The sequence below is a fragment of the Mesorhizobium sp. M8A.F.Ca.ET.057.01.1.1 genome, assembly GCF_003952565.1.
GTDB lineage: Bacteria > Pseudomonadota > Alphaproteobacteria > Rhizobiales > Rhizobiaceae > Mesorhizobium.
On the sequence record NZ_CP034454.1, the window covers coordinates 4,091,419 to 5,006,177 of the forward strand.

The window sequence follows — 914,759 nt, forward strand, 5'->3', positions numbered from 1 at the left end:
CGCTGCTCGCCTTCGTATCGGCGGGCGACCATCTGCTGATCATCGATTCCATCTATCACCCCACGAGAAACTTCGCCGACACGATGCTGAAGCGGTTGGGCGTCGAGGTCGAGTATTATGCTCCCCATATCGGCGCCGGCATCGCGGCGTTGATCAAGCCGAATACCAAAGTGGTGTTCACCGAATCGCCGGCCTCCAACACATTTGAGGTGCAGGATATCCCGGCGATCGCCAAGGCGGCGCATGCGGCCGGCGCCATCGTCATGATGGACAACACCTGGGCGACACCACTCTATTTCCGGCCGCTCGACCACGGTGTCGACATCTCGATCCACGCGGCGACGAAGTATCCGGCCGGCCATTCCGACGTGCTGCTCGGCACGGTCTCGGCCAATGAGGCCTGCTGGAAGCAGCTCTACGAGAGCTTTTGCACGCTTGGCTGCTGTGCGGGACCCGACGATGTTTATCAGGTGCTGCGCGGCCTGCGCACGATGGGCGTGCGGCTCGACCATCATCAGCGCAGCGCGCTTGCCATCGCGTCCTGGCTCGAAGGCCAGGCGGGCGTGGCGCGGGTGCTCCATCCTGCCCTTCCCAGCCATCCGGACCACGATCTGTGGAAGCGCGACTTCTGCGGTTCGAGCGGCATCTTTTCCATCGTGCTGGCCGGCGGTGGCCAACAGGAGCAGTACGCTTTCCTCGACGCGCTGCGCATCTTCGGGCTCGGCTATTCCTGGGGCGGCTATGAGAGCCTGGCGGTGCCGGTCTTGCTTGGTGACCGGGTCGTTGCGAAAGGCCCTTATGAAGGTCCGTTGATCCGCCTGCAGATCGGCCTCGAGGATGTCGACGACCTGAAAGCCGATCTCATGCGCGGGCTCGCAGCGGCCGCCGCCTGATTCTGTCTGGCCGCCCGGAAGAGTTGGCAGACGGCCCCAACACACTGACGCTGATGGCAAAGCGCGAGCCGCTCGCAGCATCCCGGCGAGCGGCGTCGCGCAATATTATTCTCCCACGCTGCGGCTTTGCGGATTTTTTTGACTTTCAAATCCGCGAGTTCGGCTTCATTGCGTGGGACACGGCGCCCGCGCCAAATCCATTTCGTTATAAAGCTTGCCATGGCCTTTCGTCTTTTTGTTCCCATCCTCGCCGGCGCGACGCTGCGCGAACGCATCCTGGCGTGCATCGGCGCCACGATCGGCATCGCGCTGACGGGCGTGATCAGCGGGCTGGCGATGGGCGGCGGCCCGCACGTGGCCCTGCTGGTGGCGCCGATGGGCGCATCCGCCGTGCTTCTGTTCGCCGTGCCGGCGAGCCCGCTGGCGCAGCCCTGGTCGATCATCGGCGGCAATTCCATATCGGCGCTGGTCGGCGTGACCGTGGCGCATTTCATCCATGATCCGGTGATGGCCTCGGGTCTCGCGGTGGCCTTGGCCATCGCCGCGATGTCGTTCACGCGCTGCCTGCATCCGCCAGGTGGTGCCGCCGCGCTGACGGCGGTGCTCGGTGGGCCGGCCGTCATCAGCGCGGGCTTCCTGTTCCCGTTCGTGCCTGTGGCCTTGAATTCGACCATCCTGGTGGCGCTGGGCTTCCTTTTCCACAAGCTGGCGCGGCGCAACTATCCGCATGTCGCCGCACCGGCCGCAAACAGCCACGGTACCGCCGATCCGCCGGCTCAGCAGCGCGCCGGTTTCCGACCCGAAGACATCGACGCGGCGCTGACGGCGCTCGACGAGACCTTCGATATCGACCGCGACGACCTCGAACGACTGCTGCGACAGGTCGAATTGCAGGCCATGGTTCGGTCGCACCGGACGCTGCTGTGCGAGGACATCATGTCGCGCGACGTGATTTCGGTGCCCGAACAAGCCACCACCGACGAGGCACGCCAGCAACTGCTCGATCACAATATCCGTACGTTGCCGGTGGTCGATGCGAATGCCCGGCTGGTTGGCGCCGTCGGCCTGCGCGAACTGACGAAAGCCGTCGATACGGTGAAGGGCGTGATGGCAAAAGCCGGCACCGCCTCGCCCGAGACGCCGGCGATGAACCTGCTTCCCGTGCTGACCGACGGCCGCAGCCATGCCGTGGTCATCGTCGACGGCGAGCGGCGCATTCTCGGCCTGATCACGCAGACCGACCTGCTGGCGGCGGCCGCCCGCGTGCAGACGGCAGACAAGGGATTGGCCGCGGCCTAGAATAACGAGCCTGGATCCTGCCGATCCGGGAACCTTTTGCCGGCAGGCGCATCCAACGTGCAGTCAAGCGTCTAGTCGAAGGAGGCGTCTATTCGAAGGAGGCGTCTGTTCGAAGAGGCGTCTGTTCGGGGAGATCCGGTCGCTATGAGCAAGCTCGCAATGCCCGCCACGGCACGCATGGTTGCCGAAAGCTCTTCCAGCGACATGCTGCTCGTCCACCAGGCGTTGGCGCGCGAGCCGGATGCCTTTCGCGCCATCATGAAGATACACAACCAGCGGCTCTACCGCATAGCGCGCGGCATTCTGCGCAACGATGCCGAAGCCGAGGATGTCGTCCAGGAGGCCTATGTCAGCGCCTTCGCCAGCCTGGCGGCGTTTCGCGGCGAATCCACGCTTGCCACCTGGCTGTCGCGCATCGTCATCAACGAAGCTCTCGGCCGCGTGCGCAAGAAGCGTCGCACAGTGGAGATGCCTGACAACCCGGAAGCACAGATCATCCGGTTTCCCCTCAATTCCAACGACGATCCGGAGCGGGCGATGGCGCAGCGGCAGATTCTCGCACTTGTCGAACGGGCGACCGACAGTCTGCCCGACATCTACCGCATGGTCTTCGTCGCCCGCGTCATCGAGGGCCTGAGCATGGAGGAAACCGCCGATTTGCTTGGCGTGCGGCCGGAGACCATCAAGACGAGGCTGCACCGGGCCCGTGTCCTGCTGCGCAAGGCTCTGGACGATGAAATCGGTCCAGTGCTGCTCGATGCCTTCCCGTTCGCCGGGCGGCGCTGCGAGCGACTGACCCAGGCGGTGATGGGACGGCTGGGTTTCGAATGATGCCGTCCTGATTTTCCGGGAACGTTTCCCCCCGCCGCGCATCCAATGAGCGTCAACTGAAATTCGAGCCCGGCGCCTCCGCGCGGTCGGGCCAAGGAGGATGCCATGTTCACCCGATATACCGTTGCCCTTGCCGCCCTGCTTCTCGTCGGCGCTGCCCCGGTCTCGCACGCCGCCGACAAGCCGACCGACCCGCAGATCGCCCATATTGCCTATACGGCCGGCGTCCTCGACATCGAGGCGGCCAAGCAGGCGATCAAGAAATCAAAGAGCAAGGAGGTGATCGATTTCGCCAAGGACATGGAGCGCGACCACGAAGCGGTGAACAAGCAGGCGCTCGATCTCGTCAAGAAGCTCAAGGTGAAGCCCGAGGACAACGCCACCAGCCAGGCGCTGACCAAGGCTGCGACTGAGGAACGCGCCAAGCTCGCCAAGCTGAAAGGCGCGGCTTTCGACAAGGCCTATATTGAAAACGAGGTCGCCTACCACAAGCAGGTCAACGGCGCGCTCGAAACGCTGCTCATTCCCTCGGCCAGCAATGCCGAACTGAAGAGCCTGCTCGAGACCGGCCTCAAGATCTTCCAGGGCCATGAGCAGCATGCCGAACACGTCGCCGGCATGCTGAAATGAAAGCGGGCGCCTTGGGCCATCTGGCGGGGCTGGCCATGCTGGGGCTGGTACCTACGCTGACAGCGGCGCCGGCAGCGGCGGCAACCATCCAGGTCACCATCGAGAAGCTCGTCTTTTTGCCGGCCAGCGTCGATGCGAAGGTCGGCGACACGATCGAGTGGGTGAACAAGGACGTGATCGCCCATACAGCCACCGTGAAGGGCGGCTGGGAGGTGATGATCCCGCCTAAATCCAAGGGACAAGTGACCCTCAAGACAGCGGGAGCGGTCGACTATTTCTGCCGCTTCCACCCCAACATGAGGGGCCATCTCGATGTAGCGCCCTGAATCGGTCCAGCCGCAGGACTGATCAGGCAATCGCCGCCAGCCAGGCAGTGCCGAACGCGAGCGTGATCAGTGTCAGTGGCAGACCGACCTTGAAGAAAGCGCCGAAAGACAAGGGTGTGCCAGCGGCCTTGGATTGTTCGGCGACGATCAGGTTGGCAACCGAGCCGAGCAAGGTGAAGTTGCCGGCCAGCGTCGAACTCATGGCCACCACCAGCCAGGCGCGCTCGGGGTCCGCCAGGCCGGGTATGAATGGCCTGAGCGCCAGCACGGCAGGAACATTGCTCATGATGTTGGACAACACGGCAGTGAACCCCGACAGCCTCCAGACATCGTCGAGCCCGATGTTCTTGGCAGAGGCGATCATGTCAGGCGTCAGCAGCGTCTTTTCCGCGCCGGCAACCACCACGAACAGACCCGCGAACATGAACAGCAGCGGTCCGTCGATCTCATGGTAAATGCGCGATGGCTTGATGGCGCGGGTGAGCAGCAGGATGGCGCCGCCGATGAGCGCTGCCTTGGCTACGGGAACACCGGCGAAGAAGGCGATCGCCAGCCCGATGCAGACGACCACCGCCTTCAGCACCTGGCCACGATGCATGCGGCCGCGCGAGATGTGTGGCGCCAGTTCGCCGTTGCGGGTGAATTCGGCGCGATAGACGATCCGCACAATGACGATGACCGCGACAAGGCCGAACAAGGCGACCGGCGCGAGCGCCGCCGAAAAGGCCGGATAGGAAATCCCCGACAGCGCGCCGATGACCATGTTCTGCGGGTTGCCCGTGATGGTGGCGACGCTGCCGCAGTTCGAAGCGGTTGCGGTGGCGATCAGATAGGGGATCGGATTGCGGTTGATGACGCGGGTGACGTGGACGACGATCGGCGCCATGACCAGGCAGATGGCGTCGTTGACCAGGAAGGCTGACAGCACGCCGGTCAGGAACGTCACCATTACCAGGAGCATGAACGGCGCATGCGCATGCTCGATGGCAATGGCGCCGAGACCGCGAAAGGCACCCGATACCTTCAGATGCGCCACCACGATCATCATGCCGAGCAGAAGCGTAATGGTGTCGAAATTGATGGCGCGATAGGCGTCCTCCATGCTGAGCGCGCCGATGGCGATCATCGCCGCGCCGCCAAGCAGCGCAATACCCGCCCGGTCGAGCCGCAGGCCAGGTATGCGGCCGATGGCGACGCCGGCATAGGTCAGGACCAGGATCAGCAGTGCCGCTGCGCCCATCAATGTCATCGGTAGAAGCCCTGCTCGATCTGTCTGCGCACCGATGCCGGCCGCCCACGATTCACGTGATGCCAGCTTTAGCGCGATGTCGGGATTGATGCCAAACGGCTACGTGGATTGTTGGCGGAGAATATCTGAAGGCAGATGGCGCCGTGCCGCTAACGCCGGTAGAAATCCAAGCGTTCTTGCAACGCCTGCGATGAAAACAGCTGTTCGACGGTCAGCCGCGCCTTGCGGCCGACCGTCGCCCGCAGGCCCGGGTCGGCTTTGAGATCCGCCAGGATCCGCGCCGCCTGTTGTGTCGTTTCGAACAGGAAGCCGTTTTCGCCATGTCTGATGTGGTCGACGTAGCCACCATTCGAATGGCAGACCACGGGCAGGCCGCAGGCCATCGCCTCGAACACCACCCGGCCGAACGTCTCCACATGCGAGCCGGTGCGATAGTAGAAAACGTCGAGCGTCGGCAGGAACTTTTCTGCTGGAAGTTGCCCCACAGGTAGCAGGTCGAGTAGCGGATGCGCGGGGAGCTTGTCTCCAAGCTGCATGCCACCTTGAACCCGCACCGCGACGCCATCCGCCAGCAGAGCCTCGTAGAGCGCGATATCGTCGGCATGGTGCTTGTCCGGCGTGTCGCGGCTCATCCGGCCTATCGTGAACGCACCATCAGGCCTTGCCGGCCGTGATGGGAACCGCCCTATGTCGATCGGTGATGGGTGCACGACGCCGTCGGCCCGCAACATGCGTTTCTGAAAATCGGAAACCAGCACCAACTCGGCTGCTGGCCAACCCAGCATGGTGGGCATGCGCGTCGTCAACGCCATGACTTTGGGGTGAAAGGTGCTGAAGTCGTAGATTAGCCGTCGTGGGCGCGGGATCAGGTAAGGCCACATCTTGTTTCGCCAATGCGCGCCTATGAAGACGTAAGTGCCGCCGTCCGGAACCTGCCGCGTCAGCGGCGAGATGCGGCGGATCGGAAATTGGCGCGTCCATTCGTCAGACGCCCTGGACGATGCCGCCCAAAGACGCACCTCGTTCTCGGCGCCCAGCAGCCGATACAATTCGAGCGTCTTGCGTTCACTGCCACCAAATGAATCCTGAAAGCCATTGAACAGGTGGATCATGCGCTTTCGCGCTCGCCCGGCTTGGCCATTGTTTGCCCCTAGAACCCAGTCCCGTGGCCGCAAGCCGGCACAGGTCACCCCAACAGATCAATGAGATAAGAGAATCCTTGGAAATGGCCATAGCGTTGGGTGGGAATAAATTAGAAATCACTCATATTTTATGGCTGCCGATTGGCGCGCCATCTGGGAGCGCCGTCGCACTGACGCCGAATCGACAATCGGGACGATCAGAAGCTGCTACCGCCGGTAGAAACTCAGCCGCTCTCGCTGTGTCTCCGGCGAAAACAGTTGCTCGACGGTTTGCCGCGCTTTCTGGCCTACGGCCAGCCGCAGCGCCGGATCGGCTTTAAGCTCGGCCAGAATCCGCGCCGCCTGTTGCGTCGTTTCGAACAGGAAACCGTTTTCACCATGCCTGATATGGTCGGCATAGCCGCCATGAGAATGGCACACGACGGGCAAACCGCAGGCCATCGCCTCGAACACCACACGGCCGAACGTCTCCACATGGGAGCCGGTGCGATAATAGAAGACGTCGAGCGTCGGCAGAAACTGTTCGGCGGCAAATTCACCCTGCGGCAGGAGTTCGAGTTGCGGATGCGGCACGAGCCTGTCCTTGAGCGGCATGCCGCCCTGAATCCGGACCGCGATGCCATCGCCAAGCAATGCCTCGTAGAGCGCCACATCGTCGGCGTGATGCTTGTCCGCCGTGTCGCGGCTCAGCCGCCCCACCGTGAACGGACCGTTTGGCCTTGCCGGCCGCGGCGAGAAGCGCCCGATGTCGATCGGCGAGGCATGGACGACGCCTTCGACCTGCAGCATGCGCCTCTGAAATTCGGAGATCAGCACCAGTTCGGTAGCCGGCCAACGCAGCAGGCGCGGCCTGCGTGTCGTCAGAGCGATAATCTTGGGATGAAAGGTGTTGAAGACATAGATCAGCCGGCGCGGACGCGGGATCAGGTAGGGCCACATTTTGTTGCGCCAATGCGCGCCAAGAAAGACATAGGTGCCGCCATCCGGCACATTGTGTGTTGCCGCCGAGACGCGGCGTATCGGAAATTCCTGCATCAGGCCTTCGGATACGCGAGACGAGGTTGCCCACAGGCACACCCGTGAGTCGGCGCCCAACAGCCGGTACAACTCCAGGGTTTCGCGCTCACTGCCGCCAAACGGGTTCTGAAAGCCGTTGAATAAATGGATCATGGTCGCGGTGCTTACTGGGCTCTACCCGGGCGTTTCGCCATTCAATTGCCTGCGCCCAAGGGCCGTGCTGTACCCGCGAATGACACGATCGAGGGACTAAGAAGCGGGCCTATTTTCTGGCGATACTTAGTACATTACTTGCCGGAGGAAGCACACGGACAAGCAAGCGTCAAGCAAGCGGTGCGTTTTCAGCCTACCGCGAGGCCGCCGTCAGTGCACGGTGGCGGCGCTGGGCGGCGACGCCAGGGAGGCTTCCGTCGGGTCGAAGCTGACCTGATCGCGTCCATTCGATTTCGCGGCATAAAGCCGTCTGTCGGCGGCCGAGAATATTGCCTCGTAGGTGGTCGGCCCGCTGAAGCTGGTACCGCCGATGCTGACGGAAAGCGGACAGGAGCGGCCGCCCGGGGAAAAGTCCATTTCGCGTATCCGTCGGCGGATGCTTTCGGCAACCAGCCAGGATTGCGAGGGGTCGACACCGGGAAGGAATACGCCGAACTCCTCGCCACCGATCCGTCCGACGATATCGCCACCGCGGAGTTGGCCCTTGATCGCCTGCGCGATCAGCTTGAGCGCCTGGTCGCCGCAATCATGGCCGAGGCGGTCGTTGATCGACTTGAAGTGGTCGGCATCGATGATCAACAGCGCGCCTGAACGGGTCTCTTCCTGCTTGCGGGTCTGCTCGAGATAGGCCTCGACCAGCATCGAGAAGGCGCCGCGGTTCAGCACCGCCGTCAGGCTGTCCGTCGCGGCGACGACGCTGAGCTCGCGCTGGGCTATCGCCAGCTGGCGGATCTTCCACATCAGGAAAAACAGAAACGAACCGCCCAGCCCCAGGGGCAGCAGAAGGTCGGTCAGCTCAGCGCGCCAGACAGACTCGGGCGAAAGATAGGGGAAGTTGAACGAATCGACGAAAAACGCCACGGCAATGAAGAATGCCGTGCCGGCGGCGGTGACGGCGATCACCCTGCCCCAGCTGGTCGGCGACAGGTCCAGCTTCATCCCTTTCACTCCGTTAGCCGTCCCTACTATGACGCGCCAACGCAAACAAAATGATAAGACTTTCCTTTCAATTCGAGATCGGATGGCGGAGAGACGAGATCAGACGGCCGGGAGCGGGGCATGATCGCCAACAGGCGGCCGTGCCCCGGTGGGTTGAAACTCATCGGATCTCGGACGGGAGAATTCCGAAGTCAGTGGCTGGACGCCGGCCCAGCCGCCTCGACAACGAAGGATGCCGCGATCATGTCGTCGGCATCCAGCCGCAAGGAACCGTCACCGGCCCCCATGATGGCGGCGACCTTGTGAAAGGTTTTCATCTCATGGCCGGAAATTTCGGCATCCTGCATTCGGGCCCTGAGTTCGGCGATGCGCCGCACCAACGCAGGGGACGTTCCAATCTCACGTTTCGACATGGCCTGGCTTCTCCTCCCCAACCCATTCTGTTGTGCGCCCCACCCCATTCGCCGGACCGCACATTGCCTTTCATGAGGCTCCACGAATACAAGGCCCCGAACGCGCGGTATTGGCCGAGGTTCCAACCGGACAGATCACGAAATAATTCCAGGGACCCCCGCGCGGGTGGGCCCGGGACTCCCGCTCCAGGCTTCCGTTGCACGGCGTCGCGGCACCGGCAGGCGAGGGTGAGGATTGGTTGACCTCGTCAGGTCATGCGGCGTAAGCAATTGAAATTATTGGCGATCCCGACAGGATTCGAACCTGTGACCATCGGCTTAGAAGGCCGGTGCTCTATCCAGCTGAGCTACGGGACCGCTGGCCGGCTCGGGGCCGGTAGATGTTCGCGCTGGGCTAGCCGGTCAATGCGTCCAGGGCGTTCTGCGGTCATAGCGGAAATTCTCCGCATAGGAAATCTGGCGGCGCTTGGGCTCTTTCGGCTCTTCGACGCGGAAGGCAAGCCCTTCCTTTTCGGCGTAGGCCACGGCCTCTTCCTTGGTGCCGAAGGTGAGCCTGATCTGGCTTCTCATGTCTCCCGACGTGGTGTAGCCCATCAGGGGGTCGATCTTCTTGCGCATCTCGGGATCGAATTCCAACACCCAGTGGCCGGTCTTGGCCTTGCCGGACTGCATCGCGGTTTTGGCTGGGCTGAAAATGCGCGCGGACATGGCCACCTCATTGTTGTGCAAGGCGGCATCGCCGCCCCTAGGGCCGTCATTACTGCGCATTGGCAGCGGCGGCAAGGTTTTTGCACTTGCCATGTAACACCGAAATGAATAGGCAACAGACCGTTCGGAGTGTAGCGCAGGCTGGTAGCGCATCTGGTTTGGGACCAGAGGGTCGGGAGTTCGAATCTCTCCACTCCGACCATCCCTTCTTATCCCATGCGATCTACGCGCCCTCGTGTGCAGTCGCACCTGGATTGGCCGACTCACCTGACCGCATGCTTTCCCAGCCGGGTTTCACCATTTCAGGCTCGCTTCCCTCGCCATTGCCGGCTTAAACTCCGGCAAAACGGGGGATTTGCGGTGCTTGGGATCGATGCTTGGGTGTCGCTGTTCGGGCCGGCCTATTTTGCCTATGCGGGCGTGACGGTTCCCTTCATGGTGGCGTGGGCGATCGCCTGCGCGGCCTTGGCGATGTGGAACAATCGCGAGAGCCGCAGGCACGCCAGGCTCGCCCCGGGCATAGCCGCTTCCCGTTCCTGGCCTGCCAGCATCGGGATTTTTGTGCTGGTCGCGGCCTGCTATGTTGCCGCGCACTCAGCCGTCTATCTGTTGGTCCGTCATTTCGTCAGACTTTGGCTGTGATTGGCAAGCTCGCCGGGCGAGAACCCCAAGCACCTCATTCCCGGCGAGCCTACAACCTGATTTGGAACGCAATCAGGACCGGGGTCAGCCGGCAAGCTCACGCTGCAAGATGAGTGCCAGCTGTTATTTCCCGAAATGGGACGGCGGTTGCGGAGCCGCCGTTTGTAGGCCAGCTGAACATCGAGGCATTCTAAATCTCGAATTCGCCCTGCCCCTCGTCCATGGCGTTGACGGTTTCGGCCGCCAATGCCCTTGTGATCGGCATCTTGCGCTCCAGCGCGGTGCGATCCAGGCGCTCCACCACGCGCATCGCGGTTGCTAGCGACCGCTCGATGCGGCGCACCAGATACTGCACGACATGCGGCTCGACCTCGACCTGCCGGTCGGCGAACAGCTTGGTGATGACGCCGGCGAGCAGGAGATCGTCGGGCTCGTGGATCTCGACGGTCGCCGCCGCCTTCAAACGCGAGGCAAGATCTGGCAGCTTGACGCCCCAGGCCGACGGAAAGCGCCGCGCCGTCAGAAGCAGCGTCGAGCCGGCACCGCGCACGGAATTGATCAAATGGAACAGGCCCTCCTCATCGACGGCGCCGATGTCGACATCGTCGATCAGTGCCGGCCGCGCACCGAGATTGGCGATGCTGTCGCCCATGCGCCTGGCGTCGACGGCAAGCGCGTTGGCGCGGGCACGCCAGATCGAGGCCAGATGCGTTTTGCCCGAACCAGCGGGGCCTGCCAGCACCACGACCGGTGCTGGCCAATCCGGCCAGCGATCGACCAGCGCGGCCGCCTGGTTGTTGGTGCCGGAGACGACCAGCTCGTCGCGTGAATAACCTGTGCCGTGGCCGAGATCGAGCGGCAGCTGGCGCGGCGGGTCGGTTCGCTGGGCCGTCACTTCAGCGACGCGGTTGCGTGCGGTGGCCGCCGCCGCGATCGGCCGGCAACGGCGGCGCGAGCTCTGTCGCATGGCCCTTGTAGAGCGGTGATTCCAGATAGCGAGCGATGGCGAAGCGTACCAGAACGGCCACCGCCGCGGATGCTGGAACGGCAATCAAAAGCCCCACAAAACCGAACAGCGCGCCGAAGGCGAACAGCGCAAACATCAGCCATACCGGATGCAGGCCGACGCTTTTGCCGACCAGTCTGGGCTGCAAGATGTTGCCTTCGATGAACTGGCCGATGAAGAAGACCACGGCAACGGCGACGATCATCGTCCAGTCCGGCCAGAACTGAACGAAGGCCACGCCAACGGCTAGCACCAGCCCGGTCAATGAGCCGACATAGGGGATGAAGGAGATCAGCCCGGCGAACAGGCCGATGAGGATGGCGAAGTTCAGCCCCGTCAGCGTCAGGCCGGTGGCATACATGGCGCCGAGCACCAGGCAGAGCGTGCCCTGCCCGCGCACGAAGCCGGCGGTGGCGGTGTTGATGTCGCGCGCGATGGCGCGCACCGTCGCCACGTTGTCGCGCGGCACCCAGCTGTCGATGACCGCCACCATGCGGTCCCAGTCGAGCAGCATGTAGAAGGCCACGACCGGCGTCACCACGAACAGGCTGACCACCGAGACCAGCGCCATGCCCGAACTCCACAGCGAGGTAAATACGGTGGTGATCAGGCCAAAGCCGGAGTTCAGCAGTGAATTCAGTCCGTCGCGCAAGCCATTGGCGTTGACGCCGAATCTCTGTTCCAGCCATTTCGGGTCAAACGACGTGATCAGGCTCTGCAACCGGGTCAGGTACTCCGGCAGCTTGCCGGCGAAATCGGTCATCTGCGTCGCCAGCACCGGAATGAGGATGACGAAGGCCAGCACTAGCACGATGAGGAAGGTAATGAGGATGACCACCGTCGCCATGAAGCGGCTGAGACCGAGCCGCTGTAGCCGGTCGGCGACCGGATCGAGGAAATAGGCAAGCACCATGCCGGCGACGAAGGGCAGCAGGACGCCGCTGAAGACATAAAGGAAAAGCGCCAGGATCGCGGCACCCGCCAGCCAGAAGAAGATCTGCCGGCGGAACGCCGAGGACGCCTCTGCCTCTGCCGCCGTCTCGCCGGCCGGCACGACGACGACCATCTGGTCGTCGACGGTCTTGCCCCGCGCCACCGCTTTGCGGGCAGCCGGCTTGCGGGCAGCCTTGCCGTCGATGGGCTTGTCAGCCCGATTTACCGCCTTCGCCATAGCCGTTCATATGCCTCAGCCAAGCCACGAGATAGGCCGCGGCCGAAGCCACGGTCAAGACCCCGGACAGCAATATGAGGGCGGGCCGCAGAGGGTCGAGGTGCATGGCAAAGGCGAGTTCACCCAGCACAACCGCCGCCAGCGCGATCTGTATGGCGGTATTGGCCTTCGACACCAGAAACGGTTTTATCTCGACCGGATGGGCCATCACCGTGGACAACAGAACCGCGCAGACGATCAGCGCGTCGCGGGACACCATCGTGACGACCAGCCAGAGCGGCAATTGCCCGATGAAACCCATGACGACGAACACCGAAACCAAAAGCAGCTTGTCGGCCATCGGATCGAGATAGGCGCCGAGCGTCGACTGCTGGTTGAAGCGGCGGGCGACGAAGCCGTCGACGCCATCGGAAACGCCGGCGACAACGAAGCCGGCAAAAGCCCAATCCCAACGCGCCTGCAGCATGGCCAGCACCACGGCAGGCACCAGGACAAGACGCAGGATGGTGATCAGGTTGGGGATGGTCAACGCATTGTCCCGCCGTATTATGCCTGGAGATAGATGAGGGAGATGAAGGGTCGAGGCAAGGGAGCAGGCTGGGCCGGAGCAAACGCCGTGTGCGATGCGCCCCGGCTATCCACGCTTTTGTCGGGCCAAACGGCGCCCGGTTCGGCCGTTATCCTTGCGGACCGAAACCGTTCATGCGAAGAGCCCGCAAACGAGCAGGAACATTGCGATGAGCAAGCGCGAAACCGGCCAGCATAAAACGGGCCAGAACAAAACGGCCAAGCGCAGAAACGGGCTCACCTATGCCGAGGCCGGCGTCGACATCGATGCCGGCAATCTCATGGTGGAGAAGATCAAGCCGCTGGTGCGCGCGACGCGCCGGCCAGGCGCGGATGGCGAGATCGGCGGCTTCGGCGGTCTGTTCGATCTCAAGGCGGCCGGTTTCACCGATCCGGTGCTGGTCGCCGCCAATGACGGCGTCGGCACCAAGCTCAAGATAGCCATCGACGCCGGCAAGCACGACACGATCGGCATCGACCTCGTCGCCATGTGCGTCAACGACATTGTCGTGCAGGGCGCGGAGCCGCTGTTCTTCCTCGACTATTTCGCCACCGGCAAACTCGATCCCGACCAGGGTGCCGCGATCGTCGGCGGCATCGCGCAGGGCTGCCGCCAGGCCGGCTGCGCGCTGATCGGCGGCGAGACCGCGGAAATGCCCGGCATGTATCACGGCAAGGACTATGATCTCGCCGGCTTTGCCGTTGGGGCCGCTGAACGCGGCCAGCTTTTGCCCACCGACGACATCGTCGAAGGCGACGTGCTGCTCGGCCTCGCCTCCTCGGGGGTGCACTCCAACGGCTTTTCCCTGGTGCGCCGCATCGTGACCGCAAGCGGCCTTGCCTGGAGCGATCCGGCACCGTTCAACGATGAGGCGACGCTCGCCGAGGCGCTGCTCGAGCCGACCCGCATCTATGTGAAATCGATCCTCAAGGCGATCCGCAACACGCATGGCATCAAGGCGCTCGCCCACATCACCGGCGGCGGCTTCCCGGAAAACATTCCGCGCGTGCTGCCCAAGGATTTCTCGGCCGAGCTTGATCTCGAGGCGATCGACGTGCCGCCGGTGTTCTCGTGGCTGGCAAAGACCGGCGGCGTAGCGCCGGAAGAGATGATGCGCACCTTCAATTGCGGCATCGGCATGATTTTGGCTGTCGCTTCGGGTCAGGCGGCGCAGGTCGCGGCCGTGCTGCAGGAAGCCGGCGAGACGGTGACGCCGATCGGCCGCATCGTGCCGCGCCGCGACGCCGGCGTCATCTATCGGGGCTCGATCGGCCTATGAGCACGCAGCGAAAGCGCACCGTCGTCCTGATATCGGGGCGCGGCTCCAACATGACCGCGCTGATAGCGGCGGCCAGCGACCCGGCCTTCCCGGCCGAGATCGTCGGCGTCATCTCCGACAAGGCGGACGCCGCCGGCCTCGGCGTCGCCAAGGCGCGCGGCATCGCCACCCAGGTCATTTCCCGCGCCGACCATGGCGGCAAGCAGGCACATGACGCGGCGATCGACGCGGCACTCGCGGCCTTCCATGCCGACATCGTGGCGCTGGCCGGCTATATGCGCATCCTGACCCCCGGCTTTGTCCAGAAATGGCAGGGCCGGATGATCAACATCCACCCTGCCCTGCTGCCGGCCTTCAAGGGGCTCGATACCCATGCGCGCGCGCTGGCCGCCGGCATCCGCATCCATGGCTGCACGGTGCATTTCGTGACGCCCGAGATGGATGACGGCCCCATCATCGCCCAGGCGGCGGTGCCGGTGATGGTCGGCGACAACGCCGATACGCTGGCTGCCCGGGTGCTGAAGGCCGAGCATCGGCTCTATCCGCTGGCGCTGGGACTGGTGGCCGAAGGCAAGGCGCGCATGGAGGCGGGCCGCGCCGTGCTTGCCCACTTCGCCGACGATGCCGAGAACGGTACCTCGGTGGTGATGGCGCCCGACCCGCTGCGCGAGGAAGCCGACCTGGAGCAGCTGGCGCGGATCACGCCTTAAGCCGAGAACACGGCCATGAAACAGCTTCTCCTGCTTCGCCACGCCAAATCGAGCTGGGACGACCGCGATCTCGATGATTTCGACCGGCCGCTCGCCGAACGTGGGTTGAAGGCGGCCCGATTGATCGGCCGCGAGCTTGCCGCGCGCGACTGGCTGCCGGACCTGGCATTGGTGTCGCCGGCGCTACGCACCCGCGATACGTGGCGGCTGGTGGCCGCGGAACTGCCCGTGCATCCTCGGGTCGCGTTCGCCGAGGCACTCTACGATGCGTCAGCGGCGGATATTCTGAGGCAGGTACGCAAAGCAGACCCGTCGAGCGGCTGCCTGGTGGTTCTCGGCCACAATCCAGGCCTAGAGGATCTGGCAAAACAGCTTGCCGGACCGCGATCCGAGGCGAAGGCGCGCAGGAGGCTCGATGAAAAATTTCCAACAGCAGCCCTCGCGCGCTTCGTCCTTGAAGACGACTGGTCTGGCCTGTCGTCGGCGCGGCTGACACATTGCCTGCGGCCGAAGGATCTGAGCTAGAAATCCGATATCTCGCGGGTACGCAGACTTGTCGCGCCCGAGACCTCAGTTGCCCCAGATACCCTGGCCGGGCTCCGGCCAGTCGATGGCGGGCTCCATCTTGGTGTCGGCAGCCTTGTGGCCGGTCGTATTCGTTTTGCTGTTGAAGGCGCCGGTGGTGGCGTGATCCACGCCGGCGACCGAAGCAACCGGCTGGTTGGCATTGTCGGAGCCAAAGTGGTCGCTGCCGGCGAACGCACCTCCGGTTGCGATAAGGATAGCGGCGGTAGCGAAAGCAAGCCTGTTCATTTCAATCTCCTGGTTCATCCGTTGGGCGGCGTCTTGGGAGGACGGTTCCGCTGAGGAGAAGACCAGAAGCAGCCTGCTTTTATTCCTGAACGTGAAATGTTTTTTGCCGACTGCGAAGATCGGCTGATGAAGCCAATGCCTTGGGCTCATTCAAAAAAACAAGAGTGGCGTGTCTTGGGAGGATTTTCGCGTCGCTCGGACAGTCTGGAGGTTTCGCCGGCCGCGGCCCAAGCCGCATTTGCCTTGCGTTGCGATCGATACTATCGATCATTTCGGGCCCGATTGGCGAATGGGATCGACGATCGAGCCCGAGGCGGCCAGTGAGACCGAAAGCGGGCGGATGCTGGAACGGCAATAGACATGCGATTGCTGCTTGTGGAGGACAATCGCGAACTGGCGGACTGGCTGGGCAAGACCCTGCGCCAGGCGAACTATGTCGTCGACATCGTCCATGACGGCGAGGATGTGGAGCACGCGCTTGCCGCGGGCGACCACGCGCTTGTCATTCTCGATCTTGCGCTGCCTCGCATGGGCGGACTGGAAGTGCTGCGCATGCTGCGAGCCCGCGGCAACCGGGTGCCGGTGATCGTACTGACCGCCAATGCCAGCCTCGATGGCCGGGTCAAGGGCCTCAACGAAGGCGCCGACGATTATCTGGCGAAGCCCTTCCAGATCGAGGAGCTTGAAGCACGCATCCGCGTGCAACTGCGCCGCGTCAATGACCGGACGGCACCGGTCGTTGCCTGCGGCGACCTCGTCTTCGACACCAACACCAGGCTGTTTTCGCTCGGCGGGGAGGCGCTGGCCCTGACGCCGCGCGAACATGCCGTGCTCGAGCAATTGATGATCAAGGCAGGACGCACCGTGAGCAAGGCCGCACTGTCCGCGGCGATCTATGATTTCGAGACCGACGCCGATCCCAGCGCCATCGAGATCTATGTGCACCGCGTGCGCAAGAAGCTTGAAGGGTCGCGCGTCCAGATCGCCACTTTGCGTGGCCTCGGCTATCTGTTGCGCCACGATGATCTGGCGCCATGAGGATTAACAGTCTTCGCCTGCAACTTCTGGCCTGGGTGGTGCTGCCCCTCGCCGGGCTCGCCACCGTCAATCTGTGGACCAGCCATGGCAATGCACTGGCGACCGCCGATCTGATCACTGACCGCATGCTGGTCGGATCGGCACGGATGATTGCCGAGCAGGTCGCAATGACCGACGGAGTGATTAACGCCACGGTACCGCCGGCAGCGCTCGAGATGTTCGACACCGGGGACCGCGACAGGGTCTACTACGGTGTCGAGGCAGCCGGGGGGCGGCTGTTGACAGGCTATCCCGGGCTGCCCAAGACACCCGGACGCCCCAGCATCGAAGCGACCTATCGCGACCAGACGCTGCGGCTGCTGACATTTACGCACGCGGTGGTCGGGGCCGGCGACGACTCGCCGATATCGGTCACGGTCGGCGTCACGCTTTTCGGCCACGACGCGATGGTACGGCATCTCTGGTTCAGCGCCTTCACCCAGCAACTGGCGCCGGTGGCGATTGCGGGCGTCTTCGTGCTGCTCGGCCTGCGGCGAGGGTTGACGCCGCTCATCCGGCTGCGCGACGCAGTGCGCTCACCGAAACGCAGCGAACTCGACCCCATCGAAGTCGCCGGTGCGCAGAGCGAAATCCGGCCGCTGGTCGATGCGCTCAACGCCTATATGGAACGGGTGCGGGCGCAGATGGCGGCGCAGCGCCGTTTCATCGCCAATGCCGCGCATCAGTTGCGCACGCCGCTGGCGCTGTTGTCGACGCAAGCGAGCTACGCGCTGCGAGAAAACGCTGTCGATGCGCGCCGGGAAGCACTCGTCGCCCTGCAGGCAAGCTCCGCCCGGTTGGCGAGGCTGGCCGAACAGCTCTTGACCTTGTCGCGCGCGGAACCGGGCAGCCGGCGGCCGCGCGCCGATCGCATCGACCTGACGCAAGCCGCGCGCCAAGTGCTGGAAACGCACGCGCCGAGGGCCATTGATCGCAACGTCGATCTTGGCCTCGATGAGACTGGCGCCGTACCGGTCATCGGGGACGGCACGATGCTGCGGGAGATGATCGTCAATCTCGTCGACAACGCCCTGCGCTACACACCGGCAGGCGGCACCGTCACCGTCAAGCTTGCCACCGCCGGTGGCGAGGCCGTGCTGACGGTTACCGACGACGGACCAGGCATACCCGCCGAGGAGCGCGACCATGTCTTCGAGCGCTTCTACCGGCTGACCGGCGCGACCGACGAAGGCAGCGGCCTCGGGCTCGCCATCGTGCGCGAGGTGGTCGAAAATGCCAGCGGTCGCATCACCCTTGCGGATGGCGCGACCGGCGGCCTGGTCGTCGAGGTGCGCCTGCCGTTAGCCGGCGGCTAGAGCAATTCCAGGAAAAGTGCGTAGCGGTTTTCCATCCGGAATTGCGTAAAAACAAGAAGTTAGAGCGGGCCAGAGATTCTATCAAACTCTGAACCGCTCTAAGGGCCTTGCCCCGCTGGGATCTGCTTACTTCGTCTCGTGCAGCGGCTGCGGACGCCATTTCGCCAGCCGGTTCTCGACCATCGTCATCAGATATTCCGCGCCCAGCGCCACGACCATGATGATGACGATCGCGGCATACATGCCGGCGGCGTCGAAGGAGCCCTTGGCGATGTTGATCAGGAGCCCGATACCATAACGTGAGCCGACGAACTCGCCGACGATGGCGCCGATGATGGCGAAGCCGAAGCTGACGTGCAGGCTGGCGAAGATCCAGCTCATCGCCGACGGCACGATCACCGAGCGGGTCAGCTGCCAGTCGGAGGCGCCGAGGATACGGGCATTGGCGATCATCGCCCGGTCGGCCTCGCGCACGCCCTGGAAGGCGTTGTGGAAGACGACGAAGAACACCATGATGAAGGCCAGCGCCACTTTCGAAGCAAGGCCAAGGCCGAGGATCATGATGAAGATCGGCGCCAGCACCACGCGAGGAATGGAGTTGATGACCTTGATGTAGATGGAAAAGATGTCGGCGGCCATGCGGTTGCGGCCAAGCGCGACGCCGATGATGATGCCGGCAACCGAGCCTGTGACGAAGCCGAGGACGGATTCCTCCATCGTGACATAGAGATGGTACCAGAGCGGCCCTTCGGACGTGCCTTCCGTCATCCACTCATAGAGCCTCTGCGCGATTGCGCTTGGCGTGGCGTAGAAGAACGGATCGATCCAGGCCTTGCGCCCGGCGATTTCCCAGGCGGCGAGGAAGACGATGAGGATGGCGTACCGCCAGAAGATCACGGTGCGGCGGCGATGCTGCGCGGCCTTGGCGGCGGCGGCTTCTATTTCGGCGTCCGAAGTTCCTGGCCTGAAGCTTCCTGCCCTGATGTCGATGGTGGCATCGGTCATTGTGTCCTCCCTCACGCGGCAGCGCGGGCATAGCTGGTCTCGACCTCTTCCTTGAGATCGGCCCAGATGGTGCGCGAATAGTCGATGAAGCTTTGCTCGTAACGGATGTCGGCGACGACGCGCGGGCGCGGCAGGTCGATGGTGTAGACCGACTTCACCGTCGCCGGCCCGGCGGTCAGCACATAGACTTTGTCGGCCAGCGCTATTGCTTCCTCCAGGTCATGGGTGACGAAAACTACCGAAGCCCTGGCTTCGGACCACAGACGCAGCAGTTCCTCGTGCATGAGAACACGCGTCTGCACGTCGAGCGCGGAGAACGGCTCGTCCATCAGCAGAATCTCGGGGCCATTGATGAAGGTCTGCGCCAACGCGACGCGCTTGCGCATGCCGCCGGAGAGCTGGTGCGGATAGTGATGCTCGAAGCGCGCCAAGCCGACGCGCGCCAGCCAGTCGCGCGCCGAGGCCGCCGCTTCTGCCTTGGCCCTGCCACGGAAGAGCGGCCCGGCCATGACGTTCTCGATCACCGTGCGCCATGGAAACAGCGCGTCACTTTGAAAGACGAAGCCGATGCGGGAATCGATGCCCTTGACGGGTGCACCCATGACCCGGACCTCGCCCGCGCTTGGGCTCGCCAATCCGGTGACGAGGTTGAGGGTGGTGGACTTCCCGCAGCCGGTCGGGCCGACGACGGCGACGAATTCACCCCGCTCGACGGTCATGGTGAAATCACGGATCGCCGTCAGCGACTTGCCGGTGGGTGACAGGAAGCGGCGGCTGACATTGATCAGCTCAATTGCCGGTGCGCTTTTTTCTTGTGCCATGCTGGGCTAACTCCTCGAACGAAGACCGCCGTCGGCCAGGGCCTCCGGACGTGAAAAACCAGACGATTGCCGGCACGAGGCGGTGCATCGCGCCGGCAGACGGGTTTACTTCGCGTTCTTGACGAATTCCGTCGTGTAGGTCTTCGACAGGTCGATCTGCTTGCCTTGCAGTTCCTTCTTGAAGGCCGACAGCACGGTCAGCACCGTCTGGGGGCCGCCCTCGGGCATTATGCCGTCGGCGGTGAACATCGCCTTGCCGGCATCGAGCGCCTTCACATAGCCCTCCTTGTCGCCGACATAGTAGTCCTTCGGCATCTTGTCGGCGATTTCGGCGCCGCTATGGGTATTGATGAATTTCTGCGTCTTGACGAAAGCATTGGCCAGCTTCTGCACTACATCCTTGTGGGCCTCGACCCAGTCTGTCTGCATGTAGAGTGACGCGGCCGGGTATGTGCCGCCGAGCGCGGCCTTGGTGCCTTCCATCGTACGCATGTCGATAAGGACTTTGGCTTCACCCGTCTTGAGTAGCCGGGTGATGGTCGGCTCGGTCGTCATACCCGCCTGGATCTTGTCCTGTTGCATGGCGGCGATGAACGTATCACCGGCGCCGACGGGGATTGAGGTGAATTCACCCAGCTTCAGGCCGTTCTTCACGGCAAGGTATTCCGTCAGGAAATTTGTCGAGGAGCCGAGGCCGGTGACACCAAGGTTCATGCCCTTGAAATCGGCCGGCGACTTGATTTCGGGATGCTTCGTCGAAACCAGTTCCACCTCGCCGGGCGCCTGGCTGAACTGGACAACGGACTCGACGAATTTACCTTTGGCCTGGAGGTCGATGCAATGGTCGTAGAAGCCGACAACGCCTTGCACGGCGCCGGCCAGCATCTCGTTTTCGGCATCGACGCCGGCCGGTTCGTTCAGCAACTCGACGTCGAGACCCTCGTCCTTGAAGTAGCCCAGGGCTTCGGTGAGCTTGGCGGGCAGATAGATCTGCTTTTCGTAGCCACCCACCATGATGGAAATCTTTTCGTCGGCCGCCGATGCCGCCGTGGCGCCCGAGGCGGTGATGGCAAGCGTCAGGGCAACGGTGCGCAAGGCACACTTCGAGATGAAACCGGTCACAAAACTTCCTCCATTTGGGCGACGCGCTGTGAAGCCGCGCCGCATTCCTCCCTCGCCGACCGTCGCAGGCCGGACATGCGGTGACACCGCAAAACCGTCATGACATGCCCAAGCTTTCAGCTGGCTTTCAGCCAAGAGGCAAAAAAATCGTTCGCGGCGTCACGCCCGAGCGCTCTGCCCCAGGACGTCGCGCATGCCGTATTCGCCGGGGGTGCGGCCCGCCACCCAGAGAGCGGCGGCGATAGCGCCACGCGCGAACATGACGCGGTCGCCGGCCGCATGCGACACGGTGACGGTCTCGCCCTCGGCGCAGAAGGAGACGCTGTGCTCACCGACGATGCTGCCGCCCCGCGCTACCGCGAAGCCGATCTCGCCCACCGGCCGCGCGCCGGTGACGCCGTCGCGCACGCGCCTTGCCACCATGTCCAGTTCGACGCCGCGCCCGCCGGCAACGGCTTGCCCCAGAATCAGCGCCGTGCCCGACGGCGCATCGATCTTGTGGCGATGATGCGCCTCGAAAATCTCGGCATCCCAGTCTTGCGGGGCGAGTGCCCTCGCCGCCTGCTCCACCAATCCGACCAGCATGTTTAGGCCGAGCGAAAAGCTGCCGGAGCGAACTATCGCGATGTTTTTGGCGGCATCGGCAATAATGGCCGCTTCCGCCACATCGAAACCGGTCGAGCCAATCACCAGGGCTGGCCCGCCCCGATCCGCACAGACACTCGCCAGGTCGGCAGAGGCTGCCGCAGTAGTGAAGTCGATGACCACATCGGCCGCGGCAAGCGCTTCCTCGCGGCTCACCAGCCCGTCACCGACACTGCCTGGGCGGTGAAAGCGGGCGGCAAGCGCCAGACGCGCATCGGCCCGCACCGCATCCGCCATCTGGCGTCCCATGCGGCCGAGAGCGCCCGATATGGCGATCCTGATCGGCGGCTGCGACATCGGCTCCTGCTATTTCCACATGCCCCGCATGCGCGCGCCGATGTCGACGCGCACCTCCGGCCGGGCTGCCCTGCCCTGCGCCGCTTGCGCGGCCGGCCACGAAAGCTGCTGAAACGCGGCAAGGATGGAGGATGGGATGAAACGGGTGCGCGAGGCATAGAGATGCCGGTCGCCCCGCGCCGCCTGGCCGTGGGGAAAGAAGCGCTGCGGCATGACCAGGTTGAGGCTGTCCTTGGCTCGTGTCATCGCCACGTAGAGCAGCCGGCGCTCTTCCTCGATGTCCTCCTTGGTACCGACGCCGAGATCGGCCGGAATGCAGCCATCGACCGTGTTCAGAACGAAGACGTTCTTCCACTCCTGGCCCTTGGCCGAGTGGATCGTGGACAGGATCAGATAGTCCTCGTCGCGATGCGGCGGCCCGGCCTGGTCGCTGGTCGCGTCCGGCGGATCGAGGGTCAGCTCCGTCAGGAAGCGTTCGCGCGAAGCATAGCCCGACCCGATTTGCTCCAGTTGCAGCAGATCTGCCCGGCGCGTTGTCGCATCCTCGTGGATGCGCTCCAGATGCGGTTCGTACCACAGTCTGATCTGTTCGAGATCGGCTGGCCATTTGGCGCCGGCACGCAAGCCGGAATAGAGCGATACAAAAGACGGCCAGTCGTCGGCGGCGCGCTGTGGTGGACGCCAGCCGGCCAGGCCCATCGCCTCGTCCAGCGCCGACGTCATGGCCTCGACGATCTGCGCGGCGGCGGAAGGGCCGATGCCTGGCAAGAGCTGCAGCACGCGAAAGCCGGCAACACGGTCGCGTGGGTTTTCGGCAAAGCGTAGCACCGCCAGCACGTCCTTGACGTGGGCGGCATCGAGGAATTTCAGGCCACCGAACTTGACGAAAGGAATGTTGCGCCGCGTCAGTTCGATCTCCAGCGGTCCGCTGTGGTGCGAAGCGCGAAACAGCACCGCCTGTGACTTCAGCGCGGTGCCGGCCTCGCGCTCCGCCAGGATGGTGTCGCAGACGAAGTTCGCCTGCTCGACCTCGTCGCGCACGGTCACAAGTCTTGGCTTGTCGGCGGATTTACGTTCCGACCACAGGTTCTTGGTGAAGCGCTCCGAAGCTTCGCCGATGACCGCATTGGCGGCGGCCAGAATGGTCTCGGTCGAGCGGTAATTGCGCTCCAGCATCACCACGTCGGCGGTCTGGGCGAACTGCCGGGGAAAGTCGAGGATGTTGCGCACCTCGGCGGCGCGGAACGAATAGATCGACTGCGCATCGTCACCGACCACCGTCAGCCCGGCGCCGTCGGGTTTCAGCGCAAGCAGGATCGACGCCTGCAGCCGATTGGTGTCCTGGTATTCGTCGACCAGCACATGATCGAAACGCCCGCCCAGATGCGTGGCGATCTCAGGCTCGGCCGTCATCTGCGCCCAATAGAGCAGCAGATCATCGTAATCGAGCACGTTCTGCGCCTGCTTGGCCTCGACGTAACCGGCAAACAGTTGTTTGAGCTGCTCTGCCCAGCCCGCGCACCAGGGGAAGGCAGACCCCAGCACCTCACCGAGCGGGGCCTGCGCGTTGACGGCGCGCGAATAGATGGCAAGGCAAGTGCCTTTGGTCGGAAAGCGCGCTTCCGTCCTGGAGAAACCGAGTTCGTGGCGCACGAGATTCATCAGATCGGCGGAATCCTCGCGATCATGGATGGTGAAGGCCGGATCGAGGCCGATCTCCAATGCATAATCGCGCAACAGCCGCGCACCGATGCCATGAAAAGTGCCGGCCCAGGTGAGCGCATCCGTGATCACCGCGGCGTCGCGACCGAGCACTTCGCCGGCGATGCGCTCGACGCGCCTGGCCATTTCGGACGCGGCACGCCGCGAAAACGTCATCAGCAGGATGCGGCGCGGGTCGGCCCCCTTGACGATCAGATGGGCGACGCGGTGCGCCAGCGTGTTGGTCTTGCCGGAGCCGGCCCCGGCAATGACCAGCAGCGGGCCGGCAATCTTGCCGTCGCCATGTTCGACGGCCTGACGCTGGGCGTCATTCAGCTGGGCTAGATAGGCCGGCTGGACGGTCGAGTCCAAAAAGGTCGAATCATGGGCGGCGAGGTTCATCGCCCATCAAGCATCGTTTCCGCTTTGTTCGCAACAGAGAAGCAGCTCCGCCTATTCGGCGAGCAATACGATCAGCGTTTTGGGTCAACGCCCATCGCCGCTGACTGCCGGCGCAGCGCTTCGCGGTCGTTTGCAGGCGCCGGCAGCAAGAGCGGATCGACAGTGTCGGGGACCTCGTCGATCATCTTGCGGGCGAAACGGTAAGTGACAAAGGCCAGCGTGCCGACCAGAAGCAAACGGATCATGTGGGCGGTCCTCCTTCGCTGGATCAACCGGAGGCGACGCATTTTGTTCCCTCGGCGCAATCGCCGCAACCAAACCGGCACCCGCCTCGTTCTGACTTGGAGGAGGTCGCGATGAAAAATCTAGGACTGATCCTCGCGCTCGTCGCTTTGGCGCTCACGGCCTGCGACAACAAACTGCCGCCGACAAAGGCTATTGGAGCGGACCAAGGCCTCGCAGCTCCTGTCGCGAACAATGGCATTGCCAGGCAGTGATGGTGCCCTGAACCCGACGATTGCGGGGCGTGTTCAACGCATTGCCGCGATGCATTCCTCTAGGCGGTCGAGGCGGAACTTGGCATTGCGCAGCTCGTGGCCTGCGTCCTGGCGCAATTGTCGTGTCTGGGCCGAGGCGGCGGTCAAGTTTTGTTCGAGTTCAGCGATGCGCGCGCGCACTCGCCGCGCTTCGTCCTGACGCAACGCCTTTATCCAGCTCCGCCCCCGCATCCATGGCTCCCGCCGCACCCAAAAGCCTGCCTGCCACAGTCATGGCAGCAAAACCCTAACTTCCGCCAAGCGCGGGCATTCTAAATTTAATGAAAGCTAATTTAGCGGGCAGGGAGAAGGCCGGCGCCGCTTGGGAGGTAATCTGATAGCGCCGGCCAGGCGGATATCAGGTCCGCCGCGTAAAGGAGGCTAGCTGAGTCTTGCCGCAGCGTCATGCGAGATCAAGGACTTCGGCCTTTTCCGGGCGTTTTCCCCCGGTAAAATACGGCGAAAAGCCCCTCGTGGGTTCAAGTCCCAAGCCGCTGCCTGGCGATGGCGACATGGAAATCGACGCCGAACAACAGCCCGTCATCGTTGAAGTCGTAGCTGGAATTGTGAAGCGGCGCCGAGACCTCGCCGTTGCCGAGGAAGACGAAGCAGCCCGGCACGTGGTCGAGGAAGCGGGCGAAATCCTCCGACGCCGTCATCGGTTCGCGGGCGACCGCGATATTGCCAGGCTCGAAAACCGTCATGGCGGCGGCGAAGGCCGCGTCGACCAGTTCGGCATCGTTGCGCAAGGGCACGAATTCTCTGGTGTAGTTGACCTCGGCGGCAACATTGTAGGCGGCAGCGATGCCTTCGGCGATGATGCGCATCTGGCGCTCGATCTCGGCGCTGACCTCGGGACGGAAGCTGCGCGCGTCGCCAAGGATACGAGCAAGGCCCGGCAGTGCGTTGCGGGTGCCGTCGGTGATCAGTTCGGTCACCGAAACCACGGCGATGTCGGCGGGGCTCAGCCGGCGCGAAACGATGGTCTGCAGGTTGGTGACCAGCGCACAGGCGGCGACCAGCGTTTCCTGACCCGAATGCGGCCGGGCCGCGTGGCCGCCCAACCCCCTGAGCACGATCTCGAAGATATCCTCGGCCGACATGACCGGACCGGCGCGGGTTTCGAAATGTCCGACGGAAGGCCAGGCATGTTGTGCAGGCCAAAGACCTCGTCGAAGGGAAAGCGCTGCATCAGGCCATCGTCGAGCATCGCCAACGCGCCCTTTCCCCATTCCTCCGCCGGCTGGAAGATGAAGCGCACGGTGCCGTCGAAACCGCCCTCCCCGGCCAGAAGCTTGGCCGCACCAAGCAGCATCGCCGTGTGGCCGTCATGGCCGCAGGCATGCATGAGACCGGGATTGCCGGAGCGGTATGGCGCGGTCGATTGCTCTGATATGCGCAGCGCATCCATATCGGCCCTGAGCGCGATGGCACGGTTGCCGCTGCCGCGCTTCAACGTGCCGACGACGCCTGTGCCGCCGACACCCTCGGCGACATCGTCCAGTCCGAATTCGCGCAGCTTGGCCGCGACGAAGGCCGAGGTCCGCTTCTCCTCGAAGCCGAATTCGGGGTGCGCGTGCAGATCGCGCCGCCACCCTGTCATCTCCAGCTTCAGCGCGTCACGGTCGATTTCAGCCATTGCCTGATATCTCCTGATCCGCAAGGCGGGCGACGACATCAAGCAGGATGTTGGCGCCGGCAACAAGCTCGCTATCTTCGGTACGTTCGCGGGGATTGTGGCTGATGCCGCCGGCGCTCGGCACGAAAATCATCGCCGCGGGCGCAAGGCGCGCCATCATTTGCGCGTCATGGCCGGCGCCTGACGTCATGCGCTTCGACACCATTCCGCGGTTCCTGGCGGCAGCCTCGATCAGTTCGACGATGCGGCTGTCGAAAATCACCGGCTCGAAGCGGGCCAGCCGCTCGACCGAGACCGTGACGCCATCGGCGGCCGCGAGGTCCTCGAGAAATGCGGCAAGTGCCGCCTCCTCCGCCTGCAGGCGATGCTCGAAAGGGTCGCGCAGGTCGACGGTGAAGACGGCGCGCGAGGGAATGACATTGATGGCGTTTGGCTCGAAGCGCATCGTGCCGACGGTTGCAACGGTCGGCGTGTTCGAAGCTTTGGCGCGATCGTGCAGGAACGCGACGACACGCGCAGCCGCATGGCCGGCATCATTGCGCATCGACATCGGCGTGGTGCCGGCATGGTTGGCGATGCCATCTATGGTGATGCGCTGCCAGGAGATGCCTTGCAGGTTTTCCACGGCGCCGATCGGCACGCCTTCGCGTTCCAGCACCGGGCCCTGCTCTATATGCAGTTCGAGATAGACATGCGGTTTGAGGAAGCCGGGCTCCTCGTCGCCGGCATAGCCGATGCGGGCCAGCTCCTCCCCCAGCACGCTGCCGTCGGTGCCGAGGGCGGCCAGCGCCTCTTCGATACCGACGCCGCCGGCATGGACCAGTGAACCCATCATGTCAGGGAATAGCGAACCCCTTCCTCGTTGGTGAAGGCGGCGACCGCGAGCGGACGCGACGGGACATAGCCTGATCCCTTCAGCGTCTCCATGACCTCCAGCCCGGCCAGCACGCCGTAGCAGCCGTCATAAATGCCGGCGTCGATGACGGTGTCGATATGCGAGCCGATGAGGATCGGTGCATTCCCGGCATTCTCAGGCACCTGCCAGATGCCGAAGATGTTGCCCATGCGATCGATGGCGATTTCGAGACCGGTCTCGCGCAGCCAGCCGACCAAGCGGTCGCGACCCAGCTTGTCGGCCTCGGAGGCGGCCAGCCGCACCAGCCTGCCCTCGCCATCACGACCGATGCCGCCGAGTTCACGGATGCGGCCAACTAGTCTTTGTCCGTCGATCGAGATCATGGCGTTGCTCCTGAAAGCACCTTGCCGGCAAGCACATCCGCCGGGTCCAACCCGACGAGTTCGGCATAGCGGCGGGGGTCGGTCGCGCCTTCGGTGTTGATGACCAGCACGCGCGAATTGGCGTCGAGGCCAAGCTCGGCCCCGTCATCGGCCATCGCCCGGATCAGTCCGGCAAGACCGACCCCGCCGCTTTCACCGGCGACGATAGCCGGATCGTTGCCTGCCGGGCGTGCCAGCCGCCGCATCACGGCGACGGCGTCGTCCTCGTCGACTGTCATGAAGGCATCGGCGACGCGTGCCAGAACGCGCCAGGCGACAGGCGAGGCCTCGTAGCATTCGAGCATCGCCATGACCGTCGCCTCGCCATGCGCGATCTTGACCGGGTGCCCGGCTTTGGCGGCACCGAAAACGCAGGCGGCGCGCGCAGGTTCCACCACCGTGAAAACAGGCCTGGCTTCACCGAGCACGATGGCGAGATGGCCGGCGATCGCCGCCGCGATACCGCCGACGCCAGCCTGCACGAAGACATGCGTCGGCGGTTCGGAGAGCTGGCGCAGCGCCTCGCGCACGATCGCCGTGTAGCCCTGCATGACAAGGCCCGGAATGCGTTCGTAGCCCGGCCATGAGGTATCGGAAACCACCGTCCAGCCTTTCTCGGCGGCGATACGCGCCGCCTGCCTGACCGAATCGTCGTAATTGCCGTCGACACGGATCATCTCGGCCCCATAGCGTGCGATGGCGGCGACACGTTCGTCGCTGACGCCGGCGTGGACGAAGATCGCCGCTTTGGCACCGACGAGCTCGGCGCCTTGCGCGACGGAGCGGCCGTGATTGCCGTCGGTGGCGCAAGCAACCGTCATGGTCGCCGCGACCGACCGGACTTCGGGCCGATCGAGATCGCCGACATCGACGGAGCGGCCGAGACGCTTGCTGGCTTCCTCCAGGACCAGGCGGAAGACGGCATAGGCGCCGCCCAGCGCCTTGAAGCTGCCGAGGCCGAGCCGAAAGCCCTCATCCTTGACGTGCAAGGCCGCGAGACCGAGCTCGCCCGCCAGCGCCGGCAACGCGTGCAGCGGCGTTGCCAGATGATTGTCACGGCGGGCAAGGAAACGCTCGACCGTGTCCGCTCCGGCGATGCCGAGGGTTTCGGCATCAGCCGCGCCCAGTGGCTGGCGATGCAGGGCATTGCGATTGGGCAGGAACATCGAGGGTCTCTCCTTGGCGTCGTCCGAGAGAAGATATTGCAGGACATGCGCAAAAGGCGCTGTAATTCGGCTCTCAAAATGCAAGTTTGTTTCGTCAGGATACGCCAATGCCTCAGGCACCAACCGCCCTCGACAGCTTCGATCTCGCCATCCTGGCCGTCCTGCAGCGGGATAACACGACGCCGCAACGGCTGATCGGCGAGGCGGTGAACCTGTCGGCGCCGGCCGTGCAGCGCCGCATCAAGCGCATGGAACAGACAGGCGTCATTGCCGGCAACGTTGCCGTGGTGGAGCCGGCGGCCGTCGGCCAGCCCATCACCATCTTCGTCGAGGTCGAGCTGGAAAGCGAGCGCACCGAGCTGATCGATGCGGCCAAGCGGCAATTCTCGGCGGAGCCGCAAGTGCAGCAATGCTATTATGTCACCGGCGAAGCCGACTTCATCCTCGTCATCACCGTAGCCGACATGGGCGCTTATGAGGCGCTGACGCGAAAACTGTTCTTCGGCAGCAACAATGTGCGGAAGTTCCGTACCTTCGTCGCCATGGACCGCGTCAAGGTCGGGTTGATGGTGCCCTTGCCTGGATGAGCCCGTGGCACCCTTGCCACGTTTCTGACATTCTCAGGATCGCGAATGGCGGTGGAGGCGCGCATGGACGAAACCACGAAAGTCGCCATCATCGGTGCCGGGCCAGCGGGCCTGGCGGTTGCCGCGTGCCTGCGGCAAGCCGGGGTGGATTTTGTCATGCTCGAAAAGGAGCAGCAGGCCGCGCCGGCTTGGCGGCGCCACTATGATCGCGTGCATCTGCATACGACCAAACGCTACTCGTCGCTGCCCTTCGTCCCCTTCCCCAGGGATTATCCGCGCTATGTGCCGCGCCATCTCGTGGTCGAGTATCTCGACGCCTATGCGGAGCGTTTCGACCTGGAGCCCCGCTTCGGCGAAACCGTGCGGGCGATCACCCGGGAGGGCCACGGCTGGCGGGTGGAATCGACGTCCGGCGCCTTACGCGCCTGGCATGTGGTGATCGCGTCCGGCTACAATGCCGAGCCCTTACTGCCCAAATTCGCCGGCATCGACGCCTTCAAGGGCAAGACGCTGCACAGCGCCGACTACCGCAACTCTACGCCTTTTGCCGGCCAGTCGGTGCTGGTCGTCGGCATGGGCAACACCGGTGCGGAAATTGCGCTCGATCTGGCCGAAGGCGGTGCCCGACCGACGATCTCGGTGCGCGGCGGCGTTCACATCGTGCCGCGCGAACTGTTCGGCGTGCCGATCCAGATGGTCGGCATGGCGACGCGGCTCGGGCCGCGGCGCGTCAATGACGCGCTGTTTCCCTTCATCCTCGACCTGGTGCTGGGCAGGCTGGAGAAGTTTGGGCTCAGACGGCCGAAGCAGGGATTGCTGCAACAGATCGCCCTTGCATCGCGCATTCCGGTGATCGATGTCGGTACCATCGGCAAGATCCGCGAAGGCGCGATCAAAGTAGCGCCCGACATCGCAGAAATCTCGGAACGCGGTGCCCGTTTTGTGGATGGCGGGCACAGCGAATTCGACGCCATCCTCTTCGCCACCGGCTACCGGCCGGGCTATGCCAGGTTGCTCGAACCCGGCATCGAGCCAGGTGCCAGCGGCGTCAATTCTCGCGCTTCGGATCTCGGCCTCTATCTGGTCGGCTTCCACAACGCAGTCACCGGGCTGCTGCGCGAGATCGGCATCGAAGCCCAGGCGGTCGCCGACGACATCCGCCAGCTGCAAAACAGGAGAGAGGCGACCGAGACCCTGCCGGTATGAAACCGCGCCGCGTTCTCAGTCCGCAGGCGATGTCCTGAGCATCATGCCGGCGATCTCCTTCGTCAGTTTGGCGGCGACAAGCGCCGTCATGTTGGAGAGGTCCTGGCTTGGATTGTATTCAACGATATCAGCGGCAACGATCGGCTGATTGATGCCTTGAATCAGGTTGATGACCTGTCGTGTCGACAGGCCGCCCGGCTCGCGGTGCGAGACGCCGGGCGCAAAGGCCGGATCGAGCCCGTCGAGATCCATGGAGATATAGACCGGCGTATCGAGATCGAGCGACAGGCTTTCGCTGAAATGCGCGGCCTCCACCACCTCGACGCCAAAGCGCTTGAACTGATCGCGGTGATGGCCGTTCACGGTGCGCAGGCCGATCTGGATCAGCCGGTCGGCAAGCCGTTCCTCCATGATGCGTGCGAAGGGCGACGTGTGCGAACGCGGATTGTCATCGTAGGCATGATAGATGTCGGGGTGGGCATCGATATGCACGATCGTCAGGCTTGGATGGCGACGGCGCACAGCGCGCAGCACCGGCCAGGAGATCGCGTGATCGCCGCCCAGGATGATCAGCGGATGGCCCGCGTCCAGTGCGCGGTCGACTTCGCTTTCGATCCGCTGCCAGGGATCGCCCGGTTGGGTGAAGTCGATGTCGCCATGATCGACGAAGCGGTCGGTCAGGTCGAAGCCGGTCTCGCTCCATGAGGAGTAAGCATCGCTGGTAAGTTCGCGCCTGATCAGAGGTGGCGCCTTGGCCGCACCCTGGAGGTAGGACGAATTCCCGTCATGCGGTATTCCCAGAAGCGAAATCGCGCCTGCCATCGACACTCTCCCATTGCGACGGACGAATGCCTCTATAGAGACGGAAGCTGGCATTCGCGACCGCTGGTGCTTGGGCCAGAGGTGGAATCGGGATCAGGCGGAACCTAAAATCGCGGGCGCTACGCACTCAACTGTTCAGCCTTGCGCAGCCACACCTTGTTGTCGTGAAAGGCCGCGCCGCCATAGGGCGCGGGGGCATCGGCGCCGGTCAGCACGTTGATGCCCTCGCCGCGCTCATGCGCGCTGTTCGGCCAGATGCCTTCGGCGATCACGACGCCACGCTTGATGCCGCCGAACAATCTGGCGTGCAGCACCACCTCGCCGCGCATGTTGCCGATCTCGACCCGGTCGCCGTCGGCAAGTTCGAGAGCAGCCGCATCGTCGGGATGCAGCAGGAGTTCCGGGCGACCCTCCTTGGCTTTCGACACTGGTGTCTCGGAAAAGGTCGAGTTGAGGAAGTTGCGCGCCGGCGAGGTCGTCAGGCGGAACGGATGCGCTTCGTCGGCCACCTCGATCAGGTCGACATGATCGGGAAATTCCGGCAACCGCGCCACCGGGCCGAACAGGCCCATGCTCTTCGGCGGCCGGTTGGGCGCGGCCTGGCCGGTCCAGTCGGCGCGGAAGCGGAATTTCTTGTCGGCATGGCCGAAGCCTTCGATGAAATGCGCGGCCGCGAAATCCGGCTGCATGTCGACCCACTTCTGTTCCTTCAAGCTGTCGAAGCTGCCAAGCCCGCGCTTGCCCAGGATGATGTCGATATGCTGCTGTTCGGTGAGGCCGAAACCTGGCCGGTCGGATACGCCCAGGCGTTTGCCGAGCTCTTCGATGACAAAATGGTTGGTGCGCGGCCCTTCCGGCGGATCGATCAGCTTGGGGCCGAGCGTGATGTGCTGGTTGCCGCCGCCCTTGTAGATGTCGTCATGCTCGACGAACATCGTCGCCGGCAGCACGACATCGCCCAGCTTGGCCGTGTCGGTCATGAACTGCTCGTGCACGCAGGTGAACAAATCGTCGCGCAAGAAACCCTGCTTCACCAGCCGCTGCTCGGGCGCGACATTCACCGGATTGGTGTTCTGGATCAGCATGGCCGTCACCGGCGGTCCGCCGTAAAGCGCGTCGCTGGCGCCGGTCAGCACCGGGCCGATGCGCGAATGGTCGAGATAGCGGATCGAGGGATCGCGCATCCTCGAACCTTCCAGCACATCCTGATTGAGCTTGAAGATGCCGGAATTGGAATGGAAGGCGCCGCCGCCCTCATACTGCCAGGCGCCGGTAACCGCCGCGATGCATGACGCCGCATGCATGTTGACGGCGCCGTTGCGCTGGCGCGCAAAGCCGTAGCCAAGCCGAAAATAGGTCTTTTTCGTCGTGCCGACGAGCCGGGCGAAGGCCTCGATCTCGGCGACCGTCAAAGCAGTGATATCAGCCGCCCACTCCGGCGTGCGGGTGTGCAGATGCGCTTCAAGGCCCAGAGGGTCGTCGGTGTATTTTTCGAGATAGGCGCGGTCGGCCAGGCCTTCTCTGAACAGGACATGCATGACAGCACAAGCCAGCGCACCGTCGGTGCCGGGCTTCAGCACCAGGCCCATATCGGCCTGTTTCATGGTGGCGTTTTCATAGACGTCGATGACGACGATCTTCGCGCCGCGTTCCTTGCGCGCCTTGATGGCGTGGGTCATGACATTGACTTGCGTGACCACCGCATTGGTGCCCCAGATCACGACGCAATCGGATTTGGCCATTTCACGCGGATCGGGACCGCGCAAGGCGCCCGCCCCATCATCCAGCCGGTCCAGGCGAGATTGGTGCAGATCGAGCCGAAGAAGCCCGAGTACTTCTTCGCATGCCGCAGCCGGTCGATGCCGTCGCGCTGCACCAGCCCCATCGTGCCGGCGTAATAGTAAGGCCAGACCGTCTCCGATCCGTACTTCTCCTCGGCCGCGATGAAATTCTCGGCAACGAGGTCGAGTGCGGCTTCCCAGCTTGCTTCCTGCCAGACGCCCTCGCCCTTGGCGCCCTTGCGCACCAGCGGCTTCAGCAAACGGTCGGGATGATGGACGCGGTCGGCATAGCGCGCGACCTTGGCGCAGACGACCCCGGCCGTATAGGTATTGGCCTTGGCGCCATGGACGCGGCCGATGCGGTTGCCGTCGAGCAATTCGACCTCGAGCGGGCAGGTTGACGGGCAATCATGCGGACAGGCCGAATGGCCGATGCGAAGCTTGGCGTGCTGGTTCATGGTATTTGTCTAGCGGGTTTTGAGGGTGGCGTGTAGGGCCAGATAAGCGGCTCGCCCTCTGGCAATGTGCATTCCGCCAGCCGCCGATTACGGGTCACGTTTCTTGAGAAGCGCATTGTAAGCACCGCATTTCGAGCAGCGCATGTGTCGTTCGATATGCTCTTCGTCCGCCTCGGTCTCGACCACGCTCAGGTCGGCCTCGCCACAATCAGGACATTCGACATTTGCCTTCGGATCGAGCGCCAAAACCTTTCCAGCTTCGATCCAGGCGTCTGTCGACGTCATGCTACTCCGCCGTCCCTTCCTCATATTCGGCCGACATGGTCAGCCATTTTTCCTCATGGCCGGCCAGCGTCTGGGCAAGCTGCGAGCGTTCCTTGGCCAGCCTGGTCGCCGTCGACGGATCCTTCTCATAGACCGCCGGGTTGGACAGTTCGTCCTCGATGCCGTCGATGCGCTTGCGGATACGGTCCATCAGCGCCTCGGTGGCCCGGATTTCCTTGGCCAACGGCTCGAAGGCGGCGCGGCGCGCTGCGGCGTCGCGGCGGCGGTCGGCTTTTGACGCCTTGTCTGCCTCGCGCTTGCCGCGGCGGTCGCCGGAGACGCCGGTCACCAGCGTCTTGTAGTCCTCGAGGTCGCCGTCATAGGGATTGACCGCACCGTCCTTGACCAGCCACAGCCGGTCGGCCGTCGCCTCGAGCAGATGGCGGTCGTGCGATATCAAAATGACGGCGCCGGGAAATTCGTTCAGCGCATGGATCAGCGATTCGCGGCTGTCGATGTCGAGATGGTTGGTCGGCTCGTCGAGGATGAACAGGTTCGGACCCTCGAAGGCCGACAGGCCCATCAGAAGGCGCGCCTTCTCGCCACCGGACAGATCCTTGGCGGGCGTGTTCATCTTCTCGGTCGTGAGACCGAACTGGGCGACGCGGCCGCGCACCTTGGATTCCGGCGCCTCCGGCATCAGCCGGCGGACATGCTCATAGGCATTCTCCTCGGGGCGCAGATCGTCGAGCTGGTGCTGGGCGAAGATCGCCACCTTCAGCCCGGGCGCCACCGTCATGGTGCCGGTTTCCTGCTTCAGGCGACCCGACAGCAATTTGGCGAAGGTCGACTTGCCGTTGCCATTGGCGCCGAGCAGCGCGATGCGGTCGTCGGCGTCGATGCGCAGCGTCATCTTCTTCAGGATCGGCTGGCCCTCGGTATAGCCGACATTGACGTTGTTTAGCGCAACGATCGGCGAGGCCACCGTCTTCACAGGTTCGGGGAAAGAGAACGGCCGTACCGTGTCGTTGACGATGGCCGAGATCGGCTTCATCTTTTCCAACGCCTTGATGCGCGATTGTGCCTGTCTTGCCTTTGAGGCCTTTGCGCGAAACCGCTCGACGAAGGATTCCATATGCTTGCGGGCGGCTTCCTGCTTGACCCGGCCCTTTTCCTGCAACTCCTTCTGCTCGGTGTACTGGCGCTCGAACTGGTCGTAACCGCCGCGCCAGAAGGTCAGCTTCTTCTGGTCGAGATGAACGATCGAGTTGACGGCGCGGTTGAGCAGATCGCGATCGTGCGAGATCAGGAGCACGGTGTGCGGATACTTTGAGACGTAGTTTTCCAGCCAAAGCGTGCCTTCGAGGTCGAGATAATTGGTCGGCTCGTCGAGCAGCAGGAGATCCGGCTCGGAAAACAGCACGGCGGCCAACGCCACGCGCATCCGCCAGCCGCCGGAGAAGGACGAGGCGGGACGCCGCTGCGCGGCGTCGTCAAAGCCGAGGCCGGCCAGGATGGTGGCCGCGCGCGACTCGGCCGAATGAGCGTCGATGTCGGCCAGCCGCATGTGGATGTCGGCGATGCGGTGCGGATCGGTCGCCGTCTTCTCCTCTTCGAGCAGCGCCGTGCGCTCGAGATCGGCCTTGAGCACGATCTCGATCAGCGGGTCCTCGGTTCCAGGCGCTTCCTGGGCCACCTGGCCGATGCGCGTATTCTTCGGCAGGCTGATCGAGCCTGTCTCGGAGGGAAAATCGCCTGTTATGGCCTTGAACAGCGTCGTCTTGCCGGTGCCGTTGCGGCCGACGAGACCGGCCTTGGTGCCGGCCGGCAAGGTGAGCGAGGCGTGGTCGAGGAGCAAGCGCCCCGCCATGCGGAGTGAAAGGTCATTGATGATAAGCATGGCCGCGCTTTTGCACTGGACATCAACGCTTCGCAAGACCTTGCGGGCCAGTTGGCCGCACAAGGCCTGGGAACGGCGCGCACAATGCGCCGCCAGAGCAGCCGATCAGTGGCCTGCCATACCGGCCAGCAAGGCCTCAGGCAGTGGCCTTGCCACGCTTTGTCGCCTTGGCCACGACTGCCGGCGCAGCGACCGGCTTGCGGCCAAGTCCCGTCGATTTCGCCAGCGCCGACCGGGTCGCCGAGTAATTCGGCGCGACCATCGGATAGTCCGGCGGCAAGCCCCATTTAGCCCGATAGTCATCCGGGCTCAAACCGTAGTCCGTCCTGAGGTGTCGTTTGAGCGACTTGAACTTCTTTCCGTCCTCCAGGCAGATGATGTAGTCGGGAAACACCGACTTTTTCGGATTTACGGCCGGAACCAGGCTCGGGCTTTCCACGACGGCCGCACCAGCCAGCTTTCGGACCGAGGCGCTGACGCTGGCAATCAGGTCAGGCAGGCCGGAAGCCGGAAGCGGATTGTTGCCTACATAGGCCGAGACAATATCGGCGGTCAGCTCGATAACGGTCTTATCCTCGATATTTGACAATTCTTTCACCCTATTTGCGACAAAGTCATCTACCCCAGTGAAGACTTTTGTCGATGTATCTCTTTAACCGCGTCCCCCAACGGGCCGCCAAGTCACAAAGCGAATCAAGACTTGGTATCAACTACTTTTATGGGAAATCGACGTCGTGCAAATTAGAAAATCTAATACTTGGAGGTGGCAGACTTGGTTGGGCGGCTGTCAGCCAATATCTCAAGAATACGCTTCCAGCGGGCACAACGCCCGAAATCCTTCTGTTCAATCGCCTTTTCGGCCTTCATCGCGGCGTAAAGTGCTGCCTCGGCGCCAAATTCCTTGATGAGCCAATGCGCTTCCTGCCTGGCGAGCCGTTCATTGTCATCAAACATAGTCTTGCGCCTCCGAATGCTCCAGACCGACCGCGACACAACTGCCGATCACGAGAATGGCTCCGGCAATGGCGGTGGTCGTCAGCCGTTCGCCGGACAACGTCAGCAGCAGCGTCGAAGCAATCGGCGTGAGATAGGCGACGACGGCCACCTTGCCACTGCCTCCGAGTTTCAAGGCGCGTGACCAGAGGTAATAACCCAGCCCCATCGGGCCAGCGCCGAGATAAAGCCCGAGGGCCAGATCCACCCCGGTCGGCCAGGCGACGGCTTCGCGAGCGGACCATATGAGCGTCAAGGCGACGCCAACCAGCGACGAGGGCAGCAACAGGCGGTCCGGCGACGTGGCGAGCCGCCCCACCATCACCGAATAGAAAGCCATGCACAGCGCGGATCCGAATGCGGCCAAATAGCCGGCGAGATCACCCTGGAACCAGGTGCGGTCACGCCCTCCCGAAATCACCAGCGCGACGCCGACGAACCCAAGGGCTGCGGCAATGCCCAGCAAGGCCGGGCGCCGGGGATTATCGAAAGCGATCACTGCCGCGGCAACCATCAAGGGCCAGGTGTAGGCCACGAGATTGGCTTCGATCACGGGCATCGAGGCAAAGGCGATATATTGCAGCACCATGGTGCCGACCAGACCGATAAAGCCGACCGCGAGCGGCATCAGCGCGGTGCTTGCCGTGGCCGTCGCGGCTTTCTCGCTGCTTATCAAACGGATGACCGCGAAGACCAGGGCGGCCCCTACAAATTGCAGGAACTGCACCTGCGACACCGGATGACTGGCCAGCAGGGACTTGCCGACCAGCGCATTTGTCGACCACAACGCCACCGCGCCGGTAGCGAAGACCAGCGCGGATATCGAGCCCGATCCGTGCAGAAGGAATCGGCATAGGCCCCTATCTCTGCGTTCGACCATGATCCCGTCCGAAAACCGGTCTCCACTTTTCGGGATCATGGGCCGCTACCATGATTCCCTGGCTCCGCCCGGAACCGGCGCTTCGGCGGGGGCCGGCGTCGGATGTTCGGCCTCGAACCGGCGATAGGCCGGCAGCTGGTTGGTCCAGACATCTTCGGCCAGCTCGTTGACCCACTCGCGGTCGTGATCGTTGTCGGCGGCAAGATAGAACATCCTGTTGTCGTCGACATAGGGCTTGGCCACGGAGCGCTGGTTGAGCACCAGCGTGACGCGCTCGCCGAACTGGATCGGCGCCGTGCGATGCAGGACGCCGAGGAACTGCCCGAGCGTCGCATAGTTCATCTTGTGATCGATGCGCATGATGCGGTTGCGCGGAATCTCGCGGCCGGATTCGAGGATGGCGCGGCCGGTCTCGGAATCGTCGCAATAGATTTCGAGATGGCCGCCGACCAGCGGATCGCTGATCGACAGCGGAATGAGCTCAGTGACCGGAACGCCATCGCAATGCCATTCGACGGCGCCATCCCTGGGATTCATGAAGGTAACGGTCGAACCGACGATCGACAGCGGATAGGGCTCCAGCTTCGTGCCCATCATGTCGGACAGCCGCTCCAGACGCAACTTGTCGTGCAGCAACTCCTTGATTTCGGGAATGAAACGGTCGGCGCCGGTGATGAAGGTCAGATCGAGGTGCTTGTGCACGGCATGGCTGGCCTTGAGCTTCAGGGCGGCCTCCTCGATCGCGGCAAGCAGTGCTGGATCATAGCCATGCCGATACTGCGCAACGCCGAAGCTCGAGACTTTCCAGGCGGTTTCGTGGCCGATAATGGCCTCGCGGCTCATCGCGTAGCGCAGTTCGGGTATGGTATGTGCGTTCATTGTACTTCTCCAAGTGGCGGGCAAACACTTGGTTAACAGTCAATTAAATTAGCCCCCCTGTAAAATTAGGAATGCTAGTGCTACCGTAAGCCCAGCTTAAGGTCGAAGCCCGTGCGTCTGCTCAGTCAGGTCAACCTCAATTCGCTGAAAATCGTGGAGAGTGCTGCGAGGCACGGGAATTTCACGCGTGCCGGCGAAGAGCAGTTCATCACCGCTTCGGCGGTCAGCCAGCGCGTCAAGAGCCTGGAGGACCAGCTACGCTTCAAGATTTTCCAGCGCGGCGGCAATGCGGTGTCGCTGACACCGGAGGGCGAGACCTATGTCTCGCGCGTTCGTGAGGCGCTGGAGCGGATTGTCGCCGCCAGCATGGAAGCGACCGGGCAATCACAGGAACATGTGCTGAAGATTTCCGTGCTGCCGACATTTGCCGCGCGCTGGCTGTTTCCGCGCCTGCCGCTGTTCCAGCAGCAACATCCCGATATCGTGATGCGGGTTTCGACCTCATACGCGACGCATGAGTTCACGACTTCCGAATTCGATCTCGAAATCCGCTATGGCGACGGCCACTTCAACGGGCTGCCATCCGACCTGCTGTTTCAGGAAGACCTGACACCGGTGTGCAGCCGCAAATTGTTCCACGAGGTTCTCGGCGACAAGCCGGTGTCAAAGGTGACACCGGACGACCTCAAGCACTTCACGCTGCTGCATTCCGACACCTGCACGCAGAACTGGCAATCCTGGCTTGGTTTCGCCGGTGCCAGTTTTGTGCTCAGCGAGACCAAGAGCATCTATTTCGACTCGTGCATGATGTCCTACGAGGCGGCCAACGCCGGAATGGGTTTTGCCGTTGCCAACCGCGCCTATATGGCCAGCGATATCCGCGCCGAGAGGCTGGTCGCTCCCTTTGCCGTACATCATCCGAACACGGCCGGTTGGTACTTTGTCTCGCCGCACAAGGGCCTTGCCGCACGCAAGATGCTGCTGTTCAAGCAATGGGTGATGGCGGAAGCGGCCATGACGCAACGCCAGTTGGACAACGAAATTGCGGACTTGGCTTCAGAGGCTGTCTGAAATTCGCATTGGTCCTCATTTGTCGCGCCCAGGGCAAAAAATGCGCGATCATCCGTCGTCCAATTCGAATTGAAGCCCCGTGGATTAAGCGAAAGCCCTTCCCTCCTCGGTGCGCTGGAAATGCGCCAGATCGAGCGGCACGGAGGGGCGGCCCAGAACCGTCAGGATCATATGCGCCTGGCCGCGGTGATGGGTCTGGTGGTTGAAGACATGAGCCAGCGCGGGCGCCAGGCGCTGCGAGACGGTGCGCATATCCGAAACGGTCATATAGGTGAAGCGACCCGACAGCGCCTTGTCGCCCAGGCCGCCGAGCCAGTCGATGATCCGCCGGTCCTCAGCCTCGCGCGCGGTCCTCAAGACGGGCAAGGCCCGGTACAATATGGCGTCCAATGTCGTCGGCGCGACGCCTTCGCCGGTGAAGCGTTTCATCCAGATGCGATCGGCAGCGAGCAGGTGGTTGAGCGTGCCCATCAGTGAACCGAAGAACGCGCCGACGTCGCGATTGAATTCCTCATCGTTAAGATCGTCGGCGGCATCATAGATGCGGCTATTGGCCCATTGATTGTAGGCCGCAAACATCATGAAGTGCTGTTTCATCTTTTCTCCCGCCCGCGCCCGTTTCGGGTATCGGGAGCGATACCTAGACCGCGAAGGGCCCGACGCCAATGACCATTCTGCTTTACGATCTGGTCGGACATGACGAGAGCCGCCCGTTCAGTCCGCATTGCTGGAAAGCAACGATGGCGCTGGCCCACAAGCGACTCGATATCTCGACCGCGCCGACGCGTTTTCTCGAAGTGCCGGCCATTGAAGGCGGTGTCTCAAAAACCGTTCCGGTCATCCGCGATGGCGACAAGGTCATCATCGATTCCTTCGCCATCGCGCTCTATCTCGATGAGGCCTATCCGGACCGCCCGACGCTGTTTGGCGGCGAAGGCGGCAAGGCGATGGCGCGCTTCATCGAGCGCTGGTCGCAATTGACCATCCATCCCTATGTCACCACCGCGGCGCTCGTTGACCTTCATGCCATGCAAGACGAAGAGAACGCCTCGTATTTCCGCCTGAGCCGGGAGCAGCGCTTCGGCAAGCGGCTGGAGGACGTCGCCGCCGCACGCGACGCCGGCCTGGCAACCTTCCGGGCAGCGCTGGAGCCGCTGCGCTCCATGTTGAGCTACCAGCCTTTCATAGGCGGCGCCTCGCCGCTGTTTGCCGACTATATCGTTTTCGGCGCGCTGCAATGGGCACGCATCGCCACGCCGTACAAATTGCTCGACGACAGCGACGTGGTGGCGCAATGGTTCACCCGCTGCCTCGATCTGCATGGCGGGCTGGGACGAAAGGTTGCGGCGGCGGCGTGACGGCGACAAGCACCCGCCCTGCCAGCAAGGCAGTTTGAGCGCCGTCAACTGTCGCGAAGATCAGCGGCGGAACAGCTGGCCTTACTTGGCCGCCTTCTTTGGCTTGCTGGCTTTCGCGGCGGCCTTTTCCTTTGGAGCGGCTTTCGCCTTGCCGGCGCCAGATGCCTTCCTGGCTGGCTTCTTGTCCGCCGACCCCGCGTCCTCCCGATCGATGTCGGCGGCCGCCTGTTGCCAATGGCGTTCGTGGTGACCGGCCGGTTGCCCTTCTTCCTGCCAGATCTGATGGGCGCGGTTGCGAATGCGCTCCTGACGATCGTCTGTCATGGTCATATTGTCTCCATTCGGGCCGACTTCAGCGCGGCGCCGACCGGGCGACTATAGCAAGCAAACCGTTGCTTTACAGCCGTCTGATCCCGCCTGCCCGCAGCGACCAGCCGCGGAAGCGCTGGCCGTTCGACGCCTGCTGTCGCTCCGGGCGTTCGTCGCTCGGAAAGCCAGGCAATTGGCTTTCCGCTCGCTGCGCGGACCCGCTCCTCACCCTCTTGGCAATAAGCCGGGCGGCTTGTATAGAGCCCGCCACTCTCAATTCAAATTCAGACAAGGACGACCCATGGCGCTCGAACGCACCTTCTCCATGATCAAGCCCGACGCAACGCGGCGCAACCTCACCGGCGCCATCACCAAGATGCTCGAAGACGCCGGTCTGCGCGTCATCGCCTCGCGCCGTGTTTGGATGAGCCGCCGCGAGGCGGAAGGTTTCTACGCCGTCCACAAGGAGCGGCCGTTCTTCGGCGAACTGGTGGAATCCATGTCCTCGGGTCCGACCATCGTGCAGGTCCTTGAAGGCGAGAGCGCCATTACCAAGAACCGCGACGTGATGGGCGCCACCAACCCGGCCAACGCCGCCGAAGGTACCATCCGCAAGGTGCATGCGCTGTCGATCGGCGAGAACTCGGTGCACGGCTCCGACGCGCCGGAAACCGCTGCGCAGGAAATCAAATACTGGTTCTCGGACACCGAAATCGTCGGCTGAGCCGACGGCATCAAATCCGATCTGGAAGGCCGGCGTTCAGCCGGCCTTTTTTCTGGAGTGCAATCAGCTCGCGGCGCTGAAGCGCAGGATTTCGCGGCCGTCCTTGTCTGAGATGGTGAGCTTGCCGGCATCGACCTTGTATGATGCCGCCTTGGCCAACGCATCGAACAGGGCTTTTTCCTCGGCCATCACATCGGGCGCGCAAGCTTTGTAAGTCGAACCGATATCGCCGATCGCGATCGCCTGGCCCTCGACCTTCGCCGTGGCAAAATAGGCGTTGCAGGGCCCGCTGCCACCGGCCTTGCCGGCCTCGCTGACCCTGAAGGTCGCCTGCGGCGCGGTGATGGCGCCAATGCTATCGACATAATCGACCACCCAGAGCTGATCAAAGACGGAAGCCGCTGGTTCCTTGCTGGGCGTAACCATCTTCAGCATGATGGTCTGCGGCACGTCGGTCAGCGGATTGACCTGATGGCGCACATCGGAGATGAACATCAGCCTTCCGTCCACAGTGATCCGGGCCTGTAGCGCGTAGGTCATTTGCGGCCGGATGACGGAGGGGTCGAATTTTATCTCGAAGCTGATCGGCACCTGGCCGGCGGGCTTGAACTGCTGTTGCCCGATGATCTTGGCCGGCGCGTCGGCCAACGAGACGTCGGCGAGCTCGACCGAAAGCACGGCGCTGGGCGACAACGCGATGCGCTCGCGATAGATCACCTCGCCCCTCACCGCCTTTTCCGCGGCAACGGACAGCTCCGGCACCGCCAGGATACCGACGACCAGCGGCACCAAGCCGAAGACGAAGAATTCGGCGATCCTGTCCAGCATGACCGTCTCCCTTGCCCAATCAGTCACGTGACCAGTTGGCAGAAGGATTGCGGTCGTTCCGTGACGCCTGCACGGTATTATTCGGACGGCGGTCGCTTCCAGCGCCGGGCCGCCTGGGCGTCGGTTTCCTTGGCCTCGACCCAGCCACCCTCGGAGCCTTCGGTGCGATGTTCCTTCTTCCAGAAGGGGGCACGCGACTTGAGGTAGTCCATGAGGAAGTCCGCCGCCTCGAATGCCGCCTGGCGGTGCGCCGAAGCGGCCACCACCAGCACGATGTTGTCGCCCGGCGCGATCTTGCCATGGCGATGTATGACGGTGAGGCCTTGCAGCGGCCAGCGCTCGGTGGCTTCGGCAGCGATACGCCCGATCTCGGCTTCAGCCATGCCGGGATAGTGCTCGAGTTCGAGTGCCGAGAGCGCGCCCTGCTCGTCGCGGCACAGGCCGGAGAAGGTGACCACCGCGCCAATATCGGCGCGGCCTTGCGTCAGCCCGGCTATCTCGGCGGCAACGTCGAAATCCTGGCGCTGGATGCGCACGGTCGGCACCAGGACGGCCGACATGATGTCAGCCCCCGGTCATCGGTGGGAACAGCGCGATCTCGCGTGCGCCTGATATCTTCTCGCGGTGATCGACATGTTCCTGGTTGATGGCGACGCGGATCACGTCGGGATATTGCAGCGCGTGTTGGTAACCTTCGCCGCGCGATTGCAGCCAGCGCAAGAGGTCGGCGACCGTCTCTATGCCGGCGGGCAATTCGACATCTTCTTCCGATGTGCCGATGCGTTCGCGAACCCAGGCGAAATAGATGAGACGGGTCGTCATCTCACTCGTCCATGATGTGCTTGAGGCCGGCGCGGAAATAGTCGTAGCCGGTGTAGAGCGTCACGAGGGCCGCGATCCACAGCAGCACGAGGCCGGTCTGCGTGGTCAGCGGAAAGATCTTGTCACCGGCCGGTCCTGCCAGCAGGAAGGCGATGGCGACCATCTGGATGGTGGTCTTCCACTTGGCAAGCTGCGTCACCGGAACCGAGACCTTGAGTGCCGCCAGATATTCGCGCAGGCCCGAAACCAGGATTTCGCGACACAGGATGATGATCGCCGCCCACAGCGACCAGCCGGCGATCCCGGCATGGCGGTCGGTGTCGGCCGCAAGCAGCAAGAGGCACGTGGCGACCAGCAGCTTGTCGGCGATCGGATCGAGCATCTTGCCGATGTTGGAGGTCTGCTGCCAGGCACGCGCAAAATAGCCGTCGAAATAATCGGTGACGGACGCCAGCAGGAAAATGACAAGCGCCGACCAGCGAGCGAAGTCGCTCGATTTCAGATGGCCCTCCAGAAAAAAGCACAGCACGACCAGCGGCACCGCGATGATGCGGGCATAGGTCAGCATGTTAGGCAGGTTAAACGCGCGCTGGGCCATGTCTGGTGGACTCTTTCTGCCTGCGTACTCAAATCAGAAGCGGATGTAGGGGGTCAACAGGCCAGATTCGACTGGCCAGCTGAAAGTGGCGATTTTTTCAGCTCTCGTGGAAGTGATTGTAGACCAGTTTCGCCACCTGTTCGGAAATGCCGTCGACCCTCCTCAGATCCTCCACCGCGGCACGGCTGACCGCCTTGGCGGTGCCGAAATGCAAGAGAAGCGCGCGCTTGCGGCCGGGACCGATGCCGGCGATTTCGTCGAGCGGGCTCTTGACCATTTCCTTCTTGCGGCGGGCCCGGTGCGAACCGATGGCGAAGCGGTGGACCTCGTCGCGCAGGCGCTGGACGAAATAGAGCACGGGATCGCGCACGGGCAGCGAAAACGAGTCCCTGCCCTTGACGAAGAAGCGCTCGCGGCCTGCATCGCGGTCCTGCCCCTTGGCGATGCCGATGGCGACGACGCGGTCCTCGATGCCGAGATCGGAAAGGATCTTGCGCACCGCCGTCATCTGGCCCTGGCCGCCGTCGATCAGGATGACATCGGGCCAGGCAGGAAAGCTCCCGGAGATATCGTCTTCGATATCGTCGCCCGCCTCGGCTGCCATGGCCTCGCCCGCCGCCGCATCGTCGGCTAGGACAACATCGCCATGCTCCTTGAGCAATCGCGAAAAACGCCGCTCCATCACTTCGCGCATCATGCCGAAATCGTCGCCCGGCGTGATCTCCGTCGAGCGTATGTTGAATTTCCGGTACTGGTTCTTCACAAAGCCTTCCGGCCCCGCGACGACCATGGCGCCGACGGCGTTGGTGCCCATGATGTGCGAGTTGTCGTAGACCTCGATGCGCACCGGCGGCTTTGCCAGGCCGAAGGTCTCGGCGAAACCGGCAAGCAGCCGCGCTTGCGTCGAGGTCTCGGCCAACCGGCGGCCAAGCGCTTCACGCGCATTCTGCACGGCGTTGTCGGTCAGGTCCTTCTTCTCGCCGCGTTGCGGCACCGTGATCGTCACCTTGCGGCCGGCGCGGGTCGAGAGCGCCTCGGCCAGCAGTTCCTGGTCCTCGACGGTCTGCGACAAGAGGATGGCACGCGGTGTCGGCTTGTCGTCATAGAACTGCGCCAGGAACGAGCCCAGCACTTCCGATCCCTCCAGCGCCGGATCGGCTTTCGGGAAATAGGCGCGGTTGCCCCAGTTCTGGCCGGTGCGGAAGAAGAACACTTGGATGCAGACCTGGCCGCCTTCCTGGTGGATGGCGAACACATCGGCCTCGTCGACGGTCGCCGGGTTGATGCCCTGATGGCTCTGCACGTGCGACAAGGCCGCCAGCCGGTCGCGATAGATGGCGGCGCGCTCGAAATCGAGGTCTTGCGAAGCCTGCTGCATGGCAGCCGAAATCTCGGTCTTCACCTTCTGGCTGCGGCCGGACAAAAAATCCTTCGCTTCGTCGACCAGCTCGGCATAACCCTCATGCGATATTTCGCCGGTGCAGGGACCGGCGCAGCGCTTGATCTGGTAGAGCAGGCATGGCCGCGTGCGGTTCTCGTAGAAGGAATTGGTGCAGCTTCTGAGCAGGAAGGCGCGCTGCAGCGAATTGATGGTGCGGCCGACGGCGCCGGCCGAGGCAAAGGGGCCGAAATAGTCGCCCTTGCGCGACCGCGCGCCGCGATGCTTGTAGATGCCGGGCGAGACATGGTCGCCGGTCAAAAGGATATACGGAAACGACTTGTCGTCCCGCATCAGCACATTGAATCGCGGCCGCAAACGCTTGATGAGATTGGCTTCGAGCAGCAGCGCCTCGATCTCGGTGCGGGTGACGACGAACTCCATTGTCGACGTCTCGCGCACCATGCGGCCGATGCGGTTGGTGTGGAATCTGCCTTGTGCGTAGTTGGTGACACGCTTCTTCAGGCTGCGCGCCTTGCCGACATAAAGCACGTCGCCGGCGGCGTTCATCATCCGGTAGACGCCGGGCGCATTGGGCAGCCGCTTGACCAGTGTCTGGATCACCTCGGCGCCGACCATGCCTTCGGCGTCGCCGGCATGCGGCGTCCAGTCGATGGCCGTGAAGGCGACATCCGGGCCAACCGGTTCGACGATCTCCTCCAGCGCCTCATCCTCGATGTCGATTTCGGGAGGAAGATCATCGGCGCCGCCGCGCGCCTTGTTCTTGTGATCCAAAGGACTCATTCCGCCATGCCTGTCACATCGGGCGTCTGCCATGCAAGATGCTGGCCGCCATCGAGCGCGATCATCTGGCCGGTGACCGAGCGCGTCTCCCAGAGATAGCGGATGGTGGCGCCGAATTCCGGCAATTCCGGGCCGCGCCTCAGAATCAGGCCGGCGACCTGCGCGTCAAAATCCGAATCGTCCTGGCGCGCGTTCTTCAGCGTCGGGCCCGGCCCGATCGCATTGACGCGGATGCGGGGCCCGAGCGCCTGTGCCAACATCTGCGTCTGGGTCCACAATGCCGATTTCGACAGCGCATAGGAAAAATAGCGCGGCGTCGGCCGCCAGACGCGCTGGTCGATGATGTTGACGATCAGCCCCTCCCGCCCCTCCGGCAAGGAACGGGCGAAGTTCTGCGCCAACACCGCCGGCGTCTTCACATGAATGGCGAAGTGGCGGTCCCAGGCGTGCCAGTCGAAATCTTCCACTGAATCATCGACGAAGAGGGAAGCATTGTTGACCAGCAGCGAGATCGGGCCCAGCACGGCTTCCGCCTGGCCGACGAGCTCGCTGACGGCGTCCATGTCGGTCAGATCAGCCGCAACCACGGCGGCGCGTCCGCCCGACCGGTTAATCCCCGCGGCCAGCGCATCCGCCTCATCGTGCGAGCGGTTGGAGTGGATGGCGACCGCGAAACCATGGCTGGCGAGGTCCTCGACGATCGCCTTGCCGATCCGTTTCGCTCCACCGGTCACCAGCGCCACGGCAGTGGCTTTGCTCATCTGTTGTCAATCCTCAATTTCGGCCCGAAAACGCGACGCCGGCGAAATATGGCCCGGCATGCGTTAAATGGTGTTCGCACCTGGGGCAGCATTGTGGCGAAGTGCCCAGTTCGGTATGCCGAGCCCTCTTCGGCTCGGAACCGCCGGACAGCAATATAGGACGCTGGACTCCTTGCACCAAGCGGTGTGCAGCGCAGCATGAACTCGCTGCTGACATTTCGCTGTTGCGAAGATGCAACGTCAAGGTTCCGCCTCATTCGTGCCGGGGAATGACCCAAGTTCAGGTTCGGTTCAGCCGCATTTTGACACGACATTTGGAACCGACGAACGCCAGATCCGTTTCACCCCCCGGACGGGTTGATGGCGATCGTGAGAAACAAGCCTGTGTCCTGTGGCTTAAGGAGTAAAGAACAATGCAAGCCAATCTCAAATTCGCACGGCCGCTGGCTGTCGCAATCGGGCTCTTCGCCCTCGGTGGTACCGCTTATGCAGCGGACGTCGTTCAGGAAGAGCCGCCGGCACCCGCTCCGGTTGCCGAACTTCCGGTCGCTTCCTGGGCCGGCCCTTATGCCGGTATCAACCTCGGCTACGGCTTCAGCGGCAAGACCAAGGAAAAGGATCTCGGATTCTCGACCGATACCAAGGGCTTTGTCGGCAGTGTCTTCGGCGGCTATCAGTGGCAGCAGGAGAACTTCGTGTACGGCGGTGAAGCCGAACTCGGCTACAACGGCGTCAAGGGTGACGACAATGGCGTCCACTCCAAGGGCGGCATCGAAGGCTCGCTGCGTGCCCGTCTCGGCTACGCCGTGACCCCGGAAATCCTGCTCTACGGCACCGGCGGTCTCGCCGGCAGAAGCCTGAAGGTGGAAGATTCGGTCATTCCCGCCAGCGACACCGCCACCATGCTCGGCTGGACCGCCGGCGTCGGTACCGACATCAAGCTGACCGACAACGTGTTCGGCCGCGTCGAGTATCGCTACACCGACTTCGGCTCGAAGAGCTTCGACGGTATCGGCAAAGTCAAGGCCACCGACAACCGCGTGACCTTCGGCCTCGGTATGAAGTTCTAAGTCGTCCAAGCCACGACACGAAAAAGCCGGGCCTCGCGCCCGGCTTTTTTTCTTTCCGATCGCTTAGGCCGGCACCGCGGACTTGAGTGCAGGGAATTTTTCATCGAAGCGTGCAGCCCAGCGGGTCAACCGGCCGCGGCCCTTTTCCCACTTCCCGGCGAAGCGCAAAGAGAGATAGCCAAGGCAGGCACGCAACGCCATCTGACCGGCCGTGATCTTCTTCGGCAGTTTGGGCGGATTGTCGTTGAGCAGATCGAGTGCCGCGGTGATCTTCGCCCACTGGCGATCGAGCCAGGGCTGATAGACCACCTCTTCAGGCCTGGTGCGGCGCTCATAGACCATCGACAGCGCGCAATCGCAGATACCGTCGGCCAGCGCCTCCAGCACTTCCGCTTCCAGACGCTTGTCGGGATTGCGTGGAAACAAGGCGTTCTTCGAAATCCGGTTGAGGTGCTGGGTGATGGCGCGACTGTCGTGAACCGAACGGCCATCATCGAGCACCAGCACCGGGATCTTGCCGAGCGGATTGGCGCTGATCAGTTCGGCCGGCTTGTCCTCGGTCTTGACCGGCACCTCATCGATGGCGATCCCGGCATAGGCCGCGGCCATCCTTACCTTGGAGCTGTAGGGAGAGGTGGACGCGTAGAGCAGCTTCGGCATGATCGGTTTCCTGTTTGCGGACATCCAGTGTCGACCGCAGGGCTGTTGCGATCAATTGCCAGGGTGCAAAAAAACAGCAGCCAGAAACCGGCCGCGGTTTGCGTCCTGGCATCACCACAAGCCTGAAAGCAGCAGACTGGAAAGCACTAGCAGGCCACGACGGCAAGCCGCCGGGATTCGAACCTGCATTCACCCTTCACAGGCGCCCATACTTCAGAGGCGCCAAAAGTCGTGCCGTGACCTTCGCCAACCACGGCAGGAGCGAAAAAGTGGGGCGAGCGAGGCAGCCAGCCGGCGCCTCGCTTTGCTGCCCCTCGGCCCCTTCTCGACGTTCAGCCCCGAAGGCTGAACCCGCTGCCGACTATGCTCCGACCCAGAACGTCAGAGCGTCCTTGCCGTGTCCCGAAGGACACGTGACGCCCCAACGATCCGTCTACTTCTTGGCCGGAGCCTTCGCCTTCGCAGGCGCTGCCTTTGCCTTCGGGGCCGCGGCTTTCTTCACCGCCGGCTTGGTTGCGGCTGCTGCTGCTTTCATGGCAGGCTTTGCCGCAGCCTTCGCGGCGGGCTTTGCCGCAGCCTTGGCGGGTGCTGCCTTCTTGGCCGCGGGCTTTGCCGCCGCCTTCGCTGCGGGCTTTGCCGCCGCCTTGGCCGCTGGCTTCTTCGCCGGTGCCGCCTTCGCTGCCGGCTTTGCCGCTGCCTTGGCAGGCGCTGCCTTCTTCACTGCCGGCTTCGCAGCAGCCTTGGCGGGCGCCGGCTTCTTGGCCGGTGCTGCTTTCGCTGCGGGCTTTGCCGCCGCCTTCGCAGGCGCCGCTTTCTTCACTGCCGTTGCGGCCTTCGCCGCGACTGCTTTTGCGGGTGCTTTCTTTGCCGGTGTCTTGGATGCCGGCGCTTTAGATGACTGCTTAGCCATGTCATGCCCCTTCACGTTATGCCGATGGCCGTGAATGACCCCGGCGCGCAATGCATATCTGACTCGCGTCTCGCTAGCCAGCGAAGCAATGGTATGATTTTCTCACCTTAAATTTTGGTTGCGATTGCCACACAATCACACTCATCACCGGAAAAATCCGCGGTTGATCTTCCGACATCGCCAGCAATTTGACACCGGCATTCGCGATGCGGGCTCGCCATCAAGCTCGCAAGATTAGCGAGCAACTTCACGCATGATCTTCGGCCGTGAATATCATGACTTGCCGTCTCAACGAGGCGATCATCTTTTGCAAGCGAGGGGTCAGCGCGGATCACGGATGCGATGCGACGCCCGATCTGAAGATCACCTTGTCAAGCATGTTTCGAGCATCAGCTTTCTGCTTGACAGAATACTCTGTAATGCAGAGTATTCTGTCAAGCAGTGCGATCGCGCCTTCGATTTCGGCCGTACAAAGGCAAGTGACACCCCGGCGGCAGGGATTGCCGAGTCACACGGCGACAGGCCAAAGGCTTTGCCGCATTGGAGCCATTTGGTGAGTTCCGACGACATTATCCACCAGAGTACACGTCTCAGGATCATGGCTGTCCTGAACACGCTGGAAAGGCGTGAGGCCTTGGAGTTCACCCAGTTGAAAGCCATGATCGAAGCCACCGACGGCAATCTCGGGGCACATCTCGATACGCTGGCCAGAGCTGGCTATGTCGACATCGAAAAGCTTTTCGTCGGACGTCGGCCGCAGACACGGGTCAGCGCCACGACGGCAGGGCGGCGGGCCTTTCGCGGGCACATCGCCTTTCTTCGCAAGATCATCGATCAGGCAGAGACACAACGCAGGAAATAACCCTGCGGCGCGCGAACATCAGCGCGTGGCGACGACCGCGACGCCGGCACCGATCATCACACCGCCCGCCGCGCGATTGACCCGGCGCACGATCCTGGGTGTTCGCAGCAGACTACGAGCGCGGCCGGCGAGAACGACGTGCCCGCCGATCACCACAATTTCGACAGCCAGGATCACCGCGATCAGGATGCCGAGATGCGCTGATGTCAGTGAGGTTCCGACGACGTTCGGCAGCAGCGCCACGTAGAACAACGGCATTTTCGGATTGCCGAGATTGAGTGCGACACCCGTGGCGAAGATCGACAGCAGCCCGCGCCGCCCGGAGACAGGTTTCAGCTCCGGCAGCACCGGCGCGGCGGTCCAGAGCCTGATGCCCATCCAGATCAAATAGGCAGCGCCGCCATATCGAAAGACGGTCATGACGAACGCCATCTTGGTGGCGATGATCGATAGACCGAAGGCGGCGAGCACCAGGGAGATGAGGATGCCGACAACGGTGCCCGCACCATAGGCGATGCCCGATGCGGCGCCGCTGGAGATCGTGCGGGCCACGATCGTCATGTTGTCGGGGCCGGGGCTGGCGGCGAACACGAAAAACGCGGCCGCGAAGGCAAGAATGGTGGCAAGATCCATGGAGGCTCCCGAAAGAGACTAATTGCTCTCGGGCTTCCAGCCTAGCCGAACCGGCCCTTGCCGGCATCAGAAAAATCAGGATCGTCTCGACAATCGTCGATGGCAGCGGCATCGCCGCGCTTGTCGGTAAGCGTGAGCGTCGTCATCACGGTTGGTAGCCGAGACAGATGGCGCCGAGCGCGACGACGGCGCAGGCGCCGACCCGCCGGGGCGTCAGCGTCTCGCCGAGAAACAGCCTGCCGATGAAGGCCGCGAAGACGACGCTGGTCTCGCGGATCGCGGTGATCGGACCGGCAGGCCCGAGTGCGAAGGCCGCCACCACGACGCCATAGGCCAAAAGCGCGAACAGGCCGCCGCCCAGCGCCTTCCAGGTTTCCGGTACCCGCGCATCGACGGCGAGCCTGCCGCGAATGGCTACGAAGGTCGCCGGCAGCAATAGGCCATAGGCCAGCAAGACCCAGGCGGTGTAGGCGCCGACATCGCCCGCCGCACGAACGCCAATCGCGTCGACCATCGCATAGGCGGCGATGATCGCCCCCGTCGCCAGCGCATAGAGGATCGATGTGGTGCTGCCTCTTCCTCGTCCGAGCGAAAGGGCCATGATGCCGCCACCGACCAGGGCAACGCCTGCGGTCTCTGGAGCGGTGAGATGCTGGCCGGCCAGCAGGAAGCCGCCGAGCGTGACGAGCAGGGGCACGCTGCCGCGAACGATCGGGTAGACCTGCCCCAATTCGCCATATCTGTAGGCGGCCACCAGAAACACGCTGTAGCCGACCTGCAGGCAGGCCGACAGCCCGATATAAGGCCAGGCGGACGTCGCAGGAAAACCGTTGAAGATTGCAAGGGGAATGGCGAGCGCCGTGCTGGAGAAACTCATGACGGTGACGGTCCACAACCTGTCGGCACCCGTCCGCAGGAAAGCGTTCCAGCTTGCGTGCAGGACCGCCGCGAACAGCGCGAGCCCTATGACCAGGGGGCTCATTGCGGCCTGCGCGAGGCGGCGATTATGTCCAAGGCGGCCTTGCGGGCGTCGCGGATGGAGGCCTCCCCCTGCCCCATCTGCGCCATCAGGGTCGCGCCTTCGATCAGCATCAACAGGATCGCCGCCGCGCTCTCGGCTCGCCCGCGCGGCATCACCGGCGCCAGGATCGACTGCATGCGCCGCCTGAGGCCGTCCTTCTGCCTGGCGACGGCCTTGAACACCGGATGCCGGGGATCGCCAAACTCGGCCAAGGCATGGGCAAACAGGCAGCCATGAAAATCCGGCCTGCGGAACCAGCGGCCATGCCAGTCGAAAATCTTCGCGATCTTCTGCTCCGGCGTGATGTCCTCCTGGGCGAGCTGGTCGAGCTGGTCGTCAAAACGCCTGGCGCGATAGTCGAGCACTTCGACGATCAGCTCGTCCTTGCTGGGGAAATGGCGATACATCGTCATCTTGGCTACGTCGGCCTCGGCGATGATCCGGTCGATGCCGGTGGCATGGAAGCCAGCGCGCTTGAATAGCGCATAGGCCGTTTCGACGACATGCTGGCGTTTGTCGGAGAGAGGTGACGGTGTCATGGCGGCCATCAAGTGATGAGACAGGTCTGTCTCATCGCAATGCAACGGAACGCATCATCTGTCAACACAGGACACCAAAGCGCCTGCGACCGGTTCAAGCCGCAGGCGCGAAAAAGGATCGGAAAGGAAGAGACGCGTTCAGCGCAAGACGCGGCAACGGCCGTTATAGACCATCCAGCGATCGAAGCCCGAGACGCAGAACTCGACATTGTCGCCGATCGAGGCAAAGCCCTGGCCTTCCTCGATCAGATAAAAGATCGATCGATCCCGGCCATCCGACAGGCTGACGGTTGCCCGGCAGTAGTGACGGCCGATCGGCCATTCCTCGCTCGCCTGCTCATAGCGGTGCTGGCGAATATCGCGAAAATCGGTGATAGCGACGTCGGGCAGATGCGGCACGTGATGCACCTGATAAGAGAACCGATGCGTGATCTTACTCAGCACCCATGATTCGCCGCAGACGCTGCCGTCGTCCCCGGAATAGACGGCGAGGTCAGCCGCCTGGACCGCCTGGGTGATCCCGAGAGGCGCGGCAAGCGGCGTGCAGAGCGAAATCAGGGCAGCAAGTGCGGATTTGGCGAAGCGAGTCATGGCAGCCTCTCAAAGTCGATTGCGCGCACTGTGCGGATTCGCTTGGCGGCGGTCAAGCGGTTGCCGAAACAATGGTTTCCAGAAACCACGCTAGACAGTTGCTGCAAGCAGTAATCCGCCAACAAGAGCGAAATTGACCAGGGAAGGCGGACCGCAGCGCCTGTTGTTCCGGGCCCTTACAGGCCTAGAACCGGAGCAGGAGCATGTTTGCCGCCAGCGCAAAGACGACCAGCGCGACAGCCGCGAAAGGCATCACGATGCCCAATGGCAAGCAGGGAGCCGGCAACGATTTCCAGCGCCGAGCCGGCGGCGAGCATGACGGCAGGAGCCGGAAGTCGCCGGGCGGCCAGATGCTCGGTCATGGTCCTGAACTTCACGAAATGTTCGATCCCGGCCCATATGAACACGCCGCCGATCAGTAGCGCACCCAGCGCCCGAACCGTTTGAGCAAGCATGCCAACCTCCTGCCAGATGTCCGCCGGGTTCAGTCCTCGGGCAGAAAGGCGGGGTTGAAGACGACCTCCCAGAGATGGTCGTCCGGGTCCTGGAAATAGCCGGCGTAGCCACCCCAGAACGTATTCTGGGCCGGCTTGACGAGACGCGCGCCCGCTCTGATGGCTTGCGCCATCACGGCATCAACCTCGGCCTCGCTCGTAACATTGTGACCGATGGTGAACTCGGTCGGGCTGCGGCCGGTCTGGCCGATGCCGGCGTCACGGGCGATGTTGGGTCGTTCGAAGATCGCGAATTTCAAGCCACTCTGCAGATCGAAGAAGGCGACGGCGCCATGCTCGAACTCCCTGCCGATGATGCCCTCGGTCGGAAGCCCAAGTCCGTTTCGATAGAATTCGAGCGACGCTTCCAGACTATCGACACCAAGCGTGATGACACTGATACGAGCTTTCATTTTGATTTCTCCTTTCTATATTCAGAAACTGCGCGATGACGTCAGCGCGGATGTGGTCGCAGATGCCAGTGGAAGGCTTCGTGTGATTGCCATGGCTGGAGCGGCGCGCATTGAAGATTTCGGCCAAAATGGCGGAGAGCACGGACCAAACCGCGAGCCCACGACCAAGATTGCGGGCCAAGCAGACGGATGATGGCTGAAGGGATGGAAGCGGTACTGGCGCAGACCACCGGCCTTTTCCAGGAACGGCCCCCAGACAGCAAACTGGGTGCCGTCTTCGCGTCCGTCTGGGTCCACCGCATGCAGGACCAGGGCGCTCCCCCTGTCGTGATAACGCCGGATGCGACGATCGACCTGCAGTGGATCGACGGCAGGTTCCGGGTCGCGGGGCCGGACCGGAAGCCGCAGATCGAGATATTGTCGTCAGGAGCGGCGATTGTCGGGTTCAGATTCCGGCCAGGGGCGGCCGCCGCCTGGCTGGGCGTGCCGGCCAACCGGATTGTCGGAGAACGCCTGGGCCTCGGTGACCTCTGGGGCACAAGGGCGCGCCATCTGGCATGCAGTATCCGGGCCACGCCCGATCTTGCCAAGTTGGTGCGACAATTGGAGAAGGCAATCGGGGAACACACGCAAGACCACCGTGCGCCCGATGCGGTCATGGGCAATGCATTCGACGTCATCGACCGAGGACTGCCGGCCGGCAAGCCGCTGGTCCCGTTCCTGCTGCGCACCTTGCATATGAGCGAGCGGATGCTGCGTCGCCGCTTCGAGGAAAGTTTCGGCTACGGCCCCAAGACGCTCGACCGCATCCTTCGCTTTCATCGTTTCCGGCGTCTGCGGCAGGCATCCGGCAATGCCTCGACCGCTGTATTGGCGGTCGAGGCCGGCTATGCGGATCAGGCCCATTTGATACGCGAAAGCAGCCGGCTGTCCGGCATCACGCCGTCGGCACTGGCCGCCACCGGAGCATAGCAGCGCCCCGACCGACGGTGTTCAAGCCGCGCCCGCCTGCTCGCCGGCCAGCCATTCCATCGACCAGTGCGCCGGTTTTGCCAGCGCAAGCAATCTGTGCAACGCCGGCAACACGGTTCTCAACTCACCTTCCAGCGTGAAGGGCGGATTGACCACCACCATACCGGTGCCATCGAGGCTGGGTTCCGACGAGGCCGGCCTGATCTCGAATTCTATGTCGAGGATTTTCGGGATGCCGGATTGCTTCAGCGCTTTCCTGAAGGCGATGACCGCCCTGCGGTCCTTGATCGGATACCAGAGCGCGTAGATGCCGCGGGGCCAGCGCCTGTGCGCCTTCACCAGTCCGTCGACGAGGCGGCCGAACTCACCCTCTTCCTCGAAGGGCGGATCGATGAGCACCAGGCCGCGCTTTTCCTTCGGCGGCAGGTGCGCTCCGAGTGCAAGCCAGCCGTCAAGTTCCATCACCCTTGTCTGGAAATCGCCGGCGAACTCCGTCTTCAGCTTCGCGGCGTCTTTCGGGTGCAGTTCGATCGCCGACAACCGGTCCTGCTTGCGCAGGAGATTGCGCGCTAGCAACGGCGAGCCTGGATATTTCTTGACGCCGCCCTCGGGATTGAGTGAGCGCACCGCCGCCAGATAGGGCGCCAGCAGTGCCGCCGCCTTCGCGTCGAACGATACATCGATCAGCCTGCCGATGCCGCCCTGCCACTCACCGGTCTTTTGCGCTTCGAGTGACGACAGGTCGTAGCGGCCAATGCCGGCATGGGTGTCCACGACACGAAACGCCTTGTCTTTCTGCTTCAGATATTCGAGCAGGCGCGTCAGCACGACATGCTTGACGACATCGGCAAAATTGCCGGCGTGGTAGGCGTGGCGGTAGTTCACGTGGGACCCCTGCCCCAGCGTGGCGGCGGCTGCGAGTTCGGATTTTCCGGTCGCCCGCCTCCGGAACGCAAGGACAGCAGGAAGCCGATCAAGCCGACCGCCATCAGCGAGAAGCCTATCGGCCGCGCGCGGCCGTCGATTTCCCCGACGCCGGAGCGCAAGACAAGGTCGACCGCTCGCATCGGTATGTCGTCGGCGTCGCCCAGGCCGACGGTGAAGACGTAAGCGCCAGGGCTGACGGTGGCAATCAGGCCGGCTTCGTCGCGAAAGATCTTGTCGGGCAGTTGCGGGCTGGCCTGGCGCGGATTGTCCACGTGGTTGAACTGCAGCGTCGAGGCAAGCACCGTGCGGCCATTGGTGGCAGCGGTCAGCGTCAACACCGTACGCTGCTGCGAAACGATGCGTTCGGCCCTCGCGGTCAGGTCCACCAGCACCCGCACCGGCGCATCTCGACCTTTGAGCGATACGGTCAACGGCCTGAACCGGCCTTGCTCATAGACCCGCCAGGTGCCGATTTCGCGGCCGGAAAAATTCGTCATAGTCCAGGGATAGATGAGACCGATGCCGGTGCCGGCCAACAGGATCAGGACAAACAGAAAGCGCATTCAGGCGGTCACCTTGCAATCAAACCTTACCGGACGACTGACTTGCATCGACACCGTCGCGCAGACGTTCCATCTCGTCCAATAGCATGTCGAGACCGAGCTCGAATGTCTTGTCGAAACCGGCGGCGCCGAAATAGGCTCCAGCTCTCATGACGCTGGGAAAATCCTTCGCCAGTCGATCGTCGCTGACGGTGGTCGCGGCCGAAGGCCCTTTGGCATAGCCCGCGGTTTCGTCGAGGATCGCGCCCGACAGGTAATAGCCGGCGGTGCGGAACAGTCTGGCACTGAGTTCCGGGCCGAAGCCGCCAGCCTCGAACAGGCCAATGACGCTGTTCAACATGGCAAGACAAGGCGGCGAATTCATCCGGTAGACGACAAGGAACGGCGCGAAGGCCGGGTGCTCTGTCGCGATACGGCGGAACTCCTGCATCGCGACACGGATTCTCTCTCTCCAAGGCATGCTGTCGTCAGGGATCACCATCGCGCTGACCTGACGATCGACCAGCGCCTCGTAGAGATGCGCTTGCGAGGGAAAGTGATGGTAAATGCTCATCGCCTCGCAGCCGAGCGCGGCGGCGAGCTTGCGCATCGAAAAGCCGGAAAGGCCCTCCCTCTCGATCACCTGGAAAGCCGCGTCCTCGATCATTTCGCGGGACAGACGCCCGCGTGCTCTCGTTTTCTTGATTGATTGATCCATTAGCGCTGGCTTGACAACTTACAGTGTAAGGTTCATTTTCACGGTCACCTTACATCGTAAGGCTAACAAAGACCAGAGGAGAAACCATGTCGTACCATCGCATCGTCAAATCCATACAGTCTTCGTCCCATCGTGCTTTCCTGTTCGCCGCCGCAGCCTGCGTGCTGTCGCTCGGCACTGGGCTGGCCCGTGCCGACGACTATGATGCAACCCTCAAGGACATACAGTCGACCATGGGCGGTGTACCGAGCTTTGTGAAACAGTTTCCCAAAACCGGTCTGCCCGGTGCCTGGGCCGAGGTCAAGGCCATCGAACTCAGCGACAAGACGGCGCTGCCGCCCAAGGTCAAGTCGCTGATCTCCCTGGCCGTGGCGGCACAGATCCCTTGCACCTACTGCATCTGGTCGGGCACGCAGGACGCCAAGCGCGCCGGCGCAACCGACGAGGAGATCCAGGAGGCCGTGGCGATGGCGGCGCTGACCCGCCACTGGAGCACAATCTTCAACGGCATGCAGGTCGACTTCGATACATTCAAGAAGGAAATGGGCGGGCAGTAAGCCCGCTGGCAAGCCTGGCCTGTTTCAAGAGAGATCCATCACACTCGACAAAGGGCTGGGATGGCTCGCAGAGAAGCGGGCCATCCCAGCCTCGGCCATTTTACGGCTCGCCCGCCCCGTTCAACCCGAATGCGTGATCGCGCAATAGACAGCAACCTGCCTGTGCCCTCAAATGCCATTGCCGAGATAGCCGGCATTTCACTATAAATTCGACGCCTGTGCTTCAGGCGAAAGGGGAATGTTGCCTCGCATCTTTGCGGATGAGGGACCTCGAATGCACAGAGATCACGGGCGGTGCGACGAAAAGAAATCGGGATTGAACCTTATTCCCGAGGGCCGATTTTGCCTTCTAATTTTGACTCTTGGCCTGCTCTGCGCCACTGCCAGCTGCGATGCGGATTCCATTCACAAAGCGATACTGGCAAGGTTTTCACAACCGAATGTTTATGTCTGCAGCCCGAGCGGATTTGGGCAACAATCGCATTGCAACCTGAAGATTTGAATCGTTCTGAACCTTGTTCATTCGGGCAGGTCTCTGGGACCGCGCATCCCGTGCCTCAATAAGGTCACTTCCCAGCATTCCTCGATATTGAGCTTTTGATGGCGCGCCCGAGAACAACTCGCCGCGGCATGTGGAATCTCTTCGCGGTCGAGCCAATATGCTGATTCAAAATGAGGAACCGCGTCTACGGCCACCAGGCACGCGACCAGCTTACGAGCCGGCCTATGATTAACCATTGGCAAACACAAATAGTTAAGAAATCGCTAATTTAGTTGACTGGAATTTCCACAGGTATATTTTCAAGGTGTTGGGATGTGCAATTTGGGCGAGCAATCGGCGATGATGGCACCAAGCGCGTGATCGCGATGTCGGGGCGCATGGACTGCTGGACGGCAGCATAGAAGCCGCGCGGCAGTGGCCCCGTAAACTCAGAAAATGACAAGCGCACATCAGTGATGGCGATCCGCGGATGCGGAGGATTGCCGCGTTTCAAGAACGTGGCCGGGAAGCGCTTTGCCCCGGCCTTGGGGCAGCGTTGCGGTGCGCAGGAGGAATGAATGAGTAAGGTCGTAAAGGTTCTGAAACTTGGTTCCAGGAACGACCAAAAGGGCAACGGCAAGAGCCACAACCGAAGCCGCGCTCTGGTCGCCGGGGGCGCCGGCTTCCTGGGATCGCACCTGTGCGAACGTCTTTTGCAGGAGGGATACGACGTCGTCGCGGTGGACAATTTCCATACCGGCAAAAGATACAATCTCAATGCGCTGCTGCACGATCCGAGGTTCAGCTGCATCGAGCACGACATCGTCGATCCATTGACCTTGGACCTCCGGTTCGACGAGATCTACAATCTCGCCTGCCCCGCTTCTCCGCCACATTACCAAGCAGATCCGATCCACACCTTCAAGACGAGCGTGCTTGGCGCGCTGAACCTGTTGGAACTGGCGCGTCGCAACAATGCCAAGATATTCCAAGCCTCGACGTCCGAGGTTTACGGCGATCCCTTCGTGCACCCGCAGCCTGAAAGCTATTTTGGCAATGTGAACACGCACGGACCGCGCTCTTGCTACGATGAAGGCAAACGTTCGGCCGAAACCCTGTTCTTCGACTATTCGAGGACATATGGCCTCGATATTCGCGTTGCCCGCATCTTCAATACCTACGGGGGCCGCATGCAGCCCGACGATGGGCGCGTCGTCTCGAATTTCATCGTCCAGGCGTTGCGCGGCGAAGACCTGACCGTCTATGGCAGCGGCTTGCAGACCCGTTCCTTCTGCTATGCCGACGACTTAATCGAGGGCTTCATGCGGCTGATGAACGCGCCGAGTGCCCCTGCCCACCCGGTCAACCTCGGCAATCCAGACGAATTCACCATCATGGAACTCGCGACGCTGGTCGTCGACTACACCAATTCCAGATCGAAGATCGTGCATCGACCACTCCCGATCGACGATCCCAGACAACGCAGACCGGACATTTCCTTTGCCAGGAACAATCTCGGTTGGGAGCCGAGAATCAATCTGGCCCAGGGGCTCGCGCATACCGTCCACTATTTCGATACCCTGCTCTACGGAAGCCGGCTGGCCAAGGGCGCCGCGGCGGCTTCATGACCGGGAAGGCAATCCTGGTAACAGGTGGGGCCGGTTTCATCGGCAGCCACACCTGCAAACTTCTTGCCGCCGCCGGTTACCTGCCCGTGGCCTTCGACAATCTATCCCGCGGCAACGAGAAGTCCGTCGCCTGGGGGCCGCTTGTCGTCGGCGATATCCGGGACCGTGCCGCAGTGCAGGCGGCGATCGCCACGTACGGGCCGACCGCTGTCATCCACTTCGCGGCGCTGGCCTATGTCGGGGAGTCCGTCCAGCAGCCGGCCGAATACTATTCGACCAATGTGACGGGCACCATCGCCGTGCTCGATGCCGCACGCGCGCACGCCATTGAAAACATCATTTTCTCCAGCAGTTGCGCAACCTACGGCGTGCCGGAAGCATTGCCCGTTCGCGAGAATTCGTCGCAAAATCCGATCAGCCCTTATGGACGTACCAAGCTGATGGGCGAACAGATCATCGGCGACTATGCGTCCGCATACGGAATGAAGTTTGCCATCCTGCGCTACTTCAACGCCTGTGGGGCCGATCCCGACGGGGAAATCGGTGAGTGGCATTCGCCGGAGACGCATCTGGTTCCCAGGGTGCTGATGGCGGCGTCAGGCATCATCGATGAAATCGAGGTCTTCGGCACCGATTATGAGACGCCGGACGGGACTTGCGTGCGCGACTATATCCATGTCAGCGACCTGGCTCGCGCCCACCTGAAAGCCCTCCAACACCTGGAGGGCGGAGGACAAAGCCTGGCGGTCAACCTCGGCACCGGACGAGGCGTATCCATCAGGGAGATTGTCCAGGCGGTCAGCCGGGTGACGTCAAGACCGGTCCCGGCCGTCTTCAGGGACCGGCGCCCGGGGGACCCGGCCGAACTCTATGCCGATCCGAGCAAGGCGCGCGCGCATCTTGGCTTTGTGCCTGAACTTTCCGACATCGACACCATCGTCAGCACGGCCGCCCCATTCTTCGGGCTGCGGACGAAATTGGAGACACTGCCGCCAAGCAAGGCGGCAGCACCTGTCGCTGCCCGATAGATCAGAGAGAGCGCGCGCGGCAACTGGCGCGCTGGCCAAATCCGCTGGGACTGCAGATATAGGGCGAACTGCCCGAGAACGTAGCATCATCGACGGGATTGAAAGCGACCTTCACAGGTCCCAACGTGCGGGTTGTAATCGGCGGCGGTGCAAAAGCGTAAGTTCTTTCAGTGGTCCGTATGGTGCTTGTCATCAGGACCTGAGGCTCGGCTCTGAGCGACCGCACAACATATCCAGCTTGGAATGACTGGACTGGAGGCCTGCTCTGGACCGGGTGCACGGCCGGCGCGATGATGACGGAACCGGTATTGGTCGCATCCATGACCTGACACCCTGCAACCAGGGAGGTCATCGCCACCACGATAATAGAGAGGGCTTTCTTGCTTGGGGGAAATACGCCCGCTGGGGAATTGTTCACCATGTGTCCCTTGCCTTTGAGTATAAGCCAGGACGCGTTGCGACGCCTGCGCCGCTTCACGTCGTTTCAGTGACCCCTCGCACATCACACACGAATATTAGACATCACTAATTATTAAATTTCATGAAAGCCGTATGGTGGTGTACCCATCGTCTCTTCGTTCTGTCAGAGAGGAATTGAATGCGACCATTTGGCGGTCGGTTCGACGGCAATTCCTGCCGGACTGCTCCGCGCTTTTATAAGCGATTCGCAAGCTTCTTCACAGGCCCGGCAAAGCAGCCTGCCTGTATCCGACACGCCGGACACGCCGTCACCGATGCCATGGGAGGGCGCCAACGAAGGCAGGAACGGCGCTTCCGTCACGCCGTGGGCCCAGTCTGGCAGCCTTAATTCTTGGAATCGGCCAACTTACGGGTTTCTTCGAACTGCGCGGCCTTCGTGTCGCCCACTTCAAATTTCCGATATTCGTCGGAAGGATTCTCGGGAGACCCCTTGAAGCCGTACCATTCCCCGTCCGGATCCTTGCGCTGCTCAATGTTGCCGTCCTTGACCCGGTGGCTATAGCAGGTGCGGTTCTGTTGGCCGGTATAGCCCTTGGACCGCCAGGCCAGATCCATGCACATCTTTCCGTCCTTGGTCGCTATCCACTTGCCTTCCCCGACAGAGACAGACCCCTGCCGCGACGTCCAGGCCCGTAGCGAACGGCCACTCTTTCCAAAATAGGCCGCTCCATCTTTCCATATCCATGTGCGGTCGGCGTAGAGGATCGACACCTCGTACGCCGTTGGAGCGCTGGCGACAGCTGCTTGCGCGGGTTCACTGTTCTTGGCGGCGGCCGCCTGTGCCATGCCCGGGAGGACCATTTCACCGCAGAGGGCCAGGAGAACCACAAACGCCGCGCAACTCGCGGACCGACGAAGGTTCTTGCGATGCCGGCGGTCGAAACCAGGCTGCGGCAATCGGCTCAGAGTTGTCGGCAAAATTGGCGTTCGCATGTTTGTTCGGCCCGAGGCAAAGTCATCAGCGCTTTTAAAGCCACACCGACTATTTAACAGTCGCGAGAACGGCGGTGTCAACCTTGGCGAAGCAGACGGAATACAACAATTCGAGAGACTTGCGCTTGGACCGCAGTCGCCAAAATTAAGGATTGCGCTGTATACTCCCGCAGCTCTGACAATTGCGTGCGAAAGCAAGATCGGCAGACGTCGGCGAGGACGCGGTTCAAATGACGGGATCCCGAGACTCGAGTGAGGCAGAAGGTCAACGCTACCTGGGGCGGCGGTTCGACTGGAACACGGCTGCTCGCGACTACATAGGCCCCGATACCGCGATTTTGCTGGGGATACTTTTCATCGCGGCAGTGTTCAGATTCCACGGCATAACCTTGCCGCTGGTCGATGCCTTCAGCTGGCGCGAAACAAGCACGGCGATGATGGCCGACAACTTCCAGCAGCGCAGCTGGAACATCTTTTTCCCCGAAGTCAGCTGGACCGGACCGGGTCCAAGCTATCAGGGCCGTGAGTTCCAGATCGTCAGCTATCTGACCGCCCTGCTCTACCAACTCTTCGGCTGGCACGACTGGTTTGGCCGCATGGTTGCGGCCTTCTTCGGCCTGGTCACGGTGTTTTCGCTGCACAGGTTGACGGCGCTCTGCTGGGACGAGACGCACGCCCACGCCGTGGCTCTCGGCTACGCGCTGATGCCGGCGGCGATCATGATCGACAGCTCGTTTCTTCCAGATCCGTCGATGTTGGCCCTGGTGACAACAGGCGTCTGGCTTTTCGCGAAGTACTGGGCCGGCGGCAGCAGCTGGCTCTTGCCGGTTGCCACCGTCAGTTTCTCGCTCGGCGTGCTGGCGAAACCGCCGGGGCTCGCCGCGGGCGCCGTCATTTTCTACCTGATGGTCTGCTGGATGGTCGAGAAGAAGCGAAAGCAGGCGACCAGGGTGTTCCTGTCAGGACTTTTGAGCCTGGCCATCATCGCCGCATATTTCAGTTGGGCGATCTATCTCGGCCGGAGCTATCCGCCGTTTCATGTCGCGGGCAGCGGTTATATCTGGGATTCCGGTTTCTGGACATTCTTCAAGGAGAGCTTCTATTTCAAATCGGTATGGAACACCTCGGTTTGGTGGTTCTACGGCTATCCGTTCATGGCGCTGATCGCGGTGGGCTTCTGGATGCCGCCCCGCCCCGCCGAAAACCAGAAACGACGCACCCTTTCGGCCATTCCGTATGTTTGGCTGGTGGCGGCCATGGCCGTCTATCTGGCCGCGGCGCGCGAAATCACCAGCAATCCCTGGAATTACCACATCTTCCATGTCCCGTTGGCAATGTTCTGTGGACGAGGCGCACTCGTCCTGGCAACGCTTGCGTGGGGCAACGTTCTGTCGCCGGCCGTGGTCCTGCGCTCGATCTGTATCGTGGCCGCCACACTCGTGTGGTCGACCTTTCCCCTCGTCAAGACAATGAAGAAGCCGGTTGCCATCAATGGCAAGCTGCTCGGCGAGGAACTGGCGAGGTTGGCACAACCGGGCGACCTCGTCGTCGCCATAGCGCCCGAGGTCGGCGATCCGGTGGCTGTCTATTACAGCAGGACGCGCGGCTGGGTGTTCCCGCCCGGGGGCGGCGACGTCGAATGGTCGAAATTCGTCGCCGACGACGCCACTGCGATCGCGCAGCTCGAGGAGTTGCGCGCGCAAGGCGCGGATCTGTTCGGCGCGGCCAAGAACGCCGCCGACAAGCAGGATCTGCTGTTCGTCGAACATCATGACGGGGTCATCGACTATCTGGACAAGACCGGAACCAAGCTTGTGGATTCCGATGATCTGCTGGTCTATAGGATCACCCGCCCTTGAGAGCCGCGACGGTCGGGGGTCGTGGGTTCTGGACCTGGTCCCAGCAGTCGACGGCTCCGCATTTCGTCCGCGACAGTTCGGCAAGGCGGCGGGCAAGGCGCCGATCCCGATCGACGCCATGGGCATCCGGGCACCACGCATTGCCGCCGCCGGAACGAGGCGGGGAAAACCAGCGGAGAATTGGTTGAAAAGAGCAATCTCGATAGTCGCGACGCTGGCCCTGCTCGCCTGGCTCGCCAGCGACTCGCGCTGGCGGACGGTCGGCGACGCCTTCGACCGCCTCACGCCCGGGACGCTCGCGGTGGCGACGATCGCGTTTTTCGTCACCTATGTCTTGCGTACGCTGCGCGTCTGCGACGAATTCCGCGACGAGGTGCGTGGCCGGTTCGGCGCCTGCCTGCGCGTTATCCTGATCCACAACGCTATGATCAACGTCGTCCCATTCCGCGGCGGCGAGACGGCTTTTCCCCTGCTCCTGCGCCAGGTCTTCGGCGTACCGGTCATGCGCGCCAGCGCCTCGCTGCTGTGGTTCAGGCTGCAGGATGCCTTCGTCGTCGGCGTGCTGGCGTTGGCGGTGTGGCCGGGCCTGCATCCGGCGATCAGGATCGCGGGCGTGGCCGCCCTGGTCGCAGTGGCATGGTACCTGCCGCGCTGGGCGCGCGCGCCGCATGACTGGGCCGGGCGCGGCAAGATCGTGGCCAAACTCGGCCTGCTCCGCGACATCTTCACCGAGGCGACGGGGCGCTCGCGCTACGGCTGGTGGTGGACGATCGCCAACTGGTCGCTGAAGCTCGCCGTGCAGGGATGGCTGCTGGCGCTGATACTTGGGACATCGTTCACCACCGCCTTTCCAGGCGTCGTCGGTGCCGAAGGCGCTGCGATATTGCCAGTGCAAGGCGTCGCCGGTTTCGGCACCTACGAAGCGGCGGCGGCGGCGGCGCTGCTCACTTCCGGAATCACGATGAAGAGCGGCTTGCAGGCGGCGCTGGCCCTGCACCTCTTCATCCTGTGCTCGGCTGTCGTCACGGGCGCGATCGCCTGGCTGTTTCCCTCGAAATCGACGCTGCCGGGGAACCCGGCCGTCGGACCTGCAAGGAAGTCATCCCTATGACCGTATTACCTATCCCTGTTTCGGGACTGCCCGACGGCGCGGTGATGCCGGACCATACGCTGTCCATCGTCGTGCCCATGTATAACGAGGCCGAAAACGTCGAGCCGTTGCTGGCGCGGATTCACCAGGCCATGGAACAGTATGGCCAGCCATGGGAGGTCGTGCTGGTCGATGACGGCAGCACCGACGCGACCGTGAGCGAGATCAGGCGTCTGGCGGCGCAATACGGCCCGCATGTGCATTCGGTCGAGCTGGTGCGCAACTACAAGCAGACCGCCGCCATGCAGGCCGGCATAGACGCGGCGCGCGGCGACGTCATCGCCACGATCGACGGCGACCTGCAGAACGATCCCTACGACATTCCGCGCATGGTCTACCGCCTGCTGAGCGAGGATCTCGACCTGGTGGTCGGCTGGCGCAAGGATCGCCAGGAAGGGTTTTTTATGCGCCGGCTCCCCTCGCGCATCGCCAACGCCTTGATCGCCCGCGTCACCGGCGTGCGCCTCAAGGATTATGGCTGCAGCCTCAAGGTCTATCGCGGCAACGTCATCCGCAGCGTCAAGCTCTATGGCGAGATGCACCGCTTCATCCCGGCATGGCTGGCCACGGTGACGACCCCAAGACGCATCGCCCAAGAGGTGGTGACGCATCATGCCCGCATTCACGGCCAGTCCAAATACGGGATTTCGCGCACCTTCAGGGTCGTGCTCGATCTGGTGTTCATGTATTTTTTCATGCGCTATCGCACCCGGCCCGGTCACTTCTTCGGCGGTATCGGCATCGTGCTCGGCGCGCTGGGTTCGCTGATCCTTGCCTATCTGCTTTGTCTGAAGGTGTTTTTCGAGGAAGCCATCGGAACACGACCGATGCTGTTCACCGGCTTCTTCCTGCTGATCGCCGGGGTGCAGATGGTGACGTCGGGCGTGCTGGCCGAAATGCTGGCACGCGTCTATCACGAAGCGAACGGATCATCGGCCTATGTCGCCCGGCCGCGGCCAGCGCCCGGAGACAACGATGGCGATGGCTGGAACCGCCCCAAGCGTTTGTCGTGATCGGAATTCCGGCAAGGGATTTCGGTTTCAGGCCGAAGCTGTCGCTCGAACAGGAATGACAGGGATCGTCGACCGCTGTCGCATGGAATGGCGGCCGCAGGGCAAGAGGCGCAACCCCTTCGCCAACCTCTTGCCCTCGGCTCGCGCCCCCCGGCAAAGTCCGGAGCGGCGGCTCCTTCGGTCAAATCATGCCGCCACTTCCGGGTCGAACGTTCTGGAACGGCTCTTTGTCCGCCGATTGCTTTAATAACGCGACCGGCAGCTGGCGCGTTGACCGAAGCCACTTGGGCCGCAAATCCAAGGGGAATGACCGAGGAGCGGTCCGGCATTACCCAGGCTGTAGGAAACCTTGACAGCTGCCGGCCTGCCGATCCGCTGCGGCCGGACGAAAGCCGCATAGGCCTCCTCCCTCATGCGTGTCACACTGGTGATCCGCGTGAGCGATTTGCGATCGATCCGATGCAAGTGTTTCTTCTGGACGTAGTGCACCTTCTTGCCCAGCATATGAGCCTCGGGCCTGGTGCTGATCGAGCCGGTCCTGGTCGCATCCATGCTCTGGCAACCGGACACCATCGAGATCAATGCAACAGCTGCGAATGCACAGGCATACTTCCCGCCGATCCTTGGCCAATTTCCAATATATGTTTTCATCGACGTCCCCTGTAAAAACATAAGCCACTGGAGCGCGGGAATATATTGTCGGTTATTTTGTGTTCCGCGCCCTGCTAGCAGCCTCACGCCGCTCGCATCATGACATTATATTAGAGGATACTTATTAAGAATCGTGCAAGCGACATGATGAGCGCGGTGTGTCCGCACTCGGTCGGATATTATTAAAATTGAATCTTTTGAGACTGCGCCGCGGTTGCGCGGACGCAGGCCGGCTCACGAGGAAGATGTTCAGGGAAGCGTTGTCGCGCCTCTTCAACGTCAGCGCGGCGTTTCCCAACCCGGATCGAAGTAGAAATTGCGGGCACCGATGTTGCCCTGGCCGGCGCCGGAAACCACATAGGCTATGCGCACGATGCGCAAGCCGCCGGCGCCCTGCTGCAACCCATAGACGCCTTCCATGCCGCGATCGTAGAAGCCCACGGCCGGCACGGCGAGCGCCAGCACGGCGAGCGAGGCCTGCAAGGTCATCTTCGCGGCATTGGCGCGCAACGGGATCTTGTTCTCGATGACGTGTCTTGAAACGATCACCACCACCAGAAGCCCATAGAGGAAGGCATTGAACGCCGCGAACCAGAAAAAGCCGGTCGCGTCGAAAGGGTGCTCAATCATCAACACAGGCAGCGCCGCGCCGATGGCCAGCGCCACATAGGGAACGAAGGCGCGAACCGGCAACAGGCTTTTGGGACCGCTGCCCTTGGGGGTGACACGGAAATCGACGAAGGACTTGGTCAGATAATCGCGCAGCGACGATAACGTGCCGGCCAGTACCCAAGGCCAGCGCGCGAAGAAAAGAAACAGCGTGCCTTCCCAGCTTATCGTCTTGGCCGAAAGCGGCCGAGAGAGGCCGAATGCCTTCAGCATCATGACCAGGCCCACCAAGGCAACGGCGTTGGGCAGATAGTGAAGAAGGAAGTCGGCATACATGACATTGGCGAAGTTGCGCCCGGTGAAGAGCGCGTACATCGGCATGACGTACATCAGCAGTGCGAAGATGGCGAACAGCGGATACCAGAGCTGGCAGAACAGGAACTGGAACTTCAGCCTCCAGGGCAACTTGGGAAAATATGTGGGCGAGTATTCGAGCAGGATCGTCATCAGGCTGCGCGACCACTGGAATTCCTGTGTGACGAGATCGGCGAAGGTCTGCGGGCCGTCGCCATGGGCGATGGCGTCGAGCGCATGCACGCCGCGCCATCCGGCGGCGTTGATCAGCATCGAGGTGGAGTGATCCTCGGCCAACTCCGGACCGAGACCGCCCGCCTGCCTCAGCGCCTTGGTTCGAACGGCATAGTGCGAGCCGATGCAAAGCGGCGCGCCGCCACCGGTATGCCCGGACTGCAAGGGTCCGTGAAACATCCCTTCCGGAAACAGCCGGCCACGCGCCGCCCAGCTTTCGGCGGCATTGTTGTCGCAGATGCTCGGTGCCGAGACATAGCCGACCGCCGGATCGGCGAAGGGATAGAGGATTTCCCTGAGATAGGTTGGCGTCGGCCGGTGATCGGCATCCATCTGGGCGACGAAATCGTAGCGCTCATAACCGTAGTGGTCATAGAAGAACGCCAGGTTGCCCTCCTTGCAGCGGGTGCGGCGCGGCCAAGTCTTGCGATGGTAGTCTTCCCTTCCGCGCCGCGTCGAAATGAACACGCCGTGGGCACCGCACCAGCGAACCGTCTCCTCGGACGGGTCCTCGTCGGCCAGCCAGGTGTCATGCGGATAATCCTGCGCAAGCATTGCTTCCAAGGTGCACGCAACCACGGCGAACGGTTCGGACGGCGCCTTGGTCACCACCATGGCGACCCGCGAGCGCTTGGGGATGCTGGCAAGCTTGGATGGCTTCCTCGACGCGTGCACGTTGAGCAGGAAGTACATCGGCATCAAGGTCAGCCAGGCCAGCACCAGCGTCGCAAAGGTGTATGACCCCAAGTATCCGATATGGTCCGGCTTCAGCCACCAGATCCAGAAAAAGCCGAGAGTGACGAACCAGGAAGCCAGGCCGACCCGCAGGATCCATTGCCGGACCGGAGACAATATGGGCACCAGGAAAGGAACCTGCGCCACGGCGTTGGCGTGCACGCTCCCACGCGGCCGCGACGGCCTGGTCTTGGGACTGATGATCCCTGCGTCCGCGGAAACACTCATACAACTACCGCCGCCACTTTGAGCATCAGCCGAACGACGGCCGACACGCTTTCAGGTCGGCTTCAGAATCCCTCCATGACCTATTAGAGTCAACTAAATTAATACATCCTTAACTAACTCTCTTGAGAACTGGTTAACCTAACGCCTTTGAATCGCAGCACGAATTCCGGGGGCCGACCACGCTCTGAAAGGCAAGCCGGAAATTTTTTCGTTGAGGAATTCACCGATAGGACTCGGTCCCGCCGCTTGGGATGGGAAAAGGCAGCGTTAACCATGTTGCGAGCGCCAAGGTTAACCGATCGTTAATTGTTCTTGACTCTTGGTCCGGTCCGGCTCTTAAATTAGCCAGGGATGATATATCGGAATTTTGACGCGAATTTGTGAGTATCGCGGCGAACTTTCTCTCTGAAGCTCCTCAGTGTCGGCGCCTTGAGAGATAATTTGGGTAGGCCTCTTACAAAGGTTGGCACACCCGCCAATGGTCGCTCCGAAATCCCGCAGATTCCGCCAATAGACCCGATAGGTGTTGGGTAGTCGTGTCGATCAGGCATCGATGCGCCGGGCGAAGCCTTGGCTTCCATAGGAAGTTGAGGACATAGGAGATCAACGATGAAACACTCCGCTGCAAATGTACTTGTAGTCGCGCTGGCTTTGGGCGGAAGTGCCGCGTTCCCTACTGCGGGAGGCGCCGGTTCCGCCCCCGCGACGGACCCCGTCCAGACGAGCAGCGCCGCTTCGGCATTCGGCTCGTACGATCCTTATGGCGATTTCACCAATGACAAGACCGCCAGCATCGAGGAACTGTTCCTGCCCTGGGAAGACGTCGATCTATCGACGCTGCCTCTGGCCGATGCCTATGCCCAGCAGCGCGGTCGCTCGCTGTTGATCACGATCGAGCCGTGGACCTGGTCGAAGGACTGGCGCATCACCCCGCCCGAACTGCGTGACGGCATATTGGGCGGCAGGTATGATGCCAATATGCAGGCGATCTGCGGCTTGGTGGGACAGATGAAAAGCCCGGTAACCATTCGCTGGGCGCAGGAAATGGAAGACACGAACGGCCGCTTCACCTGGGCCAACTGGGCTCCCAAGGACTGGATTTCAGCCTACAAGCGCGAAGTCGATATCTGCCGCAAGGCTGCCCCCGCGGCCAAATACATGTGGTCGCCCAAAGGCGAAGAAGGCCTGGAAAAATACTACCCGGGTGACGACTATGTCGACGTGATCGGCCTGTCGGTGTTCGGCCTGCAGAAAAAGGACAATGACGAAGCCGGTCGCGACCGTACGTTCGCCGAGATGCTGAAACCCGGCTATGACCGCGTGGCGGGTTTCAACAAGCCGATCGTGGTGGCGGAACTCGGCTATGTCGGCAAGCAGGACTATGTTTCGAAGTGGCAGGACGATTCCCGCAAGTCCTATGCGGAGTTCCCGGCGCTCACGTCCGTTGTCTACTTCAACCAGAAGGAAGTGTGGCCGTGGCTGGGGGGCTATGGTCTGCCCGATTGGAGGGTGACCCAGCACGTCCTGCCGTAGACGCATCGTTGCGATGCGTCCCGACACGATCGGGATGGATCTCCATGTTTCTTGTTTGATTGGCACCATGCCGGACCAGTGTTTCGGCATGGTTGAGGCGTGGCGTGAATCAGTCTGTGGAGTAGTTCCGTGAAACGAGTGCTGGGTAATTGTCTCGGAGCGGCATTCGCCTGCTCCGTTCTTGTTCTTGCCTTACAGGTCCCTGCGACAGCCAAGACAGTGGCCAAAATCGCCGAGCAGGCGCAAAAGGGCACCGCGGTGCCCGACGAAGGCGTCTACCAAATCTATCAGAACCATTCGTGGATGTGGGGCAATCACGGGGCCGCGTACTTTGCCGTCAGGCAGCGGCAATTCAACGCCTGGTCGACTGAAAAGGGCCAGCCGGGCTATGGCGACGGGATATGGTTCATCCCCGGCGGCGGCAAGTTGTGCTACCGCGCGCAATGGCACGGCGCCTGGGGCGTGAAGGGCTCAATGACCTGCTTCGAGCATCGCCAGACCGGCAAGGCGATCTACAAGCGCAAATCGCCTGATGGCGAATGGTACGTTTTCAGGAGCGCACATCGAAACCGCTCGGACGAGTTCGTGAAATTGAAATACGGCGACTACGTCACCAGGAAACAGAACCGAATCAAGGCAAGGCTCTAGAACTGTCTTCCGCGACAACCGCTGGGCTGGAGATGTTCATCGTTTCGGGGAAACGCCGAACGGCTCCAGTTCTTGGTTCTTACGCACCTCCCCACGGAGTGCGCTAGGCGCTTTCCCGGGATAGGTGCACGGTTTTCCTGGAATTGCTCTAAGCCTTGCGTTCCCAGCGGCGGTCTGACGTCTGCTGCCAGTAGGTCACGGCGTGGCCCGCGTCCTTCATCGTCTTCCAATGCGCCCGGGCCATCTCGACCTGGGCCGCGTCGTGGCCATCGAACAGGAAAACCGCACGCTCGTAACCGCCAAGGTCGGGCGGCGCGGCGCCGTCGACCAAAAACCTGATTTTGGCCTCGTTGGGATTGCCGTCGCCGGTGGTCAGCAGGATTGGCTGTTCAGCTGGGTAGGCTTCGCGATCGGTCGCGTGCGCCAGGAAGGAATCATCGCGGAAAGTCCACAGATGCTGGTCGAGCGCGTCGCGCCGTTCCTCGGTGCCGGTCTGCACCACGGCTCGCCAGCCGCGATCGACGCTGCGCTCGAGCAGCCCCGGAAGCGCGTCCTCCAGCGTCGATTCGGTCAGATGGTAGAACAGCACATCGGCCATGGATCGACGTCAGCTTTCGTAGTGATCACGCACCAGCCGGTCCAGCAGCCGTACGCCGAAACCCGAACCCCACGACTGGTTGATCTCGTTCAATGGCGAGCCCATCGCGGTACCGGCAATGTCGAGATGCGCCCAGGGCGTGTCCTTGACGAAGCGCTGCAGGAACTGCGCGGCGATGATCGCGCCGCCGTAGCGGCCACCGATGTTCTTCATGTCGGCATTCTTGGAATCGATCAGCTTGTCGTATTCGGCGCCGAGCGGCATGCGCCAGAGCCGTTCCTGCGTTGACTGTCCGGCCGCGGTCAGCCTTTGCGCCAGTTCGTCGTTGTTGGAGAACAGGCCCGCATAATGCAGGCCGAGCGCAACCATGATGGCGCCGGTCAGCGTCGCCAGGTTGACCATGAATTTCGGCTGGAAGCGGTCGTTGCAGTACCACAGCGCGTCGGCCAGGACGAGGCGCCCCTCCGCGTCGGTGTTGAGCACCTCGATGGTCTGTCCCGACATCGAGGTGACGATGTCGCCCGGACGCTGGGCATGACCGTCGACCGCGTTTTCGACAAGACCGATGATGCCGACGACATTGGCCTTGGCCTTGCGCGCGGCGAGCGCGTGCATCAGCCCGGTCACGGCGGCAGCGCCACCCATGTCGCCCTTCATGTCCTCCATGCCGGACGCCGGCTTGATCGAATTGCCGCCGGTGTCGAACGTAACGCCCTTGCCGACGAAGGCGACCGGGCTGTCCTTGGGCTTGCCGCCGTTCCATTGCATGACCGCCATACGGGCGCCCCGGGGCGAGCCTTGCGCGACACCGAGCAGCGAGCCCATGCCGAGCTTCTTCATCTCCTTTTCAGTCAGGATCTCGACCTTGACGCCAAGCGCCTCGAGTTCCTTCGCGCGGGCGGCGAATTCGACCGGTCCCAGCACGTTTGCCGGTTCGTTGACCAGATCGCGTGCCAGAAGCACACCGTCGATCACCGCCTCGGCATCGGTGAAAGCTTTCTTGGCGCCTACCGGGTCGGCGGTATGGATGGTGACCTTGACCGGCTTTTTCGGATCGGCCTTGCCGCCGTCGTCCTTATCCTTCCTGGTCTTGTACTTGTCGAAGGAATAGCCGCGCAAAAGAATGCCGGCCGCGAGGTTCGCGGCGTCCCTGCCATCGGGCGAGGCACCGGCCAGGCCGAGCACCACGGCTACGTCGGTTGCCTTGCGCAGCGATGCCGCAATGGTGCCGCCGAGCTTCAGCCAGGCATACTCATCGAGCCCCGACACCCTGCCTGCGCCGACCGCGACCAACCTGTCGAGCGATGTTGCTTCCGGCGCCAGGATTTCGACAGTGCCGGCGAACTTGCCGGTAAACTCGGCGACCGGGAAAGCCCGATCCAGCGTCTTGCCCGGATCGTAAGCCCTGGCCGTATCGCTCAAGCCACCGTCATCCGCCGACAGCACGAAGACCGTGCCCTTTCTGTTCGCCGCCGTCTGGGGCGCGGCGAATTTTGCAAAGGCGATCGACGGTCTCGGGTTCATCATGTCCTGCTTTCGGGGATTGCGCGATGATGCGCGAAGCGGTTTGAAGCGATCCGCGACATTTGGTCGTTTTCCGGCATTTGGCAAGACTTTGCCAAAATGGCTACCCATATGAGACATGGAATCGATGGCGATTCGTCGCGGAACGGCCCCGCTTCATGCCGCAACCTGTTGTTAACCATCGATGTTCGTCCTTTCTTATCCATTGCCGCCGACACTCCGGCCTGCTGCGGCACGCGACGTGGAACGGGAACCGGCTCGCCTGCCTGATGCAGCCCAACGGAGCCAGTTGTGCGGGCGTCGCCGGACAGCTACCCTTAGCGTGGTGGCATGATGCCGTTCGAGAAAATCGAGTAAAGCCTTCATGAAGGTCGTTGAACGCTACATCATGCGCCGCACTTTCGTGGTCTTCCTGGCAGCACTGGTCTGGACGCTGGCCATCGTGTGGACGACGCAGGTGCTGGCCAAGATCAACCTGGTCACGGACAGCGGTCAGTCAGCTTTGACCTTCTTCGAGGTCGCCTCTCTTATTCTCCCCTCCATCATTCCGATCGTCGTGCCGTTCGCGCTCGTGGTGGCGGTCGCCCAGACGCTCAGTGTGATGAATTCGGATTCGGAACTCGCGGTGGTCAATGCATCGGGAGCCTCACGCTGGACCATCGTGCGGCCGATCATCCTGGTGGCGCTGGCCGCCAGCGTCTTTTCGTTCGCTGTGGACAACGGCATCGACCCCTATGCACGACAGAAGAACCGCGCCCTGGTGGCGGAGTCGCGCGCCGACCTTTTGTCGCTGATCATCCAGGAAGGCACGTTCCGCAAGATCGAGGACGGACTGTTCCTGCAGATTGGCGAGCGGCTTCCCGACAACCGGCTGGGTGGCATCTTCGTCGCCGATTCGCGCGAGGAAGGCGTCAATCTCGTCTATTATGCCAAGACCGGCAGCATCATCGAACGTGGCGGCGAAAAGGTGCTGATGATGAATGACGGCGTCATCCATCGCAAAACGCTAACGGGCGACCTCAGTGTCATCCGGTTCACGTCCTATGCCTTCGACATGTCGGCCTTCATGTCGGCGGCCAACCAGGTGACGCTCCTGCCAAAGGACCAGACCACCCAATACCTGCTCAATCCAAGTCCTAACGACAAGAATTACCAGCAAAGTCCCCAGGAGTACCGGGCCGAGGTCGACCAGCGGTTTTCGGAATGGACGTACTCCATGGTGTTCGCGCTGATCGCGCTCGCGGTGGCGGGAGACGCGCGTTCGCACCGCGAGGCGCGCGTCAATCCGCTGATCACCGCCATCGCGATATCGCTGTTCGTGCGCTGGCTGGGTTTCTTCGCCGCCAGCAAGGCCGATGAGGTCCCGCAATATGCCTACATGGTCTATGGCGTGCCGATCGTGGCTTCCGCGGTGGCGATCTGGTTCATCGTGTCGAACCGGACCATGGAACTGCCGGTTGCCTGGGCAGACTGGATGACAAACCTGGCCAGCCGAATCGGCGATGGCTGGAATGCCCTCAAATTGCGTCTGTCCAGGCGCGACACCTCAGGCCAGGGGGTCGGCTGATGGGCTGGACGCTGGGTCGATATTTTTTCTTCCGCTACGTGGCGATCACGATCTGGTTCTTCCTCGGCCTTCTGGCGCTGGTATTCCTTATCGATTTCACCGAACTGTCCGGCCGCACCACCGGCCTGCCAGGGTTCACCTATGGCACGGCGATGGCCATTTCAGGCCTTCGAATGCCCATGATCATGCTGCAGACGGTGCCGTTTGTCGGCTTGTTCTCGGCGATGGCGACGCTGGTTTCGCTCAACCGGCGGTACGAACTTGTCATCGCGCGGTCCGCGGGCGTTTCCGCCTGGCAGTTCCTTTTGCCGTGCTGCATCGGCGCACTGCTGTTCGGCGCCGTCTCTGTCGGGATCATCAACCCGCTCGCCGCGCACGCTTTCTCCTTGTCCGAACAGATCGAGACGCAGCTGCGCTCCGGCAAATCGAACACGGTTTCGGCCGACGCCGCTCCCTGGATTCGCCAGAAAACCAGTTCCGGCGACACGATCATCGGCGCGCGGGCCATCCTCGACCAGGGTCTGGAGATGGCCGACGCGGTTTTTTTCATCCTCGACCAGCAAGCCAATATCGTCGAGCGCAAGGATGCGGCGCGTGCTTACCTGCGGGACGGCTATTGGGAATTGCAGGATGTGAAGACCTTCAGGAACGGCACCATCCAGCCCGTCGCGAACGATCGTGTGCAGACCAATCTGAAGCCGGAATTCGTGCAGGAGCGGCTAGCGCGTCCGGAGACAATTCCCTTCTATGACCTCCCCGGAAAAATCGAGGTTGCCCGTTCCTTCGGCCTCAAGGCAAATGCCTTTGCCATGCAGTTTGATTCGCTGGTGGCGTTGCCGTTTCTCCTCGTCGCCATGACGCTGATTGCGGCAACAGTTTCAATGCGATTTGCGCGAATGGGGCAGTCGGCAACGATGATTCTGGGTGGCGTCGTTGCCGGGTTTCTGCTTTATGTCGTTTCGGTGCTGGTAAAAGCGTTCGGCGTGGCGGGGTTCGTGCCGACTGCCATAGCCGCCTGGGTGCCGGTCGTGGTAGCTATGTTCTTCGGGGTGACTTTCCTGCTATACAAGGAAGACGGCTAGTGAGGGAGGCGTTTTTGCCCAGCGACAGGCAGGCCCGTTTGGCGCGCCTTTATGCGGCGAGCGCTTTGGCGTGCCTGGTCGCCTGCGGCGTCCCGCTACCGGCGTTCGCGCAGGATGTCGGCAACATGGCGACCACGGTTCCGGCCGGCTCGCAGATGCTGCTGGCCGCCGACACGCTGGAATATAACAACGACAACCAGACGGTGACCGCCATCGGCGGCGTGCAGATCGACTATGGCGGCAACCGCCTCGTCGCCCAGAAGGTCGTGTACAACCGCAATACCAAGCGAATGGTTGCCAGCGGCAATGTCGAGATCGTCAACAGCGACGGCACCAAGATCAATTCGCAGCACATCGACATCACCGACGATTTCGCAGACGGCTTCGTCAACGCGCTGCGCGTTGAAACCGTCGACAAGGCCTATTTCGCCGCCGAAAGCGCCGAACGCATGGGCGGCGTGCTGACCACCTTCCACAATGGTGTCTACACCGCCTGCGAACCGTGCGAAGACAAGCCGGACAAGGCGCCGACATGGCGCGTCAAAGCCAGGAAGATCATCTGGAACGGCGAGAAGAAGACGGTTCGCTTCGAGAGCGCGAATTTCGAGTTCTTCGGTTTCCCGCTGGCCTACCTGCCGGCGTTCGAGATCGCCGACCCGACGGTGAAGCGCAAGAGCGGCTTCCTGATTCCCAGCATTGGCTACAACAGCCACCTGGGGTACAGCGTCAAGATCCCTACTATTTCGCCCTTTCGCCGACATATGACCTGACGGTGACCGGGAGCGGCTACACCAAGCAGGGCTTCCTCGGCGAAGCCGAATGGCGCCAGCGCTTCAACAATGGCGAATACACTTTCAAGGTCGCCGGCATTCAGCAGCAGGATCCGGATGCTTTTCTCGATGCCGCCGGTTTCCCCCCTCCGGAAACAACGTGAATTCAGGCGCGGCCGGCGATCCGAACAGGTTCCGCGGCATGATGGGCACGCAGGGGCAGTTCGCCATCAACGAACGCTGGAATTTCGGTTGGGACGTGCTGCTGCAGACCGACAAGAATTTCTCGAATACCTACAACATCGCCAAGTACAATTCATACGTCCACCAGTCGTCGGTCTATTTGACCGGTCTCAACGACCGCAACTATTTCGACGTGCGCGCCATGCATTTCGAAGTTCAGGAAAACACGCCGAACGACAATGCCGCGGCGAGAAGCGGCCAGCAGCCCTGGGTGCTGCCCTCGCTTGATTATGCCTATATCCCCGACACATCGGTCGCCGGTGGCCAATTGTCGCTGAACGTCAATACGCGCGTCATCCGCCGCGAAGATCTCGACGAGACATTTTTCACGCCTTACTTCCCCCGTCAGGCACGCAGCGCGTGCGCGGTATCGAAGGCGAGTCCAGCCGTCTTACCGCCGAGGCCGAGTGGAAACGGAGCTTTGTCACCGATGATGGGCTGGTGCTGACACCGTTGCTGGCGCTGCAAGGCGACGTCGACTATGTCAGAGCGTCATCGGCCTCGCTCACCGCGATCAACCAGATGGCGGCGAATCTGGGCCAACAGGACGACATGCGCTCGTCCTTCGCACGCTACATGGCGACCGCCGGGCTCGAGATGAGCTGGCCGCTGTTGTTCTCGCTGGCCAGCGGGTCGAGCCACGTTGTCGAGCCGATGGCTCAGGTGTTCCTGCGTCCGAACGAACAGTATGTCGGCGGCCTCTCCATTCCGAACGAAGACGCTCAAAGCATGGTCTTCGATGCAACCACGCTGTTCGAACGCGACAAGTTCTCCGGTTACGACCGCATCGAGGGCGGCTCGCGTGCCAATGTCGGCCTGCGCTATTCCGGCTCCTACATCAACGGCTGGGGCACCAATGCGATCTTCGGCCAGTCCTATCAGATTGGTGGCGAGAACTCCTTCGCGGCACCCGATCTGGTCAATGTCGGCGCAAATTCAGGGCTTGAGACCACCAAGTCCGACTATGTCGGCCTGTTTGGCATAACCAGCCCCAATGGCTTCGCGGCCTCGGTGAGCGGCCGTTTCGACGAACAGAGCTTCGAGATACGCCGCGCCGAACTGAAAGCTGCTTATTCCGGCCTGCCGGTGTCGTTGAGCGCCAAGTATGCCTTCATTCAGGCCCAGCCGCTCTATGGTTTCACGACCGACCGTCACGAGGTCACGCTCGGCGCATCGACGCATCTTGCCGAGAACTGGCGCGTGTTCGGCACAGGAACCTACGATTTGCAAGAAGGCCTGCTGGTCAAGGACGGGGTGGGCTTCGCCTACAACGATTCCTGCTTCACCTATCTGATGACGTACGCGCAGTCGCGTGACCTGAACACCAGGGAAGTGACGCAGAGCATCGGATTCAACCTGTCGTTCCGCACCCTCGGCGACTTCGGCTCGTCGACCAACGCAGTCGACACCATCCAATAAGCGGCGACATCGTTTCGCCGCATAGGGCTGGCACGGATTCGCGTATCCGGAAGGGGACGGAATTGGGCGGAGCCGGAATAGAATTGGGAAGCCAACGATGAGGAAATACCTCTTTTCAGCAGGGTTCGCGTTGCTTGTGGCGGCGACATCCCTGTCGATGACCGTGATGACGCCGCCGGCTTTCGCCAGCGAGATCAAATACGTCGTCAACGACATAGCAATCACCAGTGGTGATATCGCCCATCGTGCCGCCTTCCTCAAGCTGCAGCACAAGAAGGGCGACGCTGCCCAGGAAATGATCGACCAGACGCTGCGCCTCGCCGAGGCCAGACGGCTTGGCATCCGTATCAGCGATGCCCAGGTCGAGGCCGCCTATCAGCGCTTTGCCACCAACAACAAGATGCAGCTCGGCCAGCTCGACGGCGTCATGGAAAAATCCGGCGTCGGCAAGGATCATTTCAAGGAGTTCATTCGCGCCCAGATGGCATGGAACCAGGCCCTGAGCGCGCGTTATCGTTCCGGCGAAGGTGGCAGCGTGACCGAGCAGGACGCGGTGCGGCGCATGCTTGACAAGGGCGGCGCCAAGCCGAGCGCCATGGAATACATGCTGCAGCAGGTCATCTTCGTCGTGCCAGCGGCCGAACGCAGCGCGACGCTGGCCAAGCGCAAGCGCGAGGCCGACGCCATGCGTGCCCGCTTCAACGGCTGCAACACGACGCGCGAGTTCGCCAAGGGCCTGATCGACGTCACCGTTCGCGACCTCGGCCGGATTCTGGCGCCGCAACTGCCGCCGGACTGGGCCGAGCAGATCAAAGCGACCAAGGTCGGTGGCGCCACCGTCACGCGCGAGACCGAACGCGGCGTCGAATTCATCGGCATCTGCTCGTCGCGCGAAGTGTCCGACGACAAGACGGCCCAGATGGTATTCCAGAGCGAAGGCTCCAACGACAAGGCCGCCGACGATCTCAGCAAGAAATATGTCGACGAGCTGAAGGCGAAAGCCCGCATCGTCAAGCGCTGACGTGAGCCGCGCGATGACCGCGCTGGCGTTGAGCGTCGGCGATCCGTCCGGTATCGGCCCTGAAATCGCCATCGCCGCCTTCCTTGCGCGGGACGCCGTCGGCTTGCCCCCCTTCTACCTTCTGGCCGATCCGGCCGTGGTCGCGGCGCGCGCGCGCCACCTTGGCGTTTCGCTGCCTGTCCAGGAAGTCACGCCGGTGCGGGCGATCGAGGTCTTTGGCCGCGCCTTGCCGATCGTTCCCCTGACGGAGCGCTTCATCGACGGCCCCGGCCGGCCCGACCCGGCCAATGCAGCCGGCACCATCGAAGCGATCGACCGCGCGGTCGCCGCCTGCCTTGCCGGCGAGGCCGCTGCCGTGGTGACCTGCCCGATCGCCAAGAAGCCACTCTATGATGCGGGCTTCCGTTTTCCCGGCCACACCGAATATCTGGCGCATCTGGCGGCTCGGCACAGCGGCGTCGAGGCGATGCCGGTGATGATGCTGGCAGGCCCGGACTTGCGCACGGTTCCCGTCACCATCCACATCGCTCTGGCCGACGTGCCGAAGGCCCTCAGCACCGAATTGATCGTGGCGACCGCGCGCATCACCGCGGCCGACCTTGCCAGCCGCTTCGGCATCGCCAGGCCTCGGCTCGCCATTGCCGGCCTCAATCCGCATGCCGGCGAAGGCGGCTCCATGGGCCTGGAAGACGAGCATATCGTGCGGCCAGCGGTCGACATCCTGCGCGCTGACGGCATCGATGCTTTCGGGCCATTGCCCGCCGACACGCTGTTCCATGCCCGGGCGCGGGCAGGCTATGACGTCGCACTGTGCATGTATCACGACCAGGCATTGATCCCGGCCAAGGCGCTGGCCTTCGACGAGGCCGTCAACGTCACGCTGGGCCTGCCCTTCATCCGCACCTCGCCCGACCACGGCACCGCCTTCGACATCGCCGGCAAGGGCGTGGCGCGACCGGACAGCCTGATCGCGGCGCTGAAGCTTGCCAGAAAGCTCGCCGACATCGACGCGAAGGCCGTCGCCACATGAGCGCTTCCGCTTCCGGTCTTCGCGCATGAGCATCGATGGGCTGCCACCACTGCGCGACGTCATCGAGCGCCATGGGCTGCAGGCGAAAAAGGCGCTCGGCCAGAACTTCCTGCTCGACCTCAATTTGACCGGCAAGATCGCACGCAGCGCCGGCGACCTGGCAAATGCCACGGTGATCGAGGTCGGGCCCGGGCCTGGAGGGCTGACAAGGGCGCTCCTGTCGAACGGCGCCCGCCGGGTCGTTGCCATCGAGCGCGACGAACGCTGCCTGGCTGCGCTTGCCGAAGTCTCCGCTCATTACCCCGGTCGGCTCGAGGTGATTTCGGGCGACGCACTGAAGACCGACTTCGCCGCCCTCGCATCGGGGGCCGACCACGGCCCGGTCCGGATCGTGGCCAATCTGCCTTACAATATCGGCACGGAACTGCTGGTCCGATGGCTGACGGTCCCAAACTGGCCGCCCTTCTACGCCTCGATGACGCTGATGTTCCAGCGTGAGGTCGCCCAGCGCATCGTGGCAGCACCCGACAGCGATGCCTATGGCAGGCTGGGTGTGCTCGCCGGCTGGCGCACGCAGGCAAGGATCGCCTTCGACGTCCCGCCTCAGGCCTTCACGCCGCCACCCAAGGTCACCTCTTCGGTGGTTCACCTGGAGCCGCGCACGACACCCCTGCCCGCCGATGTGAAGAAACTCGGCCGGGTGACGGAAGCCGCCTTCGGCCAACGCCGGAAGATGCTGCGGCAGAGCGTGAAAAGTCTCGGCGGCGAGGCCTTGCTCGAACGAGCGGGGATCGACCCGACGCGCAGGGCGGAAACACTCAGCGTCGAGGAGTTCGTGCGGCTGACCAACGCGGTGTAACTCGCCTCTCTCCGCTCAAGGGGAGACGACGCTGGAGCAGATAGGGGTAGTGCGAACTTGCGAGTATGGCGCTGCCCTCATCCGGCCCTTCAGGCCACCTTCTCCCCGTAAACGGGAAGAAGGAAAGGGCGATCACACCGTTTTCTCGTCCAGCAATCCCGACACGAAATCGAAGAGACCCGGCCGGCGGTCGCGCCGCAGCCGCTCGGCCACGACGATGCCGCGCACTTCGGCGAAGGCACGGTCGAGATCGTCGTTGACGATGACGAAGTCATATTCCTTCCAGTGCTCGATCTCGTTGCGGGCGTTCTTCAGCCGCGTCTCGATCACCGCTTCCTGGTCCTCGGCGCGGCGCTTCAGCCGAGCCTTCAATTCCTTCATCGATGGAGGCAGGATGAATATCGAGACGATGTCGGCGCGCATCTTCTCCTTGAGCTGCTGAGCGCCCTGCCAGTCGATGTCGAACAGCATGTCGCGGCCCTGCGCCAGCGCCAGTTCGGCCGGCTCGCGCGGTGTCGCATAGCAGTTGCCGTGCACCTCCGCCCATTCGAGAAGCGCGTCGGAATCGCGCAGCCGCTCGAACTCGCGCATCGTGCGGAAGTGGTAGTGAACGCCCTCGATTTCCGAGCCGCGGCGCGGCCTTGTGGTGACCGAGACCGACAGTTCAAGGCTTGAATCGCTCTCCAGAAGGTTGCGCGCGATCGTCGACTTGCCGGCACCCGAAGGTGACGACAGGACGAGCATCAACCCTCGGCGGCGGATGCGGGATCCCAAATCCCTGGGAACCATCGGTTCCTTGGCAACCATCGGCTACTCCAGATTCTGGACCTGTTCACGAAACTGGTCGACCACCGCCTTCAGTTCCAGCCCGATCGCGGTGACGGCGGCAGCATTCGACTTGGAGCACAGCGTATTCGATTCGCGGTTAAATTCCTGTGCCAGAAAATCGAGCTTGCGGCCGACCGCGCCGCCGCCCTCGAGCAAGGCCCGGCCAGACGCGACATGCGTTTTCAGCCGGTCGATCTCTTCGCGAATGTCGGCCTTGGTGGCAAGGAACGCCGCCTCCATGTGCAGCCGGCTTGCATCCAGATTGGCGGATGCGTCCATCAGCAGCTGGACCTGCTCGGCGATACGTTCGCGGATCACCGCTGTATCGCGTGACGGGTCGGCTTCCGCGCGCAGGGTGAGCGTCTCGATAGTATCGACATGGCCGGACAAAAGCACGGCGAGTGCTGCGCCTTCACCGTGCCTGGCCTGTTCCAGGCCGTTCAGCGCCACGTCGAGCGCGGCCAGGATGGCGGTGTCGAGCGCGGTCCGCGCCTCTTCGGTCTCGATGGTTTCAGGTATGTCGAGCACACCACGCAGCGACAGCAATCCGTCAGCCGTCGCGGGCGCGACGCCGAACTGCTCCTGCAGCCGCTTGGCCAGGCCGGCAATATCCTTCAGAAACGCCTCGTTGACGATAGGTTGCGCCTGCGTGCCGGCAGCGCGGCCGATGGTCAGCGTTGCCTGGAAATTGCCGCGGGCGAAACGCTTCTGCAGCGTTTGCCTGACCACAGGCTCCAGCCGCTCGAATCCTTGAGGCAGCCGCAGTCGCACCTCGATGCTCTTGCCATTGACGGATTTGACTTCCCAGGCAATCGAGGTGCCGTCATGCTCGGCGACGGCCCGCGCGAAACCGGTCATGCTCTGCAAATTCATGTCGCCTGCACATCCCTGGCGCCTCACCCCGAAACCGGTTTTCCGGAGGGGCTAGCGCGGCTTAAAATGACCACGCCACGAGTGCGTCGAAATCGGACGCCTGGCGTTCCTTCAAATGTCAGGCCGCCGCCTTCCAGGCAACGCCTTTCTTCACCTTACTGGGCCGCGTCCGCATCACCGTCGGCATCGCCATTGTCGCCACCGGTGGCATCACTGGCGTCGGCAGGCTTGTCTGCGGCAGGCTTGTCGGCACTGCCGCTGGTACCGGCGGCAGCGGCGGCCTTGGCTGCGTCATCGGCCTGCTTCTTCTGCAGCGCGCGATAGCGGGCGACGTTTTCATTGTGCTCGTCCAGGGTCGCGGCAAAGACGTGGCCGCCCGTGCCATCGGCGACGAAATAGAGATCGTCGGTCTTCGACGGATTGGCCACGGCTTCGAGGGCCGCGCGGCCGGGATTGGCGATGGGCGTCGGCGGCAGGCCGCTGATCACATAGGTGTTGTAAGGCGTCTGCTTCTGGATGTCGGACTGGTAGATCGGACGGTCCGCCGGCTTGCCCTTGCCGCCAAACAGACCGTAGATGATGGTCGGATCGGACTGCAGGCGCATGCCCTTGGCCAACCGGTTCAGAAAGACGGCGGCCACGCGGGAACGTTCATCGCCCTTGCCTGTTTCCTTCTCGACGATCGAGGCCAGGGTGACAAAGTCCTCGACGCTGGCCAGGGGCAGATCCGGCGCGCGCCGCTGCCACACCTCATCGACCAGCTTCTTCTGATCGGCGAGCAGCTTGTCGACCATCTGCTGGCGCGTTGCGCCACGCGTGAAGCGCAGCGTGTCGGTGGCAAGGCTGCCCTCGGGGGCGTCTTAGCCGGCATATCGCCGCTCAGGGCGGGTTCGTCAGCGATGCGCTGCAAAGCCTGCTCGACCGTCAGCCCTTCGGGAATAGTCAGCGAGTACATCACCGACTTGCCGCTCTTCAGGAGTTCCATGATGTCGCGCATGGATGCCCGGGGCTTGATCTCGTATTCGCCGGCCTTGAGCGCGGAATCGTTGCCGAAGGCACGCACGCCGAGGCGGAATACGCGGGCGTCGCTGATCAGTCCGCGGCGCTCAAGCTGGTCGGCGATGTCCTGAACGCCAGTGTTGGGCTTGACGAGGAACGTGTCGCCATTGGCGGAAGGGCCGGGTTCGGTAAACTCCTGCTTGCCGAAATAGAGGGCCACACCCGCCGCCAGAACCATCAGCATCACCGAGGAGATGACGAAGTTCATGAACACGACGATCTGGCTGCGCGAAGCGCGCGACCGTTTCGGCGGCGGCGTTCCAGCCTCCGGCCGCAGCGCCTCGCTGGCCGTCTTCGGCACGATCGGCCCGGTATTCGCCGGCCTTTGCCCGAATTCTCCGTTGCCTGACGGATTTGTGTTCATTTCGCCCTACCGTTCGATCTCTCAACGAATCCCCTGCGGCAGAGTAGGGGCGAATATGGCAAAATTGACGGCACGCCAAAGCACCGCCCGGCAGCTCGGTCAGCCATTATAACGCTGGAAGACGAGCGAGGCGTTGGTGCCGCCGAAGCCGAAGGAATTGGACAGTGCCACGTCGATCTGGCGCGGGCGTGGCTTGTTCGGCACCAGGTCGATCGCGGTTTCGCGTTCGGGATTGTCGAGGTTGATGGTCGCCGGTGCGATATTGTCACGGATGGCGAGGATCGAAAAGATCGCTTCGGCGGCGCCGGCCGCGCCCAGCAAATGGCCGATCGACGACTTGGTCGACGACATCGAAATCTTGGACGCCGCATTGCCGACCAGCCGCTCGACAGCGCCGAGTTCGATCGTATCGGCCATGGTCGAGGTGCCGTGCGCATTGATGTAATCGACATCGGCCGGCGTAAGCTTTGCCCGGTTCAGCGCCGCCGTCATGCAACGGAAGGCTCCGTCGCCATCTTCGGCCGGTGCGGTGATGTGATAGGCGTCGCCGGTCAGACCGTAGCCGGTCACTTCGGCATAGATCTTGGCGCCGCGCGCCTTGGCATGCTCGAGCTCTTCCAGCACGACGACACCGGCGCCTTCGCCCATGACGAAGCCGTCGCGGTCGCGGTCGTAGGGCCGCGAGGCGGTTTGCGGGGTGTCGTTGCGCTCGGTCGAGAGTGCCCGGCAGGCCGCGAAGCCGGCGAGCGACAGTCGGGTCACCGGCGATTCGGCGCCGCCGGCCAGCATGATGTCGGCATCGCCGAAGATGATCAGCCGGGCCGCGTCGCCAATGGCGTGCGCACCGGTCGAACAGGCGGTGACGACAGCGTGGTTGGGGCCTTTCAATCCGTGCCGGATCGAAACCTGGCCCGACACGAGATTGATGATGTTTCCGGGAATGAAGAACGGGCTGATGCGGCGCGGGCCGCGTTCCTTCAGGATGATCGCGTTCTCGGCGATGCCCTCGAGGCCGCCGATGCCGGAGCCGATCAGCACACCGGTGGCGCAACGCTCTTCTTCGGTTGAAGGCTGCCAGCCGGAATCCTTCAGCGCTTCATCGGCGGCCGCGATCCCGTACAGGATGAAGTCGCCGATCTTGCGAAGTTCCTTCGGCTCAAGAATGGCTTCAGGATTGAGCGTACCGTTGGAGCCGTCGCCACGCGGAATGACGTGGGCGATCTTGCAGGCAAGATCGTCCACCTCGAACTCGGTGACGCGCTTGGCAGCGCTGCGGCCGGTCAGCAGTTGCTTCCAGCCGTGCTCGAAGCCCATACCGAACGGCGAAACCAGGCCAAGGCCCGTGACGACGACACGCCTCATCGCAGGTCCTCCCCGGTGACGACTGCGGAAAGCGTCAGGCCGAAGCCTTGTCGATGTACTTCACCGCATCGCCAACGGTCAGAATGGTCTCGGCTGCGTCGTCGGGGATCTCGACGCCGAATTCTTCTTCGAACGCCATGACGAGTTCAACCGTGTCGAGGCTGTCAGCGCCCAGATCATCGATGAAGCTCGCCTGCTCCGTCACTTTGTCGGCATCGACGCCAAGGTGCTCGATGACGATCTTTTTGACGCGCTCTGCGGTGTCACTCATTTGGGGCATCCTCGTCTTTTGTTTGTCTGTCTTCGTTAGCGGGCGGAATGCCGCTAATCAAGCTGAAAGATGGTCCTGCCGGAAACGCAACGGCCACGGACCGGTTTTTGCCCGAACCGCCGGGTTGCGGGCCGCATTACACGAAAAATAGCCGAGGTCCAAGCCGAAATGGTGGGTTTTCACAGCGCGGCGGTGTTGCTGCCGGAGCTCGCTCAGATCATCGCCATGCCGCCATTCACGTGAATGGTCTGCCCGGTTACGTAGGCGGCCTCGTTCGAAGCCAGATAAGCAACGGCGGACGCCACTTCGGCACTGGTACCCATGCGCTTGGTGGGGATCGCCGCCATGATCGCCTCTTTCTGCTTGTCGTTGAGCTTGTCGGTCATCGCCGATTCGATGAAGCCCGGAGCGACGCAGTTGACGGTGATGTTGCGGGTGGCGATTTCCTGCGCCAGCGATTTGGACAAGCCGATCATGCCGGCCTTGGAGGCGCAGTAGTTCGCCTGGCCGGGATTGCCGGTCACGCCGACCACCGAAGTGATGTTGATGATGCGGCCATGGCGGCGCCGCATCATCGGGTGGGTCAGTTCACGGGTCAGCCGGAAAACGGCGGTGAGATTGACCTCCAGCACCGTATCCCAGTCGGCGTCCGACATGCGCACGAACAGGCCGTCCTTGGTGATGCCGGCATTGTTGACCAGGATGTCGACGCCCTCGAGATCGGCCTCCGCCTTCTGGCCGAGTGCCTTGACCTCGTCACGATTCGACAGGTTGGCCGGGAACAGCTTGACCCGATCGCCCAGTTCGGAGGCCAGCGCCTCCAGTTTCTCGACGCGCGTGCCGTGCAGGCCGACGATCGCGCCCTGCGCATGCAGCACCTTGGCGATCGCCTCGCCGATGCCCCCCGATGCGCCGGTGACAAGCGCCTTGCGGCCGGTCAATTCGAACATTTTTGTCTCCAGGTTGAGAAGAGGGCACCCCTAATAGGGATGGTCTCAAATGGCGCTTTATGCAAGCGCCGCCAGTGCCGCCTCGACCTCGGCCGAGGAACCGACGGACGCGGTGGCGATGTCGCGGTTGATCCGGCGAGCCAGTCCCGAAAGCACCTTGCCGGCGCCGATCTCGTAAAGCGTGGTGACGCCGTTGGCGCCGAACCATTCCACCGTTTCGCGCCAGCGCACGCGACCGGTCACCTGCTCGACCAGGCGCCCGGCGATCTCGTCGGGATCGGTCGACGGCTGCACCGACACGTTGGACACGACGGGAACGACTGGCGCGGTCTTTGCCACGCCGGCAAGCGCCTCGCGCATGACGTTGGCCGCCGGCGCCATCAGCGCCGAATGGAAGGGCGCCGACACCTGCAGCATCAGCGCACGCTTGGCGCCCTTTTCGGTGCACAGTTTCGCTGCCAGCTCAACCGCGGCCTTCGCACCTGAGATGACAAGCTGGCCGCCGCCATTGTCGTTGGCGATCTGGCAAATCGAGACCTTGGCGGCCTCGGCGCAGGCATTTTCGACATCGGCCTGATCCAACCCGATGATCGCAGCCATGGCGCCCTCGCCGGCCGGCACCGCCGCCTGCATGGCGTTGCCGCGAATGCGCAGCAGCCGAGCGGCATCGGCAACGGAAACGAAGCCGGCGGCGGCGAGTGCCGAATATTCGCCCAGCGAATGGCCGGCGACATAGGCGACCTTGTCCTTCAGCGAGAAACCGCGCGCTTCCAGCGCGCTGATTGCCGCCAGCGATACCGCCATGAGGGCCGGCTGCGCGTTGGCCGTCAGCGTCAAGGTCTCTTCGGGACCTTCCCAGATCAGCTTCGACAGGTTTTCGCCGAGCGCATCATCGACTTCCTGGAAGATCCTGCGCGCTTCGGGAAAGGCATCGGCGAGATCCTTGCCCATGCCGACAGCCTGGCTGCCTTGTCCTGGAAAGGTAAATGCGACGGCCATGCGAGGGCTCCCCAGACTGGTTCTGCTTGCCTGATACTACGAATTTTCCCTGCCTGTGACGCAAGGCAGACCGCCAAGTCAAGCCACTTCAGCCCACGCCGAAAGCCGTATCCTCGCGCGAGTGCCTGTTCCGAAAGGGCTTTTTGGCGATCACACCTGATGAAAACCGCTCACGAATCGTTTGCTGGCTCTTCTTATTTCCGTCACAGGCGCTAGCTTTGCGTGACAATTATATGACAATCGAATGACGTGGGTTGTCTTTGGGTGGGAAGTTAAAGTGGCAAAGAGTTCCAAACGTGCCGGCAACGCCGCGCCGCAGTTCCTTGAAGACGATCCGTCCACCGGCTATCTGCCCGGCCGGAGATGGCCGGTCGTCCGTTACGGGCTGATCAGCCTGGCGATCTCGGCCGTCCTGGTGTTTGCCATCGAACTGATCGTGCGCGGTGATGTTGCCGGCACCGTTTCCTTCTTCCTGCAACCGTTCAAGCCGGGCTGGACCACCATCGTCGTGTTCGCGCTGGTCCTGATCGGCCTCGATGCCGTGCTCGGCCGCAGTCATCAGAGCCTGATGATCGTCGCGCCGCTGACCCTATCGCTGGCCTTTGTCGGCCACCAGAAGTCGCATTATCTCGGCGACCCGCTCTATCCGACGGACTTCCTGTACGCCCGGCAGATCTTCGCGCTGTTGCCGCTGCTGGTGCGCGAGCGGCCAATGACCGCGCTCGCCATGGTCGCGGGGATCGTGGCCGGCCTGTCCGTGCTCGTCTACGGCTGGCGGCTTTGGCGCCGTAAGGTTCCAGCCCTCAGCCACAAGGGCCGCCTTGCCCGGCTGACGCTGGCGGTGCCGCTGCTCGCCTTCTTCGTCTCGATCATGGACTACGCCACCTTCTCGTGGACCAGGGACCGGCTGCAGATCATCCCGATCATGTGGGACCAGAAGGAAAACTACGCCTCCAACGGCTTTGCGCTCGCCTTCGCGCTCAACGTGCCGATGGCACATGTCTCTGCCCCGCCGGGCTATTCCGACAAGGCAATCGCGGCGATCGACAGGCCCGATGTGACCGCCTCGGTGCCGGCCCAGAAGCCGGACATCATCATCGTCATGAGCGAATCCTTCTGGGATTCGACCAAGCTGCCCGGCGTCACCATCACCCCCGATCCGATCCCCAATGTGCGGTCGCTCCGCTCGGGCTCGATGTTTTCACCCGAATTCGGCGGCATGACCGCCAATATCGAATTCGAAGCGCTGACCGGCTTCTCGAACGCCTTCCTGCCGGCCGGCAGCATCCCCTACCAGCAATATGTACGCACCCCGACGCCGTCGATGGCGACCTTCCTGAAGAGCGAAGGCTATAGGGCACGCGCCATCCATCCAGGCACCAACTGGTTCTGGAATCGCGGCGCCGTCTATGCCGATTTCGGCTTCAACGACTTCAAATCGGAAGAAACGCTGCCGCCCATGGAAAAGCGCGGACCGCTGGCATCCGACGCCGCGATGACCGACGAGATCATCCGCGAAGCCGACGCCAGCGACGACCCGGTCTTCTTCTTCGCCGTCAGCCTGCAGAACCATGGCCCGTATGAGCCGAACCGTTATTCGAACCCGACCCACTCGGTGCAAGCACCGATCAGCCAGTGGGCGCGCGACTCGCTGCTCTCCTACGCCGAGGGTTCAGCCGACGCGGACCGAGGCCTCGAGCGGCTGATCGAATGGGCCAAGACGCGCGAACGGCCAACGATTGTCGCCTTTTTCGGTGACCATCTGCCGCCGCTCGGACCGGTCTATGTCGAGACCGGCTTCCTGAAGGACAACGTCGCGCCCCGCAAGGAACCGACGCCGGAGGCCGCTCTCGAACATCACGCGACTCCGTTGATCATCTGGTCGAACCGTTCGGGCCCAGTCGAGAATCTGGGGACGGTGAGCCCTGCGTTCCTGCCCTATCATATCCTCACCGCCGCGGGCATCACCCACCCCTACTACACCGGCTTCCTGGGCGAGATGCGGGAGCGCTATCGCGTTGTCGACCGCAACCTGCTGCTCACGCCGGCCGGCGTGGCCACAGCCGACTGGTCGCGCCAGAAAGAGATCGATCCGGCGATCCGCGACTTCCGGCTGATCCAGTACGACATGATGTTCGGCAAGCGCCATGCCGCGCCCGACTTCTTCCCCGAGACGGTCGACAAGGTTGTCGCCCATACGAGTTGAAGGTCTGGATCCCTCGGTTGTACCGCGCGCTCTCGGTATCGGGCGCTCAATTCGTCAGTTGCAGCTTCGAGAACTTGTTGGCGATCTGCTGAAACACTTTCGGCAGCTTGGCCGGATCGTTGACGGCATAATAATCGCTCGGATCGGAAGCGCAGGCGCTGTAAAGCGTGCGGTTGGCGGCGGTGTCGGACTGCAGCACCATCGTGTAAATCTGCACGCCCTGGTTCTTCAACTGCGTGCAGACGCTCTTCGTCCAGCCGTCGACATTGCGAGCCGCCGTCGTCTGATTGTCCGACCCGAAGCGGCCACCCGCCAGATAACCGTAGGACGTGTAGTCGGACTTCGTCGATTGCTGGCTGGCGCCGTAGACGACGTTCTCACCGTCGGTGAGCAAGAGCACGATCTTGCTGACGCCAGGCGTCTTGAATGGCGCGCCGTCGGTATAGGGCGCGCCGGGCGAGAGCACCCGCATGCCCCAGGACAGCCCCTCCGAGACGTTGGTGCCGGAGCCGTTCCATTCCGTCATCTGGCTCGCCGCCTTGCGCAATTTGTCGAAATCGTCGGTCAGGGGAACGACGGGGGTCGGGCAGGAACGGTTGGGACCAACAGTGACGGGAGTTCCTGTCTCGGTGATAAGTTCGTTGGCCGGTGCCACATATTTAGCGACCTTTTCCTTGGTGGGTTTGTCGGGATCGCTGTCGAGGCCGCTGAAGTCGATGGCGAGCCGGTTGCCGCCTTTCTGTTTGTCTAGCTTGACCGTGTCGCTGGTGTCGCTGAGATAGGAATTGTTGTAGTATTTTGCCTCATTGCCATAGGAACTGGACGGCACCTGCGCCTCTCCCGGATCATCCGGCGCAAAATAGGGAACGAACAGCGTGTCGGGCTTAGCCGGGTCGGGCGGCGTGTCGGAAATGTTGTAGGCGCCGGCCCGTGCCTCCACGCAGCCCTTCCATCCCGTGTCGTTCCATCCGGGCTCGGCCCAACCGGTGTCCTTGAGCTGCCTGAACAGCGCCATGTGGTTCGGGCGCTTGCCGTCGATGACGGGGAAATTGATGCCGTTGGTCGAGGATTTGCCGTCCATGTCGATCCAGGACGGGTCGAACCCGTCGCCATTGACGTTCACGGCCGTGACGAAGGGAACCAGTGAAGCACGGACCTGGCGCGTCGGCGATTTTGTCGATTCGAGCGTATCCAGCAACGACTTCGTCGCCGTCCTCAGAGCCGTCATGCGGGCGCCGGCCATCGAGCCGGTATTGTCGAGAACCAGCACGACTTCGAGCTGGTTATTGGACTCGGCCGCCGAGGCATCGACCACGATGTGCTTGCTCTGGCCAAACAGGAAAGCGAAGTTCAGATTGACGTCGGCCGAGGCGACCGCCTTGGTCTTGATGAAATTGACGCCCCTGTCGACGGTCAGGGTCGCCTGCGCGTTGACGAGTTCGCCATGGCCAACGATGTTGGCCTGGAAATAGCGGTCGAAAGCATCGGTACGGGTCATGTCGAGGTCGCCAAGATGCGACGAGGCAAGGTTTGCCGCATCGAGCGCGTTCTGCAGGTTGCTCTTCGCCCGCATCATGGTCGAGACATCGGTCGCGAAGGCCACGGCCGACAGAATGGCCGGTAGCCCCAACCCCATCAGAAGCGCGAAATTGCCGCTCTTCGAGCGCCAGAACCTGTTGAGAAGCATCCTTACCCCCGAAAATGCTTGCCGCGTGTCATGCACGGTTGTCCGGGCTTTTGCGCCTTCCATGATGAATCGACCGTTGACGGCGGAGGGCAACCCTGCGCAACCTGACATTGTGGTTAAGGTCCGGTTGCCGGGGAAATCGCCAGGCCTTGCCGACGCCGCGGCTTGATTTTCCGGTGGTTGCGACATCGGGGACGCCGCTTGCCCTTGCCTTATCGGCGGATTGCTGTATAGACGCCGCCAATCTGCCGGTCCCAGCTGGGGGCTGAACGGAGGGCCGGAGGTTTTTTCGAGAACCTTCGTGTGAAGCCAGAAGCGCTTCCGCCTCCCGTGTCTCCGCTCTCGACCGTCTCGTCATGCTCCTTTCTTCCCCGCGCCTTTCGAGGCACATGCGGGTCAGAGAAGTTGCAGAGGCTTTTGCCGCCGGGAACCGGGAGAGAAACGAAGAAAGGCACTGAACCATAATGGCTCTTTACGAACATGTGTTTCTTGCCCGGCAGGACCTCTCGCAGCAGCAGGTCGATGCGCTTGTAGAACAGTACAAGGGCGTCATCGCAGCGAATGGCGGGTCCGTCGGCCGGGTGGAGAACTGGGGACTGAAGTCCCTCACCTACCGGGTCAACAAGAACCGGAAGGCATACTACACGCTGATGGACCTCACCTGCCCGCCGGCAGCGCTCAACGAGATGGAGCGCCAGATGGGTTTGTCCGAGGACGTGCTGCGTTTCCTAACCATCAAGGTCGAGGCGCATGAGGAAGGTCCCTCGGCCATGATGCAGAAGCGCGAAGAGCGCTCCGAGCGCGGCGGCTTCGGCGATCGCGACCGTGGCGATCGTCCGGCGCGCAGCTTCGGCGACCGCGGCGATCGTGGCCCGCGTTCGTTCGGCGATCGCGAAGGCGGCGACCGTGGTCCGCGCCGTCCGCGCGAAGGTTTTGAAGGGGGTGCAGAATAATGGTCGACATCAATCAGATCCCGACCCGGCGCCCTTTCCATCGCCGCCGCAAGACCTGCCCGTTTTCAGGCGCCAACGCACCGAAGATCGACTACAAGGACGTGCGTCTGCTGCAGCGCTACATTTCCGAGCGCGGCAAGATCGTGCCGTCGCGCATCACCGCCGTCAGCCAGAAGAAGCAGCGCGAGCTCGCCAAGGCGATCAAGCGTGCCCGTTTCCTCGGCCTGCTGCCCTACGTGGTTCGCTAATTCTTCCGAACGGGCGGTTCGCCGCCCGTTCCTATCGCCGGCCATGACGGGCATGACCGGCTAGCCATCAAATCCCGAGTTGAGGTCAAAAACCTCTAACTGCCGCGACAGGCAGGACAGCGACACCGGCGGCAACGCCCTTTTGCTTCCTGACCTGTTCCAGAGAATTCGGCGTCGGCCTCGTGGACGGACGCCCAACCAAAAGGAACATAGCCATGGACGTCATTCTTCTCGAACGCGTTTCCCGCCTCGGCCAGATGGGCGATACCGTCAAGGTCAAGGACGGTTTTGCCCGCAATTTCCTGCTGCCGCAGGGCAAGGCGCTGCGCGCCAACGAAGCCAACAAGAAGAAGTTCGAGGGCCAGCGCGCCCAACTCGAAGCCCGCAACCTCGAACGCAAGTCGGAAGCGGCCCAGGTCGCCGAAAAGCTTGACGGCAAGAGCTTCATCGCGGTGCGTTCGGCCGGCGAGACCGGCCAGCTCTACGGTTCGGTGTCGACCCGCGACATCGCCGACCTGCTGACCGCGGAAGGCTTCACGGTCAACCGCAACCAGATCCAGCTCAACCAGCCGATCAAGACCATCGGTCTCACCAATGTGGCGATCGCGCTGCATCCGGAAGTCGAAGTCACCATCACGCTCAACATCGCCCGCACGGCCGACGAGGCCGAACGCCAGGCCAAGGGCGAGACGCTGACCACCGCCGAAGCCATTTACGGCGACGACATCAACGACAATGCGCGGCCGGAAAACTTCTTCGATCCGAATGCCGAGTTCGAAGGCGGCGAAGACAACGCCTGATCGCACAGGTCCTCGGACCACCGCTCTCCAGCCATTCTGGACCAATGCCCGGGCCTCTCGCCCGGGCATTTTTGTGCCAAAAGGAACTTTTCGAAACCCCATATATTGATGCAGAGTAGGACAGCCCGTCTGACCGTGAGGGGACATTGGACATGAATATTCTGTTGAAGCGCGTTCTCGACCGCCTGGTGCGCACGGGCAATCTCAAGGTAACCGGGCCGAAGGGTTCGACATTCATCTTCGGCGACGGCAGCGGCGAGCCGGTGCATATGCACATCAAGACCCGGCATGCAGAGCGCGCCATCTCCTTCGATCCGATGCTGGCGGTGCCTGAATCCTATATGGACGGCGAGCTGGACATTCTTGAAGGCGGCGTGCTTGGGCTGATGCGCATTGCCTTCCAGAACATGGGCAGCGGCGGCATCGACGCGACCTGGTCGAAAGCCATCGAGGGCCTACGCCACGCCTTCCGCCGCCTTCAGCAGATCAACACCGCCTCGCGCTCGCGCCGCAACGTGCAGCGGCACTACGATCTGTCGGGCGAGCTCTACCGGCTCTTCCTCGATGAGGACATGCAGTATTCCTGCGCCTATTTCGAGCAACCGGACATGACGCTGGAAGAGGCGCAGGCAGCCAAGAAGCGCCATATAGCCGCCAAGCTCCGGCTGAAGGCGGGTCATACGGTGCTCGACATCGGCTCAGGCTGGGGCGGGCTCGGCCTCTACCTCGCCAAGGCTTTCGACGTCGACGTGCAGGGCGTGACGCTGTCGACCGAACAGCATGGCGTCGCCACGGACCGGGCGCATGCGCAAGGGCTGGAAAACCACGTCCATTTCGAACTGAAGGATTATCGCGAGCTCAACGAACGCTTCGACCGCATCGTCTCGGTCGGCATGTTCGAGCATGTCGGCGTCAACCATTACCGAACCTTCTTCGACAAGGCGGCAACATTGCTGAAGCCTGATGGTGTCATGCTTCTGCACACGATCGGCCGCTCCGGCGTGCCGTGGGCGACCAGCGCCTTCATCCGAAAGTATATTTTCCCGGGCGGCTACATTCCGGCGATGTCCGAGGTGCTGCCGGCGATCGAAAAGTCCGGCCTCGTGGTTACCGACGTCGAAATCCTGAGGCTCCACTATGCCGACACGCTGAAGCACTGGGGCCAGCGCTTCGCCGCCAACCGCGACAAGGCCAAGGCGATCTATGACGAACGCTTCTGCCGCATGTGGGAGTTCTATCTGGCCGCCTCGGAGGCTGCCTTCCGTTGGCAGGACCTGGTGATTTTCCAGTTCCAGATCACCAAGAAAAACGACACGCTGCCGATGACGCGCGACTATATGGCCAAATGCGAAAAAGCGCTGGAAATGCGCGACATGGGTCACCGCGAGGCGGCTCCAGTCGAGAAGCCGGTCAAGCCGGCCCGGCGCCGCAAGGTGGCTGAATAGAAACGGCGCTAGAACGCATTATTGGCGCTTGCCATTGCAGGCTCCTGCCCCGAAAAAGGCCTCGTGATCGTCGCGAGGCCTTTTTCATGACCTATCTCCTCTATGCCGCTGCAGCGTTGGCCGAGATCGCCGGCTGTTTTTCGGTATGGGCCTGGTGGCGGCTGGAAAAATCGCCTTGGTGGCTGGCGCCGGGCTTTGTCTCGCTGCTCCTGTTCGCCTGGCTCCTGGCACTGGTCGACACCAATGCAGCAGGGCGAGCCTATGCCGCTTACGGCGGCATCTACATCGTTGCCTCGCTGGCCTGGCTCTGGCTGGTGGAAGGCGTGCGGCCCGACCGCTGGGATCTTGGCGGTGCGGCGCTCTGCATGGCAGGTGCTTCGATCATCCTGCTTGCGCCGAGAGGGGCATAGGCCGTGGAACTGCCGGTCCCTCTTCGACAGGCTGTCGATCGCATCCTGGAAAAAGTACCGTTGCCGGACCTGAAGCAGGCGGCAAAGACGCTCTCCGACCGCTACCGCGCCGAACTGCGCGACGGCCGCCTGCACATGGCGCAGGACATGGCGGTCAGGGCCTATCTGGCGACGCGGCTGCCGGCGACCTATGCCGCGGTCCGCGCCAGCCTCGATGCGCTCGCCGAAGCCCGGCCGGATTTCACACCGAAAACCCTGCTCGATGTCGGCGCCGGTCCTGGTACGGTGCTTTGGGCCACCAGCGACCTCTGGCCTGAACTGGAACGGGCCACACTGCTGGAGGCGAGTGCCGCCGTGCGCAAGATCGGCGAGACGCTTGCGACCGACGCGATCGCGGCCCGGACCGTCTGGCAGGCCGGCGATGTCACGACGGAGTTGGCCGACCTCCAACCCGCCGAACTCGTCACATGCGCCTATGTGCTGGACGAGATCGTACCGGCATCCCTGGCCAAAATGGTCGACCGGCTATGGCACCTAACGACGGACACGCTGCTGATCGTCGAGCCGGGCACGCCGGCGGGCTGGCAGCGAATTCTGTCGGTGCGCCGGCAATTGATCGCCGCCGGCGCGCATGTGCTGGCGCCTTGTCCGCACGAAGTGCCCTGCCCGCTCAACCCGCCAGACTGGTGCCACTTTTCCCGCCGCGTCGCCCGCTCGCGCCTGCACCGGCTGGCAAAGGACGCCGATGTGCCGTGGGAAGACGAGAAATTCATCTACATCGCCGCTTCGCGCCAGCCGGCTGCCTCCCGCGCCGCACGGGTGATCGCGCCGCCGAAGTCAGGGTCCGGCAAGGTTACGCTGAAACTCTGCGAAGCAGACGGCAGCGCCAGCGAAAAGCTCTTCACCAAACGCGACGGCGACGCCTTCAAGGTGGCGCGGCGGCTGGACTGGGGCGATGCGCTGGCACGAGGATGAAACGAACGGGACGGCTCCGCAATCCCGCGCCAATCGCTCCAGTTTCCTGTTTTGTTCTCCTTCGAGAAACGCTAAACTCGCAACTCTCGATTCGAGTCAATTGCGATTCTTTCCACGGAAAAATTTTGGCTGTGAATCGCGAGTATCAAAGCCGCTTCGACACGAGCTGTTGCAGATAAGTCAGCACCGACTTGTCCAGTTCTGATATCGAAAGGGCGGGATCGAAATTGGGGACATCATGGCAGAGGCAGCGCGAAAATTCGGCGTGGCGGAGCAACCGCTCTATCGCGAATCGCCCAACAATATCGAGGCCGAGCAGGCGTTGCTTGGCGCCATCCTCGTCAACAACGATGCCTTCTACCGGGTGTCCGACTTCCTGAAGTCCGGTCATTTTCATGAACCCCTGCACCGCAAGATCTTCGATGTCGCTGCCGAGTTGATCCGCATGGGCAAGGCGGCGACGCCGATCACGCTGAAGACCTTCCTGCCGGCCGACGAAAAGGTCGGCGACATGACGGTGGCGCAATATGTCGTACGGCTGGCGGTGGAAGCCGTCACCGTCGTCAACGCCACCGATTACGGCCGCGCCATCTATGATCTGGCGACGCGCCGGGCGCTGATCACGGTCGGCGAGGACATGGTCAACATCGCCTATGACGCACCTGTCGACATGTCGCCTTCCGAACAGATCGAGGACGCCGAGCGCCGCCTGTTCGAACTGGCTGAAACCGGGCGCTATGACGGCGGCTTCGAGAGCTTCACCGACGCGGTCAAGACCGCGGTCGACATGGCCAACGCCGCCTACATGCGCGACGGCGGTCTGTCGGGCCTCGCCACCGGCATGCGCGATCTCGACCGCCGCATGGGCGGCCTGCAGCCCTCCGACCTGATCGTGCTTGCCGGCCGCCCGGGCATGGGCAAGACATCGCTCGCCACCAACATCGCCTTCAACGTCGCCGAGGCCTATGTGCCGGCACAACAAGCCGACGGCTCGTTCAAGGCGGCCAATGGCGGTGTCGTCGGGTTTTTCTCGCTCGAAATGTCGTCCGAACAGCTCGCGACCCGTATCATTTCCGAACAGACGGAAATCTCGTCCTCGAAGATCCGCCGCGGCGAAATCAGCGAAATGGATTTCGAAAAGCTGGTCGCCTGTTCGCAGACCATGCAGAAGATCCCGCTGTTCATCGACCAGACCGGTGGTATTTCCATTGCTCAGCTGTCTGCCCGCGCGCGTCGCCTGAAGCGCCAGCGTGGCCTCGACCTGATCGTCATCGACTATATCCAGCTGATGCAGGGCTCATCCGCCAAGTCCTCGCAGAACCGCGTGCAGGAAATCACCGAGATCACCACGGGCCTGAAGGCGCTGGCCAAGGAACTGACCGTGCCGATCATCGCGCTGTCGCAGCTGTCGCGTCAGGTCGAAAGCCGCGACGACAAGCGCCCGCAGCTCTCCGATCTGCGCGAATCCGGTTCGATCGAACAGGACGCCGACGTCGTCATCTTCGTCTACCGCGAGGAGTATTACCTCAAGAACCGCGAGCCGAAGCTCGGCACCGAGGAATACGTCAAGTGGGAAAACGAGATGAACGAGATGCGCGGCAAGGCCGAGGTGATCGTGGCCAAGCAGCGCCACGGGCCGACCGGCACGGTCACGCTCGCCTTCCACGGCGAATTCACCCGCTTCTCGGATCTGGCCGAAGAGCACCACATCGCGGAGCGGTTTGAGTAGCCTCTTGCCAGCGGTCGCAACAGAAATGCGGAAGCGAGGCGTTCTACGGCGCCCCCTCTGTCCTGCCGGACACAGGGGCGCGCGAAGGATCGCGGCGCCCGCAATCGGGCGGGAAGGTAGAAGCGTGGCCAAATCCCGCGTCCAGTTCATCTGCCAGAATTGCGGTTCAGTGCATCAGCGCTGGGCGGGCAAATGCGATGCCTGCGGCGAGTGGAACACGCTGGTCGAGGAAGGCACGTCAGGCGGCATCGGCTCGGGGCCCGCCAATACGCGCAATGCCCGCAAGGGCCGCGCGGTGGTGCTGACCACGCTTTCCGGTGACATCGAGGACGCGCCGCGCATCATATCAGGCATCGGCGAACTCGACCGCGCCACCGGCGGCGGCTTCGTGCGCGGCTCGGCGCTGCTGGTCGGCGGCGATCCCGGTATCGGCAAATCGACGCTGCTCACCCAGGCTGCAGCCGCACTTGCCTCGAAGGGCCACCGCATCGTCTATGTCTCGGGCGAAGAGGCGGTTGCCCAGATCAGGCTGCGCGCGCAGAGGCTCGGCGTCGCGTCGGCGCCCGTGGAACTGGCGGCCGAGACCAATGTCGAGGATATCCTCGCCACGATCGCCGACGGCAAGCGGCCGGATCTGGTCATCCTCGATTCGATCCAGACGCTGTGGACCGACCTTGCCGATTCCGCGCCGGGCACGGTCACCCAGGTACGCGCCGCCGCTCAGGCAATGATCCGCTACGCCAAATCCACGGGTGCCGCGATCGTGCTGGTCGGCCATGTCACCAAGGAAGGCCAGATCGCGGGTCCACGCGTGGTCGAGCACATGGTCGACGGCGTGCTTTATTTCGAGGGCGAAGGCGGCCACCACTTCCGCATCCTGCGCACGGTGAAGAACCGCTTCGGACCAACCGACGAGATCGGCGTTTTCGAAATGTCGGACAAGGGGCTGCGCGAGGTCTCCAACCCGTCCGAACTTTTCCTTGGCGAACGGCACGCGAAATCGCCGGGAGCAGCGGTTTTCGCCGGCATGGAAGGCACCAGGCCCGTTCTGGTCGAGATCCAGGCGCTGGTCGCGCCCTCCTCGCTCGGCACGCCGCGCCGGGCGGTGGTCGGCTGGGACGGGGCTCGGCTGTCGATGGTGCTGGCGGTGCTGGAGGCGCATTGCGGTGTCCGTTTCGGGCAGCATGACGTCTATCTCAACGTCGCCGGCGGCTACCGCATCAGCGAGCCGGCTGCCGATCTCGCGGTCGCCGCCGCACTGGTTTCCTCGCTCACCGGTCTTGCCCTTCCCGCCGATTGCGTCTATTTCGGCGAAATCAGCCTTTCGGGCGCGGTGAGGCCGGTTGCGCATGCGCAGCAGCGCCTCAAGGAAGCCGAAAAGCTGGGTTTTGGTAGCGCGGTTCTGCCCTTGGGCAGCGAGGAACTTGCTGGAGGGATCGGGGCCGGCGCTTTCCAACCCACCGAGCTTGCCGACCTCGTGGCGCGCATAGCCGGCTCACGGCGAAGCCGCGCCGACGATGAAGAGTGACGCGGCTCATCCGGTGGTGAGCAAGACAGAGTGGGGCGAAAGACATGCCGATTACGCTGCTTGACGGAATTCTCGTCGGCTTCACCCTGGTCTCGGCGATGCTCGCCATGGTTCGCGGTTTTTCGCGCGAAGTGCTTTCAGTGGTGTCCTGGGCGGCGGCGGCCGCGGCGGCCTTCTTCTTCTACAAGCCGGTCCTGCCCTACCTGAAGCCCTATATCGACAATGAGAAGATCGCCATGGCGGCGGCTGCCGGCGTGGTCTTCATCATCGCGCTGATCGTCGTCTCGGTCATCACCATGAAGCTTGCCGACTGGATCATCGATTCGCGCATCGGCGCACTCGACCGCACGCTCGGCTTCCTCTACGGCGCCGCGCGCGGCGTCCTGGTCGTCGCGGTGGCGCTGCTGTTCTTCAACTGGCTGGCCGGCGCCAAGGCCCCGGCCTGGGTCACGGAAGCCAAGTCGCGGCCGCTGCTGGAACAGATCGGCGCCAAGCTGGAAAGCCTGCTGCCGGAGGATCCGGAAAACGCCATCCTCAAGAAGCTCAATCCGAATCAGCCGGCCGCCGAGACGCCAGCCGCGCCCGACGCACCGGCGGCGGATGCTCCAGCCGGCGGCGACGACGCCAATGCGCCAGCGCCCGACGACAACGACGCCGGCCCCGCCGACAACACGGCCAAGCCGGCGCCAGCGCCGGCGAACTGAGGTCCGAACGGAACGTCTGGCGATCGATCCATGTGAACGATCGCATGCAGTGCGTTGCTTTCGACGCGCGACCGCCTTATATGGCGATTTTAGCGGAGCTTAAGATGGCAGACGCAGACGACGTGCTTTCCGCCGAGGCCGACGACCATTTCCACGACGAATGCGGTGTGTTCGGCATTTTCGGCCGACAGGACGCAGCGGCCATCGTCACTCTCGGGCTGCATGCGCTGCAGCATCGCGGCCAGGAAGCGGCCGGCATCGTTTCCTATGATGGCAGCCAGTTCCACGTCGAACGCCATGTCGGCCTGATCGGTGACACTTTCACCAAGCAGCGCGTCATCGACAGCCTGCAAGGCAACCGCGCCATCGGCCATACGCGCTACGCCACGACAGGCGGCGCCGGCATGCGCAACATCCAGCCCTTTTTTGCCGAGTTGGCCGATGGCGGCTTTGCCGTCGCCCACAATGGCAATTTGACCAACGCCATGACTGTGCAGCGCGCGCTGCAGAAGCAGGGCGCGATCTTCTCGTCCACATCCGACACCGAGACGCTCCTGCATCTGGTTGCGACCAGCAAGGAGCGCGACCTCAACTCGCGTTTCATCGACGCCGTGCGTCAGGTCGAAGGCGCCTTCTCGCTGGTGGCGATGACGGCCAAGAAGATGATCGGCTGCCGCGATCCGCTCGGCATCCGCCCGCTGGTGCTGGGCGATCTCGACGGCGCCTGGATCCTGGCCTCGGAGACCTGCGCGCTTGACATCATCGGCGCCCGTTTCGTGCGTGACCTGAAGCCCGGCGAGATGGTCGTCGTCACTTCCAAGGGCATCGAGAGCCTGTTCCCGTTCGAACCGCAGAAGACCCGCTTCTGCATCTTCGAATATGTCTATTTCGCCCGGCCAGACTCTTCGGTCGAGGGCCGCAATGTCTATGAAGTGCGCAAGCGCATCGGCGCGGAACTGGCGCAGGAAAATCCGGTCGAGGCCGACATCGTCGTGCCGGTGCCGGACTCGGGCACGCCGGCGGCGATCGGCTTCAGCCAGGCGGCAGGCATTCCCTTCGAACTCGGCATCATCCGCAACCATTATGTCGGCCGTACCTTCATCCAGCCCGGCGATTCGATCCGTCACATGGGCGTCAAGCTCAAGCACAACGCCAACCGCCGCATGATCGAGGGCAAGCGTGTGGTGCTGGTCGACGATTCCATCGTGCGCGGCACCACCAGCCAGAAGATCGTGCAGATGGTGCGCGACGCCGGCGCCAGGGAAGTGCACATGCGCATCGCCTCGCCGCCAACCAGCGCGTCGTGCTTCTACGGTGTCGACACGCCGGAGAAGTCGAAGCTGCTCGCTTCGCGCATGTCGGTGGAAGAGATGGCCGAGTTCATCCGCGTCGATTCACTCGGCTTCCTCTCGATCAACGGGCTCTACCGCGCCGTTGGCGAGGCCAGCCGCAACGACGAACAGCCGCAGTTCTGCGATGCGTGCTTCACCGGCCAGTACCCGACCCGCCTGCTCGACTTCGAAGGCCACGACAATGTGCGCACGCTGTCGCTGCTGGCGACAAGCGGGGCGTAGGATTGCCGGACCGTCACCAGCTTAGCCAGAGTTCCGGAAGCGATCGCATGACCCTCGACCTTACCGGCCGCGTCGCGGTCGTCACCGGCGCCTCGCGCGGCATCGGCTATTTCATCGCCAGGGAATTGGCCGCCGCCGGCGCGCATGTGATCGCTGTTGCGCGCACTGTCGGTGGTCTCGAGGAACTCGACGACCAGATCAAGGCGGCCGGTGGCCAGGCGACGCTGGTCCCGCTCGATCTCGCCGACATGGCCGGCATCGACCGGCTGGGGGCGCCATCAACGAGCGCTGGGGCAAGCTCGACATTCTCGTCGCCAATGCCGGCGTGCTCGGCGTCATCTCGCCGATCGGCCATGTCGAGGCCAAGACCTTCGAAAAGGTGATGACCATCAACGTCACCTCGACCTGGCGGCTGATCCGCTCCGTCGACCCGCTGCTGCGGCTTTCGGATGCCGGCCGGGCGATTATCCTGTCTTCCAATGCCGCGCATTCGGCGCGCGCGTTCTGGGCGCCTTACGCGGCATCCAAGGCGGCGGTCGAAACCATGATGCGCTCGTGGGCGCACGAGACGCAAAGCCTGCCGCTGCGCGTCAACGCCGTCGACCCCGGCGCCACCCGAACCGCGATGCGCGCGCAAGCCGTGCCCGGTGAGGATCCCGAGACGCTGCCGCATCCCTCCGAGATCGCCAAACGCATCGTGCCGCTGGCCAGCCCGGACCTCAAAGAGACCGGCCTGATCTTCCAGGCCAAGCACAACCGCTTCGTCGCCTACCGGCAGCCGGAATGAACTCCAGCCTTTGAGGGTGCCGAAGAAGCGGCCATGTTGTGTCATCACGACCGCCCGTTCTCGATGCCTCGGCGGCTGTTCTATTGCTTTGCGACCGATTGAATTGTGGCGGCTGCAACACGCCCAGCCCGAAAACCTGCCGGATCATGATGCAGCTGTAATCCAAGGCGGCGGTCATGCTTTCGTCATTTCCGAGGAGTTGTTAGGATCGGACGACTCCCACACCAAGCGCCCTGCTGGGCAGAACAAGGAAAACTCCATGGCTACAACCGCAGCATTGGTCTGGTATCTGGTAATCGCCGGCCCACAGGGCGGCATGGTCGTGCTGCCCAGCACCTTCGACAAGCGCGAACAGTGCACCGCCGCCATCACCGAGTATCAGAAGCAGCCGACACCCGCGGGCTGGTCCGTGCAGTGCGTGCCGAGCGCCTCGCCCTTCACCGACGAGGGTGACGCCGAGCAACCATCAGCGCAGTAAGCATCGGGGTACAACAAGGCCCGCAGCCGCTTGCCGTGGGCCTTGTGATTCAGCGCCGCGCACTCACCGTAAGTTCCGGCTTCTGGTTGATGGTCTGGAACACCACGCAATAGCGCTCGGTCAGCTTCAGCAGCGAATCGATGCGCTCCCGCGGCTCATCCGTGTCGAGATCGAAATTGAGCCGGATGGCGCGAAAACCGACCGGCGCATCCTTGGCGACCCCGAGCGTGCCGCGAAAATCAAGGTCGCCTTCGGCTTCAACGGTCGCGGCGCCGAGCTTGAACTCGAGCGCCGTCGCCACCGCCTTCAGCGTCACCCCGGCGCAGGCCACCAGCGCCTCGAGCAGCATGTCGCCGGAGCACAGTTCGAGCCCCGAGCCGCCTGTTGCCGGATGAAGACCGGCGATTGCCAACGCCCTGCCCGTCTCGACCTTGCAGGCGATCGACTGGTCGTCGATCGCGCCCTTGGCTCGCAGCGTGATCAGCGCGCGAGAGGCATCGCCGCGATAAGCTTCCTTCAGCGGCGCCTGCATGGCCTTCAATCCCGTCGCGTCCATTGAAGTCTCCCTTTCAGGCGGGCGCTTGCTCGGCCGGCCCCCAGGGAGATTCCCCCAGATCACTTCCGGTGGCAATGGCGTTCTGTCCGTCCACCGCAAGCTCCAGCGGCCGAAGCCGTACTCAACCTATCCCAAATGGGACATTGACGAATGTGGCCCCAAAACCGTCTGATCCGGGAAAGTTTCGTCGTTCCATTTTTCCGGCAGCCCCACAATGTCACATACGCTCCCGACCACACCGAGACAGGATGGGTTTCGCGCTCCTGGCGAATTCGAACCCAAATCAGGCTGCTGGCTGATCTGGCCGGAGCGGCCGGACACCTGGCGCCAGGGCGCCAAGCCCGCCCAGAAGCTGTTCGCCGACGTCGCTGCCGCGATCGCTCAAAGCGAACCCGTGACCGTGGCGGCATCCAGCCGCCAGTGGCGGAACGCCAGAGCGCGCTTGCCCGCCGATGTACGCGTCGTGGAGATGTCCACCAACGATTCCTGGCTGCGCGACAGCGGCCCCAATTTCGTCGTCAACGACCAAGGCGGCGTGCGGGGCGTCGATTGGACCTTCAACGCCTATGGCGGGTTCGACGGCGGCCTCTACTCGCCTTGGGATCTCGATGACCTGGCTGCACAAAAAGTGCTCGAGATCGAGAGGATGGACCGCTATCGCGCGCCGCTGATCGCCGAGGGCGGCGGCCTGCAATGCGATGGCCAGGGAACGCTGATGACGACCGAGCAATGCCTGCTCAATCGAAATCGCAACGCCTATCTCGGCAAGGCCGAGGTGGAGAGCCGGCTTGGCGACTATCTCGGCGTCGACGACATCATCTGGCTACCGCGCGGCTTTGCTTTCGACGAGACGGATGGCCATGTCGACGACCTCTGTTGCTTCGTTCGTCCGGGCGTGGTGGCGCTGAGCTGGACCGACGAGCGGGACGACCCGCAATATGAGATCGTGCGCGAAGCCGAAGAGGTGCTGCGTTCGGCCCGTGACGCGCGTGGCCGTAGCCTGCAGGTTCATCGGCTGCACCATCCCCTGCCGATCGAAATGACGGCCGAGGAAAGCGAGAGCGTGGACCGGGTCGATTCGACCTGGGCGCGGCCAACCGGCAACCGGATCGCGGCGAGTTACATCAACTATTATCCGGGCAACAGCGTCGTGGTGGTGCCCGAGTTCGGCTGCGATCTCGACCGGAAGGCAAAGCAACAGTTGGCCACGCTGTTCCCCGACCACAAGATCGTCGGCATCGAGAACTCCCGCGAAATTCTGCTCGGCGGCGGCAATGTCGCCTGTATCACCTTACCCGTTTATGCACCGCAGCGGCGTTGAGCGGCAAGCGTGCCGAAAGTGAAATTGGAACGGTGCGCCGCATCGGCCGCACCCGCGAAAGGAGGACACCCATGCGCTCTCTGCTCTTCCCAATCCTGAGCGCCGCGCTTGCCTGCGGCACCTGCTTCGGCGTCGCCCGGGCGGACGACGAGAAGGTCGTCAACGTCTACAACTGGTCCGACTATATCGCGCCGGATACGGCTGAGAAGTTCGAGAAGGAGACAGGTATCAAGGTCCGTTACGATGTCTATGACGGCAACGAGGTCCTTGAGACGAAGCTGCTCACCGGCGGCTCGGGATATGACGTGGTCTATCCCTCGGCTTTTCCGTTTCTGAAGAACCAAGTGAAGGCGGGCGCTTTCCTGCCGCTCGACGGATCGAAGCTGTCAAACCACTCGAAAATCGATCCGCAAGCCTTGTCGCTGATCGCGGGCGCGGACCCGCAGAACCTGCACGCCGTGCCCTACATGGCCGTCACGGACGGCATCGGCTACAATGTCGCTGCCATCAAGCAACGCATGCCGGACGCTCCGACAGATTCGTTCGCCATGGTCTTCGACGTCGACGTCGTCAAGAAGTTCTCCGATTGCGGCGTCGCCATGATCGATGCCCCGGCGGAGATCATTCCGATGGCTATGAACTATCTCCACATCGACCCGAGGTCGACCAGTCCTGACGACCTCGCCAAGGTCGAAGACCTGATGGGCAAGGTGCGGCCTTATATCCGTTACTTCCACTCGTCGAAATACATCAACGACCTGGCGAATGGCGACATCTGTGTCGTGCTGGGTTGGTCGGGCGACATATTGCAGGCGAAGACCCGTGCGGCGGAATCCGCGAAGAAGCTGGAGATTGCCTATTCCATTCCCAGGGAAGGCACGCTGATAAACTTCGATACGATGGCGGTGCCGAAGGATGCGCCGCATCCGGAGAACGCCCAGGCCTGGATCGATTTCAACTTGCGGCCCGACATAGCCGCAGCCAATTCCAATTATGTCTCCTATGCCAATGCGATCCCGGAATCCCTGCCGCTGATGGATCAGGCCGTCGCCAAGGATCCCGGCGTTTTCCCGCCCGATGACGTAAAGGCCAAGCTGTTCGTGGTCGAGAACAACGACGCAAAGCTGCTGCGACTGCAGAACCGCATGTGGACACGCGTCGTGACGGGACAGTGAAGCTGGCGAAACGACACCGTCAGGCGCGCGGAGCCTCCCAGCCGGCGGCCAGCAACTCGACCTGGGAGTGCACACCGAGCTTGCGGTAGACCTGCTTGATGTGGTTGCGCACGGTGCCGGGTGAAATCGACAGGCTTCGCGAAATCGTCTTGGCGCTGCCGCCCTCGATCAGGAGCCGCGCGATCTGCCTTTCCCGGGCGCTGAGGCGCGAACCCCCGGCTTCGATTGCGGACCCCTTGTCCCGAAGGCGGCACAAATGACGCAGCCTTTGCAGAATGAGCTTTGTCGCGCCGCTCGCCGCGCCGGCCACGGCCAGATCATGCTCGGCAAAACGCGGCGCGCCGTTGCGGCGCAGAAAGGTCACATAGCCGGCGGTCAGCCCGTCGAGGTTGAAGACGCCCGTTATTTCATCGAAGCTGCCGGAGGGCCCGTAGAACTCGCGATAATAGGGCGTGCGCTGGAAATCGCCGTGGCTGAGTGCCGACAAGGGCAGCAGGAAATCCTGTCTGGTGCTGGCGAACCTCTGAAAGAAGGGATCCTGGCGATAGATGCGCGCATCATAATCGCGGTTCCAGCGATCGGGTCCGGCATCGTCGATGGTCAAGGACGTTATATCGCGACGATAGAAGCCAACATACACACGATCCGAGCCAAGTAGCACGCTTGCCGCCGCGCTGAAGCGGGCCGACAAGTCTTCGGGCGTCGCCGCCAAGGCCGCGGCGGCCACGCCACCGCTCCAGCGTCCAAACCGGTCGAGAGAAAAATCCGACTGCATCCGCGCCCAGACTAACGCAAGCCCCGCCAACTTCAAGCTGGCGGGGAACCGTGGCGCAAGCGGTGAATCAGTCCCGTGGCTGCTTCCGCAGCTCATCGCCCGATCAACAGGTTGGAATCACGCCTTGGCCTGCGACCTCACATGGGCGATGTAGCCGCGCACGTCGCTGGCTGGGCCGGCATAGGCCTTGCCGAGCTTCTTCTCCATCGCTGCCATGTATTCCTTCGCCCATTTGGGCAGGGCGTAGTCGATGACGGCGAGGAATTCGAGGGTCGCCGCCAGGCGGATGTCGGCGATCGACGGGCTCTTGCCGCCGATGAAGGGCTTGCCGTCGCGGAAAAAGGAGTGGAAGACCTCGAGCGGTTCGGCAATGGCAGCGACCGCCGCCTTCTGTGCCTCCGATTTCCTGTCCGGGTGGGCGTCGCTGTGGCCGACCTCGCCGGCATATTGCGGGAAGCCGAGCGCGGGATAGGTGGCGCGCGCCACATAGGGATAGAGAGTGCCGATCAGATAGAACATGGCGCTGTCTATCATTGCCCGCTTGGCTGGCGCCTTGGGGTAGAATTTCTCCAACCCATGCTTGTTGGAAAGATATTGCATGATGGCGCAGCTCTCCCAAAGTACGCCGCGCGGCAGGCCCTTGTCCTCGATCATCGGCGTCAGATGGGCCGGATTGCGGGCCATGTACTCCGGCGAGCGCGTCAGCCCCCACGCATCGGTCTCCGCATGGTCGAGCCCGGCAGCGCGGGCGAAGACGCGAACGGTCATGTTGTTGACGCTCGGCTTCAGCATGCTGATGGTCAGCGCCGGTTTCTTTGCCGGTTTCGCCTTGGCCTTGGCCGCGGTCTTGCCGGCGGCTGCCTTTGACGCCGTTTTGACCGCTGTTTTGGCGGCGGCATTTGCCGCCGGTTTCGCGGCTTTTGCTGCCGGTTTTGACGCTGGTTTGCCCACCGGCTTGCTTGCGCTCTTCGTCACTGCCTTTGCCACCTATTCCTCCCTTGCCTGTTCAGCCTTCAATATGGATTTTTGGGTGCCCGGTCGGCCGACAATGTCGCCCGCGCGCGTTCCACAAGAGCCTGGATGGCGTCAGCCAGATGCACTTCGGCGATGTTGTAGTCGCCACGCGCGACGCGAAGCTTATGCGCCTCCATCAGCACGTCGGCATGGGTGAAGCCTGCAGGCGGCTCGAAACGATAGGAGGCAAGCTCGATCAGCAGGCCGAGCGGGTCCTCGAAATAGATCGAATCCATGAAGCCGCGATCCTTGACGCCGCTGTGCTTGATGGCGCGCTCATCGAGCCGGGCGACCGCCTGCAGGAAGGTGACCCGCGATACCGAAAAGGCGATGTGATGGACGCAGCCCGGGTCAGTTGGGGTGCGGCGCTTCACGGCCGTGCGGGTCTCGTCAGTGAAGATGGTGATCAGCCGGCCGTCGCCCGGATCGAAATACAGATGGCTTTCGGTCGGCTTGTCGAGGTTGGGCTGCTCGAAGATGAAAGGCATGCCCAGCACACCTTCCCAGAAATCGATCGAGGTCTGACGGCCGGCACCGACCAGCGTGATGTGATGGACGCCTTGCGACTGCAGTTTCCGCATCGGCCTTCTCCCCCGAAATATCCGCTCTGACAGAGGCGGCCCGTCAGGCCGCGCCTGCGCATGCTACATCTGGCATGAGCTGAGCGCCAATTCGCTGTCCGTTCCCCGGCGTTCCGCGCGCCCGCCCTTCTCAGGCTTTATGAGACGATGCTAAACCAATCAGCCGGGCCGCGCCAGAAGCCGCATCCGGGACAGGCTGTATTTCGCGCCGCCGCCCCTGCCCCAAAGGCAAGCACGGTCTGGAGCAGCGTCGTGCGGGATTTCGCCCGTATAGCTGGCATGAGCGGAGCCGACAGGGGCTGGAGCCGCCCCCACACAAGCAGGCGCATGCCTTATGGCCGATATCGCCATTCTCGATACACGCGAAAGAGTTCTCGCCGGCATCTTTTTGACCGGCGCCGCCTACTTGCTGTTTTCGACGCAGGATGCCTCGATCAAGCTGCTGGTTACGGGCATGAGCGTCTGGCAGATCATGTTTTTCCGCAGCATCACCATTCTTGGTGCCTGCGCGGCCATCGGCGGGCGGCGGCTATTTACCGACACGGTGCGCTCGCCGATCGTGCGGCCGATGCTGGTGCGCAGCGCCTTCACGCTCGCCGCATGGCTTTGCTATTACAATGCCGCCCGCAGCCTGCAGCTCGCCGAACTGACCACCGTCTATTACGCGGCCCCGATCATCGTCACAGTGCTTTCGGTGGTCCTGCTCGGCGAAAAGGTGCCTGTTTTGCGCTGGCTGGCGGTTCTGATCGGCTTTGCCGGTGTCTTTGTCGCCTGCGACCCCGCCCATCTCGGCCTTTCGGTACCCGTGTTGCTGGTGCTGACGGCGGCCTTCCTGTGGGGCATCGCCATCGTGCTCCTGCGCAAGACGGCCCTTACCGAGCGCTCGATGATCCAGCTCCTCCTCAACAACTTCTACTTCCTGGTGCCGGCTTTGTTGTGGTGGCATACGCCGGACCCGACACAATTGCTGCTTCTTGCCAGCGTCGGCGCACTCGGCGGCCTGGCGCAATATCTTCTCTTCGAAGGCATGAAGCGCACGCCGGCATCGATCCTGGCGCCCCTCGAATACAGCTCCCTGTTGTGGTCGTTCGCGCTCGGCTTCGCGATCTGGGGCGACGTGCCACGCCGCGAGGTTTTTCTGGGTGCTGCCCTTATCGTCGCCGCCGGCCTGCTGATCGTCGGCGGCGAGCATTTTCGCAAGCGGCTTTGATGGTCAATGTTGCTGACGCTACGATGTCAGGATGGAGTGACGTAGTCTCGCGGCATGACTGATGTGACAGCCACCACCGACACTGTCGCCGAGCGCACGCTGGGGATCATCCTCGTGTCGTCCTCGGCGGCTGTATTCGGGCTGACCGGTGTGCTGACCAAGTCGATCCATGCCGATCCGCTGACGATCACCTGCTGGCGCGGCTTTGTCGGCGCGATCCTGATCAGCCTCTACGTGCTGTGGCGCCGCCACCGTGCCGGCAACCGTGAGCCGCTGCGGCTTGGCTGGCGCGGCTGGCTGCTGGCGGTGGAAGGCGCGCTGGCCAGCATCGCCTTCATTTCGGCGTTCAAGTTCACTTTCGTCGCCAATGTCGCGGTCATCTACGCGACCTCGCCCTTCATTGCCGCCGTACTGGCCTGGATGCTGGTGCGCGAGCCGTTCCGCCTGCAGACCATGGTGGCGGCGGCCGTGTCGCTGTGCGGGGTTGCCATCATGGTCTGGTCGGGTTTCGGTACCGGCAATCTGTTCGGCGACGGGCTGGCGCTGCTGATGACGGCCGGCAGCGCGCTCTACATGATCATGGTGCGCGCGTTCCGCGACACGCCGGCGGTGTGGGCCGGCGCGGTTTCGGCCTTCCTGTTGTTCATACTCGGCTGGTTCGTCACCGATCCCCTGACGGTCTCGGCAAGGGACGCGGTTCTGCTTGCCACGTTCGGCGCGTCCTTCGCGCTGGCTTCGATCCTTTGGACGGAAGGCTCGCGGCTTATCCCGGCGCCTGAATCCGGCCTGCTCGGCTCGGCGGAAGTGCCATTCGCGATCCTGTTTGCATTTCTGTTCCTGGCCGAAATACCCCCGGTGGCCAGCCTGGTCGGCGGCGCCATCGTGCTCTGTGCCGTCTTTGCCCACGCCGGCCGCGACTGGCTGATGGCACGCTCGCAACGTCCGGCATCAAATATTTCCTAAAAAAGTTGGGAACTCACGGAACCATCGCCTTGCTCAGACATTATTGGTGCGACGGGCCACCCCCCAAGTCCCCCCAAACCCCTCGGCCCGTCCTACTCCCAAGCCGACCGCAAGGTCGGCTTTTTCTTTGCCAAAAGGCTGATGACGGAATGCGGCCTTTGGAAATCAACCAGGCCATCCAGAGAGAGCCAGGTTGGCACCCAGCAGTGCCGCCAGATCGCCCGCGGCCGCATCGGCGCCGGCGCGCAGCCGGACCGCGAACTCAGCCATCGGCACCTGCGGCAGGCCAAGCTCGCGCGGTGCTTCGACAATGCCGGAATGGGCAAAGCGCGGGGTTCGCAAGGTCAGCGCCACGCCGGCATTCACCGCGGTGCGCAGGCCTGCAAGGCTGGCGCTGCCGGCGGCGATGCGATAGCGGCGGCCGGCGGCATCGAGCGCGGCGAGTGCCGCCTCGCGGAACCCGCAATAGGGATCAAGCAGCGCCAGCGGCAATTCTTCCTGCCGCGAGGCCAGCCCCTTGCTCGAACACAGCCATATCATCGGCTCGCGCAGCACGCCGACCTCGTCCGGCACCGCGGTCTGGCGCATGACGATCGCCAGGTCGAGGCTGCCGGCCTGCAGCGCCTGCGCCAGTTCGGCGGAGCGGCCGACACGCAGTTCGATCCTGACGCGCGGATGGCTGGAAGCGAAGGCTCGCAGGAGGTCCGGCAGGCCGCTATCGGCGAAATCCTGTGTCGTGCCGATGGCGACGCGCCCGGCAGCGCGTGCGCCTTTCAGCGCCAGCCACGCCTCGCGATGCACCGCAAGGATGCGCCTGGCATGGCCGACGAGGTCCTCGCCTGCCGGCGTCAGGCCACGACCCCTGCCCTGTGGCGCCAGAAGCGGTTCGCCGACGATCTCTTCCAGACGCTGCATCTGGGCCGTCACCGCCGACGGTGAGCGGCCGACACCTGAAGCCGCCTGCGCCAGCGAACCGCTGTCGACGAAAGCAAGGAAGGTTCTGAGCAGATCGGGATCAAGCGTTTCCACAATTCGATATTATCGAATCTTCAATTGAAAACAATTCGATTTTTTTGATTCTAAGGTGAGGGCATGGTCTCTCCAACGGCGACCGACGCCACGAGAAACCAAGGAGAAGAAAATGCCCATCATCAATGTCAGCGTCACCGGCAAGCCAGACGCCGCCCTGTCCGCCAGCATCGCTAGGGAAATAACCGATGTTACCGCAACGCATCTGCGCAAGGACCCGACGATCACCGCGGTTGCCGTGTCCTATCTCGATCCGCAGCACTGGTTCGCCGGCGGCAAGTCGCTTGCCGAGCACGGCACCAACACGTTCTGGCTCGACATCAAGGTGGTCGACGGCACCAACACCAAGCTCGAACTGGAGGCCTATCTCAAGGCGGTCTTCGAAGCCTTTGGCCGCCTGCTGGGCGGCGTGCACCAGGAAAGCTATGCTTTCGTGCACGAGGTCCCGGCAGCCGCCTATGGCTATGGAGGCAAGACGCAAGAGTTCCGTTTCATCAGCGGGCGGCTGAAGGCTGCGTGAGGGCGCCCCCTTCCGCATTGACCTTGCCTCGACTTCCGCTAGGCTCTGCCCTCGAAGCGGCCGCACAAGAGCCGCGATGACAGAACCGTTGGGAGAGACGCGGCATGATCCTGACACTGGCGCTGCTTGCGGGCCTGGTCGTGGCCTGGCTGCTGATCGGGGCGGTGGAGAAATTCCGCCTCGGCCTGCGTTTCACCCAGGCGCTGCTCTACGTGCCGTTCAAGCTCGCCTACCGGATCAGCGACAATCGCATCACGGTCGTCCGCAAGGCGCAGGTGCCGGTCATCTATGTCATCTCTCACCAGTCGCGCTTCGAGCCGGCGCTGATGCTTTCGCTGCTGCCGGACGACACCCTGCATATACTCGACGAGGTCTCGGCGCGCTCGCCATGGCTCGAGCCCTGGCGCGAACTCGGCCGCACCATTGCCTTCAACGCCGAACATGTCTTTGTCAGCCGCCGGCTGGTGCGCGTGCTGAAGGGCAAGGGCCGGCTGGCCGTCTATCTGCCCGATGCGGTCGAGCCCGACGTCAAGACGTTTCGGCTGTTTCGCGCCGTCACCCGCATCGCCATGCAGGCCGATGCCCGCATCGTGCCGATCTTCGTCACCGGTGCACGCAGCCTGCCGGTCTCGCTGACGCCGGCAGACAAGGCACCGCGTCACTGGTTTCCACGGCTGTCGATCAGTGTCCTGGAGCCAATGACGATCGCCGAACTGGTGGCGCGCAACCCGGACCAGGCCTCGAACACCAATGCGCTGTTCGACCGTGTCGCCGAGGCCCGGCTTTTCGGCACCGACCTCGACCGCGGCCTGTTCCTGGCCATGCGCGACGCCGCCGACCGCGTCGGCGCCTCGCACACCATCATCGAAGATGTCATCTCGGGGGCCTTGAGCTACCGCAAGATGTTCATCGGCGCACGGGTGCTGGGCAGGCGCTTCGAGGCGGTGACGGCGTCGGGGGAAGCGGTGGGGGTGATGCTGCCCAACGCCAATGGCGTCGTGCTGTCGCTCGTCGGCCTTTTCTCGGCGGGCCGGGTGGCGGCGATGATCAACTATACGGCCGGGCCAGCAAGCGTCACCGCGGCGATCCGCACGGCCGTCATACGCACCGTTGTCTCTTCGCGTGCCTTTGTCGAGAAGGCCGATCTCGCCGATATCGTCGCCGCGGCCGAAACGGGCGGCGCCCGGCTGCTGTGGCTGGAAGATTTGCGGACCAGCGTCACCACGCTGGACAAGCTTGCCGCCGCTTTGCTGTGGCGCCTGCCGCTGCAGCGGCAAGACGCGGCCAAGCCGGGCGTGATCCTCTTCACCTCGGGTTCGGAGGGCACGCCGAAGGCGGTCGTCCTGTCGCAAAAGAACCTTCTCGCCAATGCCATGCAGGCCGAGGCGCGGATCACCATTTCGCCGGCGGACATCCTGCTCAACGTGCTGCCGGTGTTCCATTCCTTCGGCCTGACGGGTGGCACCATCCTGCCGCTGGTCACCGGGGTCAAACTGTTCCTCTATCCCTCGCCCCTCCACTACAAGATCATCCCCGAAATCGCGCGCAAGGTGAAACCGACCATCATGTTCGGCACCGACACGTTTCTCGCCAACTATGCGCGCACTGCCAAGGACGGCGATTTCTCCAGCCTGCGCTTCGTCGTCGCCGGCGCCGAAGCGGTGAAGCCGGAAACCCGCCGCACCTATCGCGAACGCTTCCAGGCCGAGATCATTGAAGGGTTTGGCCTGACCGAAGCCGCGCCCGTGGTTGCCGTCAACACAGCCATCCACGGTCGCGACGGCACGGTCGGGCGGCTGCTGCCGGCCATCCGCATGAAGCTGGAGCCGGTCGAAGGCATCAATGATGCCGGCCAGTTGTGGCTCGACGGGCCGAACATGATGATGGGCTACATGACCGCGGACCGCCCCGGCGAACTGCAGCCGCTGACCGGCTGGCACGACACGGGCGACATCGTCGCCGTTGACCGCGAAGGCTTCATCACCATTCGTGGCCGCGCCAAGCGCTTCGCCAAGATTGCGGGCGAGATGGTGTCGCTGGGCGCTGTGGAGATGCTGGTGCAGTCGCTTTGGCCGGAAGAACACCATGCGGCGGTGGCGGTGCCGGACAAGAGGCGGGGCGAGCGCATCGTGCTGGTCACCACCGCAGACGAAGCAAGCGCCGAGGAACTGCGACAGTTCGGCAAAAAGGCCGGCGCGGCCGAACTGATGGTGCCCAACGACATCGTCAAGGTCGAGGAAATCCCGGTGCTCGGTTCGGGCAAGACCGATTATGTATCGACCAGGAAACTGGCGATCGACCGGCTGGGGCTTGGCGTGGCGGCTTAGTGCCACCTACGCCCCTTTCGAGGCCCGCTGTCGTCTTCGCATGACCAAGGACCGCGCCATCCTGCCGCAGCGATTCAGATGGACAAATGTAAAGTGAGAGAGTATTCACTCACTGATTAAGGCAGAGTGAGCATGCATATTTCTGCCAGCGCGACATGACACCTCCTTTGCACGGCAAGGAGATCAAGCATGGCAAAGATCCTCGTCACCGGCGGCACCGGGCATCTCGGACACGATCTCGTACCGGCACTGACCGCGGCCGGACACACTGTCAGGTTGCTGGCCAGGGAAGCGAGGCTGGACCGCGCCGTCGAATGGGCGCTTGGCGACCTCGCAACGGGCGAAGGCATTGATGAAGCCCTTGGCGGCGTCGATACGGTCATCCATGCCGCAACGTTGTCGCCGATCGCCAGGCGCGGTATGCGGCCGATCGATTTCTTCTCCAGTCCGTCGGATGTCGACGTCGAAGGCACGCGGCGGCTGCTTGCTGCATCGCAGCGCGCCGATGTCTCGCATTTCATCTTCGTCTCGATCGTCGGCCTCGACTTCAGCACCCTGCCCTATAGCCGCGTGAAGCTGGCGGGCGAGCAGCTTGTGCGAGAGTCGCCAGTTTCCTGGTCGGTCATCCGCGCGACGCCATTCTTTTACCTTCTGGCGCAGATGCTGGCCGGGCTGAGATGGCTGCCGGTCTGGCTGCTGCCGACTTCGCCCTCAAATCCTGTCGATACACGTGATGTCGCCAGTTATCTGGCCCAGGCTGTCAGCGACGGGGAACGCGGTGTCCGCCCGCAGATCGGCGGACCCGAGGTGATGCCGTTCTCGACATTCGCTCGACAATACCGGGATGCGCTCGGGCTCCGGCGCCTCATTCTGCCGTTTCCGGTGAGTCGAAAGATAAGCCTTGCCTTGGGTTTGGTCGAAACCAGCGAACGGCTGGGAGAAAGAACATGGAAGGCATGGCTTTCCGAGCAGGGTGGAAGCGCGCCGTGAGCGATCCTAGCGCAAGAATGGTACTGTCGGGCGCCGAATCTCCATCACCAGGATCGAGTGAACAGGAATAGCCATGAAGCCGCCATCCGCCGGACGCGAGCGCATTTTACGCGAAGCCATTCGCCTGTTCGCCGAGCGCGGATATGACCGGACCAGCGTTCCCGAAATTCAGGAAGCCGCCGGCCTGTCGCGTGGCTCGGGTGCGCTCTACAAGCACTTTCCCTCGAAGGAGGCGCTGCTTGCCGCGGCGATCGACCGGTTTGTTGGAACGGCGCGGGAAGGACGGGCCGAGCTTGGCGAACAGGTGCTTCCTGTCGATCAGGGGGCGCGGCGGATCGTGGAGAGCATGCTGGAAAAACTCGGCGCGAATCGCGACGTGCTCAGAATCCTGTGGCGCGATCTTGAGCCCTTTCCGGAATTGAAAGCCTCGGCACGTGGCGAGATCATGCAGAGCACTTACCACGCAGTCGCCGAATGGTTGCGGGAGCGCCAGCGCCAAGGCGAACTGCGCCCCCATGACAGCGACGCGGTCTCCGCCGTCATCGTCGGCAGCGTCGCCATGTTCCGCGTCTTCGAAGCGATCTGGGCCGAGCGCTCGATCGAGGTCAGCGACGAACGCTTCGCGTCCGCCTGGACCGATTTGTTGGTCCGTGGTCTGCGACCCTAACCTATATCCGAAGGCGGCACCTTCTCGCCTTCCAGCCTGGCGCGCTTGGAGTAGGCACGCACCGAAAACGGCAGGAAGATCAGGTAGCCCGCGACCGATGCCGTCAGCGTGTACCAGGGATAGGTCATCAGCAGCAGGATATAGAGCACGACGGCGAGGATGACCGGCAGCACCCTGTCGCCAGGGATCTTGACGCTCTTGCCGGAATAGACCGGCAACCGGCTGACCAAGAGGAAGGCGACCAGGATGGTGAAGCCGGTGGCGACGAAGGCGGCCGGCCGGCTAGGCTCCACCCCAAGGCGCAGGAAATAGAGATAGAGCGGCAGCATCACCAGCACGGCGCCAGCAGGCGCCGGCACACCGACGAAATATTCGCTCTGCCATACCGGGCGCTCGGCCTTCTCGTCGTCGAGCACGTTGAAGCGCGCCAGCCGCAAACCACAGGCGATCGCGAACAAAAGTGCCGCGATCCAGCCCGGCGAGCCTGCACGGTCGAGCAGGAAGGCATAAAGCACGAGTGCTGGCGCGACACCAAAATTGACGATGTCGGCCAGCGAATCCATCTGCGCGCCGAATTTGGAGGTGGCTTTCAGCATTCGTGCCAGGCGACCGTCGATGCCGTCGAGGAAGGCGGCAAGCAGCACCATGACAACAGCGGTTTCAAAGCGGTTTTCGAAGGCAAAGCGGATGCCGGACAGGCCGGCGCAGATGGCAAGCACGGTGACGAGGTTGGGCAACACCATGCGCATCGGAATCTCGCGGATGCGGGGACCGCCGCTGGCATGGGCCTCGAATTTTTTATACTGCGTGCCCACCGTCAGGAAATCCGTACGAGGGGCGTGCCGGCGATGCCGCCGAATTCAGCCAGCACGGTTTCGCCGCCGACCGCCGTTTGGCCGACGGCAACGCGCGGCGTGGCGGTCAAAGGCAGGAACACGTCGACGCGCGAGCCGAAGCGGATCAGGCCGAAACGCTCGCCGGTGCCGATCGAAGCGCCGGCCTCGGTCCAGCAGACAATGCGACGCGCCACCAGCCCGGCGATCTGGACTGCCGCCACCGTACCGTTGGGGCTCTCGATGACCAGCCCATTGCGCTCATTTTCGGTGCTCGCCTTATCCAGTTCGGCATTGAGGAACTTTCCGGGGCGATGCTCGATCTTGGCGATGCGGCCGCGCACCGGAGAGCGGTTCACGTGGCAGGAAAAGACGTTCATGAACACGGAGATGCGGGTCATCTCGACATTGCCGAGGCCAAGCTCGCGCGGTGGCACGGCAGGTCCCACCGCCGAAATGATGCCATCGGCGGGGCTTACCACCAGGCGATCGTCGACAGGCGTGACGCGCTCGGGATCGCGGAAGAAATAGACGCACCAGGCGGTCAGGATCAGGCCGACCCAGAACAGGATCGAGGAGAAATAGCCGAGGAACAGCGTCGCCGCGCCAAAGGCCGCGATAAAGGGATAGCCTTCGCGATGGATCGGTACGAACGCGTTCTTGACCGTGTCGACAAGGCTCATGGGCTGGGGGCGGTCCCTGTTTCAGGTCCGGCCTCAATAGCGGAAACACCCCCTGCCCGCAACGCGACAATCGCCGACGTCGATGAATGGGCAAGGGGTTGCCAGTGACCGGGGATAGCAGGACGCTCCGAGTTTCGTGAAGTCGAGACCGGGTTGCATGCTTGTGCCATTGCCACCGAAGCCATCCTTTGACTGCGCGAGGGCCGCCAGCGTGGCCGACAAGGCTAACTGCGCCGACGCCGCCCTTGCAAACCAATACCCGTGGCGTCAACGTCACCGGGATGAAGCGTTCTTCCTGAGCGAAAAGCACTAGCCTGCTGTCGGGAGACTTCCATCTCGCCCGTCCTTGTTGAGAAGCGCCTCATCGCAAGGGCCGATGACGCGTGCAAATGGAGGCTCCCGATCATGCAGATATCATTCGGCAACAAAGCGCATATCGTTTTGGAAGGCCTCGCTTTCGGCGAGTCGCCACGCTGGCATGACGGGCGCCTGTGGCTCTGCAATTGGGGTACGGGCGAGATCGTCGCCGTGGACGAAGGCGGCAAGAGCGAGGTCATGCTCAAGATTCCGGCTGTCCTGCCCTACTCCATCGACTGGCTGCCGGATGGCCGGCTGCTGGTGATCGCGGGCCGCGAAGGCTTGCTGTTGCGGCAGGAGCCTGACGGAAGTCTCGTCACCCATGCCGATCTGCGCGGCCTGTCGAAAAGCCCGTGGAACGAGATCGTCGTCGATGGGCGCGGCAACATCTATGTCAATGGCGGCGGGCCGGCGCCAGCTCCAGGTGCGCATTTCGGCCCGGGTACTATCGTGCTGATCACGCCGGACGGCACGGTCGGCCAAGTGGCGGACAGCATCGCCTTCGCCAATGGCATGGCGGTGACTCCGGACAACAAGACGCTGATCATTGCCGAATCCCATGCCAACCGGCTGACCGCTTTCGACATCGCCGCCGACGGCGCCCTGTCCAATCGCCGCGTCTGGGCCGATCTCGACGGATATCCCGACGGCATCTGCCTCGATGCCGAAGGGGCGGTCTGGTATGCCGATGTTCCCAACAAGCACTGCGTGCGGGTGCGCGAAGGCGGCGACGTCTTGCAGACCATCACCGCCGATCGCGGCTGCTTTGCCTGCATGCTGGGCGGTGCCGACAGGAAAACGCTGTTCATCACCGCCGCCGAGTGGCGCGGCTTCGAGCACATGGTCAGCGATGCCCGCACCGGCCAGGTGCTCGGCATTGAAGCGCCGGCACCTGGTGTCGGCTGGCCTGGCTAGAGCCCAGGAACCCGCTGATAGTTTGCGATGTCGGCCCTGACGCCGAGCCGAGCGAGCGTCTCCTGCGGGTTGAAGGCAACGCGTTCTTGCGCCGCCTTGACGATCGGCACGACCTTGTCGACGGCCGCCTGGCTTTCCCATTCGACGATCGTCACCAGATTGAATTCACCTGGCCCCGAAAATTGCTCGAGCAGGAAATCCTGCACGAAACCCTGCTGTTGACGCAGCAATTCGTGTGTCGTCCTGACCTTGGCGAGGATCTCCTCGCGGGCGGCGGCGGGTACGACGAACTTGTCGACCCTGAACACGCTGCTGCCGATAACGTTCTGATTCGTAACGCTCATATCCATTTGTCTCGTCCTCGAGGATGCTGTTTCGCGGCTCTCGAGCGACGGTCTACAATCTCAACTTAAGTTGAGGTCAAGCAGGATTCTCGATTGATTTGTGGAAAGGCTCAGATAGCGGCGCTTGCTCCGAAAGAAACCGGAGATGCCCGCGGGACAGCCCCCCCTCTGCCCTGCCGGGCATCTCCCCCACAAGGGGGGAGATTGGCACTCCACCGACTACGACAACTCCGACGTGCGCCTGCGCACAACGACACCCAGTTCGTCGCTTTCGCGGGCAATGCGCAGCCGCTCCTCGGCTTCGGCCGCCTCGCGCTGGCGGTCCCACATCGAAGCGTATAGGCCGTGTTTTCGCATCAGCTCGACATGGGTGCCGCGCTCGGCGATCTGGCCATCCTTGAGCACGATGATTTCGTCGGCCGAGATCACCGTCGACAGGCGGTGGGCGATGACGATGGTGGTGCGGCCCTTGCTGACCAGATCGAGCGCGGCCTGGATCTCCTGCTCGGTGTGGCTGTCGAGCGCCGAAGTGGCTTCGTCGAGCATCAGGATGGGCGGCGCCTTCAGGATGGTGCGGGCGATCGCCACGCGTTGTTTCTCGCCACCGGAAAGTTTCAGCCCGCGCTCGCCGACCATCGACTTGTAGCCGTCGGGCAGCTTCTCAATGAACGGTCCGATCTGGGCGAGTTCGGCGGCCTTGCGCACCTCCTCCTCGCCGGCGCTGACACGGCCATAGCGGATATTGTAGGCGATGGTGTCGTTGAACAGCACCGTGTCCTGCGGCACCATGCCGAGCACCGCGCGCAGGCTGTCCTGCGTCACATCCCGCACATCCTGGCCATCGATCAGCACCTGGCCACCCTGCACGTCGTAGAAGCGGAACAGCAGCCGCGAGATGGTCGACTTGCCCGCCCCCGACGGCCCGACAATGGCAACGGTCTTGCCGGCCGGCACGTCGAAGGAGACGCCCTTCAGGATCTTGCGGTTCGGATCGTAGGAGAAGTGGACGTCGCGGAACTCGACCTTGCCGGCCCTCACGGCCAGCGGCTTGGCGTTGGGCTTGTCGACGATCTCCTGCGGCACGTCGAGCAGGTCGAACATGTGCTCGATGTCGGTCAACCCTTGCCGGATCTCCCGATAGATGAAGCCGATGAAGTTGAGCGGCACGGAAAGCTGCACCAGCATGGCATTGATGAAAACGAAATCGCCGACGCTCTGGGTGCCGGCCTGCACTTCCAGCGCCGACATGCACATGACGACGACCGTGCCGACGCCGAAGATGAAGCCCTGGCCGAAGTTCAGCCAGCCGAGCGAGGTCCAGGTCTTGGTGGCGGCGATCTCGTAACGCGCCATCGAGCGGTCGAAGCGCTCGGCCTCCATGCGCTCATTGGTGAAATACTTGACCGTCTCGAAATTGAGCAGCGAGTCGATCGCCTTGGTGTTGGCGTCGGTGTCGCTGTCGTTCATGTCGCGGCGGATCGAGATGCGCCAGTCGCTCGCCTTGACCGTGAACCAGACATAGAGGCAGACGGTGATCGCCACCACGGCAACGTATTTCCAACCATAGGTGAAACCGAATATGCTGGCGGTCAGCGCGAATTCGAGGATCGTCGGCGCGGTGTTGAGCATGATGAAGCGCACGATCGTCTCGATGCCCTTGGTGCCGCGCTCGATGATGCGCGACAGGCCGCCGGTGCGGCGTTCCAGGTGGAAGCGCAGCGACAGCTGATGCATGTGCACGAAGGTGCGGAAGGCAAGCTGACGCACCGCATTCTGGCCGACCCGGGCAAACAGAGCGTCGCGCAGCTGGTTGAAGCCGAGCTGGACAAGCCTCAGCACATTATAGGCAATGACCAGCATCACCGGGGCGAGCATGAACGACGGCAGCGGCGGGGGCGATTTGAAGCCTCCCGCCAGCGCATCGGTTGCCCATTTGAAGAAATAGGGACCGGCGACCAGCGTCACCTTGGCCACGACCAGCAGCAGCGTCGCCCAGGTCACCCGCGCCCTTAGGTCGGCGCGATCGGCCGGCCACATATAAGGCCAGAGGTTACGCAATGTCGTGAGTGTCGAAGTGTCGGCGGAGACGGTTTTTCGGCCACTTTTCTTGCCTTTTGGGTGAGAGGATCAGCGGCCGGAGCAGCAGGAATTGACGAGCGCGCCCAGCGACGCCGATACATCGGCAAGGGCCGCGCGATCGACAGCATAGCGCGATCGCTGACGATCGGGCTCGAAGCGGACAAGGCCGGCCTCGACCAATATTTTCAGATGCTGGGAGATGGTCGACTGCGCCAGATCGAAATGGTCGACGACCTCACGGCAGCAGCAGGAATTGCTGGCGGACAGATGCCTCAGTATCTCGATCCGGGCCGGATGCGAAAGCGCTGCGAACCGCGCCGCGACAACGCGGCTGTCCGGCGTGCAGCCAGGCGCCGCCGAGGCGGCGTGGTCTGATACGGGGGGTATTCTGTCATCGTTCATCGGCGATAGACGATGAGCGATGACAGGGCAAGCTAGGCCGATGGGTAGATCGCCGGAATTGCCGATCTCTCGCTATTGCGTCTTCGTCGGTGCAGTGGTCGCCTGCTCGCCCATCGCCTTGAGGTCGGCGGCTTCGCCTTCCTTCGACTTTTGCGGGACTTTGAACACCTGCCCCGGCCAGATGCGGTTCGGATTCCTGATCTGGTCCTGGTTGGCGAGGTATATGGTGGAGTAGCGCACGCCGTGACCATAGACGCGCCGTGAAATCCGCCACAGCGTATCGTTGCGCCGAATGACGACCGCGCCGTCGGCATGTTCAAGCTTGGGCGACACGACTTCGGGCACGTCGCTTGGCGGCGTGGCTGCCGCGACAACGGCCGGAGCCGGGGCCTCTGCGGCTGGTGCCTCCGCGGCAGCAGCAGCGGCAACAGCAGGCGCTGGAGCGGCTGGTGCCTCCGCGGCAGCAGGCGCAGCGGGCTTGGTCTCTGCCGGCTTGGTCTCGGCCGGCTTGGTCCCGGCTGGGGCAACGGCGGCGACCGCCTCGCCCGGCTCGCGCTCGAAGGGTACGGCGGCGCGAGCCACCACCTTCACGCCGTCGGCATCGAGGCCGTCGACATGGATGGTATAGCTGCCGACCGGAATGTCGCGCGTCGCCTCGACCAGAAAATGGCCGTCCGGCGACGTCTGTGCGTCGCCGAGCAGAATGTCATTGGCATAGGCGCGCACCTTGCGGCCCGGATCGGCGAGGCCGGCGACAAAGATCTTGTTGCCGTCGATCTCGACCGCCTCGACGACGATCTTGGGTTCGGCCGCCGGTGCGGCGGGCGGCGTTGCCGGTGCCGCCGGGGCGGGTTGTGCCTCAACCACGGCTGGCGCGGTCGGCGCCGGCGCGGCGGGCGCTGGAGCGACCGACGCGGGCGCTTCAGCAGCCGGAGCAGCAGCCTGGTCGCCGGTTGCCGGCGCCGGCTTTGTCTCGGGTGCCGGAACGGTCAACAGTTCGGCCGGCTTGCCCGGCTCCTCGACCATGGCCAGCACCTGGCCAGCCGCATTCGCGGGCACCGAGACCACGGCAGTCTGCGCCGAGGCGGTCACGACCGTGCCGACGGTCGAACGCAGCGCGATCGTATAGTCGCCGGGCTTCAGCGGATCGTCGAGCACGATGACAAAGGCGCCATCGGGACCAGCCACCGTGGAGCCGATCACCGTTGAGCCGTTGAGGATTTCGACCTTGGAGTTGGGCGCCGCCTTGCCGGCAACGACGATCGAGCCGTTGCTCTCGACGCGCACGACGTCGAAAGTCGGCGCGATCGGACCCGCCGTCGCGGGCGCTGCAGGCGCCGCCGCATCGGTTGCGGGTGCTGCCGGGGCTGTCGCCTGAGGTGCCGCGGCCGGAGCGGCCGGCACCGCCGGAGCCGGCAGCCGCCCTTCCGTGCCGGGGTCGGCGGGTTTCGGCGCCGCGGGCGGCGTCAAGGCCGCCACTTGCGCCGGCGGCGTGGGATGAAGATACGGGTCGAGCGCGCCCGATACATAGGCGGTTCCCGCCGCCGCGACGGTCCCACCCGCCGCGAACAGGAACGCCTTCAATGGATTAATTGCCATATTTCCCTACCCCTTAGCCACCTAACGCCGGTCTAGCGTGTTTTGCCAAAGCCGACAAGAAAAAGCCCGCCCTTGTCAGCCTTTGGGCTTGACCAGGCTTCCAGACCCAATCACCAATCATCCGTATGAACACGATTCGATCCGTCTGCGTCTATTGCGGCTCGTCTCCGGGCCGCGATGAAATCTATGTCAAGGCCGGCCATCTGCTTGGACGCTCGATTGCCAAGGCAGGGCTGCGGCTGGTCTATGGCGGCGGCACCAAAGGCATCATGGGCGCTGTCGCCGAAGGCGCACTCAAGGCCGGCGGCAAGGTAACTGGCATCATTCCGCGCTTCCTCATCAACAGGGAAGCCACCGAAACGGCGCTTGACCGGCTCGACGAATTGTTGATCACCGACAACATGCACGAGCGCAAACATAAGATGTTCGAGAAATCCGACGCCTTTGTGGCGCTGCCCGGCGGCATCGGGACAGTCGAGGAAATCGTCGAGATCATGACCTGGGCGCAACTCGGCCATCACCGCAAGCCGATCGTCTTCGGCAATGTCAACGGATTCTGGGACCCGATGACGGCGTTGCTTGATCACATGGCTGGGGAAGGCTTCATTCATACCGCACAGCGTGTGAAGCCGCTGGTCGTCAACGACCCCGAGGCCATCGTCGCCGCTATCATGGTGGCCGGGTCCTCGGTCGACGCGCCGACGGAAGGCGTTCAGTCGGTGATCGACAAGATGTAGAGCTAAAGGACAGCAGGTTTGCAGTCTTCCGAGGCACACTTTTCCCCTACTCCCCTACTCCCCTACTCCCCTACTCCCCTACTCCCCTACTCCCCTACTCCCCTACTCCCCTCCCTCCGAGCAGCCTCCCGCAGATCTGCGATCACCGCACGCCGGTCCTGCCGCCGCCAGGCGAGATGGATGGAAACCATGCGCCCGAACCATGGCATGTCGCGGAACAGGATCGAGGGCGGCGCGGCAATGCGCAGGCTTGCCTGCACGGTAGCGAGACCAAGGCCGGCGCTGACAAGGCCGAGCGAGGTCAGCGGGTCGGCCGTTTCATAAGCGATATCGGGCACGAAGCCAGCCTCGGCGCAAGCGGCGAGGAACTGGCCACGGTTGGTATCGTCGGGCTGGCGCACCACTGTGATCCAGACGCGGCCATCGAGATGATGCGGCTGGATATCAGCCACATCGGCCAGCGGATCGTCTTCGGGAATGGCCAGCACCAGCGGCTCGTGGCGCAGCGGCGTGCTGTCGATATCGGGATCACCGGCGGCCGCGGGAGCATACACCAGACCAAGATCGAGCGAGCGCTGCCGAAGCCCCTCCATCTGCGCCGCCGAGCGCAGGCTTCTCAGCTGAAGGTGGAAATCCGGCCGGTCGCGGCGGAACTGGCGCAGCATGCCGGCGACAAGCCCGGCATGAACCGCACCCTCGACATAGCCGATGGCAAGGCGCCCGGCGGAACCACTGGCCAGATTGCGGCCAAGCTCCTCCAACCGGCACGCATTCGACAACAAGGCACGGGCCTCGGTCAGGAAGGCGCGGCCCTCGGCATTGAGATGAACGCGCTGCTTTGCCCGCTCGAACAGCGCGAAGCCAAGCTGTTGCTCCAGCTGCATGATCTGCCGGCTGAGCGGCGATTGCGAGATATGCAGCAGTTCGGCCGCTCGACCGACATTGCCGGTTTCGGCGACGGTGACGAAATATCGGATCTGGCGCAGGTCGAACATTTTTTGCTCCTCGACATCAAGTCCCTTCAGGTCTCAACTTTAGCCTAATCAGTCTTGGACAGTCTGACCATGCGGCGCGATATCTCCTGCCATCAACCACCAACAACAGGAGATCGAAATGCAGTTCCTTGCCCTTCTCACCCGCAACACGGAAAAGTTCGCCGACGCCGATTTCGCACCCCTTTTGCCTGGCGAGGCCGAACAGCGCCGCACCCTCTATGCGGAAGGCTCCGTGCGCCAGATCTGGAATCGCGGCGACATTCCCGGCAGCGGCATGATGTTCGAAGCCAGCAGCGACGCCGATGTGCGCGGCCATCTCGCCACTCTGCCGCTGGTCAAGGCCGGCATGATGGATATTGCCGCGATCGTGCCGCTCAACCCCTATCCCGGGTTTGGGCCGAAGCGCTGAGGCTGACGGCCGCGACAACCGAGGCCGCCAGCCAGGCGCCAAGGCGACAAAGCGCCTTGCATGTCATCAAGCCACGCGGCACGCTGGTGCCGCCGCTTGCCGAGGCCAGACGGGCCTTCGCGCTGGCGGGCGACAGATCGCGACCGATGAAGGTGGACATTGCATTCGACTAACTATCTGGGCCGCCTGTTCGGCCTCGAAGGCAAGCATGCCTTCATCACCGGCGCCAGCCGCGGCCTGGGCCTGGCCTTCGCGGAAGCGCTTGCGAGCGCCGGCGCGCGCGTCACGATCGGCGGCCGCAAGGCCGACGATCTGAAGGCGGCCGCAGACAGGCTGCGCGCCGCGGGCCATTCGATCGCGGAAGCGGTCATTGACGTGACCGACACACAGTCGGTCGACAAGGCGATCGCGGCCGCGGAAACCGACACCGGACCAATCGACATCTTGGTCAACAATGCGGGCATCCAGCGACGGGCGCCGCTGGAAACCTTTAGCGATGCCGACTGGGACGCGCTGATGGCCACCAACCTGGACGGCGTGTTCAAGGTGAGCCGGGCCGTCGTAAGGGGCATGATCGCTCGCCAAAGGGGAGCGATCATCAACGTCTCCTCGGTGCAGAGCGTGCTCGCGCGCCCTTCGATAGCGCCTTACGCGGCGAGCAAGGGCGCCATCACCATGCTGACCAAGTCGATGGCCGGCGAATGGGGCCAGCACGGCGTGCGCGTCAATGCCATCGCGCCGGGCTATTTCAGGACCGAGCTCAACGCCGCACTGGTCGCCGACGAGAAATTCTCCGGCTGGCTGACCGGCCGCACGCCGATGCGGCGCTGGGGCGAGGTGGGGGAACTCGCAGGGGCCGCCGTGTTCCTGGCTTCCGACGCCGCCAGTTTCGTGAGCGGACAGACGCTGCTGGTGGATGGCGGGATCACCAGCGTCCTGTAGGAAGGCACGCCGTCACGAAACAGTCACACTAAATCGGGGATGCCATGCTAGAAATCGGACTTGGCCGCCCCGCGACCCCGACCGCATCAGAGACCGGCGAAGCCGCCATGAACATCGCCCTCCCCGCCGAAGGCACCGACCTGTCGCCTTACCTGCCCGATGAGCACGGGCTGTTCTTCATCTACCACTTCACCGCCGAGGGCGCGCGCACCAGGAATGCCGCCGCCGCGCACTGGACATGGCGCAGCTACCAGCTTTCGGACATGCGCGCCCGTCACGAGATCGGCGCCGATAAGGCCTTGCCGGCGCCAGTACGCGAAGCCTTCCTGGGCGCCAGCCACGGCTGCCATATCGACCTCGAGGATGACTGGCTCTATGGCGATCTGCCGGACCTGCGCCATGACTATTCGGCGGAAGCCGGCGGGCTTGGTCATTTCCGCTTCGCCCTCAACAACACGATGCTGGTCGGCGCCCGCAAGCAGCCGCTGCAATCGGTCGACAACATCCGCAAGACGATCGAGAGCGGATCGCGCAAGTTCCGCTCGCCGGCCGAGCTGATCGAAGCTGTCGTCGGCCAGTCGTTCGACGGAATGGCGGCGGAACTGGCGTCACTCAGCGACAGTCTGGACGGCATCGAGGACCGTATCGTCTGCGACGCATGGCACAATGAGCGGCAGGCCCTGGTCGATGCGCGCCGGCACCTGGTGGTCATCCATCGGCAGATGGCGACGCTGACCAATCTGTTTCGCCATCTCGACCATTCGCACCGCAACGACCTGCCGGATTCGATCAACGACATGGCGGCGCGGCTTTCGCACCGCGCCCAGACGCTGCACTATGACGGCGAGCAGTTGCAGGCGCGCACGCGCCTGCTGCAGGACGAGCTGATGGCCAAGCTGACGACGCAGTCGAACCGGCTGCTCTATGTGCTGTCGGTGATGACGGCGGTGCTGTTGCCGATGACCATCATCTCGGGCCTGTTCGGCATGAATGTCGGCGGCTTGCCGCTGGTCAACACCCCATTGGGCTTCTGGGTGGTCACGGCCGTATCGCTGCTGATCGCGGGAGCGACCTATCTTTTCGTCAGGCGGCTCGGACAGATGTAGCCGCCCGGCACCCTCACGCCGAAGCCCTGAGATCCTCGATGACGGTGCCGGCGGCGCGGATTTCCGCTTCGTGCTCGGGTTCGCGCGAGGTCTCGGCCAGACCGGCGGCATACCATTCCTGCATCGCGGGCAAGGCAAGCAGTTGCTGGGGATAGGCGGCGGCCGCACCCTCGAAGGTGAGCCCATAAGACTGCGCCCGGAACGCTACAGGGGCAAAAAAGGCGTCGACGGCGGTGAAGCTGGCGCCGGCGAGGAAAGGTCCGCCGAAGCGGGCAAGCCCATCGTTCCAGATATCGCCGAGCCGGAAGAGATCGTGCTTCAGCGCATCCGGCATCGGAAACGGCTCGACCCGCAGACCGCAGCTCATCGGGCACAGATTGCGCAGCGCGGTGAAACTCGAATGCATTTCGGCGGCGGCCGAGCGGGCCCAGGCGCGTGCCTTGGCCTCGACCGGCCAGACGCCGTGATGGCGCTCGGCCAGATATTCGGCGATGGCGAGCGAATCCCAGACCGCCCAGCCATCGTCGATCAGGCACGGCACCCGGCCGCTCGGCGAGAATGGCCGGTATAGCGTCCAGCTCGATCCGGTCGGGAATGGCGTCAGCCGTTCCTCGAACGGAATGTCCAGCTCCCGCATCAGGATCCACGGCCGCAGCGACCACGAGGAATAGTTCTTGTTGGCGATATGCAGCAGGTACACGCGGTATCCCTATCTTGCGGGTTGAGGTGCGGCCCGGCGCGCCGTCGTCAGCATCGACCAGGAATAGATCGCGAGAGCCGCCCAGATCAGGGCAAAGGCGATCGCCTGCGTGGTGCCGAACGGCTCGTCGAAGATCAGCACGGCAATCAGGAACACCATGGTCGGCGCTATGTACTGCATGATGCCGATGGTCGAGAGGCGCAGCAGCTTGGCGCCGAAGGCAAACAGCAGCAGCGGCACGGCCGTCACCGGCCCGCAGCCGATGAGCAGCGCGGTGTCGGTGCCGTTGCCGGAGACGAAATGGTCCTGTCCGGTAGCGATCAGGAAGACGATGTAGCCCAGCGCCGGCACCGACAGCAAAAGCACTTCGAGCAGGAAACCCTGGCTGGGGCCGATCGGCAGCGTCTTGCGGAAGAAGCCGTAGGCGGCGAAGGAAAACGCCAACGCCAGCGACACCCAGGGCAGCTTGCCGCCGTCGATCGTCAGCACGGCGACGGCAACCGCGGCAAGCGCCACCGCCGCGATCTGCAGCCGGTCCAGCCGCTCGCCAAGCAGCAGCGCGCCGACCACGACGTTGACCAGCGGGTTGATGTAATAGCCGAGGGCTGTCTCGACGGTGCGGTCGACGGCGATCGCCCAGACATAGATGCCCCAGTTCACCGAAATCAACGCCGCCGTCAGCGCCGCCATGGCGATGGTGCGCGGCGAGCGGATCGCCGCCTTGAAGTCGGCCGTGCGGCCGGCCCAGACCAGGACCGCCGCGGCGATCGGCACCGACCAGACGATGCGATGCGCAATCACCTCGGCAAGCGGCAGATGCGCCACCGCCTTCATGTAGAAGGGCAGCAACCCCCACAAGAGATAAGCACCCAGCGCCAGCAAGAAGCCGCGGCGGGCTTTTGAATCCGCATCCTGGGTAATTGCTTCTGTGGCCATGGCCCAACGCTATGGCCCAGTAATCTTGGCAAAACCATCGCAAAGTTCTGATGGATCAATGGACTTTCGCTGATGGTTCAAACTTACTCCGCCGCCACAAGCCCCGCCATCTCGCGGTTCTTCATCAGCTTGTAGATGATCGAATCCATCAACGCCTGGAAGGAAGCGTCGATGATGTTCTCGGAGACGCCGACCGTCCACCAGCGGGCGCCGGTGCCGTCATGCGATTCGATGAGCACGCGGGTGATGGCCTCGGTGCCGCCATTGAGGATACGCACCTTGAAGTCGGCGAGTTCGAGATCGGCAATCTCGTTCTGGTATTTGCCGAGATCCTTGCGCAACGCGATGTCGAGCGCGTTGACCGGGCCATGGCCCTCGGCCACCGACATCTTCTCCTCCCCTTCGACCAGCACCTTGACCACCGCTTCCGACACCGTCTTCAACTGGCCATTGGCATCGAAGCGGCGCTCGATCATGCAGCGGAAGGAGGTGACGTGGAAGAATTCGGGCAGACCGTGCAGCATCTTGCGGGCCAGGAGCTCGAAGGAAGCGTCGGCGCCTTCATAGGCATAGCCCGAGGCCTCACGCTCTTTGACCACCGAGATCAGGGCGTCGAGCCGGTGGTCGTCCTTCGGCACGTCGATGCCGCGTCGCTTCAACTCGGCGAGGAAATTGGCCTTGCCGCCCTGGTCGGAGACCATGACGCGGCGACGGTTACCTACCGATTCCGGCGGCACGTGCTCATAAGTCGCCGGCTCCTTGGCAAGCGCGGAAGCATGGATGCCGGCCTTGGTGGCAAAGGCGGACGAGCCGACATAGGGGGCCTGCGCTTCCGGGGCGCGGTTCAACAATTCGTCGAAGGCGCGGGACAGCCTAGAGATGCCGGTCAACGATTCGGCTGAAATTCCAGTCTCGAAGCGGCCGGCGAAAGCCGGCTTCAGCGCCAGCGTCGGCACGATCGAGATCAGATTGGCGTTGCCGCAACGTTCGCCGATGCCGTTCAGCGTGCCCTGGATCTGACGCACGCCGGCATCGACGGCGGCAAGGGAATTGGCCACCGCCTGGCCGGTGTCGTCATGGGCGTGGATGCCGAGATGCTCGCCCGGGATGCCCGCGGCGATGACCTTTTCAACGATTGCCCTGACTTCGGAGGGCTGCGTGCCGCCATTCGTGTCGCAAAGCACCACCCAGCGCGCGCCGGCATCATAGGCTGTCTTTGCGCAGGCAAGCGCATAGTCCGGGTTGGCCTTGAAGCCGTCGAAGAAATGCTCGCAATCGACCATTGCTTCCTTGTCCGAAGCGACTGATGCCTCGACGGACGCCTTTATGGACTCGAGGTTCTCCTCGTTGGTGCAACCGAGCGCCACGCGAACATGGTAATCCCAGCTCTTGGCGACGAAGCAAATGGCGTCCGATTTCGACTGGACGAGTGCCGCCAGTCCCGGATCGTTGGAGGCAGAGACCCCAGCCCGCTTGGTCATGCCGAAAGCGACGAATTTGGCGCGTGCCGTGCGCTTTTGCTGAAAGAAGGCGGTATCGGTCGGGTTGGCGCCGGGATAACCACCTTCGACATAGTCGAAGCCGAACTCGTCGAGCAGTTTGGCAATCGCGATCTTGTCCTCGACCGAGAAGTCGATGCCCGGCGTCTGCTGGCCATCGCGCAGTGTGGTGTCGAAGAGATAGAGGCGTTGTTTTGTCATGGCCATAGCTCGAAAGGTCGTCGCACAGCGCAGTCAGGCACCGTTATTTTCCCGCAAACTTGTCCGTCGCCCGGATCAGTTGATCGAGGATGCCAGGCTCGGAATAGGCGTGGCCGGCGCCTTCGATCAGATGAAAGTCCGCCTTCGGCCACGCCTTGTGCAGCGCCCAGGCGTAGCGCGCCGGGCACGGCATGTCGTAGCGGCCGTGGACGATGGTGCCGGGAATGTCCTTGAGCTTCCCGGCATCGCGCAGCAACTGCCCCTCCTCCAGCCAGCCGGCGTGGACGAAATAGTGGTTCTCGATGCGGGCGAAGGCGACGGCGTAGTCGTCCTCGCCAAACGGACCGCTGGTTTCAGGCTCCGGTAGCAGGGTGATCGTCTCGCCTTCCCACAGGCTCCAGGCGCGGGCGGCCTCGATCCGCGCCTTGCGGTCGGAGCCGACCAGCCGCTTGCGGTAGGCGCCCATCATGTCGCCGCGCTCGGCCTCGGGAATCGGTGCCAGGAAACGTTCCCATTTGTCGGGGAACATCTCTGAGACGCCGAACTGATAATACCATTCAAGCTCCGCGCGGGTCAGCGTGTAGACGCCGCGCACCACCAGTTCGCTGACGCGATGAGGGTGTGTCTCGGCGTAGGCGAGCGCCAGTGTCGAGCCCCAGGAGCCGCCGAACACGAGCCATTTATCGAAGCCGGCCATTTCGCGCAGGCGTTCGATGTCGGCAACGAGATGCCAGGTCGTGTTGGCTTCCAGCGAGGCATTCGGCGTCGACTTGCCGCAGCCGCGCTGGTCGAACAGGATGACATCGTAAAGCTTGGGGTCGAACAGCCGCCGGTGTTTTGGCGAGATGGTGCCGCCCGGCCCGCCATGCAGGAACACCGCCGGCTTGGCGCCCCTGGTGCCCGACCGCTCCCAATAGACCTGATGGCCATCACCGACGTCGAGCATGCCCGAGTCGAACGGTTCGATTTCCGGATAGAGGGTGCGCAAGCTCATAGTTTCAGGCCCTGTTGCGGCCAATTGGCCGTTTCGTGATCGGGATGTTGGAAGGAGATGATCTGCTCCTGCCGCGCGTAATAGTCGGGATCCTGGTGGACGGGTTGGTCGAAGATCGTCTCTACCCAGGGCAGCCGGGCCGCATAGTTGACCTGGATCCGCGGCGCCAGATCCGAGCGGTCGTCGAAGGCGCCGATGGCGATCTCGAGCCCGCCGGGCTGGCGGTAGGTCAGCGGCGTGCCGCACCGGGCGCAGAAGCCGCGATCGATGTTGACCGACGACTGGAAATAGCTTGGCTCCTCATGGGTCCATTCGACACCATCCTTGGGCACCGTCACCAGCGCGCCGAAGAAGGAACCGAACTGTTTCTGGCACATTCGGCAATGGCAGATGGATGGGCGGCCCAGCGCGCCCTTGATGCGGAAGCGCACGGCGCCGCATTGGCAGCCGCCGGTTCGGACTGTCTCGGTCATCGTCTTTCCTCCGGCGGCCATTGGTCGGTGTCGTGGTCGGGATGCTGATAGGAGACGAGTTCGGCGAGATAGGGGGCCGAGCCCATATCCGCCATCGTGTCCTCGCCTGGCAATCGCGGAATGGAATCCACATAGGGCAGTTTCGCCTCCGTACCCCATTGGATGGTCGGCGCGATACCAGCCGGATCGTCGAAGGCGGCGATCGCCAGCGCCATGCCGTCGGGCGCTTCGAAGGTCAGCGGCGTCCCGCATTCGGCGCAGAAGCCACGCCAGGCCGCATTGGAGGACCGGAACCGCTTGGGCTCGCCGCGCGTCCAGTCCACCTTGGCGCCGCGCACCGAGACCAGCGGCAGGTAGAAATTGCCGCTCGCCTTCTGGCACATGCGGCAGTGGCAGACCGAGGCGTCGCCAAGCGCGCCTTCGACGCGGAAGCGCACCGCGCCGCACTGGCAGCCGCCCGTGTAGACCGGCCGGTTGTCGAGGCTCATCGGCTTTCACTCCGATCCATGGGCTCACTCAGGATCATGGCAGACCGCCTCGACATTGTTGCCGTCGGGATCGAGGACGAAGGCGCCGTAGTAGTTGGGGTGATAGTGCGGACGCAGGCCCGGCCCGCCATTATCCTTGCCGCCGGCCGCAAGGGCGGCGGCATGGAAGGCGTCGACCTCGGCGCGGCTGCGCGCCGTGAAGGCGACGTGCTGGTGATCGCGGGGCTTTTCGCTGGCCGCGCTCAGCCAGAACACCGGCCTGTCGCGGCCATAACCGCCCACCTTGGCGCCACCGGTGTATTCCTGCGGCACCATGTAAAGCAGCGAAGCACCGAGCGGCGCCATCGCCTTGTCGTAGAAGGCCTTGGACGCATCGAAATCGGAAACGGTAATGCCCAGATGATCGATCATGAGGCGAACTCCTCCGTGGCTAACTCCGGCACTTCGGCGCCGACCAGACCGGCCACGATCACGATGTGCTGGCAGACATTGTCGATATCGCGGATCACGTCATCGTTCCAGAAGCGCAGGATGGTCCAGCCAAGCGCTTCGAGCTTCGCGGTTCGCGCCACATCCACCCTCACCGCTTGATCTCCCACGTCGTCATGCGCTCGCCGGTGACCGGGTCCTTACCGTCCTTCAGTTGCACTCCCTTGGTCAGCAGTTCATCACGGATGCGGTCGGCCTCGGCCCAGTTTTTTGCCGCGATAAGCGTCAGGCGCTCGGCAATCGCTTTGGCGACCACGGTTTCGTCCACCTTGGTCGCGCCAACATCGAAGCCGAGGAAGGCGAGCGCGGTTTTCAATGCTGCCGCGGCGGCGTTGTCGCCGCTGCCGGCAAAGTCGGTCGCCTCGCCTGCAAGCTGGGTCAGTTGCTGGAAGGCCGCGTAGGTCGCGAGGTCATCCGACAGCGCCTCCACCACCTCCACCGCCAACCGGCTTCCCGCGGCCGGCGCCAGATCCGCCGCGCGTTTCCATTTGCGCAGCGTGTTTTCCGCCTCCTCCAGCTTGCGCACGGAAAAGTCGATCGGTTCGCGGTAATGCGTCATCAGCATCGCCAGCCGCAGCACGTCGCCCGGCCATTTGCGGCCACCAAAAGTGTCGGTCTCCAGCAATTCGTGGATCGAGTAGAAATTGCCGAGGCTCTTCGACATCTTCTGGCCCTCGACCTGCAGGAAGCCGTTGTGCATCCACACATTGGCCATGACCGAGGTGCCGTGGGCGCAGCGCGACTGGGCGATCTCGTTCTCATGGTGCGGGAAGATCAGATCGAGGCCGCCGCCATGGATGTCGAAGACCTCGCCGAGATAGGCAGCCGACATGGCCGAGCACTCGATATGCCAGCCGGGCCGGCCCCTGCCCCACGGACTTTGCCAGCCCGGCTCTTCGGCCGAAGACAGTTTCCACAGCACGAAATCGCCAGGGTTTTTCTTGTGGGCGTCGACGGCGATGCGGGCGCCGGCCTGCTGCTCGTCGAGATTGCGTTTCGACAATTGCCCATAGTCCGGCATCGACGCCGTATCGAACAGAACTTCGCCTGCCGCGACATAGGCATGGCCGCGTCCGATCAGGCTTTGAATCAAGGTGATCATGTCCGCCTTGCCGTCGGCGCGGGGCTCGACGAATTCGGTGGCGCGCGGCTCGACCGTCGGCTCCAGGCAGCCAAGCGTGGCGACGTCCCTGTGGAACTGGTCGGCGGTTTTTTCGGTAACCCGCCGGATCGCTTCGTTGAGCGACAGTGTGCCGGCTGATATCTCGCCGCCGAAATCGCGCAGCGCGCGTGCGTTGATCTTGTCGTCGACGTCGGTGATGTTGCGCACATAGGTGACGTGGGCCTCGCCATGGAGATGGCGCAGCAGACGGAACAGCACGTCGAAGACGATCACCGGCCTGGCGTTGCCGATATGGGCGAAGTCGTAGACGGTCGGGCCGCAGACATACATGCGCACATTTCGCGGATCGATCGGCACGAAGTCCTCTTTCGTGCGCGTAAGCGTGTTGTAGAGGCGCAGGCCCTGCGATGCGTCAGACATTCCATGCCTTCCCGGTTTCAGAACTTCTTGTCTGGATGGAGCCAGCCCCGCGCCGAGGCGCAAATCAGGCTCCAGCCTGCTGGCCGGGGCGTTTGTCCAATCTGGGGGAGATGAGGCGAAAACGTCCGGACCAGCGCGAGGCTAGCCAATAATGCAAATGCCACAAATGGCGAAAGACGTTTTCATGGGCGGCTTTATCGCCCTGACCAGTGTTGCCGTCAAGTCGCTGATCCCGGGAAAAACATCGCCAGGGCTGGCAAACGCATCGCCCGATCACACGGAATCAGCCAATGAAACATTTTATTAAACATGTCGGCACAGTCATGAAACATTCGCCGGCTAGATCGCCAAGCGTCACGATTTGGTCGGATTCGGCGACCAAGTCGCATACACGAAAACGTTATCTGGGAAGAGAAACATGCCTCGAAGCAAGCAGGAAGCCAATCGCGCCAAGCAACCGGCACTGGCCAACCACTATCGTGCGATCGGCCCGGCAGCCATCGTCGCCGCCCTTCTTCACACCGCCAAGAAGAAGAAGCCGGCGCAGAAGATCGTATCGCCCCGCGCCGCCTGAAGCGGCGCCCCGGCCGACGCAATCGCCGGCACCGAGGGCGCGAACAAGCGCCCTGGACATAAAGACCCGACTGGCTTCGCTAGAACAGCGTCATCTGACTGTCGTCCGCGCCGGGTTTCTGGCGCCTGACTTTCTCGGGCTCCGGCCCGACCTCACCCCTCTCCTGAATCTCCGGTCCGGTGTTGGCGACCTTGTTGACGAGGCCGGGGACAGGGATCGCCTCGAAGAAATCGGGCTGCGCCGGCCGCAGCAGATGGGCGACATCGCGCGGTTCGAGCGTGCGGCAATCCAGCCAGCGGGCAAAGTCGGAGACATCGATCACCACCGGCATGCGGTCATGGATATGGGCGATGTCGGCGTTGGCGTTGACGGTCAGGATGGCGCCGGTGTCCATCTCCGAGCCGCCCGGCTCGGCATAGGTTTCGATCAGGCCGGCAAAGGCGACCAATCCGCCATGCCGCGGCCGGATCCAATAGGGTTGCCCTTTCCTGCCTCCGGTCTGCCGCCACTCGTAAAAGCCGGATGCTGGCACCAGCGCGCGGCGATGGCGCATGGCGGCCTTGAACGACGCCTTCTCGATTGCACCTTCCGAGCGCGCGTTGAACAGCAGCGGAAACTCCCTGGTGTCCTTGACCCAGGCAGGAAGGAGCCCCCAGCGCACCAGCATCGGCTGCCGGTCCGGCAGGTTGGAGCCTGCAGCCCGCGGCGCGCCAGCGATCACCATCAGGACCGGCTGTGTCGGCGCGATGTTGTAGCGGGCCGGGAAATCCTCGAGCTCGGCAAGGCCCAGGAAGGCGGCGGTCCGGTCCGGCGTGGCGGTCAAGGCAAAACGTCCGCACATGGTGGAGCCTTTCGAATGGTTCGGCTATGAAAGTGGCTATGGAACCGGTGCTGCGCAACCGATAATGCTTCCTCTTACCAGGCGGTCCACAACAGACCGGGCCGCGAATGAGCCTGATTATGGACGAAGCACGCAAGACACTTCCCGCCGTCTCGGTCGCCGTCGTGCGGGGGGACAGCGTACTCCTCGTGAAACGGGCAAGGCCGCCTTCGCAAGGGCTCTACGCCTTTCCCGGCGGCAAGGTCGAAGGCGACGAGACGCTGGAGGATGCGGCACGGCGTGAACTGATGGAAGAGACCGGCTTGCGCGCCACCGGCTTGCGGCCGCTTCGGGAAATCCACATCGACGGCAAGGACGACAGCCACTCAGTCGATTATCTCCTCACGGTCTTCGGCGCCGCCTATGCCGGTGGCGAGGCCGTGGCCAGCGACGACGCCGAGACAGCCGCCTTCTATACACTCAAAGAGATGACCCTGTTGCCACTTGTCGGCTCGGTATTCGCGGTCGCAGAGGAACTCCTCGGTCACGTTCAAGCCAGCTGACGCGGCACTGAAAATCGCCTTGCAGGCGACAAATTGTTTCGTCACAAGGCTTATATTGTATCGCCAGCCACGACGGCTTAAGCCGTCGGGCAGAGAAGATTTATGAACCGTCCGTCAACACTCCTCGCCATTTGCCTTGCCGTCAGCGCGGCCGTCCCGGCGCTGCCTGCCTTTAGTGCCGAGTCGCCGTTCGAGCCGGGGCTGATGCGGCTGGCGGAGGTTCTGGGATCGCTGCATTTCCTGCGCAATCTGTGCGGGGAGAAAGGCGACCAGTGGCGGGGCGAGATGGAAAAACTGCTCGATTCGGAAAATCCTGACCCGGAACGCCGCGCCCGCTTCATTGCCAGCTTCAACCGCGGCTATCGTTCCTTCGGCGGCACCTACACCCAGTGCACCGCTTCGGCCACTGAAGCCATCAGCCGTTATATGAAGGAAGGTGAGACGCTGTCGCGCGACATCGCCTCGCGTTATGGCAACTGAGCATCCATCAACAGATATCAGGCCGTCGCGACCGATGATCGCCATATCCGGCTTGTGCCTGGCTATGTCTTGGTGCAATCCTGTTGTTGCACTTCTGCAACAGCGTTAATCAAACGTTACCACGCGAATGCGGAATTAACTCAAACTGAAGGTTTTCACCCCGCAGGCCGGCCTAATCGGCTAAGTTTGATCCGGGCTGAAACGCAGCTTCGCCAAACACAGTTGGCCCCTGTAAAAGACGATCAAAAAAATGTCGTATTTACAGATACTTACTTGGAGCTGCCTATGAATGGAACAGATCAAGCCTGATCCACATTGATGGGTTGCCGCTTGAAAGGGTGGACATCGCTTATGGAACATGCTGCCAACGACATCGACGCGCTGGTCAGGGAAGAGAAGCGCCTGACGGCGGTTGAGAGCCACAGCGAAGCCTGGGCGGAGGGGCTTTCGGCCGGCATCGAGCCCGAGATCATTGCCGAGGCTGCACTCGAAACTGCATTCGGCGAAATGCTGCGCGCCAATGGCGAGACCTCGGCCCTTGCCCTGCTGGACCGTATGCGTGAAAAAGTGATTGCTGGCGCCTTCGAACCCGAGCGGCTGCGGCATTGAACCGATATCAGGTTCTTTGACGATTGGATGCCGATCGGGCACCATGCCCGGAGCAGGGAGATACGGGCAGTGAATTTTCCGATGTCAGGCAGGCCGAAGGGCTTTGTCCTCTACATCCGCCTCGCTGCTTGCTGTGGCGCGATTGCCTTGGTGACGTGCCTGGCCAGCAGCCCTGCCTATGCGCTGAGCGAGATAAAAAACGAAGAACTCCCCTCGCCGGTCACACCGTCGACGGATGGCGATAGTTCAGCGCCCGGAAGCACAGTTCCCATGCCTGATCCGGTGGGAACATCGCCTTCGAGCAGCCAACCGGCCGCTCCCGACGCCGCGGAGCCCGATACTCCATCGGATGGCGGCAGCAACCGGCCGCGTGTCGATCCCGAGGCGCCCCTGCCGGAAGTCGTCTACGACCTCCGCAAGCTGCCCGAGCCGGTGCGGCGCATGCATGACCTGATCATCGAAGCCTGCAAGAGCGGCGACATCGAGAAGCTCAGGCCCTTGATCGGCAAGGGCGACAGCATGACCCAACTGTCGCTGGCCGATATCGATGGCGACGCCATCGCCTTCCTCAAGGGGCTGTCGGGCGACCCTGACGGCCAGGAGATCCTGGCCATTCTGGAGGAGGTGCTCTCCGCCGGCTACGTCCATGTCGATGCAGGCACGCCACAGGAACTCTATGTCTGGCCGTATTTTTTCGCCCTGCCGCTCGACAAACTCGACGCCAAGCAGCGGGTCGAACTGTTCAAGATCGTCACCGCCGGCGATTTCGACGACATGAAACAGTTCGGCGCCTACATCTTCTATCGCGTCGGCATCACACCCGCCGGACAATGGACCTTCTTCGTCGCCGGCGATTGAGTGGCCCGACGGACGCGAGCCCCGGCTCCCTGTTTATTTACAAGTGTATTCCCAGGTGAAGTACTGAGGGTGCTCGGCGGCCGGATCCTCATCCTGCTCCGGGTCCTTGCTTATTGTTATGCGCCCCAGAGCACTAACGCCATTCTGGCAGTTACCCTTGATCAATCCTGCCACCATTCTAAAAACTTGCAAATGGCGATCCCGGAATGACATCGCCGCTAACGGTCCATCATACTTTTTTCTGTCATGAATGACTTCTATGCGCCTTTCGTTCGAACCCAGATCGACGACGGAGTAGCTGAATTGCGATCCACTCAACTCAGACACACCTTGGGTTAGCGTATCCAGTGCGTTTGCCGAAATTGTCGTCATACCCATAATGATTAGGGTAGCGAATGTATATCTGAGCATGATTCCCCCCAATACGAGAACTAGGACCTGTCTCGGTCATTTACTTCCAAAGCAATTCAAACAAAACCGTGAAACGACTTTCCGTCCGAATTGCGTCCGAGCAAAGGCAGCACTCGATTTCACGAAACGATGAGCCACATTGGAGGGCCGTACAACGACGGCGCAATGATGGAGTGGGGCTTTTGCCCCCATCCGGTCAGGACTACTGTCGATCCACGCGGACGCGGAAAGCGCGGTTGGTTATTGCGCCGCCAATGCCGGCAGCGCCTCGGAGAATTCCACCGCCCTGCCCTCGCCCGGCGTGGCGATTTCGCCTTCCCACATGACGCGCTGACCGCGGATGACGGTGCCGACCGGCCAGCCGGTCACTTGCTTGCCGTCATAGGGTGTCCAACCGGCTTTCGAGCCGGCCTGGGCGTTGGTGATGGTCTCGCGCCGCTTCATGTCGACAATGGTGAAGTCGGCGTCATAGCCGGCAGCGATGCGGCCTTTCCGGGCCATGCCGAAGATGCGCTGCGGGCCATGACTGGAGAGATCGACAAAGCGCTGCAGGGTCAGCCGGCCGGCATTGATGTGGTCGAGCATGATCGGCACCAGCGTCTGCACGCCGGTCATGCCCGAGGGCGAAGTCGGATAGGATTTTGCCTTCTCGGCCAATGTGTGCGGCGCGTGGTCGGAGCCGAGCACGTCGACAATGCCCTGCGCAATGCCGTGCCAGACGCCGTCGCGATGGCGCTTGTCGCGCACAGGCGGGTTCATCTGGATCAGCGTGCCGAGGCGCGCATAGTCGTCGGCGCTCAGCGTCAGATGGTGCGGTGTCGCCTCGCAGGTCGCGACATCCTTGTGCTGTTCGAGGAACAGTATTTCCTCGGCGGTCGAGATGTGCAGAACGTGGATGCGGGCGCGGACGTCGCGCGCGATGCGGACCAGCCTTTCGGTGCAGCGCAAGGCGGCAATCTCGTCACGCCAGACCGGATGCGATGACGGGTCGCCCTCGATGCGCTCGCCCAGGCGCTCGCGCAGCCGGAACTCGTCCTCCGAATGAAAAGCGGCGCGGCGGCGGGTGTTTCGCAGGATCGAGGCGACGCCTTCATCGTCCTCGACCAGCAGGTCGCCGGTAGACGAGCCCATGAAGACCTTTATTCCAGCGGCTCCCGGCAAACGTTCGAGGTCGCCGACGTCCCTGGCGTTGTCGCGGGTACCGCCAACCCAGAAAGCAAAATCGCAATGCATGCGGCCGCTGCCGCGCCGGACCTTGTCGGCAAGCGTTGCCTCGCTGGTGGTCAGCGGGTTGGTGTTGGGCATTTCGAACACGGCGGTGACACCGCCCAGCACCGCCGCCCTCGAACCCGTTTCCAGGTCTTCCTTGTGTTCCAGGCCCGGCTCGCGGAAATGCACCTGACTGTCGACGACGCCCGGCAGGATATGCAGGCCCCGGCAGTCGATCGTCTCGCCAGCCGAGGCCCGGCGCAGATCGCCGATCGCGGCGATGCGCCCGCCCTCCACGCCGACGTCGCGCAGCCCCTCGCCGTCATGATTGACCACTGTGCCGCCTGTCAGGATGAGGTCGTAGGTCATGGTGATGCTCTCTTGCGGGGGGAGTGTCAGCGGCTTACGTAATGGCCAACCGTTTTGCAAGATCAGGCTTTTATCCGCCCCATGCCCTTTGCCCTGCTGAAAGACCGCGCGCTCATCATCGTCTCCGGCCCGGATGCCGAACACTTTCTGCAAAACATCCTGACCACCGATCTCGATGCGCTTGGCAATGGTGAGGCCAAGCCCGGCGCGCTGTTGACGCCGCAAGGCAAGATCCTGTTCGACTTCCTGATCTCGCGTGCCGGCGAAAACGCCTTCCGCATCGAATGCCGTGCCGACGTTTCGGACGATTTCATTCGCCGGCTGATGCTCTACAAGCTTCGCGCCAAGGTCGAGATTGCCAAGTCGGAACAAAGGCTTGTCACCGTCGCGTGGGGAAACGAGTCAATCGCCTCAGAAAGTGATTCAACCGCGGTTGCCGACAGGCGCTTTGGCGACGAAGGCGTCACGCGCTTTTATGCCGGCACCGCGGATACCGGCGACATCGCCGCGTGGCAGGCCTTTCGCATCGCCCACGGCATTGCCGAGAGCGGACCCGACTATGCACTCGGCGATGCGTTCCCGCATGACGTGCTGCTCGACGAGATGGGCGGCGTCGGCTTCAAGAAGGGCTGCTACGTCGGCCAGGAGGTGGTCTCGCGCATGCAGCATCGGGGCACGGCCCGGCGGCGCGTGCTGATTGTCGAGGCCGGGCTTCCCCTACCCCCCGTCGGCACCGAACTGACTGTCGAGGGGCGGTCGGTCGGCACGCTCGGCTCGAGCGCCGGCACATCAGGGCTCGCCATTGCCCGCATCGACAGGGTCAAGGCGGCGTTGGACGTCGGCCAACCGATCCTGGCGGGCGATGCGCCAGTGATGCTCACCATTCCTGCCTGGGCCAAATTCAGTTTCCCGCAGGAAGCCGCCGGCGCGGAGGAAACCTGATGGCGGCGGATCGCGCCGGCGCGCCACCACGCGCCTGGCAGCGTATGCTGTCAGGCCGCAGGCTCGACCTGCTCGACCCCTCGCCGCTCGACATCGAGATCTCGGACATTGCGCACGGGCTTGCCCGCGTTGCCCGCTGGAACGGCCAGACCAGCGGCGAGCACGCCTTTTCGGTCGCCCAGCATTCACTGCTGGTCGAGGCGCTGTTCAACGAGCTGGTGCCCCAGGCTTCGGCCGACGACCAGTTGGCGGCGCTGCTGCACGACGCGCCCGAATATGTCATCGGCGACATGATCTCGCCATTCAAGTCGGTGATGGGCGGCAGCTACAAGGATTGCGAATTGCGCCTGCAACGCGCCATCCATCTGCGTTTCTCGCTGCCTCCCGAACCGGCCGCGGTGCTGCGCAAGGAGATCAAGCGCGCCGACCAGATCGCCGCCTATTTCGAGGCAACGCTGCTCGCCGGCTTTTCGAGCGCCGAGGCGACCGAATTCTTCGGCCGCCCGCGCGGTTTCTCCGCGGAGCGCTTCGACTTCGCGCCACGCTCGGTGACCTCGGCGCAAAATGCGTTCCTGAAGCGGTTTTCAGCGATCGAGACGTCAAGACGTCACGTTGCGACATCCGCGCTAGGGTAGACAACGCTAAATTAACCGGAAGCGGCAACAGTGTGGTGTTCGATCACGCACCGCAGGCGCGCCTCATGCCCGTCGTGGATGTCAAGGATGGTTCGGTCGTCCCGGAACGGGCGGCCGGAGGCTTGGAACACTCTCGCCGCATGCAAGATGAGCTGCGCGAGCAGAACGAACGCTTTTCAGCCGCCGTCGAAAACATGTCGCATGGCCTGTGCATGTTCGACGCCGATGAACGCATGATCATCTGCAACCGCAAATACATCGACATCTTCCACCTCGACGCCAAGGTGATGCGGCCAGGCATCCTCTTCATCGACATCCTGCGGCATAGCGTCGACCTCGGCGTCGCCTCGCAAAGCGCCGACGAGCTCTACGCCATCCGCAAGCCCTATATCGACCAAGCGAAACCTTCGACCTACGAAGAAATCCTGTCGGACGGCCGCATCATCCTTATCTCGCACCGACCGCTGGCTTTGGGCGGCTGGGTCTCGATCTACGAGGACATCACCGAACAGCGGCGCGCCGAACAGGATCTCAAGGAGCAGCATCGCCGCTTCGACGCAGCGCTCGCCAACATGTCGCAAGGCCTGCTGATGTACGACGCCGACGGCAAGATGATCGTGCGCAACGGGCGTTTTCTGGAACTGTACAATGTCACGGCCGCCGACTTCCCGCTTGGAACGACGCACCGCGACGCCCTCGAACGATTGCTGGAACTCGGCATCTACACGAAGATCGACGTCGACAGCGAAGTCGCAAAGACCGAAGCCTGCCGGCGGGCGGGAAAAATGCATTCGACGTATCGCCATCTCGCCGACGGCAGGACGATTCTGGTCGTGCGCCAGCCGATGAGTGGCGGCGGTTGGGTGGCGACATTCGACGACGTCACGGAACGCCGTCGGGCCGAAGAGCGCATGACCCACCTTGCGCATCACGACACGCTGACCGGGCTGCCCAACAGATCGATGTTTCGCGAACGGCTCGACCTTGCGCTGGAGGATGTGGCCGCCACGCCGCTCGCGATCTTCTCGCTCGACCTCGACCGTTTCAAGGCGGTCAACGACACCTGGGGACACCCTGCCGGTGACTGGCTGTTGAAGAGCGTGGCCGAAAGACTGCAGCGTTGCCTTCGCAACGATGCGGACATGATCGCCCGTTTCGGCGGCGATGAGTTCGTCGTCATCCAATCCAACTCCGTGGGCATTGCCGATGCCGAGAAACTGGCGAAGCGCATAGTCGAGGCAATCGCGAAACCATTTCGCGACAAGAGCCGCGAGATGCATGTCGGCGTCAGCCTGGGCATCGCCGTTTTCCCCGCCGATGGCCGTGACGCCGACACGCTGCTGAAGAACGCCGACACGGCGCTCTACCGGGCGAAGAGCGAAGGGCGAAACCTCTATCGCTTCTTCGAACCTGGAATGGACGCCGTCGTGCAGGCCCGGCGGGCGCTTGAAGTCGACCTGGAGACCGCGCTGCCGCGCCAGGAGTTCGATCTCGATTTCCAGCCCATCATGAACATCGCCTCGGGCGAGATCATCGGCGCGGAAGCCTTGATGCGCTGGCATTCGCCGGCGCGCGGCCGGGTGGCGCCGGACGACTTCATTCCCGTCGCCGAAGAGATAGGCCTGATCGTGCCGCTTGGCGAGTGGGCGCTGAGGAAAGCCTGCGCGACGGCGGCTGGCTGGCCGCCGGGTTTGCGCATCGCGGTCAACGTCTCGGCGGTGCAGCTCAAGAGCAGCGGGTTTGCCCGCGCCGTGATCTCGGCGCTGGCTTTTTCCGGGGTGCCGGCCGGACAGCTGGAATTGGAAATCACCGAAACCGTACTGATGGACGAGAGCAAGGCCGTGCTGAAAACGCTGCGCCAGTTGCGTGAGCTCGGCATCCGCATCGCGCTGGACGATTTCGGTACCGGCTATTCCTCGCTCGGCTACCTCAGGCGCTTTCCGGTCGACAAGATCAAGATCGACCGATCATTCATTCGCGACATGGGCAATCGCGACACGGCGGCGATCGTTCGCTCCATCATCGGTCTCGGCACCGAGCTTGGCATCGTCGTCACCGCCGAGGGCGTCGAAACGGAGAGTCAACTCGACATGCTGCGCGACAATGGTTGTGTCGAGGCGCAAGGCTATCTGATCGGCGTGCCGTCGAAGCCGGCTGACATCCAGCGTCTGTTGAAAGCGCGTGCGCCGCGCAGCCAGATCGGCTGAAGGCATCGGCGCAGGGTCAGCGCAGCGTCTCCAGGTATTTCTCGTGGAAGCTGACGTAGCCGGGCTCGACCACCTTCAGGTGCCGCTCGATCAGCGCGTGAAATCGCGGCAATTGGTGAAACGGCACGCCGGGATAGGCATGATGCTCGGCATGGAACGGCATGTTCCAGGCCAGCTTGCGCACCGCCCAGTTGGTCAGCGTCGTCCTGGTGTTTTCCAGCATGTTGGCGACGAACGGACAGCGGCCGTGCTCGGCCAGCAGATAAAGGCGCAGGAATGGCTGTCCGAGCAGAGCCGGCAAGATCCAGACATAGAGCAGCACCGTAGCCTTGAACCAGAGGGCAAGCGCAAGGATCACGACATAGAACCCGATCATCGCACGTGCCTCGGCGCGCACTTTGGGCAGGCCCTTTGGCGGCACATAGCTATCGTGGCAGTCCCCACGCGCGTTGGTGTACAGCGTCTTGAAATGCCCCCACCACACCGGCAGGCCCAAGACGTGGATAATGTATTGCCGCAAGGTCTCAGGCTTGGGGAAGGCAAGCTCGGGATCGTTTTCCGGATCCTGCGTGTAGCGGTGGTGAGCGAAGTGGAAGTAGCGGAACCAGTCGGCGGGCAGCCCGATGGCCAGGCTGCACAGCCGCGCCACGCCGTCGTTCAGCCGCTGCGTATTGAAAGCCGTGCGGTGAACCGTCTCGTGCAGCAGCGTGAACAGGAACACGATCAGGATGCCTTGCGGCAGCATCAGCAATGGCCAGAACGGCACCTTGGCCGCGATCAACGATCCAATGATGACAATCGCACCCAAGTGAGCGCCGAGTTGGAACAGGCCCGCGACATCGGATTTGGCCGTCAGGCGATTGCGCTCTTCTGTCGTCAGCGACGCGATGATGTCGCGATGGTCCATCGGCTTCGATCCAGGCTGGAGATTGATGAAAGCCACTCTAGTCCACGAAAAAGCTTTCCCAAAACGACGATTCCTGCGATTTGGATAAGCTAAGCTTATCTATCTGGCGATCATGGTCACATCCCCATCCCTGAAAGGGCTCCAGGCTTTCGAAGCCGCCGCACGTACGGGCAGCTTTGCCGCGGCGGCGGAAGAGCTTTCGGTCTCGGCTTCCGCCGTCAGCCAGCTTATCCGCACCTTGGAGGAGCAGATGGGCCGCAAGCTGTTTCAGCGGGTCAACCGGCGCGTTGTCCTCACCGAGGCCGGCGTGGAAATGTTGCCGCGGCTGACCGTGGCTTTCCAGGAAATCGGCAGCGTTTCGCGCGAGCTGGGCGGCGATGCATTCCGCCCGCGTCTGGTCGTATCAGTGCCGCCATCCATGGCCATGGGCTGGCTTTCGCAGCGTCTGGCTGGCTTCGTCGCAAGCCATGGCGCCGCCGACATATCGCTCCGGGGCGATGACGACCCGGTGCCGTTCGACCGCGAACTGATCGACATCAGGCTCTCCTACGGTCCGCACTATCGCGAACATCCGACGGAGGACATTGCCAGGGACGCCGTCTATCCGGTCTGCGCGCCGAAGCTTGCCGGCATGATCAAGGCAGGCGGCGAGCCGCTCGCCGGACTGCCGCTGATCCACACGGATTGGGGACCGACCGGTGCTTCGTTTCCGTCCTGGCGCAACTGGTTCGAGGCGACGAATGCCCAATCTGGCCGGGCAGTGCGGCGCGGCCTGTCGGCCAATTCGTCGCGCGCGGCCCTCGACCTCGCCATTTCGGGGTTGGGCGTGGCGCTGGCGCAAGGGATCTACTGTGCCGAGGCGGTGGAGGACGGCAGGCTGGTGCGGCCCGCCGCGAGCGCTATCGCCCTGCGACAGCCCTACTGCCTGACTGTCCCGGAGCGAAGCGCAAGGCGCGATGTCGTGGCCGCGTTCCGCGATTGGCTGATCGATGAATGCCAGCGCGCCGTGGACTCCCCAGCGCTGCGCTGACCCAGGAGGGCGATGGTCAGAGGTGCCCGCTCAAGGCCGCCACCATGTCCCTGTTGGCCGCGACGGGCACGATCTCGAACTCGACCAGATCAGCCCATTCGATGACCCATCGCTGCAGGAGCGTGACGTCATCGGCCTCCACCAGCAGGAAACAGCGGCTCATATCGGCCGCGATCCAGCTATGATGCACGACAAGCTCGTCCGGCTTCAGACGGCCCCGGTCGCGGAACCGGCGATAGATTTCCTTGCGGTCGCTGCCGGTGAAATCCTCGATGACGATGAACAGCATCTCTTCCCTCGGTTGACTACCGCCCCGGCCTGTCGAGCCGCTCCAGGAACCACTGCGTCAGCCGCACCCAGACCTCGTCCTTCTCGCCGGAATCCTCCCAGCCATGGTCGAGGTTGGGGTTGTCATTGACCTCGATGACGAAGACGCCGTCCTTGGTCTCCTTGAGGTCGACACCGTAAAGGCCGTCGCCGATACAGCGCGCCGCCTTCACTGCCGTCTCGACGACATGAGACGGCGTCTCCTTCAGCGTGAAGGTCTTGATGCCGCCCTGGTCGGGCTTGCCATTGGCCTTGTGGTTGACGATCTGCCAATGCTTCTTGGCCATCAGATAGTGCACGGCAAACAGCGGCTGGCCACCGAGGACGCCGACACGCCAGTCATATTCGGTCGGGATGAATTTCTGCGCGATCAGAAGATCGGAATCCTCGAGCCATTCGGTGGCAAGCGTCTTCAACTCCTCGAAATTGGCGCATTTCTTGACGCCGCGCGAGAACGACGAATCCGGGATCTTCAACACCAGGGGAAAACCCAGGGTCTGCGCCGCGAGTTCGAGATCAGAGGCGCCGGCGATCATCACCGTGGGCGGCACCGGCACCTTGTTGTAGGCCATCAGTTCGTTGAGATAGACCTTGTTGGTGCAGCGGATCATCGACAGCGGGTCGTCGATGACAGGCATGCCTTCCTGCTGGGCGCGGCGGGCGAAACGATAGGTGTGATTGGAGATCGAGGTGGTCTCGCGGATGAACAGCGCGTCGTAATTTGCGAGCTTGGCGAGATCCTTCCTGGTGATGGGCTCGATTTCGACCCCCATCTTTTCGGCGATCTTGGCCCAGTACCGCAGCGAGGAGATTTCCGAGGGCGGCAATTCCTCATGCGGATCGACCAGCGTGGCGAAGGTGTAGCGCGCCGGCGTGCGGCCCTTGGTGTCGCGCCACTCACGGTTGGTGTAGGTCTCCAGGCACTGGATGAAGCTTTTTTCCTCGTCCTCGGTCATCCGCGCCAGCGGGTGGAAGCCGATCTTGCGGATCGAGGCCCATTCGGCGCTGTCCTTGATGTGGACTTCGAGCGCCGGCGCCCGGAACCAGTCGAACAACAGCTTGGCAAAACGGTCCCAGACCTTGGACGGGCCGATGCCGAAGAAGATGCAAACCTTCGCCGGAAATACGCCGCCGAGGTCCTTGCGGCATTTGTTGAGCGCCAGTTCCAATTCCGGCAAGGCATGCTCGTAGAGCTTGCGCTCCGACAGGTCGATCATCGTCTCGACGGTCGGGATGACCTTGTGGCCGCGCGAACTCGCCAGCAGCGACGCATAATAGCCGCGGCTCTGGTAGCCGTAATTGTTCGACAGGTTGATGACCTTCGGCCGCTGGCCGCGGAACAGCGAGGGATGCGCGAGATAGTCGCGATTGGTGATGATCTTATGCGGTGTCGCCACCTGGTCGAGATCGCTTTGCCTGCCGGTAAGAATGACCCAGGTCATTATCTCTTTCCCAAAGTGATGGCGGCACGCAGTCCGTCGCGGCCGAACTGCGCCATGTTCATGAAGATGCCGTAAGGCACGGGAATATTGGCGGCATCAAGGATGGTTTCCTGCCTTTCATCCTCGACCCACGGATCGTGGATCAGAATATGGTCGCCATCATCGCCGATGGCCAGCACCCAGTGCGGCACCTTCTTGCCGAACATCAGGAAGCCGCTGATCAGCACCAGCACCAGTTTGCCCCCGGCCAGCGCCGCCCTGATATCGTCGATGGTGAACGGACGGTAATTCACCGGGATGCCGTAAAGTTCCGCGCGGCGGCGAAAGTCGACCTGGGCCAATTCCATGATCCGGCGCTTGTCCTCGCTGCGCACCGATTGCAGGAACAGCGCGCCGTAGAAGGAAACAAAGATTTCCGCCGCGAGCCCGCTTTCATACCCCGAGACAGCCAGACCGAATGGTTCGCAGCCGCCCGGCCCGGACATCATGAAAACGGTCGTCGCCTCGCGCCAGAGTCGGATTTCCATCACCGGGTCGGGTACGAACCCACCATCGAAATTGGCCATGGCCATCATCAGGCAGCATGGGCCGCAGGTGAACTCGCAGGTCTGCTGATAGAATGGCACCCTGGTGGCGACTGGAAGGTCGCCGCGCAGGGTCTTTTCATAGCGCAGCGCCGTCGCGCCATCCTCGTAGTAATCCGGCTCACGGCCAATCTTGCGGTATCCGGCCTGCTCGTAGATACGGATGGCACGGCCATTGTCCTCGCGCACTTCGAGACGCAGCATCATGCGGTCGTGTTCGAAGGCTGCCTCTTCGGCCGCGGACAGCAATTGGCGGCCTATGCCGAGCCCGCCGAAAAACGGTCCGACGGCTATGGAATAGAGCCGTGCCACCCCACTGCCCTTGCGAAACAGCACGATCGCGTAACCGCCGACGCGGCCATCGATTTCGGCGACCAGCGTCTCGGCGGTCTCGCGCTCGATGAACTGGCGGAAGGAGCGGCGGGAAATGCGGTCGCTCGAGAACACAGCTTTCTCGATGGCGGCGAGGTCATCGACGTCAGACGCGCGGGCCGTGCGGATCTCGGCAGGCATGCGGCTTGAGAAAACCTCGATTGCGTTGCGGAAACGGCCCCGGTCAAAAGCGTCCCAAACACCGGCCGAAGCGCCGGTATTCATCAAGCGCTATCGCTCCTTGATTAGGGCCGAATTGTGACAGTTTCCGCGGCGGCAGGGAAGCTGACAAGCTTTGAACGGAATCGCTGTTTCAAGCCGAGACCGCAGCCGGCTCAACTGGCGAGACCGGCCAGAAGCTGCCCATACGCACTCTTGGCCACGGCCGCCAATTGCTCGCGTGGCAGCGATCCGACGACGGCACAGCCATAGCCCTTGTCCAGCCAATAGACGGCCTGCGGACCGTCCTGCGCCGAAGCGTAGGTGCCCTTGGCATTCTCCGTCGATTCCGCCGTCACGAAGAGGGATATGCGCTCGCCCTTGTCGTCTTCGTAGAGCAGCATTGCCGCCTTGCTTTCACCGGCCGGCAGCAACCGCCCACCAACCAGTCGGAACCCGTTCGCGCTCAGATCCGGCGCCACCAGCTTCAGGCCGACCCGGTTGGAGAGCCAGGTCTGCAGATGATCCTTGTCGCTGGCCGGCACTTCCACCGCATGCAGCTTCTCGGCGGCATAGATGACATGGGCCGCGATCGCCTGTTCGGCGAGCCGATCCTCCGCCGGATCCTCCTGCCCGAGGCCACCGATGCCGGCAAAATAGCCGCCAAATCCGCCCGTGGTCAGAAGCACCGCCGCGGCGACGGCAAGCCACCAGCGCGAGCGTGGCACCGCTGCCTTAACAGGCGCTTCGCCGAGCACCACCTTGCGCAAGCGCGCGGGAACAGGCTCATCCAGCACGCCGGCAAAGGCGGCACGCAATGCCTCGCGGTCGGCGGTGAAGCGGACGCTCCTCGCCTTCATCTCCGGATTGGCATCGAGCCAGGCATCATAGGCGGCACGCTCATCAGCCGGCAGTTCGCCGTCGAGCGCCATGTGGATGTCCCGTTCGGAAAAATCGCGGCGGATCATTTCTCGACGATCCTTATGGCGCGGCGGCGCGCTGTGTCGTCCAGCAACCCGCGCAGTTCCTCACGCCCACGCGCGATGCGCGACATCAGCGTGCCCGCGGGCACACCTAGAATGTTGGCGGCTTCGGCATAGGAAAAGCCCTCGATGGCGACCATGACCAGGGCCGCGCGGCGATCGGGGCTGATCGCCTGCAATGCGTTGATGATCTCGCGCGAAGCAATGCCCTCCAACTGTTCGGGCGGCTGGGCAACCGCCTCGCCCGCCTCCAGCGGCAGCATCGCCGCTTCGCCGCGGCGGTTCACCTTGCGCATCTGGTCGATGAACAAATGATGCATGATCGTAAACAGCCACCTCCTGGGGCTTTCTCCTGTCTGCCAGTTGTCGAGCCGCAACAGTGCACGCTCGAGGCAGTCCTGAACGAGGTCGTCGGCAGAATCACGGTCGCGCAGAAGCGAGCGTGCGTAGCGGCGCAGGCGCGGTATTTCGCCAAGGATTGCTGCCTTCTTTTCGTCCATGACCGCTGGTTCTGAGATCGCCCTTGTTGATTCCGATTGAACGCGCCTTCCCGGCACGGCGCAAGCGGCCAGCGCGAAGCGGTCCGCCGCTCCGGTCACCCAAGCAACGAGATAACGCTGGCTGCTGCCGGTTTATTCCCGACCAGCAAGAAAACCCAATGATTCGCAGGCGATTATCCTTTTTCTTTCGCCGCCCGCGTCAAAAGCCGCTGATAGAATAGCCCGATGCCGATCAGCACCGCGCCCAGGCCGATGAAGGACAGCGCCCTGAGCACGCCTTCCAGTTCGGACATGTCGAAGAGAAAGACCTTCAGCACGGCAACCGCGATCAGCCCGGCCGAAGCAATGCGCAGCACCTGCGATTTCAGCCAGACGCCAGCCGTGAGCAGCGCCACGCCGATCACCAGCCAGAGTGCCGAATAGGTATAGGTCTCCAATTGGCCAAGGCCGCTCCACAAGCCAATGAACTCGCCCTTGAACAGGCGCCTCACCGAGAGCGTGGCATAGGCGAAGGCAAGCAGCGCCGCCACCAGCGCCAGCATGGCCGAATACCATTTCGGCCGCTTGCCCCTGCTATAGAGCGCCAGGCCGCCAGCGGCGACGGCCGGAAGGAGATAGGCCAGGAACACAAGATTGAAAACCGGAATCCGACCGGTCGATTCGTCGGTGAACAACGGATTGAGCACCAGGAAATGCTGGATGACGACGAAGGCGACTGAGACCACGCCCACCGCCATCGAACCATAGCGCAGCACCGAGCTTGGCGAGCGCCTGTCGACGGCGATTAGGATGGCACCAGCGCCGATGGCGATCAGCGTGTAGATCGCCTGTTCGGCAAGCGTTGGCGCATCGCTGTTGATGACGCCGCCATGCATGGCGTGGCGCACCAGCATGGCGAGCGTCAGCAGCGCAAACAGTGCCGCCGCGGCCTCCATGGCGAGGCGCGGTCGGCCATTGGTGGTGTGGGCGAGCTGCCAGGCCGCGAAGCCGAAGGCGAGCGCCGGCACGCCATAGCCCGGCAGCAACCAGTTGAAGACCGGTGTCGTTGACAGGAACCCGGAGCCGACAATCGTCGGGTCGAAGGCGACGCGGCCAAGCACCGCGATGACAGCGGCGACTGAAATCCAGCCGAGCACAGGATAAGAGCGCCAGCGCGTGGCGAGCGCCGGCACGATCGCCGCGGCACCGAGCAGGATGGTGGTCCAGCCGGAATCAAAAGCCATATGCAGCATCAGGAGGCCGGCGACTGCCGCGCCGGCCAAGGCAAACGACACTGCGACACCGCCCTCGAGCGGCGGTTCCTCAGCCCGCGCGATCCACTCGCCGCCGGCAGCGAGGATCACGACCAGCAGGGCCGCGACCGCGGCGTATGCAAAATCACGGTCGAGATTGCCGAAGGTGAGCCAGAGCGCCAGCAGGATGACCAGAGGCGCGATGACGCCCCATGCAGCCCACGAGGCTGCTCGGATCCGCGCCGAGGCGGCAAAGCGGCGCGCGGCCCACAAGCCGGCGGCAACGAAGACAAGGCCGAGGCCAATACCGATACGCAGCGTCAAGGCATTTCCGGCCGCCACCGGCAGGCCGTCAAAGCCCAGATTGCCCTGGGAGAAATCGGAGCCAATGGTGGTGGGCGGAATGATGCCGAGATGGATCATCACCGTCACCAGCCCGGCTGCGTGCAGCAGCGGCACCGCGCGCGGCCGGAAGAATGCGGTGGCGACAAGGGCGACGAGAACCAAGGCGCCCGGCAAGGCATAGCCTGCCGCGACAAATGTCGCGTCGACCGACAGGCCGAGCGCCGAAAACGCGACGAAAGCTCCCGGCACGATCGATGGCCAGTCGAAGCCGCTTTCAGCAATTTCCGCTTCGCCGCCGCGACCGCTCAGCCAGACAAGAGCCAGCACGGCCAGCGTGACGGCGTCGATGAACAGGATGGCCGAGAGGTCCACGCCCGACGCGTCGGTCATGTAGAGGATGGTCCAGATGCCGGTGCCGAAAAAGGCGGCCGCCATTAGCGCTTTCCAGTCGCGTATGCGGGCGATGACGCCGGTGGCGGCGAGCACGATGGCGAGATAGCCGAACAACGCCCAGGGATTGGGCGCCTGCGAAGCGATCAGCACCGGGGTCACCATGGCGCCGACGAGACCGATGCCAGCCAGCGCCTGGCCATGGACGAGAGCGGCGGCGATGGTCGCAATGCCGATCGCACCGAGCAGCGTGAAGGCAAGCGCGGCGCCGATGAAGCCGTAAACGCCATGGGCGGCATAGACGGTGCCGAACAGGATGAAGGCACCGGCCGCCGTCAGGATCGCCGGAATATAGGCGCCGGCAAAACCTTGCACCGGCACCTTGAAGCCGGTGCGGCGAATGAACTCGCCGCCGGCGACCAGCACCAACCCGAGCACGGCCGCCATGGTGAGCCGCACGCCGGGGCCGAAAATGCCGGCCTCAATGGTGTAGCGGATCAGGAACAAGCCGCCCAGAGCAAGCGCGATGCCGCCGACCCAGACCGCCCAACGCGTGCCGAGCGCGGTTTCGACATCGGACTGGCGGGCGGCTTGGGCGGCCGCGGCCGGCGCGACCTCTGGCATTTTCAGTGTCGCCTCGGGCGCGCTCCAGGGACCGGGCACACTCTCGCCGGCCGGGATTTCCGCCTCCATGGCCTGTACCAGCGCGGGTGCCGGCTCGCTGATTGCTGCCGGGACGATATCGGCCGCGGGCGCTGCCACCGGTGACGTGTCGGCCTTGCCCTCGACCGCTTCCTGTTCCGACAGCCTGACCACGGGCGGCGCCACGCCCGAAAGCACGAGACTGCGCAGCGCGCCAAGCTCGCGCTCGATCAGACCGATCCGGCTCTGCTGACGCGAAATGATGACGAACAAGGCGATGATGGCGACAAGGCCGATCAGGCTTTCAAACATGGCGGTTCCCCCAAACCAGGCCAGTTTTCACTGACATTTCGTCTCACTGACATTCAAATGCGGCGGCCAAACGGCTGAAAACTCAACGTGCCGCCAGATTGGCGGCCGGGAATATCGAACATGTCTCGGTACCGAAAGCCAGCAGCTTGCCGCCGGCATCCTTCAGCGTCGCTTCCGAGACGGCAAGCGTGCGGCCCTTGTGGACCACCTTGCCTTCACAGACGACCTCGCCGGTCCTGGGCGTGATCGGCCGCGTCAGGTTCACCTTGAACTCCGCCGTCGTGTAGGCCTCGCCCTTTTCGAGCAGCGTCTGCACGGCGCAGCCCAGTGCCGAATCGAGCAGTGTCGCCGCCCATCCTCCATGCACGCTGCCCAGCGGGTTGAGGTGGCGTTCGTTCGGCACGCCGCGAAATACGGCGCGACCTTCCGATACTTCGGTCAAGGCGAAGCTGAGCTGGAAGGAGATCGGCGGTGCCGGATATTTGCCGTCGATGATTCGCTGAAGCAATTCCAGGCCGGTGTATTTCAGGATGTCGGCATGAGGAATGGTGCCGAGGCCGAGTGGCGAGACCCGGCCCGGATAGAGTTCGACTTCGCTCATCTGATGATTTCCCCGGCCGCATTCTCTCCGCCGATGGGCTTGTGCGTCGCGTGGTGCTTGCGCAGCGCTGCAAGAAAGCCGGCGCGCGCGTCGGGCTGATCGATGCCGCGCGGCTCGTAGACATGGCGGGTGAAGAAGAAACCGGTCAAGCGGAAGGCGTCCGCGATCGCCGCATGGTTCGCGCGCATGCCGGAGCCGCGCTGCAGAAATGGAGGCAGCACCAGCATCTTGTCGTGCCACGGCGCGCCGGCTTCACGCGACACCGCGCGTCCCGACTTTGGCGAGACATAGGCAAGATCCTGCCTTGTGCCGGTGGCGGCGCATTGGCTGAGGTCGAGGCCGAAGCCGAGTTCATCAAGGATCAGAAGTTCAAAACGCGCCACCAGTTCGCCGGCGGCATCGGCATCGTCCAGGTGGACGATCATCACCGAAAGCGCCTCGTAGAGGCCGCCATGGGCATCACGCTCGGGCAGCAGGCGCAGATGCGCCGCCATCGTCTGAAGGCCGTAGACGGCGATGGCACTGTCCATCAGCCGGGCGGCATTCATTTCGATCGCTTCGGCCTGGAAGGTGCCCAGATGCTCGTCGAGGCGCGCGCGCCACAAGAGATCGACGCGATTGCCGGGCTGGAGAACAGGCTGCTGCTTGCGCGAGCGGCCGCCGCGCACGAGGCCGAGATGGCGGCCATGGGCACGCGTCATCACCTCGAGAATGGCGCTGGTTTCGCCATGCTTGCGGGTGCCGAGAATGATTCCCTCGTCGCGCCATTCCATGCCTGAGCTTTTCACCCGTTGGATGGCGAAATCAAGATGAGGCGCTGGTGCTCGGGCGGGCCGGCACCGGGACAGCGCGCAAAAAACCGCCCACAGCGATACGCTGCGGGCGGCCTGGTGAGGTCAGTCGATTTGTTAGAACGAGCGCTGGAAGCGGAGAATGCCGCCGACGCTGCTCTTCTTGTTGGCCTTGGTCCAGTTGCTGAAGTCTGCGTCGTCGAACTTTCCAGCATTGAGGTAATCGACTTCAGCCGTGACCGTAAAGCCGGGCACAACGGTATAGGCAACGTTCGCGGCGATGCCGAGATTCTTCCAGTCGTCATAGGAGATCTGGGCGTTAAACGAGGTTTTGTCGCTGAACTTGTAGGTGCCGCCACCCCAGATTGCCCATTTGCCGCCCCACTGCTTGTAGAAGCCGCGACCGTGTGCATCGATGGCGTTGTTCGCATCGTCGGTGAGATTGTCGTCGGTGCCGTAGCCACCCATGATGAACAGCGACAATTCGTTGGTTGCCTTGACGTCGAGGCGAACCTTGCCAGCGACTTCTTCATAGTTGCTGTCATAGGCCACGACGCCGGTGATGGAACCCCAGTCGCCCTTGTACTTCAAACCGCCGACGACATGGGGGACATAGCTGTCGATGGTGCCGATTTTACCAGCGCCTTCTTCGAGCGAGACCAGCCCCGAGAAGCCGTTGCCCGCGTCGAAGTAGTACTGAACGACGTTGCTCTCCTGCCCGCCATACGGAACCAGCGTGTCCTGGATGACGTTGCCGGCATAGCCGATGAACGTATCGAAAGCCGTATCGTCCTTACCGACGCGCAGGCCACCAAGCTGGATCCAGGCGAAACGCAGCGATAGAGATTTGTTGCGGCCTTGCCAGTCGTCGGCATTGGAAGCTGCTTGATTGAGATAATCACCGGAGCTGTTGCCGTAGTTGAAGCGGGTCTCGGTGTAGGTCTTCAGGGTACCGAGTTCGGTTTCTTGACCGGTCCAGGTCTTCAGCGTGAAGCGGGTGTTCTTGTAGTAGGTCGAATGAGTGCTGCCATCCTGAGTGTCCGGGACGTGGTTGACGCCATCGAGTGAGCCGGCATCGCCGACGCCGATGTCGTAACGGACATAGCCGCCGATGCGCAGGCAGGTCTCGGTGCCCGGGATGTAGAAGTAGCCAGCGCCGTAGACGTCGCAGATCTTGACGTATTCGGCCGGTTCCGGTTCGGCGACGACGACCGCGTCCGCGGCGCGAGCGCCGGACACCGCGATCAGGGCCGCGGCTGAGCCGAGAAGAAGGCTCTTGATGTTCATTTTCTGACCTCTCCAGTCATAGTTAAATGGCTTCGGATTTGTGGCTGGCGGATATGTTTTCCCGCCTCACCCCACAACGAAAAGGCGCGCACCGCGTCCCCTTTTCGCGGCGAACATACCCATCAATCTTCCGCCTTCAATGACAATTCCACAAATATGCCGGATTCAGACGACAGATTAAATCTGTGTTGCACAAATAACACTAACCATTCCTAGTCAGTTTTCAAAACGGCACAAATGGCACATTGTCATTTTTATTTAGTAATTGCAAATTTTTTGCTTAATGACTCTATTTTGGTGATTTATTCTATTGCTTTCAAATCAATTGAATACGCCGTCTTACAAAACCTCGAATAATTGTTTTTTCTACGTCAGATTCCTGAATCAAATCTGACCAACTGCCCGGACACTCCACTGACGCCAGAAGGGCCATGTGAAGTTGCCCGCCGCGGTGGCTTTTTTGATCCATTGGAAACTCAACGCCGTCCGATGTCGGCGCGTCACGCGCTTCGCCTCACGCCTGACGCTCGCGATCGATCAGCACCGCATCGATCACCCGCCAAGATTCTTCGATCTCGGCCGGGGCGACGTCTATGTGGCCGGCGGCAATGATCAGTGCCTTCCACAGCGCCCAGCCACGCCCGCGCGCCCAGGTCGCCTCATCTGCCGCGAGGCAGGCGCGAAACGTGTCTCGGCTTTCGCCCTCGAAAAACGTCCAGGCAATTGCCAGGTCGCAGGAGGGATCACCGATACCGGAGGTGCCAAAATCGATCACGGCGCCCAACCTGCCCTTTTCGACCAGGAGGTTGCCCTGGCTGACGTCGCCATGGAACCAGACGGACGGACCTTCCCAGGCCGCGGCAAGGGCTCTCTCCCAGACAGCGGTCGCGGCGCCGGCATCGATGCGGTTGCCGAGTGCCGAGATCGCTTGCCTTGTCTCGCCGTCATAGACGGTCAGCGGTCCGCCGCGAAAGAAATTGTGCTGCCCAGGCGCTGGCCGTCGGCCGCGTCCACGTGTTTCAACGCGACCAGGAACCGAGCCAGGTCCGCCGCGAATTCCGACAGATCCGCGATACGTTCCCGTTTCGCGGTCGCGCCCTCGATCCAGCCATAGACGGACCAGTGCCAGGGATAGCCCTCGGCTGGAACGCCCATCGCCAGCGGCACGGGGATGGGCAGTGGCAACAGCGGCGCCAACCTCGGCAGCCAGCGATGTTCCTTTTCCACTTGCAGGGAATAAGCGGCGGCGCTCGGCAACCGCACGGTCATCTCGTCGCCGAGATGAAAGGTCCTGTTGTCCCAGCCGCCAAAATCAACCGGCCTGACCGCAAGATTCTTCCAATGCGGGAATTGCGCGGCAATCAGCCGGCGCACCAAGGCGACATCGATCGCGATCTCAAGCATGATCTTTCCCGAAAATAGACCCTCTTGTTCGGGATCATGCCCTAATGAGGAAACTCCAACCCCATCTCGCGATAGCGCTCGGGATCATCGCCCCAGTTCTCGCGCACCTTCACGAACAGGAACAGGTGCACCTTCTGCTCCAATATGCCTGATATTTCCATCCGCGCGGCCTGCCCGATGGCACGGATGGTCTCGCCCTTGTGGCCGAGCACGATCTTTTTCTGGCTGTCGCGCTCGACAAAGATAGTCTGGTCGATGCGCACCGAGCCGTCCTTCTTCTCTTCCCATTTCTCGGTCTCGATATGCGAGGAATAGGGGAGTTCCTGATGCAGCCTGAGATAGAGCTTTTCGCGGGTGATCTCGGCCGCGAGCTGGCGCATCGGCAGGTCGGAAATCTGGTCTTCCGGATAGTACCACGGACCGGCCGGCAGCGCCTGGGCCAGATAGTCGAGCAGGTCCTTGCAGCCGGAGCCGGTCAACGCCGAGACCATGAAGGTGCGCTGGAACGGCACTTTCTCGTTCGCTGCCGCCGAGAGGGCCAGAAGTGCCTCCGGCTTGACGCGATCGACCTTGTTGAGGATCAGCGCCATCGGCTGGCGCACGTCCTTCAGCCGTTCGAGAATGGCGTCGGCGTCGCCCCTGATGCCGCGTTCGGCGTCGATCAGCAGCAGCACGATATCGGCGTCCTTGGCACCGCCCCAGGCGGTGGTCACCATTGCCGTATCCAGCCGCCGCTTGGGCTTGAAGATGCCGGGCGTGTCGACAAAGACGATCTGCGCGTTGTCGTGCGTGGCGATACCGCGCACGATGGCGCGTGTCGTCTGCACCTTATGGGTCACGATCGAGACCTTGGCGCCGACAAGTTGGTTGACCAGCGTCGACTTGCCGGCATTGGGCGCGCCGATCAGCGCGACGAAGCCGGAATGCGTGACAGGAGCGGCTGCAGTGTCTTCGGCGGTCATGCCGCACTCCCTTCATGAACCCAGACGCCCTCGCGAACCAGAAGGGCGGTGGCGGCGGCCTGTTCAGCCTCGCGCTTGGAGCGGCCGCTGCCGGTTGCCGGCTGAAACGCGCCGACCTTGACGCTGACGGTAAACAGCGGATCGTGATCGGGCCTTCCCGGCCATCGATCTGATAGGCGGGAACAGCACCCGCCGCCTGATGCGCCCATTCCTGCAATTCGGTCTTGGCGTCGCGGCGTGCCGCGCCCGAGGCTTGCGAACGCGGCTGCCAGTATTTGTGAATGAACACGCGGGCCGCTTCCAGACCGCCGTCGAGATAAAGCACGGCGATCAGTGATTCCAACGCGTCGGCGCGCAGGTTGACGCGCTTGCGTCCCTCGAGCCCGCGCACGTCCGATCCGGCACGGATCAGGTCCGGCAACCCGATATGCTCGGCGATATCAGACAGCGCCTCGGCATTGACCAACGCATTGAGCCGCAGCGACAGCTCCCCTTCCGCGGCATCGGGAAAGGCAGCCAACAGCATATCGGCGACTACAAGGCCAAGAACCCGGTCGCCGAGAAATTCGAACCGCTCATAATCGGCGCCCGCATTGGCACTGCGCGCACTGGCGTGGGTAAGCGCGCGCTGCAGGCGCTGGCGGTCGGCAAAGGCATGGCCCGTGCGTTCCGCAAGCGCTTCGGCGAGCGCATCGGCGGTCAGCCGTTTTGGTGCCGCCATGGCCCTAGTTGACGAAATGGAACAGGCGCGAAGCGCGCATCAGCGACGGCCATTTCCAGATTTCGAGTGGGCTTGCCTTGCCGGCGATCGAGAAGAAGACAAGGTTGGCGCGGCCGACCAGGTTCTCGGCCGGAACGTAGCCGACGGTGAAGCGGCTGTCGGCGGAATTGTCCCTGTTGTCGCCCATCATGAAATAGTGGCCGGGCGGCACGTCGAATTCGCGGGTGTTGTCGCCGATCGAATTCGGCGACAGGTCCAGCGTGTCGTAGCTGACGCCATCGGGCAGCGTCTCGCGGTAGACATCGATGGGATAATCCTTTTCCGTGATGTCGGGATTGTCGATCTGGCCGGTCTTGACGCGCGGCACGGCGACGCCGTTGATGAAGACTTGGCCATCCTTCATCTGGATCTTGTCGCCGGGCAGGCCAATGACGCGCTTGATATAGTCGACGGACGGATCCGGCGGGAACTTGAACACCACCACGTCGCCACGCTTGGGCTCGGAGCCCCAGATGCGGCCCGAGAAAATGTCCGGTCCGAAAGGCAGCGAATAGCGTGAATAGCCGTAGGACCATTTGGTGACGAACAGATAGTCGCCTTCCAGAAGCGTCGGCCGCATCGAGCCCGACGGGATCGAGAACGGCTGGAACAGCAGCGTGCGAATGACCAGGGCGAGCAAAAGCGCCTGGACGATGACGCTGACGGTTTCGCCAAGCCCGCCGGATTTCTTCTGGGATTTTTCAGCCACGCTCATGTCGTCCTCGATTGTGCGTTGGATGGTATAGAGTCTCGGCGCGCGCTGGGCAACGTCAATGCCGGTCGTCAGATGCAATCAATGTGGCGCTTCTTCGACGGGCACCGCCTCGATGATCACAAAGGCTTGAGCGAGCGGGAAATCATCCGTGATGGTGAGGTGGATCGCTGCCCGATGGCCCTGGGGCAGGATCTTTTCCAGCCGCGCCAGCGCCCCGCCGGTGAGCGCCATGGTCGGCGCACCGCTGGGCAGGTTGACGACACCCATGTCGCGCCAGAAGACCCCTTGTGCCAGACCGGTGCCCAGGGCCTTGGCGCAAGCCTCCTTGGCGGCAAAGCGCTTGGCGTAGGAAGCCGCGCGGGCGCGCCGGTTCTCCGAACGTGCCTGCTCCACCTCGGTGTAGATCCTCTGGATGAAGCGCTGGCCGTGACGCTCAAGCGACTTCTCGATGCGTCTGATGTCGATCAGGTCGCTGCCGATGCCGATGATCATTGGGTAGCGGAACCGACGCTTCCGCCGGGATGATGCGAATGCTCACGGCGTCTCGCGCGCTCGGCCAGCCGCTTGCGCCTCTGTTCGCGGAAGACATTCATGCCCCAGCGCGTGATGCCATAGAACACCAGGCCGAACACCAGCCCGAGCGGCACCGCCCCGATTAGCATCGGCTCCAGGACGGGATGCCATAGTTTGGCGAACGAAAGCGTGTGCATCATCTCGCCCAGATGCGCAGGCGGGCCATGCGCCGGCAGGCGATCGTGCAGGATGAGCTTGCCGGTTTCCCAGGATGCGCCCCACAAGAGGGGAAAGGTCAGCGGATTGCCGAAGAAAACAGCTCCGAGAGCAGCTGCCACCAGATTGCCGGCGATCACCCAACACAGAACGGCGGCAATGATGAAGTGAAAACCGACGGGGAAGAACGAAGCAAAGACACCTGCGGCGACGCCCGCCGCCACCGCATGCGGGGTGGCCTTCAGCCGCAGAATGCGCTTGGAGAAATATTGAAGCGAGCGCGAAAACGAACGGCGCGGCCACAGATAGGTGCGCACCCGCTCGAAAAGGCCATCAGGCTTACGGCGACGAAAAAGCACTCTCTTCCTATTCCCGACAACTCACAGCCTACACGCCGGCTGTTCCTGCCGGGCTTCGACCATCATATCCTGCGCTTTACGGTCGCCAGAAGGCAATCGCGACTTTGATATAGCCATCCGCAACCCCGACAACAACCGGAGGCCGTCTGCACAGTGGCCGCACCGCCAAGTTTTGGTAAGGTCCGTCTTCTCCAACATCGGACAATCGCGGCGAATTTGAGAAGCCGTTTCGGCTAATTGTCGCAGCCAAATGATCGATATGCTACCGCGGATACTGGCTGACTTCGACAAGGTTGCCATCCGGGTCGCGGAAATAGACCGACATCATCGGCCCCTGCGCGCCGATGCGTTCCACGGGCCCGAGCTCAACCATCACCTGATTGGCTTCGAGGACGGCAAGGAATTCATCGAGCGGCCGCTTGGTGATCAGGCAGAAGTCCCCGGATCCTGGCGTCGGCGACTTGGCTTTCGGCTCGAAGGTGCGGCTGATCTCGTGGACATTGATCTTTTGGCTGCCGAAGACAAGTGCCGTCGGCCGGCCCGGCGTATCGACACGATCGAAGCCCAGCACGCGTTGATAAAAGGCGCAGGTTGCGTCGAGCGACGCCACCGTCAGCACGAAATGATCGATGCCAGCGATCAATGCGGCCTCCTCGTCAGATGTTGCGGCTGCCGGGCTTGATGGCCGGGATGGCGGCAAGCTCCGGCGGCAACCTGTCCGGCGGATAGGCTGGGACCTCGTATTCGGCGAGCGCGATCAGCGGCACGCCGACATGGGTCTTGCCGGCGGAACGGTCGATGATGCAGGCGGCCGCGACCACCTCTGCGCCAAGTTCGCGCAGGCAATCGATGGTTTCGCGGATCGACAATCCGGTCGTGACGATGTCCTCGACGATGACGACGCGGGCGCCCCCGCCGATCTCGAAGCGCCGCAGGCGAAATTCGCCCCCTTCCCGCTCCACCCAGATCGCCGGCACGCCAAGGTGGCGCGAGGTTTCGTAAGCCGGGATCAGCCCGCCGATCGCCGGCCCGACAACATAGTCGATCTTGCCCGGCACCGCGGCGCGGATCTTCTCGGCCAGCGCCTTGCACAGCCGCTCGGTCTTGTCAGCATGCATGAACACCCGTGCCTTCTGCAGGAAGACCGGACTGCGCAGACCCGACGTCAGAATGAAATGACCCTCCAAAACAGCGCCAGCCTCGCGGAATATGCCCAGCACTTCGTCGGTATTCATCTCGTCCCCCATGATCGGCTTTCGCTAGCCGTTGACGCGCCGCGCATCGCTGACGCTCGAATTGTCCTTGAGCTGCGACAGCAGCCGGTTGAGATGCTTCAGGTCCCAGACTTCGAGATCGATCAGCATTTCGGTGAAATCGGGCGCGGTGCGCACCATCGACAGCGTATGGATGTTGGCGTCGTTGGAGGCAACGACCTGGGCGATGTCGGCGAGTGAGCCCGGCGCGTTGATGGCGGTGACAGAGACGCGCGCGGGAAACCGTTCCTTGGTGCGTTCGTCGATGTCCCAACGCACGTCGATCCAGCGCTCCGGCTGGTCGTCGAAAGCCTGCAGCGCCGGCGACTGGATCGGGTAGATGGTGATGCCGGTGCCCGGCTGGACGATGCCGACGATACGGTCGCCAGGGACCGCGCCTTCCGGCGCGAAGCGCACCGGCAGGTCGCCGCGCACGCCGCGGATCGGCACGGCGCCGGCGCCTGGCTGGTCCTTGTCCTTGCGCGCGGCCCGGCCAGGTATCTGGAACAGCATGCCGGCGGCGTTGCGGATCTTCGACCAGCCCTCCTCGCGCTGCTTGGGAGCCGCGGAGGTGACGCGCTCGTCCTTGTAGTCAGGGAAGACCGCCTTCATGACATCGGTGGAAGCCAGTTCTCCGCGACCGACGGACGCCAGCACATCCTCGATGTCCTTGCGCGCCAACCGGTGCAGGACGGGCTTCAGGCTTTCCTTGGTGAAGGTCTTGCCGGCTCGTTCGAAGGCACGCTCCAGGATACGCGCGCCGAGACCCGAATATTGCTTGCGGATGGCATTCTTGGTGGCGCGGCGGATGGCGGCGCGCGCCTTGCCGGTGACGACGACCGATTCCCACGCGGCTGGCGGCACCTGCGCCTTGGAGCGGATGATCTCGACCTCGTCGCCATTCTTCAGTTCCGTCATCAGCGGCATGATGCGGCCATTGACCTTGGCGCCGACGCAGGTGTCGCCGACATCGGTGTGGACGGCATAGGCGAAATCGATCGGCGTGGCGCCACGCGGCAAGGCAATCAGCATGCCCTTCGGCGTGAAGCAGAACACCTGGTCCTGGAACAGCTCCAGCTTGGTGTTTTCGAGAAAATCTTCCGGATTGTCGCCTTCGGCCAGTTGCTCGATGGTGCGCCGCAGCCAGGCATAGGCATTGGTCTCCTTCGAGATCGCATGGCCGGCGCCGTTCGCCTTGCCACCGGTGTCCTTGTAGATGGAATGGGCGGCGACGCCGTATTCGGCGATCTTGTTCATCTCGCGGGTGCGGATCTGCAGTTCGACGCGCTGGCGCGAAGGGCCGACGATGGTGGTGTGGATCGAACGGTAGTCGTTCTGCTTCGGCGTCGAGATGTAGTCCTTGAAACGGCCGGGCACCATCGACCAGGTGGTGTGGATGGCACCCAGCGCGCGATAGCAGTCCTCGACGGTGTCGACGACGACGCGGAAACCGAAAATGTCGGACAGTTGCTCGAAGGACAGCGCCTTGGCCTCCATCTTGCGAAACACCGACCATGGCTTCTTCTGCCGGCTCTTCACGCCGGCGTTGATGGCATGCTTCTCAAACAGTGCCGACAGCGCCTTTTCAATGTCGGTCAATACGCCCTTGTTGCGCTCGAAGATCTCGGCGAGGCGGGCGGTGACGGCGCGGTAGGCTTCCGGATTAATGAAGCGGAAGGCGATCTCTTCCAACTCCTCGCGCATGCCTTGCATGCCCATGCGCCCGGCCAGCGGCGCGTAGATGTCCATCGTCTCCTCGGCAATGCGCAGGCGCTTGGCCTCGGGCATGTGATCAAGGGTGCGCATGTTGTGCAAACGGTCGGCGAGCTTGACCAGCAGCACGCGCACATCTTCCGAAATCGCCAGCAGAAGCTTGCGCAGGTTCTCCGCCTGCTCGGCCTTCTTGGAGACAAGATCGAGCTTCTTAAGCTTGGTCAGGCCCTCGACCAGCTTGCCCATTTCGGGGCCGAACAGATCGTCGATCTCGGCCCGCGTCGCCGTGGTGTCCTCGATGGTGTCGTGCAGCAGTGCGACGGCGATGGTCGCCTCGTCCATGTGCATCTCGGTGAGGATGGCCGCGACCTCGAGCGGGTGCGAGAAATAGGGATCGCCGGAAGCGCGCTTCTGGTGGCCATGCTTCTGCATGGCGTAGACATACGCCTTGTTGAGCAACGCCTCGTTGACGTCAGGCTTGTAGCGCTGGACGCGCTCGACAAGCTCATACTGACGCATCATGGGCTAAATCTCTCGGCGATGAAATGAATCATGCGCCGCACTGTCGTACGGCGCATGTCCGGTACCAACTGTCGCAAATACCAGATTCATGCATTATGCCAAGTGCGGGCAAAACTGCATCTGGTATTTGCGACAGTTGGCACTCGATAGCCACGAAACTGCCGGGACGGAAGGGCCGGAGATTGTTCCAGGCGCTTCCGGAGAGCTGTCTTAGTAGTCGTCGCTCTTTTCCGGCGGGACCAGACCTTCGATGCCGGCCAGCAGGTCTTCCTCGGTCATGCGATCGAAGGTGATGTTGTCCTCGGCGTCGTCGGTGTCGGCGGCGGCAACGGCACCGCCAGTCTGGTCGGCGATCACTTCGCCATCGGCTTCGGGCTCGTCGACCTCGACATGCTTCTGCAGCGAATGGATCAGATCTTCCTTGAGGTCGTCGGGCGACAGCGTCTCGTCGGCAATCTCGCGCAGCGCAATGACCGGGTTCTTGTCGTTGTCGCGTGGGACGGTGATCTGCGCGCCCTGGCTGATCTGACGGGCGCGGTGGCCGGCCAGAAGCACCAGCTCGAAGCGGTTGTCGACCTTGTCGATGCAATCTTCAACGGTTACGCGGGCCATGGATTGCCCCTTTCATGCCTGGATGTGACGGAAAACAGGCGCGGTCCATAACCCGAACAGCGCCAAAATACAAGCATCATGGCAATGCAGGCCCACAGGGCACCGATCTCTCCACTCGGGATTTGGCAAAACCGGCCGCGTCCACGGTTCGGCGCTACGATCACAATTGCTTGCAGTGCGCCAGACGCCCTTGGATTGCCACCAAACTGGCGTTATCTCGGTTTGTCCAAGGTCGGCTGGTTCATTATGAGCCTGACCAATAGTCGCTACCGCATTTCGTTTAGACGGCGCTTATTTCGAAAAGGACTATTTCCATGTTCGACCCTCGTGAAAAAATCGCCCTGTTCATCGACGGCGCCAATCTCTACGCAACCTCGCGCGCGCTCGGGTTCGACATCGACTATCGCAAGCTTTTGGCGAGCTTCCACAAGCGTGGTTACCTGCTGCGTGCCTATTATTATACCGCGCTGGTGGAGGACCAGGAGTATTCCTCGATCCGGCCGCTGATCGATTGGCTCGACTATAACGGCTTCAAGGTGGTGACCAAGCCGGCCAAGGAATTCACCGACTCGACCGGCCGCCGCAAGATCAAGGGCAACATGGACATCGAGCTCACCGTCGATGCGCTGGAACTCGCCGACGTCGTCGACCACTATGTCATATTCTCCGGAGACGGCGATTTCCGCACGCTGGTCGAGGCGCTGCAACGGCGTGGCCGCAAGGTGTCGATCGTCTCGACCATGGCCTCGCAGCCGCCGATGATCTCGGATGACCTGCGCCGCCAGGCCGACCATTTCATCGACCTGGCGACGCTGAAGAACGAAGTCGGCCGCGATCCCTCCGAGCGGCCCGTAAGGCGGCCCGAACCGGCTGAAGTCGACGAGGACGACTACTGAGGCCGGTCGACTTGACCGTCCTCTCCGCTTCCGAACCCAGCCGCGACTGCCCACTTTGCCCGCGGTTGCATGACTTCATCGCCGAATGGCGGCAGCGCGAGCCGTCCTGGTTCAACGCGCCAGTGCCGACCTTCCTGCCACCGGGCGGCGAAGACACCGTCCGGCTTCTGATCGTCGGCCTGGCGCCTGGTTTGCGCGGCGCCAACCGCACCGGACGCCCGTTCACCGGCGACTATGCCGGCGACCTGCTCTATTCGACACTGATCGCCCACGGTTTTGCACGCGGCGAGTTCAAGGCGCGGCCCGATGACGGGCTGGAACTCGTCGGCACGGCCATCACCAACGCGGTGCGCTGCGTGCCGCCGGAGAATAAGCCGGTGGGCGCCGAGATCACCACCTGCCGGACATTTTTGGTGCCGACGATCGCTCGCTTTCCCAATTTGCGCGCCGTGCTGGCGCTGGGATCGATCGCGCACCAGTCGACCGTGCGGGCACTGGGTGGGCGCGTCGCCGCCTATCCGTTCAAACATGGCGGGCAATTGCCCGCCGGCGGCATTACGCTCTTTTCGAGCTATCATTGCTCGCGCTACAACACCAATACCGGCGTGTTGACCGAAGACATGTTCGTCAGGGTGTTTGGCGAGATCGCGGCGTTCCTGGAGACCTGAGACATCGACGTCGTACGGTTTCCGGTGCCTGCCTACACCGGCAACAGGGCATCCGGTTTCACGTCGCCGATAGACGCATAGGTATGTGTTTCCTTCACGCCCGGCAGCGGCAGGATGACGCGTTTGAGAAAGTCCTGATAGTCGGCCATCTCTGCAATGCGCGCCTTCACCAGGTAGTCGAAGCCACCGACGACCATGTGGCATTCCAGAACCTCGGGCGCCTTTGCGACCGCCTCGGCGAAACGATCAAAAATATGCGGGGCCGTGTGATCGAGCCGCACCTCGATGAAGACAAGCATGCCTCGGCCAATCTTTGCCGGATTGAGCACCGCCCTGACGGCGGTAATGAACCCGTCACGAAACAGGCGCTTCACGCGCTGGCTGGTGCCGGTCGGCGACAGGCCGACGCGCGCTGCCAGATCAAGCGTGGTGCGGCGTCCGTCTTCCTGCAGCAGCCGCAAAAGACTGCGATCGACGGCGTCGAGGTCGCCCGATTCAGGATTCACGTTCAAGCCACCTCATTTGCGTGAATTACACGTCAAGCTGCGAAAAGCAGCGTATTTCGTCGCATCCATTTCGACAATAGGTTGCGCTTCATCGCAAGGTCGGGGCTGTCTCTCCTGGCGGCATGACTATGATGGCGGAACTGACATGGCGGACGTCCGAGACACGGGAAACACAAGGCTGGCGGTGATCGCCGGCCTCGCCATGATCGCCATCTATGCCGCGCAATTCGTGGCCGCCCGCTTCAGCCTCAGGGAGCATCTGACGGCCACCGACATGGCCGGCTTGCGCTTTGCCGGTGCCGGCGCGGTGTTCCTGCCGATCGTCTGGAGGCGCGGCCTGGCGGCCATGACGGCGCTGGGCTGGCGGCGTGGATTGACATTGGCGGTGCTGGCCGGGTTGCCCTATCCGCTGATCATCAACTGGGGCCTGACTTATGCGCCCGCCGCCCATGCCGCGGCGCTCTGCCCCGCCTCGATCGTCTTCTTCTCGTTCCTGTTATCACTGTTCAGGGAAAGCGCGTCGCGCCGGCGGATCGTTGGCGTCGCCACGATCATCGCCGGCTTGCTGCTGTTTATATCGCCGGCGCGCAACGGCGCCCGTGATGTCCTGTTCGGGGACCTGCTGTTTGTCGGATCGGGCGCGATGTTTTCCACGTATGCCGTCCTTGTGCAGCGATGGCGTGTCGAGCCGGTGACGGCGACCGCGAGCGTCGTGCTTTTGTCCTGCCTGCCGCTGCCAGTTCTCTATGTCTTTGCGCCAAGTGGCCTGCATGCCGCAGCAGGTGCCGAAATCGCCAGCCAGATCGTCATTCAAGGTCTTCTCGCCGGCGCTGCCGCAATGTTCCTCTACACTTACATTGTCGACCAATTGGGCTCGCAGGCTGCATCGCTGTTCCTGCCGGGTGTGCCGATCGCCACCGTGATGGTCGGCATGGTCGTGCTTGGCGAGACCCCGCAGGCGATCCAATGCGTGGCCATCGCCATCATGGCCGCCGGGATGGGTTATTCGGCGATGGGCCGACGCAGCGCCAGGGAAAATCTGGCTGTCCCGACACCAGCCGGATCGTGAATGGGTTCAGTGGCATCAAGGTGTGGGGGCAAGCAGCGCCGCCAAGTTCCGCGGCCCGCCCTGCAAAACGTTCAGGTCGACGTCCCCTCAATGCCGTCCACGCGCCCCCGGTTGTGGTACTGCCAGTAGATCCAGTCACGGCGGTCCGGCTCCATGAGCAGAGAGCGCAGCCAGAGTTGGCGGGCGCTGATTTGCCCGGCATAGGCAGCCTCGGCTTCATCCGTCAGATAGACGATCGCTGGCTTGCCGAACGCGGCCTCGACGGGTCCAAGGAAAGCCTCCAGTTCGGCGTTGAGTTGCTCGGGCGACGGGCGCTGCGGACAGTTGCCGCCGAACTCGATGTCGACGACCGGCGGCAGCAACGGCTGATCGCGTGGCACCACCGAGATGAAATTCCTGGCCTGGTCGGCGCCCGGCCGGCAGAAGGTGAAGAAATGATAGGCGCCGACGGCGAGTCCGGCGGCGCGGGCTTCGCGCAGATTGCCGGCGAAGGCATCGTCGACATGGTCACCGCCTTCAGTCGCCTTGATGACGGCGAAAGCCACATCATCGGCGGCAACGCGCCGCCAGTCGATCTTGCCCTGATGATGGGAGACGTCGATGCCCCGGACCGGATATCTGCCGCGGTCGGGAGAGTAGGTGTGAAAATAGACCACGGCGCCCGCCGCAACGACACATGCCAGGGCAAGACTGGCGAGGCCCCAGAGAACAATCCGCTTCTTCAAGGCCATCCCCTGCTGGGCTGCCGATTGTTAGACCTTGAAGCCCCGACTGTTGGCTTTTCAGGCGGTCACCTGATCACCCACGTTCCTTGAGCAGCCGGCCCTTTTCGCGCGACCAGTCGCGTTGCTTCTCGGTCTCGCGCTTGTCATGCAGCTTCTTGCCGCGGCCAACAGCAAGCAGCAGCTTGGCGCGCCCCTGATCGTTGAAATAGATTTTTAGCGGCACCAGCGTCATCCCTTCACGGTCGACGCTCTGCGACAGTTTTGCCATCTCGCGCTTGTTGAGCAGCAGCTTGCGGCGCCGGCGCGGTTCGTGGTTAAATCGATTGGCCTGCAGATATTCCGGCAGATAGGAATTGATCAGCCAGATCTCGCCCCCTTCTACCGAGGCATAACTGTCCTGGATGTTGGCCTGCCCCTGGCGCAACGATTTGACCTCGGTGCCGGTCAGCACCAAGCCGGTCTCGATCGTGTCGAGCACCTCATAGGAAAACCGCGCCTTGCGGTTTTCCGCAACGGTCTTGTTGTTGGGATCGGCTTTTCTGACTTGATTCATGATGTGGAGAGGTGGCGCCTCATCCTCAATTAATCAAGCCGGCGTGCTTCATGGCCGCATCGATCTTTTCGGCCGTCGACTGCTCGATGGTGACCAGCGGCGAACGCAGCACGTTCTCGACCTTGCCTAGCTTCGACAGCGCGTATTTGGCGCCGGAGACGCCGGGCTCTACGAAGATTGCCTTGTGCAGCGGCAAGAGGCGGTCCTGCAGCTCGAGCGCCTTGGCGCTGTCGCCGGACAACGTTGCCTCCTGGAATTCGGCGCACAGCCTCGGTGCGACATTCGAGGTCACCGAAATACAGCCGACGCCGCCATGCGCGTTGAAGCCGAGTGCCGAGGCATCCTCGCCGGAAAGCTGGATGAAATCCTTGCCGCAGGTCATGCGCTGCTCGGACACCCGTTCGACCTTGCCGGTCGCGTCCTTGACGCCGACGATGTTCTTGAAGTCGTGCACCAGCCGGCCCATCGTCTCCGGCGTCATGTCGATCACCGAGCGCGGCGGGATATTGTAGATGATGATCGGCAGCTTGGTCGCCCTGGCGACGGCGGCGAAATGCTCGTAGAGGCCGCGCTGTGTCGGCTTGTTGTAGTAGGGCGTGACGACCAGGGCGGCATCGGCACCGGCCTTTTCGGCATACTGCACAAGCCCAACAGCTTCCTCGGTGTTGTTGGAACCGGCGCCGGCAACCACAGGGGCGCGCCCCTTGGCAACCTCGATGCAAACCTTGACGACGTGGCGGTGCTCGTCATGCGACAGCGTCGGCGACTCGCCGGTGGTGCCTACGGGGACGAGGCCAGTGGTGCCTTCGCCAAGCTGCCATTCGACGAACGCGCGAAAGGCTTTCTCGTCGAAACGCCCGCTCTTTTCGAACGGTGTCACGAGCGCAGTAAGCGAGCCTCTCAGCATGTCGTCCAACTCCTTGGGACTTCTAGGTTCATGCATGTCGTCGTCCCAAAAGCGGTTACCGGTTTTGGGACGACGTGCATCGGGTTTTATCGTGCGCGCCTTCTAACCGAAAGCGAAGCCGCGCACCATAGTCTCGACATTGTTGCGCGGCAAGCATTGCCATGGTGCCAGCAAACGCTATTCGAACGGCCTCGATAACCCTTTGTTTACGAGCCCTTCACGACCTAAGTCTAGGCTTCGAGGCTTCTTCGCCTGCTGGTAAAATGCTGGATTAAGGAAAGACACGAGGATCATGCCGACCGGTCGGCCCCACCTGTTCGCGCTTCTTGGCGCCATCACCGCGCTGATGCCCGGCGTGGCGATCGGCGGCAGCGTCGATGTGCGGGTCACCTCGGCCATTCCGATGCCTGGTGTACAGGACAAGGCGCAACAGGCCCCACCCCGGCGTCACGCTCTTGAAAAGCGGATTGGATGCGCTGGCGGCGGGCGATATTCCCGGCGCACGCGGTGTGCGAGATGCACTCCCCGCACAATCGCTCGACCAGCACATATTGGCCTGGGCGATCGCGCTCTACGGGGGCGACAAGGTTCCGAGTGGCGATATCGCGGCAGCCGCGAAGATGCTGCCCAATTGGCCGGGAACCATTGCGTTGCGCAAGAACAGCGAGCGCGCGCTCTATCGCGAGAACCCGGCGGCGGACATCGTCATCAAGGCTTTCGGCGGCAGCCAGCCGCAGACATTCGAAGGCGTGATGGTTCTCGCGCGCGCCTATGCGTCGTCCGGCAACGCCAAGGCGGCGCGATCGGTGCTGTCGCCGTTCTGGCGCACCGCGATCCTGGACGCCAACGACGAGGCGGCTCTGGTCAAGGAGTTCGGCGGCCTTATTCCCGCCGCAGATCACCGTTTTCGCATGGAGCGCATGTTCTATGCCGACCGGGTGAATTCCGCCTTGCGTGTCGCCGGCCTCGCCGGCGCCCAGCAGCTTGCCGATGCCTGGGTGGCGGCCGACAGAGGCGACAAGAATGCGGCCAAACTGCTCAAGGCCGTGCCGGTGGCGCAGCGTTCGGCCGGCTATTTCTTCGCGCAGGCCGAATATCTGCGCAAGCAGGAGGATTTTGCGGGCGCCGCGGCGGTTGTCATGAAGGCACCGGCGGACCGTGAATCCCTGGTCGATCCGGACGCCTGGTGGGTCGAACGCCGGGTGCTGTCGCGCGAACTGGTCGACCAGGGCGACATAAAGACCGCATACAAGATAGTCGCCATGCATGCAGCCGAAAGCGCGGCCAATGCGGCGGAAGCCGAGTTCCATGCCGGCTGGTATGCGCTGCGCGGCCTGAGCGATCCCAAGCTCGCGGCGACGCACTTCGCGCGCATCGCCGAGCTAGCCCAGGGGCCGATGACCCTGTCGCGCGCCTATTACTGGCTCGGCCGCGCGGCGGAAGTCGGCGGCCCCGGCAATGCCAAGGATTATTTTGGACGTGCGGCGACCTACGGCACGACGTTCTACGGCCAGTTGGCCGCCGAACGCGTCGGTCGGCAGGCGCTCAACATCGTCTATCCCCAGCCAAGTGCCGCCGACCGGCAGAACTTTGCCGGCCGCGAGGCCGTCTCCGCCATCAAGCGCCTGCAGGAGGCAAGCTACGACCGTTATGCCGAAACGCTTTACCGCGACCTTGCCGGGCAGTTGACCAGCCCGGGTGAACTGGCGCTGCTGGCTGTCCTTGCGGAAAAGCAGGATAACCATTTCATGGCGCTGAAAGTCGGCAAGATCGCCGGGGCGCGCGGCATCGATGTCGGCGCGCTGTCGCATCCGCTCGGTGTCATCCCCGATTCGGCCAATATTTCCGGTTCGGGCAAGGCGCTGGCCTATGCGATCGCCCGCCAGGAAAGCGAATTCAACGTCGGTGCCGTATCCAGTGCCGGCGCGCGCGGGCTGCTGCAGCTAATGCCGGGAACCGCCAAGCAATTGGCGAAGAAGGCCGGATTGCAGTTTTCCCAGACCAGGCTGACAACCGACGCCGGCTACAATGCAACGCTTGGTTCGGCGTTTCTCGGCGAACAGCTCGATCGCTTCAACGGCTCGTACGTATTGACCTTCGCGGGCTACAATGCCGGCCCGGCCCGGGCCAGCCAGTGGGTGTCTAAATACGGCGACCCGCGCGGCAAGGACATCGATGCGGTGGTGGACTGGGTCGAGCGGATTCCCTACACGGAAACAAGAAGTTACGTGCAGCGCGTGATGGAGAATTACGAGGTCTACAAGATGCGTATTTCCGGCAAGTACGACATTGTTGGCGATCTCGTGAACGGGCGCAGTTGAGGCTCCTGCTCTCCCCGTGCGAGGAGAAGGAGGAGCCTTTCCAGTTTGACCCTCCGGCGCTCCGTCTATAGCAGTCGTGGACGATCCTGCGGCTAAGGCGTCCGTTCCATGTCGAGCAATCCAGATTTCTCCGACTTCTTCTATGCCGCGCCAGATGGGCTGAGGCTTCACGCGCGTGTCTATGGCGAAGCGAGTTCCGCCCATTGGCCGGTCGTCTGTCTGCCTGGCTTGACGCGCAACGCTCGGGATTTTCACGAGCTTGCGCTCTATCTTTCAACGCGATCCGCCCTTGCGCGCAAGGTTGTCGCTTTCGACTACCGCGGACGCGGGCAGTCGGCCTACGATCCCGATGTCAGTCACTACAATGTCGGCATCGAAGCCAGCGACGTCCTTGCCGGGCTGGCCGCACTTGGCATCGAACAGGCGGCCTTCATCGGCACCTCGCGCGGCGGGCTGATCATCCATGTCCTTGGCGCGATGCAGCCGGCGGTGCTGAAAGCCATCGTGCTCAACGACATCGGGCCAGTGATCGAACCGGCCGGCCTCGCTCACATTCAGTCCTATCTCGAACGCGCGCCAAAGCCGAAAACCTTCACCGAGGCAGTGGGCGCCCAGCGCAATGTTCATAGCCAGGACTTTCCAGCGCTTGCTGAGGGCGACTGGGAGCGAATGGTGCGCGCGCTCTATCGCGAGACGAATCAAGAGCTGCTGCCCGATTTCGATTCGAAGCTGGTCGACACGGTTGCCAATCTCGACCTGTCACAGCCATTGCCGCCCCTTTGGCAGCAATTCGATGCGTTGGCGGCCGTTCCAATGCTCGCCATACGCGGCGCCAATTCGAGGCTATTGTCCCAGGAAACGCTGGAGGAGATGCGAAAACGTCATCCCGGCACTAGGACAATTACCGTTCCGGATCAGGGCCACGCACCTTTCCTGGAGACCGGCAACCTGCCCAATGAGATCGCGCTCTTTCTAGATCGAGCAGAGGCGCAGAAAAATCCGAGGTAAGCCCAAGAGCAACCAAGGTCTTGGGGTCATGGCGGAGAGGATGGGATTCGAACCCACGAGAAGCTTTTGACCTCTACTCCCTTAGCAGGGGAGCGCCTTCGACCACTCGGCCACCTCTCCGTTGCGCCGCTGGATAAAGAAAAGCGGCGGCACAATCAACAAGCCCGCGTCATTAATATGGAAAAATAAGAGCGTACCGGACCGCGGCTTTGCGCGATGCGGGGATTCTGCGGCAATTCCTGGCGGGTGACTCGGCTCCGCTGCGGCCCTGATCGCAGTTTCCGGTGCGCGCGCCGCCGACGCCGTCGTCGAGCCGGAACCCGCTGAATACGTCAAGATTTGCGACGTCTACGGCGCTGGCTACTTCTACATCCCCGGTACCGAAACCTGCCTGCGCGTCGGCGGCTATGTCCGCTCTGACATCGGCGTGGGCGACGATGGCCCGTTCGATGGCGCCAACCACGTCGCGGACCACCAGCACATTGCCTGGACCAGGCGGGGCAATCGTGTGTTCATCCTGCCTCGCTGGCAAATACCGCCGTCAGAATCCAGTAAGGCCGCCGGGTCGACCGATCCTGACCTTGCACCGTCCCAACCGGCACGCTAGCAAGAAGACCCCTTCCAAGCGAGCTTTAGACATGCGTCAGCGTCCTGCCCTCTCACCCCTCATCGCCGCGCTTCCGTCGACCGTGCCGTTTGTCGGCCCCGAAGCGCAGGAGCGTGAGCGCGGGCGCTCTTTCCGTGCCCGCATCGGCGCCAATGAGAGCAGCTTTGGCCCCTCGCCGCGCGTGATCGCCCGCATGGAGAGTGTCGCGCGCGACCAGTGGATGTATTGCGACCCGGACAATTTCGACCTGAAGGTCGCGGCTGCCGCGCATCACGACGTGGCTGTCGAGAACATCGTTGTCGGCGAGGGCATAGACGGCCTGCTCAGCCTGGTGGCGCGCATGTATGTGGCGCCCGGCGATGCGGTGGTCACCTCGCTCGGCGCCTATCCTACCTTCAACTTCCACATTGCCGGTGTCGGCGGCCGGCTGGTGACCGTCCCTTACGAGAACGATCGCGAAAGTCTGGACGGTCTGCTCGCGGCGGTCGTCAGGGAGAAGGCGCCGCTGGTCTATCTGTCCAACCCGGACAATCCGATGGGCAGTTGGTGGGAAGCCGACGAGGTCATCGGCTTCATACAAGCCCTGCCGGAAACCACCATGCTGGTGCTCGACGAGGCCTATGGCGAGCTGGGACCAGCCTCGGCCCTGCCGCCGATCGATATTTCGCGGCCAAACGTCATCCGCATGCGAACCTTCTCGAAGGCCTACGGACTTGCCGGCATACGGTGCGGCTATGCGTTGGCCGAGAGGCTGGTGATCAGCGACTTCGAGAAGATCCGCAACCACTATGGCGTCAGCCGCATGGCGCAGATCGCCGGCGTCGAGGCGCTCGCCGATCAGGCCTATCTCGAGACGGTGGTGGCCCGGGTGGCCGCCGGACGGCGGCGCATCGCTGATATCGCCGAACAGAACGGGTTGAAGCCGCTCGCCTCGGCGACCAATTTCGTCACCATCGACTGTGGCCATGACGGTGCTTTCGCCCTGAAAGTGCTGCAGGGACTGTTGTCGCGCGACGTCTTCATCCGCAAGCCGATGGCGCCAGGACTAGACCGCTGCATCCGCGTCAGTGTCGGTCTCGACCACGAATTGGATATCTTCGCCGAGGAATTGCCGGGCGCATTGGCGGCGGCGCGGGGAAACTAGGGCACTTCCGGGCGCTCAGGAGCCATCGCCGCGCCGAGCAGATGCCTGGCACGCGTCAACACATCCGACAGTTCCGCGGCTTCCCAGTCATTCAGGCCCGCGGTCAGGCGGGCGAGATCACGATCCGTGGCCGCATGAAGCGCGGCAAGCGAGGCCTGGCCGCGCGCGGAGAGCGAAAGAACGCGCGGTCGTAGCGGCGCGGGACCGGTGCACATCTCGGTCAGGCCGGCGGCAGAGAATTTGCGAATGATTCTAGAGACATAGGCAGGATCCACCTGAAGGTCCCGGGCGATTGCGGAGGCGACCGGTTCGACATCGAGCCGAAGCGCTCGGGCCAGAAACCCTGTCTTGCCGCCAGGATTGGTGGGGCAATCGCGGGGGCCATGACCGAGCTCGAACAGCACCCGCGCCTCGGTCAGCGTATAGGCACTGTGCATCAACGTCTCGTCGAGCAACCCGATCAGCCCGGTATAGAACCGGTTGAAGCGGCGGATGTCGCCGACCAAGGCATTCCGATCGCTCATGCCAAAAGCCTCCGCGAAAATTTCCAGGCCATAGGGATGATCACCAGAAAATTGACCCAGTCAACTATTTACTGGATCCAGTCACCCATTCTCCGTAAAAATTCCGAATTCTTCGATTGGATTAGTACTTCAAGCCAGTTGCCTTTGTTCGGTGCCGCGCCAAACTCTATGCACGGGAGTGAGCCATGAAAGACCGGAAAAGGGCGGTTCAGGCGCGCATATACGGCAAGGTCCAAGGTGTCGGCTACAGGATCTGGGCGCGAGGCGAAGCAACGAGTTTCGGTCTGTTGGGCTGGGTACGTAACGAAAGAGATGGCTCGGTGACGGCATGGCTTGCCGGCGCCGACGCGGCGGTTGCGGACATGATCGAGCGACTTCGGCAGGGCCCGCCGGGAGCGGCGGTCTCGCGGATCGATGTGAAAGAGCTGGAGACTTGGACCACGCCTGGAGATTTCAGGATCATTGCATAGCACATTTCGCTCTCTTGAATTAATTGAACGTTCGTTTTATTATACCGCCGTCGGCAGGCGAGGCGATGATGGCACGCACCACAGGATCAGACGGCGGGCGAACCGAGGCGGCAATCCGCGAAGCGGCGGTCAGCCTGATAGCGCGCTACGGCTATCAGGCGATGTCGATGCGCCAGTTGGCCGCCGAGGTCGGCGTCCAGGCAGCCGCGCTCTATCGCTATTTCCCGACCAAGGAAGAGCTGCTGTTCACGCTGATGCGCGAGCATATGCAAGGACTTCGCGAAGCCTGGGAGCATTCCAGGCCGGCCCGCGCGGATCCGGCGCGGCAGCTTGCCGCCTATGTGCGCAACCACATCGCCTTTCATATCGAACGCCGCCATGCCACGCATGTGTCGAACATGGAATTGCGCAGCCTGTCGCCCGACAGGCTGACACAGATCCTGCGCATGCGCACGGCCTACGAAAAGGAACTGCGTTCGATCCTGCGCGATGGCGCCGAGGCGGGTATATTCAGCGTCGAGGACACCGGCCTGACGGCAATGGCGCTGATCCAGATGATGACCGGCGTCATCGTCTGGTTCCGGCCGGGCGAGCGATTGTCGATCGCTGAAGTCACGGCAACATATCTTTCGATGACAATGCGCCTGGTCGGCGCGAAGATCGATGGCAACACTACAGCGCCGCGCGTCCCCGCGGACGCGCAAAGGACGCTGTAGCACTAGAATTTCGCTCATGATCCTTCCCGAAAATCGAAGTCGATTTTCGGGGTCATGCGGCAGGAGGAACGGCATGTACACGAACACGCTCAGCTTCGGGCATGACGAGGACGTCGAGGCGCTGCGCGACCTGGTCCGGCGCTTCGCGCAGGATAGGATCGCTCCGCTCGCAGCCGACATCGACCGGGAGAACGAATTCCCCGCGCATCTGTGGCGCGATCTCGGCGCGCTCGGCCTGCTCGGCATTACCGCCGATCCCGATTTCGGCGGCAGCGGCATGGGCTATCTCGCCCACGTGATCGCGGTCGAGGAGATTTCGCGCGCCTCGGCATCGGTCGGCCTCTCCTATGGTGCCCACTCCAATCTCTGCGTCAACCAGATCAACCGTTGGGCAACACCGGCACAGAAGGAAAAATACCTGCCGCCGCTGTGTTCGGGCGAGCATGTCGGGGCGCTCGCCATGTCGGAACCCGGCGCCGGCTCCGACGTGGTGTCGCTCAAGCTGCGCGCCGACAAGCGCAATGACCGTTATGTGCTCAACGGCACCAAGATGTGGATCACCAACGGTCCGGACGCCGAAACGCTGGTCGTCTACGCCAAGACCGACCCGGAACGGCAATCGCGCGGCATCACTGCCTTCATCGTCGAAAAGGCGATGCCGGGGTTTTCGGTGGCGCAGAAACTCGACAAGCTCGGCATGCGAGGCTCCAACACCGGCGAACTGGTCTTTTCGGATGTCGAGGTGCCGTTCGACAATGTGCTGCACGAGGAAGGACGCGGCGTCGAGGTGCTGATGTCTGGCCTCGACTATGAGCGCACCGTGCTTGCCGGCGGGCCGATCGGCCTGATGGCGGCGTGTCTCGACGTGGCGATTCCCTATGTTCACGAGCGCAAGCAGTTCGGCCAGCCGATCGGGGAATTCCAGCTGGTGCAAGGCAAGCTTGCCGACATGTATACGGCGATGAACGCAGCGCGCGCCTATGTCTACGCCGTCGCCGCCGCCTGCGACCGCGGCCAGACCAGCCGCAAGGACGCCGCCGGCTGCGTGCTGTTTGCCGCCGAAAAAGCGACGCAGATGGCGCTCGACGCCATCCAACTGCTTGGCGGCAATGGCTATATCAACGACTATCCGACCGGCCGGCTCCTGCGCGACGCCAAGCTCTACGAGATCGGCGCCGGCACCAGCGAAATCCGCCGCTGGCTGATTGGGCGTGAGATCATGGCGGAGGGGGTGTAGCATGGCCACGCTGCAAACCCAGATTTCTCCCTCCTCCGAAACCTTCCGTGCCAATGCCGAGCGCATGCGGGCTCTGGTTGCCGACATCGCCGAAAAGGCCACGGCCGTCGAGCGCGGCGGCTCGGACGAGGCACGCGAGCGCCATGTCGGCCGTGGCAAGCTGTTGCCGCGCGAACGCCTGGCGCAATTGCTGGACACCGGTTCGCCTTTCCTTGAGATCGGCCAGTTCGCGGCATGGTCGATGTATGGCGAGGAGATTTCGTCGGCCGGCCTGATCGCCGGCATCGGCCGTGTCGAGGGCACCGAGGTGATGGTCGTCGTCAACGACGCCACGGTGAAGGGCGGCACCTATTATCCGCTGACGGTGAAGAAGCATCTGCGGGCACAGGAGATCGCGCTGCAGAACAACCTGCCTTGCGTCTATCTGGTCGACAGCGGCGGCGCCAATCTGCCCAACCAGGACGAGGTCTTCCCCGACCGCGAGCATTTTGGCCGCATCTTCTACAACCAGGCCAACATGTCGGCGGCCGGCATCCCGCAGATCGCCTGCGTCATGGGTTCCTGCACCGCCGGCGGCGCCTATGTGCCGGCGATGTCGGACGAGACGATCATGGTGCGCAACCAGGCGACCATCTTCCTCGGCGGACCGCCGCTGGTGAAGGCGGCCACCGGCGAGGATGTCAGCGCCGAGGATCTGGGCGGCGCTGATGTGCACACCCGGCTTTCCGGTGTCGCCGATCACTATGCACTGGACGACGAACACGCGCTCGCCATTTGCCGGCGCATCATCAAGAACCTGAATCGGAACAAGGCTGTAAGCCTGAAGTTACAGAAAGCGATTCCGCCGCTTCATCCGGCGGATGAACTTTACGGCATCGTCCCGACCGATCTGCGCCAGCCCTATGACGTGCGCGAGGTGATCGCGCGCGTCGTCGACTGCTCCGAATTCGATGAGTTCAAGCAGAACTACGGCACGACGCTGATCACCGGCTTTGCCCATCTCCACGGCATGCCGGTGGGCATCATCGCCAACAATGGCGTGCTGTTTTCCGAGAGCGCGTTGAAGGGCGCGCATTTCATCGAGCTGTGCTGCCAGCGCGGGATCCCGCTGGTCTTTCTGCAGAACATCACCGGCTTCATGGTCGGCCGAAAATACGAAGCAGGCGGCATCGCCAAGGACGGCGCCAAGCTGGTGATGGCGGTTGCCACCGCCAAGGTGCCGAAGGTCACCGTCATCATCGGCGGTTCGTTCGGTGCCGGCAATTACGGCATGTGCGGCCGCGCCTATTCCCCGCGCTTCCTGTGGATGTGGCCGAACGCCCGCATCTCGGTGATGGGCGGCGAACAGGCGGCAACCGTGCTCGCCATGGTCAAGCGCGAGGGCATCGAGCGCAAGGGCGGGGAATGGACCGCCGAGGAGGAGGCGAAATTCAAGAAGCCGATCCTGATGAAGTACGAGCATGAAGGCCACCCGCTCTATTCCTCGGCAAGGCTCTGGGATGACGGCATCATCGATCCGGCCCGGACACGCGAGGTGCTGGCGCTCAGCCTGTCGGCCGCGCTCAATGCCGAGATCGAGGAGACACGCTTCGGTGTGTTCAGGATGTGATGATGAGCGCCACGGGCGACCGGATCAGCGTTCACACCGGCGACATCACCAAGCTGGCGGTCGATGCCATCGTCAACGCCGCCAACTCCTCGCTGCTCGGTGGCGGCGGGGTCGACGGAGCCATTCACCGCGCCGCTGGGCCGGAACTCGAATTCGAATGTCGCATGCTCAATGGCTGCAAAACCGGCGATGCAAAGCTGACCAAGGGTTATCGGCTGCCGGCCCGCCATATCATCCATACGGTCGGGCCGGTTTGGCAGGGTGGCGGCAAGGGTGAGGCAGAACTGCTCGCCTCCTGCTACCGGCGCTCGCTCGAAATTGCTTTCGCCAATGACTGCCGGACAATTGCCTTTCCAGCAATCTCGACTGGTGTCTACCGGTATCCGAAGGCTGAAGCGACTGCGATCGCGGTCCGAACGGTCGGCAGCTTCCTTGCACGGAACACATCGCCGGATACCGTTACTTTCTGCTGCTTCGATGAGCCGACTTCAGAACTATACCGAAGAGCCATTGCTGCCCTGGGGGAAAGCTGAACTGCATGGACCAATCGATTCATCAGCATAGCCAAATGAAATTTTCCACCAGCGAACTGGCGGGGGCACCGAATATTCGCTATTGCTCACACCGGGTTGGGCAATTGGGCTGGGGTGAAAATGGTTCGGAAATATTGTCGCAAGTCGGCTGCGTCGATACTTGCAGGATTACTAATGCTCTCGGCGACCGGCATGAGCATGGCCAAATCGCTTGCAAGCAGCAAAGGCCACGTTCGTTTCCCGGTGCTGACCGGACTGCTTGTCGTAACGACAGTCGCCGCCGCGACGGCGGGTTCACTGGCGGGAAGCAAGGGAGACGTGCATTTTCCACCGACCATGGGCTCGGATCCGAAGAGCGAATGCAACGTGGCGTACAAAGCCTATATCGCGGCGGGCGGTCATTCGGCCTACGCCACGACCTTTTATTCGCGCGTTGTCGACCTCTACATCATCTGCGGGACGAAGCTCAACGCCCCGTCCCAGAAGGCCGCGGAAGAGATAGCGCTGCGCAGTTGTCAGGCCGGCCTGGCGCGATGGAAGGTCAAGACCGCGAGTGGCGGCTGCGCCATCTCGGCGTCGAAGTAGGCGACACGTCGAGATATTCTCGTGATTGGGGGGATCAAAATGAAATCCATGATCTGCAAACGGGTAGCCGGATCGATGCTGGCTTGGTTGCTGATAGCGGCCGCCCCAGGCGTTGGCATGGCCGGATCGCTGGCGGGAAGCGAGGGAGACAAACGTTTCCCGCCGACTTTGAATGGCGATCCGAAGTCGCCATGCACCAAGGCCTACAAGGCCTATGTCGCGGCCAGCGGCCATTCCGCCTATGCCACCACGCCGTACTCCAGGGTGGTTTCTCTCTACATCCTCTGCGGCGCGCGACTGAATGCGCCGTCGCAAAAGGCAGCGGAGGAGCTGGCCATGAAATCCTGCCTGGCCACGCGCGCTCACTACAAGGTGACAAACGGCGGCGCCTGCGAGATCGCCGCGTCCAAATAGCAGGTGTCTGCCGAACTGGTATCGCTTGCCGCAAATCCGGGAGGCTCCATGTTTAGCAAGATCCTGATCGCCAATCGGGGCGAGATTGCTTGCCGTGTCATCCGTACCGCCCGCAGGCTGGATGTGCGCACCGTCGCCGTTTATTCAGACGCCGACGCCAAGGCTCTGCATGTCGAAATGGCCGACGAGGCGGTGCATATCGGCCCCTCGCCCGTCGGCGAGAGCTATCTGCGCGGCGACAGGATTGTCGCGGCGGCCCTGGCGACAGGGGCGCAGGCCATTCATCCCGGTTACGGGTTCCTCTCGGAAAACCCGGATTTCGTCGACCAGGTGGTCGCGGCTGGCCTCATTTTCATTGGCCCATCGGCCGCTTCGATCCGCGCCATGGGGTTGAAGGACGCCGCCAAGCGGTTGATGGAGAAAGCTGGCGTTCCGGTCGTGCCGGGCTATCATGGCGAGGCGCAGGAGATCGTGCTGCTTGCCTCGAAAGCCCGCGAGATCGGCTATCCCGTGCTGATCAAGGCGCGTGCCGGCGGCGGCGGCAAGGGCATGCGGCGCGTCGAGCATCCCGATGATTTTTCCGAGGCGCTGTCCAGCGCCCGGCGCGAAGCCAAGGCCGCCTTCGGCGACGACCGCGTGCTGGTCGAAAAATACGTCGACAAGCCACGGCATATCGAAGTGCAGGTGTTCGGCGACAATTTCGGCAATGCCGTGCATCTCTACGAACGCGACTGCTCGGCGCAACGCCGCCACCAGAAAGTGATCGAGGAGGCCCCCGCCCCCGGCATGACGCCGGCTTTGCGCAAGGCGATGACGGAGGCGGCGGTGAAGGCGGCCAAGGCGATCAACTATTCCGGCGCCGGCACCATCGAGTTCATCGTCGACGCCTCGCAAGGCCTCAAGGCCGACCGCTTCTGGTTCATGGAAATGAACACCCGCCTGCAAGTCGAGCATCCGGTCACCGAGATGGTCACCGGCACCGATCTGGTCGAGTGGCAGTTACGCGTCGCCAGCGGCGAAAAACTGCCAAAGACACAAAGCGAGATCGCGCTTTGCGGCCATGCCTTCGAGGCGCGCATCTACGCCGAAGACGCGGCCAAGGGGTTTCTGCCGGCGACAGGCACGCTGCACCACCTGAAATTTCCGGGCGTTGCCCCCGAAGGCGCCGCGATGCGCATCGAGACCGGCGTGCGGGCTGGCGATGCCATCTCGCCCTACTACGATCCGATGATCGCGAAGCTGGTCATCCATTCCGGGGACAGGCGGGCGGCGCTGGAAGCGCTCCGCACCGCGCTCGCGCGAACCGAGATTGCCGGCTCCACCGTCAACACCGCTTTTCTTGCCGCTCTTGCCGCCGACCCGGATTTTGCGGCGGGAGACGTCGATACCGGCCTGATCGGCAGACACCAGGAGATGCTGACGGCGGTCGCGCCGCCGACCGGCGAAATCATCTCGGCTGCCGCGCTGGCGGCCTCGGGTGCCGGAGCATTGCCATCGTCGGACGACCCCTGGTCGTCGCTTGCCGGCTATGCGCATTTCCACGGCGTGGCGCGGCGCATGCGGCTGAAGTTCGGCGACGAGGCCATCCTGGCCAAGGTTTCAATGCGGCCGGACGGACGCTTTCAGGTGGCTCTCGATGCGCCGTATGACAGCACCAATTCGCATGACCTTCGGGCCGTTCCCCGCCTCGCCCGCTGGCCTGGCCACATCACCGTGTTCGAAGGCGCTGTCGGCTATACTTTCACCGTGCCGGATCCGCTGGCCAGGAGCGATGAAGCCGCTGCCGCCTCCGCCAGCCTGCGCGCGCCGATGCCGGGTCTCGTCAAGCTTGTGCGCGTGGCGAAAGGGGACGCCGTGACCAAGGGGCAAATTCTGCTGATCCTCGAAGCGATGAAGATGGAGCACACCATCGCCGCCCCGCATGACGGTGTGATCGCCGAGATCGCCGGGGAAGGGTCACAGGTCACCGACGGGGCGGTGCTGGTGCGGTTCATCGAGGACCAGAGCGCGTCGACCGCCACCACCGGCCGATAGACGGAGCGCATCGCGGACCGCAAACAGAAATGGCCGGGACGAACCCGGCCATTTCCTTGGACTATCCGATCGTCGGAGCGATTACTGCGCGATCGGGGCGTACTTGCCGTCATGCCACTGGTTGATGTCGTAGCTGGCATTCTTGAGGTCGCCCTTCTCGTCGAAGGTGACGTCGCCGACAACGGTGCTGATCGGCGTGCCGTTCTTCAACGCTTCGGCAACCTTGGCCGGATCGTCGCTGCCGGCACGCTTGATGCCTTCGGCGAAAGCCTGGACCACGGCGTAGGAAAACAGCGTGAAACCTTCCGGCACGAAGCCGCCGGCCTTGATCTTCTCGACGGCCGCCTTGGCTTCCGGCTTTGCCTGCGGATCCGACGGGAACACGAACATGGTGCCTTCGCCGGCCGGGCCGGCAACCTGCCAGAACTCCGGCGAGGCGATCGAGTCCGGCATGATCAGCTGGAACTTCAGGTTCTGTTCGGCCGACTGACGCAGGATCAGGCCAGCCTCAGGATGGTAGCCGCCGAAATAGACGACATCGGCCTTGAGATCCTTCAGCTTGGTGACAAGCGCCGAATAGTCCTTCTCGCCGGGGTTGATGGCGTCATAGTAGACTTCCTTGAGGCCACCGGTATTCATGGTTGCCCTGACGGCGTCAGCCACGCCCTGACCGTAGGCGCTCTTGTCGTGCAGGATGACCACATTCTTGCCGGCATACTTCTTGGCAATCCACGGGCCGATGAAGGCGCCCTGTGCGTCGTCACGCGTATAGAGGCGCATGATCGTCGGCCAGCCGGACTTGGCCGCAGCGTCGGTCAGCACCGGGTTCGAAGACGCCGGGCTCATCATCAGCGCACCGGCTTCGGCATAGACGGCCGAGGCCGGAATGCTCGAACCCGAGCAGGCATGACCGTCGATGAACTTGACGCCGTTGGCAATGATGCGGTTGGCGACCGAAACGGCCTGCTTGGGGTCGCACTGGTCGTCCTCGATGTCGAGCTTGATCATCGAGCCGTTGACGCCGCCCGCGGCATTGATGGCATCGGCCGCGGCCTTTGCGCCCTGTTTGAACTGATCGCCGATGGTCGCGAGCTGTCCGGTCATCGGGCCAACCACCGAGACGGTGATGTCGTCGGCGAACGCGACGGGCGCGCTCATCATCAGGCCGAAAATGGCCGCGCTCAAAATACCCATTTTTTTCATGACAATAGAACTCCTCCACTCACGCGCGGCCGCCCCGGCCGCGCTTCTTCCAGAGAGGCGGGACAATTTCATCCTTCACCGGGCCTGTCTAGGCGCATTGGCGCCGCTCGATTGGGCCTGCGCGGTCTCATCCACGCAAAAAGCCACGCCAGCCTTGTTCCGGCTGGTCGTGGCTTTTTGCCTGTCAGGCTGTTTCCCCGGCGCCCCCGCGCTGTGACCCAACCCACCTTCCCTGTCTTCCTGTTGGCCATGATGTTGCCGAAGCCCCGATTCAACTTCGGGATCATGGTCGCGCGGCTTGGACCTGTCGGCCTGCCGCATTCTTTTGTTGTTGGCCGGTGGCCTGGCTGTCTGCGCAGCCTTGTCCCTGTTGGCGCGACCGTCTTTTAGCGGTCTTGGCCGGAGCGTCCCCGTCTGGCGGAACTCAGTGCATGGTCATCCATTCGCGGGCTTCGCGCAGCGCCTTGGCGATCTCGACCTTCGACATGGCCGCCGAGAGTTCCGAGCGCAGTTCCGCGGCGCGGGCCGAACCCTTGATGGCGGCGATGTTGAACCATTTGTGGGCGGCAACGACATCGGTCTCGCAATCGCGGCCGGTCGCATACATCATGCCCAGTTCGAAAAGAATGTCGGCCTGGGCAGTTGCCCCCATGGCGCCGAAGCCTGCTTCAAGCATTTCAAAACGTGCCATTTTAGTCCCCTGTCTGGCTCCCGAGAGCTGCCTCCGTTTGTCTTGTCCGGGGCGCTCTTTCGATGCTTTCGAGAATGCCGCGCAGGCTTGAATCCGTCGTTAAATGGCGTGCTTAATTTGAGGAAAACAAAGCTAAAACAAGAGGTAAACACAGAAATTCGTTAAGGATACGAACCCAGCAATTCGGCTGGTTTTCGCCAAATTTGACGAAAATTTTCGGGGCCGCGATCAACACTCCGCTAACCACGGGAAACAAACACGACGGGGCGATCGTTTTCATTTCCGTCCCGGCAGGGTGAATTCAGGCGCTTTCAAAATGCCGAAGTCTTCCGTTGCGGCACCGCTTTTGTTTTGACGGAAGCTGGACTAGCTTACGTTTGCGTAAGCGGCAGTCCGGCGAGGCGGAGCATCCGGCCGGCCATCCAAACGGAGGAAGACATGTTTCGAAAAGTGAGCCTGGCCCTGGCGGCCACTTTGATGCTGAGCGGCGCGGCATGGGCCGATCCGATCGAGGGCAACTGGAAAACGCAGGCAGGCGACACCGCGGCCATTTCAGGCGGCGGTTCATTCTCCATCACGCTCAAGTCCGGTAAATATGCCGGCAAGACCATCGGCTCGCTCAAGGCGGCCGGCGACAACAAATATACCGGCAACATCACCGATCCGGCAAACGACAAGACCTATTCCGGCAAGGCGACATTGTCGGGTACCTCGCTCAAGATGAGCGGTTGCGTGCTCGGCGGACTGATCTGCAAGAGCCAGACCTGGCACAAGCTCTAAGCGTCCATCTCCTTGTGATCTCAAAACGGGGCCCGGCGGGTCCCGTTTTCGTTTTATCGACGCGCAGACCGTGGCCCTCGATGGCCGTACAGGCCGGCGACAGCCTGATCAGAGCCCGTCAATCAATTTGAACCGCAGATGAACGCCGGCATCAGAGCCGGTTCAGAGGCGTCAGGGCATTCTCCTGCGTGTTGAAGGAGACACGGACCCAATGCTTGCTCGCCGCTTCACCATCGTCTGCCTGCTGATGAGCCTGTTTGGGATGTTCTTCGCCATCCTTGTCGCCGAAGCGGCCCGTTCCCCCCGCTCCTGGGACGAAGCCGCCAGAATGTGCCACCTCGCTTGCCCGACCAGCCTTCGCCACTGAAACAGAGAACCAGACCTCGAAAAGAAAAGCACAGACATCATGAACCGCATCGCCGCCAATCTCGCCAAGACCCTCCGGCTCCTGCCGCGGGCGGCGCTTATTCTGGTGCTCCTGGCTGCTCCGGTCCTGGCGGTGCCGATGATGCGCGCCGATGCCGGCTCGACCATCGAGGCGCCGGCGCTCCGAAAGTCCGGCGTCGGGTTCGTGCTGCTGGTCAGCCTGCAGCGGGGTTGAAGAAAAATGGCGCTTTGAGCGCCTTCGGCGGCGAGCCCCCTCCCAACCGCCCGTCCAAGTCTCTATATTGAGCCATGGAAAAGCGAATCTACCCCCAAGCCATCGAATCAGTCGTCATGCCCGAGCCTTTTGGCCGGCAAAGCTTCGACAATGCCGAAAAGGCCGTTGCCGCACTGCAGGTGCTTTACAACCGCAACACCAAGTTCCTTCGCGATTCCTTCGCAGCCCTTGCCGCCGGCGGCGACAGCAGCAAGCGCTACCGGGCCTTCTACCCCGAGATCGGCGTCACCACGAGTTCGTTCACCCAGGTCGACTCGCGCCAGGCCTATGGCCACATGCCGACGCCCGGCCATTTCGCCACCACGGTGACCCAGCCGGACCTGTTCGAGACCTACCTCATCGAGCAGCTTCGGCTGATCATGCGCAATCACGGCGTGTCGGTGACCGTCTCGGAATCGACCACGCCGATCCCCCTGCATTTCGCTTTCCTGGAAGGCACCTATGTCGACGGCGCCGCTGCCGAGCGCATCAAGCGGCCGATCCGCGACCTGTTCGACGTGCCGGATCTCGACGGCACCGACGATCAGATCGCCAACGGCACGTTCGAGGTCGCCTTCGGCGAGCCCCGGCCGCTGGCGCCGTTCACGGCGCAGCGCATCGACTATTCACTGCACCGCATGACGCACTACACCGCAACCAGCCCGCAGCATTTCCAGAACTTCGTGCTGTTCACCAACTATCAGTTCTACATCGACGAGTTTGTCGCCCGCGCCCGCGACCTGATGGAAAAGGGGGGTGACGACTACACAGAATTTGTCGAACCTGGCAACGTCATCACCCGGGCCGGTCAGGGTGCGCCCAGCGAAGGCGTGGCGCCACAGCGCCTGCCACAGATGCCGGCCTACCATCTGAAGAAGCCGAATCATGGCGGCATCACCATGGTCAATATCGGCGTGGGTCCTTCCAACGCCAAGACCATCACCGACCATATCGCGGTGCTTCGGCCGCATGCCTGGGTGATGCTTGGTCACTGCGCCGGGCTGCGCAACACCCAGGCGCTGGGTGACTATGTGCTGGCGCATGCCTATGTGCGCGAGGATCACGTGCTGGACGACGATCTGCCGGTCTGGGTGCCGATCCCGCCATTGGCCGAGATCCAGGTTGCGCTGCAGGAAGCAGTCGCCGAGGTCACCGGCCTGTCGGGCTATGATCTGAAGCGCATCATGCGCACCGGCACCGTCGCCACCATCGACAACCGCAACTGGGAACTGCGCGACCAGCGCGGACCGGTGCAGCGCCTGTCGCAGTCGCGCGCGATCGCGCTCGATATGGAGTCGGCGACGATCGCCGCCAATGGTTTCCGCTTCCGAGTCCCCTATGGCACGCTGCTGTGCGTTTCCGACAAGCCGCTGCATGGCGAGTTGAAATTGCCTGGGATGGCGACCGAGTTCTACAAACGCCAGGTGGCGCAGCACCTGACCATCGGCATCAGGGCGATGGAGAAGCTGGCCGAGATGCCGATGGAGCGGCTGCATTCGCGCAAGCTCCGGAGCTTTTCGGAGACAGCGTTCCAATAGGCGATCGCGCGAAGCCACGGCGAGGCAATTCGTCGTCTTGCTCAGGCCGTAATTTGGCGGATAAGCAAAAATCGAACGGATCGTCAGGCGGCATTCGGCAGACACGACCTCGATGACAACAGGCGCGCGCTTGAACATGACGGCTGGGCTGGCATTCCTGGCGATGACGGCATTGTCGGCCGCTTTGTTGGCCGGGTTCTTCGGCGCGCTGCACCCCGCTTTCGATTCCTTCTCGCATTTCCGCGTTCACCTCAGCGTGCTGATGGCGCTTCTGGCGCTGCCGCTGCTTGCGAGTTCCTACCGGCTGCAGGCGGCTGCGGCACTGCTCTTCGCCATCACTTGCCTGGCCACGACGGCAAGCGCATTGCCGAGGCTGTGGCCGCAGCCAGCGATTGCCCAGCCCGCCGACCAGATCGTCTACAGCCTGCTGCAGATGAACCTGCGCTTCAACAACCCGACGCCGAAGAAAGTGCTCTCCCTGATCGGCCGCATCAATCCGGATGTGATCACCCTCGACGAAGTGTCTGACATGTGGACGACCGAGCTTGGCTACATCGCCAGTGCCTACCCCTACCGTATCCTCTGCCCCTACCCGAACGGCATGTTCGGCGTGGCGCTGCTGTCGCGCCGGCCGTTTGCCGCCGACACCGCGCCGCGTTGCGAGCCGCGCGGCGCGATGGCGACCGCCACCATCGACTTTGGCGGGAGCGATGTCGATGTCGCCGCGATTCATTTGAGCTGGCCCTGGCCGAAGGAGCAATACTGGCAGATCGGCGAATTGGCAGAGCCACTGGCCGCGCTCGGCGAGACCGCGATCCTGGCCGGCGATTGCAACGCCGTGCCGTGGAGTGCGGCGGTGCGGCGGGTCGCGGCGCTCGGCGGGCTGACACTCATGCCTTCAGCCGGCCCGACCTGGATCCACCGGACACTGCCCGACTTCCTGCGCCGCTATGCGGGCCTGCCGATCGACCAGGTGTTCAGCAAGGGCGGGCTGAAGATCCTGTCATCGACGCGGCTGGAGGACACCGGCTCCGATCATCTGCCGGTGCTGGTCGAATTTACGGTTCGATCGGATCAGAAGCAGCCTGAGGATGGGCACGCCACAGCGCTCGCGGCGAACGGCTTGTCAGCCAAGCCGCAGGGCTGACCTACAAGCGCCGCACAGTGCCCAAGCGTCGAGATGGCGGATGGATTGCGCGTTCAAGGTTTCCCGATCAAGGCAGCGATCAGATGTTCGACATGGCCGCCATCGCTATGCTCGCGCCGGTCGAAAGCGTTTTGCCTGGCCTCATATTCCGCATAGACGGTCTTGATGCGAAGCCGAGCCTCGCGGCGCGTCTTGTCGCACGAGGGGTCGTCGGCGACCCGCAGGCCGGCTATCGACCTTTCGGTAGCGCGCATCATCTCCCTGGCGATGCGCCCATGCGTTTCCTCATGGGCGCGAACACCGGCGAAGAACCTGTTCCAGCGCCTCTTCAGTGCCGGCGTCATGGGCGAACCAACGCGAGGAAAGGTGTAGAACAGATTGAGCGTGCCGTTGACCCGCCGCAGCCGGCAGAAGCCGTTGTCCTGACCCCCGCCGAGATCCCAGTCGACGGTATAGGCAGTTGTGGCGATGGCATGCGTCATGAAGCCATGCTTGGGACCCTTGCTGTCCATCGCCTCGATGAAGGCCGTCCCCGAGCTTCCCGTGATGTCGTAGGTCCGCGTCTGGACAATTGCCCTGGTGCCGGCCAAGGCCTCTGGCGCGCACAGTGTCCCGATGACGATGAGGCATGTCAGAAATGTCCGGCGCATCGGCCTTCTCCTTGTCCCCGGAGAAGGGAACCACAAGCCGGTGCTCGTTTCAACGGTTCTGCTGTGCTGCATGCCCTCGCAGCTAGCACTCCGCTGCATTTTTTGCCGCCGCGCCCTAGCGGCGCAGGGGTCACATGCCCTGGTAGACTGGTCCTTCACCGCCTTGCGGCGGCACCCAGTTGATGTTCTGGTTCGGGTCCTTGATGTCGCAGGTCTTGCAGTGGACGCAGTTCTGCGCGTTGATGACGAAGCGCACGTCCTTGGCCTGCGGATCGGCGGCGGCGTTGCCGTCCTTGTCCACCCACTCATAGACGCCCGCCGGGCAATAGCGCGTGGAAGGTCCGGCGAACACATCGTGCTCCGACCGCTGCTGCAGCGCCATGTCCCGACGACGAGGTGCACCGGCTCGTTTTCCTCGTGATTGGTGTTGGACAGAAATACCGAGGAGAGACGGTCGAAGGTGAGCACGCCATCCGGCTTCGGATAGGCGATCTTCTTGTGCTGGGCGGCAGGCTCGAGCGTCGCATAGTCGGCCTTGCCATGCTTCAGCGTGCCGAAGGGCGAGAGGCCGAACAGCGTGTTCAGCCACATGTCGAGGCCGCCGAGGCCGACGCCGATGATGGTGCCGAAACGCGACCATAGCGGCTTGACGTTGCGCACCTTCTTCAGATCCTTGCCGATGTCGGTCGCCCGCCAGGCTTTCTCGTAGGCGGAAAGCTCGTCATTGGCACGGCCGGCGCCGATCGCCTCGGCGACATGATCGGCGGCCAGCATCCCAGACAGCACCGCATTGTGGGAGCCCTTGATGCGCGGCACGTTGACGAAGCCCGCCGCGCACCCCATCAGCGCGCCGCCCGGGAACGACAATTTCGGCACCGACTGCCAGCCACCCTCGGTTATGGCGCGCGCGCCGTAGCCCAGTCGCTTGGCGCCCTCGAACGTGCCTGCGATCGCCGGATGGGTCTTGAAGCGCTGGAATTCCTCGAAGGGCGACAGATAGGGGTTCTTGTAGTTGAGGTGGAGGACGAAGCCGACAGCCACCTGGTTGTCCTCCAGATGATAGAGGAACGAACCGCCGCCGGTCTTCATGTCGAGCGGCCAGCCGAAGGAATGCTGCACCAGACCCGGCCGATGATTCTCCGGCTTGACCTGCCAGAGTTCCTTGAGGCCGATGCCGTATTTGCCCGGCTCGCGGCCATCCGAGAGGCTGTATTTGGCGATCAGCTGCTTGGCGAGCGAACCGCGCGCGCCCTCGCCGATCAGCACATACTTGCCCATCAGCGCCATGCCCGGCGCGAAACCCGAACCGTGCGTGCCGTCCTTCTCGACACCCATGTCGCCGGTAACGACGCCGGTGACGGCGCCTTCTTCATTGTAGAGCAGGCCGGCAGCGGCAAAGCCTGGATAGATCTCGACGCCAAGCGCCTCGGCCTTGCCAGCCAGCCAGCGGCAGACGTTACCCAGCGAGACGATGTAGTTGCCGTGGTTGTTCATCAGCGGCGGCATCAGGATGTTGGGCAGGCGGAACGAACCGGCGGGGCCAAGCACCAGGAAATGGTCCGCCGTGACCGGTGTCTTGAAGGGATGACCATCCTCCTCGCGCCAGCCGGGCAGAAGCCGGTCGATGCCGATCGGGTCGACTACGGCCCCGGACAGGATGTGAGCGCCAACCTCGCCGCCCTTTTCCAGCACGACGACGGAGAGCTCGGGATTGACCTGCTTAAGACGGATGGCCGCGGCAAGGCCGGCCGGCCCGGCACCGACGATGACCACGTCGAATTCCATGCTTTCGCGTTCGATATCGCTCATCAACCCCTCCGCACTGGCTTGCCGCCGTTGGCGTATCTTGCTGGCTCCTGCGCTGCATAGCGCATCAATTGGCGACAGGAAACCGGCGCATACGTGACAATGCGGATTTGGCCAAAAAGTCGCGCATTCTGCGGCAGGCAAGCCGTTTCCGCGCTGCGCGGCCCTTCAAGCCTGCGTTTTCTATTGTTCGACGGCTTGCTTATCGGCCATACTTCCCGCCATGCGCATTCCCGGGCCAGGCGGCTTCTCTTCGACGCGCTTTCCATCAACGCCCGGCCGGGCCTGCCGGGCGGTTATTTTGGCCCTTCTGGCGTTGGCGCCGGGCCGTGCCGTCGCGGATGAAGTGAAGGTCTGGGCGACAGGCGCGTACTCATTCTCCGACGAGCTTGGCGGTTTCCGCATCACCGGGGCTTCCGGCATCGGAACCAAGGACGATCCGCTGGTCATCACCGAAGAACTGAATTCGGCGACACCCGTGACGCTGACCATCCGCACCACAAAGCCGATCCAGACATTCGGCAAGGCGGGTGAGTTCGCCAACGGCATCATGTATATGCGCCTCGAGGTGCTCAACAACAGCGGCCAGGCCTGGATCGAGTTCCAGTTCGAGCTGCAGGAAATACTGGATCAGCCAAGCGTGTTCGGGGATGGGCTTTCGTTCGATCAGCGCAACAAGACGCCAGACAATATCTGGTCGAGCAATTTCGCCGATTTCGACCGCGACTTCGAACCCTATGACCGGCTGCTGTTCAAAAACGGCAAGGTCGATCCGCTCAAGACCGCCAGCTTCGAGTTCCTGATGACCGACTACACGCCGCGATGGACCTTCTATCTCGTGCAGGATCCGCGCATACCCACCGGCTAGACCGCGACCTCGCCTCGGCAAGAGGGAGGCTGTCGCGAACCGTCTTCGCCGAGGTTGCAAATTGACGCGGCCCGGACGATGGTGCGGCCATGACTGCCGCCTCTCCCAACAATCCGGTCGATTTCGCCGATCTGCTCGCCTTCTATGCCAGCGTGGGTGTCGACGAGGCTCTGGAGGATGCGCCGGTAAACCGGTTCGCGGAGGCCGCGCCGAAGCCGGCGGAGCGGATGCCGACGACGACGCCAGGCGAAAGCAGCGCACCGGAACCGCCCGTTGCTCCGCCGGGCCTCGATGGGCGCGCGGTGCCGGATGCGCCGGCCCCGCGCCCGCCGACCTCGGCCGTGCCCGACGAGGCGCAGGCTGCTTTGGCGCGCCAACTGGCCACCGCGGCAGTGTCCCTGGACGAGCTGCGCCAGCACATGGCCGCTTTCGAGGGCTGCAATCTCAAGGCCACCGCCAAGAACCTCGTATTCGCCGACGGCAACCCGCAAGCCACTGTCATGCTGGTCGGCGAAGCTCCTGGCCGTGACGAGGACATTGAAGGCCTGCCCTTCGTCGGCCGCTCGGGCCGGCTGCTCGACCGCATGCTGGCGGCGATCGGCCTTGACCGCAACTCGGTCTACATCGCCAATGTCATTCCCTGGCGGCCGCCCGGCAACCGCCCGCCGACGCCGCACGAGACCGAGATCTGCAGGCCGTTCATCGAGCGTCAGATCGAGCTGGTCAATCCCAAGGTGCTGATCAATCTCGGCGGTCCATCGGCCAAGACCTTGCTCAACACCTCGGAAGGTATCCTGCGGCTGCGCGGCAACTGGCGCGTCCACACCACCGCGTCCGGCATTGCCATTCCGGCCATGCCGACGCTGCATCCGGCCTATCTCTTGCGGACGCCCGCGCACAAGAAGCTGGCGTGGCGGGATTTTCTCGAGGTGAAGGCGAAGCTGCGGGCGCTCGGCTAGCGATGACCTCGCAGGTAATTGAAATGCCTTCAGCGTCGGCCTAGTCAGCGGCCATGACAAGCTCGCAGACCTCCGCCGGCAGTCTCATCCGTGAATGGCGCACGCGCCGCCGCTTGAGCCAGCTCGACCTCGCCATGGACGCCGAAATTTCGCAGCGGCATCTCTCCTTCGTCGAAAGCGGTCGCGCCGCACCCTCGCGCGACATGGTGCTGCATCTGGCCGAGCAACTGGCGATCCCGCTCAGGCAGCGCAACCAGTTACTGTTGGCCGCGGGCTTTGCTCCCAGCTTCGGCGAACGGCCGCTCACCGATACGACGCTGGCGCCGGCGATGGCGGCGGTCGAGACCGTGCTCAAGGGGCATGAGCCATTTCCGGCGCTGGCCGTGGACAGGCACTGGAACCTGGTTTCGGCGAATGCCGCGATCGCTCCTTTCCTTGCCGATGTTGGCGAGGCTTCGCTGCTGACGCCACCGGTCAACGTGCTTCGCCTCAGCCTGCACCCCGGCGGCATCGCGCCACGCATCGTCAACCTGCAGGAATGGCGCACGCACCTGATCGAGCGTCTCAAGCGCCAGAACGATGCCACCGGCGATCCGGTGCTGGTCGAACTGGAGCGCGAACTGCGCGGCTATCCCTCAGGCCTCAAGGGCAGCCGGCCGGCGCCGGTCGAACCGAATGCGATCGTCCATCCACTGAGGCTTGCCCATGGCGGTCAGGTTCTGTCGTTCATCAGCACCATCACGGTCTTCGGCACACCGCTGGATGTGACCTTGTCGGAACTGGCGATCGAATCCTTTTTCCCGGCCGATGAGCAGACACGGGCGGCGCTGGTGCGCCTGGCAAAGGAGCGGTCGTAACGGTCCTGATCACCCTTGCGGCAGGGCCGCCTTGCGGGTGCGGGTGCGTTCCAGACCCAGTTGCCGTTCGCGCCAGATGATGAAGATGCCGGCGGCCACCACGATCGCACCACCGACCAGCGTGCCGGACGAGGTCACGTCACCGAAAACGAGATAGCCAACCACGATCCCAAGGATCATGGAGGTGTATTCGAAAGGCGCCACGACCGAGGCTTCGGCATGGCGATAGGCCGCGGTCATCAAGATCTGGCCGAGGCCGCCACAAAAGCCAGCCATAATGAGCAGCGCGGCTTGCGTTGGCGTCAGCAATTGCCAGCCGAAGGGCAGCGTCAGCAGCGAGAGCACGCTCGCCGTCGACGAGAACCATAGCACGATGGTGGCCGTTTTCTCCGTCTGCACGAGATTGCGCACCAGCAGCATGGCGACGGCCGAGATTGCAGCGGCCATCAGCGCCGCCATGACTCCCAGGACCTCCTGGTCGTCGAGCCCTTCGTCCGAATTGAGCAACGTCAACTCCGGCCAGGAAATGATGAGCACGCCAATGAGGCCGACGGCGACGGCGCTCCAGCGATAGACGCGGATCGTCTCGCCAAGGAAGACCGAGGAGAACACCACGACCAGCAGCGGTTGTGCATAGTTCAGGGTGATCGCCTCGGGCAACGGCAGCCTGGTAAGCGCGAAAAAGCCGAGCCCCATGGCACCGACGCCGACGACGCCACGCGCGATGTGGTTGAAGGGACGTTTCGTGGCGAAAGCGGTGGCCAGATGTCCTTTCAATGCCAGGAAGGCGATGATCGGGAAGATGGCGAAGAAGGAACGGAAGAAGACGATCTGCCCGGCTGGCACGTCGCCTGCCGCCTTGATGCAGGTTTGCATGCCGACAAAGACCGTCACGGAGACGATCTTCAGCACGATGCCTCTCAGCGTGCCGTGGCCGCCCGTCGTCTCTGGTTGCGCCCCGGCCTCTGATGTCACTTTGGCAATGCGTCCGTGCCCGCCGTCGAGGGCACGTTGCGGATCTCGAAATGGCAGAACGGGAGATTGTCGGCGTGCCGAACGAAAGCGCCCATCCCGAGTTTCGGTGTGACGGCGGTCATGACTGCCTCGCGACGATGAAAGGATGGCCTGAATTAGGCTCTGCCGCAGTTTTGTCGAGGGTGTGTTTCGTGTAAAGAGCGCGGACTTTGAATTTTTTGGACCAGTCAAACCATGTCCGGTCCCCGGAAAAGACAGGAAAAGCCAGGGAATGCGCACTGATACAGGCCAGGTCTTCAAACTCGAGGACTATCGCCCCAGCGACTACCTCATTCCGGAAACCAACCTTGACTTCCGTCTTTCGCCGCAGGCCACGGTCGTCACCGCGATACTGACCGTCGAGCGCCGCGAGGGCATATCGAAATCGGCTCCGCTGGTGCTCGATGGCGACGGGTTGACGCTCAAGCGCGTCGAGATCGACGGCAAGACGGTGAAACCGGCGGATCTGCTGGCGAGCCCCGACCAGCTGACGCTGCTCAAGCCGCCGGCCCCACACCGTTTCCAGCTGCTGATCGAAACCGAGCTGGCGCCGGCCGGCAATGAGGCTCTTATGGGCCTTTACCGCTCGAACAACGTTTACTGCACGCAGTGCGAGGCGGAGGGTTTTCGCCGCATCACCTACTTCCTCGACCGCCCCGATATCCTGTCCGTCTACACAGTGCGGATCGAGGCGCGGCGCGACGAGGCGCCGCTGCTCCTGTCCAACGGCAATCCGGTCGAGAGCGGCGATCTCGCCGACGGCTGGCATTACACCAGCTGGCGCGACCCCTTCCCCAAGCCGTCCTACCTGTTCGCGCTGGTGGCCGGCAATCTCGGCCAGGTCGCCGACAGTTTCGTGACCGTGTCCGGTCGCAAGGTCGAGCTCGGCATCTATGTCGAGCCCGGCAAGGAGGCGCTCGCCGGCTACGCGATGGACGCGCTGAAGCGGTCGATGCAATGGGACGAGGAGGCGTTTGGCCGCGAGTACGACCTCGACGTCTTCAACATCGTCGCCGTATCGGACTTCAACATGGGCGCGATGGAGAACAAGGGCCTCAACATCTTCAACGACAAATACGTCCTGGCTGACCAGGAGACGGCGACGGACGCCGATTTCGCCAATATCGAGGCGATCATCGCGCATGAGTATTTCCACAATTGGACAGGCAACAGAATCACTTGCCGCGACTGGTTCCAGCTTTGCCTGAAGGAAGGACTGACGGTCTTCCGCGATCATGAGTTCTCCGCAGACCAGCGCTCGCGCGCGGTCAAGCGCATCGCTGAAGTGCGCACGCTGCGCGCCCACCAGTTTCCCGAGGACCAGGGACCGCTGGCGCATCCGGTGCGGCCGCGCCGCTACCGCGAGATCAACAATTTCTATACGGCGACGGTCTACGAAAAAGGCTCCGAAGTGGTGCGCATGATCCGAACCATTCTCGGGGCTGAGGCCTTCCGCGCCGGTATGGACCTCTATTTCGAACGCCACGACGGTGAAGCCGCGACCATCGAGGACTTCATGAAGGTGTTCGAGGAGGCGTCCGGCCGCGATCTTTCACAATTCGCGCTCTGGTATCACCAGGCGGGCACGCCCAACCTGACCGTGAGTTCGACGCACAATCCTGCCGCTCGGGAATTCACGCTCGAGATCGAGCAGTCGGTGCCGCCGACACCGTCGGAAAGCCGCAAGCGGCTGATGCATATACCACTCGCCTTTGGGCTGATCGGCGCCGGCGGCAAACCTGTCGAGTACAGCGGCGTCGAGGGCGCGAGCGTCGAGGACGGTGTCATCCATGTCCGCAAGCGCCGTCACATAGTGCGCTTTTCCGGCGTTGCCGAACGACCGGCGGTGTCACTCAACCGCGGCTTTTCGGCACCGGTGACGCTGTCAGTCGAGCAGAAGTCGGCTGACCAGTTCTTCCTCGCTCGCCATGACAACGACGCCTTCTCGCGCTGGCAGGCCTTCAACACGCTGCTCACCGATGCGCTGATCGCTGCCTTCCGCCAGATCCTTGGCGGCAAACAGCCGGACTTCGCCTCACAGCTGACCGAGCTTGCCGGCAACATCGCCGGCGACGAGAAGCTGGAACCAGCCTATCGGGCCCTGGCCCTGGCGCTGCCTGGCGACGCCGACATCGCGCGTGACATCGGCAGGAACATCGATCCGGATGCCATCCATTCATCTCGCCAGGCGCTTGCGCGGGCGATCGCCACGGCCAATGGCGAGGCATTTTCCGGCCTCTACGACAGCCTTGCCGACAAGACCGCTTTCAGCCCCGACGCGGCGAGCGCGGGACGACGCGCCTTGCGCAACATTCTGCTGGATTATCTCTCGCTGCTGCCTGGCGGGGTGGCATTGGCGGCCGGGCATTTCCAGTCCGCGACCAACATGACCGACCGCGCGGCCGCATTGGCAGTGCTCGCGCATCGTCACCACGGATCGCCGGAAGCGAAAAAGGCGCTGGCGGGGTTCGAAAAGACATATGCGTCCGACCCGCTGGTCATGGACAAATGGTTCCAGATTCAAGCCGGCGTGCCGGGGCCACAAGCTGTCGACACGGTCCGCTCCCTGACCGCTCATCCGGGCTTCTCGATGGGCAACCCGAACCGGGTGCGCTCGCTGATCGGCACATTCTCCAGCGCCAACCAGACCGGCTTTCACCGCGCCGACGGGGAAGGCTACCGTTTCTTCACGTGGACGGTGCTCGAGGTCGAAAAGCGCAACCCGCAAGTGGCGGCAAGGCTGGCGACGGCGCTCAGGTCCTGGCGTTCGCTCGAACCGGGCCGGCAAGCCAAGGCCAGAGAAGCGCTGGTTTCGATCGCCAATGCCGAAAACCTCTCCGCGGATCTGCGCGATATCGTCGAGCGCACGTTGGCGTGAATGCAGACTCTGCTGCCTATGGGAGAATTCTCCTGTGCCCGGCGCCTATCAAACCGACTGATGGGGCTGTGCCTTTGCGGTCAACTCGATTCCAAGGGCCTTCATCACTGCAATCGTGGTTTTTAGTGTCGGATTGCCGTTCTCACTGAACGAGCGATAAAGCTGTTCACGCGAAAGTCCCGTCTGGCTCGCTATTTGGGCCATGCCCTTAGCGCGCGCAACGACACCCAGCGCATGTGCGATATAGCCAGAATCTTCGGAAGCAAACGCTTCCGCCATGAATGCCGCAATCGCCTCATCGGAGGTCAGGCCTTCAGCCGGATCAAAGGTCGTCAGTTTCTCAGCCATCTCATTCGCTCCATTCTTGTGCCAGACGTTTCGCCGTCTTGATGTCCTGGATACGCAACTCCCGGATGCCCATAAGCAAGACGGTCAAGCCGGGCAAAGATCGCGCCACGAGCGCGCTCATCCTTTAGCCGCATCCACCATTTTCGGAACGTTTCGGTCTGCTTCAGATCGATCATAGGGAATTGTAGTTTATAAACTACATCCCGTCAAGGAAGCTCAAGGATCGGTCCGCTCTTATCCGACTCGCCTTCTGTCACATAGCTCTCGTCAATATGATCGCGCTCAAAAAGGGCCTGGGTCGATCCAGCACTATTTTAGTCGATTTTTAATCTTTTTTCGCCGAACCACTGGACAAGGCGAATCACCTTTGATTCTTTAATGGCGATTCGGATGTGCGGTGTTGCCGGATCACCAGCACATAGAAATGCGGCATACTGGAAATCGGGGAGTGCCATTTATGGCAAAGGCGGACGCGTGGGGCGCGCCCGGTGGGATGGCTTTTGCACGTCGCGAGACGCGCAGCGACGGCCTTGCCGGGAATACGCGGCTCATCGCCGAACCGGCCTACAAGCGGCTTCTTGCGGCTGAACCGCTGCTGCGCCGGTCGATACCGGCCCTCATCGTCATCTTCCTGCTCGTCATCGCGGCCCTGCGTGTGCTCTCGCTGATGAACGAGCGCGACGATGTCGAGCGCGATGCCAAGGCGATCCTGACGCTGGCCGCCGCGCAGCTCGCCAGTTCGCTCGCCACCACGTCGGACACGCTGCCGGGCGCCACCCAGGACCTGCTGGAGACCACCAGCCGACAGGGCGCGATGGGCCGCAGCCATGTGCTGGTCGTCACCGACAGTGCCTTCAGGATCACCGCGGTGACACCACGTTCGGTGCCCTGGCAAGGCCATTCGCTCGACGGCCTCGTCCAGGGCGGCCAGCCTTTGTTCATGTTCGGCGATCGCGCCGGTGTCATGGAGGTCAACATCGGCGGTCAGGACTGGTACGCGGCGGTCAGCCTGTCCAAGGACAGGAAGGGAGCCGCCGCGGCGCTTGTGCCGCAAGAGGCGGTCTTCGACACCTGGCGCAAGACGGTCTCGCTCAACGTCACCCTGTTCGTGCTGACGGCAGGCGTGCTGATCATCATCCTCTACGCCTATTTCGGACAGGCGGCGCGCGCGCAGGCAGCCGACCGCATCTATCTCGAGGCACATCAGCGTATCGACATGGCGCTGGTGCGCGGCCGCTGCGGCCTTTGGGACTGGGACATGGTGCGCGGCAAGATGTACTGGTCACGCTCGATGTATGACATGCTCGGCTACGAGCCCTGCGAGACGATGCTGTCCTTCGGCGAGGTCGACGAGATCATCCATCCCGAGGACGGCGACCTGTTCGAACTCGCCAACAGGATCGTCGCGCGCGATATCGATCACATCGACCAGGTGTTCCGGATGCGGCATGCCGATGGCCAATGGGTGTGGATGCGCGCCCGGGCACAGGTCATGGATCCGGAAGCGCCGGAGATCCAGCTGATCGGCATCGCGGTCGACGTTACCGAGCAACGGCATCTGGCGCTGCGCTCCGAAGCGGCCGATCTTCGTCTCAGGACCGCGATCGAGAACATCAATGAATCCTTCGTGCTGTGGGATTCGGCTCAGCACCTGATCATGTGCAATTCCAAATACCAGCAGGACAACGGGCTTTCGGATCGCGACGTAATGCCGGGTGTGACGCGCGCGTCCCTGGAAGAGCGGATGCTGGCCTTTGCTTCGGAACGCCGGCTTGCCAACACCAATGGTCCGCAGGGCGGCGCCACGTTCGAGCGGCAGCTGTCCGACGGCCGCTGGCTGCAGGTCAACGAACTCAGGACCAGGGACGGCGGCATCGTCTCGGTCGGGTCCGACATCACCCAGATCAAGTTGCACCAGGAAAAGCTGGTCGACAGCGAGCGCCGGCTGATGGCGACGATCCATGATCTCAGCCTTGCCCGCCGGGCCGAAGAGGAACGGGCGCGCGAGCTGGTCGACCTCAACCGCAAATACATGAAGGAAACCGAGCGCGCCGAAGCGGCGAACCGGGCCAAATCCGAATTCCTGGCCAACATGTCGCATGAATTGCGCACACCGCTCAATGCCATCATCGGCTTCTCCGAACTGATGGAACAGGGGCTGTTCGGCCCGCTGGGCTCGGAGCGTTACGAGGAGTACGCCACCGACATCAACAGCAGCGGCAAATACCTGCTTGGCGTCATCAACGACATTCTAGACATGTCCAAGATCGAGGCGGGCCAGTTCTCGCTGGACCAGGAGCAGATCGACCTCGGTCCGCTGATCAGCGAGACGGTGCGTGTCGTGTCGCTGCAGGCGGCGCAGAAGGCGATCACCGTGGAAACGCGGATCTCCGACGCGCTGACGTTGTTCGCCGATCGCCGGGCGATCAAGCAGATCGTCATCAACCTCCTGTCCAATGCGGTGAAGTTCACCGGCCAGGGCGGCCACATATCGGTCAGGGCCCGCAACACGTCAGGCGCGCTGGTGTTGACGATTGAGGACAATGGCTGCGGTATCCCGAAGGAAGCGCTCGGCAAGCTGGGGCGTCCCTTCGAGCAGGTGCAGAACCAGTTTTCCAAGAACCATGCCGGGTCAGGGCTCGGGCTCGCCATTTCGCGGTCGCTGGCCGAGTTGCAGGGCGGTGCACTGAAGATCCGTTCCACCGAGAGTGTCGGCACGATCGTCTCGGTGCGCATTCCCGTGAAGAAGGCGCCAACGGCGGTCAAGGCGGCGGCCTGAGCGACGGGCTCCGGCCAACGATGTCGGAGTCCGTATCAACCAATCCTACTGCAGGCCGCCGTCGTTGCCTTCGTTATCCCATTGACGGTGATGGCCAAAGCGGCCGCCCTTTGGCAGTTCGCCCTTCTCGATCTTGCCGTCATTGTTCTTGTCGAGAATCGCGAAAAGCTTCTTCTCGCGGCCGCTGATGTCATCAGCGGTCAGCGTGCCGTCGCCCTTGCTGTCGTAACGGGCGATGATGCGCCTGGCCATGCGTTCGAAGCGTGCCTTCTCCAGCGCGTCGGCGAGTTGAGCGACAGTCAGTTTGCCGCCATTGTCGGCGACAAGCTTCTTGAGCCGTGCGTCCATGACATTGGAGAACTGATCGAAGGTGATGGTGCCATCATTGTCCTTCATCGCCTTGTCGAGCCGCATCATGGTGCGCCGACGCATATTTGCGCTGTCGACATTCTCGGCATAGGCCGCGCCGCCGACGGCTCCGGCCAGGGCGATGAAGGCAAGTGCGAGCTTGGTTGTCTTTCTCATGACTTTCTCCTGTTGCATAGTCACCCCCGATGCGGCCGGACGGTCGTTGATTACGAACCCTCGGCACGAAGCAAAAGGTCGAAATCCTTCCTGACCTTTTGCGACGTCTCCTTGAGATGTGCTTCCAGCACACCGAAATCCGGCAGGTCGGTGACTGCCAGGAGCAGATCCGACAAGCCCGGCGGTACGTCATCGCGCTCGAACTGGCCGGTCAGGCAAAGCCTGATCATCTGGGTCAGCGCCAGATAGAGCCGGTAGGCCTCGCCAAGCTCCTGTCTGACATCGGCGGCGGCGAATTGCGGCGCAAGGCGCGACAGCACCTCCGCAGTCGCCGTTGCCCTGCTGCCCGGCTCGACATTTTCGGTGATGACCGCCACCTGCGCAATGAACTCGAGATCGATCAGGCCGCCCGGGATCAGCTTGATGTCCCAGAGATCGTGCGGCGGCTTCTCCTGCTCGATCATGGCGCGCATCTCGGAGGCTTCAGCCCTCACCTTCGCCGGGTCGCGCGGCTGGCCGAGCACTGCGGCAACCTCGGCCTCGACTTCGGCGCAAAGACTGGCGTCGCCGCCGATGGCACGCGCCCGCGACAGCGCCATATGCTCCCAGGTCCAGGCCTCCTGACGCTGGTATTTCTTGAACGCATCGATATGGGTGGCGACCGGGCCCTTGTTGCCGGACGGCCGCAAACGCAGGTCGAGCTCGTAGAGCACACCTTCCGCCGTCGGCGCCGATACGGCCGATATCAGCCGCTGGGTCATGCGGGTGTAGTAATGCGACGGCGCCAGCGGTTTGTCGCCATCGGAGTCCTCTGCCTCCGGATCATGATCGTAGAGCAGGATGAGGTCGACATCCGACCCGGCGGTCAACTCGCGACTGCCGAGCTTGCCCATGCCGAGCAGCGAAACCACGCCACCGGCAATCGTGCCGTGGCGCACCGCGAATTCTGCCGTCACCGCCTGCAACGCCGCCGCGATGGTCAGGTCCGCCAGATCGGAGAAAGCGCGGCCGGCGCGGACCGGATCGATCGATCCCGCCAGCAGCCGCACACCGATCAGGAATTTCTGCTCGGAAGCAAATATGCGCAGCCGGTCGAGCACACCCTCATAGGCCCTGTCGCCTTCGAGGAAGGCGGAAAGCCGCGCCGAGAGATAGGCGCGGTCGGGAAGCTCGGTCAGCAATGCCGGGTCGAGCAAGCCGTCGAACACATGCGGCCTGCGGGTGATGATCGCGGCTAGCCGGGGTGCGGCGCCCATGATCGTCGCCATCAGCTTGAGCAGTGCGGGGTTCGACTGCAGCAGCGAGAACAACTGGATGCCGGCCGGCAGGCCAGCAAGGAACTCGTCGAAACGAACCAGCGCCTCATCGGCCCGGCGCGTCTGGCCAAAGGCCTTGAGCAATGCCGGCGTCAGTTCCGTCAACCGCTCGCGCGCCTCCGCCGACTGGGTGACGCGGTAGCGCCCGAAATGCCAGCCGCGGATGACACGGCAAATGTCGCTTGGCCGCTGAAAGCCGAGACCGTACAGGGTCTGCAGCGTGTTCGGGTCGTCGACGTCACCGGTGAAGACAAGATTGCCGATGCCGGCCGAAAGCTCGGGCGCGGTTTCGAAAAGCGCCGCATAGTGGCGCTCGACCTGCTGCAGCGAGGCACGGAACGCCCCGGCAAACGCGGCCACGTCGGCAAAGCCCAGCATGCGGGCGATGCGCTCCAGCCCTTCATCGTCTTCCGGCAGCGTGTGCGTCTGCTCGTCGGCCACCATCTGGATGGCATGTTCGACCCGGCGCAGGAACCAGTACTGGCGGGCGAGCGCGTCACGCGCATCCGACGTGATCCAGCCCCGAGCCGCGAGCTGACCGAGCATGGGCACGGTTTCGCGGCCGCGCAGCTCCGGGAAGCGGCCGCCGGCGATGAGCTGCTGGGTCTGGACGAAGAACTCGATCTCGCGGATGCCGCCGCGCCCAAGCTTGACGTTATGCCCCTTAACGGCGATCTCGCCGTGGCCCTTATGGGCATGAATCTGGCGCTTGATCGAATGGACGTCGGCAATTGCGGCGTAGTCCATGTACTTGCGCCAGATATAGGGCTGGAGTTCCTTGAGAAAGGCATCGCCCGCCGCCAGATCGCCTGCCACCGGGCGCGCCTTGATCATCGCTGCACGCTCCCAGTTCTGGCCGCGCGCTTCGTAGTAGCGCAGCGCGGCTTCGACCGGAATTGCCAGCGGGGTCGAGCCGGGATCGGGACGCAATCTCAGATCGGTGCGGAAGACATAGCCGTGCTCGGTGCGGTCCTGCAGGATGCGCACCAGCCGGCGCGTCAGGCGCGAGAACAGGTCGGTGGCGTCGAGAGGATCGACCACGGCGGGCGCTTCCGGATCGAAGAACACGACGAGATCGATGTCGGAGGAGAAATTCAGTTCATGCGCGCCGAGCTTGCCCATGCCGAGCAGGATCCAGCCCGATTGATGCGACGGGTTGTCGAGGTCGGGCAGCTTGAGTTTGCCCTGGCCATGCGCGTCGCGCAGCAGGAAATCGACAGCCGCGCGGGTACAGGCGTCGGCGAGATCGCTCAAGCGCCTTACCGTCAGCGACGTTTCGGCCTCGCCCGAAAGATCGGCGAGCGCTATCAGGAAATGCGCCTCGGCCTTATGCTGGCGCAGCTCCATCATCAGGCCGGATTCCGAGACCGTTTCGGCCAGCGTCGCCTGGTCGATCGCGGCGGTGATCGCTTTCAGGCGAGCCTCGACCGGCAGGTCGAAGAGGCCGTCCAGGATTTGCGGCCGGCGCCGCGCCGTATCGCGCAGGAACGGCGAAAGGTCGAAGACAGCGGCCAGGAAATCCTGCGCCGTCCCCTTGCCGGCCAGGAAATTGGCCGCCCGTGTCAGCCCTTCTTCGCGCGCTTCGTCCGCGATTTCGGCCAGTTCCCGCCGTGCCCGGCCCTCGTCGAGCGGGACAAGCGGGGTTTCCAGGCTCAGCAACCAGTCTGTCTTGCTCCGCTTGGCAACGGCCGCCATTAGTGGTCCTCGCGTGTGGGGAAACTCATGACCACGGATAGTCCCGGATTGCCGGGCAACAGGTCAAGCCGGCCGTAATGGAATGTCATAACCGCCTTGGCGAGACTGAGGCCAAGGCCGGAACCAGGCTGCGAACGGCTTTTCTCCAGCCGCACGAAGCGCTCCGTCGCCCGGGCGCGATCGGCATCGTCGGGAATGCCTTGGCCGTTGTCGGCGACGGAAAGCCTGATCTCGCCATGCGTGCGTTCGAGCGCCACACGGACCGCCGGCTTGGACGTGGAATCGGTCGAGTACTTGATCGCATTGTCGACGATGTTGGAGAGGGCCTGGCCGATCAGCTCGCGGTTGCCGTCAACGGCAAAAGCTCCGTTCACCTCGGCGTCCAGCGAAACGCCAGCCTCCTCGGCCACCGGCTCGTAGAGTTCGACCACATCACGCACGGCAGCCGCCAGATCGACGCGGTTGGTGTGCTCGGAAGAATATCCAGCCTCCAGGCGGGAGATCATCAGGATGGCGTTGAAAGTCTTTATCAGCTGGTCGGACTCGGCGATGGTGCCTTCCAGCGCCTGCCGATAGTCCGACGTCTTCTGCTTGCGGGAAAGCGCCGCCTCGGCCCGGTTGCGCAGCCGGGTCAGAGGCGTCTTCAAATCATGCGCGATGTTGTCGGAAACCTGCTTGAGGCCTTCATTGAGCGTGGAGATCCTGGCCAGCATGACATTGAGGTTTTCGGACAACCGATCGAATTCGTCGCCAGTGCCCGTAACCGGCAATCGGCCGCTGAGATCGCCGCCCATGATGCGACGGCTGGCCTCCGACACGCCGTCGATGCGCTTCAGCGCGGCGCGGCCGACAAAGAACCAGATTAGCAGCCCGCCGAGCCCCATCATGCCGAGCGCCAGCATCAGCGAGCGGCGGATAACGGCGCGAAAACGCTCCGGTTCGCCAAGATCGCGGCCAACCAGCAGGATCATCTGATTGGGCAGCCGCAGCACCAGCGCGATGGCATTGTGGCCCTTCTCGCCTTCAGTCTGCACCGCGTTGTCGCCAGTTGAAGGAGACGTCGTCTGGTCGGACGTTCCGCTGCGCAAACGATCAAGCTCACCTTCGCCGAAACGCTTGTAGGAGAACGGCTCGGTCGTCCAGCCCTCGGTATCGATCACACCCGGTTCCAGGGCCTGCACATTGCCGGTCAGGATCTGGCCATTGGTGTCGGCGATCAGATAGAGGTTGGCGCCAGGCTGGCGGGAGCGGTTTTCGACCACACGCACCAGCAATGGCAAGCCGCCCTTTTTGTAGGCGCTGGCCAAGCCTATTATCTCATCATTGATCGTGTCCTGTGTCTGCCCGGTCAGCATGCTCGCTGACAGCGACGTCATATAGAAGACCAGCAGGACGGCGCACAGCGCGAAAAGCAGGAAATAAAGCGCCGAAAGCCGCGCTGCCGTCGTCTTCATGATGGCGGGCACGGAAAGAGCCATGCTGTCGCCTAGCCGCCCTTCAGCATGTAGCCGGCGCCTCGAACCGTATGCAGGATCGGCTTGTCGAAGCCCTTTTCTATCTTGCCGCGCAGCCGCGAGACGTGGACATCGATGACGTTGGTCTGCGGATCGAAATGATAATCCCAGACATTTTCGAGCAGCATGGTGCGCGTCACCACCTGGCCGGCATGGCGCATGAGATATTCGAGCAGGCGGAATTCGCGCGGCTGCAGCGTGATCTCACGCGCGGCCCGGCGGACAGAATGCGACAGCCTGTCGAGTTCAAGGTCGCCAACCCGGTAGACGGTCTCGGCCTCCTTGGCGCTGGCGCGTCGGTTCAGCACCTCGACGCGTGCCAGAAGTTCGGAAAAGGCATAGGGCTTGGTCAGATAGTCGTCGCCGCCGGCCCGCAGGCCGGTGACCCGGTCATCGACCTCGCCCAGCGCCGACAGGATGAGCACTGGTGTCGTGTTGCCCCTGGAGCGGAGAGCGGCAATGACCGACAGGCCATCGCGGCGCGGCATCATCCGGTCGATGACCATCACGTCGTAATCACCCGCATCGGCAAGCGCAAAGCCGGTCTCGCCGTCACCCGCGACATGTGCCGTATGACCGGCTTCCGTGAAGGCTTTCTGCAGATAATCCGCAGCCTCGCGATCGTCTTCTATGACGAGAATCTTCATAGGACCGTTATACGCGATTTCGCTGGAAGATTGAGTAGCCGGCATCTGCATTCTAGCCTTTGCCAAAGCGCATCGCGATCAAGATGATCGAGAGCTTGCGCGATGAAATCCTTGTTCCGTGGCGTCGTTACGCCGGACATGCCACTTCCCGGTCATGTCGTGACCCTGCGACCACCGAACCGACCGGCTTCGGGCACGAGAGCGTGATGGGGGCACCCATATGCGGGGCGCGGCAGCGGGCGATGGGAAGCCCGCTGCCGCTGAAGAAGAGCGCGATGACTGACTAACGGGCTCTCCTACTTGCTTTCCCATGCGGCGACTCGGGGGTATTGAAACCGCCGCATTGGAAAGTCGTCTCAGCCCTTGGCCACCGGCAGCGCCACGAAGCGGTTGTTGTCGTCGCGGGTGATCTGCATCAACACCGCCTTGCGTCCGGATTTGACCGCATCGGCCATGGCTTTGGTGACGTCGTCGGTGCCGTTGACCTCCGCCGAGTTGACCGCGGTGATGACGTCGCCCGGCTGGATGCCGCGATCGGCGGCAGCGCTGTCGGGGTCGACGTCGGTCACCACCAGACCCTTGCCGTTTTCGGACTTGGTGACAGTGAGGCCGAGATCGGCGAGCGTGTCCGGCTTTGCCGGAGCGGCGGGTTGCTGCTGCTGGTCGCCCGATGCCTGCTTGTCGCTGATCGGCAGTTTGCCGAGATCGACCTTGACCGTCTGGCTCTTGCCGTCACGCCACACGGTGACGTCAACCGATTTGCCCGGCGAATAGGCGCCGATCAGGCGGGCGAGTTCCTTCGGCGAGGCAACGTCCTTGCCATCGACCTGGGTGATGACATCACCCGCGGTGATGCCGGCCTTCTTGCCGGGACCGTCGTCCTGGGCGCTCGAAACCAGGGCGCCGTTGTTGGACTTCAGACCGAGCGATTCGGCGATGTCGGAGGTGACCGGCTGGATTTCGACGCCGAGCCAGCCGCGCTGGACCGCACCGCTCTTCATCAGGTCTCCGACGACCTGCTTGGCGGTCGAGGCCGGAATGTCGAAGGCAATGCCGACGCTGCCGCCCGAAGGCGAGAAGATGGCGGTGTTGATGCCGACCACCTGGCCGTTGAGATTGAAGGTCGGGCCACCCGAATTGCCGCGGTTGACCGAGGCGTCGATCTGGAGGAAATCGTCATAGGGGCCAGCGCCGATATCGCGGCCGCGCGCCGATACGATGCCGGCGGTGACGGTGCCACCGAGGCCGAACGGGTTCCCGACAGCCACGACCCAGTCGCCGACGCGAACCTTGGAATCGTCGGCGAAGTCGACATAGGTGAACTTGCCGCCACCATCGACCTTGAGCACGGCGAGATCGGTGCGCGGATCGGTGCCGACCAGCTTGGCGTCGAGTTCCTTGCCGTCATTGGTCACCACGGTGAAGGCGGTGCCTTCTTCGACGACATGGTTGTTGGTGACGAGATAACCGTCTTCGGAGATGAAGAAGCCGGAGCCCTGCGCCACCGGACGCGGCTGGTCATTGTTGCGATCGCGATGACCGAAGCGGCGCTGACCTTCATCGTTCTGGCCACCCTGGTCACCAAAGCCGCGGAATTCCTTGAAGAAGCGGCGCAGCTGCGGATTGTTGGGAAGATTGTCAAAACCGCCCTGATCGTCGGAACCGTCATCGGCGGTCGGTTGCAGCTTGGCCTTGACCTTGACGCTGACCACGGCTGGCGAAACGCGCTCCACGACATCGGCGAAGCTTGGAACCTGGGGAGCCTCGACACGCACGGCGTCAGCCAGAACGGGGCTGGTTCCACTGGTCAGCGCGCCAACGCCGATCGCGCCGGCGACAGCGACGGACGCGGCGGCAGCCAGAAGACGCTTACGGGTGCGGGAATATGAACTGGGGGCAATATTCATGGATCTCTATCCTCTTTCAAGCGGACGCGCCTTGATCGGCATCCTCAAGAAACGAGAATTAGAGCGGCGCACATTACGACGCCATTTCCGGCACATGAATCTTTGGTAATGTTGGCGCGCGGCGCAGCCGTCAGTCGCGGTCCAGGATCGTGTCCAATGCCGCCTGTTCATCGGCCGACAGGGATTTCGTCGCCAGCGTCCGGCGCGCCCGCGCGGTCAACACAATGAACACGCCTCCCACCAGCAGCAACAGCACGGGCGTGCCCCACAGCAACGCGTTGCGCAGGTCGAAACGCGGCTTCAACAGGACGAACTCGCCGTAGCGGGAGACCACATAGTCCATCACCTGCTGGTCGGTATCACCGGCAACAAGGCGCTGGCGCACCAGGATACGCAGGTCGCGAGCAAGGTCGGCGTCGGATTCGTCGATCGACTGGTTCTGGCAGACCATGCAGCGCAAGCCTTCCGACAGCGCCCGCGCCCGTGCCTCCAGAGCGGGGTCGGCCAGCATCTCGTCAGGCTTCACCGCCATTGCCGTGCCGGCGAAGAATAATGCCAGCAGGAGGACAATCGAGGTCAGCGAAAACCTTGCCTTCATGGCAGGACCACCGGCGCCACCGGGCTCGCCTGCTTGCGGCGGCGCGAAGGCGCGCCGACCCGCAGGCGCCTGTCCATCAGCGACATGGCGGCACCCGCCATCATCATAAGGCCGCCGCCCCAGATCAGCGTCACCAGCGGCTTCCACCACAGGCGCACCACGACCGAGCCGTCCTTGCCCTCGTCGCCGAGCGAGATGTAGAGCTGGGAGAGGCCGATGGTCTTGATGCCGGACTCCGTCGTCGTCATCTGCCGCACCGGGTAGAAACGCTTGGCCGAGCTGATTTCGCCGACAGGGCTGCCGCTGACGCCGATCAGCTCGAAACGGCCGCGATCCTCGCTGTAGTTCGGTCCCTGGGCCGGATAGAGGCCGACGAAACGCACCGTGCGGCCGGAGATTTCGACGGTTTCACCGGCATGCATGGACAGGATCTTCTCCGTGCCGAAGCAGAGCGTGCCGACAATGCCGAGCACCGTCAGACCAAGGCCAAGATGCGCGAAAGCGGTCCCGAAGACCGAGCGTGGCAAACCAACCAGGCGCCTGGCCATGACCGGCACGGCGACATTGCCCAACCCTGCCTTGACGGCAAGGTCAGTCAGCGCGCCAAGGATCAGCCAGACGGCCAGGCCGGCGCCAACCGCGGCGAGCACCGAAGCCCCGTCGATGAACAAGGCAGTGACCAGCGTCGCCAGAAGGGCGGCGGCAAACGCCAACATCAGACGCTGCGCGACGCCAAGGACATCACCCCGCTTCCAGGCCAGCAGCGGCCCAAAGGGAACCATCACCAGCAGCGGCACCATGAGAGGGGCGAAGGTGAGGTTGAAGAACGGCGCGCCGACCGAAATCTTGTCGGCCGAAAAAGCCTCGACCGCCAGCGGATAGAGCGTACCGACCAGCACGGTGGCGGTCGCTGTGGTCAGGAACAGATTGTTGAGGACGAGCGCGCCTTCGCGCGAGATCGGATGGAACAGGCCGCCAGCCGTCAGCCTCGAGGCGCGCAGCGCAAACAGCGCCAGCGAGCCGCCGATGAACAGCGTCAGGATGCACAGGATGAAGACGCCGCGCGTCGGATCGGTGGCAAAGGCGTGCACGGAAGTCAGGACGCCCGAACGCACCAGGAAGGTGCCGAGCAGCGACAGCGAGAAGGTCAAAATAGCGAGCAGCAGCGTCCAGATCTTCAACGCCGAGCGCTTTTCCATGACGATGGCAGAATGCAGCAGCGCGGTGCCCGCCAGCCACGGCATGAAGGAAGCGTTCTCGACCGGATCCCAGAACCAGAAACCGCCCCAGCCGAGCTCGTAATAGGCCCAGTACGATCCCATGGCGATGCCGCCGGTCAGAAACATCCAGGCGACCAGCGTCCATGGCCGCACCCAGCGCGCCCAGGAAGCATCGATGCGACCCTCGATAAGGGCCGCGACCGAGAAGGAAAAGCAGATCGAGAAGCCGACATAGCCGAGATAGAGCAGCGGCGGATGAATGGCGAGGCCAAGGTCCTGCAGGATCGGGTTGAGATCGCGGCCTTCGATGGGCGCCGGATTGAGCCGGACGAAGGGATTGGACGTCACCAGGATGAACAGGAAGAAGGCAGCGCCAATGGCGCCCTGCACGGCAAGCACGTTGGCGCGCAGCGTCGCCGGCAGGTTGGAGCCGAAAGCGGCGACAAGTGCGCCGAAGAAGGTCAGGATCAGCACCCAGAGCAGCATCGAGCCTTCGTGATTGCCCCAAGTTCCGGTGATCTTGTAGATCAGCGGCTGCAGCGAATGCGAGTTCTCCCAGACGTTCGCCAGCGAAAAATCGGAACTTGCATAGGCGCTCGCAAGTGCCGCGAAAGACAGCGCCGTCAAGGCAAAACCGGTCACCGCGACCGGACCGCCGACCGCCATCAGGCGCTGGTTGTTCAGCCGCGCGCCAAACAGCGGCACCATGGTCTGCACCAGCGAAAGCGCGAACGCCAGAACCAGGGCGAAATGTCCGGTCTCAACCATTCCCGCTTGCTCTCCCGTCGGGATTACTCACTCTTGCTCTCCTGCCAGACACCCTTGGCCTTCAGACCGTCGGCAACTTCCTTGGGCATGTAACGCTCGTCGTGCTTGGCCAGCACGCTGTCGGCGACAAAGACGCCGTCGGGGCCAAAGGTGCCCTCGGTGATGACGCCCTGCTCTTCGCGGAAAAGGTCGGGCAAGATGCCGGTATAGGTAACCTTGACCGATTTGTGGGTGTCGGTGACCGAAAAGGCGACCGTCGCGCCCTGGCCGCGCTGGATGGTGCCTTTTTCAACCAAACCGCCGAGCCTGATGCGCTGGCCGGGCTGCACACTGGAAGTGGTCAGATCGGCCGGCATGTAGAAATAGGACGCTTTCTGGCCAAGCGCGTAGAAGGTCAGGCCGGTGGCGGCGGCGAGGAAAGCCAAGCCGCCCACAATCACCGACAATCGTTTCTGCTTGCGCGTCATGTCCAATTCTACTCCGTCGCCGTCAGGCCGAGCGAGGCGGCAAAGGCGGTGAATTTCTTGGCTTCGTCACTGTCGGCCCCAAAGACCGCAATGGCACGGCCCAGCGCATCGCGCGCCTGGTCCGTCTTGCCCAGCACGACATAGGAACGAACAAGCCGCATCCATCCTTCCGGGTCGCGCGGATTTTGACGAAGTTTGTCGTCGAGACCGGCGACCATGGTGTTGATCATGGCTTCCCTGTCCTGCGGCGACATGGAGGACGCCGCGTCGACATCGCCGGCATCGGGGCCTTTCGTGGCCGCGCCGGAAGCGACTTCGGGGCCGCCGGATTTGGCCAGGGCCTGTTCGACGGCGCCGCGCCATGGCGAGTCCGGCGGCAGCGTGCCAAGCATCGCCTGCCAGGCCGCGGCCGCTTCCTTGCCGCGGCCCTCCTGCGCCAATGCCATGGCCAGATAGAAGCTGGCTTTCGCATTGGCCGGGTCAAGCTTCAAGGCCGCCTCGAAGGCATCCTGGGCATCGGCCGAAACAATGCCGCCCGCGGCACCGGCGATCGCCTCGCCGAGACCGGCCTGGCGTACGGCGCTGTCGCCGTCGAGGCGTATGGCGTTGCGATAGGCCGCCGCGGCGTCGGCAAAGCGCTGCATGCGCAGATAAACCGGCGCCAGCACATCCCAGCCCCGCCAATCGGAAGGATTGGCCGCGAGGTGGGCTTCGGCGCGCGCCACCAGCTCATCGACCGAACTGTCGGCCGGGTTCTTGGCCAGTCGCTCGCTGAGCGGCTGCGACGGCAAGTCAGGCGAGCCGATCTGGCTGTAGAGCCCCCAACTGACCAACGGGACCGCCAGCACGGCCACGGTCGCGACAAGCCGTGCCGTGACCGACGCCGCCCTGCCGGACGTCTTGCTGGTCATATCCGCATTGCCCAGGCGAAGGATGCGGCGGGCGATCTCGGCGCGCGCCTCGGCTGCTTCAGCGGGCCGGATCAAGCCGCGCCCGGCATCGCGGTCGAGTTCGGCCAATTGATCGCGATAGACTTCCAGGTCGTGATCGCCGCTCAATGATGCGACCTTGGAAGCCCCAGCCAGCGGCAAAAGCACCGCCAGGCTGGCGCCCAGCGTGAGAATTGCGGCTATGACCCAGAACAGCATGGTTCTTCCAATAAAGGCAGAGCCCTGCCCTGCCAACACAGGCATCCTGCGACGCTTTGACGGCAGGCGCACCGAATGTCCTTGATCGACATCAACTGGCCGGGTCGCAACCGGACCCGGCCGGCTAGGTCAATGGGGTCCAACTGCCGTCGGCATTGCGGCAGGCTGTTCCGTGCGCCGTGACACTGGCGCTGCCGGTGAACACCGTCTGCGTGTACTGGCGGCAATCCTGCGAACCAACGCGGTAAGGTTGGGCTGGAACGACCTCGCCATGGCGCGAGGCCTGATCGCCCTTCCACGCCACCTTCTGCCCGCTCGTCGTATATTCAAGCGCCTTGTATTCGGCCTCGAGCGCGCTGCGCTTTTCCGTGTCGCTCAGGCCATTGCCGACAGACCCGCCAATGAGGCCGCCGCCCATGGCGGAAATGATCGACTTGGTGACGACCTTGCCGCCCGCCGGAGGCGTCGAGGCCGGGGTCGCGGCCACGGTCGGGCCTTTGCCGCTCAAGGTGGTGCAGCCCGACACGGCTAGCAATGCGGAAACAAGCGCGACGCGAATCTTCATGCCAACAACCGGTATTCCTGAGTTGGAGCCTGCCATGGATGCGCGTGGCATCATCTGAGAAGTGGGCATGGCCATAGTATTGATATTTGTCGGAAATTTGGCCGCCGCAGGCCAGCATGAGGTCAATCGATATGCCGCCATAGCATGTGCCACCCATTGGTGTCGATTGGCCTGGGGAAACGTCACTGAAGGCTCCGCAATCGCACCACTGCCTTGAGACCACCCATGCCGGAACGCCCCAGATCCAGGCCGCCTCCGTACTCGTTGACGAGGTCGGCGACGATGGCGAGGCCCAGGCCCGTTCCTGGCTTTGTCTCGTCCAGGCGCCGTCCGCGCTTCGTGGCTTCGCGCGCCTTGTCCTCGGGAATGCCAGGGCCGTCATCCTCGATGCTGATCTCGAACAGGCTCTCATCCTTGATGGCCAAGGGCACGACCGAGACCGCGACAGCACTCCTTGCCCATTTCATTGCATTCTCGAGAAGATTGCCGAGCAGTTCCTCGAGGTCCTCGCGTTCGCCGGCAAAGACGATCTCCATGGCCGGCAGCGACAGCGACAGGCTGGTCCGCGGGTTGAGCTTCTGCAAAACGCGCACCATGCGCTGCACCAGCGGCGCCACGGGCGTGCGGTAGACGACGCTGTCGCGCTGCGCCGCGACGCGGGCACGCTGCAAATAGTGATCAATCTGCTTTTGCATGGAGGCGGCCTGCTCGGCGATCAGCTGCCCCTTGGCGCCGCCAAGCGCCCGGCCCTCGTTGAGCAGCACGGCGAGTGGCGTCTTCAGCGAATGGGCGAGGTTGCCAACCTGGGTCCGCGAACGCTCGACAATGCGTTTGTTGTTTTCGATCAGCGCGTTGGTTTCGTTGGCTAACGGTTCGATCTCGGCTGGGAAGCGGCCGTCGAGCTTCTGCGCGGTGCCCTCGCGCACCATGGCAAGTGCGTTCCTGACCCTGCGCAGCGGCTGCAGTCCGAGCAGGATGGCGATGGCGTTGATGGCGATCATGCCGATGCCGAACAGGCTGAGATAGGTCAGCAAACGACGCTGGAAGGTCCCTATTTCCTGCTCCAGCTCGGTCTTGTTTCCCATGACGCGGAAGCGCGCGGCGCGGTTCTTGGCATCGAGAACGAATTCGCTCTCGAACACGACCAGTTCTTCGCCGTTGATGCCTTGTGCGGCATAGCTGCGCTGGAAATTGGCGTTGAAGGGAACATCGGCCACATCGGGCGACGGGATGGTCCGGGTCATGGACGAAGAATGAAGATCGCCGTGCACGCCTTCCGAGGCGGGCTCGACGGACCAGTACCAGCCCGAATTCGGTTCGGAGAAACGGAGGTCGCCAAGATCGGGCGAGCCGGTCAGCGCGCCGCTGTCGGAAATGCCGATCGAGCCGATCAGGTTGAACAGATGCGCCGACAGCAAACTGTCGAAGCCCCGCTCGCTGGCCTGGCGGTAGAGCGTGGTGATCAGGGTGAAGATGACGACCAGGGTCAGGATCGCCCATACCGTGGAGAAGGCGATGACGCGGAACGTCAGCGAGCGCGGCCAAGCGCGTAGCGAAAGCCGTCTGCCCACGGTTGGGTTGGTAGGAAGCGGTTCCGCCTTACGCCTCCGGCTCACGCATGCGGTAGCCCATGCCGCGCACGGTTTCGATCATGTCGATGCCCATCTTCTTGCGCAGCCGACCGACAAAGACCTCGATCGTGTTGGAATCACGGTCGAAATCCTGGTCGTAGAGATGCTCGACCAGTTCGGTGCGCGAAACGACCTCGCCCATGTGGTGCATCAGATAGGCAAGCAGCCGGAATTCGTGCGAGGTCAATTTCAGCGGCACGCCATTGACATCGGCCTTCGAAGCCTTGGTGTCGAGACGCAGCGGCCCACAGGTCAGTTCCGACGAGGCGTGGCCGGCGGCGCGGCGGATCAGGGCCCTGACCCGTGCCAGTACCTCTTCGATGTGGAACGGCTTGGTGACGTAGTCGTCGGCCCCGGCGTCGATGCCCGAGACCTTGTCGCTCCAGCGGTCACGCGCGGTCAGGATCAGCACCGGCATCTTGCGGCCGCCGCGACGCCAACGCTCGACCACGCTGATGCCGTCCATCTGCGGCAGGCCGATGTCCAGCACGACGGCATCGTAAGGCTCCGTGTCGCCGAGGAAATGACCCTCCTCGCCGTCGAAGGCACGGTCGACGACATAGCCGGCATCGCCCAGCGCATCCGAAATCTGCCGGTTGAGATCCTTGTCATCCTCGACGACGAGTACGCGCATGCGGGGACCAATGCCTGTTGATTGAGGTTTCAGATATAGGCCGATTCCGCCGGCCTGGGAAACGAAGCCCTGTAGGAAGAGAAGACTGCGTCAGTTCTGCGGAACGACGATTTCGGAGCGGCGCGGACGCTGCCCGTCCTTGCCCGGCACGAGCACGACGATAACGCAGACCGGCTGGCCGCCACGCGTCGACGCCGAGGCCTTGGCAAGTGTTCCGCCATTCTGCTGGGCGACCTGCTGACCGATCGCATAGCAGTCGGACGCGGCCAGGACGATCGGGCTGGGCTGGTAGGGCGCGACCACCGGCATCGCCATTGCCTGCGACGCAAACAGCCCGGCGGCACTAAGCGCCAGGGTCGCGGTTCGGAAATGGGAGCGAAGCGTTTTCATGACCGGCGTTGTAACGCATCGGTGCTGAACGTGAAATGAACAGTGAACGGCCCTGAAACCATGCTCACCACACCCCTGCAACGCGAGACAGACAATCTGGATTTCACCGCCCCACCGGTGAACGCCGCGAAAGCCCAGTCTAGACTCCGTTTCGATGATATTGAAAGCGCGTCAGGCGTTTTCCTGCGTCAGCGCTCGGAATCGCAGCAGACCATGATGGACAAGCAGTTCCTCATCATAACGCGCCTCGGTGAATTCCAGCGACAGCCGCGTCTGTCCACGCGGGCCGATCACCAGCACCGCGTCGGCAAGGCGCGCCTTGATGGCGGCCATGATGGCAAGCGTTTCGGCTTCACCGTGGGCCTTCGACCAGACATGCAGCGTGATCAGCTGGTCGTCGTTGTTCTCGGCGCCAGTATCCCAGTCAAAGGCCGAGGTCTGGCCTGAAGTCACATAGGGAAAGGCGGCGGTGTCGGTTGCCCGCTCGAGCAGTCCGGCGCCGCCCAGCAGCGCCGACAGCGACGCATCGCTTTTCAACCTGAGGAACAGGGCCTGCTGCAAATCACCGGGCGCGGTCATCGTTCTTCCCCTCGCCTGTTGCGCCGCCGGCCCCTGCCTGCCAGAAGCTCTTCCGCGTGCTAGACGCTCTGCCATATATAACCATTTGCCGCACGGACAGGTTTGCCGATTCGTCGTCTCGATGATGAATGCCGATGATCTCGAAAATGCGACTTGCCGACAATCTCCTCACCGGACGCGGCATAGCGATACCGGTTGCGCACCGCAAGCATCATCATCGCCCGGCAGCGGGCCATTTTCCCAGATTCGGGAGCTGACATGCTCGATCCACAAAAGGCCAGAGCCGCGTCGCGTCTGCTGACAAGCCATTGGGACCAAGGCACCCATCTCGGCGCCATACCCGAGGCGCTGCGGCCGAAGACACGGACCGAAGGCTATGCCATCCAGGCCCATGTCATGGATCGTTCGGCGGCCCCGCTTTTCGGCTGGAAGATCGCGGCAACCAGTCTTGCCGGTCAAAGGCATATCAATGTCGACGGCCCGATGGCCGGGCGCCTGCTGGCAGAGAAAGCGGTCGAGGTTGGCGGGACCGTCTCGCTCGCGACGAGCAAGATGCGGGTCGCCGAGATCGAATTCGCTTTCCGTTTCGGCCGCCAGCTCCCGCCGCGCCCGGCGCCTTATGAAATCGCCGAGGTGATGGATGCCGTGGCGACCTTGCATCCGGCGATAGAAATACCGGACTCGCGCTACGACGATTTCTGCGCCGTCGGTGCGCCACAGCTGATAGCGGACAATGCCTGTGCCAATCTGTTCGTCATCGGCCAGCCCACGCAAGAGGAATGGCGTCACGTGAACCTCGCGGAACACCCGGTGACTGGTCTTGTTTCGGGCAAGTCGCGGCACGACGGAACCGGCGAGGCGGTGTTAGGCGACCCGCGTATCGCGCTCACATGGATCGTCAATGAATTGTCGAGCCTGGGCATAGCGCTCCAGCCGGGACAGGTCGTGATCACAGGCACATGCGTGACGCCGATACGCGTCGAGGCTGGTGATGAAGTGATCGGCGATTTGGGCAAATTTGGCCGCGTCTCGGTTCGGTTTGTCTAGACGGGCTTGCTCTCCCGGTTCAGCCTGACCACGAAGCTCCTCACCGCCAGAACCAGCACGGTGATGATAATCAGGATCACGGAAAGCGCCGCGATCGCCGGGTCGATGTTGTCGCGCAGGCCCATCCACATCAGGCGCGGCAGCGTGATGGCGTTGACCGAGGTGATGAACAGGGTGACGCCGATCTCTTCCCAGGAGAGCACGAAGGAGAGCAGTGCCGCGGTGACGATGCCGAACTTGATGTTGGGCATGATGACGCGCGTGGCGCGTTCCCACACGCTGGCGCCAAGGCCGCGCGCGGCGAGGTCGATGCGCCGATCGAGCTGGCTGAGCGAGACCAGGATCAGCACCGTCGCGAATGGCACCGTCATCACCGAATGCGCCATGGCAACGCCGAGCCAGGTGTCATAGCCGAAGAAGGAACTGACGCCTGAGATCGAGGTGAGCAGGAAGTAGAGCGTCACCGCCGAGACCACCGGCGGCACAACCATCGGCAGCAGCACAAAGCCGACCAGGGCTGCCGTAAAGCGCGGCTGGAACATCCAGACGCCGAGGCTGAAGCAGAGCGCCAGCACCGTGGAAATAGCGCTGCTGACAATGCCGATCCGGATCGAAAGCAGGATCGACTGGAGCCAGCGCGGATCCTCGATCAGCGAGCGATAGTGGCGCAGCGACAATTCACCCGTCGGCATTGCCAGCATGCGGCTCGGCGTCAGCGAGACCGGAATGACGGCCAGCAGCGGCAACAGCAGGAACAGCGCCACCAGCACGGCGAGGATCAGCGAAACGGGTCCGGGGCGATAGGTCGGCATCGCGCTACACCAGTTGCTTCGGTTTGACGTATCGGAAGAGCAGCGCCATCAGGGCTCCGACGAAGACCACCAGCACGACGCTGATCGCGGCCCCCAGCCCCCAGTCCGGGCTCTGGAATATCCGGAGATAGATCAATTCGGCGATCATCACGCTGCGGCCGCCGCCGAGAATCGCCGGCGTGACGAAGAAGCCAAGCGAGAAGACGAAGACGATCATCGCCGAGCCGATGATGCCGGAGCGCGTCATCGGCACGAACACCGTCCAGAAGGTGCGCATGCGGCTGGAGCCCAGGCCGCGCGCGGCGAGCAGCACGCGCTCGTCCAGGCTGCGCATGGCTGACGCCAGCGGAAAGACGGCGAAAGGAATGAGGAAATGCGTCATGCCGACGATGACGCCGAATTCGTTGCGCACCAAGGTCAGCGGTTCGGAGATGAAACCGATGGACTGCAGCCAGGTGTTGATCAGGCCGCGGTTGGACAAAAGCGCCACCCAGCCGAAGGCGCGCGTCAGCACCGAGATCCAGAACGGCACCAGGATGCAGAATTCGGCGATGAGGCGCTGCGCCGGGCTGCCGCGCACCCAGACGACCGTGATGGCATAGGCGGCGGCGACCGACACAACAGTGACGATAGCCGCGATGCGCAGCGTGCGGATGAACACCGACTGCACCAGATCGTCGGTGAGCAACGCCTGGTACTGGCCAAGCCCGGGCGTCGGCAAGGTGAAGCTCCACTTCACCACGCCGAGAAACGGCCAGGCATAGGCCAGGACGAGGAACAGGAGCAGCGGCGCCATCAACAGCGCCGCGCCCATCCTGTCGGAGAGAACACCTCTCATGTCAGCTCAGCAACGCCAGTGATCAGGCGGAGATGATCTTGGTGTATTCGTCGAGGGCCGCGCCGTAGTTCTTGGCGTACCAATCCATGTCGAGCGGAATCTGCTTCTTCATGTTCTCCGGATCGACGGGGTTGATGCGTTTCTTGTCGGCAGGGATCAGCGCATCGGCCGCCGGATTGGCCGGACCTTGGCCGAGCTTGTCGAACATCACCAACTGCTTTTGCGGATCCTGCGCGCTGGCGATGAACTTCATCGCCGCATCCTTGCCGCCCGGGTTGTTCTTGAGCACGGCCAGCGCACCGGGCGAGATCAGGCCCTGGTCCCAGATGAACTTGATCTTGCCACCGGAATCCTGCTCGATCAGCGAAGCGCGCGTCGACCAGACGATCGCCATCGACGCTTCGCCATTGAGCAGTACGCTCTGGCTTTCGGCGCCGCCGCCCCAATAGGCGACGACGTTTTCCTTGAAAGCTGATATCTTGTCATGCGCACGCTTCAAGTCGAGCGGGTAGAGCGACGCCGGCGCGATGCCGTCGGCCAAAAGGGCCGCTTCCCAGCTCGACACGCCCCATTTGTAGAGGGAACGCTTGCCGGGGAATTTCTTCACATCGAAGAAATCGGCCATGCCAGTCGGTGCATCCTTGCCGTATTTCTCGGAATCGTAGGCGATGACATAGGAGAAGAAATAGGTCGAGGCTGCATAGTCCCAGCCGAAACCCGGACGCATCTTCTTCTTGTCGACGATATTGTAGTCGATCGGCTCGAGCATGCCTTGCGCACCGAGTGTGATGGCCGAGAACGGGTCGACGTCGACGAGATCCCAGGTCGGGGCGCCGCTCTTGAACTGTGCGGCGATCGCGCCTTCGGTCGGACCCGAGCCGTCCATCTTGACAGTGATGCCGGTGTCCTTGGTGAAGGCCTGGCCATAGGCCGCGTCATAGGCCGTGATGGCGTCGCCGCCCCAGTTCACCAGCACAAGTTCCTTCGCCGCCGCGAGGGCTCCGGTCGAGCGCAGCAGCATCGGCGTGCCGGCAAGCACGAGTGCCGCGAGCTGCGTGAACTGACGGCGCGAGATCTCGCCTCGTCTCGTCCTTTCGGACAGCGTTTCGATGGCCTGTTTCTTGGTGTCGTTCATGTCTGTTCCCCTTTGTTTTCGTTGATGTCAATCCGGAAACCGGTGCGGCGGATCAGGCCGCACCGGCGCTCATTGTCCTCCATCCGGAAGGAGGAAACCTTTTTCCGCCGGCCACGTCAGCCAGACGGAATTGCCCTTGCTGAGAGCAGCCGCCGCGACCTCGTTGGGCACCGAGACGGTTACCTTGGCACCATGGCGCGTGGTGAGGTCGAGCTTTGTCGCCGCGCCCAGATAGGTCGAAGCGATTGCGGTCGCGGCAATGCCGTTCTCTCCAGCAGCCGCCTCGCGCGCGATCGACATGTGTTCGGGCCGGATCGCCAGGATGGCGTCACCGCGAACTTTCTCGGCCTTGCAGTGCATGCTGACCGCGCGGTCTTCGCAAAGGCCGGTCGAGCCATGGTCGGCGGGCTTGACCCCCTTCAGCGGCAGCATGTTGATCTCGCCGAGGAACTCGGCGACGAAGCGATTGTCCGGCCGGTCGTAGACCTCGTCCGGCGCCCCGACCTGCAGCAGTTTGCCGTGGTTGAAGATGGCGACGCGCGACGACAGCGCCAGCGCCTCGCTCTGGTCGTGCGTGACGAAGACGAAGGTGGTGCCGGTCTCCTGATGCAGGCGCTTCATCTCAGCCTGCATCTGGCCGCGCAGGCTCTTGTCCAACGCCGAAAACGGCTCGTCGAGCAGGAGCACGCCCGGCTCGAACACCAGCGCGCGGGCAAGTGCGACGCGCTGCTGCTGGCCGCCGGACAGCTGCGACGGCAGTTTCTTCTCGTGGCCGACCAGACCGACGCGCTCGACCATCTCGCCGACGCGCTTCCTGATCTCGGTGGCCGATTTCTTGCGGACCCTGAGCGGGAAAGCGATGTTGGCTTCGACGCTCATATGCGGAAACAGCGCATAACCCTGGAACACCATGCCGGCGGCACGTTGCTCGGCCGGGCGGTCGGTGATGTCGGCGCCGTCGCTGAAAAGCTTGCCCTCGCTCGGCTGCACGAAGCCGGCCAGGATCATCAGGAAGGTGGTCTTGCCGGAGCCGGAGGGGCCAAGCAGTGTCAGGAACTCGCCGCGCCCTATGTCGAGCGTCAGATTGTCCAGCGCACGGAACGAGCCGAAGCTCTTGCCGATCCCGATTGCCTTGATCTCTGCGGCCCGGCCGGGTTGCTGCATCCTGCCTTTATCCTTACCGTTGAGCCAAATGGTAGGCAGGGCCGAAGCTCACCGCAACCGAATAGTTTTCGCCTGATCGGCAAATTTGATTCACGGGTGGATGGAAGATGGTGGCTGGAACCGCCAATCGCCCCCTCCTGGGAGACCAGCTAATCTTAAGACGCCTAGAGCCTGTTCTCCGATAGCTTCGCCCTCAACCAATCGCTGAAGGCATTGAGTACCGGATGCCCCGCCTTGGCATGCTCGAAGACCAGGAAATATGATCGTGGCGAGGGGACCGACGCCTCGAACGGCTTGACCAGGCGGCCTTCGCTCAGCGCCCGGCGGCCGGTCAGTTCGTCGCCCATGGCAATCCCCTGCCCGGCGACCGCCGCCGAAAAGACGAGGTTCATGTCGGAAAAGAAGATGCCGCCCTCGGTGTCGGGATTTTCCACCTTCGACAATGCCAGCCAGCGGGCCCAGTCCTCGGTATCGCCGAGATGGAGCAAATTGGCGCGCAGCACGTCGGCGGGCTTGGAAAACCCGCCGACCTTGTTGAGCAGCGTCGGGCTGCAGAGCGGCGTGAACGAGACCTCGCAGAGCAGTTCCACCGCGCGGTTCGGCCAGTTGCCGACGCCAAAGGCGATGAAAGCGTCGGCCTCCGGATTGCTGACGTCATCGAGGCGACGAGGCGTCAAGATCGAGAGTGCCACGTCCCGATACATTTGCTGGAACTCGCCGATATGGGAGCAAAGGAACATCGAGGCGAAGCCCGGAGGGCAGGAAATGGCAAACGAACCACCAACGCCCGCACCGCTGTTATGCGCTCCCGCGTCGCCGAGCACGGTCAGCGCCTTCCGGACATCGGCCGCGTAACGCTGGCCGCGCGGCGTCAGCGCCACGCCCTTGCCGATGCGTTGCAGGAGATCGAAGCCAAGGTCGCGCTCGAGCAACCGCAGTTGATGCGAGACGGCGCTGCGGGTCAGGTGCAGTTCGTCGGCGGCACGCCAGACGCTGCCATGCCTGGCGAAACTGTCGAGGGCGCGCAGCGCCTGTGTCGAAGGAATTCTCAAGAGGTGAACCGAATTTGCACGAACCGGGAAAACATATCACTTTTTGGCGAGCCGCTTCACTGCTTTCTTCTGGAGCATGGACAAACCGGTGACGACATCGGCGCAAGAGACCGCGCTTGCCTGCCTCGACGGCATCCAGCCCCTGCTGTCGGCCTGGACACGCACCATCTTCGATTTCGGCGAGACCGCGTGGCGCGAATACCAATCGGCCGCCTGGTATGTCGATCGGCTCAAACGCGAGGGATTTTCTGTCGAGGAAGGCTCGGGCGGCATGCCGACCGCCTTCTGCGCTCACTGGACGAACGGCGTCGGACCGACGGTCGGCATGTATGCCGAATATGATGCCGTGCCCGGCAATTGCCAGGACGCCGTGACGGTGAGGCAGCCACGGTCCGGCCTTGGTGTCGAGGCCGGCGGCCATACCGACCCGCATTCGGGACTCGGCATAGCAAGCCTCGGCGGGCTGCTGGCGACCAAGGCCGCCATGCAGCGCCACGACGTTCCAGGCACGCTGCGCTTTACCGGCGAGCCGGCCGAAAAGGTGCGCGGTTCGAAGCCGATCCACGCGGCAAAAGGCTATTATGACGGCCTTGCCGGCATGATTTCCTTCCATCCATTTTACATGCTGCCGCTCTGCAACACCGCTCGCTGGGATACGCATTGCGGCGCGGCCTACGCGATGATCTATCGTTTCGTCTGCGACGAACCCGAAAACTGGATTCGCGCAGGCGACGGCGTGCCGATCCCGCAGGCGCATTCGGCGGTCAGGGCACCGGGCGCCAACGATGCGCTGATGACTATGTACATGGCCTCCAAAGCGTTGCGCGATTCCATGCTGCCGCATCAGGGCGGCTGGTCGATCAGCGAGGCGATCCTGACAGCTGGCCAGGCCACGGCCGACAATCTGCCGGCGGGCCTGGCTGAGATCCAGTACATGATCCGCGTGCCGACCATCGGCATGGCCGAGCAGGTGACTGCGGTGCTCGACCGCAACGCCGCGGCCGCGGCCGCGATCAGCGGCTGCCGCTACGAGCGGCACTGGGTGGCGAAGTCGCGGCCGGGGCTGGCCAACCACGCCATGGCCGAAATTACCTACGAAGCCCTTTCGACCGTCGGGGCGCCACGCTGGGACGAGGCCGCCAGAACGATCGCGCGGGAAATCCAGGTCAATGCCGGCCGCACCGCGACCGAAAACCCCTTTATCGACGAGCTGGAGCGGCTGATTTCGCCACAAGAGGCCGAGGCGATCTTGCGCCGCGACTTGCCGCCATCCCAGGTGAATTCGACCTCCGACGACTACACCGACATGAGCTGGCACGCGCCGACCGCGCGCTTCTATGTCGCGCGCCCAGCGCTGCGCTCGGCAAACGGCCACGCTTTTCCGGCATGGGTGATGAATGCACTGGGCGGCATTCCGGCGACGATCGATCCGATGGTCATCTGCGCGGCCAAGACGGTCGCACTGGCGGCGCTGCGCCTGCTCGAGGACAAGACCGCCCGTGTCGAGGCGATGAACGAGTTCACCACCCGTACTGGCGGCGGCGTTGGCGGCTCCAACTGGATCGCGCCGCTCTGCGACTACGCGCCGCCGATCAACTTCCGCTGGCCGGAATATGTCACCACGCCGCGCGGGCGCGACTGGTGGATACCAAACAATGCGCCACCGACCAATTCTTGAGAACAAGCCACGAGGAGAACCGCATGACTGTTCATGACCGCATCGTCGCCGAACCGTTTTCGCTTCAACGCCGCAACCCGGCCGGCGGCACCAAGCCGCTAACATCATGGGGCTTCGCCAACGAGACCGACGTCTTGACCGACGTGCTGCTCGGATCGCCGAATTTTCTGCGTCACCTCTCGACCAGTTCGCTGTCCAGGAAGCATCTGCGCGAGGCGCCCTGCAACGTCCAGATCGCGCAGGCCCAGCACAAGGATCTGGTCGCGGCCTACGAGCATTTCGGCGTCAACATCCATTGGCACGAGCCGACGCCGGAGCTGCCGATGCAGGTCTATTCCCGTGATTCCAGCGTCATGACGCCTTATGGCGCTATTATCACCGCAATGGCCAATTGGTGGCGGCGCGGCGAGAACTATGCCGCCATACGCACCTATGAAAAGCTCGGCATCCCGATCTACGACATGGTGACGGCCGGCACCTTCGAGGGCGGCGACTTCAACGTCATCGAGGACGGCGTGGTGCTGATCGGCTGCGGCGGCGCCCGCACGCAGGAGGAAGGCGCCCGCCAGGTGCAGGCCTGGTTCGAGAAGGAAGGCTGGGAGACGCGCATCGCCTTCATCGACGAATATTACGTCCACATCGACCTGATGGTTGTGCCGATCGCCGAAAAGCTCACCGCCGTCTGCCTCGCCTGCACCGAACCCGGCATCGTCGACTGGCTGAAGGGCAAGGGCCACGAGATCATCGACGTTCCCTTCCAGGACACGATGGCACTCGGCTGCAACTTCATGTCGCTCGGCAAGGACCGGGTGATCGCGCCGACCTCCAGCCAGACGTTGATCGGCCAACTCAAGGCGCGCGGCTTCGAGGTCGCGGCCGTCGACATGAGCGAAATCTCCAAGACCGGCGGCGGCATCCATTGCATGGCGCAGGCACTGAAGCGCGAGGCGGCCTGATAGCCCTGAAGAGGCAAATCCCCCTCGCTCGCCGGATCGGGAATCTGGCTGGCGAGGAGCCGGGCCGCCGGCTAGCCGGCTCTTCCATCGACAAACCTTGCAGCTGTGTCCTCGCCGCCCTTGTGGGTGTCGGCAAAATGGATGAATAGTCGGAACAGGGCACCGCCCTGAAATTGCCCGCTTGCGGTTTTCAGGTCGTGCCAGAGCCGAGCCGGGTTTTAGAATGGTCAACCCTGAACCGCGCAAGAGAAGAGGTCCGATCGCCTCCCGCCTTCTGGCGCTGGACGCGTGGCTCGATTCCTCGCTCTATGAGATCGGGTTCAAGGCGCGCGAGTTCTGGGAGGCCGCGACGATCTTCTCGCGGCGCTTCCGTCTCAAGGGCTGGCGCCGTGGCTTCATCGAACTTTTGAGCGAAGGTTTTACACTCGGCGCCGGCGGTATGGTGGTGATGCTGGCGCTGGCGATACCCGCGTTCCAGGACACCACCGGCGACTGGCGTGCCCAGGGCGACTTCGCGGTCACCTTCCTGGATCGTTACGGAAACGAGATCGGCCAGCGCGGCATCATCCAGCGCGATTCCGTGCCGGTCGACGAGATGCCGGACCACGTCATCAAGGCGGTGCTCGCCACCGAGGATCGACGCTTTTTCGACCACTACGGCATCGACGTGCTCGGCCTTTCCAGGGCTATCTTCGAGAATGTGCGGGCAAACTCGGTCGTCCAGGGCGGCTCCAGCATCACCCAGCAGCTGGCCAAGAACCTGTTCCTGACCAATGAGCGCACCTTCGAGCGCAAGATCAAGGAAGCCTTCCTGTCGCTGTGGCTGGAGGCCAATCTGTCGAAGAAGGAAATCCTGCAGCTCTATCTCGACCGCGCCTATATGGGCGGCGGCACGTTCGGCATCGAGGCGGCGGCGGATTTCTATTTCGGCAAGAGCGTCAAGGACCTGAACCTTGCCGAAGCGGCGATGCTCGCCGGCCTGTTCAAGGCGCCGACCAAATACGCGCCGCACATCAACCTTCCGGCGGCACGCGCGCGCGCCAATGTGGTGCTGTCCAACCTCGTCGATTCCGGCTTCATGACCGAAGGCCAGGTGCTGCAGGCCAGGCTGCATCCGGCCGACGTCGTCGACCGCGGCGAACAGAAGAGTCCCGACTACTACCTCGACTGGGCCTTCGACGAGGTCAAGAAGATCGCCAAGCCCGGCCAGCACTCGCTGGTCGCCCATACCACCTTTGACGCCAACATCCAGAAGGCGGCGGAGGAGTCCGTCGAGTTCCATCTGCGCCAGTTCGGCAAGGAGTACAATGTCACCGAAGGCGCGGTGGTGGTCATCGAGACCAATGGCGCGGTGCGGGCGATCGTTGGCGGCCGCGATTACGGCGCTAGCCAGTTCAACCGTGCCACCAAGGCACTGCGGCAGACCGGGTCGTCTTTCAAGCCCTATGTCTACGCCACGGCGATGGAACACGGTTTCACGCCGAACTCGATCATCTCGGGCGGGCCGATCAGCTGGGGCAACTGGTCACCGCACAATTACAGCGGCGAGTCGGCGGGTAACATCACGCTGATCATGGCGATGGCCAAGTCGATCAACACCGTCCCGGTGCGACTGGCCAAGGACCATCTCGGAATCGCGCCGATCAAGGCATTGGCGGAATCGTTTGGCGTGGAATCGCCGCTAGAAGGGCACAAGACGATGGTGCTCGGCACCTCGGGCATGACCGTGATGGACCAGGCGACGGGTTACAGCGTCTTTGCCCAGAACGGTTTCGTCGGCTCCAGGCACGGCATCACCCAGCTCGTCACCCGCACCGGCGACGTGGTCTATGACTGGACCAAGGACGCGCCGCCGCCGCATCGCGTGCTGTCCGAGCAGGCGCTGAAATCCATGAACACCATGCTGGCGGCCGTGCCGGTGATGGGCACGGCGCGGCGGGCGCAAATTCCCAACATCGTCGTTGCCGGCAAGACCGGCACGACACAATCCTACCGCGATGCCTGGTTCGTCGGCTTCACCGGCAACTACACGGCGGCGGTGTGGCTGGGCAATGACGATTTCACCGCGACCAAGAACATGACCGGCGGTTCGCTGCCGGCGATGGTGTGGCAGCGGCTGATGGTCTATGCGCACCAAAACATCGACCTGAAGCCGATCCCCGGTATCGACAAACCCTTCGTCGACGAGGAGATCGCGGCCAAGGCCGCCGAGGCGCAGAAGAAGAGCGAGGAGCAGGCAGCGGCCGACGCCGCCGCCGAGCGGCCGCCGGTGCTGTCCAGCCGAACCACGCAGACGCTGCGGGACATGAGCCAGTTGTTCCAGATGGCGCCCAAACTCGAAGCCCCCACTCCACCCGAGACGCTTTCGGCCCTATGACACCCGCCCGGTAAGACAAGACCGGCAGGCAAAACCATCACGCCGGCTTGCCACAGGGCCCTGCGCCGCGATATCCCCGAACGGCAATCCTTCGCGCACCCGGCCCTTCATGCTCAAGAATGCCTTTCTGATGCTGATTTCGCTTGCCATAGCCGTTGGCGGAGGCGGTGCCAGCGTCTGGTATGCGCTGAAGATCCAGGACGGCGTCGGCGCGATCAGGATCGGCCAGTGGACCGCCTTCCCCGACATCGGCACACCGGCCGCAGATCCCTATTCCAAGGCGCGCGTGGCGCGCGAGGGCGTGCTGGCGCTCGGCCGCGCCGAAGGCCTGTCCTTCGTGGCGGAAAATGATGCCGCCGGCGACCAGCTCAAGCGGGAATGCACCTACAGGATCGAGGGGGATTTCCAACAGCCCGGTTCTGGACGCTTTATGCCGCCGATCAATCGCTCGGCGTCGTCGAGACCGGAAAATCGCGGCTTGCGGCACTTCAGTCCTACGAGGTGCTGCGCCAACCGGACAATTCCGTGATCATTTCCGTCGGCCATCACCCGATGCCGGGCAACTGGCTCCTGACCGACGGTTCTGGAAGGATGTATTTCGTGCTGACCTTCTATGACACGCCAATCGCCAGCAGCACCGGCCTTTCGGACGTTTCGCTGCCCAGGATCGTCAAGGCAGGCTGCGATGCGTAGTTTGCGTGCCGCACTGCGCGGGCTTCTGCATGCCATCCTCCTCGGCCTCGTCGGCGCCGGCATCGTCCACATTATCGTCCTGCTTTTGGTGCCGGAATTTTCGGAACGTGACGCCTGGTCGCGTCTCTCCATGGCGTCGGATCTCTACAGGATGAACCGGCTCGACGCCGAAGCGGGCGGCGCGCCGGTGGTGAAATCGGTCGACCCGCTGTTCTACGCCACGGCCTGCCGCTTCGACCTCGAGGAAGGAATGGTCCGGATCAAGGCACCGGGGAACGTCCCCTTCTGGTCGGTGTCGGTCTATGACCGCAGCGGTCACAATGTCTATTCCTTCAACGACCATACGGCGACGGAGGGCAAGCTGGATGCAGTCGTGCTGACGCCGGCGCAGATGATCGACGTGCGCAAGGACCTGCCCGAAGACTTGCAGGGAGCGATTTTTGTCGAGGCGCCCATCGACGAAGGCATCTTCGTCATTCGCAGCTTCGTGCCCGACGAGAGCTGGAAGCCGATCGTGTCGCGCTTTCTCGATCAAAGTTCCTGCGAGCTGCAGGATTTCTAGGTCGCCGACCAGAGGTCCAGAGCTGAAAGGCTGACGAACCAGGCCACGGCTTCAAGGTTTAGTGATGCGGCACCGGCGTCCGTGGCGATCCCGGCTTGTCAGGGCCTGCGGGCCGCGCTTCGCTGGTGTTGGGCCGCTCATAGCGGATGCCGGGAAATATGATCACGGCCGCCGGTAGCTCGGTGGTTTGCTTGGCTCGATTGGTCGGTGCCGCACGCGGCACGAAAGACAGTACCATGCCCATGGTTCGCGCATTCCTCTCGGTTTCCCCGGAGCACAACGCAACGCCTCCAAATATCATTAAGGCCGGCAGAGGGTTAACGGACCGCTAACGGATCGCCGCTAACTTGATCTTTGTTCCCAGGTCGGCAAGTACCGACCGAGGGCAATCGCTCGACCGGCACAGTCCCGGCTGAGCATGTGCAAGTTCGTGTATCTGTTGTCAGGCCTATCCTTCGTGTCATCCTCGGATTTCAGGCAAATCGCGATCAGGACGGAATCGGGAAAAGCCGAAAGGTTGTTCCGCGCCGCCGTGTCGGCGTTCTGCTCACTGACGCGCCCGTCGCGCCGCGAGATCGGCCAACTCGAGGACCTGACCCTACCGCTGTTCGACGATGTGTCCGTCGAATCGCGACGCTATGTGGCAGCCGCCCTTTCCGAATGCGAATATGCACCCGCGGCTCTGGTGCGGCGCCTCTGCGAGGAGCCGGTCGATATTGCCGCGCCTTTGCTCATTCGTTCCCGCGCGGTCAGCGATATCGACCTGATCGCGCTGATTGGCCGGCATGGGCTGCCGCATGCGCGCGCAATAGCGCGGCGCAAGGAGCTGAACCCGACCATCGCCGATCTGATCAGGGCGCTTGAAAGACCGACCCTGGTGCGGGTGCGGGACCGGGAAGCAGCCCCGGCGCAAGGCCTTGCCGGGAAGACGCAAGCGATGGCGGACAGCGCCGAAACCCAGCAGACGCCCGGCGTTGCCGCCGAGAACGCGCGGCGCAGGCTGCGCTCCATGATGCACACCGGCGACGAAGCCGTGGCCGCGAAGGTCGATGCGTTCCCAGGTGCGGATACCTATGTCAAACTGCGCGAGACGGCCCTGACGGGAAACGCCGCCTTCTTCCAGACCGCGCTGGCGGACGCCCTCGACATTGATTTCTCGATCGCGCAATCGCTGACCGCCAACCAGAACTATGCGCCGCTGCTTGCGGCGCTGCGTTCGCTCGACTTCAGCGAGGACCGGGCATTCCTGATCACGGTTGCCGTCTATCCCGGCCTGTTCCCGCATCCACAGGCCATCCGCACCTATCTCGACCGCTACCGACTGCTGCATCGCGATGCGGCCCTGGAGACGGTGCGGGGATGGAAAGCCGAAACCCTGTCGAAGGCGGCTCGCAACGTTTCGCCGACGAACGGCGACAGCCGCAAGGCCTCGAACGGCGACGAATCCGAAGCCCCCGGTCTCAGGGCGTCTTCACGGAAATAAGCTCCTCGACGGGAACACTCCCGGCCTCGATCTCGACCACCCAGATGTCGGGATCGAATTTTTTCTCGCGCTCAAGTCTCGCATCCAGTACGGCGGCATCATCGCCGGTGGCGAGAAGGCTGAAAAAACGGTCCTCGGGCTTGGCCGAATCGTAGCTTGTCTGCGGTGCCGGCCCGTAGAGAGCCGTTTCACCCATCCTGCCCCGCGCCAGGATGAACACAGCCCCGGCCTCGGTCGCACCGCGATTGACCACGGCGGCAAATCCGCCAGCGCCAAAAACCCGGCGCAACAGGGCCGACACCCACAGATCAGCGGTTACACGCATGGAAGACTCCCGACGACATGCGGGCTCTCTATCGAAATTTCCCAGGCAGGGCGAGCCGTCGTTTCGGCCGTCAGTTGGTCAGGCCGATCTCGCGCATCTTGACGTAGACGATCTCGTCGGGCTCGCCGGTCTGCGGCAGTCCGAACAGCGACTGGAATTCCTTGATCGCCGCCTTGGTGCGTGCACCGACGACGCCATCCAGTTGCATGTCATCATTGCCGAAGGCCTTCAGCCCGGCCTGGATCTTGACGATGCGGGGATCGGGTCCTTCGGTGGAGGCCGGGGCGGAACTCGCCTGCCCGGAATTCGTCTGCCCAGAATTCGTCTGTAATGACACGGGAACGGCGGCCGACGGCGTGGCGGGACGAGGCTGCGGTTTGGGCACGGCGGCGGTCTTCGGCGTTGCCCCCAGCTGGTCCAGCAGCAGCGCGTCGATCTCGCCCGAGGCGTTCAGCCCGACCTTCTGCTGATAGGCCTGTATGGCCTTGCGCGTGTTGGGGCCGGAAATGCCGTCGACGGTGCCGGAATAGAAATCGAGGTCCTTCAAAATTCCCTGCACCTGCTCGACCACCGGATCGCCCTTGATCGGGGCGGGCGCAGCATTGGGCCGCACGATGTTGATCGTCGTCTCCGGTTCGTCGGCTGCGTGCGGAAAGCCCTGGAAATTGCGTGTGGCGAAAAATGCTCCGGCGTGCGGGAAAGGCTGATACCATAGTGCATTCGCCGAGACGTAGAACAGCGTCACCAGGAATGCGGTCGATCCTCCCACCAGGACGGGATTGCGCGAAATCATGCCGCCGACGGCGATGGCGCCGTCCTGAAAGGCATTGCTGCGGCGTTTGACCGCCTTAGGCTGTTTTGCGGAGCGAGCCATTTCCGTCCCCTTTCGCCCTCGTCACCGGCATCGTCAGCACTCCGGTTTGGTTGGCGGGGCGTCCCTTCGGCCCGCTGACCGGCAGGCTGATGGTCACCGTGGTGCCCTCGCCCGGCATGCTTTCGATCGACATGGTCCCTTCATGCAAGGCGACCAGCCCCTTCACCAGGGAAAGGCCAAGACCCGTCCCCTCGAAACGGCGGGTATAATCGTTCTGGATCTGCATGAAGGGTTTGCCGAGATTGGCGAAATCCTCCTCGGCAATGCCGATGCCGGTGTCCCTGACCCAGAAATGCAGACGTGAGCCGATCCGCTTGGCGCCGACGACGACGTCGCCGCCGTCGGGCGTGAACTTGATAGCGTTGGAAACGAGGTTGATGAGCATCTGCTGTACGGCGCGGCGATCGGCATTGATATCGCCAGCGTCAGGGGCGATCTGCGTCTGCAGGTCGATATTCTTAGCCTGCGCCTGGAGCCGCATCATAGACTGGCACATGTCCACGGCTTCCACGAACCGGAACGGCTCCGGTTCGGTGGCGTAGACGCCCGATTCGATCCTCGATACGTCGAGTATGGATGTCACGACTGCGAGCAAATGCTGGCCCGAATCCCGCACGAGGCCGATATATTCCTTCTGGCGCGGGTCCTTGAAGGGGCCGAACATCTCGTGCAGCAGCATGTCGGAGAAGCCGATGATGGCGTTCAACGGCGTGCGCAGTTCATGGCTCACCACTGCCAGGAACCTACCCTTGGCCACTTCGGCGGCCGCCGCCGTCTCATTGGCTTGCGCCAGTTCTTCGCGCAGCCGCGCTGTCTCGTCATTCTCGCGCAGGACAAGCGTGAAGACGTCGCTTTGTTCCTCGCCGCGCACCAGTTCCAGCGCGAATGGCTGATAGTTGTCGGCCACAAAGCCATTTCCGTTCTGGGTGCCGTTGCCACTCTGGGGCAGCCTGATGCGCAATTCGAGACGACGCGACAGTGCGCCCTCTCGCATGTCGGCCAGGGCGCTGAGATAGGAGACACGGTCCGACAGGTGCACGCGATCGAAAAGGCCAGTTCCGGACAACAGTTCCGGCGGCAATTTCAGAATGGTACGCGCCTTGGCGGATGCATCCACGACTTCGCCGTGGCGAGCGACCCGCAAGACCACCGCGTCGATGATGTCTTCCAATCGGTCACCTGCATCGACCGTATCGGCCGCGCCCGAGGTGCCACGAAAAGCCGATATGCGTGGAGTGAGGGTCAGCGCCCAGGCCAATGGCACCAGCCAGTGCCATGCGGCGATGTGCGCGTCCGCGAATGGAAGGAAGGCGACCGACAGCGACTGAATGGCGATGGCGATGACGGCCGAGGCGCCCCCCCACAATGCCGCACGCCGCGACGCGCCGATCCACCAGGCTTCGAATGCCAGCGCCAGGGCAAGCATGGCGACAGGTGAACTCAACCCGCCTGCGGCACCGATGAGACCGCCAAGGGCAATCGCCGCCATCGCCAGCGCGATCGGTCCCGCGGCGGCCATCTTGCCGGTCGCGGCCACCAGCAGAGCGACGAACCAGCACAGACCGAAGGCGGCGAAAATGGCGGCCATGGTCACGGCGGCCCCCATGCCCGATGTAACCAGCGTGACCGCGGCACCCGCTGCAAAGAACGGCGCGGCCAGCATCACGCCGATGAAACGGCGCTGGCGCTCGCGGTCGCCGCGCCCGAGAACGCTGGGATGAACCATGCGTTCACAACCGGCCGCCATTGCGCCAGGCAATTCAGCGTATCTGGCCTCGATCGGCATCAACTCAACGCACTCGCACTCGTCGGGAACAGCTCTGCTTTTGCAGATTGTCTTGGTTGGCTTTGAAACTCGCATCCAGCGTTTAAGGAATGGATAAGGCAGGGCCGACCAAGGCCAGCCCTGCGGCAAATATCGGGATGACGGCGGCCGAAAACCCGGACAAATGCAGCCATAGTAAACGGAGGGTTATTCGCGAACGCCCGCCATCAGCGGCCCAGCGGCAGGAACGGCATCGCCTTCATTTGCAAAAAACATCAAACAAACAGATAGATAGATGGTTATCGGATGGTAACGAGAATCCTCCCGATATGAAACAAATCGACAGCAAAACGCTTCGTTTCGAATTTGCCTAAAATTTGAGGAAAATTCTCGGCGATCATGCAAGCCGTCCTTCGTGCCTGTGTGCCAACATCCTGCCCATAAAAGAGGTCATGCCATATGATGCATGATCCGGTCACGGCGAGAGGCAAGGCATGTTCTTCCTGATAAGAATGGCTTTCTGGTTTTCACTGGTGCTGCTGGCGTTGCCGCTGGGTGTCGGGTCCGATGAAACGGGCCAGCAAAGCGTCGGGCCGATCCAGGCCCTGTTCGCGGCGCGCGATGCCGTCGGCGACATCGCCGGGATCTGCGAACGCAAGCCCGATGTCTGCGAAACCGGCAAGTCGGCGATGCACACCATCACCGCACGCGCCAAGGAGACCGCCAAGATCGCGGCCGCCATGCTGGACGACAAGTCCGCCGGCCCCGACACCTCGACAATGACGGGCAGCGTGCCGGACGAAATCGTCCTGCCCCAAACGGTCAACCTGCCGATAAAGAATTAAGCCGTCTCGACGGCGCACCGCGGACCGTCTGCCCTCTCGACGCCCGCGGTGTCCTTGTTTTTTCCGTGACGCGGCGCCGCCGCGTGACTATATCCGGGTCATGACGACCACGATCCAGACGATCCGCGACGATTTCTCGTTCCTCGAGGAATGGGAGGACCGCTATCGTTACGTCATCGAGCTTGGCGAAGCGCTGCCTCCCTTTCCCGATGCGGAGCGCAACGCCGCCAACAAGGTGCCGGGTTGCGTCAGCCAGGTCTGGCTGACCACGGAGCGGGGTTCGGGCGCCGATCCCGTCATCACCTTCACGGGCGATTCGGACGCCCATATCGTGCGCGGTCTGGTCGCGATCATGCTCGCGCTGTTTTCCGGAAAGACGGCCAGCGAAATCCAGAAAACCGACGCTGAAGCGACGTTGAAGGCGCTCGGCCTCGACGAGCACCTGTCACCCCAGCGCGCCAACGGCCTTCGCTCAATGGTCAAGCGCATCAAACGCGACGCCGAGATGGCGCTCGCGCAGACTGCCTGACAGGCTTCTTCACACTTTTCTGGAATTGCTCTGTCCCTCAAAATCAAACGGCGCCCGAGGGCGCCGTCCGATTTCAGGTCCAATCTGGCAAGTATCGGCTACCGCGCCTTGCGCTTGCGGCCGAGGCCCATCTTCTTGGCAAGCTGCGAGCGGGCGGCCGCGTAGTTGGGGGCAACCATCGGATAGCTTGGGTCCAGGTTCCACTTTTCGCGATACTGATCGGGCGTCAGATCGTAATGGGTCATCAGGTGCCGCTTGAGAGACTTGAACTTCTTGCCGTCTTCAAGACAGACAATGTAGTCGTCATGAACCGAGCGCTTCGGGTTGACCGCCGGCTTCTGCTTGTCCGCAGGCGGCTGTTCGACGGTACCGCCCACACGCCCGAGAGCGGCGTGGACATCGGATATCAGGTTCGGCAGTTCGCCGACCGGCACGGGATTGTTGCTGACATAGGCAGCCACCACGTCGGCGGTGAGCTCGATCAGCGCATCATTGTTTCTGGAAGGTGTTTCGACAATATCCATGGTCTTCAGGCCCCAACAAGAGTTACGTCGGTCTGCGCCCTTTTTTACAAGCAGGGCATTGCACGAATTTTTTGCAGATAGAGCATCCGCGATTCGTGTCACGGGGACATCAATGCGACCACACGTCAAGTAAGTCAATTCGTTCTTTGCATTATATTTATGAATGTTGATCAACTATTCCGGGATCAGCTTCAATCTTTCGTGCACCATGTAATTTTTCGATATTTCGGTCGCCAAACGGACAAAGGCTGACGTTAGGTCAGCTAATCGTTACATTCGCGATAACTCACAAAACAAGTTTCAATGCTCCGGTTTGCTTGACGAGCACACCGGCAAGCTTGGTTGTTCACACCTGTCCACAAAACCACAGGTTGCCAAACCATTCCGCGATCAAGCAGGCCACTCCGGGGTCAAAACGGCATGATGTATCCGCCATAGGCCCAGCCGGTGACGAAGACGTCGTTCTTGGCTGGGTCATGCCCGACTTCGCACCAGCGATAGCGAACCGCCTGTTGCTGTTTCCGTGCCGCCTGGCCGCCAATATCAAGCAGATCCATGCCGCCGGCGCATCGTCCGGTCATCTGCAGGACGGTCCCGTTCGGGTATGCGGCCTGCTCTGGGAGATGCCCGACGGATGTTTGCGCACATTGAGCGTGTCGCCGAACGGCACATTGGCCACTTGCCAAGCCGCGAATACGGTCGCATGAGACTGGCCGGCAAAGACCAGAGTCAACGAAGCAACGGCGAAGGCCGCAGCAATACGAGACCGAACAGTCATCTTCTCTCCCCCGGCCATCTCATGGCCGACACCACCTCTAGGCAACAGCTCTTGAACCCGTCCTGATCGGCGTGTTCATACATGGTTCAAGATATTTCCAGAGCGAGACGCAATGACCAGGACTTCCCGATTTCCAGCCGTCAACCCGCCTGCCCCCGAAAAAAGGCCGGTTTCGGATACGCATCACGGCATCACGCGAACCGACGAATATGCCTGGCTGCGGGCGGATAACTGGCAGGAGATGTTCAGGGACCCTTCCTTGCTCGATCCCGGGATCCGCGCCGAACTCGAAGCCGAGAATGCCTACCAGTCGGCGCTGATGGCCGACACGTCGGATCTGCAAAAGCAGCTTTTCAAGGAAATGAAGGGCCGCATCAAGGAAGACGATTCTTCCGTTCCCATGAAGGACGGGCCTTATGCCTATGGGTCTTCCTTCAAGCTTGGCGGCGAGCAGCCGCGCTATTTCCGCATGCCGCGCGACGGCGGACCCGAGCAGATCCTGCTCGACGGCGACGCCGAGGCCGAGGGCAAGGCCTATTTCCGGCTTGGCGGCGTCGATCATTCGGCCGATCATCGCAAGCTGCTGTGGGCCTTCGACGACAAGGGGTCCGAATTCTACACGCTGCGTGTGCGCGATCTTGCCGATGGCAGGGAACTCGCGGACCAGATTCCCGCCACCGGCGGTTCGGGCGTGTGGGACGCGGGCAATGACGGGTTCTTCTATACGCGTCTCGATCCAAACCACCGGCCGTCGAAGGTGCTGTTCCACGCCCTGGGCCAAAGCCCTGAAAACGACCGCCTGATCTATGAGGAAACCGACCCTGGCTTTTTCATGAACGTCGATGGGACCCGCAACAATCAATGGATCATGATCGGCATCAACGATCACGAGACTTCGGAATATCGCCTGTTGCGTGCCAGCGATCCGTTTGCCGAGCCGAAGCTGGTGTCGGCGCGCGAGACCGGCCTTCAGTATGAGCTGGAGGAAGGCGGCGACATATTCTTCATCCTGACCAATGCGGACGGTGCCAAGGACTTCAAGATCATGACGGCGCCAGCGAGCGATCCTGTCCGCGCCAACTGGCAGGAACTGGTGCCGCATGAACCGGGCCGGCTGATCCTGTCGGTGATCGGCTTCAAGGACCACATGGTCCGGCTCGAGCGCAAGGAAGGCCTGCCGCGTATCGTCGTGCGTGACCGCGCCAGCGGCGAAGAGCATCTGATCTTCTTCGACGAGGAAGCCTTCTCGCTCGGCCTTTCAGGGTCCCTGGAATACGACACCGAGATGATGCGCTTTTCCTACTCGTCGATGACGACGCCGTCGCAGATGTTCGACTACAACATGCGCACCCGTGAGCGTGTGCTGCTCAAGACCCAGGAGGTGCCGTCCGGCCACGACCCGCATCAATACGTCACGAGGCGGCTGATGGCGCCCGCGGCCGATGGCGAACTGGTGCCGATCTCGCTTCTGCATCACCGCGACACGCCGCTGGACGGCTCCGCGCCTTGCCTGCTCTACGGTTATGGCTCCTACGGCATTGCCGTGCCGGCCGCCTTCAATACCAACTGGTTCTCACTCGTCGACCGCGGCCTGGTCTTTGCCATTGCCCATGTCCGCGGTGGCAAGGACAAGGGTTATGGCTGGTACGATGACGGCAAGCGGGGACAGAAGATGAACACCTTCACCGATTTCATCGCCTGCGCCCGTCACCTCGTTGCCGAGCGCTATACCGCGCATGACCGCATCGTCGCGCAGGGCGGCTCGGCCGGCGGCATGCTGATGGGCGCCATCGCCAACATGGCGCCGGATTGCTTCGGCGGCATCGTGGCCGAGGTTCCGTTCGTCGACGTGCTTACCACCATGCTCGACGCGACGCTGCCGCTGACCCCGCCGGAATGGCCGGAATGGGGCAATCCGATTGCGTCGGCCGACGATTACCGGACGATCGCCGCCTATTCGCCCTACGACAATGTCGCCGCGCTCGACTACCCGCCGATCCTGGCGCTCGCCGGTCTTACCGATCCGCGCGTCACCTATTGGGAGCCGGCCAAATGGGCGGCGCGGCTGCGTGACCGCAAGAGCGGCGACAATCCGGTGCTGTTCAAGATCAACATGGATTCCGGCCATGCCGGCGCGTCCGGCCGGTTTTCACGCCTGGAGGAGATCGCCTATACCTATGCCTTCGCCCTGAAGGTGACGGACAAGGCATAGCTAACGGAGGAACGCCGCGGTGATCGATTTGTCGACATTGATAGCCTATATCGCGGTTGTGTTCGGCTTTGTCTTCATTCCGGGTCCGGCCACATTGTTGACGATCGCGCGCGCGACGAGTTCGGGAACCAGGGTCGGGATCGCCACGGGCGCCGGGATCGCGGCCGGCGATGTGTTTCATACCGTCATGGCGATGGTCGGCATCTCGGCGATCATCGCCACATCGGCGACGCTGTTCAGCATCGTGAAGTATATCGGCGCGGCCTACCTCGGTTACCTCGGCATTCGCGCCATCATCGAGAAAGCGCCGACCGATCCGACCGCCGGCGCGCTTGCAATCTCCGCCGGCAAGGCGTTTCGACAGGCTGTCCTGACCGAGGTGCTCAATCCCAAGACGGCGCTTTTCTTCCTCGCGTTCCTGCCTCAGTTCGTGCGGCCCGAAAACGGATCGGCGATGGTCCAGTTGGCCGTATTGGGGATCATCTTCGTCGTGCTGGGCCTGTTCAGCACGGTTGTGTTTGCGGTGAGCGCGGGGAGGCTCGGCAGTTTCCTGCGCCGAAACCCGACAGTGCTGAAATGGCAGGGCAAGGTTGTCGGCGGCATCTATTGCGCGCTCGGCGTCCGCCTGGCCCTGCAACAGCGCTGAGGTCAGGCAGCCGCGCGTCTGCCGGCAGGCATGACGATCATGACTTTTTGAATTGCGCGCGGCTCATTTCCGCTCGCAATTGCGACGCTCGCGCGTTACCCAAAGCACGACTTTTCCGGGCTACGAAGCCCACACTCGCACAAGGGTCCATTATGCTGCTCGTCGACGTCTATCTCGACAAATCTCCGATCCAGGGCATCGGTGTGTTTGCCAAGCACCACATTGCCAAGGGCACGCTGGTCTGGAAGCTCGACCCCCGGTTCGACCGGATCATCGACGTCGAGACCTATGAGGGCGAGACCGGGCCGGTGAAGAACTATCTCGACCGCTATTCCTACCCCGACCGGCGCGATCCGGCCTACATCGTCTTCGAAGCCGACGACGCCCGCTACATGAACCATGACGACGAGCCGAATTGCGATGTCTCGTCGCCCGAGGAAACCTACGCCTTGCGCGACATCGCGCCCGGCGAGGAGATGACCTGCAACTACAACCATTTCTTCGAAACGGGCTTCGATTTCCTCGGCGATCGACACCTGCAGTCCGAAGACTAGTTCGTGCTTTTCTTGCGCGGCGGATAGCCGTTGGGATGCGGAGGTATCGCCTTGAGATAGGCGGCGATCGCCGCACGGTCGTCCGCCGTCAGCTCGGCCATGTTGCGCTGCACATCGACCATCGCGCCGCCAACGGAATCGAAATCCGGCGTGAACCCGGTTTCGAGGTAGTTGGCAATGTCGGCTTCCGACCAGTTGGCCATGCCACTCCCACCCGAAGTGATGTTCGGCACGACGCCCGAGCCTTCGGCTGCCACGGCACCGGCCAGCCATTCGCCTTTCCTGGTGCCGCCAGCCAAGTCGCGCGGCGTATGGCATTCGCCGCAATGACCTGGCCCTTCGACCAGGTAGCGGCCTGCCGTCACGGGTTCCGGAGTGCCGTCAGGCAGGGGAATGACAGGCTGGTCGCTGAGATAGAGGCGCTTCCACAGGCCAATGCCACGCCGGATGTTGAACGGGAACGCCAGCGAATTGCCCGGCGTCTTGCCGGCGACGGCGGGAAGCGTCTTCAGGAAGGCATAGAGGTCGGCAACGTCGGAAGGCTTCATGCGCGCGTAGGACGCGTAGGGAAACGCCGGATACAAATGATGACCCGAGGGCGATACGCCTTTCAGCATGGCGTTGGCGAGATCCTCGACCGACCATGCACCGATGCCGTCCTTGGGGTCCTGCGAAATATTGGGTGGAACGAAGGTGCCGAACGGCGTCTTGAGTTCAAGGCCACCCACGAGCTGAAGCCGTGCATCGCCCTGCGACCCAGGTTTCGCATGGCAGGAGGTGCAGCCGCCTGCATAAAAAATCCGCTTGCCCCGGGCAGCATCGCCGGGGCCGAGTTGCGCCAGCGCCGCCGCATCAAGCCTGACCGGCGCCGCCAGCAGCCAACCGGCGGCCGCGCCGGCGACGCCCAGAACGAGGGCCGCGCCGACGAGTTTCCTCAGCCAAGCCATGGCTGGTGATCAGCCCTTCTTGACCCTGTAGCCCTGGTGGCACGTGCCGCAATCCGAGCCGATGGTGCCGATCTGTGTCTTCAACGCATCGACATCGCCAGGAGCCGCCGCGATCGCGGCCTTGACGTCGGCGAGATACTTGTCCTCGGCGGCCTTGAAGCCGGCCATGTCTTCCCAGATCTTTGGTGCCGCCGTGGTGTCGCCGGCATCGCTGCCCTTCGGGAACAAGGCCTCTACGTCGAATTTCTCGGCATTTGCCTGCAGCGCCTGCAGTTGCGTCAAAACCGCGGCGGCATCAAAGGGCTCCTCGCCCTTGACCACTTTCGCCAGGCCGCCAACGATCTTTCCGCGTTCCTTCATCAGAGCCTGCCGGTCGAGGATCGGATCGGCAAAGGCCGCCGACGCGGCGAGTGCGAGCATGGAGATGGCGATGACAAGCTTTCTCATTCATTTTGCTCCGTGATGAAGGCATTCAGGACAGGACGTTAACGGACGTGGCGGGAGGAATATTCCCTTCTCCCAGCATGAATTTTGTATGACCTTCGCTTCCTCGGCACCTCGTCACAAAAGAAAAGCCCCGGATGCCGGGGCTTTTCTGGAGGCCTGTCAGGCTTTTTCGTAAAGTTCGAGAACGTGATCCCAGTTGATCAGGCTGTCGACGAAGGCCTCGAGATATTTCGGCCGGGCGTTGCGATAGTCGATGTAGTAGGAGTGCTCCCAGACGTCGACACCGAGGATCGGCGATGCGCCATGAACCAGCGGATTTTCGCCGTTCGGCGTCTTCGAGATCGCCAGCTTGCCGTCCTTGACCGAAACCCAAGCCCAGCCCGAACCGAACTGCGTCGTGCCGGCGGCGATGAAATCAGCCTTGAACTTGTCATAGCCGCCGAGATCGCTGTCGAAAGCCTTCTGCAGCGCGCCAGGGAGCTTGTTGCCGCCGCCGCCCTTCTTCATCCACTTCCAGAAATGGATGTGGTTGTAGTGCTGTGCGGCATTGTTGAAGAGACCGGCATTCTTGCCGAACGACTGCTTGACCACCTCTTCGACGGAAAGATCGCCGAGGCCGGCTTCGGCGGCGAGCTTGTTGCCATTATCGACATAGGCCTTGTGGTGCTTGTCGTGGTGATACTCCAGCGTCTCTTTCGACATATAGGGCTGCAGAGCCTCATAGTCGTAGGGCAGAGCGGGCAATTCGAAAGCCATGGGTAGTACTCCCTCGTGGAAAAATCCGGTGTGGATACCGGAGTAAGATAGGTCGGGATTGAGCTGGAACAACTCCGGAAGTGAAGCGTCGGCTCTCTTTCTAAGCGGGTTCCCGAGAACTGTCACACGCTTTTCCTGCGGCCAACCGCGCAGCGACAAAAAGGTCAAACCGGCATCTCAGCCAACCGAGGCCGAATGCGCCCAATCCCAATAGAGTTCGCGTGCCTTCTTGGCCACCGGGCCGGGTTGTAGGTCGCGGTCCTCGATGCGGGTGATCGGCACCACCTTGGAGTGGTTGCCGGTCGAGAAGATTTCGTCGGCTTCGAGGAAATCCCGCACCGAAAGCGTCTTTTCGGTCGTCCTGAATCCATAGTCGCCGAGCAGCGTCATCGTGCGCGAGCGGGTAATGCCGGACAGGAAGGTTCCGTTGGGCGCCGGCGTCAGCACGTGGCCGTCCTTGACCAGGAAGATGTTCGAGCTTCCGGTCTCCGCGACATTGCCCAGCATGTCGAGCACAAGCGCATTGTCGAAGCCCCGCGCCTTGGCCTCGAGGATGGCGCGGCCGTTGTTGGGATAGAGGCAGCCGGCCTTGGCATTGGTCGGCATGGTTTCGATGGTCGGCCGCCGGAACGGCGACACGCTCACGGAAAAGCCGGTCGGCGAGATCATCGGCGATTCATAGAGACACAGGCAGAAACGGGTCGAGGCGGGATCGGCCGGCACGCCCATGTAGCCGCCATGCTCGGCCCAGTACATCGGCCTGATGTAGACCGCCGTCTTGCCGTCGAATTTCTTCAATCCGTCCCAGGTCAGCCCGACGATCTGCTCCGGTGTCATGTTCGGCGCGAGGCCGAGCGCGACCGCCGAGGCATTGACGCGTGCGGCATGAAGTTCGAGGTCGGGCGCAACGCCCTCGAACCAGCGGGCCCCGTCGAACACGCTGGTGCCGAGCCACATGGCATGGCTGCGCGGCCCCAGAATGGCGACATTGCCTTCGTACCAATCGCCATCGACGAAAGTCCATGTCGCGGATTGCGCCGCTGCCGCCAGTGTCATCGCGTTTTCCCGTTCCGGTCAATCTTGTGTGACAGCCATTGGAAGATGCTTTGACGGGCCTCGTCAACCATCATCAGGGAGTTTTGTTGAGGCCAGCGACGGGGGCGATGCAATCAAGGCTTGCACCTTGTCCCGCCTCGCCTCAAAACTGCTGCCATGCAATACGCCGCCTATGTTTTCGACGCCTATGGCACACTGTTCGACGTGCACGCCGCCGTGCGCCGCCATGCGGACGCGATCGGCCCGGACGGCCAGCTCCTGTCCGAAATCTGGCGCGCCAAGCAGCTCGAATACTCCTGGGTGCGCACGCTGATGGGCGCCTATGCCGACTTCTGGCAGTTGACGGAACAGGCGCTGGACTTCGCCTTGCGCAAGGTCCCTTCGGCCGATCCCAGTCTCAAGGCAAAGTTGCTGGAGGCCTATTGGAGGCTGGACTGTTACCCCGAAGTGCCGGCCGTACTGAAGGCGCTGAAGGCTTCGGGCGCCAGACTGGCGATCCTCTCCAACGGCTCGCCCGAAATGCTGGACGCGGCGGTCAAGTCCGCGGCGCTCGACCAGGTCCTGGACGACGTCTATTCGGTCGATGCGGTGCGTCGCTTCAAGACCGACCCAGCGGTCTACGACATGGTCGCCACCGGCTGGCGCCTCTATCCCGGCGCGGTCTCCTTCCAGTCTTCCAATCGCTGGGACATTGCGGGCGCCACCAAATTCGGTTTCCGCACGGTTTGGATCAACCGCTCCAACCAGCCGGAGGAATACCGGGACTTGCCGCCGGCCCTGATCCTGCCATCGCTAGAGGCTCTCGTATCCGGCGCCTAACGGACCTGTGGCTCCAACGCCACAGTGGCAGCGCAGTCACAGCTTCGCCTTTGTTTGTCCACGTTCGGGCCAGAATCGGAACCGCCTATCGCCTCAGGTGTTGTCAGGCACCCGCGGCGTCGTCGGCGTGTTGACGCTTTGTTGCGATTTGAGTCTTAAAGAAGGCAGCCATGTCCATAACCGAAATCGAATCCTATCGCCTGAGCCGTCGCGGCTTTCTCAACGCCGCAGCCCTGGGCGCCGCCTCGATCGCGGTTTCGGCATGCGCAACCACCGGACCGGGGCCAGCCGAGCCGCCGCCACCAACCTATGTCGAGCCGCCGCTCGCCGACTATGCGTCGATGTACGCGGCGGTCAACGATGGCGGCTTCGATCTGCCGGCCATCCCTGTCGACAGGATCGACCCGCAGTTCCTGCGCCAGATCGTGCCCGACCCGACCGGACAGAAGCCGGGAACCATCGTCGTCGATACGACAGGCCACTTCCTCTATCTGGTTCGCCCGGGCGGCCAGGCCATTCGCTATGGTGTCGGGCTCGGCCGCGCCGGCTTCGAATGGTCGGGCGACGCCGTCGTACAGTGGAAGCAGAAATGGCCGAAATGGACGCCGCCGGATGAGATGATCGCCCGCCAGCCGGAATTGAAGCAGTACAGCGCCGACAATGGCGGCATGCCCGGCGGCTTGAAGAACCCGCTTGGCGCGCGCGCGCTCTATCTCTTCCAGGGCAATGTGGACACGCTCTATCGCCTGCACGGCTCGCCGGAATGGCGTTCGATCGGCAAATCGGTGTCGTCTGGCTGCGTGCGTCTGATGAACCAGGACATCATCGATCTGTATGACCGCGTGCCGTCGAAGAGCCCGGTCATCGTGACCAGCAACGCCAGCCAGCCCATGGTGGCGACGGCGAACCACAAGGCCATCCCGATCGACGCCGGCGTGCCGGATGGATCGGTGCTGCTCGGCCCGGTCAAAGCGGTCACGGACGCGATCTTCTGAGCTCACAGGGCAGCGGCAACGCCGCTGCCCGACCCTACCGCCCCCGCGACAGGCTGCCCAATATTCCGCGCACGATCGCACGTCCGACCGACGAGCCGACCGAGCGCACCACCGACTTGATTGCGGCTTCCGCCACCGTCTGGCGATTGGAGGGGCGCGGCGCCGGCGCCCGCCTGCCGCCGGACTGCGGCGCCGGATCGTCATTGCCGAAGCCTGGAATGGTCCAGCGCGAGCCGCCGGTGTCTGCCTGCTGAGCCTCGGCGTCCTGCGCCTCCTTGGCCTTCTTCTGCAGCATCTCGAACGCCGATTCGCGGTCGATGACCTGGTCATATTGGCCGGTGACCGGGCTTTCCCCAATCAGCTTCTGCCGCTCGGCTGGGGTTATGGGTCCAAGCCGCGACGACGGCGGACGGATCAGCGTGCGCTGGACCATCGACGGAATGCCCTTGGCCTCCAGCGTCGAGACCAGCGCTTCGCCGGTGGCGAGCTGGGTGATGGCGGTGGCGCAGTCGAAATCGGGATTGGGCCGGAAGGTCTCTGCCGCCGTCCTCACCGCCTGCTGCTCGCGCGGCGTGTAGGCGCGCAGCGCGTGTTGCACGCGGTTGCCGAGCTGGGCGAGGACCTTTTCGGGGATATCCAAAGGGTTCTGCGTGACGAAATAGACGCCGACGCCCTTGGAGCGGATCAGGCGGACCACTTGCTCGACCCGGTCGATCAGCACCTTCGGCGCCTCGTCGAACAAGAGGTGCGCCTCGTCGAAGAAGAACACCAGCTTCGGCTTGTCGGGGTCGCCGACTTCGGGCAGTTCCTCGAACAGCTCCGACATCAGCCAGAGAAGGAACGTCGCGTAGAGGCGCGGATTCATCATCAGCTTGTCGGCGGCCAGCACGCTGATGGCGCCGCGGCCGTCGCGGGTCGTGCGCATGATGTCGGCGATGCGCAATGCCGGCTCGCCAAAGAAGTTTGCCGCGCCCTGCTGCTCCAGCACCAGCAGCGTGCGCTGAATGGCCCCCACCGATGGCTTGGTGACGTTGCCGTAACGGGCGCTGATCTCTTCTGCACGCTCGGCAATGTTGGCGAGCAGCGCCTGCAGGTCTTTCATGTCGAGCAGCAGCAGCCCTTCCTCATCGGCGATGCGGAAGGCGATGTTCATGATGCCTTCCTGTGCGTCGGTCAGGTTCATCAGCCGCGACAGCAGCAGCGGTCCCATTTCCGAAATGGTCGCGCGGATAGGGTGGCCCTGCTCGCCGAACAGATCCCAGAAGATGACCGGGAATTCCTGGAAGTCGTAAGGGTCGAGCTTCACCTGTTCCGCCCGCTTGACCAGGAAATCCTGCGCGGTGCCCATCATGGCGATGCCGGAAAGGTCGCCCTTGATGTCGGCGCAGAAGACCGGCACGCCGGCGCTGGAAAATCCCTCCGCCAGGATCTGCAAGCTGACGGTCTTGCCGGTACCGGTGGCGCCGGTCACCAGGCCATGGCGGTTGCCGTATTGCAGCAGCAGATTTTCGGCACGCTGATAGCTGTCGTCGGGCTTGCGGCTGGCGCCGATGAAAATACTGGTGTCGTCAGCCATATGTCGGTCTCCGCAAACTGATGTGCCTAAAGCCGGCCTTTGCCCGAAGGTATAGTGAGGCTGTTGCACAGCGACAATGACAATTGTCCAAAGCGGGGCCGATCATCCAATCAGGCCAATCGTCCAAATCGGACCAATCGCCAGGATCGGATTTTGGAACTTGCGAATTTCGATGGTGTTTGGCAATCGACCATGGTCCGTCCACGCAAGCCGACCTATATCAGGTGGATCGAATATCAGGTGGGTAGGATTCGGGCCTTGCACGCGCATTGCGGTAACCGACCGGGGACCGTAGACTGCGCTGGCCGGGCTGGTGCGGCCACATAGAACGAGGACGATGAATGGGCGCCGGAGCCTTGACCAGGGATGTTGAGCCAACGGATGCGGAGCGTCAGCGATGGCTGGCCTTGGCGGAAAAGGCGTTGGCCGGCGCGCCCTTCGAGGAAAAGCTGATCTCGCGCACCGACGACAACATCCGCGTCGAGCCGCTCTATGACCGCGCGACCGGAGCCGAACCGATCGTGCGCGCCAATCCTCAATCGCCGTGGATCGTCAGCCAGCGCGTCGACGACCCCGATGTCGATCGCGCCAAGAGCCAGGCCCTGGAAGACATTGCACAAGGCGCGACGGGACTGTCGCTCGTCTTCGAAGGTGCCCCGAACGCGTTCGGCTACGGTCTGCCGAGGACGGCGCAGGCATTGGAGACGGTGCTGGAGGGCGTGCCCCTCAACAGGGTCCAGATCCGCATCGATACCCACCCGTGGAGCCGGCCCATGGCCGACTGGCTGGTGGCGTTCCTGAGCAAGCGCCGCTCCGATCCGGCAAAGCTCAACCTTTCCTTCGGCATTGATCCGGCGGCCGTCCTCGCCGGCACAGGCCGACTGCGCATGTCGATCGAGGCGCTGCAGGAATCGATGCCGCAATCGCTGGCGCATTTCTTCTCGATGGGCGTTCCGGGTGTGCTCCTGGAGGCGGACGGTCGCGTCTTTCACAATGCCGGCGCCACGGAAGCGCAGGAACTCGGCATCATGCTGGCCTCGGCGGTCTCGTATCTGAGAATGTTCGAGAAGGCGCGGCAGCCGCTCGTCTATGCCGCGCCTCATATCGGTTTCGCGCTCAGCGTCGACCAGGACCAGTTCCTGTCCATGGCCAAGGTGCGGGCCTTGCGCAGGCTGTGGGCACGGGTGCAGGAGGCCTGCTCGATCCCAAATTCCACGGCCAACATCCATGCCGAGACATCATTTCGCATGATGACGGCATTGGACCCCGAAACCAACATCCTGCGCACGACGATCGGCTGCTTCGCCGCGGCGGCGGGAGGCGCCGATTCGATCTCAATCCTGCCGCATACGATCGCGCACGGCCTGCCGGCGGCTTTTGCCCGCCGCGTCGCGCGCAACGCACAGCTGATCATGGCCAATGAAAGCCATGTCGACCATGTCGCCGATCCTGCCTATGGCTCCGGTGCCGTCGAAGCGCTGACGTCGGATCTTTGCGAAGCAGCGTGGGCGGAATTGCAGGCGATCGAGGCAGAAGGTGGCGTGCTCTCCAGCCTCCGGGACGGACATATCCAGCAACGCGTCCGCACTGCCGCCGCCCAGCGCGGCATTGCCTTCAAGTCAGGCGAGCGGGCCATTGTCGGCGCCACGCTTTATCCGTTGAAAAGCGAGCGTCCGGTCGAGACGCTGGACGCAGAACGGCGACCTGCCTTCACCGAGGGTGTCGTCCTATGCGATCCGCTGTCTCCAGTCCGCATCGATCAATCCATTGGGGCCGCTTCTTGATTCCGGATTTCAGTCAGATCGGCTGGGTGCCACCGCGCCGCGCGCCTGTCGAGGTCAAGGGGCAGCGGACGACGCCGGAAGGCCTCGTCGTCAAGCATCTCTACAATCAGGGCGACCTCAAGGGCTTGCAGCATCTCGACACCTATCCCGGCCTGCCCCCCTTCGTGCGTGGCCCCTACCCGACCATGTATGTCCAGCAGCCCTGGACGATCCGGCAATATGCCGGCTTTTCGACCGCCGAAGAGTCCAACGCCTTTTACCGGCGCAACCTTGCCGCCGGCCAGAAAGGTCTCTCGGTTGCCTTCGATCTCGCCACGCATCGCGGCTATGACTCAGACCATCCGCGTGTCGCCGGCGATGTCGGCATGGCGGGCGTGGCCATCGATTCCATCCTCGACATGCGGCAGTTGTTCGACGGCATTCCGCTCGGCGACATGACCGTGTCGATGACGATGAACGGAGCGGTGCTGCCGATCATGGCGCTCTACATCGTGGCGGCGGAAGAGCAAGGCGTCGCACAGGAGGATTTGGCGGGGACCATTCAGAACGACATTCTGAAGGAGTTCATGGTCCGCAACACCTACATCTATCCGCCGAAGCCCTCAATGCGAATCGTCTCGGACATCTTCTCCTACACCTCGAAGAACATGCCGAAGTTCAACTCGATATCGATCTCCGGCTACCATATGCAAGAGGCCGGCGCGACCGCCGACCTGGAGCTCGCCTATACGATCGCCGACGGTATCGAATATGCCCGCGCCGGCGTCGCAGCAGGGCTCGACATCGACCGTTTCGCGCCGCGTCTGTCCTTCTTCTGGGCGATCGGCATGAACTTCTTCATGGAAGTGGCCAAGCTCAGGGCCGCTCGCCTGTTGTGGGCGACGCTGATGAAAAAGAATTTCGCGCCGAAAGACGAGCGATCGCTGTCGCTGCGTACTCATTGCCAGACTTCCGGCTGGTCGCTGACCGCGCAGGATCCTTACAACAACATCATCCGCACCATGATCGAGGCGATGGCGGCGACCCAAGGGCATACCCAGTCGCTGCACACCAACTCCTTCGACGAAGCAATGGCGCTGCCCACCGACCATTCGGCGCGCATCGCCCGCAACACGCAACTTGTCCTGCAGAAGGAATCCGGCACCACGCGCATCATCGATCCGTGGGGCGGTTCGGCCTATCTGGAGCGATTGACACACGATCTGGCGGCGCGTGCGCTTGCCCATATCGAGGAGGTCGAGGCTCTCGGCGGCATGGCGGCGGCGATCGAAAAGGGCATACCTAAGCTGCGCATCGAGGAAGCCGCGGCCCGCACGCAGGCGCGTATCGATTCCGGCGAGCAGATGCTGGTCGGCGTCAATGCGCATCGCCCGGAGAACGACATCGAGGTCGACGTGCTGAAGATCGACAATGCCGAGGTCAGGGCCCGTCAACTCTCGAAGCTGCAACGGCTGAAAGGTACACGCGACGTCGCCGCCGTCGAAAGCGCGCTCGATGCGCTCACACGTGCCGCACAAGGCGAGGACAATCTTCTTGAATTCGCCATCCGCGCCGCGCGCGCCAACGCCACTGTCGGCGAAATCTCGTTCGCCTTGGAACGAGCCTATGGCCGCCATGTGGCCACGGTGCAGACCATTTCCGGCGTCTACCGCAAGGCGCTCGGCGACAGTCCGGTGGTCGACCGGCTGCGGGACAAGCTTGATGCCTTCGAAAAGAAAACCGGCGGCAAGCCGCGCATTCTCGTGGCCAAGATGGGACAGGACGGCCACGACCGTGGACAGAAGGTGATTGCCACGGCCTTCGCCGATCTCGGCTTCGACGTCACCGTCGGCGCCATGTTCCAGACGCCCGAAGAGATCGCAAAACTGGCCGTCGGGCACGATGTCCACGTCATCGGCGCCTCATCGCTGGCAGCAGGCCACCTGACGCTGATCCCCGAGTTGCGCGACGCGCTGAAGAAGCTCGGCCGAGGCGACATGTTGCTCGTGGCTGGCGGCGTTATCCCGCCGCAGGACTATGATGCAGTGCTGAAGGCTGGAGCAGCGGAAATCTTCCCGCCAGGCACGGTCATTCCGGAAGCGGCCGAGAGGCTGCTGGATCGGCTGCTGGCGCGATGAGCGAAACATTGTAGCGCCGGATGGGTTGTGCCACAGTGGCGAACGCAACCAAGGGTAACGGCCCGTGAAGACTATTGTCCGCAAGCTCGACGACGGATCAGGTGTCGTGATCTTGCCGCAGGAAATGCTGGACAACCTGAACATGCGAGTAGCGATCAATTCCAGATCATCGAAACCGATGACGGCGTCATTCTAAGACCGGTAAAAAGTGACGACGTCGAACGGCAGATGCGCGCTGCTCGTGATGTCATGGACCAGTATGAGGCCGCATTGCAAAAGATGGCCAAGTAGGCGGGCCTTGCGTCAACTCTCCGAGAGCTTGACGATCTCCCACTCCTTGCCGTTGACGCTGGCGACGTCGCCGACCTTCTTGCCGAACAGCGCGACCGCCATCGGCGAGACATGCGAGATGCTGCCCTTGGCCGGATCGGCTTCGTCCTCGCCGACGATCTTCCAGTGCACCTTCTTGCCGTCATCACTTTCCAGCGTGACACCCATGCCGAAGCGGACGACATCGCTGCCGGGCTCCGGCACGGAAAGCTCGGCGCTCTCGCGCCGCGCGGTCCAGTAGCGCAGGTCGCGCGACACGACCGCGATGCGCTCGCGGTCGGCTTTCCGCTCCGCCTTCGCCATGATATCGCGCAAATCGGCCAGATTGTCCTCGATCTGCGCCAGGCCGTGCTCGGTCACCAGGTTGCGGTGCGTGCTGATCGGCCGCTCGCCAACGCCGGCGATGGCGTTTTCGCTGTCTTCTTCGCGGGTAAAAGCTCTGCTCATTCCCTGAACTTAGGCGCCGAGTGGCTGCTCGGCAAGACATAGCCGCTGTGAAGAGGCGCGCCGAATGACTGGCATGATTCCTGCGGTGTCGAGGCTGAACACTGGGATTCTGTGCCGATGTTGAACAGACGAACGCTGCTGACGCAGTCCGCCGGCTTTGCCGTAATGGGTCTCGCGCTCGGCAAGGCGGCGGCCGCCACCCTGACCGGCATCGAGAAGGCCTCGATGCGCGGCTCGATCAATGCCGCTGAACTCGGCGTGCAGCCCGGTACGTTTGACGACCAGAGCAAGGCCTTCGCCAAGCTGCTGCGCGACGCGAATGGCCGCGATATGCCGATCTTCCTGCCGCCCGGCACCTATGTGGTGTCCAATCTCTCGCTGCCCGGCCGCGTGCGTCTTTCCGGCGTGCCGGGTGCGACGCGGATCGTCTATGGCGGCGACGGCCATCTGTTCATGGCAGAGCAGGCCGACCATATCGAGCTCAGCGGGCTGGTTTTCGATGGCGCGAACCGCTCGATGGGCGACTACGCACAAGGGCTGCTCGACCTGCGCCGGGTCGCGCATCTTGTCGTCGACAATTGCCAGATAACCGGCAGCGGCAAGAATGGGCTGGCGCTGGAACATGCGGTAGGCCGGATCGAGCGTTCGGACATATCGGGCGCTGCCGATGCCGGCATCTATTCCGTCGAAGCCGGAGGACTGGCAATCACCGGCAACACCGTTTCCGATTGCGCCAATGGCGGCATCCTGGTGCACCGCTGGCAAGCAGCGGAAGACGGCACCATGGTCACCGGGAATCGCATCGAACGCATTGGCGCGCGCAGCGGCGGTACAGGCCAGAACGGCAACGGCATCAATGCCTTCCGCGCCGGAAATGTCGTCGTCTCGGGCAATGTGGTTTCGGACTGCGCGTTCTCCGCGATCCGGGCCAATAGTTCCAGCAATCTGCAGATATCTGCTAACACCTGCTCACGCTCGGGCGAGACCGCCGTCTATTCCGAGTTCTCGTTCGAGGGCGCCGTCATCTCCAACAACATCGTCGACGGCGCGGCCAACGGCATCTCGATCGTCAACTTCAACGAAGGCGGCCGCATGGGTGTCTGCTCCGGCAACATCGTGCGCAATTTGTCGACATCGGGCCCCTACACCGCCGACCCGCCCGGTTTCGGCGTCGGTATCGCCGTCGAAGCCGACACCATTGCTTCCAACAACGTCATCGAGAACGCGCCGCTCTACGGCATGTCGATCGGCTGGGGGCCGTATTTGCGCAATGTCGTGGCCACGGGAAACATCATCCGCAAGGCAGGCACCGGCATCGTCGTCAGCGTGGTCGAGGGTGCCGGCACCGCCGTCATCTCCGACAATGTCATCGACGGTGCGTCGAACGGGGCGGTTGTCGGCCAGCGCTGGGCCGAACCGGTGACGTCAGATCTCACCCAGACCAGCAGCAGCGGCTATGCGCATCTAACCGTCGAGCGCAACCGCGTGAGCTGACCGCTGCTTTCAACTCAAGGCCGGCGTCGGCCTCAGCGCCCCGACCAGGGCGCCAATCCGGCTTTCGATGGGCGCGTTCGCCAGTTCGAGCAGCTTCGCCGCCAAGGCTTCGTCCGCCTGCAGGAGCCTTGCGAGGATGGCGGCAGCGATTGCGTCGCCGGCGCGACCGGCACCATCATCGCATTTGACCGCGATGCCAAGGCCGAGTTCCGGAATTGCGGCACAATGGACGCCCTCAGCTCCGCCTTTGCCAAAAATCCGCCCGGGAGCGGCTTCCATCAGCAACAGGTCCGCACGGCCGGTGCCCGCGACGAAGAAGGGCTCCGCCATGCAGGCCGAAAGCAGCCGCTTCGCAGCTTTCGCCCGCTCGGGGCCAAAGCCGTGTCCCGTCGCCATGCGGGCAAAACCGAGCGCGAAACTCCTCAGCGGCACCGCATAGGTCGGGATCGAGCAGCCATCGGTCGCACGTTCGTCGGCGCCGTGGATAGCGCCGGTGACTGACTGCATGGCGTCGCGCACCATTTCCTGCAAAGCGTGCCCTGCCTTGACGTAGCCGCGATGCTCAATGCCGGAATGGACGCAGGTGCAAAGAAAGCCGGAATGCTTGCCGGAACAGTTGTTGTGAAGCGCATTTGGTGAACCGCCGGCGCGTGCGAGCGCAATCTCGGCGTCATGGTCCGAGGGCCAGTGGGTGCCGCATTCGAGCGCCGACCTTTCCAGCCCGGCCCGGGCCAGCATGGACCGCGCCAGGTCGACATGTGCCGGCTCGCCGGAATGGGAGGCACACGCCAGCGCCAGTTCGCGGTTGCCGAAGCCGTAGGCATCGGCGGCACCCGTTTCGACAAGCGGCAGGGCCTGGATCGCCTTGACGGCGGAGCGGGGAAAGACCGGCTTCGATGTGTCGCCGATCTCCAGGACCGGCTTGCCGTCGGCATCGAAGACGGCGACGGCGCCGCGATGTGCGCTCTCGACAATGGCGCCGCGCAAGACTTCGATCAGAACCGGATTGGCCATGTCACCTCACGTGAATGCCGGGGCGGTTTACCTGATCCGATCAAGAATGGAAACGTAGTTGGCGACAGCCGCGCCGCCCATGTTGAAAATGCCGCCGAGTTTTGCGCCCGGCACCTGGATGCCGCCGGCTTCACCAACAAGCTGCATGGCGGTCAAGACATGCATGGAGACGCCGGTGGCGCCGATCGGATGGCCCTTGGCCTTCAGGCCGCCGGAGGGATTGACCGGCAGGCGGCCGTCCTTCGCCGTCGTGCCGTCGAGCGCCAGCTTGGCGCCTTCACCGGGCTTGGCCAGCCCCATCGCCTCATACTCGATCAATTCGGCGATGGTGAAACAGTCATGCGTCTCGACGAAGGAGAGGTCGTCGAGCGTCACGCCGGCATTCTTCAAAGCGCGGGTCCAGGCCTGCTCGCAGCCTTCGAAGGCCAGGATGTCGCGCTTCGACATCGGCAGGAAATCCTGCACGTGTTCGTTGGCGCGGAAGGCGACCGCGCGGCGCATCTTCAGCGCCGTCGCCGTGTCGGCAAGAACAAGGGCGGCGGCGCCATCGGAGACCAGCGAGCAGTCGGTGCGCTTCAAGGGTCCCGCGACGAACGGGTTTTTCTCGCTCTCCTGCCGGCAGAAATCATAGCCGAAATCCTTGCGCATCTGGGCATAGGGATTGTCGACGCCGTTCTTGTGGTTCTTGGCGGCGATCATGGCGAGCGCATCCGACTGGTCGCCATAACGCTGGAAATAGGCCTGCGCGATCTTGCCGAAGACGCCGGCAAAGCCGGCCGGCGTGTCACCGTCCTCGGGCAGATAGGACGCCTTGAGCAGGTTCTTGCCGATTTCCGGCCCCGGCGTGGTCGTCATCTGCTCGGCGCCGACCACCAGAACGACCCGGGCAGCGTTTGCATCGATGGCGCGGATGCCTTGCCGGACGGCGGCCGAACCGGTGGCGCAAGCATTCTCGACGCGGGTGGCCGGCTTGAAGCGCAGCCGGTCATCGGCCTGGAGAACCAGGCTTGCCGTGAAATCCTGCGCCGAAAAACCGGCGTTGAAATGGCCAAGCACGATCTCGTCGACCTCGTCCGGGCCGATGCCGGCATGATCGAGCGCGTCCGTCGCGACCTTGACGATCAGGGTTTCGAGCGTCTCGCCCTCGAGCTTGCCGAAGCGCGAATGTGCCCAGCCAACGATACATGCGGTCATGGCGGTCTCCATCATTGGCGCCAGCCTAGCATTTGGGCTCATGGCGCACTTCGCCTTTATTGTTCAAATATAAACATTCTTGCTCGAACCGTGAAGAGCCGCCACGCAACAATCGCTTGGTGCAGGTCGCGTCAGCATCGATTTTTTGTTGATTGACGCGTCAATAAAAATAATCTCCCGAAAAATCGGGAATAGCATGCCAAAAGTCGGAATGGAGCCATTGCGCCGCAAGGCGCTCATCGACGCGACGATCTCGGCGATCGGCGAGCGCGGCTCGCTTGACGTGACAATGTCCGAGATTGCCGGACGCGCCGGCGTCTCCTCTGCGCTTGCCCATCACTATTTCGGCGCCAAGGACGAGCTGCTGTTCGCGACGATGCGGCACATCCTGGCCGAACTGACCATCGACATGCGCCGCGCGCTTCAATCCACCACGTCTCCGCGCGAGCGCGTCTCGGCCGTGGTCGCTGTCAATTTTTCCGACATGCAGTTCCAGGCGGAGACCATCGCCGCATGGCTCGCCTTCTATGTCGAGGCGCAGCAATCGTCCTCGCTGCGCCGGTTGCTCAGAATCTACGCAAGGCGGCTGCATTCGAATCTGATGAGCGGTTTGATCGGTATCCTGCCCAGGACCGAAGCCGACCGCGCCGCGGAAGCGACGGCGGCAATGATCGACGGGCTCTACATCAGGCGCGCGCTGAAGGATGGCGTGCCCGACGCCGCGACCGCGATCGCCCTGGTAGAGGATTATCTCGAAATCAAACTTGGCGGACAGCACAAACAGTGACAGCGAAGCGACCCAATTTCATGATCGTCATGGTCGACCAGCTCAACGGGACCTTTTTCCCGGATGGGCCGGCGGAATTTCTGCACACGCCGCATCTGAAAGCGCTGGCCGCGCGTTCGGCGCGCTTCGCCAACAACTACACCGCCTCGCCGCTCTGCGCACCGGGCCGCGCCTCGTTCATGAGCGGCCAGTTGCCGTCGCGCACCGGTGTCTACGACAATGCCGCTGAATTTGCCTCGTCGATCCCGACCTTCGCCCATCATTTGCGTGCCGCCGGCTACTACACATGCCTGTCGGGCAAGATGCATTTCGTCGGACCGGATCAGTTGCACGGTTTCGAGGAGCGGCTGACCACCGACATCTATCCGGCGGATTTCGGCTGGACGCCGGACTATCGCAAACCCGGAGAGCGCATCGACTGGTGGTATCACAATCTGGGTTCGGTAACAGGCGCCGGTATCGCCGAGACCACCAACCAGATGGAGTATGACGACGAGGTCGTGTTCCTTGCGTCTCAGAAACTCTATCAGCTTTCACGCGAACAGGACGATGTCAGCCATCGGCCCTGGTGCCTTACCGTCTCGCTTTCGCACCCGCATGATCCCTATGTCGCGCGCAGGCAGTATTGGGATCTCTATGAGCATTGCCAGGCGCTGGATCCGGAAACCGGGTTCATCGCGCATGACGATCAGGATACGCATTCCCAGCGGCTGTACCATGCCAGCGACTATCCCTCTTTCGAGATCACGCCCGAGCAGGTGCGTCGTTCGCGGCGCGGCTATTTCGCCAACATCTCCTATGTCGACGACAAGCTCGGCGAGCTCCTCGACGTTCTCACGCGAACGCGCATGCTCGACGACACGATCATCCTGTTCTGCTCGGATCACGGCGACATGCTGGGCGAGCGAGGCCTGTGGTTCAAGATGAGCTTTTTCGAAGGCTCGGCGCGGGTGCCGTTGATGATCGCCGGCAAGGGCATTCGTGCCGGGCTGGTCGAGGCGCCGGTTTCCAATCTCGACGTGGCGCCAACGCTTTGCGACCTCGCCGGCATCGACATCGGGTCGATCGCGCCATGGACCGACGGCCAGTCGCTGCTGCCGCTCACCAAGGGCGGTCAGCGCACGGCACCGGTGTTGATCGAGTACGCCGCGGAGGGCTCCCATGCGCCCTTGGTGGCAATCCGCGAGGGCCGCTACAAATTCATCCATTGCGAACTCGATCCGCCGCAATTGTTCGATCTCGAAGCCGATCCGCTGGAGCGGGACAATCTCGCCGATGATCCCGCCAATGCGGCGTTGGTAGCCGAGTTCATGGGTAAGGTCAGGGCGCGTTGGGACATGGCCGGCTTCGACGCCGCCGTGCGCGAGAGCCAGGCACGCCGCTGGGTCGTCTATCCGGCGCTGCGCAACGGCGCCTATTACCCTTGGGATTTCCAGCCGCTGCAGAGGGCGTCAGAGCGGTACATGCGCAATCACATGAACCTCGACAATCTCGAAGAGAGCAAAAGGTACCCGCGAGGCGAATGATGGCAGATCTTCTCGTTCCCACCCTCGATCACCTCATGCAGGCCTATGCCGTGACATCACGGGCGACGCAGATCACGCCGCTGCTGGAATCGACGGCGCTCGCCAGGGAAACCGGCGCGGCCCGGGTCTTCATCAAGCCGGAATCGCTGCAATGGGCCGGATCCTTCAAGGTTCGCGGCGCCTATTGGCGGCTGAAGCGGCTTTCGCCCGACGAGGCGAGGAAGGGCGTCGTCGCCTATTCCTCAGGCAATTTCGCGCAAGGGCTGGCCGCGGCCGGCCAGGCGCTCGGCATCCCGGTGACCATCGTCATGCCGATCGACGCACCGGCCGCCAAGCGTGACGCGACATCCGGCTATGGCGCCCGCGTCATGCTGACCGATCATGGCGATCGGGCCCGCGAGGAAGTCGCGGCCGCAAAGGCGCGCGAGATCGCGGAGACCGAAGGCCTGGCCCTTTTGCATCCATTCGACGATCCGGAGATCGTCGCCGGTCAGGCGGGCGCCGGCCTCGAGGCGCTCGACCAACTGTCGGCCAAGGACGCCAGCGCCGATCTTTTGTTCTGCTCGGTCGGCGGCGGTGGGCTGATCGGCGGCGTTTCGCTCGCCTTCCACTATTTGTCGCCGGCGACCGAGATCATCGGCGTCGAGCCCGAAGGGTTCAACGGCATGGGCTCGTCACTGGCGCACGGCTCGATCGAGACTATGCCGATCGGCCCGAAGTCGATCTGCGACGGGCTGATGTCGCGCCGGCCGGGCGACGCCCCCTTCGCAGCGGTCAAGGCAGCGGGTGTTCGCGGCATCACCGTCGACGACCAGTCGGTGCGGCGGGCAATGAAGATCGCCTTCGAGCGGATGAAGCTGGTGCTGGAGCCTTCGGGCGCGGCGTCGCTGGCGGCGCTGCTCGGCGGCAAGGTGGATGTGGCGGGAAAGACCGTCCTTGTGGTGGCAACCGGCGGCAATGTCTCGCTCGCCGATTTTATGGCGCATATGAACCATGCTTGAAGCGGATTTCGTCATCATCGGCTCCGGCTCCGCCGGCTCGGCCATGGCCTATCGCCTGTCTGAAGACGGCAAGCATTCGGTCATCGTCATCGAATTCGGCGGCACCGATCTCGGGCCTCTGATCCAGATGCCGTCGGCGCTGTCGATCCCGCTCAACATGAACCTCTACGACTGGGGGTTCGCCAGTGAGCCGGAGCCGCATCTGGGCGGCCGCGTGCTGGCGACGCCGCGCGGCAAGGTGATCGGCGGCTCGTCCTCGATCAACGGCATGGTCTATGTGCGCGGCCACGCCCGTGACTTCGACCATTGGGCCGAACAGGGAGCAGCCGGCTGGGGTTTCGCCGACGTGCTCCCCTATTTCAAGCGAATGGAAGATTCCGACGGTGGCGAGGATGGCTGGCGCGGGCACGGCGGCCCGCTGCATGTACAGCGCGGCTCGCGGCGCAATCCGCTCTATGGCGCCTTCGTCGAAGCGGGCCGGCAGGCAGGGTTTGAACTGACCGACGACTACAATGGCGCCAAGCAGGAAGGCTTCGGCCCGATGGAGCAGACCATTCTGGGCGGCCGCCGCTGGTCGGCGGCATCAGCCTATCTGAAGCCGGCGCTCAGGCGCAAAAACGTGAGTCTGGTCAAAGGCTTTGCGCGCCGGGTGATCATCGAGAATCAACGCGCCATCGGCGTCGAGATCGAAGCTCACAAACAGATTCAGGTCGTTAAGGCGCGACGCGAAGTGATCGTCGCGGCGTCGTCGATCAACTCGCCAAAAATCCTGATGCTGTCCGGTATCGGCCCGGCCGGGCATTTGCGCGAGAACGGCATTGCCGTCGTGGCCGACCGGCCCGGTGTCGGCGGCAACCTGCAGGACCATCTGGAGCTCTACATCCAGCAGGAATCGACCAAACCGATCACCCTGAATTCAGTGCTGAACCCGTTCTCCAAGTCGATGATCGGGGCGCAGTGGCTGTTCTTCAAATCGGGCCTGGGTGCCACCAATCATTTCGAGGCCGCCGCCTTTGTGCGCTCGCAGGCAGGTGTCGACTATCCCGACATCCAGTATCACTTCATCCCGGCGGCGGTGCGTTATGACGGCAAGGCGGCGGCGAAGTCGCATGGCTTCCAGGCGCATGTCGGGCCGATGCGCTCGAAGTCGCGCGGCTCGGTGACGTTGCGCTCGCCGGATCCGAAAGCAAAGCCGGTCATCCGCTTCAACTACATGTCGCATCCGGACGATTGGGCGGAGTTCCGCCATTGCATCCGCCTGACCCGCGAAATCTTCGGCCAGTCGGCCTTCGATGCCTATCGCGGACAGGAACTCTCGCCGGGCAGCCATGTCCAGTCGGATGACGATCTCGATATGTTCATTCGCGACCACGCCGAAAGCGCCTACCACCCCTGCGGCACCTGCCGAATGGGCCACATCGATGATCAATCGAGCGTCGTCGATCCGGAATGCCGGGTCATTGGCGTCGACGGACTGCGGGTCGCCGACTCCTCGATCTTCCCGCGCGTGACCAACGGCAACCTCAACGCACCATCGATCATGACCGGCGAGAAGGCGTCCGATCACATCCTTGGCCGTACACCGCTCGCGCCTTCCAACCAGGAGCCATGGATCAATCCGCGCTGGCAGGCATCTGACAGATAGGCCATGATCCGCCGATAGAGTGAGCCGCCCGACAGCCGCGCGCCCAATAGCCGACGCGCGGGGGCGAAATGATTTGGAGACTTCCGATGCGCGCTCAGCCCACGGCTTCGCACTATGTCAACGGACGCTATATCGAGGACGAAGGCGGCGCGCCGCTGCCGGTGATCTACCCTGCCACGGGCGAGACCATCGCCATGCTGCGTTCGGCGACGCCGAACGTGCTGGAACTCGCCATCGAGGCCGCACGCGCCGCCCAGCCGGCCTGGGCGCGGCTCAAGCCGGTCGAGCGCGGCCGCATTCTGCGCCGTGCCGCAGACATTTTGCGCGCCCGCAACGCCGGCCTTGCCCGCATCGAGACGCTGGACACCGGCAAGGCGATCCAGGAGACGCTGGTGGCGGACGCGCCTTCGGCAGCCGATTGCCTCGAATATTTTGCCGGCGCGGTCGCCGTCTTCAATGGCGAAGCGGTCGACCTCGGCGGACCTTTCGCCTACACGCGCCGCGAGGCGCTTGGCGTCTGCGTCGGCATCGGCGCATGGAACTATCCGATCCAGATCGCCGGCTGGAAATCGGCGCCGGCGCTCGCCATGGGCAACGCCATGGTGTTCAAGCCATCGGAAAACACGCCGCTTTCGGCACTGGCGATGGCCGAGATCTACTCGGAAGCCGGCCTGCCCGATGGGCTGTTCAACGTCGTGCAAGGCTATGGCGATGTCGGCGCCGGGCTTGTCGGACACGAGGTCGTCGCCAAGGTCTCGGTGACCGGCTCTGTGCCGACCGGGCGCAAGGTCCTGTCGCTGGCCGGCTCCAAGATGAAGCACGCGACGATGGAACTCGGCGGCAAGTCGCCGCTGATCGTCTTCGACGATGCCGATCTCGAAAACGCCATTGGCGGCGCCATGCTCGGCAATTTCTATTCGAGCGGCCAGATCTGTTCCAACGGCACACGCGTCTTCGTGCAGAGCGGCATTCACGACCGCTTTGTCGAGCGGCTGGTCGAGCGAACCAAGAAAATCCGCATCGGCGATCCGCTCGATCCCGAGACGCAGATGGGCCCGTTGGTCAACAAGGCGCAGCAAGACAAGGTCGTCGGCTATATCGAGGCCGGCAAGCAGGAAGGGGCCACGCTGGCCTGTGGCGGCAACGTGCCGTCGCTGCAAGGCTTCCAAGGCGGCTTCTTTGTCGAGCCGACGGTCTTCACAGGCGTCACCGACACCATGCGCATCGCCCGCGAAGAGATTTTCGGCCCGGTCATGAGCGTGCTGAAATTCGACGGCGAGGACGAGGTTATAGACCGCGCCAACGACACCGAGTTCGGCCTTGCCGCGGGCGTCTTCACACGCGATCTGCCGCGCGCCCACCGCGTCATTGCCGAGTTGCAGGCCGGAACCTGCTGGATCAACGCCTACAATCTGACCCCTGTGGAAATCCCCTTCGGCGGCGTCAAGCAATCGGGCATCGGCCGCGAGAATTCGCTGGCGGCACTGGCGCTCTATTCGCAGCTGAAATCGGTCTATGTCGAGACCGGGGACGTGGCGAGCCCGTACTGATCCCGCCTACTTCTGCACCGTGCTATCCAGATACTGGGTCAGCGCACAGACGAGATGATAGAAGATGCTCGCCGGCACGTCCGATGCCAGCGAGCGGCCGCGTTCGTCGATGCGGTCGATCCAGAGGCCCAGCGGCGCCGGGTCGATGTGCCAGCGGAACAGCCGGCCGACGCGCGCCTCGATTTCCGGCTTGAGATCAGGGCCGCCCGAGCCATCCAGCGCGATCGCCGCCTTGAGCGCTTCGGCCTGCGGCCAGCTGCGCGATATCAGGTCGAGCGGCAGGCCCTGCCGCGAGACTGCCCCATAGGCAAGGCCGGTGGCACGGTTGAGGCCGTTGGCGATCGCCGAGGCATAGAGTTTTCTGGCATAGACGCTCAGTTCGGCCTGGCCGCTGCGACCGGCAAAATCGACCAGCAGCGATGCCCATTCGAAGTGATGGCCAGGTTCGGTCCAGGTTCCCTTCTCTCCCAGGACCGGTTTCCATTCGGAATCGAAATACTCGCCGAGCGTCCAGCTCTCGAGGTCGAAGAAATGGCTGCGGAAGAGGTCGATGATGCGGGCCGCGCGACGCAGATGCGCGCGCTCGCCGGTCGCCTGGTGCCAGGCCAGGAAGGCTTCGAGCAGATGCATGTGCGGATTGGAGCGCCGCTCGCCGGCCCCGTCCGACGTCTCGAGGAACCCCGTCATGCGGCTGTCCTCCAGATGCGCGTCGAGGAAGGCGAAGGTCTCCTCGCCGAGCCGCAAGGCATGGGGATTGCCGGACATATGTGCATGCGCCAGTGCCAGCAGAATGCAGGAATGATCGTAGGCGTCCTCGACCGGGTCGGCGACGGAGCCATCGACGTTCAGCGTGCGCACCCAACCGCCCCGTTCGGTGCGGCCCTGCCCTGCCATGAAGTCGATGCCATGGGCGATCAGCCGGTCGGCCTGGCCGGTCCAGCCGCGCGCCTTGGCAACCGCGAAAGCATAGACCTGCCTGGCCTGGGTGCGCATGCGCTTGGGCTTGATGAGCGGCCTGGTGTCGAAACCCAGCGCCTCGTGGAAGCCGCCATGGCGCTCGTCGACGCCTGATGTCGACCATAGCGGCAAGGTCTCCTGGAACAGCCAGTGATGCACGCGCCGCCGCCAGGCGCCGCTTTCGATGACGCGGTCGTGCGCCGGCGTGAATCTGGTTTCCAGCCGTCCCGATTTTTCGAGTTGTTCGACGATCTTCTTGACGTGCTGGCTGTGGCCCACCGGGGCGACGAAAGTCGCATCCGCGGTCGAGACGATGGCAACGTCCTTCATGCCGATCGCCGACAGCAGGCGGCCGTCGCTGCGGATATAGGAATTTTCGCAATCGATGGCCACGACATCACCGACGACGACGTTGCCCCGCTCGTCGGCGGGACCGACGTCGAGGAGCGATTGCCAGGAGCCGAGATCGTTCCAGCGGAAACCGGCCGGCACCATGGCGATGTCTTTTGCCCGCTCCATGATGGCATAGTCGATCGAGTTCGACGGAATGGCCGCGTAGAGCGCCAGCGGCATATAAAGGCCGGACAGGTCCGATGTCGCCGCCTTGTAGGCCGCCTCGGTAGTGCGCCAGATATCGGGCTGGAGCGCCTCGAAGGCGTCACGCATGGCACCCGCCCGAAACAGGAAGATGCCGGTGTTCCAGTAGAAATTTCCCGCCTTGAGATAATCATTGGCCGTCGCGAGGTCGGGCTTCTCGACGAAGCGCGAAACGTCGAACACCCCGCCCTTCTCGGCCGATACCTCGATATAGCCGTAACCGGTTTCCGGCTGGGTCGGCTTGATGCCGAACACCACCAGGCGGCTGGCGCGCGCCGCCTGCGCTCCCGCTTCGATACTTTGCCAGAATTGCCCCGCCGTCGCTATTTCATGGTCGGAAGGCACCACCAGCACCAGGCTGTCGCCGAACTCCGACAGAGTGCGCAGGGTCGCCAGTGCGACGGCGGCGGCGGTGTTGCGTCCCGTCGGCTCGAACAGGGGGCCGCCGCCTGCAAGATCGAGACCGGCCAAGTCGGCATGGACACGATCGGCGTGACGTTCCGAGGCGATGAGGAAGATCGGCGTCTCGCCAGCCGGTCTCGCCGTCAGGCGGCGCAAGGTCTTGGCCAGCATGGAGCCATCGCCCGACAGATCGTGGAATTGCTTGGGATTGTCCTCGCGTGACAGCGGCCATAGCCGAGAGCCAACGCCGCCGCTCATGACAAAACTGACGATCCGCTCGGTCATTCAGGTCTCGCGCACGGGAATTGGAGGTCGATTGGGTAGCACACACGCCCTTTAAGCGGTATTTGCCCGATTGGAAATCCGCTCCGCCGCCAGTTCGATAAAGGCCTTCACCAGGGGCGAAAGGTGACGGCTGCTCGGATAGAGCACATGCAGTCCGCCGGCCGGTGTCGTGTAATCCTCGAGGACGCGCTGCAGGCGCCCCTGATCGATCAGCCCTTCGGCCATCGCCTGGGGCAATTGGGCGACGCCGAAGCCGGCGAGCGCGGCCGCAACCACCGCCTGCATTTCATTGGCGGCGAAGCGCCCGGCGACCACGACCGTCTCCTGGCCTTGTGGTCCATCCAGCACCCAATGAGCGCCCGAGGCCGATGGACCCGCGATGACGCATCGATGGCGCGCGAGATCCGCCGGGCTTTCCGGCATTCCATATCGTGCGAGATAGTCGGGGCTGGCGCAGAGCAGCCTGCGCGCGGCACCGAGCTTGCGGGCGATCAGCGTCGAATCCTGGAGGGTGCCGGTGCGAAAGGCGAGGTCGATGCCGTCCTCGACCAGGTTGAGCTTGTCGTCGGTGAGCCGAAGCTCGACATTGGTCTTCGGATACAGCGCCAGAAAGTCGACCACGGCGCGGATGAGGAAATAGCCGCCAAAACCCACCGGGGCCGAAATGCGGATGGTGCCCGACGGTTCCGCCCTCGCCTCCGCCAGACGCAGATTCGCCTCCTCGATCGTGCGCAGCCCCTGGCTGCTTTGCTCATAATACAGACGCCCGGCATCCGTCAGGTTGAGGCTGCGTGTCGTGCGCTGCAACAGGCGCACGCCGACCTCGCGTTCGAGCGCGGCCACACGGCGGCTGACCGTCGTCTTGGGCATGGCAAGCAGACGCGCGGCGGCGGTGAAGCTGCCGGCTTCGACGACGCGAGCAAACACGATGACATCGTTGAGATCGATCATTGTACTCACTGGCGAGACAAAGTTTTCCAATTATAGGCAGTTATGCATCAATCCGACAGCGCCTAATTTTGGTCCAGGCAAACAAGCCGGACAGAGAAAAAGGAGCAGATGAAATGACCAGCAAACGAAACATTCTTGTGACCGGCGCCACGGGCCAGCAAGGCGGCGCGGTAGCGCGTGCGCTGTTGTCCAGGGGCCATCACGTCAAGGGACTGACGCGCAAGCCGGGCAGCGAGGGCGCGCGGCAACTGGCGTCGGCGGGCGCCGAGGTGGTGGCCGGCGATCTCGCCGATGCGGACTCGGTCGCGAGCGCCGCAAAAGGCGTCGACACCATGTTCCTGATGGGCAACAGCTATGAGGCCGGTCTCGAGGAAGAGACCCGTCTGGGGATCCTAGCCGCCGATGCGGCGAAGACCGCCGGCGTCGGACACCTGATCTATTCCTCCGTTGCCGACGCCGACAAGAAGACCGGCATCCCGCATTTCGAAAGCAAATATCTGGTCGAGAGACATATCGAGCAACTCGGCATTCCCCATACGATCAGCGCGCCGGTGGCCTTCATGGAGAATGCCGTTGCGCCATGGTCGATCGGTGCGCTCAACCAAGGCATCCATGCCTTCGCGATGCCGCCCAAGCGCGTCCTCCAACTCGTCTCCCTGGTGGATATCGGCGCCTTCGTGGCCGCTCTGGTCGAGCGGCGGGAACGGGTATTCGGCAAGCGCTTCGATTTCGCCGGCGACGAATTGTCCGGCGAAGAGCGGGCTAAAATCCTGTCCGACGCCATCGGCCACCCGATCCGCTATCAGGAGATCCCGATCGCAGCCGCCCGCCAGCAGAGCGAGGACGCGGCGCTGATGTTCGAATGGTTCGACCGCGTCGGCTACGACGTCGATATCGCCACCTTGCACCGGGAATTCCCGGAGGTGGGCTGGCATGGCTTTGCCGACTGGGCGCGCGATTTTGACTGGAGCGTGCTGACGGCCGCAGCGCCTGCAGCAGGGCGCTGACCTAGAGCGGTTCACCGTTTCACGGAAACGCCGAACCGCTCTATCTCTTTGTTTTTGAGCAATTCCGGACGGAAACCGCTCACACTTTCCTGGAATTGCTCTAGAAAGTCTGGTTGTAAGCGCCGACTTCCGGACTGCGGCGCAGCACGGCGTCGACGGCATCGAACATCTGCCGGCGACGCTCGGACGAGACCGGGCTTTCGACGACCACGACCAGTTCCGGCTTGTTCGACGAGGCGCGCACCAGACCCCAGGTGCCGTCCTCGGCGACGACGCGGACGCCATTGACGGTGACGAGGTCCACGATCTTCTGGCCCGCGAAACTGACACCGTCCCGCTTCATCGCCTGAAAATCGGAGACCACCCGTTCGACGACGCCGTATTTCACATCGTCCGCGCAGTGAGGCGACATGGTGGGGGTTCCGAAGGTCAGGGGCAGCGCACGGTAGAGATCGGCCATCGAACTGGCCGGGTTGCGGTCCAGCATCTGACAGATGGCGATTGCCGTGACCAACCCGTCGTCATAGCCGCGCCCGATTGGCGGGTTGAAGAAGAAATGACCTGACTTTTCGAAGCCGGCGACCGCGCCGAGTTCGGCAACGCGGCGTTTGATGTAGGAATGGCCGGTTTTCCAGTAGTCGGTGACGGCGCCATTGGCGCGCAGCACCGCGTCGGTGTCGAACAGTCCGGTCGACTTGACGTCGACGACGAAGGTCGAACCTGGATGGAGCCGCGAAATATCCCGCGCGAGCATGACGCCGACCTTGTCGGCGAAGATCTCGTTGCCTTCATTGTCGACGACACCGCAGCGGTCGCCGTCGCCATCGAAGCCCAGGCCGACATCGGCCCCCGTCTCCAGCACCTTGTCACTGATGGCATGCAGCATCAGCATGTCCTCCGGGTTGGGATTGTAGCGCGGGAAGGTATGGTCGAGTTCGGCATCGAGCGGGATCACCTCGCAACCGATGCGCCGCAAGGCTTCCGGGGCAAAGGCGCCAGCAGTGCCGTTGCCGCAAGCGGCAACCACTTTGAGCTTGCGCGTGATGCGCTTGTCCCCGGTCAGGTCGTCGAGATAGGTGGCGCGAAAATCGCGGACGAAATCATAAGAGCCACCGCCTGTAACGTCGAAATCGCCGGCCAGCACGATCGTCTTCAGCGCGGTCATCTCCTCAGGGCCAAAAGTCAGCGGCCGCGCGGCTCCCATCTTGACGCCGGTCCAGCCGTTCTCGTTGTGCGAGGCGGTGACCATGGCGACGGACTGCGTCTCCAGCGCGAACTGCGCGAAATAGGCCATCGGCGAAAGTGCCAGGCCGATGTCCTTCACCCTTGCGCCGGCCGCCATCAGCCCGGAAACCAACGCCAGCTTGATGCCAAGCGAATAGGAACGGAAATCGTGCCCGGTGACGATGTCGGGTCCGGCGCCGAGACGCCGGATCAGCGTGCCGAGCCCCATGCCAAGCGCCTGGACGCCGATCAGATTGAGTTCCGGCGGCACCGTGGAACCGGGATGGCCGAACCACCAGCGCGCATCATATTCACGAAAACCGGATGCCTTGATCAGCGCCGCAGTTTCGAATTCGAAGCTGTTGGGCCAGGCTTCGCCAACAATTTTTGGGGGCAAGACAGCAGGGCTCCAGGAGACAGAAACACGATCTATCGAGGCAGCGGCTTAGCACACAAGGCTTTAAGCCGCGTTTATCCCGGATGGAAATCCGGGCTTTCCGGCAATGCCCGACGAAAGCGCAAGAAATGCGACAGAAGTGCTGCCATTGCCGCTTGCAGGAACGAAGTGTGGCGGCTATAAGCCCGCGGTCTGGTCACGGAGTGTAGCGCAGCCTGGTAGCGCACCTCGTTCGGGACGAGGGGGTCGCAGGTTCAAATCCTGCCACTCCGACCAGAAAAAACAATGGGTTAGGCAGTCTGTAAGATGCCTACCCCACAGATATCCCCACAGAAACAGATGAGCATTTAGGCGCCTCGGTACATCCGGCATACGCACAAAGGGTTTTTGAATCCCCTCGACCATGCTGCGTGACTCCGGACCGATCACTTGGACCTTCATCACGCTGAGTTCGCGAAGCATAAGTGCGAAGGGCTTCTGCTTGATCCAGTTGGCCGGGGATCAGCCATCGCAACAAACTATTGTTTTTGCAGGTCTCTTCGAGCAGCCAACGCCGCAGCCCATCCTGAAGAAATCCGTCGGCCATGCCCTGCTCGACCAGGAACTCGCCAAAGCGACGACCGTCCTCGATCAGCAGTGTGACGTCGTATGCGCGCCAGCTCTTCTAGTCCTGTCCGAGATATTTTTCGAAGGCTGGCCGCGACCAGCTGGCCGTCGACGGCTGCACTATCGGCGCGAAGGCCGAACATTCGGTAGCGCTCAGGATACTTCAGCGCGATCATCAGCGCGCCGTGCCCGCCCATCGAATGGCCGAAGATCGCCTGGCGTGACATGTCGACCGGGAAATTCGCGGCGACCAGCGCCGGCGATTCCTCGGTGATGTAGGAGTTTATGCGGTAGTTCTTCGCATAAGGCTGCTCTGTCGCGTCGAGATAGAAGCCGGCGCCGCAGCCGAACTGCCAATTGTCCTTTTCATCCGAAACGTCGGGACCGTGGGCTGGTGTCGGGACAGACGACGACGAGCCCGAGTTCGGATGCCAGGCGCCGGTATTCGCCCTTGTCCATGACATTGGCGTGGGTGCAGGTGAGGCCGCTGTCGACTGGAACTCGTTGCTGACCGTGCGGAGCGGATTTTATGAAAGCGGGGCGTTCGACGTTCGGGGCGGCATCGCCCGGCCAATCGCCCTTGCGCAGACAATTGCACAACTGGCCGCGCGGGGATCCGTTGACCATCCCGTCCTTGATCGGCGAGGCTGGTGGAGGGATGAGGACGCATCCGGGCCGTGTGCGGCACGGCCCCTCCTCCTCGTGGGTTTCGGCCGTATAATCTCGACCATTGAGGAATGCTGCGCTTTGCGCAGACTTGCGGTGGCCGCGGCTGCCGCAGCCCGGGTTAAGTCATCCATAGCGGATCAGCGCGCCTGGGCGGCGATCCGCGTGGAAGGGCAAGGCTCCCGCAAGGACGCCGTCTCGACAATCAGGCTCGTATGCCACTATCCCGACAGCACCGAGCTCCTGCTTCAGGTCAATTCGACCGCGCCGACCACCGACATGTGCCATGCTTTTCTCGATCTGATTATCGATGGCGAACGCGGTTCGCTCGAGATGCTGCACTCTGAACCAGGCAATCAATATAGTTTCGGCAGGCTGACCATAGGGATCGAGCGCTCGGCCAAGGCTGAAAGCTTCGTTGCTTAATCCCTTTCAGGCATCAACCCCGAAGGGCCACCTGAGACAATGCCGGCGATTTGCATGCATGCAGGTCGACTAAAGCTATAACGTCCGACAAGACTATCGCCCCACCTTAGAGTTAGGCCTGTTGGTAAAAGCGTAGGTCTTTGTGCCGCTCCCGTGACTCGGCGCGGCTGGTACTTCTAGGGAATGGATGGAGCTCTCCCCAGCGTAAGGCACGCGGAAGCAACGCCTACAGCAGGAACTTGGGCCGCCGTGCTGAGTTCAGTCAATGGCGGCCAGTCAGGCATGACGCCGATCTGCGCCGGCGCATGCGCTCATGTCTGACTGTTTGGAATTGTAGCGGTGAGCGATCTGTCCGTTCAGCTATCGGCACCGGATATCTTGCATCGGCACCAATGCCGGAAATGGAGACCCCAATGATGAAAGTACGCCAGCATTTCCCCGCTCCGGGAATGGTGGACTTCGGAGATCTGGACTCAGTCGAGCCACTGAGCCGCGCATTTGGTGGCGATCGTGGCAGGCCGCTCGATCGATATTACATTGAAAGCTTTCTGGAACGGCACGCCGCCGACATCAAGGGCCGCGTCGCCGAGATAGGGGATAACGTCTACACGAGACGTTTCGGCGGCGAGCGTGTGGTACGTTCCGACATCATCGATTCTCCACAAAGCGCAAATCCAAGTGCCACGATCAAGTTCGATCTCCAGCGTGAGGAAGACATCGAGGCAGCATGCTTCGACTGCATGATCGTAACCCAGACCCTCCATATGATCTATGACGTGCGTGGGGCCTTGGCGACCGTTCATCGAGCGCTAGCGCCCGGTGGGGTCGTGCTGGCGACCATACCTGGCATTACACCAATCGACGCGCATGATGGTCCTGAAAAGTGGTTCTGGACAATGACGCAGAGCGCCGCCCGGCGCCTGTTCGAGGAACGGTTCGGGCGTGCCGATGTCGTGGCCGAACAGTTTGGCAATGTCCTGGCAGCGACGGCCTTTCTGCAAGGCTTGGCATTTGAGGAAATTGATCGCGCCGACCTCGACGTCATTGACCCGCTATATCCGGTGATAACGGGGATCAGGGCATCCAAACCCATGCCCACCCGCGTCGTGTAGGTCCAGCGTCAACACTTCCGACTGCCTTCGATGCACGTGAGCGTCTTCGGCCCTTGAGGGTTCACGTGAGACGGAACTTCCTCCGATCTGCGAAATTGCGTTCGATGGGCACTTCTGCACGGACAATCCGGTACCAAATCGACGAGATGATGGGCGATGAACTCGTCGCCAGCCACGCGGTGTACGGCCATCACCCTGTCGATGCTTTGCAGCAGATCGTCGCGGGTCCATTTATCGAGCGCGGCCAGCATTTGCGCTGGTGCCGGGTCGTCGACGAGGCGAGTGCCACCGTCTTCGAATACAGTGTCCCATCGTGAACAGCCTGCCCTCACCCGCATCAAGCCCTTGGCTCCAGTTGCTATGTGCGCGTCGCAGCCACCACCCTCAGCGGAAGCCGCGCCTCAATAGAATGTCGGCGTACAATTTCCGGGAACGCGGCACGATCATGCTCGTTGTCGAACAGGGAGACCACTCATGATCATAGACGCGCATCTCCACACGACGGGCCAGGAGACAACGGCGGGCGTGCTGCACACGCTGGATCAAGCCGGCGTGGACGTGGCGTTCCTGCTCGCCCCGTTTCTGACACCCCCCTATTCGCTCGCCGACGCCGGCTCGTTGAGGGCGGGCAATCGATATCTGTCGGAACTGCTCAAGGGACACGCGGATCGGCTCATGGGCTTTGCTGTCGTCAATCCGCTCCACGATGATGCGGCAGAAGATCTTGAGCGCGCCGCCGAGCTTCCCGGCATCCGTGCTTTGAAGATGGTGCCTACGGGGTGGTATCCTTACGATGATTGTGCGCATCGCGTCTACGAAGTCGCGGCCCGGCTCGATCTGCCGATCCTGTTCCACAGTGGCATCTTCATTGACGGACGGTCCGGACGGTTTTGCCGGCCCAGCTTCTACGAAGCCGTCAGGGATCACCCTGGACTACGGGTAACGCTGGCACATCTCGGCTGGCCCTGGTGCGATGAGGCTAACGCCGTCGGGGTGATCGATCGAATCAATGGGACCGACCCAGCTGACAGCCAGTTTCGCTTCGATATCTCCTTTGGGCCACCACCGATCTATCGCGAGGATGTCTTCCGCAAGGCAATCGACGTCATTGGTCCGCGGTCCATCCAGTTCGGCAGCGACCGTTTCCTTCCGTGCGAGGGAAGTCACATACGGGCGGCAATCGACGAGGTGACGGATATCTTCGATCGTCTCGAAGTGAGCGTATCAGATCGCAAAACGATCATGAGCGGCACGGCCTCGGAATGGCTGCGCCTCGACCCCGCCGCTGGAGAAAGTCCCATTTGATGACACGCGCTCCGCACATAGTGGCCAAACCCGGCGAACAGATCCACGTTCTGCAAGTCTTGGGAAATGCGATCGTCGGTGGCATGGAAAACTACGTCCGCAATCTCATCGCCTGCCTGCCGGCCGAAGAATACAAGGTGTCGCTGTTGTGTCCCTTCGAAAGCGCGTTCACCAACGCGCAGCGCGTCGAGGGCCGCGACGTCTTCATCGCGGCTCTGCGCGACGACCCGCCATGGCGGACAATCGAGTTGATCTGCACGCTCGTGCGACAGCATGGCGTCCATCTGCTTCACGCGCACCTGATGAACGCGCACACGGCGACCGCGATTGCAGGTAAGCTGACCGGCACACCAACCGTGGCGACGCTGCATGGCATGAGCCTGCAGCCGCAGGAAATCAGCGTCGTGCGCAACACCGGCAGCCACACGATCGTCGTGTGTCGGGAGGCATGGTCGCAGGCCATGGCCGTCGGGCTTGCGCCCGATGCCGTCAGCCTGGTGCCCAATGGCATCGATCTCTCGACATACAATCCCCAGTCGGCGGATCGCGCCGACTTTCGTCGGGCCATCAAGATTGGTGCTGACGATTTCCTGATCGGTTTTGTCGGTCGCCTCGCCTGGGAGAAAGGTCCCGACAAATTCCTCAAGGCGGCCGAGTATATTTTGCAGCGCCGGCCCGACATCCACTTCGCCATGATCGGTACCGGTGTGATGGAACCCGAGCTGGCCGAGGCGGCAGGCCGTGCGGGCATAAGCGCGCATTTTCACATGGCGGGCCTTTGGCCGCAACCAAATCAGGCCTATCCGTCGCTCGACATGATGCTGCACACATCGCGCGCCGACGCCATGCCCCTGGCCATCCTGGAGGCCATGGCCTCCGGCGTGCCGGTTGTCGCAATCGGGGTCGGAGGCGTCCCGGAAATCATCGAAACCGGAGAGACGGGAATTCTTATAGGAACAAGCGAATGGCCAGGGATCGTGTCGGAATACGCGGGCGATTGGGAAGGTGTCGCGCAGGCAGCGCTAGCCTTAATCGGACAGCCGAATCGTCTGAAAGACATGTCGGCAAAGAGCGTCGTCAGGGCTCAGGCGTATTACGACATTCGTCGCTCGGCCTCAGCGACCAGCCAGCTCTTTCGCCAGATGCTCCGGCCCGCTCTCGAACAGGCCCGGCTTCATTCCGTGACGTGACCTTCCTTCGGATTGATCGTGACGGCGATATAGAGCGGCCACCCCCTCACCGGAGGCAGAAGCATGTACGTCGGAAGCATCCTGACAAAACTAGGCACGCTCTCTGCGCGGCCATGGGCGTTTTTGATCTTGCTGGGCAATGGCGCCGACTGTGAACCATGGCCCCCGCAACGTCAGAATAATCGAAAAGTTCCAGCGCTTTGCCCGGGAGAATGATTGAGCCAATGGCCTCATCACCTATGCCTGTCGGGCTCGCCCTCGCCGCCATCAACTTGGTCGCCTCTCCCGATAAACCTGGGGTGATACTCAGCGTGGTTTCGTCGGCGTGGCAGCCACCGTACCCTCGTCGTTCTTCGAGGGGCTTCTCGATGATTGTGTCATATGCGGAACGGCAGGACCTAGTCCGCGTTGTCACTGCGATGAACTTCCTAATCCGCAAAGGGACCCCGGCCGACGATCCCACGTTGATCCGTCATTACACAGACTTGTGGGAGAGCTATGGGGTCGATCCGGTCAACATCAAACTGGACGCCGAGGCCGTCACCTCCAAGTTCATTTTGTCTGGCCGACGGCATTTCGAACTGGGGAGCTTCCTTGCAGAAGTTGATGGCGTGGCCGTCGGGTCACTGGCCTGTCAGGTCGAACGTCTGCCCTACCCCGACGTAGCAGTCCCGTCGTTTCGGAAGCATGGTTATATCTGGAGCGTTTTCGTTGAGCCCGCGGCCCGGCGAAATGGGGTGGCCCTGGCGCTGGTAAGGGCCGGGGTCGACTATTTGAGATCCATCGGCTGCACAAAAGCGGTCCTCCATTCGTCGGATGTCGGCGAAGGCGTTTACCGCGCCGCCGGATTTGAGATCGCCAAGGAGATGCGGCTGGATCTGACCCATTCATTGTGCACAACATAAGCGGTGTGCTTTTGGTCACTCGCGGGTTGGGAACAAAGGTGAATGATCAACATTCCTTTATTGAAGGGACGCCGTTTTCAGCAGACAGGACTATAAACATGAAGGCTTTGATCTTGAGCGCCTTGGCGCTTTCTCTTGGCATCCCGGCTGTTGCCACGGCCGCCGAGGCTGACGTGGTGATCACGGCGCATCACCGCCACCACCATCGCGCCGCCGTCGTCTATAATGACGAGGGAGGTCGGCTCCACCATCGTCATCACCGGCATGTCGCATTCTACGACAATGGCGAGCGTGCGTGGCGCCACCGCCATCACCGCCGGGATACGGTCATCGTGACGATGGGTCACCGTCGCCATCACCATCGCCACGTCGTTATCGATCAGGGCAACGACGACTAGGCTGCGGGCTTGCCCAGCTCCGCTATTTCAAAGGCCGGAGCCCGGTGCAACCGGGGGGATGCGGAGCTTCGACCACCTTCGCAAGGTCGAAGCTCCCTCAACTCAGTGCGGTGCACCGCGTGGCTATCCGGCTTGTCGCAGAGTTTGATCGAACTGCGATTTTCAGCACCGTTTCGTCGGCGACGCCGGTTTGAAAAAGCGCCACAAGCTCAGCCGCAATATCGGGGAGATGTCCCCTTCCCGGCAAAGCTCATCAAAGACGCGCTTGAGCGCACTCAGGTCGTCGGGGTAGATGGCTTGGTTGTGCGAGCCACGGTCAAGCATCAGACAAACTCCAGACAGGGCCAGTGAGCGTGTGGGGGAATATGGCTCCCGGGCGATGACCTGTCGTGTAAAAATGATTGCGCCCGCCTGATGTTGGATTTGACGACAAGGCTTGGGCGGCGGAACGTTTGCACGGCCGGTGATAGACAGGCGTGGGTTGGCTGCTTGCGAAAGCCACAGGTTTTCGAAACCATTTGTCAACCATGGCGACACATGGCGGGGGCCGTGGCGCATGCGACGGGCCGCCCGTGGGCTTTCGCTCTCTGCCTGGGCGCGGTGGTGATCTGGGCCGCTTGCGGCCCGCTCTTCGGCTATTCCGAGACTTGGCAGCTTGTGATCAACACAGGCACGACGATCGTAACGTTTCTGATGGTCTTCCTTATTCAGAATACTCAGAATCGTGACGGCGCGGCCATTCAGGCAAAGCTCGATGAGCTGATCCGCTCGGGCGCTGGCAAGAACGATTTTATCGGTATCGAGCATTTGACCGAGAGTGAGGTCGAACAGTTTCGGTCCCTTTGTCTGCAGGCAAAGACCAATGTGGGTCTGCAGTCGGCTAACGAAAACTAGTGTCACCTCTGCGGCGGGATTCCATCCGACGGAACGAAGGTCAGCGACGGAGCTTCCTGGAAGAGACGAGCTCCATCACGAAATCAGCGGAGAATGAAATGGGTTTCCTTGGCAAACTTTTCTCAAGCTGGACAGGCAGGAAGTCGCCAAACATCAAGCCGTCCGGAGATATGCGCAAGGCGACGGGTGCCGGTCCCGCGATCGCTGCTCATTCAAAAGATGCCAAGAGCGGCAGTGCCACGGGGCAGAATCCGCGCGCCGCGAAGAAGAAGGCATAGACCGGGTCAGCCGCGTCATTGGTTTGGTCGATCATTTAATCCCACACCCGATCTGTACTGCCCAAACTACGGTTGGATGCGGCTCGAACGAAACCGTCCCGTGACGGCGCTCTGAGACCCCCATGCCGGATTGGGCTGCCCTTGAGGCGCTGCTTCGGCATTTATCGGCTTACGGCCGTCGCCGCCAAAAGTTCTCCATGGAGAGATAGGTGAACGATGCGGTCCAGCTGAGCAGCACCAATCCGGTCAAGGCTTCGGACGACGCTATGAGGCGGATCGATCCTTCCGCACGGATATCACCCACGCCCAGTGTCGTGTAGTTCGTAATCGAGAAATATAGGAAATCGATCCACCCGCCGGACACCTCGCCGACGATCCGTCCCAGCAAACCGTACCCGTGAAGCTCCCAGAATACGAAACTGTAAATTGTAATTTCAAACGCGTGCGCTGCAAGCGCGCCGAAAATCACGACCAGGAGCCGGCCTCGACTTGGAAATCCGGCTTCCTCGACACTCTTTGCGGAATTCGCGACGGCTTTGAAGGCTTCGTAGTGCACCAGAACGCATAAGACGGCGAGCATGAGCGAAAGCGCGCTTGCAGCGACAATGCCGGTGTCCATACTGTATCGCCTTTTCAATACACTTGACGGAACGCCGCACTTGATAACGCCAGTCCCCTCGGCGCCTCTTCGTCAAATCTGAATCCGCGGCATCTCTTCGTGGCCCATCCGCCAGCCCGGTGACCGATGCCGAATCAGTCGAGGGACGAAGGCAACCTTGTCGTCTACCCTTGCGAAGGATCGCGAACATGCTTGCTCGCGCCAGATTAATGGCGTTTGGATGTTTAGGTTCCCTCCCTGAGTAGGCGGCGGACGAGTATTCTTAAGGAATCTAACCGCTTGTATGGACTTAGCCCATCGGCGTTAAACAGAAAGCCCGCCAACGGAGGACACCGACTGGCGGGCTCGCCGGGTTTTGCCGCCCGACACAGCGAACCTCGACAATTCGCTGCTGTTGGCGAACTTGCGACTTTTAGAAGCGTTCCAAATGGGTGAGGCATCATTGTTAGCGCGGACACCTGGCGTTGGTGTGTTTCCTAGCCGCCGTCCGAGCCTGTTGCCGAGGAACAATTTCAATGGAAACCCGTTGGCCCTTACCAAAACAGGATCAATGCAGATGGTAGCGCCACGTGCTGTATGGAAGGGCTTCCTGAAGGTCGGGTCGGGACTTGCGGGGTCAAGGTTGTCGGCGCTACGAGCGAGAGTTCAAAGATCCACTTCAAGATCTTGAACCGTAAAGACGGCCTTCCGGTTAAAAGTGTCTATGTGGATGAGCAGACAGGAGAGCCGGTCGACCCGGACGATCAGGTGAAGGGGTTTGAGATCTCCAAGGATGAGTATGTCATCGTGGAGCCCGACGACATCAAGGCGCTAAAGCTGACCACAGACCACACGCTCGAGGTCGGCGAGTTCGTCTCGGTGGACAAGATCGACACCCGATATCTGGAAAAGCCCTACTACCTCATCCCGGCCGACGGAGCAGCGCTCGAGGCGTATGGGGTCATCCGCGACGCGATGAAGAACAAAGGTGTGGCGGCGCGATCCTGTATTGTCCTGTATCAGCGCGGCCGTGAGGTTTTGATCGAGCCTTACGACAAAGGCATGGTCATGAGCGAGTTGCGAAACCACGATGAGATGGTTTCCGAAAACAGCGTCTTCCATGACCTGTCGAAGGCCAAATACGATCCTGAATTGCTAGAATCGCGGGCATGCTGATCGACAAGAAGGTGACGACATTCGACCCCTCGAAATTCGAAGACACCTACGAGGACGCGCTGATCGCCATGATCGACGCCAAACGCAAGGGTAAGACCCCCCAAAGGCGGCCCCGCGGCCAAAAGAGAATGTCATCAATCTTGCCGACGTTCTGAAGAAGAGCCTCAAACAGGAAGGCTTAGCGCCCAAAAAAAAGGCCAGCTCCACCAACCGCAAGACAGCTTGATTTCGTGGATTATGGTCCGATTGACGCGGAGCAATTCGTGCGGCAAATATCTATTGGCATGCCTGAAGGCCGAGCCGGCATAAAGAAAGGCCCCGTGGTAATTCGATCAACATCTCTGGTGGTCACGATCCAATCGACGCCTGGACCGCAGCGAGGAGATGGGCAGGGTCGGAGGGCTTTTGAATCGCCGCGCCATGGGCGAATATCTCGTCGCGGTCGGGTCCAAGATAGCCAGTGTGGACGACAAAAGGGATCCCGCGCCCCACCAACTTCTTGGCCACCGCGATGCACGGCCCATCTTTCAGATAGAGATCGAGCACAGCGGCATCCGGAGAGACATCTTCCAAAATCGACTCTGCCTCGGCGCAACTGGCAGTTACGGCAACGTTAAAGCCCGCCTCGACCAAGGTGGCTTCCACGTCCAAGGCGATTAATGGCTCGTCCTCCAAGACGAGGATTGTTAATCGTTCTCCAGCCAAGATTGACCCCACCCCAACGGCGATGCCGACCGCTGCTCATGCCAACCGCGCTACCAATGATGAATAGCGAGTAGGAAGCTCTCCCCGCTTTTTTGCCGCGCAGCAAACCAAGGGTCAAGAGGATCTGACGAAGACTATCAATTGGACTGTCGCAGCGATCGGGCCTCTCTGAGTATGGAGGCGCGGTCGAACCCAACAAGCGAAACAATCTCGCGAATTTGGCTTTCGGTGCAGCCAGTTTCGCGCGCCAGCGCTTCGATCTCGCGGGGGCTCATTTGTGGTTGTTTCTGTGCGTCGGCCATTGCTTTTCTCCTTGGCCGCACAACTTCCAAGACGCTGCCCGGTTCCCGCACAGGTTGCTCCCGCACGACCCGCCGTGCCGCCAAAAATCGAGTGATATGCAACCAATCTTGCCCTCTAAAGTTTGCCAAACCTTCTTGCTAGCAAAGAGGGTTGAAGTTGACTGCTTTCCTTCCTGTGCAGATAAAGTTTTTGAACTTCCAAACGCAGACGATCTGTTCGGTGGCCGATGCCAGACGTGCAATGAATGGTGCATGGAAAAACAAGGAAACGCTTTCCTATCGACAGGCATTGCGTTTGCTGACTGAGGCTCAGGCCGGGACCTGCCGGCACAGTGTCGCGTTCGACGCCTTTCTCAAAGCCGCAAGGGACCAGGACATGATAGTCTCATCTCAGCCAAGCAGAAGCTTGATACGCCTGGATGCGCTGGCAAGCTCGATCAACGGCCAAGATCGCCGGTCTCCCTATTCTGTTTGAGCAGCAAATACGCAACCCAACGACTGCGCGGCGGCCTGGCTATGCCCCAAGGGGGCATGGTCTGAGGCGTTGCCCCAGCTATCCGATTTAACAGAATTCGACAAAAACCCGCCACACAGGACGTGACGCCATGGCGGGACGGGGGACACCCTTCTATCAACTCAGTTTCGGCCCGAGACGACGGCCGGACTTCGCCTTTGGTGGAACCCTTTATCCGCCGCGCATTGAATGCGCTTCACGGTGGGGGACGCAATGGGGGCTACCGCACATCAATCAGGGCGGCTGCGCCTGGAACTTCTCGCAGCGTTGGGCGATCGCATCCGGGAAATTGAAGATCCCGGAGAGTTGGCTTATTCCGCCGCCGAGTTACTTGGACGCCACCTTGAAGTTAGCCGTGCCGGCTATAGAACGATCGACCCCGAAGAAGACACCATCTCGATCGATCGGGACTGGAACGCCCCTGGAATCAAGAGCCTGGCAGGCACACTGAAGTTTCGCGACTACGGCTCTTACATCGACGACCTGAAACGTGGTGAGATCGTCATCTTCGAGGACGCCGAGACCGATCCCCGGACCCGTGATCGCGCTGAAGCCCTTAAAGCCCTCAGCGCGCGCTCCCTCATCAACATGCCAGTTTCCGAGCACGGCAAGGTGGTCGCACTGCTTTACCTGAATAATGCCGCTCCCAGGCGCTGGAGTGACGACGAGAGTACTGTGATTTTTGAGGTTGCAGAGCGCACACGGACCGCAATCGAACGGCTTAGGGCAGAGCGGGCGCTGCAAGAGACCACGGACGTCTCGCATTCCTGGATAGGCTGGGTAAGGAGATCGCTCTTACTAAAGATGCCGATGCTGTCATGGCAACCACGACAAAAAGGCTTGGGGAACACCTTGGGGTTTCCATTTGTGCCTATGCCGATGTGGCGGCCGACCAGGACCATTTCACGATCCGGGGCGACTGGAGCGCGCCGGGATCGCCGAGCATCGTGGGCTATTACAGCCTTGCGGATTTCGGCAAGCTTGCAGTCAGCAACCTAGTGCGAACCGACCGCTTATCATCAATAACAACCTGACTGAGATTGACGCCTCAGAAGCTAAGACGTTCCAGGATATCGGGATAACGGCCACAATTTGCATGCCGCTGGTCAAGCAGGGGCGGCTCGCGGCGTTGATGGCCATTCATGACAAGGAACCTCGTGTCTGGTCCGAACGCGAACTAGCTTTGCTGACAGAGGTGACTGAGCGCTCGTGGGCCCATATCGAACGTGTTCGTTCCGAAGAAGCTGCCAGGACCTCAGAGGAACGGTTGCGGCTAGCGACAGACGCTGCTGCGATCGGGATCTGGGATTATGACCCCGCTACTGACACTTTAGTTGGGACGACCGATGCAAGGCGCTTTTCGGGTTGCCGCCGGAGGCAAGTGTTTCTTACGAGCACACCTTCCTGCCAGGCCTGCATCCCGACGACCGCTCGCGCGCTGACAACGCCGTGCGGCAGGCGCTCAAGTCAGGAGGCTCGTCCCGTTATGATATCGAATATCGCACCATCGGACTTCAAGACGGAAAGGAGCGATGGATTGCTGCGAACGGAGATGCGCTCTTTGAAAATGGACGCGCCGTTCGCTTTGTCGGCACGGTAATCGACATAACGTCCCGAAAGCGGGTGGAGCGCCAGCTCCAGGTCATAAATGTCACAGCTGCGACCGTCGCAGCCGAATTGGACGTCGAGATTATTGACAGTAACCGACGTTGGGGTCGAACTCACAGGAGCGCAGCTCGGCGCATTTTTCTACAATCTCGTGGACAAAAACGGCGACAGCTACACGCTTTACACGCTATCTGGCGCTCCGCGATCAGCGTTCGAGAACTTTCCAATGCCCCGCAACACTGCAGTCTTCGAGCCCACGTTCCGCGGTTCAGGCGTGGTTCGTTCCGACGACATCCTGCAGGATCCGCGGTATGGCAGGAATTCGCCAAGGAAGGGGATGCCCGAAGGTCACCTGCCGGTGCGGTCCTATCTGGCGTTACCGGTCACCTCCCGATCGGGCGAGGTGTTGGGCGGGCTCTTTTTTGGCATTCCGACGTCGGCGTGTTCGGTGCGGAGCATGAGGCCGCAATGCTGGGCCTCGCGGGCCATGCGGCTACGGCGATCGATAACCCCGCCTCTTCACGGCATTGCAGACACTCAATTCAACGCTTGAGCAGCGTGTCGTAGAAGCCGTCGCCGAGCGCGCAAGGGCAGAAGAGCACCTGCGTCAGTCCCAGAAGATGGAAGCGGTTGGGCAGCTTACGGGTGGCATCGCCCATGACTTCAACAATATGCTTGCCGTCATCATCGGCGGCCTGAATCTGGTGCAGCGCAAGCTTAGGAATGGCGACACAAACGTCAACATGTTCGTCGAAGGAGCCGTCGAGGGGACGCAACGCGCAGCCGAACTCACCAAACGCCTCCTTGCCTTCTCTCGCCGGCAGCTCCTCGCCCCTAAGGTCATGAATCCGAACCGGCTTGTGTCAGGGATGAGTGAATTGCTCGGTCGAACGCTAGGCGAGCCGATACAGATTGAGACTGTTCTTGCCGCTGGCCTGTGGCAGATGGACGTTGACGCCGGACAGTTGGAAAGCACGCTGCTCAACCTTTGCGTCAACGCCCGTGACGCCATGCCGGCCGGGGGCAAACTGACGATCGAGACCTCAAACGCTCATGTCGACGAGAGATTTGCCAAGGAAAATGGCATCGCGGTCGGTCAATATGTCCTCTTGTCGGTGACCGACAAGGGTGTCGGCATGACCGCCGATGTCATGGAAAGAGCTTTCGATCCGTTCTTCACCACCAAGTCAGTCGGCAAGGGGACCGGCCTTGGGTTGAGCCAGGTCTACGGCTTCGTTCGGCAGTCTGGAGGCAGCGTCAGGATCTATTCCGAGCATGGCGTCGGCACCACGCTGAAAATCTATTTGCCCCGTTCGTATAAAAGCGTCCCAGAACTCCGGGCGACACCACCGGCTCCTGAAAACACAGGCAGCGCTGCCGAAGTCATCATGGTCGTTGAGGACGAGGATCGTGTCAGGTCAATGGCAGCCGAGGCGCTGCGAGACCTCGGCTATTCCGTTCTTGAAATGCGAGGTCCGCGGGAAGCCCTCGCGGCACTGGAAGGCGGCACAATGCCATCCCCCCTCTTCACCGACGTCGTCATGCCGAAATGTCGGGGCGCGAACTGGCCGACAAGGTGAAGGTCGTCCAACCATCGTTGAAAGTTCTCTACACCACGGGCTACACGCGCAACGCGATCGTCCACAATGGTAGTCTCGATTTCGGAACGGAACTTCTGACCAAGCCCTATACCATCGACGAACTCGCCGAAAAAATCCGCAAGGTTATAGAAAAAATCGGAATACTTTGAGGGCGAGGCTGAACCCCGTTCGTCGATGACAAAGGCCACAGCCGATGCCAAGATGAGTGCCGGAGGCATGACGATCTGGCCCCCTTCGTCCTTCAGCGCGATGGGAATGGACTATCGCTTCGGATCGGGCTGACTTATACGTCGATGGAGGGCGTGCAAAGCAGCGCGATCTCGGTAGTACGCAAGCGTGATTAACAACCAACTGCCCTTAGCGATCTTACCATGCGAACTACAATCGGGTCATAGGGGACCTTTTCGTCGCGGTTATATTTGACGGTAAAAAGAGCCGCGCGGTCGTCGCGGACTTTGATGGCGCGAACATACAGGATTTGGCCGTCCTTGAGGCCCGAATAGCTGGCCCATTGCGACCTCACGCGCTTGTAGGTCAACCTCCAGCCGTCCATTTCGTTTACTGCCATGCGATGCTCGATCTCGGCGCGAAAACTCGCCTCGCCGAGCTGCGCCCCCCAAACGGCAAGAAATGCGTTGTTTTTCCCCTCAAAGGCCGCCCCTTGATCGGAACGCTGAGTTAACGCGAACCCGGGAGGGACATCGAACACGAAGCCAAAGTGCTTGATTCCGAAGGCCTGCCATCCCTCGGCCCCGAGAAGCGACGTGGGCGTCATCGTGACAACTAAACTCAGCAAAATATGGGGGACATGCCACATGGCGGGGGCCTATTGTTTTGGCGCCCCGCGCCAAGTCTGCGTCACCTGGTCGAGCAACGTCGGTTCGTCGGGGGCATTCGTTTTCGTTCGCTGATCTGCCGGCAGATTGCCGTTTGGGGTCAACTGGTTGATCGCATCCGGCAGATCCCTTGCGATCCTCGCAATCAACTCTTCGCGCGACAGGCCGGTCTGCTTGGCAAGAGCTTCCAGCGTCTGCGCATCTATCGCCGATTCCACCTCTTCAGGCTCGATCGGCTCGTTCGGCCCCGTGCCAACCCAGGAGTCGACCTTGGTGCGAGCACCCGCGTTTCTGAAACGATCGAGAATATCCCCAAGCGCCGTGCCCGAAACGCCTTTAGACACTTGGTCCAAAATCCCACCTTGAGGGTTGTTTAAATCGTGATTTCCTGCTCGACGGATCAACTCCGTAATTTTGTCGCGGTTTTGATAAGCTAAAACGCCCAGCATAGCGATCGCAAGTCTTCCAAGGTTTGCCACTCGTTCCTCCTGTGGTCTGGAACACGGAGAAGATCACTGAGAGCCAAAAGTTCCGCAATTGGCGAGCAAATATCAGGCATAGCTTGGAAACCCGCAACGTTCCCATCGGGCCTCTCACAAGGCTTGGCCGCATAGGCATCTGTAGCGACTAGATGCAGCGCTCGCGCCAGTGCCTAGAGTTCGCGGCTTTCCTTTCAATGGGTCGATGAAGTGCCTGGCGCTCTGGACACCCTCTTGCTACGCAATCTGAAAAGCACGTTAAAATCCTTGTGGTCGGGGATTCGCATGTTGACACTACACGCGCGTACTCGAGGAACTTGGGGAAAGGAGTTTCACTTCCTGCTAGCGCAGGCTGGCAGCTGTTATTTCGGGGCGGACCTTCAGAGCAGATCCAGAGGCCCGGCCACCCAGCACTGCCGAGTCGCAGTCGATCAAGCTGGCCGTTGGCTGAAAGGCGGCGGTGGCTGTTATCCAAAGTGCTGGCCTGGCTGGGTCGGTCTGTGACATCAAGGCGGCTCCAAACCTTCCCCCACGGAATACTGCAACCGAAAGCCATATGCCCCCCACGGCGCTGCTTCACGTCTCACAGCAGGATTGGGCCCGTCCCACACCTCCCGACTGGCAAAATCTCGAACGTGGACTAGCTGGTGAAACTATTCTATGCCCCTCGCGTTCTTGCCGTCTCAGGTAGGTCGGCAGGTGGTACTTGGCAGGATTTAGGAAGTTCCAGTGTCGGCAATGTCTCGGTGCCGGCAAGGTTTTTCAATGCATAAAGTGGCTGAGCTCAAGCGGCACGTGTTGCCCGCAGGGGGTGCATCGAGCCGAATGCAAAGTGTCTACGATCAGATGCCCTGTGTGTCGTGGCAGCGGACTGCAAGGCTCGGCATACATACCTGAAGCAGATCAGTAAGCCACGACCGATCTCGTCGATGATGTCGGGAGTGTTGTTCCTCGGCGAGCCTGCCAATCGGCCACACCACCATCAGGTCGAAGGGAAACGGCTTCATCAGGTCGCGCGGGGCCGGCTCCGGTCCATGCCATAGTCCGCTCGCGCCAATACGCCTGAGCATCCGATCATGGATCGTCGCTGTCAACGCATTCAGTTCGCATGTGGCAATGCCAAAGGGTGGGATCAATTCGCTCGTATACCTCCTCGGCATGGTTTTCCGTGCGACCTCAGTCGCATTCGAATTGATTCGGCGCTGAGGAATTTGAGACGTTTCAACCGCAAGTCGTCCGCACCCAATCGAGGCAAACGGACGCTTGAAAGTCAACTTAGGCTTTCGCCCGAATGAGGGAGGAGAGCACTTTCCCAAAATTCATGAGTATGCACACGTCTGAAGACCTCAGCCTTCCCCAGAAGGTATTTGACCGGCTATGCCAAGAGCACCGTCTGGCGCTTAAGGACCGCGGGCGGAGGGAACAACTTGCCCGCGAGGTCAGGAAAGCCTTCGAGGATGGCTTCACCGACGAAACCGAATTGCGGCGACTCTCGAAGCGCCGCACGGCAAGCGTTAGCACATAGGTCTGAACACACGACTGACAAACAAATAGCCCGCCGCCGGTGAGTAGCGGGCCAGAAAGAGGCAAGGATTAGGAAGACGCTCCAGAAGTGGATTATCGGCTCTCGTAGCAGCAGCGCGTGCGGCGAGGCTGTGATGCTCACCTGGCAGGGCGACCACTCCCACGCTTTCGTCGACCGCTGCAATGGCCTTGTGGGGATCAGCCGCGGTATCTCGGATCAAAGCTCAAGGGGTTTCCCTGCCACGCCACCGGCTTTATTGACCGCGCCGACCGCTGAAGACCTGCAAGCAGATGTCTGAACGAGCGAGCCGATCTGAGGGTCGATGCGGGGTTGCGCTCAAGAGCCCGGCCGAAACGATGGCATGGGACGAAATTCTCCGGGACTGCGCGGCATCACAAGTCCGCAGATAGAGTGCACTGTTTACCAGACAGAGACAGTCAGAATGGGCTTCTACAATCAGTCCGATCAGATGAACGATACAGTGATCAGTGTCGTCTCAGACCAAGGGGGCTGCGAGTGCCAGCGTTAAGGTTGGAAGTCGCTAAGTTATTTGCGATGTGCCAGGCGATGTCGAGCCGCCTTGGCCCGATTTCCGCAACCATCCATCGAGCACCAGCGCCGCGGTTTTGAGCGGCTCTCGTTGATGAAGAAGCCGCCGCAATGGTCGGCCTCGCAACGCCGGATGTCGTTCCCCGAGGGAAACAACAACAGCATGGCGGCTGCCGCAGCCGATCTGCGCAGCGGCAGATTAATGGCCTCGGTTGCCGAGGCGGAAGAGAGATTCAGGATCTCGCCAAGGCCAGCCGAGCCGCCCGCCCGCGCTATCGCTGCCCGCAAGTCGCGCAGGCTTGCGCTTTTTGCTGCCGGGCTGCTGTTGAGATTTCTCGCCGAGCGCGTGAGCCATGATTTGAGGCTGGCGCGCAGCGTCAACACCCCGCTATGCACGTCGCAGACGAGGCTCCCATGATTGCGCGCCAACCGCTTGAGGGAGCGCGATTCTACTTCCGATAGCAGCCGGGCGGGAATGCAAAAGGCTAGCAGGTCCCCATAACTCGCAATGAAGTCGACCTCGTGCCCATCACGCCGGTGCAAAGTGTTGGCAAGGTCGAGGGCGGGCGCACCGCCAAGCATGCGCATGGAGCCGAGCGACGAGACGTAGGTCTGGACTAATTCGGTTGATTTCATCCCGGCAGTATGTAACCCCTTAAGAGGTTACTCAAGAGCATAGGGGAGGGTTAATGGAGAAGGCTCTGGTGGCGCTGCTGGCTTGGCTTGCGTTTCCGGTACTGGCGCACGCAGATGACGATGTGCTTTACCGCTCTAGCGTGATTGTCACCGGCGATCGCGAGGAGACGCGAATTCCCGCCATTCCGCAGGGCTTCGAACTTGCGGCGCAAAAGCTGACGGGCAATCCCGACATCGCGCAAAACCCTGCCTTCGCTTCGCTGGCGGTCGGGTCGCGCGCAATGGTCTGGTCCTACACCTATCACGATCGCATGTTCGGCATTCCAATTCATGACGAGCAAGGCACGCGTGATCGCCCTTTCGATCTCACCTTCCAGTTTGACCGGAAGCGGATGAACGATGCGATCGCGGCAATGGGTGAAAAGCCATGGCTGGGAGCGCGCCCGAAGCTGGCGGTCGTCGTCGAAGTCACCGATATGGCGCGCGGCTATCTGCTCGCCGCCGACGGCGCCCATGGCTCGGACCTGCGCGCAAGCTTTGAAGATGCTTCGGTGCGCTTCGCGATGCCTATCGTCTTCGCTAGGGAGACCGACCTGTCGGCGATCGCGCCGGAAAAGATCGATCCGATATCTCAAGAGGCGTTGGCCGGCCTGAAATCCAAACTGGGGGCTGACGCGATCCTGGTCGGTCATCTCGACTGGGAGACCAGCGAGCCCGGCTGGCATGCGATTTGGCGCCTGCCATTGAGCGCTCATAACCCGAGCTGGGAAATAGCGGGCGTAAACTTCGATGCTGCCTTCCGCAACGCCGTCGGCGGCGCGGCTAAGCGTTTGCGATCGACAAAATAGGTCATTGCCGCAATTTGCGGGCTGAATATGTAACCCACCACATCTGGGGAGACCACTACGCTTGCGCGATGTGCCGCTGTCGCGTGGTCGAAATAGGATTGGGCGCGCTCTCCCAGCCAGAAACTCCGATTTCAGGACGGCACGCCACAACTAGTGGTGCGCAAGGTGGCCGTGTGCACTGAGCGCCGAGTGCCGTCGGCTACTTCGGAGTTTTCCCCGCAAGCATCCAGGCATGAGCAGCCCGTGGTATCGGTCGTTAAAGCCAGCCGGCGTCAAGAGAACGCAAATGCCGCTGAGCGAGCGATCGAAAAATTGCGATGCCATGTCGGATTTGCAAGCGGTCATTCGTCTTCAAGAAAACGCCACTGGCTCGACCTGCATCTCAACAACGAAAGGAACGATCTATGACCAGGAAGATTTTTGTGAGCTTACCGGTGACCGACGTGAGGGCGTCCAGGGCTTTCTATGAATCTCTCGGGTTTAAGAACAATCCCCAATTTACCGGCGAGACAACTGCCGGGATGGTATGGAGCGATGAAATCAACTTCATGCTGCTTAGCCGTGACACATGGCAAACGATGACCACCCGTCCGATCCCGCCATCAACGTCCAGCGAGGTGATGCTGGCGTTGTGCCTGGACACTCGCGAAGCCGTCGATGCGATGGCCGCCGCGGCTGCGGCAAACGGCGGCACAATCGACATCAATCCAGTCGAAGATCATGGGTTTATGTACACCCGCGATCTGGCTGATCCGGATGGTCATGCCTTAGGCGCGATGTGGATGGACGCCTCTGCAACGCCTTCGGAGGTGGCCGACCAAGCGGCGGCCTTGCCAAAAAGGTAGCGTTGGCGGCCTAGGCCCCATCCTTACCCCCTGGCGCGACGCTAGGGCTCTATGAACGCGAATATACTGTAAGGGGGCCCTTGGATATGGCGCACACGCGAAGACGGCGCCTAGAACCGACATCGCGGCACTGCGGGGCCTTCGCGCATCCTCGAGCGCCGTCAGCAACCGTCACCCCGTTTGGTTCGGGTGAGATCAATTTGGCTTGTTGATCGAAGTGACAGCGAGGTTCGTGAGTTTGTTGTTGGTGGCCTTCTCTTGGTCAAGGATCTCGCTGAGCAGGTTGTGCGCCTCGTCATGCCCGAGGTCCTTTGCCCACTCTCGTAGCGAGCCATACCGGGAAATTTCATAGTGTTCGACCGCCTGGCAGGCAGCTAGCAATCCAGCGTCGAGTGCCGTCCCTGAAGCTTCCTCCAGCCGAACGGTGCCGGCCGGCGTCGAAGCCAAGTTTTCAGCATGTCAGTGGCAGTGATATACGCCGGTCTTGTGGTTCATATGGCACCCGTTGGCGTCCGTTCCGCCACTGTGAGCCGAAGCGTTGTTGGCAAATGCAAAAATCAGAGCTGCCATGACCGTAGCAATTGTTGTCTTCATGTAATCCCCCTTAGTATTTTTCGTACAAAGCACGAGCCCAACGTGCGCACAAGCGGAGAGCTGCAAATCTTCTTGGTCCAAGGGTGCCATCGCCGGCCTGCTGGCCTTGGCAGAACTAGTTTCGTGGCAGTTTGTGGATCTCCAACCGAACCGGTCCGCCTCGGTCGCAACTCGTGCAGAGAAGTGCTCGCTCGACGGTGCTGAACAGCGCGTCCTTCCCGTATCGGCGGATCAGTGCGGTCGCCTTTACCGGGGCATGGTGGGAGCAATTCTTGCACCAGGCCCGCAGCGCGTGCCATTCGCGCAAATCCCGAAGACAAACGTCCAGACCGGCATGAACGCTTCCGTCGATGATCGTCTGAGGCGGGATCTTCACCTCGCCAGCCGCTTCGATCACTTCCGCGCCAGCTCGTTCCAGTTCGGACACGTCTCCACCGGCATGACGCCGGCGCCGCGAGAGCGCGCCGGAGCGCTGGGCCGCATGTGTGAGCACGCAGGCTGTGTGAAGCACGGAGGCTTCGGCTTTGCCCGGCCTCGCCAAGAGCCGCATTGGTTCTGTTTCGAGCACCGGGACGACGGCGAGCGTTATCTCTGAAGGGAGACGCACCTCACGGCCAGCAATATCTCAGACGTGGTTTGGCCGGTGAAACTATTTTCTGCCCCTCGCGTTTTTGCCGTCTCAAGTAGGTGGGCAGGTGGTACTTGGCAGAATTTAGGAAGTTCCGATGCCGGCAATGTCTCGGTGCCGGCAAGGTTTTTCATTGCATAAAATGGATGAGTTCAAACGGCACGTGTTGCCCTCAGGGAGTTCACCGACCCGGGTGCAAAGGTTCGACGATCAGATGCCCGATGTGTGGCGGCAGCGGTCTGCAAAGCCCTGAGATTATACGTCAAACAGATCAGTAGGCCCCAAGCCAATCTCGTCGATGATGTCGGGCGTGTTGTTCCGCGGCGAACCGACCTTGCTGTTGATCGGCCACATCTTCATCAGGTCGGACGGAAATGGCTTCATCAGGTCGCGCGGATCAGGTTCCGGTCCGAGCCAGCGCATATAATCCGCCGGCGCCAGGATCACCGGCATGCGGTCATGGATCGTGGCCATGAGGTCGTTCGGCTCACAAGTGGCAATCGCGAAGGTCCGGATCAACTCGCCGGTGGCCTTGTCGGCATACTCTTCCCAGATGCCGGCCATGGCAAAGGGTTCGTCCGTCTTCATCGCGATGGCATATGGCTGCTTCTTCTTTCCCGACGCATCGAGCTTCTGCCATTCGAAATAGCCATCGACCGGTACCAAGCAACGCCGCGCGGCATAGGCTTTGCGAAACAGGCCATTGCTGGCGATCGTCTCGCAGCGGGCGTTCACGGGCGGCGGGCGGCCGCCACCATCCCGAGCCCAACCGGGAACAAGGCCCCAGCGTGCCGAAACAAAGCCGGCCATGCTGGTCGACAGCTCCTCACGGATGATGATGGGATAGGTCAGGCTCGGCGCGCCGTTCCAAAGTGGGAAGCTGTTGCCCAGTCGATCGACCTCGCCCGGATGGGCGAATTCGAACCGACGAACCATGTCGGGAATGGCGGTCTTTACGAAAACGCGTCCGCACATTAGGGCGTGCTCAATCGTTGCCGTTAGGGAAGGCCAAAATGGGAACGGAGTACGAACGAGTCAAGGTGCCCCGGTTGGGTCAGTCTTGCCGATCGCGCCGCGCATTTGAAACGCGGGATGCGCAGTCGTCATTGCCAGGTACTCGCGACCTTTGTCCGATAGCGAGACCTCGTCCGTCACGCCCGCTTGATACAGTTGGATGAGCGCTGCCGCTAACAGTTCCCCCAAAATTGAGTCTCGGTGGATGTTTGCTGCGGTGCAACGCCGATCGAATACCCGTTGCAGGAGGTCGATTTCTTCAGGTTGATATGCGTCAGGATTGGTAGCGCGAAACATCGCAGCTCCTCCGGCTTGGGGCGGAAGCGCGATAGTCGCTCACAGTCGGCGGAGCCCGTGGCAATTTCCGCCGATCTTCCAGCTTTATGCCTTGAGACTCATTGTGTCGTTATCAAATGACGCACTGCCCGCGCTTATCGAAGCGGCCGCGCACTCATTCCGGCACTCCGGGATCGTGGAAGTGCGCTATCCAGTCCACCAAGGTCCGATACAGGCTTTCCACCTCATCGTCGATCTCGTCGCGCCGGATGCCGATGGCCTTCGCGTCGGCAAATAGCTTGTGAGTTAGGTCGTGTATCGAGACTGCGTCCGCCCTCGCGGTTTCCGGAACGTTGTTCTGGATCCATCGATGCAGGAAGTTGATGCCGCGCGTGCTCATGCAGCCATAATTTCACGACTGCTCTTCGGTTCCGCCCTACCGGCCGAGGGGCCGCCTCGAAAGCGATAGCAATTCCGCCTCGTCCCTGATGCCCGCCATGTAATTGCCGATGATTCGGGAGGCAATCGCGTCACGGGCCTCGGTAGATTGGTTGTCGAGCCGCAATTGTTCGAAGACCCTGGCTAGCAACGCCAATTCCGATGGATCGAAAATGCCAGCCTCATTCGCCCTTGTCCGTATTGGCATGATGCTCCTCCCGGAAATCTTGCAGAGAGGCGTGCCGCAAATCCTCTTCGCCGCGCAAGTGCTTCACACGGCCAATGATACCCGCCTTGACCCATTGTGTCGCGGGGCGCTTCATGCCCCTGGGCGCCTCGCCCGCGTGCTCCTGAACGCGCTTCCATAGGCGCTCGCGGATTGCCCGGCTGGAGTTGATGAAGGCCGAACCGACATACTGCCCCGTCTTGCGATCGGCCATAAGAGCGAATGCTGGCTTGCCGGGCTCCCGTTCGACGCCAAGCAACTCATATTCCTCTACCGTGTAGCATTTGGCCTTGAGCCAGTTTGTCGATGGGCCTGAGCGATACTTGCTGTCCTTGCGCTTCGAAACCATGCCCTCAAGGCCGGCTTGGTCGACAAGGTGGAAAATGGCGGTAGCATCGCCCGGCAAGGGCTGAGAGAATTGAATCCTGATGTCCGGCGGGATTAGCTCCGCAAGGATCTCTCGCCGTTCCTCCAGGGGCATGTCGCGAATATCGTGGCCGTTGATGTGCAGCAGGTCGAAAGCGACGAAATAGAGGTCGTGCTGCCGCCTGGTGATGGCCTTGCGCAGGGCGCCGAAGTCGGAAAGCCCAGCATCGTTCAAGACAATGATTTCCCCGTCGATGATAGCGCTGTCGACATCAAGGTCGCCGGCCGCCTTGGCGAGGTCACGGTATTTGGCCGTCCAGTCCAGCCCGCGACGCGTGAAGATCCGCACGCCGTCCTCGTCCTTAAGGATCTGCGATCGGTACCCGTCGAACTTGACCTCGTGAATCCATCCGTCGCCCTCGGGAGGCTTCTCAACCAAGGTCGGCATTAACGGCTCGACGAACTTCAAACGCATACACAGCACTCGCGGAACCGCGATTCAATTAGTATGCCCTTAATTAGTTCCGGAAGATTTTAACGGTTCGTGCGCGTGCTCATCCAAACGATCCGAAGGTCAGGAACACCATCACCACCGCCAGCAGGGTTGAGAGGGGAACTGCGGCGACCAGGACCGCTTCTAAAACTCGGGTTTCTTTATCCCTGAACATCACGCCTCTGTGCAAGATTCGTCGAGTGCTGCTTATTATCGGCTATTCAATTAGCTCGGACTGAAATGGTTCCGAGAACTCCGCCCGTCAGCGATGCAACAAAAGCGGCGCTATCCACGTTGCCTGCATCTGCGGAGGGGCGTCCGATGACGAAGTACGTGGTGGAAGAAATTTACGGCGGCGCGGTGGTGTCAGCTGGCGTGGTCTTGGAGGAGGATCCGATGAAGGCCGCCGAGGTGCTGGCTGGTCAACCATTGTCGCCAAGGGCACTACAGGATCATTGGTTCCGCGTGGTCGATGAGGATCGGGCCGCCGTATACGAGTACAGCCTGGTCGGCCCTGACCAGCGTCCAGACCTTTCTGGATCGACGAGGCTGTCCGACCTTGGCTCGCCGATTCCAGGCAAGGTGCACAGCGCCGCCTTCATTCGCGAAGAGGATCATTTCTACAACTGTCCGACATGCGGTCAGTCGGTCGATCAGCGCGACTTGCGCCAGATCATGTGGCACGAGGAGCCCGGCCACGAGCCTCTGGAGCCGGAGCTTTCGGCCAAGGTGATTGAATTCCCAAAAACAGGACCAGACCGCCGGTCGGGAGGCTAACGGGCCTGGCATGCACCGTCGGCCTACGGGTGTGGACGGTCCTCCGCGATAACGTTGTAGAGCACACAGCACGCCAACAACGAGACGACGCCACCTAAGAGATCATTCGCCGTCAAACCAGAGAAATAAACGAATTCAAATGCTGACACGGTCGTCGCCCTACCTTGGAAATCCACCAAGATAGAACCGTTAGAAAGCCCTAATGTTCCGCGCCCGATGAGCACTTCTGGACTCTTCGTCGGCGCGGCCGCATTCTCCCGGCGGGGAGATGGCTCGAGCAGCATTCTTCATATAGATGCCGACTAGACTGATCGGTGGCGCAAGAAACGCAAGCAAGCGGCGTTGCTGCTGGCTGGCGCAAGGCCAAGCGGTGAAGCTACCCTCCCCGACGACGGACCCGCTACCCGCTCTCTGGCGGGCAGCGGGCCGTTTTGATTTCGGCGGTGGAGGCCGACCGGCGGCAAATGTGCCGTTCGCCGCCGGTGGTGATATTAGCTGGCTCCGAGTGGGTTGAGGGATTGCGGATTCGTAAGGAGCGACTGCGCATGGCGAAGACGCCGCTGGTTGACGAGGCAACCTAAAAGGTCGCTACACCCGGGTCATGCGGTCCAATCGCAGGCGTATCCGCTGACCTTCCTCATAGGACAGCGCGAATGATTCGGGTGAGTTCTTGGTCGTCTTCGATGACGCGGATCAGCCATTCGCCACAAGCTTCCACGACCTCGATCCTGATCGCCACCTTACGGAACGGAACGACGTATCCATCGCAATTGCTCCCAAAAAAGGAAATGGGGGACGTCGATATTTAGCTCCGCGTTATGTGCCGCCGTTGCCCAACCCAGCCGACGGAGGTCGTACCGGTCCCGTCGTGTTCCATTGGATGAATTCCACTTCCTTGCCGGTCACTTCCCGCACGGTTTTCAACAGCACCTCATGCAGGATCCGCGTTGAGCGGTAGTGCTCGCAATGCGGCGATATAAACGGCTTGATGATGCTCCTGTGCAGAGCCTCTGCAGCGGTCACGAAGCGTTCAATCTCTTCCGTCGAGAGCTGCTTAGATGGTTTGGACCTGGCCACTGGCGAACTCCGTTTCGTGAAAGGTCGCCGCAACGGGAGGAATATAATCCTCGTCGCCTTACCCCAGCAAGGCCATCTAGCTCATTCTTCCCTGAAATCTTGGAGCGAGGCGTGCCGCAAATCCTCCTCGCCGCGCAAGTGTTTCACGCGCCCGATGATTCCCGGCTTCACCCACTGCGTTGCCGGCCGCATCATTCCCTTGGGCGCCGGCCCGGCGTGCTCTTGGACGCGCTTCCACAGCCGCTCACGGATGGCATGGCTGGAATTAATGAAGGCCGAACCGACATAACGCCCCGTCGTCCGATCCGCCATCAAGGCAAAGGCCGGCTTGCCTGGCTCCCGTTCGACGCCTAGCAGCCGTATTCCTCAACCGTATAGCATTTCGCCTTTAGCCAGTTCGTCGAGGGACCGGAGCGATAACTGCTGTCGCGCCTTTTCGACACCATGCCCTCCATGCCGGCCTGGTCGATCAGGTGGAAAATGGCGGTAGCATCGCCCGGCAATGGCTGAGAGAATTGAATCCTGATGTCCGGCGGGATTAGCTCCGCAAGGATCTCTCGCCGTTCCTCCAGGGGCATGTCGCGAATATCGTGGCCGTTGATGTGCAGCAGGTCGAAAGCGACGAAATAGAGGTCGTGCTGCCGCCTGGTGATGGCCTTGCGCAGGGCGCCGAAGTCGGAAAGCCCGGCATCGTTCAGCACGATGATCTCGCCGTCGATGATGGCGCTGTCGACATCAAGGTCGCCGGCCGCCTTGGCGAGGTCTCGGTATTTGGCCGTCCAGTCCAGCCCGCGACGCGTGAAGATCCGCACGCCGTCCTCGTCCTTGATGATCTGGGAGCGGTACCCGTCGAACTTGACTTCGTGAATCCAGCCTTCGGCCTCGGGAGGCTTCTCAACCAAGGTCGGCAGCAACGGCTCGATGAACTTCAAAGGCATGCACAGGACCCGCGGAACCGCGATTCAATTAGCATACCCTTAATTAGTTGCGGGAAATTTTAACGGTTCGTTGACCGCGCTGTCCTATTTTGGAACAGCGCGGTCTTACCCCAACCCGGACTGCGCGGGCGGCTCCGACACGCACATGCCATCGCACTGTCGGAGCCGTCACCCTACCCTCTGAATACCAGCAATGGTTGAATCAACAGTTACCAAACGTGCCTACCGGTGCGTCTTCCCAGTCGTTAGATTTGTTGAAATCAATCCGCCAAGCCCGCTTCGTGGTGCACGATCGCATTAAGGATCGCTTCGTACGCGCTTTCGGTGTCTTCCTCTTCCTCGATCTACGCGCTGCTGATTCCGACAGCCTTGGCGTCGGCGAACAGTTGCTGGGGCAGTTCCGCAATCGAGATGACGTCGATCACGGCCGTCTTGGGAACGTTGTTGCTTATCCACCAGTCTAAGAAGTTTGTGCCGCGATCTCAAATTGCCAGGCCTCCGAATGCGATGGCCCGCGCCTTGCCCAACCACCGACGCGGGCCGACCGAGGTCTCGGGGACGTTGGTCAGCAGTCGACGCCGACTGCCGGTGATTAAATTAGCATGTCCTAAAATGGTTCCGGGAACTTTTATCACTGAGGGATGTTCGACAGCGATGACGAAGCTATCCGACCTTGGCCCTCCCATCCCCGGCGTACTCAACCGAGACGACCTCATTCGGTCAGACGGCCACTTCTACAACTGCCCGACCTGCGGACAGCGGGTCCGACCGGCGCGATCTGCGTCAGGTTTTCTATCACGAGGAGCCGGGGCACGAGCCGCTGGAGCCTGAGCCGGAGCCGGAGCCGGAGCGGCAAGCGACGATCCTGAAATTCAGACGGTCTAGCAAATAGAGCCGGCCACCGAGCCGGACCGTCGCTCCGACCAAGCGACACGCCGAAGCTAAGTCCTTAACTGTCGTGTTCTGGAGCGGTTCATGTCGTCTGTACGGTTTGTCCTGGCATACCTTGCTGTTTTTGCCCTGATCGCATCCGCGATATGGTTCTTGGTCCGCCATTGGCCAACCAACATAATTGTGTGATGTGACAGTCGAAGCGCACAGAGTTCCAATTCAAGACCTAAGTACCGACGTGAAACGCCCGTCGCGGGAGGCCACGTGAGGAGCCTTCCTTATAGGAGTGGTTAGTCCCGGGCGCTTAAGCTTTGTGCGGCCCGAAGGAACCTTCCACTCCGAAGGTGGTTGCTGAAAAAAGGGGAGCGTCCATCAATGCCGAAATACCAAGTCGAAGAAATGCACGGTGACGAGGTCGTTGGCTCGCACGTTGTGGCCGCTGAAGACGCCGCGAGTGCGGTCAAATTGATCACGGCGATTTCTCTTTCCGCCAAGGATGCCGTGCGAGAACATTGGTTGCGTGTTGTGGACGAGACAGAAGGCACCGTGCATAAGTTCGGCCTGGATGAGCCTCAGCCTCCCGCAGACTTTTCAAAATAGCGATCTGGGCCAGCGAAGCCAATGCCGCAGCAGTAATGCCCGCAGTTCTGATGTCATAATAGACCCGCGCGCGTCCTGTCCCATTTCAGCACTATGGTGTTGGCATTGCTCTTGCTCCGGACTTCGTGCCGGTAATCCCGGCCCTGATCGCGTAGCTGATCAGGTGGTAGGCTCGCCGGGCTTGAGGTGGTTGGGGTCCTTCGCCCGGCGAGTTTCGGGCGATAGGTAGCGCACCTTCTTTCGGATGACTTCGTTCATATGACGCCGGCGCCGCTCGAGGTGCCAGAGTGCTGGGCCATATCTGCGAGCACCCAGGCTGCGCGAAGTACCGAGGCTTCGGTTTTGCCCGGCCTCGCCAGGAGCCGCATTGGGTGTGTTTCGAGCACCGGGACGACGGCGAGCGTTATCTCTGAAGGAGTCGTGTTCATCGAGTGTTGCGCAACTGCAACGTGCAGCGCCTTTTGCCCGCTTTGTGGGAATTGCGGTTGGCTAGAGCTCGATGAGATCCTACAGCGTTTACAATATTCATTCGATTGAAGGGGCTTGCTATGAAATCTACCCTCGTTGTGACCACCATTTTGGTGGGCCTGTCCAGCGGTGCTTATGCTGCCGATGCGGTAGTCACAGAGCCCGTGCCGGTAGCTTCCTCGTTTGACTGGACTGGCGCTTACATCGGCGTGAACGCCGGTGGTGGTTTTGGCACCACTACCCTTTCTCCTTCCGGCGGCGGCCCTGGCTCTATCGACCTCGATGCGAGCGGCTTCCTGGGAGGCGTTCAGGCCGGTTACAACTGGCAGGTTGGCCAATTCGTTTACGGCGTTGAAGCCGACTTTCAGGGTGCCGACATTAAGGGCGACCTGTCGATCTTTGGCCCCTCTCTCGAAACAAAGATTGACTGGTTCGGCACGCTGCGTGCTCGCATTGGTTATACGCCCATCGATCGCTTCATGATCTATGGCACCGGCGGCTTGGCCTACGGTCACGAAAAAATCTCTGCCCCCGGGCTCGACTTGTCCAAGACCAAGGCCGGCTGGACCGTTGGCGCGGGCGCCGAATACGCCATCAACACGAATTGGACGTTCAAGTCTGAGTATCTTTACACGGACCTGGGTAAAGCGACGTTCACACCCGGAGGTGGTTTTGGTGTTGACGTCAAAGCTCCCTTTCACACCGTTCGCGTCGGTCTGAACTACAAGTTCTAATCGATAAGCAGACCGCAACTATCGGCCCCGGCATTGTCCGGGGCTTTTTCGTTTCTGCGAACCATACACGAGGTTCGTCGCGATATGGCACATGCGATGCTTGCTCCCCTGTGCGCAGGCGCGATGCTTCTTAGCGCTCTTCAAGGCCCGGGACCTACACGTCGAACAGGTCCCTCGGCCCGCGGCCGATCTCGTCAATGATATCGGGCGTGTTGTTGCGCGGGGAACCGACCTTGCTATCGATGGGCCATCTTCATCAATTCCGACGGGAACGGCTTCAGCAGGTCGCGCGGATCCGGCTCTGGTCCAAGCCAGCGCATATAGTCGGCTGGCGCCAGGATCACTGGCATCCGATCATGGATTGTCGCCATCAATGCATTCGGTTCGCACGTGGCAACGGCGAATGTCCGGATCAGTTCGCCGGTCACCTTGTCCACATACTCTTCCCAGATACCGGCCATCGCAAAGGGTTCGTCTGACTTCATGGCGATGGCGTAAGGCTGCTCCTTTGTCCCCGACGCGTCGAGCTTCTGCCATTCGAAATAGCCATCGACAGGCACCAGGCAGCGGCGGAAGGCATAGGCCTTGCGGAACAAGCCGTTGCTGGGGATGGTCTCGCAGCGGGCGTTGACCGGTGGCGGACGGCCCCCACCGTCCCGAGCCAACGGGGAACCAGGCCCCAGCGCGCCGAGACAAAGGCGGCCATGCTGGTCGAAAGCTCCTCGCGGATGATGATGGATAGGTCACGCTCGGCGCGCCGTTCCACAGCGGGAAGCTGTTTCCCAGCCGCTCGACCTCGCCAGGATGAGCGAACTCAAACCGCCGGACTATGTCGGGTTTAAAAAACGCGTCCGCACATTTTGGAGCCGGTCAATTACGTCAGGGAGATCCAAATGGGAATGGGCTGCGAACGTGTCAACCGCGACGGCGATGCGTAATCGCTTCGAAGATCACTTCGAAGACGCTGCCTACTTCTTCATTCACCTCACTGGCGGCGATTCCAACCTCGCCGGCAGCTTTCATCATTTGGTCAGCCAGGTCGCTAGCAGCGATCGGACTTCCAACCGTTACGTCCGGCAAGGTATTTGCTAACCAGTCGTCAAGGAACTTGCGGCCGCGCACACTCACTCCGGCGGACCCGGCTCATAATGCACGATGGCATCAAGGATCGTCCGATAAAGACTGTCGACATCCTCGTCGATCTCAATCCTCTTGATGCCGACGGCGTTGGCGTCGGCAATGAGGTTGTGCCTGAGTTCATCCACAGATATCTCGTCCGCCTTGGCTTTCTCGGGCACGTTGTTCGCGATCCTCTCCGGGGGGAAGGAATCAAGGGGCGCCGTGAGCGAACTTGAGACTATAGAATCGGTTCCCCGCCGGAAGCAAAAGCCCGCCAGATGCGCGTCATGGCGCCCATCTGGGACCGGGCAACACCTCCTCCTGTCCTGTCCCATTTCAGCACAATGGTGCGGGCATTGCTCTTGCTTCGGACTTCTTGCCGGCAATCCCGGCCCTGATCGCGTACCTGATCAGGTAGTAGGCCCGCCGGGCTTGAGTCGGTTGGGGTCCTGCGCCGGCGAGTTTCGGGCGATTGATGAGGTAGCGCACCTTCTTTCGGATGACTTCGCTCATCTCGGAGGGCGGCGCATAGTCGGGCTAGCCGCCGGGATGCTGTCATCCCAACCCTGTGTCCCGCCGGTTAGGCTCGGCGCCACCCGCCTCTCCATGCCCTGGCGCCGAGCCGCCCCGGAGAAGCTTCCGCGATCACACCATGTCCTTTTGAGGTAGATTCCCCGATTTGCATCGAACAGCCGAGGGATATGAGCGATTGAAGCCCGGAGTCGTTAAACGCTGAAACGCAAAAAAGCCCGCCGGCCGGAGCGGACGGATCTGGCTAATTCATTCGACGCAACCCTGCTAAGTGACCGGCCCCGACACGACGACCACAACTTGGGCAGTGACCGTGTTCAGGCGCTCGCGCTTTACCAGCGTAGGCTTTTCGTAGGTCTTCTTCATTGGTATTCCCCCGGTTGATTTCTCAAGACGCGAAATGACCCGCACCTCTCGGGGAGGCGCGGGCCGACCAGAGATTGGGTCTTTGGTCAGCGACAGGCCTGTGCACCCTGTCGCCGAATGGCTCAATCTGCGGCGATCGACAAGGTTCCGCCATACGAAAAAAGCCCGCCACCGGAGCGGTCTTGGTAGCGGGCACCGGCGCCTTCCTGAGCAACTCGTCAATCTCTCGATTCATGTCCTAGATCACACCCCGCGCGCCAAAGACGGCGTCGAGGTCGTTGACACCCGCCCTATGAAAGGCGTACGTCGCGGCTCGCACCCCGCGTCCAGGGCGCGCTTTAACCCATTGAGGTGCCAAAATGGACGACAATTTTGCCAATGCCCGTGAACACTTCTTCGTTGCGATACGGGCGCTCGCAGCCTCTACAGATAGCATTCAAGCGAGGCTGATTGAGGCGAATAAAAACATTCTGAACATCACGATCGATGAGTTCGACGGCGACCGCGAACTCAAGATAAAATTTGCAAAATTGCTGGACCTTCTGGCGATCGATCAAGATGATTTGGAAACGGTCGCCGTCGAGAACGTCGCCCACATGACTGATTTCGAAGCCGTGCAAGTCGCCGATCTGATCTGCGACTTCTATTATGAGATCACCTAGTTTCGTGTGTGACTAGCCACCTCGTACAGCGCGCCAGATATCAGCCCAGTAGGCTGTCACTAGGGACGCCTCCGCAGCCGCGGCCATGCCGGTAACACCCAAGGCACCAAGCCCCATCAGCTTCCAGCGCGTCACCTCGGCGGTCACTTCCTTAACAGTGGTCATATCCGCATTGAGCTTGCCGACTGCGCTCTCGGTGGCGCTCACGCGATCTACGAGCTCATCGGTCTTCTGATACATCTTGGCCCGACCGGCGGCGGCGCGCTGCTCCGACTGCTCGTAGCTCAAGGCCGCTCGGGCATCGCTGTCCTTGATGTCGCGGCGGATCTCAGTGATGTCGCGCTGCATGTCCTGTGTGGCTTGCAACAACCCGCCGATCATCATTTCGAGGCTTTTGGTTACGGATGTCGGCATCGCCCTGCCCTGCTATTTCAGTTCGGTGCGCCCCGCGGCGCTGGCCATGGCGTGCAGATCGCATTCGGCCCGAGTGTAGAGTTTCACCGCGCACCCGGCGCCATGGGCCGGTCGATCTTGTTCTGGTCGGGAACATTGGTTGCGTGTTGTGACGAATCAGAACGCACGGTACATAAGTTCGGCTGGATGAGCCGCAGCCTCCCAAAACTTTTCAAAATAGCCATAACAAAACTTTCGACCTCAGCCCGCCGATCCCAGGCAAACGGCACGGTGGCGAAGTAATCCGCGAGGACGGCCATTTCTACAATTGCCCGATCTGCGGCCGGCAGGTTGATTGACGCGATTTGGGCCAGGTTATGTGCCATGAAGTGCCTAGCTATCAGCTGCTTGAGCCTTAACCATCGGCGAGCGTTCTCTAATTTCCCCTCCGGAAATAAAAACTGTAGTATTGGTCTGTTCCGGAAAGCCGGCTGCCAAGCGCGTTGCCCGCCCGACCTCCTACGCCACCGATACACCGGCCGCGTTGCAAGGCCGAACGGCAATTCAATCTGCGGCGTCTAATCTCGCTGCGGAACATTTTAGCTAAATTGAATGTTACTATTTATTACGATGATTAAGCTGTCCGATCTCGGCCCATTTGAACCTCACCTCAACGGCAAGAATGCCGACCACGAGAGCGAGTATTTCTACCGCTGCCCCCACGATGAGCGGGACGCGCGCCAAGTTGTGTGGCACTCTTTCACGGAGCACGAGCGGCTGATGGTCGATGGTGACGCACCTCACCTGCCATAAACCGCAGACAGTTCGCGACGCCCGGAACTTCGGCGCTACTGGCATGCGTCATGTCACGTCGATGATGGCACCCTTCGTAGACGTTGCCGGTCTCGTTCCCAATTTCGGGCTACTGACCTCAATCGCCTCTTATTATGAGGAGCTTACGTCGCGCTTCTAAACTCTCACTACGACCGCTAACATTCTTCCGATTGCGAGTGTCAGCGATGCGCTGAGACTGCAAGATTGCCAATCTTAACAAAGCGGCAAGGCGTGGTTTATCTCCGGACGTAATGGTGCTGAACCATGTAAACAATCATTTCTCGGTTCATCCGACATGAGCGTGGCGCTACCGTAATCGAATATGCTCTCATCGCTGCGCTGACGGCGCTTGCGATTATCACCGGCGCAGGTGCGCAGGGCAATTCGATCAACGCTAAGTTCAAGGCTATCGGCAGCACAGTCAACCAGCGGGTGGTGATGCCTATCCATTGCGTTGCAGCCGGATAAGGGTCGTCACAAAAAAGCACGCGGGCCGAGCAGGGGACTGTTGCGATCATGCCGTGCGGGGACAGGACGTGGCTCACCCTGCTCTCTTGCAGCTTTGAGAAAGCGTCGAAGGCGATCGTGTGCCGGCAACATCCTGCATGTGCCTCATTAAGCAGACAAAGCGCCTCTCGATAGGAGTAGGTTTCCTGTTCTTCTGTGCTCCGACCATCGCCTCGCTGGCCTCCGCACCGACGATATGACTCTACTGTCACCGGTCACGAATCGCACTTTCGCTGGCAGGTCAAGACCAGCCTTGGTTGTTGCAGCCCAACCCAGCAAGGGGCTTGGGCGCCTGGACGCGCTCGCCAAGATGATTGCCGAGGATCGCCGCTGAGCGAACCCGTCTGTGCGCGCCACGCTATGGCCCGCACCGCTTTGGCGGAGCGGCGCGGGCCAGCCAAAGGGACAACCCCTCGGCCGCAGCGGTGGGATTCTGCGAAAGCTCTAAGCTACCGATGACTCTCAGGTTCCACTATGCATCTAGAACCCCATCCCCCGGAGGAAGGGACCGTTGGTGCATTCCGTGCCGGAGCCTGCCAGACTCGGGCCTACGTGATGGGACTTGACGGAACTAAAAATGCCGTCCCCCGTTCATGGCGCCAGGGGGATGTATTCATGATGATGAATGGCCTGGTTCTCGTCGTTGAAGACGAACCAATGATATTGCTCGATATCGAAGGGGGACTCGTTGAAGCGGGCTTCGATGTTGTCGGTGTGAATAGCGCTGGCCAAGCGTTGTCTGCCTTTGATGCCGCCCCTGGATCGTTCAACGCTTTGATATCCGATATCCGCCTAGGTGACGGCCGATCTGGCTGGGAAGTTGCTCGCCATGTGAGGCAAACCAATGCGATGATGCCGGTGATCTATATCAGCGGGGACAGCGCCCCTAACTGGGGTGCCGAAGGTGTTCCAGAAAGCGTGATGATCACCAAGCCTTTCGCGCTACCTCAGATCATTACAGCCCTGTCAATGCTGCTAAATCAGCGACATCCCTCACCACCGAACGAACCAAGTGCTGGGTAATCTCCCTAAGCAGATCCCTCTTGCGTAGCCAAGCCGGCAGCGAGCAATCAACTCATTTGGTGGGCCGCCCGGAAGATGATTCTTTCCCGTCCATTACGGAAAGCCCGCTATGACAGCCGGCCTTGCAACCGGCCGGAGACCAGGAGAGTGCGTGTTCATGGTCTCACTCGTTCCGAAGCCACCTTCAGCCAAAGTTGCAATTGCCCGCCGCCCCATTCACGGCAGCGGCGGGCGCCCCAGGGATGAATCAGGGGCATAACCCGAGGCGTTGGAACCCCGGGCTATTTAGATATGAATTAAGCAAGGCCCGCCACTGAAGAAGCAGTGACGGGCCTTTGTCTATCTGCTCGGTTGAGGGGACTTCCAAGCTTATAAAGAACTTCGCCGTGGCGGTTCAGTTCCAACAAAAAAGGCCAACGTATGGAACTGCGTGCGGGCCGGCACTGGTTCCGCTGGCCTGCAGGCTTATGGCGTCGCTGGATCAAACGGCCCGCGGCTCGTTGAAGAGAACAGCAGGCAAGTTGGAGTGACCTGCCGAACAGGCCTGCATCCTCAACTGCCAAGTCGTTTTGGCTCATCCAATCGCCAGCAACCTGGCTGATCGCAGAATCGCGAGCACCATCACTTCGCGCTTCCTCGCGCGAAGCCACTCGGCGAACTATGGAGTTGAATGGCCTGTGTCGCGCGATCTCGTCCGCCATCACAAATCGGACAAAGGCCGGTCGCGATTTGGAACAGTTGCAGATTCTGATGACCGTGGCACATTCGGCTGCGTTCGCGGAAGGAATTGGACCTGACCATCGATGAAGCCGCAGTGTGCGGTGATGGGCGTATGCGCTCGACGGTTCGCCAGAGGCGATAGACAAATCACTTGTCAGGTTGAATAAGTCGAGCGCAGCGGCGGGCATGGTTGCTTGTATAGGGGTAGCGGACACAGACGACTTTCGAATGCGAACACTCTTACTGCGGAGGTTCTCCGTTGCATTGATGATCAATTAGGTATTCTTGGACGGAGACGTGGATCGTAATCACCGGTTCGGCGTTGAGGGGCGCAGCCTAGCCTACGGAAAGTCCAAAATGACTCGCATCGCAACCTTCAACGTGAACGGCGTCAACGGCCGCCTGCCCGTGCTGCTCAAGTGGCTGGGTGAAACCGAGTACGACATCGTCTGCCTTCAGGAGCTCAAGACGTCTGACGAGAAGTTTCCTGCCGACGCGATCAAGGGAGCCGGTTATGGCGCGATCTGGCACGGCCAGAAATCTTACAACGGGGTAGCTATTCTCGCTCGGGGGGCGGAACCGCTAGAACGTCGACGCGGGCTGCCGGGGGACCTGGACGACACGCACAGCCGCTACATCGAGGCCGAGGTTAATGGGCTTGTTGTGGGTTGCCTCTACCTGCCCAACGGCAACCCGGCGCCAGGCCCGAAATTCGACTACAAGCTCCGGTGGTTCGATCGGCTGATCAGCTACGGCCAGCAGTTGCTCGGAGACGGCGCCATGAGCATTCTCTGCGGCGACTATAACGTCGTTCCGACCGAAATTGACGCCGTCGTGCCCCGACGATGGCTAGGAGACGCAGTGTACTTCCCGGAAAGCCGGCGGGCCTACGCCGAAATGCTTGCGAATGGTTGGACAGACGCCGTCCGACGTATCCATCCGGACAAGGGCATCTACACCTACTGGAACTTCTCATACAGGGGCGGCTACGATCGAAGCTCCGGCCTCCGAATGGACCATCTGCTGGTGTGCCCTTCTCTTTCGGACAAACTCCGTAATGCCGGCGTGGACGTCGAGTTGCGCGGGTGGGAGAAGCCTAGCGACCATGCGCCAGCTTGGATCGAAGTCGATTGACCGCGGCTAAGTCAATCACGCAGCTCCGGAACCGAGCCAATCTCTCCACCAGCGATGGGGCCGTCGCTGGCGCCAAATTCGGGCGTATTAATTCAATCACCCTCTGGGCAGCCAACTTGTAAGGAGGCGTGGCACCGGGGCGACCGGATGCTCATGCGACTTCAGCCGGCTTCAGCTTGGCAAAGGTCGCGTCAGTGCTTCAAAATCTGGCTCAGAAACATGTTGGTCCTGGCATGCTGGGGCCCGAAGAAGCTGTCCGGCAAGCTCCGGCCCTGGTGCACTGGTGTCGTTCAGTCTCGCCGCCTGTTGGAGACCACGCCTATCTCAGCGCATCCCGGCTGAGTGCGGAGGATAGTTGGAAGCCGTCCTCCAGCACAACGCTGCAGGACGGCTTTACATCAGTAGTTGCCGTTGTAGTAGCGGTCGTCACAAGGCGCGGTGTAGATGCGGCCGTAGCGGTCCTGGTAGCGGCAGAGCTGTTCCCCGCGGCGCTGCGGGGTGGTGGCAGAGCCGACGACGGCACCGAGCAGCGCGCCGCTAGCCGCGCCGATGACCGTGCTCTTGGTGTTGCCGCCGATCGCCTGGCCGACGAGCGCGCCGCCGGCGCCGCCGAGGAGCGCACCGGTGGTGGCCCGCTGTTGGCCCTCAGTCTGCGACTGGCAGCCAGCGAGCGCGGCGGCCAGAAGCACGGCGGCAATGGCTTTTTGACAGGTCATGTGAAGTCTCCCTTAACGTCTGAAATCCCTATCGATCGTCACGTGCGGTTCCATTGCGGCGGAACGGCGGCACGCACGCTCACGATATGAGACATGGTTTCTCGGTGGTTGAACCAATCGCTCGGCACTGATGAGTAACTGCGCAGAAGCGGCCCATTCGACACAAACTGTTTGGGAAACCATAACGAAACGACAGGCCCATGTCGGTATGCTTTCGCTTCCGCAACGTAGTGCACAACCAAGCGATGGTCACGAACCCCGGCATTTCAAAGGCATCGGCATCGAGGCCAAGGATCCGGGCTGCGCAATATCTGCGAATGTCGACCGACACTCAGACCTATTCCATCCACAACCAGCGAGACGCCATCGGCGAATATGCCGACATCATGGGTTACGACATCGTCGCGACGTACGAGGACCCTGGTCGCAGCGGACTCAACATCGAAGGGCGACCCGGTCTGCAACGGCTGTTGATGGATGTGGAAAGCGGGCAAGCCGATTTCGAGACCGTGGTGGTCTATGATGTAAGCCGCTGGGGGCGCTTTCAGAATATTGATGAGAGCGCTTCGTACGAATATCGATGCCAGCGGGCCGGCGTACGGATAGAATTTTGCGCTGAGCAGTTCGCGAACGATGGCACCATCGGTTCAGACGTGCTGAAGGCCATCAAGCGCAGCATGGCGGCCGAGTTGAGCCGCATGCTTTCGATAAAGGTCTTTCTCGGCCAAAGGCGCGTGGTGAAAATGGGTTTCTGCGGGGGCGGCCTCGCGGGGTACGGTCTCAGGCGCCTCCTGGTGGATGAGGCAGGCGAGCCTAAATTCATCCTCAAACGCAGACAGTACAAAGGCCTGGCATCCGACCGGGTTGTGCTGGTGCCAGGTCCACCGGAAGAGATTGCCGTCGTGCGCTGGATATTCAGCCAGTTTGTGAAGGGCAAATCCCGGATCGAAATCGTGCGCGCGCTCAACAAGCGGGGTGTTCTTACGGAGATGGGCCGGACATGGACGAGCAATACGGTGCATACGGTCCTGAACAACGAACGCTACATCGGCAACATCGTATGGAACAGAAAATCCGAGAAGCTTCATGGCAAGAGGGCGAGAAATCCCGCGTCTGCATGGGTGCGCGCGGAAAAGTCTTGCGAGCCCATCCTCGACCGCAAGGTGTTTCTGCGCGCGAGGGCCGTCGCGGATGCCCGCGCGCCCCTCAGCAACGAGCGGATGTTGGCAGATCTTTCCAAGCTGCTGGCTGAGCGAGGAAGGTTGTCGGAACATATTATCAATGCGGCACCAGGTTGTGTGAGCGTCAGCACCTACCAGGTGCGTTTCGGAAGCCTCTACGCGGTTTACAAACTGGTCGGATTTGAACCCCCGAACAATGGGTGGTTCGACATCAACGACCAGCTTCATCGACGCCGTCGGAAAATCATTGAAGACCTTGTGGCATCGATTGGCCTGGCCGGCGGACTGGCGCGCTATGACCCAGAGACCAAACTCGTCAGCGTCAATGACGAATTCACCGTTGCGGTCTGGATCGCGCGCTGTCATCCCGAGCGTTTCGGCTGTCCTCATTGGGCATACTCGCAGGAGCGCCTTCCCGAGGCCGACATTTCTGTGCTGATCAGAATGAACCCGGACAATGTTTCGGTCCGAGACTACCTGATCGGTCCGACGTATCAGGTGCAACGCCGCACAACTATGCTGACGGCAAACAACCACGCCGGCATTGACGCGTTTCTGTTCCAGTCGATGGACCCCTTGGTCGAGCTGGCGCGGCGGGTTCGTCTGGAGGGACCAGCATTGTCATGACTCAGACCGTGAAGATCAGCCGTCACACCGTCGATCTGATCAGTGATTTGCAGGGGCCGCAGAAGCTCTATTCATACCAGTTGCGTGCCACCTACGACTGTCAATGCGAAAGAATGCGGCTCTTCATCCGAGAGGCAAACGCGTCGCAGGCAGGGCTGGAGACGATAGCCGCGCACTTTGGAAAACTGACGACTGTAAATGCGTTTCGGGCGCTGATGGAAGCGGAACGCCTTGGATCCCTTCCAATGCGGCTTGCGGAAAGAATCCGAGGCAATCGCGCTCCCATTGGTGACGAGAAACCGACCTCGGTTATCAACCGACAGCAGGTTGCGGGGATTTGCCTTGAGGCTCTCGAATTGTTGGAAGACGGCCCCGTGCCAGCGGGCATTTTTTGCCTGCTACGGAAAGTCGTGCCAAGCCGGCAGATAGAAATTACACGACTGATGATCGGGCTGGACAGAGTGAGGCTCCACTGGGCAAGAGTGTTGGTCGCTCTGACGCCGCAAACGCAGCTCGCCGCGCCTTCGGTCTCGCGAATGCAGTTCGCCGGTATCGATGCCAGCGACATTGCAGCGATGGAAATCGAATTGGCCGCCCTAAGCCTGGATTTCTTGAACGCCGCGGAGCACCTTGGTCCGTGGGGCCTCGAACTTGTAGCAGCGCGCGGCTATCTCAACCGCCTGATGGATAACGCGCCCGTTGTTCGGTATCTTGCGCGGAATTTTCCCGCGACCCTGTCTGAATTCCAGAAGATGATAGACCCCGCCAGCCCGAGCTTAGCCACGACGTTGACGCGGTGGCGTTGACAGCGTTCCGGGCCGACGCCGATCTGGCCACTTTCCCAGCATGGGTGTTACGTCGTTTTCGCCAATTGCCGAGGTACCCATGATTGGGATCAGTGACGGCTCTGCCGTCTTGCCCTTGCGTGTTTTCAGCGCCGCGATTTCATCATCTCGTCGCGCAATACGGCTCTCAAGATTGGCTATGCGTTCGGTAAGGAAATAGCGGCCGACGATGAATCCTCCGCCTCCAAAAAGGACAGCGAAAGTAAGGAAGGGCAGAGGATTGGCGATCACCAGAGCCCCATTGGTCTGGAAGAAGTCGATCAAGTCGTGCATTGCCAGCTCCCTTCAATTTCTTGGAAGTTTGTGGATTTCCAGCCGAACTGGGCCACCCCTCTCGCAACTCGTGCAAAACAGCGCCCATTCGACGGTGCTGAATAGCGCACCCTTTCCATACCGCCGGATCACCCGGCCGGCATGATGCGAGCATTCTGTGTCGACGCCGCATTGCCGCATGGCAGGCAGCCATGCTGACGGTGAAATCCGTGACCGGCTGATGGTTTCGAGAAGCGTCTTTTCCCCGTCGGAACTCATAACGGCGGCGCCCCGGGCCAGCCGCGGGAAAAGCCGTTCGACACAGCCGCACGCGAAAGAGCGGCTCGTGCTCGAGTTCGGCGTCTCTTGCGAGGGCCTTCAACAAGGCAACCACAGCGTCGCCGCCGGCCGCCTCTATTGCCTGCTGAGCAGCTTCTTCCAACTTGGAGATAGCTTCGCCGCTCGGCGCGTTATGGCGTTTTCCCATTGCCCTTCCTGCTCACATGCACGTCAGAAATAAGGAACATATTCCTCTGTCGTCAAGCGCGGACTTGACTCAGTGTTCTCTTTTCGTTCACTATTGCTGAAATAGGCACAGGAGAATGTCATGGATCTGATCTTGTGAGTTCCGGGCGCTTCGCCCGACGAAATAGCACGCGGGATTGCCGCAGCAGAGGGGGGCCTTGGAGCGCGCCGGTTTCACAGCCGAGGAAGCGGCAGATGGCGCCTTTGCACTCGAAGGCTGGGACAATCAACGGTTTTCCTGAGGGTGGGTTGGATGATCAAGCCGGCGCCGCCGCACAAGCGTGGGGCGAGGCCCATACCGCTGCCCCGGAGGCATGCTGTGTTGGCTGGCCGAAGAACGCAAGCCTGTCGACGTAGACCTGGAGCTGCTGGTCGATCCGGAGACGCAGCTTGTCGACCGGGTCACGGCGTTGGCGACGCTTCGAGAGGATCTTGAGCAAGACGGCAAAGATACGCATAGAGGAAGGGATCCCATCTTGGCGTGGCGCGTCGCAGCCGATGTCGAAGATCGGTTCAGAATGCGAGACCTCATCGGCGTCCTGACTGTCGCCTTCATCACACTTTCGCTCTCTCATTTCCGCCCTGATGAACCAATCGAGCCTAAGCGCCAAGCTGTGAGAAACGCGATAGACGCACTTGAGGCGGCAACGGAGAAACCGACGTCGCATTAATGGTTAAGCGTGGCCGCAGCATCGATGTGGCCGCGATCGGATGCAGGGCCAGACCAGCGCGAGCGCCAAACGCCCGTCTGCCACGAACGAGGGTCCAGCAGAATTCTAGGTATGATGCGGAAGCTATTGCCCCGCCCTTCGAAAAAACGTTCGATCTATCTGCGTGCTGACGATCGCACTTTCGGCTCCTGCCTTTGCCTTTGACAGATAATTCCTCTAAAATATGGATCAAAAGATAAGGGGTGCTAAGAGGTAAGGCTTGTGACGGAGGCTGACGCTGAGCTCAAAGCAATCGCCGATACGTGGCGTAATCTTGGTGCCTCTGACTATGAGTACTTTGAACGGTACGAGAAGCCTGAGTTGCTGGCTTGGTTTTGGGCGCCGGACAGCCGTTTTCGCAAAGTGTTTGAGCAATATCTGGATCTAGACGACGTGCTAGACGTAGCAAGCGGTGCCGGCCGCCATTCGGCGCAGATCGTGGGCCGCTGCAGGCGGCTGACATTGATCGACACTTCAGTCGACGCCACTGAATTAGCTAGGAAACGATTTTCAAGCGCATCTCATGTGACCGTGATCCTTTCGCCGGACGGAAAGAGCCTTCCTTTTGAAAAGGACCGTTTTTCCTCCGTTTTCAGCTACGACTCGATGGTTCATTTCGAACCGCTGACGGTAGCGTCCTATATCTTGGAAGTCGCCTCGGTCTTGAAGCCTGGAGGGCGAGCTATCCTTCATCATTCGAACTACTCGGAAAACCCGACCGGAACGTTCAAGGAAAATCCAGATTGGCGGAACTTTATGCCAAGGGGATTTGTCGAGCATGTTTGCGCACGTGCCGGGCTGACCATCATCGAACAGCAGGCGTTCCCATGGAACGGGAATAGCAAAACCGACGCCCTCACCGTGATGGAAAAGGTTAAAACGCGAGGATGATGCTTGCGAACCAGGGGCAGCGTCAGCGTTGACGGCGAAAGCTCTGCGCCTTCTACATAGCCGCCATCGGCTTCTGATGATCATCGGAGCACAGGCGCACCTCGAGTGGGCCGGAGCGTTTGCCTAACCCGCCAAATCTGACGCGCGCTCCTCGAGCGTATACATGATCGCTTCATAAACGCTTGCGATCTCTTGATCGATCTCTTGGTCCGTCATGCCTTGGCCCTCGGCAGCCCGTACGGCGTCGGCCGCTATGGTGGTCACGACAAGGGCGGGGTCTTCAATTCGCGGCGGCAGATGGTCGAGAATCCATCTGCGTAGAAAGTCGGCGGCGCGCTTGCTCATATTGTGTCCTGCTTCAACCCGGGGCAAAATCCGCGAGCTCCTCGACTGCTTCCTGGATCCCGTGGGCTGCTGCGCGCTCAAGCCAAAGGCGGCCGGCCATTGGGTTGCGCTCTCCGGCAAGACCTCTGGAGAGATACCGGCCCAGAATGAATTGGGCCTGTCCGTGCCCACGTTCGGCGGCGGCGGCAAACCATTTCTGCGCCGCCACCTGATCGATGTGCAGGCCCTCCCCGGAACTGTGCAGCACTCCCAAGGCAAACATTGCCCCAGCATGACCGTCGGCGGCGGCCCGTTCGAACAGCTTCACGGCGGTCTCCGGCAAGCACTTGCCGCCGCCCCCGTTGAGCAGCATCTCTGCAAGTGCCACTTGGGCGTCCAGCACGCCACCTTCGGCTGCCTCGGCAAACCAAGCGCGAGCGTGATGCGCGTCAGCCACCACGCCACGCCCATCCCGGAGCATGCGCGCATACATGTATTGAGCCTCGGCCACGCCTTCGGCCGCCCGTCTTAGCCACCGCGCAGCCTGACCGTCGTCCTGGCATACACCGAGTCCCTTGGTGAAACAGAGCCCTAGATTGAACGCAGCGGTCAGGTCGCCCGACAATGCAGCTGCCTCGAACCATCGGGCTACACTTGCGGTATCTGCCGGCTCGCCAGCCCCTCGAAGCACGAGGTTGGCCAGGTCTACTTGTGCTGCCTGGTTCCCGCTGGCCGCTGCAGTGCGCAGCCAGCGTGTCCCCTCTTTCTCATCCCTAACAACACCGTTTCCCGTCAAATACAGGGATGCCAGTGCGCGCGCGGCGGCCTGGTGGCCCGCCTCGGCGGCCCGTCGATACCATGTTGCGGCTTCCGCAAAATCCGGTGGCCGGCTCTTGGCGTTCCGATCACCCAGGAAGTGGGCTGCCTCGACGTTGCCGGCCAGCGCGGCGCGCCGCATCCACGCCTCCCCGGCCACGGGATCCGCGTCGACGAGGCTCCCGTCGATCAGCGCCAGCCCTAACCGGAATTGGGCCGAGGCAAGGCCTTTCTCCGCGGCTTGCTGATAAAGCCGCGCGGCCGCTGCAAGATCACTCGTAACTCCGAACCCATGTTCGGTGAGGACCGCGAGAAGATAGGTTGCGGTCGGCAGGTCGGCATCTGCCGCGCGCCGTACCTCGTCGGCAATCCTGCTCCGTTGTTCCAGGCTGCCGCGGCGGGCCAGCGAGAGGGCAAGGCCGAGACTTCCTTCGGCGCAGCCAGCTGCGGCCGACCTTTCATACCAGCGCTGCGCAGCATCCGCATCCCGCATCGGCTCGGGGCCGCTGGCCAGAATGTAACCGAGGATCGCCTGTCCCGTTGCCGAGCCTGCCTCGGCCGCCTTCGTGGCAAAACCGAGCGCAGCAGCGAAGTCAGGTTCGCCAGAGTAATCTTGTTCGAAAAGACTCACGCTGGCATCGCGACTGTCAGCATCCGCGGCCACCAGCCCGGCCAGATAGAGGGCAGCCAGAAGCGCCTGCGCGTCAGCACTCCCGTGGTTCGCTGCCCGCAGCAGCCAACGCCTACCTTCCGCCCGGCTCGCCGGCACGCCTGAGCCCTCTAGATAGCAACGGGCGACCCGATACTCGGCATCGACGAGACCCGCGCGTGCCGCGACCGCCAAGTGCTGAAAGGCTTCTGCCGGCTTGTCGCTGAGCTGGATTGCCCGGCGCAACGCAACTGCGGGGAAGGCGCGATCAGTCAGCCGATTCAGGATTGCCATCGATGCGACCCCTCCGTGGTCCAACCAACCGCCCTACGGTTCCCGCATGGCTTCCTGGCCGATCGGGAGCATCACGCCAAGAATGTATTTGAGCACAGTGCGCCGACCGACTTTCACATCTGCCGTGACCGGCATGCCGGGGCTGACCACGAACCCGGTGGGCACGTCGTGCAACGCGACCTGATCGATGGAAATCCGCGTACGATAGAACGGCTCAGCATCAGAAGGCAGCATGGCCCGAGAGCTGTTCTGATCGCGCACTTGGTCTCGTGCCGAGAAGGAATCAGGGCTGAGCGCACGTACGGAGCCGTGGGCGAGGCCGTATTGCGAATAGGGAAAGGTGTCGAACTTGATGACCACTGGGTCGCCGACATGAACGAAGCCGCTGCTCCGGCCGATGATGTTTGTCTCGATCTCGAGAGGCGCGTTGACCGGCACCAGAGTGATCAAGCGCTCACCAGACTGCAGAACCGCCCCAACCGAAACCTTCGCCACCGACTGGACGATAGCGTCGGCTTCGCTCCGCAGTTCGACCAACTGCTTGCGCAGCTTCGCCTTGTTGAGGAGTTCGCGGGCGTCGGACAATCGCGAGTTCGCCTCCGACAGGCTCTGTGAGACTTCCGCTCGCCAACTCTGAATGTATCCGTTGCGGTCGGCGGCCGTCCCCCCCTGCTGGCGTTTGGCGGCTTCTGTTGTCTGCTCGGCATTGCTGAGTGAGCGGGACATTTCAGCCCAGTTGTCCTCGGCGAGGAGCGTATTGAGGCGACTACCCACCTGTCTTGCTTCCAGCTGTTTTCGCATCTGTTCGATCGAGGCCGCGACCTTGAGCCGCTGGCGGTAGCCTTCCGCATCAGATTGTGATCGCGAGATCACGGAACTGAGTTCGTCAAGCTGTCGGTCAAAACTATCGAGCTTGGAGTCATAGACTGCCTTACGGCGCTCGAAGATGGACGCCTGCAGGGTCCAGCTTGGATCGAGACCGTCATAGTTGAAGGCTTGCCCGTCGGCCTCTGCCTTCAACCTAGCCACTTCGGCCTCAAGCGTCGAGACTTGGATTGCCAACGACTGGAGGTCGGCTGAGGCAAACGTAGCGTCGAGGCGGGCAAGCAATTGACCGGCTCGCACATGCTGTCCTTCGCGCACGTCGATCGAGCGCACGATCGCCGTCTCCAGTGGCTGCACAATGATGTTCGGCGATTGTGAGACCACTAGCCCTCTGGTCGTCACCACCTGGTCGACGGGAATCAACCCTGCCAAGCCAATCAAGGCGATTACCAAACTCGAAATAACCCAGACGATGCCCCGCGCCATCCTCGGAATTGGCGCATTGGCGATCGCCGTGGAAGGCCACTGGAATTCGAGGATGGCCGGTGTGGTCGGATCGTTCGTTTTGGTCCGCTGCCGGCGGGGGGGCGGATGGCGACCGAGGTGCTGCTGCTCATGGCTTGCTATCCCATTCCACCTTTTCGCGCGCCGCCAAGCGCGTTGGCGCCGCTATGGATCGCCAATTTGCCGGCGATCCTCACGCTCAATCGATCGCAGCGTGACATCGTCAATCCAGCCGCGACGGTACGGCCACCGGGCGGCCGGCGCGGCCGTCGAGGTGCCGGTTCTGCTGCAACCACAGTTGCCTGTAGAGGGGGCATCGCTCGAGCAGGGTCGCGTGCGGTGCCACGTCGAGCACCTCACCTTGCTCCATTACCAGGATCTGGTCACACTCTGTGAGAGAGGAGAGCCGGTGCGAAACGATGATCATCGTGCGCCCGCTGGCGATGCGCATCAGGTTGTTACTGACGACCGCTTCGCTCTCCGGGTCGAGTGCGCTGGTCGCTTCGTCGAGGATGAGGATGGTCGGATTGTGGATGAGGGCGCGCGCGATCGCCAGCCGCTGCTTTTGACCGCCCGACAGATTGGGCGATCCTTCCTCGATGTAGGTGTCGTAGCCATTGGGCATTCGTTCGATAAATTCTTCGGCGCCGGCCAGATGTGCGGCACGCATGGCGTCGGAAAGCGTCAGGCCTGCGCGCCCGGCAATGATGTTGTCGCGAATCGATCCGCGGAACAGGAAATTGTCCTGGAGCACCACACCGAGCCCCTGGCGCAGATGGCGCAGGTTGAATTCCTTGAGGTCGACACCATCCAGCTTGAGGAATCCGCTATAGTCTCGGTTGATCCCCTGTAGGAGGCGCGCGATCGTGGATTTTCCCGACCCGCTGCGCCCGACGATGCCGAACATGGACCCTGCCGGAATGTTGAAGCTGACCCGGTCGAGTGCGGGCGTCTTCGTACCGATATAGCTGAAGGTCAGATCGCTGAACGTGATCTCGCCGACGAGCCTTGGTCTCAGGCCGAGGGAATTCGAACTGCTCTCCAGCGGCCGGTTCAGAACAGACGCCGCCTCGCCGATCGCTGCCCCGACCTCCTCGTAGTCTTCGATCAGTCGTGCCAGCCCCACGAGGGGTTGTGCGACGCGCTGGGAGATCATCATGAAGGCGAACAGGCCACCTACCATATATCCCGAACTGTCGTTCATCGCGAGATAGGCGCCGATCAGCATAGTGCCAAGCACCATGGCACGTTCGATCGGCGTAACCAGGGTCTGCGGCCAGCTGGCGAACTGGCCGAAGGCCAGGCGCGCCCTTCCCGACTCCGCCACCTGCTCGTCCCAAAGCGCCTTGCGTTGCGGCTCAAGACCAAGTGCCTTCACGGTCTTTATCCCGACAACAGTTTCGCCGAGAGCCGCCGCTTTCCATGTCTCGGCTTCGATCACCCGCTGGTACCTCCGGCGCAGCGGCTTGAGGAAGGCGAGAATGATCACCACGATCGCGCCGGCGCAGGCGATCACGATCCAGGCGAGCTTGGCGTTGATGTAGAACATCACCGGTATCAGCACGCACAGCGTAATCAGGTCGAGCAATGTGCTGAGCAGTTTGCCGGTCAGGAACTCGCGGATGCGATAGACCTGGGCGAGACGGTACATCGTCTCGCCGGCTGGATGACGCTCGAAATAGTCCAGCGGCAGGCGCAGGAGCCGACTGAAAACGTGCAGCTGCAGTTTGGTGTCCAAACGCGCGCCGACGACGTTGATGATCAATCGCCGCGCGTGACCTAGGAGTGTCTCGTAGGCGAAGACGACGGCGATTATGGCCGATAAGAGCAACAGCGTGGAGACACTGTTGAACTGCAGCACCTTGTTGACGACCGTCATGACGATGAGCGGCGGCAGGATGGTAAGCACGCTGAGCGTGAACGAGGCGATAGCGACGTCCCGGAGGGGTCGGCTTTCAAGCCGCACCAGTTCGACGAGCCAGCCGAGAGCGAAAGGCGCATCCGCCGCAACATAGGATCGCGCCTGTCGCAGCAGCACCGCCTCGCCCGTCCACACCTGCGACAGGCGCAACTCGTCGATCGCGGTGGGTTGACCATCATCAGACGCGTCCGCGCTTTTGAGGAAGACTAGGTCGCGCTCCGCACTCGCCCCGATCAGGAGCCCCGCGCCACCATCGTTGAACAACAGAACGACGGGTCCCGTGTCCTGAAAGCGCAAGAGGTGAGACCAGCGAACGCGGACGGCGCGAGACCACATACCACCGTTGCGCGCCCATTCGGACAGATCAGTGGAGGTTGGAAACGGGCTTGCAGTTGCCGCCCTGAATTCCTTCGGGTCGAGTTCGACACCATGATAGCGGGCGACCGCGAGCATCGCCTTGAGGCGCGGCCCGACCTGGTCAAACGCGGCGGGGCCACCCGGAGTCCGTCCTACTACGCTCTCGCCGGCCTTGCCGGTCGCGTCAGCTTCGGTGTCGGTGCGGATCTGGACCGGCCGGGTTTCGGCGTTCAAAGGGATGCTTACCATGGACTTCCCTTCCGGCACGCAGGCCAAAGTTCAGTCGTGCCCAGGGCAGACCGTACCTTGCCCATTCGGAAACGGTGAACGCGCAGGCTTTGCTCTCTCGCAAAGCCCGCGCGACCATTTCTTACCCTTGGACCGGTCTCTTTTGTGGTCTGTCCGGTCACCATTCCTGCTCACTCATGCGGCTTCAGAATATCCTTCAGAGCCTTCTTCACTGTGTCGTCGGTGTTGGCGTAGCCGGCACCTTGCTTGGTCTTGTCCGAAATCAGGTCGTTACTCGCACCCAACGGCTTGTTCTGGTTCTGACCAAATCCCCTGATCGTGTTGAGGACATTCAGGAGGTCGGTCGTCACGGAGCTGGCTGCCAGGCCGACAAGCTGGCGGAACGACGCATGGCTGACGGCACTACTGTCGGTAGAGTTGGATTGCAGGAACTGCGTCGAGTCCTTCAGTCCGAGCGTATTGGCCGAGATGGTGGCTTTGTGGCCAGGGCCGTTTTCGGCATTGTTATGGTTCCCGGAATTACCAGGTGCATCCTGATCGCCATTGCCAAAGCCGTTATTGCCATGGTGGTGGTCACCAGTCTCACCGCCCGGGCCGGTCGCTCCGGTCGCACCCGTCGAACCGGCTGAGCCAGTCGCTCCGGTTGCTCCAGTCGAGCCGGTTGCACCAGTCGAACCTGTCGAGCCGGTTGCACCAGTCGAACCTGTCGAGCCAGTCGCACCAGTCGAGCCGGTGGCTCCAGTCGAGCCCGTCGCGCCAGTTGCTCCGGTCGAGCCCGTTGCACCAGTCGAGCCGGTTGCACCAGTCGAACCGGTCGAGCCAGTTGCTCCGGTCGAGCCGGTTGCACCAGTCGAACCTGTCGAGCCAGTCGCACCTGTCGAGCCCGTTGCACCAGTCGAGCCGGTTGCACCGGTCGAACCAGTCGCGCCGGTCGAGCCTGTTGCCCCGGTCGAGCCTGTGGCTCCCGTCGAGCCGGTCGCACCGGTTGCTCCGGTCGAGCCCGTTGCACCGGTCGAGCCAGTCGCGCCAGTCGAGCCGGTTGCACCGGTCGAACCAGTCGCGCCGGTCGAGCCTGTTGCCCCGGTCGAGCCTGTGGCTCCCGTCGAGCCGGTCGCACCGGTTGCTCCGGTCGAGCCCGTTGCACCGGTCGAGCCAGTCGCGCCAGTCGAGCCGGTTGCACCGGTCGAACCAGTCGCGCCGGTCGAGCCTGTTGCCCCGGTCGAGCCTGTGGCTCCCGTCGAGCCGGTCGCACCGGTTGCTCCGGTCGAGCCCGTTGCTCCAGTCGAGCCGGTGGCTCCGGTCGCACCTGTCGAGCCAGTTGCTCCGGTCGAGCCGGTTGCACCAGTCGAACCTGTCGCTCCAGTCGAGCCGGTTGCACCAGTCGAACCGGTTGCACCAGTCGAACCAGTCGCTCCAGTCGAGCCGGTTGCTCCGGTCGAGCCGGTTGCTCCGGTCGAGCCGGTTGCACCAGTCGAACCGGTCGAGCCAGTTGCTCCGGTCGAGCCCGTTGCACCGGTCGAGCCAGTCGCGCCGGTCGAGCCCGTTGCTCCGGTCGAGCCCGTTGCACCAGTCGAACCGGTCGAGCCAGTTGCTCCGGTCGAGCCCGTTGCACCGGTCGAGCCAGTCGCGCCGGTCGAGCCCGTTGCTCCGGTCGAGCCCGTTGCACCAGTCGAGCCGGTTGCACCAGTCGAACCGGTCGAGCCAGTTGCACCTGTCGAGCCAGTCGAGCCGGTGGCTCCGGTCGAGCCGGTCGCACCGGTTGCTCCAGTCGAGCCGGTTGCACCGGTCGAGCCAGTCGCGCCGGTCGAGCCGGTGGCTCCGGTCGAGCCTGTCGCACCGGTTGCTCCGGTCGCTCCGGTCGAACCAGTCGCGCCGTTGCCCGGTCGAGCCTGTGGATCCGGTCGAGCCGGTCGCACCGGTGCACCAGTCGCACCGGTTGCTCCGGTCGAGCCCGTTGCACCGGTCGAGCCAGTCGCGCCTGTTGCCCGGTCGAGCCGGTGGCTCCGGTCGAGCCCAGTGCTCCGGTCGAGCCGTCGCACCGTCTCCGGTCGAGCCAGTCGCCGTTGTCCCGGTCGAGCCGGTGCTCCGGTCGAGCCAGTCGCACCAGTGCTCCGGTCGAGCCGTCGCACCGGTTGCTCCGGTCGAGCCGTTGCACCAGTTGCTCCGGTCGAGCCGGTGGCTCCGGTCGAGCCTGTCGCACCGGTTGGCCGTGCCCGGTCGAGCCGTGCAGCCGTCGTCGAGCCGTTGCCCGTCGAGCCTGTTGCCCGGTCGAGCCGGCCGTCGAGTCCGGTCACCTGTTCCGGCTCCAGTCGAGCCTGTTGCGCCGGTCGAGCCGGTGGCACCTGTCGAGCCAGTCGCACCTGTCGAGCCAGTTGCTCCGGTCGAGCCAGTTGCACCGGTATCACCTGTTGCTCCAGTCGAGCCTGTTGCTCCAGTCGAGCCAGTTGCTCCTGTGGAGCCGGTCGCTCCGGTCGAGCCGGTTGCTCCAGTCGAGCCCGTTGCACCAGTCGAACCTGTCGCTCCAGTCGAACCGGTCGAGCCAGTTGCACCTGTCGAGCCAGTCGAGCCGGTATCACCCGTTGCTCCGGTCGAGCCGGTTGCACCAGTCGAACCTGTCGCTCCGGTCGAACCGGTCGAGCCAGTTGCACCTGTCGAGCCAGTCGAGCCGGTATCACCCGTTGCTCCGGTCGAGCCGGTTGCACCAGTCGAACCTGTCGCTCCGGTAGAGCCTGTCGTTCCGGTCGAGCCGGTGGCACCGGTCGAGCCGGTCGCACCAGTTGCGCCGGTAGAGCCGGTCGCACCAGTCGAACCTGTCGCTCCGGTCGAGCCGGTCGAGCCTGTCGCACCGGTCGAACCTGTCGCTCCGGTCGAGCCAGTCGAGCCTGTCGCACCGGTCGAGCCGGTGGCACCGGTCGAGCCAGTCGCACCAGTCGCGCCCGTCCCACCTGAAGCTCCCGTGGCACCCGTGGCGCCCGTTGCACCGGTCCCGCCAGAAGCACCTGTCGAGCCAGTCGCACCCGAAGCGCCTGTCGCACCAGTAGCGCCCGTCGCACCTGTGGCTCCTGTCGCGCCCGTTGCTCCTGTCGCGCCGGTCGCGCCGGTCGCGCCTGTTGGGCCTGTCGGGCCTGGAGTGCCGGCACTTGCTACGTTTATGTTGCCCCCATCAAAATGATCGCCATTGTTGCTGGATCCGCCAACGGCATTGATGGGCGTGGTCGTGAAACTGAAACCAGGTTGGTCGCCTGCCATCACGGGGTCAATGTCTGCGACAGCAGTTAGCGTACCGTACAAGCGAAAGCCTGAATCGTAGACAAGATAAGTATGAGTTATATCTGGAACAGTAACAGTTATGGAAAAATGTGATGCAACGTCCGGAGTAGCCGGAAGAACAAAACTTCCTACTATGAGATCGTCAGATGCCGCAGGAGTGTTCTTCGTATCTACTAGGTAAAACGTGTTTATGCTTTTTCCCGAGCCATCTATTAATCCAGTCAGCGTCAAATCACCTGCGGTAAAAACTCCTCCATAATACACCATCCCATCCTGGGTCAGGGGCGGCAGGGGTTTGTTCGCGTGTTCCGACATCTCCCAAGAGCCACCTAGCTCGGCTGCTCCAACCAGCGATCTCGATGCGCGGACGTCCGCGCCGACGGCTTGTTCCAGCGCCGTAACGAAGGTCTCGCCAGCATTCCCTAAAGCCGTCTCGCAGCTCCACAGTCGCAGTTCGCCGTCCGCGGCAAGCGCCCTGCCGATTGCGGCAAGATCCTCAGCATCTTCCTTCAGTGTGCTGGCCGACCATTCTCCGCTTGTGAAGCAAACGCGGCCAGGCGCGCCATGCGCCATAACATGGATCGCATCGAGCCCTTCGTGCTCTGCGAGCGCCGCAGCGATCTGCTGCGCCGCCGGCGAGCGGTCGTCGAGCACAATCGCTTGAACTTCGGGGCGCACGTTGCCGACCACCGTCTGCAGGTCGGAGACCGAGGTATCGACAAAAAGAATTTCAGAGGCACGGGCCATGACTGGCTCCCTTGGCTTCGAACTCAGTTCAAACGGAAACCGCCCACCGGCCTCGCCGGCGACGGCTCGGGATAAGCGACTTGAGGGGCCTCATCTTCCGGACGGCCCGATGGCGCCGTCGGGATGTTCGACAGCGGGGCTCTCTACCCGGAGGAAGCTGCAGGCCTGGAAATTCCCGCCATCATCAAACGTGCCAATCGCAAATGAACCGGCCGCGGCCGGAACCTTGACGGTGACAGCGACGGCGAGGCTTCGCTTGACGGCCTTGGGAAGAATGACCTGACCGACGACGGCGCTCTTGGCCGTGTCAAGGATAAAATAAGCCACATTTTCGGGCGTGTCGCCGATGGGCAAAACGCCTCTAACAGCAACTTCCATGACGGCAAACCCTGCTATGTAGCTCATCATTTCCTCCTCGGTCGGCGGCGGCAACGCCGCTGTGTGTCTTGTTTCGTGCCTAGGCTTCTATCGCTGCCGAGCGCCCGCGCTCGCTAAGGGCGGTCGCAGCTTCTGCCGCTGCTCGAGCTGCGTGCCAGATCCGTAAACCGACGGGCGCCGCACGAGCGACCAGACGCGCGCACAAGGCTTGACGACCTCTTCGTGCCGTCCGATCGAACGCCGTCCACTTGTCTTCACTGAGGTGGGTGTGGAACTCGCTGCGCGCCGCGGTCCAAAGGGCGCCAAGCAACACTCATCAAGCGCCACGCAATCTTTGCTGGCGGCCAGGTGCAGATAGTTGAGGGATTGATTGAAGCAGAAACCTGCGTCGCGTACGCATAGTTTCGCACTTGGTATCACACCAACCACAGCCAACTCCCAACACACGAGGGAATCGACTACTTGCGAGGGACCATCCGGTTGGGAAAACGCGGGCCTAATTCAAGTCCCTACGACGTCTTCCTTGCACGCCAAACACTTTCTGCGCCCTCACGCACGAAGTGGGATTGCTCCAGATACTCTCCTGGCTTCGCAGACAGCGCGAACCGACAGGCCTACTGCCGGTCCACGGAGACCCTCCCATACATAAGATATTAGTAAAATATAAAATTAGCAGTTTGTAAATAACCTGTTTGCAATTTATTAAACGCCCAACCATGACTTACTACCTTTGGCAAACATCGAGATGGCGGGCATTACGCCGAAATCCACCGAAAAATCCGGGACTTAAGATACGCCACCTTCGGCAGCGACGAACCCTTGATATCGCGGCGGGGGTGTCTGCGTAGCGATCGAGCCTACAGGGCAATTCGCAAAGCCGCGATCAAGGTGACCGCGAGACGCTTGCTGCGGCGGGAGGTGCTGGCTAACAATGGACCACGCTGAGGTAGCATCCAGATGGCCGAGGCAGGGATGATGTGTATCGGATCGCTGTCCCCGATGGCACCATGGCACAAATGTAACCGCTTCAGCCCGCAGCCATGGGGGTCGATAGTCAGCATATGAGCGGTAAGCGCCTCTGCCTCAACATGATCGTCAAGAACGAGATGGCGAACCTTCAACGCTGTCTCGGGGCGGTTGTCGACCACATCGACTGTTGGGTCATCGGCGACACCGGCTCGAACGACGGAACCCAGGATTTCATCAAGGCGTTCTTTGCCGTCCACAACCTGCCTGGCGAATTGCATGAGTTCCCGTTCCACAATTTCGAGCAGGCGCGCAACGCCGCGCTCGATCACGCCTATGCCTCGCCGCTCGCCTATGACTATCTGCTGTTCGACGATGCCGACATGGAGCTGATGGTCGAGGATACAGGCTTCCTAGATGGGCTCGACGGCCCGGGTTACCGGCTGCTCCAGCGCTCGGATTCCGGCCTCGCCTATTGGAATACACGTCTTGCCAGGCGCGACGCCGGTGCACGCTATCATGGCGTGACCCACGAATATCTCGACGTGCCTGGTGGCGTGCGGGAACTGTGGGGCGCCTGGTACAAGGACCACGCCAGCGGGTCGAACCGAGCGGACAAGTTCGAGCGTGATGCCAGGCTTCTGCTGGAGGCCCTTGATAAGAATCCGGAAAATCAGCGCTACTGGTTCTACCTGGCACAGTCCTACCGCGACGCTGGGCGAACGGCGGAGGCGGCGGTGGCCTACGCCAAGCGTGCCGCGATGGGCGGTTGGGACGAGGAGGCGTGGAACGCCCGCCTGCAGGAGGCGCGCTGCTTGCGCAAACTCGGCGATGAGGCCGGTTTTGTTCAACAGGCGCTTGCCGCCTTCAATCAACGGCCGCAACGCGCCGAGCCACTTTATGACCTGGCCCGGTTTTACCGAGAGAAGGGGATGAACGACGCCAGCGTGTTGTTCTCCGAAGCGGGGCTGGCGATCAAGCGGCCGGAGGAAGACATCCTGTTCCTTGAGGATTTCGTCTACACGACAGGCTTGCGCGAAGAGTATGCGATCGCGGCGAATTATGCGCGCGACCCGGTGCGCAAGGATCGCGGTTTCGCGACGTGCAACTGGTTAGCGCTGGACCGTAGCGTCGGCGATGGACCCAGGGAGTTGGCGCGATCCAACCTGCTCTTTTATCTGCAGCCCGCCAAGACAACGATGCCGTCGTTCAGCGCGCGCCCTATCGGCTTCACCCCCCCGACGGCCACCGGCCAAGCAGTCCGTCAGTAACGCGATTGGGTGCCCGGATCGTCCTGGTTCAGCCGACCATTAACTGCACGCTGAAGGAAGATGGCCGGCCTGACACGCCCGAAGAGGCGCCGAGCCAAACGCGCAATTTCCTCGTTCACCTGGATGCCGATCTCGTCGTTCAGTCAGCCACGGAGATACTGGCGCCCGCCGACCTGGCAGAAGCCGCCGACAGAGCAGAACCAGGCTTCGACGCCATTCGCGTGTTTGCTTGGCGCGAACAACTGTGGACTGTCGCATGCTCGCGCGCGTTGACGGCAGATAGCTGGTGCGAACCCGTTATTGCGCGTATCGACGATCGCCGACCTGGGCCATACCAAATGACCGATTGGCGTGTGCTCCACCCCCTGGGTACGAAGCTGCTCGACACCAGCTGGATGCCCCTCGTCAAGCCGGCTGGCATCGATGCCGATAGTGAGCAGCTGCAGTTCTTTTGTGCGGGCGACCCCGTCCGCATTGTCGACGATCAAGGGCAAACGGTCTCGGAGGCCGCGTCTGCTCTGTGTAGCGAACAATTCAGGGGGCCACGCAGGCGATTGTATTCGACGGCGGGTGGCTGGCACTCGTTCATGAGGTGCGCACGCGGCCGAACGAAGTTCGGCCAATCTACCAGCATCGCTTCGTCTGGTTCGACGACGCAGCTCGCCTGGGGAAGGTCAGCCGACCCTTCTTCTTTAACGACAAGGGGAGCGAATTTGCAGCCGGCCTCACATGGCACCCGAATGAGGAACAGCTGCTGATTTCCTATGGCGTCGGAGACAGCGAGTCGTGGATTGGCCTTGTTGATGCATCGGAGGTACGCCTACTGCTACAGGCCACAGGCAACTTGTTACCGGGCGAGGCTTACTGGAACTCACTGGCCATGCATTCGGCGGCCGGCGCCAACGAACGACCCGCTGTGCGGAAGAAGCTGGAAACGGACCATCAGCCTGTGAGGCGCGAGAATGGCAATCCAGGCCCGCCTGACGGCGGCCTTTCTCAACCGGCAAGCAGCGGTGCCTCGAGCGAAGCGAAAGGAACTGAAGAAATTCTTCTCGAGCTGGCGCCGTTCCTTCGTTTGGCGGATTCGCCGCAAGAGCGATGCGCGCTATCGCGAGCCTTCGATGCCCGCATCGCGTCTCACTTGCGCACAGGGGATGCCGCGTTGCCGCAGATCCACTGCTTCTACGAGGTGCTGTCCGACAATGCAGAGCATCGAACGTTGATTGCCGCCACCACATCGATGCGCGCGGCCGGCCATCCCGTGAGGGTCTGGACCTATTCGCCGAACAAGCTTGAATTCCTGGTCCCGCTCGGCGTGGAGGTCCGAACTGCGGACGACGTGATGCCGCGCGCCTTGTTCGATCGAATTGTTGCCGGCTCCGAGATCAGGTATTTCAGCGACGCCTTTAGGTACGCTGTGCTTTACGAGCATGGCGGATTGTGGATGGACTGCGACGTGGTCATGCTGAGACCATTCCCGTTCCGTGGCAGTTATTTTTTCAATCTGCAATGGCGCGGCGGGCACCAAGGTCACTTCATCTGTGGCAACGTGATCTATGCTGAAGCTTATAGCCACCACCTAAGAGTGCTCTACGAAATGTCGATCGAGCGGTTCTTCGGTGACACCGGAAAGGGATTCGGCGAGATCGGTCCGAGGTTGCTGTCCGATTACGTTGCGTCGGATGCAGGCGCCGAATTGCGCGAATGGGTGTTTGGGCCGATGCTCTTTAATCCGATTGATTGGACCGAGATAAGCGAGTTCGACAAGCCGCTTTCCCAGTTGGCCGACTATCTTAATGATGAGCGCGTCTTTGGAATCCATCTTTGGACGGCACGCAACGAAGCTCGCTCGGACGGTGAAGGAGCCCCGCTTAACGCACTGCTGATCGACCCCCTGCACAGTTTCCCCTCGCTCACGAACCTCGCTGACCGTTTCAATACCGACAAGAACCGGCATACCGGCAATCGTCATGCCTATGCCAGGGTCTACGATCGCCTGCTGTCAGGCCGGCGGTTTTCCTTGCGGAGGCTTATGGAGATCGGTCTGTGTCGCGTGTTGGCGGACGACCAAACCGAGACCCCATCAGTCTCGCTTTGGCAGAGCTTTTTTCCCTTCTGCCAAGTGTTCGGCGTCGACTCGACGGATTTTTCCGAGTTCAACAACGAAAGGTTCAAATCGTTCATCTGCGACCAGTCCAAGCTGGACGATCTACACAGGGTCGCCACGAAACTCGAACCAGGCTCGCTCGACGTGATCATCGACGACGGCAGCCATGCTTCGTTCGACGAACAACTCACGCTTCGCGAGTTCTTCCCGCTGCTCGCCGAGGGCGGCTGGTATTTCATCGAAGACCTCGACTGGCAGCCGCCGGACGAGGAGACCGGCAAGATTGCACTCACGAAGAACCTGCTGCGCGAGATTCAGCGGCACGGCAGTGCCCGCTCGGCCGATCCGTTGGGAGTGAGTGCGCTTGCCGGTCAAATCGCCGAGATCCTGTTCTTCGACAGCCACTATGAGCTGAACCGGGCAAATCTGCTCGGCGGCTTGGTCGCGATCCGCAAGCGCGGAGGGATTGGCCTTGTGCGTTGAGCCCCACAGGTCATTCCGGGCGGGCTCGGTCCGCGTTGATGCGCGCAGAATAGACGCCCGATATGCCTGATCGCGGAGCGCTTCGTTGAAAGTTGCGGTCTACACCATCGCATTGAATGAGGCCGGGAACGCCGAACGTTGGGCCAACTCGGCCGTCGATGCGGACTACCGGATAGTGGCCGATACGGGCAGCACCGATGACACGGTAGGACGGCTGACCGCGGCCGGCGTCACTGTGCACCCGATAGCGATCCGTCCGTGGCGCTTTGACGACGCCCGCAACGCCGCCATGGCTCTTATCCCTGCCGACGTCGATGTGTGTTGCACCATGGACATGGACCGGTTTCTCGAACCGGGCTGGCGCCCGAAGTTGGAGGCGGCCTGGAACGCCGAAACGACAGCCCTCTACTGCCAGACGATCTATAGATCCAGTGTTGATGATCCGGCACCGTTGCGAAGTTGGCCGGCGAAGAATTTTCACCATCGCTGGGGCTATCGATTCAAGCGACCAGTCCATGAGGCCCTCGTCTTCACCGGAGAAAGGGAAGTGACGGCGACCAGCACCGACATCGTCATGTTCGAGGTGCAAGACCTCACCAAGCCAACAAGGAGCACTTACCTGCCGCTGATGGAGATTGCACATAAGGAAGATCCAGCGGACGCACAGATCTGCTTCTGGCTCGGGCGGGACCTGATGTGGGCCAACCAGCACGATCGAGCCGTCCAGTTGCTTGAGAACTACCTTGCCTTACCGACAAGCACGTGGGGCGAAGAACGGGCTGAGGCCATGCGTTATATCGCGCGCATGCGCCCGAAACAGAGCTTGTCCTGGCTGGACAAGGCGCGGATGGAAGCGCCGCACCGCCGTGAGATCTGGGCCGATCTGGCAGAAGAGTTCCACGGCAAAGCGGACTGGTTGAATCTGTTTTGGGCTTGCACCAACGGCATCGAGAAGACGCACCGCACCGGAAGCTATCTGGACGATCCGAACTGCTGGGGATTTCGGCTGTTTGACCTGGGCGCCATCGCATCATGGCACCTGAATGCGATGGACCATGCCGTCGAGTGGGGCAGGAAAGCGCTTGAGCTTGATCCAACCAATGAGCGTCTTTCGAACAATCTGAATTTCTTCATTCGGCTGCGGGAAGAGGACCGGGCATGAGACGTCAAATCACCGCTCGGCGAAGACGCCGCGGCTAGGCTGAGCGCAAGCTCCTCACGTGTTTATCCGCACCGATTCTTCGGGCCGTTCGTCACTTATCGCGAGCGGCGGCAAGCACACATACGCCTTGAGTGACGGCATCACCCCGTTCATCAGACAATCAATTCCTGCATTGTTTAGCCTCAGTCCAAAACCGGCAAAATCTACGATCATTGGTCGTATCGGAAGACACCAATCCAACAGTGCACGCGCGCCGCGAGGCGAGATGGAATAGCAGACTGTCCCCAGCAGATAATGCGCGCGGAGCAGAGCGGGTTCGATTTTCGCCTCTTGGAAATCCGCAACATGCGTCATGACGTCGCCAGAAAAAAACTCCAACCTAGCACCAGTTCCGCCCGGAAGGGCATTCAACCAGGCGTAGCATCGCAGGCTTGCGCTCCACAGGATAAAATCCCAATCGGCTCCGACCTTTGACAAGAGCGCCTTGGTATGTCGTTCGAATTGATGCGAGATGATCGCGTCGTCTTCGGCAACCGTTATCACTTTATGGCGTGCGACTGCTTCTCTCCACAGCGTCACGTGCGAAATAGCGCAGCCCAAACTGCCGGCTGCATAATCTAGATTCGGAGCGATGACCTTGTCCCTGACCAGCCGATCGCGATCAACTGACTTACCGTCAATCCCGGAGAACCTCCGAGTGTTGCAAAGATGCGAGTTTAACTTACGAAATATATCTAGGCGCCCGATACTGCGATCGAGATTGATGACATGAATTTCATCTATCATGCTTTTGGACCTGTTTTGAAATCGACGGTTCGCTCAGTCGTACCCTTCCATCGCCTGAGGCAGTTCGCAGCAAGGCCGCCATTTGAAGACAGTTTCAAGTCTAGCCGGTTTGGTGATAGCTGACGAGATGTCCCGGATGACAGGCGCTAGCCTGGATGATTTGTTCTGCCAACAGGAGAGTTTATGACGCGGCGAGAGTTGGCGGTTGGCGTCGTCGTTGTGGCAGGATCGGCGGCTGCAACAGGAGGGCTTTGGCCCAGATTGGAGATCAACTCAGCCATGCCGCCCCTCCCAACTGAGCCCTCTGTCACCCTTCTTTCGGCCCCCATCGAACTCGCAGGCGACTGGGGCCGCATGCTTCCAGGTGCGGCAGATCAGGTCGTCGAGCGTATGCGGCACGCCTGCCTGGATGGCCTACGACTGCTCTCCGATCGCCAGCCTACGCGACTTCGTGTCGACGAGCACACTTCCGGGCAACCGGCCGTGTGGCTGCATCCAGACGGCACCAGCATGGCGTGGATCATCGTCGACATCGGCGAGCGCGATTGGTCGAAGCTTGCCTATCAGTTCGGGCACGAGCTCGGACACGTCATGGCCAACAGCTGGCAGGCGGACGCCAAGCCGGCGCCACCATGCCAGTGGCTCGAGGAAGCGACGGTTGAAGCGTTTTCGCTGCGTGGCCTGGGAAGCCTGGCGAAAGACTGGAAGGAGAATCCTCCGTTCCCTGGCGACAACGCTTTCGGTGATGCCATTGCCGAGTATCGCGACAACATCGTCCGAGGTTACACCGCGCTCGCCGATGGCCAGGGGCTCACTCGCGACGCGGCGGCCTGGTTCGCCGATCATCGCAGCGAAATCGAAATCCCAGGCCTCAATCCATTCGCCCAAGCAATGTCAGCGACTATCCTCACCGAATACGACCGCGCGCCCGGCTGCATCGAAGCGCTCGGCGCACTAAACCGCTGGCCCGGTCGAACCGGTATTCCCATCGCCGAATATCTTCAACGATGGGAACAGAGCTGTAGAGAACTGCAAGCCTCGCCGCAACTACCCCTCCGCTTGCAGGATTTGTTCGTGCAACGGGTCAAGTGAGAGTGGGTGCAAGAGCATCCGGCCCGAGACTGCTCCATCGGTGCGGATTGCAACCGCCAAAGCTCGCCGGCGCCTTTCCAGTATATCTAGCTCGGCGTAGTCCAAGCCAAATTTACTTAGGGTGGACCGCGAACGTATGCGGCGCTTTTCTGGACGCGGTTTCGCTGTGGGCGCCAAGCGACAACCGACGCACTGAGTTTCATCTCTAAAATCCAGCAGCGATTCATGGCGCATACTGGCTTGTGTTTCCCTGGTCGCGCGGGACGAGAACGCGCCCGAAACCCGCCGAGAGTGGCTGTCGCGCGAAAAGGGTCGAACGGGGCGATCGAGCTTCGGTTAGATCAGAACGGCGAACTGCTAGCCCGCCGTTTAGCCATCCAGCAGTTGTATTGCCAGAGCCGGCCAGGCAAAGACCGATCCGAGGCAGCCTTCAAAGCAGCATTTGTCTCAGCTTATACGCTGCCTCGGTGCGGTTCGTAGCCTTGAGCTTTTTCATGATATTTCGGATGTGGACTTTGACGGTGCTCTCGCACAGGTTGAGCTCGTAGGCAATTATCTTGTTCGCCTTGCCTGTCCTGAGCGCCTCCACAACCGCAGCTTCGCGTGCGGTGAACATGCCGGAGAGCGGACGGACACCGTTTGCGGTCGAGTGGATGATCTCTCGCAGCGCCAGCACGCAGCTGGCGGGCACAAAAATCCCTCCGGCACGAGCAAGACCAATGGCCTCGGCAGCGACCTTCACCGTCACGCTTGTGGGAATATAGCCTCGGGCGCCGCATTCGAGAGCCGCGAGAACCTCCCCCGGCTCATCGGAATCCACCACGACGATTACGGGTACGGTGCCAAACTCGGAAATTAAGTGCGCAAGTTCCGCCCGAACATTCTGGTCCGTGACCTTCCTGGCGCCAAGAATTACGAGGAAAGCGGATGGCTCCTCGTCCCCGGCAATGTGCTGGATTTCGTCAAGCGATCCTACCGCGCTAACGCGCAAGGTGGGATTGTGTTCGATAAGGCCGCGCGCAAGGCATTCACGCTCAAGCGCTCGCTTGTCGACAATCATGACCAAGCCTTCGCTTGGACGTCCTTCGTCGAGATCGGACCTGCCAAGACCATTCGCGTCCGGCAGATGTCCATTGTGTAACGGTCTTGTTGCATCGTTCCAAAAATCGGAAGTTTGTCCCATCGCCTTACTTACTCCTCTCCGCCGTCGACTTTGCTTTCTCCCTTCTTGTCATGGCTACCTCGCAAAGCTTGTCGAAGGCATGAACAATACGCTCGTTCACCGTGTGTCAGACTGCCTGCACACCAACGCGGAACAGACTCAAGGAGTAGGCCATGCGCCGTCCTAAGGCACCGACGTATGGCTTCCCTGTCCTTTAGAGGTAACCCAACCTGAGAGGCATAGTACGATGCTGTGGAAAAGGCGCATTAATCCTGGTTAATAATTTGGTAATTATATCTTAGCTAGCTAATATACCAGGCCCCAATGGCTTTGCGCAGGTCTGATTCCCCATCCAGGCCGCGAGGGCGCCTGTCTGATAGTCGGGGGCGGTCCGGCCGGCTTGGCTGCCGCGACATATCTCGGGCGTTTTCGCCGCCGGGTCATCGTCGTCAACGCCGGCGAAAGCCGCGCGAGGTGCATACCCGTAAGCCATAACTGCCCTGGTTTTCCGGACGGCATTTCAGGCGTAGATTTGCTTGAACGACTGCGACAACAGGCCCTGACGGGCACCGTTGACCTTATGAACGGTACAGTTACCGCTCTCCGGCGCGATGGCCCCGATTTTGTCGCCACGGCGTCGTTCGCCGCCCGGGCTCGCGCGGTGCTGTTCGCTACGGGCATCGTCGACACGCTCCCGAACACTCCGAATGCGGCCAGCATGATCGCAATAGGATCGATGCGGCTGTGTCCGGTCTGTGACGCTTACGAGGTCATCGACAAACGTGTCGCCGTGATCGGTCCGGCAGACCAGGCGACAAAAAAGGCCCTGTTCATGCAGACCTATTCAAGCGACGTCACTATACTGGCGACCGACGCGATATCAGGCCTTGACCCCGCCACGGGCGAACTCCTCAAAGCGGCTGGCGTCAGGGTAGAAGAATGCCTGCCGGATTCCGTACGGGCTGCCGGTCCGGGGGCTCGGGTAAGCCTGCGTGACGGCAGATCGCTTTCATTCGACACGATTTATCCTGCCATGGGTTGCACCATACGCTCAAAGCTCGCCATCGATCTCGGCGCGGAATGCGACGGCGCCGGCAATCTCGTGGTGGACTCGCACCAGCGCACCGGCATAGCCGGCCTTTATGCCGCAGGGGACGTGGTCGATGAAATCAACCAGATTGCGGTCGCGTTTGGGCACGCGGCAATCGCCGCCACCGACATGCACAACTATCTTGCAACGACGGACTAACGCGGCGCGCTTGTACGGAAGCGGTCGGCGCGATGTCGGCCTCCGCGTCGCCGCCAAGCTTGTTCAGAACCTTTGATCGCTGCGCGCTGCACAGGATGCGCTTCGGCTGAGCGAAGTCGACCTTATATACAATGGAACGCCGTCGACTTGGTAAGCGTTGACTGCCATTCAGCGAGTCGCCCCATGCACCTCATCCAGCTCCTGCTTCCCGATCCGACAACGCGGGCCGGCCCTTCCCGCGGGAAGATTTCGATCGGGTCAAGGAGGAGCTTGGCGAGCCGATTTAACGGCGTTACGGCCTACCTTCAGGCGCCTACTGAGCGCCTGGGGCGGCAAGGGACGAACTCCGACAGCGACAACATCGTTATCCTCGAGGTGATGACGGAGGAAATCGATGTCGCGGGCTGGCGCGACCGCCGTAGGGAACTCGAACGAAGATTTCGGCAAGACAAGGTTATCATTCGCTGCATGCCCATGGCGCTCGTATAGTCGACGCCATGCCCTCGACGTCGATCCGCCAGAGCGAATACGATCCCGACAGCCAGATTCTCTCCGTATGGTTCGTTGCGAGCGGCAAGCGCTATGACTACGAGGGGGTCCCTGTGGAGGTCTACACCGCCTTCCGAAACGCTTTCGCGAAAGGCCGCTTCTTCAATGACCACATCCGGGGCCAGTTTCGCTACCGGCTGATCTCGGACGATTAGCGGACCTTCCGGGGAGGCGGCGCTCATGCCCGTCCCGGCGTGGCGCGCCAGCAGGCTATCAGCACTGAACTCGCCATGCATCCCGTTCCGACGTGAGGCTGGCTGTGATGCAACTCACGCGGCTGCATCAATGTTTCGATGTGAGCTTGCCTTTGATACGGTTTCGCTCAGCGCTTGAACGCGGGCCGATCAGGTTACGCCACGGAGGTCTGGCCCGCCGCTACTTCTCATCCATGGACATCCTCGGTCGCATATGACTTGGGGGCGGGTTGCGGAGTTGCTACTTTCGCGTCGTATGCCCCGACCTTCCGGGATTCGGACGCTCCTACCAACCGGTAGACGATCCCAGCAGCAGGTTTTCATCGAAGCGGGAGAAATCTGTTGCGCTCGTAGACCTAATGGAACGGTTGGGCCACCACGCCTTTTTTGTCGCCGGACATGATCGTGGCAGTCTCGTCGCCTTCAGAATGGCAATGGATCATCCCGCAGTGGTGCGAAAGTTGATTGTCGTGGACGGGCTGCCCGTTATTGAGCATCTGGAACGTACTGACTGGCAATTCGCCTACGACTGGTTCCACTGGTTCTTCTTCGCGCAGCCCGAGAAGCCAGAACGGGCCATAATGGCCATGGCTTGGTACAACACCCTGCGGCCAGAGCTCATGGGACGCGAGGCGTATGACGAGCTGGTGTCGCTCATTCATGATCCCCATGTGATCCATGGCATGGTCGAGGACTATCGTGCTGGCATCAGGATTGACCATCATCATGACCGCGAAGATCGAGGCGCTGGGCGAAAGGTGCCTTGTCCAATGCTCTGCCTCTGGTCGCTCGTCGATGACCTCGAGCAGATCTATGGGGACCCTGTAGAGACATGGAGGCGCCGGGCGGCGGACGTACACGGCAACGGAATCAAAAGCGGGCGCCACGTCGCCGAAGAGAATCCCGCTGCTCTCGCAGCGTCCTTCAGAGCTTTCTATAATCAGCCCTGAGTCTTATCGGATCCACTCTGGTGGAACGAATTTTCGCGTACTCCGTTTGCAGGGGTTAAGCTGAAAAGGAATTGGGATGAGCGAACGACAACTGGGCAACGTTGTCGCCTTAGGTGACTTTGGACCTTCCCGACCCGGCGGGGATTTTGACTATCACGATTTCTTTGAGAACGGTGGCGTTGCACTCCATTTGGTCAGTGCAGATGGCGTCATTCTACATGCGAACAACGCTGAACTGGACCTGATTGGGTACCCTGCAGAGGAATATGTCGGTCGCCATATTGCCGAGTTTCATTCAGACCCGGAGGTGATCGAAGATATTCTGGATCGCCTGCTCCGTGGCGAAAAGATTGCGAGGTATCCGGCGCGGCTGAGAGCTTTTGACGGCTCGATCAAGCACGTCGAAATCACGTCAAGTGGCAATTTCCGCGACGGCAAGCTGGTCAACACAAGATGCTTCACCGTTGATGTGACCGACCTGGAGCGGGCCCGCAGCGAGTTGAGACAAAAGGACAGTACCTATCACCAGATTTTGGATGCGCTTCCCGTCGCCATTTACACTACTGACGCGCATGGCACGATCACCTATTACAACCGCGCCGCATCGGACCTTGCAGGCCGGGAGCCCGAAATCGGTAAGGACAAATGGTGTGTCACCTTTAAGCTGTTCACGCTCGACGGCAAGGAACTGCCGCACGACGAATGCCCGATGGCAATTGCGCTCAAGGAGAACCGGCCCGTTTACGGCCAGCAGGCCGTAGCGCAACGTCCGGACGGGTCATTCTTCCCGTTTCAGCCCTATCCAACTCCGATACAAGACGAGACCGGCAATTTGACTGGCGCAGTCAACATGCTGCTCGACGTTACTGACCGCCAACGGGCCGAGGAGGTGCGTCATCATCTCTCAGCGATTGTGGAATCCTCGTTCGATGCAATCGTCAGCAAAGATCTGAACACGATCATTACGAGTTGGAATCACGGTGCCGAACGGCTGTTCGGCTACACCGCCGAAGAGGCCATCGGGCGATCCGTGACGATGCTTATCCCCGATGACCATCAGGACGAGGAACCCCGTATCATTGAACGCATCCGCCGCGGTGAAAGGGTTGAGAGCTTCGAAACGGTCCGGAAGCGAAAGGATGCAAGTCTCTTCCCCGTCTCGCTGACGATATCGCCTGTGCGCAACGCAGCCGGGCAGATCATCGGCGCGTCGAAGATCGCCCGGGATATCACGTCAGCGAAAGAGAGTGAGCATCGCATCCAAATGCTGATGCGCGAGGTCAACCATCGGGTAAAAAACCAGTATTCCGTGATTCTATCGATGATCAGGGAAACCAACAAGCGAGCCGAAAATCCGACGGACTTCGAACGGCAGGTTCGCGAGCGGATCATGGCTCTATCGCGGTCGCACGATCTGCTTGTTACGGGCGACTGGAAGGGCGTTAGCGTTTTGGAACTCCTGTTGTCGCAGACCAAACCATTCGGCAATGAGGGCCGGATTTCCGTGTCTGGACCCTCCGTTATTCTGGACGCTAATGCGGTACAGTATCTCGGAATCGCGTTTCACGAACTGGCTACCAATTCGGCCAAATACGGGGTGCTATCGGGCGATCGTGGAGCAATTTCGGTCACATGGGACGTTTCGGGTTTGGGCGCTGAGCGGCTATTCCAGCTTACATGGAATGAAACAGATGGCCCAGGAGTTCAGACCATTGGACAGGGCGGATTTGGGACTGTGGTGCTAAAGCGGGTTGCTCCCGAGGCGGTTGGGGGAAAGGGCAATCTCGATTACGACGAGCATGGAATTGTCTGGACGTTGGAAGCCCCGCTCACTGCGGTGGAGGCATCAATTAACGCTGAGGCTTAAATCATTGGGCGCTCCCCAGGGCAAATCCGGGCCGTCACTGCTTTGGCTCGTCTCGGCGTATCAGCAGCCTAGCGACGGAAGGGCTCATCGGGCGATATTGCACGGACCGGCGATCGGGGCGGGCCGGTTAGGCTCGAGGTCCACCGCACGCCGCGAAACTGAGAAAATGCAAGACTTGATCGACGTCTTCCCAATGCCGCCCTGGTGTTTGCCAAGCCCGCAGCCTCGTGACTCAGCTCTGCCGCTACCAGGATAGCGACGGCCGCATCTACACCGCTCCCTGCGACGACCGTTATTATTGATGTAACGCCGTACTGCCATCTCGTGCCGGAGGACGGCTTCCCGTCGCTCCGCACCAAGCCGGGATGCGCTTGGATAGGCGTTGTCTCAAAGGCGGCGAGACTGAGCGACGCTATTAAAAGGCCTGGGGCTTGCCCGTCCAGCGCCAGGACTTATGCTCCCTTCGACCTCGATACTTGCCAGCATGCGCCCGTAGCGGTCGTCCATCCGCGGCTGGCGGCGCGTCGATGTTGGATCCCGGCCGGATGTGTGTTCGGTAGAGAATGATCGTGTCGCCGTCGATGCAACGCGGCTCGCCCAAGGCAAACGCTTCCAACGTGCTCCTCATCAAACGTAATGTCGTTACTTCCGCGGTTGGGCATTAGGGAACAAAATGGGCACGCGAACGTAGAGGTCTGGATTCAGCGAGAGGTTTCGATGCGCACTCACTTGGTTGGCAAGCATGACATTCGTGGCGGGAGTGTGCGGGGGCCCACAATCGAAGGTCCGAGCGATGCCCGGTTCGTCGAATAGCTAGTGCGAGAGTCCACTTCCCCAGACCGTAACCTGCCAGGGGGCGTTGTTTCTACGGCGCCCGGTCGCCTACATCTCCAAGAGGACGACGAGCTGAGCCAAGGCCGGGCGTGCGACTGTCTGATAATCGGGGGCGGTCCGGCCGGCTTGGCTGCCGCGACATATCTGGGGCGTTTTCGCCGCCGGGTCATCGTCGTCGACGCCCGCGAAAGCCGCGCGAGGTGCATACCCGTAAGCCATAACTGCCCTGGTTTTCCGGACGGCATTTCAGGCGTAGATTTGCTTGAACGACTGCGACAACAGGCCCTGACGGGCACCGTTGACCTTATGGACGGTACAGTTACCGCTCTCCGGCGCGATGGCCCCGATTTTGTCGCCACGGCGTCGTTCGCCGTCCGGGCTCGCGCGGTGCTGTTCGCTACGGGCATCGTCGACACGCTCCCGAACACTCCGAATGCGGCCAGCATGATCGCAATAGGATCGATGCGGCTGTGTCCGGTCTGTGACGCTTACGAGGTCATCGACAAACGTGTCGCCGTGATCGGTCCGGCAGACCAGGCGACAAAAAAGGCCCTGTTCATGCAGACCTATTCAAGCGACGTCACTATACTGGCGACCGACGCGATATCAGGCCTTGACCCCGCCACGGGCGAACTCCTCAAAGCGGCTGGCGTCAGGGTGGAAGAATGCCTGCCGGATTCCGTACGGGCTGCCGGTCCGGGGGCTCGGGTAAGCCTGCGTGACGGCAGATCGCTTTCATTCGACACGATTTATCCTGCCATGGGTTGCACCATACGCTCAAAGCTCGCCATCGATCTCGGCGCGGAATGCGACGGCGCCGGCAATCTCGTGGTGGACTCGCACCAGCGCACCGGTATAGCCGGCCTTTATGCCGCAGGGGACGTGGTCGATGAAATCAACCAGATTGCGGTCGCGTTCGGGCACGCGGCAATCGCCGCCACCGACATGCACAACTATCTTGCAACGACGGACTAACGCGGCGCGCTTGTACGGAAGCGGTCGGCGCGATGTCGGCCCGAGGGTGACCGCTGGGCTTATTCAATCTCCGCAATTTTGTGCGTTGCAGCAACGATATTGCCGCGAGCGCGTTGCACTCACGCCCTTCAACCCGGAGGTTCAAATAGAAGGACGGGCCAATTGCGAAAAGTCTCCGATACGATTGCGCGCCTCAGGACACTGCGCGCGCAACAAAATAGGCACCCCATCTCATTCACATCCGTCGATCGCCTCTCCACCCTCGAAAATTTCGGCTCCAATCCGGGCGGATTACGGGCAAGATACTATCGACCAGATGACCTCGCCGAAGGCGCGCCGCTCGTCGTCATACTGCACGGTTGCACCCAGAACGCCGTCGGCTACGACTACCACTCGGGATGGTCCCAACTCGCCCAGCAGGTCGGTTTCGGGCTTCTCTATCCCGAGCAACAACGCGCCAACAATCCCAACCTCTGCTTCAACTGGTTCTTGCCTGGGGACACTGCGCGCGATCGCGGCGAAGTCCATTCGATCCGGCAGATGATCGAGACGATGGTCATTACGTACGGCCTTGACCGACAGCAGATATTCGTTACCGGGCTTTCGGCGGGCGGGGCCATGGCGGCGGCGATGCTCGCCACCTACCCTGAAGTGTTTGCCGGCGGCGGCATCATTGCCGGTCTGCCCTTCGGTTGCGCCACAACCATTCCTGAGGCGTTCGACCGCATGCGCGGCCACGGCGGCCCGTCCGAGCAAGAATTGCAGCGGCTTGTGCGGAAAGCCTCCATGAACAATGAACAGTGGCCCAGGATTTCGATCTGGCAGGGTTCCGCCGATCGCACTGTGGCGTCCGTTAACGCGGAGTCCATCGCTGCCCAGTGGCGCGGCGTGCACAAACTCGCCAAGGCGCCGACCCATTCGACGAGCGAGCGCGGACGAAGCAGGCAAGTTTGGGCTGACGAAGCCGGAGAAGTGAAGATCGAGATAAATATGATTGACGGCATGGGTCACGGCACGCCCGTCGGGCAGGGCCTCGGCACGGCCGGACCTTACATGCTCGACGTAGGAATCTCTTCAACCCAGGAGATAGTGCGGTTCTGGGGTCTCGGCGATGTCGACGACGCGCGAGCGTCAGCCATGGCGAGGCCCGCTTCGCCAAGGTTAGCTACGCCAAGGACCGACATGACGCCATCAGCATTTCATCTTCGGGCAGCGTCGAAGGGACAGGCGAAGGCCAGGCCTGCGGAACCGGTTCTGGATGACTTGCACGGATCGAGGGCTCAACCCCTACAGAAAGTCATCCAGGATGCTCTGCGCTTGGCGGGCCTGATGGAGTAGGCATAACAGTCTTGCTCTCAGTGAATAGCTGAGCGGAGCCTAGCTCTTGCACAATGGAACGCGGTCGACTTCGTACGCGTTGACTGCCATTCAGCGAGTGGCGGTATGCACCTTATCCAAATCCTGCTTCCCCGAGCCGACAACGATGGCCGGCCTTTCGCGCGGGAAGATTTCGATCGGGTCAAGGAGGAATTGGCGAACCGATTTAAAGGCGTTACGGCTTATCTTCAGGCCCCTGCAGAGGGCCTGTGGCTGCAAGGCGCGGAATCTACCCGAGACGACATCATTATCTTCGAGGTGATGGCCGAGGAACTCGAGCTGGCGGACTGGCACGACCGGCGCGCGGAACTCGAACGAAGATTTCGGCAGGACGAGGTTATGATCCGCTACATGCCTATCGGGCTCGTCTAGACAGCTCCGTGTGTTCATCGCGACCTGCAAGCGTTACTGGTGCATGAGGCATTGTGGTTTGGTCCCGAAGCCCGGGCAGCGTCCTTGGCCTCTAGGCCACGAACTAAAATGGTTCGTGGCGCCCAAGGCTAATCGTGACACGGTGCTGCCTAGCCGTGCCTGGCAACGAAATTGTCGATCGGCCCGGTTAAGGAGTGGGCCTCTTGCCGGATCATCTCATCATCCCAGTCCCACCAGCGGATTACCAGCATCTTGGAGATGATTTGGCCGGGAAACGGAGGCGAATGGTTTTGGCGGGATTCCCCCCGACAATCGTATAGGGCGGCACATCTTTCGTCACCGTGGCCTGAGCTCCGACAACGCCGCCGTCCCCGATCTTCACTCCAGGCAGAATTATTGCCCGTCTGCCAATCCAAACGTCATTTCCGATCGTTATTCCTCGCCGTCCGCTGTGGTCTTTAAACGGGGGCTTCCCCAGCATCTTCGAAGGGGCGAAGGAAGTAGTCGCGCATGTCGTTGGATGGTTCCCACTGCAAAGAAACATCACTTCGTCGGCGATGGAGCAAAACGACCCGATCTCAAGTGGCGCCTCAGGACTGCACCCGAAGATCTTAAGGCCGTTGTCGATGCCAAAAGTATGGCGCCCCAGCTTGGTATCTTTCGGTACTGGGTGGCGTCTATTGCGCAGCCAAATGGTCAGCTTCGACATGATTGCTCCGCCATGAACACTTGGACGCGAATAGCACGCTGGCAATCAGCCAGTCCACATCCTGCCAACTCAGAGGGTCGTTTCGGCAAGCAGTCTGCCCGCCACTTGCGCCGAGATGCTTCAGTCGATCAGTCATCCCTGGAACCTCTCGGTGCCAAGCGATCTTGTCGCCGACCTTCATCCCTCGGAATCGACTTCGATGAGCGTGATCTTGACCTGCGGCTAGCACCGACTGCAGTCGAATTCCGCCTTCAACCTGAGCACTCGCGACCGCGTCTTTCGCATTGGCAACCGGCGTGGCGCATGCAACCGAGATCTCGTTCTGGACTTGGCGCCAGGAAGACAAGGCCGCCTACAACGAATTTTTTGCCGATTTCACCAAGGAGAACCCGGACATCCATGTGAAGTTTGAGTCGTTCCCGGATGAGATCTACCCAACCATCGTCTCGACGGCGCTGGCCGCCGGCAAGGCGACGTCATCCACACCCATGCCTATGGCTGGGATCAACCCGATAATCAATGCGTTGTTTCCATCATGTTTTTTACGTTTATGAGTTCAATTTGTATCACGGATCATCGCCCGATCAGTCGAGATCAAACCGCATGGCGAGCGCCTTCGAGCACAACGGTCTCAAGACGGCTTTGGCCCTCTAGGGGCGGTTGGTGCGCCCTGGTCTTTGAGCGGCTCCCGCCATGTTCTTGGCGAGCCCGACCAGACGCAGCACAGCCCGCTTTGGATTGGAACCGAGCCACAGGCCCCTGATCGAACTGACGCTGTTTTTCCCGCGAAGCGGCTTCCACAGGGCAGAATCGGTAGCGACTGTCCTGGCATAGCTCGCCTCGGCCAAGGTGACGCCTTGCCCCAGTCCCACCTGGAAGATGACCGTCGCTTGGTTCGCGTGACACGCATGAACGGTCGGACCGCCACCGGCCGCAATGCGTTCGAGCAGGCACAGGTCCGACGGCGGCCCTTCCAGCCCGATCGGGACGAGCAGAGGCATGTCCGCGAGGTCGGACCATCTGAGCACCGGCCTCTCGACAAGAGAATGACAGGACGGCAGTAGCACGAAGAGGCGTTCTTGCCAGAAGACTTCGCTGCTGCAGAATTTGGCGGTGCCAATGTGATGTGTGAACACGAGGTCGAAGCACCTGCGGCGTATTGCAGAAAGGCACTGGCCCGATGGGATATCCTCAATGGTCAAGGTTATGTCCGGGTACAGCTTGCCGAAACGCTCGATGAGGCATTTGAGGAATTCTCCGCCTGTCACCCAGCACAGCCCAATCCGGAGTGTCTTGGCATCCTTGTTATCGCGCACACGCTCGGCGAAAGCATCGAGCAGGCCGTCGTAGTGAACGCGCACGATTTCGATCCAGGCGCGGCCTGTCTTCGTCAACCGAACGCCGCGCACATCGCGCTCGAACAGTTGCATGCCGAGTAGCTGTTCGAGTTTGACGACGTTACGGCTGACCGAGGATTCCTGGACCCTCAGGGCTATTGCGGCCTGACGCATGCTGCCGTGATCCATGGCCGCAAAAGCGTAGGTCAGCAACTGAATAGCATTCCCGTTCCGCGTCATCTCGCTAGAGCTTCGTGACCGCCGCGGGAGGTGCCTGTCTCGCGGGTATGCGATCGGATCCGTTTTGCGGACGGGCGGCACTCAGGCGGATCAACAGTGTTGCCGGCCGCCTGGAGCTTCGGCGCAGCTGCCACCCATGGCTGCGTCATGTCGGATTGTCCGTCACGGCGATCGTCGCTGCGTCAGAGAGGCTGATCTCGTAGACATATTCATGCGGGATGGCCGGCGTCGACATCTGTGAGGCGTAGAGATCGAGATTTTCCTTGCTGTTGCTTGCCGCAAGACTGCAGAAATTGCCGCTGTTCCACGTCATCGTGCAGTATCTGAAATGCTCACCTACGGAGCGCGCCATCTCCGCCAGGGTCACCTCATTGTTGAACATGGTCCCCAGGACGTCCGTCTTCTTTTTTGCAATTTCGTCCGGGGGAAGTACCTCGCCTTGAAGCCGTAATCCTTCTGGTACTCTCGGCGCTGATAGTCGCTTTCATCGGCGGCCCTGAATTTTTCGACGAAGACGAAAATTCCGCCGTCCTTGAGGTGCTGGGTTACGAACTCGATCTGCTTGGGCCTGTTAGGCGAATACATCTGAAAGGTTGTGTCCTCGAGGATGACGTCGAAGCCTTGCGTGAACTTGGTCAGCCGCCGATCCGATCCGAGCGCATCCTTGGTCAACCAGTGGAACGGGCCGATGAAGAATTCGGCGTGGGCCGGTTCGCCATAGGCCACGAAGGACTTGTAGTTTTCGGGGTTCGGGCTGCAGGACAGCGAAAGAATCTGCCCGTCCGAAAATTCAGACAGGGTTCTGGCCATCGTGCCTTCGGCTGTTCCAAGGCTGTACAGCGACAGCGCGGATCCACGGCGCCGGGCATAGGTCAGCACCGCGTAGGCCATCCGGCACTCCTCCTCCAATCTGTAAGGAATGCTGCCGTGATAATGCTGGTCGAAAAAGCCTTGCCGGGCGGCGTGCAGGCGAACGAGATCGCGAAGGAGTTCATCGCTGGGCAGAAGGCGTGTATCGGCCTGAGGCTTGCGAACTGGCATCCCGCTTTTGCCCGCTGCGGTTGCAGCGAAAAAACCTGCCAGCTGGTTAATCCGTGGCCCCTGGTCGCACTCGGCCAGGAAGTCGTTGAGTCCTCGCATCGCACTATGCCTCCCGCACCGTTGCTTTGGTGAGATGCCACGAGCTCGACGGGAAACTTCACTCAATTAAGAGAGATCTAATGTTTGAAAATGCTTCGAGTCTTGGCCAGGGCACTGGTAGGCCTGCAGAAAATGAGAGGCTTTCCTACGATTGCCATTTTTTTACTAAAGTCACATCTTCTACCAATCCTAAGTTAGTTGTGATTTGTCCAGCAACCTCTGGTTAGGCAAAACACGGGAGGGTGGGCTACTCTCAGTATGAAGGCTGCTCCCATCCGTGGACACTCCTTGCCTCGATCCCAACAAGATCCGCCGTTCACAGCACCACACGCTCACACACCAACATGAGAACTGGGGCCACATACAGGCAGACTTGATCAGGAGAACTGGCCTGGAGCGCCAGGAAACAGCAATTTCGTTCCCGGGCCATATATTTCTGATGAACCTGAAAGGGGCGGCAAGCCGCGGAGAGGATTTCGTCGACGGGCGTCGGATCTCGTTTTCGCCGCGTCGGGCTGGCTCGGTAATCCATATGCCTGCCGGCAGTGATTGGACGGGGTGGGACGAAGGAGAGCCGACGGCCGCCTACCTGCTCATCTCGATTGAAAAAGGGTTCACCGACGAAGCGTTCGGCGGGATGGTGCGCCATCGCTCGGGTGACATGCCGGCTGCGATCGGATTTCGGGACAGCACGGTGGAAATGGCCCTGCAACGGATCGCCATCGAGCTCAGGCAGCCCGATCCGATCAGCGTGACGATGGTCGAGAGCCAGGCCATGCAATTGCTCGTTCAGATGGTCAGGCGCAACGGTCACTATCATGAGCCGGCAAAAGGCGGGTTGTCGGCCTTCGATCTCAAACGTGCGATCGCAATGATCGAATCGTCGTCGGACGAGACTCCCACTCTCGCCGATCTGGCAAAGGAGGTCGGTGTCAGCCGTTTCCATTTCAGTAGGGCTTTCAAGCAATCGACCGGGATGACGCCACATGCGTTCATCGCACGGCGTCGACTGGATCACTCCGCCGACATGCTGCGATCGACCAATTTGTCGGCGACGGAGATCGCGCTGGAATGCGGGTTCGGCAGCTCAAGCCATTTCACGATCGCCTTTAAGCGAGCGTTCGGCGTCAGTCCGACGGAATACCGCCGCCGGTCCACGATCTGATTCAATACTTCCGGTGATTTCAGCAAGGAACTGAAAAATCAGGCGTGATTGTTAAGCATCAATCTGGGCAGTGGGTATGACAAGCGTCGATTGGATGCGCCCTTGTCAAATGCACTTCAAATTCACGCTAACCTGAGATCAGGCCTCCAGTCCCGGCTATGGCTTGGATTCCTGGCCAGCACGCTATCAGCGGCAGTCGGTCGAAACGGCTATTACATCGCATCCGCCTGGACTGTTGTCACAGCAGGCTACGGAGGCCCCGGCGTGCCGGCACTGCTTGCGACCGTCAGCGTTGTCGAACTCGTCGCAAGCCCTCTGGCCGGCCTGGCAGCGGACCGGTTTGACCGACGGCGATTGAACATCGCGACCGACCTCGGTCGCTTTGCCATCTTGCTCACTACGGCTTGTTCGGTGCTGTATCTGGAACCCTTTTTGACACTCTGCGTGTCAGCGGCGCTCTTTTCGATTTGCTATCGTGTCGCGCTGACCGCCTCGCAAGCGATGATCCCGCTCATGACGAGAGGCGCCGAACTTGCGACTACGAATTCCACCGTGTTTTTCACCATGCAGTTTGGCAGCCTCGGCGCGGCGTTGCTAGCCGGGTCGTTGCTAGGTGGGCGCTCCCCTGCCCTGACGTTCTTGGTGCTCGCCCTGTTGTTCCTCGTTTCAGCCGGTTCACTCTGCTGGATGCGGCCAGGCCTCCCCCGCAAGGTGTCAGAACGGCCACAGGCCTGGCACCGAACATGGACAGGCATCTCCTTCGTCTGTTTGCCGCCTATGCCCTTCTCTATGGAGGCGCGGTGCTGGTCACGGTGATCGGATCAAGCTTCGTCTTCGAAGAGCAGCAAGGCACCGCCGCCGATTTCGGCTACCTTGAGGCCGCGTGGTCGGCTGGTTCGGTTATTGGGGCGGCTGCTCTCGTCAGGCTGACACGAGCGATTAGTGGTCCTATACTGCACCTCATGCTGTTGGCCTCAACCGCGCTCGCGTGGATGTCGTTGATCACTTTACGGGCGCCCTGGACATTGATCGTCTTCGCCACTCTCGGGTTTCTCTACAATCTGGGCCGGGTGAGTATCGAGGTCACACTGCAGTCGCGTATGCATGGCAATGTATTGGGCAGGGCCAAGGGCGTCATGCACAGTCTCGCTGTCGCGCTCGGACTGGTGATTTTCAGCATCGCTGGCGTTATAGGCGAGAGTGTATTTCCTTCGACGATCTTCTTCGGATTCGGAGTGGTGCTCCTTATCAGCATTCCTGCATTGAGCATCGGCATCGCGCAGCGAAAGGATGAACCGTGAGGTGGACGAGCTAGCGACCGACACAGGCGCCAAGCACGCGGTGCTGGACTCTCTGGCGACGCTCTATCCTTGGACGCGCTCCTATCATTGCCGCCCGCTTCGCGATTATGCGTCCCGCTTGTTCGACGCGCCTGCCCAGAAACCGGAACCCGAAATTCGCAGCCGCGCGTTTGCCAGGCTGCTCGACACGATCAGGAACGCGGGAACGCGAAACGGATTGCCGATCAACGCCGTCTCCCAAATATGCAAAGATCTAGAACAACGCCGCGTGTTGCAGACCGGCCCGCATTTGTTTCTCCTCATGGAGCCAGAGGCTTATTACACACACATTTTCAGCCTGCTTGGCCTCTCGGCGCATGGCTGCTCGACCTACGTTTCCTATGCCGTTTCAACGGTGAGTCTCGTTGAAAAGCCCCGCAAGGGGCCAGGCTGGATCATGCTTGACGGGAAGCCGGTGAACGTGTTCGGTCTCAGCCGAAGCCAGATGATCGGCTACAGCCTTCTGACCGGGCCTGGATCATACCGGTTCGAGCTGGTGCCAACGGAGCCAAATGCCGAGGGAGACGCCCTCGCCCTGCTTCGCAGCCTTCTGCCGAAGACGCAGTTCGAGCGGCCTGCGCATGCCATCAAGGCAGCAAATCGTATCCTCTGGCCAAATCTGTTCGGAGAGAGCTTTGCCTTCCTGCAAATCGACGATGAGGATGTTGCCGACCTGGTGGCGGACCACCTATCAGACCAGGATTCCTGGCTGCGTACAAGGTTGCTGGAAAGCCCAAAGCTGGCATTGAATATCCTTGACGAGATCGACAGGCTGGGGGCTGGCCCCTGGGGTGGCTGGTTCGCACGCGGTACGGATTTCTTTTGGTACTATGAAAACGGAAAGCGCCTGCCGCTGCGCATGGTGGGTGGAGAACTCGTCAATCTGGCGACCAGAACGAAGGTAGCTCGCTTCGCGGCTCCCGATATCATTGAGCGGCTAGCGAACCGCAGCCTTGTTCCGAATCTGCTCCTCATGTTTCTGGTCCTGTCGATCCTGCCCGGCGTGCGCGCGCTTGGAGGCAGCCACCAGCCAGTCTACTATCCCCTGATGCGCTACGTCATTTGTCGGGCTCTAGAGACCGCAGACATGGATGCGGACCTTCGACGCGCTATCGCGAGCGATGATGTGCCAGGAGCTTGGGGGCATCGCGTCATTGAATGCGATGAGAATCCATTCGAGTCGATCCGAAAGGGCAGCATAGGCGAAACCAGCGAGGTCATCGACCGCTTCGGCGATATGCCTTTCGCTGATGCCTGTGGAGGTCTGAGCAGTTTCGTTTCTGATCCCTCGTGGACTGAACTTGGCTCACTGCTGCGGGAGCGAGCGATTGCCCCAAGCAATCCAGAATGGGCCTTTTCCTAAGACCGGGCAACTGCCCGGAGCTAAATGTCAGCCGAATCCTCGGCAAGGGTCCCGACCGCCGGGCTATACTTGGCATAATCTTGCCTTTCGCAAGTGCCGGAGTGATATCGAACCTCGAATTGCCGTTAGCCTCATAGCAGCAACTAATACGTGTTTGTGGCAAAAACATCACACACTTTTAGGACGGTCCCGGCTATTACTATACGTGAGGGATTGTCTTGGGTGGGGAGAAAATCGTGAATAGATTCTTAGCAGTTGTCGCCTTTGCAGCCTTGTCGGCAAGCACAGCCTCAGCAGCCGACATGGTGGCGCCGATCGCTGGGTCGGCCTACGACTGGAGTGGTTTCTATGTCGGCGGCCACCTCGGCGTTGCCAATGGTGACATCACGGCGACGGACGTAACAGAGCCGAACGGTGGGTTTTTCACGGACGCGGTTCCGGCCGGCACGGAAGGCTTTGACTTCAACAAAGCCGGCGTCGCCGGAGGTATTCATGCAGGCGCGCAGTGGCAGTGGGGGCAATTCGTGCTGGGAGGCGAGGCGACCTGGACTGCAACGGGCACCCGCAAAACCATCACCAGTCCCTATTTCCCGGACAGTGACACCGAGACCGCCAAAATCTCGAATTACGCAACGGTCGTTGGCCGCGTCGGCTATGCCTTCGATCGCGTGCTCATTTACGCGAAGGCGGGTTATGCCGGCGGCAAGGTCGATTTCCGAGCCCGAGACAACGACGCTCTCGTGACCTACGAGAAAAATGAGTGGCAGAATGGCTATGCGCTTGGCGCCGGCATCGACTACGCCGTTACGAACAACCTCTCGCTCGGCGTCGACTACACCCACATTGACCTCGGTCATAAGACGAGCACGGGCAACAACGTGTTCGATGACGGCAGCCTCGGTGCTAATCCTGAGACCTATCGCACAGTGGCAAAGGTTGATGCCGTGATGGCTAGGCTGACCTACAAGTTCGGGATGGGTCAGTAGTTTTTAGCCACAAAGTCATCGAGAAGAAAGCCCGCCCGATTGAGCTGACCCCGTAAAGTTGGACGGTTCATTGAGCTGGTAGATTTAAGGGCTGGGTCCTGTATTGCGCAGGGGCCAGCCCTTTGAGTTGTGCTCCTCCTGCAATGACCTGCTTGGGCACCAGCTATCCTTCATTTCCCGGAATCGGAGTTCCATATGTCACGGTAGAGCTTCCAGCCGCCGTCCTGTCCTTTCTTCCAGACCACCACGTACTTCCCGGCTTGATCCACCAACTTAGAATCCTTACCCGGTGCCTTGAGGAAGAAAGTCCCGGGCTCATATGCAAAATCGCCGCTTTCCTGGACCTCACGCGTGGTGAGCTTGAGCTCCGATATGCCCATGTCGACCGCGCCCTGCCATAGTTTCTGGATATTCTGGCGGCCGTCGACTCGCGCCATATCTGGCGGGAATGCGGCCGCATCCTCCGCGTACTTCGACGCGACCCCGGCCGCATTCTTACTGTTATATGCCTTCACGAACTCTGCATTAGCGGCTTCGATGGCCTCTTTCTTTAGCAGAGGCAGCGTCGGCCCGAATTGCGCGTAGTACGTGTCGATGATCGACGGGTCTTGTTGTACATCCTCAAGCGAGTGAGGAACGAAGACACCATAGTCGGGATCGAGAATGCTGCCATTTGACTCAACGACTGTGTGCTCGGGCGCACTGTAGATCGTCGCTTCGATGCCCTGATCGGCGAGGACAGAGTAGACGACCTATAGTCGGCGTCGAGCACGTCGCCGCGTTCGACGATCCAGTTCGTCGGCTCACCCGCCAATTGGCGCAACTTGCCGGTTGTGCTCACCGAGAGCGGGTCAAAGTCGAAGGACTGTATCCCATCCGCTTTTGCATCGAAGGCGGCAAGCGAGTGCAGTCCGCTGCCGCTGCCGATATCGAGGAGTGGAACCCTTCGAGGGTCTGCTTGCCGAGGAAGGACAAGAGCTTCTCCGCCGCCATGCGGCGGCGTTCCGCCGAGTAGTGCTTGTCGATGAACGACGCCCAATTGGCTCCGAACTCATATCGGTTCGACGATGGATTTCCTGCAAACGTCATTCTTTGGCTCGGTGCCGGGCTTCGATGATTTCCATCATATGAGCGGTAACTTTCCGAATATCATAGCGCTCTTCCGCGATCGAAGTCGGGCACTTCCAGACCTTGGCGCACCTTGGGTATCAGGGCCTGCTCAGCTCGTGGGGGCCATCTAGTAAAAGCGTTGCCCTCCGCAAGAACTAGCGTCCGCCCTCTCCGTGCTATAAATTGACTATTGACGCCGTCGACGCCCTAAGGCCGACCGCCATTTCAGCATGCCCAAGGACGTATGTGCCGCACATAGGCTCAAGCCACCCGCCCGGACATCCGTGGTGGATTGACCTGCGAGGAGGGATCAGCATGTCAGAACGTCTCAACATAGGCCCCCTGCAACTTGGCGAAACGGCCCCCAATGTCGTGCTCGACGCGATTACCCGCGAGGGCAAGATCGCCATCGACGATTTCCGAGGCGAGAAACCAGTGCTGGTTGGGCTGTATCGAGGTCTCCATTGTCCTTTTTGCAGGCGCCAAATCGCCATGCTTTCGCAACTCGCCCCAGCCCTCAACGAGAAGGGCATCGAAAGCCTGACAGTGGTCAACACGCCCATCGAGCGGGCGCGCCTCTATCTGCGGTACCACCCGATGCTCGGCCTCGCGGCATCGGATCCTGAGCGGACTTCACACCGCGCCTTTGGATTGCCGAATATGCAGATCACCGAAGAAGAGAGCGCATGGCCGCAAAAGGTTTCAATGAGCGATGTGAAGTCGATGCGGGTCGATTTGCCGGGCGCAATGCCGGAACCGATGGACCCGTTTGCGGCGCTCGAATATCTGAACAAGAAGGACAGCTACGATATCACGGAAGCGGATCAACATATGATGGCCACCGGCGTCGGGCAGCTCGTCGGCCAGTTCTTGCTGGACCGCGATGGCGTCGTTCGCTGGACTTCCAACGAGGTACTCGATGGCGGCCTATTCGGCGCCCCGAACACTCAGGAGCTGATGTCGGCAGCGTCACGAATCGGAAGGTAAGGCGCAGCTTCGGTAGTGGGCTAGGCGCAGGATTACGCGAAGTTGCCGGCCGTCGCCTGATCGAGGAAGAAGCGGACGGCCAAAACCTGACGTGGCTTCAAAGCTCGTTTGGCAGGCGCCGCCGGTACTTCAATGGGTTCTTGCTTGCGGCGCCCTTGAAGGGTCTGCTTTGGGCAGCGCTAACGCACCAGCGAACGGCCGAAATTGGGCGCATTGCTGCACGGCCGGTTAGGGGCCGCAAGCAGACAGTCTGTTCTCAGCATATGCAATCAAGAAGCGGCCATTGCGTCGCGAAACGCGGATGAGCTTCTCGATTTTCCAGCGCGTCCGGGCTTCACAATGCAATTTAATACCGGCCCATGACGCCTTTCCTTTGCCTAATACCGTGCTCTTGTGCAGAAATCGAAAATCTCGGATCATCTTCAGCGCATTGAAAGACACCGAAACCCAAGGCCTTGCAGTTCACCTGATCCTTGGCGATGGCGACTCTAAGAGGCGCAGCTGTGGCTCTGGCCAGTCGCTCCGTCAATCGCTGCGCGGCTCCTGGTCTGATGATTTATTGCTGTCTCGTCACAAGTTGACGAACAAAGGCCAACGCTTGGCGTTTGCAACCGCTGCTCACCATCCATCCAAGGACTTCCAGCCGATTTTCGAGAGCGGCGTTCTGTGGAAACACCTTGATTTCGATCAACGCCGACGTCTTCGTGGTCTCGACGACAAATGATTTTGCTCCCGCAGGAATGGGGTTCGGAAGCGAGTAAGTGGGCTTGCCGGCGCTCCAGACGAGGCCGTTCAACGACGGCCCACCACGGAATTGGACCGAGAACACCGCGCTCTCACCGATCCCGCGGCGGGCGAGAATCACCTCGCCATTGCGTATGCAGCCGGGAGCGGATTCTTCGATGGAAATCGCCCAGGGATCGTCAAGTCCACTCGGTGTGGACTGGTCGGCGGTGGTGCGTGCGCTCCCGATGGACTCGGTCCTCCGGCGCTCGTTCGTCAGAAGGCTAGCTATTAGGGCCAGGCTCGAAGGTCCTGCCTGACCGTCGCTGGCCCTCTGCGGACTGTCGGATGTCAGGGCATCCTCGGTGACCACCAAAGCTGCGGGACCTGAAATGGGATTCACGCTGCCGTCCTCACCGAGCAAGGTGACGACCGCACCAGCTGGCACGTTGATGACGTCACTTGGCACAAAGATCTTGCCTGGCGGCAGTTCGTCCACCAGCGGCTCAGTTGACAGGATCACATACTGGCTGCCGGCCACCGCGCCTTGCGCCGTGATAAGAACGGCCGCGGCAAGGGCCAGACAGGCGATTTGGGCGATCGGACGCATGAGGCTCATGTCATGATGGCCCTATTTGTCGGCAAGATGAATGTCTGCCCGGAAGTGTCCGCTTGCAAGGCGGCCATGGTGAAAAGCGATCAGGGCGTCTTGCGGATAGTTTGTGACCAACAGCTCGAATGCCGCTGTCGCGAGCTTATCGTCGATGGCAAGCAAGGCGTACGCCTTTCCATACTCCTCGCAAAGTATAATATTTTCCGACGTACGGCTCATTGCCTCGAAAGCCTCGATGCCTTGGCTTTTGCCCTTGAGGTGCAAAACTCCTACAGGGCGCAGTAAGAACCGCGCTGTTTGTTTCGCGACTTCGGCGCTTATGCAATTTTTCGTGCCGATGTACTTGTTTGCGCCCTCCAGTCTGGCGGCAGTGTTTACCGTGTCTCCTATAGCTGTGTAGTTGAAGAACCGATTTCCCCCGAAGTTGCCGACGATTGCCGGACCGCCATGAACACCGATGCGGGTCGCGCCGAATGAATGGCCTCGTCTCGCCAATCTTTCTCGCAACCGCTGCTCCAGGTCCTGTACAGCCAGCGCCAGGGATACCGCCCGCTCTGACTGATCATTTTGCGCTACCGGGGCCCCGAAGAAGCCGACCACTGCATCGCCGATGACCTTGTCGATGGTTGCACCATGCTCAATGAACAACTCGCAGAGCCCGTGCAGATATTCGTTCAATACCTCGGCGATGACCTCTGGCGCGAGCTTCTCGCTGAGAGACGTAAATCCCTCGACATCCGTGAATACACAGGTGACCTCTCGCCTCTCGCCGCCGAGATGGAGAGCGTTAGGTTCCTTCACGATCGCTGCAACGACGGCCGGACTGACGTATTTCGAGAAGGCGTTCTGCAGGAAGTGGCGAGCGTTCGCGTCCCGTCTCCAAGCCAGGAAGCCAACGAATGCTGACAGACCGAGCACCAGCAAGGCAGGGGCGATCATCGGCACCAGTATTGCGAACCTCGCGAAGGCCCACGCCTCACCTATCCACACCAGCAGCACTGCACCGGCGACCGCGAAAGGTTTGAAGACCACCGGGATCGGCCGCGAAACGATCCACAAGCAGAACAGCCCGACAACAAGCATCGGCGCGTAACCCACCGCGGGCCAAGGAACCGTTATTCTGTTCCCGGACAAGAGTCGGGCTAACGAGTGGGCGTGGATTGCGACGCCAGGGAGAACACCGGTTTCCGCGCCGCTCAACAATGCGAACGGTGTCGGATGACGGTCTATTTGCTGTAGGTCCACGCCGATAAGAACATATTTCCCTTCGAACCAACTGAGCGGTGCCAGCGGAACGGCCTGTGCCGGATAGGTTGAAAAATTGAAGGGCAGGCTGTTGACCGTTCGGTAATAGACCATTTCCTCGGCCTTGTGGCCGCTACTAACGCCGGTTGCTGCTGCTATTGCCGCAGCGAAGCTTGGCGCCCATCCCCCTCAACCTCTCGACCGGGAAAAACTCCTCGGACCACGCCGTCGAGATTGTCATGTGACAATGCCGCAAGGCCCCGCTTTGCCGACGGAGCGAACGCGTTGAGATAGTCGGACTGCCTCTGGGTGAGGCCATCAGCGCGCGACGCCGAGGCGATCACCACGGGCACACTGGCGGCTTCGATAACAGTTTCGAGCCGGGCGTCCTTTTGCGGCTCTGTTGCCTGGTCGAACAAAAGGTCGATACCGATAACAAGAGGGTGGGCCGACTCGATCCGGGTCACGATGTCTGCCAAGAAGCCACGGTCCGGGGGTGAGCGGTATCGAAAATTCGCCAGGGTCTGTTCCGTTATCGAGACCACAACAATGTTGCGTGGAGCATGGGTGAACGGCGAGATCGAGACCATCATCATGTCGCGCAGGATATTCTCCAGCGGCGGTGACACGAGAGCAGTCGAGACCCCCAGCAGAACCAAATAGGCGAGCGATGCGGCGATGCCACGTCGCTGCACACTGACGATCCGGCCAACTGTTCGCACGCCGAATTGCACCCCAAGCCACTGGAAGCTCTACTCGCTGCCAGCATATCCGTTCAGGTGCATCAAGCAAATTGCGCCCCTTGCATGCCGACCCATGACCCAGCACCGAATCGGTGTCTTGCCAACAATCATCTCGGAGCCGCAGGCGACGCAGCCTTGGGCTAAAGCTCTTTTCGGTTGTATTAGCCTCTGCTACAGTTCCTTTCGGGGAGCCGTTTCTGCCATGCGCAGCGCTTTCATTCTTTTAGTTTTATTGTTCGTTGCCATTTCGGGACAGGCAACCGCCGAGAAACGCGTAGCGTTGGTAATTGGCAATTCGGCCTACCAGCATACCGTCCAACTCGCCAATCCGAAGAACGATTCTTCCGACATGAATGCCAAGCTTCAAAGCCTTGGCTTCGAGGTTGTCAGCGGCCAGGACCTCGACCTCGCGGGAATGCGTCGCACGGTGCGCGAGTTCTTGGAAAAGCTCGACGGCGCCGATATGGCGCTGTTCTTCTATGCCGGGCACGGCCTGCAGGTGAATGGCAACAATTACATGGTGCCGGTCGATGCCGAATTGTCCGGCTACAATGACCTCGACTTCGAGGCCCTTCCGATGGACCTTGTACTTTCAGCGATGGAGCGCACCGCCAAGGTCAACCTCATATTCCTCGATGCCTGCCGGGACAATCCTTTCGCGGAGAAGCTTTCCCGCTCGATGGGAACGCGCTCCGGTTCCGTGAGTCGAGGTCTGGCTAGGCTTGGCAGCGGAGTCGGCACGCTCATAGCATTCGCAACGCAGCCAGGTAATGTCGCCATGGACGGAGCAGGGCGGAATTCTCCATTCACGGCTGCACTCGTCGCTCACCTCGGGACGACGGGGCAGGATATCACGCGTGAACTTATCGATGTGCGTCGCGATGTGCTGGCTGCGACGGAGGGCAAGCAAGTGCCGTGGGAGAACTCTTCTCTCACGGGCGAGGTTGTGTTGAAGCCTCTCGCCACGGAACCGAAGGCGGTATCTGCACCCACTTCACAGTCTGCGCCGCCGGACAATGCCGTCGAGCTTGCTTATTGGGCGACGATCAAGGACTCGACCGACAAAGGCTTCTTCGAAGCATATCTGCAGCAATTTCCGGACGGCGTTTTTGCCGCCCTTGCGAGGTTGAAGATCGACGCAATCGTCAAGCGCACCGAAACGGAACGGCAGGTGGCGAAGCTGCCGGAGGCGGAGCGCGCCACCCAGGCGACCGGCGATGCCAAGGCAACGGAAGTCGCAAGCCTTAAACGCCCCGATCCCTCGGCGCAGTCATCGGCACCTACCCCGGACCCCAGCGAACTTCCGCGCTTCATTCAAACGGAACTCTCTCGCATAGGATGTCTTGAAGGCCAGGCTGACGGAAAATGGGGAGCCGGCAGCCGCAAAGCGCTTCAGGACTATGCTGATCGGCAAGGTGTCAAGCTTGCATCGTTGGAACCGACAGCGGGGCTTCTGGAAAGACTTAGGGCGGTCGGGGCTCGTATCTGCCCGCTTGCTTGTAAGGACGGAATGAGGGTGCAGGGCGATCGTTGTGTGCCTCAGACCAGCGGACTAAGCGCCTTTGATGGCACATGGAAATTAGTCAGACGGGCTCTAACGGACTGCGGAGATTGGCGAGAACTCTCATCATTGGTCGTCATAAGTGACGGCAAAGTATCGTCTGACTCCGGGTTGACAGGAAGCATTTCTGGGAGCGGCGCCGTCAATATGAAACTGACCTTTGTTCATAAAGGAAGAACAGGCGGAAACACCCTGACTGGCATCATAAAAGGTGACACTGGAACCGGCAAATTTATCGGGACCGGAGTTGGCAGCGGTTGTTCAGGAAAAATTATCATGGAGAGAATGTAGAACTGCCGAGGCGTCGGTCATCCGCACCTATGAAAGCCCGATGCTATAGGCCAGCAGCTGAAGAGCTACACATTCGCCACAGCGGCCCCCACGCCACGCGGCGATGAAATCACGTGGGGTTGTGCCGAAAGTGACAGTGGTACGGGCTCGCCAGAAGGTGCCGCTCCGCGCCGATCTCAACTGGGATATGGATGCATTGTCCGCTCCCGCGAAAAATCAGATACCTATCTCAGGACTCGGGACGTATACGAATCGCTCGGTTTTCGCGCATTTAGCGAGAGCCACCTTGGATTCGCAGTTTCGAATTCTTCAGGGTCTTTGTAAGTGCATGGTATACCGGTTTCGGCGTCCAGTCGTAGTTGAATATGCCTGGTCGAGCCATACTGTAGGGTTCAATGCCCAGCGAGCCGGATTCCACGATGTTGCGGCCGTCGACGGCGGCAAAGAATGTAATCTCGCGCAGTCGCTTCAAATCGCATAGAAACTGGAATGCCCGAGTGTACCGATCCGCAACGATGCGGTCGTTTTCCTTAACGCTCTTTGGCCAGAACCCGTCACTCTTCGGCTCGCCGCGCATGCCGTAGATTTGTGTCAGCTCCGTTATATGAATGTCGTATTCGAGTTGCTCGATGTGCTGGAAGAACTGCCTTCTCAACACAAGGTCGGGATGCATAAAGCCGCCGAGAGCAGCTCCGGTGATCGGCAGGTTGCGCTTGCGCAGTCGCTCCAGCAGCGCAATGTAATCCTTAGTCTTGCGCTTGAACCAATCCTGAGGACGAATTTCGGGACCATACTCCTGGTAGATCAGCAGGGCATCGGGTGCCGCCTCGTGCGCGGCATGAAACAGGATATCAACGTACTCCTCCCCTAGAGCGTTGCTGAAAGGGTCTTGCCGCAGGCCACCCTCATGATCGGCCAGGATTTCATCGATTACCTGGATGATCGCGTTGCGGCCTTTCAGTGGTCGGCAGGCCTGCTGTGCTCGCCTAACCAGTGTCTGCTCCAGTTCCGTCCGGTTTTTAGGGCTACCGTCAGCGCGTAGATGCGCGTTCCACGGTAATGCCTCCTTCGAATAGATCTGCCGTGCCCGTGAACGCAAGCCGAGGTCGTGGCATCGGTCTAGAAATGTCGTCAAGCCGTTGAATCCGGGATCGTCGACGTTGAAGCCTGGGTTGGCGTCCCATTCCATTTCCTCAAGCAGATTCGCCGAAAGCGTGAAATGCTGGCCGATTGTGTTGCCGAACTCATTGTCCTGGATCTGCGATAGCGAGGTAAAGGCCCCGATCTCTACGCCACGAGCCTGAGCAGCTTGCCTGAGCGTTGAAAACTCTGCGGCACTCCCGGACTGCGGCCAACTTCCTGTCAGAACAACAGACACTGCACCAAGCAATACGCTACGGCGATCGAACTCGGCCATTTTTGGCCCTCCGACAAAGAGGCTGGAGTTCAAAAGATTGCCTCGTTTCCAGCAACGCGCTCAGGGCTTCTTGAATATTAGCAGCTTCTTCAGTGACGAACCAGTTCGCAGGTCATTATTCCAGGCCTGCACGTCGTAGGCCTTCGATATATCTGGCACGGTCCTCTGACCGTATCAGTGGGTGGTATTTTTCGACCCAGTCGATGCTGAGATTCGGCTGTAGCCGTTTGCATTCGACGAGTCCTTGGCGTGCGATTTCCGGATCACCGGCCAGTCCTGCGGCTGCTGTGAGTGTGCGCCAAGCGGTCCCAAAGTTTGGTCTCATCAGTACGGCGCGACGTTCAGCTCTTACCGCTTCGGCGTAGCGGCCGGCGACCAGATGGCAAAGACCTTCTACCGAAAGATTCGCTGCTTGGGTTTGATCAAGGGGACTCAGTCGTCGTGCGATTTCGAGCTGGCGGAGGCCATCTTCAGCAAGCCCCGCATAGCCGTAGGCTACCCCAAGATTATGTGGACGAATGCAAAGTTCGGGTTGCGCTGCAGTGCCTCGTTCAGTTCCTCCACAGCCGGCCCAAATCGTCTCGAAAACGCTGATATGTAACCTGCCGCGAAATGGGCCCATGGGTCGTCGGGATCGAGGTCTATCGCGCCCTGGGCAAGCGCGAGGGCACTTGATATGCCTGACTCAAACTCCAAATTGCCGGAAATTACACGGGTGGCGAAGGCCCACGCGAGCAGGCTGCGAGCGCGTGCATAGTGGGGATCGAGCTCAATCGCTCGCTTCAAGAGGCTGATACCAGTGTCCTCGTCTTGGATAACCCATGTCCAGATATAAGGCATCGCTCGGACAACGCAGCCCCACGCGTCGAGACTCTCTGGCGCCTTACTTTGAAGGCGAAGGCGTTCGGCTGCGTAAATCTGCGGCTCTATCGCGGCGACAACGCTGTGAGTGATCTCGTCCTGCACTTCGAAAATGTCAGAGGCGGGGCGGTCGTAGCGCTCTGCCCAGATGTGATTGCCGCTGGCCGCGTCAATAAGCTGGCCAGTTACTCGCAATCGCTCACCCGCCTTGCGAATGCTGCCTTCCAGTACATAGCGAACATTCAGCTCGCGCGCGACCTGACGGATATCTAGCGCCTTGCCTTTGTACGCGAAGGACGAATTGCGCGCGATAACGAAGAAGCCCCGCAGCTTGGATAAGGTGGTAATGATGTCCTCCGCGATCCCGTCGCCGAAGTATTCCTGTTCGGTATCGCCGCTCATGTTCTGGAACGGGAGGACGGCAATCGACGGCTTGTCGGGCAGCGCCAGTTTTCCGCCGGAAGGGTCGGGCACTGTCGACACGCTTGCGATGTGACGGTCTAAGTTCACGCGATAGACTCGCACCGCCCGTGCAATGTTTTTGAGTTCTTTGTCGCCGATATCCTCGAAATCAACCTTGAGCTTGTCCCGCACTTGTTCGTATGCCGCACCCGACAGGCAAATACCGTTAGGTTCGCCGATACCTTGCAGACGGGCAGCAATGTTGACACCGTCGCCCATCAGGTCGCCGTCGCCCTCCTCGACTACATCGCCAACATGGATTCCCATGCGAAACTCGATACGTCGCTCAGACGGCACCCCGGCGTTGCGTTCGAGCATGGCGTTCTGCACTTCGATAGCGCATCGGACGGCATCGACCACGCTACGGAACTCGACGAGGGCCCCGTCACCGGTGCGTTTCACCACGCGTCCGATGTGTACCGCGATGGTAGGATCAACCAGATCGCTGCGGAGCGCCCTGAGGCGCGCGAGAGTCCGATCTTCGTCCACGCCAGCCAGCCGGCTGTATCCGACGACATCGGCGGCCAGGATCGCCGCAAGCTTGCGGGTCTCGCTCATTTGCCCTCCTTCCCTATCCGACATAGCACAGACTCAGGAGGGCTGCTTCATTTAGATCGGCTCGACCTGGAGCCGCCTCGGGTCCGCGGTATCACAAAACCGGTGATGTGTGGGTGCTACCAGGAGGGCCCAGGCCGGGCTGCCGACCTCTAGCGAGGTCGCCCGTTATCGGCGCCGGCACTGCACGCTCGCATTGGAGGTAGGACTGGAATACGCTCACCGCCCGGAGCTTAGACCTACGGAACAGGCAGGACACCAGCTATGGAGCGACGCCTCACCGCAATCCTTGCTGCCGACGTCGTCGGCTACAGCCGCCTCATGGGAGCCGACGAGGTTGGCACGCTTGGGCACCTGAAGAGGCTTCGCGCCGAAGTGATCGAGCCCAAGATCACAGAGTTGCACGGACGTATCGTCGGTTCCGCTGGCGACAGCCTTCTTGTCGAATTCGCCAGCGCGGTCCACGCGGTGCGGTGTGCGGTCGAAGCCCAGGAGGGATTGGCCGCTCACAATGCAAGTTTGCCCGAAGATAGGCGCATGACTTTCCGCATGGGCGTGAATCTGGGCGACGTGATTGCACAGGACGATACGATTTACGGTGATGGCGTGAACATCGCCGCGCGGCTCGAGAAGCTTGCAGACCCTGGCGGTGTCTGCGTCGCGAGCAGCGTTTACGAGCAGGTCAAAGGCAAACTGGACTATGCCTACACCGACCTCGGTAGCCATCAGGTCCACAACATTGTGGAGGCGGTGCGCGCCTATCGGGTCAGTCGAGCGAAACCCGCTTCGGTATTCTCCGCAAGGGATACGCTGACGCTTCCCGAAAAGCCGTCCATCGCGGTCTTGCCATTCGACAATATGAGTGGCGACCCCGAGCAGGGCTACTTCGCTGACGGCATGGTTGAGGAGATCATCACCGCGCTGTCCCGGACGCGCTGGCTGTTCGTCATCGCACGCAACTCCAGCTTTACCTACAAGGGCCGGGCAGTCGACATCAAGCAGGTCGGACGCGAGCTTGGTGTGCGCTACGTGCTCGAAGGGAGCGTGCGCAAGGCTGCGAGCAGGGTGCGCATCACCGGACAGCTTATCGACGCGACAACGGGAGCACATCTATGGGCCGACCGTTTCGACGGCGGTCTGGAGGACATTTTTGAGCTGCAGGAGGAGGTGACCCGAAACGTCGTCGGAGCGATCGCTCCAAAGCTGGAACAGGCAGAGATCGAGCGGGCCAAGCGCAAGCCGACCGAGCATCTTGACGCTTACGACTACTATCTGCGCGGGATAGCAAGCCTCCACCAGTTGAGCAGGGAATCCAACGCAGACGCCCTTAAGTTTTTTTATAAAGCCATCGAACTCGACCCTGAATTTGCCTCGGCATACGGCATGGCCGCCTGGTGTGCCGTCATGCGCAAGGCGAATGGCTGGATGACGGATCGCAAGCAAGAAACCGCCGAGACGGAACGCCTGGCTCGCAAGGCAGTGGATTTGGGCAGGGACGACGCGATTGCGCTTTCCCGCGGCGGAAACGCGCTCGCCTTCGTCGTGGGCGACAACAATAGCGGGGCAGCCTTCATTGATCGCGCGCTTGCGCTCAATCCGAACCTGGCTAGCGCGTGGCTGTTCAGCGGCTGGGTCAGAGCCGACCTCGGCGATACAGAAACCTCACTCCGGCACCTGGCGACCGCGATACGCATGAGCCCAGTCGACCCGCTCATGTTCGATATGCAGAATGCGGTTGCAGTGGCTCATCTCTTCGGTGGTCGATTTGAGGAAGCATCATCTTGGGCCGAAAGGTCGTTACGGGAAAAGCCGGACTATTTGGGGTCGTTGCGCTATGCGGCTGCAAGCTATGCTCACGCCGGCCGCACCGAGGATGCGCAAAAAGTGGTGAGCCGAATGCTCGACCTCGATCCCGGCCAAAGAATTTCCAATCTCGCCGATGTCATGCCAACTAGCCGTCCGGCCGATATGGCTCGGCTTGTAGAAGGTTTGCGAAAGGCGGGGCTGCCGGAATAGCGCTGCCGGGCTGGCGCATGACAGCGAGTTGGGAACGCAGCGGGATCGCGAAAGACAGCCCTGCGGGTTGCATTGGCCCGGTACAAATCGCCGCAGGACGCCGTGCAAAGCGATCCGCGTCATGTGAGGGGGTGAGAGGTCCTGATCTCAACTCGTCGCCTGGGCCGGCCATTGGGGCGCCACCTGGTCGATATCAAGCCAGTCGGCGATCCTTAGGACATAGGCAACGGCTGCTTCGCAAGGCAACGGCTGATCGTCCGTTTTCGTCGCTACCACGACCTCCTAGTCACTCGGCAATGTCCGCTTGAGGAAGCTGCGAAGCCGGCCTCTATGGCCGAGATGGGGCGCAAATTCGTCACGGCTCCACTCGTGAAGTGGAGCCGTGCCTAATCAAACCTCAGTTGCCTCGGAAAGTTCGAGAGCATCCTCTACATCGACACCCAGATAGCGGACCGTGTTCTCGATCTTGGTATGACCGAGCAAAATCTGGATGGCTCGCAGATTTCCCGTCGCTTTGTAGATGATCGAAGCCTTGGTGCGACGCAGGGAATGGGTCCGTATTCCTCTGGTCGAAGTCCGACCGCCTCGACCCATTCGTCGACGAGGCGGGCATACTGCCTTGTGCTCATGTGAACCGTTGGATCGATCCTACTCGGAAAGGCGTAATCAGCCACTGTGCCGCCGCGTCGTTCCAACCATGTGAGAAGGCTGGAGCGTGCGTCGCTCATCAACTCGAACTGAACAGGTCGGCCGGTCTTCTGTCGGATGACCACCGCGCGCGTTCGGATTTCAGGTCCTACAACAAGATGGCCGATTTTGATCTTGACGAGATCGCAGCCGCGCAACGTGCTGTCGATCGCCAAATCGAAGAGCGCTCTGTCTCGCAGACGCCTTTCCCGATCGAGAAAGAAGCGTGTTGCCCATATCTGTCGAGGTTTCAGAGGGCGTTTCGTTCCAACCTTCTTGCCTGCATTCCTGCGCGGCGATCGGAGGTGGCAAGGTCGTAGCACGAGTGTCCCATTTCGTTTCTCTTTCGGCCATGATTGGCTACCGGAGAAAACGCAGGTAGACCGTTGAGGAGCCGGAACCGGTCGGTCTATTTCCGGGTCCGAGAAGCAACAGCAGACCGAGACCTAATGTCTTGGTTGGCTCGACCTGACGTTCGCGGACCGAAAGTTGTGACCCGAGCGCGCGACGAGGCGGATCGATCGAAGCTGTCGGGACAGGCTTCGGTCAGCCAACGTTGCGGAAGGCCGACAGGTGCAAGTGCAAGTTCGGAAGTGCTCCGCTTCAGATTGTGAACTGGCCTCAGATCTCCGCAAAGATTAAGTTGCGGAAAGGGAGTGCCCGGCCATGACACGTCGGCCTTACGGACTGATTTGCCCGATCTCGCTCGCCTGCGAGATTCTGGAGCCGCGCTGGACGATCCAAATCCTGACCGAGCTCTGGAACGGCTCAACCCGCTTCAATGACATTCGCAAGGGGTTGGGCAACATCTCGTCCGCCATCCTGTCGAGGCGGCTCAAAGAAATGGAGGCGTCGGGCCTGGTCGAGCGCGTCGAGGAAAAGGCGGCGGGCACCGTTGAGTATTTCCGCACCGAGAAGGCGATCAAACTAGAGCCGGCGATGAACGCGCTGGCGCAGTGGGCCCTATGCAACATCGAGGCGGAGATTGCGCTCAGCGGTGCGGATGCTTCGACCATCATGTGGGTCGTGCGGCGAATGATCGACCTCACCGAACTGCCGCAGCGGCGCGCCGTCATCCGCTTCCATTTTCGCGACGATCCCTCACCGAAGTGTCCCAACTGCTGGATGGTGGTCGAGCCAGGCGCGGACTTCCCCGCGGTATGCTGGCTCGACCCCGGCCGGGAGGTCGACCTTTACGTCGAGACCGGCGTTGTTTCGCTGGGGGCCATCATCGAGGGCCATTCCAGCATCGAGCGCGAGAAGGAAAGGGGCCGCCTTTTCCTGAGCGGCGACCCCGTGCTCGCCCGCAGCATGGACCGTTGGCTGCGGACCTCGGTCTGGGCAAGACTCAATGGAATCGTCCAGCTTTCTTGAAAATCATACTGAGGCTGCAGCATCACGCCTGGAGGATCACTCGTAGCCATGCAACGCCAATTAGAGAGAATAAGGGAGGAAAGGCATGTCAGCTAAAATTTTGCAAATCAACTACAAGCTAAACGGGCCGAGGGCCGAGTATGAGCAAGAAAACCTGCCATATGCTCAACCAATCGCGGACCTACCTGGCCTGCGCTGGAAGGTCTGGATCATAAACGAGGCCCAAAACGATGCCGGCGGGATCTACCTATTCGACGATGACGCAGCAGTGAAAACGTTCATGGATGGGCCAATCGTTGCGGAGATGAAGGGTGATCCAACGTTGAGTATCAAGGCGTTTGACGTGATCGCGGACCTCACAACCATTACACGTGGCCCGGTGAAGTAGTATTCTTGGAGGCTACGATGGCGCAGCGTCGACTCTCCAGTTTGGCCACGGGAATGTCTCCCTTCAGGAGGCACCAAACCTGACCTCAATGGCTGGCATGAGGCGCACAGCTGTCGGCAACGGGGCCGATTCCAGTCAGGCGGCTTTCAGGAACTGTCCTGCGAAAGCAGGCGCTGACTGGTGGAGCGCCTCGTTCCGGCAGGTGGGCCTTTTTGGCTTGCGATTGCCGTCAGGTCGGGTCGGGCATCTTCTGAAGGCCTCCGTCGTCCCTTGCCAGGTGGGCGGCATGGCGAATGGCGCGAACCGCGTTAGGGTTGGTCACGGGATAGCTGGTGATGAAGCGTTCGACGGAAAAGTCCGGGAATTCAGCTTTCAAGCGGGCTTCGATCCTGGCGCCTCCCCGGCCTCTCCCACGGCCGAATGCGCCAGCGTGATAAACATCAGCAAATTCGGTGAGTTTAGCGTACTTCTGCGCAGTGCCGCGATGGCTTCCCTGTGCCTGCCGGCCGCAAACAGGGTGCGGCCCAGCAGGCCGAAATACCAAGGTGGGGCCAGCGGATTGAGGCGCATAGCGCGTTCGATCAGGGGCATCGCCTCAGCTGGATCGCCAGCGACCAGCGCCTTCCTGCCGGCCAGCGCCAGCGTATCGGCATGGTTGGAGCCGTACTCGAACGCGCGGCGATACGCGCGCTCCGCTCCTGCGACGTCGCCGAGACAACCCCTGAGGTCGCCAAGGCAATTGCAGGCAACGCTGTCCATCGGATCGAGCAGAATCGCGTTTTCAACGGCGGTCCGCCAGTTCTCGATCGAGACCTGCGCATCGTCGCCGAAGCCGTGAGCGCAAAATCGTCAGCATGCGCCTCTATGCCGATATCCTGGCCAATGCTGCCCACAACGGCTGGAACTATTCACCCGAGTTGATCGTCAGCGGCCCTAAGCGGCATTTCGACGAGCTGAAACTCCGATTAACCGACGTCGGCTACGAAATCGTACCGGTCGGCCGCCGAATTCAATGCGACATCTCAGGCTGATCCCCAAGTCGTGTCGATGCTCGGTCAAGAATTGATGACATTTTATCGGCCTCGCTGGCTAGCCGGCATCTGGAGATCGTTCGAACCTGTGGCAGTTTAGATAAGAGGATGACAGCCTCCCACCGTCGGCGTGCGCAAATTTAGTTCAAGCCAATCGAAAGTAGCAGCGAGTGCGCGGCCACAAGCCCGTCACACCCGTAGGGGCGACGAAGGATGATCCGGCCGGCCATTCCTGGTTCTGCCGGTTCTGTGGTATTTTGAAAGCGTGTCGTAGCCCATGCATCAAGAGGGTAGACCGTATGGCTGCCAATCGGGCAATCGCGTCCGCGATCGAGAATTGCTACGACGCCGCGTTCGAATTTGGGCGCTGGCCGGCCGCGCTTCAAAAGCTCGCAAATGCCCTGGGCGCTACGAGTTGTGTCATCCGCGCCTGTGATGACACACACCCGTTCCGGAGCGACCAGCGCAAGCGGACCACACCAACGCCGGACTCGACGGAGCATGCCGAATTTTCGGCTCTCTGGCTCGAGAAGATCGAAGGGGCTCCTGATCCGCGTTGCGAAAGGTTGAGGCTGCTGGCAAAGCCGGCAACCTGCTTCACCATCGAGGATGAACTCACCACCCCGAGGAGAGAAGGTTCCTTCCCTACTATCAGGAGATAGCTCGCCCGGGCACCGTGAGTGGTGGGCAGCCGTCTACTTTATGGTGAAGAAGCACAAGTGGTTCCTGTCGATGTTCCGCGATGCCCGCAGCGGGGCCTTTGATCTGTCCGAGGCCGACCATTTCCTCCGTGTCGTGCCGGAACTGACCCAGATCATCAGCCTCGCCGAGAAGATCTGGGAGATTTCGCTGGACCCGACTTTGGCCATCCTTGACCAATTCAATTTTGGCGCGACCCTGCTTGATCATCGTGGCTGTCTGAAGCGTTGCAACGAGCATGCGGATGCTTTGTTCGGCTCCGGCCTTCTGGTCCGTCACGGCCGCGTCCACGCAGCAGATCGGGAGAGCGATACCCGTCTGCAGCGGATGATCGGTGCTGCCGTCTCAAGCGCACTCAACGGCGCGATTCCAGTCGAGCCTGAAGTTATCGCCCGCGACGGATCGTTCTGGCTCCTTGCCGAGGTCGTACCGATGACTTCGTTCGTGCGCGACCTGTTCAGTGGCGGCGACCTTCTGCTTTACTTCACCGTCCTTGTTGGGGACCGGCCCCTATCTGCACAGTTGCTTGGTCAAGCATTCCAACTCACAGCGGCCGAAGCGCGGCTGGCCGTTAGCCTAACAGCCGGCGACGGCGTCGACGCCGCGAGCGCCCGATTGGCAATTGGCCGCGAAACCGCGCGCACTCAACTCCGGGCGATCCTCGCCAAAACCGGAACGCATCGCCAAGCCGAACTCACGGCACTCCTATCGCGCCTGCCTTCACGACACTGAGTAGGGCCCTCACCCAATCGGGTGAAGCGCGCGGCCCTTTGTCAATTCAAACTTCCCCTTCGGAACGCTGAGAGGCGCTAATGGCGCCGAGGCCCTGCGGTATGGCAAAATCTGGCCCGAAAATTCGAACCGGCCCACCCAAGATGAGGCGGCTGGCAAGATCGTGCCTCATAGCATTGGCACTCTTCACCAGCAGTCCCTGCACACCATCGTCGAGGACCGAGCCAGGTACGCTTGGCGTCGATCTCAAACTAGTCCTCGCCGTCGACGTCTCATCCTCGATGAGCCCTTACGAGCAGAGGGTTCAGCGCGACGGTTACGTCAACGCTTTCAGGAACCCTAGCCTGGCGAGGGCCATAGGATCGGGTGCACGCGGTAGGGTCGCGGTTTTGTATCTCGAATGGGCCGGCCCAAACTACCAGCACGTGGTAGTGCCCTGGACGATTATTGGTAGCTACGCCGACGCAAGTCGGTTCGCCGATGCCCTTGCGATACAGCCTATTTGCGCGCAGCCAGGCACTTCCATTTCGGGCGCTCTTCTGTCGGCCGACGCCCTGTTTGCGAAGAGCCGTACCACGGCCGCGCGCCACGTGATTGATATATCGGGCGATGGCCCCAACAATGCCGGCCTGCCGGTCGCTTCGATACGAGACCGGCTGACGATTTCCGGAGTTACCATAAATGGCCTACCGCTGTCCTTGCCGCATGGTCGTTCCAACGGCTTTCAGTCCTTTGGTGCAGACTATCTCAATCTCTATTACGAGCATTGCGTCATTGGCGGACCGGAAGCATTCGTGATCGGCGTTGATGATCTTGCTTTGTTCGAAGCAGCTATCCGCCGAAAGCTGCTTCTGGAGATCGCGGGCATGCCCCCGCTAGCTAAGCCGGTGTCCTATAATCCTGTGGGCGGCCCGATGTTCGACTGCTCCATGATCGGAACTACGGCGCGATAGCGCGACCGCCATCTGTTCCTGATCGTCAAGGATGTCGGAATTCTCGGCGGACCGCCAACTGCCGAGCCTCCAGTTGATATGGCCACACCTTATGTCCGCACGAATTGGGCGTGTCAAACTGCAAAATCCCGCGGGCAGCCTTTGCTAACATTGTGGTGGCATCGTGGAGACATGGATCCGATACCGAAACATGGAAGCAGGCGACGCAATAAAGTGTAACGTTGTCGGTGCGACAATTGAGGCAGAAGGGGTTGGGCATTCACGCAGCCTCCGAAATCACACCTCGCTGAGCGAGGCGAGGCCGAAGTCCTACGCTGCTTGGCTTGCGGGTTGACGATATCGGCTTGTCCTTCGCCGCTCATCATGGCCCACAGGTTCTTGGCCGCATGCCATCCGACGGCCTGAGTTCGTTCAGTCGTCCACGCCGGGACATGCGGCGTGCACAAGACGTTAGGCAGCGAAAACAGCGGATCGTCGGTCTTCGGCGGCTCCTGGTCGAACACGTCGAGCGCCGCACCCGCGATTTGTCCATGGACCAGCGCTGCTCGCAGAGGAGCGAGGCCGGCAGATACCTTTTGGGCGTCTGTGTCTCAAATCAGCCTGTCAGCCGGGCCATCAGCTAGCATGTGCCAGTCTCCAGAATGTGTTCGTAGTGGTCGAACTTCACCCCTGCTCTGTCATACGTTCTCTGCCGCATCCATCTCGGCTTTGGTGAAAAATCCCACTCTTCGGTATCGAACGAGCCGATGGAGCAAAGGCGCCTTTTGATCTTGGCTTGTCCCTGATGCGCTACCCCTCTGGTCGAGAAACTGAGATTGGTATGCGACCTGTCGACCCCAGTGATCCTTTGACGAAAACGGCCCGACGATGGGGAAATGGTTCTGGGCCCTGTGGCAGCTGATTGTCATGAGGAGTTGGTCCACCTTCTGAAAAATCAGATGGTGCCAATCAGTGATCTCGGACACCAGAATCAGCCGTTTGTAGAAGTTCGTGTTCCCCAGCTACATTGCACAGCATCGCTGAAGAGGAGGCCTACATTTCCGAGTTCGCGACATCGTCCTCGATGGCCTTATTTCACAGCTTCGGTTGTCTGCCGATGCAAGCCACAGCCCAGGCGCGCGCCGTCAAAGCGAAGGTCCGTCCGCACGCGTTCAGGGCTTCCGGGCCTTTGCCTGTCTTGGCTTCCTGAGGGCGGATCGATCTGGGATGACCGATATGCAACACCATCATGCAAGGCGGCAAGCATTTTTGCCGGCGGACAGCCAGGGCTGTGCGCGGCAAGAATGCCCCGCGCTACGTCGCCGCGATCCGTTGAATAAAATCCAGAAAAGCCCGCACTTTTGCCGGCGGGATGTGGCGTGGCGGATGATAGGCGTAAAGCGGAAACTGCTCGTTGGACCATTCCGCCAGGATCGTCGTGAGCGCCCCGCTCTCAAGCCACTCGTCGAGGCCGATGGCAAGGCTCTGGAATATGCCTTGCCCTGCGAGACCGGCCTCGACGGCAGCGGAGGGATCGTCCATGACCAACCGCGCCGCCGCCTTGATCTCGATGCCCCCGTTATCCCCTTGGAACTCCCAGGTGAACGGCCGCCCGGTCTGCGGGTCGAAGAACCTACGTTACGTGGACCCGCCTTTTGCTCCAAACTGGGAGGCTGCAACGTCCTGAAACGCAGGTTCGTTAATCCACGGGCTAAGCTCAAAGGACACCCCTTGATTAACCGTGCGATGTCCGCTTTTTGGAGCCACGGCTAATTGGAGGGAATGACCGATTTTGGGCGCCTTGCAGCCCGACCGAATCGGGCCGATTGTCGACAGTCCGGTTTCAGCGAGAACCTTCGAATAGCTGTCGTTCAGCCCCCGACCTCAATGTCAACAGCCGCAAGGTCAACTCACTACCGGAGCGGTTATGTATTACTGACATTTTTGATGGCCTGCATGGGCCTTCTCTTCTAGTCTTTTTGGGCGAAAGGGAATCATGGCCATTTCACTGTCAGAGGCCACAAACAAACTGCTCTCGGGAGAACTCCTAGCTGGAAGAGCTTCGGGGCAATCAACGCCGGGCAGATTCAATTGTCCTCCCCTGCCGCAAGGCGCATGTTTCATTTCCTGCTGTCCTCCGACAAAACCAAAGTTTCGACGGCCAGCGAGGAATTGTTCGAAGACCTTATTGCGGCCTGGAACAACGCATCATTCGATCCTGCTTCGCAGCAGACCACCACCAAAGCAGCCGCGGACGGCGCACGCTGGCGGCTTGCGAGGATGGAGGCGGGAGGCTTTGGGGGGCCTGAACCTGCTAGATGGTCCTCCGTTCATGCTGGTCGCTAACCTCCTCGATGGTCTCCCACCGCCGCGACCGGGCGGACCGCAGCACCGCGTCCACCACGGCGTCGGCCGCAAGGCCATCTCGAAAGTTGGGCACAACCTTCTCTCCAGTACGAAGGCCGCTAAGGAAGTCGGCGACCTGATGTACGAATGTGTGTTCGTAACCGATCTGGAGGCCCGGCACCCACCAGGCCTTCATGTATGGATGGTCGCTGTCGGACACGTGAATCGTGCGCCAGCCGCGAAGGGCGGCTTCGTCATGGTGGCTGAAGTACTGAAGCCGGTGCAGGTCGTGCAAATCCCATGCGATCGAGCCGTGTTCGCCGTTCACTTCCAGCGTAAAAAGCGCCTTGTGGCCGCGCGCGAAGCGGGTCGCCTCGAAACTTGCGATCGAGCCGTTGGCAAACCGGGCAAGGAAAAGGCCGGCGTCCTCCGCCGTGACGGCTTCGCGCTTGCCGCTCAGCGCATGCATGCGTTCACGGATGAAAACCTCGGTCATGCCGCACACCTCGGCAAACGGCCCGACGAGCCAAAGTGCCGCATCGATACAGTGGGCAAGCAGATCGCCCGTGACGCCGCTCCCTGAGCGGCTGGCGTCGAGCCGCCACGTACCCGGTCCGCCTTGTGGCAGATCCGCCGACATGGTCCAGTCCTGCAGGAACTTGAAGCGGCTGTGGAAGATCTGGCCGAGTCGCCCTTCCTCGACCATCTGTTTGGCCAGCGCCAGCGCGGGCACCCGCCGGTAATTATACCAGACCATATTGGCGACGCCCGCACGCTCCACCACCTCGACCATGCGACGCGCCTCGGCGAGCGTGGTTCCGAGCGGTTTTTCGCACGCGACCATCTTACCGGCTTTAGCGGCGGCCATCGCTATCTCGGCATGGGTGTCATTCGGACTGGCGATGTCGATAAGATCGATGTCGTCGCGCTCGACCAGTTTGCGCCAATCGGTCACATGCGAGCCGAAACCCCATTGGGCGGCAAAATCCCGGGCCTTGGCCTCGTCGCGTGAGCAGACCGCCACCAATTCCGCGCCCGCTTCCTCGGGAAAAAAGCGCCGCACCTGATGATAGGCATTAGAATGGGTACGGCCCATGAAGCCGGTGCCAACTAGCCCAACCCTCAAGCCCCGGTTTGATGGCACGTCATTCTCCCAAAACTCCCCTAGCAACTATCTTGACGCCTGGCCAAAAAGTTTCAACCGCGATTGGTATATTAGTGTACAATACACTAACGGGCCCATCGCGGGTCTGAGCGTTCCAGAGGCCGGCACTAGAAAATGTCCGGGCAGGCTGTTGGCGGGAAAGAATTTGAACTTCTGTTTGAGAAGCAGTTTTCGCTTTTATTGATCGCCAGCCAATGTAGCCTGCAATCGGAAGAGCCAAATTGCGGCTCATGGACCACCACGACCTCCAGCGCGTTCTCGTGCGACAGTCAGCTTTCAGGAAACGGCGATGCTGATAAGCTGCCGCTGCGTCAACTGCGCTCGAAAGCTTGCGTCGAAGGATAGCCGACAAGGTATCGCCGCGGGCAGGTCGGCGTCCCTGCATCACTTCAAGAACGGTGTAGTCCTTGGTGATCAGTTGGCAGCTATCGATAGTGGGCATCGCGTGTCTCCAGCCGGCCCTGTGCAGGGATCCGGCGTCAAGCGTTGATCGGGGAGAGCTACCCCTGCGCCGGGCCAGGATTGGCCCAGCGCAGGGGTCACGTCCGCGATGAGGCTGCCCGCATGGTTGAGGAGACGGATGGAAACGCTCGTGGCTAGACGCGCGTCGCAATTGTCGAAGACGATGGCACGCGCCGATCGGCTGTATCGCCTTCACGAGCGGGCTGGCTCACTTCAAGCACCAGCAATTGGCGCTGGCGTCCATCCCTGGCGGTCCACATGATCGACTGCCCGGTCGAGAGGCCCATCAAAGCCGTGCCAATCGGCGTAAGGATCGAAACCTTGCCTTCGGAGATGTCCGCATCGCCAGGGAAAACCAGCGTGACGGTTTTGCGATCACCGGTGTCGGGCTTGAACGTCACAGTCGAGCCCATCCGGACGGTGTCGGCGGGAACCGAGCCATCGGCGACAATGCGCGCGCGCTCGAGCTCGGCAAGCAGTTCATCTGCCGTCTCAGGATTTCGGGCAGCAACGGCGTTCGCTAGCGCCGACAAACGTGCGTGCTCCGACTGTGTGATGCGGATAATCGGCTTGCGCCGGGTTTTCTTGTTGTCTTGCATTTGAATACTCGCTTCTGCCCCGCACCCGGGACCCGCAGAAGGGTCGTCAACGGTTGTCGGTGCGACGAAAGTTTATTGCTGAATGCGCCGATGCTGCAGGGGACTGATGCGACCCTGCGCCAATTCACATGTCGATGTTAGATGTTACCCCTCGGCCCCAGGCGCGCATGGCCACCGAGCCGGGGGTTACGATCCCGCTATGGGGCAAACCCGGAAAAGAAAATCGCTAAGGATTTTGGCGGCGGTGCACATACAGCAATAGTTGGGGACGCGATTTGCGAAGTCAAGGCGCGGCACTGCAGTGCGCCGCCCTCGATGCGCTTATCCCGGAGATCGAGTGGACATTGAAATGACTAACCGATTGGGCTCACTTGTTCGGGCCGGTCAGGCCGGTCCTGGTCATCTCGCCCCCAGCTCTATTCGGCGCGCAGGAATTGCCACCGCAGGGTGAGGGCCGACGTCCACGTTGTCAGGCCCACTCTTAATGGGTCAGAAGCGACGCTCGCGACTGACCGGCACCGCCGCACCACCTACAGCCATTGTTCTGCGATGTCTGCTTCCGGAGAGGGGCGAAGCATGTGTCTATGGCCGACATGAGGCGCGAATTGGTCACGGCTCCACTCCTGAAGCGGAGCCGTGCCTGATCAAACCTCAGTTGCCTCGGAAAGTTCGAGAGCATCCTCTACATCGACACCCAGATAGCGGACCGTGTTCTCGATCTTGGTATGACCGAGCAAAATCTGGATGGCTCGCAGATTTCCCGTCGCTTTGTAGATAATCGAGGCCTTGGTGCGACGCAGGGAATGGGTTCCGTATTCCTGGGCCATAAGCCCAATCGCCTGGACCCACTCATCGACGAGACGGGCATACTGTCTTGTGCTTAGGTGAGCAGCATGGTTGATCCTGCTAGGGAATGCATAATCATCAACACCACCGCCGCGTCGTTGTAGCCAGGCAAGAAGACTTGCGCGTGCGTCGCTCATCAGTTCGAACTGCACTGGCCGGCTAGTCTTCTGCTGCACGACCATCGAGCGTGTCCGAATTTCTGGGCCGACCACGAGGGTACCGATCTTAATCTTGACGAGGTCACACCCGCGCAGCTTGCTGTCGATCGCGAGATCGAAAAGCGCGCGATCGCGCAAACGCTGCTCCCGATCCAGGAAGAAGCGGATAGCCCATATCTGTCGAGGTTTCAGAGGTCGTTTCGCGCCAACCTTCTTGCCTGCATTCCAAGCGCGGCGACCGTGGGCGGCCGGGTCATATTGTGAATGTGTCATTTCGTTCTCCTGCGGCCGTGATTGGCCGGCATAGAAACGAAGAGGCAATGGCAACGTCGGGGCCGATTTCTGACTGTCGGCTTCCGGGCGTCGAGGCTTGAATAGCTGCCGTTAGGCGCGCGCTAATTTCAACGACGACTTTCGCCAGGATCGCACCCATCGAATGGGGAGGCGCTCAACGGTTCGTTGTGCTAACCTCGATAGCCGCGGAGGGCGCTATGGGTGAGAATCGCAAGCTAGCCGCAATTCTAGCCGCAGACGTGGTCGGATATAGTCGGCTCGCCAGCGAAGACGAAGATCGCACCTTGGCAAGGTTGCGGGCACTACGCAGCGATCTGATCGATCCGACCATCGCCGTGCACAACGGGCGCGTGATCAAGCGCACCGGGGATGGAGCGCTGGTCGAGTTCCGCAGCGTGGTGGATGCCGTGCGCTGCGCTATCGAGGTGCAGAACGGAATGGTGGAGCGCAACGCCGGTGTACAGCAGGACCGTCGCATCGAGTTCCGGATCGGCATTCATCTGGGAGACGTTGTCGAGGAAAGCGACGGCGACCTGATGGGCGATGGTGTCAACATCGCTTCGCGTCTGGAGGGCGTTGCGGCGCCCGGGGCCATCTGCCTATCCGAAGATGCCTATCGCCAGGTCAAAGCGAGGCTCAACCTCTCGGTCGCCGATCTCGGCAGCACGCAGCTCAAGAACATCGCCGAGCCGATCCGAGTTTATTCGCTGGCGGTCGGTGCCGCCGGCGCGAAGGCGATCGCGACGTCGGAACCCTCGACGAGCCGGCCGGCAGGATCAAAGTCGGCAAAGCTGTCGATCGCCGTCCTGCCGTTCGCCAATATGAGCGGCGACACCGAGCAGGACTACTTCGCCGACGGCATCAGCGAAGACATCATAACCGACCTGTCGAAGGTCGCCGGCCTCTCGGTCATCGCCCGCAACTCCAGCTTCACCTACAAAGGCAAGAACATCGATGTCCGGACGGTCGGGCGCGAGCTCGGCGTGACTGCGGTGCTCGAGGGCTCGATCCGCCGCGCCGGCAACCGCGTCAGGATCAATGCCCAGTTGATCGATGCGCAGACCGGGACCCATGTCTGGGCGGACCGCTACGACCGGGACATGACCGATATCTTCGCGCTGCAGGATGACGTGACGCACCGCATCGTCGAAGCCCTCAGGGTTGCCCTGACCCCGGCCGAGTCGGCGCGCATCGCCCATACACCAACGAGAAACATCCAGGCGCATGATCTTTTCCTGCGCGGGCGCGAGGTCTTGTCCGGTCCTGATAAGACAAACGAGACATTCGAGCGCGCGGTCGCCTTGTTCACCCAGGCGATTGAGCTCGACCCCGACTATGCCGAACCGTATGCCGGCCTGGCTCACGCTTACAACCACGACTTTCAGAACCACTGGAGCGGGCGCACCGACAGCAAGGAACTCTCTGCCCATTATAGTCGGCTGGCGCTCGAGAAGGACCCTAACCTGCCCTATGGGCATTACATGGCCGCGCTGGTGAAGTTTTGGGAGAAGGATCCGGCCGGACATCGCGAAGAGGTGGAGAAGGCGCTTGCTCTCAACCCCAACTTCGCACTGGCCTTCGGCCTGCGCGGGGTGGGCAACATCTACAACGGCGCGCCGCTGGAGGCGATTCCGGATCTGGAGCACGCGCTGCGCCTCGATCCGCTGCAGGGCCATTTGACCTGGCACTTCATCGGCTCGGCTTACCTCCTGGCCGGGCAGTACCAGAAAGCGGTCGAGGCATTTCGCGAGCGTATCCGCGTATCGCCCAAGACCGACCTGTCGCGGGGGCTCCTTATTGCCGCGCTTGGCCACCTCGGCGACGTCGATGAAGCACGGCGCGTGAGCGCCGAGCTAAAAGAGATAAACCCGAGCTATCGCTTTTCAGAGCACGTGGGGCGGCTACCCTTCAGCAATCCGGCCGACGCCGAACGCATCCGGCAGGGCTACGCCAAGGCGGCGATACCCGAATACGCGGACGAAAGCCCTGCGCCTGCACTAGAGGTTTCGAGGGGCCGCTAGGTCGGCGGCGCGATGAAGGCCGGCACCATTGTTAAGTGGGTTTCCCCCGTCTCGGTGTTGGTATTTTTGATGGTATCCAACCACCTGATGTATTTTGGCGATTGGCAGGATGAAGGACCAAAAATCCTGGCTTAGTGCCGTTTTCACCAGTTTGGTTGCACCCATAGAATCCGGCAACCGGGATTGAACCGCCGCCAACCAGCCGTCTCATCCGACATCCGCTCATCGAGGACGATGTCCAGTAAGCCCAACTCCAGGACGAAATAATGCAGAGCGGACCAAGGTCCCTTTCCATCGCTACGTTAAGGCGCGAGGTCGCAGGCGGGTCAGCTTGGGGGCCGAGAGCGGACTGTTCGCTTTCGGAAGAAATCTGGCTGAAGCATCGTTCCCGCGTGCTCAACTAGAGCCTATATCTGGTTCGTAATCCGAATAGTCTGTAAAGCAGCACCGACCAGCGGGAATGACCAGGAAGCGCCGCTAAGTCTTGATTGGCCGCGACATTGACGAAACAGGCCGGACCTCAAGTCGCGCTGGCGGGCACCTTTGTCGATCCCCGATGTCTTATCGACAGGAGAAACAGGGGCCACAAATGTGCATCATGTCCCGGAAACTCCGTAGACCGGAACTCGCTGCCCTGCCCGCGGTGGCGCTGCCTTGCGGCCAGCGGTGATTTGTAAGAATGTTGCTTGTGGAATAGCCGACTTTTTTTGAGATACTGACCGGATTGGTCCATGCCGCTTGACATCCAGACCCGGTTTCTCAGCTTGGCGGATTTTGAACCGGCTGCGCGCGAGGTGTTGCCGCACGCGGTTTACGAGTTCATTGCCGGGGGTGCTGGTGACGAAATCACCAAGCGTGACAATGAAGCCGCATTCGACCGCATCAGGTTGAGGCAGCGTGTGCTGCGCGATGTCACAAGACTTGATACTGGGATCACACTCTTCGGGCAAAGGCTGCCGCATCCAATCATTCTGGCCCCAATAGCATATCAGCGGCTGGCGCATCTCGAAGGCGAGGTGGCCGCGGCGCGCGGCGCCGGAGTGGCGGAAGCGGTGTTTACTCTGGGAACAACGGCGACGGCGGCGATCGAAGATTGCGTGGCGGCGAGCCAGTCTCCAGTCTGGTTCCTGCTCTATTGGCAAAGCGATCGCGATTTCAATGGCGAACTCGTATCGCGCATGACGGCCCTGGGCGCAAAGGCGATCAGCGTGACGGTCGACATGCCAACGCCAGGCGATCGCGGCAGGCAGTTCCGGGCAGGATTCAAAATTCCCGACAACCTCGCAACGCCATACTTCAAGGACCGGAACACCGGCGTACTCAAAGTTGGCACGGCGCAGCGGCGGGCCATGCCGACCTGGGCGGATATTGCCTGGCTACGTTCTCTGACAACCCTGCCGCTTATTCTTAAGGGCATCCTCGATCCTGACGATGCCGAGCAGGCGATCGGAACCGGTGCCGATGCCATCGTCGTCTCGAACCACGGTTCGCGCAACCTCGACACCCTGCCGGCGACCATCGACGCCCTGCCCGCCATCGCGGAACGGGTGGCCGGGCGGATTCCCATCATCCTCGACGGCGGCGTGAGGCGTGGCACCGACGTTTTGAAGGCGATTGCCCTCGGGGCAAGCGCAGTCATGATTGGCCGCCCATATGTCTACGCCCTCGCAACGGGCGGTGCCGAGTGCGTAGCCCATTGTGTCAACCTGCTTCGCCGTGACTTCGAGATGGCAATGGCGCTAACCGGCCGGGCGCGCATCGGCGAAATCGACCGGTCGGTAATCTGGTGAAGCCCGGACCTTCCCCGGCAAAGTTCAGGATCCACATTGATGGCCTTGCAGGTCCACAATCGAGGCAGAAGGGGTTGGGCCTTCCCGCAACCCCCTGGAATTAAACGTCGCCGAGCAAGGTCGCACTCCTGCGATGTTTGGCTTGCGGGTTGACGATGTCGGCATGTCCTTCGCCGCTCATCATCGCCCACAGGTTCTTGGCCGCATGCCAGCCGATGGCCTGAGTTCCTTCAGTCGTCCAGGCCGCGACATGCGGCGTGCACAAGACGTTGGAAAGCGAAAACAGCGGATCGTCGGTCTTCGGCGGCTCTTGGTCGAACACGTCAAGCGCCGCACCCGCGATTTGGCCATTGGCCAGCGCTGCTCGCAGGGCCGTGTAGTCGATCAGCGATCCGCGCCCCGTGTTGACGACGATGGCCGACGGTTTCATCTTAGCGAACGCGGCTGCGTTCAGGATGTGATAGTTATCCGGGCTCGGCGTTGCGTGCAGCGTCAGGAAGTCGGATTGCTCCACCAGGGTGGAGAAATCGACGAGTTCGATGCCTGCAGGCGCTTCCTTCAGAAAGGGATCATAAGCCACGATGCGGGCTTCCCATCCCGACAGCCGTTGCGCCACGCCGCGACCGATACGACCGAGGCCGAGGATACCGATGGTGGCGCCGCGCAGCGTCGCGCCATGTGTCAGGCCGCGCCATCCGCCACGCCGCATGAAGTCAGGCGTCCACGTACCAAGTTGTTTGGCAACTGCCAGCATCAGGGCGACCGCGTGCTCGCTGACCGTGAAGATCTGAAAAACGTTCGGCGTGCTGGAAACCAGAATGCCGTGCTCGGTGGCGGCGTCGATGTCGATGCTGTCGACGCCAATGCCATATTTGGAGATGTAGCGCAGATCCGGAAGCGCCTGCATGACGCGCCTTGTAATGCGGGTGCCGCTCGCCCCCATCAAGGCGACACAGCCATGGGCCCTGGCAATCAGTTCATCCTCGGTGAAGCGCTTGAACGGCATTTCCCAGAGCGCATTGCCGAAAATAACGTTCATCCCACGCTCGCGAAGCCAGTCCAGCGAGGCGTCGGTCGGGTCGTAGCGCTCGAATGCGAGAACGCTCGGCAGGCCTTGATCACCCATGGTACTGATCTCCTCCGAACGCGTTCGAATTGCCCGAGTGAAGCGGCTTTGCTCTGTAATTTCCCTAATTCGCTAGGAGCTTGAGCGGCACCCCTTCCCCGACTACCCATCGCATATTAGCGGACACTGTTACATGGCAAGCGCACGATTGACAGTACCTGGCCGGCGTCTTTGCGCAGCCACTACCTCGAGCGATGGCTGCTTCTGCCGCAAACCGTTCTTGAAAAATTGTGTACAGCAAACACCGCTTTCGCAGGCCGTCAAGCTGTGGCGAAATGACCGAGATTGGGGGCGTTGGTGACCGGCATTTTTGGGCCGCAAGCCGAATGACAGCTTCGCGACTTCGGGATGGCGAGAGCGGACGGGGTCGCAGGCTGAAAAATGTAAAGCCCACCGTGGAATTGGCATGTCGGTGAGAACAATCCCGATCCCTTGGGTCAGGCCGGGACTTCCAATCCTCCCATGCCAAACGCAGCAGGCAGCAAAGCGCTTGTCTATTTGGTATACTGGTATAATATGTACCTGACATGGCGTGATGCTCAGCAGATGCGCTGCGTCCTATGGTCTTTCTGGGAGGAGATACAATGAAACGTTCAATCGTGGCGGCGCTGGCCAGCGCCGCGCTGATCAGTGTTGTGACGCTGCCAGCAATAGCATCGTCGGACAAGCCGGTCATCGCACTGACCAACGCCTATTACGGCAACACCTGGCGCCACCAGATGGTCGAGGCCTTCGAAGCCTCGGCCAAGGAAGCCAAGGCGGCAGGACAGATCGCCGATTACATCGTCATGAATGGTGATGGCTCGGTGGCGCAGCAGAACAGCCAGATCGCCGAACTGATCCTCAAGAAGGTCGACGTGCTCGCGGTCGACGCCGCCTCGGAAACCGCCGTCAACGGCATCATCGAAAAAGCCTGCAAGGCCGGCATCATCGTCGTCTCCTTCGATTCGGTTGCGTCGGCGCCCTGCAACTACCAGCTCAATTTCGACTTCGAGGGCTACAAGGCGACCCAGGCGGAGGCCGTGTTCAAGATGCTCGGCGGCAAGGGCAACGTCATCCAGGTGCGCGGCGTCAAGGGTTCGGCTCCGGACAACGACATGTTCAACGCGCAGCAATCGGTGCTGGCGAAATATCCCGACATCAAGGTTGTCGCCACCGTCTATGGCCAGGCGACGGCCTCAGTCGCGCAGGCGGCCATCGCCAATGTCCTGCCCTCGCTGCCGCATGTCGATGCGGTGCTCGGCCAGGGCGGCAGTGACGATGTCGGCATTGCCCAGGCCTTCGTCCAATATGGTGGCGACTATGCCGGCAAGATGCCGATCATCGAAGGCGGCGGCGGCACCGACTTCGTCAAATGGTGGGCCGACGAGAATGCCAAGAACGGCTACCAGACCGTCTCGATGAACACGACTCCTGGCATTGGCGGCGCCGCCTTCTGGCTCGGCCTGTCCTTGCTCAAGGGCGCCAAGGCGCCCAAGATGATGATCATGCCTGTCGCGACCGTCGATGCCAGCAACCTGAAGGAATACGCCAAGCTGCCGGGCGGCCAGATCATCAGCCCCAGCTATTCGCTCGACTGGGTCAAGCAGAACCTGCTGAGCAAGTAACGCGACCAGCACAAATGGATCGGACGCCGGACGGCGCCCGATCCTTGGCCGTGAAGAAACGGAGGACGAATGTCCTATCTCGCCGTTGCCGATCTGAAGGGTGCAGCAGCCATGGCACCTGCCCCTTCGATCCGGCAGGAAATCGTCTCGCTTTCACAGATCACCAAGAGTTTCGGGCCGACGCTGGCGAATGCCGAGATCGATCTTGCCGTTTCGGCCGGCGAGATCATCGGTCTCGTCGGCGGCAACGGTGCCGGCAAGTCGACGCTGATGCGCATTCTCTGCGGCACGATGTGGCCGACCCTGGGCTCGATCTCTTTCGCTGGCCAGGCGCTTGACTTCACCGACTACAACACGGCCGAGGCGCAACGGCGCGGCATCCGCATGGTGCATCAGGAACTGTCGCTGTGCGCCAACTTGTCCGTTGCCGAGAACTTCTTTCTGGAAACGCCGCAGGACGCGGCGAGCCGGCCGGGCTGGCGGAGGCTTTACATAACCCGCGCGCGCTCGGCGCTCGATGCCGTCTTTCCCGGCAACACAATCGATGTGAACGCGGAAGTCGGCCGGCTCTCCATCGCCGAACGGCAGATGGTTGAGATCGCGCGTGCCGCCGCGACGCCCGGCGTCAGGCTCATCGTCCTCGATGAGCCGACCTCCTCGCTCGATCTCGATCGCTCCAAGCAGTTGCGGGCTTTCATCCGGGAGCGGGCCAGGGCCGGCCTCGCTTTCATCTTCATCAGCCACAAGCTCAAGGAAATCATCGACATCGCCACACAGGTGGTGGTGCTGCGCAATGGACGCATCGCCTGGCGAGGCGACAGCGCGGATACGTCGATCAACCGGCTGGTGCAACTCATGGGCGGCGACGCCAATCCGGTCCACCAGCATGGCGTCACCGCCGCCAGCACCGGAGGCGCATTGGTGCGGCTGCACGGGGCGCTGACATCCGAACTTGGCCGCGACATCGAGATCGCGCGCGGTGAGATTGTCGGGCTGGCGGGGCTCGAGGGCAGCGGCCAGAAGGATTTGCTGCATGCCATCTTCAAGCCCAATCCGGCAAAGGATGCCGCCGTCACCCGGGCTGGCGAAGCCGGCTTCATTGCCGGCGACCGCCAGAAGGAAGGCGTGTTCCCGCTGTGGAGCGTGCTGGGCAACATCTCCATCGGCAGCCTGGCGCGCCGCCCGTCGCTGGCCCTGGTCTCGGACCGGCTCAACCGTGAGGCCGCGGCGGACGCCGCCGGCCGGCTGCGGCTCGACGAAAACCGCTTCGTGTCCAACATTCTGGAACTGAGCGGCGGCAACCAGCAGAAGGCGCTGGTTGCCAGGGCGCTCGTCGCCGATACGCCGATCATCCTGCTCGACGATCCGACGCGCGGCGTCGACATCGCCACCAAGCAGGATTTCTACCGGCTCTGCAACGACATCGCACGCAGCGGGCGGACACTTGTCTGGCACACGACCGAAGACGCCGAATTGCTGGCCTGCGACCGCGTGCTGGTCTTTGCCGGCGGGCGGATCGTCAAGGAACTGACCGGCGAGGCGATCACGGAAGCGGCGATCGTCGGGGCATCCTTCGTCCAGCAGGCGGACAAGCGCACTGATGCCACGCAAGGCAAGGCCGGTGCGGCAGGGCTTGTCCGCAGGCTGGTGAACGCAGCCCCCTTCATCGGCCTCGCCGCCGTGCTGGCGGTGATGATCTCGGCCAATCCGGCGGTCGCTTCGATCTTCGGTCTCGACCTTTTGCTCATGCCGGCGCTGTCGCTGGTGCTGGTGACAGCGGCGCAGATGTTCATCGTCGGCGGCAGCGAAATCGATCTCGGCGTCGGCGCCTTCGCCGGCCTCGTCAGCGTGCTCAGCGCCACGCTGCTCTACGATCAGCCGTGGCTCGGCGCGCTTGCCCTCGCAGCGGCGGTGGCCGCCTATGCCGGCCTCGGCGGGCTGATCCAGGCCCGCAAGATTCCGGCCATCGTCGTCACGCTCGGCGCCTCCTTCATCTGGGTGGGGCTGGGCTATGCGCTGCAGCCAACGCCGGGCGGCGCCAGCCCCGACTGGCTGACGGCATTGTTCGGCTGGTCGCTCGACTTCCTGCCGACATCCATCATCCTCATCGTGGCGGTCGCCCTGGTGGTGCTGGCGATCGACCGGCTGCCGCTCGGCGTGGTCCTGCGCGGCTTCGGCAACAATCCCACCGCAATGATCCGCTCGGGCTGGTCGCCGACACGCTATGCGCTGGTGCGCTATCTCATCGCCGGGCTGTTCGCGGCGGCGGCTGGCCTGTCGCTGACGGCGATCAACACGGCAAGCGACATCAACTCCGGCAATTCGTTCACGCTGCTCAGCGTCGCCGCCGTGGTGATGGGCGGCTGCTCGCTGCTCGGCGGCATTGTTTCGCCGGTCGGCGCCATCGCCGGCGCGGTGACGCTGTCGCTGATCGGCGCGCTGCTCGGTACGCTCAATGTCAGCAGCGACTACAACGCCGCGACGCAAGGGCTGATCCTCATTGCCCTGCTGACGCTGCGCGGCCTGACCGCGGACCGCGGGAGCGAACAATGAACGCGCTGTCCGCCTTCACACCGTGGGCCCAGAAAAACCGCTGGATCTGGGCAGCGATTGGCGTGCTCCTGCTCTGGCTGGTGCTCTCCGTGGTCACCAACCGGTTCAGCCTGTCCAGCCTTTCGGGCATCATATTGTCGGCGTCCTTCCTGACGGTCGTCGGCATCGGCCAGATGTTCGTCGTCACCACCGGACGCGGCAATATCGACCTTTCCGTCGCCTCGGTGATCACGCTCAGCGCCTTCGTCGCGCTGCTCACCATCAAGGGCCAGGATGCCAACCTCGCCATTGGCGTCGCCGCTGCCGTCCTGCTCGGCCTCGCGGTCGGGCTGCTCAATTCGCTGCTCGTCGTCGGCCTCGGCATTCCGGCGATCATCGCGACGCTCGCCACCGGCTATGTGCTGGCGACCGCGACGCTGCTGTCGAACAAGGCAATCCCCGGCTTTGCCGTCAGCCCGGCGCTCAAGGATCTGGCGACGGGCCGCATCTCCGGCGTTCCGATCATGGCCATCATCGCCATCCTCGGCGTGGCGGCGGCGTCCTTCGTGTTGCGCTACACCGTGTTCGGCCAGCTGCTGTCGGCGGTCGGCCAGAACCGTGCTGCCGCCCGCCTCGCCGCCATCAACAATGGCCGGGTGATCGCGGCGGCGTTCATCATCTCGTCGGTGCTGGCCTCGCTCGACGGCCTGCTGCTCGGCGCCTATATTGGCGGCGCCTTCCTCGAAATGGGCCAGCCCTACCTCTTGCAGTCGATCGCCGCCGTGGTGCTCGGCGGCACGCTGATCTTCGGCGGCTCGGCGACCGCGCTCGGCACGCTGTTCGCCAGCATCCTGCTCATCCTGATCGTCACCACCATGCAGATCATCGGGCTGCCGCCCGGCGCCCAGGACATCGTCCAGGGCATCGTCGTCATCTTCGTCCTGGCGCTGGCCGGCCGACAGGCCTTGGCACGGCGCGCCACGACGGAACCTGCCGACGCAGCGACGTCGAAGACGCAGGCAAAGGCGATCGCATCTCCGCCTGAGTGATGGGCCACGCCTTACGATTCCACTTGCCAAAACATGGTAGAGTGATCATACCAGTATATAAGTTGACGATCGCGCTGAGATCGCCCAGGGTTTAAGGAGCAAGGCCAGATGACAACGATTGCGCTGTTTGGTGCGGGCGGGAAAATGGGCTACCGCCTGTCGACCAATTTTCGCGGATCGGACTACACGATCCGCTATGTCGAGATCAGCGAGGCTGGCAAGGAGCGGCTGAAAACCGGTCTGGGCTTCGATGCGGTCGGCGTCGATGAGGCGCTTGAAGGCGCCGAGGTCGTGATCCTGGCGGTGCCGGACACGCATATCGGCAAGGTCGCCGCCAGCATCGAAAGCAAGCTTGCGTCAGGCACGATGGTGATCGTGCTCGATGCGGCGGCCCCTTTCGCCGGCCATTTGCCCGATCGTCCCGACCTTACCTATTTCGTGACCCATCCTTGCCATCCGCCGATCTTCAACGACGAGACCGACATGGCCGCCAAGAAGGACTTCTTCGGCGGCGTCAAGGCCAGGCAGCATTTCGTCAGCGCCCTGATGCAAGGGCCCGAAGAAGACTACGCCAAGGGCGAGAAGATCGCCCAGATCATCTGGGCGCCGGTGATGCGCTCACACCGCGTCACGGTCGAACACATGGCGCTGCTCGAACCGGGGCTGTCTGAGACGGTCTGTGCGTCGCTGCTCGTCGTCATGAAGGAAGCCCTCGACGAGGTCGTGGCGCGCGGCGTTGACCGGCAGGCCGCGCTCGACTTCCTGCTCGGCCACATGAATGTGCTCGGCGCCGTCATCTTCGGCGAGACCAAGGGCGTGTTCTCCGATGCCTGCAACAAGGCCATCGAATTCGGCAAGCCGGTGCTGATGCGCGACGACTGGAAGCGCGTCTTCGAGCCGGAAGAAATCGCCGCCAGCATCCAGCGGATTACCTGAGGCGCGCTTTCCCTTCTCCCCTGCCGGGAGAAGGGAGGACATCAACCACTTACATACAGATCATCTGAAATAGTGGTTGACTCATCATACCAGTTGGCTAAGCTGCTCGCGAACTCGGATCAACAAGGTTTGCTGGGAAACCTGGACGAGTGGAGGACGGCTGGGGAGCGACGATCCGTTTTGGAGGAGCCGGCACGCGGCTTTGAATCCGGCGCGATCCGCAGCCTGACCAAATCAATGCATCAGCCTTGCCCGATCAAGGCACGAGCTTTTTAACGGGAGGACTTCATGAAACTTACTCGCAGAATGACGCTTGCGGCTTTCGCCGGCGTGCTGGCACTTGGCACGGCGGCACCGGCCTTCGCGGCCGACCTGATCGCCATCATCACCCCCTCGCACGACAATCCGTTCTTCAAGGCGGAGGCCGTCGGCGCCGAGGCAAAGGCCAAGGAGCTCGGCTATGAGGCGCTGGTGCTGGTGCATGACGACGACGCCAACAAGCAGTCGCAGTTGATCGACACCGCGATCGGCCGCGGCGCCAAGGCGATCATCCTCGACAATGCCGGCGCCGATGCCACCGTCGCCGCCGTGCAGAAGGCCAAGGACGCCGGCATCCCCTCCTTCCTGATCGACCGCGAGATCAATGCAACCGGCGTCGCCGTGGCGCAGATCGTCTCCAACAACTACCAGGGTGCACAGCTCGGCGCGCAGGAGTTCGTCAAGCTGATGGGCGAGAAGGGCAACTTCTTCGAACTGGTTGGCAAGGAATCCGACACCAATGCCGGCATCCGCTCCAAGGGCTATCACGACGTCATCAACGACTATCCGGACCTGAAGATGGTGGCGCAGCAATCGGCCAATTGGAGCCAGACCGAGGCTTACTCCAAGATGGAATCGATCCTGCAGGCCAATCCCGACATCAAGGGCGTGATCTCCGGCAACGACACGATGGCGATGGGTGCCTATGCGGCGCTCGCCGCGGCGAACCGCAAGGATGTCATCGTCGTCGGCTTCGACGGCTCCAACGACGTGCGCGACTCCATCACCTCAGGCGGCATCAAGGCGACGGTGCTGCAGCCGGCCTATGCCCAGGCCCAGATGGCGGTCGAGCAGGCCAACGACTTCATCAAGAACAAGAAGTCGCCCGAGAAGGAAAAGCAGTTGATGGACTGCGTGCTCATCAATGGCGACAATGCAGCCAAGCTGGAAACCTTCGCGCTGAAGAACTGAGCCGGCGCAACGCAAACAGCGAGGGACGAACCTTGGGTTCGCCCCTCGCCTCCATTTCACCGGGATGCATTGACCGCCATGCTCAACAAGCCGATCTGGCCGATCCTTGCGCTGGCCGCCGGCATCGGCCTCAGCGCCTGCAAGATCTTGCCGACGCCATCGGCGCAAGGCGGCGCAGGCGACGCGTCCGGCTTCAACCCGGACAAGATGGTCGAGGACATCTGGGCCTCGAAAGTTATCCCGTATCTGCAGCAGAAGGCTGGGCCGTTTGCCGAGGTCCATGCGCTGGCGAAGACCGACCAGGCGGCGGCCGGCGCCAAATACGGGAACCCCAAGAAGCAGGCGAATTCGCCTTGGACTTTCGCGGTCCGCGTCGAAGGCAAGATCGTCGCCGCCAACACACAGTCACGCGCGGCAACGATTGATATTGACGTCGACGGCGACGGCAAGGCGGATGCGCGCGTGCAGATCGGGCCGGCGGTGCGCGGCACGGCGCTGCGCGACAGCCTCGATTTCGTCCAGTTCAACGATTTCACCAACCAGATCGACTTTGCCCAGTTCGGCAAGGCGTTCAACGCCTATGCCGACAAGACCGTTCTGTCCAAGCTGCCGCGCGACGCGCTGGAAGGCCGTACCGCCAAGGTGCTTGGCGCCTATACGATCGAGGCCGGCCAGGACCTGCCCTTGGTGACCCCGGCGGAGGCCGAGATCGGGCCGAAGCCATGACCACGGCAGTTGGGCACGATGTCATCCTGAAACTGGAAGACGTCTCGAAAGTCTATGCCGGCACCGTCGCGGTCAAGCAGGCCAATTTCGAGGTGCGCAAGGGCGCGGTCAATGTGCTCGTCGGCGAGAACGGCGCCGGCAAATCGACGCTGATGAAGATCATCGCCGGCGTCGAGCAGCCGACGGCCGGGCGCATCCTGCTGGACGGCAACGAGGTTTCCTTCACCTCCTCAGGTGACGCGGTGAGCCGCGGCATCGGCATGGTTTTCCAGGAGCTGAACCTGTTCGGCAACATGACGGTTGCCGAGAACATTTTCGCCACACGCGAGATCACCAACCGGTTCCGCAAGATCGACCGCAAGGCGCAGGAGCGGCGGGCCGGAGAATTCCTCGATCGCCTCGAAGCCGGCATCCGGCCGGATATGCTGGTCGAAGATCTGCGCATCGGCCAACAGCAGCTGGTCGAGATCGCCAAGGCTGTCTCGCTCGACGCGCGCATCCTGATCATGGACGAGCCGACCTCGGCGCTGAGCGCGGCGGAAGTCGAGATCCTGTTCAAGGTGATTGCCGACCTCAAGGCGCGCGGCGTGGCGATCGTCTACATCTCGCACCGTCTGGAGGAGTTGATCCGCATCGGCGACTACATCACCGTGCTGCGCGATGGCCGCATCACCGGCCAGGAGCAAGTGAAGAACGTCGACACCCAGTGGATCGTGCGGCAGATGATTGGCTCGGACGCCAAGGATTTCGCCAAAGCCGACGGCCATGTTCCCGGCGAGGAGGTGTTCCGCGCCGAGGACATCTGCCTGCCGCGCGTCACCGGCGGACTGGCGGTCGACCATGTCTCGCTGTCTCTGCGCGCCGGCGAGATTTTAGGCATCTACGGGCTGATGGGCGCCGGGCGCAGCGAACTGTTCGACTGCATCATGGGCCGTCACGGCCATGCCAGCGGCAAGATCTTCATCGACGGAAAACAGGTCAGGGAACGCGACACGACGCGGCGCATCCGGCGCGGCCTGGCGCTGATCCCCGAAGACCGCCAGCGCGAGGGCCTTGTGTCGATCCTCTCGGTCGCCAGCAATCTGACGCTGGCCAGCCTGTCGCGCTTCGTCAGCCTGTTCCATATCCGTGGCGGCGCCGAGCGGCAGGCTGTCACGCAGATGGTGCGGGAGCTCGCGATCAAGGTCGCCGATCCGGCGCAGGAAGTCTCGTCGCTGTCCGGCGGCAACCAGCAGAAGGTGGTGATCGGCAAGGCGCTGCTCACCGGACCAAAAGTGCTTCTGATGGACGAGCCGAGCCGCGGCATCGATGTCGGCGCCAAGGCCGACGTCTTCCGCACCATGCGCAAGCTGTCGCGCGACGGGCTCGGCATCCTCTTCGCCACCTCCGACCTCGACGAGGTGATGGCGCTGTCCGACCGGATCGCGGTGATGAGCAATGGCAGGCTGACCGGCATGTTCGACCGCGCCGAGGCGAGTGAGGCCGCGATCGTCGCGGCATCGGCGCTCGGCCATGGCCCCGCACATCTTGCCCCCACGTATGGAGAGCAACGCTGATGACTGATACTCCGGCCAGGGCGGCTCCCTCTTCGGCCTCCAGCGGCTCGGCGTTGCTGACGCTGATGAAGCTCAGGACCTTCATCGCGCTGATTGCCGTTCTGGTGTTCTTCTCCATCGCCGCGCCGAACTTCCTGTCGGCGGCCAACCTGATCCTGATGGCCAAGCACGTTGCGCTCAACGCCTTCCTCGCCATGGGCATGACCTTCGTCATCATCACCGGCGGCATCGACCTGTCGGTCGGCTCGATCGTTGGCCTGTGCGGCATGGTGGCCGGCTATCTCGTGCTCAACGGCATCGACCTGCAGATCGGCTACACCATCTATTTCAACGTGGTGGAGATCGCGTTGATCACGCTTGCGGTCGGTATCCTGATCGGCGCCGTCAACGGATTGCTGATCACCCGGCTCAACGTGGCGCCCTTCATCGCCACGCTCGGCGTGCTCTATGTGGCGCGCGGCTTGGCGCTGCTGTCATCCGACGGCCGCACCTTCCCCAATCTGGTCGGCAAGCCGGAACTCGGAACCACCGGCTTCGGCTTCCTTGGCGCCGGCCGGTTGCTCGGCCTGCCGGTATCGATCTGGATCCTGATCGTTGTCGCGCTGGGGGCCGCCTATCTCGCGCGGTACACGCCGCTCGGCCGCCATATCTTCGCTGTCGGCGGCAACGAGCGCGCCGCGCGAATTTCGGGCGTCAGGGTGAACATGGTCAAGATGTTCGTCTACATGTTTTCCGGCTTCTGCGCGGCAATCGTCGGGCTGATCATCTCGTCGGAGCTGATGGCTTCGCATCCGGCGACGGGCGAAAGCTTTGAACTGAACGCCATCGCCGCGGCGGTGCTTGGCGGCACTTCGATGTCTGGCGGCCGCGGCACGATCGGCGGCACCATCGTCGGCGCCTTCGTCATCGGCATCCTGTCGGACGGGCTGGTGATGATGGGCGTAAGCTCGTTCTGGCAGATGGTGATCAAGGGGCTCGTCATCATCGTCGCCGTCGTCGTCGACCAGGCGCAGCGCCGGCTTCAGCAGCGCGTCACCCTGATGCAGATGGCAAAGGCGGGTTGATCATGGCGACTTTGAACGGAGCGCTGATCGGCTGCGGCTTCTTCGCCGTCAACCAGATGCATGCCTGGCGCGACATCGACGGCGCCTCGATCGTCGCCATCTGCGACCGCGATCCGGAGCGGCTCAGGATCGTCGGCGACCAGTTCGGCGTGGCGCGGCGCTACACCGATGCCGAGGCACTGTTTTCGGCCGAGACGCTCGACTTCGTCGATATCGCCACCACCGTCGGCAGCCATCGGCCACTGGTCGAGATGGCCGCCACCCACCGCGTTCCGGTGATATGCCAGAAGCCCTTCGCGCCGACGCTCGCCGACGCCAAGGCGATGGTCGCGGCCTGCACCAAGGCCGGAGTGCCGCTGATGGTGCATGAGAATTTCCGCTGGCAGTCGCCGATCCAGGCGGTGCGGGCCGTGCTCGACAGCGGCGAAATCGGCACGCCCTTCTTCGGGCGTATTTCCTTCCGCTCCGCCTATGACGTGTTTTCCGGCCAGCCCTATCTGGCGACGGGCAAGCGCTTCATCATCGAGGATCTCGGCATCCACATCCTCGACATTGCGCGTTTTCTGCTCGGTGACGTCTCGAGCCTTACCGCTCGCACCGCGCGCATCAATCCGGCCATCGCCGGCGAGGATGTCGCCACGATGCTGATGGACCATGTCGACGGCGCCACCTCTGTCGTCGATTGCAGCTATGCGACGAAGCTTGTGGTGGAGCCGTTTCCCGAAACGCTGATCGAGATCGACGGCAGCGACGGCACGCTGCGGCTGGCGCAGGGCTACCAGCTCACCGTCACCGGCAAGAGCGGCACGACGGTCAGCGATATCTCGCCGCCGCTGCTGCCCTGGGCCTCGCGGCCATGGCACAACATCCAGGAAAGCGTGCTGGCGATCCAGCGGCACTGGGTCGAGAGCCTGGCTGCAGGCAAGGAGCCGGCAACCTCGGGTGCCGACAACCTGAAGACATTCGCGCTGGTCGAGGCCGCCTATGCCGGCGCCGCAAGCCGGGAACCCGTGCGGATAGACGACCTGCTGAAATGACCTGGGATCGCTTCCTCCTCTGCGGCACGCACGCGGCGGAAGCCGAACCGGTGCGGCTCAGCGCCGGCCCGCTCACCGCCGATTTCGTCAACGGCAATCTGCGCACGATCCGCCATGGCGGCACGGAGGTGCTGCGCGCCATCGCCTATATCGTGCGCGACCGCGATTGGGGCACCTATGAGCCCGCGCTGACCGACCTTGTCATCGACCAGGACGCGGACACCTTTTCTGTCAGCTATTCGGCAAGCTGCACCGGGCCGGGCGGAAGCCGGCTCGCCTTCCGCGCCGCCATCAAAGGCATCGCTGATGGCCGGCTGGTCTTCGATGTCACCGCCCTGCCCGAAAGCGATTTCGAGACCAACCGCTGCGGCTTCTGCATCCTGCATCCGGTCGCCGGCCTCGCCGGCAGCCCGGTGACGGTGGAGCACACCGACGGCAGCGTGGTGGCGACGAAACTGCCCGACCTGATCGACCCCTGCCAGCCTTTCAAGGATTTGCGCGCCATCACACACGAGGTGCGGCCGGGCGTAAGCGTCGAATGCCGGATGGAAGGCGACGTTTTCGAAATGGAAGACCAGCGCAACTGGTCCGATGCCTCCTACAAAACCTATGTGCGGCCGCTGGCGCTGCCATGGCCCTATGTGTTGCCTGCCGGCGAAACCAACCGCCAGACGATCAGCCTGCGCATTGCCGGCGACGGCACGATGCCGGCTGTCGCTGCAGGATCCGGCCCAGTCCGGGTGACGCTTGGCGAGCCAGGTCCGGCGCTGCCGGATGTCGGCGTGATCATCTATCCCGGCGATGTCGAAACAGCGCAGGCGAACCTCTCCACCTTGTCGGCGCTCGGCCCGCAGCAATTGCTGTTTCACTACGATCCGACGCGCGGCCACGGGGTCGACGCCTTGCGCGCTTTCGCCCGGCTCGCCGCCGCCTATCCCGCCCGCACAGCGCTCGAATGCGTGGTCGCCTGCAGCGGCGATCTCGATGCCGAACTCTCCGAAGTCGCCAGCCTCGTGCGCCGGGCAGGCCTGCGGCTCGATGCCATCGCCGTCTCGCCTTCGGTCGACCGGCAATCCACGCCGCCGGGCAGCGCCTGGCCAGCATGCCCGCCGCTGGAGGACGTCTACGCCGCCGCGCGCCGGGCCTTTCCCGACATCCGTCTCGGCGGCGGCATGTTCAGCTATTTCACCGAACTCAACCGCAAGCGCGTTCCAGCCGGACTCCTCGATTTCGTCACCCATTGCACCTGCCCGATCGTGCATGCGGCCGACGACCTCAGCGTCATGCAGTCGCTCGAGGCGTTGCCGTTCATCACCCGCTCAGTGCGGGCGATCTTCGGCGACAAGCCCTACCGCATCGGCCCCTCGACCATTGCCATGCGGCAGAACCCCTATGGCGGCGCGACCAAGGGCAATCCGCAGGGACAGCGCATCGCCATGGCGAACCGCGACCCGCGCCACAACGGCCAGTTCGCCGCCGCCTGGACCATCGGCTATGCCGCTCGCGTCGCGCCGGCCGGGCTGGAGATGCTGACGCTGTCCGGCTTCGCCGGACCGTTCGGTGTGCTGGCGGCATCCGGTGAACCTGCTGCAGAGGGATCGCAACGGCCGATCTTCCAAGCCATCAAGGGGCTTTGCGATCTGGCTGGCCTTTCCCAAGTGTCCGCCAAGACAAGCGACGAGGCGCGGCTTGCGGCGCTGGCCGGCCGCTCCGCCTCCGGCGAGACCATTGTGTGCCTGACGAACCTGACGGCGGACGATGTCGCGGTCGACGCTTCAGCGCTTGGCCAGGGCCATCTCGTCCTGTCGCCCTACGCCATTATCCGGATCGGTTAAGCCTTACTTCTCGGAATTCATCACATAGAGCGCGCGCGAGCGTTCGAGATGCTTAATCATTGCCTTTTCGGCGCCGTCGGCGTCCCGCTGCTCGATGCGGTCGACGATCTCCTCGTGCTCGGTCAGCGTGTACTTTTCCTTGCCGGTCCAGATCAGCATCTCGGTGTGATATTCCTTCAGCCAGCCGAGCATTGCCTCGCTGACGGCGACATAGATGGGGTTGCCGGATATCATCGCGATCTGGGTGTGGAATCTCATGTCGGCGGAAATGAAAGCTTCGGAATCGCCCCGCGCGGCACGCTGCTCGGCGACGGTTGCCTTGAGCCGCTGCACGTCCTCGACGGTGGCCTTCTCGGCGGCTTCCCTGACCATGCCGCGCTCGAAGAAGATGCGCGCGGTCTTGAGGTGCTCGAGCGTGTCCTTCGACGACGACAGGATGATCTTGGCCGCGCCGTCGACCTGTTTGATGATCGACTTGGCGGTGAGCTGCAGAACCTTGGCCCGCTCGCCATGCGAAATGGCGACAAGGCCCATATTGCTCAGCGCCTGCATGGCCTCGCGGATCGCCGGACGGCCAACCTCGAAGCGCTCCATCAATTCGCGTTCCGACGGCATATCATCGCCCGGCTGCAGCTCGCCGCTGGTGATCAGCCGCTTCAGCCTTGCAAAGACTTCGTCGGAAAGCTTGCGCCGGACGATCGGCTCCGAACGGTTCATCGTGACGAATCACTCCCTGGCCCGGTTCCTGTTTAGCATTCCCGGCACGATTCCCGGAATGCCTGCGCCTTGCCAGCTCCCCGTTGCGTGAATTGGGGATATTTGCTTGCAATACTTATGTACTCATTATACCAGATTTGGGACGCAACAAAACTCTTTTCGGACGCTTTCGAACGGCCATGATCACCCTCACCTATCGCATCGAAACGCCTGACAGCATCGAAGCGCTGGCGGCCAAGATCGCCAGCGACCAGTCGACCGGCACCTTCGTCGCCCTGCCCGGCGAGACCGAAGAGCTGAAGGCGCGCGTGGCGGCGCGGGTGCTGGCGATCCGGCATCTGCCCGATGCGCAGCTTCCGTCGATTCCAGAAGCCGGCAGCGGGCCTTTCAAGCGCGCCGATGTCGACATCGCCTTCCCGTTCGACGCGATCGGCACCGATCTTTCGGCACTGATGACCATCGCCATCGGCGGTACCTACTCGATCAAAGGGCTGTCGGGCATCCGCGTCGTCGACATGAAGCTGCCGGACGAATTCAAGGGCGCGCATCCCGGCCCGCAGTTCGGCGTCGCCGGCAGCCGCAGGCTGACCGGCGTCGAAGGCCGGCCGATCATCGGCACCATCGTCAAGCCGGCGCTGGGCTTGCGGCCGCCCGAGACGGCGGCGATGGTGGGCGAGTTGATCGAGGCCGGCGTCGACTTCATCAAGGACGATGAGAAGCTGATGAGCCCGGCCTACTCGCCGCTCTCGGAGCGGGTGAAGGCGATCATGCCTGGAATTCTCGACCACGAGCAGAAGACCGGCAAGAAGGTGATGTATGCCTTCGGCATCTCACATGCCGATCCCGACGTGATGATGCGCAACCACGATCTGGTGCTCGAGGCCGGCGGCAATTGCGCCGTGGTCAACATCAACTCGATCGGCTTCGGCGGCATGGCCTACTTGAGAAAGCGCTCCGGCCTGGTGCTGCACGCGCATCGCAATGGCTGGGATATCCTCACCCGCCATCCCGGCCTCGGCATGGATTTCAAGGTCTGGCAGCAGTTCTGGCGGCTGCTTGGCGTCGACCAGTTCCAGATCAACGGCATCGCCTCGAAATACTGGGAGCCGGACGAGTCCTTCGTCCGCTCCTTCGAGGCGGTGACGACGCCGCTGTTTTCGCCTGACGATTGCGCCTTGCCGGTCGCCGGTTCCGGGCAATGGGGCGCCCAGGCGCCCGAAACCTATGAGCGTACCGGGCGGACGGTCGATCTTCTCTATCTCTGCGGCGGCGGCATCGTCAGCCATCCGGACGGACCGGGCGCCGGCGTGCGCGCCGTGCAGCAGGCCTGGCAGGCCGCGGTCGCGGGCATTCCGCTGGCGGACTATGCAAGCAGCCATGTCGAGCTGGCGCGCTCGATCGAAAAGTTCGGCGACGGCAAGGCGGCGTGAGCGAGGCCATGCAGAAGCTGCTGCTCAGCTATTATGGCGACGACCTCACCGGTTCGACCGACGTCATGGAGGCGCTCGAGCTTGGCGGCGTGCCGACCGTGCTGTTCATGAAGCAGCCGGACGAGGCCTTGCTTGCCCAATTCAAGCATTGCCAGGCGGTCGGGTTGGCCGGCACGAGCCGCAGCGAGACGCCGCACTGGATGGATACGCATCTGCGCGACGCCTTCACCTGGCTGAAGACGCTGAAAGCCGAAATCTGCCACTACAAGGTCTGTTCGACCTTCGATTCCAGCCCGACGATCGGCAGCATCGGCCGGGCGATCGAGATTGGCCGCGAGGTCTTCAAACAGGATAGCGTGCCGCTGCTGGTCGGCGCGCCGCAGCTCAAGCGATACACCGCCTTTGGCCATCTGTTCGCGGCCTATCGCGACCAATATTTCCGCATTGACCGCCATCCGGTGATGAGCCGCCACCCGACGACGCCGATGGATGAATCGGACCTGCTGATCCATCTGTCGCGGCAGACGGATCTCACGTCGGGGTTGATCGACCTTGCGACACTTCAGTCGGAGCAGCGGTCGCAGGCATTCAATCGCTTCGCGGACAATGGCACGGCCATCGTGCTTGTCGACGTCGGCAGTCGCGAGACCCAGGCCCTTGCAGGCAAAGAGATCTGGCGCATGCGCAGGCCGGGCGGCTCTTTTGTCGCTGGCTCGTCCGGCATCGAGTATGCACTGCTGGCCGAATGGGCGTCGAATGACGTCGTCGGCGCCAGCCCCGGCTTCACGCCGCCGGGCGCCGCCGACCGGATCGCCGTCGTGTCGGGCAGTTGCTCACCGACCACCGAACGACAAATCCGCCATGCCCTGAGCGACGGCTTCGACGGCATCGAGGTCGATCCTGTCGAACTGGTTTCGGAGGGTTCGGAGCCGGCGATCACGCGTGCGGCGGCAAGCGGCCGCGCCAGCCTGCAAGCTGGACGAAGCGTCATCCTCTACACCGCGCTTGGCCCCGCAGCCGATAGGGGCGCCGAAATCGACAGGCAGGAAGGCGCCCGCCACAAGCTTGGCCGCGGCCTTGGTGCGGTGCTGCGCCAATTGACTGACGAGCAGAGCTTGCGGCGCGTGGTCATTGCCGGCGGTGACACGTCAAGCCATGCGCTGGGACAAATGGGCGTCGACGCGCTGACCGTCCGGATGCCTCTGCCCGCCTCGCCTGGTTCCCCACTTTGCGTTGCTCATTCGCACGTCAAAGCGATTGACGGGCTGGAGGTTGCGCTGAAGGGCGGGCAGGTAGGAACCGACCGCTATTTCTCGTCCATCCGTGACGGTCTTCGCAGTTGACTGTGGCGTTGGGTTGGTAAACCGCGAACCTGAGAACAACATGCACCGGTCCATCAATGCTTCAACCTGCACCCGAAGCACCGAGCGAAAACATGTCGCTTGAAAGTGGACCAGCAGAAACCCTCCAACCAGGCCTTTGGGGATAGGTTTTGAGCGATGACCGCTTTCGGGAAGGCTGCGAATCGCTAGGAATGGCTGACATGAGGCGCACAGCTGTCCGGCAACGGGGCCGAGAACAGACCGACAGCTTCGGTCTGCGAATGTTCGAGAGCGGACGTTCAGATCGGGCGTGGGTAATCGTCGTCAGGTGACCCTACTCTTCCATTCAAGTCCCCGTCTCGGAAGAGCACGGCAGTTGAGCCGCGCCAAGCTTCATTCCCTCACCACCCCCGCGCGGCTGCCATTAGTGATTTCACTGATCGTCATGCTCATTCGCGCGGGCAAAATAGTCGCTGGCTGCGGACAGTATGGCCAGGAACGCAGCAGCGTATCTGGCAAACCCGAAGGCCTGGGCGGCGGCCAATTTCGCGCCGCGTGCATGCTCGGCCATAAACGCATCCGTCGCGTGCTGAACGTCCGCTCCAGCCTTGCCGAACAGGGTGCGCTCCTTCGCTGTTGGCTCAAACGCCTTGCCAATTACATGGCCAAACAGCAGGCCACCCGCAGATACAGCGAGCACCTTAGCCCGAGACAGGTTTGTGATCGCCTTGCGCGTATGGGCTTCATAACGAATTGGCGCGGCGTCCGAATGCATAGCGGCGGCAACCTGATCTTGATCTATCGCGTCATGGTCGGCACTTGCCGGCCCATGAGCGCTGCGCCTGCCGGCGTCAAACACCGCAACTGCACCCAGTGCGAGCGCGGCAGCAGTGCCGCCATTATCTTTCACAGCGTCGGACACGCCGCCAAGGGCCTTCGCAACCTTCTGCTTCGCGTACTGGGTGGACGCGCCGACCAGATGTCGGGGCTGCAGCCGACGGCTTATTTCGCTGACAGGCTCAAACAAACCCTGCCGTTCTATACGGCTTTGCAGCATGATCTCCCGCATCTCTTCATTGGGTTGAGCCAAAACGGATCCCCTGTTTCAATGCTGCGATATCGGTGCGCACCTGGTTGACGGTCTCGACCGGTGTGATGGTCCATCCCACAAGCGCTCGTTTGGCAAGATAGAGCAACACCACGCCGCCCGCCCCCAAAAATACGCCAACGATCAGGCAAGCAACCATCGGACCGACACCGAAGTGGATCAGCGCGAGGATCAGAAATTGGACCATCGCGAAAGCTGCCAGGACAAGAAGCGCAAACGCGCCGATACCGCACGCGCCTGACGAGACGATCGGCGACATCTTGACCTTCATCTCAGCCTGGAGAAGACGAAGATCGAGGCGCATCAGCGACGCGAAATGGCTCAACCCTTCGCTGACTAAAGTTGCTAAGGGCCGGCGATCGAAACCGTCATCCATATGGAATGCTTTCCTCTCAGGACCGATCAGAGCTTCGCATGATCCGGGTCAGCACGACGCCGGCCAGAATGCCTACGCCGAAAAAGGCCGCCGGTTGGCGCTGGGCGAATTTCGTGACCGAGTCGAGCAGTTCACCGACGTTGCGGTCCCTGATATCCGACGAAATCCGCTCCACACCTTCCGCCGCGCTGCGAACCATGCCTGCAACCTGCGGAGATTGCTTCTCGATTCCGTCAGCCGCTTCCTTCACCGAATGGGCAATGTTGGCAATCGCGTCGGCGCCGGCGGTCTTGTTCGACTCGACCGCTTCCTTGAAGGCGCCTGCAGCGTCCGATGCAACCGAGCCGGCATAATTCTTCGCGTCAGTCGAAACCGACGCGGCTGCGGTTTTCAGGTGCGCTGCTGTCTCAGCTGCGCTCGACTTCAATTTGCCGATGGCTTCGGCGCTTTTGCCGGCGCGCTCGGCATCCGTCTGCATATCATCGTTTCCAGAGAAATTGGATCCACCAAAATTATTGGTGTTCAGCGTGTTCATGCGTCTTCCTCCTGTTGTTGGAGTGGAACTCCGCGAGCACCTTGCGGTTCCTAAGGGCCGACGATTTTCTTGCTGCGGGGCTGACACCGGATGGTTGCCAGTGACCAGCGATGCTCGCACAGCGAAGGAAGCGCTCGACGCGCTCGCTGCCCGCTGACGGAACCTTCAAGAAATATGGCCGTCAGTAGCAGGGCTAGTCCGTCGTTTTATGACTCCTCTTGTGGATGCAATGTCCGTTCTGGGGCAATTTTGAAGCGCCGCTTAGCGCTCGCAATGTCGGCTGCTGGGGTACGCCGAAATGGGCCTAAACGGCCGAGGTTGGGCGCATTTTAGACAGGCAGCAATGGGGCCAGAAGCGGTAGGTCAGCTTGCGGGGCGTTTCGCATAAGAGCACCGTTCCTAAGCGCTTCATCGAAACGTGGTCGCAACGCTTCTGCTGGATCGCATCTTCTTTGAGCTTCGTTGCGGCGACCACTTGGAGCCCGAAGTCGTCCGCTAGTTATCGCAGTCATTAGAGCCGGCTACGTCGAGACGGCGGACTTGAGGCATCCAATGATGATCTGGGGCGTTGAGCCTGGTGCCACATGCCATCTATAGGACGGCACAAAACTGGCGCAATTTCGGAGACTGATCTCAATAGCTAGCCGGTGCGCCCGGAGCCTCATCTTGACGTCAGGTCCATGCAGCCGGTCGGCATACCGCATGGACCGGGGCGTGGACCGCATTGATGATTGGGGAACCCGGTTCATGCGAAGCCGTTGTGGACTATAGATCGAGGTCCTGCGCTTGAACGAACCAGTCCCAGATACCGAGCGCGGGCGCCTAGGGAGTTACCGGCCTAGCCCGCTGTGCCGAATTAGCGGTGCGTTCGCGCAAGGCAAAAACAGGCTTGTTGCGGGGATGCTTGTAGCATGCCTCATTTTCGGCTTCGGGGTGCTCGCCGAGGAAGTCCTGGAAGGCGACACGACCAAATTTGACCTGGCCATCATGTCGGCTCTTCGCGCAGCCGATCCGGCCTACCCGATCGGTCCGCCATGGCTTCAGGAAGCGGCCAGGGATGTGACCTCAGTCGGCAGCGTGGTGTTTCTTGGCTTCGTGTTGCTGGCAGGGGTTGTCTATCTTCTTTTGATCCACAAGCGGGCTCTCGCCATCTGGATGGCGGTGGCGGTGGTTGGCGGCGAACTGCTTGGCACGATCCTCAAGCTGAGCTTCAACCGGCCCAGGCCGGAGATTCCTCACGTCACGCGAGTATTCACGGCAAGCTTCCCGAGTGGCCATGCGATGCTTTCAGCTATCGCGTTCCTGACCGTGGGCGCACTCCTTTCACACGCGAATCAGGAGTTGCGTCTCAAAGCCTATTTCATGTCGATCGCCGTGTTTCTGACGGTGGCCGTTGGGATAAGCCGGGTCTATCTCGCGGTCCACTATCCCACAGATGTCTTGGCCGGATGGTGCATTGGTTCTGGCTGGGCGATCCTGTGTTGGACAGTCGCGTTATGGTTTCAGGAAAGGCCGAAACGGAGGCTGGAAACTTGAAGGTTCTGGCCCTCATCAACAGAAATGCCGGCACTGCGGCGCGCAAGGCCGACATAGAGAGAGCCATACGGGATGGGTTCGCCGAACGTGGCGTTGACGCGGATGTGCGATTGGTGGACGGGCGAGAGGTTGGAGAGCTCGCTCGGCGCTTCGTTGACGAAAACAAGTCGAGGTCAGGCCATGGATCAATATTGGTCGTGGGCGGTGGCGACGGCACCCTCAGCAGCGCGGCCTCGGCGCTGGCGGGGACTGATCTGGTGCTCGGTGTCCTTCCGCTCGGCACATTGAACCACTTTGCCAAGGATTTGGGTGTGCCGCTCGACCTCGAAGCGGCGATCGATACAATCGTGACAGGCAAGCCTGTGGCAGTCGATGTCGCCGAGGTCAACGACCGCGTCTTTCTCAACAACTCATCGATTGGGGTCTATCCCTTCTTTGTTGCAAAGCGTTCAGCCGAGCAGCGACGCCGCGGGTTCGGCAAGCTTGCCGCTATCGGACCCGCTCTCACGAGAACGTTGAGATCCGCCTCGTGGCAGGCTGTCCACGTCGCTGCTCAGGGCACCCGCGAGCGACTACGAACGCCCTGTGTGTTTGTTGGCAACAATTTCTACGACATCGCCCATCTTGGCCGCCGCCGCAGCCTGTCGTCAAAGGAGCTGTGCGTTTACGTCGTCAAGCAGCAGTCCTGGTTTGGACTGGCATTGCTTCCGTTCAAAATCGCGTTCGGCACGATCGACTCCACCCGAGATCTTGAAATCTATCGGGCTAAATCACTCCAAATCACATCGCATCGCCACGCCGTGCTGGTTTCTCTGGACGGCGAAGCCGTCAGCATGGACATGCCCCTCAATTTTCAGATTCGACCAGCGGCCTTGCAGGTCCTTGCACCTGCCAAAATGACCAGAACCGGTGGCCGTGGCTGAAAGCGGAGAACTTCAGTGAAAACCCTCGTCCACCTTTCGGATTTGCACTTCGGAAGAACAGAGAGCCAGCTTGTGGAAACGATCGCGGCCGAGGTTCGCGCCATCGACTCTGATTTGCTCGTCGTATCGGGGGATCTGACACAGCGCGCCCGGAAAGGCGAATTCCTGCAGGCGCGGGCCTTCCTTGATTCCCTTCCTGGTCCCCGCATCGTAGTGCCCGGCAATCACGATGTGCCGCTCTGGAATGTCCTCGCGCGCGCATGGACGCCTCTGTCGCGTTACAGGCGCTACATCGAGGCGGACACCGAGCCGTTCTATGCCGACAGCGAAGTCGCTGTCGTCGGGATCAACACGGCACGATCCCTGACAATCAAGGATGGCAGGATCAATGTCCGCCAGCTCGAGGCGGCGACAGAGAAATTCTCACATATGTCCGATGACATTACCCGGGTAGTGGTCACTCATCATCCTTTTGAAGGGCTGGATTTGGAAAGCGACGAAGGCATCGTTGGCCGCGCGGGTCTGGCAATGGATGCCTTCTCGCGCAGCGGCGTAGACATCATATTGTCTGGCCATCAGCATCTTCACCGCACCGGTTCGAGCGCAAGGCGTTACCTTATCGACGGCTATGCGGCGCTGCTCATTCAAGCGGGAACGGCGGTTTCATCGCGGCTTCGCCACGCTGCAAATTCGTTTAACATCATTCGCATCGAGCACCCAAGGATCTCCGTCGAATGTCGAGCCTGGCAGCCTTCGCGGCCCGGGTTCGAAATCTCAGCCAGTTATGCCTTTCGGCACGGTCCAGGCGGGTGGGAAGCTGCTTGAAGGGCGATCAGGAACAGCGTCTTACTCGTCCGCAAGGGAGACACCGCGTTAAGTCGCTGCCCCAGCCCTGAGAAGGCTCGCGTACAATTTCCGACCGACTTGCGAGATGTCATGTTGCTGGCAATCTTTGCGCCGTCCTTGTGACGCTCAAGACGACTTCGACTGCGGCTGGACGTGCATGGCGTCCGCGATGCGAGATGGCTAATCGGTTCAGTTTTCGCGCTCCCAATTAGTACGGCGGGGATAGGACTTGCAGTCGGTTAGACCCTCTCGGATTACGTGTCGCGAGTTCAAGTCGCGACAGAACGGCCGGCGACGGAGGAGAGGCTCATAGAGTCGATCCGTGGGGCGCGGAAGGAACTCCGCGATGTCGTGACCGGACGGCATGTCTCCGCCACTGTCTGGCTGTGCCCAGAAGACCAATGTGTCTCCATCCGACACATGGCTTCCCGGGCCACCAGAAATGCGCGACGGATGCGGCATCATCACTCGTATTCCCTCCCACTGCGCTGCCTCGACTGGTCGAGGAACCGCGCCGCCAAGATGAAGTTCACAATTCAGTTTAAGAAGGAATGTGGTCACGAATGCCTGCCTGAAACATGAGGTTGGCGGGTTTACCGCCCGATTGATTCTACTTGAGCTACCCCAGAGCAGTATAGGCAAGCAATGCTTGATTACAGGATTTTGACAAGTAAATCATGAGGCGCTAGGGCCTTTGCGTAGCCGCAAAGAATATCTGGTTGATGCGTGCAGGGCTTGAATACAGTCAAGATTTGGCAAGCGCGATCGGCCGACAACGAGTCTCGATCGGGGCCGGAACCAGACTGTCCGGTGATGGCACGGACCTTCAGGAAGCAGTTGTTGCCGCATTTCAGACCTAGCCGGACCACCGCGACAAAGCGCCTGCCTCGACACACCATTCGTTCCATGCAATTGGCGCCGTCCCCTTACGTGCGGCAGCGCGCCTGAGCTGCGGTGGCGCGGACGCTGATCGGTTGGGGCGGCCTGACAGCGAGCGACGATTGACACCGGTTCCGGCAGTCGCGACTAGATACTCGGATCTGGTTAGCGTATGTCGATCAACTTCCAGCACCTAACTGCGAAGCCGCACATGCAAACCTGACTCGCGTAGTCATCGGTGCGCTTGTCGACAAGGCGCAATGCGACACTGGCCCGTCCAATATGTTGGGTCTTGATCTTCCGCTTCACTGTCGCCCCCTCCGATCGCCAACCCACTGGAATATCGCCCGCCAGCAGCTTCTCCTTCGACAGCTACTGGCTCACTTCGTCCCCGGGCCGCGAATTGGGTCCGGGTCCAGCCCGACGTTGCGCGGTCTGCCGGACGAGGGGCCTTGCTAGCAGCTAGGTCACCTCGGTGTGCACCCACGGTATTCTGCAGGTTTGCGTGTCGGATTCTGCGACATGGCCCATTCGATACCCAACCCAAGCTTCATTTCACCGGCAGCACCACTACCGCGATGCCGCCAATGATCAGCGCCGGGTCGTCGGGTTTTTCCTTCTCGGTGGGCATGCGGCGCTGCAGTACCTGCAGCACGCCGAAGGTGTTGGGCTTGAGCTCGCTGTGCAGCATGAAATTGAGAAACAGCGGGCGAATCTCCTGCTCCTTTAGAGAGACGACCAGCGCGTTTTTGCCGGTCAGTTCCTTGGGAAACTCGCCCAGCGAAACCTCGGCGTCTAGATCGACATAGCTGCCGCGGTCTAGCCGCCGGATCAGCCGCTCAATGACGCCATCGTCGGGCGGCGACGCCTTTATCTCGAAATCCAGGTACTCGGGGATCGGATTGCCGGCATCGAAGCCGATCGACTGGATCTCATTGGCTGGGGTCGGCTGGTAGCTGAGATTTTCCTGAGCCCAGTGACGGTAGACGCCCGGCTGCGCCTGTTCGAGGAACAGCGGTTCGTCGAGTTCGCTGCGCACGCGGACAATCAGGCACTGATGCCGGTCCGCCAGCGGATCGACCGCAATGTAGTCCAGCCTGGTCAGCTTGGCACGGGCCTTGATGGTCTTGGGCGTGTTGGGGTCCCCGGGCGGGCCGATGTCGACTGTCAGGTCGGCGAGGTCGGGCGTGCGGCCGGCCATGCTGAGGCCGGTGCTCGGGCGGATCAGCCAGACATCGACGAGCGCCCGTCCGAACTCGGCGAAGTTTGCCACCCGGACCCTGACCTCGAGATCCTCGCCCGGAACGTAGTCACTGTGCTCGATCCCGTCGCATATGTAGCTGATCGCCGGCGGCCGGATCGGGCGGCGTCCCTCGTCGGCGACGTCGGCATCGGAATACGGAATGAAGAACTGTGGACCGGATTTGCCGTTGTCAAACATGTGTCATCCTCCCTTGGATCAGCGATCAGACGAATGCATTGCTGTTGATCTGGTGCCAGTTGGGCAGCGGACTGCCGGCATGCTGCGGGTCCACCGCCTTGACGGAGCCGACGATGACGTTGCCGGCGATACTAACGACACAGACCGGCGCCTCCACCTCGAGCATGTAGTAGAGCGCCAGCCGCCCCGCAGCCACGCCCGCCTGGCGATTGATGATGGTGTTGCCGGTGACGGTACCGAATACCCCCCTTTGACCCATACGAGAAACTGCCGCCGCTGCCCTCTGATGTTGTTGCCGGCCACCATCACGGTGGGCTCGGTGGCCTCATCGAGGTAAACTAGCAGATTGCTGCTGGTGTTGACCTGACCTTCCTCGCTTGCCGGCAAGGTGACGATGTCGTTGCCGGCGATGCGCACGGTCGCCGAAGCAGGGAACTTCTCGTTGGACACCCGGAAGGGCGATACGGCCAGCGCGTCGAACGCGGCGGCCAGTGGATCCGGCGCTGCCACCGCCGCAACATCGCGGCGCAGGCGCTCCCGCGCTTCGCGACTGAGCTCGGGGTCAGCGTTGAACTGCTCCAGGAGCGTCGCGTTGAGCGCCTTGGCCTGTGCCAGCTTCGCCTCGGCGGCGCGCCGCGCCACCCGTGGTTCGCCGAACGTCCCGACAGTGCTGGGTCTGAGGTCGGCCGGCAGCGGTGAGGCCGCCAGCGCCTCCTGTACGCTCTGCATGAGCGCCGGGTGCGCCCCCTGCAAGGCCGCCAGGATCAATCTGCCGTCGGCCACGTCCACCCCGCGCCCAAGCGCGTCGAATAGCACCCGGCGGTCGGTCACGGTCGCCGCCACGACGAAGATGCCGTTATCGCACCCCTCGACGCGGTTGTCCTCGCAGCGGACGGTACCGAACAGCGCTCTGAGATAGACAGCTGCGGTCAGGTTCTGTAGCTCGTTGCGACTGATCTCGAGGCCAGTGAGCAACGCAGCCTCGGCCTTTTCGCTGCCGCTGCGCGGATCGATCCCGGCCACGATGCCCAGGCGCGGGCCGCGTTCCGGCTCGAGCGGCGTGTCCCCACCGATGCGATTGCCGAGGATCTTGAGGTTGGGACACTCGCTGCTGATCCGCAGCGCCAGGAGGCTCGAGCGCACGCCGCGGGGTGGCAGGAAGAACACGCAATCCTCGATCCGAATATCGCCGGCTTTCGAGACCCAGACCCCTAGGTTAAGCTCATCGCTCTTGCTCGGTAGGATCAGTCCCAGCCGGCGCAGCGTGAGGTTGGTGGCCCGCTCGATCAGCACCAGCCCGCGCTCGAAGGCACGGGGGGTCCCCTCATCCGGCTTGAGCCAGACACCATCGCGGCACCCGGCCAGCACCAGGTTGTCAAAACCGCTGAGATCGAGTGTTTCGTGCAGCACGTAGCTGCCGGGCAGCAGTAAGATGCTGATCCGCCGCGACCGGTCAGCCGTCACCAGCTTGCCGATGAATTCAGCAAGCGTCGTGCCAGCCGCCTCGAGTCCATCCGGCCCGACGGTGACGCTGCAGCTCGGCCCGCTCGCGCCATCGGCTTTGACGAACTGCGCCCCGAACACCAGCGGTGCTGGGTTGGGCGCCGGCGTCCCTACGACGGTCGCGGTGATTTCGACAAGCCCGCCATTCGAGGTCGTGTCGCTGCCGGCGACGATGAAACTCTCGGCGATGCCCTCGGCATTGGTGAGCGGGCTCGGCGCACTCATCGTCGCATCGCCGCTGGCCACGGCGAAATCCACCCGCACGCCCGCCAGCGGCTGCTTGCCCCAGTAGACCCCGACGCGCAACGGTCGCAGCGACTGCTGCTGGCCAGTGAGCAGCTGGCTGTCGCCGCCGACCATCCGCAGCTCGACCCGCGGGCAGAGCCGGTCGATCGCCTCCTGCACGGTGCGCGCGGGGGCCGGCGCGATCCGGTCGCTTGCCTGATAGGCGCAATTGGCGGGGTCGAACGCCACCGCCGCGCCAACCGACGCGCTGGCGGTGAATTCGATCGGCAGGTGCGAGACCGAGGCCCCGGCCACCACGGTGGAATCGAGCAGTTCGGCGACGACGTGATATTGCCCGGCGAGGCCGGGAATGCTGAGCCCCGTCTCGGCCACGCCATCCGCATCGGTGCGCAGCACCAGCGTGGTCATGGCGGCGCCGGTCACCACATGTTCGATCTCCGAGCCGCCCGGCGGCACCACCAGGCTGGCGCCCGAATTGGCCTCGGCGAGGCTGAAGCGCACCGCCCGCCCGGCAACCGGATGGCGAGCACGGGTCACCCCGACCCGGAGCGGCGAGTTGAGCGGCACCAGGGTGGCCGGCGCAGTGAGATCGGGCGTGGCCTCCTGCCCGTCGCCGCCCAGATAGGCGAAGGTCTCGAGCTCGGTGAGCGGCTCGAAGATCGGCCGGCAATCGCTGACGACGCTGAGGCCGGCGCCGTTGTCGATCAGCCCGAGTACGCAATAGGCGTGCCGGATGCCGTGCGGCGGCAGCGCCAGCGGTGCTCCCGATGCGGCGTCGGCCGGCCATTCGAGCGCCGCGGTCAGCGTCCGCGCCGGGATCAGCCAGTACATGCCGGTGGCGGCGCGGCCGGCGCTGAGCGTCACCTCGATGCCGGCTTCCAACGTCAGCTTGCCATCGGCCGGGATGCCGACCGGCGGTCCGCCCTCCCAGCGGCGCACCACGCCGCGCCTGGGCAGGATGTCGGCATTGGGGGCGCCGTTCTGCACCAGCGGCTGCAGCGTCACCGGATCGAGGATGGCGCGGATGCCGAGCCGCGTCCCCACTACCTCGTCGACCTCGATGAAATAGCCCGGCTCGCCGCCCAGCACCCGCTCCTCGTCGAGCAGCTCCAGCCAATCGTCGGCGGCGATGCTGGTGGGGCTGTCCGGGCCGATCTCTTCCAGCACCAGGCTGGAATTGGCGACGTCGAGCAGCCGGTGGCGGTGGATGGCGTTGTCGCGTGACCACTTGAGCGTGATGCCGGCGGCTCCGGCCGCCCCGCCATTGTGGATTTCGACGCGATACAGCTGGTTGTCGAGGCTGCGATAGCCGCCCTCGACCGGCAGCTCGCAGGGGCTCTGCTCGGCCGCGGCCTCGCGCGCGGCGGCGCTGAGCCGCAGCGGCTCGCCGACCTCGGGCGTCCAGCCCGGCGGGAACGAGCTGCAGCTGACCGGCGCCGCGACGGCGCCGGCATCGAGCAGTTGCTTGACCGGCACCGTCTTCACCTGCCAGACGACCTGGCTGCGTACCGCGGTATCGGGGCCGTTGAGCGCCGTCTCGGCGATCAGCGGATCATCGAGCACGGTGATCTCGCGCTCCCACACATCGAGATAGGCGAGATAGCTGACCGGGTCGACCGGCAGCACCGCGCCGGGCAGGTGCGGCTGCACCAGCAGCGAGGCAAGGCCGCGGATTTCCACCGTGTCGGCGGCGCCGACGGCACCCGAGAGGGTCAGGCGCTGGTGCCCGCCATCGCCCTCCTCCGGGTCCTTGATCTCGGTGACGCTGGCCCGCGTCGCGGCGCCCGCCGCCGTCGTCTCGACCCATTGCCCGACCCGCAGCGCCGGCCCGCCGACCACCTCCCACAGCGTCGCCGCATCGGCGCCCGAGACCCGATGCAGCACGCTGGCCGGGCTCGCTTCGTGCTCCACAAGGATGCCACCGACATGGGCCCGCCCGGTGCCGATCAGCAGGTCGGCGCCGGGAGCCGCCGGCACCGCCGCAAGCGCGAAGCCCGCCGCCGATCCCGGCATGCCGGTCTGCCCGATGACATCGACGCTGGTCGTACGCTCGACATGTCTGCCGATATCGAACGCCTCGTTCCAGTCGGCATCGAGGTGCACCCGGCCCTGCTGCTGCCGGACACCGGAGAAATGGCGGGAGGGCCGGAAGGTATCGCGCGTGTAGTCAGCCATGACGGATCCTCAACTCTCAAAAATGACGTCGGCGGCGAGGCCGAACGGCAGGTATTCCCTGAGCGCGTCTCCCAGATTGGCGAGCCGCTGCGGATAGCGGAGCCGGTTGAGGGCTCCCATCTCGGTACGTCCCTCGCCGCCCTCGGCGATTTCACCCGGGCAACGCTGTGCCAGTTGGCCGAAAGCCGGCTCCTCGGCGAGCGTCGCGCTGAACACCGGACGAATACTGCGGCGGATGGCGGTCTCCATCTCTTCGGTGAAGGCCACACCCAGCCGTTCCCTGGCCTCGCTCACCTGCAGCTCCGGCGCGCAATGGAAGCGCCGCGGCACGCGCGAGCCTGGCGGCACATAGCTGAACCGCACATAGCCGGCTTGGCGCCGCGCGATCTTGAGCGGCGCGGTGAAGAGGCTGTCCGAAGCCTCGAGGCTGCGGCCGATGCTGCGTCCGAACAGCGTCGAGCGCTCGACCGCGAGGTCGGCCGCCGGCGCATCGATGACCACCGGCGCGGCCGAAGGATCGCCATCGGCCACCCGGTCTTCGCCCACCACGCTGTCGACGATCGCGATGGCGCCGGCCGCCGCGGCGAGGCCGAGGCGCCCACAGATGCTGCGCTCGATCCTGAGCCCGAGCCCGGCATTGCCGGCAGTCACCGTCACCGCGTCGCCCAGCGCCTCGGCGCCGGCGCCGAACGTGCCGCAGCGCAGCTCGAGCCGCCCCAGCTGGCCGGCCATTACCCGCACGCGGCCCTCGAGCAGCAGCCCATCGAGGATCAGCGTGCCCCCGGCTTCGTCGGCTTTCGCCGTGCCGCGCACCTTGAGGTCGCTTGCGAGATGCGGCCGCCGGCCGGCCGGAATCAGGTCGCCCGCCTTGCGGTGCCCTGCCCCCGCCGCGGCATCGCGCAGCGGCCAGCCGGCTGCGACGATCGCCAGCATGGCGCTCTGCGGGATGCTGATGGTTTGCGCCGCGCTACTGAGGTCCTCGTCATAGCTGGCGCTGTCGAGCACCGCGATGATGCCGCGCCGGCCGGGCGCCGCTTCCGCATTCCACAGCGCGATGGCTTCGGCGAGGCTCGCGACGATCGTCTGGCCGGGCGCCGCGCTCAGCGCCTCGGTGCGGCGGGTCACCCCGACCTGCCACAATGGCGGCTGCGCTTCGGGGTCGGCGAACGGTCCGATCCAATCGGCCACCAAGGCGCGGCGATCGCCCGGCCCGGCCCCGAACTCTCCGGCGCTGCCGAACGCATAGCTCACCTCGACGGCCTTGCCCTCGTCATCGGCATGCAGCGACAGCCGCCCCAGCTCGGGATCGAAATTGATCGTCCCGGCGACCGCCGGCCGGATCCAGCTCACGCCGCCCCCCAGCTGGCGATCGCCGAGGTTGCAGCAATGGAGCTGCTCGGGCCTGAGGCTGACGCCACCCAGCCGCGCCGCGAACACCGGGCGTGTGCGGAAGAACAACCCTCCGCCCGGCTTGCCGTCGCGCAGCGCCTCGAGATCGGCGGCGATGCGGCGGCGGCGCAGCGGCCCCGGCACCGACGCCTCGGTGCTCGACTGATCGACGCTCTGTTCGGTGCGCGGCCGGTTGAACAGCCGCAGCGGCCGGCCCACCGGATCGAGCAGGCGGTAGCCGGCGCCCAGCGCGGCGGCGCGCGGCACCACGCCGCCGAGATAGCCGCCCTCCCTCTCGTCGGTGAGGAACGGCAGGTCGTTATTGTGGAGTCGCCAGACGAACAGCCCCAGATTGGGGATATTGTAGCGGCCTGAGGTACGGCCGATGGCCCGCACATCGACCGAGTGCGCCGCGCTTTCGAACGGCCCGCCGGTCAGCGTCGCGGCATCGGCATCGCGCAGCGACATGGTAGCGGGCACCCCACCCTTCTGCCGGTTGACGTAGCGGGTCTGCTGCAGCAGGCTGAAAAACTCCACCGCCACTGCTGGCCAGCCCGACACGTCGCGAGCCAATTGCTCGACAATGACCCTGGTGCCCTTGGCCTGCCGATAGGCCAGCGTATTGGCGACATAGGCCCTGAGGCTGCCCTCGCCGAACTCTCGCAGCGCGCGGGCCCCCACCAGGTCGCCGATATAGGACACGGCCCAGTTCTCACAGGTCTCGATGAACCAGTTGTCGTAGAGCTGATCGGTGTCGCGCTCGACCAGCTCGAGCTCCCGCGTCAGGATCTGCATCAGCGCCAGCAGCGGGCGGCCCTCGTCGGCGTCCCTGGCGGTGATGTAACCCGGCAGCAGTTGATACAGCCGGTCGATGGCACTGTTACGCATCGGCAACCTCCAGCGTCAGGGCGATGCCGGTGGGAAGGGCGACCAGCAGCTCGGCGGGATCGATCGTCGGGGCCTCGGCATCGACTACCCGTGCGGCGCCCGCCGGCATCACCGAGGTGAGCGTCGCCGGCCCCGCCTGGCTCGCGCCATAGGGGCTGAGCTGATCGAGATCGCTGTAGACCACCCCTGGCACGCCCTGCATTGCCGCGGTGATCTCAGCCGCGCTGAGCGCGCTGGCCAGCGCCCGCTCGTCATAGCCGAAGCGGCGCAGCAGCTCGGCCTCCACCGCCGCCCGCACGTCCTCGGGGCGATAGCGCCGGTCGTAGGCCAGCTTGGCGGCAATTTGGAAATAGCGCTGCCGATGCGGCGCCACGAACAGCCGATGGCCCGGGTCGCGGCGGCGCTCGATCGCCTCGGCGAGGCTCCGCAACGTGCTGTCGGCTGGATCGAACACCCCTTCGAGGCGCGGCGCCACGCTGAGATGTACCACCTGCCGGCGGCCCAGCCGCAGCGCCGCCACCTTCGCCTTGCCGATGCCGGCAAAGCCGAGGGCGAAATCCTCGTAATCGGTGAGCGAGACGATGCGGCCGAGCACCCGGACGCTCTGCGGCGCGCTGATCCGCGCATCGGCGAGTGTTTCGGCCGGCGCCGCACCGCGCGCCGGGCTGCGGTTGATCACCGCCCGGATGCCGAGCGGGCGCGATTTCAGCAGCGTCAGGCTCTGTTCGGCCACCTGCCCCGCAACGCCCATGCCGCTGCGATAGCTGGCGGTGACGTTGAGGCTGCCGGTCGGCAGGCGCCTGCCATGCTGGCCATCGCCGAACACCACCCTGGTGGTGCCGTCATCGTCGATCCGCACGGCATAGACCTGGTCGTCCGGCCCGGCATCGTAGAGTGCCTCGACTTCCGACCAGGCGACGCCATCGACCCGCACCACCAGCGTCGTCGCCGTGCCGCGATCGGTGGCGGCGGGAACGAAGGTCAGTTGCGGGCGCGACAGCTTGAACGCCTGGTGCGCCAGCAGCGCGTCGCCGCTGCCCAGCGCCTCCTCGCCGAACTCGCCATGCGTCGCCGGCGCCACATTGGCGTTGGCCTTGAGGCTGGTGCGCACATAGCTGCGCGACAGCCCTTCGGCCAACCCCAGCGTGGTGAAGCCGCCGACATGCGTCACGTCGGCGATCACCAGCGTCTCGCCATCGATGAGGCCCGGCGCATCGCCGCGCTCGCCGACGATCGAGATGGCGCTGCCCACGATGACGTCTAGATAGAGCCCGTCGAGCGTCAGGCTCCTGGTGCCGGCCGCGAGCGGATCGACGATCGGCAGCCCTCCCAGCGGCAGCAACTGGCTCGCCACGCGGGCGATCGCGGTGCGGAAGTTGAGGTCGAGCGCCGCCTTGTCATCCTGGGTGAAGTCGCCGTTCTCGGTCGCGAGCAGCAGGCCAGTGGCCTTGCCGCCGAGCGCGAAATCGGCGCGCGACTGTGTCCCCACCGCCGCGACCCGCAATGGCTTGACCTGCGATGCATTGGGGTTCTCGAACAGCACCCAATCGCCGGGGACGATTTCCGGGATCTCGCGCTCGAGGAACACATCGACTGGTTCTCGCTCTTCGTCTTTGACCTCGCCGGTCAGCGACACGCCCTGCGAGTCGGTCCAGATCTGGACCGGCTTGCCGCCTTCCCCCCCAAATCCCAATCCTTCGGGTAAGCCTCGCCTTGGGCGTACCGCGACTTTCCCAGCGACTTCCATTTGGGCGCCGCGTTGCCGAAAAAGCCGGTGCTCTGGCGCAGCACCACGAGGCCGGGGCTGACCTGCTCCAGCGGCGGCGCTTCGATTTCCTTGGGGAAGCGGAACAGCAGCATCAGCTTCACCCGCGGCCAGGCCTGCAGCTTGATGAAGCTCGACAGCGTATTGCCGCGCCAGGTGGCGCGCTTGATCGCCCGGCTGGCGGAATTGACGTTGAAGGCGATCGGCCGGATGTCGAGCTTCGCCTCCGGCAGCAGCGCCGTCATGAACTTGAGCTTGAGCGGCTTGGGCGGCAGCGGCTTGGTGACCAGCGGCGCGAGCACCACCTCGGTCAGTTGGTGGCCGATATCCTCGCTGACCTCGACGATGCGGAAGGCGCGCGTCTGCGCCAGGGTGCCGACGCCCACCGCCAGCATCCGCATGCCGCGCCGCAGCGAAAGGCCGAGCCCGCGCAACTGGATGCGATCGACGAACACGCCGCGGATGATCGGCGCGATCTCGGGGTTCAGCTTGGCATCTTCGATCAGGTCGTCGAGCGCTGCGCCGATATCGAGCCCCGGCACCACCGCCAGGTATTTGTAGAGATCGGGCTTGGTGATCTCGATCAGGTCGGCGGCATCCACCGCGCTGAAATCGAAGGACGAGTCGAGATCGAGCAGGCAGAGCTCGCCATGGTGCGGCTTGCCTTCGTCCCAGAACATGGCGAGGTGCTGCGGCCGCTCGGTGCGCAGCGCGATGTCGTTCCACTCGGCCCGCGCCGTGATCGGCACCACCGTCTCGAAGGTCTGCGGCCGTTCGTCGGGGTGTTGCGGCACGCTCAGCACCTGCGTGCCGGTGGGGACCGTGATCACCCGGAACGGATCGTCGCGATCCTCGACCGTGAAGGCGAGGCTTGCCGAGGCGGCGACGCCGGGCCGCAGCTCATAGCCGATCTCCCGCGCCAGCTCGACCATCGAGTCCCGTTCGAGCGCCGTCCTCAGGTAGCCCTCGTTGGCGATCCGCTCCTGGTAGAAGCTCAGCACGTCCAGCGTCACCGAGAACGCGTCGGCCAGCGCAATTGTCGGGTCATCCGCGGCACGGCTGGTGAGGCCGGCCAGAGGCCGCTTTTCCGCCAGCGTCGCCGGATCGACCACCCGCTCGCGCGGCAGGTTGTGCAGCACGCGCGCGAGGAAATCGCCGTGCCGCCCGACCCGATAGTCGATGGCGGCGAGCCCCGCCCGGTTGCCTGGCCGGCGCGGCGCAAAAGCCGCCGGCAGGTCGTCGTCGCTGTCGCCGCTCATCGCCCGCCCTCCACGTAAAAGCGCAGCCGGCCATGCTCGGGCGCGTCGGGGTCGTTATCGAGCCGCGCCACTTCGCGGCGCCCGATGGCGATGACGCCATCTTCGGCATAATCGACGCCCTGATCGTAGAAGCGGCGGAAGCGGCCGCTGGCGCTGGAGCCTGGCAGTTGCATGCCCACCCAGCGCACCCCCGGCACCGCCATGGCTTCGGCGATGATGCTGCTCAGCAGCACATCCTCGCCGAAGCTGAAGGCGTCGGGATGGAAAAAGCCACGCGTGCGGTCGGGCCGCACGCCGGAGCTGAACCGGCTCAGCAGCGCCGCCTCGACATGCTCGGCATAGTGGCCATCGGCGGCGCACACCACCAGCGCCACATCGAGCGGTACGAACACCGGCGGCTCGATCTCCAGATCGTGGCCGGCCAGCCGGAACGGCTCGAGAAAGCCGATCAGCTCGGCTTCGAACGCCGCATCGACCGGCCGTCCGCCACGCCGGTCCACCGCGATGAAGATGGTCTGCCAGCTGCCGGTCCAGCGCCGCTCGGCAATGGCGCGCTGCACATCGCGGTGCCGCTCGGCGAACCCCGCATAGTCGTCGGCGGTGACGGCGCGGCGCTGCTGGTGGAAGGCGCGTGGCGCGGCGAGCTTGATCGCCGTCAGCGTTTCCGGCTCGGCTCCGCCCACCGCCGGCAGCGGGTTCCTGATGTCGTCGACGAACCCCGCGTCATCGAGCACGATATGCCCCAGGGCGTCGGCCCCCAGCCGGCCGGCCGCGCCGCTGCCGACCCGCAGTCGCGCCCGGTAGCGGACGCCCGGCTGCGGGGTGGCGCCGAAGCGATTGTCGCCGAACCGCAGCTCGGCGCTGCTGTCATTGCCGGTCTCGACCACGAACTCGGCGGCGAAACGATCGGAATTGAGCAGGTCGGTGCTGGCGAGCCACGTCTCGCCGGCGCTGAGTTCGATCGCCGGCAGCGCCGCGGCGGCATTCTGCTGCAGCGCTTCGGCGGCGGGCCGGCGCCGCGCCGCCACCGCATCGAACGGTACGGCGCGGGTGAGCGGGCCGACGGTGACCCGCGGCCGGTAGGGCGGCGCGCCATAACCCCGGCTGTCGGGCTCGGGCGGCATCTCGGGGTCGAGCGCGCTGCGCCCCACCAGCCCGGCATGCAGCGATTGCCGCGCCTCGGCCTCGGGCGCGAGGTTGGCATAGGCATAATCGAGCGTGTGCCCGTCATCGGCCAGCACGATATTCCCGCGCGCCACCGCCCCGGCTGCGCCCCATCGCGCCCGAGATTAAGCGCGAATGGCAGGGCGTCGGCCAGCGCCCAGTGGATCTCGAGCACCGGCTTGCCCTCGAGCGGATCGCTGAGCTCGCGCGGGCTGCGGTCGAGCCGCACCGCATGCCGGTGCGTCGGATCGGCCGGGTCACTCGCCGTGCCGCCGATCGGGAAGCGCTCCTCGAACACCAGCACGTCGCCGGCCTCGAGATGGGTGCTCGCCAGCGTGCCGACGAGGTGCGCCATCGTCGCGCCGGCAGGCAGCCGGCCGGCGCTGGCGCTCCAGCTGTGCAGGGTGAGTTCGTTCTGCGCCTGATAGAGCGCCGTCACATCCACCATGGTCTCGAACACCCGCGCCCCTGCATTGAGCGCCTCGGCGAGCCGCTCGGGATCGCGCGGCAACGCCTTGGGCAGGCCGCCGCCACTCGCCCCGTCGGGGCGGGTCAGCAGCATGGTGCCGGCCGGCACCAGCGGTGGGTCGGGCTGGGTGCGGTCCGCATTGACCGTGATGCACACGAAGGTGCGGGCGTTGCAGCTCTCGCCGGCCCGATAACCGAGCAGCCGCGCATGCCGCCGAGCCGAGGCGCGCAGCCGGGCCCGCGACAGATAGGCCTCGGTGCCCACCGCGTCCTGGTAGTAGCTCGCGAGGTCGGCCCCGAAGGCCAGCGTTTCGACCAGGGTGACGCCGAGATCCGCGGCGCTGCGTTCAGTCCAGCCCGGCATGGTCACCGCCATGCGATCGATCATCAGCCGCCGGAAGCTCTCGTAATCCTTGGCGAGGTAGTCGATCGGGGGCGCCGGCGGCGGCTCAGGCAGCGGCGGCGGCGGCGGCAAGGCGTCGAAATCGGTCGGGCAATCGGCCTTGAACGAGAACTCGATCAGCGTCAGCGCCGGATCGAAACTGGCGGGCGGCGCGTCGAGGTTGCTGCCGCGCAGCACCAACCGGTAGCGCGAGAAATCGCCGGCCCGGTCGAGGCTCAGCCGCACCGTCTGGGCATTGGCGCCCGGAGCGGCGGCGATGACCTCGATGCCGATGATCCTGACACCGCCCTTGATGGCGAAGTTCTCCCCGCTCAGATCGGCCACGCCGTCGGGCCTGAGGAACACCACGTCGAGCAGCCGCTGCCGCAGCGCCGGGCTGGGCGCATCGTCATCGAGCACTTCGAGGTAATCGAGCCCGTTGAGGCGCAGCCCGCCGACCTTCACCTGGGAGCCCAGCAGCTTCTTTCGTCTCTCGCTGTTGGCTGAGAACTGCCGCCGATCCATTTCAGGCCTGCCTCACCACTTGCACCGACCGCTCCTGGTCGCTGTCTAGCGGCCGAAAGCGCACTTCCACCGACACCGTCGCGTCATGCGCCTCCACTTCGACGCCACGCACCTCGATGGCTTCCGACAGCCAGCGCTGCAGGCTCGACAGCACCAGGTGCTGCAGCGCCATGGCCAGTTCGGGGGCGTTCTGCGAATGCACCAGCTGCCGCGCGCCCGAGCCGAAATCCGGGCGGTTGACCCGCTCGCCTTGGCCGGTGAACAGCACCAGCGCGATGATGTCGCGCACATGCTGGTCGGGGCTGGCCGTTGCCGTGCCGCCCGTTGCCGCCACCCGGTAGGGAAACCCGAACTCGGTCATGAGGCGATCACCTTGGCCTGCACCAGCGCGTAGATCAGCGGCCCGCCCGGGATCTGCTCGGCCGATATGCCCAGGTCCGCGACGCCCTGCAGCACCGCTGGCTTGCCCTCGATGAACACCTTGCCCGACAGCGTCGCGAACTTGGAGGTGGTGCAGGGCTGCGGCTTGCCCGGCGGCACGGTGAACGGGCAGCCGGCAATGCTCGCGAGGTCTCCCGCCAGCATTGGCAGGCCATTGTCGATCAGCACCTTGGTGGCGCTCGGCTGCATCATGGCGGGAATGCCGTGCGGGCATTGCAGTTGCGTCAGTTGCGTCAGGATCGGAAAGACCATCATCGCCTCACTGCATGATCTTGAGACTGGTGCCGTTGATCGTCACGAACCCGGGCTGCAGCTCGATCTTGTTGCTGGCGGCGCTGAGCGTCATGCCCATCTGGTCAACGCTGATCGCCGCCTTGCCGACCGCCCCGCCAGCCTGGATCTCGATCGTGAGGGTAGGCAGTGCCGGGTTGTTGTCGATTTCGAGCGTGAACTTGTCGGTCTTGAGCATGGTGATGCCGCTGGCCAGCGGACCGGGCGGCACCGGTGCATCGAGCGGCTGCGCCCAAAAGAAGCCCGAATAGATGGCGTGGCTGGGGTCGCCCTGCTCGAACTCCACCCACACCCCCGCCCCCTTGGGCGGCATGGCGAAAAACCCCACGCCCGGTCCGGCATAGGGCACGCAGGGCCAGGCCCAGCCATTGTCGCCGACGGTAATGCCTGGCACGCTCACCTTGATCCGGCCGCGCCCGGTCTGATCGACATTGTCTTCGACCGTGCCCCGGAATTTGCCGTAGTGCCGCTGGGTCATCTCAGGCCACCCGGACCAGCGGCAGCTTGGCGCCGAGTTCGGCGCGCGACAGCGTGAAATCCTGAGTGTAGCCGCCGCGCGCGATCTTGTGGGTGACACTGCGCACCAGGTAGGTGCCGTCATGCGTCGCCCCAGCCCCGCGCAGGTCGACCAGTTCGCGCGCCTGCAGCACGTCGTTGTAGCGCGTGCTGTCGAGCGTACCGCTAACCGTCAGGACATTGTCCGACGAGCTGTCGAGCTTGGCCTGGGCCCGGGCGAGCGCCTCGAGGCTGTTGAGGCCGGTGGTTTCCATGCCCACCTCGCGCAGGCTGGGAACCCCGGCGAAGAAGGCCGGTACCAGCCCCAGTGGCGGCCGACTCGGCACCACCGAGAAAACCGGCATAGTCTGCCCGGTAAGCGCATCCTTGACGCTGGACTTGACCATCATGATGGCCAGCCCATCCTGGGTGAAGCTGAGGCCCGACACGTTGGTCATTGGCCCCATATTGGCGCTGAGCGCCGGCTGCGGCAGCTCGGGCGCGATCGGTGGCCCCCAGTAGAGCGAATTCTGCAGCGGCACCGGGCCCGACTTAACATAGGTGACGAAGCCGAAGCGCGCCGCCATCTCCTCGAGATAATCCCAATCGGTCGCCGTCTGCTGCGGCACGTGCTCGATATTGAGCGGCGGCGTGCTGAGCGGCGGCTGCCGGACATTGGGCAGCATGGCATATTGCGGGTAGCTCGCCGCGATCTTGCCCGCGATCATCGCTTCGGGCTGGTTGATGTGCTCGGTGGGGTTGTACTTGCGGTCGAGTGCGATGGAGAGGTCGTGCCCGCTCAGCACCAGCCGCCCCTCCCCCGGCCGATCGCCCGGCACCAGGTCGCGCCGCGTCACCAGCCCATCCATGATGACGCGCGGCCGGATATCGAAGATCGCCGTCAGCACCACCCGGCTATGCACCTGCAGCAAGGGGTTGAGGATGAGCTCGTAATCGATCAGGTCGGTCGGCCCAGAACGCCCGACGGTGAAGGTGAGCCGGAAGCCGGAGCGCTCGCGGTCGGAGTGGCTGACCTCGACCTCGGCCAGCGCCTCGAGCATGCGGATCGGGGCCGGCAGCGCAACCGGATCGGACCCGATCAGCAGGTTGAGCCGCACCCCGAGGATATTCATGACTTGGCCCCCGGGTGGCGCGGCAGCGGGATGACCAGCCGCCGGCCCGGCTCTCCCGTCAGCTCCATCGGATGCATCGCCTCGTTGGCGTCAGCCACCTGGTAGAGCCCCAGCGGATCGCCCAGATAGCGGTGCGCGATATTGTCGAGCCGGTCGGAATCGCTGGTGGTGACGCCGCCCGCCGCGACATAGGCCGCGGCCGGCGGCACGTTGCGACGTGCCACATAGGTGATGAGCCGCCCCTCGGGCGTGGTGATCGTGCGGGTGGCAAGACCGGCATAGCGACTGGTTTGTTCGAACATCGGCGCGAGCTCTCACCGGGTGAAAAGATTGGCGTCGTGCCCCAGCACGGCGCCCAGGTTGTTGACTGTCCCGATGGTCGCCATTGTCTCCTTGACCAGTTGGTGGGCGAGGAAGGTGGCGTAGCCGGGATGGGCGAGCGGAAAATCGTTGTAGGTGAGCACCTGCAGCGACAGGTCGGCCGTCGCCCGCATCGGGTTGAGGCCCGGATCGTGCATCACCTCGCTGACCGACAGATGCGTGAGCTTGACCGGCACCACGCGCTGCCAGCCATAGATGAACAGCGTCAGCGGCCCCATCGGCGGCACGATCTCGATGGTCCCGGTGGCGAGCAGCACGGTATTGGCGATCACCAGCGCGCTCTTGGGATAGGCCAGCATTTCGAGCGCCGCCAACTGCGGGTTGATCCCCAGTTTCTTGGTCTTGGCGTCGTCGCTTTCGAGCTGGTCGATGGCGTCGATATTGATGGTAGCCGAGATCGTCTCGCGCGGCGGCCCGTTGAGCCGCAGCGCCTCGGCCCGCGCCCCGCCGGCATCGCCATATTGCGGCTCGAGCGAGCGCGACAATTGCTCGGGGTTGTATTGAAACACCACCACCGAGGCGAGTGGGTTGAAGATGTCGATACCGACAATCGCCCCTTTGAGGATTTTTGGTGAGTGCGGGAAATCATTCATTTGATTACCTCCGATCCTCTTCATCGAGGAGTTCACGAAGATCAATAGAGTCGCGCTCGGACTCGGGTGGCTTGAGCTCCTTTTGCACTTCCCCCTCGGCGAGGCCTTTCGGGGATGCAGCATCACCTAGTGCGGCTTTCCGATCGGCAACGGCCTTAGTCACTTTCTCCCGGGTCGCTGCCGCCTGAGCGTCATTCACCAGAGCCTCGGTCCGCCGCTGCGCCGCCAGCTGGGCTTCCAGCGCTTGTCGTTCCACTAGCGGCAGAGGTGGGGTTTTCACGTACGGGAGCGGCAGCTTGTCGGACGGGCTAAGACCATGCTTTTGGTACACTTCTTCCAAAAACAGATCGAATAGGGCGCCCTTCTGGCCATTGGTGAGGGGCGCCTTTTCGATTGCGTCAACCATAGCGTGCTGCAACTCCTCGACGCTGATTTCCACCCGGCCCAGTCGCCGCTGGTTTCGGAACCAGCCGAGGATGTTCTTGTCGAAAGCCCGGTGCTTCAACGTATCGATAAGCATCGTTGGCGCGTCACGACGGAGATAGTCTTCAAGGGATCGCAGGATCGAAGACGGAGTGACGTGCGCCGACTGGACAACTTTGCCCGACACGCCCTGTGCCTTACGGGTTGCAGACGCGTCCTTGTGGATACCCACTTCCGCCGAGACCTGACCAGGTTGGTCGCCAAAGACAAACTTCTCCTTGGCCTCCGCGATATTTTTTGCGACGTCGGATACTTCGGCTGCCTGGCCGACGGGAGCCTGCATGCGACGAGATCGTCCAGCCGGCGGAGGCCTTGGCCCCGCCCGCACTTCGACGTGAGCCGGCGGTGGGGCGAGATTTGGCGATTGGGGTCGACGCCCCCTGGCAGCAGATCCTTGTACGCGTACGCCTCCTTCGCCCCCGACGAGTGCGGGAACGCCGCCAGGTTTGTGCGGTCCGGCGATGACGGGGCCGGCAGTACCAGTGGGGGCCAGGTACTGCTCCGGCATGGCTTCCTGCGCCGCTTCCCGATCGAGCTTTTTCTGCCGCGCCTCATCGAGCGAGCTGACCTTGGGGTCCTTTTCCGGCCGCACATTGTTGGCCGCCTCGCCCTGCAGCCCCTCAGGCAGCGGTTCGGCGTGTTCCAGCGGATCGACTTTCACATCGTTGACCGGTTCGCCCTTCAGCCCCTCGGGCAGGGGTTCGGCATGCTCCAGCGGATCGACCTTGGCCTTGCTGGGAGGCTCGGCCTTGATCCCCTCGGCTGCCGGCTCGACCGGCTTCGGCGCCTCTGCGGTCGGCTTCGGCGCTTCCACTGCCGGTGGGTGCACTTCGGCAGCCTTGGTGGCGTCGGCGACTTCACCGGCCTTGGCGCCGTCACCGGCACTCGCGACCTCGGTGACCTCGCCCACGGCGCCGCCCTTGCCCACGTCGACCACTTCGGTGGACTTGGCCATCTCGGCGGTCTTGGCTGCCTCAGTGCCCTTGGCGACATCTGCAAGCTTGCCACCTGCATTGGCGAGTTCCTCGGCCTTGCCCAGCGACCCCGCGACTTCGCCGGTCTTGGCGAGCTCGCCGATCTTGCTCGTGGCCGAAGCCGCCTCGGCGACCTTGCCGCCCTTGCCGGCAGCGCTCGCCGCGCCGCCGCCGATAAAGAAGCTACCGATATCGACCAGCGCCATCCCGGGCAGTTCGGCATAGCGCTTCGCTTCCCAAGCCTCGATGTAGTTTTCGCCCAGCGCCTTGACGAGGCCGACGGTCTGTTTGCGATCGCGCTCCTGGTCCGGCAGCATGGCGCCGCCGAACTTGCGCAGCGCTGCGCCATACGACATGCGCTCTGGCGGCTTGCCGGGAGGCTGGCCTTCGCTGGCCTGCTTGCGGGCCTCCTCGGCGTAGGCGGCCTGTTGGCGGGCCTCCTCCTCGAGGTCGGGGAAGGTCGCGTCGTACAGATCCTCTTCGAGCTGGGCGTAGGTGCCGATGAACTTGAGCGGATTGGTCAGGCTGGAGCCCGGCAACTGCCCCAGGCCCTTCACCGTGTCGAAGGGATGGATCGCCATCTTGCCGACGCCTTCGACCATGCTGAAGAGCGCCTTGCCCATGCCGCCAACGAACTGGCTCGAGTATTTCGATGTGGCGTTGGAAACCGCGAGGCTGCCCTGCTCGAGAGCCGCCAGCGTCGGATGCGCCTTCTCGTCGACCGTCGGCTTGGCCGGCTCGAGATCTTCGAAATCGTCGATCGCCTTGAAGGTCGCGGCGTGCACGCCCTTGAAGCCGGCATCGGCGCTGGCCTTCCAGGCCTTGGTGGCGTCGAGCGGATGGACGTGCCAGCCATCCTTGTCCTTGCTGACCAGTTTCTCGCCGAACGCCTTTGCCGGTTTGGTCACCAGGTTCGAGTTTGCCTTGGCGAGGCTGGCGATGTTTCTCGTCAACCCTTCCAGCACCGGCTTGCCCTTGGCTTTGTCGGCCAGCTTCTGTGTCGCATCGGCCAGCAGCACCGCCGGCTGCAGCTTTTCGGCGTGGTCGATCAGCACCTTGGGGTCCTTGGCCACCTCCTGGACGAAGCTCGTGGCCTTGTCCTTGACGCTCGACCCCACATCCTTGGCCTTGCTGATGGCGCGCTTGTACCAGGGCTCCTCCTCGGGCTCGGCGGCCGGCCCGGTGGCCGAGCCGAGCCGGACCATCGCCCTGCCCCCGCCGATTGCCTGATCGGCGGCGCGCCCGGCCTCGCGTTCGAGCCCGCCGCTGCCGTCGATGCGCGGCGCCGTGGCCCCGCCGCGCCGCTGCTGCACCACATGGGCCAGTTCATGCGCGATGAGCCGCCGGCCCTCGCCGCTCTGCGGCGCGTACCGGCCGCCGCCGAAATAGACATTGTCGCCGACCGTCACCGCCTTGGCGGCGTACTGCCCGGCGGTACGCGCCGCACCGGCATCGCTGTGCAGGCGCACCGCGGAGAAATCGGCCCCGAACGAGCGCTCCATATTGCCCCTGAGGACCGGCTCGAGCCCGCCGCTGCCCCCGGCCGGCGGCGTCGCCGGCAGCCCGGCGAGCGAGCCGCCGAACTTCGGCACCGGCGGCGCCGTCTCGTCGGCCAATTGGCTCGCCGGCTTGCGTGCGGCGCGTACGCCCTGCGCCAGGTCCGGGCTCTGCGCCTTGCTGCGCAACGGGGCGTGGCTCATTTGCCGCCTCCCTTGGCCAGCGGCTGCAGCGCCTGGGTGATGGATTTGCCGAGCGCCTCGGATGAAGCCGTCGGCGCCGCGGTGACGGCGGCCGCCACGGCGCGACGGATTTCGGCGAGCGCCGTCACCCGCTCGGCCGGCGACAGCCCTTCGAGCCGGATGCTCTGGATCTGGACTCGGCGCGCCTCAACCATGCGGCGCCTCCTGGCTCCAGCCGCGCAGTTCGCCTTCGGTCAGCGGCTTGCTGAGCTTGTCATACTCGGCCCGCGCGGCGCGCCGCAGATGCCCCATGCGGATCGGCGAGCCCTCGTCGGCGGCGATGAAGGCGGCATTCAGCGCGATGTTCTTGATGCTCCCGCCGGCCACCGTCAGCTGGGCCAGCCGCTCCACCTCGATACCGTCGAGTGGCGCCCCGGAGGGGAAGGCAAGCCGCCAGATCCGCTGCCGTTCGACCGCCTCCGGCAACGGAAAATCGACGAGGAAGCGGATGCGCCGCAGGAACGCATTGTCGATATTGGAGCGGAGGTTGGTGGTGAGGATGGCGAGGCCGCGATAGCTCTCCATCCGCTGCAGCAGGTAGCTCACCTCGAGATTGGCGTAGCGATCGTGGCTGTCCTTAACCTCGGTGCGCTTGGCGAACAGCTGGTCGGCCTCGTCGAACAGCAGGATGGCGCAGCTGTCTTCGGCCGCGTCGAACAGCCGGCGGAGGTTCTTTTCGGTCTCGCCGATCCACTTGCTGACCGCCGCCGACAGGTCGACCCGGTAGACATCGAGCTCCAGCGCCCCGCCGACCACTTCGGCAGCGAGCGTCTTGCCGGTGCCGCTCGGGCCCGAGAACAGCGCCGTGATGCCGAGCCCGCGGCCATTGCTGCCGCCAAAGCCCCAGTTGTGGTGCACCTGCCGGCGCTGGCGCACCTGCGCCGCGATGGCCTTGAGCATCTCGAACTGCCGATGCGGCAGGATCAGATCGCTCCACTGGCTGCGCACGTCGATCCGCTGCGCCAGCTCGTCGAGCCGGGGCCGCAGCCGCACCCGGGTTTCCGCCCAGAGCCGGTCGGCCAGCGGCACCGCCGGCCCGCTGCCTGCCACCGGCGCGAGGTCGGCGCCGATATTGGCCGTGACATCGGCGATGATTTCCGGCGAGGCCGTGAAGGTGCCCAGCAGCCGATCGACATCCGACGCATTGGCGCCCGCCGCCGCCCACAGCGCCCGCTGGTCGGCCATGGTCGGGCGCGGCACGACCAGTCGCAGGCTGTCGCGGCCCGGCACCGCCAGCGGCTCGGCCGCGACCAGCGCCAGCGGCCCCGCAATCGCAGCCGCAAAGCGCAGCGCGCTCCGCACCTCGCCCGGCCCCGTCACATCGGAGAGGTCGAGCACCGGCAGCGTCCCTGCCAGTATGCTCTCACGCGACCACAGCTGGGCCAGCCGCGCCCGCTCGCCGGCGGCAGCCGGCAGCGCTTCGGCAACCATCTGGTAGGCGCGCCGGCCAGCCGCCCGCGCGCCGGCCGCGGCAATCGCCAGCGCCGCGTTCCGATCCGCACCCACCAGTTCAAAGACCGGCGCCAACCCTTTGCTGTCGGACGACAATTTCGCCCCGAACTGGCGCATCAGCTCGCCATGCGAACCGCCAAGCTCGAAGCGCGGTTCGAGCGGCGTCGAAACCGCCAGCAGTTCGGCGTCGATGCCATCGAGCGCCATCAGGTGGTGCAGCACGCGCTCGGGCAGCGCGATGCCGGCGAGGCTGGCAACGCTCTCGTCGGTGAGGCCGATCAGCGCCAGCCGCCGCAGCGGCGCCTCGGGCGCGAAAGCCTGCCAGTTCGCCTCGGCGAGGCTCGACAGCGCGAAGGCGACACTGGGCAACCGCAACCGGGCGTCGCCCTGCGCCGCGGCGAGCACGGCGGCGCCATCGGGTTCCAGCGCCGGCAGGGCAGCGAGCAACAGCACCTCGCACTCGAAGCGGCCAAGCCCGGCTGCGGCGGCGAGCCGCGCCAGCCGCTCAGGCAATGCCGTCGGGCCGGCAGCAGGCGTTGCCCCGGCGATCTGTGCCTTGAGCTGGGCGAGGACTTCGCTGAGGGCCGGAGCGCTCATTTCACCTCCAGCATCGGGCCCACGATCTGGCCGAAGGCCGGGCTCGTCCGATCGGTCTCGACCTGAGGCGTGCTGGCGGTACCCTCGACCAGCAATTGCGCGTAGTAGCTGCCCTTGGGCACACCCTTGAGCGGGAACTTCAGGCTGGCGACCGGAAAGCCTGAATCAAAGGGTTCGGCGTTGAGTTGAACGCTGGCGGCTGTAGCGCTCTGTCCGTTGAGCACCAGCCGTGGCGTCTGACCACGCCCGACACCAGGCGAGACGACGACCGTCAGCTTGCTGCCGGCAGTGGCGCTGGCGGCAAGCTTGATCTGGGGCCTGAGCAGGAACGTCGCCCGGTCGCTGATCCGCTCGAGATGGCTGGGCGCCCCGGCCGGCGCCGGGAGCACCGTTTCAAGCACCAAGGGCCCCGCGGCGAGTTCCTCGCCACCGAAACTCGCGGCGACCAGTTCGAGCTCGATGCGATCGGAGCTGATCCGCGCCGCGCCCAGATCCGTATCGCGTCCGCCGATCCTGAGCGTCATGCCATGTCGATCGAGCGAATGGCCGCGCACCACCAGCGTGCCGCCCCACAGCACCGGCGCCGTGGCGCCCGCCGCCGCCTCGACCCCCAGCACCACCGGCCCGCCGAGCACGAACACCGCATTGTTGACGCTGGTCACCGGCGGCCCCGAGCTCAGTGGCGTGCTGGTCTCGATCAGCACCGGCGAGCAGGTATAGGCCAGCGACAGGATATAGGGCGTCTGGAACAGCACCGACCAGAGCTTGGACATTTCCTCAAAGCTCATCGGGGCCGGATGAATGCGCACCGGCTCGGGCTCGTTCTCGAGGTCGACATCGACCAGCCCGGGGTTATCCTGTTTCACCTTGTCGATGGTGCGCCGCGCAATGGCGCTGCGATGCTCGAGCCCCCGTGACACCGCGCCGAGCAGCAGTTCCGGCTGGTAGAGCTCAGGCCGGCCGATGAACGAAATGAGGTAATGCAGGTCGAACGCCACCAGCGAGTTGGCCACCTGCTGGCCATTGCTGCTGCGGGTCGGGTTGTGCGCGTTGCGCCGGGCGGCATTGGGCGTGGCCTGAAACAGGAATACGTTCACCACCGGCCCGACATCGGCATCGTTCTCGTTGCCCGGCCGGCCAACCTTGACGGTCGCACCTCCAGCCGCCTCCTGGATCATCAACTGGAGCGAGGCCGTGACGGCGGCAACTGACAGCTTGTTGCCCATCTGCCGCCTCAGCGCTTCGTTGCGAGATAGGCAGCAAGGCTCGGGATGCGCTGCAGCCCGGCCGAAACGCTGGGGGTCGCCGGGGCCCTAGGGGCCGGCGCCCGTACATCGATGCGTCCGATGATGATTTCGAGCGGCTCGGTCGCGGGCACAGCAGCGACAGGCTCGGGCACCACCGGCGCCGGCTGCACCGGGGCGGCCGGGCGGGCGCGTGGCGGCTCCTGCGCCGGCGCGGCGGGCGCGGCGATCGGCGCGTGGCGGCGTGGTCGCTGCAGCTCCGGCAGCACCGCGATGCCGGGCGGCGGTGCCGGAGTCGGGCGCGGCAGGGCGGCGCGCGCGCCGGCAACAGCGGCGGGCGACTGCGGGGGTTGAGCGGGGACCGGCTGCGAGCCGGCCAGCGGCGCCGCGGCGCGGGGCGCAGCGGCCTCACGAGGGGCGGCTGCCGGCTGCGGGACCGATGGCAGCGCGTCATGCTCCACCACCTGCCGTGGCGCCGGCCCCGGCGGCGCCGCCATCCGCGGCTTATCCTGTGGCGCAACTGTCCGCCGCGGCTCGCCAGCGTCGGGGCGCCGCACCGGTTGGGCCGGCGGCGTCCAGCGCTCGACCACCTGGCTGACCCCGGGCTGAGGCGGCCGGGCGGCCGGTGCCTCGGCGGTGATCTCGGCCGGCCCGGCGCTGCCTGCGAAGGCGGCGCCCGACACCTCGAACCGGGCCGGCAGCCGCACCCGTGCCACCGGCGCGAGGCCGAAAATGCGGTTGGTGAGCCGGGAGACCACGCCGCTCATGCCTGCACCGCGTCGAGATAGAAGCGCCGCCGCTCGGCTGGCAGCGCCAGGATATCGCGCTCCGACCAGTGAAAGGCCCGCGCCAGCACCGCCACATCGGCGAGCACGCCGCGCGAGCGCACGGTGATTTCCCCTGCCAGCAGCGCCGCCACGTCGACAGCCTCCGACCAGCGCGCCGCGCAGGCCGGGCACGACCAGTCGAGCCCGGTATCGAGCCCGGGATCCATCGCCTCCACCGCCGCTTCCACCGCGGCCAGCACCGCTTCCTCTTCCGGCGCATCGGGCGCCGCGGCCTTCAGCAGCAGCCGCCGGGCGCTGTCGGGATCAGCAAGCTGTTCGGCCGCGGCAAGCGCTCCCGCCGTCAGCGGCGCCACCGCGATCACCGCATCGCCGGCGCGGATCTGCCGTGTCTGCGGCGCCGGCTGCGCCGCGAGGCCGAGCCCGATCTCTTCGGCCCTGAGCGTCATTTCGAGCACCGTGCCGCAGGCCGGACATGCCGAAACGAAATCGAGGCGCGGGCCGCTCAGCTGCGCCCGCACCGCCAGCAGCATGGCATCGCGCTGCCCCAGCGTCAGCGCCGCCGCGTCGATGCTGGGGTCGGCCCGGCCGAGAATGCCGAGCGCCAGGAACGATGGTCCGCGCCCCTGCCCTGCCTCGGCCAGTTCGACGATGTCCGCGGCGGCCAGCGCACGCATCAGATCGGCTCGACGTAACTCGGCTCGGTTGGCTCGGCCACGTCGTAATCGCGCTCCCAACCCTCGTTTTCGAGCTTGAGCATCTGGATGGCGACGGCGTTGGCACTCGCATCGAGCTCGGGCAGCGATTGGTACTCGGAGGGCCAGCAGCGGTAGAGCTTGTAGGCCAGCACGATCTGCCCCGCCTCGTTGTAGAGCTCGAGGATGAGGTTGCGCCGGAAATCCTTGAGCGAGGACTCCCCGCCCAGCCCCGAGCCGTAGTTCCACACCTTGTTGGCCCACTGCTCGAACTCGATATCGTGCGTCACCCCGCGCTCGAGCGTGATCGCCTCATACTCGGTCTGGCCGGGCGATTTGCGCGACGAGGACGGATCGCCGCCTTCGCGGTGGCTCACCACCTGGGTGGTGCGCTTAAGCGCGCTTACCTTGCTGATCCCGGCCAGGTAGTTGCCGTCTTCGTTGCGGATGCGGAACTTGAAGTTCTTGTACGGGTCGAACCGTTCGGGATTGGTCGAGAACTGCGCCATCGCCTAGGCCTCCCGGATCTGCTGGATATTGATGACGACGAATTCGGCCGGCAGCAGCGGCGCAAAGCCCACCGCGATGTTGACGATGCCGCGGTTGATATCGTCCTGCGTCGTGGTCTCGCGGTCGCATTTGATGAAATAGGCCTGCCTGGGGCTGGCGCCCTGGAACGCCCCCTGCCGGAACAGCCGCTGCATGAAGGCTCCGACATTGAGCCGGATCTGCGACCACAGCGGCTCGTCATTGGGCGAGAACACCACCCACTTGGTGCCGCGGAACAGACTCTCTTCGATGAACAGCGCCAGCCGCCGCACCGGGATATACTTGTAATCGTCGGCCAGTTGGTCGGAACCGCGCATGGTGCGGGCGCCCCACACCACTCGGCCGACATTGGGAAAGCTCCTGAGGCAGTTCACTCCCAGCGGATTGAGCTTGCCGTTCTCGTCGTCGGTCATCTTGAAGGTCAGCCCGTCGGCGCCCGAGATCGTCGCCTCGATGCCGGCGGGCGCCTTCCACACCCCGCGGTTTGCATCAGTACGCGCCATGATGCCGGCAATCGCCCCGCACGGCACGAAATAGTCGATCTGCCCGCCGCGCAGCGGATCGCGCCGTTGCAGCCGCGGAAAGAACAGCCCGGCATTGCCGCCATTGGTCAGGCTCAAGGGCGGCGTGTTGCTGGCTGCATCCACCGTCACCTGAATGGCGTTGTCCGGGTTGGCGTCCCACTTGGCGGGGGATCGACGATCAGGAAGGCGCGGCGCTCGCTGCAGAACCTCGCCGCCTCCTCCCAGACGTCGGGGTCGATATCGCCATCCCGCGTATCGGGCGGGATCACCAGCAGGTTGAAGATATCGGCCTTGAGCAGCGCATAGATGCCGGTCTTGTTGACCTTGTTGCCCTTGTACTCGGCCAGCGCCAGCGGCACCCCGTCGTTGCCGCCTTGAAAATCGGTGATCGCCCCTTCGGCCGGTCGCGCCCCTGGGACGTCAGGCGTACCATCGCCCTTGAGGTCGACCCGCACCAGGTTCGACTCCGCCTTCAGCACCCGATCGACGCGGCGCGAGCCCGCATCCTTGACCGTCAGGTTGCGGAACTGTTCGCGCGCCTTGGTGCCCTGGTCGACCACCGCGAGGTCGAACAGGTCACCGACCGCGAGACCGAGCTCGGGGTGGAGATCGACATAGGCCTTGGCCGCCGCCGCATTGGGATAGGTGACCTGCGCCTGCAGCTTGCCGCCCCACATGCCCGGGCTCGCGGCGACCAGTTTCAGCCCGCTCAGCACCAGGCGGGCCATGCCGTCGTCGGCACCCGCCTTGAACAGCCGGACAACAAGTGCCTCCGAGCCGCCGTTGGCGTAGAAATCGTCGACCGCATAGGCCGCCGGCGTGTTCAGCGCCAGCCCGCCGAAGCGTCGGGAAAACTCCCCGAAGCTGAAGCAACTGACCGGCTCGTTTACCGGTCCGCGCACGAACCGCCCAACGATGCCGGTCACGGAGGTCGACACCCCCGCCACCGTGCGAACGCCGCTCGGCACTTCATTCACATATACGCCGGGATAGCTCGTCTGCACTGCCATGACCGCTGCTCCGTGCCGAGAAACCAGAGTTTTACGAGAGTTGGCCGCCGATCATGATCTCGACATTGGCCGGCTCGGCCCCGCCATTGGTCACGCTGAGCGTCGCAAACGACGGACCCAACAGCCCGATGGCGGCGCCGAACAGAATGACCGGCCCTCAAGCCCGATCTCGTCGGCCGCACCAGCCTTGATCTTGATCTTGCCGCTATAGCTGTCGGCAGCAATGTAGACGAACTTCAACTTGTCGATGTGCTCGAGCTGCAAGGCTAGACTAACCTTTGCGCCCTTGGCGACAGCAATTGATGCGCCTGTCACCGCTTCAACATCGAGGGTCCCAGTAGAACCCACACTCGCCGCTGACGAGCCAGCATTGAATGACCATGCAATAGGCTTGGGCACGACGATGCCTCCCCTTATACACATTTATCAACGCAATTAAGCTATCAAGTGAGTTATCAAGGAAACTGAGCCGACACGCTAGCGCCGATTTCGACAAGCGTCTAGCATGAATCCAGCTGCGTGAGAATTTGCGCCGACTTAAAGTCAAATTCAATATATCGGCCCCTTTTCGTTTGCCAGTTAATCACGACAACGGAAATTGAATGATATCATAGACTTAGGTTTGAAGAATGAACACTTGACTTGACAATCGTTCGACGGCCGCTGCACTTAATTTGAGGTGGTCCTCCTCGTCGTGCATCCCGCTGGTTAGTCACGTCTGGTTTGAGGATTACGCCAAACCCGACCGAGCGGCGGCTTCGAGGCGCGAAGCCGCCGTTCACCTCTCCTTCGAGTCAGCGCTCCGGCCGGCAAAAAACGTCGGACATGCGACGAGCGGGAGGCGAGGCGCTTCCACGCGGCCAGGATAGTGCCGGCGGGGCCTGGATCGTCGCCGGGCTGGCGCAGATACCAAGCATCGCGCAGCGCCGCCTCGTCTTCCGTCCGGCCAGCGAGGCGCACGGCAGCGGCGGCGCATTTGAGCGCCAGCCGCTGGCGCCAGGCGCCGGCCCAGGCAGACTGCGCGCGGGCGAGCTGTCGAGAGAAGCCAGCGCGGCGCCGGCCCTGAAGGCAGCGTCTGCGTCATGCGGAGCGCCACCGGCCTCGAGCGCCCAGCCCGGAACGGTCGGGGGCGCGGCGGCGGATCTTGCGGTCGCGGGATCGAGGCGAATCATGTGTTTGGAGGGTAAAGCGGCCGTGCGCTTTGTGCCATCATTTTCGCATCAAAACGCACAGCTTGTCGGCGCGACAAAACGAATGATAATGTTGCCTTATCAGCTATTTAGTTGCGCTGGCGTGACATCGTATCGGTGAGAGTTCTCTGTTGGCGCTAACAGACGAAGTGTCTGTTTTATGGGGCCTCCGAAGCGACTATTTGGCCGAATTGGAGGCGCAAAACGCACGGTCGGCGTAATCGAACCGTACCCCAACCGGCGGTCAAGCCATCTTGCGTTTGGCAGGCACCAGTTCGCCCTCAGTCTGCCTGCTCTTCATCGTATTGAGGGACGGTCCATTCTTCCCCGATTGCGGCGACAAGGGCGGACACGCGGGTACGCACCCGCGGAGGAAGTCGAACAAGACGCTCGATCAGGCGTCGACCTTCTGCGCTGGCAATGAAACCAATGCGCTCATCCGTTCGTAGGCGTGAAGCCTCATGGCCGCTCTCACCGTTCGCCGGGAGGCCTTCGAAAAAACGGCTGACGGGGACGCCCAGCGACTTGCCAATCTCGTAGATCATGGACGCGCTCACCCGGTTCCTAGCGTTCTCGTATTTTTGGAGCTGTTGAAACGTGATGCCTATCGATCGGGCAAGCTGAACCTGGGATACGTCCGACTGCACGCGAACCGTTGCGATCTGCCTGCCGACGTGCACATCAGCGGGGTGAGGGTCACGCCCGATCTTTGGTTTTTGCGCGGTCCGGGACGGGCTAGTGCGCTTCGGCTTCAACAACGCGTCCGATGCTCCAACAGGTCATTGGGTAGAAAATCCGTCGGGGTCGGTTCTGGGTCGTTGTGTCGATGTCAGCCGAATTTTCGTGCAGGCGGCACTGCTATCCTGCCTGAGTATTCCGATATTTCGACCCCGGTACCGAACGCACGTGAACGGCTTGCGAACCCCTCGAGAATATCTCGCGCCACGCGTCCGCCGGCGGGGACAGGAACCAATTTTCCCGTTTCGGATGCTGGGCGCTCATTTATCTCGCCGATCACGACGGGCAGAAGGTCGATGCCTTCAAGGTTTCCATTCGCCTCATAGCGGCAAGCAGCGACAATGCTTTGCCAGACTTCCGGAGGATCCCACTCGCCCTCGTCAGGATGGACATGAAAGAGGAAATTTCCGAGACCGTAGAAAACTGGCGAGCCATTGTAGATTTCGATCGCCTGCAGGACGGGGGCGCCGTGACTGACAAAAAGGTTTGCACCGGCGTCAATGCATGTGCGAGCAAAGGCCTGCACCCAGCGCGGTACATCCTGCCAACCCGGTTCCCAATGATGATGGTGCAGGTAGGCGATAACGAAATCGCCTTGCGCTGCCGCCTGACGGATGGCGGACAAATGGATGCTCGCGCTTGCCTGATCGACTTCGACCATGCGGCCGAAGTTGGCAGCTTGGGTAAATACGGTGCCGTAGAAATTGAGCTCTCTGTCGCTGGCCACCTCCGGCGGATCCTCCGGCTGCGCATAATTGGTCAGTTCGAAGGGAGAGCTTTGCAAATGGCCCCCAAGCCGTGCCAATCGCCTGAAATGCACGTCAGGCACCCCGATTTTCCGAACGGTCTTGAGCCGGTTGACGCCAGGGCGAGCCGGACGAAAGGCCGTGTGGTTCTCGGCATACATGCTGGACGGACCGGGACCGGCATCGATCGCAAGAAGGGCGACGTCGCGTTTACCTAGCCGGCGGCGGCCCGGTTTGCGGGCATCGGTCGCATCGACCCCGATGCCCGCATGCAGGTAGCCTCGCGCTTGCACTTCCTCTAGCGTCGAGAGAACACCGCCAGCACCGAGATCGAACGCGTGGTTGTTCGCCAAGGCAAGCGCGTTGAAACCGATATCCTGCAATGCATCCAGCACCTCAGCCCTGGAATAGCCGAAATACCTGCCCTTGGTCGGCCAACCACCATGTTTGCCGAGGATCGTCGACTCGAAATTGGTGAAGACGACGTCACCCTGCTCCAAGAAGCGTACAACCTCCGCGAACCGCTCGTCTTGAACATGACGGATGTCATGGGTAATCAATGATTGGCCGGTTACGACCGCGCAAAATGGGTCTTTCATGGAACTCGCCTCATGGTCGTGAACGTCTGGCGCCAACACTCGGCCAGCACCACATCGAAGTCGGCCGCGGGGCCGGGCTATTTTGGCAGGGCCGGAGAAATATCCGTCTTGAACCACTTGAGGCTCAACGCCTTGATGGTGCCATCCTTGGTGGCGGCGTCGAGCGCCGCATTGAACTTGGTCAGCAGTTTGCTATCGTCTTTGCGCATACCGGCGCCCACACCCGGACCCCAGAGACCACCATTCAGCTGCGGTCCGAAAAATACCGCAACCGACCCTCCAGGCGCCTCCAGGAAATCGCGCCATGTGAAATAGTCGGCGAGGCCACCGTCGACGCGCCCCGCGGTAAGGTCGAGCTTCAAATTGTCGAGACTGTCATAGCTGCGAATGGTCACGACATCGCCGAGGAGTTGTTTCACAACAGCCTCGGAGTTCGATGAACGAAGGACACCAATGGCTTTGCCACTAAGGGTCGACCTGAGCCGCTCGATGGTTGCCTTCTCCTTGTCTCCGACTGAGGAGAGGTTGACCTTCTCTTTGGTGTCGCCGGCATCGAGCCCAAGCTCTTTGCGGACAACGAACTGGTTGTAGCCGCTGGCGTACGGGCTGGAGAATGCGATCTGCTGCTTGCGCTTCTCGGTAATCGCCATCCCTGACATGATGACGTCGTATTTCCCGACCAGCAGCGCGGGAATGATCCCGTCCCAATCCTGCGCCACGAAGCTGCATTTGATCTTGATGCGATTACACAGTTCGAGACCGACGTCGACATCGTAGCCGTAAAGCTTGCCATTCGCGTCTGTCCCGTCCCAGGGCGGCGACGCCCCTTCGGTGGCGATAGATATCGATCGCTCGCTTTCGGCGCGTGTCGGCAAGGCTGAGAGTAAGGACGCGACAGAAATGGCAATAGCCAGGGGCATGCGCACGGGACACCTCTTTGTTTGGGTTTGGATGGGAAGGCAGCCTTAATGCTGCGGCGTCACGGCACGAGTGTCGTGATCTCGTGGTGAGGCGAGGTCGGACGGAGCCGCGCCTTACGTCTTTGCTTTGGAGTGCCTTCGTTCGAAAGCCGCCGTTCCAGAAACTGGGTGGCTTTCACGGCGAGCGTTGTGAGCGCGAGATAGATCCCTCCTGCGACGATGAAGATCTCGTAGGGCGCGAAGGTGGCCGACACCATCTGTCGCGCCATGCCGGTGATCTCGAGCAGCGTTACCGTGCTTGCCAGCGACGAGCCCTTGATCATCCCCACGACCTCGTTTCCGTAAGCCGGAAGCGAAATCCGGAAAGCGATCGGAAAGGTTACAAGCCGGGCGATCTGCAAACGTTTCAGGCCAAGCGCCTTGGCGGCCTCAATAACGCCGTTCGGCACGGATTGGAGACCGCGGCACAGGATCTCGGTGGTGTGCGCCGCGCTGTTCAGCGAAAAGGTAAAAAGGGCGCACCAGAGAGGATCTTTAAGGATTACCCAGAAGACGCTGGCGCGCACAGCCTCGATCTGGCTCAAACCATAATAGAGCAAGAAGAGCTGAACCAGCATGGGCGTACCGCGGATGACATAGGTATAGGCCAGAACAGCGAAAGAGAGGCTCGGGCGTCCAAACGCGCGGGCGAACGCCAGCGGCACCGACAGAAGAAATCCTGCCGTCAGTGAAAGGACTGTCAGGATCAAGGTGAGACCGATGCCTGAGGGCAGAACCAGGACGGCGTCGAACATCAAATCGAAGTTCATAGCGTTGCCCTTCTATCGACCGAATGCAGGATAGCGCCGCTCCGCGAAGCGGATCGACAGCAGTGTGATCGTCGTCAGGGAGAGATAGAAAGCGGATGCCGCAAGGTAGAACGTCAACGGCGCGCGCAAGGATCCGGCGCCGACATAGGCAACGCGCATGATGTCGGTCAGGCCCACGACAGAGACCAGCGCCGTGTCCTTGAAGAGCGATATCCAAAGATTGCCATAGGCGGGCAGCGCCAGCCTCAGCATCTGCGGCCCAACGATGAACAACCACCGCTGCCAGATATTCAGGCCAAGCGACTTCGCCGCTTCGGTCTGCCCCGTTGGCACCGCCGCAATCGCACCGCGGAAAACTTCGGTCGCATAGCCGCTGAAGACAACAGTAAGCGCGATGACCCCTGCGGTGAAAGAGTTAACCTCCACATACCTGCCAGCGAGCTGGCTGGCGAACGTGGTTCCCCCGAAATAGATAAGAAGGATGATGAGGAGTTCTGGAACGCCCCGAACCACAGTCGTGTAAGCCGTCACGACACTTCTGAAACGGGCCGTAGACGTGCCTTTCGAGATGGCCAACAGCAGGCCGAATACGGTGCCGAGGAAGCCGCTAACAAGAGCAAGGCCTACGGTAACCATGAAGGCGGCAGCAAATTGAGCAGCAAAACCGCCCATGAGACTCTTCCATCAATGCGCAATTTCGCAATGTGTGCAGCGCCTGCCCACGCGGCAGATCTAAGGCTGATGGCCAAAGATTGCGAAATCTACTAAGGGATATCTTGCAACAATTTTGCAGGATTTCGCCTAGATTACTGACAAGGCCTATTCATTCAATCTATAATTTTCATAATTTGAGCTATAACGGTTGGTTATATACGCAATCAGCACTCTGACGGGCCATCCGATTTGACCGCCGCAGCGTCGCACTGAGGCTCGAGCAACCTCGCCTCCCAGCTTCAAATGGAATTATCAGCTAGAATTCGGAGATCGAATGAGCTCGACGTCGGGCGATGCCCTTAGATGGCGCCGCGCAGATTCCCAGCCTGACGATCACTTGGGAGCTGTCGTCGCCATTTGATCTGGCCGAGTATGGTATCCGGCTATTTTGACGTCGGAGACCGGCAAAGCAATGTGACCGGATCGCTGCCCAGCACCTTCGCGATCTTCTCCACCACGTTGAGAGAAGGGTTCTTTTGTCCTCGTTCGATGCCGCCCATGTAGCTGTACGCAAGGCCAGCCTCGGTTGCCAGAGATTCCAGGGTCATGCCGCGCTCCTGCCGGACCCTTCGAACGTTTGCTCCAAAAATCTCCGCAAGGCGCATGCGCGCATAGCGACAAGCAAACCTCCCCTTTACCAGTCACTATAGTGACTATAGAGTGATGGATTCGGAGTTTGCTTGGCGACTTAGCTTTAGGGCGCTCGGCGCAATCCAATTCTGAGCTCGGTTAGCCGAGCCAATTCACATGTGGCTTGGGCGTTCTCGAGAAAGGGCGCAAAATGGAGTTGCTGCAAAGCGGCCTGAAGCTCCGACAGTTGCAGGTCTTTCGTCAGGTGTTGCGCACCGGATCGACGAGGCAGGCAGCTGCTGCGCTCGGGATAAGCCAACCGGCGGTTAGCCAGCACGTAAAGCAGATCGAGGCCGCCCTCGGCATCGCTCTTTTTGAACGGTCGACCAACCGGATCATTCCGTCGAGGAAGGCCTGGGAACTCCTGCGCAACGTGGAAATAGCCCTGACTTCAATGGATCGCCTGGAAGCGTCGATTTTCGCGATAAAGAACGATGAGAAGCAGCGGATCGCAATTGCCGCACCGGCCGTCTTCGGTTTCGTGACATTGCCGAAGGTCGTGGCGACTATCCGTTCGAAGACGGCTTCGAGTGTGCGATCAATTTCGGGAAACTACGAACAGGTGGGTGAACATATCCTGTCGGGGCGGGCAGATCTCGGAATCTCGAGGCTGCCCCTGGACCCCCGGCTGTTTGAGTGGGCACCGATCGGCTCGGCGCGCAATGTGTGCATCTTCCACCCCAAGCACCGTTTCTCAACAAAGTCACGTGTCGAAGCGCACGACCTCGAGGGGGAAAAGATTGTCGACATCGACCCTCAGTTTGCGTCGCATCAGATGAACTTCAACGCGCTGCGCTTCGCAGGGGTCGAGCCGGACATACTGGTGGAATACGATTGCAATGGTTACGAGGTCGGCTTCGTCTCGGCCGGTCTCGGCGTTTCCATCACCAACGAAATCATCGCCCGCGAATATGCGGCGTTCGAACTGGAAGCAAAGCCGGTGGAGCCTTCGGCGCTCTATCACTACGTTGCGGTCTGGCAGAAAGGCAGGGTCTTTTCCAACGTGTTGGAAGTCTCCCTTGGGGCGATCCTCTCCGCCTTTCATCCGGTGGCGAAAAGCGCACCGACCGTTCTCCCGATACACGCCGCGGCCCGCGGCTCCGATCGTCCCTCTTAGCGGCTCCGGACTAATCCTTCCGCTCGTGCTTCGCCTTCGCGAAACCGCGATCCGTCGCGATGAAGCGCTCAAGCATGGGCACGATCAAGCGTAATGGATCTCTGGAAGATTGCCCCGCTTCGTGTCCAAGGATCTCGGCATATCTGGTCAGGTCGCGATGCAGCGGAGCCGGGAGCTCGATCGTAACCTTAACAGGTTTGTCGTCGGCAATGGGGCCGAGTTTCAGCTTAGCCATTTCAGCCTCCATACGGTTCGAGCACGAGATCGCGGGTAACGAGAACGCGCACGGGGAAACCCGGACGAATGTTGAGCGTCGGCGCTATCTGGAGCTGACGCTGGACGATCTCCTGGCCGACCTGGCTGACGCTATCGGAAGCGCCGCTGCGCAAGGCATGCAGGATATCGCTTTCCTGGCCCGACGAGCCCGCCTCCGCTCCTACGCTGAGGATGGTGGAAAGCGCAGCCGCCTTGAACAACTCGGCCCAGTGATAGTCGACGCCATCCTCGAGGCCGGCATAACCCTGCGCGTTCGCGCCGGGCTGGCGCTCCAAAACGATCGAGCGGCCATTGGGGAAGATCAGCCTGCTCCAGACAAGCAATACGCGGCGCTGCCCGAACCCAACACCGTTGTCATATTCGCCGATGACACGTGTCCCTTGGGGGATAAGCAGCGCCCTTCCCGTCGGACTGTCGTAGATGTTTTCGGTCACCTGAGCGGTAATCTGACCGGGCAGGTCGGAACGGATGCCGGTGATGAGAGCTGCCGGGATGACCGCCCCGGCCTGAAGCACATAGGGCGATGCCGGTGCCATGACATGGTCGGGCGCCACGGTGCGGCGGTCGGCGGCCACATTCAGGAAGGCAAGTTGGCGATCCTGCGCCGTCTGTCCGGCAGGTTCCAGACCGGCAAGGTTCGGTGCCGCGATATTGCCAGGCGGTTCCGCTGTGGCTCCGGCTCCCGCCGCTGTCTGGAAGAATACCTGCGATGTTCGAGCTGCCTCCTCTTCGGCTCGCCGGCGTTGTTCGGCCTCGTCGACGCTAGGTGCCGCGATCATTGGCGGCACGACGGACTGCCCCTTGTTCTGCGCCTCGAGAATCGGGCGGCCGAGATCTCCGGGCAGCGGCGGTCCAAGGATCGGGCCGGTATAGTCGCGTGGCAGGCCAGCCAGGCCATCTGCCGGCTGGCGGTTGGAGGTCGAATAGAGCTCCTCACCCTGCGTGCCTCTATCGTGACTCTGAAGCGCGTATATCAGCGCGCCGCCGATGCCAAGCGACGCGACGAAGCCGATGCCGGCAAGCACCTTGCGCGACAGGCGGGCCACGCGCGGTGGCTCGGCGCGAAGTCGCATCGGCGCGGTGGCGTGCTCGTTGTCGCTCATGACTGCTCCCCTCCCCTTTGCCTCGGTGCGACCTTGCGTTTCGGCGCGGCACTTAAGCCCGGGATCCACGATAGACGGCTTGTCCTCGTCGCATCGATGCGGACGATCCTGACAGTCTGTTGCCGCTTGCCGCTGCCAAGACGCAATTCGGCCGCGCCGAACAAGCGGTCGACGATCAGGATGTTTTGATAGACCCGGCCGTTGGTGATCTCAGCCTCGCCGTCCGGGCCGATGACGAAGATCGGCGGCATCTCGCCCTGCACGATGCCGCGCGGAAACTCGACGTAGACGCGTCGGCCATCGTCATAGACGGCGACGGGCTTCCAGGGCGGTGTGTCACCAGTGAGACCATAGCGGTAATTGCGCGCGGCGACGTCCGGGATGATCGGTGTCTCGGGAGCGGCCTGTCGCCGGCTGCCGGGCTGGTTCGGATATGCCCATGCCACGGCAGGCATGTAGAGTTTCTCGTCCGCTCGCAGTTCGATCATGTAGCTGCGACGGTCGGTGGTGATGACGAGATTGGTGGTGATGTCGGGACGCGAAGGCTTGACCAGCACATGGACGCGCCGGGTCACGCCCGACCCGCTTTCGGTGTCGCCGATGATCCAGCGCGCGGTGTCGCCCGCCGCGATTGGGCCTGTGCCAGTCAGGCTCTCTCCCGGCTCCAGTGAGATGTCCGCTAGCTTCCCGGGTGCCGCATAGACCTGGTAAAGCGCCCCTTCGCTCCATGGATAGACCTGTATGGCATTGTAATAGCCCTCGCGCCGCGGCTGGACGCGTGCGGCAGCGTTTGCGTTCTCGACACGGGCAGCCGGTGTGTCTCCTGCTGCGCCGCCGCGCGAAGCCGCCCAGCCTGGTGGAACGTGCAGTGGTTTCGGACTCTGATCGATCGTGACAGCCGGAATGGACGGCAACGGCGGCACGTTGGTGTCATAGGCGATCTGCTGCGGCTTATGCGGTGTGGCGCAGCCCGTGAGCAAGGCCCCCGAAATCAAAACCGCGGCGAGCGGGCACCCGCGGTGAGCCGGGATGGCGGTGATAGGCACAACGCGGCTCATTGACTCATCTCCCGCGACCAGTTGATGGCATTGACGTAGATACCAAGCGGATTGGCCCGAAGCCGTTCGGCGTCACTTGGCGGCTGGACGACGATCGTCAGGATCGCGGTCCAGTGCTCGGCGATGGAGAGCTTGCCGTTTTCGTAGCGGCGCTCGGTCCAGGCGACGCGAAAAGAATCCGGTGAGGCGCGAATGACGGAGGAGACCTCGACAGCGACCTGCTGCTTGCCCACCTTGGAGAAGCGTTCACTGCCGCGAGCATAGTCGTTGAGCACCATAGCGCCCTGGTCAGTGGTCCACTCATAGGCGCGTAGCCAGTTTTGTCGCACGATAATCGGATCGGCCGGGATTGAGCGGACCTGCTCGATGAAGCGGGCGAGATGCCACGCGACTTGCGGATCGGTCGGCTTGTAATCGGCGTTCGCGGGCGCGACCGTCTGCGCCTGTCCGAGCGCATCGACCTGGACCACCCACGGCACCACCGTGCCTCGGCCTGACTGCCAGACAAGGGAGCCCGCGAGGCCCGCCGAGAGGATCAGCGATCCGAAGGCCATGGTGCGCCAATTCCTGGCCTGCACGCGGGCGGAGCCAATGCGCTCGTCCCAGACCTGCGCTGCCCTTTGATAGGGCGTCTCCGGTTGCGGTGTCTTGCCGTAGTGAACGGCGGGCCGTCGAAAGATGTTCATTGGTCACTTGCCTTCCGAGAGAGAAATGGAGGTTCCGCTGCCATGGGCATCGCCGGCGCGCACGGCGTGGGCAGCCGTCTGGACGCCATGGGAGAGTTGCTGAGATCGCTGCATGCGTTTGGCCCAGTCAGGAGGGGTTCTTGCCGCAGCGGCGACTTCGCTGCCGCCGCCGAAAGACGGACCGCCGGTAGACCCGGCATCGCCTCCAACCGTTCCGAGGTTCGATGATCCACCGGTGGCCTCGAAGGCAGAATTGGCGCCGGAAGCGAAGCTTGAATTCAGGGACTGGATGGCGCGCGCGGCCGCGCGCTTAAGCGGCGAAGCGGCGGCCGAAACGCCGGCGCTTGCAACGCCGCTCAGCCCTGAGGCGACACCCACGGCGCCCGCCTGGCCGGCGGAGCCGAGCGTATAGGCAGTTGATCCACTGCCTGCGAGGAACGAGCCGCCTCGCGCTGTGGAAGCCGCTCCGGAGAACGCGGCCGCTCCGCCCCGCATTGTAAGGGCGGTAGCACCACCGGCGACGAGCGCCGTGCCGCCGGCGGCGAGACTGGTGCCGACGGCAGCGCCCGCACCAAGCTGCGGTCCGCCAGAGACGAGACCGTTGGCAATGCCCGGACCGAAGATGCCGAGGCCAAGCAGTGACAGGGCCGCCAGCACGATCGCCATGGCTTGATCGATGGTTGGGTTCTCGCCGCCGAAGCCTTGGGTAAACTCGCTGAAGAGCGTCGAGCCGATGCCGATGATCACCGCCAGCACAAGCACCTTAATGCCGGATGAGATGACGTTGCCGAGCACGCGTTCGGCCATGAAAGCTGTCTTGCCGAAAAGACCAAAGGGGATGAGGACGAAGCCGGCCAGCGTCGACAGCTTGAATTCGATGAGCGTGACGAAGAGCTGCACGGCCAGGATGAAGAAGGCAAGGAGCACAAGCGCCCAGGCAAAGAGCAGGCAGGCGATCTGAATGAAATTCTCGAAGAAGGACACATAGCCCATCAGCCCCGAGATCGCCTCAAGCAGCGGTCGTCCCGCATCGAGGCCGGTCTGCGCCACTTTGCCGGGGCGAAGCAGGTCCTGGACGGTGAAGCCGGTACCGCTCGCCTTCAGGCCGAGCCCGGAAAAGCTTTCGAAGACGATCCGGGCAAGGCTGTTCCAATTGGAAATCAGGTAGGCGAAGACGCCAACGAACAGCGTCTTCTTGACCAGCCGCGCCAGGATGTCGTCGTCCGCGCCCCAGCTCCAGAAAAGAGCGGCAAGCGTCACATCAATGACAATCAGTGTGGTGGCGACGAAGGCGACTTCGCCGCCGAGCAGCCCAAAGCCGCTGTCGATGTAGCGGGTGAAGGTGCCCAGGAATTGATCGATGACGCCGGTATCGCCCATGCTTATCGCGCCCCCTGCGACGCCGCATCTGGCAATTGCGGTGCTGCGGTCTCTGGCGTTGGACGCGCAAATGGCGACTTGAGACCGAGGAACCGGTCGCGCTGCTGCGCCCACAAGCGCAAGCAGTCGCCGTCGCGCAAAGCAGCCCCACCGAGGATTTGGCAGCGGCGAAGACCTTCGCGGAGCGGGTTTGGCGACAAAGTTGCCGGCGCCTCGGGAGCGGCCCTAACCGACTTTTCCTCCCTTCGGGCCAACTCGACCGCGGCCGCCGTGACGGCGATCGCGGCGAAGATGACAGCGGCGAGGCGAGCGAGTGACTTGGCATCCATGGCGGTGGGCCTCACTGGTTGAACATCGCGGCATTGCCGGCCTGGTACCCGGAGCCCGGGTTCAGGAACCGACGGCGCTGCTCGTGCCCCTGTTCGGCGGCGGCGGCACGTTCGGCTTCGGTCATTGCCTGGGCGCGACCGTTCGCGGCGACAACCGCCGTGAGGTCGGCAAGCTGCTGCGCCTGGAGCGCGAGAAGCTGGTTACCGGCTTGTGTCGCCTGCAGCGCGCCGGTGGCTGATTGGCTGGCGCCGACAAGCGCCGACATTTGCGTGCGATTAGTGTCGATGTTTCCAACGACGCCCGCCTGTATGCGCATGGCGTCCTGCAGGCCGCCGACCGTATTCTGCCAGCGCGAGCGCGCATCCGTGACGAGTTGCTGATCGGACGCGGATAGCGAGATGCTGCGGTATTGCTGCTGGAAGATCCTGTCGACCTGCTGGACATCGAAGGCGATGTTCTGCGCCTGGCCGAGCAGCAGCTGCGTCCGCTGCACCGATTGCTGCAGCTGCTGCAGCGAGGAGAAAGGCAGGCTCGCGAGATTGCGGGCCTGATTGATCAGCATCTGTGCTTCGTTCTGAAGTGAGGTGATCTGATTGGTCACCTGCTGAAGCGATCGCGCGGCCGTCAGGACATTCTGCGCATAGTTCGACGGATCAAACACGATCAACGCGTATGCTGGCGTGACAGCGACGGGCAACACCGCGAGCGGCACGGTGAACATGGCCGCGGCCAGGGCAAGCGCGCGCGAGCGAAAGCGATGGGTATTCATGTTTGATGCTCCTGTTCGGGTTGGGACGTGAATGTCGAAACGTTGGGAACGAGGTCAGCCGCCCAACTGGCGTTTCGCGCGCGCAGCCAGGCAGGGAGGAAGCCGGCGCGGCCATGTCCGGCGACGATACTGGCGATCAGAGCCTGATCGGCCTTCGAGGATGCAGCGCAGAGCGCCAGGGCGATCTCGGACAGGCCGAGCTCAAAGAGGCGGTTGCCGCGTCGAGACTGGCAGTAGTAGTCGCGCTTCGGTGTCGCCCTCGCCAAGATTTCTATCTGGCGGTCGTTGAGGCCGAAGCGACGATAGATCGCGGTGATCTGTGGTTCGGTCGCGCGTTCGTTCGGCAACAGCAGCCGGGTTGGACAGCTCTCGATGATCGCTGGTGCGATGCCCGAATTGTCAATGTCGGACAGCGACTGCGTGGCAAAGACGACGCTGGCATTCTTCTTGCGCAGGGTCTTCAGCCATTCGCGCAATTGCCCGGCAAAACTCTCATCATCAAGCGCAAGCCAGCCCTCGTCGATAATGAGCAGCGTCGGTCGTCCATCGAGCCGGTCACCGATGCGATGGAACAGGTAGGAGAGAACCGCCGGTGCGGCTCCAGTCCCAACAAGACCCTCGATTTCGAACACCTGCGCGGACGCCGCGCCAAGGTGCTCGGCCTCGGCATCAAGCAACCGCCCGTAGGGGCCGCCGATGCAGTAGGGCCGGAGAGCCTGCTTCAGATCGTTGGCCTGCAGCAAGACGCTCAGGCCGGTGATGGTGCGCTCCTCCACCGGCGCCGAGGCGAGCGACGTCAGAGCGGTCCAGATATGCTCCTTGGCGTCCGGGTTGATCGGGGTGCCTTCGCGCGCCAAGATTGCCACGACCCAGTCGGCGGCCCAGGCGCGCTCGTAAGTGTCGTGTATGCGGGCGAGTGGCTGGAGCGAGACGGAGGTTTCGGTGCCTTCGGTGAGGCTTCCGCCAAGATCGTGCCAGTCGCCTCCCATTGCCAGTGCGGCGGCGCGGATCGAGCCGCCGAAGTCGAAGGCAAAGACTTGACTGCGCGCGTAGCGTCGGAACTGCAGGGCCATCAGCGCGAGCAGCACGGACTTGCCAGCGCCGGTAGGTCCGACAACAAGCGTGTGGCCGACGTCGCCGACATGCAAGGACAACCGGAACGGGGTCGAGCCCTCGGTCTTGCCGTAAAGCAAGGGGGGACTACCGAGGTGCTCGTCCCGTTCCGGCCCCGCCCACACGGCAGAGAGGGGGATCATGTGGGCGAGATTGAGTGTCGAGATGGGTGGCTGGCGGACGTTGGCGTAGGCATGTCCGGGCAACGAACCGAGCCAGGCGTCGACGGCATTTACGGTCTCGACCATCGCGGTGAAATCGCGTCCCTGGATGACCTTTTCGACAAGACGCAGTTTTTCATCGGCAAGACGCGGATCGGCATCCCAGACCGCGATGGTCGCGGTGACATAAGCCATGCCCGTCATATCCGCGCCGAGCTCCTGCAAAGCCATGTCGGCGTCGGCCGCCTTGTTGGCGGCGTCCGTGTCCACGAGCACGGACGCCTCGTTCGTCATGACCTCCTTCAGGATGGCCGCGACCGACTTACGCTTGGCGAACCATTGCCGACGGATCTTCGTCAGCAGCTTGGCAGCGTCGACCTTGTCGAGAAGGATCGCACGCGTCGACCAGCGGTAGCCAAATGCGAGCCGGTTGAGGTCATCGAGAAGGCCGGGCGTGGTTGCTGTTGGAAAGCCAACAATGGTGAGCACGCGAAGATGCTGATCCCCAAGACGCGGCGCCAGCCCACCGGTCAGCGGCTGATCGGCCAGCAGCGCATCGAGATAGATCGGCGTCTCGGGGACGCGCACACGATGGCGCTTCGTCGAGACAGCCGAATACAGGTAGGTCAGGGTCTCGCTATCGTCGAGCCACCGGCATTCCGGCATGAAACCGTCGAGCAGGGAAAGCACGCGATCCGTGCGGTCGACAAAGGCGCGCTGAATCTCATTGGGATCAACGCCCGACTGTTCGCGCCCCTCGTAAAGCCATGTCTCGGCGCGCGCGACATCCTCGACCGGCGGCAGATAGAGGAAGGTGAGGAAGTAGCTCGAGATGAAGTGAACGCCTTCCTCTTCGAACTCGGCCTTGCGCTCGGCGTCGACGAGGGCTGAGGCCGGGTCAGGAAACTGGCTTTCGGGATAAGTCGCCGCCTGATGCCGCTGCGCCTCGACGAAGATGCTCCATCCCGAGCCAAGGCGACGAAAGGCGTTGTTGATACGCGAGGCCACCGCGACCAACTCGGCCGCGACCGCGGAATCGAGATCGGGCCCGCGAAACGTTGCGGAGCGCTGAAAGCTTCCATCCTTGTTGAGCACCACGCCGGGCGCGACAAGCGCGGCCCAGGGCAGGTAGTCGGCAAGACGGTTGGCGGTGCGACGATATTCGGAAAGGTTCATCATGACAGGACCTCACACCGGCAGATGAGCGGGAAGGCGCAGATGCCTTCGACCCACTTCGAAAAAGAGCGGATCGCGCCTTGCGGCCCATACAGCGGTGAAGTGTCCAACTGCCCAGATGATGAGACCGACCAGCCAGAGGCGAAGGCCCAGGCCAACCGCGCCTGCCAGTGTGCCGTTCAGGATTGCGATCGAGCGGGGTGCGCCGCCGAGCAGAATATGCTCGGTCAGTGCCCTGTGAACGTGGACCGTAAACCCTGGCACAGCGCCGACCTGTTCGAAAGCGGCCGCCATCAGATCAGCGCCCCGCCGCCGAAGGAAAAAACGACAGGAAGAAGCTGGATGCCGCAAAGGCGATCGACAGGCCAAAGACGATCTGGATCAGCCGCCTGAATCCACCCGAGGTGTCGCCGAAGGCAAGCGTTAGCCCCGTTACGATGATGATGATGACGGCAATGATCTTGGAGACCGGACCCTCAATCGACTGAAGGATCTTCTCAAGCGGTTGCTCCCACGGCATCGACGAGCCGGCGGCATGAGCGACCTGGGCGAGCATGAGGGTGGTGGCAAGGGTCGTGGCGCCAGCGGCCAAGCGCCTGTAGCCACGCGAAAGGATGCGGATCATCAGCTGTCTCCTGGACTGTTCTGGTTGGTTTGGGAGGTGCGGTAGTCGCCGTCAGGCCCAAGCCCGTCGACGCGCATAAGTTCTGTCAGCCGCCGCGCGGGTCCGCGCCCGGACAGAACGGCGATGAGATCAATGGTTTCCGCGATGAGGGCGCGCGGGACAGTGACGACGGCTTCCTGGATGAGTTGCTCGAGACGGAGCAATGCCCCGATGCCCGAGCCGGCGTGGATGGTGCCAATGCCGCCAGGATGTCCGGTGCCCCAGGCCTTCAGGAGGTCGAGGGCCTCTGCGCCGCGCACTTCGCCGATGGGAATGCGGTCCGGCCGCAAACGCAGCGAGGAGCGAACCAGGTCCGCGAGCGTGGCGACACCATCCTTGGTCCGCATGGCGACCAGATTCTGCGCCGCGCACTGCAACTCGCGTGTGTCCTCGATGATGACGACGCGATCGGCTCCCTTCGCGACCTCGGCGAGCAGGGCATTGGTGAGGGTCGTCTTGCCGGTGGATGTGCCGCCGGCGACAAGGATGTTTGCGCGAGCACTGACGGCGCTGCGAAGCGCGTCGGCCTGCTCGGCGGTCATGATGTCTGCAGTGACGTAATCTTCGAGCGTAAAGACCGCGACGGCGGGTTTGCGTATTGCGAAGGCCGGCGCGGCAACGACCGGCGGAAGAAGCCCTTCGAAGCGTTCGCCGGTATCCGGCAACTCGGCCGAAACGCGCGGCGAGCGCGCATGCACCTCCGCGCCGACATGATGGGCGACAAGGCGGACGATGCGCTCGCCATCGGCGGCCGACAGCACCTCTCCCGTATCGGCAAGACCTTCGGAGAGCCGGTCCACCCAGATGCGGCCATCCGGGTTCAGCATCACTTCGACGATGACGGCATCGTCCAGCAACCGGGTGATGGCGGTTCCGAGCGCTGTCCGCAGCATACGCGAGGTGCGCGCGCGTCCTTCCATATTGTGATGCGATGCCGCCATCGGTGTCCCCGGTTTTTCGGCAGGGACAACTCAGACGCCCCTGTCGGGGATGATTAAAAGAGCCGGATTCTGGATCGCTTCAACAAGTATGTTGAGCCGTAGTGGCGTGGCGTACAAATACAGGAGAACGGCGGCGCCGCTGGCGCCTGGCTTCGATGCGAGGACGCTCCGCGATCGGTGCGCGAACTCGGAAGGCTGTTGGAATGGGCCGACCTGGCTTGGCTGTGAACATCGTTGCCGGGGCGTTCATACGCGATTGCGTATATCATTGTTTTATACGCGACCGCGTATATCCTAAAAATATACGTGACCGCGTATATTGACCGAATATACGCGAGCCCGTATAATAACGCCAGGAGGCCGCCATGACCGATCAGATCGCCCGCAACGAAAAACAACTCGGAGCCATCCTGCGTCGCGCCCGCAAGCAGGCCGGCCTCACGCAAGGGGCGCTCGGCGATCAGATCCACTTGCGCCAGGGCACGGTATCGCGCCTTGAAGCCGGAGAGCCGGCTGTGCAGCTTCGTACAGTGATGGCGGCACTCTCTGCCCTCGGCCTTGAGCTCGTCATTCGCACGCGCAGCAAAGGCAGCTCCGCTGACGTCGAGGACCTGTTCTGATGGCGCGGCGGCCGGCCCACACGCCACTGAATGTCTTGCTGAACGGGCGCTTGGTGGGCGTTTTGCGCAGAGCATCGACGGGCGCGATAGACTTCCAATACGCCCGCGAATGGCTGGACTGGCGCGGCACCTTCCCGGTCTCACTCTCGCTTCCTTTGCGGGAAGATCGCTATATCGGCGCGCCTGTGATCAACGTTTTCGACAACCTCCTTCCCGACAATGACGCCATCCGCAAGCGTGTTGCCGAACGCGTCGGCGCTGATGGCACGGACGCCTACAGCATGCTCGCCGCGGTCGGGCATGATTGCGTCGGCGCGCTACAGTTCCTGCCTGAGGGCATCGATCCCGGCATTCCAGGCAGCATCGACGGCAAGCCAGTCTCCAACGAGGACATCGCCGGGATAATTGAAAACCTTGCCACTGCTCCTCTCGGTCTCGGCGAGGACGAGGATTTCCGCATCTCGATTGCGGGCGCCCAGGAAAAAACCGCGCTGCTGCGCAAGGATGGGGGCTGGTTCAAGCCGATCGGAACGGCTGCGACCACCCATATTCTGAAACCACAGATCGGCCAGTTGCCGAACGCTATCGACCTCTCCCATAGTGTTGAGAACGAGTATCTGTGCCTCAAGCTGCTCCAGGCCTTCGGCGTTCCCGCCGCTCAGGCAGAGATCGCTGATTTCGGGGGGCGCCCCACCCTGATCGTCGAGCGTTTCGACCGGCTGTGGGCTCGCGATGGCCGCCTTTTGCGCCTGCCGCAAGAGGACATCTGTCAGGCGCTGTCGGTGCCGCCCACACGCAAGTATCAATCCGAAGGCGGCCCCGGCATCCCTGAGATTGTCGCGCTTTTGAGGGGCAGTGACACGCCCGAGGAAGACATCACCGTCTTCATGCGCGCCGGCGTTTTGTTCTGGCTGATTGGCGCTACCGATGGCCACGCCAAGAATTTCAGTATCTTTCTGAGCCCTGGCGGGCGGTTCCGTATGACGCCCCTCTATGACGTACTGACGGCACAGCCCAGCTTTGATGCCGGACAGATCCCTCGAAGAAAATTCAAGTTGGCGATGTCGGTCGGCACGAGCCGGCATTATTCGGTCCATGAGATCATGCCCCGCCACTTCATGCAGACCGCCGACATTGCCGGCGTGGGTACACCTGTCATACGCGGAATTTTCGAGGACATTGCTGGAAACGTGGAGAAGCAGGCCGAGATCGTGATCTCCTCATTGCAGCCTGGCTTTCCCGAGCAGGTTGTCGAGTCAGTCAGATTGGCTATAGGCAAGCGCGCAAGTCTTCTCGCCGACGCAAATTGACCATGGTCTGCTGATCATCATCGTCATCGGCCCGCATCGCTATCGTCCCACTGCCAATCATCGCCATCACCATGGCGAAGATCGCCATCGGCCTTATCGTATTGCGCCCTCGTCAATCGGATTGATATCCTCCGAAATTTCCTGCCGTAGCTTCGGCCCCTTCGCCAGCCGCCGGCCCAGGGCGGTGACGAAGGCTTCGTAGCGTTCAGCCGCCTTGGCACGCGCCGCCTGTGCCGCTGGCTCCGGCAAGGCCGGTGTGGTCGCCAACCAGAAGCGGACGAACACGGCCAAGGTCTCAACCGCGATGCCTATATCGCGTTCCTGCCTGGCCAGACGCCGATCGACCTGATCCAGGCGCTTGGCGATCGCGGCCTCGCGACGCTCATCCGCATCGGGCGAGAGGAACGAAGCGATCGCGGCTTCGGCTATCATGGACTGGGATTGATCGCGTCGCGCCGCATAGTCCTGAAGCATCGTCATGACGGGCGGATCGAGATAGACGGAGATCTGCACTTTCTTCTTGCGGCCGGTCATGGCGGCTACAACTCCATGCCATCGTCGGGGTCCAGGGAAACCTGCCGCGCCACACCCTCTACAAGGCGGGCAAGGCGTCGATTGCCGACAGCGTCATCGTCGCCATCATCGATCTCGATCTCGATCTCGAACTCGTTCTCGATCGAGGCCGTCTTCTCGACTGGCGGCGCGCGATTGAGTTCGGGTTGTTGGCGCTGCTCTGATCCAGTCGGATCTTCATCGTCCTGTCGCGGCGAGCCTGGGGGAGCGGCGGCCTCGTGGCCGGCCAGGACCGGCAGCAGGCTCCAATCATCAAGTTGCCCCCCTTCTTGACGGACCAGTTCAGGTGGCGGCAGGACGCGCTCCTGGAAGCGAACATCCTCATAGTAGCGCGCCTTCTTCGCCCGGATCGGCGGCACACCCGCTACCATCACGATCTCGTCGCTTGGTGGAAGCTGCATGACCTCGCCAGGGGTGAGCAACTGACGAGCTGTCTCTTGCCGCGACACCATGAGATGTCCGAGCCAGGGCGACAGCCGGTGGCCGGCATAGTTCTTCATTGCCCGCATCTCGGTTGCCGTACCGAGCGCGTCGGACACACGTTTGGCAGTCCTTTCATCGTTTGTGGCAAAGCTCACGCGCACATGACAATTGTCGAGGATCGAATTATTTGGCCCGTAAGCCTTTTCGATCTGGTTCAGCGACTGCGCGATCAGGAAGCTCTTTAGCCGATAGCCAGCCATGAAGGCCAAGGCGGACTCGAAGAAGTCGAGACGGCCGAGCGCTGGAAACTCATCCAGCATAAGCAGCAATCGGTGGCGGCTGGTCTTTGTGTGCAGGTCCTCGGTTAGCCGGCGCCCGATCTGATTGAGGATAAGGCGAATGAGTGGTTTGGTCCGATTGATGTCGGACGGTGGCACGACCAGGTAGAGCGTCGCCGGCCGTTTGCCGCCGACGATGTCGGCGATCCGCCAGTCGCAGCGCCGCGTCACCTCGGCGACGACGGGATCGCGATAGAGACCGAGGAAGGACATTGCGGTGGACAGCACGCCCGAGCGTTCGTTATCGGATTTGTTGAGCAGTTCGCGCGCAGCACTGGCGATGACCGGGTGCGGGCCGGTTTCGCTGAGATGCGCGGTTTTCATCATTGCTGAAAGCGTCGACTCGATCGGCCGCCTTGGATCGGAGAGGAAGGCGGCAACGCCGGCCAGCGTCTTCTCCTTCTCGGCATAGAGGACGTGGAGGATCGCACCCACCAGCAGCGCGTGACTGGTCTTTTCCCAGTGATTGCGCTTTTCCAGGCTTCCTTCCGGGTCGACGAGAATGTCGGCGATGTTCTGGACGTCGCGAACCTCCCATTCGCCGCGACGGACTTCCAGCAGTGGATTGTACGCCGACGATCTTGAATTGGTCGGATCAAAGAGCAGCACGCGACCATGCAGAGCGCGAAAGCCGGCGGTGAGCTGCCAGTTCTCACCCTTGATGTCGTGGACGATCGCCGAGCCTGGCCAGGTTAGCAGCGAAGGCACCACCAGGCCGACCCCCTTGCCAGACCGGGTCGGAGCGAAGCACAGCACATGCTCGGGCCCGTCATGGCGCAGGTAGTGGCGATCGTGGCGCCCGAGCACGACACCTTCGGCGCCGAGCAACCCGGCAGCCTCCACCTCCCTCCTTTCGGCCCATCGCGCCGACCCATAGGTCTGGACGTTCTTGGCTTCGCGTGCACGCCACACAGACATGCCGATCGCAACAATGATCGACAGGAAGCCGCCGGACACCGCGATCAATCCGCCTTCCACGAAGATGTTCGGGGCGTAGGCGTCGTAAAAATACCACCACCAGAACAGCGCTGGCGGATAGTAGACGGGCAAGCCGGCGAGCTCGAACCAAGGCGGGCCTAACTGCGCCTGGAAGCCAAGGCGCCATGCCGTCCATTGCGTCGCCATCCAGATCGTCACCAGGACGATCAGGAAGATACTGAGTATCTGGCCCCAGAGTATCTTCGTCGCGGACATGGAGGTCCTCTCTCGTGTTGTCAGAGACCGAGCCCGCGTTTGCGAGCAAAGCTCCAGTCAATGCCGCCGTCACCGCGGGCGACACCGGAGACATGCCGGCCAAGATGGTTTTCGAGCGAGGGTGACCAAGGCACCAGCTGGAAGCCGAGGCCGTCGTCGAGCATGGCAAAGCGACCAGAGGCGAGCGCGAAGCGCTGGCGGTATATTCCGGCGACATGGTCGCCGCTGGCGGCACGGTTGAAGGGCCGCCCAGCCTCGGACGCGAGCCTCTCACCAACCCGTTCGAGTTCGGTGAAAACAACCCGCCCACCTATACGCTGCGCAAGGCCTTCGCTGATCAGATGATCGGCCCGCTGTTCCATAGCTTGACGAACCTCGGCACCGAAGCCACCGATGCTCAAGGCGGCAGGCGCGCGCGCGATGGCCTGCCGGTCGAGCCAGGTCGCTCCCGCTGCCGTGATCTGCTCATGCACACCAAGATCGGAGCGAACGGCGAGCGAGACACGACGCCGGCCGCCCGCATCTTCGAAGCGGCGCAATTCGACGATCGACCCTGGCGGGCCGTCGCCAGTTGCCTCGAGACCGCCAAGTCTGATGTGATGCGTGCGTCCGTCGACAGCGTCGACTACGGCATAGGCAGTGCCGGTCAATTCGTCGTCGAGACCGCGATCAAGCAACCGCCCGACAATGGGCGTATCGAGGCTTTCGGCGGCCAAGACATAACTGCTCGAACCGCGCTCGATCCCTTGTTCGGTCAACGCGCGATGCATTCGCTTTATGATGTCGCCACGCTCGCCGAGCTCCCGCAGGGTCGGCTCGGCCCTATTGTCGATCACCCATTGGCCTGGAGCAACCTGATCGGCAAGACCAAGGGCTTCGAGCTTGCGCAGGCGACCGACCTTATGCACGTGATACTCGTCGGGCCGCCTATGGGCACTTGCGGCAAGATCGATGACGCCGGTGCGCGACATGTCACGGACCAGCTGACGGTCAAGCTGGGTCCAGCGTTCTGCTTCGATCTGCCGCTGCAGATTGCGGCGGACGTCGAGATCGGCGCGGGGCCCGAGTTCCTGGGTAACAAGATCGGCGGCTCGGGCTCGCATCCCTTCCTTGATGTAGTCGCGTGAGATGACGAGATCCTGCGCGTCATCTGTGCGTCCACGCAGGATGACGTGGATATGGGGGTTGTCGGTGTTCCAGTGGTCCGCCGCGACCCAATCGAGCTTCGTGCCGATATCTTTCTCCATCTGCCCCATGAGGTCGCGCGTGAAGGATCTGAGATCCGACATCTCCGGAGCGTCCTCTGGCGAGACGATGAAGCGGAAATGGTGTCGATCGCTCCCGCAGCGCTCGGCGAACACCTTGACGTCCGCATCGTCCGTTCCCGGGCCGAACATGCGGGCCTTTTGCCCTTCACGGGTGACACCCTCACGTTGCAGGTAGGAGAGGTGTGCGGTCAGCGGCACAGCACCCGCGGAGTGACGAACGACACGGGTTTTGATGACAGTGACGCGAGAGCGGCTGGTCAGCAGGCGGTTGGCCCGGATGTTGGCGACCTGGCCCCGGCCGAAGCGCGATCGGTTACCGGGGCTGATTTGACCGGTGCGGGAGATGCTTCCGCCGGCTTTTTTCGCCGCCGCTAGTGCCTGTGCGATGAACGGCCGCAAAGCCTGATCGCGGTTGGAACGAATGCGCCCGGGTCGAATGCGAAGCTCGTGCTCATCGGCCATGTTCCTATCCCGCAACGTGGAAAAGAAGATGCCGATACAATGTCTTGGGCGTGCGACGCACATTGCGCGGAATTGCTGCAATGTGCGCATGGCGCCTGAAAATCCCCAAAAACCAACCGACCGGCCGGCACACAATGTGCGGGGTTTTATCTAGCCATCCCTCGGTCGTGTTGCCTGCATCTCCCCCCTCCGCACGCCATGGCCCGCTGGAGCACGAAATGGTGCGAAGCGCGTTGATGACGCTCATGGCGCGGACCTTCCCCTCACTTGCGGTGCGAACAGACCGGTCGATGGCACCGTAGCGTCGCCCAATCCTTCCGTGGGCATGGCCTTTGAAGGATCATTGCGGGAACTCCTCAACTGCATCGAACCGTCCTCCGGCTTGCTTATTGGCTGCGCGGCGAAGAGCGAAGCGTACCTCCAGCCGTGCTGTGCTGGGGATGCCGGACTGAGAGCTTTCGGTGCACCGTCGTTGAGTATGGCGGATGCGACGACGGCGACGTAAGCGCTGGTCTCCCGAGGCAGCCGCCTGCCCTGCAGCGACGCCTCGTAGCGTCCCGGTCCGGCATTATAGGCAGCAATCCAGCCGGGCGATCCGTAGCGATCAACCAGCTCGCGGATATAGGCCGAGCCCGCGATGATATTGTCGTGCGGATCATAGGGATCGGGGCCAAGTCGATAACGCGCGCGCAGGGCGGACCAGGTATCGGGCACAATCTGCATCAGACCCATGGCACCCTTGGGCGATGTGGCCCGTTGATCGCCGGCGCTCTCGGCGCCAAGGACGGCGCGGATCCAGCCCGGCGGAAGGCGGAAGCGGCGCGCCGCCTCCGCTATGTGGGTGTCGTAGCGACCGCGCGCCGTCGGCGTGCCTAATGGCGGGCTCTGCGCCGGTGCAGTCGCGGGAACGACGCATGTGAAGCAGAGCCCGGCAAGTACAAACACAGCTAAACGTCGGGTAGCGCGAGGCAACGCAGGCGTTCCCAACTGGCTCGTCGGCCGGCGGCGCGCCAACATCGCCTAATCCTTCTCCACGCGGTCACGCAGACGCGACCACTGCAAAGACCAGGACTTTTTGTCGGCGCCGTTTTTGAACAGATAGGCGCGGATCGGCTGCGCGAAAGTCGGGTCGTCTATCTGCAGTGATACGAACTCTCCCGCCTTTTCGCTGGAGTGTTTCCAACCGGCGCCGATCGCGATGCCGTCTTCGCCGCCAGCGTGCACACGGTAGTCGGGCGCATTGTCTGTCTCGTTCGCTTCGGCCGCGACGACCGCAATCTCGAGGTTGAGACTGAGCGTGCGGATTCGTCCCGAATACCCGGTCTGATGGCTTATGAACTCGCCGATCTGTGGCATTTCCTGTCTCCTGTCTTTGATGTCTGCGGTGACGATCAGACGGCACGGAGGACGCCGCCGGTGGCGCGCTCACCGCGCTGTCGCACGCCATTGGAAGTGGCCGCCGCCCTGCTCGTCCGTCCACAGCGGAACGGCGCGGCCGATGAGATGATCGGTGGGAAGGAGGCCGAAGTAGCGTCCGTCGAAGCTGTCGCGGACTTGCCTGTTCATCAGGAAAACGTTGCCGGAGGGAATGCGCCAGCAGCCCTGCCAATTCGGCAGGTCGCGACCGTTGCGGTCGTGTTTGAGCGCCATACCGACGTCAGTGCCATCAATTGAAATGACCAGCTCTTTGCGGCACACGGTTTGGCCTGAAACCGCAAGGATGTGCTTGATGAGCGGCACGCGCTTTGGCAGATAGCCGCGGTCGGCAAGCAATGTTGCGAGCGGTTCGGGCGGCTCGACGGCAACGAGATCGTTCGCCGAAAACGGCACGCCGCCGTCGATCAGGTACAGGCCAATTGGCGTGCTGGCTGAAGCATTCCAGATGAACCTCGGCGACACCTCGGTGAACGCGGGACAGAGCATGGCCGTGATCGCCAGTGCCGTCGCGAGGACGATCGCGTGCCGCGTCATGGCTGGACCCGCCGCCGGAGCAAGTGGGCGCGGTGAATATCCAACGTATAGGCGCGTGGCTCCTGTCCCGCCGTCAATCGGTTGTGGACATGCCGCCAATGATCAGCCGAGACCGCTTCCGGATCGATGCCGAGTTGCTCGATCCGGTCGATCATCTGCAACACCCGCTCCACCTTGGGCCAGCCGTCAGACCTGAGCAGGATGTCGCCGCCGGGTCGCACGAAAGGCAGCGTCTGGTGTGCTTCGCCCTCAGCGACAACGCGCACGATATCGACGCGGGAAATGATCGTGCCGAAGTCGTTCGCGGCCCAGCGAACGAAGGCAAAGACAGTGCGTGGGCGAAACGAGACAACGCGACGGTGGCGGTCGAGAATCTTCTCCTGGGCGACCGAACCGAAGCGGATCCAGTACTCGATCTTCTTTTCGACCCACGTCAATTCGACGTGGGTCAAGCCGTCATCGCCCATCGCGCCGATCACCGATCGGCCTGAACGGAAGTCAACGACAGTGCCCATTGGTTGTCTCCTGATTTCGCGGGGAAGCAACCGCGGTGATGGAGTTGCTGAAGTGATGCCGGCGCGGTGGACCGGCTGCGCCTTCGCGCGGGGTTCAGTTCAACGCCCATACCGTCCGGCCGGCGTTGGAGCCGCTGCTGGATGGCGCTTGGCCGGAAGGACTGAGCCGCGCGGGTCCGAAGTCGAGGTTACGGCGCCACGCTCAGCCCAAGCCTGGAGATCGTCCACGGCGTAGACGACACGGCCGCCGAGTTTGCGATAGCCAGGACCAGTGCCGTAGGTACGGTGTTTCTCGAGCGTGCGGGACGACAGGCTGAGGAACTCGGCAGCTTCCTTGGTGCGTAGAAAGCGCGGCGGCAAAACGGCTAGATCTGGTCGCATGTATCAAGCCTCCCAGGGGGTTTTGAGAACCGCTGATGCTCAGCGGCGGGCAGCGACCACTGTGGCGGAAAGGCGGCTTCGCAGGGGATGAGAAAGATGGGGGGGTGCAATATTGCCACCCCGCAGCTAGGAGCGCTTCCGATGGCGCAGCAATTGCAGATAGCCGCCGGCGATCATCGCTGTTCCGCCCTTGGCGAGACCGATCACGGTGTTGCGAAGCGACGAGGTTTTCCAGGGATTGGAGACCACACGCCCCGCCCCATAGAAAGCGGTCGCGATTTCACGATAGCTGGCGCCGTTCGTGCGACCGTCGGCGGCCCGCATCATCAAGCGCAGGCGGCGCCTCTGCTGAACAGTCATTCGGGTATCGGGCGGCACGGGCCGACTGTTATGGCCGCGCCAGAAACGGACCAGAGCCTCGACCCGGCCTAAGGTCTCGGAATCCAGCGGTATCAAGGCCGCGCGGGAACAACTCGCGGCGCTACCCGGAAAGAGGAGGAGTTGCGTTGCGATCCCGCAGTCATGGATGGCGTGCGACCCCTGGGGACTGTCGTGGCGAGCACTGATCCCGGCGAGCGTCGTGGAAGGGTCGCATGACAGGAAATCGGGGGACGGCACGAGGGCCAGCACCGCGGGGTCGGCAAGAGGCGACCACAGAACGTCCTGCGTCAACGCGGACAGGTCGGGACGGGCGGCGAAATCGCAACCCCCAACGTTTCTGCGCTTCCGTCGGAAAAGGTTGCGTCTCCGCTCCCGAACGGGCGAGCGCGGCGTAGAGGCGCTGATATGAATTCCAACGGCGCAGGCATTCCCAGGCCAATCCTTCGACTGGTAAGCTGTCGAAGAAGTCGTAGCTGGTGTTATCCCGCCAACGTGACGTATCCGGCTTCATCGTGCGTTCTCATCAGGCTGCAAGTGTGCCCGAATCGATTCCGGGTGATTGCGATTGGCGGAAGACCACGGATGGGCATCGGGTGATGCTTCTTCGGCATCACCGGGCGACAATGTTCGCTAGGTGTCGGTCTTGCGCAGGAGCTGACGGTAGCCAGTTCGTGTCATCCAGCGCGCCCGCCCCAGATGGCTGTCATGAACCTGTCGGGCCCGCCGCGGCTCCTCTTTCGGATCGATCCCGAAGAGGATCTTGACTACCTCCCGCCAATCGGCGCCGTCGGCGTCGGCGTCAAACAAGCGCATGTAGAGCTTGATGTGGCGGCGATCATAGTCGGTGAGTTCTTCCCCCGTTGGCGCGGTGTCGTCAAAGGGCTCAATCATATTGTGTTCCCCACGGCGAGGCGAAAAAACAACTCTTGCAGATGTCACGGTGGCCACGGAGGCCGCTTTGCGAGCATCACACGATGCTATCTCGGCATCGCTGCCTTGGGCCTCAGCAGCTTTCGTCAGGTGAGGTTCCGCCCGGATGGTCCGGGCGGAACTTCTGATCGGCGTCCCTATTCTGCGTTGCGGCGGCTCGGGCGGGACCAGATCAGGCTGTAGCCCTCACCGTCCTCGTCATTGAAGAGGTTGGCGAAGATCGGGGCGGTGAAGCTTGGATCGTCGAGCTTGAGCCCCAGATAGTCGCGGCCTTCGTTGGACTGCTTGGACCAGGCGGCGCCGATATCGGCGCGGCCGACAAAGACGCGGTGGCTGGGGGCGTTTTCGCCGTTGGCGCGGGTTTCGGGGACGATGCGGACGCCGCGGGCCTGGACGCTGAGGGTGACGATTTCTCCAGTGAACTCGTTGTTGCCGGACTTCTTGAAGGTGCCGATGGTAGCCATGGTAGTTCTCCTTGATCCTGTCTGCTTCGAGCCGCACCATTGCGGTCTCGATGGTGGTCGCAAGGCGGAAGGCGATCGCCGGCGCACCAGGGCCGAAGCGAAGCGGAGGACGGTACGGAAGCGACTTTGTTGTTGCGCGAGGAATGACGGCGCAGCCGGCAGGGGAAGAAAGTCGCGACGTGCCGTTGCGTCACAGGCGACCGAGGCGAAGCCGTTCTTCGGACCAGAAACACCAGTCGAAGAGACCGCTATCGGTGTGCTCGCCGCGACAGGACTTTATCCAGGAGAGTTGGCGGTCCTGGGCACCTACCCTATCCGGCCACAGACGTCACAGGTGGTCGAGGTCGTTTTGCCACGGCTTGAGCGTGTGCAGCACCAAACCTGTTCAACATGGCAAAGTCACGGGAGCGATTGATTTCGGCGGCCTCCCAGACGTCGCGGGGCGGTCGCGGCTCTAACGACGATGCTAACTGGTGCCCGGCTTAGACATGCCGCTCGACGCCAACGCTCGTCTGCACTGAAACCGAGGCTTGGAGTTGATTGCCATCGCCCGAAAAACCGCGGCGAAATTGGAATGCCTCGCACGATGTTGCAGATGTGAGCACTCAAATCTAACGTTCTCACGCGAGTGCCTATTCATCTCGCCAGACCACGCGGCGCACGAATTTGATTCCAACCAAGCGCCGAAAGCGAACTTTGACCGCCTCCTCACCGACGAGGTGGAGCAATTCTGCGTCAATGCTTTCGCTCATGCGGCACTTCTGGCATGTCATCTTCCCTCGCAGCGCTTCGACCGGCACGTTGCCATAGATCTCTCTCAGCTCGGCGGGCTTGAAGTACCGCTTGATATTGCAGTGCCGACAGCGAATAAGCACAACCTGACCGGCGTTGTGAGCATGCATGAGGGTCCACGGCGCGCCTTTGTGCCATCGTTCGGGTTGCTCGGGCATATCGGGAAATGAGGAACATATTCCTCGCCAGTCAAGGGGCTCTTGACTCTTTGTTCTCATTTTGTTCACTGTTGGCCGAATAGGCACAGGAGGCGAGCTATGAAGCTCCGCTTGGAAATAAAAGGCGCCTCGCCGGCAGAACAGCAGCGCGGCATCAGCGCTGCGGACGCTTTTTTTGTCGTGACGGGAATTTCTGCCCAGCGGGCTGCCGATGGTATGTTTGCGCTGGAGGGTTGGGATGACGCCAGTTCCTGGAAGGCAGCGAGCCAACACCGCGGACGAGGACCGCGCAGCGAGCGTTTGGATGCAAACAAAGCCGAAATCGCCGCGTGCTGTGCCGACTGGCCAGCCGACGCCGTGCCGGAAAACTAGCTGTTCCTTGAATTGGTAGATTGATGAGGGACGAACCAATCAGGCTTGCCGAAGGCGTGACGGTAGCGCCGCGGGATCGCGGGCATATCGAAAACCATGTTTGTGAGCACGCCGGCCAGGCAATGGCGCACCATTCGGGTTCGCCGGCCGCGACAAACATCGCACTGGTTCTGCCTGGCCCACCGCGGCGATGGCGACCGGTACCTTTGAAGGAGAAAGACCATGCCAGATAAACCGCCGTACATGCCGACAGGTATTGGGATGGGCATATTGGTCGACGATGAAGCCAAGGTCGGTGTTCTGATATTTCATACGGCGCAAGGTACGTTCGACTTCGTCATCAATCTCCAGGCGGCGGACGTCCTAACCAAAGCGCTCAACAAGATCGAAATGCATCTCCATTCGGACAAGGCGCACTGAACGTCCGACCCCTCGCAGAAGAAGCCAAAGCTCATCGTTGTCGTCGCGTTCGACCGCGCCGAGGACGGAGAATTATTCACGGCCTATGGCCCGACTGACCAGCAGAGCGAGGATCGCGCTGTGAGAACGGCCAAGGCGCTAGCAGGGCAACATGTAGGAGTCATCGCATGGAGCCGCGATGCAGACCCGGCGCTTGGCGATTAAGGTCCACCTACGACACTATTCGTGAGCGGCGATGTTCCAGACATGGAGTAGACGCCACCACCGGACCGAGCATCACGAGCTTTCTGGACGCACGGTTTCCGCCGAGAGTGATCCCGCCGGAAGCGGCCGCAAAAGCTCCGCCTCGGGCTTCGTCAAATTAATCCAGGCCGCCCAATTCTCAGGCCGAAGCACCACGACCTGGCGATTGTGGTAAGGCGCGATATCCGGTCCGGGGTCGGTCGTCAGCATCGTGAACGTGGGCGGCTTATTGCCCGTCCCTTCGCGCCACAGCCCGGCAATGGCCATAAATCGCGAGCCGTTGAGCGTGAACCTATGCTTCGCCTTCGGATATTTCGTGCCTGTGAATTCGAAGAACGCTGACGCCGGAATCAGGCAGCGTTTGCTATTGCCGAATTGCCGCCCTTCAGAACGGAAATTGAACACAGGCCCGCCCTTTGGACCGCTCGGCGGAAATCCGAACGTCATCGAGGCCAATTCCATAGTGTCGCCTGCGGCGCGCACTACGGGTGCGGGATCATTGATGCGGATATCATCGGCCTGTGGCAAATCGAGTTCGGATTGACGTGTCGAGATTTTAAGCGCCAACGACGCCATCATCCGGCAATATTCAGCCCAAGCGACGTGTTGTTCATAATCATTGCACATGAAAGGCTCCGGACTGACGATCCTCACTCTAGGGCAAGCAGACCCGGGATGAAAAGTGCCGGCTCTCAACCGAAGGGGCCCGTTCAACCAGGATGTCTGCGTCCCTTCCGGCGCTCTGGCCTTCTGAGCACTGCGGCCAGTCGAATTCTACCCGGTGGGCTGTCGAGGCTCGCCGCCGCTGTCCTACCCTTCGTCTGTGCGAACTGCACCGGCCCTTCCGAGCAGTCGGTTCCTCGACAAGGTTGGCCGACCGACCGCTCACTTCAGACTCTGCCTCGTCGTTGTCCTCTGCCTCACCTGCCCTCGCCCTTCCGGCGCGCGCAAGCTGCCAGCGTCCTCTGTTCAAACCAAACAAGGGCGTACAAAGCGGAAGCATCGAAATGCCCGCCAGCGGGACCGAGCCATTTCGGTGCTGAAGAAAGTTCGTGGCCCTGAGACCGGTTCAACAGGGCGGCCGTAGGAGCATCAGCATAGCGCCGCCGCCAGGCGGGATGCGGGACCGACAGCCCCCGGCGAAGGGCGCCATATCGAGACTTATGTCACCCTGGCGAACTCTAACATCGTTCTTTGCGGTTGGCGGTGAGCCGCCATGGAGCGAGGCGGCATTGCTGCGAACAGCGATCCTGCAATATCAAAGTTGTTGAAAATATCGGCATGCTGGACATGAGCAGAGAGCCGCAACCGCCACCTTCCTAGCAAGTGGCATGACTTCATCCCGCGTACGGGTCGATTTCACGGATGATCTCCAAGTCATCACCGTCGTATTCGGCAACGGGCATGACCGCGAGCGTGCCGTCGCCGGCGCGGAAGATGACGATGCTGACCATGAGGCTGGTGGCAAGGCTGAAGGCAAAGGCGTTGGCTTGTGCGAGAGACATCTTGCGGCTCCTGTTAGGAAGCGGGGATCGCTCCCCCCGTGACAGGCGCCCGATGTGTCCGGCCGAGGGCCGCAATCACCGTGGAGGCAAAGTCGGAACGGCGGCACGCTTTGCGTAGTCCGACCCTTTACGGGTTGATGGCTTCAGGCCCCAGTTCCAAACAGGAATCTGCGAGACGAAATCCAAGCTCAAGACCTTGCATTCAGGGGCAGCCATACCGGGAAGGACCATCGCCGGACGTTGTCTAGGGCGACCGGTCGGAAAGGGACCGCTCCTGTGCCGTTGGCAGGAGGCGACGCCTCATGGGGCGCCGAATTTCATGACCGGGATGCCGAGCCCGCGCGCCTTGTCGACGAGGTTGTCCTGGATGCCCGTGCCTGGAAAATGGACGACACCGATTGGCATCGTGTCGAGGATGGCGTCATTGCGTCTGAAGGGGCGGCCTTGGCGTGCCTTGTCCAGTCGGGTTTGAAGGCGATTTGTGGCACCTTGCGATTGTATGCCCATTTGGATGCGATCAACTCCGCACCGCGGGGCGATCCGCCATGGAGCAGAACCATATCCGGATGTTTGGCATGCACCTGGTCGAGTTTCGTCCAGATGAGGCGGTGGTCATTGAAATCGAGCCCGCCAGTAAGGGCGACCTTCGGCCCGGGAGGCAAGAGCGCCTGGCTGTTTGCGTGCTTCTTCGCGGCAAGAAAGTCACGACTGTCGATCATTGCCGCAGTGAGGTTCCGATGATTGACCCTGGAGCCCGAACGAGGCCGCCATATCGAAAGGGTATGGCGCTCGAAGTGTTCGGCGGCTTGGTCACGCATCAGTTCAAAGGCGCTACGGCGTTCGAGCAGCGTCTGACCCTGCGCGATCAGCCTTTCGAGTTCGACGGACTTGACCTCGGATCCATCTTGTTCCCGCTGCAGGCGCTGCTGAGCGAGTTCGTTGTCGTCGAGCTCGCGTTCAATCCGATGCGTTGCGCGGTGGAACAGGTTGACCGCGCCCCACAGGAGTTCCTCAAGGTCGGGTTCAAGCCGTGTGTCGGCCAGCGCTACCACCAGGGCGTCGAAGATGTCGGATATGCTGGCCGCGATAGCGTGGCCTTCGGGAAGCGGGCGCGGATCGGGTTCGTCGTCGAAGTGACGGTAACCGTAGAGCTGGAGTTCCTGGAGGACGTGGTCAGTCGGAGATGACGTATGCGATGGTTCGAAGGCGGTGTCATCGTGGTCGTCCATGGTGGTTTTCCTTCTCCGTAACGGCCGCGCCATCGCGGCCTTCATGGCGACGAAGGCGGCGGGCGGCCTGGACTTGCACCCGCAGCGCCAGCGCAGGGCCGCAACGGCAGTGGAGGATGGCGACAGCCTGGTTATTTTGTTTCGCGCTGGAAAGGGCCCGCTTCCTCACGCGGCTACCGCGTGAGGTGGAACGGGCCGCCGGAAAATAGCCGGAGCGCAGCCATTGTCGGTCCGGGCCGGTCGCGGCCCGATCGCCCTCTGGAAGGCCTTGGGGCGGTTCTTTGCGGGGGAGGATCACCATGCACACATGGATCGCCCGACAGCGACCTGCCGGTCTCCTCTTCTTTCCGGTCACCCCGTCAGGGCCATGAAGCGGGCGACATCATGGGGGGCGATTTGAGCGCGCAAGATCGCTCTTAGGGCACCGAGACCAAGCAGCCGCAGGTCCTCGTTGAAGTCACCAAATCGCGGCGTCAGCACCTTCGCCTCGATCCCCGCCGAGTTGGCGCGTATGACAAGGGTCGCCACTGCCCCATCTCCCGCCGGATCTTTGTCGCGGGCGATATAAAGTCGCCGCAGGGCGCAGGGGAACTGTATTGCTGACAGATGGGCCGCCGATAAGGCTGCGATCGCCGGCATTGCCGGCAGTGCCGAGCGTTGCGAGAGCATTGTCTCGATGCCCTCACCGGCCACCACTACATCGCAGCCGACACCGAAGCGGACCGCGTGCCCAAGTAGTTCGCCCATGGCCCGCCTGGGAGTATCTACCGGAGCGCGGCCGAGATGGGCCTCGCTGAAACCCTGGGGATCAAGCCAGGTACGGTGTGCGCCAGTAAGCTTGCCAGTGAGGTCGGTGACGGCTGCAATCATCGCCGGCCAGGTCTCGGTCGGGCCGTTATCGTCGGGACGGTAATAACAATGCGGATGAAACCGCAGACATCCGGTCTTGTGCAGAGCTGTTATGCCGCGTGCACGCAAATACGTCTCCACGAGCGTCCTTGAAATCGGTTGCGACATGGAAATCAGTCGCCGCGCGGCGTCCGCGGAACCGGAAGGTGCGAGCGTCTTGGTCCACATCGGTGCTGTCGGCTGCTGTTCGGAACGCGGCAAGCTTAGGAAGGTGCGGGCTTCCGCAGCGACATCGCGAAAGTCGATTAGACCGCAGCTCTCCCGGATAACATCCAGCAAGTCGCCGTGCTCTCCCGTGGCAGCGTCGGTCCATTTGCCGGCCGGGCCTTTGGGAGAGTCGTTCAGCCGCACGTACATCGAACGCCCTGGCGTGTTTTGGGCGTCGCCGATCTGCCAATAGTTGCCCTGGCGTCGGCCGTTTGAGAGATAGTGGCGACATACCGCCTCGGCCTGCTGCCCGAGACGGCGCGCAAGATCATGCTGGTTTTGCGGCACGGTGCGCCTCCAGGGGAAAGGCCCGCCGTCGCCGGCGGGCCAGATGAGGACTTTCCGCCGCTCATTCAGCCGCGATCGTGTGAAGTGCTTTGTCGGCTTCGTCATTTTGGGCGAAGCGGTCGGCTTCGCCCATGGACGTTTCGCCGTCGTTCTCCGCCGTCGGTTCGACCCCGGGTTCCGACGCTTGCGTTTCCTCGACTTCTGCTTCCCGGTGCCCCGGCGTGCGCAGAGGTTCGGGGAGCCAGCCGGCGTCGGCGATCAGCATTTCCGCCTCACTTGCCATGTCGCCCTTCTTCAGATGCACCAACCGGTCAGCAGCCTGCTGTCCTTTCGCTTCGGTGACCGCCTGGAGAATGCGGGCCTTCGTGACGCGGCCAAGGAAGTTGTCCACAGCCGGCCGCCAGCCGGCCGCCGCCATGTCGAGCTCGAGGGCCTGCGCCAGCCGGTCGGCATGGGCGAGCGCACGTGGCCGCCGGTTCCACGCTTCATGCACGGCGTTCACCGACAGACTGACGATGTGAGCGAACAGCGCGGTCTGGCGATCGCGATCCCAGTCCCGAAGCGCGTCCCACAGGTCCGCCGCTTCCTTCGGCAATGCCTTGGCCCAGTCGTCGTGTCGGACGCGGATCGCCTGACCACAGATGCTGTCGTTCAACCCTTGAGCTTGGGCGCCGAAGCTAATGCTCTTCAGATCCAGTTCCAGGCAGCTTTCTGATCCGTATTGGTAGAAGATCTTCAGCGCGAGCGCGTGCAACGCTGCGAGGAAGGCGATGTGAGGCCGTTCGCCGAGCGCCTGGCGCAAGCCAAGCGTGCGATGTGCCGTCAGCTCCGTCATGAGCCGGTCCGAGATACGCGAAAGCCCTTCATTGTCCTCGGGCTCGGCCAGCGGCTCGCTATCTATCCTGACGCTGTCGTCATCATGAATCGCCCCAGCCGTGAGAGGCTCGTTTCCGCCTTCGGCCGTCTGTGTATCGACCGGTAGTTCGTCTTCAGGACGCACATGGCCGCGCTCGACGCGCAGACAACCGTCAGGAGCGATGCTGATAAAGGCGCCGGCGCGGGCAATATCGGCTGGGTCGAAGGCGATTGGCCGGGCCTCGAAGGATTCGAGGCCAGTCTCCAATTCAGCGAGACGTTGATCGATCTCGTCCGGAAGGTCCTCCACGCTGTCATATTGCTCGGACAGACGATCGAACTCGGCCTGCAAGGCCTCGCGCGTCGTCACCTCCTCAGCCGAAAGCGGCATCGGCTCGTCGCGAAGTTGGCGGAGCCCGAAGGTGTGGCCGTAGGCGAAGTCGGGCGCGACCTCGATCCACTTCCAGCCTTCGCCGAGAACCGCCTCCGCCTCACGTTCCAGCTTATCGGCGACCAGCCGATCTACCAGCAGGACGTCCTGCAGCCAGCCGCCATCATCCCCCTGGAACAGGTCGCGCATGACTATGCCTCCGGCATCGCGGTACGCTTCTATGCCGATGAACTGCACCCGCTTGTCAGACGCACGCACCGCGCCCTCGGTCAGCATACGGCGGATGGCATAGGGCTGCTTGTCATGGGAGGCCTTCATGCGCTCGAACACCTGCTGCTGGCGTTCGTGGTCGCCGGAGACGGTGAACGCCATCAGTTGATCGAGTGTCAGGCCGTCCTCCGCGTAGGTTTCAAGCAGCGACGGCGACACCGAGGCCAGCTTCAAGCGCTGCTTGACGACACTGACCGAGACGAAGAAGGTAGCAGCGATTTCCTCCTTCGACTGGCCCTTCTCTCGCAGGGCGAGAAAGGCGCGGAACTGATCGAGGGGGTGCAAGGGTGCTCGCTGGACGTTTTCCGCCAGAGAGTCCTCTTCGGCAATGCCTTCCTCGCGCACGACGCAGGGGACCGGCGCTGTCTTGGCGAGCCGCTTTTGGCTCACTAGCAGCTCCAATGCACGATAACGCCGGCCGCCGGCCGGAATCTCGAACATGCCGGTTTCGACACCGGCTTCGTCTTTGACCGGTCGCACGCTGAGGCCTTGCAGCAGTCCACGGCGGACAATGTCCTCGGCGAGTTCCTCGATCGATATGCCGGCCTTCACGCGCCGGACATTCGCCTGGCTGAGCAAGAGCTTGTTGAAAGGAATGTCGCGCGAGGGCGATAGGGTGATCTTCTTGGCATTGGAAGCCATCAGGATGTACTCCGCGACGGGCGGCCGAAAGCCACTCTCTCGGCCTCCAACCCGTCACGAAGCGCAGCGCCGCCCTCTGACTCTTGAGGCGGCGCCGCGGAACCACGAAGAAGAAGGACGCAAAGCCACGAAGCTGGAGACTGCATTGGCATCTCCGGCACCCGAAACTCACGCCGCTCGGTCGAGCAGTTTCTTCGCCCGCGCCTCCAGATCGAGCCGAGCATCCTGATGAGCCTTGTCGCGCGCTACCGCCGTGATGCCCTGCACGAAGTCGAACACGCTTTCAGGCTTACGCCCTTCCTCGGCCAGCACCGTCTCAATGATCTTCGCCGCCTCGGCTTTGGAGAAGCCGCGCTTGCGCAGGAAGTCGCTGCGGTCCTCATCGGTGCGGGCGACGATCCGCTCCCGCGCCGCCTTGATGCCGTTGACGAAGGGCACTGACGAGGAGTTGGCGAAACGTGCAAGCGCCGGTGCGGCCTCGTGCGCGAAACGCGATGCAGCGTATTTCGAATGGCGGATGGTAATCTCCTCGAAATCTTCAACACCCCAGAGATTGCGGTTCTGGCAGATGGCGCGGAGGTAGAAGCTCGCTATGCCGAGCGTCTTGGCGCCGACCTCCGAGTTCCAACAGTAGAAGCCGCGGAAATAGACATCGGGCGAGCCATCCGGGAGCCGCCCAGCCTCGATCGGGTTGAGGTCGTCGACCAGAAAAAGGAAGACGTCTCGGTCGGAGGCATAGAGCGTCGTAGTGTCCTTCGTGACGTCGACGTGAGGATGGTAGACGCGGGTGGACCATTCAAGTACGCCGGGCACTTTCCACCGGGTGTCGCCGGTGCCGTTGCCGGCGATACGCTGCACGGCGGCGACGAGTTCATGGTCGAAGATGCGGCCGTAGTCCGGGCCGGTGACCGCGCGCAGCTCGATGCGACCATCCTCGGTCTCGAGCGTCTTCACCTGCTCGGCGCGGTGGGACGCCAGGCCGTACTGCAAATTAATCCCGGCGAGCGGTGCTGGAAGCTGGCGCAGATAGGCCGTCGGGGCGCCAACGAGGCTCGCGAGTTGGCCGAAGCTCCAATGGGTCGGGATAATGGGCGTGTCCTTGCCTGGCAGCACCAGCGATAAGCGTTCGGCATCGTCTCGGCTTGCCTCCACCCGAATAGCAGCGCTCTCCACCGTCCTCGTCCGGCTGCGCTCCGTCCGGATTTGCACCGCGGCGAATAGCTCCGACAAAGACAGGTAGCGCTCATCGGCCGGCCGGGAAAACCATTCCGAGGATACGCGGCCAATCCGCTCGCCGCGGCTCACATCCACCTTATATCCGCCCGAACGATCCCGGGTGGCGTCCAGAACTTGTGTCATGGGTCGTCTCCATGACGGGCGCCGGGAGCCACTCTCCCAGCTATCAGCCCGTCACGGAAGCTCATCCAAACTCTCACTCTCTTGTCTCAGGATGTCGGGCCGCAATATTCGCGCTCCTTCGAGAGTCCCTTGTCGCCGACTCAACTTTTTTGCTGCGACGCAGCCGAGATATTCACATTCGAGCGAATACTCATCCGATCTGAGATTGACGATGGTTAGTGTGTGAACCGCCGATTTCTACGCCAGAGTGTCCCAATCACCGCAGAATAGACTTGATGTCATTCACACATCGCCCTTGGATCCGTACATTCCAACCGGATGATCGCCTAAGTAAGCCTTATGCGATGACGATCAGCTTGTTCTCCAATGTCTCCCGAAAGGCAAGCAATGAGCATTTCAGAGCAGTTGGACGACCGTACGCCCTTACGAATTAACATAGCTGCCGAAATCGCCTTTCCGGACGGCTCTATGGGTGCGGCAGGTCTACGAAAAGAACGAGATGCTGGCCGTCTTCAGACAGAGTTGATTGCTGGCAAGGAATACGTCACTTTGGCAGCGATCGCAGAAATGAGAGAACTATGCCGCGGACGTCGAAAGGGGCGCGCCTTGTGTGGCGCGCCGAAAGCAGAAGGGTGGACGGAAAGCTCCGCAACGCAGCCGGCTGGTTCATCCGCGACGGCGCAACCTTCCTCAGCGCTTGCGGCGGCACTGGCGACCGCGAACGCGCTGAAAAGCGGCTCGCCAGTCACATTACCGAAAAATACCGACCGGCCCGCGAGCGCGGTCGTGATCCCGCCACGGTCTCGATAGCAGACGCCGTAAGCGTATACCTTACCGACGTCGCGCCCTCGCACGCCAAGCCGAAGGAAACCGCCGAACGGCTGATCGTTGTTCTAACGTGGTTCGGCGACAAAAAAATCGGCGACATCGATGGCAAGATGTGTCGCGATTACGCCAAGGCACACGGCAAGGGCGCTGCCGCCAGGCGTCAGTTGGAGGATTTGAGAGCGGCGCTGAACCATTATCATCGCGAAGGCTATATAACTTCTGCGCCGGCAATTGTGCTGCCCGCGAAGGCAGCACCGCGCGACCGCTGGCTGACCCGCGATGAGGCAGCCGCCCTGCTTCGCGCCGCGTGGCACATGCGCCAGTCATGGAAGGGTAGGCCGAGCGATCGTCGCACCGCACGCCACGTCGCGCGCTTCATCCTGGTCGCTCTCTACACCGGCACGCGCTCGGCCGCGATCTGCGGCGCGGCCGTCCGGCGGACGGAAGGTGCGGGACATGTCGACACCGAACGCGGCGTTTTCTACCGCCGTGCCAGCGGTCGCCGCGAGACCAAGAAGCGTCAACCGCCCGTCAGGCTGCCTGATCGCCTCCTGGCACATGTGCGCCGATGGGCGAGCACACCGCTGGAGATCAAGACCAAGGGCCGCGGAAAAAGCGCCAGCATTGGCCGAATGATCGCCCATGACTACGTGGTCGAGTGGAACGGCAAACCGGTGCAGTCGATAAAGAAGGCCTTCCGCTCGGTGGTCGAGGCAGCCGGACTTGGCTGGTATGAGGAGGTTGCGACACCGCACGGCAGCGCCCGGCGCGTCTTCCGCACAGACATCACCCCGCACGTTTTCCGCCACACGGCCGCGACCTGGCTGATGCAGCGCGGTTCCGATCCCTGGGCAGCGGCCGGATACCTCGGTATGAGCGTTCAAGTGCTCATTCAGACTTATGGCCATCATCACCCCGATTTTCAGGCCCAGGCCGCTGAGGCAATCGTCTCGAAGTCACGGGTGCGAAACCTGCCCAAAACGACAGTCAGCACGCTCGCGGCACAGAAGGAGAACATTTCCAGCTACCCCACAGTTACCCCACAGATATACCGGAAATAAACGTGAACATTGGCCTTCAGACGACACCAGAAATGGCGGAAATCCGGGCTTTTGCTGCCTAACCCGCCCGTTCGGGACGAGGGGGTCGCAGGTTCAAATCCTGCCACTCCGACCAGAAAAACAATGTGTTAGCGCATCCCGACTTTGGCGCCATCCGATATTCACCTGATAGGGCCTGGTCCAGGCTGATGCCTTTTCCCCCAGCAGGGGAACGGACACGACTCCATTCCCTCTCACGACGCATGAGCAACGAGGTTCCTGCATCGTAGCGGTCAATCAACGGGGCGTTCGCGGCGTCGCTGCCACGGATCACACTCCGACAGGGGCACGGCGCACGTCGCCTAGCGGAGGCCGAAAAAGCTCAATATCGCTATGACGATGACCACCGCTCCGACGAGCCAAATGATGTTGTTCATGATGTCTCTCCTGTTGCCTGATGAGCCCGCGCCTCTGGCGGAGGACGCGGGCCGATCAGCCTTTGCCGACTGATCTTCAGCAGACCTCAATTGTGATGCCTGCCGCGGAGATAGAACTGTTAGGCCTTCCTAATGTTCCGCAACCCGAGTGCAACCGTGGAGAACGCGATGCCGCCATTATCCGTGGCATGAGGATAGCAGAGGCAGTGGCAGGTTTTTTCCATCCCCGGGCCAAGTGACGCCCTAGCCGCCCTTCGATTTGCCGCACGTCCCGGCTGTCCGCGAAAGCCCGGAACCAAAGGGATCAGCAGCAGTTGTATCCAACGAAGGGCTAATCAAGGCAATGGAGAAACTGCAGTGAAAACAATGATCATGTGCGCTTTGGCGCTTTCAGTGGGATTGCCCGCTTTGGCTTCGGCCGCCGAGGCTGACGTTGTCATCACGACCCATCATCGACATCACAACCACGTCAGGATCATCAACGAGGAAGGCCAGCGGCTCCATCACCGTCACCACGGAACGATTGCGTTCTACGACCATGGCCGCCGGCATCATTATTGGCATCATCGGGATGCCGTTGTCGTCACCGGCTCCATCTCCACCCACCGTCACCACCACCCGGTCGTGATCGAAAACGGCGGTTACTGATCGCCGACTGGTGGCCCGGCCCTCGATCAAGCCTGGCCACCAGATGACTTTCCCGGCACGCTACGCGCGGTCGAAATCCAGGCGGCGCAGGGGGAGCGCCCCAATCCTGAATACCTCATCACCATTGGATAGCAAATCATGGAAGCTCGGCTCGGATCAGGGAACTTTTCCCGACGTTGGCCAGTCTAGCCTGGGTTGGTGCCAAATCCAGGGTTCGCTCGCCACTTGGAAGCGGCGAGCGAACCCTGTCAGCGCAGGAAGGGACTGGACTGCGCCGATGTGCGAGGGGTTAGCCGAGGACTACTCCAGCCACCATGAAAGTGATGGCCATCGCGAAGATCGGTGCGAGCAACCAGCGCGCCTGGTCAACACTCTTCTCCATCGGCTTCCTCCCCACAATCTGCTAGCGGACAATCGGTGGCAAACAGCGGCCGTTCCGGGCTCCGCGACCGGCAAGACCATTGCGTCCTGGTGCAAGACTTAAGTCCCGTGCCTTGCCAGACCGAAGCCCGACCCGGGAACGTTTGCCCGCGCCCCAAGTTCGGTTGATTGGGCGCGAGGACCATCAAAAGACGAAACGGAAATAGATGACCAGCACAATCTCGAATCGTGACAATGCAAGATCCGATGCCTTGCAGCTGCGCGTGGCAGACCTCAGGAGCAGGATGCGCGACGCGCGGATCACCGAGGGCGAAATCAAGACCTTCCAAAAGGTCGCGGCAGTAATGGAGGACGGTCAAGGCCGGATCGATGGCGACGACTTGATCGCCGCCTCCTTCGTTACCGACGCGCTGACGGACACGACACGCCCCGAATGACCATGCCAACAATCAGCAGGCTTTTTGAATCCCATCCCGAAGCAGCCCGGATCGCCGGCAACCTTTTGGCGGCCGGGGTTCCGCGCGTACAGATCGCCATTATCGGGCCCTATCACGACGAAATCGGTGTCCTGAAGTCTCCGGCCGTCATGCTTGGCGCCGCCGCCGGGCTGTTGGCGAGCCTGGGCGCTTTTGCTGTTTACGGCATCAATCCTTTCGCAACCGGCCTGTCGGCGATGGCCCTGACAGGCACGTTCTGCGGCTGCGCCCTCGGGGGCTTGCTCGGAGCCTTGGTCGAGGCCGCCAGAAGGCCCGAGCGCCGCAGCGTCGGTGAAGGGATTGTGCTGGTGACGGCGCATGTCGATGACAACGCGGCCGACATTGCCCAAATGGTGCTCGGCGGCGGTTGTGCCCCATGCCCGGATTGACCGCCGAAGCAGCGTAAGAATTTTCGACGACATTGAGACGGGCCGGTAACCAGTGCAGAGCTGGCCGGCCGGTCAAATTTTGACGAAAAGGGCATCCGCGCTAGTTTGACCTATGAATATGAAGGGGGCCGGCAACACGGCGAACTGGACGCGGACATGAATTTGATCTCAACAACAGGGTCGGCACCGGTTCTTCTGGCTGCCATGCTTCTTGTTGCCGGATGCGCATCGATCGGCAGGACGGCCGATCCGGCCAAATACGAGAGCATGAGCTGCACGGAGCTTAACAGCGCCGTGGGAAGCAGCGCGAGCGACATCTCCCAAACCGCGATCACCCGCGGCAAGGTCGCCAACACCAGCGTGCCGCGCTGGCTGCTTGGCGGATCGCGCGTGAAGACGGCGGTCGCCAACCGTGAAACGGCCAGGATCAACCGGTTGAAGCAACAGCAGGATGCCGCTGTCGCCGTGCGCGCACGAAAGTGCGGGAGTTCGGCCGGCTGAGCGAAGAGGCGTCACCTGCAGCGGCTTATCACGCGCTCAACCGGAACCGCGTGACGTCGATCGCGGCATTCATCAGCGTCTGCGTATAAGGCGCTTGCGGGTTGCTGAAGATGGCGTCGGTCGGCCCCTCCTCGACGATCTTGCCCTGCTTCATGACGATGATGTAGTCGGCCATGGCGCGCACCACCGCGAGATCGTGGCTGATGAACAGGTAAGACAGTTCGTGGTCGGCCTGGAGTTTGCGCAGGAGTTCCACGATCTGTTTCTGCACCGAGCGGTCGAGCGCCGAGGTCGGCTCGTCCAGCACGACCATCTTCGGCTTCAGGATCATGGCGCGGGCAATGGCGATGCGTTGCCGTTGTCCGCCGGAAAATTCGTGCGGATAGCGGTTGCGGGCGTTGGGGTCGAGGCCGACTTCGCGCAGCGCCTCGACCGCGCGCTGGTCGCGCTGCTTTCCCGAAAGGTTCGGCTCATGCACCAGCAGCCCTTCGGTGATGACCTGGCCGACGGTCATGCGTGGCGACAGCGAACCGAAAGGATCCTGGAAGACGAGCTGCATCTGGCGCCGCAGCGGCCGCATCTGCTGCCGGTCGGCCGTGGAAATGTCGCGATCGCCGAACCGAATGAGCCCATCGCTCGGCAACAGCCGCAGCAAGGCGCGGCCGAGCGTCGATTTGCCCGATCCGGATTCGCCGACGATGCCGATGGTCTGGTTGCGTTGCAAGCGGATCGAGATGTGATCGACAGCCCGCAGCATTAGCGGTTCGCCGGCCAGGAACCCGCCGCCGATCCTGAACGTGACTTCGACATTCCTGCCTTCGAGCACCACGGGCGCCTTGGCGGGCGGAGGTGCCTTGGTCCCCGTCGGCTCGGCCGCCAGCAGCATCTTGGTATAGGCATGCTGCGGGTTGGCGAAGATCGCTTCCGCCGCGCCTTCCTCGACGACCTCCCCCTGGCGCATGACATAGACCCGGTCGGCGAAGCGCCGCACGATGCCGAGGTCGTGGGTGATGAAGACGATCGCCATGCCGAGCTTGCGCTGCAGCTCGGCGAGCAGCATCAGGATCTGTGCCTGGATGGTCACGTCGAGCGCCGTTGTCGGCTCGTCGGCGATCAGGATGTCGGGGTCGTTGGCGAGCGCCATGGCGATCATCACGCGCTGGCGCTGGCCGCCGGACATCTCGTGCGGATAGGATTTCATCCGCCGTTCCGGATCGGGAATATGCACCAGCCGCAACAGCTTGAGCGCCTCTTCACGCGCTTCGGCGGCGCTCAAGCCGCGATGCCTGCGGATCGGCTCGATCAGTTGGTTGCCGATCGAATAAAGCGGATCGAGCGAGGTCATCGGTTCCTGGAAGATCATGCTGATCTTGCGGCCGCGGACCTTGTTCAGCTCGGACTTGCTCAATGTGAGCAAGTTGCGGCCGCGATAGTCGACATGGCCCGACGCTTCGCCGTTGGAGGCCAACAGGCTCATCGCGGCCATCATCGTCTGGCTCTTGCCGGAGCCGGACTCGCCAACGACTGCGACGGTTTCGCCCGCATTGACGTGGATGTTGATGCCCTTGACCGCTTCGACGGCACCGTCGAGCGTGCGGAAGCGCACGCGCAGGTCCTTGACGCTGAGGATCGTTTCGGGAGTGGCCATGTCAGCGATCCCCATTTTTATCGATCCCCATTTTATCGATCCCTTGGGTCGAGCGCGTCGCGCAGGCCGTCGCCGACGAAGTTCAGGGCGAACAGCGTGGAGACGAGGAAGAAGGCGGGAAACAGGAGCAGCCAGTTGGCGGTGCCGATGTTTTTGGCGCCGACCGAGATCAGCACGCCCCAACTGGTCATCGGCTCCTGGATGCCGAGGCCGAGGAACGACAGGAAGCTCTCCAGGATGATGACCTGCGGCACCAGCAGCGTCATGTAGATCACAACGGGGCCAAGCAGGTTGGGGATGACGTGGCGCAGCAGGATGCCGCGCTGGCCGATGCCCATGGCTTCCGCCGCCTGGACATATTCCTGCCGGCGGATCGACAGCGCCTGCCCGCGCACGATGCGCGCCATGTCGAGCCACAGCACGGCACCGACCGCCAGGAACATCAGCACGAAGTTGCGGCCGAAGAACACCACCAGCATGATGACGAAGAAGATGAACGGCAAGGAATAGAGCACGTCGACGATGCGCATCATCACCTCGTCGACCTTGCCGCCGGAAAAGCCGGCGGCGGCGCCATAGATCACACCAATCACCACCGCAACGATGCCGGCGAGCAGGCCGATGGCAAGCGAGATGCGCCCGGCCATCAGCGTGCGCGACAACAGATCACGGCCAGTGTTGTCGGTTCCGAACAGGAAATACTGCTGCTTGACCGATGCGCTCATCGTCACTTCGAGGCCGTCGGGCGACTTGCTCTCGATCTTGGTGTCGTCGAAGGCATCGGAACGGTCGAGGTAGCGGATGTTGCGGTCGTCGATCGGCTTGGTCGACTTGACCGTGACGAAGACCTGGCTCCCCTCCTGGTGCCACTCCTTGATGTCGACCCGCATGCGTTTGATCGCTTCGGTAAGCGCCGTCTCGATCATTTCGGGTTTCGGGTAGGCCGACAAACTTGGCGGCATGCGCACATAGTCGGCGTAGATGGTCGTGTATTGATGCGGCACGAACCAGGGGCCAAAGACGCTGACGACACCGATCAGAACGAGGTAATAGAGGCTGAACATGGCGGCGCGGTTAGCCTTGAGGCGCGCCCAGGCATCGCCCCAAAGCGAGCGACCAACGATGGCGGGAGCCGTGGCTGTGATGTCAGTCATAGCGCACCCTCGGGTCGACGACCGCGTACATGACGTCGACGATCAGGTTGAAGACGATGGTGAAAATGGCGATCACCACCACCGTTCCCATCACCAGCGTGTAATCGCGGTTGAGCGCGGCATCGACGAAATAGCGGCCGACTCCGGGAATGGAGAAGATCGTCTCGACGATGACCGAGCCGGTCAGCAGTGCCGCCGCAGCCGGGCCGGTGAAGGAGACGATCGGCAGGATGGCGCCGCGCAGCGCGTGCTTGACCACCACCGACCAGTCGGAGAGGCCGAGCGCGCGCGCCGTTCGGATATGATGGGATCGCAGCGATTCGATCATCGAGCCGCGCATCAGGCGGGCAACGATGGCGATCTGCGGCAAGGCAAGCGTCAGCACCGGGCCGACCTTGTTTATGAAGGCGCCGTCGCCCCAGCCGCCGATCGGCAACAGCCTCCAGGTCAGCCCGAACAGGAGCTGGATCACCGGCGCGATGACGAAGGTCGGGATGGTGCTGCCGGCGGTCGCCAGAGCGATCACCATATAGTCGCCAAGCTTGTTCTGGTTAAGCGCGGCAATGGTGCCGAGCACGCTGCCGAGCAACAGCGCCAGGATCAGCGCCGAGGCACCGAGCTGGACGGAAATGGGCAGGCCCTTGGCAAACAGTTCGGTGACGGTGAAATCCGGCATGTTGTAGCTCGGGCCGAAATTGCCGCGCAGCAGATTGCCGAGATAGTGGACATATTGCAGCCAGAGCGGATCGTTGAGGCCGAACTGGGCTTCAAGATTGGCCTTGATCTCGGGGCTCAGACCCCGCTCCTGGTTGAATGGACCGCCTGGCGCGACGCGCATCAGGAAGAACGCCATCGTCACGATGACGAACAGCGTCGGGATGGCGGTCAAAAGCCGCCGGAATACGTATCGCAGCATCGGTGCCCCGCTTGATCCAAAGCACGCCCGTCCCCTTGGACGATTGCGCTCCAGCTTTCAAATCTTCGCACCGAACTTTCCGAAAATCGATTCCGCTTCCGGGGCCGATGCGATGGCAAACCAGCGCCGCCGCGCATTCGGTTGCGCGGCGGCTTGGCCAGGGATCAGTCCTTGCTGACGAAGCGCGACGGATGCACATCCATCACATTGTCGACGAAGCCATGCAGCTTCGAGGAAACGATATCGTGGTAGCTGTAGTAGAGAAGCGGGATCTGGCCGACATCGTCGATGAGGATGCGCTCGGCCGCGGAGAGGTCTTTCATGCGCTCTTCGGGCTTGCCGCCGGCGGCCGCGGCCTTGTCCATCGCCGCTTCGTATTGCGGGCTGTTGTAGTTCGAATAGTTGTTGCCGCTGGCCTTGCGCGTGATGCCGAGGAAGGTTTCCGGATCCTTGTAGTCGGCAATCCAGGCGGCACGCGCCACGTCATAGTCGCCCTTCTGCTCGAGGAAGGAGTAGTGGGTCTTGGTGTCGGTGTTGAGCAACGTGACGTCGACGCCAAGCGGCTTCAACTGTTCCTGGATCGCCACAGCGGTGTTCTTGTGGTTTTCCGAGGTGTTGTAGCGGATCTCCATCTTCAGCGGATGCTCGGGCGTGTAGCCAAGCTTCTCGAGGATCTTCTTGGCGGCGTCCTCGCGGTCGATCTGCGGCATGTCGGCGTATTTGGCCATTGCGGGCGTGTAGCCCTCGATGCCGGGAGGCACCATCGAATAGCCGGGCAGCATCGAGTTCTGCCAGACCTTTTCAGCGATGAAGTCACGGTCGATCGCCATCGAGATGGCGTTGCGCAGCTCTGGATTGTTCCACGGGGCCTTGTCGGTCTTGATCGCATAGTAGTAGGTGCCGAGATACGGTCCGACGTGAATCTGGTCGCCGAACTTGGTCTTGAGGTCGGCCAGCTGTTCGGTCGGCAGATCGTCATAGCTGTCGAGTTCGCCGGCCTCGAAGCGCTTCATCGCCGACGAACGATCCTCGGTCGGGATGTAGTTGACGACGTCGAATTTGACGGTCGCGGCGTCCCAGAATTTCGGATTCTTGACCAGTTTCATGTGGTCGTTGGGAACCCACTCAGCCAGCGTATAGGCGCCGTTCGAAACCAGTTTGCCGGGCTTGATCCAGTCGGCGCCGAGCTTTTCAATCGAGGCCTTGCTGACCGGATAGGTCGCCTGATGGGTCAGCATCTCCAGGAAGTACGGCGTCGGCGCCTTCAGGGACACTTCCAGGGTGTTGGCGTCGATCGCCTTGACGCCCATGTCCTCCGGCTTGCCCTTCTTGGTGTTGACGTCCTCCGCGCCCTTCACCGGATACAGCATCGAGGCGTATTCCGCGCCGGTCGCCGGATCCTCCAGCCTATGGAAGGCATAGACGAAGTCGTCCGCCGTCACCGGGCTGCCATCCGACCACATGCCGTCCTTGCGCAGCTTGAAGGTATAGACCGTGCCGTCATCCGATACCGTCCAGCTTTCGGCGGCGCCCGGAATGAGGTTGGCCTTCTCATCCTGCATGACCAGTCCCTGGAACAGGTCACGCAGCACGTTGGCTTCATAGACCGTCGAGGTCTTGTGTGGGTCGACCGATTCGGATTCAGCGGCGGTGCCCCTGTTATAGACGGTCTCGGCGAAGGCTGGCGTCAAGAACGTACCGGCAGCCAAGGTCATGGTCGTGGCGAACACCGTCGCCTTCAGCATATTTTTCAGCATGAAGTTCTCCCTGTCGGCGCTGCCATCGGCGCGCCTTTACGTGTTGACGCCCCGGAACCGATGTCTGGCTCCTTTGAGCGCGCCGCCGGTTCCCTCCGGCGGCTGGTGGCAGGAGACTAGACAGGAGGTCAGCTCTTTTCAACCGAGTACTGATTGACCTTAAGTCAAGCCTCATTATTGCAGAAGCAACGACTAAATTAGAGAGTCTTTTTCAATCGAGCACATCCTTTGGTTGCGCCTAGAGTTTTCGCTTTCTGCATGCGAACTTGGGCATGCTGGAGCCATGGTTCACAACCTCATTTCCAAGGCCCGAAGGCGCCGGTTCCGAACAGACAGTTCGGGAACTTCAGCGGTCGAGTTCGCCCTGCTGTCGCCGCTCTTCATGCTTCTTTTGCTCGGGATGGTTGCGTATGGCATCTATTTTGGCGCCGCCAATTCGATCCAGCAAATTGCCGCCGACGCCGCCCGGACGGCTATCGCCGGGGTGAACCAGACCGAGCGCCAGACGCTCGTGGCCAGCTACCTCGCCAACAACGCCGGCGGCTACCCCTTCGTGGACGCCAGCAAACTGACCTACGAGGCCAATGACAGCGTGGCCGACGGAAGCCAGTTCGTGGTGTCCATCTCGTACGACGCCCGCAACCTGCCGATCTGGAATCTGTTCCCGGGCATAGCCATGCCAGGGACGACCATCAGGCGTCAGTCAACGATCAGGGTCGGGGGTATCTGAATGCGACTGCGGGCGGGCAAGGGCATCGGCCGGCTTGCGTGGTCGATGATGGGGGACAGGAAGGCGAACTTCGCCGTCATGACCGCATTGAGTGCGCCGGTCGCGTTGGCCCTGGCCGCGGTGGCGATAGACGAGGCCTCCATCTACACCGAGCGCCGGGAAGCCCAGGCGATGGTCGACCTGGCAGCGATCACCGCCGCCTCGAACATCAGCAACGTCAACACAGCAGTCGTCACCACGCTCACCGACAACGGCATGCCGGGTGTCGTCGTTCAAGGCTCGGGACAGACCATCCCGGCGGCCGCCGGGAAGACGGTGGTGACGGTTACGCAAGGCCGGTATGCCTCATCGACCGCAAATGTCAGCCAGCGCTTCCAGGCGGGCGTGACGCCTTACAATGCCGTCCGGGTCACTTTGGCGAAGATCCCCAAGCGCTATTTCGCAAGTTCGCTGATCCCCACTCCCGTCATCGGCACCCAAGCCACCGCCAGCATGACGCCGCAGGCGACATTCTCGGTCGGGTCGAGATTGCTCAGCGTCAACGGCGGCATCCTCAACGCACTTTTGAGCGGACTTCTCGGCGGCAACATCTCGCTCAGCGTCATGGATTACAACGGACTGATCTCGGCCGACGTAAGCGTGCTTTCCTTCGTCAGTGCGCTCGGCACACAACTGAACATCACGGCCGGCACCTATTCCGACGTTTTGGCCTCGAAGGCGACCGTCGGCCAGATCGCTACTGCCATGGCCAATGTTCCTGGCCTCGGCAATACCGCCAAGGTCGCCTTGCAGACCATCGCCTCCAAGTCGACCAGCACCGTCAAGATCCCACTCAGCAATCTTGTCGACCTTGGTTCCGTCGGCAGCCTGGGCCTTGGGCAGCAGCCGTCCGGCCTTGGCGTAGACGCAAGCGCCATGGGGATGCTGACGGCCGCCGCCGTACTCGCCAACGGCACCAACCAGGCCGCGATCGATCTCGGCGCCACCATCCCGGGGCTGCTCTCCACCAAGCTCAGCATCGCCATTGGGGAGCCGATGCAATCCTCGCCCTGGCTGGCCATCGATGGCATCGGCACTGTCGTGCGGACCGCCCAGACGCGCATCAAGCTGACGGCCTCCGTCGGTATCGGCACGCCGGGCCTGGCCGGAGGCATCAGCCTGCTTGCCGTCAATCTGCCGCTCAATGTGGAAGTCGCCTATGCCGAGGCCAAGCTGACAGACATAAGCTGTCCGACAGGGCCGTCCAGCATCAATGTCTCCATCGCCGCGCACCCCGGCATTGCGCAATTGAACCTGGCCAACAGCAACAACCCGTCCGGTTTCGCCGATTTCAGCCAGCCGCAGACCTTCACCGACGCCGAGATCGCGGATGTGAGTCTGAAGCTCCTGCTGATCAACATCCCGCTGATCCAGGTGATGGGTTCGGCCGCGACCGCGATCACCAACAACAGCCCGCAGACCTTGACCTTCAACGCGAACGACATCGCCAACAAGACGATCAAGACCGTTTCGACGCGAAACATCTCGCAGTCGCTCACCACGTCGCTGGTCAACAACCTGTCGCTTTCGGTCAATGCGCTTGGTTTGGGCATCGATCTGACCGCCCTGCTTGGAACGGTCAAACCAGCAGTGGTGGCCCTGCTCAACACCGTAACGGCGCCCGTCGACGACTTGCTCTACAATGTGCTGTCAGCCCTGGGGGTCGGTGTCGGCCAGGCCGACGTGCGCGTCACCGGTGCGACCTGCGGACGCGCGGTGCTGGTTCAGTAGGACCGCTTGGCCACAACCGAAGCGCCGATCAGTCGAGCCGACCGAGGAAGCAACCGAGAGCCGGCAGCGAGAGCGCGTTTTCCTCCACAGCCGCGGTGCCGCCCAGGACAGCCGTGACAGTTCCGACATCAGGCAGCAAGGGCCAAGTCGCCGGTTCCCCGGCGAAATTGAAGACACAGAGCAGCCTCTCCCCTCTACCTCGCGGATGAAGGCGAGCATGTCTGCCTCAGCGTCGAGAAAACGGATCGAACCACCGACCATTGCCGGGTGCTGTCTGCGTAAGGCAAGCGTGGAGCGGTAGACCGACAGCACCGATTGCTCCTCGCCATTCTGCACATCCGCCGCACGGGCCCGATGGCTTGCCGGCACAGGCAGCCATGGTTTTGCAGTGGAAAAGCCCGCATTGTCGGCCTCGACCTCCCAGGCCATCGGCGTGCGGCAGCCGTCCCTGCCCTTCACGCCGGGCCAGAAACGGATGCCGACGGGATCGCGCAAATCCTCATAGGCAAGCTCCGCTTCCTCAAGGCCGAGTTCTTCACCCTGATAGAGGCAGATCGAGCCGCGCAGGCAGGCGAGCAGCATGATCGAGAATTTGGCCACCCGATCGGGATCGCCATCCGGCCGCGTCCAGCGGCTGACATGGCGCACCACGTCATGGTTGGAGAAGGCCCAGCAGACCCAGCCGTCGGCAACCGCATTCTCAAAGGCCTCGACGCAGCCACGCACATGCGCCGCCGAAAATTGCGAACCGAGCAGGTCGAACGTGTAGCTCATCTGAAGCTTGTCGCGGCCTGAGGTGTAGGCGGCGAGCGTCTGCAGAGAGCGGCCTTCATCGCCGATCTCGCCCACGGCGGCGCGGTCGCCATATTCGTCGAGCAGCGCACGGAACTGCCTGAGGAACGCCAGGTTTTCGGGCTGCGTCTTGTCGAACAGATGCTCCTGAAAGAGGTAGGTGTTGGTTTCCGTGTTGGTGCCGGCAACGCTCGAAGCCAAGGGCGGATTGCTGCGCAGCCAGCGGTCGTGGACGTAGTAATTGACCGTGTCGAGCCGGAAGCCGTCGACACCGCGCTCCAGCCAGAACCGCACCGTGTCCAGCAACGCCTCCTGAACTTCCGGGTTGTGGAAATTGAGGTCCGGCTGCGAGGCGAGGAAATTGTGCATGTAATATTGCCTACGGGTCGCGTCCCACTCCCAGGATGGTCCCCCGAAGACCGACAGCCAATTGTTGGGCGCGCCGCCGTCGGGCCTGGCGTCGGCCCAGACGTACCAGTTGGCCTTGGCGTTGTCGCGGCTGGCGCGGCTTTCGATGAACCATTCATGCTTGTCGGATGAATGCGACAGCACCTGGTCGATGATGATTTTCAGGCCGAGCCGATGCGCTTCGGCGACCAGCGCGTCGAAATCCGCCAATGTGCCGAACATCGGGTCGACGTCGCGGTAGTCCGATACGTCATAGCCCATGTCGGCCATCGGCGACTTGAAAAAGGGCGACAGCCAGACGGCGTCGACGCCGAGCGAGGCGATATGGGCGAGCCTCGCCGTAATACCTCTGAGATCGCCGCTGCCATCGCCGGTGGTGTCCTGGAAAGAGCGCGGATAGACCTGATAGATGACGCAGCCTCGCCACCACTCGGCTTCCTGCCTAGCATTGTCGTCGGCCATTACGAACCCTTCCCGGCGCCACCGTTTCCGGTCCGGCCCTCGATCATTAAATTGACGCTGCGGCCCGGCAGCGGGCGCAAGAGGTCGGTCGCCTGTGTCTCGATTGCCGGGCGCCACTGGAAGCCATCTCGCGCCGGCAAGGTGAAGACGCATTGGCGGCGGTCACCATTGATCATGACGGCAAGCCTGCCATCCTCGCCGCCAAGCAGTATGACAAGGCGATGCCGGCTGGAGTCGTTCCAGTCGGTCTCTGCAAGCGGCTCACCCGTCTCGGTCAGCCAGGCGACGTCGGGAACGCTTGAAGCCTCGACAGGTTCTCCAGCAAGGAAACGTGTGTCCGACAGTGCCGGCACCGCCTGGCGAAGTGCTGCAAGCCCCGACGCGTAACGCTCCAGCGCCTGATCGCGGCCTGCCCAGTCAAGCCAGGTTGTCGCATTGTCCTGCGCATAGGCATTGTTGTTGCCTTTCTGCGTTCTGCCGAACTCGTCGCCTGCCGTCAGCATGATGGTGCCGCGCGAGGCGAACAGCGTGGCAAGCAGTGCGCGTTGGTCGTCGAAGCGCGCCTTCATGATCGCCGCATCGTCCACATCGCCCTCGGCGCCATTGTTCCAGGACAGGTTGTCGTTGTGGCCGTCACGGTTCTGCTCGCCATTGGCTGCGTTGTGTTTGCTCTCGTAGGCGACGATGTCGGCCAGCGTCATGCCGTCATGGGCGGCGATGAAGTTTACGCTGCGGCTTGCCGGCTCCCCTGCCCTGTTGAACACGTCCGACGAACCGGCAAGGCGCGTGGCGAGAGTGCCGACCATGCCGGCATCGCCGCGCCAGAAGCGTCTGACATCGTCGCGGTAGCGATCGTTCCACTCGAGGAACGGCGGCCGGAAATTGCCCAGTTGATAGCCGTTTGCCCCGATATCCCAAGGCTCGGCGATCAGCACGCGGTCGCAGAGCACCGGATCATGGGCAATGGCCCGGAGCAGTGGCGCTTCCGGATCGAACAGACCATCGACCCGGCCCAACACCGGACCCAGATCGAACCGGAAACCGTCGACGCCAGCCCGGCGCACGAAATGACGGAGCGTGTCGAGCACCATTTCGCGCACCACCGGATGGTCGCAAGCGATCGTGTTGCCGGTGCCGGTGTCATTGACCAGCCCGCCATCCGGCCGGTGCCGATAGTAGGCCTGGTTGTCGAGGCCGCGCAGCGAGAGCGTCGGCCCCAGCCTGTCGCTTTCGCCGGTATGATTGAAGACGAGGTCGAGAACGGTGCCGATGCCAACCCGGCGCAGCGCAGCGACCGTGTCCTGTAATTCCGTCAGGCCGCCGGGTGCGAGGCGAGGGTCGAGCGCCATGAAGGTGACGGGATTGTAGCCCCAGGCGTTGCTCAAGCCCAGCGGCGGCAGATGCCGCTCGTCGATCGACGCCGTCACCGGCATCAATTCGACGGCGGCGACGCCGAGGCTTTGCAGATGCTCGATGACGGCCGGATGGGCAAGTGCGGCGATCGTGCCGCGCTGTTCTTGCGGCACATCCGGGTGGAGCTTGGTGAAGGCGCGGACATTCAGTTCGTAGATCAGGCCGCCCGGACGAAACAGCGGCGGCAGGATCGGCGGAGCCGCGGGCAAGGCCTTGGCCACGGTCTTGGGCATCAGCGACGCGGTGTCGGCGCCCTCATTGCGCCGCGCGGCGAGCCGCCAGTGATAGGCATAGGGCCGGTCGATTTCGACGGCATAAGGATCGGTCAGCAGCTTGTCGGGGTCGAACCACAGCCCACGCTCGGGTGCATAGTCGCCATCGGCCCGAAAGCCGTAGCGGGTGCCGGCGGCGAGACCCGCGACGAACAGGGCGTAAACACCCTCGCCTTCCGGCTGGAGTTCAAGCCGCTCGATTTCGTGGTCGCCGGTTTCATCGAAGATCGACACCCAGAGCCGCCGCGCCGACGACGACCAGGCGGCGAAGCGGATGCCTTCGGAAGTGATGGCGGCGCCGAAATTGTTCACGAGAGCGCCTTCCCTTCTCCCCTTGTGGGAGAAGGTGGATCGGCGCGCAGCGCCGAGACGGATGAGGGGTGTTGGAAGGAATGAGGCATCGGTGTCCCGGGCGCCGGTTTGCGCCAAGCTGGAGCACCCCTCATCCGTCGCCTTCGGCGATACCTTCTCCCACAAGGGGAGAAGGGGGATTCGCGCCTTCCCGCCCTCAAGTAATCACGCTGGGTTTGTCGCGGCCGGTGTGGCTCTTGATCCCGGCAATGTCATCGGCGGCGGCGATGAGATCGGCGAGCGCCTCCTGCGTGTCGAGATCGTGCCTCGACTTGTCCGGCTCGTAGCGCTCGATATAGACGCGCAGAGTCGCGCCCGAGGTGCCGGTGCCGGAGAGTCGGAAGACGACGCGCGAGCCGCCTTCGAACAGCACCCTTATGCCCTGGTGCTCGCTGGTCGAGCCGTCGACCGGGTCGTGATAGGCAAAATCGTCGGCATTGGCGATCTTCAGGCCGCGCACGCTGGTGCCGGGCAGCGAGCCGAGCTTGGCCCTGAGTTCGTCGACCAGCGCATTGGCGCGGTCGCTCTCGACCTCCTCATAGTCATGCCGCGAATAGTAATTGCGCCCATAGGCCGCCCAGTGCTCGGTGACGATCTGCTTGCAGCTTTCGCCGCGCGCGGCGAGGATGTTGAGCCATAGGAGTACCGCCCACAGACCGTCCTTTTCGCGGACATGGTTGGAGCCGGTGCCGGCACTTTCCTCACCGCAGATCGTCGCCATGCCGGCGTCGAGCAGATTGCCGAAGAACTTCCAGCCGGTCGGCGTTTCGTAGATGCCGATGCCGAGCTTGTGGGCGACGCGGTCGGCGGCACCGCTGGTCGGCATGGAGCGGGCGATGCCCTTCAGCCCGTCCTTGTAGCCGGGCGCCAGGCGGGCATTGGCGGCGAGCATGGCGACCGAATCCGACGGGGTGACAAAAATGCCCTTGCCGATGATCAAATTGCGGTCGCCGTCGCCATCGGAGGCGGCGCCGAAATCCGGCGCGTCCGGTCCCATCATCTCATCATACAGGTGCTTGGCATGGACAAGGTTGGGATCGGGGTGATGGCCGCCGAAATCGGGCAGCGGCTTGAAATTGCGACAGGTGCCGTTCGGTGCGCCTAGCCGGTGTTCGAGGATTTCCTTGGCGTAGGGTCCGGTCACCGCATGCATGGCGTCGAAGCGCATGCGAAAGCCCGACTTGAACAGTTTGCGCAACGCGTCGAAATCGAACAGGCTCTCCATCAGCTCGGCATAGTCGCTGACCGGATCGATGATCTCGACGGTCATGCCGCCGGCCTTTACGGTCCCGACCGTATCGATGTCGATTGGATCGATGTCGGCGATCTTGAAGCTCGAAATCGCCTTGGTCTTGGCAAAGATGGCGTCGGTCAGCTTTTCCGGCGCCGGGCCGCCATTGCCGGCATTGTACTTGATGCCAAAATCCTCATGCGGGCCGCCGGGATTGTGGCTGGCCGACAGGATGATGCCACCGAAGGTCTTGTATTTGCGGATGACATGCGAGGCCGCCGGCGTCGACAATATGCCGCCCTGCCCGACCATCACCTTGCCGAAGCCGTTGGCGGCGGCCATGGCAATGGCCTTCTGGATGACCTCGCGGTTGTAAAAGCGGCCATCGCCGCCGATCACCAGGGTCTTGCCGGCAAATCCGTCGAGCGCATCGAAGATCGACTGGATGAAATTCTCGGCATAGTGCTCCTGCTGGAACACTTGCACCTTCTTGCGCAGTCCCGACGTGCCGGGCTTCTGGTCGGAATAGGGCTTGGTGGGGACGGTGCGTATCATGCTTCAGGCAACCCTTTTCGAAAGCAGCAGGCGATAGAGTTCGACGTATTTTTCGGCGCTTCGATCCCACGACACATCGGTCTTCATGCCCTGGCGCTGGATGGTCTCGAAGATTGCGGAACTGGCGTGGGCGTCGGCCAGGCGGCGGATGGCGTGCAGCAGCGCGCCGCCATTGTTGGGGGCAAACTGGAAGCCGGTCGCCACGCCGGCTGCAATCGCCGCTTCATTGGCATCAATGATGGTGTCGGCGAGGCCGCCGGTGCGCGCGACGACCGGCACGCAGCCATAGCGCAGGCCGTAAAGCTGCGTCAGCCCGCAAGGCTCGAAACGCGAAGGGATGACGATGGCGTCGCAGCCGCCCTGCATGATGTGCGACAGCCCCTCGTCATAGCCGACGACCACGCCGATGCGGCCACGGTGGCGTGCGGCAGCGGCCAGCAGCGCGCCTTCGAGGCCGGCGTCGCCCGAGCCCAGGATGGCCAGCCTGGCGCCTGTCGCAACGATGCCATCGATCACCGTCGCCAATATGTCCATGCCCTTCTGCCAGGTCAGCCGGCTGACGACACAGACAATCGGGCTGCCGTCGCGGTCGAGACCGAAACGGTCCTCGACGGCGGCCCTGTTGGGCGCGCGGGCCTTCAACGTCTCGGCCGTATAGGTCGATACCAGATGCTTGTCGGTTGCCGGATCCCAGATGGCGGTGTCGATGCCGTTGACGATGCCATGGAGATCGCTTGAACGCATGTTGATGAGACCGTCGAGGCCCATGCCGAATTCCGGCGAACGGATCTCCTGCGCATAGGTCGGGCTCACCGTGGTGATCGCCCAGGCGGCCTGCAGGCCAGCCTTGAGGAAGCCGACGCCGCCATAATATTCGACGCCGTCAAGCGCCATCGCCGCGGCCGGCAGGCCGAGCTCGCCGAAGATGCCGGCGCCGAACTGACCCTGGAAGGCGAGATTGTGGACGGTCATCATCGACGGTGTGCCGACGGCCTTGCCGTAGCGCATATAAGCCAGCGTCATCGCCGACTGCCAGTCATGGGCATGGACGATGTCAGGCAGGTAGCCCGAAATGGCGCCGCCGGCGATATCGGCGCCGGCCTGGCTCAGCGCCGCGAAGCGCCGCCAATTGTCCGGCCAATCCGCGCCCGAGGCGTTGCCATAGGGGCCGCCGGGGCGGTCGAACAGGTGCGGCGCGTCGAGCACGAACAAATCGAGCCCGGCGACCTCGACGGCATGGATGGCGGCCTTGCCGCCCTGCAGCAAGGGGTATTGATAGACGGCCTTCTTTTTCTTGAAGGCGTCCATCACCACCGGAAAGCCCGGAATGAGCGTGCGCATGGTCACGCCCTTGGCCGCGAGCGCGATGGGCAGCGCCCCGGTCACATCGGCAAGCCCGCCGGTCTTGATCAGCGGGAAGATTTCGGGCGTGACCGACAGAACATGCATGCGCTTAACGATCCGCTTCTGGTCCATGTCGTCCAGAACCGTGTAGCGGTTCTGGACTACGACATGCACAAAACACCCTAAAGTGACAGCTTGTTGATCATGTCCTGTGTGATCAGGCAGATACCCTTTTCCGAAACGCGGAAGCGCTTGGCGTCGAGCGCGGGATCCTCGCCGACCACCAGCCCTTCCGGTATCCTTACACCGTGGTCGATGACGACGCGCTTCAACTTTGCGTTCCGGCCGACATGAACGTCGGGCAGCATGACGACTTCTTCGAGTGCCGAATAGGAATTGATGCGCGCACCGGTGAAGATCAGGCTCTTCTTCAGCGAAGCGCCCGAGACGATGCAATCGCCCGACACCAGTGATGACACGGCAGAACCGCGCCTGCCATCCTCGTCATGGACGAATTTTGCCGGCGGCTTCAGCTCGGCATAAGTCCAGATCGGCCAGTCGCGGTCGTAGAGGTCGAGCTCCGGGGTCACGTCGGTCAAGTCGATGTTGGCTTCCCAATAGGCATCGACCGTGCCGACATCGCGCCAGTAGGCCTCGTTCTCGGCGGTCGAACGCACGCAGGACTTGGTGAAGCGGTGCGCGATCGCCTTACCGTGCGTGACGATATAGGGGATGATGTCCTTGCCGAAGTCGCGGCTGGAGCCGGGATCGGCGGCATCGCGGCGCAGCTGTTCCATCAGGAACTTGGTCTTGAAGACGTAGATGCCCATCGAGGCCAAGGCGAATTCCGGATTACCCGGAATGCCGGGCGGATCAGCGGGCTTTTCGACGAAGGCGATGATGTTGTCCTTGGCATCGACATGCATGACGCCGAAGCCTGTCGCTTCCATGCGCGGCACTTCCAGGCAGCCGACCGTGACATCGGCGCCGGCATCGACATGCTGGCGCAGCATCAGCTCGTAATCCATCTTGTAGATGTGGTCGCCGGCCAGGATGACCATGTATTCCGGGCCATAGGCCTCGATGATGTCGATGTTCTGGTAGACGGCATCAGCCGTGCCTTCATACCATTGCGTCTCCGACACGCGCTGGCTCGCCGGCAGGATGTCAAAGCTCTCGTTTCGTTCAGGCCGCAGGAAGTTCCAGCCGCGTTGCAGGTGGCGGATCAGCGAATGCGCCTTGTACTGGGTGGCGACGCCGAGGCGGCGGATGCCGGAGTTCAATGCATTGGAGAGCGCGAAGTCGATGATGCGCGTCTTGCCGCCGAAATAGACCGCCGGCTTGGCGCGCCGGTCGGTCAGTTCCTTGAGGCGGCTGCCGCGTCCGCCGGCCAGCACATAGGCCATGGCGTCGCGGGCCAGCGGCTGGGTTCTTTTCAGGTCTGCCATTTATACCCTCCCAAGTTACTCGTCTTTATGCGTTGACCAGCCTTAACGAGTTCAGTCGTCGGCGAGTTCAAGCATGATCGTCGACAGCGGCGGCAGAAGCATCGTTGCCGAGATGCTCTTGCCCTCCGCCCTCGCCTCGACCACGCCGCCATTGCCCATGCCGGAGCCGCCATATTCGGAAGCATCGGTGTTGATGATCTCGCGCCACTTGCCGGCCTTCGGCAGAGGCACGCGATAATTGTCGCGCGGCACCGGCGTGAAATTGGAGATGACGGCGACCGGATTGCCGCCAGGAGCGTTGCGCACCCAGGCGAAAACCGAATTCTGGCTGTCGTCGACGATCAGCCAGGAAAACCCATCCGGCTCGCAGTCGCGGCCATGCAGGGCCGGGCGTGAACGGTAGAGATAATTGAGATCGCGCACCGTCTGCCAGACGCCGCGATGCGGCCGGAAATCGAGCAGGTTCCAATCAAGCGCGCGCGCCTCGCTCCATTCGCGGCGCTGCGCGAATTCCTGGCCCATGAACAGCAGCTTCTTGCCGGGATAACCCACATGAAGCCGTAATAGGCACGCAAGGTCGCGAATTTCTGCCAGTCGTCACCGGCCATCTTGCCCAGCAGCGTGCCTTTGCCGTGCACGACCTCGTCATGCGAGAGCGGCAGCACGAAATTCTCCGAGAAGGCGTAGGTCAGGCCGAAGGTCAGCTCGTTGTGGTGGTGCTTGCGGAAAATCGGCTCCTTGGAAAAATACTCCAGCGTGTCGTGCATGAAGCCCATGTTCCACTTAAAGCCGAAGCCCAGCCCGCCTTCATGGACGGGCGCCGAGACCTTTGGCCATGAAGTCGATTCCTCGGCGATGGTCATGACGCCGGGATGGTGCCCGTAGAGCTCCTTGTTCATCTTCTGCAGGAAGCTGACCGCCTCGAGGTTTTCGCGCCCCCCCTTTTCGTTGGGGATCCATTCGCCCTGCTTGCGCGAATAGTCGAGGTAGAGCATCGAGGCCACCGCGTCGACGCGAAGGCCGTCGACATGGTATTTTTCGGCCCAGAACAAGGCGTTGTTGACGAGGAACGACACCACCTCGCGGCGGCCGAAATTGTAGATCGCGGTGTTCCAGTCCGGGTGGAAGCCCTTGCGCGGGTCGGCATGCTCGTAGAGCGCGGTGCCGTCGAAATGGACCAGACCGTGCTCGTCGACAGGAAAATGCGCCGGCACCCAGTCTAGGATGACGCCGATGCCGGCACGATGGGCGCCATCGACAAAGCGGGCAAAGCCGTCCGGGTCGCCGAAGCGGGCCGATGGCGCATAGAGGCCGGTGGTCTGATAACCCAGGACGGGTCATAGGGATGCTCGGAGATCGGCAGGAATTCGATGTGGGTGAACCCGGCTTCCGCCACATAGGGGATCAGCCGGTCGGCCAGCTCATCCCAGGACAGGAAGGTGCCGTCGTCGCGAAGCTGCCAGGAACCGGCATGGACTTCGTAGATCGAAATGGCTTCGCGCCGGGGGTCGGCGTTGCGCCAGAATTTGCGATGCGCCTCGTCGCCCCATGAGTGCGCAGGCGGCACCGCGGTCACCGAGGCCGTTGCCGGGCGCAGCTCCGACTTGAAGGCGAACGGATCGGCCTTCAGCGGCAACCTTACGCCATCGGGGCCTATGATTTCGTATTTATAGGGCCGGCCTGGGCCGATATCGGGAATGAACAGCTCCCAGATGCCGGTGTCGCGACGGTCGCGCATCGTATGCCGGCGGCCGTCCCAGTCATTGAAATCGCCGACCACCGAGACGCGCCTGGCGTTTGGGGCCCATACCGCGAAATGCACGCCGGTGGCGCCTTCGTGCTCGATGACATGGGCGCCGAGCTTGTCGAACAGCCTGAGATGCGAACCCTCGGCGATATAGTAATCGTCCATCGGCCCGAGCACCGGACCGAACGAATAGGGATCGGTCAGCCACCAGTCGCCGCCCGCATTGCGCGCGTGGTAGCGGAGCGGCTGGCGCTTCTTGATCGACAGCTTGCCCTCGAAGAAACCGGCTTCGTCGCGCCTGGTCAATTCGCCTGCTTCGATGCCGGTCAGCGTGTAGGCGATGACGGACCGCGCGTGCGGAACGAAGCAGCGCGCGAACAGGCTCTTGCCGGCCTCCTGGACACCGAGAACCGCGAAAGGATCACCGTGCGTACCGGCGACAATCGCCTCGACATCGCTGGCTGACGCCAGTCCGTCCGGCCCGCTTGTCGCAGCGGTCGCGCGCGGCTTCCTCATCAGGCGGTCGCCCTCCCCGGGCACCAAGTGTTTGTTTTTGCGGCCATCGTTCGTGGCCTCATGCAATCATATCAGACGGGTACGTTCCAGATTTCTTTCGCGTATTGGCGAATCGTGCGATCGGAGGAGAACCAGCCGACGCGCGCGACGTTGCGGATGGCGCGGGCGTACCAGTCAGGGCTGTTGCGCCAGACGGCATCGACGTCGCGCTGGCAGGCGGCATACGCGTCGAAATCCGCCGCGACCATGAACCAGTCGCTGTCGTAGAGGCCGTTGATCAGGTCGCGATAGCGATTGGGATCATCTGGGGAGAAGACGCCCGACGAAACGGCCGCGACCGCCTGCGCCAGTTCGGGGGATGCCTCGATGACGCCGCGCGGATTGTAGCCATTGTTGCGCCGATCGGCGACTTCTTGGGTGGTAAGGCCGAAGATGAAGATGTTGTCGTCGCCGACATGCTCCTTGATCTCGACATTGGCGCCGTCGAGCGTGCCGATGGTCAGCGCGCCGTTCAGCGCGAACTTCATGTTGCCGGTGCCGGAGGCTTCCATGCCGGCGGTCGAGATCTGCTCTGAGAGATCGGCGGCCGGCATCAGCACCTCGGCCAGACTGACATTATAGTTCGGTACGAACACGACCTTCAGCAGGCCGCGCACCGAAGGGTCACTGTTGATCACCCTGGCGACGTCGTTGGCCAGTTTGATGATCAGCTTGGCGTTGTGGTAGCTGGGCGCGGCCTTGCCGCCGAAGAATTTCACACGTGGCATCCAGTCGCGCTCGGGATGCGAGCGGATCTGGTCATAGAGCGCGATCGCCTCGAGGATGTTGAGGAGCTGGCGCTTGTATTCGTGGATACGCTTGACCTGAATGTCGAAGAGCGCCGAAGGGTCGAGCCTGATGCCGAGGCGGTCGGCGACCAGGTTGGCAAGCCTCACCTTGTTCTGGCGCTTCACGGCGGCGAATTTTTCGCGGAAGGCGGTGTCGTCGGCGAGAGGATCGAGCCCCTTGATCGCCTCGATGTCATCCATGAAGCGATCGCCGATCGCCTCGCGGGCGAGCGCGGTGAGGCCCGGATTGCACTGGATGAGCCAGCGCCGCGGCGTGATGCCGTTGGTCTTGTTGTTGATGCGGTCGGGGTAGAGCCGGTGCAGGTCGGCGAACACCGTCTCCTTCATCAGCTCGGTATGCAGCGCCGACACGCCGTTGATCGAATGCGAACCGACAAAGGCCAGATTGCCCATGCGCACCCGGCGGTCGCCATTCTCCTGGATCAGCGAGATACGGCTGATCTGCTCGTCCGAGAACTGATCGGTGGCGCGCGCCTCCAGCAGCACCTGCGCGTTGATGGCGTAGACGATCTGCATATGACGCGGCAAAAGCCGTTCGAACAGCGGCACCGGCCAGCTTTCCAGCGCCTCGGGTAAAAGCGTGTGGTTGGTGTAGCCGAAGGTGCGCTTGGTGATATCCCAGGCGAGATCGAAATCCATGCCATGGACGTCCATCAGAAGGCGCATCAGCTCCGGCACGGCAATCGCCGGATGGGTGTCGTTGAGGTGGATCGCCGCCTTGTCGGGCAGCGACTTCAGGTCGCCATATTGGCTCAGGTGCCGCTGGACGATGTCCTGCAGCGAGGCGGTGGAAAAGAAATATTCCTGCCTGAGCCTGAGTTCCTGTCCAGCCATGTGGGAATCGGCGGGATAGAGCACGCGCGACAGCGCATCGGCCTTGTTGCTTTCGGCCAGCGCCCCGATGTGGTCGCCGGCGTTGAACTTATCGAGCAGGATCGGATCGATCGGCATGCCGGACCAAAGGCGCAACGTGTTGACGCGCTTGGCGCGCCAGCCGGCCACGGGCGTGTCATAGGCGACCGCCAGAACATGCTCCCTCGGTTTCCAGACATGGCGTTCGAGCCGGCCGTCCCTGGAGGTGATCGATTCGACCGAACCGCCGAAGCCGACTTCGAAAGAGCGTTCGCGCCGCTCGAACTCCCAGGGGTTGCCGTGGTCCAGCCAGGTCTCGGGCAGTTCGACCTGCCAACCGTCATGGATTTCCTGGCGGAACATGCCGTTGGCATAGCGGATGCCGTAGCCATGCGCGGGAATGTCGACGGTCGCCATGCTTTCCATGAAGCAGGCTGCGAGCCGGCCAAGGCCGCCATTGCCAAGCGCCGCGTCCGGCTCGAGCGCGGCGATCAGGTCGAGATCGACGCCGAGCGACGACAGCGCCTCACGCATATTCTCCATCAGACCGAGATTGGAAAAGGCGTCGCGCATCAGACGCCCGATCAGGAACTCGAGCGACAGGTAGTAAACGCGCTTTTCCTGCTGGTCGTAGGCTTCCTTGGTCGCCTGCATCCAGTGGTCGACGACGCGGTCGCGCACGACCTTGATCGAGGCAGTCAGCCAGTCGTACTGGGTCGCGACGGTGGTGTCCTTGCCGACCCGGTATTTGAGCGACATCAAGACTTCTTCGGCGAGCGTCTTGGGGTCGGGATTGTCGAGAGCTGGGGCTTCGATCGTCATGGCGGATGTCATATCGCCTCTCGTTCGGTTTGGCCTGATCATACCGGCTTTCACCGTTTCTCCCAGCCCATCCTAGTGCATTGCAGCATGTTTTCAATCGATTTAGAGAATACCCCCGCCTACTTGCCCTGCGGCAATCAGGCAGTTCAGGCCGCCAATGCCGTTTCCGGGGGTGCTTTTGCCCCGGTCATGAAAGCAACGGCATCAGACATCGTGTATTGCTTGGGGTCGATGACGCACAGGCGACGGCCAAGACGGTGGATGTGGATGCGGTCGGCCACTTCGAAGACATGGGGCATGTTGTGCGAGATGAGCACGATCGGCAGGCCGCGCTTCTTCACATCGAGGATCAATTCGAGCACGCGGCGGCTCTCCTTGACGCCGAGTGCCGCCGTCGGCTCGTCCATGATGACCATCTTCGAGCCGAAGGCGGCGGCGCGGGCCACAGCCACGCCCTGGCGTTGGCCGCCCGACAGCGTCTCCACCGCCTGGCTGATGTTCTGGATGGTCATCAGGCCGAGTTCGGTGAGTTTGTCACGGGCGCGCTTTTCCATCGCCGGGCGGTCGAGCATCCGCAACCAGTTGCCGAGCGGACCCGGCTTGCGGATCTCGCGGCCGAGAAACATGTTGTCGGCGATCGACAGCGCCGGCGACAGCGCCAAGTTCTGATAGACCGTCTCGATGCCGGCTTCCCGGGCTTCCATCGGCGACCTGAAGGCCACGGGCCTGCCTTCGAGTTTGATTTCCCCTTCATCGGGAACGACGGCGCCGGAAATTGCCTTGATCAGCGACGACTTGCCGGCGCCGTTGTCGCCAATCACGGCGAGGATTTCGCCGGGGTATAGGTCGAAATCGGCATTGTCGAGAGCGGTGACGCGGCCGTAGCGCTTGACCAGACCGCGAGCGGTGAGGATGGGTTCCTGGGTCATGATTATGCCGAAACCTTTCTGATCCATTGATCAACCGCGACGGCGCCGATGATCAGCACGCCGGTGAGCAGCACTTTCCACTGCGGATCGGCGCCGAGCATGTTGAGGCCCATCGAGACGACGCCGACGATCATGGCGCCGAACAGCGTACCGAGAATTGAGCCGCGGCCGCCAAAGAGCGAGATACCGCCGATCACCGTCGCGGTGATGGCCTGCAGATTGTAGTCGGTGACGGCGGCGGACGGCGAAATCGAGCCGTTGCGGCCGATGGAAACCCAGGCCGCGAAAGCGGCGATCAGCCCCGCGAGGGTGTAAACCGTCATAAGCACCTTCTTGGTCTGAATGCCCGACAGTTTCGCCGCTTCCTGATCGTCGCCGACGGCATAGACATGGCGGCCCCAGGCAGTGTGATTGAGTATGTACCACAGGAGCATCACGAGCAGGACCATGGCGATGACGCCGGCGGTCAGCACCGCCGAACCCACCTTGAAGCTCAGGGCAAACAGATGCAGCAGCGGCGCCTGGGTGTCGACGTCGGTGTCGCGGATCGTCTCATTGGCCGAATAGATGAAATTCGTCGCCATGACGATGTTCCAGGTGCCAAGCGTCACGATGAACGGCGGCAGCTTCATATAGGCGACCAGCAGTCCGTTCAGCAGCCCGCAAGCCGCACCGGCGGCAAGGCCGATCGCCACGGCGAGCACGCTCGGCATGCCGTAGCTGACCGCGCAATTGCCCATGATCACGGCCGAAATCACCATGATCACCCCGATCGAGAGATCAATGCCGGCGGTCAGGATGACGAGCGTCTGCGCGGCCCCCAAAATACCGACAATGGCGATCTGCTGCAGGATCAGCGTCAGCGTGTAGGACGAGAAGAAACGCCCGCCGATGGCGATGCCAAAAATGATGATGGACAGAACCAGCACGATCAGCGGCACCGCGGCGGGTGTCGAATGCAGGAAATGCTGGGCGCGCTTGACGGCCGATTTGTGCTCGTCGAAAGCGGCAACGCTTGTGTCGCTGCTTGAGAGAACCTTCTCGAATTCCTGAGCTTGAGCCATGTCTCCTCCCCGCGGGATTCAGCCAACCGCTGACACCCGTCCACGCTTTATCCGGTCTACTGCCGGGATTGTTCGAGGTCACGCGACCCATCGTCCACCCGAAGCGACCGGGGATCAAGCCCCCAGCCGCTCCGATTGCTTTTTGCCGGTCAGACTGGCATCAGCCCCAGCACTTGGCGAGGCCTTCCTTGGTGTCGATGGACTTGACGCCCTTGGCCGGCTTGTCGGTAACAAGGTTGACGCCGGTGTCGAAGAAGTTTTTGCCTTCGGTCGGCTTCGGCTTGGTGCCATCCTTGGCGAAAGCAGCGATCGCCTCGATGCCGAGCGCGGCCATCTGCAGCGGATATTGCTGCGAGGTGGCGCCGATCACGCCTTCGGTGACTGACTTCACGCCGGGGCAGCCTCCGTCGACGGATACGATCAGCACCTGCTTTTCAAGGCCGACGGCCTTGAGCGCCTGGTAGGCGCCGACAGCGGCCGGCTCGTTGATGGTGTGGATGACGGTGATCCCGGAATCCTTCTGGAGAAGGTTTTCCATCGCCTTGCGGCCGCCTTCCTCGTTGCCGTTGGTGACGTCGTGGCCGACGATGCGCGGATCGGTCTCGTCGCCGATCTTGTTGGGATCCTTCACGTCGATGCCGTAGCCCATCATGAAGCCCTGATCGCGCAGAACGTCCACGGTCGGCTGCGAGGGGGTCAGGTCGAGGAAGCCGATCTTGGCGTCCTTGGCCTTGTCGCCCAGCGTCGCTGCGGCCCAGGCACCAATCAGCTTGCCGGCCTCCAGATTGTCGGTGGCGAAGGTCGCGTCGGCGGCGTCAATAGGATCGAGCGGCGTGTCGAGCGCGATCACCAGTAGGCCCGCATCGCGCGCCTTCTTCACCGTCGGCACGATGCCCTTGGTGTCGGACGCTGTAATCAAAATGCCCTTGGCGCCGTCGGCGATGCAGCTTTCGATCGCCGCCACCTGGCTCTCGCTGTCACCGTCGATCTTGCCGGCATAGGTCTTGAGATCGACGCCGAGTTCCTTGGCCTTGGCGGTCGCGCCCTCCTTCATCTTGACGAAGAACGGATTGGTGTCGGTCTTGGTGATTAGGCAGGCGCCGACGCCGGCGGCGGATGCGGACGAAGCGAACGCCATCAGACCCAGCGCGGCCGCCGCAAAAACGGTGGACTTCAACAATTTGGTATTGGTCACGATTTCCTCCCAGTGGAACATTTTCGAATGCCGGCCAACCGGCACCCGCACGGCATCCAGGCGACTTCTCCCAGCGCGGATGCCAGATCAAAAAACACCAGACCAAGGCGTCTGTCAATAATTAAATCACTCTTATTTATTATTGACAGCCTTGCGTCCTTCACTCATTCTGACCCAAAAGCATTGCCGGGGAAACGACGGGAGGAACAGGGTGGAGACCGCCACTGCGAGGCATGGTTCGCCCGAAGCGAATGAGAGCCTTATTCACCGCGGCACCAACCAGAGCGGCATGCGCGATCACAACGAGCGCCTGGTGCTTTCGCTGGTGCGCCAGCACGGCAGTCTGGCGAAGTCCGACATTGCCCGCATGACCGGACTTTCGGCGCAGACGGTTTCGGTCATCATGCGCGAACTGGAGGAAGAAAGCCTGCTCGTGCGCCAGGCACCGCTGCGCGGCAAGATCGGCCAGCCCTCGATCCCCATGGCGCTCAACCCCGAAGGCGCCTTCTTCATCGGCCTCAAGATCGGCCGCCGCAGCGCTGAACTCGTACTGATTGATTTCCTCGGCAACGTGCGCGCAATGCTGCAGCACTCCTACCGCTACCCTGCCCCACGCGAAACGGTCGAGTTCGTCACGTCAGGCATGAAGACGATGCGCGGCGCGCTGACACCGGCGCAGGACAAGCGCATTGCCGGACTCGGCATCGCCATGCCGTTCGAGCTGTGGAACTGGGCCGACACCGCCGGCGCGCCACGCGAGGTCATGGACGAATGGCGCCATCGCGACATCAGGGCCGACATCCAGACGCAGTGCGATTTTCCGGTCTATCTGCAGAACGATGCCACCTCGGCCTGCGGCGCCGAACTGGTCTTCGGCCAGACGGGCGCGGCGCGGGACTTCGTCTATTTCTATATCGGCGCCTTTGCCGGTGGCGGCATCGTGCTCAACGGCCGGCTGTTCGGCGGACCGACCGGCAATGCCGGCGCGCTCGGCTCCATGCCCGTGCCCGGGCCGGATGGAAAACCGACCCAGCTGATCGACGTGGCCTCGATCGCCATGCTCGAAAAAACACTCAATGCGCGTGGCGTCGAGGCCTCGTATCTGTGGACTTCACCCGAGGATTGGGGGGAGATCGGCGCCGAACTCGACGAGTGGATCGCCAGCGCCTCGCAGGCACTCGCTTACGCCATCGTCGCAGCGTCCTCGGTCATCGATTTCGAGGCCGCGGTGATCGACGGCTGGATGCCGAAGGCCGTGCGCCAGAGGCTGGTCGAGGCGGTCGTGGCGGCAATCGGCGCCATCGACGGCGAAGGGCTGAAACTTCCGGCCGTCCGCGAGGGAAGCGTGGGCATCCATGCCCGGGCGCTCGGCGGCGCCAGCCTGCCGCTTTCCGAACGCTTCCTGATCGGTTCGACGACGATCGCCAGGAGCGCCTGAATGCTGATCGGGATTCCGGCGCTGCTTGGTCCGGAGCTTCTGGCAACATTGCGCGCCATGGGGCATGGTGACGAGATTGCCCTGGTCGACGGGAACTATCCGGCGCTGGAGCAGGCAAGACGCCTCATCCGGGCCGACGGCCATGCCCTCATTCCGGTACTCGACGCGATGCTGACGCTGCTTCCGGTCGACGATGCGGTTCCGGAGGCGCTGTTTCGAGCCTCGGTGAAAGGCGATCCGTCGCTTGCCGACCCTGTCCATCGTGAAATGGAGGCGATCTGCGCCAAACGCGCACCAGGCCGCAAGGTGGTTGCGCTGGCCGGCGCCGACTTCTATGCACGGGTCAAATCGGCGCATGCCATCGTCGCGACAAGCGAGCCGCGGCTTTACGCCAACATCATCATCCGCAAGGGCGTGATCTATCCGCCGGAGACCAGGAAGCCATGATCCTCTGCTGTGGCGAAGCCCTCATCGACATGCTGCCGCGCACCACCACGCAGGGTGAGCCGGCATTCGCTCCCTATGTCGGCGGCGCTGTTTTCAACACGGCGATCGCACTCGGTCGGCTCGGCGCGCCGGCCGGCTTCTTCTCCGGCCTGTCGTCGGACCTGTTTGGCGGGCAATTCAGGGAGGCGCTCGGAGCGAGCAAGGTCAGTTCGACCTACGCGCACACCTCGCCCCGGCCGACGACACTGGCCTTCGTGCGGCTGAACAACGGCCAGGCGACCTACACCTTCTATGACGAGAACACGGCTGGGCGCATGCTGACCATCGAGGACCTGCCGCAACTCGGCGGCGAGATCGAGGCGATGCTGTTCGGCGCCATCAGCCTGATCTCAGAGCCGGCTGGCTCGGCCTATGAGGAATTCATGCGGCGCGAGCATGAGGCCCGCGTGATGATGCTCGATCCCAACATCCGGCCGAACTTCATCCCCGACAAGGCCAAGCACCTCAGGCGCATCCGGGAGATGATGGCGATGGCCGACATCGTCAAACTTTCAGACGAAGACCTCAACTGGTTCGGGGAAGCCGGTTCGCACGAGGATGTCGTGCGCAATTGGCTTGACCGCGGCCCGAAATTGATCGTCGTCACGCATGGCAGCGAAGGCGCTGTTGGCTACAGCAAGCAGCACCGTGTCACCGTCATGCCGGAGACAGTGAAGGTGGTGGACACCGTCGGCGCCGGAGACACGTTCAACGCCGGTATCCTTGCCTCCCTGTATGAGCAAGGCCTGCTGACGAAGGCAGCGATTTCCAGCCTGTCCGAAGGCGCTATCCGCGAAGCACTGGCGCTCGGCGCCAAGGCGGCGGCGGTGACGGTATCACGGGCCGGCGCCAATCCCCCATGGCGGCACGAGATCGGCTGACCGGCTCTCCAGCGCGATCACTTTATGTTTCCATGCGCTGGAAAACCGCGATAGACATGGCCTGAATTGCACCGCCAAGGCCGGATTCCCGGCTTTTTAGGGCAATGCACCGGCGAAACACGGTAACGGGCTGCGACACTTGCATCCTATCCCGGAACCGCAGCCGGCTTTTTCAGCCGCGCCAAGTCTGGTACCAGCGGGCCGGTTATTGGCAGGTATTGAGGCCGACATGCAGTTCATCGATCTTGGCGCGCAGCGCGAACGAATCCGCGACCGGCTGAAAGCCGCTATCGACCACGTCGTCGAAGATGGCCGCTACATCCTTGGCCCCCAGGTCGCCGAATTCGAGAAGAAGCTCGCTGCCTATGTCGGCGTCAAGCATGTGGTTGCCTGCGCCAACGGCACCGACGCACTGCTTTTGCCGCTGTTTGCCGCCGGCATCGGCCCAGGTGACGCGGTGTTCGTGCCGAGCTTTACCTTCGCCGCCACGGCGGAAGTGGTGGCGCTGGCCAAGGCCGAGCCGGTTTTCGTCGATGTCGATCCGAAGACCTACAACATCGACATCGCCAGCCTCGAGGCGGCGATCGCGGCCATCAAGAAGGAAGGCCGACTGAAGCCGAAGGCGATCATCCCCGTCGACCTGTTCGGTCTTGCCGCCGACTATGAGGCGATCATGGCCATCGCCAATCGCGAAGGCTTGTTGGTGATCGAGGATGCCGCCCAGTCGATGGGTGGCTCGCTCGAAGGCAGGATGTGCGGCGGATTCGGCAATGTCGGCTCGACCAGCTTCTATCCGGCCAAGCCGCTCGGCTGCTATGGCGACGGCGGCGCGATGTTCACCAATGATGACGCTCTGGCCGACGCGCTGCGTTCCTTCGCCTTCCACGGCAAGGGCGAGACGCAGTACGACAACATCCGCGTCGGCATCAATTCACGGCTCGACACGCTTCAGGCGGCGATCCTGATCGAGAAGCTCGCCATCCTTGAGGAAGAAATGGTGGCGCGGCAAGTGGTAGCCCAGCGTTACGCGGAAGGCCTCGGCGACATCGTCACCGCCGCCCGCAACCTGGATGGCAGCCGCTCGGCCTGGGCGCAATACGCGATCGAGACGCCGAAACGCGATGGCCTTAAGGCGCATCTGAGCGAAAAGGGCATCCCGTCCGTCGTCTACTATGTCAAGCCGCTGCATGAGCAGATCGCCTATCGGGACTACCCGCGCACGCCGACCGGTCTTGCGGTTTCGGAGGACCTGCCGAAACGCATCCTGTGCCTGCCGATGCACCCCTATCTCAGCGAGGCCGACCAGAACCGGATCATCGAAACGATCCGCAACTATATCGGCTCGAACTCGGCGCAGGCCGCAGCCGAATAGGCGCCGGATACCAGAGGCGACACCTCGCCGGCGTAGGCGGTCGCGCACTTCGCGCCCTTATTTTGAGAAGGTCGCCGCGCGTCTTGTGATCCGGTCATCCATTCCCGGGGGACCACGGAACGGCACTGCAATATGCAGATGCCCGCTGCGAAGACCAAGGTGCCCAGCACCCATGACAACCAGATCCGATGGTCGACCGACAGTTCGACAACAGCTATGATCAGGTAGCTGCTGGGCACGAAATGGCAGGAGCCGCTCAAACGGCCGATCATTCTTATGATCGCGCCCAGGAGCACCCCATACACAATGATGCCCAGCGCTCCCAACTCGTACCACAAATCGAATACGATATTGTGTGCGCTTGGGAGATCCGCCTGCGCGTAATATGTGGGATTCACCACGACCCCGACCGCGTTTCTCATCGTATCGGCGCCATGGCCGAGAACCGGCTGCTCCGCAATGTGGGGCGAGATCATCTGCCAAAGATCAAGTCGCGCGGCGAACGTTCCCGGATAGAAAACCAGCCAGCCCGTTGTTTTGAGGTAGGCAAACAGCGGCGAAACGACGAAAGGGGCAATCAGGGCAAGAGACAAATAGGCGGCGAAGAATCCGACCAAGGCGTGTTGGCGGTATTTGGCGGGCATGGCGAACATAGCCGCCACGAACACAATCGCCAGATTGATGCCGGTCGATTGGCCGTAGAGCAATGTCAGCACGGCAAAGAGAGCCGCAACCCCCTTCCAGACCAGCCTCGGCTGCACAAGAAATATGACGGCAAAAAAGCTCCGTAGACCGTGATCTTGTGGAGGGTGAAAACATTTTCCACAAATCTTGGATCTTCGGTCAAAAACGCAAAATACAGTTCCCAACCCATGACCGACACCAGGCCAATCAACATGCCGAATAGCGAGACCCGTGCCAGCCGGTCGCATTGAGCGTTCGGAAGCGCCAGAATGCACTCAAACAGCAGGATGGCGGCGGCCGAGTAGCCAAACACGTCCTTCGCCGCCATGACAGAGCGGCTCGCGTCGACCGACCACAGGGCGCTCGACAGGACAAAGCCGGACAAGAGAGCCAGGGCGACGGCCAGGCCTATCGTTGCCCTGCCAAAGCGTGCCCCCTTCGTCAAAAGGGTAAGAGCGCCCATGAGTGCCGCGACAAATGCCAGGGCCGTCGGAGACATTTCGATGAAGACGAAAAGGGCGGGAGAGAGGGCATAGAGGCCCAGCAACATCCTGAGGCCTAGTTCATCGCGACTGCTGGTCCATACCGGAAATCCGCCCAAAATGACGGCATGGCATTTCTGAAAAAAGGACATTCAACTACCGACTCAGGGAACGCCCCTACAGGATAGGCCATCTACGGGAGGTTTCCACCTCCACGTAAGATACGCCCTCCGGTTGCAGCGTTGCCGCTGGCAATGAAATGCGGATTGGCGAAGTCCTCGTCATCGGCCTGGTTGCGCTTGCCATAGGCCAAGGGCTTGCCGTCCAGCGTGCGCGTCGTGCCGCCGGCGGCGCGCAGCACCGCGTCACCCGCCGCGGTGTCCCATTCCATGGTGCGGCCAAAGCGCGGATAGACATCCGCCTCGCCATTGGCGAGGAGGCAGAATTTCAGCGACGAACCGACCGAGACGATCTCGGCGGCGCCAAGGTCGCGAATATAGGCTTCGGTTTCCGGCGTGTTGTGCGAGCGGCTGGCAACCACTGCCAGCGGCGACGCGGCCGTTCTCACCGAAATCGGCCGACGGGCGATGATCCGGTAATCGCCATCGATTTCGAGGACTTCCGCCCTGCCCGGCAGACCGGAAAAGAAGCGGCCGCCGCAGGGGGCGAAGACGACGCCAACTTCCGGCACGCCATGGCGGACAAGCGCGATATTGACGGTGAAGTCGGTGCGCCGGCTGACGAATTCTTTGGTGCCATCAAGCGGGTCAACAAGGAAGAAAGCCTCGCCAAGTTCGCCCGGCATGACACCGGCGGCCGCTTCCTCCTCGGCCACGCAGGGAATGTCGGGGAATTCCGTACGCAGGCCGGCAAGAATGATCTTCTCGCTCTCGCGGTCCGCCTCGGTCACCGGCGAGGAGTCCGATTTGCGGTCGACCGCGCAGCCGGCATGGAACACACGCATGACTTCGCGCCCGGCCGCCAGCGCCAGCCGCTCGAAGATTTCAAGCATCGACTTGTCGTCAGATGCCGCCGCCATTGTCATATTGGTCTTCGGCAATGTCACGCTCGTCCAGCCAGTGTTCCAGGGTGTCTACCATCTCTTCGGCCGACTTGCCGAGCGTCCTCAGATGGATCTCCGGTTTCTCCGGTGCTTCGTAAGGAGAATCGACACCGGTGAAATTCTTGATCTCGCCATTCAGCGCGCGAGCGTAAAGACCCTTCGGGTCACGCCTGGCGCATTCCTCGAAAGGCGTGTCGACAAACACCTCGATGAACTCGCCATCGGCCATCAATTCCCTGGCCATGCGCCGCTCGGCGCTGAATGGCGAAATGAAGGAGACGATGACGATCAGCCCGGCATCGGCCATCAGCTTGGCCACTTCGGCGACGCGGCGAATGTTCTCGACGCGATCGGCATCGGTGAATCCGAGGTCGCGGTTGAGACCGTGACGGACATTGTCGCCGTCGAGAATATAGGTATGGCGGCCTGTAGCGAACAGCTTCTTCTCCAACAGGTTGGCGATGGTGGACTTACCGGAGCCCGAAAGCCCCGTGAACCAGAACACGGCGGGCCGCTGGTTCTTCATGTCGGCGCGCACGCGCTTGCCGACATCGAGCGATTGCCAATGGATGTTTTCGGCGCGGCGCAGCGAGTGCACGATCATGCCTGCGCCAACCGTGGCGTTGCTGATGCGATCGATCAGGATAAAGGCGCCAGTGGTACGGTTCTCGCCAAACGGGTCGAAGGCAATCGGCGCCCGCGTCGAAATGTTGCAGATACCGACTTCATTCATCTCAAGCGACTTGGCCGCCTCATGGGCAAAGTCGTTGACGTTGATGCGGTATTTCAAGTCGGTGACGGTGGCGCTGGTCTGATCGGTCTCGGTGCGCAGGATATAGGAGCGGCCCGGCAGCAGCGCATGCTCGTCGAACCAGACGATGTTGGCGGCGAACTGGTCGGCGACCTGCGGCCGCGCGGCCGGCGAAACCAGCATGTTGCCCCTGGAAACCTCGACCTCGTCGTCAAGGACGAGCGTTATGGCCTGGCCGGCCACCGCCTGTTTGAGATCGCCGCCATAGGCGACGATGCGTTTGACATGCGAGGACTTGCCCGATTTGGCGACGACGACCTCGTCGCCTTGCGCAATGGTACCGGACGCGATGGTGCCGGCGAAGCCGCGAAAATCGAGATTGGGGCGATTGACGTACTGAACCGGAAAGCGGAACGGCAGCTCGACCGCGACTTCGTCGACCGAGACGGTTTCGAGATGCTCGATCAGTGTCGGGCCGGAATACCACTTCATGCTATCCGAGCGGCGGCTGACATTGTCGCCATAACGGGCCGACATCGGGATCGGCGCGATGGTCTGGAAACCGAGATCGCGTGAGAACTGCCGGTAATCCTCGACGATGCTGTCGAAAACCGCCTGGTCGAAATCGACGAGATCGATCTTGTTGACCGCCAGCACGATATGGCGAATGCCGAGCAGCGAGGCGATGATCGAATGGCGCCGGGTCTGGCGCAGCATCCCTTGCCGGGCATCGATCAGCACGATCGCCAGATCGGCGGTCGAGGCACCGGTCGCCATGTTGCGGGTATATTGTTCGTGGCCGGGCGTGTCGGCGACGATGAACTTGCGCTTCGGCGTGGCGAAGAAGCGGTAGGCGACGTCGATTGTGATGCCTTGCTCGCGCTCGGCCTCGAGGCCATCAACCAGCAGCGCGAAGTCGATGTCGTCGCCCGTCGTGCCATGCTTTCGCGAATCGCGTTCGAGCGCGGCGAGCTGGTCCTCGAAAATCTGCTTGGTGTCGGACAAAAGCCGACCGATCAACGTCGACTTGCCGTCGTCCACCGAACCGCAGGTCAGGAAGCGCAGCAGCGACTTCTTCTCTTGCGCCGCCAGATAGTCGCGGACGCCGTCCGTGGGAGCGAGGCTCTTTGCCATGATGTGGCGCATGGTCAGAAATACCCCTCGCGCTTCTTCTTCTCCATCGAACCGGCTTCATCGCGGTCGATCAGCCGACCCTGCCGTTCGGATGTGCGTGCCGTCAGCATCTCGCCAACGATGGCTTCGAGTGTGTCGGCGTCGGATTCGATGGCGCCGGTCAGCGGATAGCAGCCAAGCGTGCGGAACCGCACCAACCGGTCCTCCACGACCTCGCCCGGGAGCAGCTTCATGCGATCATCGTCCTTGAGGATCAACATGCCATTGCGTTCGACGACCGGCCGCCGCTTGGCGAAATAGAGCGGCACGATCGGAATGTTTTCCTGCAGAATGTACTGCCAGATGTCGAGCTCGGTCCAGTTTGACAAGGGGAAAACGCGGATCGATTCACTCTGCGCGATACGCGTGTTGAAAATCTTCCACATTTCGGGCCGCTGGTTCTTCGGATCCCACACATGCTGGGCATTGCGGAAAGAGAAGATGCGCTCCTTGGCGCGCGACTTTTCCTCGTCGCGACGGGCGCCTCCAAAGGCGGCATCGAAGCCGTATTTGTCGAGCGCTTGGCGCAACGCCACGGTCTTCATCACATGGGTGTGGGTGTTCGAACCGTGATCGAACGGATTGATGTTGTCGCGCACGCCGTCTTCGTTGACATGAACCAGAAGGTCGAAACCCAGTTTCTGCGCCATCTGATCGCGAAATGCGATCATCTCGCGAAATTTCCAGGTCGTATCGACGTGAAGGAAGGGGAATGGCGGCTTGGCCGGATAGAACGCCTTCATCGCCAGATGCATCAGCACCGACGAATCCTTGCCCACGGAATAGAGCATGACCGGCTTGGAGAAGGCAGCCGCGACCTCGCGGAATATGTGGATGGACTCGGCTTCAAGCCGCTGCAGATGCGTAAGCGCTGATGTCATGGACCGTGAGCGTTCTCTTGTGCCTTGCAACAGAAGATCCTGCGTCAAATCATCGAGCCTTGTGCGCCCGGTTCAAGCTTCGCTTCTGGACAAAGTGTTTCGTGCGGGCGTTCTAGCAGATCGTCACGGCCCAGAACAATGCAAGAGGCGCCCGGCAGCGGTCCGTTCGGGAATGAATTTTCCATGCTTGTGGCAAAACCCGGAAATTTCTGCTTGAACGGCCTCCGGCCGGGAAAAGGCAGGAAAAATATTGCCTGTGACCGCGCTGCGGGGGCGCTGCAGGGCTCAATGGCCCCCAACTGCCGGATTTCGGCGGCGATCGATCCGGCCGCACTATCGAAACAGCGACCCAGCCGCTATACGTTTTTCGAGAGTGGGCAAGTGCGTGATGGAGCATGGGCAATTTCGAGGCGAGCACATTCGGTTTCAGCAAACATGATGAGCGCGCATAAAATTTCTCGAGAATAGCAGGTCCGAAAATTGAACCGGCTTTCATCCATAAGGCAGCAGTTCACGCCTTCGCGGATCAATATCTACTTCTCCATTCTCTGCTTCTTTTCTCCCCCGGTCCTGGGATCCGTGGTCAGCTTCGTGTTCAATGGCGGTGGCCTGTGGTCCGTCCTGTTGATCGCCTTGAAGAGAAGACGCCTCAATGTCGACCGGGCGATGATGGCGCTGACGATCGCGATCTATGCCTATTGCGCAAGCAATGTCCTGGCGTCCCTGGTCAACCACGCGATCGTCACGGACGCGCGGCATCTTATTCCGCTGATCACCTTTCTGTTTTTTCCCATCTCCTATTCGACCTGGAGCATTACGCAAAAGACGACGCTCGTCCGCATCATTGTGCTGGCCAGCATGGCTGCCTGTTTTGGAGCGCTGCTGCTGGCGGTCTATCAGCAATATCGGCTTGGTATACGCGCCGAGGGCGGGGCCGGGAATGCGATCGTGTTCGCTGAGGTCCTCTGCCTTGCAGTGGTGACCTGCGTGGCCGCTGCCCTGTCTGGCATAGAGAGATACAGGATCGCCCCTATCTGCGCCGCGCTCGGCGGCACGATCGCCATCATCTACTCCGGTACCCGCATCGTCTGGCTGGCACTGTTGATTGCCGGCATCGCCGTTCTGCTGATCAACCAGCAGAAACTGAGAGGGAGAAGTGCCGTTCGCGTGCTTTTGCTGCTGGCCGCCATCGCAGCCACGATCGCGGTTTTCGGGTCCCACACGATAGCGGGGCGGGTCGCATTTCTGCACTCAGACTGGGATGCGCTGACCCATGGTGACCACACGACAGCTTTAGGATCGCGCGTCGCCCTTTGGGATATCGGGCTGAAAGCATTTCGGGAGATGCCATTTTTCGGACATGGCGTGGGTGCCACCCGGCTCTTGATCAAGCAGGGTTTTCAGGATCAGTTCGGGATGGATGAAGGTTTCAATCATTTCCACAACGGCTTCCTGACCGCCTTGGTGCAAGCGGGAATCCTGGGTGCGGTGACGCTGGCGGCGATCTTCGTGGTTGCCGCCAGAAATGCCGCCCGGGTCCTTCGCGACAGCACCGATCCGATCGAGCGGTTCGGCGCCACCATGATCGTCGCCCTCGTGATCACCTATCTGACCGCCGGAATGACGGGCATCCTGATCGGCCATGACATTCTGGACTCGGTCTTTATGATCTTCCTGGTGTCGGGAACATATCTTGCCTGTGGGCGCCGGGCTGCGTTGGTGGAAAGGCAAGCCCTTCCACCAGTGGTGGAAAGCCTGGCACCCCCGCCAGTCGTCCAGTAACCGGTCCGGGCAAGACAATGAAAGTCCTGGTTACGGGCGCGACGGGCTTCATCGGCCGCCAGATGGTCCATCGGCTTCGTCAGGCTGGTGTCGAGCTTCGCCTCGCCTCCCGCCAGCCGGAGAGACTTGATGCGGGGTCCGACGCCATGCTGATGCCGGCGTTCGATGCACCTGCCCCGGCTTTCCTGGCGCTGACCAGGGATGTTACGGATATCGTCCATTGCGCGGGTCTGAACAATGACCAGGGCAATGCCACCGAAGCCGACTTTCTGGCAGCCAATGCGCAATTGAGCGCACGGCTGGCGCATGCCGCCGCCACGCAGGCAAGCGGACGGTTCATCCATCTTTCCTCGATCCGGGCCGTGATCGGCGCGCGTGCCAGCGCAACGATCGACGAAGACACAGTCCCCGAACCGCAGGACGCCTATGGGCGCTCGAAACGCAAAGCAGAAATTGCCGTATTGGGCGCCTATGCCTCGCACGGCCGTGCCGACGCCGCCCTATTGCGGCTGCCTCCGGTCTACGGGATCGGCATGAAAGGAAACCTGGCGACACTGATGCGGCTCGCCGATACGGCTCTGCCGATGCCGACAGGCGCCCTGACGGCAAACCGCTCGCTGCTGTCATTGCAATCGGCGGCAGGGGCGGTGTGGCATCTGCTTTGCCATTCGCAGCCGCTTCGTCCGATCTATACCGCCAGCGACGTGCCGCCGGTTTCCGTCGCTGCCATCATCGGTGCCTTTCGCCGCGGTTTCGGGAGACCGACACGCCTGATGACAATGCCGGCCGGACCGATGCGGGCGGCCGCCATACTGCTCGGCAAGCGGACGTCCTGGGACAGCCTGACCGCGACCCAGATATGCGACCCTTCGCTCCTTGCCTCGGAAGGCTGGGCGCCTGAAACCGAGACATTGTCGCGGCTGACCGAGATGGCACGGCTCCGAGAGCCCCGGCTTCCTGTCTGACCCTGATCCAAGGACCGGTTTCTGCTTCCGGAGCATGGCCCGCTCAGCCTCGATAGAGTGTCCCAAACAGGATGCGAAGGTCGAGCCAGAACGATGCGGTCCTGAGATAGATGGCGTCGGTGTCGGCCAGAAGTCGCGGGTTCGACATGTCGATGCCCCTGATCTGCGCCAAGCCTGTCATTCCGGGCAGAGCCTGCAAAACCCCCAGCCGCCTGCGGCATTCGATCAGTTCCGTCTGGGTCGGCAGGCAGGGACGCGGCCCGACCAGGCTCATTTCGCCGCGCAGGACATTCCAGAGTTGCGGCAACTCGTCGAGCTTGAATTTCCGCAAGCGCTTTCCAACCGATGTCACGGCGCTCTCGGGGTTTCGTGCGAGGGCAACGATGGCGTTCCCTGGTACATCGTCCTTAATTTGTGGCAGCGAAAAAGCGCGCCTTCGCGGCCAATCCGCGTTTGGGAAAAAAACACCGGACCGGGCGATGATGCGCGGACGGCAAGAATGGCAAGCAACAGGATGGGAGAGGTTGCCACCAGCAGCACAGCCGCACCGGCGAGATCGAAGATTTTCTTGGCTGTCGTCATGAGTGGCCGATAGGGCTCCCTGCCAGGGCTTCACGCGGCAACCACGAGCGAAGCCGATCAATCCGGTCGGCGTAGCATGAGGTCGCCTTGCTGACCAAGCGCGCCAAGTGGTCTTACGACATTCAGATACGACCCAGCACAAAGGCGAGATAGAGCCCAAGGGTCCCGGCAAAAGTCTGTCGATAGACGCCGCTTTTGCGCAGCGCGCCCAGGCGTTGTAAAAGGCTGCCTTGCCGACCGTTCGCGAACAGGTCGAGGCGTGCCAGCGCGTCCTTCGTAAGGAGATCGCGATTGACGGCGAGGCCGGCAAGATTGAGATCGGTCCAGTCCGCGAACTGGCCCTTGAACAGGCGGCCGAGCCGCGAGATCCGTGCCTGCCACGATGCATTGGCGCCGACCAGATTTGCCGCATGCTGGCGGTAGCGTACCAATGGCCGCGGGTCGTAGCGGACGACACCGCCCGCACCGGTGACAATCAGATAGGCCCACCAATCGTGGCTGACGAAGCCGGTTCGGGTGGAGGCCCTGGCCAACAGATCGCGTGCGGCGCGGTTGAGCAGGATGGTGTTGCCGCCGGCAATGCTCTGCACGAGCGCGTTGCGGAAGGACGGCGGACGGCTGAACAGCGGCGAATGGCCGACCAGGCTTCCGGTCTCGGTCATGGTTGCGGTTCGCGAGCAGGACATCAGCGGTTGCGCCGCGTCAAATGCCTGCATCCAGCCAAGGGCGCTTTCCAGCCTGTCGGGCTCCCAGATATCGTCCTGATCGCTGAAGGCGTAGCAATCCGCATCGATGCGCGGGTCGAGGATCATCGACCGGAAATTGGCGGCAAAGCCCTGCCGCGGCCCTTCCACGAGATTTATCCGGCCCTTTGTCCAACGGGGCTTCCAGGCTTCGATGATGGCAACCGTGCCATCGACGGAGCCGTCGTCGGATATCCAAAGGTCGATCAGAGGATGCGACTGCGCGAGCAGCGACCGCAGCTGCTCGTCGATAAAGGCGGCGCCATCCTTCGTGCCCATCAGGACGGCAATGCGCAGATCTATCTTATCCACTGATGTCAAACGCCTTGCCGCGAGGAAACCGCTGCCCACTTTTGCTGGAATTGCTCATCTTTGCCTTCACGCAATTCCGGGCGGAAAACCGCTGCGCACTTTTCCTGGAATTGCTCGTCTCTTGTTTTCACGCAATTCCGGACGGAAAACCGCTGCGCACTTTTCCTGGAATTGCTTTAGCTCGCCTGCCCGGCCGTCTTCGGGACCGCGTCGTGCTGCGCGTTCGCCCTTGTCTTCGTCGTGCGGTCGAGATCGGCCAGGATGGTGAGCGAGGCTGCCTTGTCCTGGCTCTTTATGGATTGCTGCAGCGCTGCAAGCGCTGCCTGGACATCCGACCACTGCGCGACTTCGGTGCTCAGGCCAAAAATCTTGGCAATGCTGAGCTCGACCAATTCCTCGTCTTCGCCGTGAAGGGTCTCGTGAAGCTTTTCACCCGGCCGGATGCCCGTGAAGCGGATCGGGATGTCCGTATAGGGGCTTTTTCCCGACATGCGGATCATCGTTTCAGCCACTTCGAGGATCGGCACGGGCTTGCCCATGTCGAGCATGTAGACGGCGTAGTCCTGGCCGGCCGGGCGCGAGGCGGCATCGGCCGCCGACATGATGACGAGATCGACGGCTTCGGCGACCGTCATGAAATAGCGCGTCATGCGCCGGTCGGTAATGGTGACCGGCCCGCCGGCCTCGATCTGGGCCTGGAATATGGTCGCCACCGAGCCATTGCTGCCGAAGACGTTGCCGAAGCGCACCGCGATGAACTTGGTGGCGGGGCGGCGCCCGCCCGGTTCGCCGGCCGGTGTTCCATGCAAGGCGCTGACGATCTGTTCGGCGGCCCGCTTGGTCATGCCAAGCACGGACGTCGGATCGACGGCCTTGTCGCTCGAGACCATAACGAATTGCGCCACGCCGCAGCTGGCGGCGACCTCGGCGCAGACAAGCGTGCCGAAGACGTTGGTCTGGATGGCCGATTCCCAGTTCTCCTCCAGCAGCGGAACATGCTTCAACGCCGCGGCATGGAAGAGGATGTCGGGTTTGAACTCGGTGACGACGCGCGTCATCTGGCGCCTGTCGGCGACATCGACGATGCGGACCTTGAGGCGGTCATGGTGCTTCTCGTCGACATACTGGCTCAACTGGAAGATGCCGAATTCGGAATTGTCGGCGACCAGCACCGCGTCGGCGCCAAGCTCCAGCGACCGCTTGACCAGCGTTCGGCCGATGGAGCCGGCGCCTCCCGTGACCAGGACGCGCTTGCCGCCGACGAAGGCGCCGATGCGCTCGATGTCGGACGGCACCGTCGGGCGGCGCAGGATCGTCTCCATCTCGACGGCATCGAGAACGAGCTTTCCCTCCTGGCCCAGCCGCGAAAGTCCCGCGAATTGCACGACCCCGATGTCGCCGTGACGCGCGACGCGGACAAGCTCTGAATATTCCTCGATCTCATGCTCGGCGCCGCTGCCGAAGATCAGGAGATCGAGGCTCTTGGTGCCGGTCGCGTAGTCCTCCAGCACATCGATCAGGCGCGGCCGGGTCGCCACCACGGGGACCCCTTGGATGCGCGTGCCGAGCGGTGCGCCATGCTCGGTCGCCATGATGCCGACGATGGAATGGTCGGCGGGCTGCGCCGTGCGCGTGAAACGAATGATCAGGTCGGCCTCGCTCAGCCGCCCGACGAACAGGGCCTGTTTGGCGCGCGCCGTGTCGGCCTTGCCGCTCAGAACACCCCAGCTCGCGCCGTCGCGCAGGAAGCGGTAGAACAGCCGGGGCGCCGAGATGATGGTGAAGGAGACAAGCAGAAAGACGATGAACTGGCGCTCGTTGAGGCCCGCGACAGGCTGGAAGAAACGCACGACCAGCGAGACGGCGTAGAGCACGAATGTCAGGATCGCGCAGCTCTTCAGGATGTTGAAGAAATCAGGCGTCGAGGCGAAACGCCAGACCGTGGTGTAGAGGCCGCAATATCTGAACAGAAGATGGCTGATGAGAACGATGGCGACCCAAGTGACAAGGCCCTCCGCGGAGAGCGCGCCGAACGAAAGATCCGACCGCGACAGGACAAGGCTGAGCGCCACGGCGACCAGGACCATGACCACATCCTGGACCATGATGAAGGCGCGCCGCACCTGTGGCCTGAGCCCGAACACAGCTTCCAGGGAAGTATTCATTAGGCAGTACTAAACTCCAGGCTGTCGGCATGACCACCAGCAAAGTGTGAGCACGAGAATCATTCGTGACCGTCACACTTACAAGTAGCATTTCCGGCCCCCGCCTGCTGTATCGCATACTGCGGGCCGCGGGGCATAGCCAGATGTTTTTTTGGGATGGCATTCCCACGCAAGTCATTGTCTGTGTATTTGCCTACCGGATCGCAGAGAATGAGGAACGTGCACTGCGCGGGGTCGGGGTTGAGCACTAGGATGCACGCTGCTAAGGCAAGCCAAAGCCGCGTGTCGCAAACGGGATGAACGATGCCACCTAAAATTATCTGGATGCTGTGGCTGCAAGGCATCGAAACAGCGCCACAGATCGTGAAAGCATGTGTGAACTCTTGGCAGAGAATGAATCCCGGCTGGACGATCCAAATCCTGGCCAAAGGGAATTTGGCCGACTTTTTGCCCGATCTTAGCGATCCAAATTCGATCCTCTCCAGACCGCTTTCAGATGCGGCATATAGTGATATCGTGCGTATCGAGCTTCTATGCAGATATGGCGGAGTGTGGGTCGACGCTACCTGCTATTGTCTGCAGCCTCTCGATGAGTGGCTTGATAGCGTCATGTCAGAAGGTTTCTTTGCCTTCGAGCGGCCCGCCCCTTCCCGAATGCTATCTTCATGGTTTTTGGCTGCCAGCCAGTCCTCCTACCTTATTTATGAATGGCGCCGGTTGGTCCATCAACACTGGCAGAACCGAGCAGATGACCCGGACTATTTCTGGTTCCATCACCTATTCGGCCAAGCTTATCAAAATAGCAGAAAATTTCGCGTGTTGTGGGACCAAGTGCCGAAAATATCAGCGGGCGGCCCACATATATTCGCACCTTATGAGACGCGATTGCTTGGCGCGATGTCAGAAGAAGACAGAGAGATCGTATCTCTTGCCAAGATTCCGATCTTGAAGCTTACGCACAAAGTTGACCACAGTGCCGTTCGCGAAGGAAGCATCTACCAATTTCTTTGCAACTTCGGTCGGCACCCATCCGGCCGTTACATGCCACATCCGAGCGGCCGATATGCCACAGTCGCTGACACGGCGGCCAAAGTGCCGCCTATCCTTTTGTGCTGGTATGGATCGCTGAAAGACAATGGAACTATCGGCGACCTATTCGCAGTGCAGAGTGTTGCTGCCCGTATGAAGGCGTTGGGGTTGAATTTCAGGCATCTAACAGCGAGTACCGCGATTGAAATTTCCGGCGAAAGGGTGGCGCTAGACGAAATCGCCGAGGGCGACTACGCCACGTTGGTTTTTGTTTGCGGCCCGGTCATCAGAAATCATCCGATTGTGGAGACGATAATTCGTCGATTTCCGTCGATCAGAAAAATCGGGATCAGCATAAGCCTCTTTGACCGAGACCATATCAACTACGTGCAGCCGTTTGACGTCGTGTTGGCTAGGGAAGGAGGCGGTCGGCGCTTTGAGGACGTCGCCATTCTCGCGCCTTCGCGGGTCGCTCCAAAACGAGCGCGTGAACCAAATGAACCGCTTGTTGTCGGATTGGTGCTCCGCGGCGAGCAAGGTGAGTATGGACCCCAGAGCTCACTTCACGATCGCACTAGCGCTCTTACGGCTCGGGTGCTCGATAGCTTGGCCACAAAATATCAAGTGAGAACGCTTGAGATAGAACACCACTTGACCCGCTCTGGTCGCGCACCTTTCGAAATTGAGGCTCTATACTCGTCTTGCGATCTCGTGCTCACATCTCGTTTTCATGGCGCAGTTCTGGCGATGCGCAATGAGGTTCCCTTCATCGCGATCGATCAAATTCGTGGAGGTGGGAAGCTGACAAACCTCCTTTCCACCTCTGGATGGCCATTTGTCTATCGGATTGAGCACGCGAAGGAGGATGAAGTCACGGGCGCCGCCTTGAACCTCATTGAGGGGGGCAAACGTGACCTGCTTCTAGATGTTATCGAACACACCAAATCCAGAGCTGTCGAGACACTCAACGCTCTGGAAGTTCTGCTGACGACACCGCCACCTGCGGCGTTACGTCCAAGTTGGCGTAGCCGATTGCAGCAAGGTCTGGCTCGTTGGCGACACGGATGAGAATACCTTCGATAATTTTGTGAAGCATACGCAACTCGTCGTTGACCAAACCTCGCACACCGGCACTTGCAAGATATACTCCCGGCAACATGACACAGTTAAAGGTAAAACTTATTGTCATTTCAAAACCAGATCTGACGAATCTGGTTCTTTCTCCTTTTACTCTGTGCGTATCCGAGCCCGCCAACACTAAGCCTGTCACATTTTTGAACAGAAACTCAAAGCCGACCTCGCTTGCATCGGAAGAAAAATCCACGGTATATTCCAAGACATACCGCTTTCCCATCTGCAATACATTCACGCCCTCACCGCTGAGAGTCAGAACGCGAAGGTCTCGAATTCGGGCACCCCGTTCTTCGAGATAAACTGCGGACTTCGACTTGAGGTTGGGATCATGATAATCTGCATACTGGCTGACGGTGTCGGTCGGTTGGGCCTCGATCGGTAAAGCGACGATTGCATCGGAGGCTTCTGCGGCAGGCGGCTCTATAGCGGCGGCCCGTTTAAGATCAGGGGTGGTCGGCTTGTTCTCAAAATTGTCAGTAACTGCTGCCCTGGTGGCTGGCGAAACGGCACGGAGCGCCTTAATCCCGGTGCGAATTTCTGTCGCCACCTCCGTGCTGGCGCTGACCAACCGCTGATATTGCGCCACCACTGCTTTTGGCCGACCTTCAAGGATAAGTTCGCCTCCATCCATAAGCATCGCCCGCGTGCACAGCTGAACGATGGTCGACGCACCGTGACTGACAAAAAGAATGGTGCCGCCCTTGTCCTTGATTTGCTCGATGCGGGCGAAACATTTGCGCTGGAATGCCTCGTCGCCCACAGCGAGCGCCTCATCCACCACCAAGATGTCGGGATCAACATTGATTGCGGTGGCGAAGGCCAACCGTACATACATACCCGATGAATAAGTCTTCACCGGCTGATCGAGGAACGGACCGATGTCAGCGAAACGGGCTATGTCGTCGAAACGCCACTCCATTTCCTTGCGCGGTACGCCGAGGATCGAGGCGTTTAGGAAGACATTTTCGCGGCCGGTGAATTCGGGATTGAACCCAGCGCCAAGCTCCAGCAGGGCGGCGATGCGGCCATTGACCTCTACCGACCCGCTGGTTGCCTGCAGCGTGCCACAGATGATCTGCAGCAGCGTCGATTTGCCGGAGCCATTACGGCCGATGATACCGATAGTTTCGCCGCGTCCTATCTCAAAGGAGACTCCGGATAGGGCGGCGAAATCCCGGAAATAACGGCGTGGCGGACGCCCGATCAGGCGCTCCAGCCGCGGCACGAGCATCTGCTTGAAGCGATCCTCGGGGCGGTTGAACATAACGTAGTGTTTAGACACATCGCGCACGCGAATAGCGACGTCCGACGCACCGATCTTGTCAGAGGACATCTGCAAATCCCCGGCGTGTCTTTTGGAAAAACTGATAGCCGAGAAACGCGACCGCAATCGCCACGAGCAAATAGCTGCCAAGCGCCAACCAATCCGGCTCTATATCAAAAAGCACTACGTCGCGGAAACTCTCGACGGGAATCGCTAGCGGATTCAGTGAGAGCCATGGCTGTAGCCATATGGGCAGCGAGGTCCTCTGGAAGAATACCGGCGAGAGGAACATGGTTGCGGTCACAAGAGGCGCTACGATCTGGCTCATATCACGGAAATAGACGCCAATCGACGCCAATATCCAGGCGATGCCGAGAACCATGACGATCAGTGGCGCGAAAACCAATGGCGCCAAAACGACTGTAGCCGGAATATAGCCAAAAACGATAAACGCGAAGACCAGCAGCACCAGCAGACTGACTGCTGCATGAAACAACGCCGCGCCCGCAGAAACCAAAGGCAGGATCTGAATCGGAAACACGATCTTTTTGACGTAGTTGGCGTTAGCAACGATCAACCCGGGTGCCAGCGTGACCACTTCGGCAAAAAACTGGAAGACGATCAACCCGCAGAACAAGACGACCGCAAACTCACCCGTCGAATCCATTGCGCTCTGGTGATCGGGGTTATCCAGCGTGATTTCATCACCACGCCGAATACGAACGTGTATACAGCCAGCATAAACAGCGGATTGAGGAGCGACCACAGTAAACCGAGCGCAGAGCCACGATAGCGGCCGGCTATTTCGCGGCGAGTGAGTGTCAAGATCAGTGTCATGAGCCCACGTCATCTCTTCCTAGCAATTAGAAAAGTTCCCGAGGCCAGCTCAAATTGTTTATTCTCACTTAACTCTCGAACAAATGGTTCCTCCATGTCATTAACGTTGAAACTCATAAGTTCTTTTACGGTCATTCTTTCAAAAATCTCTTTTGTTTTAGGCGACAGACCGTTCGACCATGAATTAAAGAACCAACTCGCAACCCAGACAGGGTGAAAATAAAATGGCACCGTATGGCTTAAAACCTCCATGCCTGGATCAAAAAGGCTTTGAAGCCCGTCCTTCGTCATATTGTAGTAATGATGCGGATATCCGTGATATGGTTGCAGGAAAGGGACGTGAACGAACATTTCACCGCCGGGTTTAAGGACGCGCGTCATTTCACGTGCAGCCGCGAATGGATCCCGCACGTGCTCCAATACTGCGTTAGAGATCACGTAGTCGAAAGACTCGTCCTGGAAGGGTATCTTTTCCAATACAGCTAGAACATCAGTTGTTGCGTAGGGAACAATCTCAAGATTTACCACGTTCCCATAATATGCAGGCCTAAAACCTGCTCCGGCATCGAGAAATAACTTGTCACCATTTTTTTCGATTTTTTCCTTTATCAGATCGATATAGTCGTGCTGGGATATCGAATCCGTCGGCACAACTCCGGCCATCTTTGCGAGATCATCCGGCAAACAATTGAAGCCGCCGTTGGAGAGCCTTGGAGGCGGCTCGTCCCACTTAAGCAAGTTTATGATACGAGAAAGCTTCGATTTTCTCGCTTCAACAATTGCAACTGTCTGAACAATCCGACGACTTTCTGTGTGGCCAATAATCTTGAAATGGTATCGCCCACTCGTCAGGCGCCCCGCTTTAACTGCAACCGCAACATCCGGATTGGCCTGTAGATATCCATCCTCGTCAAAATTCTCAAATGTAGCCGGAATAGAGGTTTCGAACATTCTGTGGTGCCTCAACAAATGTGTTATAATACCGGTACGTCGTTATCGATCGACGAATATCCTCGGATATCCATCCCCCGCAGAAGAACACTGGAAGCTGCGAAACCTTGACTTCGTACCACTGAGCAAAACACTCTTTCGATCGCATGGGCGAGCGTCCCGTCCTGCTGACCATTTTCTGCCTCGAAAGCGAGACTCGTCTCCGGTATGCTCTTGAAAGCCGAGAGCGCTCGTGGCGCGAACCAGAACATCGACCCGGCAAAAAAGCCTAGTTCCATATTCGCCTGCGGGTCGAGACCAATCATCTCTTTGAGCAACTGATATACCGCGTCGCGGTTCGCACCCCAAAACTGGTCATTTGTCAGATAGTATCGGTGCGGGCCGACTATGCCGACTTCGCCCGACTTGATCAGATCCACGGATCTCAACGCTGTTAGCGAGTCGCCCGCAACGGATCGATATAAGCGATCCCTCCAAAGAGAGCCGTTGGTGCTGTAGGTACTTTTCTTGGAGTGGATCTTTAGAACAGCGTCATATCGATCAAGTGCGCCGCTTCGGTAAACCGAAATGAATGGACCGATATCCCGCCCCCGGTTCTCCGAACAATAAACCGTTACGCTCTCTGCCAAACTAGCAAAAACAGAAATAATCTCCCCGGTATCGCCTTCAAACGCAGTCGTAACATGCAGATCGAATGGCAATACAATATTCTGCAACAAGCGATAGATATCGGAAATCATATCGACGTAATGCAGATGTAAGATCACTGCAACGTTGACCTCCCCAGCCTTTGTCTGGCGCCACTTCGCTTGCTTGAACGACGGAATGGGCCCGCCATTCGACTTAAGGGCGGAAAGACTATCAGCTCCGCGGGCATAACTAAGGCGACTGCGATCAACCATTTCCTGGATGGCGCTAAGGCGCAGTGGCTCGCAAAGCTCGTCAATAAAGGAGAGATCGATTTGATGTGGATTGTCTCTCAATACTTCCAACTTCACGTAACCCAATTTGCGCGCCACACCCTCCGCCAGGTGGTGAACGGGATTGAATTTCTGCTCCAGAGAGCCGGCGTTGGAAGTAACAGCCGGTGCGGCCCCATAATCGTCCCCGCCGTCCGAGTTCCAATAGGCACCGACGTTCTCGGGCTGCTCCGCCCGAAGCAGAGTCGTGACGTCAGCGTTGTTTTGTTTCAGTCCGATGGATAGACCAAGCTCGAACCTCGCGATCGTATCAAATTTCGAGTTCGTTGGCTCTACACTGTTTAGAAATGCCCGGAACCAGGGCTGCCCTAGGATGCTTGACGCCAAAAGCACCAAATATGATTGCACATGCCAGGAGAATTGAAACGACTCGGTCGCACCAACGACGTCATGACTACCGCTCAGATCCAACATTCTGCTTAGGGTATTGCGGAAAGTATCGAGCGAGAGGATCGCAAAGCTGGAATTTACCAGCAAGGCACTTCCAATCTCCCATTTTTCCAACGCGAACGTCAGCCCGACTCGATAGCTGTAGAAATCATATCCAAAATTTGGACGAGCTATTATCGTAAGATTGGGAATCCCCTTCACCAACTCGGGATCGATTGTGCTGGTGGTAACCAAGACGGTACGATCGAAAGCTTCCGAAAGACAAACCAGCAGGTCTATGAAATTGGCTTCTACAGAAGCATTTGGATCGAAATGAGCTACAATAGCCACTTTATCCATGGTAGCTGCGCGCCTTCTGGTGCCAACGCCTGTAAACGTATCCAGCAGCGGAATGCAAGATAGGCCAGCGACGCAGGACGAGCGACGTTTTTACTGCCATTTGACTTGGAGGAGCGATAGCTGCGAGTGCCTCCTTCGGGACCGCCCCCTTCGAAGGTTCTTCATGCTCCGATTGCGCAACGATCTGATCAAACAAAAACGAGCGAGCGGCATCAATCCCGGCCGGCTCACTGCTGGCATTGAAATACTTCCCGCGAAGCGTCTCCTCCAGATACGAGAGCCCCCATCGCTGGTCAGGTTCCAGGTAGCAACCCTCGCCCCACTCATTCCACGCATTTATGAAGATAAAGCGGCTATCCGGATCAGAATGATCTTTCTTGGCTTGAAAACGAAGGAAACGAAGCCACTCGCCATAAAGCTTTGGAGTGGAATTAATAACTACAGTCGGATTGTTTTGTCGGCGAGCCGTATTATCCCAGCTTGGAATAATACCCCTAAACATAGAGAAGGAGGTTTTTGGACGATTTGCACTTTGAGCAATCATCTTACGGTAATCAACTATGCCGCCGGAGAAATTCGGATTGGTGATGGAAGGAAATTCGGAGGGGTGATTCTGGGGTCCGTTGAACTTATGGGGCGGAAATTCCACTAGAGAGTCAGCCCCGACTTCATTGGGTGTAGATATGTCGTAAAAATCTACCACGCTGATGTGGATGCCGGGAAACCCGTGGGCAACGGCGCGATCTCGCCATATCGAAAACCAACGCCGAGGATCTGGTATATCTTTCGCTCGATAGACTACTAACAGCGGCGATCCGTTTATCTTGATGTACCTGTGGTCGCTGAAATAGGTCAGCATTCCTTCGATGAACGATTCAGCGTCTCCCTCTGCATATTTCTGTTGGAGCAAGATGTCCTTTGTGTCGCCATCCCAAGCGCGCGTCCAATTCTCGTTCGCCCAGCACAGGCAAAATTTAAAATCGACATCACTCTTCAGGAACATATCGACGGGCTTTTCCAAAATCCTTCTTCCGCTAAACCAGTAATGATAAAACAAAACCCGTGCAGTCCATACAATTTTGCTATTTCTACCTGCTCCCCCATGGTCTCAGGATGGGTCAGGTCGTAGTACCCAAGCTCGCGGGGAATCTTTGGCTGATTGTGGCCGATAAAATTTGGGGTCGCGCGAGCAACATTTGCCCATTCGGTAAAACCAGGCCCCCACCATTCCGAATTCTCGTTTACCCGGTGGAACTGAGGAAGGTAGAACGCTATCAGCTTAGCTTCGTCATCAACGATGTTTACCACTTCCTGCTCTTCTGGATTCCTTGAAAAGGCCTGAAAAGACGGTGAATTGGAACTGGCGTCCGGCGCGAAACTAGACAATCTGTTAGACTGAGTTTCGAGCACCCATCCCCCTGCCTGGAAAGTCTCTATTTGGCCATTCTGATCATCAATGACGTTTTGAGCCGCCTGAAGCTTTTGCGATGTTTCCCTGACCAGTTCTTTCAATTGTTGCAATTCAGCCCGTTCAGACATCAACTGCTCGTCCTTTGCTCGAACTTCCGATGTCAGCTTGGCGATCTCGCCAACACACTGTTCAGCAAGTTGTTGTTGAGCAATTTTTCCTGATGTGACAGTCGAAGGCGCGCATCCATCTCAGGGAAGAACGCCTCGCCAAAAATTGGAGAGACGGCGTCGAATTCTATTTTGATCCGGTTGAGATTCTCGATCGCCTTCACCGCCATGCCATCAAATCTCAAGGCCGTTAGAGCGACATATGCCTCCTTCACCCAATCGACAACTCGCGGATCGGCTTCCAGCAAATCGGCGCTTGCCATGAAATGCTGATGATCTGTCGAAAATGCTCCGACAATAGCGTTTGCCAACGTGTCATTGGCCGTGGCCAGTCAATCTTGAAGGAATTGGTGATCCTTTCGATACCCTCGCGCCAATCTTCAAGCATGCTTTCGTAGGATAAAAAAATACGTGGCTGGCCCCGCGTTGCGTACTCAGCCTCGAGTTCATGACGCAACCAGAGAAGAGAACTAAACCCGGTCGTAAAGCCGTTCCGGTTGGCCAGCGAGGCTATTACGGCTAATGGATTGCGCTCGATCAGCACGTACCGCGCGTCGATGCGCATGCGCTTCAGGATTTCCGCGTAAAGCGGTACGAAACGCGAGATACGGGGCTCCTTGAGGACGAACAGCGGCGCACTGCCATATTCCTCGTCAATCAATCGGGCTATTTCGGCTTTGTAAAAACGCAGGCGCGCCGCGCCCAAATCGCTTGGATCAAAGGCGCGCCAATCATCCCAGCTACTTCCTGCCGCGGCCAACATCTGATCGTGCAGTTCGATAAGGCGCTCCGGCTCCCAATGCCCAGCCGGGTTCGAGGGATTGGCGCCAAGCATGTTTTTCGGCAGTTCGGCGCCGAGCAGGCTGATCGCCCTCGTCAGTGCGCTGGTGCCCGAACGGTGCATGCCGAGCACCATGATGCATGTGCGCTTCGTCGCGGGGTCTTTTGCAGCCGCCGGCTTCGCCTTGGCGCGGGCTTTTGCCGGCCGGCCTTCGGCCGGCTGCGGGCCCGGCGTCGCGCCTTGCAGATTTTCGGGTGATGGATGCTTGTTCATGCGCTCAATACTTGTCTCGTCTCGCCCGCCACCAGCCGGCGCACCACCTCTTCCGTCGACTCCCGCCAGTCCGGCGCCGTCCATGCGAACACGCCCGCGAATTTCGCGCTCGATAGCCGGGAATTGGCGGGGCGGCGCGCCTTGGTCGGGTAGTCCATCGTTGTGATATCCCGTACCCGCGCCCAGGGACCACCAGACTTCAAGCTTGTGTCGAGGATATGACGGGCAAAGCCGCTCCAGTTGGTCTCGCCCGTGCCGGCCAAATGATAGGTGCCGAACGCGGCGAGGTCCTTGTCGCGGTGCAGCATGGCGGCCGCATGCAGGATCGCGTCGGCGATATCGAGCGCCGACGTGGGATTTCCCCATTGATCTGATACCACCGAAATCTCGTCGCGGTCGGCGGCGAGCCTCAGCATGGTTTTCACGAAATTCTTTCCGAACGGGCTGTAGACCCAGGCGGTGCGCAGGATCACGTGGCGCGGATTGGCGGCCGCTACCGCTTGTTCGCCGGCGAGCTTGGAGGCACCGTAGACGCCGAGCGGCGCCGTCGAGTCGGTCTCGACATAGGCGTCGGCCTTGGTGCCGTCGAAGACATAGTCGGTCGAAAGATGGATGATTGGAACAGCGAGCCGCGCCGCGGCCTCGGCCACCTTGCCCGCACCCGTCGCGTTCACCGCGAAGGCCAGATCGGGCTCGTCCTCGGCCTGATCGACGGCCGTGTAAGCGGCGGCCGACACGACGATGTCAGGCTTGGCGGCGGTGATGGCGGTGATTACGGTATCGGGCCTTGTCAGGTCGAGTTCCGGGCGACCTATGGCGACGACCTCGATGCCCGCGCGCGCCTGGCCGGCCTCGAGCAGGCTTGCCGCGACCTGGCCGTCGCGTCCGGTGACGAGGAGCCTCACGCGCCCACCCTGCGCGCTTCGCCCAGTCTTTCGCCGGCATAGCGCTGTTCGCGGATCGGCCCCCACCACCATTTGTTGTCGAGGAACCAGTCCACGGTTCTGGCAAGGCCGCTGTCGAAATTCTCCCTGGGCGTCCAGCCAAGTTCGCGGCTTATCTTGGTGGCGTCGATGGCATAGCGGCGGTCGTGGCCGGGACGGTCGGTGACGAAGGAGATCAGCTCGCGATAGCGCTTGCCGCCGGCGCGCGGACGCCTGGTGTCGAGCAGGTCGCAGATCGTCTCGACGACGGCGAGGTTGGTGCGTTCCGAATTGCCGCCGACATTGTAGCTCTCGCCAGGATGCCCCTTGGTGGCGACGAGTTCCAGGGCACGCGCGTGATCCTCGACGAACAGCCAGTCGCGCACATTGGCGCCGGCGCCGTAGACCGGCAGCGGCTTTTCATCGAGCGCGTTGAGGATGACGAGCGGGATCAGCTTTTCGGGGAAATGATAGGGGCCGTAATTGTTGGAGCAGTTGGAAAGCACGACCGGCAGGCCGTAGGTCTCGTGCCAGGCGCGCACCAGATGGTCTGAAGCCGCTTTGGAAGCGGAATAGGGCGAGGACGGCGCGTAGGGCGTCTCCTCGACGAACATGCCGCCGTCGAAAGGCAGGTCGCCGAACACCTCGTCGGTGGAGACGTGATGGAAGCGGAAGCGGTTTTTCCTGTCGTCGGACAGGCCGCGCCAGTATTCGAGCGAGGCATTGAGGATCTTGTAGGTGCCGACGATGTTGGTTTCGATGAAGGCGCCCGGTCCATCGATCGAGCGGTCGACATGGCTTTCGGCGGCAAGGTTCATGACAATGTCGATATCGTCGCGGCGCAGTATGTCGAGCACCGCCCTTTCGTCACAGATATCGGCCTGGGCGAAGCTGTAATTGTGGGCATTCTCGATCGGCCGCAGCGAGGCCAGGTTGCCGGCATAGGTCAGCTTGTCGAGATTGGTGACCCGGTAGGCCGGATTGGCGCACAGATGCCGGCATACCGCCGAACCGATGAAGCCGGCACCGCCCGTCACCAGAAAATTCATCCCGCCGTCCTTATGCACCACATGCTCCATCAGGCGAACACCTCGGCCGCGGCCAGCGTCGGCGCCTTGAGGTCCTTGTCCGAAAGCTGGAACCCGCCGGCCAGCGACGGCCATTCTATGCCGATGGCGGGATCGTCGAAACGGATCGAGCGGTCATGCTCGGGCGAATAGGTGTCGGTCACCTTGTACAGCACCTCGGTGTCGGGCACGAGCGTGACGAAGCCGTGCGCGAAACCCTTTGGCACCAGAATCTGGTTGCCTTTTTCGGCCGACACTTCGAGGGCGACCCATTTTCCGAAGGTTTTCGAGGCGCGGCGGATATCGACCGCGATGTCGAAGATGCTGCCTCTGATAACGCGCAGCAGCTTGTCCTGGGCACGCGGCGCAAGCTGGTAGTGAAGCCCGCGCAGGACGCCCGGGGCGGCGGAATAGGAATGGTTGTCCTGGACGAAAGTCAGGTCGATGCCGGCCTGAGAAAAGCGCTCGGCATTGTAGGTTTCCATGAAGAAACCGCGCGCGTCGCCATGGCGCTTCGGAATGATTTCCAGCACCCCGTCGATGCCCAGGGATTTCACCTCCAGCATCTAACCCTCCGAAAGATCGACGACACGCCGGCGCAGATAGGCGGCGTATTCGTTCTTTCCCAGGCGGGTTGCGCGCTCCAGCACCATGTCCGCCGTCAGCCATCCCTGTTCGAAGGCGATTTCCTCCGGGCAGGCGACCTTGATGCCCTGGCGATGCTCGATCGTGCGCACGAAGGACGAGGCTTCGTGCAGGCTGTCATGCGTCCCGGTGTCGAGCCAGGCATAGCCGCGTCCGAGCCGGTGAACGTGGAGCTGGCCGCGCTCGAGATAGACATTGTTGACCGCCGTGATCTCGATCTCGCCACGCGCCGAAGGACGGATGGTCGGGGCGATGTCGACGACGTCATTGTCGTAGAAATAGAGACCGGTGACGGCCCAGTTGGACTTCGGCTTTTGCGGCTTTTCCTCGATCGTCAGCGCGGTTCCGGTCGCCTTGTCGAAAGACACCACGCCATAGCGTTCGGGATCCTCGACATGATAGGCGAACACCGAGGCACCCCTCTGGCGCGATGCCGCGACGCGGCAAAGCTGCGACAGCCCGTCGCCAAAATAGATATTGTCGCCTAGGATCATCGACACGCTGTCCTTGCCGATGAAATCGCGGCCAATGATGAAGGCTTCCGCGAGGCCATTGGGCTGCGGTTGCTCGGCGTAAGACAGCGCCAGCCCGAACTCCGACCCGTCGCCGAGCAAACCACGAAAAGCCGGCAGATCACGGGGCGTCGAAATGATCAGAATCTCTCGTATTCCCGCGAGCATCAGCACGCTCAGCGGATAATAGATCATCGGCTTGTCGTAGATGGGAAGAATTTGCTTAGAGACTGCTAACGTTAGTGGATAAAGACGCGTTCCACTGCCTCCAGCAAGGATAATTCCTTTCAAGAAGCTCTCCTCGACATGCCAAAGCCCCCCGGCCCTGAGTGCCTGTGCTTAGGTTTCATGCATTGGCTTGTCAATGCGGCACACGACAAACGCGTTGGCCATGGTGGATACCCGGCCTTCGAGGCCGAGGCCTGACCGCTGATCGCACTTTCTGTCTTGTCGAGGACGGGGCGCCGGCCATTGCGCAGGGTGGACGTTCCAACATTCAGGCCGCAGCCATTATTACATGTGCCTGGATTTTGGCGGCAACTTCGCCATTGCCATGTCTGTCGGCAATGGCGGATGCCGCGTAGTCGGTCGCGGCGCCCAGTTTTCCAGCGTCCCTGGCCACGATTTCGGTGCGAAGGACGGTGCCCTGACAATAAGCGACGGCCGGAAGCCGTGGCGAGGATGCGCGACTTTGTTCGGCTCTGGTCTCGATCGCGACATCGGAGAAACCCGCGTCCTCCAGATCGCGGCGGATCAGCGCCTTGTCGTGATAGCCATGCGGCGTGCGTGCCAGGAAGCGCGGCGGATCGTCGGGAAAAATCCGCGCTAGGGCATTTGTCACGTCATCGGCGAACACATTCTCCTCGATGCGATCCCAGACGTTGAACAGGAACCGGCCTCCCGGCTTCAGGACCCGCCTGGCTTCGCGGTAGGCGGAGGCGCGGTTTGGAAAGAACATCGCACCGAACTGACAACAGACGAGATCGAAGGCCGCATCCTCGAACGGCAGCGCCATCGCATCCGCCTGGCGCCATGTGATGCGGCTGTCGGGTGTCTGTCGCGAGGCGGCGTGGTCGAGCATCGGCTGATTCAGGTCGGTCACGACATAGCTTGCGCCAGGGGACAGTCTTGGCGCCAATGCGCGGGTGACGACCCCGGTGCCCGCGGCGATTTCCAGGACCGCGCCGGGCGACAGGGCCGCGGCTCGGCGCGCGATATCGGCGGCGAACGGCTCGAAAATCAAAGGCACCATGTAACGGTCGTAGTTTTCAGGAATCGAGCCGGCGAACAGTTTGTCCGTTTCCAACATGGCAATCCCCACCGTCTGATGACTTGGGAGACTAGCACATATTTTTGTTCCTGGTCTTTTTCGACCTAGAGCCGGTCTCTACGTGGCCAAGAGCGCGTCCATCACGCTCAACGCTGCCCAAAATAACCCAGGTACCACTCGACGAACCGCCCTACCCCTCCGTGACGGAGGTCCGGGGGCGGTAGCCGACCGCCGCTTGCAGCGCCGAAGTGTCGGCGAAGGTGTCGGGCACGTCGCCTGCCTGCAGCGGCAGGAACTCGATCACGGCCTTGCGGCCAAGCGCGGTTTCCAGCGCCTCGACATATGCGGTCAGCTTCACCGGATTGTTGTTGCCGATGTTGAAGATGCGCCAGGGCGCGCTGCTGGTCGCCGAATCCGGATGGCTGGAATCCCAGGCCGGGTTGGCCGCGGCGGGGCTGTCGCTGGCGCGGATCACACCTTCGGCGATGTCCTCGACATAGGTGAAGTCGCGCGTATGGTTGCCGTTGTTGAACAGCTTGATCGGCTCGCCGGCCAGGATGCTCCTGGTGAACAGGAACAGAGCCATGTCCGGGCGCCCCAGGGACCGTACACGGTGAAGAAACGCAGCCCCGTGGTGGGCAGGCCGAACAGATGGCTGTAGCTGTGCGCCATCAGTTCGTTGGCGCGCTTGGTGGCGGCGTAGAACTGCAGGGGATGGTCTGCCGGGCGATGCTCGGAAAACGGCATGTCGGTGTTGGCGCCATAGACACTGGAGGTGCTGGCATAGGTCAGGTGCCCGACACCGCTGCTGCGGCAGGCCTCGAGCATGTTGGTGAAGGCAACGATGTTGCTCTCGACATAGGCGCGCGGGTTTTCCAGGCTGTAGCGGACGCCTGCCTGAGCGGCGAGATGGATCACCCGGTCGAAGGCGTGGTCGGCAAAGCAGCCGTCGACCACGCTGCGGTCGGCGAGATTGCCATGGATGAAATGATAGCCGGCATTGGTGCCGTGGCTCGCCTTGGCCAGCAGCCGCAGCCGCGCCTGTTTGATCTGAGGGTCGTAGTAATCGTTGATGCTGTCGATGCCGACAACCTCGTCACCGCGCTCCAGGAGCCGCGTGGTGACATGATAGCCTATGAAGCCGGCAGCGCCGGTGACCAGAACCTTCATCAGAAACGCCCGTCCGTGACATGGCTGGGAAACAGGCCCGAACTCATCGCAGTCAAGCTCCGGCCCGAAGTGATCCGGGCCGATGCTCTCAAATCAGGAGCGCTTCAGCAATGACCAGACGGCCGGCACGAGACTGGCCGCGAGAGCTACCTTGATCAGGTCGCCGACGATGAATGGCACGACGCCGAATTGCCAGGATTTTTCCGGGCCGATGAGCAGCGCCAGCCAGGCAAAACCCATCGCCATCATCACCACTTCTGCAACCAGCATGGCGTTGAAAAGCTTGATCGGATGACGGTCCCAGCCGCGGTCGGCGGCCCAGCCGACAATCGCCGCCATGACCACGAAGCCGGCGAGATAGCCGCCGGTCGAACCGAGCATATAAGCGATGCCGACGCCTTTTTCCGGCGTGCCCTGGAAGACTGGGAAGCCCATCGCGCCTTCCGCCATGTAGAGCAGCAGAGTGGCTACGCCAAGCCGCATGCCGAAGGCGGCGGCGATCAGGAAGACGGCGAGCGTCTGCATTGAGATATCGACAGGCCCGAGCACTACCCTGGTCTTGGCCGAAAGTGTCAACAGCAGTGTCCCGGCAATCGCCAGGAAAAACTGCGTCGCCAGCCGCGCGGCACCGTCTTGCGGCAAGGCCAGAAAAACAAGCGGGCGCGTCGTCGTTGCGGTTGTCATGGTCTTCCCCAATTCAATCTTGCCGCGAACAACAATCACGGTCTTGCGTTTTCCTATATTGGCTTGCGTGCTATGCGGCAATCGGTTTTGCCGTTCTGGGAACAATGTGCCGACATGGCTCTCAAATTCGATACCAGTTTCGACCCCGCTTATGGCCAAGCCGTAAACGTGGCCCCCGACGTGCAACGTGTCACGGCCCGCAACCCCAGTCCCTTCACCTTTCATGGCACCAACAGCTATGTCGTGGGGCGCGACACGCTGGCGGTGATCGATCCGGGGCCGGATGACGAGGCGCATCTGCGGACCTTGCTCGATGTGATCGCCGGACGGCCGGTCAGCCACATTTTCGTCAGCCACACGCATCGCGACCATTCCCCGCTGGCGGCCCGGTTGAAGGAGCGCACCGGCGCCCAGGTGCTGGCGGAGGGACCGCACCGGCCGGCGAGGCCCTTGCATATCGGCGAAACCAATGCGCTCGACGCCAGCGCCGACACCGCTTTCATCCCCGACATCGCGTTGCCGGACGGCGAACTGGTCAGCGGCGACGGCTGGGCGATCCGAACGGTGCTGACGCCCGGCCACACCGCCAATCACGCGGCATTCGCGCTGGAAGGCACCGGAATCCTGTTTTCAGCCGATCATGTCATGGGCTGGGCAACCTCCATCGTCGCGCCGCCGGACGGGGCAATGGCCGATTACATGGCATCGCTCGATCGGCTGATCGAGCGGGGAGATCGCCTGCTGCTGCCTGGCCATGGCGGACCGGTGACAGCGCCGCGCGCTTTCATGCGCGGGCTGAAGACGCATCGCAAGATGCGCGAACGGGCCATACTGGAGCGGATCAGAGCCGGCGACAGGACAATTCCAGACATGGTCAGGGCGATCTACAGGGACACCGATCCCCGGCTGCACGGCGCCGCCGGCCTGTCGGTGCTTGCCCATCTGGAGGATTTGGTGGCGCGCGGCGTGGTGGCGACAAACGCCGCCCCAGCCATGAATGGCATTTTCACGCCGGGCCGATAGGCCTGCCCCACACCCAAGCGTTCACCCTACCGTCGTCGCAGGCGCGAATTCGCCCGGAAATGGCTACTCGGCCGGGGCCGCGCCGACCTGGCCGGCGACTTCCTGATCCAGTTCCGCCAGGAAATCGGTGATGCGCGCGGCATTGTCGCCAAGGTCATGGCGGCCGTAACGCGAGGCCGAGCGCATGTCGACGATGACCGTGTCGCCGTCATCCGTGACGCGAATGGCGACGTCGGCGGGAAGGCCGAGAACGAAGCTCGTGGCAGTGGCGGTGATGGTCACCTCTGTCTGTCCGGCGAGCTCGGGATAAGGCTCCGAAAGGTCCCAGCCGCGCCGGTCAAGCACGGTTTCAACGGCGTTGACGATGGTCTCGAATGGCAGGTCGTAGCTGCGTGCGGTGACCAATGGATAGCTGTCGGTCTGCAACGTCTGCTCACCCGGCGTCGGCGGGGACAGCACGTTCATGTCCTTGGTCCGGTCACCGACATCGAGCGCGGGCGGTTCATCGAAATCGGTCGAGATGTCCCGCAGCGGCGGATAGATCGTCGCCCAGTAGGCGGCAACGCCATAGGGGGTGAGCACCAGCAGCGCCAGCAAGGCGCCGACGGTGAGATCGCGGCCACCACGGTCACCAAAATTCCACAGCCTCGCAAAGGCCAGACCAGCAAACAACAGCGCCAGCGCCGCCAGCAGGGCGACAATGCCCAACACCCACAGGAACACCGGCGTTTGAACGAGGCCGAAGCGATGGCCGACGAAGTTCGTCAGCAAAAGTACCGCCGAAAAGGCGGCCGTGCGCCGCGACCAGCCGGCAGCCTTCGACGTTTGCCGTTCGGGAATGCTAACCATTATTCTCTGCTGCCCCAACCCGGACGGAGGTTTAGTGCCTTTTTGCGGCGGCTTGAAGCCGAAACACGCAACATCCCCTCAATCCGTCGGCAAGCGATAGTCTCTGAACTGCTGACGCAAGGTGATCTTCTGGATCTTGCCGGTGGCGGTGTGCGGTATCTCACCGACGAAGGCGACGTCGTCCGGCATCCACCATTTGGCCACCTTGCCATCCATGAAATCGAGAATCTCGGCCTTGGTCGGTTCCCTGCCCGGCTTGGCGACGACGACCAGCAAGGGCCGCTCGCCCCATTTCGAATGCTGGACGCCGATGGCCGCCGCTTCCGCTACATCGGGATGACCAACGGCCAGATTCTCCAGGTCGATGGTCGAAATCCATTCGCCGCCGGACTTGATGACGTCCTTGGCGCGGTCGGTGATCTGCATATAGCCCCCGGTATCGATATGAGCGACGTCTCCGGTATCGAACCAGCCATCCTCATCGAACTGCTCCGCGCCCACACCGCCATAATAGACGCGGGCGACTGCCGGACCGCGTACCTTGAGCCGGCCAAACGTCTTGCCGTCCCAGGGCTGCGCGTTGTCGTCGTCGTCGGTCACCTTCATTTCGACGCCGAAGGGCGGGTAACCCTGCTTGCTCTGGACGTCGAGCCGAGCCTCGCCGTCAAGGCCCGCATAGTCCGGCTTCAAGGTGCACAGCGTGCCGAGCGGCGACATTTCGGTCATGCCCCAGGCGTGGATGACCTGGACACCATAATTGTTCTGGAATTTCGTCATGATCGCGCGCGGGCACGACGAGCCGCCGATCACGACCTTGTTGAGATGGGGAAGTGTCTTGCCGGTCTCCTCCAGATATTGGAGCAACATCATCCACACGGTCGGCACGGCGGCGCTGAATGTCACCTTCTCCTGGTCAAGCAACTCATAGATCGAGGCACCGTCCATCTTGCAGCCAGGCATGACCAGCTTGGAGCCCATCATCGGGCCGCTCTGGGCAAGGCCCCAGGCATTGGCGTGGAACATTGGCACCACCGGCAGGATCGTGTCGCGCGCCGACAGTCCCATGGCATCGGGCATGGCCGCGATCATGGCATGAAGCACGTTCGAGCGATGGCTGTAGACGACGCCCTTCGGGTCACCCGTCGTGCCGGACGTATAGCACATGCCGGCGGCGGTGCCTTCGTCGAAGCTCTTCCAGGCGAAGTCGCCATCGACCTCATCGAGCCAGTCCTCGTAGGCTACGACACCGGGCAAGGTCGTTTGCGGCATGTGCGCCTTGTCGGTGAGCACGATCACCTTCTTCAGCGATTTGACGGCACCAGCGATCTTCTCGAGCAACGAGATGAAAGTGAGGTCGACGAAGACGGCCTTGTCCTCGGCGTGGTTCATGATCCAGGCGATCTGTTCGGGAAACAGGCGCGGATTGAGGGTGTGGTAGATAGCGCCGATGCCCATGATGCCATACCAGGCCTCGATGTGGCGGGCGGTGTTCCAGGCCAGCGTCGCGATGCGGTCGCCCAAGGCAAAACCGTCGCGCTCCAAGCGCTGGGCGACCTTGAGGGAACGACGATGGATGTCGGCGTAGGTGGTGCGCACGATCGGCCCCTCGATCGAACGCGACACGATCTCGCGCACACCATGTTGCCGTTCAGCGTTGTCGATCAGCTTGTGGCACAGCAGCGGCCATTCCTGCATCAATCCCAGCATGCCGTTCCCTCCCTCACGCTTTTCCCTCGAGCTTTTCGCTTCGCACTTTTGATCGCATTGTGAAGCGAACCGGCGAATTGTCCAGCCACCCAGGAGCGCAGCGGACGAAAGTCGGAGTTCGACCTGTATTGGCAAACGATTGAATCGGGACGCTTTTTTGATTCCTTTTGGCTGGTCCTGCCGCCATTCGAATGGCAGGGGCTTCAAATACGTTACATCGGCGCAAACTCTCGTGATCGGACCGACCGCAAAAATCGCCACAATCCGGCCATCGTCGGCGTTAAGTTCCGTTAACGGGCAAAGGGGTGCGATTGGCGACTGAAAGAGGTTCGCATGGACGCGCTCGACGATAAGGTTCTCGAGAGTACGCTTGCCGAAGGTCTGGCCGATCTGGTGCCGGACGAAAACACTGTTTCCGAAGACGAGTTCGTCGAAGTTGTCGGCGGCGCGCTCGAAGCGGTCGGCGGCACACTGCTGTTCAAGATGTGCGTCCAGAACGAAGGGGAAGGCCAGCACGTCGCGGCGGCATCCGTCGGCGATGGCGGCAATCGCCAGTTCCTGCTGCTCACCTTGCCAACCGGCGGCGGGGCGCTGAAAGTCGAGACCATTTCGAGAAGCAGCAACCCGGTGGCGGGCATCGCGGCCGCCTATGCCGGGCTGATGGACGCCTTCAAAACCGCCGCCTGAACTTCCGCGGTCACGCGAAGGCTAGCTTGCGCCACGCACGAGCGCATGGCGTTTATTTTGTTTGTGACTGCGGGCTTGCGCAATCCGGCCGTCGACCACACTTAAGGTCGGGGCAAGAAGGAACCAGCATGGACAAGATCGCCAACCCGGCACCCGGCTTCCAGCGCAATCCCGACAAGATCATCACGATAGAGCCCTATTCCGGCACCGTCACGGTCCGCGCTGGGGATACGGTCATCGCTTCGTCCGCGAAGGCGAAGGTGCTGACGGAGGCCCCCTACCCCGCCGCCTTCTACATTCCGTTCGCCGACATCGATTTTGACAAGCTCAGCCGAACGAACCACTCGACCCACTGCCCCTACAAGGGTGACGCCAGCTATTGGAGCGTGCTGCCGGCGGGCGAAGCGGGCAAGGATGCGATGTGGGCCTACCGCCAGCCGTTCGACGAGATGACCGACATCCGCGACCACGGCGCGTTCTACGCCAGCAAGGTCACCATCGAAGCCACGCCGGACTAAAAGCGTCAGCCCGAAGGCACTTGATAGTGCATTGAGGTTCAGGTCACGCCCGAGTCGTTAGATCGGTTTTGAACCGCTCTACTCGGTGGTGCCGTGATTGCCCGTCCCGTCGGCGTCGTCGAGCCGCACGAAGGTCATGCCCTTGTCCTTGAGCGCCAGCAGGCCCTGGACAACGCCCTCGCCTGCGGCATGGGTCGGCTGGTTGATATGAGCGATGATGACGTCGCCATCCTTGGCTGCGGCGATACGCTTGGCCGTCTCCTTGGCGCCGAGTAGCGAGCCGCCATCGCCATTGATCGAGAAGCCGGCGATCTTGAAGCCGAGCTTGCGGATCATTGCGATGGCCGAGGGGCTGTATTCGGCGGTTGCGCCGCGGAACCATTTCGGCGCCGGCTCGCCGGTCCTGGCGAGTGCGGCGGCGCCCGACTCGACCTCGGCCGCTACCGCTTCGGGACTGCCGGCGCTGCGTATGCCATAGATTTTTTGTGGCGTGTCGACCGCCGGAACATGGCGGCCGCCGTGATTTTCCAATTCGAACAGGTCCGGATGCGCCCGCATGATCGCTACGGCCTCGGTGTTGCGCTTCAGCCAGATGCCGGTGACGAAAATGGTGGCCGGTATCCTGTTGTCCACCAGCGCCGAGAGAATGCGCGAGTCGGTCTTGCCGCCGCAGGCATCGAGCGTTAGCGCGACACGACCGGTTCCGCTTGCAGCCGGCTTGATGTGCAGCGTGGGTTCGACCAGCGGCGCGGCATGGGCGCTGGATAGCACCGCCATCGACATGGCGATCATGCAGAGATTTTTTTGTAGCAGACGCATCAAACCCGAATTCCCGACCGGCGATTTCAAGCCGGTAACCCAAAACCCGCTTGAAGGCGGAAATCGGGACGATGGATAGCAGAAAAACGCCTGGCGCGGCAATTTGACCGACCGAGAACGAGTTGTTGGACGGAAGCCTTGCCGATCGATCGCCGCTCAGACAGCGCGTTCCTGTTTCATCTCGGTGCGCGCGAGAACCTCGCGCGCCGCTTCGACGACCGGCTTCACCTCCAGGCGCCAGACGCAGCACGCCTTGCTGGGGTCGGTCCGGCGGCACAGGTCCTTGGCGACGCAATCACATGGCGTTGACGGCCGAAGCGCGATGCTGGGCACGCCGACAGGTCCCCAGCGCAACGGATTGGTCAGGCCGAAAAGGCCGACAACCGGGGTACCCGCGGCAGCGGCCATGTGCATCGGGCCACTTTCGTTGCCCAGAAACAGCCGGGCCTGTTCCAGGACCGCCAGCAGGCTCTCGAGCGACAGCGCTCCAACCAGGTCGACCACCGGCGTCGCCGTCCCGGCAACGATCCGCGCGGCGGTTTCACGTTCGTCTGGCCCTCCGACCAGGACGACGCCCAGTCCGGTTTCGGCCGCGATCTCGTCAATCGCCTCGGCGAACCGTTCCGGCTGCCATTGCCGGCCCTTGAAACTCGCGCCTGCATGCACGGCGATGAAGGCGTTCGGGCGGATATCGTGCCTGCCCAGGAGCGCCAAGGCTTTCTCGGCCTCGAACGGCAGCGGCTGGATGCTCGGTACCGTGGCGCGTAGATCGATGCCGAGCGCTTCGAGAGGGGAGAGATAGCGATAGACAAAATGCTGGCCACCAAACCCGTATGGCTTGGCAAACACATTGGCGGGCTGCCGCTCCAACAGCTTCAGCGGCCTCTCGGAAGGATTGTAGCCGACGCGCGTCCTAGCGTTGACGAACCCGCTGATAAGCCGAGAGGTCTTGGAATCGGTCAGGTCGATCGTCAGGTCGAAGCGAAAGCCACGCAGCGCCCGCACCACGGCATAGAGCTCTTTTGCGCGTTGCAGTAGGGTACCCCGCATGCTGGCCCGCCTGAACGCAACCACCTCGGAAGCGATGCCATGCGAAACCACGAAGCTCTCGAAATGCGCTTCGCAGAGGAACACGATCCTGGCGCCGGGGAATTCGAGCTGCAGGTTCCTGGCGAGTGTCGAGGCGAGGATGATATCGCCTACGAACTTCGTTTGAATGATCAGGATCGAGCGGAACGGAGCTGGTGATATCTGCAACATCGGTTTCCGGAAGCAATTGGCGGTCATCCGTAAATTGGTCGAGAACAGTGCCGAGATTACGCGATGTCGCCAGCACGTTCACGTGCTTTTTCCTACAAAACCGTAAGCTTCATACCAGTCTATCCACGCCCCGTCTTCGCTGCCTGCACCGCGGCCTGCGCAGCCGCCAGTCTGGCGATCGGCACGCGGTAGGGTGAGCAGGAGACGTAGTCGAGCCCGACCTCCTCGCAGAAGCGGATCGACGAGGGATCACCGCCATGCTCGCCGCAAATGCCAAGCTTGATGCCGGGCCGCGTCGCCCTGCCCTTTTGCGCCGCCATGCGTACCAGTTCACCGACACCGTCAATGTCGAGCGAGACGAACGGATCCTGCTCGATAATGCCCTTCTGGCGGTAGGTTTCCAGGAAGGAAGCCGCATCGTCGCGCGAGATGCCGAAGGTGGTCTGGGTGAGGTCGTTGGTGCCGAAGGAGAAGAACTCGGCCGACTCGGCGATGACATGGGCGCGGATCGCCGCGCGGGGGAGCTCGATCATGGTTCCAGTGAGGTAATCGATCTTGACGCCGCTTTCGTCCATGACGCTCTTGGCGACCGCATCGATGCGCGCCTTCACATAGTCGAGTTCCTTCACCAGGCCGACCAGAGGCACCATGATCTCGGGCACCACCAGCGCGCCGGCTTTCTTGCCGGCCTCGACGGCCGCCTCGAAAATGGCGCGCGCCTGCATCTCGGCGATCTCCGGGTAAGAGACGGCGAGCCGGCAGCCGCGATGGCCGAGCATCGGGTTGAATTCGTGCAGCGCCTCGGTGCGCTGCCTGAGCTTGTCGGGCGACACGTTCATGGCGGCCGCAACCTCGGCGAGTTCGGCCTCGGTCTTGGGCAGGAATTCGTGCAGCGGCGGATCGAGCAGGCGGATCGTCACCGGCAGGCCGGCCATGATTTCGAACAGTTCCAGAAAATCCGAGCGCTGCATGGGCAGAAGCTTGGCCAGCGCGGCGCGCCGGTCCTTCTCGGTGTCGGCCAGGATCATCTCGCGCATGGCGACGATGCGCGCGCCATCGAAGAACATGTGTTCGGTCCGGCAAAGCCCGATGCCTTCGGCGCCGAAGGAGCGCGCCATGCGGGCATCGAGCGGCGTTTCGGCATTGGTGCGCACCTTCATGCGGCGAACCGCGTCCGCCCACTCCATGATGGCCGCGAAATCGCCTGACAATTCCGGCTGCAGCATCGCCACGGCGCCCTTGAGCACCTGGCCGTTACCGCCGTCGATAGTGATGATGTCGCCCTTGCGGAAGGTCTGGCCCATCGAGAGCAGCGTGCCGGCCCTGTAGTCGACGCGCAGCGAGCCGGCGCCGGATACGCAAGGCTTTCCCATCCCGCGCGCGACCACCGCCGCGTGGCTGGTCATGCCGCCGCGCGTGGTCAGGATGCCTTCGGCCGCGTGCATGCCATGGATATCTTCCGGACTGGTCTCTACGCGCACCAGGATCGCCTTGCGCCCTTGCGTCTTCAGGTCCTCGGCATCGCCGGAGGAAAAGACGATCTCACCGGTGGCGGCCCCGGGAGACGCCGGCAGGCCGACGCCAATGACGTCGCGCGCGGCTTTTGGGTCGATGGTCGGGTGCAGTAACTGATCAAGCGAAGCCGGATCGATGCGCGCGACCGCTTCCTCCTTGGTGATCAGTCTGTCCCTGGCCATCTCGACGGCGATCCTGAGCGCCGCCTTGGCGGTACGCTTGCCGGAACGGGTCTGCAACATCCACAACTTGCCGCGCTCGATGGTGAATTCGAGATCCTGCATGTCGCGATAGTGCTTTTCCAGGCTGTCGGAAATGGTGACGAACGACTGGAAGGCGTCCGGCATCAGCTTCTGCAGTGACGGCTTGTCGGACCCCGCCGCGATGCGCGCCGCCTCGGTGATGTTCTGCGGCGTGCGGATGCCGGCAACGACATCCTCGCCCTGCGCGTTGACCAGGAACTCGCCATAGAGCTGCTTTTCGCCGGTCGACGGGTTGCGGGTGAAGGCAACGCCGGTGGCCGAGGTTTCGCCCATATTGCCGAACACCATGGCCTGAACATTGACCGCCGTGCCCCAGCTTTCGGGAATATCGTGCAGGCGCCGGTAGGTGATGGCGCGGTTGTTCATCCAGCTCGAAAACACAGCGCCGATCGCGCCCCAGAGCTGCTCGTGCGGATCCTGCGGGAACGGCTTGCCCAGCTCTTCCTCGACCTTGGCCTTGTAGAGCGCGATGACGCCTTGCCATTCGATGGCCGTCAGCTCTGTGTCGAGCTCATGGCCGAGGCTGGCTTTCTGGTCTTCCAGGATTTCCTCGAACACCTCGTGATCGAGGCCCATGACGACATCGGAATACATCTGGATGAAACGGCGGTAGCTGTCATAGGCAAAGCGCGCATCGCCGGAATCGGAGGCCAGTGCCTCGACCGTCTCGTCGTTCAATCCGAGATTGAGCACGGTGTCCATCATGCCGGGCATCGACGCCCGGGCGCCGGAACGCACCGAAACCAGGAGCAGCTTCGAAGGGTCGCCGAACCGCCGGCCGGTCAGCCGGCCGATATGGTCTAGCGCGACAGCGACGTCGGCTTCCAATCCTGCCGGGTAGGTACGGCCATTGGCATAGTAGGCATTGCAGACCTCGGTGGTGATCGTAAAGCCCGGCGGCACCGGCAGGCCCAGGCTGCACATCTCGGCCAGATTGGCGCCCTTGCCGCCCAGCAGATTCTTGTCGCCGGCACGGCCTTCCGCCGCACCATCGCCAAAGGTGAAAACCCATTTGGTCATGCTTTGCTCTCCGGTTGCAGGAGATTGGAAAGATTGGCGAAACGGAAAGCTCCGCCCGTGTCCGATTTTGGAGCGATATGATGCTGCAGTGCGAAAGGCAAGCGCCGGGCAAAGCCGTCGGGTCGCTACAATCGATTAAGAAAAAGCCATCCCCCCGGATGCGTCAAAAAGACTTGCCACCTCACGGTTCGACGCCTAGAACATAAAGGGAACAAAGAGGTGTCCCATGAAACAGCCTGGAAAACTGGACTATCTGGAAATGCCGGCGACCGGCGGCACGCTGGACCGGCTGAAAGGCTTCTACAGTGCTGCCTTTGGCTGGTCGTTCACTGACTATGGACCAACCTATTCGGTCTTTGCCGAGGGGCTGGAAGGAGGTTTTCAGGCTGATGCAAGGGAAGCGCCGGCCAAGCCGCTGCCTGTGCTTTATAGTGAAAATCTGGAAGAAACCCTTCGCGCGGTCGAAAGCGCCGGCGGAACGATCGTCAAGCCTATATTCCCGTTCCCTGGCGGCCGACGCTTCCACTTCGTCGACCCAGCCGGCAACGAGTTGGCCGCGTGGTCCTTATAGTCCGTTTGTGGATCGTCTGGAGGCAATCGCACTGCTGGTCAGGCGAGTGCCTTCGCGGTCGCTCATAAGCATTGTGCTTTTCGGCTGCTCTGCTAATAACGCGCCGCACAGCGACTCTGACGGCTATTGGGGCGTCGCCAAGTGGTAAGGCATCGGTTTTTGGTACCGACATTCCCAGGTTCGAATCCTGGCGCCCCAGCCAAGCACAGCACGCGCCGAATCGGCCCTTCTCAAAAACGCTGCGCCAAGCCCACTTTATTTGCAGGCATGCGTACTCATCAGGATGTCTTCAGAACAAGCGTGCTGTGCCCTCTCCATATCTTGTCTCGGTGCTTCAAGTTTCGATACCAGCACTTGGTCCCCAGCAGCGTCTCAAATGTGTGCCATTTTTGCTACATTTTTTGGCCGTCTGTCTGGATTCTGTGATTTAGTCACAGCTTAATAATGAAACGGTCACGGTAATTTGCAAGATAGTGAGCAAGGTCAGGGCGCCAGCCCGGCTGGGGCGCTCTTACAAAGCGCGGGGAAACGTGGGTGGGAAAATGAAGACGACAGGTCTGTCGACCAAGGTCATGAGCGTTGGTCTCTTGATGACGGCTACCATGCTGAGTTGCTGGAGCGCGCATGCGCTGACACTCAAGGAGGCCATGGCGGTTGCGGTGGAATCCAATCCGGAAATCGGCCAGGCCATCGAAAACCGTGAGGCAATCGAGTTCGAACTGAGGCAGGCAAAAGGGCTTTATCTCCCAAGCGTCGATGTCGAAGCATCCGCTGGTGCTCGCCGCCTTGACAACTCCTCCCGCCGCGCGCTCTCCATCGAGCACGACGCGCTTTATCCCGCGGAGACCGACCTGACGGTTTCGCAAACGCTTTATGATAGTGGCGCAAGGCGAGCCGAACTCAACCGTCAGGCCTCGCGGGTCGATGGCGCCTCGTTCCGCGTGCTGGAGCGATCCGAGTTCATCGGGCTGTCGGTTGTCCAGGATTACCTGGAATACATGCTTCAGGCCTCGATCGTGGCAGAGGCAAAGAAGAATCTGGGCTTTCACCAAGCGATTCTCCACGACATCAGGGAAGGCATAGCAGGCGGCGGGTTGAACGAAGCCGACCGGCAACAGGCGGAGGAGCGCTTGTTCGCGGCCAAGGCCCGCATGCAGGAAGCCGCCGAGGAACTCGAGGCCTCAAGGATCCGCTTCTTCAAGACCGTCGGGAAACCGCTGACCAATGCATCGCGGCCAGGCGATGTTTCCTCTGCGCTGCCAAGATCCCTGGACGAAGCGCTGGGCATTGCGCGGGAGAACAATCCGCGCGTCCACATGGCCAATAGCGATATTGCCGCCGCCGCCTCGCAGGTTGACGCCGCTCGGGCGAAATACGGCCCTTCCGTCGTCGCCGAAGGCGTTGCCCGGGCCGGATACGACATTGACGGCGACAATGGAGACACATCCGATCTGCAAGCACGGGTGGTGCTGCGGTGGAACCTGTACCGGGGCGGCATCGACAAGGCGAATGAGCAGGAGCAGATCCGCCGCGCCAGCGAGCAGCGGCTTGGGCTGCATCAGGTCCTGCGGGAGATCGAAGAAGCCGTTCGCACGTCGTGGGATCGCCGCTTCCGGCAAGCCGATCTGGCAAAGACCCTGAAGCTGCAAGCTGCTTCCAACGAGAAGCTGGTTGCCTCTTATCGCGAGCAGTTCAAGGTCGGACAGCGCTCGCTGCTCGATGTGCTGGATGCGCAGAATACGCGGTTCAACACAGCGACGCTGGCGGACACCGCGTCCTACGCATCGCTATTTGCCCAGTATCGGCTTCTGGCAGCGACCGGGCAGTTGCTCAAAACGATGAACATCCAACCGCCAAAGCAGGCCACGGCCTATGCCCAGGGCGAGTTTGGAGCTCCGGAGACCGCGGACACCGAAACCTATGCGCGGACGCCGTCGGAACAGAAGAACGACCTGCCCTTCGACATCCTCGCCCCGGTCAGGAAGAAGTGAGCCGGATTAAGGGGTGTTGAGGGTCCTGGCGGGCGGGTCGTGAATCAGCAGCCACATATTCTGTCTCCCAAGGAGGCGTTCAAGGCCTGCTTTTCGGCGGTTGCCGCCTATCTCGGCAGGCCGAGCGCGGAGACCGTGCTGTTTGCCGGGGTGCCGATTTCGGACACGCGCATCGAGGTCACCGAGATCCGGCATCTTGCCGAACGCATCGGTCTCGAGACCCACGAATTCAACCATCGCGACTTCCTGCGCGGTCGCGTCGATCTTCCGGCAATTATCTTCCGTGTCAGCCAGTTGCCGATCGCCCTGCTGGCCGAAATCGATGGCGACGGGTATCTCACGGCGCCGCAGGAAGACGGGCGCACGACTATCGGCAAATCCGAGCTGGCCGCAAGTTACATCAGTGGCGGCGCATCGTTCTCGATCACCTATGCCAACGCCACCGAAGGCATGAAGGTCGGGTCGGCGCAGCAGATCGAACGGCGCCATTGGCTGACGGGAACGATGGGCGCTTTCTGGCGCACCTATTCGAAGGTCGTGCTGTCGGCGATTTTCATCAACCTGCTGGCCATCGCCTCGCCGATCTTCACCATGAACGTCTATGACCGCATATTGCCGAACAAGGCGATATCGACGCTCTGGGTGCTGGCGATCGGAATCGGTGCCGTCATTCTCTTCGACCTGCTTCTAAAGACCGCCCGGGCCTCGCTCATCGACTATGCCGGGCGCAAGGCGGACCTGCGGATATCGTATCTGCTGTTCGAGAAGGTGCTGAATTCATCCTTGTCCGCGCGCCCGGGCTCGACCGGCGAATATGCCAACCGTGTCACTCAATATGAGTTCGTCAGGGAGTTTTTCACCTCCAACACCATCAGCCTCTTCATCGACACGGCCTTTGTCTTCATCTTCCTGCTGGTCATCTACGCGATCGGCGATTGGTTGGTCATCATACCGGCCCTGGCATTTGTGGCGTCGGTAATCGTCGGCCTGGTCACGCAACGCCGCATCGGCAAACGGGTCGCCGCCTCGATGAACGAAGCATCCCAGCGCCAGGCCTTGCTGGTCGAGTCCATCTCCACGCTGGAAACAATCAAGTCGCTGCGCGCCGAAGCCTATTTGCTGAGGAAGTGGGGCGAGCATTCGAAGAATGCGGCCAACACCTCCGAGAAGATCAAGCAGCTCTCTGCGGCGGCCGGCAACATCACCCAGGCCATCCAGCAGCTTGTGACGGTCGCCCTTGTCGTGGCCGGAGCCTATGCCTTTTCGGAAGGGCATGTTTCGACAGGAGCCATTATCGGCACGGTGATGCTGGCGAGCCGGGCCGTGGCTCCGCTCGGCCAGATCGCGATCACCCTGTCGAGATTTCGCCAGGCCATGCTCTCCTTGAGAATGGTGAATTCCATCATGGCCCAGCCGGAGGACCGGCCGGACACGGTGGGCTTTGTCAATCGCCCGATCCGCAATGGAGCGATGACGTTTAAGAATGTCGGCTTCGTCTACCCCGGATCGGAAAACGAGGTTCTGTCCGGCCTGAACTTCTCGGTGAAACCGGGCGAGCGCATCGGCATCATCGGCCGCATCGGGTCAGGCAAGACGACGATGGGACGCCTGATCGGCAGGCTTTTCCTGCCGAGCTCAGGCGAACTGCTGCTGGATGGTATCGACATCCGCCAGTATCACCCGTCGGAGGTACGCGCCGCCGTCGGCATCGTCGCGCAAGCTGGCGATCTGTTTTCGGGCACCGTGAAGGAGAACCTGCTCATGGCATCTCCGGAGGCGACCGACGAGCAGATCATCGAAGCCGCAAAAGCCGCCGGCGTCGACGAGTTCGTCTCTCGCCATCCACGCGGCTACGACATGAATGTCGGCGAGCGCGGCACCAATCTTTCCGGCGGGCAGAGACAGACGGTGGCGATTGCCCGGCTGCTTTTGACCAAGCCGAAGATCGTCTTTCTGGATGAACCGTCCGGCTCGATGGACCTGGCTTCGGAACGACAGCTGATCAAGCAACTCAAGACCGCTTTTGACCGCGACACGACGCTGATCGTCTCGACGCATCGCTTCAGCATGCTCGAACTGGCTGATCGCCTTATTGTTGTCGAACAAGGAAGGATAGTTGCTGACGGGCCAAAAGAACAAGTCATTCAGGCGCTGCAGAGAACCAATTCCTGAATGAACAAATTATATCGGGTTAAACCCGATATAATAACGGGGTGTAGGAAATGCTTGCCAGAGAAGACCGCCCGCCGCTTTTCGCGACGGCGTCCATATTCATCATAGCGGCGCTCTTCGTCGCCTTTGTCGCCTGGTCATCATTCGCCGAGGTCGACGAGATCGCGCGTGGCGATGGCAAGGTCATACCGGCCTCCAAGACTCAGGTCATCCAGGCCAGCGAGCCGGGCGTCGTTCAGGAAATCGCCGTGAAGGTGGGGCAGGTCGTCAGGAAGAACGACCTTATCATTCGTCTCGACAATACCTTGAACACGTCCAGCCTCGGCGAACAGCAAGCCAAGGCGCGGGCGCTGCAAACACGCATCGCCAGGCTCAAATACGAACAGAGCGGCGGCATCACCGGATCGTTTCCGTGTCCGCAGGACATTCAGGCGGTGGCGCCGGAAATCTGCGACAACGAGCAAAATCTCCTCGTTGCCCGACGCGAAAATTTCGACAACAAGCTGTCGGTGCTCAAGTCGCGCCTCGACCAGCGCGAAAAGGAACTCGACGAGGCGAACGCCAATTTCGACCGATTGACAAAAAACCTGGCCGTGAGCGACCAGCAGGCGACGCTGGTCGAGGCGATGGTCAAGAAAGGTCTGATGGCAAGGACCGAGCAGCTCAAGGTCGAGCAGGAACAAACCGAACTCAACGGCCAATTGAACCTGGCCAGCGAGACGATAAAGAAAGCCAAGTCGGCGATCACCGAGGCGCAGCTTCAGGTCGAGGAACTTGGGCTGCAACTGAAGCAGGAAGCGCTCGATGACCTGACGCAGGCCTTGGCCGATCTTTCAGTGGTGGACGAAACCATTCGCGGCGCGACCGACAAGGTCGCGCGAACGGATATCCGCTCGCCGGTGGACGGTATCGTCAACACGATGGAACTGAACACCGTCGGCGCCTTCGTCCAGCCAGGTACTGTCGTAGCCGGCATCGTGCCCACTTCCGAGACATTGCTGGTAGAAGCACGTGTTTCGCCCCGCGATGTCGCCTTTATTCGCCCCGATCAGGATGCCTTGATAAAAGTCACGGCTTACGACTTCTCGATCTTTGGCGGCATCGAAGGCAAGGTTTCCAACATAACCGCGGACAGCCTGGTCGATCAGAAGACGGGCGAGCCCTATTATCAGGTGCGTGTTGCGACCGAGAAATCGACACTGGTGCGAGACGGAAAGGCATATTCGATCATGCCCGGCATGATCTGTTCCGTGGATATCAAGACCGGGCGCAAGACGATCCTGAGCTACCTGCTGAAGCCGATCAACAAGGCACGTCAGGAGGCAATGAGTGAGCGATAACGCCATCTCTCCCCTGACCTTGAAAGACCATTTGCTTCCGCCGCTCCCGACAGAAGATTTCGAGCTTGAGTTCCGCGTCGTGGCGCGCGGCGGCGTAAGGCGCGGCATTCGTCTGGAACGGGCTTTCTGGGTTTCGCTGAAGCAGATGGCCGAGAGCCGCAAATGCACGATCGGCATGCTGGTCGACGAGATCGCCGAAAGTCACGCGGAAAAAGGAAACCTGACTTCGGCAATTCGGGTCGCCTGCATACGTGAATTGGGGCACGAGAACCTGAACCTGCGCAAGCTTGCGTCGATCAGGATGGTAAACGCCATCCTGCTTGCCTGTCCGTCGCCGGCTTTCGCCTTGGCATCTACGAAGAAGATCGTCACGTTCAATGCGCCGTTCCAGCAACTGGTCAAACGGCAGTTGCCGACGGCATTCGACCAGGACACGCGGCAGGACCTGAAGCTGGCGCTGGATCTCAACGTGGCCGATATATTCGCGCGCCTTGACACCAATGGCGACGTTGCCGTTGCGAGCGGATTTGTGATCGGTGCCGGCGAGCGCCGCTACCGGGGCCAGCTGAACGTGGTGCGCGCGCCGGTGCTGGATCTGGAATTGCTGATGGCTTTCGTCTTCAACGGATAGCCAGTCAACAGGGCAAAACCGACCACCCTTGCGTTTACTTGACGTCCGCCTGCACACCTTCGCCAGGCGCGACGGTCTCGAAACCGCCCTTGACGTCGGCCATCTGCGCGCCCCCCGTTTTGGACCCGTGGATCCATGCCCGGTCGGTGCTGAACGAGTACAGTGGCTGATAGTCCGGAAGCGCGCTGTCCTTGAGCACCGTATTGTTGAGACTGTCCAGAATGTAAGCGCCGCCGGCAGTGCTCACCGAAAGCACGGCGTGGAAGAAACCTCGCTTGCGGTCCTGGAGAACGACGAGCGACATGCTGCGTGCCGGAATGCCGGCCCTCAGCAACGCCGTCATCTTGAGGATGGCGAAGTCCTCGCAGTCACCGGCGCGATTGGCGAGGATTTCCGAAGGCTTCGCCCAGTAGTCGAGCTTGCCGTAAACGACGCTGTCCTTCTTGTAGGCGATCAGGTGGTTGATGCCGCTGTTGATGAATGACAGTTTTTCGACAAAGCCCTTGCCTTGGGCGGCCGAGACCATGGCCGAGAAGGCCGGGCTTTTGTGGTCACAGGGACTGCCCTCGGTGCAACCTGTTATGGCCTGGTAGACCGGTGCCCAGCGCGCCGAAACGGGAAAATTGCGCATCGACAGCGCAACCGACCCGAACACGCCGGGGATAATCGACGCAGTCTGCATCGGGTCGACCCCCCTGCCTTCTTGCGCGATCGAGGCGCTGGACCCGTCTTGCGCCGGAAGGGGACTGTAGCCGTTCAGGACAAGGCTGATCTGGTAGGGGGCGGCCGGCTGCCAGGGCTGGTACCTTTGCAGCGAAATACCGCCGAGACCATGCGGCGCCTGGACCGTCCCAAGCAGTGCTGTTTCGGGCAGGAAATCCCTGACGACAGGCCCGGCAAGGGCTGGTTGCGCCGACCCGACCATCCCCACTGCCAGCAGAAGCAGCTTGAGCTTGCTCTTCCCCGGAGCATTCTTTTGTTTTTTCATGACGCCCACCTTTGACCGTGGACGCTACCAATCTTGTCTCAAATTACTGGAAAGGAAGGTGGATAACTTTACTGCAAAATCGTTTTGCTAATTTGAGTAAAATTTTACACGTATTTATACTTGTATTTACCGGATTTTTCGCATCGCTCGCGGCGAAGCGCCATGCATCCCAGACAAGATATAACTGATTATATGTTCACAGTTTACCAAGCGTAAAAAAAATCATCGCAGGCATATCCAAATATATAGAATGGGTTGATGGACCGTTGCAAAGTCGAGGCGCCACCTGTCTCTTTCCGGGAAATGCCGGAGGGGTTTAAGCTATGGCGACCAGTATTGAATTGGACAACGTTTCGAGCTCGTGGGACGAGCATTCCGTCTCCAACGATCACCACGACCTGACAGCGCCGATCCAGTTGGTGGCGCAGGCCGCGCCGGCCGAGCAGGCGGCGGCACCGGCCCAAACGGCGCCGGCCTCGGCCGAACCCGTGCCGGTCGACGTCGGCGGCGGCGCGCCAGCGGCTGCTCCGCCAGCGGCAAATGCCCCACACGAATATGTCGCCGACGCAAGCAACGTCGTCAGACTTCCGGCCAATGTCTCGATCGACAACATCAAGGTCGACGGGCACAACCTCGTGCTCGAGCAGGCGGACGGCTCGGTCATCGTCATCAAGGACGGTGCCCTGAATGTGCCGACCTTCATCATCGGCGAAGTCGAAGTGCCGCGCGTGGCCTTGATCGCCGCGCTGGAAGCGAGCCATGTCGATGTCGCGTTTGGCGCGGATGGTTCCATCTCGGCAGGCCCCGGAGGTTCGACCTCGAGCGCCGGCGGCAATTTCGAACAGCCTGCTGGCGGGATCGGCGACGGCTTCGGCCTTTCGGCATTGCTGCCGCCGACTGACCTGCATTTTGGGCAGCTGGATCATCGCGAGTTGTTCCCTTCCTTGGTCGACAGGGGCGTCTCCGTAGTGGCCATGTCCCTGACCGACCCTGGCCAGGCGGCCAGCGAAACCGGCCTCGATGGCGGCCCGCAACAATCGCCGGGCAGCGACGCACCAAGCAACTCCGAAACCTCCGGCGTCGGGACGATCAGCATCGACGCACCCGATGGCATCGGCTCGATCGTCATCAACGGCACCACCGTGACCGGCGTCGGGCAGCAGATTTTAGGGCAGTTCGGCTACATCACGATCCTGTCGTTCGATCCCGGCACGGGTGCCATCCAGTATGACTACACGGTCACCGAGTCGGTTACCCATCCCGTCAGCACGACCGGATACGACGCCAACGACACGGTTCCGGACACTTTCAGCATCACCGTCACGGATGTCGACGGCGACACTGCGAGCACGACCTTTGCCGTTGCCATCATCGACGACGTGCCGACGGCGGTTGCCGACACGGACAGCGTCACGGAAGGCGGCACGGCGAACGGCAACGTGATTACCGGCGTCGGCAGCGACGGCAATGCGGCCGGCGCCGATACCAAGGGTGCCGACGGCGCCGCGGTGAGTGGGGTGACGGGTTCTGGGGCAACGACGGTGGTGGGCGGCGACTTCCATGTCGTCGGCCAGTACGGCACGCTGACACTGAGCCCTGACGGCACCTATAGCTACGTGGCCAATTCCAACATCAGCAACGCCTCTCCGGTGACCGATACCTTCACCTATACGCTGAATGACGGCGACGGCGACACCTCGCAGACGACGCTCAATATCACCATCGGCGATGGGGAAGGCCCGTCGGTGGTGTCGAACGCGATCATCTCGGTGGACGAGGAAGGGCTGGGCACCGCCAATGCGACCGGCAGCGCGCCCGCGACCAATGTCGAGGACGGCAGCGGAACAGTGACGTTCCATGCCGGTTCCGACAACATCACCGGGGTGGCCTTCACATCGGTCGCCGGGATCACGGCGGACGTCAACGGAGTTGCCGGCGCCGACATCGTCTGGACGCTGGCCGGGCCGACTCAGATTGTCGGTTCGATCAACGGCATCGACGCCATCCGGATCGACCTTGTCGCGCCGTCGCTGCCGATCCTGGCTGGCGGCAACGGCTCGGCGACAGTCAATGTGACGCTGCTCGACAATTTCCCGCATCCCGACGCGGGTGGACAGAATGTCATCAACCTGACCGGCATCAACGTGGTCGCCACCGATACCGACGGAGATCAGGCGAGCGCGACGGTTCAGGTCAATGTCACAGACGACGTGCCGGTTGCGGTCAACGACGGTCAGTCCGCGACGGAAGGCGGCGCGGCGATCGTGGCGAACGCGGCCAATGGCGTCCTGGCCAACGACCATGTCGGCGCGGACCAGCCCGGCACGGTCACGGCGGTGACGGGCGGCACGGTCGGCAATCCGATCGCGACGGCCTATGGCACGCTGACGCTGAACGGCGACGGCTCCTACAGCTATACCCCGAAGGCTTCGGTGCCGGCGGGAACGGTGGACAGCTTCACCTACACCGTGAAGGACGCGGACGGCGACACCTCGCAGGCGGTTCTGTCGTTCACCTTCTCGGGCGACAACAACCATGCGACGGCGGGTGTGTCGGCAACGCTGGTCGACGAGGACGACCTCGCGACGGGCAACCACGACGCGGCTTCAGGCGACAACGTGCCGAGCGCGCAGCCCGGCACGCTGACGCACAATTATGGTGCGGACGGCGCGGGCCACATCGCCCTGGTGTCCGGCTCCGAGACGGTGAACGGCACCACCTACACCTACACGGCCAATGGGGCGGGCACGCAGATCATCGCCTCGGCCGGCGGCATCAATGTGTTCCAGGTCGACCTGACGGACGCGGTTGCCGGCACCTATACGGTGACGCTGCTGGCGCCGGTCCAGCATCCGACGGCGGGCACCGAGGACAATCTCGACTTCAGCCTGAGCTACAAGGTCTACGACGCCGACGACACGGCCGCCACGGCCTCAACCGGCACGCTCACCGTGACGGTCGATGACGACGTGCCGGTTGCGGTCAACGACGGTCAATCCGCGACGGAAGGCGGCGCGGCGATCGTGGCGAACGCGGCCAATGGCGTCCTGGCCAACGACCATGTCGGCGCGGACCAGCCCGGCACGGTCACGGCGGTGACGGGCGGCACGGTCGGCAATCCGATCGCGACGGCCTATGGCACGCTGACGCTGAACGGCGACGGCTCCTACAGCTATACCCGAAGGCTTCGGTGCCGGCGGGAACGGTGGACAGCTTCACCTACACCGTGAAGGACGCGGACGGCGACACCTCGCAGGCGGTTCTGTCGTTCACCTTCTCGGGCGACAACAACCATGCGACGGCGGGTGTGTCGGCAACGCTGGTCGACGAGGACGACCTCGCGACGGGCAACCACGACGCGGCTTCAGGCGACAACGTGCCGAGCGCGCAGCCCGGCACGCTGACGCACAATTATGGTGCGGACGGCGCGGGCCACATCGCCCTGGTGTCCGGCTCCGAGACGGTGAACGGCACCACCTACACCTACACGGCCAATGGGGCGGGCACGCAGATCATCGCCTCGGCCGGCGGCATCAATGTGTTCCAGGTCGACCTGACGGACGCGGTTGCCGGCACCTATACGGTGACGCTGCTGGCGCCGGTCCAGCATCCGACGGCGGGCACCGAGGACAATCTCGACTTCAGCCTGAGCTACAAGGTCTACGACGCCGACGACACGGCCGCCACGGCCTCAACCGGCACGCTCACCGTGACGGTCGATGACGACGTGCCGGTCTTCACCCTCATCAATGACGGTAACGGCGATGGCATCGTCAGCCTGTCAGCGCTCAATCCGGCAACGGCAACCACCTACACTGGGCAATTTGCAGAGTGGCAGTATGGCGCGGACGGATTTGGTAGCATTTCGGCGACGGGGCAGAATGTACAAGTTGCCTCCAGCTCGGCATCCCAGATCGTGTTGAACCTGATGGAAGGAGCTGACGTCGTTGCCAAGCTGACGCTGAACGCCAATGGCACCGACTCGCTGGAAGTGCTGCACCGGACAGGCGATATCGTCTTCAATCCAATCGCCGCAACCTCAGCGACAGCCGGAGGGCCGACAGGTTCACTGCTCGTGGATTTGGGCGCGGCCACCAACTTCAACATTATTGTGACCGGTGACGACGGCAATGGCACCCCGGCCAAAGCACGGATGAAGTGAATACCAGTTCGCAGGGTTGGGCCGTCAAGGGCGGCTCCGGCCAGTCAAACGATCCCGGCGAGTCCATAAAATTCACATTCGTCGATGATAGTAACAATACGACTGGTCATGGTGTTGATGATTTCAAATTCACAACCCAGGGCTACACGGGCGGCATGGCGACGGCCAAAATTACCGTCCTGGTTTACCTCAATGCCAGCATGACGACTTATGACCAGGTGACGCTTAACGTGACATCCGGCAATGTTATCCAGATCAGCAGCCTTGACTGGTCGGCTGTCGCGGGCACGGGCAACTATATAGCTGGCGATGCTATCTACGGTGTGAAAGTCATCAGCGACGGCACCAATAGCGGCGGGTTCCGTTTGAATGGTGTTGAAGTCGGCGCCGCGTCTCAAAACCCGCCGGCGGACCTCGACTTCAACGGCATCAAAGTAACGGTTACGGATCACGATGGCGATACCGCTTCGCAAACCTTCAATGTCCATATTGATGGCACAACGGGCAATCAGCTGACGGTTGAGGCTATCGCCGGGACTTCCGGAAACGACAATTTGGTTGGCACTTCCGGCAGCGACAGTCTGGTTGGCGGGTTGGGCAACGACACCCTCACTGGCGGAGCGGGTGCGGACACAATGACAGGAGGAGCCGGCGCCGACACGTTCGTGATCGGGTCGAGTGAATCGACACCCGTCATAGGCGGATCGGGCAACAACGGCACGATCACCGGATATGACATCATCACCGATTTCATCGCCGGCACCGACAAGTTGTCACTGCCCGGCAGTCTGGTGGCCGCCACCGCCGGCAACGTCAATGGCGGGGATTCCACGTTGACGATCGGCGGCGACACGGTTCAGTCCCATTCGGTCACCAACGGCATCGCCAGCTTCTTTGGAACCGACACCTTTACCGCGCCATTGGCGGTCACGTCCGCCGCAAGCCTGGCGGCGGTTGTCCAGTATCTTAACGCCACAGATATCGGCAACCCCGGGGCGACGCTCGCATTCACCGCAACCATCTCAGGGGTAAACCACACCTACGTCTATACTCAGACAACCACAAATGCCGGAGTCGGGGCGCTGGTCGACCTGCAGAACGTCACGATTGCAAACCTGAACACCCTCATCGGAGGATCGGTCGACCCCATCATTCTCGACCTGAATCACAATGGCTTTGCCTTCTCCGACGTCAGCCACGGTGTCCAGTTCGACATGAACGGCGATGGCACCAAGGAACAGCTCGCCTGGAACACATCCCATGACGGCATGCTGGCGGTCGACCTCAACCATGACGGCAAGATCGACGATGGCACGGAGCTGTTCACGCCGAACTTCAATGGCGGCCACTTCGCCAGCGGCGCGGCAGCACTGGCGTCGCTCGACAGCAACCATGACGGCGTCATCGACCACAACGATGCGGCGTTCAGCAGCCTGCTGATCTGGCAGGACGCCAATGCCAACGGCATCAGCGACACCGGGGAATTGTCGCACCTCGCCGACAACGGTATTGTCTCCATCAGCACGGCAGCGAACGCGGCTGTCGGCGAAATCGACGGGCAGACCGTGACCGGCAACGGCACTTTCCAGATGGCCGACGGTACGAGCGGCAACTATGTCGAGGTGGAACTCGATACATCGCTGGTTGCCTCGACGCAGCCGTCGGTGGCCATGGACGGTACTTCGGGAGCCGACACGTTCAAGATCGACAATCTCAACATCAAGGATCTGATCGTCGACTACCACGGCGACGAAGGGGATAAGATCGACCTGACGGCGCTTTTCGATAAGGCACCGGCTGGCAACATCGCCGACTATGTGCATTACAACAGCGCGACCAGCACAGTAAGCGTCGATACCAGCGGCTCGGGCAACGCGGCAAACTTCGTGGATGTGGCCGTACTGCAGAACGCGCCCGCAGCCGGCACGATCAACATCCTCTACGACGACGCAACACACGCGCAGCAGCATGTCACGATTTAACACTTCTGCGCGCTTGTGCTCCCATGCTATGCATTAGCGGAACGTGAAATGGGAATTTGGAGAGGGGCTTACATGAAAATTCGTTCAAGATTGCTGGTTTCGGCCACGGCGCTGCTCTTGGCGGGATCGGCCGGCTTTGCTGCCGACATCATCGAAGGCCCGACGGCCGACTATTGCCGCACCGTCGGAACGTCCAATCTCGTGCTGACCGAAAACACGGTCGACCTCACGAAACAGGTCGTGAAGCTGATGGATGAGTCGATCGCCGTCGCCAAGAGCCCTGAATGGATCAACTCGTCGCGGCCGGTCTTCGTCTGGGCATCGGAAGCCAAGGTCGCCTGCGGCATGGCTTACGGCTACCTGAAGATCAACTACAAGGACGAAGACACGCTCAACAAGTGCGAGTGTTTTCACGACCGCATGGTCGAGTACATGAACTGATCGCAAGGCGAGAGCGCGCCGGCAGGCCCGATGATTGGCGATCGCGCACCGCTCGCCGTGATCGCTGGAGCGGTTGCGCTGACCGGTTGGCTGGTGCCGGCGGCGCCAGCCAGGGAATTCGAACAGTCTTCCGTCGAACAGGCACCATCAGCCATCGCGACGCGGCAGATGCCCTGCAGCGCCGCATCAGCGTGGTCGCGCGAGACCTACAAGGCGTTCGCGACCTGTCAGGCGTCGATCTACGGCCTTGAACCGATATTGGCGCATGCCGTGATCGAGATCGAAAGCGGCTTCGATCCTGATGCGCGCGGAGGCGCCGGAGAAGTCGGACTGATGCAAGTCATGCCGGCGACGGCGCGCATGTTTGGCTTTCGCGGTTCGCTAGAGGATCTCAGCGCGCCCGCGACCAATATCGCGCTTGGCGTCGAGTACCTGGCGCTCGCTAACAAGCTTGCCGGCGGTGATCTGTGCACGACGGTGATGAAATATCGCGCGGGGCACAACGAGACCCGGTTCTCGGCACTTTCCGTTCGCTACTGCCAGCGTGCGAGAGCCATACTGGCAAGGGATGGCCTGGAGTTGGCCGGGCCTTTGCCCGTGGCGACATTCGGGTTTTCCGCCCTTTCACAGGAAAGCAACCCGACAGGGGCAAAGCGTGTCTGCGTGCGCAGGTTTTTCGTGCCCGGCCCACGCTACATGAAATGTGCCGACTATCGAACCGTGGAGCAGGCCAGACGGATCAAAGCGCTCAGGGCCGAGCTGTTTCGTGACTGAGCACGTCGGTCGAATGGGGCATAGAGCGGCCGTGATCCGTGGTGCGGACGAGTCGGGAAAGACATGTCCTCGCCATACGCGGCAGACAGGGTGGGAGCAGAAAAATGGAATTTGACCGGCAGGTCCACGGCCTTCGGACATGGGTGGTCGCTTCCGTGCTGGCAATGTCGTTGCTCGGCTGCCAATCGAAAGGCGCGGTGTCCGACGCGCTCGACCCCGCTGCCATCCATGCCCCCAATCAGCCGGCTGCTGTTGCTGTCGCCAACGCAAGCATGGCAACGCAGTCTCTCGGCACCGGCCCCACAAAAGTCGCCATGCTGCTGCCCCTCTCCGCCTCCGGATCCGCAGGCGAAAACGGCAGAAAGATGCTCGACGCCGCAAAGCTCGCGATGACGGACCTCGGCAACCCGCTGCTGACGCTTACCGTCGAGGACACGAAGGGAGACGCGACCTACTCGCAGCAACTGGCGGTAAAGGCCATAACTTCGGGAGCGAAAGTGGTCATCGGTCCGACCGAACTGCCCGCGGCGCAGCATGTCGCGAAACTGTCGGGCGCAAACCGGCCAGTGGTTCTGGCTCTTGCGGACAATTTTGCCGGCGGCCCAGGCGTCTATGCGGTATGCCTCAGCGAGGCAGACAGCGCCGCTGCAGGCGCCGGCGCGATTGCGGCCAAGGGCGGGAAGAAGTTCGTCCTGCTGGTACCAGCGGGCCCGAGTGCCGATATCGTCGAAAAGCGGGTTGCCAACAGCCTCAGCGTGTACGGAGCCGCACTTGCGATCACCATACCCTATACGAGCGCCGACAGCGCGGCAAAGGCGGTGACGGACATGGGCTCGCTGGTGGACGCCCCCGATGCCGTGGTCGTTGCCAGCGGCGACAGCAATCCGTCGCCAATCCTGATCGCCCTGAAGGCAAAAGGCATTCCTGGAAAATCGACCTCCGTGGTCGGCACGAACCGCTGGCTGGAGTATCCGACCAGTCCACTATTCGAAGGTGCCTATATCGCCACGCTCGACCAACACGAAACAGGTCCCATTTCGGATCGTTTCAAGACAACCTTCAACTACCAGGCCGACGTCAATGTCGCTTATGCCTATGACATGGTTGCCCTGACCGCGGGAATCGCGAGCGCTGCCGGACCGAACGGCTTCAACAGGCAGGTTTTCGAGAATCCGAACGGATTTCGCGGATCGACCGGCTTGTTCAAGTTCCGCGCGGATGGTTCCAGCGAACGCTCGATGCCGTTTTACCGGATTGAAAAAGGTGCGCTCAAACTGGTTGCCAAATCGACGTCCAGCTTCTAGCGAACTGGGCGCGTGCGGTCCGGCGGGACAAGCGGGGCGCCTTCGCGTGATGATCGCGGTCGCAAGCCTCGAGCTTCTCGTCGGCATCCTGCTGCTGGTCAAGGCGGCGACCCTATTCCCTGTCGAGCGGACCGTCACCGACCCGGCCCCGGACGTCAGCGATGACGTCGCGCAGCACCCGGTTCGATCGATCGTCAATTCAGCCCGCAAGATTGCCGAGGATCTCATCGCGCCGCCGCAAATCGAGGGCTCTGGCGTGGAGCGGGTGGAACCTCGCTTGCCCCTTGGCGACCTCGGCCTCGCCTCACAACCCAAGCCATCGATGCCCAAGGATTGGCGGGAAACACCGCTGTATCGTCCGGTGGCCACATCGTCGGCTGGTTTCGAGTCCATGGGGCGGAAACTGTTCATCAGCGGAACCCAGAGCGTCGAAGCCGACAGGATCTGCCTGTTTCACGAGCGTGCTTGGCCTTGTGGACAGCGGGCGCGTGCGGCTTTCAACAACTGGATGCGCGGGCGGGCGCTGAACTGTTTCGTGCCTCCGGTGGTCGACCGCTTCCCTGTCGCGGCGACATGCAGGCTGGGCAAACAGGATGTCGGCGCCTGGCTCGTGTCGAATGGCTGGGCGCTGGCCTTGCCGAGCGGTATCTATGGCAAGGCCGAAGCAACAGCCAGGACGGCGGAGATGGGAATCTTCGGCCCCCATAGGCGGCAGCAACCGGATTCGCCGCAAAGGCCGGCATCGCCTCCAGAAAGCTGAGCGATCTATCCCGACGCCTCAAATTGTATTGTTCTTTGAAACCGAAATCCTAACTTGCCGGTCTTATGCTTGGCGATCCAACGGAGATCGATCATGTCCAACGCAGCAGCTGATGTCCCGGCCCATCGTGAATGGAGGAACGTCGGCTGGTTGGCTTTCCTTGGAACCATCGGCAGCCTGTGCGTCTCCCTGATCCTGAACTATCTGCTGTTGTTCAGCGAGACGCTGACGCCTTTCGGGCGCGGCATGATCACCGCAACGCTTTTGCCTTTGGTGATCTGCCTGCCGCTTTTTGTGTTCATAGGCCTGAAACTGGCCGAGATCCGTCGCTACCGGCGGGAACTCAACAGGGCCGCCACCTTCGATACGCTGACCGGTTGCCTGAACGGCAGGGTCTTCACGTCGCTGATCGAGAGACGGGCAATCAGGCCTTCCGTTCCAGGCGAGCGATCGGGCGCCTTCCTGGTCATTCATCCTGAACATCTGAACGCCATCAACTTGCGCTTCGGCCTGAGCTGGGGCGACGAAGCCTTGCGTCTCATAGCCTCAACCATCCGGTCTTGCGTACGCTCGCAAGACGTCATCGGCCGCATAGGCGCGTCCATGTTCGGCGTCTTCCTTCCCGGAACGAGCGAGGCTGAAGCCAGGATGGTTGGCGAGCGTATCCGCGCCAGTGTCTCGCAGGTCTATTTTTCCCCTCAGGGCGCCGAGGAGATCCTGGCCGTGACCGTCGGAGGCGTGATTTTCGAGGAGGACCTCGACTTCGAGGACATGTTCCGGCCGGCGGAAGAGAGCTTGTCGGGCAAAGGCGGTTTTGAACTGTCGCGCATTCAACGCGCTTCAGCCTGACGCCCCGCAAGACCTGTTCGGTTTGCCGCGACTTTTGCGATAATCGGGAAAGTCGATGCCAGAATCCGCGGCTTATCGCCCGCGATCCCTTCGCTACGATCCTTGACTGACAACGAAACGCGCGGTTCCTACGGGTCGCGACGCTGTCAGCGTCAGCTTGCCTCGCGCATCGCCTCCGCGGCCTGCAAGTCGACGGAGACCAACTGGCTGACGCCCTGCTCGGCCATGGTCACGCCAAACAGCCGGTCCATGCGCGCCATGGTGATGGGATTGTGGGTGATGATGACGAACCGTGTCTCGGTGGTCTTGGCCATCTCGTCCATGAGATTGCAGAAGCGCTCGACATTGTGATCGTCGAGCGGCGCGTCGACTTCGTCGAGCACGCAGATCGGCGCCGGATTGGTCAGGAACACGGCAAAGATCAGCGACATCGCCGTCAGCGCCTGCTCGCCGCCCGACAGCAGCGTCATGGTCTGCGGCTTCTTGCCGGGTGGGCGGGCAAGAATCTCCAGTCCCGCCTCCAGCGGGTCGTCGGATTCGATCAGTTGCAATTCCGCCGTGCCGCCACCGAACAGGTGCGAGAACAGTCGCTGGAAATGGCTGTTGACCACATCGAAGGCGGCCAGCAGCCGCTCGCGGCCTTCACGGTTGAGGCTCTGGATTGCTTGCCTCAGCTTGCGGATCGCTTCGATGATGTCCTCGCGCTCCGACACGATGGTCTCGAGGCGCTCGGAAAGCTCCTTCTGCTCTTCCTCGGCGCGCAAATTGACGGCGCCGAGCCGTTCGCGCTCGATTTTCAGCCGATCCAACTGGCGTTCGATCTCGGGCATCTCGGGCATCGGATCGTCGGCTTCCAGGCCGGTGTGGCGGATGACCAGATGCGGCGGCGTGTTCAGCGTTTCCTGGATGCGCGCCTCGACTTCCAGCCGGCGCTCGTCCGCCGCCGTCAGCCGTTCCTCGGCGCGGGCGCGGGTTTCGCGCGCCTCGGCCAGCGACTGGATGGCTGATGTGGCCGCCTTGTCCAGTTCGGCCTGCCTGTTCTCCGCTTCCTGCAGACGGTCGGCGGCCGCCTTGCGCAAAGTCTCGGCCTCGGTGAGTTGCGAGAGCAATGCACGGCGCTTGGCGTCGATCTCGTCGGGTGCATCGGCCAGCCGTTCGCGCTCGGCCTCGGCCTCCGCCTTGCGTTCGCCGAGCGAGGCGATCTGCGTCGAGGCGTTTTCAGCACGTGCCAGCCAGTTGCCGCGCTCAGCGCCGATGGCATCCAGACGCCGCGTACGTGCCTCGGCTTCGCGCCGCAAGCCTTCATGGACGGCGCGGGCGTCGGCCAGTGCGGCGCGGTCGCGAGAGACATTGGCCGAGGATTGTTCGAGCTGCAATTGCAGATCGCCGAGATCCGGCCCGTCCTGCAACAACATCTCGGCCTCGACGAAAGCCGCCGACGTCTCCTCGTGGCTGTCGACTATGCGGGCACGCGCCTCGTCCAGCGCGGCACGCCGGCTCGACAGTTCACCGCCGGCCTTTTCCGCCTCGGCCAGCGCATTGCGGGCAGCATCCAGCCGATGCTGGGCATCGCGTCCGGCCTGGCGCGTGGTCCGCTCCGCTTCGCTTGCCTGGCGGAGGGCCTGCTCGGCCTGTGCCAGCGCCTCCTCGGCCTGGCGCAGGACGAGCGTCGCCTGCACCGCTTCGGCATCGAGTTCGGCAAGCCGGTTCTTCTGCGCCAGCCTTTGTGCCGCGGCGGTCGGCGCATCGGCGCTGGCGGTCAGGCCGTCCCAGCGCCACAGCGCGCCCTCACGACTGACCAGGCGCTGGCCGGGAGCCAGAAGCCCCTGCAACCGGCGGCCGTCAGTGGCCTCGACGATGCCGATCTGCGCCAGCCGGCGGGCAAGCTGTGCCGGCGCGCGAACCACGCTGGCAAGGCTCTTGACCCCTTCCGGAAGCGTGGCGTCGCCGGGCTGGATTTCGCTTTCTCCCCAATGCGCCGGCGCGCGGCGGTCGAGCGGCACATCGAGATCTTCGCCCAGGGCCGCGCCCAGAGCCGTCTCGAAGCCGCGCTCGACGCTGATCTGCTCCAGCACGGAAGGGAAGAGATCGCCGCTGGCCGCATTCAGAATCTTGGCCAGCGTACGCGCTTCGGTCTCGATCCGCGCCAGTTCCGCCCTGGCGTCCTGAAGCGGCGGACGCGCGGCACTTTCGGCGCCACGAGCGTCGATGACCGACTGCTCGGCCTGCTCAGCCGCGGCCTCCGACTCTTCCAGCAACGCCAGTGCCTGTTCGACCAGGATCTGTTTCTCGGCCGGGTCCGGCAGGCCGGCCACCTTCACGAGGATGTCCGACAATTCGCGGTCGACATCGGCGAGCTGGCGGGCGAAGCGATCGCGCCGCTCGGCGGCTTCGCGCAAAGTCCGTTCGATCTGATGGCGCGAGGCGGCAGCCTCCGCGCGCTCGGCGGTCAGCGCGGCGAGCTTGGCTTCGCTTTGCGCAAGCGTCGAGGCGGCCTGTTCGAATGCCGCGCGGGTGGTGGCCTCGCGCTCCGCGGCACCGGCGTTTTCGGAGTTCAGCGCGGCCTCTTCCGCGCGCAGGCGCTCGAGAACGTCGGCGTTGTCGCGTACCATCCGCTCTTCGCGGGCGATGTCGCCGTCGAGCTGCTGCAACCGGCGCTCGAGTTCGGCCTGACGGGCGCGGATGCGGCCGGCTTCTTCCTCGATCTGCGACCTGGCGATCGACAGCCGCTGGAAAGCGGCCGCAGCCGCTGCTTCCGCGTCGCGCAGGTCAGGCAAACGATGGGCGGCGATGCCCTGCTCCTTGGCCGCGTTCATCTGCGTGGCGGCGCGGTCGCCGACGAGCGCCGTGGCCGTAGCCAGCGCCGAACGCGCCTCGCCTTCCTGCGTCTTGGCCAGCGTCCAGCGCAGATGCAAGAGCGTTGCTTCGGCCTTGCGGATGTCGGCGGACAGGTTCTTGAAGCGCGAAGCCTGGCGCGCCTGGCGCTTCAGGCTTTCGATCTGGCTTTCCAGTTCGCCAACGACGTCGTCCAGGCGTTCGAGATTCTGTTCTGCCGCCTTCAGCCTCAGTTCCGCCTCGTGGCGGCGGGTGTGCAGGCCGGAAATACCGGCCGCCTCTTCGAGCAGGGCGCGACGGGCCTGCGGCTTGGCCTGGATCAGTTCGCCGATACGCCCCTGCCCGACCATCGAAGGCGAGCGTGCCCCGGTCGACTGATCTGCGAACAGAAGCTGTACGTCCTTGGCGCGCGCCTCCTTGCCGTTGATGCGGTAGAGGGAGCCCGCCTCGCGCTCGATGCGGCGCGACACCTGCAGTTCGTCGGCATCATTGAAGGCGGATGGAGCCGAGCGGTCGCTGTTGTCGAGGAAAAGCGTGACTTCGGCGGTGTTGCGGGCGGGACGCGTGCCCGAGCCGGAAAAGATCACGTCGTCCATGCCGGACGCGCGCATGTTCTTGTAGGAGCTTTCGCCCATCACCCAGCGCAGCGCCTCGACGAGGTTCGACTTGCCGCACCCGTTCGGCCCGACAATGCCGGTCAGGCCGCGTTCGATGACGAACTCGCCGGGTTCCACGAAGGACTTGAAACCAAGAAGGCGGAGGCGCGAAAACTTCATTCACGCGCCTCATACACCGGTTCCGCAAAAGTGTACCGAAGTTTTGCGATAGGGCGCATGGCGCGCGAACAGATAGAAAGGCAAGCAGCGCCGGAGCGCTGCCGCTTCAGCGCTGAGCCGATGTCAGAGCAGAGGGTCGATGATGGCCGACATTTCCTCAATCGACATCGCCCCTTTGTAGGTCTTACCGTTGATGAAGAAGGTCGGCGTCGAGTCGACCTTGAATTCATTGGCGCCGCGCTTCTGGACCGATCTCACATCGTCCAGAAGTTTCTGGTCCGTCAAGCAGGCCTCGAAGGACTCCTGTGTAAAACCGGCAAGCTTGGAGATTTGCAGCAGCGCATCCTTGGTGTTGGACACGCCGACCCAGTTCGCCTGCTGCCGGAACAGGACATCGACCATCGGGAAATAGTTATCCTTGGCGCAGCGCGCCAGCATGAAACCGGCCTCGGCGCTGGGATCGAACGGGAATTCGCGCAGGATGTAACGGGCCTTGCCGGTATCGATGTACTTGGTCTTCAAATCCGGGAAGGTGGTCTCGGCGAAGTGCGCGCAGTGCGGGCAGGTCATCGAAGCGTATTCGACGATGGTGACCTTGGCGTCGTCCTTGCCGAGCTGCTTGTCGGGCAGCGCACCCGGCTTCAGCAATTCGGCCATATCCACCGTGCCTTGCGCCTCCGGCACCTGGACCGCGGCGGGCGTGGCCGGCTTCGCGGGCGTTGCCGGGTCGGCGGGCTTGACATCCGCCGCCTTGGCCTGTTCGCCGGAATCACTGCAGGCCGCGAGCAGGGCCACCGCCGGAATGGCGGCCAGCGAAGTCAGGACGTTTCTGCGAGAGAAGCTTTGGCCAAACGGGGTACGGCTCATACGAATCACCTGATAAGGGTTGGATTTTGCAATGCAAAGGTACGAAAAAGCGAGAGTTGGCGCGAATTAAGGCATCCCTGTCCCCAATCCAATCGCGAAACCTGACAAGGGTGATCACGAATGCGCGAGATTAACGACAAACCTATGACTGTTTCCAGTCCGAACTAGGCTTTCCTTCCGCCCAAAATGGTCGCACCCAGCCTTTCCAGCGAGGCGCGCAGTCCGTCATCCTCGATCAACCCGACCGTATCGGCCAATTTCGCCTTTTCCGCCGCGCTTAGTGGCCTGAGGGCAGGTTTGGGCCGGGCTTTTCCCGAAGTCACCGGCTTTTGCACGATCCTGATGCGGCCTATCGCGGTAAAGCCAAGGAAGGCGTTGACCCGGTTGATGATCTCGCCGGTCTCGTGCTGCAGATGAAGCGCGGCCATGCCTTCGCAGGCAATGACCAGCACGGCCGGCTCGAATGGATCGTCCTCGTGCAAGCGACGCGGCCACTGGATCTTTTCGGGTCGCGAGTGCATGGCCAGGCGCGGGCCGGCAATCTCTTCCCAGGACTGGACGAGACCGATCGAGATGCCTGCCCGCTTGCGCAATACCGGGTCGAGGATCTCGGTGGCGAGGTCGCTCACCGGAACGGGATTGCCGAAGGGCCTTTTCCCTGCCATGTGCGTTCTCCAGCCACGACCCAGCAGACACCGGCCAAGCCAACGCAAGATCAATGGCACCAGCAGACCAGACCCGCAAGGCCCAGACCAGCAGAGCCAAGGCCGACGATACGGCGTCACGGCTGCTCGCATGGTACGACGCGCATCATCGCGAACTGCCGTGGCGCGTGACGCCGCGCGAGCATGCGCGCGGCGTGCGGCCCGACCCCTACCCTATCTGGCTGTCCGAGGTGATGCTGCAGCAGACCACCGTCGAAGCGGTGAAATCCTATTTCCGCGCCTTTGTCGAGAAATGGCCCGATGTCGAAGCCTTGGCCGCGGCGCGGACCGAGGATGTGATGAAAGCTTGGGCCGGGCTCGGCTACTATTCCCGCGCCCGCAACCTCAAGGCCTGCGCCGATCTGGTGGCGGCGCGTGGCGGCCGGTTTCCCGACACCGAGGCCGGACTTCGAGAATTGCCGGGCATCGGCGCCTATACGTCGGCGGCAATAACGGCGATCGCCTTCGACCGCCCGGCGGCCGTTGTCGACGGCAATGTCGAACGCGTCATCTCAAGGCTGTTTTCGATCACGACGCCGCTCAGCGAAGCCAAGGCCGAGATACGGGCCCATGTCGAGCGCATGGTGCCGGCGACAAGGCCCGGCGACTTCGCCCAGGCGATGATGGATCTCGGCGCCACGATCTGCACGCCACGCCGGCCGCGCTGCATGCTGTGCCCGCTGCGTCAGGACTGCAGCGCCGTCATTGCAGGCGACCCCGAGAATTTCCCGGTGCGGCTGCCAAAAGCCGATAAACCGCTGCGGCGCGGCGCGGCTTTCGTGGCCGCGCGTGAGGACGGCGCCATTCTTTTGCGCAAGCGGCCGGAAAAGGGACTGCTCGGTGGCATGACGGAAGTGCCGACCACCGCCTGGACAGCACGGGTGGACGGAGCCACCACGCAAGCGGCGGCGCCCTTTCCAGGCGCCTGGCGGCACGCTGGGTCAATCACGCATGTCTTCACCCATTTCGCGCTCGAACTCGAAGTCTTTCACGCCCACATCAAAGGTGAAGTGCTGGAAGGGCATTTCTGGTCGCCCGCTGGCGAGATTTCCGGAGAGGCACTGCCGACTGTCATGAAAAAGGCAATCGAAGCGGCGATACCGGGCGCGACGAAAAAGCCGTCGCCATCAGTTGCAAAGAGACCCCATGACTGAAATCCGCCACATCGTTTTCGACATCGGCAAGGTGCTGATCCACTACGATCCAAACATTCCATTCAGCCGCCTCATTCCCGATGCCGAAGAGCGAAAGTGGTTCTTCGACAATGTCTGCACGCATGACTGGAACCTCGAGCAGGACCGTGGCCGGACGTGGCAAGAGGCCGAGGCGCTGCTGATCGCTGAGCATCCCGGACACGCGGAGAACATCCGCAATTTCCGCCGGCACTGGCACGAGATGGTGCCGCATGCCTATGACGACAGCGTCGCCATCATGCTGAGCCTGATCGAAAGCGGCCACGACGTGACCATGCTGACCAACTTCGCCTCCGACACGCTGGCCGAAGCCCGGCAGCGCTTCGATTTTCTCAACCGTCCGCGCGGCGTGACAGTGTCCGGCGATATCGGCAAGATCAAGCCCGACCGCGACATCTACGACCATCACGTGGCCGCGTTCGGCCTAGAGCCATCCGTCACATTGTTCATCGACGACAGCCAGAAGAATGTCGATGGCGCCCGGGCGGCGGGCTGGCAATCGGTGCTGTTCACCGATGCCAAGACGCTTCAAGCGGACCTTGAACGGTTGGGAATAAAGGCGTGATCTCTATCGCTTGCGGCGATCCGTTGAGACTTTGAATCAACGAATATGCGGCTAGCGGCAGGAGTCACCCCCTGCCCGTTCCATGCCGAGGCGGGCGATGCGACGCAGTTCGTCGATGGGGGTCAGGCCGCCGCTGCGCTCATAATGCCAGAAGGTCCAGCCATTGCAGGCGTCCAGCCCCTGCACCTCGGCGCCGATCTTGTGGATCGAGCCGGCGCTGTCGCCGATCGCCACCGTGCCATCGGCGCGAACCTTGGCGGCCCAGCGCTTCTTGGCGTCATAGAGCGTGGCACCGGGCGTCACCAGCCCGGTGTCGATCAGGCTGACGAAGGCGACGCGCGGCTCGGCGCGCTTGCCGGTAAGCACGGTGAGATCCGCTTCGTCGAGTGGCCGCACGGCATCGATGCGCTCATTGGCGGCGTCGATATAGGCCTGCTCGCGCTCGATGCCGACGAAGTGGCGGCCGAGGCGCTTGGCCACGGCACCCGTCGTGCCGGAGCCGAAGAACGGGTCGAGCACGACGTCCCCCGGCTTGGTCGAGGCCATCATGATACGGGCAAGCAGCGCCTCGGGCTTCTGCGTCGGATGCAGCTTGTCGCCATTGTCGTTCTTCAAGCGCTCGCCGCCAGTGCAGATCGGGAACAGCCAGTCGGAGCGCATCTGGATATCGTCGTTAGACGCCTTCAGCGCTTCATAGTTGAAGGTATAGCCCTTGCCCTTCTGATCGCGCGAGGCCCAGATCATCGTCTCATGCGCGTTCTGGAAGCGGCGGCCGCGGAAATTCGGCATCGGATTGGTCTTGCGCCAGACCACGTCGTTGAGGATCCAGAAGCCGAGATCCTGCATCTTGGCGCCGACCCGGAAGATGTTGTGGTAGGAGCCGATGACCCAGATCGTGCCGTTGGGCTTCAGCACGCGGCGCGCCGCCAGCAGCCAGGCGCGGGTGAAGGCGTCATAGGCTTCGAAGCTCTCGAACTGGTCCCAGTCGTCGTCGACCGCATCGACCTTGGACTGGTCGGGACGGTGCAGATCGCCGTCGAGCTGCAGATTGTAGGGGGATCGGCAAAGATGACGTCGATCGACTTTTCCGGCAGGCGGTCGAGCGCCGCGACACAGTCGCCTTTCAGGATCGTGTCCAGCCATTCGGATTGCTGGGGAGCGTGGGAGAGCTCGTCGAGAAGACGCACGGCTGACATTTTTACACCCAAGGCACGCGTTACTGTTTACTCCCCGTTATGGTTACCGATCAGCGTAAATATTCAGTGAAGCTTTATCGATCCGGTGCAGGAGTTTGCGAAGGCGTGCCCATTGGTGTATGCCCCGCCGCTTGAGCCCTGAGCGGCCATTTCTCCCTCCTCCATCGTCCGGATCACCATGCCCCAGCCAGAACTTGTCATCTTCGATTGCGACGGCGTGCTCGTCGATTCCGAAATCATCGCCGCACGGGTGGAGGCCGAATTGATCACCCTGGCCGGATATGAAATCTCGGCGGAGGAGATTGCCGAGACCTATGCGGGCCTGACCTTCAAGGACATACTGATGCGGATCGAGGAGAAGTCCAAGACCCCGTTCCAGGTCTTGTTGATCGATCGCGCCGAGGAATTGGTCGACCGCAAACTGCGCAGCGACGTTCGTGCCATCGAGGGTGTGCGCGAAGCGGTCGCCTCGGTCACGACGCAACGCTGTATCTGCTCCAACTCACGTTCGGAACGGATCGAGTTCATGCTGGAGAAGGTCCATCTGCTGCCATTCTTCGCCGGACGCATCTTCTCGGCGCTGGAGACGCCGACCGGAAAGACCAAGCCGGCCCCAGACGTGTTCCTGCATGCCGCCGAAAAGCTCGGCGCCAACCCGGCGAACACCTTCGTCATCGAGGATTCCGTGCACGGCGTCACCGGCGCTACGGCCGCCGGTATGCGCGTGATCGGTTTTACGGGCGCCAGCCACAGCTATCCCGGCCATGCCGACGCCCTGACGGAGGCCGGCGCCGAAACGGTCATCCGGCGGTGGGCGGAGTTGAAAAGCGTTATCGCGGCGCTGTCGGAGTGGTCTGCGAATGCTTGAGCTGCGTGCGCCCGACCGGATGCACGCCACGCTGAGGGCCGCTCAGTTCGTTGCGGCAGCCTTCTTCTTCTTGCGCTTCGGCTTGTCGGTTGTAGCCTTGGGCGCGGTTTCATCATAGCCGGCATAGGCCTGATAGTCCGCAGCCGTTGGCGCCGGTACGACCACATTGGAATCGGTAAAGACGAACTGGGTGGCGACCGAGGGATCGGTGACTTGGACCTGATACTGGTGGATCTGCGAGTAGAGCACGTCGGTGCCGTGCATGACCGCGGTGCGGATCGGCATGGTGATGGTGCCGGGCGAGAACTTCGGCCCTGGTACGATCTTGCCGGCAACCGCGATCTTCATCGTCAGTTGGCCGTCGGCACGGCTGCAGTCGCGGGTCACATCGCTGATCGATGCCTGATAAATGATCTTCGCCGAATCGTCGGGCGGCGTAGCGGCGGCGGCGTCAGCCGCGGCCTGCGCGGCGGCATCCGCAGCGGCGTCGCCGGTCTTCTTGAGCTTCGGCTTGGGCTTCTGGGCCTCGTTGACATAGGTGTTGAAGAACGCCGTGCCATCGCGCACCGTCACCCTTGGGCAATAGGCGTTCAGCTGGCTGGCCAGCACCTTGGGGTCCTGCGGCGGCGGTGGCGCCGTCGGGTCCTTCTTGCCGAAACCGAGGTTCAGGATGCCATTGTCGCCGGATTGGCAGCCGGCGGCGGCAAGCATAAAGCCCGTGAGCGCAAGACCCGCCAAAAAGCGACCACTTGATATACGAAACGCCATGAAACTGCACTTCCCTCTCGCAAAGCTGGTGACGTATATCAACCGCGCGGCAAAAATGCGACTAGAGCCGGCGCAGAAATTAACCACCTTGTGGTGAACGGAAAAACAAGCGGCAAACGGATCTGTGGCATGGACTATGTGAGTACCCGCGGGGAAGCGCCCGCGCTTGGATTTTCCGACGCCGTCCTGGCCGGCCTGGCGCGCGATGGCGGGCTTTATGTGCCGCGCGAATGGCCGCACTTCTCGCCATCCGAGATCCGCGCCATGCGTGGCCTTGCCTATCCTGACCTCGCAATCCGCCTGCTGACGCCGTTCCTCGGCGGCGAGATCGCCGCGCCGGTCTTCGAGCGCCTGGTCCGCGAAGCCTATGCCACCTTCCGCCATGAGGCTGTCTGTCCGCTGGTGCAGACCGGCGCCAACACTTTTGTCCTCGAACTCTTCCATGGGCCGACGCTGGCGTTCAAGGACGTGGCGATGCAATTGCTTGCCCGGCTGATGGACCATGTGCTTGCCGAACGCGGCCGGCATGCCACCATCGTCGGCGCCACGTCGGGCGATACCGGCGGCGCGGCCATCGACGCCTTTGCCGGGCGCAGCCGCACCGACATCTTCATCCTGTTCCCGCATGGCCGCGTCTCGCCGGTGCAGCAGCGGCAGATGACGACGTCGAAGGCTGAAAATGTCCATGCACTGGCGATCGAAGGCAATTTCGACGACTGTCAGGGCCTGCTGAAGGATATGTTCAACGATCACGGCTTTCGCGACCGGGTGTCGCTGTCGGGGGTCAATTCGATCAATTGGGCGCGCATCATGGCCCAGATCGTCTATTATTTCTCCTCGGCGCTGTCGCTCGGCGCACCGGACAGGCCGGTCTCCTTCACCGTGCCGACCGGCAATTTCGGCGATATCTTCGCCGGCTACGCCGCCAAGAAGATGGGCCTGCCGATCGACCGGCTGGTTATCGCCACCAACGACAACGACATATTGGCTCGCACCTTCGCGACCGGCGAATACCGGACAAAAGGGGTCTTTACGACCACCTCGCCGTCGATGGACATCCAGGTTTCCTCGAACTTCGAACGCTTGCTTTTCGAGGCGTCAAACCGCGATGCGGCGACTGTGCGGCGCTACATGGCCGGCTTGAAGCAATCGGGCGCTTTCACCGTCGAAGCCGGGGAAATCGCCGGGATGCGGTCCGAATTCGATGCCGGCCGCGCCACCATGGACGAGGTCGCCGCCACCATCCGCTCGACGCTCGCGGGCAGCAATTATCTTCTAGATCCGCACACCGCCGCGGCCATGTATGTCGCGGCCGGCAAAGCATCGGGCGCCGTGCCGATGGTGGTGCTGGGCACCGCACATCCGGCGAAATTCCCGGCCGCCGTCGAGGCCGCCAGCGGTGTCTCGCCCGCCCTGCCCGCATGGCTAGGGGGATTGATGACATTTGAGGAAAAATACACGGTACTTCCATCCGACCTGAAAATGGTGGAAGATTACGTCGGCCGCCGCGCGCGGGCGGCGCGTTAGGGAGTACGAGCCATATGGGTGTTGAGGTAAGCCGTCTGTCGAACGGCCTGACAGTCGCCACCGAAACCCTTCCAAGTATCGAATCGGTTGCCTTGGGTGCCTGGGTCAAGTCGGGTGCCCGCAATGAACGCGAAGAAGAGCATGGCATGGCCCATCTGCTCGAACACATGGCGTTCAAGGGGACGAAGCGGCGAAGCGCCTTCGAGATCGCCTCGGAGATCGAGGACGTCGGCGGCGAGATCAATGCCGCCACCAGCGTCGAGACCACCTCCTACTACGCCAGGGTGCTCTCCGACGATGTGCCGCTGGCGGTCGACATCCTGTCCGACATCCTGCAGGAGTCAGAATTCGACCCGCAGGAACTCGAGCGCGAGCAGCACGTCATCCTGCAGGAGATCGGCGCCGCGCACGACACGCCCGACGACATCGTTTTCGACCGTTTCACCGAGACGGCCTTCCGCCACCAGACCATCGGCCGCTCGATCCTGGGCACGCCCGAAACGGTAAAATCCTTCACCTCCAAGCAGTTGCGCGATTTCATCGAACGCCAGTATGGCGCCGAGCGGATGGTGATCGTGGCCGCCGGCGACATCAAGCACGACAAGTTCGTGCGCGAGGTCGAAAACCGGCTCGGCGGCTTCCGCAGCAAGGCCGACAGCACCATTCCGCAATACGCGCAATATGTCGGCGGCGATTTCCGTGAGGACCGCGACCTGATGGACGCGCAGATCGTGCTGGGCTTCGAGGGCCGCGCCTATCATGTGCGCGATTTCTACGCCTCGCAGGTGCTGTCGATGATTCTCGGTGGCGGCATGTCGTCGCGTCTGTTCCAGGAAGTCCGCGAGAAACGCGGCCTCTGCTACTCGGTCTATGCCTTCCACTGGGGTTTTTCCGATACGGGCATATTCGGCGTCCATGCCGCCACGGGGCAGAGCGACATCGCCAAACTGGTGCCTGTCATCATTGACGAGTTGCAGAAGGCGGGCGAGAGCATCCTGCAGGAAGAACTCGACCGTGCGCGCGCTCAGTATCGCGCCGGGCTGATCATGTCCGCCGAAAGTCCGGCCAGCCGCGCCTCGCAAATCGCGCGGCAACTGCTCCTTTTCGGTCGTCCGATCGCAAAGGAAGAGTTGATGGAGCGGCTGGCGGCGCTGACGATCGAGCGCCTGACCGACCTGTCGTCGCGGATGTTCTCGACCAAGCCGACGCTAACCGCTGTCGGGCCCGTGGGTACGCTGGCACCATACGAGGCGATCCTCGATTCGCTTCCGGGTACGCAGACCACGGCCCGCAGGCTCGCCGTCTAAGTCCCAAGCGCCGTGTTCGCGCTCCCTTTCTTTCGCCGTGACCTGCCGGCACTGAAGGGCAGCCTCGTCACGTTGCGCGTGCCGTTCACCAACGATTATCGCGAGTGGTCGGCGGTGCGCGGCGAAAGCCGGGCGTTCCTGGAGCCGTGGGAACCGCGCTGGACCCCCGACGAACTCGACCGCACGGCATGGCGCCTACGCATCAGCCGCTACCGTGAGGACTACGCACAGGGAACGGCGATCGCCTTCTTCATCTTCGAGAAGTCGAGCGGCAAGCTCGCGGGCGGTATCACGCTCGGCAACATACGTCACGGCGTCTCGCAAAGCGGCCATGTCGGCTACTGGATCGGCGAACGCTTCGGCGGTCGTGGCCTGATGACCGACGCGGTCAAGGTGGTGGCCCGCTTCGCCTTCGATACGCTGAGGTTGCACCGGATCGAAGCCGCCTGTATTCCCGACAATATCAGGTCGATCCGCGTGCTTGAAAAAGCCGGATTCCGGCGCGAAGGACTTCTGCGATCCTATCTCAGGATCAACGGCATCTGGCAGGACCACTACCTCTACGCCCGGATCGCCGACGATCCGCCGGGCGCTGGAACGAAGGACTGATTTTTGACGAATTTCCTGCGAAACGGGCCGCTGTTCGCCATTCTGCTGGCGACGATGCTGACGCTGTGCGCGGCTTCGTCGGCCTTTGCCGTAGAGCCCATCAAGATTGCCCGCGACGATGTCGCGCTCGACCTTTCGCGCGCCGTCGAGATCTACCGCAACCAGGGTGAGAACTTCCAGGTGTCGACCGCGCCCGGGCCGGACGGCATCGTGCGGCGCATCGAGGTCGAAGCCAACGACGCCCGCTCGACCGGCGACTGGGCGGTGTTCGCGCTCGCCAACACCACCGACCAGCAGCTCGACAGGCTGATCGTCGCGCCGCATTTCCGGCTGGTCAATTCCGGTATCTTCTGGCCCGATCTGGGCTCGACGCGCATCGCCGCCATCACGCCCAGCGAAGGCTTCGCGCTCGACCGCCAGGCCAGCCCCGACGCCGACGTGTTCCTGGTGACGCTGAACCCCGGCACGGTGATCACCTTCATCGCCGAGCTTGCCTCGCCGAAGCTGCCGCAGGTCTATCTCTGGGATCCGGAATCCTACAAGGACTCGGTCAATTCCTACACGCTGTTTCGCGGCATCGTCATCGGTATCGCCGGCCTTCTGGCGCTGTTCCTGACCATCCTGTTCGTCGTCAAGGGTACGTCGATGTTCCCGGCGACGGCAGCCCTTGCCTGGGCGGTGCTTGCCTATATCTGCGTCGATTTCGGCTTCCTCAACAAGGTCATCGAGATCTCGCCCGGCAACGAGCAAATGTGGCGAGCCGGAACCGAGGTGGCGCTGGCGGCGACCTTCGTGGTGTTCCTGTTCGCCTATCTCAACCTCAATCGGTGGCACGGCCATTTCAGCTATGGTGCCCTGGTCTGGATTCTGGGCCTGCTGCTGATCGCCGGCGTCGCCATCGTCGATCCGGCGGTCGCCGCCGGCATCGCCCGCATCTCGTTTGCCGCCACGGCGCTGACCGGGCTTGGCCTGATCATCTTCCTCGGTATTCGTGGTTATGACCGCGCCATCATGCTGGTGCCCAGTTGGGTCATGGTGCTGTTATGGCTATGCGGGTCATGGATGGCGATCACCGGCATGCTCGACAACGACATTGCCCAGCCAGCACTTGGCGGCGGGCTGATCCTGATCATCCTCTTGATCGGCTTCACCGTCATGCAGCACGCCTTTGCAGGCGGTGCGCTGCATCAGGGGCTATTCTCCGACCTCGAGCGACAGGCGCTGGCCGTCGCGGGGTCGGGCGATACAGTGTGGGACTGGGACGTGCTGCGCGACCGCGTGGTGACCAAACCCGATGTCAGCATCCAGCTCGGCCTTGCCCCAACAGCCTGGGCGGTGCCGCGCGCAACTGGCTGCCGGTGCTGCATGCCGATGACCGCGACACGTTCCGCACGACGCTCGACGTCGTTCTGGAGCATCGCCGCGGCAAGGTGGCGCAGAATTTCCGCCTGCGCGGCGCCGACGGGCACTATCACTGGTTTGCCCTGCGCGCGCGCCCGGTGATCGGGTCGGACGGCGAGGTGATCCGCTGCGTCGGCACCATGGTCGACGTCACCGAACAGAAGAAATCCGAGGAAAGGCTGCTGCACGACGCCGTGCATGACAACCTGACCGGCCTGCCGAACCGCGAATTGTTCATGAACCGGCTGGAGGCGATCATCTCGATCGCCCGTACCGAAGAGAAGGTGCGTCCGACCGTCTTCGTCATCGACATCGACCGCTTCAAGCAGGTCAATGACGGGCTCGGCATCTCGGCCGGCGACACCATCCTGCTCACCATCGCGCGCCGCCTGCACCGGCTGTTGAAGCCGAAGGATTCGCTGTCGCGCTTCGCCGGCGACCAGTTCGCGCTGATGCTGCTGTCGGAGCAGGATCCCGCCCGCATTGCTGGCGTGGCCGATGCCATCAAGCATGCGATCAACAACCCGATCACCTTTGCCAAGCGCGAGATCGTGCTGACCGCCTCGATCGGGCTGATCACCTGGACCTCGGCGCAGACCTCGGCCGAGGACATGGTCAAGGACGCCGAGCTCGCCATGCATCAGGCCAAGCGTTTTGGCGGCGACAGGATCGAGCCGTTCCGCCCGGCTTTCCGCACCGTCGGCACAGATCGGCTGCAATTCGAATCCGACCTGCGGCGCGCCATCGAGCGGCGCGAATTCACGCTTGCCTACCAGCCGATCGTGCGGCTCGAGGACGGCAGCGTCGCCGGCTTCGAAGCGTTGCTGCGCTGGGACCATCCGCGCCGCGGCATGATCCCGCCGGCCGATTTCATCCCGGTCGCCGAAAGCTGTGGGCTGATCGTGCAGCTTGGCCTATTCGCCATGCAGCAGGCGGCCGAGGATCTCGCGGGATGGCAAAAGCAGATTGGCGACGCACCGCTGTCGGTCTCGGTCAACCTGTCCAGCCGTCAGCTCATCCGCCGCGACCTGGTCAGCGATGTGCGTTCCGTGATCGCACGCGCCAATTTGAAGCCGCGCTGCTTCCGGCTCGAACTCACCGAGTCCCTGGTCATGGACAATCCCGAACAGACGGCCCATGTGCTGACCAAGCTGAAACAGCTCGGCATTGGCCTGTCGCTGGACGATTTCGGCACCGGCTATTCATCGCTCGCCTACCTGACGCGGTTCCCGTTCGACACCATCAAGATCGACAAGAGCTTCGTTGACGACAGCACGCCCAAGCGCGCCGTGCTGCTCAAATCCATGGTCAACATGGCGCATGAGCTCGGCCTGTCTGTCGTCGCCGAGGGCATCTCCGACGAGCGCGATGCGCTGGAGCTGCGCCAGATGGGCTGCGAATATGTGCAGAGCTTCATGTTCGGCGCGCCGATGCCGGGCGACCAGGTGCTGAAGACGCTGAAGGAGCAGTATCCGCTGACGCAAGCCTGATGGGGTTCAGGCGCGTTGCCCAAACGCGATAGCCTAGCGAGAAAAGGCCTCGGCGATTGGCCGAGACATTACTCGTTTCGTCATCCACGGGCGAAGCAAGGAGCGAAGCGACGCGGCGCAGACCCGAGGATCCATGCCGTGAGGTTAAGGCGTTGCAACGGTTCAGAATTCTGCGCCGCTGCATCCTTCGATGGAGGTCCCGGAATGGATCCTAGGGTCTCGCGACGGAGCTGCGCTCCTGCTTCGCCCCAGGATGACGAAGATGGGCTTCAGGCGTGGCCGGCGGCCAGGCTGAGATGCGCGAGATCGATGCCGATCGAGGCGAGAATCCGGTCGTATTTGCGTTCGATATCGGCGTCGAACAGCAATTCCGGCGTCGCCGGGCAGGTCAGCCAGCCATTCTCGGCGATCTCGGTTTCCAGTTGGCCGGCGCCCCAGCCGGAATAGCCGAGCGCCATCAGCGCGCGACGCGGCCCGCGCCCTGACGATATCGCCCGCAATATGTCGACCGTCGCGGTCAGGCAGATGTCGTCGGAAACGGTGAGCGAGGATTCCACGCGATAGTCGCCCGAATGCAGGACGAAGCCCCGGCTGCGGTCGACAGGCCCGCCATTGCGCACGACGAAATCGCGCGCCTGCGCCGGCAGGCGGATCGCCTCCTGCTCGTTCATGATGCCGAGCTGCACCAGAAGGTCCGGAAACAGCATCTGCTGCGTCTGGTTGATGATCAGGCCCATCGCGCCTTCATCGCTGTGCGCGCAGATGTAGATGACCGAGCGCGTGAAACGGTCGTCCTTCATGCCGGGCATAGCAATCAGGAACTGATCGTCGAGAAAGCCACGGCGGGCGGCTGTCTTCTTGTGGCGCAACAAATCCATGTCAGGGAGGGTAACGCGTTTCCCGGGCGCCGAAAAGATGCGCCGTACCGGATTCGACCAAAGCCCATATTGCGGGGATCGGTCTTGGCTTGCCCGCGAAGTCACGCAAATATGATATCAGCACGGCCATGAAATCATTGCGCGGCCACGAACGGACGATCAAATCACCGCCATGCAAAGCTTGAAAATCCTGTTGCTCGGCGCCGCCATCGGATTGGCGACCGCCCTTCCCGCCACCGCCTCCTCATCCGCCTGGTACAGCAGCGAAGGCGGCAAGGTGCGGCTGGTGACATCAGGCAAGCCGGACGACGCCGGCCGCATCCAAGGTGTCCTCGATATCGCGCTCAAACCCGGCTGGAAGACCTATTGGCGCGACCCGGGTGCCGCCGGTGTGCCGCCGCAGCTCGACATTTCGGCCAGCACCAATATTGCCGATGCGACGCTGTCGTTTCCCGCGCCGCAGCGCCACGACGATGGCTATGGCAAATGGGCCGGCTACAACTATCCGGTTTCGCTGCCGGTGACGTTCACGCTGGCGACGCCGAACCAGCCGGTCGTGATCGATGCCGACGTCTTTCTCGGCATTTGCGAAACCATCTGCATCCCCGTGCAGACACGGCTGAGCGTCGACCCCGCTTCCGATCCGGACAACGCCGACGACACGGCACTGGTAAAGGCGAGTTTCACGGCATTGCCGGCGGCTGCAAAACCCGACTTCGGCATCAAGGTGCTGCCGGGCGATCACGAGACGCTGATTGTCGAGGCGAGTTTTCCTGGCGATCCGCAGGCAGCGGATTTCTTCGTCGCCGGCGAGCGCGACTATATGTTCGGCACCCCTTCCCGCACCGAAAAAGATGGCAAGCTGATCTTCACCGTGCCGATCCTCGATCGCCCCTCTACAACGCCCACGAATGGCGGACTTCACTACACGCTGACGAGTTCAGCGGGGGCCGTCGAAGGGCTGCTGCCTTTCCCTTGATCCAGCTTGCCCGAACGGTTGCAGGAAGCCGCCGAGTTCGCTACCCAAGCACCGTCCTTCCCCAATCCCCAAGCGAGGAACTCATGACCATCTCCGTTGGCGACAAGCTGCCCGAGGCGACCTTCAAGACCATGACCGCCGACGGCGCCAAGGCGATCACGTCGGCCGAGATTTTCCCGGGCAAGAAAGTGGTTCTGTTCGGCGTTCCCGGCGCCTTCACGCCGACCTGCAGCAACAACCATCTGCCCGGCTATCTCGAGAACCATGACGCGATCCTGGCGCGCGGCGTCGACACCATCGCAGTCGTTTCGGTCAACGACGTCCATGTCATGGGCGCCTGGGCGCGCTTCACCGGCGGCGAAGGCAAGATCCTCTATCTGGCGGACGGCAGCGGCGATTTCGCCAAGTCCGTTGGTCTCGACAACGATCTGTCGGCCGCCGGCATGGGGCTGCGCTCGAAGCGTTTCTCGATGATAGTCGAGGACGGCAAGGTCACCGCGCTCAATGTCGAGACGAAGCCCGGCGTCGACGAGTCCGGAGCCGCTCACATCCTGGGACAGCTTTAGGCCGATGTTCGATATCGTCTGGCAGGCCATAGCGATCGGCATCGGCGCCACCGTGCTGATGGATCTCTGGGCCTTTCTGCTCCACATGGCGTTCGGCCAGCCACGGCCGAACTGGGGCCGGTCGGGCGCTGGGTCTGGCATCTGCGGGAAAAAGTTTTCCACGACGATATCGGCACAGCCGCGCCTTACGCGCATGAGCACGCTCTTGGCTGGGCCTTCCATTATTTCGTCGGCATCGTCTACGGCATCATCCTGGTGGTGCTGGCGGGCGCGGGCTGGTTGGCCTCGCCGACCTTCCTGCCGGCCTTCATCCTCGGCATCGTCACCATCGGCGCCGGCTGGTTCCTGCTGGCGCCAGGCATGGGCGCTGGCTGGGCGGCGTCAAAGCGGCCTAATCCGATGCTGATCCGGGCGCTCAACCTGGTCTCGCACACGGTGTTCGCTCTTGGGCTTTGGGGCACGGCGCTGCTGATCCGCTAAGGATTCAGGGACTGTTCCGGCCTGTCGATCGGCCGCCATCCATGGATGAGGCGGTTCGCGCCGAAGTCATATGCAAAATAGTTGCCGCCGCCTGCTGGTTGATCCGCGTCGCGGCTGATCCGGCTGCCGCTCAGCGACAGCAGCAGGAGCGTACCGACACCGCCATGTCCGACAAAGGCGATATTTCCAGCGCCGCCGGCATCAAGCACGGCCTCGACCTCGCTCACAATGCGCTGCTGCGCGTCGATGGCTCGCTCCCAGCCACGAATGCTTTCATGCGGATTTGAAAACACGGTCGGCGACCGCCTCGAACTCCGGAGGCGGCAGGAAACCGGTCGACGACCGGTCGTTCTCATGCATACGCTCCCTCACCTGCACCGCAAGGTCGAGATGCCGCGCGAGCACCTCGGCGGTTTCAACAGCCTTGCGTTCGCCCGATGACACCACACGCGCGATCGATGCGATCCACGGCTGCTCCAGCATTGCGTGCGCCCTGGCGCGGCCAACATCTGAAAGGCCCCAATCCGGTACCGGAATGGTGGGGTCGATCTGAACCTGAGGATGGGTGATGTAATAGGCGATCGGCATGACAGAAACCCTCCGGCCGGTCAGCTCCCTCGAACAGAAGCTCAATAGCTCTGGGTAGAACGACGCGCCTTCGAAGCTAGCGGCTGCTTTGCCTGGCCATCAGGCTTTGGCGCCGATGCTGCCGGCCTGAAAGGCCCCTTCTTGAACGGCGCCATCCCTTCCCTTGCCAGTTCGTCGGCACGCTCGTTCTCGGTGTGGCCGGCATGGCCCCTGACCCAGTTCCAGGTGACCTTGTGGCGCCGGTTGGCCTCGTCCAGCGCCTGCCAGAGCTCGCCGTTCTTGACCGGCTTCTTGTCAGCGGTCTTCCAGCCGTTCTTCTTCCAGCCATGGATCCATTTGGAAATGCCGTCCATGACGTATTTGCTGTCGGTATGAAGCTCAACCGTGCAAGGCTCCTTCAACGCATTCAGCGCCGAAATGGCCGCCAGCAATTCCATGCGGTTGTTGGTCGTCTCGGCCTCGCCGCCGGAGAGTTCCTTGGTGGCGCCGTTGAAGCGCAGGATGGCGCCCCAGCCGCCGGGGCCGGGATTGCCGGAACAGGCGCCATCGGTAAAGATTTCAACCTGCTTGCTCATGATGCCCCATATTCGGCCAATCCATATTCCGAAGGAGATCTGATCGCCCGATGGAACCGCATCCTTCTGACGTATTCGGTCGGGTCGCGTTTCATGACGAGCCCGCCGTCGGGGACGGTCAGCCAGTCGTAAAGCCGGGTCAGCATGAAGCGCAGCGCCGAGCCGCGCGCCAGCATCGGTAGCGCCGCCTTCTCCTCCGCGCTCAAGGGGCGCACGCTCTGATAACCGGCAAGCAATGCCTTGCCCTTGGTAAGATTGAAGGAAAAATCCTTCTCGAAGCACCAGGCGTTGAGACAGGTGGCGACATCGTAGGCGTAGAGATCGTCACAAGCGAAATAAAAATCGATCAGGCCCGAAAGCTTTTCGCCGAGGAAAAAGACATTGTCTGGGAAAAGATCTGCGTGGATTATGCCTTCGGGGAGGCCCTTGGGCCAGTTCTGTTCGAAATCGGCGAAGTCGGCATCGACCTCGGCCGCCAGTCCCGGCTCGACTTCGTCGGCGCGGGCGCGGGCCGCGTCCCAAAGCTTGCGCCAGCCGTCGATGGCGAGCGCGTTCGGGCGCCTCATCGAAAAATCGGCACCGGCCAGATGCAGCGCGGCGAGCGCCTTGCCAACCTCGGCGCAATGGGTCGCGGCCGGTCGCCGCAGCGAAAGCCCTTCGAGGAAGGTGATGATGACCGCCGGCCGGCCGGCCAGCGTGCCGATGACGCTGCCGTCATGCGCGGTCACCGGCAGCGGGCAGGACACCCCTTGTTGGCGAGGTGGCCCATCAACCCAAGGAAAAACGGCAGATCCGCCTTCTCGACCCGCTTTTCATAGAGCGTCAGGATGTAGGAGCCGCTTGAGGTGTGCAGCAGGAAGTTCGAATTCTCTGTGCCTTCGGCGATGCCCTTGTAGGACAAGAGATCGCCGACCGGATAGTGCTTCAAGAAAGCGCCGAGTTCGCCTTCTGCAACGTCGGTGTACACCGCCATGGCTGTTCACGCGGCCCCGTTGACGAAGGCCATGTCGGCCGGCGTCAGTTCGACATCGCGCAATACCCGCATGACCGGAAAATCCTCTGTTTCGGTGGCCGTGATGGCCAGGTCGATGGTCACATCGAAACGCTGACGGAACGCGTCGATGATCTCGTCGACGATGATCTCCGGCGCCGATGCCCCCGCCGACAGGCCAAGCGTCGAAATGCTGCCGATGTCATTCCACGGAATTTCGGCGGCGCGCTGCACGAGAAGCGACATGGCGGCGCCGGCGCGTTCCGCAACTTCGACAAGGCGGCGCGAATTCGAGGAATTGGGAGCGCCGACGATCAGATAGAGGTCAGCACCTGGAGCGGTGTCCTTGACCGCTTCCTGGCGGTTGGTGGTGGCGTAGCAGATCGATTCCGCCGCCGGCGCCTGCAGGTCCGGAAAGCGTTCCTGCAGCGCGCGGATGATACCGGCGGTATCCTCGACCGAGAGCGTCGTCTGGGTGACGAAACCGAGTGCCTTGGGATCGGCCGGCACAAGCCGGGCGGCATCGGCTTCGGTCTCGATCAGTGTTACCGCGCCTTCCGGCAGTTGCCCCATGGTGCCGATCACCTCGGGATGCCCGGCATGGCCGATCAGCAGAACGTGGCGGCCAAGCCGCTGATGCCGCATCGCCTGTTTGTGGACCTTGGAGACCAGCGGACAGGTTGCATCGAGATAGAACAGGTTGCGCGCCTGCGCGTCCGCCGGCACCGACTTGGGCACGCCGTGCGCCGAAAAGACGACGGGCGACTGCCGGTGTTTGGCAGGGATTTCGGAAAGTTCCTCGATGAACACGGCGCCAAGGCTTTGCAGCCCCTCGACGACATAGCGGTTGTGCACGATCTCGTGGCGGACATAGACCGGCGCGCCATATTTCTTCAGTGCCAGCACGACAATCTGGATGGCACGGTCAACGCCCGCGCAAAAACCGCGCGGCTGGCAGAGCCGGATCGTCAGAGGAGGCTTGGCGGTTGTGTGAAGCATTAAATCCTGCCGGTTCGTCAGCGCCGAAATGAGGTGCGCACCCCCGCCCTGTCAAGGGTCTGTGCAGAAAGGGGGGTGTCGCTCGTGTTCAGTCCTCTTTCGCGGGCCGGCGAAGCCGCAGGACGAGTATGGCGGCAAGCGCGGCGGCGAGCCCGTACCAGGTGACAGCATATTGCAGATGGCTGTTCGGCAGGTCGATGATGGTGACGCCCCCGACCGGCAGGCCGCCGGGATTGGGCGTCTTGTCGGCATCGATGAAGATCGGTACCAGCGTGAATCCAGTCGGCAGGCCGGCGCTTGCGGCCATGACGTCGCGATCCTTCCAGTAGAAGATGTTCTTGGCCACGTCATTGTCAGGAAGCATCATCGAGGGCTTTGCCGGCAGCGGGTTGCGGGCGAGCCCGGTGACCGTGACCTTGCCCGTTACCTGTCCCTTGGCACGTTTGGCGGCATCCTTGAGGTCGTAGGGCACAAAGCCACGGTTGATCAGGACGAAACGGCCATCGTCGAGAGCCAGCGGTGTATAGACATTGAAGCCGGCATCCCCTTCCCAGGTCGCGTAAAAATGCCGTTCGCCAGAATGCAGGAAAGTGCCGGCGACCGTGACCGGCGTGTAGTCGACGTCGCCGGTCGCGGCGAATTCCTTCTCGACCTCTGCCAGCGGCAACGGCGCCGAATGGGTGCGCTGGTCGATGGTCTGCAGCAGGCCTTCCTTCCAATGCAGGCGCTGGACCTGCCAGGTGCCGAGCGCCAGCAGGATCAAGAACAGCACAAGGCCAAGGGCGATCAACAGCGCCGATCTCGGCCGCGAACGGCCGCCGGCCGTGACGGAAGCTTCGCTCATTCGCCGCGATCCAGCCGACCCTCGGCCGCTTTGTTGCGGTATTGCAGGGTGAGCAGCACTCCCTTGATCAAGCGGAGCGCCGTCAGGCACAGCACCAGGGCGAGCGGGATCCATATCAGCAGATGCAGCCAGAGCGGCGGGCTCAACGTCACTTCGACCCAGAGCGCCAGCCCGACGATGATGAAGCCGATGATCAGGATGACGAATACCGCCGGCCCGTCGCCGGCATCGGCGTAGGAATAGTCTAGGCCGCAATTGACGCAGCGCTTGCCGACGGTGAGGAAGCCGGAAAACAGCCGCCCCTCGCCGCAGCGCGGGCAACGGCCGTGCAGGCCGGCCGAAATCGGATCGATCGGAGGCCAGATCGCCCTATCTTCACTCATGATTGTCTTCATTCATGGTCATTGCCCGATATCGATCGGTGTCCCATCGGCCACCATTGCCCAGATTTCGTCCATGTCGGAATCCGTAACCGCAATGCAGCCATCGGTCCAGTCGACCAATTGAAGCAGCCAACCCCACCAGCCGAAGCCGTTCGGCTGGCCGTGGATCATGATCATGCCGCCGGGATCGACATTGCGCGCCTTCGCGGCCGCCATATCCTCGGCATCGGGATAGGAGACATGGATCGATTTGTGCGCGATGCTGTTGGGGTTGCGCCAGTCGAGGATATAGCGCCCTTCGGGTGTGCGCTGATCGCCCTCCTGGTGCTTGTGGCCGATGGGATCCCCACCGAGCGCGATGCCGTAGCTGCGCACGACCTTGCCGTCGCCGATCAGTTCGAGCCGCCGTCCCGCCTTGTGGACACGCACCAGATCGACCCTCTCGCCGGCAAAGGCCTGGAAGGTCGCGATCAGGAATGCGCAAATCGCCGAGAAAATTGTCCACCGCATCTTCCATCGATCGACAATCATTGCGCCGAAAAGAAGAAGGCGGCCACGTTGCCGCGGCCGCCTTTCTCCAAATCAAAAATCCGCAGGTGGGATCAGTGGCCCTCGATCACCGCGCCTACCGATCCCCAGACGTAGATCGAGGCGAACAGGAACAGCCAGACCACGTCGACGAAGTGCCAGTACCAGGCGGCCGCCTCGAACCCGAAATGCTGCTTGGGGGTGAAGTCGCCCTTTATCGCTCGGATCAGGCAGACCAGCAGGAAGATGGTGCCGATGATGACATGGAAGCCATGGAAGCCGGTCGCCATGAAGAAGGTGGCGCCGTAGATGGAATCCTTGAAGCCGAACGGCGCGTGCATGTATTCGTAGGCTTGCACCATGGTGAACAGCATGCCGAGGCCGACGGTCAGCACCAGGCCGTTGATCAGCCCCTTGCGGTCGCCATGGATGAGCGAGTGATGCGCCCAGGTGACCGTGGTGCCCGACAGCAGCAGGATGACGGTGTTGTAAAGCGGCAGGTGGAAGGGATCGAGAACCTCCATGCCTTTCGGCGGCCAGACACCGCCGGTAAACGTATGGCGCGCGTAGTTCTGCACCTCGCCGGCAAAAAGACTGGCATCGAAATAGGCCCAGAACCAGGCGACGAAGAACATCACCTCCGAGGCGATGAACATGATCATGCCGTAGCGCAGGTGCAGCGACACGACGCGCGTGTGGTGGCCCTCATGCGCTTCCTTGATCGTGTCCGACCACCAGGCGAACATGGTGTACAGCACGATCACGATGCCGATGAAGAACAGCCACGGATTGGCTATGTTGAAGCCGAAGATCGGGAAGGAACCGCCCTTCAGGTATTCCATGAGGCAGACACCGCCAAAAGCGGTGACAAGCGCCCCGACCGATCCCAGGAAAGGCCACGGGCTCGGGTCGACGAGATGGTAGTCATGGTGTGGTTTTGCGTGCGCGTCTGCCATATCAACCCCCGAGATTTCCTTCGGTATCTGAAACTGTCTTGCTATTGCCCTTGGCCGGCTCCGAGGAGGCGACCGGCTTGTTCTTCTCGACCGGGAACATCGTATAGGACAGCGTGATCGTCTTGATGTCCTTCAGTTCCGGCACATTCACGATGTCGGGATCCACATAGAACAGGACCGGCATGTCCAGCGTCTCACCGGGCTTCAGCGTCGTATCGGTGAAGCAGAAGCATTCGACCTTGTTGAAGTAAGGACCCGCCAGTTCCGGCTGCACGTTGAAAGTGGCGCGGCCGGTGACGGGGCGATCGAACTTGTTGGTCGCCTGATAATGTGCCTGGACCGTTTCGCCGATCTTCATGGTCATCGAGCGCTGCACCGGCTGGAACTCCCACGGCACGCCGGCAATGTTGGCGTCGAAGCGGACGGTGATCTCGCGGTCAAGCACGCGGCCGGCATACTGCTTCTCGACACGCTGCGTCGTGCCGCCATAACCGGTCGCCTGGCAGAACATCTTGTAGAGCGGCACGGCTGCATAGGCCATGCCGATCATGCCGGTGAAGAAGGCGAGGCAGACAGCCGCGACAACGCGGTTGCTGGTTTTGCCCGCCGTCTTTCTGGGCGTCTCGATGCTCATCACATCTTGCCCGACAAATTGTGGCCGAACTTCACGATCGTCGCGATGTAGAAAATCACGACCAGCAGAGCCAGCGCCACGCCGATCGCGATGGAACGGCTGCGCTGGGCCTTCTTCTGGCGATCGGTCAGGGTGACCGTCTCGAGTTCTTTCTCGACCATGGTCATGCCCCACCCATGGCAAGCGCGCGTTCGACGACACTGTCGGCCAGATAGGCGGCGAAGATAGCGAAGAGATAGAGCAGCGAATACGCGAACAGGGCCTTGGCCGGCTTCATGGCGCGGTCATCGTCGGCCATGCCAAGTACTTTCCAGCCATACCAGAGGAAACCGGCGCCCAGCAGCAGAGCGGCCACGCCGTAGAATGGCGTCGTGTAGCCGAGCAGCCAGGGCAGCACGCCAACCGGGGCCAGCACCAATGCATAGGCGAAAATCTGACGACGGGTCGATGCATGACCAGCGACGTTCGGCATCATCGGGATGCCAGCGCGGCCATAGTCCTCGGACTTGAACAGCGCAAGCGCCCAGAAATGCGGCGGCGTCCACAGGAAAATGATCAGGAACAGGATGATGCTTTCGAGGCTGACCGACCCGGTCACCGCAGCCCAGCCGATCACCGGAGGAATGGCGCCCGCAGCACCGCCGATGACGATGTTCTGCGGCGTCGAGCGTTTCAGCCACATCGTGTAGACGACGGCATAGAAGAAGATGGTTAAGGCCAGCAGCGTGGCGGCCAGCCAGTTGACCAGCACGCCGAGCGTCATCACCGACAGGACCGAAAGCACCAGGCCGAAGCTGAGCGCCTCGTGCGGCTGGATACGGCCGGACGGGACCGGGCGGCTGGCGGTCCTGGTCATCACCGCGTCGATGTCGGCGTCGTACCACATGTTGAGGGCACCGGAGGCGCCAGCCCCGATCGCAATGGCCAGGATGGCTATCACCGCCAGCAGCGGATTGATGGTCACCGGTGCGGCGACCAGCCCGACAAAGGCGGTGAACACCACCAGCGACATGACGCGCGGCTTCAGGAGGGCGAAGAAATCGCCCGCCGTCGCTTCCGACATGCGGAAGCCCGCTTCGTCAATGCTGGTTTCGTCGACTAGGGCCATGCGTACTGAAGTCCATTATTCCGTTGGCCAAAACCGCCGGCGGACCGGCGGTTTCGCATTCGAGGGGGAGCCGCCTTACTTGATCTTCGGCAGCTGCTCCCACTGGTGGAAGGGCGGCGGCGAAGGCAGCTGCCATTCAAGCGTCGTAGCACCCTCGCCCCACGGATTGGCGCCGGCCACCCGCTTCTTCTGGAAGGCTTCGAACACGCAGTAGAGGAAGATCAGGACGCCGACGGCCGAGATGTAAGAGCCGATGGACGACACATAGTTCCAGCCCGCAAAGGCATCGGGATAGTCGATGGTGCGGCGCGGCATGCCGGCGAGGCCGAGGAAATGCTGCGGGAAGAAGATCAGGTTGACGCCGACGAAGGTGACCCAGAAGTGGGTGTTGGCGATGACGGGGGAGTACATGTAGCCGGTCATCTTCGGGAACCAGTAGTACCAGCCGGCGAAGATGGCGAACACCGCGCCCAGCGACAGCACGTAGTGGAAGTGGGCAATGACGAAATAGGTGTCATGCAGCGACCGGTCGAGGCCGGCATTGGCCAGCTGGACACCGGTGACGCCGCCAATGGTGAACAGGAAGATGAAGCCCAGCGCCCACAGCATCGGCGTCTTGAACGAGATCGACCCGCCCCACATCGTTGCGATCCAGGAGAAGATCTTCACGCCCGTCGGCACCGCGATGACCATGGTGGCGAAGACGAAATAGCGCTGCGTGTCGAGCGACAGGCCAGTCGTGTACATGTGGTGCGCCCAGACGATGAAGCCAACGGCGCCGATCGCGACCATGGCGTAAGCCATGCCGAGATAACCGAACACCGGCTTCCTCGAAAAGGTCGAGACGATATGGCTGATGATGCCGAATCCCGGCAGGATCAGGATGTAGACTTCCGGATGGCCGAAGAACCAGAACAGGTGCTGGAACAGCAGCGGATCGCCGCCGCCATCGGGAGCGAAGAAGGTGGTGCCGAAATTGCGGTCGGTAAGCAGCATGGTGATGCCGCCGGCCAGAACCGGCAAGGACAGAAGCAACAGGAACGCAGTGATCAGCACTGACCAGGCAAACAGCGGCATCTTGTGCAGCGTCATACCAGGGGCGCGCATGTTGAAGATCGTGGTGATGAAGTTGATGGCACCGAGGATCGAGGAGGCGCCGGCGATGTGGATCGACAGGATCGCCAGATCCATGGCCGGACCGGGCTGACCCGAGGTCGAGAGGGGTGGGTAGAGCGTCCAGCCGCCGCCGACGCCGTAGGCGCCCGGCGCACTCGGCACGAACATCGAGGTGAGCAGCAGGATGAAGGCCGGCGGCAGCAGCCAGAACGAGATGTTGTTCATGCGCGGGAACGCCATGTCCGGCGCACCAATCATGATCGGCACCATCCAGTTGGCAAAACCGCCGATCAGCGCCGGCATGACCATGAAGAAGATCATGATCAGGGCGTGCGCGGTGGCGAAGGCATTGTACATGCTCTTGCCGCCGTCGACCGCGGCGTCACCGTTCATGCCGTAGACCATCTGCGCCAGGCCGCTGAAGATCTGGATGCCAGGCTCCTGCAGCTCCATACGGATGGCGACCGACAGCGCGCCGCCGATGATACCGGCCATGATCGCGAAGATCAGGTAGAGCGTACCGATGTCCTTGTGGTTGGTCGAATAAACCCACCGCACCCAGCCATGATACGGCTTGTGGTCGTGCCCGTCGTGAGCTGCAGCGTCTGCCATGTTCCGCTCCGTTCCCTAAATCTTGCTAAACCGCGGCATCAATTGCCGGCGGCCGCTACCTTGTTCTGGCCATCGACCTCGGCCATGAGCGTCTTGTTGGCGCCCGGCAGATCGGTCTTGGCTGCCGCCAGCCAGGTCTTGAACTGCGCATCCGAGACAACACGGATGGCGATCGGCATGAAGGCATGGTCCTTGCCGCAGAGCTGCGAGCACTGACCATAATACAGGCCTTCCTTCTCCGCCTTGAACCAGGTCTCGTTGGTACGGCCTGGAATGGCGTCGATCTTGATGCCGAAGGACGGCATGGCGAAGGAGTGGATCACATCTGTAGCGGTGACGAGCACGCGGGTCATGGTGTTGACCGGTACCACCAGCTCGTTGTCGACGGCGAGCAGGCGCGGATAGACCTTGCGGTCTTCCTTGCCGGCCTTGGCGCGGTCGCCGTCCTGGAGGATCGCGGAGTTGAAGGCGAGCGTGTTGTCGGTTTGGTATTCGTAATCCCAGTTCCACTGGTTGCCGGTCGCCTTGACTGTCAGCTTGGCTTCTTCAGGCGGCGTATATTGCGCGGTCAAGAGCTGGAACGAGGGAATGGCGAGGCAAAGAAGGATGACCACCGGACCGACGGTCCAGATCACCTCGATCAGCGTGTTGTGGCTGGTCTTGGAGGGAACCGGGTTGGCGCTCGCGCGAAACCTCACGATGCAGTAGGCGAGGAGAAGGAGAACCAGGATGGTGATCGGAACGATGAACCACATCGTGTAGTTTCCGAACCACTCGATCTGCCGCATCATGTCGGTCGCCGGCGCCTGGAAGGTGGTCTCCCACTCCACGGGCTGATCGGCATGGGCGGATGTGCCGGCAAAAACCGTGGCAGCGGCACAAGCACTCAGAAACTTGGCACTTGCTAGAAACCTGGCGCCAGCTAGGAAATTTCTCATCGCCCTCTTCGTCTCCCAGTTCCTCGCGGCGGTGCCAACGAGAATAACGAACAATGCCGGGACGGGAATCCCGACAGTCTCAAGGTGGTTCAAACCATACTCTTTTTCCCTCCGCAAGAAAGGAGCGGTCGAAACCGTGCGGCATTTTTGCGCGCAAGCTGACACGGCTCTTCGGAGGCAATGGCGATGGTGGCGAATCGCGTATGTTCGGCGGGCTGTCCACCCTATGTTGGCGGCACCCGCAAAGCGTCGTAATTCAGGCGAATTTGACAGGGAAAAGCGCCGTATTGCCTATTTCGGGACAGTCCGGCCGCGGTCTCGTCCTTTACTTGGCATTGGCGCAGCTTAAAGTGCCGTGATTCGCAATGGAGCCGTCATGAACTCTTGGCTTTCGAGACTGAGGCATACGCGACTGAGACTTTCGAGACCCCTGGCAAACGCCATGTTTCTCGCCGTCCTGTCCGCGGCCGGTCTGTTCGTCGCCGGGCAGGCCAATGCGGCCCAGCCGAGCGGCACGGTCAAGTCGACACATGGCGCATGGTCGATCATCTGCGACACACCGGCCGGCGCCACCTCGGAACAATGCGTAATGATGCAGAACGTCGTCGCCGAGGACCGTCCGGAGATGGGGCTTTCGGTCGTCGTGCTGCGCACCGCCGACAACAAGGCCGAGATCCTGCGCGTGCTGGCGCCGCTCGGCGTGCTGTTGCCGAACGGCCTCGGTCTCAACGTCGACGGCAAGGACATCGGCCGCGCCTATTTCGTGCGCTGCTTCCAGGACGGATGTTATGCCGAGGTCATTCTCGAAAAGCCGCTGCTCGACACGCTGAAGACCGGCACGTCGGCAACGTTCATCGTCTTCCAGACGCCTGAGGAAGGCATCGGCATCCCGGTCGACCTCAAGGGTTTCGCCGAAGGCTTCGCCGCCCTGCCCTGATCGCGGCTCCGCGCTGAGCCAGAACTGGACGCGGCTTTTGCCGACGGACGCATGCCTTGCATCGAGCGGACGATGTCATTCGTCGGCGCTGATCTTCATTGCCGATTGTGCGGGCGCGGCTTCACGCCTACATCGGGGGAAAGCAATCATCCCACGGACGGACGCGCCATGAACAGCCTGATCGGCCAATTCGACATTTCAGACGACCGCATCAAGCAGATCGTCGCCGACACCATCAAGGGCGCCGACGACGGCGAGCTTTTCCTCGAATACAGCGAAAGTGAAGCGCTGATGTTCGACAACGGCAGGCTAAAGACCGCCAATTTCAACACCGACCAGGGCTTTGGCCTGCGTGCGGTCGCCGGCGAAGCCAGCGGCTACGCTCATTCAAGCGACCTGTCCGAGGCGTCGCTGCTACGCGCGGCCGATGCCGTGTCGACCGTCAAGGGCGGGTATTCCGGCACGCTTGCCGCGGCCCCCGCCCGCACCAACCGCCACCTCTACGGCGACGAGAACCCGATCCCCTCGCCTTCCTTCGAGGCCAAGGGGAAGCTGCTCCAGGAAATCGACGCCTGGCTGCGCGCCGAGGATCCACGCGTGCGCCAGGTAACGGCCTCGATCGCCGCATCCTGGCAGCATATCGAGATCGTGCGCGCCGACGGCCAGGTGGTGCGCGATATCAGGCCGCTGGTCCGCGTCAACGTCTCGGTCGTCGTTGGCGATGGCGACCGCCAGGAGAGCGGCTCCTATGGCATGGGCGGGCGCAAGGCGTTCGGCGACTTCCTGGTCGAGGACAGCTGGAAGCACGCCGCCAGGGAGGCGCTCAGGCAGGCGCTGGTCAACCTCGAGGCGATCCCGGCCCCGGCCGGCACTTTCGACATCGTGCTGTCCAGCGGCTGGCCGGGCGTGATGCTGCACGAAGCCGTCGGGCACGGGCTGGAAGGCGACTTCAATCGCAAGAAGACGTCGGCCTTCGCCGGCCTGATGGGGCAGCAGGTGGCCGCCAAGGGCGTCACCGTCGTCGACGACGGCACCATCGCCGAGCGGCGCGGGTCGCTCACGGTCGACGATGAAGGCACGCCTTCGGCCCGCAACGTTTTGATCGAGGACGGCAAACTGGTCGGCTACATGCAGGACCGGCAGAACGCGCGGCTGATGGGAATGAAAGCCACTGGCAATGGCCGGCGCGAAGGCTATGCGCACCAACCGATGCCACGCATGACCAACACCTACATGACCTCGGGCGACATGGAGCCGGACGAGATCATCGCCTCGGTCAAGAACGGCATCTATGCCGTCTCCTTCGGCGGCGGCCAGGTCGACATCACGTCTGGCAAATTCGTGTTCGGCTGCACCGAAGCCTACATGATCGAGAACGGCAAGGTGACGCAGCCGATCAAGGGCGCCATGCTGATCGGCAATGGGCCTGACGCCATGCACCGCGTCTCGATGGTCGGCAACGACATGAAGCTCGACAATGGCATCGGCATGTGCGGCAAGGCCGGCCAGGGCGTGCCGGTCGGCGTCGGCCAACCGCATCTCAGGATGAACCAGATGACGGTCGGTGGCACCCGGGTTTGAGGCTCGGTGCCGTTCCGCGTGGAAGAGATCGGCGAAGCGCTGACGCATTGCGACCCGCTCGTGGCGATAGAACTTCGACGAACAGATGGAGCGGGCGGCGACACAAATGGTGCCTGCCTTCGTCGAGCGTATTCTCCCAGCGACAGGCTGATGCCGGCGTCTGAATCCCGGCCGCGACCTTGAAGCGAACACAATCCACGTTAAGACATTATTAGGTCTTTGACTGCTCGGGCTGCCTTTTGCGCACGAACGCAGCACCAGTTCCTCGTTGCGGTGGTGGTTTTGGCAATGCGGCCCGTCCTGACTTCGTCTTTCCTGCTTGGCTTCGTTTCGTTGATTGGCGCGACAGCGCTGCAAGCCAGTCCGGCGGCAGCACAGTCGACGTGGTTCAAGGCGAAATCGACGCAATCTTCTGCCGCCGCCGTGGGTGGAAGCACCAGCGTCCCCTACGGTTGGATCGATTTCTGTCATCGCCGACCCAAAGAGTGCAAGGTGCCCGCCCTGCCGGCCGCGAATGTCAAGCTGACAGCGCGGAACCTCCGCATCCTCAAGCGGATAAATCAGAAGGCCAACAGCGCCATCAAACCCGTCAGCAATTTCGATCACTGGGGCACGATGGCGGACCATTGGGATTACCCGGTTGACGGCAAGGGCGATTGCAAGATCTACGCACTCTACAAACGCAAGCTCCTTCAGGAGGCTGGATTTCCCCGGCAGGCGCTGCTGATGACGGTCGTGCGCGACCTCAAGAATGAAGGCCACACCATCCTGACGGTGAAAACCGACAAAGGCGATCTCATCCTCGACAATATGGTCGACGAAATCAGGCCCTGGAACGCGACCGGCTACTACTTTCTGAAACGGCAGTCGCAGCAGAATCCGAATGTCTGGCAGTCGGTCAACCAGCGAGGCGGCACGCCGAAAACCTGACGGATGCCGCCAAGCTCGTAGTTTGAGCGGCCGCAGCGATCGCCTTTGACGGGCTGACGCGCCACAAACCAGAGGTCCCCTGTCTCGCAAGGTCACGGGCAAGAATGTGCGCCTCGCGAACGGCAAGGGTGACTCCCGGCCAAAGGGCAGCCTACTGGTTGCAGGCCGGTTCGCCCTGCTTTCCGCAAGACGGCTTTTTCTTGAGCTGCTGTTGCGGCTGCTCCTGCGGGAGACGCCGCTCTTGCATCTGCTGTCTCGGCTGCGCCCGGAATTCCGGCTTCGGCTCCGATCTCTGCGGCCGGAGCACCTGCTCGTTAGGCCTTTCCTGTCCCAATTGACGCTGCGCATTCTCGTTCGGCGTCATCTTGAGGTTGCGCTGGACGTTAACCTCCGGGCCGACGGCCCCCTGTTCGCTGTTCTGCAGCCGGCGCAACGTCCTGCCCCTGTCGTTCCTGCTGGCGGAGCCCTGATTCTCATCGGAGGACGCGGCCGGATTGTTCCTCCTGAACCGTTTCTGCACGCCCGGTCCGTTGTCGGTTGACTCACCGTTGACGGTCGGCAGTCTGCGGAGCTTCCCGCTCTTGTCGTTTCCGCTGGCCGGGCCTTGACCCTGGTTGGAGAACACCTCCGGATTGTTCTTCCTGAGCCGCTCCTGCACGCCAGGCCGATTTTCGGCACCGTTGAGGGTCGGCAGCTTGCGCAACTTCCTGCCCTTGTCCTTTCCGCTCGCCAGGCCCTGATCGTTCGGTTCGGCAGTGGACTGGCCGGCGGACAAATCCCTGCGCGTCAGCTTTTTCGGTTTGCCGGTGTTCTGGTCGGAGAAGGCGTTCGGATTGTTTTTCCTGAACCTCTCCTCGGCACTCAGTCCGTTCTCAGCCGGAGCACCGTTGACGGTCGGCAGCTTGCGGAACTTCTTGCCCTTCCGCCGAGCTGTGCCCTGCTCTCCGGTAACAGCTGCACCGGCATTTCCAGTCGCCTCTTGGTTGCCGCCTACGATGCCTTGCTTGCCAAGCTGCTTCCTGGACTTGTTGCTGGGCAAATTCTCGTCGTTCAGCGCCGGCTTACCGTTGATGAGCGGCAGCTTTCTACCGTTGGCTCCTGGCAGGGCGTGATCAGTTTCAAGCTTACCGGTCGACAAGTTCTTCGACAGCGCAGTCGAGGCATCAGGTTGCTGGCCCTGTATCACACGTTGGCCAGGCTTCGCCGGCAAGCCGCCCTGTTGCCGATTGGACGGGGCCTGACCGGACATGGCCGCTCTCTTTTTCAGCAGCGGCGGCAGTGCGACCCTGGCCGCCAGTGCAGCCGAGCCGGCCCCAACCGTGCCTCCGGCCGTGTTCTGGCCTGTCGTGAGGCCACCCCGAGCATTGTGATTGATGGTCTCGTTTTTGATCGTCGTGTTGATGTTGTTGATGACGGTCGTGTTGTGGATGTTGTTGAAGATGATGTCGTTCGGCGGCGGCACGATGTGACGCGGCGGGTTGATGAAGACAGGTATCGGCACGAATACCGGTGTCGGCAGGACGAAGACGTCAACCGGCGGCGGAGGTGCTTCCAACACGATAAAATCCGGCGGCGGCGGCGGCAGGAAGATCACCGCTATCGGCGGTGGCGGCTCGAAGTCGAAATCGGGATCGTCGAAATAGAGCACCGGCCTGTCGACGTAGACGATTTCCTCCTCCGGCGGCGGCGGCAGATCATAGTCATAGACGGTGAACTCCTCCGGGGGCTCCAGGGCAGCGTCGAAATGTTCGAGCCGCCGGCGCGCATCCCAGGCATGTGGACCATGCCGATAGCGTCGCAGATAAGACCAATAGGCTTCCGGGGTGTCCTGCAGCCAGGTCTCGCGCCACGTGATCGCCTCGCGCCGCGCGGCGATGATGGCGCGCACGCGCTTGGCCATCGGATCGTGTGGATAAGTGGCGAGGAAATCCTCGTAGCCGCGCATCGTGTCGCGGTCGAGAGCCGCGACATAGGCGTCATGAGCGTTGAAATCGCTGATCGCCCTGGTCCGATTGGACCGGGATTCGGGCTCCGAGACCTTGGGCGCGGGCGCATCCGCAGCACGGTCGAAGAAGACGAAAGGCGTGACGATTTTCGAGGCGTTCCACGGCACTTCCGCACCTTGCGTCACCTCGTTGACACGCAGTCGTGTGCGGTCGAACACGTCGTCAAGCGACAATCCGCCTTGGCGTATCATCTCGGCCAGCGCCTGGGCATAGGCGCCGTAGGGGCCTTTGCCTTCGGGCGCGACCGTTCCGGGAGCGGCGTTGAAGGCAATCAGCATGTTCGGATCGGGATCGACCAACGCAAGGCCGCCGGCCAGCGGCTCTTTCCACTTCGGGAAGGGATTTGGCCGCGCCGCATCAAGCACGACGATGTTGACCTTCGTCGGCAATCCGGCCAGCGATTTGGTGACATCGGAGAGCCGCATCGCCTGAAGCGGCACGTCGGCTGGACTGGCAATCTGGGCATCGATCGGCAAGTAGTAATTCTCGCCTTCGAACTGCACGCCGTGGCCGGCGAGATAGACGAAGACAATCGCGTCGGGACCGGCGGCGGTGACCTTGCCGAGGAAATCGCGCAGTGCGCCACGCAGCGATTCCTGATCGACATCGCGCGCCCCGACCACATCGAACCCGGCCGCCTGCAAGGTCTGCGCGATCAGGCCCGCATCATTGGCGGCGGTCGCGAGCTCGCCGGACTGATACGCGCCATTGCCGATGACGAACGCCAAGCGCTTTTCACCTTGCGCGAGAGCCCCGGTCGAGGAGCTGACCGCGAAAAAGATAAGAACGATGATGAGGCCGGTGAATTTCTGCAGGGTCTGCATGTCCGTTATCGCCATCGGTTCATATTAGTAACGACGAATGGGCCGAAATGTTTCCCAAAGATGCGAAATTAGGAACCCGCACAAAGGCGGCTTTAGGGCATAATTTGGTCGAAAGAACAAAGGCTTCAGAAATTTCCTGCGAACCGGCGGTCGAGAACTATCGCCGCCTCTTCGGCTTTTCCAGCACGGCGACCGCTTCGACGTGAGGGGACCACAGGAACTGGTCGATCGGCGTCACGCTTTTCACGCTGTAGCCGCCATCGATCAGGATGCGCAGGTCGCGAGCCAGCGTTACCGGATTGCAGGACACCGCTGCAACGAAAGGGACATCCGAGCGGGCGATCTGCTTCGACTGATCTTCGGCGCCGGCGCGCGGCGGATCGAAGACAAGGCCGTCGAAGGCGTTCAACTCCTTGAAGGTCAGTGGCCGGCGAAACAGATCGCGGCGTTCGCCCGTCACCCGCTTGATGCCGGTCGCGAAGCGGGAACCGCGGTCGAGCGCCGAAAGTGCGGCCGCATCCCCTTCGACCGCAAGCACCTCCGACTTCGCGGCCAACCGCAAGGCGAAGCTGCCACAACCGGCAAAAAGGTCGGCGACCTTTTTCGCACGCTTGAGATGTCCGCCGACGATCTCGGCCATGGTCCGTTCGGCTGCCTCGGTCGCCTGCAGGAAGGCGCCCGGCGGCACGGCGACCGCGACGCTGCCGAACATGACGACGGGCTTCCTTGGCTCGATGACGATCTCGTCATCGATGGACAGTCTGGCAAAGCCTTGCGCAATGACAAAATTGGCAGCGATACGGCGCTGGTGTTCGCCAAGCTTGCCGGAGTCGTGCGCCGCGACGTCGAGGCCCGAACCCGTCACGGTGACCGCCATCCGGAACGATTTGGTGGTGGCACATATCAATTCGGCCAACGCCTTCAACGGGCCGAGCGCGGCGACGATCTCCGGCAGCGAGATCGGACATTCGGATATCGAGATGATTTCCGGCGACAGATGGCGATTGAAACCGAGCAACATGCCTGTTTCGGTGCGCCGGGCGGCAAGCACGACACGGCGGCGCGACCGCGGCGCGCAGGCGACCAGTTCGCCAATCCCGCAATCGATGCCCTTCAATGCGTGCACCACCTTTTCGCGCTTCCACTGGCGATAGGCTTCGGCCTCGAAATGCTGAAGGGCACAGCCGCCGCATTCGGTGAAATGGCGGCAGGCGGGTTCAACGCGCAGCGGCGAGACCTCCAGCACCGCCATCAGCGTGGCGCGATCCCTTTCGCGGGCGGCGGTGACGGTCTCGCCCGGCAGCGTGAAGGGAATGAACAGATCGCCGCTTTCGGTTTCGGCGATGCCGTCGCCCTGCGATCCGAGCTTTCGTATTGTGAAGCGTGCGCTCATCGGTCCTTGACCCCACCGAGCAGGAATTCGCGATTGCCGTCGCTACCTTCGATCGGCGACAGATGCAGGCCGAGCGAGCGCCAGCCGGGAACGGCTTCCAGCCAATCCTGCAGCAGGCCTGCGACACGGGCGGCATCGAAGGGGTCCTTCAACAGACCGCCCTTGCCGATCGCCTCGCGACCCGCCTCGAATTGCGGTTTGACCAGAAAGACCGCGCCGGCGCCGGGCCTCGCAAGAGCAAGCGCCGGCGGCAGCGCAAGTTTCAGCGAGATGAAACTGACGTCGGAAACGATGAAATCCGGACTACGGCCGGCAAGATCGGCGGCGGTGAGATCGCGTGCGTTCAGGCCTTCGATCACGGTTACGCGCGGATCACCGCCGACATCAGGATGCATCTGGCCGTGGCCGACATCGATGGCCGTGACATGGGACGCGCCGCGTTCGAGCAACACCTGGGTGAACCCGCCTGTCGAGGCGCCGATGTCGAGGGCTTCGCGGCCGGCGGGGTCGAGCCCGAAATGGTCTAGCCCGCCGATCAGTTTGAGCGCCGCGCGCGAAACATAGCCTTGCGCCGGATCGTCGATGACAACGAGGCATTGCGGCGAAACGTTCTGGCCGGGCTTGCGGGCAATCGCGCCGTCAACCGTCACTGTGCCGCGCTCGACCGCGTCGCGGGCGCGCGAACGGCTGGCAAACAGCCCACGCTGGACGAGCAGGTCGTCGAGCCGCTGGCGTGTGCTGGCTGGCAGAGGCGAATTCATCGGCCTTCTCTGGCGAAAGCCCGCGGTGAAGGCAAGGACATTACACGGAACAGGGTGACGTCGTGCGTGAACGGCTGGAGCAGCGAGCCAAGCCGCGGCTTGCGCGCATCGCGTCGGGTCCGGCAAAATGGCCGTCGGGGAAAGCCTCCATCGTCGGAACCCGGGGAGAACGAATGCTGACGGGAACCTGCCACTGCGGCGCGACCCACTGGACCCTGGAGGGCGATCCCGGCGCGGTGACGGCCTGCAACTGCACGCTTTGCCGCCGCTATGGCGCGCTCTGGGCTTATGGCTATGTTGACGAGCGCATTCGCGTTTCGGGGCCGACGGCCAGCTATACCCGCGCCGGAAAGGACACGCCGTCGCTTGTTATCCTGTTCTGCCCGACCTGCGCCTGTGTGCTGGCCTGGCGCGGCTTGCGCGTCAGCGATTCTGGCCGAATACGAATCGCCGTCAATGTGCGGCTGGCGCCGCCCGATGCCGTTGCCGACTTGCCGATCGACCATTTCGATGGCCTCGACTCTTTCGACGATTTGCCACGCGATGGTCGCTGCGTGCGCGATATGTGGTTTTAGAAGATGGTTCGCGGAACCTGGCGCTCGATAGCCGGAGACAGACCATCGTTCCGGTTGCCCGACGCCTGTTCACGTGGATGCTCGGTCGTAACAGCGGGCTGAGGTGCGGCGTCAGGCACGACCACAAGCTGCGGCATCTGCTTGTAGGAAAAGCCGCCGCGGATACCGCCCATCTTGCCGGCGACAATCCCTATCGCCGCCTTTTCAAGGTTGCGGTCGTAGGGCGTTTCGGCGGCAGCCGGTACGACCATCACGGCCAAGAGGGCCGCGCCGCACAGAAGCGTCTTCATTTTGTTGTCTCCCTGCCTGGCTGCTGTCTAGCAGGGCGCCGTTGAAAAACGGCCAAGGGACACGGTAAGCGAAACACCAAACGGCAGCGTTAACAACGCGTTATGAAATCAAGCCGGCAAACTGATTCAGACTGTTCAGGTTTTGATTCAGGCGCGCTGGGCGCGGACCGTGTGGCCGAGGGCGGTGAAAACGGTGCGCACGATCCCGGCGGCGTCGAGACCGGCGTCGGCATACATCTTTTCCGGCTTGGCGTGATCGGCGAACACGTCTGGCAGAACCAGCGGGCGTACCTTCAGGCCGCTCTCCAGCAATCCTTCTTGGGCAAGGAACTGCAGCACATGGCTGGCGAAGCCACCAATGGCGCCCTCCTCCACGGTCACGAGAACCTCGTGCGAGCGAGCCAGCCTCCGGATCAGATCCTGGTCGAGCGGCTTGGCGAAGCGGGCATCGGCAACCGTGGTGGAAAGCCCGGCCGCGCCGAGTTCCTCGGCGGCGGCAAGGCAATCCTGCAGCCTTGTGCCGAAGGACAGCAGGGCGACCTTGCTGCCTTCCCGGACAATGCGGCCCTTGCCGATGTCGAGAACCGAGCCGCGCTCCGGCATGTCGACGCCGACGCCGTTGCCGCGCGGATAGCGGAAGGCGATCGGCCCGTCGTCATAGCTGGCGGCGGTGCGCACCATGTGGCGCAGTTCCGCCTCATCGGCCGCCGCCATCACCACAAAGCCCGGCAGGCTTGCCAGGAAGGTGGTGTCGAAAGCGCCACAATGGGTGGCGCCGTCGGCGCCGACAAAGCCGGCGCGATCGATGGGGAAACGCACGGGCAGTTTCTGGATCGCGACGTCATGGACGACCTGATCGTAGGCGCGCTGCAGGAAAGTCGAATAGATCGCCGCGAACGGCTTGTAGCCCTCCGTTGCCAGCCCGGCAGCGAAGGTCACCGCATGCTGCTCGGCGATGCCGACATCGAAGGTTCTTGACGGGAACACCTCGCCGAACAGGTCAAGGCCGGTGCCGCTCGGCATTGCGGCGGTGACGGCGACGATGCGGTCGTCCTCGCGGCCCTCCTGGATCAGGCTTTCGGCGAACACCTTGGTGTAGGCCGGCGCATTGGCCGGCGCCTTGGCCTGCGCGCCGGTGATGACGTCGAATTTGTTGACGCCGTGATACTTGTCCGCGGCGGCTTCCGCCGGTGCGTAGCCCTTGCCCTTCTGGGTGACGACATGGATCAGCACCGGACCCTTGCCGTTGTCGCGGACATTTTTCAGGACCGGAATCAGATGTTCCAGATTGTGACCGTCGATGGGGCCGATGTGATAGAAGCCGAGTTCCTCGAACAAAGTACCGCCGGTGACGTAGCCGCGCGCATGCTCGACCGCCCGCGTGATGGCGCGATCAGCCCGCTTGCCGAGATAGGAGGTCAGCTTCTTGCCGAAGTCGCGCAGGCCGACATAGGTCTTGCCAGAAGCCAGTCGCGCCAGATAGGCGCTCATGGCGCCGGTCGGCGGCGCGATCGACATGTCGTTGTCATTGAGGATGACGATCAGCCGCGCATCGAGCGCGCCGGCATTGTTCATCGCCTCATAAGCCATGCCGGCCGACATTGCGCCGTCGCCGATGACGGAAATGACATTGTTGCGGCCGCCTGAGAGGTCGCGGGCGGCGGCCATGCCCAAGCCGGCCGATATCGACGTCGAGGAATGGGCGGCGCCGAACGGGTCGTATTCGCTCTCGGCCCGGCGGGTGAAGCCCGACAAGCCGCCTTCCTGGCGCAAGGTGCGGATGCGGTCCCGGCGTCCGGTCAAGATCTTGTGCGGATAGGCCTGGTGGCCGACATCCCAGATCAGCCGGTCATCGGGTGTGTTGAAAACATAGTGCAACGCCACTGTCAGTTCGACCACGCCCAGGCCGGCGCCAAGATGGCCGCCGGTGCGGGACACGGCATCGACCAGTTCGGCGCGCAGCTCGGATGCCAATTGCGGCAATTCGCTCTCGGCCAGCGTGCGCAGGTCGGCCGGGATGCGAATCCTGTCGAGGAGCGGCGTATGCGGCGTTGCGTTCACGTTGGGCCCAGACTTTCTGTTCATCGGCGGGATAGGCCGCCGGCCGGCGAAAGTAAATGCGTGTCGGTGACGCGGACGGTCAGCCTCTCGATCCGCTCAGCCTTCCGGCAGCGGAATGAATTCCTTCTCGTCGCCAGGAACGATATCGAAGCGGCCGGTCTTCCATTCCTGCTTGGCCTGCTCGATGCGCTCCTTGGACGAGGAGACGAAATTCCACCAGATGTAGCGCTTCGAACCGAGCGAGGCGCCGCCGAACAGCATGAAATGCGCCCCGGTCGGCGATGATATGACGATCTCGTCGCCGGGGCGGAACACCAGCAGCCGTTCCGCCGGAAAGACGTCGCCCGAAATCGAGACCTCGCCCTCCAGCGTGTAGATGGCGCGCTCTTCCGCATCGGCCGGGATTTTGACACTGGCGCCGGGCGCCAGCCGCAAATCAGCGTAGAGCGTTTCGGAATCCGCCCGCACCGGAGACCGCAATCCCTGGAAATCACCGATGACGACGCGCCCGCTGACGCCTTCGGCATCGATTTCCGGAAGCCGAAGCGCCGCTGTGTTCTCAAAGACGGGCGCAACCTCTTCCTTGCCGTCGGGCAATGCCAGCCAAGTCTGCAGGCCGGAGATGGACATCGGCGCGCCGCGCAATTCCTGCGGCGTGCGCTCGGAGTGGACGATGCCGCGGCCTGCGGTCATCAGGTTCACGTCGCCGGGCTCGATGACCATTTCGGTGCCGAGCGAATCGCGGTGCCTGATCTTGCCGTCGAACAGATAGGTCACGGTCGACAGGCCGATATGCGGATGCGGACGGACATCGAGCGCCTCGCCGGCGCGCAGGATCGCCGGACCCATGCGGTCGAAAAAGATGAACGGCCCGACCAGCCTTCTCTTGGCGGTCGGCAAGGCGCGGCGCACCTCGAAGCCGCCAATATCCTTGGCGTTGGGGATGACCATCAGTTCGATCTGGTCGCTGGCGAAGGCATCGCCGGCCTCAGGGTCTTTCCCCGGGAAGAAGCTCATGAACTCTCCTGGTCAGCGCTCGGTGGCTGCCTCAGCCGCATCAGGCAAAGCGGATCGCGGCCTTTCCTCTTAGTTTGGCCGCCACCTCTTGGCGATTGCGCGGATGTTGGTGGGTCTCGAGGGAATCAAGCAATTCGCGGGCGGATGCCGCAATGGCTTCGACCGCATGATCGAACGCATGCTGGTTCTGTTTCGACGGTCGCGTCGTTCCACTCAGCTTGCGGACAAACTGGAGTGCCGCGTCGCGGACTTCGTCGTTGGTTGCCGGCGGATCAAAATTGAACAGGGTCTTGATGTTTCTGCACATCGTTTCCAAACCTCCTCTTGTCCGTTTCAATCGGGACGAACTGTATCCTCAATCATGATCGTGTCCAAAAATCGGTAAGACTGCGAGGGGCCTTAGTCCGCGTCGAGCGGCTCGGTTCCAACCGGCTTGCCATCGCGCGACAGCCTGATCTTCTCGACCTTGTCCTCGGCTGCCTTCAGCAAGCGGTCGCAATGCGCCTTCAGCGCCTCGCCACGCTCGTAGATCCGGATCGACTGGTCGAGAGGCACGTCGCCACGCTCCAGATCATCGACGATCTTCTCCAACGCGTCGAGTGCCTGTTCGAAGCTCATCGCCTTGACGTCTTCGTTGATCTCACCGCTCATCATTCATCCTTTCATCAGTCGCCCTACATGGGCGGCGACCGAAAATGCCAATCCCTGCAGATCGTAGCCACCCTCGAGCAGGCTGACGAGCCGGTTGCCGCTGTGGCGTGTGGCGCGCTGCATCAGTTGGCCGGTCGCCCAGTCGAAATCGTCCTCGGTCAGATTGATTTCCGCCAGCGGGTCGCGGTGGTGCGCGTCGAAGCCGGCCGAAATGATGATCAGGTCGGGGGCGAAATTGTCGAGCGATGGCAGCACGCGCGACAGGAACGCATCGCGAAACACCTCGCTGCCGGTCCGTGGCGCCAGCGGCGCGTTGACGATGTTGCCGGCACCGGTCTCGTTCTTCGCGCCCGTGCCTGGATACAGCGGCATCTGGTGCGTCGAGCAATAGAGCACCGACGGATCATCCCAGAAAATATCCTGCGTGCCGTTGCCGTGATGCACGTCCCAGTCGACGACGGCGACACGCTCGGCGCCGTGCCTCTTCTGCGCATAGCGGGCAGCGATCGCCGCCGTGTTGAAGAAGCAGAAGCCCATGGCGGTGGTCTTTTCTGCGTGGTGGCCAGGCGGACGGGCGGCGACGAAGACATTGTCGGCGCGGCCTGCAAAGACGTCGTCGACGGCGGCATTGGCGGCGCCGATCGCCGTGATCGCGGCCTGCCAGCTCTTCGGGCTGGCGGTGGTGTCGGCGTCGATGTGGGCAATGCCTTCGTCGGGGATGGCGGCGCGGACACGCGCGACGAAATCGGCGGGATGCGCGTAGAGGATCGTCGCCTCGTCGCCTTGCGATGCCTCGACGCGGTCGAGCGCGGCAAAAGCTTCGTCGTCGAGCACGCGCTCGATGGCGCGCAGGCGGTCGGGCCGCTCGGGGTGACCCGGCGGGGTGATGTGTTCGAGAAAGATGGGGTGCGTGTAGAGACGGGTAGCCATCTCCCCTATCTAGTGCCCCGGCGCCGTAATGGCCATGCGTTGCGGCTTGATCGCTGGGGAAAATCACGCCTGCGTCCATTGGCGTCGCTGCGGGGATTGGCGGCGCCGGGGCTTCGGCGTAAGGTTGGAGCCACTGCCTGGTGCCTGCCGGTCTGTTTGTTTTAGCGGCATTCTGCGACGCCAAGTGATTTCACTTGGCAGCAAATGCTCCGGCGGGAGAATCGGGAACACGGTTAAATTCCGTGGCGTGCCCAACGCTGTAAGGGGGACCGCGCCGGTAAATGCCACTGTCGATGACGGGAAGGCACCGGACGCGGGTTGATCCCGAGCCAGAAGACCGGCCTGGCAGGCATCGTCATCCGCATGGTCAGGCGGATGACATCAGAGCGACGTGCGTCCTCTTGGACGCACAAAGTACGCTCTGAGAATTTGAACTGCTGCAATCGCAAGGGGACAAGCGATGCCGGAAGCCACGACCGCTCCAATGGGCGATGGATTTGATCAGATAGCGCGTGACGCGGTTTATCGCGCCATGTTCACGCGGCGCGACGTCCGCAGCCATTTTACATCGGAGGCGATCGACGATGCAGTGCTGGCGCGGCTGCTGCTTGCCGCCCACCACGCGCCATCGGTCGGCTTCATGCAACCCTGGAACTTCATCGTCATCCGCGATGCCAAGCGACGGACGGAGGTGCGCGACCTGTTCCTTGCCGCGCGTGAGCAGGAACTGCCGACAATCGAGGCAGACCGGCAGGCGCTCTACCGCAAGCTCAAGCTTGAAGGCATCTGTGAAAGCGCGCTCAACATCTGCATCACCTGCGACCGCGAGCGCTCGAAAGGCTCGCCACTGGGACGCTGGCACAACCCGGAAATGGATCTCTACAGCACGGTCTGCGCGGTGCAGAATTTCTGGCTGGCCGCGCGCATCGAGGGTGTTGGCGTCGGCTGGGTCAGCATCATCGAGGCGCAAGCGCTGAAAAGCCTGCTGTCTGTCCCCGACCACGTGACGCCGGTCGCCTATCTCTGCGTCGGCCGTGTCTCGGAGTTCGCGCCGAAACCCGACCTCGAAACACATGGCTGGGGCCGACGCCTGCCGCTGCCCGACCTGATCATGAGCGAGACGTTTTGCGGCCAGGGTGAGGCACCGCTCAAATCGGCGGTGGCGCGCCTCGACACCGTCGCAGGTGCGCCCGCCAGCCCCGCCGATCAGAGCGTCGCGCCGGCCGTGCCCCAGCGCGAGCCGCCGAAGGTGGACAGCGCCTTGTCCTTGAGTTCCCGGAACTTCGATGAGGCTTCGGCCAGCCGGGTGTCCCAGGCCGGATCAGGCACCTGGCCCTCGATGGTCCTGAAATAGACCTGCATCAGGCAGGCAATGGCGAATGGCTCGATGAAGGCTGCCTTGAAAGCCCAGGCAAAGACGATGGCGAGCACGAAAGCCCAGCCGGCGAGTTGCCCGGGCATGACGTAAAGAATGGCGGCTGCCGGAGCCAGCATCAGCAGGAAAATCACGAAAGACACGCCCCACATGATGACCGCCAGCCAGACGGCGTTCTTGACCATGGTCTTGCCGTTCTGGGCGTAGAGCACCACGCCTTGGCGCGCCGTCTCGAACGGCGAGGACGAATTGATGCGGATGTTGTAGCCGAGAATGATCTCGTCGACATAGGTCAGCGATAGCCGGATCACCGTGTTGAGGAACGAGACCAGGCCGCTCAGGCCTGGGATGGGCAGGAAGGCCGCGATGCCACCCAGCAGGCCGGTGATGGCGCGGATGGCGCCCTTGACCAGCTGGTCGACGACGAAAAGGATGTTCGCCTCGGCAAAGCGCTCGGTCACAACCTCTTTCGCGTAGGCGATCTGGTTCTGGCCGTCGGGAACGTCATGTCCGTCGATCAGATGCACCATGACGGCGATATGGCCGGCCTTGACGACGTAGAGGATGTATTCGCGCAGCCAGTAGACAGCGATCGAGACGACGCCGAAACCGACCACGCCGCCCCAAAGGGCAAAGGACAACGGTCCGTCGGGATCGGTGGAGATATGGCCGACGCCGTAGCCGACCGAGGCACCGGTGCCGGTGGCCATGATGTAGGCCAGCGTGATGCCGAAATAGACGATCATGCGAAAGACAATGAAAGGCCAGGTCCGCATCATGATGGACACCGACCTGCCGATATCGAAATCCCACATGCCCGATTCTCCCCTCAGAGATGGCTGGGGAGGATGCGCCCAAACCGGCTATTGTCAATTGCAGGCGGTGGCGGAAGCGCCACGGCGGCTCAGTTTGGCCGCGCTTCCGGTTTCTCGAGCAGGCCTTCGAGCAGTTGCTTGAATGCGGCCACCACCTTCCTCGACGTCGCTTCGGGATCGTTCGAGTTGGCGATCCGCTGTGCGGCCTGACTGCTCGCACCGTTGATCAATCGCGCCGCCGTTTCGGGATCGACGCCCGGCACCACCACCCCCTCCTGCTGCAGCGCGGTCAGATGATCGGTCATTGAACCGACGCAAGCATTGGCATTCGACCATTGCGCCGGGTCTCCCAGCACGGCCGGACCGTCCCGGAACATGATGCGCTGGATTTCCGGCTCCAGCGCCATTTCGATGTAGGTCGTGCATTCGTCGACGAAATGCTGCCAGCGGGTCGGCGCCCTCGACGCGACCTCATTCACCCGGGCGGCCATTTCCGCGTCGATTTCGGCGATAACCGCCTGCAGCAGTCCCTTCTTGTCGCCGAAATGATGATAGAGGGCGCCCCGCGTCAGCCCGGCCGATGCGGTGAAATCGTCCATCGACGCTTCGGCGTAGCCAATGGTGCCGAAAGCCTGGCGGGCCGCCGCGATCAGCTTGGCTCGCGTCTCGGCAATCATCTCCTTGCGGGGTCTGTGCATGGTTCTGGACCTATCTACATACGTCTCGTATGCCAAATGACATACGCAACGTATGAACTATCTGACATTCATACGCATCGTATGTAATTGTCGCATCATCCTTTGTCGAGGAACCAGCCATGCAAAATCCCTATTCGGAAATCTTTCGAGCCCCCGGAACCAAAGGCTTTGCGGCCGCCGGCTTCCTGGCGCGCCTGCCGATCGCCATGGCACCGATCGGCATCGTCGCGATGCTGTCTCAGACGCGTGGCGAATACTGGCTGGCCGGCGCGGTCTCGGCGACTTTCGCGCTGGGCAACGCTTTCGTGGCGCCGCAAATATCAAGGCTGGTGGACCGTCTGGGCCAGACACGCATCGTGGTCCCCACCACCATCATCACCGTGATTGCCTTCGCGGTTCTCATCGCGGCAGCCAATCAGGATTGGCCGGTCTGGACGCTGTTCGTCTCGGCACTGGCGGCCGCAGCCATGCCCAGCATGCCGGCAATGGTGCGCGCCCGCTGGACCGAGATTTTCCGAGGACGGCCGCAGATGAACACCGCTTTCGCCTTCGAATCGGCTGCGGACGAGCTGGTCTATATCGCCGGCGCGTCGCTGTCGGTGGGGCTCAGTGCGGGTCTCTTTCCCGAAGCCGGCGTGCTGGTCAGCACCGTGCTCCTCGCCATCGGTTCGACGGCCTTCATCCTGCAGCGCTCGACCGAACCGCAGGTGCGGCCGGTGGACCGTGCCACGAGCGGCTCGGCAATAAGGCTGCGGCCGGTGCAGATCATCACCCTTGCCCTGATTTTCATCGGCGCGACCTTCGCGACGACGGAGGTGAGCACCGTGGCCATCACTGGGGAATTCGGCCAGCCGGGCGCCGCCAGCCTTGTCATCGGCGTCTATGCGCTAGGATCGTTCGTGCTCGGCATCATCGTCGGCGCCCTCAACCTGCAAGCACCGCTGCAACGCCAATTGGCAATCGCCGTCGCCCTGGTCGCGCTTGGCACGCTTTTGCCGCTCACCGCCGGTTCGGTGCCGCTGCTGGCGCTGACCGTGTTCATCAGCGGCGTGGCGATCTCGCCGACCTTCATCACCGCCTTCGGCCTGATCGAACGGCACGTGCCGGAAGCGATGCTGACCGAAGGCATCACCTGGGTGATGACCGGCATCGGCATCGGCATGGCGCTCGGTTCCTTCGCCGCCGGCGCGGTGGTGGATGCGTTCGGCGCCCAGAACGGGTTCTGGGTTTCGGTTGCATCAGGCGTTATCGCACTGGTCACGGTGCTGCTCGGCCAGCGCAGCCTCGCCACCCACGAATGCGAGCTGGAAGGATGCGAGGCGGCAATCCCTGCCGAATGACCGCCAGGGTTTGTTGAGCTCAGATAATCTCGGTCTTGGCGATGTGGATGCCAAAGCCTTCCAGACCGACATAGTGGCGCTCGCGCGAAGCGATCAGGTTGATCGAGGAAATGCCGAGATCCTTGAGAATCTGGGCGCCGAGCCCAATCTCGCGCCATTCGCTCTCACGTCGGCGCGCCTCTTCATGGTCCTCGCGGTCACCCGACACCGGCCGATTGCGCTCCTGGTGGGCGACGCCGACCGAGCCCTCTCTGAGATAGACGATGACGCCGCGCTTGCGCTCGCCCATCGTCTTCATGATGCCGTCGAGCCGGTGGCTGGTGCCGAACACATCGGTCACCACATCCTCCGAATGCAGCCGCACCGGTACGTCCTCGCCGTCGCGAATGTCGCCGAAGACGATGGCGACGTGATGCATCGTGTCCCAGGGCAGCGTGTAGGTGAAGACCTGCGCCTTGCCACCCAGCGTCTCGATGTCGGAGCAGGCGACGCGCTCGACCAGCGTTTCCTTGCGTTGCCGGTAAGCGATCAGGTCGGCGACCGAAACCTGCTTCAGGCCGTGTTCCTCGGCGAAAGCCTGCACCTGTGGGCCGCGCTTGACGGTGCCGTCATCATTGACCAGTTCGGAAATGACGCCGATCGGCGGCAGGCCAGCGAGCCTGCACAAATCCACGGCCGCCTCGGTATGGCCCGAGCGCATCAAGACGCCGCCTTCGCGCGCGATGAGCGGGAAAATGTGGCCGGGGCGGACGAAATCGGAGGCGCCGACATTGCCGTTGGCAAGATTGCGCACGGTCAGCGTGCGGTCGTCGGCCGAAATGCCTGTCGTCGTGCCGTGCTTGAAGTCGACGCTGACGGTGAAGGCGGTGGTGTGGGCCGAATCATTGTCGGCGACCATCGGCGCGAGGTTCAGCCGCTTGGCTTCCTCGCGCGGCATCGGCGTGCAGACGATGCCCGACGTGTTGCGCACGATGAAGGCCATCTTCTCCGGCGTGCAGTGGACGGCGGCGACGATCAGGTCGCCCTCATTCTCACGCCCGTCATCGTCCATGACGACGACGATCTCGCCGCGTTCGAAAGCCCGAATGGCTTCAACGATCTTCTTCTGGTCGTAAGGCATGGAAATGCTCGCTTCGCTCGCAGGGAAATAAGGGAGTAGGGCAGTAAGGGAGTAGGGAAAAGCAAAAAGATTTGGCTGACCGGGCTAGGAGCGCAACATATTTCCTTACTCCCCTACTCCCTCCCTATCTGTCCTCGGTGCCGCAGATAGTGGTCGGCAATGGCGCAGGCTACCATGGCTTCGCCGATCGGCACGGCACGGATGCCGACGCAAGGGTCGTGGCGACCCTTGGTCATCACTTCGACATCCCTGCCGTCCTTGTCGATCGACTTTCGCGGCGTCAGGATCGACGAGGTCGGCTTGACGGCGAAGCGCGCGACGATCGCCTGGCCCGTAGAAATGCCGCCGAGGATGCCGCCGGCATTGTTGGAGAGGAAGACCGGCTTGCCGTCATTGCCCATGCGCATCTCGTCGGCATTCTGTTCACCGGTGATGCGGGCGGCCTCGAAACCATTGCCGATCTCGACGCCCTTGACGGCGTTGATCGACATCAGGCCGGAGGCAATGTCCTGGTCGAGCTTGGCGTAGATCGGCGCGCCGAGGCCGGGAGGCACACCGTCGGCGACGATCTCGATCACCGCGCCGACCGAGGAGCCGGCCTTGCGGATGCCGTCGAGGTACTGCGTGAAGACGGGCACGGAAGCCGGATCCGGGGTGAAGAACGGGTTCTCGGCATCGCCGATGAAATTCCAGTTCCAGTTGGCGCGATCGATCGACTTTTCGCCCATCGACACCAACGCACCGCGCACCACCATGCCCGGCACCACCTTGCGGGCGAGCGCGCCGGCGGCGACCCTGGCCGCCGTCTCGCGCGCCGAGGAGCGGCCGCCGCCGCGATAGTCGCGTATGCCGTATTTGACTTCGTAGGTGTAGTCGGCATGGCCCGGCCGGAACTGGCGGGCGATCTCGCCATAGTCCTTCGAGCGCTGGTCGACATTCTCGATCAGCATCGACACCGGCGTGCCGGTGGTGATCATCGTCGTGCCGTCCTCGTCGAGGACGAAGCCCGAGAGGATCTTCACTTCGTCCGGTTCGCGGCGCTGCGTGACGAAGCGCGACTGGCCCGGCCGGCGCTTGTCGAGCTCGGCCTGGATTTCATCGCGCGTGAAACGGATACCCGGCGGACAGCCGTCGACCACGCAGCCGAGCGCCGCGCCATGGCTCTCGCCCCAGGTGGTGACGCGGAAAAGATGGCCAAACGTGTTGTGAGACATGGAAATGCGCCCTGCCCGGCATCAAAACCGGCTGAAGCCAGCCTTCTATTGGCGTTTTCCACAGTGGTCAAACTGTCATCCCCGCCGTTTAAGTTTTGACACATTCGGCTGGTTTCTGCTTTCTTCCATTCGCCGTTGAGGACCCGCCGCCACCCAGGCCGGCGCAATGACCAAAGAGGACGATAATGCGTACCCTGATTGGCGCTGTTGCCGCCACGCTGTTGCTTTCCACCGCCGCCTTTGCCGGCCAGACCGAAGGCCTGATCAAGAAGGTCGACAAGGATGCGCTGACCCTGACGCTGGACGACGGCAAATCCTACAAGCTGAATGCCGAGACCGATCTCGACGCGCTGAAGCCGGGCATGGACATCGTCATCGCCTATGATGTGACCGATGGCGAAAACGTCGTCACGGACATGCAGTTGCCGGGAGACGGCGACACGAACTAGCAATAGATCCTAAAGCCATTCCAGGCTCCTGCCTTCAAGTTTGAGCACGCGATCCTGCGGTATCTCCAGGTTCGCGGCCTGGTCCTCGGGCATATCAAGCACGAAGCGAAACAGGGTGCGCATGACGCCGCCGTGAGTCACGCAGATCGTCCGGCTTCGAAGCCCATCGAACCATGGCTTCACCCGCTCGAGCAGCATCTGGTAGCTCTCCGCCCCTTCGCCCGGCGGCTGAAAATTCCATTTGTCGCGAGCACGCGTCATGCTTGCCCCGGGAGACCGCGTCTCGAGCTCGGCAAAGGTAAAACTCTGCCAATCGCCGAAATTGACTTCAACGAGCCTGACATCGGTTCGGTAGGCGAGCGGATCGAGCTTCATCGCGGCGCGGATCCGCTCCATCGTTTCGCGCGTGCGTCTCATCGGACTGGCGACGAAGTCGAACTCATGGGAATCACCGACGAGTTCGGCCAGCCGATGCCCGTTTCCGGTCGCCTGCTCGCGACCGAGAGCATTGAGATCGGTGTCGGCCTGGCCCTGAAGCCGGAACTCGGCGTTCCACGCGGTCTGGCCGTGGCGCACGATATAAACCAGCGGGTACATCAGCTCTTCCGGAGATCGGGCCAGGGCCTGGACGCAGGACAGGCGGAGAGAACTAGTCCTTGACCGTGGAAATATCCGGCGCGTCGACCGCCTTCATGCCGACGACGTGATAGCCGGAATCGACATGGTGCACCTCGCCGGTGACGCCACGCGATAGATCGGACAGGAAATAGACGCCGGAATCGCCGACTTCTTCCTGCGTCACGGTCTGTTTCAGCGGCGAATTGTATTCGTTCCACTTTAGGATGTAGCGGAAATCGCCGATGCCGGAGGCGGCAAGCGTCTTGATCGGGCCGGCGGAAATCGCGTTGACGCGGATCTTCTTGGCGCCAAGATCAACGGCGAGGTAACGCACGCTGGCCTCGAGTGCCGCCTTGGCGACGCCCATGACGTTATAGTGCGGCATCACCTTTTCGGCGCCGTAATAGGTCAGCGTCAGCAGCGAACCGCCCTCGGTCATCAGCGCTTCGGCGCGCTTGGCGATGGTGGTGAAGGAATAGACCGAAATGTCCATGGTGCGCAGGAAATTGTCCCGCGTCGTCTCGACATAGCGGCCGGTCAGTTCGTCCTTGTCGGAAAAAGCGATGGCGTGGACGAGGAAGTCGAGCTTGCCCCAATGCTTGGCGACGCTGGCGAAAACCTCGTCCAAACTCGCGGGATCGGTGACGTCGCAATGGCCGGCGACAAAGGCGCCCAGCTCCGCCGCCAGTGGCTCGACTCGTTTCTTGAAGGCTTCGCCCTGATAGGTCAGTGCGATCTCTGCGCCGTGATCGACGCAGGCCTTGGCAATGCCATAGGCGATCGACCTGTTGTTGGCGACGCCAAGAATAAGGCCGCGCTTGCCGGCCATTAGGCCCTGTCCACCCGCCATGTCAGCGCTCTCCGCAAGGTTTCTGCTTTGTGGAGTGCCTATCGCACAGGCACACAGCCCCTTCAAGCGTTCAAACCGGACAGTTCGGGGGACAAAAGCTCTCGATCAGCCTTTTTGGCCGCGCAACAGCGATTCGAGCGCGCTGTCGCCACCTTCCGGCAGCATGATGCGCACGTGCGCGTAGAGATCGCCATGGCCGCCGGCTTTCTCGGGCAAGCCCCTGCCCTTGAGCCGCAGGACCTTGTCCGAGCTCGACCAGGCGGGAACATTGACCGCGAGTCTGCCGGTCGGCGTCTCGACCGGCACCTTGGCGCCCAGCACCGCGTCCGCCAGCGTCACCGGCAGGTCGGCATGAAGGTCGCGGCCCTCGATGCGGTAGCGCGGATGGCGACGGATGTGAATCTTGACCAGTGCGTCGCCGGGCTGGCCCGGCCCCTGCTCACCCTGGCCTTTCAAACGGATGGTTTGGCCATCCTCGACATAGGCCGGCAGCTTGACCGCCACCTTGCGACCGTCCGGGAACATCGCCGTCACCTTTTCGGCGTTCGCGGCTTCCTCGATGGTAACGTCGAGCGTGACGTTCAAATCGGCCGATGCCGCCGGCTGGCGCCGGTCGCCAGCGCCTGGCCCGCGCGCGCCAGAAAAGGCATCGCCGAAAATCTGGCTGAAGATGTCGCTGTTGCCGTCGAACGGATCGCCCCCCGGACGGCCCGAGCGGAACTCGAATCGCGAGCCGCCAGCGCCCTGTTGCTGGCGGCGAAACCCGGCAAAGGGATCGCCGCCGCCGGCCGCGCCTTCAAAACCCTGGAACCGCGGCTTGCCGTCGGCGTCGATCTCGCCACGATCGAAAGCCGCACGGTTCTTCTCGTCGCCGATGACCTCATAGGCTTGATTGGCCGCGGCAAAACGGTCCTTCGCCTTGGGATCATTCGGATTCTGGTCCGGATGATGCTTTTTGGCGAGTTTCCGGTACGCCGATTTTATGTCCTTGGCCGATGCGTTCTTTGCAACGCCCAGGACCTCATAGGGGTCGCGCATGCTTCCTGCCCTGGAATGAGTCCATACTTGCCCCCTATATGCGCTCGCATAGGAAGAAATTCCAGTAGCGGTGCGTCATATCAAAGGTGGAAAATCAGAGCGCCTTGAAGCCCTGCATGCGCCAGCCGCCGGCACTGGCAAGACAGAGTTCGCCCTCGAACATGGCAACACCGTCAAAGCTCTCGCGCGAAGTCTTGAAGCGGCGGCACGTCTGGCCGCTGTCCTTCAATTCCGCCAGCTCCGTGATGGAGCCGCGCGAGCCGGTGCCGGCATTCGCCCAGGGCACGGCCTGGCCACCGAGTTGCTCGATGTCGGCGGACGATACCGCATTGCCGATCGTCGTCTGGTCGGAGTCGCGATCCGAATCGGCCGGCTTGGCCGAAGCCGATGTGCTTGAAGTCAGGATCGAGCGGTCGACTTCGGCTTTCTCCAGGCTGAAGCCCCCCGCGCCGCAGCCAGCAAGCGGCAGGACGATTGACACGATCGCAACTTTCGCGCTGGCCGAAGCGATAACGCCCCATTGCCTGCTGTCAAAAGCTTGCGCGATACGCGACAATCGGCAACCTCCCTGATTTCGTGACAATTTGAGAAAAACTATGAGTGATGCAGAGTTAACAAGCGGTGACTTTACCGAGGCCGCCGAGCCGTTTCGCCTTTTTGCCGCATGGCTGGACGACGCCACGAAGAGCGAAATCAACGACGCCAACGGCGTGGCGCTGGCGACCGTCGATGCCGAGGGCATGCCGGATGTACGGATGGTGCTGCTCAAGGGGTTCGATGAAAGCGGCTTTGTGTTCTACACGAATTTCGAGAGTGCCAAGGGCCAGGAGATTCTAGGCAGCATGAAGGCGGCGATGTGTTTCCATTGGAAATCGCTGCGCCGGCAAGTGCGCGTGCGCGGTCCGGTCGAGATCGTAAACAATGCCGAGGCCGACGCCTACTATGCGACGCGCCCGCGCGGCAGCCGCATCGGCGCCTGGGCCTCGAAGCAATCGCGACCGCTGGAAAGCCGTTTCGCGCTGGAAAAGGCGGTCGCCGAATACACAGCCCGTTATGCCATCGGTGAGATTCCGCGGCCAAAGCATTGGTCAGGCTTCCGCATTGTGCCGAAGACGATCGAATTCTGGCACGACAGGCCGTTCCGGCTGCATGACCGAGTGGTGTTCTCGCGTGACGCCGATGGTGGCTGGAGCAAGACGAGGCTGTATCCCTGAAAGGGTAAGGTTCAGCCCTTTTTCCTGGTCATGAATGCCGTGAGGGCCGCGCGCGCCTCGTCGGATTTCAGCCGCTCACGGAAATGCTCGCTCTCCACTCCGATGCGGGCGACGAGGTCGTCGCGTGAGCCACGCATCAGGTCGCGCGCGATCTTGAGCGCCTGCGGCGGCTTGGCCGCGATCTGGCCAGCCGCCGCCAGCACCGAAGCTTCCAGCGCGCCTTCCTCGACCACCTCGTAGATCAGCCCGGCAGCCTTCGCGCGCTCGGCCGAAAAACCCTCGCCTAGGCCGAGCAGGGCGAAAGCGCCCTGCTGCCCCAGGATGCGCGGCGCCAAAAGGCTCGATCCAGCCTCCGGCACGAGGCCGAGATCGACGAACGGCGTGCGGAACACGGTGCGCGGCGTGGCGAAGGTGAGGTCGCAATGCAGGTTGATCGTGGTGCCGATGCCGACCGCGATACCGTCGACGCCAGAGACGATTGGTTTTTCGACCCGGGCCAACGCCATCAGGAAATCCCAGACCTCGGTGCCACCATCGCCGCCAGTGGCCACAACCATGAAGTCGGCAAGGTCGTTGCCGGAGGAAAAGGCGCCGGGCACGCCGAGAAAGACATGGACGCGGACCGCCGGATCGGCGTCGCCTTCGGCAAGGGCCGCCGACATCCTGGCATACATGGCGCGCGTCAGCGCGTTCTTCTTGTCGGGGCGGTTCATGCGGATGATCTGGATCGCGCCCTGGCGCTCGACGAGAATGTGGTCTGTCACGATTGTTTCCTCAGTGAATGTCAGGCGGAAATCAGCGCCTTGCCGGCAGCGGCAAGGCTATCGCCGCCGTCGATGACGCGGTCTTTCAACGCGCCGGCCTCGCCGAGAAGATTCTCGGCGAAGAAGCGGCAAAGCGCGATACGGCCCTGGTCGGCAAGGGCGCCGCGCGCCAGATAGGCGCCGCCGGCGGCGAGCGAGATCAGCCGCAGATACGGCGTGGCGCCGGCCAGCGCCTTGTCCGCCTGACCATCGGCGGCCGCCAGTTCTTGCAGGAAGCGGGTCGCTTGCGTCAGATCGCCAAGGGCTGCATCCAGAAGATCGGCGGTTCGGCCGAAGCCTTGCAGGTTGGAGGTGCGCACTGCATTTGCGATACCAGCCAGTTCGTCGATATAGCGATGCACGTGCTCGCCGCCGCCGAGCGCTAGCTTGCGCATCACCAGATCGATCGCCTGGATGCCGTTGGTGCCCTCATAGATCGGCGCGATGCGGGCGTCGCGGTAGAGGGCCGCCGCACCCGTTTCCTCGATGAAGCCCATACCGCCATGCACCTGGACGCCGAGCGAGGCGACCTCGACGCCGACATCAGTGGAAAAAGCCTTGGCCAGCGGCGTCAAGAGATTGGCACGGTCGCGCCAATGCGCAGCCTCATCACCGGACGACACGCGCGCGAGATCGATGGCGTGAGCGCAATTGTAGCTGATGGCGCGGGCGATCTGCGTCAGCGCCTTCATGGTGAGGAGATTGCGCTGTACGTCCGGGTGGTGAACGATCGGCGCCATGCCGGCACCAGTGTAATCCGCCGCCTTGCCCTGACGCCGGTCATTGGCGTAGGCGATCGCTTTCTGGGTCGCGGCTTCCGCGACCGCGACACCCTGCATGCCGACGGCCAGACGGGCATTGTTCATCATGGTGAACATGCAGGCGAGGCCCTTGTTCTCCTCGCCGATCAGCCAGCCGATGGCGCCTCGCTTGGCGCCTTGAAAGCCGTCGCCATAGATCATGGTGCAGGTCGGCGAGGCGTGGATGCCGAGCTTGTGCTCGAGGCCGGAACAGAAGACGTCGTTGCGCGTTCCGATCGATCCATCGTCGCCGACCAGGAATTTCGGCACCAGGAACAGCGAGATGCCGCGCGTGCCGGCTGGCGCATCGGGAAGCCGCGCCAGCACCAGATGGACGATGTTGTCGGTGAAATCGTGCTCGCCATAGGTGATGAATATCTTCTGGCCGAAGATGCGGTAGGTGCCATCGCCGGCCGGCTCGGCGCGGGAGCGCAGGGCAGCGAGGTCCGATCCGGCCTGCGGCTCGGTCAGGTTCATCGTGCCCATCCACTCGCCGGACACGAGCTTTGCGAGATATGTCGCCTTGAGGTCCTCGGAAGCGTGCTTGTCCAGCGCTTCGACCGCGCCCATGGTCAGCGTCGGGCCGATGCCGAACGCCATGGCGGCCGAGTTCCACATTTCGAGCGCGGCGACGCCGAGCATGGTCGGCAACGCTTGGCCGCCATACGCTTCCGGCCCGGAGAGCGCGTTCCAGCCGCCGTCGATCCAGCGGCGATAGAGTTCTTTCCAGCCCGTCGGGGTGGTGACGATCGCGTCCTTCAGCACCGCACCTTGGTCGTCGCCGATCTTGTAAAGCGGGGCCACCTCCTCGGTGGCGAAACGGCCGGCTTCGCCAAGGACGGCATCGACCAACTCCTCGCCGAGATCGCCGAACGTTCCGGCATCGAGGGCGGATTTCATGCCGGCCACATGCTTCAGGGTGAACGCGATATCCTCGACCGGTGCCCGATACATGCCGCTCTATCCTCCCTGATGCATCGGCCTCGCCGACCCTAGAGCCAGTGCCGCCGCAAAACCATCCGCTTTTGGGCGGCCTCCCATCTTCTTTTTACGTAAACGTCAAATTTTGTCACGCGGATTTTGCAATCGGACCGGCCTGTACTAAATTCTATCGATCCCGGATCAAATCGACCGGCGAAAAAACCAGCCGACCGGAACATTCCATGCTTGCAAGACCTGACGCCTATCGCTGTATCGAATGCGGCCTGCCCTAGCGGGCAACCGGGTTTTCCTACTATCACGGCGAGCTGGCAAACGGCGCCGCCTACTGGTCGGATCGCGGCATATTGTGCTCGCCGCGATGCTCGCTTGCCCACCACCGCAAGCGCGCTGCAGAGGGCACATTGCGACAACAGCCCGCGCCCGGCCCGTTTGAATTTCAGCCCCTTATCCGACGGTGACCACAGCTTGGTAGCGACGGCGTTGAAGCTGTTCGTCTGACGCACCGCATCGTCTCGAGAAGCATTTCCTTAACCATAGCGGTTCAGCATTCGCCCTTGATCAACGGGGATTCCCTGTTTTGAAAAGGACGGCGCGCTTCCTTCGCCGCACGGCGCTTCTCGCTTTCGCGGCGGCAATGGCGCTGTCGCCCGCGGCAAAGGCTTCGGATTTCTCTGAGCCGTGGAAGAACGCCGACCGCGCCCTGGTCATCGACGCCTACGAATATAATTCCATCGACTGGGCCCAGCTTGCCACCGACAAGCGCATCGTCGCCTTCATCAACAAGGCGTCCGACGGTATGCCGCCGCCCTATTTCTGTTCCGGCGGCGACACCGAGGTAAAGCTCTGCAAGACGCTGTGGAAGCGCCACGCGGTGACGCGCGAGCTGTTCCAGACACGCAGGGTCGTGGCCAAGGCGCTCGGCATGAAATGGGGCGCCTATCACCTCGCCCGCCCCGGCAATCCAGTCGAGCAAGCCAACAATTTCCTCGATTTCGCCGACCCCGCACCAGACGACCTCATGGCCCTCGACATCGAGGGCATCGATCCCACGCAATGGATGTCGCTCGACGACGCCGAGGAGTTCGTGCGCCAGGTGCACCGGCGCATCGGCCGCTTCCCTGTGCTCTACACCAACGGCAAGACCGCCCAGTACATCGCTGACAACCGCTACAAATACCGGCTCCTGTCGCGGCTGCCGCTTTGGTACGCGCGCTACAAACCTGACATCGAAGTGCATTTTCCGATGGGCAACTGGCAGGGCTATGCGCTCTGGCAGTTCTCGGCGCAGGCCAATTGCGGCCGCTTCCGCTGCCCTTATCGGGTCGCCGGCACGCCGAACGATATCGACGTCAACGTGGTGCCGACGGACGCCGCCACGCTGCGCCAGCAATGGCCGTTCGGCGGGCTGATCGACGTGCCTTCCGATTATCTTGCCAGCGTGCCGGTGCCACTCTCGCGGGAAGCCGCCCTGACCGGCAAGGCCACTATCATCTACGCCGATGTGGCGACGCCGCCGACTGTCGAGGAAATGGTCGCGGTGCTCGATTCGCGCTGGTCGAAATTCCGCGACGGGTTTCGCATGCCTGTCGTGAAGACGGTGCCGCCACGGCCGGGCTTCGGCATCGTCCAGTATGTCGCCTGGAAGCGGACCGGGCAGCGCTCGCCCGCACAACTTGACGCCGCCTTCGCTGCGGCCGACCCGCTCAGCACGGCCTCCACCGAACTCGACCGCAGCCAGCGGTAGCCGACGCCCACCGGTCGGAGCTTTAGCCCGCCTTCTCGCGCGCCACGGCCTGCCAGCCGATGTCGCGGCGACAGAACCCGTCCGGCCAATCGATGCGGTCGAGCGCGGCATAGGCCCGCGCCTGCGCCTCGCCAACCGTGGCGCCGGTCGCCGTGACGTTGAGCACGCGGCCGCCATTGGCAACCAGGGCGCCGCCATTGATGGCGGTACCGGCATGGAAAATCTGGACGCCCTCGCCCGCGGCGTCCTCGACGCCGCGAATGACAGAGCCTTTTTCCGGCGTGCCGGGGTAACCCCTCGCCGCCATCACAACGGTCAGCGCCGCCTCGTCGCGCCAGCGCACGGAGGTATGCGCGAGCTGGCCGTCGACGGCGGCATTGAGCAGGACCAGCAGGTCATCCCTGAGCCGCATCATCAGCACCTGGCATTCCGGATCGCCGAAGCGGGTGTTGTATTCGATCAGCTTCGGCCCGTTTTCCGTGATCATCAGCCCGGCGAACAGAATGCCGGCAAAGGGCGCGCCAAGTTCGGCCATGCCGCGCATGGTCGGCTCGATGATTTCGCGCATGGTGCGCCCGATCATGTCAGGCGTCATCACCGGGGCCGGCGAATAGGCGCCCATGCCGCCGGTGTTGGGCCCGACATCGCCGTCACCGACGCGCTTGTGGTCCTGTGCCGTGCCGAAGGGAAGTGCCGTCGTGCCGTCACAGAGACAGAAGAAACTCGCCTCCTCGCCGGTCATGAATTCCTCGATCACCACCTCCGCGCCGGCGGCGCCGAAGGAACCGTCGAAGCACGAAGCGAGTGCCGCCTGCGCCTCATCCATTGTCATGGCGACGGTGACGCCTTTGCCGGCGGCGAGCCCATCAGCCTTGATAACGATCGGCGCGCCTGTCTTTTCGACATAGGCCTTGGCTGAGGCCAGATCGCCGAAGCGGCCATAGGCTGCGGTCGGGATGTTGTACCGGGCGCAAAGGTCCTTGGTGAAGCCCTTCGAGCCTTCCAGCCGCGCGGCGGCCTTCGAGGGCCCGAAGACGCGGATGTTTTCGGCGCGCAGATCATCGGCGATGCCGGCTACAAGCGGCCCTTCCGGGCCGACCACGACGAGATCGATTTTTTTCTCCCGGCAGAAGGCGGCGACGGCGGCGTGGTCGGCAATATCCAACTTCACCAGCTCGGCCTCGGCGCCGATGCCCGGATTGCCGGGAGCCGCATAGAGCTTGGTCAGCAGCGGTGAAGCGACGATCTTCCAGGCCAGCGCATGTTCGCGGCCGCCGGAGCCGAGAAGAAGAACGTTCATGGCCACCTCTTGATGCCAACTATCCCATAGAGAGAACAACCCGCTATTGCTCTCTGGACGACGGGTCAAGGCATCAGGGTGGATTGATCGGAATTGCGCACGGGAACATTATCCCGGCCGAATAGAGGCGCCGGTTGCCGGCGTCTCTGTTATGGCCACTCGCTCAGCTCTGAAAAATGACCGGGAACCAGTCCTCGCGCAGTCGCTGCCCTGGCTGCATGCCATGGCCGGGATAGGGCGGCGAGGTGCGGCCGGGGCGCTCGACGTAGTGGGCGTCGTCGCCGACCCAGCGCAGCGACAGCGCCCGGCGCCGCGCCGCGGTCATATTGCCGCGCGCGCCGTGCGCGGTGCGGAAGTCGAACAGGATGGCGTCGCCCGGTTCCATCTCCCATTCGATAACTTTCATCGATGGATCCTGGTCGGGATCCGGCACCGGACGATAGTCGCCCTCGGCGGCGTAGAAATTGCCGTCGTCCAGCCAGCGTACCGGCAGGATCATCTTGTCCCATTTGTGCGAACCGGCGATCAGGCGCAGCGTCGCCTCCTTCACCGGATCGATGGGGATCCAGAAGCTCACCGTCTGCTGGCCGTCGATAAAATAATAAGGAATGTCCTGGTGCCACGGCGTCGGCTTCTGCGTGCCCGGCTCCTTGACCAGGACGTGGTCATGGAAGAACTGCGCGCTGCGCGACTGCATCACCGCCGCTGCCAGTCGCGCCGCGGGCGATTCGCGCACCACCTTGACGAATTCGGGGATGCGTTCCCAGTTGCAGTAATCGTCGAAGAAACTGCCGCGGCCATTGGCGATGTCGGACGCGGTAGCGCTGCGGTTCTGCATGTTGCGCTCGATGCCGGCGGCGATCGTGTCGACCCAGCCCTTGAAGGCGCCGCGGATGCAGACCGCGCCATCACGCTGGTAGTCGGCGATTGTCCGGGCATCGATGATTTCGGTGTCCGTTGCCCGCGTAGCGGTTTGGGAAGCCATAATGTCCTCCTTTCAGGATCGAGGCCACTATCGCAACGGCCGTTCATTCAGTAAAATAATAACTTCCCATCTGACACATAGGTTGTGGCTATGAGTTTTACTCTCACCCAACTCCGCTATCTCGTCGCAGTCGCCCGCCATGGCAGCGTCACCGGCGCGGCCCGGGCGCTCAACATTTCGCAGCCGTCGATTTCAGTGGCGATCGACGCCATCGAAAAGGATTTCGGCCAGAAGCTGTTCGTGCGCCAGCGGGGAAGCGGTGTTTCTCTGACCTCCTTCGGCCGTGTCGCCGTGGCCAAGGCCAGACAGGTTCTTGCCGAGACGGACGAACTCCTGGGCCTGGGCAAGGCCAACTCGGCGGTCGGCGGCGAACTGGTGCTCGGCTGTTTCGAGGATCTGGCGCCCTATTTCGCGCCGGGCCTCATCCGCGCCTTCTCCGAACGCCATCCGGCGGTCGCGATCATCGTCCGCGACGAGACGTTCGAGACGCTCGGGCGACGCCTGGCGGACGCCGCCGTCGACCTCGGTCTCAGCTACGATCTTGGCCTGCCGTCGCATTTCGCGCGGATCCTGCTTCACGAGTTGCGGCCGCATGCGCTGTTACCGGCGGGCCATGCGCTGGCCGAACGTTCCGAAGTCAGCCTGGCGGATCTGGCCGCCTACCCGCTGATCACGACCGACCAGCCGCATAGCTGGCAGCATATGCTCGACCTGTTCCGCAGCCGTGGCCTGTCGCCCGTCGCCGACATGCGCGCAAGCTCGTTCGAACTCCAGCGCAGCATGGTGGCCAACGGCTTCGGCGTCGCGGTCAGCTATACCCGTCCGCATGGCGACCGCAGCTATGACGGCCTGCCGCTCGTCCGCAAGCCGCTGTCGGATCCGCTGCCCATGCAGCGCATCATCCTCACCCATGACACGCATCAGCGCGTGTCGAATGCGGCGCTGGCTTTCATCGAGGTGGCGAAGGTCTGGTTTTCCACGCGCGACATCTTCACCTCCTGACGGATTGATGGACGCTCCTCGCCTGCTTGCCGCTTGACGGGTTCCACCGCTGCTGCCACTCCATGCCAATGGAACCTGTCCAGTCGAAAGCGTCCCAGGGCCGCGTCGCAGATGCGCCGAACGGCCATTGGGTCTACCGCGCGCTGCCGCGCGCGATCTGGCCTTATGCGCAGCTTGCGCGATGGGACAGGCCGATCGGCTGGCAGTTGCTTTTGTGGCCCTGCTGGTGGTCGGCCGCGCTGGCGGCGAGCGCCTATCCCCGGCCTGGCGACCCGCTGCTGTCGCTGCTGCCGGCGCCCTTGTACCTCGTGCTGTTCCTGATTGGCGCCATCGCCATGCGCGGCGCCGGCTGCACCTATAACGACATTGTCGACGAAGACATCGACAACCAGGTCGAACGCACCCGCTCGCGCCCGCTGCCGTCCGGCCAGACCACGCGCCGGCGAGCCTGGCTGTTTCTTGTGCTGCAGGCCCTGGTCGGCCTGGCGGTGCTCCTGCAGTTCAACAGCTTCGCCGTTCTGCTCGGCGTCTGCTCACTGGTGATCGTCGCCGTCTATCCATTCATGAAGCGGATAACCAACTGGCCGCAACTGTTTCTCGGCTTTGCCTTTTCCTGGGGCGCGCTGATGGGATGGGCGGTCGAGTTCGGTGATCTCGATGGCCCCGCCATCATGCTCTATATCGGTTCGATCCTGTGGGTGATCGGCTACGACACGATCTATGCGCATCAGGACAAGGAAGACGATGCCATTGTCGGCGTGCGTTCGACGGCGCGGCTGTTCGGCGACAACACCAAGGCGTGGCTCGCGGGGCTATATGGCGGCATGCTGATCTGCTTCGCCATCGCCTTCGCCTCGGCGCAGGCCCCGGTGGTGGCGCTGGCGGGACTGATCGCAGCCGGTGCGCATCTGGCCCGACAGATCGCGGTGCTGGATATCGACGATCCGGACCAGTGCCTGCGGCTGTTCCGGTCGAACAACCAGGTCGGCTGGCTGATCTTCCTCGGCCTGATCGGTGGCGCGCTATGGGTGGCACTGAAGCCGCTGGTTTAGCAGCTTCAGTGTCTACAATCCCAGAACAGGAATGATGCTTAATCGCGGGAAATGATTTCCTGGCCGTCGATGACCAGCCTGAGGCCGAGGTCCCCGGTTCTGCGGCGGGCAAGGAAGCGCGGGCGGCGCGTGTTGGAGGCGCGGCCCTTGCGACGGTCCTGCGGCGGCAGCGTCTTGATGGCGGCGCCGAGCGACTCTTCCAGCGTACGGGCGACGCCGTCCGATTCGATCAGCAGCATCGGCAGACGGTAGGCATCGGCCCAGGCGCGCCAGTCGGCGGCGACGTCTTCGAGATCGTCGGCCACCAGCAGCGGCACCGACAGCATCGGATCGTTGTGCAGGAGTTCCAGGGTCACAGTGACATTGCCGTCCGGATCCTCCATCGCACGGGCGGCGACGCCGCGAAATGCATTGGCGGGCAGCACAATGATCGCCGGCAGGCCGCTCATCTCGAGCAGGCGGCGGATCACGGCGCCCCGCTGGTCGATGGTGAAGGTTACGTCGCCATAATCGTCGCGCGTCGCGTAGCTCACCACCTGCGGCAGGCGGAATGGGTCGAGACGCATGTTGCGTCCCGCCCAGACTGGCTTAAGTCCGGTGTTCACGTTCATAGAGCGCCTTCCTGTCTGTCTCCTGAGAGCCGGTGTCCGGTTCTCTCCGGGCCAGTTTTCCCGGCCTCGTTATGGGGAAACAGTAGCGCCGGCTCCTTACCGCCGCGCTTAAGAAAGTCGGTTAAATTTTGCTGATCTCAGGGATGGTTATCGGAATGCCACCAGCCACGAGATGTTGAAAGGATCAGATAACCTTACCGGGATTCATGATGCCGGCTGGGTCGAAGGCGGTCTTCACCCTGCGCATCAGATCGATGGCCATCGGCGGCGCGGTGGCGATCAGTTCGTCGCGCTTCAACTGACCGATGCCGTGCTCTGCCGAGATCGAACCGTGCAGGCTGCGCACCACGTCATGCACGGCCTTGTTCATGGCATGGTAGAGCGCCAGAAACGCCTCGTCGTCGCCGTCGACGGGCCGTGAAATGTTATAATGAAGATTGCCATCGCCCATATGGCCGAAGCAGACCACCCGGGCGCCGGCACTGACCGAGGCCACCGCGCCGGCGGCCTCCGCGATGAAGCGCGGTATTGATGCGATCGGCACCGATATGTCGTGCTTGATCGAAGCGCCTTCCGGCTTCTGCGCCTCGGGCAACAGCTCGCGGAAGTTCCAGAAGGCATCGCCCTGCCCGAGGCTGGCGGCGATGACGGCATCGCCGACGAATTCCTGCTCGAGACCCGCCGAAAGCACGTCTTCGATCAGCGCCCGCGAATCCTCCGACGAACGGCCGGATGAAATCTGCATCAGCACATACCAGGGCCAATCCTCGATCAGCGGCCGTGTCACGCCCGGGGCATGCGCCAGCGTGAAGTCGTACGGCCGCTTGCCGATCAGCTCGAAGGCGGTGAGCGCTGCCCCGGCCCGGTCCATGGCCAGGCTGAACAGGGAAAGGGCGGCCTCCGGCGACGACAGGCCGACGAAGGCGACGTCCCTCCCCTTGGGTTTCGGAAACAGTTTGAGCACGGCGGCGGTGATCACGCCTAGCGTGCCTTCGGCGCCGACAAACAGATTCTTCAGGTCGTAGCCGGTGTTGTCCTTCTTCAGCTTGCGCAAATCGTCGAAGACCTCGCCCGTCGGCAGCACCACCTCAACGCCGAGGCAGAGCTCGCGCGCATTGCCATAGGCAAGCACGCCGGTGCCGCCGGCATTGGACGACAGGTTGCCGCCTATCTGGCAGGAGCCTTGCGCGGCGAGCGACAGCGGGAACAGCCGGTCGGCGGCGTCGGCCGCCTCCTGCAAGGTCTGCAGAATGACTCCGGCCTCGACCGTGACCGTATTGGACAGGACGTCGATCTCGCGGATGCGGTTCAGCCGCGACAGCGACAGGACGATCTCATGGCCGGATTTGTCAGGCACCTGCGCGCCGACCAGCCCGGTGTTGCCGCTTTGCGGCACGATTGGCGTTCCAGTCTCTGTCGCCAGCCGCATGATCCGGCTGACCTCTTCGACGCTGCCCGGCCGCAGCACCAGGGACGTCGCGCCATGCCAGAGGCCGCGTCGCTCGATGAGATAAGGCGCGATATCCTGCTGGTCGCGCAGCGCATATTTGTCGCCGACGATCGCCGCGAAACGATCGATGAGAGCGGGATCGAGTGTCTTGGCGGTTTCGGTCATCTGGGAAAACTACGTTGTGGGCTGGGCGTTGTCACGGGGAGCGGCAGCACGGGAGAGCCGGTCGTTGATCGCCTCGCCGAGCCCGTCTAAGGGAATCTTCTCGACCGCGATGGTGCGCGCGCCGCTGCGGTCGAGATCCTGCATGTAGGCGAAGAGGTTGCTTGCCGCCTCACGCAGGTCACCTGTTTCGGACAGGTTCAAGAATGCGGCCGCATGATGCCAGCCTTCAGCGCGCTGGTCGCCGAAGGCAAGCAACGCTTCGTCTTCGCCAACCGTGCCGGCATTGAGCCTCACAGCCGCGCCCGGCGCGTAGTGCGAGGCAAGCATGCCCGGCGCCTCTACCCCGGCAGCGCCGCCGCGCAGCAACTCCATGCCGATGGCCGCCTCGATGTCCGCGGCGGCGATGCCGCCCGGCCGAAGCAGGCGCAATCTTTCGCCTTCGGCCTTGACGATGGTCGATTCCAGCCCGACCGGTGTGGCACCGCCGTCAACTACCAGCTTGATGCGGGCGCCGAGGTCCGCCGCAACGGCTTGGGCCGTGGTGGCGCTGATCTTGCCGGATGAATTGGCGCTGGGCGCGGCAAGCGGTCGGCCAAGCCTGGCGATCAGGTCGCCGCCAAACCCTCTCGGCATACGCAAGGCGATCGTGTCGAGCCCGGCGGTGACCAGCGGATGAATGCCGTTGCCGGGGCGCTGCGGCAGCACCAGCGTCAGCGGGCCCGGCCAGAAGGCAAGCGCGAGTTTCTTCGACAGCGGATCGAACAGCGCGATGCGCTCGGCCATCGCCATGTCGGCGACATGGGCAATCAGCGGATTGAAACGCGGCCGGCCCTTGGCTTCGAAAATGCGCGCCACGCCGATGCCGTTGGTGGCGTCGCCGGCCAGTCCATAGACGGTCTCGGTCGGAATGGCGACGACATCGCCGCCCTCAAGCAGCGCCAACGCCGGTTCCATCGCTTCGCCGACGGCAAGTATTTCAGCCACTCTCGTCACCTCGCGGATGCCGGCTGCGTAGTACGACAGCGCCGCCGGGGCAAGCGGGCATAGGCAATTCATCAATTCCTAAAATGCTATCTTTCCATGAAAGCCGGCATCAATCGCCGAGCCCTATCGTGCAGCTTCTGGGCAATGAGGAGCTATATCAGGTGTCTGTGCGTATCTGGGGAACGCTTGTCATCACTCTGGCTGCCATGGTTGGCGGGGCTCAGGCCTCGTCGCTGGTCTTTCCCGGCGCGCCGGCCTCGACGCCCTCCGTCGTTGTGCTGAAGGCAACCGACGGCAGGGCGAGCGACGTGGTGTCGGTCGTTGCGCTCGGCGAGCCCGACGTCACCGATGAAAAGGTGGCGGCAATCCCGGACAAGGCCGAGGCGAGGCATGCCTTCCCGCACAGCCCGATGATCATTCGTGGCGGCGTGGTCGGCGGCGCCTTCTCGACGCCCGTGCAAGCCAAGGCGCCTGTCGCGGCAACCGCCCCGGCTGCGGCAACCGCCCCCGCCACGGCGACCGCCTCGGCAGCCCCCGCGCCCGCGGCTCACGGAAAAGCAGCAGCACCGGCGGCAGCCGCGCCACCGCCAGCCAAACAGCCTGCTTCAGGAGCCGGCAAGGTCAAATAGCGACTTGCCAACTGGCCGATCAGAATGCTCAACGGCTTGACGGCAGTCTGGCGCCCCGTGCACCATTGTCAGGCGAATTTCTTCTAGACGTATCTCGCTGGCGGCCCTGCGACCTGACTTTCGCCAAGCGGCTCCGGCAGATGGGATTGCATCGTTCAAGGCAAGGGGGTTGCTCATGAAAAAATCGAAGACCGTTACAGTGGCTGGGCTTTTGCTGGCGTCATTGCTTGGCGGCGTGGCCCATGCGGACGACATGCTGGGATCCTATGTCGCGCGCATTTCGGATCGCGATCACCATGCGAGCGACGGCTATGCGCTGGACGGCGCCGCGCAGATGGTGCGGCAGGACCGCGCCAACTGGCACAAATTCCATCGCCGCGACAGCGACGACGAGGGTGACGCCTGGTTCAGGACCAACGATCAGCGCGCCGACCTGCAGCGCATGCTGGAGCGCCCCGGCGCGATGAGTTCCTCAACCAAGCGCGCCATCGTCAATGGCGAGCCTCTGATCCAGGTCGACGTCTACGAAAACAGCGTGCGCGTCAGCATTCTGGAAAACTGAAAAGTCGGGGTTCGGGAAAACTGATCAAGTCAGTATTTGGAAAGACCGACGAAAAAGGGCGACGCGAAAGCGCCACCCTTTCTTCGAGAAAATCCGCCTGAAAAATCAGGCCGCTTCTTCCTTGTCGTCGTCTTCTTCGGCCTCGCCGTCTTCGGATTCTTCCTCGCCCTCGGCGTCGTCGCCTTCGGCTTTCACGGCGTCATCGGCGTCGTCTTCGTCGGACTCTTCGCCGTCTTCGTCGTCGCCTTCTTCGTCATCGCCATCCTCGTCTTCGTCAGACAGATCGGCGGCTTCGACTGCGGTAGCGGCATGATCGAGAACGGTTTCGGAAGCGGATTCAATCGCCTCGGCGGCGGCCGAGGTTTCTTCAGTCACTTCGATTTCGTGATCGGAATTCATGGAGCCTCCGTGGGGTTGGGGAACATGTCCCTTTTGCCACGGAGAGATCATCGTCATATGACTGTAAGCCGGCTCGAACGGCCGGCTGGAAGATTTTTCAAGGCACCGAAGCCCGATTTTACGATGCCGTCGAAGCAACCGAATCTAGCCGGCGATTTTCGAGAAATCCGCAACCTGACCGGTAGCCGTGCGAATGCGCGTGAGCAGCGCAAGGCGGTTGGCGCGCACGGACAGGTCCTCATCATTCACGAGAACATGCTCAAAGAATGAATCAACGGGTTCGCGCAACACGCTAAGCGCCAGCATGGCAGCGGAAAAGTCTTCGTTTTGAATCGCTTCGCCGGCTTGCTTCTCGGCCTGATTCACCGCCGCAAACAGCGACTTCTCCGCATCCTGCCGGAACAACGCCGGCGCAACGGTTTCGGCGACCGCCGTTTTCTTCTTCTCCTCGGCAGCCAGGATGTTGGCGGCGCGCTTGGTGCCGGCGAGCAGGTTCTTGCCATCCTCGGTGTCGAGGAACGAGCCCAGCGCCTCGACTCGACGCACGATCTGCAGGAGGTCGTCGGACCGCGGCGTGATGACGGCGTCGATGAGGTCGTGCCGGGCGCCCTGGTCGCGGAGATAGACTTTGAGGCGGTCGTGGAAGAACGACAAAAGATCCGGGACGATGACGCCCATATGCAGATCAAGATCTTGCTCGATTGAATTCTTATCGAACATCTGGGCGGCAATGGTTGTGATTACAGATTTTTCGTCCTGCGGATCACCGACGTCGAACCCAGCCTTTTTGGCGGATGCGATGGTTTCCAGTGGACGTGCAAACTCTGCCGCAGAGCGCGTGTGCGACCAATTCATCCATTGTTCTTGCAGTATTTTCGTTAATCGCAACGAACTGCCGTTCTCGATCAAAACCCTTATCACTCCCAGCGCGGCCCTTCTCAGTGCGTAGGGATCCTTTGATCCCGTGGGCTTCTCGTCGATAGACCAGAACCCAACCAGCATATCCAGCTTGTCGGCGAGCGCGATCGCAATAGAAATCGGATCATTCGGCACTCGGTCGGACGGGCCTTGCGGCTTGTAATGCTCTTCGATGGCCCTCGCCACGGACTTATGATCGCCCTGAAGCAGCGCGTATTTGCGGCCCATGGCGCCTTGCAATTCGGGAAACTCGCCGACCACTTCAGTGGTGAGATCGGCCTTGGCCAGGACAGCGGCACGGCGCGCCAGCGCTGGATCCACACCGACGATCGGCGCCAGTTCTTCAGCCAGCCGGGCGATCCGCTCCACCCGCTCGCCCTGCGTGCCTAGCTTGGCATGAAACGTGACATTGAGATGGTCGAGCCGGGCCATGCGCTGGTCGAGCGGCTTCTTCAGGTCGAGCCCAAATTTTTTCGCCGACGCTTCCAGCTCAACGAGATCGGGCAGATCGCCCTGATCGGTCGTCCAGAAATAGAGCGCGTCGGACAGGCGGGCGCGCACCACCTTGCCGTTGCCATGGGCGATCTCCTTGCCGCCGTCCTTGGCTTCGATGTTGGCGGTGAGGATGAAGCGGTTGGAGAGCGCCTCGCTTTCCCCCTGCGACCGCGTGACGAAGCACTTCTGATTGGCGCGGATGGTCAGCCGGATCACCTCGGCCGGAATGGCGAGGAAAGCCTCTTCGAACTCGCCCATCAGCACGACAGGCCACTCGACCAGCCCGGACACTTCTTCGAGCAAGCCCTCGTCCTCGACAAGGTCGAGCCCGTTGGCGAAGGCGAGGTTGCGGGCATCGGCAAGGATGATCTCCTTGCGCCGGTCTGCATCAAGCACGACCTTCGCCGCCTCCAGCTTCGACACATAGTCGTCGAAGCGGCGTACCGTGATTTCGCCTGGCGCGAGGAAACGGTGGCCGTAGGTGATGTTGCCGGAACGGATGCCGTCGATCTCGAAATCGACCACGACCGGCTCCTCGGTCTCGGGGCCGAAGGTGCACAGGATCGATTGCAGCGGCCGAACCCAGCGCAGCGCGCCCGGTTTTGCCGAGGCCGGTCCCCAGCGCATCGACTTCGGCCAGGGGAAATTGCGGATAATATCAGGCATCAGTCCGGCGATGATCTCTTCAGCCGCCCTGCCCGGCTTCGAAATATGCGCGACGTAGAAGTCGCCCTTCTTTGGGTCGGAATGGACATGCGCTTCGGCGATCGATGACAGCCCGGCCTTGCGCAGGAAGCCCTGGACGGCCTGTTCAGGCGCTGATGTCGACGGCCCCTTGATATCCTCGTGAATATCCTTCGAGCGAGCGTTGAGGCCACGGATATCGAGGGTCAGGCGCCGTGGCGTCCAGTACTCGCGCGCCGCCTCATAGGTCAGACCCGCCTCGACCAGACCGTCGGTCAGCATCTTCCTCAGATCGCCCGCCGCCTTGCGTTGCATGCGGGCAGGATTTCCTCGGAGCGAAGTTCTAGTAGCAGGTCTGGCATCGGGGTCAGCTCGTGCGGGAGAGTGGTCGGGCGGGGCATAGCAACTCGGCTGGCCGCTGTCACCCTTTCAACACGGCTATCGCCGACTTCGGCTGATTTCCAGAAATTTTGGCCGTTCTGTCGGGACGCGGCGACCCTGTCCGTCCTTGGATCAAAGATTTCCATGAACCTAACGCAGCGCTGAAGCGACCCACGCTCAGGCAGAGAACTATTGGCTGAACGACGATGAAAACGGCATCCAGACTTCTTCAAATCCTCGCGCTCAGCGCCTGCTTCACCGCGCAGGCCCACGGCGCCTTCTCCATGCCGGGCGTGCGGCAGGCGCTGCGGACGATGTCTGGTTCGAGCGGCCAGATCCTGCCGCCGATCAGCGCTTCCCTCGAAATGATCAACGGCGCTTGAGACTCAGGCCGCCGCCAATCCACCGGCCTGCGTTTTCAGGAACGCCTCGCCGCAGGCTTTCGCCAGATTACGCACCCGCAGGATATAACTCTGCCGCTCGGTGACCGAGATCGCGCCACGCGCATCGAGCAGGTTGAAGACGTGGCTCGCCTTGATGCACTGGTCGTAGGCTGGAAAGACCATTTTGTGCATCGGCAGATTGTCGTTCGATGCCGGCGCGCCGGCCTCGAGCAGCGCCTTGCACTCGGCTTCGGCGTCCTCGAAATGCCGCAGCAGCATCGCCGTGTTGGCGTATTCGAAATTGTGGCGCGAATATTCCTGCTCGGCCTGCAGGAACACGTCGCCATAGGTGACCTTGTCGGCGCCTTCGCGGCCGTTGAAGTTGAGGTCGTAGACATTGTCGACGCCCTGCACATACATGGCCAGGCGCTCCAAGCCGTAAGTGAGTTCGCCCGCCACCGGCGCGCATTCGATGCCGCAGACCTGCTGGAAATAGGTGAACTGCGACACTTCCATGCCGTCGCACCAGCATTCCCAGCCGAGGCCCCAGGCGCCCAGCGTCGGGCTTTCCCAGTCGTCCTCGACGAAGCGTATGTCGTGCAGCAGAGGGTCGACGCCGATCGCGGCCAGCGAGCCGAGATAGAGCTCCTGCAGGTTCGGCGGATTGGGCTTCAGGATCACCTGGTACTGATAGTAATGCTGCAGCCGGTTGGGGTTCTCGCCATAGCGGCCGTCCTTGGGACGGCGCGAAGGCTGGACGTAGGCTGCGTTCCAGCGCCTTGGTCCGAGTGCGCGCAGCGTCGTTGCCGGATGAAACGTGCCGGCGCCAACCTCCATGTCATAGGGCTGCAGGATGATGCAGCCATAGGCGGCCCAATAATTGTGCAAGGTCAGGATCAGCCCCTGGAATGAGCGGCTGGGGTGCATATGGGCTGGGATTTCAATCGTCACGACGGCCTCGGCGACACAGGCTAGCTTGCGGCCACGTCCTAGAGACACGGCGGCGAAGCGTCAAGCAAGGCGCGTCCGATGCGGGCCGCCTTGAGCAAGCCGGACGATGTTGAAACTTTGCCAGCGACTGGCCCATTGCCCGCCGCCACGGTCCGCGATCCAATCCGACAAAGCATCCGCGTCAAGCACAGCAAGTCGAGCCATGTCCAACCCGATCACCATCCGCCCCGTCATGCGCCAGGATTTCGAGCAATGGCTGCCGCTGTGGGACGGCTACAACGCGTTCTATGGCCGTTCGGGCGAGACGGCGCTGGCAAGCGACATCACCGCGATGACGTGGTCGCGTTTCTTCGACGCCTATGAGCCGGTCCATGCGCTGGTCGCCGAAAGCGGGAGCCAGTTGCTTGGCCTCGTCCACTACCTGTTCCACCGCAGCACGACGGCGATCGCACCGAACTGCTATCTGCAGGACCTTTTCACCAACGAGGCCTCGCGCGGCAAAGGCATCGGCCGGGCGCTGTTCGAAGGCGTCTATGACCGCGCCCGGGCGGCCGGTTCCGGCCGAGTGTACTGGCTGACGCATGAAACCAATCACACGGCAATGAAGCTCTATGACAAGGTCGGCGAACGCTCGGGCTTCGTCGTCTATCGAAAGATGCTCTGAGGACGCTCCCATGCGCCTTTCCAACGAATGCCAACGAAAACGGGGCTCCGAAGAGCCCCGTTCGCATTTCAAAAAGGCGATTTTCACCCCTTCGGGGCGGGAACCGGCTCCGGCTTGACCTTCGGGGTTTCCTGCGCCGTGTTGGACTCGATCGGCGGCAGGCCCTTCATCAGCTTCTGCTGCAAGGTGGCCAGCACATCGGGATCGGGCTTCAGGTCACGGGCCTGGTTCCACTGGAAAGTCGCTTCCAGCTTGCGGCCGACGCGCCAATAGGCGTCGCCGAGATGGTCGTTCAGAACCGGATCTTCCGGCTTCAGCGAGACCGCGCGCTCCATCTCGCGCACCGCGTCATCGAAGCGGCCGAGGCGGAAATAGGCCCAACCCAAGGAATCGACGATGTAGCCGTCGCTCGGCCTGAGATCGACGGCCTTCTGGATCATCTCCAGGCCTTCCTTCAGGTTGGTGTTCATGTCGACCCAGGAATAGCCGAGATAGTTCAGCACCTGCGGCTGGTCTGGCTGCAACTCCAGCGCCTTGCGGAAATTCGGCTCGGCCTTCGGCCATTCCTTCAGCCGCTCATAGGCGATGCCGCGCTGGTAGAAGATGTTCCAGTTGGCAGCGGTCGGCGTCTTCAGCACCTCGACGGCCTTGTCGTAGAGATTGGCGGCGGAACGGAAATCATCCTTCGAGGAGTAGACACCGCCGAGCGCCAGATAGGCGCGCATGTCGTCGGGATGGGCTTCGACGAAGGCCTTCAGATGCGTGATCGCCTCGTCGTGGCGGTCGAGATCGGCAAGGTTGAGGCCAAGCTGCAGGTCCGAAATCTCCTTCAGCGGCGAAGAGTCGGGGATGCGCCGATAGAGCGCGATCGCGCCTTCACCGTCCTTCAGCTGTTCGGCGACGGCGGCGAGCTGCACGAGGGCCGCGTCGCTGTCCGGCTTCAGGGCCAAGGCATATTGCAAATAGAGGCGCACGAACGGCTCGCCGCCGCCACGGTTGAGCGCGGTGGCAAGATCGAGCAGGATTTCGGAAGCACCGTCGGACGGACCGGACACGAGGGGCGCGATCTTGTCGCCCTTGCTGATCCTGGCGCGCAAGGCGACGATTTCCAGCTTGCCTGGCGAAAACGCCTCGGCCTGGTCGAGCACCGAGATCGCCTTGGCCTTGTCGCCCTTGCGGGCCAGGAACGAGGCATAGGCCTGCGCGTTGCGCATCCAGGTTTCAGGCGCCGCACCGCCGGCGGCGGTATCCTGCATCGTCGCGGCGTAGATCGCCTCCGCCTTTTCGGGCATGTTGGCGGCATCGGCGATCAGGGCGCGGTGGAAGGATTTGAACAGGCCGAACCAGTCCGGCCCCTGCAACTTGTCGATCGAAGCCATCGCTTCGCTGGCCTGGCCGGCACCTTGTTCGGCCCAGCCGGACATGACGCCGGAGATCAGCCGGTCGAGATCGGATTCCAGCGACAGCTTGAGCCAGTACTGCGCCTTGGTGAAATCCTTCTTGTGGAAGGAATCGACCGCCAGCGCCAGGCGCGAGAAGCGCTCGACATCGGGCACTTCCTTGAGCTTGTCGGCATAGACCAGCGATTCGTCGAAGCGGCCTTGCGCGATCAGCGACAGCATCAGGCTCTGCTGCAGGGCGGTATCGCTCGGATTGAAAGCCAAGGCCTGCTTGTAGTACGCGATGGCGCTGTCGAGGTCGTTGTCGCCTTCGGCGATCCGGGCAGCCAGGTAAGCGCCCGAAAACGACGAGATCTTGACCGGTTCGGTTGATTGCTTGGCATAGGCCGGCAAAGCCGAGATCGCCATGCCCGTCACAATTGCCAGCCTTGTCAGCCAGCGCGCACGTCCTTGCTGCATCATATCCCTTTCAGCCAGGCGCCATCTCCGCGTCAGCGGGATCGACCCAGACTCGATCTTTCCGGGCAAAGCATGGCCTTTTTGGGGTCGCGCTTCAATCCGCCCGAAATTCACAATCGGGTCACCCGATTAACAAACCATGGCTAAATGGGACAGTTTTGCGCGTCAACAGGCCGTTGCAGCCGCGTATCGCGATAGCCGCCGCTTGCCACCGCGCCGCACAGCCCGTTCCATTCGCAGCCCACGCAAGCCTTGCGCACGTGGCCGGCCGAAAACGCCTGCCGTAGCCGCATCAGGATCGCGGCATCGAGATCGAGGCGGACGCCGTCACGGATCGGCCGAGCCAGCAGCGCTTGCACGTCATCCTTTGCCTGCCGGTCTCGCCCGGCCGCGCTGTCGCGCAAGCAGTGCGGATCCGGCCCGCCAAGCAACGGGGCGCAGATGTCGTCCGGTCCGGAAACGAGGAGGATGTCCTCGCCCCGGCTCAGGCGCTCCGCGATCCCGTCATAATTGGCGGTGAAAGCGGGACTGTATCCCTTGCCCACATAGGTGAGCAGGCAAAGGAGATGATGGGCGCGAAGCCTGATCGTCACGGCGTCGGCAAGTTCGTCTTGCCGCGCGGAAGCGCCATCAGCGTCGCGGCGCCAAGCGCCGACTTCAGCAATCCGCCGACGATGAATGGCACGAAGCCAAAGGTGATGGCCTTCTCGGCGCCGATCATGACGGCAAGCCAGGCCGTTCCGAGCACCAGGCAGGCAAGGTTGCCGAGCAGCATGGCGATAAAGGCGAGCACGACCCTGTTGCCGTTCCAGCCGCGTTCAGCCAGCCAGCCGACAAGGGCGCCGACAACCGGGAAGGCGAAGAGATAGCCGCCCGTAGGGCCAACGAAGTGCTGCATGCCGGCAGCACCACCGGCCAGGACCGGAAAGCCGACAGCGCCCTCGACCAGCCAAGCGGCGATCGTCATCGCGCCAAGCCGCCAGCCACAGAGCGCACCGATCAGCGTCACCGCAAAGGTCTGCATGGTCACGGGAACAGGCACCATCGGCACCTCGATGTAGGAGGATAGCGCCAGGAAGAGCGTGCCGAGCACGACGGCGCCGGCCTGCCAGCCGAGCGATCGCTGCTGGAGGCGCAGCGGGCTGAAGGACGGTCTTGCGGACGAGAATGCGAGGTTGGTCATAGGCTTCCCTTCAATCAATCGAAAATTATAGATAATTTCTGCATTCGATCTATTATCGAATCCACATTTTGGACCGATAGCAAGCCCGGGCTTGGAAAAGGTCGCTTAACCTACGATCGCGAAGGCTTCGCGCGTGGCGCCGGACGCTGTCCTGACCGGCTTGCGGCCAATCCATTGGACATGCCGTCCCAGTGTTGCCGCGGCCGATTCGGTATTTCCCTGCCGCAAGGCGGTGAGGATCGCCCGGTGGTCTTGATCGGTGCGCGTCTCCCATTCCGAGCGCCATGCCGCAAACAGGAAGCGCGCGCTTGCCGCGTGGAGGTCGTCGATGGTGGCAAGCAGGCGCGGCATGCCGCACGGTGCCAGGATCAGCCGGTGAAAGGCGCGATTGGCCTCCTCCCACGACCTGACGTCGCGTGATTTGTCGCCGGCCTTGGTCGCCTCCTCGGCCTGGTCGAGAATGGCCGAAGTCAGGTGCGGCCCGGCGTGGCGCAGTGCCAGCACTTCGAGGGCGGCCCGCATTTCGGCCACTTCCTTGACCTCGCCCAGATCGAAGGCAGCGACGCGCACGCCCCGGCGCGGCTCACTGGCGGCCAGGCCCTGCGCCTCGAGTCGGCGGAACGCCTCGCGCACTGGGACATGGCTGGTGTTGAATTCCTCGGCGACATGATCCTGCCGCAGCCTGGCCCCTGGCTCGATCGCGCCGGAGATGATGCGGTCCGCCAGTACCTTGCTGATGCGCACCGCTATGGTGTCGTCCGTGCCCTTTGCCATGATTTATAGATAATTTGCGGCAAGGCCGCTTGTCGAGACGGCAGGGGCGAATTCACAGGCGTCTTTCCACTGGCACAGCCGGTGGGAGCCCGTGAAAGCCGGTCTCCTCAGTTCACCCGGCTGATGCAGAAATCGATGACGTCGATCAGCGCCGATTTCTGCGGCGTCTCTTCCAGCGGCGCCAGCGCGTCGCGGGCGATCTCGCCGAAATGGCTGGCGCGTCCGATGGTGTCGGCAATGGCGCCGTGGCGGGTCATCAGGCCGATCGCCTTTTCCAGCCCGGCGTCGTCGGTGACATTGTCCTCGATGGCGCGCTTCCAGAAGGTGCGTTCGGCCTTGCTGCCGCGCCGGTAGGCGAGGATGACCGGCAAGGTCACCTTGCCTTCGCGGAAATCGTCGCCGACATTCTTGCCGAGATCCTTGCTGGTGCCGCCATAGTCCAGCGCGTCGTCGATGAGCTGGAAAGCAAGACCGAGATTCATGCCGTAGGAGCGCAGCGCCGCGCGATCGTTGCGGGTCGCCTGGGCGATGACCGGGCCAACCTCGGCGGCGGCCGAAAACAGCGCGGCGGTCTTGGCCTTGATGACGGCGAAGTGCTCGTCCTCCGTGGTTTCGAGGTTCTTGGCAGCGGCAAGCTGCATCACCTCGCCCTCGGCGATGATCGAAGCGGCGCTCGACAGGATGTCGAGCGCTTCGAGCGAGCCGACATCGACCATCATGCGGAAGGCCTGGCCGAGCAGGAAGTCACCGACCAGCACGCTGGCCTGATTGCCCCAGATCATGCGGGCGGTCTTCTTGCCGCGTCGCATGCCGCTTTCATCGACGACGTCGTCATGCAGGAGCGTGGCCGTATGCATGAACTCGACCGAAGTGGCGAGCTTGACGTGGCCCTCGCCGGCATAGCCGAACATCTGCGCGGCGGCCAGCGTCAGCATTGGTCTCAGCCGCTTGCCGCCGGACGAGATCAGGTGGTTGGCAACCTCGGGAATCATCTCGACGTCGGAGCCGGCCTTGGACAGGATCAGCTCGTTGACGCGCCCCATATCGGTCGCCGTCAGATCGATCAGATCCTTGATGGAGGCGGGCTCCCGCTTCCCGTTTTCGATGTTGAGAACGACACCCACGACAATCACTCCCGTCTTGGTATAACGCGTGCGACGGCACCCTTAGTCCCGGCATGGACTCTAGGGCGGCGGACACGGGCACGGCAAGTGGCGAATTGGCGCGGCGGCGGCGACAGCGTGTCAACGCCGGGAAATGCGGGAATGCGGCCGGACGTTTACATGCACGCTGCAACCTGCGAGTTTCTTGCGATGATAGAGCTCATCCGCACCAACGACGCCGTCATTATATCCTTTGTCGAATCGCTGATGCGCGATGCCGGCATCGGCTGCTTCGTCGCCGACCAGAACATGAGCGTGCTCGACGGCTCACTCGGTATCCTGCCCCGGCGCGTCATGGTCGATGCCGACCAGGCCGACGCCGCGCGCCGCATCCTGACCGATGCCGGCATCGCAAACGAGATCCGGGGGAAATAATGTCGGCCGCGCCAGCCGCCCTTGCCACGGATACGCCGGCCCATACGGTCGACGCCTTCCACCGCGGGCGGTTCTGGCTGGTGCAGCCCAAGCATGGCGGCCATCGCGCCGGGATGGATGCGATGATGCTGGCCGCGTCCGTGCCATCCTCCTTTGGCGGACGGCTCGCCGATTTCGGAGCCGGCGCCGGTGCTGCCGGTCTGGCGGTGCTGTCGCGCTGTCCAGGCGCCCAGGCTGTGCTGGTCGAACGCGCGCCCGAGATGGCGGCCTTCGCGGCGGCCACACTTGCCCATCCCGGCAATGCACATCTCAGCGATCGCGCGGCCGTGCTTGTCGCCGATGTCACCGTGTCGGGCCGGGCCCGGGCCGCCGCCGGCCTTGCCGACAATGATTTCGACTTCGTCATCATGAACCCGCCTTTCAACGCCGCACGGGACCGCGCCACTCCCGAGCAGCTAAGAAAGGAAGCCCATGTCATGGAGGACGGGCTGTTCGAAAGCTGGATCCGCAGCGCGGCGGCGGTTGTCAGGCCGCGCGGCGGGCTTGCCGTCATCGCCCGCCCCGAACAGCTCGGCTCAATTCTCGACGCGGTTTCAGGCCGCTTCGGCGAAGCCGAGATGCTCGCCGTGCACCCTCGCCCGGACGCTGCGGCAATCCGCATTATCGTGCGGGCAGCACTTGGGGCACGGGGAAAGCTCGCCATCCGTCCGCCGCTGATGCTTCACGCGCGATCGGGCAACGGCCCCGACGAGCGCAGCGAAATGATCACCAACGGGCTCGCTTCGCTGTTCGGAGACTGAGCTGTTCGCGGCCTGCACATTGCCGTTGGCCGGGAAATCCCTACATGCCTGCAACCACCGCCGGAGACCACGCCATCGTGAAACGTCTTTTCAACCGTCTGCTGCCGAAGTCCTGGCGCTCCACCGTCGTCACCGTTCCGGTCATCCGGCTGCACGGCACCATCATGGCCGGCGGCGGCCAGTTCCGGCCGAGCCTGTCGCTTGCGTCCACCGCCGGACTGATCGAAAAGGCGTTTTCCTTCGACGCGCCGGCGGTCGCGATCTCGATCAACTCCCCCGGCGGCTCGCCGGTGCAGTCGCGGCTGATCTTCAAGCGCATTCATGACCTTGCGGTCGAGAAGAATAAAAAGGTGCTCGTCTTCGTAGAGGATGTCGCGGCCTCGGGCGGCTACATGATCGCTGTCGCCGGCGACGAGATCTTCGCCGACCCATCGTCCATCGTGGGTTCGATCGGCGTGGTGTCGGCCTCGTTCGGTTTTCCGGAGCTGATGAAGAAGATCGGCATCGAGCGGCGCGTTCACACCGCCGGCCAGAACAAGGCGGTGCTCGACCCGTTCAAGCCGGAGAAGAAGGAAGACGTCGAGCGGCTGAAAGCGCTGCAGCTCGAAGTGCACGAGACCTTCATCGATCTGGTCAAGGAGCGGCGCGGCACGAAGCTCAAGGACGATCCGGATCTGTTCACTGGGCTGTTCTGGACCGGCAAGCGAGGCCTGGAGCTCGGCCTCGTCGACGCACTCGGCGACATGCGCACTGTGCTGAAGACCCGGTTCGGGCCGAAGACCCAGCTCAGGCTGGTCTCGGCGCCGCGCGGTTTCCTCGGCCGCTTCGGCCTGTTCGGCTCGAACAAGGGCTTTTCAGCGCCCGATATCGCCGCGGCTGCCGCCAGCGGCGTCATCGATGCGGCGGAAGAGCGCGCATTGTGGGCGCGCTTCGGGCTTTGAAAAAGCCATGAAAGCGTCTAGTATGGTTGCCCGAAAGACCCGACGGGCCGCCCTTACCGGCCCAGCGTGGTAGGAGTTTTGACATGCCGCAGCTCATTTTCTTCGCCGTCGTCGGCGCAGCCGCCTATTTTGGCTACCGCACCTTCCTGCGCGAGGCCGAGCGCGTGACTGCCAAGGTGCGGCGGACCGAAAAACAGGCGGCCAACGGCGCGATGGGAACGCTGGTCAAGGATCCGAAGACCGGCGAATACCGGCTGGCCAAGGACTGACCCTCATTTCACTCGCAATCGAGACTGTGGAATCCGGTCCGCGTGTCCGGACATGGACGGCACCCGCCAAGATAAATCTTGCTTTGCACGTCACCGGCAGGCGCCCCGACGGTTACCATCTCATCGAAAGCCTGGCTGTGTTCACGCGCTTTGGCGACAGGATCGAGATCGCGCCGGCTGAAGCCGACGATTTCATCGCGTCCGGCCGCTATGCCGCGGACGTCCCGCTCGATGGCGGCAATCTGGTGCTGAAGGCACGCGATGCGTTGCGGCAGGCCGCCGTTCTTCGGAGCACGCCGCCCGTGACCATCAGGCTCGAAAAGAACCTTCCAGTCGCGTCCGGCGTGGGCGGAGGGTCTAGCGACGCGGCGGCCGTGCTTCGCGGGTTGGCGGAGAGTTGGGGGCTGGATATCGATAGCGCCGAGTTGGCGCGGATCGGTCTTTCGCTAGGCGCCGACGTGCCGATGTGCCTGGCGGCAAAGCCGCTGGTGGCGCGCGGTATTGGTGACGATCTCTCCATGGTGCCGGATTTTTCGGCGCTGGGTCTGGTGCTGGTCAATCCGGGAACGCCCGTCTCGACGGCGGAAATCTTCGCCGCACTGTCCCGTCGCGACAATGAGCCATTGCCGCCGCTGCCGCGTAGCATCGATTTTCACAGCCTGCGCAACTGGCTGGAGGTGACCCGCAACGACCTCGAGAAGCCAGCCCTTGCGATGCAGCCCGCCATAGGCAGGGCGCTTTCATGGCTTGATAAGGCTGGATCGGGTTTTTCACGAATGTCCGGATCGGGCGCGACGTGCTTCGGCCTGTTCGAGACCAGCAATGTCGCCAAGCGCGCGGCCGCCGAAATCCGCGGTCGCCAGCCCGACTGGTTCGTCGCGGCAACGCGCAGCATGGCATCGGAGGCTGAGTGAGATGGCCAGGATTGACGAGAGCCGTGCCTTCATTCCGGTGCGCATCGCGGTGCTGACGGTTTCCGACACACGCAGCCTCGCCGACGACAAATCCGGCCAGACGCTGGCCGATCGCATCACTGCGGCCGGCCACACTCTGGCCGCCCGCGACATCGTCACCGACGACCGCGAAAAAATCCGCGACACCGTTCTGGCGTGGTCGCGGGATAAGGCCATCGACGTCGTGATCACCACCGGCGGAACCGGCTTCACCGGCCGCGATGTGACGCCCGAGGCGCTGGAGCCGATTTTCGAAAAGCGCATGGACGGCTTTTCGGAAGTGTTCCACCGCATCTCCTACGACAAGATCGGCACCTCGACGATCCAGAGCCGGGCGACCGGCGGCGTCGTCAACGCCACCTTCGTCTTCGTGCTGCCGGGCTCGCCCGGCGCCTGCAAGGACGCCTGGGATGGCATCATCGAGGCACAGCTCGACTACCGGCACATGCCTTGCAACTTCGTCGAGATCATGCCGCGCCTGGACGAACATCTGCGGCGCGGCAAATCGGTCCCGTAAAACTCAGGCAAAGTGCCGGCTTCACGCCGTGTTCGCCAGGCAGAACAGCGCCGGCGCCTTCGAACGGCCATTCCAAACCCGGTGCCGGAGACAGTATCATCGTGGGCGATCCCTACCGTTCACGAGAAGGCAGATATGATGGCCGTGCAAACTGGGACCATCCACACGGGCGGGTGGCATTGCGGCAACGTACGCCTGCGATTTTCGACAGAGCTGGATCCATCGCAAATCGAAATCCGCGCCTGCCAAAGAGCAGTCGCAAAAATCACCTCTGCCTCGGCGGTGCCGCCCAGATCTCGGCGTCGAGCTTCTTTGTCGCCAGACCGCGCGCCAACGCCTCGGCGCTGCCGGCATTCTTGGATAGAGATGCCGCCTGTCGCTTGCTGATCACCAGTCCGTCGGCGAGCGCACGGTTTGCCGAAAAGACCCGGGCCATGAACGGCGAACGGCTACCCCGCGCCCGCGAGAACCGGGCGGCCATGGTCTGCCTGGCGGTATGGGCGACAACCGCGTCGATCCAACCCTCCACCAGCCTCGCACCCGGTTCGAGAAGCAGCAGCCAGTCACCCTTGGCCTGGCGAATGCCGGCGGCGATGCCACCGCTCCCCACATAGTGGCAGCCGGCATGCTCGGCCACGCGATGCGTATGGTCGGTGGAGCCGGTGTCGCAGACGACGACCTCACGCACCACGCCCTCGACCGCGCCGCCGATCAGCGTCGCCAGCGTGCGGGCGAGACCCTCCTCGTCATTATGCGTTTCGATGAGAACACTGAGCATCATGAGCCGAATAGCGGAAAGCGCTGGCCGACGCCAGTTTTTGCGCCGCACCATAAAAAGTTCTTGCTTTGTTCTCATCAACAAAATAGGAACAATTTCATGAGCAGAGCGATTCGACAGAACATGGACAGTCCCTGGGAGCGGGCGAAGATGGAACCGATCATGCGCGCCGACATTGCAGCCTTCGGAGCAGGACGAGCCGAAATGGCCAACGCGATGATCGAGCAGAGCGGCATGCGGGTCCGTCCGGACCGCAACCGTGGCCGGTCGGCAGGCATCAATCCATCCGGCCGGTTCGAACCTGTCAGCCGACATGTCTTCGACGACGGCTGGAGTTCGCTGGAGGAACTGCCCCCGTTCAAGACCGAGGTGCAGGTAGAGAGGCCGCGCACCATCATCACCCGCAACGAATCGCCCGACATCTCCTTCGACCGGTCGATCAATCCCTATCGCGGCTGCGAGCACGGCTGCGTATATTGCTTCGCGCGGCCGACGCACTCGTTCATGGGCCTGTCGCCGGGCCTGGATTTCGAATCCAAGCTGTTCGCCAAGCCGGACGCGGCACGCCTGCTCGACAAGGAGTTGTCGAAGGACGGCTACCAGCCGCGCACCATCGCCATCGGCACCAACACCGATCCCTACCAGCCGATCGAGAAGCAATACCGGATCATGCGCGAGATCCTCGAAGTGCTGGAGGCACGCGGTCATCCGGTCGGCATCGTCACCAAATCGGCCCTGGTGGTGCGCGACATCGACATTCTGTCGCGCATGGCCGAGCGCGGGCTCGCCAAGGTGGCGCTGTCGGTGACAACGCTCGACCGCATGCTGGCCAGGACGATGGAACCCCGCGCCTCGACGCCGACCAAGCGGCTGGAGGCGATCAGGCAGCTTTCAGATGCCGGCATTCCGGCTTCGGTGATGGTGGCGCCGATCATTCCGGGCCTGACCGACCAGGAGATGGAACGCATCCTCGACTCGGCACACCATGCCGGGGCGCGCGAGGCTGGCTATGTGGTGCTGCGCCTGCCGCTGGAGGTCAGCCCGATCTTCAAGGACTGGCTGCTGCGCCACTATCCCGACCGCTATCGCCACGTCATGTCGTTGATCCGTTCGATGCGCGACGGCAAGGACTACGATTCGGAATGGGGCAAGCGCATGAAGGGCGCCGGCCCCTATGCCTGGCAGATCGGCCGGCGCTTCGAAATCACCGCCAAGCGGCTCGGCCTCAATGCGGAGCGGCGCACGCTTCGGACTGACCAGTTCGTCGCCGCCGGCAAGGACCAGGAGCAGTTGATGCTGCTCTGAAAATTGAAAATCGCCGCGGCTGTTCATGACCGCTGCGGCCAAGAATCCCGTCCGGCCTGCCCCGGCCTGCAGACGGTGCCCTCCCGGTCCGGCGCCCCACCCGACCCGGAGGGACTTGCGGAGAATCGGAGCCGATGCGAACCTCGCCGCAACATGGCTCGCGCGCGTTCTGATTCTCCGCTTCTCTTCGAAATCGTCGAGAAACCCGATTTCTCCTTCGAGACGAAGGCGATGGCCGATGGGTTGTGGCCGGTCGCGGGGATGGACGAAGCCGGTCGTGGCCCGCTGGCGGGTCCGGTCGTCGCGGCGGCAGTGGTGCTCGACCCCGCCAACATTCCCGAAGGGCTCGACGATTCCAAGCGGCTTAGCCACTTGCAGCGCGAAGCGCTGTTCCTGCGCATCCTCGGTTCCGCGCTCGGCGTCTCGATGGCGTCGATCAGCGCGGAGGGTATCGATGGCAGCAACATCCTAAAGGCGAGCCTCGAGGCGATGCGCCGCGCGCTGGTCGGGCTGCCGGTTCAGGCAAAGCTCGCGCTCGCCGACGGGCGCGACGTGCCGCCGGGACTGCCCTGCGAAGGGCGCGCGCTGATCAAGGGCGACCAGCGCTCGCAATCGATCGCCGCCGCCTCGATCGTGGCCAAGGTCATGCGTGACCGCATGATGTGTGGCTGCGGCAATCATCACGACCGCTACGGCTTCGAAGTCCATATGGGTTACGCCACGGCCCGGCATCGCACGGCGATCGAGGCGCACGGGCCGGTGGCGCGGCTGCACCGCACCTCGTTTGCGCCGTTCAGGCTTGGGGGTGTCGAGGTGGCGGAAGAAGACAGCCTCGCCGGGCTGGATTGAGTCGAGCGGCGGTTCTTCGTCATCCTCGGGCTTGACCCGAGGATCCATGCCGTAACGCCTGTCCTGGATGCGGCGGACCAGAGTTCTGCACTGTTGCGGCGCTCGTAAGTCACGGCATGGATCCTAGGGTCTGCGCGCGTCGCTTCGCTCCTTGCTCCGCTCTAGGATGACGAATTCAATAGGCCTGACAACAAAAAAGCCGCCAGGTTTCCCGGGCGGCTTTTGATTTGCTTGACGTTGCCAGCTCAGTTCAGCTTGGCCTTCACGTCCTGCAGCGCGGACTTGAACAGGTCGGCTCCGGCCTTGGCGTCAACCTTGGCGGCGAGCAATGCGCGTGCCGCCTCGACAGCGATGTCGACGGCGCTGGCGCGCACTTCGCCGATCGCTTCGCGCTCGGCCTGGCCGATCTTCTGTTCGGCAAGCGCGGTGCGCCGGGCGACATAGTCCTCGGTCTTCTTGTGGGCCTCGGCGGCCAGCAGTTCGGCCTCGCGCTTGGCGGCCGCGACAATATCAGCGGCCTCCTGCTCGGCTTCCTTGCGCTTCTTCTTGTACTGGCCAAGCAGTTGCTGGGCTTCGTCGCGCAGCTTGCGTGCCTCGTCGAGTTCACTGCTGATCCTGGCGGCGCGGGCGTCGAGCGCCTTGGCGATCATGCCGGGCACCTTGATATAGACGGCGATGGCCAGGAAGATGATCAGGGCGATCGTGGCCCAGAGCGTTGCGAGAGATGTAGCGTCCATGATGCGCTCCTCACCGGGCCACGGATTTGACCGCAGCCGCGATCTCGGCCTTGCTGGCCTTGCCGCCAACGAGTGCCTCGACGATCGCCGAAGCGGTATCCTCGGCAATGCTGCCGACTTCCTTCATGGCATTGGCCTTGATGGAAGCGATGCGTGCCTCGGCCTCGCCAAGCTTCTCCTCGAGCGCGGCCTCGATCTTTTTGCGCGCGGTGTCGGCTTCCGCCTTGGCCGCATCGTTGGCCTGCTGGGCGATCGAGTTCGCGTTCTTCTTGGCTTCCGCCAGTTCCTGCTCGTAAGCGGCAACGGCGGCGTCTGCCTCACCCTTCAACTTGGCTGCCTGGTCGAGATCCTGGCTGATGCGGTCGTTGCGGACATCGATGATGCCGCCGACACGCGGCATCACGACCCGCTTCAGGAAGAGGTAGAACAGCCCGAACGTGATCGCCAGCCACAGAAGCTGCGACGGAAACGTCTCCGGATTGAATGGCGGAAACGTGCCGTGCGCTTCGGCAGGCACGCTGGTGCCGGAATGCGTGTCGCCTCCGGTCGCAGCGTGGCTGGTGTCGGCTGATGGCGCGGACTCTTGCGCGAAGGCAGATGTCACGAACATGGACTATCCCCAGATATCAGGCCCGCCGCTTGCGCGGCCGGCCTGTCCAATCTTCTCAGTACTCAGCCGAACAGGGCCAACAGCGCGATGAGAAGCGAGAAGATGCCCAGAGCTTCGGTCACGGCGAAGCCAAAAATCAGGCGACCGAACTGGCCGTCGGCAGCCGACGGGTTGCGCAGCGCGCCCGAGAGGTAGCTGCCGAAGATGTTGCCCAGGCCAATGCCCGCGCCACCCATGCCTAGGCAAGCGATGCCGGCGCCGATGTACTTTGCTGCTTCTGCGTCCATTTGTTCAACTCCTTTGATCTGAAAATTCCGTTGCGATTTCATCCGGCACCAATGTTGGAAACACTTGGGCCGGAACTCTTGCCTCAGTGCCCGGGATGCAGGGCGTCGTTGAGATACATGCAGGTCAACACGGCAAAGACGTAGGCCTGCAGGAAGGCGACCAGCAGTTCAAGCGCCGTCAGCGCCACTGCCATCGCCAACGGCAGGATCGAACCCGCCACCCCGACCGCGCCCAGTGCGGAGAGGCTGACGACGAACCCGGAGAAAACCTTGAGCGTGATGTGGCCGGCAAGCATGTTGGCGAACAGACGAACCGAGAGGCTGACCGGGCGGGACACGAAGGAAATGACCTCGATCAGCACCACCAGCGGCAGCAGGAACACCGGCACGCCATGCGGAACGAACAGCTTGAGGAAACCAAGACCATGCTTCATGAAGCCGTAGACCACCACGGTTCCGATCACCAGGGCCGCGAGGCCGAAGGTGACGATGATGTGGCTGGTGACCGTGAAGAAATAGGGAAACAGGCCGAGCAGATTGGCGACCAGCACGAACATGAACAGCGAGAACACGAAGGGGAAGAACTTCATGCCCTGCGTGCCGGCGGCGTCGCGCAACATGTTGCCGACGAATTCATAGGCCATTTCGGAGACCGACTGCAGCCGGCCTGGAACCAGGCTGCGGCTCGACGTCGTCAGGAACAGGAACGCCGCGGCAACAACCACGGTGGCGACCATGAACAGGGCGGAATTGGTGAAAGACAGGTCATAGCCGCCGATCTCGATCGGTATCAGCTTGTTGATATGGAACTGGTGGATCGGATCGACCTTGTCAGCTGCCACGTTCAAACCCCGTCAATGCCGCGTACGGCCAAATTACCATTGCCGCACGGAAGCGGCTACTTACTGTCGTCCCGGTCACGGCGCGGCTTCGCGCCTTGTCCGAATTCCGCCACAACGCCAGCCGAACGCATGACATTGAGCACGCCGGCGCCAAACCCGAGCAGCAGGAAAACGATCAGACCCCACGGCGATGTCCCCGCCACACGGTCGATGATCCAGCCGATGCCGGCGCCCACCACCACCCCGGCGATAAACTCGCTGGATAGTTTGATCGCCTGACCGTATCCGGTCACTGGTTTCGCGTCGTCTTTCCCCTCGAGCCGGTTCGGCAGCCTTGTCGCAAGGGATGCTCCAAGTTCACGCCGACGTCGCTCAAGATCGTCGTCGCGGATTTCGGCGCCATGCTCTTTGCCGCGGCCGGTTTCTCCGGTTCCGTCTGGCCCTTTTTTCTCGGCCATCGCAACCCCCCTGCCCGGGCAGACCGTCACCGTCCGTCCGCTTCTAAAGTCGCCGGCAACATAGTTAGAGGGTTTGCGCCCGTCAAGCCACGGAGGGAAGTTCCGCGCTGTGTATTTTAGACAGCAAAATCAATGGATTAGAAAGGTGCGACATCGTGCCCGCGGCGATCGGGGGATGCGTTGCGCGAATCCCCCAGGCAATGGCTCTCCGATCGACCGTGCGACCGCGCGAAAAGAGCGGCGCCCGGCGCCCCGCTCAGCTCCAGCCGCCACCATAGGTCCGGTAGAAGATATGCAGGCCGATCTTGGTCATCTTCTGCATCGTGCGCGCCCAGCCGGGATGAACATAGTTGGCGTAGTAATGTGTTGACGATCCCACTTCCGGAATGAAGATCTTGCCGGCGGTGACGGCCATGCCGATGTCTTGCGCGGTCTTGTAGGCGACAGGGTTGTCGATACGCTTCTTTCTGCCGTCGCAAGCGAATGAAAACTGACAGCGGTTGAACCAGCTGTCGTTCTGGTAGACGACGCCGCAGATCGAATTGGGATAGGCGGGATTGCGGACCCGGTTGAGGATAACCTGGGCGACAGCGGCCTGACCGCGCACGGTTTCGCCGCGTGCCTCGAAATAGATGCCGTTGGCCAGGCATTTCTGCTCCGGCTTGGAGAAGACGCTGGCCGGAAGCGGATTCTGGATCCAGGCATGGTCGCCCTTTGCCATCGGCGGAATGAAGCGGCCGCTATTGGGCTGCTCGTCCTGAAGCAGGGCTTCAAAGGGTGAAGCCTTGGCGTAGTCCGGCTCGGATTGTGCGTAGGCGGTCGCCAGCACATCGGGGTGGTCGTTGTTGACGAGGGCGGCGAGCATGGCCGGCACGCCGGGATCCGGCTTCTTGTCTTCACGCGCATGGAATGCGGCGGCGATCTGGATTTCCTTGCCTTTGATCTGAGGCTTGGCGAAGGCCATCTTCAGGCCGCTGTCCATGCTCGGCCGCATCAGCGAGGAGGTCCGCTGGAAGATCGAGCCGGCATTGAAGTTCTTCGGCGGTGCCACCGGAGAAACCTGGACGATGCGGCCCTTCTTGTCGGCGCGCACGACGCGATCCTCGTCGGGCGACCCGCTGACCTTGCCGCCCTTGCCGCGGAACGAGACGGAGCCGATACCGGGAAGGCGAACGCCGGAACCCGAAATCGAGCCGGTGACTTCGGAATCGACGAACGGCATCTCGGCGGCGTGGACCGAGCCGGCGACGGATTTCTCGACATAGGAGTTCCAGCGGGCGGTCGGCGCTTCGAGGCCGGATACAAGGCTTGTCATGTCCTGGTAGGCGGCGACGGTCGGAAAGCCGATCCAGATGCCGAGACCGATGATGAACGGAGACACAAGGCTGCGTTTCTTCTCACCGGCGGCGGCGGCCAGCCGCGTCAAGACACGTCGATGCACGGAACTCTCTCCAGGAACGCTACTGACCCCACTGGAGAGCAAAATGATGCATTAACCTTGATGGGACGTTAACGGGATCGGTCGGGTTTTCCCGGTCGGCTAGCGGTCGTGGCTTCGAAGTCCGGCGTTTTGCGCGGGACCGCTCAGGCCCGCTTCAGGAAGATCGGCCAGGCGACCAGGGCGCAGGCGGCGGCCGACAGCCAGACGCCAGCCCACGACCAGAGGTGCAGCAGCCCTGGAATGGCCACAGGCACCATGAAGAAGCCGACGAAGACAAAGCTGTTAGCAAGGCTGAGTGCCGTTCCGACATGGCCGGCACCGGCCAGCGTGGCAAGCTCGGTATAGGCAACGCCGTGCCAGGCGGAGACCGAGATGCCGGCGACGACAAGCACCAAGGGCAGGACAGCGATTAGCAAGGATTGGCTGGCAGGGAGTGCGGGAACGGCCAGAACCAGCACCCAGAGCGCCACGAAGGCCAGCGCGCTGAGCGCACTGCACAAGCGAAGAAATTGACGGCGGTTGCCGTGGCGATCGGTATAGCGGCCGCTCCAGATGCGCATGACCATGGCGCCGACCTGTACAGCGGCGAGGCTCGCGCTGATCGCCGTCGTGCCAAGCCCGGCGAAGTCGTGCAGGAACACCGACGCGAAAGTGAGGACCGCCACTTGCGGAAAGCAGAGCAGGCCGATCGCGGTCGAGATGCGCCAGACCTCGATGTTGCGCAACGGCGCCGGTCCATCCGATAAGATAGCGTGGGCTTCACCCGCTGTCGGCGGTTCGTGCAGCCAACGCCAGGCAAAAAACCCGGAGAGAGCGGATGCCGCCGCCAGAAGCCCGAACACCGCGGCAAACCCGAAAGCCAGGGCAAGCGAAGGCAGGACGAGCGCGCCGAGGCCACCGCCGAGCGGCACTGCCGTCTGCCTGATGCTCATGGCAAAACCGCGCTCATTCTCGCGGAACCAGGCCATGATGGCGCGGCCGCTCGACCCATTGACACTGCCGCCGAGCAGTCCCGTGACGAGCAGGCTCGCCGCCAGCAGCATGACATCGGGAATGCCTGATCTTGTCGGCACGACCAGCATCGCCATCGCAAGCAGCCAGGCCGCCGTCGCGCCAAGCCCGATCAGAAGCACGCGGCGATCCCCCCAGCGGTCGGTGAGCAGACCCCATGGCAATTCGCTGAGCGCAACCCCCAGCCCAAGGAGGCCAAGCGCCAGGCCGAGTTCGGCATTGCTCAGGTGATAGCTCTGGCGAAGCAAGACCGCCGTTGCCGGGATGCCCGAGAAAGTGGCCGAAAAACCGGCATTCGCCGCAACCCCTATGCCCAGGACCTTCCAGCGGTGGTTGGGGCCGAACACCCTGCCGGCAGGGCTGGCAGCGCTGCCTTGCAGGATTTGTGGTGGCTGTTGATCGGCACAGTCGACTATGGCGGACATGATTTCTTCCCGTTGCAGGCCGGTGTTTCAGCCTTGACGGCATCTCTCTATCGCCATAAATCCATCCTTAAAATAAGGAAGTTTTTGACGATCAATCCTGAAAAACAGGACATTACGATGCAGCGGGTGACATTCGACCTCGACGTTCTCAGAAGTTTCGTCACCGGCATGGAGCTGGGCAGCTTCGCCAAGGCCGCCGACCGACTTGGCCGGTCGACCTCGGCGGTCAGCGCGCAATTGAAGAAACTGGAAGAACAGGCAGCGACGCCGATCTTCCGCAAGGCGGGGCGCGGCCTGGCGTTGACGGAGGCCGGCGAGACCATGCTAGGCTATGCGCGCCGGCTGCTTGATTTGAACGACGAAGCGGCGGCGGCCATCCATGACGTCGAACTGGAAGGCTGGGTGCGGCTCGGTCTGCAGGAGGATTTCGGCGAGGCCGTGCTGCCGGACGTGCTGGGCCGGTTTGCCCGAGCCCATCCCAAGGTCAAGATCGAGGCCAGGATCGCGCGCAGCCACGACCTTGCCGAAAGGGTGATGTCAGGCAGCCTCGACATCGCGCTTGCCTGGCACTGTGGCCAGACGCTGCCCTATAGCGAGCATGTCGCCGATGTTCCGATGCGCTGGATCGGCCCAGCCAAGCGCATCGAGACCAGCCTGCGCGACGGCGAGCCACTGCCGCTGGTGGCGCTGGAAGCGCCATGTCTGCTGCGCACGGTCGCGACTGAAACGCTCGACCGCGCCGGGCTGCCCTGGCGCATGGCCTTCTCGAGCCCCAGTCTGGGTGGCATCTGGGCGGCTGTCGCCGCGGGATTGGGGCTGACGATCCGCACCGACATCGGCTTGCCGGCCAGCGTCAGTGCGATGACGCCCGAGATCGCCGGCCTGCCGGCGCTGCCCAAGATGACGCTGTTCCTGCATCGGCGGGATGCCGAAGCCGAGCCCGTGGCGGCCCGCCTTGCCGACATATTGCTGGAGGCCGCGCGGCAGGCCCTGCCGGAAAATACGCGGACCGCCGGCTTGCGCGCGGTGGCCTGATCAGCACGAACGCCGAAGCTCAGCCGCGCTTCTTGGCCCGGCCGGCGAACGGATTGTCCGACGTGCGCAGCGCGATGCGGATCGGCACGCCCGGCATGTCGAAGGCCTCGCGCAGGCTGTTGGAGAGATAGCGAACATAAGATTGCGGCATCGCGTCCGGCCGCGAGCACTGGACCACGAAACCCGGCGGCCGCGTCTTGGCCTGGGTGACGTATTTGACCTTCAGCCGGCGCCCGGCAACGGCGGGCGGCGGGTGATGCGCCAGTATGGCCTCGAGCCAGCGGTTGAGCTTGCCGGTGGAAACACGGCTGTTCCAGACCTTGTGCGTCCTCAGCACCGCATCCATCAGCTTGTCGAGGCCGCGTCCGGTCTCGGCCGAGACCGGCACGGCCTGGATGCCGCGCACCTGCGGCAACAGCCGCTCGGTCTTCTCCCGCAGTTCGGCCAACAGCTCCTGCGGGTTATCGATCAGGTCCCATTTGTTGAAGGCGATCACCGGTGCCCTGCCCTCGCGGATGATCAGGTCGGCGATCTGCAGATCCTGCTTCTCGAAGGGAATGGTGGCGTCGAGCACGATGATGACGATCTCCGCGAAACGGATGGCGCGCAAGCCATCCTGCACCGACATCACTTCCAGCTTTTCGTGGATCCTGGCCTTGCGGCGCATGCCGGCCGTGTCGAACAGTTTTATGCGGCGGCCGCGCCAGTCCCAGTCGACGGAGATGGAATCGCGGGTGATGCCCGCCTCCGGTCCGGTCAGCAGCCGTTCCTCGCCGATCAGCGCATTGATCAGCGTCGACTTGCCGGCGTTGGGACGGCCGACGACGGCGATACGCATCGGCTTGGTATCGTCATAGGCCGGCTCGGCATCCGGATCGGCGATGTCCTCGCCGATCAGCACTTCGGTGGCGGCGATCTCTTCGTCATCGCCGTTCTCGTCTTCACCGAAGGCGCGCGCCTCTCCAAGCGCTTCGATCACGGCGTCGCGCAGGTCGGGCATGCCCTGGCCGTGCTCGGCCGAAACCGGGATCGGCTCGCCAAGCCCGAGCTCCCAGGCCTCCAGCATGCCGCCTTGGGCGCCCTTCGCCTCGGCCTTGTTGGCAACGAGGACGACCGGTTTGCCGGATTTGCGCACGATCTCGGCAAAGGTCCTGTCATCCGGCAGCAGGCCGGACTTGGCGTCGATGGTGAAGAAGATCAGATCCGCCTCGCGGATGGCGATTTCGGTCTGCGCGCGCATGCGGCCCGGCAAGGTCGAAGCGCCGGCATCCTCGAAGCCCGCTGTGTCGATGACGTCGAAATGCAGATCGTAAAGCTTGGCGGCATGGACACGGCGGTCACGGGTGACGCCCGGCGTGTCGTCGACAAGCGCCAGCTTCCTTCCCACCAGCCGATTGAAAAGGGTTGATTTGCCGACGTTAGGTCTGCCTATGATGGCGACTTTGAAGGTCACGATGCACTGCCCGACCCGCGGATCAGTTCGGACATCAAGGTCGCCCGCTCGCGCGTGTTGCGCGGGGCGCCGTCATCGGAAGCGATCTGGTCGAACAGTTTCAGCGCGTCCTGCGCCTTGCCTTCCTTCCAGGCCGCAAGCCCGAGCGCCTCGCGCGCGCTGTGGCGCAGCGTGTTGGTGTCCGAGGTCAGCGCCTCGACACGGCTGGACACGTCGGCGAAGGAGCCATGATCGACGAGCAGGAGGGCGGCCCTCAGCCGCGCGATGTCGCGCAGGCCGTGGGGAATGGCGGTGTCGGCGGCGACATCGTCGAAATCCTTGACGGCTGCGTCGACGTCGCCCTTGTTGGCCTTGACGGTCGCGGCACGCATGCGAGCGAGCAGCGGATAGGCGCCGTAGCCATCCTTCTCCAGCTGATCGAGCGCGGCCAGCGCATCGTCGTTCTTGCCATCATTGGCAAGCTTCAGCGCCTGCGAGAAAGCATCGCCGGAGCGGTTGGCGCGCGTCTCGTCCCAATAGCGATAGCCGACGAAGGCGGCGGTGCCGAGCACCACCAGGATGGCAATCACAAGCAAGGCTGGACCAAAACGGTCCCACAGCTTCTGCGCCTGCTCGCGGCGCATCTCGTCATTGACTTCACGGATAAAACTGTCGTCGGACATCGATCAAAACCATTCTTGGCCCCGGGTCGGGGCCTTTCGTGAGCCCGCGTTTTAGCGAAATTTTGTCGGCATGGAAGGGGTTCGACCGGAAAATCGCCCATTCCCGGGGGCAAACGGATGTTTGCCCCCGGGGCAACCACACGAAAACCCCAATCGCACCGGCGCCACATTTCGGGGATAGCCGGCTTGCCGACCACCCGGAGCCTGTAAATTTGCCGATGCCCAGTCTGTCCCGCGTTGTTGCGTTTTCACTTGCTTCGCTCGCCACCGCCGGCGCGGCCCTGGCCGACCCGCCCGCGCCACCAGAGCCGGCCAGGCCGAAGCAGGTCGTCATCATCTCGTTCGACAGTGCCCGCGACATCTCGCAGTGGAAGCGCAGCAGGGCCCTGGCCCAGCGCACCGGGGCGCATTTCACCTATTTTCTGTCCTGTGTCTTCCTGCTGTCGCCCGAGACACGCGGCCAATACACGGCGCCTGGCAAGACCGCGGGCAAGTCCAACATCGGCTTTGCCGCCTCCAGGCAGGACGTCGCCGAGCGGCTGGAACAGATCGGTCTCGCCGCCCATGAGGGCCACGACATCGCCAGCCACGCCTGCGGCCATTTCGACGGCAAGGACTGGAGCAAGGCCGACTGGCTGACGGAATTCGCCTCGTTCGAGCACATTCTAGAAAACGCCTATGCCATCAACGGCATTGCACCCGAACCCGAGGGCTGGCGCGATTTCGCGCATGCGGTGGCGGGTTTCCGGGCGCCCTACCTGTCGGCAAGCAAGGCGCTTTACGAGGCGCTGCCGGCAGCCGGCTATCAGTTCGACGCCAGCGGCGTCTCAAAGGGCCCTGCCCTGCCGCCGACCATAAGCGGCATCACCCGCTTTTCCCTGCCGCTGATTCCGGAAGGGCCGAAATCGCGGCCGGTGATCGCCATGGACTACAATCTCTATGTCCGGCATTCCGGCGGCTTCGAGCGGCCGAGCAAGGCGGGCGAATTCGCCGACCGCACCTACCAGGCGTTCCGCGCCGCCTTCGAAACGCAATATCAGGGCAAGCGCATTCCGCTGGAACTCGGCTTCCACTTCACACTGATGAATGACGGCGCCTACTGGAACGCGCTGGAACGCTTTGCCGGCGAGGTCTGCGTCAAATCAGATGTCGAGTGCATCAGTTTTCGCGATTATGTTTCGCGGCGGGATGGCAGCCAGACGCAGGCGACGGTTGGCGGCTGAGCCGCCAACCGTCTTCGCATCACAAGCCTGATTTAAGCCGGATCCTCGGCACCTTGTCTTGCCAGATAGCGCTGGTCGATATCGGGCAGCGGCTCACCTTCCAACGTCGCTTCGAAGGCGCGCAGGCGTTTATGGACCGACTGCAATTCGACGATGGTCGACCAGGAGGTGAGCAGGAATTGCAGCGAACCCGTCACCTTGCCGAAGGCGTTGGAGATCTGGTTCAGCGCACCGAACGTTATCTTGTGCGCGACCAGCGACGGACCCAGGATCAACAGCGAGAAAATGTTATCGGCCTGCAGGTAGGTGTACCGGACGACATTGAAATAGATGTAGTGGAAATAGAGCCGGAAATAATTGTGCCGGACATTGGCAAACAGCTCGGCGGTGGTGGCGGGTTGCGCCCTGTCCGCATGATCCTCGCCATAGACGAGTTCCTTGCGGTAAGCGGCTTCGACGCGCTGGTTGCGGAACTGCAGCCCCGGAAGCTTCAGTCCGGCGATCATCACCGAGATCGTGCCGAACAGGCACCAGGCAAGTGCCGCGACCACCAATGGCTGCGGGATCGCGCCGATGATCGGCAGTTCGCTGATATGGGCCTGCAACTGGATCATCACCGGCAGGAAGGCGATCAAGGTCATGATCGACTGGACGAAACTGGAACCGAGATCCTCCATGATCTGCGAGAACCGCATCGTGTCCTCCTGGATACGCTGCGAGGCGCCCTCGATATGGCGCAGCCGGCTCCAGTTCTCGATGAAGTAGTTGTTCATCGCCGTGCGCCAGCGGAAGATCCAGTGACTGACGATGAAGGCATTGACCACCTGCACGTTCATGCCGACCAGCGCGAGCCACGAAAAGTCGGCCAGCCCGGTATAGAATTCGCCGTTGGTCGATTTTCCGGTCCCCGACATCAACCCTTGCACATAGTCGAAGAAGGGGCCGTACCAGGCGTTGACGGCGACGCTGACCTGCACGTTGAAATAGATGAAGAACAGGATGACCGCCGTCATCAAGATCGACCAACGCTGCCAAGGATGCGGCGAATACCAGCTCCAGAATGCGTAGAAGATGGCCACGCAAAGCGCGAAATAGATGTAAAACCAGAGGAACGGTTTCGACACCAGCACGGCGATGCCGATGATCGGCGCCGCATCCGCGGCTGCCGGCGGAAGGCCCACGAGGCCCCCAATTGCTCCCCGCCGAAAAACCAGAACAGGATCGCCGCAAGGCTCCAGATGGCGGCCGAAGAGAAGAAAAGCTTCGGCTGCGGGAAGAAGGATACGAACACTGTGGCGAATTCCTCGATCTATGCGCAAATCAGGTGGGTTCGGCGGGCATAAGGTCACACATTAGGGGGAAAGAAAATGCCCTGCCCTACGCCGGGTGCAGAGCAAGACCACAAATCATGGCGATTTTGGCGCGGCCGACCATGTGAGTGCGCCGGAGACGACCAGGACGGCCGCGGCGACGATGGAGGCGAGGAAGAAGTCGCCCGACGCCTGGGCCAGAAGCCCGGCCGCGATCGGGCCGATGATCTGGCCAAGACCGAAGGAGGCGGTCATCAGGGCAAAGATGCGCCGGGGTGACTTCGGCGCCTGCTGCCGTGCGGCCTGCAGGCCAAGTGCCGTGATGGCAATGAAGGTGCCGCCGAGCAGCACGCCGCCAAGCAGCGGCCCCGTGCGCCCGCCGGCGGCGACGCTCGCGGTAACGCCGACAACTTCGACGAAGCATCCCAAGGCATAGGCGGCATAGAGCCCGATCCGCGCCGATATCTTCTGCCAAAGCCAGACCGAAGGGAAACCGGCAAGGCCGGCAACCATCCACACTTCGGCCTCGAAGACGCGGCTGCCGCCGCCTTGGCGGACGATGGCGACGAGGAAGGTCGCCGTCACCACATAGCCGAAACCGAACAGGCCATAGGCGACGATCGCCTTCATCAGCGACAGGTCTTTCGGCAGCGCCGGCTCGTGGACGGCTTCGCCATTGGTGAGCGGACCCTGGTTCGCCAGCAGCGCCACGGCAACGAAGCCGCAAGCCGAAATCGCGCCCGACCACAGCCAGCCCTGCGCCCAGCCAGCGTGCTCGGCGACCAGCACGGCCATCATCGCCGCCGATATCGCGATGCCGAGGCCAACGCCGCCGAAATGCCAGGCCTGGAGGTCGCCGCGCCCGGCCGCCGTGATATGGCTGAAAACGATGCTGGCCATGAACACCATGACGAAGGCGCTGGCCAGACCGGCCAGAAAACGGATGGCGAGAAAGGCGGCCATGGCGTCGGTCAGCCCCATCAGGGCGGCCAGCACGGCGCTGGCACCGAGGGCTGCCAGCATCAGCCAACGCTCGCGTCCGTGCGCCCAGTTGCCCGCCGCCACCAACGCGCCGACGAGGTATCCGAGATAGTTGGCCGAGGCGATCCAGCCGGCATCGGCCGGCGACAGATGCAGTTCCTCCATCATGCCGGGCAGGATCGGCGTGTAGACGAAGCGGCCGATGCCCATGGCGACGGCCATGGCGATCATGCCGGCGAAGGCGTAGCGAAGCGCTGTCGATGGAGCGGATGTCATTGCAGTGCACAATAAATCTGCGCACGGGTGAAACAATCCGCCTTGTGTTGGGCCAGTGCCGGACCGCGCGCTCAGCAGCGCCCGCCGAAACCAGCGTTCAGCGAAACGGTCTCATGCACGGTCCGGCGCGCCGTCAAGCGGAACGGCACATCACCAAGTTCGCGCTCCGACATCGCGTCAAGCGCGGGATGCGCAAGCGGATCGGTCAGCCAGCTCAGCGTATCGACGTCGCAGCGCGTGTCATCCCACGAAGCGGCGGCGAACAGGACCTTCAGCGACGACAACATCCTCAGCATTTCCGGCTCCGTAGGGCTGTCTCCATCCATAAGTCAGCCGTTTCGATATCTCTTTCAATTGAGATTTCGGCCGGATCGGTTTAGAAAATCTCAAATGGCCATGCTCAACCGCGTTCATCTCAACGGCCTTCGCGCCGTGGAAACCGTCGCCCGTCTCGGCTCGCTCGCGACCGCCGCCAGCGAACTCAACGTTTCCGTCAGCGCCGTCAGCCAGCAGATCAGCCGCACCGAAAAGCAGCTTGGCCAGGCCCTATTCGAGCGCACGACCAGCGGTCTCGTCCTGACCGAATTCGGCGCCGTCTTCGCGGCCCGCCTGGGCGCTGGATTTCGCGAGCTTGCGCAGGCCGTGGCACTGGCCGATGAGGCAACGCAATGCACATTGGTTGTTTCGGCGGCACCGGCCTTTGCCTCCAAATGGCTGCTGCCACGGCTGTCGCGGCACTTCGACCGGCATCCCAACGTGCTGTTGCGTATCGACGCCTCGGTGCGGCTGGCCAATCTCGATCATTCCGACATCGACATTGCCATCCGGCTTGGCGACGGCAAATGGCCGGGCGGGAAGGCGGAGCTCATTTTGGCGCAGGAAGTCTTCCCGGTCTGCGCGCCTGGCATTGCACGAAAACTGAAGTCGATCGGCGACCTTGCACGGACCTGCGCCATCACTGACGAGCGGGCGATGATCAACTGGGAAAGCTGGTTCGCCGCGGCCGGCGTTGCACCCGTCACCTTCCAGAAAGGCGCGCGCTTCACCGACCCGATGCTGTGCCTGGAATCGGCGATCGCCGGCCATGGCGTGATGCTGGGCTGGCAATTGCTGACGGCCGACGCGCTGGCCGATGGGCGGCTGGTGGCGCCGTTCGGAATTCGCGCCCAGAGCGGACTTGGCTACTGGTTGGTGACCTCCGCCACCACCACCGAAAGCCGCAAGGTCCGGGACTTCAAAATCTGGATCAAGGAAGAGATCGCGGCGACGATGGCGCAGTTCGGATCGTCGGTCGCGGAGCCCAGCGGCGCGATCGCGGTGGAAAGCACCGCGGCACCGGTCTATGTTCAATCATAAATCCCACGACGACAGGCAGAATCATGACCACACATTCGCGCGGCGTTTCCGCAACGATCGACCCGGTGAAGCTCGACAGGCTGGCGGAAGTCGCCATCAAGGTCGGGCTGCAGTTGCAGCCTGGACAGGACCTGGTGCTGACATCGTCGATCGCGGCGCTGCCGCTGACCAGGCGCATCGTCGAGCACGCCTACAAGGCCGGCGCCGGGCTGGTGACGCCGATCTTCAACGATGACGAGATGACGCTGGCGCGCTACCGGTTCGGCGCCGATGCCGGCTTCGATCGTGCCGCCGGCTGGCTCTATGAAGGCATGGCGAAGGCCTTTTCCAACAATGCCGCCCGGCTCGCCGTGCGCGGCGAGGATCCGTCGCTGTTGTCGGCGCAGGATCCGGCGAAGGTGGCGCGCGCCAATAAGGCCAATTCGATGGCCTACCAGCCGGCGCTGGAGAAGATCACCGGCTTCGACATCAACTGGAACATCGTCGCCTATCCGGATCTGGCCTGGGCCAGGCAGGTTTTCCCCGGCGACGCCGACGACGTGGCGGTGGCGAAGCTCGCCGACGCCATCTTCGCCGCCTCACGGGTCGATGTGGAGGACCCGATCGGCAACTGGAAGGCGCACAATGCGGCGCTGCGCGGCCGCACCGAATGGCTGAACGGCCACGATTTCCATGCGCTGCACTTCACCGGACCAGGCACCGACCTGACAGTCGGGCTGGCGGACGGCCATGAGTGGATGGGCGGCGCCTCGACCGCCAAGAACGGCATCACCTGCAATCCCAACATCCCGACCGAGGAAGTCTTCACCACGCCCCACGCACGGCGCGTCGAGGGCCATGTTTCCTCGACCAAGCCATTGTCCTACCAGGGCACTCTGATAGACGACATCTCGGTGCGCTTCGAGGGCGGGAGGATCGTCGAGGCCAAGGCCTCGAAGGGCGAGGACGTGCTGAAGAAAGTGCTCGACACCGACGAAGGTGCGCGCCGCCTCGGCGAAGTGGCGCTGGTGCCGCATTCCTCGCCGATCTCGGCCAGCGGCCTCCTGTTCTTCAACACGCTGTTTGATGAAAACGCCGCCTGCCATATCGCGCTCGGCCAGTGCTATTCGAAGTGCTTCGTCGACGGCGCCTCGCTCAGCCAGGACGAAATCGCGGCGCGCGGCGGCAACAAGAGCTTCATCCACATCGACTGGATGATCGGGTCGGACAAGATCGACATTGACGGCATCGCAAAGGATGGCAGCCGCGTGCCGGTGATGCGCAAGGGCGAGTGGGCCCAGGGGCTCTAGCCGGCGGAGGTGTGATGGCCTTCGATATCGCGGTCAAGCGCGTCTACGAAGCGCCCGGGAAGGCCGATGGCCAGCGGGTGCTGGTGGATCGGATATGGCCGCGCGGCATCGTTAAGAAGGATGCCGCGTTGACGCTGTGGCTGAAGGAGATCGCGCCGAGCAACGAACTGCGCAAATGGTTCGGGCATGAGCCGGAGCGCTGGGCGGAATTTCAGAAGCGGTATGGTGGCGAACTGGACCGCAACGAAGAGGCGTTGGCGACTTTGCGCGCCCTGCTCCGCGACGGCAAGGTAACGCTGCTCTACGGCGCCCATGACGAGGCGCACAACAATGCCGTGGCGCTGGCGGGGTATTTGCGAGCCCACGCGTAACATCGAGACGCCGTTGGGACGGCGGGGGCGCGAAGGATCGCGGCGGGTGAGAGCCGGCTCTACTTCCCGCCCACCGCCTCTACATAAACATCCGGCTTGAACCCGACGAAGATGCTGTCGCCGACTTCCAGCACCGGTCGCTTGATCATCGTCGGCTTGGCCAGCATCAGCGATTTCGCCTTCTTCTCGTCGAGGCCCTGCTTGTCCGCGTCCGGCAGTTCGCGAAACGTCGTGCTGCCTTTGTTGAGCAGCTTTTCCCAGCCGACCTTGCCGACCCAGCCATTCAGCTTGCCGGCCTCGATTCCTTCGGCCCGATAGTCATGGAAATGATAGGGAACGTCATGGCTCTCTAGCCAGACGCGCGCCTTCTTGATCGTGTCGCAATTGGTGATGCCGTACATGGTGATCGTCAAGACGTGCTTCCTTTGGGGTGACCATCGAATCCGTTTCGCAACCTAAAACCGCCCTTCCCGCTTTGCCAGCAGCTAGGCCGGCATCCGCCGAAATTTGCCGCTTGCCAACACTAAGGAATTCACCTAAGTATTTCTGACCACCTTTGACCACGACCCAGGACCATTCGATGACCAGCCTCCAGAGCGCAAATCCGAGCCCCCCGCCGATCGACGGCATTTTTCGCGCGCTTGCCGACCCGACACGGCGACGCGTGGTCGAGCGGCTCAACAGGAGCCCCGCTTCGGTCAGCGAACTGGCACAGCCTTTCGAGATGGCCCTGCCTTCCTTCATCGACCATCTCAAGATTCTCGAAGGCTGCGGGCTGGTTCGCTCGCAAAAGACCGGCCGGGTCAGGACTTACGAGCTAGCACCCGAGCCGCTGAAGCTCGCCGAAAGCTGGCTGGCTGAGCAGCGCACGCTTTGGGAGCGCCGCCTCGACCAGTTCGACGCCTATGTGATGACACTCAAGGAGCAGGAAAAATGAGCTATCCCTTCAAGCCGGATCCCAGGCTGGACCTCGTGCTGGAGCGCGTGCTCGACGCGCCGCACCAACTGTTGTGGCGCGCCATGACGACGCCGGAGCATGTCAGGCAATGGTTCACACCAAAACCATGGGTGATCACCGACTGCGAGATCGACCTCAGGCCAGGCGGGTTGTTCCGGACACGCATGCAGTCGCCCGACGACAAGGAGGTCAGCGACCGCCATTGCTGCTATCTGGAGATCGTGCCGAACGAGCGGCTGGTGTGGACGGATGCGCTGCTGCCGGGTTACCGGCCGTCAGGTGAGCCGTTCATCACTGCTGTGATTTCGCTGCAGCCGGATGGCCGCGGCACGCGCTACACGGCCACCGCCATCCACCGCGACGAGGCCACCCGCGACAATCATGAAGAGATGGGTTTCTTCGACGGCTGGGGCACGGTAGCCGATCAGCTTGCGCAGTATGTGAAGACGATTTGAGCCTCTTACATGGCGGCCGGGAGTCTCGCCCGGCCGCCATGCCTTGTTCTCCAACCCGGGAGCGCAAGCGCAGGCTCCTGACCGGCGTATCGCCTGCGTCAGTAGTAGAAGCGTTCTTCGGTGATCTTGCCGTTCTTGACGGTGTAAAGGCCAACCTCATCCATGGTGACTCGCTCCCCCGTAGCCTTGGGCGTTATGTCGAACGTGAAGCGCACCGCGAACTGATCGCCGTTGACATAGGGCCCCTCGACCGAGCCGCCATGCACTTCGTGGTTCTCTTGCCACCACTGGCTCTTTTGCTTGAGGGCCTCCTTGCCGCGGCTGACGGCCATGGGCCCCTCCATGGCTTCGTAGCTGGCGATGTCATCGGCATTGTACTTTTCAGCAGCGCCGTCGTGGTCTCCCTGCTTGAGGAGCTCGGTGAAATCCTTGGCAATATCCGTGATGGTCATTTGGGTTCCTCCTGTTCAGACGCATTGCAAGTAGGGAACAGCCCGCTGACATGCCATCATCTGACGGGTCGATAGCTGACATGACCCTGTCAGGATAAGCGCCTGACCAGCCTATCGCGGACCGACTTTGGTTGCAGACACAAGCCAATTCCGCAATGCTGTGTGAATGTGCAACCTCTACAACATCACAACGACGCAAGAGGCGGTCCGACAATGGACACGGGCCATGCGCGACGTCATCGGCAATCTCGAGCCTTCAGTCGACATCTATCCCAATCAGCTAGGCCCGGTTGTTCGCAACACGTCAGATGGGAATCGCGAGCTGGCGAAACTGCTTTGGGGTTTGCCGACACCGCTGGAGCGGATGAAAGGAAAGGCCGACTACGGCACTACGAACGTTCGCAATCCACAATATTCGCACTGGCAACAGTATGTGGGCATCGAACACAGATGTGTCGTACCGGTGACCAGCTTTGCCGAGCCCAGCCCTGCCTCGAACGACAAGGACCCAGAAACAGGAATCCAGCGAAATTACTGGTTTGCCCGTGACGAGAGCCGGCCGCTATTCTTCTTCGCCGGTTTCTGGACCCGGTGGCAGGGCGTGCGAAAGGTCAAGGACGGACCTAGCGACTTCGAGCTGTTTGCCTTCATGACAACCAAGCCTAACGCCCTCATCGCGCCGATCCATGAGAAGGCCATGCCCGTGATCCTGACAACACCGGAAGAGACGGAGACCTGGCTTACTGCGCCGTGGACGGAAGCGCGGCATTTGCAGCGGACAGCGCCCGACGACGCGTTGGTGATCGTTGAGAAGCCACCCACACAGATTAAGTTTCCCCAGCAGGTGCCAGCCCAAGGATCTCTGTTCTAGGCTAAGGGATAGCCGCGTTCCTCATTCCTCGTCTCGCCATATTACACGGCGAACCATGCGGATTTCGACAAGGCGTCTGACACGAATTTTCAAGCGCTCGGCAGCACTCGGCAAAATTATGTCGGCATCAAGCTCGCGAAGCTTGCAGCGCTCGCACCGCATATGCCGTTCGACATCCCAAAAGGGAATGTCACCGACAAGCTTCGCGAGATCGCCGGGCAGATAATGCCGGATGATGTTGCAGTGCCGGCATCGGACACGAATGAGTTGCCCCACTTCGTGCGCGAGGCATAGGGTCTGCACATTTCGGCGCGGTCGGGTGCTCAATTCGGGCATCAACTAATTTAGGAATGCCTTCCTATCTTAGTCAATTCCTACTTCGTTCCGTGGTCGTTCGTTCACATGTCGATCGGACCAGCCCCACGGTCGTGCGGGCGACCTTGCGCAGTTGGATGAGGCTAGCTTGGCAGCATGGGGCAGTTGGCGCCACGGCGCAGGCTGCTATGCGCCACGTCGCCGGCCGCCATGGTGGCGCTGGAATTCCGAAATCGAACTCGCCTTGATACATGCGCATACGCTCGGCAAGGAACGTTCCTGTTTCGCCCTAGCATATGGAACAAAATATGAACAAATCTTTGAGTCAAGGATGATCCGAAGCCCAAGCTCCGTAGCTGATGGTAACCCTTGACCTCCAGGAAGCCATGGATCGCACAACCTGCACATTCACCCCGAACGATGCGAACGTGTCCCGGTGCGATAGCCAATCGAGACCCGTGGGCCACACCATTTCCGCGGCGGGATTCCGCTTGACAGTTTCATGCATATGAAAAATCATTAGTCAATTTCAAAAATTCTGGGACGGGCAGGTCGATGTCGACCCTAGTTGCAGCACATGTGCCAGAGACCCGGGCTTCATCGGGCTTCCGGTTCGCCATGTTGCTGCCCGGCGCGCTGGTCACTTTCCTGCTGATCCTGTTTGCGCTTGGCCTCGTGCTTTTCCTCGCCTTCCGCGGCAATGACGGTTCGCTGCTCGGCGTTGGACTGACCGTCGAAAACTTCACCACCGTGGCAACCGATCCGCTCTACTGGACGGTCACGCTGCGCTCGCTGATCATCGCCACGATGGTCACGCTGGCCACAGTCGTCACCGCTTACCCCGTCGCCTACTATCTTGCCTTTCACGCCGGCCGGCGGCGCGGCCTGCTGCTGTTCCTGGTGACACTGCCATTCTGGACCAGCTATCTGCTGCGTGTCTTCGCCTGGAAGATCGTGCTGGCCTACAATGGGGTGTTGAACTCGGCGCTGATCGAAAGCGGCATCTGGTCCGAGCCGACACTGGCCTTCCTCAACACGCCGGCCGCTGTCGTCGTCACGCTCGCGCATGCCTACGCGCCGTTCGCCATCCTGCCGATCTATGTGGCGCTGGACACGATCCCGAAATCGTTGATCGAGGCCGCTTCCGATCTGGGCGCGAGGCCGTTCACTTCCTTCCGTCGGGTCGTGTTGCCCAATTCGATGCCGGGCGTGCTGGCCGCCGCACTTGTCGTCTTCGTGCCGACGGTCGGCGACTATGTCACGCCGGCCATGGTGGGCGGTCCGGCCAGCACCATGATCGGCTCGCTGATCCAGTCGCAGTTTGGCAAGGCCAATGACTGGCCGTTCGGCGCCGCCCTTTCGGTCTGCGTCATGCTGGTCATCCTGCTCGTGGTGTTGGTCGCGCGCGGCGCGGACCGCCGGTTTGGCAGCCGCACATGAAAACAGGGCGCGCCAGCTTGAAAAGGGATGGCCGCTGGCTCGGCCTCTATGTGCTTGCCTATCTGATCTTCCTTTATCTGCCCGTCCTGCTGATCCCGCTGTTTTCCTTCAACGATTCGATCCAGGCCGCGTTTCCGCTGCAGGGCTTCACGCTGCAATGGTATGCCACGCTCTACGGCAATCCCGCGCTGTCGGGCGCGCTCGTCAACAGTCTCGTCATCGGCGCCATCGCGGCCTCGGGCGCCACGCTGTGCGGCATCACCGTATCCTATATGGATCTCTATGGCCGCTCGCCGCTGGCCGCCACGATCAGCGCCATCGCGCGGCTGCCGATCCTCATCCCTGGCGTCATCGTCGGCATATCGCTGCTGATCCTGGTCAACCTCGTCGGCCTCGGACCGTCGCGTGTCGCTATCGTGCTCGGCCATATCCTGGTCGCGTTGCCGACCACCGTGGTCATTATGCGCAGCCGTTTCGCCGCCATCCCCAGGACCGTTCGCGAGGCGGCGCTCGACCTTGGCGCTTCCGACTGGACGACCTTCCGGCGCGTCATGCTGCCGCTCAGCTTGCCGGCCGTCCTGTCGGCCTTCATGCTTGCTTTCCTGATCTCCTTCGACGAGTTCATCGTCGTCTTCTTCCTCGCCGGCACCGAGCCGACACTGCCGCTCTACATCTGGAGCCAACTGCGCTTTCCCCGCTCGCTGCCGACCGTCATGGCGCTCGGGACGGTGATCCTGGCCGTGTCCTTCATCATCGCTGGCACCGCCGAAATCCTGCGCCATCGCGGGCTTGGCGCCATACGCCGCAATCCAGCCTGAAACACAACAACGAGAGAGGAGAACGAAAATGACATTCCACCTGAAATCGGTGTCGGGACACAAGGCCCGAGCCGGCCTCGCGGCACTTGCGCTCGCACTGTCGTCGACCGTGGCGCTCGCCGCCGAGAAGCTGCAGTACTTCACCTGGTCGGGCTATGAGTTGCCCGATTTCAACAAGAGCTTCCTCGCCGCGCACCCCGATGGCGTCGAGGCCTCGATCTTCGGCGACGACGACGACGCCTTCACCAAGGTCAAGGCCGGCTTCCGGCCTGACATCGCGCACCCCTGCTATGACAAGGTGGCGCGCTGGAACAAGGAAGGCCTGCTGCAGCCGATCGACACCAAGCGCATCAAGAACTGGGATTCGATCTTCCCGGTGTTCAAGAACCTGCCCGACCTGCAGGCCGGCGACGGCAAGGTCTGGATGGTGCCATGGGACTGGGGCAACACCTCGATCCTCTACCGCACCGATCTGGTGAAGAACCCCGAGGCGAGCTGGAACCTTCTATGGGACAAGCAATATGCAGGCCGTATGGCGACCATCGACGCCGTGCATGACACCCCGATCGTCGCCGCACTTCTGGCCGGCGTAAACCCCTTCGACATGACTGCCGAGCAGATGGACAAGGTCGCGGCAAAATTGCGCGAACAGCGCCCGCTGCTGTCGAGCTACACCACCGACATGACCTCGGTCGAGCAGGCGCTGGCCAGCGGCCAACTGGTCGCCGCCATGACCTGGAACGCATCGGCAACCTCACTCAAGAAACAGGGCGTGCCGGTCGAGTTCATGAAGCCGAAGGAGGGTATGCTGACCTGGGCCTGCGGCTTCGTCATGCTGAAGGACGCCAAGAACGTCGATCTCGCCTATGACTTCATCAACAGCCGGCTCGACGCTGACTCCGGCAAATTCCTGATCCAGTCCTACGGCTATGGCAGCTCGCTCAGCACCGCTTTCGCCGGAGTGTCGAAGGACGAGTTGGAGAAGCTGCAACTGCCGTCCGACCCGGAGGTGATGCTGAAAAGCACGATCTTCACCGGCCCGATGAAACAGAATGACGATATGGCGAAGATGTTCGAGAAGGTGAAGGCTGGCGGGTGAGCTACGGCCTTCCCTTCTCCCCTTGTGGGAGAAGGTGTCGCCGAAGGCGACGGATGAGGGGTGCTCCAGCTTGGCGCCGGCGGCGATCTGTCACTCACCCCTCAACCGTCTCGGCGCTACGCGCCGATCCACCTTCTCCCACAAGGGGAGAAGGAAGAAGCAAACGAGGACCAACGCATGGACATGCTTGACGAGGCCGCCGAAAAACCGAAAGACGATGCCGACGTTCGCGTCGGCCGGCGCGTGCGGGCGCTGCGGCTCGAGCGCCGCCTATCACTGGCCGAACTGGCGGCAAAAGCCGGCGTGTCGATCGGCGCGCTGAGCCAGATCGAGCGCGGCATGTCCTCGCTGCGCGTCAAGGTGATCTGGCCGCTCGCCGCCGCGCTCGACATCGAGCCGTCGGCGCTGATCGCCGACGGCAACGATGCGGTCAATGATCTCTATTGCGTGCGCGCCGACAAAAGGCGGCAGATCCCGGTGAAATCCGAAGGCATCGCCAAGGCGCTGCTGTCGCCGCCCGGCGCGACGCTGACCGGCATGCTGGTGACGGTGGAAGCCGGCGGCGGCACGGCGGAAGCCTACGCCCATGCCGGCCATGAATTCGGCTTCGTGCTTTCGGGCGAGGTCGAACTGGTGGTGGATTCGACAAAATACGGGCTGAAGACCGGCGACAGTTTTGCCTTCAAGAGCACGCTTTTGCACGCCTTCCGCAATCCCGGCGCGGAGCAGTGCCAGATCCTCTGGGTCAACACCACGAAGCCGTCCGAGGTTCGCGATGGCGCCTGATCCACTCGTCCGGCTTCAGGCGGTTTCCAAGGTTTTTCCAGGTGGCATCGTCGGACTCGATACCGTCGATCTCGACATTGTCAGCGGCGAATTCATCACGCTGCTCGGGCCGTCCGGCTGTGGTAAGACCACCAGCCTGCGTGTCATTGCCGGCTTTGAAAGCCCGTCGAGCGGCAAGGTCTTGCTCGACGGCCATGACATCACGGCCCTTCGGCCCTTCGACCGGCCGGTCAACACCGTGTTTCAGGACTACGCGCTGTTTCCGCACATGAACGTCGCCGAAAATGTCGGCTTCGGCCTGTCCCTGCGAAAACTGTCCGGCGCCGAACAGGCAAAGCGCGTCGGCGAAGCCCTGGAGATGGTCGGTCTCGCCGACAAGCTTCGCGCTCGCGTCCTGGAACTGTCGGGCGGCCAGCGCCAGCGCGTCGCACTTGCCCGCGCCATCGTCTGCGAGCCGCGCGTGCTCTTGCTCGACGAGCCGCTGTCGGCGCTGGACGCGCATCTGCGCGAACAAATGCAAGTCGAGTTGAAGCGGCTGCAGTCTCGGCTTGGCACCACCTTCGTGATGGTCACTCACGACCAGACCGAGGCGCTGTCGATCTCCGACCGTATCGTCGTCATGAACAAGGGCCGCATCGAGCAGATCGCGCCGCCGGCGACGCTTTACGACCGGCCCGCCACGAAGTTCGTGGCAAGTTTCATCGGCACCATGAATCTCCTGCAATCACGTTTTGTGGGCCGGGATGGCGACCGCCTGCGTTTCACCGCCGGCACCTTGCCGCTGGAGGCCATTTCCGAAACCGGCCAGTCACCCGGCGAAGGCGAGGTCCGCACCATCGGCGTGCGTCCGGAGGATCTGCTGGCGACGACCGAGGCCTCGCCCGGCACGGCGCCGGCGCGGGTCAACAGCATCGTCTTCCATGGCCGCACGTTGCGCCTTCACGCGGAACTGGGGCAAGGCGTGCCCGTTGTCATCGACGCGCCGCGCCAGGCCGAGGGCTTTCAATTCAGCGCCGGCGACGTGGCGCATATCAGGCTGCGCCGTGGCGCCAACTGCCCTATGCTGCCGATCTAGCCTGATCACCTTCGCAAGGTCGCCGCACAGTTGCGGGCGAGGCAATGTCAGCGACAAGCTTTGCTAGGTCGCCGGGCAGATAGTGCCGAGTGATGTTGCAGTGCCGGCATCGGACACGAATGCGCTGCCCGACCTCGTGTTCAACTTATCCAAACCTGTTGGCTGCAGCACCCTGAACACCCGGACGGACCGCGAACAGCCCGCCTTCTTGCGGGTTCGCCTGAAGATGCTCCGTGCTCATGGTAAATCGGGCTGAAGTTACAAACAGCGTGTCAAAATTCTCGCCACCGAAAGTGCAGCTCGTTGGCCAGCTGCAAGGCAGCTCCGCGATACGGTCCAGCCTGCCGTCGGGCGCAATGCGGGCAAGGCAGCCTCCTCCCACCACCCGGCAGTTCCAGACATAGCCCTCGGCGTCCAGACAGGAACCGTCCGGCAAGCCGCGCTCGAAATCGGTGAAGAAGGGCCGTGGTTTGCCAAGCCGCGACGCACTCTTGTCCCACGCATAGCTGTAAAGTGCGTTCTTCGTCGTATCGGCGGTAATGAAGCGGCCGTCCGTTGCCCACACCATGGTGTTGGTGATGCCGAACCGGTCCTCGCTCAGGCTCGTCACCTCGCCGTCCGGACCGATGCGATAGAGCCGGCCTTCATCCCGCGCAATCGCGACCGGCGCGTCGTCGGGTCCAATATTGTTGGCCATTGTGCCGACCCAGAATGAACCATCCGGCGCCACCGCGCCTTCGTTCAGTCGCGTCCCTGGCCGATCCGGCTCGATAGCCGCGATCGTTCGGAACGCTCCACCAAAATTCCACAAGGCGACCTCCTTGCGCAGGCCGACGATCGCACCGCCGTCCCGGCATAGGCCGATGGAGGTGACCAGATCCGGCGTCGACCAACTTTCATGGTCTCCGGTCAACGGATCGAGCCTATGAATCCGGCGACCAATGATGTCGACCCAAACCAGCCTGCCGTGGCGATCGTCCCAGACGAGGCTTTCGCCGACCACGTCGCGCGCATTGAAGACCAGGCCAGCTTCCATTTCTTTCATGACGTCCTCCAGTCAAGTCACCCACAAATCGACTTGACATATACCTTCTGGCTGAAATATGAGCAATTTAATGACAACCTGTCATACAGGTTTTGAGGAGAGAGATGCAGGATCCGACGGACACAGCAGGTGAGCCGAGCCCCGGCCTGGTGAGCACGGCGATCCAGGCGATTGCCCGGCATATCCGCTCGGAAGGTCTCGCGCCGGGCGATCCGCTGCCCAGCGAAGCCGCCATGACGCGCCAGCTCAACGTCTCCCGCACCGTCGTGCGCGAGGCCTTCCGCTCGCTTTCGGCGATGCGCCTGATCGACATGAGCGCCGGGCGCCGCGCCACGGTTGCCAAGCTGGACACCGGCGCGATGTCGATGGTCATCGAGCACGGCATCACCACTCAGCAGATCAGCGTCCACCAGGTTTATGACGTCAGGCGCACGATCGAGATGCGCACAGTGGCGCTTGCCGCGCTGCGCCGCACCGATGCGGAAGCCGCCGCGATTGCGCAATCCGCCCGGTCAATGCGCGAGAATTTCCTGAACCCCGAAATTGTCATGGAACACGACATCGCTTTCCACGAGGCGATCGCGGCTGCTTCGCATAACCCGGTCTTCTCCCTGATCGTCACTGCCTTCAGCGGAGTGACGCGCAGCACCTGGGTGATCGGCTGGCGAACCCGCTCGTCGAACGAGGACCAGCTCAAGATGATCAAGGGGCACGAGGACATAGCCGAAGCCATCCTCAAGGGTGATCCGCGGCTCGCCGCCGAGCACATGGCGCAACATTTCGACAAGAGCGTCAAGGCGCTCCTCGACGCGGGAATTGCCTGACATGAAGATCATTGCAGTCGAAACCATCCGTATCGAGGAACGGCCCAACCTGCTCTGGGTCGAGGTCCATACCGACGAAGGCATCACCGGACTCGGCGAGACCTTCTTCCTGTCGCGCACCGTCGAGGAATACCTGCACGAATATGTCGCGCCACGCGTCATCGGCCGCGATCCGCTGCAGATCGATCTCCTGGCCGCCGACCTGGTCGGCTATCTCGGCTTCCGCTCCAGCGGCGCCGAAGTGCGCGGCAACTCGGCCTTCGACATCGCGCTGTGGGACATTTTCGGCAAGGCCACCGGCCAGCCGGTCGCGCAGTTGCTCGGCGGCTTCAGCCGCCAGTCAATCCGTACCTACAACACCTGCGCCGGCACCGAATACATCAAGGACGCGAAGGGCCAGACAACCGCCAATTACGGGATCGGCGCCGGGCGGGACTATGACGACCTCAACGGTTTCCTCACTCGCGCCGACGAACTGGCGCAAGAACTGCTCGAAGACGGCATCACCGCCATGAAGATCTGGCCGTTCGACCACGCGGCCGAAAAGACGCGCGGCAACGACATTTCGGCGGCTGATCTGAAAGCCGCACTCGAACCTTTTGAAAAGATACGCAAGGCGGTCGGCGACAAGATCGACATCATGGTCGAGTTCCATTCGATGTGGCAGCTCCTGCCCGCCATGAAAATAGCTCGTGCGCTGGCGCCTTTCGGCACCTACTGGCATGAGGACCCCATCCGCATGGACAGCCTCGGCGACCTCAAGCGCTATGAGGCCGCCAGTCCCGCGCCGATCTCGGCATCCGAGACGCTTGGCAGCCGCTGGGCCTTCCGCGACCTCCTGGAAACTGGCGCGGCCGGCATCGTCATGCTCGACATTTCCTGGTGCGGCGGCCTGTCGGAGGCCCGCAAGATCGCCTCGATGGCCGAAGCCTGGCGGCTGCCGGTGGCGCCGCATGACTGCACCGGTCCGGTCGTGCTCGCCGCTTCGACCCACCTGTCGCTCAATGCCCCTAACGCGCTCGTCCAGGAAAGCGTGCGCGCCTTCTATCGCACCTGGTACCGCGACCTGGTGACCGCGCTGCCGGAAGTGAAGAACGGCATGATCACCGTACCGCCGGGACCGGGACTGGGGCTGGCGCTCAACCCGGATCTGGGCCGCGCCTACACCGTCCATCGCCGCGCCACCGACAAGGCGGACATCTGAAAAATCCAAAGGGAGGAATTACGATGAAAAAACTGACTGCAATGCTTCTGCTTGGCGCCGCTCTTGTCGGCGCGCAATCCGCCCGCGCCGACGGGCTCAACATCGTCTTCACGCATCATTCGTCCGCATCCAACACCTTCTGGCAGGCGGTCAAGAAAGGCTATGACGACGCTTGCGCCAAGGTCGAGGCGACCTGCAACATGGTCTTCACCCAGACCGAGGGCTCGGTCGAGCAGCAGGTCGCCAACATGCGCGCCGCGCTTGCCGCCAAGCCCGACGCGCTCTTGACCTCCATCGTTGACGACCATGCGTTCGACGACGTCATCAAGGAGGCCCGCGACGCCGGCGTGCTGGTGATCGCCGTCAATGTCGACGACACCGAAGGCGCCAAGGGCAATGCCCGGCAGGCCTTTGTCGGCCAAGGCTTCAAGCCCGCCGGCTATTCGCTCGCCAAGGCCATTTCCGAGAGCTTTCCGAAGGACGGCCCGATCAAGGTGCTGGTCGGCATTTCCGCTCCCGGCCAGAACTGGTCGGAAAGCCGGGGCGCCGGCGTGATGCAATTCCTCGAGGAATACAAGGCCGCCCATTCAGACCGCCAGGTGTCATGGGAGCGCATCGACAGCGGGACCGACCTCGCCATCACCTCCGACCGTGTCGGCGCCTATCTCAACGCGCATCCCGATACGACGGCCTATTTCGATACCGGCTTCTGGTGCGCAGGCGTCGCGCGCGCGCTGGCAGATCGCGGCGTGGCGCCGGGCAAGGTGCTGCTCGGCGGCTTCGACCTGGTGCCCGAGGTGCTGCAGCAGATGCAGAAGGGCTATGTTCAGGCGCTGGTCGACCAGCAGCCCTACATGCAGGGCTTCATGCCGGTAATGGAGGCCTATCTCAACAAGAAGATCGGCCTTGCTCCCTCCGACATCGACACCGGCCAAGGCATCGTGCGGCCGAAGCAGGCCGACGGGATCATGGCGCTCTCCGCTCAGGGTCTGCGCTGAGCCAGCTTCGAACCGTTGGATCGGCGGCGCCCAGCGCCGCCGATCGGCCTGAAATCTCAAAAATGCCGGAGCCTGAGTTGAAGCGCCTGATCAAGACCTATCTCGAAAAACCGGAACTGGCAGGCCTCATCCTGCTGGTGCTGCTCGTCGTCCTGTTCCAGGTCCGATCGCACGGCGTGTTCCTCAACCAGGACAATCTGCGCGGCATTCTCGGCATCCTGCCCGAGGCCGGCCTCGTCGCCATCGGCGTCACCATCCTGATGATCAGCGGCGAGTTCGACCTGTCCGTCGGCTCGGTCTTCGCCTTGATGCCGATGACCATGGCGGTCCTGATGGTGCATGGCTGGCCGTTTCCGCTTGCGCTGCTGGCCGGGCTCATGGTCTGCGCGGCGGTCGGCTTCATCAACGGCTACGTCACAATACGCTTCGCGATACCGAGCTTCATCACCACGCTCGGCATGCTGTTCATGGCGCGCTCGCTCACCGTCGTCGTCTCGGGCGGCTTCCCGCCGCTGCTTCCCGCCGACCTGCCGACATGGCTGTTCACCTCCTTTGTCGGGCCGGGCAACATGTTCCGCATGTCGTTCGTATGGTTTGCCGGTATTGCCGTGCTGACCTCGCTGATGCTGTCGCGCACCAATTTTGGCAACTGGATCAAGGCCACTGGCGGCTTCCTGCCCGCCGCCGCTTCGATGGGTATCCCGACTGCCAGGGTCAAGCTCGCCTGTTTCATGCTGTGCTCGATGCTCGCCGGCTTTGCCGGCATGCTGCAGGTGCTGAGGCTGGGCTCGCCCTTGCCCTCGATCGGCGAGGGGATGGAGCTTCAGGCGGTGGCATCCGCCGTCATCGGCGGCGCTTCGCTCGCCGGCGGCATCGGCACCGTCATGGGCGGCATCATCGGCACCACGCTGATCCGGGTCATCGACAATGGCCTCGTGCTTAGCCATGTCGATGCCAACTGGTTCAAATTCGCCATCGGCTTCCTGACCATATTCGCCGTCGTGGCCAACGCCTGGATGCGCAAGCGCGCCAAGGCCATCAAGATGGAGGGCTGAGCAAATGACCGACGCGATCATCTCGGTCCGCAACCTCCACAAATGGTATTCCGGCGTCCATGCGCTGAAGGGCGTGACGCTCGACTTCACACGCGGCGAGGCACTTGGACTGGTCGGCGACAACGGCGCCGGCAAATCCACCCTCATCAACATCCTCTCCGGGGTCCACACAGCGGATCAGGGCGAGATCCAGGTCGAAGGCAGGCCAGTCAGCATCACCAAGCCGCGCGATGCGATGGATCTCGGTATCGAGACGATATACCAGTACAATTCCATGGTTCCGACCATGTCGATCGCCAGGAACCTGTTCATCGGTCGCGAACCGACCCGGTTCTCGGTCCTTGGCGTTGGCCTGCTCGACCAGAAGAAGATGGCAAGTGAAAGCATTCGCGCCATCGCCAATGTCGACTTGCACCTGCGCTCGCCCGACGCGCTTGTCGGCGAACTTTCCGGCGGACAGCGGCAAGGCGTCGCCATCGCGCGTGCCATGCATTTCAAGTCGAAGGTGATGATCCTCGACGAGCCGACCAACCATCTCTCGGTCAAGGAGACGAAGAAAGTGATCGGTTTCGTTCGCAGCCTGAAGGAACAGGGCGTCACCGGCGTCTTCATCAGCCACAACATGCATCATGTGTTCGAATGCTGCGACCGCGTGGTGGCGATGGCGCGCGGCGAAGTCGTGCTGGACAAAAGGATCGAGGATACCTCGATCGATGAAGTCCACGGCGTTTTGTAAGGAGCGGCGGCAATGAAGGTTCTCGCCGATCGGGTCGTGCTTTTGACCGGCGGCCTCGGCTCGCTCGGCCGGGCCCAGGCCATCACGCTGGCGCGGGCCGGTGCCCGCGTGCTTGTGCTCGACCGACCCGATATCGAAGACGGGCCAGAGACCGCCGCGACGCTCGCCAGGGAGGCCGAAGGCGACGTTGCCTTCGTTGGCTGCGATCTCAACAAGCTTGCCGGAGCGGAAGAGCTTGTCGCGGCCTTGGCGACAAAGGAAGGCGGGATCGATATCCTGATCAACAACGCGGCTCTGATCATCAACCGGCCGTTCGAGCAATTCTCGCTGTCCGAATACGAGGATCAGATCAGGGTCAATTCCTCGGCCGCCTTTGCGCTGGTGCGCGCTTGCGCGCCGGGCATGAAGGCGAAGGCGTATGGCAAGATCGTGAACTTCTGCTCGATCACACTCAATGGCCGGTGGGATGGCTACGTACCCTATGTCGCATCGAAAGGCGCGATGCTAGGCCTTACGAAATCGCTGGCACGGGAACTGGGGCCGCATGGTATCACCGTCAATGCGGTGTCGCCGGGCGCCGTCGTTTCCGAAGCAGAGGAGCGTGTGTTCGGAGAGCGGCTCAAGGAATACAGTGATTGGATCATGGCAAACCAGAGCCTGAAGCGCCGCATAGAGCCGCATCACGTCGCCGATCTCGTGCTGTTTCTTGTTTCGCCTGCGTCGGACATGATCAGCGGTCAGGACATCCACGTCGATGGTGGCTGGTAGCGTTCAGTCGATGATGGACATCGACGCGATCGAACTGGCCGACGAACGTGCCAAGGTGGTTGTGAGCCCTCGCCAGGGCGCGGCGATCCTGCGCTACGACGCGCTTCGCTCCGACGGCATGTTCACACCTGTGATAAAGCCGTCGGAAGGACTGCTGAAATTCGGTTCCCAGTTGCTGGCGCCATGGTCTAACCGGATTTCCGGCGGCGGCTTCGAGTTCGAGAAACGTTTCCATGCGATCGAACCCAACGTCGAAGGCGAGCCGTTCCCGCTTCATGGCGACGCTTTTCAAAAGCCTTGGCGTCTGGCGCGGCGAACCGGGAGCGAGGCGGAGTTTGTTCTGAGCGATGGGGCGATCGGACCCTATCGCTACCATGCGAGCGTGCTCTACGCACTGGAGGATGGCGCGTTGAGCGCTACTTTGACCGTTGAGAACCGGGCCGCGATCCGGCTGCCTTATGGGCTTGGCTTCCATCCATGGTTTCGGCGGAACGCGCGCACATCGCTCCAGGCTTCGGCCAACGGCGTCTGGCTCGAGGATGAACGCCACCTGCCGACCAGGATGGCGCCCCTCACCGACCACCCAGACTGGGATTTCTCGAAACGTGCGCCGCTTCCCGATACCTGGGTAAACAACGCGTTTGAGGGCTGGGATGGACGAGCCTCGATCGTCCAACCCGATGATGCCATGGTCATCTCGATCGAGGCATCGCCGTCGCTCAGCGTCTTCGTTCTCTACTCGCCTGCGCGAGACGCCGATTTCTTCTGTTTCGAACCTGTCTCGCATAGGGTGGACGCCCATCACATCGGCGGCCTGCGGACACTCGAGCCGAGGGAATCGATAACCTCGCGGATGCGACTGCGCTGGCATGAGCTTTGATGCCGGAGAAGCGTGTGGCGTTCGGCACGATTTGACTTGAAGAGAGGCCGCCGGAATTTCACAATCTGAATTGTCCCGCCCAACAACGAGAGAACGATGACGAACACGATTAACCTCCCTGGCGACGGTGTCTTTCTCGGCCGCGCTCGATCGTCGGCCGCCTCGCATCCCATGGTGGTCACGGTGCGTGACGGCACCGTCTTCGACGTCACGTCGAGCGCGGCGCCTACCGTCCGTGACGTCTGCGAATTGGCCGATCCGGCCGGCCATGTGCGCTCGGCCAAGGGCACTCCCATCGGTTTCGTCAACGACATCGCGGCCAACAGTTTCGAAGCCACGCGCGATCCGGCAAAACCCTTTCTGCTGTCCCCGGTCGACCTGCAGGCAATCAAGGCATCCGGCGTCACTTTCGTGGTCAGCCTGCTCGAACGGGTGATCGAGGAACAGGCGCGCGGCTCGGCGGAAAAGGCCGACGCCATCCGCGCCGACATTGCCGGCCTGATCGGCCATGACCTGTCCAAGCTCAAGCCTGGTTCGCCCGAGGCGATGGAAATCAAGGCCAAGCTGATCTCGCGCGGCGCCTGGTCGCAATATCTGGAAGTGGGCATCGGCCCCGATGCCGAGATCTTCACCAAGTGCCAGCCCATGGCCTCGGTCGGCTTCGGCGCCGATGTCGGCCTCCACCCGGTGTCGACCTGGAACAATCCGGAGCCAGAGATCGCCATGATCGCCGCCTCGAGCGGCAGGATCGTCGGCGCCACGATCGGCAACGACGTCAATCTGCGCGACGTCGAAGGGCGCTCGGCGCTGCTGCTCGGCAAGGCCAAGGACAACAACGCCTCGGCCTCGCTTGGCCCCTTCATCCGGCTGTTCGACGAGACGTTCTCCATCGCCGATGTGAAGCAAGCCGTCGTGCGCCTGAAGGTCGAGGGCGAGGACGGGTTTTCGCTGGAGGGGGCGAGCTCGATGGCCGAGATCAGCCGCTCGCCGGAGGAGCTGGTTGCCGCGGCCATGGGGCCGCACCACCAGTATCCGGACGGGCTGGCGCTCTATCTCGGCACGATGTTCGTGCCATCGAAGGATCGCGGCGAAAAGGGCAAGGGTTTCACGCACAAGGTCGGCGACATCGTCACCATCTCGTCGGAAAAATTCGGCGCGCTGGTCAACCGCGTGCGGCTGTCGCCCGATTGCCCGCACTGGACCTATGGCGCCAGCCATTTGATGCGCGACCTCAGCAAGGCCGGCCTGCTCTAAGCGGCTCTTCAGGGGCTTTCGCCCCAAGTGACCGCCCAACATGATCGGGACAGTCCGCCGGGCTAGCCTCGGCGACAATCATCCGACTGCCTGGAAAAAATCATCCCAACTGATGCGATCTGATGGGGTCGTTGATGGCGCCGTGTCAGGCGCCAACTACATCTGCAGATGGAGGCTTGCCATCCGTCGAAAAAGGGGATGCTCTTAGGCATCCGAGCGGCGCTGGCAAAAGACGCAATCCGGCCGAGGCCGGGACAAGGGACGGATCATCTTCAACCGGGAGGAAATCACATGCTGACGAGACTAAGACTTGTGCTCTACGGCCTGCTGGTCGCGCTGACGGTCATTCCGGCAGCCGCGCAGGCCAAGACGTTCTACTGGATTTCACATGGCGGGCCGGCCGACCCGGTCTGGACCTACTTCCTCGCCGGCGCCAAGCAATGGGCCAAGGACACCGGCAACACCGTCAACACCTCTTTCCACAATGGCGACGTCGCCTCCCAGCAGGAGGCGGTCCGCGCCGCCCTCTCCGCCAAGGCCGACGGCATCGTCACCACCAGCCCCGATCCGGGCAGCCTGGTCGAGATCGTCAAGGAAGCGCGCGCGGCCAACGTCCCGATCATCAACTTCAACACGCCCGATCCCAAGGCCAATTTCAACGCCTATGTCGGCGGCGACAACGTCACCTTCGGCAAGCACTGGGCGCAGTATCTGGTCGACAAGGGCCTGGTGAAGAAAGGCGACTTCGTCTGGATGCCCGTCGAGGTCCCCGGCGCCACCTACGGCGTGCAGGAAGAGGAAGGCATCAAGAGCGTCTTCGGCCCGCTCGGCATCACCTATGAAGTGACCGAGGCGACGCTCGACCAGGCCGAAGTGATCAACCGCATGGTCGACTACCTCACCGCCCACAAGGGCAAGGTCAACGCCATCATCGGTCTGGGCGACCTCGTCACCGGCTCGATCAAGCGCGTGTTCGACCAGGTCGGCGTCAAGCCGGGCGAAATCCCGGTCGTCGGCTGGGGCAACTCGCTCGACACCACCCAGGAAGTGCTGAACGGCTACGTCAATGCCGGCCAGTGGCAGGACCCGCAGGCGACCAGCTACGTCGCGCTGTCGCTCGCCAACATGGCGGCGTCAGGCATTCCTCCGGGCTTCAACGTCATCACCGGCGCGCTGTACGAAAAGGACACCGCGGCGGTCTATGACAAGATCCTGTCCGGCAAATAACCCGCGATCCCTGGCGCCGCGCATCTCGCGGCGCCAGCTATCTTCCTGCGCCGCGGCATGTCCACCCGATGCGGTGGAGGTCGCGGCCCGTTCCAACCATGTCGCGGGTTCCCAGTGGAAAATCATTCGCTCGTCCAACGCCTGATCGCGCGGCCGGAATTCGGACCCTTCGTTCTGCTCATCGCCGAGATCGCCGTTTTCTGGGGTTTCAACCACGACTTCCTGTCGCCGCAGAACATCTCTAACACGCTGGCCTTCACCGTCGAACTCGGCCTGATCGCGCTGGCGATGACGCTGTTGATGACGTCGGGCGAATTCGACCTTTCCGTGGGGTCCCTGTTCGGCTTCTCGCCGGTACTAATGTGGACGCTGTTCAATGCCGGCGTCACCTCGCTGGAGATAGGCTTCGTCGTCGCGCTGGTGGTTGCCGCCTTGATCGGCCTGGTCAATGGCTGGTTCGTCACGCAGCTCAAGATCCCATCCTTCCTGGTGACGCTCGGCATGCTGCTCGTGGTGCGCGGCAGCGCGCTTTTCATTACCGACGGGTTTCCGCAGCGCACCTGGAGTGCCGAGGGCAGCTGGCTGGCGGAGGCGCTGGTCGGCGATTTCTTCATCGGACCGTTCCGCATCTACATGTCGCTGTTCTGGTTCATCGCCGCCGCGATCGCGCTCGGCTACGTCTTGACGCAAAGCCGGACCGGCAACTGGATCCAGGCGGCCGGCGGCAATCCCAACGCGGCGCGCGCCCGCGGCGTCAACGTCAACCGCGTCAAGGTCGGCCTGTTCGTGCTGTCGTCGCTCATGGCCTCGCTTGCCGGCGTCATTTCCTCGCTGCGCACATCCGCCGCCAACCCAAACAGCGGTACCGGCTACGAACTCGAGGTGATCGCCATGGTGGTGATCGGCGGCACGGCGCTGACCGGCGGGCGCGGCACCATCATCGGCACCGTGCTCGGCATCCTGATCCTGCGCGTCATGCGCAACGGCATCGTGCTGATCGGCGTGCCCGGGCTTGCCTACAACATCTTCATCGGCGCGATCATCCTTGGCATGATGGCGTTGCATTCATGGCTGGAACGCCGGCACCAGGCGGGGACTTGAACCATGGCCGAGCCATTGATCCGCATGCAGAACATCCGCAAATCCTATGGCCGGGTGCAGGCGCTGGTGGACGCCAATTTCCATGTCAACGAGCGTGAGATCGTCGGCCTGCTGGGCGACAATGGCGCCGGCAAATCGACGCTGATCAAGGTTCTCTCGGGCGCGGTGCCGCTGACCAGCGGCGACATCTTCATCCGCGGCAAGAAGGTCACCTTGCGCAGCACGAGCGATGCCATCGCCCACGGCATCGAGACCATTTACCAGGACTCCGCCCTGGTCACGCAATTGTCGATCGCGCGCAACCTGTTCCTGGGACGTGAGCCGATCAAGCCGCCGCGCTTCCTCAACCGCATGGACCAAGAGGCGATGAACACGGTCGCTCGCGATCTGCTCAAACAGGTCGGCATCTCCAAGAATATCCCGCCGACGACGCCGATCGGCTCGCTCTCCGGCGGCGAACGCCAAGCGGTCGCGATCGCGCGCGCCATGCATTTCGACAGCGACCTGATCATCCTCGACGAGCCGACCAACAATCTCGGCGTCGCCGAAACACAAGGTGTGCTGAGCTTCGTGCGCAACGCGCGTGATTCCGGCCACTCCTGCATCTTCATCGCGCACAACATCCACCATGTCTTCCAGGTGGTCGACCGCATAGTCGTCATGCGCAGGGGCAAGGTGGTCGCCGACGACATCGATCCGAAGACGACAACCGTGACGGAAGTCGAACGCATCATCACCGGCATGTCGGACAAGGACATCCGCGACGCCCTCGCCGATGGCAAGCCGGGGCACTGAGGGAGCATCGACGCATAGGGTCGCGGCATGAAGGCCACCGTCTCCGACATCGCCAGGAACTGCGGACTATCGACCGCCACGGTCGACAGGGTGCTCAACAATCGGCCCGGAGCGAGTGCCGCCAACCGGCAACGCGTGATGGAGGCCGCCAAGCAACTCGGCTATCTGCCGGTCGCCGACCAGGTGACGCTTCCCTCGAAGCCCGCAAACCTCGAATTCTTCCTGCCGATCGGCAGCAACGCCTTCATGCAGGACCTGGCAAAGCATATCGAGGACTACGCCTCACGCCTGCCGCTGGTGGCGTCCTGCCGGATCCACAATCTCGCCGGCATCTCGCCCAATGCCCTGCAGACATCGGTCGAAAAGTTGTCGCTGCGGGCCAATGGCGTCGGTGTCATCGCGGTCGATCATCCCAGGACACGCAACATCCTGCGCGACATCGTCGAGGCCGGCATCCGCCTGGTGACGCTGGTGTCCGATATTCCGGCCGCACCGCGCTCGGCCTATGTCGGGATCGACAACCGCGTGGCGGGGCGGACGGCAGCCCTTTTGATGGGGCGCTTCCTCGGCGGCCGAGAGGGGCGGCTGGCGATGGTCGTCGGCTCGCGCTCCTATCGCGGCCATGAGGAGCGCGAGATGGGCTTCCGCTCCGTGCTCGGCGAGGAATTTCCCAATCTCACCGTCAGCAGCGCCGTCGAGATCAATGACGAGCCCGATGCCAGCTATGCGGAGACCATGAAGGCGTTGCGCAACGAACCGGAACTGCTCGGCATCTATTGCGTCGGTGCCGGGCGCTCCGGCATTGCCAAGGCGATCCGGGAAGCCAGGCCCAACCGCAAGCCGGTGTTCATCTGCCACGACCTGACGAGGGAGACCCGCGGCTATCTCGTCGACGACCTCGCCGACGTCGTCATCGACCAGAACGCCAGGTTGATCGCGGAGCAGTCGGTGATCCAACTGCTCGGCTCGATCGCATCATCGGCGCCCTATCTCACGCGCAAATTCATCGAGCCGCGACTGATTTTCCGGGAAAACGTGCCGGTGCAGTGAGGGCCACTTTCCCGAATTCACGCAGCGCCACGGCGAATCTGCACAGCAGCTATGCACAATTCATTGTTGCCGAATCATTGGGCAACTCGTAGTTTCTGCTTGTCGGCCATCTACTCCTCCCAGATGCGATGCCGACGCTGAATGGGGTGCACCTCCTCCCGCGCCACATTCGAAATCGAGCCCGCTGCCACCTCCTCCCGGCAGCGGGCTTTTTTCGTTCTGATCGGCAGCAACCGCGACGCCGACACGCCAAAAGGGTGAAGGCCGGTCCTTCCCAGTCACGGAATCGCATGGATCGTTGGCAGTCCGGCAGGTGTCAGTTTGCTGCAGTGCCCCTAAAGGAAACGATCAGCCCTTCCGCCATGCGCACGAACTGCGTGCTGGGGCCCTCGGCGCCGACGGTCTGCACGCTGACGCGCGCGCCTTCAAACAGCAGCGACAGCGTATCGGCGAGAAGTTCGGCCTGGCCGATACCGGCATCCCGGCAGAGCCCGACCAGGCGTTCGCGCTGGGCTTCCTTGAGTTCCTTGATCACGCGCCTTGCCGGATGATCAGGTTCGGTCAGTTCGGCGGCGGCATTGGCCATGTCGCAGCCGCGGCCATCGGTGTTGAGCATGGCAGCGGCCTTGCGAACCCAGGCATGAAGCTGTGCGAGTTTGTCGCCCGGATACTCGGCCTCGAACGTTTCCCACATCGCGCCCGCCTTCAACGCGTTGGCGCGCAGGCATTCGACGATCAGTTCGTCCTTGGATTCGAAGTGACGATAGAGCGTCATCTTGTTCGTGCCGGCAGCCTCGGTGATGGCGTCGACGCCGACGCCCTTGATGCCGTGCTTGTGGAACATGTCACGCGCCGTCTCCAGAATCCGATCCCGGGGACGAGAGCGCTCCACGACGCCGTCTGTCATCATGATCTCCTTTCGTTTCCTAAAACCCACGGCCACCTCTTGACTAGGGTGTTACCGGTCTGTAACTATGCAGAATGTTACTTACTGGTAACACCTATGTCGCCCGTCGTCAATAACAAGGTCGTGACCTGGTCCTACCAGATCGAGATGGACGAAAAGACTGCCAATCACGCGGCCTCGGCCGGTGAAGAGATGAAAAACGGTTCGTGAGCATGGGCTGCGAATCGACAGACAAGGAGCCGGCCAATGCCACAGCGCCGCGATCTTACCATAGATGAGGCCGTCCGGGATCCGATGATCCGGCTGGTCATGAAAGCAGATGGGGTCGACCCCCGCGCCTTCGAGAACATGTTGCGCTCGCTTGCCGATGGGCAGCGTCGCGAGGTGCCGTTGCTGCGTTCACGGGAAGGGTCCCGTGACGGGCATGGCCAGTTGTCCAGGGTCGCCAACGCCTTCGGGCGGGTAAGAGCGGCAGGAGAGGCGTGCGTGTCGTGGTAAACTTCTTCATCCATCGTCCGATCTTCGCCTCGGCGATCGCCATCATCATGGTGCTCGCCGGGACGATTTGTTATTTCCTGCTGCCCGTCTCGCAGTTTCCCGACATCACGCCGCCGCAGGTCGTGGTCAGCGCCCACTATCCGGGCGCCAGCGCGCAAGTGGTGGCAGACACGGTGACGACGCCGCTGGAGCAGCAGATCAACGGCGTGCAAGGCATGACCTACATGTCGTCGACGAGCTCCAATGACGGCTCGTCGACCATCACCATCACCTTCGATGTCGGCTATTCCTTGAGCACCGCCGCCGTCGACGTGCAGAACCGCGTCTCGCAGGCGGCGTCGTCGCTGCCGGCGATCGTCAACCAGGGCGGCGTGACGATCAAGAAGCAGAACCCGAACTTCGTGCTGATCGTCAACCTGACCTCGCCCGACCATTCCGTCGACCCGGTGGCGCTCTCCAACCTGGCCTATCTGCAGGTGGTGGATCCGCTGAAGCGGCTGCCGGGTGTCGGCGACGTGCAGATCTTCGGCGAACGGCGCTATTCGATGCGCGTCTGGCTCGACCCGGACAAGCTCGCCAATCTCGGCATCACCGCGGTCGACGTCCAGAACGCCATCGCCGAACAAAACGTCCAGGTGGCGGCCGGCAAGATCGGCCAATCGCCGGCGCCCGCCGGCACCGCCTTCGAGATGCAGGTCAACGCCGTCGGCCGGTTGAGCGATCCGAAGGAATTCGGCGACATCGTCGTGCGTGCCAACACGGATACGGGTTCGCTGGTGCGGCTGCGCGACGTCGCCCGTATCGAGCTCGGCGCCCTGCAATATTCATCCTCGGCCTTCTTCGGCAAGGACCCGACCGTGGTGCTCGCCGTCTATCAGATGCCGGGCTCCAACGCGCTCGATCTGCAGCAGCGCGTCAAGGACAAGATGCAGGAACTGTCGGCGCGTTTTCCGAAGGGCGTCGACTATGCCATGCATTACGATACGACGCGCTTCGTCTCGGCCTCGATGCATGACGTGCTGATCACGCTCGGCGAAGCCCTGGTGCTCGTCGTGGCGGTGGTGTTCATCTTCCTGCAGAGCTGGCGTACGACCATCATTCCGACCATCGCCATTCCGGTGTCGCTGGTGGCGACGCTCGTCATCATGGAGATGATGGGTTTCTCGCTCAACATGCTCTCGCTGCTCGGCATGGTGCTGGCGATCGGTCTGGTCGTCGACGACGCCATCGTCGTGGTCGAGAATGTCGAGCGACAGTTGGAGGCCGGGCTGAAACCACTGGCGGCGACAAAAGCCGCCATGGCCGAGGTCACCGGTCCAATCATTGCCACCACTGCGGTGCTGATGGCGGTCTTCGTGCCAGTCGCCTTCATTCCCGGCGTCTCCGGAAAGCTCTACAACCAGTTCGCGCTGACGGTGGCGATCTCCGTCGGTATCTCCGCATTCAACTCGCTGACGCTCAGTCCCGCGCTCAGCGCGGCCTTCCTGCGCCATCGCGGGGAGACGCAATTCTTCCTGTTCCGCTGGTTCAACACGGGCTTCGACAGGTTGTCGCATGCCTATGCCCATGGCGTGCGCATCCTTATCCGGCTGCGCTGGATCATGCTTGGCCTGTTCGCGGCCGGCCTGGTCGCCACCTATTTCGTCTGGCAGAAGCTGCCCTCGACCTTCCTTCCTATCGAGGACCAGGGCTATTTCTTCGTCGTCATCCAGTTGCCCGACGGCGCTTCGCTGGAGCGCACCGATGCGGTGGCACAGAAGGCGCGCGACATCCTGCAGGCGACTCCCGGCGTCGACATCGTCGGCTCGATCAGCGGCCTGAACTTCCTGACCAGCGCGGCGCAGTCGAATTCTGCCGTCGAGTTCGCCATCCTGAAGCCGTGGGAACAGCGTGGTCCCGACCAGAGCGCCTCCAAGTTGGTTGCCGACGTGCGCATGAAGCTGCTGCAGATCCCGGAGGCCTTCGCGCTCTCCTTCGATCCTCCGTCCATCCCCGGCATCGGTACGACAGGCGGCTTCGAATTCGTCGTCGAGGACCTCACCGGCCGCGGCAGCACGGCCCTCAACGATGCCACGCAAGCGGTGATCGCCGAGGCGCGCAAGCAACCGGAAATCAATCCGCAGCAGCTGTTCTCGCCGTTCTCGACCTCGACGCCGCAGTTCAACTACAATCTCGACCGCGCCAAGGCGAAACTGCTCGGCCTCAACCTGCCCGACGTCTTCAACACGCTGCAGATTTACCTCGGCTCGCTCTACGTGAATGACTTCAACCTGTTCGGCCGCACCTTCCGGGTGACCATCCAGGCCGACAAGGATTCTCGTGCGGGTGCCGCCGATATTTCACGGCTCTATGTGCGCAATGCCTCCGGCGGCATGGTGCCGCTCAGCACGCTGGGCAAGCTCGTGCCGTTCGTCGGCCCGGAAACCGTGCCGCACTACAACAACAATGCCTCGGCCACCATCAATGGCGGCGCCGCGCCCGGTTATTCGTCGGGCCAGGCGGTCGCCGCCATGGAGCGGGCCGCGGCGACCGCGCTGCCCAGGGATTTCGGTTTCGAATGGACCGGCATCACCTTCCAGGAGCTCAAGGCTGGATCGATCGCGTCGGTTGTGTTTGCCCTCGCCATCGTCTTCGTCTTCCTGATCCTGGCGGCGCAGTACGAGAGCTGGGCGATGCCGTTCATGGTTCTGCTGGCGGTGCCGCTCGCCCTGTTCGGCGCGTTCGCCGCACTTTGGGTGCGTGGCATGCAGATCGACGTCTATTCGCAGATCGGCTTCGTCATGCTGATCGGCCTGGCGGCCAAGAACGCCATTCTGATCGTCGAGTTCGCAAGACGGCGGCGCGAGGAAGGCCTCACCATCGTCGAGGCATCGATGGAGGCCGCCCGGCTGAGACTGCGGCCGATCCTGATGACCGCGTTTGCCTTCATCCTCGGCGTGGTGCCGCTGATGATCGCCACCGGCGCAGGTGCCGCAAGCCGTCAGTCGATCGGCACCACCGTGTTTGGCGGCATGGTCGCGGCGACCGTGCTGTCGCTGGTGTTCGTGCCTGTCTTCTACGCGGTCATCGAACAGCTGCGCGAACGGCGCGGCGGCGACGAGCCCGCCTCTCAACACACTGAACCAACGGCCAAACCCGCCTTCCCTCCCCTGGCGGAAGCGGCCGAATAAGATTGGAGAATCATTATGCGTAAATGGAAAATCGCGTTGGGAACGGCTGTCGCGCTGGGTGCGATCTCGGTGGCCAGCGTCCACTTGCTGGACATGGGCAATCTCAGCCTGAATGCCGGCACGGCCGGGGCCGCGCCCGCTCCAGCCGCGTTCGTCATGCCGGTGCCGGTGGCGAGCGTCGTCAAGAAGACGATCCCGATCTACCTCGACTATGCCGCGCGGACCGAGCCGATCCGCAGCATCACGCTGCAGGCGCGCGTCCCCGGCTACCTGCAGGAACAGACGGCGCAAGACGGCGCCGATGTGCGGCAGGGCGACACGCTCTACAAGATCTCGCCTGACGACTTCCAGGCCGCCCTCGACCAGGCCAAGGCCCAGGTGCAGCGCGATACGGCGACGCTCGACTATGCGCGTTCCAATCTCGGTCGCGGTACCGAGCTCGCCAAGAGCGGTTACCTGGACAAGGACAGCTTCGACCAGCGCACCAGCACCTTGCGCGAGGCGCAGGCGTCGCTGGCGCTCAATCAGGCTGCCCTGCGCACGGCCGAGCTTAATTTGAGCTACGCTGAAATCCACGCGCCTTTCCCCGGACGCCTGGGCCGCAACCAGGCCTCTGTGGGAACGCTGGTCAGCGTTGCCGGCACCGTGCTCAACACGCTGGTGCAGCTCGATCCGATCTACGTCACCTTCAATCCAAGCGAGACGGATCTGGCGCAGATCGAGGAAGCGCGTGCTGCCGGCCCGATCGAGGTCGAGGTCCTGCTTCCGGGTGAGACCGAAGCCCACCAGAAGGGCGAGCTCACCTTCATCGACAACACGATCGATCACTCGACCGGCACGATCACCACACGCGCCACCATCGGCAACGCCAAGTTCACGCTCTTGCCGGGCCAGTATGTTCGCGTGCGGCTGCACGTCAAACAACAGCCCGATGCGCTAATGGTGCCGCAGGTCGCGCTGGGATCAAGTCAGCTCGGCAAATATCTCTACGTCGTCGGCAAGGGCAATACGGTCGACCAGCGGCTGGTTTCGCTTGGGCCAACCAGCGGCGACATGGTCGCCATCCTCAGCGGCGTCGCCGAAGGCGATCAGGTGATCACAGGCAATCTGCAGAAGATCGGCCCCGGAATGCCGATTTCGCCTCTCCCACAGAAACCGGCTACCTGACTCCCCCGCAGGCCCGGTTTCCGCGCGGCGCCCTCGACCCTTTCTCAGGTCGCGGGCGCCGTTTTCACAAGCAGACCGACCAGAGTGGCGACGTCGGCGCGAGCAAGCAAAGCTCAGAAATTTGAGCACCACCTCTTGTTAGATTGTCGACAATCTGATTGTCTTGCCTTCTGTTCTCGCTGGAGTGGGCCGGATGGTGAAGACGGAGTTCAGCCCAATTGCTGACACGACGCGCCGTGCCGAAATCGTGGCACTGCTGCGGCGCGCGATCCTGACCGGTCAGCTCGAACCAGGACAGAAGCTCAACGAGCTCCGCATTTCCGAACAGATGCGGGTCAGCCGCGCGCCGCTGCGCGAGGCGATGCGCGAGCTGGTACAGGAAGGCATCCTGACCAGCATCCCCTATGCCGGGACCTTCGTCATCAATGTCACCGCCAAGGACATCGATGACGCCTACTCGCTCAACAAGGTGCTGGACGAGTTCGCCATCGAGCGGATGTGGAAGCAGCGCGACCAGCGTTTCCTGGACGAGCTTGACCGGCGCCATGAGGCGGTGAAGCAGGCGACCCGCGAGCGCGACACCACAAGGCAGATCGAAACCGCGCTGCAGCTGCATGGTCTGATCCATGAATGGGCCGACAATTCGGTGCTCGTGGAAACCTGGCAAAGGCTGACCAGCCGCCTGCAGATGTACTTCGCCCTGCATCAGCAGGCGCGCAAGGAAGCCGTGCCGGCCGAAGATGTCCACGAGACCTATGTGGCGCTGCTCAAGGGCGACGACATGCGTGCCGCCCAGCGCCATGCCCGTGAGCATATCGACCTCGATTTCGAAGAGCTTCTTGCCTATGCGCGCGGCCTCGAACGGCGGCCGTCGAAGGGCGCCTGATCCTCCCATCATCGCGGACAATGGATACCCACGTGCAGATCGAAACCATCAGAGCCTATCACGTCGTGCAGCCCTTCGTGGACGGCCCCTACCGCATGTCCAAGGGACGTGTGGCCGACTGCTTCGACGCCGTGATCCTGTCCATCACCTCCGACAGCGGGTTGACCGGCTGGGGCGAGATGGCGCCGCTCGGCAATTTCTACTCGGCCGCCTTCCCGGCCGGCACAAGGGCCGGCGTGCCGGAGATCGCACCGCACCTCATCGGCCAGGACCCGTGCGGGCTGGCCAGCATCGGCCGGTTGATGGACACCGTCTTCAAGGGCCATCCCTACATCAAATCGGCGTTCGACATGGCCTGCTGGGATCTGGCGGCGCGCGCGGCCGGCGTGCCGCTGGTGACGCTGCTCGGCGGCAAGGAAAGCGACACGGCGGAACTCTACAAGGTCGTCACCCATGGCACGGTCGATCAAATGGCCGCACTTGCCAAGCGCATCGTCAAGGACGGTTTCCACCGGCTGCAGGTCAAGGTCGGCGGCAACGTCCATGACGACATCGAACGCGTCACGGCGGTCGCCGCCTCGGTACCGAAAGGCACGGTCATTTTCTGCGACGCCAATGCCGGCTGGACGCCCTACCAGGCGCGGCAATTCGCTGATGCCACGCGGGAGATCGACTACACGTTCGAGCAGCCCTGTACGACGATCGACGAGAACATGTCGGTGCGCCGCATGCTCGACAAGCCGATGGTGCTCGACGAATCCGTCACCTCGCTCGAGGCGATGCTGGAAATCCATCGCCTCGGCGCGGCCGATGGCCTGACGCTGAAGATTTCGCGGCTCGGCGGCATCACCAAGACCCGGCTGATCCGCGACGTCGCCGTCGATCTCGGCTTCATGATCACGGTCGAGGACACTGGCGGCGCCGAGATCGACACATCGGCCATGGCGCATCTGTCGCTGTCGACGCCGGAGGAACGCCGGCTGCATGCGATCGCCTTCCATGAATGGGTGACGGTGCGCACCGCGTCGAACGCGCCGCCGGTTACCGGCAGCCGCATGGGCATTCCCGACGGGCCGGGCCTCGGCATCGACGTCGTTCCCGACCTACTCGGCAAGCCGTTCTTCGAGGTCGGCCGGTGAAGATCCGCAGCATCAAGGCCACACCGATCAATCTTCGCCTCGAAGCGCCCTATGCCTGGGTGTTCGGCGAACTCGACGGTTTTTCGCCGACCATCGTCGAAGTCGAGACCGAGGACGGTCTTGTCGGGCTGGGCGAAGCGCCGACGCCGGCGGCCGCCGCCATCATCAATGATGTTCTCGCCCAACGGCTGGTCGGCCGCGACGCCTTCGACATTGCCGGTGCCGAGCATGTCAGCCTGCCCTTCTGGACCGGCGTGCAGTCGATCAACGACCGCACCCGCATCATGGCCTTCGGCGCCATCGAGATGGCGCTTTGGGACCTGCGCGGCAAGGCATGGAACCAGCCGCTCTACCAATTGCTTGGCGGCGCCGTGCGCAAGGACATCCCGTTCACCGATTACTTCTCGCTGCGCGGCGATGGGGCTGGTGTAAAGGGCGAAACGACGCCGGAAGCAGTCGCTGACTATTGCGTCGAACTGCACGAGACGCATGGAACGACCTTCTTCGAAGGCAAGTTCTCGACCGACGACCCGAAAGTCTCGCTGAGAATGGTCGAGCTTATCCGCAAGAAGCTCGGCGACGATGCGATGATCCGCATCGATTCCAACCAGGCCTATTCGCTGGCCACCGCCCGGCGGCTGGCGCGACCGCTGGAAGATCTCGGCGTGCGCAACTGGGAGGATCCGGTGGCGACGATCGAGGAGATGCGCGAGCTTCGCCGCCATTGTTCGATCCCGTTCTCGACCCACAATATCGACATTGCGCGCGCCATGGACCTCAAGGTGCCGGATGCTTTCGTCGGCAACCCGACGGCGCATGGCGGCATCGGCCGAATGCTGCGGTTCGTCGGCGCCTGCGAGCACGCGGGCATCGATTTCTGGTGCTATAGCGGCGACAGCGGCATTGGCAGCGCGGCCTACCTGCACCTGTGCGCGGCGCTCGGCTGGATCCGGGAGCCGAACCAGTCGCTGTTTCGCATGCAGCCCATGGACATCACCGAGGAAGGGCCGTTTTCGCCTGCGAACAATACGGTGCGTGTCCCGGAAGGCCCGGGTCTCGGTGTTACATTGTCGCGGAAAAACCTCGCGGCCTGCCATCGCGACTTCGCCGAGAACGGCCCGTGCAACAAATATCACGACCCCGCCAAGCCCGGGACATATCGCCGTTTGCCGCTGAACTAGGAGAACGAGACGGGAAAGGAGACGTATCTCAGGAATAAGAGTCCGCCGCCGCGAACGGATGGCGACGGCGGGACCGAACGGATGGAAGCATTGCCTCAAGAAAATCTGACCCGCGCGCCGCAAGGATCGGATGGACCCGGAAAAACCGCATGTTAAGGTCCCGGTCGACTGACATCGTTGATGGCCGGGACAGGAGAACTCCACGGACTTTCGTCAACTGAAAACGCATTCATCAACCATAAGAAACAGGGGAAAGGGTTAAACCCATGATCAAGAACTATCGCATTCTCGACCTGATCCGGCGCAATCGCTCGCCGCTCGAGAATCACCTGATCGACGGTCTCGTCGACGGCCGCGTCAGCCGCCGCGACTTCATCCGCCATGGCAGCTTGCTCGGCCTGTCGCTGCCGCTCCTTGGAGGCATCACCACGGCCGCCGGCTTTGGCGGCATGCCGTCGCTGGCCCGCGCCCAGGGCGCACCCGGCGCCACCATCCGTGTCGCCAGCAGCGTGCCCGCAGCAGCCATCGATCCGGTCACGATCGCCGACGCCGGCGGCCTCCTGGTCATGCAGCAGGTAGCCGAATTCCTCTGCGTTGACGGCCCCGACCTCGTGCTCAAGCCGGCACTGGCCGAAAGCTGGAAGCCGAACGACAACGGCTCGGTGTGGACCTTCAAACTGCGCAAGGGCGTGAAGTTCCACAGCGGCGGCGAGATGAAGGCCGAGGACGTGGTGGCGAGCATCGACCGCCTCGCCGATCCGGCAAACTCGTCCAACGCGCTGTCGGTGTTCACCGGCATCCTGTCGAAGGGCGCCAGCAAGAAGGTCGACGACTACACAGTGGAATTCCACCTCGACGCGCCGAACGGCAATTTTCCCTACATGCTGTCGTCGGACAATTACAACGCCGTCATCGTCCCGGCGAGCTACAAGGGCGACTACGAAAAAAGCTTCGACGGCACCGGGCCGTTCAAGATCGAGAAATACACGCCGAAGGTCGGCGCCTCCTTCGTCCGCAACGAGGACTATTGGGGCGAGAAGGCGCTGCCGGAACGCACCGAATTCACCTTCTTCACCGATGTGCAGCCGATGATCCTGGCACTGCAGGGCGGGCAGGTCGACATCATCAACCAGATGCCGGTGCTGGCCGGCGTGGCCCTGCTCAATGATCCGAGCGTCGACATCATCAGCCTGAAGTCTTCAGCGCATCAGCAACTGCATCTGCGCTGCGACGACGGCCCGCTGAAGGACGCACGCGTGCGCCGCGCCATCGCGCTCAGCATGGATCGCGACAAATTGGTCGCCGGCCTGATGAAGGGGCGTGCCGTGGCTGGCAACGACAGCCCGTTCGCCGCAGTCTACCCCTCGACCGATACGAGCATACCGCAGCGCAAGCAGGACATCGCGCAGGCCAAGCAGCTCATGGAAGCAGCCGGTGCCGGCAAGGGCTTCAAAGTCACGCTGACCACCGAGCGCTATCTCGAAATCCCCGAATACGCCCAGCTCATCCAGAACTGGGTCAAGGAGATCGGCATCGAGCTCGAACTCAACATCCTCGACCAGGGGCCTATTACGGCGATGCGGTGTTCGGCAAATCGAACTGGCTGGATTCGGTGATGGGCATCACCGACTATGGCCATCGCGGCGTGCCGAATGTCTATCTTGCCGCTCCCCTGAAGAGCGACGGCACCTGGAATGCAGCGCACTTCAAGAACAAGGACTACGACGCGCTGGCGACCAGCTATATCGCGGCACTCGATCTCGAAGCCCAGAAGGCCGACGCCGGCAAGATCCAGAAGCTTCTGCTTGAGGAAACGCCTGTCATCTTCGGCTATTTCTACGACTACCTGACGGCGACGGCGAAGGGCGTGGCCGGCGTGCAGCCGACAGCCATGTCGCAGCTGTTCCTCGATAAGGCGTCGAAGGCGTAAGCGGAAAGGGAAAGCCAGTCCGCTAACAGCCAGCTCCCCCGGGGGAGCTGGCTTTGCAAGGAGTCTTAGCCATTCCCTCCTTCTTTGCGCGGCGTGTGTCGCTGTCGCTGATCACGCTGTTCCTGCTCAGCATCATGGTGTTCCTGGGTGGCCAGGTTCTGCCAGGTAATGTCGGGCGCGCGATCCTCGGCCCGTTCGCCGACCAGCGCGCGGTGGACGCGCTCAATCACACGCTCGGCGTCGATCGCCCGCTGCTTACCCAGTACTGGAACTGGATCTCCAACTTCGTTCAGGGCGACATGGGCACCTCCTACATCTTCCGCTCGCCTGTGGCGCCTTTCGTCATCGATGCGCTCGGCAATTCGATGAAGCTGGCGGCGGTCGCCTTCGTGCTGGTGGTGCCGATCGGCATTCTCGGCGGCGTCATTGCCGCGCTTAACCTCAACCGTCCGCTCGACCGCATCATCAGCCTCGGCGGCCTGTCGGTGACGGTGCTGCCCGAGTTCGTCACCGGCATCATCCTGATCCTGATCTTCGGTGTATGGCTGCGCTGGCTGCCGATCTCGGCCGCGTGGCCCAGGAATGCCGGCTTCTTCATCCAGCTCTATTACCTGATCCTGCCATCGCTGCCGCTATTCCTGGTGCTGTTCGGCTATATCGCGCGCATGGCGCGGTCGGGCATGATCGAGGCGCTCGATTCCGACTATACGCGGACGGCCGTGCTCAAAGGCCTGCCGTGGCGCACGGTGATCTGGCGCCATGTGCTGCGCAATGCGCTGCTGCCGACCATCACCGTCATCGCCACCCAGACCGGTTACCTCATCGGCGGGTTGGTCGTAATCGAAACGCTGTTCCGCTACCAGGGCATCGGCTCGCTGATCTTCACCGCGGCGCGCGGCAAGGATTTTCCGATGCTGGAATCCGGCATCCTTACCATCGGCATCGTCTATGCGGTGGCGACATTGGTCGCCGACTTCCTCTATTCCGTGCTCAATCCGCGCATCCGCCTGGGGTTAGACCAATGAGCGCCGTCCAGACCACCTCCCACGACGACACGCGCAAGCGCGGCCCGCTGGCCGAAGTCCTTTTCTCCCTGCTGCGCTCGCGAACCTTCCTTGTCGGTCTCGCCATCGTGCTGTTCTGGGTTGCCTGCGCACTGTTTGGCGAACGCTTCGCGCCCTACGACCCGCTCGCCGACGACATCATCAACGCGCTGGCGCCGCCTTCGCGCGAACACTGGTTCGGCACCGACCAGATCGGCCGCGATGTGTTCTCGCGCGTCATCGTCGGCTCGCGCGATATCCTGACGGTCGCGCCGCTGGCGACCTTGCTGGCGACGGTCGCGGGTACCGCGCTCGGCCTGCTCACCGGCTATTTCCGAGGCATCGTCGACGATGTCGTCAGCCGCATCCTGGAAGCCTTCATGGCGATCCCCGTGGTGATCGTGGCACTGCTGGCCATCGTCGCGCTCGGCACCTCCAAGACCACCGTCATCGTCGTCATCGGCCTGAGCTTCGCGCCGATCATCGCACGCACCGTGCGCTCGGCGGTGCTGGCCGAGCGCGAACTCGACTATGTCGCGGCAGCACAGCTCAGGCATGAGAGCGCGCTGCATACGATGTTCGTCGAGATCCTGCCCAACGTCATCCCGCCGATCCTGGTCGAGACCACGGTACGACTGGGCTATGCCATCTTCGCCGTCGCCACACTCTCCTTCATGGGCTTTGGCATCCAGCCGCCGTCACCCGACTGGGGCCTCTCGATCTCCAGCAATTACGGCATGATCGGCGGCGGCTTCTGGTGGACGGTGCTGTTCGACGCGCTGGCCATCGCCTCGCTGGTGATCGGCGTCAACCTGGCTGCCGACGGTGTCCATGGGGCCTTCAATGACTGAACCCGCCGTGGCAAAAAACGCGCTCGAACTCAGAGACCTGTCGGTTGCCTACCGGGTCGCCGGCCGCAATCGCGCGGTGCTGCGCAATCTCAGCCTCACCATCGGCCAGGGCGAGGCCTATGGGCTGGTCGGAGAATCCGGCTGCGGCAAGTCGACGGTGGCGCTCACCGTAGTGCGCTACCTCCCGCGCAACGGCTCGATATCGGGCGGCGCCATCTCGCTCGACGGCCAGGATGTCATGAAGCTCGACGCCGAGGCGCTGCGGCGCGCACGGGCCGAAAGCGTCTCCATGGTCTATCAGGATCCGGGCAAGGCGCTGAACCCGTCGATCCGCATCGGCCGGCAACTGACCGAGATTTTCGAGCTTGGCGGCATAACCGGCCAGGCGGCCAGCGATCGCGCCATCGCCATGCTGAATCGGGTGCGCATCTCCGATCCGCCAAGCGTCATGCAGCGCTATCCGCACCAGCTGTCGGGTGGCATGCAGCAGCGCGTGGCGATCGCCATGGCGCTGGCCAACGATCCCTCGATGCTGATCCTCGACGAGCCGACCACCGGGCTGGATGCAACTGTCGAAGCGGAAGTGCTCGACCTCATCGCGCAGCTCAGGCAGGAGCTGTCGGCCTCGATCCTGTTCATCAGCCACAACCTCGCCGTCGTCTCCAACATGTGCGACCGGGTCGGCGTGCTCTACGCCGGCATGCTGGTGGAGGAAGGGCCGACGGAGGTCGTCTTCAACGACCCGCGCCACCCCTATACGGTTGCGCTGCTGCGCTGCCTGCCGCGCGGCGGCCAGCGTAAGGACCAGGGCCGGCTCGACACCATCCCCGGTTTCCTGCCCGGCATCGGCGCCGTCATCAAGGGTTGCGCCTTCGCCGACCGCTGCGCGCTCGCCGACGACCGCTGCCGCAGCGAACTGCCGCCGCTCTATGAGTTGAGCGACGAGCGCGGAACCCGGCTGTCGCGCTGCTTCCATCACGACAAGGCGCAGGCCCTGCCCCGCGCGACGCCCGCCGACGTGGCGACGGCACCGAAGCCGGCGGCGGCGCCAGTGCTGCGGGTCGCCGGGCTGAACAAGACCTATGCCAGCCATGGCTATCCGCTGCGCGCGGTCAAGGACGTGTCGCTCGATCTCAGGCCCGGCGAGACGCTCGGCCTGGTCGGCGAATCCGGCTCGGGCAAGACCACCTTCGCCAGGCTGCTGCTCGGGCTCGTGCCGCCAGACGCCGGCGGCACGATCGAGCTCGAGGGCAAGGCGCTGGCGCCGAAGCTGGAGAACCGCGACGACGACCAGGTCAAGGCCATGCAGATCGTCTTCCAGAACCCGGATTCGGCGCTCAACCGCTCGCATTCGATCCGCCATCTCATTGGCCGGGCGCTGAAGCGGCTGGCGGGGCTCAGGGGTGCCGCCCTCGAGGCGCGCCTCAACGATCTCGTCCGCTCGGTGCGGCTCACCGACCGGCATCTGGCCGTCAAGCCGCGCCAGCTCTCCGGCGGGCTGAAGCAGCGCGTCGCCATTGCGCGTGCCTTCGCCGGCGATCCGCGCATCGTCGTCTGCGACGAGCCGACTTCGGCACTCGATGTCTCCGTCCAGGCGGCGATCCTCAATCTGCTGGCCGATCTGCAATCCAAGGAGGACGTCAGCTACATCTTCATTTCGCACGACCTTGGCGTGGTGCGTTACCTCTCCGACAAGATCGCCGTGCTCTATCTCGGACGCATCATGGAACTCGGCCCATCCGAGGACGTCTTCTCCGGGCCGCATCATCCCTATACCGAGGCGCTGCTCTCGGCGGTTCCCAAGCTCGACCAGACCGAGACGGCGCGCATTCGTCTCGACGGTGAAATCCCCAGTGCCACCAACCCGCCCTCGGGCTGCGTCTTCCACACGCGCTGTCCGCGCAAGATCGGCCCCATCTGTGAACAGCAGGAGCCGCCATTGGCCGAGGCGCAACCAGGACACTCGATCCGCTGCCACATCCCCTATGCGGAACTGAGGCGGCTGCAAAAGGCAGCGGTGGCCGAACCGGCATAGCGAGACATCGCATGGGGCATTTGCCTGGCCGGTCACACCTGGCTGGCGATGCCCAGGGAACGGTCACCTTCCGAAAACCCCTGACCTTCCGTCCAATCCCTGGCCAGCGTGCGCAACCCGGTCAACGCGACGTCGACCGTGTCGGACGAGGCGGGATTGCTGGGATAGGCGAGATAGATCGGCCGTTGAAATATCGGCGTGTTGTCGATGCGTCGCATTTCGCCGCGCTCGATATAGCCGCTGACGGCGCTGAGTGGCAGATAGGCAGCGGCGTGCTGCGACAGGACATGCTGGAGCCCGATGAAGACCAGCCCTGCCGAGATAGCCGGTTTGACCATGCCGGCGAACGCCCGGTCATGCTCGATGCGGAATTCGAGACCCCAGTCCATCAGGATGTAGTTCTCCGTCCACGGCTGCGTCTGGGCGGCATGCTGGACGAGCACCACCTGGTCCACAACGAGCGTCTCGTAGACGATGCCGGGATGCGGTCGCGGCAGATAGAGGACGCAGATGTCGAGCAGGCCTTCGGCCAACTGGTCGATTGCCTGGTCGGGAAAGCTTCCTTCCAGCCGTAGCGCCACATTCGGCCTTCTGGCGCGCATCCACTCGACCCATGGCGAGGTGATGCGCTCCCAGAGATAGGCTGGCGCGGTGAAGCGCAACAGCGTCTCGTAGCCATCGGGAACGGCGATATCCTGCCTGGATTGCTCCCAGGTGCGAGTGATGGACGAGGCATGCGGCAGGAACTGCCGGCCGGCTGGCGTCAACGTGACGCCGTCGCGGTCACGGACAAAGAGCCGGCGCCCCAACTGCTCCTCAAGCCCCTTATCCGCGCACTGACGGTGGATTGCGCGAGATTGAGCCGGTTGGCGGCGACAGTGAAGCTGCCATGTTCGGCGACTTCGAGGAAGCTGCGCAGGTTTTCGGTATCCATGCCATCACTCCTCCATCGAAAATTTCGATGGACCCTATCAAAAAATATCGCTTTCCGGTCGCGGTCAACAATGCCCTAAATGGCCGATCTCCCAAGGGCAAGCGAGGAATGCAGCCATGCCAAGGCATTTCATGACGATTGACGCCGCCCGCAAAACCCTGACCGCAATCGAAAATTCCGCTGTCGACGAATTGCTGGCCGGCAGGCTCGACCGGCGCGATTTCCTGCGCCATGGCAGCGTGCTTGGCCTGTCGCTGCCGTTGCTTGGCGGCATTCTGGGAGCGGCAGGTTTTGGCACGCAAAAGGCCCGCGCCGAGGGCAAGCCGGGCGGCACGGTCCGCGCCGGTGTGGCGACGCCGGGCGGCGCCATCGATCCCGTAACCTTCTATGACAGCGGCAGCTACCAGCTGGTTTTCCAGACCGCCGAATTCCTCTGCATCACCCAGCCTGATCTAACCCTGAAACCGGTTCTGGCGGAAAGCTGGTCGCCCAACGAAGACGGCAGCGTGTGGACCTTCAAGCTGCGCGAGGGCGTGAAATTCCACAATGGCGAGGACTTCAATGCCGAGGACGTGGTGGCGACGTTCGATCGGCTAGCCGATCCCAATGGCGCCTCCAACGCGCTGTCGGTGTTCAAGGGCCTGCTGTCGAAGGGCGGAACCCAGAAGGTCGACGACCACACCGTCGCCTTCCATCTCGACGCGCCGAACGGCAGTTTTCCCTACTCGGTGTCGATCGACAACTACAACGCCGTCATCCTGCCAGCGAGCTACAAGGGCGATTACGAAAAGACCTTTGAAGGCACCGGGCCGTTCCGGATGGAGAGCTACACACCCAAGGTCGGCGCGACCTTCGTGCGCAACCCCGACTATTGGGGCGAGAAGGCGCTGCCCGACCGGCTGGAATTCAAGTTCTATGGCGACGTGCAGCCGCGCATCCTGGCGCTGCAGGCCGGCGAGGTCGATATTCTCGACGCCGTGCCGCTCGATGTCAGCCAGGTGGTGCTGAACAGTCCCGACATCACGGTGCTGCGCGTCGCCTCGACCGCGCACCGCCAGCTCCACATGCGCTGCGACACCGGCCCTTTCACCGACAAGCGCGTGCGCCAGGCGCTTGCGCTCAGCATCGATCGGTCCAAGCTGGTCGACGGCTTGTGCCGCGGCATGGCGGCCACTGGCAATGACAGCCCGTTCGCGCCAGCCTTCCCCGCCACCGACAAGTCGGTGCCGCAGCGCGTGCAGGACATCGCCAAGGCCAAGCAGCTCATGGAAGCGGCGGGCCTTGCCGGCGGCTTCGACATCACGCTGACGACGCTGCGCTATTCCGACATTCCAGCCTATGCGCAACTGTTCCAGAATTTCGCCAAGGAGATCGGCGCCCGCATTTCGCTCAACATCGAAGATCAGGACAAATATTACGGCAAGGCGGTGTTTGGCCAGTCGGACTGGCTGGACAGCCCGTTGGGGATCACCGACTACGCGCACCGCAGCGTGCCGAATGTCTTTTTGAAGAGCCCGCTGGTCAGCGACGGCCCGTGGAACGCCGCGCATTTCAAGAGCCCTGCCTATGACGGCATGGTCGCCAGCTATCTCAAGGCGCTCGACATCGGCACGCAGCGCGCGGCGGCATCCGATATCCAGAAACTGCTGCTCGACGAGACGCCTGTGATCTTCAGCTACTTCCCGGACCTTCTGGTGCCGGTGCGCAAGAATGTCAGCGGCCTGCCGCCGATCGCCGCCGGGCTGCTGCTCGATCGTGTGTCGCTGGGGTAGAGGCCGCTGGGATCATGCGCGAACAGGCAGAGCCAGATCGGACCACTCCGTGTTTCGGGCGGTGAGGCTATCCGGCAGCAGGGCCGCGACGAACGATGGGAGGCCATCGTTCCAGCGGTTCGACACCGGCAACGCCCGCCGCCCGGAAGCCCTCGCCGGCCATCGGCCCGGCCTCATATAGCACTAGCCATGCGCCCTCGTCCGGCGACGACAGACAAGAAACGGGAGACTACCATTCGCAAGCCTCATCTGCGCGGTCGCGGACCGCATTTCCCCGTGCTCGACACTATCGTGCAGTACGATTTCGAGCCCGGCTATGTCGCCTTCACCATGCCGTCGCTGAAGCGGCTGCGGGTCCAGGTCGGTTCGATGACCGTTGCCGACACCACCAGGGCACTGGTTTTGTACGAATCCGACCATCTGCCGGTCTACTATTTCCCGATCGAGGACGTGCGCGAGGAATTCCTGCTGCCCTCGAAGACGACGACGGAAGACCCATACAAGGGCGTCGCCACGCACTATTCGCTCAATACAGGCATCACCCTGGTCGAGGATGGCGCATGGCGCTATCTCGATCCCGTCAAGGGTTGCCCGCCGATTTCAGGCTACATGTCGTTCGTGTGGAGCAAGATGGGCCACTGGTTCGAGGAGGACGAGGAGATCTTCGTCCACGCCCGCGATCCGTTCCGCCGCGTCGACTGCCTGCCCTCTTCGCGGCGTGTACAGGTCATCCTCGATGGCGAGCAGGTCGCCGATTCACGGCGCGGCGTGTTCCTGTTCGAGACCGGGCATCCAGTGCGCCATTATCTGCCGATCTCCGACACGCGGCTCGATATGTTCGCGCCCAGCCGCTACATTTCGCGCTGCCCCTACAAGGGCATCTCCAACTACTATCACGTGACGACAGCCAAGAAGCGCCACGAGAACCTGGTCTGGTATTATCCAGACCCGGTCCATGAAGCAGAACGCATCAAGGGGCTGGTGTGCTTCCACCACGAGCTGGTCGACAAGATCCTGGTCGACGGCGTCGAAATCCCGAAAGAGGCCACGGCCGCGTCCGACGGATATTTCTAGGTACGCCCGCGCAGCGCGCTGAAGACTTGATCGAAACATGGGTCAGCGCATACCCTCCCTGATCAGGGAGGCTGTCGATGGATCTCTTCAAACTGGACGGCGATGTCGCACTGGTCACCGGTGCCGGCAGCGGCATCGGCCAGGCAATCGCGATTGGGCTGGCTGAAGCCGGCGCCGATGTCGCCTGTTTTGGCCATGCATCAAAGGGCGGGCTGGACGAAACCGCCCACCGGATCACCGCACTCGGGCGCAAGGCGCTGGTGCTGACCGGCACGGTGACGTCGGAGAGCGACCTGGCCAAGGCCATCGATCGCATCGAAGCCGACCTCGGTACGTTGACCGTCGCTGTCAACAATGCCGGCATTGCCGGATCGGAACCGGCCGAGACGCTGCCGCTGGACAAATGGCGGAAGGTGCACGAAGTCAATGTCGCCGGCGTGTTCCTGTCCTGCCAGGCCGAAGCGCGCAAGATGCTGCCGCGCGGCAAGGGCTCGATCATCAACATCGCCTCGATGTCGGGCACCATCGTCAACCGGGGGCTGACGCAGGCGCACTACAATTCCTCGAAGGCCGCCGTCATCCATATGTCGAAGAGCCTCGCCATGGAATGGGCCGATCGCGGGTTGCGCGTCAATGTCGTCAGCCCGGGCTACACGCTGACGCCGATGAACAAGCGGCCGGAGGTTGCGGAAGAGGTGAAGATCTTCAAACGCGACACACCGCTGGGGCGCATGGCGGCACCGGAGGAAATGGTCGGACCGACAGTGTTCCTGGCCAGCCGTGCCTCAAGCTTCGTCACCGGCCTCGACCTGATCGTCGATGGCGGCTACGTCTGCTGGTAGGCGGACATCCGGCCGCGATTGCGGCACTTCGCCTCCAGTCTGAAATTCGCAGCCGGCCCGGCGTTAGTCGTTGCGCCGCATGAACGTTGGTATATATAATTTCATGCTATGAAACAGCACCGGCGGGATGGCGCTTGCCGGCCAACAGCCGAGATCATGACCTTGATGGCTCGCACCTTGCAGGGCGCCGCAGGACTGGCAATTGATCCGCGGATCGCTATCGCGGCGATCTATCGGCCATGAGACTGGCCGCCCCGGCAGCATCCGTCATCATCGAAATCGAGCATCGCCGTGCCGGCCTTTGCCCCGCTGGCGACAACAGCCTTGCGCAACAGCCAGCCTTTCCAACACAATCAAGAAAAGGCGCAAGAAGGGAACGACCAATAAACGTCACAGCTTGAAGGAGAACCAAGCAATGCCAATTCGCAGTGTGATTTCGAAATTCTCAATGGGAGCTTTTGCACTTGCCGCGGCAAGTGTCATGACGCCGGCTGCGCAGGCAGCGGCACCGGAGTCCAACGACCCGATCAAGATTGCCTTGTTCGACTGGACCAGCGTCAACCTCAACGCCAAGATCCTCGGTGGCATCCTGGAAAAGCTCGGCTATACCGTCGAATATCCGACCGCCGACTATCTCTCCAGCCTGACCACCGGCCTCACCAATGGCGACATCGATGTCGGCCTGGAGTTCTGGGACACCACCGCCGGAGAAGCCATGAAGGCCTCGGACGCCACTGGCCAGACCGAACGGCTCGGCAAGCTCGGCCCGAAAGCCAAGGAAGAGTGGTGGTTTCCCGAATACATGAAGGAGAAGTGCCCGACCTTGCCGGACTGGCACGCACTGCTCGACGCCACCTGCGCGGCATCGTTCTCGACCGCCGAGACGGCGCCGAAAGGGCGCTATCTTGGTGGCCCGGTAACCTGGGAAGGTTTTGACGACGAACGTGTCGCGGCGCTGAAACTGCCCTTCACCGTGATCCATGCCGGCACCGATGCGGCGATGTTCGCCGAACTCGATTCCGCCTATCAGCGCAAGGCGCCGATCATGCTGTGGATCTACTCGCCACATTGGGCGCCTGCAAAATACAAGGGCGAATGGGTGCAATTCCCCGAATACACGCCCGAGTGCTACAACGACCCGAAATGGGGCGTGAACCCGGACGCCAAATACGACTGCGGCAAGCCGCATGGCGAGATCTGGAAATACTCCTGGAACGGCATGAAGGACAAATGGCCGGTCGCCTACAAGGTGGCCAAAGCCTACACGATCGACACCGACGAGTTGAACAAGATGAGCGGCGAGATCGATCTCGACGGCAAAACGCCGGAGGATGTCGCCGCCGCCTGGATCGCCGCCCACGAAGCCGACTGGAAAGCCTGGGCGCAGTGATCGCTCCGACTGGAAAAGGGAGACCCGGCTGGTGCCAGCCGGGTCTCAATTCCTGGTGTTCCAGAAGGACGGCTGAATGACGAAAGCTATCGAACAGGCATCGAGCGCGACGGGGAAAGATCTCCGGCCGATAAAACTTGCCTGCCGCAATGTCTGGAAACTGTTTGGGACGAACGCCGCCAATTTCATCCGCGAGCGCCACGGCAAGGCCAGCGCAGCCGATATAGCCGGAGCGGGGCTGGTCGGCGCGGTGCGCGCCGTCGACCTCGAAATCCGCCAGGGCGAGATCTTCATCATCATGGGCCTGTCAGGGTCCGGCAAGTCGACGCTGGTGCGCTGCATGTCGCGGCTGGTCGAACCGACACATGGCAAGGTCGAATTCGAAGGCAAGGACTTGCTCAAGATTTCCGATGCCGCGCTGATCGAACTCCGGCGCCACCGCATGGGCATGGTGTTCCAGAATTTTGCGCTGCTGCCGCATCTCAATGTGCTCGACAACATCGCCTTCCCGCTCAGCATCCAGGGACAGGATCGTTCGACACGCGAGGCGCGCGCCCGGGAAGTCATCGAACTCGTCGGCCTGCGCGGGCGCGAGCATTTCTATCCGCGCGAATTGTCGGGCGGCCAGCAGCAGCGTGTCGGCATCGCCCGCAGTCTCGCCACCAAGCCGGAAATCTGGTTTCTCGACGAGCCGTTCTCGGCGCTCGATCCATTGATCCGCCGCGAGATGCAGGATGAGCTGATGCGGCTGCAGACCATGCTGCACAAGACCATCGTCTTCATCACCCATGATTTCGACGAGGCGATAAGGCTCGCCGACCGCATCGCCATCATGAAGGACGGCGAAGTCATACAGATCGGCACGCCGGAGCAACTGGTGGTCAATCCGGCGACCGACTACGTCGCCGAGTTCACCCGCGACGTCGACCGCGCCAAGGTGATTTCGGCACGCAGCCTGATGCGTCCTTGCGATGGCGCCGAACATGGCGGCATGGTGGCGCCGGAGGCCAAGATCGCCAGCTTCTCGGCCAGCATCGTTGCCGCCGGCAAACCGTTCACTGTGGTCAATGGCACCGGCAAGCCGATTGGCGAAGTGACGCCGCAAGCGGTGATCGATCTTCTGGCCGGCATCGAGCGAGCCGGCGCATGACGGTAACGGCAAGCACCAGCCAGGCGAGGCCGCCGATTCAACGGTGGCTGGTTATCTGGGTGCTCGCGCTTGCCGCCGTGCTGGTGGTGTTCCTGCTGCGGGACAGGCTGCCATGGGCTGTCGACTATCCGGCGAGCGCCGTCGTGCCCGTCGCCGACTGGGTCAGCGCGCTGATGGCATGGGTCAAGTCGAACCTGTCCTGGCTGACCCGCTCGGTCACCGCCGTGCTCGGCGTGCCTCTCGACTTCGCGCTCAATCTCTTGGCCAAGAATTTCAAGATCGGCCACGGCGCCGAAGCTTTCGTGCTGCCGCGTCTGTCCTGGGTTGGCGTCTGTGGAGCAGCGTTCCTTGCCGGCTATGCGGCCGGCGGCAGAAAACTTGGCATGCTGGTTGGCGGCTGTTTCCTCTACATCGCGCTGTTCGGCCAATGGACCAGCGCCATGCTGACGCTGGCGCTGATTTCGATCGCGGTGCCGTTCTGCATACTCACCGGGCTATTCGCCGGCATCTGGGCGTGGCGCAAGCCGTGGGCGGAGAGGCTTATCGTCTCCCCTGCCCTCGACCTCATGCAGACGATCCCGACCTTTGCCTACCTGATCCCGATGCTGCTCCTGTTCGGCAACAGCCCGGTCTCGGCGATGATCGCCACCGCCATCTTCGCTACGCCGCCGATGGTGCGGGCAACCATGCTCGGCCTCACGCGGGTGCCCTTGGAGATCGGCGAGTTCAGCGACATGGCTGGCTGCACGGCGCGGCAGAAATTGTGGCGCGTGCTGCTGCCCTCGGCGCGGCCGACGCTGATGATCGGCGTCAACCAAGTGATCATGCTGGCGCTCAACATGGTGATCATCGCCTCGATGATCGGCGCCGGCGGGCTAGGCTACGACGTGCTGCTCGCCCTGCGCGCGCTGAAGGTCGGCGAGGCCATGGAAGCCGGGCTCGCCATCGTCGCGCTCGCCATCGCGCTCGACCGGCTGAGCCAGTCCATCGCCCACAAGCAGGCAACAGGCAATGTCCACCGATCCGCGAGCCCGCGTTTCTGGCGGCGCTACCCCAATCTGACGCTGGCCATTGCGATTCTTGCCGTCACCACGCTGCTCGGCCTGTTCGTGCCGGCTTTCGCGGCCGTGCCGAAGGCGATCACCTTCACCACCGCGCCATTGTGGAAAGCGGCGGTGAACTGGGTGACGATCAACTTCTTCGACTATATCGAGGCCTTCCGCGTCGCGCTGATCCTTAACGTGCTCAACCCGCTGCGCGCCTTTTGCGAAGGCTTTCCGTGGCTCGGCGCGGTGTTGCTGCTCGGCCTTGCCGGCTACCAGCTCTCGGGCATGCGGCTGGCCGCACTTGTCGCGGCACTCACCGCCTTCTGCGCCATCACAGGCCTTTGGGAAAAGACCATGGCGACGGTCTATCTCTGCGGCATCTCGGCCTTCATAGCCTGCCTGATCGGCATTCCGATCGGGCTTGCGGCGGCGCGAAGCGACCGCTTCGAGAGGATCGTCACGCCCGTCATCGACACGTTGCAGGTGTTGCCGTCGTTCTGCTTCATCATTCCGGTGGTGATGCTGTTCCGTGTCGGCGATGTCACCGCGATGATTGCCACGGTCGCCTTCGCCGTGGTGCCGGCAATCCGCTACACCAATCACGGCATCAGGCAGGTGCCGCCGGCGCTGATCGAGGCGGCGAAGGTTTCGGGCTGCACGCCACGCCAGACCTTCTTTCGGGTGCAACTGCCGCTGGCGCTTCCGGAGATCATGCTGGGTGTGAACCAGACCATCCTGATGGCGCTGGCTATGATCATCATCTGCGCCATGGTCGGCACGCGCGACCTCGGCCAGGAAGTGTTCATCGCGCTGTCGAAGGCCGATTCTGGCCGCGGCATCGTCGCGGGCCTGGCCATCGCCTTCATCGGCATCGTCGCCGACCGGCTGTTCAATGCCTGGACGGCGAAGGCGCGGGCAAGATTGGGATAGTCCGGAAGGTGCGCCGCGACTACTCCGCCGCGACGCCTTTCACTTCGAGATAGCTCTCCATCGAATCGTCCAGCGCCTGCAGCCAGGGCGTGTGGTGCAGCGGCGCCATGGTGCCCGTCATCAGCGAGCGATAGGAATGGTCGCGGAAGCTCATAATGTCTTCCGCCTTGTGATGCTCCCACTCCATGAAGGTCTGGTTGACCGCCTCGACGTCGAAGCCGGGATAGTCGGTCTGGTCCATCAATTCCTTGGTGTAGTCGCCCTGGAACCAGATCATCTGCTCGGCGTCCTCAAGCGTCTCCTCGCGGGCGCGCCATTTGGCGCCATGCGCCGCCATCGCCTCGGCCGAGGGCAGCTTGATGCGGCCCATGATGACGTCGCGGGCGAACCAGGCCTGCGCGTCGAACATGTTGAAGGTGTAGAACTGGTCCTGCATGCCTATATAGGAAAGCTTCGGGTTCTTCTCCCAGACGACACCTTCATAGAGGTCGAGCGGCCACATGCGGTTGGCGGTCTTGAGCTTGAGGTCGTCGGTGAGGAACGGGAAGGAATGCAAATAGCCGGTGCACAGAATGATGGCGTCGACGTCCTTGGTGGTGCCGTCCTTGAAGTGGGCTGTCTTGCCGACGACCTTCTGGAGCAGCGGAACCTCCTTCCAATTCTCAGGCCATTTGAAGCCCATCGGCTTGGAGCGATAGCTGGAGGTGATGGATTTGGCGCCGTATTTGTAGCATTGGGAGCCGATATCCTCGGCCGAATAGGAACGGCCGATGATCAATATGTCCTTGCCCTTGAACTCCATCGCGTCGCGGAAATCGTGGCTGTGCAGGATGCGGCCGTTGAAGGTCGAGAAGCCCTCGAAATAGGGCACGTTGGGCACGGAGAAGTGCCCTGAGGCGACGACGACATTGTCGAACTCCTCTGAGTAAGTCACGTCGTAGGTGCGGTCATGCGCGGTGACGGTGAATTTCTTCGTCTCGTCGGAAAAGGTCACCATGCGCACCGGGCTGTTGAAGCGCACCCATTTGCGCAGGCCCGACTTCTCGACGCGGCCCTTGATGTAGTCCCACAGCACGGCGCGTGGCGGGTAGGAGCCGATCGGCCGGCCGAAATGCTCCTCGAACGTGTAGTCGGCGAATTCCAGGCATTCCTTCGGCCCGTTCGACCAGAGGTAGCGGTACATCGAGCCGTGCACGGGATCGCCATGTTCGTCGAGCCCGGTGCGCCAGGTGTAGTTCCACAGGCCGCCCCAGTCGGACTGCTTTTCGAAGCAGACGATCTCGGGAATCTCGGCGCCCTTGTCGGCAGCCGACTTGAAGGCCCTGAGCTGAGCCAGACCGGACGGTCCGGCCCCGATGACGGCAACGCGAGTTTTCATTCCAGGGCCTCCTCTTTTTTGATTTCCCCAGCGAAACAAATTTCACTGACAGGACAGTAATTGGCCCTTCCGTGCTGTCAACACCGATCTGCGGAAACGGCATTTGCGCACAACGGATTCCTGCCGAAAAACCCGCGACGGCCGCACTCAAAGGACCGGCGCATGCGCCACAAGACGGCTTGCCGTTGCGGTTGCGCTGCTGTATCGCCACCTGACATGTTCACCTTGAGTGAAATAAATCCGCGAAGTCCGGGGGGCGACATGGCGAAAGACAGTTCCAAGGCTGGGCCGGCAGGCACCAAACCAAAGCCGCAGCCAAAGGTCTCGGCGGACGGCAAGACCATCCGCGCGCCGCTGACGCAGAATCCGCACGCCATCCGCGATACCCGCGAAAAGGTGCTGGAGGTCGCGATTGGCCGCGAGGTGCGGGCCTTCCGCAAGAAACTCGGCATCACCGTCGCCGATCTCGCTGTCGCCACCGACATTTCGCTGGGCATGCTGTCCAAGATCGAGAATGGCATCACCTCGCCGTCGCTGACCACGCTGCAGGCGCTGTCGCGGGCGCTCGGCGTTCCCGTCACTGCCTTCTTCCGCCGTTTCGAGGAAGAACGCAGCGCTGTCTTCGTCAAGGCCGGCCAAGGCCTTGACGTCGAACGCCGCGGCACGCGTGCCGGCCACCAGTACAATCTCCTTGGCCATATCGGTTCCAACACCAGCGGTGTCGTGGTCGAACCCTATCTGATCACGCTGACCGAGGATTCCGACGTGTTCCCGACCTTCCAGCACGAGGGAATGGAGTTCCTCTACATGCTCGAGGGCGAGGTCGTTTACCGGCACGGCAGCAACCTCTATCCGATGAAGCCCGGCGACAGCCTGTTCTTCGACGCCGACGCGCCGCATGGACCCGAAGAACTCACGCGCCTGCCGATGCGGTATCTCTCGATCATCTGCTATCCGCAAAATAGTGCTGGTTGAGGTGTGGCCAATCTCCCCCACGAGGGGGAGATTGGCAGCTTCGCCAGCAGCCTCAATCCGGCCCAAATCCCGCTGATGTCGGGCTGCCGTCGTCGAGCTTCGACAGCCACTCGACCAGCGTCGACCGATAGCGGGTCAGGCCCTTGTAGGTGGCGAGTTCCTCCGGCAGGTCGCGGATGACACGATGCAGGCGCCGCGCCCATTTCGGCTGCGTCACCAGTTCGTCCATCTTGATCAGGTAGCAGCGGATCGGGAAGACGATGCCGTTGGAGCGCGGCAGCCGCCAGAAGCTCTGCAATTCGACCCGCAGATGCACCTTGTCCCCTACATTTTCGGGCGTCACCGTTGCCCGGTCCGGGCCCCATTTGTGGTAGTTTTCGGGGCTGGTATCGAGGCGCGGATTGATGGTCATCGTCCAGTTCAGGCGCCTGGCCGGCTTGCCCTGCTGGATGTTGGTGAGGAATTTCAGCGCCCTGACGAAAATCCCCTTCTCATGCGCGAGCGGCACCGGCGCGTGCCACTCGAAGAAATTCATGCCGATGTCGAAATCGAGCGACCAGTCGGCCTGGGTGGTGACCATGCCGGCATCCATCCACAGATTGCCGTCGCGCTGGTCGAGGATGCAGAAATCGCCCTGGCTCTGGCGGGTGATGTATTCCATCGGCCCGTAAGGCAACGTCGAGGTGTCGCCGAAAGTGAAGGTGTCATCGATGCCGAGCGGCCGGTTGATCCAGCGCCAGCGATCGCCGTCGCGCTTCAGCGTAAAATGCTCGGGGTAACCCAGCGCCTGCTGTTCCATCAGAAGCTCGAGCAGGTCCCAGCCGGCGAGCGTCATGTGCGGCAGCGACTGGCAGCGCAGCGGATCCTCGGCCAGCACCAGCGCACGGTCCTGCATCTCGGCGACATAGTGCTCGTCGACGTCGATCAGGTTTTCCAGCACCGAGCCCTTCGGGCCGACGACATGCGGCTCGATATTGACCGCATACATGTAGCTGTCTTCGTGGAACGGGAACGGAAACCGTCTGATGTGCTCAGGGCTGTTCCTGAAGGTGAAGTCGTCGCGGAACGTTTCCTTGCGAAAGGTGATGCCCAAGCTCGCCTCCTATCTTTCCAAGACCAGCGACCTGCCTTCGAAGCGCGACACGCACGGCATGATCTTCCTGCCGGAACGGTGCTCTTCCTCGCTTAGCCAATGGTCGTTGTGGATGAACTTGCCGTCGCACGAGATGACGTTGGTCTCGCATTGGCCGCAGACGCCGCCACGGCAGAGATAGGGTGGATCGACGCCGGCCGCCTCGATGGCTTCGAGCAGGCTCTGTTGCGAGCCGACGCGGATGGTCTTGCCGCTGACGGCGAGCGTCACGTCGAATGGCAGGCCGGGCTGGGGCGCCGCGAAATGCTCGTAGTGCACGGTCTCCGGCGGCCAGCCGAGCGCGGCGGCGCGGTCGCGCACCCAGTTGATCATGCCGGCAGGGCCGCAGACATAGAGATGCGTGCCGAGCGGTTGCGAGGACAACAGCCGATCGAGATCGATACGCTCCTCAAGGTCATCGTGATAGAGCCGGACCCGACGGCCGTAGCGTTCCCTGAGCACGTCCGCATAGGTACCAAGCGAGGCGGTGCGGCAGGTGTAGTGCAGTTCGAAATTGCCGCCTTCGCCAGCCAGTTGCGCGGTTTGCGCCATGAACGGCGTGATGCCGATTCCGCCGGCCAGCATCAGGTGTTTTTTCGCCCTGAGATCAAGCGAGAACAGGTTGACCGGATAGCTCACCACCATCTCCAGTCCAGGCTTGACTGACCGGTGCATGAACAGCGAGCCGCCGCGCCCGACATCGTCGCGACGCACCGAGATGGTGTATTCGCTGGTGTCGAGCGGCGAGCCCATCAGCGAATAGGGATTGAGCCTTGTGCGCTCGCCGTCGCGCATCTCGACCACGACATGGGCGCCGCCGGAAAAGGTCGGCAACAACCCGCCGTCACGCCGGCGGAAATGGAAGCGGGTGACCAGGTCATTGACCGGGACAACGTCGCTGACCACGACATCGAGCTTGGTGGTGCCGGTGCTCATCGGAAGATCTCCTCCATCGGAGGAATTTCACTGCGGTCTTCGGCATTGATGCAGACGCCCTGGAACGCCGCCAGGCGCCGGGAATAGTGATCGCGTACCAGGAGAAGCAGGCCACAATGCGAGCAGGTCGCCGGCTGCGTCGTCACGTTTTCGGTGATGCCCTTGCAGTGGACGCACTGCATGCGCCGCGCCAGCGAGCCGCGATGCTCGGTCTGCATGGAGGTGTGGTCGATGCCGGCTTCGAGCGCCACCTGCATGGCCTGGCCGATCAGCCCTTCGGTGCCGGCGAGATAGAGGCGCAGACCCATATGCGCGTTGGTCAAGGTCTGCTTCAGACGCGGCAGCAGGCTGGCGAAGGACGGAGCGATATGCAGTTGCGCCGGCTTCAAGGCTTCGAGAGCGGCAACGTTTTTGCCGTCAGGACCGGCAATGAACACGATTTCGGCGCCGTCGAAGAATCCGGCCTGAGCCCTGGCGGCCATGTCTGTTATCGCGAGCGCGCCTTCCGCATCCGCCACGAAAAGGTGATGCTTGCCGGGCTGCGGGGACAGGATCCCGTAAATGGGCCGGCTGATGATGGTTTTGGCTGCCATTCTGTCTTTGTGCCTCGAAACCCCTCGCTGTCGATTATGCCTCAGCCTTTCGCCGTGCGCTTGGTCTTCTTGGGATCGTCGAATGGCAAGGGCTGCGCAGTCGACTTGATCGATCCGCTCTTGTTGCGGATTTCAAGCTTGGTGTCCTTGACCGCGCAGTCGACGTCGAGCCGGGCGATGCCCATCGATTTCTCGACCAGCGGCGAATACATCGCGCAGGTCACCACTCCGACCTTTTTACCGTCGCGATAGACCGGCGCGCCTTCATCGGCTGGCTCCTTGCCGTCGAGCAGGACGCCGTAGATCTTGAAGCGCTCCTTGCCTTTCAGGCGATAGTGCTCCTCGGCACCACGGAAACCGGTCTTGCCGGGGCTGACGGTGAAGTCGAGGCCCAGTTCCCACAGCGTGTCGCCGGGGCCTTCGTTCTCGAACGGGTATTTCTGCGAATTGTCGTAGGGGTAGAACAGCAGGTAGCTCTCGACACGCAGCATGTCGAGCGTGGTGAATCGGCATGGAATGATGCCGGCCCCCTTGCCCTCTTCGAGGATCCTGTCCCAGATCGTGCCGGCATCCTGGCCGCGGCAGAAGATCTCGTAGCCGCGTTCGCCGGTGTAACCTGTGCGCGAGATCATGACAGGAAAGCCGAAGAGCTGCGTCTGCATGTGATGGAAGTAGTTGAGGTCGCGAATGCCCGGCACGTGCTTGGCCAGATAGTCGACCGCCGTCGGCCCCTGCAGCGACAGATCGTGCAGATTGTCGTCAAAGCGCAGCGACACGTCCCGGCCCATCGCCGCCCGCTGCAGTTCCTCGTGGCCGGTGCCCGAGCCGTGCACCACCATCCAGGAATTCGGCCCCGTACGGTACAGGATACAGTCGTCGGTGAATTTTCCCGCTTCGTTCAGCATGCAGGCGTAAGCCGACTTGCCGGGATAGATTTTTTCCACGTCACGCGTTGTGGCGAGGTCGATCAGGTGCGAGGCGTGCGGCCCTGTGATGTGAACCTTCTTCAGGCCGGATACATCCATAAGTCCGGCCTTGGTGCGGATGGCGACATATTCCTCATCGGCATCCTTGTCGTAGGTCCAGGCGGTGCCCATTCCGCTCCAGTCTTCGAGCTTCGACCCCAGAGCGCGATGGCGATCCGCCAGGGTTGAAAATCTCCAGGATGCCGTCATCCGCTCGTCCTCCGTTCGAAAATCCTGCTGTTCCCTGCTCCTTTGCCCGAGGCCGGAGCTTTGGATGGAATATTGACCGCAAACGCGGGGAGCCTGCAATCCCCTTGAAGCAAATAATTTCATTGTCAGGCAAAATTGTTCACTCGAAGCGAGCGGTTAACTCCGCGTAAATTCGTCTTGACAAGTCAGGGATTCGAGCGGAACTTATGAAAAAAATTTCACTCTCTTGAAAGAGAGCGGCGGGCGGTGGATTCGGAACCGGGCGTCGGCAAAGAAGGGGAAAACCGATGTCAGACCTGCAGCAGCGCATCGAGGCGCTGTATCGCTCCGACTTGCGCGGATCCGCGCTTCTGATCCTCTGCCTATGGGCGACGATCCTCTTCGTCCTCTTCATGACATGGCCCTACATCCCGCACGGCGGCATCAAGGCCGTGGTGGCGATTGCCGCCGCCGCGGTGCTGATCTTCAACACCGCGGCCATCCTGGCGATGGTCAAACACTACAAGGAAGACAAGGAGTTCATCTACGGGCTCGACATCAAGAACGCCGACGCGTTCCGCAACCGCAAATCCTGAGGGGAAAAGCATGTCCCGTTACACGCCTCCGGAGCAGAGCAAAGCCGGGCAGGTCTTCGATATCGCCGTTGTCGTGGTCGCCATTTTCGTGGCGCTGTGGCTGCCGTTGAAACTCGGCCTTGCCGGGGCGGCGAAATCCATCGACGCGCTCGACGCCAAGACCTGGGAAGCACTTGGCCAGAATCCGACCATGGCCTCGATCTGGGAAAAGCTCGGCTACACGCCGGAAACCGCGCATGACATCATCCAGAACCGGTTCCACTACATCATCGACTGGCCGACCCTGATTATCATGGCGGTCGTGCTGATCGGCTATTTCGTCTTCCTGTTCCGGGCATCCGACCGCGAATATCGCGATGTCATCAACGAAAAGTTCGACGACAAATAAAGTTTGGCGACGAAGAATTTGGGGACACTATCATGTGGGTGGCACTCTCTTATGCATGCTGGGGCATCTCGATCGTTCTGGCGCTCTGGATGCTTTACGACTGGTTCCAGGTCGACACGACCTATGGTGAAGACGTGCTTACGTCCTCACGCGAAGGCGAACTTGAAGCCGTTTCCGAAAAACACCGGATCTGAGTGGGGATTGAGCTATGACGGTCGCGGTTGAATCGGCAGCAACAGCAGCAACGGCAGGGGGCGACAGGGTTTCGCTGCTGAGGGTTCTTGGACCCGCCCATGTCTGGGCGCTCGGCGTTGGCATCGTTCTGGTCGGCGAATTCACGGGCTGGAATTTCGCGGCGGACAAGGGCGGGGCGCTCGCCGCGCTGATCGTCTGCTGGATCGTCGGCCTACTCTATACATCGGTCGCCATGATCGATTCCGAGGTCACATCGACAGTCGCCGCCGCCGGCGGCCAGTACGCCCAGGCCAAGCACATTGTCGGGCCGCTGATGGCCTTCAATGTCGCGCTGTTCCTGGTGTTTGCCTACACGATGCTGGAAGTGTCCGACGCCATCCTGCTCGGCGACACGATCGTCGCCAAGGCCGGAGTCGAAGGGCTAACCCACAACTCCTTCATCGCCGCGACCATCGTGGTGCTGGCCTGGCTCAACTATCGCGGCGTGCTGATGACGCTCAACGTCAACTTCGTCATCACGGCAATCGCCTATGTCTCGATCGTCGTCCTGTTCTTCTCGGTCAGCCCGTGGACGCAAGGCGCGGTGCTGAAGCTCAACGAACTGGTCACTCCAGGCAACGCGCTGCCCTATGGCTGGATCGGCGTCATTGCCGCCTTCCAGTTCGGCATCTGGTACTATCTCGGCATCGAAGGCACCACGCAGGCGGCCGAAGAGGTGCGCTCGCCTGCACGCTCGCTGCCCTACGGCACGATGGCCGGCATGATCACGCTTCTGATCGCCGCCGCCATGACCTGGTATGTCTGCGCCTCGCTGATGCCCTGGGAATATCTCGGCATCACCTATTATCCGCTGTGGGATGCTGGCAAGCTGACCGGAAGCCCGCTGCTCGAGAACCTTCTGTTCATAGCGACGCTGCTCGCCGCGCTTGCCTCCGCCAATGGCTGTATCAACGACGCGGCACGCGCCTGGTTCTCGCTCGGCCGCGACCGCTATCTGCCGAGCTGGTTCTCGGCGGTGCATCCGAAATACCGCACGCCCTACCGCTCGATCCTGTTCCTGCTGCCGATCGCGCTGGCCTTCGCCTTCATCGCCGATCTCAACCAGGCGATTACCTTCTCGATCCTGTCGGGCGTCCTGCAGTACACTTTCATGAGCATCAACATCATGATGTTCCGCAAGAAGTGGCCGCTGGGGTCGATCCGCCGCGGCTACACGCACCCCTTCCATCCGCTGCCGGCAATCGTGCTGTTCTGCCTGTGCGTGGTGACCTTCTTCGCCATCTTCCTCGGCTTCGGCTCGCAGCTGATCGCCATGGTCGCCTTCTATTTCCTGATTTCGCTGTGGTTCCATTTCTACCGCTACAAATTCGTGCGGCGTGGCGACCAGTTCACCATGCCGTGGCCGAAACCGCAGGGCTATTGATGGGAGTAGGCCCGTCCAGGATCTGGACGGGCCTTGCACGATAATATGTCCGAGGTGACTTCAGCACTGCTTGCCGGGGCAATTGTCCTGGCTCTCGTCCTTCACTTTGCGTGGCTGGCACGCCGCAGCCGCGACAGGGCCTCGGCCGCGCTCGCCGCCGACGAGGCAAGCATTCGCACCGTCGTCGCGGACGTGGCCAATGTCTCGGAGGGCACCGCCGGCGTCATCACCTGGGAAGGATCGTGGAACGGCCAACATGTCCAGTTGCGCACCATCGTCGATACGCTGGCGACACGAAAGCTCCCCGCGCGCTGGCTGTCGGTGTCCATTACCGAAAAGGTCGCGGTGCCAGCCGTTTTCGACATGATGATGCGGCCGGGCTCGCCGACGACATTCTCCAATTTCGATCATCTGGATCATACGCTGCCGAAAGCTCCGGGATTTCCAGCCGAAGCGGTGCTGCGGACGGACCGCAGAGGCACGCGTTTCCCGCAAGGCATCATCGCCAGTCATCTCGAACCCTTTGCGGATGGCCGCGCCAAGGAGCTGCTGATCACGCCAAACGGAGTGCGCATCGTGTGGCTGCTGGCCGAGGCCGAGCGGGCACGCTACGGGGTCTTCCGGCAGGCCGCGTTCGGTGACACGCGTATCGATGCGACGCTGATCGAAGGACTGCTCGTATCTCTCTCGAAGCTGCGCGACGCCATCAACCGAAGCGAACGGCAGGCCGCATGAGCACTTCAAACGCTTCGCCGGCACCAGTGAGCCCTTATCTCGTCCTGGGCGCCGCAATCGTGCTGCCGGCAAGCGGTCATGTCATTCTTGGCGTACCCGTGCGCGGCCTGCAGTTCCTTTTCTTCATGGTCATCCTGGCCTGGGTGACCGCCAAGATTTCGCCGCCGGATGCCAGCTTCGTTGGCCGTCACGCCGGCGGCGTCCTGATCTATGCGCTCTCCATCCTCGACGCCTACAAGATCGCCCGTATCCGTACCGCCAAATGGGCTCATAATGCCCGACCGGAGGGCGATGTTACGCAGAATGGCATTGAGCTGCATACGTAACCAGAGGAAAATTTTTTCATCCCATTGAATTCAAGGATTTCATTCGGTACATCATCTCTAGTCACAAACGTCGGGAGGCTGACATGTGCGGAATCGTTGGACTTTTCCTGAAGGACAAGGCGCTGGAACCGAAGCTCGGCGCGATGCTGTCGGAGATGCTGGTATCGCTCAGCGATCGCGGCCCCGACAGCGCCGGCATCGCCATCTATGGCGCGACATCGGGCAACGAGGCCAAGATCACCATCCAGTCACCGAAGCCTGACCGCGATTTCCGCGGGCTGGACGCCGAACTCGCCAAGGCTCTCGGAGCGCCGGTGAGCATTGCGGTGAAATCGACACATGCGGTGGTCAGGACCACGCCCGACAAGGTCGACGCGGCGCGTGAAGCCCTTCAGTCGCTCAGGCCCGATGTCCGCATCATGGGCGCCGGCGAGGCGGTTGAAATCTACAAGGAAGTCGGCCTGCCGGAAGCCGTCGTCGATCGCTTCGATGTCCGCAAGATGACCGGCACGCATGGCATCGGCCACACCCGCATGGCGACGGAATCGGCGGTGACGACGATGGGCGCGCATCCCTTCTCGACCGGCGCCGACCAGTGCCTGGTGCACAATGGTTCGCTGTCCAACCACAACAATGTCCGCCGCGAACTGGTGCGCGAAGGCATGAAATTCGAGACCGAGAACGATACCGAGGTGGCGGCGGCCTACCTTTCCTCGCAAATGGCGCATGGCAAGAACCTCGGCGAGGCACTGGAAGGCACGCTCTCCGACCTCGACGGCTTCTTCACCTTCGTCGTCGGCACCAAGAATGGTTTTGGCGTGGTGCGCGATCCGATCGCCTGCAAGCCCGCCGTCATGGCCGAGACCGGCCAATATGTCGCCTTCGGCTCGGAATATCGCGCGCTGACCAAACTGCCCGGCATAGACAATGCGAGGGTCTGGGAACCGGAGCCCGCAACCGTTTATTTCTGGGAGCATTGAGTTCATGCCGGCAACCTCCAAGGCTACGCGCGAAAGCCATGCGCGCGTCTTCGACCTCGACGTCCTGTCGCTGCGCGAACTCAACCAGGCGCTCCACAAGCTGGCTCCCGGTTCGAACGAGACGGCGTGGGAAGTGCTCAACCCGAAAGGCAACCACTCGGTCGCCGTCGGCGTCGACCAGCCCGTCAGCATCGATGTGCGCGGCAGCGTCGGCTATTACTGCGGCGGCATGAATTCGGGCAGCGCCATCACCGTGCACGGCTCGGCCGGCCCGGGCGTCGGCGAGAACATGATGGCGGGTTCGATAACTGTCAAAGGCGACGCCAGCCAGTATGCCGGCGCCACCGGCAAGGGCGGGCTGCTGGTCATCGAAGGCAATGCCTCCTCGCGCTGCGGCATCTCGATGAAGGGCATCGACATCGTCGTGCACGGCAATATCGGCCACATGTCGGCCTTCATGGCGCAGTCCGGCAATCTCGTGGTTTTGGGCGATGCCGGCGACGCGCTGGGCGATTCCATCTACGAGGCGCGGCTTTTCGTGCGCGGCAAGGTCGATAGTCTGGGCGCCGACTGCATCGCCAAGGAGATGCGGCCCGAGCATCTGGAATTGCTGCAGGGTCTGCTCGACCGCGCCGGCGTGACCGGTGTCAAGCCGTCGGAGTTCAAGCGCTACGGCTCGGCGCGCACGCTCTACAATTTCAATATCGACAACGCCGACGCGTATTGAGGCAAGATGACGTACCGCAACCCGCCGACGACACCGCGCAAATCCGCGACCTTCGACGACTACACGCTTTCCGAAATCCGCCGCGCCGCGGCGACCGGCATCTACGATATCAGAGGTGCCGGCGCCAAACGCAAGCTGCCGCATTTCGATGACCTCCTGTTCCTCGGCGCCTCGATCTCGCGCTATCCGCTGGAAGGCTATCGCGAGCGCTGCGACACATCCGTGGTGCTGGGGTCGCGCCATGCGAAGAAGCCGATCGAACTGAAGATTCCGATCACCATCGCCGGCATGAGCTTCGGCTCGCTGTCCGGCCCGGCGAAGGAAGCACTCGGGCGCGGCGCGACGCTGTCCGGCACCTCGACTACGACCGGCGATGGCGGCATGACCGAGGAAGAGCGCGGCCATTCCAAGCAACTGGTCTATCAGTACCTGCCGTCGCGCTACGGCATGAACCTGCGCGACCTGCGCCGCGCCGACGCCATCGAGGTGGTCGTTGGCCAGGGCGCCAAGCCCGGCGGCGGCGGCATGCTGCTCGGCCAGAAGATTTCCGACCGTGTCGCCGAAATGCGCACGCTGCCGAAAGGCATCGACCAGCGCTCTGCCTCGCGCCACCCCGACTGGACCGGCCCGGACGATCTCGAGATCAAGATTCTCGAACTGCGCGAAATCACCGACTGGGAAAAACCGATCTACGTCAAGGTCGGCGGCGCCCGCCCCTATTATGACACAGCGCTCGCGGTGAAGGCCGGCGCCGATGTCGTCGTGGTCGACGGCATGCAGGGCGGCACGGCGGCGACGCAGGAAGTGTTCATCGAAAATGTCGGCCAGCCGACGCTCGCTTGCATCAGGCCGGCGGTGCAGGCGCTGCAGGACCTCGGCATGCACCGCAAGGTGCAGCTGATCGTCTCCGGCGGCATCCGCAACGGCGCCGATGTCGCCAAGGCGCTGGCGCTCGGCGTCGACGCGGTGTCGATCGGCACCGCGGCGCTCGTCGCGCTCGGCGACAATGATCCCCGCTGGGAGGCGGAGTACAACGAACTCGGCACCACGTCAGGCGCCTATGACGACTGGCATGAGGGCAAGGACCCTGCCGGCATCACCACGCAGGACCCGGAACTGATGAAGCGGGTGGACCCCGTAGCCGCCGGCCGCCGGCTGGCGAACTATCTCAAGGTGATGACGCTGGAGGCTCAAACCATCGCCCGCGCCTGCGGCAAGAACAGCCTGCACAATCTCGAACCCGAGGACCTCGTCGCATTGACGATCGAGGCAGCCGCCATGGCCGGCGTGCCGCTGGCCGGCACCAACTGGATACCGGGGAAGAACGGCTTCTAAAACACACCCGAAATACCATAAGCGAGGAACTATAATGGGGAACGATCTCGCCGCTTTCGCCAAAAAGAACGGCGTCAAATATTTCATGATTTCCTACACTGACCTGTTCAGTGGCCAGCGTGCCAAACTGGTGCCGGCGCAGGCGATCGCCGATATGCAGAAGGATGGTGCCGGCTTTGCCGGGTTCGCCACCTGGCTCGATCTGACGCCGGCGCATCCCGACATGCTGGCAGTGCCGGATCCGGACTCGGTCATCCAATTGCCGTGGAAACCGGAAGTCGCCTGGGTCGCCGCCAACTGCATCATGGACGACAAGGAGGTCGACCAGGCGCCGCGCAACACGCTGAAGCGGCTGATCGCCGAGGCAGCCGCCGACGGCATGCATGTCAAGACCGGCGTCGAAGCCGAGTTTTTCCTGATCTCGCCTGACGGCAAGGCGATCTCCGACGAATACGACACGGCATCGAAGCCTTGCTACGACCAGCAAGCCGTCATGCGCCGTTACGATGTCATCGCCGAGATCTGCGACCACATGCTGGCGCTCGGCTGGGGCGCCTACCAGAACGATCACGAGGACGCCAACGGCCAGTTCGAGATGAACTGGGCCTTCGACGACGCGCTGCCGACCGCCGACAAGCATTCCTTCTTCAAGTTCATGGTCAAGTCGATCGCGGAAAAGCATGGTCTGCGCGCCACCTTCATGCCCAAGCCCTTCCTGGGCCTGACCGGCAATGGCTGCCATGCCCACATCTCTGTCTGGGACAAATCAGGCAAGACCAATGTCTTCGCCGACAATTCGATGGAGCTTGGCCTGTCGGCCAAGGGCAAGAACTTCCTCGGCGGCATCATGAAGCACGCCTCCGCACTCGCCGCGATCACCAACCCGACGGTTAATTCCTATAAGCGCATCAACGCCCCGCGCACCATTTCGGGTGCGACCTGGGCGCCGAACACGGTGACCTGGACCGGCAACAACCGCACCCACATGGTGCGCGTGCCCGGCCCTGGACGTTTCGAATTGCGCCTGCCGGATGGCGCGGCCAACCCCTATCTCCTGCAGGCGGTCATCATCGCCGCCGGCCTCGACGGCATCCGTTCGAAGGCCGATCCGGGCAAGCGCTACGACATCGACATGTACCAGCATGGCCACACGGTGAAGGGCGCGCCGAAACTGCCGCTCAACCTGCTCGACGCCTTGCGCGAGTTCGACAGGGACAAATCGCTCAAGGCGGCGCTGGGTGAGGAATTCTCGTCGGCATATCTAAAGCTGAAGCACCAGGAATGGAATTCCTATGCTTCGCACTTCACGCAATGGGAGCGCGACCACACGCTGGACATTTGATCGTCCTGGCGGTGCGAGCGACCTCGGAATGAACGTATGAAATACTCGATCTTCTCGCTCGCGCGCGCCGCTCTTTCCGGCCACAAAAACTGGCAACGCACCTGGCGCGACGCCGCGCCGAAGGACCGCTACGACGTGGTGATCATCGGCGGCGGCGGCCATGGGCTCGCCACCGCCTGGTTCCTGGCCAGCGAGTTCGGCATCAAGAATGTCGCGGTGCTGGAAAAGGGCTGGATCGGCTCCGGCAATGCCGGCCGCAACACCACCATCATCCGCTCCAATTACGGCCTGCCCGGCAACACCGGCTTCTACGAATTGTCGATGAAGCTGTGGGAGCGGATGGAGCAGGACCTCAACTACAACGCCATGGTCAGCCAGCGCGGCGTTCTCAATCTCTATCATTCCGACGCGCAGCGCGATGCCTATGCGCGGCGCGGCAACACCATGCGCATCAACGGCATCGATGCCGAACTGCTCGACCAGCCGGCGCTGAAGAAGATGCTGCCGTTCCTGAACTTCGACCATGCGCGCTTCCCGGTGCAAGGCGGGCTGCTACAACGGCGCGGCGGTACGGCGCGCCACGATGCGGTGGCCTGGGGCTACGCCCACGCTGCCAGCGAACTTGGCGTCGACATCATCCAGAATTGCGAAGTCACCGGCTTTGTCAGGGACGCGAACGGCAAGGTGACCGGCGTCGAGACCTCGCGCGGCAGGATCGGCGCCGGCAAGGTCGGCATGGCGGTTGCCGGCTCTTCCTCGCGCGTCGCTGATATGGCGGGCCTGCGGCTGCCGATCGAAAGCCATGTGCTGCAGGCCTTCGTCTCCGAGGCCATCAAGCCGCTCATCCCCGGCGTCATGACGTTTGGCGCCGGACATTTCTATGTCAGCCAGTCCGACAAGGGCGGCCTCGTCTTCGGCGGCGACATCGACGGCTACAATTCCTACGCCCAGCGCGGCAATCTGCCTGTGATGGAGGATGTCTGCGAGGGCGGCATGGCGATCATCCCGATGATCGGCCGCGTGCGGCTGTTGCGCCAGTGGGGCGGCATCATGGACATGTCGATGGACGGCTCGCCGATCATCGACAAGACACCGGTCGAAGGGCTCTATCTCAATGCCGGCTGGTGCTATGGCGGCTTCAAGGCGACACCCGGCTCGGGCCTTGTCTTCGCCCATCTGATCGCGCGCGATGAATCGCACAAGGAGGCCGCGCGCTTCCGCCTCGACCGGTTCCAGCGCGGCGCCATGATCGACGAAAAGGGCCAGGGCGCCCAACCGAACCTGCACTGAAGGCGGCTGGAACCATGCGCATTACCTGTCCCTTCTGCGGCGAACGCGAACTTGGCGAATTCACCTATCTCGGCGACGCCAAGCCGGTGCGACCGGCGGCCGACGCCGGCGAGGGCGCCGTCTATGACTATGTCTATCTGCGCGACAATATCGCCGGCGTGATGGACGAGAACTGGTATCACGGCGGCGGCTGCCGGGCCTGGCTGAAGGTCACCCGCAACACGCTGACGCACGAGATTTCGGCCGTTGAGCCGGCGGCGGGCGCAGGCGCCGCCAAGGTTGGTGCATGATGGCCAGTAATCAGTCAAACCGGCTCGCCAATGGCGGTCTCGTCGACCGTTCGGCGCCGCTGAATTTCACTTTCGACGGCAAGAGCTACTGCGGCTTCAAAGGCGACACGCTTGCCTCGGCACTGGTTGCCAACGGCGTCAAGCTGGTCGGCCGCTCGTTCAAGTATCACCGCCCGCGCGGCATCCTGACGGCGGGGTCGGAAGAGCCCAACGCGTTGGTCGAACTGCGCAGCGGCGCGCGGCGCGAGCCGAACACCAAGGCGACGACGGCCGAACTTTATGAAGGTCTTGAGGCCGCCAGCCAGAACCGCTGGCCGTCGCTCAATTTCGACGTCATGTCGGTCAACCAGCTGTTCGCGCCGATCTTCGTCGCCGGCTTCTACTACAAGACCTTCATGTGGCCGGCGAAGTTCTGGGAAGCGATCTACGAGCCGGCAATCCGACGTGCCGCCGGCCTCGGCCGCGCCGCCGGCATCGCCGATCCCGACCACTACGACAAGGCGTGGGCGCATTGCGATGTGCTGATCGCCGGCTCGGGCCCGACCGGCCTCGCGGCCGCACTGGCCGCGGGCCGCACGGGTGCGCGCGTCATCCTGTGCGAGGAGGATTTTACCCCGGGCGGCCGCCTGCTTGCCGATGGCGGTACGATCGACGGCATGCCGGCGGCCGAATGGCTTTCACAGACGCTGGCTGAACTTGGCTCCCTGCCCGACGTGCGCATCATGACCCGCACGACGCTGTTCGGTGTCTATGATGGCGGCACCTATGGCGCGATCGAGCGCGTCAACGACCACGTGCCCTCGCCGCCCGAGCATCAGGTGCGGCAGCGTCTGTGGCGGATCGTGGCCAAGCGCTGCGTCGTCGCGGCAGGCGCGCTCGAACGGCCGATCGTCTTTGCCGGCAACGACACGCCGGGCGTGATGATGGCATCCGCCATGCGCAGCTATATCGGGCGCTATGCCGCGACGCCGGCGAAGCGCATCGCGCTCTTCACCAACAACGAGGATGGCTGGCGCACGGTTGAGACCGCACTTGGTGCCGGCTTGCAAGTGGCGGCCGTGATCGACGCGCGCGCGGAGATTTCGCCGGCGCATCGTTCGCTTGCCAGCAAGGGCGGCTTTCCCGTTCTGCATGGCTCGGTCAGAGGCATCGATGGCGGCAAGAGTGGCGTGCGCAAGATTTCGGTCTCGCTCCCCGGCGGCGCGCGTGCCGAAGTGGAAGCCGAAGGGCTTGCCGTTTCCGGCGGCTGGAACCCGACCGTTGGGCTCACCTCCTACCATCGCGGCCGGCCGAAATGGCGCGACGACATCGCCGCCTTCGTGCCGGATGGCGCACCGCCCGGCATGGTCGCAGCGGGCGCCGCCAACGGCGCCTTCGGACTCGGCGCCTGCCTGCGCGAAGGGTTCGAGGCAGGTGCCGCCGCCGCGCGCGATGCAGGGCGAAGCGGCAGTGCGGGTTCGATGCTGGTGGCCGATGACGAGGCCTTTTCGCTGACGCCGCTGTGGCATGTCGCAGGCAAAGGCAAAGCCTTCGTCGACCAGCAGCATGACGTCACCGCATCCGACATCGAGCTGGCGCAGCGTGAGGGTTTTGAATCGGTCGAGCACCTGAAGCGCTACACCACGCTTGGCATGGCGACCGACCAGGGCAAGACCTCGAATGTCGCCGGCCTCGCCATCATGGCGGCGGTCACGGGCAAGTCCATTCCCGAGACGGGCACCACGATCTATCGCCCGCCTTACGTGCCTGTCGCCATCGGCGCCTTTGCCGGCCACCACCGCGACGAGAATTTTCATGCGACACGGCTGACGCCGTCGCATCACTGGGCGGCCGAGCAAGGTGCGATCTTTGTCGACACCGGTTTATGGAAACGGGCACAGTGGTACCCCCGCGCCGGCGAGAAGGACTGGCTGGAATCGGTGACCCGCGAGGTCAAGGCTGTGCGCGGCGGCGTCGGCTTCTGCGATGTCTCGACACTGGGCAAGATCGACGTGCACGGCGCGGATGCCGGCGCCTTCCTCGACCGCGTCTACATCAACACCTTCTCCAATCTTGCCGTCGGCAAGGCGCGCTATGGGCTGATGCTGCGCGAGGACGGCATCGTCTATGATGACGGCACCACGTCGCGGCTGGCCGAGGACCACTATTTCCTGACCACCACGACGGCCAAGGCCGGGCTGGTGATGCAGCATCTCGAGTTCTGCCGGCAGGTGCTGTTTCCGGAACTCGATGTCCAGCTGACTTCGGTCTCCGACCAGTGGGCGCAGTTCTCCATTGCCGGACCCAAGACCCGCGATCTGTTGAAAGAGATCGTCGATCCTTCGGAAGATCTCTCCAACGAAGGTTTCCCCTTCATGGGCGCGCGCGAAGTCGCGTTGCGCGGCGGCGTCAAAGCGCGGCTGTTCCGCATCTCCTTCTCCGGTGAAATGGCGTTCGAGATTTCGGTGCCGGCGCGCTACGGCGAGGCGATGGCCCGCAATCTGATGGTTGCGGGCAAGCCGTTCGGCGTGACGCCTTACGGCACCGAGGCGCTCGGCGTCATGCGCATCGAAAAGGGCCATGTCGCGGGCCCGGAACTCAGTGGCACGACAACCGCGGCCGATCTCGGCCTCGGCAAGATGATGTCGACCAAGAAGGATTTCATCGGCCGCGTCATGGCCGGACGCGAGGCGCTGATTGCAGCGGACCGGCAGGTGGTCGTCGGCATCAAGCCGACCGATAAGGCGCGACGGCTACGCTCCGGCGCACACATCATCCCGAAGGGACAGACACCCGGGCCTGATAACGACCAGGGCTATATCACCTCGGTCTGCTTCTCGCCGATATCAGACCAATGGATCGGGCTTGCCCTTGTCGAGCGCGGCCGTGAGCGAATCGGCGAGATCGTGCGTGCGCACGATCCGCTGCGCGGCGAGGACTATGACGTCGAGATTTGCAATCCCGTCTTCTACGATCCGGATGGAGGGCGCCAGCGTGGCTGAGTTTTCGTGGGAGACCCGCAGCCCGCTTGATCGCGCACTCGTTGCCGGGCCTCATGGCGCGAGCGGCGATGCCGGCGTGTCGCTGACCGAGATCCGCAATTTCGACCTCGTCCAGGTAATGGCGCGGCGTGGCAAGGCGGCTGAGATGGCCGAGGCGGCCAAGGCTCGCTTTGGCGTTGCTGCTCCGGAAACGCCGAACGCGGTTGGCGCGCCGGATGCCACGTTGATCTGGTCGGGGCCTGATCAGTTTTTCGTACTGTCTAAGGGCGGCAAGCATGCAGCGGGTGCACTTGCCCAAGCGTTTGCGACCTCTGCTTCGCTGTCCGACCAATCGCATGCGCGGGTGCTGATCGGCATCTCCGGCGCCAAGGCGCGCGCGATGCTCGCCAAGCTCGCGTCGATCGATCTGCACGCCGAAGCATTCGCGATTGGCGAGGCTGCCGCAACCTCGATGGATCACACCAGCGTCACGCTCTGGCGTGGGAACGATCGAGACGGACTGGCCGTGTTCAACGTTCTGGTATTCGCGACTTTTGCCGAAAGCCTGTGGCACACGATGCTGGACTCGGGTGCCGAGTATGGAATCGAGATCGGGCATTCGGAGGAAATGGCGTAGCGCCTGCATACGCTTCTTCCTTCTCCCCTTGTGGGAGAAGGTGGATCGGCGCGCAGCGCCGAGACGGATGAGGGGTGGTCCAGCGGAGTGAGACGTTGGCGTTCCCTGGAGCACCCCTCATCCGACCTCGCTTCGCGAGGCCCACAAGGGGAGAAGGGAAGATCAGGCGGCGCCTTGCCAAAAGCGACCACCCTGCTATTCTCTCAGCGAAAATAATTTCACACACAGGCAAACTTGTTTCTCGAACCGCAAGGCTGAGATGAGCCAGTCGCCCTACCCCGCCGTGACAGCCGGACCGCCCAGGCCAAGTCTCATCCTGAGGCCTGGCCAGATCGCGCTGCCGGCCGGCATGGAGCGCTATACCGTACAGGGCAATGGCGCGGTACTGATCGAGGTCGAGGCCGGCGATACGATCACGGTGCGCAATACCGAGGGCGGCCAGGCCTGCGAGTTGCTGGCCTGGGACACGTCGGGCGTCACCGACGCCGGCATTCTCGGTGAAAAATCCAATAGTAATGCCGCCGGCATCAAGGCGCTGCTCACCGAGGGGGATGACAGCATCGCATCGCTGCGCCGCGCCCTCGAGCGCCGGCAGGTACAACTCGATCAGCCCAAGGCGGTGCGCGTGTTCGGCGCCGCCACGCCGGCTGGTACGGAACAGGCTTTCGCGATCGCGCGCGATGGCTCGATGGTCATTGCCGCGCCCGGCGGGCCGATGCTGGTCGACGGCCATGACGCGGCGACGCCGCTCAGCGTCATCGTGTGGCGCAACACGATCCGCCTGAAAACAAAATCTCGGCTTGCCGATCCACTGGCCGATCCGGTGCTTGATCTGCGCGTCCATTCGGCGACGGCCGAATCCTATTTCGTCAAGGCGGGCGATTATCTGCAGATCATCGATGTCGACGGGCGCCAGTGCACCGACTTCCAGTGTTTTTCGGCGCGCAAGCTCGACAAGGGCCTCGACCATCCGCTCGACGTCACGACGACGCGCACACTGATGGGCGCGAGCTACCCGATGCCCGGCCTGCATTCGAAATACTACGACCAGGACATGGAGCCGCTGGTCGAGGTGGTGCAGGACACGTGCGGCCGGCACGACGCCTTCGCGCTCGCCTGTGCGGCGAAATATTACGACGACATCGGCTATCCCGGCCACACCAACTGCTCGGAGAACTTCAACCGCGCGCTGGACAGCAAGGGCGTCAACCCCCGCGCCGGCTGGATGGCGATCAACTTCTTCTTCAACACGGCGATCGACGCCCATGGCGTCATGGTGTCGGACGAGCCATGGTCGCGGGCCGGCGACTATGTTCTGCTCAAGGCGCTGACCGACATCGTCTGTGTCTCCTCCGCCTGCCCCGACGACACGACGCCTGCCAATGGCTGGGATCTGACCGACATCCACGTGCGGACCTATTCCGGCCAGCACAAATTCTCGCGAGCGATCGCCAGACGCATGACGCCCGATTCGGAACCGAAAATGACCCGCGAGACAGCCTTTCACCAGAGCTTTGCCAAACACACGCGCGACTTCGTCGAGTACAGGGGCTATTGGCTGGCCAATTCCTTCGCCAAAGAAGGGCTATCGCCGAATACTGGGCCTGCCGCCAGGACGCGGTGATCATGGACCTGTCGCCGCTGCGCAAATTCGAGGTCACCGGCCCGGATGCCGAAGCGCTGCTGCAATACACGCTGACGCGCGACGTCAAGAAACTCGGCGTCGGCCAGGTCGTCTACTCCGCCATGTGCTACGAGCATGGCGGCATGATCGACGACGGCACGCTGCTCAGGCTCGGCAAGGACAATTTCCGCTGGGTCGGTGGCGACGATCTGTCCGGCGAATGGCTGCGCGAGACGGCGACAAAGCTCGGCCTCAACGTGCTGGTGCGCTCGTCCACCGACCAGATGCACAACATCGCCGTGCAAGGGCCAAAGAGCCGCGACATCCTGAAACAGGTGATCTGGACCTCGCCGCTGCAGCCCTCGATCGAGGAACTCGAATGGTTCCGCTTTGCCGTCGCCAGGATCGGTGGCGGCAATGGCATCCCCATCGTCGTCTCGCGCACCGGCTATACCGGTGAACTCGGCTACGAGATCTGGTGCCATCCGCGCGACGCCGAAAAGGTGTTCGACGCCATCTGGGAAGCCGGCCAGCCGCATGGGCTGAAGCCGATGGGCCTGCAGGCGCTCGACATGGTGCGCATCGAGGCCGGGCTGATCTTCGCCGGTTACGAATTTTCCGACCAGACCGATCCGTTCGAGGCCGGTATCGGCTTTACCGTGCCGCTGAAGAGCAAGACCGACGATTTCATCGGCCGTGAGGCGCTGATCCGGCGCAAGGACCATCCGCAGACGAAGCTGGTCGGGCTCGACATAGACAGCAATGTCGCCGTCGGCCATGGCGACTGCGTCCATGTCGGCCGCGCCCAGATCGGCGTCGTCACGTCGGGCGTGCGCTCGCCGGTGCTGAACAAGAACATCGCGCTGGCGCGCCTCGACGTTACCCATGCCGCCATCGGCACAGAGGTCGAGATCGGCAAGCTCGACGGCCATGCCAAGCGGCTGCCGGCCCGGGTCGTCGCCTTTGCCCACTACGATCCGCAAAAGAGCAAACCACGCTCCTGACCTGCCCTTTTTGGGTTCGCAAAGCGCTCGCCGGCCATCCCGCCGGACGCTTTGTAATCCGCGCGCGCAAGCGTGATGTGCACGGTTTCACAAATCGCTTGACGTGACGGCGCGCCGGATCAATCTTCACTCTTAAGAAAAAAATACGACTGAGTGGAAACACTGCGGCCGGAACGGTCATTAGCCGGGGAGCAAGCTTCGCGTAGCCGAGGCATCGCTGGCGGGGAACATCGAAAAAGGGGAACTCATCGACATGAGCACGATAAGTACGGTCCTGGACCAGCCTGCCGAAAGCAAGCTGCTCAGGCATATCGACTGGCGCGGCGCCTTCTGGGTGGCGAGCGGCGTTCCGGCGCTGGTCCTGTTCTCGATCGGCGGCATTGCCGGCACGACGGGAAAGCTGGCCTTCCTGATCTGGACGGTGTCCATGATCATGGGCTTCCTGCAGTCCTTCACCTATGCCGAAATCGCCGGCCTGTTTCCGAACAAGTCCGGCGGCGCCTCGATCTACGGCGCCACGGCGTGGCTGCGCTACTCCAAGTTCATCGCGCCGCTGTCGGTGTGGTGCAACTGGTTCGCCTGGTCGCCGGTGCTGTCGCTCGGCTGCTCGATCGCGGCCGCCTATATCCTCAACGCGCTGGCGCCGGTGCCGCTGTTCACCGACTCCTCGCCCGAGGTGGTGGCCTACATCGCCGCGCATGCCGGAACGGTTCCCGCCGATGCCATCACCGCGGTGACCGCCGCCGCGACGCCGGCCATCCGTAACTGGACGCTGTGGAGCCACACGCTGGGCCCGGTGTCGTTCACGCTCAACGCCACTTTCTTCATCGGCGCGGTGCTGATGCTGATCATCTTCGCGATCCAGCATCGCGGCATCCTGGGCACCGCCAGCGTGCAGAAATATATCGGCCTGCTGGTCATCATCCCGATGCTGATTGTCGGCGTCGTGCCGATCTTCACCGGCCAGATCGACTGGGCGAACTTCTCGCCCCTGGTGCCGCTCGCCGCCGCCTACGCACCCGAGCCCGGCTCCTGGAATATCGCCGGCTGGACGCTCGCGCTCGGCGGAATGTTCATCGCAGCCTGGTCGACCTATGGGTTCGAGACCGCCGTCTGCTACACGTCGGAGTTCAAGAACCCCGGCACCGATACGTTCAAGGCCATCTTCTATTCCGGCCTGCTCTGCATGCTCTTATTCATCCTGGTGCCCTTCACCTTCCAGGGCGTACTGGGCCTGAACGGCATGCTGGCAACGCCGATCGTCGACGGCTCCGGCGTGGCCGACGCGCTGGCCGGCATGGTCGGCGGCGGCAAGATCATCCACAGCCTGCTTGTCATGCTGATGATCCTGGCGCTGGTGCTGTGCATCATGACGGCGATGGCCGGCTCCTCGCGCACGCTCTACCAGGGCTCGGTCGACGGCTGGCTGCCGCGCTATCTCAGCCACGTCAACGAACACGGCGCGCCGACGCGGGCCATGTGGACTGACCTCTGCTTCAACCTGGCGGTTCTGGCGATCGCCTCGGCCGACGCGACGAGCTTCTTCTTCATCCTCGCCGTGTCGAACTGCGGCTACATCATCTTCAACTTCCTCAACCTCAATGCCGGCTGGATCCACCGCATAGACAACGGCCATATCGTACGGCCGTGGAAAGCGCCTAGCTGGCTGTTGGGGATCGGGGCGATCTTCGCCTATGTCAACGCCATCTTCATGGGCGCAGGTGCCAAGGTGTGGAACCCGATGGCCCTGTGGGCCGGCCTGATCACCGCGGCGCTGATCATCCCAGTGTTCTGCTTCCGGCACTACATCCAGGACAAGGGCAAATTCCCGGACCACATGCTGGCCGACCTCGGCATGGCGGGAGCCGACCTCTCGGTCAAGAAGGCGGGCATGCTGCCCTATCTGACGCTGGTCGCCGGCGTGGCGGTCATGCTCATCGCCAATTGGGTATTCGTCATCTGACGGTCTGACCGCCAAGGCGGCCCAAGCCACTGCATCAGAAGAATCGGCCGGTCGCAAATCGACCGGCCGGTTTTTTCTTATTCCGCCGCCAAAGCCAATTGCGGCCGTTCGATGCCTTCGATCTCTGCTGGCTCCGGGGCCTGCTCGTCGGCCTTCGCCTTCTTCGGCTCGCGGCCGAAGAAGAGCGCATATCCCGCCGGCAGCACCAGGATGGTCAATACGGTGGCAACCAGGATGCCGCCCATCATGGCGTAGGCGAGCGGCCCCCAGAACACGGCGCGCGAGATCGGAATCAGTGCCAGCACCGCGGTCATCGCCGTCAGCACGATCGGCCTGAAGCGGCGCACCGCCGAGCCGATGATCGCTTCGGAACGGTCCATGCCCCTGGCGATGTCCTGGTCGATCTGGTCGACCAGGATGATCGAGTTGCGCATGATGATGCCGAGCAGCGCGATGACGCCGAGGATGGCGACGAAGCCGAATGGCGCGCCGCTGATCAGCAGAGCGGCGGCAGCACCGATGATGCCGAGCGGGCCGGTCGCCAGCACCAGCATCGCCTTGCCGAAGTTCTGCAGCTGGATCATCAGCAGCACGACGATGATGGCCAGCATGATCGGCGCCTTGGCGGCAATCGAAGCCTGGCTTTCGGCCGAATCCTCGGCCCCGCCCTGGATCTCGATCTTGTAACCGGGCGCCAGGCCGTCACGCAGACCCTGCATGTCCTTGTACATCTTGGTGACGACGTCGTTGGACTGCACGCCGTCGGGCAAAGTGGCGCGTACCGAGATGGTCGGCAGGCGGTCGCGGCGCCACTCTATGCCTTGCTCCAGCACAGGCACCACCTTGGCGACCTGCGACAGCGGCACGAAGCCGCCGAAATCGGTCGGGATGTAGACCGAGTCGACCGAGGACAGCAGGCTGCGGCTTGCATCCGGCTCGCGGGCGACGATGGACACCGTCTCCTCGCCGTCACGGAAATCGTCGAGCGGCGCGCCGGACATCGCGGCCTGCAGCATCTGGCGGATGCGCTGCGAGGTGACGCCGAGCGCACGGGCGCGATCCTGATCGATGACCAGCTTCATCGCCGGCACTGGCTCCAGCCAGTCGTCATGGACGGCGCCGAGAAGCGGATCCTGCCGGAATTTTGCCTTCACCTGGTCGGCGATGCGGCGCACCTCCTGACGATCCGGACCCATGACGCGCATCTGCACGGGCCAGCCCGTCGGCGGTCCGAGGAACAGGCGGTCGACCTTGGCACGAATCGACGGGAAATCCTGCGCCAGAACCGTGCGCAGCTTGACGATCAGCCGCTCACGGGCCGGCTCGTCATTGGCCATGACAAGCATCTGGGCGAAATTCGGGTTGCGCAGTTGCTGGTCGAGCGGCAGAAAGAAGCGCGGGGCGCCCTCGCCGATATAGGTGGCGATGAAACGCTTGTCCTTGTCGTCCATCATCTTGGCTTCCAGGGCCTTGGCCTGCGTCTCGACTTCCTTGATCGAGGTGCCTTCCGGCAGCCAGAGGTCGACGAGGATTTCGGGCCGAGACGATTGCGGGAAGAAGTTCTGCGGGATGAACTGGAAGGCCCACAGGCTGGTGCCGAAAGTCACCAGCGTCATGACCAGCACGATGATGCGGTGGCGCACCGCCCAGCCGACGGTCGAGCGAAGCCGGCGATAGAAACGCGTGTCGAAGGCATCGTGATGGGTGCCGGCATGCTTGCGCTGCTTGAGGATCATATGCCCCAGCCACGGCGTGAAATAGACCGCCACGAACCAGGACACGATCAGCGCGATGCCGACGACATAGAATAGGGTGCGCACATATTCGCCGGCCGTCGAGGCGGCGAAGCCGACCGGGATGAAGCCGGCGGTGGTGATTAGCGTGCCGGTCAGCATCGGGAAAGCGGTCGAGGAATAGGCGAAGCTCGCCGCCTCGATCTTGACCAACCCCTCCTCGAGCTTCCGCTCCATCATCTCGACGACGATCATGGCGTCGTCGACGAGCAAGCCGAGCGCGATGATCAGCGCGCCCAGCGAAATGCGCTGCAGGTCGATGCCGATTTCGTACATGATGGCGAATGTGGCGGCGAGCACCAGCGGTATGGCTATGGCGATCACCAGGCCCGAGCGCCAGCCGATCGACAGGAACGAGACGACGAGCACGATCAGCAGCGCCTCGCCGAGCGCATGCATGAATTCGGCGACCGCGTCGGTGACGACGCCCGGCTGGTCGGAAATCTGGTCGACCGAAACGCCATAGGGAAGCGCTTCCTCGAAGTGCTTGTAGGTCGCCTCGACATCCTTGCCGACATCGGTGACTTTAAAACCCTTGGCCATGACGACGCCAAGCTGCACGCTGTCGTGGCCATTGAAGCGGTATTTGCGCTGGAAGGGATCTTCCAGCCCCGAAGTGACGGTGGCGATGTCGCCCAGCCGGGTAACCTGGCCGCCGGCGCGCAGGCGCAATTCCCTGATGTCGGCGGCCTTGGCGACGTCGCCTTCGACCGAGATGCGCACCGAATTGACGCCTGTGTCGACAGAGCCGGCCGGATCGACGTTGTTCTGGCCCTTGATCGCGTTCTGCAGGTCGGTCAGCGTCAGGCCGCGTTCGGCCAGCGCCTTGGACGAGACGTCGATATAGAGTTTTTCCGGCTGGTCGCCGATGATGACGGCCTTCTCGACGCCTGATGTCGTCAACAGCATGTCGCGCGCCTGGATGGCGAACTTCTTCAGCTCCGGATAGGAGAAGCCCTCGCCACTTATCGAATGCAGCGTGATGAAGGTGTCACCGAACTCGTCGTTGAAATAGGGGCCGAGCAGGCCCTGCGGCAGGTCTCCCTGGATATCGCCGACCTTCTTGCGCACCTGATAGAAAGCATCCGTCACTTCGGCGGCGTTGGTGTCGCCCTTGATCTGGACGGTGATGATGGCGCTGCCGGCGCGGGTGAAGGAGCGTACGAAGTCGAGATGTGGCGTCTCCTGCAATTTGCGCTCGATCTTGTTGACGACCTGGTCTTCCATCTCCTGGATCGAGGAGCCCGGCCAGATCGCCTGCACGACCATGACGCGGAAGGTGAAATCGGGATCCTCCTTCTGGCCCATGCGCATCAGGCCGAGCCCGCCGGCGATGATGATCAGCCCGAACAGGAAGCGCGCAATGGACGGATGGCCAATTGCCCAACGAGAGAGATTGAAGGGCCGCTTTTCTTCAGTGGAGGTCGTCATCGGTGCTGGTCCACTTTGCTTGGTTGCCGGCGCCCTTGTGCTTCGAGGAAGGTGCTTCGAAGAAGCGCGGCGCGCGAAACGAAATCATCTGCGTTCGATACTGGTTTCCGGGCGGCGTCGCTCTTCGAGCGGAGAGACACTCATCGCGGTGGGACGCGAGGATCGATGCGGGGGTACATCGGCCTTGACGTCTCGACCTTCGGGCACGCCGCCCGGAAACCTGCGGCCGCGGGAACGCGCGGCCGATCTGTCTGTCGTCAGCGCAGCTGGCTGGCGTCCTCGCCTTCGGCCGAGGCGGACTGCTGTGCGATGCCGCCGGCGAGTTTCACCTTCAGGTCCTCGGTCATGAACTGCGTACCGGCGGCGACCACGATATCGCCCGGCTTCAATCCCTCCGCGACACGCACGCCATTGGCGGCGAACTCGGCGACCTTGACCGGACGGGCATGAACCGTGTCGGCGCCGCGATCGACCGTCCAGACGATCGACTGGCTGTCTTTCTCGGCGAGCGCGCTCAGTGGGATAGAGACGAGCTGCTTTTCGTTGGCTGCCGACGCCTCGATATTGGCGGTCATGCCGAGCAGCACGCGCGGGTCGTTGGGCAGGCTGACGCGGACGGCAAAGGTGCGCGACTGCGGATCGGCGCTGCCGGCGACCTCGCGGACCTTGCCGTCGAGCGCCAGAGCGGCATCGGACCAGAAGCCCGCCTTGACGTCCTTGCCCGGCTTGAACTGCGCGATCTCCATTTCCGGAACCGCGATCAGCACCTCCTTTTCGCCATCGACCGCGACAGTGATCACTGGCGTGCCCGAGCCAACCACCTGGCCGACATCGGCGTTGACCGCCGTGACGATGCCGTCCCTGTCGGCCTTCAGGTCGGTATAGCCGACCTGGTTCCTGGCTTGGGCAAGCGTCGAGCGGGCGGAGTCCCGCGTGGCGACGGCCTGGTCATAGGTCAGCGTCGCCTGTTCGAGCTGCGATTTCGGCGCGAAATTCTTGGCGAAAAGCTGTTCGGCGCGCTTGCGGGCGAGTTCGACGGTCTCGACCTGACGTTCTGAGGCATCCAGCGCGGCCTGCGCGCTCTTGACCGACAGGTCATAGTCTGAGGGATCGATGCGGGCGAGCACATCGCCGGGCGCGACGTGCTGGCCGATATCGACGAGACGCTCGGTGATCTTGCCGTTGACCCGGAACCCCAGTGTGCTCTCGGTGCGGGCGCGCACCGATCCGGAATAGGACAGCGTGCGGGTGTCATGCGCCTTCGCGATCTCGACGACCTTGACCGGGCGGATGATGTCCTTCACCTCCGCTTTTTCCTGCGAGCAGCCGGCAAGCCCAAGCGATGCGATGATCAGGCCGGCGGCTGGCAGCTTGCGAAGGATGGAACTGGGCAAAAACATCTTGATACTCCCGACTGGAGGCGGACTGTCGACACCGGCACCGGCTGGCGGCGGCTATTTCAAGGCTCTGATGGCGTAATCGATGAGCTCGTCGGGCATCGCCCGATTGGTCTTGGCGAGGCACTGCGCCACCATCTGCGGATGGCACAGGATGACGGTGGCGGCACCGAAACAGCGCGATGCGGTCACCGGGTCCTGTTTCCTGAACTCGCCAGCCTCGATGCCCTCGCGGATCACCTCGGCGAAGAGATCGTGGATGCTGTCGACATGCTTGTCGATGACGCCCCAGTCGCGCTCGAGGGCAACGATGACCATCTCGTGGACCTTCTGGTCGTCGAGCATAACCTCCATCGTCATCTTGTACTGGGCATGCACGTAGCGCCGCAGCCGCTCCTCGGCGCTGATCGGCAGGTGCATGATCTCGTAGGCCATCTTGTAGCTGGCGCCGAGCATCCGGCCACAGACGGCCTGGTGGATTTCGACCTTGGAGGCAAAGAAACGATAGATATTGGCCGGCGACATGCCGAGTTCACGGGCAATGTCGGCGACATTGGTCTTGCCGTAGCCATAGTGCCGGAACAGGCGCTCGGCGCAATCGAGAATGCGCGTCACATTTTCCTGTCGGGCGACGTCGGCGACGATGTTGGCGGCTTCGGACATAGCTCTCCGTCAAATAACGAGTGACGAATTTCGATTTTCATCACTCGTAAATCGAAAAGAGCACTATGTCAACGCGGATTCGACGTACGCGTACGATAGGTGACAGATGGTGACATCCAATAGACGTCACAAGACGCCCCCAGGATGCGGGCCTCTGAAAGTAATGCTCTCGGAAGGCCCACGGAGGGCTTCAGGCGACCTTGGCCATTTCCCGCAGCCGGAATTTCTGGATCTTGCCGGTCGAGGTCTTCGGTATTTCGGCGAAGATCACCGCCTTTGGCACCTTGAAGCGGGCGAGCAACATCCTGCAGTGCTCGATCATCTCGGCCTCGCTCGCCTCCTTGCCCGGCTTCAGCTCGACATAGGCGACAGGCACCTCGCCCCATTTGTCGTCATGGCGTGCGACGACGCCGCAGGAGGCGACGGCGGGATGCTTGTAGAGCGCGTCCTCGACCTCGATCGAGGAAATGTTCTCGCCACCGGAGATGATGATGTCCTTGGAGCGGTCCTTGAGCTGGATGTAGCCGTCTGGGTGCATGACCCCGAGATCGCCCGAGTGGAACCAGCCGCCGGCGAAAGCCTCGTCGGTCGCCTTGCGGTTCTTCAGGTAGCCCTTCATGACGATGTTGCCGCGGAACATGACCTCGCCGATGGTTTCGCCGTCGGCGGGCGTTTCGGCCATGGTTTCGGGATCCATCACCGTCAGGCCCTCGAGCGCGGCATAGCGCACGCCCTGCCGTGCCTTCTTGCCCGCCCTCGCCCCTTGTCGAGTGCGTCCCAGCCATTATGCCATTCGTTGACGACAGCCGGACCGTAGGTCTCGGTCAACCCGTAGAGATGGGTGACGGCGAAGCCGGCGTCGGCCATGCCCGACAGGACGGCTTCGGGCGGCGGCGCGGCAGCCGTGTTGAAGGTGACCGTCTGCGCAAACGCGCGCTTGTCCTCCTCCCTGGCGTTGATCAGCACCGACATGACGACCGGCGCGCCGCACAGATGCGTGACGCCATGATCGGCAATGGCGTCGTAGATCGGCTTCGGCCGCACCCAGCGCAGGCAGACATGCGTGCCGGCCTGGACGGCCAGCGTCCAGGGAAAGCACCAGCCATTGCAGTGGAACATCGGCAAGGTCCAGAGATAGACCGCATGCTTGGCCATGCCGGCATGGATGGTGTTGGTGTAGGCCATCAAGGCAGCGCCACGGTGGTGATAGACGACGCCCTTGGGATTGCCTGTGGTGCCCGAGGTGTAGTTGAGCGAGATGGCGTCCCATTCGTCGTCGGGCATCGACCAGGCGAACTCCTCGTCGCCATTGGTGACAAAGGCCTCGTAGTCCACCGTGCCGACCCGCTCGCCTTTCGGGTAGGGCGCATCAGCGGCGTAGTCGGGATCGTCGTAATCGATGACCAGCGGCTTGACCTTGGCCAGACCGAGCGCCTCTCCCACGACTGCGGAAAACTCACGATCGACGATCAGCACCTTGGTCTCGGCATGGTCGAGTTGGAAGGCGATGACCGCGGCATCGAGGCGCGTGTTGAGCGAATGCAGCACGGCCTTGGTCATCGGCACGCCGAAATGCGCCTCCAGCATTGGCGGCGTGTTCGACAGCATGACCGTCACCGTATCGCCCTTGCCGATGCCGTGCCTGTGCAACGCCGAGGCGAGCTTCAGGGAGCGGCGCCAGAAATCGCGGTAGCTGATGCGCTGCCTGCCGTGAATGATGGCAATATGGTCGGGATAGGTTTTGGCCGCGCGCTCCAGATAGGTGAGCGGCGTCAGCGGCTGGTGGTTGGCGGCGTTCCTGTCGAGATCCTGTTCGTAGGGATTGGCCATCCCATCCTCCCCAAAGTCTTTTCGAGCTTTCTAACCCCAGGTTCGTCGTCACGCTATCCCCTTGGACGGCTGAAAATGCTATGCTGCGCCAACTTGCTGGAATGGTGATCTCCATCGAGCCGTACCGGCAGAAGATCGCTTCCTGCCCATCCAAATTTGACTTTTGTCGAGAGCCGTGACTATTGTCAGCCAAGGAGGTGGCATGGCGATCCGACCGGCAGAACAGCTCATTCACAAGGCGGCCTGGCTTTACTATGCCCATGGGCTTCGCCAGGACGAAGTGGCCAATCAGCTCAACATTTCGCGCGCCTCGGTCGCCATGTATCTGCGCAAGGCGCGCGAGACAGGCATCGTCAACATCTCGACCTCGACGCAGCTCTTCACTGACGACGTCATGGCGCGCAGGCTGGAAGACGCCCTGAAACTCGACGCCGTCTGGATCGCGCCGGAAAACGCCTATCTCGCCGACCCTTCGACCGATATCGCGGTGCTGGCGGCAAGCGTGTTCCTGGAACTCGTCAGGAAGGGCGACCGCATCGGCGTTGCCTGGGGCCGCACCGTCTACACCATCGCCGACATCATGTCCTATGCCGACCTGCAGGACGTCACCGTGGTGCAGCTCTGCGGCAATCTCGGCGCGCCCTACTCCTACCGGCCCGACCAGTGCACCATGGAAATCGCGCGCCGGCTCAACGCCAAGGGCCTCAACTTCTACGCGCCTCTGGTGCTGTCGACCGAGGACCTCGCGCAAGGCCTGCGCGCCGAGCCGGTGATCCGCGACCAGCTTGCCGGGATCAGCGACTGCGATCTTGCGCTCTACTCCATCGGCGCGGTCGATGCCGACAGCCATCTGGTGAAGTGCGGCGCGCTGACGGCGGCCGAGATGGCGGCACTGCGCAAGGAAGGTGCCGCCGGCGTCATCGCCGGGCAGATCATCGACGCCGGTGGCGAATTGCTCGACTGCAGCTACAACCGGCGGGTCATCTCCGCCGGGCTCGCTTCGCTGCGCGTCATCGGGAAACGGCTGATGGTCGTGCAGGAAGACAGCAAATTCGAGCCGCTGCTCGCGGCCATCGCCGGCGGCCTCTGCACGCATCTGGTGGTCGGCGCGCATATGGCGCAGCGGCTGCTCGATCATGCCGGAGCGTCAGCAGGAAAGGCATCCTGAAAATCAACCCTTTGCCGACGCATTGTCATCAAGGCGTCGCGGCATTCCTGTTTCACCACCTAAAGACAGCAACTGGACGAAGCGAACATGAAAAATCTGTGGAACGACGACGCGGCCGAGAAACTCGTTGCCGACTATGCGAAGAAGGGCGTCGGCCGCGACCTCGCCGTGCGTGTCTACACGACGCGGCTTCTGGGCGGCGTGCCACAGCTGGTCCTGCATGGCGGCGGCAACACCTCCTGCAAGATCAAGGCGACCGACCTCGTCGGCGACGAGTGGGACGTGCTGTGCGTCAAGGGCAGCGGCTGGGACATGGCCGTCATCGAGCCGCAGGGCCTGCCCGCCGTCAAGATGGGCGCCCTACTCAAGGCGCGCAGGCTGGACAGGCTTTCCGATGAGGACATGGTCGCGCTGCAGCGGGCAAACCTGATCGACCCTGCCTCGCCCAACCCATCGGTCGAGACGCTGCTGCATGCCTTCCTGCCGCACAAATTCGTCGACCACACCCACTCGACCGCCATCCTGGCCATTGTCGACCAGGAAGACAGCAAGCCGCTGGTGGAAAAAGTGTTCGGAGCAAAAATGGGCTACGTGCCCTACATCATGCCGGGCTTCGATCTCGCCAAGGCGGCGGCCGATGTGTTCGACGCCGACCCAACGGTAGAAGGCCTGATCCTCGATAAGCACGGCATCTTCACCTTCGGCGACGATGCCAGGCAGGCCTATGACCGGATGATCCACTATGTGAACGTCGCCGAAGACTATGTGGCCAAGCATGCCAAGCCCAAGGCGGCCAAGGCAGCATTGCCGGCAAGGCTGGCGACGCCGGCTTCCATCGCGCCCATGTTGCGCGGCGCTGTCGCGGCGCCACGCGGCGAAGGCCGCTTCGACCGCATGATCAGCGACTTCCGCACCTCCGACGCAATCGTCGATTTCATCAATTCGGCCGACATTGCCGACTATGCCGGGCGTGGCGTGTCGACGCCGGATCTGTCGATCCGCATCAAGACCGGACCGATGGCCGTGCCGGCGCCCGATGCAGACAAGGCCGGCGACTACAAGGCCGTCATCAAGAGCCATGTCGACGCCTTCGTCAGCGATTACCGCGCCTATTTCGAGACCAATGACTCGCTTGACGACGTCAAGCGCACCATGCTCGATCCCATGCCGCGGCTGACGCTGGTGCCGGGACTCGGCATGTTCGGTCATGGCCGCACGCTGAAGGATGCCAGGATCGCATCGGACGTCGGCGAGATGTGGATCGAGGCTGTGCGCGGCGCCGAGGCGGTCGGGCGCTTCCACCCGTTGTCCAAGGCGGACCTGTTCCCACTCGAATACTGGTCGCTGGAGCAGGCCAAGCTCGCCTCCAACAAGCCGAAGCCACTGACCGGACAGGTGGTGCTGATCACCGGCGGCGCCGGCGCGATCGGTGCGGCGACCGCAAAACTGTTCGCCGACAATGGCGCTCATGCCGTCGTTGTCGATCTCGACGCCGAAAAGGCCGCCGATGCCGCCAAAAAAGCCGGCAACAATTCGATCGGCGTTGGCGCCGACATCACCGACCCGGCCCAGATGCGTGCCGCCTTCGACAAGGCGGTCGCCGTCTTCGGCGGCGTCGACATATTGGTGTCCAATGCCGGCGCTGCCTGGGAAGGCCGCATCGGCGAGCTTGACGATGCGCTGCTGCGCAAGAGCTTCGAGCTCAATTTCTTCGCCCACCAGTCGGCGGCGCAGAACGCCGTGCGCATCATGCTGGAACAGGGCACCGGCGGCGCGCTGTTGTTCAACACCTCCAAGCAGGCGGTCAATCCGGGCCCGAAATTCGGCGCCTATGGCGTGCCGAAAGCAGCGACGCTGTTCCTGTCCAGGCAATACGCGCTCGACTATGGCGCCCATGGCATCCGTTCCAACGCGGTGAATGCGGACCGTATCCGCTCCGGCCTTTTGACCGACGCGATGATCGCCAGCCGTTCGGGCGCGCGCGGCGTGTCGGAGAAGGAATACATGTCAGGCAATCTGCTCGGCCAGGAGGTGACGGCGCAGGATGTGGCACAGGCCTTCCTGCATCACGCACTGGCCGATCGCACCACCGCCGACGTGACGACGGTCGACGGCGGCAACATCGCCGCGGCGCTGCGTTAGAGCCGTTCCGCATTTCACGGAATCGCCGACGGCTCTAACTCTTTGTTTTTGCGCAATTCCGAACGGAAAACCGCTTCACACTTTTCCTGGAATTGCTCTAGGCATCTCCCGACCGGCAACAAAAAGGGCGGCTCACGGGCCGCCCTTTTCCGTCCTGTACTGGCGAGCCTTACTTAGCGTTCGGGTTCGGCATCCAGGCGGGCATGGCGACATCGGCATGCGCGAACTGCGGCAGCTTGGCCGACAGGTCTTCCATGTTCTTGATATCCTTGTCGATCAGCTCCTTCTGGGTGATCAGCGTCGGCGGCACGATGACGTTGTGGCCGGGATCTTCGCCGGCGAGCAGCTGCGCCAGCGCGCGCACCGAGACCTGGCCGACGACGGCCGGGTTGGTCGCCGCGGTCGCGGCCCAGGCGCTGTCGGGCTCGCGCATCGCAGCGATGTCGGACGTCGAAATGTCGGCCGAATAGATCTTGATCTTCTTGTTCAGGCCGGCTTCGTCGACGGCGATCTTCACGCCCTTGGCGAATTCGTCATAGGGGGCAAACATCACGTTAATGTCGGGGTGCGCCGACAGCACCGAGCGCGCCTGGTTGGCGACGGAATTGGCGATCGGATTGTCGAGCGTGCCGAACATCGCGGCTTCCTTGATGCCGGCATATTTCTTCTTCACGTCGACCCAGGTTTCGTTACGGCGGTCGAGCGGCGCGATGCCGGCGACATAGACATAGCCGGCATTCCAGCTTTCACCATTGTCCTTGACCGCCTGCTCGAGCGCCAGCCGCGCCAGGTCCTTATCCGACTGTTCGACTTGCGGGATCTTGGGATTTTCGACATTGACGTCGAAAGCCACCACCTTGATGCCGGCGTCGACGGCACGCTGGGCGGCGTCCTTCATCGATTCCGTCAGGCCGTGCTGGATGATGATGCCCTGCACGCCGAGCGCGATGGCCTGGTCGACCATGTCGGACTGAAGCGCGGCGTCCTGGCGGCTGTCGAGCACGCGCAAGTCGATGCCGAGCGCCTTCGACTGCGCTTCGACGCCCGAGAGATAGGCCTGGAAGAAGTCGCCGGTCGAGAGATAACGGACCAGCGCGATCTTGACGCCCGGCTTGTCGAACGGCGCCGGCTTGTCCGCGGCAAATGCCCCTGGATCAGCATGGTTGCGCCGGCCAGCCCGAGCGCCACCTTCCCCAGAACTCTTCTTGTGATGTTCACCTTGTTTTCCTCCACTTTTGTTGAACCCAAAATCCTGTCCGGCCGAATGCTAGCCCCTGCCCCTGCCCGAAAGGGCAAAGGTGAAGACAAGGGCGACGACCAGAACCACGCCCTTGACGAAATCTTGCGTGTAGTAAGGCGCGTTCATCATCGTCAGGCCTTGCAGCAAGATGCCGACGAACAGCGCGCCGACGGCGGTGCCGAAGGCGTTCGGCTTGGCGGCGCCGAGCACCGCGTAGCCGATCAGCGCCGCGGCAACCGCATCGAGCAGCAGATTATTACCCGAGGCGATGTCGCCGCGTCCAAGCCGGGCGGCGAGCAAAATGCCGCCAATGGAGGCAAAAACGCCTGAAATAACGTAGGCCCAGATCTTGTATGCCTTGACAGGCGCGCCGGCGAGTTCGGCGGCGCGCTCATTGGAGCCGACCGCATACATCATGCGGCCGAAGCGGGTGTATTCGAGGAAGAACCAGATCAGCACCGCCAGCACCAGAAGCACGACGACCGACACCGGAATGAGGTTCGGGATGAAGAAATCGAAGCGGTGGCGGCCGAGCGCCAGGAAGGCATCGGAGAATTTGCCGTTGGCGACCGAGCCGTCGGGCATGGTCATGCCGGTGGCAATCGAGCGGCCCTCGGTCGGAATGCGCTGCAGGCCGACCAGCAGGAACATCATGCCGAGCGTCGCCAAGAGGTCCGGCACGCGCATGTAGACGATCAGCCAGCCATTGATCAGGCCGACAAGAGCGCCGATCAACAGGCAGACGACGACCGCCACGACCGCGTTCTGTTCCAGCACCACCATAACATAGGCCGCCGCCATCATGGCCGAGGTCGCGACCGAGCCGATCGACAGGTCGAAGCCGCCGACCACCAGGGTGGCGGTGACGCCGAGCGCCAGCACGCCGGTGATGGCGACCGACTGGAAGATGAAGACGGCGCTTTGCGGCGAGACGAACCCATCGGCGGCGATCGCGAAATAGGCGACCAATCCGAACAGCAGCACGATGAACCCATAGCGGATGGCATAGTCGCGCAGCGTCATTCGGCGCACCCCGGCGCCGCTGCCGTTTTTACCCAACTCCAACCCATGGTCTCTCCATTCTAATTCCATTCACCGCCACCCTCAGGCAGCGCTGTGCAGCGGTCCGCCGGCGACCTCGGCCAAAAGGCGGTCGAGGTCGACATCGGCATTGCGGTGTTCGCCGACGATCGTATGCTCCGACATCACCAGGATGCGGTCCGCCGTCTCCAGCGCTTCGTCGAGTTCGGTGACGAACAAGAGCGTGGCACGGCCATTGGCGCTTGCCCTCAGCTTGGCGGCGATGTCGCGCCTTGCCGAAATGTCGACGCCCTGGAACGGCTCGTCGAGGATGAACAGCGCGGCATTCTGGGCCATCCAGCGGGCGACCATCACCTTCTGCTGGTTGCCGCCGGACAGCGCCGACATCTCGTCCTTCTCCGAGCGGCAGACGATGCCGAGTTGCTCGATCTGCCGGCGCGCGGTAGCGCGTTCGAGGCGGCGTTTGAGCACGCTGAAATTCGACATACGCTTCAGGAAAGGCAGGCTGACATTGCGCTCGATGTTGAAGCCGCCGATGATGCCGCTGCTGGCGCGATCCTTGGCGACGAGAAACACGCCGGCGGCGATCGCGTCGCCCGCCGAGCGCGGCGCGTAAGGCTTGCCGTTCATCGTCATGGTGCCGGCGAGCGGCCGGCGCACGCCGAACAACGTTTCGGCAAGAGCGGTCTTGCCGACGCCAACGAGGCCGGTGACGGCGACGACCTCGCTATCGCCAAGCGTCAGCGAGATCGGCCGGGCACCCTGCGCGATGCGCAGCCCCTCAATGGTCAGGACCGCTCTGGCCGAACTCCTGGCGACGATCTGGTCGAGATGGATCTTGCGGCCGAGCATGGCGTTGACTGCGCCTTCATAGTCGAGCGGCTTGGTGTCGAAGGCGCCCGAGACGACGCCATCGCGCATCGAGACGATGCGGTCGGCGAGCCGCCTGATATCCGACATGCGGTGCGAGATATAGAGGATCGCCACGCCTTGCTCGCGCAGCCGGTCGACCAGCGCGAACAGCCTGTCGGCTTCGGCACTGGAGAGCGACGAGGTCGGCTCATCGAGGATCAACACTTTCGGCTGGTGCGCCAGCGCTCGGGCAATCGCCACCATCTGGCGGTCGGCCAGCGACAGATCGCTGACGCGCGCCTTCAAATCGATGGCCAGCCCCATGCGGTCGGCGACCGCCTTGGCTTCGCGGCGCACGCGGGCGGGGTTGAACAGGGTCGGTACGCCCCGGCCGCTCAGCCTGTCGAGCGTGAGATTAGTGGCGACATCGAGGTCGGCGACAACACCGTCATTGATGTTCTGGTGGACGGTGACGACGCCGGCGCGGATCGCTTCCGCCGGCGTGTTCGGTGCGAAGTCCTGGCCGGCGAGCATCATGGTGCCGCCGCCACGCTCGTAGACGCCGCTGACGATCTTGACGAGGGTGGATTTGCCGGCGCCGTTGGCGCCCATCAGCACGGTCACTTCACCGGCATGGAGGTCCAGCGCGATGCCGCCAAGCACCTCGTTGCGACCAAAGGATTTCCTCAGTCCCTCTACGCGGAACACGGCATTGCCGACCATGCGTTCCTCCCTGACGACGACGCTATGGTCAATATCGGCAATTGTCAACACGATTGACAATTGCCAGACAGCTTCCTAGCTTGGCCCCGCCGCCAAGGCTCCCTTATGATCGGAGCACACAGGCGGGAGGGACGAGGATGACTGGGAAATTGCCGTTTGAAGCATTGTCGGTGGAGACGCTCGCAACACGTCTCGGCACGAACGAAGCGCTGTGCGCGAAGATCGGCAGGGACGCGAGCGCCTGGAAAGTCCGCGAAGTCGGCGACGGCAATCTGAACCTGGTGTTCATCGTCGAAGGCGCCGGTGGCGGAGCCATCGTCAAGCAGGCCCTGCCCTATGTCCGCCTCGTCGGCGACAGCTGGCCGCTGCCGTTGAAGCGCTCCTTCTTCGAGTATCACGCGTTGACCCGGCAAGAGGCGCGTGCGCCGGGCTCGGTGCCGGCGATCTATTACTTCGACGAGACCCAGGCGCTGATCATCATGGAATATCTGGCACCGCCGCACATCATCCTGCGGCGGGCGCTGATCGAGGGCCGGCAACTGCCCAACATCGCCAGGGATATCGGCCTGTTCATGGCCCGCACCCTGTTCCGCGGCTCAGACCTGTCGATGGTGACCAAAGAGCGCAAGGCGGACCTGGCGTTGTTCGCGGACAATGTCGAGCTCTGCGACATCACCGAGAACCTCGTGTTCTCAGACCCCTACTTCGACGCCAAGATGAACCGCCACACCAGCCCGCAGCTCGACGCGTTGGTTGCCGAGTTGCGGGCCGATCGCGACCTCAAGGTCGAGGCGCAGCGGCTGAAGCATATCTTCGCCGCCAATGCCGAGACGCTGCTGCATGGCGACCTGCACTCCGGCTCGATCATGGTCACCGACCAGGAGACGCGGATGATCGATCCGGAGTTCGCCTTCTACGGTCCGATGGCGTTCGACGTCGGCATGCTGCTCGCCAACTTCTGGATGTCGTTCTTCTCGCAACGCGGACATGAGCAGAACGGCAAGCGCGATGCCATGCGCGCCTATCTGCTCGGTGTGACCAACGAGACATGGGCCGTGTTCCGCGCCGAGTTCTCTGTGTTGTGGCGCAGCGAGCGCACCGGCATGCTCTACCAGAGAAGCCTGTTCGAGGATCAGGGCGACATACTCGCCGCCGAGCAGGCGCTCGACCATGTGCTGCACCAGATCTGGACCGATCTGCTCGGTTTTGCCGGCATCGAGGTGCACAGACGCATCCTCGGCCTCGCTCACAATGCCGACTTCGAGACCATTGCCGATGAAGATGTACGCGCCAGTTGTGAGGCGAAGGCGCTGAAATTCGGCCGCCACATCGCCGTCAACCGGCGCCAGATTCACAGCATCGACGAGGTCAACAATCTGGCCGCGCTGATCGAACAGGAGAACAGTATTTGAACGTCGGCGACCGCCACTATCGGACCATCTGGCTCAGCGACGACGGCCGCTCGGTGGAGATCATCGACCAGCGCTGGCTGCCGCATGAATTCCGCATCGAGAAGCTCGGCACGGTCGCGGGCGTCGCCACCGCGATCCGCGACATGTGGGTGCGCGGCGCACCGCTGATCGGAGTCACTGCGGCCTATGGCGTCGCCATGCAGATGACGGGTGACGCATCCGACGAAGCGCTCGATGCCGTCTGGGAAACACTGCACGAGACACGACCGACGGCGATCAACCTGCGCTGGGCACTGGACGAGATGCGGCGTTTCCTGCGGCCGTTGCCGCCGGAACAACGCGCCGCGGCCGCCTATCGGCGCGCCAGTGAAATCGCCGACGAGGACGTTGAGCTGAACCGCGCCATTGGCAAGAACGGCCTTGAAATCATCAAGGCGATCGCGGCGCGCAAACAGCCGGGCGAGACGGTCAATATCCTCACCCACTGCAATGCCGGCTGGCTGGCGACCGTCGACTACGGCACAGCCACTTCACCGATCTATCTCGCCGTCGAGGCCGGCATTCCCGTGCATGTCTATGTCGATGAAACACGCCCGCGCAACCAGGGTGCCCAACTGACCGCCTGGGAGATGGCCGGCCACGGCGTGCCGCACACGCTGATCGTCGACAATGCCGGCGGCCATCTGATGCAGCGCGGCGCGATCGACATGGTCATCGTCGGCACCGACCGCACGACTGCCGATGGCGATGTCTGCAACAAGATCGGCACCTATCTGAAGGCGCTCGCCGCCGCCGACAATGACGTGCCGTTCTACGTCGCGCTGCCCTCGCCCACCATCGACTGGACAGTGGGCGACGGGCTTGCCGAAATTCCGATCGAGGAGCGCTCGGGCGACGAGGTGTCGCTGGTCTGGGGCAAGACCGCCAAGGGCGAGATCGCCCAGGTGCGTGTGTCGCCCGAAGCGACGCCGGCAAGGAACCCCGCCTTCGATGTGACGCCGGCACGGCTGGTGACCGGACTGATCACCGAGCGCGGCATCGCCAAGGCCTCGCGCGAGGGCTTGAAGGCGATGTTCCCCGAGCGGGCATAGCGTCGGACCGAGCAGCGTCATCCGCTTCTGGAGCGGTTCAGCGTTTGATAAAATCGCCGACCGCTCTAACCCTTTGCTCTAATACAGCGGCTTGCTCATGTGCTTTGGCGTCGGCCACTGCGCGGTGATGCCGGGTTGCACCGGCCGTTCGAGGTAAGTCGCCAGAACCACGTAGCTGCGTGTCGAAGTGACTCCGGGTGTCTCGTAGAGGCGCAACAGCAGGCCTTCGAGTGCCTTGGTGTCCTCGGTACGCACCTTCAGCAATACGCAGGTATCGCCGGCGACGGTGTGGATCTCCTCGACCTCGGGATATTCCGAGATCGCCATCAGTTCCGGGGTCTTGCCCCAGCCACTGGTGTCGATGTGGACGAAGGTCAGCAGCGGCTTCCTCACCGCGTTGGGGTCGATGATGGCTGATGTGTTGCGGATGGCGCCGCTGCGCCGGAGCCGCTTGACCCGCTCATGCGTGGCCGGCGGCGACAGGCCGACGCGATCGCCGAGTTCGGCGTAGCTGACGGTCGCGTCGTCGACCAGAACGCCTAATATTTTTCGGTCGGTCGCGTCGACGTCCCGGGCCGCCGGCCTGTTCCGCGGAACGCCATCTGTTTCTTGATCCATGTCGATATTCCCGATTGTCACGGAATTTAATGCGGCCATTATGATGATATGTCGAACAATGATCAAGCTGCAGCCTTGGGCGCGGACACCAGGCCGCCCATCCCGGGCCTCGCCTATCTGCTGACCGGATGCATCGCCGTGATCGGCTCGAATTCGCTGGTGCTGGGTCCGATCGCTCCGGCGGTGGCCGTATCGTTCTCGACCAGTGTTCCCATGGTGATGATGGCAGCGGCTGCCTTCGGCCTCGGCACATCGGCGAGCGCCCTGTTCCTGGCACGCCATATCGACCGGGTCGGCGCGCGCCGGATGCTGCAGGCGGCCTTGCTGCTGCTGGCATTGGCCCTGGCCGCCAGTGCGGCCGCGCCGACGGTGATCGCGCTGGTTGGCGCGCAGCTTGTCGCCGGCATTGCAGCCGGCGTCGCCATGCCGGCGATCTATGCCAGTGCCGCGGCCATCGCGCCGCCCGGCCGCGAAAGCGGCACGATCGGCGTGGTGCTGACCGGATGGACGCTCAGCATGGTGGCCGGCGTTTCCCTGTCGGCGGTGCTTGCCGATCTCGTGCACTGGCGCGCCGTCTTCGCCGCCGTGGCGCTGCTGGCCGCCCTGGCGCTCGGCGGCCTCACCGCGTCGTCACTCCCGGATGTCAGGAAGGCGGGCCCGGCGCCCGCTCCGCTCGCCGCACTGAATACCCCGGCATCGTGCCCCTCCTGGTCGCCTGCGGCGCCTTCATGACCGCCTTTTACGGCGTCTATGGCTATCTTGGCGACCATCTCCACAACGGGTTGGGACAGCCGGTCAGCGCCAATGGGCTCGCCGCCCTCGCCTATGGCGCGGGCTTCGGCACGGCGGCGCTCTTCGACGGCATCATCGATCGCCTGGGCGCCCGGCGCGTCATGCCTTTCGCCTATCTTCTGGTCGCCATGGTCTATGTGGCGATCGCGGCGACCAGCGACAGCTACGGCCTGACGCTCGCCATGGTGGCGGCCTGGGGGCTTGCCAATCATTTCGGGCTGAACGTGCTGGTGATGCGCCTGTCGGCGCTCGATCCGTCACGGCGGGGCACGATCATGGGCCTGAACAGCGCGGTGACCTACCTCGCGGTGTTTGTCGGCACCACCGGCTTCGGGCCGCTCTATTCCGACTTCGGCTTTGCCGCCTGCGCGATGGTCGCGGCGGTGCTCATGCTGATTGCCGCCTCGGCCGCAGCGTGGCGCAGCCGGTAGAGCCAGCGTCTCATCGCATTGCTCCAGTCGACAGAACGTGATTGGCCACCAGCCCTTGGCGCGTTGACAGCGGCACCCCTGCCCTTCCATACAAAGCCGTTAATGTTCTCAGGGCGGGGTGAAAGTCCCACCGGCGGTAAGGACTCTCAGATTGCGCATGAGGCCTTTCCGAAAACCGTTTCCGGTTTTCGGGGTCATGCGCGGGACCCAAGCCCGCGAGCGCCTTCCAGCAGTTGGAAGGGTCAGCAGATCCGGTGTGATTCCGGAGCCGACGGTTAAAGTCCGGATGGAAGAGAACGAAACGGAAAACGAACCGCCCCGGCGGGTCGGATTTCGTATCGTGCGTCCTGATTCTGGTTCGAAACGGAAGGATGGACCCATGAATCAGCATTCCCACAAAGACTATGAAACAATCCGCATCGCCGTCATCAGGGCGCGCTGGCACGCCGACATTGTCGACCAGTGCGTGCAGGCGTTCGAGGCCGAACTGGCCGAGATCGGCAGCGGGCGCTTTGCCGTCGACATCTTCGACGTGCCCGGCGCCTATGAAATCCCGCTGCATGCCAAGACGCTCGCCGGCACCGGCCGCTACGCCGCGATCCTCGGCACGGCGTTCGTCGTCAATGGCGGCATCTACCGGCACGACTTCGTCGCCAGCGCCGTCATAGACGGCATGATGAACGTGCAACTTTCGACCGGGGTGCCGGTGCTTTCGGCGGTGCTCACGCCGCACAATTTTCACGACAGCGCCGAGCATCACCGCTTCTTCTTCGAGCACTTCTCGGTCAAGGGCAAGGAAGCGGCCAACGCCTGCGTGCAGATTCTCGCGGCGCGGGAAAAGATCGCGGCATGAAATCTTCCCGGCCGGGTGGAAATCGCGATAACACCCGGTAGTATTTGCGAAAATACCGAGTTCGGGAGGATGCCGGTGCAGACCAAGAAGATCATCAATGACGGCAACCGCGCCGTCGACGAAATGCTCGAAGGGATCCTGGCCGCGCATCCTCGCCATCTCGCAAGCGTGGACGGCAGCCCGCGCTCGATCATCGCCCGCGACGGGCCACGGCCCGGCAAGGTCGGGCTGGTGATCGGCGGCGGTTCCGGCCACGAGCCGACCTTTCTCGGTTTTGTCGGCAAGGGGCTGGCGGACGCGGCGGCAATCGGCAACGTCTTTGCCTCGCCACCACCGGATCCGATCCTGGAATGCGCCAAGGCGGTCAGCGGCGGCGCCGGCGTGCTGTTCATGTACGGCAACTATGCCGGCGACGTGATGAATTTCGACATGGCGGCCGAGATGGCCGGCATGGACGACATCGAGGTGCGCACGGTGCTCACCACCGACGACGTCGCCTCGGCGCCGCGCGACCAGCGGCAGAAGCGCCGTGGTGTCGCCGGCAATTTCTTCATCTTCAAGGCGGCCGGCGCGGCCTGCGACCTCCTGCTCCCGCTCGACGAATGCGAACGCATCGCGCGCAAAGCCAACGACCACACCTTCACCATGGGCGTGGCGCTGTCGCCCTGCTCGCTGCCGCAGACAAGGCGGCCGAATTTCGAGATCGGCGCGGACGAAATGGAGATCGGCATGGGCATCCATGGCGAACCCGGCATCGCGCGCGGCAAGCTCGGGACCGCCGACGAAATTACCGACGAGATGCTAGACAAGATTTTCGACGAGATGGCGCCGAAGAGCGGCGACAAGGTCGCGGTGCTGGTCAATTCACTGGGCTCGACGCCGCTGATGGAACTCTACATCATGAACCGACGGGTCAAGCAGAGATTGGACGCAATCGGGGTCTCCATCCATGCGACCTGGGTCGGCAATTACTGCACGTCGCTGGAAATGGCCGGTGCTTCGGTGACGCTTTTCCATCTCGACGAAGAATTGCAGGCGATGCTCGACCACCCCTGCGATTGCGCCATGTTCCGTGCCGGCTGAGGAGCGCCCCATGACCATCGGTGCCTCCGACCTGAAAAGAATGTTCGACGCGATCGCGGTGGCGATCGAGGCCGACAGGGACCGGCTTTGCCAGCTCGACGGCGTCATCGGCGACGCCGACCACGGTATTGCCATGGCGCTCGGGTTCGACGCCGTGCGCGATGCGCTGGCATCGCTCGACCTTGCGGCGACCGAGCCGACCGCGCTCCTCAACACGGCGGCGAAATCGTTCCTCAATGCCGTCGGCGCGTCCTGCGGCCCGCTCTATGCCACGGCCTTCATGCGTGCAGCCGCCGCAGTCAAGGGCAAGGCGACGCTGGCGGATGCCGAATTCATCGCCCTGCTGCAGGCCATGGCGCAAGGCATCAAGGATCGCGGCAAGGCCGAGATCGGCGAAAAGACCATGGTCGATGCCTGGCAACCGGCGGCGGAAGCGGCTGGCGCCAGCAATGCAGGGGGAAAGAGCCTTGCCGACAGTCTGCAGGCAGCCCTTGCCGCTGCCGAGCGCGGTGCTGAATCGACCAAGGACATGATCGCCGCCAAGGGCCGCTCGTCGCGGCTCGGCGAACGGTCGCTCGGGCACATGGACCCGGGCGCGGCCTCAGCCGTCACCGTCATCGGCGCGATGACGCGGAGCCTGGCTTAGGCCTTCGCCGCGTCGAGCTTGTTGATCGCCTGGACGTTGCCGGCCGACGGCCCCTTCTCGTCGAACTCCGAGGCCAGCCACGTATCGACAATGGCCTTGGCCAGTTCCGGACCGATGACGCGGGCGCCCATGGTGATGATCTGGGCATTGTTGGATTTCGCCGCGCGCTCGGCCGAGTAGGTGTCGTGGGTAAGCGCGGCGCGGATGCCCGGCACCTTGTTGGCCGAGATCGAGACGCCGATGCCGGTGCCGCAGAACAGGATGCCACGGTCGTTCTCGCCTTCGACGATCGTCTGGGCGAGTTTCTGCGACAGGTCGGCATAGAAGCCCGCCTGGCTGAGGTCGCTGACGGTGAGGCCGGGCTTGGTCGCCAGATGCGCGGCGATGACGTCGAGCAGCGGCTTGCCGGCGCTGTCGGCTCCGATGGCTATTTTCATTTTTGTCCTTTCCAGTTCGATTGATTCAGATCGCCGCGGAAGCGCGGCGCAGGATGTCGATGTAGCCTTCCGCCTGCCAGGCGGAGCGGCCGATGAACAGGCCGTCAATGTTGGGCTGGCCGATCAGCTCGGCGGCATTGCCGGGATTGACGCTGCCGCCATAGAGCACCGGCGGCACGGACGGCAGCACGCCGGCGGCGACCTGCTTGATCAGCGCCTGCTGCTTGTCGGCATAGTCGGAACTGGCCGGGATGCCCTTGTCGCCGATCGCCCAGACCGGCTCGTAGGCGAACAGGATTTCTGCTCCCCTCGCCTCGTCGTCGAGGAATTGCAATGCACCCTCGACCTGAGCGGTCAGCACCGCATCGGCCTTGCCGCTTTCGCGCTCGGCCAGCGTTTCGCCGACACAGATCAGCGGTATCAGTCCATGCCTGACCGCCGCCGCTGTCTTCAGCCCGACCGTTCGGTCGGTCTCGCCGAAATGTTCGCGCCGCTCGCTGTGGCCGAGTTCGACCAGGTCGAGGCCGCAATCGTTCAGCATCACCGGCGAGATCTCGCCGGTCCAGGCGCCGGCATCGGCCCAATGCATGTTCTGCGCGCCGACCTTGATGCGCGTTTCAGACAGCGCCCGCTTGACCTCGCGCACCGCCGTGAAGGGCGGGATGACGAAAGGCTGGATGCGATCGTCGAACCCGGGAACGAAGCCGGCCAGCACCTCGGCGAAGGCCAGCGCCTCGGCCAGCGCCTTGTTCATCTTCCAGCTTGTACCGACCCAGTAAACCACGCGTACTCTCCTTGACCCTCAATCCTTATCGGCGACGACCGTCAGCGAAACCCCCGCCGCATCCAGCGTCGAGCGCATCCCGGGCTCTGGCTCGCGCCCGGTGAAGACGGCGTCGAATGCCTTGAGATCGGTCAAAAAATGCAGCGCGCTGCGGCCAAACTTGCCGTGATCGACCAGAAGGTATTTGCGGGTCGCCGCGGCCATCATCAGCCGCTTGGCCTGCACCACTTCCTGGTCTTGATGGAATGCGGAGGCGCCGTGGATGGCGGATGAGGACAGGAAGGCGACGTCGGCGCGCAGCGACCGCAGCGACGCCTCTGCGAGCAGGCCGAAGAAGCCATGGAATTTCTTCGAGTACTGGCCGCCGAGCGCGATCAGGTTGATGCCTCCGGCGCCGGCCAGATCCTGGATGACGGCGAGGTTGTTGGTGATCACGGTCAGCGGCCTGAGATCGGCGAGATGCCGCGCGATGCCGCCCGCCGTCGAGCCGTCGTCGATGATGACCGTCTGGCCGGGTTCGATCATGGTCACGGCGGCCGCCGCAAGGCGCTGCTTTTCCCCGATCGCCTGCTTCTGCCGATAGCGGAAATCGCTTTCAAAAAGGCTGCTCGGCTGGATCGAGGCGCCGCCGCGCACCTTGCGCAGGAAGCCGCTCTCCTCGAGTTCGTCCAGGTCGCGATGCACGGTCATCCTGGAGACGCCGAAACGCGAAGCGAGGTCGTCGACGCTCGCCGCCCCGGCGTCCACCAGGAAATCCATGATGCCTTGCCGTCTGTTGTCGCTCTTCATTATCGCCGACCCGCCAACGCAGAACTCTGGCTGCTTGATCGAGCCCAGATATAGCAGGTATCATCGCACATGTATCACTATTTTTGTGATAATGTGATATTTTCATGGGATATTTCGCCGCCTTTTATCGCGACGCTGTAACAAGAATTGCGGCCGGGACGGTCTGTCACGGTTGCGGTTGCGCGGAATTCCGGCCAGAAGCATCGGTGGGCTGAACGATGCGCGGACAGCCCGCAACCACGGGTTTGAAACCAGATACGGGAGACTAATCGTTGGCTCGCATCACATTGAGACAATTGCTCGATCACGCCGCCGAATACGGCTATGGCGTGCCGGCCTTCAACATGAACAACATGGAACAAGGCCTCGCCATCATGGAGGCCGCGGAGGAGACCAAGTCGCCGGTCATCCTGCAGGCAAGCCGCGGCGCTCGCGCCTACGCCAATGACGTCGTGCTGGCCAAGCTGATCGACGCACTGGTGGAAATCCACCCGGACATCCCGGTCTGCATGCATCTCGACCATGGCAACAACGAAGCCACCTGCGTCACCGCCATCCAATACGGCTTCACCTCGGTGATGATGGACGGTTCGCTCAAGGAGGACGGCAAGTCGCCGGCCGACTATGCGTATAATTCTGGCATCACCAAGCGCGTCGTCGACATGGCGCATTGGGGCGGCGTCTCCGTGGAAGGCGAGATCGGCGTTCTGGGTTCGCTGGAGAGCGGCGGCGGCGAGGAGGAAGACGGCCACGGCGTCGAAGGCGCGATCAGCCATGACCAGCTCTTGACCGATCCGGTGCAGGCCGAACAGTTCGTGCGCGACACCCATGTCGATGCGCTGGCGGTGGCTATGGGCACCAGCCACGGCGCCTATAAATTCTCGCGCAAGCCCGACGGCGCGGTGCTGGCGATGAACGTCATCGAGGAGATCCACCGCCGGCTGCCGAACATGCATCTGGTCATGCACGGATCGTCCTCCGTGCCGGAGGACCTGCAGGAGATCATCAACAAATATGGCGGCAAGATGAAGCCGACCTGGGGCGTGCCGGTGGAAGAGATCCAGCGCGGCATCAAGCATGGCGTGCGCAAGATCAACATCGACACCGACAACCGCATGGCGCTGACCGGCGCGATCCGCAAGGTGCTGACCGAAAACCCGAGCGAGTTCGATCCGCGCAAATACCTGACGCCGGCGATGGCGGCGATGAGGAAGCTCTGCAAGGAGCGCTTCGAGCAGTTCGGCACGGCCGGCAATGCGCCGAAGATCAAGCCGCTGCCGGTCTCGGAAATGGCCAAGCGCTACAAGTCGGGCAGCCTCGACCCGAAGTTCGGCTAAGTTCGATCCATCTGCATTTTACGGGCAGGAGCCCTACCGGCTCCTGTCCATTTCTATCCAGCGTTCGGCAGCAGGTCAGCCCTGCCGGTCTCGATGAAGGGCGCCCAATAGTCGACCGACTCGCGGATCATGGCGACCACCTGGTGGTCGACCGGCTCGCGCTCGCGGAACGACAGTTCGAGACAGATTTCGTTGTCGGTGCCGCCGCCGCGCCGCACCGTCTCCAGCAGCTTTTCAGGCGTGATGCGGCCGTCCTTGTTGTGGGCTGCGGTGAACGGCCAGTGGCCGCCCTTGTTCATCGACGATTGCTTGATGTGAATGATCGGCGACTTCAGGGGAAGGCTTCGGCCCAGGCATAGGGATCGATGTCGGCCGGGTTGGAGGAGGTCACGTCGCCATGGTCGATGTCGACCATCATCTCAAGCGGAATGGCCATTCCGGCCGCATCGATCGCATCCTGCAGCCTCAGGCAGTTTTCGATGGTGTGGCCGAATTCGCGGGCGACCGACATCGGCTCCCAGAACAGGTAGGTCAGGCCTGCCGCCCGGGCGTGTTCGGCGACCTCCCTCCAGCAGTCCAGCGCGATATCGAACAGACGCGCGCGGCGGTCAGGATCGTCGAAGTCGCGATGCGTGAAGATGGCGAACTGCGTGCCCATGCCGCCGGCGCCAAGCTCAGCCGAGATATCGGCGAAGGTCTTGAACCAGTCGACATAGTAGCGACGCACGTCGGCGTCGGGATGGCCGAAATGGTTGAGCCGGCCGTAGGGGCCGGTCATGCCGGAAGTGACGCGCACGCCGGTGCGGTTCAAGGCGTTGCGGAACAGGCGGACGAATTTGACGATCGTCGCCGCCGGCCAACCCGGATTGACGAATTCATGTGTGAGCTGAATGTCCCTGATGCCGATGCCGTAGGCGATGGTGTCGATCAGATCGTCCGGCTCGGCGAAGCGGTTGACCAGCGGATTGGTGTTGAGGGAGAGCGTGAAGGCCAAGGTCGCGATCCCTTCAACGCCGTCGCCGAACAGGGGCCATGAGCGCCATCAGCCTGCCCTCGCCTGCCGGCTCGCGCACCAATGCTCGAAGGCCGACTTCTCCTCGGCGGACAGATGCAGGCCATGCTTGGTGCGCCGTTCGAGAATATCGGCCGCGTCTTCCGCCCACTCCTGTTCGAAGAGATAGTTCGCCTCGCGCTCGAAGAAATCCTTGCCGAAGCACCGCCCCAGCGCGGCGAGCGATCGGGCGCCGCCAACCACGGACCGCGTCCTGGTGCCGTAGAGGCGGCCGTAATGCTTGAGCAGCGATGCCGGCATCCATGGATACTCATTTGCGAGGTCGCCGAGAAACTGTTCGAAGTCGGCATTGGCGATGTCCCCGCCGGGCAAATGCGCCTTCCCTGTCCAGGGCTTGCCCATCTTCGGAAAGAACGGTGCGATCCTGTCCAGCGCATGCTCGGCCAGTTTGCGGAAGGTGGTGATCTTGCCGCCGAAGACGGAGAGCAGCGGGGCCTGCGTCTCCGGCGCATCGAGTTCGAAAATATAGTCGCGGGTCACCGCACTCGGATTGTCGGCGTTGTCGTCATAGAGCGGCCTGACGCCAGAGAAGGAATAGATCACGTCGTTGCGCGCAAGGCCGCGCTTGAAATAGCGGTTGACCACTCTGATGAGGTAGTCGATCTCGCTCTCATCCGCGCTCACGTCCTCGGGCCGGCCTTCGTAGGGAATGTCGGTGGTTCCGATCAAAGCGAGATCGTTCTGGTACGGATTGATGAAGATGACGCGCCTGTCGCTGTTCTGGACGAGATAGGCCTGCCGGCCCTCCCAGAATTTGGGCACGACGATATGGCTGCCCTTGACCAGGCGGACATTGCGCCTGGAATTCTGGCCGGCAACGCGGTTGACGATGTCGTTGACCCATGGACCGGCGGCATTGATCAGCGCGCGTGCCCGCACACTGGTCTTGATGCCGCTCCTGACGTCGCGCATCTCGACGACCCAGACGCCGCCCTCGCGGCGGGCGGCGATGCAGGCGGTGCGGGTGAAGACCTTCGCGCCCCGTTCGGCGGCATCGAGCGCGTTGATGACGACGAGGCGGGCATCGTCGACCCAGCAGTCGGAATATTCGAAGCCGCGCTTGAAACTGTCCCTGATCGGCGCGCCCTCGGGCGCGGTGCGCAGGTCGAGCGTGCGGGTGGCGGGCAGCCGCTTGCGGCCGCCGAGATGGTCGTAGAGGAACAGGCCGAGCCGCACCAGCCATGCCGGCCGGTCGTCCGGGCTGTGCGGTAGCACGAAGCGCATCGGCCAGATGATGTGCGGCGCCGATTCCAGTAGCACCTCGCGCTCGATCAGTGCCTCGCGCACCAGGCGGAACTCGTAATATTCGAGATAGCGCAGCCCGCCATGGACGAGCTTGCCCGAGCGCGAGCTGGTGCCTTGGGCGAGATCGTCCTTCTCGCACAGGATGACCGAAAGGCCACGGCCGGCGGCGTCGCGCGCGATGCCGGCGCCGTTGACGCCGCCGCCGATGACGAAGAGGTCGACGATGTCAGGGCCGTCGCTCATCTCGTGTCCATGCCGGGTTTGCGCTCCATGGCCGTGGCTCAGCACGGATTGACCGGAGGCAGGCCGGCCAGGTAGCGGCGCACCTCGTCGGCGGCCTGCTCGGCGGCATAGGTCACGGTGCGTACCGAAGCGCCGGCGATATGCGGCGTCAGCGTCACGTTGGGCAGCTGCAGCAACGGCCAGTCCGATGGCACCGGCTCGACCGCGAAGGTTTCCAGCATGGCGCTGGCGATCTGCCCCGAAACCAGCGCCTCGTAGAGCGCGTTATAGTCGACCAGCGGTCCGCGCGCCGTATTGACGAAAATTACCCCAGGCTTCATCCGCCCGATTGTGTCCTTGCCGATCAGGCCGCGTGTCTCCTGCGTCACCCGCGAATGCAGCGTCACCACGTCGGAGCGCGACAGGAGATCGTCGAGCGCAACCAGTTCGACGCCGGCGTTGCGGTCCTCGGCGCTCAACTGCACATAGGGATCGCTGACCAGGACATGGCAGCCGAAGGCGCGCAGCAGGCGCACCACTTTCGTGCCGATATTGCCGTAGCCGACGACGCCGACCGTCATTTCGCCGAGTTCGCGGCCGGTGCGGTCGGCACGGTAGAGATCGCCGCGCCATTCCCCCTTGCGCAGGGCTTCGTGGCCGACCCGGATCAGCCGCGTTTCGGCCAGGATGGCGCCGATGGTGAACTCAGCCACGGCGGTGGCGTTGCGGCCGGGCACGTTGACTACGGTGATTCCGTGCGCTCTGGCCGCTTCCATGTCGATATTGATCGGTCCGCCGCGCGACACCGCCACCAGCTTGAGATCAGGCAGGCGCCGCATCATGCTTTCCGACAAGGGCGCGAGCTGGGTGACGAGGATTTCGGCATCGCCGATGAAATCGACGACCTCGTCGGGATCGCCGAAGTACTCCTTGACCTTGTCGAGGCCGAGTGCCGGATTGCCGAACTCCATGGGCTCGTCGGGCCAAGCCGTCTGCAATGTCCTGATATCGAAGTCGCCGCCGGCGACCTTCTCGATTTTGGCGCGAAATACCTCCGGCAGCATGAAGTTGTCGCCAATGATTGCTATCTTTTTACGCATACTCGACTTCTCAATTTTCCTGCGATGTGGCCATGGCACGCCAGACCGGCCGCAAGGCCTGGTGCGCCAGCATGTAGGACGGGGTCATTCTGTCGTAGATCGCGGCAAGGTCCGGGTCGCTCCGCTCGGCCTCGCCGAGCAACGGCGTCACCCATTCGCCGACGCATTCGTCCATGGAGGCGTATTGGCCGACGCAGACCGCGGCAATCATCGCCGCACCGGCCGCACCGGCCTCCTCACGCGCGCTGGTGCGCGTGTCGGCGCCAATGGCCGCGCCCAGGATCTTGCGCAGCGCCGGGCTTCTGGCGGCACCGCCGGTCAGGCGAATTTCGCGTGGCAGCGGCCCCATGGCGGCATAGCAGTCGCGCGCCGCGAAGGCCAAGCCTTCGAAGACGGCGCGCACCAGATCGGCGTAGCCGTGCCGCGAGGAAATGCCGACGAAGCCGGCCCTGGCATTGGCATCGACGAACGGTCCCCGCTCGCCGGCTTCCGACACGTAGGGCTGGTAGAGCAGCGAAGCCGGCCGCGATGCCGCGATCCAGGCATCGACCAGCGCGATCATCTCGCCATTGCTGCGGGTTATGCCTTGCGAGGCGAGAATGCCCGAGGCAAGCCCTAGCACCCAGTCGATGTTGAGCGTCGCCGCCATGTTGGACTGCATCTGTGCGAACACGCCTGGTGCAGGCATCGCCATGGTGTAGCCGGTCGCCGCCTCGTTGAGCTGCACATCGTCAGGCGTCTCGGCCAGCCGCATATGCATGCCGGTGGAACCGATGATCGAGCAGCCGGGCTTGCGCTCGCGGTCGAGAAGGCCGGCGCCGAGCGCGGTGCAGACGACGTCGACATAACCGAGCACGACGGGGGTCCCGGCAAGCATGCCGGTGACGGCCGCGGCGGCCGCCGACAGTCCGGTGCTGTGCCTCGTGCCGTCGACGATCGGCGGCAGCAGGTGCCTGAGATCGGTGACGCCGAGGACGTCGAGCACCTCGTCGCTATAATCGCGGGTGCGGAAGTCGCCGAAGGTGAAAGTCCCTTCCGACGGATCGGTGGCGCGCTCGCCGGTCAGCTTGAAATAGAGCCAGTCCTTGCAGTGAAAGGCGGTGGCTGCCTTGCCGAGCATTTCGGGCATGGTGCGCTTCATGAAGACGAACTGCGAGCCCTGCTGGCAGGCGGCGAGCCCGCTGCCGGTCTTTTCGAAACGGAGCCGGTCATCGGGCCGCGCGCGGATTTCCTCGACGACGCCGGCGGCGCGCGCGTCGAGCCAGAGCCAGCCCTTCGCCACCGGCTCGCCCTTGCCGTCGATCAACCAGGTGCCGTCGCCCTGCCCGGTGACCGCGATGGCGACGGTCCGGCTGGCGAGATCCGGCACCTTGTCGGCGAGCTGGAGCAGGGTCGTGGCGGCATCGGCCCAGGTGCGCGCCAGATCCTGTTCGGCGCCGCCGCCCGGCAGCGTCTCATAATGGTTCGGAGTCGCCGCCGCCGCGATCTGGCGGCCCTTGGTGTCGAAAGCGATGGACTTGATGACGGAGGTGCCTGCGTCGATGCCGATGAATATGTCGCGCATCACGCGAGCTCCATGCCGTGCGAGATGGCCTTGCCGCTCGCCTGGTCGAAGACGTGCAGGTTTTTCGGATCGATGCTGACATTGATGGGCGCGCCGAGGTCGAGCCGGGTGCGGTCATGCTCGACCAGGACCAGCGAGCCGCCGGCGAAATCGGCTGCGATGTGGGTCTGGTCGCCGAGCCACTGGTTGGCCGAGACCGTGGCCGGGACACCCTCCTTCGAGCGCCGGACCGCGTAGGGCCTGATGCCGATGACCACCCGTTCGCGGCTGAGCAACTGGTCGCGCACCGGAGCGCTGAAGGCGTCCTTGTCATAATCGAGCGACAGCCCGTCGGGCAGCCGCAGATTGATGCGGCCGGCGGCGGTCCCGACAAAGGCCTCGAAGACATTCATCGGCGGCTCGCCGACGAAGGTGCCGGTGAACAGGTTGGCCGGGCGCTCCTTGATCCGGTCCGGCGTGTCGAACTGCTGCAGCACGCCGCCTTCCATCACCGCGATGCGGTCGGCAAGCGCATTGGCCTCGGTCTGGTCGTGGGTGACCAGGATCGCGGTCAGGCCGCGCTCCTTGATGAAGTGCTTGATACGGCCGCGCAGCACGGCGCGAAGCTGCGGCTCAAGCTGCCCCATCGGCTCGTCGAGCAGATGCAGGTCGGCTTCCCGGATCAACGCCCGCCCAAGACTGGCGCGCTGCTGCTGGCCGCCCGAGATGGAACTGGGATAGCGCTCCAGTATGTCCTCGATCTCCAGCAGCTTGGCGATGCTGGCGACCTTGGCATCGACCTCGCTCCTGGGCAGCCTTGCGGCCTTGAGCGCGAAGGCCATGTTCTCGCGCACGGTCAGCGGCGGATAGAGCGAGTAGCCCTCGAAGGCCATCGCCACATTGCGCCTGACAGGCGGCAAAGTGTGGACCTGGCGGCTGGCAACCGCGATCGCGCCGCGCGAGACCTCTTCGAAGCCGGCGATCATGCGCAAGGTCGAGGTCTTGCCGCAGCCCGACGAGCCGAGCAGCGCCACGATCTCGCCCTTGCCGATCTCCATGGTCAGGTTCTTGACGGCGTGAACGCCCCTGTCGATCGGGCCATAGAATTTGTCGACGCCTGAAATGGTGAGTGCGCTGGCGCTCATGCCGCTTCTCCGCTGCGCAGATTGACGATGTTCTTGGCGCCGATGCGCTCGCCACTGGCGTGATCGAACAGCAAGGCGCTCTTGCCGTCGACGGCGATATGGGCCTTGCCTTCGCTGCGGCCCGGCGTTCCGGCCGGACGCGAGACCAGGATTTCACGGCCGCGAACGGTGCGCACCAAGGTAACGATCTTCTCGTTGAGTGGCGTCTCGGCCTCGACCGTCACCGGAATGGCGCCGGGCTCGTTGTCGCCAACGAAATGCAGTGCCTCGGGCCGCAGCCCGATGATGCAGTCGCGGCCGATGGCGGTTTCGGGAGCATCGGTGAGATGGACCTGGACATTGGACAGGCCGACATAGATACCCCTGGCGTCCCGCGCGGGCTTGACGTCGAGCAGGTTGATGGTCGGATCGCCGAACAGCCGCGCGATCTCGATATTGGCCGGCTCGCGATAGATCTGCTCGGGCGTGCCGAGCTGCCGGATGACGCCTTGCGACATCACCGCGATGCGGTCGCCGAGCGCCATGGCTTCCTTGTAGTCCTGGGTGACGTAGACGACGGTGGCGCCGCGATCGGCGAGCAGCCGCGGCAGTTCGAGCCGCATCTCGAAACGTAGCTTGGCATCGACATTGCGCAAGGGATCGTCGAGCAGCAGCAGCGGCGGCGAGCCGACCAGTGCGCGGGCAAGGGCCGTGCGTTGCTTCTGGCCGTTGGAGAGCGCGCGCGGCTTGTGGGAGAGCACATGGCTGATCTTCAACAGCTTGGCGACGCTCTCGACGCCGGCCTTGATGGCGCCTTGCGAGGAACGCTTGGCCTCCAGCGGCGTGGCGATGTTGTCGAAGGCGCTCATATGCGGAAACAGCGCGAAATTCTGGAACGCCATGCCGACGCCACGGAATTCCGCGTCGACATCGGTCATGTCCTCGCCGCCGATGAATATTTTGCCTTCCTCGGGGTCGATGACGCCGGCGACGAGGCGCAGCAGCACCGTCTTGCCCGCGCCCGAAGGGCCGAACAGCACCAGCGTCTCGCCATCGGCGACGGTCAGCGACAGATTGTCGAGGACGGTCTGGCTCTTGTAGCGCTTGACGATATTTCTGAGTTCGAGGTTGGCCATGTCTATCCTTTCACCGCGCCGAGCGACAGGCCTTCGACCAGATAGCGCTGTGCGTAGAGAGCGAGCGCCAGCGTCGGCGTGATCGAGAGCACGATGGCCGCCGAGATCTGGCCGTACTGGATGCCTGACGAGGTGATGAAGGCGAGCGCACCGACCGTCACCGGCTGCTTGTCGGCCGAAGCCAGCACCAGCGCGAAAACGAAATTGTTCCAGGCGAAGATGAAGGCGAGCAGGCCGGCCGCCGCGATGCCCGGACCGGCGAGTGGCAGCGCGATCTTGCGGAAGGTGGCGAACCAGGAATGGCCCCCGATGCGATAGGCATATTCGATGTCGGCCGGAATGTCCTCGAAATAGCCGCGCACGATCCACAGGATCAGCGGCAGGCAGATCAGCTGGTAGACCCAGATCAGCCCGATATAGGTGTTGGCGAGGCCAAGCTTCTGGAAATAGAGGGTGAGCGGCAACAGCACCAAGAGCGCCGGCGCGAACTTGAACGACAGCAGCGTAAAGGCGATGTCCTCCGAGCCCCGGAACTTGTGGCGCGCGAAGGCATAGGCGGCCGGCACACCGAGCAGCAGCGACACCGCAACCGAGGTCACCGACAGGAACACGGAGTTCCAGAGATTGCGCATGAAGGCGATGTCGAGCGTGCCGGCGGCGGTCATCAGCTTGCCGGTAATCAGCGCCGTGTAATTGGCGAGCGTCGGCTCGAAGATGAGCTGGGGCGGGATGCGCAGGATGGTCTCGTTGGTCTGGAACGACATCATGAAGATCCAGACGATCGGGAACATGAAGAAAATCACGACCAGCGTCAGCGCCGCGCCGCGCAGGATGCGTTCGAGCAAGGAGGTGTGTTCCATGGCCGCCTCCTATGCCTGGCCACGGGCGCGTTCGCGCAGCCGGAGCCAGTTCTTGATGAAGATGTTGGAGAGGAAATAGGTGATCGCCCACAGGATGATCATCAGCGCCGCCGAGCGGCCGACATTGGTCGACTGGAAGAAGTTGAGATAGGCCTCGACCTGGAAGACGGTCAACGTGTCGCCCGGCCCGCCCTGGGTCATCGCATAGATGATGTCGAACTGCTGGATGGAATCGAGCAGGCGGAACAAAGTCGCCGTCAGGATATAGGGCGTCAGCATCGGCAGCGTGATGCGGAAGAAGACGAAGCTCCTCGGCACGCCATCGAGAGCCGCCGCCTCGAAGGGCTGCGTCGGCAGGCTGCGCAGGCCGGCAAGCAGCAGGATCATGATGAAGGGCGTGTAGACCCATATGTCGACCAGCACCACGGTGAACAGCGCCGTTGACGGCGACGAGGCCCAGCGGAAATCCTGCAGCCCAATGAGGCTGGCGAGATAGCTCAGCACGCCGAAGCCGGGATTGGTCATCAGCTTCCACATCAGCGCCGCCAGTGCGGGCGCCGTCATCAGCGGCATCAACAGCATGATCGAGATGAAGTTGTTGAGCGTCGAGCGCTTCTGCAGCAACAGCGCGATAGCAAGACCCAAAAGCAGTTCCAGCACGACCGTGGTGCCGGCATAGAGCAGTGAGATCTTCAACGTGTTCCAGAACTTCGGATCGGTGAAGAAGGAGATGTAGTTGTCGCCCCAGTTGAACTGCCGCGCCCAGGGCTGGCTCAGCCGATAACGTTGGAACGAGTAAACGACCGAGGTCAGGAACGGGATCAGGATGCCGATGCAGACCAGCAGAGCCGGCAGGCTGAGCACATAGGGCAGCACCCGCTTGCTGATCCTGAAGCCGGATGGCTTGAGCCTTTGCGATACCACCGCAGTCATCGAGCTGCTCCGTTGTTGCTGTCGCTTCGCCCTGCCGGCCGCCCAAGGGAGCAAGGCGGCCGGTCGGGCGAAATGGCGGTCACCTTTCGGCACCGCATCGCAAACATGAAAAGGTTAGACGAGGGCCGCCCCGCCAAACAGGCCGGCCCTCATTGCGACTTAACCGAGACCGGCTTCCTTGAGCTGGCCGTTGATGCTTTCGGCGAGCTTGTCGAGGCCCTCGTCGACCGGCACTTCCTTGGCCACCATCTTCTGCAGCGTCGCCGCCCATTCGGTGGTGAGGTCGAAGAACAGCGGCTGCGCGGTGAACTTGATCGAGGCGCCCGGCGCCGAGGCGTCGAACATCTCGACATAGCCGGGGTAGCTCTTGTTCAGCTTTTCCCGGAACATCTCGTCCTTCCACACCGATTGGCGGACCGGATTGACGAAGTCCATCTTGGTGGCGCCGAACAGCCCATGCTCCGGCCCCGAGGCCCATTGCATGAAGTACCAGGTGGCGTCCTTGTCCTTCGAGAAATTGGACATCGCCAGCGACCAGATCCAGATGTTCGGTGTCGCCGCCTTGGCTGCCGGGTTGGCCTTGAAGCTAGCAAAAGCGAGCTTGCCGGCCATCTTGTTGTCGCCGCCATTCATGAAGTAGCCGAGGATGTCGGCGTCGAAGATCATGGCCGAGGCGCCGGCGCCGAGATCGGTGCCGACCTGATACCATGTATAGGTCGACCAGTCCTTGGGGCCGCTCTCCTGGATCATCTGAACCCATTGCTTGTGGAAAGCCTTGGACTGGGCGGTGTTCATCGCGGCCGACAATTTGCCATCGGCCGAGACATTCAGGTCCTTCTGATCGAAATTGGCGTAAGCCGACAGGAAGCCGGGATGGATGGTCGCCCAGGAGCGCGAACCGCGCACGCCGATACCATAGACGCCACCACCGACATCCTTGGTGAGCTTGGCGGCCGCGGCCACCATCTCGTCCATATTGCCGGGGATCTTGACGCCCGCCTTGTCGAACATGGCCTTGTTGTAGGTGATGTTGTTCTGCTCGAACCCCCACGGAATGCACCACTGCTTGGCATCATCCGAACCCAGCGCGCCGCCCGGCTTGCCATTCCAGGCGCAGGAATTCTTGACGCCGGGCAGGAAGTCGTCCCAGGCATAATTCGGGTTGGTCTTGGCCGGATCCTTGATCCATTCATTGAGGTCGGTGATCCAGCCGGCCGGGCCGTAGGTCCAGGTCATGTAGGCGCCGGTCATGAAGGCGTCGTATTCGGGCGAACTCGCCGACAGTGCCGCCGTCACCTTGTCGAAATAAACGTCTTCGGGGAAGACGTCATAGACGACGTTCATGCCGGTCAGCTTCTTGAAGTTCTCGAGGTCGGCGATCATGGCGTCGGCATAGGGATGCTTGTTGAGCAGGAGCTTGATGGTCTTGCCCTTATGCGCCTGCCAATCGAAGTCCGCGGCGAGAGCGCGGGTCTGCCCAAGATTGAGCAGCGTGCCGGCGGTGCCGGCTGCAAGGCCCATCGCACCCAGGCCCTTGATCAATCCGCGACGGTCGACTTGTCCGCGCAGGAAGGCGTCTATGAGGTCTTTCTCTTTCTCATGCATTTCGTCTTCTCCTCCACAGGGTAGTTTCAACTGAACTGTTGCCGGCTACCCGACCGGCGTCTCTTCCACGAGCGATCGCGCCGTCCGCTCGTCCGTTATCAGGCCCTTGAGATAGCGCCCCTCCAGCACCGACTTGATGGCGCGAACCTTGATCCTGCCGCCGGCGACGGCGACGATCCGGCGGCTGGCGATATCCTCGCGCGCCAGCGCCAGTGCCCGGTTGGAAACGGTCGTCGCCACTGCCTTGCCGGCTTCGTCGAAGAAATGGCCAAGCAATTCGCCGACACCGCCATTGCGGCGGATCTCCTCCATCTCGCCCTTTTCGATCATGCCGGTGGCGACCAGCGACGCCTCGCGTTCGGCGGTACCGATGCCGGCGAACAACAAGTCGGCGGACCGCGCGAGATCGAAGACCTCGCTGACGCCCTTCTGTCCCAGCAGCACGATGCGGTCCTCCGCCGTGTTGGCGAACATCGGAACCGGCATCACATAGGCTTCGGCGCCGGTGCGTTCGGCGAGACGATGGATGACGTCATGCGGATTGGCCGAGAATTTCCGCGTCAGGCCGCCGAGCAGAGAAACGAAACGGATCCGGTCGGTGGTGGTGCGCGGCAGATATTCGACGCAGGCGGCGAGCGTGCGGCCGTGGCCGACGCCGATCAGCGCCTGCTCGCCGCGCTCGATCTCGCGCTTGAGGAACTGCGCACCCGCAATACCGAGCGCCTTGAGCGGCAGTTCCTCGGAATCGAAATCCGGAACCACCTCGCAATAATCGAGGCCGTAGCGGCGGGACAATTCGTCCTCGAGCTCGACACATTCCGACACTTCAGCGTCGATATAGACCTTCACCAGCCCTTCCTGGTTGGCCTTGGTGATGAGGCGGTGGGCCTTGAGGCTGGTCAGCCCCAGCCGCTTGGCAACCTCTGACTGGGTCAGGCCGCCGGCGTAGTGAAGCCATGCGGCGCGCGCCGCCATGCTGGCGTCATCGTCGCGCAAAAGGCCGTTTCCAAAACCAACCACGTTTCCGTCCCAGTGATATTTTTATCAGTTGCTGCAAAATTTTTCACATGGCTCGATCAGAGTCAAGCGACTGCTGCGCGCAATTCACGACATGACGGCAAAGGCCGGCGTCGGCCGGCCTTCTGGCGATGTCAGCACATGGGGATGCAAAGCGGCTCCTCCGCGGTGCCTGTCAGCACCGCGGGTCCTTCGAAGTTGTTTCTGAATTGTCGCTCTGGCGACGCCAAGCGGTTCCAGGCAGCGCGAAGATAATCGCGCCCTACGTGCCAGCCATGGAACTGTCGGCCTCGGCGCGTACCAGCTTGATATCGACCCCGGCCGCCCAGGCGCCGATATCCTCGCGGCGCAGTGCCGTGGCCATCATGTCGGGAAACAGATCCGGCGTGCAGGCAAAGACGGGAATGCCGAGTGCCGCCACCGACCCGGCCATTTTGGGGTCATAACCCGGCCTGCCCTGATCGGTCAGCGCCAGAAGCACCACGACATTGACGCCCGAGCGAACGAGTGCCGCCATCCGCTGCAGCAATTCCTGGCCGTTGCCGCCTTCATAGAGGTCGGTGATCAGCACCATATGCGACTTGGTCGGCCGTTCGATGCGGTCGGCACAATAGGCGACCGCCTGGTTGATGTCGGTGCCGCCGCCAAGCTGCACGCCGAACAGCACCTCGATCGGATCGCTGAGCTCTTCGGTCAGGTCGACGATCGCGGTGTCGAAGCAGACCAGCTTGGTCCGCACCACCGGCAAGGAGGCCATCACGGCGGCGAATATCGAGGCATAGATCACGGAACTGGCCATCGACCCGGACTGGTCGACGCACAGCACGACCTCGTCCAGATCGACCAGCCGACGCTGCTGGCGCATGAAGCCGATCAATCTTTCCGGCACGATGGTCTTGTGCTCGGGCTGATAGTGGCGAAGGTTGGCCGAAATGGTGCGCGGCCAATCTATGTCGCGCTGGCGTGGGCGGTTGGTGCGGCGCGAGCGGTCGAGCGCACCGCGTATCGCCTCGGCGGTCTTCTGCTCCAGCCGTTGCATCAGCTTGGCGACGATGTCGGCGATGATCGTGCGGGCGACGTCCTTGGTCTTGGCCGGCATGACCGAACGCAGCGAGATCAGATCGGCGACCAGATTGACATCCGCCTCGATCGCCTTGAGGAATTCCGGCTCCATCAGCATCTGCTTCAAATTGAGCCGTTCGAAGGCATCCTTCTGGACGATCTGCACCACCTGTGCTGGAAAGAACGACCTGATATCGCCCATCCATTGCGCGACTTTCGGCGCCGAACGCCCCAGCCCGCCGCGACGCTTGCGCGGATCGGCACCCGCGTCGCCGGCGCCGTCGCCATAGAGCGCATCGAGTGCGGCCGACAGCCGCTTGTCGGTCTCGGAAAGCGCTGCCGATGACGGATCATCGGCGCCGATCGCCAGGCGCCAGCGGCGCTCGCGCTCGTCGCCTGGCTGGCCGGATTCGCTCATTTCGATCCCGTCATCATCCATGGCCATTCTCGCCCCTGAGCAATGGCGCGAGCCGATCGAGATGCCGACGCCACGTCTCGCCGCCGTCAGGTGTTGGGATCAGCCCGGCCGGCAGGCCTCTGGCGCGGCCAAGCACCGCTTCGATCAGCCGCCGCCGCTCCATCGAGTCGAGGTGCGAAAAGACCCGGCGCAACAGCGGCAAATGCGCGACGAATGCCTCCTCGTCGAGCGATTTGAGCCAAGCGTCCACCGCGACGCGCAAACCTTCATCGTAAATGAGCCGCTGGCCGGCGGTGCTGAAGAAGCCCTCGAAGAACCCCGCTGCCTCGGTGACCGCCGTGCCGGGCGACAGGCGCCGCGCGATCAGGCTCGCCGCTGCTTCAGCCGATAGATGGCCGGCCTCGTAGAGCAGATGCGCGGCACATCCGGCAACCAGCGCCGTCGAGCGCGATCCATCCAGCACGGCCGCCAGTCCGTTGCGCCAGCCATCCAGAACGTCCTGTTCCGATTCGACCAGCTTGATTGCCTCGTCGGCCTTGCGCATGACGCCGACCAGGGCGGAGGAAGCCTGCGCATCGAGATCACGGGCGGCATAAGGGAGTGCGATCCCGCCTTCGACAATCAGTCGCGCCAGAAGACCGGACAGGCGGGCGGTTTCGGTCTTGCGGGCTTCGCCATAGCGGATGATGTCGGCGAGCGGCGGAACCGATGCCAGGATTTCCAGGCATTCGCTGCTGTGCGCCGCGCGTTCCTCCAGCGTCGCGAGACCGACGGTCGAGGCTTCCGACAGGTTTGCCGTGATGGCGCCTTGTACGAGTGCCGCCAGCGCATCGAGGGATGACGCCGCTGAAATCATCTGGATCAGCCGTCCGTTGGCGGCCTTTTCGATGGTTGGGCCATGGACCAGGTTCTCGACCAGGCGAACGGCAAATTCCGGCTCCCACGACAGCGTCCAGCGCTCGCGGAAGGTGCCGCGGCTGCGGCCTGCGTCGGTCAGCTTGCCCCAATGCACGCCAAGCACATTCAGCCGGTGCAGCAAGGTCGACCGAAACAGCCCGCTTTCGCTGCGCAGGTCGACCGACAATTCGCGCTCCAGCGCCTCGGGCTTCAGCCGCGCCGCCTTCTGGTTGCGCTGCAGGTCCTCGATCAGCGGCGCCAACGGGGTGTCGGGCGGAATTTCGCCGACATCCGCACCCAACAACAATTCGGCCTCGACCAGCGCCCACAGGATGGCTTCGCCGTTGAACAGGGCGGCGATCGCCGCGTCGCGCAATTCCTCGAAGCCGGGCTTTGGCCGTTCGCGGATCACAGCCAGCGCGCGGGCCAGCCTTTCGGCTTCGATCAGCGAGGCGGTCGACACCATATGCCCCTTCGCCCTCAGCACCGCGGCGATCATGGCGAGCCACAAGGTCGCCGCGTCATGTCGGCCGCGGGTGCGCCACAGATGCTTGCACCAGCCCGGGGCGACGACGCCGGCGCCGTAGCCGAAGCCAAGCGCCAGACGCGGTCCGGTCCAAGGCGCCCAGGTCATCGTGCTCCTGCGCCGGGCCAGTCCTTTCAGCAGGGCCTGATCCTCTTTTTGCGGACGTGTCGCCTTCAATGCCGGCACATGGAAGGCGCCGCAGACGACGGCGATCGGCCCATCGAATTCCTTGCGCGCGGCGGCGATCTCAAGCCGCATATGCGCTTCGCGTTTGGCCTCGAATTCGGCAAGCGGACCTTCGCCTTCGCGCAGTGTCGTCATCGCATCGGCTATGGCCGCGAAGATCGGCCCCGGCTCCGGGTTCTGCTCGATGATGTCGGCCCACCAGCTTTCGCCATCCTCGTAGCCGGCGGCTTGTGCCAGCGCGCCGATCGGGTCACGCAGATGCGGCGCCGTTTCAGTCTCGACCTTGGCTCCCGTTTCCTCGGCGGCAGCGTCCTGCGCATCGTCAGCCGGTGCTACCCGGGCCGATGACGGCAGATCGATGAACCGCAATGCAGCGCCGTTGCCAACGGCCCACAGGGTCGCCTGATATTCCGGCGAGAACTCGGCGAACGGCCAGAAGCTGGTCGAAGCCGGATCGTCTTCGGGATAGCACAGCAGCGCCACCGGAGGCTGCATTTCGGGGCGGGCGAGCAACGGCAGCAGCGCGGAAGCATCCGCAGGCCCCTCGATCAGCACGGCGACCGGTTTCAAGTCCCGCAATGCCTGCACTAGGCTGTCGGCGGAGCCGGGCCCGTGATGGCGTATGCCGAAATAGGAAACCTCGCCCTGCGCCATGGCGTCAGATCGCTGCGTTCAAGGCCGCGTAGTAGCCGGCATAGTCGGGCCGCTTCTTGAGCACCGTCTCCAAATATTCCTCGAGCACGAGCTTGTCCTGCACCGGGTCTTTCACGATCGCGCCGACGAGGCTGGCGGCCAGGCCTTCGGCGCCGAGCTTGCCGCCGTCGAACCATGCCGCCTGGCTGAGCCCGCCGACCATGGTGGCGATCGCCTCGGCCGTGGACAGCGACCCGGATGGCGTCTTCAACGTCACCTTGCCGTCCGATGTCGTGCCCGAGCGAAGCTCGCGGAAAATGGTCAGCACGCGAGCGATCTCGTCGCCGACATTCTTCGGCACCGGCAGGTCGAGACCGCCGGCCATCTCACCGACGCGCTTGGAGACGATCGCCACCTCCTCCGCCATATCTTCTGGCAAGGGCAGCACGACGACGTTGAAGCGGCGCTTCAGCGCCGAGGACAATTCGTTGACGCCCTTGTCGCGGTTGTTGGCGGTGGCGATGATGTTGAAGCCGCGTTGCGCGTAGATCGAGGTGTTGAGCTCGGGGATCGGCATCATCTTTTCGGACAGCACGGTGATCAGCGTATCCTGCACGTCCGAACCCATGCGCGTCAGTTCCTCGAGGCGGCAGAGCTTGCCGCCTTGCATGGCGCGATAGAGCGGTGTCGGCACCAACGCCTCCTCGCTCGGGCCCTTGGCCAAAAGCTGTGCGTAGTTCCAGCCATAGCGGATCTGGTTTTCGTCGGTGCCGGCGGTGCACTGCACGATCAGCGTCGAGTCGCCCATGATGGCGGCGGCGAGATGCTCCGACACCCAGGATTTGGCGGTACCGGGAACACCAAGCAGCAGCAGGGCGCGGTCGGTTGCGAGCGTCGCCACCGCAGTTTCCATCAATCGGCGACGGCCGACATATTTCGGCGTAATCGGCGTGCCGTCGTCGGCCTTTCCGCCGAGGAGATAGGTCAGGACCGCCTTTGGCGACAGACTCCAGCCGGCGGGCTTTTGCCGATCGTCGTTGCGCGCCAGCGCCTGCAACTCGCCGGCATAGGCCTGCTCGACCGGAAGACGGATGACTGCGTTCATTTGCTGTTCTCCGGATTGATCATTTTCGAGATTCGAACTGATATTCGGCCAGCGCCGCGTTGAGGCGCAGCAAGCCGAGCGAAGGGGCGGCAGGCGGCATGCCGGCTGTTACCATCTCGTCGATCAGCCGCGTTGCCGTGGCTGACGTGGCAAGAAAGCCAAGCGTTTCCAGGACGTTGTCGGCGGTCCGCCTGGCGCCGTCATCGCTTCCGCCTACGGCCGAACGCAGCGCCTGCAGGACCTGCCCAAGGTCGCTCCACTCCACCCAGCCCGCCTCGGCGGCTTCGAGCAGGCTGAGCGAGGCGAGAGATGCCGCGTCTTTCAAGATCAGCCGGATGAGGGCCTGTTTTCTTCTGGTATCCAGGCGCGGCATCAGTTGGAGCACGAAAAGCGCCGGCTTGCCGCCTTCCGCGACAAGCGTGTCGGCCATATGCGCCACCGCGCCATCGCTGCCCGAGGCGGCCACCATTCGCGCGAAAAAAATATCGGCATTGTTGTCCGCGCCGAACTGCCAACCGGCTATGAATTCGGTTTCGCCAACGCCAAAGCGTGCGGCGAGATCGACGAGATTGCAGGTGCCGAACAATTCGGCGCGGCGCTGGTCCTGCGCCGCGGATTTTGGTTTCACCGGCGTGTAGGTCGCGCGACGGCGGATGAACCCGGATTTGCCCGCGCTGACGAAGGCCGCAAGTTCGGTGACCGGATCTTCGCCTCCCCCCTCACCTGGAAGGCCGTGCTGACCCAACCTTGCCAGCAGCCGGCCAGCGAGTTCGCGCACTTTGCCCGAGCGATCGGCGGAGAGGCCCTTCAGGAAGGGCACATCATCCGGCCCCAGGCCAAAATGCATGAGTTGGATAAGGGCAAGCCTGATCTCCGCCGGCTCGCCCGATCCCTTGGTCTCGATCAGCAGCCGGGCCAAAGCCGGTTCGCGGCGCCGCATCTCGGCGAGTGCCGTACGCCGCGCCGCGGGGTAGAAATCATCCCAGTTTTGCGCCGTCAGTGTGTCCTGGCCGATATGTCTTTCCCCTTCGACGCCCGCCTGCCAGTCGACCCAGGGAGCATAGACATCAGGGCTGTCCTGATCCGTCGCGGCCGGCATCCAGTCCATTGGATGCAGCACCAGGCCATGGCTGGCGACAAGCGTCACGACCCGTGCCTTGCCCCTTGTGTCGGCCGTCTGTTTGAGTGCGGCCCTGACAAGCGGCCGCAGCCGGTCGGGCAACATCGGCAAAGCGAGTTCTGGTAACGGGGGGCGGCGTTTCAGCGTCGATGGCGCGGCGGGCCGCAAGGCGATTTCAAGCGCCTGCGCGGCGATCGCCAGCAGCCGGCGCTCCTTCTCGTCGGCGTCCGTACCGCCGGCGATTTGCTGCCACGCCACCGGGGCCAGATCGAAGCTCGCTCCGCCGGTGATCCAGCAGTCACGCATCGCCGCTAGGCCGATCTGTTCAAGCTCGTTCAAGACAGGTCGAGCCTCCCGAAACTGCTCCGCGCCGCCAGCAGGTCGAGCCGGCTGCCATTCCAAAGCGCGACCGTGGCCGTGAGATCGATACCGAGCAGCGTTGGACTGACAGCCTCGTTGATCGGCAAGGCGATGCCGTTCAGGTCGCCAGCCGCCTGCCACCAGGGCGCGCCGCGGTCGTCGAGCAGGATCGCGCCTGGCGGCAGCATGACAGGACAATCGGTGAGCCACGGCGCCGCGTCCTGACAGGCCAGATGCGTGGCGAGCGGATCCGTTTCGCTCGATGCAACAGCAGGCCATTCGCCCGACGAAACCTCCCCCTTGCGGTCCATCACCAGGGCACGCAGCGGTTGCCGTGACGGATAGAAGATCAGCCGCGCGTCGAAGCGGTCGCCTGGTGTGAAGGCGTTGGACCGGCGGCCGGCCGAAGCCGGAAAATAATCGAGCAGAACCGCGAATTGCGGAGCGGCACTCCTGAGATCGAGCAGCCAGGTCGAATGGCTGACCAAGCCATCGCGGCGGGTCTCGATCTTCTCGCCGAGAACCTCCCATGCACTTTCGACCTGGACCGCATGGGGGCTGGCCAGAACCTGCTCGCGCGTTTCGGAAGTCGACACCAACCGCTTCAGCTCTGGATCGTCTGGTGCGGCACGCCAGGCCTTGGCCAGCAGCACCAGCTTGCCAAGTTCGCGGATCGCCGCATCGGGCCGTTCTTCGCTGCGCAGCGACATCAACCGCGACGGAATCTCATCAATACGGCCAGCGAGGGCCGTCGCCTTCATGTCGACCAGCCGCGCGGCAATCCGGCGGCAACGGTCGCTGCTGTTGTCGACAAATCCGGCAAGACCAAGCCGCAACTGATCCGATATCCAGTGGTCCATCTCGTCCAGGGCCGCCGAGACCGAAGATCGTGTCTCCTGGGCCCGCTTGCGCTGTGCCGTTTCGCGGCGTTCCACCGCCGCCGCGTCTTCCACCTCGGCGCTTTCGTCGGTCCGCGCGGCCTCACCGATGCTCTTGCCGCCGGCACCCGAGGCCTGTTGCGTGGGCGGCGGCGTGGTCTTCCTGCGGCGACCGAGCCAATCATTCACCCACTCCGGCGTCGAATCGGCCGGGGTAAAACTGGTCGGCACCGTGGCGGCGATCCACATCAAGGCCAGGCTGTGCTTACAGGGGAATTTCCGCGACGGGCACGTGCATTTATAGCCATGATCGCCGGTGTCGACGACCACACGATAGGGATTGGAACCAGACCCCTGACACTCGCCCCACATAAGGGCCAGCGATTCATTCTTTTCGAGGCGTGGCCAGTTCGATCGTTTGGTCAGCTTGGAAGCGGCGCTCAGCGATGCCTGGTCAGGGGCAAGCGCCTCGATCGTTTTCAAGTCAAATTCCAAGCCGCGCCTCTGGTCGCCAGAACGAATGCCAGTTGCCAGTATAGATGGCCGTCTGTGACGGATTCTTGTAGCAGCGGCGGACTGGAGATCAATACAGGCGCTGCGTGCCGATTGTCCGTACCAGCCCGCTGCGCACGCAAAAAGGCGATATTGGCGAGGCCGCCAATAAATCCTATTGGAGGATTCGTGTCGGCGCGTGGCCTGGATGGTCCCGCGTCATATCGGCATGGACCTCCCCCTCGGCTAGCGAACGATCGAGCCCCGTCGCCACCACCGAGACCCTGAACCGGCCTTCCATGCTCTTGTCGAAGATGGCGCCGACGATGATGTCGGCATCCTCGTAGACTTCCTCGCGAATGCGGGTGGCCGCCTCGTCGACCTCGAACAGCGTCATATCCCTGCCGCCCGATATCGACACCAGGACGCCCTTGGCGCCCTTCATGGACATTTCGTCGAGCAGCGGGTTGGCGATCGCGGCTTCCGCCGCCTTCATCGCCCGGCCATCGCCGGAGGCTTCGCCGGTTCCCATCATGGCGCGGCCCATGCCACGCATCACCGATTTGACGTCGGCGAAATCGAGGTTGATCAGGCCTTCCTTGACGATGAGGTCGGTGATGCAGCTGACGCCGGAATAAAGCACCCGGTCGGCGATCACGAAAGCGTCGGCGAAGGTGGTCTTGGCATCGGCGATGCGGAACAGGTTCTGGTTGGGGATCACGATCACTGTGTCGGCGGCCTCGCGCAGCCGCTCGATGCCCTCTTCGGCCATCTGCATGCGGCGCCTGCCCTCGAAGGTGAACGGCTTGGTGACGACGCCGACCGTCAGGATGCCGGCCTTGCGCGCCGCTTGGGCGATGATCGGAGCCGCACCCGTTCCGGTGCCGCCGCCCATGCCGGCGGTGACGAAACACATATGGGTGCCGGCCAGATGATCCATGATCTCATCGAGCGATTCCTCGGCCGCGGCACGCCCAATCTCGGGCAACGAGCCGGCGCCAAGGCCTTCCGTGACGTGCGCGCCAAGCTGGATCAGCCGCGTCGCCTTCGACATGGTCAGCGCCTGGGCATCGGTGTTGGCGGCAATGAACTCGGTTCCCTGAAGCTGTTCCACGATCATGTTGTTGATAGCGTTGCCGCCGCCGCCGCCGACACCGATAACGGTGATCTTGGGTCTCATCTCGGAGATTTCCGGCTTCTTGAACTCGGCCATGCCTGCTTCTCCTTCGCCAATTGCGTGCGCTTCACGACCCACAAGCAGACTGCCCGTAAGACATTGCAATCGAGCGGCATGACGCGAATCAGTCCGTTCGGATGGGTACCCCAAAAAGCCAGAGAGCGGCCGCACGTGCAAGTGCGCGAAGGTCAAGTTTTGTGATGAAGAGGCCGACCTGCGAGAACGATTGTCCGGTCCCGGGTGATCGCGATACTGTCGACGCAGCTCAGGCGCCGATCGTCTCAATGGCCGGGCGAGATCTCTGCGGAGTTCGACATCAATCAAAGCTAGAGGGGTATATGTCCCCTCCAGAACCCAAAAAGGCATGAAAGAGTTGTCCAGTTTGCCACCCATGAGATTGCGTCAGCCGGTATCGCGGCGCGGACTTTCGCGGCGATGAAACGCCCCGTCGATCACGGCGCCATGGCAGTCTCAGGCTACACCGTTCCCTGGCATATAGCGGCCGGAACACCGGTCGCCCTTCATGTCTCGTCGTCGCGGCAGCTACGCGCCGTGCACGTCGTGCGGCTCGACACGCCCGCGGCCGAGCCGATGGACTGGAGCGTCGAGCCGACGGGAAGTGCCGTGTCCCACCGCGATTTCGATCATGGATCCTTCCTGAAGATCGCTGCGGCGGAACTGGCCAAGGCCACCGAGATCGAAGGCGTCACCTTCGAAGTGTACTTGACCCGCAACGATGGCGCCCGCGTGCTGTTCGAGAGCGGAAACCTGCGCCTCGGCTTGCAGGACGGGCGGCTGACGTCAGGCCATGACGGCAAGCCGCTCGAAACCGACGTGGCCTTGCCGGCAAACACCTGGCTCAAGGTCGAGATTTCGGCAAACGACGGCGTGACCGTGCTGCGCATCGAATCGGACGATCTCCTGTCGCCGTTCCACCTGCATCGTCAATTCGACCTGCCTTGGCGGCCCCTGTCCGGAGACATGGTCTTCGGGACCAGCGCGGCAAACGATATCAGGTCTCTCAACGCCAAGTTCTCGGCAATCGCCCTGCGAACCGCGGCCGGTCGTATCGCTTGGACGTTTCCTAATCTGCTGCCTAGCGGCCCGCTCGCTCCGACAGGCGCCGATCGTGTCCTCTTGCTGGAAACGATCAACCAGCCCGCTTTCTGCATGACCTCACGCCGCTGGGACGGGTCGAGTTTTGACCCCCGCCAAGTGCCGTCGCATTACGACGCCGTGCATTGCCACGACGACGACATGGGCGCGTTGCAGTGGCCCGCCTCCTACCAGCTACAGGTTCCCGCCGAGGCGCCGGCCGGGGTCTATGCCTTCGAGGTCGGTCACGATGAAGGATCGGAGCGCGTCGTCTTCTTCGTCACTTCGTCGGTGCGCCGGGCGCCGCTGTTGTTCCTGGTGCCGACGGCCACCTATCTCGCCTATGCGGATGAATTCCTACCGGCGCATCTCTACGAATGGATGTGCGAGGATCGCGGCCATCGCTTCGCGATCGACAACAATCTGAAGTCGCTCTACGACTACCACAGCGATCTCAGCGGCGTGTCTATCTGTTCCACCAGGAAGCCGAAGGCGACGCTGCGCGACGACTACAATTATCCGCTATGCGGCTGTCCGCACAATCTGCCGGTCGACCTGCACTTTCTGCGCTTCTGCCACAGCAACGGCATTGCCTTCGATCTCATCACCGACCGCGACCTGCATGAGCGGGGCCTCGCCGGCTTGCAGGGCTATCGGGCGGTCATCACCGGCAGCCATCCCGAATACATGTCAGTCGAGATGGAGCATGCGCTGCGCCAGTTCGCGGCGGTGGGTGGCAGCATCGCCTATCTCGGCGGCAATGGCTTTGCCGGCAAGGTCGCATTCCAGGACGATCTGATGGAACTGCGCCGCTCGCCGCTCGAGGCGGGCCGCACCTGGGACGGCCCCATCGCCGAACAGTCACTGTCGATCACCAACCAGCCGGGCGGCTATCTGCGCGCCAGTGGGCGCGGTGAATTCTCGCTGACGGGCGTCGCCATCTCGCTGATGGGTTTTGACGGCGCGCGGCCCTTCACACGCACACCGGAAAGCCATCAAGCCTCGGCCGCGTGGTTGTTCGACGGCGTCACCAGCGAGACCTTCGGTGACGAGGGCATCGTGCTTGGCGGCGCGGCCGGCTACGAAGTCGATGCCACCGATGCGCATCTGGGCACGTCCCCCGACACCATGGTCATTGCCCGCGCGACCGGCTTCCCGGACAGCTTCGTCCATGATGCCACCCGTTGGTACGAGGGAGGTAGCAGCGAGCGCGACGGACGCCGCTGCGCGGAGATGACGCTGCGTCATCTGTCTTCGGGCGGCCTGATCTTCTGCGCGAGTTCGGTCGCCTGGTGCGGCGCCTTGCCGGCGGGCGATGCCATGAACGACGTCGGCCGGATCACCAAGAATTTGCTGACGCATCTGGCGGCGGAAAAGAGCCGGTAGGCCGCGGATCGATAGCCCGGAAAGGAAGGCAACCCACCGCACCGCGCCGGTTCTGGCAGTTGGCTTGCCGCGCAACGACCGAAGCGTCTATCATGCCTGATCAATCGGCGGCTTGGGTGTTCCCGCCGTGCCCGGCTCAAGGTTTGTCCGCGGCGCGTGTCGTCAGGTCAATTTCAGAACGTATGAAGCAACGCCCCCGCCAATGGCCGACAGAACACATTTCGGTTTGACCGCCGTCGACACCGTGCCCCTGCACGAGAAGGTCTATCTGGAGCTTGTGCGGGCTTTGATGTCAGGCCAATTCCTGCCTGGCCAGAAGCTGACCTCGCGCAAACTCGCCAGGGAACTGGGCACCAGCGACATGCCGGTGCGCAGTGCCTTTATGCGGTTGCAGGCGTTGCGGGCGCTGAGCCCACTGCCGAACGGCAGCGTCGAGGTGCCGGTGATCTCGGCCGAGCGGTTCTCGCAATTGACCGCCGTGCGCACGATCGTCGAAGGCCCGGCGACCGAGCTTGCGACGAAACTGATCAACGGCAACAATCTGCGGGCGATCCGACGCCATTGCGCGGAATTGACCCTGGCCGCCCGCAAGGGCGACATCGGCGACTATCTCAGGAAGAACCACGATTTCAAATTCTCGATCTATCGCCATTGCGGCAACGAGCAGATGATCTTCCTGATCGAAACGGTGTGGATGCAGGTCGGCCCGTTTCTCAGAAACCTCGCCATGGGGTTCGAGGACGACCTCTCTTCCATTCTGGACATCGACTATCACGAGGAAGTCGTCGCGGCGATCGAGGCGCAGGACGGCGCGCGGGCGCGCGCGGCCATCGTTCGCGACATCGACGAAGGCGCCGCGCATATCCTGCGGCAGGCCAAGTTTCCGGAAGCGAGGAGCTAGATGGGTGCCTGCTGGACCCGTCACAGATGCCCCTTGGCTTTCCCTTGCCTTGCCGCTATGTTGCGATCGCAAATCGCGCAATTGGTTCCTGAAATGCCTCCCGACATCCCGGCTAATGATCTGAAAAAATGAAGGAAATTCTTCCGACTGATGTCGGAGATGCCTTCGTGAACTCATCAGCTGTTTTGTCGTGAAATAGGGTGGCCGCCTCAGGCGCGACACCGCAGGGAACCAGAGGTAACGGAAATTGAGCGATGCAATTGCGGACGTTCTGAACTGGCTCGAGAGCCGAAACGACATCCAGAGCCTGCGGGCCGCGGTGTGCGATCTCAACGGCATCATGCGGGGAAAGCGCATCCCAGTCGAGCAGGCCCGCAAGGCGCTGGAGGGCAAGCTGCGCATGCCCTATTCGCTGATCGGGCTCGATGTCTGGGGCGAGGACATCGAAGGCAACAGCCTGGTCTTCTCGACCGGCGATGCCGATGGCCTTTGCCAATGGACGGGACGCGGCATTCTGCCGGTGGAATGGACGGCGCATCCGACCGCGCTTGTTCCGCTCTGGCTCGCCGACGAGAGCGGCGCACCCTATCTCGGTGATCCCCGGCGGGCACTGGCCCGTATCCTCGATCGCTACAAGGCGCTCGGCCTCACTCCGGTCGCGGCGACCGAACTCGAATTCTACCTGGTCGATCCGCAATCGCAGCGGCCTGTCGGGCCCGTCTCGCCGGTCACCGGGCGGCGTCTCGATTCCGACGCGGCGCTGTCGATCGACGAGATCGACGATTTCGAAGCCTTCATCCACGACATCTACGAAGCCTGCCGCGCGCAGGGCATTCCCGTCGATACGGCAATCGCCGAGAACGGCGTCGGCCAGTTCGAGATCAACCTGAACCATGTTGCGGACGCCTTGCGGGCAGCCGACGATGCCGTGTTGTTCAAGCGCACGGTGAAGGGGATTGCCCGCAAGCACGGCTTTGCCGCCTGCTTCATGGCTAAGCCCTATGGCGACCGCGCCGGCAACGGTTTTCACGTCCATTTCAGCCTGGTCGACGGCGAAGGACGCAACGTGTTCGACGACGGCACCGACCAGGGCTCCGACACCATGCGTCACGCGGTCGGCGGGCTGCTGGCGGCGATGGCCGAAAGCACGCTGGTGTTCGCGCCGCACTTCAATTCCTACCGCAGGCTTCGCCCGCGATCCTATGCGCCGACCGCAGTCGCCTGGGGTTATGAGAACCGAATGGTCGCGATCCGCATTCCCGGCGGCCCGACCGGCGCGCGCCGCATCGAACATCGCGTCTCGGGCGCCGACGCCAACCCCTATCTCGTGCTTGCCGCCATACTGGGCGCCGCCCTCATCGGCATCGAGAAGCAGATGTCGCCGGGCGATCCGACAGGGAATGACGGGCAAGGCATTGCCCCGGCCAAGCTGCCGCCGGACTGGGCGTCGGCGATCGCTGCCTTTGAAGGCGGGACGCATGTGGCGGAGATCTTCCCGGCGATCCTGCGCGACTCCTTCATCGCCTGCAAACGCCAGGAATTGAACACCTTTGCCCTCAACGTCAGCGACTTCGAGATCGAGACCTATCTCGAAAGCGTCTGAGGCATTTACGACGATCGCTCGGCCTTCAGCACCGTGACCGCCGCGTCGCTGTTGTGGACATAGTCGTTGGCGTCCGGCTGCTTCTGCACCAGCAGGATGAACAGAAGGTCGGTCAGCGTCAGCTGCGCGTCGCGCGCGGTGATGGACGAGGAGCGCGCACGTTCCTCATCGGCGATGGTGTAGAGGCGGATGTCGGCGACGCGGCTCAGCGGATTGTCGTGCAGGCCGGTGACGGCGATCACCGTCGTGCCGCGCTTGGCTGCAAGCTCGGCGATGCGCAAGGTTTCGATACTGGCGCCGGAATAGGACAGCGCGAACAGCACATCGTCGGGTCCCAACGTCGAGGCGTTGGCCATCTGGATGTGGCTGTCGCTGTCATGCAGCACATTGCGGCCGAGCTTCATCAGCTTGTAGGAGAAATCGCGCGCCACCAGCGAGGAGGCGCCGACGCCGACCAGATGGATGCGCCGCGCGCCATCCAGCAGATCGAGCGTCCTGGAGATGATGCGCTCGCTGTTGGCGGCGACGGTCTGCTGCATCGACAGCAGCTTGCTGCCGATCAGCTTCTTCAGGATGACCGCAAAGCCATCGCCGACCTCGATCGAACCATGGATGACGCCGGCCGGCACCTGCCAATCCTGCGCCTTGGCCTCGCTGACGGCGAGCTTGAGTTCCTGATAGCTGGCATAACCGAGCTTCTGGCTGAACTTGACGACGCTCGACTGGCTGCGGCCGATCTCGGCCGCGAGCGCCGCGGTCGACAGGCGCAGCATCTGGTCGGGATTGTCGACGATGTACCGGCCGATCTCGCGATCTCCGGGCGCCATCCCATCGAGCTTCGCATTGATCCTGCTTAGGACGGACACGGGAATTCCTCGCTGTTCAGACTTGCAAGATGAGGAATAAATTATTCCAATTTCGATTGACAGCCAAGAACGCAGAATTAATTCTCAGCTCGACCCGGATTAACATTCGGGATGCGGAGCACGCTTTCCCAGGCAAATCCCCGGGCGTGGCCCTCATCGTCAAGGTTTCAGTCATGGACAGATTGCGGATCGTCGGCGGACAGAGACTGCAAGGCGCGGTCACCATATCGGGCGCCAAGAATGCTGCCTTGCCGCAGATCGCGGCTTCGCTGCTCAGCCCCTACCCGCTCGAACTGACCAACCTGCCTGATGTGACCGACGTCGAAAACATGCTCGGCGTGGTGCGACTTCACGGCGCCGACGTGACGCGGTCCGCCCATGCCGCGACGATCGACACCAGTGCCGCCGTCTCCAAGGAGACGTCCTACGACACGGTTCGGAAAATGCGGGCGACGGTGCTTGTCCTGGCACCGTTGCTGGCGCGCTTCGGCCATGCCCGGGTTTCGCTGCCGGGCGGCTGCGCGATCGGTGCGCGGCCGGTCGACATGCATGTCGCCGCACTCGCCGCACTCGGCGCCAGGATCGCCATCGAGAACGGCCTGATCGTCGCCTCGGCGCCGAACGGATTGACCGGCACCCGCATCGTGCTCCCCTCGCCATCGGTCGGAGCGACGGAAACCGCCATGATGGCGGCGACCACGGCCAAGGGCGAAACCGAAATCCTCAACGCCGCGCGCGAACCCGAAGTGGCCGATCTCGCGGCTTGCCTCAACGCCATGGGTGCGCGCATCGAGGGCGCCGGCACGCACCGCATCCTGATTGCGGGCGACACCAGCTGGCACGCCGCCAGGCACGACATCATCCCCGACCGCATCGAGGCCGGCACCTATGCGATCGCCGCCGCCATCACCGGCGGCCAGCTCGAACTCACCCATGCCCGGCTCGAGCACATGGCCTCGGTGGTGCAGTTGCTGGAGGCGACGGGGGTGAGCGTCTGGCCGGGCGATCGCGGTCTGATCGTGTCGCGCGACCGTCCACTCAAGGCCGCCGACCTGACGACCGAACCCTATCCCGGTTTTCCGACCGACCTGCAGGCGCAGTTCATGGCGCTGATGTGCTGCGCGCAGGGCGCGTCGCTGCTTCGCGAGACCATCTTCGAGAACCGCTTCATGCATGTGCCCGAACTGATGCGGCTCGGCGCCAACATCAAGCTGCAAGGCACCATGGCGCTGGTGCGCGGCGGCGAGAAACTGCACGGCGCGCAAGTGATGGCCACCGACCTGCGCGCTTCGGTGTCGCTGGTGCTGGCAGCGCTGGTCGGCGAAGGCGAAACAACAATCAACCGCGTCTACCACCTCGACCGCGGCTATGAGCAACTGGACCGCAAGCTGCGCCTTTGCGGCGCCGACATCGAGCGGCTGGACGCATGAATGCCGAGGCGCATTATTTCCTCGGCGTCGATGGCGGCGGCACCGGTTGCCGCGCCCGCATCGAGGACGCGCAAGGCATGGTGCTGGGACAGGGCCTGTCCGGCCCGGCGACGACGCGGCTCGGCATCGAGGCAGCCTGGACCTCGATCGCGAAAGCCTTTGGCGCGGCGATCGAGGAAGCAGGTTTCGCGCCAGCCGAGACCGCCCGGATCCATGCCGGCATCGGCCTTGCCGGTATCAGCCGCAAGGGCGCGCTGGAGGCGCTGCGGGCAATCGCGCACCCCTTTGCCAGCATCGATTTCGTCAGCGACGGCGTCGGCGCCTGCCTTGGGGCGCATTCGGGTCAGGACGGAGCCATCGTCATTGCCGGGACAGGCTCGATCGGCCTTGGCTTCGTCGAGGGCCGCGACCTGCGCGCCGGCGGCTATGGATTTCCGATCTCCGACGAGGGCAGCGGCGCCGACCTCGGACTGAAAGCCGTGCAACTGGCATTGCGCGCCCATGACGGCCGGCACGAACGGACCGCGTTGCTAGCAGAGGTCATGCAGCGCTTCGCCAGCGACCCGATGGAGGCCGTCGCCTGGATGGACCGCGCCAGCGCCACGGACTATGCAGCGCTTGCACCCATGGTGATGCGTCATGCCGACCAGGGCGACCCTGTCGGACGCCGCATCGTGCAAAGTGCTGCCGAACAGATCGATACGCTGGTGCGGGTGCTGTTCGAAAAAGGCGCACCGCGCGTGACCTTGCTCGGCGGCCTCGCCAGCCCGCTCGAACCCTGGCTCTCCCCTGACGTGCGCCGCCGCCTGAAGCCCGCTGACGGCGATGCCGTGTCCGGCGCGATCATTCTTGCCAAGCGGTCGGCTGGCGGAGGATAGGTCGGCAAGATAGGAATAAAATATTCCGAAACTCGGTTGACGATGGGAATATTGAATTCTAAAAAGTTAACAAATAAAACTGCGATGACGGACCCTGGGTCCTGACGCGCTCCGTCCATCGAACGATGCCGGACGCCGTGCAGCATGATTTTGAAAGCGCTGGAATGACCGAGCAAGGGTTGATGTCGGAGCTGGACCGGCTGGTTTCCGAAGGCCGGAACCCAAGGACAGTCGACATCGACCTGTTGCCGACCATCGACGTCCTGCGCAGAATCAATGACGAGGACAGGCTTGTCCCGGCGGCCGTCGAAAAGGCCATGCCGGAAATCGCCGCCGCGGTGGATCGCATCGTGCTCGCCTTCCAGAAAGGCGCGCGCCTGATCTATATCGGCGCCGGCACCAGCGGCCGGCTTGGCGTGCTCGACGCTTCGGAATGCCCGCCGACCTTCGGCGTGCCCGAAGGCATGGTCGTCGGCCTGATCGCCGGTGGGTCCGACGCGCTGGTGCGCTCGACGGAAGGCGCCGAGGATGATCCGAAGATGGGCGCCAAGGCCTTGCGGGAGATCGGGCTCACACCCAATGACGTGGTGGTCGGCATCGCGGTCAGCGGGCGCACGCCCTATGTGATCGGCGGCTTGACCTATGCCAGGCAGATCGGCGCGACGACGGTCGCGCTGTCCTGCAATCCGGCCTCGACCATTACCGGCATCGCCGACATCGCCATCTCGCCCGTCGTCGGCCCGGAAGTTCTCACCGGCTCGACGCGGCTGAAATCGGGAACCGCGCAGAAGCTGGTGCTCAACATGCTGACCACAGCTTCGATGATCCGCATCGGCAAAAGCTACCAGAATCTGATGGTCGACCTTAACCCGTCGAACCGTAAGCTGGTCGCCCGGGCGATCAGGATCGTCATGCAGACGACGGGCTGCACCGCGCCGCAGGCGCGACAGGCGCTTGAGCGGACCGGCAATGACGTCAAGCTGGCGATCCTGGTGACCATTACCGGCCTCGATGTCGAAGCGGCGCGGGCCGCGCTGTCCAAGGCCGGAGGGTTCCTGCGAAAGGCGATCAGCGACGAAGCGGCCTGAGGCCGGACAAAACGGTTGAAGCCGCTTTAGACAAGACGGCGTCAAGCCGCATAGACTGGGCCGATATTCCAAAGCATGTGTGCCATGGAAGCGGCCGACGGAAACTGCAAGGCATCGAGTTCAATAATGGGAGACGAGAATGGTTCATCTTACAGGAAGGCTGCTTTCAGGCATTACCCTTGCCGCGATGCTCGGCATCGCGACGGTTTCAACGCAGGCGGCGACACTGCACATGGCCTGGTCGCAGGACGCCACCGGGCTTGATCCGCACAAGCAGACCGCGTTCTCGTCGCTGCGGCTTTTGGAGCTGATCTATGAGCCGCTGGTGCGGGTCGATGCCAGCCTGCAGATCATCCCCGCCATCGCCACCTCCTGGGAGTTCTCCAAGGATGGCAAGGAGCTGACCTTCAAGCTCGATCCCAAGGCGAAGTTCCAGGACGGAACGGCCGTGACCTCCACCGACGTCAAGGCCTCGTTCGAGCGCATCCTCGACGAGAAGACGGGAGCAGCGGCCCGCGCCAACTTCCTGTCTATCGCGAGCATCGACACGCCGGATGCGGCGACCGTCGTGTTCCACCTCTCGCAGCCCGACGCACCGATCCTGACGGCGATGAGCGACGTCAACGCGGCCATCGTTCCGGCGGCCGAGATCAAGGCCGGATCGATCGGCACCAAGGCGGTCGGTTCGGGCCCGTTCAAGCTCGACAAATGGGACCCCAACGCCAAGGAAGTCTTGAGCGCCAACAAGGACTGGGCCGGGGGTGCTACCGGCGTCGACGGCATCGAGATCAGCGTGCTGCCGGACGAGGCGGCGATCCTCGCCGCCATGCGCACCAAGCAGATCGATTTCGCCTTGCTCAACGACCCGCTCGTCGCCACGCTGGTGCCGAAAGAACCCACCCTGCAGCTCAACCGCGTGCCGGTGCTGGCCTATCACGTTCTGCAGCTCAATCCGTCGCGCAAGCCGATGACGGAGCTCAAGGTGCGCCAGGCGATCTCATGCGCCATCGACCGGCAGGAGGTGCTGGACACCGCTTCGCTCGGCGAAGGCAAGATCACCGGGCCGCTGACCATCCCGGCGCTGGCGACCGATCCGAGCCAGTTGTTCTGCTACAAGCGCGATGTCGAGAAGGCCAAGAAGCTGATGGCCGAGGCCGGCTTTGCCGACGGCTTTTCGGCGACCGTGATCGGCGCCACCGGCGAGCCGCCGACCGCGGCGGCGGAAGCCCAGGTCATCCAATCGCAACTCGCTGAAATCGGCGTCAAGCTCGACATCAAGATGATGGAGCTCAACGTCTATGTCGACGCTTGGCTAAAGGGCGATTTCGACATGGCGATCGCGCTCAATGGCGGCCGTGCCGACCCTTACACCATGTACAACCGCTACTGGACCAAGGCAGGCAATCTTCAGAAAGTGGCGAACTATATCGACGACACGCTGGACAGCCAGATGCAGCAGGGCCGCGCCGAGACCGACCCGGCCAAACGCAAGGCGATCTTCGCCGCGTTCGAGAAGCACCTCGCCGAGATGTCGCCCTGGATCTGGCTCTACACGTCCTACAGTTACACGGCGCAGCAGAAGAACATCGCCGGATTCGTGCCGACGCCGACGGGCACGCTGTTCAGCCTTAGCAAGGTTACCATCCAGCAGTAGCCGCCTTAGGCATTGGACGAGAGGACTTCTTCGCGTGGACTATCTCTTGCGACGGCTGGCGACGTTTCCTCTCGTCCTGCTTGGCGTGTCCATCCTGGTCTTCGTCGCGATCCGGATGGTGCCCGGCGATTCGATCACGGCGATGCTGGGCACCGAAGCCGGCCTGCTGACGCCGGCACAGCGGGATTCGCTCGCCGCCTATTTCGGCATCGACCAGCCCTGGTTCATCCAATACTGGCGCTGGGTCGGCGGCATCCTGCACGGTAATTTCGGCATCTCCGTCACCTATGGCAGGCCGGTTCTCGACGTTATCCTCGAGCGCTTCCCGCTGACGCTCGAACTGGCTCTGCTGTCGATGGTCATCGCGCTCACCGTCGGCATGCCCGCGGGCATCTACGCGGCCACCCACAATGAGAAGCCGTCCGACCTCGGCGTGCGCATCGTCGCCATGATCGGCCAGTCGACGCCGAGCTTCGTGCTTGGCCTGCTGATCATCTACACGCTGTCGGCCGGCTTCGGCGTGCTGCCGGCGATGGGCGAATTCGCACCGCTCTGGCGGGATCCGTTGCGCAATCTCAGCCAGCTGATCCTGCCCGCGATCACGCTCGGCTTCGCCTTCGCGGCGTCCGTCACCCGCATCGCGCGCTCGGCGATGCTCGACGTGTTGAGCGACGACTATGTACGCACGGCCCGCAGCAAGGGCGCTTCGGCAAGCAGCGTCATCTGGCGGCACGCTTTGCCCAATGCGCTGATCCCGGTGGTGACGCTGAGCGGCATAGAATTCGGCTACCTCCTGGGCGGCGCCGTCATCGTCGAGCAGATCTATGCCCTGCCCGGCCTCGGACGCATGGTGCTCGACGCCATCCTGCAGCGCGACTACGCGCTGGTGCAGGGCAGCGTGCTGTTCATCGCCTTCAACTTCATGATCGTCAATCTCCTGGTCGACCTCGCCTATGTCGCGCTCGATCCACGCATTCGGCTGGGGGAACAGTGATGCGCATCCCGCGCGCAATCTTCGGGCACGGCAGCGGCCGCATCGGCGGCGTCATCGTGTGCGTCTATCTGCTGCTCGCCATTCTTGGCCTGCTCGGCCTGACGCCGCACAATCCGATCACGCAATACCGCATCGACCGGCTGCATGCGCCGAGCGCCGCCTACTGGATGGGCACCGACCTGTTCGGCCGCGACGTGGCCAGCCGGCTCATGGCGGGCATCGGCCAGTCCTTCACGGTCGCCTTCTTCTCGGTGGCCTTCGCCACCCTTGCCGGAACGGTTCTGGGGCTTGCCGCCGCCTGGCTCGGGCGCCGCTGGGACGGGTTGGTGATGCGGGTCATGGATGTGCTGCTGGCCTTCCCGGCCATCCTCCTGGCGCTGCTCATCGTCACCGTTGCCGGGCCGGGCACCTGGACAAGCGTGGTGGCCATCGGCATCGTCTACACGCCGATCTTCACCCGCGTCGTGCGCGGCCCCGCGCTGTCTCTCAAGACACGCGAGTTCGTCGATGCGGCGCGCACCTTCGGCAGCAGTTCGAGCTATATCGTCACGCGCCATCTGCTGCTCAACCTTGTGGCGCCGCTGACGGTGCAGGTGACGCTGGCGCTCGCCTGGGCGCTGCTGACCGAAGCCGGCTTGAGCTTCCTCGGGCTGGGCACCCAGCCGCCCGCCGCCTCGCTCGGCCTGATGCTGAGCGACAGCCGCAATTTGATGGAAACCGCGCCCTGGCTGATGATCTTCCCGGGCCTGGCGATCATGATCAGCATCCTCGGCTTCAACCTGCTGGGCGACGCCTTGCGCGACATTCTCGACCCGAAGATGCGAAGGGCGTTGGCATGAGCCCGCTCCTCTCAGTCTCGGACCTGCGCGTCAGCTTCGGCCGCAATCCGAAGGCCAGTGAGGTCGTGCGCGGCGTCAGTTTCGATGTCGCCGACGGCGAGACGCTGGCCATTGTCGGCGAAAGCGGCTCGGGCAAGTCGGTGACGGCGCTGTCGATCAACCGTCTCGTCGATTTCGGTGGTGGCCGCATCACCGGTGGCTCGATCAAGCTCAAGCGGGCGGATGGAACCATCTTCGAGTTGGCGACCGCGACAGAGCCACAACTGACCGGCATTCGCGGCGCCGAAATCGGCATGATCTTCCAGGAGCCGATGACGTCGCTCAACCCGGTGCTGACCATCGGCACGCAGATCGAGGAATCGTTCCGTCTGCATCGCGGCCTGACCGGCCGGCAAGCCACGGCGGCAGCCAGGGATGCGCTCGACCGCGTGCGCATTCCCGATGCGGCAAGGCGGCTGAAATACACGCCCAACCAGCTGTCCGGCGGCATGCTGCAGCGGGTGATGATCGCCATTGCGCTCGCCTGCAATCCGCGCCTGCTGATCGCCGACGAGCCGACGACCGCGCTCGACGTGACGGTGCAGGCGCAGATCATGGCGCTGCTGGCCGAGCTGAAGCGCGAAAGCGGCATGTCTGTCATCTTCATCACCCACGACATCGGCCTGGTCGCCGGCATCGCCGACAAGGTGATGGTGATGCAGAACGGCCAGGCTGTCGAACAGGGCGAACTGAACCAGATCCTCGACAGCCCCCAGCATCCCTACACGCAACATCTGCTGCAGGACGTGCCGCATTTCGCCAGCGGTCGGGCCACGCGCGCGGACGGGCTGCGCGACAAGGGCGCAAACACGCAACCGGCCTTGAAGGTCGATGGGCTGGCGGTGCGGTTTCCGCTCAAGAGCAGTTTCGTCAGCCGTGCAACGGGGGCAGTGCATGCCGTCGACGGCGTCGACTTCGACCTGATGCAAGGCGAGACGCTGGCCATCGTCGGCGAGAGCGGCTCGGGCAAATCCACCACAGCCAAGGCGGTGCTGGGGCTGGTGCGATCGACGCGTGGCAGTTTCTCCGTCGCCAGCCGAAAGGCGTCGGCGGAGCGCAGCGCCAAGCCCGTGCAGATGGTGTTCCAGAACCCGTATGCTTCGCTCAACCCGAGGCTCACCATCGAGAGCATCCTGGCCGAGCCGGTGATCGCTACCAGTGGGCGGGTGGATGCCCAAATACGGGCCAGGATGGCGCGCCTGCTTGAACGCGTCGGCCTGCCCAAGAACAGCCTCGAGCGCTATCCGCATGAATTCTCCGGCGGCCAGCGGCAAAGGCTGTGCATCGCCCGCGCATTGATGCTCAACCCGTCCGTGGTCGTTCTCGATGAAGCGGTGTCGGCGCTCGATGTCTCGGTGCAGGCGAAAGTGCTGGAGCTGCTGGTCGACCTGCAGCGCGAGTTTGGGCTGGCTTATCTGTTCATCTCGCACGACATGGCGGTGGTCGAACGGATCGCCCACCGCATCGCCGTCATTTATGCCGGCCAGATCGTCGAGATCGGCGACGCGCAGTCCGTGCTGTCGAAACCGAGGCATTCGTATACGAAGAAGCTGATCGCCGCCGTTCCGGCCATCGATCGTCGGCACGAGCATTTCGAGATTGACACGCGTCAGGTGCCTTCTCTGGTCAGGCCGCAGGGGTTTGAGCCGGCGCCGGCGAGATGGGAGCAGTTTGGGGCGGATCATAAAGCAAGGATGGAAACCTAGACATGTCAGCGGGACAGCGCCCCCCTCTGCCCTGCCGGGCATCTCCCCCTCTAGGGAGGAGATCGGATGTCGTCACGGCTTTCGCCAATCTCCAACGTCTGAGGGCTGGCGCTGCCTCCGAACTGTCAATCTCACCCCTTGAGGGGGAGATGTCCGGCAGGACAGAGGGGGGCGCCGTAGAGCGCTACTTCTCCGAAGGAGGCGGGCATTGACCGACCTCACCCAACTCTTCGATCGCGCGTTCCAGCCCCTCACAACCGCAGTGGCGGCCAAGCGTATCCCCGGCGGCTTGCTCGGCATTGTCGACAAAAGTGGCCACCGCATCGTCCGCGCAATCGGCTCGGCGCAGCTGGTGCCCAGGCAGCGGCCGATGCGGGAAAACACCTGGTTCGACCTGGCGTCGCTGACCAAGGTGATCTTCACCACGCCACGCATCCTGGCGCTGGCGCAGGACGGCACCATCGATCTCGACGCGCCGCTGATCACCCTGCTTCCCGACCTTCGCCAGTATGACGCGAACGCCTGGGAGCGGAAGGTGACGTTCCGCCAGTGCCTCGGCCACCAGACGCCTTTCCCGGCGGTCGAGCCGATCTACACCTATGGACGCGACCCCGAATTGCTGCGCGCCTTCATCCTGCAGCGTGAATGGCGCGCCCGTGATCCCGTCTATTCCGACATCAACTTCATCCTGCTCGGCTTTGCGTTGGAGCGGCTGTCGGGCGAGAGCATTCGCGATCTGGAGCCCGGCCCAGGCTTTGCCTGGACGACAGGGTCGGATGCCGCCGCCGCGACCGAGGACTGCACCTGGCGTCATCGCGTGCTGTCGGGCGAAGTGCACGACGACAATTGCTCGGCGCTGCAAGGTGCCGGCCATGCCGGCCTGTTCGGCACGGCCGCTTCGGTGCTCGATTTCGCGCAAGCGCTACTGGACGGCACCGGCGCATCTGAGCCCTCGATCGCGTTGATGCGTACGCCCTTGTCCACCACCCGCACTCATGGCTGGGAACGCCCTCATGAAGGGTGGTCCGGCGGCGCGCTGTGCGGTCCCGGAACGATCGGCCATACCGGCTTTACCGGCACCGGGCTGTGGATCGACTTCGACAGAGGCAAGGCATGGACCTTACTCACCAACCGCATTCATCCGACACGTCATTTCGACAGCGGCATCGTTTCGCTGCGGCAGGCGGTCGGCGATCTCATCAACAGGGACTAGGAAGCGACCATGGAACCAATCTGGGCCGTCGGCCTGATGACCGGCACCGTGCTTGACGGCAACATCGACGTGGCGCTGATCAAGACCGACGGCGAGCGGATCGACGATTTCGGCACCTACCGGCTGATGCCTTATCCCTCATCCATCCGTTCCTTGCTGGAAGAGACGCTGACGGCGGCCCGGGCCTGGAATTTTGTCGGGCCAGAACCGGTGATCTTCCGCAAGGCGGAGGAAGCGCTCACACGCGCCCAGTCGGCGGCGGTCAAGGAACTGGTCGAGGGCCACGGCATGACGATGGCCGAGATTGGCGTGGTCGGCTTCCACGGCCAGACCGTGCTGCATCGCGCGCCGCAGGTCGGACGACTCGGCCAGACCCGGCAGCTCGGCGATGGTGAACTGATGCATGAGATATTGGGCACCAAGGTCGCCTACGACTTCCGCTCGGCCGACATGCGTGCCGGCGGACAGGGCGCGCCCTTGGCCGCCGCCTATCACACCGCGCTGATGCGCAGCGCCGGCGCCAATGGCGAAGTGGCCGTGCTCAATCTCGGCGGCGTCGCCAACATCACCTGGTGGGACGGCGCCGACAATGTCATCGCCTTCGACACCGGCCCCGCCAACGCGCCGCTCAACGATTTCATCAAGTCGAAAGGGCTCGGCGAAATGGACCGCGACGGCGCGCTTGGCGCCGCCGGCAAGGTGGACGAAGCCCGGCTCGCCAAGCTGTTGCAGCATCCCTATCTGAGCAAGCCCTATCCGAAATCGCTGGATCGTTTCGACTTCGGCGCCGCCATGGCTGATGGCCTCGATGCCGAGGATGGCGCGGCCCTGCTCACAGCGTTTACCGCCGCCGCCATCGGCAAGGCGCTCGACCTCCTGCCCAGCCGGCCGAAGAAGCTGGTGGTCAGTGGCGGCGGCCGCCACAACCCGACAATGATGGCCATGCTCGCCAGCCGCGCTGGCGTCGAGGTGGTGCTGGCCGAAAGCCTCGGCTGGAGTGGCGACGCAGTGGAGGCGGAGTGTTTCGCCTTCCTCGCGGTCCGCGTCCTACGTGGCCTGCCGATCAGTTTCCCGAGCACGACGGGTGCGCCGCAGCCGATGCGCGGCGGCAAACTGGCAGGCTGATCAGGCAACCAGCCTTTTCTGCAGGAAGATACGGCTGCGGCCGACGGGGAAATCGGCAAGCGTGCCGAAAGGCTGGTAGCCTTGCCGCTGGTAGACCTTATCGGCGTTCGGGTTGAAGGTGTCGATCAACGCACCGTGGCAGCCGCGCGCCACGGCCTCCTGTTCAGCGGCGTCGAGCATCTGGCCAGCCATGTGCTGGCCGCGCAGCCTCTCATCGACCCACAGCCACTGCACGTAGAGCCAGCCCCAGGCGGTATAGCCGGAGATGCCGGCGACGATCGCGCCGGCCTCGTCGCGGACAAAAACGGCCAGTGCCTTCCTCTGGGAAGCGCCGACATCGCTATCGTTGAACGCCGTCAGCCGTTCACCGAGAAAGGCGAGGTCTTCCGGCAAGGGATTGGCGGTCGTTTCGAGTGTGGTGTTCATGGCTTTTCCGGATTGCGGGGTTGGAAGCATCAAGAGGGGCGGAAGTAGGATGCGGCGATGCCATAGCGCTTGAGCTTGTCGTAGAACGTCTTGCGCGGCACGCCGAGCGCGTCGATGGCGCCGCGCACGTCGCCGCCATGGTCGCGCAGCGCGTCGCGGATGAGCTGCGCCTCGTACTGCCCAACCCTTTCGGGAAGCGCCGCGGCAGGCTCCGGCCGCGCGGGCCTCGCGCCGGCCTCGTCATCGGGCCCAAGGCCGAGCGCGACGCGATCGGCGAAATGCGCGAGTTCACGCACATTGCCCGGCCAGTCATGCGACTGGAGATGATGGCTCACGGCTGCATTCACCTTGGCGACGGGCCGGCCGAAGCGTTCCGCGGCCTTGCCAAGGAAATGGCCGAACAGCATCGGGATATCGCCGCGCCGCTCGCGCAGGGGCGGGATGCGCAGCGTCACCACGTTGAGGCGGAAATAGAGGTCCTCGCGGAAATCGCCGCGTTGATCCGGCCGGCCGAGATCGACCTTGGTCGCAGCGACGACCCTGAGATCGAGGCGCCGTGTCTCGTTCGAGCCGAGCGGGGTGAGGCTGCGCGTTTCCAGCACCCGCAAGAGCTTGACCTGCAGGGCCGGCGGCATGGATTCGATCTCGTCGAGAAACAGCGTGCCGCCGCTGGAGTGCTCGACGCGGCCGATCCGCCGCCGCTGCGCGCCGGTGAACGCGCCGGCCTCGTGACCGAACAGTTCGCTTTCGATGACGGTCTCCGGCAGGGCGCCGCAGTTCAGCGCCACGAAGGGCTTTGCACGGCGCCTGCCCCATCTGTGCAGGAGGTCCGCCACCACCTCCTTGCCGGTTCCCGTCTCGCCTTCCACCAGCACATCGACATCCATGTCGGCGATCTGGCGCAAGGTTTCACGCAATCGCCTTATGGCGGGCGCTTCGCCGATCAATGGCATGCCGTCGGCGGCAAGTGCCGCGGCTTCGCGCAGCCGCCTGTTTTCCATCACCAGCCGCCGCTTCTCCGATGCCCGTTTCAGCGCCTCGACCAGGCGCTCCCCCGCATAGGGTTTCGGAATGAAATCGTAGACGCCGTCCTTGAGCGCGGCGACCGCAAGATCGACATCGCCATGCCCGGTAACCAGGATCACCGGCAAGTCGGCATCAACTGCCTTGACGCGATCGAAGAGCTGCAGACCGTTCATGCCGGGCATGCGGATATCGCTGACCACCACGCCTTCGAAACTCTCGTGGACAACGACGAGCGCCGCTTCGGCGGCCTTCAGCGCAATTACCGTGAAACCGGCAAGTTCGAGCAGTTGCGTAGTGGCATGCAGCAGGTCGGCATCGTCGTCGACGAGCGCCACCAGCCCTGATCCCTCGGTCATTCGATCCGCCTCAAGTCGATAGTGAAGGATGCGCCGCCGGCGGTGTCGGGGTCGAGCCGAAGCGTGCCGCCCAATTCCTGGGCGATCTCCTGCGAGATCACCAGGCCGAGGCCAAGCCCCTTCTCCTTGGTTGTCTGGAACGGCATGAACAGATTGCCGGCCGCTTCCGGCCCGAGGCCGGGACCATTGTCCCGCACCGAAATCAGCACCCGGTCGTCACGTTCGGCGAGGTCGATCTCGATCCGGGGATCGGGCCGGTCCTTCATGGCGTCCAGCGCGTTCTGCAAGAGGTTGACGAGGATCTGTTCCAGCCGGATGCGGCTCGCCATCACCAATGGCGATGCGGTGCCGCGCGGCTTGACGATGGTGACGCCGGAATCGCGGATGCGGCCGGACAGGAGCGACAGTGCACCTTCGATCGCCTCGCGCACCGGGAGTGGCGATGCCGCAACGCCGGGCCGGCGGGCGAAACTGCGCAAGGTGCTGGTGATGGCGCCGATGCGTTCGGTCATCGAGACGATCGACGTCAGATTGACGCTCGCCCGTTCTGTCTTGCCGGCGTCGAGAAAGCGGCCGGCATTCTCGGCATAGGTTCGGATGGCGGCGACTGGCTGGTTGATCTCATGCGCGACGCCGGCGGCGATCTGGCCTAGGATGGAAAGCCGGTTGGCCTGGGCGAGATCGTCGCGCAGCCGGCGAACCTTGGCCTCGGCGTTTTCGCGCTCGGCGATTTCGCCGGCGAGGGCCGTGTTCGATCGTGTCAATTCGGCGGTCCTTGTGCTGACCCGGCTCTCGAGCTCGATGTTCATGCGGGCCAGCGCCTCCTGCCGCAGCCGGCGTGTGCGGCGGCGGCGGGTGAGCACATAGGCAAGCAAGCCCGTCAGTAGCAGTCCGAGCAGCGTCGTCAGGCGGGCCGTGTTGGCGGCGGCGGTCAGGGCTGCATCGGCGGGCGTCAGCAGCCACAGGCGCCAACCGGGGACGGCACCGGGCAAGTCCTGCACCACCTCGACGAACCGGCGCGATTTTCCGGCCTCCTCGATTGTCGCCAGGCCATCACCGGCGCCACGCCGTATCGGCAGCGGTTCGAAGGCGGCGTCCAATTGAAGCTGGGCATGCGCGGCGGCTGCATCCGCGGCGGAGAGCGGCGCCAGCGCATGAAACCGCCAGTCGGGCTGGCTGGTGGCCAGAACGACGCCGCGCTCGTCGGTGACGAAAACGCGAAAGCCGCTTGCGCGCCAATTGGCTTCGACACCGCCGAGCTCGACCTTCAGGACCGCGACGCCAAGCGATTTGCCGGCATCGTCGACACGGCTGGCAAGGTAGAGTCCCGGCTTGCCGCTGATTGTACCGAGGCCGTACTGGCTGGCGGCGCCCTTGGCCATCGCATCGGTGAAATAGTGGCGAAAATTATAGTCGATGCCGACAAAGCTGTCCGGTTGACCGGCATTGCTGGCCGATATCGCAATGCCCGCCGTGTCGATGACATAGATGGCCGAGGCCGAGGCATCGCCGGCTATGGCCTTCAGCTTGGCGTCGAGAGCTGTTTCCTCGACCTTCCCGGCGCGGCGCAGCGCATCGCGCACCGCATCGTCGCGCGCCAGCACCAGCGGCACGAGTCGTTGTTTTTCTATTTCGCCGGTCAAGGTTCCCGCCGCCAGCGGCAAGGCGGCCAATGCCCCATCGCGCAGCTCACCGGCCGCCTGGCCCTCGGCGATGCGGCCGGCTATGGCAACCGCGCCGGCCAGCACCGCGAGCGCGATTGCCGCAAGCAGCCAACGGCCGTCACGCAGGCGCGCTACCGCTTCTCGCAGCAGGTCGCTGCCGGCAAACCCTGGGGATTCGCTATCGATGCGCTGTCGCGGCGTCGGCCCTCTCCCTTTCATGCACGGCTTTGGCCCCCAGTCTAATGCGAAATTCCGCCACGGCAAACAAGAGCTGTGCGGAAATCCGCACAAATCTTCGTTTAAAGCAGGGCAGGAACGGCTGAAACCTGGGATTCCCGGCCTTCCTCCGATCTGGCACGGCGCTTGCAAAAGTCCTTGCAGCGGCGAGCAACCGGAGCGCCGCGATGGGAGAAGTCACGCAGGACGGCGCATGTCCGTCCCTTCCGGCCAGGGAGAGTTCGATGCATATCGCAGACCAATCACGCGCGCCCGCCGCGCAGCGCAAGCCCCTCTATGCCCAGCTTTACGTCCAGGTGCTGGTGGCGATCACCGTCGGCATCCTGCTCGGCCATTACTATCCGTCGATCGGCGAAAGCATGAAGCCGCTCGGCGACGCCTTCATCAAGCTAGTCAAGATGATCATCGCGCCGGTCATCTTCCTGACGGTCGCAACCGGCATCGCCGGCATGAGCGACCTGCAGAAGGTCGGCCGCGTCGCCGGCAAGGCGATGCTTTACTTCCTCACCTTCTCGACGCTGGCGCTGATCCTCGGCCTTGTCGTGGCCAATGTCGTGCAGCCGGGCGCCGGCTTCAACATCGACCCGGCGACGCTCGACGCCTCGACCGTCAACACCTACGCCGCCAAGGCGCATGACCAGTCTGTCACCGGCTTCCTGATGAACATCATCCCCGGCACGATCGTCGGCGCCTTCGCCGATGGCGACATCCTGCAGGTGCTGTTCTTCTCGGTTCTGTTCGGCATCGCGCTGGCGCTGGTCGGCGACAGGGGCGCGCCGGTGCTCAATTTCCTGCAGGCGCTGATGGCGCCGATGTTCAAGCTGGTCAGCGTGCTGATGAAGGCAGCCCCGATCGGCGCGTTCGGCGCCATGGCCTTCACCATCGGCAAATACGGCATCGGCTCGGTCATCAACCTCGCCATGCTGGTCGGCACTTTCTACGTGACCTCGTTCCTGTTCGTCTTCGTCGTGCTGGGTGCGGTCTGCCGCTACAACGGCTTCTCGATCCTGTCGCTGCTGCGTTACATCAAGGAAGAGCTGCTGCTGGTGCTGGGCACCTCGTCGTCGGAAGCCGCCCTGCCCTCGCTGATGGAGAAGATGGAGAAGGCCGGCGCCAAGCGCTCGGTGGTCGGGCTGGTCATACCGACCGGCTATTCCTTCAACCTCGACGGCACCAACATCTACATGACGCTGGCCGCCCTGTTCATCGCCCAGGCGACGAACATCCATCTGTCGATATCAGACCAGATCCTGCTGCTGCTGGTCGCAATGCTGTCTTCGAAGGGTGCCGCCGGCATCACCGGGGCCGGCTTCATTACCCTTGCCGCGACGCTTTCGGTGGTTCCCTCCGTGCCGGTCGCCGGAATGGCGCTGATCCTCGGCGTCGACCGCTTCATGTCGGAATGCCGGGCGCTGACCAACTTCATCGGCAATGCGGTGGCGACGCTAGTCGTGGCGCGCTGGGAAGGCGAACTCGACGAGGCCAAGCTGGCCCGAGCCCTGGCCGGCACGGCCGACGACAGCCTGCCGGCGGACATCGTTCCCGCCGAGTGATCCACGGCTTCACGCCAAGGAGCATGGCCGCAAGCACGCCGCCTGCGGCCATTTTCTTTTGTCATCGTATCAGACGCTTTGCGCGGGGGTGGCAGGGTCTTGCCATCGGCCGCGAAGAGATGGCAGCGCTATGGATCGGCTTGCCGCGAGACAGGGCCGCGCAGCTTGAGCTCAGCCATTGAAGTCCCTCCTCCTCTCCGGATATGTGCTTGGGCCGGCAGGCATGCGGGCCGTCAACGTGCCGCCATCGTCGAACAGGACGAGGCTCGCCGCGCCGACCAGTCCGGCGTGGCGGCCGAGCTGGGCCTGGACGACCGGCACGTCGCGATAGGCGCGCATGGCGCGCTGGCGGATCGTCGCCCCGATGACGGGCGCCATCAGGTCGAGGCCATTGGCGATGCCGCCGCCGACGACCAGCACATCGGGCGAATAGAGATGCAAGAGATTGGTGAAGCCGACGCCCAGCCAGCGGGCCTCCTCCTCGAGCAGGGCCACAGCAAGGTCGTCCTGCAGCCGTGCCGCCTCGACCACATGGCGACCGGTGACCTCGGCGTTGGCCGAGAGGCGGCGCAACGTCGAGCCGTCCAGGGGCGACGTCGCGGCGTTGGCGCGGCGGCCGAGCGCGGTTCCCGAGGCGATGGCCTCGAAGCAGCCGACGACGCCGCACACGCAGCGCTCGCCCTCGTTGGTAATGGTCATGTGGCCGATCTCGGCGGCTAGGCCGCGGCGGCCGTGCAGGATGTGTCCATCGGCGACGACACCGCCGCCGATCCCGGTCGAGACGGTGACGAAGACCAGCGAGCGAGCGCCGTGGCCGGCGCCGAAACGCCACTCGCCGAGCGCTGCCGCATTGGCGTCGTTCTCCAGCCGCACCGGCAGGCCGAGCCGCCGCTCGAGTATGTCGGCCAGCGGCACGTCCTGCCAGCCGGCCAGCGTCGGCGGTCCGACGGCGATGCCGGCCAGCGGATCGAGCGGCCCCGGCGCGCCGACGCCGACGCCGAGGATCGACAGTGCCGGCGCCTCGGCATGGACGGTCGCGGCCAGCGCCTCGATCTGGCCGATCACCACGTCGGGGCCGGCCTGCGCCTGTGTCGGCACCGCCGCGAAGGCCAGTATCTTGCCGTCACGGTCGACCAAAGCGGCACGAAGCTCCGTGCCGCCAAGATCGATCGCGAGGGCGGCTTCAATGCTCATGCCGCGACCTTCAGCCCATGCAGCCAGCCGATGCGGCTGGCGAGATCCTTGTCGCCGAAAGCGAGCGAACCAAGCACCACCGTCTCGGCGCCGGCGGCGCGCAGCAGCGGGACGGTTTCGTGGCGGATGCCGCCATCGGCGGCGAGCACCACCGCCGCCTCGCGCCCGGCCTTTCGCAGGATGGCGCGGGCCTCACCCAGCCTGTCACAGGCCTTCTCCGACAGGCCCTGGCCCTTGACGCCGATCGCGGTGCCGAGAAGCGTGACGAAGGCGACCTCGGATACGAAGGGCGTCACCGCTTCGACCGGGGTCTCCAGCCTCAGCACGACGCCGGCTTCGGCGCCGAGTCCACGCGCCAGCCGCACCGCGCGCAGACCCGCCTCGCTATTCTCGGCATGGACGCTGATCATGTCGGCGCCGGCCTCGATGAACTGACGCGTCTGTTCTTCGACGATTGCCCCATCGACCATCAGATGGACGTGGATGGGCTTAGCCGTCAGCTTGGCAATGCGGGCGACGAGATCGGGGAAAAACAGGAAGGATGGAGCGAAATGGCCGTCCGCCACGTCGATGTGGTGCAGATCGACATAGGGCTCGATGCGCTTCAAGTCGCTCTCGAAATTGGCCAGATTGGCCGACCACGACGAGAATTCGGCGATCAGACGGTCGCGCGGCAATGCGGCGATGGCGGCCGGGCCTGACAAAGGTTTCGAGATCATGACTGGTCCTGGTTGTTGAAATTGCTGTCGAGAAAGCCGCCGATGGCGGCGCGGATTTCGGCGAAATGGCGATCCTTGTCGATGGCCTTCGGTGTCACCTCGGTGAAGATCGGGTTGGGGATGGTCTCAGCGAGTTCGCGGGCGGTCGCCAGGGGATGGACGAGATCGATGCCGCTGCCAATGACCAGCGTGGGCATTGCAAGGCCGGCAGCTTCGGCTCGCGTCACGCCAGGCCCATCATTTGCGATCGCCTGCATCACCTCGGCAAAAACGGTCGCGTTGTCACGCTCGAAGAAGCCGAGCAGCGAAGCGAGATTGTCGGGCGCCTCGTCATGAAAGTGGGCAGCGGTCGCGGAGGAAGTGAAGGCCGCGCGCGCCTCAGCCAACGGAAGCCGTCGGATGAGTTCCGCCACTTCGACGTAAGGCTGCATGTTCTGGGGCGCCGCGTCGAAAGTCCAGGCGGGGCGCACCAGCACGAGGCCAGAGACGCGATCGGGATACCGGGCCGCCAGGTGCAACGCGATCGCCGCTCCCATCGAGATGCCGCCGGCGACGAAACGCTCCATTGCGGCTGCGTCGGCGGCGGCCAGCACATCATCGGCGAACATCGCGATCGAGAACGGACGCTTGCTGCCGGCACTGGCGCCGCCTTGCGCACGGCATTCGACGGTCAGCCGGCGGCGCGACGGGCTGTCCGGAAAGTTCAAAGCCACCTGGGCGGCATCGCCGCCGAGCCCGTGCTGGAAGACGATGGGAAGGCCCTGCCCCGTATCGAAGACACGGAGCGCTGCATCGTCGCGCAGCATGATCGTCGGTGCCGCGCCCATCAGAGCAACCCTCGCAGGAAGGCGGCGACGCCGGCAGCCTCGTCGGCGGACAAGCCGTGCGTGACGAGCGCGCCATCGAAACCCACGCCCTTCAGCCGCGCGACGAAATCCGGGAAGTCGACAACGCCTTGCCCTGCGGTGGCAAAGCGGCCGTTGGCAAAGCGGTCCTTGGCATGCGCCATGGCGATGTGGCCGGCGGCTTGGTCGATCGCGGCGGCGACGATGGCGCGGGCCTCGTCGGGTGTCGCGTGCTCGAACAGGTTCGCCGGATCGAGCACGATCTTAAGGTGCTTCGAACCCATCTCGGCGATCAGGCGCGTCGCATCGCTCGCCGAAGTGACGATGTTGGCCTGCTCGGGCTCGATGCCGAGATCGACGCCTGCGGTTTCGGCCAGCGCCAGCGCCTTCGCCATCTCGGCGGCCATGTCGGACCAGGCGGCCGGTGTGGCGTTGTCGGGATGATACGCCCACTGGTCGGCTACATTGCGCGAGCCGGTGCAGAGCGTGACCAACGGGATATCCAAAGCAGCGGCCGTTTCGATGACGATAGCGAGGCGGCGAAGTCCGTCGTCGCGCAGGGATTTCTCGGGATGCGCCATGTTGTAGGTGCCCGATAGCGCGGCGAGCGAAACGCCTGACGACCGCACGGCGGCGCGGATGGCAGCGACGTCATCCGCCGGCACCGCATCCGGCATCGACGGCAGGCCGGCGCAGGCGAGATTGAACTGCGTCGTCTCATATCCGGCCTGCTTGACCACGGCCAGCACGGCGGCCGGGTCGCTGCCGGGAAAAGTCTTGGCGAAGATGCCGAGGCGCATCAGACGGCACCCGAAACCGAGGCGAGCTCAACCCGTTCGCCTGATACAACAGAGCGGGCAATGGCCACCATGGCGCGGATCGAGGCGATGCCGTCCTCGACATTGGCGCCGCGCATCGGAGCGCCGGTGAGCACGGTGTCAGCAAGGCCTTCGAGCTGGCGGCGGAAGAAATGGCCGTCGGCGCCGAGCGGCTTTCGCGAGGTCGCGTCCTTCTCATGGAAGATGTCGACCTCGCTCGACCGGAAGTACCAAGGGTTGAACGTTTTGGCGATCACCGAGCCGTTCTCGCCATAGAGCTGGAAGCCTTCATGCCAGTCCATGCGCACGGCGACGGTGAGATCGAGATGGCCGAGCGCGCCGCTGGCGAATTCGGTCTCGACAAACCAGCAATAGGCGCCGAAGCGCTCGTTGAGGCGCGCGCGCACGGCGACGATGTCGCCGCAGAGGAAGCGGGCCGTGTCGACCAGATGCGATCCGTGCGCCAGCATGAAATATTGCCTGAGATCGGCCTTCGGATTTCCGCCCGGCTTTTTCGCCAGCTTGCTGGTGACGGGCAGCGGCTGCACGGCGTCGGTGTTGGTGTAGCGGTGGGTGGAATCGCAATACCAGGCCTTCAGCGCCAGCACCTCGCCCATCTCGTCGCGGACGAAGTCGCGCGCGGCCTCCAGCGCCGGGTCGAAGCGCTTCATGTGCCCGACCTGCAGCACCTTGCCGGAGCGCTTGACCGCTGCCGCCAGCGCCTCGCCTTCCTCGATCGAGGTGCCGATCGGCTTTTCGCAGAGAACATGCTTGCCGGCATCGAGCGCCTTGATCGACATCGGCACGTGATAGGTATCCGAGGTGGCGACGATCACCGCTTCAAGCTCCGGGTCCGCGAGCATGGCGTCATAGTCGGCATACATCTTCTGCGGTTCGTAGGTGGCGCCCATGCGGGCGAGCAGATCGGGGGCCGCGTCGCAGATGGCGTAGAGGTCGGCGTTGCCGGCCTTGACGCAGGATTCCAGATGCGCGAACTGCGCGATCGGTCCGCAGCCAAGCACGCCAACCCTGAGGCGTCTGTCCTGTTTCTTGATCATCGCTCAGGCCCCGTAGCCGCGCATTGTCTGGCGGTTGGTCTTGACCGCCGCGGCCGGATCGGCGGCGGCCGTGTCGGATTCTTCTTCCAGCACCAGCCAGCCGTTGAAATGCGGCGCGGTATCGGCGATTTCAATGACTTGAGATGTGTCGCAGACACCTTCGCCCAGCATCGCCCAGGTTCCGTTGGCGTCGACGTCCTTGAGGTGGATGTAGCGGATGCGGTCGCGGTAGGTGGTGAGCGTGTCGGCCATGTCCTTGTGGCCGCGCAGGATGTGACCGGTATCCGGCACCCAGCCGACCAGGTCGGGATCGAGCAAGGCAAAAATCGCGTCGTAGTCGGCGCGGTCGAACAGCAGCGTGTTGTGGTGCGAACTCGGATGGACGGCCACCTGGACCCCAGCCTCGCGGCCGAACTCGCCGGCCTTGTTGTACACCTCGGCGGCAATAGCGAATTTGCCGTCGCGCGGCCCGTCGGAGACGACGGTCGCCGAGCCCATCGACACCAGCGCGCCGGGAAAGTTTGCCACGAAATCGATCCAGCGCCTGGCGGTTTCGAGGTCGGTGCCGATCTCATCCTTGAGCGTGAAGCCGCTCTTGGAGCCGAAAGCGAAGGAAACCAGCGTCAGCCCGGACGACTTCAGCGCGGCAGCGAACTCGGCCGGCTTGCCGGCATAGCGGCCGATCATCGTGTCGGTGATCTCGATGCCGGCATAGCCGCCATCGGCGATCGCCTTCAACAGATCGTCGGGGCCGCCGGTGAAACGGTCTCCGAGCATTTCCCAGGTGAAGGTCTGGCAGCCGACTTTGAGGTCTTTCACGTTCATCCTTTCATTCCTTGATACCGCCTGTTTCTCAAGGCTGTCCCGCGGCGATATCGCCTGCCAGCTGACAGGGTCCAATCATCGATTGCAATACGCGGGTCAGTTCTCCTGGGGATGGACATCCTACTTGACCGAGCCCGCGGTCATGCCGGCGAGGAAGTACCTCTGGGCAACGAGGTAGATGAGCAAGAGCGGCAGTGAGCCGAGCACGCTCATTGCCATCATCTGGTTCCATTCGAAGGCGTGCTGCCCCATCAACAGCTGGATGCCGATCGGGACGGTGCGCATGGACGTCGACTTCGTCAGCGTCAGGGCAAAGAGAAATTCGTTCCAGCACAACAGGAAGGTGTAGACCGACGTCGCGACGATACCGGGCAGCGAGATCGGGACGATTACGCGCCAGAGCGCCGTCCAGCTGGTGCCGCCGTCGACGGCCACAGCTTCATCGAGATCGCGGGGCAAGGTGTTCAGATATCCCGTCATCAGCAAGATCGCGTAGGGCAGCGTAAACACCAGGTAAGTCAGGATCAGCGCGACATAGGTGTCGAAGATGCCGTACGAGACGACAAGCCCGAAGAAGGGGATCAAAAGCGTGATCGGCGGGATCGTCTGCGTGCTGATGATGATTGTGTTCAGGCTGCCCTTGCCGCGGAAGTTGAAGCGGCTGAACCCATAGGCCGCCAGCAAGGCGATCAGCACCGTCAGCACGGTCACCGCTCCCGCCACGAAGTAGCTGTTGAAGAAGAAGCGCAGCTTTACCGGGTCGCCAAGGATGGCGGCATACGCTTCCAGCGTGAAAGCCTTCGGCAGGATGGTTGGCGGCAGGGCAAAGATTTCGGTGTTCGACTTGAACGAGCTGCTCAGCATCCAGTAGATCGGGAAGGCCGCGAAGAACAGTCCTGCCGCAAGAGCGACATGCAGCGCGACGGTGATCAGCTTGTCCTTGCCAGAGTTTCGTTTCCTCATGGTGACTACCGAGCCTTCTGATAACGGATGTAGAACAGCGTCAGGCCAAGCGAAATCAGCAGGATGACCACGGCGCTTGCCGACGCCTGTGACAGGTTGTAGCTCGAAAACGCCAGCTTGTAGGTGTAGGTGCTGAGGACCTCGGTCGCGTAGATTGGCCCGCCGCCCGTGGTTATCCAGATCAACGGGAAAACCTGCATGGTCCAGATGAAATCGAGCAGCGAGATGCTGATGATGATCGGCATCAGTTGCGGGATGGTGATGAAGATCAGCTTCTGGTAGGCCTTCGCCCCGTCGATATCGGCGGCCTCGTAGAAATCCTTGGGAATGCCTTGCAGGCCCGCGAGCAGGCTGACCATGAACAGCGGATAGCCCGCCCAGATGTTGGCGAAGGTGACGGCGTGCAGCGCGGTCTGCGGCGAGGAAAACCACTCGACCTTGGAACCGATGATGCCGATTTCCATCAGAATGCTATTCACGACGCCATTCGGCTCGAGCAGCAGGCGCCAGATCACGGCGATGATCACCGCGGTAAACAGCCAGGGCAAGATATAGAGCACGCGCAGAATGTTGCGCAGCGTCGGATTGATGCGGTCGCTGTTCAGCATGAGCGCGAAGACCATGCCGATGGTCATGTGGAAAATGACGCTCATGCAAGTGAAGTAGAGCGTATGCCACAGCGACGACCAGAACACCGGATCGTCGTAGATCGCCTGGTAGTGCTTCAGTCCGGCAAAGGATAGGTCACGGCGCAGCACCGCGCTGTTCTGGAACGAGTAGCCAATCACCGTCACCATCGGCAGCAGCATCAGAAGGCCGATGATGATGAGCGAGGGCGACAGATAGAGGTAGGGTGCGACCGCTCGTTTCAGCTTGTGGTGGGAGCGCTTTTGCCGGGTCATGTGCCAACCTTGGGATACGCCTTCAAGAGAAGGTGAGCTTCAAAAACAGGTCCATCTCAAATTGCCGATCCGTTGTTGCCGGGTGGCCTGCCCGAAGTCAGGCCACCCGGCCGAAGATAGCAAACGGGAACAGGCCGATCAGAATTTCGCCATCCAACCCTTCTGAGCGGCGGCTGCGGCTTGTTCCGGCGTTTGCTCGCCGGCAAGCATCTTCTGGGCTTGCACGTCGAACTGGGTCATCAGGTCTTCAGCCACCGGCAAGCCCGTGAACTCGTTGGCGAGATAACCGGTCTTGAAGATTTCGAAAGCCTTGCCGAAAGCCTTGTCCGAGGTCACGAAATCGGGCTTGGCGTTGACGTTGCCGGGGAAGGCGTTGGCAAGCGACACGAGCTTGGCGTTGACCTTTTCACTCATCAGATACTGGACGAGTTTCCAGGCCTCTTCCTGATGTTTCGAGGAAGCGGAGATGCCGATGCCCCAGGAGGCATAGGGAAGACCGCGCTTGCCGGTATAGTTTTCCACGACCGGGACCGGGATCAGGTCGAAGTTCAGCTTCGGATTGCGCTTGCGTATGAGGTTCACATGCGCGAGCGAGTCGATCATCATCCCGACGCGGTCGTTGACGAATTCCTCGACCTTTTCCTGCTCGGTCTTGGTGGCGATGCCGGGCGAGATGGTGCCGGCGTCATTGAGCGATTTGACGAAGGAGAGCATATCGACCACCGGCTTGCCCTCGAGGGCGGGCTTGCCGTCCGCCATCATAGATTGGCCCGAAGCCCAGACCCACGACATCAGATCGTTCTGGACCCCGCCGGGAGACTGCAGCGACAGCGGCAGCACCCAGCCATACTGGTTCTTGTCGGCATGGGTCATCTTCTTGGCGGCGTCGAGAAACTCCGCGCGGGTCGAGGGCAGCTTGGTCACGCCGGCCTGGGCGGCGAGATCCAGATTGACGAAGACCGGATAGACGAAGGAGGCGACCGGAAACATCACCGCCTTGCCGTCCACCTTGATGATATCGGCGACCTGGCCTTTGTCGAACTTGCTCGCATCCATCATCGGGTTCATGTCGGCGAGTGCGTTCTGGGCATTCAGATTGTTCACCCAGGCGCCATCGAGACCGACGACGTCGCTGAGCGTTCCGGTAGCGGCACCAACCGAGATCTGGTCTCGCGTGGTCGCGTAAGGGCCGCTGACCAGCGTCACCTTTATGCCGGGGTTCGCGGCCTCGAAGTCATCCATGATTGACCTGAGCGAACCGGCCGGCAATTCGGGCTCCCACCATTGGGTGAATTCCAGCGTCGTGTCCGCCATGGCTCCGGTTGCGCCAAGCAACCATGCGGCCGCGGCTATTTTCAGCATCGCGGGTTTAATACGAAACGTCATTTTCTCCTCCTTCTTTGGGGATCGACCGCACAATGCGGACGATCGTCTGGTTACTCAGAAGCCTTCTTACGCAGGCGCCTCACCCTCGCCTGCGGGCCTTGCCGCGCTCTCAGATCGCCAAGTGCTTCTCGGGATCGAAGAAATGAAGCTTGGTATCATCCAGGGCCAAGCGGATTTCCGAGCCGGAGCGGACCGTGCTGGCCGGTTCGAATCTCGCCACCGCGTTCGACGCCAGACCGAAATCCTGCACCGCGTCCGGGTCGCCGGAGTCCACGCGGATCGCATCGATGTTGAGATGGACGATATGTTCCGACCCGAGTTCTTCGATCGAGGTCACCTTTGCCGGTATCGTCTGATATTTGCGGCCGGATTCGAGGCTGCTGTCATAGAGATGCTCCGGCCGAATCCCGAACACCACCTTGCGCCCCGCGTACGACCTCAAGCCCGGCCGGCGGACAAAGGCCGAATCCTGCAGCCGGATGGAAAAGGCGCCGGACATCAGTTCGTCGCCCGTCAGGGTTGCCTCGAAAAGGTTCATCGAAGGAGACCCGATGAAGCCGGCGACGAAGGCGTTCACCGGCGATTCATAGAGCCTCTTGGGTGTGTCGACCTGCTGCAGCACGCCGCCTTTCAACACCGCGACCCTGTCCCCCATCGTCATTGCTTCGGTCTGGTCGTGGGTCACGTATATGGTCGTGACGCCGAGCTGCTTTTGCAGGCTGGTGATTTCGGCGCGCATTTGCACGCGCAGTTTCGCGTCCAGATTGGAAAGGGGTTCGTCCATGAGAAAGGCGGCCGGCTCGCGCACCATGGCGCGGCCCATGGCAACCCGTTGACGCTGTCCGCCGGAAAGGTTCGCGGGTTTGCTGTCCAGCAGAGACGTCAGTTGAAGGGTTTTGGCAATCTCGTCCACGCGCTTCTTGCGCTCGGCCTTCGGCTTGCCGGCCAGCCGCATCGAAAAGGCGATGTTTTCGAACACCGTCATATGCGGGTAGAGCGCGTAACTCTGGAAGACCATCGCGATGTCGCGGTCCTTGGGTGGCATGTCGACGACGTCGATACCGCCGATCCGAAGGCTGCCGCTGGTGACGTCCTCCAATCCCGCGATCATCCGCAACGCGGTGGATTTGCCGCAACCGGACGGCCCGACGAGAATCAAGAACTCGCCGTCCTCGACCGACAGATTCAACTGGTCGATTGCGTGAAAATTGTTCCCGTAGGTTTTGCAGATATTCTCAAGAACGACTTCTGCCATCTTCCTCCCTCCACAAGTCTAAGCCACTGATTTTTATAATTATCCTCGGCTTGAGTTCACCTGCGAGATGTTTCCTCGGATAGTTCGGGCTCTGTTGCGGTATCGAGCCGCCCATGCTTCAGTTCGACTGCCGACGGCGCGTTCGTCGATGCCAGGAGTTCCGTGACCTGGTTGTCCGTCGGAAGCGCCTCGCGCCCGCCCCGCCCCGTTATCGAAAGAGCCGCAGCAGCGGCCGCGAATGCGACTCGGCCCGCGGTGTCGGCGCCGCGCGTCAATGCAAGGGCGTAGGCGCCATGAAAGCAGTCGCCGGCGCCGGTCGAGTCGACGACTTCAACCCGGTGCGGAGGCAGGTGCCAGTGCCCGACCTCGCCGCGTCCACGATAGTAGACGCCCCTGCCGCCATCCGTCAGAACCACGGCGGACCGCGACGGCAACCACAATGCATCGAGTATCTCGGCCGGCGATCGGCGGCCCGTGGCCGTCCGCGCAAAGCCGAGGGGAAGAATGAGATGATCGCAGAGCGCGATCAGTCTTTCGGTGGCTGGGCCGCTGCTCCATTCGACGTCGCCGAGGATCGCAAGGCCGAGACCCTGAGCCCTCGCCACGACATCCAGCGACCCGATCGCGTAGCTATCGACGATCAGGACGGTCGCGCGGCTGAGGACCTCGTCCGGAAAGTCCGGCGCGGTGCCCAGCATCGCTTGGTCGTCATACGCGATGAACCGATCGCCGTCCGAACCGACGGTGATCCGCGAGCGCACCGGGCGCGCATCGGAATGGCGCGGCGCGAACGCGGTTTCAACGCCGCTCGCAACGAGATCGCACAGCACGGCGTCGGCGGCGGCACTGCCCAGCCATCCGATGAACCCGGCGCTTCCGCCGAGCCGGGCGACGGCGACAAGGGCCGTCGCGACATTTCCCCGAAGGCTCGGGCGCTTTGCAGAACCTTCCCCTTGCCCGCCGACAACGGCTGATCGACATAGACGATGTCGTCGATCGCAATAGCTCCGAAGCCGAGGATTGCAGGGACGGTGGGCATCGGTCAGGCACCCGCCTTCGCCAGGGCGTCCTGCGCCGAAAGGCCGTCATGGATGACGCCCCGGAAGGCAATCGCCGCCTTCTGCGGATCGCCATGCCCCCAGAGATTGCGGCCCACCACGGCACCGCGCGCGCCGGCACGGATGGCGTCCGTCGTCTGCTGAAGGGCGCCGAGCAGCGTATCGGTCTTCGGGCCACCGGCGATGACAACCGGCACCGGGCAGGTCCGAACGGTCTCTCGAAACGACTCGAAATCGCCGGTGTAACCGATCTTGATCACGTCGACGCCGGACTCGTAGCCGATGCGCGCCGCATAGGCGATCTCTTCGGGGGTGAAGACGATCTTTGCCCCGTCGGTGAAATCGCGAGGGTAGATATGAGCCACAACAGGCATGCCGTAACGGGCCGCCGCATTCACCGAGTCGGTCAGCCAGCGTATGTATTTGCCCTCGGTCGCGCCGCGCACCGGAATGGCCACGGCCAGCGCATCGGCGCCAGCGCGCACCGCATCCTCGGGCGTTGCAATCAGTTCACTGATGCGATCGTCCGGGGTGAAGCAGCCAGCCTGGATCACCAGGGAAGCCTTGCCTGCATATAGCGGCCACAGATGGCGCGCGGTGCCGGGCTGGATGCTGACGTAATCGGGCTTACCTTCCATGACGCGAGCGAGCGCGCCCGGCAGGTCGGCGAGACCGCCTTTGCGCACGTCGCCATAGCCGACGAAGTGGTCGACCGCGCCGCCAAAAAGGTTCCCCGAAGGATGCGAGAAGAGGCGTGCGAGGCGCACCTTGGTTCCGAGACTCATGACTGCAAAATTCTCCAATCCGTTGATTTCAAAATCCCAAACGCAGTTTTTGCGAAAGAAATCACAAAATCAATCTTTCGAAAGCTTTCGAATTTGCGTATTTTGGGTATGACGAACCGAGGCCATGGCGATCGCCTGGCGCACGGAGGCAAGGACGGGGCAATGTTGTCAGAGCAGAGACGCCAAGCGATCCTGGGCGAGGTGCAACGCAGCGGACAGGTTCGCATCAAGGACCTGTCCGACGATTTCGGGGTGTCGGAAGTCACGGTGCGCTCCGACCTCGAAATACTGGACCGCAAGGGATTGCTGACCAAGACCCGTGGCGGTGCGGTGACCCGGACCACCGATTCGACCTCGGCGGCGTTCGCGCGGCGCATGCAAACCAACATCGAGGCAAAGAAACGCATCGCCCGGGCGGCGGTAGAACTGTTCGAGGACAACCAATCGGTCATCTTCGACGGCGGCTCGACGTTGATGCAGCTTGCCATGCAGTTACCGCCGCTCAGCAATGTCGTGGTCGCTGCCACGGCGATGAATATCGTGCAGCATCTGATGCATCGGCCCGGGCTCGACGTTCACATGATCGGCGGCCGGGTCTATCCAGACACGGTGAGCACGCTGATCACCGATGCCGACACGGCTCTCGGCGGCTTGGTGGCGCATCAAGTCTTTGTCGGAGCGCATGCGATCGACTCCTCATTGGATGTGGTCGACGTGAATGAAGACATGGCGCGAACGAAGCGAAACCTCGTGCGCATGGGCCGGCGCGTTGTCCTCCTTGCGGATTCGAGCAAATGGGGCGTCAGCGGAACCTCCAAGGCATTTTCGCTGTCGAGCGTCGATGTGGTGATCACCGACGATGGCCTGTCCGGACCGATACGCAACCAGCTCGATAGGACCGTGGCCAAGGTGATCTATGCCTGAAGCCGTCGCGATCCACGGCCGCGTGGCCGGGATTCAATGCGCGTCTGGACCACGAGATTCGGGTCGGCGCCCGGCCGATTTTTGCCTGTCATCTTCTCCTCCCAAGCGCCGGCAGCCTCCCGAGCCCGCCAGCATTTCCGCATGTTCTATAAAAATTTTACGCGCGTCAATATTTAAAATGTTATATAGCGATTTTGGACGCGATCCGCCACCGTGGCGACGGATCGCGCCGGCGTGAACGCATTGGGAGGTACGACAAAAAATGCAGGCAAAATCAGAAGCCAAACTCGGCATCGGCGTCATCGGATGCGGCAACATCTCGATGACCTATCTGCGCAACGCCTCGCTTTTCGGCGGCATCGAATTGCGCGCCTGCGCCGATATTTCCGCCGAGATGGCGGCGTTGCGGGCCAAGGAATACGGCATCCGGGCGCTGAGCGCCGATGCCCTTTTGGCCGATCCCGAGATCGACCTCGTCCTCAACCTGACCATTCCGGCGGCGCATTTCGACATTTCGTTTTCCGCTCTTTCCGCCGGCAAGCACGTTTTCACCGAAAAGCCCCTGGCGACGTCGGCCAATGACGGGCGCCGCCTGGTGGCGGAGGCGGCGAAGCGCGGCGTGCTGCTCGGCTCGGCTCCCGATACCTTCCTTGGTGCGGCCGGACGCAGAGCGCGCCGCCTGATGGATGAGGGCGCGATCGGCCGCCCGGTCAGCGGCACCGCCTTCATGATGGGACGCGGCATGGAACACTGGCATCCCAACCCGCAATTCTACTACCAGCCTGGCGGCGGCCCGGTGTTCGACATGGGGCCCTACTACCTGACCACGCTGGTCAACCTGCTCGGTCCGGTCGCGCGCGTCATGGCGATGGCGACGAAGGGTCAGGAGGAACGGTTGGTATCGGCCGAAGGGCCGTTCCAGAACACTACGTTCAAGGTCGGCACCCCGACCAATGTGCTGTCGCTGCTCGAATTCCGCTCCGGCGCCACCGTCACCTTCGGCGCATCGTGGGACGTCTTCAGGCATTCCAACCATCCGATCGAACTGCACGGCACGGAAGGCTCGCTGCGCCTGCCCGACCCGGACACGTTCGGCGGCACCGTCTCACTGTCCGAGCGCGGCGCGGAGTGGAAGGATTTCGCCAGCGAAGGCGAACTCTACGGCGCCCGCAACTGGCCCTACGCAGCGCCCGACCGCGCCAATTACCGCATGCTCGGCGTCGCCGATCTCGCACGTTCGCTGCAGACAGGCGCGGCGCCGCGCGCATCCGGCAATCTGGCGCTGCATGTGCTGGAGATCATGGAAGCGATCCTGCGGTCGGGCGAGACGAAAAGCTCGGTCGCCATTGCCGGTGACGTAGTCCAGCCGGCCCTGGTCAGCGAAGACGAGGCGCGTGCCCTGCTCGCCTGACCCGCGGCGGAGATGACGATGACACTCGATCCGGATGCACAGCGCGCCCTCGAAATCGGCCGGGCCGCCGGCGGCGAACCGTTCGAGAATGGCAGCGTGGCGGCGGCGCGGGCCGCCTATATCGCTTCGTTCCCGACCCAGCAGGGCGACCGCGAGCCGGTCGCGGCAACCGAGCAACGGCAGGTCGACGGACCGAACGGCCCGGTCACGATCCGCATTCATCGCGGTATCGGCGCGCCGCGGACCGGGGCGCGCGCCGTGCTCTATCTGCATGGCGGCGGCTGGGTCGTCGGCAATCTCGATTCACATGACGAGATCTGCCGCTGGCTGGCCAATCTCGGCAACGCCGTCGTCATCTGTTCCGACTACCGGCTGGCGCCGGAGCACAAGTTTCCCGCCGGGCTCGAGGACTGCGCGGCAGCGCTGCGCTCCATGGCCGGGAATGCCGGAGACCTCGGCATCGACCCTACCCGCATTGCCGTCGCCGGCGATAGTGCCGGCGGCAACCTTGCCGCCGTGCTGGCGCTGCTTGCCCGCGACGGGCTGGCGCCGCCGCTTGCCGCCCAGATTCTGATCTATCCCAACACCGATGCCCGCCAGACGGCGGACAGCTACCGGCGTTTCGGCGACGGCTTCGGGCTCACCGCCGCCACCATGGCCTGGTTCCGCGACCACTATGTGCGAACGCCTGACGACATTGCGGACTGGCGTGTTTCGCCGCTGCTGGCCTCCAGCCTTGCCGGCGCCGCGCCGGCCTTTGTCGTGATCGCCGGCCACGACATCCTTGCCGACGAAGGCACGGCCTATGCCGAGCGCCTGCGCGCCGACGGAGTGCCGCTGGTGTTGCGACACTGGCCGGGTCAGATCCATGGCTTCGTCTCCATGGGCCGCCACATCCAGGCCGCGCGGCAAGCGGTGAGCGAGGCGGCGGCCTGGCTTCAGCCGCAGACGCGTGCTCAGGCCGACTGACGCATCACCAGGGTCGCGCCGAGCTTGACGTTGCGCGCCATGTCGTGACCGGGCGGATCGGCCTCGTCGAGCAACGCCAGCAGGATCTCGACGCTGCGGCCGGCCATGGCGGCGAAGTCCTGCGCCATGGTGGTCAGCGCGGGACAGGTGTAGCGGCTCAGCGGATGATCGTCGTGAGCGGCGACGCGAAAATCGCAATCGGCGCGGCGGCCGATCTTCAGCCCGCGCGAAAAGGCGGCCGACATCACGCCGAAGGCGAGACGGTCATTGGCGCAGAGCAGCGTGCGGGCCGGCAGGCCGCCTTTCTCAAGCGTCCTGTCCATCCATTCGTGGCCGATGCGCTCGAAGTCCCAGCTGTAGTCGCCCGCCGCCTTGAGAACGGTGGGCTCCAGACCGGCGGCCTGCATCGTGTCGACATAGCTCTGCAGGCGTTCGCCCGAATTGTGGTTGACGTGCGGAATGTCGACATAGACCGGCGGTTCGCCGGACCGGCAGAGATAGTCGACGATGGTCGATGTGCTCTGCTGGTTGTCGTTGCCGACGAACGGCGTGTCGCCTTCGATGTAGGTGTCGAAATAGACGATCGGGATGTCCTCGCTCATCCGCTCGAACACGCCGGGTTCGGAGACCCGTCCTAAAGGAGCGACGATGGCGCCGGCGACCTTCAGCGACATCAGCGTCCTGACCGATTCCGCCTCCAGCTTCGGCGAACCATGCGAGGAAATGACGATCGGCCAAAACCCTTCGTCGCGGCAGCGCAGTTCGATGCGGCTGACCATCTCGGCGTAGAACGGATCGGTGATCGTCGGCACGACGATGCCGACATTGCGGGTGCGCTTGCGGTTGAGATTGCGGGCAAACACATTCGGCTGATAGTCGGAGGAACGAAGTGCCGCCTCGATGCGCGCCCGTGTCGCCGGCTTCACGCTGGCCGGATCGTCGAAATACTTCGACAGGGTCGGCCGCGACACGCCAGACGCCCTGGCGAAATCATCCATCGTCCGGTGGGTCTTCTCCGCCATCTATGTTTAGCCCTTTACCCTCAATGCCGGCCTTCGCGCTCTTGACCAGAATCAGCCTTGCGACCGTCGCGATGAGGCAGCATTGCTTGACCGAACTTGTTCAGTCAAATTTCCACGTTTCCACTACAATGCAAAAGCATTGCGCACGTCAAATTATTTATTGACGCTCTAAAAACGACAACTTAGGTTTTGTACCCGCACGGACAGGGGGAGCGGTACGGCAACCAGAGTCCGGCAGATGGTGAGGACATGAAGAAACTGGTTTGCGCCGGCGAGATCCTGGTCGAGATCATGGCCGAACGGATCGGCCAGAGTTTTCGCGCTCCCGGGCCGCTGGTCGGCCCGTTTCCGTCAGGCGCTCCCGCCATCTTCATCGACCAGGCGGCGCGGCTTGGCCAGCCGGCTGGGCTGATCGCGGCAGTGGGCGACGACGATTTCGGCCATTTGAACATCGAGCGCCTGCGCGCCGACGGCGCCGACATCTCGGCCATCACAGTCCATCGGGGTGCCGCGACCGGAACCGCTTTCGTCACCTATGAGACCGATGGCAGCCGGCACTTCGTCTACAACATCAGGCAAAGCGCCGCCGGGCTGATCGAGATCGGTGCGGAAGCGCGCGCACTGCTCTCCGGCGCCGACCATTTTCACGTCATGGGCACATCGCTGTTCTCGCCCGAGGTGATCGAGGTTGTCCGCAGCGGGATCCAAGCCGTCAAGACGCGCGGCGGCACGGTCTCCTTCGACCCCAACATCCGCAAGGAGATGCTCGATCTGACTGGCATGCGCGACGCCTTGCATTTCGTGCTGTCCAAGACCGATGTGTTCCTGCCGAGCGGGCCGGAACTCTTCACCTTCGCCGAGGCAACCGACGAGGAGAGCGCGGCGCGCGAAATGCTGGACCGCGGCATCTCCGCCGTGGTCGTCAAGAAGGGCGCGCAGGGCGCCGTTTACTACGACCGGTCGGGGCGCATCGCTTCACCCGGCTTCGTCGTCGAGGAAATCGACCCGACCGGCGCCGGAGATTGTTTTGCGGCGGCCTTCGTCTCCTTCTGGCTGCGTGGAGAAGCACCTGGGAGAGCGCTCGAGATCGCCAATGGCTGCGGCGCGCTGGCGGTGACGAAGAAGGGACCGATGGAGGGCATTGCCTCGCTCGCCACTGTCGAGGCGTTCGTCGCGACCGCCAGGACCGGAGCACCAGCATGAGCCAGGCGACGGACAGGCTGGCCGCCATAGCAAGGCGTCGTGCGGCCGGCGAACGCGCCGGCATCGCCTCGATCTGCTCGGCCCATCCGCTGGTCATCGAGGCGGCGCTGCGCCATGGCAAGGCGCGCGGCGCCGACGTGCTGATCGAGGCCACCTGCAACCAGGTCAACCACGAGGGCGGCTACACCGGCATGACGCCGGCCGATTTCCGCCGCTTCGTCGAGACCATCGCCGGCAAGGTCGGGTTTCCCCTGGACAGGCTGGTGCTCGGCGGCGACCACCTCGGCCCCAATCCCTGGAAGCACCTGCCGGCGCCCGAGGCGATGGAAAAGGCATCGCGCATGGTGGACGCCTATGCCGGGGCCGGCTTCACCAAGATCCATCTGGATGCCAGCATGGGCTGTGCCGGCGAAGGCGCCGCACCACCCGACGCGACGATCGCCGCGCGCGCCGCCGAATTGGCCAAGGCGGCGGAGACCGCGGTTGAACGAACGGGAGGCGCCAAGCCTGTCTATGTCATCGGCACGGAAGTGCCGGTGCCGGGCGGCGCCCTGGAAGCGATGGACCATCTGGCGGTGACGACGCCGGAGGCTGCCGGCGAGACGGCGCGCATCCACCAACAGGCCTTCCACCAGCGTGGTCTCGACGCAGCGTTCTCGCGGGCGATCGGCGTCGTGGTGCAGCCCGGCGTCGAATTCGGCAATGCCGAGGTGATCACCTATCGGCCGCAAGCGGCCCGGGCGCTGGCTGGCACGTTGCGGGGCCTGCCGCAATTCGTCTTCGAGGCGCATTCGACCGACTACCAGCCGGTCGCGGCGCTGACGGCGCTTGTCGACGATGGCTTCGCCATCCTGAAAGTCGGACCTTGGCTGACCTTCGCACTGCGCGAAGCGCTCTACGGTTTGAGCCACATCGCCGACATTCTTGCTCCCGACCCGGCTCGGGAAAGCTTGCCGGCGGCGATGGAGCGCGTCATGCTGGCGGCGCCCGGCAACTGGAAGAATTACTATCACGGCAGCGAGGCCGAGCAGCGGATCGAGCGGCATTTCTCCTACAGCGACCGCATCCGCTATTATTGGCCGGTGCCGGCGGCGCGGCAGGCCGTGAACGCGCTGATGCAAGTGCTGGGCGAACGCGACATTCCCTCCCCGCTGATCAGCCAGTATCTCGGCCGCCTCGACGGCGCCGTGGCAAGCGGATCCGTCGCCCCAAAGGCCAGGGAGCTCCTGATCGCAGCCGTGACGGATGTTCTCGACATCTACGCCATAGCAACCGGCTGATCCGCCGACAGTTATGCCTCTGGCACCAGAACCAGCGCACCCGTCGTGCGACGATCCTCCAGATCGCGATGCGCACGAGCGGCATCGGCAAGATCGTAGTGCGTCGGTGCCTCGACCCTGATCACACCCTGGCGCAGCGCCTGAAAAAACCTGGTGACGTGGGTGCCGAGCTTTTCCGGCGTGTCGGTGTAGTGGGCATAGTTGGGGCGTGAAACGGTGATCGATTTCGAGGCGAAGCGGCCGATGTCCCAATTGCCGACCGGCCCCGAAGCCTGCCCGAAACTGACGAGATGGCCGCGCACGGCAAGCGCCGCCAGCGAGCCGGCGAACGTGTCGTTGCCGACCGCGTCATAGGCGACATCCGCGCCCCTGCCACCAGTCAGCTGCATGACCGCCTCGGCGAACTTGTCGCGGGAATAGACGATTACATGGTGGGCGCCGAGCCGCTCGACGATGCGCGCCTTGTCGTCGCTCGAGACGGTGGCGATGACGGTCGCGCCGAGATGGCGCGCCCACTGCACCAGCAACTGGCCGATGCCGCCTGCCGCGGCATGGATGAGCACGATGTCCCCGTCTTCACGGCATGAACATCGTGCAACAGGAAACTCGCGGCGACGCCCTTGAGCAGGCCGGCAGCCGCGGTCTCATCCGAAATATCGTCGGAAAGACGAACCAGCAGTTCGGGCGCCATGTTGCGCCGCTCGCTGTAAGCGCCGACCGGCGGACAAGCATAGGCGACGCGGTCGCCGATTGAGAAACCCGATACCGCCAGACCAACCGCCTCGATGACGCCGGCGGCTTCCATGCCCGGGACGCCGGGTGGTTGCAGCAGGTCGAAGAACCCGGTGCGGCAGTAGACGTCGATGAAATTGACACCAATCACCGTGTGACGGATCCGCACCTCGTCCGGCGCGGGCGGAGGCAAGGCGATGTCCCTGAGCTGCAACTCCTCCGGTCCGCCATAGCGCTCGACGACGATCGCGCGGGTCGTTTCGGCTTGGCTCGCGGCAGCCCTTGAAGCAACGAGCGGCGCGCTTGCGGATGAGGTCGGCGCGACGATCGCTGGCGATGATCGCGCCTCCACCGGCGCGCCGGCGTTTCGCCGCCGCAGAAGAGCGCGCACGGCGGCGAAGCCGGCCTGATAAATGCCTTCGGTGACCAGCTTGACCAGCTCGTCGCGGCGATGCGCCGGCGGGTGGAATTCAGAGCGCCATTCCCAGAAGGTGGCGTCGGCGTCGGTCACCGGCTTCAGCCGCAGCGAGGCGATATAGCCCATCAACGGCAGTGGCGCTTCGAGCAGGCAATAGCTCAGCCGCCGGTCCTTGTCGGACAGCGCTAGCAATTGCTCGCGCAATTCGCCACCATCGTTCAGCCGGAAATGGCGCACCGAGCCGACGGCATCGCCCGGCTCGCCGTCCTCGATCTCGCTGAAGGCGATCGCCGGGTGCCAGCGATCATGGCCGTTGAAATCGCGCAGGATCGCCCAGACCTCGTCGATAGGCGCATCGATGATCGTGCTCTGGCAAACCCTGACCATCGGCCGGCGTCAGCGCCCGAACCGGTGTTTTAACGCGGTGAACGCGGTCTGGAACACGCCATTGCCGATCTGTTGCATGAGTGCCGCCTCGCGATCGGCGGCGCAGTCGAACTCCGCCTGCCATTCGGCGAGCGTCAGATTGCTGTCGGTGATCGGCGTCAGCGATAGCGTGGCGACATAGTTCTCCACCGCCATCGGGCTTTCCAGAATCGCATAGCTGCAGGACAGGTCGTAATCCGACAGCGCCAGCAGCCTTTCACGGATGCGCCCGCCGTCCTTCAGCGTGAAATTCCTGATGCAGCCAATCTGGTCAGCCGGCGCATTCTGTTCGATGCGGCTTTCGGCGACGAACGGCGCCCAGCCTGCCAGACCGTTGAAATTGCGCACGATCTTCCAGACCTCCGCCGCCGGTGCGGGAATGACCGAAGAGACATAGACCTTGGTCATGGTTGCATGCCGGCTATCGGCATGGCGGTCCGCGCATGCATAGTCTCGCGCCGCGCCAGTTCGACCCCCACTCCGTCGCGCTTCGCTCGACACCTCTCCCCCGATCGACGGGGGAGAGGAAAGGCGAGAACCCTCCGCGACCGGCGCCCTTCCTCTCCCTCCGGAGGGGGAGAGGTGTCGCTGCGAAGCAGCGACGGAGTGGGGGAACCACTTGGCAATCATCGCGAACCGACATAGCCTGGCAATCGGGCGCAAGACATCGTCTCGCACGGCCCGACGTGGCATAAGGAAACGCCGCCCTCACCTCAATGATCGCGGTCGTCATCGTCGTCCTTGGCTGCCTTGCCCTTGCCCTTCTTGTCGCGGGTCAGGCTGGAAATATCCTTGGCGTCGCGCAGCACGTCGGTCATGCGGCCGAGCGAGCCGCCCTCGATGCCGATCTCCTTCATCAGATTGTCGATCATCGGCGCCTGCACGCGATAGCGCAGCGCCGAGTCGATGACCTCGTCGGTGACGTTACGGTTGCCGCCCTGCCCGCCATTGATGCCATCGACATGTAGGATCTTGATGCCGTCGATCTTCTCCATCGGCTTGACGCTTTCGCGGATGATGCCTTCCATGTGGTCGAGCAGCTTGCCGCGCAGGCGGCCGGCGCGGGCCTCGCTGGACAACAAGTTCTCGGCCTCGTTGAGCTGGCGGTTGCCGGCGGCGTCGACCTCGTAGCGCTGAGCCGCGGCAAGGGCATGGATCTTCTCCGCTTCGGCCGATGCCAGCGCCGCGATCTTCTGCGCTTCCGCCAGACTCTTGGCCGCCTTCATCTCGGCGTCGGCAGCGGACGTGACGCGCAGCGCCTCGCGCTCGGCCTCGCGCTGCGCGCCGATCAGGTCGGTCAGCTTGCGGCGCTCGGCGATTTCGCGTTCGCGGGCAGTGAAGGCCTGTTCCTCGGCCTGGATCGCCTTGGCGCGCACGGCTTCGGAAGCCGCGATCGCGGAAGAACGCTCCTGCGTCTTCTTGGCGATGTCGATCGCCTTCTGGATTTCGGCGATTTCGATCTTCTGGTCGCGGTCGACCCCAAGTTGGCGGATGTCGCGTTCCTTGATCAGCCGCGCTTCCTCGATGCCGCGCTCGGTGGTGATGCGAGCCCGTTCGACCTCCTCGCCGGCCGAAATCTCGGCCTCCTCGAAGGCCTGCCGCTTGGCGATCTGAAGCGCTTCGAGATGCCGCTCCCTGGCGATCCGCACCTCATCGACGGCACGCTCCTGCGCGATGCGCGCGGTCTCGGTCGCCTGGTTCTCGGAAATTTCGGCGCGGCGCTTCTCAGCTTCCGCCTTCGTCACCTCGAGCGCCTTTTCGGCGAGTGCGATCTGGCGCTCCAACTCGGCGACCTCGAGCAGTTTCTTACGTTCGACCTCGAGCTCCCGCTGCGTGCCTTCGCGTTCGATGCGAGCCTTTTCCAGCGACAGTTCGAGCGCGATCTGCTCGCGCTCGGTCAGTTCGCGCATCTTCATCTGGGTCTCGTCGAGCGAACGGCGGCGGGCGATCTCACGGCGCTGCGTCTCTTCCTCGCTGTTGATGCGCTCCTGCGTGATGTTGCGCTCCTGATTGAGGCGCGATTTCTCGACCGCTTCGCGCGAGGAAAGCTGCGCCTGTTCGGACTCCTGGTCTCGCAGGGCGCGCTCGATGGCGAGTTCGGAACGCTGCGCGGCGCGGCGGATCTCGACCTCACGCTCCTGTTCGAGGCGCGCATATTCGGTGTCGCGGTCAATCTCCAGCACCTTGCGCTGGGTATCGAGGTTCTGGTTGCGAATATCGACCAGCGTGCGCTGCTCGATCTCGTTGCGCATGCGGCGCCGGGTCTCGATCGATTCCGTCAGCTGCGTCAGGCCCTCGGCGTCGAAGGCATTGGACGGGTCGAAATATTCGAGACTGGTCTGGTCGAGATCGACGATGGCGACGCTTTCGAGCTCGAGCCCATTGGCGGCGAGCGACTCCTCCGCCAACCGGCGCACCTTAGCGGCGTAGTCGCCGCGCAATTCGTGCATTTCTTCCAGCGTCATCTGGGCGGCGACCGTGCGCAACGCGCCGGCGAATTTGCCCTCCAGCAATTCGCGCAGGCTGTCGGGCTGCAGAGTGCGGCGGCCGAGCGTCTGCGCGGCGGCGGCCACCAGTTCGCGGTGCGCGCCGACGCGGACGAAGAACTCGGCGATCAGGTCGACGCGCATGCGGTTGCGGGTGATCAGCGCCAGCGCGTCCTCGCGGCGCACCTCGATGCGCAGCACGTTCATGTTGACCGGGGTGATCTCATGCAGCACCGGAATGACGAAAGCGCCGCCATTCACCACCACCTTCTCGCCCATGAAGCCGGTGCGCACGAACGCCGTCTCCTTCGTCGAGCGGCGATAGAGCCAGCGCAAGATGTAGACGGCGATCACGACGACGATCGCCGCAATGATCAGCCACAACAGGAAAGCGCCAAAGGTCTGCGCGTCCATGATCTATCCTCCCCAAGACAATGCGGTCGGCGCGAGGCGACCGGCAGTATTTTCGAACATCCACCTGTATGGTGGCGAAGTCCAATTCTTCATGCCCGCCTCTGCAGCTTCGGCGTGATGGCGTGGAACGCTGAGATCACCGCGTCGACAAAGGCTGGGTCATTGATGTTGGCCCGCACCCGCTCGACGTTACGCTGCGGCGTCTGGCGAACGGTCCTCTCGATCGCTTCGAACAAGGCGTTGTCAGCCTCGGGATCATGAAAGGGCTGGCTGGGCGCATCGAGCATGGAAACGCCGCCCTCGGGCAGCAGGAACCGCACCGGACCGTTCATGGCGTTGAGCCGCGCGCCGATCCATTCGCCGAAGGCACGGTTCTCGTCGCGCGTGGTGCGCATCAGTGTGACGTTGGGATTGTGGATGACGAATTTGCGGCTGCGGAATTTCTCCGGCACGCTGTCGCGCGGGCCGAAATTGACCATGTCGAGCGCGCCGGCCGAGCCGACATAGGGCAGTCCGGTGCGGATCGCCGCGCCAAAGCGATCCTGCGTCGCCGGGAAGACGCCTCCGACAATCATGTCGGCCACTTCGGTCGTGGTGAGATCGAGGAAGGCTGACAGCAGCCGGGACTCGCCGAGGTTTTCCATCGCCCGCCCGCCTATGCCGGTGGCGTGGAAGACGAGGCAGTCATAGTCGGCTTCGAGTCGTCTGGTCACCGCCTGCACGGCAGGCGTGGTGACGCCGAACATGGTGATGCCGACCGCCGGCCGCGCCAGCTTGCGCTTGGCTTCCCAGGCCTCGGCATTGGGCAGTTGCGCGACCATGCCGGCCATGGCGTGCGCGGCATTGGAGAGCACCTGTTCGGTAATCGAGTTCAGCCCCTGCACATCGGCCACGGAATGGAACATCATGATGTCGGCGCCGCCGACATATTTGGCGACATCGCCGGCCGCGACGGTCGAAACCATCAGCTTGGGGATGCCTACCGGCAGCGCCCGCATGCCCGCCGTCGCCAGCGTTGTGCCGCCGGAGCCGCCGGCGGAAATCACGCCACCGATGCGCGGCTCGCGCTCGATCCAGCGCGCGAAGGCTTCCGCCATGGCGCTCACAGAACCGCCGCGGTCATTGGTGAAGACGGCGGAGGATCCGCGCGCATGCATGCCGGCGACCTGCATGGCAGGGACATCGGCGCTGGTCGGCTTTCCCGATGTCGACAGGTCGACCGTACGCGCCGGCAGACCCAGCGCCTTCAGCCGGCGGGCGACGAAGCGCAATTCCTTGCCCTTGGTGTCGAAGGTGCCGACGACCAGCACGGTCCTGCCGATGCGCTCGGCAAAGGGGATGGCGAAGATTTTTTTCGGATCATCCTGCGGGGCGGTCTTGTCGACCGCCGCCTGGCGCAATTCGGTGACCGGGACGTTCCAGCGGTTGGGCAGTTCGGTGACGGGGCGGTAGAAGCCGTCTTGAGGCATCGACTCGCCCGATGCGGCGCCGGTGCGGTCGACTCGATAGACTTCCGCCAGTTGCTCCCTGGCCTGCGCGGCTTCGGTCGGCGTTACGGGCGCTTCCTCGGCGTGGCGGCCGACGCCAAGCAGCCGCTGCTGCAAATCGCGGTCGGCGGCAAGCGCCTTGGCGTCCATCAGCCGGTTGATGCGGCCGTTGACCATGATGGCGACCTGGTCGGACACCGAGGTCGCCACGCCGATGTTCTGCTCGATGACCAGCACCGCCATCTCGCCCTCGGCGGCGAGATCGACCAGCATTTTTTCGACCTGGTCGACGATAACCGGCGCCAGCCCTTCGGTAGGCTCGTCCATCACCAACAGCTTGGGATCGCTGAGCAGCGCACGCGAAATCGCCAGCATCTGCTGCTCGCCGCCCGAAAGCTGCGAGCCGCCATTTGTCCGGCGTTCGGCAAGGCGCGGAAAGGTCTGGTAGACACGTTCGACCGTCCAGGAGGCGTCGCGCCTGTTGCCGGCCGCGAGGCGCAGATGCTCGTCGACCGTCAGGCTCGGCCAGACGCGGCGCCCTTGCGGCACATAGCCGACGCCGAGACGGTGAATCTCGTGCGGCTCAAGCGAGGTGATTTCGCGGCCGTCGAGGCGGATCGAGCCGGACTTCGCGCGCTTCAGCCCGACAATGGTGTTGCAGAGCGTCGACTTGCCCATGCCGTTGCGGCCGACCACCGACAGCACACCGCTTTCCAGCGTCAGCGAAACGCCCTGCAGCGCATGGCTTTCGCCATAAAAGACCTGGAGGTCTTCTATGCGCAGCATTGCCTTGGCGGTCTTCCCGGCACGCTCAGCCATGCTTGCCCCCGAGATAGATCTCCTGGACTTCCGGGTCGGCTTCGATCTCCTGCGGCGTGCCTTCCTTGAACAGGCGGCCATTGTGCATCATCGAGACATATTCCGAGACGCGCAGCGCGACGTCGAGATCGTGCTCGATGATGATGTAGCCGATATGCCTGGGCAGTGCGTTGAGGATGGCGACGAGGTCGCGGCGCTCGGTCGGCGACAGGCCAGCCGCCGGCTCGTCGAAGAGGATGAAGCGCGGCGCACCGGCCAGCGCCAGGGCGATCTCCAGTTGGCGCTGCTGGCCATGGCTCAGCGTCGCCACCAGCGTGTCGCGATAGGTTTCCAGATGCACGGCGTTGAGGATCGATTCCGCCTGCACCATGTTGACGTCCGCTGCGGCCGGCCGCAGCAGCGAGAAGCGCCGCCGCGAGACGCCGCGACAGGCGAGGAAGATGGAATCGAGGACCGACAGGCCCTTGAACAATTGCGATATCTGATAGGTGCGGCGCAGGCCGCGCCGGATGCGCTCATGCGGCGGCAGGTCGGTGATGTCCTCGCCGAAGAAGCGTATGCGCCCTGACGTCGGCATGAAGTCGCCGGTCACGGCGTTGAACAGCGTGGTCTTGCCGGCGCCGTTGGAGCCGAGGACCGCGCGCCGTTCTCCGGCCGCGATCCTCATGGTGATGCCCGAGAGCGCCACCAGCGCCCCGAAATGCCGCGCCACGCCATCGAGTTCCAGCGCATAGGCGCCGGTGCTCTGGAGGCGGTTTGCTGCGAGGCTTTCGGTCACTGGCGGCTGCATTCGATTTCGGCCGTTACGGGCAGCTTGGATTGTCGCGGTTGACCGCGCCGAGCTTCATGAACTCGTCTTCGGGAATGCCGAGCGTCTGGTTGACTTGCGGCACGACCTTGACCAGCTTGTTGAGGAGATTGCCGTCGGCACCTTCGGTGACCTCGGTCAGGAAGATGTCGGCGATGGCGTTGCGGTTCTTGTCGAGCGACACCTTGCCGGTCGGCGTGTCGAAGGAGAGCTTCGACAGCGCGTCACGCAGCTTCTTGCCGCCGTCGGAGACATCGCCGCCGACCTGGTCGAGGCCGAGCAATGTCGCCTTCATGTCGACATAGTAGCCATGGGCGAAGAGCGAGGGCGACGGAAAGGCGCCAGGCTGCTTCTTGTAGGCCTCGACGAATGTCTTCCACGCCGGCGCGTCATTGGTGTCTGCGGTCGGTCCGGCCGAAGGCGTGCCCTTGAGCACGTCCTTCAGCTTGCCCTTCGAGGTCAGCACCGTCTGGTCGACGGTGATCGAACCGCCGATCAGTGGCGCGGTGCCGCCGCCCTGCTGGTACTGGGTCAGGAAGTTGACGGCGTCGGCGCCGCCGAGCGCGACATAGATCGCATCGACGTCCTCGGGAATGGCTGCGATGACCGACGAAAAATCCTTGTTGCCGATCGGCACCCACGACTTCGACGGCACATGGCCGCCGGCCTTGCAGAACTCGGCCATGAAGCCGAACACCTGCGTGTAGGGGAAGGAATAGTCCTCGGCGACGGTGGCGACCTTCTTGTAGCCCTTGTCCTTGAAGGCATAGGTGCCAAGGCCAGCCATCCACTGCGCGCCGTCGGTGGAGAAACGGAAGAAGTTTTCCGCCGGATTGCGCAAAGTGGTGTCCTGCGCGGCCGACGTACCGTTGATGAAGGTCACGTTCGGCTGCGTCTTGGCATAGTCCTTGACGGCAATGCCTTCGTCGCCCGACAGCGGGCCGACCAGCACCTTGACGCCGTCCTGTTCGACCAGCTTGCGCGCCGCGCGCACCGCGCTGTCGGGCGAGGCGTCGGATGAGCCCTTGACGATCTCGATCTTCTTGCCGGCGACCATGCCCTTCATCTCTTCGACCGCGGTCATGGCGCCGCGTTCGCCGTCCTCGCCGAGCACCGTGAACGGACCCTCGAAGGTGGCGAGCAGGCCGATCTTGACGGTGTCGTCGGCAGCTAGCGCCATCGACGGCGCGGTCAGCCCGGTGAACACCGCGAGCGCCAGTAAGGTACGTCTATGCATCCTCATGTTTTTTCCTCCCGTTGATTTCGTTTTGCAGTGGTTCATTCCATCCCGGTCGCTAGGGGCCGGGACGCAAGGACTCTTGGGCAAGATGTGGCTTGATCCTCCCCCACAACCCAAGAATTCCGTCCGGTGAGACGAAGACGATCACCAGGAACACCAGGCCGATCAGCGTGTTGAACCGCTCGGCGCCGACGATGTCGATGGCGAAGGTCTGCATCAGGACGACGACGAGCGCGCCGAGGAATGGCCCGATCGGGTGGCGCAGGCCGCCGATGACGGCAATGATCAGCACGTCGATCGCGGCGTCGACGCCGATGGTGCCGGGCGAGACGCGGCCGTTGAACCAGACCAGCAGCACACCGGCCAGACCGGCGATGACGCCGGAGAGCAGCCAGGCGAACACCTTGTGCGCGGTGACATGGTAGCCGAGCGCGCGCATGCGGCGCGGATTGTCGCGGATGGCCTGCAGCGTCATGCCGAAGGTCGAGCGGGAGCCGTAGAGCACCGCCGCGTAGGACAGCGCCGCCAAGGCGAGGCAAAGATAGTAGAAGGGCTTCGCGTCGCGCCAGCCGATGCCCCAGAAGGCCGGCGCGCGGATGCCGGCATAGCCGGAATGGCCGTTGAAAATGGTGTAGTTCTGCTGCGCGAAATAGTAGGTCGCGGTGGCGATCGCCAGCGTGATCATGATGGTGTAGATGCCCTCGGTGCGCACCGAGATCCAGCCGATCAGCGCCGACGCCAGCGCCGCCGCGAGCACGGCGAATGGCACCGCCAGCCACCAAGGCCAGCCGAAACCGAGGATATTGGAATTGTTGTTGCCGAGGATGGCGATGGCATAGGCCGATATGCCGGCAACAGTGATCTGCGCCAGGCTGACCATGCCGCCATAACCGGCGAGCAGCATAAGCGAGAGGCCCAGCATGCCGAAGATCAGCGAATAGCCGCCGATCTGGGTCAGGAAGAAGTCCGACGCCACGAGCGGGTACAGCACCAGCGCGACGCCAAGAATGATGTGGCCGGCGCCGATCTTCTCCAGCCAGTTCCGCTGCGTCGTGCCGTCCGTGGCGATGGCGAGGCTCATCTAGCCTTCCCCATGATGCCTTGCGGCCGGACCGCCAGCGTCACCACCATAATGACGAAGGTGAGCACGATGCCGTAGGTAGGGAAATAGACGAGGCCGATCTGCTCGGCGAGGCCGATGAGCAGCGCGCCGATGGCCGCTCCCGTGATCGAGCCCATGCCGCCGACGATGACCACGACCAGCGACGCCAGGAGGTAGCGCACGTCCTCGCCAGGCGCGACCGAAAGTGCCGACCCTCCGACGACGCCGGCAAAACCGGCGAGGCCCGCGCCAACCGCGAAGACGATGGCGAACACCGCATGCACGTTGACGCCGGAGGCCTGCAGCATGGCGCGGTCGTCGACACCGGCGCGGATCATCATGCCGACGCGGGTCTTGTGCAGCATCAGCCAGAGGCCGACACCGATGACGATCGCCGCCGCCAGCACGATGACGCGGTAAAGCGGATAGGTGAGGAAGACCGAGGCGCCGTTGGAACGCACCGCCGTGATGACAGGCAAGGTCAAGGCGCCGTCGAGCCATTCCGGGGTGGTGATCTGGTAAGTGCCGCCGGCCCACACCGCCAGCATCAGGTCGGCGGCGACAATCGAGATGCCGATCGAGACCAGGGTCTGGCGCAGGTCGTCGCCTTCGAGGCGACGGAACACGAAGACCTGCATGACGACGCCAACGATGGCCAGCACCGCGAAGCCGGCAGCGACGCCGAGCAGCCAGTAGCCGGTGCGGTTGGTGACCTCGTAGCCGATATAGGCGCCGAGCAGATAGAGCGAGCCATGCGCGAGATTGACGTTGCGCATCAGGCCGAAGATCAGCGTGAAGCCCGAGGCGACGAGGAAATAGAGGCCGGCGAGCGTAATGCCGTTGAGGATGGCGCTGACGAAGGCCTTCTTCGAAATCAGGATCGCATTTAGCCAATCGGGCCAGACGGCGAAGACCAGCCATGCGATGACAGCGGCGACGAGCAGGCCAACGAGGCCCCACGCTTGCCCCGGCGTCATGCCATCGCCCGAAGACAGCCCGGACGACGAGGATGGCTGGTCGAGCAGGCTCATGCCGTCAGCCGCCGGCGCTGTTCGTTCATGCGCGGCGCCTTGTGGAACTTGCCGTCCTTCATGATGGCGAGGATGCGGTTCTTGTCCTGCAGGATGCGCACGTCGGAGATCGGGTCGCCGTCGATGAGAAGGATGTCGGCGAGGTAACCTTCCTTGATCAGGCCGAGCTCGTCGCCCATGTTCATGATCTGGCCGCCATATTTGGTGCCGGCCTGGATCGCTTCCATCGGCGAGAAGCCGAGCATTTCTACGAAAGTCTGGATATCCTTGGCGTTGGTGCCTTGCGGCGTCCAGGCAAAGCCGTAGTCGCCGCCGATGCACACACGAATGCCGCGCCTATGCATCTTCTTCATCGTCTCGACGCACATTTCGAGTTCGCGCTCATATTCGAGCGAAAGTGGCGAGCCGGGCTTGATGCCCCATTGCTCGGCATGGCGAGCGGTGTTGATCAGCCAGGCGATGCCGGGCGCAACAAAATGCTTGTCCTTGACCGCCTCGAGCATGTCGAGCGCTTCCTCGTCGGCGAAGGAGGCGTGATAGATGTTCTGGATGCCGTGGCGCACGCACTGCTTGACCGAGCCGGACGAGCGCGCATGCGCCGACAGCACCTTGTTGCGGCAGCGGGCTTCCGAGGCGGCCATGGCAACCTCCTCCTCCGACATCGGCGTCTCCTCGGCGCCCATGCCGGTGATGCTCTCGCCGGACAGGTTGAGCTTGATGGAATCGACACCGTATTTGATCAGCTGGCGGACGGTGCGGCGGATTTCCTCGGGGCCGGAGACGACGAGGCCGAGGTTCAGCCCCTCATGCGGAATGTGCGAGGGCGCTGAATCGCCGAGACCGCCGACCGTGGTGATCTCGGGACCCGCCGCGAGATAGCGCGGTCCGGGGAAGCGGCCCTGGTTGATGAATTTCTTCGCCACGACATCGAGGCGCGGCTTGGCGGCGGCAGCGCCCCGGCCGGCGGTGAAGCCGGCGTCGAGCACAAGCTTGGCCATCTCCATGGTGACCAGCATGTGCTCCTCGACCTCCATCATCTGGATGGGATCGATACCGGGCGCGTTGTTCCAGGACAGGTGCAGGTGCGCGTCGATCATGCCGGGCATCAGCGTCGCGCCCATGCCGTCGATGATAGTTGCTCCCCCCGCGGCACCACCGCTGTAGGAGGACGACGAGGACGAGCCGAAGCGCGACGAACCCTTGGTGATCTGCTTGATGCGATTGCCCTGCACCAGCACCTCGCCGGTGTAGGGATATTCACCTGACGCGTCGAGCACGCGCACATTGGTGAACAGCGTGCTGCCCGAGCCGTTGCCGTTCCAGCTGTCGTCTGCCATCACAAGCCTCCCAACTTGCCGAGCGCATAAGTTTACGCCCGATCAGAATTCCTCACCTATCAACCCGTCTCAAAAAATCAGCGAGCTTTTGGTTGCTTTCGCGCGGGCTCTCGACCGTTGCCCAATGTCCGCACCGATCCAGCGAAGAGAATACGGCGCCCTTGATTTTATCGGCAAGCGCCTGGGCAACGCCGGGCGGATTGACCGTGTCGGCATCGCCGGTGACCAGCAGTGTCGGCGCCGAGATCCGGCGCGCATCGACGGCGGTCGCCTTGGCCAGCGCCTCGCAGGTGCGGGCATAGGATTCCGGATCCTGCCTCGTGATCGATTCCCGCACGAAGGCGGCTGCCGCCGGCGAGGTTTCCCTGCTGTGTGCCGAGATCGCGTTGGCGACGATCTGGTCGGCTATGTCTGATATACCGCCCGAGCGCGCCAGCTGCGCCCGCTTTCCGAGCCCTTGCCGTGTCGCTTCGGTCGGCTCGGCCAAGGCCCCAAACAGGGCGAGCGACTTAACCAGCGAAGGCTGCGCCGCCGCGATCTGCTGACAGACGATGGTGCCCATCGAATGGCCGACGAAATGCGCTGACGTGACTCCCATGCCGGCCAAGGCGCGGATCACCGCCTCGCTCATGCCTTCGATGGTCAGGGGCTCGATCGGACGCGGCGAACGGCCGGAGCCTGGCAAATCGAGCCGGATGACGCGATAGCCGGACAATGCCGCCATCTGCGGCTGGAACATGTTGGAGGTGCCGCCGAGGCCGTGGATCATCGCCACGGCAGCCCCCTCGCCGACAGTTTCGGCAATGACCTGGCCAACCGTCACCGTCGTCATCGTGCATGCTCCGCGAAGCGGTTTTCCAGCGTGCCGATGCCGTCGATCTCGATGCGCACGACGTCGCCAGCCTTCAGGTATTTCGGCGGATCGAAGCCGATGCCGACACCGACCGGCGTGCCGGTGGCGATGATGTCGCCGGGCTTCAGCGTGATGCCCTGCGACAGCGTGGCGATGATGGTGGGAATATCGAAGATCAGCAGCGAGATGCGGGAATCCTGGCGCAGGTCCTCATTGACGAAACACCTGATTCCGGCGGTCGCCAGGTCGAGTTCGTCCCTGGTCACCGCCCAGGGGCCCATCGGGCAGAACGTGTCCTGCGACTTGCCGATCAGCCACTGGCTGTATTTGCCCTGCAGATCGCGCGCCGTGACGTCGTTGACGATGGTGTAGCCCCAGACATGGTCGAGCGCGTCTTCCCTCGAAATGGCGCGCCCGCCCTTGCCGATGATGACGGCCAGCTCCGCCTCATAGTCGATGGCCGTCGACACCGAGGGGTCGATCAACACGCTCGCATGGTTGGCGACCACTGATTCCGGGACTTTGGAAAAGATGATCGGATGTTTCGGGATCGCGCCGGCGCCGGCGCTGGAATCGAAGCCCGAGCGGGCGAACTCATGCGCGTGCTCGTGATAGTTCTTGCCGACACAGAAAATGTTGCGGCGCGGCTGGGGGATCGGCGCCTCGATCTCGACCTGCGCAATCGGGATCGGCGACAAGGTACGCGGGATGCCGGCGCCATTGCGCTCGACCAGCGCAAGGATGCCGGACCTAGCTTGGTCGACCGAAAAATCGAAAGGCGCGATGGTCTGGGCATCGAGGTCGACAAGACCGACGCGACGTTCGCCTGATATCGAAAAAGTCGCGACCCGCATCCAGTTCCTCCCTGAACCAATATTGAGCCAATTTTTGCTCTTTCGCTACACGCTATCGCCGATTGGTTTAGGCCGCAAGTGGAATCTCGGTTGATCTCACCAAAAGTATCCGGCCAGGATATGCCAATTTCAGTGGAACCGCTCCGATGCTACGCAATGGACGGCGGCGCAAGAAGCTGATATGCGTGGTTCAGTATCGGATCAGATAAAAGTTGCCAGACATGCCAAAGCTCGTCGCCAACGATATCGCCACCGTCCTGAAAAAACGCATCTCCTCGGGCGAGTGGATCGAGAATGGCCGCATGCCGCCGGAGCGCGATCTGGCGAGTGAGTTCGGTGTCGCGCGCAACACGGTGCGGCGCGCCGTTTCCTTCCTCGAGGAGGACGGCACGGTGGTGCGCCATGTCGGGCGCGGAACTTTCCTGACCGCCACCAATCCAGCCTCGATGGCCGCGGTTGTCGGCCGGATGGAAGGCACCAGCCCGGCCGATATGATGGAGATCCGGCAGTTGCTGGAACCGGCGGCGGCATCGTTCGCCGCCACCAATGCCAGCGCCATGGAACTCAACGCGGTGCGCGAGGCGCACAAGATCGCCTGCGAAGCGCAGGACATGCCGACCTTCGAGCACTGGGACGCGGAGTTCCACCACCGCATCTTCGCCTGCTCGCGCAACGAATTCCTCAAGGAGATCCACAATTTGATGCGCATCCTGCGCAATCAGGCACCGTGGTTCGAAATGAAGAAGCGCTCCTTTTCCGAGGAGCGCCGCGGCATCTATTGCAGTGAACACCAGACGGTTCTCGACGCGCTGCTGCGCCGCGATCCGGAGAGCGCCAGCCAGGCCATGCTGGCGCATCTGAAAACCGTCGAGCGCAATCTTTTGGGGCGGTGATCGCGCCGGGGAGGCGCGGCAGCGCCTCCCCCGCCCCCAATATTACTCGCCGCGCATCGTTGCCTGGAAGGTCGGCAGGTGCTTCTTCTGTGCTTCCAGCATGCGTTCGCGATAGACACCGTAGATGACGTCGGTGTCGTGCAGCGTCACGCCCGCGATCGTCGGCGAGGCGAAGACCGGCAATTCGATGCCGCGCTTGGCGAGCTGATCGGCGGTGCGGGCAATCAGTTCATGCGCCAGGATCATGGCGAGCACCGTCGACGAACCGGACACCGGACGACTCCAGCCCTCGACCGGCACGATGGCGTCCTCGATCGGCGAGCAGGTATCGATGACGAGATCGGCCGCATCCGCGAGCCGCTTGCCGGAGGAATGCGTGGCAGGCTTGTCGAGATTGTTCTTGCTGGTTACCGCGACGACGAAGATGCCGCGTTTTTTCGCGTAGAGCGCGGTGTCGATGCCCGACGAATTGCGGCCGCTATGGCCGAAGATGATGATGGAATCGCCCTTGTTGAGCGGCTGGTGATCGAGGAATTTCTCGGCGTATTTTTCAGTCCGCTCCAGCCACAGAAGCTCGCGCACGCCGCCGGCGCCGAGCACGTTGTGCCACATCACGCGCGGGTCGGTCAGCGGGTTGAAGCCGACATAGCTGCCGTAGCGCGGAAACACTTCCTGCACTGGCAGCACCGAATGGCCCGAACCGTAGAGATGGACCAGACCGCCGCCTTCCAGCGAGTCGGCGAAGCGGGTGGCGGCCTGGCCGAAGGCCTCTTCGTTGGTTTTCGCTGCCTTGTCGATGAGAGCGGCGAGACGGTGGATGTAGAGATCGGACACGTGGGTACTCCTGTTTAAGTGTCTGCTTGGGAGGGTGGATCAGCTTCGCGGGTTCGACGGGACACGCCCGGCGCGCAGCGTCGAGCGGATTTCGTAGCGGTCGCCGCGCATGATGGAGACGGTGAATTCGAACGGGCCGCGCTCATCCGTGGTGATGCGTTCGACGATGAAGGCGGGGCTGCCGGCGGGCAGGTCGAGCAGGTCGGCGTCCGGCGCGCCCACGGCACCGACACGGTAGTTTTCCCGCGCGGCCACCGGCACGATGCCGTAGTGACGCTCCAGCGCTTCGTAGAGCGAACCCTGCAGCAGGCCGGCGTCGAGGAACCCCGGCACGCGCACCGCCGAAAGCTGCGCCGTCTGGATGCCGATCGGCTCGTTGTTGCCCAACCTGAGACGCCGGATGCGCACCACCGGATCGCCTTCCTCGATCTCCAGCGCGCCGGCCGCTGCCGCATTGGCAGTCGTCAGGCTGCAGTCGAGCAGGCGCGAGCCGGCGACCACGCCCATATTGCCCATCTCCTGGGTGAAGCTGGTCAGTTCGCGCGTGCCGGCGACCAGCGTGGTGGAGCGCACGAAGGTGCCGCGGCCATGCTCGCGCCGCAGCAGCCCGCCTTCCTCCAGATTGCGCAGAGCGTGGCGCAGCGTGATACGGCTGACACCGAACAGGGCGCATAGCCGGTCTTCCGCCGGGATCTGGTCGCCGGTCGCCCATTCGCCGCTCTTGACGATGGCGCGGATCGCCTCCTCGACCTGATACCAGAGCGGCTCCGGGCGTCTGCGGTCCGGCTGCTGGAAGCTCGCTTCGCTCATCGCACCTGTCTCCACTCTTTCCCCGCGCGACCCGCCAGTGCCGCGCCGACAAGACCGGCGCCCGGACCGAACCGGCCAGACCGGACCTCGATGCCGCGCAGATGCGCCGGCAGCTGGCGCCGCAGCGCGGCGAGCAGCGGCGGGCGCATCATATCCAGCGCCTCGGCCAGTCCCCCCGAAATCAGAACCGCCTGCGGATCGAGAAGTGCCACGGCCCCGGCAAGCGCTGTGCCGAGCCGCCGCGCCGGCACTTCCAGCAAGGTCTGCGCGGCGAGTTCGCCTGCCTGAGCAGCGGCGATCAGTTGGCGGCCATCGGTGAGGCCGATCTGGCCGGCAAGCGCATCGAGCGCCCGGCCCGAGGCGACGCGCTCCAGCCAGCCGCTGCGCTCCTTGCCATGATCCTTGATGTCGGCGCAGGCCCAGCCGAACGAGCAGGCGCCGCCATGCGCGCCGGCAACGATGCGGCCGTTGGCCAGCACCGCGGAGCCGATGCCGGTGCCGATAGCCAGCAGGATCGCATCCGACATGCCTTTGGCCGCGCCCTCGACGGCTTCCGCCAGCAGCGCGATCTGCGCGTCATTGCCAAGCGCGACGGGCAGGCCTGGAAACAGGGCCTGGACGTCGACGCCATCGAGAAACGGCAGGTTCGGGATCCAGCGGCAGACGGCACCTTCGACGAGCCCGGGCACCGCGATGCCGAGCGCCTCGACCTCCCCGGCCCCAGCGCGCAGCGTCTGGATGCGGGCGACGAACGCATCAAGGCTAGCCGGCGCCGGCTCGCGGCTCGGCATGTCCAGCGCGCCGATGTCGCCGGTGAAGACGGCGGCGCGCAGATTGGTGCCGCCGAGATCGATGGCCAGAACCCGCGTCATCGGCCAGGCCCCTTGCCGAACGGCGGCGCGAACAGGCCGCTGCCGGCATTCCACGAATGCGACGCCGCCGCGAAGGCTTGTGCGTAACGCGTACCGCGCAGGCAGCCGCGCAGCCGGTAGAGCGCGCTGTAGTAGTCGACATAGGGAAAGCTGCTCAGGCCCCGCGCCAGTTCGTATTCCTTGACCGCCTCGCTCCAGGCCTCGAAGCCGTCGCTGACATCGACGAGATGTTCTGGGCGAAAACCGTCATCATCCTCCCAGTTCTCGCCGAACAGGAGCAGTTGCGGCGTGTGTGCCGCGTGGTCGCTGACAACGGTCGGCAGGGCGGCGTAGAAGATGCCGGTCTGCGTCAGATGCGCGGCGGCGCGATGGTCCTTGTGCCAGCTGCCGCGCCAATGGGTGATGACGATCTCGGGTTTGAGTTCACGAATGACGTCGCATACATCGAGCGCCGTCTCGTCGTCCGACGGCAGGAAGGCGTCGCGCAGCCCGAGGCTGCGCACCTTGACACCAAGCCGTTCAGCCGCCCTGCCCGCTTCCTTTTCCTTCTGCACGCAGTAATGCGCGGGATGAGGCAGGGATGCCCCTGCTCGCCCATGGTCAGGTGCAGGAAGTTCACCGAAGCGCCGCGCTTGACGGCCGCCGCCGCCAGCGGCCCAGCGATCACCTCGGCATCGAAGGCATGCGCGCCGACAACCAGGATGGACTTGGCGGCGTAGATCCTGTCCTCGATCATTTCATGCCTCCCCCGGCGCCGACGCCTTCGCGAATCTGGCGGGCGAGCAGACAATACATGATCAGGATGGGTGCCATGGAGATCGCCAGCGAGGCGAAGACCAGGCCCCAGTCGGTGCGGAACTGGCCGACGAAAACGCTGATCGCCAGCGGCACCGTCTTGTAGCGGTCGTCGAAGATGAAGATCAGCGGGAAGAAGAAGTCGTTCCACACGGCAATCGCCGTGAAGATGGCGACGATCGACACCGCCGGCTTTACCATCGGCAGGATGATCTGGAACAGGATGCGGACCTCGCCGGCGCCGTCCATGCGCGCCGCCTCGTCGAGTTCGGAGGGCAGCACGCGCATGAAGTTGGCGAAGATGAAGACGGCGAAGGGAATGCGGATCGCCGAATAGACGAGGATCAGCCCGGTCAGCGAATCGAGCAGGCCGAGATTGCGCATCAAGGTGAACAGTTCGACCGAAGCCAGCCTGATCGGCAGCATGATGCCCGACAGGAACAGGCCGAGCATGATGGCGTTCCAGCCGAGCCTGTAGCGGCTGAGCGGATAGGCGGCCATGGCCGAGACGACGATGGTGAGGATGACCGCACCGCCGGTCACGATCAGGCTGTTGATGAAATTGTGGCCGAGATCGGCGCGCGTCCACGCCCGGACGAAATTGTCGAATGCCCAGTTTTGCGGCAGCCCGAGTCGGTTGTCGTAGATTTCCCCAGTGGTCTTGAAGCAGGAGACGACGAGGATGTAGAGCGGCAGCAGAACCGCCGCCGTCCAGACCGCCAGCACAGCCCAGCCGGGCAGCCGCGCCAGTCTTGGCGAAAAGGTCCCGTGCGGGATCGTCGGCGCGCTCATAACTGCACCGTGCGGCGATCGAAGAAGCGCAGCATCAGAAGCGTGCCGATGCCGAGGATCAGGAACAGCACGGTACCCAAGGCCAGGGCCAGCCCGATATCCGTGATACCGACAGCGCCCTCGGCGCCGAAGGCCAGCCGGTAGAAATAGGTCACCAGCGTGTCGGTCGCGTAGCTCGGATTGCCCTGCACGCCCTGCATGACATAGACGATGTCGAACTGGTTGAAGGTGTTGATGAACGACAGCGTCGTCAGCGTGCCCAGCGCCGGCATCAAAAGCGGCAGCGCGATCGAAAACAGCATGCGCGCATTGCCGGCGCCGTCGAGCTTCGCCGCCTCGAATATCTGGCCTGAAATCTGCCGCAGGCCGGCCGTGTAGATCAGCACCGGCAAGCCCATCCAGTTCCAGGCGTCGACGGCGATCAGCATTCCGAGCGCGGTGTGGCTGTTGCCGAGCACGGTGAGGCTGCCCTGGTGCAGGCCGAGCCCGTTCAGCGCCCATTCGACGACGCCGCCGGGCGCCAGGAGCAGGCGCCACAGCGCACCGACGATGACCGGGCTCAGCACCGCCGGAAAGAAAAACACCGACTGGAAGAAGGCCGCGCCCCTGTCGCGCAGGAACAGCAGCCACGCGAACAACAGGCCGAGGCCGTTCTGGAAGACCATGATGCCGAAGAACCATGCGGTGTTGTGCCAAAGCGCGCCGTAGAGCCGCGCGCCACTGGGGAAGACGAACAGCCGCGAGAAATTCGACAGACCGGCAAACTCGACCATGCGCAGCCCCTTCCAGATGAAGAAGCTGCCCCACAGCGACATCGCCAGGGGATAGAGGACGAAGAGCGCATAGACGGCCAGCGCCGGCAGGATGAAAAGCACGGCCATGCGCTGCTGCGTGCGTTTCAGGCTGCTTGTGCGGTGAAGGTTGGCCATGCGTTCTGTCCGGAGAGAGGCCGGCCGCGATGCGGCCGGCCCGGCTCCTCACTGCTTCGGCTTGAACCAGGTGGCGACGGCGGCCTGCATATCGGCGGCCAGCTTCTCCGGCGCGATGTTGCCTTCGACCATGTCGATGATCTCCGACTGCAAGACCGAGGAGGCCGTCGGCGACTGCCAGCGGAAGCCGACCAGCGTCAGATAGGGTGTCGAGTTCTTCGACATCGCCATCATCTGCGCCAGCACAGGATCCTTCACGGTGACATCCGTGCGGGCCGGCGGCCAGCCGAGCTCGTCGGCGAACAGCTGGGCGAATTCGGCCGAGGCCATGAAGCCCAGCACCTTGGTGGCAGCCTCCTTGTTTTGACTCTCGGAGACGAGACCATAAGAGCCGTCCGAGAAGGCCGAGGTATAGAGCTTTGCCCCGGCATCGTCGGCAGGGAATGGGAAGATGGAGAATTTCAGCTTCGGGTTCTGCGCCTTGAAACTGCCGTTCTCAAAGGACCCGCCGAGGAACATCGCCGCCTTGCCGCCGATGAACTGCTGCGTGGCAGTGGTGTAGTCGATGCCGGCGAAGCCATCGGGGAAATAGGGCTTCAGCTCGGCGAAGCGCTTCAGTGCCGCGACATAGCGAGGATCCTCGAATGTCGCCTTGCCGGTCATCATCTCGTCGTAGAAACCGGGTCCGTAGACGGTCGGACCAATAACGCCGACGCCGATCTCCAGCTCCCAGGCGGAGCCATTGGCGCCGCCGGTTGCGATCGGAGTGATGCCGGCCGCCTTTAGCTTCTCGCAGGCGGCGACGAAATCCTTGTAGGTCTTGGGGATCTCGATGCCTTGCGCGGCAAAGATATCCTGGTTGTAGAACACGCCCATCATCGGCACCGAATAGGGCACGCCGTAGACCTTGCCGTCGGTGCGGCCGCGCGCGCCGCCAAGGGCGGCGTCCGGCATGTTCTTCAATTCCGGCACGCTGTCGTCGAGCACGTCGAGATAGCCGGCATCGACGAAAGGCTGCAACTCGCCATAGGCCTTGAGCTGTGCGATGTCGGGTCCGCGGCCGCCGCGTAGCGCCGTGCTCAACCGGTTCTGATAATCGGCATCCGGGGTGAACTGGATGTTGACCTTGATGCCGGGATTCTTGATCTCGAAGGCGTCGAAGATGCGGCGCATGGCGACCTCGTCCTCGGTGCGCCAGCTCCACAGCGTCACCGTGCTGTCGGCCCGTGCCGGCAGGGTCGTGACGATGCCCGCGCAAGCGGCGGCAAGGCCGCCGATCAGCCCAAGCGCGGCGCGCCGGTGAAATGAAAGCATGCTCATTGCCAGTTCTCCCGTTTTTCTCTGTCCTTGGCGTCCCGCGACACTTCGATGCCGCGAGAGAGCATTCGCTCGGCCAAAGTCATTATAACGACATAGCGTTGTTCGCAAGAGGTGTCATTTTCCCTTCAGAGCGGCATCGTCGGGTGATGGATTCAATGACCTCCTCCAATATCTTGTTTTAATTGGCTAAATCGCTCACTCTGGAGACGAAGGAAAAATCCGTGCCAGTCCTGCATGCAGCTTTTTTCGCAAACAGGCCTTGCGCCGTCGCTTCCTGTTGTCATAACGTCATCGTGATCGCTATGCTCAAGTGGAGGATGAGGATGTCGTTTGCCTGGACGTCGAAACTGGCACTGGCCGCGGGTCTTGCCATCCTGCCCGCCAGCGGCTGGGCGCAGTCGGTCAACATCTCCTATCTGACGCACTGGTCGCCCGAGACGGTGGCGCTGCTGGAAGCGGCGGCCAAGGATTACGCCAAGACCAATCCGGACGTCAGCGTCACCGTGCGCGCCGTGCCCTTCGGCGATCTCCTGACCACGCTTCGCTCCCAAGGCGGCGGCGCGGACGGCCCGACGATCGGCGGCATTTACGATCTCTGGTTGCCGGAACTAGCCCGTGACAAACTCGTCGCGCCTGCCCCCGATGCGGTTGCGAGTGAGGTCAAGAGCGCCTGGCCGGCGGGCGTCGTCAGCGCCGCATCGGTCGGCGGCAAGCTCTACGGCATCCCTAACGAGATCGACGTCTACGCGCTCAACTACAACAAGGCGCTGTTCAAGCAGGCAGGCATCACCACTCCGCCAAAGACCTGGGACGAGTTCAAGGACGCGGCGCGGAAATTGACCAACAAGGATGCCGGCCAACAGGGCTTCGGCATGATCAATTCATGGGCCGCGGGCGTCGTCCATCCCTTCGCGTCACTGCTGGTTTCCAATGGCGGCGAGTTGGTCAAGGACGGCAAGCCCGCACTTGACAGCAAGCAGGCCGGCGAGACGTTCCAGCTTTATGAAGACCTCATCAAGTCCGGCGCCAGCGTGCCGGCCATGGCGACCGCCGACGCCAACACCACCGGCCCGTTCCTCGACAATTTCGTCTCCGGCAAGACCGGCATGATCATCATGGCCAACTGGTGGGAGAGCGCGCTGAAGACCGGCATGGGCGACAAGTTCACCGACATCGCCACGGCCCCCATCCCGGTCGGCCCGAGCGGCGACAAGCCGCATTCGATCTCCTACTCCTGGATGACCGTGGTCAACGCCAATGCGGGCCAGGCCGAGCAGAAGGCGGCATGGGATTTCCTGGCCTGGCTCAACAATCCGAAGTCGGGCAAGAACGGCGCTTCGGCCATGTCCGACATCCTGATGTCGATGGGCATCCTGCCGTCGCGCACCTCCGACATCGACGCGCACAAGGACAAGCTCGGCTCGGAATTCCTGTCCGGCTATGTCAGCGTGCTCGCCGACGCAAAGCCCTTCCCGGTGGTGCCCGGCGGACAGGAATTCTCGGAATCCCTGCAGCAGACGATCGAGGCGTTGCAGTATGGCCAGGTCTCGGCCAAGGATGCGCAGGCGACAGCGCAGGCTGACGCCACCTCGATCCTGGAACGCGCCGCCAAATAATGATCAGACCGTAATGATCCAGAGGTACCGTGCCTCGGCGGGCATCATGCTTATGCCCGCCGTGACGCTTATCGGCATCTTCATCCTGCTGCCGATGCTGCTCACCGTCTGGCTGTCCTTCCAGGACTGGTCGACGCAGACATCGTTTTCCAGCGCCAGCTTCATCGGTCTGGACAATTTCCGCGAGATCTTCGGGCCGACCTCGGTCGGGCGCGACTTCAAGAGCGCGCTGACCAACACCGCGATCTATACCGCACTGTCCGTCATCCTGATCCTGCCGCTGTCGGTGGCCTTCGGCCTGATGGTTTACCAGCACGATGTCGCCGGCGGCACGGCGCTGAGGACGGTGCTGTTCTCCACCTATATGGTGCCGATGATCGCTGTGGCCCTGGTCTGGTCGAAACTCTATTCGCCGAACGAGGGGCCGCTCAACCAGATGCTCGGCCTGATCGGCGTCGGACCGCAGCCCTTCTTGTCGTCGCCGCGCTCGGCGCTGATCTCGATCGTCTTCCTCAACGTCTGGCAGCAGGTCGGCTATTTCACCGTGCTGGCGATTGCCGGCCTGACGCAGATCCCCGGCAGCCTCTACGAGGCGGCGAAGCTCGACGGCGCCAACCGCTTCGAGCAGTTCCGCTTCATCACCTTGCCGCTGATGCGGCGCACGCTTTTGTTCAGCGCCGTCATCGCCATCATCAACGCGGTACAAGTGTTCGAGCCGGTGGCACTGATCACGCAGGGCGGGCCGGTCGGCTCGACCAACGTCTTGACCTATCACATTCGCCGCGTCGGCATCGAACGCGCGCAGGGCGGGCTGGGCTCGGCCATGGCTGTCATGCTGATGCTGTCGCTGATCATCGTTGTCTGCGCGCTCTTCGCACTCGCCAACCGAAAGGACCAGGAATGAGCGCGGGATCGTCGAGCTGGCTTCCGCGCAGGCGCGCCTCCGGCCGCAAGGCGCTGCTGGCGACGCTGATGCTGCTGGCCGCCGTCGCATCCGCCTTCCCGCTGGTGTGGATGGTGCTGTCGAGTTTGAAGACGCCGGCCGAGAGCATGCAGGTGCCACCGGTCTGGATACCGCATACCCCGAGCCTCGAGGCCTATGAAAAGTTTCGGGTGTCGTCAATGTCGGCCGCTCGATGTGGAACTCCCTTGTGATCGCCTCGATCACCACGGCCGGCGTCCTGGTCACCAGCATGATGGCCGGCTACGCCTTCGCCAAATACCACTTCCCGGGTCGCTCGCTTTTGTTTTCGGTGCTGATCGCGACCATGTTCCTGCCGCCGATCGTGACGCTGATCCCGCTCTACCGCCTGGTCGGCTCGATCGGCCTCGACGCCAGCCTCGCCGGCATCATCGTGCCCAACTTCGCCAATGCGTTCGGCATCTTCCTGATGCGCCAGTTCATCGCCGGGGTGCCCGACGACCTGATCGACGCCGCGCGCATGGACGGCGCCTCGGAGCTGCTGATCCTGTTCAAGATCGTGGCGCCGAGCGTCGCGCCTGCGATCGCCGCACTGGCGCTGTTCGCCTTCGTCTATCACTGGAACAGCTATTTGTGGCCGCTCACCGTGCTGCAGGGCAACGCCGACGCCTATCCGATCGTCATCAGCCTCAGCCGGCTGTTGAGCTACAACAGGGGCGCGGTCAACACCGGACTGGTGATGGCGGGCGCGACGCTGGCCGTGCTGCCGCCGCTCGTCCTGTTCGTCTTCCTACAGCGCTTCTTCGTCGATTCCATCGTCGGCTCGGCGATCAAGGGTTAGCCAAAGCATGATCCCGAAAAGTGGATACCGGTTTTCGGATAAGATCATGCTCAAACAGAGATAGAGCCCCATGCCGATCCAACGGGATGGAACAGGCTCTAATAAGGCAGGCCGACATAGTTCTCCGCCAACGCGGTCGATGCAGCGCGCGAGTGCACGAGATAGTCGAGCTCGGCCTCCTGGATGCGCTGGCCGAAATCGCCGGTATCGGGAAAGCGATGCAGCATCGTCGTCATCCACCAGGAAAAGCGGACCGCCTTCCACACCCGCGCCAATGCCTTTTGCGAATAGGCGTCGATGCCGGCCATGGATTTTTCGCGGTAGAAGTCGCACAAACCGGCAAAGAGATAGCGCACGTCGCTGGCGGCGAGGTTGAGACCCTTGGCGCCGGTCGGCGGCACGATGTGGGCGGCATCGCCGACCAGGAACAGCCGGCCAAAGCGCATCGGTTCGGCGACGAACGAGCGCAGCGGCGCGATCGACTTCTCGAAGGACGGCCCGGTGGTGACCCCTGCTGCCGTCCGCTCCGGCAAGCGGCGGCGCAACTCGTCCCAGAAGCGGTCGTCGGACCATGCCTCGACCCGGTCGTCCTGCGGGCACTGCACATAGTAGCGGCTGCGGTGCGTCGAACGCATCGAGCACAGCGCGAAGCCTCGCTCATGGTTGGCGTAGACCAGTTCATGATCGGCCGGCGGCACTTCGGCCAGCACGCCCAGCCAGCCGAACGGATATTGCCGCTCGAAGGTTTTCAGCGCGCGCTCCGGCGCTGATTTGCGGGACATACCGTGATAGCCGTCACAGCCGGCGATGAAGTCGCAGTCGATACGGTGAGTAATGCCGTCCTTCTCGTAGGTGGCGAAAGGCGCGGCGCCGTCGAAATCGTGCAGCGCGACATCGGCTGCCTCATAGACGGTGAGCAGTCCCGCCGCTTCGCGCTTGTCCATCAAATCATGCGTCACCTCGGTCTGACCATAGACGGTGACATGCTTGCCGCCGGTGAGTGCCGTGAGATCGATGCGGTGCAGCCGTCCGTCGAAAGCAAGCGAGATGCCGGAATGCGGAAGGCCTTCGGCATGCAGGCGGTCCGCGGCGCCCGCTTCGTCGAGCAGGTCGACCGTGCCCTGTTCGAGCACGCCGGCGCGCACGCGGCCAAGCACATGCTCGCGGCTCGACCGCTCGAGGATGACGGTCTCGACGCCGATGGTGGCGAGCAACTGGCCGAGCAGCAGGCCGGACGGTCCCGAGCCGACGATGACGATTTGGGTGCGCATCAGTGGCCGAGACTTTCGACCTGCGCGGCCAGTTCGGCGGCAAGGCGCAAGGATGCGGCGGTGGCGACCACCATCTGCGGCAGCAGCAGCCATTCCAGGGTCCAGGCGGAACCCGAACGCTCCTGCTCATGCACCAGCGCCTGATGCATGCCGGAAAGCTGCGTGGCGTTGAAACGAGCAAGCGCCACCAACGCTTCGGCCTTCACCGGGTTCTGCTTGTGCGGCATCGCCGACGAGCCGCCACCGCCCGATAGCTCGATGTCGGTTCCAATCAGCGCCAGGAGTGCTATGTCCTGGCCAAATTTGCCGAGGCTGCCTGTCACCAGCGATAGCCAACTGGCGAAGTCGGCGAGCGCGTCGCGCTGGCTCTGCCATTGCGGCGTATCGGCAAGACAGAGCTGGCCCGCAAGCGCGGCGCGCACCGCCGGCCCCTTGTCCCCAAGCTTTTCCAGCGTGCCGGCGGCACCACCGAACTGCAGGACGAGCAGGCGCCCCGACTGTTGCGACAGCCTCTCCTGGTGCCGCTGCAGCGGCGCCCGCCACGCTGTCAGGCGATCCGCCACTTTGATCGGAATCGCAGGCTGCATGCGGGTCACCCCGGTCAGCGCCCTTTTCCCGAAGCGTTCCTCCAGAGAGGCGAGCCTTATGATGGTCTCGGTCAGCAGCAGGCCGAGATGCTCGACGATGGATTTCAGCCGGAGCACAAGGCTGGTGTCGATGACGTCCTGGCTGGTCGCGCCGAAATGGACCGAACCGCCATGCGGTTCGCCGACGGCCAGTTTGATCTGGCGCACCAGCTCCGGCACCACGACCCCATCCTTGGTGACCCCAGCACGCAGCTTGCCGGTGTCCGGCCGGAACGAGGCAATCGCCTTGACGATCGCTGCCGCGGCCTCCCTGGGGATGATGCCGCAGTCGGCCTCGGCCTCGGCCAGCCCACGCTCGAAGGCGAGCATCGCGGCAATGTCGGCTTCCACCGAAAAATGCCACGCCGCCTCCTCGTCGCCGAGCAGGCCCGAAAGCAGCGGATGGTCGAAGGGCGATACGGTCATGTTCTGCTCGTTGCGTCCATCAGCTGTCGAAGAAGACGGTTTCCTTCTCCCCCTGGAGATGGATATCGAAGACATAGGCGTCGCCCTCGCGCTCGGCGATCAGCGTCGGCACCCGAACGCGGTGCTCGATACGCGCCAGGATCGGGTCCTCGACGTTGGCCTCTTCCTCGTCGGAAAAATAGAGCCGTGTGTGCAGACCGAGGTTGATGCCGCGCGCGACGATCCAGAGCGTGATGTGCGGCGCCATCAGGCGGCCGTCGCGGAACGGCACGCGGCCGGGCTTGATCGTCCCGAACGTGCAGAGGCCGGTTTCCATGTCGGTTGGGCAGCGGCCCCAGCCGTGGAAATTCGGATCGGCGGCACCGCGCATCTCGGCCGGCGAATTGTAGAGCCCGTCGGCATCCGCCTGCCAGATCTCGATCAGCGCGTCCTTGAGCGGCGTGCCGGTGCCGTCGAGCACGCGAATGCGCAACTCGATGCGCTCGCCCCTGGTCCGCTCATTGACCATGGCCGAGCCAAGGTCGCTCACATAGACGCCGCCGACGCCGCAGAAATTCGGCGTCAGCCCGATATGGACATAAGGTCCGGCGGTCTGCGAAGGACTCTCCTTCGGCCGGTCGAGCGACTGCGCCATCAATTGCCCTCCGGTCTGTTTTCGAACAGCGTCGAGCGGCGCCCGCGCAGCACGACGTCGAATTTGTAGGCAAGCGCGTCCATCGGGATTGTCGATTGCATGTCGAGCGCCGCAATCAGCGCTTCAACGGCTGCTTTGTCGCGAATGCCGCCGACGATCGGGCAGCGCCAGATCAGAGGATCGCCCTCGAAATACATCTGCGTGATCAGCCGCTGCGCGAAGCCGTGGCCGAAAACCGAGAAATGGATGTGCGCCGGCCGCCAATCGTTCGGGCCATTCGGCCAGGGATAAGGACCGGGCCTGACAGTGCGAAAGGCATAGGCGCCGTCCTCGCCGGTGAGGGTGCGGCCGCATCCGCCGAAATTCGGATCGAGCGGCGCCAGATAGCCGTCCTTCTTGTGGCGGTAGCGGCCACCGGCATTGGCCTGCCAGAATTCGAGCAGCGCACCGGGGACGCCAACGCCGCGCTCGTCGAGCACCCGTCCATGGACGATGATGCGCTCGCCGATGGCGCTCTCGCCCGGCCTGGCGAAATTGTGGATCAGGTCGTTGTCGCGTTCACCGATCATGGCATGGCCAAACACAGGGCCGGTCAGTTCCGACAGCGTGTTGTCGAATGACAGCAATGCCTTCTGTGGAGAACGCAACACAGAACTCTTGTAACTCGGCGTGAACGCCGGCGGGTGCCATTGGCGGTCGCGCTGGAAGAAGGCGCCGGTTTCCGGCGTCCGGTTGGAGCCGGGCTCAGCCATGGGCAGCCTTGTCCGCGTCCATTTCCGCAAACACCTCCTTGGCAATCCTGAAGGCGCGGTTGGCCGCCGGCACGCCGGCATAGATCGCGACATGCAGGAAGGCCTCGCAGATATCCTCGCGCGTCGCACCAGTGTTGGCGGTGGCGCGCACATGCAAAGCGACCTCTTCATCATGGCCGAGTGCCGCCAGCAGCGCCAGCGTGACGATCGAGCGTTCGCGCTTGCTGAAGCCTGGTCTGGCCCACACCGTTCCCCAGGCGGCCTCGGTGATCAGTTCCTGGAAGGGCTGGTCGAAATCGGTGGCAGCGACCTCGGCCCGATCGACATGCGGATCGCCGAGCACGGCGCGCCGCACCGCAAGGCCGATGCGATATCTGGCCGCGTTGCCGGGGACTTCATCCATGGGTTTGTGCTCCAGGGGCAAGCGATGCGATGAAACCGCGGATCAGGGCGGTGAGCGCCTTGGGTTGTTCGACGCAGGGAATGTGCCCGGCGTCGCGGATGATCTCGAAACGCGAACCGGGGATCAGAGCGGCCAGCGAGCGGACGAGATCGGGAGGTGTCGAGCCATCCTGGTCGCCGGCGATGCAGAGCGTCGGCACCGCGATGCGGCGTGCCACCTCGGTGAAATCCGCGTCGCGAACCGCCGCGCAAGTTCCGATATAGCCGGCGGTCGATTGCCGGGTCATCATGTTCCAGTAGCCGTCAAGCTCGGCCTCCCGCACCACGTGGAAGGCGGGGGTGAACCACATTTCGAGCACGCCATCGGCAACGGCCTGAATGCCCTTGCTTTCGACCGTCGCAATGCGTGTGTTCCAGCTGTCGTTGGTACCGATCTTCTGGGCCGTGTCACACAGGATCATGGCCTCGACGATCTGCGGCCGCCTGGCATAGAGCCCTTGCGCGATCATGCCGCCGACTGACAAGCCGCACAGCACGACCTTCTCCAACCCGAAATGATCGATGAGCGCCGAGAGATCGTCGACATGATCGTCGATCGACCTGATGTCGCCGATGTCGGACAGTCCGTGGCCGCGCTTGTCATAGACCAGCAAGGGCATTTCCCCATCGAGCGCCGAGACAGTTTCGTCCCAGATGCGGAAGTCGGTGCCCAGCGAATTGATGAACACCAACGGTGGCGTCCTGCCGTTCGCCTCGACGTATCGGTGATGCAGCGTGATGCCGCCAAGGGTGACGAATGGCACGATTTCGATCCTCCATCTCCACATTGCACAAGGCATTTGGTTCGGTAAAATGATATTTTGCGCCGTTTCCTTAACTCAGAGGTTATCAAATTCATGTCAGAGAGCCGCATCCGGTTCCGTCACCTGCAGGCATTCCTGGAAGTCGCGCGACAGGGCAGCGTGGCCCGCGCCGCCGATTTTCTGCATGTCAGCGCGCCAGCGGTGACCAAGACGCTGCGTGAACTGGAAGACGCGCTCGGTGTCGCCGTCGTCGAGCGTGACGGGCGCGGCATCCGCGTCACGCGGCTTGGCGAGATTTTCCTCGGCCATGCCGGGTCGGCGATAACGGCTCTCAAGCGCGGTGTCGATTCCGTGCGCCAGGACGGCGCCGTCAATCGCCATCCGATCCGCATCGGCGCTCTGCCGACCGTGTCGGCGAAGGTCATGCCGCGAGCCATGAGCCTGTTCCTGCGGGAAAATACCGGCGCCGCGCTCAAAATCGTCACCGGCGAAAACGCCGTTCTGCTTGAACAGTTGCGCATCGGCGCGCTCGACCTCGTCGTCGGACGGCTGGCGGCGCCCGAGAACATGACCGGCTTCTTCTTCGAACATCTCTACTCCGAACAGGTGCTGTTCGTGGTGCGGGCCGGACATCCGCTGCTGCAGCCGGGGGCCGACATCTTCGCCAGCCTCGACGAATTTCCGGTGCTGATGCCGACCCGGGAATCCGTCATCCGGCCCTTTGTCGATCGCCTGTTCATAACCAACGGCATGACCGCGCCGGCCACCGAGATCGAGACGGTCTCGGATTCGTTCGGCCGCGCCTTCATGCGGCAGAGCAATGCGGTGTGGATCATTTCGGCCGGCGTGGTGGCCAACGAGATCGCGAGCGGCGCGTTCGTCGCCTTGCCCGTCGACACCGAGGAAACCAAGGGGCCGGTTGGGCTCACGATGCGCACCGATACCGCCCCCTCGCCCGCCTTTTCCATCCTGTTGCAGACCATTCGCGAGGCGGCAAGGCCGGGCAACTGAGACAGTGAACGGTCGGCAGTCCTTCGTCTCAGCGATAATCTGCTAACCCAGAGGTTAATGAAACGCCGCAAAATATCATTTTACCGAACCAAAACGCTGGTGCACTGTGGCGATGGAGGAGCCACAGAGGGAGGAACACATGACCCATTCTATCGGTAGCATTCCCGGCATTTCGCGACGCCAGTTCATCGCCACCTCAATGGCCGGTGGGGCCGCGCTCGCGCTTGGTGGCGGCAAGGCCTTCGCCCAGGCGGCCGACACGCTGAAGGTCGGCTTCGTCAGCCCGCGCACCGGACCGCTCGGCGGCTTCGGCGAGACCGACGGCTATGTGCTCGACCTCGCCCGCAAGGCGCTGGCCGGCGGCATCGAGCTCGGCGGCAAGAAATACAGTGTGGAAATCCTCGACCAGGACACGCAATCGGACCCCTCCCGAGCGGGCCAGCTCGCCAAGGACCTGATCAACAACCAAGCCATCGACCTGATGCTCGCGGTGTCGACGCCCGAGGTCATCAACCCGGTGGCCGATGCCTGCGAAGCCGCCGGCGTGCCGTGCCTGTCAACGGTCATGCCGTGGGAAGCCTGGTATTTCGGCCGCGGCGCCAAGCCCGGCGCGCCCTCGCCGTTCAAATGGACCTATCATTTCGGCTTCGGGGTCGACGAATTCTTCAGGGCCTACGTGTCGCAGTGGAACCTGATCGAGACCAACAAGAAAGTCGGCGTCATGTATCCGAACGACGCCGACGGCAACGCTATCCGCGCTCATCTCGCGCCGTTGCTGGCCAAGCAGGGTTTCACCATCGTCGACCCGGGCGCCTACGAGACCGGCACCACCGATTATTCCTCGCAGATCGCGCTGTTCAAGCAGGAGGGCGTCGAGATCTTCAACTCCTTCCCGATCCCGCCTGACTTTGCCGCCTTCTGGCGTCAGGCGGCCCAGCAAGGCCTGATCAAGCAGATCAAGATCTGCCAAGTCGCCAAGACCGGCCTGTTCCCATCCGACATCGAGGCGCTTGGCGACCTCGGCGTGAAGATTTCCAGCGCCGCCTACTGGCACAAGGCCTTTCCCTACAAGTCGCCGCTGACCGGTGTTTCGGGGACCGAGCTTGCCGACGGCTACGAGGCGGCGAGCGGCAAGCAGTGGACGCAGCAGCTCGGCGCCTCGATGTCGCTGCTCGATGCCGGCTTCGAGGCGCTGAAAGCGAGCTCCAATGCCAAGGACAAGGCGGCGGTGGCCAAGGCGCTGAGCACGCTCAAGACCGAGACCATGATCGGCAAGGTCGACTTCACCGGCGGCCCGGTGGCCAATGTATCGCCCGGCCCGATCATCGGCACGCAATGGATTGCAGCCAAGGAAGGCAGCAAATTCCCGCTCGACTATGTGGTGACCGAAAACGCCACCGATCCGAAAGTGCCTGTCGAAGCCAAGCTTCTGCCTTACAACGGCTGATGGACCGCTGACGAGGACCGCCTGGTGACCCATCCGCAACAACAGGCTGTTCTCGCCGCCGCCGGCATCCACAAGCGCTTCGGCGCGCTAGTGGTGCTGGATGCCGTCGATTTCACCATGGCAGCCGACGAGGCGGTCGGCATTGTCGGCCCGAACGGCGCCGGCAAGACCACGCTGCTCAGCGTGCTTTCAGGCGCCTTTCCGCCAAGCACCGGCACGGTCAGCTTCAAGGGTGCGGACGTGACGTCCGTGCCGGCGACGCAGCGCTGCCGGCTGGGCCTGGTGCGCACGCATCAGGTGCCAAAACCCTTCAGCGGCATGACCACTTTCGAGAATGTTTTTGTTGCCGCGTCACATGGCGCGGGGCTCGGCCGAGACGAGGCCTATGAGGAGGCGCTCGGCTCGCTGAAGCTGTGCGGCATGCTTGGGGTCGCCAACCGGCGCGCCGAGACGCTAGGGCTGCTCGATCGCAAGAGGCTGGAATTGGCACGCGCATTGGCGGCCAGACCGACGCTGCTGCTGCTGGACGAGATCGGCGGCGGTTTGACCGATGGCGAAGCCGGCGAGCTTGTCGACACGATCAAGGAATTGCGCCGGCGCAAGATCGGCATCGTCTGGATCGAGCACATCGTGCACATCCTGCTGCAGGTGGCCGAGCGGCTGATCTGCATGGATGCGGGCAAGATCATCGCCGATGGCGACCCGCAAATGGTGATGGCCGATCCGGAGGTCGTGCGCGCCTATCTCGGCGGTGGTCCGAAATGAGCCTGCTGTCGGTCGAGAACCTGGTTGTCCGGCACGGCCTGCTGCAGGCGGTGCGTGGCGTCAGCTTCGGCGTCGAGCGCGGCGAGACGCTGGCGCTGGTCGGCGCCAATGGCGCCGGCAAGACGACGCTGCTCAGGGCCATCGCCGGCGCGCATCAGCCGGCGGCCGGCCGCGTGCTTCTGGATGGTGCCGATCTCACCAGCGTGTCGTCGCACCGACGCGTCGGCATGGGCATAGCGCTGGTGCCGGAAGGGCGAAAGCTGTTCGTGCGGATGACCGTCGAGGAGAACCTGCTGCTGGGCAAGACCACCGGGCGGCCAGGCGACTGGAGCGTCGACAGAGTGCTGGACATGTTTCCCAATCTGAAACCGCGCCGCCATGCCAAGACGGGCCATCTGTCGGGCGGCGAGCAGCAGGCGACGGCGATCGGCCGGGCACTGATGAGCAATCCGGATGTGCTGCTGCTGGACGAGGTCTCGCTTGGTCTTTCGCCGCTGATCGTCGACCGTGTCTATGCGGCACTTCAGGGGCTGATCGCTTCGGGCACGACGATCATCCTCGTCGAACAGGACCTCAACCGGGCGCTGTCGGTTTCGGACAAGGTCATCTGTATGCTGGAGGGACGCATCGCGCTCGAAGGCGAGAGCAAGAGCGTGTCGCGTGAGAATGTGACGAAAGCCTATTTCGGCCTGCACCGGAAGGGCACCGGGAGCGTTCCCGCATGAGCAACCAGATCATCCAGGGCATCCTGCTCGGCGGCTATTACGCGCTGATCGCCTGCGGCCTGTCCTTCATGTTTTCGGTGATGCGCATCATCAACCTCGCCCATGGCAGCCTTGCCGTGTTCGCCGCCTATGCGCTATGGTTTTTGGCCTCGCGGTTCCACATCCCGCCGTTTCTCGGCCTGCTCATCGTCTTGCCAGTGATGGCCGTGATCGGCTGGGCGTTGCAGCGCTTTCTGCTCGAGCGCAGCGCGCGCGGCGGGGCGCTGCTGCCGATCCTGACCACGTTTGGGCTGGCCATCGTCATCGACAACATGCTGTTCGAACAGTTCGGCGCCGACACCCGTTCGCTGGCACCCTTCATCGGCAGCCTGTCCTATGATTCCTGGGAATGGCCGGGCAGCATCTATGTCGGCAAGCTCGCGGTGATCATGTTCGCTACCGCCGTGGCCCTGCTTGGCGGGCTGCAGCTGTTCCTGACTCGCACCCGGCTTGGCCGCTCGATCCGCGCGACCTCGGAAGACCCAGACACTGCCGGCCTGGTCGGCGTCGATGCACGGCGTGCCAACGCAGTTGCTGCCGCCATCGCCATGGTCACCGTCGGCCTTGCCGGCGCATTCCTTGGCATGCGCGCCACATTCGATCCCTATGCCGGCGCGCCGCAATTGCTGTTCGCCTTCGAGGCGGCGGTGATCGGCGGCGCCGGGTCGCTATGGGGAACGCTGATCGGCGGCGTCGTGCTGGCGCTGGCCCAGACGCTCGGCGCACAAGTGCATCCGCAGGGGTTTCTGATCGGCGGTCATGCCGTGTTCCTTGTCGTGCTGTTCGTGCGGCTTTCGGCGTCGGGACTTGGCTTGCGCGGGCTGCGGCACCTGCCTACCCGGAGCGCGTCATGAGCGTCGTTCCGACCTCGCCCATGATCGAGCGCGGCACAGCGACGTCGCGGATCGCCGCGATTGCGGTCGCGCTCATCATCGCGCTGCTGGCGATCGCGCCGCAATTCCTGTCGGCCGGCGCGGTCGACCGCATGACGGCGCTGTTCATCTATGTGATCCTGGCGGCGATGTGGAACGCGCTGGCCGGTTTCGGAGGGCTGGTCTCGGTCGGCCAGCAGGTGTTCTTCGGGCTCGGCGCGTATTTTGCCATCCGCCTCGCCGATGCCGGCCTCAACCCCTTTCTGGCGCTCTTTGCATCGGGAATTATCGTCGGCGCGGTTTCCTGGCCGCTGTCGCTGTTCATGCTGCGGCTGAGGAATGGCGAGTTCGCCATCGGCATGTGGGTGATCGCGGCGCTCACTCATCTGCTGGTCAATCTCGACCGGCTGGTGCAAGGCGAAACCGGCACCTCGCTGATCTCGCTCAACGTCTACGATGCCTCGATAAGGCGGGTGACCATCTACTGGCTGGCTCTGGCCTCGATGACGGCCCTGCTCGCTATCCTCTTCGGCCTGCTGCGCGGCAGCACGGGCGCCGCCATCCGCGCCATTCGCGACAATGAGGACGCCGCCGCTTCGGTCGGCGTGCGCGTCACCGGCACCAAGCGGCTGCTGTTCGTGCTTGCCGCCTTCGGCATCGGCATTGCCGGCGCATTGTGGCTGGCGACCTCGATCACCTTCCAGCCGAAAACCTACTTCAACGTCCAGTGGACAGCCTACATGATCTTCATGGTGCTGGTCGGTGGCATCGGCACCTTCGAGGGCGCCATTCTCGGCGCGCTGGTCTTCTTCCTCATCGAGACCTGGTTCGGCGGCGCCGGCGTCTGGTACCTGGTCGGCCTCGGCGCCACCGCCGTGCTGTTTTCGCTGTTCCTGCCCCGCGGCCTGTGGGGAACGGTCGACGAGCGCTTTGGCCTGCGCCTGCTGCCGGTCGGCTACCGCGTCAGGCTACCGCTGAACGTCGCCGATGGCGGCACGATCCCGTCGCAGCAAGCCACAACATATCAGGAGAAGGCATAAGCATGCTTTTCGGCAAGGCCATCCTCATCACCGGCGTTGCCTCAGGCATCGGCGCACGCTCGGCGGAACTTGCCGGCCAGCTCGGCGCAGACGTGATCGGCGTCGATGTGCGCGAGCCGGCCGCAGCGGTTGGCAGTTTCGTCAAGGCCGACATCTCGTCGAAGGCGGGCGTCGATGAGCTCATCGCGCGCCTGCCGCCGCGCATCGACGCGCTCTGTAACGTAGCCGGCCTCTCCGGCAACACCGGTGCGGCCTCGACGCTGGCCGTCAACTTCTTCGGTCTCCGGGCGCTCTCGGAAGGGCTTGCGCCGAGACTTCGCGAAGGTGGCGCCATCGTCAACGTCGCCTCGATCGCCGGCTATGGCTGGCGCGCCAATCTCAACCGCGCCGCCTCGATGGTCGGCATCGAAGGTTTCCCCGATGTCGCCAAAGTGGTCGCCGACCACGCGGTGAAGAACGAGGAAGGCTACCCCGTGTCCAAGGAACTGCTGCTCCTGTGGACGATGCGCGCGGCACATCAGGAGCTGTTCAGGAGGCGCGGCATTCGCGTCAATGCGGTGAGCCCCGGCCCAGTCGAAACACCGATCCTGAAACAGTTTCGCAGCGTGCTTGGCGATGCCCGCGTCGACAGCGACATAGCCCGGGTCGGACGTGCCGGCACTTCGGGTGACATCGCCCCTGTCGTGCTGTTCCTGTGCTCGGATGGCGCGCGCTGGGTCAACGGCGCCAATGTGCCGGTTGACGGTGGCCTCGAAGCATCGATCAATGCCGAAGTGCTCGGCTTCTAATCTGTGAAGCTCCATCGAGAGCGAGGGAAAGAACAATGGACATCGGACTTCTGATCGACGGCGACGAAAAGGCGGCAACAGGCAAGGCTTCCTACGAGCGCATGGACCCGTTCACCGGCAAATTGGCGACGCGCGCGGCAGCGGCAAGCGTGGCCGACGCCAACAGCGCCGTCGACGCAGCCGCCGCTGCCCTTCCCGCCTGGTCGAAGACCGGGCCCGGCGAGCGCCGCGCCTTGCTCTCCAGAGGGGCCGATGTGATGGCCTCCAAGGTCGGCGAATTCACCAGGCTGATGATGGAAGAGACCGGCGCCACCGGCCCCTGGGCCGGTTTCAACGTCATGCTGGCAGCCAACATGCTGCGCGAGGCGGCGGCCATGACGACGCAGATTTCGGGTGAGATCATCCCGTCCGACAAGCCGGGCACGCTCGCCATGGCGATCCGCCAACCGGCAGGTGTATGCCTCGGCATCGCACCATGGAATGCACCGGTCATTCTCGGCACACGCGCCGTGGCCATGCCGATCGCCTGCGGCAATACCGTGGTGCTGAAAGCCTCCGAAATGTGCCCCGGCACGCACCGGCTGATCGGCCAGGTGCTGGTCGAGGCGGGGCTGCCCAAAGGCGTCATCAATGTCGTCACCAACGATCCCAGCGATGCCGCTGCAATCGTTGAAGCGCTGGTCGCGCATCCCGCAGTCAAACGCGTCAATTTCACCGGCTCGACCAAGATCGGCCGGATCATCGCCGAGCTCGCCGGCCGGCATCTGAAGCCGGCGCTGCTTGAACTCGGCGGCAAGGCGCCGGTGCTGGTGCTGGACGATGCCGACATCGACGCGGCGGTGAACGCGGCCACCTTCGGCGCCTTCATGCATCAGGGCCAGATCTGCATGTCGACGGAGCGGCTGATCGTCGATGAAAAGATCGCCGATGAATTCGTGACAAAGCTCGCGGCCCGTGCCTCGCAACTGCCGGCGGGAGACCCGCGCGGCCATGTCGTGCTGGGCTCGCTGATCAGCAGCCAGGCGGCCGACAAGATGGAGGAACTCGTAGCCGATGCGGTGGCCAAGGGCGCAACGCTTGTCGCCGGCGGCAAGCGCAGCGGTACCGTGGTCGAGGCAACGCTGCTCGATCACGTGACGCCGACGATGCGCGTCTATTCGGAAGAATCCTTCGGGCCGGTCAAGCCGGTGATCCGCGTCAAGGGCGAGGACGAGGCCGTGCGGGTCGCCAACGACACCGAATATGGCCTGTCGTCAGCCGTCTTCAGCCGCGACATCCGTCGCGCCATGGCGGTCGCCGCCCGCATCCAGGCTGGCATCTGCCATATCAACGGACCGACGGTCGGAGATGAAGCGCAGATGCCGTTCGGCGGCGTCAAGGGCTCCGGCTATGGCCGTTTCGGCGGCAAGGCCTCGATCGCCGAATTCACCGATTTGCGCTGGGTGACGATCGAGGATCCCGGCCAGCACTATCCGTTCTGACTCGGCTTCGCTTCGGGACGGCTGACAGTCAAACGGCCAATGACGGGGTGAAGCGAACACTGGCTGTTTGCTTCTGGCCAGGCGCCAGTACGATGCAGCCGGTATGGTCCTCGTCGTCCGTCCGGTTGAAAGCGTCGGTGATGTTGCTGACCGGCTCGGCGCAAAAGAACGGCTCGCCCGGTGGCGTGTAGAGGACGAGGAAATCGAGCGGCGCCTCGGCCTCGATGCCCAACTGCCGTCCGTGCTCCGGCCAGGTGATACGGGCGCGGCGCGCCCATCCGGTGAAGACCGTGTCGAAGTCCACTTCCGACACGTCAAAGCCGATGGATGGATCGGCGCCCGCCGGCGGCGGGACATGCCGGATGGGCAGGACCTCCTGATCGGTTTCCCACATGCCTGATACCCGGGCCTGGACATGGGTCCACGGTGTCGACGGAAAATAGGGATGGAGGCCGAAGCCGACCGGCATCGGCGCGTCCGACAGGTTGCGCACCGCAATGGTCATGCACAGCCTTCCGTCGGCCAAAGAGATCGCTTGCTCGGCTTCATAGCTCCATGGCCAGGTATCAGCGGTGTGCCGGTAGCGCAGGACGATCGTGCTCGCTTGGTGACTGACGACCGTCCACGGGCGACGCCAGCCATGGCCATGCTCGTAGTGCGGATCGTCAGGCTGGCTGGGCAATTGGATCGAACGCCCCGCGAATTCGAAGCGGCCATCCCTGATCCGGTTGGAATAGGGGACAAGCGGAAAGCAGGCCATGGCGCCGGCATCGCGACGGCTGACCGCCACTGGATCGGCCGGGCGCAGCCAATCCACGGCCGAACCATCCCGCCACCACCGATACGACGCCAGCGCTCCGCCGGCGGCCGGAGCAATCTCGACCGTCGCGATGCCGTCACTGATCGAGACCAGTTCCATATGCTGCGCGACGGCCTCAGCGGAATTCTTTGTCATTGGCACTCCCCAATCCCTTGACTCCAATCGCCATGACTATAAGACATATCATATGAATAGTATGAAGAATAGAAAATCGTTCAGCACCGCACGCACGTCACGGGTTGCCGTGGCGGTTTCCAGCGGCTCCACCGCGCTGCACGCCACCGTTGTCGAGCAAATCGGCTTGCGCATCGTTCAGGGCGATTTCCTGCCCGGCGAGGCCCTGCCCAATGCCGACGATTCCAGCGAGATGCTGGGGGTCAGCCGCACGGTGCTGCGCGAGGCGATCAAGGTCTTGGCCGGCAAGGGGTTGGTCGAATCGCGACCGAAGACCGGCACGCGGGTGCGGCCACGTTCCGACTGGAATTTTCTCGACCCCGACGTCCTGTCCTGGCGCTATGCCGGCGGTGTCAGCGCCGAGGATGTGCGGGCGCTGTTCGAATTGCGCCGCGCCATCGAGCCGATGTCGGCGGCCCTCGCCGCGCGGCGTGCAACGCCGGCGCAGATCGCCGAGATCCATGCGGCGCTGGCCGAAATGGAGGCAGTCAGCGACGATGGCGACCGCTTCGCCAAGCCCGATTTGGTGTTCCACCAGACAATCCTGCGCATGACCGGCAACGAGTTGATCGGCTCGCTGGCAGCGCTGGTCGAGACCGCATTGGTAATGAGCTTTCGTCTTTCCAACGACAATCCGGAAGGCCAGCGCCATTCCTTGCCGCTGCACCGGGAAGTGGCCGAGAAGATTGCCGCCGGCGACGCCGCCGGCGCGCAAAAGGCGCTGCTGGTGCTCATCGACAATGCGGAGGACGACGTGCGCCGCAGCGTCGAGAACCGCAACAAACGCCGCAACGACCGGGGCCAGCGATCGTGACCGAGACCAAACGCAAACTGCGGTCCGAAGCATGGTTCGGCGGTGAAGGCAAGAACGCCTTCATGCACCGCAGCTGGATGAAGAATCAGGGCATTCCCGCAGACGCTTTCGACGGCCGCCCGGTGATCGGCATCTGCAACACCTGGTCGGAACTGACCCCGTGCAATGCGCATCTGCGGGCGCTGGCAGACCACGTCAAACGTGGCGTCTATGAAGCCGGCGGCCTGCCGGTGGAATTCCCTGTCATGTCGCTGGGCGAAAGCAACATGCGCCCGACCGCCATGCTGTTTCGCAACCTGGCCAGCATGGATGTCGAGGAATCCATCCGCGGCAATCCGATCGATGGCGTCATCTTGCTGGTCGGCTGTGACAAGACCACGCCGGCGCTCTTGATGGGCGCTGCCTCGTGCAACCTGCCAACCATCGCCGTGTCCGGCGGACCGATGCTCAACGGCAAGTTCCGCGGGCAGGATATCGGCTCTGGCACGCATGTCTGGAAATTCGCCGAGGAGGTCAAGGCCGGCCGCATGCCGGTCGCCGACTTCCTCGCCGCAGAGCAGGGCCAGAGCCGGTCGGCGGGCAGTTGCATGACGATGGGCACCGCTTCGACGATGGCCAGCATGGTGGAAGCGCTCGGCATCGGCATGCCGGACAACGCCGCGATCCCGGCGGTCGATTCGCGCCGGGGCGTGCTCGCCCAGCTGGCCGGACGGCAGATCGTCGATCTCGTCCGCCGCGACGTGACGATTTCGCAGATCCTCACCAAGCAGGCCTTCGAGAACGCCATCCGCGTCAATGGCGCGATCGGCGGCTCGACCAATGCGGTGCTGCATCTGATCGCCATCGCCAACCGGGTTGATGTCGATCTCAGCCTCGATGACTGGGACCGCCTTGGCCGCGACGTTCCGACCATTGTCGACCTGATGCCGTCGGGCCGGTTCCTGATGGAAGATTTCTACTATGCCGGGGGGCTAGCTGCGGTCATGGCGTCGCTTGATGAAGTGGGGCTTCTTCATCGCGACGCCATGACCGTCAGCGCCAAGACCATCGGTGAACTGATCGACGGAGCGCCCAACTACAACCGTGAGGTCATTCGGCCGCTGAGCGAGCCGCTGACCAAGGAGGGGGGCATTTCGATCCTGCGCGGCAATCTGGCGCCCAACGGAGCGGTCATCAAGCCGTCCGCGGCAACGCCCGAGCTGATGCAGCATCGCGGCAAGGCCGTCGTCTTCGAGAATATCGAGCACTACTACGCCCGCATCGACGATCCGGAACTGGATATCGATGCCTCCTCGGTGATGGTGCTGAAGAATTGCGGGCCGCGCGGCTATCCCGGGATGGCCGAGGTCGGCAACATGCCGCTGCCGGCCAAGCTGCTTAGAGAAGGCGTCTCCGACATGGTGCGCATTTCGGACGCGCGCATGAGCGGCACGGCCTACGGCACGGTGGTGCTGCATGTGGCGCCCGAGGCGGCGGCAGGTGGCACGCTCGCCCTGGTGCGTGACGGCGATCTCATCGAACTCGACGTTGCCGGCCGTCGTCTCGAGCTTTTGGTTTCGGATGAAGAACTGGCCATCCGCCGCCGTGACTGGAAGCCCCCGACGCCACCGCAGGGCGGCTACCAGAGCCTCTATGTCGAGCGCGTGCTGCAGGCCGACAAGGGCTGCGACTTCGACTTTCTCGTCGGCCGGCGCGATGCCGGCGTCCCCCGGCATTCCCATTAGAGAGGCGCGCGATGACGGATCAGATCGGCAGCTACGCGACCTACCCCAGCCTCAAGGGCCGCAGCGTGTTCATTACCGGTGGCGGCAGCGGCATCGGCGAAAGCCTGGTGCGCCATTTCTGCGCGCAAGGCAGCCGCGTCGCCTTCGTCGATCTGGCCGAGGAGCCTTCGCGGCGCCTGGTCGATGCGATCGTGACCGAGGGGCATGCCGCGCCGCTGTTCATTCCCTGCGACCTGCGCAATGTCGAGCAGTTGCAGGCGGCGACCGCGGAGGCGATGCAACACAACGGCCCGATCCAGGTGCTTTGCAACAATGCCGGCAACGACGACCGCCACCAGACCAAGGACGTGACGGTGGCGTATTGGGACGATCGCATGGCGGTCAATCTGCGCCACCAGTTCTTCGCGGCCCAGGCAGTGCGCCCGCAGATGAGCGCGCAGGGCGGTGGCTCGATCATCAATTTCGGCTCCATCACCTGGATGGTCGGCGATCCCGACTGCCCCGCTTATGTGACCGCCAAGGCGGCGGTGTACGGCATGACGCGGGCGCTGGCCCGCGAACTCGGCCCCGAGCGCATCCGCGTCAACTGCATGGTGCCGGGCTGGGTGATGACCGAGCGCCAGATGAGCCTGTGGCTGAACCCGGCCGGCGAACGCCAGATCGACGAGAGGCAGTGCCTGCCCGATCGGCTGCAGCCTTCCGACATCGCGCGCATGGCGCTGTTCCTCGCCGCCGACGACAGCCGCATGTGCACGAGCCAGCAGTTCATCGTCGATGCTGGCTGGGTGTGACCGGTACAGCCTCAAAGGAAGAAGGTATTTCATGCGTCTGGTACAGTACACAACGCCCGATGGCAGCAGGCGGGTCGGCCGGGTTTCCGATGACGGCAACCGCCTGCATCCGCTCGACAAGACCAGCACCGTGCTGGAACTCGCCGAAGCGGCGATTGCCCAGGGTGCATCGATCACGGCGCTGGTCGAGAAGCGGACGGGTGCGGCCACGGTCGACTATGGCGAACTGCTGCGCGATGGCCGCGTGCTCGCTCCCGTCGACCACCCGGAGCCGGCACGCTTCCTGGTCACCGGCACCGGCCTGACCCACACCGGAAGTGCCGCCGCGCGCGACAAGATGCATGTGCTGACCCATGGCGAGGACGCCGAGGAATCGGATTCGCTGAAGATCTTCCGCATGGGCCTGGAAGGCGGCAAGCCCGGCGCCGGCAAGATCGGAATCCAGCCCGAATGGTTCTTCAAGGGTGTCGGCACCTGTGTCGTGCCGCCCGGCGCCGATCTGCCTATGCCGGCTTTCGCACGCGCCGGTGCCGAGGAGGCCGAGATCGTCGGGCTCTACCTCAATGGGCCGGATGGCCGCCCCTATCGCATCGGCTATGCTCTGGGGAACGAATATTCCGACCATGTGACGGAAGCCGAGAACTACCTCTATCTCGCCCACTCCAAACTCCGCTCCTGCTCGATCGGCCCGGAGCTTTTGATCGGCGACCTGCCCGAAGAAGTGCGCGGCCATTCCCGCATTCTGCGCGACGGCGCGGTCATCTGGGAACAGGAGTTCCTGTCGGGCGAAGCGCACATGTCGCACTCGATCGCCAATCTCGAACATTTCCATTTCCGCTACCCGATGCACCGCAGGGCGGGCGACCTGCACGCCTATTTCTTCGGGGCGGCGGTGATGAGCTACGCCTCCGGTATCAAGACGGCTTCCGGCGACGAGTATGAAATCCAGGCACAGGCATTCGGCAAGCCGCTGCGCAACCGGATGGTGTCGGTGCCGGACGAGGGACTGGTCGCCGTCACCCAGCTGTGACGGCAAAAGCCCCGGAAATTACGGTCCACCAGAACGACAATGGGAGATTAAAAATGGGACTGAAGAAAGCATTTCTGAGATTAGCGACGATCGGGCTCGGCATCGGCCTGATGACATCGGCGGCGCTGGCCGCGAACCTTCGCGTGCTGGCCTGGGACGGCTATGCCGACCCGGACTGGGTGAAGGACTTCACTGCCGCCACCGGCATCGGCGTCGACGTCGTCTTCATCGGTAGCGATGACGAGATCTGGGCCAAGATCAAGGGCAGCGAAGGGCAGGACTTCGATGTCTTCGCCGTCAACACCGCCCAATTGCAGCGCTACATCAAGGCCGATCTGGTATCGCCAATCGACATCACGAAACTGCCGAACCAGAAGGACGTGCTGCCGCGCTTCCGCGATCTGTCGCAGGTCAGCGGCGACACCAAGGACGGCAAGGTCTACGGCATTCCGTTCTGCTTCGATTCCATCGGGCTGATCTACGACACCGACAAGGTCAAGCCGGCGCCGACCTCGATGTCGGTGCTGTGGGATCCGGCCTACAAGGGCAAGATCCTCGCCTATGACAATGGCGAGCACAATTTCTCGTTCACCGCGCTGACGCTCGGCTACAAGGATCCGTTCAACCTCAATGCGGAGCAGATGGCGGCGGTCAAGGCCAAGCTGGTCGAACTCAAGCGCAATGTGCTGAGCTTCTACACCACCGCCGACGAGGCGCAGCAGATCTACCAGAACAATGACGTCGCGCTGATCTGGGCCAATTACGGCCAGCAGCAGGTCAAGGCGTTGCAGAAGATCGGCGCCCATGTCGCCTACGTCAACCCGAGCGAAGGCGCGCTTGCCTGGCTCGACAACTGGGTGATCTCCAAGGGCGTCCGCGACAATGCGGCGGCCGAAAAGTGGATCGACTTCATGCTGAGCAAGAAGATCGGCGGCGAGCTTTCCGAGCGTACCGGCTTCGGCAACACCGTGGTCGAGTCGAGCAGCGCCGGCGGCAACGACAAGCTGGTCTGGCTCAACAATGTCGAGGATCCGCTCAAGCGTTCGGACATGTGGAATGAGGTCAAGGCGACGCCCTGATCTTTTCCGCGCCTGACCTCGAAGGACCCGGCGGTCCGGACGTTCCGGACCGCCGAAGCGTATGCGAGAATATTCCATGAACCAGAACACCGACCTCTTGACGCTGCGGTCCGTCTCGAAATCCTACGGCACGGTTCCTGTGCTGCACGACATCGACCTGTCGATCCGGGACGGTGAGTTCCTCACCGTTCTTGGACCGTCGGGTTCGGGCAAGACCACGGTCCTGCGGCTGATCGGCGGGCTGGAGCCGCTGACCGCGGGCGAAATCCGGCTGGACGGCCAGGAGATCAGTCGCATGCCGATCAACAAGCGGCCGTTCAACACCGTGTTCCAGGACTATGCGCTGTTCCCGCATATGACGGTTTCCGGTAATGTCGGCTATGGCCTTTCGGTGCGCCATATCAAGCGCAAGGAGATCGCAAGCCGTGTGTCGCAAGCCCTCGAACTGGTGCAACTCGGACGTTTCGCCGACCGCTTTCCAGCGCAGCTTTCCGGCGGCCAGCGCCAGCGTGTCGCGCTCGCCCGGGCGCTGATCTGCCAGCCGCGCCTGATCCTGCTCGACGAGCCGTTGGCGGCGCTCGATCTCGAACTGCGCCGGCAGATGCAGGAATTCCTGAAATCCATCCAGCGCGAGATCAAGACCACCTTCCTGTTCGTCACTCACGACCAGGAAGAAGCGATCGGCATGGCCGATCGGATCTGCGTCATGCAGGCCGGCCATATCCGCCAGCTCGGCACGCCGCATGAGCTGTACTACAAGCCGAATTGCGAGTTCGTGGCGCGCTTCTTCGGCGAGAACAATCTGGTGGCCGGAAAGCTCGGTCCCGTGCAGGGCGAGCAGCGGCCAATCGAGACCGCGCTTGGCCGCCTGGTCTGCTCGATCAGCGGCCAGCCGCATCTCAAGGCCGCCGCCGACGGCGCCAGCGCCTTCGCGGCGTTCCGTCCCGAAGCCTTGCGCCTCGCCGATGCAAAAGACGGCGACAACCGTTTCTCAGGTGCGATCGCCGATCTGGCCTTTGCCGGTTCATCGACCGTTGCCACGATCATGGCGGGCGGGGACAATGCCGCGCAACGGCTGAGGCTGCGTATGCCGAGCCGGATCGACGGCAGCGCGCTGAAATGAGGCCAGACGGTCTCGCTTTGCTTTGCGCCGCATGAAGGCCATCTGGTGCTGGCATGAGCGGAGCCGGGTCGACACAGGCGGCGGAACGGCGATTGTCGCAGCTGGTGACGGTGCTGGCCTTCGCCTTGCCGGTGATCTTCGTCCTCGTGCCGTTGGCGATCTTCCTGGTCTACAGTTTCTTCAGCGTCGACCAGGGCACGATCGTCCAGGCGCCGACGCTCGGCAACTATGTCAGGTTCTTCACCGATCCGATCTTTCTGCCGGTGTTCTGGAACACCATCGTACTGTGCGTGTCGGTAGCGGTGATCTGCATCCTTCTCGCCTATCCCGCCGCCTATTTCCTGACGACGCTGAAAGGGCGGTGGCGTTACGCCTTGCTGATGCTGCTGCTGGTGCCGCTGCTGATGAGCTACGTCATCAAGATCTATGCGATCCGCAGCATCCTCGGCCTCAACGGCTTCCTCAACAAGGCGCTGGTGGCGCTCGGCATCCTGGATCAGCCGTCGACGCTGTTTGTCTTCAACATGAACGCCATCCTTTTGACGCTGAGCCTGCTCTTGATCCCCTTCGCCATCCTGCCGATCTTCCTCTCGCTGGAGCGGATCCCGCAGACCTTGCTGCGTGCCTCGGATGATCTGGGCGCCAGCAGCCTGCAGACGTTCCTGCGCATCACCTTGCCGCTCAGCCTGCCCGGCGTCGCCTCGGCGGCGAGTTTCGTCTTCGTGCTGGCGATCGGCGATTTCCTGACGCCGCAGATGGTCGGCGGGATCAGCGGCTTCACCTTCGGCCGCATCCTCTACAGCCAGTTCGGCACCGCCTATAACTGGCCGTTCGGCGCGGCGCTGTCGGTGGCGCTTGCGATCGTGGTGATCGCCGCCATCCTCATCGGCGAACGGTTCGGACGCAGCCGGGGGACGTCGGTATGAGTGCGTTGCCCCGGCCGTCCACCATCTTCCTTGCCGCGATCACGTCACTGGTCGCGGTGCTGCTCTACAGCCCGCTGTTCGTGCCGATCGTGTCGTCGTTCTTCATCGTTTCACATGGCAATGTCGACTGGTCGTCGCCGACCCTTTCGACCTATGTGGCGCTGGCGGGGAACCACGACATCCTGGCCGCCCTGCGCACCACGCTGGTCGTCGGCGTCTGCACCGTAATCCTGTCGGTGGTCAGCGGGACGCTGCTGGCGCTCTACTACCACGGCCGCCGCTCAGGCCGTTCGGTTCTGCAGTTCATCATCTTCCTGCCGTTCTTGATGCCGCCGATCATCAGCGGCCTGGCGTTGCTGATCTTCTTCCGCGAGATCGGCCTCGAACGGTCGCTGCTGACCGTCGTCATCGGCCACACGGTCTTCGTGCTGGCGATCGTCTATCGCACCGTGCTGATGCGGCTGCAGTCGATGAGCCGCACGCTCGTCGAGGCATCCTACGATCTCGGCGCCAGCGGCTGGCAGACCTTCTGGCGCGTCATCCTGCCGAACCTGTCGAGCGCCATGGTCGGCGGCGCCATCCTGGCCTTCGCGCTGTCGTTCGACGAGACGATGATCACCATCCTGGTCACCGGCACGCAAAGCACGCTGCCGGTCAGGCTGTGGGCGATGATGCGGCTTGGCTTCTCGCCCGACATCAACGCCCTGGTGGCGCTGATCCTGATGTTCACAGTGCTGCTCTGCGTGCTCGCCGCCCGTTTTCTGATCCCCAGGCAGATGGCGACGGAACGGAATTGAGTTTCAAGCCAATGGGCGGAGGTCGAAGACTCGTCCTGGATTGAGGATGTTGTTCGGATCGAGCGCCGACTTCAGCCGCCGCATCGCAGTGATTTCGGCGTCGCTGCGCACCAGATGCAGCCACTGCTTCTTGTCGAGGCCGATGCCATGCTCGGCCGACACGCCGCCTCCGGCCGCCGCCACGCCGCGATAGATGATGCCATAGGCCGCCGCCGGATCCTTGGTCAGGACCTGATAGTGCAGGTTGCCGTCGCCGAGATGGCCGAAGACATAGATATCGGCGCCGGGATCGACGGCATGGATGGCGGCATCCGCTTCCTGCAGGAAGGCTCCCATACGCGCCAGCGGGATGCTGATGTCGGCGCCGATAAGGCCCTTGATCGAAAACAGGACGCGATTGGCGTCTTCGCGCACATCCCACAGCGTGCGGAATTCGCGCGGCGATTGCGAGACGACCACATCGTCGACAACGTCGTCCTCGACCGCCTGCATCAGAACCTCGGCGAAGCGCTCGCTGTCGCGGTCCGGCTCGCCGCCCTGGATCTCGGCCAACACATAGACGGGTGAGCCAGCAGGCAACGGCGCCGGCATGGCCATGCTGGCGACCATGACGTCGTAGAGCGGCGCGAAGTTGACCTCATAGGCGGACAAAAGCGGGCCGAGTTTTTGCCGCAGCAGCCCAAGCAGGGCGATCGCCGCATCGAGCGAAGGGAGCGCGCAGAAGGCATTCACCTCGGAGGCAGGCTTCGGATGTAGCCTGAGCGCGGCGCGGGTGACGACGCCAAGCGTCCCTTCCGCGCCGATGAAGAGCTGGCTTAGATCATAGCCGGAATTGTCCTTGGGCAGGCCCTTCAGCGAAGACAGCACACTGCCATCGGCCAGCACCGCTTCCAGCCCCAGCACCTGCGCCCGGTACATGCCGTAACGCAGCACGCGGATGCCGCCGGCATTGGTGGCGATGTTGCCGCCGACCGTGGCCGAACCGCGCGCGCCGATATCGACGCCGAACATCAGCCCGGCGCCGTCGGCCGCCTCCTGCACCGCCTGCAGCGTGGCGCCGCCTTCGGCGATAATGCTGGCGGCTTGGATGTCCGGCGCGGCGAGGCCGTTCATCCGCTCCAGCGACAGCACGATCTCGCCCGACTGGACGCGTGTGCCGCCGGCCAGCCCGGTGCGCCCGCCCTGGATGACGACCGGCTGACCGAGAGCGTTGCAGCCAGCGAGTGCTGCGGCCACACCAACGGTATCGCGCGGACGCAGCACCACTTCCGGCAACAAGCCAAGCCTGCCGTCGGGATCGTCGCGGTAGCGCTGATCGACATCAGAGCCGGCGAGCACGCCGCCCGCGCCCAGCCGATCGCCAAGCGCGGACAGAAGTCGTTGTGTTTCAGGCGACATCGGGCTCAGGCGCCCGTGTGGCAAAACGCGTCATCCGCATACACCGACCGGACGGCCCGATGGGTATCCTTGTCCAACACGCTCGCATCCTTCAATCGCAGCCGGCTGATCCTATTCGTGATGGCGTGCCGTGCAAGCGATATCGGCATCAATCGCGAGAGCCGAGATTGATGCCCGAAGGATAGCGCAGTTTACTTAAGCTTGGCCTGCAGGGCGTTGACGTCGTCGGTGGTCATTTCACCGTCGGTGGTCACCTTGCCGTCGACGATCTTCCACAGCCGGAACGGGCCGGTGATGTCGCCGAACTTGTCGAAGGCGACAGGGCCGATGACGCCTTCGTAACGGATCGGCTTGCCATCCTTGATCAGGCCGAGCGCCTTGGCGAACTCCTCCTTGCCGGCATAGATCGGCGTGCCGGCAGGGTCGACCGCCTTGTACATGGCATCCTTGATCTTGGCCGGATCCTCGGAGCCGGCAATGGCGATGGCCAGGCCGACGATGGCGCCGGCATCATAGGAACGGTCGGCCGCCGGGTTCGACGGTTCGATGCCGGAGAATGCCTTGTAGTTCTTTGTGAAATACTCGGTCGAGGCGGTCGGGCTCGTGCCGGAGGACGTGCCGTAGGCGTCCTTCAGATAATCGGCGCCGACGGAGTCGATGAAGTCAGGGCTGTTCATGCCGTCATTGAGCAGGAACTTCTGCACGCCGCCCTGGGAAATCCAGGTGCGGGCAACGGTGGCGCCATCGACCGGCGTGCTGACGAGATAAAGACCGTCCGGCTCGCCTCCCATCGCCGCGGTGACCTCGGAGGCATAGCTCGATTGCTTCTCATTGTAGGGCGTGTCGGAAACGATGGTGCCGCCGAGCGCTTTGTAGGCACGCGAGAATTCGGCCACCATGTTGACGCCGAAGTCGTTGTTGACATGGATGATCGCCAGCTTCTTGAAGCCCTTGTCGACGGCGTATTTGGCGGCGGCCACGCCCTGGAGCGCGTCCGAGGTGATGGTGCGGAAGAAGATGCCGTTGGTCTTGCCGTCGCGGCCGAGTGTCGTCAGCGTTGGCGAGGATGACGCCGGCGAGACCTGGACGATCTTGGCCGGAGCGGTGACCGAGGTCAGGATCGGGATCGACACCGAGGAAATGATGCCGCCGATGATGACTGGCACCTTCTTGACTTGAACCAACTGGGTCGCGGCGTCGACCGCGATGTTGCCCTGGCTCTGGCTGTCACGGGTATCGGTGACGAGATCGCAGCCGCGCACCCCGCCGGCGTCGTTGATGTCGCGGAAGGCCATTTCGACCGACTTGGCGCCGGCCTGGCCGTATTCGCCTGCCGGACCGGTCAGTTCCATGACGAGGCCGACGGTGATCTTGCAGTCGGCGGCCTGGGCAGCACCGGCAATCGTGACCAGAGCAAGCGCGGTGGTGAGTTGGAGTATCGTCTTTCTCATTGTTGTTCCCCTTGAGTTACACGAACTGGTTTGACGTCTGGAAAGTCTCAGTGTTCCGGCACCTGCAGCCAGGTTTCATGCAGGTGCCGCCATTGGACGCCATTGGGCGCCGATGAACTGGTGGTGAAAACGGCACTCGACTGGCGGCGGCTATGCTTGCCGCCACGCAACTGCGCCTCGACGTAGAGGACTACGATGGCATCGCCGTCCTGCCAGCCGGGCCTAATGTCCTCGATCGAGATGGCGAAGCCGTCGTCGCACGTGGCGCGGCTGGAGCGGACATGGTCGATCACGGCATCGCGGTCGAGGATCTGGCCGCCCGGTGCGATCATGGTCAAGCCTTCTCCCATGACGGCTTCGAAGCGGCCGAAATCCACTTTGTCGGCCCGCGCGGCGACGAACCAGTCGACGAAGAAGCGATGCAGATCGACGACTTCGGCACAGGCTTGCGAAAACAGCTTGTCGTCCATGGGCGTCACACCCGGCCCGCGTTCAGATTGTAGTGCATGATCGAGCCGTGGCGGCCATGGCGGTCGCGCTCCAGCGTGTAGACGTCACCCTCGAGGCCGTTGCCCTGCGCTATGACGGCGGCAATCCGCGCACGGTCGTCGGCGTCGAGCACGATGTTCATGATCTCCGCATTGGCCAGCGCATGGGCCTGGTTGCGGGCACCGACGATGACGGCGGCGACTTGCGGCTGCTCCAGCACCCAGGCGCTGGCGATGGTGGCGATGTCGGCACCGTGGCGATCGCCGATCGCCTTCAGGGTCCCGAGCAGCTGCTGGAACAGGTCCCAGCCGCCGTAATCATCGATGATCAGCTTGTATTTGACCAGCGAGCGGTTTTCGAGCGGCGTGACAGGTTCGGCCACGCCGAGCCATCTGTCGCTGAGGAAGCCGCCGGCCACAGAGCCGTAGCAAAGGAAACTGACGCCGTTTTTCTCGGCAAGTGCCGCGAGCCTGTTCGCCGGACGCTGGTCGAGCACCGAATATTGCAGCTGCTGGCTGACCAGCGGGATACCGGCGGCCAGGATTTCGGCGAGTCGTGGCGTGTCGAAATTGGTGGTGCCGAGATTGCGCACCTTGCCCTCGCGCCGAAGCTCCTCGAGCCAGCCCATCGCCTCGACGTAGCCGGCCGTCGCATAATCCCACCAGTGGAACTGGACGAGATCGAGCCGCTCGGTCTTCAGCCGCCGCAGCGACTGGTCGACGATGCCCCTGATATAATCGCGACTGATGTTGGCCAGCCGTTCCAGATCGGGCACCAGCTTGGTGTGCACCTTCATTTTGGCCGCCGCATCGAGGCCGCGTTCATTGGCCAGCCGCAACCGCGCGGCGCCGATCAACTCCTCGACGCCTGTGTAGATATCGGCGCAGTCATAGGTCCAAATCCCCGCATCGAAGGTGGCGATCAGGTCGGTCACCGCTTGGCTGCGATCAATGGCGCCATGGCCTCCGGCCAGTTGCCAGCCACCTCGTATGACGCGCGAGATGGTGTAGCCCGGGCCGAGGTCGAAGGTCTTGGCGGTCATGTCCGGTCATTCTCCTTCGGCAGTGGCACGGCCGTCGTCTCGGCATGGCTGAACCGCCGCTTGGCCAGCCTGACGATCCGGAGCCGGCTGGCGCAGTTGGGGTCGGGACAGGCGATCTCGGCGTCCGAGGTCATCCAGTCGTTCGGGTGCGTCGGGCGCTGTTTTGCCGCGAGCAGCGGCAACACGGCGGCAAGCGAGTAGATCGAGAAACCCTGCCCCGCCGGCATCAACAGCATCTCGCCCTTGAGCTCGAAATAATCGCCGGCCTTGGCGCCGCAGTAGATCGGTTTGCCCTGCGGGATGACCGCCTCGACGCGAAGATCGAAGAGCTCGAAACTGTCGTCAGCCATTTGAAGCCTCCACCAGGCTGAAGGTGATGTCGCAGGCGCCGTTGCGCCGGATCACCCCACAGGCGGCGGCGAATTGATCGCGCTCCTCGGCAAGCACCTGTGCCACCACGCTGCCGGCCAGCCAACCGATCGGGAACAGAAGCCGCGCACCCTGCCCGTAGAACAGGCCGATGTCGAAGATGGCATTGGGATTGCCGCCCCACATGCGCGGCGGCACGTAGGACAACACGATGTCGCCCGGCTGCGGCGTCAGCGTCGCGTTCTCCGCCGGCAAGGGTCTGGCATAGGTTTGGCCTTCAAGATCGGCGGCGGGAACCGGACAGGAAATCTCGGGTCCCGTCCACATCGCGTGGATGCCGGGGACGACGCGTGGCGTGGCAAGATAGGCCGTGAGGAAGGCGGCGTTTTCCGGCGCCTTCCCAGGCAACAAGAGTGCCGTGACGGAGAGCTTCGAACGCGGCTCGCTGATCCTGATGGCGGTCATATCTGGGCTTTCGCGGCGGCGGATTGCAGCTTGTTCCGCAGGAAGGTGAAGGGCCGGCTGATGTCGGCGGCCAGCGCCTCGCGCGCCGCATGCGCGTCCTGCGTGGTAAGCGCCTCGACGATACGGCGGTGATACTGGGCGGTGTCGACCTCGCCGGCTTCCGAGAAGGCGTAGATGGCGACGCGGATGCATGGCCCCGATTGCAGCCACAGGCTCTCGATCATCGGGATCAGCACGGCCGAGCCGCAGGATCGGTAGATCTCGAAGTGAAAGCTCTGGTTGAGCGTCACTTCGCGGTCGACATCCTTCTTGTGTTTCAGCGCCCGCATCTCGTCCCATTCGGCCAGAATGGTTTCGATGGCAGCTATCTGGCGCGGCCCCATGCGCGCCGCGGCAAGCGCGATCGCCTCGCCTTCGATCAGGACGCGGGCACGTAGGAGATCGTCGAGACGTTCCAGCGTGATTGGCGGCACGCGCACCGAACGGTTGGGTAGCGCCTCCAGCGCCTTTTCCGTGATCAGTCGGCCGAGCGCCTCGCGCACCGGCATGGTCGAGGTGACCAGCGCATCGGCCAGACCGCGGATCGTCAGCACCTGGCTTGGCTCGAACAGACCGCCGATCAGCGCGCGCCGCAACTCGGAATAGACGCGATCCTGTACGGTTTCGCGGCCGACCGGCGCGAGCTGGGCCGCGATCGCCTCGTTGTTCTTTCCGATAGCAGCCTTTTGCATGGAATTCCGTTCTCGGCGGGTTTTCGGCTTGCGGATGAAATTAAAGCCGAATAGCGTGATCAAAGCAAGTGTGATCACAAATCATAATCAGGAGGCGGCAACGATCGTCTTCGGCCAGAGGGTTCGATGAGCGAGGTAGCGGAACGCCAAGGGTGGGAGACCCGTGTGCCGGTTCTGACGGCAAGCCAGGTCGTCAGGCGGTTCGGCGGCCTTGTCGCCGTCAACGATGTCTCGTTCGACGTCAAAGCGGGCGAAATCCTTGGCTTGATCGGACCCAATGGCGCTGGCAAGACGACCATGTTCGACTTGTTGGCCGGCAGTATCCTGCCCACCAGTGGCGATATCCTGCTCAATGGCGCGCGCGTCTCGGGCGAAGCCGCTCACCTGCGCATCGGCCGAGGTCTCGGCCGCACCTTCCAGATCCCGCGCCCGCTGCCCAATCTGACGCTGATCGAAAACATCATGCTGGCCGCGCAGGGTCAGGCGGGCGAAAGGCTGCTCGCCAACTTCGTTACGCCGTGGCGGGTGGCGGCTCAGGAAAGAGCCGCCCGGGCAAAGGCGCTCGAACTGCTGGAACTGGTCACCCTCAGCCATCTCGCGCATGAGCCGGCGCGCGTGCTTTCCGGTGGCCAGCGCAAGCTGCTCGAACTTGCCCGGGTGATGATGGCCGATCCGGCGATCATCCTGCTCGACGAACCGGCGGCCGGCGTCAACGCGACGCTGCTTGAAGTCATCATCGACCGCATCCGCGACATCAATGCGCGCGGCATCACTTTCCTGCTGATCGAGCACAACATCGACATGGTGACGCGGCTCTGCCACCGCGTCCTCGTGATGGCGAGCGGTCAGTTGCTCAGCGAAGGCACGGCGGAAGAAGTCGCTCGCGACCCGCGTGTCATCGAGGCCTATCTCGGAGGCAGCACATGAGCGAGACCGTCCTCGATGTCCACAATCTCGAAGCCGGCTACGAACCCGGCGTGCCCATCGTGCGCGGGGCTTCGATCACCGTCGGCAAGGGCGAGATCGTCGTCGTCCTCGGTCCCAACGGCGCCGGCAAGTCAAGCTTCATCAAGGCGATCGCCGGCCTCGTGCCGATCACCGGCGGTTCAGTGTTCCTGGACGGCAAGGACATCACCGCCGCGCCGGCCCACACCATGGTGCGGCTTGGCCTCGCCTTCGTGCCGCAGACCGAGAATATCTTTCCGCTGATGTCGGTCGAGGACAATCTCAGGGTTGCCTGCGGCATCCTCGAGCGGCGCGACATCCCGGCCCGCATCGAGGAGATGTATGCCGCTTTCCCCGACCTCGTCCGCCAGCGCGGCACCGCGGCCGGCAATCTGTCCGGAGGACAGCGGCAGATGCTCGCCGTCGCACGTGCGCTGATCGTCCACCCCAAGGTGCTGGTGCTGGACGAACCGTCGGCTGGCCTGTCGCCAAAGTTCGTCTCGACGGTGTTCGAGATGCTTGCCGGCATCCGCAAGTCCGGAGTCACCATCCTTTTGGTCGAGCAGAACGCCAAGGCAGCGCTTGCCATCGGCGACCGCGCCTATGTTCTGGTCGAAGGCAAGGACCGGCATGAGGGCGTCGCCTCCGAATTGTGGAACGACCCGGTCGTCGCCGAACTCTATCTCGGCCAGCGTCCCCAGCATCGGCAGGGAGGCGCGGCATGAGCCTGCAATTCATCGTCGACGGATTGCTGACCGGTTCGATGATCGGCCTCGGGGCCATCGGCGTGACGCTCACCTATTCGATCCTGCGTTTCTCCAACTTCGCCCATGGCGACTTCATGGCCTGGGGCACCTATGCGACACTGGCCGTGGTCAGCGCCATCGGTGCGACGTCCGGCAAGGTGGCGCCGCTCGGGCCGCTGTCCTTCGGATGGCCGCTCCTTGTTGCCCTGGTCGTCGGCATGGCGTTCACCGCACTGCTGGCGCTGCTGCTCGACAAGGTGTTGTTCTCGCGGCTGCGCTCGCAAGGCCAGGCGATCATTGTCGTGATGGCGAGCTTCGGCGCCTCGATGGCGCTGCGGAGCCTGCTGGAGTTCACCTTCACCTCACGGCCAACCTATTTCAGCCGCGCGATCCAGATCGCCATGCCGGTCGGCTTCGGCATCCGCATCACGCCCGACCAGATCGCCTTGCTGCTGCTGACCGCCGTGCTGGTGCTCGGCGTGCATCTGTTGATGACGCGCACACAGACCGGGCGTTCCATGCAGGCGCTGAGCCAGAACGTGGCGCTGGCCCGCATCGTCGGCATCGACGTCGCCAAGGTGGTGCGCGTCACCTGGATCGTCGGCGGCGCGCTTGCCTGCGTTGCCGGCGTGATGATCGGCATTCTGGTGCAGATCCGCCCCTTCATGGGCTTCGATATGCTGCTGCCGATGTTCGCCGCCGCCATCCTCGGTGGCATCGGCAGCATCCCGGGCGCGGTGCTCGGCGGCCTGATCATCGGGCTCGCCGAAGCTGGTGCGGTGCAATTGATCGGCGCCGAATGGCGCGCCGCCGTCTCCTTCATCATCCTGATGGCGGTGCTGTTCGTGCGGCCGATCGGCCTTTTCGGAGTTCGGGAAAGATGATCGATCTCGTCGGCTACGGCGCCTTCTTCCTGACCACGGCGCTGATCTTCTCGCTGGTCACGCTGGGGCTCAATCTGCAGTGGGGGCTGACCGGCCTGTTCAATGTCGGCCTTGCCGGCTTCGTCGCCATCGGCGCCTACACATCGGCGCTGCTGACGACACCGGACGACGCCGCGAGGCTGGGCGGTTTCGGCCTGCCGATCCTTGTCGGCTGGGCAGGCGCCATGGTGGTTGGCGGTATTGCCGCGGCACTTACCGGCATGGCCACATTGCGTCTGCGGTCCGACTATCTGGCGATCACCACATTCGGGGTCGCCGTGGTCGTGCAGCTGGTCGCGCTCAACGCGCAGAAGCTGACCGGTGGCCCATTCGGCATCGGGTTCATCCCGCGCCCCCTCGGCGGCCTGGCGGAGACGCCGCTGCTGTTCAACCTGTCCAACCTCGCCGTCGTCTCGGTGGTGACGCTGATCGCCTATCTCGCCTTGGAGCATCTGTCACGCAGCCCCTGGGGCCGCGTGCTGAAGGCGCTGCGGGAGGACGAGCGGGCGGCGATCTCGCTCGGCAAGAGCGCGCGTTTCTACCGCGTCCAGGCCTTCGCCGTCGGTGGCGCCGTCATGGCACTGGCCGGCGCGATGCAAGCGCATTTCACCGGCTTCATCGCACCCGACAATTACCTGCCGATCCTGACTTTCCAGGTCTGGGTCATGCTGATCGTCGGCGGCTCCGGCAGCAATCTCGGCGCCGTCGTCGGCAGTGTCCTTGTCTGGGGGATATGGGCCGGATCGGGCACGGCGACCAGCGTGTTCTTCCAGCCCGAGCAGCAGGCGCGCGCCGCCTCGCTGCAGATCGTGGCCACCGGCGTCATGCTCTGCGTCATCCTTCTGGTCAGGCCGAACGGCCTGTTTGGCGACAGGCCGCGGCGTGCACGCTTCGGCAAGCGGGCGAAACTGGCCACGGCCAAAAGCAGTTCCAACGGATGAATGCCGTGGTCAGGCAGGAGGCGCATGGCGCATCGCTCTGGCACGCCGGCAGCAGCAATCGTCGCGAGCGGCCGGCGCTGAATGGCGACCTCGATGTTGACCTCGCTATTGTCGGCGGCGGTTTTTCCGGGCTTTCAACCGCACTGCACGCGACCGGCAAAGGACTTTCCGTCGCCGTTCTCGAAGCCGAAATCATCGCCTGGGGCGCGACCGGCCGGAATGCCGGTTTCGTCGTGCCGAACTTCGCCAAGATGGACCCCGACAGCATCCTTGCCCATCTCGGCCCCGAACGCGGTGAAAGGCTGATCGATTTTGCCGCTGGCAGCGCCGACCTCGTCTTCGGCTTGATCCGGCAACACGGCATCCACTGTGACGCGGTGCAGAACGGATGGATCCAGCCGGCGCACTCGCCGGCAGCTCTGGAGAAGGTCAAATCACGCGCGGGACAATGGGCGCGGCGTGGCCGGCCCGTCGTCACCCTGGATCGGCAGGATGTCGAAACGCTGACCGGCGCGCGCGGCTATCTCGGCGGCTGGATGGACCGTTCGGGCGGCGTACTCAATCCCGTCGCCTATGCACGCGGATTGGCCGATGCGGCGGAAAGGGCCGGCGCGCGGATCTTCGAACAGACACGTGTCACATCGGTTGATCGCGTGGCCGACGGCTGGGCGCTGAAAACGCCATCGGGCTCGGTGCGCGCTGCCAGGGTGCTGATCGCCACCAACGCCTATGGCGGGCCACTCAATCCGTTGCTCAAGCGAACCTATTTTCCGCTCAAGGTTTTCCAGATCGCGACCGCGCCCCTGCCGCTCGAAATCCGCACGCGCCTGCTTCCCGGGGGGCAAGGCGTCGGTGACACCAGGCGCAATCTCTTCACCTTCCGCTTCGATGCCGACAACCGGCTGATCAGCGGCGGCATGCATATCCTAGGCGCTGGTGCCGACAGACGCGTACCGCAAACAATCTGGCGCCGGCTTGCCGCCGGTCTCGACCTACCCGACCTGCCCCCGCTTGCCTATGGCTGGTCAGGAATGGCCGCTGTCGAGCCTGATTTCCTGCCGCACCTCCTTGACCTCGGCCCGGGCCTGATCGCCGGCCGCGCCTGCAATGGACGCGGCATCGCCATGACGACCGCGATGGGCAAGGTACTGGCCGACTGGGCCGCTGGAACCGACGCCCGCGAGTTGCCACTGCCTTTCGCGCCACCGACGCCGATCCCGTTCCACGCCCTGCTGCGACACGCACCCAACATGTTGCTCGGCTGGAGCATGCTGCGCGACCGGATGGATGAAACAGCATAGGCCGACCGGGCCTGCCGTCCGATCAGTCCGTCGTGCGAAGATTTTCGGAAAGAACCGCGGCCGCCGCGGCAATGTCCTGTTCAAGGGATACACGAACGGCCGGACCGTTGCGCCGTTCCAGCGCGGCGACGATCCTGTGGTGTGCGTCATTGGACTGCGGAATGTAGCGATCGGCCCGCATCAGGAGCTTGAAATAAGGTCCGACGCGCCCCCAGAGATCGCGGATCATGTTCAAGAGGATGGGCGCGCCGGCGTGCTCATAAATAGCAAAATGGAAGGCCTCGTTCAGGGATAGATAGGTCGTGGCGTCCTGCGCCTCGATGGCGCGCTGCATGCCGGCGAGCACGGCTGGTATGTCGGCCAGCGCGCTCTCGCTCATGCGCGTGGCGGCCATCTCGCCCGCCAATCCCTCGACGGCGATGCGGATGCGCGTCAGTTCCGCGAAAGCGGGCTCGGACAACAAGGGCACGATGATCGAGCGGTTGTTCTGCATTTCCAGAAGCCGCTCGGCGACCAGCCTTTGCAACGCCTCGCGGATCGGGGTGGTCGAAATGCCAAAGGTTTCGGCGAGCTTGCGGATGACCAGTGTCTGGCCCGGGCTGAAACCGCCCGAAATCAATTCCTGCTTGAGTGCGCCATAGGCGCGGTCGTTGAGGGTTTGATGCTCGAGCTTCAGCATGCGCGGGCCGCTCAGCTCACCATTTCGACAGCGCGCGATCGAGCGTCTCGGCCAGTTGCTCGGCATTGTCCCTGGCAAAGGGCAGCGGCGGCCTGATCTTCAGCACATTGCCACGTGGACCGCAGGACGAGATCAGCACGCCATCCTCGCGCATGGCTTCGACGACGGATGAGGTCTTGGCAGCGGCAGTGGCCTCATCCTCCGCCGTCAGCTCGATGCCGAAATAGAGGCCGTTGTGCCTGACATCGGCGACCATGCCGTGGCGGCTTTTCAAGGCGTCCAACAGTTCCCCGGTATAGGCGCCGACCGTCCGCGCGTTCTCGATCAGCCCTTCGCCCTCGATCACCTCGAGAACGGCGATGCCGACGGCGGCCGCGACCGGATTGCCGCCGAAGGTGTTGAAGTAGCCGGTATTCGAACCGAAGGAGGCAACGAGCCGTGGCCGGACGATCACCGCGCCCATCGGATGACCGTCGCCGATCGGCTTGCCCATGGTGACAATGTCAGGTTCGAGGCCATAATTGGCGAAGCCCCACATGCCCTGGCCGAGCCGGCCGAAACCGGACTGGACCTCGTCGGCAATGACGATGCCGCCCGCCTTCCTGACATGATCGGCCGCCTCGCGCATGACAGAAGCAGCGGGAAAGAAGATGCCGTCGCTGGAAAAGGCGGAATCAAGAAGCAGCGCCGCCGGACGGATGTTTTGCGCGCGCATATCCTCGATGGCGGCGACGACATTTCTGGCGAAATCATGCGCGGCGCGGCCGCCGTCGCGGAATGTATCCGGCGCCGCCACGGTCCGGTGTTGCGCGGGCACGCCCTTGGCCCCGACCGCCGCCGGCGACAGCTGCGCGGTAGCGATGGTGGCGCCGTGATAGGCGAATTCGGTGATGATCACACCGGTGTTGCCGCTGGAGTGCTGTGCGATGCGGATGGCGAGATCGTTGGCCTCGCTGCCGGTGCAGGTAAACATGGCATGGCCGAGATGGGGCGGCAGCGTGCCAAGCAGCTTTTCGGCGTAATCGAGGATGATCTCGCTGAGGTAGCGCGTGTGCGTGTTGAGCGTGGCGGCCTGTCCCGACAATGCCTCGACAACGCGCGGATGGCAGTGCCCGACCGAGGCGACGTTGTTATAGGCGTCGAGGTATTTTCGGCCCTGGGCATCGTAGAGCCAGACACCGCTGCCGCGCACCAGATGGATCGGGTTGCGGTAGAAGGCGCGATAGGTCGGCCCGAGCAATCTGGCGCGGCGTTCCAGCAGCGCGTGCTCTTGTGCGGAAACTCCGGTATCGGCGGAGGCACTTGCGGGCGAGGACTGGGACACGGGCATCTACTCCGGCTTGGAATGGTCGAGAAAATAGCGGCGGGCGTCAGCGGACGATAGACCGTCCAGCCGTTCAAGCGAGGTCCAGACCTCGGTGATGAGCCGAAGCACATAATCGCGTTTGGCCGGAAACCGTTCGGCCTGCCAGCTGGCAATGTTGGCGATGAGCGCAAGCCGCGCACGAATGAGGTGGAAGAGGATGCCAAGCTCTTCGATTTCGAGCGGCTGCACGGACTGATAGCCGGCGACGAAGCGAGCCGCGGGCGCCAGAGGGTGACCTTCAGCCGGCCAGCGGTAGACGGCACCGATGGCGAGGTCGCAGATCAGCGGCGAATGAATCATGTCGCCGAAATCGAGAATGCCGTTGACCACTTCCGGCCGCGCGGCATCCATCACCACATTGTAGGAGTTCATGTCGTTGTGGACGATCTGGGCGCGCAGGCCGGGGATGACCGGCGCCGCGTGCTCCTCGAAGGCGTCGATGACACGCTCGACCATGGCGCGATGGCCGGCATCGGCGATATGCACCAGCATCGGCCGCGTCTTGGCGACCTTGCGGATGTCCCACAGAAGGTCGCTGCCGGCAGCCGGATGGAAAAAGCCGCGCAGTGCCCGGCCAAGCCGGGCGAGGAAGATGCCGAGATTGCGGTCCTGCGCCGCTGACGTGGGCGAGCGCGAAAGCAACTGGCCGGGCAGATAGCTGACCAGCCGGACGATGCGCGGCAGCGATCCGCCGACGCCGACCATGAACTGTGCTTCGCCTTCGAGGCTCTTGTGCACGGAAGGAACAGGCAGGGTCCGGTCGACCGTCAGAATGTGGTCGAGCGCCTTGTTCTGGAAATCAGTGAAGCCGGCCTCTTCCGCCGGATGCGAGACCTTCAGGACGAACTCGCCCTCGCCTTCGGTCTGGATGTGAAAATTATGGTCGCGTTCGCCCGGCAGCGGGCGCGCGCTGCCGGTGAGCCCATAGTGCCGGCGCAACAGGGCAAGCGCCTCGGCGATCGAGACATCAGGCGCATCCTCCGCAAGCGTCTCGCCGAAGGCATCCGATACGGCCGCGTTCATGGCCTGATCTCGGCATTTATGGGCTCGAGACCGCACCAGTCGGCGATGAAGAGCGCAATGGTCTGCGTGACCTTGCGCACGGAGTCGAGATCGACGGCCTCGTCATAGCCATGCGGCATGCGGCAGATCGGGCCGTAGACGATTGCCGGCGTGTCGGCATAGAGGCCGAAGAAGCGCGCATCGGTGGTGGCCGAGGTGACGTGTTCCGTCAGCGGCTCACCCCACACCGCGGTATGGCTGCGACGCAGCACGGCTTCCATCTCGTCGGCACCTTCAAGCACGTAGCCCTCGGCCATGAAGCCGTTATAGGTCATCCTCGGCGGACGATTGGCGAGGAACGGATCGGCGCGCGCCGCATCCGCGATACAAGCTTCCAACTCCGCCCTGGCGTCTTCGAGCTTCTGGCCGGGATAGGTCGCGACACGCATCTCGAAGACGCAACGCGCCGGAACGCTGGACGTCCATTCGCCGCCTTCGATCTTGCCGAGATTGAAGCGGATCGGGTGCGGGTGATCGCAGAAACGCCTGTCGTCGACCTTCCTCGCATTCCAGACGATTTCGAGTTGCTTCAGCGCCTGGACGATGAGGAAGGCCTTTTCGATGGCATTGGCGCCGGCCGAGAAGGCGCCAGACGCGTGCTGCGGATCGCCATCGACTTCGACCCTGAACCAGATCGGCCCGACCTGCGCCCGCATCAACCTTGGCTCCAGCGGTTCGGGAATGAAGGCCGCGTCGGCACGGTAGCCGCGCTGGAGGCAAGCGAGCGCGCCATTGCCGGTGCACTCCTCCTCGACCACCGACTGCAGGAACACTTTCGCGGCCGGCTGATAGCCAAGGCCGCGCAAGGCGGCCAGCGCATAGCGGCAGGCCGACAGGCCCGCCTTCATGTCGCCGGCGCCGCGGCCATGCATCCAGCCATCCTCGATCACCGGATCGTAGGGGTCGCGGACCCAGCGGTCGAGCGGTCCCGTCGGCACCACGTCGATATGACCGTTGAGGATCAGTGAGCGGCCGGTGGCGTTTTTCGGCGTGTGAGTGGCGACGACGTTGAATGCGTTATCATAGGAAACCGCCACGGGGGAAAATCCGGGCAGGTCGCGGATCGCGTCGACATCGACACGCCACATGTCGATCGCATAACCATCGGCTTCATAGGCCGCCGCCATGAAGGATTGCGCGGCATGTTCCTCGCCGCGTTGGGAGGGAAAGCGCACGAGATCGGCCATAAAGGCGAGCTGACGGTCGAAACCATCGTCGACCGCCCGCAAAATGGCCTCATCCGCAATTCGCTCAGGCATGATATTCCGCTTTCCTGTGAATGGTGTATCATATCTCATATGCCATTCCCCGAAAAGGCAAGAAGACAGGCCGGCCAAAATTATGGCCCACCCCTGCAGCCTCTTGGCAGGCGGCCGCAGAATTGGCATCAGCTGCTTGACATGCCGGCAGGCTGCGCGACGGAAGATCGAGGACAGATGCAAGTCACCGAAGGCACATTGCCGGATGAAATCACCGATCTCGCGTCCGGCTACCGGCGTATCCCGGCCGGCAAGATCGTCAATGCGGTGACGTGGATGGAAGCGCGCGCGCCATTGCAGGGTCTCGCGCATCCGCTGGCGATGGTCCGCGTCACCAACCCCGAGCCCGCCTTCTACCGTTCGGTCTTTCTCGAGATCGGCGCTCCCTGGCTGTGGGACCGCGCCGCCGAAATGTCGGACGCCGACATCGCGGCGCATTTCGCCGACCCGCGCCAGCATCTCTATTACGGTCACGATGAAAGCGGCAGCCATATCGGCATGGCCGAGTTCACTGTCACCGACGGCAACGAGATCGAGATCACCTATTTCGGTCTCTTTCCTTCCTTGACCGGCCGTGGCCTTGGCAAGCGGCTGATGGCGGGCGCGCTCGATCAGGCATGGCGCCTAAAGCCGGAGCGTATCTGGCTGCACACCAGCAGCATCGATCATCACAGCGTCATCGGCTTCTATCGGGCTTGCGGGTTTGAACCCTTCGCCGCCGGCTTCGAGATCACCGACGATCCGCGGATCAAGGGAACCTTGCCGCGCGATTGCGCGCCGCAAATTCCGCTGATCGACACGGAATGGGTGCCCGGCGCCAGATGAGACCGTCTTCGCAACCCGCGGGCCAGGCATCGCCCCACCACCGACGGTGGGTACGGCGCGAGCGCATCCTGTCGAGGTTGGAGCGGCATGTCGACACGCGCATCGTGCTGTTCGCCGCGCCCGCCGGCTTCGGCAAGTCGACGACGATGGCGCAATGGGCAGCCGAGGTCGCGCGCCACGGCCGGCTGACGGCATGGCTGTCCTGCGAAGCGACGGACAATGACGAAGGCGCCTTCCTGTCGCATCTGGTTGGGGCGCTGCGCCATCTCGTGCAGAACCCGGCCGAGCTCGACCTTGCCTTCCAGTCGAGCCCGATCCCGCAGCTTGACGTGGTGCTGGCGGCCCTTGTGGCGGGTCTTGCGGCACGCCATGCCGACATCACTCTGTTCTTCGACGACTATCACGCTGTCGAAGCACCGGCAGTGAAGCGGTTCATGGAGCGCCTGACGCGGCAGGCTCCCGCCAACGTCACCTTCGTCATCGGTTCGCGCAACCTGCCCGACCTGCAGCTCGGCAAGCTCAGGGTGCTCGGCGATGTCTTTGAAATCGGCCCGGACGATCTGCGTTTCGCCTCGTCCGAAGCCGAAGCCTTCTTCAACGACAAGCTTGGCCTCTCCATCGGCAGTGGCACGGTGGAAACTTTGTGCTCGCGCACCGAAGGCTGGGCCGCAGGCCTGCAGCTCGCCTCGCTGTCGCTCAGCGCTGCCCAGGCGCCCGAAACCGTCATCGGCAATTTCACCGGTGCCAACCGCAATGTCGCCGACTTCCTGATGGGGGAAGTGTTCCTGGAACTGCCGCCGGCACTGGCGAAGTTCCTGCTCTACTCCTCGATCTTCGAGCGTTTCAGCGCCGAGGCCTGCCGGGCGGTGATACGCGCGGCGGACGCCGAGGCTGCTATCACCGAGATCGAGACCCGCAACCTGTTCCTCGTGCCGCTCGACGAGGAGCGGCGCTGGTTCCGCTATCATCATTTGTTCCATGACTTTCTCAGCCGCGAGATGGAACGGCGCGAACCGGAGATGATCGCGCCGCTGCATCTGGCGGCTTCGGAATGGTTCGGCGAACGCAAGATGCTGACCGAGGCCATCGGCCATGCGCTCGCCGCCGGCGACCAGGCCCGCGCGGCGGTGTTCGTCGAGAACAATGCGCTCGAACTCATCGCCCAGTGCCAGCTGCTCTATGTGCGCCAGTTGCTGGCGCTGCTGCCAAGGAAACTGATCGACCAGCGCATCCGTCTGCAGCTTGTCGTGCTGTGGCTGGCGGTGCACTCGAGCCAGCCCGAGATTGCCCAGCAGACACTGGCCAATGCGCGCAAGCTGGTCGAGACCGGGCCCGCCGACGACCAGGATCCCGGCACATTGACCGGCACGACGATCGAGGCCGAAATCGTGGTCCTCGAAGCCGCCGTGCACAGCACGCTGGAGCAGTTTGAGGCCGCACGCGACACCGCGCTGGCCGCGCTGCGCATCATCGCGCCCGATGCCTGGTTCATGGAAGGCGCCACCGCCAACGTCATCGGCTACAATCTCTACGCGCTGGGCGACCTCGAAGGGGCGCGCGCGGCAGCGGACGCGGCGCGCAAGGCGCATGAGCGAAGCGGCAGCCTGCTCGGCGTCACCATCGCCAATTGCTACATGGCGGTCATCGAGCGCTCGGCCGGCCGCCTGCCGGCCGCCGAACGGCTGCTGCGTAACGCGATCATCGAGGCGAGGACGCGGATCGGCGCGAACTCCTATGCCGAGGCGCTTGCCGGCACGCTGCTTGCTGAACTCGCCTACGAGACCAACGCGTCCGGCGAAGCACTGGCACTGGTCGAGAATCTCGGGCCGCTGATCGAGGGGGCCGCCGTCATTGTCTATCCCCTGGCCAGCGTGCCGACCTATGCCCGCGTGCTGCAGCTGACCGGCCGGGGCGACGCTGCCCTGGACATGCTGGAGCGCGTCTACCAGCGCGTGCGCGGCTCCGTCTACCGCCGCCTCGCTTCGGTGCTGGTGCATGATCGCATTCGGCTGCTGATCGATCAGAACCGCGTCGCCGAGGCACGCGCATTGCTGAGCCAGCATCGCGGCGAAAGCGCCGAGACCGTCCCAACTGTCGCCAACGAATTCGAGTTCTTCGCCGAAGGCCGGCTGCTGACGGCGGAGAAATCCTACGCGGGGGCGGCCGCGATTTTCGACACGCTGCTGGAGCGAACGAAAAGCAGCGGGCGCATGCGCCGGCACATACTGGCGCTGATCCTACGCGCCAAGAGCGCCGGCCATGACCAGCGCGAGGCCGACCGGCATCTCCTCGAAGCACTGCGCCTTGCCCAACCCTCGGGCTTCATCCGCTCCTTCGTCGATGAGGGCAGGCCCGTCGTCGAGGGTTTGATGCGGCTGCGCGCGGCACAGGCAAAGACCGACCCCGCATTGTCGGCCTATGCAACGCGTATCATCGACGCCGCGCAGACACTGCCGGTGGCGACGCGCAAGCCGGCCATGCCGGTTGCCGAGAAGGAACAGCTCACCCAGCGCGAGTCGGAGTTAGTGCACTGCTTGTCGGAAGGCATGTCCAACCGTGATATCGCCCTTGCGCTGTCGGTGAGCGAAACGACGGTGAAGTGGCATCTGAAGAACATTTTCGGAAAGCTCTCGGTATCGAACCGCGTCCAGGCCGTGCGCGCGACGCAGGCGGCAGCAAACCTCCGCACCCCTCCGAAAGGAGGGGCATAGATTACAGACATGGCCCCTCTTTAGGGTCGGGCCAGGCGATTGTTAGCCTGCTAGCGTCATCTGGTTTTCAGAGGATGCCGCGGATGGCGACAGGCTACGTCTTTCACGAACAGTTGATGTGGCATGACACCGGCTCCAGCGCCGACATGATGCCGCCCGGCCGTTTCGTGGAGCCTGGCCGGCATCTGGAATCGCCTGGGTCGAAGCGCCGGCTCAACAACCTCATCCAGGTGAGCGGCCTGTCACGTCATCTGGTGCCGATCATTGCCGAGGCAGTGACGGTCGAGGACCTGCTGCGCGTGCACACGCAGCGCCATATCGACGATATCCGCATGCTCAGCGAACGCGGATCCGGTTTCGCCGGGCCGCAGGCGCCGATCGGCCCCAACAGCTTCGATATTGCCTTGCTGTCCGCCGGTACCACCTATGCGGCGATGCGCGCGGTGCTGACCGGCCGCGTCGACAATTCCTATGCGCTGGCGCGCCCGCCCGGGCACCATGCCGAACCCGATCAGGCGATGGGCAACTGCCTGTTCTCCAACATCGGCGTGTCGGTGCGCCGGCTGCAGCATGAAGGCCTGCTCGGCCGCGCCGCGGTGGTCGACTGGGACGTGCATCATGGCAACGGCACCGAGACGGTGTTTTATTCCGACCCGTCGGTGCTGACGATTTCGCTGCACCAGGACAATCTCTATCCGACCGGGCGCGGCTCGCTGGCCGACAATGGCAAGGGCGAAGGCGAAGGCTACAACATCAACATCCCGCTGCCGGCCGGCAGCGGCACAGGCGCCTATGAAGCGAGCTTCGACCGGGTCGTCGCCCCGGCGCTGCGCGCCTACAAGCCCGACCTCGTCATTGTCGCTTCCGGCTTCGATGCGTCGGGCTTCGACCCGCTCGGCCGCATGATGCTCAACAGCGAGTGCTTCCGCCGTCTTGCCGCGCGCATGGTGGCGCTGGCCGCTGAAGTCTCGAACGGCCGCCTGATGATGACGCATGAGGGCGGCTACTCCGAAGGCTACGTACCGTTCTGCGGCCACGCCGTCATCGAAACCTTGGCCAACCATCGCACCGAAGTGGTCGATCCCCTATCGGACCATATCGACGAATGGGCCGGCCAGAATTTGCAGCCACACCAAGCCCAGGTAATCGAAGCCGCCGAGGGCCTGATCGCGGGCCTGCGCCAACGCCTCGCCAGCGCGGCCTGACGCGATGGACTTTGTCGTCACCACGCTCCTCAACGCGCTGACGCTGATCAGCATCCTGATGCTGGTCGGGCTCGGGCTGGCGATCAGCTTCGGCCTGATGAACGTGACCAATCTGGCGCATGGCGAGTTCGTCACCGTCGGCGCCTTCGCGGTCTATTTCGTCCAGAGCATCGGCGGCTCCTTCTGGGTGGGGCTGCTTGCCGCCCCGATCGCTGGCGCGATGGTCGGCTGCATCCTGGAATTCGCCATCATCCGCCATCTCTATTCGCGGCCGGTCTCGACCGTGCTCGCCACCTGGGGCGTCAGCCTGATCCTGCAGCAAGGGCTGGAGCTGACCTTCGGCCTCGGCGCCAAGCCGGTGACGCCACCGATCGAGGGCACGTTCGACCTGTTCTTCACCGTCTATCCGGCCTACCGGCTGATCCTGATCGCCATCGCCATGCTGACCTTGCTCGGGGTGGTCCTGTTGATCAGCCGCACATACTTCGGGCTCGACATCCGCACCGTCATCCAGAACCGGGAAATGGCCGAGGGCGTCGGCATCAACACGCGCCGCACCTATGCCATCGCCTTTACCTTCGGCGCGGCAATCGCCGGCCTGGCCGGCGGGTTGGTCGCGCCGCTGGCGATCGTACTGCCGCAGATGGGGGTAAACTATCTCGCCAACGCCTTCTTCGTCGTCATCGTCGGCGGTGTCGGCTCGATCGGCGGCCTCGTCGCCGGCAGCGTCTTCGTCGGCGGGCTGACCAGCATCCTCAATTACCAGATCTCGCCATCGCTGGCGCAGGCGATCGTGCTGCTGGCGGCCATCGTTGCCGTGCGGCTGCGGCCAAACGGCCTGTTCAACGGAGCGTCGCGATGATCGCCCGCGACCGCAACTGGCTGCTGATCTTCGCCGTCTGCGTGGCGCTCGCGGTTCTCTATCCCTTCATCGGCGACGGCTATCAGTTGACGGTGATCCGCGACGCGCTGATCTTCGGGCTGTTCGCGGCGAGCCTCGATTTCTTCTGGGGTCGCACCGGCATATTGTGCTTCGGCCACGCCGCCTTCTTCGGCATTGGCGGCTACCTCATGGCGCTGGTCACGCTCAACGACGCCATTCCTTTCGCCAGCCTGTTCGGCATCATGGGCGCGGTCACGGGTGCGGCCTTCGTCGCCGCCATCATCGGCTACTTCCTGTTCTTCGGCGGCATACGCGGCAGCTACTTCACCATCGTCACCCTTGCCATGGGCGTCATCTGCCAGCAGGCCGCGGTCTCCTGGAGTTCGGTCACCGGCGGCGACAGCGGCCTGATCGGCATCCCGCCGATCGCATTCGATATTGGTGGCCTGCATATCGACCTCAGCCAGGACCTGCCGAGCTACATCTTCGTCGCGGCCATCGTCGCTGTGGCCGTGCTGGCGCTGTGGTCGATAAGCCGTGGCCGCTGGGGCACGGTGCTGACCGCAATCCAGGACAATGAGGTCCGGGCGGCAGCACTTGGTCACAATGCACCCTTGCGGCTGCTTGTCACTTTTGTGCTTTCAGCAGCCATCGCCGGGCTTGCTGGCGCGCTCTATGTCTGCATGGCGGGGCTTGTGGCGCCAGATCTCTCCGGCCTGCTGCTGTCGACGGAAGTCATCGTCTGGGTGGCGGTCGGCGGGCGCGGCACGCTGCTTGGCCCGGTGCTGGGCGCCATCGCCATCCAGCGCGCGCAGCAGACCATCAGCAGCTTCAATCCGAGCCTGTGGCCCCTGCTGCTCGGTTGCGTCTTCGTCGTCATCGTCTTTGTGCTGCCGGACGGCATCCTGTCGATCTACGCGCGGCTGAAGAGCCTGTTCAAAGGCCGGAGGCACGCGCGATGAGCGACGTCCTGCTCCAGGCCGAAAATGTCGGCATCCGCTTTGGCGGGCTGCAGGCGCTGGAAGGGTTGAACCTGACGGTGCGCGACAAGGAGCTGTGCTGCATCATCGGGCCGAACGGTGCCGGCAAGAGCACATTCCTCAACCTGCTGACCGGCACGCTTCGCCCGACCAGCGGCAGCGTCCGTTTCCTCGGCCACGACATTGCCGGCCTGCCGCTGCACCGCATCGCCCGGCTCGGCATCGCCCGCAAGTTCCAGATTCCGTCGGTTTTCCCCAGCCTCTCGGTTGAGGACAATCTCAAGGTCGCACGGTGGGGCGCCCCCTCGCCGGCTCGCCCGATCGGCGAGTTGATGGAACTGGTCGCGCTGACCAATCGTGCCGCCACGCTGGCCGGCGAACTCGCGCATGGCCAAAAGCAATGGCTGGAAATCGGCATGGCGCTGGCGATCGAGCCACGGCTGCTGCTGCTCGACGAGCCGACGGCCGGCATGACGCCGCAGGAGACGCTTGCCACAGCCGAAATGCTGCTGCACCTGAAGGGTGAGTTTTCTATCGTCGCCGTCGAGCACGACATCCGCTTCGTGCGGGCGCTGAACTGCCAGACGCTGGTGCTGCATCAGGGGCGCCGGCTGCGAAGCGGTCCCTTCCACGACATCGAGGCCGACGAAATGGTCCGCGACGTGTATCTGGGGAGGCGCTGACCATGCTGCGCACGCTTGCCGTCTCTGCCGGCTACGGCCTGCTCCCGGTGCTGAACGGCATCGATATCGGCGTGGCATCCGGCGAAGTCGTCGGCCTGCTTGGCCGCAACGGCGCCGGCAAGACGACGCTGCTGCGCGTCATCGCCGGCGCCTTGAAGGCGAGCGGCGGTGCTGTGGTTCTCGGCGACCAGGATCTCACCAATGCTCCGGCCTTCCGCCGCGCGCGGGCGGGCATCGCGCATGTGCCGCAGGGCCGCGGCATCTTCAACCAGCTGACCGTGCGGCAGAACCTGGAGGTCGGCACCCGTGCTGCCCGGGACCGCGGCGACGGCAACATTCCAACGGACATTTTTGGCTATTTTCCCATCCTGCGCGAACGCGAGACGCAGGTTGCCGGCACGCTCTCGGGCGGCCAGCAGCAGATGCTGGCGATCGGCCGCGCGCTGTGCGGCCTGCCGTCGGTGCTGCTGCTCGACGAGCCCTCGGAAGGCATCCAGCCGAACATCGTGCAGTCGATCGCCGAGCTGGTGCCGCGCATCGCGCGCGAGCGCGGCATCGCCATCGTTCTGGTCGAACAAAATCTCGATCTCGTTCTCAAGGCCGCCGATCGCTGCCTGGTGATGGAGAAAGGCAGGATCGTGCACGAGGGCACGCCGGAAGCATTCGCCGACGAGACCCTGCTGAAGGACCTCTTGGCTTTGTAAGGCGTGCATGGGGCGCGCCTGGGATTGGAAGGGAACACAACAATGATAAGCAGAAGAACTATTCTGAAATCCGGCGGCGCCGCGGCCGCCTTCGCCATGGTCGGCGCGCCGTCGATCCTGCGCGCCGCCGACACCGTCAAGGTCGGCCTGTCGATCCCGATCACCGGGCTGCAGGCTATCCTCGGCGAGACGCTGCTCAATTGCTACAAGCTCGCCGCCGCCGAACTCAACGCCGCCAACGGTATTGGCGGCCGCCAGGTCGAGCTGTTCATCGAGGACAACCAGACCACGACCAAGGGCTCGATCGACAAGGCGCGCAAGCTTCTCAACGAGGACAAGGTCGACGTCATCATGGGCACGATCATTTCGCCCGAGCGCAGCGCCACGCTGTCGGTGACCTCGAAGGCCAAGAAGCTGTTCTTCTATCCCACCAATTTCGAGGGCGGCGAGTGCAACCGCTACTTCGTCGCCACCGGGCCGATCCCGATGCAGCAGGTCGACCCGATGATGCCGTGGGTGGCCGAAAACCTCGGCAAGACCATCTACATCATGGCGTCCGACTATGCCTGGCCGCAGAAGATGACCGAGGCGATCACCGCGGCTTACGAAAAGGCCGGCGGCAAGATCATCGGCGCCGACTACTATCCGTTCGGCACCACGGATTTCGGCCCGGCCTTCCAGAAGATCAAGTCGCTTAAGCCCGATGTCGTCTGGTCGATGGTGGTCGGCAACGACGCCGTCACGCAGCTCAAGCAGTACCGCAGCTTCGACATCAAGCAGCCGCTGATCGCGCCGCTCGACGAGGTCTTCAACAAGGACGCGCTGCCGCCTGGCGTCGCCGCCGGCACCTACGCGCCGCAGCCCTACTGGATGGCGCTCGACAATCCGGTCAACAAGAAGTTCATCGCGAGCTTCCGCGAAAAGTTCGGCCAGGAGAAGATGGTCAACGGCATCGGCGAGGCCGGCTATAACGGCCTGCATCTCTATGCGCTGGCCGCCGAAAAGGCCGGATCGCTGAAGGACGACGATGTGCTCAAGGCGCTGCCGACGATCGAGTTCGACGCGCCGCAAGGCAAGATCCGCGTCGATGCCTCGAACAACCACACGCTCTGCCATTCCTATGTCGGCAAGGCGGCGGCGGACGGCATCGGCTACGAGATCGCCAAGGATTTCGGCACCATCGCGCCGGTAACCCCTTACTGCAAATTGTAGGCATCAACCGATCCTGACGGCAGTGTTGCCGCTGCCGTCAGGTCGCCTTTGGCGCCGGCAGCCGCTCGCGCAATTCGTCTACAAGCACCCTGGTGTTTTCGGAATAGTCGATCGGCACGACGACGAGGTGGACCCCGCCGCCGGTGAAGGCCTGTTCCAGCGTCGGTTGCAGGTCGGCGATCGCGCCGACCCTGGTCCCCGTGGCGCCATAGGCTTCGGCGTATTTGACGAAGTCGGGATTGCCGAAAGTCATGCCGAAATCCGGGAACTCGTCGACCGCCTGCTTCCAGCGGATCATGCCATAGGCGTGGTCTTCCAGCAGCAGGACGACCAGGTTGAGCTTGAGCCTGACGGCGGTCTCCAATTCCTGGCTGTTCATCATGAAGCCGCCGTCGCCGCAAATGGCCATGACACGGCGCTGGGGATAGAGCAAAGCCGCCATCATCGCCGACGGCAGGCCAGCGCCCATGGTGGCGAGCGCATTGTCGAGCAGCAGCGTGTTGGCCATGCGCGTGCGGTAGTTGCGCGCGAACCAGATCTTGTACATGCCGTTGTCGAGCGCGAGGATCCCGTCGGCCGGCATCACCGCGCGCACGTCGTGCACGATGCGCTGCGGCGTGAAGCGGTCTTCGGTGGCGCGCGCGGCGATGCGGCTCAGAATGCCTTCGCGCAGCGGCAACAGCGCTTGCGCATTGTGGATCTTGCCTTCGACGCGATCGGCCAGCAACGCCAGCGACGGACCGAGGTCGCCGACGATCTCGGCCTGCGGGAAATAGACCTGCTCGACATCAGCTGAATGGTAACCGACATGGATGACCTTCGGCCCGTTGGCGCCCATGATGAAGGGCGGCTTCTCCACCGTGTCGTGGCCGATGGTGATGATCAGATCGGCCTGCTCGATGGCTTCGTGCACATAGTCGCGTTCCGAAAGCGCCGCCGTTCCCATGTAGAGTTCGGTGCCGCCGGGCACGGTGCCTTTGCCCATCTGCGTGGTGAAGTAGGGGATCTGCGTGCGCAGCACGAATTGCGCGATGTCAGGGGTGACGCGGGGTCGTGACGCCGCCGCGCCGAACATCAGCAGCGGACGCTTGGCCTCGATGATCATGCGGGCGGCGCGATCGAGCGCGTCCGCGCTGGCTATGGGCAGGTCGACCGGGTGTGTCGGCACCAGCGCGATCGGCTCGCACTGCGCCGCCGCGATGTCTTCCGGCAGCTCCAGATGCACGGGGCCGGGGCGCTCCTCCTGCGCGACGCGAAAGGCTTCACGCACCAGCGACGGGATCATCCTGGGCGAGACGATCTGGCGCGACAGCTTGGTCAGCGGCTTCATCGCCGCGACGATGTCGACGATCTGGAAGCGCGCCTGCCGCGACGACAGGATGCCCTTCTGGCCGGTGAGCATGATCATCGGCATCGCGCCGAGCAGCGCATAGGCAGCACCTGTCGTCAGATTGAGCGCGCCCGGACCAAGCGTGGTGATGCACACACCCGGCTTGCCGGTGAGCCTGCCATAGGTGGCGGCCATGAAAGCGGCCGCCTGCTCGTGGCGGGTCAGGATCAGCTGGATCGAGGAGCGGCGGATGGACTCGACGATGTCGAGATTCTCTTCGCCTGGAATGCCGAAAATCCGATCGACCCCTTCGTTCTCGAGGGCCGCCACGAACAGATCCGAACCCTTGGTCATCAACCGTCTCTCCTGCGATGCGCGCATTCCGCCAGCCACCTTCATATGGCAGGGAAGGCGATGCCGCAAAGAGGGCTAGTCACCTGCTGGCGATCACGCCATCATTTTAGGCAGTGCGGCCGCCAACGCGTCGACGGCCAGCCGCACCTTGAGCGGCAGATGCGGCGTCTGCAACCAGAGCGCATGACAGTCGTAGGGATAGCGCGGCTGGTCCGGCAACAGCTCGACCAGCGTGCCGGCCTGGATTCGTTCGCGAACCAGCCAATGAGGCAGCCACGCCAACCCCATGCCGCCGACGGCGGCATCGGCGATGGCATCGAGATCGTCGAGCCGCAGCCGGCCGTTTGGCATGAGTTCGAGCGCGGCTTGTCCCTCGCGCGGAAACAGCCAGGGCTGAGTGATCATGCCGAGCCGTCGGTAGACAATCGTCTGATGACCGGCGAGGTCCTCGATCCGCCGTGGCTCGCCATGAATTTCCAGATAGGAAGGCGCGGCACAGACGACCATGTCCTGGCGTGCAACGCGGCGCGCAATCACGCCGGCTTTGTCGTCCAGTTCACCGGTCCGGATGGCGAGGTCGTAGCCATCCTCGGCGAGATCGGCGAAGCGGTCGGTCAGCGACAGGTCGAGCTCCAGCATCGGATACCGCCGCGCCAATTGCAGCAATAGTGGGGTCACGCAGTGGCGGCCGAAATGCGCCGGCATGGTGACGCGCAATCTTCCCCGCGGTTCCGAGAGTTGATCGGCAGCAAGCGCATCGGCGGCTTCGGCCTCGGCCAGCACCAGCCGGCACCGCTCATAATAGGCGCGGCCGAAATCGGTCAGGCTCTGGCGCCGCGTGGTCCGGTTGATGAGACGCACGCCAAGCCTGTCCTCAAGAAACCGGACATGCTTGCCGACCATCGGTCCGGATAGATCGAGCACGGTAGCCGCCGCCGCGAACGAGCCGAGATCAACGGCCCTGACGAACACGGCCATGCTTTCAAGCCTATCCATTTTCGAAACTCCTGGTTTCTACTGCACAATCCAAACAGCCATTTATCGCAAACAGGCTTCGCCTCATAACTCATTCGGTTCAAATAATTTGGAGTGAGCTGAATGACCCGTATCGTCCGCTTCCACCAGCATGGTGGTCCCGAGGTCCTGCGCATTGAGGAAGTCGACCTTCCCCCGCCGGGCCAGGGCGAGGTTCAAATCCGCGTCAAGGCGCTTGGCCTCAACCGCGCCGAGGCGCTGCTGCGCGCGGGCAGCTATATCGAGACACCCGCGCTGCCCTCAGGGCTCGGGCTGGAAGCGGCAGGCGTCATCGAGACAATTGGCGAAGGCGTGACCGGGCTGAGCCCCGGCGACGCCGTCAGTGTCATCCCGCCGCAATCGATGGTTCGCTGGCCGGCTTACGGCGAGCTTGTCACCTTTCCCGCCGGGCTCATCGTCAAATACCCGCCGTCCCTCGACTGGCGGACGGCGGCGGCGATCTGGATGCCATACCTCACCGCCTATGGTGCGTTGATCGACATCGCCGGGCTGGGTGGACAAGACTTCGTCGTCATCACCGCCGCCTCCAGCAGCGTCGGGCTTGCCGCGATCCAGATCGCCAACAGGGTTGGTGCGACAGCGATCGCGGTGACGCGGACGTCAGCGAAGAGGAAAGCACTGCTCGACGCCGGCGCAGCGTATGTGGTGGTGCTCGAGGAAGAGGAACTGGCGGAAAGACTGAGCCAGATCGCAGGGCCGCAAGGCGTACGCATCGTGTTCGATCCGATCGCCGGGCCAATCTTCGAGCCGCTGACAGCGGCCATGTCGTCGGGCGGCATTCTGATCGAATATGGTGGCCTCAGCCGGGAGCCGACGCCATTCCCGTTGCCTGCGGTACTAGGCAAGACACTGACGTTGCGCGGCTATCTCGTCCACGAGATCACCGGAAATCCGGAGAAGTTGGAGGCTGCCAAGGCATTCATCCTCCAAGGGCTCGAGGACGGCACGCTGAGGCCGATCATCGACAGAACGTTTCCCTTCGACCAGATCGTCGAGGCGCATCGCTATCTCGAATCGAACGAGCAGTTCGGCAAGATCGTCATGACGGTTTGACCAGTAATCATTCTCACCGGCAATATTACCCCTTGAAGGCGCCGCCCCGCATTCCTAAATCCCGAATGCGGGCCGGGCCCCTCTGACTGTCGCTTTCGGCGACCGTGATGTCGGACCGCTATAACGGGCCCCTTTCCATTCTTTTCGGTCGAGCGGGCTCATTCCTTCATTGGTTCGGAGCCCCTGATGACATCATCTCTGCTTGGTATGGTTTGCCCCTCCTGCCGCGTCGCGCTCGTGATGAGCGAACGCCAGGGGATCGAGATCGACTACTGTCCGCAGTGCCGCGGCGTCTGGCTCGATCGTGGCGAACTCGACAAGATCATCGAGCGCTCCGGCAGGGATGCGCCGCCCGCGCCGCAGCCACAGCCGGCAGCATTCTCCCAGCCGCACCATGGCCGGGACCGCGATGACGACTATTCCCGCTCGCATGGCCAACGCTATCCGAAGCGAAAGAAGTCGTTCTTCGAAGAATTGTTCGATTGACCGCATGACGCCCGCCACCCGGCCGACGTTTTGCTGAAATTTCCGAAACCACATCGACAAAGGTCACCCCGATGACTTCCCGCACAAGCCGATTTGCCGCCCTCTTCGCTGGACTGTTCCTTGCCTTCTCCATGGTCGCGATCGATCATGCCGAGGCGCGGCGCGGCGGCAGCTTCGGCAGTCGCGGCACGCGCACCTTCCAGTCTGCACCGCCGACCAGGACCGCGCCGGCGCCGACCGCGCCGGTCGAGCGTTCGATGACACCCAACACCGGCGTGAACAATACTGCCCGGCAGCCGCAGGCCGGCCCGCAGCGGCCTGGCTTCATGAGCGGCTTCGGCGGAACGATGATGCGCGGCCTGCTGCTCGGCGGCTTGATCGGACTGCTCGTGGGCCAAGGCTTCGGCGGCCTCGCCGGCATGTTCGGATTCCTGCTCCAGGCCCTGCTCATCGGTGGCGCCATCATGCTGGCCATCCGGTTCTTCCGGTCGCAATCCGCGCGTGGTCCCGCGCCGGCGCTCGCCGGCATGGGCAATGCCCAGGCTTCGCGGTTCGAGAACCGCGCAACGGCACAGAAGGAGACCGGAACCGGGGGTTCCTTCACGATTCCCGGCTTTGGCGGCGGCTCGGGCGGAGGCCATGAGGCCGCTCGCTCCGAGGAGATCACGCTGGCCCAGACGGACCTCGACGCCTTCCAACAGTTGTTGACCGAGGTCCAGGAAGCATTCGGCCGCGAAGACCATGCCGCATTGCGCCGGTCGGTTACGCCCGAGATGGTGTCCTATCTGTCGGAAGAACTGGCCGACAATGCCCAGAAAGGTCTCAGAAACGAAGTGTCCGATGTCACCCTGCTGCAGGCCGACATCGCGGAAAGCTGGCGCGAGGATGACCGCGACTACGCCACGGCCGCATTGCGCTACGAGTCTCGCGACGTGACGCGCGAACGGGCGAGCGGCAAGGTCGTCGACGGTGACGAGGATCATCCGACAGAGACGACCGAGTTGTGGACGTTCACGCGCCAGAATGGCTCGACCTGGAAGCTCTCGGCGATACAAGAGGCTTGAGTCCCGGCGCGCTTGCCGGCGATCAAGCCACGATCTTGACGCACATCGGCGTGCCGATCTCGATGGCGCGTCCGGTGTCGGTCAGCATGCCGGTGCTGGCATCGCGGACAAAGATCGATATGCGGTCGGCATTCTGGTTGGCCGAGAAGAGATGACCGCCCGACGGTGTCAGCGCCAGGTTGCGTGGCGTGGCACCCCCGCAAGGAACATAGCCGACAAGGCTCAAGCCGCCGGTCTCCTGATCGACCACCATGATGACGATGCTGTCGTGGCCGCGGTTGCCGCCATAGACAAAACGGCCATCCGGCGAGATCTGGATATCGGCGCAGTGGTTGGTCTCACGCGCCTCGTCCGGCACCGCCGGCTTGGTGTCGATGATCGACAACCTGCCGGTCGCATTGTCGAGTGTCATCGAGACAACTGTCGAATCCAGCTCGTTCATGACAAAGACGAAGCGGCCGTTCGGGTGCAGGGCGATGTGACGCGGACCGGCACCCGGTGGCAGTGCGGATTCTGCGAGCTTCACCAGACTTCCGTCCTGACCGATCCGGTAGGACACCAGCCGGTCGATGCCGAGGTCGGCTACGATTGCCGTTCCACCGGCAAGGGTTTCGTTGACGCTGTGGGCATGCGACCGCTCCTGCCGTGCCGCATTTGGTCCGGTTCCCTTGTGCGAAACGCTGGCCAGCGGCGCGGACAGTGCACCGTCCTTGTCAAAAGCATAGACCGCCACCGCCCGATCCGGGCCACCCTCCCCGGCGCCATAGTTGGCAACCAGGAGTTTCGTCCCGTCACGGGTGACGGTGTTGTGGGCGGTGATGCTGCCAAGGGCGGGCTGCTTGTTCAGATAGCTCAGCCTGTTCGAGGCCCGATCGAAGCTGTAGGCGGAGACAGTTCCCTCACGCCAGGTGGACACTTCCGAGTTGGCATAGAGGCGCGAACCATCGGGGGTGACCGACAGGAAGGTCGGGTTGTCGATGTCGTTGGTCTCGGCCAGCTTTTGAACGGCCAGCGTCCTTTCATCAAAACTGTAGACACCAAGACCAACACCGCGGGCGCCCTGAAAATACGGCGCCTCGCGGTTCAGACTGCCGACAAACACCAGACAGGCATTCCAGACACCGCGCATGATTTCCTCCTGCCTGCCCGCGCTGCCGCGCGCCAAACCCGGTCAAAATTTTGCCTGTCCTCGCTTGCAACGCAACCCCATATGTGAAAATAGTATTTACAAAAGAAGATTGACGGGAGGAGACGTCGTGCAGTCAGGCGCCTTGATGCGTGCTCGAATGATAGACCGGGCGTTCTCGCGAGACCGGTGGATTGCGCCATGAACGATTTCGCGCCAACCGTCGGCGTTGCCTCGACGCACCCTACGAACATGCCTGCCGATCATGCCGCCCTGCCGGTGTGGAACGCCGAGAACTGGTTTTACGAGGACTGGCCGGTTGGCCAGAAAATCCGTTCGTTGCGGCGCACCATGGCCGAAGGCGACAGCCACCTCTTCAACACGCTGGTGCTCGACATCCACCCCTATGTGCAGGACCAGATGTTTGCCGAGAGCGAGGGCATTTTCGGCAAACGGCTGATTGCCGGCGCGTTCGTCTTCTCGGCGGGCCTCGGGCTGGTCGCCACCAACTGTGTCAACGCCTTCTCCTACGGCTACGACAAGCTCCGCTTCATAAAGCCCGTCTTCATCGGTGACACGATCTATTCGATCCGCTCCAACCTCGACAAAAAGCCCCGCTACAAGGAGATGGGGCTGATCCGCGCCAGCTACGAGGTGTTCAAGGGTGAAGGCGAGCTGGTGCTCTATTGCGAACACCTGCAGACGGTGAAATACCGCAACCCTGCCGATTTCGCCGGCAAGACGGAGAAATGAAGATGCCGGCAGCAGCCGAATTGCCGCTTGCCGGCCTCGTCGTCGTCGACATGAGCCAATTCCTGTCCGGGCCGTACTGCTCGCTCAGGCTGCTCGATCTCGGCGCCCGCGTCATCAAGATCGAACGTCCTGACGGGGGCGACCTGTCGCGCCGGCTCTATCTCAGCGACACCGAGATCGGCGGCGATTCCACCATCTTCCATGCCATCAACCGGGCCAAGGAAAGCCTGGCCATCGATTTGAAGAACGAGGCGGACCTCAAGGCATTGCGCGGCCTGCTGGCCAAGGCCGATGTGCTGATCCAGAATTTCCGGCCGGGTGTCATAGAACGGCTCGGCCTCGATTACGAAGCCGTCCGCCAGATCAACCCGCGTCTGGTCTATGCCTCTATCAGCGGCTATGGCGAGGAAGGTCCCTGGGTCAAGCGGCCCGGCCAGGATCTGCTGGCGCAGTCGCGCTCCGGCGTGATGTGGCTGAACGGCGACGAGGACCAGGGGCCGGTGCCGTTCGGCCTCGCCATTGGCGACATGCTGGCGGGCGCGGCCTGCGCGCAAGGCATATTGGCCGCGTTGGTTCGGCGCGGCATCACCGGCCAGGGAAGCCATATCGAAACCAGCTTGTTGGAAGCGCTGGTCGACTTCCAGTTCGAGGTGCTGACCACGCATCTCAATGACGGCCGCCGCCTGCCCAGACGCTCAAGTTTCCGCAGCGCGCATGCCTATCTGTCGGCGCCTTACGGCGTCTATCCGGCCAAGGATGGCTACCTCGCCATCGCCATGACGCCGATCCCCAAGCTGGCCGACCTTTTGTCGCTCGGAGAACTGGCCCCCTATCGCGACAGACCGGCATCGTGGTTCACCGCGCGCGACGACATCAAGGCAATCATCGCGCGGAGAATTGCCACCAAGACCATCGACGAATGGCTTGATATCCTCGAACCAGCCGACATCTGGTGCGCCAAGGTGCTGACCTGGCCCGAGATGCTGGCAAGCGAAGGCTTCCAGTCGCTCGACATGCTGCAGACGGTGACGCGCGAGGATGATGTTTCCATCCTCACCACCAGTTCGCCGCTCAGGGTCGATGGGATCAGAGCCAAGGTCGACCGCGCGGCACCGCGCATCGGCGAACACAGTGCGAAAATCCGCGCGGAGTTCGGCCTGTGAGCGTGCATAAACTCAGGGGCATGACCTGGAGCCACCCGCGCGGCTACGACCCGATGGTCGCGTGTTCATCCTGGTGGGAGCAAAAAACCGGCGTTGCCGTCGAATGGGACAAGCGCTCGCTGCAGGATTTCGAATCTTTCCCGGTCGAGGAATTGGCGCGCGCCTATGATCTGATCGTCATCGACCATCCGCATGTCGGCCAGATCACGGCGGAGCGCTGCCTTGAACCGCTCGATGTCGCCGGCCGCGAGGCGGAGCGCGCGGCGCTCGCGTCGGGCAGCGTCGGCCAGTCCTATCCGAGCTACAACTGGCAAGGCCGGCAATGGGCGTTTCCGATCGACGCGGCGGCGCAGATGCAGGCCTGGCGGCCGGATGCGCTCGATGCGCCGGCAGCGACGTGGGGCGAGGTGCTCGATCTCGCCCGCCAGGGCCGTGTGCTGCTGCCGCTGCGGCCACCGCATTGCCTGATGACCTTCTACACGCTGGCCGGCAACCTCGGACGTCCTTGCGGGACCGACCCGTCCTACGATCTCATCGCTATCGAGACAGGCAGCGAAGTCTTCGAGAGGATGCGCGAGATCGCGGCGCTGCTCGACCCGGCCTGTTTCGACATGGACCCGATCGCCGTTTCGGAGCGCATGGCGGAGGCCGGCTCCCGCATTGTCTGCGCACCGCTGATCTATGGCTATGTCTCTTATGCGGCGTCGGGTTTTCGCGCGAACAGGCTGGCCTTTGCCGACATCCCGGTCATTGGTTCCGATGGTCCGATCGGCTCGGCACTCGGCGGCACGGGCATAGCCGTTTCAGCTTTCTCTGAGGCTAAAGAGGCGGCGATCGATTTCGCCTATTGGGTCGCCAGCTGCGATGTCCAGCGCGGCATCTATGCCGCCGCCGGCGGCCAGCCGGGCCACGCGGCTGCCTGGGAGGACCAGGCTGTCAATGAAGCGACCGGCAGCTTCTATCGGGACACGCGCGCAACGCTGGAGGGCGCCTGGGTGCGGCCGCGCCATGACGGCTACATGGCGTTCCAGCAAGCGGCGTCCGACCGCATCAATTCCGGGCTGACCTCCGGCCATCCGGCCGGCCAGGTCGTCGCCGAACTCATCAGCCTGTTCCGGGCCAGTACCCAGGCGCCCACCTGAGGGACCTGAACTGCATCGTTACTTCAACCGCCATAGCCTGCGGGCATTGCCCGACAGCAGCCCGTCGCGCTCCGCGACACTGCAGCCCGAAAGCAGCGCATGGGTCGCCGCCACCCAGGTCGACAGACCGCCGCCAAGCGTGCAAACGGGCCAGTCGCTGCCCCAGACGACACGGTCCCAGCCAAACGCACCGATCGTGTGTTCGACATAAGGCCGCAGCGTCTCGACGGTCCAACTGGCGGGATCGGCATAGGCGACCACGCCTGAAATCTTGGCCATGACGTTCGGACGCCGCGCGATCTCGCTCATATGCTCGCGCCAGGGATGCTCGGCGTTGCCCTTGATGTCGGGGACGCCGCAATGGTCGAGCACGAACTGGACATCGGGAGCCAGATCGGCGAGCGCGATCGCCCTGGGGATCTGGTGCGGCAGCACGACGAGGTCGAAGGTCAGGCCGGTGCCGCCAAGCCGCTTGATGTTGTCGCGGAACAATGCCCCTTCCGAAAGCTCATCCGGCACGACGTGAAGGACGCGGCGGAAACCCTTGACGAAGGGGTTTGCACGCTGGCGTTCGAGATAGGCAGGAAAGTCAACCTGTTCCGGTCGGCAGGATGCGATCACCCCGGCCAACATGCTGCCGGACTGCCGCGACAGGCCTTCGACACGGGCGGTTTCCGCCTCGATGTCGGCCGGATCGACATCGACCTCCATATGCAGCACGCGCCCGACACCGACACGCTGGGCCTCCACCGCATATTCCTCATAGGAGAAATCGCGGTTCAGCGCCGGCACGCCGGCAAGCCAGGGATAGTGCAGGGCCGAGCGATCGATGAGATGCAGATGGGTGTCGATGATCATGGCGAGGCTCCTCCGATAGCTTTTTTCAGATCATCTCACGGAGGAATTCTTCATTCAAATAAGAATTTACGCCGCTGAGCCGACAGCCGACCCGGCCAGATGCGACAGCTTTTCGCAGGTTGCCAGCAACAGCTCGATGGTCCGTGTGATATCGGGCGCGGACGGCGCATTGACCACCGTGATGTAGGGGATGGATAGCGCCGCGATGGCCTTGCCGTCGGAACCGCGCACCGGGGCCGAGAGGTTGAAGACGCCTGCCGTCTGCATGGAAGCCATCATCTCGTAGCCGCGGTCGCGGATCTGGTCGAGACGGGCGAAGAACTCGGCCGGCTGCGCCGTCTTGTCAGTGCTGCGGACGTGCTCCGAAATCATCATCTGGCGCTCTTCCGGCGAACGGAAGGCGAGCAGGACGTGGCCCGAACCGGTGTCGAACAGGCTGATGTGGGAACCGACGCGGATCGAGATTCCCCAGTAATTCGGCGCTTCCTGCTGGCCGATCACCACGGCGGAACCGCGATCAAAAACAACGAGTTGGTTGGCCTGTTGCGAGGTCTCGGCAAGCTCGCGCATCAGCGGCGTCGCATAGGAAACCAACCGCCGCACCGGCGCGTGCAGCTGGGCCAGGCCAAACAGCTTCAGCGTCAGCGAATAGCGGTCGCCATCGAGCCGCGTGACGTAGCCGCGCCGCACCAGCCGGTCCAGCATGCGGTAGAATTCATTGGGGCTGCGGTCGAGCTTCTTGGCGATTTCGGCCTGGGTCAGGCCCCCGTCGACGCCGGCCAGCAGTTCGAGGATGTCGAGCCCCTTGTCGAGCGCCGGCGCGCGGTAGCGCTCGTCTTCGCTGTCGTCCATGGCTCATCCCTCCAGTGAATTCAGCTCTTCATATACGCAGGAACGCAGCCGGCGGAAACAAATTTCGCCTTGACGTACGTATGAATGTTTTGTTTGTATATGAATGTAGCATCTTTTGTCACGTGACGAGTTGCGGGCGCCATCGAGGCGCACCCAGGGAGGATATCGATGAACAGACTGCTTTCCGGCGTGTGCGCCGGCGCATTGGTGCTTGCGTCAGGCGCAGGCGCAGCCCTTGCCGGCGACTTGCCCGGCAAGTTCGAAGGCGTGACCGTCGACGTGAAGCTGATCGGCGGCCAGCAATATGAAAAGCTCTACGAGCGCATACCCGAATGGGAGAAGGCGACGGGCGCCAAGGTCAATATCCTGACCAAGAAGAACGGCTTCGACATCGACAAGGAATTGAAGTCCGACATCGCCTCGGGCAGCACCAATTGGTGCGTCGGCTGGAACCACTCCTCGTTCGCACCGCAATATACGGGCCTCTACACCGACCTCAGCAAACTGCTGCCGAAGTCGGAGATCGACGCCTTTGTGCCGTCGACGATCAAGGCTGCAACCATCGACGGCAAGCTGGAGATGCTGCCGCGCGCGCAGTTCGACGTCTCTGCCCTTTACTACCAGAAGAACCTGTACGAAAACGCCGACAACAAGACCAAGTTCAAGGCGAAATACGGCTATGACCTGATGCCGCCGGACACCTGGAAGGAAGTCACCGACCAGGCCGAATTCTTCGCCAATCCGCCCAATTTCTACGGCACGCAATTCGCCGGCAAGGAAGAGGCGATCAACGGCCGCTTCTATGAAATGGTCGTCGCCGAGGGCGGCGAATATCTCGACAAGGACGGCAAGCCCGTCTTCAACTCCGAGGCCGGCATCCGGGCGCTCGACTGGTTCGTCAACCTCTACAAGGCCAAGGCCGTTCCGGCCGGCACCACCAACTATCTCTGGGACGATCTCGGCCAGGGCTTTGCCTCCGGCACCGTCGCCATCAACCTCGATTGGCCAGGCTGGGCAGGCTTCTTCAACGATCCGAAGTCGTCGAAGGTCGCCGGCAATGTCGGCGTCAAGGTCGCGCCGAAAGGCTCCGCGGGAGTGCGCACCGGCTGGTCGGGCTTCCATGGCTTCTCGGTGACCGAGAACTGCCCGAACAAGGAGGCTGCCGCATCGCTGGTGTGGTGGCTGACCAACGAGGACAGCCAGAAGCTCGAGGCCGCCGCCGGCCCGCTGCCGACCCGCAGCGCGGTCTGGGACTGGGACCTGCAGCAGGCGGCCAACGATCCCTACAAGAAGGAGGTTCTGTCGGCTTTCCAGGAAGAAGCCAAGCACGCCTTTGCCGTGCCGCAGACGCCCGAGTGGATCGAGATTTCGAACGCCGTCTATCCCGAGCTGCAGGCCGCGATCCTCGGCGACAAGACCTCCAAGCAGGCACTGGATGAAGCCGCCGCCAAGGCGACGCAGATCCTGCAGGACGCCGGCAAACTCTAACCAATGCTCCAAAGGCCGCCTCTCCCATCGTGAATGGGGGAGGCGATCGCGTCTTGCCGGTGCTGTTCACCGGGTCGGCCCTCGGCCCAACATTGCATGCCAGACACCAAAGGACCCCGATGAAGGGCTTCAAGCCATCCGCGCCATTCCTGCTGCTGCTTCCGGCTATCATCGTGCTGGCGGCGGTCGTCGTGGTGCCGTTGCTGCTCTCGCTCTATTCCAGCTTCACGCCGTTCCGGCTGACCAAGCCCGAGACGTTTTTCGTCATCGTCGGTTTCCGCAACTATCTTTCGATCCTGGCCAACACCGATTTCTGGTGGGCGTTCGGGCGCACGGTTCTGTTGCTGACGATCGCGCTCAATCTCGAAATGCTGCTTGGCCTCGGCCTGGCGATGCTGGTCGAGAAGGCGACGCGCGGGCAACGCATCCTGCGCACGCTGATGATGTTCCCGATGATGTTCTCGCCGATCCTCGTCGGCTTCCAGTTCAAGTTCATGTTCAACGACAATATCGGCCTGGTGAACAACGCCCTGCAGTCGCTTGGCATCACCAGGGATGCCATCCCCTGGCTGATCGAAGGCCATCTCGCCTTCATCGCCATCTCGATTGCCGAGATCTGGTCCTCGACGGCGATCTTCGCCATCCTGATCCTCGCCGGGCTGCTCGCCATGCCCAAGGAGCCGATCGAGGCGGCGCGCGTCGATGGCTGCACCCCGTGGCAGACATTCCGCTATGTGACGTGGCCTTTCGTCATGCCATTCGCCTACATCGCCATGACCATCCGCTCGCTCGATGTCGCGCGCGCCTATGACATCGTCAAGATCATGACCGACGGCGGGCCAGCGGGGCGCACCGAGCTGTTGTGGACTTTGGTGGCCCGCACCGCCTACAGCGACGGACGCATGGGCATGGCCAACGCCATGGCCTATTTCTCGATCCTGCTGTCGATCGCCTTCACCGTCTATTTCTTCAACAAGCTCGCCGCGGCGCGCACGCAGATCGGCGCTGAGTGGTGAAGGGCGGAGTGGTGAAAATGGACGAGAATTCTTCCGCCCGCCTGAAGCGCCGGCTCTTTGGTATCGTCTATCGCATCGGCCTGTTCCTGGCGATGCTGACCATCTGCCTGCCCGGCCTCTGGATCGTGCTGTCGTCGCTGCGGCCGACGGTCGAGATCATGGCCAAGCCGCCGGTGTGGATCCCGCAGGATATCTCGTTCGACGCCTATGTCGCGATGTTCTCAGGCATCGGCAAGGGCGGCATCCCGGTCATCGAATATTTCCGCAACTCGCTGATCATCTCCGTGACCTCGACGGTGATCGCGGTCGCCATCGGCATGGCCGGCGGCTATGCCTTCGCGCGTCACCGCTTCCGCGGCAAATCCAGCGTCTTCCTCGGACTGATGCTGACGCGCACGGTGCCGGGCATCGCGCTGTCGCTGCCGCTGTTCTTCCTCTATGTGCGGCTCGGCATCATCGACACGCATTTCGGCCTGATCCTCGCCTATGTCGCGCTCAACGTGCCTTTCACCATCTGGCTGATCGACGGCTTCTTCCGCCAGGTGCCGAAGGACCTTGCGGAAGCGGCGCAAATCGACGGCTGCACGCGCTGGCAGGCCTTCTGGCAAGTCGAGTTTCCGCTTGCCGGCCCGGGCATTGCGTCGGCGGCAATCTTTGCCTTCCTGACCTGCTGGAACGAGTTCGCATTGGCCTCGCAACTGACCCGCTCGGTCAGCGCCAAGACGCTGCCGGTCGGCCTGCTCGACTACACGGCCGAGTTCACCATCGACTGGCGTGGCATGTGCGCGCTCGCCGTGGTGATGATCATTCCGGCGCTCACCCTCACTTACATTGTCCAGAAACACCTTGTCGGCGGCCTGACCTCCGGCGCGGTGAAAGGCTGACCCCATGGCAACGGTTTCCCTCAAAAAACTGACCAAGCGCTACGGCAATATCGGGATCGTGCATGGCATCGATCTCGATATTACCGACCGCGAATTCATCGCGCTGGTCGGCCCGTCCGGCTGCGGCAAGTCGACGACGCTGCGCATGATCGCCGGGCTGGAAGAGATCAGCGCCGGCTCGATCGAGATCGGCGGGCGCGTCGTCAACGATTTGCCGCCGCGCTCGCGCAACATCTCCATGGTGTTCCAGTCCTACGCGCTCTACCCGCATATGACGGTGCGCGAGAATCTAGGCTTTTCACTCAAGATCGCCGGGGCCGCCAAGGAAGACATGGACCGCCGCGTTGCCGAGGCTTCGGCCATCCTCGGCCTCGACACACTGCTCGACCGCCGCCCGTCGCAACTCTCCGGCGGGCAACGGCAGCGCGTCGCGATGGGCCGCGCCATCGTGCGCGATCCCGATGTCTTCCTGTTCGACGAGCCGCTCTCCAACCTCGACGCCAAACTGCGCACGCAGATGCGCACCGAGATCAAGAAGCTGCACGCCAAGGTGCAATCGACGGTGATCTACGTCACCCACGACCAGGTCGAGGCGATGACGCTTGCCGACCGCATCGTCATCATGCGCGACGGCCACATCGAACAGGTCGGCACGCCCGACGAAGTATTCCGGCGGCCGGCGACACGCTTCGTCGCCGGCTTCATCGGCTCGCCGCCGATGAACCTGCACGAGGCGACGGTCGACAATGGCCAACTGGTTTTCGCCAGCGGCGAAAAGCTGCCTTTGCCCGCCCAGTTCAAGGCCAACGTCGCCACCGGCGACAAGGTCGTGTTCGGGCTGCGGCCCGACGACATCTATCCGACCGGCCATGGCATCAGCTCCGGTGGTGCCGCCGACGTGCATCAGATCGAACTGCCGATCACCGTCACCGAACCGCTCGGCAACGAGACGCTGGTGTTCGTCGAGTTCAACGGCAGCGACTGGGTCTCGCGCATGTTGAACCCGCGCCCGCTGAAGTCCGGCGAGCGGGTGACGATGAGCCTCGACCTGTCACAAGCGCATCTGTTTGCCGTCGACACCGGCAAGACATTGCGGAGCTGACCGACATGGCCAAGATCGAAAAGATAGAGTTGCGGATGGTGGACCTTGTGCCCAAGGTCAAGCGCACCGACGCTATCCAAAGTTTCGTCAGCCAGGAAACGCCAATCGTGACGATCACCGATTCCGACGGCGCGGTCGGCACCGGCTACAGCTACACGATCGGCACTGGCGGTTCCTCGGTGATGCGGCTCTTGTGCGACCATCTGGCGCCGCGCCTGATCGGGCGCGACCCCGACATGATCGAGGCGATCTGGCACGATCTGGAATTCGCCACGCATGCGACCACGATCGGCGCGATCACGGCGATCGCCATCGCGGCGATCGACACGGCGCTCTGGGATCTCAGGGCGAAGAAGCAGAACCTGCCGCTGTGGAAACTGGCCGGTGGCGCCAAGGACCGCTGCCCGCTCTACACGACCGAGGGCGGCTGGCTGCACATCGAAACGCAGGCGCTGGTCGATGATGCGCTCGCTGCCAAGGCCAAGGGATTTCGCGGCTCGAAGGTAAAGATCGGCAGGCCGCATGGGTCCGAGGATCTTGCGCGCCTGTCGGCGGTGCGCAAGGCGGTGGGCGACGGCTACGAGATCATGACCGACGCCAATCAGGGATTTTCGGTCGACGAGGCGATCCGGCGTGCGGCAAGGTTGCGCGAACTCGACCTCGCCTGGATCGAGGAGCCGCTGCCGGCCGACGACATAGACGGGCATATCAGGCTGTCGAACTCGACGCCGACGCCGATCGCGATCGGCGAGTCGCTCTATTCCATCCGCCATTTCCGGGAATACATGCAGAAGGGCGCCTGCTCGATCGTGCAGGTTGATGTCGGCCGCATCGGCGGCATCACGCCCTGGCTCAAGATCGCCCATGCGGCGGAGGCCTTCGACATTCCGGTCTGCCCGCATTTTCTTATGGAATTGCATGTCAGCCTGACCTGCGCTGTTCAGAACGGCAGGTATGTCGAGTACATTCCGCAACTCGATGAGTTGACCGGCAGGCACATGCGCATCGAGGATGGGCACGCGCTGGCGCCCGACGAACCGGGTATCGGCATCGACTGGGACTGGGACGCGGTGAAGAGCATGAGCATCGCCGAATTCACCACGACGATCACGGCATAAGGAGCTGATATGCAGCGGATGGGATTTGTACTGGGGCTAAAACCGGAAAAGGTCGATGAATATGTCCGCCTGCACGCCGCCGTCTGGCCTGACGTGCTGACAATGATTTCGGCCTGCAACATCAAGAACTACTCGATCTACCTGAAACGGCCGGAGAACCTGCTGTTTTCCAATTTCGAATACCATGGCACCGATTATGCCGCCGACATGGCCAAGATGGCCGCTGATCCCAGGACGCAGGAGTGGTGGGCGGTCTGCATACCTTGCCAGGAGCCGCTGGCGACACGCAAGGGGGGCGAGTGGTGGGCCGAGATGGACGAGGTTTTTCACCATGACTGAAGGGACTGAGGGCGGTTTCGACCCTGCCTCGCTCGTCCAGTCCTGGCCCAAACCCTCAAAGTCCCGGCCGATCGTCACCTTCGGCGCCGGCTCCATCGTCGGCGATGCGCATTTTCCGGCTTACCGGAAGGCGGGATTTCCGATCGCCGGCCTCTATGATCCGGACCAGGCCAAGGCGCGGGTCCTGGCCGACACATGGGGTGTGACGGCGTTCCGCTCGGCGGGAGAAGCCGCTGCAGTGAAGGACGCGATCTTCGATCTGGCAACGCCACCGGGGCGGCATGCCGAGATCCTGAAGGCTCTGCCCGACGGTGCGTTCGCACTGATCCAGAAGCCGATGGGCAACTATCTCGGCGAAGCAACCGAAATCATCGAAATCTGCCGCGCCAAGAAGCTCAAGGCGGCGGTGAATTTCCAGCTGCGCTTCGCGCCGATGATGCTGGCGCTGAAGGACGCAATCGCCAAGGGTTGGCTCGGCGAGGTCGTCGACTTCGACGCCTGGCTGGCGCTGGCGACGCCGTGGCAGTTGTGGGAATTCCTGCTCAAGGCGCCGCGCGTCGAGATCGCCATGCACTCGATCCACTATCTCGACCTGATCCGGCAATTGCTCGGCGATCCCAAGGGCGTGCATGCCAAGACGCTTGGCCACCCCAACCATAAGGTGGCGCAGACGCGCACCAGTGCCATTCTCGACTATGGCGACACGGTGCGCTGCGCGCTGTCGATCAACCACGACCACAAGTTCGGGCGCCGGCACCAGGCCTGCGAGTTCCGCATCAGCGGCACCGAGGGTGCGGCCTATCTGAAGCTCGGCCTCAACCTCGACTATCCCAAGGGCGAGCCGGATATTCTGGAGATCTATCCGAAAGGCGGGAGCGATTGGATATCAGTGCCTTTGGCCGGCGAATGGTTTCCCGACGCCTTCGTCGGCCGCATGGCCAATGTCCAGCGCTTTGCATCAGGCGAAGACGATGAGTTGATCAGCTCGGTCGACGACGCCTGGAACACAATGGCGCTGGTGGAAGCGGCCTATCGTTCGAGCGCGGCGCCTGCGACGCCGATCGCGGAAAGGCCCTGATGGAACAGATCACCTATTTCGAGGACTACGAGATCGGCTCGTCACGCCTCACCAGCGGCCGCACCATCACCGAGACCGACTTCATCGTTCATGCCGGCCACACCGGCGATTTCTTCCCGCACCACATGGACGCCGAATTCATGAAGACGACGCCGTTCGGCCAGCGCATCGCGCATGGCACGCTGGTGTTCTCGGTCGGCATCGGGCTGACGGCGAAGGTGATCAACTCTGTCGCCTTTTCCTATGGCTATGACCGGCTGCGCTTCATCAAGCCGGTGTTCATCGGCGACACGATCCGTACGCGCACCACCATCGCGGCCAAGGAGGACGATCCGAAGCGGCCTGGGTCGGGACGCGTGATCGAGCGATGCGAGGTCATCAACCAGCGCGGCGAGGTGGTGCTGGCGGCCGACCATATCTACATCGTCGAACGGCAGCCGGCGCAGAGCTGAGCTTCAGCGCCTACGAACCGGTGGCGCGCGCGGTGATGCGCTCCAGCCCAAGCAGCAGGACCAGCGTCGCCGCTACCAGGATCATCGTCAGTGCGGCACCGGCAAAGATGTCGCCGCGATCGGTGAGGCTGAAGATCGACACCGGCAGCGTCACCCAGCCCGGCGGATAGACCATCACGGTGGCGCCAAGCTCGCCCATGGAGAGCGCGAAGCTCAGCCCGAAGGCCGCAACCAGGTAAGGCGCGAGTAAGGGCAGCGTGACATGCCATAGCCGGTAGGCAGGCCTGGCGCCAAGGCTTGACGCGACTTGCTCGAAGTCGGGCGACAGCCGCGCCAGCCCGGCCGAGACGTTGCCGAAGGTGAAAGCCGAGATCAGCACGAAATGCGCGATCATGACGATGGCGATCGTGCCGTTGAGCAACAGCGGTGGATGGCTGAACGCAACCAGCAGGCGAAGGCCGACGGACACCGATGGCACGGCGCTCGGGATGAAGAACAGAAGGCCAAGCAGCCGCTTCAATGCGGGCCCTTGAAGGCGAAGCGACAATGCCGCCCAGGTGCCGCTGACCAGCGCCAATGCGCTGGCGAGAAAGCCTGTGACGAGGCTCGCCTTGACCGCGTTCCAGGCCGCGCCCCTGGCGACATCGGCATAGTGCTGCGTGGTCAGGCCATTGGGAAGCACGCCGTTCCATTGGTCGGCGAGGCTGGACAAGAGGATGACCGCCAGCGGCGCCAGGAACAGCACGCCGAAGATCAGCGCGAAGATCACCCAGGTGATCAAGCGGCCGGAGCGCGACCAAACCAGCATGGCTAGACTCCCAACCGGCCGGCGGCAAACCGGTAGAGACCGAACAGGCCGAGCGACAGCGCGATGTTGACCACGGCGATGCAATATGTGGCAGCGAATCGCCTCGCTGGCAACCGCGCGCCACGGTATCGATCGCGGACGGCCCTGCCCCTCGGGCTCAGGATTTTCGCGACAGTCCGCCACCCTCTATCGCATTGACGAGTGTGTCGCTGCCTTCGCGAAGATGCTGCCTCAGAACGCTCACGGCCTTCTTCTCGTCACGCCGCCGGCAAGCGGCCAGCAGATCGCGATGCTCGCTCTGCGAGCGGGCGCGGTAGTCGAGGTTCGACAGCAGGATGCGAACATAACGGTCGGCCGCGTTGTGATGCGCCTCGATCAGGTCAAGCAAACGACGGTTGCCGCAGGCATCGTAGAGCGAGAGGTGAAAGGCCCTGTTCAGGGCGCCCCAGCGGCCCGCATTGCGCTCCGCGTCGATCTGATGGAGCACCTGCTCGGCTTCTTCAAGCTTGGTGCCGGGCAGGACCGGCACGGACAGCCGGAGCGCCTCGCATTCCAGCAATTCGCGCACCGCATAGATTTCGGCGATCTCGGCACCGTCCATCCCGGCGACATGCGCGCCCTTCGTGGGATGAATGGAAACAATGCCTTCCGCCTCCAATTGGCGAAGCGCGTCCCGTATAGGCATGCGGCTGAAGCCGAACTGGTCGGCCAGTTCATCCTGGCGCAGCGTAGTGTCTGCCTTCAGCGATCCGCTGGCTATAGCCTCGCGCAGGACATTGGCGACCTGTTCCGCCACCGTCTGCGGCCTCTCGATCAGGCCCTCCATAAATCCGCGCAATCGATGCTCCCATGCCACGCGATCGCGAGCCTAGTGGAAAACATCCGGCGATATAAGTATCCCCGTGTACGAGAGTGGTTTGATTTCTGGCCGCAGAGCGACACGAGAAGCTGTCGATGGCTGGGTCCGCCCGGTTTGGTCCGGGCGGAGAAATCACGTCAATCAATCGACCTTCACGGCGACCACCGCGGCGCAGTCGCCGGCCTTGACTAGGCCAGGGAAATGCCGTGCCGCCAGCATGCCCGACATTTTCGCCCGGATTTCCCGCGGAACAACGCCGGTGCGGCCGGTGGAATGAATGCGGGCCAATACCGCGCCTTCTTTGACGGGCTCACCAAGATCGATCATGGTTTCGATCATGCCGTCGTCCTCGGCGAAGCAGAAGCAATCTCCCGAGGGCATATCCAGCCATTGGGTTTTGCCCGTCTCGACCGCCCCGGTGACGATACCGGCATGACGCAGCACGTTGAGGATGCCGCGCCGGGCGATCCGCACCGTCTCGGCTCGCGATGTGCCGCCGCCGCCGAGCTCGGTGGTGACGAAGACCTTGCCCATCTCTTCGGCCGCCGTATCGTACATGCCGATCGCATCGATCTCGGTCATGCGCATCGAGAACGGTGCCGAGAATGCCGCCACCGCGGCAAAGGCTTTCTGCTCCTGCGCCTTGTCGGGCAAAGTGTGAGCGGCGCAGAACGGCACGAAATCCAGCGTTTTGCCACCGGAGTGGAAGTCGAAGACGATGTCGGCGCGGGGAAGCAACTCGCGTTGGAAATAGTCTGCGATCTTCTGCGTCACCGTGCCGTCCGGCCGGCCGGGAAAGCTGCGGTTCATGTTGCCCTTGTCGATCGGCGAGGTGCGCGTGCCGGCCCGGAAAGCCGGATAGTTCATCGCCGGCACGATGATCACCGTGCCGCTGACCTGGCTGGGATCGAGCGTTCGGGCGAGTTCGTAGAGCGCCAGCGGCCCCTCATACTCGTCACCATGGTTGCCGCCGGTCAGCAGCGCCGCCGGCCCCTTGCCGTTGCGGATGACGCAGATCGGGATCATCACCGAGCCCCAGGCCGAGTCGTCGCGGCTATAGGGCAAGCGCAGGAAACCATGCTGGACGCCGTCGCGATCGAAATCGACGGTCGGCGCGATCGGCGACGGGCGATGACTGGACATCGGGTTCAATCCTTCACCACCAGCTTGCGCGGCACATTGGCCAGGCACTCCACACCGGTTTCGGTGATCAGGATGGACTCGGTAATCTCCAGTCCCATTGTCTCCAGCCAAAGGCCGGTCATGAAATGGAAGGTCATGCCGGGCTTGAGCTCGGTGCGGTCGCCGGGACGCAGGCTCATGGTGCGTTCGCCCCAGTCCGGCGGATAGGAAATACCGATCGGATAGCCGGTGCGATTGTCCTTGACGATGCCGTATTTCTTCAGGACGGCGAAGAAGGCGTTGGCGATGTCCTCGCATGTGTTGCCGGGCCTGGCGGCGGCAAGGCCGGCTTCCATGCCTTCCAGCGTCGCCTTCTCGGCATCGAGGAATTCCTGCGTCGGCTTGCCGAGGAAGACGGTGCGCGACAGCGGGCAATGGTACCTGTTGTAGCAGCCGGCGATCTCGAAGAACGTCCCCTCGCCCCGCTTCAGCGGTTTGTCGTCCCAGGTCAGGTGCGGCGCCGAGGCGTCCGCGCCTGACGGCAGCAGCGGCACGATCGCGGGGTAATCGCCGCCGATGCCGTCGACGCCGCGCGTGCCGGCATCATAGATCTCAGCGACCAGATCGCATTTGCGCATGCCGACCTCGATCTTGTCGAAGATGCGCTGGTGCATCGCCTCGACGATGCGGGCGGCCTTGCGCATATAGTCGATCTCGGTCGGGCTCTTCACGGCGCGCTGCCAGTTGACCAGTGCGGTGGCATCGACGAAGCGGGCGTTGGGCAGATGCTTCTGCAAGGAGGCGAAGGCGGCGGCGGAGAACCAGTAATTGTCCATCTCGACACCGACGACAAGCTTGCCCCAGCCGCGATCGCTCAGCACGCTGGACAGGAAGTCCATCGGGTGGCGTTCTGTCGACTGCACATAGTGGTCGGCATAGCCGACGATGTTGTCATGCGCGAGATAAGCAGTGCGCTTGGCGCCGTTGGCGTCCTGGCCACGGCCGTACCAGACCGGCTCGCCCGACGGCGGCACGATGACCGCCTGATGCACATAGAAGGACCAGCCGTCATATCCAGTCAGCCAGGCCATGTTGGATGGATCGCTGATAACAAGGAGATCGACGCCTTTGGCTTCCATCGCCTTGCGCGTCTTGGCGAGGCGATCCGCGTATTCGCTTCGCGAGAATTTCAGGTTCGGCTGCATTTTGTTGGTCCTCGTTTGTTGGGCCTGGAACCCGCTTCAACTTCGTTGAATCTGTCTCCAGGTATTCTTTTGTCGGAGCACGATCTGGTCGGAAAGCCGGTTGCCACTTTTCCGGATCATGCTCCCGCGGCCAGGATCAGCTTTCGAAAATGGTTCCGGCATTGGCCGCCAGCGCGCGGTCGCGGGCGAGCGTGGCGATCGCAGTGTCCTGCACGCCGGTGCCGGTCAGGTCAGCGATGGTGATGTCGCTGGCCGAGCGCCTACCGTGTTTTTCGCCGGCGATGATCTGGCCAAGTTCGGTGACCTCGGCATCGGCTGCCATCACGCCGGCGGCGATGGCATGGTGCAGTTCGCCCAGCCGCCGCGTCTGCTTCGCGCTGTCGGCGACGTAGAGATCGGCCATGCGCAGGATCGCCGGCGCGATCTCGTTCTTGTGCTCGGCGTCGGACCCCATGGCGGTGATGTGCTGGCCGGCCGAGACAAACCCGGCCTTGATCAGCGGCTCGGTCGACGGCGTGGTGGTGACGATGATGTCGGCGCCGGCGACAGCGTTGGCTGCGTCTGATACAGCGCCCACGTCGATGCCGAGCCTTTCGCGCAAGGCGGCCGCGGCCGTCTCCGCCTTGGCGGCATCGCGTGCCCAGATGCGGGCCCGCGTGATCGGCCGCACCAGCATCAGGGCTTGGAGCTGTAGCCCGGCCTGGACGCCGGCGCCGAAGATCGCGGCGACGGACGAGTCCTCTCGCGACAGGTGTTTGGCCGCGACGGCGCCGGCGGCGGCGGTGCGGACGTCGGTGAGATAGCCATTGTCGAGCAGCAAGGCTTCGACCACACCGGTCTTTGCCGAAAGCAGCACCATCATGCCGCCACCGCTTGGCAGACCGAGCTTTGGATTGTCGAAGAAGCCGGAACTGATCTTGACGGCGAAGCCGTCGATACCGGGCACATAGGCGGTCTTCACATCGACCTCGCCGCGATGCTCGGCGATGTCGAGGCGCAGGATCGGCGGCATGGCCACCGGCAATGTTGCCAGCGCGCGGAAGGCATTCTCGACACAGGCGACGGCGTCGAGATCGAGCGTCACGATCGTGCGCAGTTCAGCTTCGGTGAGGATGGTCATCCTGCTCATGCGGCGCGCTCCGAAATCGATGGCATTTCCCCCAGACGATCTTCCTGTGCAGTTCCATGTCGATGTTGCGGCCGGAAAGCAGAGCCACCACCGGCCCCTCCGCCTTGGCCTTGCCGGCGAGCAGTGCTGCGATGCCTACCGCACCTGCTCCTTCGACGATCTCGCGTTCCAGTTCATAGGCATGGCGAATGCCGGCGGCGATTTCGTCCTCACTGAGCAGGACGACATCGTCGAGCAGGTCGCGGCACATGGCGAAGGTCAGCCGGTTGTCGAGGCCGATGCCGCCGCCGAGCGAATCCGCCAGCGTCGGCAGCTCCTCGACCAGCACGGGGTGGCCGGCATCGAGGCTCGCCTTCATTGCCGCGCCGCGCGCCATCGACACGCCGATTATTTTTGTGCCGGGGCTAACGCCTTTGATTGCGGCCGCTATACCCGATGCTAACCCACCTCCGGAGAGTTGCACCAGCACCAGAGCGGCATCCGGGACCTGCTCGATCATCTCCAGCCCGAGCGTGCCTTGCCCGGCGATGATCGCGGGATGGTCGAAGGGTGGCAGCATGACAAGCCCTTCCTCCGCCGCCAGCCGCTCGACCTCCTTCTGGGCATCGTCCTGGCTGTTGCCGACAATACGGACTTCCGCGCCGAGGCGGCGGATTTCGTCCAGCTTGTTCTTGGGTACCAGTCGAGACATGCAGATCACCGCACGCATGCCTTCGAGCTTCGCCGCGTGGGCGAGCGCACGGCCATGATTGCCGGTCGATGCCGCGACGACGCCGCGCGCCTTCTCCTCGGCATCAAGCGACGCAACGGCGTTGGAAGCGCCGCGCAATTTGAAGCTGCCGGTGGTCTGGCGATGCTCGAGCTTGAGATGAACCGGCACGCCCAGCCGTTCGGAAAGACTCGCCGAAAGCACGATCGATGTGCGCTCGACCTTGCCGGCAATTCGCTCGCGCGCGCCACGGATATCGCCAAGGGTCACTGTCGCCATGGTCGTCAGCCGCGTGGCAAGGGCAGCGTCATCAGACTGCCGAATTCGGGATGGGCCGTCTCATCGCTGCAAAGGCGCAGACAGTTCCATGCGGTTGCCTGGTTGCTGGTCACCACCGGGCGGCCGATCGCCTGTTCCATGCCGGTGACCGCGAGCGCACCGCGCAGCGCCGTGCAGGACACGAACAGCGCATCGGCCTGCGGATGCATTGCCTGGCGTGCGAGGTCGACAAGCGCTGCCGGGGCAATGCGCGCCATCTCGCGGTCGTCCTCGAAGCCGAGACAGGTAAAGCCTAGGATTTCGAAGCCGCGTTCGGCGAAATAGGTCGCCATCGGCCTGGCGGTTTCCATTGTGTAGGGCGTGAGGATGCTGATCCGGCGCACGCCGAACGCGTTCAGTCCGCGCACACCGGCCATTGTTGGTGTGACGACGGGCACGCCTGGCTTGGCGGCCTGGATCGCCGTCTCGATCTCGGCATCGCCAATCACCACCGAGGCCGACGTGCAGGAATAGCAGATAGCGTCGAGCGGCTCGTCAGGCAGGATCAAGGCCGCGCCCGCCGTCAGCGCCGGCTGCATCTTGCGCAAGTTCTCAGGCGTCGTCGGATTGGCATAGGGGATGCGCGCGACATAGACGCCGATCCGTTCGCTCGCCACCATGCGGCGAAAATCCGGCTCGGTCGTGTGGTCGGTGGCAAGGATGATGAGGCCGACGCGCCGCTCCAGCGGACGGTCATCGAGCGCTGGCCGGTTGGGCACAAGCTTGATCTGGGGCAAGGGTTTCATCTTTTATCTTTCGATCTTGCCGTAGCGGCGTTCCAGCCAGCGCAGCAGCACGACCGAAATCAGGCTGATGGCGAGGAAGAAGGCGCCGACCAGCGTGATCGGCTCGAGGTAGCGATAATAGGTGTTGGCGACGCTTTTTGCCTGGTTCATCAGTTCCAGCACGGTGATCGCCGAGAGCAGCGGCGTCTCCTTGAACATGGCGATGAAGTAGTTGGCCAATGCCGGGATCATCGGCGGAATGGCCTGTGGGATGATGATGTGGGACCAGGTCTGCCGGGCGCTAAGATTGCACGCCTTAGCGGCCTCCCACTGGCCACGCGGCACATTGTCGATGCCGGCGCGGTAGACCTCCGCCGTGTAGGTGCCGTAGTGCAGCCCGAGCCCGATGACGCCGGCGACCAGCGGCGGCAGCAGGATGCCGATGTCGGGCAGCACGTAGAAGATGAAGTAGAGCTGCACCAGGAGCGGTGTGCCGCGGATGAATTCGGCCACCCAGCCGACAGTTCGCGACACCGCCTTGTTGGGCGAGCGGCGCGCTAACGCGATGCCCAACCCGACGATCGCCGCCAGCACCGAACCGAGCAACGTCGCCAGGATGGTGATCTTCACTCCCTGGATCAACGTCGGCAGGATCTGCCGGACAAAATCCCAATCCCAATCCATCAGCGGACCCAATTCATCAGGAATGCGCTGGCCATCAGACGCGCACTCCGTCGAGGCCGCGCGCCATGCGGCGTTCCAGTGAGCGCACACCCCACGAGATGAGCAGCGCCAGGATGAAATAGATGACGAGAATCGTGGTGAACGGCACCATGGTGTTGCCGGTCTGCGCGCGCACCACCTGCGCCTGGAAGGTCAGGTCGGCGAGCGAGATCAGCGAGACGACCGATGTCGCCTTGAGCAGCTCGATCGCATTGTTGCCGAAGGTCGGCAGCATCACCAGAAACGCTTGCGGCAGGATGACATGGCGCATGCCTTGCCAGCGGCCCAGATTGAGCGCGATGCAGGCCTCATGCTGTTCGCGGCCGATCGATTGCACGGCGCCGCGCACCACCTCCGCGGCATAGGCCCCGACATTCAAGCCCAGCGCCAAGACGCCAGCCTGCAGCGGGGTCAGTTCGAAACCCACTAAGGGCAACACGAAATAGGCGAAGAACAGCTGCACGAAGATTGAGGTGCCACGGAAGAATTCGATATAGGCCGTTGCCAAGGCCCGCAGCACGAAGAAGCGCGACAGGCGCCCCAAGCCGGCGAGAAAGGCCATGATCAGGGCAAGCACCGACCCCATCAGCGTCAGCTCGATGGTGACAAGCGCTCCCTGCAATATCAGACCGAAATAGCCGGACCACTGGGTCATCTGGGTTCCAACGTTGGCGGTTAGCTTCCTTCTCCCCGTTCAACGGGGAGAAGATGCCGGCAGGCAGATGAGAGGCAGTGCCAGCGTAAGCAAAGCTTGTGCTGCCCCTCATCCGGCCCTTCGGGCCACCTTCTTCCCGTTCACGGGGAGAAGGAAAAAAGAAGCGCTACTTCGCGGCGCAGAGCTTGTCGCGCGTGGTCGACATCGCCGCCGCCGCCGAGAAGCCGTAGGGCTCGATGATCTTGGCGAACTCCCCCGACTTCTTCATCTTGGCGAGTTCGACGTCGAAGGCATCGCGCATCGCCTCGTCGCCCTTCTTGAAGGCGGCGCCGTCGCAATAGACCGGGGCACCCTGTACCGGAGCGATGACTTCGAGGTTCGGATCGGCGGCCTTCTTCATCAGATCATTGATCGAGAGCACAGGCAGCGAATAGGCGTCGATACGGCCGTCCTGCACCATCTTCAGGCCGCTCTGGCCATCCGGCACGACGATGACACGTTCGCGTGGCACGCCGGCGTTGAGCGCCAGCTTCTCCTCGGTGCCGCCGCCCGGAGCGCCGATCGTGGCGGACGTGTCCTTGGCGACATCCTCGTAGCTCTTGAAGCCCTTCGGATTGCCTTTCTTGACCAGCATCGCCTCGGCGTCGCACAGAACCGGCTCCGAATAGGCAACCGCAGCGCAGCGCTCAGGCTTCATGAACAGGCCAGCGGTGACGACATCGAAGCGGCCGGCCTGCAGGCCGGGGATCATGGCGCCATATTCCGAGATCGAGGCGACGACGTCGGCGACGCCAAGCCGCTTGAAGATCTCGCGCGCCACGTCGGGCGCGGCACCCGAAACCTTGCCGTCGGCGGCGACCGCCGTATAGGGCGGCTCATTGGCGATGGCCAGGCGAGCGAAGCCCTGCGACTTCAGCTGCTCGAGCTTGCTGTCGTCGGCCGAACCCGGGATCGAGGCGGCCAGCATGGCCGAAAGTGCGAGACCGGCGACGCCGGCCAGAATGCCAAGTTTCTTCATTGTTCCCAACTCCTTTGTTCTTGTCTTGGTTTGCGTGATTTCAGGACGGCATTGCCGCCTTCGGCATGCGGTCAGACACGGTGTCCGGCCGCGATGATCTTCTTCAGGAACCCTTGCGTGCGTTCCTGCTTGGGATTGCGGAAAATCTCGTCGGGCTTGCCTTCCTCGACTATTCGGCCGCGATCGAAGAACAGCACCCGGTCGGCGAAGTCGTGGGCGAAACCCATCTCGTGCGTGACCAGCAGCATGGTCATGTCGGTCTCGGCGCAGAGCCGCCACAAGACGTTGAGCACTTCTTCGACCAGTTCCGGGTCGAGCGCCGATGTCACCTCGTCGAACAGCATGATCTTCGGCTGCAGGGCGAGCGCGCGGGCGATCGCCACGCGCTGTTTCTGGCCGCCGGACAATTGGGCCGGCATGGCCTTCGCCTTGTCGGCCATGCCGACCATCTCGAGAAGTTCCATCGCCCGCTTCTCGGCAACGGCGCGCGGCGTGCCCTTGGTCAGCATCGGCGCCAGCGTCACATTGTCGATGACGCTCTTGTGCGGAAACAGGTTGAACAGCTGGAAGACCATGCCGGTCTTCTGGCGCATTTTTGCCAGATGCCGCTCGTCGGCCGGCAGCAGCTGGCCGTTGCGCTCCATGTGGTAGAGCTGCTCGCCGTCGATCTGGATGTGACCGCCGTCGATGCGCTCCAGCGTCATCAGGATGCGCAGGATCGTCGTCTTGCCGGAACCTGAAGGTCCGATCAGCGCCAGCTTCTCGCGCGGCATGACCTGCATCGACAGCCCATCCAGCACCTTGAAGGCGCCGAAGCTCTTCGAGATGGCATCGACCTTGATGATGGGCGTGGTTGCGGACAAATGAATTTCCCCGTGCTGGAGAAGCCTGTGCCCTTAACGATGGGGAACACGCCAAATCATGTCAATTGGTAAAATAATATCATGACAATTATTCTGATTGCGCACATTTTCCGGTCAATCGCAGCTGGCTTTTTGGGCATGCCGTTGCCCCAGAACCACTTGGCGAGAGGGTGGCGTGCTCAGATTGCGAGTAGCAGATGCTCCGGATCGCCAAGCAGGAGCTTGGTGACAACGCCGAGACCGGCGCGCAGTTCCCCCTCGGTGGTCGAACCCAGCGAGATGCGCACCGCCGGATGCCACGGCGCATCCGAAATGCGGAAGGAGGCGCCGGGAGCGATGGCTACCCCCTGCAATCGGGCCTGGGCGACAAAGCTCTCTTCGGAACGGTCGGCCGGCAGTTGCAGCCAGATATGCAATCCGTCGCGGCGGGCACGGTAGTCGACGCCGGTCAGTACCTCGCCAGCGATATCCTGCCGGCGACGCAACGCCGCGCGCTGCCAGCGCACCAACTCCATCGCGGTGCCGTCGGTCACCCATTTGGTGGCGATCTCGGCCACCATTGGTGTCGCCATCCAGTTCGAGACGAGATGCCGGTTGGCGACGGCCGCAACGTAACGGTCGGGCGCGGCGAGATAGCCTATGCGCAGGCCGGGCACGGTGATCTTGGTGAAGGAGGTGACGTAAAGCGTCCGCTCCGGCGCGAAAGCAGCGACCGGTGGCGGTCGATCCTCGACCAGGGGCCGAGCACATCGTTCTCGATGATGGCGATGTCATGCTTGCGCGCCACCGCCGCGATCTGCTCACGGCGCGCCGCATCCATGAGCGTTGCCGTGGGATTTATGACGGAAGGCTGGACGAACACCGCGCGGATGTCGGACAGCCGGCAGGCCTCGTCCAGCGCTTCCGGAATCAGGCCGTTGCCGTCGATCGGAAGGCCTTCGAGGTTGAAGCCGAGATAGCGGGCGAGCGGCACCAGCGTGTGGTGGCCGATCGCCTCGGTGGCAACGGTGGAGCCCGGCGGCGCGACGCTCATCAGCGCCACCGTCATGCCGGCGGTGGCGCCATTGGTCAGGCTGATGTTCTGCGCGGAGGCATCGAGGCCGCACAGTTTCAGCCATTCGACCGCCACGGCGCGGTGACGTGGGAATACCATGTTTGGCCGGAACGACAGTGCCGAACTCGACGGCAGGTTTTCGGCGAGCCAGCCCAGCGCCTGCTTCATTCGCTCCAAGTGCATCGGCTCGCAGACCGGTTTCAGGATCGAGAGGTCGATGACCTCACCGAGGCGCTCGGGCAGATAGGGCGGGTCCGGCTCGCGGCGCTGCGTCTGGACGAAGCTGCCGCGGCCGATCTCGCCCGAAATCAGACCGCGCCGGATCAATTCCTCATAGGCCCGGCTGACCGTTTGCACCGAGAGCTTGAGATCGTCCGCCAGCCTGCGATGCGTCGGCAGCCTCGCGCCATTGGCCAGGCGCCCGTCATGGATGGCGCGGGCGAACTGGTCGGCCAATGATTGATAGGCCGGCCGCCGGATGAGCGCGGGATCGGGTTGCCACAATGTCATGACTTATTAGAGATCGAAATCAGTGCAATTGACAATCGAAATAATGCCCTCATGGTACGATGGACGAAAAAGTGGGCGCTGATGACTGCTGCGAAACTCGACCCGATCGATCTCAAAATCCTCGACGCCATCCAGCGTGACGGACGCATCACCAAGTTGGCGCTGGCCGAGCAGGTCGGGCTGTCGCCGACACCGTGCTGGATGCGGCTGCGCAAGCTAGAAAAAGCCGGGATCGTCTCGGGCTATCACGCCCGGATCGCCATGCGCGTCGTGGCGCCTGTCGCCACAGTGCTGATGGAGGTGACGTTGGCCAGCCACCGCCAGGCCGATTTCGACCGCTTCGAGCGCGTCATTCGCGACATCCCCGAGATCGTCGCCTGCTGGTCGGTGGGTGGCGGCGTCGACTATGTGCTGAAGGTGATGGCGCGCGACATCGACGCCTATCAGCGGCTGGTCGACAGCTTGCTCGATCGCGAGATCGGCATCGACCGCTATTTCACCTACATCGTCATCAAGACAGTGAAGGAAGATATTGCGCTGCCCATAGCCGACCTGCTGCCGGCTTCGGCATAGCGCCGGAGAAACGGGCTGCCCTCACGGCGCAATAGAGAGACTCTCTCTACGATGAGGCGCCCAAACAGCCTCTCTGTCTGCCTGTGAAGGATAGTCTCCCCGCATCAAAACCGAACCGGGAGGCTTCGACCATGTCCGCGCATTTCGCCCGCTCGCATCGCCACGAAGCGCTCGACCGGCTCGCCGACCGCCGGCTGCTGCGCGAACTCGCTTACGTCGACGGCCATTGGACGGCGAGTGACGCAGCCGAGAGTTTCGAGGTCACCGATCCGGCGACCGGCACCACCGTCGCCTTCGTCGCAGCACTCGACAGCCGTCAGGCGACAAAAGCCATCGACGCCGCGGCGCGCGCCTTTCCGACGTGGCGGGCGCTGTTGCCGCAGGAGCGCTCGAAAATCCTGCGAAAATGGTTCGAGCTGATCATCGCCGCGAAAGACGACCTCGCGCTGCTGATGACATTGGAACAGGGCAAGCCGTTAAAGGAGTCGCTCGGCGAGATCGACTACGCTGCCTCCTTCGTCGAATGGTATGCGGAGGAAGCGAAGCGTCTCAACGCAGAGGGCGTCACCAGCCATCTGCCGAACGCGGAAATGATGGTGCGACGCGAACCGCTCGGCGTCGTCGGCGTGGTCACGCCGTGGAATTTTCCGTCGGCCATGCTGACCCGCAAGGCGGCTGCCGCGCTTGCCGCCGGCTGCACCATCGTTGCCCATCCCTCCTCGGAAACGCCGCTGTCGGCGCTGGCGCTGGCCGAACTCGGCGAGCGCGCCGGGTTGCCGGCCGGCGTCTTCAACATCGTCACAGGCAAGGCCGCGACGATCGTTGGACGCATGTGCGAAGATCCGCGCGTGCGCGCCATGAGTTTTACGGGCTCGACCGAGATCGGCCGGCTGATCGCCGCGCAAAGTGCGCCGACGATGAAACGGCTGGTCATGGAACTCGGCGGCCACGCGCCGCTGATCGTCTTTGCCGATGCCGATATCGAAAAGGCGGTGACCATTGCCGTCGACGCCAAATTCGCCACATCAGGCCAAGATTGCCTCGCCGCCAACCGCATCTATGTCCAGCGTCCGCTCTACGACCGCTTCAGCGCCGCATTTGCCAAGCGCATAGACGCGTTGCGGGCCGGCAATGGCCTCGCCGAGGACATCGACATCGGGCCGCTGATGCATGAGCGCGCCGTCAAGAAAGTCGAAGAGCAGGTCGCTGACGCCGTGGCTCTTGGCGCGCGCTGCCTTGCCGGCGGCAAGCGGCATCAGGCCGGGCCGCTGTTCTACCAGCCGACACTGCTCGCCGGTGTCGCCGACGAAGCGCTGATCATGCGCGAGGAGACCTTTGGTCCGGTCGCCGCCGTCACCTCCTTCGACGACGAGGACGAGGTGATCGCCCGCGCCAATGCGACTGAATATGGTCTGGTCGCCTATGTCGTGACCGAGAATGGCGCGCGTCAGCAGCGCATGGGTCGCGCGCTCGACTATGGCATGGTCGCCATCAACCGTGTGAAGATCACCGGCGCTCCGATCCCCTTCGGCGGCGTCAAGCAGTCCGGCATCGGCCGCGAAGGCTCGCGCCACGGCTTGGAGGCCTTCACTGATCTCAAATATCTATGCCTCGACGTGGCTTAGGCCACACTGGAATTTTCAAGGAGTCAAAAAATGCTCGACCAGTCCAACGAACTCGCCGCCTGGGATCGCGACCATTTCTTCCATCCCTCGACCCACATGGGCACGCACGCTCGCGGTGAATCGCCGACAAGGATCATGGCTGGAGGCGAAGGCGTCACCGTCTGGGACAACAATGGCAGGAAGAGCATCGATGCCTTCGCCGGCCTCTATTGCGTCAATGTCGGCTATGGCCGCCAGAAAATCGCTGACGCCATCGCGACGCAGGCGAAGAACCTCGCCTATTACCACGCCTATGTCGGGCACGGCACCGAGGCCTCGATCACATTGGCGAAGATGATCATCGATCGCGCGCCGAAGGGCATGTCGAGGGTCTATTTCGGCCTCTCCGGTTCGGATGCCAACGAAACCAACATCAAGCTGATCTGGTACTACAACAATGTGCTGGGCCGGCCGGAGAAGAAGAAGATCATCTCGCGCTGGCGCGGCTATCACGGCTCGGGCGTGATGACGGGATCGCTGACCGGGCTGGACCTCTTCCACAATGCCTTCGACCTGCCGCGCGCGCCGATCCTGCACACCGAGGCGCCCTATTATTTCCGCCGCGCCGACCGCTCGATGAGCGAAGAGCAATTCTCGCAGCATTGCGCCGACAAGCTGGAGGAGATGATCCTCGCCGAAGGGCCTGAAACCGTCGCCGCCTTCATCGGCGAGCCAATCCTCGGCACTGGCGGCATCGTGCCGCCGCCCACCGGCTATTGGGAGAAAATCCAGGCGGTGCTGAAGAAGTACGACGTGCTGCTGGTAGCCGACGAGGTGGTGACGGGCTTCGGTCGGCTGGGCACGATGTTCGGCTCCGACCACTACGGCATCAAACCCGACCTGATCACCATCGCCAAAGGCCTGACCTCGGCCTATGCGCCGCTGTCGGGCGTCATCGTCGCCGACAAGGTGTGGCAGGTGCTGGTGCAGGGCTCCGACAAGCTCGGCTCGCTTGGCCATGGCTGGACCTATTCGGCGCATCCGATCTGCGTCGCAGCCGGCGTCGCCAATCTCGAACTGATCGACGAGATGGACCTGGTGCGGAATGCCGGCGAGACCGGCGCTTATTTCCGTGCCGAACTGGCCAAGGCCGTCGGCGGTCACAAACACGTCGGCGAGGTGCGCGGCGACGGCATGCTGGCGGCGGTGGAATTCGTCAGGGATCGCGACGACCGTGTCTTCTTCGATCCTTCGCTCAAGATCGGACCGCAGGTCGCCGCGGCCCTTGCCGCAAGCGGCGTCATCGGCCGCGCCATGCCGCAGGGCGACATACTCGGCTTCGCGCCGCCGCTGTGCCTGACCCGTGAGGAGGCCGACATCGTGGTGGCCAAGACCGCCGATGCCGTGAACAGCGTATTCGCCAATCTCTGAGACCGACCCATGAATGCCATGACCAAAACCCTCCCCGCCACCATGGCCGCCGTGCTGCTCACCGGCCACGGCGGACCTGAAAAACTCGTCTACCGCACCGATGTCAAGGTGCCTGCTCCTGCTTCAGGTGAAGTGCTCATAAGGGTCAGCGCTTGCGGGATGAACAACACCGATGTCTGGGTGCGCCAGGGCGCCTATGGTACCGAGGAGGATGCGGGCGCGGTGTCGACCTGGCGAAGGCAGGGCAATACGCTGACCTTCCCGCGCATCCAGGGCACCGACACTGTCGGCACCATCGCCGCCGTCGGCGAAGGTGTATCGCCGGACCGTATCGGCGAACGGGTAATGGTCGATTTCTCCATCTACAACCGCGACGACGATTCACTCGCCGACATCGACTATATGGGCCACGGCCGCGATGGCGGTTATGCCGAGTATCAGGCTGTGCCAGCCGACAACGCCCATGTCGTCAATACCACCTTGAGCGACGTCGAACTCGCCACCTTCTGCTGCGCCTACCTTACCGGCGAACAGATGCTGGAACGCGCTGGCCTGAAGGCTGGCGAGCGCGTGCTGGTCACCGGCGCCTCGGGCGGCGTCGGTTCCGGCATCGTGCAGCTGGCGCGGGCGCGTGGCGCCATTCCCTATGCGGTCGCGGGCAAGGGCAAGGAACAGGCCGTACTCGACATCGGCGCCGAGGCGGTCATCACCCGTGGCGTTGCAGACCTGCCGCAAGCCGTGACCGAAGCGACCGGCGGCCAGCCGATCGACGTGGTCGCTGATCTCGTCGGCGGCGCGATCTTCAACGACCTGCTGCGCATCCTGCGACCCGAGGGCCGCTATACCACGGCCGGCGCGATTGCAGGCCCGGTCGTCCAGCTCGACCTCAGGACCATGTATCTCAAGCAGTTGCAACTGCATGGCTCGAGCCAGGGCACGCGCGCCGATTTCCGCCGCATCGTTCGCTACATCGAGGAGGCAAAGATCAGACCGTTGGTCGGTGGCGTCTACAAGCTCTCCGATTTCCACCACGCGCAGGCCGATTTCGTCGCAAAGGATTTTGTCGGCAAGCTGGTGGTGGTGCCGGACGCTGTCGCGGAGCGATCGGCGTAATCGCAAAATCCTGGCTCCTCCGCCTGCCTTCTCATCGCTGCCATAATGGGAATGGCTTGCAGTCCAGCCAGCATGCCGCCACAAATGGCAACGCCCGGCGCGCCGCTGGTCCGGGCCTCTGGTCACGGGATACAGGCGAGACATGACAGCCCGAATGATACTGCTCGACGCCAAGCCGCTTAGCGCGGCTGACGTCGCCGAGATCGCGCGGCGCAATGCGCGGCTGATGCTGGGCGAGGAGGCGATGCGGCGCATCCGGGCGAGCCGCGCGCTCATCGAGCACCTCACCGGGCTCGGCAAGCCGATGTACGGCGTCACCACGGGCCTCGGCGCCTGTGTCGACACGCCGCTCGCCCAGGCCGATCTCATCGCCTTCCAGCTCAGTGTGCCGCTCAGCCACAGCATGGGCATCGGCCCTGCCCTTTCGACCGAGGCGGTGCGCGCGCTGATGACCGCGCGCATTTCGGGCATGGCCGCCGGCGGCACCGGCACGTCCGAACGCGTGGTGATGGGCCTTGTGGCGGCGCTCAACGCCGGCGTCCATCCGGTGATCCCCACCTGGGGATCGATCGGCGCGGCGGACCTCGCCCATCTCGGCCACATGGCGCGCGCGCTGCGCGGCGACGGCGAGACGGAATACCAGGGCAGGATAATGCCGTCGGCCGAGGCACTCGCATTGGCCGGGCTCGAACCGCTCGACCTGCGCGAGAAGGACGGCCACGCGATCGTCGTCGCCAACAGCCTGTCGACCGGCACCGCGTGCGCATCGGCCGACTTCGGCCCCGCTGCGCGGCGCGGCGGACGGACCGTCCGGCAGGTTGGCCGCGACCTGCACTCGCATGGCCGGCGCTCGAACCCGGCTCGGACACTGCCGCCGAGGCAAGGACGGCCATGTCTCGAGGACGTCGCCCATCTCATCGACTGGGCGCTGGCCGCGGTAGCGCTCAACTATGAGGCGTTCCGCTCGTCCCTGACCGCGATCGACGAGGATGCCCTCGCCGCCCGACCGGCCTTCGGCCAGCGCGAGATCGGCGCGCGGCTGCGTACGGAACTGGCGGGAAGCGGCCTGTGGAAGGACAGAGCGGCACGGCGGCTGCAGGATCCGCTCAGCTATCGCTGTGTGCCGCAGGTCTGGGGCGGCCTGCTCAATGCATTCGAACAGGCGAAGCTCGCGACGGAGATCGAACTGACCTATTCCGGCGACAATCCGGTAATCCTGCCCGGCGACGAACGCGTCGTCTCGAACGGCAATTTCGACCTTACTGCCATGACGCTGGCCTGGGAACAGCTCGGCCAAGCGCTCGCGCATTGCGCGGTGGGCACCGCCAACCGCTGCATGAAGCTGATGTCGCCGACAATTGCCGAGCTGCCGCGCTTCCTGTCGGCCAGGGGCGGCAGCCGCCAGGGCTACGCGGAACTGCAGAAG

At 62.9% G+C, this 914,759-nt stretch carries 836 protein-coding genes, 5 tRNA genes, 50 pseudogenes and 2 riboswitches (2 of these 893 only partly in view); of the genes and pseudogenes, 407 read left to right on the forward strand and 484 right to left on the reverse strand.

Going from position 1 to position 914,759, the window contains the following annotated elements; translation table 11 throughout:
* From EJ077_RS19515 to EJ077_RS19535, 5 genes are all read left to right on the forward strand, one after another.
* A protein-coding gene (locus EJ077_RS19515; RefSeq protein ID WP_208695688.1) for a cystathionine beta-lyase crosses the window boundary here: on the forward strand, positions 1–893 show its 3' portion. It extends 289 nt beyond the left edge of the window; 893 of the gene's 1,182 nt are visible here — the last part of the coding sequence; its start codon lies off the left edge, out of view; its stop codon occupies positions 891–893.
* A 219-nt stretch (positions 894–1,112) separates the two neighbouring features.
* Positions 1,113–2,192 (forward strand): HPP family protein, encoded by a 1,080-nt coding sequence (locus EJ077_RS19520; protein ID WP_208695689.1) that lies wholly within the window; start codon positions 1,113–1,115, stop codon positions 2,190–2,192.
* Between the two features lie 144 nt (positions 2,193–2,336).
* Positions 2,337–3,023, forward strand: a complete 687-nt coding sequence (locus EJ077_RS19525) for an RNA polymerase sigma factor (RefSeq protein WP_208695690.1) — start codon at positions 2,337–2,339, stop codon at positions 3,021–3,023.
* Between the two features lie 105 nt (positions 3,024–3,128).
* The gene (locus tag EJ077_RS19530; protein ID WP_208695691.1) at positions 3,129–3,653 is read left to right on the forward strand and encodes a DUF4142 domain-containing protein; all 525 of its coding nucleotides are present in this window, start codon (positions 3,129–3,131) and stop codon (positions 3,651–3,653) included.
* Positions 3,650–3,979, forward strand: coding sequence for a cupredoxin domain-containing protein (locus EJ077_RS19535; RefSeq protein WP_208695692.1), 330 nt, complete (start codon positions 3,650–3,652; stop codon positions 3,977–3,979). The genes EJ077_RS19530 and EJ077_RS19535 overlap by 4 nt, the downstream gene beginning before the upstream one ends.
* 22 nt (positions 3,980–4,001) lie before the next feature.
* Here EJ077_RS19535 and EJ077_RS19540 read toward each other — a convergent pair whose 3' ends face one another.
* The 7 genes from EJ077_RS19540 to EJ077_RS19570 form a co-directional block, all read right to left on the reverse strand.
* Complete coding sequence (locus tag EJ077_RS19540; protein ID WP_208695693.1) at positions 4,002–5,228, reverse strand: anion transporter; 1,227 nt, start codon at positions 5,226–5,228, stop codon at positions 4,002–4,004.
* 149 nt (positions 5,229–5,377) lie between these two features.
* Positions 5,378–6,340 carry a glycosyltransferase family 4 protein gene (locus EJ077_RS19545; RefSeq protein ID WP_208695694.1) on the reverse strand — a complete coding sequence of 321 codons (963 nt, stop codon included), beginning with the start codon at positions 6,338–6,340 and terminating at the stop codon, positions 5,378–5,380.
* Positions 6,341–6,577: 237 nt separating this feature from the next.
* Entirely contained in the window at positions 6,578–7,405 is an 828-nt protein-coding gene (locus EJ077_RS19550; protein WP_245458460.1) for a glycosyltransferase family 4 protein, read from the reverse strand.
* Between the two features lie 345 nt (positions 7,406–7,750).
* Positions 7,751–8,539: a GGDEF domain-containing protein gene (locus tag EJ077_RS19555; RefSeq protein ID WP_208695696.1), complete on the reverse strand. Its 789-nt coding sequence runs from the start codon at positions 8,537–8,539 to the stop codon at positions 7,751–7,753.
* 191 nt (positions 8,540–8,730) lie between these two features.
* Positions 8,731–8,952, reverse strand: a complete 222-nt coding sequence (locus EJ077_RS19560; RefSeq protein ID WP_208695697.1) for a hypothetical protein — start codon at positions 8,950–8,952, stop codon at positions 8,731–8,733.
* 280 nt (positions 8,953–9,232) lie between these two features.
* Positions 9,233–9,309, reverse strand: a tRNA-Arg gene (locus EJ077_RS19565).
* A 45-nt stretch (positions 9,310–9,354) separates the two neighbouring features.
* Complete coding sequence (locus EJ077_RS19570) at positions 9,355–9,660, reverse strand: ETC complex I subunit (protein ID WP_127276639.1); 306 nt, start codon at positions 9,658–9,660, stop codon at positions 9,355–9,357.
* Positions 9,661–9,785: 125 nt separating this feature from the next.
* Between EJ077_RS19570 and EJ077_RS19575 the strand changes: the two genes are divergently transcribed.
* Both EJ077_RS19575 and EJ077_RS19580 read left to right on the forward strand, forming a co-directional pair.
* Positions 9,786–9,862, forward strand: a tRNA-Pro gene (locus EJ077_RS19575).
* A gap of 158 nt (positions 9,863–10,020) precedes the next feature.
* Positions 10,021–10,302: a hypothetical protein gene (locus tag EJ077_RS19580; protein WP_208695698.1), complete on the forward strand. Its 282-nt coding sequence runs from the start codon at positions 10,021–10,023 to the stop codon at positions 10,300–10,302.
* Between the two features lie 190 nt (positions 10,303–10,492).
* Here the strand turns inward: EJ077_RS19580 and hdaA are convergent, their stop codons facing one another.
* The 3 genes from hdaA to EJ077_RS19595 form a co-directional block, all read right to left on the reverse strand.
* Entirely contained in the window at positions 10,493–11,197 is a 705-nt protein-coding gene (gene hdaA, locus EJ077_RS19585) for a DnaA regulatory inactivator HdaA (protein ID WP_208695699.1), read from the reverse strand.
* Position 11,198: 1 nt separating this feature from the next.
* The gene (locus EJ077_RS19590; RefSeq protein ID WP_208703055.1) at positions 11,199–12,374 is read right to left on the reverse strand and encodes an AI-2E family transporter; all 1,176 of its coding nucleotides are present in this window, start codon (positions 12,372–12,374) and stop codon (positions 11,199–11,201) included.
* A gap of 79 nt (positions 12,375–12,453) precedes the next feature.
* Entirely contained in the window at positions 12,454–13,008 is a 555-nt protein-coding gene (locus tag EJ077_RS19595) for a CDP-alcohol phosphatidyltransferase family protein (RefSeq protein ID WP_208695700.1), read from the reverse strand.
* 208 nt (positions 13,009–13,216) lie between these two features.
* Here EJ077_RS19595 and purM point away from each other — a divergent pair, with 208 nt between their 5' ends.
* From purM to EJ077_RS19610, 3 genes are read left to right on the forward strand one after another with little or no spacing between them, the layout of a single operon-like run.
* Positions 13,217–14,326, forward strand: coding sequence for a phosphoribosylformylglycinamidine cyclo-ligase (gene purM / locus EJ077_RS19600; RefSeq protein WP_208695701.1), 1,110 nt, complete (start codon positions 13,217–13,219; stop codon positions 14,324–14,326).
* Positions 14,323–15,036: a phosphoribosylglycinamide formyltransferase gene (gene purN, locus EJ077_RS19605; RefSeq protein WP_208695702.1), complete on the forward strand. Its 714-nt coding sequence runs from the start codon at positions 14,323–14,325 to the stop codon at positions 15,034–15,036. The genes purM and purN overlap by 4 nt, the downstream gene beginning before the upstream one ends.
* A gap of 15 nt (positions 15,037–15,051) precedes the next feature.
* Positions 15,052–15,561, forward strand: coding sequence for a SixA phosphatase family protein (locus EJ077_RS19610; RefSeq protein WP_208695703.1), 510 nt, complete (start codon positions 15,052–15,054; stop codon positions 15,559–15,561).
* A 45-nt stretch (positions 15,562–15,606) separates the two neighbouring features.
* Here the strand turns inward: EJ077_RS19610 and EJ077_RS19615 are convergent, their stop codons facing one another.
* Complete coding sequence (locus EJ077_RS19615) at positions 15,607–15,849, reverse strand: DUF680 domain-containing protein (protein WP_208695704.1); 243 nt, start codon at positions 15,847–15,849, stop codon at positions 15,607–15,609.
* 360 nt (positions 15,850–16,209) lie between these two features.
* On the opposite strand from EJ077_RS19615, the gene EJ077_RS19620 reads away from it, so the two are divergent.
* Both EJ077_RS19620 and EJ077_RS19625 read left to right on the forward strand, forming a co-directional pair.
* Positions 16,210–16,887: a response regulator gene (locus EJ077_RS19620; RefSeq protein WP_135883557.1), complete on the forward strand. Its 678-nt coding sequence runs from the start codon at positions 16,210–16,212 to the stop codon at positions 16,885–16,887.
* Positions 16,884–18,242: a sensor histidine kinase gene (locus EJ077_RS19625; protein WP_208695705.1), complete on the forward strand. Its 1,359-nt coding sequence runs from the start codon at positions 16,884–16,886 to the stop codon at positions 18,240–18,242. The genes EJ077_RS19620 and EJ077_RS19625 overlap by 4 nt, the downstream gene beginning before the upstream one ends.
* Positions 18,243–18,368: 126 nt before the next feature.
* Here EJ077_RS19625 and EJ077_RS19630 read toward each other — a convergent pair whose 3' ends face one another.
* The 10 genes and pseudogenes from EJ077_RS19630 to EJ077_RS19675 all read right to left on the reverse strand — a co-directional run bounded on the left by EJ077_RS19630 (position 18,369) and on the right by EJ077_RS19675 (position 28,854).
* Complete coding sequence (locus EJ077_RS19630) at positions 18,369–19,247, reverse strand: ABC transporter permease (protein WP_208695706.1); 879 nt, start codon at positions 19,245–19,247, stop codon at positions 18,369–18,371.
* Positions 19,248–19,258: 11 nt separating this feature from the next.
* The gene (locus EJ077_RS19635; RefSeq protein WP_208695707.1) at positions 19,259–20,068 is read right to left on the reverse strand and encodes an ABC transporter ATP-binding protein; all 810 of its coding nucleotides are present in this window, start codon (positions 20,066–20,068) and stop codon (positions 19,259–19,261) included.
* A gap of 105 nt (positions 20,069–20,173) precedes the next feature.
* Positions 20,174–21,178 carry an ABC transporter substrate-binding protein gene (locus EJ077_RS19640; RefSeq protein WP_208703056.1) on the reverse strand — a complete coding sequence of 335 codons (1,005 nt, stop codon included), beginning with the start codon at positions 21,176–21,178 and terminating at the stop codon, positions 20,174–20,176.
* Between the two features lie 171 nt (positions 21,179–21,349).
* Positions 21,350–22,132 (reverse strand): 4-hydroxy-tetrahydrodipicolinate reductase, encoded by a 783-nt coding sequence (dapB, locus tag EJ077_RS19645; protein ID WP_208695708.1) that lies wholly within the window; start codon positions 22,130–22,132, stop codon positions 21,350–21,352.
* Positions 22,133–22,141: 9 nt separating this feature from the next.
* Positions 22,142–24,235 (reverse strand): ATP-dependent helicase, encoded by a 2,094-nt coding sequence (locus tag EJ077_RS19650; protein WP_208695709.1) that lies wholly within the window; start codon positions 24,233–24,235, stop codon positions 22,142–22,144.
* 71 nt (positions 24,236–24,306) lie between these two features.
* The gene (locus tag EJ077_RS19655) at positions 24,307–24,480 is read right to left on the reverse strand and encodes a hypothetical protein (RefSeq protein ID WP_208695710.1); all 174 of its coding nucleotides are present in this window, start codon (positions 24,478–24,480) and stop codon (positions 24,307–24,309) included.
* Positions 24,481–24,765: 285 nt separating this feature from the next.
* Positions 24,766–24,936, reverse strand: coding sequence for a hypothetical protein (locus tag EJ077_RS19660; protein ID WP_245458461.1), 171 nt, complete (start codon positions 24,934–24,936; stop codon positions 24,766–24,768).
* Between the two features lie 314 nt (positions 24,937–25,250).
* Positions 25,251–26,410 (reverse strand): annotated as a pseudogene (locus EJ077_RS19665) (M20 aminoacylase family protein).
* A pseudogene (locus EJ077_RS19670) lies at positions 26,403–27,649 on the reverse strand (Zn-dependent hydrolase). Before EJ077_RS19670 ends, EJ077_RS19665 begins: the two co-directional pseudogenes overlap by 8 nt.
* The gene (locus tag EJ077_RS19675; protein ID WP_208695711.1) at positions 27,646–28,854 is read right to left on the reverse strand and encodes a diaminopropionate ammonia-lyase; all 1,209 of its coding nucleotides are present in this window, start codon (positions 28,852–28,854) and stop codon (positions 27,646–27,648) included. The pseudogene EJ077_RS19670 and the gene EJ077_RS19675 overlap by 4 nt, the downstream one beginning before the upstream one ends.
* Before the next feature lie 107 nt (positions 28,855–28,961).
* Between EJ077_RS19675 and EJ077_RS19680 the strand changes: the two genes are divergently transcribed.
* Positions 28,962–29,441 (forward strand): Lrp/AsnC family transcriptional regulator, encoded by a 480-nt coding sequence (locus EJ077_RS19680; RefSeq protein ID WP_208695712.1) that lies wholly within the window; start codon positions 28,962–28,964, stop codon positions 29,439–29,441.
* A gap of 63 nt (positions 29,442–29,504) precedes the next feature.
* Positions 29,505–30,647 carry a flavin-containing monooxygenase gene (locus EJ077_RS19685; protein ID WP_208695713.1) on the forward strand — a complete coding sequence of 381 codons (1,143 nt, stop codon included), beginning with the start codon at positions 29,505–29,507 and terminating at the stop codon, positions 30,645–30,647.
* 15 nt (positions 30,648–30,662) lie between these two features.
* On the opposite strand, the gene speB is transcribed toward EJ077_RS19685, so the two are convergent.
* From speB to EJ077_RS19725, 8 genes and pseudogenes are all read right to left on the reverse strand, one after another.
* Complete coding sequence (gene speB, locus EJ077_RS19690; protein ID WP_208695714.1) at positions 30,663–31,469, reverse strand: agmatinase; 807 nt, start codon at positions 31,467–31,469, stop codon at positions 30,663–30,665.
* Positions 31,470–31,588: 119 nt separating this feature from the next.
* Positions 31,589–33,708 (reverse strand): annotated as a pseudogene (locus EJ077_RS19695) (molybdopterin-dependent oxidoreductase).
* A gap of 87 nt (positions 33,709–33,795) precedes the next feature.
* Positions 33,796–33,993 (reverse strand): hypothetical protein, encoded by a 198-nt coding sequence (locus EJ077_RS19700; RefSeq protein ID WP_208695715.1) that lies wholly within the window; start codon positions 33,991–33,993, stop codon positions 33,796–33,798.
* A gap of 1 nt (position 33,994) precedes the next feature.
* Positions 33,995–35,872 (reverse strand): ABC-F family ATP-binding cassette domain-containing protein, encoded by a 1,878-nt coding sequence (locus EJ077_RS19705; protein WP_136090441.1) that lies wholly within the window; start codon positions 35,870–35,872, stop codon positions 33,995–33,997.
* A 136-nt stretch (positions 35,873–36,008) separates the two neighbouring features.
* Positions 36,009–36,461 (reverse strand): MucR family transcriptional regulator, encoded by a 453-nt coding sequence (locus EJ077_RS19710; protein WP_127871458.1) that lies wholly within the window; start codon positions 36,459–36,461, stop codon positions 36,009–36,011.
* A gap of 161 nt (positions 36,462–36,622) precedes the next feature.
* The gene (locus EJ077_RS19715; protein WP_208695716.1) at positions 36,623–36,826 is read right to left on the reverse strand and encodes a hypothetical protein; all 204 of its coding nucleotides are present in this window, start codon (positions 36,824–36,826) and stop codon (positions 36,623–36,625) included.
* The gene (locus tag EJ077_RS19720; RefSeq protein WP_208695717.1) at positions 36,819–37,745 is read right to left on the reverse strand and encodes a DMT family transporter; all 927 of its coding nucleotides are present in this window, start codon (positions 37,743–37,745) and stop codon (positions 36,819–36,821) included. The genes EJ077_RS19715 and EJ077_RS19720 overlap by 8 nt, the downstream gene beginning before the upstream one ends.
* A 45-nt stretch (positions 37,746–37,790) precedes the next feature.
* The gene (locus EJ077_RS19725) at positions 37,791–38,624 is read right to left on the reverse strand and encodes a hypothetical protein (RefSeq protein WP_208695718.1); all 834 of its coding nucleotides are present in this window, start codon (positions 38,622–38,624) and stop codon (positions 37,791–37,793) included.
* Between the two features lie 111 nt (positions 38,625–38,735).
* Between EJ077_RS19725 and EJ077_RS19730 the strand changes: the two genes are divergently transcribed.
* Positions 38,736–39,695, forward strand: a complete 960-nt coding sequence (locus EJ077_RS19730) for a LysR substrate-binding domain-containing protein (protein ID WP_135883298.1) — start codon at positions 38,736–38,738, stop codon at positions 39,693–39,695.
* Positions 39,696–39,779: 84 nt separating this feature from the next.
* Here the strand turns inward: EJ077_RS19730 and EJ077_RS19735 are convergent, their stop codons facing one another.
* On the reverse strand, positions 39,780–40,292 hold the full coding sequence (locus tag EJ077_RS19735) for a DinB family protein (RefSeq protein WP_208695719.1): 513 nt from the start codon (positions 40,290–40,292) through the stop codon (positions 39,780–39,782).
* A gap of 68 nt (positions 40,293–40,360) precedes the next feature.
* Between EJ077_RS19735 and EJ077_RS19740 the strand changes: the two genes are divergently transcribed.
* Positions 40,361–41,053: a glutathione S-transferase family protein gene (locus EJ077_RS19740; protein WP_208695720.1), complete on the forward strand. Its 693-nt coding sequence runs from the start codon at positions 40,361–40,363 to the stop codon at positions 41,051–41,053.
* An 81-nt stretch (positions 41,054–41,134) separates the two neighbouring features.
* Here the strand turns inward: EJ077_RS19740 and EJ077_RS19745 are convergent, their stop codons facing one another.
* Entirely contained in the window at positions 41,135–41,383 is a 249-nt protein-coding gene (locus tag EJ077_RS19745) for a DUF2934 domain-containing protein (RefSeq protein WP_127871455.1), read from the reverse strand.
* Between the two features lie 280 nt (positions 41,384–41,663).
* Here EJ077_RS19745 and ndk point away from each other — a divergent pair, with 280 nt between their 5' ends.
* Complete coding sequence (gene ndk, locus EJ077_RS19750) at positions 41,664–42,086, forward strand: nucleoside-diphosphate kinase (protein WP_127279526.1); 423 nt, start codon at positions 41,664–41,666, stop codon at positions 42,084–42,086.
* 63 nt (positions 42,087–42,149) lie between these two features.
* Here the strand turns inward: ndk and EJ077_RS19755 are convergent, their stop codons facing one another.
* The 6 genes from EJ077_RS19755 to EJ077_RS19780 all read right to left on the reverse strand — a co-directional run bounded on the left by EJ077_RS19755 (position 42,150) and on the right by EJ077_RS19780 (position 47,277).
* The gene (locus EJ077_RS19755) at positions 42,150–42,914 is read right to left on the reverse strand and encodes a YbaY family lipoprotein (protein ID WP_208695721.1); all 765 of its coding nucleotides are present in this window, start codon (positions 42,912–42,914) and stop codon (positions 42,150–42,152) included.
* Between the two features lie 77 nt (positions 42,915–42,991).
* The gene (locus EJ077_RS19760) at positions 42,992–43,474 is read right to left on the reverse strand and encodes a molybdenum cofactor biosynthesis protein MoaE (protein WP_208695722.1); all 483 of its coding nucleotides are present in this window, start codon (positions 43,472–43,474) and stop codon (positions 42,992–42,994) included.
* Positions 43,475–43,478: 4 nt separating this feature from the next.
* A complete protein-coding gene (gene moaD / locus EJ077_RS19765; protein ID WP_127281088.1) occupies positions 43,479–43,736 on the reverse strand; it encodes a molybdopterin converting factor subunit 1 in 258 nt (85 codons plus the stop codon).
* A gap of 1 nt (position 43,737) precedes the next feature.
* The gene (gene pgsA, locus EJ077_RS19770) at positions 43,738–44,334 is read right to left on the reverse strand and encodes a CDP-diacylglycerol--glycerol-3-phosphate 3-phosphatidyltransferase (protein ID WP_010915213.1); all 597 of its coding nucleotides are present in this window, start codon (positions 44,332–44,334) and stop codon (positions 43,738–43,740) included.
* A gap of 97 nt (positions 44,335–44,431) precedes the next feature.
* Positions 44,432–46,516: an excinuclease ABC subunit UvrC gene (uvrC, locus tag EJ077_RS19775; RefSeq protein WP_208695723.1), complete on the reverse strand. Its 2,085-nt coding sequence runs from the start codon at positions 46,514–46,516 to the stop codon at positions 44,432–44,434.
* Positions 46,513–47,277, reverse strand: a complete 765-nt coding sequence (locus tag EJ077_RS19780) for an SDR family oxidoreductase (RefSeq protein ID WP_208695724.1) — start codon at positions 47,275–47,277, stop codon at positions 46,513–46,515. Before EJ077_RS19780 ends, uvrC begins: the two co-directional genes overlap by 4 nt.
* A gap of 413 nt (positions 47,278–47,690) precedes the next feature.
* Between EJ077_RS19780 and EJ077_RS19785 the strand changes: the two genes are divergently transcribed.
* A complete protein-coding gene (locus tag EJ077_RS19785) occupies positions 47,691–48,347 on the forward strand; it encodes an outer membrane protein (RefSeq protein ID WP_208695725.1) in 657 nt (218 codons plus the stop codon).
* Positions 48,348–48,410: 63 nt separating this feature from the next.
* Here the strand turns inward: EJ077_RS19785 and EJ077_RS19790 are convergent, their stop codons facing one another.
* Positions 48,411–49,007: a glutathione S-transferase family protein gene (locus tag EJ077_RS19790; protein ID WP_208695726.1), complete on the reverse strand. Its 597-nt coding sequence runs from the start codon at positions 49,005–49,007 to the stop codon at positions 48,411–48,413.
* Between the two features lie 14 nt (positions 49,008–49,021).
* On the opposite strand from EJ077_RS19790, the gene EJ077_RS19795 reads away from it, so the two are divergent.
* Both EJ077_RS19795 and EJ077_RS19800 read left to right on the forward strand, forming a co-directional pair.
* Positions 49,022–49,951, forward strand: coding sequence for a hypothetical protein (locus EJ077_RS19795; RefSeq protein ID WP_208695727.1), 930 nt, complete (start codon positions 49,022–49,024; stop codon positions 49,949–49,951).
* Positions 49,952–50,470: 519 nt separating this feature from the next.
* Positions 50,471–50,779, forward strand: a complete 309-nt coding sequence (locus EJ077_RS19800; RefSeq protein WP_208703057.1) for a transcriptional regulator — start codon at positions 50,471–50,473, stop codon at positions 50,777–50,779.
* Between the two features lie 18 nt (positions 50,780–50,797).
* Here the strand turns inward: EJ077_RS19800 and EJ077_RS19805 are convergent, their stop codons facing one another.
* The 4 genes from EJ077_RS19805 to EJ077_RS19820 form a co-directional block, all read right to left on the reverse strand.
* Complete coding sequence (locus EJ077_RS19805; RefSeq protein ID WP_208695728.1) at positions 50,798–51,412, reverse strand: LysE family translocator; 615 nt, start codon at positions 51,410–51,412, stop codon at positions 50,798–50,800.
* 145 nt (positions 51,413–51,557) lie between these two features.
* Positions 51,558–52,394, reverse strand: a complete 837-nt coding sequence (locus tag EJ077_RS19810; RefSeq protein WP_208695729.1) for a DMT family transporter — start codon at positions 52,392–52,394, stop codon at positions 51,558–51,560.
* A complete protein-coding gene (locus EJ077_RS19815) occupies positions 52,391–52,972 on the reverse strand; it encodes a TetR/AcrR family transcriptional regulator (RefSeq protein WP_208695730.1) in 582 nt (193 codons plus the stop codon). Before EJ077_RS19815 ends, EJ077_RS19810 begins: the two co-directional genes overlap by 4 nt.
* A 138-nt stretch (positions 52,973–53,110) precedes the next feature.
* Positions 53,111–53,563, reverse strand: a complete 453-nt coding sequence (locus tag EJ077_RS19820; protein ID WP_208695731.1) for a hypothetical protein — start codon at positions 53,561–53,563, stop codon at positions 53,111–53,113.
* Positions 53,564–53,766: 203 nt separating this feature from the next.
* Here EJ077_RS19820 and EJ077_RS32195 point away from each other — a divergent pair, with 203 nt between their 5' ends.
* A complete protein-coding gene (locus EJ077_RS32195) occupies positions 53,767–53,985 on the forward strand; it encodes a hypothetical protein (RefSeq protein ID WP_245458464.1) in 219 nt (72 codons plus the stop codon).
* A gap of 62 nt (positions 53,986–54,047) precedes the next feature.
* Here EJ077_RS32195 and EJ077_RS19830 read toward each other — a convergent pair whose 3' ends face one another.
* Complete coding sequence (locus EJ077_RS19830) at positions 54,048–54,470, reverse strand: VOC family protein (RefSeq protein WP_208695732.1); 423 nt, start codon at positions 54,468–54,470, stop codon at positions 54,048–54,050.
* On the opposite strand from EJ077_RS19830, the gene EJ077_RS31605 reads away from it, so the two are divergent.
* The gene (locus EJ077_RS31605; RefSeq protein WP_210212121.1) at positions 54,445–54,663 is read left to right on the forward strand and encodes a hypothetical protein; all 219 of its coding nucleotides are present in this window, start codon (positions 54,445–54,447) and stop codon (positions 54,661–54,663) included. The two genes, EJ077_RS19830 and EJ077_RS31605, sit on opposite strands and share 26 nt — an antisense overlap.
* Positions 54,663–55,442: a helix-turn-helix domain-containing protein gene (locus EJ077_RS19835; protein ID WP_245458465.1), complete on the forward strand. Its 780-nt coding sequence runs from the start codon at positions 54,663–54,665 to the stop codon at positions 55,440–55,442. The genes EJ077_RS31605 and EJ077_RS19835 overlap by 1 nt, the downstream gene beginning before the upstream one ends.
* A gap of 21 nt (positions 55,443–55,463) precedes the next feature.
* Here the strand turns inward: EJ077_RS19835 and EJ077_RS19840 are convergent, their stop codons facing one another.
* Genes EJ077_RS19840 through EJ077_RS19850 form a run of 3 tightly spaced genes read right to left on the reverse strand, consistent with a single transcriptional unit; the run spans position 55,464 to position 57,578 of the window.
* Positions 55,464–56,327 (reverse strand): 23S rRNA (adenine(2030)-N(6))-methyltransferase RlmJ, encoded by an 864-nt coding sequence (locus EJ077_RS19840; RefSeq protein ID WP_208695733.1) that lies wholly within the window; start codon positions 56,325–56,327, stop codon positions 55,464–55,466.
* A complete protein-coding gene (locus EJ077_RS19845; RefSeq protein WP_208695734.1) occupies positions 56,324–56,932 on the reverse strand; it encodes a hypothetical protein in 609 nt (202 codons plus the stop codon). Before EJ077_RS19845 ends, EJ077_RS19840 begins: the two co-directional genes overlap by 4 nt.
* 19 nt (positions 56,933–56,951) lie before the next feature.
* The gene (locus EJ077_RS19850; RefSeq protein ID WP_245458466.1) at positions 56,952–57,578 is read right to left on the reverse strand and encodes a TetR/AcrR family transcriptional regulator; all 627 of its coding nucleotides are present in this window, start codon (positions 57,576–57,578) and stop codon (positions 56,952–56,954) included.
* Between the two features lie 137 nt (positions 57,579–57,715).
* Between EJ077_RS19850 and EJ077_RS19855 the strand changes: the two genes are divergently transcribed.
* The 3 genes from EJ077_RS19855 (at position 57,716) to galE (ending at position 61,323) form a co-directional block, all read left to right on the forward strand.
* On the forward strand, positions 57,716–58,186 hold the full coding sequence (locus EJ077_RS19855; RefSeq protein ID WP_208695736.1) for a carboxymuconolactone decarboxylase family protein: 471 nt from the start codon (positions 57,716–57,718) through the stop codon (positions 58,184–58,186).
* Positions 58,187–59,245: 1,059 nt separating this feature from the next.
* On the forward strand, positions 59,246–60,295 hold the full coding sequence (locus EJ077_RS19860) for a UDP-glucuronic acid decarboxylase family protein (protein WP_245458467.1): 1,050 nt from the start codon (positions 59,246–59,248) through the stop codon (positions 60,293–60,295).
* On the forward strand, positions 60,292–61,323 hold the full coding sequence (gene galE / locus EJ077_RS19865) for a UDP-glucose 4-epimerase GalE (protein ID WP_208695737.1): 1,032 nt from the start codon (positions 60,292–60,294) through the stop codon (positions 61,321–61,323). The genes EJ077_RS19860 and galE overlap by 4 nt, the downstream gene beginning before the upstream one ends.
* Before the next feature lie 804 nt (positions 61,324–62,127).
* On the opposite strand, the gene EJ077_RS19870 is transcribed toward galE, so the two are convergent.
* The gene (locus tag EJ077_RS19870) at positions 62,128–62,589 is read right to left on the reverse strand and encodes a DUF995 domain-containing protein (protein WP_245458468.1); all 462 of its coding nucleotides are present in this window, start codon (positions 62,587–62,589) and stop codon (positions 62,128–62,130) included.
* Between the two features lie 377 nt (positions 62,590–62,966).
* Here EJ077_RS19870 and EJ077_RS19875 point away from each other — a divergent pair, with 377 nt between their 5' ends.
* The 3 genes from EJ077_RS19875 (at position 62,967) to EJ077_RS19885 (ending at position 66,758) form a co-directional block, all read left to right on the forward strand.
* The gene (locus tag EJ077_RS19875; RefSeq protein ID WP_208695738.1) at positions 62,967–64,595 is read left to right on the forward strand and encodes an ArnT family glycosyltransferase; all 1,629 of its coding nucleotides are present in this window, start codon (positions 62,967–62,969) and stop codon (positions 64,593–64,595) included.
* A 184-nt stretch (positions 64,596–64,779) separates the two neighbouring features.
* Positions 64,780–65,706 (forward strand): lysylphosphatidylglycerol synthase domain-containing protein, encoded by a 927-nt coding sequence (locus EJ077_RS19880; protein WP_208695739.1) that lies wholly within the window; start codon positions 64,780–64,782, stop codon positions 65,704–65,706.
* A 44-nt stretch (positions 65,707–65,750) separates the two neighbouring features.
* Positions 65,751–66,758 carry a glycosyltransferase family 2 protein gene (locus EJ077_RS19885; RefSeq protein WP_245458789.1) on the forward strand — a complete coding sequence of 336 codons (1,008 nt, stop codon included), beginning with the start codon at positions 65,751–65,753 and terminating at the stop codon, positions 66,756–66,758.
* A 243-nt stretch (positions 66,759–67,001) separates the two neighbouring features.
* Here EJ077_RS19885 and EJ077_RS19890 read toward each other — a convergent pair whose 3' ends face one another.
* Both EJ077_RS19890 and EJ077_RS19895 read right to left on the reverse strand, forming a co-directional pair.
* A complete protein-coding gene (locus tag EJ077_RS19890; protein ID WP_208695741.1) occupies positions 67,002–67,409 on the reverse strand; it encodes a hypothetical protein in 408 nt (135 codons plus the stop codon).
* A gap of 279 nt (positions 67,410–67,688) precedes the next feature.
* On the reverse strand, positions 67,689–69,569 hold the full coding sequence (locus tag EJ077_RS19895; RefSeq protein ID WP_208695742.1) for a glycosyltransferase family 2 protein: 1,881 nt from the start codon (positions 69,567–69,569) through the stop codon (positions 67,689–67,691).
* Between the two features lie 609 nt (positions 69,570–70,178).
* On the opposite strand from EJ077_RS19895, the gene EJ077_RS19900 reads away from it, so the two are divergent.
* Together EJ077_RS19900 and EJ077_RS19905 are read left to right on the forward strand one after the other, a co-directional pair.
* Positions 70,179–71,102: a glycoside hydrolase family 26 protein gene (locus EJ077_RS19900; protein ID WP_208695743.1), complete on the forward strand. Its 924-nt coding sequence runs from the start codon at positions 70,179–70,181 to the stop codon at positions 71,100–71,102.
* Between the two features lie 219 nt (positions 71,103–71,321).
* Positions 71,322–71,750 carry a DUF995 domain-containing protein gene (locus tag EJ077_RS19905; RefSeq protein WP_245458469.1) on the forward strand — a complete coding sequence of 143 codons (429 nt, stop codon included), beginning with the start codon at positions 71,322–71,324 and terminating at the stop codon, positions 71,748–71,750.
* 148 nt (positions 71,751–71,898) lie between these two features.
* Here EJ077_RS19905 and EJ077_RS19910 read toward each other — a convergent pair whose 3' ends face one another.
* Complete coding sequence (locus tag EJ077_RS19910) at positions 71,899–72,348, reverse strand: DNA polymerase III subunit chi (RefSeq protein ID WP_172736707.1); 450 nt, start codon at positions 72,346–72,348, stop codon at positions 71,899–71,901.
* A gap of 9 nt (positions 72,349–72,357) precedes the next feature.
* On the reverse strand, positions 72,358–73,872 hold the full coding sequence (locus EJ077_RS19915; RefSeq protein ID WP_208695745.1) for a leucyl aminopeptidase: 1,515 nt from the start codon (positions 73,870–73,872) through the stop codon (positions 72,358–72,360).
* Positions 73,873–74,236: 364 nt separating this feature from the next.
* On the opposite strand from EJ077_RS19915, the gene lptF reads away from it, so the two are divergent.
* The 6 genes and pseudogenes from lptF (at position 74,237) to rsmA (ending at position 81,863) form a co-directional block, all read left to right on the forward strand.
* Positions 74,237–75,439 (forward strand): LPS export ABC transporter permease LptF, encoded by a 1,203-nt coding sequence (gene lptF, locus EJ077_RS19920; protein WP_208695746.1) that lies wholly within the window; start codon positions 74,237–74,239, stop codon positions 75,437–75,439.
* Positions 75,436–76,521: an LPS export ABC transporter permease LptG gene (lptG, locus tag EJ077_RS19925; RefSeq protein WP_208703061.1), complete on the forward strand. Its 1,086-nt coding sequence runs from the start codon at positions 75,436–75,438 to the stop codon at positions 76,519–76,521. Before lptF ends, lptG begins: the two co-directional genes overlap by 4 nt.
* Positions 76,521–78,953: pseudogene (locus tag EJ077_RS32605) on the forward strand (LPS-assembly protein LptD). The gene lptG and the pseudogene EJ077_RS32605 overlap by 1 nt, the downstream one beginning before the upstream one ends.
* 97 nt (positions 78,954–79,050) lie before the next feature.
* Positions 79,051–79,974: a peptidylprolyl isomerase gene (locus tag EJ077_RS19935; RefSeq protein WP_208695747.1), complete on the forward strand. Its 924-nt coding sequence runs from the start codon at positions 79,051–79,053 to the stop codon at positions 79,972–79,974.
* Between the two features lie 13 nt (positions 79,975–79,987).
* Complete coding sequence (gene pdxA, locus EJ077_RS19940; protein ID WP_208695748.1) at positions 79,988–81,004, forward strand: 4-hydroxythreonine-4-phosphate dehydrogenase PdxA; 1,017 nt, start codon at positions 79,988–79,990, stop codon at positions 81,002–81,004.
* Positions 81,005–81,029: 25 nt separating this feature from the next.
* Complete coding sequence (gene rsmA, locus EJ077_RS19945) at positions 81,030–81,863, forward strand: 16S rRNA (adenine(1518)-N(6)/adenine(1519)-N(6))-dimethyltransferase RsmA (RefSeq protein ID WP_208695749.1); 834 nt, start codon at positions 81,030–81,032, stop codon at positions 81,861–81,863.
* A gap of 132 nt (positions 81,864–81,995) precedes the next feature.
* On the opposite strand, the gene gmk is transcribed toward rsmA, so the two are convergent.
* The 7 genes and pseudogenes from gmk to fabD form a co-directional block, all read right to left on the reverse strand.
* On the reverse strand, positions 81,996–82,652 hold the full coding sequence (gmk, locus tag EJ077_RS19950; protein ID WP_027053294.1) for a guanylate kinase: 657 nt from the start codon (positions 82,650–82,652) through the stop codon (positions 81,996–81,998).
* Positions 82,653–82,673: 21 nt separating this feature from the next.
* Complete coding sequence (locus tag EJ077_RS19955) at positions 82,674–83,564, reverse strand: YicC/YloC family endoribonuclease (protein ID WP_208695750.1); 891 nt, start codon at positions 83,562–83,564, stop codon at positions 82,674–82,676.
* Between the two features lie 155 nt (positions 83,565–83,719).
* Positions 83,720–84,987: pseudogene (mltG, locus tag EJ077_RS19960) on the reverse strand (endolytic transglycosylase MltG).
* Between the two features lie 99 nt (positions 84,988–85,086).
* Complete coding sequence (fabF, locus tag EJ077_RS19965; protein WP_208695751.1) at positions 85,087–86,349, reverse strand: beta-ketoacyl-ACP synthase II; 1,263 nt, start codon at positions 86,347–86,349, stop codon at positions 85,087–85,089.
* A gap of 34 nt (positions 86,350–86,383) precedes the next feature.
* A complete protein-coding gene (locus EJ077_RS19970; RefSeq protein WP_006203723.1) occupies positions 86,384–86,620 on the reverse strand; it encodes an acyl carrier protein in 237 nt (78 codons plus the stop codon).
* Between the two features lie 212 nt (positions 86,621–86,832).
* Positions 86,833–87,570, reverse strand: a complete 738-nt coding sequence (gene fabG, locus EJ077_RS19975; protein ID WP_208695752.1) for a 3-oxoacyl-[acyl-carrier-protein] reductase — start codon at positions 87,568–87,570, stop codon at positions 86,833–86,835.
* A 57-nt stretch (positions 87,571–87,627) separates the two neighbouring features.
* Entirely contained in the window at positions 87,628–88,569 is a 942-nt protein-coding gene (fabD, locus tag EJ077_RS19980) for an ACP S-malonyltransferase (RefSeq protein ID WP_208695753.1), read from the reverse strand.
* A gap of 244 nt (positions 88,570–88,813) precedes the next feature.
* Between fabD and EJ077_RS19985 the strand changes: the two genes are divergently transcribed.
* Positions 88,814–90,775: an LTA synthase family protein gene (locus EJ077_RS19985; RefSeq protein WP_208695754.1), complete on the forward strand. Its 1,962-nt coding sequence runs from the start codon at positions 88,814–88,816 to the stop codon at positions 90,773–90,775.
* A 46-nt stretch (positions 90,776–90,821) separates the two neighbouring features.
* Here the strand turns inward: EJ077_RS19985 and EJ077_RS19990 are convergent, their stop codons facing one another.
* On the reverse strand, positions 90,822–92,462 hold the full coding sequence (locus tag EJ077_RS19990) for a pilus assembly protein (RefSeq protein ID WP_208695755.1): 1,641 nt from the start codon (positions 92,460–92,462) through the stop codon (positions 90,822–90,824).
* A 464-nt stretch (positions 92,463–92,926) separates the two neighbouring features.
* Here EJ077_RS19990 and rpsF point away from each other — a divergent pair, with 464 nt between their 5' ends.
* From rpsF to EJ077_RS20050, 12 genes and pseudogenes are all read left to right on the forward strand, one after another.
* Complete coding sequence (gene rpsF, locus EJ077_RS19995; RefSeq protein WP_027144123.1) at positions 92,927–93,415, forward strand: 30S ribosomal protein S6; 489 nt, start codon at positions 92,927–92,929, stop codon at positions 93,413–93,415.
* Entirely contained in the window at positions 93,415–93,663 is a 249-nt protein-coding gene (gene rpsR, locus EJ077_RS20000; RefSeq protein ID WP_006203718.1) for a 30S ribosomal protein S18, read from the forward strand. The genes rpsF and rpsR overlap by 1 nt, the downstream gene beginning before the upstream one ends.
* Positions 93,664–93,878: 215 nt before the next feature.
* Positions 93,879–94,463, forward strand: coding sequence for a 50S ribosomal protein L9 (gene rplI / locus EJ077_RS20005; RefSeq protein ID WP_127871428.1), 585 nt, complete (start codon positions 93,879–93,881; stop codon positions 94,461–94,463).
* 152 nt (positions 94,464–94,615) lie between these two features.
* Entirely contained in the window at positions 94,616–95,908 is a 1,293-nt protein-coding gene (locus EJ077_RS20010; protein WP_208695756.1) for an SAM-dependent methyltransferase, read from the forward strand.
* A gap of 86 nt (positions 95,909–95,994) precedes the next feature.
* Entirely contained in the window at positions 95,995–96,318 is a 324-nt protein-coding gene (locus EJ077_RS20015) for a YnfA family protein (protein WP_208695757.1), read from the forward strand.
* 3 nt (positions 96,319–96,321) lie between these two features.
* Complete coding sequence (locus EJ077_RS20020; RefSeq protein WP_208695758.1) at positions 96,322–97,293, forward strand: small ribosomal subunit Rsm22 family protein; 972 nt, start codon at positions 96,322–96,324, stop codon at positions 97,291–97,293.
* A gap of 238 nt (positions 97,294–97,531) precedes the next feature.
* Positions 97,532–99,022, forward strand: coding sequence for a replicative DNA helicase (locus EJ077_RS20025; RefSeq protein ID WP_127871426.1), 1,491 nt, complete (start codon positions 97,532–97,534; stop codon positions 99,020–99,022).
* A gap of 124 nt (positions 99,023–99,146) precedes the next feature.
* Positions 99,147–100,550, forward strand: coding sequence for a DNA repair protein RadA (gene radA / locus EJ077_RS20030; RefSeq protein WP_127871425.1), 1,404 nt, complete (start codon positions 99,147–99,149; stop codon positions 100,548–100,550).
* 44 nt (positions 100,551–100,594) lie between these two features.
* Positions 100,595–101,254 carry a CvpA family protein gene (locus EJ077_RS20035; RefSeq protein ID WP_127278760.1) on the forward strand — a complete coding sequence of 220 codons (660 nt, stop codon included), beginning with the start codon at positions 100,595–100,597 and terminating at the stop codon, positions 101,252–101,254.
* A gap of 104 nt (positions 101,255–101,358) precedes the next feature.
* Positions 101,359–102,828: an amidophosphoribosyltransferase gene (purF, locus tag EJ077_RS20040; RefSeq protein WP_208695759.1), complete on the forward strand. Its 1,470-nt coding sequence runs from the start codon at positions 101,359–101,361 to the stop codon at positions 102,826–102,828.
* Positions 102,829–102,875: 47 nt separating this feature from the next.
* Positions 102,876–103,615, forward strand: a pseudogene (locus EJ077_RS20045) (SDR family NAD(P)-dependent oxidoreductase).
* A 259-nt stretch (positions 103,616–103,874) separates the two neighbouring features.
* Entirely contained in the window at positions 103,875–104,093 is a 219-nt protein-coding gene (locus tag EJ077_RS20050; protein ID WP_010915155.1) for a hypothetical protein, read from the forward strand.
* 49 nt (positions 104,094–104,142) lie between these two features.
* Here the strand turns inward: EJ077_RS20050 and EJ077_RS20055 are convergent, their stop codons facing one another.
* Positions 104,143–104,649: an OsmC family protein gene (locus tag EJ077_RS20055; RefSeq protein WP_208695760.1), complete on the reverse strand. Its 507-nt coding sequence runs from the start codon at positions 104,647–104,649 to the stop codon at positions 104,143–104,145.
* A gap of 214 nt (positions 104,650–104,863) precedes the next feature.
* Between EJ077_RS20055 and aguA the strand changes: the two genes are divergently transcribed.
* Together aguA and EJ077_RS20065 are read left to right on the forward strand one after the other, a co-directional pair.
* The gene (aguA, locus tag EJ077_RS20060; RefSeq protein ID WP_208695761.1) at positions 104,864–105,970 is read left to right on the forward strand and encodes an agmatine deiminase; all 1,107 of its coding nucleotides are present in this window, start codon (positions 104,864–104,866) and stop codon (positions 105,968–105,970) included.
* Positions 105,971–106,041: 71 nt separating this feature from the next.
* Positions 106,042–107,145, forward strand: coding sequence for a polyamine ABC transporter substrate-binding protein (locus tag EJ077_RS20065; protein ID WP_208695762.1), 1,104 nt, complete (start codon positions 106,042–106,044; stop codon positions 107,143–107,145).
* A 19-nt stretch (positions 107,146–107,164) separates the two neighbouring features.
* Here the strand turns inward: EJ077_RS20065 and EJ077_RS20070 are convergent, their stop codons facing one another.
* The 3 genes from EJ077_RS20070 to EJ077_RS20080 form a co-directional block, all read right to left on the reverse strand.
* Positions 107,165–107,872 carry a response regulator transcription factor gene (locus EJ077_RS20070; protein WP_245458472.1) on the reverse strand — a complete coding sequence of 236 codons (708 nt, stop codon included), beginning with the start codon at positions 107,870–107,872 and terminating at the stop codon, positions 107,165–107,167.
* 165 nt (positions 107,873–108,037) lie between these two features.
* The gene (locus tag EJ077_RS20075; RefSeq protein WP_208695764.1) at positions 108,038–108,907 is read right to left on the reverse strand and encodes a glutathione S-transferase family protein; all 870 of its coding nucleotides are present in this window, start codon (positions 108,905–108,907) and stop codon (positions 108,038–108,040) included.
* A 26-nt stretch (positions 108,908–108,933) separates the two neighbouring features.
* A complete protein-coding gene (locus tag EJ077_RS20080; RefSeq protein WP_208695765.1) occupies positions 108,934–109,515 on the reverse strand; it encodes a VOC family protein in 582 nt (193 codons plus the stop codon).
* A 334-nt stretch (positions 109,516–109,849) separates the two neighbouring features.
* Between EJ077_RS20080 and EJ077_RS20085 the strand changes: the two genes are divergently transcribed.
* Both EJ077_RS20085 and EJ077_RS20090 read left to right on the forward strand, forming a co-directional pair.
* A complete protein-coding gene (locus EJ077_RS20085) occupies positions 109,850–110,725 on the forward strand; it encodes a DMT family transporter (RefSeq protein WP_208695766.1) in 876 nt (291 codons plus the stop codon).
* 54 nt (positions 110,726–110,779) lie between these two features.
* Positions 110,780–111,688 carry a DMT family transporter gene (locus tag EJ077_RS20090; RefSeq protein ID WP_208695767.1) on the forward strand — a complete coding sequence of 303 codons (909 nt, stop codon included), beginning with the start codon at positions 110,780–110,782 and terminating at the stop codon, positions 111,686–111,688.
* Positions 111,689–111,853: 165 nt separating this feature from the next.
* Here EJ077_RS20090 and EJ077_RS20095 read toward each other — a convergent pair whose 3' ends face one another.
* Positions 111,854–112,717 carry a LysR substrate-binding domain-containing protein gene (locus EJ077_RS20095; protein ID WP_208695768.1) on the reverse strand — a complete coding sequence of 288 codons (864 nt, stop codon included), beginning with the start codon at positions 112,715–112,717 and terminating at the stop codon, positions 111,854–111,856.
* A gap of 112 nt (positions 112,718–112,829) precedes the next feature.
* On the opposite strand from EJ077_RS20095, the gene EJ077_RS20100 reads away from it, so the two are divergent.
* From EJ077_RS20100 to EJ077_RS20115, 4 genes are all read left to right on the forward strand, one after another.
* On the forward strand, positions 112,830–113,237 hold the full coding sequence (locus EJ077_RS20100) for a tautomerase family protein (RefSeq protein ID WP_208695769.1): 408 nt from the start codon (positions 112,830–112,832) through the stop codon (positions 113,235–113,237).
* A gap of 104 nt (positions 113,238–113,341) precedes the next feature.
* Positions 113,342–115,564, forward strand: coding sequence for an AMP-binding protein (locus EJ077_RS20105; RefSeq protein WP_208695770.1), 2,223 nt, complete (start codon positions 113,342–113,344; stop codon positions 115,562–115,564).
* Positions 115,565–115,753: 189 nt separating this feature from the next.
* On the forward strand, positions 115,754–116,554 hold the full coding sequence (locus EJ077_RS20110) for an SDR family oxidoreductase (protein ID WP_208695771.1): 801 nt from the start codon (positions 115,754–115,756) through the stop codon (positions 116,552–116,554).
* A 73-nt stretch (positions 116,555–116,627) separates the two neighbouring features.
* Entirely contained in the window at positions 116,628–117,221 is a 594-nt protein-coding gene (locus EJ077_RS20115; RefSeq protein WP_127278713.1) for a TetR/AcrR family transcriptional regulator, read from the forward strand.
* Here EJ077_RS20115 and pssA read toward each other — a convergent pair.
* Together pssA and EJ077_RS20125 are read right to left on the reverse strand one after the other, a co-directional pair.
* Complete coding sequence (pssA, locus tag EJ077_RS20120; RefSeq protein WP_245458790.1) at positions 117,218–117,964, reverse strand: CDP-diacylglycerol--serine O-phosphatidyltransferase; 747 nt, start codon at positions 117,962–117,964, stop codon at positions 117,218–117,220. The two genes, EJ077_RS20115 and pssA, sit on opposite strands and share 4 nt — an antisense overlap.
* A gap of 74 nt (positions 117,965–118,038) precedes the next feature.
* Complete coding sequence (locus EJ077_RS20125; RefSeq protein ID WP_127278715.1) at positions 118,039–118,737, reverse strand: phosphatidylserine decarboxylase; 699 nt, start codon at positions 118,735–118,737, stop codon at positions 118,039–118,041.
* A 405-nt stretch (positions 118,738–119,142) separates the two neighbouring features.
* Between EJ077_RS20125 and EJ077_RS20130 the strand changes: the two genes are divergently transcribed.
* A complete protein-coding gene (locus EJ077_RS20130) occupies positions 119,143–120,009 on the forward strand; it encodes an SMP-30/gluconolactonase/LRE family protein (protein WP_208695773.1) in 867 nt (288 codons plus the stop codon).
* Here EJ077_RS20130 and EJ077_RS20135 read toward each other — a convergent pair.
* The 4 genes from EJ077_RS20135 to EJ077_RS20150 form a co-directional block, all read right to left on the reverse strand.
* Positions 120,006–120,353, reverse strand: coding sequence for an antibiotic biosynthesis monooxygenase (locus EJ077_RS20135; protein WP_208695774.1), 348 nt, complete (start codon positions 120,351–120,353; stop codon positions 120,006–120,008). The genes EJ077_RS20130 and EJ077_RS20135 overlap by 4 nt on opposite strands.
* 219 nt (positions 120,354–120,572) lie before the next feature.
* On the reverse strand, positions 120,573–122,390 hold the full coding sequence (locus tag EJ077_RS20140; protein ID WP_281040212.1) for an ABCB family ABC transporter ATP-binding protein/permease: 1,818 nt from the start codon (positions 122,388–122,390) through the stop codon (positions 120,573–120,575).
* A gap of 90 nt (positions 122,391–122,480) precedes the next feature.
* Complete coding sequence (locus tag EJ077_RS20145; RefSeq protein ID WP_245458473.1) at positions 122,481–122,834, reverse strand: ArsR/SmtB family transcription factor; 354 nt, start codon at positions 122,832–122,834, stop codon at positions 122,481–122,483.
* 72 nt (positions 122,835–122,906) lie between these two features.
* A complete protein-coding gene (locus EJ077_RS20150; protein WP_208695776.1) occupies positions 122,907–124,433 on the reverse strand; it encodes a LysM peptidoglycan-binding domain-containing protein in 1,527 nt (508 codons plus the stop codon).
* A gap of 125 nt (positions 124,434–124,558) precedes the next feature.
* Here EJ077_RS20150 and EJ077_RS20155 point away from each other — a divergent pair, with 125 nt between their 5' ends.
* Entirely contained in the window at positions 124,559–125,170 is a 612-nt protein-coding gene (locus EJ077_RS20155) for a TIGR00730 family Rossman fold protein (protein WP_127281002.1), read from the forward strand.
* Positions 125,171–125,256: 86 nt separating this feature from the next.
* Here EJ077_RS20155 and EJ077_RS20160 read toward each other — a convergent pair whose 3' ends face one another.
* Positions 125,257–126,165, reverse strand: a complete 909-nt coding sequence (locus tag EJ077_RS20160; protein WP_208695777.1) for a LysR substrate-binding domain-containing protein — start codon at positions 126,163–126,165, stop codon at positions 125,257–125,259.
* Positions 126,166–126,283: 118 nt separating this feature from the next.
* Between EJ077_RS20160 and EJ077_RS20165 the strand changes: the two genes are divergently transcribed.
* The 3 genes from EJ077_RS20165 (at position 126,284) to EJ077_RS20175 (ending at position 128,622) form a co-directional block, all read left to right on the forward strand.
* Positions 126,284–126,574, forward strand: a complete 291-nt coding sequence (locus tag EJ077_RS20165; RefSeq protein WP_208695778.1) for a muconolactone Delta-isomerase family protein — start codon at positions 126,284–126,286, stop codon at positions 126,572–126,574.
* Between the two features lie 159 nt (positions 126,575–126,733).
* Positions 126,734–127,516, forward strand: a complete 783-nt coding sequence (locus EJ077_RS20170; RefSeq protein WP_208695779.1) for a glucose 1-dehydrogenase — start codon at positions 126,734–126,736, stop codon at positions 127,514–127,516.
* 107 nt (positions 127,517–127,623) lie between these two features.
* Positions 127,624–128,622: a transporter gene (locus EJ077_RS20175; protein WP_208695780.1), complete on the forward strand. Its 999-nt coding sequence runs from the start codon at positions 127,624–127,626 to the stop codon at positions 128,620–128,622.
* A gap of 13 nt (positions 128,623–128,635) precedes the next feature.
* Here the strand turns inward: EJ077_RS20175 and EJ077_RS20180 are convergent, their stop codons facing one another.
* The 9 genes and pseudogenes from EJ077_RS20180 to cysS form a co-directional block, all read right to left on the reverse strand.
* The gene (locus EJ077_RS20180; protein ID WP_208695781.1) at positions 128,636–129,322 is read right to left on the reverse strand and encodes a glutathione S-transferase family protein; all 687 of its coding nucleotides are present in this window, start codon (positions 129,320–129,322) and stop codon (positions 128,636–128,638) included.
* 9 nt (positions 129,323–129,331) lie between these two features.
* Positions 129,332–130,258 carry an EamA family transporter RarD gene (gene rarD / locus EJ077_RS20185; RefSeq protein WP_208695782.1) on the reverse strand — a complete coding sequence of 309 codons (927 nt, stop codon included), beginning with the start codon at positions 130,256–130,258 and terminating at the stop codon, positions 129,332–129,334.
* 83 nt (positions 130,259–130,341) lie between these two features.
* The gene (gene cimA / locus EJ077_RS20190; RefSeq protein ID WP_208695783.1) at positions 130,342–131,964 is read right to left on the reverse strand and encodes a citramalate synthase; all 1,623 of its coding nucleotides are present in this window, start codon (positions 131,962–131,964) and stop codon (positions 130,342–130,344) included.
* Between the two features lie 37 nt (positions 131,965–132,001).
* Positions 132,002–132,952, reverse strand: a complete 951-nt coding sequence (gene pip, locus EJ077_RS20195) for a prolyl aminopeptidase (RefSeq protein ID WP_208695784.1) — start codon at positions 132,950–132,952, stop codon at positions 132,002–132,004.
* The gene (locus EJ077_RS20200; protein WP_140759309.1) at positions 132,949–133,425 is read right to left on the reverse strand and encodes a GFA family protein; all 477 of its coding nucleotides are present in this window, start codon (positions 133,423–133,425) and stop codon (positions 132,949–132,951) included. The genes pip and EJ077_RS20200 overlap by 4 nt, the downstream gene beginning before the upstream one ends.
* Positions 133,422–133,913 carry a GFA family protein gene (locus tag EJ077_RS20205; RefSeq protein ID WP_208695785.1) on the reverse strand — a complete coding sequence of 164 codons (492 nt, stop codon included), beginning with the start codon at positions 133,911–133,913 and terminating at the stop codon, positions 133,422–133,424. The genes EJ077_RS20200 and EJ077_RS20205 overlap by 4 nt, the downstream gene beginning before the upstream one ends.
* Positions 133,914–133,937: 24 nt before the next feature.
* Positions 133,938–134,324: a VOC family protein gene (locus EJ077_RS20210; protein WP_208695786.1), complete on the reverse strand. Its 387-nt coding sequence runs from the start codon at positions 134,322–134,324 to the stop codon at positions 133,938–133,940.
* Positions 134,321–134,494: pseudogene (locus EJ077_RS20215) on the reverse strand (DUF559 domain-containing protein); the annotation flags it as partial. The pseudogene EJ077_RS20215 and the gene EJ077_RS20210, both read right to left, overlap by 4 nt.
* Positions 134,494–135,945 (reverse strand): cysteine--tRNA ligase, encoded by a 1,452-nt coding sequence (gene cysS, locus EJ077_RS20220; RefSeq protein ID WP_208695788.1) that lies wholly within the window; start codon positions 135,943–135,945, stop codon positions 134,494–134,496. The gene cysS and the pseudogene EJ077_RS20215, both read right to left, overlap by 1 nt.
* 166 nt (positions 135,946–136,111) lie before the next feature.
* Between cysS and EJ077_RS20225 the strand changes: the two genes are divergently transcribed.
* A complete protein-coding gene (locus EJ077_RS20225; RefSeq protein WP_208703193.1) occupies positions 136,112–136,252 on the forward strand; it encodes a hypothetical protein in 141 nt (46 codons plus the stop codon).
* 111 nt (positions 136,253–136,363) lie between these two features.
* Positions 136,364–136,519 carry a hypothetical protein gene (locus EJ077_RS20230; RefSeq protein ID WP_015318552.1) on the forward strand — a complete coding sequence of 52 codons (156 nt, stop codon included), beginning with the start codon at positions 136,364–136,366 and terminating at the stop codon, positions 136,517–136,519.
* 79 nt (positions 136,520–136,598) lie between these two features.
* Here EJ077_RS20230 and EJ077_RS20235 read toward each other — a convergent pair whose 3' ends face one another.
* On the reverse strand, positions 136,599–137,360 hold the full coding sequence (locus tag EJ077_RS20235; protein WP_208695789.1) for an SOS response-associated peptidase: 762 nt from the start codon (positions 137,358–137,360) through the stop codon (positions 136,599–136,601).
* Positions 137,361–137,479: 119 nt separating this feature from the next.
* Between EJ077_RS20235 and EJ077_RS20240 the strand changes: the two genes are divergently transcribed.
* The 4 genes from EJ077_RS20240 to EJ077_RS20255 all read left to right on the forward strand — a co-directional run bounded on the left by EJ077_RS20240 (position 137,480) and on the right by EJ077_RS20255 (position 139,849).
* The gene (locus EJ077_RS20240; RefSeq protein WP_208695790.1) at positions 137,480–137,902 is read left to right on the forward strand and encodes an NUDIX hydrolase; all 423 of its coding nucleotides are present in this window, start codon (positions 137,480–137,482) and stop codon (positions 137,900–137,902) included.
* Positions 137,903–138,004: 102 nt separating this feature from the next.
* On the forward strand, positions 138,005–138,382 hold the full coding sequence (locus EJ077_RS20245) for a TIGR02301 family protein (protein ID WP_208695791.1): 378 nt from the start codon (positions 138,005–138,007) through the stop codon (positions 138,380–138,382).
* Positions 138,383–138,733: 351 nt separating this feature from the next.
* Positions 138,734–138,991 (forward strand): hypothetical protein, encoded by a 258-nt coding sequence (locus tag EJ077_RS20250; protein ID WP_015318556.1) that lies wholly within the window; start codon positions 138,734–138,736, stop codon positions 138,989–138,991.
* 69 nt (positions 138,992–139,060) lie between these two features.
* Complete coding sequence (locus tag EJ077_RS20255; RefSeq protein ID WP_208695792.1) at positions 139,061–139,849, forward strand: hypothetical protein; 789 nt, start codon at positions 139,061–139,063, stop codon at positions 139,847–139,849.
* 33 nt (positions 139,850–139,882) lie between these two features.
* Here EJ077_RS20255 and EJ077_RS20260 read toward each other — a convergent pair whose 3' ends face one another.
* Complete coding sequence (locus EJ077_RS20260) at positions 139,883–140,260, reverse strand: hypothetical protein (RefSeq protein ID WP_208695793.1); 378 nt, start codon at positions 140,258–140,260, stop codon at positions 139,883–139,885.
* A 240-nt stretch (positions 140,261–140,500) separates the two neighbouring features.
* Positions 140,501–141,844 carry a dihydroorotase gene (locus EJ077_RS20265; protein ID WP_208703063.1) on the reverse strand — a complete coding sequence of 448 codons (1,344 nt, stop codon included), beginning with the start codon at positions 141,842–141,844 and terminating at the stop codon, positions 140,501–140,503.
* A 75-nt stretch (positions 141,845–141,919) separates the two neighbouring features.
* On the opposite strand from EJ077_RS20265, the gene EJ077_RS20270 reads away from it, so the two are divergent.
* The 3 genes from EJ077_RS20270 to EJ077_RS20280 all read left to right on the forward strand — a co-directional run bounded on the left by EJ077_RS20270 (position 141,920) and on the right by EJ077_RS20280 (position 145,622).
* A complete protein-coding gene (locus EJ077_RS20270) occupies positions 141,920–142,780 on the forward strand; it encodes a YgfZ/GcvT domain-containing protein (RefSeq protein ID WP_208695794.1) in 861 nt (286 codons plus the stop codon).
* On the forward strand, positions 142,780–143,415 hold the full coding sequence (locus tag EJ077_RS20275) for an HD family hydrolase (protein ID WP_208695795.1): 636 nt from the start codon (positions 142,780–142,782) through the stop codon (positions 143,413–143,415). The genes EJ077_RS20270 and EJ077_RS20275 overlap by 1 nt, the downstream gene beginning before the upstream one ends.
* Positions 143,416–143,480: 65 nt before the next feature.
* The gene (locus tag EJ077_RS20280; protein ID WP_208695796.1) at positions 143,481–145,622 is read left to right on the forward strand and encodes a putative bifunctional diguanylate cyclase/phosphodiesterase; all 2,142 of its coding nucleotides are present in this window, start codon (positions 143,481–143,483) and stop codon (positions 145,620–145,622) included.
* A gap of 16 nt (positions 145,623–145,638) precedes the next feature.
* On the opposite strand, the gene EJ077_RS20285 is transcribed toward EJ077_RS20280, so the two are convergent.
* Positions 145,639–146,529: a fatty acid desaturase family protein gene (locus EJ077_RS20285; protein ID WP_208695797.1), complete on the reverse strand. Its 891-nt coding sequence runs from the start codon at positions 146,527–146,529 to the stop codon at positions 145,639–145,641.
* A gap of 112 nt (positions 146,530–146,641) precedes the next feature.
* Between EJ077_RS20285 and EJ077_RS20290 the strand changes: the two genes are divergently transcribed.
* Positions 146,642–147,559, forward strand: coding sequence for a LysR substrate-binding domain-containing protein (locus EJ077_RS20290; RefSeq protein WP_208695798.1), 918 nt, complete (start codon positions 146,642–146,644; stop codon positions 147,557–147,559).
* Positions 147,560–147,575: 16 nt separating this feature from the next.
* On the opposite strand, the gene EJ077_RS20295 is transcribed toward EJ077_RS20290, so the two are convergent.
* From EJ077_RS20295 to rpoZ, 19 genes and pseudogenes are all read right to left on the reverse strand, one after another.
* Positions 147,576–147,848: a DUF3303 domain-containing protein gene (locus tag EJ077_RS20295; RefSeq protein WP_208695799.1), complete on the reverse strand. Its 273-nt coding sequence runs from the start codon at positions 147,846–147,848 to the stop codon at positions 147,576–147,578.
* Positions 147,849–147,864: 16 nt separating this feature from the next.
* On the reverse strand, positions 147,865–149,328 hold the full coding sequence (locus EJ077_RS20300) for a RimK family protein (RefSeq protein WP_127280355.1): 1,464 nt from the start codon (positions 149,326–149,328) through the stop codon (positions 147,865–147,867).
* Positions 149,328–150,425 (reverse strand): peptidase C39 family protein, encoded by a 1,098-nt coding sequence (locus tag EJ077_RS20305; protein ID WP_135883435.1) that lies wholly within the window; start codon positions 150,423–150,425, stop codon positions 149,328–149,330. The genes EJ077_RS20300 and EJ077_RS20305 overlap by 1 nt, the downstream gene beginning before the upstream one ends.
* A 194-nt stretch (positions 150,426–150,619) precedes the next feature.
* The gene (locus EJ077_RS20310; protein WP_208695800.1) at positions 150,620–151,411 is read right to left on the reverse strand and encodes an anti-sigma factor family protein; all 792 of its coding nucleotides are present in this window, start codon (positions 151,409–151,411) and stop codon (positions 150,620–150,622) included.
* A complete protein-coding gene (locus tag EJ077_RS20315; RefSeq protein ID WP_127276227.1) occupies positions 151,408–151,926 on the reverse strand; it encodes an RNA polymerase sigma factor in 519 nt (172 codons plus the stop codon). The genes EJ077_RS20310 and EJ077_RS20315 overlap by 4 nt, the downstream gene beginning before the upstream one ends.
* A gap of 173 nt (positions 151,927–152,099) precedes the next feature.
* Positions 152,100–154,847 (reverse strand): DUF2339 domain-containing protein, encoded by a 2,748-nt coding sequence (locus tag EJ077_RS20320; protein ID WP_208695801.1) that lies wholly within the window; start codon positions 154,845–154,847, stop codon positions 152,100–152,102.
* A gap of 82 nt (positions 154,848–154,929) precedes the next feature.
* Positions 154,930–155,448, reverse strand: coding sequence for a PaaI family thioesterase (locus EJ077_RS20325; RefSeq protein WP_135883359.1), 519 nt, complete (start codon positions 155,446–155,448; stop codon positions 154,930–154,932).
* Positions 155,445–156,221, reverse strand: coding sequence for a DNA repair protein RecO (recO, locus tag EJ077_RS20330; protein WP_208695802.1), 777 nt, complete (start codon positions 156,219–156,221; stop codon positions 155,445–155,447). The genes EJ077_RS20325 and recO overlap by 4 nt, the downstream gene beginning before the upstream one ends.
* A 135-nt stretch (positions 156,222–156,356) precedes the next feature.
* Positions 156,357–157,526, reverse strand: coding sequence for a porin (locus EJ077_RS20335; protein ID WP_208695803.1), 1,170 nt, complete (start codon positions 157,524–157,526; stop codon positions 156,357–156,359).
* A gap of 514 nt (positions 157,527–158,040) precedes the next feature.
* Positions 158,041–158,930: pseudogene (locus tag EJ077_RS20340) on the reverse strand (aminoglycoside phosphotransferase family protein).
* Between the two features lie 41 nt (positions 158,931–158,971).
* A complete protein-coding gene (era, locus tag EJ077_RS20345) occupies positions 158,972–159,892 on the reverse strand; it encodes a GTPase Era (RefSeq protein ID WP_127276219.1) in 921 nt (306 codons plus the stop codon).
* Positions 159,889–160,613, reverse strand: a pseudogene (rnc, locus tag EJ077_RS20350) (ribonuclease III). The gene era and the pseudogene rnc overlap by 4 nt, the downstream one beginning before the upstream one ends.
* 4 nt (positions 160,614–160,617) lie before the next feature.
* Positions 160,618–161,367: a signal peptidase I gene (lepB, locus tag EJ077_RS20355; protein ID WP_208695804.1), complete on the reverse strand. Its 750-nt coding sequence runs from the start codon at positions 161,365–161,367 to the stop codon at positions 160,618–160,620.
* 78 nt (positions 161,368–161,445) lie between these two features.
* On the reverse strand, positions 161,446–161,859 hold the full coding sequence (gene acpS, locus EJ077_RS20360; RefSeq protein ID WP_208695805.1) for a holo-ACP synthase: 414 nt from the start codon (positions 161,857–161,859) through the stop codon (positions 161,446–161,448).
* Complete coding sequence (locus tag EJ077_RS20365; RefSeq protein WP_208695806.1) at positions 161,856–162,455, reverse strand: DUF2062 domain-containing protein; 600 nt, start codon at positions 162,453–162,455, stop codon at positions 161,856–161,858. Before EJ077_RS20365 ends, acpS begins: the two co-directional genes overlap by 4 nt.
* 262 nt (positions 162,456–162,717) lie before the next feature.
* Positions 162,718–163,098: a VOC family protein gene (locus tag EJ077_RS20370; protein ID WP_208695807.1), complete on the reverse strand. Its 381-nt coding sequence runs from the start codon at positions 163,096–163,098 to the stop codon at positions 162,718–162,720.
* Between the two features lie 13 nt (positions 163,099–163,111).
* Entirely contained in the window at positions 163,112–163,690 is a 579-nt protein-coding gene (gene pyrE / locus EJ077_RS20375) for an orotate phosphoribosyltransferase (protein WP_208695808.1), read from the reverse strand.
* A gap of 24 nt (positions 163,691–163,714) precedes the next feature.
* Positions 163,715–165,943 (reverse strand): RelA/SpoT family protein, encoded by a 2,229-nt coding sequence (locus tag EJ077_RS20380; RefSeq protein ID WP_208695809.1) that lies wholly within the window; start codon positions 165,941–165,943, stop codon positions 163,715–163,717.
* A gap of 210 nt (positions 165,944–166,153) precedes the next feature.
* Complete coding sequence (gene rpoZ / locus EJ077_RS20385; protein ID WP_127871379.1) at positions 166,154–166,555, reverse strand: DNA-directed RNA polymerase subunit omega; 402 nt, start codon at positions 166,553–166,555, stop codon at positions 166,154–166,156.
* Positions 166,556–166,869: 314 nt separating this feature from the next.
* Here rpoZ and EJ077_RS20390 point away from each other — a divergent pair, with 314 nt between their 5' ends.
* Complete coding sequence (locus tag EJ077_RS20390) at positions 166,870–167,451, forward strand: NYN domain-containing protein (protein ID WP_027144193.1); 582 nt, start codon at positions 166,870–166,872, stop codon at positions 167,449–167,451.
* Between the two features lie 11 nt (positions 167,452–167,462).
* Positions 167,463–168,119, forward strand: a complete 657-nt coding sequence (locus EJ077_RS20395; protein ID WP_208695810.1) for a uracil-DNA glycosylase — start codon at positions 167,463–167,465, stop codon at positions 168,117–168,119.
* Positions 168,120–168,151: 32 nt separating this feature from the next.
* On the opposite strand, the gene EJ077_RS20400 is transcribed toward EJ077_RS20395, so the two are convergent.
* Positions 168,152–168,625 carry an Lrp/AsnC family transcriptional regulator gene (locus EJ077_RS20400; RefSeq protein ID WP_208703064.1) on the reverse strand — a complete coding sequence of 158 codons (474 nt, stop codon included), beginning with the start codon at positions 168,623–168,625 and terminating at the stop codon, positions 168,152–168,154.
* 145 nt (positions 168,626–168,770) lie between these two features.
* On the opposite strand from EJ077_RS20400, the gene EJ077_RS20405 reads away from it, so the two are divergent.
* On the forward strand, positions 168,771–169,694 hold the full coding sequence (locus EJ077_RS20405) for a DMT family transporter (RefSeq protein WP_208695811.1): 924 nt from the start codon (positions 168,771–168,773) through the stop codon (positions 169,692–169,694).
* A gap of 71 nt (positions 169,695–169,765) precedes the next feature.
* On the opposite strand, the gene EJ077_RS20410 is transcribed toward EJ077_RS20405, so the two are convergent.
* The 3 genes from EJ077_RS20410 to dapA all read right to left on the reverse strand — a co-directional run bounded on the left by EJ077_RS20410 (position 169,766) and on the right by dapA (position 171,879).
* Positions 169,766–170,419 (reverse strand): GH25 family lysozyme, encoded by a 654-nt coding sequence (locus EJ077_RS20410; RefSeq protein WP_416859525.1) that lies wholly within the window; start codon positions 170,417–170,419, stop codon positions 169,766–169,768.
* 73 nt (positions 170,420–170,492) lie between these two features.
* Complete coding sequence (smpB, locus tag EJ077_RS20415) at positions 170,493–170,972, reverse strand: SsrA-binding protein SmpB (protein ID WP_027144197.1); 480 nt, start codon at positions 170,970–170,972, stop codon at positions 170,493–170,495.
* 25 nt (positions 170,973–170,997) lie between these two features.
* Positions 170,998–171,879, reverse strand: coding sequence for a 4-hydroxy-tetrahydrodipicolinate synthase (gene dapA, locus EJ077_RS20420; protein ID WP_208703065.1), 882 nt, complete (start codon positions 171,877–171,879; stop codon positions 170,998–171,000).
* A 292-nt stretch (positions 171,880–172,171) separates the two neighbouring features.
* Here dapA and EJ077_RS20425 point away from each other — a divergent pair.
* Positions 172,172–174,200, forward strand: a pseudogene (locus tag EJ077_RS20425) (lytic transglycosylase domain-containing protein).
* Positions 174,201–174,308: 108 nt separating this feature from the next.
* On the forward strand, positions 174,309–175,208 hold the full coding sequence (locus tag EJ077_RS20430; protein WP_208695812.1) for an alpha/beta fold hydrolase: 900 nt from the start codon (positions 174,309–174,311) through the stop codon (positions 175,206–175,208).
* A 29-nt stretch (positions 175,209–175,237) separates the two neighbouring features.
* Here the strand turns inward: EJ077_RS20430 and EJ077_RS20435 are convergent.
* A tRNA-Ser gene (locus EJ077_RS20435) sits at positions 175,238–175,328 on the reverse strand.
* Positions 175,329–175,476: 148 nt separating this feature from the next.
* Here EJ077_RS20435 and EJ077_RS20440 point away from each other — a divergent pair.
* A pseudogene (locus EJ077_RS20440) lies at positions 175,477–175,683 on the forward strand (porin); the annotation flags it as partial.
* A gap of 163 nt (positions 175,684–175,846) precedes the next feature.
* Complete coding sequence (locus tag EJ077_RS20445) at positions 175,847–176,959, forward strand: pyridoxal phosphate-dependent aminotransferase (protein ID WP_208695813.1); 1,113 nt, start codon at positions 175,847–175,849, stop codon at positions 176,957–176,959.
* Here EJ077_RS20445 and EJ077_RS20450 read toward each other — a convergent pair.
* Positions 176,956–177,483: a MarR family winged helix-turn-helix transcriptional regulator gene (locus EJ077_RS20450; protein ID WP_208695814.1), complete on the reverse strand. Its 528-nt coding sequence runs from the start codon at positions 177,481–177,483 to the stop codon at positions 176,956–176,958. The genes EJ077_RS20445 and EJ077_RS20450 overlap by 4 nt on opposite strands.
* 185 nt (positions 177,484–177,668) lie before the next feature.
* On the opposite strand from EJ077_RS20450, the gene EJ077_RS20455 reads away from it, so the two are divergent.
* From EJ077_RS20455 to EJ077_RS20490, 8 genes are all read left to right on the forward strand, one after another.
* Positions 177,669–177,953, forward strand: coding sequence for an acylphosphatase (locus EJ077_RS20455; RefSeq protein ID WP_208695815.1), 285 nt, complete (start codon positions 177,669–177,671; stop codon positions 177,951–177,953).
* Positions 177,954–178,021: 68 nt separating this feature from the next.
* Positions 178,022–178,669: a TetR/AcrR family transcriptional regulator gene (locus tag EJ077_RS20460; RefSeq protein ID WP_208695816.1), complete on the forward strand. Its 648-nt coding sequence runs from the start codon at positions 178,022–178,024 to the stop codon at positions 178,667–178,669.
* Between the two features lie 73 nt (positions 178,670–178,742).
* Positions 178,743–179,906 (forward strand): isovaleryl-CoA dehydrogenase, encoded by a 1,164-nt coding sequence (locus tag EJ077_RS20465; protein ID WP_208695817.1) that lies wholly within the window; start codon positions 178,743–178,745, stop codon positions 179,904–179,906.
* Position 179,907: 1 nt separating this feature from the next.
* A complete protein-coding gene (locus EJ077_RS20470) occupies positions 179,908–181,515 on the forward strand; it encodes a carboxyl transferase domain-containing protein (RefSeq protein WP_208695818.1) in 1,608 nt (535 codons plus the stop codon).
* Positions 181,516–181,517: 2 nt separating this feature from the next.
* Positions 181,518–182,048 carry an O-acetyl-ADP-ribose deacetylase gene (locus EJ077_RS20475; RefSeq protein WP_208695819.1) on the forward strand — a complete coding sequence of 177 codons (531 nt, stop codon included), beginning with the start codon at positions 181,518–181,520 and terminating at the stop codon, positions 182,046–182,048.
* Positions 182,049–182,168: 120 nt separating this feature from the next.
* Entirely contained in the window at positions 182,169–182,633 is a 465-nt protein-coding gene (locus EJ077_RS20480; protein ID WP_208695820.1) for a hypothetical protein, read from the forward strand.
* Positions 182,634–182,672: 39 nt separating this feature from the next.
* Positions 182,673–183,047: a hypothetical protein gene (locus EJ077_RS20485; RefSeq protein ID WP_208695821.1), complete on the forward strand. Its 375-nt coding sequence runs from the start codon at positions 182,673–182,675 to the stop codon at positions 183,045–183,047.
* Positions 183,048–183,095: 48 nt separating this feature from the next.
* Complete coding sequence (locus EJ077_RS20490) at positions 183,096–185,081, forward strand: acetyl/propionyl/methylcrotonyl-CoA carboxylase subunit alpha (RefSeq protein WP_208695822.1); 1,986 nt, start codon at positions 183,096–183,098, stop codon at positions 185,079–185,081.
* 81 nt (positions 185,082–185,162) lie between these two features.
* Here EJ077_RS20490 and EJ077_RS20495 read toward each other — a convergent pair whose 3' ends face one another.
* On the reverse strand, positions 185,163–186,284 hold the full coding sequence (locus tag EJ077_RS20495) for a branched-chain amino acid ABC transporter substrate-binding protein (RefSeq protein WP_208695823.1): 1,122 nt from the start codon (positions 186,282–186,284) through the stop codon (positions 185,163–185,165).
* Positions 186,285–186,708: 424 nt separating this feature from the next.
* Complete coding sequence (locus EJ077_RS20500) at positions 186,709–186,975, reverse strand: sel1 repeat family protein (protein ID WP_010915070.1); 267 nt, start codon at positions 186,973–186,975, stop codon at positions 186,709–186,711.
* Positions 186,976–187,413: 438 nt separating this feature from the next.
* On the opposite strand from EJ077_RS20500, the gene EJ077_RS20505 reads away from it, so the two are divergent.
* From EJ077_RS20505 to EJ077_RS20525, 5 genes are all read left to right on the forward strand, one after another.
* On the forward strand, positions 187,414–187,755 hold the full coding sequence (locus EJ077_RS20505) for a DUF2147 domain-containing protein (protein ID WP_208695824.1): 342 nt from the start codon (positions 187,414–187,416) through the stop codon (positions 187,753–187,755).
* Between the two features lie 211 nt (positions 187,756–187,966).
* Positions 187,967–188,122: a hypothetical protein gene (locus tag EJ077_RS20510; protein ID WP_208695825.1), complete on the forward strand. Its 156-nt coding sequence runs from the start codon at positions 187,967–187,969 to the stop codon at positions 188,120–188,122.
* Positions 188,123–188,161: 39 nt separating this feature from the next.
* Complete coding sequence (locus tag EJ077_RS20515) at positions 188,162–188,356, forward strand: hypothetical protein (RefSeq protein ID WP_127871363.1); 195 nt, start codon at positions 188,162–188,164, stop codon at positions 188,354–188,356.
* A gap of 116 nt (positions 188,357–188,472) precedes the next feature.
* Entirely contained in the window at positions 188,473–189,933 is a 1,461-nt protein-coding gene (locus EJ077_RS20520; protein ID WP_245458476.1) for an AMP nucleosidase, read from the forward strand.
* 136 nt (positions 189,934–190,069) lie between these two features.
* Positions 190,070–191,080, forward strand: coding sequence for an endonuclease/exonuclease/phosphatase family protein (locus EJ077_RS20525; RefSeq protein WP_208703066.1), 1,011 nt, complete (start codon positions 190,070–190,072; stop codon positions 191,078–191,080).
* Between the two features lie 53 nt (positions 191,081–191,133).
* On the opposite strand, the gene EJ077_RS20530 is transcribed toward EJ077_RS20525, so the two are convergent.
* Both EJ077_RS20530 and EJ077_RS20535 read right to left on the reverse strand, forming a co-directional pair.
* Positions 191,134–191,829 carry a DUF922 domain-containing Zn-dependent protease gene (locus tag EJ077_RS20530; protein WP_416859526.1) on the reverse strand — a complete coding sequence of 232 codons (696 nt, stop codon included), beginning with the start codon at positions 191,827–191,829 and terminating at the stop codon, positions 191,134–191,136.
* 31 nt (positions 191,830–191,860) lie between these two features.
* Positions 191,861–193,539 (reverse strand): annotated as a pseudogene (locus EJ077_RS20535) (electron transfer flavoprotein-ubiquinone oxidoreductase).
* 220 nt (positions 193,540–193,759) lie between these two features.
* Between EJ077_RS20535 and EJ077_RS20540 the strand changes: the two are divergent.
* From EJ077_RS20540 to EJ077_RS20550, 3 genes are all read left to right on the forward strand, one after another.
* On the forward strand, positions 193,760–194,404 hold the full coding sequence (locus EJ077_RS20540; RefSeq protein ID WP_208695828.1) for a hypothetical protein: 645 nt from the start codon (positions 193,760–193,762) through the stop codon (positions 194,402–194,404).
* Between the two features lie 89 nt (positions 194,405–194,493).
* Positions 194,494–195,363: a uracil-DNA glycosylase gene (locus EJ077_RS20545; RefSeq protein ID WP_208695829.1), complete on the forward strand. Its 870-nt coding sequence runs from the start codon at positions 194,494–194,496 to the stop codon at positions 195,361–195,363.
* 53 nt (positions 195,364–195,416) lie between these two features.
* Entirely contained in the window at positions 195,417–196,220 is an 804-nt protein-coding gene (locus EJ077_RS20550; protein ID WP_208695830.1) for a helix-turn-helix domain-containing protein, read from the forward strand.
* A 9-nt stretch (positions 196,221–196,229) separates the two neighbouring features.
* On the opposite strand, the gene EJ077_RS20555 is transcribed toward EJ077_RS20550, so the two are convergent.
* Complete coding sequence (locus EJ077_RS20555; RefSeq protein ID WP_208695831.1) at positions 196,230–197,195, reverse strand: DMT family transporter; 966 nt, start codon at positions 197,193–197,195, stop codon at positions 196,230–196,232.
* A complete protein-coding gene (locus tag EJ077_RS32610; RefSeq protein WP_281040177.1) occupies positions 197,192–197,317 on the reverse strand; it encodes a hypothetical protein in 126 nt (41 codons plus the stop codon). The genes EJ077_RS20555 and EJ077_RS32610 overlap by 4 nt, the downstream gene beginning before the upstream one ends.
* 149 nt (positions 197,318–197,466) lie before the next feature.
* Between EJ077_RS32610 and pepN the strand changes: the two genes are divergently transcribed.
* Positions 197,467–200,112, forward strand: a complete 2,646-nt coding sequence (gene pepN, locus EJ077_RS20560; RefSeq protein ID WP_208695832.1) for an aminopeptidase N — start codon at positions 197,467–197,469, stop codon at positions 200,110–200,112.
* 48 nt (positions 200,113–200,160) lie between these two features.
* Here the strand turns inward: pepN and EJ077_RS20565 are convergent, their stop codons facing one another.
* The gene (locus EJ077_RS20565) at positions 200,161–200,460 is read right to left on the reverse strand and encodes an addiction module antidote protein (protein ID WP_135915302.1); all 300 of its coding nucleotides are present in this window, start codon (positions 200,458–200,460) and stop codon (positions 200,161–200,163) included.
* 457 nt (positions 200,461–200,917) lie between these two features.
* On the opposite strand from EJ077_RS20565, the gene EJ077_RS20570 reads away from it, so the two are divergent.
* Complete coding sequence (locus tag EJ077_RS20570; RefSeq protein WP_208695833.1) at positions 200,918–203,239, forward strand: PAS domain-containing sensor histidine kinase; 2,322 nt, start codon at positions 200,918–200,920, stop codon at positions 203,237–203,239.
* A 45-nt stretch (positions 203,240–203,284) separates the two neighbouring features.
* Here the strand turns inward: EJ077_RS20570 and EJ077_RS20575 are convergent, their stop codons facing one another.
* The 14 genes from EJ077_RS20575 to EJ077_RS20640 form a co-directional block, all read right to left on the reverse strand.
* Positions 203,285–203,764 carry a hypothetical protein gene (locus tag EJ077_RS20575; protein WP_208695834.1) on the reverse strand — a complete coding sequence of 160 codons (480 nt, stop codon included), beginning with the start codon at positions 203,762–203,764 and terminating at the stop codon, positions 203,285–203,287.
* 50 nt (positions 203,765–203,814) lie between these two features.
* Positions 203,815–206,775, reverse strand: coding sequence for a bifunctional [glutamine synthetase] adenylyltransferase/[glutamine synthetase]-adenylyl-L-tyrosine phosphorylase (locus EJ077_RS20580; protein ID WP_208695835.1), 2,961 nt, complete (start codon positions 206,773–206,775; stop codon positions 203,815–203,817).
* A complete protein-coding gene (locus tag EJ077_RS20585; RefSeq protein WP_208695836.1) occupies positions 206,775–208,253 on the reverse strand; it encodes a sensor histidine kinase in 1,479 nt (492 codons plus the stop codon). Before EJ077_RS20585 ends, EJ077_RS20580 begins: the two co-directional genes overlap by 1 nt.
* An 8-nt stretch (positions 208,254–208,261) precedes the next feature.
* The gene (locus EJ077_RS20590; protein WP_023771592.1) at positions 208,262–208,936 is read right to left on the reverse strand and encodes a response regulator transcription factor; all 675 of its coding nucleotides are present in this window, start codon (positions 208,934–208,936) and stop codon (positions 208,262–208,264) included.
* Between the two features lie 356 nt (positions 208,937–209,292).
* Positions 209,293–210,843, reverse strand: a complete 1,551-nt coding sequence (locus tag EJ077_RS20595) for a Do family serine endopeptidase (RefSeq protein WP_208695837.1) — start codon at positions 210,841–210,843, stop codon at positions 209,293–209,295.
* Positions 210,844–210,973: 130 nt separating this feature from the next.
* A complete protein-coding gene (locus EJ077_RS20600) occupies positions 210,974–211,441 on the reverse strand; it encodes a cytochrome c-type biogenesis protein (RefSeq protein ID WP_208695838.1) in 468 nt (155 codons plus the stop codon).
* A complete protein-coding gene (locus EJ077_RS20605) occupies positions 211,438–213,429 on the reverse strand; it encodes a heme lyase CcmF/NrfE family subunit (protein ID WP_208695839.1) in 1,992 nt (663 codons plus the stop codon). The genes EJ077_RS20600 and EJ077_RS20605 overlap by 4 nt, the downstream gene beginning before the upstream one ends.
* Before the next feature lie 23 nt (positions 213,430–213,452).
* Positions 213,453–213,896: a cytochrome c maturation protein CcmE gene (ccmE, locus tag EJ077_RS20610; protein ID WP_208695840.1), complete on the reverse strand. Its 444-nt coding sequence runs from the start codon at positions 213,894–213,896 to the stop codon at positions 213,453–213,455.
* Between the two features lie 8 nt (positions 213,897–213,904).
* A complete protein-coding gene (gene ccmI / locus EJ077_RS20615; RefSeq protein WP_208695841.1) occupies positions 213,905–215,044 on the reverse strand; it encodes a c-type cytochrome biogenesis protein CcmI in 1,140 nt (379 codons plus the stop codon).
* Positions 215,045–215,168: 124 nt separating this feature from the next.
* Complete coding sequence (locus tag EJ077_RS20620; RefSeq protein ID WP_208695842.1) at positions 215,169–215,609, reverse strand: hypothetical protein; 441 nt, start codon at positions 215,607–215,609, stop codon at positions 215,169–215,171.
* A gap of 182 nt (positions 215,610–215,791) precedes the next feature.
* Positions 215,792–217,180: an ATP-binding protein gene (locus EJ077_RS20625; protein ID WP_245458477.1), complete on the reverse strand. Its 1,389-nt coding sequence runs from the start codon at positions 217,178–217,180 to the stop codon at positions 215,792–215,794.
* A gap of 28 nt (positions 217,181–217,208) precedes the next feature.
* Positions 217,209–217,874, reverse strand: coding sequence for a response regulator transcription factor (locus EJ077_RS20630; protein ID WP_208695844.1), 666 nt, complete (start codon positions 217,872–217,874; stop codon positions 217,209–217,211).
* A 90-nt stretch (positions 217,875–217,964) separates the two neighbouring features.
* Complete coding sequence (locus EJ077_RS20635) at positions 217,965–218,264, reverse strand: hypothetical protein (protein WP_208695845.1); 300 nt, start codon at positions 218,262–218,264, stop codon at positions 217,965–217,967.
* A 171-nt stretch (positions 218,265–218,435) separates the two neighbouring features.
* Positions 218,436–218,843 (reverse strand): DUF3168 domain-containing protein, encoded by a 408-nt coding sequence (locus EJ077_RS20640; RefSeq protein ID WP_127871341.1) that lies wholly within the window; start codon positions 218,841–218,843, stop codon positions 218,436–218,438.
* A gap of 258 nt (positions 218,844–219,101) precedes the next feature.
* On the opposite strand from EJ077_RS20640, the gene EJ077_RS20645 reads away from it, so the two are divergent.
* On the forward strand, positions 219,102–219,890 hold the full coding sequence (locus EJ077_RS20645) for a 2-keto-4-pentenoate hydratase (protein ID WP_208695847.1): 789 nt from the start codon (positions 219,102–219,104) through the stop codon (positions 219,888–219,890).
* Here EJ077_RS20645 and EJ077_RS20650 read toward each other — a convergent pair.
* The 5 genes from EJ077_RS20650 to EJ077_RS20670 all read right to left on the reverse strand — a co-directional run bounded on the left by EJ077_RS20650 (position 219,887) and on the right by EJ077_RS20670 (position 224,891).
* Complete coding sequence (locus tag EJ077_RS20650; RefSeq protein WP_208695849.1) at positions 219,887–220,702, reverse strand: ABC transporter permease; 816 nt, start codon at positions 220,700–220,702, stop codon at positions 219,887–219,889. The genes EJ077_RS20645 and EJ077_RS20650 overlap by 4 nt on opposite strands.
* 4 nt (positions 220,703–220,706) lie before the next feature.
* Positions 220,707–221,540 (reverse strand): ABC transporter permease, encoded by an 834-nt coding sequence (locus EJ077_RS20655; protein WP_135863686.1) that lies wholly within the window; start codon positions 221,538–221,540, stop codon positions 220,707–220,709.
* A gap of 22 nt (positions 221,541–221,562) precedes the next feature.
* On the reverse strand, positions 221,563–222,675 hold the full coding sequence (locus tag EJ077_RS20660) for an ABC transporter substrate-binding protein (RefSeq protein WP_208695851.1): 1,113 nt from the start codon (positions 222,673–222,675) through the stop codon (positions 221,563–221,565).
* A 69-nt stretch (positions 222,676–222,744) separates the two neighbouring features.
* A complete protein-coding gene (locus EJ077_RS20665) occupies positions 222,745–223,839 on the reverse strand; it encodes an ABC transporter ATP-binding protein (RefSeq protein ID WP_208695853.1) in 1,095 nt (364 codons plus the stop codon).
* A 164-nt stretch (positions 223,840–224,003) separates the two neighbouring features.
* Positions 224,004–224,891, reverse strand: a complete 888-nt coding sequence (locus EJ077_RS20670) for a LysR substrate-binding domain-containing protein (RefSeq protein ID WP_208695855.1) — start codon at positions 224,889–224,891, stop codon at positions 224,004–224,006.
* A 76-nt stretch (positions 224,892–224,967) separates the two neighbouring features.
* On the opposite strand from EJ077_RS20670, the gene EJ077_RS20675 reads away from it, so the two are divergent.
* From EJ077_RS20675 to EJ077_RS20700, 6 genes and pseudogenes are all read left to right on the forward strand, one after another.
* Positions 224,968–226,569 (forward strand): amidohydrolase, encoded by a 1,602-nt coding sequence (locus EJ077_RS20675; RefSeq protein WP_208703067.1) that lies wholly within the window; start codon positions 224,968–224,970, stop codon positions 226,567–226,569.
* Positions 226,570–226,592: 23 nt separating this feature from the next.
* Complete coding sequence (locus EJ077_RS20680) at positions 226,593–227,525, forward strand: dimethylarginine dimethylaminohydrolase family protein (RefSeq protein ID WP_010915034.1); 933 nt, start codon at positions 226,593–226,595, stop codon at positions 227,523–227,525.
* Positions 227,526–227,748: 223 nt separating this feature from the next.
* Entirely contained in the window at positions 227,749–229,902 is a 2,154-nt protein-coding gene (locus EJ077_RS20685) for a transglycosylase domain-containing protein (protein ID WP_208695857.1), read from the forward strand.
* A gap of 109 nt (positions 229,903–230,011) precedes the next feature.
* Positions 230,012–230,595: pseudogene (locus EJ077_RS20690) on the forward strand (DUF1214 domain-containing protein).
* Positions 230,588–231,157, forward strand: coding sequence for a DUF1254 domain-containing protein (locus EJ077_RS20695; RefSeq protein ID WP_208695859.1), 570 nt, complete (start codon positions 230,588–230,590; stop codon positions 231,155–231,157). The pseudogene EJ077_RS20690 and the gene EJ077_RS20695 overlap by 8 nt, the downstream one beginning before the upstream one ends.
* A 457-nt stretch (positions 231,158–231,614) precedes the next feature.
* Positions 231,615–232,640 carry a hypothetical protein gene (locus tag EJ077_RS20700; protein WP_208703068.1) on the forward strand — a complete coding sequence of 342 codons (1,026 nt, stop codon included), beginning with the start codon at positions 231,615–231,617 and terminating at the stop codon, positions 232,638–232,640.
* Here the strand turns inward: EJ077_RS20700 and EJ077_RS20705 are convergent.
* The 3 genes from EJ077_RS20705 to EJ077_RS20715 all read right to left on the reverse strand — a co-directional run bounded on the left by EJ077_RS20705 (position 232,618) and on the right by EJ077_RS20715 (position 235,565).
* Positions 232,618–232,965, reverse strand: coding sequence for a DUF1491 family protein (locus tag EJ077_RS20705; RefSeq protein ID WP_127871331.1), 348 nt, complete (start codon positions 232,963–232,965; stop codon positions 232,618–232,620). The genes EJ077_RS20700 and EJ077_RS20705 overlap by 23 nt on opposite strands.
* A gap of 70 nt (positions 232,966–233,035) precedes the next feature.
* Entirely contained in the window at positions 233,036–233,839 is an 804-nt protein-coding gene (locus EJ077_RS20710) for a peptidoglycan-binding protein (protein WP_208695860.1), read from the reverse strand.
* Positions 233,814–235,565, reverse strand: a complete 1,752-nt coding sequence (locus EJ077_RS20715; RefSeq protein WP_208695861.1) for a sensor histidine kinase — start codon at positions 235,563–235,565, stop codon at positions 233,814–233,816. The genes EJ077_RS20710 and EJ077_RS20715 overlap by 26 nt, the downstream gene beginning before the upstream one ends.
* Positions 235,566–235,714: 149 nt before the next feature.
* Here EJ077_RS20715 and EJ077_RS20720 point away from each other — a divergent pair, with 149 nt between their 5' ends.
* From EJ077_RS20720 to EJ077_RS20730, 3 genes are all read left to right on the forward strand, one after another.
* Complete coding sequence (locus EJ077_RS20720; RefSeq protein ID WP_208695862.1) at positions 235,715–235,978, forward strand: hypothetical protein; 264 nt, start codon at positions 235,715–235,717, stop codon at positions 235,976–235,978.
* 120 nt (positions 235,979–236,098) lie between these two features.
* Positions 236,099–236,449, forward strand: a complete 351-nt coding sequence (locus EJ077_RS20725) for a DUF5330 domain-containing protein (protein WP_208695863.1) — start codon at positions 236,099–236,101, stop codon at positions 236,447–236,449.
* A gap of 100 nt (positions 236,450–236,549) precedes the next feature.
* Complete coding sequence (locus EJ077_RS20730) at positions 236,550–236,978, forward strand: SufE family protein (RefSeq protein WP_127277819.1); 429 nt, start codon at positions 236,550–236,552, stop codon at positions 236,976–236,978.
* Between the two features lie 98 nt (positions 236,979–237,076).
* On the opposite strand, the gene EJ077_RS20735 is transcribed toward EJ077_RS20730, so the two are convergent.
* Both EJ077_RS20735 and EJ077_RS32830 read right to left on the reverse strand, forming a co-directional pair.
* Positions 237,077–237,502 (reverse strand): MucR family transcriptional regulator, encoded by a 426-nt coding sequence (locus tag EJ077_RS20735; protein ID WP_027143963.1) that lies wholly within the window; start codon positions 237,500–237,502, stop codon positions 237,077–237,079.
* A gap of 410 nt (positions 237,503–237,912) precedes the next feature.
* Entirely contained in the window at positions 237,913–238,083 is a 171-nt protein-coding gene (locus EJ077_RS32830; RefSeq protein WP_367142398.1) for a hypothetical protein, read from the reverse strand.
* A gap of 309 nt (positions 238,084–238,392) precedes the next feature.
* On the opposite strand from EJ077_RS32830, the gene EJ077_RS20745 reads away from it, so the two are divergent.
* From EJ077_RS20745 to EJ077_RS20755, 3 genes are all read left to right on the forward strand, one after another.
* Positions 238,393–240,492, forward strand: coding sequence for a S9 family peptidase (locus EJ077_RS20745; RefSeq protein WP_208695864.1), 2,100 nt, complete (start codon positions 238,393–238,395; stop codon positions 240,490–240,492).
* 19 nt (positions 240,493–240,511) lie between these two features.
* Positions 240,512–241,138, forward strand: a complete 627-nt coding sequence (locus tag EJ077_RS20750; RefSeq protein WP_208695865.1) for a LysE family translocator — start codon at positions 240,512–240,514, stop codon at positions 241,136–241,138.
* Positions 241,139–241,290: 152 nt separating this feature from the next.
* The gene (locus tag EJ077_RS20755) at positions 241,291–241,692 is read left to right on the forward strand and encodes an SET domain-containing protein (protein ID WP_127277815.1); all 402 of its coding nucleotides are present in this window, start codon (positions 241,291–241,293) and stop codon (positions 241,690–241,692) included.
* Here the strand turns inward: EJ077_RS20755 and EJ077_RS20760 are convergent.
* From EJ077_RS20760 to EJ077_RS20775, 4 genes are all read right to left on the reverse strand, one after another.
* The gene (locus EJ077_RS20760) at positions 241,689–242,639 is read right to left on the reverse strand and encodes a c-type cytochrome (RefSeq protein WP_208695867.1); all 951 of its coding nucleotides are present in this window, start codon (positions 242,637–242,639) and stop codon (positions 241,689–241,691) included. The genes EJ077_RS20755 and EJ077_RS20760 overlap by 4 nt on opposite strands.
* A gap of 9 nt (positions 242,640–242,648) precedes the next feature.
* Positions 242,649–243,086, reverse strand: coding sequence for a c-type cytochrome (locus EJ077_RS20765; RefSeq protein WP_208695868.1), 438 nt, complete (start codon positions 243,084–243,086; stop codon positions 242,649–242,651).
* Between the two features lie 159 nt (positions 243,087–243,245).
* Positions 243,246–243,842, reverse strand: a complete 597-nt coding sequence (locus tag EJ077_RS20770; RefSeq protein ID WP_056563640.1) for a superoxide dismutase — start codon at positions 243,840–243,842, stop codon at positions 243,246–243,248.
* A 177-nt stretch (positions 243,843–244,019) separates the two neighbouring features.
* Positions 244,020–244,898 (reverse strand): branched-chain amino acid aminotransferase, encoded by an 879-nt coding sequence (locus EJ077_RS20775; protein WP_208695870.1) that lies wholly within the window; start codon positions 244,896–244,898, stop codon positions 244,020–244,022.
* A gap of 156 nt (positions 244,899–245,054) precedes the next feature.
* Here EJ077_RS20775 and EJ077_RS20780 point away from each other — a divergent pair, with 156 nt between their 5' ends.
* Positions 245,055–245,717: a haloacid dehalogenase type II gene (locus EJ077_RS20780; protein ID WP_208695871.1), complete on the forward strand. Its 663-nt coding sequence runs from the start codon at positions 245,055–245,057 to the stop codon at positions 245,715–245,717.
* Positions 245,718–245,887: 170 nt separating this feature from the next.
* A complete protein-coding gene (locus EJ077_RS20785; protein WP_135883408.1) occupies positions 245,888–246,712 on the forward strand; it encodes a L,D-transpeptidase in 825 nt (274 codons plus the stop codon).
* A 34-nt stretch (positions 246,713–246,746) separates the two neighbouring features.
* Here the strand turns inward: EJ077_RS20785 and EJ077_RS20790 are convergent, their stop codons facing one another.
* Positions 246,747–248,288 (reverse strand): helicase HerA-like C-terminal domain-containing protein, encoded by a 1,542-nt coding sequence (locus tag EJ077_RS20790; protein WP_208695872.1) that lies wholly within the window; start codon positions 248,286–248,288, stop codon positions 246,747–246,749.
* A 341-nt stretch (positions 248,289–248,629) separates the two neighbouring features.
* Between EJ077_RS20790 and EJ077_RS20795 the strand changes: the two genes are divergently transcribed.
* Positions 248,630–250,072: a methylmalonyl-CoA mutase subunit beta gene (locus EJ077_RS20795; protein ID WP_208695873.1), complete on the forward strand. Its 1,443-nt coding sequence runs from the start codon at positions 248,630–248,632 to the stop codon at positions 250,070–250,072.
* Positions 250,069–252,189 carry a methylmalonyl-CoA mutase gene (gene scpA / locus EJ077_RS20800; protein ID WP_208695874.1) on the forward strand — a complete coding sequence of 707 codons (2,121 nt, stop codon included), beginning with the start codon at positions 250,069–250,071 and terminating at the stop codon, positions 252,187–252,189. Before EJ077_RS20795 ends, scpA begins: the two co-directional genes overlap by 4 nt.
* A gap of 303 nt (positions 252,190–252,492) precedes the next feature.
* Here the strand turns inward: scpA and greA are convergent, their stop codons facing one another.
* Entirely contained in the window at positions 252,493–252,966 is a 474-nt protein-coding gene (greA, locus tag EJ077_RS20805; RefSeq protein ID WP_208695875.1) for a transcription elongation factor GreA, read from the reverse strand.
* Positions 252,967–253,083: 117 nt separating this feature from the next.
* On the opposite strand from greA, the gene EJ077_RS20810 reads away from it, so the two are divergent.
* The gene (locus EJ077_RS20810) at positions 253,084–254,460 is read left to right on the forward strand and encodes a TIGR03808 family TAT-translocated repetitive protein (protein WP_208695877.1); all 1,377 of its coding nucleotides are present in this window, start codon (positions 253,084–253,086) and stop codon (positions 254,458–254,460) included.
* A 9-nt stretch (positions 254,461–254,469) separates the two neighbouring features.
* Here EJ077_RS20810 and EJ077_RS20815 read toward each other — a convergent pair whose 3' ends face one another.
* Positions 254,470–255,474, reverse strand: a complete 1,005-nt coding sequence (locus EJ077_RS20815) for an asparaginase (protein ID WP_208695878.1) — start codon at positions 255,472–255,474, stop codon at positions 254,470–254,472.
* Between the two features lie 27 nt (positions 255,475–255,501).
* Complete coding sequence (locus tag EJ077_RS20820; protein WP_208695879.1) at positions 255,502–256,668, reverse strand: acetyl-CoA acetyltransferase; 1,167 nt, start codon at positions 256,666–256,668, stop codon at positions 255,502–255,504.
* A gap of 196 nt (positions 256,669–256,864) precedes the next feature.
* Between EJ077_RS20820 and betI the strand changes: the two genes are divergently transcribed.
* The 5 genes from betI to betB all read left to right on the forward strand — a co-directional run bounded on the left by betI (position 256,865) and on the right by betB (position 263,177).
* A complete protein-coding gene (gene betI / locus EJ077_RS20825) occupies positions 256,865–257,455 on the forward strand; it encodes a choline-responsive transcriptional repressor BetI (RefSeq protein ID WP_208695880.1) in 591 nt (196 codons plus the stop codon).
* A complete protein-coding gene (betC, locus tag EJ077_RS20830; protein WP_208695881.1) occupies positions 257,452–258,981 on the forward strand; it encodes a choline-sulfatase in 1,530 nt (509 codons plus the stop codon). Before betI ends, betC begins: the two co-directional genes overlap by 4 nt.
* Entirely contained in the window at positions 258,978–259,982 is a 1,005-nt protein-coding gene (locus tag EJ077_RS20835; RefSeq protein WP_208695882.1) for a threonine/serine dehydratase, read from the forward strand. The genes betC and EJ077_RS20835 overlap by 4 nt, the downstream gene beginning before the upstream one ends.
* Positions 259,975–261,627 carry a choline dehydrogenase gene (gene betA / locus EJ077_RS20840; RefSeq protein ID WP_208695883.1) on the forward strand — a complete coding sequence of 551 codons (1,653 nt, stop codon included), beginning with the start codon at positions 259,975–259,977 and terminating at the stop codon, positions 261,625–261,627. The genes EJ077_RS20835 and betA overlap by 8 nt, the downstream gene beginning before the upstream one ends.
* A gap of 86 nt (positions 261,628–261,713) precedes the next feature.
* The gene (gene betB, locus EJ077_RS20845) at positions 261,714–263,177 is read left to right on the forward strand and encodes a betaine-aldehyde dehydrogenase (protein WP_208695885.1); all 1,464 of its coding nucleotides are present in this window, start codon (positions 261,714–261,716) and stop codon (positions 263,175–263,177) included.
* Between the two features lie 6 nt (positions 263,178–263,183).
* Here the strand turns inward: betB and EJ077_RS20850 are convergent, their stop codons facing one another.
* Positions 263,184–265,418, reverse strand: coding sequence for an AGE family epimerase/isomerase (locus EJ077_RS20850; protein ID WP_208695887.1), 2,235 nt, complete (start codon positions 265,416–265,418; stop codon positions 263,184–263,186).
* A gap of 51 nt (positions 265,419–265,469) precedes the next feature.
* On the reverse strand, positions 265,470–266,369 hold the full coding sequence (locus EJ077_RS20855) for a LysR family transcriptional regulator (protein WP_208695889.1): 900 nt from the start codon (positions 266,367–266,369) through the stop codon (positions 265,470–265,472).
* Between the two features lie 113 nt (positions 266,370–266,482).
* Here EJ077_RS20855 and EJ077_RS20860 point away from each other — a divergent pair, with 113 nt between their 5' ends.
* On the forward strand, positions 266,483–267,376 hold the full coding sequence (locus EJ077_RS20860) for an NmrA/HSCARG family protein (RefSeq protein WP_208695891.1): 894 nt from the start codon (positions 266,483–266,485) through the stop codon (positions 267,374–267,376).
* 100 nt (positions 267,377–267,476) lie between these two features.
* On the opposite strand, the gene EJ077_RS20865 is transcribed toward EJ077_RS20860, so the two are convergent.
* Complete coding sequence (locus EJ077_RS20865) at positions 267,477–268,997, reverse strand: phosphomannomutase/phosphoglucomutase (protein WP_208695893.1); 1,521 nt, start codon at positions 268,995–268,997, stop codon at positions 267,477–267,479.
* Between the two features lie 199 nt (positions 268,998–269,196).
* On the opposite strand from EJ077_RS20865, the gene EJ077_RS20870 reads away from it, so the two are divergent.
* A tRNA-Pro gene (locus EJ077_RS20870) sits at positions 269,197–269,273 on the forward strand.
* 250 nt (positions 269,274–269,523) lie between these two features.
* Here EJ077_RS20870 and fghA read toward each other — a convergent pair.
* Positions 269,524–270,092, reverse strand: a pseudogene (gene fghA, locus EJ077_RS20875) (S-formylglutathione hydrolase); the annotation flags it as partial.
* Positions 270,093–270,365: 273 nt separating this feature from the next.
* Here fghA and EJ077_RS20880 point away from each other — a divergent pair.
* The 6 genes from EJ077_RS20880 (at position 270,366) to EJ077_RS20905 (ending at position 275,207) form a co-directional block, all read left to right on the forward strand.
* Positions 270,366–270,695, forward strand: coding sequence for a hypothetical protein (locus tag EJ077_RS20880; RefSeq protein ID WP_208695895.1), 330 nt, complete (start codon positions 270,366–270,368; stop codon positions 270,693–270,695).
* Positions 270,696–271,108: 413 nt separating this feature from the next.
* Positions 271,109–271,807, forward strand: a complete 699-nt coding sequence (locus tag EJ077_RS20885) for a methyltransferase domain-containing protein (RefSeq protein ID WP_208695897.1) — start codon at positions 271,109–271,111, stop codon at positions 271,805–271,807.
* A gap of 149 nt (positions 271,808–271,956) precedes the next feature.
* Positions 271,957–272,124 carry a hypothetical protein gene (locus tag EJ077_RS20890; protein ID WP_208695899.1) on the forward strand — a complete coding sequence of 56 codons (168 nt, stop codon included), beginning with the start codon at positions 271,957–271,959 and terminating at the stop codon, positions 272,122–272,124.
* A gap of 157 nt (positions 272,125–272,281) precedes the next feature.
* Entirely contained in the window at positions 272,282–273,112 is an 831-nt protein-coding gene (locus tag EJ077_RS20895; protein ID WP_208695901.1) for an amidohydrolase family protein, read from the forward strand.
* A gap of 20 nt (positions 273,113–273,132) precedes the next feature.
* Positions 273,133–274,302 carry a glycosyltransferase family 4 protein gene (locus tag EJ077_RS20900; RefSeq protein WP_208695903.1) on the forward strand — a complete coding sequence of 390 codons (1,170 nt, stop codon included), beginning with the start codon at positions 273,133–273,135 and terminating at the stop codon, positions 274,300–274,302.
* 419 nt (positions 274,303–274,721) lie between these two features.
* Positions 274,722–275,207 carry a GNAT family N-acetyltransferase gene (locus EJ077_RS20905; RefSeq protein WP_208695905.1) on the forward strand — a complete coding sequence of 162 codons (486 nt, stop codon included), beginning with the start codon at positions 274,722–274,724 and terminating at the stop codon, positions 275,205–275,207.
* Positions 275,208–275,284: 77 nt separating this feature from the next.
* On the opposite strand, the gene EJ077_RS32835 is transcribed toward EJ077_RS20905, so the two are convergent.
* Both EJ077_RS32835 and EJ077_RS20915 read right to left on the reverse strand, forming a co-directional pair.
* The gene (locus EJ077_RS32835) at positions 275,285–275,563 is read right to left on the reverse strand and encodes a hypothetical protein (protein ID WP_210212122.1); all 279 of its coding nucleotides are present in this window, start codon (positions 275,561–275,563) and stop codon (positions 275,285–275,287) included.
* Between the two features lie 204 nt (positions 275,564–275,767).
* Positions 275,768–275,929, reverse strand: coding sequence for a hypothetical protein (locus tag EJ077_RS20915; protein WP_208695910.1), 162 nt, complete (start codon positions 275,927–275,929; stop codon positions 275,768–275,770).
* A gap of 213 nt (positions 275,930–276,142) precedes the next feature.
* Here EJ077_RS20915 and EJ077_RS20920 point away from each other — a divergent pair, with 213 nt between their 5' ends.
* Positions 276,143–276,499: a low affinity iron permease family protein gene (locus EJ077_RS20920; RefSeq protein WP_208695912.1), complete on the forward strand. Its 357-nt coding sequence runs from the start codon at positions 276,143–276,145 to the stop codon at positions 276,497–276,499.
* A gap of 98 nt (positions 276,500–276,597) precedes the next feature.
* On the forward strand, positions 276,598–276,777 hold the full coding sequence (locus tag EJ077_RS20925) for a hypothetical protein (RefSeq protein ID WP_127277716.1): 180 nt from the start codon (positions 276,598–276,600) through the stop codon (positions 276,775–276,777).
* Positions 276,778–276,946: 169 nt separating this feature from the next.
* Here the strand turns inward: EJ077_RS20925 and EJ077_RS20930 are convergent, their stop codons facing one another.
* Positions 276,947–277,396 (reverse strand): ion channel, encoded by a 450-nt coding sequence (locus EJ077_RS20930; RefSeq protein ID WP_208695914.1) that lies wholly within the window; start codon positions 277,394–277,396, stop codon positions 276,947–276,949.
* A gap of 666 nt (positions 277,397–278,062) precedes the next feature.
* Here EJ077_RS20930 and EJ077_RS32840 point away from each other — a divergent pair.
* Both EJ077_RS32840 and EJ077_RS32845 read left to right on the forward strand, forming a co-directional pair.
* Positions 278,063–278,551 carry a Ku protein gene (locus EJ077_RS32840; RefSeq protein ID WP_367142397.1) on the forward strand — a complete coding sequence of 163 codons (489 nt, stop codon included), beginning with the start codon at positions 278,063–278,065 and terminating at the stop codon, positions 278,549–278,551.
* On the forward strand, positions 278,545–278,706 hold the full coding sequence (locus EJ077_RS32845; protein ID WP_367142396.1) for a hypothetical protein: 162 nt from the start codon (positions 278,545–278,547) through the stop codon (positions 278,704–278,706). The genes EJ077_RS32840 and EJ077_RS32845 overlap by 7 nt, the downstream gene beginning before the upstream one ends.
* Positions 278,707–278,899: 193 nt before the next feature.
* Here the strand turns inward: EJ077_RS32845 and EJ077_RS20940 are convergent, their stop codons facing one another.
* On the reverse strand, positions 278,900–279,256 hold the full coding sequence (locus tag EJ077_RS20940; protein WP_245458479.1) for a response regulator: 357 nt from the start codon (positions 279,254–279,256) through the stop codon (positions 278,900–278,902).
* A gap of 137 nt (positions 279,257–279,393) precedes the next feature.
* A complete protein-coding gene (locus tag EJ077_RS20945; protein WP_127277719.1) occupies positions 279,394–279,558 on the reverse strand; it encodes a DUF3606 domain-containing protein in 165 nt (54 codons plus the stop codon).
* 157 nt (positions 279,559–279,715) lie between these two features.
* On the opposite strand from EJ077_RS20945, the gene EJ077_RS20950 reads away from it, so the two are divergent.
* Complete coding sequence (locus EJ077_RS20950; RefSeq protein ID WP_208695917.1) at positions 279,716–280,033, forward strand: DUF982 domain-containing protein; 318 nt, start codon at positions 279,716–279,718, stop codon at positions 280,031–280,033.
* A 252-nt stretch (positions 280,034–280,285) separates the two neighbouring features.
* Positions 280,286–283,430: pseudogene (locus tag EJ077_RS20955) on the forward strand (GAF domain-containing protein).
* A 191-nt stretch (positions 283,431–283,621) separates the two neighbouring features.
* Here the strand turns inward: EJ077_RS20955 and EJ077_RS20960 are convergent.
* From EJ077_RS20960 to EJ077_RS20970, 4 genes and pseudogenes are all read right to left on the reverse strand, one after another.
* On the reverse strand, positions 283,622–284,098 hold the full coding sequence (locus EJ077_RS20960) for a hypothetical protein (RefSeq protein ID WP_208695919.1): 477 nt from the start codon (positions 284,096–284,098) through the stop codon (positions 283,622–283,624).
* A gap of 9 nt (positions 284,099–284,107) precedes the next feature.
* On the reverse strand, positions 284,108–284,596 hold the full coding sequence (locus EJ077_RS20965) for a YidB family protein (RefSeq protein ID WP_208695921.1): 489 nt from the start codon (positions 284,594–284,596) through the stop codon (positions 284,108–284,110).
* Between the two features lie 919 nt (positions 284,597–285,515).
* A pseudogene (locus EJ077_RS32220) lies at positions 285,516–285,720 on the reverse strand (SOS response-associated peptidase); the annotation flags it as partial.
* Positions 285,721–286,667: 947 nt separating this feature from the next.
* Positions 286,668–287,258: a CGNR zinc finger domain-containing protein gene (locus tag EJ077_RS20970; protein WP_208695923.1), complete on the reverse strand. Its 591-nt coding sequence runs from the start codon at positions 287,256–287,258 to the stop codon at positions 286,668–286,670.
* A 101-nt stretch (positions 287,259–287,359) separates the two neighbouring features.
* On the opposite strand from EJ077_RS20970, the gene EJ077_RS20975 reads away from it, so the two are divergent.
* Together EJ077_RS20975 and EJ077_RS20980 are read left to right on the forward strand one after the other, a co-directional pair.
* A complete protein-coding gene (locus tag EJ077_RS20975) occupies positions 287,360–288,154 on the forward strand; it encodes a DUF2066 domain-containing protein (protein WP_208695925.1) in 795 nt (264 codons plus the stop codon).
* A gap of 404 nt (positions 288,155–288,558) precedes the next feature.
* Positions 288,559–288,999: a VOC family protein gene (locus EJ077_RS20980; RefSeq protein ID WP_208695927.1), complete on the forward strand. Its 441-nt coding sequence runs from the start codon at positions 288,559–288,561 to the stop codon at positions 288,997–288,999.
* 195 nt (positions 289,000–289,194) lie between these two features.
* Here EJ077_RS20980 and EJ077_RS20985 read toward each other — a convergent pair.
* Positions 289,195–289,416 (reverse strand): annotated as a pseudogene (locus EJ077_RS20985) (ferritin-like domain-containing protein); the annotation flags it as partial.
* A gap of 42 nt (positions 289,417–289,458) precedes the next feature.
* Positions 289,459–289,683 (reverse strand): YHYH domain-containing protein, encoded by a 225-nt coding sequence (locus EJ077_RS32850; protein WP_416859527.1) that lies wholly within the window; start codon positions 289,681–289,683, stop codon positions 289,459–289,461.
* A gap of 244 nt (positions 289,684–289,927) precedes the next feature.
* Here EJ077_RS32850 and EJ077_RS31610 point away from each other — a divergent pair, with 244 nt between their 5' ends.
* A complete protein-coding gene (locus EJ077_RS31610; protein ID WP_210212181.1) occupies positions 289,928–290,188 on the forward strand; it encodes a hypothetical protein in 261 nt (86 codons plus the stop codon).
* 288 nt (positions 290,189–290,476) lie between these two features.
* Here EJ077_RS31610 and EJ077_RS21000 read toward each other — a convergent pair whose 3' ends face one another.
* The 4 genes from EJ077_RS21000 to EJ077_RS21015 form a co-directional block, all read right to left on the reverse strand.
* Complete coding sequence (locus EJ077_RS21000) at positions 290,477–291,196, reverse strand: SOS response-associated peptidase (protein WP_208695931.1); 720 nt, start codon at positions 291,194–291,196, stop codon at positions 290,477–290,479.
* 60 nt (positions 291,197–291,256) lie between these two features.
* The gene (locus EJ077_RS21005) at positions 291,257–291,532 is read right to left on the reverse strand and encodes a hypothetical protein (RefSeq protein ID WP_208695933.1); all 276 of its coding nucleotides are present in this window, start codon (positions 291,530–291,532) and stop codon (positions 291,257–291,259) included.
* A gap of 154 nt (positions 291,533–291,686) precedes the next feature.
* Positions 291,687–291,911 carry a DUF768 domain-containing protein gene (locus tag EJ077_RS21010; protein WP_208695935.1) on the reverse strand — a complete coding sequence of 75 codons (225 nt, stop codon included), beginning with the start codon at positions 291,909–291,911 and terminating at the stop codon, positions 291,687–291,689.
* 220 nt (positions 291,912–292,131) lie between these two features.
* Positions 292,132–293,016 (reverse strand): ATP-dependent DNA ligase, encoded by an 885-nt coding sequence (locus EJ077_RS21015; protein ID WP_208695937.1) that lies wholly within the window; start codon positions 293,014–293,016, stop codon positions 292,132–292,134.
* A 339-nt stretch (positions 293,017–293,355) separates the two neighbouring features.
* Between EJ077_RS21015 and EJ077_RS32230 the strand changes: the two genes are divergently transcribed.
* On the forward strand, positions 293,356–293,811 hold the full coding sequence (locus tag EJ077_RS32230) for a hypothetical protein (RefSeq protein WP_245458480.1): 456 nt from the start codon (positions 293,356–293,358) through the stop codon (positions 293,809–293,811).
* Positions 293,812–294,627: 816 nt separating this feature from the next.
* Here the strand turns inward: EJ077_RS32230 and EJ077_RS21025 are convergent.
* Both EJ077_RS21025 and EJ077_RS21030 read right to left on the reverse strand, forming a co-directional pair.
* A complete protein-coding gene (locus tag EJ077_RS21025) occupies positions 294,628–294,888 on the reverse strand; it encodes a hypothetical protein (protein WP_208695939.1) in 261 nt (86 codons plus the stop codon).
* A gap of 81 nt (positions 294,889–294,969) precedes the next feature.
* Positions 294,970–295,826 (reverse strand): annotated as a pseudogene (locus tag EJ077_RS21030) (RNA ligase family protein).
* A 254-nt stretch (positions 295,827–296,080) separates the two neighbouring features.
* On the opposite strand from EJ077_RS21030, the gene EJ077_RS32855 reads away from it, so the two are divergent.
* The 3 genes from EJ077_RS32855 (at position 296,081) to EJ077_RS21045 (ending at position 298,519) form a co-directional block, all read left to right on the forward strand.
* On the forward strand, positions 296,081–296,290 hold the full coding sequence (locus tag EJ077_RS32855) for a hypothetical protein (RefSeq protein WP_416859528.1): 210 nt from the start codon (positions 296,081–296,083) through the stop codon (positions 296,288–296,290).
* Between the two features lie 802 nt (positions 296,291–297,092).
* Positions 297,093–297,317 (forward strand): hypothetical protein, encoded by a 225-nt coding sequence (locus EJ077_RS21040; RefSeq protein WP_208695941.1) that lies wholly within the window; start codon positions 297,093–297,095, stop codon positions 297,315–297,317.
* 548 nt (positions 297,318–297,865) lie between these two features.
* Positions 297,866–298,519 carry an outer membrane protein gene (locus tag EJ077_RS21045; protein WP_208695943.1) on the forward strand — a complete coding sequence of 218 codons (654 nt, stop codon included), beginning with the start codon at positions 297,866–297,868 and terminating at the stop codon, positions 298,517–298,519.
* Between the two features lie 154 nt (positions 298,520–298,673).
* On the opposite strand, the pseudogene EJ077_RS21050 reads toward EJ077_RS21045, so the two are convergent.
* From EJ077_RS21050 to EJ077_RS31615, 4 genes and pseudogenes are all read right to left on the reverse strand, one after another.
* Positions 298,674–299,350 (reverse strand): annotated as a pseudogene (locus EJ077_RS21050) (SOS response-associated peptidase).
* An 84-nt stretch (positions 299,351–299,434) separates the two neighbouring features.
* A complete protein-coding gene (locus EJ077_RS21055) occupies positions 299,435–299,641 on the reverse strand; it encodes a hypothetical protein (protein ID WP_245458481.1) in 207 nt (68 codons plus the stop codon).
* A gap of 2 nt (positions 299,642–299,643) precedes the next feature.
* Positions 299,644–299,880: a hypothetical protein gene (locus tag EJ077_RS21060; RefSeq protein ID WP_245458792.1), complete on the reverse strand. Its 237-nt coding sequence runs from the start codon at positions 299,878–299,880 to the stop codon at positions 299,644–299,646.
* Between the two features lie 556 nt (positions 299,881–300,436).
* A complete protein-coding gene (locus EJ077_RS31615) occupies positions 300,437–300,535 on the reverse strand; it encodes a putative RiPP precursor (protein ID WP_210212123.1) in 99 nt (32 codons plus the stop codon).
* 359 nt (positions 300,536–300,894) lie between these two features.
* Between EJ077_RS31615 and EJ077_RS21065 the strand changes: the two genes are divergently transcribed.
* Entirely contained in the window at positions 300,895–301,197 is a 303-nt protein-coding gene (locus EJ077_RS21065; protein WP_208695950.1) for a hypothetical protein, read from the forward strand.
* 12 nt (positions 301,198–301,209) lie between these two features.
* On the opposite strand, the gene EJ077_RS21070 is transcribed toward EJ077_RS21065, so the two are convergent.
* Together EJ077_RS21070 and EJ077_RS21075 are read right to left on the reverse strand one after the other, a co-directional pair.
* Positions 301,210–301,611 (reverse strand): DUF1515 family protein, encoded by a 402-nt coding sequence (locus EJ077_RS21070; RefSeq protein WP_208695952.1) that lies wholly within the window; start codon positions 301,609–301,611, stop codon positions 301,210–301,212.
* A gap of 83 nt (positions 301,612–301,694) precedes the next feature.
* Positions 301,695–301,976: a hypothetical protein gene (locus EJ077_RS21075; protein WP_208695954.1), complete on the reverse strand. Its 282-nt coding sequence runs from the start codon at positions 301,974–301,976 to the stop codon at positions 301,695–301,697.
* A gap of 721 nt (positions 301,977–302,697) precedes the next feature.
* Here EJ077_RS21075 and EJ077_RS21080 point away from each other — a divergent pair.
* The 3 genes from EJ077_RS21080 to xth all read left to right on the forward strand — a co-directional run bounded on the left by EJ077_RS21080 (position 302,698) and on the right by xth (position 305,808).
* Complete coding sequence (locus EJ077_RS21080; protein ID WP_245458793.1) at positions 302,698–302,892, forward strand: Flp family type IVb pilin; 195 nt, start codon at positions 302,698–302,700, stop codon at positions 302,890–302,892.
* A gap of 654 nt (positions 302,893–303,546) precedes the next feature.
* Complete coding sequence (locus EJ077_RS21085; protein ID WP_245458482.1) at positions 303,547–303,954, forward strand: response regulator transcription factor; 408 nt, start codon at positions 303,547–303,549, stop codon at positions 303,952–303,954.
* Between the two features lie 1,077 nt (positions 303,955–305,031).
* Positions 305,032–305,808: an exodeoxyribonuclease III gene (gene xth, locus EJ077_RS21090; protein WP_208695956.1), complete on the forward strand. Its 777-nt coding sequence runs from the start codon at positions 305,032–305,034 to the stop codon at positions 305,806–305,808.
* Between the two features lie 398 nt (positions 305,809–306,206).
* On the opposite strand, the gene EJ077_RS21095 is transcribed toward xth, so the two are convergent.
* Positions 306,207–306,524 (reverse strand): YMGG-like glycine zipper-containing protein, encoded by a 318-nt coding sequence (locus EJ077_RS21095; protein WP_208695958.1) that lies wholly within the window; start codon positions 306,522–306,524, stop codon positions 306,207–306,209.
* A 317-nt stretch (positions 306,525–306,841) separates the two neighbouring features.
* Here EJ077_RS21095 and EJ077_RS21100 point away from each other — a divergent pair, with 317 nt between their 5' ends.
* Together EJ077_RS21100 and EJ077_RS21105 are read left to right on the forward strand one after the other, a co-directional pair.
* Positions 306,842–308,332, forward strand: coding sequence for a recombinase family protein (locus tag EJ077_RS21100; RefSeq protein WP_208695960.1), 1,491 nt, complete (start codon positions 306,842–306,844; stop codon positions 308,330–308,332).
* Positions 308,329–309,138 (forward strand): plasmid partitioning protein RepB C-terminal domain-containing protein, encoded by an 810-nt coding sequence (locus EJ077_RS21105; protein ID WP_208695962.1) that lies wholly within the window; start codon positions 308,329–308,331, stop codon positions 309,136–309,138. The genes EJ077_RS21100 and EJ077_RS21105 overlap by 4 nt, the downstream gene beginning before the upstream one ends.
* Here EJ077_RS21105 and EJ077_RS21110 read toward each other — a convergent pair.
* Complete coding sequence (locus EJ077_RS21110) at positions 309,109–309,450, reverse strand: hypothetical protein (RefSeq protein WP_208695964.1); 342 nt, start codon at positions 309,448–309,450, stop codon at positions 309,109–309,111. The genes EJ077_RS21105 and EJ077_RS21110 overlap by 30 nt on opposite strands.
* An 818-nt stretch (positions 309,451–310,268) precedes the next feature.
* Here EJ077_RS21110 and EJ077_RS31620 point away from each other — a divergent pair.
* Together EJ077_RS31620 and EJ077_RS21120 are read left to right on the forward strand one after the other, a co-directional pair.
* Entirely contained in the window at positions 310,269–310,625 is a 357-nt protein-coding gene (locus EJ077_RS31620; RefSeq protein WP_210212124.1) for a hypothetical protein, read from the forward strand.
* Between the two features lie 261 nt (positions 310,626–310,886).
* On the forward strand, positions 310,887–311,555 hold the full coding sequence (locus tag EJ077_RS21120) for a class I SAM-dependent methyltransferase (RefSeq protein ID WP_208695969.1): 669 nt from the start codon (positions 310,887–310,889) through the stop codon (positions 311,553–311,555).
* 123 nt (positions 311,556–311,678) lie between these two features.
* Here EJ077_RS21120 and EJ077_RS21125 read toward each other — a convergent pair whose 3' ends face one another.
* The 5 genes from EJ077_RS21125 to EJ077_RS32615 all read right to left on the reverse strand — a co-directional run bounded on the left by EJ077_RS21125 (position 311,679) and on the right by EJ077_RS32615 (position 317,844).
* Complete coding sequence (locus EJ077_RS21125) at positions 311,679–311,900, reverse strand: DUF768 domain-containing protein (RefSeq protein ID WP_208695971.1); 222 nt, start codon at positions 311,898–311,900, stop codon at positions 311,679–311,681.
* 13 nt (positions 311,901–311,913) lie between these two features.
* Positions 311,914–313,638 (reverse strand): tetratricopeptide repeat protein, encoded by a 1,725-nt coding sequence (locus tag EJ077_RS21130; protein ID WP_208695973.1) that lies wholly within the window; start codon positions 313,636–313,638, stop codon positions 311,914–311,916.
* 33 nt (positions 313,639–313,671) lie between these two features.
* On the reverse strand, positions 313,672–314,949 hold the full coding sequence (locus tag EJ077_RS21135; RefSeq protein WP_245458483.1) for an HlyD family type I secretion periplasmic adaptor subunit: 1,278 nt from the start codon (positions 314,947–314,949) through the stop codon (positions 313,672–313,674).
* A 241-nt stretch (positions 314,950–315,190) separates the two neighbouring features.
* Positions 315,191–317,479, reverse strand: a complete 2,289-nt coding sequence (locus tag EJ077_RS21140) for a peptidase domain-containing ABC transporter (RefSeq protein ID WP_245458484.1) — start codon at positions 317,477–317,479, stop codon at positions 315,191–315,193.
* A gap of 185 nt (positions 317,480–317,664) precedes the next feature.
* A complete protein-coding gene (locus EJ077_RS32615; RefSeq protein WP_208695977.1) occupies positions 317,665–317,844 on the reverse strand; it encodes a hypothetical protein in 180 nt (59 codons plus the stop codon).
* 382 nt (positions 317,845–318,226) lie between these two features.
* On the opposite strand from EJ077_RS32615, the pseudogene EJ077_RS32860 reads away from it, so the two are divergent.
* Together EJ077_RS32860 and EJ077_RS32865 are read left to right on the forward strand one after the other, a co-directional pair.
* A pseudogene (locus EJ077_RS32860) lies at positions 318,227–319,087 on the forward strand (DUF4573 domain-containing protein); the annotation flags it as partial.
* A gap of 859 nt (positions 319,088–319,946) precedes the next feature.
* Positions 319,947–320,666, forward strand: a complete 720-nt coding sequence (locus tag EJ077_RS32865) for a DUF4573 domain-containing protein (RefSeq protein WP_416859555.1) — start codon at positions 319,947–319,949, stop codon at positions 320,664–320,666.
* Between the two features lie 461 nt (positions 320,667–321,127).
* Here EJ077_RS32865 and EJ077_RS32265 read toward each other — a convergent pair.
* A pseudogene (locus tag EJ077_RS32265) lies at positions 321,128–321,454 on the reverse strand (DUF4347 domain-containing protein); the annotation flags it as partial.
* Here EJ077_RS32265 and EJ077_RS21155 point away from each other — a divergent pair.
* Positions 321,341–321,586 carry a hypothetical protein gene (locus tag EJ077_RS21155; protein ID WP_208695980.1) on the forward strand — a complete coding sequence of 82 codons (246 nt, stop codon included), beginning with the start codon at positions 321,341–321,343 and terminating at the stop codon, positions 321,584–321,586. The pseudogene EJ077_RS32265 and the gene EJ077_RS21155 overlap by 114 nt on opposite strands.
* Before the next feature lie 15 nt (positions 321,587–321,601).
* Here the strand turns inward: EJ077_RS21155 and EJ077_RS21160 are convergent, their stop codons facing one another.
* The gene (locus EJ077_RS21160; RefSeq protein WP_127280955.1) at positions 321,602–321,916 is read right to left on the reverse strand and encodes a hypothetical protein; all 315 of its coding nucleotides are present in this window, start codon (positions 321,914–321,916) and stop codon (positions 321,602–321,604) included.
* A gap of 1,034 nt (positions 321,917–322,950) precedes the next feature.
* On the opposite strand from EJ077_RS21160, the gene EJ077_RS21165 reads away from it, so the two are divergent.
* On the forward strand, positions 322,951–324,126 hold the full coding sequence (locus EJ077_RS21165) for a glycosyltransferase (RefSeq protein WP_208695982.1): 1,176 nt from the start codon (positions 322,951–322,953) through the stop codon (positions 324,124–324,126).
* 143 nt (positions 324,127–324,269) lie between these two features.
* Here EJ077_RS21165 and EJ077_RS21170 read toward each other — a convergent pair whose 3' ends face one another.
* A complete protein-coding gene (locus EJ077_RS21170) occupies positions 324,270–324,614 on the reverse strand; it encodes a hypothetical protein (protein WP_208695984.1) in 345 nt (114 codons plus the stop codon).
* A gap of 104 nt (positions 324,615–324,718) precedes the next feature.
* Here EJ077_RS21170 and EJ077_RS21175 point away from each other — a divergent pair, with 104 nt between their 5' ends.
* Positions 324,719–326,716, forward strand: coding sequence for a glycosyltransferase (locus tag EJ077_RS21175; RefSeq protein ID WP_210212126.1), 1,998 nt, complete (start codon positions 324,719–324,721; stop codon positions 326,714–326,716).
* 85 nt (positions 326,717–326,801) lie between these two features.
* On the forward strand, positions 326,802–327,878 hold the full coding sequence (locus EJ077_RS21180) for a glycosyltransferase (protein WP_208695986.1): 1,077 nt from the start codon (positions 326,802–326,804) through the stop codon (positions 327,876–327,878).
* Positions 327,879–327,932: 54 nt separating this feature from the next.
* Here EJ077_RS21180 and EJ077_RS21185 read toward each other — a convergent pair whose 3' ends face one another.
* Entirely contained in the window at positions 327,933–328,664 is a 732-nt protein-coding gene (locus EJ077_RS21185) for a glycosyltransferase family 25 protein (RefSeq protein ID WP_189343601.1), read from the reverse strand.
* A gap of 261 nt (positions 328,665–328,925) precedes the next feature.
* Here EJ077_RS21185 and EJ077_RS21190 point away from each other — a divergent pair, with 261 nt between their 5' ends.
* The gene (locus EJ077_RS21190; RefSeq protein WP_245458486.1) at positions 328,926–329,756 is read left to right on the forward strand and encodes a hypothetical protein; all 831 of its coding nucleotides are present in this window, start codon (positions 328,926–328,928) and stop codon (positions 329,754–329,756) included.
* 430 nt (positions 329,757–330,186) lie between these two features.
* On the opposite strand, the gene EJ077_RS21195 is transcribed toward EJ077_RS21190, so the two are convergent.
* Complete coding sequence (locus EJ077_RS21195; protein WP_208695988.1) at positions 330,187–330,939, reverse strand: LuxR C-terminal-related transcriptional regulator; 753 nt, start codon at positions 330,937–330,939, stop codon at positions 330,187–330,189.
* Positions 330,940–331,318: 379 nt separating this feature from the next.
* On the opposite strand from EJ077_RS21195, the gene EJ077_RS21200 reads away from it, so the two are divergent.
* The 7 genes and pseudogenes from EJ077_RS21200 to EJ077_RS21230 all read left to right on the forward strand — a co-directional run bounded on the left by EJ077_RS21200 (position 331,319) and on the right by EJ077_RS21230 (position 339,285).
* The gene (locus EJ077_RS21200; protein ID WP_245458487.1) at positions 331,319–332,167 is read left to right on the forward strand and encodes an NAD(P)/FAD-dependent oxidoreductase; all 849 of its coding nucleotides are present in this window, start codon (positions 331,319–331,321) and stop codon (positions 332,165–332,167) included.
* 497 nt (positions 332,168–332,664) lie between these two features.
* Complete coding sequence (locus EJ077_RS21205; protein ID WP_135922069.1) at positions 332,665–332,871, forward strand: KTSC domain-containing protein; 207 nt, start codon at positions 332,665–332,667, stop codon at positions 332,869–332,871.
* A 152-nt stretch (positions 332,872–333,023) separates the two neighbouring features.
* Positions 333,024–333,860, forward strand: a pseudogene (locus tag EJ077_RS21210) (alpha/beta fold hydrolase).
* A 76-nt stretch (positions 333,861–333,936) separates the two neighbouring features.
* Positions 333,937–335,727, forward strand: a complete 1,791-nt coding sequence (locus EJ077_RS21215; RefSeq protein WP_208695990.1) for a PAS domain S-box protein — start codon at positions 333,937–333,939, stop codon at positions 335,725–335,727.
* A 960-nt stretch (positions 335,728–336,687) separates the two neighbouring features.
* Positions 336,688–337,536, forward strand: a complete 849-nt coding sequence (locus tag EJ077_RS21220; protein WP_245458488.1) for an NAD(P)/FAD-dependent oxidoreductase — start codon at positions 336,688–336,690, stop codon at positions 337,534–337,536.
* Positions 337,537–337,698: 162 nt separating this feature from the next.
* Positions 337,699–338,874 carry an alpha/beta hydrolase family esterase gene (locus tag EJ077_RS21225; protein ID WP_208695991.1) on the forward strand — a complete coding sequence of 392 codons (1,176 nt, stop codon included), beginning with the start codon at positions 337,699–337,701 and terminating at the stop codon, positions 338,872–338,874.
* Positions 338,875–338,979: 105 nt separating this feature from the next.
* Complete coding sequence (locus tag EJ077_RS21230; protein WP_208695992.1) at positions 338,980–339,285, forward strand: hypothetical protein; 306 nt, start codon at positions 338,980–338,982, stop codon at positions 339,283–339,285.
* 149 nt (positions 339,286–339,434) lie between these two features.
* On the opposite strand, the pseudogene EJ077_RS32870 reads toward EJ077_RS21230, so the two are convergent.
* Positions 339,435–339,724: pseudogene (locus EJ077_RS32870) on the reverse strand (CatB-related O-acetyltransferase); the annotation flags it as partial.
* Positions 339,725–340,290: 566 nt separating this feature from the next.
* Here EJ077_RS32870 and EJ077_RS21240 point away from each other — a divergent pair.
* Positions 340,291–340,548, forward strand: a complete 258-nt coding sequence (locus tag EJ077_RS21240; protein ID WP_245458489.1) for an extracellular solute-binding protein — start codon at positions 340,291–340,293, stop codon at positions 340,546–340,548.
* Between the two features lie 96 nt (positions 340,549–340,644).
* On the opposite strand, the gene EJ077_RS21245 is transcribed toward EJ077_RS21240, so the two are convergent.
* From EJ077_RS21245 to EJ077_RS21250, 3 genes are all read right to left on the reverse strand, one after another.
* Complete coding sequence (locus EJ077_RS21245; protein WP_208695994.1) at positions 340,645–341,544, reverse strand: LysR family transcriptional regulator; 900 nt, start codon at positions 341,542–341,544, stop codon at positions 340,645–340,647.
* 172 nt (positions 341,545–341,716) lie between these two features.
* A complete protein-coding gene (locus EJ077_RS32275) occupies positions 341,717–341,884 on the reverse strand; it encodes a hypothetical protein (RefSeq protein ID WP_245458490.1) in 168 nt (55 codons plus the stop codon).
* 50 nt (positions 341,885–341,934) lie between these two features.
* The gene (locus EJ077_RS21250; protein WP_245458491.1) at positions 341,935–342,711 is read right to left on the reverse strand and encodes a class I SAM-dependent methyltransferase; all 777 of its coding nucleotides are present in this window, start codon (positions 342,709–342,711) and stop codon (positions 341,935–341,937) included.
* Between the two features lie 439 nt (positions 342,712–343,150).
* Between EJ077_RS21250 and EJ077_RS21255 the strand changes: the two genes are divergently transcribed.
* The 5 genes from EJ077_RS21255 (at position 343,151) to EJ077_RS21275 (ending at position 347,565) form a co-directional block, all read left to right on the forward strand.
* On the forward strand, positions 343,151–343,876 hold the full coding sequence (locus EJ077_RS21255; protein WP_245458492.1) for a helix-turn-helix domain-containing protein: 726 nt from the start codon (positions 343,151–343,153) through the stop codon (positions 343,874–343,876).
* 102 nt (positions 343,877–343,978) lie between these two features.
* On the forward strand, positions 343,979–344,692 hold the full coding sequence (locus EJ077_RS21260; protein WP_210212127.1) for an MFS transporter: 714 nt from the start codon (positions 343,979–343,981) through the stop codon (positions 344,690–344,692).
* Entirely contained in the window at positions 344,620–345,177 is a 558-nt protein-coding gene (locus tag EJ077_RS21265; RefSeq protein WP_208703195.1) for a hypothetical protein, read from the forward strand. Before EJ077_RS21260 ends, EJ077_RS21265 begins: the two co-directional genes overlap by 73 nt.
* Complete coding sequence (locus EJ077_RS21270) at positions 345,167–346,579, forward strand: hypothetical protein (protein WP_208696000.1); 1,413 nt, start codon at positions 345,167–345,169, stop codon at positions 346,577–346,579. The genes EJ077_RS21265 and EJ077_RS21270 overlap by 11 nt, the downstream gene beginning before the upstream one ends.
* 236 nt (positions 346,580–346,815) lie before the next feature.
* Positions 346,816–347,565, forward strand: a complete 750-nt coding sequence (locus EJ077_RS21275; RefSeq protein WP_245458493.1) for an outer membrane protein — start codon at positions 346,816–346,818, stop codon at positions 347,563–347,565.
* Between the two features lie 170 nt (positions 347,566–347,735).
* On the opposite strand, the gene EJ077_RS21280 is transcribed toward EJ077_RS21275, so the two are convergent.
* On the reverse strand, positions 347,736–348,080 hold the full coding sequence (locus EJ077_RS21280) for a YybH family protein (RefSeq protein WP_208696004.1): 345 nt from the start codon (positions 348,078–348,080) through the stop codon (positions 347,736–347,738).
* Positions 348,081–348,990: 910 nt separating this feature from the next.
* On the opposite strand from EJ077_RS21280, the gene EJ077_RS21285 reads away from it, so the two are divergent.
* On the forward strand, positions 348,991–349,662 hold the full coding sequence (locus EJ077_RS21285; protein WP_208696006.1) for a peroxiredoxin-like family protein: 672 nt from the start codon (positions 348,991–348,993) through the stop codon (positions 349,660–349,662).
* A gap of 556 nt (positions 349,663–350,218) precedes the next feature.
* Here the strand turns inward: EJ077_RS21285 and EJ077_RS21290 are convergent.
* The 3 genes from EJ077_RS21290 to EJ077_RS32625 are packed head-to-tail and all read right to left on the reverse strand — an operon-like array spanning position 350,219 to position 352,938.
* Positions 350,219–351,004, reverse strand: a complete 786-nt coding sequence (locus EJ077_RS21290) for a hypothetical protein (RefSeq protein ID WP_208696007.1) — start codon at positions 351,002–351,004, stop codon at positions 350,219–350,221.
* Positions 351,005–351,016: 12 nt separating this feature from the next.
* Positions 351,017–352,402 (reverse strand): adenylate/guanylate cyclase domain-containing protein, encoded by a 1,386-nt coding sequence (locus tag EJ077_RS21295; protein WP_281040213.1) that lies wholly within the window; start codon positions 352,400–352,402, stop codon positions 351,017–351,019.
* Positions 352,399–352,938, reverse strand: coding sequence for a CHASE2 domain-containing protein (locus tag EJ077_RS32625; protein WP_208696009.1), 540 nt, complete (start codon positions 352,936–352,938; stop codon positions 352,399–352,401). Before EJ077_RS32625 ends, EJ077_RS21295 begins: the two co-directional genes overlap by 4 nt.
* Positions 352,939–353,188: 250 nt before the next feature.
* Between EJ077_RS32625 and EJ077_RS21305 the strand changes: the two genes are divergently transcribed.
* Positions 353,189–354,838: a caspase family protein gene (locus EJ077_RS21305; protein WP_208696010.1), complete on the forward strand. Its 1,650-nt coding sequence runs from the start codon at positions 353,189–353,191 to the stop codon at positions 354,836–354,838.
* A gap of 271 nt (positions 354,839–355,109) precedes the next feature.
* On the opposite strand, the gene EJ077_RS21310 is transcribed toward EJ077_RS21305, so the two are convergent.
* Together EJ077_RS21310 and EJ077_RS21315 are read right to left on the reverse strand one after the other, a co-directional pair.
* Entirely contained in the window at positions 355,110–356,255 is a 1,146-nt protein-coding gene (locus tag EJ077_RS21310; RefSeq protein ID WP_208696012.1) for an endo-1,4-beta-xylanase, read from the reverse strand.
* A 495-nt stretch (positions 356,256–356,750) separates the two neighbouring features.
* A complete protein-coding gene (locus EJ077_RS21315; protein WP_208696014.1) occupies positions 356,751–358,136 on the reverse strand; it encodes an adenylate/guanylate cyclase domain-containing protein in 1,386 nt (461 codons plus the stop codon).
* A gap of 261 nt (positions 358,137–358,397) precedes the next feature.
* Here EJ077_RS21315 and EJ077_RS21320 point away from each other — a divergent pair, with 261 nt between their 5' ends.
* Positions 358,398–360,149 (forward strand): adenylate/guanylate cyclase domain-containing protein, encoded by a 1,752-nt coding sequence (locus EJ077_RS21320; RefSeq protein WP_208696016.1) that lies wholly within the window; start codon positions 358,398–358,400, stop codon positions 360,147–360,149.
* Positions 360,150–360,539: 390 nt separating this feature from the next.
* Here EJ077_RS21320 and EJ077_RS32875 read toward each other — a convergent pair.
* Positions 360,540–361,170: pseudogene (locus EJ077_RS32875) on the reverse strand (tyrosine-type recombinase/integrase).
* A gap of 332 nt (positions 361,171–361,502) precedes the next feature.
* Between EJ077_RS32875 and EJ077_RS21330 the strand changes: the two are divergent.
* Positions 361,503–362,210: a winged helix-turn-helix transcriptional regulator gene (locus tag EJ077_RS21330; RefSeq protein ID WP_208696018.1), complete on the forward strand. Its 708-nt coding sequence runs from the start codon at positions 361,503–361,505 to the stop codon at positions 362,208–362,210.
* Between the two features lie 85 nt (positions 362,211–362,295).
* Positions 362,296–362,598: a YdhR family protein gene (locus tag EJ077_RS21335; RefSeq protein WP_135864695.1), complete on the forward strand. Its 303-nt coding sequence runs from the start codon at positions 362,296–362,298 to the stop codon at positions 362,596–362,598.
* 229 nt (positions 362,599–362,827) lie between these two features.
* Here EJ077_RS21335 and EJ077_RS32285 read toward each other — a convergent pair whose 3' ends face one another.
* Together EJ077_RS32285 and EJ077_RS32290 are read right to left on the reverse strand one after the other, a co-directional pair.
* Positions 362,828–362,974: a hypothetical protein gene (locus EJ077_RS32285; RefSeq protein WP_245458494.1), complete on the reverse strand. Its 147-nt coding sequence runs from the start codon at positions 362,972–362,974 to the stop codon at positions 362,828–362,830.
* Positions 362,971–363,357, reverse strand: a complete 387-nt coding sequence (locus EJ077_RS32290) for a tetratricopeptide repeat protein (RefSeq protein WP_245458495.1) — start codon at positions 363,355–363,357, stop codon at positions 362,971–362,973. The genes EJ077_RS32285 and EJ077_RS32290 overlap by 4 nt, the downstream gene beginning before the upstream one ends.
* 95 nt (positions 363,358–363,452) lie before the next feature.
* Here EJ077_RS32290 and EJ077_RS21345 point away from each other — a divergent pair, with 95 nt between their 5' ends.
* The 3 genes from EJ077_RS21345 to EJ077_RS21355 all read left to right on the forward strand — a co-directional run bounded on the left by EJ077_RS21345 (position 363,453) and on the right by EJ077_RS21355 (position 366,013).
* The gene (locus EJ077_RS21345; protein ID WP_208696020.1) at positions 363,453–363,629 is read left to right on the forward strand and encodes a hypothetical protein; all 177 of its coding nucleotides are present in this window, start codon (positions 363,453–363,455) and stop codon (positions 363,627–363,629) included.
* 702 nt (positions 363,630–364,331) lie between these two features.
* A complete protein-coding gene (locus EJ077_RS21350) occupies positions 364,332–365,060 on the forward strand; it encodes a helix-turn-helix transcriptional regulator (RefSeq protein WP_208696021.1) in 729 nt (242 codons plus the stop codon).
* A gap of 281 nt (positions 365,061–365,341) precedes the next feature.
* Positions 365,342–366,013: a DUF1194 domain-containing protein gene (locus EJ077_RS21355; protein ID WP_245458496.1), complete on the forward strand. Its 672-nt coding sequence runs from the start codon at positions 365,342–365,344 to the stop codon at positions 366,011–366,013.
* A gap of 113 nt (positions 366,014–366,126) precedes the next feature.
* Here EJ077_RS21355 and EJ077_RS32880 read toward each other — a convergent pair whose 3' ends face one another.
* From EJ077_RS32880 to EJ077_RS21370, 3 genes are all read right to left on the reverse strand, one after another.
* The gene (locus EJ077_RS32880) at positions 366,127–366,516 is read right to left on the reverse strand and encodes a hypothetical protein (RefSeq protein WP_416859529.1); all 390 of its coding nucleotides are present in this window, start codon (positions 366,514–366,516) and stop codon (positions 366,127–366,129) included.
* 790 nt (positions 366,517–367,306) lie between these two features.
* Positions 367,307–367,564 (reverse strand): LysR substrate-binding domain-containing protein, encoded by a 258-nt coding sequence (locus tag EJ077_RS21365; protein ID WP_367142421.1) that lies wholly within the window; start codon positions 367,562–367,564, stop codon positions 367,307–367,309.
* Positions 367,565–368,306: 742 nt separating this feature from the next.
* On the reverse strand, positions 368,307–369,434 hold the full coding sequence (locus tag EJ077_RS21370) for a Gfo/Idh/MocA family protein (RefSeq protein WP_210212176.1): 1,128 nt from the start codon (positions 369,432–369,434) through the stop codon (positions 368,307–368,309).
* 183 nt (positions 369,435–369,617) lie between these two features.
* On the opposite strand from EJ077_RS21370, the gene EJ077_RS21375 reads away from it, so the two are divergent.
* Complete coding sequence (locus EJ077_RS21375; RefSeq protein WP_208696022.1) at positions 369,618–369,848, forward strand: hypothetical protein; 231 nt, start codon at positions 369,618–369,620, stop codon at positions 369,846–369,848.
* Between the two features lie 251 nt (positions 369,849–370,099).
* Here EJ077_RS21375 and rnk read toward each other — a convergent pair whose 3' ends face one another.
* Positions 370,100–370,564, reverse strand: a complete 465-nt coding sequence (gene rnk, locus EJ077_RS21380) for a nucleoside diphosphate kinase regulator (protein WP_208696023.1) — start codon at positions 370,562–370,564, stop codon at positions 370,100–370,102.
* 644 nt (positions 370,565–371,208) lie between these two features.
* Positions 371,209–371,841 (reverse strand): tyrosine-type recombinase/integrase, encoded by a 633-nt coding sequence (locus tag EJ077_RS21385; RefSeq protein WP_208696024.1) that lies wholly within the window; start codon positions 371,839–371,841, stop codon positions 371,209–371,211.
* Between the two features lie 218 nt (positions 371,842–372,059).
* Here EJ077_RS21385 and EJ077_RS21390 point away from each other — a divergent pair, with 218 nt between their 5' ends.
* Positions 372,060–373,883: an adenylate/guanylate cyclase domain-containing protein gene (locus EJ077_RS21390; protein WP_208696025.1), complete on the forward strand. Its 1,824-nt coding sequence runs from the start codon at positions 372,060–372,062 to the stop codon at positions 373,881–373,883.
* A gap of 731 nt (positions 373,884–374,614) precedes the next feature.
* On the forward strand, positions 374,615–375,673 hold the full coding sequence (locus EJ077_RS21395; RefSeq protein ID WP_208696026.1) for an alpha-hydroxy acid oxidase: 1,059 nt from the start codon (positions 374,615–374,617) through the stop codon (positions 375,671–375,673).
* Between the two features lie 100 nt (positions 375,674–375,773).
* Here EJ077_RS21395 and EJ077_RS21400 read toward each other — a convergent pair whose 3' ends face one another.
* Positions 375,774–376,799: a hydroxyacid dehydrogenase gene (locus EJ077_RS21400; RefSeq protein ID WP_208696028.1), complete on the reverse strand. Its 1,026-nt coding sequence runs from the start codon at positions 376,797–376,799 to the stop codon at positions 375,774–375,776.
* Between the two features lie 584 nt (positions 376,800–377,383).
* On the opposite strand from EJ077_RS21400, the gene EJ077_RS21405 reads away from it, so the two are divergent.
* The 10 genes from EJ077_RS21405 (at position 377,384) to EJ077_RS21450 (ending at position 390,371) form a co-directional block, all read left to right on the forward strand.
* Positions 377,384–378,406 (forward strand): ABC transporter substrate-binding protein, encoded by a 1,023-nt coding sequence (locus EJ077_RS21405; RefSeq protein WP_208696030.1) that lies wholly within the window; start codon positions 377,384–377,386, stop codon positions 378,404–378,406.
* A 69-nt stretch (positions 378,407–378,475) separates the two neighbouring features.
* The gene (locus EJ077_RS21410) at positions 378,476–380,959 is read left to right on the forward strand and encodes an ATP-binding cassette domain-containing protein (protein WP_208696032.1); all 2,484 of its coding nucleotides are present in this window, start codon (positions 378,476–378,478) and stop codon (positions 380,957–380,959) included.
* Positions 380,956–381,987, forward strand: a complete 1,032-nt coding sequence (locus tag EJ077_RS21415; protein WP_208696034.1) for an ABC transporter permease — start codon at positions 380,956–380,958, stop codon at positions 381,985–381,987. Before EJ077_RS21410 ends, EJ077_RS21415 begins: the two co-directional genes overlap by 4 nt.
* 108 nt (positions 381,988–382,095) lie before the next feature.
* Positions 382,096–382,923 (forward strand): phosphogluconate dehydrogenase C-terminal domain-containing protein, encoded by an 828-nt coding sequence (locus EJ077_RS21420; RefSeq protein ID WP_208696036.1) that lies wholly within the window; start codon positions 382,096–382,098, stop codon positions 382,921–382,923.
* Between the two features lie 288 nt (positions 382,924–383,211).
* The gene (locus EJ077_RS21425) at positions 383,212–384,153 is read left to right on the forward strand and encodes a D-ribose ABC transporter substrate-binding protein (protein ID WP_208696038.1); all 942 of its coding nucleotides are present in this window, start codon (positions 383,212–383,214) and stop codon (positions 384,151–384,153) included.
* A gap of 78 nt (positions 384,154–384,231) precedes the next feature.
* Positions 384,232–384,879, forward strand: a complete 648-nt coding sequence (locus EJ077_RS21430) for a DUF2291 family protein (RefSeq protein ID WP_208696040.1) — start codon at positions 384,232–384,234, stop codon at positions 384,877–384,879.
* On the forward strand, positions 384,876–386,435 hold the full coding sequence (locus EJ077_RS21435; protein WP_208696042.1) for a sugar ABC transporter ATP-binding protein: 1,560 nt from the start codon (positions 384,876–384,878) through the stop codon (positions 386,433–386,435). Before EJ077_RS21430 ends, EJ077_RS21435 begins: the two co-directional genes overlap by 4 nt.
* Positions 386,435–387,499 (forward strand): ABC transporter permease, encoded by a 1,065-nt coding sequence (locus tag EJ077_RS21440; RefSeq protein WP_208696044.1) that lies wholly within the window; start codon positions 386,435–386,437, stop codon positions 387,497–387,499. Before EJ077_RS21435 ends, EJ077_RS21440 begins: the two co-directional genes overlap by 1 nt.
* Positions 387,500–387,501: 2 nt before the next feature.
* A complete protein-coding gene (locus EJ077_RS21445) occupies positions 387,502–388,536 on the forward strand; it encodes a Gfo/Idh/MocA family protein (protein ID WP_208696047.1) in 1,035 nt (344 codons plus the stop codon).
* A complete protein-coding gene (locus tag EJ077_RS21450) occupies positions 388,533–390,371 on the forward strand; it encodes a hypothetical protein (RefSeq protein ID WP_208696049.1) in 1,839 nt (612 codons plus the stop codon). The genes EJ077_RS21445 and EJ077_RS21450 overlap by 4 nt, the downstream gene beginning before the upstream one ends.
* A 3-nt stretch (positions 390,372–390,374) precedes the next feature.
* Here the strand turns inward: EJ077_RS21450 and EJ077_RS21455 are convergent, their stop codons facing one another.
* Positions 390,375–391,088 carry a transcriptional regulator NanR gene (locus tag EJ077_RS21455; RefSeq protein ID WP_208696052.1) on the reverse strand — a complete coding sequence of 238 codons (714 nt, stop codon included), beginning with the start codon at positions 391,086–391,088 and terminating at the stop codon, positions 390,375–390,377.
* A 179-nt stretch (positions 391,089–391,267) separates the two neighbouring features.
* Here EJ077_RS21455 and oiaX point away from each other — a divergent pair, with 179 nt between their 5' ends.
* Both oiaX and EJ077_RS21465 read left to right on the forward strand, forming a co-directional pair.
* A complete protein-coding gene (gene oiaX, locus EJ077_RS21460) occupies positions 391,268–392,518 on the forward strand; it encodes a 3-oxo-isoapionate-4-phosphate decarboxylase OiaX (protein ID WP_208696054.1) in 1,251 nt (416 codons plus the stop codon).
* An 8-nt stretch (positions 392,519–392,526) separates the two neighbouring features.
* Complete coding sequence (locus tag EJ077_RS21465; protein ID WP_208703077.1) at positions 392,527–393,861, forward strand: four-carbon acid sugar kinase family protein; 1,335 nt, start codon at positions 392,527–392,529, stop codon at positions 393,859–393,861.
* A 412-nt stretch (positions 393,862–394,273) separates the two neighbouring features.
* Here the strand turns inward: EJ077_RS21465 and EJ077_RS21470 are convergent, their stop codons facing one another.
* Genes EJ077_RS21470 through EJ077_RS21480 form a run of 3 tightly spaced genes read right to left on the reverse strand, consistent with a single transcriptional unit; the run spans position 394,274 to position 395,859 of the window.
* Complete coding sequence (locus EJ077_RS21470; RefSeq protein WP_208696055.1) at positions 394,274–394,930, reverse strand: hypothetical protein; 657 nt, start codon at positions 394,928–394,930, stop codon at positions 394,274–394,276.
* A complete protein-coding gene (locus EJ077_RS21475; RefSeq protein WP_208696056.1) occupies positions 394,914–395,324 on the reverse strand; it encodes a phage holin family protein in 411 nt (136 codons plus the stop codon). Before EJ077_RS21475 ends, EJ077_RS21470 begins: the two co-directional genes overlap by 17 nt.
* 16 nt (positions 395,325–395,340) lie before the next feature.
* Positions 395,341–395,859: a hypothetical protein gene (locus tag EJ077_RS21480; RefSeq protein WP_208696057.1), complete on the reverse strand. Its 519-nt coding sequence runs from the start codon at positions 395,857–395,859 to the stop codon at positions 395,341–395,343.
* A gap of 786 nt (positions 395,860–396,645) precedes the next feature.
* Here EJ077_RS21480 and EJ077_RS21485 point away from each other — a divergent pair.
* Genes EJ077_RS21485 through EJ077_RS21495 form a run of 3 tightly spaced genes read left to right on the forward strand, consistent with a single transcriptional unit; the run spans position 396,646 to position 399,143 of the window.
* Entirely contained in the window at positions 396,646–397,395 is a 750-nt protein-coding gene (locus EJ077_RS21485; RefSeq protein ID WP_245458497.1) for a phosphatase PAP2 family protein, read from the forward strand.
* Positions 397,392–398,318: a diacylglycerol/lipid kinase family protein gene (locus tag EJ077_RS21490; protein WP_208696058.1), complete on the forward strand. Its 927-nt coding sequence runs from the start codon at positions 397,392–397,394 to the stop codon at positions 398,316–398,318. The genes EJ077_RS21485 and EJ077_RS21490 overlap by 4 nt, the downstream gene beginning before the upstream one ends.
* Before the next feature lie 15 nt (positions 398,319–398,333).
* Positions 398,334–399,143 (forward strand): metallophosphoesterase family protein, encoded by an 810-nt coding sequence (locus EJ077_RS21495; RefSeq protein WP_208696059.1) that lies wholly within the window; start codon positions 398,334–398,336, stop codon positions 399,141–399,143.
* Positions 399,144–400,593: 1,450 nt separating this feature from the next.
* On the opposite strand, the gene EJ077_RS21500 is transcribed toward EJ077_RS21495, so the two are convergent.
* From EJ077_RS21500 to EJ077_RS21525, 6 genes are read right to left on the reverse strand one after another with little or no spacing between them, the layout of a single operon-like run.
* Positions 400,594–401,484 carry a hypothetical protein gene (locus EJ077_RS21500; RefSeq protein WP_208696060.1) on the reverse strand — a complete coding sequence of 297 codons (891 nt, stop codon included), beginning with the start codon at positions 401,482–401,484 and terminating at the stop codon, positions 400,594–400,596.
* 18 nt (positions 401,485–401,502) lie between these two features.
* Positions 401,503–405,408: a DUF6519 domain-containing protein gene (locus EJ077_RS21505; protein WP_208696061.1), complete on the reverse strand. Its 3,906-nt coding sequence runs from the start codon at positions 405,406–405,408 to the stop codon at positions 401,503–401,505.
* A 9-nt stretch (positions 405,409–405,417) separates the two neighbouring features.
* Positions 405,418–407,685, reverse strand: a complete 2,268-nt coding sequence (locus EJ077_RS21510; protein ID WP_208696062.1) for a hypothetical protein — start codon at positions 407,683–407,685, stop codon at positions 405,418–405,420.
* On the reverse strand, positions 407,678–409,378 hold the full coding sequence (locus EJ077_RS21515) for a putative baseplate assembly protein (RefSeq protein ID WP_208696064.1): 1,701 nt from the start codon (positions 409,376–409,378) through the stop codon (positions 407,678–407,680). Before EJ077_RS21515 ends, EJ077_RS21510 begins: the two co-directional genes overlap by 8 nt.
* On the reverse strand, positions 409,312–410,709 hold the full coding sequence (locus EJ077_RS21520; protein WP_208696066.1) for a hypothetical protein: 1,398 nt from the start codon (positions 410,707–410,709) through the stop codon (positions 409,312–409,314). The genes EJ077_RS21515 and EJ077_RS21520 overlap by 67 nt, the downstream gene beginning before the upstream one ends.
* Positions 410,706–411,833, reverse strand: coding sequence for a putative baseplate assembly protein (locus EJ077_RS21525; RefSeq protein ID WP_245458796.1), 1,128 nt, complete (start codon positions 411,831–411,833; stop codon positions 410,706–410,708). The genes EJ077_RS21520 and EJ077_RS21525 overlap by 4 nt, the downstream gene beginning before the upstream one ends.
* Positions 411,834–412,033: 200 nt before the next feature.
* Here EJ077_RS21525 and EJ077_RS21530 point away from each other — a divergent pair, with 200 nt between their 5' ends.
* The gene (locus EJ077_RS21530) at positions 412,034–413,230 is read left to right on the forward strand and encodes a hypothetical protein (protein ID WP_208696070.1); all 1,197 of its coding nucleotides are present in this window, start codon (positions 412,034–412,036) and stop codon (positions 413,228–413,230) included.
* 19 nt (positions 413,231–413,249) lie between these two features.
* Here EJ077_RS21530 and EJ077_RS21535 read toward each other — a convergent pair whose 3' ends face one another.
* The 23 genes and pseudogenes from EJ077_RS21535 to EJ077_RS21640 form a co-directional block, all read right to left on the reverse strand.
* On the reverse strand, positions 413,250–413,609 hold the full coding sequence (locus EJ077_RS21535; protein ID WP_208696072.1) for a GPW/gp25 family protein: 360 nt from the start codon (positions 413,607–413,609) through the stop codon (positions 413,250–413,252).
* The gene (locus tag EJ077_RS21540) at positions 413,606–413,944 is read right to left on the reverse strand and encodes a hypothetical protein (protein WP_208696074.1); all 339 of its coding nucleotides are present in this window, start codon (positions 413,942–413,944) and stop codon (positions 413,606–413,608) included. The genes EJ077_RS21535 and EJ077_RS21540 overlap by 4 nt, the downstream gene beginning before the upstream one ends.
* Positions 413,945–413,948: 4 nt before the next feature.
* A complete protein-coding gene (locus EJ077_RS21545) occupies positions 413,949–414,458 on the reverse strand; it encodes a phage baseplate assembly protein V (protein ID WP_208696076.1) in 510 nt (169 codons plus the stop codon).
* Position 414,459: 1 nt separating this feature from the next.
* The gene (locus EJ077_RS21550; protein WP_208696078.1) at positions 414,460–415,608 is read right to left on the reverse strand and encodes a hypothetical protein; all 1,149 of its coding nucleotides are present in this window, start codon (positions 415,606–415,608) and stop codon (positions 414,460–414,462) included.
* Positions 415,605–415,910 (reverse strand): hypothetical protein, encoded by a 306-nt coding sequence (locus EJ077_RS21555; protein WP_208696080.1) that lies wholly within the window; start codon positions 415,908–415,910, stop codon positions 415,605–415,607. The genes EJ077_RS21550 and EJ077_RS21555 overlap by 4 nt, the downstream gene beginning before the upstream one ends.
* A gap of 12 nt (positions 415,911–415,922) precedes the next feature.
* Positions 415,923–416,582: a hypothetical protein gene (locus EJ077_RS21560; RefSeq protein ID WP_208696082.1), complete on the reverse strand. Its 660-nt coding sequence runs from the start codon at positions 416,580–416,582 to the stop codon at positions 415,923–415,925.
* Between the two features lie 4 nt (positions 416,583–416,586).
* Positions 416,587–419,739, reverse strand: a complete 3,153-nt coding sequence (locus EJ077_RS21565) for a DUF4157 domain-containing protein (RefSeq protein ID WP_208696085.1) — start codon at positions 419,737–419,739, stop codon at positions 416,587–416,589.
* On the reverse strand, positions 419,736–419,933 hold the full coding sequence (locus EJ077_RS21570; RefSeq protein ID WP_135867668.1) for a hypothetical protein: 198 nt from the start codon (positions 419,931–419,933) through the stop codon (positions 419,736–419,738). Before EJ077_RS21570 ends, EJ077_RS21565 begins: the two co-directional genes overlap by 4 nt.
* Positions 419,926–421,827 carry an ATP-binding protein gene (locus EJ077_RS21575; protein WP_208696088.1) on the reverse strand — a complete coding sequence of 634 codons (1,902 nt, stop codon included), beginning with the start codon at positions 421,825–421,827 and terminating at the stop codon, positions 419,926–419,928. Before EJ077_RS21575 ends, EJ077_RS21570 begins: the two co-directional genes overlap by 8 nt.
* Entirely contained in the window at positions 421,824–423,053 is a 1,230-nt protein-coding gene (locus EJ077_RS21580) for a DUF4255 domain-containing protein (RefSeq protein ID WP_208696090.1), read from the reverse strand. Before EJ077_RS21580 ends, EJ077_RS21575 begins: the two co-directional genes overlap by 4 nt.
* An 8-nt stretch (positions 423,054–423,061) precedes the next feature.
* On the reverse strand, positions 423,062–423,838 hold the full coding sequence (locus EJ077_RS21585; protein WP_208696092.1) for a hypothetical protein: 777 nt from the start codon (positions 423,836–423,838) through the stop codon (positions 423,062–423,064).
* Positions 423,835–424,533 carry a hypothetical protein gene (locus tag EJ077_RS21590; protein WP_135867672.1) on the reverse strand — a complete coding sequence of 233 codons (699 nt, stop codon included), beginning with the start codon at positions 424,531–424,533 and terminating at the stop codon, positions 423,835–423,837. The genes EJ077_RS21585 and EJ077_RS21590 overlap by 4 nt, the downstream gene beginning before the upstream one ends.
* Positions 424,533–425,060, reverse strand: coding sequence for a phage tail protein (locus EJ077_RS21595; protein ID WP_135867673.1), 528 nt, complete (start codon positions 425,058–425,060; stop codon positions 424,533–424,535). Before EJ077_RS21595 ends, EJ077_RS21590 begins: the two co-directional genes overlap by 1 nt.
* Before the next feature lie 3 nt (positions 425,061–425,063).
* Positions 425,064–425,753 carry a phage tail sheath C-terminal domain-containing protein gene (locus EJ077_RS31630; RefSeq protein ID WP_210212128.1) on the reverse strand — a complete coding sequence of 230 codons (690 nt, stop codon included), beginning with the start codon at positions 425,751–425,753 and terminating at the stop codon, positions 425,064–425,066.
* Positions 425,750–426,634: a hypothetical protein gene (locus EJ077_RS31635; RefSeq protein ID WP_210212129.1), complete on the reverse strand. Its 885-nt coding sequence runs from the start codon at positions 426,632–426,634 to the stop codon at positions 425,750–425,752. Before EJ077_RS31635 ends, EJ077_RS31630 begins: the two co-directional genes overlap by 4 nt.
* Before the next feature lie 90 nt (positions 426,635–426,724).
* Positions 426,725–427,033, reverse strand: a complete 309-nt coding sequence (locus tag EJ077_RS21605; protein WP_208696094.1) for a hypothetical protein — start codon at positions 427,031–427,033, stop codon at positions 426,725–426,727.
* Positions 427,034–427,465: 432 nt separating this feature from the next.
* Positions 427,466–427,806, reverse strand: a pseudogene (locus EJ077_RS21610) (DUF1403 family protein); the annotation flags it as partial.
* Positions 427,807–428,105: 299 nt separating this feature from the next.
* On the reverse strand, positions 428,106–428,579 hold the full coding sequence (locus EJ077_RS21615) for a helix-turn-helix domain-containing protein (RefSeq protein WP_245458498.1): 474 nt from the start codon (positions 428,577–428,579) through the stop codon (positions 428,106–428,108).
* 74 nt (positions 428,580–428,653) lie between these two features.
* Complete coding sequence (locus EJ077_RS21620; protein WP_208696098.1) at positions 428,654–429,907, reverse strand: CapA family protein; 1,254 nt, start codon at positions 429,905–429,907, stop codon at positions 428,654–428,656.
* A 77-nt stretch (positions 429,908–429,984) separates the two neighbouring features.
* Positions 429,985–430,827, reverse strand: coding sequence for a transporter substrate-binding domain-containing protein (locus tag EJ077_RS21625; RefSeq protein ID WP_208703079.1), 843 nt, complete (start codon positions 430,825–430,827; stop codon positions 429,985–429,987).
* 59 nt (positions 430,828–430,886) lie between these two features.
* A complete protein-coding gene (locus EJ077_RS21630) occupies positions 430,887–431,636 on the reverse strand; it encodes an ABC transporter permease (RefSeq protein WP_208696100.1) in 750 nt (249 codons plus the stop codon).
* 12 nt (positions 431,637–431,648) lie between these two features.
* On the reverse strand, positions 431,649–432,308 hold the full coding sequence (locus EJ077_RS21635; RefSeq protein WP_208696103.1) for an ABC transporter permease: 660 nt from the start codon (positions 432,306–432,308) through the stop codon (positions 431,649–431,651).
* Positions 432,309–432,733: 425 nt separating this feature from the next.
* Entirely contained in the window at positions 432,734–432,898 is a 165-nt protein-coding gene (locus tag EJ077_RS21640) for a helix-turn-helix domain-containing protein (RefSeq protein WP_245458499.1), read from the reverse strand.
* A gap of 233 nt (positions 432,899–433,131) precedes the next feature.
* On the opposite strand from EJ077_RS21640, the gene EJ077_RS21645 reads away from it, so the two are divergent.
* A complete protein-coding gene (locus tag EJ077_RS21645; protein ID WP_208696105.1) occupies positions 433,132–434,097 on the forward strand; it encodes a LysR family transcriptional regulator in 966 nt (321 codons plus the stop codon).
* Positions 434,098–434,107: 10 nt separating this feature from the next.
* Here EJ077_RS21645 and EJ077_RS21650 read toward each other — a convergent pair whose 3' ends face one another.
* The 11 genes and pseudogenes from EJ077_RS21650 to trbB all read right to left on the reverse strand — a co-directional run bounded on the left by EJ077_RS21650 (position 434,108) and on the right by trbB (position 443,754).
* The gene (locus tag EJ077_RS21650) at positions 434,108–434,332 is read right to left on the reverse strand and encodes a DUF2274 domain-containing protein (protein ID WP_127278040.1); all 225 of its coding nucleotides are present in this window, start codon (positions 434,330–434,332) and stop codon (positions 434,108–434,110) included.
* 1 nt (position 434,333) lies between these two features.
* Positions 434,334–435,476, reverse strand: coding sequence for a TrbI/VirB10 family protein (locus EJ077_RS21655; RefSeq protein WP_208696107.1), 1,143 nt, complete (start codon positions 435,474–435,476; stop codon positions 434,334–434,336).
* Positions 435,473–436,534: a P-type conjugative transfer protein TrbG gene (gene trbG, locus EJ077_RS21660; protein ID WP_208696108.1), complete on the reverse strand. Its 1,062-nt coding sequence runs from the start codon at positions 436,532–436,534 to the stop codon at positions 435,473–435,475. The genes EJ077_RS21655 and trbG overlap by 4 nt, the downstream gene beginning before the upstream one ends.
* A complete protein-coding gene (gene trbF, locus EJ077_RS21665) occupies positions 436,531–437,220 on the reverse strand; it encodes a conjugal transfer protein TrbF (RefSeq protein ID WP_208696110.1) in 690 nt (229 codons plus the stop codon). The genes trbG and trbF overlap by 4 nt, the downstream gene beginning before the upstream one ends.
* Before the next feature lie 3 nt (positions 437,221–437,223).
* Complete coding sequence (trbL, locus tag EJ077_RS21670; RefSeq protein ID WP_208696112.1) at positions 437,224–438,600, reverse strand: P-type conjugative transfer protein TrbL; 1,377 nt, start codon at positions 438,598–438,600, stop codon at positions 437,224–437,226.
* A 2-nt stretch (positions 438,601–438,602) separates the two neighbouring features.
* Entirely contained in the window at positions 438,603–438,929 is a 327-nt protein-coding gene (trbK-alt, locus tag EJ077_RS21675) for a putative entry exclusion protein TrbK-alt (RefSeq protein WP_208696115.1), read from the reverse strand.
* 11 nt (positions 438,930–438,940) lie between these two features.
* Positions 438,941–439,699, reverse strand: a complete 759-nt coding sequence (trbJ, locus tag EJ077_RS21680; RefSeq protein ID WP_208696117.1) for a P-type conjugative transfer protein TrbJ — start codon at positions 439,697–439,699, stop codon at positions 438,941–438,943.
* The gene (gene trbE / locus EJ077_RS21685; protein WP_208696119.1) at positions 439,696–442,152 is read right to left on the reverse strand and encodes a conjugal transfer protein TrbE; all 2,457 of its coding nucleotides are present in this window, start codon (positions 442,150–442,152) and stop codon (positions 439,696–439,698) included. Before trbE ends, trbJ begins: the two co-directional genes overlap by 4 nt.
* 9 nt (positions 442,153–442,161) lie before the next feature.
* Positions 442,162–442,443: a VirB3 family type IV secretion system protein gene (locus EJ077_RS21690; RefSeq protein WP_127281203.1), complete on the reverse strand. Its 282-nt coding sequence runs from the start codon at positions 442,441–442,443 to the stop codon at positions 442,162–442,164.
* Positions 442,443–442,774: pseudogene (locus EJ077_RS21695) on the reverse strand (TrbC/VirB2 family protein). Before EJ077_RS21695 ends, EJ077_RS21690 begins: the two are co-directional and overlap by 1 nt.
* Positions 442,774–443,754: a P-type conjugative transfer ATPase TrbB gene (gene trbB / locus EJ077_RS21700; RefSeq protein ID WP_208696121.1), complete on the reverse strand. Its 981-nt coding sequence runs from the start codon at positions 443,752–443,754 to the stop codon at positions 442,774–442,776. The pseudogene EJ077_RS21695 and the gene trbB overlap by 1 nt, the downstream one beginning before the upstream one ends.
* A 365-nt stretch (positions 443,755–444,119) precedes the next feature.
* On the opposite strand from trbB, the gene EJ077_RS21705 reads away from it, so the two are divergent.
* Together EJ077_RS21705 and EJ077_RS21710 are read left to right on the forward strand one after the other, a co-directional pair.
* Positions 444,120–444,374, forward strand: coding sequence for a helix-turn-helix domain-containing protein (locus EJ077_RS21705; RefSeq protein ID WP_208696124.1), 255 nt, complete (start codon positions 444,120–444,122; stop codon positions 444,372–444,374).
* Complete coding sequence (locus EJ077_RS21710; protein ID WP_208696126.1) at positions 444,374–445,684, forward strand: type II toxin-antitoxin system HipA family toxin; 1,311 nt, start codon at positions 444,374–444,376, stop codon at positions 445,682–445,684. The genes EJ077_RS21705 and EJ077_RS21710 overlap by 1 nt, the downstream gene beginning before the upstream one ends.
* A 93-nt stretch (positions 445,685–445,777) precedes the next feature.
* Here EJ077_RS21710 and EJ077_RS21715 read toward each other — a convergent pair whose 3' ends face one another.
* From EJ077_RS21715 to EJ077_RS21765, 12 genes are all read right to left on the reverse strand, one after another.
* Positions 445,778–446,218 (reverse strand): CopG family transcriptional regulator, encoded by a 441-nt coding sequence (locus tag EJ077_RS21715; protein WP_208696128.1) that lies wholly within the window; start codon positions 446,216–446,218, stop codon positions 445,778–445,780.
* A gap of 5 nt (positions 446,219–446,223) precedes the next feature.
* Positions 446,224–448,212 (reverse strand): conjugal transfer protein TraG, encoded by a 1,989-nt coding sequence (locus tag EJ077_RS21720; protein ID WP_208696130.1) that lies wholly within the window; start codon positions 448,210–448,212, stop codon positions 446,224–446,226.
* Between the two features lie 20 nt (positions 448,213–448,232).
* On the reverse strand, positions 448,233–449,942 hold the full coding sequence (locus EJ077_RS21725) for a relaxase/mobilization nuclease domain-containing protein (RefSeq protein ID WP_208696132.1): 1,710 nt from the start codon (positions 449,940–449,942) through the stop codon (positions 448,233–448,235).
* A gap of 243 nt (positions 449,943–450,185) precedes the next feature.
* Entirely contained in the window at positions 450,186–450,959 is a 774-nt protein-coding gene (locus EJ077_RS21730) for a lytic transglycosylase domain-containing protein (protein ID WP_210212130.1), read from the reverse strand.
* A 3-nt stretch (positions 450,960–450,962) separates the two neighbouring features.
* Positions 450,963–451,298, reverse strand: a complete 336-nt coding sequence (locus tag EJ077_RS21735; protein ID WP_208696134.1) for a DUF736 domain-containing protein — start codon at positions 451,296–451,298, stop codon at positions 450,963–450,965.
* A gap of 69 nt (positions 451,299–451,367) precedes the next feature.
* Complete coding sequence (locus EJ077_RS21740) at positions 451,368–451,913, reverse strand: S26 family signal peptidase (protein WP_208696136.1); 546 nt, start codon at positions 451,911–451,913, stop codon at positions 451,368–451,370.
* A complete protein-coding gene (locus EJ077_RS21745; protein WP_245458500.1) occupies positions 451,910–452,380 on the reverse strand; it encodes a DUF2840 domain-containing protein in 471 nt (156 codons plus the stop codon). The genes EJ077_RS21740 and EJ077_RS21745 overlap by 4 nt, the downstream gene beginning before the upstream one ends.
* 147 nt (positions 452,381–452,527) lie before the next feature.
* The gene (locus tag EJ077_RS21750; protein WP_127277152.1) at positions 452,528–452,809 is read right to left on the reverse strand and encodes a helix-turn-helix transcriptional regulator; all 282 of its coding nucleotides are present in this window, start codon (positions 452,807–452,809) and stop codon (positions 452,528–452,530) included.
* Positions 452,810–452,935: 126 nt separating this feature from the next.
* Positions 452,936–453,439 (reverse strand): DUF2285 domain-containing protein, encoded by a 504-nt coding sequence (locus tag EJ077_RS21755; RefSeq protein WP_208703080.1) that lies wholly within the window; start codon positions 453,437–453,439, stop codon positions 452,936–452,938.
* On the reverse strand, positions 453,330–453,701 hold the full coding sequence (locus EJ077_RS32295) for a transcriptional regulator domain-containing protein (RefSeq protein ID WP_245458501.1): 372 nt from the start codon (positions 453,699–453,701) through the stop codon (positions 453,330–453,332). The genes EJ077_RS21755 and EJ077_RS32295 overlap by 110 nt, the downstream gene beginning before the upstream one ends.
* Positions 453,702–453,820: 119 nt before the next feature.
* Entirely contained in the window at positions 453,821–454,081 is a 261-nt protein-coding gene (locus EJ077_RS21760; protein WP_208696138.1) for a DNA -binding domain-containing protein, read from the reverse strand.
* Positions 454,082–454,257: 176 nt separating this feature from the next.
* Positions 454,258–454,584, reverse strand: coding sequence for a DUF736 domain-containing protein (locus tag EJ077_RS21765; RefSeq protein WP_127277146.1), 327 nt, complete (start codon positions 454,582–454,584; stop codon positions 454,258–454,260).
* A 530-nt stretch (positions 454,585–455,114) separates the two neighbouring features.
* Between EJ077_RS21765 and EJ077_RS21770 the strand changes: the two genes are divergently transcribed.
* The 3 genes from EJ077_RS21770 to EJ077_RS21780 all read left to right on the forward strand — a co-directional run bounded on the left by EJ077_RS21770 (position 455,115) and on the right by EJ077_RS21780 (position 456,326).
* The gene (locus EJ077_RS21770; protein ID WP_127277142.1) at positions 455,115–455,546 is read left to right on the forward strand and encodes a hypothetical protein; all 432 of its coding nucleotides are present in this window, start codon (positions 455,115–455,117) and stop codon (positions 455,544–455,546) included.
* 87 nt (positions 455,547–455,633) lie between these two features.
* Positions 455,634–455,906, forward strand: coding sequence for a hypothetical protein (locus EJ077_RS21775; RefSeq protein ID WP_208696140.1), 273 nt, complete (start codon positions 455,634–455,636; stop codon positions 455,904–455,906).
* A 222-nt stretch (positions 455,907–456,128) separates the two neighbouring features.
* Positions 456,129–456,326, forward strand: coding sequence for a hypothetical protein (locus EJ077_RS21780; RefSeq protein ID WP_208696143.1), 198 nt, complete (start codon positions 456,129–456,131; stop codon positions 456,324–456,326).
* A 276-nt stretch (positions 456,327–456,602) separates the two neighbouring features.
* Here the strand turns inward: EJ077_RS21780 and EJ077_RS21785 are convergent, their stop codons facing one another.
* The 6 genes and pseudogenes from EJ077_RS21785 to EJ077_RS21810 all read right to left on the reverse strand — a co-directional run bounded on the left by EJ077_RS21785 (position 456,603) and on the right by EJ077_RS21810 (position 464,224).
* Positions 456,603–457,196 (reverse strand): SOS response-associated peptidase, encoded by a 594-nt coding sequence (locus EJ077_RS21785; RefSeq protein ID WP_208696145.1) that lies wholly within the window; start codon positions 457,194–457,196, stop codon positions 456,603–456,605.
* Positions 457,197–457,906: 710 nt separating this feature from the next.
* Positions 457,907–458,074, reverse strand: coding sequence for a hypothetical protein (locus tag EJ077_RS21790; RefSeq protein ID WP_208696147.1), 168 nt, complete (start codon positions 458,072–458,074; stop codon positions 457,907–457,909).
* Positions 458,075–458,374: 300 nt separating this feature from the next.
* A pseudogene (locus tag EJ077_RS21795) lies at positions 458,375–459,303 on the reverse strand (DUF2493 domain-containing protein).
* A gap of 351 nt (positions 459,304–459,654) precedes the next feature.
* Entirely contained in the window at positions 459,655–460,707 is a 1,053-nt protein-coding gene (locus EJ077_RS21800; protein ID WP_245458502.1) for a DUF7146 domain-containing protein, read from the reverse strand.
* A gap of 61 nt (positions 460,708–460,768) precedes the next feature.
* On the reverse strand, positions 460,769–462,865 hold the full coding sequence (locus EJ077_RS21805) for a ParB/RepB/Spo0J family partition protein (protein ID WP_208696151.1): 2,097 nt from the start codon (positions 462,863–462,865) through the stop codon (positions 460,769–460,771).
* Positions 462,866–463,033: 168 nt separating this feature from the next.
* Positions 463,034–464,224 (reverse strand): DUF932 domain-containing protein, encoded by a 1,191-nt coding sequence (locus EJ077_RS21810; RefSeq protein WP_208696153.1) that lies wholly within the window; start codon positions 464,222–464,224, stop codon positions 463,034–463,036.
* A 608-nt stretch (positions 464,225–464,832) separates the two neighbouring features.
* Here EJ077_RS21810 and EJ077_RS21815 point away from each other — a divergent pair.
* The 5 genes from EJ077_RS21815 (at position 464,833) to EJ077_RS21835 (ending at position 468,924) form a co-directional block, all read left to right on the forward strand.
* Positions 464,833–466,113, forward strand: a complete 1,281-nt coding sequence (locus tag EJ077_RS21815) for a tyrosine-type recombinase/integrase (RefSeq protein ID WP_245458503.1) — start codon at positions 464,833–464,835, stop codon at positions 466,111–466,113.
* Positions 466,114–466,886: 773 nt separating this feature from the next.
* Positions 466,887–467,177, forward strand: a complete 291-nt coding sequence (locus EJ077_RS21820) for a hypothetical protein (protein ID WP_208696157.1) — start codon at positions 466,887–466,889, stop codon at positions 467,175–467,177.
* 587 nt (positions 467,178–467,764) lie between these two features.
* Positions 467,765–467,995, forward strand: coding sequence for a hypothetical protein (locus EJ077_RS21825; protein WP_245458504.1), 231 nt, complete (start codon positions 467,765–467,767; stop codon positions 467,993–467,995).
* A complete protein-coding gene (locus EJ077_RS21830) occupies positions 467,992–468,423 on the forward strand; it encodes a hypothetical protein (RefSeq protein ID WP_245458505.1) in 432 nt (143 codons plus the stop codon). Before EJ077_RS21825 ends, EJ077_RS21830 begins: the two co-directional genes overlap by 4 nt.
* A gap of 156 nt (positions 468,424–468,579) precedes the next feature.
* Positions 468,580–468,924 (forward strand): hypothetical protein, encoded by a 345-nt coding sequence (locus EJ077_RS21835; RefSeq protein WP_208696159.1) that lies wholly within the window; start codon positions 468,580–468,582, stop codon positions 468,922–468,924.
* A 28-nt stretch (positions 468,925–468,952) separates the two neighbouring features.
* Here EJ077_RS21835 and EJ077_RS21840 read toward each other — a convergent pair whose 3' ends face one another.
* The 4 genes from EJ077_RS21840 to EJ077_RS21855 all read right to left on the reverse strand — a co-directional run bounded on the left by EJ077_RS21840 (position 468,953) and on the right by EJ077_RS21855 (position 474,399).
* Positions 468,953–470,572 carry an ABC transporter ATP-binding protein gene (locus EJ077_RS21840; protein ID WP_208696161.1) on the reverse strand — a complete coding sequence of 540 codons (1,620 nt, stop codon included), beginning with the start codon at positions 470,570–470,572 and terminating at the stop codon, positions 468,953–468,955.
* A 32-nt stretch (positions 470,573–470,604) separates the two neighbouring features.
* Positions 470,605–471,726 (reverse strand): ABC transporter permease, encoded by a 1,122-nt coding sequence (locus EJ077_RS21845; protein WP_208696163.1) that lies wholly within the window; start codon positions 471,724–471,726, stop codon positions 470,605–470,607.
* Positions 471,719–472,642, reverse strand: a complete 924-nt coding sequence (locus tag EJ077_RS21850) for an ABC transporter permease subunit (protein WP_208696165.1) — start codon at positions 472,640–472,642, stop codon at positions 471,719–471,721. The genes EJ077_RS21845 and EJ077_RS21850 overlap by 8 nt, the downstream gene beginning before the upstream one ends.
* Positions 472,643–472,806: 164 nt before the next feature.
* The gene (locus EJ077_RS21855; RefSeq protein WP_127871310.1) at positions 472,807–474,399 is read right to left on the reverse strand and encodes a peptide ABC transporter substrate-binding protein; all 1,593 of its coding nucleotides are present in this window, start codon (positions 474,397–474,399) and stop codon (positions 472,807–472,809) included.
* A gap of 283 nt (positions 474,400–474,682) precedes the next feature.
* On the opposite strand from EJ077_RS21855, the gene EJ077_RS21860 reads away from it, so the two are divergent.
* On the forward strand, positions 474,683–475,129 hold the full coding sequence (locus tag EJ077_RS21860) for a TadE/TadG family type IV pilus assembly protein (protein ID WP_208696167.1): 447 nt from the start codon (positions 474,683–474,685) through the stop codon (positions 475,127–475,129).
* Positions 475,130–476,899, forward strand: coding sequence for a TadG family pilus assembly protein (locus EJ077_RS21865; protein ID WP_208696169.1), 1,770 nt, complete (start codon positions 475,130–475,132; stop codon positions 476,897–476,899).
* A gap of 28 nt (positions 476,900–476,927) precedes the next feature.
* Here the strand turns inward: EJ077_RS21865 and EJ077_RS21870 are convergent.
* From EJ077_RS21870 to EJ077_RS21915, 10 genes and pseudogenes are all read right to left on the reverse strand, one after another.
* Positions 476,928–478,561, reverse strand: a pseudogene (locus EJ077_RS21870) (alpha-glucosidase family protein).
* Positions 478,561–480,558 carry a glycogen debranching protein GlgX gene (gene glgX / locus EJ077_RS21875; protein WP_208696171.1) on the reverse strand — a complete coding sequence of 666 codons (1,998 nt, stop codon included), beginning with the start codon at positions 480,556–480,558 and terminating at the stop codon, positions 478,561–478,563. The pseudogene EJ077_RS21870 and the gene glgX overlap by 1 nt, the downstream one beginning before the upstream one ends.
* A gap of 196 nt (positions 480,559–480,754) precedes the next feature.
* Complete coding sequence (locus EJ077_RS21880) at positions 480,755–482,383, reverse strand: alpha-D-glucose phosphate-specific phosphoglucomutase (protein WP_208696173.1); 1,629 nt, start codon at positions 482,381–482,383, stop codon at positions 480,755–480,757.
* A 3-nt stretch (positions 482,384–482,386) separates the two neighbouring features.
* Positions 482,387–483,832: a glycogen synthase GlgA gene (gene glgA, locus EJ077_RS21885; RefSeq protein WP_208703083.1), complete on the reverse strand. Its 1,446-nt coding sequence runs from the start codon at positions 483,830–483,832 to the stop codon at positions 482,387–482,389.
* Positions 483,833–483,909: 77 nt separating this feature from the next.
* A complete protein-coding gene (gene glgC / locus EJ077_RS21890) occupies positions 483,910–485,175 on the reverse strand; it encodes a glucose-1-phosphate adenylyltransferase (protein ID WP_208696175.1) in 1,266 nt (421 codons plus the stop codon).
* Between the two features lie 51 nt (positions 485,176–485,226).
* Positions 485,227–487,438 (reverse strand): annotated as a pseudogene (gene glgB / locus EJ077_RS21895) (1,4-alpha-glucan branching protein GlgB).
* Positions 487,439–487,509: 71 nt separating this feature from the next.
* A complete protein-coding gene (locus EJ077_RS21900) occupies positions 487,510–489,972 on the reverse strand; it encodes a glycogen/starch/alpha-glucan phosphorylase (protein ID WP_208696177.1) in 2,463 nt (820 codons plus the stop codon).
* 134 nt (positions 489,973–490,106) lie between these two features.
* A complete protein-coding gene (locus EJ077_RS21905) occupies positions 490,107–490,889 on the reverse strand; it encodes an ATP-binding cassette domain-containing protein (RefSeq protein ID WP_208696179.1) in 783 nt (260 codons plus the stop codon).
* Between the two features lie 2 nt (positions 490,890–490,891).
* The gene (locus EJ077_RS21910; protein WP_208696181.1) at positions 490,892–491,953 is read right to left on the reverse strand and encodes an ABC transporter permease; all 1,062 of its coding nucleotides are present in this window, start codon (positions 491,951–491,953) and stop codon (positions 490,892–490,894) included.
* A 160-nt stretch (positions 491,954–492,113) separates the two neighbouring features.
* Positions 492,114–493,130, reverse strand: coding sequence for a sugar ABC transporter substrate-binding protein (locus tag EJ077_RS21915; protein WP_208703084.1), 1,017 nt, complete (start codon positions 493,128–493,130; stop codon positions 492,114–492,116).
* 229 nt (positions 493,131–493,359) lie between these two features.
* Here EJ077_RS21915 and EJ077_RS21920 point away from each other — a divergent pair, with 229 nt between their 5' ends.
* The 4 genes from EJ077_RS21920 to EJ077_RS21935 all read left to right on the forward strand — a co-directional run bounded on the left by EJ077_RS21920 (position 493,360) and on the right by EJ077_RS21935 (position 497,325).
* On the forward strand, positions 493,360–494,586 hold the full coding sequence (locus EJ077_RS21920; protein ID WP_208696183.1) for an ROK family transcriptional regulator: 1,227 nt from the start codon (positions 493,360–493,362) through the stop codon (positions 494,584–494,586).
* Positions 494,587–495,033 carry an RbsD/FucU family protein gene (locus EJ077_RS21925; RefSeq protein WP_208696185.1) on the forward strand — a complete coding sequence of 149 codons (447 nt, stop codon included), beginning with the start codon at positions 494,587–494,589 and terminating at the stop codon, positions 495,031–495,033.
* Positions 495,030–495,953 carry a carbohydrate kinase family protein gene (locus EJ077_RS21930; protein ID WP_208696186.1) on the forward strand — a complete coding sequence of 308 codons (924 nt, stop codon included), beginning with the start codon at positions 495,030–495,032 and terminating at the stop codon, positions 495,951–495,953. The genes EJ077_RS21925 and EJ077_RS21930 overlap by 4 nt, the downstream gene beginning before the upstream one ends.
* A gap of 229 nt (positions 495,954–496,182) precedes the next feature.
* Positions 496,183–497,325: a DegT/DnrJ/EryC1/StrS family aminotransferase gene (locus EJ077_RS21935; RefSeq protein WP_208696188.1), complete on the forward strand. Its 1,143-nt coding sequence runs from the start codon at positions 496,183–496,185 to the stop codon at positions 497,323–497,325.
* Here EJ077_RS21935 and EJ077_RS21940 read toward each other — a convergent pair.
* Genes EJ077_RS21940 through cysD form a run of 5 tightly spaced genes read right to left on the reverse strand, consistent with a single transcriptional unit; the run spans position 497,286 to position 502,359 of the window.
* Positions 497,286–498,041 (reverse strand): O-antigen ligase family protein, encoded by a 756-nt coding sequence (locus tag EJ077_RS21940; RefSeq protein ID WP_208696190.1) that lies wholly within the window; start codon positions 498,039–498,041, stop codon positions 497,286–497,288. The genes EJ077_RS21935 and EJ077_RS21940 overlap by 40 nt on opposite strands.
* The gene (locus tag EJ077_RS21945; protein WP_208696192.1) at positions 498,035–498,643 is read right to left on the reverse strand and encodes a hypothetical protein; all 609 of its coding nucleotides are present in this window, start codon (positions 498,641–498,643) and stop codon (positions 498,035–498,037) included. The genes EJ077_RS21940 and EJ077_RS21945 overlap by 7 nt, the downstream gene beginning before the upstream one ends.
* Positions 498,644–498,684: 41 nt before the next feature.
* Positions 498,685–499,503 (reverse strand): 3'(2'),5'-bisphosphate nucleotidase CysQ, encoded by an 819-nt coding sequence (gene cysQ, locus EJ077_RS21950; RefSeq protein ID WP_208703085.1) that lies wholly within the window; start codon positions 499,501–499,503, stop codon positions 498,685–498,687.
* 10 nt (positions 499,504–499,513) lie between these two features.
* Positions 499,514–501,451 carry a sulfate adenylyltransferase subunit CysN gene (gene cysN, locus EJ077_RS21955; RefSeq protein ID WP_208696194.1) on the reverse strand — a complete coding sequence of 646 codons (1,938 nt, stop codon included), beginning with the start codon at positions 501,449–501,451 and terminating at the stop codon, positions 499,514–499,516.
* Positions 501,452–501,453: 2 nt separating this feature from the next.
* Positions 501,454–502,359, reverse strand: a complete 906-nt coding sequence (gene cysD, locus EJ077_RS21960) for a sulfate adenylyltransferase subunit CysD (protein WP_208696196.1) — start codon at positions 502,357–502,359, stop codon at positions 501,454–501,456.
* Between the two features lie 480 nt (positions 502,360–502,839).
* On the opposite strand from cysD, the gene EJ077_RS21965 reads away from it, so the two are divergent.
* Both EJ077_RS21965 and EJ077_RS21970 read left to right on the forward strand, forming a co-directional pair.
* On the forward strand, positions 502,840–504,141 hold the full coding sequence (locus tag EJ077_RS21965) for an O-antigen ligase family protein (protein WP_208696198.1): 1,302 nt from the start codon (positions 502,840–502,842) through the stop codon (positions 504,139–504,141).
* A gap of 17 nt (positions 504,142–504,158) precedes the next feature.
* Positions 504,159–505,106 (forward strand): NAD-dependent epimerase/dehydratase family protein, encoded by a 948-nt coding sequence (locus tag EJ077_RS21970; RefSeq protein WP_208696200.1) that lies wholly within the window; start codon positions 504,159–504,161, stop codon positions 505,104–505,106.
* Between the two features lie 43 nt (positions 505,107–505,149).
* On the opposite strand, the pseudogene EJ077_RS21975 reads toward EJ077_RS21970, so the two are convergent.
* The 3 genes and pseudogenes from EJ077_RS21975 to EJ077_RS21985 form a co-directional block, all read right to left on the reverse strand.
* Positions 505,150–505,688: pseudogene (locus tag EJ077_RS21975) on the reverse strand (sugar transferase).
* Between the two features lie 122 nt (positions 505,689–505,810).
* A complete protein-coding gene (locus tag EJ077_RS21980; protein ID WP_208696202.1) occupies positions 505,811–506,743 on the reverse strand; it encodes a glycosyltransferase family 2 protein in 933 nt (310 codons plus the stop codon).
* A 176-nt stretch (positions 506,744–506,919) separates the two neighbouring features.
* Complete coding sequence (locus EJ077_RS21985; RefSeq protein ID WP_245458506.1) at positions 506,920–508,908, reverse strand: UDP-N-acetylglucosamine 4,6-dehydratase; 1,989 nt, start codon at positions 508,906–508,908, stop codon at positions 506,920–506,922.
* Positions 508,909–509,211: 303 nt separating this feature from the next.
* On the opposite strand from EJ077_RS21985, the gene EJ077_RS21990 reads away from it, so the two are divergent.
* On the forward strand, positions 509,212–511,005 hold the full coding sequence (locus EJ077_RS21990) for a capsular polysaccharide synthesis protein (protein WP_208696204.1): 1,794 nt from the start codon (positions 509,212–509,214) through the stop codon (positions 511,003–511,005).
* On the opposite strand, the gene EJ077_RS21995 is transcribed toward EJ077_RS21990, so the two are convergent.
* From EJ077_RS21995 to EJ077_RS22060, 15 genes and pseudogenes are all read right to left on the reverse strand, one after another.
* Positions 510,902–512,404, reverse strand: a complete 1,503-nt coding sequence (locus tag EJ077_RS21995) for an ABC transporter ATP-binding protein (RefSeq protein ID WP_208696206.1) — start codon at positions 512,402–512,404, stop codon at positions 510,902–510,904. The genes EJ077_RS21990 and EJ077_RS21995 overlap by 104 nt on opposite strands.
* Entirely contained in the window at positions 512,394–513,002 is a 609-nt protein-coding gene (locus EJ077_RS22000) for an ABC transporter permease (RefSeq protein WP_210212131.1), read from the reverse strand. The genes EJ077_RS21995 and EJ077_RS22000 overlap by 11 nt, the downstream gene beginning before the upstream one ends.
* Positions 512,957–513,172, reverse strand: coding sequence for an ABC transporter permease (locus EJ077_RS32885; protein WP_416859530.1), 216 nt, complete (start codon positions 513,170–513,172; stop codon positions 512,957–512,959). The genes EJ077_RS22000 and EJ077_RS32885 overlap by 46 nt, the downstream gene beginning before the upstream one ends.
* Positions 513,173–513,181: 9 nt before the next feature.
* Positions 513,182–514,123 carry a methyltransferase domain-containing protein gene (locus EJ077_RS22005; protein WP_208696208.1) on the reverse strand — a complete coding sequence of 314 codons (942 nt, stop codon included), beginning with the start codon at positions 514,121–514,123 and terminating at the stop codon, positions 513,182–513,184.
* Between the two features lie 23 nt (positions 514,124–514,146).
* Positions 514,147–515,832 (reverse strand): rhamnan synthesis F family protein, encoded by a 1,686-nt coding sequence (locus tag EJ077_RS22010; RefSeq protein ID WP_208696210.1) that lies wholly within the window; start codon positions 515,830–515,832, stop codon positions 514,147–514,149.
* Positions 515,825–517,371: pseudogene (locus tag EJ077_RS22015) on the reverse strand (glycoside hydrolase family 99-like domain-containing protein). The gene EJ077_RS22010 and the pseudogene EJ077_RS22015 overlap by 8 nt, the downstream one beginning before the upstream one ends.
* Positions 517,372–517,403: 32 nt before the next feature.
* Positions 517,404–517,673: a hypothetical protein gene (locus EJ077_RS22020; RefSeq protein WP_208696212.1), complete on the reverse strand. Its 270-nt coding sequence runs from the start codon at positions 517,671–517,673 to the stop codon at positions 517,404–517,406.
* Positions 517,622–518,464, reverse strand: coding sequence for a sulfotransferase family protein (locus EJ077_RS22025; protein ID WP_208696214.1), 843 nt, complete (start codon positions 518,462–518,464; stop codon positions 517,622–517,624). Before EJ077_RS22025 ends, EJ077_RS22020 begins: the two co-directional genes overlap by 52 nt.
* Entirely contained in the window at positions 518,461–519,369 is a 909-nt protein-coding gene (gene rfbD, locus EJ077_RS22030; protein ID WP_208696216.1) for a dTDP-4-dehydrorhamnose reductase, read from the reverse strand. The genes EJ077_RS22025 and rfbD overlap by 4 nt, the downstream gene beginning before the upstream one ends.
* Positions 519,366–520,436: a dTDP-glucose 4,6-dehydratase gene (rfbB, locus tag EJ077_RS22035; protein ID WP_208703087.1), complete on the reverse strand. Its 1,071-nt coding sequence runs from the start codon at positions 520,434–520,436 to the stop codon at positions 519,366–519,368. The genes rfbD and rfbB overlap by 4 nt, the downstream gene beginning before the upstream one ends.
* Before the next feature lie 29 nt (positions 520,437–520,465).
* Entirely contained in the window at positions 520,466–521,020 is a 555-nt protein-coding gene (rfbC, locus tag EJ077_RS22040) for a dTDP-4-dehydrorhamnose 3,5-epimerase (RefSeq protein ID WP_208696219.1), read from the reverse strand.
* Entirely contained in the window at positions 521,021–521,902 is an 882-nt protein-coding gene (gene rfbA / locus EJ077_RS22045; RefSeq protein WP_208696221.1) for a glucose-1-phosphate thymidylyltransferase RfbA, read from the reverse strand.
* 205 nt (positions 521,903–522,107) lie between these two features.
* Entirely contained in the window at positions 522,108–522,920 is an 813-nt protein-coding gene (locus tag EJ077_RS22050) for a class I SAM-dependent methyltransferase (RefSeq protein WP_208696223.1), read from the reverse strand.
* Between the two features lie 107 nt (positions 522,921–523,027).
* Positions 523,028–524,051, reverse strand: a pseudogene (locus EJ077_RS22055) (NAD-dependent epimerase).
* Positions 524,052–524,144: 93 nt separating this feature from the next.
* Positions 524,145–524,735, reverse strand: a complete 591-nt coding sequence (locus tag EJ077_RS22060; RefSeq protein WP_127281119.1) for a biotin transporter BioY — start codon at positions 524,733–524,735, stop codon at positions 524,145–524,147.
* A 114-nt stretch (positions 524,736–524,849) separates the two neighbouring features.
* On the opposite strand from EJ077_RS22060, the gene EJ077_RS22065 reads away from it, so the two are divergent.
* Positions 524,850–525,758: an MBL fold metallo-hydrolase gene (locus EJ077_RS22065; RefSeq protein ID WP_208696225.1), complete on the forward strand. Its 909-nt coding sequence runs from the start codon at positions 524,850–524,852 to the stop codon at positions 525,756–525,758.
* Between the two features lie 63 nt (positions 525,759–525,821).
* On the opposite strand, the gene EJ077_RS22070 is transcribed toward EJ077_RS22065, so the two are convergent.
* Positions 525,822–526,607, reverse strand: a complete 786-nt coding sequence (locus EJ077_RS22070) for a DUF1499 domain-containing protein (protein ID WP_208696227.1) — start codon at positions 526,605–526,607, stop codon at positions 525,822–525,824.
* 78 nt (positions 526,608–526,685) lie between these two features.
* Positions 526,686–528,314, reverse strand: coding sequence for a fatty-acid--CoA ligase (locus tag EJ077_RS22075; RefSeq protein WP_208696229.1), 1,629 nt, complete (start codon positions 528,312–528,314; stop codon positions 526,686–526,688).
* A 333-nt stretch (positions 528,315–528,647) separates the two neighbouring features.
* Between EJ077_RS22075 and EJ077_RS22080 the strand changes: the two genes are divergently transcribed.
* Together EJ077_RS22080 and EJ077_RS22085 are read left to right on the forward strand one after the other, a co-directional pair.
* Complete coding sequence (locus tag EJ077_RS22080) at positions 528,648–529,001, forward strand: hypothetical protein (RefSeq protein ID WP_208696231.1); 354 nt, start codon at positions 528,648–528,650, stop codon at positions 528,999–529,001.
* 128 nt (positions 529,002–529,129) lie between these two features.
* A complete protein-coding gene (locus tag EJ077_RS22085; protein WP_208696233.1) occupies positions 529,130–529,519 on the forward strand; it encodes a DUF427 domain-containing protein in 390 nt (129 codons plus the stop codon).
* 78 nt (positions 529,520–529,597) lie between these two features.
* Here EJ077_RS22085 and EJ077_RS22090 read toward each other — a convergent pair whose 3' ends face one another.
* The 3 genes from EJ077_RS22090 to ppdK all read right to left on the reverse strand — a co-directional run bounded on the left by EJ077_RS22090 (position 529,598) and on the right by ppdK (position 534,396).
* Positions 529,598–530,338, reverse strand: a complete 741-nt coding sequence (locus EJ077_RS22090; protein WP_208696235.1) for a polysaccharide deacetylase family protein — start codon at positions 530,336–530,338, stop codon at positions 529,598–529,600.
* A gap of 156 nt (positions 530,339–530,494) precedes the next feature.
* Positions 530,495–531,598: a glycosyltransferase family 9 protein gene (locus EJ077_RS22095; protein WP_208696237.1), complete on the reverse strand. Its 1,104-nt coding sequence runs from the start codon at positions 531,596–531,598 to the stop codon at positions 530,495–530,497.
* 119 nt (positions 531,599–531,717) lie between these two features.
* Positions 531,718–534,396 carry a pyruvate, phosphate dikinase gene (gene ppdK, locus EJ077_RS22100; protein ID WP_208696239.1) on the reverse strand — a complete coding sequence of 893 codons (2,679 nt, stop codon included), beginning with the start codon at positions 534,394–534,396 and terminating at the stop codon, positions 531,718–531,720.
* Between the two features lie 226 nt (positions 534,397–534,622).
* On the opposite strand from ppdK, the gene EJ077_RS22105 reads away from it, so the two are divergent.
* From EJ077_RS22105 to EJ077_RS22130, 6 genes are all read left to right on the forward strand, one after another.
* Positions 534,623–534,967 carry a VOC family protein gene (locus EJ077_RS22105; RefSeq protein ID WP_208696242.1) on the forward strand — a complete coding sequence of 115 codons (345 nt, stop codon included), beginning with the start codon at positions 534,623–534,625 and terminating at the stop codon, positions 534,965–534,967.
* Between the two features lie 127 nt (positions 534,968–535,094).
* A tRNA-Gln gene (locus EJ077_RS22110) sits at positions 535,095–535,169 on the forward strand.
* Between the two features lie 340 nt (positions 535,170–535,509).
* A complete protein-coding gene (locus EJ077_RS22115) occupies positions 535,510–536,958 on the forward strand; it encodes a TolC family protein (protein WP_208703088.1) in 1,449 nt (482 codons plus the stop codon).
* A gap of 39 nt (positions 536,959–536,997) precedes the next feature.
* Positions 536,998–539,130, forward strand: coding sequence for a type I secretion system permease/ATPase (locus EJ077_RS22120; RefSeq protein ID WP_208696244.1), 2,133 nt, complete (start codon positions 536,998–537,000; stop codon positions 539,128–539,130).
* A 50-nt stretch (positions 539,131–539,180) separates the two neighbouring features.
* On the forward strand, positions 539,181–540,470 hold the full coding sequence (locus EJ077_RS22125; protein WP_208696246.1) for an HlyD family type I secretion periplasmic adaptor subunit: 1,290 nt from the start codon (positions 539,181–539,183) through the stop codon (positions 540,468–540,470).
* On the forward strand, positions 540,460–541,101 hold the full coding sequence (locus EJ077_RS22130) for a ribbon-helix-helix domain-containing protein (RefSeq protein WP_208696248.1): 642 nt from the start codon (positions 540,460–540,462) through the stop codon (positions 541,099–541,101). The genes EJ077_RS22125 and EJ077_RS22130 overlap by 11 nt, the downstream gene beginning before the upstream one ends.
* A 34-nt stretch (positions 541,102–541,135) precedes the next feature.
* On the opposite strand, the gene EJ077_RS22135 is transcribed toward EJ077_RS22130, so the two are convergent.
* Positions 541,136–542,089: a transglutaminase-like cysteine peptidase gene (locus tag EJ077_RS22135; RefSeq protein WP_208696250.1), complete on the reverse strand. Its 954-nt coding sequence runs from the start codon at positions 542,087–542,089 to the stop codon at positions 541,136–541,138.
* Between the two features lie 323 nt (positions 542,090–542,412).
* On the opposite strand from EJ077_RS22135, the gene EJ077_RS22140 reads away from it, so the two are divergent.
* The 8 genes from EJ077_RS22140 to EJ077_RS22175 all read left to right on the forward strand — a co-directional run bounded on the left by EJ077_RS22140 (position 542,413) and on the right by EJ077_RS22175 (position 552,361).
* A complete protein-coding gene (locus tag EJ077_RS22140; RefSeq protein ID WP_208696252.1) occupies positions 542,413–545,319 on the forward strand; it encodes a beta strand repeat-containing protein in 2,907 nt (968 codons plus the stop codon).
* Positions 545,295–546,251, forward strand: coding sequence for a hypothetical protein (locus EJ077_RS22145; RefSeq protein WP_208696254.1), 957 nt, complete (start codon positions 545,295–545,297; stop codon positions 546,249–546,251). Before EJ077_RS22140 ends, EJ077_RS22145 begins: the two co-directional genes overlap by 25 nt.
* Complete coding sequence (locus tag EJ077_RS22150; protein WP_208696256.1) at positions 546,248–548,233, forward strand: type I secretion C-terminal target domain-containing protein; 1,986 nt, start codon at positions 546,248–546,250, stop codon at positions 548,231–548,233. Before EJ077_RS22145 ends, EJ077_RS22150 begins: the two co-directional genes overlap by 4 nt.
* Positions 548,234–548,305: 72 nt before the next feature.
* Positions 548,306–548,674, forward strand: coding sequence for a hypothetical protein (locus EJ077_RS22155; RefSeq protein WP_208696258.1), 369 nt, complete (start codon positions 548,306–548,308; stop codon positions 548,672–548,674).
* A 168-nt stretch (positions 548,675–548,842) separates the two neighbouring features.
* A complete protein-coding gene (locus EJ077_RS22160) occupies positions 548,843–549,448 on the forward strand; it encodes a lytic transglycosylase domain-containing protein (RefSeq protein WP_367142373.1) in 606 nt (201 codons plus the stop codon).
* A 164-nt stretch (positions 549,449–549,612) separates the two neighbouring features.
* On the forward strand, positions 549,613–550,752 hold the full coding sequence (locus EJ077_RS22165) for an ABC transporter substrate-binding protein (protein ID WP_367142374.1): 1,140 nt from the start codon (positions 549,613–549,615) through the stop codon (positions 550,750–550,752).
* Positions 550,712–551,512 carry a thermonuclease family protein gene (locus tag EJ077_RS22170; protein WP_245458797.1) on the forward strand — a complete coding sequence of 267 codons (801 nt, stop codon included), beginning with the start codon at positions 550,712–550,714 and terminating at the stop codon, positions 551,510–551,512. Before EJ077_RS22165 ends, EJ077_RS22170 begins: the two co-directional genes overlap by 41 nt.
* Positions 551,513–551,605: 93 nt before the next feature.
* A complete protein-coding gene (locus EJ077_RS22175) occupies positions 551,606–552,361 on the forward strand; it encodes a GGDEF domain-containing protein (protein ID WP_208696264.1) in 756 nt (251 codons plus the stop codon).
* Positions 552,362–552,513: 152 nt separating this feature from the next.
* Here EJ077_RS22175 and smc read toward each other — a convergent pair whose 3' ends face one another.
* The 3 genes from smc to EJ077_RS22190 all read right to left on the reverse strand — a co-directional run bounded on the left by smc (position 552,514) and on the right by EJ077_RS22190 (position 557,504).
* Positions 552,514–555,972, reverse strand: coding sequence for a chromosome segregation protein SMC (smc, locus tag EJ077_RS22180; protein ID WP_208696266.1), 3,459 nt, complete (start codon positions 555,970–555,972; stop codon positions 552,514–552,516).
* A gap of 123 nt (positions 555,973–556,095) precedes the next feature.
* The gene (locus EJ077_RS22185) at positions 556,096–556,839 is read right to left on the reverse strand and encodes a DsbA family protein (protein ID WP_127278144.1); all 744 of its coding nucleotides are present in this window, start codon (positions 556,837–556,839) and stop codon (positions 556,096–556,098) included.
* Between the two features lie 164 nt (positions 556,840–557,003).
* Positions 557,004–557,504 carry a DUF721 domain-containing protein gene (locus tag EJ077_RS22190; protein WP_208696268.1) on the reverse strand — a complete coding sequence of 167 codons (501 nt, stop codon included), beginning with the start codon at positions 557,502–557,504 and terminating at the stop codon, positions 557,004–557,006.
* Between the two features lie 53 nt (positions 557,505–557,557).
* Between EJ077_RS22190 and mutY the strand changes: the two genes are divergently transcribed.
* Positions 557,558–558,697: an A/G-specific adenine glycosylase gene (mutY, locus tag EJ077_RS22195; RefSeq protein WP_208696271.1), complete on the forward strand. Its 1,140-nt coding sequence runs from the start codon at positions 557,558–557,560 to the stop codon at positions 558,695–558,697.
* Positions 558,690–559,301, forward strand: a complete 612-nt coding sequence (locus tag EJ077_RS22200) for an HAD family hydrolase (RefSeq protein ID WP_208696273.1) — start codon at positions 558,690–558,692, stop codon at positions 559,299–559,301. Before mutY ends, EJ077_RS22200 begins: the two co-directional genes overlap by 8 nt.
* A 51-nt stretch (positions 559,302–559,352) precedes the next feature.
* Here the strand turns inward: EJ077_RS22200 and EJ077_RS22205 are convergent.
* Positions 559,353–560,497: pseudogene (locus tag EJ077_RS22205) on the reverse strand (site-specific DNA-methyltransferase).
* Positions 560,498–560,675: 178 nt separating this feature from the next.
* Here EJ077_RS22205 and EJ077_RS22210 point away from each other — a divergent pair.
* Positions 560,676–561,365: an HAD family hydrolase gene (locus tag EJ077_RS22210; RefSeq protein ID WP_208696275.1), complete on the forward strand. Its 690-nt coding sequence runs from the start codon at positions 560,676–560,678 to the stop codon at positions 561,363–561,365.
* A gap of 42 nt (positions 561,366–561,407) precedes the next feature.
* Here the strand turns inward: EJ077_RS22210 and EJ077_RS22215 are convergent, their stop codons facing one another.
* Entirely contained in the window at positions 561,408–562,133 is a 726-nt protein-coding gene (locus tag EJ077_RS22215) for a hypothetical protein (protein ID WP_208696277.1), read from the reverse strand.
* A 129-nt stretch (positions 562,134–562,262) separates the two neighbouring features.
* On the opposite strand from EJ077_RS22215, the gene thrC reads away from it, so the two are divergent.
* From thrC to EJ077_RS22235, 4 genes and pseudogenes are all read left to right on the forward strand, one after another.
* Positions 562,263–563,660: a threonine synthase gene (thrC, locus tag EJ077_RS22220; protein WP_208696279.1), complete on the forward strand. Its 1,398-nt coding sequence runs from the start codon at positions 562,263–562,265 to the stop codon at positions 563,658–563,660.
* 14 nt (positions 563,661–563,674) lie between these two features.
* Complete coding sequence (locus tag EJ077_RS22225) at positions 563,675–564,967, forward strand: M16 family metallopeptidase (RefSeq protein ID WP_208696281.1); 1,293 nt, start codon at positions 563,675–563,677, stop codon at positions 564,965–564,967.
* 12 nt (positions 564,968–564,979) lie between these two features.
* Entirely contained in the window at positions 564,980–565,576 is a 597-nt protein-coding gene (locus EJ077_RS22230; protein ID WP_208696283.1) for a GNAT family N-acetyltransferase, read from the forward strand.
* Positions 565,577–565,579: 3 nt separating this feature from the next.
* Positions 565,580–568,467 (forward strand): annotated as a pseudogene (locus EJ077_RS22235) (EAL domain-containing protein).
* Positions 568,468–568,736: 269 nt separating this feature from the next.
* On the opposite strand, the gene EJ077_RS22240 reads toward EJ077_RS22235, so the two are convergent.
* Positions 568,737–569,345 carry a YqgE/AlgH family protein gene (locus EJ077_RS22240; RefSeq protein WP_127281136.1) on the reverse strand — a complete coding sequence of 203 codons (609 nt, stop codon included), beginning with the start codon at positions 569,343–569,345 and terminating at the stop codon, positions 568,737–568,739.
* A 172-nt stretch (positions 569,346–569,517) separates the two neighbouring features.
* Between EJ077_RS22240 and EJ077_RS22245 the strand changes: the two genes are divergently transcribed.
* The 3 genes and pseudogenes from EJ077_RS22245 (at position 569,518) to EJ077_RS22255 (ending at position 571,370) form a co-directional block, all read left to right on the forward strand.
* Positions 569,518–570,324 carry a protein-disulfide reductase DsbD domain-containing protein gene (locus EJ077_RS22245; RefSeq protein ID WP_208696285.1) on the forward strand — a complete coding sequence of 269 codons (807 nt, stop codon included), beginning with the start codon at positions 569,518–569,520 and terminating at the stop codon, positions 570,322–570,324.
* 83 nt (positions 570,325–570,407) lie between these two features.
* Positions 570,408–570,890 carry a peroxiredoxin gene (locus EJ077_RS22250; RefSeq protein WP_208696288.1) on the forward strand — a complete coding sequence of 161 codons (483 nt, stop codon included), beginning with the start codon at positions 570,408–570,410 and terminating at the stop codon, positions 570,888–570,890.
* A gap of 4 nt (positions 570,891–570,894) precedes the next feature.
* Positions 570,895–571,370: pseudogene (locus tag EJ077_RS22255) on the forward strand (DUF2938 domain-containing protein).
* Here EJ077_RS22255 and EJ077_RS22260 read toward each other — a convergent pair.
* The 13 genes and pseudogenes from EJ077_RS22260 to coxB all read right to left on the reverse strand — a co-directional run bounded on the left by EJ077_RS22260 (position 571,367) and on the right by coxB (position 581,759).
* A pseudogene (locus tag EJ077_RS22260) lies at positions 571,367–571,958 on the reverse strand (histidine phosphatase family protein). The pseudogenes EJ077_RS22255 and EJ077_RS22260 sit on opposite strands and share 4 nt — an antisense overlap.
* Before the next feature lie 41 nt (positions 571,959–571,999).
* Entirely contained in the window at positions 572,000–572,533 is a 534-nt protein-coding gene (rnhA, locus tag EJ077_RS22265) for a ribonuclease HI (protein ID WP_208696290.1), read from the reverse strand.
* Positions 572,530–573,506 (reverse strand): annotated as a pseudogene (locus EJ077_RS22270) (homoserine kinase). The gene rnhA and the pseudogene EJ077_RS22270 overlap by 4 nt, the downstream one beginning before the upstream one ends.
* A gap of 6 nt (positions 573,507–573,512) precedes the next feature.
* Positions 573,513–574,523 carry a 4-hydroxy-3-methylbut-2-enyl diphosphate reductase gene (ispH, locus tag EJ077_RS22275; RefSeq protein WP_208696292.1) on the reverse strand — a complete coding sequence of 337 codons (1,011 nt, stop codon included), beginning with the start codon at positions 574,521–574,523 and terminating at the stop codon, positions 573,513–573,515.
* 88 nt (positions 574,524–574,611) lie between these two features.
* Positions 574,612–575,367 carry an SURF1 family protein gene (locus tag EJ077_RS22280; protein ID WP_208696294.1) on the reverse strand — a complete coding sequence of 252 codons (756 nt, stop codon included), beginning with the start codon at positions 575,365–575,367 and terminating at the stop codon, positions 574,612–574,614.
* On the reverse strand, positions 575,364–575,750 hold the full coding sequence (locus tag EJ077_RS22285; protein ID WP_027142361.1) for a DUF983 domain-containing protein: 387 nt from the start codon (positions 575,748–575,750) through the stop codon (positions 575,364–575,366). The genes EJ077_RS22280 and EJ077_RS22285 overlap by 4 nt, the downstream gene beginning before the upstream one ends.
* An 18-nt stretch (positions 575,751–575,768) precedes the next feature.
* Positions 575,769–576,260, reverse strand: coding sequence for a L,D-transpeptidase family protein (locus EJ077_RS22290; RefSeq protein ID WP_208696296.1), 492 nt, complete (start codon positions 576,258–576,260; stop codon positions 575,769–575,771).
* A 92-nt stretch (positions 576,261–576,352) separates the two neighbouring features.
* Positions 576,353–577,234 carry a cytochrome c oxidase subunit 3 gene (locus EJ077_RS22295; RefSeq protein WP_208696298.1) on the reverse strand — a complete coding sequence of 294 codons (882 nt, stop codon included), beginning with the start codon at positions 577,232–577,234 and terminating at the stop codon, positions 576,353–576,355.
* A gap of 1 nt (position 577,235) precedes the next feature.
* Positions 577,236–577,868, reverse strand: a complete 633-nt coding sequence (locus EJ077_RS22300) for a cytochrome c oxidase assembly protein (RefSeq protein WP_135881523.1) — start codon at positions 577,866–577,868, stop codon at positions 577,236–577,238.
* A complete protein-coding gene (locus EJ077_RS22305) occupies positions 577,868–578,035 on the reverse strand; it encodes a hypothetical protein (protein ID WP_167531499.1) in 168 nt (55 codons plus the stop codon). Before EJ077_RS22305 ends, EJ077_RS22300 begins: the two co-directional genes overlap by 1 nt.
* Positions 578,032–578,976, reverse strand: a complete 945-nt coding sequence (locus EJ077_RS22310) for a heme o synthase (protein ID WP_208696300.1) — start codon at positions 578,974–578,976, stop codon at positions 578,032–578,034. Before EJ077_RS22310 ends, EJ077_RS22305 begins: the two co-directional genes overlap by 4 nt.
* Before the next feature lie 75 nt (positions 578,977–579,051).
* The gene (ctaD, locus tag EJ077_RS22315; RefSeq protein ID WP_208696302.1) at positions 579,052–580,704 is read right to left on the reverse strand and encodes a cytochrome c oxidase subunit I; all 1,653 of its coding nucleotides are present in this window, start codon (positions 580,702–580,704) and stop codon (positions 579,052–579,054) included.
* 38 nt (positions 580,705–580,742) lie between these two features.
* Complete coding sequence (coxB, locus tag EJ077_RS22320) at positions 580,743–581,759, reverse strand: cytochrome c oxidase subunit II (RefSeq protein ID WP_208696304.1); 1,017 nt, start codon at positions 581,757–581,759, stop codon at positions 580,743–580,745.
* Between the two features lie 259 nt (positions 581,760–582,018).
* Here coxB and EJ077_RS22325 point away from each other — a divergent pair, with 259 nt between their 5' ends.
* The 3 genes from EJ077_RS22325 (at position 582,019) to EJ077_RS22335 (ending at position 585,090) form a co-directional block, all read left to right on the forward strand.
* Entirely contained in the window at positions 582,019–582,579 is a 561-nt protein-coding gene (locus tag EJ077_RS22325) for an invasion associated locus B family protein (RefSeq protein WP_208696306.1), read from the forward strand.
* A 168-nt stretch (positions 582,580–582,747) separates the two neighbouring features.
* On the forward strand, positions 582,748–584,160 hold the full coding sequence (tldD, locus tag EJ077_RS22330) for a metalloprotease TldD (RefSeq protein WP_208696308.1): 1,413 nt from the start codon (positions 582,748–582,750) through the stop codon (positions 584,158–584,160).
* 288 nt (positions 584,161–584,448) lie between these two features.
* Positions 584,449–585,090 (forward strand): transglutaminase-like cysteine peptidase, encoded by a 642-nt coding sequence (locus tag EJ077_RS22335; RefSeq protein ID WP_208696310.1) that lies wholly within the window; start codon positions 584,449–584,451, stop codon positions 585,088–585,090.
* Between the two features lie 151 nt (positions 585,091–585,241).
* On the opposite strand, the gene EJ077_RS22340 is transcribed toward EJ077_RS22335, so the two are convergent.
* The 3 genes from EJ077_RS22340 to EJ077_RS22350 form a co-directional block, all read right to left on the reverse strand.
* Positions 585,242–587,920: a caspase family protein gene (locus tag EJ077_RS22340; RefSeq protein WP_208696312.1), complete on the reverse strand. Its 2,679-nt coding sequence runs from the start codon at positions 587,918–587,920 to the stop codon at positions 585,242–585,244.
* A 157-nt stretch (positions 587,921–588,077) separates the two neighbouring features.
* The gene (locus EJ077_RS22345) at positions 588,078–589,313 is read right to left on the reverse strand and encodes a class I SAM-dependent RNA methyltransferase (protein WP_208696314.1); all 1,236 of its coding nucleotides are present in this window, start codon (positions 589,311–589,313) and stop codon (positions 588,078–588,080) included.
* Complete coding sequence (locus tag EJ077_RS22350; protein WP_208696316.1) at positions 589,310–590,074, reverse strand: TlyA family RNA methyltransferase; 765 nt, start codon at positions 590,072–590,074, stop codon at positions 589,310–589,312. The genes EJ077_RS22345 and EJ077_RS22350 overlap by 4 nt, the downstream gene beginning before the upstream one ends.
* Positions 590,075–590,247: 173 nt before the next feature.
* Here EJ077_RS22350 and EJ077_RS22355 point away from each other — a divergent pair, with 173 nt between their 5' ends.
* Positions 590,248–590,649: a GFA family protein gene (locus EJ077_RS22355; RefSeq protein WP_208696318.1), complete on the forward strand. Its 402-nt coding sequence runs from the start codon at positions 590,248–590,250 to the stop codon at positions 590,647–590,649.
* Here the strand turns inward: EJ077_RS22355 and EJ077_RS22360 are convergent.
* The 6 genes from EJ077_RS22360 to EJ077_RS22385 all read right to left on the reverse strand — a co-directional run bounded on the left by EJ077_RS22360 (position 590,646) and on the right by EJ077_RS22385 (position 595,598).
* Positions 590,646–590,939 carry a hypothetical protein gene (locus EJ077_RS22360; RefSeq protein ID WP_208696320.1) on the reverse strand — a complete coding sequence of 98 codons (294 nt, stop codon included), beginning with the start codon at positions 590,937–590,939 and terminating at the stop codon, positions 590,646–590,648. The genes EJ077_RS22355 and EJ077_RS22360 overlap by 4 nt on opposite strands.
* 147 nt (positions 590,940–591,086) lie before the next feature.
* Positions 591,087–593,024 (reverse strand): 1-deoxy-D-xylulose-5-phosphate synthase, encoded by a 1,938-nt coding sequence (dxs, locus tag EJ077_RS22365; RefSeq protein WP_189521884.1) that lies wholly within the window; start codon positions 593,022–593,024, stop codon positions 591,087–591,089.
* Positions 593,025–593,096: 72 nt separating this feature from the next.
* The gene (locus EJ077_RS22370; RefSeq protein ID WP_208696322.1) at positions 593,097–594,017 is read right to left on the reverse strand and encodes a pirin family protein; all 921 of its coding nucleotides are present in this window, start codon (positions 594,015–594,017) and stop codon (positions 593,097–593,099) included.
* 40 nt (positions 594,018–594,057) lie between these two features.
* Entirely contained in the window at positions 594,058–594,324 is a 267-nt protein-coding gene (locus EJ077_RS22375; RefSeq protein WP_208696323.1) for a DUF2277 domain-containing protein, read from the reverse strand.
* 92 nt (positions 594,325–594,416) lie between these two features.
* On the reverse strand, positions 594,417–594,668 hold the full coding sequence (locus tag EJ077_RS22380) for an exodeoxyribonuclease VII small subunit (protein ID WP_127280686.1): 252 nt from the start codon (positions 594,666–594,668) through the stop codon (positions 594,417–594,419).
* A gap of 3 nt (positions 594,669–594,671) precedes the next feature.
* Positions 594,672–595,598: a histone deacetylase family protein gene (locus EJ077_RS22385; RefSeq protein ID WP_208696324.1), complete on the reverse strand. Its 927-nt coding sequence runs from the start codon at positions 595,596–595,598 to the stop codon at positions 594,672–594,674.
* Positions 595,599–595,776: 178 nt separating this feature from the next.
* A riboswitch (cobalamin riboswitch) is annotated at positions 595,777–595,959 on the forward strand.
* A 171-nt stretch (positions 595,960–596,130) separates the two neighbouring features.
* Between EJ077_RS22385 and bluB the strand changes: the two are divergent.
* A pseudogene (gene bluB, locus EJ077_RS32300) lies at positions 596,131–596,637 on the forward strand (5,6-dimethylbenzimidazole synthase); the annotation flags it as partial.
* Positions 596,638–596,804: 167 nt separating this feature from the next.
* On the opposite strand, the gene EJ077_RS22395 reads toward bluB, so the two are convergent.
* A complete protein-coding gene (locus tag EJ077_RS22395; protein WP_245458508.1) occupies positions 596,805–597,788 on the reverse strand; it encodes a hypothetical protein in 984 nt (327 codons plus the stop codon).
* An 89-nt stretch (positions 597,789–597,877) separates the two neighbouring features.
* Complete coding sequence (locus EJ077_RS22400; protein WP_208696326.1) at positions 597,878–598,486, reverse strand: TetR/AcrR family transcriptional regulator; 609 nt, start codon at positions 598,484–598,486, stop codon at positions 597,878–597,880.
* A 119-nt stretch (positions 598,487–598,605) separates the two neighbouring features.
* Between EJ077_RS22400 and EJ077_RS22405 the strand changes: the two genes are divergently transcribed.
* Positions 598,606–599,826, forward strand: coding sequence for an MFS transporter (locus tag EJ077_RS22405; protein ID WP_208696327.1), 1,221 nt, complete (start codon positions 598,606–598,608; stop codon positions 599,824–599,826).
* Between the two features lie 19 nt (positions 599,827–599,845).
* Here the strand turns inward: EJ077_RS22405 and ribB are convergent, their stop codons facing one another.
* Positions 599,846–600,946 (reverse strand): 3,4-dihydroxy-2-butanone-4-phosphate synthase, encoded by a 1,101-nt coding sequence (ribB, locus tag EJ077_RS22410; protein ID WP_208696328.1) that lies wholly within the window; start codon positions 600,944–600,946, stop codon positions 599,846–599,848.
* A 113-nt stretch (positions 600,947–601,059) separates the two neighbouring features.
* Entirely contained in the window at positions 601,060–602,160 is a 1,101-nt protein-coding gene (aroC, locus tag EJ077_RS22415; protein ID WP_208696330.1) for a chorismate synthase, read from the reverse strand.
* A gap of 185 nt (positions 602,161–602,345) precedes the next feature.
* Here aroC and EJ077_RS22420 point away from each other — a divergent pair, with 185 nt between their 5' ends.
* Positions 602,346–602,609, forward strand: a complete 264-nt coding sequence (locus EJ077_RS22420) for a DUF1344 domain-containing protein (RefSeq protein ID WP_127279983.1) — start codon at positions 602,346–602,348, stop codon at positions 602,607–602,609.
* Between the two features lie 9 nt (positions 602,610–602,618).
* Here the strand turns inward: EJ077_RS22420 and EJ077_RS22425 are convergent, their stop codons facing one another.
* The 4 genes from EJ077_RS22425 to EJ077_RS22440 all read right to left on the reverse strand — a co-directional run bounded on the left by EJ077_RS22425 (position 602,619) and on the right by EJ077_RS22440 (position 605,671).
* Complete coding sequence (locus tag EJ077_RS22425) at positions 602,619–603,206, reverse strand: histidine phosphatase family protein (RefSeq protein ID WP_208696332.1); 588 nt, start codon at positions 603,204–603,206, stop codon at positions 602,619–602,621.
* 52 nt (positions 603,207–603,258) lie between these two features.
* The gene (gene fabI, locus EJ077_RS22430) at positions 603,259–604,077 is read right to left on the reverse strand and encodes an enoyl-ACP reductase FabI (RefSeq protein ID WP_208696334.1); all 819 of its coding nucleotides are present in this window, start codon (positions 604,075–604,077) and stop codon (positions 603,259–603,261) included.
* A 105-nt stretch (positions 604,078–604,182) separates the two neighbouring features.
* Positions 604,183–605,115, reverse strand: coding sequence for a DnaJ C-terminal domain-containing protein (locus EJ077_RS22435; RefSeq protein WP_208696337.1), 933 nt, complete (start codon positions 605,113–605,115; stop codon positions 604,183–604,185).
* Positions 605,116–605,209: 94 nt separating this feature from the next.
* Complete coding sequence (locus tag EJ077_RS22440; RefSeq protein WP_208696339.1) at positions 605,210–605,671, reverse strand: RT0821/Lpp0805 family surface protein; 462 nt, start codon at positions 605,669–605,671, stop codon at positions 605,210–605,212.
* Positions 605,672–605,711: 40 nt separating this feature from the next.
* On the opposite strand from EJ077_RS22440, the gene pdxH reads away from it, so the two are divergent.
* Positions 605,712–606,329, forward strand: coding sequence for a pyridoxamine 5'-phosphate oxidase (gene pdxH / locus EJ077_RS22445; RefSeq protein ID WP_208696341.1), 618 nt, complete (start codon positions 605,712–605,714; stop codon positions 606,327–606,329).
* An 11-nt stretch (positions 606,330–606,340) separates the two neighbouring features.
* Here the strand turns inward: pdxH and EJ077_RS22450 are convergent, their stop codons facing one another.
* A complete protein-coding gene (locus tag EJ077_RS22450) occupies positions 606,341–607,093 on the reverse strand; it encodes a crotonase/enoyl-CoA hydratase family protein (RefSeq protein WP_208696343.1) in 753 nt (250 codons plus the stop codon).
* Between the two features lie 20 nt (positions 607,094–607,113).
* Positions 607,114–608,886 carry an acyl-CoA dehydrogenase gene (locus EJ077_RS22455; RefSeq protein ID WP_208696345.1) on the reverse strand — a complete coding sequence of 591 codons (1,773 nt, stop codon included), beginning with the start codon at positions 608,884–608,886 and terminating at the stop codon, positions 607,114–607,116.
* A 209-nt stretch (positions 608,887–609,095) separates the two neighbouring features.
* Here EJ077_RS22455 and EJ077_RS32305 point away from each other — a divergent pair.
* Positions 609,096–609,332, forward strand: a pseudogene (locus EJ077_RS32305) (hypothetical protein).
* Positions 609,333–609,508: 176 nt separating this feature from the next.
* Positions 609,509–610,618 carry a glycoside hydrolase family 25 protein gene (locus EJ077_RS22460; protein WP_208703090.1) on the forward strand — a complete coding sequence of 370 codons (1,110 nt, stop codon included), beginning with the start codon at positions 609,509–609,511 and terminating at the stop codon, positions 610,616–610,618.
* Between the two features lie 22 nt (positions 610,619–610,640).
* On the opposite strand, the gene purD is transcribed toward EJ077_RS22460, so the two are convergent.
* Together purD and EJ077_RS22470 are read right to left on the reverse strand one after the other, a co-directional pair.
* Entirely contained in the window at positions 610,641–611,918 is a 1,278-nt protein-coding gene (purD, locus tag EJ077_RS22465) for a phosphoribosylamine--glycine ligase (protein ID WP_208696347.1), read from the reverse strand.
* Between the two features lie 163 nt (positions 611,919–612,081).
* Entirely contained in the window at positions 612,082–612,903 is an 822-nt protein-coding gene (locus EJ077_RS22470) for a phytanoyl-CoA dioxygenase family protein (RefSeq protein ID WP_208696349.1), read from the reverse strand.
* A 90-nt stretch (positions 612,904–612,993) separates the two neighbouring features.
* On the opposite strand from EJ077_RS22470, the gene EJ077_RS22475 reads away from it, so the two are divergent.
* Together EJ077_RS22475 and ubiA are read left to right on the forward strand one after the other, a co-directional pair.
* The gene (locus tag EJ077_RS22475; protein ID WP_208696351.1) at positions 612,994–613,905 is read left to right on the forward strand and encodes a LysR family transcriptional regulator; all 912 of its coding nucleotides are present in this window, start codon (positions 612,994–612,996) and stop codon (positions 613,903–613,905) included.
* Between the two features lie 68 nt (positions 613,906–613,973).
* Positions 613,974–614,957, forward strand: a complete 984-nt coding sequence (gene ubiA, locus EJ077_RS22480; RefSeq protein ID WP_208703091.1) for a 4-hydroxybenzoate octaprenyltransferase — start codon at positions 613,974–613,976, stop codon at positions 614,955–614,957.
* A gap of 38 nt (positions 614,958–614,995) precedes the next feature.
* Here the strand turns inward: ubiA and EJ077_RS22485 are convergent, their stop codons facing one another.
* The 3 genes from EJ077_RS22485 to EJ077_RS22495 all read right to left on the reverse strand — a co-directional run bounded on the left by EJ077_RS22485 (position 614,996) and on the right by EJ077_RS22495 (position 618,167).
* The gene (locus tag EJ077_RS22485) at positions 614,996–615,562 is read right to left on the reverse strand and encodes a DUF6101 family protein (protein ID WP_208703092.1); all 567 of its coding nucleotides are present in this window, start codon (positions 615,560–615,562) and stop codon (positions 614,996–614,998) included.
* A gap of 190 nt (positions 615,563–615,752) precedes the next feature.
* Positions 615,753–617,183, reverse strand: coding sequence for an FAD-binding oxidoreductase (locus tag EJ077_RS22490; protein ID WP_208696353.1), 1,431 nt, complete (start codon positions 617,181–617,183; stop codon positions 615,753–615,755).
* A gap of 9 nt (positions 617,184–617,192) precedes the next feature.
* Complete coding sequence (locus tag EJ077_RS22495; protein WP_208703093.1) at positions 617,193–618,167, reverse strand: L-threonylcarbamoyladenylate synthase; 975 nt, start codon at positions 618,165–618,167, stop codon at positions 617,193–617,195.
* A gap of 161 nt (positions 618,168–618,328) precedes the next feature.
* Between EJ077_RS22495 and EJ077_RS22500 the strand changes: the two genes are divergently transcribed.
* Together EJ077_RS22500 and EJ077_RS22505 are read left to right on the forward strand one after the other, a co-directional pair.
* On the forward strand, positions 618,329–618,796 hold the full coding sequence (locus tag EJ077_RS22500; RefSeq protein ID WP_208696355.1) for a hypothetical protein: 468 nt from the start codon (positions 618,329–618,331) through the stop codon (positions 618,794–618,796).
* 175 nt (positions 618,797–618,971) lie between these two features.
* Entirely contained in the window at positions 618,972–619,358 is a 387-nt protein-coding gene (locus EJ077_RS22505) for a hypothetical protein (RefSeq protein ID WP_208696357.1), read from the forward strand.
* 105 nt (positions 619,359–619,463) lie between these two features.
* Here EJ077_RS22505 and EJ077_RS22510 read toward each other — a convergent pair whose 3' ends face one another.
* Positions 619,464–619,814 carry an ATPase gene (locus tag EJ077_RS22510; protein ID WP_367142375.1) on the reverse strand — a complete coding sequence of 117 codons (351 nt, stop codon included), beginning with the start codon at positions 619,812–619,814 and terminating at the stop codon, positions 619,464–619,466.
* An 87-nt stretch (positions 619,815–619,901) separates the two neighbouring features.
* Positions 619,902–622,169: a glycine--tRNA ligase subunit beta gene (gene glyS, locus EJ077_RS22515; RefSeq protein ID WP_208696359.1), complete on the reverse strand. Its 2,268-nt coding sequence runs from the start codon at positions 622,167–622,169 to the stop codon at positions 619,902–619,904.
* Positions 622,170–622,441: 272 nt separating this feature from the next.
* On the opposite strand from glyS, the gene EJ077_RS22520 reads away from it, so the two are divergent.
* On the forward strand, positions 622,442–622,618 hold the full coding sequence (locus tag EJ077_RS22520; RefSeq protein ID WP_208696361.1) for a hypothetical protein: 177 nt from the start codon (positions 622,442–622,444) through the stop codon (positions 622,616–622,618).
* A gap of 3 nt (positions 622,619–622,621) precedes the next feature.
* Here the strand turns inward: EJ077_RS22520 and EJ077_RS22525 are convergent, their stop codons facing one another.
* Positions 622,622–623,569 carry a glycine--tRNA ligase subunit alpha gene (locus EJ077_RS22525; RefSeq protein ID WP_208696363.1) on the reverse strand — a complete coding sequence of 316 codons (948 nt, stop codon included), beginning with the start codon at positions 623,567–623,569 and terminating at the stop codon, positions 622,622–622,624.
* Between the two features lie 202 nt (positions 623,570–623,771).
* Between EJ077_RS22525 and EJ077_RS22530 the strand changes: the two genes are divergently transcribed.
* Entirely contained in the window at positions 623,772–624,233 is a 462-nt protein-coding gene (locus tag EJ077_RS22530; protein ID WP_208696365.1) for a GNAT family N-acetyltransferase, read from the forward strand.
* An 83-nt stretch (positions 624,234–624,316) separates the two neighbouring features.
* On the opposite strand, the gene EJ077_RS22535 is transcribed toward EJ077_RS22530, so the two are convergent.
* The 5 genes from EJ077_RS22535 to EJ077_RS22555 all read right to left on the reverse strand — a co-directional run bounded on the left by EJ077_RS22535 (position 624,317) and on the right by EJ077_RS22555 (position 629,173).
* Positions 624,317–626,092, reverse strand: coding sequence for a tetratricopeptide repeat protein (locus EJ077_RS22535; RefSeq protein ID WP_208696368.1), 1,776 nt, complete (start codon positions 626,090–626,092; stop codon positions 624,317–624,319).
* Between the two features lie 143 nt (positions 626,093–626,235).
* Positions 626,236–626,685 (reverse strand): DUF1284 domain-containing protein, encoded by a 450-nt coding sequence (locus EJ077_RS22540; protein ID WP_208696370.1) that lies wholly within the window; start codon positions 626,683–626,685, stop codon positions 626,236–626,238.
* Positions 626,682–627,275, reverse strand: a complete 594-nt coding sequence (locus EJ077_RS22545) for a biotin transporter BioY (RefSeq protein WP_208696372.1) — start codon at positions 627,273–627,275, stop codon at positions 626,682–626,684. Before EJ077_RS22545 ends, EJ077_RS22540 begins: the two co-directional genes overlap by 4 nt.
* 105 nt (positions 627,276–627,380) lie before the next feature.
* Positions 627,381–628,049, reverse strand: coding sequence for a GntR family transcriptional regulator (locus EJ077_RS22550; protein WP_208696374.1), 669 nt, complete (start codon positions 628,047–628,049; stop codon positions 627,381–627,383).
* A gap of 107 nt (positions 628,050–628,156) precedes the next feature.
* Complete coding sequence (locus EJ077_RS22555) at positions 628,157–629,173, reverse strand: polyprenyl synthetase family protein (RefSeq protein ID WP_208696376.1); 1,017 nt, start codon at positions 629,171–629,173, stop codon at positions 628,157–628,159.
* Positions 629,174–629,362: 189 nt separating this feature from the next.
* Here EJ077_RS22555 and EJ077_RS22560 point away from each other — a divergent pair, with 189 nt between their 5' ends.
* From EJ077_RS22560 to moaB, 6 genes are all read left to right on the forward strand, one after another.
* Positions 629,363–629,587 (forward strand): DUF2007 domain-containing protein, encoded by a 225-nt coding sequence (locus EJ077_RS22560; protein WP_015318845.1) that lies wholly within the window; start codon positions 629,363–629,365, stop codon positions 629,585–629,587.
* A complete protein-coding gene (locus EJ077_RS22565; RefSeq protein ID WP_208696378.1) occupies positions 629,587–630,387 on the forward strand; it encodes a tRNA1(Val) (adenine(37)-N6)-methyltransferase in 801 nt (266 codons plus the stop codon). The genes EJ077_RS22560 and EJ077_RS22565 overlap by 1 nt, the downstream gene beginning before the upstream one ends.
* Before the next feature lie 77 nt (positions 630,388–630,464).
* Entirely contained in the window at positions 630,465–631,328 is an 864-nt protein-coding gene (locus tag EJ077_RS22570; RefSeq protein WP_127277532.1) for a S49 family peptidase, read from the forward strand.
* An 83-nt stretch (positions 631,329–631,411) separates the two neighbouring features.
* Positions 631,412–631,597, forward strand: coding sequence for a hypothetical protein (locus tag EJ077_RS22575; RefSeq protein WP_208696381.1), 186 nt, complete (start codon positions 631,412–631,414; stop codon positions 631,595–631,597).
* Between the two features lie 26 nt (positions 631,598–631,623).
* A complete protein-coding gene (locus EJ077_RS22580) occupies positions 631,624–632,511 on the forward strand; it encodes a 4-(cytidine 5'-diphospho)-2-C-methyl-D-erythritol kinase (protein ID WP_208696383.1) in 888 nt (295 codons plus the stop codon).
* A 1-nt stretch (position 632,512) separates the two neighbouring features.
* The gene (moaB, locus tag EJ077_RS22585; RefSeq protein WP_208696385.1) at positions 632,513–633,067 is read left to right on the forward strand and encodes a molybdenum cofactor biosynthesis protein B; all 555 of its coding nucleotides are present in this window, start codon (positions 632,513–632,515) and stop codon (positions 633,065–633,067) included.
* A 265-nt stretch (positions 633,068–633,332) separates the two neighbouring features.
* Here moaB and EJ077_RS22590 read toward each other — a convergent pair whose 3' ends face one another.
* Positions 633,333–633,845, reverse strand: coding sequence for a glycosyltransferase (locus tag EJ077_RS22590; protein WP_208703095.1), 513 nt, complete (start codon positions 633,843–633,845; stop codon positions 633,333–633,335).
* A gap of 150 nt (positions 633,846–633,995) precedes the next feature.
* Between EJ077_RS22590 and EJ077_RS22595 the strand changes: the two genes are divergently transcribed.
* Together EJ077_RS22595 and EJ077_RS22600 are read left to right on the forward strand one after the other, a co-directional pair.
* The gene (locus tag EJ077_RS22595; protein WP_208703096.1) at positions 633,996–635,150 is read left to right on the forward strand and encodes a PA0069 family radical SAM protein; all 1,155 of its coding nucleotides are present in this window, start codon (positions 633,996–633,998) and stop codon (positions 635,148–635,150) included.
* 153 nt (positions 635,151–635,303) lie between these two features.
* Positions 635,304–635,999: a ribonuclease HII gene (locus tag EJ077_RS22600; RefSeq protein ID WP_208696387.1), complete on the forward strand. Its 696-nt coding sequence runs from the start codon at positions 635,304–635,306 to the stop codon at positions 635,997–635,999.
* Between the two features lie 245 nt (positions 636,000–636,244).
* Here EJ077_RS22600 and EJ077_RS22605 read toward each other — a convergent pair whose 3' ends face one another.
* The 7 genes from EJ077_RS22605 to EJ077_RS22635 all read right to left on the reverse strand — a co-directional run bounded on the left by EJ077_RS22605 (position 636,245) and on the right by EJ077_RS22635 (position 641,810).
* Positions 636,245–636,736: a F0F1 ATP synthase subunit B gene (locus EJ077_RS22605; protein WP_127280808.1), complete on the reverse strand. Its 492-nt coding sequence runs from the start codon at positions 636,734–636,736 to the stop codon at positions 636,245–636,247.
* Between the two features lie 10 nt (positions 636,737–636,746).
* Positions 636,747–637,346 carry a F0F1 ATP synthase subunit B gene (locus EJ077_RS22610; protein WP_208696389.1) on the reverse strand — a complete coding sequence of 200 codons (600 nt, stop codon included), beginning with the start codon at positions 637,344–637,346 and terminating at the stop codon, positions 636,747–636,749.
* Between the two features lie 62 nt (positions 637,347–637,408).
* Complete coding sequence (locus EJ077_RS22615) at positions 637,409–637,633, reverse strand: F0F1 ATP synthase subunit C (RefSeq protein WP_013896722.1); 225 nt, start codon at positions 637,631–637,633, stop codon at positions 637,409–637,411.
* 83 nt (positions 637,634–637,716) lie between these two features.
* Positions 637,717–638,475: a F0F1 ATP synthase subunit A gene (locus EJ077_RS22620; RefSeq protein ID WP_027142301.1), complete on the reverse strand. Its 759-nt coding sequence runs from the start codon at positions 638,473–638,475 to the stop codon at positions 637,717–637,719.
* Between the two features lie 56 nt (positions 638,476–638,531).
* A complete protein-coding gene (locus EJ077_RS22625) occupies positions 638,532–638,933 on the reverse strand; it encodes an AtpZ/AtpI family protein (protein ID WP_208696391.1) in 402 nt (133 codons plus the stop codon).
* A 256-nt stretch (positions 638,934–639,189) separates the two neighbouring features.
* Positions 639,190–640,374, reverse strand: a complete 1,185-nt coding sequence (locus EJ077_RS22630) for a cell wall hydrolase (protein WP_208696393.1) — start codon at positions 640,372–640,374, stop codon at positions 639,190–639,192.
* 143 nt (positions 640,375–640,517) lie between these two features.
* Positions 640,518–641,810 (reverse strand): MFS transporter, encoded by a 1,293-nt coding sequence (locus EJ077_RS22635; RefSeq protein ID WP_208696396.1) that lies wholly within the window; start codon positions 641,808–641,810, stop codon positions 640,518–640,520.
* 117 nt (positions 641,811–641,927) lie between these two features.
* Between EJ077_RS22635 and EJ077_RS22640 the strand changes: the two genes are divergently transcribed.
* A complete protein-coding gene (locus EJ077_RS22640; RefSeq protein WP_208696398.1) occupies positions 641,928–642,845 on the forward strand; it encodes a LysR substrate-binding domain-containing protein in 918 nt (305 codons plus the stop codon).
* A gap of 19 nt (positions 642,846–642,864) precedes the next feature.
* Here the strand turns inward: EJ077_RS22640 and der are convergent, their stop codons facing one another.
* Positions 642,865–644,298: a ribosome biogenesis GTPase Der gene (der, locus tag EJ077_RS22645; RefSeq protein ID WP_208696400.1), complete on the reverse strand. Its 1,434-nt coding sequence runs from the start codon at positions 644,296–644,298 to the stop codon at positions 642,865–642,867.
* Entirely contained in the window at positions 644,295–644,960 is a 666-nt protein-coding gene (locus EJ077_RS22650) for a tetratricopeptide repeat protein (protein ID WP_208696402.1), read from the reverse strand. The genes der and EJ077_RS22650 overlap by 4 nt, the downstream gene beginning before the upstream one ends.
* 218 nt (positions 644,961–645,178) lie before the next feature.
* Here EJ077_RS22650 and EJ077_RS22655 point away from each other — a divergent pair, with 218 nt between their 5' ends.
* On the forward strand, positions 645,179–646,183 hold the full coding sequence (locus EJ077_RS22655; RefSeq protein ID WP_208696404.1) for a polysaccharide deacetylase family protein: 1,005 nt from the start codon (positions 645,179–645,181) through the stop codon (positions 646,181–646,183).
* A gap of 32 nt (positions 646,184–646,215) precedes the next feature.
* Here the strand turns inward: EJ077_RS22655 and sbmA are convergent.
* The 3 genes and pseudogenes from sbmA to EJ077_RS22670 form a co-directional block, all read right to left on the reverse strand.
* Positions 646,216–647,474, reverse strand: a pseudogene (sbmA, locus tag EJ077_RS22660) (peptide antibiotic transporter SbmA).
* Between the two features lie 115 nt (positions 647,475–647,589).
* A complete protein-coding gene (locus EJ077_RS22665) occupies positions 647,590–648,750 on the reverse strand; it encodes a YbfB/YjiJ family MFS transporter (protein ID WP_208696406.1) in 1,161 nt (386 codons plus the stop codon).
* A 71-nt stretch (positions 648,751–648,821) separates the two neighbouring features.
* Complete coding sequence (locus EJ077_RS22670) at positions 648,822–649,046, reverse strand: hypothetical protein (protein ID WP_208696408.1); 225 nt, start codon at positions 649,044–649,046, stop codon at positions 648,822–648,824.
* Positions 649,047–649,140: 94 nt separating this feature from the next.
* Between EJ077_RS22670 and EJ077_RS22675 the strand changes: the two genes are divergently transcribed.
* The 3 genes from EJ077_RS22675 to EJ077_RS22685 are packed head-to-tail and all read left to right on the forward strand — an operon-like array spanning position 649,141 to position 651,766.
* Positions 649,141–650,106: a LysR substrate-binding domain-containing protein gene (locus tag EJ077_RS22675; RefSeq protein ID WP_208696410.1), complete on the forward strand. Its 966-nt coding sequence runs from the start codon at positions 649,141–649,143 to the stop codon at positions 650,104–650,106.
* Positions 650,107–650,129: 23 nt separating this feature from the next.
* Positions 650,130–651,395 (forward strand): aminopeptidase, encoded by a 1,266-nt coding sequence (locus tag EJ077_RS22680; RefSeq protein ID WP_208696412.1) that lies wholly within the window; start codon positions 650,130–650,132, stop codon positions 651,393–651,395.
* 14 nt (positions 651,396–651,409) lie between these two features.
* Complete coding sequence (locus EJ077_RS22685) at positions 651,410–651,766, forward strand: DUF488 domain-containing protein (RefSeq protein ID WP_208696414.1); 357 nt, start codon at positions 651,410–651,412, stop codon at positions 651,764–651,766.
* Positions 651,767–651,825: 59 nt separating this feature from the next.
* On the opposite strand, the gene EJ077_RS22690 is transcribed toward EJ077_RS22685, so the two are convergent.
* Positions 651,826–652,179: an ArsC family reductase gene (locus tag EJ077_RS22690; RefSeq protein WP_245458509.1), complete on the reverse strand. Its 354-nt coding sequence runs from the start codon at positions 652,177–652,179 to the stop codon at positions 651,826–651,828.
* 167 nt (positions 652,180–652,346) lie between these two features.
* Between EJ077_RS22690 and EJ077_RS22695 the strand changes: the two genes are divergently transcribed.
* On the forward strand, positions 652,347–652,703 hold the full coding sequence (locus EJ077_RS22695; RefSeq protein WP_208696416.1) for an ArsR/SmtB family transcription factor: 357 nt from the start codon (positions 652,347–652,349) through the stop codon (positions 652,701–652,703).
* Positions 652,700–653,179 carry an SRPBCC family protein gene (locus EJ077_RS22700; RefSeq protein WP_208696418.1) on the forward strand — a complete coding sequence of 160 codons (480 nt, stop codon included), beginning with the start codon at positions 652,700–652,702 and terminating at the stop codon, positions 653,177–653,179. Before EJ077_RS22695 ends, EJ077_RS22700 begins: the two co-directional genes overlap by 4 nt.
* A 98-nt stretch (positions 653,180–653,277) precedes the next feature.
* Here EJ077_RS22700 and EJ077_RS22705 read toward each other — a convergent pair whose 3' ends face one another.
* Positions 653,278–653,631, reverse strand: coding sequence for a SnoaL-like domain-containing protein (locus EJ077_RS22705; protein WP_208696420.1), 354 nt, complete (start codon positions 653,629–653,631; stop codon positions 653,278–653,280).
* 166 nt (positions 653,632–653,797) lie between these two features.
* Here EJ077_RS22705 and EJ077_RS22710 point away from each other — a divergent pair, with 166 nt between their 5' ends.
* The 7 genes from EJ077_RS22710 to EJ077_RS22735 all read left to right on the forward strand — a co-directional run bounded on the left by EJ077_RS22710 (position 653,798) and on the right by EJ077_RS22735 (position 660,035).
* Positions 653,798–654,502 carry an SOS response-associated peptidase gene (locus EJ077_RS22710; RefSeq protein ID WP_208696422.1) on the forward strand — a complete coding sequence of 235 codons (705 nt, stop codon included), beginning with the start codon at positions 653,798–653,800 and terminating at the stop codon, positions 654,500–654,502.
* Between the two features lie 162 nt (positions 654,503–654,664).
* A complete protein-coding gene (locus EJ077_RS32640) occupies positions 654,665–654,796 on the forward strand; it encodes a hypothetical protein (protein WP_281040179.1) in 132 nt (43 codons plus the stop codon).
* A 576-nt stretch (positions 654,797–655,372) separates the two neighbouring features.
* The gene (locus tag EJ077_RS22715) at positions 655,373–656,257 is read left to right on the forward strand and encodes an ABC transporter permease (RefSeq protein ID WP_208696424.1); all 885 of its coding nucleotides are present in this window, start codon (positions 655,373–655,375) and stop codon (positions 656,255–656,257) included.
* Positions 656,254–657,075, forward strand: a complete 822-nt coding sequence (locus EJ077_RS22720; protein ID WP_208696426.1) for an ABC transporter permease — start codon at positions 656,254–656,256, stop codon at positions 657,073–657,075. Before EJ077_RS22715 ends, EJ077_RS22720 begins: the two co-directional genes overlap by 4 nt.
* Before the next feature lie 28 nt (positions 657,076–657,103).
* Positions 657,104–658,174 (forward strand): ABC transporter substrate-binding protein, encoded by a 1,071-nt coding sequence (locus EJ077_RS22725; RefSeq protein ID WP_208696428.1) that lies wholly within the window; start codon positions 657,104–657,106, stop codon positions 658,172–658,174.
* A gap of 177 nt (positions 658,175–658,351) precedes the next feature.
* On the forward strand, positions 658,352–658,960 hold the full coding sequence (locus tag EJ077_RS22730; protein ID WP_208696429.1) for a cupin domain-containing protein: 609 nt from the start codon (positions 658,352–658,354) through the stop codon (positions 658,958–658,960).
* Positions 658,950–660,035 carry an ABC transporter ATP-binding protein gene (locus tag EJ077_RS22735; RefSeq protein ID WP_208696431.1) on the forward strand — a complete coding sequence of 362 codons (1,086 nt, stop codon included), beginning with the start codon at positions 658,950–658,952 and terminating at the stop codon, positions 660,033–660,035. The genes EJ077_RS22730 and EJ077_RS22735 overlap by 11 nt, the downstream gene beginning before the upstream one ends.
* Positions 660,036–660,180: 145 nt before the next feature.
* On the opposite strand, the gene EJ077_RS22740 is transcribed toward EJ077_RS22735, so the two are convergent.
* Positions 660,181–661,080 (reverse strand): SMP-30/gluconolactonase/LRE family protein, encoded by a 900-nt coding sequence (locus EJ077_RS22740; RefSeq protein WP_208696433.1) that lies wholly within the window; start codon positions 661,078–661,080, stop codon positions 660,181–660,183.
* Between the two features lie 104 nt (positions 661,081–661,184).
* On the opposite strand from EJ077_RS22740, the gene EJ077_RS22745 reads away from it, so the two are divergent.
* From EJ077_RS22745 to EJ077_RS22800, 12 genes are all read left to right on the forward strand, one after another.
* Positions 661,185–661,904 carry a FadR/GntR family transcriptional regulator gene (locus tag EJ077_RS22745; protein ID WP_208696436.1) on the forward strand — a complete coding sequence of 240 codons (720 nt, stop codon included), beginning with the start codon at positions 661,185–661,187 and terminating at the stop codon, positions 661,902–661,904.
* A 1-nt stretch (position 661,905) separates the two neighbouring features.
* Positions 661,906–663,108 (forward strand): mandelate racemase/muconate lactonizing enzyme family protein, encoded by a 1,203-nt coding sequence (locus EJ077_RS22750; protein WP_208696438.1) that lies wholly within the window; start codon positions 661,906–661,908, stop codon positions 663,106–663,108.
* Between the two features lie 23 nt (positions 663,109–663,131).
* Positions 663,132–664,106 carry a sugar ABC transporter substrate-binding protein gene (locus EJ077_RS22755; RefSeq protein WP_208696440.1) on the forward strand — a complete coding sequence of 325 codons (975 nt, stop codon included), beginning with the start codon at positions 663,132–663,134 and terminating at the stop codon, positions 664,104–664,106.
* A gap of 77 nt (positions 664,107–664,183) precedes the next feature.
* Complete coding sequence (locus EJ077_RS22760) at positions 664,184–665,161, forward strand: ABC transporter permease (protein ID WP_208696442.1); 978 nt, start codon at positions 664,184–664,186, stop codon at positions 665,159–665,161.
* A 4-nt stretch (positions 665,162–665,165) separates the two neighbouring features.
* Positions 665,166–665,897 (forward strand): ATP-binding cassette domain-containing protein, encoded by a 732-nt coding sequence (locus tag EJ077_RS22765; RefSeq protein WP_208696444.1) that lies wholly within the window; start codon positions 665,166–665,168, stop codon positions 665,895–665,897.
* A 12-nt stretch (positions 665,898–665,909) separates the two neighbouring features.
* Complete coding sequence (locus EJ077_RS22770) at positions 665,910–666,665, forward strand: SDR family oxidoreductase (RefSeq protein WP_208696446.1); 756 nt, start codon at positions 665,910–665,912, stop codon at positions 666,663–666,665.
* 10 nt (positions 666,666–666,675) lie between these two features.
* Positions 666,676–667,545: an aldose 1-epimerase gene (locus EJ077_RS22775; protein WP_208696448.1), complete on the forward strand. Its 870-nt coding sequence runs from the start codon at positions 666,676–666,678 to the stop codon at positions 667,543–667,545.
* Between the two features lie 96 nt (positions 667,546–667,641).
* Positions 667,642–668,799, forward strand: a complete 1,158-nt coding sequence (locus EJ077_RS22780) for a fumarylacetoacetate hydrolase family protein (RefSeq protein ID WP_208696450.1) — start codon at positions 667,642–667,644, stop codon at positions 668,797–668,799.
* 291 nt (positions 668,800–669,090) lie between these two features.
* Entirely contained in the window at positions 669,091–670,026 is a 936-nt protein-coding gene (locus tag EJ077_RS22785; protein WP_127873057.1) for a substrate-binding domain-containing protein, read from the forward strand.
* Positions 670,027–670,140: 114 nt separating this feature from the next.
* The gene (locus EJ077_RS22790) at positions 670,141–671,127 is read left to right on the forward strand and encodes an ABC transporter permease (protein WP_208696452.1); all 987 of its coding nucleotides are present in this window, start codon (positions 670,141–670,143) and stop codon (positions 671,125–671,127) included.
* A 3-nt stretch (positions 671,128–671,130) separates the two neighbouring features.
* Complete coding sequence (locus tag EJ077_RS22795; RefSeq protein WP_208696454.1) at positions 671,131–671,922, forward strand: ATP-binding cassette domain-containing protein; 792 nt, start codon at positions 671,131–671,133, stop codon at positions 671,920–671,922.
* 27 nt (positions 671,923–671,949) lie between these two features.
* A complete protein-coding gene (locus tag EJ077_RS22800) occupies positions 671,950–672,972 on the forward strand; it encodes a LacI family DNA-binding transcriptional regulator (RefSeq protein ID WP_208696456.1) in 1,023 nt (340 codons plus the stop codon).
* 316 nt (positions 672,973–673,288) lie between these two features.
* On the opposite strand, the gene EJ077_RS22805 is transcribed toward EJ077_RS22800, so the two are convergent.
* Complete coding sequence (locus EJ077_RS22805; protein ID WP_208696458.1) at positions 673,289–673,879, reverse strand: TetR/AcrR family transcriptional regulator; 591 nt, start codon at positions 673,877–673,879, stop codon at positions 673,289–673,291.
* Between the two features lie 246 nt (positions 673,880–674,125).
* On the opposite strand from EJ077_RS22805, the gene EJ077_RS31645 reads away from it, so the two are divergent.
* The 10 genes and pseudogenes from EJ077_RS31645 (at position 674,126) to EJ077_RS22850 (ending at position 687,779) form a co-directional block, all read left to right on the forward strand.
* Positions 674,126–674,377 carry a hypothetical protein gene (locus tag EJ077_RS31645; RefSeq protein WP_210212134.1) on the forward strand — a complete coding sequence of 84 codons (252 nt, stop codon included), beginning with the start codon at positions 674,126–674,128 and terminating at the stop codon, positions 674,375–674,377.
* A complete protein-coding gene (locus EJ077_RS22810; RefSeq protein ID WP_208703098.1) occupies positions 674,371–677,547 on the forward strand; it encodes an efflux RND transporter permease subunit in 3,177 nt (1,058 codons plus the stop codon). The genes EJ077_RS31645 and EJ077_RS22810 overlap by 7 nt, the downstream gene beginning before the upstream one ends.
* Before the next feature lie 15 nt (positions 677,548–677,562).
* Positions 677,563–678,714, forward strand: coding sequence for an efflux RND transporter periplasmic adaptor subunit (locus EJ077_RS22815; protein ID WP_208696460.1), 1,152 nt, complete (start codon positions 677,563–677,565; stop codon positions 678,712–678,714).
* Between the two features lie 193 nt (positions 678,715–678,907).
* A complete protein-coding gene (locus EJ077_RS22820) occupies positions 678,908–679,600 on the forward strand; it encodes a GntR family transcriptional regulator (RefSeq protein ID WP_208696463.1) in 693 nt (230 codons plus the stop codon).
* A 32-nt stretch (positions 679,601–679,632) separates the two neighbouring features.
* The gene (locus tag EJ077_RS22825; RefSeq protein WP_208696466.1) at positions 679,633–680,739 is read left to right on the forward strand and encodes a mandelate racemase/muconate lactonizing enzyme family protein; all 1,107 of its coding nucleotides are present in this window, start codon (positions 679,633–679,635) and stop codon (positions 680,737–680,739) included.
* Positions 680,736–681,920, forward strand: coding sequence for a mandelate racemase/muconate lactonizing enzyme family protein (locus EJ077_RS22830; protein ID WP_208696468.1), 1,185 nt, complete (start codon positions 680,736–680,738; stop codon positions 681,918–681,920). The genes EJ077_RS22825 and EJ077_RS22830 overlap by 4 nt, the downstream gene beginning before the upstream one ends.
* 266 nt (positions 681,921–682,186) lie before the next feature.
* Positions 682,187–683,850 (forward strand): annotated as a pseudogene (locus EJ077_RS22835) (ABC transporter substrate-binding protein).
* A 134-nt stretch (positions 683,851–683,984) separates the two neighbouring features.
* Positions 683,985–684,875: an ABC transporter permease gene (locus tag EJ077_RS22840; RefSeq protein ID WP_245458798.1), complete on the forward strand. Its 891-nt coding sequence runs from the start codon at positions 683,985–683,987 to the stop codon at positions 684,873–684,875.
* Positions 684,872–685,744, forward strand: a complete 873-nt coding sequence (locus EJ077_RS22845; protein WP_208696470.1) for an ABC transporter permease — start codon at positions 684,872–684,874, stop codon at positions 685,742–685,744. Before EJ077_RS22840 ends, EJ077_RS22845 begins: the two co-directional genes overlap by 4 nt.
* On the forward strand, positions 685,737–687,779 hold the full coding sequence (locus EJ077_RS22850) for an ABC transporter ATP-binding protein (RefSeq protein ID WP_208696473.1): 2,043 nt from the start codon (positions 685,737–685,739) through the stop codon (positions 687,777–687,779). The genes EJ077_RS22845 and EJ077_RS22850 overlap by 8 nt, the downstream gene beginning before the upstream one ends.
* Before the next feature lie 32 nt (positions 687,780–687,811).
* Here the strand turns inward: EJ077_RS22850 and EJ077_RS22855 are convergent.
* A pseudogene (locus tag EJ077_RS22855) lies at positions 687,812–688,713 on the reverse strand (LysR family transcriptional regulator).
* Positions 688,714–688,829: 116 nt separating this feature from the next.
* Here EJ077_RS22855 and EJ077_RS22865 point away from each other — a divergent pair.
* From EJ077_RS22865 to EJ077_RS22890, 6 genes are all read left to right on the forward strand, one after another.
* The gene (locus EJ077_RS22865) at positions 688,830–690,485 is read left to right on the forward strand and encodes an ABC transporter substrate-binding protein (RefSeq protein ID WP_208696475.1); all 1,656 of its coding nucleotides are present in this window, start codon (positions 688,830–688,832) and stop codon (positions 690,483–690,485) included.
* A 276-nt stretch (positions 690,486–690,761) separates the two neighbouring features.
* Complete coding sequence (locus tag EJ077_RS22870; protein ID WP_245458510.1) at positions 690,762–691,559, forward strand: DUF427 domain-containing protein; 798 nt, start codon at positions 690,762–690,764, stop codon at positions 691,557–691,559.
* A gap of 77 nt (positions 691,560–691,636) precedes the next feature.
* Complete coding sequence (locus EJ077_RS22875; RefSeq protein ID WP_208696480.1) at positions 691,637–692,401, forward strand: SDR family oxidoreductase; 765 nt, start codon at positions 691,637–691,639, stop codon at positions 692,399–692,401.
* 415 nt (positions 692,402–692,816) lie between these two features.
* Positions 692,817–693,791 carry an ABC transporter substrate-binding protein gene (locus EJ077_RS22880; RefSeq protein ID WP_208696482.1) on the forward strand — a complete coding sequence of 325 codons (975 nt, stop codon included), beginning with the start codon at positions 692,817–692,819 and terminating at the stop codon, positions 693,789–693,791.
* Between the two features lie 76 nt (positions 693,792–693,867).
* Complete coding sequence (locus EJ077_RS22885) at positions 693,868–694,941, forward strand: quaternary amine ABC transporter ATP-binding protein (protein WP_208696484.1); 1,074 nt, start codon at positions 693,868–693,870, stop codon at positions 694,939–694,941.
* Positions 694,938–696,917 (forward strand): ABC transporter permease, encoded by a 1,980-nt coding sequence (locus EJ077_RS22890; protein WP_208696487.1) that lies wholly within the window; start codon positions 694,938–694,940, stop codon positions 696,915–696,917. The genes EJ077_RS22885 and EJ077_RS22890 overlap by 4 nt, the downstream gene beginning before the upstream one ends.
* Positions 696,918–696,936: 19 nt before the next feature.
* Here EJ077_RS22890 and EJ077_RS22895 read toward each other — a convergent pair whose 3' ends face one another.
* On the reverse strand, positions 696,937–698,295 hold the full coding sequence (locus EJ077_RS22895) for an NAD(P)-binding domain-containing protein (RefSeq protein ID WP_208696489.1): 1,359 nt from the start codon (positions 698,293–698,295) through the stop codon (positions 696,937–696,939).
* A 261-nt stretch (positions 698,296–698,556) separates the two neighbouring features.
* Between EJ077_RS22895 and EJ077_RS22900 the strand changes: the two genes are divergently transcribed.
* Complete coding sequence (locus EJ077_RS22900) at positions 698,557–699,270, forward strand: helix-turn-helix domain-containing protein (RefSeq protein WP_208696491.1); 714 nt, start codon at positions 698,557–698,559, stop codon at positions 699,268–699,270.
* 52 nt (positions 699,271–699,322) lie between these two features.
* Here the strand turns inward: EJ077_RS22900 and EJ077_RS22905 are convergent, their stop codons facing one another.
* Genes EJ077_RS22905 through EJ077_RS22920 form a run of 4 tightly spaced genes read right to left on the reverse strand, consistent with a single transcriptional unit; the run spans position 699,323 to position 703,106 of the window.
* Entirely contained in the window at positions 699,323–700,363 is a 1,041-nt protein-coding gene (locus tag EJ077_RS22905) for a heme-dependent oxidative N-demethylase family protein (protein WP_208696493.1), read from the reverse strand.
* A gap of 9 nt (positions 700,364–700,372) precedes the next feature.
* The gene (locus EJ077_RS22910; RefSeq protein WP_208696495.1) at positions 700,373–701,338 is read right to left on the reverse strand and encodes a PDR/VanB family oxidoreductase; all 966 of its coding nucleotides are present in this window, start codon (positions 701,336–701,338) and stop codon (positions 700,373–700,375) included.
* On the reverse strand, positions 701,335–701,931 hold the full coding sequence (locus EJ077_RS22915; protein WP_208696497.1) for a dimethylamine monooxygenase subunit DmmA family protein: 597 nt from the start codon (positions 701,929–701,931) through the stop codon (positions 701,335–701,337). The genes EJ077_RS22910 and EJ077_RS22915 overlap by 4 nt, the downstream gene beginning before the upstream one ends.
* Before the next feature lie 41 nt (positions 701,932–701,972).
* Entirely contained in the window at positions 701,973–703,106 is a 1,134-nt protein-coding gene (locus tag EJ077_RS22920; protein ID WP_208696499.1) for an aminomethyltransferase family protein, read from the reverse strand.
* Between the two features lie 287 nt (positions 703,107–703,393).
* Between EJ077_RS22920 and EJ077_RS22925 the strand changes: the two genes are divergently transcribed.
* The 16 genes and pseudogenes from EJ077_RS22925 to EJ077_RS23000 all read left to right on the forward strand — a co-directional run bounded on the left by EJ077_RS22925 (position 703,394) and on the right by EJ077_RS23000 (position 720,900).
* Positions 703,394–703,681, forward strand: coding sequence for a hypothetical protein (locus tag EJ077_RS22925; protein ID WP_208696501.1), 288 nt, complete (start codon positions 703,394–703,396; stop codon positions 703,679–703,681).
* Between the two features lie 10 nt (positions 703,682–703,691).
* A complete protein-coding gene (locus tag EJ077_RS22930; protein ID WP_208696504.1) occupies positions 703,692–704,069 on the forward strand; it encodes a hypothetical protein in 378 nt (125 codons plus the stop codon).
* A 32-nt stretch (positions 704,070–704,101) separates the two neighbouring features.
* On the forward strand, positions 704,102–704,263 hold the full coding sequence (locus tag EJ077_RS22935; RefSeq protein ID WP_208696506.1) for a hypothetical protein: 162 nt from the start codon (positions 704,102–704,104) through the stop codon (positions 704,261–704,263).
* 14 nt (positions 704,264–704,277) lie between these two features.
* Positions 704,278–705,687 (forward strand): APC family permease, encoded by a 1,410-nt coding sequence (locus tag EJ077_RS22940; protein ID WP_208696508.1) that lies wholly within the window; start codon positions 704,278–704,280, stop codon positions 705,685–705,687.
* A 45-nt stretch (positions 705,688–705,732) separates the two neighbouring features.
* The gene (locus EJ077_RS22945) at positions 705,733–706,422 is read left to right on the forward strand and encodes a hypothetical protein (RefSeq protein WP_208696511.1); all 690 of its coding nucleotides are present in this window, start codon (positions 705,733–705,735) and stop codon (positions 706,420–706,422) included.
* Positions 706,419–706,748: a hypothetical protein gene (locus tag EJ077_RS22950; protein ID WP_208696513.1), complete on the forward strand. Its 330-nt coding sequence runs from the start codon at positions 706,419–706,421 to the stop codon at positions 706,746–706,748. Before EJ077_RS22945 ends, EJ077_RS22950 begins: the two co-directional genes overlap by 4 nt.
* Positions 706,749–706,831: 83 nt before the next feature.
* Positions 706,832–707,728 carry a class II glutamine amidotransferase gene (locus tag EJ077_RS22955; RefSeq protein WP_208696515.1) on the forward strand — a complete coding sequence of 299 codons (897 nt, stop codon included), beginning with the start codon at positions 706,832–706,834 and terminating at the stop codon, positions 707,726–707,728.
* Positions 707,729–707,732: 4 nt separating this feature from the next.
* Complete coding sequence (locus EJ077_RS22960; protein ID WP_208696517.1) at positions 707,733–708,455, forward strand: GXGXG domain-containing protein; 723 nt, start codon at positions 707,733–707,735, stop codon at positions 708,453–708,455.
* 6 nt (positions 708,456–708,461) lie between these two features.
* Complete coding sequence (locus EJ077_RS22965; RefSeq protein ID WP_015318914.1) at positions 708,462–709,790, forward strand: FMN-binding glutamate synthase family protein; 1,329 nt, start codon at positions 708,462–708,464, stop codon at positions 709,788–709,790.
* 34 nt (positions 709,791–709,824) lie between these two features.
* The gene (glnT, locus tag EJ077_RS22970) at positions 709,825–711,132 is read left to right on the forward strand and encodes a type III glutamate--ammonia ligase (protein ID WP_208696519.1); all 1,308 of its coding nucleotides are present in this window, start codon (positions 709,825–709,827) and stop codon (positions 711,130–711,132) included.
* A 36-nt stretch (positions 711,133–711,168) separates the two neighbouring features.
* Complete coding sequence (locus EJ077_RS22975; protein WP_208696521.1) at positions 711,169–712,422, forward strand: sarcosine oxidase subunit beta family protein; 1,254 nt, start codon at positions 711,169–711,171, stop codon at positions 712,420–712,422.
* Between the two features lie 14 nt (positions 712,423–712,436).
* Complete coding sequence (locus tag EJ077_RS22980; protein WP_208696523.1) at positions 712,437–712,712, forward strand: sarcosine oxidase subunit delta; 276 nt, start codon at positions 712,437–712,439, stop codon at positions 712,710–712,712.
* The gene (locus EJ077_RS22985) at positions 712,712–715,693 is read left to right on the forward strand and encodes a sarcosine oxidase subunit alpha (RefSeq protein ID WP_208703100.1); all 2,982 of its coding nucleotides are present in this window, start codon (positions 712,712–712,714) and stop codon (positions 715,691–715,693) included. Before EJ077_RS22980 ends, EJ077_RS22985 begins: the two co-directional genes overlap by 1 nt.
* The gene (locus tag EJ077_RS22990) at positions 715,686–716,309 is read left to right on the forward strand and encodes a sarcosine oxidase subunit gamma (RefSeq protein WP_208703101.1); all 624 of its coding nucleotides are present in this window, start codon (positions 715,686–715,688) and stop codon (positions 716,307–716,309) included. The genes EJ077_RS22985 and EJ077_RS22990 overlap by 8 nt, the downstream gene beginning before the upstream one ends.
* A gap of 259 nt (positions 716,310–716,568) precedes the next feature.
* Positions 716,569–718,937 (forward strand): annotated as a pseudogene (locus tag EJ077_RS22995) (DUF1989 domain-containing protein).
* A gap of 253 nt (positions 718,938–719,190) precedes the next feature.
* Positions 719,191–720,900, forward strand: a complete 1,710-nt coding sequence (locus EJ077_RS23000) for an APC family permease (protein WP_208696525.1) — start codon at positions 719,191–719,193, stop codon at positions 720,898–720,900.
* A 77-nt stretch (positions 720,901–720,977) separates the two neighbouring features.
* On the opposite strand, the gene EJ077_RS23005 is transcribed toward EJ077_RS23000, so the two are convergent.
* The 4 genes and pseudogenes from EJ077_RS23005 to EJ077_RS23020 all read right to left on the reverse strand — a co-directional run bounded on the left by EJ077_RS23005 (position 720,978) and on the right by EJ077_RS23020 (position 728,014).
* On the reverse strand, positions 720,978–724,124 hold the full coding sequence (locus EJ077_RS23005; protein WP_208696527.1) for an efflux RND transporter permease subunit: 3,147 nt from the start codon (positions 724,122–724,124) through the stop codon (positions 720,978–720,980).
* A gap of 257 nt (positions 724,125–724,381) precedes the next feature.
* Positions 724,382–725,524: an efflux RND transporter periplasmic adaptor subunit gene (locus EJ077_RS23010; protein WP_208696529.1), complete on the reverse strand. Its 1,143-nt coding sequence runs from the start codon at positions 725,522–725,524 to the stop codon at positions 724,382–724,384.
* 54 nt (positions 725,525–725,578) lie between these two features.
* Positions 725,579–726,184: a TetR family transcriptional regulator gene (locus EJ077_RS23015; RefSeq protein ID WP_127277604.1), complete on the reverse strand. Its 606-nt coding sequence runs from the start codon at positions 726,182–726,184 to the stop codon at positions 725,579–725,581.
* A 190-nt stretch (positions 726,185–726,374) separates the two neighbouring features.
* Positions 726,375–728,014, reverse strand: a pseudogene (locus EJ077_RS23020) (acyl-CoA synthetase).
* A gap of 202 nt (positions 728,015–728,216) precedes the next feature.
* Here EJ077_RS23020 and EJ077_RS23025 point away from each other — a divergent pair.
* Both EJ077_RS23025 and EJ077_RS23030 read left to right on the forward strand, forming a co-directional pair.
* A complete protein-coding gene (locus EJ077_RS23025; protein WP_208696531.1) occupies positions 728,217–729,182 on the forward strand; it encodes a sugar-binding transcriptional regulator in 966 nt (321 codons plus the stop codon).
* Positions 729,183–729,269: 87 nt separating this feature from the next.
* Entirely contained in the window at positions 729,270–731,324 is a 2,055-nt protein-coding gene (locus EJ077_RS23030; protein WP_208696533.1) for a bifunctional aldolase/short-chain dehydrogenase, read from the forward strand.
* A gap of 169 nt (positions 731,325–731,493) precedes the next feature.
* Here EJ077_RS23030 and EJ077_RS23035 read toward each other — a convergent pair.
* From EJ077_RS23035 to EJ077_RS23045, 3 genes and pseudogenes are all read right to left on the reverse strand, one after another.
* Positions 731,494–732,542 (reverse strand): annotated as a pseudogene (locus EJ077_RS23035) (substrate-binding domain-containing protein).
* 49 nt (positions 732,543–732,591) lie between these two features.
* Entirely contained in the window at positions 732,592–733,587 is a 996-nt protein-coding gene (locus EJ077_RS23040; protein WP_208696535.1) for an ABC transporter permease, read from the reverse strand.
* A gap of 81 nt (positions 733,588–733,668) precedes the next feature.
* Positions 733,669–735,180, reverse strand: coding sequence for a sugar ABC transporter ATP-binding protein (locus tag EJ077_RS23045; protein ID WP_208696537.1), 1,512 nt, complete (start codon positions 735,178–735,180; stop codon positions 733,669–733,671).
* A gap of 137 nt (positions 735,181–735,317) precedes the next feature.
* Here EJ077_RS23045 and mtnK point away from each other — a divergent pair, with 137 nt between their 5' ends.
* On the forward strand, positions 735,318–736,592 hold the full coding sequence (mtnK, locus tag EJ077_RS23050; protein ID WP_208696539.1) for an S-methyl-5-thioribose kinase: 1,275 nt from the start codon (positions 735,318–735,320) through the stop codon (positions 736,590–736,592).
* Positions 736,589–737,683: an S-methyl-5-thioribose-1-phosphate isomerase gene (mtnA, locus tag EJ077_RS23055; protein ID WP_208696541.1), complete on the forward strand. Its 1,095-nt coding sequence runs from the start codon at positions 736,589–736,591 to the stop codon at positions 737,681–737,683. Before mtnK ends, mtnA begins: the two co-directional genes overlap by 4 nt.
* A gap of 78 nt (positions 737,684–737,761) precedes the next feature.
* Here the strand turns inward: mtnA and EJ077_RS23060 are convergent, their stop codons facing one another.
* Positions 737,762–738,301: an Lrp/AsnC family transcriptional regulator gene (locus tag EJ077_RS23060; protein ID WP_208696543.1), complete on the reverse strand. Its 540-nt coding sequence runs from the start codon at positions 738,299–738,301 to the stop codon at positions 737,762–737,764.
* 48 nt (positions 738,302–738,349) lie between these two features.
* Between EJ077_RS23060 and EJ077_RS23065 the strand changes: the two are divergent.
* The 4 genes and pseudogenes from EJ077_RS23065 to dhaL all read left to right on the forward strand — a co-directional run bounded on the left by EJ077_RS23065 (position 738,350) and on the right by dhaL (position 742,106).
* A pseudogene (locus tag EJ077_RS23065) lies at positions 738,350–739,524 on the forward strand (MFS transporter).
* A 100-nt stretch (positions 739,525–739,624) separates the two neighbouring features.
* Positions 739,625–739,826, forward strand: a riboswitch (FMN riboswitch).
* 77 nt (positions 739,827–739,903) lie between these two features.
* The gene (locus EJ077_RS23070) at positions 739,904–740,377 is read left to right on the forward strand and encodes a 6,7-dimethyl-8-ribityllumazine synthase (RefSeq protein ID WP_208696545.1); all 474 of its coding nucleotides are present in this window, start codon (positions 739,904–739,906) and stop codon (positions 740,375–740,377) included.
* A 75-nt stretch (positions 740,378–740,452) separates the two neighbouring features.
* Complete coding sequence (locus EJ077_RS23075) at positions 740,453–741,460, forward strand: dihydroxyacetone kinase subunit DhaK (protein WP_210212135.1); 1,008 nt, start codon at positions 740,453–740,455, stop codon at positions 741,458–741,460.
* 10 nt (positions 741,461–741,470) lie between these two features.
* A complete protein-coding gene (dhaL, locus tag EJ077_RS23080; RefSeq protein WP_208696550.1) occupies positions 741,471–742,106 on the forward strand; it encodes a dihydroxyacetone kinase subunit DhaL in 636 nt (211 codons plus the stop codon).
* Here dhaL and EJ077_RS23085 read toward each other — a convergent pair.
* Genes EJ077_RS23085 through EJ077_RS23095 form a run of 3 tightly spaced genes read right to left on the reverse strand, consistent with a single transcriptional unit; the run spans position 742,103 to position 744,116 of the window.
* Complete coding sequence (locus EJ077_RS23085; protein WP_127276395.1) at positions 742,103–742,543, reverse strand: RpiB/LacA/LacB family sugar-phosphate isomerase; 441 nt, start codon at positions 742,541–742,543, stop codon at positions 742,103–742,105. The two genes, dhaL and EJ077_RS23085, sit on opposite strands and share 4 nt — an antisense overlap.
* A gap of 25 nt (positions 742,544–742,568) precedes the next feature.
* A complete protein-coding gene (locus tag EJ077_RS23090) occupies positions 742,569–743,297 on the reverse strand; it encodes a triose-phosphate isomerase (protein WP_245458799.1) in 729 nt (242 codons plus the stop codon).
* 48 nt (positions 743,298–743,345) lie between these two features.
* Complete coding sequence (locus EJ077_RS23095; RefSeq protein WP_208696554.1) at positions 743,346–744,116, reverse strand: DeoR/GlpR family DNA-binding transcription regulator; 771 nt, start codon at positions 744,114–744,116, stop codon at positions 743,346–743,348.
* A 272-nt stretch (positions 744,117–744,388) separates the two neighbouring features.
* Between EJ077_RS23095 and fba the strand changes: the two genes are divergently transcribed.
* Positions 744,389–745,453: a class II fructose-bisphosphate aldolase gene (gene fba / locus EJ077_RS23100; protein WP_208696557.1), complete on the forward strand. Its 1,065-nt coding sequence runs from the start codon at positions 744,389–744,391 to the stop codon at positions 745,451–745,453.
* Between the two features lie 53 nt (positions 745,454–745,506).
* Here the strand turns inward: fba and EJ077_RS23105 are convergent.
* The 16 genes and pseudogenes from EJ077_RS23105 to ftsZ form a co-directional block, all read right to left on the reverse strand.
* Positions 745,507–746,447: pseudogene (locus EJ077_RS23105) on the reverse strand (sugar phosphate isomerase/epimerase family protein).
* Positions 746,448–746,495: 48 nt separating this feature from the next.
* Positions 746,496–748,013: a glycerol-3-phosphate dehydrogenase gene (locus EJ077_RS23110; protein ID WP_208696559.1), complete on the reverse strand. Its 1,518-nt coding sequence runs from the start codon at positions 748,011–748,013 to the stop codon at positions 746,496–746,498.
* A 38-nt stretch (positions 748,014–748,051) separates the two neighbouring features.
* Positions 748,052–749,092, reverse strand: a complete 1,041-nt coding sequence (locus EJ077_RS23115) for a 2-hydroxyacid dehydrogenase (protein WP_208696561.1) — start codon at positions 749,090–749,092, stop codon at positions 748,052–748,054.
* A 10-nt stretch (positions 749,093–749,102) separates the two neighbouring features.
* On the reverse strand, positions 749,103–750,656 hold the full coding sequence (locus EJ077_RS23120) for an FGGY-family carbohydrate kinase (RefSeq protein ID WP_208696563.1): 1,554 nt from the start codon (positions 750,654–750,656) through the stop codon (positions 749,103–749,105).
* Positions 750,656–751,780, reverse strand: coding sequence for an ABC transporter ATP-binding protein (locus tag EJ077_RS23125; RefSeq protein ID WP_208696565.1), 1,125 nt, complete (start codon positions 751,778–751,780; stop codon positions 750,656–750,658). Before EJ077_RS23125 ends, EJ077_RS23120 begins: the two co-directional genes overlap by 1 nt.
* Positions 751,777–752,895 (reverse strand): ABC transporter ATP-binding protein, encoded by a 1,119-nt coding sequence (locus EJ077_RS23130; RefSeq protein WP_208696568.1) that lies wholly within the window; start codon positions 752,893–752,895, stop codon positions 751,777–751,779. Before EJ077_RS23130 ends, EJ077_RS23125 begins: the two co-directional genes overlap by 4 nt.
* A gap of 2 nt (positions 752,896–752,897) precedes the next feature.
* The gene (locus tag EJ077_RS23135) at positions 752,898–753,755 is read right to left on the reverse strand and encodes a carbohydrate ABC transporter permease (RefSeq protein WP_127276378.1); all 858 of its coding nucleotides are present in this window, start codon (positions 753,753–753,755) and stop codon (positions 752,898–752,900) included.
* A gap of 9 nt (positions 753,756–753,764) precedes the next feature.
* On the reverse strand, positions 753,765–754,688 hold the full coding sequence (locus tag EJ077_RS23140; RefSeq protein ID WP_127870623.1) for a carbohydrate ABC transporter permease: 924 nt from the start codon (positions 754,686–754,688) through the stop codon (positions 753,765–753,767).
* Positions 754,689–754,847: 159 nt separating this feature from the next.
* Positions 754,848–756,293, reverse strand: coding sequence for an ABC transporter substrate-binding protein (locus EJ077_RS23145; protein WP_127276374.1), 1,446 nt, complete (start codon positions 756,291–756,293; stop codon positions 754,848–754,850).
* A gap of 45 nt (positions 756,294–756,338) precedes the next feature.
* Positions 756,339–757,313, reverse strand: a complete 975-nt coding sequence (locus EJ077_RS23150) for a sugar-binding transcriptional regulator (protein WP_208696570.1) — start codon at positions 757,311–757,313, stop codon at positions 756,339–756,341.
* Between the two features lie 259 nt (positions 757,314–757,572).
* The gene (locus tag EJ077_RS23155; protein WP_208696571.1) at positions 757,573–758,811 is read right to left on the reverse strand and encodes a VWA domain-containing protein; all 1,239 of its coding nucleotides are present in this window, start codon (positions 758,809–758,811) and stop codon (positions 757,573–757,575) included.
* On the reverse strand, positions 758,804–761,053 hold the full coding sequence (locus EJ077_RS23160) for a DUF5682 family protein (RefSeq protein WP_208696573.1): 2,250 nt from the start codon (positions 761,051–761,053) through the stop codon (positions 758,804–758,806). Before EJ077_RS23160 ends, EJ077_RS23155 begins: the two co-directional genes overlap by 8 nt.
* A 4-nt stretch (positions 761,054–761,057) precedes the next feature.
* On the reverse strand, positions 761,058–762,137 hold the full coding sequence (locus EJ077_RS23165) for an ATP-binding protein (protein WP_208696575.1): 1,080 nt from the start codon (positions 762,135–762,137) through the stop codon (positions 761,058–761,060).
* 19 nt (positions 762,138–762,156) lie between these two features.
* Positions 762,157–763,596 (reverse strand): DUF5691 domain-containing protein, encoded by a 1,440-nt coding sequence (locus tag EJ077_RS23170; protein WP_208696577.1) that lies wholly within the window; start codon positions 763,594–763,596, stop codon positions 762,157–762,159.
* Positions 763,593–764,978, reverse strand: coding sequence for an SWIM zinc finger family protein (locus tag EJ077_RS23175; RefSeq protein ID WP_245458511.1), 1,386 nt, complete (start codon positions 764,976–764,978; stop codon positions 763,593–763,595). Before EJ077_RS23175 ends, EJ077_RS23170 begins: the two co-directional genes overlap by 4 nt.
* A gap of 184 nt (positions 764,979–765,162) precedes the next feature.
* Positions 765,163–766,200: a cell division protein FtsZ gene (gene ftsZ, locus EJ077_RS23180; RefSeq protein WP_208696581.1), complete on the reverse strand. Its 1,038-nt coding sequence runs from the start codon at positions 766,198–766,200 to the stop codon at positions 765,163–765,165.
* Positions 766,201–766,599: 399 nt separating this feature from the next.
* On the opposite strand from ftsZ, the gene EJ077_RS23185 reads away from it, so the two are divergent.
* From EJ077_RS23185 to EJ077_RS23195, 3 genes are all read left to right on the forward strand, one after another.
* A complete protein-coding gene (locus EJ077_RS23185) occupies positions 766,600–768,645 on the forward strand; it encodes a N,N-dimethylformamidase beta subunit family domain-containing protein (protein ID WP_208696583.1) in 2,046 nt (681 codons plus the stop codon).
* Positions 768,646–768,847: 202 nt separating this feature from the next.
* A complete protein-coding gene (locus tag EJ077_RS23190; RefSeq protein ID WP_208696585.1) occupies positions 768,848–769,546 on the forward strand; it encodes a GntR family transcriptional regulator in 699 nt (232 codons plus the stop codon).
* A gap of 247 nt (positions 769,547–769,793) precedes the next feature.
* Positions 769,794–771,149, forward strand: coding sequence for a glutamine synthetase family protein (locus EJ077_RS23195; RefSeq protein ID WP_208696587.1), 1,356 nt, complete (start codon positions 769,794–769,796; stop codon positions 771,147–771,149).
* A 5-nt stretch (positions 771,150–771,154) separates the two neighbouring features.
* Here EJ077_RS23195 and EJ077_RS23200 read toward each other — a convergent pair whose 3' ends face one another.
* Positions 771,155–772,015 carry a MurR/RpiR family transcriptional regulator gene (locus EJ077_RS23200; RefSeq protein WP_208696589.1) on the reverse strand — a complete coding sequence of 287 codons (861 nt, stop codon included), beginning with the start codon at positions 772,013–772,015 and terminating at the stop codon, positions 771,155–771,157.
* Positions 772,016–772,188: 173 nt separating this feature from the next.
* Between EJ077_RS23200 and murA the strand changes: the two genes are divergently transcribed.
* From murA to EJ077_RS23245, 9 genes are all read left to right on the forward strand, one after another.
* Positions 772,189–773,445, forward strand: coding sequence for a UDP-N-acetylglucosamine 1-carboxyvinyltransferase (murA, locus tag EJ077_RS23205; RefSeq protein ID WP_208696591.1), 1,257 nt, complete (start codon positions 772,189–772,191; stop codon positions 773,443–773,445).
* Positions 773,442–774,323, forward strand: coding sequence for an N-acetylglucosamine kinase (locus EJ077_RS23210; RefSeq protein ID WP_208696593.1), 882 nt, complete (start codon positions 773,442–773,444; stop codon positions 774,321–774,323). The genes murA and EJ077_RS23210 overlap by 4 nt, the downstream gene beginning before the upstream one ends.
* Before the next feature lie 164 nt (positions 774,324–774,487).
* Positions 774,488–775,411 (forward strand): N-acetylmuramic acid 6-phosphate etherase, encoded by a 924-nt coding sequence (gene murQ, locus EJ077_RS23215; RefSeq protein ID WP_208696594.1) that lies wholly within the window; start codon positions 774,488–774,490, stop codon positions 775,409–775,411.
* A 139-nt stretch (positions 775,412–775,550) separates the two neighbouring features.
* Positions 775,551–777,065: an ABC transporter substrate-binding protein gene (locus tag EJ077_RS23220; protein ID WP_208696595.1), complete on the forward strand. Its 1,515-nt coding sequence runs from the start codon at positions 775,551–775,553 to the stop codon at positions 777,063–777,065.
* 34 nt (positions 777,066–777,099) lie between these two features.
* The gene (locus EJ077_RS23225; RefSeq protein ID WP_208696596.1) at positions 777,100–778,059 is read left to right on the forward strand and encodes an ABC transporter permease; all 960 of its coding nucleotides are present in this window, start codon (positions 777,100–777,102) and stop codon (positions 778,057–778,059) included.
* On the forward strand, positions 778,059–778,898 hold the full coding sequence (locus tag EJ077_RS23230; protein WP_208696597.1) for an ABC transporter permease: 840 nt from the start codon (positions 778,059–778,061) through the stop codon (positions 778,896–778,898). Before EJ077_RS23225 ends, EJ077_RS23230 begins: the two co-directional genes overlap by 1 nt.
* Positions 778,895–780,643, forward strand: coding sequence for an ABC transporter ATP-binding protein (locus EJ077_RS23235; protein WP_208696598.1), 1,749 nt, complete (start codon positions 778,895–778,897; stop codon positions 780,641–780,643). Before EJ077_RS23230 ends, EJ077_RS23235 begins: the two co-directional genes overlap by 4 nt.
* Positions 780,644–780,851: 208 nt before the next feature.
* Positions 780,852–781,856: a serine hydrolase domain-containing protein gene (locus tag EJ077_RS23240; RefSeq protein ID WP_208696599.1), complete on the forward strand. Its 1,005-nt coding sequence runs from the start codon at positions 780,852–780,854 to the stop codon at positions 781,854–781,856.
* A gap of 9 nt (positions 781,857–781,865) precedes the next feature.
* Positions 781,866–782,981 carry an anhydro-N-acetylmuramic acid kinase gene (locus EJ077_RS23245; RefSeq protein ID WP_208696601.1) on the forward strand — a complete coding sequence of 372 codons (1,116 nt, stop codon included), beginning with the start codon at positions 781,866–781,868 and terminating at the stop codon, positions 782,979–782,981.
* Here EJ077_RS23245 and EJ077_RS23250 read toward each other — a convergent pair whose 3' ends face one another.
* Genes EJ077_RS23250 through EJ077_RS23260 form a run of 3 tightly spaced genes read right to left on the reverse strand, consistent with a single transcriptional unit; the run spans position 782,982 to position 786,672 of the window.
* Complete coding sequence (locus EJ077_RS23250; RefSeq protein WP_208696603.1) at positions 782,982–783,407, reverse strand: GNAT family N-acetyltransferase; 426 nt, start codon at positions 783,405–783,407, stop codon at positions 782,982–782,984.
* Positions 783,408–783,436: 29 nt separating this feature from the next.
* On the reverse strand, positions 783,437–784,789 hold the full coding sequence (locus EJ077_RS23255) for a sigma-54-dependent transcriptional regulator (RefSeq protein ID WP_208696605.1): 1,353 nt from the start codon (positions 784,787–784,789) through the stop codon (positions 783,437–783,439).
* Entirely contained in the window at positions 784,786–786,672 is a 1,887-nt protein-coding gene (locus tag EJ077_RS23260) for a sensor histidine kinase (protein ID WP_245458512.1), read from the reverse strand. Before EJ077_RS23260 ends, EJ077_RS23255 begins: the two co-directional genes overlap by 4 nt.
* A 242-nt stretch (positions 786,673–786,914) precedes the next feature.
* On the opposite strand from EJ077_RS23260, the gene EJ077_RS23265 reads away from it, so the two are divergent.
* Positions 786,915–788,243: a dicarboxylate/amino acid:cation symporter gene (locus EJ077_RS23265; RefSeq protein ID WP_208696607.1), complete on the forward strand. Its 1,329-nt coding sequence runs from the start codon at positions 786,915–786,917 to the stop codon at positions 788,241–788,243.
* Positions 788,244–788,414: 171 nt separating this feature from the next.
* On the opposite strand, the gene EJ077_RS23270 is transcribed toward EJ077_RS23265, so the two are convergent.
* The 12 genes and pseudogenes from EJ077_RS23270 to EJ077_RS23325 form a co-directional block, all read right to left on the reverse strand.
* Entirely contained in the window at positions 788,415–789,437 is a 1,023-nt protein-coding gene (locus EJ077_RS23270; protein ID WP_208696609.1) for an ROK family protein, read from the reverse strand.
* A complete protein-coding gene (locus EJ077_RS23275) occupies positions 789,434–790,156 on the reverse strand; it encodes a ribulose-phosphate 3-epimerase (RefSeq protein WP_208696611.1) in 723 nt (240 codons plus the stop codon). The genes EJ077_RS23270 and EJ077_RS23275 overlap by 4 nt, the downstream gene beginning before the upstream one ends.
* Positions 790,153–790,983, reverse strand: coding sequence for an alpha/beta fold hydrolase (locus tag EJ077_RS23280; RefSeq protein WP_208696613.1), 831 nt, complete (start codon positions 790,981–790,983; stop codon positions 790,153–790,155). Before EJ077_RS23280 ends, EJ077_RS23275 begins: the two co-directional genes overlap by 4 nt.
* Positions 790,983–791,801, reverse strand: a complete 819-nt coding sequence (locus EJ077_RS23285; RefSeq protein ID WP_208696615.1) for a sugar phosphate isomerase/epimerase family protein — start codon at positions 791,799–791,801, stop codon at positions 790,983–790,985. Before EJ077_RS23285 ends, EJ077_RS23280 begins: the two co-directional genes overlap by 1 nt.
* A complete protein-coding gene (locus EJ077_RS23290) occupies positions 791,801–792,877 on the reverse strand; it encodes a Gfo/Idh/MocA family protein (RefSeq protein ID WP_208696617.1) in 1,077 nt (358 codons plus the stop codon). The genes EJ077_RS23285 and EJ077_RS23290 overlap by 1 nt, the downstream gene beginning before the upstream one ends.
* Positions 792,878–792,880: 3 nt before the next feature.
* Positions 792,881–793,702 (reverse strand): sugar phosphate isomerase/epimerase family protein, encoded by an 822-nt coding sequence (locus EJ077_RS23295; RefSeq protein WP_208696619.1) that lies wholly within the window; start codon positions 793,700–793,702, stop codon positions 792,881–792,883.
* A 120-nt stretch (positions 793,703–793,822) separates the two neighbouring features.
* Complete coding sequence (locus tag EJ077_RS23300; protein WP_208696621.1) at positions 793,823–794,665, reverse strand: carbohydrate ABC transporter permease; 843 nt, start codon at positions 794,663–794,665, stop codon at positions 793,823–793,825.
* Between the two features lie 5 nt (positions 794,666–794,670).
* The gene (locus EJ077_RS23305) at positions 794,671–795,567 is read right to left on the reverse strand and encodes a carbohydrate ABC transporter permease (RefSeq protein ID WP_208696622.1); all 897 of its coding nucleotides are present in this window, start codon (positions 795,565–795,567) and stop codon (positions 794,671–794,673) included.
* A gap of 138 nt (positions 795,568–795,705) precedes the next feature.
* Positions 795,706–796,953: an ABC transporter substrate-binding protein gene (locus EJ077_RS23310; protein WP_208696624.1), complete on the reverse strand. Its 1,248-nt coding sequence runs from the start codon at positions 796,951–796,953 to the stop codon at positions 795,706–795,708.
* A 109-nt stretch (positions 796,954–797,062) separates the two neighbouring features.
* The gene (locus EJ077_RS23315; protein WP_208696626.1) at positions 797,063–798,208 is read right to left on the reverse strand and encodes an ABC transporter ATP-binding protein; all 1,146 of its coding nucleotides are present in this window, start codon (positions 798,206–798,208) and stop codon (positions 797,063–797,065) included.
* Between the two features lie 56 nt (positions 798,209–798,264).
* A pseudogene (locus EJ077_RS23320) lies at positions 798,265–799,247 on the reverse strand (PfkB family carbohydrate kinase).
* 3 nt (positions 799,248–799,250) lie between these two features.
* Positions 799,251–800,051 carry a class I fructose-bisphosphate aldolase gene (locus EJ077_RS23325; protein WP_208696629.1) on the reverse strand — a complete coding sequence of 267 codons (801 nt, stop codon included), beginning with the start codon at positions 800,049–800,051 and terminating at the stop codon, positions 799,251–799,253.
* 162 nt (positions 800,052–800,213) lie between these two features.
* On the opposite strand from EJ077_RS23325, the gene EJ077_RS23330 reads away from it, so the two are divergent.
* The 3 genes from EJ077_RS23330 to EJ077_RS23340 all read left to right on the forward strand — a co-directional run bounded on the left by EJ077_RS23330 (position 800,214) and on the right by EJ077_RS23340 (position 803,355).
* Positions 800,214–800,975 (forward strand): DeoR/GlpR family DNA-binding transcription regulator, encoded by a 762-nt coding sequence (locus tag EJ077_RS23330; RefSeq protein WP_208703103.1) that lies wholly within the window; start codon positions 800,214–800,216, stop codon positions 800,973–800,975.
* A 262-nt stretch (positions 800,976–801,237) separates the two neighbouring features.
* A complete protein-coding gene (locus EJ077_RS23335; RefSeq protein WP_208696631.1) occupies positions 801,238–802,386 on the forward strand; it encodes a Gfo/Idh/MocA family protein in 1,149 nt (382 codons plus the stop codon).
* Between the two features lie 18 nt (positions 802,387–802,404).
* On the forward strand, positions 802,405–803,355 hold the full coding sequence (locus EJ077_RS23340) for an alpha/beta hydrolase (RefSeq protein ID WP_208696633.1): 951 nt from the start codon (positions 802,405–802,407) through the stop codon (positions 803,353–803,355).
* On the opposite strand, the gene EJ077_RS23345 is transcribed toward EJ077_RS23340, so the two are convergent.
* Positions 803,343–804,377 (reverse strand): LacI family DNA-binding transcriptional regulator, encoded by a 1,035-nt coding sequence (locus EJ077_RS23345; RefSeq protein WP_208696636.1) that lies wholly within the window; start codon positions 804,375–804,377, stop codon positions 803,343–803,345. The two genes, EJ077_RS23340 and EJ077_RS23345, sit on opposite strands and share 13 nt — an antisense overlap.
* 249 nt (positions 804,378–804,626) lie before the next feature.
* Between EJ077_RS23345 and EJ077_RS23350 the strand changes: the two genes are divergently transcribed.
* Both EJ077_RS23350 and EJ077_RS23355 read left to right on the forward strand, forming a co-directional pair.
* Entirely contained in the window at positions 804,627–805,580 is a 954-nt protein-coding gene (locus EJ077_RS23350; RefSeq protein ID WP_208696638.1) for a sugar kinase, read from the forward strand.
* The gene (locus tag EJ077_RS23355) at positions 805,577–806,860 is read left to right on the forward strand and encodes a D-tagatose-bisphosphate aldolase, class II, non-catalytic subunit (RefSeq protein WP_208696640.1); all 1,284 of its coding nucleotides are present in this window, start codon (positions 805,577–805,579) and stop codon (positions 806,858–806,860) included. The genes EJ077_RS23350 and EJ077_RS23355 overlap by 4 nt, the downstream gene beginning before the upstream one ends.
* An 11-nt stretch (positions 806,861–806,871) precedes the next feature.
* Here EJ077_RS23355 and EJ077_RS31650 read toward each other — a convergent pair whose 3' ends face one another.
* The 13 genes and pseudogenes from EJ077_RS31650 to EJ077_RS23415 form a co-directional block, all read right to left on the reverse strand.
* The gene (locus tag EJ077_RS31650) at positions 806,872–807,381 is read right to left on the reverse strand and encodes a zinc-binding dehydrogenase (RefSeq protein WP_210212136.1); all 510 of its coding nucleotides are present in this window, start codon (positions 807,379–807,381) and stop codon (positions 806,872–806,874) included.
* Entirely contained in the window at positions 807,285–807,983 is a 699-nt protein-coding gene (locus EJ077_RS32310) for an alcohol dehydrogenase catalytic domain-containing protein (RefSeq protein ID WP_245458800.1), read from the reverse strand. Before EJ077_RS32310 ends, EJ077_RS31650 begins: the two co-directional genes overlap by 97 nt.
* Positions 807,966–808,397 (reverse strand): annotated as a pseudogene (locus EJ077_RS32315) (SRPBCC family protein); the annotation flags it as partial. The gene EJ077_RS32310 and the pseudogene EJ077_RS32315, both read right to left, overlap by 18 nt.
* Before the next feature lie 9 nt (positions 808,398–808,406).
* Positions 808,407–808,844, reverse strand: coding sequence for an SRPBCC family protein (locus tag EJ077_RS23370; protein WP_208696642.1), 438 nt, complete (start codon positions 808,842–808,844; stop codon positions 808,407–808,409).
* A gap of 305 nt (positions 808,845–809,149) precedes the next feature.
* Positions 809,150–811,336 (reverse strand): flotillin family protein, encoded by a 2,187-nt coding sequence (locus EJ077_RS23375; protein ID WP_208696644.1) that lies wholly within the window; start codon positions 811,334–811,336, stop codon positions 809,150–809,152.
* 89 nt (positions 811,337–811,425) lie between these two features.
* Positions 811,426–813,642: an ABC transporter permease gene (locus EJ077_RS23380; protein WP_208696646.1), complete on the reverse strand. Its 2,217-nt coding sequence runs from the start codon at positions 813,640–813,642 to the stop codon at positions 811,426–811,428.
* Positions 813,635–814,420: an ABC transporter ATP-binding protein gene (locus EJ077_RS23385; RefSeq protein WP_245458514.1), complete on the reverse strand. Its 786-nt coding sequence runs from the start codon at positions 814,418–814,420 to the stop codon at positions 813,635–813,637. The genes EJ077_RS23380 and EJ077_RS23385 overlap by 8 nt, the downstream gene beginning before the upstream one ends.
* A gap of 25 nt (positions 814,421–814,445) precedes the next feature.
* Positions 814,446–815,693 (reverse strand): ABC transporter substrate-binding protein, encoded by a 1,248-nt coding sequence (locus tag EJ077_RS23390; RefSeq protein ID WP_208696649.1) that lies wholly within the window; start codon positions 815,691–815,693, stop codon positions 814,446–814,448.
* Between the two features lie 52 nt (positions 815,694–815,745).
* On the reverse strand, positions 815,746–816,771 hold the full coding sequence (locus EJ077_RS23395) for a branched-chain amino acid ABC transporter permease (protein ID WP_208696650.1): 1,026 nt from the start codon (positions 816,769–816,771) through the stop codon (positions 815,746–815,748).
* Positions 816,768–817,769: a branched-chain amino acid ABC transporter permease gene (locus EJ077_RS23400; protein ID WP_208703104.1), complete on the reverse strand. Its 1,002-nt coding sequence runs from the start codon at positions 817,767–817,769 to the stop codon at positions 816,768–816,770. Before EJ077_RS23400 ends, EJ077_RS23395 begins: the two co-directional genes overlap by 4 nt.
* A gap of 50 nt (positions 817,770–817,819) precedes the next feature.
* Complete coding sequence (locus EJ077_RS23405) at positions 817,820–819,160, reverse strand: metal-dependent hydrolase family protein (protein ID WP_208696651.1); 1,341 nt, start codon at positions 819,158–819,160, stop codon at positions 817,820–817,822.
* Between the two features lie 52 nt (positions 819,161–819,212).
* Positions 819,213–819,992: an alpha/beta fold hydrolase gene (locus tag EJ077_RS23410; protein ID WP_208696652.1), complete on the reverse strand. Its 780-nt coding sequence runs from the start codon at positions 819,990–819,992 to the stop codon at positions 819,213–819,215.
* Complete coding sequence (locus EJ077_RS23415; RefSeq protein WP_208696654.1) at positions 819,989–820,867, reverse strand: fumarylacetoacetate hydrolase family protein; 879 nt, start codon at positions 820,865–820,867, stop codon at positions 819,989–819,991. Before EJ077_RS23415 ends, EJ077_RS23410 begins: the two co-directional genes overlap by 4 nt.
* Positions 820,868–821,088: 221 nt before the next feature.
* Between EJ077_RS23415 and EJ077_RS23420 the strand changes: the two genes are divergently transcribed.
* Positions 821,089–821,760, forward strand: a complete 672-nt coding sequence (locus EJ077_RS23420; RefSeq protein ID WP_127277803.1) for a FadR/GntR family transcriptional regulator — start codon at positions 821,089–821,091, stop codon at positions 821,758–821,760.
* A 42-nt stretch (positions 821,761–821,802) separates the two neighbouring features.
* Here EJ077_RS23420 and EJ077_RS23425 read toward each other — a convergent pair whose 3' ends face one another.
* From EJ077_RS23425 to EJ077_RS23455, 7 genes are all read right to left on the reverse strand, one after another.
* Positions 821,803–822,594 carry a sugar isomerase domain-containing protein gene (locus EJ077_RS23425; protein ID WP_208696656.1) on the reverse strand — a complete coding sequence of 264 codons (792 nt, stop codon included), beginning with the start codon at positions 822,592–822,594 and terminating at the stop codon, positions 821,803–821,805.
* A gap of 39 nt (positions 822,595–822,633) precedes the next feature.
* On the reverse strand, positions 822,634–823,404 hold the full coding sequence (locus EJ077_RS23430) for a GntR family transcriptional regulator (protein WP_208696659.1): 771 nt from the start codon (positions 823,402–823,404) through the stop codon (positions 822,634–822,636).
* Positions 823,401–824,276 carry an ROK family protein gene (locus EJ077_RS23435; protein ID WP_208696661.1) on the reverse strand — a complete coding sequence of 292 codons (876 nt, stop codon included), beginning with the start codon at positions 824,274–824,276 and terminating at the stop codon, positions 823,401–823,403. The genes EJ077_RS23430 and EJ077_RS23435 overlap by 4 nt, the downstream gene beginning before the upstream one ends.
* Complete coding sequence (locus EJ077_RS23440) at positions 824,273–824,830, reverse strand: PIG-L deacetylase family protein (RefSeq protein ID WP_245458515.1); 558 nt, start codon at positions 824,828–824,830, stop codon at positions 824,273–824,275. The genes EJ077_RS23435 and EJ077_RS23440 overlap by 4 nt, the downstream gene beginning before the upstream one ends.
* A gap of 178 nt (positions 824,831–825,008) precedes the next feature.
* The gene (locus EJ077_RS23445) at positions 825,009–825,863 is read right to left on the reverse strand and encodes a carbohydrate ABC transporter permease (protein WP_208696663.1); all 855 of its coding nucleotides are present in this window, start codon (positions 825,861–825,863) and stop codon (positions 825,009–825,011) included.
* Positions 825,860–826,792, reverse strand: coding sequence for a carbohydrate ABC transporter permease (locus EJ077_RS23450; protein WP_208696665.1), 933 nt, complete (start codon positions 826,790–826,792; stop codon positions 825,860–825,862). The genes EJ077_RS23445 and EJ077_RS23450 overlap by 4 nt, the downstream gene beginning before the upstream one ends.
* A gap of 48 nt (positions 826,793–826,840) precedes the next feature.
* The gene (locus tag EJ077_RS23455) at positions 826,841–828,112 is read right to left on the reverse strand and encodes an extracellular solute-binding protein (protein WP_208696667.1); all 1,272 of its coding nucleotides are present in this window, start codon (positions 828,110–828,112) and stop codon (positions 826,841–826,843) included.
* Positions 828,113–828,435: 323 nt separating this feature from the next.
* On the opposite strand from EJ077_RS23455, the gene EJ077_RS23460 reads away from it, so the two are divergent.
* From EJ077_RS23460 to EJ077_RS23470, 4 genes are read left to right on the forward strand one after another with little or no spacing between them, the layout of a single operon-like run.
* On the forward strand, positions 828,436–829,728 hold the full coding sequence (locus EJ077_RS23460) for an ABC transporter substrate-binding protein (RefSeq protein WP_208696669.1): 1,293 nt from the start codon (positions 828,436–828,438) through the stop codon (positions 829,726–829,728).
* A 13-nt stretch (positions 829,729–829,741) separates the two neighbouring features.
* Complete coding sequence (locus EJ077_RS23465; protein WP_208696671.1) at positions 829,742–830,632, forward strand: carbohydrate ABC transporter permease; 891 nt, start codon at positions 829,742–829,744, stop codon at positions 830,630–830,632.
* On the forward strand, positions 830,629–830,883 hold the full coding sequence (locus tag EJ077_RS32320; RefSeq protein ID WP_245458516.1) for a hypothetical protein: 255 nt from the start codon (positions 830,629–830,631) through the stop codon (positions 830,881–830,883). The genes EJ077_RS23465 and EJ077_RS32320 overlap by 4 nt, the downstream gene beginning before the upstream one ends.
* Positions 830,880–831,491: a carbohydrate ABC transporter permease gene (locus EJ077_RS23470; RefSeq protein WP_245458517.1), complete on the forward strand. Its 612-nt coding sequence runs from the start codon at positions 830,880–830,882 to the stop codon at positions 831,489–831,491. The genes EJ077_RS32320 and EJ077_RS23470 overlap by 4 nt, the downstream gene beginning before the upstream one ends.
* Before the next feature lie 98 nt (positions 831,492–831,589).
* Here EJ077_RS23470 and pobA read toward each other — a convergent pair whose 3' ends face one another.
* Genes pobA through pcaD form a run of 6 tightly spaced genes read right to left on the reverse strand, consistent with a single transcriptional unit; the run spans position 831,590 to position 836,405 of the window.
* A complete protein-coding gene (gene pobA, locus EJ077_RS23475; RefSeq protein ID WP_208696674.1) occupies positions 831,590–832,762 on the reverse strand; it encodes a 4-hydroxybenzoate 3-monooxygenase in 1,173 nt (390 codons plus the stop codon).
* Positions 832,762–833,814, reverse strand: a complete 1,053-nt coding sequence (locus tag EJ077_RS23480) for a 3-carboxy-cis,cis-muconate cycloisomerase (protein ID WP_208696676.1) — start codon at positions 833,812–833,814, stop codon at positions 832,762–832,764. The genes pobA and EJ077_RS23480 overlap by 1 nt, the downstream gene beginning before the upstream one ends.
* 19 nt (positions 833,815–833,833) lie before the next feature.
* Positions 833,834–834,448 (reverse strand): protocatechuate 3,4-dioxygenase subunit alpha, encoded by a 615-nt coding sequence (gene pcaG / locus EJ077_RS23485; protein ID WP_208696678.1) that lies wholly within the window; start codon positions 834,446–834,448, stop codon positions 833,834–833,836.
* Positions 834,448–835,200, reverse strand: coding sequence for a protocatechuate 3,4-dioxygenase subunit beta (pcaH, locus tag EJ077_RS23490; protein ID WP_208696680.1), 753 nt, complete (start codon positions 835,198–835,200; stop codon positions 834,448–834,450). Before pcaH ends, pcaG begins: the two co-directional genes overlap by 1 nt.
* Complete coding sequence (pcaC, locus tag EJ077_RS23495) at positions 835,193–835,603, reverse strand: 4-carboxymuconolactone decarboxylase (protein ID WP_208696682.1); 411 nt, start codon at positions 835,601–835,603, stop codon at positions 835,193–835,195. Before pcaC ends, pcaH begins: the two co-directional genes overlap by 8 nt.
* Positions 835,596–836,405 carry a 3-oxoadipate enol-lactonase gene (gene pcaD / locus EJ077_RS23500; protein WP_208696684.1) on the reverse strand — a complete coding sequence of 270 codons (810 nt, stop codon included), beginning with the start codon at positions 836,403–836,405 and terminating at the stop codon, positions 835,596–835,598. Before pcaD ends, pcaC begins: the two co-directional genes overlap by 8 nt.
* A gap of 93 nt (positions 836,406–836,498) precedes the next feature.
* Here pcaD and pcaQ point away from each other — a divergent pair, with 93 nt between their 5' ends.
* The 8 genes from pcaQ (at position 836,499) to EJ077_RS23540 (ending at position 844,573) form a co-directional block, all read left to right on the forward strand.
* The gene (gene pcaQ / locus EJ077_RS23505) at positions 836,499–837,416 is read left to right on the forward strand and encodes a pca operon transcription factor PcaQ (protein WP_208696686.1); all 918 of its coding nucleotides are present in this window, start codon (positions 836,499–836,501) and stop codon (positions 837,414–837,416) included.
* A gap of 139 nt (positions 837,417–837,555) precedes the next feature.
* Positions 837,556–838,863, forward strand: coding sequence for an ABC transporter substrate-binding protein (locus EJ077_RS23510; RefSeq protein WP_208696688.1), 1,308 nt, complete (start codon positions 837,556–837,558; stop codon positions 838,861–838,863).
* A gap of 117 nt (positions 838,864–838,980) precedes the next feature.
* The gene (locus tag EJ077_RS23515) at positions 838,981–839,628 is read left to right on the forward strand and encodes an ABC transporter ATP-binding protein (protein ID WP_245458801.1); all 648 of its coding nucleotides are present in this window, start codon (positions 838,981–838,983) and stop codon (positions 839,626–839,628) included.
* Positions 839,625–840,353, forward strand: a complete 729-nt coding sequence (locus tag EJ077_RS23520) for an ABC transporter ATP-binding protein (protein ID WP_208696690.1) — start codon at positions 839,625–839,627, stop codon at positions 840,351–840,353. Before EJ077_RS23515 ends, EJ077_RS23520 begins: the two co-directional genes overlap by 4 nt.
* A complete protein-coding gene (locus EJ077_RS23525) occupies positions 840,350–841,246 on the forward strand; it encodes a branched-chain amino acid ABC transporter permease (RefSeq protein ID WP_208696693.1) in 897 nt (298 codons plus the stop codon). The genes EJ077_RS23520 and EJ077_RS23525 overlap by 4 nt, the downstream gene beginning before the upstream one ends.
* Entirely contained in the window at positions 841,243–842,304 is a 1,062-nt protein-coding gene (locus EJ077_RS23530) for a branched-chain amino acid ABC transporter permease (protein WP_208696694.1), read from the forward strand. Before EJ077_RS23525 ends, EJ077_RS23530 begins: the two co-directional genes overlap by 4 nt.
* Positions 842,305–842,306: 2 nt before the next feature.
* Positions 842,307–843,092 (forward strand): coniferyl-alcohol dehydrogenase, encoded by a 786-nt coding sequence (locus EJ077_RS23535; RefSeq protein ID WP_208696695.1) that lies wholly within the window; start codon positions 842,307–842,309, stop codon positions 843,090–843,092.
* Positions 843,093–843,127: 35 nt separating this feature from the next.
* A complete protein-coding gene (locus tag EJ077_RS23540) occupies positions 843,128–844,573 on the forward strand; it encodes an aldehyde dehydrogenase (protein WP_208696696.1) in 1,446 nt (481 codons plus the stop codon).
* A 28-nt stretch (positions 844,574–844,601) separates the two neighbouring features.
* On the opposite strand, the gene EJ077_RS23545 is transcribed toward EJ077_RS23540, so the two are convergent.
* The gene (locus tag EJ077_RS23545; RefSeq protein WP_208696697.1) at positions 844,602–845,528 is read right to left on the reverse strand and encodes an aldose 1-epimerase; all 927 of its coding nucleotides are present in this window, start codon (positions 845,526–845,528) and stop codon (positions 844,602–844,604) included.
* 61 nt (positions 845,529–845,589) lie between these two features.
* On the opposite strand from EJ077_RS23545, the gene EJ077_RS23550 reads away from it, so the two are divergent.
* The 8 genes from EJ077_RS23550 to EJ077_RS23585 all read left to right on the forward strand — a co-directional run bounded on the left by EJ077_RS23550 (position 845,590) and on the right by EJ077_RS23585 (position 853,851).
* Positions 845,590–846,381, forward strand: a complete 792-nt coding sequence (locus EJ077_RS23550) for a FadR/GntR family transcriptional regulator (RefSeq protein WP_208696698.1) — start codon at positions 845,590–845,592, stop codon at positions 846,379–846,381.
* Entirely contained in the window at positions 846,378–848,105 is a 1,728-nt protein-coding gene (locus EJ077_RS23555) for an IlvD/Edd family dehydratase (protein WP_208696699.1), read from the forward strand. The genes EJ077_RS23550 and EJ077_RS23555 overlap by 4 nt, the downstream gene beginning before the upstream one ends.
* Before the next feature lie 11 nt (positions 848,106–848,116).
* On the forward strand, positions 848,117–848,896 hold the full coding sequence (locus EJ077_RS23560) for an SDR family NAD(P)-dependent oxidoreductase (RefSeq protein ID WP_208696701.1): 780 nt from the start codon (positions 848,117–848,119) through the stop codon (positions 848,894–848,896).
* A 31-nt stretch (positions 848,897–848,927) separates the two neighbouring features.
* The gene (gene araD1, locus EJ077_RS23565) at positions 848,928–849,926 is read left to right on the forward strand and encodes an AraD1 family protein (RefSeq protein ID WP_208696703.1); all 999 of its coding nucleotides are present in this window, start codon (positions 848,928–848,930) and stop codon (positions 849,924–849,926) included.
* A 53-nt stretch (positions 849,927–849,979) separates the two neighbouring features.
* A complete protein-coding gene (locus tag EJ077_RS23570) occupies positions 849,980–851,005 on the forward strand; it encodes an ABC transporter substrate-binding protein (protein ID WP_127279053.1) in 1,026 nt (341 codons plus the stop codon).
* Positions 851,006–851,081: 76 nt separating this feature from the next.
* Positions 851,082–852,128 carry an ABC transporter ATP-binding protein gene (locus tag EJ077_RS23575; RefSeq protein ID WP_208696705.1) on the forward strand — a complete coding sequence of 349 codons (1,047 nt, stop codon included), beginning with the start codon at positions 851,082–851,084 and terminating at the stop codon, positions 852,126–852,128.
* 53 nt (positions 852,129–852,181) lie between these two features.
* Positions 852,182–853,054 carry an ABC transporter permease gene (locus tag EJ077_RS23580; protein WP_208696707.1) on the forward strand — a complete coding sequence of 291 codons (873 nt, stop codon included), beginning with the start codon at positions 852,182–852,184 and terminating at the stop codon, positions 853,052–853,054.
* On the forward strand, positions 853,051–853,851 hold the full coding sequence (locus EJ077_RS23585; RefSeq protein ID WP_127279050.1) for an ABC transporter permease: 801 nt from the start codon (positions 853,051–853,053) through the stop codon (positions 853,849–853,851). The genes EJ077_RS23580 and EJ077_RS23585 overlap by 4 nt, the downstream gene beginning before the upstream one ends.
* Positions 853,852–853,854: 3 nt before the next feature.
* Here EJ077_RS23585 and EJ077_RS23590 read toward each other — a convergent pair whose 3' ends face one another.
* From EJ077_RS23590 to EJ077_RS23620, 7 genes are all read right to left on the reverse strand, one after another.
* A complete protein-coding gene (locus EJ077_RS23590) occupies positions 853,855–855,249 on the reverse strand; it encodes an FAD-binding oxidoreductase (RefSeq protein ID WP_208696710.1) in 1,395 nt (464 codons plus the stop codon).
* Between the two features lie 191 nt (positions 855,250–855,440).
* Positions 855,441–856,700, reverse strand: coding sequence for an ABC transporter substrate-binding protein (locus EJ077_RS23595; RefSeq protein ID WP_135865096.1), 1,260 nt, complete (start codon positions 856,698–856,700; stop codon positions 855,441–855,443).
* Between the two features lie 47 nt (positions 856,701–856,747).
* A complete protein-coding gene (locus EJ077_RS23600; protein WP_135865094.1) occupies positions 856,748–857,170 on the reverse strand; it encodes a DUF4440 domain-containing protein in 423 nt (140 codons plus the stop codon).
* 5 nt (positions 857,171–857,175) lie between these two features.
* Positions 857,176–858,231: an aldo/keto reductase gene (locus EJ077_RS23605; protein ID WP_208696712.1), complete on the reverse strand. Its 1,056-nt coding sequence runs from the start codon at positions 858,229–858,231 to the stop codon at positions 857,176–857,178.
* Entirely contained in the window at positions 858,228–858,581 is a 354-nt protein-coding gene (locus tag EJ077_RS23610) for a TIGR04076 family protein (protein ID WP_208696714.1), read from the reverse strand. Before EJ077_RS23610 ends, EJ077_RS23605 begins: the two co-directional genes overlap by 4 nt.
* The gene (locus EJ077_RS23615) at positions 858,574–859,065 is read right to left on the reverse strand and encodes a DUF3830 family protein (protein ID WP_208696718.1); all 492 of its coding nucleotides are present in this window, start codon (positions 859,063–859,065) and stop codon (positions 858,574–858,576) included. Before EJ077_RS23615 ends, EJ077_RS23610 begins: the two co-directional genes overlap by 8 nt.
* Entirely contained in the window at positions 859,062–859,796 is a 735-nt protein-coding gene (locus EJ077_RS23620; protein ID WP_208696727.1) for a GntR family transcriptional regulator, read from the reverse strand. The genes EJ077_RS23615 and EJ077_RS23620 overlap by 4 nt, the downstream gene beginning before the upstream one ends.
* A 126-nt stretch (positions 859,797–859,922) precedes the next feature.
* Here EJ077_RS23620 and EJ077_RS23625 point away from each other — a divergent pair, with 126 nt between their 5' ends.
* The 5 genes from EJ077_RS23625 to EJ077_RS23645 are packed head-to-tail and all read left to right on the forward strand — an operon-like array spanning position 859,923 to position 864,652.
* Positions 859,923–860,723 carry an ABC transporter ATP-binding protein gene (locus EJ077_RS23625; RefSeq protein WP_208696729.1) on the forward strand — a complete coding sequence of 267 codons (801 nt, stop codon included), beginning with the start codon at positions 859,923–859,925 and terminating at the stop codon, positions 860,721–860,723.
* Positions 860,720–861,466, forward strand: a complete 747-nt coding sequence (locus tag EJ077_RS23630; RefSeq protein WP_208696731.1) for an ABC transporter ATP-binding protein — start codon at positions 860,720–860,722, stop codon at positions 861,464–861,466. Before EJ077_RS23625 ends, EJ077_RS23630 begins: the two co-directional genes overlap by 4 nt.
* Positions 861,463–862,371: a branched-chain amino acid ABC transporter permease gene (locus EJ077_RS23635; protein WP_208696733.1), complete on the forward strand. Its 909-nt coding sequence runs from the start codon at positions 861,463–861,465 to the stop codon at positions 862,369–862,371. Before EJ077_RS23630 ends, EJ077_RS23635 begins: the two co-directional genes overlap by 4 nt.
* Positions 862,368–863,351 carry a branched-chain amino acid ABC transporter permease gene (locus EJ077_RS23640; RefSeq protein WP_208696735.1) on the forward strand — a complete coding sequence of 328 codons (984 nt, stop codon included), beginning with the start codon at positions 862,368–862,370 and terminating at the stop codon, positions 863,349–863,351. The genes EJ077_RS23635 and EJ077_RS23640 overlap by 4 nt, the downstream gene beginning before the upstream one ends.
* Positions 863,348–864,652: an NAD(P)/FAD-dependent oxidoreductase gene (locus EJ077_RS23645; RefSeq protein WP_208696737.1), complete on the forward strand. Its 1,305-nt coding sequence runs from the start codon at positions 863,348–863,350 to the stop codon at positions 864,650–864,652. The genes EJ077_RS23640 and EJ077_RS23645 overlap by 4 nt, the downstream gene beginning before the upstream one ends.
* Before the next feature lie 22 nt (positions 864,653–864,674).
* On the opposite strand, the gene EJ077_RS23650 is transcribed toward EJ077_RS23645, so the two are convergent.
* Genes EJ077_RS23650 through EJ077_RS23665 form a run of 4 tightly spaced genes read right to left on the reverse strand, consistent with a single transcriptional unit; the run spans position 864,675 to position 869,018 of the window.
* Entirely contained in the window at positions 864,675–865,331 is a 657-nt protein-coding gene (locus EJ077_RS23650) for a GntR family transcriptional regulator (protein ID WP_135881692.1), read from the reverse strand.
* Positions 865,332–865,347: 16 nt separating this feature from the next.
* Positions 865,348–866,661: an aspartate aminotransferase family protein gene (locus EJ077_RS23655; protein ID WP_208696739.1), complete on the reverse strand. Its 1,314-nt coding sequence runs from the start codon at positions 866,659–866,661 to the stop codon at positions 865,348–865,350.
* Positions 866,662–867,720, reverse strand: coding sequence for a phosphotransferase (locus EJ077_RS23660; RefSeq protein WP_208696741.1), 1,059 nt, complete (start codon positions 867,718–867,720; stop codon positions 866,662–866,664). It abuts the gene before it with no gap.
* Positions 867,717–869,018: an ArgE/DapE family deacylase gene (locus tag EJ077_RS23665; RefSeq protein ID WP_208696743.1), complete on the reverse strand. Its 1,302-nt coding sequence runs from the start codon at positions 869,016–869,018 to the stop codon at positions 867,717–867,719. Before EJ077_RS23665 ends, EJ077_RS23660 begins: the two co-directional genes overlap by 4 nt.
* A gap of 177 nt (positions 869,019–869,195) precedes the next feature.
* Here EJ077_RS23665 and EJ077_RS23670 point away from each other — a divergent pair, with 177 nt between their 5' ends.
* From EJ077_RS23670 to EJ077_RS23705, 8 genes are all read left to right on the forward strand, one after another.
* Positions 869,196–869,843, forward strand: a complete 648-nt coding sequence (locus EJ077_RS23670; protein ID WP_135881695.1) for a GNAT family N-acetyltransferase — start codon at positions 869,196–869,198, stop codon at positions 869,841–869,843.
* Positions 869,840–872,554, forward strand: coding sequence for a LuxR C-terminal-related transcriptional regulator (locus EJ077_RS23675; protein ID WP_208696745.1), 2,715 nt, complete (start codon positions 869,840–869,842; stop codon positions 872,552–872,554). Before EJ077_RS23670 ends, EJ077_RS23675 begins: the two co-directional genes overlap by 4 nt.
* 83 nt (positions 872,555–872,637) lie before the next feature.
* On the forward strand, positions 872,638–873,759 hold the full coding sequence (locus EJ077_RS23680) for a class II histone deacetylase (protein WP_208696746.1): 1,122 nt from the start codon (positions 872,638–872,640) through the stop codon (positions 873,757–873,759).
* A gap of 4 nt (positions 873,760–873,763) precedes the next feature.
* Positions 873,764–874,621, forward strand: a complete 858-nt coding sequence (gene urtB, locus EJ077_RS23685) for an urea ABC transporter permease subunit UrtB (protein ID WP_208696748.1) — start codon at positions 873,764–873,766, stop codon at positions 874,619–874,621.
* Complete coding sequence (locus EJ077_RS23690) at positions 874,618–875,604, forward strand: branched-chain amino acid ABC transporter permease (protein ID WP_208696750.1); 987 nt, start codon at positions 874,618–874,620, stop codon at positions 875,602–875,604. Before urtB ends, EJ077_RS23690 begins: the two co-directional genes overlap by 4 nt.
* Positions 875,601–876,305, forward strand: a complete 705-nt coding sequence (locus tag EJ077_RS23695; RefSeq protein ID WP_208696752.1) for an ATP-binding cassette domain-containing protein — start codon at positions 875,601–875,603, stop codon at positions 876,303–876,305. The genes EJ077_RS23690 and EJ077_RS23695 overlap by 4 nt, the downstream gene beginning before the upstream one ends.
* 2 nt (positions 876,306–876,307) lie before the next feature.
* Positions 876,308–877,009: an ABC transporter ATP-binding protein gene (locus EJ077_RS23700; RefSeq protein ID WP_208696754.1), complete on the forward strand. Its 702-nt coding sequence runs from the start codon at positions 876,308–876,310 to the stop codon at positions 877,007–877,009.
* 42 nt (positions 877,010–877,051) lie between these two features.
* Positions 877,052–878,221: a substrate-binding protein gene (locus EJ077_RS23705; RefSeq protein ID WP_208696756.1), complete on the forward strand. Its 1,170-nt coding sequence runs from the start codon at positions 877,052–877,054 to the stop codon at positions 878,219–878,221.
* A 37-nt stretch (positions 878,222–878,258) separates the two neighbouring features.
* Here the strand turns inward: EJ077_RS23705 and EJ077_RS23710 are convergent, their stop codons facing one another.
* Together EJ077_RS23710 and EJ077_RS23715 are read right to left on the reverse strand one after the other, a co-directional pair.
* Positions 878,259–879,905, reverse strand: a complete 1,647-nt coding sequence (locus tag EJ077_RS23710; protein ID WP_208696758.1) for an acetolactate synthase large subunit — start codon at positions 879,903–879,905, stop codon at positions 878,259–878,261.
* 93 nt (positions 879,906–879,998) lie between these two features.
* The gene (locus EJ077_RS23715) at positions 879,999–880,901 is read right to left on the reverse strand and encodes a LysR family transcriptional regulator (RefSeq protein WP_208696760.1); all 903 of its coding nucleotides are present in this window, start codon (positions 880,899–880,901) and stop codon (positions 879,999–880,001) included.
* 102 nt (positions 880,902–881,003) lie between these two features.
* Here EJ077_RS23715 and EJ077_RS23720 point away from each other — a divergent pair, with 102 nt between their 5' ends.
* The 3 genes from EJ077_RS23720 to EJ077_RS23730 all read left to right on the forward strand — a co-directional run bounded on the left by EJ077_RS23720 (position 881,004) and on the right by EJ077_RS23730 (position 883,543).
* Positions 881,004–881,993 (forward strand): zinc-dependent alcohol dehydrogenase family protein, encoded by a 990-nt coding sequence (locus tag EJ077_RS23720; RefSeq protein WP_208696762.1) that lies wholly within the window; start codon positions 881,004–881,006, stop codon positions 881,991–881,993.
* A gap of 186 nt (positions 881,994–882,179) precedes the next feature.
* On the forward strand, positions 882,180–882,479 hold the full coding sequence (locus tag EJ077_RS23725) for a zf-TFIIB domain-containing protein (RefSeq protein WP_167531354.1): 300 nt from the start codon (positions 882,180–882,182) through the stop codon (positions 882,477–882,479).
* A 71-nt stretch (positions 882,480–882,550) separates the two neighbouring features.
* A complete protein-coding gene (locus EJ077_RS23730) occupies positions 882,551–883,543 on the forward strand; it encodes a Tim44 domain-containing protein (RefSeq protein ID WP_208696764.1) in 993 nt (330 codons plus the stop codon).
* A gap of 22 nt (positions 883,544–883,565) precedes the next feature.
* On the opposite strand, the gene EJ077_RS23735 is transcribed toward EJ077_RS23730, so the two are convergent.
* Positions 883,566–884,672 carry a lactonase family protein gene (locus tag EJ077_RS23735; protein ID WP_208696766.1) on the reverse strand — a complete coding sequence of 369 codons (1,107 nt, stop codon included), beginning with the start codon at positions 884,670–884,672 and terminating at the stop codon, positions 883,566–883,568.
* Between the two features lie 198 nt (positions 884,673–884,870).
* Between EJ077_RS23735 and EJ077_RS23740 the strand changes: the two genes are divergently transcribed.
* The 3 genes from EJ077_RS23740 to EJ077_RS23750 are packed head-to-tail and all read left to right on the forward strand — an operon-like array spanning position 884,871 to position 887,727.
* Positions 884,871–885,422 carry a MaoC family dehydratase gene (locus EJ077_RS23740; RefSeq protein WP_208696768.1) on the forward strand — a complete coding sequence of 184 codons (552 nt, stop codon included), beginning with the start codon at positions 884,871–884,873 and terminating at the stop codon, positions 885,420–885,422.
* 2 nt (positions 885,423–885,424) lie between these two features.
* Positions 885,425–886,585 (forward strand): CaiB/BaiF CoA transferase family protein, encoded by a 1,161-nt coding sequence (locus tag EJ077_RS23745; protein ID WP_208696770.1) that lies wholly within the window; start codon positions 885,425–885,427, stop codon positions 886,583–886,585.
* The gene (locus EJ077_RS23750; protein WP_208696773.1) at positions 886,582–887,727 is read left to right on the forward strand and encodes an extracellular solute-binding protein; all 1,146 of its coding nucleotides are present in this window, start codon (positions 886,582–886,584) and stop codon (positions 887,725–887,727) included. Before EJ077_RS23745 ends, EJ077_RS23750 begins: the two co-directional genes overlap by 4 nt.
* Before the next feature lie 18 nt (positions 887,728–887,745).
* Here EJ077_RS23750 and EJ077_RS23755 read toward each other — a convergent pair whose 3' ends face one another.
* Together EJ077_RS23755 and EJ077_RS23760 are read right to left on the reverse strand one after the other, a co-directional pair.
* Complete coding sequence (locus tag EJ077_RS23755) at positions 887,746–888,585, reverse strand: amidohydrolase family protein (RefSeq protein WP_208696775.1); 840 nt, start codon at positions 888,583–888,585, stop codon at positions 887,746–887,748.
* 66 nt (positions 888,586–888,651) lie between these two features.
* Complete coding sequence (locus EJ077_RS23760) at positions 888,652–889,437, reverse strand: IclR family transcriptional regulator (RefSeq protein WP_127870527.1); 786 nt, start codon at positions 889,435–889,437, stop codon at positions 888,652–888,654.
* 168 nt (positions 889,438–889,605) lie between these two features.
* Between EJ077_RS23760 and EJ077_RS23765 the strand changes: the two genes are divergently transcribed.
* The 8 genes from EJ077_RS23765 to EJ077_RS23800 all read left to right on the forward strand — a co-directional run bounded on the left by EJ077_RS23765 (position 889,606) and on the right by EJ077_RS23800 (position 896,914).
* On the forward strand, positions 889,606–890,925 hold the full coding sequence (locus tag EJ077_RS23765; protein WP_208696777.1) for an ABC transporter substrate-binding protein: 1,320 nt from the start codon (positions 889,606–889,608) through the stop codon (positions 890,923–890,925).
* 119 nt (positions 890,926–891,044) lie between these two features.
* Entirely contained in the window at positions 891,045–891,941 is an 897-nt protein-coding gene (locus EJ077_RS23770) for a carbohydrate ABC transporter permease (RefSeq protein ID WP_208696779.1), read from the forward strand.
* 17 nt (positions 891,942–891,958) lie between these two features.
* On the forward strand, positions 891,959–892,825 hold the full coding sequence (locus EJ077_RS23775; protein WP_208696781.1) for a carbohydrate ABC transporter permease: 867 nt from the start codon (positions 891,959–891,961) through the stop codon (positions 892,823–892,825).
* Positions 892,826–892,829: 4 nt separating this feature from the next.
* On the forward strand, positions 892,830–893,927 hold the full coding sequence (locus tag EJ077_RS23780) for an ABC transporter ATP-binding protein (protein WP_208696783.1): 1,098 nt from the start codon (positions 892,830–892,832) through the stop codon (positions 893,925–893,927).
* A gap of 5 nt (positions 893,928–893,932) precedes the next feature.
* Complete coding sequence (locus EJ077_RS23785) at positions 893,933–895,045, forward strand: mandelate racemase/muconate lactonizing enzyme family protein (RefSeq protein WP_208696785.1); 1,113 nt, start codon at positions 893,933–893,935, stop codon at positions 895,043–895,045.
* Positions 895,046–895,054: 9 nt separating this feature from the next.
* Positions 895,055–895,384 carry an L-rhamnose mutarotase gene (locus EJ077_RS23790; protein ID WP_208696787.1) on the forward strand — a complete coding sequence of 110 codons (330 nt, stop codon included), beginning with the start codon at positions 895,055–895,057 and terminating at the stop codon, positions 895,382–895,384.
* A complete protein-coding gene (locus EJ077_RS23795; protein WP_208696789.1) occupies positions 895,377–896,462 on the forward strand; it encodes a Gfo/Idh/MocA family protein in 1,086 nt (361 codons plus the stop codon). Before EJ077_RS23790 ends, EJ077_RS23795 begins: the two co-directional genes overlap by 8 nt.
* Positions 896,459–896,914: a MaoC/PaaZ C-terminal domain-containing protein gene (locus EJ077_RS23800; protein ID WP_208703106.1), complete on the forward strand. Its 456-nt coding sequence runs from the start codon at positions 896,459–896,461 to the stop codon at positions 896,912–896,914. Before EJ077_RS23795 ends, EJ077_RS23800 begins: the two co-directional genes overlap by 4 nt.
* Positions 896,915–896,924: 10 nt before the next feature.
* Here the strand turns inward: EJ077_RS23800 and EJ077_RS23805 are convergent, their stop codons facing one another.
* From EJ077_RS23805 to EJ077_RS23860, 12 genes and pseudogenes are all read right to left on the reverse strand, one after another.
* Positions 896,925–897,722, reverse strand: a complete 798-nt coding sequence (locus tag EJ077_RS23805) for an ABC transporter permease subunit (RefSeq protein ID WP_208696791.1) — start codon at positions 897,720–897,722, stop codon at positions 896,925–896,927.
* Between the two features lie 157 nt (positions 897,723–897,879).
* A complete protein-coding gene (locus tag EJ077_RS23810) occupies positions 897,880–898,560 on the reverse strand; it encodes a GntR family transcriptional regulator (RefSeq protein WP_245458518.1) in 681 nt (226 codons plus the stop codon).
* Positions 898,561–898,722: 162 nt separating this feature from the next.
* The gene (doeB, locus tag EJ077_RS23815; RefSeq protein WP_208696794.1) at positions 898,723–899,724 is read right to left on the reverse strand and encodes a N(2)-acetyl-L-2,4-diaminobutanoate deacetylase DoeB; all 1,002 of its coding nucleotides are present in this window, start codon (positions 899,722–899,724) and stop codon (positions 898,723–898,725) included.
* Positions 899,725–899,729: 5 nt separating this feature from the next.
* On the reverse strand, positions 899,730–900,908 hold the full coding sequence (gene doeA, locus EJ077_RS23820; RefSeq protein WP_208696796.1) for an ectoine hydrolase DoeA: 1,179 nt from the start codon (positions 900,906–900,908) through the stop codon (positions 899,730–899,732).
* Between the two features lie 136 nt (positions 900,909–901,044).
* Positions 901,045–902,037 carry an ectoine utilization protein EutC gene (gene eutC, locus EJ077_RS23825; RefSeq protein WP_208696798.1) on the reverse strand — a complete coding sequence of 331 codons (993 nt, stop codon included), beginning with the start codon at positions 902,035–902,037 and terminating at the stop codon, positions 901,045–901,047.
* The gene (eutB, locus tag EJ077_RS23830; protein ID WP_208696800.1) at positions 902,006–903,025 is read right to left on the reverse strand and encodes a hydroxyectoine utilization dehydratase EutB; all 1,020 of its coding nucleotides are present in this window, start codon (positions 903,023–903,025) and stop codon (positions 902,006–902,008) included. Before eutB ends, eutC begins: the two co-directional genes overlap by 32 nt.
* A 5-nt stretch (positions 903,026–903,030) precedes the next feature.
* Entirely contained in the window at positions 903,031–903,810 is a 780-nt protein-coding gene (gene eutA / locus EJ077_RS23835; protein ID WP_208696802.1) for an ectoine utilization protein EutA, read from the reverse strand.
* 3 nt (positions 903,811–903,813) lie between these two features.
* Positions 903,814–904,473 (reverse strand): ectoine/hydroxyectoine ABC transporter permease subunit EhuD, encoded by a 660-nt coding sequence (gene ehuD, locus EJ077_RS23840; protein ID WP_127870505.1) that lies wholly within the window; start codon positions 904,471–904,473, stop codon positions 903,814–903,816.
* A gap of 34 nt (positions 904,474–904,507) precedes the next feature.
* Positions 904,508–905,167 (reverse strand): ectoine/hydroxyectoine ABC transporter permease subunit EhuC, encoded by a 660-nt coding sequence (gene ehuC, locus EJ077_RS23845; protein ID WP_208696804.1) that lies wholly within the window; start codon positions 905,165–905,167, stop codon positions 904,508–904,510.
* Between the two features lie 166 nt (positions 905,168–905,333).
* Positions 905,334–906,185 carry an ectoine/hydroxyectoine ABC transporter substrate-binding protein EhuB gene (gene ehuB / locus EJ077_RS23850; RefSeq protein WP_135921383.1) on the reverse strand — a complete coding sequence of 284 codons (852 nt, stop codon included), beginning with the start codon at positions 906,183–906,185 and terminating at the stop codon, positions 905,334–905,336.
* Positions 906,186–906,256: 71 nt separating this feature from the next.
* Positions 906,257–907,048, reverse strand: a complete 792-nt coding sequence (gene ehuA, locus EJ077_RS23855; protein WP_281040180.1) for an ectoine/hydroxyectoine ABC transporter ATP-binding protein EhuA — start codon at positions 907,046–907,048, stop codon at positions 906,257–906,259.
* Positions 907,049–907,227: 179 nt separating this feature from the next.
* Positions 907,228–908,612: pseudogene (locus EJ077_RS23860) on the reverse strand (PLP-dependent aminotransferase family protein).
* 81 nt (positions 908,613–908,693) lie between these two features.
* On the opposite strand from EJ077_RS23860, the gene EJ077_RS23865 reads away from it, so the two are divergent.
* From EJ077_RS23865 to hutH, 5 genes are all read left to right on the forward strand, one after another.
* Complete coding sequence (locus tag EJ077_RS23865; protein ID WP_208696805.1) at positions 908,694–909,185, forward strand: Lrp/AsnC family transcriptional regulator; 492 nt, start codon at positions 908,694–908,696, stop codon at positions 909,183–909,185.
* A gap of 131 nt (positions 909,186–909,316) precedes the next feature.
* A complete protein-coding gene (locus EJ077_RS23870) occupies positions 909,317–910,810 on the forward strand; it encodes an NAD-dependent succinate-semialdehyde dehydrogenase (protein ID WP_208696807.1) in 1,494 nt (497 codons plus the stop codon).
* A 30-nt stretch (positions 910,811–910,840) separates the two neighbouring features.
* A complete protein-coding gene (locus tag EJ077_RS23875; protein WP_208696809.1) occupies positions 910,841–912,220 on the forward strand; it encodes an aspartate aminotransferase family protein in 1,380 nt (459 codons plus the stop codon).
* A gap of 9 nt (positions 912,221–912,229) precedes the next feature.
* On the forward strand, positions 912,230–913,333 hold the full coding sequence (locus EJ077_RS23880) for an alcohol dehydrogenase family protein (RefSeq protein WP_208696811.1): 1,104 nt from the start codon (positions 912,230–912,232) through the stop codon (positions 913,331–913,333).
* A gap of 142 nt (positions 913,334–913,475) precedes the next feature.
* Positions 913,476–914,759, forward strand: partial view of an HAL/PAL/TAL family ammonia-lyase gene (gene hutH / locus EJ077_RS23885; protein WP_208696813.1) — the 5' portion only. The gene runs 339 nt beyond the window's last position; 1,284 of the gene's 1,623 nt are visible here — the first part of the coding sequence; it begins with the start codon at positions 913,476–913,478; its stop codon lies off the right edge, out of view.

Excerpts from the sequence above, each read along its gene's own strand:
- trbF (WP_208696110.1), bottom strand. The coding sequence starts at position 437,220 with ATGAACATCTTTCGACGGCCCGCCGTTCACTACGGCAAGACACCGCAA.
- EJ077_RS19805 (WP_208695728.1), bottom strand. The coding sequence starts at position 51,412 with ATGGATCTTGCCACCATTCTTGCCTTCGCGGCCGCGTTTTTCGTGTTC.
- EJ077_RS31645 (WP_210212134.1), top strand. The coding sequence starts at position 674,126 with ATGCCACAGCGCCGCGATCTTACCATAGATGAGGCCGTCCGGGATCCG.
- EJ077_RS22085 (WP_208696233.1), top strand. The coding sequence starts at position 529,130 with ATGGACAAGATCGCCAACCCGGCACCCGGCTTCCAGCGCAATCCCGAC.
- xth (WP_208695956.1), top strand. The coding sequence starts at position 305,032 with ATGACTCGCATCGCAACCTTCAACGTGAACGGCGTCAACGGCCGCCTG.
- EJ077_RS22840 (WP_245458798.1), top strand. The coding sequence starts at position 683,985 with ATGGTGTTCCTGGGTGGCCAGGTTCTGCCAGGTAATGTCGGGCGCGCG.
- EJ077_RS23115 (WP_208696561.1), bottom strand. The coding sequence starts at position 749,092 with ATGCGTAAAAAGATAGCAATCATTGGCGACAACTTCATGCTGCCGGAG.
- EJ077_RS21440 (WP_208696044.1), top strand. The coding sequence starts at position 386,435 with ATGACTGATACTCCGGCCAGGGCGGCTCCCTCTTCGGCCTCCAGCGGC.
- EJ077_RS21740 (WP_208696136.1), bottom strand. The coding sequence starts at position 451,913 with ATGACGCGGCACGCGATCGTCCTCGCGACGGCACTGGCGATCACGGCC.
- EJ077_RS19615 (WP_208695704.1), bottom strand. The coding sequence starts at position 15,849 with ATGAACAGGCTTGCTTTCGCTACCGCCGCTATCCTTATCGCAACCGGA.
- EJ077_RS22175 (WP_208696264.1), top strand. The coding sequence starts at position 551,606 with ATGTCCAACGCAGCAGCTGATGTCCCGGCCCATCGTGAATGGAGGAAC.
- EJ077_RS22010 (WP_208696210.1), bottom strand. The coding sequence starts at position 515,832 with ATGGATAAAGTGGCTATTGTAGCTCATTTCGATCCAAATGCTTCTGTA.
- EJ077_RS20520 (WP_245458476.1), top strand. The coding sequence starts at position 188,473 with ATGCCCGAGCCTTTTGGCCGGCAAAGCTTCGACAATGCCGAAAAGGCC.
- EJ077_RS22940 (WP_208696508.1), top strand. The coding sequence starts at position 704,278 with ATGACGGTCGCGGTTGAATCGGCAGCAACAGCAGCAACGGCAGGGGGC.
- EJ077_RS21830 (WP_245458505.1), top strand. The coding sequence starts at position 467,992 with ATGACCATGCCAACAATCAGCAGGCTTTTTGAATCCCATCCCGAAGCA.
- EJ077_RS20515 (WP_127871363.1), top strand. The coding sequence starts at position 188,162 with ATGAACCGCATCGCCGCCAATCTCGCCAAGACCCTCCGGCTCCTGCCG.
- EJ077_RS22305 (WP_167531499.1), bottom strand. The coding sequence starts at position 578,035 with ATGACCATGGTCGAGAAAGAACTCGAGACGGTCACCCTGACCGATCGC.
- EJ077_RS20510 (WP_208695825.1), top strand. The coding sequence starts at position 187,967 with ATGCTTGCTCGCCGCTTCACCATCGTCTGCCTGCTGATGAGCCTGTTT.
- EJ077_RS22200 (WP_208696273.1), top strand. The coding sequence starts at position 558,690 with ATGACTGAAATCCGCCACATCGTTTTCGACATCGGCAAGGTGCTGATC.
- EJ077_RS21580 (WP_208696090.1), bottom strand. The coding sequence starts at position 423,053 with ATGGGCAACAAGCTGTCAGTTGCCGCCGTCACGGCCTCGCTCCAGTTG.
- EJ077_RS22240 (WP_127281136.1), bottom strand. The coding sequence starts at position 569,345 with ATGGATTTGTTGCGCCACAAGAAGACAGCCGCCCGCCGTGGCTTTCTC.
- EJ077_RS20660 (WP_208695851.1), bottom strand. The coding sequence starts at position 222,675 with ATGAACGACACCAAGAAACAGGCCATCGAAACGCTGTCCGAAAGGACG.
- cysN (WP_208696194.1), bottom strand. The coding sequence starts at position 501,451 with ATGCGCCACATCATGGCAAAGAGCCTCGCTCCCACGGACGGCGTCCGC.
- rnk (WP_208696023.1), bottom strand. The coding sequence starts at position 370,564 with ATGCAAGACAACAAGAAAACCCGGCGCAAGCCGATTATCCGCATCACA.
- EJ077_RS21165 (WP_208695982.1), top strand. The coding sequence starts at position 322,951 with ATGAGCGGTAAGCGCCTCTGCCTCAACATGATCGTCAAGAACGAGATG.
- EJ077_RS20450 (WP_208695814.1), bottom strand. The coding sequence starts at position 177,483 with ATGAGCGATCGGAATGCCTTGGTCGGCGACATCCGCCGCTTCAACCGG.
- EJ077_RS21085 (WP_245458482.1), top strand. The coding sequence starts at position 303,547 with ATGATGATGAATGGCCTGGTTCTCGTCGTTGAAGACGAACCAATGATA.
- EJ077_RS23030 (WP_208696533.1), top strand. The coding sequence starts at position 729,270 with ATGAAAAATCTGTGGAACGACGACGCGGCCGAGAAACTCGTTGCCGAC.
- EJ077_RS22070 (WP_208696227.1), bottom strand. The coding sequence starts at position 526,607 with ATGGTTAGCATTCCCGAACGGCAAACGTCGAAGGCTGCCGGCTGGTCG.
- EJ077_RS23530 (WP_208696694.1), top strand. The coding sequence starts at position 841,243 with ATGAGCGTCGTTCCGACCTCGCCCATGATCGAGCGCGGCACAGCGACG.
- EJ077_RS19820 (WP_208695731.1), bottom strand. The coding sequence starts at position 53,563 with ATGACTCGCTTCGCCAAATCCGCACTTGCTGCCCTGATTTCGCTCTGC.
- EJ077_RS23230 (WP_208696597.1), top strand. The coding sequence starts at position 778,059 with ATGCGCATCCCGCGCGCAATCTTCGGGCACGGCAGCGGCCGCATCGGC.
- EJ077_RS21520 (WP_208696066.1), bottom strand. The coding sequence starts at position 410,709 with ATGAGCGGCGACAGCGACGACGACCTGCCGGCGGCTTTTGCGCCGCGC.
- EJ077_RS22325 (WP_208696306.1), top strand. The coding sequence starts at position 582,019 with ATGAACTCTTGGCTTTCGAGACTGAGGCATACGCGACTGAGACTTTCG.
- EJ077_RS21110 (WP_208695964.1), bottom strand. The coding sequence starts at position 309,450 with ATGCACGACTTGATCGACTTCTTCCAGACCAATGGGGCTCTGGTGATC.
- EJ077_RS20390 (WP_027144193.1), top strand. The coding sequence starts at position 166,870 with ATGTTCGACCCTCGTGAAAAAATCGCCCTGTTCATCGACGGCGCCAAT.
- EJ077_RS22215 (WP_208696277.1), bottom strand. The coding sequence starts at position 562,133 with ATGGCGTTTCGTATATCAAGTGGTCGCTTTTTGGCGGGTCTTGCGCTC.
- EJ077_RS21745 (WP_245458500.1), bottom strand. The coding sequence starts at position 452,380 with ATGGGCGATGACGGCTTGACCCACGTCGAATTGACGTGGGTCGAAAAG.
- EJ077_RS20085 (WP_208695766.1), top strand. The coding sequence starts at position 109,850 with ATGGCCGATATCGCCATTCTCGATACACGCGAAAGAGTTCTCGCCGGC.
- EJ077_RS23140 (WP_127870623.1), bottom strand. The coding sequence starts at position 754,688 with ATGACTGCGGTGGTATCGCAAAGGCTCAAGCCATCCGGCTTCAGGATC.
- EJ077_RS20250 (WP_015318556.1), top strand. The coding sequence starts at position 138,734 with ATGGAACATGCTGCCAACGACATCGACGCGCTGGTCAGGGAAGAGAAG.
- EJ077_RS19855 (WP_208695736.1), top strand. The coding sequence starts at position 57,716 with ATGTCGTACCATCGCATCGTCAAATCCATACAGTCTTCGTCCCATCGT.
- EJ077_RS23610 (WP_208696714.1), bottom strand. The coding sequence starts at position 858,581 with ATGGCTGACGACAGTTTCGAGCTCTTCGATCTTCGCGTCGAGGCGGTC.
- gmk (WP_027053294.1), bottom strand. The coding sequence starts at position 82,652 with ATGGTTCCCAGGGATTTGGGATCCCGCATCCGCCGCCGAGGGTTGATG.
- EJ077_RS20755 (WP_127277815.1), top strand. The coding sequence starts at position 241,291 with ATGCTGCTCGTCGACGTCTATCTCGACAAATCTCCGATCCAGGGCATC.
- EJ077_RS21185 (WP_189343601.1), bottom strand. The coding sequence starts at position 328,664 with ATGATAGATGAAATTCATGTCATCAATCTCGATCGCAGTATCGGGCGC.
- EJ077_RS22140 (WP_208696252.1), top strand. The coding sequence starts at position 542,413 with ATGGCGACCAGTATTGAATTGGACAACGTTTCGAGCTCGTGGGACGAG.
- EJ077_RS22300 (WP_135881523.1), bottom strand. The coding sequence starts at position 577,868 with ATGAGCATCGAGACGCCCAGAAAGACGGCGGGCAAAACCAGCAACCGC.
- EJ077_RS20785 (WP_135883408.1), top strand. The coding sequence starts at position 245,888 with ATGTCCATAACCGAAATCGAATCCTATCGCCTGAGCCGTCGCGGCTTT.
- EJ077_RS23300 (WP_208696621.1), bottom strand. The coding sequence starts at position 794,665 with ATGAGGAAACGAAACTCTGGCAAGGACAAGCTGATCACCGTCGCGCTG.
- EJ077_RS21385 (WP_208696024.1), bottom strand. The coding sequence starts at position 371,841 with ATGACACATTCACAATATGACCCGGCCGCCCACGGTCGCCGCGCTTGG.
- EJ077_RS21135 (WP_245458483.1), bottom strand. The coding sequence starts at position 314,949 with ATGGCGCGGGGCATCGTCTGGGTTATTTCGAGTTTGGTAATCGCCTTG.
- pcaQ (WP_208696686.1), top strand. The coding sequence starts at position 836,499 with ATGTCAGAGAGCCGCATCCGGTTCCGTCACCTGCAGGCATTCCTGGAA.
- EJ077_RS21810 (WP_208696153.1), bottom strand. The coding sequence starts at position 464,224 with ATGACACAAGTTCTGGACGCCACCCGGGATCGTTCGGGCGGATATAAG.
- EJ077_RS20165 (WP_208695778.1), top strand. The coding sequence starts at position 126,284 with ATGCAGTTCCTTGCCCTTCTCACCCGCAACACGGAAAAGTTCGCCGAC.
- EJ077_RS20135 (WP_208695774.1), bottom strand. The coding sequence starts at position 120,353 with ATGAGCGTTACGAATCAGAACGTTATCGGCAGCAGCGTGTTCAGGGTC.
- EJ077_RS23015 (WP_127277604.1), bottom strand. The coding sequence starts at position 726,184 with ATGTCCGAAGCCGCCAACATCGTCGCCGACGTCGCCCGACAGGAAAAT.
- EJ077_RS22945 (WP_208696511.1), top strand. The coding sequence starts at position 705,733 with ATGTCCGAGGTGACTTCAGCACTGCTTGCCGGGGCAATTGTCCTGGCT.
- EJ077_RS21565 (WP_208696085.1), bottom strand. The coding sequence starts at position 419,739 with ATGAGCCACGCCCCGTTGCGCAGCAAGGCGCAGAGCCCGGACCTGGCG.
- EJ077_RS23760 (WP_127870527.1), bottom strand. The coding sequence starts at position 889,437 with ATGGACGACAGCGAAGACGAGCGCTACCGCGCGCCGGCGCTCGACAAG.
- EJ077_RS22425 (WP_208696332.1), bottom strand. The coding sequence starts at position 603,206 with ATGTACCCGCTGGTTTATATCGTGCGCCACGGCCAGACCGCGTGGAAC.
- EJ077_RS23430 (WP_208696659.1), bottom strand. The coding sequence starts at position 823,404 with ATGAGCGAAGCGAGCTTCCAGCAGCCGGACCGCAGACGCCCGGAGCCG.
- EJ077_RS22155 (WP_208696258.1), top strand. The coding sequence starts at position 548,306 with ATGAAAATTCGTTCAAGATTGCTGGTTTCGGCCACGGCGCTGCTCTTG.
- EJ077_RS23025 (WP_208696531.1), top strand. The coding sequence starts at position 728,217 with ATGGCGATCCGACCGGCAGAACAGCTCATTCACAAGGCGGCCTGGCTT.
- EJ077_RS20695 (WP_208695859.1), top strand. The coding sequence starts at position 230,588 with ATGCGTAGTTTGCGTGCCGCACTGCGCGGGCTTCTGCATGCCATCCTC.
- EJ077_RS23130 (WP_208696568.1), bottom strand. The coding sequence starts at position 752,895 with ATGGCCAACCTCGAACTCAGAAATATCGTCAAGCGCTACAAGAGCCAG.
- EJ077_RS23085 (WP_127276395.1), bottom strand. The coding sequence starts at position 742,543 with ATGAAAATAGCCATCGGAGCCGACAGCGCCGGCAAGCCGCTGCTCGAC.
- EJ077_RS23805 (WP_208696791.1), bottom strand. The coding sequence starts at position 897,722 with ATGCTGGTTTGGTCGCGCTCCGGCCGCTTGATCACCTGGGTGATCTTC.
- EJ077_RS23665 (WP_208696743.1), bottom strand. The coding sequence starts at position 869,018 with ATGCCTGAGCGAATTGCGGATGAGGCCATTTTGCGGGCGGTCGACGAT.
- EJ077_RS21445 (WP_208696047.1), top strand. The coding sequence starts at position 387,502 with ATGGCGACTTTGAACGGAGCGCTGATCGGCTGCGGCTTCTTCGCCGTC.
- EJ077_RS21505 (WP_208696061.1), bottom strand. The coding sequence starts at position 405,408 with ATGGCTGACTACACGCGCGATACCTTCCGGCCCTCCCGCCATTTCTCC.
- EJ077_RS21995 (WP_208696206.1), bottom strand. The coding sequence starts at position 512,404 with ATGTCCTCTGACAAGATCGGTGCGTCGGACGTCGCTATTCGCGTGCGC.
- moaD (WP_127281088.1), bottom strand. The coding sequence starts at position 43,736 with ATGACGACCCGTCTCATCTATTTCGCCTGGGTTCGCGAACGCATCGGC.
- EJ077_RS23655 (WP_208696739.1), bottom strand. The coding sequence starts at position 866,661 with ATGCCCGTGTCCCAGTCCTCGCCCGCAAGTGCCTCCGCCGATACCGGA.
- glyS (WP_208696359.1), bottom strand. The coding sequence starts at position 622,169 with ATGCAACGCAAGGCGGCGGGCGATCTGAGGAAGATGCTGACCGACGGT.
- EJ077_RS19550 (WP_245458460.1), bottom strand. The coding sequence starts at position 7,405 with ATGCAGGAATTTCCGATACGCCGCGTCTCGGCGGCAACACACAATGTG.
- trbG (WP_208696108.1), bottom strand. The coding sequence starts at position 436,534 with ATGAGCCGCGTTGTGCCTATCACCGCCATCCCGGCTCACCGCGGGTGC.
- EJ077_RS23520 (WP_208696690.1), top strand. The coding sequence starts at position 839,625 with ATGAGCCTGCTGTCGGTCGAGAACCTGGTTGTCCGGCACGGCCTGCTG.
- EJ077_RS22615 (WP_013896722.1), bottom strand. The coding sequence starts at position 637,633 with ATGGACGCAGAAGCAGCAAAGTACATCGGCGCCGGCATCGCTTGCCTA.
- EJ077_RS22715 (WP_208696424.1), top strand. The coding sequence starts at position 655,373 with ATGTCGACCCTAGTTGCAGCACATGTGCCAGAGACCCGGGCTTCATCG.
- EJ077_RS20485 (WP_208695821.1), top strand. The coding sequence starts at position 182,673 with ATGAAATCCATGATCTGCAAACGGGTAGCCGGATCGATGCTGGCTTGG.
- EJ077_RS21635 (WP_208696103.1), bottom strand. The coding sequence starts at position 432,308 with ATGGGCGGTTTTGCTGCTCAATTTGCTGCCGCCTTCATGGTTACCGTA.
- EJ077_RS23460 (WP_208696669.1), top strand. The coding sequence starts at position 828,436 with ATGTCGTTTGCCTGGACGTCGAAACTGGCACTGGCCGCGGGTCTTGCC.
- EJ077_RS23005 (WP_208696527.1), bottom strand. The coding sequence starts at position 724,124 with ATGACGACCTCCACTGAAGAAAAGCGGCCCTTCAATCTCTCTCGTTGG.
- EJ077_RS21500 (WP_208696060.1), bottom strand. The coding sequence starts at position 401,484 with ATGTTTGACAACGGCAAATCCGGTCCACAGTTCTTCATTCCGTATTCC.
- EJ077_RS21155 (WP_208695980.1), top strand. The coding sequence starts at position 321,341 with ATGGATCGCATCGAGCCCTTCGTGCTCTGCGAGCGCCGCAGCGATCTG.
- EJ077_RS20630 (WP_208695844.1), bottom strand. The coding sequence starts at position 217,874 with ATGCGCGTACTCGTCGTCGAGGATGACAAGGATCTCAACCGGCAGATT.
- EJ077_RS22755 (WP_208696440.1), top strand. The coding sequence starts at position 663,132 with ATGAAAAAACTGACTGCAATGCTTCTGCTTGGCGCCGCTCTTGTCGGC.
- rpsR (WP_006203718.1), top strand. The coding sequence starts at position 93,415 with ATGGTCGACATCAATCAGATCCCGACCCGGCGCCCTTTCCATCGCCGC.
- EJ077_RS23270 (WP_208696609.1), bottom strand. The coding sequence starts at position 789,437 with ATGAGCATTGAAGCCGCCCTCGCGATCGATCTTGGCGGCACGGAGCTT.
- EJ077_RS22530 (WP_208696365.1), top strand. The coding sequence starts at position 623,772 with ATGTCCAACCCGATCACCATCCGCCCCGTCATGCGCCAGGATTTCGAG.
- EJ077_RS22750 (WP_208696438.1), top strand. The coding sequence starts at position 661,906 with ATGAAGATCATTGCAGTCGAAACCATCCGTATCGAGGAACGGCCCAAC.
- pepN (WP_208695832.1), top strand. The coding sequence starts at position 197,467 with ATGCGCACTGATACAGGCCAGGTCTTCAAACTCGAGGACTATCGCCCC.
- eutA (WP_208696802.1), bottom strand. The coding sequence starts at position 903,810 with ATGAAACCCTTGCCCCAGATCAAGCTTGTGCCCAACCGGCCAGCGCTC.
- EJ077_RS20665 (WP_208695853.1), bottom strand. The coding sequence starts at position 223,839 with ATGCAGCAACCCGGCCGGGCCGCAGAGATCAAGGCAATCGGGATCGGC.
- EJ077_RS23550 (WP_208696698.1), top strand. The coding sequence starts at position 845,590 with ATGAAGAATAGAAAATCGTTCAGCACCGCACGCACGTCACGGGTTGCC.
- EJ077_RS31635 (WP_210212129.1), bottom strand. The coding sequence starts at position 426,634 with ATGGCAGTGCAGACGAGCTATCCCGGCGTATATGTGAATGAAGTGCCG.
- EJ077_RS21725 (WP_208696132.1), bottom strand. The coding sequence starts at position 449,942 with ATGGCCGATGAGCACGAGCTTCGCATTCGACCCGGGCGCATTCGTTCC.
- EJ077_RS20780 (WP_208695871.1), top strand. The coding sequence starts at position 245,055 with ATGCAATACGCCGCCTATGTTTTCGACGCCTATGGCACACTGTTCGAC.
- murA (WP_208696591.1), top strand. The coding sequence starts at position 772,189 with ATGGACAGATTGCGGATCGTCGGCGGACAGAGACTGCAAGGCGCGGTC.
- betI (WP_208695880.1), top strand. The coding sequence starts at position 256,865 with ATGCCAAAAGTCGGAATGGAGCCATTGCGCCGCAAGGCGCTCATCGAC.
- EJ077_RS23645 (WP_208696737.1), top strand. The coding sequence starts at position 863,348 with ATGAATGCCGTGGTCAGGCAGGAGGCGCATGGCGCATCGCTCTGGCAC.
- EJ077_RS20530 (WP_416859526.1), bottom strand. The coding sequence starts at position 191,829 with ATGCAGCGGAGTGCTAGCTGCGAGGGCATGCAGCACAGCAGAACCGTT.
- EJ077_RS19720 (WP_208695717.1), bottom strand. The coding sequence starts at position 37,745 with ATGGTCGAACGCAGAGATAGGGGCCTATGCCGATTCCTTCTGCACGGA.
- dapA (WP_208703065.1), bottom strand. The coding sequence starts at position 171,879 with ATGCTGAGAGGCTCGCTTACTGCGCTCGTGACACCGTTCGAAAAGAGC.
- EJ077_RS20635 (WP_208695845.1), bottom strand. The coding sequence starts at position 218,264 with ATGAAAACGCTTCGCTCCCATTTCCGAACCGCGACCCTGGCGCTTAGT.
- EJ077_RS23445 (WP_208696663.1), bottom strand. The coding sequence starts at position 825,863 with ATGAGCGCGCCGACGATCCCGCACGGGACCTTTTCGCCAAGACTGGCG.
- EJ077_RS22080 (WP_208696231.1), top strand. The coding sequence starts at position 528,648 with ATGGACGCGCTCGACGATAAGGTTCTCGAGAGTACGCTTGCCGAAGGT.
- EJ077_RS23545 (WP_208696697.1), bottom strand. The coding sequence starts at position 845,528 with ATGACAAAGAATTCCGCTGAGGCCGTCGCGCAGCATATGGAACTGGTC.
- EJ077_RS21650 (WP_127278040.1), bottom strand. The coding sequence starts at position 434,332 with ATGGCTAAGCTGAAACTCGGCCCCATTGCCGACGACAAACCTGTTAAG.
- EJ077_RS20545 (WP_208695829.1), top strand. The coding sequence starts at position 194,494 with ATGACTGCCGCCTCTCCCAACAATCCGGTCGATTTCGCCGATCTGCTC.
- EJ077_RS23330 (WP_208703103.1), top strand. The coding sequence starts at position 800,214 with ATGTTGTCAGAGCAGAGACGCCAAGCGATCCTGGGCGAGGTGCAACGC.
- EJ077_RS23255 (WP_208696605.1), bottom strand. The coding sequence starts at position 784,789 with ATGACCGAGGGATCAGGGCTGGTGGCGCTCGTCGACGACGATGCCGAC.
- EJ077_RS20895 (WP_208695901.1), top strand. The coding sequence starts at position 272,282 with ATGATCATAGACGCGCATCTCCACACGACGGGCCAGGAGACAACGGCG.
- EJ077_RS23220 (WP_208696595.1), top strand. The coding sequence starts at position 775,551 with ATGGTTCATCTTACAGGAAGGCTGCTTTCAGGCATTACCCTTGCCGCG.
- EJ077_RS20795 (WP_208695873.1), top strand. The coding sequence starts at position 248,630 with ATGGGCGCCGGAGCCTTGACCAGGGATGTTGAGCCAACGGATGCGGAG.
- EJ077_RS20160 (WP_208695777.1), bottom strand. The coding sequence starts at position 126,165 with ATGTTCGACCTGCGCCAGATCCGATATTTCGTCACCGTCGCCGAAACC.
- EJ077_RS19520 (WP_208695689.1), top strand. The coding sequence starts at position 1,113 with ATGGCCTTTCGTCTTTTTGTTCCCATCCTCGCCGGCGCGACGCTGCGC.
- EJ077_RS22575 (WP_208696381.1), top strand. The coding sequence starts at position 631,412 with ATGCCGCAGCTCATTTTCTTCGCCGTCGTCGGCGCAGCCGCCTATTTT.
- EJ077_RS23340 (WP_208696633.1), top strand. The coding sequence starts at position 802,405 with ATGACACTCGATCCGGATGCACAGCGCGCCCTCGAAATCGGCCGGGCC.
- EJ077_RS21855 (WP_127871310.1), bottom strand. The coding sequence starts at position 474,399 with ATGCTGAAAAATATGCTGAAGGCGACGGTGTTCGCCACGACCATGACC.
- uvrC (WP_208695723.1), bottom strand. The coding sequence starts at position 46,516 with ATGAGTCCTTTGGATCACAAGAACAAGGCGCGCGGCGGCGCCGATGAT.
- EJ077_RS22375 (WP_208696323.1), bottom strand. The coding sequence starts at position 594,324 with ATGTGCAGAAACATCAAGACCCTGTTCAATTTTGATCCGCCGGCAACC.
- EJ077_RS22095 (WP_208696237.1), bottom strand. The coding sequence starts at position 531,598 with ATGTTGCAGATATCACCAGCTCCGTTCCGCTCGATCCTGATCATTCAA.
- fabI (WP_208696334.1), bottom strand. The coding sequence starts at position 604,077 with ATGGCGGGTGGACAGGGCCTAATGGCCGGCAAGCGCGGCCTTATTCTT.
- EJ077_RS19890 (WP_208695741.1), bottom strand. The coding sequence starts at position 67,409 with ATGAAAACATATATTGGAAATTGGCCAAGGATCGGCGGGAAGTATGCC.
- EJ077_RS21395 (WP_208696026.1), top strand. The coding sequence starts at position 374,615 with ATGCCGCTTGACATCCAGACCCGGTTTCTCAGCTTGGCGGATTTTGAA.
- EJ077_RS20570 (WP_208695833.1), top strand. The coding sequence starts at position 200,918 with ATGGCAAAGGCGGACGCGTGGGGCGCGCCCGGTGGGATGGCTTTTGCA.
- EJ077_RS21475 (WP_208696056.1), bottom strand. The coding sequence starts at position 395,324 with ATGGATGACGGTTTCGATCGCCGGCCCTTAGCAACTTTAGTCAGCGAA.
- EJ077_RS20765 (WP_208695868.1), bottom strand. The coding sequence starts at position 243,086 with ATGAGAAAGCTTGTCATCGCCATCTCCATGCTCGCACTCGCCGCGTCG.
- EJ077_RS21510 (WP_208696062.1), bottom strand. The coding sequence starts at position 407,685 with ATGCGTAACAGTGCCATCGACCGGCTGTATCAACTGCTGCCGGGTTAC.
- EJ077_RS22225 (WP_208696281.1), top strand. The coding sequence starts at position 563,675 with ATGGGTGTTGAGGTAAGCCGTCTGTCGAACGGCCTGACAGTCGCCACC.
- EJ077_RS22590 (WP_208703095.1), bottom strand. The coding sequence starts at position 633,845 with ATGCTCAGTGTTCTCATCGAAACGCATAATGACGAGGAGGGTCTCGCC.
- EJ077_RS20325 (WP_135883359.1), bottom strand. The coding sequence starts at position 155,448 with ATGAGCGAAGTCGAACTCTATCCGGGCCGGGTCTCGCCACTCGGCCTC.
- aguA (WP_208695761.1), top strand. The coding sequence starts at position 104,864 with ATGTCACATACGCTCCCGACCACACCGAGACAGGATGGGTTTCGCGCT.
- EJ077_RS21215 (WP_208695990.1), top strand. The coding sequence starts at position 333,937 with ATGAGCGAACGACAACTGGGCAACGTTGTCGCCTTAGGTGACTTTGGA.
- EJ077_RS22720 (WP_208696426.1), top strand. The coding sequence starts at position 656,254 with ATGAAAACAGGGCGCGCCAGCTTGAAAAGGGATGGCCGCTGGCTCGGC.
- EJ077_RS23350 (WP_208696638.1), top strand. The coding sequence starts at position 804,627 with ATGAAGAAACTGGTTTGCGCCGGCGAGATCCTGGTCGAGATCATGGCC.
- EJ077_RS20680 (WP_010915034.1), top strand. The coding sequence starts at position 226,593 with ATGACTGTTCATGACCGCATCGTCGCCGAACCGTTTTCGCTTCAACGC.
- EJ077_RS22395 (WP_245458508.1), bottom strand. The coding sequence starts at position 597,788 with ATGTGGGATTTCGATATCGGCAGGTCGGTGTCCATCATGATGCGGACC.
- EJ077_RS21560 (WP_208696082.1), bottom strand. The coding sequence starts at position 416,582 with ATGAATGATTTCCCGCACTCACCAAAAATCCTCAAAGGGGCGATTGTC.
- EJ077_RS20155 (WP_127281002.1), top strand. The coding sequence starts at position 124,559 with ATGAACACGATTCGATCCGTCTGCGTCTATTGCGGCTCGTCTCCGGGC.
- EJ077_RS22185 (WP_127278144.1), bottom strand. The coding sequence starts at position 556,839 with ATGAGCCGTACCCCGTTTGGCCAAAGCTTCTCTCGCAGAAACGTCCTG.
- trbB (WP_208696121.1), bottom strand. The coding sequence starts at position 443,754 with ATGGCGGCATCGCATCACAATATGGAAGGACGCGCGCGCACCTCGCGT.
- EJ077_RS23785 (WP_208696785.1), top strand. The coding sequence starts at position 893,933 with ATGGCCAAGATCGAAAAGATAGAGTTGCGGATGGTGGACCTTGTGCCC.
- EJ077_RS23345 (WP_208696636.1), bottom strand. The coding sequence starts at position 804,377 with ATGGCGGAGAAGACCCACCGGACGATGGATGATTTCGCCAGGGCGTCT.
- EJ077_RS22560 (WP_015318845.1), top strand. The coding sequence starts at position 629,363 with ATGATAGAGCTCATCCGCACCAACGACGCCGTCATTATATCCTTTGTC.
- EJ077_RS20860 (WP_208695891.1), top strand. The coding sequence starts at position 266,483 with ATGACCAGCAAACGAAACATTCTTGTGACCGGCGCCACGGGCCAGCAA.
- EJ077_RS22845 (WP_208696470.1), top strand. The coding sequence starts at position 684,872 with ATGAGCGCCGTCCAGACCACCTCCCACGACGACACGCGCAAGCGCGGC.
- EJ077_RS19860 (WP_245458467.1), top strand. The coding sequence starts at position 59,246 with ATGAGTAAGGTCGTAAAGGTTCTGAAACTTGGTTCCAGGAACGACCAA.
- EJ077_RS22680 (WP_208696412.1), top strand. The coding sequence starts at position 650,130 with ATGACCACACATTCGCGCGGCGTTTCCGCAACGATCGACCCGGTGAAG.
- EJ077_RS22895 (WP_208696489.1), bottom strand. The coding sequence starts at position 698,295 with ATGAAAACTCGCGTTGCCGTCATCGGGGCCGGACCGTCCGGTCTGGCT.
- EJ077_RS21540 (WP_208696074.1), bottom strand. The coding sequence starts at position 413,944 with ATGATGGTCTTTCCGATCCTGACGCAACTGACGCAACTGCAATGCCCG.
- EJ077_RS21100 (WP_208695960.1), top strand. The coding sequence starts at position 306,842 with ATGTCGACCGACACTCAGACCTATTCCATCCACAACCAGCGAGACGCC.
- EJ077_RS21630 (WP_208696100.1), bottom strand. The coding sequence starts at position 431,636 with ATGAACTTCGATTTGATGTTCGACGCCGTCCTGGTTCTGCCCTCAGGC.
- betB (WP_208695885.1), top strand. The coding sequence starts at position 261,714 with ATGCGCGCTCAGCCCACGGCTTCGCACTATGTCAACGGACGCTATATC.
- EJ077_RS20890 (WP_208695899.1), top strand. The coding sequence starts at position 271,957 with ATGGGCGATGAACTCGTCGCCAGCCACGCGGTGTACGGCCATCACCCT.
- EJ077_RS20455 (WP_208695815.1), top strand. The coding sequence starts at position 177,669 with ATGAAAGACCGGAAAAGGGCGGTTCAGGCGCGCATATACGGCAAGGTC.
- EJ077_RS23695 (WP_208696752.1), top strand. The coding sequence starts at position 875,601 with ATGAGCGACGTCCTGCTCCAGGCCGAAAATGTCGGCATCCGCTTTGGC.
- EJ077_RS22920 (WP_208696499.1), bottom strand. The coding sequence starts at position 703,106 with ATGACGGCATCCTGGAGATTTTCAACCCTGGCGGATCGCCATCGCGCT.
- EJ077_RS21310 (WP_208696012.1), bottom strand. The coding sequence starts at position 356,255 with ATGGCCGAGTTCGATCGCCGTAGCGTATTGCTTGGTGCAGTGTCTGTT.
- EJ077_RS22050 (WP_208696223.1), bottom strand. The coding sequence starts at position 522,920 with ATGTTGGAAACGGACAAACTGTTCGCCGGCTCGATTCCTGAAAACTAC.
- EJ077_RS23730 (WP_208696764.1), top strand. The coding sequence starts at position 882,551 with ATGACTTCCCGCACAAGCCGATTTGCCGCCCTCTTCGCTGGACTGTTC.
- EJ077_RS22785 (WP_127873057.1), top strand. The coding sequence starts at position 669,091 with ATGCTGACGAGACTAAGACTTGTGCTCTACGGCCTGCTGGTCGCGCTG.
- ftsZ (WP_208696581.1), bottom strand. The coding sequence starts at position 766,200 with ATGGCCGAGTTCAAGAAGCCGGAAATCTCCGAGATGAGACCCAAGATC.
- EJ077_RS20090 (WP_208695767.1), top strand. The coding sequence starts at position 110,780 with ATGACTGATGTGACAGCCACCACCGACACTGTCGCCGAGCGCACGCTG.
- EJ077_RS20145 (WP_245458473.1), bottom strand. The coding sequence starts at position 122,834 with ATGAACGATGACAGAATACCCCCCGTATCAGACCACGCCGCCTCGGCG.
- EJ077_RS19780 (WP_208695724.1), bottom strand. The coding sequence starts at position 47,277 with ATGAGCAAAGCCACTGCCGTGGCGCTGGTGACCGGTGGAGCGAAACGG.
- EJ077_RS20300 (WP_127280355.1), bottom strand. The coding sequence starts at position 149,328 with ATGACCTGGGTCATTCTTACCGGCAGGCAAAGCGATCTCGACCAGGTG.
- EJ077_RS22345 (WP_208696314.1), bottom strand. The coding sequence starts at position 589,313 with ATGAGCGCACGCTTCACAATACGAAAGCTCGGATCGCAGGGCGACGGC.
- EJ077_RS21570 (WP_135867668.1), bottom strand. The coding sequence starts at position 419,933 with ATGGTTGAGGCGCGCCGAGTCCAGATCCAGAGCATCCGGCTCGAAGGG.
- EJ077_RS21985 (WP_245458506.1), bottom strand. The coding sequence starts at position 508,908 with ATGAATACTTCCCTGGAAGCTGTGTTCGGGCTCAGGCCACAGGTGCGG.
- EJ077_RS22725 (WP_208696428.1), top strand. The coding sequence starts at position 657,104 with ATGACATTCCACCTGAAATCGGTGTCGGGACACAAGGCCCGAGCCGGC.
- EJ077_RS21655 (WP_208696107.1), bottom strand. The coding sequence starts at position 435,476 with ATGAGCGACAACGAGCACGCCACCGCGCCGATGCGACTTCGCGCCGAG.
- EJ077_RS23040 (WP_208696535.1), bottom strand. The coding sequence starts at position 733,587 with ATGACGCTGCGCGACTATGCCATCCGCTATGGGTTCATCGTGCTGCTG.
- EJ077_RS19525 (WP_208695690.1), top strand. The coding sequence starts at position 2,337 with ATGAGCAAGCTCGCAATGCCCGCCACGGCACGCATGGTTGCCGAAAGC.
- EJ077_RS23870 (WP_208696807.1), top strand. The coding sequence starts at position 909,317 with ATGTCCGCGCATTTCGCCCGCTCGCATCGCCACGAAGCGCTCGACCGG.
- EJ077_RS22820 (WP_208696463.1), top strand. The coding sequence starts at position 678,908 with ATGGTGAAGACGGAGTTCAGCCCAATTGCTGACACGACGCGCCGTGCC.
- EJ077_RS19755 (WP_208695721.1), bottom strand. The coding sequence starts at position 42,914 with ATGCTGGACAGGATCGCCGAATTCTTCGTCTTCGGCTTGGTGCCGCTG.
- EJ077_RS21015 (WP_208695937.1), bottom strand. The coding sequence starts at position 293,016 with ATGCGTTTGAAGTTCGTCGAGCCGTTAATGCCGACCTTGGTTGAGAAG.
- EJ077_RS20715 (WP_208695861.1), bottom strand. The coding sequence starts at position 235,565 with ATGGTTCATCCCAGCGTTCTCGGGCGCGGCGACCGCGAGCGCCAGCGC.
- EJ077_RS20725 (WP_208695863.1), top strand. The coding sequence starts at position 236,099 with ATGTTCTTCCTGATAAGAATGGCTTTCTGGTTTTCACTGGTGCTGCTG.
- EJ077_RS23670 (WP_135881695.1), top strand. The coding sequence starts at position 869,196 with ATGCAAGTCACCGAAGGCACATTGCCGGATGAAATCACCGATCTCGCG.
- EJ077_RS21775 (WP_208696140.1), top strand. The coding sequence starts at position 455,634 with ATGAAGCTCCGCTTGGAAATAAAAGGCGCCTCGCCGGCAGAACAGCAG.
- EJ077_RS19810 (WP_208695729.1), bottom strand. The coding sequence starts at position 52,394 with ATGAGCCCCCTGGTCATAGGGCTCGCGCTGTTCGCGGCGGTCCTGCAC.
- EJ077_RS22625 (WP_208696391.1), bottom strand. The coding sequence starts at position 638,933 with ATGGCCGAGAAAAAAGGGCCAGACGGAACCGGAGAAACCGGCCGCGGC.
- speB (WP_208695714.1), bottom strand. The coding sequence starts at position 31,469 with ATGGCAGGCGCGATTTCGCTTCTGGGAATACCGCATGACGGGAATTCG.
- EJ077_RS20150 (WP_208695776.1), bottom strand. The coding sequence starts at position 124,433 with ATGGCAATTAATCCATTGAAGGCGTTCCTGTTCGCGGCGGGTGGGACC.
- EJ077_RS20290 (WP_208695798.1), top strand. The coding sequence starts at position 146,642 with ATGGTCACATCCCCATCCCTGAAAGGGCTCCAGGCTTTCGAAGCCGCC.
- EJ077_RS21860 (WP_208696167.1), top strand. The coding sequence starts at position 474,683 with ATGGTTCACAACCTCATTTCCAAGGCCCGAAGGCGCCGGTTCCGAACA.
- EJ077_RS20820 (WP_208695879.1), bottom strand. The coding sequence starts at position 256,668 with ATGACCGCATGTATCGTTGGCTGGGCACATTCGCGCTTCGGCAAGCTC.
- EJ077_RS20620 (WP_208695842.1), bottom strand. The coding sequence starts at position 215,609 with ATGAAGATTCGCGTCGCGCTTGTTTCCGCATTGCTAGCCGTGTCGGGC.
- EJ077_RS23740 (WP_208696768.1), top strand. The coding sequence starts at position 884,871 with ATGAACGATTTCGCGCCAACCGTCGGCGTTGCCTCGACGCACCCTACG.
- ehuC (WP_208696804.1), bottom strand. The coding sequence starts at position 905,167 with ATGACCCAGTGGTCCGGCTATTTCGGTCTGATATTGCAGGGAGCGCTT.
- EJ077_RS19760 (WP_208695722.1), bottom strand. The coding sequence starts at position 43,474 with ATGTCGGCCGTCCTGGTGCCGACCGTGCGCATCCAGCGCCAGGATTTC.
- EJ077_RS22020 (WP_208696212.1), bottom strand. The coding sequence starts at position 517,673 with ATGGCAAGCGCCGATTTGCTGGAAGCCGATCCGCGAGTTGTCGATTGG.
- EJ077_RS23635 (WP_208696733.1), top strand. The coding sequence starts at position 861,463 with ATGAGCCTGCAATTCATCGTCGACGGATTGCTGACCGGTTCGATGATC.
- EJ077_RS21805 (WP_208696151.1), bottom strand. The coding sequence starts at position 462,865 with ATGGCTTCCAATGCCAAGAAGATCACCCTATCGCCCTCGCGCGACATT.
- eutB (WP_208696800.1), bottom strand. The coding sequence starts at position 903,025 with ATGGCGACAGTGACCCTTGGCGATATCCGTGGCGCGCGCGAGCGAATT.
- EJ077_RS19725 (WP_208695718.1), bottom strand. The coding sequence starts at position 38,624 with ATGAACGCACATACCATACCCGAACTGCGCTACGCGATGAGCCGCGAG.
- EJ077_RS23370 (WP_208696642.1), bottom strand. The coding sequence starts at position 808,844 with ATGACCAAGGTCTATGTCTCTTCGGTCATTCCCGCACCGGCGGCGGAG.
- EJ077_RS31610 (WP_210212181.1), top strand. The coding sequence starts at position 289,928 with ATGAACGCTTCCGTCGATGATCGTCTGAGGCGGGATCTTCACCTCGCC.
- EJ077_RS20055 (WP_208695760.1), bottom strand. The coding sequence starts at position 104,649 with ATGGACGCGACGGGATTGAAGGCCATGCAGGCGCCGCTGAAGGAAGCT.
- EJ077_RS20465 (WP_208695817.1), top strand. The coding sequence starts at position 178,743 with ATGTACACGAACACGCTCAGCTTCGGGCATGACGAGGACGTCGAGGCG.
- EJ077_RS23880 (WP_208696811.1), top strand. The coding sequence starts at position 912,230 with ATGAATGCCATGACCAAAACCCTCCCCGCCACCATGGCCGCCGTGCTG.
- EJ077_RS22545 (WP_208696372.1), bottom strand. The coding sequence starts at position 627,275 with ATGACCAACCTCGCATTCTCGTCCGCAAGACCGTCCTTCAGCCCGCTG.
- pip (WP_208695784.1), bottom strand. The coding sequence starts at position 132,952 with ATGAGCTTGCGCACCCTCTATCCGGAAATCGAACCGTTCGACTCGGGC.
- EJ077_RS22955 (WP_208696515.1), top strand. The coding sequence starts at position 706,832 with ATGTGCGGAATCGTTGGACTTTTCCTGAAGGACAAGGCGCTGGAACCG.
- EJ077_RS23070 (WP_208696545.1), top strand. The coding sequence starts at position 739,904 with ATGAATCAGCATTCCCACAAAGACTATGAAACAATCCGCATCGCCGTC.
- EJ077_RS20705 (WP_127871331.1), bottom strand. The coding sequence starts at position 232,965 with ATGCGTGTAACCGCTGATCTGTGGGTGTCGGCCCTGTTGCGCCGGGTT.
- EJ077_RS19955 (WP_208695750.1), bottom strand. The coding sequence starts at position 83,564 with ATGAATTTGCAGAGCATGACCGGTTTCGCGCGGGCCGTCGCCGAGCAT.
- EJ077_RS23510 (WP_208696688.1), top strand. The coding sequence starts at position 837,556 with ATGACCCATTCTATCGGTAGCATTCCCGGCATTTCGCGACGCCAGTTC.
- EJ077_RS22900 (WP_208696491.1), top strand. The coding sequence starts at position 698,557 with ATGGCGAAAGACAGTTCCAAGGCTGGGCCGGCAGGCACCAAACCAAAG.
- cysD (WP_208696196.1), bottom strand. The coding sequence starts at position 502,359 with ATGACATCAGCGCTTACGCATCTGCAGCGGCTTGAAGCCGAGTCCATC.
- EJ077_RS20500 (WP_010915070.1), bottom strand. The coding sequence starts at position 186,975 with ATGGCACGTTTTGAAATGCTTGAAGCAGGCTTCGGCGCCATGGGGGCA.
- EJ077_RS23375 (WP_208696644.1), bottom strand. The coding sequence starts at position 811,336 with ATGGACGCGCAGACCTTTGGCGCTTTCCTGTTGTGGCTGATCATTGCG.
- EJ077_RS22685 (WP_208696414.1), top strand. The coding sequence starts at position 651,410 with ATGGCCTTCGATATCGCGGTCAAGCGCGTCTACGAAGCGCCCGGGAAG.
- EJ077_RS22565 (WP_208696378.1), top strand. The coding sequence starts at position 629,587 with ATGTCGGCCGCGCCAGCCGCCCTTGCCACGGATACGCCGGCCCATACG.
- EJ077_RS19875 (WP_208695738.1), top strand. The coding sequence starts at position 62,967 with ATGACGGGATCCCGAGACTCGAGTGAGGCAGAAGGTCAACGCTACCTG.
- EJ077_RS22655 (WP_208696404.1), top strand. The coding sequence starts at position 645,179 with ATGCCCAGTCTGTCCCGCGTTGTTGCGTTTTCACTTGCTTCGCTCGCC.
- EJ077_RS21450 (WP_208696049.1), top strand. The coding sequence starts at position 388,533 with ATGACCTGGGATCGCTTCCTCCTCTGCGGCACGCACGCGGCGGAAGCC.
- EJ077_RS21335 (WP_135864695.1), top strand. The coding sequence starts at position 362,296 with ATGTCAGCTAAAATTTTGCAAATCAACTACAAGCTAAACGGGCCGAGG.
- EJ077_RS19895 (WP_208695742.1), bottom strand. The coding sequence starts at position 69,569 with ATGAGTGTTTCCGCGGACGCAGGGATCATCAGTCCCAAGACCAGGCCG.
- EJ077_RS22980 (WP_208696523.1), top strand. The coding sequence starts at position 712,437 with ATGCGCATTACCTGTCCCTTCTGCGGCGAACGCGAACTTGGCGAATTC.
- glnT (WP_208696519.1), top strand. The coding sequence starts at position 709,825 with ATGGGGAACGATCTCGCCGCTTTCGCCAAAAAGAACGGCGTCAAATAT.
- EJ077_RS32885 (WP_416859530.1), bottom strand. The coding sequence starts at position 513,172 with ATGACACTGATCTTGACACTCACTCGCCGCGAAATAGCCGGCCGCTAT.
- EJ077_RS21535 (WP_208696072.1), bottom strand. The coding sequence starts at position 413,609 with ATGACCGAGTTCGGGTTTCCCTACCGGGTGGCGGCAACGGGCGGCACG.
- EJ077_RS19790 (WP_208695726.1), bottom strand. The coding sequence starts at position 49,007 with ATGCCGAAGCTGCTCTACGCGTCCACCTCTCCCTACAGCTCCAAGGTA.
- pobA (WP_208696674.1), bottom strand. The coding sequence starts at position 832,762 with ATGCGCACCCAAATCGTCATCGTCGGCTCGGGACCGTCCGGCCTGCTG.
- EJ077_RS21320 (WP_208696016.1), top strand. The coding sequence starts at position 358,398 with ATGGAGCGACGCCTCACCGCAATCCTTGCTGCCGACGTCGTCGGCTAC.
- EJ077_RS20140 (WP_281040212.1), bottom strand. The coding sequence starts at position 122,390 with ATGTGGCCGGCCGATCGCGCCGACCTAAGGGCGCGGGTGACCTGGGCG.
- EJ077_RS22105 (WP_208696242.1), top strand. The coding sequence starts at position 534,623 with ATGAAACAGCCTGGAAAACTGGACTATCTGGAAATGCCGGCGACCGGC.
- EJ077_RS23630 (WP_208696731.1), top strand. The coding sequence starts at position 860,720 with ATGAGCGAGACCGTCCTCGATGTCCACAATCTCGAAGCCGGCTACGAA.
- EJ077_RS22005 (WP_208696208.1), bottom strand. The coding sequence starts at position 514,123 with ATGTTCGAAACCTCTATTCCGGCTACATTTGAGAATTTTGACGAGGAT.
- greA (WP_208695875.1), bottom strand. The coding sequence starts at position 252,966 with ATGAGCAGAGCTTTTACCCGCGAAGAAGACAGCGAAAACGCCATCGCC.
- EJ077_RS21070 (WP_208695952.1), bottom strand. The coding sequence starts at position 301,611 with ATGCCGACATCCGTAACCAAAAGCCTCGAAATGATGATCGGCGGGTTG.
- EJ077_RS23010 (WP_208696529.1), bottom strand. The coding sequence starts at position 725,524 with ATGTTTTTGCCCAGTTCCATCCTTCGCAAGCTGCCAGCCGCCGGCCTG.
- EJ077_RS20125 (WP_127278715.1), bottom strand. The coding sequence starts at position 118,737 with ATGAGCCTTGTCGACACGGTCAAGAACGCGTTCGTACCGATCCATCGC.
- EJ077_RS23405 (WP_208696651.1), bottom strand. The coding sequence starts at position 819,160 with ATGGCAGACGACAGCTGGAACGGCAACGGCTCGGGCAGCACGCTGTTC.
- EJ077_RS20835 (WP_208695882.1), top strand. The coding sequence starts at position 258,978 with ATGATGGCAGATCTTCTCGTTCCCACCCTCGATCACCTCATGCAGGCC.
- EJ077_RS21345 (WP_208696020.1), top strand. The coding sequence starts at position 363,453 with ATGCGCCTCTATGCCGATATCCTGGCCAATGCTGCCCACAACGGCTGG.
- EJ077_RS20855 (WP_208695889.1), bottom strand. The coding sequence starts at position 266,369 with ATGATCGATCTCAACGATGTCATCGTGTTTGCTCGCGTCGTCGAAGCC.
- EJ077_RS20225 (WP_208703193.1), top strand. The coding sequence starts at position 136,112 with ATGGCGAAAGACGTTTTCATGGGCGGCTTTATCGCCCTGACCAGTGTT.
- EJ077_RS20580 (WP_208695835.1), bottom strand. The coding sequence starts at position 206,775 with ATGGCGGCCGTTGCCAAGCGGAGCAAGACAGACTGGTTGCTGAGCCTG.
- EJ077_RS23575 (WP_208696705.1), top strand. The coding sequence starts at position 851,082 with ATGAACCAGAACACCGACCTCTTGACGCTGCGGTCCGTCTCGAAATCC.
- EJ077_RS21640 (WP_245458499.1), bottom strand. The coding sequence starts at position 432,898 with ATGACCCTGGAATCTCTGGCAACCGAGGCTGGCCTTGCGTACAGCTAC.
- EJ077_RS22245 (WP_208696285.1), top strand. The coding sequence starts at position 569,518 with ATGCAAAGCTTGAAAATCCTGTTGCTCGGCGCCGCCATCGGATTGGCG.
- EJ077_RS21590 (WP_135867672.1), bottom strand. The coding sequence starts at position 424,533 with ATGCGTGCGCTGGCCGCCGCGGACATCGTCGAACTGGCCGAGGCAGGG.
- EJ077_RS20475 (WP_208695819.1), top strand. The coding sequence starts at position 181,518 with ATGAGCGCCACGGGCGACCGGATCAGCGTTCACACCGGCGACATCACC.
- EJ077_RS19620 (WP_135883557.1), top strand. The coding sequence starts at position 16,210 with ATGCGATTGCTGCTTGTGGAGGACAATCGCGAACTGGCGGACTGGCTG.
- EJ077_RS22815 (WP_208696460.1), top strand. The coding sequence starts at position 677,563 with ATGCGTAAATGGAAAATCGCGTTGGGAACGGCTGTCGCGCTGGGTGCG.
- EJ077_RS21790 (WP_208696147.1), bottom strand. The coding sequence starts at position 458,074 with ATGTCTCTCGCACAAGCCAACGCCTTTGCCTTCAGCCTTGCCACCAGC.
- EJ077_RS23160 (WP_208696573.1), bottom strand. The coding sequence starts at position 761,053 with ATGGCGCAGGGCGAGGTTTCCTATTTCGGCATACGCCATCACGGGCCC.
- EJ077_RS23705 (WP_208696756.1), top strand. The coding sequence starts at position 877,052 with ATGATAAGCAGAAGAACTATTCTGAAATCCGGCGGCGCCGCGGCCGCC.
- EJ077_RS23600 (WP_135865094.1), bottom strand. The coding sequence starts at position 857,170 with ATGGACGACAAGCTGTTTTCGCAAGCCTGTGCCGAAGTCGTCGATCTG.
- EJ077_RS22700 (WP_208696418.1), top strand. The coding sequence starts at position 652,700 with ATGAGCTATCCCTTCAAGCCGGATCCCAGGCTGGACCTCGTGCTGGAG.
- EJ077_RS20850 (WP_208695887.1), bottom strand. The coding sequence starts at position 265,418 with ATGACCGAGCGGATCGTCAGTTTTGTCATGAGCGGCGGCGTTGGCTCT.
- tldD (WP_208696308.1), top strand. The coding sequence starts at position 582,748 with ATGAACAGCCTGATCGGCCAATTCGACATTTCAGACGACCGCATCAAG.
- EJ077_RS23745 (WP_208696770.1), top strand. The coding sequence starts at position 885,425 with ATGCCGGCAGCAGCCGAATTGCCGCTTGCCGGCCTCGTCGTCGTCGAC.
- rfbB (WP_208703087.1), bottom strand. The coding sequence starts at position 520,436 with ATGAATTTTCTGGTGACGGGCGGTGCCGGCTTCATCGGTTCGGCGGTA.
- EJ077_RS20305 (WP_135883435.1), bottom strand. The coding sequence starts at position 150,425 with ATGCCTGCCGAGATCCGCACGGCCCGCGCGTCTGACGTCGATGACCTC.
- EJ077_RS23690 (WP_208696750.1), top strand. The coding sequence starts at position 874,618 with ATGATCGCCCGCGACCGCAACTGGCTGCTGATCTTCGCCGTCTGCGTG.
- glgA (WP_208703083.1), bottom strand. The coding sequence starts at position 483,832 with ATGCATGTTCTGTCGGTCACGCCCGAAATCTTCCCGCTGATCAAGACC.
- EJ077_RS20285 (WP_208695797.1), bottom strand. The coding sequence starts at position 146,529 with ATGGACCATCGCGACATCATCGCGTCGCTGACGACAGAAGAGCGCAAT.
- EJ077_RS19935 (WP_208695747.1), top strand. The coding sequence starts at position 79,051 with ATGAGGAAATACCTCTTTTCAGCAGGGTTCGCGTTGCTTGTGGCGGCG.
- glgC (WP_208696175.1), bottom strand. The coding sequence starts at position 485,175 with ATGGCAGACCTGAAAAGAACCCAGCCGCTGGCCCGCGACGCCATGGCC.
- EJ077_RS23395 (WP_208696650.1), bottom strand. The coding sequence starts at position 816,771 with ATGAGCCTCGCCATCGCCACGGACGGCACGACGCAGCGGAACTGGCTG.
- EJ077_RS22770 (WP_208696446.1), top strand. The coding sequence starts at position 665,910 with ATGAAGGTTCTCGCCGATCGGGTCGTGCTTTTGACCGGCGGCCTCGGC.
- EJ077_RS19815 (WP_208695730.1), bottom strand. The coding sequence starts at position 52,972 with ATGACACCGTCACCTCTCTCCGACAAACGCCAGCATGTCGTCGAAACG.
- mutY (WP_208696271.1), top strand. The coding sequence starts at position 557,558 with ATGGCACCAGCAGACCAGACCCGCAAGGCCCAGACCAGCAGAGCCAAG.
- EJ077_RS22505 (WP_208696357.1), top strand. The coding sequence starts at position 618,972 with ATGAAAAAATCGAAGACCGTTACAGTGGCTGGGCTTTTGCTGGCGTCA.
- EJ077_RS22210 (WP_208696275.1), top strand. The coding sequence starts at position 560,676 with ATGCCCCAGCCAGAACTTGTCATCTTCGATTGCGACGGCGTGCTCGTC.
- EJ077_RS23260 (WP_245458512.1), bottom strand. The coding sequence starts at position 786,672 with ATGAAAGGGAGAGGGCCGACGCCGCGACAGCGCATCGATAGCGAATCC.
- smpB (WP_027144197.1), bottom strand. The coding sequence starts at position 170,972 with ATGAATCAAGTCAGAAAAGCCGATCCCAACAACAAGACCGTTGCGGAA.
- EJ077_RS19870 (WP_245458468.1), bottom strand. The coding sequence starts at position 62,589 with ATGGCACAGGCGGCCGCCGCCAAGAACAGTGAACCCGCGCAAGCAGCT.
- EJ077_RS22000 (WP_210212131.1), bottom strand. The coding sequence starts at position 513,002 with ATGGATTCGACGGGTGAGTTTGCGGTCGTCTTGTTCTGCGGGTTGATC.
- EJ077_RS20335 (WP_208695803.1), bottom strand. The coding sequence starts at position 157,526 with ATGAACATCAAGAGCCTTCTTCTCGGCTCAGCCGCGGCCCTGATCGCG.
- EJ077_RS21400 (WP_208696028.1), bottom strand. The coding sequence starts at position 376,799 with ATGGGTGATCAAGGCCTGCCGAGCGTTCTCGCATTCGAGCGCTACGAC.
- EJ077_RS21430 (WP_208696040.1), top strand. The coding sequence starts at position 384,232 with ATGCTCAACAAGCCGATCTGGCCGATCCTTGCGCTGGCCGCCGGCATC.
- EJ077_RS20585 (WP_208695836.1), bottom strand. The coding sequence starts at position 208,253 with ATGGCTCTTTCCGTGCCCGCCATCATGAAGACGACGGCAGCGCGGCTT.
- EJ077_RS23585 (WP_127279050.1), top strand. The coding sequence starts at position 853,051 with ATGAGTGCGTTGCCCCGGCCGTCCACCATCTTCCTTGCCGCGATCACG.
- EJ077_RS31620 (WP_210212124.1), top strand. The coding sequence starts at position 310,269 with ATGCTGTGTTGGCTGGCCGAAGAACGCAAGCCTGTCGACGTAGACCTG.
- EJ077_RS22290 (WP_208696296.1), bottom strand. The coding sequence starts at position 576,260 with ATGCGGTGGACAATTTTCTCGGCGATTTGCGCATTCCTGATCGCGACC.
- EJ077_RS22400 (WP_208696326.1), bottom strand. The coding sequence starts at position 598,486 with ATGCACAGACCCCGCAAGGAGATGATTGCCGAGACGCGAGCCAAGCTG.
- EJ077_RS22710 (WP_208696422.1), top strand. The coding sequence starts at position 653,798 with ATGTGCAACCTCTACAACATCACAACGACGCAAGAGGCGGTCCGACAA.
- EJ077_RS22460 (WP_208703090.1), top strand. The coding sequence starts at position 609,509 with ATGGCGCTGTCGCCCGCGGCAAAGGCTTCGGATTTCTCTGAGCCGTGG.
- EJ077_RS21250 (WP_245458491.1), bottom strand. The coding sequence starts at position 342,711 with ATGCGAGGACTCAACGACTTCCTGGCCGAGTGCGACCAGGGGCCACGG.
- fabF (WP_208695751.1), bottom strand. The coding sequence starts at position 86,349 with ATGAGGCGTGTCGTCGTCACGGGCCTTGGCCTGGTTTCGCCGTTCGGT.
- EJ077_RS23540 (WP_208696696.1), top strand. The coding sequence starts at position 843,128 with ATGGACATCGGACTTCTGATCGACGGCGACGAAAAGGCGGCAACAGGC.
- EJ077_RS20960 (WP_208695919.1), bottom strand. The coding sequence starts at position 284,098 with ATGTGGCATGTCCCCCATATTTTGCTGAGTTTAGTTGTCACGATGACG.
- EJ077_RS23560 (WP_208696701.1), top strand. The coding sequence starts at position 848,117 with ATGACGGATCAGATCGGCAGCTACGCGACCTACCCCAGCCTCAAGGGC.
- EJ077_RS32295 (WP_245458501.1), bottom strand. The coding sequence starts at position 453,701 with ATGAAGCCGGATACGTCACGTTGGCGGGATAACACCAGCTACGACTTC.
- EJ077_RS22060 (WP_127281119.1), bottom strand. The coding sequence starts at position 524,735 with ATGACAACCGCAACGACGACGCGCCCGCTTGTTTTTCTGGCCTTGCCG.
- EJ077_RS22600 (WP_208696387.1), top strand. The coding sequence starts at position 635,304 with ATGGCTCGCGCGCGTTCTGATTCTCCGCTTCTCTTCGAAATCGTCGAG.
- EJ077_RS22910 (WP_208696495.1), bottom strand. The coding sequence starts at position 701,338 with ATGAGCACCGGCACCACCAAGCTCGATGTCGTGGTCAGCGACGTTGTC.
- EJ077_RS22890 (WP_208696487.1), top strand. The coding sequence starts at position 694,938 with ATGACGGTAACGGCAAGCACCAGCCAGGCGAGGCCGCCGATTCAACGG.
- EJ077_RS22800 (WP_208696456.1), top strand. The coding sequence starts at position 671,950 with ATGAAGGCCACCGTCTCCGACATCGCCAGGAACTGCGGACTATCGACC.
- pgsA (WP_010915213.1), bottom strand. The coding sequence starts at position 44,334 with ATGGCCCAGCGCGCGTTTAACCTGCCTAACATGCTGACCTATGCCCGC.
- EJ077_RS21710 (WP_208696126.1), top strand. The coding sequence starts at position 444,374 with ATGGCGCGGCGGCCGGCCCACACGCCACTGAATGTCTTGCTGAACGGG.
- EJ077_RS23590 (WP_208696710.1), bottom strand. The coding sequence starts at position 855,249 with ATGTCGCCTGAAACACAACGACTTCTGTCCGCGCTTGGCGATCGGCTG.
- EJ077_RS21375 (WP_208696022.1), top strand. The coding sequence starts at position 369,618 with ATGTCCGGGCAGGCTGTTGGCGGGAAAGAATTTGAACTTCTGTTTGAG.
- EJ077_RS23720 (WP_208696762.1), top strand. The coding sequence starts at position 881,004 with ATGACCCGTATCGTCCGCTTCCACCAGCATGGTGGTCCCGAGGTCCTG.
- EJ077_RS20130 (WP_208695773.1), top strand. The coding sequence starts at position 119,143 with ATGCAGATATCATTCGGCAACAAAGCGCATATCGTTTTGGAAGGCCTC.
- EJ077_RS19625 (WP_208695705.1), top strand. The coding sequence starts at position 16,884 with ATGAGGATTAACAGTCTTCGCCTGCAACTTCTGGCCTGGGTGGTGCTG.
- EJ077_RS20480 (WP_208695820.1), top strand. The coding sequence starts at position 182,169 with ATGGTTCGGAAATATTGTCGCAAGTCGGCTGCGTCGATACTTGCAGGA.
- EJ077_RS21750 (WP_127277152.1), bottom strand. The coding sequence starts at position 452,809 with ATGCGACCAGATCTAGCCGTTTTGCCGCCGCGCTTTCTACGCACCAAG.
- EJ077_RS23680 (WP_208696746.1), top strand. The coding sequence starts at position 872,638 with ATGGCGACAGGCTACGTCTTTCACGAACAGTTGATGTGGCATGACACC.
- EJ077_RS22610 (WP_208696389.1), bottom strand. The coding sequence starts at position 637,346 with ATGTTCGTGACATCTGCCTTCGCGCAAGAGTCCGCGCCATCAGCCGAC.
- EJ077_RS19570 (WP_127276639.1), bottom strand. The coding sequence starts at position 9,660 with ATGTCCGCGCGCATTTTCAGCCCAGCCAAAACCGCGATGCAGTCCGGC.
- EJ077_RS23465 (WP_208696671.1), top strand. The coding sequence starts at position 829,742 with ATGATCCAGAGGTACCGTGCCTCGGCGGGCATCATGCTTATGCCCGCC.
- EJ077_RS32610 (WP_281040177.1), bottom strand. The coding sequence starts at position 197,317 with ATGACCGCCGTCACACCGAAACTCGGGATGGGCGCTTTCGTTCGGCAC.
- EJ077_RS20920 (WP_208695912.1), top strand. The coding sequence starts at position 276,143 with ATGGCGGGGGCCGTGGCGCATGCGACGGGCCGCCCGTGGGCTTTCGCT.
- EJ077_RS20115 (WP_127278713.1), top strand. The coding sequence starts at position 116,628 with ATGAAGCCGCCATCCGCCGGACGCGAGCGCATTTTACGCGAAGCCATT.
- EJ077_RS20445 (WP_208695813.1), top strand. The coding sequence starts at position 175,847 with ATGCGTCAGCGTCCTGCCCTCTCACCCCTCATCGCCGCGCTTCCGTCG.
- EJ077_RS32640 (WP_281040179.1), top strand. The coding sequence starts at position 654,665 with ATGCCGTTCGACATCCCAAAAGGGAATGTCACCGACAAGCTTCGCGAG.
- EJ077_RS21840 (WP_208696161.1), bottom strand. The coding sequence starts at position 470,572 with ATGGCCACTCCCGAAACGATCCTCAGCGTCAAGGACCTGCGCGTGCGC.
- EJ077_RS22550 (WP_208696374.1), bottom strand. The coding sequence starts at position 628,049 with ATGGCAAAGGGCACGGACGACACCATAGCGGTGCGCATCAGCAAGGTA.
- EJ077_RS22850 (WP_208696473.1), top strand. The coding sequence starts at position 685,737 with ATGACTGAACCCGCCGTGGCAAAAAACGCGCTCGAACTCAGAGACCTG.
- EJ077_RS23675 (WP_208696745.1), top strand. The coding sequence starts at position 869,840 with ATGAGACCGTCTTCGCAACCCGCGGGCCAGGCATCGCCCCACCACCGA.
- lepB (WP_208695804.1), bottom strand. The coding sequence starts at position 161,367 with ATGAGCGTGGCTGAAAAATCCCAGAAGAAATCCGGCGGGCTTGGCGAA.
- EJ077_RS21970 (WP_208696200.1), top strand. The coding sequence starts at position 504,159 with ATGAAAGTCCTGGTTACGGGCGCGACGGGCTTCATCGGCCGCCAGATG.
- EJ077_RS19705 (WP_136090441.1), bottom strand. The coding sequence starts at position 35,872 with ATGCTTATCATCAATGACCTTTCACTCCGCATGGCGGGGCGCTTGCTC.
- EJ077_RS20200 (WP_140759309.1), bottom strand. The coding sequence starts at position 133,425 with ATGACCGAGACAGTCCGAACCGGCGGCTGCCAATGCGGCGCCGTGCGC.
- EJ077_RS20575 (WP_208695834.1), bottom strand. The coding sequence starts at position 203,764 with ATGAGAAAGACAACCAAGCTCGCACTTGCCTTCATCGCCCTGGCCGGA.
- EJ077_RS23450 (WP_208696665.1), bottom strand. The coding sequence starts at position 826,792 with ATGGCCAACCTTCACCGCACAAGCAGCCTGAAACGCACGCAGCAGCGC.
- EJ077_RS23145 (WP_127276374.1), bottom strand. The coding sequence starts at position 756,293 with ATGCATGAGAAAGAGAAAGACCTCATAGACGCCTTCCTGCGCGGACAA.
- EJ077_RS32195 (WP_245458464.1), top strand. The coding sequence starts at position 53,767 with ATGTTTGCCGCCAGCGCAAAGACGACCAGCGCGACAGCCGCGAAAGGC.
- EJ077_RS23380 (WP_208696646.1), bottom strand. The coding sequence starts at position 813,642 with ATGGCTGAGCGTGCCGGGAAGACCGCCAAGGCAATGCTGCGCATAGAA.
- EJ077_RS19990 (WP_208695755.1), bottom strand. The coding sequence starts at position 92,462 with ATGCTTCTCAACAGGTTCTGGCGCTCGAAGAGCGGCAATTTCGCGCTT.
- EJ077_RS19545 (WP_208695694.1), bottom strand. The coding sequence starts at position 6,340 with ATGATCCACCTGTTCAATGGCTTTCAGGATTCATTTGGTGGCAGTGAA.
- EJ077_RS19530 (WP_208695691.1), top strand. The coding sequence starts at position 3,129 with ATGTTCACCCGATATACCGTTGCCCTTGCCGCCCTGCTTCTCGTCGGC.
- EJ077_RS23455 (WP_208696667.1), bottom strand. The coding sequence starts at position 828,112 with ATGAGCATGCTTTCATTTCACCGGCGCGCCGCGCTTGGGCTGATCGGC.
- EJ077_RS20790 (WP_208695872.1), bottom strand. The coding sequence starts at position 248,288 with ATGGCTGACGACACCAGTATTTTCATCGGCGCCAGCCGCAAGCCCGAC.
- EJ077_RS20565 (WP_135915302.1), bottom strand. The coding sequence starts at position 200,460 with ATGGCTGAGAAACTGACGACCTTTGATCCGGCTGAAGGCCTGACCTCC.
- EJ077_RS20710 (WP_208695860.1), bottom strand. The coding sequence starts at position 233,839 with ATGGCTCGCTCCGCAAAACAGCCTAAGGCGGTCAAACGCCGCAGCAAT.
- EJ077_RS19900 (WP_208695743.1), top strand. The coding sequence starts at position 70,179 with ATGAAACACTCCGCTGCAAATGTACTTGTAGTCGCGCTGGCTTTGGGC.
- mtnK (WP_208696539.1), top strand. The coding sequence starts at position 735,318 with ATGACTGGGAAATTGCCGTTTGAAGCATTGTCGGTGGAGACGCTCGCA.
- EJ077_RS23570 (WP_127279053.1), top strand. The coding sequence starts at position 849,980 with ATGGGACTGAAGAAAGCATTTCTGAGATTAGCGACGATCGGGCTCGGC.
- purD (WP_208696347.1), bottom strand. The coding sequence starts at position 611,918 with ATGAACGTTCTTCTTCTCGGCTCCGGCGGCCGCGAACATGCGCTGGCC.
- EJ077_RS21780 (WP_208696143.1), top strand. The coding sequence starts at position 456,129 with ATGCCAGATAAACCGCCGTACATGCCGACAGGTATTGGGATGGGCATA.
- EJ077_RS20675 (WP_208703067.1), top strand. The coding sequence starts at position 224,968 with ATGGACAAACCGGTGACGACATCGGCGCAAGAGACCGCGCTTGCCTGC.
- EJ077_RS20495 (WP_208695823.1), bottom strand. The coding sequence starts at position 186,284 with ATGAAAAAAATGGGTATTTTGAGCGCGGCCATTTTCGGCCTGATGATG.
- EJ077_RS23245 (WP_208696601.1), top strand. The coding sequence starts at position 781,866 with ATGGAACCAATCTGGGCCGTCGGCCTGATGACCGGCACCGTGCTTGAC.
- EJ077_RS22640 (WP_208696398.1), top strand. The coding sequence starts at position 641,928 with ATGCAGCGGGTGACATTCGACCTCGACGTTCTCAGAAGTTTCGTCACC.
- EJ077_RS22650 (WP_208696402.1), bottom strand. The coding sequence starts at position 644,960 with ATGTCCGACGACAGTTTTATCCGTGAAGTCAATGACGAGATGCGCCGC.
- EJ077_RS19630 (WP_208695706.1), bottom strand. The coding sequence starts at position 19,247 with ATGACCGATGCCACCATCGACATCAGGGCAGGAAGCTTCAGGCCAGGA.
- EJ077_RS19540 (WP_208695693.1), bottom strand. The coding sequence starts at position 5,228 with ATGACATTGATGGGCGCAGCGGCACTGCTGATCCTGGTCCTGACCTAT.
- EJ077_RS20470 (WP_208695818.1), top strand. The coding sequence starts at position 179,908 with ATGGCCACGCTGCAAACCCAGATTTCTCCCTCCTCCGAAACCTTCCGT.
- EJ077_RS22740 (WP_208696433.1), bottom strand. The coding sequence starts at position 661,080 with ATGAAAGAAATGGAAGCTGGCCTGGTCTTCAATGCGCGCGACGTGGTC.
- EJ077_RS19685 (WP_208695713.1), top strand. The coding sequence starts at position 29,505 with ATGGACGAAACCACGAAAGTCGCCATCATCGGTGCCGGGCCAGCGGGC.
- EJ077_RS20230 (WP_015318552.1), top strand. The coding sequence starts at position 136,364 with ATGCCTCGAAGCAAGCAGGAAGCCAATCGCGCCAAGCAACCGGCACTG.
- EJ077_RS22090 (WP_208696235.1), bottom strand. The coding sequence starts at position 530,338 with ATGCGTCTGCTACAAAAAAATCTCTGCATGATCGCCATGTCGATGGCG.
- EJ077_RS20720 (WP_208695862.1), top strand. The coding sequence starts at position 235,715 with ATGGATAAGGCAGGGCCGACCAAGGCCAGCCCTGCGGCAAATATCGGG.
- EJ077_RS22775 (WP_208696448.1), top strand. The coding sequence starts at position 666,676 with ATGATGGACATCGACGCGATCGAACTGGCCGACGAACGTGCCAAGGTG.
- EJ077_RS32230 (WP_245458480.1), top strand. The coding sequence starts at position 293,356 with ATGACGAAGTACGTGGTGGAAGAAATTTACGGCGGCGCGGTGGTGTCA.
- EJ077_RS22310 (WP_208696300.1), bottom strand. The coding sequence starts at position 578,976 with ATGGCCCTAGTCGACGAAACCAGCATTGACGAAGCGGGCTTCCGCATG.
- murQ (WP_208696594.1), top strand. The coding sequence starts at position 774,488 with ATGACCGAGCAAGGGTTGATGTCGGAGCTGGACCGGCTGGTTTCCGAA.
- trbL (WP_208696112.1), bottom strand. The coding sequence starts at position 438,600 with ATGGGCGATACCGGCGTCATCGATCAATTCCTGGGCACCTTCACCCGC.
- EJ077_RS21420 (WP_208696036.1), top strand. The coding sequence starts at position 382,096 with ATGACAACGATTGCGCTGTTTGGTGCGGGCGGGAAAATGGGCTACCGC.
- EJ077_RS21230 (WP_208695992.1), top strand. The coding sequence starts at position 338,980 with ATGCACCTTATCCAAATCCTGCTTCCCCGAGCCGACAACGATGGCCGG.
- era (WP_127276219.1), bottom strand. The coding sequence starts at position 159,892 with ATGACCGCCGAAGACACTGCAGCCGCTCCTGTCACGCATTCCGGCTTC.
- EJ077_RS23135 (WP_127276378.1), bottom strand. The coding sequence starts at position 753,755 with ATGGAACACACCTCCTTGCTCGAACGCATCCTGCGCGGCGCGGCGCTG.
- EJ077_RS19885 (WP_245458789.1), top strand. The coding sequence starts at position 65,751 with ATGCCGGACCATACGCTGTCCATCGTCGTGCCCATGTATAACGAGGCC.
- EJ077_RS19535 (WP_208695692.1), top strand. The coding sequence starts at position 3,650 with ATGAAAGCGGGCGCCTTGGGCCATCTGGCGGGGCTGGCCATGCTGGGG.
- EJ077_RS20280 (WP_208695796.1), top strand. The coding sequence starts at position 143,481 with ATGCCCGTCGTGGATGTCAAGGATGGTTCGGTCGTCCCGGAACGGGCG.
- EJ077_RS21760 (WP_208696138.1), bottom strand. The coding sequence starts at position 454,081 with ATGATTGAGCCCTTTGACGACACCGCGCCAACGGGGGAAGAACTCACC.
- EJ077_RS19740 (WP_208695720.1), top strand. The coding sequence starts at position 40,361 with ATGACCATTCTGCTTTACGATCTGGTCGGACATGACGAGAGCCGCCCG.
- EJ077_RS22295 (WP_208696298.1), bottom strand. The coding sequence starts at position 577,234 with ATGGCAGACGCGCACGCAAAACCACACCATGACTACCATCTCGTCGAC.
- EJ077_RS22925 (WP_208696501.1), top strand. The coding sequence starts at position 703,394 with ATGTCAGACCTGCAGCAGCGCATCGAGGCGCTGTATCGCTCCGACTTG.
- dxs (WP_189521884.1), bottom strand. The coding sequence starts at position 593,024 with ATGAACAGAAAGTCTGGGCCCAACGTGAACGCAACGCCGCATACGCCG.
- EJ077_RS19845 (WP_208695734.1), bottom strand. The coding sequence starts at position 56,932 with ATGCGCTTTCTGTTTGTCCTGATCCTGTTGGCCGGCACCGGCATCGGT.
- EJ077_RS23765 (WP_208696777.1), top strand. The coding sequence starts at position 889,606 with ATGAACAGACTGCTTTCCGGCGTGTGCGCCGGCGCATTGGTGCTTGCG.
- EJ077_RS22865 (WP_208696475.1), top strand. The coding sequence starts at position 688,830 with ATGCCAAGGCATTTCATGACGATTGACGCCGCCCGCAAAACCCTGACC.
- purN (WP_208695702.1), top strand. The coding sequence starts at position 14,323 with ATGAGCACGCAGCGAAAGCGCACCGTCGTCCTGATATCGGGGCGCGGC.
- pcaC (WP_208696682.1), bottom strand. The coding sequence starts at position 835,603 with ATGGATGAAGTCCCCGGCAACGCGGCCAGATATCGCATCGGCCTTGCG.
- EJ077_RS21625 (WP_208703079.1), bottom strand. The coding sequence starts at position 430,827 with ATGCCCCTGGCTATTGCCATTTCTGTCGCGTCCTTACTCTCAGCCTTG.
- EJ077_RS20885 (WP_208695897.1), top strand. The coding sequence starts at position 271,109 with ATGATGAAAGTACGCCAGCATTTCCCCGCTCCGGGAATGGTGGACTTC.
- EJ077_RS22285 (WP_027142361.1), bottom strand. The coding sequence starts at position 575,750 with ATGAGTGAAGATAGGGCGATCTGGCCTCCGATCGATCCGATTTCGGCC.
- EJ077_RS20930 (WP_208695914.1), bottom strand. The coding sequence starts at position 277,396 with ATGGACACCGGCATTGTCGCTGCAAGCGCGCTTTCGCTCATGCTCGCC.
- EJ077_RS19680 (WP_208695712.1), top strand. The coding sequence starts at position 28,962 with ATGCCTCAGGCACCAACCGCCCTCGACAGCTTCGATCTCGCCATCCTG.
- EJ077_RS23095 (WP_208696554.1), bottom strand. The coding sequence starts at position 744,116 with ATGAAGAGCGACAACAGACGGCAAGGCATCATGGATTTCCTGGTGGAC.
- trbK-alt (WP_208696115.1), bottom strand. The coding sequence starts at position 438,929 with ATGGATGCCAAGTCACTCGCTCGCCTCGCCGCTGTCATCTTCGCCGCG.
- EJ077_RS20320 (WP_208695801.1), bottom strand. The coding sequence starts at position 154,847 with ATGTTTGAAAGCCTGATCGGCCTTGTCGCCATCATCGCCTTGTTCGTC.
- EJ077_RS21005 (WP_208695933.1), bottom strand. The coding sequence starts at position 291,532 with ATGTTTCGCGCTACCAATCCTGACGCATATCAACCTGAAGAAATCGAC.
- EJ077_RS22340 (WP_208696312.1), bottom strand. The coding sequence starts at position 587,920 with ATGCAGACCCTGCAGAAATTCACCGGCCTCATCATCGTTCTTATCTTT.
- EJ077_RS21480 (WP_208696057.1), bottom strand. The coding sequence starts at position 395,859 with ATGAACACGCTGAACACCAATAATTTTGGTGGATCCAATTTCTCTGGA.
- EJ077_RS20975 (WP_208695925.1), top strand. The coding sequence starts at position 287,360 with ATGGAGAAGGCTCTGGTGGCGCTGCTGGCTTGGCTTGCGTTTCCGGTA.
- pdxH (WP_208696341.1), top strand. The coding sequence starts at position 605,712 with ATGAGTGATGCAGAGTTAACAAGCGGTGACTTTACCGAGGCCGCCGAG.
- EJ077_RS20945 (WP_127277719.1), bottom strand. The coding sequence starts at position 279,558 with ATGGCCGACGCACAGAAACAACCACAAATGAGCCCCCGCGAGATCGAA.
- EJ077_RS23410 (WP_208696652.1), bottom strand. The coding sequence starts at position 819,992 with ATGACGACGGTGACGGTTGGCCAGGTCATTGCCGAAACTGTCGGCGAG.
- EJ077_RS22885 (WP_208696484.1), top strand. The coding sequence starts at position 693,868 with ATGACGAAAGCTATCGAACAGGCATCGAGCGCGACGGGGAAAGATCTC.
- EJ077_RS22985 (WP_208703100.1), top strand. The coding sequence starts at position 712,712 with ATGGCCAGTAATCAGTCAAACCGGCTCGCCAATGGCGGTCTCGTCGAC.
- EJ077_RS21095 (WP_208695958.1), bottom strand. The coding sequence starts at position 306,524 with ATGACCTGTCAAAAAGCCATTGCCGCCGTGCTTCTGGCCGCCGCGCTC.
- EJ077_RS23780 (WP_208696783.1), top strand. The coding sequence starts at position 892,830 with ATGGCAACGGTTTCCCTCAAAAAACTGACCAAGCGCTACGGCAATATC.
- EJ077_RS20730 (WP_127277819.1), top strand. The coding sequence starts at position 236,550 with ATGACGACCACGATCCAGACGATCCGCGACGATTTCTCGTTCCTCGAG.
- ccmI (WP_208695841.1), bottom strand. The coding sequence starts at position 215,044 with ATGCTGTTCTGGGTCATAGCCGCAATTCTCACGCTGGGCGCCAGCCTG.
- EJ077_RS20590 (WP_023771592.1), bottom strand. The coding sequence starts at position 208,936 with ATGAAGATTCTCGTCATAGAAGACGATCGCGAGGCTGCGGATTATCTG.
- EJ077_RS23325 (WP_208696629.1), bottom strand. The coding sequence starts at position 800,051 with ATGAGTCTCGGAACCAAGGTGCGCCTCGCACGCCTCTTCTCGCATCCT.
- EJ077_RS32835 (WP_210212122.1), bottom strand. The coding sequence starts at position 275,563 with ATGGCGACGGTGACCCATCGTCACGATGACCGTATCCCGGCGGTGATG.
- recO (WP_208695802.1), bottom strand. The coding sequence starts at position 156,221 with ATGGAATGGCGCGACGAGGGAATCATTCTCGGCACCCGCAAGCATGGC.
- EJ077_RS21595 (WP_135867673.1), bottom strand. The coding sequence starts at position 425,060 with ATGGCGCAGTTCTCGACCAATCCCGAACGGTTCGACCCGTACAAGAAC.
- EJ077_RS20105 (WP_208695770.1), top strand. The coding sequence starts at position 113,342 with ATGATCCTGACACTGGCGCTGCTTGCGGGCCTGGTCGTGGCCTGGCTG.
- EJ077_RS23615 (WP_208696718.1), bottom strand. The coding sequence starts at position 859,065 with ATGACCGCCATCAGGATCAGCGAGCCGCGTTCGAAGCTCTCCGTCACG.
- EJ077_RS23755 (WP_208696775.1), bottom strand. The coding sequence starts at position 888,585 with ATGATCATCGACACCCATCTGCATCTCATCGATCGCTCGGCCCTGCAC.
- EJ077_RS20010 (WP_208695756.1), top strand. The coding sequence starts at position 94,616 with ATGAATATTCTGTTGAAGCGCGTTCTCGACCGCCTGGTGCGCACGGGC.
- EJ077_RS19650 (WP_208695709.1), bottom strand. The coding sequence starts at position 24,235 with ATGAACCTCGCCGCCCATGATTCGACCTTTTTGGACTCGACCGTCCAG.
- EJ077_RS23210 (WP_208696593.1), top strand. The coding sequence starts at position 773,442 with ATGAATGCCGAGGCGCATTATTTCCTCGGCGTCGATGGCGGCGGCACC.
- EJ077_RS19745 (WP_127871455.1), bottom strand. The coding sequence starts at position 41,383 with ATGACCATGACAGACGATCGTCAGGAGCGCATTCGCAACCGCGCCCAT.
- EJ077_RS21075 (WP_208695954.1), bottom strand. The coding sequence starts at position 301,976 with ATGGCACATAACCTGGCCCAAATCGCGTCAATCAACCTGCCGGCCGCA.
- EJ077_RS23535 (WP_208696695.1), top strand. The coding sequence starts at position 842,307 with ATGCTTTTCGGCAAGGCCATCCTCATCACCGGCGTTGCCTCAGGCATC.
- EJ077_RS20050 (WP_010915155.1), top strand. The coding sequence starts at position 103,875 with ATGGCTACAACCGCAGCATTGGTCTGGTATCTGGTAATCGCCGGCCCA.
- EJ077_RS20505 (WP_208695824.1), top strand. The coding sequence starts at position 187,414 with ATGTTTCGAAAAGTGAGCCTGGCCCTGGCGGCCACTTTGATGCTGAGC.
- EJ077_RS23710 (WP_208696758.1), bottom strand. The coding sequence starts at position 879,905 with ATGACCAAGGGTTCGGATCTGTTCGTGGCGGCCCTCGAGAACGAAGGG.
- EJ077_RS19715 (WP_208695716.1), bottom strand. The coding sequence starts at position 36,826 with ATGTTTGATGACAATGAACGGCTCGCCAGGCAGGAAGCGCATTGGCTC.
- EJ077_RS22455 (WP_208696345.1), bottom strand. The coding sequence starts at position 608,886 with ATGTATCGGGCACCGGTCGAGGATATCGCGTTCACCCTGAAGCATGTG.
- EJ077_RS20235 (WP_208695789.1), bottom strand. The coding sequence starts at position 137,360 with ATGTGCGGACGTTTTGCCTTGACCGCCACGCCGGACCGGACCGCCGCC.
- EJ077_RS22135 (WP_208696250.1), bottom strand. The coding sequence starts at position 542,089 with ATGAAAAAACAAAAGAATGCTCCGGGGAAGAGCAAGCTCAAGCTGCTT.
- EJ077_RS19700 (WP_208695715.1), bottom strand. The coding sequence starts at position 33,993 with ATGACGTCGACAGACGCCTGGATCGAAGCTGGAAAGGTTTTGGCGCTC.
- EJ077_RS20175 (WP_208695780.1), top strand. The coding sequence starts at position 127,624 with ATGAACATCGCCCTCCCCGCCGAAGGCACCGACCTGTCGCCTTACCTG.
- EJ077_RS21455 (WP_208696052.1), bottom strand. The coding sequence starts at position 391,088 with ATGAACCGTTCGGAGCCGATCGTCCGGCGCAAGCTTTCCGACGAAGTC.
- rsmA (WP_208695749.1), top strand. The coding sequence starts at position 81,030 with ATGAGCATCGATGGGCTGCCACCACTGCGCGACGTCATCGAGCGCCAT.
- EJ077_RS19785 (WP_208695725.1), top strand. The coding sequence starts at position 47,691 with ATGCAAGCCAATCTCAAATTCGCACGGCCGCTGGCTGTCGCAATCGGG.
- EJ077_RS21715 (WP_208696128.1), bottom strand. The coding sequence starts at position 446,218 with ATGACCGGCCGCAAGAAGAAAGTGCAGATCTCCGTCTATCTCGATCCG.
- EJ077_RS32850 (WP_416859527.1), bottom strand. The coding sequence starts at position 289,683 with ATGGCACCCTTGGACCAAGAAGATTTGCAGCTCTCCGCTTGTGCGCAC.
- galE (WP_208695737.1), top strand. The coding sequence starts at position 60,292 with ATGACCGGGAAGGCAATCCTGGTAACAGGTGGGGCCGGTTTCATCGGC.
- EJ077_RS21575 (WP_208696088.1), bottom strand. The coding sequence starts at position 421,827 with ATGAGCGCTCCGGCCCTCAGCGAAGTCCTCGCCCAGCTCAAGGCACAG.
- EJ077_RS19560 (WP_208695697.1), bottom strand. The coding sequence starts at position 8,952 with ATGTCGAAACGTGAGATTGGAACGTCCCCTGCGTTGGTGCGGCGCATC.
- pssA (WP_245458790.1), bottom strand. The coding sequence starts at position 117,964 with ATGGTGTTGCCCAACCTCGTCACCGTGCTTGCCATCTGCGCCGGCCTG.
- EJ077_RS22735 (WP_208696431.1), top strand. The coding sequence starts at position 658,950 with ATGGCGCCTGATCCACTCGTCCGGCTTCAGGCGGTTTCCAAGGTTTTT.
- EJ077_RS22355 (WP_208696318.1), top strand. The coding sequence starts at position 590,248 with ATGCTGACGGGAACCTGCCACTGCGGCGCGACCCACTGGACCCTGGAG.
- EJ077_RS19985 (WP_208695754.1), top strand. The coding sequence starts at position 88,814 with ATGACGTGGGTTGTCTTTGGGTGGGAAGTTAAAGTGGCAAAGAGTTCC.
- ribB (WP_208696328.1), bottom strand. The coding sequence starts at position 600,946 with ATGCCTTACGACCAGAAGAAGATCGTTGAAGCCATTCGGGCTTTCGAA.
- EJ077_RS23580 (WP_208696707.1), top strand. The coding sequence starts at position 852,182 with ATGAGCGGAGCCGGGTCGACACAGGCGGCGGAACGGCGATTGTCGCAG.
- pcaG (WP_208696678.1), bottom strand. The coding sequence starts at position 834,448 with ATGGCGCAGTCGCTCGACCGGCCGAAGGAGAGTCCTTCGCAGACCGCC.
- EJ077_RS21105 (WP_208695962.1), top strand. The coding sequence starts at position 308,329 with ATGACTCAGACCGTGAAGATCAGCCGTCACACCGTCGATCTGATCAGT.
- EJ077_RS20905 (WP_208695905.1), top strand. The coding sequence starts at position 274,722 with ATGAACTTCCTAATCCGCAAAGGGACCCCGGCCGACGATCCCACGTTG.
- EJ077_RS23355 (WP_208696640.1), top strand. The coding sequence starts at position 805,577 with ATGAGCCAGGCGACGGACAGGCTGGCCGCCATAGCAAGGCGTCGTGCG.
- EJ077_RS22695 (WP_208696416.1), top strand. The coding sequence starts at position 652,347 with ATGACCAGCCTCCAGAGCGCAAATCCGAGCCCCCCGCCGATCGACGGC.
- EJ077_RS22975 (WP_208696521.1), top strand. The coding sequence starts at position 711,169 with ATGAAATACTCGATCTTCTCGCTCGCGCGCGCCGCTCTTTCCGGCCAC.
- EJ077_RS20035 (WP_127278760.1), top strand. The coding sequence starts at position 100,595 with ATGCCGATTACGCTGCTTGACGGAATTCTCGTCGGCTTCACCCTGGTC.
- EJ077_RS22795 (WP_208696454.1), top strand. The coding sequence starts at position 671,131 with ATGGCCGAGCCATTGATCCGCATGCAGAACATCCGCAAATCCTATGGC.
- EJ077_RS22250 (WP_208696288.1), top strand. The coding sequence starts at position 570,408 with ATGACCATCTCCGTTGGCGACAAGCTGCCCGAGGCGACCTTCAAGACC.
- doeB (WP_208696794.1), bottom strand. The coding sequence starts at position 899,724 with ATGTCCAGTCATCGCCCGTCGCCGATCGCGCCGACCGTCGATTTCGAT.
- EJ077_RS21405 (WP_208696030.1), top strand. The coding sequence starts at position 377,384 with ATGAAACGTTCAATCGTGGCGGCGCTGGCCAGCGCCGCGCTGATCAGT.
- EJ077_RS21305 (WP_208696010.1), top strand. The coding sequence starts at position 353,189 with ATGCGCAGCGCTTTCATTCTTTTAGTTTTATTGTTCGTTGCCATTTCG.
- EJ077_RS19635 (WP_208695707.1), bottom strand. The coding sequence starts at position 20,068 with ATGGCACAAGAAAAAAGCGCACCGGCAATTGAGCTGATCAATGTCAGC.
- EJ077_RS23620 (WP_208696727.1), bottom strand. The coding sequence starts at position 859,796 with ATGCAAAAGGCTGCTATCGGAAAGAACAACGAGGCGATCGCGGCCCAG.
- EJ077_RS21265 (WP_208703195.1), top strand. The coding sequence starts at position 344,620 with ATGGACAGGCATCTCCTTCGTCTGTTTGCCGCCTATGCCCTTCTCTAT.
- moaB (WP_208696385.1), top strand. The coding sequence starts at position 632,513 with ATGGCCAGGATTGACGAGAGCCGTGCCTTCATTCCGGTGCGCATCGCG.
- EJ077_RS20650 (WP_208695849.1), bottom strand. The coding sequence starts at position 220,702 with ATGCCGACCTATCGCCCCGGACCCGTTTCGCTGATCCTCGCCGTGCTG.
- EJ077_RS21905 (WP_208696179.1), bottom strand. The coding sequence starts at position 490,889 with ATGACCCAGGAACCCATCCTCACCGCTCGCGGTCTGGTCAAGCGCTAC.
- EJ077_RS22950 (WP_208696513.1), top strand. The coding sequence starts at position 706,419 with ATGAGCACTTCAAACGCTTCGCCGGCACCAGTGAGCCCTTATCTCGTC.
- EJ077_RS22730 (WP_208696429.1), top strand. The coding sequence starts at position 658,352 with ATGGACATGCTTGACGAGGCCGCCGAAAAACCGAAAGACGATGCCGAC.
- EJ077_RS22965 (WP_015318914.1), top strand. The coding sequence starts at position 708,462 with ATGACGTACCGCAACCCGCCGACGACACCGCGCAAATCCGCGACCTTC.
- EJ077_RS20770 (WP_056563640.1), bottom strand. The coding sequence starts at position 243,842 with ATGGCTTTCGAATTGCCCGCTCTGCCCTACGACTATGAGGCTCTGCAG.
- EJ077_RS22190 (WP_208696268.1), bottom strand. The coding sequence starts at position 557,504 with ATGGCAGGGAAAAGGCCCTTCGGCAATCCCGTTCCGGTGAGCGACCTC.
- pyrE (WP_208695808.1), bottom strand. The coding sequence starts at position 163,690 with ATGAATACCGACGAAGTGCTGGGCATATTCCGCGAGGCTGGCGCTGTT.
- EJ077_RS21835 (WP_208696159.1), top strand. The coding sequence starts at position 468,580 with ATGAATTTGATCTCAACAACAGGGTCGGCACCGGTTCTTCTGGCTGCC.
- EJ077_RS23420 (WP_127277803.1), top strand. The coding sequence starts at position 821,089 with ATGCCAAAGCTCGTCGCCAACGATATCGCCACCGTCCTGAAAAAACGC.
- EJ077_RS22075 (WP_208696229.1), bottom strand. The coding sequence starts at position 528,314 with ATGCTGGGATTGATGCAGGAATGGCCGCTGCTGTGCCACAAGCTGATC.
- EJ077_RS21935 (WP_208696188.1), top strand. The coding sequence starts at position 496,183 with ATGCAGTTCATCGATCTTGGCGCGCAGCGCGAACGAATCCGCGACCGG.
- EJ077_RS21290 (WP_208696007.1), bottom strand. The coding sequence starts at position 351,004 with ATGAGCCTCATGCGTCCGATCGCCCAAATCGCCTGTCTGGCCCTTGCC.
- EJ077_RS19655 (WP_208695710.1), bottom strand. The coding sequence starts at position 24,480 with ATGATCCGTTTGCTTCTGGTCGGCACGCTGGCCTTTGTCACTTACCGT.
- EJ077_RS22705 (WP_208696420.1), bottom strand. The coding sequence starts at position 653,631 with ATGACCATCACGGATATTGCCAAGGATTTCACCGAGCTCCTCAAGCAG.
- EJ077_RS21285 (WP_208696006.1), top strand. The coding sequence starts at position 348,991 with ATGTCAGAACGTCTCAACATAGGCCCCCTGCAACTTGGCGAAACGGCC.
- fabD (WP_208695753.1), bottom strand. The coding sequence starts at position 88,569 with ATGGCCGTCGCATTTACCTTTCCAGGACAAGGCAGCCAGGCTGTCGGC.
- EJ077_RS22880 (WP_208696482.1), top strand. The coding sequence starts at position 692,817 with ATGCCAATTCGCAGTGTGATTTCGAAATTCTCAATGGGAGCTTTTGCA.
- EJ077_RS23795 (WP_208696789.1), top strand. The coding sequence starts at position 895,377 with ATGACTGAAGGGACTGAGGGCGGTTTCGACCCTGCCTCGCTCGTCCAG.
- EJ077_RS20525 (WP_208703066.1), top strand. The coding sequence starts at position 190,070 with ATGACGGCTGGGCTGGCATTCCTGGCGATGACGGCATTGTCGGCCGCT.
- aroC (WP_208696330.1), bottom strand. The coding sequence starts at position 602,160 with ATGTCTCACAACACGTTTGGCCATCTTTTCCGCGTCACCACCTGGGGC.
- EJ077_RS23875 (WP_208696809.1), top strand. The coding sequence starts at position 910,841 with ATGCTCGACCAGTCCAACGAACTCGCCGCCTGGGATCGCGACCATTTC.
- acpS (WP_208695805.1), bottom strand. The coding sequence starts at position 161,859 with ATGATCATCGGCATCGGCAGCGACCTGATCGACATCAGACGCATCGAG.
- EJ077_RS22065 (WP_208696225.1), top strand. The coding sequence starts at position 524,850 with ATGGCTCTCAAATTCGATACCAGTTTCGACCCCGCTTATGGCCAAGCC.
- EJ077_RS23310 (WP_208696624.1), bottom strand. The coding sequence starts at position 796,953 with ATGACGTTTCGTATTAAACCCGCGATGCTGAAAATAGCCGCGGCCGCA.
- EJ077_RS23650 (WP_135881692.1), bottom strand. The coding sequence starts at position 865,331 with ATGCTGAAGCTCGAGCATCAAACCCTCAACGACCGCGCCTATGGCGCA.
- EJ077_RS22765 (WP_208696444.1), top strand. The coding sequence starts at position 665,166 with ATGACCGACGCGATCATCTCGGTCCGCAACCTCCACAAATGGTATTCC.
- EJ077_RS23090 (WP_245458799.1), bottom strand. The coding sequence starts at position 743,297 with ATGAACAAGGCGCTGGCCGAGGCGCTGGCCTTCGCCGAGGTGCTGGCC.
- EJ077_RS20745 (WP_208695864.1), top strand. The coding sequence starts at position 238,393 with ATGACCAGGACTTCCCGATTTCCAGCCGTCAACCCGCCTGCCCCCGAA.
- rnhA (WP_208696290.1), bottom strand. The coding sequence starts at position 572,533 with ATGAGCAAGCAGGTTGAAATCTTTACCGATGGCGCCTGTTCCGGCAAT.
- EJ077_RS21410 (WP_208696032.1), top strand. The coding sequence starts at position 378,476 with ATGTCCTATCTCGCCGTTGCCGATCTGAAGGGTGCAGCAGCCATGGCA.
- EJ077_RS20245 (WP_208695791.1), top strand. The coding sequence starts at position 138,005 with ATGAACCGTCCGTCAACACTCCTCGCCATTTGCCTTGCCGTCAGCGCG.
- dhaL (WP_208696550.1), top strand. The coding sequence starts at position 741,471 with ATGACCATCGGTGCCTCCGACCTGAAAAGAATGTTCGACGCGATCGCG.
- EJ077_RS21785 (WP_208696145.1), bottom strand. The coding sequence starts at position 457,196 with ATGTGCAATGATTATGAACAACACGTCGCTTGGGCTGAATATTGCCGG.
- EJ077_RS21850 (WP_208696165.1), bottom strand. The coding sequence starts at position 472,642 with ATGCTGCGATACGTATTCCGGCGGCTTTTGACCGCCATCCCGACGCTG.
- EJ077_RS20925 (WP_127277716.1), top strand. The coding sequence starts at position 276,598 with ATGGGTTTCCTTGGCAAACTTTTCTCAAGCTGGACAGGCAGGAAGTCG.
- trbJ (WP_208696117.1), bottom strand. The coding sequence starts at position 439,699 with ATGAATACCCATCGCTTTCGCTCGCGCGCGCTTGCCCTGGCCGCGGCC.
- EJ077_RS20460 (WP_208695816.1), top strand. The coding sequence starts at position 178,022 with ATGGCACGCACCACAGGATCAGACGGCGGGCGAACCGAGGCGGCAATC.
- lptF (WP_208695746.1), top strand. The coding sequence starts at position 74,237 with ATGAAGGTCGTTGAACGCTACATCATGCGCCGCACTTTCGTGGTCTTC.
- EJ077_RS20490 (WP_208695822.1), top strand. The coding sequence starts at position 183,096 with ATGTTTAGCAAGATCCTGATCGCCAATCGGGGCGAGATTGCTTGCCGT.
- EJ077_RS21040 (WP_208695941.1), top strand. The coding sequence starts at position 297,093 with ATGCCGAAATACCAAGTCGAAGAAATGCACGGTGACGAGGTCGTTGGC.
- EJ077_RS20260 (WP_208695793.1), bottom strand. The coding sequence starts at position 140,260 with ATGCTCAGATATACATTCGCTACCCTAATCATTATGGGTATGACGACA.
- EJ077_RS23120 (WP_208696563.1), bottom strand. The coding sequence starts at position 750,656 with ATGCGCGACATATTCATCGGCATCGACGCAGGCACCTCCGTCATCAAG.
- EJ077_RS32320 (WP_245458516.1), top strand. The coding sequence starts at position 830,629 with ATGAGCGCGGGATCGTCGAGCTGGCTTCCGCGCAGGCGCGCCTCCGGC.
- EJ077_RS21205 (WP_135922069.1), top strand. The coding sequence starts at position 332,665 with ATGCCCTCGACGTCGATCCGCCAGAGCGAATACGATCCCGACAGCCAG.
- EJ077_RS23000 (WP_208696525.1), top strand. The coding sequence starts at position 719,191 with ATGAGCACGATAAGTACGGTCCTGGACCAGCCTGCCGAAAGCAAGCTG.
- EJ077_RS20270 (WP_208695794.1), top strand. The coding sequence starts at position 141,920 with ATGCCCTTTGCCCTGCTGAAAGACCGCGCGCTCATCATCGTCTCCGGC.
- rpsF (WP_027144123.1), top strand. The coding sequence starts at position 92,927 with ATGGCTCTTTACGAACATGTGTTTCTTGCCCGGCAGGACCTCTCGCAG.
- EJ077_RS23605 (WP_208696712.1), bottom strand. The coding sequence starts at position 858,231 with ATGACCGCCAAGACCTTCGACCTCGGCCCGGGCTACACCATCTCGCGC.
- EJ077_RS22490 (WP_208696353.1), bottom strand. The coding sequence starts at position 617,183 with ATGACCGAAACCGCCAAGACACTCGATCCCGCTCTCATCGATCGTTTC.
- EJ077_RS20640 (WP_127871341.1), bottom strand. The coding sequence starts at position 218,843 with ATGACCGCGCCCGGTGATTTGCAGCAGGCCCTGTTCCTCAGGTTGAAA.
- EJ077_RS22780 (WP_208696450.1), top strand. The coding sequence starts at position 667,642 with ATGACGAACACGATTAACCTCCCTGGCGACGGTGTCTTTCTCGGCCGC.
- EJ077_RS19850 (WP_245458466.1), bottom strand. The coding sequence starts at position 57,578 with ATGATCGAGGACGCGGCTTTCCAGGTGATCGAGAGGGAGGGCCTTTCC.
- EJ077_RS20810 (WP_208695877.1), top strand. The coding sequence starts at position 253,084 with ATGTTGAACAGACGAACGCTGCTGACGCAGTCCGCCGGCTTTGCCGTA.
- ehuB (WP_135921383.1), bottom strand. The coding sequence starts at position 906,185 with ATGAAGAAACTTGGCATTCTGGCCGGCGTCGCCGGTCTCGCACTTTCG.
- oiaX (WP_208696054.1), top strand. The coding sequence starts at position 391,268 with ATGATCACCCTCACCTATCGCATCGAAACGCCTGACAGCATCGAAGCG.
- EJ077_RS20405 (WP_208695811.1), top strand. The coding sequence starts at position 168,771 with ATGGCGGACGTCCGAGACACGGGAAACACAAGGCTGGCGGTGATCGCC.
- EJ077_RS21925 (WP_208696185.1), top strand. The coding sequence starts at position 494,587 with ATGCTGATCGGGATTCCGGCGCTGCTTGGTCCGGAGCTTCTGGCAACA.
- EJ077_RS21130 (WP_208695973.1), bottom strand. The coding sequence starts at position 313,638 with ATGGCAATCCTGAATCGGCTGACTGATCGCGCCTTCCCCGCAGTTGCG.
- EJ077_RS23265 (WP_208696607.1), top strand. The coding sequence starts at position 786,915 with ATGCATATCGCAGACCAATCACGCGCGCCCGCCGCGCAGCGCAAGCCC.
- EJ077_RS20240 (WP_208695790.1), top strand. The coding sequence starts at position 137,480 with ATGGACGAAGCACGCAAGACACTTCCCGCCGTCTCGGTCGCCGTCGTG.
- EJ077_RS20015 (WP_208695757.1), top strand. The coding sequence starts at position 95,995 with ATGACCTATCTCCTCTATGCCGCTGCAGCGTTGGCCGAGATCGCCGGC.
- EJ077_RS19610 (WP_208695703.1), top strand. The coding sequence starts at position 15,052 with ATGAAACAGCTTCTCCTGCTTCGCCACGCCAAATCGAGCTGGGACGAC.
- EJ077_RS23415 (WP_208696654.1), bottom strand. The coding sequence starts at position 820,867 with ATGCGGGTCGCGACTTTTTCGATATCAGGCGAACGTCGCGTCGGTCTT.
- EJ077_RS20380 (WP_208695809.1), bottom strand. The coding sequence starts at position 165,943 with ATGATGCGTCAGTATGAGCTTGTCGAGCGCGTCCAGCGCTACAAGCCT.
- EJ077_RS32290 (WP_245458495.1), bottom strand. The coding sequence starts at position 363,357 with ATGGACAGCGTTGCCTGCAATTGCCTTGGCGACCTCAGGGGTTGTCTC.
- EJ077_RS23110 (WP_208696559.1), bottom strand. The coding sequence starts at position 748,013 with ATGAGCGACGGCCCTGACATCGTCGACCTCTTCGTCATCGGCGGCGGC.
- EJ077_RS20760 (WP_208695867.1), bottom strand. The coding sequence starts at position 242,639 with ATGGCTTGGCTGAGGAAACTCGTCGGCGCGGCCCTCGTTCTGGGCGTC.
- EJ077_RS22405 (WP_208696327.1), top strand. The coding sequence starts at position 598,606 with ATGCAAAATCCCTATTCGGAAATCTTTCGAGCCCCCGGAACCAAAGGC.
- EJ077_RS21930 (WP_208696186.1), top strand. The coding sequence starts at position 495,030 with ATGATCCTCTGCTGTGGCGAAGCCCTCATCGACATGCTGCCGCGCACC.
- EJ077_RS23625 (WP_208696729.1), top strand. The coding sequence starts at position 859,923 with ATGAGCGAGGTAGCGGAACGCCAAGGGTGGGAGACCCGTGTGCCGGTT.
- EJ077_RS23185 (WP_208696583.1), top strand. The coding sequence starts at position 766,600 with ATGAAACGCCCCGTCGATCACGGCGCCATGGCAGTCTCAGGCTACACC.
- EJ077_RS21000 (WP_208695931.1), bottom strand. The coding sequence starts at position 291,196 with ATGTGCGGACGCGTTTTCGTAAAGACCGCCATTCCCGACATGGTTCGT.
- EJ077_RS21555 (WP_208696080.1), bottom strand. The coding sequence starts at position 415,910 with ATGTTCGAACAAACCAGTCGCTATGCCGGTCTTGCCACCCGCACGATC.
- EJ077_RS19910 (WP_172736707.1), bottom strand. The coding sequence starts at position 72,348 with ATGGCCGATGTGCTGTTCTACCATCTGACCGAATCGACGCTGGAGGAC.
- EJ077_RS21880 (WP_208696173.1), bottom strand. The coding sequence starts at position 482,383 with ATGATACGCACCGTCCCCACCAAGCCCTATTCCGACCAGAAGCCCGGC.
- EJ077_RS22915 (WP_208696497.1), bottom strand. The coding sequence starts at position 701,931 with ATGGCAGCCAAAACCATCATCAGCCGGCCCATTTACGGGATCCTGTCC.
- ispH (WP_208696292.1), bottom strand. The coding sequence starts at position 574,523 with ATGCTTCACACAACCGCCAAGCCTCCTCTGACGATCCGGCTCTGCCAG.
- EJ077_RS23525 (WP_208696693.1), top strand. The coding sequence starts at position 840,350 with ATGAGCAACCAGATCATCCAGGGCATCCTGCTCGGCGGCTATTACGCG.
- ubiA (WP_208703091.1), top strand. The coding sequence starts at position 613,974 with ATGGAACCTGTCCAGTCGAAAGCGTCCCAGGGCCGCGTCGCAGATGCG.
- urtB (WP_208696748.1), top strand. The coding sequence starts at position 873,764 with ATGGACTTTGTCGTCACCACGCTCCTCAACGCGCTGACGCTGATCAGC.
- EJ077_RS21195 (WP_208695988.1), bottom strand. The coding sequence starts at position 330,939 with ATGGGACAAACTTCCGATTTTTGGAACGATGCAACAAGACCGTTACAC.
- EJ077_RS20645 (WP_208695847.1), top strand. The coding sequence starts at position 219,102 with ATGCTCGATCCACAAAAGGCCAGAGCCGCGTCGCGTCTGCTGACAAGC.
- EJ077_RS23770 (WP_208696779.1), top strand. The coding sequence starts at position 891,045 with ATGAAGGGCTTCAAGCCATCCGCGCCATTCCTGCTGCTGCTTCCGGCT.
- EJ077_RS21620 (WP_208696098.1), bottom strand. The coding sequence starts at position 429,907 with ATGAAAGACCCATTTTGCGCGGTCGTAACCGGCCAATCATTGATTACC.
- EJ077_RS23060 (WP_208696543.1), bottom strand. The coding sequence starts at position 738,301 with ATGGATCAAGAAACAGATGGCGTTCCGCGGAACAGGCCGGCGGCCCGG.
- EJ077_RS23400 (WP_208703104.1), bottom strand. The coding sequence starts at position 817,769 with ATGACGCCGGGGCAAGCGTGGGGCCTCGTTGGCCTGCTCGTCGCCGCT.
- EJ077_RS21160 (WP_127280955.1), bottom strand. The coding sequence starts at position 321,916 with ATGAGCTACATAGCAGGGTTTGCCGTCATGGAAGTTGCTGTTAGAGGC.
- EJ077_RS21255 (WP_245458492.1), top strand. The coding sequence starts at position 343,151 with ATGAACCTGAAAGGGGCGGCAAGCCGCGGAGAGGATTTCGTCGACGGG.
- cysQ (WP_208703085.1), bottom strand. The coding sequence starts at position 499,503 with ATGCTTGAAATCTTCGAGCGGCTGGCGCTGGCGGCCGGGCGCGAAGTC.
- purF (WP_208695759.1), top strand. The coding sequence starts at position 101,359 with ATGGCAGACGCAGACGACGTGCTTTCCGCCGAGGCCGACGACCATTTC.
- EJ077_RS20065 (WP_208695762.1), top strand. The coding sequence starts at position 106,042 with ATGCGCTCTCTGCTCTTCCCAATCCTGAGCGCCGCGCTTGCCTGCGGC.
- EJ077_RS21910 (WP_208696181.1), bottom strand. The coding sequence starts at position 491,953 with ATGGCTCAAGCTCAGGAATTCGAGAAGGTTCTCTCAAGCAGCGACACA.
- EJ077_RS23735 (WP_208696766.1), bottom strand. The coding sequence starts at position 884,672 with ATGCGCGGTGTCTGGAATGCCTGTCTGGTGTTTGTCGGCAGTCTGAAC.
- EJ077_RS23435 (WP_208696661.1), bottom strand. The coding sequence starts at position 824,276 with ATGACGCGGGTTCTGGCCATCGATCTCGGCGGCACCAATCTGCGCGCC.
- EJ077_RS20595 (WP_208695837.1), bottom strand. The coding sequence starts at position 210,843 with ATGAATATTGCCCCCAGTTCATATTCCCGCACCCGTAAGCGTCTTCTG.
- ndk (WP_127279526.1), top strand. The coding sequence starts at position 41,664 with ATGGCGCTCGAACGCACCTTCTCCATGATCAAGCCCGACGCAACGCGG.
- EJ077_RS19675 (WP_208695711.1), bottom strand. The coding sequence starts at position 28,854 with ATGTTCCTGCCCAATCGCAATGCCCTGCATCGCCAGCCACTGGGCGCG.
- EJ077_RS22470 (WP_208696349.1), bottom strand. The coding sequence starts at position 612,903 with ATGGCTTCCCAAACCGCTACGCGGGCAACGGACACCGAAATCATCGAT.
- EJ077_RS32830 (WP_367142398.1), bottom strand. The coding sequence starts at position 238,083 with ATGACCGGACGATGCGCCGGCGGCATGGATCTGCTTGATATTGGCGGC.
- EJ077_RS23335 (WP_208696631.1), top strand. The coding sequence starts at position 801,238 with ATGCAGGCAAAATCAGAAGCCAAACTCGGCATCGGCGTCATCGGATGC.
- EJ077_RS21425 (WP_208696038.1), top strand. The coding sequence starts at position 383,212 with ATGAAACTTACTCGCAGAATGACGCTTGCGGCTTTCGCCGGCGTGCTG.
- EJ077_RS20295 (WP_208695799.1), bottom strand. The coding sequence starts at position 147,848 with ATGCTGTTCATCGTCATCGAGGATTTCACCGGCAGCGACCGCAAGGAA.
- EJ077_RS23865 (WP_208696805.1), top strand. The coding sequence starts at position 908,694 with ATGACTGCTGCGAAACTCGACCCGATCGATCTCAAAATCCTCGACGCC.
- EJ077_RS21545 (WP_208696076.1), bottom strand. The coding sequence starts at position 414,458 with ATGACCCAGCGGCACTACGGCAAATTCCGGGGCACGGTCGAAGACAAT.
- EJ077_RS31615 (WP_210212123.1), bottom strand. The coding sequence starts at position 300,535 with ATGAAGAAGACCTACGAAAAGCCTACGCTGGTAAAGCGCGAGCGCCTG.
- betA (WP_208695883.1), top strand. The coding sequence starts at position 259,975 with ATGCTTGAAGCGGATTTCGTCATCATCGGCTCCGGCTCCGCCGGCTCG.
- EJ077_RS20100 (WP_208695769.1), top strand. The coding sequence starts at position 112,830 with ATGCCCATCATCAATGTCAGCGTCACCGGCAAGCCAGACGCCGCCCTG.
- EJ077_RS22510 (WP_367142375.1), bottom strand. The coding sequence starts at position 619,814 with ATGACGATGATCTCTCCGTGGCAAAAGGGACATGTTCCCCAACCCCAC.
- pdxA (WP_208695748.1), top strand. The coding sequence starts at position 79,988 with ATGACCGCGCTGGCGTTGAGCGTCGGCGATCCGTCCGGTATCGGCCCT.
- EJ077_RS23125 (WP_208696565.1), bottom strand. The coding sequence starts at position 751,780 with ATGAGCGCCAGCGCACTCACCATTTCAGGCGTCGACAAATTCTATGGC.
- EJ077_RS22475 (WP_208696351.1), top strand. The coding sequence starts at position 612,994 with ATGAGTTTTACTCTCACCCAACTCCGCTATCTCGTCGCAGTCGCCCGC.
- EJ077_RS21390 (WP_208696025.1), top strand. The coding sequence starts at position 372,060 with ATGGGTGAGAATCGCAAGCTAGCCGCAATTCTAGCCGCAGACGTGGTC.
- EJ077_RS23480 (WP_208696676.1), bottom strand. The coding sequence starts at position 833,814 with ATGACCGTATCGCCCTTCGACCATCCGCTGCTTTCGGGCCTGCTCGGC.
- EJ077_RS19555 (WP_208695696.1), bottom strand. The coding sequence starts at position 8,539 with ATGAAGCTGGACCTGTCGCCGACCAGCTGGGGCAGGGTGATCGCCGTC.
- EJ077_RS22595 (WP_208703096.1), top strand. The coding sequence starts at position 633,996 with ATGGAACCGATCATGCGCGCCGACATTGCAGCCTTCGGAGCAGGACGA.
- cysS (WP_208695788.1), bottom strand. The coding sequence starts at position 135,945 with ATGTCTGACGCATCGCAGGGCCTGCGCCTCTACAACACGCTTACGCGC.
- EJ077_RS19830 (WP_208695732.1), bottom strand. The coding sequence starts at position 54,470 with ATGAAAGCTCGTATCAGTGTCATCACGCTTGGTGTCGATAGTCTGGAA.
- EJ077_RS22165 (WP_367142374.1), top strand. The coding sequence starts at position 549,613 with ATGTCGTTGCTCGGCTGCCAATCGAAAGGCGCGGTGTCCGACGCGCTC.
- EJ077_RS22935 (WP_208696506.1), top strand. The coding sequence starts at position 704,102 with ATGTGGGTGGCACTCTCTTATGCATGCTGGGGCATCTCGATCGTTCTG.
- EJ077_RS20315 (WP_127276227.1), bottom strand. The coding sequence starts at position 151,926 with ATGGACGAAAAGAAGGCAGCAATCCTTGGCGAAATACCGCGCCTGCGC.
- EJ077_RS21125 (WP_208695971.1), bottom strand. The coding sequence starts at position 311,900 with ATGAGCAAGCGCGCCGCCGACTTTCTACGCAGATGGATTCTCGACCAT.
- EJ077_RS20685 (WP_208695857.1), top strand. The coding sequence starts at position 227,749 with ATGGTCAACCCTGAACCGCGCAAGAGAAGAGGTCCGATCGCCTCCCGC.
- EJ077_RS21045 (WP_208695943.1), top strand. The coding sequence starts at position 297,866 with ATGAAATCTACCCTCGTTGTGACCACCATTTTGGTGGGCCTGTCCAGC.
- EJ077_RS20210 (WP_208695786.1), bottom strand. The coding sequence starts at position 134,324 with ATGATCGATCATCTGGGCATTACCGTTTCCGATTTCGATGCGTCCAAG.
- EJ077_RS22125 (WP_208696246.1), top strand. The coding sequence starts at position 539,181 with ATGCTTGCCAGAGAAGACCGCCCGCCGCTTTTCGCGACGGCGTCCATA.
- EJ077_RS22115 (WP_208703088.1), top strand. The coding sequence starts at position 535,510 with ATGAAGACGACAGGTCTGTCGACCAAGGTCATGAGCGTTGGTCTCTTG.
- EJ077_RS21720 (WP_208696130.1), bottom strand. The coding sequence starts at position 448,212 with ATGTCCGCGACGAAGATACTCTGGGGCCAGATACTCAGTATCTTCCTG.
- EJ077_RS20915 (WP_208695910.1), bottom strand. The coding sequence starts at position 275,929 with ATGCTTGACCGTGGCTCGCACAACCAAGCCATCTACCCCGACGACCTG.
- doeA (WP_208696796.1), bottom strand. The coding sequence starts at position 900,908 with ATGCAGCCGAACCTGAAATTCTCGCGAAGCGAATACGCGGATCGCCTC.
- EJ077_RS19915 (WP_208695745.1), bottom strand. The coding sequence starts at position 73,872 with ATGAACCCGAGACCGTCGATCGCCTTTGCAAAATTCGCCGCGCCCCAG.
- EJ077_RS20275 (WP_208695795.1), top strand. The coding sequence starts at position 142,780 with ATGGCGGCGGATCGCGCCGGCGCGCCACCACGCGCCTGGCAGCGTATG.
- EJ077_RS23790 (WP_208696787.1), top strand. The coding sequence starts at position 895,055 with ATGCAGCGGATGGGATTTGTACTGGGGCTAAAACCGGAAAAGGTCGAT.
- EJ077_RS21330 (WP_208696018.1), top strand. The coding sequence starts at position 361,503 with ATGACACGTCGGCCTTACGGACTGATTTGCCCGATCTCGCTCGCCTGC.
- EJ077_RS23305 (WP_208696622.1), bottom strand. The coding sequence starts at position 795,567 with ATGACCCGGCAAAAGCGCTCCCACCACAAGCTGAAACGAGCGGTCGCA.
- EJ077_RS23715 (WP_208696760.1), bottom strand. The coding sequence starts at position 880,901 with ATGGATAGGCTTGAAAGCATGGCCGTGTTCGTCAGGGCCGTTGATCTC.
- EJ077_RS22535 (WP_208696368.1), bottom strand. The coding sequence starts at position 626,092 with ATGCAGCAAGGACGTGCGCGCTGGCTGACAAGGCTGGCAATTGTGACG.
- ccmE (WP_208695840.1), bottom strand. The coding sequence starts at position 213,896 with ATGACGCGCAAGCAGAAACGATTGTCGGTGATTGTGGGCGGCTTGGCT.
- dapB (WP_208695708.1), bottom strand. The coding sequence starts at position 22,132 with ATGTCGCAGCCGCCGATCAGGATCGCCATATCGGGCGCTCTCGGCCGC.
- EJ077_RS22280 (WP_208696294.1), bottom strand. The coding sequence starts at position 575,367 with ATGAGCGAAGCTTCCGTCACGGCCGGCGGCCGTTCGCGGCCGAGATCG.
- ehuD (WP_127870505.1), bottom strand. The coding sequence starts at position 904,473 with ATGGATTGGGATTGGGATTTTGTCCGGCAGATCCTGCCGACGTTGATC.
- EJ077_RS21010 (WP_208695935.1), bottom strand. The coding sequence starts at position 291,911 with ATGAGCACGCGCGGCATCAACTTCCTGCATCGATGGATCCAGAACAAC.
- ctaD (WP_208696302.1), bottom strand. The coding sequence starts at position 580,704 with ATGGCAGACGCTGCAGCTCACGACGGGCACGACCACAAGCCGTATCAT.
- EJ077_RS21315 (WP_208696014.1), bottom strand. The coding sequence starts at position 358,136 with ATGAGCGAGACCCGCAAGCTTGCGGCGATCCTGGCCGCCGATGTCGTC.
- EJ077_RS22370 (WP_208696322.1), bottom strand. The coding sequence starts at position 594,017 with ATGAGCTTCTTCCCGGGGAAAGACCCTGAGGCCGGCGATGCCTTCGCC.
- EJ077_RS22420 (WP_127279983.1), top strand. The coding sequence starts at position 602,346 with ATGCGTACCCTGATTGGCGCTGTTGCCGCCACGCTGTTGCTTTCCACC.
- EJ077_RS19970 (WP_006203723.1), bottom strand. The coding sequence starts at position 86,620 with ATGAGTGACACCGCAGAGCGCGTCAAAAAGATCGTCATCGAGCACCTT.
- EJ077_RS23280 (WP_208696613.1), bottom strand. The coding sequence starts at position 790,983 with ATGGGCGCGGCACCGACGATCATGCTGCGCGACGATGCAGCGCTCCGT.
- EJ077_RS21945 (WP_208696192.1), bottom strand. The coding sequence starts at position 498,643 with ATGTCCTTTTTTCAGAAATGCCATGCCGTCATTTTGGGCGGATTTCCG.
- EJ077_RS23275 (WP_208696611.1), bottom strand. The coding sequence starts at position 790,156 with ATGATCTCGAAACCTTTGTCAGGCCCGGCCGCCATCGCCGCATTGCCG.
- EJ077_RS22665 (WP_208696406.1), bottom strand. The coding sequence starts at position 648,750 with ATGACATCCGCTCCATCGACAGCGCTTCGCTACGCCTTCGCCGGCATG.
- EJ077_RS20775 (WP_208695870.1), bottom strand. The coding sequence starts at position 244,898 with ATGACACTGGCGGCAGCGGCGCAATCCGCGACATGGACTTTCGTCGAT.
- rfbC (WP_208696219.1), bottom strand. The coding sequence starts at position 521,020 with ATGCTGGAGGTGAAATCCCTGGGCATCGACGGGGTGCTGGAAATCATT.
- EJ077_RS20540 (WP_208695828.1), top strand. The coding sequence starts at position 193,760 with ATGCGCATTCCCGGGCCAGGCGGCTTCTCTTCGACGCGCTTTCCATCA.
- EJ077_RS21645 (WP_208696105.1), top strand. The coding sequence starts at position 433,132 with ATGGAGTTGCTGCAAAGCGGCCTGAAGCTCCGACAGTTGCAGGTCTTT.
- EJ077_RS22960 (WP_208696517.1), top strand. The coding sequence starts at position 707,733 with ATGCCGGCAACCTCCAAGGCTACGCGCGAAAGCCATGCGCGCGTCTTC.
- EJ077_RS32275 (WP_245458490.1), bottom strand. The coding sequence starts at position 341,884 with ATGACGTGGAACAGCGGCAATTTCTGCAGTCTTGCGGCAAGCAACAGC.
- EJ077_RS20655 (WP_135863686.1), bottom strand. The coding sequence starts at position 221,540 with ATGAGAGGTGTTCTCTCCGACAGGATGGGCGCGGCGCTGTTGATGGCG.
- rpoZ (WP_127871379.1), bottom strand. The coding sequence starts at position 166,555 with ATGGCCCGCGTAACCGTTGAAGATTGCATCGACAAGGTCGACAACCGC.
- EJ077_RS23725 (WP_167531354.1), top strand. The coding sequence starts at position 882,180 with ATGACATCATCTCTGCTTGGTATGGTTTGCCCCTCCTGCCGCGTCGCG.
- EJ077_RS21415 (WP_208696034.1), top strand. The coding sequence starts at position 380,956 with ATGAACGCGCTGTCCGCCTTCACACCGTGGGCCCAGAAAAACCGCTGG.
- EJ077_RS21065 (WP_208695950.1), top strand. The coding sequence starts at position 300,895 with ATGGACGACAATTTTGCCAATGCCCGTGAACACTTCTTCGTTGCGATA.
- fabG (WP_208695752.1), bottom strand. The coding sequence starts at position 87,570 with ATGTTCGAATTGACCGGCCGCAAGGCGCTTGTCACCGGCGCATCGGGG.
- EJ077_RS23235 (WP_208696598.1), top strand. The coding sequence starts at position 778,895 with ATGAGCCCGCTCCTCTCAGTCTCGGACCTGCGCGTCAGCTTCGGCCGC.
- EJ077_RS20550 (WP_208695830.1), top strand. The coding sequence starts at position 195,417 with ATGACAAGCTCGCAGACCTCCGCCGGCAGTCTCATCCGTGAATGGCGC.
- EJ077_RS22605 (WP_127280808.1), bottom strand. The coding sequence starts at position 636,736 with ATGGACGCTACATCTCTCGCAACGCTCTGGGCCACGATCGCCCTGATC.
- EJ077_RS20605 (WP_208695839.1), bottom strand. The coding sequence starts at position 213,429 with ATGGTTGAGACCGGACATTTCGCCCTGGTTCTGGCGTTCGCGCTTTCG.
- EJ077_RS20025 (WP_127871426.1), top strand. The coding sequence starts at position 97,532 with ATGGCAGAGGCAGCGCGAAAATTCGGCGTGGCGGAGCAACCGCTCTAT.
- cimA (WP_208695783.1), bottom strand. The coding sequence starts at position 131,964 with ATGGCCATGACAAAACAACGCCTCTATCTCTTCGACACCACACTGCGC.
- EJ077_RS20815 (WP_208695878.1), bottom strand. The coding sequence starts at position 255,474 with ATGGCCAATCCGGTTCTGATCGAAGTCTTGCGCGGCGCCATTGTCGAG.
- EJ077_RS32845 (WP_367142396.1), top strand. The coding sequence starts at position 278,545 with ATGCTGATCGACAAGAAGGTGACGACATTCGACCCCTCGAAATTCGAA.
- purM (WP_208695701.1), top strand. The coding sequence starts at position 13,217 with ATGAGCAAGCGCGAAACCGGCCAGCATAAAACGGGCCAGAACAAAACG.
- EJ077_RS22675 (WP_208696410.1), top strand. The coding sequence starts at position 649,141 with ATGGCCATGCTCAACCGCGTTCATCTCAACGGCCTTCGCGCCGTGGAA.
- EJ077_RS19590 (WP_208703055.1), bottom strand. The coding sequence starts at position 12,374 with ATGGTCGTCGTCGTGCCGGCCGGCGAGACGGCGGCAGAGGCAGAGGCG.
- EJ077_RS21865 (WP_208696169.1), top strand. The coding sequence starts at position 475,130 with ATGCGACTGCGGGCGGGCAAGGGCATCGGCCGGCTTGCGTGGTCGATG.
- smc (WP_208696266.1), bottom strand. The coding sequence starts at position 555,972 with ATGAAGTTTTCGCGCCTCCGCCTTCTTGGTTTCAAGTCCTTCGTGGAA.
- EJ077_RS22385 (WP_208696324.1), bottom strand. The coding sequence starts at position 595,598 with ATGGCTACCCGTCTCTACACGCACCCCATCTTTCTCGAACACATCACC.
- EJ077_RS21355 (WP_245458496.1), top strand. The coding sequence starts at position 365,342 with ATGAGCCCTTACGAGCAGAGGGTTCAGCGCGACGGTTACGTCAACGCT.
- EJ077_RS22670 (WP_208696408.1), bottom strand. The coding sequence starts at position 649,046 with ATGCTGAGGATGTTGTCGTCGCTGAAGGTCCTGTTCGCCGCCGCTTCG.
- EJ077_RS22335 (WP_208696310.1), top strand. The coding sequence starts at position 584,449 with ATGCGGCCCGTCCTGACTTCGTCTTTCCTGCTTGGCTTCGTTTCGTTG.
- EJ077_RS23775 (WP_208696781.1), top strand. The coding sequence starts at position 891,959 with ATGGACGAGAATTCTTCCGCCCGCCTGAAGCGCCGGCTCTTTGGTATC.
- EJ077_RS22875 (WP_208696480.1), top strand. The coding sequence starts at position 691,637 with ATGGATCTCTTCAAACTGGACGGCGATGTCGCACTGGTCACCGGTGCC.
- EJ077_RS20600 (WP_208695838.1), bottom strand. The coding sequence starts at position 211,441 with ATGAAGGCAAGGTTTTCGCTGACCTCGATTGTCCTCCTGCTGGCATTA.
- EJ077_RS21690 (WP_127281203.1), bottom strand. The coding sequence starts at position 442,443 with ATGGCGGCCGCTTTCGAACAGGTCGGCGCTGTGCCAGGGTTTACGGTC.
- EJ077_RS22160 (WP_367142373.1), top strand. The coding sequence starts at position 548,843 with ATGCCCTGCAGCGCCGCATCAGCGTGGTCGCGCGAGACCTACAAGGCG.
- EJ077_RS23045 (WP_208696537.1), bottom strand. The coding sequence starts at position 735,180 with ATGGTCGGCAATGCCGTGTTCCGCGTAGAGGGACTGAGGAAATCCTTT.
- EJ077_RS20430 (WP_208695812.1), top strand. The coding sequence starts at position 174,309 with ATGTCGAGCAATCCAGATTTCTCCGACTTCTTCTATGCCGCGCCAGAT.
- EJ077_RS20310 (WP_208695800.1), bottom strand. The coding sequence starts at position 151,411 with ATGATCCGCCGCGATTTTTCCGAACGGGACATCCACATGGCGCTCGAC.
- araD1 (WP_208696703.1), top strand. The coding sequence starts at position 848,928 with ATGCGTCTGGTACAGTACACAACGCCCGATGGCAGCAGGCGGGTCGGC.
- ppdK (WP_208696239.1), bottom strand. The coding sequence starts at position 534,396 with ATGACCAAATGGGTTTTCACCTTTGGCGATGGTGCGGCGGAAGGCCGT.
- EJ077_RS22360 (WP_208696320.1), bottom strand. The coding sequence starts at position 590,939 with ATGAAGACGCTTCTGTGCGGCGCGGCCCTCTTGGCCGTGATGGTCGTA.
- eutC (WP_208696798.1), bottom strand. The coding sequence starts at position 902,037 with ATGAGCAGGATGACCATCCTCACCGAAGCTGAACTGCGCACGATCGTG.
- EJ077_RS21990 (WP_208696204.1), top strand. The coding sequence starts at position 509,212 with ATGCCACCTAAAATTATCTGGATGCTGTGGCTGCAAGGCATCGAAACA.
- EJ077_RS23285 (WP_208696615.1), bottom strand. The coding sequence starts at position 791,801 with ATGCGCCTCGGCATCTTCGCCAAGACTTTTCCCGGCAGCGACCCGGCC.
- EJ077_RS22520 (WP_208696361.1), top strand. The coding sequence starts at position 622,442 with ATGAAAACGGCATCCAGACTTCTTCAAATCCTCGCGCTCAGCGCCTGC.
- EJ077_RS22380 (WP_127280686.1), bottom strand. The coding sequence starts at position 594,668 with ATGAGCGGTGAGATCAACGAAGACGTCAAGGCGATGAGCTTCGAACAG.
- EJ077_RS23190 (WP_208696585.1), top strand. The coding sequence starts at position 768,848 with ATGGCCGACAGAACACATTTCGGTTTGACCGCCGTCGACACCGTGCCC.
- EJ077_RS23390 (WP_208696649.1), bottom strand. The coding sequence starts at position 815,693 with ATGAGGATGCATAGACGTACCTTACTGGCGCTCGCGGTGTTCACCGGG.
- EJ077_RS20980 (WP_208695927.1), top strand. The coding sequence starts at position 288,559 with ATGACCAGGAAGATTTTTGTGAGCTTACCGGTGACCGACGTGAGGGCG.
- EJ077_RS21900 (WP_208696177.1), bottom strand. The coding sequence starts at position 489,972 with ATGACATCCGCCATGACGATCGAAGCCCCAGCTCTCGACAATCCCGAC.
- EJ077_RS23290 (WP_208696617.1), bottom strand. The coding sequence starts at position 792,877 with ATGATCAAGAAACAGGACAGACGCCTCAGGGTTGGCGTGCTTGGCTGC.
- EJ077_RS23155 (WP_208696571.1), bottom strand. The coding sequence starts at position 758,811 with ATGGATGATGACGGGATCGAAATGAGCGAATCCGGCCAGCCAGGCGAC.
- EJ077_RS21705 (WP_208696124.1), top strand. The coding sequence starts at position 444,120 with ATGACCGATCAGATCGCCCGCAACGAAAAACAACTCGGAGCCATCCTG.
- EJ077_RS20970 (WP_208695923.1), bottom strand. The coding sequence starts at position 287,258 with ATGCGCATGCTTGGCGGTGCGCCCGCCCTCGACCTTGCCAACACTTTG.
- EJ077_RS21730 (WP_210212130.1), bottom strand. The coding sequence starts at position 450,959 with ATGTTGGCGCGCCGCCGGCCGACGAGCCAGTTGGGAACGCCTGCGTTG.
- EJ077_RS23515 (WP_245458801.1), top strand. The coding sequence starts at position 838,981 with ATGGCAGCCGACGAGGCGGTCGGCATTGTCGGCCCGAACGGCGCCGGC.
- EJ077_RS23295 (WP_208696619.1), bottom strand. The coding sequence starts at position 793,702 with ATGAACGTGAAAGACCTCAAAGTCGGCTGCCAGACCTTCACCTGGGAA.
- EJ077_RS21370 (WP_210212176.1), bottom strand. The coding sequence starts at position 369,434 with ATGGGCCGTACCCATTCTAATGCCTATCATCAGGTGCGGCGCTTTTTT.
- EJ077_RS21270 (WP_208696000.1), top strand. The coding sequence starts at position 345,167 with ATGAACCGTGAGGTGGACGAGCTAGCGACCGACACAGGCGCCAAGCAC.
- EJ077_RS21550 (WP_208696078.1), bottom strand. The coding sequence starts at position 415,608 with ATGAATATCCTCGGGGTGCGGCTCAACCTGCTGATCGGGTCCGATCCG.
- EJ077_RS21735 (WP_208696134.1), bottom strand. The coding sequence starts at position 451,298 with ATGCCACAGATCGGCGAGTTCATAAGCCATCAGACCGGGTATTCGGGA.
- EJ077_RS22025 (WP_208696214.1), bottom strand. The coding sequence starts at position 518,464 with ATGAACAAGCATCCATCACCCGAAAATCTGCAAGGCGCGACGCCGGGC.
- trbE (WP_208696119.1), bottom strand. The coding sequence starts at position 442,152 with ATGATGAACCTTTCCGAATATCGTCGCACCGCCAACCGTCTTGCCGAC.
- EJ077_RS21845 (WP_208696163.1), bottom strand. The coding sequence starts at position 471,726 with ATGACTGACATCACAGCCACGGCTCCCGCCATCGTTGGTCGCTCGCTT.
- EJ077_RS19735 (WP_208695719.1), bottom strand. The coding sequence starts at position 40,292 with ATGAAACAGCACTTCATGATGTTTGCGGCCTACAATCAATGGGCCAAT.
- EJ077_RS21525 (WP_245458796.1), bottom strand. The coding sequence starts at position 411,833 with ATGCCGCCCGAGCCCGACAGCCGGGGTTATGGCGCGCCGCCCTACCGG.
- EJ077_RS20735 (WP_027143963.1), bottom strand. The coding sequence starts at position 237,502 with ATGGATATTGTCGAAACACCTTCCAGAAACAATGATGCGCTGATCGAG.
- EJ077_RS21825 (WP_245458504.1), top strand. The coding sequence starts at position 467,765 with ATGACCAGCACAATCTCGAATCGTGACAATGCAAGATCCGATGCCTTG.
- EJ077_RS21465 (WP_208703077.1), top strand. The coding sequence starts at position 392,527 with ATGCAGAAGCTGCTGCTCAGCTATTATGGCGACGACCTCACCGGTTCG.
- rarD (WP_208695782.1), bottom strand. The coding sequence starts at position 130,258 with ATGGCCACAGAAGCAATTACCCAGGATGCGGATTCAAAAGCCCGCCGC.
- EJ077_RS23595 (WP_135865096.1), bottom strand. The coding sequence starts at position 856,700 with ATGAGAAAGACGATACTCCAACTCACCACCGCGCTTGCTCTGGTCACG.
- EJ077_RS21350 (WP_208696021.1), top strand. The coding sequence starts at position 364,332 with ATGGTGAAGAAGCACAAGTGGTTCCTGTCGATGTTCCGCGATGCCCGC.
- EJ077_RS20205 (WP_208695785.1), bottom strand. The coding sequence starts at position 133,913 with ATGAGCCTCGACAACCGGCCGGTCTACACGGGCGGCTGCCAGTGCGGC.
- EJ077_RS21435 (WP_208696042.1), top strand. The coding sequence starts at position 384,876 with ATGACCACGGCAGTTGGGCACGATGTCATCCTGAAACTGGAAGACGTC.
- EJ077_RS21765 (WP_127277146.1), bottom strand. The coding sequence starts at position 454,584 with ATGGCTACCATCGGCACCTTCAAGAAGTCCGGCAACAACGAGTTCACT.
- EJ077_RS23660 (WP_208696741.1), bottom strand. The coding sequence starts at position 867,720 with ATGAACGCGGCCGTATCGGATGCCTTCGGCGAGACGCTTGCGGAGGAT.
- pcaH (WP_208696680.1), bottom strand. The coding sequence starts at position 835,200 with ATGGCTGAGCCCGGCTCCAACCGGACGCCGGAAACCGGCGCCTTCTTC.
- EJ077_RS22635 (WP_208696396.1), bottom strand. The coding sequence starts at position 641,810 with ATGTCCGCCATAGTCGACTGTGCCGATCAACAGCCACCACAAATCCTG.
- EJ077_RS23315 (WP_208696626.1), bottom strand. The coding sequence starts at position 798,208 with ATGGCAGAAGTCGTTCTTGAGAATATCTGCAAAACCTACGGGAACAAT.
- EJ077_RS23165 (WP_208696575.1), bottom strand. The coding sequence starts at position 762,137 with ATGAACGCAGTCATCCGTCTTCCGGTCGAGCAGGCCTATGCCGGCGAG.
- EJ077_RS19835 (WP_245458465.1), top strand. The coding sequence starts at position 54,663 with ATGGCTGAAGGGATGGAAGCGGTACTGGCGCAGACCACCGGCCTTTTC.
- EJ077_RS23640 (WP_208696735.1), top strand. The coding sequence starts at position 862,368 with ATGATCGATCTCGTCGGCTACGGCGCCTTCTTCCTGACCACGGCGCTG.
- EJ077_RS20080 (WP_208695765.1), bottom strand. The coding sequence starts at position 109,515 with ATGCGGAAACTGCAGTCGCAAGGCGTCCATCACATCACGCTGGTCGGT.
- EJ077_RS22745 (WP_208696436.1), top strand. The coding sequence starts at position 661,185 with ATGCAGGATCCGACGGACACAGCAGGTGAGCCGAGCCCCGGCCTGGTG.
- EJ077_RS23250 (WP_208696603.1), bottom strand. The coding sequence starts at position 783,407 with ATGAACACCACACTCGAAACGACCGCCAATCCCTTGCCGGAAGACCTC.
- EJ077_RS22930 (WP_208696504.1), top strand. The coding sequence starts at position 703,692 with ATGTCCCGTTACACGCCTCCGGAGCAGAGCAAAGCCGGGCAGGTCTTC.
- thrC (WP_208696279.1), top strand. The coding sequence starts at position 562,263 with ATGGACTATGTGAGTACCCGCGGGGAAGCGCCCGCGCTTGGATTTTCC.
- EJ077_RS23700 (WP_208696754.1), top strand. The coding sequence starts at position 876,308 with ATGCTGCGCACGCTTGCCGTCTCTGCCGGCTACGGCCTGCTCCCGGTG.
- EJ077_RS22350 (WP_208696316.1), bottom strand. The coding sequence starts at position 590,074 with ATGAATTCGCCTCTGCCAGCCAGCACACGCCAGCGGCTCGACGACCTG.
- EJ077_RS22805 (WP_208696458.1), bottom strand. The coding sequence starts at position 673,879 with ATGACAGACGGCGTCGTGGAGCGCTCTCGTCCCCGGGATCGGATTCTG.
- EJ077_RS21585 (WP_208696092.1), bottom strand. The coding sequence starts at position 423,838 with ATGAGCGGCGTGGTCTCCCGGCTCACCAACCGCATTTTCGGCCTCGCG.
- EJ077_RS20110 (WP_208695771.1), top strand. The coding sequence starts at position 115,754 with ATGGCAAAGATCCTCGTCACCGGCGGCACCGGGCATCTCGGACACGAT.
- rplI (WP_127871428.1), top strand. The coding sequence starts at position 93,879 with ATGGACGTCATTCTTCTCGAACGCGTTTCCCGCCTCGGCCAGATGGGC.
- EJ077_RS22435 (WP_208696337.1), bottom strand. The coding sequence starts at position 605,115 with ATGCGCGACCCCTATGAGGTCCTGGGCGTTGCAAAGAACGCATCGGCC.